The following is a 673,113-nucleotide window of genomic DNA, read 5'->3' on the forward strand; positions in this document are numbered from 1 at the left end:
CGGTATAACCATAACTTTCGATAAGTTGTTGTCCTTGATTAGATAGTACGTAATTTAAAAATTTCTCTGCACGTTCTTCTAAGTGATCTTTTTTATAAATGATCAAGAAAGGGCGCGCTAACTTGTATTTACCGTTGGCAATATTTTTTTGCGTCGGTTTAATGCCTTCTAATTCCACCGCTTTAATTGAACGATCAATTGACCCCATTGAAACAAATCCGATGGCTTGTGGGTTGTTATTAATCAGTGTTTTCATCATACCATTGCTGTTTACAACTAAACTTTTAGCATTGATGTTAGAAACACTTTGTCCATTGATAACTTTGGTTAAACCTAGTTGCGTTTCAAAACTATAACGTGAGCCAGATGATGCTTCGCGAGTGACCACTGCAATAGCTTGATCTGGACCACCAACTTCTTTCCAGTTATTGATTTCACCTAGGTAAATTTTAGCCAGTTGATCTCGTGTTAGGCTTTGTACTGGGTTTTGAATATTTGTGGCAATCGCAATACCATCATGAGCAATCGGTACAATAGCAATTTGTTCGTTCGCTTCTGCTTCTGTTAGGTAACGAGAACTCATACCAAAATCTGCCACGCCTTTTTCAGCAAGTACAATCCCCGCAGTAGAATCCGCACCTTGTACAGCAATATAATCTTCTGGATACTCTTTATTATACTTCTCTGCGAGTACATCCATAACACGGGTGACAGAGGTGGAACCTGAGAGTACGATTTGTTTAGCTTGGACGACAGAAACAAATAGTACTGAAGATAATAGGGTAACCAGTAAAGCTCGAAACATGTAGTTCTCCAATATTATTAACGGCAATAAAGCTTGCAATCATTCTATGTCGTTTATGTGACAGTATTGTGACTAAAATACTCCAATACTCTCTATGTATACCCAAGTAACTTCAAGATGTTAGTTTCAGAAAGAATAAAACAAGCTTTAGGCAAGGCAAATTGAATATGATCATAGTGATTCTATCTCTGTTCAATTTAACGCAGCATAAAGCTTGTTTTAACTTGCCCTTCGGGAGCTTCATTCAAACCTCTTCTTTTTATAAGAGATGGGCCGCGTCAGATTGCTTTGAAAGGTGCTTCATTCCTTCGCCCATCTTCCTTACCTAAAGGTTTGGATGAGAGCTCTGAATTCTGCATCTTGCAGTCACTTGGGTATAGTTAAGGTTAAAATAACGTGAAATTCTGATGATTGATTTATACTCATAGTGGAGGTCTACTATGTTGAATGAATTAGATTGGCGTCGATTACTTAAGCGTTGTGAACAACTTTGTCATTATCGAAATGGTAGTGTGCCTGTCGGTCAAGGGAAAGCTTGTTTTGATCGTGATGAAGCAACTAAAGTTTTGATTTTTTCTAACGCGGTGTTTTCCGTTGATTCACTGCATTGTAGCCACACTATTGAAGTCGCTAAATTAGATTACGACGAAAACCATGAAATGTGGGAGCTGTATATTAATAGTGCTGAAGATGCATCTCTGGCCGAGCCTGAATGGCTGCCACATCCGGTTCATTTTGCTCATGCTAATCCGATGATCTTATTATCGGTTATCGAAAAAGATGCGGAAGAATGTATCTGGCGGTAGGAGTTTCTAATAAAACATATCAAGCAAGAAAAAGGCTACCGTATAACAAATGGGTAGCCTTTAGTTTTTCGATTAGCGCATCCAATTATTCAGAAGCAGCTTCGTCTTGAGTTGGGTCAACAGACTCTGGCAGTGGTGCAAATTTCTGAGTAGGTATTGCTAAGATATTACGGTTATCGATACTTACCTTTAACAAGCTAACTTCAATCACATCCCCAAGTTTAAATTCAAGGTTACCGTCAATTTCGATAGTGCCTAAATCACGGGATGCAGAAATGCGTTCTTTATTATCGATAATTTTAGAACAAGGAATAAAGACCGCTGCGCCATTTTCTAGTAAACGCGCGCGAGCTCCAGCGCGATTAATATCAAAGATTTCGGCTTGGTATTTAGTGCCTTTTTCTGGTTCATTGATTAGCGTACGAGCGTATAGCCAATCTGAGACATTACGCTCGGCCATACTATGATAGCGGCGGCAAAGTGATAACTCAGCCCCAACGGTTTCATCAGGAGTTTGCACTGGCGCTTTACCTAAAATGAGCGCTTTCAACATACGGTGGTTGATCATGTCACCGTATTTGCGAATTGGTGAAGTCCAAGTGGCGTAAATATCTAATCCCATTGCAAAGTGTTGTTCGGGTTTATGATTAATTTCACTATAGGCTTGGAATTTACGAATACGGTTGTCTAGGTATTTTTCATTTTGAGCAGTTAACCAACGGCGTAGGGCGCTGAAACCTTTTAGTGTCACAATACTTTCTTCAGTAAATGGTAGTTGATTTTCTGGATTAATCAGTGAAAGCACTTCTTTTACTTTATCTTCTTTAAAGCCTGCGTGAGTGTTGAAAATTCCGGATTCGAATTTCTCTTTCAGCACTGTACCGGCGCAGATGTTAGCAGTGATCATTGATTCTTCAACTAACTTGTTCGCAGTACGGCGCATGTCAGCGTGAATCGCAATAACATCGTTATCTTCACTCAGTTCAAAGCGGTAGTCTGGACGGTCTGGGAAAACTACCGCATTGTTTTGACGCCATTCATTGCGCACTTGTGCAAATTTATGCAGAGTAGACACAACGTTAGCAATGGTTTCATCCGGTTGCCATTCCGCACAGGTGCCGGTTTCTAGCCAGTCTGAAACATGGTCATAAACAAGGCGAGAATGCGATTTGATGTTCGCTGCGAAGAACTGGATATCATCACCAATTATGCCATCTTTGCCCACAATGACGCTACAACATAGAGCAGCACGCCGTTCATCTTGCTTCAGTGAACATAAATCATCAGCTAGATCACGTGGTAGCATTGGAATGTTGCGTCCTGGAAGATAGATTGTGAAGCCGCGCTTTCTTGCTACCGCATCCATATCTGAATCCGGTGTGATGTAGGCGGTAGGATCAGCAATCGCAATAGTTAGCTTGAAATCACCGTTATCTAATTGCTCCGCATAAAGGGCATCGTCCATATCTTTTGTTGATGCGCCATCAATTGTTACAAATGGCGTCTCTGTCAGATCAATGCGCTCTAACGCTTCATCATCTTTGAGTTCCCACTCTTGGCCTTTTTCGAGTCCTTGTGGTTCACAATTAGGCAAATCATTTTGTGCTAGAGTTACCCACCAAGGCGCAATTTTGTCATCGGCATCGGTGATTTTTTCTGAGATCTCCACAAAGAAATTATCTTTGTCAGAATTTTTATCAAGAGGATGGTCAACAAGATGAGCGACAACCCAGTCACCGTCTTTTAGCGTTTCAGGGTTCACTCCTTTACGCGCTTTCGCTTTTAAAGAAAGTTTTTTTAGTTGCGGATGATCAGGAATGACATTTAAGCGACCTTTGAATAACTTAATGCGGGCAATAAAACGGGTAAGAGATGCTTCAACTAGCTCATCTGGTTCTGCGCTTTCTTTATCATTTTCAGAGCGAATAATCGCGATAACTTTGTCACCATGGATACATTTTTTCATAGAAGCGGGTGGGATGAAATAACTTGTTTTACTATCCACTTCTAAAAAACCGAATGCTTTATCGGTTGCTTTTACCGTCCCTTCTTTTTTAGGCAGGTTATCTTTCATTTGTTGTTTAAGTTGAGCGAGTAACGGATTATCTGAAAACATAGAAAAATTCTTTATGGGTTTTTGAGGGGTTTATTCTGGTGACACTATAATGATTGCACCAATGGATTACCACTGTATTACTTTAAACAAAGTTAAATATGGTTTTAAAGTTGTTGCGGTTTGTGTTGAATAATTAAAATTTAACCTTGGTATCGGCTATAAGTATAAAAATATAGAGATGGGGATTTTTATAAGATTTGACCTGATTAGAACAAAAGTGTGATGAAATTCAATTTTCTCTGGATTTTTTTGTGATCTTAAGGCAGAATGCGCCTCCCTTAATGATGTCCCGAAACAGCTTAAGGCGTTTTCTACCTAGTCCATGATATGTATGGATATTAGATGTTAGGGTAGGTATTAGAGGTAGTAGAGCTTAATGGGACCGAAATTTTCCTTAAATAAGTAGGAACCCCATGTCAGAAAATCAAATCAAATTCGTCGATCTTGATCTAAACGAAAACCTTCTATCTGCACTGAACTCTATGGGCTTTGAAACCCCAACCCCAATTCAAGCTGCATCGATTCCTTTCCTTTTAGAAGGTAAAGATGCACTAGGTAAAGCACAAACTGGTACTGGTAAAACAGCCGCGTTTTCTTTACCTGTTCTAAATAAAATCGACCTAGGCCAACACAAGCCACAAGCCATTGTTATGGCACCAACTCGTGAGCTTGCGATTCAAGTCGCAGCAGAAATCAAAACGTTGGGTCAAAAAATTAAAGGCTTAAAAGTAATCGAAATCTACGGTGGTGCTTCTATCGTGGATCAAATGCGTGCACTTAAAAATGGCTCACACATTGTTGTGGGTACACCTGGTCGTGTCAAAGATTTAATTAATCGTCGCACTCTTCATCTTGATGAAGTGAAAACTTTCGTTCTTGATGAAGCCGATGAAATGCTAAAAATGGGCTTTGTTGATGATGTAACTTGGATCATGGAGCAAGCGCCAGAAACCGCACAACGCGTACTATTCTCTGCAACTATGCCTCCGATGGTTAAAACCATTGTGGACCGTTTCCTACGTAACCCAGCTCGCGTTGACGTTGCTGGTGAAAACCGTACTGTTGCTAAAGTTGAGCAACAATACTGGGTAGTGAAAGGCGTAGAAAAAGACGAAGCAATGACTCGTCTACTTGAAACTGAAGATACAGATGCTTCAATCGTATTCGTTCGTACTCGTCAAGATACTGAGCGTCTATCTGATTGGTTATCTGCACGCGGATTTAAATCTGCAGCATTGCACGGTGATATCCCCCAAGCACAACGTGAACGTACGGTTGATAACATCAAACGTGGCGTAATTGATATCCTAGTGGCAACGGACGTTGTTGCTCGTGGTCTTGATGTTCCACGTATTACTCACGTATTTAACTACGATATCCCATTTGATACTGAATCATACATCCACCGTATTGGCCGTACTGGCCGTGCTGGACGTACTGGTAAAGCAGTATTGTTGGTTCGTACAAATCAAATTCGTATGCTTCGCACTATTGAGCGTGTGACTAAATCAAGCATGGAAGAAATCCAACTTCCTAACCGCGATAAAGTTGCTGAAGCTCGTCTCGTTAAGCTAAGTGCTGAACTAGAAGCTGAAAAAACAAATAACTCAATTGCAAACTTTGCTGAGTTAATTGAAAAACTTCAAGCGTCTTTAGAGGTGGATGCAGCAACACTTGCAGCAATTCTTCTTCAACGCCAACAAGGTAAGCGTCCATTATTCTACACTGGTCCCGATCCAATGATCGAAGCGATTGAGCGTGATAATAAGCGTCGTAAAGAACGTCGTGAAAATCCTCGTGACGGCGGTCGTTCATTCGGCGGCACTAAGCAAGATTGGGACACTTACCAATTGCAAGTTGGCCGTGATAGTGGTGTTCAAGTAAAAGATATCGTAGGCGCCCTTGCTAACGAACTTGGTTTAACTAAGCATTCAATCGGTGCAATCAAACTTGCTCAAGGTCATACGTTTGTTCAGCTACCTAAAGCAATGACTTCAGAAGTAGCTGGTAAACTTAAGAAGTTACGTATTCGTCAGAAAGAAGTTGGCGCAGTTGTGTGTGATTTTGATGACTTTCGTGAATCACGTGGTCCGCGTTCTGGTGGTCCTCGTCGTGATGGTGGTGGTTTCCGTGGTCGTGGTGGTGAAGGCCACCGTGGACGTCGTGAAGGTGGTTCTGGTAATGGTGAACGTCGTTTCGACCGTAACCGTGGCCCGAAGCCCGCTGGTAAGCCAGCAGCACGCGGTAACCGTGAAGGTTAAGTTTGATAACTTTTTAAGTTAAAAATACTAAAGCCGAGATAGCATTCGTTATCTCGGCTTTTTTACGTTTCTTTTTCAGGCCCTCTAATATTTGCGGTTTAATTTAATGTCCAAAAGAAATTATCCTTTGTTTTAGATCAAGCCAATTATTTCTCATTACTGAAACCATCAAAATAAAGTTGAAAGATTAAAAAAATATTGAATAATGTAATGAAACTTACACGCAAACTATAATATAGTGTAGATATCTACAGACCGCACAAAAGAGAAACTCATGTCAAAACAATACGTATTAGTAATCAACTCGGGCAGTTCTTCATTAAAGTTCGCTGTTATTGACTCTCAAACAGGCGAGGCTCCTTTAACAGGTTTAGGGGAATGTTTCGGCTTACCCGAAGCTGAAATCAGTTGGAAATATCAGGGAGAGAAAACCGTTGAAGCAATTTCTGCTGACGGTAACCATCATCAATACGCTTTTGAGCGAGTAGTGAAACTACTCGAGACTTTAAGTTTGAGTTCAAAATTTGTAGCCGTCGGTCACCGTATTGTTGCTGGTGGCGAGACTTTTAAAGGCACTGTGAAGGTAGATGAAAGCGTTATTCAGGAAGTTGATCGCCTTGCTGAATTAGCTCCTCTACACAATAAAGCAAACGCAGAAGGGATGCGAGCTGCGATGACAGCATTCCCTTCTCTACCTCAATTCGCAATTTTTGATACTGCTTTCCACCAAACCATGCCAGCGAAAGCCTTTATGTACGCACTTCCGTACGAACTTTACGAAGAACATAAAGTGCGTCGTTACGGTGCTCATGGTACAAGTCATTACTACGTAAGCCGTGAAGCTGCGAAAATGTTAGATAAACCGCTTGGAGAAAGCAGTTTTATCACCGTGCATTTGGGTAACGGTGCATCAGTGAGTGCAGTTAAAAATGGCCAATGTGTTGATACCAGTATGGGGTTAACTCCCTTAGCCGGCTTAATGATGGGCACTCGTTGTGGTGACCTCGACCCAAGTGTTATCGAGTTTCTTTTCCGTAAAGGTTGGGAAAAAGACGAAGTGTTCGAAATGATGAACAAAAAGTCAGGTTTCCTTGGAGTGTCAGGTGTGACAAGTGACGCGCGAGGTGTACTAGAAGAAATGGAAGCGGGTAATACACGTGCTAAATTGGCGTTTGATATATTCACTTATCGCGTTGCGAAATATATTGCTTCTTATCTGGTTGCACTTGACTCATTAGATGCTATCGTTTTTACTGGTGGTATTGGTGAAAACTCATTGCCAATTCGCCGTGAAATCTTGAACAACTTAAAACTGTTAGGGTTTGTTGAAGATGAAAAAGGTAACGAAGACGCAAGATTTGGCAACGCAGGCCTTATTGCAACATCTGAGTTGCTAGGTGCGAAAGCACTGGTTATTCCAACTAATGAAGAGTTTGTGATTGCTCAAGAATCTGTTGCTTTAATGAAGTAATATTTACGGTTGTTGCCCTTTAAAAATCAGCAGCTTTAGGTTCCAAGATTGAGCCAACAAAAAGCGGAATGTAATAAAAAAGCGAGTTGTTGAGGCTCGCTTTTGTGTATTTAGTCTTTAATTTATTGTTTAAGCTGTCGCGGCACGCGCTTTTAATAGCTCATCGTAAGTACCACGGAAATCATGGATTTTACCATCGCGGATTTCAAGAATACGAGTGGCTAATGATGATACGAATTGGCGATCGTGTGATACGAAGAATAAGGTACCTTTGTAGTTTTCAAGCGCTAAGTTCAAAGATTCGATTGATTCCATATCCATGTGGTTGGTTGGTTCATCCATCAACAACATGTTTGGTTTGTGCATCATTAATTTACCAAGCAGCATACGACCTTGTTCACCACCAGAAAGCACTTGAACACGTTTCTTGATGTCATCTTGACCAAAAAGCATACGACCTAGGAAACTACGAACGACTTGTTCGTCATCACCTTCTTGACGCCATTGTGCCATCCAATCAAACACTGTTAGATCTTCTGAAAATTCATGAGCATGATCTTGAGCGTAGTACCCAATATTTGAGTTTTCAGACCATTTGTAGCTACCAGTTTTAGGCTCTAAAGCACCGGCTAGTGTATTTAGTAGGGTGGTTTTACCCACGCCATTTTCACCGATAATCGCAACACGTTCACCCACTTCAAAAATTGCATTGAAGTCAGAGTAGAGCGTGGTTTCAAAACCTTGTGATAAGTTTTCTATTTCTAATGCGTTACGGAACAATTCTTTTGATTGCTCGAATCGAATAAATGGGTTTTGACGGCTAGAGGCTTTCACTTCTTCTAACTGAATTTTATCAATTTGCTTAGCACGAGAAGTTGCTTGCTTCGCTTTTGAGGCGTTCGCCGAGAAACGAGATACGAAGGTTTGTAGCTCAGCGATTTGTGCTTTTTTCTTCGCGTTATCAGATAATAAACGCTCACGAGCTTGAGTCGCTGCGAACATGTAATCATCGTAGTTGCCAGGGTAGACACGTAGCTCACCGTAGTCGATATCTGCCATGTGCGTACACACTTCATTTAAGAAGTGACGGTCGTGCGAGATAATGATCATGGTGCAGTTACGTTGGTTTAATGTATCTTCCAGCCAGCGAATGGTATCCATGTCCAAGTTGTTGGTGGGTTCATCAAGTAACATGATGTTTGGATCGGCAAATAATATCTGTGCCAAAAGAACACGTAGTTTCCAACCCGGAGCTATTTCGCTCATTGGGCCCCAATGTTGTTCGGTTGGAATGCCTACTGATAATAATAAGTCACCTGCACGAGCTTCTGCGGTATAACCATCCATTTCTGCAAATTGAGTTTCAAGGTCGGCTACTTTCATGCCATCTTCTTCGCTCATTTCAGCTAAAGAGTAGATGCGGTCACGTTCAACTTTGATTTCCCAAAGTTCTTTATGGCCCATGATAACCGTATCGATAACCGTAAATTCTTCGTAAGCAAACTGATCCTGATTCAATTTTGCAACGCGTTCATTAGGGTCAACACTCACATTACCAGAGCTAGGTTCAAGTTCACCACTTAAGATCTTCATTAAGGTTGATTTACCACAGCCGTTCGCACCAATCAGGCCGTAACGGTTACCGTCACCAAATTTAACAGAGATGTTTTCGAATAGGGGTTTAGCACCAAATTGCATGGTGATGTTCGCTGTACTTAAGATAACGGCATTCCTCTGATCTAAAAGCAATTATATAGGAGACTTAGCGTATTGATTTTCTACGCATATTAAGCCTATATTCCTATTATTAATTGGGTTAATTGTTACTTTTATCTACGGCGAAAGTTTTGTTGTTCATAATGACGCCACAGATTGTGAATTAGCGCGCATTATAGACGATTCATTACTTATGTGATACCCGTCAAATTTAAATAAAAAGCGCAAAGGGCTATCGAGTATAGTGCACTTTGCGCTTTTGTATTGGGACAATAAATTAATTATACGCTCTAGCAAAATGCCCAGAGCTTAAAACTTTATATTCTCCTGTTGAACATGGAATAAAGGCGGATTGACCTTTAGTTAGCATCAAAATATCACCGCTGTTATGGGTCAATGTGACATCCGCATCAATCGCAAAAATGATTTCCGCACTGTCACAAGTTAAGTTAGCTTCGCATTCATAGACACTAAACTTGAAATCATCAACTGGAATTGGGTAGCGTTTGGTATTTTTTTCTTCAATAGGAGCAAGAAGAATTTCATCATTAGGTTTTGGTTTACAAATCGTGTTGGCAACCAGTTCCGGCACATCCATATATTTTGGTGTTAAACCTGCGCGTAGTACGTTGTCTGAGTTCGCCATGATTTCTAAGCCAGTGCCTTTAATGTAAGCATGTGGAGTACACGCATCAAGGAACATTGCTTCACCTGGTTTTAATGTGATCACATGCAGCATCAGTGGAGCAAATAAACCGACATCACCTGGGTACTGTTTTTCTAGTTCAATTAGTAGGTCAGCGAGCTCGTTGCCTTTGTACTCTTGTGCGTAGGCTATTAGTGCTTGAATCGAAGAATCTTTTGCTTCATCGGTTAAGGACAAAATAGCTTCGAAAAACTGGCTCAAACCAGATTCGGTTTGATTGGTTTTTAATGCCTCAACTTGTGCTTGTAGAGCAGGGGCGTTCACCGTTTCAAACAGATGAATGATATCTTTAAAATCTCGGAAACCATTCATTGCTTGATAGGGCGTTAATGCGTAGACCAACTCAGGTTTATGGTTTGGATCTTTGTAGTTACGGTTCGCCGCGTTTAAATCAATTCCCGCTTGGTTTTCTTTTTCAAAGCCAATTTCTGCTGCTTGTTTACTTGGATGAACTTGAATCGATAGGGCTTTTTCTGCGGCCAAAACTTTAAATAGGTAAGGCAGTTCATTAAAACGCGTTTCAGTACGTTCGCCTAATATTGTGGTTTTGTCTTGCTCAATGACACTATCTAAACGGACGAAATTATCGTTTAGTTCTATTTGAGAACATCCATTAGGGTGTGCACCCATCCAGATTTCAGCTTGTGGCTTGCTCTCAGGGTTTGGAATATCGAATAATTGTTGAATAGAAGACGTGCTGCCCCATGCATAATCTTGAATCACGTTCTGCATGAGTAAAAATGGAGGAAGAGCTTTCATAATAATCCCTTACGACTATACCCAAGATTCTTAAATCGCATTGAGTACAAAAAGTTAAATTTTTGGAAAAAGCAATGCAGGCATTATAGCCTGCATTGAATTAAAAATGTTCAGAACTTAGTAACTTCTGACTAAGCTGTTGCCATTTTTGCTTGGCGCATTTTTTTCAATGTCACACACACAACGGCGGTTACCACGGCACCTGTTGCCATACATAGAAGCGCTAAGAATGGTTTATTCATTGCACCGAGTAGGGCAACCACTGGGCCACCGTGAGCCACGCTGTTAGTAATGCCAAATGAGAATGCCATTACTGCGCCAACCATAGAGCCAAGTACGTTTGCTGGGATTACTGATAGTGGATCTTGCGCAGCAAATGGAATTGCACCTTCAGAGATACCAACTAAACCCATTGCACCGGCAGCTTTACCTGCTTCGATTTCGCTGTCTTCAAAAATACCAAACTTACGACCAATAACGGTTGCTAGAGCCATACCTAGAGGAGCGATTGGAATAGCCACAGCCATTGCGCCCATGAATTGAGTTTGGCCGCTAGCAATCATGCCGACAGAGAATAGGAAGGCAACCTTGTTGAATGGACCCCCCATATCAAAGCCTGCCATACCACCAAGAACAATACCCAGTAGAACGACATTACCCGTGCTCATTTCAGTTAGTACTGCGTTTAGCCACTGCATTAGGTCAGCAATTGGTGCGCCAATAACAAAAATAAACAGTGAAGCAATAAATACCGTACCCAAGATTGGAGCAATCATGATAGGTACAAGTGGCGCGATCATTTTGTGGTATTCACGTTGCGCGATAAAGCGAACAAAGTAACCGACTAACAGACCGGCAATGATGGCACCAATAAAGCCAGTACCAGCATCTGCGCCATAGAAAGAGCCATTATTGGCAATCCAACCGCCAATGAAACCAGGAGCAAGTGCTGCACGATCACCAATGGCATAAGCAATATAGCCTGCAAGAATTGGGATCATTAAAGTAAAGGCAACCACACCGACATTTAATACTTGGTTCCATAAACTACCATCTGGAATTTGCATGCCATTTGGCGTTGGCTCACCGCCAATTGCTAATGAAAGGGCGATCATCAAGCCACCAGTTACCACAAATGGGATCATGTGTGATACGCCATTCATAAGGTAACGGTAAAGGTTTGAGCGGCCCGAATTGGCAGCAGATTTTTCTTCTTTGGTATTACTGCTCGCATCGGCTTGATAAGGCGCTGCATCGAGTGCTTGTTGGATAACGCCCTTACCATTACTGATCGGTGCTTTTACTCCAGTTTGAATCAGCTTTTTACCGTTAAAGCGAACCATATCAACTTGCTTATCACAACTTACTACGATGGCAACTGCTCGGTCGATTTCTTCTTGAGTTGGCGCATTTTTAACACCAATCGAACCATTGGTTTCGACTTTAATTTCGTAACCCATTTCAGCCGCGGCTTTTTCCAAACCTTCAGCAGCTAAGTAGGTGTGTGCAATCCCCGCAGGGCAACCTGTTACACCAATGATTAAGCCTTTATCCACGGCAACCGTGTTTTCAATTTCTTTCTTTTCAAGTAGTAAAGCTAAAGCCGCTTCCGATGATTCAGCTTTGAAAAATGATTCAATAAAACCGTCTTCAATTAATTTTGATGATAATTCTGCTAATACTTCGATATGATGATCAGCGCCGCCATCTGGAGATGCGATCATGAAGAATAGTTTAGAATCTTCACCATCTTCAGCTCCATACTCAATACCAGAACGGCTGATACCAATGGCTACCGCCGGTTCTGCTACCGCTGCACTTTTTGCATGCGGAATCGCCACACCTTCTTCAAAACCCGTGTTACCAATATCTTCACGAGCATAAATATCTTGCAAAAATTGTGCTTTATCGCTGAGCTTTCCTTGAGCATCTAAAATTGCCACCATTTCATTGAACACTTCGTCCTTGGTGGTCGCTTTTAGATCTAAGCAGATTAGTTTCGCATTAATCAACTGGGTAATCATGGCAGTACCTATTATTAGTATTGATGTATTGTTGATATGAATTGTTGGACATTTACTAAAGAAAGAATAGTGCATATAAGTGGCATTTACTGGATTATTGTAACCACAAAAATTGTTTGTGATCCCAATCACTGGTAAATTAAGTGGTGTTATATAGCGTATACACTCACTAAATAATCTAAGGCTGCTGTACTGCATGAATCAGACTTTTATCAATGTACTCGAAGGTGTGCTATCCGACCGTGAGTACTTTAATCGTGTGTGGTTTGCCAATGATCACACCACACCACCACCTTTTAGTTATCAAGTCAACTTTCCTCGTATGGAGTTTGTGATAACCGGGGAGTACATCAACGAAATTGAAGATCCTGATTTTGGAGTCACTAAAGTAAAAGTTCTTCCCGGCGATATTCTGTATATTCCGCCCAATAGTTGGAATAAACCTGATTGGGATAGTGATTGTTGCGTATTAAGCTTACTGTTTGGTAAACGCCAACTAGGGTTTAGTTTGGTTGAAAAAAAGAAAGGGGAGGCCAATTTCTTTGATGTACAAAAGCATAGTATTCAAACTCGAACCGGCCATGCGATAGACCATATCCTCAGCGCATTAAATACGTTATCAAAAGAAAAGAACCTCCATCCTACAGGTGGACATTTATTGATGGCTTTAATGACTTATTGCCACGGTATGCTGTTGTCTCCTGACTTATCATCTCAAAGTAGGAGTGAGGATCTTTATCAAGGGATATGTATTTATATACAAGAAAACTTCCACCGTAATATTACTCGGGATAGTATCGCGCATCGTTTTAATATCAGCCCAAATCACCTTTCACGATTGTTTCGTCAGCAGGGGCACATGCGCTTGGCCGATTATATTACTTGGGTTAGGTTGGAGCGGGCTAAATTTATGTTAATTCGTTATTCATTTCGTTTAAGTGAAGTGGCTTTGCGTTGCGGTTATAACGACGTGAACTACTTCTTTCGAGTGTTTAAGAATAAAACCGGTAGAACGCCGAGTGAATTTCGTGCCATGTCTGTAGAGTAATTTGCTCATTCTGTTTAGGGTAAGTAATTAATCCTTATATTAGGTAAGACAGGTTCATACTCAATAGTGCCAATTTTGCATAGTTTGAAATGAAAACAGTGGGTTTGGTTAGTTTTAGATGCTGGTTAAATCTGTTTAATAAGTTGAATTTGAGAGTCCGCGCTTAATGCCTGTTAGATCAAGACTCGTCTCTGCGTTGTTTGTTTTGTTGTTTCACGCTATGCTACAGCAGAATAAATAACTATGTTATGAAGACCAATCATCTATTGTAAAAATCCCAATGAACTAATGCGTGCAATTAATGCCTAACAATGCATCAAAGCCGACCATTTGGCGTGAGGCTGTTAGAAAATTGCTAACTTTTGCTATTACATAATAACCAAGAGCTCCATGTCATTATTAATGAGGTAGAAATGAAAAGCAGGCCGGAAATAGTACTATCATCGCTTGATTCAGAAAGGTTGTACTCTCTCATAGATTCTTTACCAAAAAATAGCGTGCCCGGTATCGAAGAGTTGGAAGATGAACTTAGCCGTGCGAAGATCGTAGAGCCTAACGAAATACCAGCAAACATTGTTACAATGAATTCTACTGTACGCTTTTTTGTTGAATCCAGTCAGAAAGAATTTGAGTTAACTTTAGTTTATCCAAAAAATGTAGCCTCAAATGGAAAAACAATATCCATTTTAGCTCCTGTAGGGAGCGCATTATTGGGGCTTTCAATCGGTGATCAAATTGAATGGCCAAAACCAGGTGGTGATTTTCTAAAAGTGAAGATCACAGAAATCACTTATCAACCAGAAAGAGCTGGCGATTACCAAATGTAAACTTAACCATTTAAAGCATTCGGACGCAGTATAGCTGCGCCGGTGCTTTAGGATGCTTTACTCCTCTCGATATTTAAGCGTTATTTATCCAACTTCATAAAACAAGTGATGATGGCTTGTAGTTCCGAATGGTGCCTATGCTGGCAGATAAATTGATTAATTTCGTAATTCACTAAAGCCGTTGCTAAGTGCCTTACTGCCAATAAGGTCTGTTTACTTGCATCAATAGGTAGCATTACAGCAATGATATGAGTGACTGGTGGGAAATGGCTTCCCCAATCTACAGGCGTGTTGGTGGTTAATATAATCAGTTGTGGTTTATCTATTGCAGCATTAAGTAGATGAGGCAGAGCAACGCCATTGGTCATCGCTGTCGAAGATAAGGCTTCCCGCTTTTTCAATGCTTCTTCTATCACTTGGCTATCTTGATTTTGAGTTAGCTGAGAGAGTCTTTTTAAGCAATATTGTTTCTGAAACAATTGGTCTATTTGATCGGTATCTTTTTGTGCGGTATACAACGTAGTATAAAGCTTGGTAAAGTTGTTTAACTCTTTTTCAATATCAAAACACTGGATTTGGAATAGGCTGTTATTGGACATGGTAGGAGCGTTGGTAGCTTGAGTTTCAATTACAAAGCAATCTGTTTGCAAGAAGGTGATTAATTGCGACTGATATTGCTCGGCACCTTCACCAGTTAATAGCAGTTGGCAAAGCTCAAAAGGTTGAAACCCTAACGTCATTGCGCTGAGGTAGTCTTTGACATCGACCTGTTGTATGGATTGCACTTGAATTAAAGTGACACTACCCACAAAAGGTTTTACTTGTTGATGAATCCCTTTTATCAACCAGGTTGGTAGCCCAGTTGAACCTAAGTAGAAGGTAATACGTTTATTTTGCATGAGCTATGCAGCGCTGAATGAGCGCATCTGGATCGGTGAGCACATCTTCGATAGAGACTTGAATGGTTTGAGTTTGTTCAAATCGTTCCGCTTGTTCTATTTCAATATCGGATGCGATCAAAACCACTTGTGCTAAACTGATGTCTTTGTAAGTCAGTTTATTATCTATCCCCATTGCCCCCTGTGTTTCTACATGAATATTGATTTGAGCTTGTGCGGCAGATTTAACCAGTGCCTCAGCCGCCATGTAAGTGTGCGCGATTCCAGTTGGGCAAGCAGTAACAGCAACGATCTTCATCGGCTTTCCTATTCGATAACGTTAATCCGCACATCATACTTCTGAGGCACTAACTTTCAACTTGTTTTATTTCAAGCTTTTATCTAATCGATGTTTTTAGGCTCAAACCTCAACAATCTTAATGCATTCAACGTTACTAGGGCGGTTGCGCCACTGTCTGCCAATACGGCAACCCATAATCCAGTGATACCAAGTAGACTAGTGACAAGAAAGACCGCTTTTAACCCTAGTGCTAAAGTGACATTTTGACGAATGTTGGCAAGGGTTGCTTGAGATAATTCAATCATCGCAGGGAGTTCGGTTAAGCGATTATGAGTGAGTGCTGAATCGGCGGTTTCTAGTGCCACATCGGTGCCGCCACCCATTGCCACGCTGACACTTGCCGCCTTCATGGCAGGAGCATCATTGATACCATCACCAACCATTGCGACTTGAGATTGCTGCGCTAATTGCTCCACAAAAGTCACTTTATCTTGTGGTAGTAGGCTGGCTTTGTATTCCATTGATAGTTGACTACTGATCGCCTCGGCACTTCTCGGATTATCACCGGTAAGCATGATTGAGCGGATACCGAGTTTATGCAGCGCTTTAATCGCCTGTTTTGAATCGCTTCTTAATGTATCTTGCCAAGCAATAATACCCATCGCAGTTTGATTATTTAGGATAACCACTACCACGGTTTTGCCCTGTGATTCAAGTTGTTCTACTTGCAGTAAAGTTTCTGCATCTAAAGGTAATTTCATTTTTGATGGCGACATAATTTGAATAAGCTTCCCATCAACTTCCCCTTGAACGCCGACCCCAGCTAGCGTCTGTTTATTGCTTGCTTCTGGAATGACAATACTTTGAGCTTCTACTTTACGAATGAAAGAGGTAGCGAGTGGGTGGCTAGAGCCTAGTTCAACCGCACTGGTATAACGCATCAGATCTTTTTCATTGGTGCCATTTAAGCCAATAATATCGGTAACATCAGGTTTCCCTTGAGTAAGTGTACCGGTTTTATCAAACGCCATGATTTCCACTTTGCCTAATTGCTCTAATGCTGCTCCGCCTTTAATTAGCGCGCCACGACGAGCGGCAGTAGCGAGCCCAGACGTAATGGCTGCAGGGGTTGAAATCACAAGGGCGCAAGGGCAGGCAATCAGTAGCAATGCTAAACCGCGATATACCCATGTTTCCCAAGGTTGAGCAAATACCAGTGGTGGCGTAATGATCACGGCTAAAGCGACCAGCATCATTAGCGGGGTATACCAACGGCTGAATTTATCTAAAAATCGCTCTAAAGGAGCTTTGCGTGATTCAGCATCTTCAATTAAATGTAAGATGCGGTCGATGGCATTTTCACCTTGTTTCGATGTGATCATAAAGCGCACAACGCGATCGGTCGCAATGGAACCAGCCATTACGTTGTCACCTTTTTGGTGTTCAACCGGAATAGATTCACCGGTTAATGCACTTTCATCAAAACTGGCGCTATTATCTTGAAGTTGGCCATCAGCGGGTAGGCGCGAACCCGGTGATACTTCAACAATATCACCCGGTTGAAGTGATGCCGCAGCCACAATAACTCTCTCGTCATTAACGATTTTAGTCGCGTTTTCTGGCACTAATTCCATTAAGCTTTGTACGCCGCTACGCGCTCTCGATGCCGCGAAGGCTTCTAAACGTTCACCAATTAAAAAGAGTAGTAACACCATCGCTGCTTCTGCGGTTTCACCTAGATATAACGCGCCGAGAGCAGCAACACTCATTAATGTCTCAATCGCGAAAGGTGTCCCTGATTTGGTCAGCTGAATGGCTTTTTTACCAATAGGGTATAAACCGACGAGGCAAGTTAATGTAAATATCCACTGGCTAATTTCGGGTGACCATATCTTGGCGAGTGCGCCAATCAGCATCGCAGCGGCAATACTAATAATTTGTAGGTTGTCTTTAACAATATTTGCCGGTTTTTTATTGGCGTTTTCTGATGTCGGTGAGTTTAAATTATTTAAGGTAAAACCAGCATTTTGACAAGCTTGTTCAATTTGTTGAGTGGTTGCAGGCTGGGTGAAACTGACGAGTAGCTTTTCTGTTGCAAATAGTACTTGTACTTTGTCTACGCCAGCGATTTTCGCGATCGCTTTTTCGATTTTTTGTGCGCACGATGGGCAATCCATACCGAAAACTTTCCATGATTCAAGCTGACCATTCGCTGTATTATCCTGAGAGTTCTGCGGAGCTTGCTGTTCGTTATTAGTATGGCAGTTACTTGAAGAGCAACAGTTTTTATCCTGCTCGACTAAAGGTTGTATTGCTGAGATTGAGTGAAGTGTTTTTATATTATTCGTCGTCATAACCAAGCTCCATTAAGGCTGTTATGATAAGAATACACCTTGGAGTACACTCTAAGGTCAAGGTTAAATTTTATTATTTACAAACAAACGCACTAGATAAAGATAACCTAGTGCGTAGCATAAGCTTATGGTTAACAAGTTTAGTTAATTGAAGACAAACTTCTCAATGGCCATAGCAACGCCATTATTTTCGTTAGTTTCTGTCACATAATCTGCAATGTGTTTGGTTGCTTCTGTCGCATTTCCCATTGCAATACCTAAACCAGCGTACTTCATCATGTGATGATCATTCTCAGCATCACCTATTGCCATCACTTCTGATGCCTTAATACCTAAGTACTCCGCTAAAGCTTGTACCCCTGTGCCTTTATCGCTGGTTGGGTTTAAAAATTCTAAAAAGAAAGGGGTGCTACGGACAATTGTGAATTGTTGGTATAATTGAGCCGGTATTTGTTGTATTGATTGTGTCAGTTTTCCTTCTTCTCCAACCATCATCACTTTTAAAATGGGATCAGCGTCATTGAGAGTTTCAAAAGGGCGCTCAGTTAATGTAATGCCATTGATTTCCGATTCATGATTAGTGTACGGATTAGATTGAGGGCTAATTAAACCTTGCTCAAGAGAAAAAGCATGAATGAAAACATTTAAGCGTTGTGCCCAATGATTTAATAGTTTTGCATCTTTTCCGGTAAGAATTTCTTGGCGAATCATGGTATTGCTTGCTACGGTTTGAACTAATGAACCGTTATAGCTGATGACATAATCACTATCTTGAATCATACCTAATTCATTAAGAGCCGCACGCATACCATCCAGCGGGCGTCCTGATGCGAGTACAATATGAACACCTTGTTGTCTTGCTTGGGCAATGGCTTGCTTATTGTGTTCAGAAATTTTGCCAGAACTATTTAATAGCGTTCCGTCCATATCGATAGCGATAAGTTTGTACATTGAATCGAATCCTTACAGCGAGAGAGGCAATAGTAGTATTCATTTTATCGCTGTAATATTACCATTTAATTATTGCCCCTCGTTAATTATTTCCGCTAGCCATCGTCATCACTCGTTTTAAAATCCAGCGGAGTAGTAGTGGGATTTTCTCTGGTCCATGTTCTTCACAGTATTCAACAATCCCCAATGCAAGATCGGGTTTAGCATGTTTTTTTACCGCTCGTTGCACAATCTTTTTCGCAGGAATAGGGTGATCTGCGGTGATGTGTACCATGCCACGGAAAAACTCTTCAAAGCCATTATGATATAAGAAGTGTTCGATATCTCGGTCAGGTAACTCAGTTAATCGGTGTTTTTCCATATCTTGGGCGAGTTGGGTTCTTACCGTGGTGGCGTATTTTTTACCCGCAGGATCGCCATCGACAACTACATGCCAATCTATATGTAACGCTTTCGCCATTTTGATTAATGATTTCAAACCAGATTGCGCAAATTCAATAATTTGCACGCCTTCTGCTGCTAGGTTATAACCATAAATTTTTGCTAATTCATTGAACAACCAGACTTCAGTTTCGCCTTCGACCAATAACCAACAGCGAGCAAATAAAGCATTAGGGCGATGAAAACGAATGTGAAAGCTGATCCGCCTGAGATCATCTCGGTTAAGTTGATGTTCGTGAATGCTATAAGCTTGTGTCATATCTGATTGGCGAACGAGTCGACGAATCGATGAAAGGGGAACCACGCTAAGTAACATTCCACTATTGGTGGTAAGGATTTTTTGCATTGGAATGAGTTGCAGTATTTCCCACGATTTCAATAAATTGGTTGGGTGCAGTCGGCCTTCGGGATCTTCTAAGATCAAGATAGGCCTTGCCATGGTGCTTATGGTCGCATTACCTTTGGCTTGTAAGAAAGCATTCAGTAGTCCCATGAGTAATAATTTGCTTTGTTGATTTTTACTTTTACGCAGGATTTTTATTAAGCTGGTTTGGTCTTCTGACGAAGGATGTTCTCCACTGAACAAGTTTTCCCTTGGTTCTATTTTTTGTTGGGTAACATGCCGCTCAAAAGAGAAGTAGTGTTCGATCAAATCTTGCATTGCATTAATGGTACTTTTCAATTCACCTTTGTTTACATGGCCGGGCATCGCCAGTAATCGGCGGTAGGTGTTATTAATGCGTTTTTCTGTTTTGTCATTGATTGGATTTTCAAGATGCTGTTCTCGGTGGTGCGGCGCCATCGGTATACGCCTTGCATCACGCAAACGAATGACGGGATGTACACGAGATAGCTCCATCGCTAATTTATGAGCATCATTTAACTTGAGAGGGTTGCCTTGGTGATCTAAAAACTGGTATTTAGTGTCAATTTTAAGTTCACTTCGTGAAGCACTCAGTTGATAGATACAGATTTTACAGGGCTGATTGTCAATATCTTTATCATCTTGCCAAACTGGCTTGAGCTTACGATAACGAATGTTTCTATGTTCATTTGGTTGAGAGGTGCGCCAACGAGTAATGATTTGAATCTGCTGAGTTTGTGGCTGAGATTGAGCGTAATCGACATGGAAATCTTCAAGTTCAAATTGATATCGTTGATTTGTGGTTGGCAAGGCGATGCACAACGCATCTAGTAATGATGATTTACCCCAAGTATTTTCACCGAGTAGTGTGGTCATTTCGTTTAAGCTTAAGGAAAGACGTTTAATGCCTCGAAAGCCAAGGATTTCAATTCGGTCTAGTATCATTAATCGCTCCTTTCTCTAGACCAACAATAAGGTAAGTGAAGCGGCTGAGAAAAAGTTGGCCTTCGAGTGTAGAGTATAGGATTGAATGGTGCTAAACGTTTGTATTTATCACATTTTTTATTAATACGCTTTCTTGAGCAAATGAAATCATGATCGAATATGAAATATTCATAGTTTTGTCATCATTCAAGCAGTAAAATCTACTCAAGTAACTTAACTGGCTAGTCAGGTTTTAAAACTGTGTCGGTTAAACAATTAAAAACAGAGGTATAATGACCCAAAAGAATAACCAAGCCGTTAGCTTAATTTTAGCTCATATCAATGACACGCATTCCTATTTTGAACCTAGTTCGTTACAACTTGAGCTGAATATTGAACAGCAGCAACTAAAACCTTACGTCAGCGCCGGTGGTTTTGCTCGCATTGCGACTCGTACTCAACAACTGAGAGCACAAGCTCAACAACAAAATTTAGGGTTTCTATTTCTGCACGCAGGTGACTGTTTCCAAGGCACTCTATATTTCTCGCTATTTAAAGGGCGGGCTAATGCCGAGTTACTCAATGCGTTAAACATTGATGCAATGGCACTCGGTAATCACGAATTGGATATGGGTAATGAGCCGGTAGCGCGATTTTTAACACGTATCGAATTTCCGTTGCTAGCAGGAAACTGGGATGTGTCGAATGAGTCAAATAATAAGGCGATTCGTGTCAGTGACTCATCGAAGCTAGTTCCTTATCAAGCAAGCTCTCAACATGCCGGATGGATCACCAAGCAAGTGCAGGGTGGTGAGGTGGCTATTTTTAGTTTGGCACTCGATAAGATGGCGGATATTTCAAACCCTGATCAAGATACGCCATTTATCAATTCTATCGATGTTGCTAAAGCGACAGTAAAAGCAATTCATGTTCAAGGTATCAAAAATATCATTCTGCTTAGCCACTTAGGCTATGAAGCGGATTTAGAGCTAGCCAAACAAGTTGAAGGTATTGGTATTATTGTTGGAGGACACTCTCATAGGTTACAGGGTGACTTTTCTGATGTTGGACTGGCAAAAGATGATGACTACGGTCAGTGCATTAACGGTACTTATGTTGTGCAGGCCGGCTACCATGCGCTTTCGATGGGGCACAGCGAAATTACTTTTGATGCTAATGGCAAAGTGATTGCTTTTAATGGTAAGAATGAATTGTTACTAGGCAGACGTTTATGCTTAGATGCCACGCTTTCGGATGCTTATCAAGATAATTTTCATGCAAAAGCGAGTGATTATTTACGCCAACACCAACACATTGTAATTTGTAAAAAAGATCCGCAAGTGCATTTAATTTTATTGAATAAATACATCCCACGTGTACGTAAGATGCAAGAAACCATTGTGGCACAAACTGACTCATCATTAAGACACGTGCGTATTCCTGATCAAGATGGCCCAAGTGTGTTAGCGCCATTGGTCGCAGAATCATTCGCTTTTATGATGAAACAACAAGGCTATGCGGTTGATTTTGCGATTCATAATGCCGGTGGTGTGAGAGCTTCATTGAACCCTGGTAACATTACTATTGCGGATATTGCCGGGAAATTATTGCCATTTGCGGTACCGATTGGTGTCTATGAAATTCAAGGTTGTTATTTAGCTGCCATATTAGAAGGTGCGATCAATAATGCTTTGAATAACGGAGTAGAAGGTACAGGTTCTGGCAGTTACCCTTATGCTCATAACCTTGACTTTAGTTATATTGCAGACAATCCATTGGGAAAAAGAATTGTTAATTTACGTATTTTTTCTATTGATGAGCAATGGAAACCAATAGAACAAGAACGATGGTATAAAGGTACCTCATCAGCCTATACCATGAAAGGCAAAGAGGGTTACGATGCCATTTTAAATATGCATAAATATGGCAAGGTGACACACTTCTCGATGGCAGATTGTTTCTCAGAATTTTTACAAAATAATCCTGAGCGAATTCAACAATTAAATACGACTTATTGTCAGAATTAACGTATTCATAAAATAGTGCTTGTAGGTCAACCTACGACAGCGTAAATTGATTGCGTTTGGGGAGTAGTCAGTGAGAATTTGCTTGTCGTCATCTCGAAGTAGGCCACGTTAGCGTGATAGATCTATTTCCGGTAAGCAAAGGTGGTTTTCCACTCTGACGAGACCAACGCACATAGTTTGAATATCAGGACAAATACTAAGTATGAGCCTGATGTTTTTTCATATTGTGCGGATGGTCTGAATGCCCCCATTCATTTCTATCCGCCATTTAAGGATCAGAAATGCACGTTACAACCTATGCTTATTTTGGTTTACTTACCGTACTGATGTTAGCCCTAGATGTTTGGCAAACACGTAATGGCAATGTCACCATTAAAAAAGCCGCTATATGGAGCCTGCTTTGGGTTTTATTCGCTTTACTATTCTTCGTTTCTTTATATGAGTTTTGGCCAGTATTCGAACCGGATAGTGCCTATTCTGCCCATGATGCTGCGACAGCATTTCTAACTGGCTATTTACTCGAAAAATCCCTCAGTGTTGATAATCTATTTGTCTTTGCCTTAATTTTTGGTCGTTTTGTGGTGCCTCAAGAATTAAGACCGAGAGTATTATTGTGGGGTGTAATTGGCGCGTTATGTTTACGTGCCTTGATGATTGCGATTGGGGCTGAATTATTAGAAGCCTTCCATTGGGTATTGTACTTATTTGCTTTCTTTCTAATTTGGACCGGGTATCAACTAAGTAAACCAGAAAGTGATGATGAGGAAGAGTTGAATTCTTTCCCTGAGCGAATGGTACGCAAACTTTTCAGAGTGACGGAAAGCTATCAAGGCACTAAGTTATTCACCCGTGATCATTTAGGTTTGATGGTGACACCTTTGTTAGTTGTTGTGGCAGTAATCGCAATGACTGACGTACTGTTTGCTTTAGACTCAATACCTGCAATTTTCGCGGTGACCCAAGAACCATTTTTGGTGTTAACGGCGAATGTGTTTGCATTACTAGGATTGCGCTCTTTGTATTTTGTTCTAGAAGGTATGCTTGATAAGTTCGTTTATCTACGTCCGGCATTAGCGTTTATCATGATATTTATTGGTATCAAGATGCTATTAATTGGCACGCCGTGGGCCATTCCAACGATGGTATCCTTGGTCGTATTATTAACGACCATGACTGTCGCAGTGATTGCCTCAATTATGAAAGAGAAAAAGCTCAAAAAGTTAGATATAAAGTAACCCATCCGCTTCCTCTGTTCTGTGTTTCATTCGGGGGATAGCCAAAAAAAGCCGAAGCAATGTATTATCGCTTCGGCCTTGTTATCTAAGCATATACTTCAAGTAAGAAAAATATGCTTAATAAAAACTTGGGTTGAATAATTGGATATGAACCGTTTCACCTGCTTCAACATGACCACGATCTTGCTCTAATACAACAAAGCAATTGGCTAGGCTCATTGAACGAAATGCACCAGAACTTTGATTACCTGTTGTCGATACCTCAAGTGTACCCTGTTCAGTGATTGAGAAAATACCACGTTGAAAATCAGTTCGACCCGGAACTTTTTTGAAGCGTGTTCGGCTAACCGCAGGAATACTTGTTTGTGGCTGCCATTGGCTGTAGCCTGCTAGCTTCGCTAATAGCGGTTGAACTAGAATATAAAGTGTTAATACCGCCGATACTGGGTTACCCGGTAAGCCACAGAATAGGGCGCTCTGACGTTCTTCTGTTTCTAACAACTGACCAAAAGCAAACGGTTTGCCCGGTTTCATGGCAATTTTCCAAAAACCTATTTCACCTAATTCATCTAAAATTTCTTTCGTGTAATCGGCTTCTCCGACACTTACACCACCTGATGTGATCACAACATCCGCTTGAGATTGTGCTTGTTGAAAGGCTTGTTTAAGTTGTTCTTTATTGTCAGGAATCACGCCTAGATCAATCGCTTCACAGCCGAATTTTTCAAGCATTACTTTAATGCCATATCGGTTACTGTCGTAAATTTCACCGGCTTGAAGTTTTGTTCCTAAAGGTTTTAATTCATCGCCAGTTGAAAAAAAGGCCACTTTGGGCTGCTGGAATACCGAAACACTTGGGATACCGAGTGTGGCGATCATCGGAATATCTCGAGAGGTTAGTTTATGACCTTTTGGTAAAACTAATGCACCTTGTTCGATGTCATCGCCAGTTGGTCGAATATTCTGTTGCGGTTTAACCGGAAGTGCTTGTGTGAAGTCAACAAGATCGCCATTCACTTCGGCTTGCTCTTGCATGATCACAAGATCACAACCTTGCGGGATTTGTGCACCTGTCATAATTCGAATGCAAGTACCTTGTGGCCATTCACCTTCAAATGGAATACCAGCAAAAGATTTTCCTGCTAATGGTAGTTGCGTAGTCGACTCCAAATCGTTAGCACGTAAGGCGTATCCATCCATTGCCGAGTTATCAAAAGGTGGGACATTGATTGGTGAGTGGATGTCTTCACTTAAAACATGTCCAACAGCTTGATCAAGAGATAAATCTGTCACCAACGAAATTGGTGTAATTGATTCAAGCATGTTTGAAATGGCAGTATCAATTGGCATTAAGCCCGGAGTGTCGCAGCAGCCCATATTCAATATTCCTAATCATTTTCATCGTTTAATGGAGCTCATTATCCCTAAATTTGAAGTGATATGAAATGACAACCGACAAGAAACTTATTTTTGGTTGAAATTGTCGAAAGAGCACATTCAATTTAGGGATGTATTTTTTATTAAGAACGAGTATCCTTATCTGCCTTGTATAGGTTGTAGGCACTATACACAGGAATCAAGTCCTTGGAATTGGAGAAATCAAATGGCAAATTTGGATACACACGCAATAGTAAATTCTGAGCTAAGTGAAGCGGCATTATTAGTTCAAAAGGCTTTAGCTAAACGTGGCATTGAAACTCCTATGTATCCGAATGATGTATCAAGAGAAGAGAAAAAAGAACGTATTGAATATCATATGCGTGAAATTTTGTCTCTACTTGAGCTTGATCTTGCTGATGATAGTTTAGAAGAAACGCCACGCCGTATTGCTAAAATGTACGTAGATGAACTTTTCTCAGGCCTTGATTATAAAAACTTCCCTAAGATCACTGTGATTGAAAATAAAATGTCTTGCAGTGAAATGGTGCGTGTAAAAGATATTACCGTTACTAGTACTTGTGAGCATCACTTAGTGACGATTGATGGCCTGGCGGCGGTGGCTTACATTCCAAGAAGTAAAATTATTGGCCTGTCTAAAATTAACCGTATTGTGCGCTTTTTTGCACAGCGCCCACAAGTTCAAGAACGCATGACGCAGCAGATTTTAGTGGCACTACAAGCCTTGTTAGAAACTGATGATGTTGCAATAACCATGGATGCAACGCATTACTGCGTGAAATCGCGTGGGGTGATGGATGCCACTAGCGTAACGACAACAACAGCTCTAGGTGGAATATTCAAATCAAACCCAGCTACACGCGCTGAATTTTTACATGGGTTAAGATAATTAGTTTATTTACTTTAAATTACACCCTCAAATAAACAGAAAAGCCGCTATTTTTTAAGCGGCTTTGTTGTTTCTGGAATTTGATAATGTGAAACTAAACGTTGACTTTACCACGTAACTTCTTGGTTTGACCACGCATAACTTTTTTATCAGTACGCTTGCGTTGCGAAGATTTAGATGGAGCAGTCGCTCGACGCACTTTATCCACTTTCGCCGCATCTAAAATCATCTGTTTTAAGCGTTCGAGTGCATCTTCACGGTTTTTTTCTTGAGTTCGAAATTGCTGCGCTTTAATCACAATCACGCCATCTGTAGTGATTCGCTTATCTTTTAATTCGAGTAGTCTTTGTTTATAGAATTCTGGAAGCGATGATTTATTAATATCAAAGCGCAGATGAATCGCAGAGGAGACTTTGTTGACGTTCTGACCGCCAGCCCCTTGAGCTCTAATAGCCGTTAATTCTATTTCCCAGCTTCCTAGCTCGACATTATTGGATATTTTTAACATAAATTGACCATTAGCTCACAGATTTTGTGGATTTAGTTATCGAATTGTTAATTGCATCGGTGGTATGCTTGCCGAATATACCCCCAAGTGATTTCAAGATGCGAGTTTCAGCAAAAATAAAACAAGAGAGGCACGTATGGCAGTAGATGTTTCTAGTTATAAAGGCTTAATTTTCGATATGGATGGCACCTTAATTGATACCATGCCTTCACATCTACTCGCGTGGAAACAAACGGCGGAAGCATTCAATTTCCCGTTTGATGCAGAATGGATCCACAGCCTAGGTGGAATGCCAACTCAGAAAGTCGCGTTGTTATTGAATGAACGATATCACATTGATATCAATCCTCAAAAGGTTGCTGAAATGAAAACTGGTTTGTTTGCTGGTTTGATTGAGGATGCCAACATCATAAATTGCACTTATGACGTCCTAAAACAATTCTACGGTCAAAAAAAGCTGGCGATTGGAACGGGCAGTAATCAACAAAATGCACTGAGATTATTGGAGCATAATAACTTATTGCCATTAATAGATATCGTCATTACAGCTGCTGATGTTAAAAACCACAAACCTAACCCTGATACCTTTTTATTAGCAGCTGAAAAATTAGGTTTATTGCCTAGTGAGTGCGTCGTTTTTGAAGATACGGAAATAGGGCGACAGGCTGCTTTGTCTGCGGGAATGGCATGTATTATGGTGGTTAATGGTCAGCTAATTGCCTAATGGTAAATACATTATTGAGGTGTTTGTCTACTTAGGTATACAATGGCGCACTTTTAAAAAACTAGGTCAAAATAATGAGCGATACTAATTCAACTCCAGCTTTACCTGATCACCTTTCTGGTAACCCTCGCAGCCCACATTATGTTGCGGAATGTTTTGAGCAACCGATTGGTATCCGTCTTAATGGTAAAGAACGGACTGATGTAGAAGAATACTGTGTTAGTGAGGGTTGGGTGAAAATTGCATCACCGAAAGCAAAAGATCGTTTTGGTCAGCCAATGTTGATTAAATTAAAAGGTGAAGTTGAAGCATTTTATAAGTAATACCAATCAAATTAATTAGATGATCAGAAGTTGCGAAGGAAAAAGCCTTGAGAACAAGGCATAAAATTTGGATAAGTAGTTGCTCTACAATCAAGATTTATAACGTAGTTATCGAGGCTTTTAACAAGCAAGAATGTTCAGATAATTAGTGTGATTGGTATAACGTACGCTAAAATTGAAAAATGCAATACAGTCTCTGGTATTGCATTTTTTGTATCTGTAGTAAGGGTTAATCTAAGATTTCGAGTAGTTCGACATCAAAAATTAGTGTCGCACCTGCTGGGATTGGACCTGAGCCACTTTTTCCATAAGCGATATCATAAGGAATAAATAGACGAACCTTTTCACCTTCTACCATCAATTGTAGGCCTTCTTGCCAACCTTTGATCACTTGATTAAGTTTAAAACTAATTGGTTCTCCACGCTTATAAGAGCTATCAAACTCAGTGCCATCTAACAATGTACCTTGATAATGAACTTTAACTTGGCTCGTTGCAGTAGGGTGAACGGTGCCATTACCTTCTTTTAGCACTAGATATTGCAAGCCACTTTCGGTTTGAATGACACCTTCACGTTGGCTATTTTCCTCTAGAAATTGTTTACCTTGTTCAATATTCACTGCTGCATGTTTTTGATTATTAATGTTGCGATAAATGAAGAATGCAACAAACAATAAAATGATGATAGGAAGTATGATTTTCACGTTAGTTCCTTAAGGTTGTTTGAGTAGAAAATTAATAGTGTGTGCGATTTCCTCGATGTCTTTATGACCGCCAACTAGTACTTCATATTTACCGTTAACAACAAAGGTTGGTACTGAATTAAATTTACCTTGTTTGCTGATTTCCATTGCTTGGTCTAAATAACGGAAGAGTGCTTTTTGTTGTAAGTCATCAAAACTATAAGGGCTGCTCATGTGACGAGAGGTGAAGACTTGATCAATGACTTGTTTTTGTTTTGAAATTGTTGAACCTTCACCTAATTGAATCGCTGCAAATAAATCTTTCATCATGCCTTCATCAGGCTTGTGATTCAATTGCATTACCGCGGCATAATAAATTAAGGCTGCTACTTGTGCTTGATTGTTAAAAGTCACGTGTACTTTGCCAATATCTTGTCCTGTCAGCTTTTCTAGATCAGGAATTGAAGCTTCCATATTTCGACAATGTCCACAAGTTAAAGAAAAAACTTCAGTAACAGGGAGTACTTCCGGTTGAGTTAATGGTGCTGTGAGTTGTTGATATTGCTTACCTTGTTTAGGCGTGTCGGAGTCAGAACATCCGGCAATAAAAAAGGCAGTAACAGTCAGTAAAATGATGTTTTTTAATATTTTTAACATGATGCTCTTCGGCGTTAGGTTAGGTAAATAGATAGCAATTAACTACGTAAAAATATAGAACTTGTAAGAGATGAAAAGTTCCAGAATAAATAAAACTTCTTTTTTATCAATGTGTTCTTAAGTGGTATAAAAGTATACAAATCAACCATAGCTTAGCGTAAACTTGTTCATAATATCGATGGATTTTGTTGGATTTTATGAATAAAAAATTTTTAAATATGGAACGAAAATTAAGTCATTTACTTTCATTTAGTGTCTTCTCTGTGTGTGGATTTTCCTCTTCACTTCATGCGCAAGACACGACTCCAATCATGCCATATATCATCAATGGCTATACGACTTCAACCACATCATTTCCCTATATAGGAGTATTAATCACAGATAGTGTGATTAACAATAAGCGTACTGTAACTCGTTTTTGTGGTGGTACCTTGCTCAATGAACAATATGTGTTAACTGCTGCTCATTGTCTATATACCGATACCCCATCCAAGTTTAAAAATTTAGCGGTGGTATTTAATGTTAATGATGTTGAACAAGATATTTTCAATCAGAAAAACACCTATGCCGCAAAGGAGGTGTATTATTACGATGCTTACAACACCACAACTTTTCAAAATGATATCGCTATTATTAAATTAGAGTTTACGGTCCCTGAAAATATTGTTTCTTCGAACAGTTACGTAGCTGAAGCACCAAATGAAAGCTATCGAGTTGATGGTCAATTATTTACCGTTATAGGTTATGGTAAAATAGGACCACAAGCTGACAGCGCCAATTCTTTAAAAGAGGTTCAAGTCGAATATTTACAACCTGATCAATGTAAGCAGAACTTTAATGTTTCTGATAAGCAAATTTGTGTAACTGGTGAAGAAAAAAATAACTTACATTCTGGTGTTTGTGGCGGAGACTCTGGTGGGCCATTATTGTATGAAGATAATGGACAATCATATCAAGTTGGGATCGTGAGTTTCGGCCCTAAAGAATGTGGCGATCTTAATGTGGCGACTCAAAGCGTTTATACTGAAGTTTATGATTATGCTGATTGGATAGCTAACGTACTAAATGGTAATGAAATTCCTAAATTTGATGTTACTAAACTAAAAGAAGATGACAACAATGAATCTGATTCTTCAGGAAGCAGTGGTGGGACGTTAAACTTCATTTGGTTAGCAGTATTGTTATCACTACTGATCTTTAGAAAGAAAACGAATACAAAGTAGTCATAAAAAAGCAGCGAATATCTTTATGTTATTCGCTGCTTTTTAGCAATTTTCTAGGTTTAACGTTTTTAGCCGTTATTTTGTTTGGCTATTTTTTCAGCTTCAATTTGTGCTGGTGTTTTGTAAGCTTTCGTTTTCCAAAGAGGTACTGTTGATAGGCTATGTTTGTAACTACCTTGAATTTCTTTGGTACTGTATGAAAGATATAACAAGGTTTGTGAACTTTGGTCATAAATGCGGCGTATCTTCAAAGTTTTAAATAACACACTTTTTGACTTTTTAAAGACCACTTCGCCTGACTTCGATTTATCAATTTTAGCTATCATGTCTGACGTTATTTCGCCGGTTTGACGACATGAAATCCCCATATCAGAAGGGTCAGCAAAATCTAAATTGGCTTCTACATTAGAGATATGGCAAGTAACACCCGTCACAATAGGGTCAGATAACACTTCAATTTTAATGTCTTTGGTGGTGAAAATTCCCAAAGAGACATCTCCCACTTCATTTTTATCACAAGCAGTAAGTGACAGTGTAATGGCAGATAAAAGCACAAGTTTCTTTATCATGTTCCTTTCCTTTGGAATAAATCAGTAGTTGTTCATCGAAAAAACATTTAATAATAGTTAAAGTCTATCATAGCCCATCTATAGTAATGAAAAATAAATTCAATGGCTTGCTATCACTAGCCCCTATAGTCTTGAGCTGTTAGGATGACACCATTCGTACGGTTAAAATCGTACTCACGTGTTCAAAGCGGCAACGAATGTCGCTGAGGTAAAATATGCAATCTCAAATCGACAGTTATATTTCGTCTAAAAATCATTGGCTATCTCAACAAGTTGATGTCGAGTATCCGACACCAGAAAGTATAATGGGACGAAAGCTATATTTAGAAGCTCAACAAAATATAAAATATAACGTATCTGAGATTGAATCATTACTAAGTAACAAAGCTAAGCTAAGTAACAAAGTAGGGTTGGATATTATTGAAGTCGATTTTCATCGATTAACCATTATATTTTCAGTTCTTCAAGCATCCCAACTGTCCAGTGACCCAGAAGAGCAAGGGCTTATTATCGAGTTTCTTACACAAATAATTCTTGATGACGAATATCAACTCTTCTTAGGGTTTGATAATGGTGAAGCCGTTTCAGCTCTGATTTGTAAAACTGATCTCGATGATCACGTTGCAGTTTTAACCGATATTGTCATTTCAGAAAACGCTCAAGGCTCATTTGAGATGAAGGATTTTTCATCAGATGTTTTACAGTATTTAATATCAAAATCTATGATAATACATACGGTTATTCACCCTGATTGGGTATAAATAGTGATCTTGTTATAATTTTTAAATTTTAATTCTGTTTGAGATAACACAAAATTTAATCGATTCTGTCCTTTTTTAGATAAACATCGACACTGAATATATTGAAATAAAAGAATAGGTGCGATGATGGATACGGATAAGATAAAATGTGTCATCTTTGACTGTGATGGAACATTAGTCGACAGTGAACGTTTATGTTGCCAAGCGCTGGTAAACGTGTTTGCAAGTTATGGTGCCGACATTAGCTTTGAACAATGTATGAACAATTTTCAGGGTGGAAAAATGTTCGATATATTGAAAGACACCAGTCAAGCCGCAGGTTTAAGTATTCCTATGGAAGTGTTAGAACCTAAATACCGTGAACAAGTAAAACAACTTTTTGATGAACAACTTCAACCCATTCCACATGCAAAACAGACCGTCGAATATTTGACTCAAAAAGGCATTGCTGTTTGTGTGGCTTCTAATGGACCACAAAGTAAAATGCAACATTCTCTTGCACTAACAGGAATGCTGCCTATTTTTGAAAATAAGATTTTTAGTGCTTTTGATATTAATAGCTGGAAACCAGACCCTGATCTATTATTGTTTGCTGTTATGCAAATGGGATTCTTGCTTGAAGAGTGTATGTTTGTTGATGACACCGAGAATGGTGTTTACGCGGGTATTAATGCGGGATTGAAGACAATTTATTATTCTCCCGTTGGTAGTAATATAGATGCTCCACAAGTAACAACGGTCAAGTGTCTAACTGAATTACAGCGATGGTTTAGTTAACTTCCTTTTCAACTAAACCGTAGTAATAAGTTTGATGAAATATCTGAAAAACCTTTATCGATAAGTACAGAGACTAATGCAGGGTAGGAACGGATTTTATAAGGTGGACTTCCAAGTTAGTTGTTTTTGGTAATCTGTTTTTAATTTCTATTGGAACTGGCCCACATTCAACGCAAATCAATACGTCCTGATCTTCTGACAGCAAAAATTCATCACTTGAACAAATTGGGCAGCAGCTAATTTCCGAATCCTCGTAAAGAGAGGTATCGTTGTTGTTTTTCTTCATTATAAATCCCTCTTTTATCTTTATACAGTATGCGCATATCAATAAAAGTGTGCATAAGTTTCCTGTTATTGAGCGGTAATAAAGCGACTGGTTTACAGCAACCCACTTTAACTTTAGCACTCAGTTACATTGTATTAAGATAAGTGTCGCAAAAATCAAATAGTCAAGGTTGGCAGTATACTTAACTATGATTCAAAATGTTTATTTAATCACCAGATCATACCAGTTATAAATGTCACTTGGATATAAGGAATAATCTGAATTGTTTAGCGCACCCACATATTAATAGCACCTTTACGCCCTTGAAAGAATGTCACACCGCAGCCTTAGAATGGGGCCTTTAAATGATTATGGTGGCGCTTTAATCGCACATTATGAAGAGTTACATGCGGTGTTCTTTCAGTTTTATCCTGATGTGCTTAGTAATACAAGAGTTTCATCGATAAACATCAACAGTCGTGAGCTTAAGTTTGATAGAATAAACGCCTCAGTTTAGTTTCATTTTTTATTTATCGTATTAGGCTCTCTATGTCGTTTGTAACCTTAGGTTTATCTCCCCAAATTTGCCAAACCTTATCGGATCTTGGCTTTAAAACGCCAACAGATATTCAACAACAAGCCATTCCCCAAATATTAGAAGGCAAGGACGTGCTTGCTAGTGCACAAACCGGAACAGGGAAAACGGCTGCGTTTGGTTTGCCTATCATTCAACAGTTATTAGATAGAAATAATAATTTAGGTAGCCCTGATTTAAATGGAAACAATAATATTGCTGAGTCTGAAGACCATCCGCAGAAAAAAACGTTTGGGGCAGCCGTTAAAGCATTGATTTTGACCCCAACACGAGAGCTCGCTCAACAAGTCTACGACAATCTTGAATCTTATAACCAAGGTTTGAAAATTGTCGTGGTTTATGGCGGAACCAGCATGAGCGTGCAAACTAAAAACTTAAACGCTGGGGCTGATATTGTAGTGGCGACTCCTGGCCGTTTACTTGACCATCTTTTTGTTGGCAATTTACACTTACAGCAAACTCAAACACTAGTACTTGATGAAGCCGACCGCATGATGGATATGGGGTTCATGCCGGATCTACAACGAATCTTGCGCCGAATGAGCCAAGAAAAGCAGACATTATTCTTCTCGGCAACCTTTACTAAGCGCATTCGAGAAGTGGCTTATAATCTGCTCAATGATGCGGTTGAGATCCAAATTGCTTCGGAAAATAGCACTGCAGAAACCGTGGAACAAATAGTCTACCCGGTGAATAAATCGCGTAAACGTGAGCTTCTGTCTTATCTGATTGGCTCTAGAAATTGGCAACAAGTTCTGGTATTCACTAAAACGAAACAAACTTCGGATGTGTTAGCCAAAGAACTCAAGCTAGATGGCATTGAGGCGGCGTCTATCAATGGTGATAAAAGCCAAGGGGCAAGGCAAAAAGCATTAGATGATTTTAAATCAGGAAAAGTAAGAGCGTTAATTGCTACCGATGTTGCGGCGCGTGGATTAGACATTCAGCAACTACCGCACGTGGTTAACTATGAATTGCCTTTCCAAGCGGAAGACTATGTTCACCGGATAGGAAGAACTGGACGAGCAGGAGAGAAGGGACAAGCAATTTCTTTAATGTGCCCACAAGAGCAATATTTATTAGATGCGATTGAAACCTTGCTTGATACACGTCTACCTCAACAATGGCTGCCGGGCTATGAGCCAACATTTGAAGAAGAGGAAACTCAAACTAAACGCCGTAGTCGTTCTTCAGAAAAGAGAAAGCTAAAAGCAAAATTGAAGATACACAGCTCTCGAGGCAAACGTCGATAATAGATATTGGTTATTAGTAGCTACTGGTTATTAATATCTATTGGTTACCACTACCCACCGGATTCTTTGGGTGGTGGTACAATAATTTCATCTAAGCAGCTCGGTGATTCAATATATTCATTGGCAATATACAGCTGGCTTGCTAGTAGTTGGCTAAATTGTTGCCAATGAGCAAATAGCGCAGATTGACGATCGTCAGATTCAAATGCGTGTAACATCAAAGGATCTAACGTACTTGCCGCATGAGAGTACATTGAAGCTTGCCAACGTAACGTCCTAGACGTAAGTGGGGAGTCTGGATGATCTTGTTTAAACTCTTGTATTAAACCATCAATCAGTTGGTTGTTTTTACGGCTTGGCTCTAAGAAGTAGTTCACCATATTCTTTTCTTGTCGAACCGCGTCGGCGAGGAAAGTAATGGCACGTGAGTCATGTAAGCTACAAGCTAGAACACGATTCATCAGCATATATAACTGAACATTTGCCGGTAGGTTTTGTGGCAGAGAGTCAATAATATATTGGAAGTACTCTTGAAAGTGCTGGTAGATATGATCACTAATATGCTGCCAAATCTTCTCTTTGCTACCAAAGTGATAACGCAGCAAACTATGAGATACATTAGCTCGCTCACTGATTTGACGTAGGGATACTTTTTTATAGCCATACTGACAAAAAAGCTCCGCAGCAATATCTAAAATGGCTTTTTTGGTCTGCTTAGCTTCTTGAGCGGAGCGGCGACCTTGCTTTTTTTCAGTGACAGAGCTCAATCTACTACCAACATCGTTATTTAGTGTTTATTCAACCAATATTTCTTTGTCATTATATACCGAAGTAAGAAAATTCTTCAGCTATTTCACGGGGAGATGCGCTATAAGTTATAGCGTTAAATAAGGCATAACATTAAAAATTAAGTAGGTGTGAACATGCCTACTTAATTTATATGCACACCTATCTATTCCACCTAATCCGCAGTAATAAAACGACGAATACGTTCTATTAAGATATCAACATCACTGGCTTGAACATCATTGTGTAAAACAAAACGGAGAGGGTTTCCGAGGCTAATAATAATGCCTTCTTTCTTCAACTGAGATTGCATGGCATGTGTATCAATATGTGGCGCTAATTTAGCAAAGACAATATTGGTTTGTACATGATCTACGTTAATATTAAAGCCATCTAATTCAGATAAACCAATCGCCAACCTTTTAGCATTATTATGATCGGTTTGTAGACGGTTGACTTGTTCTGTTAACGCAATTTTACCCGCAGCCGCCAAAATGCCAGCTTGACGCATACCGCCACCAAGCATCTTACGAATACGTCGTGCTTTGGTGATGAACTCTTTGGTACCTAATAGAAGTGAACCCACCGGAGCGGATAGTCCTTTTGAAAGACAAATTGTCATAGAATCAAAATGACAAGCGATCTCTTTGATATCAACATTTAATGCCACAGCAGCGTTATAAACACGAGCACCATCTAAATGGAGTTGTAAGTTATGACGTTGAGTAAATTCACGAGCTTGACGTAAATAGTCAAGCGGCAGTACTTTGCCATTAATGGTATTTTCCAAGCTTAATAGCTTAGTTTGTGCAAAGTGAATATCATCGGGCTTAATCGCTTGTTCAAGCTTTGTAAAACAAAGCGTCCCATCGGGCTCATTCTGGATTGGTTGAGGTTGAATCGAACCGAGCACCGCTGCGCCGCCGCCTTCAAACTTATAGTTATGAGCTTGTTGACCACACAAGTACTCCTCACCACGACCACAATGAGACATTAAGCCGAGTAAGTTAGCTTGTGTTCCTGAACTAGTAAAAATTGCGGCTTCAAAACCATGACGCTCTGCTGCCCAGATTTCTAAAGCATTAATTGTAGGGTCATCCCCATATACATCATCGCCTACAATTGCATTTGCCATCGCGATACGCATCGCTTCCGTAGGTTGAGTAACCGTATCTGAACGAAAGTCCATATCATTTCCTTAAAATTAAATAGCTAAACTAAAAAACCACACAGTTTTGCTTTGCTTAAACACGCTATGGTTTTTCCATCGGTGATCTCATCAGTTTTGATCCAGTTCTCAATATCATTTAATGAAACCTTAATGACATTAATCACCTCATCATCATCTGGTGATAACGATTGATTCGGAGATAAGCCTTTAGCAACAAATAAATACTGAATCTCATCACAGAATCCTGCTAGAGGTGAGCATTGTCCCAAAGGTTTAAAATGTTGAGCGCTATAGCCGGTTTCTTCAATTAATTCTCGTCTTGCACATTCTATTGGGCTTTCATTATCTTCAATGGTTCCGGCTGGAAGTTCTAAAATCCATTTATTTAATGAGGGACGAAATTGTCGTAGTAATAAAATATTACCATCATCCGTAATAGGTAAAATAACCGCCGCGCCAGGGTGGATAATTGTGGTATGACGAATAGACTTGCCATTAGGCAGATCCACATCAATCTCCGCCAATTGAATATTTTTCCAACGGTGTAAAACAGTATGGTTCATAATGATTACTCATATGTACTTGCGAGATTAAATGCAGGTTACCAAAAGGATTGATGGATTACACTGTCCACACTTAAGTAACTTGGGTACAGACCTCATTAAAATGAATAAGCTAATTGATCCATAATAAAAAAATGATTCACCTTTCGGTCAGAATAAGACAAAGTGTTAGTAAGGAAATATTTAGAAGAGGGATGCATGGAAAGCGCACAAAAAAGAACCGCTACAGAACGTTCATTGTTATCAGAAAGAATCAATAAATTGGTTCAAGCGCTGTCCGATGGTGTTTACGAGCGAGAAGACACCATTAAACTATGTTTATTGGCCGCGTTATCCGGTGAAAGTGTTTTTTTACTTGGCCCTCCGGGGATTGCTAAAAGCCTCATTGCTAAGCGTTTGATTCAAGCCTTTGAAAGCAATAGCTACTTTGAATACTTGATGACACGATTTTCTACCCCAGAAGAAGTCTTTGGCCCACTAAGCATTCAAGAATTAAAAGACAATGGACGCTATGTTCGTCTTACGGATGGATATTTACCGACCTCACAAGTGGTGTTTTTAGATGAGATCTGGAAAGCAGGTCCGGCGATACTAAATACACTACTTACCGTGGTAAATGAAAAAACCTTCAAAAATGGCAGTGATATTGAACCTATACCAATGCGCTTATTGATTACTGCATCCAATGAACTTCCAAATCAAGACAGTGGTCTCGAAGCATTATATGATCGTATGTTGGTTCGTGTTTTCGTTAACCGTATTCAAAACAAGCAAAACTTCCACTCGATGTTAACGGTTGGGACTCCGCAAGAAGCGAAGCTTCCAGAAGGGCTCGCCATTAAAGATGAAGAGTACTATCGCTGGTTAACTGAACTTGATCAACTAGAGCTCTCTGAAAGTACCTTTGAGCAACTTTACTACTTAAAATCTAAGCTTGAAGCAAAAGAGCAAGCATCTTCATCGACGGCAGTAGAAAGTGATTTATATGTGTCAGACCGTCGCTGGAAAAAGGCGGTTAAGCTACTAAAAGCCAGCGCCTACTTTAATGGTAGAGATAGCATTAACGCGCTTGATTTACTGCTACTGCAAGATTGCTTATGGAATTCACCACAATCTCGTTTAATTGTTCGTGAATGTATTGCTGAGTTCGCGAGTGAACAAGCCTATCATCAGGGGGCTTTACGGGCTCAAATTGAACAAAAGCAGAGTAAATTAGCCGAGTTGGATAAATCGAACACTCAGCGATTCGCTATGGCTTTATCGTCGGATGTAGAAGGGACGATTCGCCGCAAAAATATTTATCAATATGACTTATCAAAAGCTAAAAAATACCGCGTCGGTAATACATCGGATTTAGTTAAGCTTGTTCTATTAGAAACCAACATGTCAGTGACCAACCACGATACCGGTGATAGTCGCTGGGTTTACATTCCTTATAAAGAGCTAGAGCAAATTATTAAAGATGGCGGTGGGGAAGCGTATGGTTTTGTGAATAAAAAAACCAATCTATGCCGCTTCCAATTTGATGTAGATGTAGAACAGCGTTTAGTCATTAAAGATATAGGCAACCGTGCCATTACCATTACACTGGCAACCGAGCAAGGTTTTGATCCTGATGTAGTCACACAGTGGCAATCAACAACCGAGTCAGTAGTGAAAGAATTGACTCGCTTAGATTTCGATGTACGTAAGGCTCGTGAAGCGTTTCACTCTAGTTTACCTCATAGCTTCTTGGATAAAGCTTTATTACTACAAATCGAATCAAGCATTCAAGAGCTTACTCAGCTTACTGACGCGATCAAACAAAAAACCGATGAGGCGATGGAACAAGTTCATCGCTTGCAAGAAGCATTTGAGTAATGAGCGATTATCATGCTTGGAATTGATGCTTTAGATATTGCGGTTTTATTAGCCGATGCTGAAATGATTGAAGTGGCCTTACAAGATTTAATGGGCCGATCTCAGTTATTGCCTTTGGTTGAGGAAAATAAAAGTGTTCGAGGGATGGTTAAATCGCAACTTAAACGCTGGAAAAGTAAAGTTGCCGCTAAGGTTGATAACATTCCCCATACCAAAGAAATCAAACAAGAATTGGCGTTATACCAGGAAGTCATTCATTGGAGCGAAGTGGAGTTTATAGCGAAAATTGACACGCTGCTTGAGCAATTACAATCGTGTTCAGAGTTTTATCCTGACGCTAAAAAAATCTTGTCATCCTCCAATGCTAAATTGAACCCCATGTTGCCTCACTATTTTTGTCAGCAGTGGTATAACCGCATTGTAAGTAATGTTCAGAAAATTCAAGAGTCTCAACTGGAACTAGAAAAGCAAGAAGAACTCAAACAGCTACGTAAACGTTTAGAAAATATAAAGAAAATGGAACAACTTTGCCCCAATGAAGATGCTGGAACTATTGCTGGACGAATGTGGGACATGACTAATATCAGCTTATCAAAAAGTGATTGGTCCGTAATGAAAGAGCAGGCCGATTTTTTAAACAAGCATCCAAAGTTAAAAGATATTGCGGAGCAATTAGGTCGAATGGCCAACCAAAAGGATTCTAATGAGCCGCCTAGTTATTGTGAGGGGATTCGTTTTGAAGAAGAAAACTCTCAACAAGCGACTGACGATATTGTTGGTATTCACGAAAGTGATGATTTAAATAAACTACTCCCTAATGAGCTGTTATTTCTTACCTATCCAGAACTCGAAGTAGTGTTTTATAAACACCTGATTGATAAACGCTTGATGAATTACCAGATGGAAGGAAAAGCCCATTCATCGAAGAAAGTCACGGCAATGGAACCTATTCCCGCTAAAGTCGAAAATGATACCGGCCCATTCATTATTTGTGTCGATGCATCTGGCTCAATGCGTGGCTTTCCTGAGCAATGTGTAAAAGCTATTGCCTTTGCGTTAATGCAGATAGCCTTGGCTGAAGACCGTGACTGTTATGTAGTGTTATTTTCTACAGACTACATCACTTATCAACTAACCAAACAAGATGGGCTAAGGGAAGCGAGTGACTTTCTTTCCTATACATTTCATGGTGGTACCGACTTAGAGCCTGCCATTTCAGAAGCAATAAAACAAATGCAAGGAGACAAGTATCAACATGCTGATTTGGTTATTTTGTCTGACTTTATTGCCCCAAAACAATCCAAAGCTATGATCCAGCAAGTTGAAGCACTAAAGCAAAGAAATAACCGTTTCCATGCAATAAGTTTATCAAAGTACGGAAACCCAGAATTGATGAATATCTTTGACCATGTATGGTCTTATATGCCTAGTCTGGGACAAAAATTGGTAAAGCAAAAGTAGGATACTCATCAAAGTTTATTAGCATTTTAGGAAGTTTGGTTGGATTTTTGAGCATTCAAGCTAAAAAGATTAAATTTATTATTGACTCAATCGCTCAGTCCAGTAAAGTAACAAACATTGTTTAAACAGCTGATTCTTTACTGTTTAATAAACTATTTATTAACATGGCAAATGTGATGTTAAAGATGGTGTCTTAACTTTTCATTTAACTGCTAAATGGTTAGGCGCATCGCAAAAGAATTGCGTGCCCTGGTGGTGGAATTGGTAGACACAAGGGATTTAAAATCCCTCGGCGTTCGCGCTGTGCCGGTTCAAGTCCGGCCCGGGGCACCATCTATATCAAAGGCTTACCGATTTCGGTAGGTCTTTTTTATTTCTCATATCTCAAAATTTCTTCTCGTAATCAAATCGAAATATTGCTGTCATTTAACATTCAAATATAACCTAGAGCATAGTGTTTTCATTATCCAAGGAAGATAGAACACAATGAACACTAAGTTATTACCTGTATTATCTGTATTAGCACTCAATCTCTCTGCTTTTCCTAGTTACGCACTTACGATGGATCTGGTCGGGCGTTATCAAACGGGAATTTATGGTGAAGCTGGCGCCGAAATTATCGACTATCATCAAAGTACACAATCAGCTTACGTGGTTAACGGTGCGAAAAACCGCATTGATATTATTAAGTTAGATAACTTATCTTCGGAAGCGATTAAAAATTCGTATACTGCCAACACATTAAAAGCAAACCAATTAACCCTACCTAAAGAAGTGGTCACCGCAAATAATCAAACTATGCAACTAGGTGCGGCTAACTCATTAAGCATCTATGGTGACTGGTTAGCGGTGGCAGCCGCGAATAAAGAGAAACAAGAAAATGGTGCCATTCTTTTCTATCACATTAAAGCTGACCAGCCAAAGCTGATTAAATCCGTTGAAGTTGGCGCTTTACCCGATATGGTGACATTTACTCCAGATGGTTCAAAGGTCGTGGTTGCCAATGAAGGGGAGCCGACGAATGATTACCAGCATGATCCTGTTGGCAGTATTGGCGTGATTGATTTCAATAATAACGGCCCTGTTGATACCGCTGTTTTACTTATGTTTGATAAATTTGAAAAACAAAAAGAACAGCTGATAAAACAAGGATTCAAATACGCGAGTCCAAAAGGACACTCACTAGCACAAGATATTGAGCCAGAATACATTACTGTCAGTGCTGATAGCCGTTATGCTTGGGTTTCCTTACAAGATAATAATGCTTTAGCTAAAGTCGATTTAGAAAAAAGTAATATTGATGCGATTTACCCATTAGGTCTGAAAGATTATGGCTTAGAAAAGAATGGGATTGATGCAAGCGATAAAGATAAGGCGATTAACATCCAACCGTGGCAAGGGGTTTATGGTTTATATCAACCCGATACGATTCATAGTTATACCGTTAACGGAAAGAGTTACATTGTCACGGCTAATGAAGGCGATTCACGAGATTGGTGGTTTGAGGCGAGCGATAAGCAAACCTGTATCGATGCCGGCGGTGAAAAGTATGATGAAGAAGATGGCTGCCTAGCCTACAGTGAAGAAACTCGAGCAGCAAAATTACCGTTAGCTGACAATAACCCAGCAAAACAAAACATGAGTAAACAAGCGCTTGGTCGTCTTAAAGTGACAAAAGCAATGGGGGATGAAAATGCTGACGGTTTGTATGAGAAAGTTGTCAGTTTCGGTGCTCGATCGTTCTCTATTTGGGATGAACAGGGGCTACAAATTTTTGATAGTGGAAATGAGTTTGCCAATGTGATTGCCGAACGTTTTCCAGATACCTTCAACACTAACGAGACTGAAAACAAAATGGACAATCGCTCTGACGATAAAGGCTCAGAGCCTGAAGCGCTTGCAATAGGGGAAATAGATGGCAAGACCTACGCTTTTATAGGCTTAGAGCGTATGGGTGGCATCATGATTTATGATATCAGCCAACCAAATCAATCTAAGTTTGTCGATTATCAGTTGAATCGCGATTTGACCGTTGATTTTGAAATAGACGATTCAACCCAGCCAATCACTTTAAAAGGTGATTATGAAAAAGCGGGGGATTTAGCGCCAGAAGGTATGCGTTTTATAAGTAAGCAAAAAAGCCCAACCAATCAAGCATTGTTACTGGTAGCAAATGAGGTAAGTGGTAGTGTGTCAGTCTATCAACTCAAATAAAGCGACCTAGAGACCAAATACTTAAATACCTGATTATAAGAGTAAGCCTTGTTGAGATAACAAGGCTTTTTTAGCTATCTAATTTGCTTTTTAACTATTTAATTTGAAAAATAACAAAAAGTGACCAAATATGAATAGAGTGAAATATATCCAACTAAACTAAGGCATTAATCTCTTTTAAAAAGACGCGTTAAAAGTCATGGTTATGTCAAATTCACTACAAATAGAAAATTTATATAATACCGATAAGTAATTGATATAAAAGGATTGTCATATAATTGCAATACAGTTGTACGCTCGAAAGTATTTGCACGGATATGTGAACTGGTTCAAAATTATCGTTTAGTGAGTAACTGGTAAGAGTTCTTCTAACATCTTATAGGGCAAAGACTGAACATGAAAGTCGTTGATATTATCAAGCACAAAACAGATTCTTTAGCGAAACATCAATTTGAATTAAAAGATTTGATGTCGCCAGTATTGAGAGAATACTGGGCTGATTTTATTAATCGTGCGAATTCTCAACAAATATTTCCTTGGCTGAAAGATCATCAAACACCCGCTGTTAATGAAGAAGTCGTACCTACTGTTGTTCCTGAAATAGAAATGTCACCGGAAGCAGAAGCCTTGTATCTTGAGTTAAGTGAAAAGATTGACCAAGAAATTCATGTAGGTGACTGGATGTCAGTTGATCAAGATCGCATTAACGCTTTTGGCCAAATCACCGAAGACATGCAATGGATTCATACTGATGCCGATCGTGCGGCAACAGAATCACCTTTTAAAACGACTATCGCACACGGTTTTTTAACGTTATCTTTATTGTCTCGTTTAACCGATAGTGTTGATGAGGAAAACCCGCCATTTCCAACCGCTAAAATGACAGTTAATGTTGGACTGAATGAAGTTCGCTTTCCTTATCCCGTTAAAGCTGGCAATAAGATCCGTGCTCGTAGCAAGCTTTTGAAAGTGACACCAATCAAACGTGGTTTAGAAATCGAACGTGAAGTAAAAGTTGAAATCGATGGTGTAAGACGACCAGGTTGTGTCGTCGTATCGGTGATCCGTCTTTACTTTTGATTCAGATTTATTATATAGAATAGCGCCGATAATATGGGCGCTATTTTTATTTAGAGAGGTTAATATGGCACGTACCGCCGCGGCACTGCACATCTTAGTTAAGCATGAGTCTCAAGCAAAAGACATTCTACAGCAGCTTAAGAAAGGCGCTAAGTTTCAAGCATTAGCTAAGAAGTACTCAACATGTCCATCGGGCAAAAAGGGGGGTGATCTAGGGGAGTTCCCTAAAGGTGCAATGGTTCCTGCTTTCGATAAAGTCTGTTTTAGCGGAGAGTTAATTACACCTCATTTAGTTAAAACTAAATTTGGCTGGCACGTCGTAAAAGTACTTTATCGCACTTAATTATTCGATAGTTAAACAATAAAAAAGCGTTCACTCCAAAGTTGAAGTGAACGCTTTTTTGTATCTGAAGCAGAGAGCTTACGCTGCTGGGATCATTGGTTCAGGCATGCCAAGGAAATATCCTTGATACATATCGATACTTAATGCTTGCATGGTATCTAGCTGTTGTTGAGTCTCAACGCCTTCAATAACGGTTTGAGCATCGTAAGCCTTGGCGATAGCCATTGCTTCTAGGAGGTTGTCTTGTTTGCCTTTCATGTATTGCTCTAAAAGCATTCGATCAATTTTAACAATACTCGGGTTAATAAGATCAACACGTTCGCTATTTGAATATTCCGAACCGAAGTCATCAATCGCAATATCAAACCCATGCTCATACATCTTGTTAACAGATGCCTTCAGTTGTTTAATATTTTCACAATGAAACTCAAGTAATTCGAGTACGATTTGATTTGAGCAAAGATTAAGCTTGTTAAGCTCTTTTAGAAAACAAACTTCATGCGGGCAATAGGATTCTAAAGCTTTAAAACTATTAGGTAAGAAGTTTAAAAATAACTTAATTTTTTTATGTTGGGAATCAACAAAATTATTGATGTGTAGAATTCGACTAATAAGGTCTATTGCGCTTTTTTCATCTTGATCTTGGTTATCATCTGAAAAGTAGTCGCCAGGGCAGATGTGTTCACCAGATTCGCTTTTCATTCTTAGCAATGCTTCAACACCAACAATCGTATTTTCTTGATTAAAAATAGGCTGAAAAACAGTACTCAATATTAAGTTCTTATATCGTGCAAAATGATTACCACGCTCGTCTTTAATAAAATACATGTCGAATTTTTTTGACATTGATTCAGGTGCTCAATTACTACTAAAAATTGTGTTTAAGATACCAAATACAAGCAATATCAGCTATCTATTTAATATGAGAAAAACGTTTTTTTAACTCAGATCAATATTGATTTTTAGAGATAAAATCAATTGTTTGAGGAATGTTTCGCTTATGTTATCGTTCATCAAAAAAATCTTTGTCACGTATATACTTACTCATTAAATGATAAGAAAATGGTCTGATTAACCAACTCAATAATGAACGACCTAACCGTAAAATTGTCGGGGTATTTTCATAAACACGTCCATTGTATAACCACAACATTTTTCCTACATGCCAATACATAAATGGAATAGGAGGTAGAAAGGTGACGATATCAATATCACAGCAGACACGAAATGTTCTTCTTGTTAATTGATAACGTCGTCGAAACCGCCACCCTCCGATGGCAGGCTGACCAAAGGTCACTACACGTTTTATGATATTCGGGTGCTTTGTCTCTAAATAATCGGCAAACACTAATCCAATAGCACCGCCAGAAGAGTGCCCGGTAATACTAATTCTTTTACCTTCCTCTATCAGCGGGGTCAGTATCGTCTCTAAACGGGTATAAACAGAGTCACCTAATCTATCGTCACGATGAGATGGTATGCTTTCTTGGTGTAATAAATAATAAAAGCCAGCATGTATGGAATATGGCAACCCTAAGGTAGGAAGACAAGATTTATGCCACATTGCAAAGTTTAACAGCCAGTCACTTATGCTATGCGAGCCTTTAATAACAACAATCACTTCTTCTTTATCTTTACACCACAATACACGGATTAAGGTTTTTCCTTTGGCGTTATAGATGATGCGTTGGCCATTGGGATCAAAACCATACCGTGTTTGCTTAAAAACTCTAGGGTAGGCCAATTGGCAAAGGATGGCATAACGTTCGTACTGGTAGCGTTTGAGTGTCTTCAAATATAAAAATCATGGTTATTAAAGTAATCACTACCATGCCAAACAATGATTAAGGAATTATGACTTCGAACTCTTTTTTGTTGCTGATGCTTTGCTCGGTAGTAAGGTATCGAGCCAACGTAGAACTTTCTCTTTTCTTAGCCATAGTAATAATAAGGATCCACCAATATAAAGGCTTGGTTCTAAAATTTCTGATTTAACCGACCAGTAAAAGTGAATTGGCGCGAGTATGGTGACGAGATATACCCAATTGTGTAATTGTTGCCATTTTCTGCCCATTTTACGTTGCACCGCTTGTGTGGAAGTGATGGTTAATAACAACAAGATAATCCAAATTACCGCACCTAGAACGAGGTAAGGACGTTTAATGATTTCACTACCGATTAATTGCCATTGTAAAGCCAAATCCAACCAAGCAAATGCCGTTAAGTGAATGACTGCCCAAGCGAAGCTATAAACACCTAACAAGCGCCGCACTCTAATTAACGGACCTTGTTTGATTTTTTTCGCTAATGGTGAAATGAGTAGTGTAATTAACAGGGTATTAAGTGCTGCTTTACCGGTAAAGTGAATAATCGGCTGAACAGGGTCTGCCCCTAAGTGCCCATTAATCACGGCAAAGGCCAACCAAGTAAATGAAAATATTTGGGTTAAATGTATGAATACTTTTAGCCCAATAATGTGCTTTGGCTTTAAAGGCATTAATAATTTCGCTTTAGGTCTAGATCTTTATACAACGAGGCAACTTGCTCACCATAACCGTTAAACATCAAGGTTTCTTGTCGAACGGAACTAAATACACTGCCTTCACCAATAAATCGTTCACTTGCTTGACTCCACCTAGGGTGGTCGACATTTGGATTCACATTGGCATAAAAACCATACTCATCAGGAGCAAGTAAATTCCAAGTAGTCGGTGGTTGTTTTTCAAGTAAATGGATTTTGACAATCGACTTAATCCCTTTAAAACCGTACTTCCAAGGTACAATAAGTCGTAATGGAGCACCATTTTGTGGCGCAAGAGTTTTACCATATAAACCAACCGTCATTAAGGTCAGTGGATTCATGGCTTCTGCCATGGTTAAACCTTCTACGTACGGGTAGTCAATACTTGAAAAACCACGTTGACCAGGCATTTGTTCAGGATCGTAAAGCGTTTCAAATGCGACATATTTGGCTTTACTGGTAGGTTGAACCAATTTCAATAGTGACGCTAATGTAAAACCTAACCATGGAACATTCATCGACCATGCCTCTACACAGCGGTGGCGGTAGATACGTTCTTCAATCTCCATATTCTTCATCACATCAGCCATATCAAGTTTTACCGATTTGGCGACTTCACCTGTAATTTCTATCGTCCAAGGCGTGGTTTTGAAATTCTTTGCTTGCTCTGCGGGTTCGCCTTTACCTGTACCAAACTCATAGAAATTATTATAAGTCAGGACCTTATTTTCTGGTGTCAGTGACAATCCTTTTGTTGAATACTTCGACACCGCGCCTTCTAACGTAGTTCTTGAATCTTTCGCAGTGAGTTTTTCATTTGATGAACTGAATACATCAAATAAATTAGCATGAGCCTGAGATGCAAAAGGGGCTACTGCTGCGGCAATACCTAGTTTTTTAACAATATCTCTACGCTGTTTATAAATAGACTCTGGTGTAGCCTTATTTTCACTTAAAACCCAAGATGGACGTGATTTAATCAACATAAAATAGTCCTTATTGAAGACGATGATAGAGATATACTTTTATAAGACCGTAATACTGTTCAATTAATTTCAAATATAAATACTGAATGTATCTTAAATGATTAATGGGTTTGCACTTACACTTCTTGACAAAATTTTTGTTACATAAAAGTAACCGTTAATTTATATTTATAATTCCTTAAATTTCTAATGGTTGTCACAATGTATACAACATGGTCAAAAAAAATTGAACAAGTTGTACATAGCTATAATCTTATTAGCAAAATTAACCATTGGATCTCTGCTCTAGTCATTATTGGCTTATTTGCTGCTGGTCTATGGATGGTTGATTTAAGTTATTACAGTACTTGGTATCAAGATGCGCCACATTGGCATAAATCAGTCGGTTTATTACTCGCGGTTTATACTGTGTTTCGGGTGATTTGGCGCTTATTTACTCATTCACCAGAAATAGAAGGGACTTCATTTGAAAAAATTTCAGCGAAAATTGCTCACTTGTTAATGTATGCGTTATTGTTTGGAATTTTTATTTCAGGTTATCTCATTTCTACTTCTGATGGCCGTGGCATTGATATTTTTGATTGGTACACAGTGCCATCACTCGGCGCACTATTTGAAGACCAATCGGATATTGCAGGTCTGCTACATTATTACTTTGCATGTATCTTGATAGGTTTAACATCCATACATGCGATTGCAGCACTAAAACATCACTTTGTTAATAAAGACAATACGTTACGAAAAATGACAGGAGCGACAAAATGATCAAAATGGAAATGAAAAAATGGCTAACAACTGCTGGTTTATGTGCCACTATGGTACTACCTATGGGGGCAATTGCAGCGGATTACCAAATTGATACTAAAGGCGCACATGCCTCAGTAAATTTTCGTGTAAGCCACTTAGGTTATAGCTTCACACAAGGTCGTTTTAATGATTTTGAAGGTACCTTTTCTTACGATCCAACCAATGTTGAAGCTTCAAAAGTGAATGTTGTCGTTAATACTAGCAGCATTGATTCAAATCATGCTGATCGTGACAAACACATTCGTAGCGATGATCTTTTAAATGTGAGTAAATTCCCTGAAGCGACATTTACGAGTACTAAAGTAACTGATAAAGGCAACGGCAAATTAGCGGTTGATGGTAATTTACAATTACATGGTAAAACGGTTCCAGTAACGATTGATGCTGAATTTATCGGTGCAGGTAAAGACCCATGGGGTGGTGAACGTGCAGGTTTTAAAGGTACTACTCGTCTAGAAGTAAAAGACTTTGGTATTAAAGAAATGGCAGGGGCAACTTACGTAGATTTAGACCTTTATGTTGAAGGTGTTAAGCAGTAACGGTTAAAACGTATACTTACCCATATAACAAAGGCTCGCTAATTAAATTAGTGAGCCTTTTTTCTTTTATTTGACACCATGGCTTTTTTTCCAACGTAACTTTAATGTTTAGTCGTAAAAAGCCTTGTTATAAAATCTTTATTGTAATAAAAAAGCTTAGTCGTAAATTGTCGGGATAGGCTGACGCTTATGTTGCGTCGATTTATAAATTCCAACTAAACGCTCAATCACTTCTTGCGTTACTGGTTTACCTTCTAAGAAATCATCAATTTGGTCATAGGTTAGGTTTAACGCATCTTCATCAGCCTTTTGTGGAGCAAGTTCTTCAAGATCGGCTGTTGGTACTTTATTCACTAATATCTCAGGCGCACCAAGTTCAGCCGCCACTTGACGCACTTGGCGTTTGCTTAAACCAAACAGTGGCGCCAAATCACACGCACCGTCGCCAAATTTAGTATAAAAACCCGTAATATTTTCTGCAGAGTGGTCTGTGCCTAACACTAGGCCACCAACATAACCGGCCACTTCATATTGAGCCACCATACGGGCACGAGCTTTAACATTACCTTTCACAAAGTCGACTTTTGCCGGATCGCTTGGTAGTAACCCTGTACCATTTAGTGCTTCATGGCTTGCGGCGTGCAGCCCATCAACACCGGCCTTGATATTCACCGAAATAGAGTGAGTCGGTTGAATAAATGACAGTGCCACTTGAGCTTCATCTTCGTCTTTCTGATCACCATAAGGTAGGCGTACTGCGATAAATTGGTAGTCAGTTGTATTGTTTTCTGTATTCAGTTGATTTACCGCTAACTGAGCAAGGCGACCACAGGTAGTGGAATCTACACCGCCACTAATACCGAGAATTAATGATTTACAGCCAGATTGCTGCAATTTTTTCTTGATAAAAGAAACTCGGCGAGTAATTTCAAATTGAGCATCGATAATGGGTAGGACTTGCATTTCTTGACGAATGAGTTGCTCCATGAGAATTCCTTATTGTGCAGCAAAAAAATTATAAATTAAACTGTGATTGCCATCATATAACTATCCCCAATTGACCTCAAGGAGTGAGTCTAGTCCATACCCAAGTAACTTCAGTGTATACCTTTATCTCGTTTCACTGTATGACTAACAATGGTAATCTTGTACTTATTTTGTATCGACTGAGGAACTTCTGCTTCGTGAATATTGCAATTTTTGGTAGTGCATTTAATCCGCCAAGCTTAGGGCACAAAAGTGTACTAGAAAGACTCAAGCATTATGATTTGGTTTTGTTAGTGCCAAGTATTGCTCACGCATGGGGAAAAGACATGCTCGAGTATTCCGCTCGCTGCGAGATGGTTGAAGCTTTTATTCGAGATGCTAAGCTAGACAATTTAAAAATAAGTAATATTGAAGCGGAGATTTTGCAATCAAATGGAGAGGGACAAGGGATCTCAGTAACGACCTATGCAGTAATGACGGCGTTGCAAGAACGCTACCCACAAAGTCAGCTTACCTTTGTTCTCGGCCCCGATAACTTTCTAAACTTTGGTCAATTTTATAAAGCGGATGAAATTACAACCAAATGGTCAATATTGGCTTGCCCTGAAACATTACCGGTTCGTAGTACTCAGATCAGACAGCGTCTTGCCAATCATCAATCGATTAACGATCTGATTACGCCCTCAGTTGAGGCATATATTCAAGAGCATAAACTTTATAATTCAAAAGATGCGCTATGAACTCAACGATGTATTGGCAATGGTCAAACACAATTGTTCAGCCTGCTGGGTATTTGCCGAAAACACCTCATCAATAATACGTTCTGTTTTAATGCCTGATGCACGAAGTTTGAATGCTTGTCTTACTTTTAATGCCATTTGCAGTGAAGCGTGATCAATACTCGGTATCTTAGTAGCATTTTCTAGTGTTAACACGGAATCATCTAGCTGAGGGCTCAGTTTTTCAAGTTCAAAATCTACGATTTCCAGCCATTTTTTCTGCTCATTTTGGCTTGGGTCGAAAGGGGATTGGCTTAAGGTATCTAGCAAAACATTGAGTAATGCTGAGCGTTGAACCAAACCCGCTTGGTGGGGGTAGTTCTTGGTTGAACGTACCGATACTTCTATTTCAATCAATGAACAGTTTGGAAAATAGGTTAGGGAGTTTAAACAGTCAAAAGGCAACCAGAAAGTATCGCCCGCATTCATCACATATTCCGTTTTCCCTAAGCGCACAGAAACAAGGCCACTTAAAACAGAAATTAACTTATGCTTTATCGTCTTTTTACGTGCGGTTATGTGTAAGAAAGGATATTGATATATCTGGTGAGCGATTAAATAGTTCATGAGCCATTTTTTAACGATTAAAATTTAGCGTTAAGATACCGTTTTATAGTCACCTTTCCAATCACTTTAATCCCTATCGTTCTTGTTTTAGCACAATAAAATTAAGGGTTTTGTTAAACTTGAACATTCATCTATTCACTAATTTAACGAATTCAGGTAATTTACGCATCCCAATTGGTTTTGCTTTGAGATTGCTCCTGTCTATTTGGAGCATATCATCGTAAAATTACCCGTTTATTCATAACTGCAGTAAATTAATGAGCATTGATAACGATCCATACAAAGAAATTCGTCCTTATAATGATGATGAAATCCCAGCGGCTCTTGAGCGTCTAATTAATGATGATAGCTTCATTAATGCGATCATCAAATATCGTTTTTCTCATAAGCCGGCCTGGTTTAAAAAGCTGGTTTCTCCTGCGATAAAAGTCTATCTAAAGATCAAATGGTCAAAACTCAAAACCGTTGATGATATTCAACGTGAAGTTGAGCTTTACATGGGTTCAACCTTAAATAAGACGACCAATGGCGTAACGTACTCAGGTCTAGAAAAGCTCGACCCTGAGCAAGCTTATCTGTTTGTTTCTAATCACCGTGATATTGCCATGGACCCAGCATTAGTTAACTGGGGCCTTTATAATAATGGACATAAAACCGTTCGCATCGCGATTGGTGATAACTTATTAAAAATGCCTTGTGCGACAGAGATGATGAAGCTAAATAAAAGCTTTATCGTAAAACGCTCAATTAAAGCACCGCGTGAAATGATGAAAGCGTTAGGTCTACTGTCTTCTTATATTAAACATTCACTAGAAACGCAGAATTCTATTTGGATTGCTCAACGAGAAGGTCGAGCCAAAGACGGTAATGACATGACAGAACCGGCTATTTTGAAGATGTTTCATGTAGAAGGACGTCGCCAAAAAATTGCATTTCCTGATTACATTAAATCACTCAAAATTGTTCCGGTTTCTATTTCGTATGAAAATGATCCTTGTGATATCGACAAAGCCAAAGAACTTTATGAAATCGAAATGAATGGTAAATACGAAAAAACAGAATTTGAAGATATTGCCAGTATTGTTAAAGGTATTATTGGTGAAAAAGGGCGTGTACATGTTAGCTTTGGTGATGTGATCACCGATGACTTTGAAACATCTGATGAACTTGCCAAAGAATTAGATCGTCAAATTCATACACTGTATCGTTTGTACCCAGTAAATTTATTAGCTGCAGGTAAGCAAAGCGATACCATCACAGAAGAAGTTGAAGCTAACTTTGCTAAAAAATTAAAAGCGTTACCGGCTGGTGCTCAAGAAAAATTGGTCGCGATGTATGCTAATCCGGTTACCAAGAAAAACGAAGTCGAGCAACTAGTAGAATAACCGACGACTAAAACCCAGTTACAAAAAAGCAACTGATTGATTCAGTTGCTTTTTTATTACCTAAGGAGTAGGTCGAATTATTGATTCAAAGAACGACTTTGTAGTTCAAAAATTAACTTTTCAGCGCTACATTCAAACTGAATGCGAGCGGTCAGTTGCGTGGCATCATCGGCAACATTTTCAATGTCACTTTGATAGTTTGAATTCACACGCTCAGCAAGTTGAAGATAAGGTTGTAGTTGAGCCATTAATGTCTCTTTACCTTGAGCCAAAATGGTTACTTCAGCAACATCATCACCTTCTTTGATGATGAATCCCATTTCCGCACTACAACCACAAGCTTCGCATACTTCATTTTCTGCACTTACTTCTAACTCTGTTTCTGTTGTCATATGTTTATCCTCGTACAAAAACTGTGGGTACTTTACGCCTGATTTTAGATTAAAACCAGAAAAAAGCATTGAGCTAAAACAAACCCACAGTATATTACCGCTAGTGACTAAGCTGGCATGATGACAGGAAACTCATGTTGAGGATGTTTTGATAGGAGTATTTTTTGTCCATAAACTTGCTCTATATTCGATGCAGTCAAAGTATGCCAAGCATTGCCATCACTTATAATGTCACCTTGATCGAGTAGTAAAATTCTATCTGCATATTGGGCTGCTAAGTTTAAATCATGCAACACCACCACAACCGCCGTACCCGTTTTAGCCATCTCTTTAACTAACTGCAATGTATTGTGCTGATGTGCTAAGTCGAGCGCGGAAGTGGGTTCATCTAACATAAAAATGCGATTAGATTGAGCATAATGAAGCTGAGTTAATACTCGTGCTATGTGTACTCGTTGCTTTTCACCGCCAGATAATTGAGGGTAAAGCTGTTTGGCCATAGTGAGTATGCCTACTTGCTTCATTTTTTCTCTAGCTATAATACTGATCTCAGCTTTAGAAACATTTAGTGGTAAACCGCCTAACTCAACGACTTCTTCAACTAAAAAAGGAAATGATAGGGTGCTGTGTTGAGGTAATATACCCAAGTGACGTGCAAGCTGCTGTTTATCCCAACTTTCTGCAGGCTTACCAAAATATTTCAAACTGGCATTTGAATTCGTTTGTTGTGAGAGTGATGCTTCTCCACATAATAACTTTAATAAACTGCTTTTTCCTGTGCCGTTAGGACCAAGTAAAGCCGTGACTTCTCCTAGGCGAATATCTAAGCTGACATCATTTAAAATCTGCTTCTTTCTGTATTGTAGGGTGAGGTGCTGTGCTTTTATGGCGATTTCATACTGCATATTTTGAACCTGCATTAGATAAAACGTCCCTTTTGCCTAAATAGAAGATACAGAAAGAAAGGGGCCCCTACGAGAGCGGTAACAATACCGACAGGCAGCTCCGCTGGCATCACCGCCACTCGTGCAAACATATCCGCAAGGGTTAACAGTAAAGCACCTAACAAAATAGAAACAGGGAGTAAGGTACGGTGATCCGGCCCAACCAACATTCTACCTAGGTGCGGAATTACGAGCCCCACAAAACCTATCATGCCGCTTAAGCTAACTGTCACACCAACACCGACTGCCGTGAGTAAGATCAAACGACGCTTGAGAGATTGAATCGGTACGCCAAGATGTTTAGCTTCCGATTCACCTAGCAATAAGGCATTTAAAGCCGGGGCTTGTTTAATAAATAGAAACGATAATAGCGCCAATGTTACGCTAGCTAGAGTAATACTAGGCCAGGTTGCACCTGCTAATGAACCCATAGACCATAAAGAGAGATCTCTTAACATTTGGTCATCAGCAATAAAATTTAAATAACCAATCGCAGCTCCCGATAAGGCGCTAATAGCAACACCTGCTAATAGCATAATGGTAACGGATGTTCCTAAGTTACTCGTGCCCAGCTTATAAACAATAATTGTCGTTAAAGCACCCCCAAGAAAAGCAAATATCGGAACCGCAGCGAAATTCATAAAATTAGGGTAGAAGCTTGTTATGTTAGAAAATAACACAATCGCAAGTGCAGCACCTAAGGCGGCACCTGCGGACACACCGATTATGCCAGGTTCAGCAAGTGGGTTACGAAATAGACCTTGCATCACCGCTCCGCATAACCCTAAAATCCCACCAACCAACAAGCATAGTAATGTTCTTGGCAAGCGAACTTGATGAATAATTAAAGCGACATGTTGGGGGAGATCTGCATTTGATGGCAGAAAACTCATGATGCTGTGAGTCAAGCTAATCTGCATAGGCCCAACGGCTATCGACACCAGGCTTGTGATAATCGTAAGACTAGCAAACAGTAATAAAATAATGGGTAGGGAAGCTTGTCTTAACATATTTAACTTATTCGCTTGGGTAAATTAAAGGCTGAATACGCTCAGCTTCAGATAATGTTTTTAAGCCCACACCGCCAACTAATGCCTTACCATCAATTGAAATGATGTTATGAGCTTTTCCTGCTGGGGTTGCCGCTAACATAGGCATTTTTTTTAAAATCGCTTCCGCGCCCCCTAAGTCATCTAAGCTACGACCACTAATTAAAATAACATCAGGTTGCATCTCAATCATCGATTCAAGTGAAATCGGCTTGTATGAATCGAGAGATGCTGCGGCAGGGTTGATAGCACCAATCATTTCAATTAAAGCATTTGGTGTTGTATGGTTGCCGGCTACATTTGCAGGTCGCCCATCATGGATAAGTAAGAACATCACTTTCTTTTTATTTTGTGGTTGATGAGACTGTAAAGTGACAACTTGTTTATCCACATTTTGCTTAATACTGGCGGCTTGTTGCTGCTTTCCGGTAATGTGCGCAATTTGATCAATACGCTTATCTAATCCTTCAATTGTCGTTTCGTTATTGACAACCTCTACCGAAATACCAGCTTGTTTTAGTGTATTGAGAGTCGAATCTGGGCCCATTTCATCCGAACCTATTAATAGGCTTGGTTGTAGCGCCATCAAACCTTCAGTAGAGAGTTGACGGTGGTAACCCACTACCGGTAATGATTTTCCACTAGGCTGATCACTGGTCACATCAATCGCTATTAATTGCTCTTCCGCACCCAATGCTTCAATAATTTCAGTTACGGCAGAACCTGCACTAATAATACGTTCAGTTTTGCTATCAGTATTAGAATCCACAGTATTAGAAGCTAAAGCATTAGCAGAAAAGCTTGCAATAACTGACAATAAAACCGTTAACGACTTCTTATTGTTATTTAACATTGGTTGGTTCCTCCATGAGAATTTGAGTGGCTGAGATGTTTTGCTGTTGAAGGAAGCCAAATAACTTCACTATATGTTGTATTTCAGCGTGCTTATCCGCGGCAATAATCACTTCTTTTTTAGGATCTTGCGTAACGGTAGTCGTTAAAGACTTTTGAAATTCTTCCCAATTAGGAGAAGCTTTCCCATCAATCGCCCAGTAGGGTGGCTGGTTTAATATATTGATTGTGATGGATTGTTTCTCGACAACTTTCGTTTCACCTGATTCCGTTGATGGGAGTTGCACTTCTAATGAACTCAACTTAACGGAAGCGGTTAGCATTAAAAAAACCATCACAATAAAAATAATATCGAGAAGCGGGGTTAAATCTGGGGTAATAGGAGATGAGTAAATAGCTGTATTTGAACGAATCATTTTTCAACCTGCGTTTCTGTTGAGGTTAAATGACTAGACGTTATTGATGGTGCTTTTACAGAGGGCAACATATCGACACCTTCAATCCATAAATTGACTTGATTCATCGCATGTTCAAGTTTGCTAATAAGCTGCTCTGACCATAAAGTGAAAAGCTGCGCGCTAACAATTGCCGGTAGAGCGATAATTAAACCTGCCGCTGTAGTGCGCATCGCAATACCTAAACCATCAGCAAGATCGTTTGGCGTAATATTGCCAGAACTCGCCGCCACACCTTTAAACATATCAATGAGTCCCAAAACGGTGCCTAACAGGCCGATTAATGGGCTGATAACACCGATAAGAGAGAGGATCTTTAAACCGCTTTGTAACTGATGACGCTTTTCTTGTAGCCAAATCCCTGCGACATCTTCACGCAATGACTTAGATAAAGAAGATTGACGAAGAAGTAATGAAACGCCTTGATAAATCACAGCATGACGTTGAACAAAAATATCTGCTAAATGTTGAACCTTTGCCGTTTCTGATGACTTAATTGCAGATAATGAATTTGATATTTGAGCTCGTCCAACCGAGTGATTAAAGACCACATGAATTAAACGCTCGACAATAATAATCAAGGTAAGCAAAGAACAAATCATAAGCGGCCAAGCCATTAAGCCAAGCAACTGTTCTATTTGAGAAATAAATATCATTGATTAATCCAACTTGAAACGAATAGGAACCTGTACTCGATGTGCGATCGAAGTACCATTGATTTTACGTGGTGAAAACTTCCACTTTTTTATTGCCTCTAGAGCAGCTTGATCAAGCATCGATGCACCAGAGGAAGACAATAAGTTTTGCTTAATTTGTTGACCATTTTCATCGAGCCAAATTTCATACATAGCCGTGCCTTCAATGCCTCGGCGCTGAGCTAACCTAGGGTAACGAGGCTTTGTTGGCGGAGCTAAAAAGCTTGGTTGTTCAATGAGAATTGGCTTTTCACTTACGCCTTGCTTTGCCGAGCTTGCAGGGGAGGCTTGAGCGGAAAGTTCTTTTTCGATAACGGGTTCAACTTGAGCCTTTGGCTGAGGCTTATCTATTGATGGATCTTTTACAACGGAGCGTTTTGATACCAGATTTTTCTCTATTTCTTTTTTAGCAACTGTTTGTTTTTCGATAGCGTTTTTCTTTTTAACAGGCTTTTTATTTACTACAGGCTGCACCGCTTTAGAGGGAGGTGGTATAGGCTCAGTTTTTTCAGAAGATGACTTTAAGTTCGTCGATTCAGTTGGCTTTATCTCAGATTTGTTTGATGTAGAAGGTGATGGGACCTTAACAAACTGAAGTGAAATTGTGCTCGCTTGAGTACCAACAGGCATGGCAAAAGCTTTTTGCTCATCAAATTGACTGACTAATGCAGCATGAGCGCCAAAAGAAATAATTGCAGCACAAGTATAACGACGAACGTTCACATCAAATCCTTTAGAACATAAACTTAACTTTCAACGATTATTGATCACAATCTAAATAATATCAATTATCAATTGCATTCTCATTAATGTAAAATTATGATTCTGCTCACCTGCTTAATATGAAGACAAAAAGAGTAATTACCAATGGATAGGGATGTACTAAAACAAAGAGTTAGAGAACTTCTAGACAAAGATGACAGCACTTTACCTGCTACCTTAGCTCAACACTTAGGGGTGAGTGAAGGCGAAATAGTCTGTGCATTTCCAAAAGACATGGCCGTTATCGTACCCGGTGAACATGCTCAAACAATGCTAGAAACTATAGTTGGTTGGGGGCCAGTGACAACTATAATCCATTCCTTTGGTTCTATCTTTGAAGTGAAAGCACCATTCCCCAAAGGTAAAAACGCTCATGGTTACTATAATTTAATGGGAAAACCTGGTGAGTTACAGGGTCACTTAAGATTAAACCTTATCGAGAAAGTTGCTCTTGTCTCAAAACCTTTCAGAGGAAAGGAGAGCTATTACTTCGGTTTTTTTGACTCATTAGGAAATAGCATTTTTAAAATTTATTTAGGTCGAGATCAGAAACGCGTTTTATTTGCAGATCAAGTAGAGAAATTTAAACAAATTCAAATTGAATTGAGCCAATAAGGGGACATTATGGAAAGTCAAACCATTCAAGCGAAAGTAATAAAGCAAGAAAGATTACAAAATAGATTAGGTCCAGAAATTCAAGAGTTTCGCTCAGAGAGAAAAACCATCCAGTTAGCAACGGTTGATGAAACAGGTAAACCTAACGTGAGTTATGCACCTTTTGTGGTAAATGGCGATGGATACTTTGTACTTATTTCTGAAATTGCTCGTCATGCTAGAAACCTTACCGCAAACCCTCAAGTGTCTTTAATGTTGATTGAAGACGAAGATAGATCTAAGCAATTATTTGCTCGTAAGAGACTAACATTTGATGCGGTTGCAAGTATTGTTGAGCGAGACTCAAAACAATGGCAACAAGTGACAGAAGAATTAGAACAACGATTTGGTGAAATAGTGAAAGGCTTAAGCCAATTAGAAGATTTTAAACTTTTTTGTTTAAAACCTATACAAGGCCTGTTTGTTAAAGGGTTTGGTCAGGCCTTCCAAGTTTCAGGTGACGATCTTATTGGTGTCGTACATTTAGAACAAGGCCATAAAAAGGTCAGTAACCAATAATAAATAATAATTGTGTACTAGCAACGATATATTTGAGATTAATAGAAAAAGGGGTAAGTCCAACGACTTACCCCTTTTGGTGTTTGCAAGCAAAGGTAACACCCGTTTCCCATCAAGTGGGATTTATACCAGCACTAGTGCCGACATTATTGTCCTTTCATTATAACCACAAACATTTTATCCGCGCTTGTAATAATTGAGTTATTAGACTTCATTCTAAATCTGCGTAAGAAGCGATGAAACAATGCTTTCTGTTATTAACTCTTCATACATCTATGCTTGGCAATTCGGGGCTGATGCGTTGTATCTAGGTAAAGCTTTAATCTCATCACCTAGATCTTGTATTCGAGTGTTATGAGAAGGGTGAGTTGACAACAATTCAGGAGGTTGATTTCCACCGGATGCCTTTGCCATATTCTTCCATAGTTGAATGCTTTGTTGCGGATCGAATCCAGCTTTGGCCATCAGATCAATACCCATAATATCGGCTTCCGTTTCTTGGCTTCGCCCATAAGGTAAATTAATGCCGTATTCCACGCCCAAGCCTAAAGCGCTCATCATCATTTCTTTGTATTCCGTACCGGCTAAGGCAAAATCGGTAATTTGCAATCCAGTGCTGGTTATTTGGCTACGTGACATACGTTCATTACCATGATTAGCAATTACATGCGCCACTTCATGCCCTAAGACTGTTGCCAGTTGATCTTGGTTAGTTGCTACATTAAGTAGACCAGTATAAACACCGATTTTGCCACCAGGCAGGGCGAATGCGTTAACTTGGTCAGAATCAAACACCACCACTTCCCATTGTTCAAAACTTGCTTGCTTAGGCACTTGCTTGGTAATTGCATTAGCCACACAAGTCACATAAGCATTGACCTTGGCATCCTTACTGACTTTCTCTTTTTGTTTCATTTGCTCAAAAGATTGTGCGCCTAATTGAGACATTTCACTATCTGAAAATAGAATCACCTGACTTCTACCTGTGGGAGAAGAAGTACAAGCAGACAAACCCATCATGATTAATCCACTTAACGTGACTTTCTTTAATCGTGGTGAAAGCATGTTCATAATAATTCCTGATCTAACAATATTGAGTTAACTTTAAAACACATTATCTATAACAGCAATTGCTCAAATGTACGATAAGGCTGACATCAAAATGAGAGTGGCGTCTTCATATTGAGAAGTGAGATCTTGCACTTAGTTATTGATAAGAATATTGTTACGAGCTCAGTGTTATTGAATATAGGGATCACCATGATTTGGAAAAAAGACGTCACTTTAGAACGTTTAAATGCAACGTCTCGCAATACCTTAATGGAGCATCTTAATATTGAGTATGTTGAGATCACAGATAATAGTATTTCAGCGACCATGCCGGTATCATGTATCACTCACCAACCAATGGGGTTATTGCACGGTGGCGCATCGGTTGTATTAGCTGAAACACTCGGCTCTCTGGCTGCCAATATGTGTGTGGATGATAATGCTTACTGCGTCGGTCTCGATATTAACGCCAACCATATTCGAGCAAAGCGTAACGGAGTAGTGACAGGAAAAACTTGGCCAATTCATATCGGAGTATCTACTCAGGTATGGCAAATTGAAATTGTTGATGAAGAACAGCGTCTACTATGTACGAGCCGAATTACAATGGCCGTTAAAACTCGAAAAAGTAGTTAAAAGCCGAAAATGATCATTGAATTCACACAAGGCAAAATCATTGCTAACCAACACGAAATTGTGGTGCGTTTAAGTCAAATGGCAAGTGTCACGATGCAATGTCAAACTGAAGCGCTGCAACTGATTGGTCGTGGTGCCAATGTGATTACTGCACATGATATGCAATGTCAGTGGTCGATTAAGTTAGATTCCGAACAACAATTACAGCAACTGGCTGATTTTCTTTGTTTACCAATCCAATAGCGATTAGTAATAAAAGAGGAACTTTCCGTTTTACATTTCATACCTAAAAATGGCTTTACCACAAGATTTATCCCTTTAAAGCTGATAAAGTGGGAAATGATTTCTTATTGCTAAACAATAGAGTTTCCCCTTTATGAGCAGCCCACGATTAAGAACACAATTTGAACGTTTATTTGAACACTTCCAAGGTGAAGATTGCGCGATTCAATTAGAAGAGTTAACCGATATATTGTGTTGTACTCGCCGAAATACTCGTATTGTCCTTAACAAATTAGCAGAAGAAGGCTGGATCGAATGGGTGCCAGCAGCAGGGCGTGGTAAATTATCACGGCTGATTTTTAAACGTAATAAAATTGATGTAAGTGAGAATCTTGCCAAACGTTATTTAGAAGAAGGCAAAATAGAGCATGCTCTTTCTGTCTTAGATAATGACCCAGCACGGCTTACTCAAGTATTCCAAGGCTACCTAGGCTTTAGTCATTTAGAAGGGCAGCAAGTCATCCGTTTACCTTATTATCGTCAACTCGCCACACTCAATCCATTAAAGCCAACTCGCCGTTCTGAACAACACATCATCCGACAAATTTTTAGTGGCTTAACTCAGTTAGATGAAAAAGAGCAAGTTCGACCAGATCTTGCTCACCACTGGGAAATGTTATCACCAACGCATTGGCGTTTTTACTTACGTTCAGGCGTACGTTTTCATAATGGCGACCGTTTGAACATGACGGACGTGATTGAAAGCATCAATCGATTAAAAACATTAACTCTATTTGAACATATTGAGTCGGTTGCTTCGCCTTCTAATAATACACTCGATATTCACTTAACCGATGCCGATTATTACTTACCTTTATTACTGACAGAAACTCCGGCAAAAATATTGCAGTCCCACATCAGTGATCTTGATAAATTTGATTTGATTCCTAACGGTACAGGGCCATATAAAGTCACCAGAAATGATTCGGCTCGTTTGGTGCTAGAAGCCTTTGAACATTACTTTGGTTATCGCCCGCTCATTGAACGAGTGGAAGTGTGGGTCATTGATGAAGCTCATTCATCCATGGTTTATCCTAGCTTAACTCATCCAAATAAGCCTAAAGAAGGGCAGTTCACCGATGTAGAACTCGATCCTGGTTGCACCTATTTACTACTTAACCGTCGTTCTGGTATTGCGACAAATGACGATTGGGCGCATTACTTAGCGCAAAGGTTAAATCCGTTTAGTTTATTGAGAGGGATCCCAGATCAAAAAGTTATTGAATTAGGCTTGCTACACGCTCATGGCTTAAAGCCTGGTTGGCATCATAGTGGCATTTTACAATCAAACTTAATGCCACCAGCAATAGAACATAATGAAAAAGCACAAATTACGGTTGCCTATCACAGTATGCACCCGTTGTTTCCTTATGTAATTCAATCCATGAAAAGTTTATTAAAAGAAGATGGCATTAGCTTAAAAACGGTTAAATATGATCTCACCGTTGAAAACCCTGATGAGGTGGATATTTGGCTCAAACCTATGGGGTTGGCTAACCATCGTAAGGATGCTTTAATCGGCTGGCTTCTTGGTTACAGTGATATCGATATCATGAGTAATCAGGACCACTTTTCTCATTGGAAGAAGATGGTTTCAGCTTGGCGTTCTCAACCCAATCAAACTTTCCCGGCAAAAGAGTTGGCTAAGCAACTAGTTCAAACTCAGCAACTCATACCTATGTTTCACTGTTGGTTAGGAGTAAGCCAAGATCAATGTGGTTCACTGCAAAATGCCACTTGTAATGCCTTGGGTTGGTTTGATTTTAGTCAGGTATGGGTAAAACCAGAGTAAAGCTCTACACTAAATAGACACTTTCGATAATGAACAAAGGGAGAATTGCATTATGGACACACACCTTGATGGCTATGCGATTGTTCTATCAACAACAAACGAAGAAGAAAGCCAACAAGCGATTATTAATGCGTTATTAACCCAAAAATTAGCCGCTTGTATCCAAGTCATGCCAATAACGAGCTACTACCATTGGCATGGAGAGGTGAATTATGATCAAGAATCACTATTGATCATTAAAATTCTGCATCGACACTACCAAGAAGTTGAGCAAGTTATTTTAGCTAACCATAACTATCAAGTACCACAAATCGTTATGCTGCCCATCGAAACGGGGTTCCACGAGTACCTACAATGGATCCAGTCTAGTAGTCACTCATAATGCCGTATTTTTTATTTGGAAATTTATGCAAACTGTATCCATATTAGTTGATGTACAAAACATTTATTACACCACTCGCGACAAATATCACCGCCATTTTGATTACAATGCATTCTGGGCAAAAGTGATGAAAGATCGCACTTTAGTCAATGCAAATGCTTATGCGATAGCGCGTAGCGACGATAAACAAAAGCAATTTCATAATATCTTGAGAGGGATTGGGTTTGACGTAAAACTCAAACCATTTATTCAACGACAAGATGGCTCTGCAAAAGGGGATTGGGATGTTGGAATTGCGCTTGATGCTATGGAATTAGCTGAAATTTCAGATGTCATTGTGATTGCATCAGGAGATGGTGACTTTGATTTATTAGCTAAGCGTATTCAAAGTCGTTACGGAAAAACAGTTGAAGTTTATGGGGTGCCGGGCTTAACGGCGAATTCTCTTATTGAAGCCGCCGATCGATACCAACCCATTGAAGACGAGTTATTGCTCTGATTCTACTTGTTCTGTTGTTTGCACATCATCGGTATACCCAAGTAACTTCAAGGTGCGAGTTTCAGCAAGAATAAAACAAGCTTTAGGCAAGGTAAATTGAATATGATCATAGTCACTCTATCTCTGTTCAATTTAACGCAGTATAAAGCTTGTTTTAACTTGCCCTTCGGGAGCTTCATCCAAACCTTTATTCTGTGTCAGATTGCTTTGAAAGGTACTTATTCCTTCACCAATCTTCCTTGCCTAAAGGCTTGGATGATAGCTCTGAATTCTGCACCTTGAAATCACTTGGGTATAGTGTCTTGAGTTTGAGCCTCTTCTTCCATACGAGCCCGCTCTGCTTTAGAAATATATTTCGGCTTATTGGTTTTATGCAGCTTGGAATTTTGCTGCTTTAATCGTTTTTTTAAAATCGAATTGATTTTTTTCTTACGGTTCATAACCCGTCTCTGCAATCTAGTGGTTGCGCATCATATCAAACGTCGATTTTAAAGCTAGCTTATATTTTTGGTTTAGTTTAGATAAGGGCTTAAGTTTATTTACCATTAGATAGTGTAATATTCGCTTTTCATTCGTGATCGAGTTCTATATATTCAAATCCCATTTAACTCAGACTCGGAATTATTATGACTTGCGAGATATACAAAGACTTCATTTTTGAAGCAGCGCACCATTTACCTAACGTACCAGAAGGGCATAAATGTGGACGTTTGCACGGTCATTCTTTCTTTGTTCGCTTATACATTCAAGGTGAAGTGGATCCGACCACTGGCTGGATTATCGACTTTGGTGATGTGAAGAAAATCTTCGCACCAATTTATGATCAACTTGACCACTATTATCTCAATGATATTCCTGGGTTAGAGAACCCAACTAGCGAAGTATTAGCGAAGTGGATCTGGGAAAAAGTAAAACCTCTGTTACCACAACTAAGCAAAATTGAAATCAAAGAAACCTGTACAGCAGGTTGTATATACCGTGGTCAAGAGTAAAGGCGAACTTTGTGTACAAGATCAACGAAATCTTTGAAACTATCCAAGGAGAAGGCTACTTTACCGGTGTGCCTTCTGTTTTTATTCGTCTTCAAGTTTGCCCGGTAGGGTGTTCATGGTGTGATACCAAACAAACCTGGACCGCTGAAGAAAGCGATAAAACCACACTCGGTAATATCATCATTAAACAAGGCGATAGCCCAAGCTGGAGCCCAGCCAGCGTTGATGACATTGTGTCGGTATATCAACAGCAAGGCTACACAGCAAAGCATATTGTGATCACCGGTGGTGAGCCTTGTATCTATGATTTACAACCATTAACGTCTGCTTTTGAAGCGTTAGGCTGCCAGTGTCAAATTGAGACCAGTGGAACATCGGAAGTGTTATGTTCTGGCGGCACCTGGGTGACAGTGTCACCAAAGATTGCCATGAAAAGTAAACTGGAAGTCCTCAATTCTGCACTACAACGCGCCAATGAAATTAAGCATCCCGTAGGAACACAAAAAGATATCGATCAACTTGATGCGCTACTCACTCGGGCAGAATGCGAATCTAAAGCCAACATAGCCCTGCAACCAATCAGTCAGAAACCTAGAGCGACTGAACTTTGTGTGGAAACTTGCATTAAGCGTAATTGGCGTTTATCAATCCAAACACATAAGTATTTGAACATAGCTTAAAGACCTCAACATAAAATAACTAGTTAGGCAGGCTGTAGAAATATTATCTGTGATATAAAAAAGCGCCTCACATCAATAAAGTGAAGTGAGGCGCTTTTTCTTAGCTCAATTTTTACTGATTTTTTCGATTATTTACCCGCGACCATACGTGATTTACGCTTGATGCTCATAGCAAACATATAAAGTGATGTTGCCAACAAGATCACGAATAAGAAGCCTGTCAAACCTTCAGGGTTATTCATCCAATATTGCGCGGCAATAGGGCCAACAACCGAGCCAATACTATAGGCAAGCAACATAATCTGCGTGGCAGAAACAATGTAATTTTCTTCTAATCCATCACAACCTAGGCTGATTGCCAAAGGGTAGATAGAGAAGGTTGCCATACCAAGTAACACCAGGCTAATGGCAAGTACAATTAGGCTAGAACTTAATGCCGTTAAACCAATTGCAAACACACCAAGTAGGCAAAATAATCCCATCAATAATTTCTTGCTCATAAATTGGCTGCCCCAAGATACAATGGGCTGTACCAACATTGCGCCCATGACAAGTAACGCCATCAAGCTACCAATTTTAGCGGTTGAAACATGACGATCGTGTAACTCTAAAGGCATAAGGCCATAAATAGAGCCAATTAACAGACCTGATACCATACAACCGATTAAGGCCGCTTTATTCATCTTAAATATTTGCTTTAAGCTCAGTACTGAATGGGTTTCCGTTTGCGGTTGCTGACAACGACCAAAACAAAGCAGTAGGGTAGCTGTAACAAGTAAAGACAGAATCACCACAAATGGCCACTCGCTTTCCATTGCAAAAATACTAATACCTAGTTGACCTAGTGTCGCACCACCATAAAGTGAAGCCATGTATAAACCTAGTCGCTTGGCTCGGCTTTTTTCATCACCAATTAGTAGCCAAGATTCAACAACCACAAATATGCCAGCCACTGCAATACCCGCAATGAAACGAGAAAATAGCCATGACTCAAATGTTGGAACAATCGGCATTACTACAATAGTGAGTGAAAATAGCACTAGGAAAAAGATAAAGGCATTCTTATGTCCTATTTTCGCCACAATAGGCTCAATGAACATCGCACCTAATAATAATCCAGCATAAAAGGCACTGGCTAACCAGCTTGCAGTGTCCGTGCTTAAACCATATTGACCTAACATCAATGGGATCAAACTCATTAAATAACCTGATGCAATCGCATATAAAGATAATGCAGCAACAGGAATAAAAAATGATGGTTTTGATGAAATCAAAGCTACGTTGTTCACCGCATACTCCGCAAGTGTAATGTAAATAAGAAGATAATATCGAGGCGAATATGAGGCTTACATCACAACATGTAAAATGAGATTTTTTTGATTTAACGATAAAAGAAATTGATTGAAGGAGAGTTACTATATTTTCAATAGGAAACTGCCTAATAATAAGCATATTAGGCAATCTTTATTGTATATTATTAGAGGTTAACTATTTGGTGATTGCTTGGTTTAACCATTGTATAAACTGGCCTTTTGGCAAGGCGCCATTAATAGAATCGACCATTTTACCTGACTTAAAGACCATAATGGTTGGAATACTACGAATTTGATATTTAGTGGCAATATTTTGCTGTGATTCAGTATCAACTTTCAAAAATCTTGCTTGACCAGTCATGTCTGCAGCTGTGTCTTCAAAGATAGGAGCAAAGCCAACACATGGATTACACCAAGGTGCCCAAAAATCAATAATAACCGGCAGCTCACTCGTTAATAATGCATTTAAGTTTTCAGTTGTAGCTGTTATTGGCTTACCATCAAAAAGAGGTGATTGACAGCGCCCACAGTTCGCTTTATCAGACACTCTTGATTCGGGGACTTTGTTCTTACTTTGGCAATATGGGCAAGCGGTTATAAATGATGTCATGAGGACCTCTTTAAGAATATTCTCTATTTTTTATAAAACGGTGACTCTGGAAATACTTAACGTATAAGTTTTCAAGCAACTATCGTATAATGTTTATACCCAAATAACGCCAAGATGTGAATTTCAGCAAGAATAAAACAAGCTTTCGGCAAGGCAAATTGAAGTCACTTGGGTATATAAGTTTAAAATAAAACAATAACATTAATAAGGTATTTTTATGGCTAACGTTTACGCAGAAATTACAGGGTGGGGGAAGTGTCTACCACCTGCGGTTTTGACTAATGACGATTTAAGTACATTTTTAGAAACCTCTGATGAATGGATCCGCTCTCGCACGGGAATTGAAAGTCGCCGTATTAGCCATGTAGAGACATCTGATCTTGCAACAGTAGCCGCCCAAAATGCCATGCATGCTGCCGGAATTACCGTTGATGAGGTTGATTGTATTATTGTCGCAACATGCTCACCAGACACCTTGATTCCAAATACTGCGTCGAAAGTGCAAAGTAACCTTGGTATCCAAGCCGCTGCCGCTTTTGATTTAAACGCTGCTTGTACTGGTTTCCTTTATGGTTTAGAAACCGCAACTAGACTAATCCAAGCGGGTAATTATCGTAATGCTATTGTTATTGGTGCAGAACATTTGTCGTTTTATCTAAACTGGACTCAACGTGATACCGCAGTATTATTTGGTGATGGTGCAGGAGCTGTTGTACTCTCTCGACGTGAACAGGATAACCCTGTTGGACTTCAACAGGCTTCACTCGGTTGTGATGCGGAAGGGCGTGATATTCTTGCGATTCCTAAATTTGGTACCGCTATGAACCGTTTTGATCGAGATAGTGGTCACTGGGATTTTAACTTTATTGGTAAAGATATCTTTAAACGTGCAGTAAAAGGCATGAGTGCAGCAACGCAAAATGTACTTGAACGTTCTGGTTTAACCAAAGAAGACGTTGATTGTGTGGTACCTCATCAGGCCAATATTCGCATCATCCAAACTTTGTGTGATTTTGCCGGTATTTCTCAAGATAAAGCCTTCGTAAATATTCAAAAATACGGTAACACTTCTGCTGCAACGGTTCCTATTGCTCTATGCGAAGCCGTTGAACAAGGTTTTGTTAAACCGAATATGAATATCCTTGTTGCCGCATTTGGTGCAGGCCTAACATGGGGGGCTGGCATGATTAAATGGGGCGATAGAGTTACACCAATTGAAGCACAAACAGCAGAGCTAGAGCCCTGCGATAAAACAGCGCTACAATTGTTGGAAGAAGCCATCGAGCATTGTAAGTCTTATAATAAGCAATAAAAATAACGAATAAAAGAACGGCCACTTTACAAACGAAAGTGGCCGTTTTTATATATTTAAATTAACACTTGGCATGAATATAAGTTCTATAACCACCAATTAAGTTTCTGGCTTTGTAACCATTATTCACTAATTGACGATAAGCAACATGACCGCGTAACCCAACTTGACAGTAGATAATGATCTCTTTGTCTTTTGGTAATTCGCTCATGCGAGGACGGAGTTCATCGACAGGAATATTGATAGCACCTTCTAACGTTCCGAAGTTTTCGATTTCCATCGGAGTACGAACATCCAATATGAGCTGTTCATTTGTTAAAGTATTAAGCTCATCAAAGTGAATTCCTCTTGAGTCACCATTTTCAATGTTGTTAGCAACGAAAGCGGCTTGATTAATGACGTCTTTTGCACTGCCAAATGGAGGTGCATACGTCAGTTCCAAATGTTGCAATTGCTCGATAGTCATACCAGCTCGTTGAGCAACAGCCATAATATCAATACGCTTATCTACTCCATCTTTACCTACAGCTTGTGCACCAAGAATTTTCTTGGTTTCTGGGCAGTATAGCATCTTAAATGAGACAAGTTCTGCACCAGGGTAGTAACTTGCATGGCTTGCAGTGTGAACATAAACTTTCTTGAATGGAATGCCTTCACGCTTAAGTGATTTTTCATTTTTACCTGTAGAAGCTATCGCTAGATCGAAAATCTTACAGATTGCTGTACCTTGAGTTCCTTGATAGGTTTCGCCTCGACCAAATATGTTATCGGCGGCCATGCGACCTTGACGATTTGCAGGACCTGCGAGCGGTACAATCGTTGGTTTGCCAGTAATAAAGTCGGCTTCTTCTACAGCATCGCCAACAGCGTAAATAGATGGATCACTACTTTGCATCGCTGAGGTAGTCCAGATACCACCAAGTTCACCAATTTTTAGGCCAGCTTCTTTTGCCAATTTAATTTCAGGACGGACACCGATAGCCATAACCAGAATTTCTGTTTGTATCGTTTCTCCGCTGCTAAGGCTAAGGTTGAGGTGGCCTTGAATATGAGGATGCTGATCTGTTTCACCACTTTCGATGTTAGCGACGTGGGATTCCTTAACATATTCCACCGCTTCTAAGGCCACACCTAAACGTAGATCAACACCTTTCTCTTTGATTTCTGCGTGAGCAAAACCTGCCATTTCACTGTCTACAGGTGTCATAACTTGGTCAGCTAGTTCCACAAGAGTCGTTTTAATGCCAAGTTGATGGAACGCTTCCATCATTTCTAATCCGATAAAACCACCACCAACCACCGTGGCATGTTCTGGGCGGTTCATGCGTATAGTATTAAGAATTTTATCCATATCTGGAATATTACGCAGAGAATGCGTAATAGGATTATTTATACCAGGAATAGGAGGAACAATTGGGCCTGCACCTGGGCTTAATACTAAGAAATCGTAGCTTTCAGTATATTCAGTGCCGTCTAGTACATTCTTAACAGTAACGGATTTGTTTGCTTTATCAATGCTAACAACTTCGCTCATTGTACGAACATCAACATTGAATCTCGCCAGAAAGCTCTCGGGGGTCTGAAGCAGTAAGTTAGCTCTTTCCGTGATGTCGCCACCGATGTGATACGGTAAACCACAATTTGCAAATGAAACAAATTCCCCACGTTCAAACATAATAATTTCTGCATCTTCACTTAGACGCCTTGCTCTTGCTGCAGCTGAAGCGCCACCGGCAACACCACCTATAATTAAAATTTTCATATCAACCTCAAATATTATTTAGCTATTGCTAATAAATTATAGGCTAATATAATTAGTGTCAAATATTAATCATCAAGAGGTAATTATGACCATTCCTTGGAGTGCATTATTCGGCGGGATGTTGCTTGGAATTTCTGCAACTATTCTTATGTTATTTAAAGGGAAAGTAGCTGGTATCAGTGGAATTGTTAGTGGCGTAATGACGCCATCATCGGTAGATAAAGGTTGGCGAATTCAATTTATCATTGGCTTGATTGCTGGCGGTTTATTGACAAACTGGCTTATCCAACCTGATCTTGCCGGTATCCCCACGCAATACTCTAGTTCTATCGTGACAATGTTACTGGCTGGTTTATTGGTTGGCCTTGGAACCAAGTTAGGTAATGGTTGCACTAGCGGTCATGGCATTTGTGGAATGGGGCGCTTTTCTATCCGCTCTATGATTGCTACGCTGACTTTTATGCTAGTGGCGGCAATCACGGTCTACATTCGATTACATATCTTATAAGTGAGCGACTATGAAACGTTATTCTTCTATTTCATTTATTTCTGGATTGTTTTTTGGTGCTGGCATGGTGATTTCCGATATGGTCAACCCTGTGAAAGTTATCGCCTTTCTTGATGTAGCAGGCGCATGGAAAGTCGATCTGGCTTTTGTGATGGGAGGAGCATTACTGGTGTTTGCTCCAATGTACCATTTTGTTATTAAGCCAAGACAAAAGCCGCTGGATCAAACCGAGTTTTGTATAACCAAAAGTAAAGTTGTGGATCGTAAACTGCTCCTTGGTGCAAGTTTATTTGGATTAGGTTGGGGAATTGCCGGAATCTGCCCAGGTCCCGCCTTAGCGTCATTATCAACGCTTAACTTAAGCTTGATGAGCTTTGTTGCAGCTATGGTTGTTGGAATGGGGCTAGCTAATAAACTTCAAAGCAAATTTTAATTAACCTCAACAGTGGATACCTAGGATTGTTTTTGACAGATGTTCTATGCTTTTAACAATCAGGTTATAAAAAAGAGAGGTGGTAATATGGAAATGCATCGTCACTCGCTAGAAACGCTATTTGAGCAACTTGGTTTGGCAAGTTCAAATAAAGATATTGAAACCTTTATTGCTCAACATGCCGATCAATTGGACCATTCACAACCGTTACATCGCGCATCATTTTGGAGTGCTTCGCAGTCAACCTTTATTAAGGAAGCCAAGAAAGAAGATGCTGATTGGGTAGAGGTGGTTGATCAGCTCGATACACTTTTTCGAGCTCAATCAACTCATTAATTTAACCATTCTTAAACGATAGGTTGAGTGAGTGCGGTATAGATTCGCTTAACCACCGCGATAGATTCCTCATTATCACCGTGCACACAAAGGGTATCTGCTTGTAATTCGAGCGTATGCCCTTTAATAGTTGTAACTGTTCCAAAATTTGCCAACTGCATCGCTTGGTAAAAAATATCTTCCGCATTTTGATGTACGGCATTGGGGTTATTTCGGGGAACTAACGAACCGTCACTTTTATAAGCACGGTCGGCGAAAGCTTCAAAAAGCAGCGGAACATTATACTCATCTGCAATATCTAGGTAGGCGGTATTATCTTTTTGGGCTAACACCATCAAGGGCAGTCCTGTTGGCATAACAGCTTGCACAATCGCTTCAAAAACCTCAAGATCCGCCATCATATCGTTATATAAAGCGCCATGAGGTTTCACATAGTCAACTTGCGTATCATAAAGCGCGGCAAGGCTTTGAATCGCCCCCACTTGATAGCTAATGAGATGAGAAATTTGTTCTGGTGTATGCGCAATAGAACGTCGACCAAAACCTAATAAATCCTGATAAGAAGGGTGGGCGCCAATACTGACATTATGTTTAACGGCAAGTTGTATCGTTTTTGCTATGATATCTGGATCGGAAGCATGAAAACCACAAGCTATATTAGCCATATTAACATAAGGAATAATGGCTTCATCTTTTCCCATCGTCCAATGACCAAAGCTTTCGCCCATATCGCAATTGAGTTTTAATTTTGCCGATTCAAGTGTCATTTTCGCGCACCAATCATAGTCTATTATGTATATTTGAGATTTTAATATTGACACTCTAAGGGTATATCTACAAGACACAATGTTGTAAGGTTAGACCCAAGTAATAATTTGTTGATATAGAGGCTTTTATGTTTGTTTTAGTCACCGGTGGTATGGGTTATATAGGCAGTCACACTTGTATTCAAATGATTGAAGCAGGTATGACGCCAATCATTTTTGATAACTTATATAATAGTAAATCCACCGTACTTGATCGCATTGAAAAAGTATCCGGTGTTCGTCCCATTTTTGTTGAAGGTGACATCCGCGACAAGCAAGCAATAAGCCAAGTTTTAAAACAATACGATATTGAATCTGTCATTCATTTTGCTGGTTTAAAAGCCGTCGGTGAGTCAGTTGAAAAACCACTAGAGTATTACGATACCAATGTCCACGGTACTTTAGTTCTTGTTGATGCAATGCGTGAAGCTGGTGTTAAATCGTTAATTTTTAGCTCTTCAGCCACGGTATATGGCGATCCGGCTTCTGTGCCAATTTTAGAAGACTTTCCAACCAGCGCGACCAACCCTTATGGCCGCAGTAAATTAATTGTAGAAGAGTGCTTAACAGACTTCCAAAAAGCCAACCCAGATTGGAGCATTACGCTATTACGCTACTTCAATCCAGTCGGCTCTCATCCATCAGGTGAATTAGGGGAAGATCCTCAAGGCATTCCAAATAACTTGATGCCTTTTGTTTCTCAAGTTGCGGTAGGTCGTCGTGAATTCTTATCTGTGTTTGGGGGTGATTACCCAACACCTGACGGTACTGGTGTACGTGATTATATCCATGTGATGGACTTATCTGATGGCCACTTAGCTGCGCTTACACATGTAGGTAGTAAGCAAGGTCTTCATATTTATAACCTAGGGACTGGTAATGGCAATAGCGTACTAGAAATGGTTAACGCCTTCGAAAAAGCATCTGGCAAGAAAGTACCTTATAAAATTGTTGATCGCCGTCCTGGTGATATCGCTGAGTGCTGGGCCGATCCGGCGAAAGCAGAAGCAGACTTACAATGGAAGGCCACACGTTCATTAGAGCAAATGACAGAAGATACGTGGCGTTGGCAATCTAATAACCCACAAGGTTATCCTGAAGCATAAGAAATAAACGATTAAAAAGAGCAATGTTAAGTTGCTCTTTTTAAGTACAAAATAATGCCTTGATCGCAAAAACAAACTATTCACTACATTTTCATAACAAACATGGTTATAATTCCCCCAATTTTTACTTTAGGTCTACTTAAATCAGGGGAAAAACATGTCATTATCACTAGGTCTGATCATTGCTTTTATTGTTGCAAGTGCAGTAATGGTAAAGCATGAGATGTCTAAACAATCATAATCATTTACATAATCTTTAATACCACTTTTTAGTGTAAATTGATTTGGTTAACTCAATAAAAGTCAGCGATTGCTGGCTTTTTTCGTTTAAAGCCTATTTATACCAATTGCATTAATTATCTAATCATTCTTTCTTGTTAAAAGCCTCGATAACTACGTTATAAATTTTGATTGTAGAGTAACTACTTATCGAAATTTATGCCTTGTTCTCAAGACTTTTTCCTTCGCAATTTCTGATCATCTAACTAATTTGATTGGTATTAAAGAAACCCGAAACCAAAAGACCCCTATGAAACATAGGAGTCTTCATTTTAGTGAGATTTTTATTAACGTCAGCTAAGGTTAGCTAGGAACTTAAAATTGGTAATCTAAACTTACGCCCCAATTACGGCCTGGCTGAGTATAAAAATCAACATTTTTTGATCCTGGAGTGTTACCACGTTCTAGATCAGAGTAATGCCAATATTTCTTATCAAACGCATTAAATAAGCCCGCACGAAGCGTTAAGTCATTAATAGGGCGGTAATACGCGGTTAAGTCCACCAAAGTATAGCCCGGTGCATCTTTGTATTCATCGCTAGACCAATCATCTTTACTCGCGGCCATCGTGACGTTAAGTAAGCCACCGAACACAAAATTAAGGCTGTCATAACCTAAACCAACATTACCAGTTAGCGGAGCTACAGAATCAAGATGCTCGCCAGTGTCTTTATCCCGACCTTCGGCATAAGCAACAGAAAGCTTGGAGTAAAAACCTTTTGGTGCACCGAACGCAGTATCTAACATAGTTGTAGATGAGAATTCAGCACCGTAAATTTCCGCTTTATTAATGTTTTCTTTACTATATTTATCTTTGCCACTGCTCGCATCAGTACCAAGATTGATATCGCTGATAAAGTCAGAGTAATCATTATAAAAACCGACAATTTCAAAACGAGTACTTTCACTACGACCACGGAAACCCACTTCATAAGAAATGCTCTTTTCTGGTTTTAGATCTGGATTAGGCTCAATAATCGCTCCTTGATTATAAAAATAGTAAAGGTCATAAACAGTAGGGGCTTTAAAGCCTTGGCTTATTTGAGCAAACCCACTGAACCCATCACTAAAGTGATATACCGAACCTAATTTACCCGTCACAGCATCACTATCACTGTCTGGGTAATTAGTCGCAAATCCATCATCGCTTTCAGGTTCGGTTTTAAACGAATCATAACGAATACCGGCAGTTAGGATTAAGCGTTCTTGTAAAAAGAAAGCTTGGTCTTGGAAGTAGATACCCCATTTGGTCAAGGTAGCATCCGGCATTCCCGTGCTACCTGGTCCAACAGTCCCTAAATCATATTTATAGTCAGTATTATCCAATTCAAATTTATCGTGAATAAAAGAGGCGCCATAAGTAAATTGGTGATAATGACTATTAAATTCAACGAGTTTATCGAATTGAGAATCAAACTGAACGCTTTTATCGGTAGCATCACGTTCACGCATTCGCTCACCACTACCCATCATTCCAGTGGTAGTGTCATAGTTCTTACTTAAGGAATCGCTTTGTTGGTAGTTAAGCGACCAATTTAAGCTATCTGCAATCGCAGCATCCATTAACCATTCATGATTAAATCCAACTCGTAATCGCTCTGATTGGTCTTCATTGTAGCTATTGGTATACGTTATTACAGGCCCCATACCTGGGAATGAAATAGAGTAATCATCGTATGACAATTCATCTTCATCGTAATTTCTCAGGTAGTATTCTAATGAGACACCAATCCGGTGAGCTTCATTCACTTGATAATAAGCTTTAGCAAGTAGGTTGCTAATATCTTTATCGGCAGGATCTGCTTGGCCACGATCAAATCCGGTAACATCAGCACCATCAGAGTGCGTTTCTGTTTCTTGACCATCAGCATAAGTTAGCATGAGTAGTGTTTCTAAATCACCATATCGCATCGCCCATGTAAGGGTATTTTTAAACGTTTCATCAGCTGAAGTATATGAGGACTTAAGACCAAAACGATTTTCATCGCTGTCGGTTACCAAAACATCTGAAGGATCTTTGGTTTTAAACAGTACTGCACCACCTAACGCATCAGAACCATAAAGGGTAGAAGAAGGGCCTTTATTCACCTCTATCGCGCTTAAAGTGTCAATTTCGATATTATTAGGGTAGGAGCGTTGTTCGGTTGATCCTGGGTTGTACGGAACCGGTTGTTCAACACCATCGACCATCACTTTAACGCGTGAAGCTTCCATTCCTCGAATGTTGTATCCAGAAATGCCAAATCGACCAGTCCCTTCAGCATCAACCCCTGGGGTATATTTTAATGCTTGCTGTGGATCTGTCGCCATTTGATTATCGACATCGGTTGACGAAACGGTTTCAACGGAAGCAGACACATCCTTGATGTTTTGTTCTGTTCGAGTTGCCGAAACGACCACTTCTTGAAGCGAAGTTAGTTCTTGTGCCGCATAAGCTGCTGGAGTTAAAGTGGAAGCAATCGTAATCGCAAGTAATGTTGGTTTTATTTTGTGGGTGTACATATAGTTATTCCATTCTCTATGTTTGTTTTCGAACGCATTCTAATAAATAAGAATGATAATAACTATCATTTGTATTGCTTATTTTGACAATTCTTTTACATTATTGAAAAATGGTTGCGTTAAATTCATTTAAAAACAATAAATTAAAGCCATTAATAAAAGTTCACTGATAAGTCATACAGTTATATTAATTGTGAACATCATCACATTTAAGCAAGTGAAAAATAAGGAAAATGATTTGAACAACAGTATTACATTGGAAGCTCTGCAAGTATTAGATGCCATAGCAAGAAGAGGGAGCTTTGCAGCAGCTGCCAACGAATTAAATCGTGCGCCATCATCTTTGAGTTATCAGGTGCAAAAACTAGAACAAGATCTCGACCTTATCATTTTTGATCGTTCAGGGCACAAAGCGGTATTTACCGATGCAGGCCAGTTATTGTTGGAAAGAGGACGTTCAATTCTATTGGCTGCCGATGAATTAGTTGAAGATGCCAACATACTGGCGCATGGTTGGGAATTAGAAATCTCCATTGCTTATGATTTATTACCCGTTGAGTTTTTCTTTCCATTAGTGAAAGAGCTGGAAAGCCATTCAAAAACTCGGGTTAAGATACAAGAAGAAATACTCGCAGGCAGTTGGGAAGCTTTAGCTTATGGGCGTGCCGATTTGCTAGTTTGCGCGAAAATGGAACACACACCGATTGATATTAAAATAGAGCCGTTAGGGACTATCAACATGTTATGGGTGGCAGAACCTAACCATATCGTGCATAAAAGAACGTCAATTTTTGATCAAAATACTCGTAATAAATATCGTGCCATTGCAGTTGCCGATTCTGCTCGTAATTCACCAGTGTTAAGTAAAAATTTAGCGGATGATCAACCTAGACTCACCGTTAGTAATTTTCCAGCCAAGGTAGAAGCATTATGTGCAGGCATTGGAATTGGAACATTACCTAAGCATATAGCCGCACCTTTGATCGAACAAGGTAAACTAAAAATGATTGAAGGAAGTGAAACTCAACCAGTAGAGATGGTGATTGCATGGCGACGCAATAAAATGGGTAAAGCGAAGTCTTGGTGTATTCAATACCTTAAGAAATACTGGAAATCCGCCAGCCTTAATTAACGTCAACTGCGGATACTAGACCACTGGCAGTGGATATAAACCTACCCACTGCTTGTTAGAGAATTAAAAGCATATCAACTATGTTGTCTTCAAAATGGATTTCTGTTTTGAAGTTCAGCTTTTTGGCTAACTGAACCATACCTTTATTGGATGGCATTGTTATTCCGGTTAAGCGAACAGTGCCTTTGGTTTGACTATAAGCAATGAGTTTTTCCATCAGTAACCTTCCAAGACCAATGCCTTTTAGGTCAGAACGAATCAAAATCGAGAATTCTGCATCATAGTTGTGAGGATCTGCGATCACTCTAGCAACACCTAGTAAGATTTCTTGGTTTTTCTCATTAGTTTGTGTGGCAACAAAGGCCATTTCGCGGTCGTAATCAATTTGCGTTAAATTGGCCAACGCCTCGTGGTTAAATTCACCAACATCGGAGAAAAAACGCTTATACAAATCCTCACGAGAAACTTGGGTGATAAATGAAGCCATTTTTTCTTCGTCTTCTGGTAATACTGGGCGTACCAAACAACGCCGACCATTTTTTAGCTGTGTCACTTCTTCATGTTCAACAGGATAAGGCTTAATGGCTAAACGTTGCCTTTTATTGCCATTGGCAGCTTGTAACTCCAAGCGGGCATCAATAACGGTAAATTCATTTCCAGCAGCTAATAATGGATGCAAATCTAAACTACGAATTTCAGGATTATCGATAACCATTTGCGATAAGCGAACCAATAATTCACATAAAGCGATAGTATCAACTGGATTTGGCAACTGTTCTAAACGCAATTTACCAATTCGCATAGCTCGTATCACTAAGTAACGCGCTAACGCCATATTTAAAGGCAGTAGGGCAACCGAAGCATCTTCAGTTACATCCCACTCAGTACCACCTTGACCGAGCATGATCACAGGACCAAAAATAGGATCACTTTCTATGCGAATTCTTAACTCTTGAGAACCAGCTCGACTCGCCATGCATTGTACCGAAACACCATGAATTAAGGCAGAAGGATAAAGCAACGATGTTCTATCCATAATGGCTTGGGTGGCACTGGCAACTTCATTGGCATTGCGTAAATTCAACATCACACCTTGTACTTCCGACTTGTGCACAATATCGGGGGAATGTAATTTTACCGCTACCGGATACCCAATTTTTTCACTGATATGTACCGCTTCACTGGCATCTGAGGCTAACCACGTAGGAAGTACCGAAATATTATAACTTTTTAATAAACCGTCAATTTGATGGGAATCAAACAGACTAATCGATTCTTCAAGGTGGGTCTGAATCCAACTTTGCGCTTGCAATAATTGCTCAGGGTTACGTGATTCGACAGAAGAAGGGGTTTCCATTAACTGTTTTTGATTGCGTCGATATTCGACTAAGTGCATATAAGCACCAACCGCACCTTCAGGAGTTCGATAGGTCGGAATACCTGCTTGAGTAAACAAAGAACGGGCTTCTTTTGCCGTACTTTCACCAGACCAATTGGTCAAGATATTAAAACGTCGACTATTTTTATGCTGCTTTATCATTTCAATCAAAGCTTGAGCAGTTTGTGTTGGATGAGAAATAGCAGAAGGGCTGTGCATGACTAATATAGCATCAATCGCATCACTGCCGAGCAGAATATCCATTGCCTTTGCATAGCGCTGACTGTCCGCATCACCAACAAGATCTATTGGATTACTGTGAGACCAGCTTGACGGTAAGATTTGATTTAATTGTTCAATCGTTTCTTCTGTTAATGTCGCAAGCTTACCACCACGGTGAATCAATTCATCAACGGCCATAATACCCGGGCCGCCACCATTGGTCATAATGGCTAAACGCTCACCACGTAGTGGTACCGAATGAGTTAACGTTTCTAAAGCGGCAAACAGCTCATGCGTATTGTTTACTCGTAGCATTCCAGAGCGTTTAATCGCAGAGTCATAAATAATATCGATGCTTTGCTGGCCACGCGTATGTAGCGAAGCGGCTTGCTGACCTTCAACACTACGTCCTGATTTTAAAACCAGGATCCGACGATTACGTGACGCACTCCGAGCGGCTGACATAAAAGCTCTGGCATCTTTAATCGAGTCAACATACAACAAAATAGCGGAGGTTTTGTTATCAACAGATAAGCTATCTAACAACTCAGGAAAATCAATATCAACAGCATTGCCAAGCGATACAAAAGCGGAGAAACCAATTTGTTTATCGGTCGCCCAATCAAGAATGGTGGTACACACAGCCGCAGATTGAGAAATAAAAGCAATATTACCTTGTGACGCTGTCACCGGGGAAAGAGAGGCATTTAACTTAGCCCAGGGAAGTATTAAACCCAAACTGTTAGAGCCTAACACTCGCATACCGGATTGACGTGCGATAGCTAAACACTCTTCATCTATACTTTGCTCAGAATCTTGCTCAGGTTGATACATATCCGATGAAACCACGATCACCGCACCAGCACCTTTCGCCGCTAACTCAGTAAAAATGACTTTATTGTATTTCGCTTTGGTACAAATGATGACGAGGTCGGGAATTAGTGGTAGTTGATCAATACTAGAGTAGGCAAGGACACCACTCACGGATTGATACTTTGGGGTCACTGGCATGATCGCGCCTTGAAAGCCACCATTGAGCAAATTTTGCATAACGATAGAGCCGGCGCGAAAAGGGCGCTGCGAAGCACCAATAACCGCAACAGACTTTGGCTTTAACAGTTTATCTAACGTTAGCATATTCCCACCTAAACTCTTTGAAGTCACTAGGGTATATCATAATCAATATTACTATCGAATCGCTTTCCCAAACCTATCAATGTGATCTATCGCTATAATTAACTATTTTTCGTCTTTACAACCGAAAAAATTTACAAACATATCACTTTCCATTCTTTAATCACCTTGATATTCAAGCATGGCAGAGGCATGATGTTGAGAGTTTTTATAACACTTTGGTCTTATTATGAAAAAAATAGCTATTATCTCTCTATCTGTTCTATTTTTAGCAGCTTGTTCATCGGCCAATTACGATGACGAAGTGTCTACAGAAACGTATCAAGAAACTTATCAAACCGATAAAGTGCCTCAACCACTCACTGAATCTGAAGCGCCCTTAGAGCAAGATTTAACGACAAACTCAACTCAAACTACAGAGACAAGCGTGATTGAGCCAGCAACGCTTGAAACGCCGACTGAATCCAGCAAGAAAGTTGTTAAGTTGAGCCCTCCAGCAAACGAAACCAAAGCAGAATCTTCGGAGTCTAATGTTAAAGTATTTTACCCAGAACAAGATGATGTTGCTCAACCAGCAACGAGTCATTACCTTGTTCAAGTAGCATCACTGCAAAGTGAGAAATTCTTAACCAATACAGCAAAAGGCTTGCCAGAAAATCAGCCTAAGTGGGAAAACGTAAAAACGGTTAATGGTAAACAATGGCACAGCTTATTATTTGGTAACTTTAAAACGGCAGAAGAAGCGAAAGATGCCATTATGCGTCTACCTGCAAGCTACAAAAATATGGGACCATTTGTGAAAAGCGTAAAATCGATTACTAATTCACAGTATCCAACGCTAAAAAAACTACCATAATAGATTCAAACTCTGGAACAATAATAAAAAACAAACAAAGGGGGTGCTGATGCGCTCCTTTTTTATGATGATTTAGGACTTTAACGCGATTTTGTACTGCTCTTCGAACGATAAAGCATTATGATTGGTGTATAGCGTTAACATAAACAGCGTCGAAATTAAGATGAAAAATATTTTACTTTTATGTGGTGGTGGTTCTTCTGAGCATGAAGTGTCACTGGTTTCAGCCCAATACCTTGAGCAACAACTTAGTCTTACTCCAGATTTCAACGTCATTAAAGTTGAAATCAAAACAGATGCTTGGTTTGTTTCTTCTGGAGAGAAAGTAGAGCTAGATATTGCTCATTCCTGCCTAAAAGGTGAAGGTTTCCCTTCTCATGCGATTGATTTTGTTGTGCCTTGTATTCATGGTTTCCCCGGCGAAACTGGCGATATTCAATCCTTACTTGAAATGGCCAACATTCCATATTTAGGCTGTGGCCCAGAAGCGAGCTCTAATAGCTTTAACAAGATCACTTCAAAATTATGGTATGACGCTTTAAGCATTCCCAATACACCATATCGTTTTTTAACCGAAAACAATGAGCAATCGATTCAAATTGCTGAACAAGCCTTTGATTTATGGGACAAGGTTTTCGTTAAAGCGGCAAGACAAGGCTCATCAGTAGGTTGCTACAGCGTGACTGAAAAAGCCAAGTTAGCACAAGCAGTTCGCGAGGCCTTTACTTACTCAGATCAAGTGCTTATCGAGAAGTCGGTAAAACCAAGAGAATTGGAAGTTGCTGCCTATCAACTTGATGGCGAACTGGTGATCACCAAGCCAGGTGAAGTCATTGCGCCCGACGGTGTGTTTTATACTTACGATGAAAAATACAGTGCAGATAGCCACTCATCGACTGTATTAGAAGCTCAAGGGCTTAGCGACGCTGAACAACAGGCAATTCAAGACTATTCACGTAAAGTATTTACCCATATGAATTTGAAGAACCTGTCACGTATTGATTTCTTTTTAACCGAAGAAGGCGACATCTACTTAAATGAAGTGAATACCTTCCCGGGTATGACGCCAATATCGATGTTCCCTAAATTAATGGAACATAACGGCCATAAGTTCAGCGATTTCCTAGAAAGCTCGATTAAAAATAGCTTAAGATAAGCCTAATCGCGTAAAACTCGACAATAAATAAAAGCTGGTTAATCCCAGCTTTTTATTTTTTTAAACAATAATTGTTCGGATTCTGATAGGGCATGCTTTCCAACATATTGGGCAGGCATAACGGCGCTCGTCCAACGACCCAACTGCTGAATTTGTCGTAAATTATAACCTTTCTTATATAAATCCTGACTGGCTCCCACTCGACTTGATTGACCAGAAAACGCTAAATACTGAGGTAGATTAAGAAGATCACTCGCTCGACGAAACACGCGATAAATGGATGAATCATTTAACGATTCGCTCCCTAGATTGCCATATTTATCGATTCGACAAAATAAAGCGCCTTGGTATTCATCGCCCAGCACAGCTAACCACTTTTGCAGTAATTGAGTAGTTCTTGGGGCCAGTTGATAAGTATTCTCCCCAATCATCAGTTGAGCATATTTATTACTGGATAAATCCAACTGGTGTAATGTTAAGTCTCGCAATTGCCCACGCTTTAAAAAACATTCAAACATTAGGCTATATATCAACAAATCACGCAGATCTTTTATTGAATCACTTTCAGCTAAGCATTGAAATAACTCGTTAAGATGCTTTTCAGTAAAAGGAGTAGCCTGAGTGGCATCACCTTTTTTCATGTTGCGTAATGCTGATAGGGTAAAGTGAATTTGTCTATGGTTAGTTGGTTCTGGAAGTGAATGTAAGCGATGTACTAGGCCAATAGTTAAACTATAACGGCGTATAGAGGCATATTTTCTTTGCCTACTTTCATGCTCTAAAAACAAGCGAATGGCGGTAACAGAAGCGGGCAACGGACTGACATGACGAGTGGAGCAAAACGCAACAAAACGATTCCAATCATTGACCATAGAAAGCAACGAGTTATGCGAATAAAGACCATGAGTTAATTCAACAAAATCTTGATAACTAATCGTTTTAGAAAACAATAGGATACTTTCTTTTAATTGGGCAGGATCAGACATCAATGGAATCTTCTTTCTCATTATTCACCTTATTAAATGAGTGCTTGTGCATACTGAAAATAGCATCTTGTAGTGACTTCTTATACTATTATACCCAAAGTAATGGGAGTTACAGTAAGGCACAAGTGAGTGAAGCCCCATGAACATAGCTTGCCTAGTCGATTGGAGTAAATGAGCGTTGGCGTAAAGCTGCAGCTTCAAGTACGAAGGGTATATTAGAAAAACAAATAAACCGTAATAAAAGAGGTATTATGTCACTCGTATATTCAACCGAAGTCGGTCGTATTAAACCTAAAGAAGAAGTGAAACAACGACCAAAAGGCGACGGTATTGTTCGCATTCAAAGAGAAACCAAAGGCCGTAAAGGCAAGGGCGTTTGTGTAGTGACTGGCCTGGATATGAATGACACCGAATTAAAATTAATGGCTGCCGAACTAAAAAAAGTATGCGGCTGCGGTGGTAGTGTGAAAGACAGCACCATTGAAATTCAAGGCGATAATCGAGAGAAAATTAAAGTTCATCTAGAGAAAAAAGGACATAAGGTTAAACTTGCAGGCGGTTAATTGCTCATTTTTTTGTCATCAAGAATCCCATTTTATGAATCGTAACAATATGTTTGAAGGCTCGTTCAATAGAGCCTTACTTTCCTTAGCTGTTCAAATGGTTCTTACCAAATATTTCAATCTGCTTATCGACTTGAAACATCAGGGATTTAGTGATCATTTTCGATCACTAATGTCGTTATCACATTATTCTCTACCGCTTAGTTTGCAAGGAGTGGTTAGGAAATCGAAGATGACAAACAAATTGCTAAAATTACTGACGAAGCCTATATAGAAATCGACGAATATCGTACATAATATCTGTATATTTAAATTTATATACACTCAAGTAACTAGAAAATTTAAGGTCTTACTATGTATAAGAAATTACTTACTGTATCTGCAGCTGCTATCGTTTTATCGGCATGTAGTTCATCAGAGCAAACACAAGAAATAAACCCAGAATTGAAAATTCAATGTCAAACGACTCAACGCTTCGTTGGCGGCTGGCAAAAAGCTGAGATAACACCAGAAGCGAAGCAATCTGCGTTATTGGCTATCTCAAGTATGAAAGGCAGTCATACGCTCAAAGAGATACTTTCTGTTGAACAACAAGTTGTAGCTGGTATGAACTACAAAGTCGTATTTACCATAGATGATGGTAACGCTTATGTTACTAAAGTATTCCGCAACCCACAGGGAGAATACAATATAGTAAGCCTGCAACCTAAACAACTCGTTGATAAATGCATTGAACAACAAACTCAAATGAATCAAGAGAAGTAATTCCTCTCAATAACATCACTAGCGTAAAAATTAAGCGTCTCAAAAAAACCTAACGCGCGTTAGGTTTTTTTGTTTCAGCACTAAAGATCACAAAAAATTAATTTAAACGATAATATTTTCAAAAATACATATCTATTCATCTAAGCTCCGGCTTTCCTTGTCTAGCCATCACTTGTCGACATCATTTTTTCATTTCGGAATCTTAATATTTCAATTCCGTCACTGATTTGTATTTAAAGTGTCACAGTGTTTCTTCTTAATTTATATCAGATTTGAGAATTAAGAAGAATGAGATTATGTACCAATCAAATGATAACCATACATTAAATTACTTTATTTCCCCGGAAACTATGTTTGACCAAGACATCCGTCTCGGAGATCAAATAGCAAGCCCGCTTAAAACCAAAAAGAAATTATTAACCGTTAATCAACTCACCAAAGCCTACAAGGGCGGAAAAAATGTTTTAGATAACATTAGTTTTGATTTATACGAAGGGGAGTTTGTAGCGGTCATTGGTCGCTCTGGAGCAGGAAAATCAACCATGCTTCATACATTAAATGGCACTATTGAAGCTAGCTCTGGTGAGATTTTAGATATCAGTGGCCAAGGGGAAAATGTCGTCACTATGCCTCGAAAACAACTTAGGCAGTGGCGCAGTCAATGCAGCATGATTTTCCAGAACTTCTGCTTGGTGCCTAGGTTAGACGTTATCACCAATGTACTACTTGGCCGATTAAGTTACACACCAACGTGGAAATCCATGTTTAAAATCTTTGATGATAAAGATAGAGCTAAAGCCATTGAACTACTCAAGTGGTTAAAAATCTTACCTCACGCCCTTCAACGAGCTGAAAACCTTTCTGGTGGCCAACAACAACGTGTCGCCATTTGCCGAGCATTAATGCAACAACCCAAAATTCTGTTAGCGGATGAACCAGTCGCATCTTTAGATCCTAAGAATACGACTCGAATTATGGATGCTTTACAGAAAGTCAGTGATGAAGGGATCGCGGTTATGGTCAACCTTCACTCGATCGAATTGGTGAAGCAATACTGCACGCGTGTCATTGGGCTAGAGAAAGGCAAAGTCGTTTATGACGGGTCGCCTGATGGATTAACCGATGAAATCTTACATACGCTGTATGGCGATGAAGTCGAACAAATTAGCTAACTAAATAAACACTTAAGTAATCATTAACTTATATTCAATTGGAAAGGAACACACAATGAAGAAATTACTGACTCTTACCATGATCGCTGCGGGTCTATGTAGTATGACTGCACAGGCAAACACAGAGATTAACCTAGGTGTACTAGGGGGTGAGAACTCAACAGCACAAATAGGCAATAATCAATGTGCCAAATCGTTTATTGAAGAAAAAACCGGTGCAACCGTCAATATTCGTAACGCATCCGATTATAGTGCTGTTATTCAGGGTTTATTGGGTGATCAAGTTGATCTTGTATTAAATATGTCTCCAAAAGCATATGCATCCGTTTATTTAAAAGATAAAAGTAAAGTTGAGCTAGTAGGGATTACCACTGATGACACAGATAATTCTAAAGGTTATCACTCAGTTGTATTAGTGAAAGCCAATAGCCCTTATCAAAAATTAGAAGATTTGAAAGGTAAGGTGTTCTCGTTTGCTGATCCTGATTCAACATCGGGCTTCTTAATTCCAAACAACCAGTTTGAGCAAACGTTAGGTGGAAACATGGATAACCAGTTTAACGGTTTCTTTAATAAAGTCGGTTTTTCTGGTGGTCATGAGCAAGATATTTTAGGCGTATTAAATGGTCAGTTTGATGCATCAGTCACTTGGTCTTCTATGGTTGGAAACCGTGACGATGGCTATTCAGCCGGTGCTTTACGTAAAGTGAAAGAAAATGGTTTTGATGACCTAATGTCACAACTACGTATTATTTGGAAATCTCCACTGATTCCAAATGGCCCGACGATCGTTCGTGGCAACATGGATAAAGAATTAAAAGAGAAGCTTGTTATGGCGGTTAAGCAGTTGGATAAAGAGCAACACGAATGCTTCATGAAAGCGACAGGCGGGAAACTACACTTAGAAGATACTTCTGTCAGCGAATATCAATCAGTTATTGATCTCGTTCAAGCACAAAAGAAAACGACACGCTAATCAACGCGCCAGTGGTCAGACTAATTGACCACTGGCGTTCTTTTTTCTAGGTTAATTGATTGAAACGGAAGTTGTATTTTGGATAAACAATTTGAACAGTATTACCACCAAATTAGATCCAAGCAAAAACGTGATGCTTTGATGTGGTCAGGGTTGCTGGTACTTCTCTATTTAAGCTCAGGCTATGTTGCTGAGTTCAGTTTAAGCAAGATTCTCACTAGTGCTCCAAACTTTTTTGACTATTTAGCCGATACCATTCCAGTATTGAAATGGGACGTTCTGTTTGCAGGACGTGACGCTAACGGCCATGCCATAGAAGGCTCTTTAATTTACTGGGGTTATCGATTACCAATTCAGTTACCTCTGTTGTGGGAAACCTTTTGTGTCGCAATGGCAGCTACGGTGGTTTCAGCGCTTATTGCAACAATTTTAGCTTTTTTTGCCGCTAACAATACTTATGCACCCGCTGGAGTACGCTGGGCAGTAAGAGGCTTTGTGGCATTTTTACGAACCATGCCTGAACTGGCTTGGGCAGTAATGTTCGTCATGGCCTATGGTGTAGGCGCATTACCTGGCTTTATCGCTTTAGCTCTGCATACCGTTGGTAGTTTAACCAAACTGTTTTATGAATCGATTGAAACGGCATCTATGGAGCCAGTCAGAGGATTAAGAGCTTGTGGTAGTAACCGTTGGGAAAACGTTCGCTTTGGTCTTTGGCCACAAGTAAAACCTATTTTTATGTCTTACAGCTTTTTAAGATTAGAAATCAACTTTCGATCTTCAACCATTCTAGGGTTAGTTGAGGCAGGTGGTATCGGTCAGGAACTGATGACCAATATTAAGTTAGACCGTTACGATCAAGTCAGTATTACATTGATACTCATTATTATCGTGGTATCCGCTTTGGATTCATTATCTGGGCACCTACGCAATAAAGTTTTAAAGGAATCATGATGACGTTAACTTATCGTATGTCGAATGCCGATTTAGACACATTGAAAGAGGAGCATGGCGAAATCTTCTCTCAACAAAAAAGCTATCTGTCTAAATTATCAATCATCACTCTTGGAATCGTTCTATTTTACGCTTTCTTTTTTGTCGAATTTGGCGTTAGTTGGGAGATGTTCATTAATGGCAGTAAGCAATTATTGCATTACTTTTCGAATATGTTCATTTGGCAAGATGTTGCCGAATGGCCATTTTCTTATTATTACAGCCAAATATTGATCACGTTAGCGATAGTGTTTGGAGGCACCATCACCGCCTCGTTAGTTGCGCTTCCGCTGTCATTTTTTGCCTCTCGCAATATTATGACAGGCCCATTTGCGATTATCGCTTATGCCATGCGTAAATTATTTGATGTGCTACGAGGCATTGATATGGCTATTTGGGGGATGATTTTTGTTCGCGCGATTGGCATGGGGCCACTCGCAGGCGTGATGGCAATATTTATTCAAGACTTAGGATTACTTGGTAAATTATTTGCCGAAGGGCACGAAGCGGCTGATGATAAACCTTCCCGTGGTCTCACTGCACTAGGGGCGACGAGTCTACAAAAGCATCGCTTCGGAATCTTCACCCAATCCTTTCCTACCTTCTTAGCTCTAAGCTTATATCAAATAGAATCCAATACACGTTCAGCAGCGGTGCTGGGATTTGTGGGAGCGGGCGGCATTGGTTTGGTTTATGCCGAGAATATGCGTTTATGGAATTGGGACGTAGTGACTTTCATTACCTTAAATTTGGTAGTAATCGTAATGACCATGGATATGATCTCATCCAAACTACGTCAAAAATATATTATCGGGGAAGATATTCCGCTATTTGAAAGAGGTAAGCACGAGTAAACCTCATCTCCAAAAGCATATAAATTCGAGGGTGATCTATTTAGCTCTCCATTTTATACCCAAGTAACTTCAAGGTGCGAGTTTCAGCAAGAATAAAACAAGCTTTAGGCAAGGCAAATTGAATATGATCATAGTTATTCTATATCTGTTCAATTTAACGCAGCATAAAGCTTGTTTTAACTTGCCCTTCCGGAGCTTCATTCAAACCTCTTCTTTTTATAAGAGATGGGCCGCGTCAGATTGGTTTGAAAGGTGCTTCATTCCTTCGCCAATCTTCCTTGTCTAAAGGTTTGGATGATAGCTCTGAATTCTGCATCTTGAAGTCACTTGGGTATAGTTTCCATCAGAATATCTCTACGATTGACTAGCCATAACTCATGCTTTGTCATTACCTTACTGAACATCCTACTTTGTAAATACTGGTTTAGCCATTGACGTAATTTTGGGTAGGGCGACTGTAAGTACCACTGTCTTTCCACTCTGGCAAATTGACGAATAAAGGGCAGTAACGCTAAATCGGCAAGGCTTTCTTGGTCAGCCATGAAATAAGAATGTCGAGTTAAGCGCTCTTCTAATTCACAAAGGTATTTCTCACAGGCTTGCCGGCATTCAACTAGGTTTGGTTCGTGATAACGCTTAGCCGCACGGTAGGCTTCCAAGCAGGGTTTAAACTCGGTATCAAACTGGTGAATAAGGCCGCGCATCGAATTTAGCATCTCAGGCTCTGTGCTCAACAATAAATCCTCTGGATCATTTTCACTCAGCGCCCATAGCATCACTTCTGCGCTTTCCTCTATGACGGTACCATAATTTGTGACAACAACAGGGACTGTGCCTTTTGGTGAAGCTTCTAACATTTCAGGTGGTTTATCACTTAATACTATATCACGCAGTAGCACAGGTACTTGTGAACGATATATTGCCATTCTCGCTCGCATCGCAAATGGGCAGTTTCTCAGAGAGTAGAGGACAGGTAACGATCCACTTAAGTTTGTATTCATTATGATTTCCTCTGCGATTATGGTTCAGATTAACCCTTTCTCTGATAAAAATACCGCGGTTAAACCAGATATAATAGATTAATTGCCCTCAATGATACTCATCAACTACAGATCAAGGTATCATGCTGGCTTTGAAGTTATACGAGACTCCGAGTGATGAATCCAAAGATTGAATTATTAGCCCCAGGTGGCGATATTGATGCCATTAAAGCTGCCATTATTGCAGGTGCTGACGCCGTTTATTGTGGCCTAGATACCTTTAATGCCCGTAACCGTGCGTCTAATATTTCCTTTGATCAACTCGTTGGCGCGATCCGACTCGCTCACCAATATGATTGTAAAATATTTCTCACGTTGAATATTGTCATATTAGAAAGTGAATTTAAAACCGTAGTTAAATTGCTTAACCGCCTTGTCAATACCACTCTAGATGGTGTTATCGTACAAGATATAGGTTTATTTTATGTATTGCGTGAATACTTCCCAACACTTGATATTCATGCCTCTACACAGCTAACGACTCACAATGTAGGCCAAATTCCGTTTCTTAAAAAGCTCGGTGCCAGCCGTGTCAATTTATCACGAGAAATGAACCTACGTGAAATCACCGCGCTCACTAAGGTTTCTAATGAGCATGACGTACTCGTGGAAGTATTTGTACATGGTTCATTGTGTGTAGCGTTTTCTGGGTTATGTTATTCAACATCAGCTACTGCTGGTAACTCAGGTAACCGCGGTCGTTGTAGCCAAGCCTGTCGTGAAGAGTATGAAACGACAGAATCGGGTCACAATTTCCCACTGAATATCAAAGACAATTCCGCTTTCTTCGATCTACCGGCGTTAATCGACGCGGGCGTTCATTCATTTAAAGTAGAAGGGCGCATTAAAGGCGCTAGCTATGTTCATACCGTTATCGACAGCTTCCGTAAACAAATCGATGGCTACATAGAAACGGGTGAACTGACTCAAGATGGCGAGCGTTTATATAAAGTATTTAATCGTGATTTTACCAATGCTTTCCTACGCGGTGATTTAAACCAATCTATGTTTATTGATAACCCTCGTGATAACTCAAAAAATCACATTATCGATAAATTTAAAGCCGACAAAGATGAAATCATTTCAGTGGTGCAGATCTTTGATGCTAAAAAGCAATTGCATGAAGAAAAGCAACAGATCAACGCTACGGTCGATGAAAAAATCGCGCAAGTCAGTATTGAGAAAATAAAACTTAAATTGCATTTCGCTAGCCAAAAAGATCAACCTTTAACGCTCACCGTCACGACAGAGCAAAATGCGAGTACACTTCCTAATAGCCCTGTGACAACAAAGACAGCCGTATTCACTTCAAACCGTTTAATGGTTGAAAGTGAGAAGCTGAGTGTCGATAAAGAGACAGTTGAGAAGCGCTTCAAAAACATTAATAATGCTAACTATGAACTCGTTGAGTTCGATGTCGATCAAGTAGCAGATGGATTAAGCATTCCATATCGTGAAATTACCGCGCTTAAAAATGAATTACTTGCTTACTTGAATGACGGCATCAAGCCAGTAGCAGAAGTCACACTTCCTAAACTTGAACATCATACAAAACCAGTCGATCAAAAACCGGAACTGTCGATTCTTATTTGTGATGAAGACGATGCTGCGCTGGTGGATGAAACTGATGCTGACATCTACTTTAAACTACCGGATGCCTACAAGCGCGGCTGCACAAAATTCGTGACATTTTTCCAAGAGAATCCACGCTTAATTCCATGGTTCCCACCAGTATTAATTGGTAAAGACTTCGATGTTGCGCTGAATATTTTGCAAGAAGTGAAGCCTGAGCTAATCGTAACCAACAATACCGGTATTGCTTATCATGCTGAACGCTTAGGCATTAAATGGATTGCAGGGCCGTTGTTAAATACAACCAACTCTTACGCGCTTTTATCATTCCAGCAAAACTTTGGTTGTAGTGGTGCGTTTATTTCTAACGAAATAAGCCGTCAACAAATCCGCCACATTGCAAGACCAAAGAACTTCAAAATGATGTATAGCATCTATCATCCGATCTTGTTGATGGCGAGCCGTCAGTGCTTCTTCCAACAAAGTGTTGGTTGTGAAAAACCGCGCATCGATAATGGTTGCATGTTGTCGTGTGATAAAAAGACGAGCATTAAGAACTTAAAAGGCGACTCTTTCGCGATTGATAAGCAAAAGGGCGGCTATCCAAGCATTTATAACCAAGATCAGTTCCTAAACACCGATATAATCGATGATTTAAGCGACCTGTTTGATGGTTTCATGATTGACCTTACCGAGATTGGCGCTGGCGATAAGCAACTACCAAACAAAGTAGAGCTTATTAAACAATTTGAAGCTGTACTGAATGGTGAAACAGCCGCTAGTCAGGCGCTCTATGAAATGGTGCCAAGCTCGACTAATCAGCAATATCACAATGGATTGTAAGCGGTAAAAGCTAACGCTTAACTAAGTCAAAAATATTGAAAGCCAGTTACCGAGTAGGTACTGGCTTTTTTGTTGATTCAAATTTTAATCCCCATCAGATACGAATCAAAATTAGAAATTATTAAGAAACCGAGCATCCTATTTAACATAAGATATATAATGCGCATTAATATTTAGTTTGTTAAAGAACCACAACAGCTACATTTATCCTAATTTACGTTAGTCATCTTTAACCAAAAACTTTGTTGGCATAAATTCGAAAATGTTTTCTTAAATGGTTTAATTTGAATGCTATTTGGATTGGTGATGACTTGATAACTTAGCCAGTACTCAGGACAAACATTTTGAGGTTCTTCTTCTGGTAAGTGATCAAATTCAACTTCTTTACTGATCACCACACCGTCAGAGAATTTAAAACTTGTTATGGTACGTTCCGTAGTAATACCGTCATCTATGCACATGGTTGTTTCAGTATGAACAATTTTAAAATCAGCCGCATCTTTATCGTTAGATGCAGCAATTTTATCAATATAGTCAGATAATGATTTTATATTTAGATTCATTTAAGGCTTTCGTAATATGCAGCAATATCGGCGATATCGGCATCATTAATGGTTGTCGCCATTGGGGACATTACTGGATCTTTACGTTCACCGCTTTTAAAAGCTTTAATCGCTTTCTCAAGATAAGCGGCATTTTGCCCTTTAAGATTTGGATAAGTTTTAATTACCGCGACACCATCTGCACCGTGGCATGAAGCGCACATTGCAACTTTGGCTTTACCAGCTTCTGGATTCCCTGCAAAAGCAAAATGTGAAGATGTAGCAAATAAACATAGTGATAAAGTAGCGATCTTTTTCATACAAACCTCAACAAATAGGAAGATAAAATGTAAACATTACTGTATACAATTTAGCAATTAAATTAATAATATCTAGGATTGAGAATAAGAAATTTAATCTCGATCACTTACTATCACAAAAATTTAACTCAATAGATGATGGTTTATAAGTTAAAAGTCGAGTAATTTACTGAGATCGGCTTTGATACTATGCACTTTCTTACTAGCTTTCTCACTTCGAGATGCTTCACTCACCAGGTACTCAATCGCTTCTGATAGTGTGCAACCTAATTCTTGCGCCCTATCCGACAGTTTTTCCCAAACCGCATAATCTAAATCGATCGATTTCTTCTTCGTATGGGTATGTTCAGCGTTAAAATGTCGTTTGCGTTTAGCTCGAATGGCTTGCTTAAGTTTGTTATCAAGCTCAGGATTCATATGATCATCAATCCAACTCAGTACTTGTGTCGGTTGATGCTCTAACTTTTGAAGTCCCATTATAGCAGCGTGAGATTCACTCGAATCTTGGTAACGAGTAATCGATTCCCCATCTTTCCATTTCCGAATTAAATATTGCCATTTCCAACCACATTCAAGGTTTTCAAGCTGTTGATATTTCATTAATCTTCCCTATAGACAACCCAATGTTACAGCGTAACTAAAAACCATAGCATTCTCAACTGTTTTCATTCCATCTAGAATAATAGTCCAACCTATTTTGACTTTATGATAGCAGCCTCTCAAATCCATTGACTAAACGCTCAATTTCCGAAGCATAAACAGGTATAAGGTTAAGCTATTTTTCTATATACTTCTTTCCTTCTAACCACATATTGAATTTTTTATAATGATCAAAGAGTCTTGGCAATCCGCTACACCCAACTTTTCACAATATGAAGACATACTCACACAAAACGACCCTAGTAATCATCGATCTTTTTTAGATCTTCAGCCTAGACTCAAATCTTCTATTCTGCATTTTGCACAAATGGCGAGCTTTCCTCGTTTCCTATTAGTAAATGCACCGGATAATTTCATTTATCGTCAAACAATCCATAATGCTTACTCGATGCTAATGAATACGGGTGAAATAAACCGTACTCCGGTTATCACCAGTGAAAGCATCGAACTTGAAGAGTTATTTGGACAATATCAAGTTGAAAATGGTCAAATAACTCATAGCTCTGAAGGATTGCTTGATAAAGCTAATGGCGGCTATCTCATTATTTCGTCAAACTTAATATTAGCGAACCCGCGCGCTTGGCCGAAACTAAAAGCCGCCGTTTTAGGTAATGCTTGTTCTGGCATATCATCCGACTCAAAACAAGTGATCGAAAATGTACCACTCAAGAAGTACGATGTAAATTTAGTTATTCTTGGCGATCAAATGCAACTAAGTGACTTAGACTTATTCGATGCGGATATGAGAACTCACTTATGCTTATTCGCTGAAGTAGAGTTAGATTTCAAAGTTACTATCGATTCGGTTGAATCATACATTCAATACATTAACGGCATTATTGCTGAATACCAACTTCCTAAGCTTCTAGACTCACATGCCTGGACGTTCTTATTAACTCAAGGGGCTCGCGAAACCGAAGACCAAGACAGAATGCCTCTGTGTCCCATTTGGCATAGAGCATTGTTAACGGAGGCCGCTTTAGTTTCCAATGGACAAGTAATCTCTCAATCCGATATGGAAAAAGCTTTAGCCTCGCGTACCTATCGTCTCGAATATCTTCCTCAAAGAGCCTTAGCCGATATATTGGAAGGTCAAGTCATCATTGAGACCCAAGGTGAACGTGTCGGCCAAGTGAATGGCTTAACGGTTATTGAAGTACCGGGACATCCTATTGTTTATGGTGAACCAGCTCGTATTTCATGTGTTATTCACTTTGGTGATGGTGATATTGCTGATGTTGAGCGCAAAGCCGAACTAGGTGGCAATTTACATGCGAAAGGGATGATGATTATGCAGGCCTTTTTAGGCAGTGCTCTAAATTTAGATGATCCTTTACCATTTGCCGCTTCTATTGTATTTGAACAGTCGTACTCAGAAGTTGATGGCGATAGCGCTTCTTTAGCGGAACTTTGCTCGCTTGTAAGTGCTTTATCTGAATACCCTATCAATCAACAAATTGCTGTTACTGGTGCGGTGGACCAATTTGGTCGAGTGCAAGCGGTCGGTGGTTTAAATGAGAAAATCGAAGGATTCTTCCAGATATGTAACTATCGTGGTTTAACAGGTAATCAAGGTGTTGTTTTACCTAAAACTAACTTAAAACACTTATCCTTGCATCATGATGTTGTTGAAGCCATCAAAAATGAAGAATTCCACCTATGGTCAGTTGAATCTGTTGATGAGGCATTACCCATCATCTTTGGTAAAGCCTTCCGTGGCGATGAAGAAGAAACAATATTGAAAAAAATCTCTGAGAGAATCGAGCACTTTGATAAACATGAGTCAGCACCTTGCGGCATAGTAAATAAGATCAAAAGTTTACTTGGCATTTACTGATCGGACTTGTTTAGCTTACACCTGTTCTCTAAGATACACAGACTATTTCTGGAGTGATTATATAATGCAAAACAAACGTAACTCATATACTCGTGAAGACCTTCTAGCATCAAGCCAAGGTGAACTTTTTGGCCCAGGCCGTCCACAACTGCCAGCACCAAACATGTTAATGATGGACCGCATCGTTAAAATTACTGACGCAGAAGGCGAAGGTGAATTTGGTAAAGGTGTCATTATTGCAGAATTAGATATTACTCCTGACCTATGGTTCTTTGACTGTCATTTCCCTGGCGACCCTGTGATGCCTGGTTGTCTTGGTTTAGATGCAATGTGGCAACTAGTTGGTTTCTTCCTTGGTTGGGTTGGCGGTGAAGGTAAAGGCCGTGCATTGGGTGTTGGTGAAGTAAAGTTCACAGGCCAAATCCTACCGACTGCTAAGAAAGTAACTTACGAAATCAACATGAAACGCGTAGTGAATCGCCGCCTGGTAATGGGGCTAGCAGATGGTCGTGTACTTGTTGACGGTAAAGAAATCTACGTGGCGAAAGATTTAAAAGTAGGTCTTTTCCAAGATACGTCTGCTTTTTAGAATAAGGTTAATCCCCTTTCAATAAATAAATCAGCGATTTTGCTGATTTATTTTTGTTTAATACATTTAGTTATAGTGCGTTAAAATGTAATAATAAAGGCTCCAATTTCGGAGCCTTATTCTGTAACGATTAAACTTATTAACTTAAGCTTTAGATACACTATCTAGTCTTAAGTTATTTAATAAGTCCAGATTGACGATCATCTCTCGCATCACGCCAACCGCCCAACCAATTCGATTTAGCATCCATTTGCTGATATGGACAGTCATCCATCGATCTCCCATTAAGACCGGCTTTATAACCTTGAGATTGCGCTCTTTCTAGGCGATCGCGTTTCTGTCTCTTCATAGTACAGTCCTCTTACTTTGATAATGACCAAAATGACTATCTGTGGCAGTTTTATTACAACGCCACTTGTTAAGCATCGACCAAAGATCCGAATTTCTCAAGACGAAAAAAAACCGAGGTTCAACTTTGTGAACCTCGGTTTAATGTTAGGCTTGTTAACTTTATGATTTAAGTTTTTTTCTTCTGAAACCTAATAAACCAAGTAAAGCTAAGGCAAAATAACCTAAGCTGCCACCTTCACGTTCAACGTTAGGCTCGCCACCTTCACGCTCTACAATATCATCTGCGGTTGCACCCGCAATTGGGATAAGTTTAACCGCAACTAATTCTTCCGTGCCACTACCATCACCGCAATATGAGTTATGATAGGTATTATCATAACCACCCGCACAGTAATTAGCAGTTGCAGAAATAACACCATCATCGTTGATACCAGTGGCATTAACAATACGGTACGCATTATTGGCATTTGAAATAGATTCATCACCCGCAGTCGCACCATTAGTAAGATTATCTAACCACCAAGATTTACCTTGGAAAATAGCCAGACGGTTCGCATCTGTACCTGTAACATTTAGAGGTGCTATAAACCCACGACGACGGCGTTGTTTACCATCAATTTCACGGTTTTCTTCAGCATCGATAGCACCGACAACTTCATTATAATTATTGATGGCATTTACTTCACCACCCGCACCATTAAAGAAAATATCACCGTTAAGGTATACAGCAGTCGGTTTGGTATTAGCATCACCTTTAGATGCATCGGTATAGAATAAGCGGTTATTGGCAGCGCCATTCTTTGGATAACGACCACTTCGCTTAGCCTCACCAACAGCAATCAAATTTTTGTTGATGTCTTTAACCAAGCTATTGGTGTAAATGTAATCATCGCCATCTTTAACTTCAGCCCCTTGAACAAACACAGAATCCCATTGATTTTCAGCAGTAGGATCAACAGTATTTTTAGGATAGAAGATAGCCGCTTGCATTAAGTAATTATCATCATCTTCATCTTCATGAGTATTAAAACCAGCAAGAACCGGTAATCCATTAAAAGCAGTTACCTCACTGATTGCAGCAGCCCTTGCACTACCTTGAGCGGCGGCATCATTTTCACTATTTTCACTGTTAGGTTTAGTTGTGTTATCCCAACCAGAAACCGCTTTACCAGACACACCATCGGCACTATTCCAAATATAGGCTTGTGTCGCAAATGCGAAGTTCTGGCAATCTTTTAATAAAACAGGGTCTGAATAAGTTTCTGTATCCGTGCACTTACTCAAGTCACCCCAATACTTTTTATTGTCATCACTATTATCAAATGGTGCTACAGAGGCAGAACCGACGATATATCGAGTCCCACTACCTACTGGGTATTCAAATGAATCATACGCAAAGGTACGGCCCATTTGTTTTACAATCGAATCACCATCCTGTTTAGGTAACATGAAAGTGGTGCCAAAGAAACCACGTTGACGATAAGTCAGTACAGAATGACCATCGACATCATAATAGCCACTACTTGCAATTCCGATTGGTGTCCCATCAGCTAAAACTTTATTTACAACGATATTAGCACTATCATCTTGCAACGCGCCGCCCGGAGGAACATAACTTGTCTCAATTGGTGCAGGAATTTCAGCACCATCAACAAACCCAACAGCATTTCTGCCGTTATATCCTTGCTCATAAGCTCGACGTTCTTGGCATAAGCCCCCTGTTAAGCTGTAGTCACAGTCGTTTTCGGAATTTTCTGAATTTGCACCAAACCATTGCTTAACTGCCCAACTATCACAAGTTGAGTAACCTAATTGGTTATCACAATAATTACCTAAATCATCATAATCTAATAAATAAGTGAAAGTATTATCATACTTAAACGGCACTTCATCACGGTAAGAAATACCATCTTCACCTTGTCGAGTGTCACCACCAAGCAGGTAATCTCCATCTGTACAACTTGCACTATCTGCAAAGCAACCTAGAGGATCCGTAGCAGAGGCAACAGATGAATCACTGATCGCACTTGAGAATACTTGATTAGCATCGACACCAGCATCAACAGGGACAATTTTATACAGTGCCGCATTAGCGGAGTTGGCTGCCATTAACGCAGCAGCCACCATTGATAGTTTAAAAATTTTATTTGGCATTAAGTCAACTTCTAATCCGTTAGCCCTGCATTGATTCAAGCGCTTCCCAACGCTCGAATGCAGTTTCTAATTCTTGTTCAGCAGCGTTCAATCGATCCAAAATCGCTTGAGTTTTATCGCTACTCTGTGTGAAAAAGTCAGGTTGATTAACCTGAGTTTGTAATTGTTCAATTTCCGTTTCAAGTGACTCTAGCACTTGAGGTAAGGATTCTAACTCTCGTTGCAGTTTATAAGATAACTTCTTCGGTTTATTAGCATTTGGTTGATTTTTGGGAGTATCCTCAATCACTTTATCTACTTTCGCTGGTTTTTCACTCACAGAAGAAGATTGTTGTGTCACGCCTCGAGATAGCAAGACTTGAGCACGTTGCTCTTGTGCATCATGGTAGCCACCAACAAACTCTTCAATTTTACCGTTACCTTCAAAAATCCAACTGGTTGTCACGGTATTATCAACGAATTGACGGTCGTGACTCACTAAAAGCAAAGTACCTTGATAGTTGGCAAGAATTTCTTCCAAAAGTTCCAATGTTTCGATATCTAAATCGTTGGTTGGTTCATCGAGAATCAATAAATTATTCGATTTTAAGAACAAGCGCGCTAAAAGTAAGCGGTTTTTCTCACCACCGGATAAAGCTTTAACTGGTGTACGCGCCCTTTTCGGTTCAAATAGGAAATCCTGCAAGTAACCTAGTGCATGGCGAGTTCTTCCACCCACGGTCACTTCTTGCTTACCGTCAGCTAAGTTATCCATAACCGTTTTTTCAGGATCCAGCACTTCACGATACTGATCGAAATACGCAACTTCCAATTTCGTTCCACAATGCAAACGGCCTGAATCTGGTTTTAACTTATCAAGCAACAATTTCAATAAGGTACTTTTACCACAGCCATTTGGCCCGATTAAGGCGATACGATCACCACGCATGATATTGAAGCTGAAATCATCGACAATGGTTTTACCATCAATTTGATAGCACAGATTCTCTGCTTCAAAGATGATTTTTCCAGATCGGTTCGACTCATCAATTTGAATGTTCGCTTTACCCTGTACTTCACGGCGCTCAGAACGTTCTTCACGAAGCTTTTTAAGTGCTCGAACACGGCCTTCATTACGAGTACGACGCGCTTTAATACCTTGACGGATCCAAACTTCTTCTTGAGCGAGTTTTTTATCGAACTCCGCGTTTTGCATTTCTTCAACACGCAACGCTTCTTCTTTATCAATCAAATACTGTTCATAGTTACCCGGATAAGAGCTCAGCTTTCCTCGGTCTAAATCGAGAATACGCGTCGCCATTGATTGAATAAAAGCACGGTCATGCGAGATAAAAACAATCGAACCACGGAAGTCTTTTAAGAAGGCTTCTAGCCATTCAATCGTGGTGACATCCAAGTGGTTCGTTGGCTCATCGAGTAGTAGAACATCAGGATCACATACTAGTGCACGAGCTAGAGCAGCCTTACGTTGCCAGCCGCCAGATAAACTTGTCAGCAATGTATGCTCATCCAAAGATAAAGACATCAGAATGTTTTTAATACGGTCTTCAAGACGCCAACCATCATTGTGGTCAAGCTGCTCTTGGATTCTAGATAAACGATTAATGTTTTTCTCTGACGGATCTTCCGCCATGATGTCTAACTGATGCTGGTAGTCTTTTAATAACTCACCGACTTCCGATAACCCTTCTGCAACATAATCGTATACCGTACCTTCGGCATTTCTTGGTGGATCTTGCTCTAAACGAGACACCACCACATCTTGTTCGATTTGAATTTTGCCGTCATCCATGATGATTTCGCCCGCAAGCACTTTCATCATGGTAGATTTACCTGCACCATTACGGCCAACCAAACATACTCTTTCGTTCTGCTGAAGTGCAAAATCGGCTTTATCTAATAATGGATGATCGCCAAAAGCCAGCTGGCCATTATGAATGGTAATTAATGCCATTGTGTTTTAACCACGCTTGTAATTCGTCTAAATTGAATGGCCAAAATAACTCACTTTGTATGTGTTTTAAATTACTTTGGTGTTGTAAGTTATTTTGATCGTTTTGTATATCTTGCGAATGCAAAGCAAGCACCGGAATAGTGACACCGTAACGATCGAATAATGCATCATCAAAAGCAATATCAATCACTTGCACTGTATGGGCTAAAGATTGTTGAGAATCTTCTCCCCATAAAGTATCAAGCTGTTGATAGGCTAATTCGCATAAATGACAACCTGAAGTTGAGTATAGCGTCAGCATTTTTAATTTCTATCCCTGTGTTATTCACTTTTATATTCACGTGACCTACTTAGTTACGATGAGTAATGATCCAACAGTTATGGATATGCTTATTGCGAGCAAAATCCATCGGCAATGTCTTCGCTGAAATGTTCTCAGCCTTAAGACCTAGTTGCTCTAAACCATCGAGTTCCATCTTAAATAGGCGCTTATTGTTCGAAAAGACCACTACAGCATCTTCACGCATCAGACGCTTTAGATTTTCCATCAACATTAAGTGATCACGTTGAATATCGAAAGTTTGTTCCATACGTTTTGAGTTAGAAAACGTCGGTGGATCGATAAAAATCAGATCAAACGTTCTGTCTTCATGCTGCAGCCATTGCAAACAATCCGCTTGTTCAAATTGATGTGCTTCACCCGTAAAACCATTGAGCTCCATGTTGCGTTGAGCCCATTGCAAGTAAGTATTCGACATATCAACTGTCGTGGTACTTTTCGCACCACCAGCCGCCGCATGTACCGTTGCACTACCCGTGTAGGCAAACAAGTTCAAGAAGTCTTTGCCTGCTGCCATTTGACCTAAACGACGGCGGGTTAATTTATGATCGAGGAATAGACCGGTATCAAGGTAGTCCTGCAAATTAACCAACAGCTGCACGCCATATTCGTTCACTTTTAAGTATTCAGAATCTTGCGATAATTTTTGGTATTGGCGCTTACCTTTTTGCTTTTCGCGGGTTTTGATGACGACTTTATTAGCATCAACACCTAATACCTGAATCGTCGCACGAATAACATCGGTCAAACGACGCTTAGCCACTTCTTCTGGAATGGTCTTTGGTGGCGCATACTCTTGAATAACGACGTGATCTAAATACAGATCAATCGCTACATTGTAATTAGGTAGATCAGCATCATAGGCACGGTAGCAATCTAGTTGCTCACGCTTCGCCCATTTACCAATTTTGGCTAAATTTTTCTTTAAACGGTTAGCAAAATCAGGGGCAACTTGCGCCTCTTCTTTTTCTGAATGACGCAGCGTTTCACCATTTGGATTCACTCGTGCGGTAATTGAGTAGTTCTTTTGGTGACACGGTAACGCACCATTGCTCAATTTATACTGCTTATCCGCTCGCATACGCAGGCAACTTAATAACTCTTCACTTGAAGAGAAGATAGAAGCCTGACTACCCGCAAACTCATTCTTTAATTGCACACCAAACGACGTATACAAAGCAATAAGGCCAGGCTCAGTACCTAAACGCTCACCATAAGGCGGGTTACAAATTACAACGCCTTCAGTAAAGCCCTGTGGTTTTTCAAGTTTAGCGGCATCACCTAGGTTAAATTGAATAACACCGTCTAAACCAGCACGCTTCGCATTGTCTTTGGCCGTTTGTAGAACGCGACGATCATTATCAATACCAAAGAAACGATTGTCACCAAGCGCTTTAATCCCCTTACGACTCTGAACGCTAGCTTCGGCTTTAATTTCAGCCCAAGTTTCAGCTTCAAAATCATATAAAGATTCAAAAGCCCAAGTTTCACGCTGAATACCTGGAGCCACATTCGCAGCCATTAAAGCCGCTTCAATAAGCAAAGTCCCTGAGCCACACATAGGATCGAGTAAAGGCTGAGATTTATCCCAACCACTACGGCTAACAATCGCACACGCTAAGGTTTCTCTTAATGGCGCTGCACCGGCTTGAATACGATAGCCACGTTGATGCAAACCACGGCCTACCATATCAATACCAAGAATCGCTCTATCACGATGCAAACGAACATGGATGCGAAGATCTGGCTGATCTTTGCTGATCTCCGGGCGACCTAAGTCTTTTTTAGTAAAGCTATCAACGATGGCATCTTTTACTTTCATCGCACCATACTGACTGTTGCGAATTTCGCGGTTGGTACCATTGAAATCAACAATTAGACGCTTGTTCACCGAGAAATAAGAAGACCAATTTACTGCAGAGGCTGATAAATAAAGATCCATATCATCGTTACAGTAAAACTCAGAAAGAATTAATACGAAACGAGAAGCCAAGCGGCTCCATAGGCAACAGCGGTAAAGTTGTGCATTGGTAGCAGTAAATCGAACCCCTGCTTGCACTGGTTTTGCATCGGTAACACCTAGTTGTGTCAGCTCATCAGCGAGCAAATTTTCAAGGCCATTAGATGTTATCGCTAAATATTGATTCATTATAACTTTCAGTACGGTAATAAATGGGGTCAGATTATATAACGAAACCCCTACCTTATGCGACCACCTACATGCTTTAAGCACCGAATATCACAGAAAAGTCATCATATTTTTCCACATTCATCATTGAGCACTTCAAATATCCCTCTGCACATCTAATTCCAGCTCTTAAATCCTAAACAACTAGTACATCTGCACTAAGTAACTTCGTTTTATTCAAATATGCAGCATGCGCATATATAAAGCATCGGTAGTAAAATGAAAGTGAATACTTATTCACCCAGCAAAGCACGCACCACTGGTCTATACCAGCGGTGTTTTTACAGTGTAAATTTATTACTAAATCAGCTTAAATGGGGAATTTGTTCACTTTAAAGGGAAGATATACGATGAAATAAGGCTTAAAAAACTTTCACTTTTGTTTAAAAACTGCCTTTGTATTGCTTTTATTTTGCCCTATTCACAGTTTTAATTGCGTATTGATAGCGAGGAGTTGGTGAATCAATAGCCAAACTAAGGTGGTTTTATGTGATTTTTAGCTAGTCGTTAACTGAAGGTGGTAACTATTTGTAGGAAATTTTAGGCAAAAAAAAGCCGGCGCTAAGGCCGACCGAATGAACAACAAGGAACGAACTGGTTTAGATAAGGTAATTACCCTACCATTGCATAAGTTTCAAACTGAGTATGTAAGTTAGCTTTCGCAAAGCGATCGTGCATCACTTTAATTGGCTCACCAAATTTAAGCGCTTTGGACTCTGTAAGATTGAAATCACGTAAAGAGACAGAAACACAAATACTCGCGCTTTCTCCAACTTCGACCACCATAAAATGGCCCTCAGAGAAGCAATTACGTAAATGTACAATCTCCCCCTCTTCTGGCGCAAAATCGCCGCCTTGTGGAGAGAAGAACCAACTCTTAGGTTGAACGGGTTTATGAAAGCGACGAGCTGCGACGCTATTTAATGCCAATTCTGCTTTTCTTGGCTCTGATAAAGGAAGTACATCAACTTGTTGTTTAAATTTGTGGTAACTAGATGCATCATCAACAGAAAATTCATTTTCTTGAAATGCACTGTTTACTAGAAGTTTTTGAGGAAGATTTACGCTGAAAACCATGTCCCGCCCAAGATCCAGCATAAGGGACTTGTTGGTCTCATTGTAATACCATTTCCATGTATCACTCGGTTTAAGCATTGTTTCAGCCTCTTCAAAAATAAAGTGAAATAGACACTCCACTTCTCGTCTATCCGTTAGATGTTCTTTGATTGTACAAACAGATAGGCAAAAAAAAAGAGGAAAACATATTCCTCTTTTCAGGCTGAAATTGGATTTTAATGTGAGAATTTTTTCTTGCTTTTTTTAATAACCTCAACTGAACATAACTAGGCTTAACTGACGTTAAATATTTTTAACGATATCTTTAATCAAGTTAGGTCCGTGATAAATGAACCCCGAATACACTTGCACGAGTTTTGCACCAGCCATCATTTTCTCTTTTGCCGCAACATAAGAATCGATACCACCAACACCAATGATCGGGATCTCTTCACCTAGCTCTTTATAAAGTTGACGGATCACTTCAGTACTTTTCGATTGCACAGGACGACCACTTAAGCCCCCTGTTTCATTGGCATTTTTCATACCGTCGACTAAAGTACGATCCAATGTTGTGTTGGTTGCGATAACACCATCAATCTTATACTTCTTCAGTGAGTCACAGATTTGCTTTAATTCATCATCGGTTAAATCTGGGGCAATTTTTAACGCTAACGGAACATACTTATCGTATTGCTTAGCCAATTCAGTTTGCTTTTCTTTTAATGCCGACAATAATTCATCCAAAGCTTCACCGTATTGTAGTGTCCGTAGCCCAGGAGTATTTGGAGAAGAAATGTTTGCCGCAATATAACCTGCGTATGGGTAAACTTTTTCCATACAGATTAGGTAGTCTTCCGTACCCTTTTCAATTGGCGTATCTTTATTCTTACCGATATTGATACCTAGGATGCCATCGAAGTTTGATTGCTTAACATTTTCAATAAGCGCATCAACCCCTTCATTATTGAAACCCATACGGTTGATGATCCCTTCTGCTTCGATAATTCGGAAACAGCGCGGTTTATCATTACCAGGTTGTGGACGTGGTGTCACAGTACCAATTTCTAAAAAACCAAACCCCATTGCGCCAAAAGCATCAATGCATTCACCATTCTTATCCATGCCAGCTGCAAGGCCGACTGGGTTCTTAAATGTCAACCCCATCACTTCAACAGAACGAGTAGGTAGATTTTGGCGGAAGAAGAAGTCTAAAGGCGTACCATTCAGTCTTCTTAAATTCTTAATCGCTAATTCATGTGCCGTTTCTGCATTGATTTTAAACAAGCCAGCTCTGGCGATACGGTAAAGCATACTTCCTCCAAATAAGATCAAAAAAGCCCCGAAATTCCGGGGCGAAGTATACCTTTGTTATCAGTCTTATACTACTGCAATCGTTTGCAGTGCTTTGATCTCATGCTGTTATAGATGAGATCAAAGCTAAAATACAAAACATTAGTGACGCGGTCACCTATGTATTCACTTGTTAGCGGCACAATTTAAGTTTAAAAGCATAAGCTCACGAAGTGCGACGGAAAACTTAGCGAATTCATGTGCAGAACCGACTTTGAACTCATTCAAAATATTTTCCCAACGCTCCAGTGATGGTCGATTAGATTCCAACCAATCACTTAACTCACTTTCTACTTTTCTAGCTTGCTTATCATCACAACGACAAGAAAGAACTTGTAATGTTAAATTGCGTTGCTGCCAATCGAGATCTTCACGGAATGTCGCACGAGCAAGAGCTTGCCAGTGGTTATCAACCGGTTGATTATTGATTTGATTCAAGAACCAATGCAGTGATAATCGGTCTCCTAAAGTGAAATACATTTTCGCGGTTTGCTCAATCGTCACCTCACATTCAGCTGCTACCGTAGAAATATCTAAAGCAGAATATAAGCTAGTTAAGCGAGATATCTTATTGGCCAATTCAGAATCAACGCCTTGTTTAATCCAAGACTGAGCTTGCTGATTGTGCTCTTTCACTTCCTCTTTGACTAAGTAATCATCAATTCCGGTCTGAACAGCAACCACATCAGCTTGATAGTGTTGAATGATCTCATTAACGCTTAATTTCAGCATACGATTTCGTAATAGCCAACGTGATGATCGGCGTAAAATACGACGTAAAGACATCAATAATTCATACTGTACTTCCGCTGTGGCGGTGTTATCTAGGCTTCTCACCTTGTCAAACATAGAGCCAGCATCAAATATCTCTCTCGCAGCAACGTAGGCATTAGTAATATCAATCACACTTGCCCCTGTCTCATCATGTAAGCGCGAGACAAAATTACAGCCCATTTCATTGACCATTTGATTGGCAAGTGAAGTGGCGATAATTTCTTGTCTTAATGGATGTTGATCCATGCATGAACCATAGTTACGGCGTAACTTAGTTGGGAAGTAATGAGTTAACAATTGCGCATTAAATGGGTCATTGACAATCTCTTCACAAGCAAGTTGCTCTTTAAGCACCATTTTAGCGTAGGCAATCAATACTGAAAGCTCAGGTCGAGTCAGCCCTTTGCCCTGCTTTTCCCTCTCCAATAAAGTTTCATCGTCAGGAATATATTCTAAAGCGCGATCTAATTTACCAAGCTTTTCTAATGTATGAATAAAGCGAATTTGTTCTTTCACCTGAGCGGTGCCTTGATACTCACTCACCGAAATAGACTCTGACTGGCAATACGCGTCTTCTAAAACTATCTTGCCAATTTCGTCTTCCATACTATTCAGTACTTCGTTACGTTGCTTGATGGTCAGATCGCCATTGCTGACTAGCGTATTCAAGAAGATCTTAATATTCACTTCATTATCAGAACAATCTACACCACCAACGTTATCAACAAAATCGGTGTTTACTCGGCCACCAGTGAGTGCATATTCAATACGACCAAGTTGAGTCATACCTAAGTTACCACCTTCACCAACAACTTTGGCGCGTAACTCTCGGCCATCTATACGCAGACTATCATTGGCTCTATCACCAACATCAGTATGATTTTCTTCTGACGATTTAATGTAAGTACCGATGCCACCGTTCCACAATAGATCAACATTCATTTTCAGAAGTAACTTGATCAATTCTGTTGGCGTGACAGATTGCTTTTGCGTGCCCACCATTTTTTGGATCTCTGGGGTTAACGAGATCGATTTAGAGCGTCTTGAGAATATGCCACCGCCTTGTGAGATCAAGCTTTGATCGTAATCTTCCCAACTCGATCTTGGTAATTTGAACAAGCGATCCCTTTCTTTCCAGCTGATTGCTGAATCTGGGTTTGGATCAATAAAGATATGCATGTGGTTAAAGGCCGCTTGAAGGCGAATATGTTTCGATAACAACATACCATTACCAAATACATCACCGGCCATATCACCAATCGCAACACAGGTAAAATCGGTAGTCTGGCAATTAATTCCCATTTCTCGGAAGTGGCGTTTCACCGACTCCCAACCCCCTTTGGCAGTTATCCCCATCGCTTTATGGTCATAACCATTTGAACCACCTGATGCAAAGGCATCACCTAGCCAAAAGTTGTATTCAGCCGAAACTGAGTTAGCAATATCGGAGAAGGTTGCGGTTCCTTTATCGGCTGCGACAACAAGATAAGCATCATCGGCATCATGTCGAACCACATTGGTCGGCGGTACAATTTCGCCTTCAATAATATTGTCAGACACATCCAATAGCGCGCGAATAAAGCGTTTGTAGCAACGTTGACCTTCAGAAAAAATTTCATCTCGAGTAGTGAAATTTTGTTGACGCTTACAGACAAAGCCACCTTTAGCCCCTACTGGAACAATTACGGTATTTTTAACTTGTTGTGCTTTCACCAAGCCCAATATTTCTGTACGGAAATCTTCTTGACGATCTGACCAACGCAAACCACCACGAGCGACTTTGCCTGCACGTAGATGCACACCTTCCACATCCGGTGCATAAACAAAGATTTCGAACTCAGGCACTGGTGCTGGAATTTCTGGAATATTTCTCGGCATCAATTTCAGCGCTAACCACGGCTTCTCGTTACCATTTTCATCTGTTTGATAAAAGTTAGTTCGAATGGTCGCTTGGATCATTTCCATGTAACGACGAATAATTCGGTCATCATCTAAGCTTTCAACTTTCTCTAATTGTTCTTGTATTGAAGCAATGAGTTTCTCTTCTGCCTTGCCTCTTGCTTTCACTTTCGGATCAAAGCGTTTTACAAATAGAGCAACTAAGGCTTGTGCTAATTTAGGGTGATTAGAAAGTGTATCTTCAATATATTGCTGACTAAAAGGGAAGCCTACTTGACGCATATAACGCGCATAGCTTCGTAAAATGGTGACTTCTCTACCCGTTAAACCCGCAGATAGAATCAATCTATTAAAACCATCACTCTCGAGATCACCAGACCAAATAGCAGCAAATGCTTTTTGGAAACGATCTTGCGCTTCACGTAAATCAACACTTTGATCACCACGATGTAGCATCGAGAAATCTAAGATCCAAAAGACCGTCCCATCGAATTTTTCGATCTCGTATGGAGACTCTCCGATTACTCTAAGCCCAAGGTTTTCAAGCATCGGCATGACATCAGAAAGGTGGATAGGTTCATCCCGGTGATACAATTTCAGACGGACGGCTTTGGAATCAGCTTTCACTTCTTGAGGACGATAAAACAGCATGCCCAGTTTTTTATCTTCATTTAAAGATTCCAACAGTTCAATATCGGCAACAGCGGTACCGCCGGCTAATGTGGCTTCTTTATATGATCGGGGGAAAGCATCCTGATATTGCTTAGCTAATTCGGTACCTTTATTTTCGCCAAAATGACCCATAATAGATTGGGTTAAACGATCATCCCAAGATGAAGACGCTTCCATCAGATCCCTCTCAATTGCTTTCACATTGATATCTTGATTATTATTATCCACTCGCACTATGTAGTGAGTTCTTGCTAACGGGCTTTCCGAAAAATAAGTCGTAAACTCAACATCTTGATCACTTTTAAAATAATTCTTAAAGATTTGCTGAGTTTTAAACCGCAGCTCCGTGTTGTAACGCTCTTTGGTTACGTAGACCATGCAACTAAAGAAACGTCCAAATGGGTCTTTACGAACAAATAGACGTAATAGATCACGGTCCTGCATTTGCACGACACCCATACCCACTTCAAGTAACTCTTCTTCACTGGCTTGAAGAAGTTCATCCCTTGGGTAATTTTCTAAAATATTATGCAATGCTTTCCAGGAATACGATCCTTTTAGATAACCACTTGATTGTAAAATACGCGCGACTTTATCTCGAATAAGCGGAATGCTACCGACACTTTGGTTGTATACCGCTGATGTGTATAAGCCAACAAAACGATGCTCCCCAATCACCTTGCCTTTATCATCAAACTTTTTGATGCCAACATAATCGGTGTGAGCGCGACGGTGAATAGTAGAAGCATGGCTACCTTTTGTTAAAACCAGTAGCTCTTGTTTGGTGACTTCCATTCTTGCGGATTCAAGCAGTTCAGATAGTTTGTAACTACGAATGCGGCTTTCTTGTTTCAATAAACCAAGTGCAGGAGATTGAGATGGATTGAGCTCTAAGTCCCCTTTTGTGGCTTTTAGCTCAAATTCTTTGTATCCCATAAAGGTAAAGTTATGTTCACCAAGCCAACGCAGAAATGCTAAGTCTTCTTGTAGTCTTTCTTTCTCTAATGGAATATTTTTAATGTTGTCTTCGGTTTCTTTTATCGCAAGTAATAACTTGTCACTCATCCTGTGCCAATCTTCAACAACTAAGCGAGTATCTTTTAGAACCGACAATAATTCTTCTTTCAATTCCGACATGCGAGCTTTGTCATTCAAACGATCTATTTCAATATGAAATAAAGATTGCATGTCACCTTGTCCATCATTAATCGCGACAACTTCACCTTTGTTTCTATTAATTTGAGTAGGTGCATTGGCCATAAAGTGACTCGTTAAACCTAAACGATTGATCGCCATTTTGACTGAGTCTACTAAAAATGCAGAATCAGGAACGACTATCTCAATAACCGTATGACTCGACTGCCAACCTTGGCGGCTTAATGTTGGGTTGAACACTTTCACTGACACCATATTGGCGTCTTTTTCTAAGATGTGTTGCCACAAACTGACAACCGCACCATAGAGATCAGATTCATTCCTTTGAAAAAGATCATCTTGCGAAATATTACTGTATAGATGTTCAGCTAATTTGCTAACTAAAGGCTGAGTTTCCGATTCTAATTTATCCTGTATAAGTTGATACACTTTCTCAAGTAATACAGGGGTAACTTTTTCACTCGTTGGCATCTTTACACTCCACAAAATGGGGATTCTATTTTTATATTATTCACGTTATAAACTGCACCAAACACTACTGAAAAACAGCTTGTTAGAATCTTTCTGTCTTATTCCAAAAGCTGCCAGATGTTATTTAGATACAGGTATATTGTAAGAGTAGTATTGATAGAAAGTTAAATGGTTTCCTAACTATATACAGGATAAAAGTCGAATATGTGACTTAGGTACTTATTGGAAGCACTTCAAAATAATCAATATAAAAATTAAACATCTGTTTAAGCGATTAGTTACAATCACTTTCTCTATAGCGGAAGTAATTTGACGGTATTTTTTATACATAAAAGTGATAAATCCCCCTTTTTCTCAAAGACCGTTTCCCAAAAGCAAAAACGAAAAAAAGCAGCCCGAAGACTGCTTATAGATTGATTACTTAATGTGACGAAAATCGTTAGGAGTAAAGTTACGCCTCTAGTGCTTTATTAATTTTTTCGTAAAGATCTTTAGCAAGTTTCTCAAGCTTCGATAACTTTTCTAGCTCTGTACGAATAAGCGCCTGACGAGTTTCATCATATTGGCGATACTTCAATAAAGGATCGATCATACGAGAAGCAACTTGCGGATTACTTTCATTTAGTTGAATAAGAATTTCACTGGCAAATTGGTAACCCGAACCATCAATGGCGTGGAAATTCACTGGGTTTTGTCCAAAGAAAGCCCCAACCAAGCTGCGCGTTCTATTTGGATTTTTCAGGCTAAATGCAGCATGAGACATGGTTTGCTTAATCATCTCTAAAGCATTATTTGCAGGATTAGTTCCTTGCAACATAAACCATTTATCCATTACCAAACCATCATGGCTCCATTTATCACTAAAATCTTTCATTAATGATTCACGGCAAGCCAATTGTGCTTGGTTGGCTGAACTCATCGCCGCCATCGTATCTGTCATATTATTTGCAGATTGATATTGTGCTGTGACCAGTTTTTCACCGTCATCCGTTACGGCCAAATAAGTTAAACAAGTATTACGTAATGAACGTTTACCAATACAATCATGCTCTACCGAATACTGCTCTTGCTTTAAGCTGTGATACATAGCCGTTAGTTCTTCAACTAATTCTGCAGCAATGGCATGTTTCATAAAGCCTAGTGCCTCAGCGATCGCATCTACATCAACCGGTTTGAACCAACCTGCTACTTCATTCTGACTTGGTAGTGTGAGCATTTCCGCGATAAAAGCAGGCTCTAACGTTTCACTTAGTAAAATACCTTTAAAAGCATCGAGTACTGATTGCGGCAGTGATAGCTCTTTGCCCACTTGGAATGCAGCGATATTTTGACGCAAATATTTCGCAATCAAGTTCTGCCCAGCATCCCAACAAGCAAATTCATTCTGTGCTTTGACCATTAGGAACATCAGATCTTCATCCGAGTAATCGTACTCTAATTTAATTGGTGCAGAGAACTCACGTAATAACGAGATCACCGGTTTTTCTGAGACATTTTCAAACACAAAACTTTGTTCATTTTGGGTAAAATTCAACACATTGCCGACGGGTTTACCATTGATAACCATAGGAATGATGCTGCCATCTTGAGCATATAACTCAACATTCATTGGAATATGTAGGGCTTGTTTTTCAGGCTGATCTTGTGTTGCTGCCGTCACTTGAGTCAGTTGTAAAGTGAAGGTTTTATTTTGCTGATCATAGCTTGTGGTCGCTTTTACTTGTGGCGTCCCTGATTGGCTGTACCACAAGCGGAATTGCTGTAAATCGACTCCAGATGCATCTTCCATTGCCGCAACAAAATCATCACAAGTCGCCGCAGTTCCATCATGACGCTCAACGTAAAGTTTCATGCCCTTTTGGAAATTCTCTTCGCCCAGTAATGTGTGGATCATTCGGATCACTTCACTACCTTTTTCATACACAGTTAAAGTATAGAAGTTATTCATTTCTATTACTTTTTCAGGACGAATTGGGTGTGACATTGGGCTGGCATCTTCAGCAAATTGTGGGCCACGAATAATGCGAACATTATTAATACGATTTACAGCGCGCGAGCCTAGATCGGAAGAAAACTCTTGGTCACGGAAAACCGTTAAGCCTTCTTTCAGGCTCAATTGGAACCAATCACGACAAGTAATTCGGTTACCCGTCCAATTATGGAAATATTCATGACCAATCACCGCTTCAATGCCTAAGTAATCAGTATCGGTTGCAGTTTGGTCATTCGCTAATACGTACTTAGAGTTAAAAACGTTCAAACCTTTGTTTTCCATTGCACCCATGTTGAAGAAATCAACCGCCACAATCATATAAATATCAAGGTCATACTCTAATCCAAAGCGTTCTTCATCCCACTTCATAGCATTAATAAGTGAAGTCATTGCGTGCGGCGCTCTATCTAGATTGCCTTGATCAACAAAGATTTCTAACTCTACTTTACGGCCAGACGTTGTCGTATATTGATCTCTTAATACATCAAACTGGCCAGCTACTAAAGCAAATAAATACGATGGTTTCGGGTGTGGATCCGACCACCTCACCCAATGACGACCATTATCAAGATCACCACTATCCACTCGGTTACCATTACTTAGCAAGTAAGGATTGGTTTCTTTATCCGCAATCACAGTGGTGGTGTATTTTGCCAACACATCTGGGCGGTCAAGGAAGTAAGTAATTCGACGGAAACCTTCGGCTTCACACTGAGTGCAAAATGCGCCGCCAGATTTATATAAACCTTCTAATGCCGTATTTTTAGATGGGTTAACTTTAGTGATGATGGTTAATTCAAATTCTTTCGGTAAATCATGAATATGAAGGTTGGTATCAGTAAGCTCATAAGCTGACCACTCCACTCCATCAACTTGAATACCAGCCAACTCCATATGCTCACCGTCCAAGGTAAGTGTTGAGTTATCTTTTTGCTTAATCACTTTAGAGACAGCAGTAACCGTTGTCTCTTGATCAAACAAATCAAAAGTTAAATCGAGTTCGCTAATCGTAAAACCTGGAGAAGTATAATCTTTACGGTACTTAGCTTGTGGCTGGTGAGTCATATTCAATCCTTTTCATGTTCGAATGAGTAATACCGATCTCATCAATTATTTGATTGGTATAACAGCATTCTTGCACAAAATATTGATATTTCCCATTAACCCACAGCAGAAATGCTATTAATCACTGTAACAAAAGCTATTATGATTATTTATTAAGCTGTCTTTGCTATTTTTCAATGAAGCTTTAAATTGCTACGCTGAAAAGCAATGTACATATCAACATCATGGCTACTCAATACTAAGTGATCAGAATTTAATGCAAATTGAGATGACTGCTCTCCATCGCTATAGATAAAATAAATATAATTGTCTTCTATATAGTAAACGCCGTCGCGATACTTGTTATTACCTTTCTCATTAAAAGATTGAATAGAAAAATAAAAGTTGGGATATAGAACCAAATCAATATCAGATACGGAACTAGAAGTAACATCCCGACCTTTTACTTCAACACTACGCCAATAACCAGATAAATTTTTAGGTACTGTTTTGTTAAACGCCACACCATTTAGTAATAGTTGGTTAGCATTAACACTATATTGATACGATTGAGGAACCTCAGACTGAATACCCAAAATAATTTCTGTACTACTAATGGAGTATTTGCCAGACCATGAGTGAACCGTATGATCTTTACGCTTAATTTGAATTTCAAATTGATAGTTAGATTCTAATTGCAGAGTAATCGATAGGAAATCTTCGGGGATTAATTCTGGGGAAGGATTAATCACATGCCATTGTCCAATCAAAAAAGGATTATCGAACAAAAACATATCATATTTTTTAGGTGACTCGAATGCTGAAGCCCCTAAGGCAAGACTACTTAATAACACAATTAAACTTTTCATCCGCCTCTCCCAAAACATTGTAAACAAGACAAAGGCTCTTCACTCAGGCATATCGAAAAGGAAAAGACTTGAGCCTATGAATTAAGGATAGTTGTATGTTTTGAGAGCGACAAATTGAATTGCATAAAAAAAGCGAGACCTAAATGGCCTCGCTTGATATAAATAAAACAAAACAAATACAACTAACTACTTGATAAATCTGCAGTAATAGCTACAGCTTCATTTAAGTAAGCATCTGGAGCTTCATAGTCTTTAGGGATATCATCCAGAGTCTTAAACTCTGGTTTATCTGCTAATTTTTGACGCTTGTTCACGCGATCTAATCGCTCTTTATCCGCTTTATCGACTTCAGCTTCACGGAATTTCTCGTTTAAGGAAATCGTCGTATCATCTTTTTCTGCTTGATATTTCTCAATATTTTGCTGAATAAATGAAAACTCAAGGTCGTTAGCAATACGCTGCTTATGTAAAGTGGTTAATTTCGCAACTTTAGCTTGTAATGCGTCTTTCGATTCAACTGGAGTATAGTTAGCCGCAGGAATTTGATCCCAAGGCAAAGCATTATCTTCTACACTTTCCCCTGTATCTTCAGGAGCAATCGCACTTGGGAATGGAATATCAGGTGATACCCCTTTTCTTTGTGTACTGCCACCACTGATACGGTAGAATTTTTGAATCGTATATTGAACGTAGCCTAATTCTTGATCGAACGTATCATAAATATGCGTCAATGAACGATGCTGTTGTACCGTTCCTTTACCATAAGAATTTTCGCCAAGAATAATTGCACGATCGTAATCTTGCATTGCCGCGGCAAAAATTTCAGATGCCGACGCACTGTAGCGGTTAATTAGTACCGTTAATGGACCATCGTAATGCTCAACGGCATCAGTATCACTATCAACATTGACTCGGTCATAACTATCACGCACCTGAACCACTGGTCCTTGAGTGATAAATAAACCGGATAAATCAATCGCTTCTGTTAATGCGCCGCCGCCATTGTTACGTAAATCAACAACGACACCATCCACTTTCTTCTGGTTAAACTCAGCGAGTAGCTTATTAGTATCTTTTGCTAATCCAACGTAGAAACTAGGTACTTCTAATACACCGATCGTTTTGCCATTCTTTTCAATAACTTTTGATTTAACGGCACGGTCTTCTAAACGAATTTTATCACGCATAATTGTGACAACGTGACTTTTTGCATTCTTCCCTTCCGGCAAGATTTGCAGGTTAACTTTAGTACCTTTCGGACCTTTAATCAGTTGCACGACATCATCAAGACGCATTCCAATGATATCAACCATCTTCTTACCATCTTGACCAACCGCAATGATTTTATCCCCTTCAGAAAGTTCTTTCGAACCTGCAGCTGGGCCACCCGTTACTAGCGAACGGATAATAGTATAATCATCTTCCGATTGTAGAACCGCACCTATTCCTTCTAACGACAAGCTCATCTCAGATTGAAATTCATCTGCTGAACGTGGCGACAGATAACTAGTATGTGGATCGATTTGACGAGCAAACGCATTCATGTAGATTTGAAAAACATCTTCACTATGAGCCTGAGTAATTCGTTTGATGGCATTGTTATAACGTTTAGTTAATAATTCCTTAATTTCTGGCCATTCTTTACCAGTCAATTTAAGGTTTAATGCATCATACTTCACTCTTTGACGCCACAGCTCATCAACTTCAGCTGTATCCTTCGGCCATGCAGCTTTAGAACGATCAAGTTCCATTTTCTCATCAGTATCAAACTTGATTTCATTATCGAGCAACGTTAATGCATAAGAAAAACGCTCGTAACGACGCTTCATTGATAGATTAAACATATCAAACGCAGCTTTGGTATCACCCGACTTTAATTGATCATCAATATCCGTTTCAAATGGTTTGAAACTATCAATATCAGCTTGAGTAAAAATATTACGGTTATAATCAAGGGATTCTAAGTAGCGATCAAAAATACCTTTAGAAAAAGCATCATCTAAATTGAAATGTTTGTAATGAGAACGCGTAAAACGTTTAGTGACTCGTTGACTTGCGATTGCATGCTGAGATTCAGGAACAAGAGTTGGAATCTGTGACTCGCTGATCGTCGGCTGTACAGCAAATGCAGAGTTTGCTGCTAGCGTTAAGCTAGCAGCAAGTAGTGAAAATTTTAATCGGCAATTCATGCGTAGGAATATCCTTTTATACGCGCAAGTGCTCCGCTTTTACGACCATTTGTAAGCCGTTAGCAAGACGGACACGAACATCGTCTTTATTAATCTCAACAATCGTTGCAGCCATGTTGCCTTGACCCATGTTTACATTGATATCTTTACCGATGACAATTTCATCCGATTTCAATTCACGAGTTTCAACGACTGGCGCTTTTTGAGCAGGTTTCTTAGATTCAGCTTTTGGCTTACGTGGTGATCTAGGTGTCGCAGCTTTTGCTTTCGCTTTAGCCACTCTTTCTTCGCGGTTTTTATCAGCTTGTTCTTTACGACGAGCTTGAACACGAGCTTTACTTTCTGCAAGCGTCGTTTGAGCGTGCTCAACATGTTCGGCTTCTAACTCACCGCATGCATTACCATCAAGGTCAACACGCGTTGCGCCTAATTTTACGCCATGAAGGTAACGCCAAGATGACGTGTATTGACGTAAAGCAGCACGTAATTGAGTTTTACTTACTTTAGGATCTTCGTTTAGACGCTCAGCAAGATCTTGAAAGATACCAATTTTTAAAGGTTTTGCTTCGCCTTCTAAAGTAAAGCATTGTGGGAAACGTTCAGCAATATAGGCAATGACTTCTTTGCTGTTCTTTAACTTTTCAGTGTTTTCCATGAGGGTTCCTGGTTGGTGCGGTCTCATCCGCACGGGTGTTCGTATAAATAATTCACGCTATTATAGTGAGATGGAAACGAAAAACCACCAACACGTGCAAATTAACATGGGTTATTATGCCCATATAGCGATAAAAAGTTTTTTTTCACTCAAAAATGCACGTTTCATACTATTTATTTAATTAATGTGATTTTATTCTGTAGAGTGAGTTTGCAATACTTGCTCAACTTCTTTCATCATTGTGACCAATCCTTGCTCATCTTCTTCCGAAAATCGACCAATATTTGGGCTATCTATATCTAAAACGCCAACCACTTTATTGTTGACCGAAAACGGGATAACAAGTTCCGAATTACTTTGGGTATCGCAAGCAATATGGCCTTCAAACTGATGGACATCATAAATACGCTGTACACTATTCTCTGCAGCTGCAGTACCACACACACCTTTTCCTAATGGAATACGTACACAAGCTGGTAAGCCTTGAAAAGGTCCTAATACCAACTGGTCGTTTTTTAACAAATAAAAGCCTACCCAATTAACTTCCTCTAATTCCATGTTCAATAACGAGCTAATATTAGCTAAATTAGCAATAAGATCGGGTTCAGATTCAATTAATGCTTTTACTTGAGCAGTAATACGCTGGTACATCTTTAGGCTCATGCTTTGTCTTCCATCTTTTTTTCAATTTACGTACAATGCCTTACATCGCAAATAGGAATCATTATCAAATATGAATAATAACGATAGGCACTTGATTAACCAGAGTTGGTTGTTCACTCAAGTTAAGAAACACAAGGGTAAATTAATCTTTGCCAATGTGGTAGCAATTTTGGCGACTATTATTAGTGTGCCTATTCCCTTATTAATGCCCTTAATGGTCGACGAGATTTTACTCAACAAACCATCTGGCGGCATTGAGTTGATGAATATGCTCTTACCCCATTCACTGCAAAATCCAACCGGATATATTGGCTTTGTTTTTTTTCTGATCGTGCTAATGCGTACCGCAAGCCAACTACTTAATATACTACAAAGCAGACAGTTTACTTTGGTATCAAAAACCATCACTTATCACATTCGTTCGAAAATGCTCGATAAGCTCGGATTAATTAGCATTCAACAATACGAAACCCGTGGCAGTGGCGGCATTAATTCTCACTTAATTACCGATGTTGAAACCATAGATACTTTTATTGGAACCACTCTCAGTAAATTCATCATCAGTTTTTTAACTGTTTTTGGCACCGCCATTGTATTGTTATGTTTAGACTGGCGATTAGGGTTATTTATTTTATTGGTAAACCCTATCGTCATCTACTTTTCGCGCAAACTAGGTAGTAAAGTTAAGTACCTGAAACAAAGGGAAAACCAATCCTTTGAGCGTTTTCAGAATCGTTTAATTGAAGTGCTTGATGGTATTTATCAGTTACGAGCATCGAATAAAGAAAAGCTCTATCTAGAACAATTAAAGCAACAAGCTGATAAAATACGCCAAGATGCCGATAAGTTTGCCTGGCAATCTGAAGCGGTGGGACGCTTGTCCTTCTTGCTCTTCCTTTTAGGATTTGAGCTATTTCGCGCTGTTGCCATGTTAATGGTGTTATTTAGCGACCTAACTATTGGCCAGATTTTTGCTGTGTTTGGTTATTTATGGTTTATGTTAGGGCCAGTCCAAGAACTACTAGGCGTTCAATTTTCGTGGTACAGCGCTAAAGCGGCATTACAACGCATCAATTTATTACTACAATTAGAAGAAGAACATCGTCCCACGTCGACGATTAACCCATTTGAAACGGATAAACCTGTTGATATCAAAATCAATAATGTTTGCTTTGCTTATAATGATGAATCACAAGTCTTAAACCATTTAAGTCTAGCGATACCAGCAGGCAAGAAAGTGGCACTTGTTGGTGCCAGCGGCGGTGGAAAATCAACTTTAATTCAGCTACTTATCGGTGCATATCAACCCCAAAAGGGCACAATCCAATTTAACGGCGAAAATGCTGATAATATCGGTTATGAAGTGATTAGAGACCAAATAGCAGTTGTATTACAGCAACCTATCCTATTTAATGACACCCTCAGGAACAACCTGACACTTGGTAGTGACTTTTCTGACAGTGCTTTATGGCATGTACTAGAAATTGCCCAACTCGATGATGTAATCACTCAACTTTCTGAAGGTTTAGATACTCAAGTGGGCCGACAAGGCGTTCGATTATCGGGTGGGCAAAGGCAACGACTATCAATTGCTCGTATGTTATTAACGAATCCGCAATTTGTGATATTAGATGAAGCAACATCCGCTTTAGATACTGCAACAGAATCCAGACTACACAAAGCAATGAATACCTTTCTTGACGGGCGTACAACTCTTATCGTTGCCCATCGTTTGTCTGCGGTACAACAAGCGGATCTTATCTATGTTCTAGAAGACGGCAAGGTAATTCAAAGTGGTACTCACCGAGAACTCGTCATTAAAGACGGATTATACCAAACGTTATACGGTAACGCCGAAAAAGACAGCTATGACAACCTAGTATATAAATAGAGTAATAATAGAGAGCAATATGAGCGCTGATAATGTTCACGACATGAATTCCAAAGTAGAAGGTGAGGATAATCTATCCAATCTTTCTTCAGGTTATGCGCCAAACATTATTCAGCAATCGCGGGATTCTATTATTTGCCCTTGTTGTGATATGAAGGTCACAACCCAAGATTTGCGTTTAGGAATTAATGCTCACTGCCCTAGGTGCGATACCTTGCTTTACCGTGGCAAAGACTTCTTGCTCAATACCAACTTAATGCTGGCTTTTAGTGGCTTACTATTTTTCATTCCTGCTTTATTCATTCCCTTTATTACCATACGCCTCATTAATATAAATTTTTCATCTACACTTGTTTCAGGAGCATTTGCACTATTTAATGATGGTTTTTACGCTCTTGGGATTTTAATTTTTCTATGTTCATCGGTTATTCCCCTGTTGTTATTTGCTTCTGTGATTGGGGCGCATTGGGGATTAAAGCATAAGAATTTTACTGTTTTTAAAAGTTCTCTTGTCACTTATCAAAAAGTAAAACATTGGTGGATGATTGATGTTTTCTTATTAAGTATTGCTGTAGCTGCTTTTAAACTTCTTGAGTACTCCATCGTTACCCCGCAAATTGGCTTAATTTGTATCACCTTATCACAAATTATTGCGATCACATTAATCGTACGTATGAGTGTCCGCCGCTATTGGGAAGCTTGGAGCCCCAGCAATAAGTTAAAGATTATAACGGTAGAATCTCATTGTCAGCACTGTCATCTATCGCAAGATAACAATGACTACTGCCAACGCTGCCATAGTCCTCTCATCCATAGAAAACCGAACTCTATCCAAAAAACATGGGCATTTTTAATTGCGGCAACCGTCTTTCTAATTCCTGCCAATTTTTTAGAAATATCGATCATTTTCAGCAATGGTATTCGTTATCAAGATACCATCTTCTCGGGCGTTGTAAGTTTAACCAAGGGCCATATACCTATCGCCATTGTAATTTTCGTGGCCAGTATTTTAGTCCCTGTAGCTAAAATTGTGGGTTTAGCTTATATTTTGATCTATATACAATTAAGATCATCACTCGACCAATATAAAAGAATGAAACTCTATCTCTTTGTAAAATGGATAGGGAAATGGTCAATCTTAGATCTTTTTGTCATTGCGACCACTATTGCACTTGTTGACCGTGACCAAATTCTAGACTTTTCACCCGGTCCGGCTGCAATGGCATTTGCTGCGGTAGTAGTGTTAACCATGTGTGCAGCTGAAAGCTTAGATCCGCGCCTAATTTGGGATACACCGTCTAAAACTAACAATAAGAATGAATCCTCTTATGAACAATGAGATACCAGAAAGCCAAGTCAAACTAAAACAAGACCATAAAATATCGCCACTATGGATTTTACCGATCATCGCTTTATGTCTTGCGGGCTGGCTTGGTTATAAAAGTTATAGTGAAATGGGTCAACGTATCCAGATTCACTTTACTAATGCTCAAGGTCTTATTGAAGGACGAACGACAATTCGTTATCAAGGTTTAGAAGTTGGTATCATCCGTAAAATCAGCCTATCAGATAACTTAAAAGACATTTATGTTACCGCCGATATCTACCCTAAAGCCACCAAACTTTTATCTAAAGATACCCGTTTCTGGTTAGTAAAACCCAAGGCAAGTTTAAGTGGCATTACTGGCCTTGATGCACTGGTATCCGGAAACTATATTGCCATTCAACCTGCAGAAGATGTGATGGATGATAAAAATCACGATTTCTCCAAAGAGTATACGGCGCTTAAAGAAGAACCGATGGATATCCGAGCTCAGAATGGCATCAATATCACTCTAACCTCAAAAAATTTAGGGGCTATTTCTGTCGGTTCTAAAATCATGTTTAGAAAAATCCCTATCGGTGAAGTCACCAATTTCACCTTAGCCGATGATGCAAACTCAGTAAAAATTCAGATATCGATTAAACAAGAATATGCTCATATTGTTAATTCGGACAGTCGTTTTTGGAATGTGAGTGGCGTCAGTGCCAGTGTTGGGTTTAATGGTGTCAATGTTCAACTTGAAAGCTTGAACTCATTACTCATAGGAGCCATTGCGGTTGATTCTCCAGAAGATGGTCAACCGATTAGTGCCGATAAAGTTTATAAACTCTACTCTGATATCAAAACCGCGGGTCGTGGCATCCGAATTACCATAAACCTACCAGATGATAGTCATATTTCCGCTAACGCCCCTATCATGTACAAAGGCATCGAAGTAGGCCAAATAACCGATATCAATTTATCTGATGACAAAAGTAAAGTGGTCGCCTCTGCCGCGATTCAGCCGGCATTTTCGGATACGTTAAATACTGGCTCTCACTTTGTTTTAGAAGAAGCCAAACTTTCTTTGACTGAAATGAAAAATGTCAGCAACTTTATTCGCGGCAACTTTCTGAGCTTAGTACCCGGTACAGGGCAACGAGCGCGTCATTTTAACGTTGTGAAAAAGAATGAATTACTACGAGCTTCACATCAAACCACACAAGTTAATTTAGCCGCAGACGACACTTACGGTTTAGAAGAAGGCACTCAAATTCTCTATCGTGGCATTCCGGTAGGTAATATCAATAAAATTTACCTTGAGGGTGAACGTGTTCGATTCGATGCTCAAATTGATACCCAATACTTGCACTTAATTAAGTCTAAAAGCCGATTCTTTATCACCTCCAGTGTCGACGCAAGCTTTACTGGTACTGGTATTAACGTCTCAATGCCTCCTATTAAGCGTCTTCTTGCAGGCTCTGTCAGCTTTGATAGTCTTGGTGATGACAAAATCAATTCAGAGTACCACTTATACGCAAGTAAACCGTTAGCCGATCTTGCTAAGTATGAAACGGCAGGCTCAACCGACTTAACATTATTCGCCGCTAGCCTACCCCCTATTTCGATTGGTAGTCCAATTCTGTACCGCAATTTAGAAGTTGGTAAAGTCTCACAATTTTCATTGGTTGATGGTGGCATTAAAATTCAAGTTCGAATCGAAAACCGCTACAAGCACTTACTCACCAAACAAACGGTATTCTGGAACCATTCTGGCGTTAAAATCGATGCTAACTTAAGCGGCCTTAGCGTGACCGCGTCACCAATCTCCAGTTTACTTAAAGGTGGTATCTCATTTGATAACTTGGCAGGTGTTGAAAATAAATTTAATAATAATTGGATCTTATATCAGGATTACAAATCTGCTCGCCAGTTTGGACGTAAGATCACTCTATTGACAAAAGAAAATGAAACCGTAAACAAAGGCATGCCGATTAAATATCAAGGTGTTCAAGTTGGTGAAGTAACGCTAGTTCACCTTAACTTCCCGGGGAAAAATGTTGAGATTTCAGCACGCATCTTCCCTGAATATGTCGAGAACATCGCGAAGAAAGATAGTCACTTCTGGGTAGTCTCACCTCAAATTGGTCTCTCTGGAGCAAAACACATCGATACTATCTTAAGCCCATATATCGAGGTGTCTCCTTCTGATTCCACGCAACTCAGTTATACCTTCAATCTTGAAACTCAAGAAAAATCGACCAATGGCACCACTTTCTACTTACAGAGTTTAAGTCGTTCTTCGGTAAAAGTAGGTGCGCCAATCCTTTATCGAGATTTTGAAATTGGTCATGTAACCAATGTCGAACTAGGTGATCTCGCTGATCGAGTCATTACCACTATTGAAATTGAACCTAAGTATGCTTATCTGATCCGTAAAAATTCAGTATTTTGGAATGTTTCAGGGGTGAATGTGAGTATCGGCTTATCAGGCGCAAAAATAAAAGCCGGAACAGTAGATAACGTATTACGTGGCGGTATTGCCTTTGCGACACCAGACGATGAATCCTTACAACCAAAAGCAATGGTAGAGTCCACATTCTTACTCAATAAAGAGCCAGAACCAGAATGGCTCACCTGGCAATTAGCAATACCCAAGTAGTCTCCATGGTCAAAAAATAAATTAACCGAAAATGCAGCTGATTTATACTCAAGTAACTTAACTATAAATCAGCTGCATTTTTTTTTATATCAGTTAAAATCCGTCCCTACTTTTTATACGCGTTGAGGCCACACCTTTGCACTCTAATGTCAAGCTACCCAATGAGTTTCTTGAACTTGTGAAATCCACCATGCCAAGTCATTTGTCTATGGAGGATTTTATTGCAGCATGTCAACGGCCTCTTCGTCGCAGTATTCGAGTGAATACACTCAAAACTGACCTAAACACATTCAAAGCGATTTCAGCTGAAAATGGCTGGAAACTATCTCCAATTCCATGGTGTGAAGAAGGATTCTGGATAGAACGTGAAGATGAAACCGTCCCACTAGGCAATACAGCGGAACATTTAGCGGGCTTATTCTACATTCAAGAAGCGAGTTCAATGCTACCTGTCAGTGCATTATTACAAGGTAATGATAACCTTAACCTAGTACTCGATATGGCTGCTGCTCCCGGTTCAAAAACTACGCAAATCGCCGCGGCAATGAATAATCAAGGCGCACTAGTTGCGAATGAGTACGCAGCTAGCCGAGTGAAAGTTCTGAGTGCCAATATTCAACGCTGTGGTGTTTATAATACGGCTTTAAGCAACTTTGATGCACGCGTATTTGGTGGTTGGCTTCCAGAACACTTTGATACCATTTTATTGGATGCGCCCTGCTCAGGTGAAGGCACGGTTCGTAAAGATGCTGATGCAATGAGTAATTGGGATTTAGAGTCGGTTGCTGAAATTGCCGAGACACAAAAAGATCTGATTGAAAGCGCCTTCTACGCCTTAAAACCAGGCGGTACAATCACCTATTCAACCTGTACGCTCAATCAACAAGAAAATCAGCAAGTCTGCTTACACTTAAAACAAAAATTTGGTGACGCCGTTGAGTTTTTACCATTAGGTGACTTATTTGAAAACGCCGAGCAAGCGTTAACTGAGCATGGTTTTCTTCATATTTACCCACAGATATTTGATAGCGAAGGCTTCTTTGTCGCGAAAATTAAAAAGCTGTCATCAGTTCAAGCGCCTGAAGTGAAAAAGCGTTTAGGTAAGTTTCCTTTTGAAGTTGCTAATGACAAAACATGTCAACAACTGCAACAAGAATTACAAAATACCCTTGGTTTGGATATTCCCACCAACAGCCAAGTGTGGTTACGAGATCAAGAAGTATGGCTGTTCCCTGCTGCTATGACTCATATGATCGGCGAGCTACGTTTTAGTCGAATTGGCTTGAAATTAGCCGAAATGTTAAAACCCTCCAAAAAGAAAAATGCCCCACTTTATCGCTGGCAACATGAAGCAGTCATGGCTTTGGGTAAAGCAAGCAATGCTAAAAGTGTTGAATTAACGATCGAAGACGCTCGTGAATGGTTTATGGGACGAGATATTCGCCCAAATATAGAGTCCGGTATTGGTGAAGTAATGGTCACCCACTCAGGCACGGTTATCGGCCTAGGAAAATGGGTAGGAAATCGTATCAAAAATGGATTGCCACGAGAGTTAGTCCGAGATAAAAATTTATTCTAGCACCAATCAATATAAGACAACATTTGATAGATGAAAACAAACTCTGTCCTTGATTTTATTAATACATTAATGAAGATTAATGGCGAATATAACTGTAGATCTCGTTAATAAGGTAGTTCTTTGGTGTTCTATTATTAAACTTCACCCTTTCATCTCCTCTAACTGTTTATCGTGCCACTTCGCCACCAACATAAGGCAGATAATGGCACCGAATAGAGCAAAAGCCATATCCGACTGTGTGTCCCATACGTAGCCTTGAGTACCAAGGAAGGCTTCTGCATTTTCCCCCGTTGCAACCGCTACCCACCACTCGATTAGCTCGTAGAAAGCACTAAAGGCTAAACAAACTGATAGTGCAAATAAGTTCATCCATGCCTTGCCATTAACAATATTAAGCCTGAGCAAGAGTTCTCGAGCAATTAAAGCAGGAACGAAGCCTTGTGCAAAATGACCTAGCTTATCGTAATTATTACGAGCGGCACCAAATAGATTATCGAAAAGAGGCACTTCTGCATACGTATAATGCCCACCCACCATCAATATGATGCAATGAATAAGAATGAAAAAATAAAGCAGCGTGGTCAGCTTAAAACGCTGGTAGGTAAACAGTAATATGGCTGCACCAATCAGCGCGGGCAATACTTCCAAAAACCATGTGAAGGTGTCTTTAGGTTCAATCGCGGACCATACAAATGTCACGACAAACACGGCAGCCCATAAAATTCGTCCCATCACCTATCCTTGTACTTTTAAATAACAAAACGCACAACTTGACGTTGTGCGTTTTATTTAGTCTTAATACTAGATCTTATAAATTCCATCTTTATCTATGCGAATTTTACCTTGTTTGTATAATCCACCGATGGTTTTCTTAAATGTTCCTTTACTCGTACGGAATACGGTAAAAATCGCTTCAGGTGTAGATTTATCGCTTAATGGTAAAAAGCCACCTTTGGTTTCCAATACATGCATGACCTTTTCACTCAGATCATCCATTTTCGCCACACCAATTTTCTGTAAAGAGAGATTGATACGTCCATCTTCGCGGATGCCTTTGATATAACCTTTTAAGCGTTTACCAACAAACAGCTTACCGAATACATCAGACTTAAAGATAACACCCCAGTGCTCACCATTAATAATAGCTTTGAAGCCTAGATCGGTACGCTCTGCAACCAACAGATCTACCTGTTGATTCATTTCATAATTAGCAGGTGTTTTATCTAATAATTTATTAAATTTGGTGGTACCAACAATACGGCCTGAAGCTTTATCAGAGTAGACATAAACTAAAATGTTTTGGCCTTCATTTAACGGTACGCGTTGGTTGCTAAAAGGTACCAATAAGTCTTTCTTATCAATGCCCCAATCAACAAAAGCACCAACATTGTTGACACATACCACATGCATCATTGCCCACTCGCCTACTTGCGCCAGTGGTTTCTCGGTGGTCGCCGATAGTTGGTTATCTGAATCAAAATACAACATCACATCAATATCATCGCCAATACTTGTTCCTTCTGGTACAAATTTATTTGGCAACAAAACCGAGCCGTAATCATCAGCGTCTAGAAAAAGACCGAAATCGGCTTGTTTGGTAACGTTAAGTGTGTTGATTTGACCAATATTAATCATGAAAACTCTTAATTTATTAAAAACGTATTAATTGCTAGCGATAACTGTAGCAAGGCTGAAAATATTATACTCGCTTGCCGACATTATTCACGTAAATACTACGTAAAACTAAAAGTTAACTGATCACAGTTAATTCCCCACCACTTTCACTGAAAGGGTTAATTCAAATTCAGCCATTGGCTTGTCATCATTGAGGCTCGGACATAATGCGGTAATTCGTACCGGCTGATTTACGCGCTCACCGGTCTCAATGGTCTCTGCTAACATTTGGTCAATGAGCTTTCCATCATTACAAACGAAAACCACATCCGCTTCAGGACGCGCAAGAAATTCAGCGTTAACTGCCTTAAAAGCTAACGATATTTTCTTACCCATTTGCTCAGATTTACTGATCGCCAAAAAGCCACCGGCTGCATCAGCCCCAACAGCAAGAGCACCAAAATACATACTATGAAGGTGATTTTGGGTTTCTTTATTTAGTGGAATTTTAATTTCAACAGATTCATCAGTTAGCTTCAAAATCTCAGGCTGACAATAGCCAATCATAGGAACCAATTGTTCACCGAAATATTTTAAATGCTGGTTTGCCTTGCTAAGTGCCGTCATAGAAACGTTCCTTTTTTAATTAACACATCAGACCAGTTAAAACGGTATTAACAACTTCGTCAACAGTAAAATTGACAAGCTGTTAACGACATAAAAAAAACCGACAGTTAAGTCGGCTTTTTGTGACGGTAATAGTTCTTATTTATTACACAACAGCAAGAACTTGTACTGAATCTAGTTCCGCCAGCATTTCTTGGATTTTAGGGTAATCTGAAAGATTTTGACAGTACACCACACAAGGCTTATTGGCTTGACTGGCCGCTTTTACTGCTTGTGATAACAACATTAATACCGCTTCATGATCTGGATTAAATAACGATTCTAATGCTTCGTTATGGATATCTACCCCTAAGGTTAATTGAGTTAAATTGCCAGTATTCACTACTAAGCCATCAAAATATTGAAGAAGCTTATCCGCAAGCAACACTGAAGAAGGCGCATCACAGCAATACAGAACTTTTAATCCACCCAGTCCTCTCGGCAGCCCTTGTACAGCTAAACGATCAATCACCATTGCAGCATCACTTAATGCTCGTACAAATGGCACCACGATTTCAATATCGATACCTTTATCACGTAGTTGTTTAATCACTTTGCATTCAAGTTCAAATGAATGGGTGTATTCAGCAGAAGCAAAACGAGAAACGCCTCGAACACCAATCACAGGGTTAACTTCCTGCTTTTCAATACTGCCACCAATCAGCGCTTTATAAGCATAACTGTCAGCATCGGATAAGCAAACTCTCACCTGTTTATGTTGAGGTAATATTGAAGACTCGATACGCGATACTAGCGTCGATACAAAATGTTCATCAGCAGATTGTTCACCAAGTAGTGCTTGTAAACTCGATTTATCTACCTCAGATAAGGTATCCAAATGCAGTCCAATCTCAGGGTGATAAAAAATGCTTTCTTGCACTAAATCACTTAACGAGACAAACAAATGCTTTGCACTTTCAATTGATGATTGGGAAGATGGCAGCACATCTCCTAGTAATGCATTAGTTGGGATTGCCCCTTTCGCACTATCCGACATAATTACTCCATTAATATAGTTATAGTCAGAAAATACTGAGATTAGAGAAACAAAACAAGAAAAATTCCAATTTCTTGCTCAATAAGGCATCAATTAATAACAAAGTAATAAAATTCCCCAACAAAATGTCTGTGAACGTTTATTCCCTCCGTTATTTCCGTTATCTTTACCTAGTGTATCTTTAAATGAAGACAAAAGAATGCCTTTAAAAACCGATGAGTTAAGAACCCAAGCGTTAGGGCCTATGCCTACGCCAATGGAGTTAATGCAAGCTCACCCACTGCCTGATGATGTAGCAGAACATATTGAAAACTCGCGCCGCCAGATAGAAAACATTCTGTCAGGTAAAGACGCTCGCCTACTAGTCGTGGTTGGACCATGCTCTGTACATGATGCGGAGGCGGCACTGGATTATGCGCAACGCCTTAATGCACTGAAAGATCAATACAAAGATCAGCTGTTTATTGTAATGCGTACTTACTTTGAAAAACCAAGAACCGTGATTGGTTGGAAAGGCTTAATTACCGATCCTAACCTCGATGGTAGCTACGCGTTAGAAGACGGTTTAAACAAAGCTCGCAAATTACTACTCGACATCAATAAGCTTGGCTTAGCGACTGCAACTGAGTTTTTAGATATGGTGACTGGCCAATATATCGCGGACCTTATTTCATGGGGTGCTATCGGCGCACGTACTACTGAATCGCAAATTCACCGTGAAATGGCCTCGGCGCTTTCTTGCCCTGTTGGGTTTAAAAATGGCACCAATGGCAATGTAAAGATTTCAACCGATGCTATTCGTGCGGCACAAGCTTCCCATTACTTCTGCTCGCCAGATAAAAATGGTCGCATGACGGTTTATCGCACATCCGGTAACCCATACGGTCATACTATTTTACGTGGCGGTGATACTGGCCCTAACTTCGATGCAGCATCGATTCAATCTGCTTGCAAACAATTAAGCGATGTGGGCTTAACGCCTCGTTTAGTAGTAGATTTCAGCCATGCTAACTGCCAAAAAGAGCATCGTAAGCAATTAGAGGTGGCGCAAGATATTTGCAATCAAATCAGCAATGGCTCTCGATCAATTGCAGGCATTATGGCGGAAAGCTTTATCGAGGAAGGTAATCAACCAATGACGGACTTGAATGCCCTCACCTATGGTAAATCGATTACTGACCCATGCCTAAGTTGGAAAGATACAGTAACCATGCTCGACATGCTTGCCAATACCATTAAAAATCAATCGGAGAAGAACTGATCATGCCTTCATTTGACATAATTTCTGAAGTAGACAGCGTTGAAGTAAGAAATGCCGCGGAAAATGCCAATCGCGAACTGGATACACGCTTTGACTTTCGTAACGTAAACGCTAACTTTGAGTTTAAAACCGATATTGTAAAACTGACTGCAGAAAACGAGTACCAACTTGGACAAATGATGACGATACTTCGTGGTCAACTTGCTAAACGTGGTGTCGATGCCAATGCGGTAGATTTACAAAAAGCCGATCAAACCGGTAAAACGCACACTCAGGAAGCCAGCTTTAAACAAGGCATTGATGTTGCCATTGCAAAGAAAGTCGTAAAACTGATCAAAGACTCAAAAATCAAAGTTCAAGCTTCGATTCAAGGCGATAAAGTTCGTGTAACCGGTAAAAAGCGTGATGATTTACAGCAAGTGATGGCACTAGTAAAAGGTGCGGAAATGGATCAACCTTTCCAATTCAACAACTTTAAAGATTAAATCTGTACGTTTGTACATTAATGAAAAAAGGCGATACATCAGTGTATCGCCTTTCATTTATTTAATAGCCTCAACTAAGAGTTACGTATAACGCTCACACTTTAACTCTGAGGTTTTATCCCTAGCTTCGTAATTGACGCTTTTACATCATCGAGTTCTTTCTTTTTCTTAACTAGAACGTTATCAATTTTGCCAATTTGACCAGTAGCTAGCTTCTCTTTTTTGCATGAGTCTGATTTTGGATCCCAGCTTGTGCCATCTTTAAATAGCTTACATTCTTCTTTTAATTTTTCTGTTTGAACTGCTAACTTTTCACGAGTGGTTGTTAGTTTAGCAATCTGAGCTTCTAACTCACCTTCTTTATCAAAAAGTTCATGGGACTGTTTATATAAATCACTTTGTAGTTCAGTAGTTTTCTCTAGCTGCTTATTTTCTGTTTTTAATGAAACCGCCTGTTGTTTTTGCACAACTAAGGTTTGTTCAACTTTTTTCTTTTGTTGCTGCAGTTTCGATAGCTGTTGAGTCAGTTGCTCTATCTTTTCTTGTTGCTGCTGAGATTTTTGTTCGAATGATTGCCCTTCGGTATCTAGCTTCGTTTGTAGTGTTTCGACTTTCGCTAATAATTGCTGATGTTTTCCAGCCAGTTCATTTTGTTGAAGTGTTGCTTCTTGTGATGCTGGGTTAATAACGGCGTAAGTAATTACCGAGCCTAAAACAACACCAATTACTGTTGAAATCATGAGCGGAACTTTCTTATTCATGGATGTCGTGCTTCCTAGATTTATTAACAATGTCGAACCAAGGGAAATGCAAACCTAACGCGCAAGCTCACTTATCACCACAAAACTAATATAGATTAACAATGCAGATGATAAAACTATTGCCACCCAGGTTTGTAGTTTGGCATTGGTTCGATATTTCAGTAGCAAATATGCAAGCACCACAAAGATGGCAATGGCAATCAATCGAGTCATAGTATCCCTTTCAATGTTATGTCGCTTACAAAAACCAGTAAGTTATTCAATAAGCTTAAAAATTTATAACATCTTCATGGAAAATTACCTTGGTCTAGCTCAAGGTTTGTTTTCACAATGTCATTTTTACTGAATACGGCGTCGCGTTACGAAGTCCCGCATTCATTCAAGCACTTAATCGTTATCTAATGCTAATTTTAGACCAAGCGTAATCAAAACGGCACCAGTGATCCCTTCCATCCACTTCATTGCCGAAGAATTTTGCACCCAGTTTTTCGCAGAATGAACCATGGTCGCAATGCCACACTGCCAAACCATCGCAATGACAAAGTGAATCGATGCCATAAATAATGACTGTAGTAAGGCGGAATGTGCAGGATTAATAAACTGCGGCAAAAATGCGAGATAAAATACCGCCGTTTTTGGGTTTAGCACATTCGACAATAAGCCTTCGCGGAACGAACGTTTAGCTGATAATGGTTTCCCTACCGACCCACTCGTGACATCTAACTGACCTTGGCCTTTCCAAATCGCAATTAAACTGGTTACACCAAGATACACGAGATAAGCTGCACCGACTAATTTCATCGCATGGAACAGTTCAGCAGACTGTAGCAATATCGCTGAAATGCCGATGGCAGATAGAGTCGCATGAACAAATAAACCACAGCAGATGCCTAAACTGGTCACACAGCCATCTACACTACCACTTCGAGATGTGTTCCGGATCACAAGTGCGGTATCCAATCCCGGAGTAAGTGTTAAAATAGTAATCGCAATCAAAAATGCGCCAGAATTGATGATATAAAAGTCCATAATATCCCTATGGTAAACGTCCAAATGAATGTTTGTTATATCAGTGAAAGCTTAGTAAATAAAGAGTTTTGCAGCGTTCTTTTCAAGATGTTATAAGATGAAATCATACTGCGCAGCAATGAATTAAGGAAAATTATGATCCATTATCAAAAACTTGTTCAACACGCACAGAAAATCGCTAACTTTAATCATTTAGCCGCAATATCTGGTTGGGATCAAGCTGCCGTTATGCCAAGCGGTGGTAATGAAGCGCGCTCCAAAGCAATGGCAGAATTATCAGTATTAATTCATCAACTCAACACTGAACCACAATTAGAAGACTGGTTCCATGAAGCAGAGCAAGAATCATTAAGCCCTATCGAAAAAGCCAGTTTACGTGAAATGAAACAACGCTGGCAGCAAGCTACCGTACTTCCACAGGATCTAGTACAAGCAAAATCCTTAGCCGGATCCAAATGTGAACATGCTTGGCGAACACAGCGTAAACAAAACGATTGGAATGGATTTGCTCGAAATTGGCAAGAAGTGGTAAACCTATCTCAACAAGAAGCACAGATTCGCGCCGATAGTTTAGGTACAACGCCTTACGATGCGATGCTTTCACTCTATGAGCCTGGTACAACTAGCCAATCGTTAAATGTCGTTTTTGAAAATGTGAAAACTTGGCTGCCAAATCTGGTAGATCAAGTGATTGAAAAGCAAAACAAGGAAAATGTGATATACCCAAAAGGCCACTTTCCAAGTTCACAACAAAAAGCACTAGGCTTAAAAGCGATGAAATTTTTGCAGTTTGATTTTGAGCATGGTCGCTTAGATGAAAGCGTGCATCCATTTTGTGGCGGCGTACCGACTGACGTTCGGATCACCACTCGCTATGATGAAAATGATTTTATCCAATCACTAATGGGCACAATTCATGAAACTGGGCACGCACGTTATGAACAAGGGTTGCCTACCTCATTAGCAGGTTTACCCGTCGGTGAAGCCAGATCAATGGGTATTCATGAATCACAATCTCTGTTCTTTGAAATGCAACTAGGCCGCAACCCTGAATTTATTAATCATTTATCAGCAATGGCAAGAAGTGAGTTTCAAGCAGGAGATCAACCCGCTTTTTCCGCAGACAATTTCCGCAAGCTTTATACTCGCGTCGAAAAAGGCTTTATACGTGTAGATGCCGATGAGCTCACCTACCCTGCTCATGTCATCCTACGCTATGAAATTGAACGTGATTTGATGAATGGCAATATCTCTTATAAGGATGTTCCAGAGTTATGGGATCAAAAAATGCAGACTTACCTTGGCTTATCCACCAAAGATAATGACCAAAATGGTTGTATGCAAGATATTCACTGGACCGACGGTGCTTTTGGTTACTTCCCAAGTTACACACTCGGTGCCATGTATGCCGCGCAATTTATGTCCAGTATGCGTAAACAAATAAATGTTTCTAAGGTAATTGAATCAGGCGATTTAAGCTTAATCTTTGCTTGGTTAGATGAAAATATTTGGAAGAAAGCTAGTCAGTTTTCAACCGATGATCTTGTTAAACAAGCCACCGGTGAAACCTTAAACGCCGAGCATTTCAAAGCGCATTTAAAATCACGTTATTTATAATAATGGACTGAATGGGTGATTAGACAGTTTGACAGCTAAGCTGCTGGGGTTTTACACCAATTGTATAGTGCCCTGTAATCGTTTTATACTCTGGCGTTAACCCTTTCAAGCATCGCCTCTCATATCAATGCACATAAAAAACCGCTATTAGTTAGTAAACTAATAGCGGTTATATTCACTATGCTAAAGAAAAGCGACTTTTACAAAACTTCTTATAAAAAGTGGAATGTTGCACTAACGGTATAAGTATTTGTATCAAACTTATCAAAGCCAAAGTGGTTGTAAGCAAGACCAAGTGACAACGAACCTAGAGGAATGCCATCTAACACTGTGTATTCCACACCAGCGCCATACATCATGTCATAACCATCATCACTCTTAAATTGGCCAGAGCCTACATCATATTTGTTCGCACCGAGTTTACCGTAGAACTCTAGCGGACCAACATTGATGCTTGGTTTGATTGCCGCATAAACAGTCGTTAAATCAGAACCACCGATATCACCTAAATCCCAGTACCCTGCTTCAACGCCGATAAATGGTAAAATGCCTGTACCGATATTCACACCGTAGGTACCTTCATTACTAGCACCTGATTCAGTAAAATCAGCCGTACCATAATTCACACCAGCATAAAGCCACGAGTCAGCTAGAGCAGGTGACGCCGCCCCCATTAAAGCCAAAGCTAAAAGCGTTTTTTTCATTGTAATCCCTTCGAATCTTTCGATTATCATATTCATGGAAATGAGAGTGACTCAAAATCCATATTTAAAACTTATTATGCATGATTAGTGAGATGGGCTGTAAAATCAAGAAAAAATCTCATTTTAGTGACCATTTCAATCATTTACTTACAAAACAGCCACAAACTATACCCAAAGTAATTGGAGTTGCAGTGAGGCGAATGAGCACCGTCAACAAAGCTGTAGCTTCAAATACGAAGGGTATATTCTTACTTATTATTATTTAACATGCATCAATAGCATTCTTAATTCGTTTATCTGAAACCGGGTACGGCGTACCTAGTTGCTGAGCAAAGTAACTCACTCGTAGTTCTTCGATCATCCAACGTATTTCCTTGACGGAATCGGGAATGTCTACCCCTTTAGGAATTTTGTTCAGCAGTTCTTTATAATCCTTAGTCACCGACTCTACCTTCAATATGTGTAAGCGGTCTTTATTTGGATCAATTGGCAATTTTTCCATTCGACGTTCAATCGCTTTCAAATAACGCAAAATATCAGGTAGACGCTTCCAACCACATTCGGTGGCAAAGCCTTTAAAAATCAAACCTTCTACTTGCGCTTTAATATCTGATAACGCAAACGCCATGCTTAAATCAACTTTACCTTTAAGCTTTTTATTGATGCTAAAGGCGGTAGTTAAGATCGTTTCTACCTGTTGTGCGATATCGACAACCGTATCGCCCAACTCAGCACGAACATGCTCTTTTAATGCTTCAAACTGTTCAGGTTGCCATACTAGGCCGCCCTTTTGCTCAATCAATTTATCAACGCCACAAGCAATACAGTCATCAATTAAATCGAGCACTTTGCCATAAGGATTAAAGTACAAGCCCAATTTTGATTTATTAGGTAGGTTGCTATGCAAATATTTAATCGGTGACGGCACATTAAGCAACACTAGGCGACGTTGACCTGCGCGCATCGCCTGTTGCTGCTCTTGCTCAGTTTCAAATAGTTTAATTTCAACGCTATCTTTCGCATCGACTAAAGCAGGAAAAGCTTTAACCTCAAAGCCACCACGTTTTTGTTGGTAAACCGTTGGTAGTTCACCAAAGCTCCATGTATGCAGGCCTTGCTGCTCGATATCATCGTCAGCCACTTTCGATAAGGTTTCTTGAACTTTATCTTTCAAACTTTCTTTAAGCTCGTATAAATCGTAATGCTCTTTTAGCTTACGTTTACGGTGATCGACCGCGCGGAATGTCACTTTAAGGTGATCTGGAATTTGTTCGAGTTGCCAATCTTCCCGCTTCACTTCCACCCCTGTCATGCGGCGTAGTTCTTTTTCTAACGCATCTAGAATAGGCATTTCCATTGGGGTAACACGAGATAGAAACGCATCCGCATAGTTTGGCGCTGGCACAAAGTTACGGCGTAACCCTTTAGGGAGTGATTTGATCAAACTTACCACTAATTCATGACGTAAACCCGGTATTTGCCAATCAAAGCCATCTGGGCTCACTTGATTCAAAATTGGCAAAGGAATATGTACCGTTACCCCATCATTGTCTTGTCCAGGCTCGAATTGGTAACTCAGCTTTAACTTCAAACCATTTTGATGCCAAAAGTTTGGGTAGTCCAAGTCGGTTACATGGCTGGCATCACCTTGGAACAACATCTCTTTTTCAAAATCAAGTAGTTCAGGGGCATCGATGCTGGCCTTTTTCCACCACGAATCAAAATGACGTCCTGAGACTACGTCAGTACTGACACGCTGATCGTAGAAATTAAACAACTCATCATCATCGACCAAAATGTCACGACGACGCGATTTATGCTCAAGCTCTTCAACTTCTCGTAATAACTTACGGTTTTGATGGAAGAATTTATGTTTGGTTTCCCAATCGCCTTCTACCAACGCACTACGAATAAAGATTTCACGGCTAATAACCGGATCAATCGGCCCATAATTCACATTACGCTTAGGTACAATTGGAATGCCATACAACATCACTTTTTCTGACGCGATAACGGCCGCTTGCTTTTTCGACCAATGAGGCTCGCTATAACTACGCTTAATTAAGTGCGGTGCAAGAGGTTCAACCCATTCAGGCTGAATTTTAGCTATGATGCGTCCCCACAGCTTTGATGTTTCCACCAGCTCTGCCGACATGATCCATTTAGGCTGCTTTTTGAATAAACCTGATGCTGGGAAGATATGAAAACGTGCATTACGCGCGCCTTGATATTCACTCTTTTCGGTATCTTTCACACCAATGTGCGACAGTAAACCAACGAGTAGCGCAGTATGAACTGATTGGTAACCCGCCGCTTCTGTGTTGAGCTTGGCATCCATTTCACGCATTGCTTGATGCAGTTGGAAGTACACATCTTGCCATTCACGGACACGTAAGTAATTTAAGTAATCTTGCTTACACTGCTTACGGAATTGATTGCTCGATAAGGCTTTTTGTTGCTCTTTTATGTACTGCCATAAGTTTACAAACGTTAAGAAGTCCGATTCTTCATGGAAAAAACGTTTGTGCTTATCGTCTGAGCTCTGTTGTTTATCACTAGGACGTTCACGTGGGTCTTGAATCGACAACGCCGAGGCAATAATCATCACTTCTTGCAAACAGTTATATTTAACCGATTCAAGAACCATACGCGCTAAGCGAGGGTCAATCGGTAAACGAGCTAATTTGCGCCCTATTGCGGTTAACCGTTTTTTAGGATCTTTGGCATTCGGATTAATCGCACCCAGTTCTTCTAGCAGACGCACACCATCTTGAATATTACGCTTATCTGGCGCTTCAACAAATGGGAAGGCTTCAATATCACCTAGCCCTAAAGCCGTCATTTGTAAAATAACCGAGGCTAAGTTAGTACGCAGGATCTCAGGGTCAGTAAATTCTGGACGAGAGTTAAAATCCTCTTCCGAATACAGTCGAATACAAATACCTTCGCTGACACGGCCACAACGCCCTTTACGCTGATTGGCGCTAGCTTGAGAGATCGGCTCAATAGGCAAACGCTGCACTTTCGTACGGTAGCTATAACGACTAATACGCGCGGTCCCCGGATCAATCACATATTTGATTCCCGGAACCGTTAACGAGGTTTCCGCTACGTTGGTTGCCAACACAATTCGGCGCCCCGTATGCGATTGGAAAATTCGGTTTTGCTCGGCAGATGATAATCGCGCATACAAAGGCACGATTTCGGTATCTCTCATACTTCTGTGACTAAGAGCACGTTTGGAAAGCGCATCCGCAGTATCACGAATTTCACGTTCACCATTCATGAAAATGAGAATGTCACCTAAACCGGGTTCATCACATAATTCATCGACCGCTTGGAAAATACCTTCTAGTTGGTCAAGATCTTGGTCGGCATCATCTGGATTTAGCGGACGATAACGCACATCAACCGGATAAGTTCGACCCGACACTTCAATAATTGGCGCTTTATCAAAATGGTTAGAGAAACGTTCAGGGTCAATGGTTGCTGAGGTAATAATAATTTTAAGGTCTGGGCGCTTTGGTAGTAACTCTTTCAAGTAACCCATGATGAAATCGATATTCAAGCTACGTTCGTGCGCTTCATCGATAATGATGGTGTCGTATTGATTTAAAAAGCGATCGTGCTGAATTTCTGCCAGCAAGATACCGTCAGTCATCAGCTTGATTTGGGTGTTGTCTGAAATCTGATCGTTAAAACGAACCTTATAACCGACATACTCACCCATTGGGGTTTGCATTTCTTCCGCAATACGGCTGGCAACAGAACGCGCTGCTAAACGACGTGGCTGAGTGTGACCAATCAAACCGGCACGACCACGGCCTAGTTCACTACAGATCTTCGGGATTTGGGTCGTTTTACCTGACCCCGTTTCACCTGCAATGATCACCACTTGGTTATTGGCAATCGCTTCTGCAATGTCATCACGCTTTTGGCTAACCGGTAAATTTTCTGGGTATTCAATATGCGGTTTATGTAGACTACGGTTTTGTACTACCATCATCGACTTGGCAATATCCATAGCGATTTCATCAAACACCGCGGCTTTCGCTTCTGGTTTCTTAATTTTACTGGCGCCATGAATTCGCTTACTTAAACGAAAACGGTCACGGATCATGCAGTCTTTTAATGCGGCACGTAGGCTACCAGCAGTATTGCCCTGCGCGCCATTCTCTTGAGTGGAAGAACGAGAATCAGCGGAAGAATGGGCGTTATCATGAGGGTTGGTCAAAACGATTCCTATTGAAACGATTAGAGAGCGCAGATGAAGATTGCTCTGCACTCATAAAATATAGAATTATCAAAATTGTAACACAGGGCGAAATGAGATCTAAACTGTCGCCCTAATTAATCTTTATAGCCTAAGACTACAACTGCAAGCCACGCACAATCGCGGTCGTGGCACTGGCTAGACACAACACTAGGGTAAAAATGCGAATCCACTCTTTCGAGACATACTTCACCACCATTTGCGCTGCAACATAACCAAGCCACCCCATTGGCAACAACGGAATCGTCATAACCACGTGCTGCCAAGTCAAATAACCAATAAAGTATTGAACGACTAGGGATATCATTGAGCTGAAGACAAAGAACGCCGCTAGGTTACCGCGTAACGAAGATGCGTCTTGATGTTGCAAAATCAACGCCATGGGTGGTCCACCAATACTTGAACTAGTGCCCATAAAACCGGAGAAAAAGCCTGCAACTGCCATTCTGTTTGGTGTCGGTTCAAAACGAATCGGAGTAAGGCTAATTAATACGGCTAATAACACCATTCCACCTAGCCACAAAGATAAAACAGAGCTAGACACGTACAGCAGTAGAACGCCCCCCGCAACAGAGCCAGGAATACGACCATAAATCGCCATTTTCAAGCCACCAATAGAAATGTTATTACGGTATTTATAGGCATTAAAAAATGAATTAAATAACGCCACTATCACTATCGGTGCAGGAACATATTGAGGAGAAATTAAGAACAACAAAGGAGCCGCGACTACCGCGAGCCCAAAACCAATCGCGCTTTGTACAAATGAGCCAAGGAAAATCATTCCCATCGCGAGTATCACGGTACTATTTATATCAAACATGAGATTCCAAATTGGCAAATAAGGTGTAAGGAAAGCGGCATTATATCGCTAAATCATTTTGATTGATGAAGACTTTTCTTGATTTTTAATGTCAAAGTTTTAGGGTATCTTGACAACAAACGTATGAAGGTCATTATGATTCAATCTTTAAAAAGCTTCTTTAATCAAATCGTTGATGGAAACGTTCAAGAAAATCAATCAGTTGATACTAACCTAGCGATAGCGGCTTTACTTTGCCAGGTTTCGCAAGCCGATCATTCTGTTGATGAAAAAGAAGAAGCCGCCAAAATACAAATGCTCGGTAAGCTGCTTTCTTTAACCGAAGCGGATGCGAAAGCTTTATTACAAGAGGCCACTTTGCGTTCAGAAAACTCGGCATCTCTTTATGAATTTACCGACCAACTACGCGATTTAGATCATCAACAACGTTTTGAATTGATTCAATCCATGTGGCAAGTCGCTTATGCCGATAACGTTCTAGACCCAATTGAAGAAGCCATTATTCGAAAAGTCGCCGAACTGTTGTACGTCAATCACAGTGATTTTATTCGCGCCAAACTCTCTGTCGCTCCTTAATCTAGCAGCATCAGACCGTTTATTCCTACACAAAGTGTCAGAAGCTGTGCTTTCAATTAAGCAAGAGGCAGCAGCTTCTCTTATCGGCGTCGCACCGATAACCAAAGAAAGCCCAAAAAAGTCGCCATCATTGCCAGTGTTAGAAAGATGGTTGTTATCTTAAATTCGATACTAAGGGATGGTGTCATATGGGATGAAAATATCGCTAAAAATTAATTATTGACGCCATAGTCGTTTGTTATGTGATAATTTCACTACCACGCTCCAGCACCCAACAACGCTCGTTTTTGGTGTAGCCAATTTGTCCATAATAGTCATTGGCTGCCGGTGCGGCGATTAAAAACAGTTTACATGTAGACTCAATTTGAGCTTGAGTTTGAACTTGTAACTGCTTGCCTATTCCAGACCTTTGATACGATTCATCAACCGCCAGATCGGACAGATAACAACAATAATGGAAATCCGTAATAGAGCGAGAAATACCAACCAATTTAGGCCCATCCCAAGCAGTAATTATGAGATTGCTATTGTTCAACATACCGCTGATACATTTGATATTTTCTATCGGTCTACGCTCTCCTAACTTCGAGCGTTTAAGCAAATCAATAAACTCGTCAGCCGAAATCTGCTGATTAACTTTATATTCGATATTCAATGTGACCTCCTTATCACATAACGTCCAATTAAGTTGTGAGCAACGCTGCCACCACACTCAAACACTGCATCGTAAACACCAAACCAGTTGAAACCGAAAGCGCCGAGCGTTGCGAATCAGCTTGAATTGTTTGTCAGGCTTGTTCTCGACGTGCACGCCTTCTATTGGCAGCTTCTTCTAAACGCCTAGGTTCTGTATAGATTCTCTCTAACAATATATATGTAAAATCCAAGATATCAGCAGCATCTTCTACAGATAATGTACCCTCGTGAGCACCATCATTGCCATCATCTTTGATGCAGGTAGATAAGTCTCGAAGTGCTTCAGGCAAAACATTATTTTCAAATAACCACGGAAGTCGTAAACCCAAACTTCGACGCACTCGGTTTGTCAGCCCTTCCGCCTGCTCTGGTAATAAGTTTTGAGTCGCTATATCTAAGCACAATCTGAACATGGTTGCTGCTGCATTATTGCAGCCAATAGCCATACAGGCAGCACCTTCGTTAAACACGCGTTCAATATCCTCAGGTAAATATTCTGGTGGTTGCTCGGATGACTGATCTCTAATTGAAACATGACGATCTACATTCACTAGTTGGTTAGCAGAGCCATGAAAATTTTCCAAACCACCATTTGCAATGCCATTAAATCTCGGCTCTTTTTGGGTAACGACAAATAATGACGGTTTGCCGCAATTACGGCAGATACAAAACGTTTCCAAAACACATTGCCATCCGTGACGCTCTCCAACAACAACTTGATTTAATAGATCAAATGTCATGTTTGTCGCGTGACATCTAGGACAATTTGCAACTAATTCTGTCATTTTTACTCCATATTTCTTCGAAAAGCCTCACAGTGTATTAGCAAGAAACTCGGATAAATCCGAAAGTTTTTCAACAAGTTCACTGCTAATCCATTCATTTATCACCATAAGATACTCTAATGATGAATTTTTAAAAGCAATTAGCCGATTTTATGCGATGTAGAAAGCGAGAACTGGGTTTAACGAGCCAATTGTTATAGTGATGAATGGACCACCAATGATAAATATCATTAATTAACAATTGGTTATTGTTGAATTTAATAAGCACTATCTAGAAAATAGTTCTCGCTTTCACTCAGCGTTTGTTAAAAACCGAAAAATGGCATTATAACTGTATAAATACACTGTATGAGATATCCACTCCATTTTTGCTTTCAAATTAGCATTTATTCTGATGGTGGTGAGATGAGACTCTCGTTTGAGAGCCTATGTCATGTGGAATGAAAATATCGATAAAAAAGAATCATGACGCCATAAATAAAAACTGACCTAAAAAGTGGCAAGCCATTTCTTTACGTAGTACTTAGGGGTAATATACCGGTATTAAAGACAATAACCTTCTGGAAGTTCCCATGAGTAACGAAAACGTCCCAACCTTTTTCTTTTTGGATTATGAAACATGGGGTGTTAGTCCAGCCAAAGACCGACCGAGTCAATTTGCTGGTGTTCGTACTGATATGGATTTCAATATCATCGGTGAGCCTTTGGTGATTTATTGCCAGCCACCGAGTGATTATCTACCATCGCCTGAAGCAGCACTCATTACCGGTATCAAACCGCAGAAAGCCGTAAAAGATGGTTTACCTGAGCCAGAATTCATCCGCCGCATCCATCAAGAGCTTGCCACCCCAAATACCATCTCACTTGGTTACAACAGCATCCGCTTTGATGATGAAGTGACACGTTATACTCTCTATCGTAATTTTTACGATCCGTATGCCTGGTCTTGGCAAAATGGTAATTCACGTTGGGATTTACTGGATATTATGCGCACTTGTTATGCATTGCGCCCAGACGGTATTAACTGGCCAGAAAATGATGAAGGCTTTCCAAGCTTTAAACTAGAACACCTTTCTGTAGCCAATGGTATTGAACACAGCAATGCGCATGATGCGATGGCCGATGTGATTGCTACCATTGAACTTGCCAAGAAGATCAAGCAAGCCCAACCGAAACTGTTCAACTACCTATTAAGTATGCGCCACAAGCGTAAACTCAATGAACTCGTCGATATTGTGAACATGACGCCGCTGGTGCATGTTTCTGGCATGTTTGGCGTTCAATGTTCCAATATTAGTTGGATCGTGCCGATGGCTTGGCATCCAACCAATAACAATGCGGTAATCACCGTTAACTTGGCAATGGATCCAACGCCGCTCATCGAACTAGATGCTGAAACGCTACATCAACGCATGTACACCAAGCGTGATGATCTCGCACCTAATGAACTTCCTGTTCCTCTTAAGCTTGTGCATCTTAATAAGTGCCCTGTTCTCGCGCCAGCTAAAACCCTCACCGCTGAAAATGCTGATCGAATCGGTATTGATCGCAAACAATGTTTAGATAATCTCGCGCTTTTAAAATCACACCCAGAAGTTCGAGAAAAGCTGATTGCTATCTACAATATTGAGCGTGAATTTAAGCAAGATAATAACGTCGATACTCAACTCTATAGCGGCTTCTTTTCACCGGCTGACAAAGCGACTATCGATATTATTCGAGAAACCGAGCCTGAAAAGCTCGCTGGATTAGATTTATCGGTAAAAGATGCTCGTATCGAGCCTTTGTTGTTCCGTTATCGTGCACGTCACTTCCCATGGACACTGACTGAAGCTGAGCAGCAAAAGTGGCTTGCACATTGCCGTGAGTACTATGAAAGCAATATTGAAGAGTACATGCTCAATCTTGAAAACCTTGCTCATGAACATGAAAGTGATGCCGCTAAGATCGAGATTCTAAAATCTGTCTATCAATATGTAGAATCTCTCGTTTCTTAACTATTTTTGACAGCTACAACTGCTTTTTACAACCGCGCTCTTTTTCATCTTATTAATATTGAGCGCTTTGTTAACTCTTGTTCCGCCTTAGGAGTCCAACGTGTTCAAGAAAATGCTCAATTATGCTTTATCATTCGCACTGATTATGGTGAGTTTGTGGGCAGGTAATGCCATTCAGCACTTTTTTCATTTATCCGTACCCGGCAGCATTTTCGGCATGCTGATTTTATTCGCGCTACTGGTCTCTGGGTTAGTCAAAGTGCAGTGGGTCAAGCCCGGTGCGCAATTATTCATTCGCTATATGATCATTCTGTTTGTACCCATCAGTGTCGGCTTAATGGACCACTTCCCTTTATTGATTGATAACGCTCTCTCCATTTTTGCAAGCAGTGTCGGAGCAACGACGATCGTATTAGTATTGCTTGCGCTGGGACTACAAAAAATCCTTACTAATAAAGCAAGTGAGGATAAATAATCATGTGGCTTCTACTCACCTTTGTGGTTTTCTTTGCGGTACGTTGGTTTGCCAATAAGGTAAACAATCCATTAGCTAACCCTTTACTACTAAGCATCATAATTATTATCCCCATTCTAATGGCGCTCGATGTGCCTTATGAGGTGTATTACGCACAAAATGATTGGATGACTTTTTTACTTCAGCCAGCAGTCGTCGCGCTCGCTTATCCGTTATACGAACAACTTCCACAAATTCGCCAAAATTGGAAAATCATCTTTTTAGCTTGTGGCGTAGGTAGCGCAATGTCGATGCTCACCGCTGGGCTTATTGCTGTCGCTTTGCACACCGATCCAACGCTAGTGGCAAGCTTTATGGGTAAATCAGTTACCACCCCGATAGCCATGGAAGTAGGTAAAAGCTTAGGTGGTGAACCTGCTATTGCGGCAATCTTGGTGCTAATTGTTGGTGTATTTGGCTCGGTGTTTGCCTACCCTATCTATTCATTTTTAGGGGTTACGCACCCAATAGCCAAAGGGTTAACCATGGGTACGGTATCGCACGCTTTAGGTACCGCAACCTGCGCTGAAAAAGACGCTGAAGATGCGGCGTTTAGTTCTCTTGCCCTAGTGACATGCGGCATTATCACTTCAATCCTAGCCCCACTATTTTTTGCTTTCTGTCTCTGGGTTGGTGGCTTTATTGGCTAGAGCGATAAAGAACAATCTACACACTACATTAATAAGGAGCTGATTTGGCTCCTTATTTGTCTATACCCAAGTGACTTCAAGATACAGAATTCAGAGCTATCATCCAGACCTTTAGGCAAGGAAGATTGGCGAAGGAATGTAAGCACCTTTCAAACCAATCTGACGCGGTAAAAGAGTTTGGATGAAGCTCCCGAAGGGCAAGTTAAAACAAGCTTTATGCAACAAAACTCGATCTAAGTAGTGTTTTTGACTATTGAAACTACTCACTCACGCGATCTCACTCCATAATTTGACTTATTGCACAATAAATATGTAACGATTAAATATAATTACACAAAAAAGAGCTTAACCGCTCACTTATACGTGAATTACAAGGATATCAAATGACTCAATCTTTTAACCCAGAATCTGTAGCACACTTACCTACAGAGCTTGCTGATCGTATTGTTTCTCAAATGCAAAAGGCTGACTTCAATGGACACTTCTCTGCAACGGATTATCAAGCATTGTTATCACAATCGGGAATGACTGACACGGAATTTAAACTCGCCTTATTACCAATCGCGGCAACGCGTGCTTATTGTGAAATTTCTGACTTCCACGTTGGTGCTATCGCCGAAGGTCTATCTGGAAATGTTTACTTTGGATCAAATATTGAAATTGCTGGCGTACAGTTAAACCAAACCGTTCATGCTGAACAATCAGCCATTAGCCATGCATGGATGAAAGGTGAAACAGGGCTAAAAGACATCACTATTAATTACACACCTTGTGGTCACTGCCGACAGTTTATGAATGAATTGAATGGTATTGAGAACCTATCCATTCAACTTCCTGAGCGCCCTGCTTATCGATTAGCGGAATTACTACCGGAATCCTTTGGCCCTAAAGATTTAGGCATCGAAGCTCGCTTAATGGATAACCACCAACACCGTTATCAGTTTGATAGTGATAATGCAGCGATTACCGCTGCTGTAAAAGCGTTAAATAACAGCTACGCACCATACAGCAATAATTACAGTGGTGTGGCATTACAGACACAGTCTGGTGCTATTTACTCAGGCAGTTATGCAGAAAACGCTGCATTTAACCCAAGCTTACCGCCATTACAAGTTGCGATTAACCTATTGCTATTAGCGGGTGAAGAACTGGCTAATATTGAATCCGCGGTACTAGCAGAAAATGCCAATGGAACAATTAGTCACTTAGCAGAAACCCAATCGACACTAGAAGCGATTAATCCTGATATCACGATTGATTATTTATCTATTTAAACTATCCATTTAAGTATGGATACCAAAGTTAGATGACAAACTGTCCGTAAACTGTACTCAATATGGTTTACGGACTTTTTATTAAAAGAAATTCGTTCTAACTTGTTGCGCAAACGTTTGCCCACCATTAAAATCACACCAAATAATTACCTACTTAATAAATGGGTATCAAAATAGATCTTCTATAGGAATAAAAACATGTTTGGAACGGCGACCTCTCCTTCTGCCACAAAAGTACTTCTACTAGGTTCAGGTGAACTCGGCAAAGAAGTAGCCATTGAATGCCAGCGTTTAGGCTTGGAAGTCATTGCATTAGACCGCTACGCCAATGCCCCAGCAATGCAAGTTGCCCACCGCAGCTATACTGTTGATATGTTAGATGGCGATGCAATTGAAGCTATTATCGAGCAAGAAAAGCCAGATTACGTTGTTCCTGAAATTGAAGCAATTGCGACTGACAAGCTGGTTGAGCTAGAACAAAAAGGTATCAACATAGTTCCAACAGCCAATGCAACGAAACTAACCATGAATCGTGAAGGTATTCGTCGTTTAGCTGCTGAAGATCTTGGTGTAACAACCTCTCCCTACCGTTTCTGTGATACTTATGAAGAATTCAAACAAGCAGTAGAATTTGTTGCTATACCTTGCGTGGTAAAACCCATCATGAGCTCATCGGGTAAAGGCCAAAGCGTAATTAAAAGCGAAGCAGATATGGAGTCTGCGTGGCAATACGCACAAGAAGGTGGTCGTGCGGGAGCTGGTAGAGTGATCGTTGAAGGCTTTGTCGATTTTGATTATGAAATCACACTGCTAACTGTTCGTGCTGTCGATGGCGTGCATTTTTGCGATCCGATTGGACACCGACAAGAAGATGGTGATTATCGTGAATCTTGGCAACCACAAGCCATGTCGCAAGCAGCATTAACGGCCGCTGAGCAAATGGCAGAGAAAGTGGTGAATGCTTTAGGCGGTTATGGACTATTTGGTGTCGAGCTTTTTGTCAAAGGCGATGAAGTGATTTTCAGTGAAGTCTCCCCTCGCCCGCACGATACCGGCATGGTGACTTTAATTTCGCAGGAATTATCAGAATTCGCTCTACATGTTCGTGCATTTACTGGCTTACCAATTAACGGCATTACTCAATACGGACCAAGCGCTTCTGCGGTGATCCTAGCGGAAGGTCATTCACAAAACCTTGGTTTCACAGGACTACAAGATGCGCTTGCTGCGCCGCAAACTCAAATTCGTCTCTTTGGTAAGCCTGATATTGATGGTCGCCGTCGTTTAGGGGTTACACTGACACAACGTGACAATATTGAAAGTGCGGTTTCTGATGCCGTTGAAGCAGCAGGAAAAGTAAAAGTTAGTTTCTAGTTGCTCGTTGCTCGTTGCTCGTTGCTCGTTGCTCGTTGCTCGTTGCTCGTTGCTCGTTGCTCGAAGATAATATTGGTTTCATTATTTTCGAGCAACGATAACAACTTATGATTCAATCAACCAAACTTCTTCGGCAAAGCGAGACAACCCTCGCTTAATTCTTGGGTGCTCACTATCCCCATCATCGCGGTTTAAATGTGTCACTTTATAACCTGAAAATAAGCTTTTAACTTCTTCAGCAGGTACGCTAAACGGTGGTCCTGACATTTCCGATTGGTCATAATCCAGTGTCACTAACAAAATCTTCCCACTCGGTGCAAGTAACGATTTAATACGATCGGCGTAAGCAACACGCAACTCAGAAGGCAGTGCAATTAAAGCCGCTCGGTCATAGATACGATCAAATTGCGTCAATGGTGCAGTGAAAAAATCTCCAACATAAATCGACAACTCATCAAACTGATACAATTCATGTTGACCATTGAGTGGCGTAACCATTGGGGTATAAAAATGTTCAGCAAAAAAGGCTCGCACCGCGATATTACTAAGCTCCACCCCTGTTACTTCATTGTGTTTTTGTGCCAGCCAAACCAGATCTTCTGTTTTTCCACATAAAGGAACCAGAACAGAATGATGTCGCTCAGCAGATACTAGTTTCCAATATTCAATCAAAAGTGGATTTACATCTTCTAAATGGAAACCAATTTTATTTTCCGCCCATTTATTATGCCAAAATTCTTGATCTTGCATCATTCACCTATAAAAATTTGATAATAAAAAGGCCACCTCAATAGGGTGACCTTCTTTCTTCCAGTGACCATCGTGTTTTTATTTTTCTATCTTAATATTTTCAACACGAGCTTTCAGTTTTTGCCCTGGTCGGAATGTTACAACACGACGAGCAGAAATTGGAATATCTTCACCAGTTTTAGGGTTTCGTCCAGGCCTTTCACTTTTATCACGTAGATCAAAGTTACCAAAACCAGACAATTTAACCTGTTCACCATTTTCTAGTGCTTTACGAATTTCTTCAAAAAACACTTCAACTGTATCCTTGGCATCACGTTTACTATAACCAAGTTTTTCGAACAGGTTTTCAGCCAAATCGGCCTTAGTGAGCGCCATAAAACATCCCTCAATTTATCACTACCATAGTGGCAGTATTTATAGCATTAGTACGTAGTTAGCAAGCTTAAAGCTAAGTATAACTTCGAAAGTGTAAGCCAACCTTATGATTATCGCCAAATTTTTTTGGTCGTTTGTATAAAATTTACTTTAGAATTTCTTTTTAAAGTCGCTATTCATATACTAGTAGATAGTTAATAAAACCAAATATAAGAGAATTTTCAGTTAAATAAATTGCATTATTGAATAATGTTCAGTTATTACCCCTACATTTAACTTTTATTAAGAAGTGAGAAAAAACTCAAACTTTAGATATGTTATCAAAATAAAATCAACAAAAGCAAAGCCTTAAATTGTCTACAATACTAGATGAAGCATCATGTCAATCCGTCTTTGTCTGCTTTTTAATGCATTGGGTGAATATGAAAAAGCCAACACCTCAATGGAAGTGGTGGCTTGTAGTAAAGAGAATACATTATTTAGTTAGATATAAATCTCGTGTATAGCGGTGATCAGAAGCATTATCTTGGCTATATCCGCCAACCTTCTTGTTTTTCAATACCGAACGTGTATAGAAATAAACTGGGATAGCAGGCATTTCATCGGCAAAAACTTGTTCTGCTTTTTGATATAAAGCGTTACGCTCTTGCTCTGATTTCGCCGAGGATGCTTGTTTTAATGCCTCATCATACTCAGCATTACTCCAACCTCCGTAGTTCAAACCTTCAGAATCAAAGTAGGATAAGAAAGTCGAAGCTTCATTGTAATCCCCTATCCATGCATAACGCGCTACAGAAAAGTTACTTGAAGATAACGTTTGTAAAAAGGTCTTCCACTCTTGGTTAGCAATCTCTACTTCAGCCCCTAAATTTTTCTTCCACATTGAGGCCATCACAATGGCTAACTTTTTGTGTGATTCACTGGTGTTATACTCAAGTTCAAACTTCAATGGATTCGCGTGATCAAAACCCGCTTCTTTAAGTAAGGCTTTCGCTTTTTGATTACGTTCTTGTTGTGACATTTCTGCCCATTCTAATTTAGGTACTTCAAAACCAGCGACTGCTGGAGGTGTGTTGGTATAAGCGGGTAACTGCCCTTGCCCTAAAATTCGTTCAACCACCACATCACGATCTATTGAATACGCCAGTGCTTTGCGAACTCTTTCGTCATCAAATGGCTTTTTTTTCATATTGAATAAATAATAATACGTTCCCAAAGAAGGCATGGTTAGTAGCTCATCTGGTCGCTCTTTTTTAATCGTTTGATATAGCTCAAGAGGCACAACATTGGTGATATCAATTTCACCTGTTCGGAAGCGATTATATTCAGCATTAACATCTGAAATGGGTAAATAAGTAACTTGATTAATGACTGTTTCTTTGTCGTTCCAATATTGAGGATTTCTTTCTAAGACAAGCTTTTCGTTGATCACCCAGTCAGCCAGTTTGTATGCCCCACTCACCACAATATTCTCGGGTTTTGTCCAAGCTTCTTGGTATTGTTTAACGACTTTTTCGGGAAGAGCAAAAGTACTTTCATGTACCAACATCTTTATAAAATGTGGCACCGGCTTTGTTAAGTTCACTTGCAACGTTTTAGCATCAATGGCTTTTACACCCAGACTATCGCTAGTCGCATCGCCCTTAGTGATTTTATCTGCATTGACAATATTCGCCATTGAAACGTACCAAGAATATGGTGCGCCAGTTTTAGGATTCACAATACGTTGTAAAGCAAAAACAAAGTCATCAGCAGTAATGGGGTCACCATTTGACCATTTAGCATCACGTAAATAGAAAGTGTATTGTGTGCCATCTTCAGAAATATCCCACCGGGTAGCCAATGCGGGAATAATATTCCCGTGAAGGTCTTCGGTAACTAATCCTTCAAACATATCTGAAATAACACGTGAGCTTGCGGTATCGGAAGACATAGTAGGATCAAGAGTTGGAACTTCGTCACCATTACCTCTTACTAATTTTTGTTCTTCAGCAAGTTGAACTCCTGCGGGGACTTGAGCGGCAAAAGTTGGTGCCGTTAGGCATACGGCAATAGAAGTGACTAACAAGCCTTTTGTGATTTGGTGCATCTGATTTCCTTATATTTTGATTCCTGTATTCTCCATGAATACAAGGTATAGCTGCATCTTTCGACTCTACGGTCAATTGTCAGATGATTCAACCATGTAAACAGTATTCAACATTCAATTAAATACATAACCCATTTTTATATCAAAATAATATATACCCAAGTGACTTCAAGATGAAGCTCTCGAAGGGCAGTGAATGAGATGCTTGTAACAGATTTAGATAGAAGGAGTATTTGAAATTCAATAGACAAAAAATCCGCTCTTATTTTCACAAGAGCGGATCTGATTATTTCGACATTAATTCACTATTAATCGCGTAATGTTGCACCAAATTGCTCAGTCAAAGCTGCAACAATTGCATCAACAGAAGCCGCGATATCGGCATCTTCTAATGTACGCTCGGTAGACTGTAGATTTAGAGCAATTGCAAGACTCTTATTGCCTTCTTCGACACCTTTACCTCGGTACACATCAAACAGTTTTGCGCCAGTGAGAAGTTCACCGCCGTTAGCAAGACATGCACTTACAATGTCACCACTTGTAACGTCTTCTTTCACAACCACCGCGATATCACGACGGTTAGCTGGGAATTTAGATAAGCTTACTGCTTCTGGGATCACACGAGAATCAATCGCTGACCATTCGATTTCAAATACGATAGTACGACCATTTAAGCCAAACTTACGCTCAAGCTCTGGGTGAACTGTACCGATCACGCCTACCGGTTCGCCATCAACAACAATCGCTGCTGATTGACCAGGGTGAAGCGCAGGATGACTAACAGGCTCAAAGCTATACGCTATTTCATTTGATGTCAGTTCAAGAATCGCTTCTAAATCACCTTTCAGATCAAAAAAGTCAACCGTGTTGGTTTCAATATCCCAATGCTCTTCAGATCGAGTACCAGCAATAACACCTGCTAGCATAGGCTCTTGACGCATGCCGTTTTCAGCAGATTCACAAGGAATAAAACGTAAACCATATTCGAATAAACGAACGCGTGGTTGCTGACGTTTTTGGTTATGAACCACAGTGTTTAATAGACCTTGGATTAAACCAAGACGCATCGCTGACATTTCTACTGAAATTGGGAACGGTAGAATTAACGGCTCAACATCCGGTACGATCAGTTTTTGTTGCTCAGGCTCAACGAAGCTATAGGTAATCGCTTCTTGGAAACCACGGTCAACTAACAGATTACGAACACGTTTAAGAGGCAGGTTCGCTTCTTTATGATCGTTCATACTAAGCCCAGCAACGGGTGCTTGATTTGGAATGTTGTCGTAACCGTAGATACGCCCCACTTCTTCAATCAAATCTTGCTCAATTGCAATATCAAAACGCCATGTTGGAGCAACCGCGGTCCAGCCTTCAGCACCGTTTTCAAGAGACGTCGTTTCAACTGTCATACCTAGACGCTCTAATATCTCAACCACATCACTATCTGCAATATGGTGACCTAGTAGGTTATCAAGTTTAGTACGACGTAATGCTACTTTATTTGGTTTAGGTAAATCGGCTTCAGATTCAACCGTTACAATAGGTGCCACTTCACCACCGCAGATTTCAACAAGCAACTCAGTTGCACGTTCCATTGCACTTGCTTGTAGTGCGTAATCCACACCACGTTCAAAACGCATTGAAGAATCGGTATGTAAACCATAGCTACGAGCGCGACCACGGATATGATCCGGTGCGAAGAATGCACACTCAAGTAGTACATCTTTCGTTTCAGCCGTTACGCCAGACTCTTCACCACCGAAAATACCTGCGATAGCCAAAGCTTTATTTTGATCAGCAACCACTAGAGTATCTGCGTTTAATTTCGCTTCCGTCCCATCAAGTAATGTTAGCTTCTCGTCTTGCTCAGCCATACGAACCACGATACCACCTTCGATCTTGGTAAGATCAAACGCGTGCATTGGTTGGCCTTGCTCCAATAGAACGAAGTTAGTGATATCAACCACTGGATCGATAGAACGAATACCACAGCGACGCAGTTTTTCTTGCATCCAAAGTGGTGTCTGAGCTTGAACATTCACATTCTTAACCACACGGCCAAGGTAACGTGGGCATGCAGCCGGTGCTTTTACTTCAATTGAAACGGTATCATCAATCGCAGGAGCAATGGCATTAACAGAAGGCTCTGTAACATCAGTGCGGTTTAATACACCAACTTCACGTGCCATACCACGAACGCTGAAACAATCCGCGCGGTTTGCGGTTAGATCAACATCAATAGTCACATCATCAAGTCCTAAGAATTCACGGAAATCCGTACCGACAACGGCATCATCAGCCAATTCCATAATGCCATCAGATTCTACGTCGATACCAAGTTCAGTAAATGAACACAACATGCCGTGTGATGGTTGACCACGTAGTTTGGCTTTCTTGATTTTAAAATCACCCGGAAGAACCGCGCCTACCGTTGCAACCGCGACAGTTAAGCCTTCACGACAGTTTGGTGCACCACAAACGATGTCTAGTAATTCTTCTGCGCCAATATCGACTTTAGTGACTCGTAATTTGTCAGCATCTGGATGTTGACCACATTCCACTACTTTACCGACTTTAACGCCCGTAAAGCTGCCCGCAACAGGAAGTACGTCATCGACTTCTAGACCAGCCATTGTAATTTGATGTGTTAGTTCGTCAGTTGCAACCGCAGGGTTAACCCACTCACGAAGCCATGATTCGTTGAATTTCATTGTGATTAATCCTCTCGGTTACTTGAATTGTTTAAGGAAACGAAGATCGTTTTCAAAGAACGCACGTAAGTCATTTACGCCGTAACGCAACATGGTTAAGCGCTCTACGCCCATACCAAATGCGAAACCCGAGTATTGTTCAGGATCAATGCCAACACTACGAAGCACATTAGGGTGAACCATGCCACAACCTAATACTTCTAACCATTTGCCATTTTTACCCATTACATCCACTTCTGCAGAAGGCTCTGTGAATGGGAAATATGAAGGACGGAAACGCACTTGCACTTCTTCTTCAAAGAAATTACATAAGAAATCGTTCAAGATGCCTTTAAGCTGAGCAAAGTTCACATTTTTATCCACCAGCATACCTTCCACTTGGTGGAACATTGGCGTATGCGTTTGGTCGTAATCGTTACGATATACACGGCCCGGTGCAATAAAACGGAATGGTGGTTTGCCATTTTCCATCGTACGGATCTGAACACCGGAGGTATGAGTGCGTAACATAAGATCCGGATTAAAGAAGAAAGTATCGTGGTCAGTACGTGCTGGGTGATCGTCTGCAATATTCAACGCATCAAAGTTATGAAATGCATCTTCAATTTCAGGCCCCGCTTCAACGTTAAAGCCAAGCTCACCAAAGAACTGCTCAATACGCTCAACGGTGCGAGTGACTGGGTGTAAGCCACCATTTTCAATACGACGACCAGGCAGAGAAACATCAATCGTTTCCGCAGCAAGTTTTACTTCAAGTTCCGCACGTTGTAGTGCGTCTTTACGAGCGGCAATGGCCTGTTGTACTAAGCCTTTTGCTTTGTTGATCTCTTGACCAGCGCTACGACGTTCTTCTGGTGGAAGTTTACCTAAGCTTTGTAATTGAAGGGTTAATTCCCCTTTCTTACCTAAGACTTGTACACGCACATCTTCTAGTGCCGCGACAGAGTCTGCCTGCTCTATTGCTGCCGTTGCATTGGCAATGATTTGTTCTAATTGCATCGTTTCCTCACCTACCATTCGGTAGTCCTGTGGATAGTTCAGTTCCTAATTGGCTTAACATCTGCCATTTTGCTCAACATCTTTATCACGAATCATTTTTACAACAATTCGTGTATTAAAAAAGTTATGCAAAATGGCAATCTTGCTCATCATGATAAAAAGCCAGTGAAAATAGCTTTATACCCAAGTAACCTCAAGGTGCAAGTTTCAGCAAGAATAAAACAAGCTTTAGGCAAGGCAAATTGAATATGATCATAGTCATTCTATCTCTGTTCAATTTAACGCAACATAAAGCTTGTTTTAACTTGCCCTTCGGGAGCTTCATTCAAACCTCTTCTTTTTATAAGAGATAGGCCGCGTCAGATTAGTTTGAAAGGTGCCTACATTCCTTCGCCAATCTTCCTTGCCTAAAGATTTGGATGATAGCTCTGAATCCTGCATCTTGAAGTCACTTGGGTATATATAGTAATGAATGCAGCCCACAAAGCCAAACTGAAATCCTATGAAATACGGCTTTATTTTTGTTCATAATTTATTTGTCATGTCTATTTACGATGTCATGCTCAATGTTTATCCATTTACAGTCCAAGTATAAATATACTCAGGTGAATTCTGCACCTTAACGTCACTTGAGTATATAAAGCCAATCAGTGAAATTAAATCGCTCTTATTGGGTTTTGTTATCGTCAATTAGTAACCAAACTAACTCGGGCTTCTCAACTACGTCATAAATACCTTCACACCACCTAGTCGTTCAATTTCATCTTCGTGAATTCTCATCCATTTTTATGTTAAACCACTTCGAAATGCAGGTTTTTTTATTTCATTCATGATTATGCCTTTCGTATTTATCCGCCGTTTATTTAATCTGATAGATAATATTGTACCGTAGAAACTACACGGATTTTTTTAATATAAGGCGTATTCTTGTCTCTTGGTGAAATCGTAAATTGACCTTGTGATGCTTGCTTAATTTTACCTAGTTGACTATCGGAATCTTTAGCAAACTTTTCCGCCACTACGCGGGCGTTTTTAGTGGCTTCTTCAATCATGCCTGGTTTAATTTCGTTCAGACCTGTGAAGATATATTCGGGTTGAGATGAATAACTGTCACCGCTGAACACAATCCCTTGCTTGCCGAGTTCTGACATTTCAGCCATGACATTTCGCACAATATCGATTTTATTTGAGTAAACCGTCACGGTTTGATTAGCGGAATAGCGAAATTCAGCACGAGAATTATCCCCCCATTGTTGAGCCGATTTATCAACAATAGCAGGAGCACTAAAACTGATTTCATCAGGAGAAACACCTTTTAATAAAAGGAAGGCTTTAATTTTTTCGGTGCTTTTATCTACTTCATTATAAAGTGAAGATAAGTCATTATTAGCTAAAGTAAATTGGATCGGCCAAATCACCACATTGGCCTCGACTTCTTTCTCTGCCAGTCCTTTCACGTTTACGCTGCGTTCATATTGTTTATATTCAATAGCAGACGCCCCAAGTTGGTAACCTAACAAAACCAACCCAATGCAAATGAATGCGCCGAGTAACAGTGCTGGAATCGTTTTATTATTGGAGGATATATTGGTCATATCTATTCCCTTACTTATTAATCAATGAATTGAAATCACGTCGAGAAAGCGGTGCTCACAACAGATTTTAGACGAAGTAGTAATCAAATGATATGAACTCATCTACACATATTCTCAGGTGACTTTAAGATGCAGAGTTCGAAGCTATTATCCAAGCCTTTAAACAAGGAAGATTGGCTGAGGGATGTAAGCATCTTTCAAATCAATCTGATGCAACCTATCCCTTATAAAAAAGAAGGGTTTTGGACGAAGCTCGCGAAGGACAAGTTAAAATTCGCACTTTGAAGTTATTTGGGTATATACCCAATAACGCAGTACAATGCTGACCGATTAAATTCACGAGCAGAACCATGAAGTTAAGTAAACGCCTACAACATATTGAATCTATGATCTCAGATCAGTATTACCAACATATATGGGATTGTTGCTGTGACCATGGTTTTTTAGGTGCCTCACTGCTACAACGCCAAGCAGCCCCGTTTATTCACTTTGTCGATATCGTTCCCGAGTTAACGTCATTAGTACAAACACGCTTAGAGCAATTCTTTCACGACGGCCCATCTCAATGGCAAGTCTATTGTCAAGATGTCAAAACCCTCCCGCTAGAAAAGTATTCCGGTAAACAACTGGTCATCATTGCCGGTGTGGGTGGCGATTTAATGATGGAATTTATCCAAGCATTACAACAGCAATATTTTCATTTAGAGATCGACTACCTGTTATGCCCGGTTTATCAACAATTTAACCTGCGCCGAACCTTAATCAATTTGAATATGAGCTTAAAGCAAGAAAAGCTCATCGAAGATAACGGCCGATATTATGAAATTTTACATGTGTCTAACGAAGCGCCTCAAAGCCCACAAGATAATATTCATCCTGTTGGTGAGCAGATTTGGCACTATTCCAATCAAGAACAAGCTAAACTAAATAAGCGCTATCTCCAAAAGACACTTGCCCATTATTCGCGCATGCAGCAAAACACGCCTACGCACGCTCAATTGCCTTTGCAGTGGTACTCTCACATTCGTCAAAAATTAGACTTTCTCGATTAAAAACAAGATAATCAACAAGTATGTATACAATGATTGATTTTTTTGTATTTAAAACTCATCGATTTAAAAACCAAACAAAAAATATAAAATTAACTTAAAAACAATACATTAAGTGGTTTCTCACCATTTTTATTATCGCTTAAGACAGAAATTAAAATCAATTTTATGTGCGCTACAGCCAAACATTACAGAAAGATTGTTTACAATTACTATGTGCATTTTAATATAGCGCTATACTGTTTCTGTTCCGAACCAAGCAAATATTGCTCGTAGAAAAAGAGTCCGACAATGAATAACGATAAACGCCCCCTATATATTACCTACGCAGGCCCAGTATTAATGGCCACCCCTCTTCTTAATAAAGGTAGCGGCTTTACCTTTGAAGAAAGAAAAGAATTCAACCTAGAAGGTTTACTACCTGAAGCAACAGAAACTATTCAAGAACAAGTAGAGCGTGCTTACCTACAGTATCAAGCATTTGAAAATGATATGGATAAGCACATTTATCTACGTAATATTCAAGATACCAACGAAACCCTCTTCTACCGTTTAGTGCAAAATCATATCTCTGAAATGATGCCGATTATCTACACGCCAACGGTAGGCGCGGCTTGTGAGAATTTCTCGAATATTTATCGCCGTGGTCGTGGCTTATTTATTTCTTATCCAAACCGTGATCGCATTGACGACTTGGTTAACAACGCCACCAGCCAAAATGTAAAAGTGATCGTGGTCACCGATGGTGAACGTATTTTAGGGCTTGGTGACCAAGGTATCGGCGGTATGGGTATTCCAATCGGTAAGCTTTCTCTTTACACCGCGTGTGGTGGGATCAGCCCAGCTTATACTCTACCTATCGTACTCGATGTGGGTACCAACAATCCGCAACGTCTTGCCGACCCTATGTACATGGGTTGGCGCCATACGCGTATTACTGGCGAAGAATATGACAAATTTGTCGATGATTTCATGCAAGCTATCAAACGCCGCTGGCCTGATGCTCTTATTCAGTTCGAAGACTTTGCGCAAAAAAATGCTATGCCGTTACTTGAGCGCTATAAAAATAAAGTATGTTGCTTTAATGATGATATTCAAGGCACAGCAGCGGTCACGGTTGGTTCATTAATCGCAGCTTGTCATGCGGCAGGTAGTAAGCTTTCTGAGCAACGAGTCACCTTTGTTGGTGCAGGTTCTGCCGGTTGTGGTATTGCAGAAGCAATTATTGCACAAATGGTGTCAGAAGGATTATCCGATGAGCAAGCCCGCGCTCAAGTTTACATGGTTGACCGCTGGGGCCTACTACAACAAGGCATGAAAAACCTTCTGGATTTCCAACAGCGACTTGTTCAAAAGAATAAACACCTAACAAAGTGGCAAAGTGATGAACAAGGCTACTCTCTACTAGACGTCATGCGTAATGCTAAACCAACAGTATTAATTGGTGTTTCTGGCGTACCAGGCTTATTCAGCCAAGAAGTCATTGAAACCATGCATGCACATTGTGAGCGCCCTATTATCTTCCCACTATCAAATCCGACAAGTCGCGTTGAAGGGACTCCGCAAGATATTTTCCAATGGACAAATGGTAAAGCGCTGATCGCAACCGGCAGCCCCTTTGCGCCAGTGAAATTTGAAGGCCAAGATTACCCAATTGCCCAATGTAATAATAGTTATATTTTTCCGGGGATTGGTTTAGGAGTACTTGCTGTTTCTGCATCACGTGTTACCGATGAAATGTTGATGGAATCCAGCCGAGCGCTTGCGACTTGCTCACCACTCGCTTTAAAAGGTAAAGGGGCATTACTACCACCATTAGAAGAAATTCATACAGTATCGAAGAAAATTGCTTTTGCTGTAGCGAAAAAAGCCATCGAACAAGGGGTAGCACTTTCAATCACAGATGATGCGATTGAAGCGGCAATTGAAAATGGTTTTTGGCAACCTGAATATCGTCGTTATAAACGTACCGCATTCTAATTAGCTCTCTATAAAGTCTAAAACGATAACTTAGATGCCTATAAATTAGACAATAATGACAAGCTAATGTAAGCCCACTTTAATATTCAAACAAAGTGGGCTTTTTTATTTTTCACCGTATAATTACGCTGCTATTATCGAACATCTTAAAATACTCCACATAACAGGTAATATGGTATGGATGCTAACATGACAATAAACCGAAATTTTTTATGTGGAACATACTCATTTTTCATCACTCTCGAACATAGTCTTTAACTCTATGATCATAAGCCAAGATCGACTGCAATTAATACTAAAATGGCTAACCAGAAGCTTAACCACTCTGGGGATTGTATTTGTGCTCTTTCTCAGTAGCATTGTACTAATTGATCGGCTAATCAGTTGGCAAACACAAGATGCTATTTATCACGATATAACGGATGTCCCCCTATACAACCTTGGTCTAGTATTAGGCACCAGCAAATATATTGGCCATACTTTAAATACCTATTACTCACATCGAATTGAAGCGGCGATTGAACTGCACCGTAGAAAAAAAGTGACAGACTTCCTACTTAGTGGTGATAACGCACACCGATCCTATAATGAACCATGGACAATGAAGCGAGATTTGCTTAAAGCAGGTATTAAAGAAAAGAATATTCATCTTGATTATGCAGGTTTTAGAACTCTAGACTCTATCGTTCGAGCAAAAGAGGTTTTTCTTGCTGATAATTTTTTAATTATTACTCAAAACTTTCATTGTGAACGAGCGCTCTACATCGCTCAATATTACCATATTAACGCTCAATGTTTGGCAGTTCCCGGCCCTGTTGAAACATCCGGTTTATCCATTCGTATTCGTGAAGTTTTTGCCAGAACAAAAGCATTTTTAGATTTGTATATTTTACACTCACAACCTAAATTTTTTGGCCCAATCAGTCCTATTAAAAATACCAACTCACAAGGTTCAATTACCAATTTTAAAACAGACAATAGCGAAAATGAGCCTGTAGAAAATTAGATTAAATGAGCTTTTCTAGCACTTTCACGCGATTACGACCATTGCTTTTGGCATGATATAAAGCTTCATCTGCCCTAGCGATCATTTCTGTCACGCTTTCACCTGCTGTCATTTCGGTAACACCAAAGCTACAAGTCAATACTCCTACTTCAGGCCATTGATAACTTTCAACCATAGAACGAATGCTCTCAGCAACCTGTGAAGCTCTATCAATATCTGCGTTAAGACAAAAGACAATAAACTCTTCACCACCCCAACGAACTAAACGATCACCTTCTCGTAGCTGCCCATGAACTAATTCAGCAAACTCACGAAGCACTCGGTCACCAACATTATGGCCGAAAGTATCATTCACCGCTTTGAAGTGGTCTAAATCAACATAGATTATAGATAATCTTCCCGTCCCCCATCGAACTCGGCGTGCAAGATTGTCTAACCATTCACGAATCGCTCTGCGATTGCATGCCCCAGTAAGCTCATCTTTCGTGGCAATCAAAGAAACTTCGGTATATTTAGTTTCTAAAGCTTTATTCAACTTATTCAAATGTGCAGCATAGACGGCCATTTTTCGAACTCGCTTTCTCGATTGGAATAACTCATAAAACAAGAATGCTAATGCAGCAGAGATCCAAGTAGATAGCAAAACTAAAGCAAAGGTCTGTGGGCTTAAATAGTCACCTTTAAAAATGATTTTATTCACCGTAATTGTATGATCACCAATTACTGATCCTGAATCTGTCGCGATTTGAATTCTAGAGACGTTATCCATTTTTACACCAGACTCTTCAATTGGCACATTGTAATCAAACAACCACCAAGTCAGAACTTGAAACTTATCATAACCAATCTCTTTACCGCCTTGGCCAAACCCAGCATGATACTCAATCCCATTATATTTAAGTGTATTATCATCTTTAGGATCAAAGACCCTCGGTTCATAGTTCCTAATATTTACTCTAACTTTTGCCGTATCCTCTTGTACCCCTTGATAGTCAATATCAAGGAATACACGATCATAGCCAGACAAATCAACACCCTGAGTAACATCGTCTGATAAGCTAATAATCATTTCACAATAAGGCCATGGATAATTACTTTTCATAAGCCGACAAGACATGATTGGCACATCACCATCTAGGTTTAAGCTTACTTGACTATTCCCTCCCACCAAATTATCAGACGCCACTTTATACGGGTAATCTTTAGGCGACATCTCAAGCATTTTATTATGGCCAAAAAAGTAATAACCGATTGATAGAAATACGTTAAGCACAATAGTTACAAATACAATTTTAATGTAAAGTTTATTGAGCATTTTCATTCCTTGTAAATTCGTATTCTCATATGGATTAAAGTATAGATTCTTTAATCCATATGAGAATTTTGGCCTATATGATTCATTGAGTTAACACTCGAAACTCTAACTAAATATTTGCATATCATATACTTACAACTAAAACCGTCAGGGTTACTACAACATAAAAGGGATAATAGACATACAATCTACTGTGATAATTAAATCATTAACTAAGGCGCTATGAGTATAAAGCCAACTAAAATTTCGATAGACTAGACAAAATTAAAAATCATGGTCAAAAATATGTCGCTAAACATCACTGGAACCCTATCTAAACTTAACTCTCGCTTAAACTCAGAGCAAGCCAATCAGGTTGAATATGCCTTACCGGTTGGTGAAGAAAAAATCGCGCTCAACCCTTATATTGGTCAAACCATTACCCTAACTCACACTGGCAATATTTTCTGCTCATCGTGTGGTAAAAAAACCAAGAAAAGCTATTCTCAAGGCCATTGTTTTGTATGCATGAAAAAACTGGCAAGCTGTGATATGTGCATTATGAAACCGGAAACCTGCCACTACGATCAAGGCACTTGCCGCGAACCGATATGGGGTGAAGAAAATTGCATGGTCGATCACTACGTCTACCTTTCAAACACTTCAAGTATAAAGGTGGGCATTACTCGCCACACTCAGATCCCAACCCGTTGGATTGATCAAGGTGCGACCCAAGGCCTACCAATTTTTAAAGTGAAAACGCGCCATATTTCAGGCCTAATCGAAGTTGAATTAGCTAAGCACATTGCCGATAAAACTAACTGGCGCACTCTATTAAAAGAAAATGGTGAAGATCTCGCATTAGAAGAAAAATTCGCCCAGCTATTGCCTTTGATCCAGCCGACGATTGATGAAGTGAAAAAACAATTTGGCGATGATGCTATCAACGTTTTATCTTCCGAGGTTACCCCGATTTGTTATCCGGTAGAGCAGCACCCAGTCAAGATTGTCTCGCATAACTTTGACAAGAACCCTGTTGTGACGGGTCAGTTACAAGGTATCAAAGGGCAATATTTAATTTTAGATACTGGCGTGATTAATATCCGAAAATTCACCTCGTATGAAGTGACATTTAACGATTAAGCAAAAGAAACAGCCACCAAATAGAGGAATATGAACTCGATTTAGTGGCTTATTTACTAATGAAGATCAATCCACCCACTCATCACGAGAGGTGAAACCGTCGATGTAGACCATTGGGGTCATTTTATTGATAGTTTCTTTAGCTTGAGATTTAAAGGTAGCTTTTTCTTTTTCTGAAGGAATCGGTTTTTTAGTTGCTTTCCTATAAGGTTCTAGGGTACTTGAACCATTAAAATTAAACTTTAATAAATAATAATAATAATAATAAGCATCAAAACTATCACTATCATATTTTTCATTGAAGAAATTTGTCACTCCAGACTTTCAACCTAATAATATTGCATTTTTAGAAACTTCATCTTTAACACTCGGATTAAACTTGGCATATTTTTTAAAGGCTGGAATATAATTATTGTTTACCATAATTTCAAACAAACCAGTTATCATTTTTTGTTCTTTTGATGTAAGCGCTTTGTTTTTATAATCCCCAGCATTTAAATCCCAAATCAAAATAGCATCAACATAATCCATCAAAGGTTGATAATAATAATTCTCCGCAAACCGAATCACTTCTTTGATGTAGTGCTGACGAGTTTCTTTTGAAAAATTCAATTGATAGTAATTACCATTAGCCAATTGATTTTCTGTGATCACTGGGACCAGTTTTCCATCTTGGGTTAACTTTTTTAATAAAAAATATTGCGCCCGCAAATCTCCCTGCTTTGCTTGTTGTTTGAACATATCAATCGCTTTAATCAGGTTTTCTTGTGTACAAACTTTTTCTCCAAAATATAGAAGACATCCCTCAGAGTCTGGAGACAATTCAAACTGCGCATAAGCATTTCCAGCTTTTGCTGCCTCTTGATATAACCGAATAGATTTTGGAATAGATTTTACACTTGCCATGTAAATCATTTTGGAATACCAAAACTGTGCTTCTGGATCTTTGTTGTCTAAAAGAGGTTCCAAGTATTTATAGGCTTCTTTATTATTCCCATGTTGAATATTCACCAAAATATCGTACAGCTTATCTCCCGGTTTCACGGTACTGGAAATGTATGGGTCATCCGATTTTTTATTAATATTGGCATCAATAAATGGCTGAAAAAGCGCAATATCGTCTTCAGGGTTTGGCGTGTAGTCATTACAGCCCATGAGCCCAAGCGTGAAAACACACAATACTGCACTGATAGATAACTTAAGATAACGCGGCATTAATCGTCCACTCCATAATAAACTCTTGTTTGGTTTCAACTTCACCATCCGTATTACGGATTTGAATAGCCTCACCTTGTTTGGCGTCAGGATTTTCTACAATGGAAACCGGGTAAGCGTGATAGCGGCGCACTTTAACCTTGGGTAAAGTCACATAACTACTTTGATAGCTATTCGCTAGTGGGTCTTCTAGTTCATCCGAATACGTCAGCACCATGTTCTGGCAAAGTGCAACAGAAGTAAGGTTAAAATTAATAATACTCCCTTCACCAAACTGCTTCACAAACCTCGCCAGCTTAAACCAATTATCCTTAAACGATTCCCACTGCAAAGGCTTATCTTGCAATATCGCTGGGTCATTATTCATGCGAATCAAGCTTTCTTTCCACTGACGTTTTGAGCTGATGTTGTCATTTTCATTATCCACTAACCATTGCATGATTTGTACGATGGATTGCGCTAGGCGTTGGTTGCTTTGCTCTACAGTAAACCGATCACTAGGCTTATCTTGTTCCTTAATCAAGGTAGTAAACAAATTACGTAAGGTTTCCGGTGGTAACTTTACAAGCCATGTTCGTGTCATATATTGCTTATCAGGATCTAAAACACGGTTTGCTAAGAATGATGCATACTCTTTACTCAATGTACTTTGCTCGTATTTCGCCCATGTCGATACTGGCATCAATAACACATCTGCCACCGTTAAACCCATGGTCATGGCAAGTGTTAATACATTATTCAGTTTGACAAATTCTTCATTCTTGCCGTCTTCATCCACATCACCAAACACCGCTAAACGCTTATAGTCGTGCTGCTTTAGCACCCCAAGCAAGGTATCCACGAATCGGTCTACCCCTAACATGTCTAGATTAATGGCGAGTTTATCTGAAGCTCCCGGCCCCATCACCAATTTTGCTGAGCTCACAAGCACTAACACGCCACCTTGGAACAATAAGCGAAACTCACCTTTAGCCCCCACGCCAAAGGAGGCAGAAAGCTCACCATTAATACTACCCAGTTGTTGATACGGGTTCTTCTCCTTGATAGGCGGTGGCTGCCAATACACGGTAGCCCCTAAAGTACCTCCAGCTTCAACTCCTGCAAAGGCATCCACGGTAACGCCGGCATCCAAAGCATAATCAGAGCTTACTGGGCCAGAATTCAGCACATTCGTGGACTGTATATTGGGGTCAAAGGCCGTCACTGAACTGCCCTTTAGTCCAAAATTACCACTTCCGGTATCAGAAGCCCCAAACGCTACCTTACTGCTGAGTTGGCAAGATGCGCCCGCCAAACCATACACCGAGCCTTCAATTTTGGCCGCTAAGCAACCTGCTTTATATTCTTGCTGTGTATTATGAGCATCGACATAGTCTAATGTCAGGTCATAGCCTTTGACATCTTTGATGTCTTTATCCTTATTGCCCTTTTCAAACGGCAACCAAAACATAAAGCTGGCTTGCGCTTGCAACAACGCAAAATTCGCTGACACTTCACCCAAGCCAGATTGGTCTTCAAAACTGATTTCGTTAAACCCTTCACCTTGGTGGGTTTCACTGCGCCATACAGTTTTGGTTTTGTTGTCTGGCAGTGGGTAAGGCGGTAGGTTTTGGGCATTAAAGGCGCGACCTGTCACAATCGGTTGGTCTGGGTCGCCGTTTAAAAACGAGACAATCACTTCATGGCCGATTCTTGGAATGGCGATTTGTCCGTATTGACTACCGGCCCAACCTTGTGAGACTTGCACCCAACATGAGCTATGTTCATCGCCGTTGGAGTATCTATCCCACGGGAAATGTAGCTTCACTCGACCATATTCATCGCAGAAGATTTCTTCCCCATCAGGGCCAACAACGTAAGCGGTCATTGGGCCATCAACTTGTGGGCGAGTCATTTGCGGCATACGCCAGGTTTTATCGGCTGGAATAGCTTCAAATTGATTGGCGTAAGTGGTCGGTTTGCCGCCTGCGGATTCTTCAAGTGCTTGCGGTTGGTCGCCTTGATGAGTACTCGCATAACTAACCATTGTTTATTAAAGCTGTCATCAGAGTGTTCACTTAATTCAAACTTAGCGCCCGTTTGTAGTTGCGGTTCATTGCTTTTACCTTTGGCTGTGTGAGCATAGCGACGCAAACTATCTAGGCGTAGTTGGTTGAATTCTTTACCGGTAGCGTCATCTTTAAAGCGTCCCGGTGCATCAAAGTGCTCATAGGTATCACGCTGGTAGTCTATATCGCTAGCAACGGCTTGTTGGCTAAAAATGTACTGCGGCTTTTTAAAGCTACTATCACCGCTGTGTGCTTCACTGACTTCAAACTGAGTAGTCTTGCTGAACTCTTTTATATATGGCGTTGGGCTAATACCGCTTGCCATCACGTTATAAGGCACTGGTGAATCGAGCGAGGAAATCACTTGAGTATCATCGGTGAACAGTACGCTGTGTTTCCCTTTCGATTGTTCAATGTGATAAACCATCCCTTCTTCGGCGGCAAGACGGTTAATGAACTCAAGGTCAGTTTCTCGATATTGCATGCAGAACTCTCGTTGCTTTGGCGTGCGAGTTAGCGCAAAGGCAAAATCTTGAATGTCCATTTCTTTAAACAAAGTGGCGATGATATCGGGCGCGGAAATGGATTGGAAAATGCGGCTGTTATGGCGCAGCGATAAACGCTCAATGTCAGGTACTAAGGTTAGCGAATAAAAAGTATGGTGGTGACCGGTTTCACCTTGAGTAAAGTTACGTACAATACCATTGATACGCTGTACCACTTCACCATCGCGATGCATGACAAGCTCGACACTTTTATCGACCATGTCTAAAGCAGTTAAATCGGGGCGGCGACTAGCAAGCTCAATCTGATAACGAAAACCATGACACCAACTACCATCAGTTTGCAGAATGTAAATCTATTACTTTCTTTAATGCGATATTTTCCATACAATCCAGACACAATAACGCATTCAAATTGGAGTCTTCATGAACAACGTTAAGCATTGTAATTTACTCATCCTTGGTTCAGGTCCTGCTGGTTATACTGCGGCGGTTTATGCTGCACGCGCCAATTTGAAACCGGTATTAGTGACAGGTATGCAACAAGGTGGTCAATTAACCACCACAACTGAAGTTGAAAACTGGCCGGGTGATCCAGAAGGATTAACAGGCCCAGGCTTAATGGATCGCATGAAAGAGCATGCTGAACGTTTTGAAACTGAGATTGTGTTTGACCATGTTAATGAAGTAGATTTCAGCCAGCGCCCTTTCCGGCTAAAAGGTGATTCAAGCGAATATACTTGCGATGCGTTAATTATTTCAACGGGCGCGTCTGCTAAATACTTAGGTTTAGAATCTGAAGAAACCTTCAAAGGTCGCGGCGTTTCGGCTTGTGCCACTTGTGATGGTTTCTTCTATCGCAACCAAAAAGTTGCGGTAGTCGGTGGTGGTAATACCGCAGTAGAAGAAGCACTTTACTTGTCAAACATTGCTTCTGAAGTTCACTTAATTCACCGTCGCGACAGCTTCCGCTCAGAAAAAATTCTTATTAACCGCTTAATGGATAAAGTCGAGAATGGTAATATCATTCTACATACTGACCGCACACTTGAAGAAGTCGTGGGTGATGAAATGGGCGTAACTGGTGTTAAAATTAAGGATACTCAATCTGATAACCTTGAAACTATTGATGTGATGGGCGCTTTCATTGCGATTGGTCATCAGCCGAACACCGATATTTTCCAAGGCCAACTTGAAATGAAAGATGGTTATATCATCGTCAAATCAGGCCTAGAAGGCAACGCGACTCAAACTAGCATTGAAGGTATATTTGCTGCGGGTGATGTTATGGATCATAATTATCGCCAAGCGATCACATCCGCAGGTACAGGTTGTATGGCTGCACTCGATGCCGAACGCTACCTAGATGCGTTAAAATAATACTTACCTAAGAGGGCTTCGGTCCTCTTTTCTTTTATAAATAAGCGCCTTATTAAGTACAAGTGAATCAATCGCTGATAGAATATGTCTGCCTAATTATTTAGGTGAAAGTAACACAAGCCAATTTGTTATATCACTGCAGTGCCGACATGGCATCACTCTCGAATTTCAGTGTTTATAATAATGGCCTTTTTTAGATGCAATCCTGCCCCTTTCACCCCTGATGGGAATGAGTCTTACATGGATAAACAACAAAGACGTCATTTAACTAAATGGCTAAAACAGCAAGGTAAACTTGCGAAAAAATGGTTACTGATCACAATAGGGTTAGGTGTTCTTTCTACCTTATTTCTACTCGGTCAAGCCGCATTCTTAGCCTCTATTCTGCATAACATCATCATAGAGAACATCGATAAACATCAACTCGTCAGTTCTTTCATCGGTTTAGCGGTGATGATCGCAGGCCGTGCATTATGTACTTGGGGCCGTGAAATTGCCGGCTATCGCTGTGGTGAAGCAGTACGCCTTTATATTCGCCAACAAATTTTAGATAAACTACGCGATCTAGGCCCTGCCTATATTAAAGGTAAACCGGCTGGTACTTGGGGAGCATTATTACTCGAACAAGTTGAAGAGATGCAAGACTTCTTCTCTCGTTACTTGCCGCAAATGTCACTCGCGGTCTTCATTCCGTTTTTAATCTTAGTGGTCGTATTCCCAACCAACTGGGCGGCAGGTTTGATTTTCCTTATCACTGCTCCACTCGTTCCACTATTCATGGCATTAGTTGGTATGAAAGCAGCTGATGCCAATAAAAAGAACTTCAAAGCATTGCAACGTTTATCGGGTCATTTTTATGATCGTTTGCAGTCCATGACCACGATTCGTCTATTCCATCGTGCTGAAGCTGAAACAGAATTATTACGTGGAGCTTCTGAAGTTTTACGTAAAAGCACGATGGATGTGCTGCGTATTGCCTTCTTATCCTCAGCAGTACTTGAGTTCTTCACATCTATTTCCATTGCAATTACCGCGGTGTATTTCGGGTTTAGCTACATTGGCGAACTTAACTTTGGTTACTACGGCGCAGGAATCACCTTATTTACTGGTTTGTTTGTTCTTGTATTAGCCCCTGAATTTTACCAACCATTACGTGACTTAGGGTCCTTCTACCATGCAAAAGCTCAAGCTTTAGGTGCGGCAGGAAGTATTGTTGAGTTTTTAGATGCTGATGTTGAAGCGGCTAAATCTGGCACTACACCTTTATCTGCCCCAGATAAAATCGTCATTACCGCCCATGATTTGGAAGTGTTTAGTCCAGAAAAAACGAAACTAGTTGGTCCTATCTCTTTCACTTTAGATGCAAATCAAACCACAGCGTTAGTTGGCCCAAGTGGCGCAGGTAAAACCAGCCTAATCAATGCGATTCTAGGCTTTCTACCCTATTCTGGCTCTTTGCAAATCAATGGCATTGAAGTCAAAGAACTCGATTTAAAACAATGGCGCAGTAATATCAGTTGGGTGGGCCAAAATCCACTACTGGTTAACGGCAGCATTTATGACAACGTGGTTCTTGGACAACAAAACATTTCTCAACAAGAAGTCACTAAAGCATTACAAGATGCCTTTGCGGCTGAATTTGTCGAAAGTCATGGTTTGGATTATCACATTAGCGATCGTTCAGGTGGCCTTTCTGTTGGACAAGCACAGCGTTTAGCACTCGCTCGTGCCATGCTGCAAAATGGCCAATTCTGGCTGTTAGATGAACCAACCGCCAGCTTAGATGCACACAGTGAAAAATTAGTAGCTAAAGCATTAACGGATAATACCGTTGGCAAAACGACATTAGTGGTGACTCACCAATTAGATCACTTAAAGCAAGTTGAAAATATCTTAGTGATGAACGCTGGTCAGATTGTTCAATCAGGCCAATATAATGCGATTAAAGATTCAGGTTTATTTGCTCAAATGTTGTCTTCAAAAGTTGAAACCGACAACGAGAATAAGGGGAATTTAGATGCGTGAGTTAACACCTTATCTCAAACTCTACAAAAAGCACTGGTTTAGCCTATCACTGGGTATGTTTTTAGCCTTTGCGACTTTAGTGACCTCAATTGGCCTACTTACCCTTTCAGGTTGGTTCTTATCCGCAGCGGCGGTTGCTGGGCTTACTATTGCAAGAGAAACCTTCAACTACATGCTACCTGGTGGTGGTGTTCGAGGTTTTGCAATGGCGAGAACTGCTGGCCGTTGGGGTGAGCGAGTTGTCAGCCACGATGCAACGTTCAAGTTATTGGCCGATTTACGCATTTTCTTCTTTAAAAAATTAACACCATTGATTCCGGGGCGTTTATCAAAACTGCGCGATGCGGATCTACTCAACCGTCTTGTGGCGGATGTCGATGCCATGGATCACGTGTATTTACGTTTAGTGAGCCCAGTTATTGTCGGCATTTTTGGTATCGCATCGTTAACTGTGTTCATTGCTTGGTTTGATTTAACCATAGGCTTAACACTTGGGTTGATTCTACTCACCTTGTTATTATTGTGGCCGATTATTTTCTACAAATTAGGTAAGCACAATGGTGAAACGCTAACCCAAAATAAAGCTAAGCTACGTATTGCAACGCTAGATTGGGTACAAGGGCACAGTGAGTTAGTCCTATTTGGCGCTGAACCAAAATACCGTGAATCCATAAGCACACACCAAAATTCGCTAATTCAAAATCAATTTAAGAATGCTCACTACACCGGTCTTGCAAGCGCCCTACTGTTACTCTCAAATGGTTGGAGCCTAGTGCTGATCATTTGGATGGCTGCTGACGGTATTAATGGTCAGCTTCCTGGTCCAATGGTCGCGATGATGGCCTTTGCAACCATGGCAAGTTTTGAGCTTTTAATGCCAATTGCTGGTGCATTCCAATACCTAGGACAAACCTTAGAATCGGCACGCCGATTAAATGAAGTCCTTTCAGCAAAACCAGATGTCGTGTTTACCAAATCTGGCACCGAAACCAGCCAAAATTATGATATTCAGCTAAACAATGTGAAATACCGTTACCATGATAGTGATACCGATGCACTTAAATCAGTATCACTGCATTTAGGTGCGGGTCAGAAACTTGCGATTGTCGGCCAAACTGGTTCAGGTAAATCTACTTTACTGCAATTATTAACTCGCCAATTTGATGTCACTTCTGGTGAATTACTCCTTGGCGGTAGCTCTATCGAACAATGGACAGAGAAAGGTTTACGCCAAAGTATTTCAGTAGTTAGTCAACGTGTTGATATTCTAAATGGTACATTGAAAGACAACCTACAACTGGCTAAACCAGATGCTTCCGATGAAGAAATGAAGCAAATTTTACAAGAAGTTGGCCTGTCTCATCTTAATGACAGTACCGGGTTAGATACCTGGTTAGGAGATGGTGGTCGTCAACTATCTGGCGGTGAAAAACGTCGTATCGGTATTGCGCGTGCGGTATTACACAACGCTCCAGTTATGCTGTTAGATGAACCAACAGAAGGCCTAGATAAACAAACTGAAAGCCAAATCATACAGTTATTAAGTAAGCATACTATGGATAAAACAGTGGTATTCGTTACTCACCGTCTAGTTGGCTTAGAAAAAATGGATATGATTTGTCTGATGGATCAAGGCAAAATAGTAGAGCAAGGCAACCATAGCGAATTACTGGCCCAAAATGGCTTGTATCACCGCTTACATCAACGTCTATAATAATAAAGCACCTCTTCACCTTAACTTGTTAAAAAGGTAACCCAAACAAAAACCGCCAAGTTGATCGTTTCAACTTGGCGATTTCTTTATATCATACGAAGCATCACTATTACTTATATGAACGACTTTAAGCTCCAGGTATATTATTTATTTGCTGCTTCAAACGCTTTCATGAAATCAACCAAGGCTTGAACCCCTTCTAACGGCATTGCATTATAGATAGATGCTCGCATACCCCCTACCGCTCTATGTCCTTTCAAGGCTTGTAAACCTCGCGATTCAGCTTGCTCAAGAAACAATCCATCAAGCTCAGGTTTGGCGAGTTGAAATGGCACATTCATTAACGAACGATTATTCGCATGAATATTATTACGATAAAAGTCCGATTCATCAATGCATTGGTAAAGTAACGCTGCTTTGGCACGGTTCACTTTTTCAATTTTCGCAACACCACCATTAGCTTTCAACCATTTAAAAACTAATCCCGACAAGTACCAAGCATAAGTAGGAGGCGTGTTAAACATCGATTCTTTTTCGAACAAAACTTTGTAATTTAAAATGCTTGGCAACGCTGAATTAGCTAATTCCAGCAAATCATCACGCACAATCACAATACATAAACCGGCTGGACCAATGTTTTTCTGAGCACCTGCGTAAATCACACCATATTTAGATACATCAATTTCACGCGATAAAATTGTTGAAGACATATCTGCGACAATTGGTTTATCTGTTTGTGGTAAATCATTAATTTCAATACCATCAATGGTTTCATTCGGGCAAAAATGCACATAAGCTGCATCATCTGATAAAATCCAATCAGAAGCCGGCAGTATTGCGGTTTTACCATCAATTTCGGTAGATGCTTTAAACACATGCGGTTGGCAATATTTTTGCGCTTCATCAACCGCACTAGCAGCCCAATATCCGCCATCAATATAATCAGCTGTTTTAGCATCACCCAATAAGTTCATTGGAATCGCCGCGAACTGAGCACGTGCGCCACCTTGGCAGAAAAGTACTTTGTAATTATTAGGGATGGAAAGTAGATCGCGTAGATCTTGCTCTGCATCCGCAGCAACTTTCAAAAAAGGTTTACTGCGGTGGCTGATTTCCATAACGGATGTGCCTAGGCCATTCCAATCTAAAAACTCTTTTTGAGCTTGTTGCATAACCGTTTTAGGAAGGCTTGCTGGGCCAGCACTGAAGTTATAGGTAGGTTCCATGATGAATTCTGCTCCTGCGTAGATGAGAAATGAAAATAACGAATTTACCTACAGTAATACCATTTTTTACTTAATTGAGAAAAGTCATTTTTGTTCAAACGTAAAAAAAGAGGCCACATTGGCCTCTTTCATAACAAAACACCTATTTTTTCAAAAAATTCAATTATACGAATAACTGTGCAAGTACCGCAAATAACGGCAATGTTTTACCACTTTTGAACACAATGTTGCCGTCTTTAATATCACTATTAAGATGATAGCCATCTGCTTTCTTCGCCATGATTCCTTGTTGAATTAGGTTATCTAAACCCGATTGAATAAATGGAAATTGCGTAACCATTTCATTGGAAACAAAGGCATTAGCTTCACCATAAATCGATGAAATCACTTGCATTGGATTCTTAGTCACTTTGTTATCTCCTTTAGGAAAATTAAGTAACCAATCACTATTAAACTTGCCTTCACCAATCGAGGCTTTCATCTCATTAAGAGAAATACTGAACCCTTTTTCAAACAAGCCATCGATCGATGCCATTACTACTTTAAGATCATCATTATTGAGCTCATGACCTTTATCTTGATAAACACTTAATAATTGAGAAAAGTTTTCAATATCTAAGGCATTAAATGAAGCATCAACACCCAGATCTGTCAGTGAATCATCAACAAGTTCTACTGTATCTATTGCGATTTTATGGTGACTAGAGAAAGTTTTATCTTTTGCATTTTCTTCTGTATTAAATTCATAATCGAATTTGTGCACATCAACAATACTCACGCCCTGAGCATCCACCATATTGGTTTCACCTACAGTGATTTGTTGGCTTCCCAACCAAAAGCCCTCTTTTTTTTGACCGTTGCCTGAACCAACAATAGAGTCAACAATCAACGATTCACCATTGTTGAAATGTCCATCAAAACCGTCAAAAACATAAGTAAAATTAATATGTCCATCACGGCTAATGTCAGCATTCAATTTAACAGGAGAAAACTCCAACTTAGAATTCTCATCATTAGCAAAGTTAAATGTCATTTTTTGGCTAGTCATATCCAATGCAGTTGAGCCATTAATATAGGTAACAGAATGGATATCAATCGGTAAGCGAGAATAGTCATTAGGCTTAGTATCCGTCGCGATACTGATCAGGCCATGGCTGATAGTGTGATCTAACATGAACTCTGTTGGCAAACCATCTAATTCAAGCTGTTGCTTTAATACTGGATCAACCACAGTGACTTTAGTTTGTGCTGTTGAGCTCAAGTAACCACGATCATAATTAACAAGCTCAACATTGACTTCTTTTGTGTCCAGCTCATTTACCGTATCTTGAATAGTCGTTTGAGCGAACTGCCCTAGTGCTAATGGCCAACATGCAACTAATAGTACTGCGCCACCAATTGCGACAAACTTCTTTACATTATTCATTTTAATCCTTAGCAAATAAAAAACAGTCTATCGTAAATTCATTTTTAATGTCATGAAAAAAAAGACATTGAATGAATATATAAAGTGATAATATTTGTCTGAATGCTTACATTAACCGGTACTTTGTCAATTTACATAAGTCGTTGCTTCTGACAAAATCAACAGCATAGAGCAAAAAATAAATAATTTATTTGCTATTTTTACAATTAAATAAAAATAAAGGGTTTTCTTTCATGCGCAAGTCACTGATTCTTTCTGGCCTATTATTGGTATCTGGGTCTACCTTTGCAGCTAATAATGGCTCTGCTAATATGAGTAACTTTAACTACGATTACATTGATGCGCGAATCGGCTTTAGTCCGATGACTTTTGGTGCCGCTGTCAGTAAATCTATCCACCCTAATGCTCATGCCATCCTTTCTGTAGATTCTGAATTCGACAGTGATTACGATCTTTCAGCTGGTTTGGGTTTCCATGCTCCAGTCAATAACTGGGCAGATATCACTGGTGAAATGTTATTTAAATTGGTTGATGACCGTCATAAATTTGATAATGACTCAGGTATGGAAGTTAATCTAGGTGTTAGACAGTGGTTAGGTCCACAGTTTGAAATTGGTGGTCAAGTTGGTTACTACAAAATCAACAACCATGATGATACCGATGAAGTTTATGGTTCAATTTCAGGTCGATTCCATGCAACAGAACTATTCTCTATTGGCCTAGAAGGTAAGCTAAATTACATCTATGGTGACCAAGTTATGGTTACAGCACGTTTTAACTATTAATTAAACACGCTTAACTGTTAATCAAAATCACACATTGCCAAGACAAGAAAGCCTCGCACAAAATACGAGGCTTTTCCTGTAGATCTTAACGGTTTCTTAGTGGTGTACACTGGATAAAAGTTGTTGCTTTCTAGGCTCTTGAATAAGTTTCCAATGGCAACCATCTATTGCTCCGGCAAATTTCCACAACAAACGTATATCAACATCACCACCATACGCTTCTTTTACCTTCATGAAGACATCTTCAGGCCTCATCTGTAAAAATGTACTCACATCTGGTACGCCTGCTTTTTTCACCATTCGCTCTAGTGTAAGTTGCATATTGGGTAAATCTCGCAACCTACGACTATTTGCTGACTTTTGAAATGCTCTTTCTTGCTTAGAATATTCTATTGATAATTGAATGATATTATCGAGTGACGTATCACCTTCTGTATAAAGTTTCGTTACATCAAAATAATTCACTGTTGCTACTGTTTGTTTTTTAACGTGTTTATATCTTTTACAGCCCCTTTCTTCCAAGGTTTTATCAAGACTACCGCCGCCACGAATAAAAATAGTTCCATCAGAAATCAGTGCATACATTGCATCTTCACTAAATAATCCAATTCCTCCAAACATTGAACGCTTCTGAAATAAGCCAAATTTAGCTACATATTCAAAAAAAGAACGTTCCATATTGCTACCCATGTGTAACCTCCGTACTTATGTTTAACCCCCCGATCAATACACAAGCGCCATTAAGACATATTATTTATCATTTCCATATTTTTGCGAGCAACTTAAAAACACAGACTCTATTAACCATGTTTTTATGAACACGCTCTAATATTAATGATACTTTATGATGAAAATTAAGTAAGTGCACAGCTCACATTCAATTATAAAAACCCATAAAAAATGTGAAATTGGTCGCATTGTTATGTTTATTACGTCATGGAAATATAATGACACATTCATAAAGTAAATATTTCCACAAAAAAGCCATTATGCATAAAATAGCCAATAAACTTAATTTAAATAAAAAATAAAGAGCCAACTTAGTTAAGTGGATGATTTTTATTCTCAAAATCATTAAGATGGTCGCGCAATTGCGCTTTACTCTCTCACTTTTCATTTGGGGTGTTTATGTATTCAGGTGTATTTATGATTTTCCTGCCATTAGTCGTGGGTTATTTCATCCCCCTCCGTAGCGAAACTTGGCACCATAGAATCAATCAAACCGTTTCTTATTTGATCTACGTTATCCTATTTTTTATGGGATTAAGTCTGTCGGCGTTAGATAACTTAGGCAGTAACTTACAGACAATTGCACTTTTCACCTTTACCTTTTTTATCTCGATTGGTGCTTGCAACCTGGCTGCACTACCATTTGTAGATAAATGGATGCCCATCGAAGCCCAGTCAAAAGCCGCTCCATTACCGGTTTACATGATGGCATTAGAATCCGCCAAACTCATTTTAGTCGTTGGCGCAGGCTTATTATTAGGTCTACTGCTTCCTTTTCAGGTTCCGTACATTAGTAAAATCAGCGAAAGCATTTTATTACTCTTGCTCTTTTTCATTGGCATTCAATTAAGAAATAGTGGCCTCACGCTCAGACAAATTATTTTAAATAAACGCGGTATGATCATCGCTTGTATTGTTGTTGGTACCTCATGGATTGGTGGCATCATTGCATCGTATATATTGGATATACCTATGACTAATGGTTTAGCGATGGCATCAGGGTTTGGCTGGTATTCACTTGCGGGAATTTTGATGGGAGATGCTTATGGCCCTGTTTATGGTGGCGCTTCTTTTATGTTGGAATTACTGCGTGAATTAGTTGCCTTAATTGCCATACCGATGTTTATTCGTCGCTACCCTTGCACCAGTATTGGTTATGCAGGCGCGACAGCCATGGACTTTACTTTACCCGTCATCCAAAGTACTGGCGGTGTAAAATGTGTCCCTATTGCCATCGTCAGCGGCTTTATACTCAGCTTACTCGTTCCGGTACTGATGTTATTTTTCGTATCATTGGGCGCGTAAATTCGAAAAAACAAACAATAAAAAGTGATATGATGCACTGATTTAGACGACTACCATCATTTATAATAAATGGCTTTATTAGTGCCTTACCTCAAGGAAAGAAAATGAAAAAACCTGCTATCGCCCTTTTATTGTTATCTCTCAGCAGTTCCGTGTTTGCCGCTACAGATAAAAATACCCAATGCTTAACGGATAAATACCATGCGTATATTGATGCATCTTTAACTTGGTACCAAGATCTTGTATCGATTACCACCGAGGCAAACCCAGATTTAAAAGAAGTCGGTGATTGGTTTTTACAAGGTAGAACCCACCATTTTGAATTAAACCGTGCTGCAGTGGATTTTTATCTCACTTCTGAACCTGAAAAAATTGCCACGGATGAGCAAGTAGAATCATGGTTAAAACTTTCTCAAGCCGATGTAAAAACTTTGTCACAACGTAATGATGAATTAGGCAAGGTAGCTAAAACAACATTTGATGACCGCCAATCGCCACCGAATGAAAAGAACTATGAATTACGCTCTGCTTTTGCTGACCTGTTAAGCCACCCTAGCAATATCAAGCCTGCATTAGACAAATACAATCAATCGGTTGCGAAAACTAACGCCATTGAGTGTAATTAACTATATGTAAGTAACCGTATATAATCACGGCCGCACACACCTTACCGACATTTGAGCGAGACTTTATTGATTTATTACGATAAATTATTTCGCTCAAATCAATGGAAACTCTAGAAGAAAACGTGTTATGGGATCTAACGACAAAATTGTAGATGTCAATTTTGAGAGCTTGCTGCGCATTTTTACTGTGCCGGAAGCTCCCGATTCAACCTTGGGTAACATCGAACAAAAGCTCTCTCAGAATCTAAATGAATTCTTAAGAGAACATATTGTCGCGGAAGAAAAACCCTTATCAGAGATCGAAAAAGATTTTTCAGATGCCGTCATTCCCGAGTTTCCGACCTTCGTTTCAGAGCATACTCAGCATCTTCTTGATACTTTAGTCTCCCACTCGGTACACACCTCAGCACCAAGCTTTATTGGTCATATGACTTCTGCATTGCCTTACTTTTTAATGCCATTGTCTAAAATCATGATTGCGCTGAATCAAAACCTAGTAAAAATTGAAACCTCCAAAGCATTCACGCCGTTAGAGCGCCAAGTACTTGGCATGTTACACCGTTTAATTTACGGGCAATCTGAAAACTTTTATCAAAAATGGATGCATAGTTCGGAGCATTCACTCGGTGCATTTTGCTCTGGTGGCACCATAGCAAACATCACCGCATTATGGGTTGCGCGTAATAATGCATTAAAAGCTGATGGCAATTTCCAAGGGGTAGAAAAAGAAGGTCTATTTAACGCCATGATGCATTATGGCTATCAAGGCATGGCGATATTAGTGTCTGAACGTGGGCACTACTCTCTTAAAAAAGCTGCCGATGTGCTCGGTATCGGCCAATCAAATCTTATTCCAGTCAAGGCCGATGAAACTAACCGCATCTGCCCGACAGCACTTGAAGAAACCATAAAGCAACTTAAAACAAAAAAAATCAAACCATTCGCGATTATTGGTGTAGCGGGCACAACCGAAACGGGCAACATTGATCCTTTAGACACCATTGCCGATATTGCACAACGCGAAGATTGCCACTTTCATGTGGACGCTGCTTGGGGTGGCGCGACATTAATGTCAAATAATCATCGTTCATTATTAAAAGGCATTGAACGCGCTGATTCTGTGACGATAGATGCCCATAAACAGCTGTATATCCCGATGGGTGCAGGAATGGTGTTATTTAAAAATCCAGAAGCAATGAAAGCGGTTGAACACCATGCTGAATATATTCTACGTAAAGGTTCGAAAGATCTCGGTTCACATACATTAGAAGGTTCTCGCTCCGGCATAGCGATGCTCGTGTATTCCAGCATGCACATTATTAGCCGCCCAGGTTACGAACTATTAATCGATCAAAGCATTGATAAAGCGCGTTACTTTGCCGACTTAATCAAGCAGCAAAATGATTTCGAGTTAATTTCTGAGCCGGAATTATGTTTGCTGACTTATCGCTATGTACCACAAGACACGCAAAAAGCTTTAGTAATTGCATCGACTGAAGAGCGCAAACAATTACACCAATTACTCAATGAACTGACACAATTTATTCAAAAGAAACAGCGTGAAAATGGCCTGTCATTTGTCTCCCGTACTCGTTTAACGCCAGTACAATGGGACCGCATGGAAACCAGTGTATTCCGTGTGGTGCTCGCTAATCCACTCACCACCAATGACATTCTTCATTCAGTTATCGAAGAACAGCGACAAATTGCTCAAACGAGTTCAATAGTCTTGCCACAAATTCACCAACTTACAGCCAAAGTTTTGCAGAGTGCCTAAGACAACCCAGACAAACATCCTGTAAATTTATTTCGAAAAGTAGAAACCCAGTGACCAATATCATCATTAGCGAGCGATAAAATTGGGTTTATTACTTACAAAACTGTAATTTAATTTGAAGTTTGTCATGTTATCACTATAAAAATTCCCACCGAATACATGAATATCCTCTCTCCGTGGTTATACTGGCTATGTACTCATGGACTCGAGTATATATCTGGGCAATGACTACCCTATCTTTATATTCAAGTAATACCCAATTTGGCTTTGAGTCTCAGCATTTTCGAGAGCAATATGAATACATTAGAAAAAATTCAAAAGAACCTAGATATTTTCAGTAAATCAGAAAGAAAAGTCGCAGAAGTCATTATCGAAGCTCCACAAACAGCGATTCATTCTAGTATTGCGACCTTAGCCAAAATTGCTGACGTGAGCGAACCAACCGTCAACCGTTTCTGCCGCCGCTTAGATACCAAAGGCTTCCCTGACTTCAAACTGCATTTAGCCCAAAGTTTGGCCAATGGCACTCCTTATGTAAATCGTAATGTAGAAGAATCTGACGGTCCTGATGCTTATACCCATAAAATATTTGAGTCCACCATGGCTTGCTTAGATGTCGCCAAAAATAGCCTCGACCCTTTTCAAATTAACCGTGCCGTCGATCTACTCACGCAAGCGAAACGAATTTCATTCTTTGGTTTGGGGGCCTCCTCTGCAGTAGCCAAAGATGCACAGAACAAATTCATCCGTTTTAATATTCCAATCATGAATTTTGACGATGTTGTCATGCAACGAATGAGTTGTATTAACTCGACAGAAAATGACGTTGTTGTTTTGATTTCACATACCGGACGAACAAAAAGTCAGGTAGAAACCGCTCAACTCGCCAGAGAGAATGGCGCAACTGTGATTGCTATTACCGCCAAAGACTCCCCTTTAGAACAAATGTGCGACTTGGCAATAACCCTTGATATTCCAGAAGATACCGATGTTTATATGCCAATGGCAAGTCGTGTGGTTCAAATGGTAGTGATTGATGTACTCGCGACCGGTTTTACTTTACGTCGCGGTTCAGGCTTTAGAGAAAATTTAAAACGAGTAAAAGATGTACTAAGGGATTCACGTTACAATAAAACAACCCCATTTTAAGCGAATCCTACATACTTAATTACTTTTAACTCTTAATCTGAACTTTAAAAACTCATTCTCTTAAGGCATAGTGAACCACATAACGAATTGGAAGGAGATAAACCATGTTTGTAGTTATTTTTGGTCGTCCAGCTTGCCCGTTTTGTGTACGAGCAAAAGAGTTAGCGGAAAAGTTAAAAGAAGAGCGTGATGACTTCAACTACCGCTATGTTGATATTCATGCAGAAGGTATCAGTAAAGCTGATTTAGAAAAAACTGTTGGCAAACCAGTTGAAACGGTTCCTCAAATTTTTGTAGACCAAGATCATGTAGGTGGATTTACAGAATTTGAAGCCTATGCAAAAGAAAACCTAGGTTTATACAGCGAATAAAGCTCATTCAAATCCCCCCCTTTTAAAGCGACCAGTCTCACTGGTCGTTTTTTCATCCCTTTTAAATCACAACACATCATCAATCAATATTTAACAACGCAAAATTTAATTCAATTTTTTTGTTTTTTCCCTTATTAATTCCACATTTATCCGATACACTTCATAACTAAGCTTATCGACTTAATCTTACTGATTTTAATAGTAAGTTTTTAGATAACCATCTATTCTTTGTTGTACTTTAATTTCACCTGAGAAATATCGTGAATATAGACGTTGCTGCACTCTTAAACCAAAATCCTATACTACTGTTATTTGTTGTATTGGCGATCGGTTTATCTATTGGTAAAATTCGTTTCGGAAACTTTCAACTTGGCAATTCTATTGGCGTCCTGCTGACGGCGTTATTTATGGGAAACCTTGGCTTTGTATTTAATGCCGAGGCGCTAACCATTGGCTTTATGTTATTTATTTACTGTGTAGGAATCGAAGCTGGACCTAACTTTTTCGGTATATTTTTCCGCGATGGTAAACACTACTTCTTCCTAAGTTTGATTGTATTGATTACTGCAACAACACTGACATATTGCTTAGGACATTTTTTTGGCTTAGATTTTGGATTAACCGCTGGCATTATGGCAGGCTCAATGACAGCAACCCCCATTCTAGTTGGTGCGCAAGATGCATTAAATTCCGGCCTAGGAACGATTCCCGATAGCATGCAATTATCCAATGTTTTAGATAACCTATCGGTTGGCTATGCATTATCTTATTTGATTGGCTTAACCAGCATGATCATGTTTGCCAAGTTGCTGCCTAAACTACAAAAAGAAAATCTCAGTGATTCAGCACAGCGTATTGCCCAAGAGCGCGGTCTAGGCGGTGCGGGACAACGAAAAGTCTACTTGCCTATTATTCGTGCTTATCGTGTTGGACAAGAACTTATCGATTGGACTGATGGCAAAAATCTGCGTGAACTAGGTATTTATCGCCAAACTGGTTGCTACATCGAACGTATTCGTCGTAATGGCATCCTCGCCCATCCAGATGGTGATGCTATATTACAACTCGGTGATGAGATTGCTTTAGTGGGTTATCCCGATAGTCACGCTCGCCTTGATCCTAGCTTCCGTAACGGTAAAGAAGTATTCGATCGCAACTTGCTTGATCTTCGCATTGCCGAAGAAGAAATCGTCGTAAAAAGTGACAGTATTGCTGGAAAAAAGCTTTCTGATCTAAACATTGCAGAATATGGCTGTTTCTTAAACCGAGTTGTTCGTGCGCAAATTGAAATGCCAATGGATCTTAATATCGTGCTGGCTAAAGGGGATATTTTACAAGTCAGTGGTGAAAAAAGCCGTGTACTTGGCTTAGCAGAGCGAATTGGTTTCATCTCAATTCATAGCCAAATTGCCGATTTACTGGCCTTCTGTAGCTTCTTTATCATTGGTTTATTGTTTGGCTTAATCACCATGACATTTGGTCAAGTAACTTTCGGACTAGGTAATGCGGTAGGCTTACTTATTTCGGGCATTACTCTAGGTTATTTAAGAGCGAACCACCCGACTTTCGGTTATGTACCTCAAGGTGCATTGAATATGGTCAAAGATCTCGGTTTAATGGTCTTCATGGTGGGAATTGGATTAAGTGCTGGTGCTAATATGCTCGAATATTTAGGACAAATGGGCTTAAAAATTGTTGGCGTTAGCTTCCTTATCAGCGTACTTCCGGTTGTGGTTGCTTACCTATTTGGGGCTCATGTATTGAAGATGAACCGTGCATTATTATTTGGAGCCATTATTGGTGCAAGAACCTGTGCTCCCGCAATGGATATTGTTAATGATTACGCGAAATCGACCATTCCTGCGCTTGGTTATGCGGGTACTTACGCCATTGCCAATATCTTAATGACACTCGCCGGTACCTTGATCATTATATTAAGCTAACAGTAACGTTAACTTCCAAACACAAAGCCGCCATCGAAACTAAACGATGGCGGCTTTGTATTTTCTCTTGTGTGCTACACTCTGCACATATTTTTGAGAGGCAGCTCTTTCATAGCCTTTAGCAAACTCTCACAATTTTTAAACAACAAAACATCCAAGTGCTCATTGCGACCGACCTACTTACTCGTGGCATTCATATTGATGCGCTACCTGTGGTCATTAACTTTGATCTCCCTGAAAGTGCCCCCGTTTATGTTCACCGGGTTGGGCGTACTGCACGAGCTGGCCACACAGGGTTGGCAATATCTTTGGTGTGTCATGCGGAAACATTGGCATTAGATGCAATACGTAAGCTAACCCAACGCGAGTTGCCTCTCGATAATTTGGCGGATTTTCCTGCCACTGACACACCTAGTTCTGACGTAGCAAAACGCCCAACTCGTGACAAACAAGCGAACCGCCGCAGCGCACAGAAGCGTAGTATCAAAGAGTTTAAAGGAAAGCCAAAGCGCGGTTAAATAGACGGTAAGGAAAGTAGAATGGGAAAACCTTGTAAAGACTATACAAGGTTTTAGATTGTCGTATTTATTATTTCTCTATTTTTCGAATATTGACGGTCTTCATTTAACGGCTGCGTGCTGCTCTACAATGAACGCGATCGCTTCATCATTTAAGCAAGATTTACTGATATATTGACGTTGTTTGCCTATATGAAAAATAAAACCTAAATCGCTTTGTTGAACTTGGTCGATGTCAGTCCAGGCAATACTACGGCTGTTGGCTGAGCTATCATAACTCACACCGCTAGAGTTGACTTGAAATGTCACGTTGCTATTAGAGGCAGTACTGTACGCTTGTCGCCATACACACTAAGCACTTCAATCACACTCAGAACAATAAAGAACCAACCAACGTAACTGCTTGGCAATAGATCAAACTTAACGACAATCACCCCGAAAATAAGAAAAAACATAGCCTTGAGATAGGCCTTGGGAAATTTAGCGGGACGACTAGTTTGGTCATAACACTCTTCAAAAAAGCGCTTATCGAGAGTGTATTCTGTAGTGAAATCAAAATCTTTAGACATATATGGGTACTTTGAGGTTTTCTGTGAGTGAGTATTCCATGCTGCAATTTTGCAACTCGAATATTATATAGCTTCTTAGCGATTTTCTTGAACGACTTTGATTTCTCTTTTGTAAGTCAATGATTCTGACTGATACTACTCGAAACATAGTCATTTCGCTAATACCTAAAATTCCAATGTCAGATATAAAAGTTATCTTTATCTATTCACCATCAAGTACAGAAATCAGCTACCAGTCACTCCTTTAAAAGCGTGTTCATTTATTAATGAAGCTTTGCCACATAACTACCAAAAATCACTCGTCCAATATTAACAATCGCAGCATTTCGTTGTTCCATGGAAGCGTCTGTTTGAGCAATATAGATACTTATTATGGTGGGAGGTTGTTGGTCATTCCAAACAATCGCGGTGATACTTCTTGCGCCAAAGCCACCAGCACCGGAACGGTCTGCTATTTTCAAATCACTTGGTAATACCGAACGTAATAAATTTCCCGTCACTTGGTTATTGGCCATCCATTCGTTGAGTTGATCCTTGCTAGAATCAGACAGAGTGGAACCAAATAACAGTTCATTCAAGGTATTGGTTATGGCTGTTGGTGTTGTTGTATCTCTAGGATCATTGAGAGCGCCTTCATTCAAATCAGGCTCCATTCTATCCAAGCGAGTCTGTGTATCACCGATATCTTTAACAAAATTGGTGATACTTTGTGTTCCACCTACTGCTTTGATAATGATATTGGCCGCGGTGTTATCACTCATCGTCATAGCGGCGTGACACGCATCGGTCAGCGTTATTTCACTACCAACATACTTTTCTATGATGGGAGAATACGTTACAAGATCAGTACTCTTGACTTGAACCTTGGTATCTAAAGGAATCTTCCCGTTATCAAACTCATACAATAACTTAGCGCAAGCAATGGTTTTAAATGTGCTGGTAAGAGGAAATCTTTCATTGCCGTTGTGATCCCAATGTTCCCCTGTTTCAGTGTTTAAAATCGCTACACCAACTTGAGCATTGAGACTTTGTTCAACTAAGTGCACTTCTTGTTCAACTGGCATAAACGACTCGCTGGATGCAAATGTTACAGAGGGTGCAAAGAATAATAATGCCAAAAGGTTATTTAACAATTTCATCTTGATAAGCTCAAAATTTAGACGGGAGATGAATATAGACTAATAAGCTGCTTTATAACCAGCGGCGTACTTTCTGGCAATAGTCGGTGTATTGCTTACCAAACTTTTGTTGTAGGAAACGTTCTTCAGGTTTGATTTGAAATTGGGTGATATAGCAAATAAAACCGAGACATACTCCGATGGTTAACCAGTTACTCAACCACACCGAAATCGCCAGTAAATTAAGTAGCATTCCAAGGTACATTGGATTTCGTGAAATACGATAAATACCACTAGTAACCAGTTTATTGGTGGCGTGTTTTAAATCGGGATGAATGGTGGTTTCTGCTTGAATGAACTTCTTTACACCGGTCATCGCAAGCATTAAACCAATAAGCACTAAACCTAGTACCATTTCCAAACGATATTGCCCTACTCCTAGTTTGTCATTGGGTAGCCAATAGTCGAGCCCAAACATGATGATTACGGCAATGAGAGCCACAATCGGCGGTTTTATTTTTAAATCTAATGACTGCATATTTTTTCTTTACGAATAGTTTTGATCGTAAAGCCTTCTTGTGACTTAGGGGCTTCGAAATATTGGGTTACGTGGTGAAACATAGCTTCGGTATCGAATCTCACTCTGGCTGGTTGCTCTATTCGTCTATGTTTAATTTGTTGCAGACAAACCTCATCATCCGCATCGATATAAATCAGTTGATGCTTAACCTGAGCATTTTCAAATAACTGCTTAAACCATTCTCTTTGTTGATAAGTATTGGCAGGGAAATCGAGTATAACATCCGTTCCCGAAGTGAGAATTTGTTGGATATGTTTGGAGAGTAGCGGTTTTATTCTTGATGCAAATTTTAAATATTCTTCAAAATTGCTGATTTGATCAGGGTACAACGCCGTTAGCCACTCATCTTCGCTGATATGAACCGCTTTAATCTCTTTGGCCAATTGTAGAGAATGTGTCGATTTACCGGATCCCATTTTGCCGGCATAAAAATAAAGTGTTGCTACGTTTTCCATGCTCTCTACCCCACAAATAACCACGCTGTCTTTGATAATTAACCTTAGCTTAGGTTAGTTATACCATTAAAACATAGACCAGATCTAAGGTAGTCTCTTTACTTTTTAGAAAGAATAAAAAAGACGCCCCGAGGAGCGCCTTATATTGTATTCACTTTAACGTATAAGAATTAGATATCTTGAACGTCGAAGTTAACTTCTGGGTTTACGTCAGCTTCGTAGTCAACACCATCAACACCGAAACCGAATAGTTTCAAGAACTCTTCTTTGTACTCAACGTAGTCTGTTAACTCTTTCAAGTTTTCAGTGGTGACTTGAGGCCATAGGTTACGGCAATGCTGTTGAATGTCTTCACGTAGTTCCCAATCATCTAAACGAAGGCGGTTTTTGTCATCCACTTGTGGAGCGCTGCCATCTTCTTTGTATAGACGTTGAGTAAACATGCGGTGAATTTGCTCCATACAACCTTCGTGTACGCCTTCTTCACGCATTTTCTTAAATACCATTGCGATATAAAGAGGCATAACTGGAATGGCAGAACTTGCTTGAGTCACAACACTCTTCAATACGGCAACATTCGCAGTACCGTTAAGGCCTGCTAGCTTTTCATTTAATGCGGTTGCTGCACGATCTAGGTCCATTTTTGCTTGACCTAGTGCGCCATCCCAATAGATTGGCCATGTTAGCTCAGTTCCGATGTAGCTATAAGCGACAGTTTTACAACCTTCTGCTAGTACACCTGCTTCAGATAGCGCTGCCATCCAAAGTTCCCAATCTTCGCCACCCATTACAGTAACAGTATCTTTGATTTCTTGTTCTGTTGCTGGCTCGACACTGGCTTCAATAATAACGTCTTTATTGGTATCAACTGCGGTTGCTGTGTACGTTTCACCAATTGGTTTAAGCGATGAACGAATCACTTCACCGGTTTCTGGCATTTTACGTACTGGCGATGCTAATGAGTAAACTACCATATCGATTTGGCCAAGATCAGCTTTGATCAGGTCGATGGTTTTTTGTTTTGCTTCATTTGAGAAAGCATCACCATTCAGGCTTTTAGAGTATAGGCCTTCTTCTTTCGCTAACTTGTCAAAAGCTGCTGAGTTATACCAACCCGCTGTGCCAGTTTTTTTCTCTGTGCCAGGCTTTTCAAAAAACACACCGATAGTTGATGCACCACCGCCAAATGCAGCTGCAATACGAGATGACAAGCCATAGCCACTTGAAGAACCAACCACTAGTACGCGCTTTGGTGCGTTAGCAATTGGGCCTTGAGCTTTTGTGTAGGCAATTTGTTCTTTTACGTTTGCTTCACAACCCACTGGGTGTGTTGTTGTACAGATAAATCCACGGATTTTCGGTTTGATGATCATATTCAGCTTCCTTTAAAAAACCCCTGTAGGATAAAAGTTTATCCGAGGTTTCGCATCTTATTTCTGCATTTTTTGCTTATATAGCCAAGTGGTTAGACCTGTTTAACCACAACTTCACTAAAGCAAAAACGCCACAGTAGCTGTGGCGTTGTCATTAAGTATACTCAATTTTGTATGGTATGCGCACGTTCAATCAAGCGGCGCTATCAAGCTTTTTTGACGACTTCTCCTTTTTCTCTGCATCATGAGTACGAATTTCACTGAAATCATGGCTAAAGTGATCCACTTGAATTGAACGGTAACGAATTTCGTCCGCTTTCATCACTTGCTCCGCTTCGTCTTGGGTTAAGATTTTTTGCTCAACCGCCGCTTGTAAACGCTCTTTTAATGGACCAGCTTTTGCTAGCTTGCCATCTTTAACTGCTTTCATCATTTTACGCTCTAGATGCTTCACACCGTACATGGCAATGAACGCTCGTTCGATAAGCCCAACGCTGTCATTTTCATCATCGCCAATGTAGCAAAGGCGCGTTAAACGTTCACGATGTGCTCCCGGTGTCATTAAGCTTTCTGCCACTTTAGTTTTTTGCTTATCAGACGGTGCTTTAAAGCGATTACCTAATGGGAAAACCAACACTTTTAGTAGCATTCCAGCAACTCGACTCGGCATATTGCGGTAAGCTTCTTCTAAACCGTTGGCTGCCTGACTTAAGCAATGATTCATCGCATAATGAACGTAATCGAGATCGTCTTGCTGACAGCCTTCATCTTCATAACGTTTTAGCACTGCTGAGCCTAAATATAAATAACTCAATGCATCACCAAGACGCGCGGACAACATCTCTTTACGTTTTAGCTCACCACCTAAGGTTAGCATGGCAAAGTCTGTCGTCACCGCTAATGCTTTACTTAAACGAGTCATATCGCGGTAATACTGCTTCGTCGCACCAGAGGTATGAGATTTCGCAAAGCGAGAGCCCGTCAATGCCATGCTAAACGCCCCTAAGCTATTTTTAATGGCATAACTCATGTGTTTAAATAACAAGTCATCAAACGCTTTTGCACCGGCTTTTTCATCTGGATTTGCCGCCGCTTCCATTTCAGGTAGGACAAATGGATGACAACGCGTTGCGCCTTGTCCGAAAATCATCAAGTTACGGGTTAAAATGTTCGCGCCTTCTACAGTGATCGCAACTGGTACGCCATAGTAATGATGCGCTAAGTAGTTCATTGGGCCAGTTTGAATCGCTCGGCCTGAATGAATATCCATTGAATCGTTTAATATGGTACGCGCCATTTCTGTCATGTGATATTTAGCAATCGCGGTAACAATCCCCGGTTTTTCACCCATATCCAATGAAGTCGTAGTTAAAGTACGCGCCGCTTCTAGCATGTACGTCATGCCACCGATACGCGCCATGGCATCGGCAACGCCTTCAAACTTACCAATCGACATACCAAATTGCTTACGTACATAAGCATAAGCGCCGGTTGTACGGCTAGTAAGATGACCAATCGCAGTACCAAGTGCCGGTAGAGAAATACCACGGCCCGCGGACAAACATTCCACTAGCATTCGCCAGCCTTTACCTGCGTAATCTGCACCGCCAATGAGCCAATCCATAGGAATGAAGATATCTTCACCGCGAGTTGGGCCATTCATAAAGGCTAACCCTAGTGGATCGTGACGCTCGCCAATCTCTACCCCTTCGTGATCGGCAGGAATCAGCGCACAAGTAATGCCAAGATTTTCTTTATCGCCAAGTAGGTGATCTGGATCGTCTAACTTAAATGCGAGGCCAAGTACCGTAGCCACTGGCGCAAGAGTGATATAACGTTTATTCCAGCTGAGGCGAATACCCAGAACTTCTTCGCCATTATGCATGCCTCGACACACCACGCCTTTATCTGGAATGCCACCAGCATCAGAGCCCGCTTCAGGGCCAGTTAAAGCGAAACATGGAATATCTGTGCCATCAGATAATCGTGGTAGCCAGTAATCTTTTTGCTCTTGTGTACCATAATGCGATAGCAGCTCACCCGGACCCAAAGAGTTAGGAACCATTACGGTTACAGCGGCACTAATACTGCGAGTAGCAATTTTAGTAACAATCGTTGAGTTTGCGTGCGCCGAAAAATTCAAGCCGCCATAAGCTTTATCAATGATCAGAGCAAAGAACTTCTCTTTGCGGATGTAGTCCCACACTTCTTTTGGAAGATCACGGTCTTCTTGTACCACTTTGTAGTCATCAAGCATCGCAAGTAATGTTTCAACTTGATTATCAATGAATGATTGTTCTTCTTCTGTCAACGTTGGTTTCGGATAGTTATGCAATGTTTGCCAATCTGGTGTACCTGAGAAAAGCTGACCATCCCACCAGACACTACCCGCTTCCATCGCTTCTCTTTCAGTACTAGAAAGCGGCGGTAATACTTGTTTAAACCATTTAAACGCTGGGTCACTGATCCATTTTTGTCTTAGCGAGCTCATAATCTATTCCTTTTTATCCACGTTATTCATTTAGTTGTTTTTGTTATGTTCAAGTCCAAGCATAGAAACTGTTCTTCAATATTTATGCTTGAAAGCTAGGTTTAATAAAATCCAGGTTTAAAAATCTAGGCTTGAGCGGCAACCCCTGCCGCTAAAAATGGGATTAACTGTTGAATAAACACATCGGAATCGACTTTCTTTCCATAAGAGTTATAAGCAATTTCCGCAAGTGCTTGACTTGATGACATGGTGAATACACAAGTACCTAAGGTGAAGTGTAGTCGCCAAAATAGAGTTTCAGCATCTAATGCTGGGTTGGCTTTTTTTACCGAGTCCGTAAATAGGTTAAGTACACTGCTGTATTGAGTCGTAATAAACCAACGTAGATGCCCTTGCACATCGGTATAACCACGGCCAATCAACAACATAAAACGACTTGCACCATTTGGACGAAGGTTATCAAGAGATAATACTGGATGTGTTAACGTATTAAACACCTCCGTCATGGTGTAATTATCACTTTGATTCAGCTTTGTTAGGCTTTTTTCCAACTCGGGCATAAAGGCTTCTAAGTAACGGTTAAGCACCGCTCTCACCAAAGTTTTCTTATCACCAAAATGGTAGTTTACCGACGCTAGATTTACATTAGCTTTAGTAGTGATCGTACGTAATGACGTATCATTAAATCCGTGTTCAGCAAACAATGCTTCTGCTACATCCATGATTTTTGCTTTTGTCTTATTCTTAACCGTCATTTCAATCGCTCGTATTAAACACTTGTTTGAATATTATCAGGATAGATCAATTGAACAAGCGGCAAAGATCACAAATGCGAAACATAGTTCACCAATAAATTTAATAAATATGCCCAAGTGACTTCAAGATGAAGCTTCCGAAAGGCAAGTTAAAGTTATATGGATATAGCAAGTTCGACACGTTATAAATAATCTCGATTTTTTTGAAAAAAGATTGAACCGAATGTAATTAACCCAGTCCTATATTACGTAGCAAGTGGAAATAAGCTGGAAACATGTCTTAATTTGTTCATCCATCAGTTTTCTACACCTAACTGCAATTTTTTCATATACAACTCCTATATTGTTTTTAGCCCATTTCAAATTGATTTGGGCTTTTTTTTGTCTTCATCAATCTGCCCTATCGAGTTTCTATAGACGTAAAAAAGGCCACTCCTTATGAAGTGGCCCCTTATTTACGCTGAAGTGGCTTAGTGTTCTTAAGTCATCAAGCTTTCTTAAATGCCCCGATCTTCTTAAATAAGTTCGCTTTATACCATTAAGATAGCTTACTCTTCTGTAGCAACTGATGTTGTCGTCTGCTTAGGTAAGAAACAATGCAATAGCACATAACCTAAAATTGCAGCAGTCGTTGAGCCAATTAAGATGCCAAGACGTGAATAAGTATCAAATGCAGCATCAACATTAGTAAAGGCCAGTGATGAAATAAAGATCGACATAGTGAAACCGATACCACATAGTACTGAAACCGCAAAGATATGCTTGAAGTTTATCCCTTCTGGTAATTGAGCAAAACCAGATTTTACTGACACCCAGCTGAAGGTAAATACACCTAGGGGTTTACCAACTATTAGACCTAACGCAATACCCATTGGTACCGTTGATGACAAGCCCGCTAGTGAAACCCCTGCTAAAGAAATACCCGCATTTGCAAAAGCAAAAAGAGGTAAAATCAAGAAGTTCACATAAGGATGCAATGCATGCTCTAGTGATTTCAGTGGAGATTTACCGCTTTCTTCACCTTTTAGGGGAATAGCAAAGCCGATTAATACACCTGCAAGCGTTGCGTGAACACCTGACTTCAGAACGCTCACCCATAAAATGAAACCGACAATCAAGTACCAACGTGTTTTGGTGACATTTTTCATGTTCATGTAGAACAAAACAGCGGTCGCAATAAAGCCTATCAGTAAAGCAAGGCTTGATAGATCACTTGAGTAGAATAGAGCGATAATAACAACGACACCTAAATCATCAATGATCGCTAAAGCAAGTAAAAATACTTTTAAGCTCACAGGAACACGTGGACCTAGTAACGCCATAATACCGAGTGCAAAGGCAATATCCGTTGCAGCAGGAATAGCCCAACCACTAGCAGCAACAGGATCACTGTAATTAAATACAAGATAGATTAAAGCGGGTGCAAGCATGCCGCCGACGGCCGCAATCGCTGGGAACATAGCCGTTTCTTTAGAACGTAATGCTCCTATCAGTAATTCACGTTTTACTTCCAGACCAATAAGTAAGAAGAACACCGCCATCAAACCATCGTTGATCCAATGTGATGCTGACATACCTAAAATGTAGGTATGGAGTGTATCTTGGTATAGGGAACCATATGATGAATTGGCAATCAGCATTGCAATAACAGCTGCAATCACGAGAATGATGCCACTTGCTGATTCCATCTTAAAAAAATTAACTACTTTATCGCGCATAAAACCTTTTCCTTAGTCTAGCGTAACTCATCTGATAATACATGCATCGATAGTATCTGGATAATTTAAACTATAAAAATCGATTGTTTAGATACGAACACTCGAATTTTCCGAATTAATAAAATTTAAAAAAAGTCTTTCACATATATACCCAAGTTAACAATATGAATGGCTCACATTTAACTTACCAAAAATCATACAAATAAGAATGATAGATGAGCCTAGTACCCCGTCAATTGCATAAAGCCAACACCTCTATGGCTTCCTGTGATTTGAATAGGCCCTTCCCATGACGGGATCCAAAATGGTAACCATAACTCTTTATTTAAAGATTGAGTAATCAAGCTGATTTGATAGTTTGGTAGCTCAATAACCCAACGTAAAGGTAAAAGTCTTCCATTTAGTAATTGTTGATTTTCAATTGGGTAAATTCTCACTTCACTATCTTTAATCTTCACTGTTGAGCCATTTTTATTCGATAATGAACCTGAAATATAGCGCATATTCTGTGGATTATGATATTGGGTTAAAGATAAGACTCGCCCATCGGATAAATGAAGGTTAAAGGTATCCCAACGCAATGAACGATTGGCGACAAGATGGTTACCCCACTCTTTATCTAACCAAGCAACACCTGACACATTTACTTCTTTACCATTCAAAATCAAACGTCCTTTAGCCTTAATAAAAGGAGCGCTAAATGAATAAGATGCGGTAGACATTAGATCGTGTGTTTTTTTATAGCCTTTATCACCATTTAAAACAAAAGGTCCATAAGCTGCATTTTGTAGTGAGACTTGAAAATCGTCGGTTTTAACATTCAACTGGCTTGCGATGGCAAAATTATTATTCGAAACCCAACTCCAATCATCGATCCATAGCCTAAACGGGTACATCATCACTCCGGCCTGCCCAATACCGCCACGGGCAATACGCTGCTGTGACCATGAATGCCTGGAAGTTGAGACAACGACTTGCGCCGTATAGATTTGTGCATTTCTCCAGCCCACGCCTTGATGATCACCATTAGCAACACGATAAACCGTCCACTGCACGCCATAGTCCAAGCCATCATCGCCTTTTAAGTTGGCACTGTAGTGCCAAACTTCATTATGAAAACCATTATGTTCAGAAAAATCTTTGCCGTACTTAATCGTATAATCTGGTAAAACCGGATCATATACAGCTTGATTACCTTCTTTCGATTCCGCTTGAAGATGAAGCTGATCAATTTCTTTCGCTACTAATCCTTTAACTAAGTGAGGGGCGAGCAAACCTGATAACAGCAAGAAAGCAAGCGTCACCACAATCGCTTTAAATATCCATTGGTGTTGTTCAGTCTTCATTATAATGAGTCCCTCAACAACTTCATTGGCGTCGATTTAACCATGTGCCAAACTGGCCATGCTCCAGCAATAAACAAACTCGAAAGTGACCAAACAAAAGTAGAAATATATTGTTCAGGCAATAAAGTGATTTGCATGGTCCAACCAAAAGCATTTTTAAGAACGACATCCACCATTAACTGCGCCACTAAAATACCAAGTGGTAAAGCAATGAAAGCAGTAAATAGCCCTATCGCAAGCAATTGTAGTGCCCCTAAAATAACTAACTCTCTACCAGAAACACCTAAACAACGCAGTAAAGCAACTTGCTTTTGCCTTGAAACTTCACCGGCAACGGTTGAAACAAATAAGCCGAACACCGCAATAAACAAGGTAATTTTCCCTAAGGTATCCGCCACTTTAAAGGTTTGATCAAACGCAATCATCGCCTTCGTATGCATAGCATTATTGTTATAGATTCTTTCCGGAGACAGGCTATAAGTTCTTTCCATCCGCTGTATTAAGTCACTTGGCTCGACTTGTTCATTCAATACAACACCTAAAGCCACATCGCCTTGGCCTTGGAAGGTGTCTGACCATTTATGTTCTGAGATAATCACCTGGTTATATGGATTTCCATAATCATAATAAACGCCTAAAACAGGCCAATGTCCACCTAAAGGCTCAGGTAAATTAATAATATCGCCAGGATGAATGTTATGTTTGAGTGACATCGATTCACTGACCATCACACCTCGATCATGATGCAAATGATACCAAAACTGTGGGACTGCTAATTTCACTGTTAACGATTTACGCTCACCTTCTGTTTCACCTGAGCTCACAACCTGGACAGTTTCTGTATTGGTTTGCAGTGATTTCTCCCACCGCCACCAAACACTCTTCACTTCAGGTTGTGTTTCAAGCCAATGGCTCATTCGAGCTGCAGAGGATATTGTCGGAGTAATATATAAATCAGCAGATAGCCGTTGAACCAACCATTTATCTGTCGTCTCTTTAAAGCTATGAACCATCGTTACCACGCCAATATTGGTTGCTAACGCCAGCATAAATGCCATTGCGGCAACACCACGATAACTCATACTGGCAGCCATATCAGCAAAGAACCAACGAACTTTGACCCACGGCATAGTATAAGAGAAGCTGGTAAATAACTTCCATAAACAATATGGCATCACCAAGCCAACACTCACTAATATTAATGCAATGAGAGTAAAGCCTTCTTTTTGATTACTCGGTGATTGATACAAAGCCACCGCCGCCACAGTACATATACAGGCGACAAAAGCTTGTAAACTAAACTCTCGACCAGCAAAACGCATTAATGATAAACGAGAAGTGAGTCGAATAGGTTGAGAGCGAACCAATCGAACAAGCGGCCAAAAACAAGACAATAGACAACCAAAGATAGACATCAATAAGCTGTATTGAATCCATTCCCAGTCCCATTTAATAGATAGGCCAACATCGGCATTATATAAATCACTTAAACTTGCTGAAACCGAAGGCATGAGTCGGTTCGCCAAAGCCAACCCAAGTACGGTGCCGCTCAACCAACTAATTAAAATCCAAGCCATAACTTCTAACAACAATGCTTTGGTTAACTGCCAGCCAGACACACCTGTTAAACGTAAAATACCCACTAGAGGCTGACGTTGGATAAAAGAAAGTGACATTGCTTGATAGAAAATAAATAAACCCACAAGGAAAGACAGCATTCCCATCGCAGTTAAATTCATATGAAAAGCTTTAGTGAGCGAACCTAGCTCAACACGAGTATTACGATGCAAGGAAATACCATCAGGCAAATAATTACGTAATTTTTCTAATTTAGCCGGTGACATTGCAGTACAAGCAATCATATCAAAGCCTGAACTACGATTAAGCTTTCGAAGCAAAGACATATCTGCTACGAGTCTTGAACCCGAAATTCTTCCTTTAGTATCTACTTTGATCGGCCCAATTTTTTCGCCTGATTTTAAAGTGATAAAATCATTATCAACTATATCTAGGTAGTTAGATAATTGAGAGCTGATCAAAATTGGATATGGAGGACGCATCAGCTCAAGCATATCCGAAGAACCAAAACTTTGATTCTGCTTGAATGACAACATTATCACCGGATCAAAACCCACAATATTGAGTTGCATGCCACCTTCAGTCACAATTCGATAGTTATCAAAAGGGGCACATTGATGGAAACCATTGCGTCTTAATTGAATGTAAAAACCTTGAGGAATTTTATTACCCGTCAGTTTCGGCTGAATTCGATATGGGAGTGGATTTGAAAATAGCTTTTCACCATTAGCATAACTCTGCTTGGCATGATAATTAACCGCTAAAACACCGACGAACAGCGATATGCCTAGTGTTAAACCTAGCCATACGAGAAGAATTTGAAATGGGTGGCGACGATAATGGCCAAGTAGAGCTTTAGCTACGGGCCACAACATTCAACGCGCCTCCTTGTAATCGAACACAACCTTCCAAATGTGCAGCTACCCTTTCACTGTGAGTCACCAGTAATAAAGTGCAATTCATCTTACTCGACAGACTCGTCAATAAACGCATCACCGCTTCGGCATTTTTCTCATCTAGACTACCGGTTGGCTCATCCGCTAATAAGATCGAAGGCTCCATATATAATGCACGAGCAATCGCGGCACGTTGTTGTTGACCACCGGATACTTCTTCAGGATAACGGCCGAGCAATGGCATTAAGTCAAGTGAGGATAATATTTGACGCCAGAGATGTGGGTCTTCTGGTAAACCTTTTAATTGACGACAAAAGCGAATATTATCGGCAATATTCAGCGTTGTTAGCAAATTAAATTGCTGAAAAATAAGCCCAATATTATTACGACGAAAAGCATTTTTTTGTCTATCAGGGGCATCGTGCATAGGAAATTCAGAACAAATTACTTCACCAGAATCGCAAGAATCTAACCCTGCAATAATGTTCAACAATGTACTTTTCCCTGAGCCACTTTCTCCCATTAAAGCAAGTTGGGCTCCACGGTCTAATGATAACTCAGCACCTTGTAAAACGGGGTTAAATACGCCCCCATCAATATAACCTTTACAAAGATTTTTAAGATAAAGCATTAAACTTGCACCTGCGACCAATAATAAGAAAGGAAATTTACACTAATTAGCTTGTTGTAGGAAGAGCTTTACCCTATATGACCTGAGTTACCACTGTATATAACATCGACATACCAAATATCAGGCACCAATTCAATAAAACCACACCCCCTAAGTAACCAACTGATAATTAAAACTATCAATAATTCATTGGAATTTCAGCCAATTTAGGCCCAATATTGTACGGGTAAACGAGGTATTCACCGTGATACTTCACAATGGATTTATAATCGGTTTGCTTATGCAGTAAGAAACCTTGCTCTGTTGCCTCGGTGATAAAAGCTGCATGGTTTCCTCTTACATAAAAACTCATCGGTTTAGTTAGTAACTCACCATCAAAGCAATCATCACATTGCTTAGCACATAAAACAAATGAGTTTGGCTGATCGGCAAAAATTTGTGTCTTTTCAGTTAACTCAAATTCATTAACGACTTCCCACCCCTTCGCTTCCATGTGATCCATAAAAGCTTCAATATCCGAATCTTTCAGCACTTTAGGCTCAGATTCCACGGGCAGAAAATGTTGGTATAATTTTGCAATGCGTTCAAACGTCACAAGAAGGTCACTACCTGCCCCTTTGCTACGGCTCAATTTTTGCCAACGAATCAGATCATTTTTCACACACCCATCAAATTCTTGAGTCTTTATGCTTTTCGTTACCCAGCGAGCTAAAAAATGAGTATTTGTAATCGGTGTATTGGCCAACTTACCGTTTTGATGCTGTTGCTTTAATTCTGATAAAGCACTGGTCACTACTCGTTGGATCTCTTGTGAATATTGCATGTTTTTCTCTAATTCAAAATTTGTATTCATTTAAGCATTTCGGCTCAATAACCAATAACAACTTGCCGACAATACTGCGCATAGGAACATTGCGATTACCATCGGCCATACATAACCGCTTGGTAAGAAAGCAATCAACGCACTGATGGCAGCACCCACGCCAAATCGTAGTGTACCGGCAAGCGAAGAAGCCGTGCCCGCCATTTGAGGGTAACTACTTAACAGTAATCCCATTGAGTTGCTACCGATAATCGAAATGGTACCAACAAATAAAATCACACAAGGCACTATCGCCCATAAGCCTAAACCTAATAACCAACTCGCCAAAAGTGCTACGCCAGCAAAAGTTTGGCACCAGAGACCAAAACGTAGCATCCAGTGCGAGCCCATTTTACGGACTGCGCGACCATTAAAGCTAGTCATTGCCACCATACCAACAACATTTAACGCAAACAAATAGCCAAAGTATTCTGGTTGTACGCCGTAGATATCAATATACACAAATGAACCTGCGGTAATAAAAGCAAACATACCAGCAAACGAAAATGCACCACAAAAGATAAGGCCAAAGACTACAGGGTTGGTAATTAATTTAAAATAATTACGCATGGTGATTTTAAAGCGTAAAGTTTGCTTGTTTTCAGGTGCTAGCGTTTCAGGAATGTTAAACAACACCGCTAATAGAACGAAGAAAGACACCGCTGCAAGTACGGTAAAAATAGAACGCCAACCAAACCAAACCGCTAAGTGGCCACCAATCATAGGCGCCAACAAAGGTGAAATGGTAATAACCAAGGTAATAAAAGACATCGCTCGAGCAAATTCTTCTTTATCGAACATATCTCGAACTATGGCTTGCACAATCACAGCCGCTGCTGCACCAGCAAAACCTTGTGCAAATCGAGTGTATAATAAAGCTTCAATACTCGTCGTTGTAGCGCAAATAATAGAAGCAATTGCAAAGAACACAATTCCTCCCATTAAAATTGGACGACGACCATAACTGTCTGCTAAAGGTCCATGCAAAAGTTGCCCCAAAGCAAAGCCGGCTGTATAAGCGGTTAGCGTCGCCTGTACCAGGCCATGATTCACCATAAAGTCATTGGCAATAGTCGGCATTGCAGGCAAGTACATATCAATAGCGAATGGTGTTAATAAACCAATCGAACCTAAAATCAGAAATAAAACAAAGCTGCTTTTAGGTAAGGAAGTTTGCGGCATAGCGTGTCCTTTGTGAAAATAAATAAACAAACCACAAGTTGATAATTAGCGGCTTGGCTAAATATATAAAGAGATAAATAACATAAAGCTTTCATACCCGAATGACTTCAAGATGCAGAATTCAGAGCTCTCATCCAGGCCTTTAGGTAAAGAAGATTGGCGAAGGAATGTAGGCCCTTTCAAACCAATCTGACACGGCATAAAGGCTGGATGAATCTCACGAAAGGCAAGTTAAAACAAGCTGTATGCTAAGTTAAATTGCCAAGAGATAGAATCACTCTGATCATATTCAATTTGCCTTGCCTAAAACTTATTTTACTCTTGCTGAAACTTGCATCTCAACGTTACTTAAGTATAAATTGCAGCGACTTCTTCATTTGTTAATGGACGGTACTCACCAGGTTCAAGCGTCTCATCGAGAACAATCATACCAATTGATTCACGGTGTAATTGCTCAACTTTATTACCTAGAGCAGCAAACATACGTTTTACTTGATGGTACTTACCTTCCGAAATCGTCAGCAATAATTCATTTTGAGAAAAGTCCACGACTTCCATTTTTGCAGGAAGTGTCAGCCCTTTTTCGTTTCTCAATTGAATACCGTCTTGCAATTGTTGGATGTAATCATCACCAATCGCATCTTCTAGCCATACTCGATAAGTTTTCTCACATTTGTGTTTTGGCGAAGTAATACGATGTGACCATTGACCATCATCAGTAATTAATACCAAGCCTGTAGTATCGACATCAAGACGACCTGCGAAATGAAGCTTATCCATATTTACTTCATCTAATAGAGCAAACGCCGTCGGGTTATTGCTATCTTCATGTGAACAAACAAAGCCATCCGGTTTGAACAGCATGAAGTAACGAGGACCCGGCATAGGTAAATGACGCTCTTGCCACTCAACATAGGATCCTTCCCCTACCTTGATTGAGGCGACTTTAACTATCTGCCCATCTACTGTTACTTCACCACGACGCAATAAAATCGTTGCTTCCCGGCGGGTTACCCCTAATGTTTCACATAAAAACTTATCTAAACGCATGAATACCTCTAGTCTGACTATCGCTTGTTGATCGAGTCAGCACACATAAATGTTGCTATAAACACTAGGGTTGGTTGAGCTTTTATCAGCATTTTTGCAGTGAAAGACCCACCATCCCTAATTCCAGCATGAGATATCATTATAGAGATATTTGCTTCATTAGTTGAGCTATTTCACAAAATTGATTTATTAATGAATTAAAGAAAAATACAACGCTCCAAGATCAGAAGGTAATATAAATCCTGTTATTTAAAAATCGACCCTTTTCTGGTTAAATAACAAACAACTTTATTGCAGATATTTTTTATTTTCTATTTATAGCTTTCTTAAATAGCTTTGTATCATTTTGTCACAATTAAATTTATCTTAGTTTTTTGCTTAATTTATATTCATAAAATAATGAAACATTATTTAGGCAATAAATTAACCCCCTCGACCTTAGTCTAAAATGAAATCAAAAAGTTAAGACACTGTTAGACCTTAGTCTTAACCTTCATCATCAGCATTATTTGACCAAAAAATAAACAATACAAAAACCAGACCATTATCAATAAGTTATACTGGTCATACCTGATTTATGGGAAGAAATAAGATAAATTGCAAAATTATTAACCTTGTAGCATTTTTTGAAAATTTAAATACCAAATTATCACATTAAGTAATAAAACTATTAACAACACATCGGACCAAGCCGATGCGGCACAATAAAATAATTAATGTGTAAGGGATGACAATGAAAAAAACACAATATTCACTATTAGCAATTTCGATTGCTCTTGCCTCTCAAGTTCATGCTGCTGGCTTCCAAGTAGTAGAACATTCCGCCTCTGGCCTAGGTCGTGCATTTTCTGGTGCAGGTGCTGTTGGTGACAACGCCAGTGAAATGTCAGCAAACGCCGCATCAATGATGCTATTTGAGAAGAAACAATTTTCTGGTGCAATTTCCTGGATTGAGCCTGAAATTGATGTCAAAGGTAATGATGCTACAGCTATTCCTGGGACAAATAATTCAGCAAACGACATCGCACCCTCCCAAGTTGTTCCTGCCTTTTACTATGTCAACCCTATTAATGAGCATTGGGCTTGGGGAATCGGCATGTACACTGATTACGGTGTAGCAACCGAATATCCTGGTGACTTTTTAGCTGGTGATATTTCAGGGGAAACTTCTTTAACTACTTTTAAATTTAACCCGAACATTGCATATAGATTAAATGACCACTTCAGTGTTGGTGCAGGCTTCAACGTAACTTATGCAAAAGCTGAATTAAAAAGAACTAAAGGTGCATTATACGTTGCACCGCCTCAATTTGGCGGTGGTGGTTCTCCATCTAATACTTTAATAAAAATGGAAGGAGATACCTTCGGTTATGGCTGGAACGTAGGTGCCTTATATGAAGTCAATGAAAACAACCGTTTTTCTGCTTCCTATAAATCAGCTGTCAAACTAAAGTTTGAAGATGGTGATTTTACTGATGGAGCTGGAGCATTTACAGGACAGCCTGGCTCAACAAATAATGCAGATTTAGATATTGAACTTCCTGATATTGTTATTCTATCCGGTTTCCATCAACTAAATAATCAATGGGCTGTTCACTATAGCTGGCAATGGACAAACTGGAGTAAGTTTACAGATTTAACTGCAACAGGAAGTGCTTGTGTCATAACAAGTGGAACATGCTTTACTAAGCAAGAAAAATATGATGATAACCAACGTTGGTCGATTGGTACTACTTACCAACCTACTGATAGCGTAATCCTACGTGCAGGTTTTGCTTATGATGAACAAGCTGGTCAAGCCACGTTAAGTATCCCAGATACTGACCGTTACTGGTACACAGCAGGTATAACTTACCTATGGACAGAAGATCTATCTCTTGATGCTGGCTTTGCTTACATTGATGGAAAATCAGGCAACTTTGATGAAACATCTAAGACTGGATCTATCACTGGCTTACCTCAAAATAACTATAACTCATCAGGTCCAGCTTACATCGGTTCTGTACAGTTAAACTACACATTCTAAGCCTTGCTTAAATGAACGACTAAAGCCCACCATCTCGGTGGGTTTTTTTATCGACGCTCCACAGCCAAGCCGAGTCATGAGAAACGAAGTACCCAAGATTCTAGAAATGCCCTAGTATTTCCCCACCAAGCCTATTATCCTTTCACCTTCTTACTCATTCGCTGATTTATCATGTTCAAACTTCGCCCTTATCAAACCGACTCCGTAAAAGCCGTTATCCATTACTTTCGTAATAATAGTGAACCTGCCGTGATTGTTTTGCCAACTGGCGCAGGTAAAAGCCTAGTGATCGCAGAACTGGCTCGATTAGCTAAAGGTCGAGTATTAATGCTAACCCACGTGAAAGAATTGGTTGAGCAAAATCATGCTAAATACGAAAGTTATTCCACAGAAGATCGTCCTCTTAAAGGTGGCATTTTCTCTGCAGGGTTAGGTCGAAAAGAATCAAATGAACAAGTTGTCTTCGCTTCAGTACAATCGGTAGTACGTAATCTTGATGCCTTTGCCAATCAATTTTCATTATTGGTAATTGATGAATGTCACCGAGTACCTGACAACCCGAAAAGCAGCTATCGAAAGGTAATTTCACACCTACAAACGATCAATCCCGGCATCAAAGTACTCGGTCTCACCGCAACTCCTTATCGCCTTGGCATGGGTTGGATTTATCAATATCAAGTACGTGGCAAAACTGGCCAAGTGAAATCACAAGAACCGCGTTTTTTCCGCGATTGTATTTTTGAGCTACCGATTCAGTATTTATTAGATGAAGGTTTCTTAACCCCAGCCAGAATGATTGATGCACCGATACTGAGCTACGACTTCTCTCATTTAAAACCCGCACAAGCTGGACGCTACAAAGAAGCCGACCTCGATTTAGTTATTGAGCAATCCAAACGTGCTACGCCACAGATCATTGAGCAAATTATTGAACTGGCGAAAGACAAACAAGGCATTATGATTTTTGCCGCCACGGTTCGTCATGCTCAAGAAATTCTCACCCTTTTACCTGCAGAACATTCAGCACTGGTTATTGGTGATACGCATCAAACCGAGCGTGATCGCATCATTAATCAATTCAAAGACAAACAAATTAAATTTTTAGTCAACGTATCGGTATTAACCACTGGTTTTGATGCACCTCATGTTGATTTAATTGCGATTCTTCGCCCCACTGAATCTGTCAGCTTATACCAACAGATCATCGGCCGTGGCTTGCGTTTAGCGGAAAATAAAACCGAATGCTTAGTACTGGACTATGCGGGCAATAATTACGATCTCTACCAACCAGAAGTTGGTGAAACCAAACCCGACCCAACGAGTGACGCCGTCACTATTCCTTGCCCTGCTTGTGGCTTTAATAATACCTTCTGGGGCAAACTGGATAACAATGGCATGTTAATCGAACATTATGGCCGCCGTTGCCAGGGTTACTTTGAAGTGTTAAACGAAGAAGACAGACCTACCGGTGAACGGGAACACTGCGGTTATCGTTTTAAAGCTAAATTCTGTTCTGAATGTGGTGCGGATAACGACATTGCCGCACGAATCTGTCATCAATGTGACGCCACCCTAGTCGATCCAGATAAAAAACTGCGTGATGCACTAAACCTCAAAGATGCCCTAGTATTTGAATGTAAAGATATGGAACTGAACGTTCACAAAACCCAAGATGGCAAATCACAACTTAAAGTCACCTACTCTGGCGAAAGCAATGATGAACAACCTGCCGCTTTAGTTCATGAATTCTGGTCATTAACCACAAAAAAACAAAAGCAAAACTTTGCTGAGCAATTTGTGCGTCCTCATCTTGCCGATAGACATCGCCCTTTTGAAGAAAGCTCACCAACCAAAGTCGTGAATCATCAACATCGATTCCGTCTGCCTTTGTTTATCATTGCTCATAAATCAGGTCGTTTTTGGAAGATCCGAGATAAGATCTTCTCCGATGAGTTAAGCTAAACCTCTCCCGCACTGGCACGACTTCCTTGAATAAGGTGTGCCAGATCTCTCAACTCACCACCTCAATTAACCTTAATCATTCATTAAATCATTTTTTGTGATCCAGTTAATAGCGAAGGTAAATAGTTACCGGTAACATTTCATTTACAAGTTACCGGTAACATTATTCTAATAATCGGAACTTATGCGCCAATACGTAATGTCTAAACGTGCAACTAAAAGGACTATAGAATGAAACTTACTCGCACTCTACTTACTGCTGCTTTAGCTGGAATATTTTCCACCTCTGTTTTAGCCGCTGACTTTAATTTAAAAATTCAATCATCCGATCCATCTGGTGATAAAAATTTCCAAGTACAACAAAAATGGGCGAAAAGCGTTGAAGCCATGTCTGATGGTCGCATCAAAATCTCCCTACTTCCTGTTGGTAGTGTTGTAAAAAATACCGAAACTTTAGATGCCATTCGTCAAGGTATTTTAGATGGTCAACTTACAGCAACAGAGTACTTCTCAGGTAAAGATCCAGCTTTTGGCCTAATTGGTAATATGGTTGGTGCTTGGTCAAACACTGGACAACTACTTCAATACATCAATTACGGCGGTGGTTATGAACTCATGACCGAGCTGTATAAACCTTATGGCGTAAAATTTATCGGTGGCTCGACTACTGGGGTTGAATCATTGGTATCAAAAGTTCCACTTGATGGCGTTGCCGATCTGAAAGGTTTAAAAATTCGTGCACCTGAAGGCTTAGTTCAACAAGTTTTCGCTGCAGCAGGTGCAACGCCCGTAAACTTACCGGGCTCGGAAGTATTTACCGGATTAAGTAAAGGCGTTATTGATGCGGCTGACTACACAGTATTTTCTACTAACCAAAAAGCTGGTATGAACGATATTGCCACTCACCCTGTTCAGCCGGGTTTCCACTCTCTACCTCTGATTGATATTTCAATTAGCCAAAAGAAATGGGACAAGATGTCACCAGATCTACAAGAAATTCTTACCGTATCAGTTCGTGACTTTGCTAATGACATGACAACAGAACTTCGTATTGCAGACCAAGCCGCGGTCGCCAAAGCCGAAAAAGATCCCAATATCACTATTCATAATTGGTCTGCCGAAGAACGTAAAAAATTCCGTACGATTGCAAAAACCCAATGGAAAGTATTTGCTGAGCGCTCACCAAATGCTCAAAAAGTCTATGACTCTGTAACCAAGTATTTAGAAGAGAACGGGTTACTGTAATTTCTCAACAAGTACTATCTGAGGACGGAATTCTTCGTCCTCATTATTCTCTTTTCGTTTGTTTTAATAGGTTGTGTTATGAAGGATGTCCCAACGCCACCAGAGGCTGAAGATGCACCTAAAAATTGTCTTGATGCTTGGATAATTAAAGCCAGTCATGCCCTTAGTATGCTGTTTATTTTAACCGTATTTATTTCGTTTTATGAAGTATTGATGCGTTATGTTTTTGATGCCCCAACGACTTGGGTACATGAAACCGCTTCTTTCGTCGGCGGCAGCTTATTTGTCATCGGTGGCATCTATGCTTTTGCCACTGATAAACACGTAAGGGTAGTGTTAATTTATGACGCGGTGTCAGCTAAAACGCGCCGTAAACTCAATATGGTGCACCACATTGTTGGCCTGGCTTTTGCTCTTATGATGGCATGGGCTTCTTTCACCATGACGAAAACGGCCTGGTATACCCCTTGGGGAGAGTTCCGCCTTGAAACATCAGGATCTTATTTCAACCCACCTTATCCAGCATTACTAAAAGCGCTTATTTTTATTATTTTTTGCATTTTATCGCTGCAATTTATTCTTCATATCATCCATGAAATCAAGGCATTAAGGAGCGATAAAGATGTTTGATTTATCATCTATTGGAATTGGTTACGCAAGCTTATTGATGCTAATCATGATGATCGGGTTATTGCTAACTGGTATGCAGTTAGCCTTTGTCACTGGCTTTGTCGCATTATTCTTTACCCTAGGCTGGTTTGGTGTGGATGCCATACCACTTATTTCTAGCCGCATGTTTAGCTTTGTTGACGGTTATATTTTTCTTGCAGTACCTATGTTCGTATTAATGGCTGCTCTACTTGATCGTTCAGGTATTGCTCGTGACTTATTCGATGCTATGAAATCGGTTGGCCGTAAAGTTCGAGGTGGTGTTGCCGTTCAAACGTTATTAGTGGCGGTATTGCTTGCCTCTATGTCTGGCGTGATTGGCGGTGAGACAGTGTTACTTGGCATTCTCGCTTTACCACAAATGCTACGCCTAGGTTACGATCGTAAATTGGCAATTGGTACAACGTGTGCCGGTGGTGCACTAGGTACTATGTTACCTCCGAGTATCGTATTAATCATTTATGGCCTCACTGCCAGTGTTTCGATTGGTGATTTATTCAAAGCCTCTTTCATTCCCGCGCTCATACTCGCGTTTTTATACATCGCTTATGTTCTTATTCGTAGCTTTTTAACCCCAAGTTTAGCACCACTTCCAACCGAAGAAGAACTGGCTGAAGATGCCTTAAATCGTCCTAGTTACTTTAAAGCCTTGTTCTTTCCTATTCTATCGGTTGCAATCGTCCTAGGAAGCATCTACACCGGTGTTGCATCGGTAACCGAAGCGTCGGCTTTAGGTGTTGTTGGTATCATGGTGAGCGCTATTATTCGCGGCGAAATGAATTGGAACATGCTTAAAGAAAGTGCCATCGCCACCATGCGTACCTGTGGCATGATTATTTGGATTGGTATTGGCGCAACCGCTTTAGTGGGTGTTTATAACCTAATGGGCGGCATTGATTTTGTCGAACAAACCATCCTAGCTTTAAGTGGCGGCCACGCTATGGGAACACTACTCATTATGATGGTGATCTTACTGGTTCTAGGAATGTTCTTGGATTGGGTTGGTGTTGCCTTACTGACTATGCCGATCTTTGTGCCAATTATCATTAATCTTGGTTTTGACCCTATTTGGTTTGGTGTAGTGTTTTGTATGAACATGCAAGTTTCTTTCTTGTCACCACCATTTGGACCTGCTGCATTTTACCTAAAATCGGTGGCGCCAAAAGATATTAGCCTAGGTGAAATTTTTTCATCATTGCTGCCTTTTATCGGTTTACAAATTGTGGCACTAGCATTGGTTATTATCTTCCCGCAACTCGCCTTATGGTGGCAGTAAATTAATCACAATTATCACGCGGGCCTTAGTTTTCTAGGGCTTCGCTAAGGCTGTATTATGAACAATAAAAAGATATTAGTGATGGGTGTTTCCGGCTGTGGGAAAAGCCACATTGGTCACTTACTTGCACAAAGTTTAAATTACAAATTTTTTGATGGTGATGATTTTCATCCGCAAATTAATGTAGAGAAAATGCAGCAAGGTATCCCCTTAACTGACGAAGACCGCATTGACTGGCTACACACACTCAATCAACTATTTATTGATAATGAATCAGTGGTTATTGCCTGCTCAGCATTAAAACCCGAATACAGAGATATTCTGCGTCACAATAATGAAAATCTCACCATTGTTTACTTACAAGGTAACTTTGACACCATCTGGCAGCGCCATAAAAAAAGAGACAATCACTGGTTTAATGGAAAATCAATGCTAGAAAGTCAGTTTGATACCCTCATTGAACCTCTATCTAATGAAGCGATATTCATCGATATAACCCCCCCCGTGGAAACGGTATTACACAATATTCAGCAAAAACTAAAACAAGGAATGCTTATGTCCAATTCACCTTCTTTAAATCATAGTCATATTGCCATGATCGGGCTTGGTGTAATGGGTAAAAGCCTAACCTTAAACCTGCTTGATAACCAATTCAATGTTGCGGGCTTTGATATTAATCAAGAGCACTTATCTGCCACACAAAAAGAAGCAGAGTTACTCAATAAAGGCACTTTTTTAGCCTGTGATTCATTAACGGGATTATTAAGCACTCTAAAATCACCACGTGTTATTGCCCTCTCTATTCCGGCAGGCAAAATAATAGAGCAAGTGATTGATGATTTGCTAAAAGCTGGATTAGAACCTCAAGATATTGTCATTGATACTGGTAATAGCTTGTGGACTGACACCATTGCTCGAGAACAAAAATATCAAGGTCAGCTGCAATTTTTCAGTACAGCAGTTTCTGGTGGTGAACAAGGTGCACGTTTTGGCCCAGCCTTAATGGCAAGCGGCTCAGTTGAAGCATGGCAATCGATAAAACCAATGTGGAATGCCATTGCAGCAAAGGTCGATGCTAATGGTCTTCCTCTGCCACCACTTCATGATGGCGAATCTTGCGCTACCTATACAGGCCCTAGTGGTTCCGGACACTTCGTTAAAATGGTGCACAACGGAATTGAATATGCTGATATGCAACTCATTTGCGAGGTGTACCATTATTTACGTAACGCACTTGAACTCTCACCAAACCAAATTGGTGATATTTTCACCCAGTGGAATCAAGGGGTACTGAACAGCTATTTAATCGAAATTACTGCTGATATTTTAAAACAACAGGATTTTTCAACCGAGCAACCACTCGTGGATATGATCCTCGATAAAGCCGGACAAAAAGGTACGGGAACATGGACAGCCATTAATAGCCTAGAAATTGGTTGTCCAACACCAACAATCACCCAATCCGTGTATGCTCGTTCATTAAGTAGTTTAAAGTCTCGACGCTTAATTGGCGCTCAATGCTTAAAAGCAAAAGTACAACCTATCGATAAAACAAGCCTATCAGCTGTCATCAATGAGCTTCATGATGCATTATATTGCGCCAAATTATGTGCTTATGCTCAAGGCTTTGATTTAATGAACGCCACATCTGAGCAGCAAAACTGGCAACTGAATTTTGTTGATATAGCCAAAGGTTGGCGCGCTGGTTGTATTATTCGAGCCACCTTCTTGCAAGACATTGCTAACGCTTACCAGCATACACCAGCACTAGACAACTTGTTGTTTGCAGAGTACTTTGCCCATCAATTAGAAAACCGACAATTAAGTTGGCGAAAAACCGTCTCTAATTCAAGTATGCACGGAATTCCAATGCCAGGAGTCAGCTCAGCACTAAGCTATTTTGATTCGATGAGATGCAGAACTTTGCCGGCGAATCTACTACAAGCACAAAGAGATTTTTTTGGATCTCATTCCTATTCTCGAATCGATCAACCTGAATCTGCGAAATACCATGTAGAATGGAGCCATTCGCCGAGGGTTGAAATAAAGCGTTAACTCTTGATATCGTGTGAAAAAACTAACAAATTTTCTCACACGATACCTGACTTATAGGACTAGAAGTAATAGAGAGTAAAATGGCACCTAAAAATAAACGACCAACACTACAAGATATCGCAAATCTTGTTGGCGTAACCAAAATGACGGTCAGCCGCTGCCTACGAGATCCTAATAACGTCTCTGATGTATTGCGTGAAAAAATCAAATTAGCGGTGGAAGAGCTAGGTTACATCCCAAACCGCGCACCTGATATTCTTTCTAATGCAAAGAGTCATTCAATTGGCGTCTTAGTCCCCTCTTTAACAAACCAAGTATTTGCCGAGATCATTCGGGGCATTGAGAGTGTCACTGAACCTGCGGGGTATCAATTGATGCTTGCTCACTATAGCTATAGTGAGCAGCAAGAAGAGAAAAGTATCGAAATGTTGCTCTCATATAATGTTGACGCTTTGATATTATCGGAGAACCACCACAGCGAACGCACTCGAAAAATGCTAAAAACTGCTGGTATCCCAGTTATTGAAATAATGGATACAGTATCAAACTCAATTGAACAATCCATAGGTTTTGATAATCATGCCGCCGCCAAAGCCATGACAACGGCGATGATCGAAAAAGGTCATGATCATATCATTTACTTTGCTGCTCGGTTAGATGTTCGAACTAAATTGAAATTAGCCGGGTATGAAGAAGCGATGCATGAACATGGTTTAACACCGATAAGTCTGCAAACAACCAGTGCTTCTTCTTTCACTTTAGGCGCTGATTTATTACATAAAATGCGTAACGAACATCCGCAAGCGAATGGCATATTTTGTACCAATGATGACTTGGCTGTTGGAGCAATTTATGAATGTCAACGACTTGGAATACGAGTACCTCAAGATATCGGAATCGCTGGTTTTCATGGTCACGATTTATCCAACATTATGGTGCCAAGGCTGGCGACCGTTATTACCCCCCGTGAGAAAATGGGCATAATATCAGCAGAACAAATACTGCTACGTTTAGCAGGGCAATCGATAACGAAACCAATCATAGATTTAGGTTTTAAAATAGCGCTACGAGACAGTGTGTAAAATCATTGCCATTCAACGGCTTTTTATTGCCCTGATGTTATTTGAATGGTAGTATCCGCGCTCGTTTCAATGCTTAATTATTTTATCAAGCTTGAAACAACGCTTAATCACTAGGTCGCTACGTGATTAAACATCTTTTAATTTACTAATTTGAGAGTAAATACTATGAAATTTGAAGCAGTAGTACGTACTGAACTAGGTAAGGGTGCGAGCCGCCGCCTACGTCACGCTGGCCTATTCCCAGCAATCGTTTACGGTGGAGAAGCAGCACCTGTTTCTATCGCTCTAAACCACGATGAAGTTATCAACCAAATGGACAAGCCTGAGTTCTACGAAGGCATCACTCTAGTAGTTGATGGCAAAGAACTTAAAGTTAAACCGCAAGATGTTCAACGTCACGCGTTTAAACCAAAAGTTGAGCACATGGACTTCATTCGCGCTTAAGACTTTCCAGTCTTTGATTCGATGAATCCACCTTTTGCATACCATTGAATTCGAATTTACCACTCGAAACTCAATAAAAATTAGAAAGCCCGATTGCTACCAACTTTCGGGCTTTCGCCTTTTTATAACTCACTAAAAATATCAATATCCTTCCGATTTAAAACAAACTCCCCTGTGGTGGCAAATCCTCGTCATTATCAACTTGTACGACCGGAATAGCATTACGTTGAGCTAAGCGTTTACGATAATATCGTTGCTTACATAATTTGATGATATGTCTTTGCTGAGCAGGAGTGAAATTAAGCCAATTGAAGCGTTCTTCACGTTTTCTCATACATCCTTGACAATATCCCTTTTCATCAACGGTGCAGACACCAACACACGGACTTGGCACTGAAAAAAACTCTAATTGTTCCATGTGCCCTCCTCAATCCCGTTATAACTTGTTATGCCTTTGTTATAAATTAATCACATTGTCAATAAATATATACCCAAGTAACTTCAAGATGCGAGTTTCAGCAAGAATAAAACAAGTTTTAGGGATGATAGCTCTGAATTCTGTATCTTGCAGTCACTTGGTTATCACCATTCAAACTTTTTAAATGACTGACGTCTAATGCTAAGCTAACAATAATTTGCTAATCTATAGAAATATAAATGCTTTAACTGACATTTCTGATGTAAAGCATAGCCTACCTATATGGAGAGAGTCCGATGAAAAAGCTGATCACAGCATTAAGTGTTCCTGTATTACTGGCCGCTTGTTCTTCAACTGATAAAGCTGATGTTGTAACACCCACCGACCTACAGCATCACCACTGGGTATTAACAGAAGTTGATGGTAAGGGTGTACCTGAAACCCATAACGATATTAGGCCTGATCTAGAAATCGGTGAAGCGATGAACTCCCACGGTAATGCGGGCTGTAATGGTTTTAATGGACAAGCTGAAATCAACCCGAAAACTGGCGAGTTCCGTATTGAGAAAATGGCAATGACAATGAAGCTTTGTCCAGGCGAAGCGATGAATATTGAACGTGCCGTCGCAAGTACATTATCAGCATGGAGCAAAATTGATTTAGGGAAAGATACCCTGACTCTTTCTAATGACCAGCATAAGCTGACTTACACTCTGAAAGATTGGGTATATTAATCCCATTTAATCTATACCCAAGTAATTTCAAAATACAAAATTCACTTGGGTATCATATTTATTTAAAATTAGTCGAACTTCATGAAAAGCCGTTGTAGCATGATGTATATGTAGCATGACGAATTGTTGGAATAGGTAGGATGGAGTTCGACTGTGTTTAAATATTGTTTGGGGGTTTTATTATCGTCACTGCCCTTTCTTTCTCAAGCATGCCAAATCACACAATCGACAATTGGTAATGAGTATTTAGTCTCTGAAGACTGTGAACTGCTGCCATACAACTCAACTCACTTAGATAAGATAACGCCTTCCACCCAATATTTTGTTCAATACCTATTTGCTTCTAGCTTCCAGTCTTATCTAAATATAAAAGGCGAAATACAAAGTAAGTTTGATTACCCTATTGCAGAACAGCCCTATAATTATGGTTATCGCATGATGATTGGTCCGGTATCACTTGAAAATGCACAAATCGCTTTATCTGAATTGAACCGCCGTGGATATCGCGATGCACTAGTTAAGTTTTATACCCAATCAAAAGTTTCTGAAATGATCTCTCTTTCTTCGTCAGATCAAAGCAATGATGAAGAACCAGAACAAGCTGAAACCATAGTCATGCCATATATGATGCCGATATTTTCTATCGGTGGCTCAACAGCATTATTGCCTATCTATGATGATAACTACCAAGGCAAAACTACTCGTTATAACAAAACCTATATTGGGAGTTTTACCTTTACGCAAGCTCAAGCGGTATGCCGAGAATCAAATAGTAAAATAGCCAGTGCTCGTAATTACAATTACATGTTATCGAATATGGAATTTATGATGAAGTATGCGGTGAAATCGCAATTTTGGTTAGATCCCAATAGAACCATCACCCGTATTCAAAATCAAATCACCACTCGAGACCACGATCCAAGTGACTATTTTAATGTCATTTGTGTGACCCAATAAAAAACCAGCACGTGGCTGGTTTCTGCTTTAATTAGTTGGATTAAAAGATTAGAAGCGTTTACGTAACGTCTTCGCCGCCTCTACCATATTGTGTAATGACGCTTCTGTTTCCGCCCAGTTACGAGTTTTTAAGCCACAGTCAGGATTAACCCACAAACGCTCTACTGGAATTTTCTTCGCCGCGGTTTCCAGTAATCCAATAATCCATGCTTGGGTCGGAATGTTTGGTGAGTGAATATCATAAACTCCTGGGCCAATTTCATTCGGATAATTAAACGCTTCGAATGCTTTGAGTAATTCCATATTGGAGCGTGACGTTTCAATCGTAATAACATCAGCATCAAGCGCTGCGACTGAATCAATGATCTCGTTAAACTCGCTGTAACACATGTGGGTATGGATCTGAGTTTCAGGCTTGGCACTGGCAGCTGATAGTTTAAACGCGTCCACTGCCCATTCTAAATATGCCTTGTGGTCACGTTTTTTCAGTGGTAAGCCTTCACGAATCGCTGGTTCATCAATTTGAATAATATTAATACCCGCTTTTTGTAAATCATCCACTTCATCACGCAACGCAAACGCGATCTGCTGAGCAATTTGTTTACGAGTGATATCTTCACGCGGAAACGTCCAACATAAAATCGTCACTGGTCCTGTTAACATGCCTTTCATCAGCTTTGAGGTTAGCGATTGAGCATACACCGACCAATCTACCGTCATTGGTTTTTCACGTTCAATATCGGCTACGACAATCGCCGGTTTCACACAACGTGAACCATAACTTTGCACCCAACCAAAACGGGTGACCTGAAAACCTGCTAAGTTTTCCGCAAAATATTCCACCATATCATTACGCTCAGCTTCACCGTGCACAAGAACATCTAAATCGAGAGCTTCTTGGCGCTTAACCGCATCTTGGATATGGCCTTTTAACGCTTTCTCATAGTCTGCAGCACTTAACTTTCCTGTCCGAAATGCACTACGCTGTTGACGAATTTCTGCGGTTTGAGGAAACGATCCAATTGTCGTAGTCGGCAATAATGGTAAGTTAAGTACTTCCGCTTGATGATGCGCCCTTTCTGGATAAGCGGCACTACGTTCGACAAATGCTTGAGTTAATGAATTTAAACGCTGCTGTACCCGAGGTTTATTAACATGATCGGCACTTAAACGAGCTTTAATCGGTTGACTATAACTAGAACAGGCGGCAATCGCATGACCATTACCGTCTAATGCTGCGCCTAATAAGCTTACTTCATTGAGTTTTTGTTTAGCGAAAGCGAACCAACTTTTCACTTCATCTGACAATTCGGTTTCAAGCTCTAAATCCATTGGACTATGTAATAAAGAGCATGAACTCGCAACCCACAAATTATCACCACGCTGCGCTTTTATTGGTTGTAATTTTGTAAGCCAAGATTCAAGATCGGCACGCCACACATTACGTCCATTAATCACGCCAACCGATAACACCCAATCTTGTGGGATTGAGTTATGCACTACTTCAAGTTGCTCTGGAGAAGCCGACAAATCAATATGTAAACCATTAACCGGCAGATCAACAATTTTAACCAAATTATCTTCCACTGAATCAAAGTAGGTCGTCAGTAATAGCTTCACTTCACCTTGTAAGATTTGATATGCCAATTTAAATGCACTAGACCATTTATCTTCTAGTTCTAAGCTTAAAATAGGTTCATCGATTTGTACCCACTCTACGCCAAGCGATTTCAATTTCGCCAGAATCGCTTGATAGACAGGCAGAATCCGAGCCAATAAAGATAGACGGTCAAAGCCATTTTCGACTTCTTCTTCATTGACTTCTTTGCCTAAATACAAGTAGCTAAGTGGGCCCAATAAAACCGGCTTCACATTGTGCCCGGCTTGAATTGCCTGATTCACTTCATCAAACAATTGCGGCCAACTCACTTGAAAACTGTCGTCTTGGCTAAACTCCGGCACAATGTAGTGGTAGTTAGTATTAAACCATTTGGTCATATCAGATGCCGCGGCACCGGCACTTTCTTCATGAGCAGATCCACAACCACAATTTGAAGCTTCACTATTTGCCGATTGACCACGTGCCACTTTAAATAAGGTATCTAGGTCTGGAAAGCCACCATTTGAATGCCTTGCGGGTACATGCCCTAGCAGTAAGCTCGTTGTGAGTACATGATCATACCAAGCAAAATCGCCAGCCGTTACATAACTTAAACCACTCGCCGTTTGATCATTCCAATGGCGTTGACGCAGTTCACTACCTACGGCTTTTAATGCATTTTGATCGATTTCGCCTTTCCAATACTGTTCTTGAGCAAATTTCAGCTCACGTTTTTCACCAATACGTGGGTAACCCAGAATATGTGTGATGGTTTTATTTTGTGCCGTCATATTGTCCCTACCTTATAATTTTTCAAGCGCGTTATTCGAATCGTTGTAGTGATGCATTACCACTACATTTATCTGTCTAGATGGCTAAATAATCGAGCTTTGTAGCAACATGAGCAATGTCTATTCATTCACAATGATTATGAATTTATTTCAATGCACAACAACAAATAGCCATCTAGACGTTTACAATTACAAAATAAAGGAGTAATTTTATTAAAAATTCTAAAGGAAAGTTTTTCATCATGAGGATGAGTAATGATAGAAATAAAGCATTTACGGACATTGTCAGTCTTACGCGATACAGGCTCATTAACCGCTACCGCGACTGCACTGCATCTCACCCAATCCGCCCTTTCTCATCAATTGAAAGATCTTGAATCTCGCATTGGCGGTAAATTATTTCTGCGTAAAACCCGCCCAATCAAGTTCACTTCTGAAGGTGCAATCCTTTTAAAAGTGGCCGATGAAGTGCTGCCAAAAATTGCCCGAGCGGAAAATGATATCGCGAGCTTAAAAGAAGATGTGAATGGCCGTTTGCACATGGCAATCGAATGTCACTCCTGCTTTCAATGGCTGATGCCAGCATTAAAGGAATATCAAATTGCATGGCCAAGTGTCACGCTCGACTTTTCATCAGGCTTTGGCTTTGAACCTTTACCGGCATTGGTGGCTGGTGAATTGGATTTAGTGATCACCTCCGATATTCAACCGCGTTCAGAAGTGCATTATGAACCGTTATTTGATTTTGAAATGCGTTTAATTACTGCCACCAATCACCCACTGGCCGATAAAGAATTCATCGAACCCGACGATCTCGCGGCATTAACCATGCTTTCCTACCCAGTACAAAAGCAGCGCTTGGATGTAGTGAAACATTTCTTACAACCCGCCGGCGTTGAACCTGCAAAATGGAAACAAGCAGACAATACTTTAATGTTGGTACAAATGGTGTCGGCAGGATTAGGTGTTGCAGCATTACCAAACTGGGCAATCAGTGAATTCTCACGACAGGGATTAATCACCAGTAAACCTCTAGGAAAAGGCTTATGGCGGCGTTTATTTGCCGCGACTAGGCACGCAGAAAAAGATAAACGATACTTGCAGGCGTTTTTTAGTACTGCGAAGCAGCAGTGTCAGAGTCATTTGGATGGGATAAAGATGGTGTAAGCGTAGCTCGGTGCTCAGGGGCTTTGCTTCTCGTGGCTCGAGGGGATTCTTTTTCAAGTCACGAGCAACGAGACTCCGAGTACCGTAAGTTGATTCATCAAAAAGATAAGTGATTTAGCGAGGCTCGTTGCTAGAGCGCTTTGCTTCTCGTAACTCGAGGTAGTTCTTTTTCGAGTCACGAGCAACGAGATTCCGAGCTACGTAAATTTATTCATCAAAAAGATAAGTGATTTAGCGGGGCTCGTTGCTAGAGCGCATCACTTCTCATAACTCGAGGCTCTTCTTTTTCGAGCCACTAGCAACGAATTTCCGAAACTCGAAAACTCACCTCGCCTTAAACTGATTCGTCAGTGGATCGTATTGATAGCCAAGCACATCAAGCTTACCGACCAAGTCTTCTACATCCATTTCATACATGGTGACTAGCTCTTCAAAACTGTCGCATTCTAATCTTAGTTTTTCGTTCACAATACCAAGTAGAATAATGCTATCCCAACGTTTTACATTGCTTAAATCCATCTGATTGCTCCTTTAGAAAAGTCACAATCTAAGAATAGTTGTTGTTTGAGATAAATTCTGTGATGAAGCAAAAATAATCGTTTTCGAATAAATCAAGTTATTTAAAACAATAATCCAGCAAAACCTACCATCGCGGCTAGACTCATTACTAAACCAAGCGCAGGTTGTACTTTAGTAATGGTTTTCTGAGTAAAGATATGCCAGCTTGAAGCGACAATTCCCAATAAGATCAAACCAAAGCAGCCGACTAAAGACCAAATGGTATTGTGCAAGTAATTCAAACTATATTGCTGGGTTTGCCATAATACCGCTAAGCAAATCAGCATCGCGCCGACGATACCTGCAACAGGCAATAAACGGTGGAATGCTTGCAAACGTGTACGAGCAAAAGTTAGTAGTACATGGCTTAAACCTGCACCTAGGAACAACATGGCAAACAGCATGAACAAACCTTGCGGGCGGTCTGAACCTAGAATGAAAAACACGTTATAAGCCAGCGCAAACCCATTGGCGACTTTAAGTAGCCAAAGTGGGCCTGAATCGCGAGTTTTGCTGACTTTTACTTGAGAAAAGAAAGCCAGAATTAAAATACCAACCGATGCTAGTGGCCAAAATAATGGGCTAATTGCCAACCATGCTACCCCAATAACAGGGAATTGCTTATGAATGCGTCCGCGCTGACCCGGGCAAATTTCCCCTTTAAGCAACACCATTAACAACACACATTGAGCGCCAAATAACATCGGCGGAATAACATTTAATAAATACGAATACATTAGGCTGGATCCTAGGGGCTGTTGATCTAAATAGTTAACTCGCTGCGGACTCTACCAAAACTCATCACAAAAATCTTGGTGAATCCGCAATTTTCGATAATGCCTTAACCCCTATATAAATAAGGGCATAGAATGAAAATAGTTTACTTTTATCCTAGTCGATCTTGGTCTTAATCTGTATACTTTGGCATCCCAAATTAGAGGTCATTTTATGTACAGCGACATTCAACAATCCACCAAGCCAACACCTATCGACCAGTATCCAAAGTATTGGGCGGAATGTTTTGGTCCTGCGCCTTTCCTACCGACCAGTCGAAAAGAAATGGATGCACTTGGTTGGGATAGCTGTGACATTATCATTGTAACGGGCGATGCTTATGTTGATCACCCAAGTTTTGGGATGGCGATCATCGGTCGATTACTGGAAGCACAAGGCTTTCGTGTTGGCATTATCGCACAGCCAAAATGGGATAATAAAAACGACTTCATGGCGTTAGGGAAACCGAATCTATTTTTCGGGATTACCGCTGGCAACATGGATTCAATGATCAACCGTTATACCTCTGATAGAAAACTTCGTCACGATGACGCCTACACGCCAAATAACGAAGGGGGCAAACGCCCTGATCGTGCTACTTTGGTGTACTCACAACGTTGTCGTGAAGCTTACAAAGAAACCCCTATTGTTCTAGGTGGCATTGAAGCAAGCTTGCGCCGTATTGCCCACTACGATTACTGGTCAGATAAAGTTCGCCGCTCAATATTATTTGATGCCAAAGCAGATATTCTTCTATTTGGTAACGCCGAACGTGCCTTGGTTGAAGTGGCCCATCGCCTTGCCAACCAAGAATCAATCAGCGAAATGACTCACATCCGTGGCACCGCAGTGAACTTACCTGCGGTTCCAGAAAGCTACACGGTCATTGATTCTTCACGTATCGAAAAACCAAGCAAAGCCGTCTTCGTACCAATTAACCCGTATGAAGTAGAAAGCAACTGCGATACTCAATCTAAAGATCAGCAAGCGGAAGATGCTCAAAAAGCGCAGGCACAACCGATTGAAATTCAGCCGCAACAGATAAAGTTAGATCGCAAACCGCGTCATGACTCAAAAAGCACCGCGGTTCGCTTACCACCGTTTGAAAAATTAAATAACGACCGAATTCTATATGCGCACGCTAGTCGTATTATGCATTTGGAAACGAACCCATATTCAGGCCGCGCTTTGATTCAAAAGCATGGTGACCGTGAATTATGGGTCAACCAGGCCCCTATCCCGCTTTCAACAGAAGAAATGGATTTTGTGTTTGGTCTACCGTATGCACGCCGCCCACATCCAATGTATGGCAAGGCAAAAATTCCAGCCTACGATATGATTAAAACCTCGGTAAATATCATGCGTGGTTGCTTTGGCGGTTGTTCATTCTGTTCTATCACAGAGCACGAAGGTCGTATTATTCAAAACCGCTCGCAAGAGTCTATTTTGAATGAGATGGAAGACATTCGCGACAAAGTACCGGGCTTTACTGGCACAATTTCAGATCTTGGTGGCCCAACGGCGAACATGTACCGTTTAGGTTGTTCCGATCCAAAAGCGGAAGCTAACTGTCGTCGCCCATCTTGTGTATTCCCGGGTATCTGTAACAAGCTGAATACCGATCATCAACACACCATTGATTTGTATCGCGCTGCACGTAAAGTGCCGGGGATTAAGAAAGTGATGATCGCATCTGGCGTTCGTTATGACTTAGCAATTGAATCACCAGAATACGTGAAAGAGCTGGTTACTCATCACGTTGGTGGTTACTTAAAAATAGCACCAGAACATACTGAAAATGGCCCGTTAAATAAAATGATGAAGCCGGGGATGGGTACTTATGACACCTTCAAGCAAATGTTTGAAAAATACAGTGCAGAAGCGGGTAAAAAACAATATCTGATCCCTTACTTTATCTCGGCTCACCCGGGTACTGAAGATGAAGATATGTTGAACTTGGCACTATGGCTCAAGAGCAACAACTTTGAATGTGATCAGGTACAGAACTTCTACCCATCGCCAATGTGTAATGCAACTTCAATGTATTACTCAGAAACCAATCCATTGAAGCGCGTTAAATACAAACAACGTGAAGATGTGCCGGTTGCTAAAGGTGAACGTCAGCGTCGCTTACATAAAGGCTTATTGCGTTATCACGATCCAGCTAACTGGCCGATGATCCGTGAAGCGTTAATTAACATGGGTAAAAAGCATTTAATTGGTGATAAGCCAAGCTGCTTGGTACCGGCTGAAGATGCCGCCGATACTTTAACGCCAGCGCAACGTCGTAAATCAGGTCGTCATGGCGCTAACCGTTTTGTGACGAAACACACTGGAGCTAAAGGTCAGCCAGGTTTAGGTGGTGAACGTCCACAAGGTAACGGTAAATCGACTGGTAATAACAAAAAACCAACAGGTGCTAACCGTAAACCTGCGGGACAAAACAAACCAAATCAAGGCAAATACACTGGGTTTAAGGGGAAGCCAAAAGGTAAACCTGCGGGTAGTCGCGCAAGATAATACTAGAAACGTAACTCGTATTTCGAGCACTTCGCTTCTCGTTACTTGAAAAAGCAAAGCGTCGTTCGAGCACGAAAAACTAAAATTTTGTCATCCCGGAAACGAGGGACGAGTTATCCGGGATCTATATGCAACGCGCTGTAAATAGATTCCTGCTCTCGCTAAGGCTCGGCTGGAATGACGAAATTATATGGCCTTTCTCTCGCTGTACGGGATGACGGAATCAAGATGAAGCTAACCAACACCCCCATCACCCAGCACACCTTCAACGGTCATCCTTTTTATCTAAAACGGGATGACCTACTTCATCCAGAATTTTCAGGTAATAAAGCCCGTAAATTTATGGCGTTGCTGGAAGATGACTACCCTAACGTCACCACACTTATTGGTTATGGCTCTCCTCAAGCAAATTCGTTATACAGCTTAGCTGCACTGTCTAAACTCAAAGGTTGGCAATTAGAGTTTTATGTTGACCATATTCCTCGCTGGTTAAAACAAAATCCGGTGGGTAATTATCAAGCTTCATTAGCATTAGGCGCAAAGCTCATCGAAGTAAGTGCCCTTCCTTCCGATCTTCATCCTAGTGATTACATTAAGCAAATTCGTCAGCCAGACGAACAATGTTTATTTGTTGAAGAAGGCGGTAGAAGCCCGATTGCTGAACGCGGCATTAAACAATTAGCACAAGAAATTATTGATTGGAAACGCTCGCAAAACATTAGCGTCTTAACTGTTGCGCTACCATCTGGCACCGGAACCACTGCACTGTATTTAACCAAGCATCTCACGAAACATAATATTGATGTGATCACCTGTGCCTGTGTTGGCGGCCAAGAGTACTTAACCCAACAATTTGATAGTTTAAATGAGCCTTTGCACCCTAAGGTTCTCACGACAGATGGAAAAGCTAAGCACCAATTTGGTAAGTTATATGCGCAAGACTACCAAATCTGGCAACAATTAAAGCAACAAACCCAAGTTGAATTTGACTTACTCTACGACCCATACATGTGGCAATGTTTGCAGTACTGGCGAGAAGAAAACCCCAACAAAGCACTATTGTATATTCATCAAGGTGGCTTGCTGGGTAATGTTAGTATGGTAAAGCGTTATCAACAGAAGTTTATCTAGGCCGGTCTTTTTTAAGCTAAAACTACCAATATCCAAGTAATAAAAAACCCATGGCTTCCTCCTTTCAGATTCCATCATAGGTTTTAAAGGTATATATCCAATTAACTTTGAGATGTAAGTTAAATTACCCCTAATTCTCGTAAACGTTCCATCAAGTAACTATGCGCGGTATAACGCTCAGATAAAACCACATCAGGTTTTGCATGTAAGAACAATGGCAGTGAAATACGTGACTTTTCTTGACGTTCACCTGTTGGATTAATCACTCGGTGGGTGGTCGATGGGAAATAGCCACCCGATGCTTCTTGCAGCATATCACCAATATTAATAATTAGATTCCCAAAGTCACAAGGCACATCTAGCCATTCACCTTCTAACGTTTTCACTTGTAGTCCAGGCTCGTTAGCTGCCGGAAGAATGGTTAATAAGTTAATGTCTTCATGAGCTGCCGCACGAATAGCACCAGGCTCTTCATTACCCGTCATTGGTGGGTAATGAAGAATACGCAATAATGTCTTATCGCTATCTTTGATCATCTCAGACAAAGCAATAGAGAACTTCTCTTGTACTTCTTGTGGCGCATACTGCTCTACCCAGCTTAGTAATTCTTGTGCGAACGAATCTGCACGTTGATAGTAATCTAAAATCTGGGCTTTCAGTTGCTCAGGTATTTGCCCCCAAGGATATACATGAAAGTATTCTTTAATATCTTTAACACTATGGCCTTTTGCCGTCTCAGAAACAGACGGAGGAAAATAACCATCTTGAGTATCAGCATTAAAATGAAAATCATGTTTTTGCTCTGATAAGAAAAACTGTTGCCAATTTTCATAAATAGACTCAACCAGCTCTTTAGAAATTGGGTGATTTTTTAATACACCAAAGCCTGTCTCTCGTAGAGATTTAACAAATAACTCAGCAGCATTATCCGCTAGATAATCGATTGTTTCTAATTTCATTACAATTGTATTCTATCAATAAGAAAAGATGGCCGAATTCTAAGCAGCGACTCACATAAAAGCAATCGATTGGTAACAAAAGGTATAAATATCCCATTCCCATAACGTGATATTCACTGCACATTAGCAACACTGAAGCAGTTATTGCGGTCAACAAACCACCTCAGAAAATAGCAAGTACGACGCTTAATTGATTCAGAAAAAGCTAGATTGGCATTTTTATTACGACCTTAACTTATCGCCATAAATACCAATTTAGAACCGAGAAAATAGGAATCTACGTCAACCTATTTACTGGCTAAACCTCTTCGTTCAAAAGTCGTCGACATTGATTGCTTAGCAACTCAATTTATGGTCAATTCCAGTATTTATGAACGTTCAAAGCCAGGCCCTAGTGATTTATCAATTGAATATAAACCTGATAAAAAATTCCGCTATTAAAATTCTTTTATCAAAACTCATTGGGCACGCGAACCCAGCCTTCCATTAATATCCGTGCACTGCGGCTCATGCTGGCTTTTTCTATCTTCCAATCTCGCGCACCATTTTCAAGCAATGTATAGCTAGCTTTAGCGCCAATTTTTAAGCTGCCAGATGGATGACCAAACACCACTGATTCACGCTCGCCACCACCCGCGGCAAGATTCACGATAGTACCCGGCACACTGGCTGCGGAGCCAATTGCCACTGCGGCAGTGCCCATCATAGCGTGATGCAATTTCCCCATTGATAACGCGCGGACTAATACATCAATATCACTGGCATTCACCGGCTGACCGCTAGAAGTCACATAGCTTTTGGGCGAGCTAACAAAAGCAATTTTAGGGGTATGTTGCCGCTGCTTGGCTTGATCAACATGTTCAATTAGGCCCATTTTAACTGCGCCGTGAGCACGGATAGTTTCAAACATCGCCAACGCTTTTTCATCATTATTGATGTCATCTTGCAATTCAGTGCCTTGATAGCCAAGTACCTGCGCATCAATAAACATGGTAGGAATGCCAGAATTAATAAAGGTCGTATGAAAACAACCCACTCCTGGCACTTCAAGCTCATCGATCACATTGCCAGTAGGGAACATGGATCCTTCACCGTCAGCCGGATCAATAAAATCGACTTGAATTTCCGCCGCAGGAAAAGTTACACCATCGAGTTCAAACTCCCCAAGTTCTTGCACCTGTCCATACTGAATCGGTACGTGAGTGACTATGGTTTTATTAATGTTCACTTGGCGAATTCGAACTGGTAGCACCCCTTGCTCTGGGATATTACTTTCATCAATTAACCCCATATGCAGCGCCATAGCACCAACACCGGAGGACAAATTGCCGCAGTTACCACTCCAATCAACAAAAGGACTATCGATAGACACTTGGCCGAACAGGTAATCGACATCGTGATCTGGGCTATCACTTTTGGATAAAATCACTACTTTGCTGGTACTTGAGGTTGCGCCGCCCATGCCATCAATTTGTTTACCATACGGATCTGGGCTACCAATCACCCGCAGTAAAAATCGGTCGCGACTTTCCCCAGCTTGTTGAACGCCTTCTGGGAGATCCGCCAAGTTGAAAAATACACCTTTACTGGTTCCGGCCCGCATGTAGGTGGCAGGAACTTTTATTTGTCGCGCACCAGACGCTTGTGACAGTGTCACTGATTGATTCATATTTAAAGTCCTCTATATTCTGCATCGACACCAGTTAGTGCGCTAAAAACTCTTGCGCGAAACGTTGTAATACACCACCTGCTTGATACACCGACACTTCATCCGCGGTATCTAAACGGCAAGTCACCTCAACTTCGACTATTCCGCCTTTTTGATCACCATTTACCCGAGTAATCACTAAAACCAAATCGCAACCTGGGGTAATTTCCCCTTTCACGTCATACAACTCGGTGCCATCCAGTGCCAAAGTATGTCGATTCATACCCAGCTTAAATTGCAGCGGTAGTACGCCCATCCCAACAAGGTTAGTACGGTGAATACGTTCAAAGCCCTCGGCTACAATCGCTTCAACACCGGCTAACCGCACGCCTTTGGCTGCCCAATCGCGCGATGAACCTTGGCCATAATCAGCACCCGCGACAATAATCAAAGGCTGCTTGCGCTGCATATAGGTTTCAATTGCCTCCCACATGCGAGTGACTTTACCTTCCGGCTCCACTCTCGCTAAAGAGCCTTGCTTGATTTCACCATTTTCCAGCACCATTTCATTAAACAGTTTCGGGTTAGCAAACGTCGCACGTTGAGCCGTTAAGTGATCGCCTCGGTGAGTCGCATAAGAGTTAAAATCTTGTTCTGGAAGTCCCATTTGGGCTAAGTATTCCCCTGCTGCGCTGGATGCTAAAATCGCATTGGATGGGGATAGATGATCAGTAGTAATGTTATCGCCGAGAATCGCCAGCGGCCTCATGCCTTTTAAAGTACATTCTCTGGCTAACGCGCCTTCCCAATACGGCGGGCGGCGAATATAAGTACTCATTTCACGCCAGTCATACAGCGGCTTGGTTTGATAAATGCCAGTATCTTTTTCAAACATCTTCACATAAATTTGCTGAAATTGTTCTGGCTTCACATGCTGATTGACTACCTGATCGATTTCTTCATCTGTTGGCCATAAGTCATTAAGGTAGATAGGGTTTCCTTGCCCATCATGCCCCAACGCATCTCGCTCAATATCAAAACGAATAGTCCCTGCAAGCGCATAAGCGACGACCAATGGTGGAGAAGCTAAGAACGCCTGTTTGGCGTAAGGGTGAATACGTCCATCAAAATTACGATTACCCGATAACACCGCGGTGGTATAGACATCACGTTCAATAATTTCTTGCTGAATAGTCGGATCAAGCGCGCCACTCATACCGTTACAAGTGGTGCAAGCATAGCCGACAATGCCAAAACCTAGTTGCTCCAAGTCCGATAGTAACCCTGCCTCCTCAAGATATAACTTGGCAACTTTAGAACCCGGAGCAAAAGAGGTTTTCACCCAAGGCTGGCGCACTAAACCGAGTTGATTGGCTTTTTTAGCCACCAGCCCTGCCGCGACGACATTGCGAGGATTACTAGTATTGGTGCATGAGGTAATGGCGGCAATGATCACTGCGCCATCTGGCAATTCACCTTCTTTCTTTTGCCACGCTCTGGCTATGCCACGTTCTGTTAATTGATTAGTCGGTAAACGACGATGTGGATTAGACGGCCCAGCCATATTGCGTTGCACACTAGAGAGATCGAATTCCAGTACTCGCTCATATTCAGCCTCAGTTAAATCATCGGCCCATAAACCCGTTTTTTTGGCGTACTGTTCGACCAAAGCAACTTGCTGTTCATCACGTCCAGTCAGTTTTAAGTATTGAATGGTTTGTTCATCGATATAAAACATGCCCGCGGACGCGCCGTATTCAGGAGTCATATTAGAAATGGTCGCGCGATCGCCAATGGTTAAATCACGCGCTCCTTCGCCGAAGAACTCTAGGTAGGCAGACACCACTTTTTGATTGCGCAGAAACTCGGTTATTGCCAGCACAATATCGGTCGCGGTAATACCCGGTTGACGCTTACCGGCCAGCTTTACGCCGACAATATCTGGCAAGCGCATCATCGACGGACGTCCAAGCATCACGGTTTCCGCTTCTAGCCCTCCGACACCAATCGCAATCACGCCTAATGCATCCACATGCGGCGTATGACTATCGGTTCCCACACAAGTATCAGGAAAGGCAACCCCCTGTTTAGCTTGAATAACCGGAGACATTTTCTCTAGGTTAATTTGATGCATAATCCCGTTACCGGCCGGGATCACGCTGACATTTTCAAACGCTGTTTTACACCACTCGATAAAATGAAAGCGGTCTTCATTACGTCTATCTTCTATCGCGCGATTTTTATCAAACGCATCCCCTTCAAAGCCGGCATGTTCTACCGCCAATGAGTGATCGACAATCAACTGGATTTCAACGACCGGATTCACTTTGGCCGGATCACCACCTTGTTCAGCAATTGCATCACGCAAGCCAGCTAAATCCACTAATGCTGTCTGACCTAAAATATCATGACACACGACTCGCGCCGGATACCAAGGAAAATCCAAATCTCGTTTACGCTCTATAAGCTGACGCAATGACGCTTGTATATGTTCAGGCTCACAACGGCGCACTAAATTTTCTGCCAACACGCGTGAAGTATAAGGCAAACTTTGATAAGCCTCAGCTTGGATGTCCTCTACCGCCGCGCGCGCATCGAAATACTCCAGCCCAGTGTCGGGTAATACTTTTCGATATTGATTATTCATCATGTTCTCCAAACCTTGATATTGCAGACTTTGATTATGCTCGTTGCGAAATAGGCAACCACTCTCGATGCTCTGGCCCTTCATAATCAGCACTAGGACGGATAATTCGATTATTAGCTCGCTGCTCAAACACATGTGCCGCCCAGCCAGTGAGTCGACTCATGACAAATATTGGCGTGAATAACTTGGTGGGAATATCCATGAAATGATAAGCCGAAGCATGGAAGAAATCGGCATTACAAAACAAATCTTTTTCACGCTTCATTACCGCTTCGACACGCTCTGAAACCGCATAAAGATTCGTGTCTCCTACCGCTTCAGAAAGCTTTTTCGACCACTGTTTAATCAGTGCATTACGAGGATCGCTTTCCCGATAAATCGCATGCCCAAAGCCCATGATCTTGTCATTGTTGGCTAGCATTTTCAGAATATTAGCTTCCGCTTCATCTGGCGTTTTCCAATCTTGAATCATCTCCATCGCTGCTTCATTGGCACCGCCATGCAACGGCCCACGCAGACTACCAATCGCCGCAGTAATACAAGAATGAATATCAGACAAGGTTGAAGCACAAACTCGCGCGGTAAAAGTTGAAGCATTAAGTTCATGCTCCGCATATAAAATCAGCGAGCAATGCATGACTTGTTTATGCAGTTCACTGGGAGCTTTATCGGTGAGGAGTTTGAGAAAATAACCGCCGATGGAATCTTCACTTTGCTCGAAAGTATCGACTCGCACGCCATCATGACTAAAGCGATACCAGTAACAAATAATTGCAGGAAACAGTGCTAACATACGTTCTGTCGCCGCTTGCTGTTGGGTAAAATCCGTTTCTTGTTCTAGATTGCCAAGCACAGAACAACCTGTACGCATTACATCCATTGGATGAGCATCCGCCGGAATCAGTTCTAATGCTTGTTTAAGCGCATCTGGCAGCCCACGTAGACCAATTAAACGGGTTTTATAAGCATCGAGTTCTGTTTGATTAGGCAAATACCCGATTAGTAATAGGTGCGCTACTTCTTCAAATTGGGCGTGATTAACTAAGTCGGTAATATCATAACCGCGGTAAGTTAATCCAGTGCCTGATTTACCGACAGTACACAACGAAGTCGTGCCTGCACTTTGTCCACGTAAACCGGCTCCAGATAAAGTTTTGTTTGTCATTTAGAACTCCTTTTCGATATCACTGCGTTTGCTCTGTTGGCATCGTGCTTATTGCACTTAGTGGGCAGCGATATGGTTTTCACGTTATTGGTTTATCGAATATCGGGCGCTTCGCTTCTCGTTTCTCGTAGCTCGAAAAAAGCACCGTCATTTCTGTCACATTCTTTTAAGTCGTCATTCCTGAGGAGCCTAAGCGAGAGCAGGAATCTAATCACCACACCTTATATACCTAGATCCTCGCTGTCGCCTAGGCTCCTCAAGGATGACGGTTTTGTTAATTAGTGCTCTTCCAGCTCAGCTCTTACACGTAGCGAAGCGTTCACGTTACACGCAACTCGAAACAATCTTTCTTATTCTTCCGAAAACAGCCTATCCAACTTATCCTCATAATCATGATATTTAAGATGCTGATACAACTCCGCCCTAGTCTGCATTTGGTCAAGCAACGCTTCCTGATTCCCCTCAACCAATAAATGCTTATAGACATTTTCTGCCGCGCGGTTCATTGCTCGAAATACGCTCAATGGGTAAAGCACCATATCCACGTTGGCTTTGGCTAATTGCTCACCGCTAAATAATGGCGTTTGGCCGAACTCGGTAATGTTGGCTAGAATCGGCACATGACGCCCAACCGCCGACTGCAACGCCTCAGAAAACTGGACATATTGCTCTAGCTGGTTCATCGCTTCCGGGAAGATCATATCCGCCCCCGCTTCGACACAAGCAATCGCACGTTCAATGGCTTTATCAATGCCTTCAATCGCTAGCGCATCGGTACGAGCCATCACCACAAAGCTTTCATCGCTGCGAGCATCTACCGCGGCTTTTACTCGGTCGACCATTTCTTGTTGGCTCACAATCGCTTTATTAGGACGATGACCACAACGCTTCTGCGCCACTTGGTCTTCCATGTGAACCGCTGCTACACCAGCCTTTTCCATTGTCTTAATGGTGCGCGCAATATTAAACGCCCCACCAAATCCGGTATCGATATCCACTAGCAAAGGCAGATCACACGCATTGGTAATCCGCTCAACATCCACCAGCACATCATTCAGGGTAGTCATGCCTAAATCCGGCAAACCATAAGACGCATTGGCAATACCGCCGCCAGAAAGGTAGATCGCCTGATGACCAATATTCTTTGCCATCATGGCGCAATAAGGGTTTATGGTACCGACAATTTGTAGCGGATCATTTTGCTCTACCGCGAGCCGAAACTTTTGTCCTTGACTCAATTGTTGCCTCTGACTTAATGTCGCCATGGTCGTTCTCCTTAACTTGAATATAATTCTCTAACCGATTTGTTGCTCGATTAACTTACGACTACCTGAAATGTGTCGACGCATCAGCATTTCCGCTAATTCCTCATCACGATTCTTAATCGCCTGAAAAATAAATAGATGTTCATTGAGCGCATCAACCGGACGGGAATGCGAACGTGGGGATTGATAACGATACATGCGTAATAAGTGATACAACTCATCACACAGCAAGGTAATCAATTGAGTATTACGGCTGGCTTTAATAATGCAGTAGTGGAAATCAAAATCACCGTGTTGATGAAAATAAGACTGACCATCCGATTGATTGATATGCTCTGAATGTGTCGACAATACCTGTTCTAACGCATCGATTTCATCATCGGTCATACAACGTGCCGCCAAGCGAGCCGCCATGCCTTCCAATGCTTCACGCACCGCATATAAATCGATAAGCTTTTGCTGCGAGAACGTCGTCACCCTCGCCCCAACATGTGGGATTCTCTCAATTAACCCCAAAGCTTCTACCCGCATAATCGCTTCACGCAACGGCCCACGGCTGACCGAAAAACGCTTAGCCAGCTCAGGCTCAGAGATCTTACTCCCCGGTTCAAGCTCACCATTCACAATCGCTTCAATTAAATACTCGGTCAAACTTTCTGATTTGGTATGCTCTTTAACATCAGAAATATTGCTTATCACGCTGTCTGCCACACTCGCCATTCACACTCACTCCGACACCTAAGTGTCAACAATATACATTTAATGGTGATAAATTAAGCGATACCGGAGGCGCATGTCAAAGAGATTGTCGACAACTTGCGTTTTTTGATAGAAAAGAAAGTAAGAATGTGAGCGTGGTGGCAAAAGTGCTAGTAGGAAAAGTAGAGATGGAAAAAATGATAGGGAAACTAACAATAAAAGGATCAACACAAAATATAAGCTAGAGTTTTCAACTATTCATATTTCGCAGGCTTTTCAGCCACTAGTCCCAACGGCTGGCTATATTGCAATGGCTGGCTTACCGCTAATTCAAAGCTATCTTTTGCTAACCAAAGCTTTGCGCCATTACTGTTTGCGACTTGGTAGGCCCAATTACTTACCGCGCGAGACTTATCAGCATCACAATGAAAGTAGGCGCTCAACTCAGATTCAATCGTCGTTTTAAACTGGACGAGGTTTTGATCTTCCCAATTCTCTCTATGCTTCTGCCCTGCTAAAAAATCACGTTTACTGTTATTGCAAGCGCGATGAGCAGCGACAAAATTATGCCCTAGGTCATTGGCATAACGAGCAAAAGGAATAAAGTGATCAACTTCTGTATTTCCATTTAACGGATTTTGGCAGTAAAAACACAGACCATGTTGTAATTCTTCGAGTATCGGCTTTGCTTTGCCTAGTGCATTGCGGTCTAAACCAAATAAAAAATCATGCAACTGGCTTTGTGGGCCAATCAAACTTTGATTATGTTTAATACTTTGAATTTTTTGTAGCCATGAGTTTTTGGCTAAATAGACAACCAAATCGTAAAAACGTCGAAAACAGGAAGCAATGCCCGGCTTTAACGTAATGTACGATTGGCCTTTAATATGGGGATAAAGAAAGCACTCTTCTTGTTTAGCGAGAATTTGTAGACGCCAAAGAGGCCCATCTTTTAAGGTGTTCATGGCAGCTTTAAAAACGCTTGGCCATTGCGAACTTTGTTTTAACGCTCGTAAACTGCGGATGTTATTTTGTTGGCATTCATAAAGCACTGAAATGACTTTAGATTGCCCTCCACTATTTTGTTTAAGTAGCGCCATTTCACCTGTGTGTTCAGATGAAAATGGTACGGCATGATGCCAATACAACACGATAAGCTTTTCGGCGAGCAAATCGAGTGGAACATTCAATTCACTATTTTCATATACCAGCGGCTGCTCAACACACACATCAGCTAACGCATGCAATAACGCAAACTTATAAGTCGCAGAAAAGTCACCTTCTGTAAGCAAACGTTGAATATAGGCGATGAAATCTAGTTGCTGCTGTTGGTGATGAATTGCCGTCATAATAATTCTACTTTAGCTTACTTAAAATAACCGTTTCCCAAATCACTGAGTTCCGTTGCAATACATCATCAGAACCGGATTGTTGGCATATCACCAAACCTACTTGATTAGCTAATTTTTCAATTTCTTTAATCGACACATCGTAGCCTTCTCGCCCATCATCAAAGTCACCATGACGCAGTGTAATCACGATCTTACCTTGAGCGTTTAATTGTTCAGCTAAAGCCTTTAATGAAGCCGGACGTAGTTCAACCGGAATATGCATCCAAACCGCAGATAATAAAATCAAATCAAATTGACGAGACAATGCCTCAACACCGACTAAATCTGGTAGGTAGTCTCCAAACCATTGAATCGAATCTGGTGAGTTTTGTTTTCCTAGCTGACGTAGATTATCGCAAGGCTCTACTGCCACGACGGAACAACCTTGACTCACAAACCAACGTGAGTCACGCCCAGAACCAGCACCAATATCTAAAACGTTATAGCCAGATTGAGGCCAATACTCTTGCCAAGACTTATGAACCGATTCAAAGGTAACGGAGTCATATTGCTCAACAAATTGAGCTGCGTTTTCGTTATAAACAGCAATCGTTTGGGACATAAGAAAACCAGAGGTAAGTCATTTGTTTATAATGATATATGACTCAATTGGATATGGCGATGGGAGATAAAGAAAATATAGAGGTCTACATAGTAAAAAAGCCCCAGCATTTCTGCTAGGGCTCTAAATGTGGCGGTGAGTGAGGTCTTCGACTTAAGATTTTAAGTGGTTGTTATTACTTGATAAGTTAATAATGGTAATAGGCTCCTATTACCTAACGTATTACTTAATAAATATGTTCATTCTAACAATCACCTTTAGCATAACATTAAAACTCTAAACCTTTCCTAGGAGATGACATTTCTACTATGAGACGCTAAAATCAAAAGAACTATTTAACTAATCATCAATTATACAACAGGAGGATTTATGAGCTATGAAACGAAATTTAACATCATTGTCCCAATCGTAATGGTTGCAAGTTTTTTAACCGGTTATTTTATTGTCTAACAAGACCGATAAGCTTACAGAACGTTATCTACCAGATCACAGTATAGATCGCCTTTACTTATGAAAGGCGTTTAAAATTCACCAGCACCAGTTTAACCTATTTTCTACAATTTATGGCACTACAAGAGTAAGTTCAACGTATAGCTTTAAAGTGTTTTTTGGACAAAACTGAGTCAACGACTTTTCTAAATTAGCAAAAGATAGATTAATTCAAGTATGGCAAACTCCTATCGGTAAAAGGTAAGACCTGCCCCTAATGAATTCACTAAGCTAAAGATTTAGAGCAGATGAGTCATAATCTCAAGAAGCACAAAGCCTGTGCTGTTTTATTTTATTATGCTCAATTAGTTGTATTACCCGATATGAATAAGCTACATAATCTCTGGCAAAGGTGGTTTTTCTTTACCTATACGAGCCTTGAAGTTATTAATATCCGTTTCGAAGTTTTTGTCTTCTGTTTTTAGAGCAAATTCTAACATACCATCTGTAAATCTAGTTAGGTTCAAGTGATTTGATATACGCTCATGCTTGAGGATTTTTCCATATAGTAAGTTATGATCTATATAATCAATAGATATAACAGAAACATAATCATTGTATTTTAGATATCTTGCATTTATTCTTTGCCTATGTGCAAATTGAATCCTACAATAATCTCTTAATATCAACCCACAACTTTCAATTAATTGAGATGAATCGCCAAGCTCATATTTTTGAGCAGAGCTTAATATTTTATCAATATGATGTGACAATGATAAGAAATCTTCCTTACTGAAGTATTTTAATGCATCATTTATTAAAAATCTGTAGTTCTTCTCTTGATTGTCAATTACATCATTTAGTAAGTTATCTAGCATTTCCTCATCAAAATTTAAAGTATATGTTTCACTATAAAGTTCTTTAAGAAATTCAATAAAATCCTTATATTCTAGTTGGAGGTCTAGGTTAGGATTATCTATAAAGTCCAATTCTACTGGGTATGTTTCTGTAGGAATTTGTAGTTTCTTTTTGTGTATAGAATTTAAGTTATATTCAAGATATGCTTCACGTCTAATCGGTGAAGTTGAAAGTGCTAGAATGAATTTGTAGGATAGCTCTGAGTCGTTTAGATAAGTGACAATCAAAATGACTGTCGACATGATTTTCTTTTTTAGCAATTGATCAAAGTTGGTGTGCGTCACCATGTTTTCAAGCAAATTACAAATGGTTTTAATTAGTCTTTCTTTCTGATTGCTATAAAGAAGATAATACATACCGTCGACTATATTTTGAACTATTTGAAAAGAGTTGTGAAAGCATTCGTCTCCGACAATAAAATCCAGTGCGGTTGAATATGCACCAGATGTTATTTCTGGATAATATTTTAATATAGTGTGGTCATTAATATACTCGTATAGTCTATCATTATCTTTATCATCTAACCTTATCGATGAAAGCTCTTTCCTTCTGGACTCAATCCACTCACTAGCTTTGACTTTTCCATTTATTTTTGATCGTCTTGTAAAAATTATTGGTGTGTAATCTGGAAGATGATCAGGAGAAGTTTTCTCTCCGAAAACTGAAATTTTCACTTCATTTTGTAAATCATAATTATCTTCAAAATACTCAGTGGATTGAGATATTAGAAATCCTATATTATCATAGTGAGAGAAAGGTTTTCCCACGTTACCATTATTTGGTTGAGTCCATGCAGGGAAGGCTGATTTAATTTCCGTTCCTTTGAACTGAATAACTATTTTCATAGTTTTCATTGGTTCATCATTATTGATGTAACCTATGATCTGACCATTATGACCATTACTTCGTTGAGTTATATCTTCATTCTCTAATGCCTCATCAATTGCCTCGATGACAGCATTTCTATCATAATGCTTAGGGAAAAGAGTTTTCCATAGGTAGCCAGATTTATAATAATCGTCTGGATACATTGTTATTTTAGCTGCTTTACCCGAAAATAAGTCTCTGGGTAACCTTAACGTGATAACTCCATTGCTAAGCTCTCTAGCGTAATACCAGTATTTGTGAATGTTACTGTTGAAAAAGTGTAAGTGAGAAAGTTCTTTGCAATAATTATTTCTAAAGGTGTTCCATCCACTACAAGAATGTAAACCACCTCTCAGAACAGTCATATTGTTATCACCTTGCTGAGTTCTTACTACAAAGTTACCTTCATAGACATGCGTGACAGCCTCTTCACTAAGTCTCAGTTTTTTACCATCTGACTGTATATATTCTTTAATAATTTTCATCTTTCAATAAACTTTTGTTAAACACTTGAGATATGATTTGTTAATTGTAATCTTTACGATGAATACTGTTAGGAAGATATACATACGAATCATCTTTTTGTTTTAGGGCCTTATCGCGAACTGCAAACACGAATGAGAATATAGCAGATCTTGTTAACTGCAAGAGTCGCTCTAGGTGATTGATAAATAGTCCTTCTTCAACGAGAACGATATTTCCCATAAAATCATATGAATTATATATGTCACTAGGCCCGTTGGTGTTATGTACAACTACAAACTCATGCTCTAAGTCATTTCTTAGTTGCTTTAGGAAAGACCACTCACCACCTTTTCTATCATTTAAGTCTGTCGCAATGCTATATAATGCAAGCAGGCCTGCACTCTTATGCTCATTAAACTTATTTCTTCGGTCATCGCTGTCAAGTTGCCAAAAGCTCTGGAAATATACCTTTCCATTCGGAGGGTATAGATCAAACAGTTCACAAATAGCTATGCCTATTTTGTCTAAAATTCCAAAGCATGCTCTAAATGCTGTCCTTAGTTTTTCAACGTCAATACCTAGTAACTCATCATTAAAAAGCTCAGAGAAGCATGAGGCATGGAGTAAATCGTAATCTTTGTCTTTAGTTACATATTCGAAATATAGATGCCTTGCAAAAGAAAACTCTGATTTTAAGCGGTTAAGTACCATTTCCATTGGAATAACAAAATCTCCGACAACACCTTCCAAAGTGGGAATCGTCAAATTGTCTCTAGCGCTGCCTGCACAAGCACAGTACAGCCCATGCTCAGACAAACTCAAATGATTGTCCAAACAAAACTGTCGATAGCAACTTAGAGAATCATATTCAGCTTTAGTAGCTTCAGAGTCATGTAGATCAGGGGCAATCTCAGCTTCATTACAGGCTTCGTCTATTTTCTTCTGATGATAAGCGACTTGTCGTTTGTAATGTTCGCCCCATATTGGCGGAATTTCTCGTGATTTAAGCACATTTTCATATCCACCTTTTATTTGTTCCAGCATTTGGATCGAAAATGTATTCGAAACCTGATTGAGCATCATAAGTGTTTCAGATCTATTAACCCATGCCTGTGGAATGTCAAGTCCTAGAGAGATTACTTTGTCATAGCACTCTATTGCTTCTGCTATACGGAATTGTTGTTTCAACGAATTCCCTAGGTTCACAATATAAGTCGGGTTGATTACATCCTGACATGACTTTATTGCTTTCCAGAGGTCACTTTTTATATCGATCAATTGCTCAATAGTAGAGAATGTATGATTAAAAGGATTTTTCTCAACGATCAAGTTGGACTTAGCGTTGCTGAGGTTGTAGAAATATGCGTCTTCTCCTATTTGTTCGACTATTTCATCTTTATAGTCCTTGAGAATACTTAACCCTTTCTCAGTTGAGTCATTGCATGGTTGCATGTGGCCAACGTCAATAAATATACTAGCGACGTTAGAGACTATTCTGAAAAAAGTTGCGTCTCTATCTAAGCCGCTAACTACTTGCCTATGTAAGCTCTCAGCACCTTCTTTGGCGTCATCAAACAAACCATTGCCGACAGTATCTGATAACCGACTTAGTTCTTTTACAATGAATTCTATTTCCATTATAGCTCCGAGAGTATAGTTAGTTGAGCCAGAGGAAATTGATGCTTCACCTCCTCCAACACACTTTGTTGCATAAGGAAAAGTAAGTCAACTGATGCTGAGGATTAGCTAGTAGAAAAATGTCGAAACTCACTTTGAGGCATAAAACATTTACCCCAAAGCACTGGGTGGCAAATAAACACAATTTAAGTAAAGCCTAAATCATTGTCCCGTCTGCACAGTAATAAACTTTTGTTTTGGACTGGTTGGTTTATCAGGAATAGTTAAAGCCAACTTACCAGAATCAATCAATGGTTTTACTATCGACTTTCTCACGTACTCATTGTCACTTAAACCTAAATATTGTTGTATTTCTTGCCTACTTTTAGGGGTTTGGCAAAATTTGAGTACGCTTTGCTCTTTATCGGTAGCTTCCGGGGTAGCTTCCGGGGTAGCTTCCGGGGTAGCTTCCGGGGTAGCTTCCGGGGTAGCTTGTTTTAATGTCTCTTGAGAGTCAATAAACCCTTTAGCAAATGGAATGACAACTCGAATGAAGTTAGGGCTAAATTGGTAAATGCTTTGAGGATATGCTTCTAAAATACGATGAATACATTGGCGAGAAGATTGATAAAGTAATATTTTTGGCTTCATTGTCTGCTACTTTGTCCCCTAGAGGTAATAGCACACTGCCTAGAAATGAAAAAAGGCCTGAATAATCAGACCTTTATAATGTGGCGGTGAGTGAGAGATTCGAACTCTCGGTACGTTGCCGTACACACACTTTCCAGGCGTGCTCCTTCAGCCACTCGGACAACTCACCGAATTTTGTTATTAAGGCTTTGCTTAACGAGGCGCTAATTTAATGATTATGCTGGGTAAGGTCAAGCGCTTTGGGGCTTTTTCCGGTGTTTTGTGGTTAAGTGGTCAATATTTAACTTATTTCGTTATCCAACCACTGACCTTATGTGTACATCGGTACTCTAAACCACTTACGACACGCATCTAAGAACACGCCATACACTACCCCCATTCCACCCGCGACGATGGCGTTGCTGATCACTGCGGTTAGGATTTGATTTGGAGTTGCTCCAACGACTAATAAAATCATGGCATAAACTGGTGACTGAAACGTCACATAAGCACACATATCGGCCAGTTTCTTCATCCAGCGACTTATAGAGATATGTTGGCTTTTACGTAGCACCCAATCTCGAAATAAACCATAAGGAATGGCGATGATAATATTTACTGGAATCGATAAGGTTCTTGAGGCTAGTGATTGTTGAAAAGACATGCCTGATACAAAGATCTCTATCGCCATGCCGGCAATAAAGCTAAACACTACCATTGCAAACATATCGGCTGCGGCTTGGCGAAAGCGGGCTGAACCTGAAAACGACATTTGCTTACCTACCTATCAAGAGTAAAAATCTAATAAAATTGATGAGTTAAGTCGTGATTCACTCCCCTTCTCACTTTAGGAAGATTATATTCACACCCACCCAGTTAAATCAAAGCATTAAAAACTATTTAATGTTTATTTAGTGGTTTTTATTGTTATATTTTAAAATTAAAACCAGTATATAAAACTATATATTCCAATAAATACAAACGGATTCACTAGCCTTTTTGTTGGGTTTTTATCAAAGAGTTTTAAACTTTTCTAATAACGGTATGTTCTCATCTATGAGCTTGCTATCATTACCTCATCATTTGTGAATAGGTAAATACCGTGACGTTAGATGAACTGTTAAACCAACCTGAGCTTGAAAACAAATTATTAAATGCCGCACAAACACAAGGCTTTATCACTGCCATGGCGGCTGCACCACATTTGCTTGATCCTTCTGAATGGCTTCCGTTCTTATGGGAGGGTGAAGAAACGGCTCCTTTTGAGACTGCTGATCAGTTTGAGCAATATGCTGAACTTGTTATTGCGGAATGGAACCGTATTCATCCTGCTTTGCTTGAAGGCACCTGGAGCTGGCCTGAAGGCTACGCGTTGGATGAAGAAGAAGTGGTAACTGAATCGGTTCGTGACTTTGCTGAAGGCTTATTACAAGGCTGGCAGCTTAGCCGTGATGATTGGGAAAACTTGATGCCTGAAGACAGTGAAGATAACGCATTACTAGGTGGCGTATTGCTGTCTGTAAGTATGCTTTATGATCCAGAAACGGCTATTATGACGCTATCTGACCAAGGGTTAACGGGCTTGGATGAGTTTGCTGAGATCTATAATGCAATGCCTGTCATGCTGTGTGGTTTAACGCTACGTGGTAATCAGTTGGCGCAAGATACGAATCATTAAGGCTTCGGTATTCGTGGCTAGGGCGCTTTGCTTCTCGTGGCTCGGATAGAAGAAGATTGTTGCGAGAGCCGAGAACGCTTCGCTTCGGGTTACGTGTTAGAGCAAAAAACAAAGAAAGGCCGATATATTGGATTATATCGGCCTTATTTGTGTGCGTTATAATGTTATAGGGAAAACGTTAGGAGATCCTGAACTGCGCTCCTACGTCGCTTTTCAGGATGACGGTTGATTAGTTTTAGCTTTTACACTTAGCGAAGCGCTCACGCTACACACCACTCAAAATCCAAACATCGTCATTCCGTACATGAGCCTAAACGAAGAAGATAAAGAATCTCCTACCACACTACTCATCAGATACCCGCCTGAGATCCTAAATTACGATCTTACGTCACTTTTCAGGATGACGTTTAATTTCATTTGGCTTTACACGTAGCGAAGCGTTCACGCCACACGCAACTCGAAACAGAAAAACACCGTTATTCCGTACATGAGCCTAAGCGAAGAAGATACGGAATCTCCTACCGCTCATTACTCATTAAACCTCTGCCGGAAAATCTAAATGCGACCTTTCCTTGCTTTTCGGCTCTCGAGCGCAGCGTCCCCGCTCCTCGGCTCTATTCCAAGCCACGAGAAGCAACGCGCCCGAACAACGAGTCCCGTTTACTTACGCATTCCCTTTCACTTTCAGGTTTAACGACTCGGCAAAATCGAGCATGCGGTTTAGTGGAATGAGTGACTTCAATCGAATGTCTTCATCGACAAAGATTTCATGATCTTTGCCACCTTCTGATAATGCGCTTTCAATCGCTTTTAGGCCATTCATTGCCATCCACGGACAATGTGCACAGCTACGACATGTTGCACCATTACCTGCTGTTGGGGCTTCTACTAGTTCTTTTTCTGGCACGAGTTGCTGCATCTTAAAGAAAATGCCTTTGTCGGTTGCCACGATCATTTTCTGATGTGGTAATTCTTTGGCAGCTTTAATCAATTGGCTGGTTGAACCTACTGCGTCAGCAAGTTCTACAACGCTCGCTGGTGATTCTGGGTGAACCAGTACCGCAGCTTCTGGATACAGCGCTTTCATATCTTTCAGTGCTTTGGCTGAGAACTCATCATGTACGATGCACTCCCCTTGCCATAACAACATATCAGCACCGGTTTTCTTTTTGATATATGAGCCTAGGTGACGATCTGGACCCCAGATGATTTTCTTATCTTCTGAGTCTAGGTGCTCAACGATTTCATTGGCAATACTTGAGGTCACCACCCAATCTGCGCGAGCTTTTACTGCTGCTGAAGTATTGGCATAAACCACGACGGTGTGATCTGGGTGGGCATCGCAAAATTCGGTAAATTTATCAACAGGGCAGCCTAGATCTAATGAACACTCTGCTTCAAGTGTTGGCATAAGAATGCGTTTTTCTGGCGTAAGGATCTTGGCTGATTCCCCCATAAAACGAACACCGGCAATAATAAGTGTAGAAGCGGAATGACGGTTACCAAATTTCGCCATTTCTAATGAATCACCAACAAAGCCGCCGGTTTCTTCTGCGAGTGCTTGGATCTCTGGATCGGTGTAATAGTGTGCGATCAGTACCGCGTCTTTCTCTATCAGAAGTGCTTTGATTTTTTGAATATAATTTTCACGTTGCTCTGCAGTCAAAGCGACCGGTTTTGGGGGAAATGGATATACGGTATCGATTGTATCGTTGATATGCGCCATTGCTCTTACTCTACGCAGTTTTAATAATTCGATTATTGTACACCTATTAAGGGGAATACTAAAACCGGACTTTTTCTGCGTATCGATACCCTAGTGACTTGGGTATTACATTGGCACATGATAGAAATAATTAAGCCACCTGTTGATTATAATAACTCTGGTTACTATAAACAGCATGGTGGCTTAAGTGTCATCAGCGATATGAAAGCTTAATTTAGGCTATAAATTCTTTTGCGCGAGTTTTGCAGCTGATGAGTTCGGATATTCACTTATCACTTGCTGGTAATATTTATTCGCTGCGGTATTGTTATTATTACGCTTGGCAATATCACCCAACTTCACTAGAGCATCGGCACGTTTTGAGGAGTCTTTATAACTCACTACTGCGGCAAAGCTTTTCGCTGAGTCTACATCCTGCTTTTTCGCAAAATACAGTTGCCCTAACCAATAATGTGCGTTGGCCGCATAGCCTGAGTTTGGATACTTGGTTTGAAAATCTTTTAACGCAACAATTGCGCCATCGTAGTTACGATCTTTTAAGATCATATCAACGGCATCTTGATAAGCGCTTTGCTCATCACCGGATGCTTTAATCACTTCAGAAGATGCAGCAACACCACTTGTTTTAACAGTGGTAGAGGTTGATACACCACTTTTTTTAAGCTCATTAACTTCAGTACGAAGCTTATCAAGCTCAATAAATAATTGGCGTTGGCGATCGACCATTTGCTTCATATCGTAGTTATTACGTTCGATAGTCCCACGTAGGTTACTGAGATCAGCCGCTTGACTATCAACTTGTTGTTGAAGGCGAGCTTGTACTCGGTTGCTGTTATCGAGCAAACGTTGCAGGCGTTCAGCATTGGTTTCTGAAGAACCAGAAGATGAAATGTGAGAGTCATTGAGATCAGATACTGGAGCAGATGCAGCAAGCACTGGGCCTGCTGCACTTACTAGTAACGAAAGCGTAATAACTCGCTTTAAGTTACCAAACATAATTATCGCCTATTAGTAAACGACAACTGCACGACGGTTTTTAGAGTAAGCCGCTTCAGTTTGACCCATTTCTAGAGGCTTCTCTTCACCGTAGCTCACGATAGAGATTTGACTAGCTTGAACACCTAGTGCTTGTAGGTACTTAGATACTGCTTCAGCACGACGCTCGCCAAGTGCGATGTTGTATTCAGGTGTACCACGCTCATCAGCATAACCTTCGATAGTCACGTTAACATCAGGCATGCTGCTTAGGAATTTAGCGTGAGCTGCTAGGATATCTTCGTATTCAGAAGAAATTTCAGACGTATCGAACTTGAAGAAAACGGTTGAGTTTTCACGAAGTTGTTGTTCCATTTGCTCTTGTTCAGATAGTGCTGTGCTCTCATCCACTGGAGTTGCAACTGCTGTTTCTTGTGCAGTTGTTTGAGAATCAGAGGCATTTGCCGCATCATCACTAGAACTACAAGCTGCTACCGTTAGTAGAGGTAGAGCAATTGCTAGCCCTTTTAGAATTTTATTAAGTTGCATATTTTTCTTCCTTATATTGTCAATAACTATCTATTAGATTAAATACTGCTTTTATTATAAAAATGGTGACCAAGCAGGAGCTTTCACTCGTCCATTGGTTGCCGGTAGTCTAGCTTTAAAACGACCATCAATAGAAACCATTGATAGAACATTTTGTCGATTATACATAGAGCTATATATCACCATACTACCATTTGGTGCAATACTTGGAGACTCATCCAGCTGTGTTTTTGTTAACACTTGAACCGCTCCTGTTTCTAAATCTTGTTTTGCAATATTAAATCCACCTTGACCACGATTCACCATAATTAAGAATCGGCCATCAGGGGTAATTTGCCCACCAAGATTTTGACTTCCTTGCCATGTTAATCGAGTAGTCGATTTATTAGACAAGTCCACCTTGTAGATTTGTGGCAAGCCACCTCTATCCGATGTAAAAATAAGTGATTTACCATCTGGCATCCAGAATGGTTCAGTATTATTAGCACGATCGTGGGTAACTTGAGTCAACTTACGCGTTTCTAAATCTAAGATATACACTTGTAGCGTACCAGTCTTAGAAAGAACCAATGCTAGTTTCTTACCATCAGGTGAAAACTCTGGCGCGCCATTATGACGAGGAAAAGCGGTTAATACCTCGGTTTTCCCCGTATAAATATCCATCATATAAAGCTGTGCACGACCCGTTTGGAAGCTCACATACGCAAGTTTACGTGAATCTGGCGACCAAGCTGGAGACATTAATGGTTGCTTAGAACGAAGGACTAAACGCTCGTTATAACCATCGTAGTCTGCAATTCTTAATTCGTATGGGTAGTTGCTGCTATTATTCACCACAACATAAGCGATACGAGTTAAAAACGCCCCTTTATCTCCAGTTAACTCTTCATAAACGAGATCTGATATTCTGTGTGCATATTCACGTAAACGTTTAGCGGGAACCACTGCGCGCTTGCTAAATAATAAGTAATCTTTCGATAAGACTAATTGGCCTTTATCGTTTAACGCTTTATTTTGCCCCTTGGTTAATTGGCCGCGCACAATGTCAGATAATTGATATTCAATCACATATTGACCATCTTCTGCTGGTGTAATACTACCTGTCACGAGTGAATCAACACCTAGGTTATTCCACGCTGAGAAATCAATATCAGAATCATTGTACGGCGTTTGTGGCATCTTAGACGTCGCCACTGGATTGAACTTACCACTTCGTTGTAGATCCGATGCGATAACCGCAGACACATCTTGTGGTAACTTGCCTGAGCCTTCCCATTTAAATGGCACAACACCAATAGGACGGGCCGAATTGGTCCCTTCTGTGATCACCAGTTCCAATGCTGCATTGGCCGTTTGACTCACAGCCATGGTGATACAAAATAATCCTAATAAAAATCGTTTAATCACTGAATATTCCTTATTTACAGATCAACAACCAAATTGATGTTCTTCAATTGGTCGGCGACATCTTGTTCTTTCGACATGGGGAAATTACCCACTTGTGCTATTGCGCGTTTTGCCGCTGAACATACAGCCGACTCACCATTAATAGGTGTCACTTTACTGACAATAGCATCGCTACCTGTTTGTACTAAACGGATGTTAATTTTACATGACTTACCTCTAAAAGAGTCTTCCGTCAGTAGTTTTTCCTGAATCATTTGTTTATAAATCGCACCATAACGATCGAGCTCAGAAGCAACGTATTTTTGTCGTGCCGATGATATTTGTGCACTTTCTGCTTCTAAGCCAGAGAAAATATCATTGAGCGCCGCTTCCTGTGCTTCTTTCTCTCTTGCTAAGCGAGCTTTTTCTGCCGCTTCTTGTTGTGCTTTTTCTTTCGCTCGTTTTTCTGCTTCCGCTTTCGCTTTTGCATCCGCTTTGGCCTTAGCTTGTGCAGCGGCTTTGGCTTCTGCTGCAGCTTTCGCCTGTTCAGCCGCTTTTTTCTCTGCAGCTACTTTGGCTGCCGCCGCTTCTTTCGCTTTACGTTCTGCTTCCGCTTTCGCCGCACGTTGCTTTTCTATTCGAGCTTTTTCTTGTGCTTCTTGTCTTTGTTTTTCCGCTAGCTGTTTCTGTTTTTCCGCTTCTCGTGCTTGCTTTTCTTGCTGCACTTTTTGCTCTTGAAGCTTACGCAGCCTCTCTTCTTCTTTTTTGCGATTCTTTTCTAATAGTTCCGCTTGTTGACGAAGCTTTTCAACCCGTTGCTGCTCCGCCTTCTTAGCCGCATCACGTTGGTCTCGAATACTTTTCGCTTGCTTTTCAATCGCTTTAGGATCGATGACTACGGCCTCAACCATTTGATGCTTTGGCTTTTTATCGTCATCAGAAAACCATGCTCCCCCTAAAAATAGTACAAACAAAATAATATGCAGTACAACCGAGATCAATATAGCCGATTTGTATTCTTTATTAAGCATTAACAAATTAGCGATTCTCTTTAATATCTGTGAGCAAACCTACTTTTTCGATGCCCGCTTTATTTAACTGATCAAGCACTAAGACCACATCAGCATAAGCGGTTTGTTGATCTCCACCCACCGCAACTGGTGAGTTAGGAGAAAGCGAACGCTCAGCTTTAACTCGGGTGATCACTTCACTCATCGATAAACCACGCTCCATGTCTTCATCGTTCACACTGATACCCAAGTTACCTTGTTTATCAATTTCAACGATGATAAAGCTTGCATCTGAGTCTCCTGCGATATCAGACGCTGGTTTTGCAGTTTCTGTTTTAGGCAACTCCACTTCTACCCCTTGAGTAACAAAAGGTGAAGTCACCATAAAGATAATCAGCAATACCAGCATAACGTCGATATAAGGAACAACGTTGATCTCGGCTTTTAATTGGCGTTTTTTACGAACATAACCCGCCATAATTTAGTCCTTATGCTCCGCCATCACTTGACGATGCAAAATGCTGTGGAACTCTTCGGCAAACGTTGCGTAGTTATGCTCGAGCTTAGAAACTTGGTTACTTAGACGGTTAAACGCCATGACCGCTGGAATAGCTGCAAATAAACCCATTGCCGTTGCCACCAATGCTTCGGCTATACCTGGTGCCACCATTGCCAATGTCGCTTGCTTAACTTCACCTAGTGCAATAAAGGCTGTCATAATACCCCATACTGTACCGAATAAACCAATATACGGACTAATTGAGCCAACCGTTGCAAGAAATGGTAATTGATTTTCAAGTTCATCCATTTCTTTAGATAGCGTCACACGCATAGAACGGCCTGCCCCTTCCATTACGTATTCAGCCGATGCGCCATTAGTCCGTCGCAAACGAGCAAACTCAGTAAAACCTGCATAAAAAATTTGTTCAGAGCCAAGAAGGGTATTTTTACGTGCTTTTACTTCATGGTACAGCTGTGATAAATCGACACCCGACCAAAACTTCTCTTCAAATGAAGCTGCATTTTTAGCGGCTTTATTCAGGATTTTACTTCTTTTTAGAATGACGGCCCAAGACAGTACTGACATTCCAAGTAGAATTAGCATTACAATCTTAACCAGTAGGCTGGCTTGTAAAAAAAGATCAAAAATTGAAATATCAGCTGACACGGGAAAACTCCGACATAATAGTGCTTGGGATGGCTTGGGGTTTCATCTGTTTAATGTTAACACAGGCTACCTTAACCGTTGCTTTACACAAGATTCTCCCTTCAAGATTGACTAACTCCTGACAGAATGAGATAGAAGCCCTTTTTAAATTGACAATCGAGGTTAAGACCTCAAGATGCTCATCAAGTTTCGCACCTTGGATATAATCGATGTCCATATGTTTCACAACAAAACCAATTTCTTGATCAAGTAGTGTATTTTGTGAAATCCCTTGTGCGCGTAATAATTCAGTACGGGCACGTTCAAAAAACTTTAAATAGTTCGAATGGTATACCACACCACCTGCATCGGTATCTTCATAGTAAATGGTGATAGGCCATTTGAATGTCATCGGTGTTTGTTCTGTCACGTTGTTACCTATCTGTTGTTACCTATTTATGGCTGATTTTATCCAAAACGGTTGTTCTGTTTAAAAAAGTACTCAAATTACTATACAGCAACTTAATACGTTGAATAATAACCTTCCAGCATTTTTTTGTTTAAATATGTATTAATTGGTGTTTTTCGAACATAAAAAAGCCACCATTATCAAAGTGTATAATGGTGACTTAAAATATTAATACAGATTGCTCTCTTTGTTGCATCACTATTTTTGACAAAGTCTCGCTATGTCAAAAATAGGGAGAGTCCTATAAAAAATAAAGCGCCGTAAAGTAGGCTAAAATCGCGCCAGAAAAATACGGACTAAACAGTATCTGCCACACCCATAAAATCGGTTTGAAACCAACGCAATAGATTAATGAACTACATAACGACCAAATAAACAAAACCGTTAGCAGAGAATGAAAACCACCGATTTGCTCAGCATAAACACGCGGTTCCCACATAAACAAACTGATATGAAACACGGTCACGATAAAAAACAGGGCCCTTAAAAGAGCCCTATCCATTGGTGAGTGTATATCAGTCATTTTTTGACTAATATTATTCACGATCCTCATCCATCATTTCTGAATGCTCTAACCAAAGAGCATTGATAATACCGAATGCACAGGCAAGCAATACGCCGAGAATCCAAGCAAAATACCACATAATGATTGCTCCTTAGTATAGTGAGTTTTTATTATCTTCAATGTACTTATCATCAAGACGACCAAACATCTTGTAGTAAGTCCATGTCGTATAACCAAGAATCACAGGAACCATAACAAAAGCAATGCCTGTCATGATTTCTAGAGTCAACAAGCTCGATGTTGAATCCCATAATGTGAAACTTACGTTTGGATCTAAGCTAGATGGCATCACGAATGGAAACATTGCAAAACCAGAAGTTAAGATCACACCAGCACAAGTTAAACTTGAAGCAAGGAATGCTAACGCGCCTTTTTGTACTTTTGTTGCAACAACTGCAAGCAATGCCATTACAACGCCAAGCACTGGAGCAATCCACATTAATGGGTAAGTCGCAAAGTTAGTCATCCAAGCACCAGGTTCACGCGCAACTTCTTTTAGAAGAGGATTTGAAGGACCGTTGTGATCGATAACACTTTTAAGAACATAACCGTCAATGTTTTGAACCCAAAAACCAGCCGCAACAAATAATATTGCCACTAATAAACCGGTGATAGTTGAAACCGTACGTGCACGGTTGTAAACATCACCAGAGGTTTTCATTTGTAACCATGTTGAACCTTGAAGAACAAACATAGATACACTAACTAAACCACATAAGAGTGCAAACGGATTCAATAGACCAAAGAAATTACCGTGGTATTGAGACATCATGAACTCATTCAGTTCAAATGGTACACCTTGCAATAAGTTACCGAATGCTACACCAAAGATAAGCGGTGGAACGAAACCACTGATTGAGATACAGATATCCCAGTTATTACGCCACTTTGTTGTTTCAATTTTTGAACGGTAATCTAACGCTACTGGACGTAACCAAAGCGCTGCCAATGTTACGATCATCGCTAGGTAGAAACCTGAAAATGATGTTGCGTAAACCATAGGCCATGCAGCAAATAATGCGCCGCCCGCTGTGATCAACCAAACTTGGTTACCATCCCAGTGCGGTGCAATAGAGTTAATCATCACACGACGCTGAGTGTCGGTTTTGCCTATGATAGGCACTAATGCACCTACCCCCATATCAAACCCATCAGCGATAGTGAAACCGACGAATAATACGCCGATCAGTACCCACCAAATAAATCGTAATGCTTCGTAATCAATCATGAATTATCCCCTGCTTATGCTTCAACTTCACGAGAAACTTTACCTTCTAAAGAAGTGTCATTTTGCTCGAAGTGATAACGTCCTGTTTTTAAGCTACTAGGACCTTTACGTGCAAATTTAACCATCAAGTATACTTCTGCGATTAACAGACAAGTATAAAATGCAATGATTGCAAAAATTGAAGTTAAGATTTCGCCGCGCGATAATGCAGATACTGCAACGTTTGTAGGTAGAATTTCACCGACTGCCCATGGCTGACGACCATACTCAGCTACAAACCAACCGGCTTCAATTGCAATCCATGGTAATGGAATGCTGAACAGGGCAGCTTTAAGCAAGAATCGGTTTTTCTCGATGTGTTGACGACATGTTTGAACAAATGAGAATGCAAACACACCTAACATAATGACACCAGCGGCAACCATGATACGGAATGACCAAAATAGTGGCCAAACTTGCGGAATCGAATCTTTTACCGCTTTTTGAATTTGCTCTTCTGATGCTTGAGAAACATCATCGGTGTAACGCTTAAGCAATAAACCATAACCAAGGTCGTCTTTTACTTCATCAAAAGCAGTAAGGTTTGCATCTGATTTATCACCAGAACGCAATTTCTCAAGTAGATCATAAGCAATCATACCATTACGGATACGAGCTTCGTGTTCTTCTTCAAGATCAGTAATACCTTTCACTTCTTTATCTAAAGAACGAGTGGCGATAATACCAAGTGCATATGGGATTTGAATGGCATAATCATTCTTCATCTCATCTTGGTTTGGTAATGCAAATGCCGTAAATGCCGCAGGAGCAGGCTCTGTGTGCCATTCTGCTTCAATTGCTGCTAATTTTGCTTGTTGTACATCACCAAGCTCGTAACCAGAGTCATCACCTAGTACTATCGTTGATAGAATCGCAGCCATCCCGAACGAAGCGGCAATAGCAAACGAACGACGAGCAAAGGCAATATCACGACCTTTAAGTAAGTAGTATGCACTAATACCCAAAATAAACATCGCGCCACAAGTGTAGCCAGATGAAACGGTGTGAACGAACTTAACTTGTGCAACTGGGTTAAAGATCACTTCAGAGAAGCTCACCATTTCCATACGCATGGTTTCATAGTTGAACTCAGAGCCTACTGGGTTCTGCATCCAACCATTCGCGATCAAAATCCAAAGTGCAGAGAAGTTAGAGCCAATCGCAACGAGCCAAGTGACCACTAAGTGTTGACGTTTTGATAAACGGTCCCACCCGAAAAAGAACAAGCCAACCATTGTCGATTCTAAGAAGAATGCAATCAACGCTTCGATAGCTAAAGGCGCACCAAAAATATCACCTACATAATGTGAATAGTATGACCAGTTAGTACCAAACTGAAACTCCATGGTTAAGCCAGTGGCAACCCCTAGAGCAAAGTTAATACCGAAAAGCTTACCCCAGAACTTAGTCATGTCCTTGTAGATTTGCTTTCCTGTCATTACATAAACTGACTCCATAATGGCAAGTAAAAATGCCATACCAAGAGTCAAAGGAACAAATAGGAAGTGATACATCGCTGTCATTGCAAACTGCAACCGCGATAGATCAACAACATCAATCATGGTAACTCCTTTTTATGTCGCTATCCGAGCCTAAAACAAGCTTCATACAACGATTAGGATGGTTAAAGTAAACACACTCAGAAAAACCGCTTTGGTTTGTTACAAAAATGTGCCTAAATGGTTATCATTTTGTTAAGCACTATCTAATATAGCTAGTGCTAATATTACGCATTAAATACAGATGTTTCAAAAGGTTTCTAAACAATTTTGGAACAAAACAAAAAATCAAACATACCAACTTATAAAGTTTAGTTCGCGTTCATATAAATGTGACTGAAATCGAAAAAATTTTAAATATTCTTATTTGGCTTTTAGTGTAGAAATTTTTGTGACACGTTATTAATGTGGATTCTAGAGTAGTCAGGTTGGCTTGCAAGGATAAAAAAAGGGTAACAAACAACTTGTTACCCTTTTGTACTTTATAGTCTTCTCGCTTGAAGAAGCCGTTTTGTTAGCAACATTCATTCACCCCATCTCTTTATAAAGAAAGCCATCATCGAACTATGCTCATGAGGTTGCATTCTCTTATCGCCTCACGATGATTCCAATGACTTTAGGATATTCATTCTGTATCTAGCGATCTGGTCTATCTAAGCCAAAATGCAGGTAGGCTCTATCACTGGCGATCCGGCCTCTTGGCGTTCTTTGCAGATAACCTTGTTGAATGAGGTAAGGTTCAATTACATCTTCAATAGTATCTTTCTCTTCACCAATCGCAGCGGCTAGGTTATCTAACCCAACAGGGCCACCGGAGAATTTTTCCATTATGGCTAATAAAAGCTTTCTATCCATGTAATCAAACCCCTGATTATCGACATCCAACATGTTCAACGCTTTGTCTGCCGTATCAGGACAAATATGGCCATTGCCTTTCACTTCTGCATAATCTCGCACACGGCGTAATAAGCGGTTGGCAATACGAGGCGTACCACGAGAACGCTTGGCAACTTCTAGCGCCCCCTCTTCTTCCATCGATAAACCTAGACAATCAGCACTGCGTTTTACGATATGTTGTAAGTCTTTCACCTTATAATATTCTAAGCGCTGCACGATGCCGAAACGATCACGTAATGGTGAAGTCAGTGAACCAGCACGTGTTGTCGCACCAATTAAAGTAAAAGGTGGTAAGTCGATCTTAATTGAGCGAGCAGCTGGACCTTCACCGATCATAATATCCAATTGATAGTCTTCCATCGCTGGATATAAGATTTCTTCAACAACAGGGCTTAGACGGTGAATTTCATCAATAAATAAGATGTCGTTTTCTTCTAGGTTGGTCAACAATGCGGCCAGATCGCCAGCTTTTTCTAGTACAGGGCCAGAGGTCGTTCGAATATTCACTTCCATTTCATTGGCAACGATATTAGCCAAAGTCGTTTTCCCTAAGCCCGGAGGACCAAAAACCAACAAGTGATCAAGTGGCTCATGACGTAATTGAGCCGCTTTAATAAAGATTTCCATTTGATCGCGGACATGATCTTGCCCTTGATAATCTTCTAAGCGTTTTGGTCGAATCGCACGATCGATGATATCTTCATCTTTAAAAACCGGGCTATCTGCTGCAATTAAGCGATCCGCTTCTATCATTAAATTAACCTCAGGCTAATAGCCTATACCATTGATTTTAAAGCTTCACGAATGATCATTTCGCTCGTCATGTCGGCACTTGCCACTTGAGAAACCACTTTTGAAGCCATTGGGGGTTTGTAACCAAGTGAAATCAATGCGCTAACCGCTTCATCTTGTGCATTATGCGTAGTGCGTGAGTCTGCCATTGAGTCCATTGGTGCTGCATCAGTCGCTGGGGTAAATAAATCGTGCGTCACCCAACCTTTCAAACGATCTTTCATTTCAACGACAAGGCGCTCTGCAGTTTTTTTACCAACACCCGGTAATTTCACTAAAGTGCTGACATCTTCATGTTCAACACAAGTAACAAACTGAGACGCTGTCATGCCAGATAAAATTGCCAAACCTAGTTTCGGGCCAACACCATTGGCTTTAATCACTTCACGGAATAATGCACGCTCTTTAACGGTATTAAATCCATAAAGTAGTTGAGCATCTTCACGAACCACAAAGTGAGTATAGATAATCGTTTCTTCGTTTACATTCGGCAATTCATAAAAACAACTCATCGGCATTTGAACTTCATAGCCTACCCCAGAGACTTCAATTAAAACTTCTGGTGGTTGTTTTTCTATTAATATTCCACGTAAGCGACCAATCACTTTATGTTCCTCGTTTTCAATATGGCTCAGCTAAAATTAAGCAAAGCTTAGGGTTTATTTTGTCTTATGCTGATATGATAATAATTAACTGGATAAACATCCAGTATATTGTGCAGATAAAAAATATGGCGTTATCGATAACGACCACGCCTCGCACCACTGGCCTTACCGGCTAACGCAATAAGCGTTTTATTGGTGTTGGCATGACAAATCGCCACACCGAGTGCATCCGCTGCATCGGCTTGAGGCTTTGCTGGTAATTTGAGCATACTTTTCACCATATGTTGAACTTGCGCTTTATCTGCGCCACCTGTTCCGGTCACCGCTTGTTTAATCAACCTTGCGGCATATTCATAAACCGGTAAATCGGCATTCACTGCTGCAACGATAGCACTGCCACGCGCTTGGCCTAGCTTCAACGCAGAATCTGCATTTTTTGCCATGAAGACTTGTTCTATCGCGAAGACATCCGGTTGAAACTGGGTAATAATTTCTGACACCCCCGCATAAATTTGCTTTAAACGGCTAGGTAGCGTCTCTTCTGACATGCGGATACAACCACTGCCTAAATAATGTAAATGTCGACCTTCTTGGCGAATTACACCATAACCTGTAATACGTGAGCCGGGATCAATTCCAAGTATGATGGACATACTCTCTCTTTATTTATATTTGTAAGTGTTGGAAGTATAACCAGCGATAAAAACAAAAACACCCACATCATTAAATGTGGGTGTTTTATTTGCGTTATTTATCGCTCAATTTAACTTGCTCGATTATTCTTTTTCTTTAGCTGCGGTTATCGCAATCGATAATTCTTCTAACGCTGCTGGGTTCGCTAAGCTTGGCGCATTGGTTAACGGACAAGCCGCTGCGGTTGTTTTCGGGAACGCAATCACATCACGAATATTATCAGTACCACAAAGTAGCATAACCAAACGATCTAGACCAAATGCTAGACCTGCGTGTGGTGGCGTACCGTATTTTAGAGCATCCAGTAAAAAGCCAAACTTCAAACGTTGTTCTGTTTCATCAATGCCTAGAATATCAAATACCGTTGATTGCATTTCTGCGTTGTGGATACGAACTGAACCACCACCAACTTCATAACCATTTAATACCATATCATAAGCATTCGAATTCGCTGCCGCTGGGTTCGCTTTTAGCTCTTCTGCTGTTACGCCTAATGGAGAGGTGAATGGGTGGTGCATTGCATGCAGGTTCCCTTCATCATCTTCTTCAAACATTGGGAAATCAACAACCCAAAGTGGTTTCCATGCTTGCAGATCAGTAAGTTCAAGATCTAGACCAAGTTTGATACGCAAAGCACCCATTGCTTCAGAGACTACATTTGCCTTATCTGCACCGAATAAAATGATGTCGCCTGTTTGAGCACCCGTGCGCTCAAGAATGCCGTTAATCACGTCTTCATTTAGGAACTTAGCCACTGGAGATTGAATACCTTCAACACCTACTGAAAGGTCATTCACTTTCATCCAAGCAAGACCTTTCGCGCCATAAATGCTAACGAAACTACCATACTCATCAATTTGCTTACGAGATAATGCTGCACCACCTGGAACACGAATAACCGCAACACGGCCTTTTGCGTCATTTGCAGGGCCAGAGAACACTTTGAACTCAACGTCTTTTACTAAGTCTGCAACATCTACTAGCTCAAGTGGATTACGTAGATCTGGCTTATCAGAACCAAAACGACGAATCGCTTCAGAAAATGGCATTACTGGGAAATCACCTAGGTCAACGTTCAGTAGTTCTTGCCACATGTCACGAACCATTGTTTCAGTCACACCACGAACTTGGTCCGCCGTCATGAATGATGTTTCGATATCGATTTGAGTAAATTCAGGCTGACGGTCAGCACGTAAATCTTCATCACGGAAGCATTTTACAATTTGGTAGTAACGGTCGAAACCTGACATCATCAACAATTGCTTAAACAACTGAGGCGATTGAGGAAGTGCGTAGAAGCTGCCTTTATGAACACGGCTTGGTACTAAGTAATCGCGCGCACCTTCTGGCGTTGCCTTAGTCAGTACTGGTGTTTCGATATCTAGGAAACCGTTGTCATCTAGGAAGCGACGAACAAAGCTTGAAGCTTTAGCACGTAGCTTAATACGGTCACTCATCTCTGGGCGACGTAGATCAATATAACGATATTTTAGACGTTGCTCTTCCGAGTTAGTTTGATTGAAATCTAAAGGTAACGCTTCAGAACGATTGATGATTTCAAGGCCTGTTGCGTAAACTTCAACTTCACCTGTTGCCATATCTTTATTAATTTGGCTATCAGGACGAGCACGTACTTCACCAGTTAATTTGAGACAGAATTCATTACGCAGTTGGTTTGCTTCTGCAAAAATTTCGGTCATATCTGGATCGATAACAACTTGAACAATACCTTCACGGTCACGCATATCGATAAAAATCAGACCGCCTAGATCACGACGGCGATTAACCCATCCGCATAGTTCGACAGTTTGTCCTGTTAGGGACTTGTTCAGGTGACCACAATACTGGGTGCGCATAATGAATTTCCCAATCTCTTATTTAAATAATTAATGATTTCCGGTGGAGCAGATTGCTCAGAGACACCGTATAAAAAACTTTTCCTATTTATACTTGGAAAACAGATAAAAATCGACCACCGGAAGCACAATTTATTCGCTTTTCGCAAGTAAAGGAGTGAATGGTGTGTTAACCGCTCATAAGTTATCCAATTGAATCAGTAAGCTTACGTATAACAAAAACATTAATTCACGAATCAACGCCGAATAAAAAAGCCGAATATGGTTAAAAGTTACTCGGTTAGGTCAGTAAATTGAAATAAAATCAAATAACCCACAAACGCAATAGCGATATAGGCCAACTTCCCTTAAAATAAGACCATATCTTCACCTAGCCAATGACTAATTAGGATCTCTTAACCTAGTGGCTAGTAAACCAATTGTAAGTGAGTTGCCATGAGCCAGCGTGATGTGATTTTTTCAGCCCCGATAGACAAAATGGGCGATTTTACATTTGATGAAAAAGTAGCCGAAGTGTTTCCCGATATGATCCAACGCTCGGTTCCGGGTTACAGCAATATTATTTCAGCTATTGGCATGTTAGCGGAACGCTTTGCCAAACCAAACTCGAATGTTTATGACCTAGGCTGTTCTTTGGGTGCGGCAACTTTATCGATGCGTCGTCATATTGAACAAGAAAACTGCCAAATTATTGCTGTCGATAATTCACCAGCCATGATTGAACGCTGTAAATTACACATTAATGCTTACCGTTCAGATACCCCGGTTAATGTCGTTGAAGCCGATATTCGCGACATTGAAATCGAAAATGCTTCCGTTGTGGTGTTGAACTTTACGTTGCAATTTTTATCACCAGAAGACCGCTATTCTTTACTCGAAAATATCTATGCTGGGCTACGTCCAGGTGGCATTTTAATTTTGTCGGAGAAGTACATTTTCGACAACCAAGCCGCGCACGAATTATTGATTGACCTGCATCATGATTTTAAACGTGCCAATGGTTATAGTGAATTAGAAATTAGCCAAAAGCGTAGTGCGATTGAAAATGTGATGCGGCCAGACTCAATTGAAAGCCATAAGAAACGGTTTAACAAAATTGGTTTCAGTAGCTACGAAGTGTGGTTCCAATGCTTTAATTTTGGTTCTATGTTTGCCATCAAATAGCTTGTTTCTGCCTTTAAGATTCAGCTATACCCGATATCCATATTTAAAATAGAAAGAGTGTTATGTTTAATTTTGCCAATTTTTATCAACTGATTGCTCAAGATATTCGTCTGCAACCTTGGTTGAATACCTTACCGCAACAACTGACTGATTGGCAGAATGCTGAGCATGGCGACTTTGAACGTTGGGTGAAAGCTCTCAATAAAATCACCGATATTAAACCAGATAATATTGATATTACTTCTCAAGTTAGAATTACTAACAACCAGCCTTTTGCATTAGGCGAACAAAAGAAACTTGAGAGCTTACTGCGTACCTTCCACCCTTGGCGTAAAGGTCCTTATCATGTTCATGGTTTAGATATTGAAACCGAGTGGCGATCAGATTGGAAATGGGATCGCGTGCTACCTCATATCTCTGATTTAAAGCATCGTTCAGTTTTAGATGTTGGTTGTGGAAATGGTTATCACATGTGGCGCATGCTTGGTGCCGGTGCTCGCTTATGCGTTGGTATCGACCCTTCTCATTTATTCTTAATTCAATTTGAAGCGATCCGTAAATTAATGGGCGGCGACCAACGTGCTCATCTATTACCGCTTGGGATTGAACAACTCCCTGAACTAAAGGCTTTTGATACTGTCTTTAGCATGGGCGTACTTTACCATCGTCGTTCGCCTCTTGATCATCTACTTCAACTAAAAAACCAATTGGTGTCTGGTGGTGAATTAGTACTTGAAACTTTAGTGATTGAAGGTGACGAAAATGCGGTATTAGTACCGGAAGATCGCTACGCACAAATGCGTAATGTTTACTTTTTCCCTTCAGCCAAGGCACTAAAAGTGTGGTTAGAAAAGTGCGGCTTTATTGATGTAAAAATTGTCGATGAAAACGTCACTTCCACCGAAGAACAAAGAAGCACCAATTGGATGACCCATAACTCATTACCGGATTATCTTGATCCAAACGATCCAAGCAAAACAGTTGAAGGCTATCCTGCCCCACGTCGTGCTATTTTGATCGCCAAGAATTCATAATGAAAAGATAGTTCATCACAAAAAATAAAAATGGTTCTTTAAATAAGCAGAGAATCTTCTTACATGAAATGAAAGCGCTTCACGGCCAGATCGAGATACGCTAAACTTTGTACAACAAACACTTAACATAGATGATAACGGTTTAATATGCTCAAAAAATCATTAGGTCTTGCAGTTTTTGCCCTAGGTTCGCTTTCAGGTTGTGCATACATGACCGGAGAACATTATTCTGAGCAAACTATTGCAGCCATTAATAAAAACGGAGAAAAGCTTTCCAATCGAATTGAAGAACTCGATTCTAATCTTGATAAACAGACTGACTATATTGCAAGCTTAGAGTCAGAAGTTATTAACTTAAGTAATGAAGTTGAAGTTTTAAAGCACAATCAACAACGTTTTATTACTACGGCGCGTAAAACACAAACGACTTCTTCACCATCGGCAACGTCAAATATTGTTGTAACCAACCTTGAACCACAAACTCGCCCTGGCATGGTAACGTTAGGGTCATTAGAGAGTGTTAATATCGATATCGTTAAAAGCTCTTTTATTGCCAGAGTTGATACCGGTGCCACAACTTCTTCAATTAATGCCATTGATTTACAAGAATTTGAACGTAATGGGAAAAAATGGGTTAAATTTCATATATCCGATAAAACTGCGCCCGAAGATCGTAAATGGGTAGAAGCACCAATCGTTCGCCATGTAAAGATTCGACAATCAAGCACGAATTCTTTAGAACGAAGACCTGTTGTTGAACTATGGATCAAGATTGGTAGTGTACATGAAAAAGCTCAGTTCACTTTAGCTGATCGCTCTCAAATGGATTATCCTATTTTATTGGGCCGTGAATTTATTCAAGATATTGCTTATGTCGATGTAAGCAGAGAGTTTATCGAATCTAAAGCAGTCTCGAATACTTCAAAAAAATAATTTTAATAACAATTAATTTAGACTGGTTAAGGAAAAGTTATGACGTCTAGAGTGCCATTTTATTTTCTCATTGCCATACTTGTTATCACTGGGGTCACTTTGAGCGTCATGCGTCATCAAGACTATGGTGTTCCTTGGGGGCCAGGTGAATCTCGACAAGTATGGGATATTGAAGCTCGTGTAGAGTTCACAGCATCAGGAGGTCCCGCTAAATTATCTCTAGCCGCCCCACATACTCAAGATGGATTTACCCTGATTGATGAAAGTGCTTCATCACCTGGCTATGGTTTATCTTACATCAATACTGATACTGGTCGCCGTGCTGAATGGTCAATACGTGATGCAAAAGGTCCACAAACCATTTACTACAAAACTCAATTCTTAGTGGATCCTCAATCTCAAGCAGAAATTTTACCACCATTAGAAACTGACTTAGTGGCTCCTACCTTTACTGGCCCACAACAAGCAGCAGTTGATGCCATTACTACTCAAGCTTCTGAGCGTTCGGCAGATAACACGACATTTGCTCGTGAGTTAATCAAACAATTCAACGATCCTGACAACCAAAACGCCTCTTTACTTCTGGATGATTTCAGCAAAGTTGAAGCGATTGGTAAAATTTTATCGTCATCTAAAATCTATAGTAAAACCGTTGGTGTTATTGAACTAGAAGATGGTCGTCGTCGCCAATCGATCATTCCTATGATTGAAATATGGGATGGTAAGGTATGGCAACTGTTTAACCCAGACAGCACTGAACAGGGTAAACAAAGTAACATGCTAATTTGGGATGAATCGAACGTTTCACTACTCGATGTTATTGGTGGTAAAAACAGTAAAGTATTCTTCTCAATGCTAGCTCAAGATATATCACCAAGTAGTGCAACGAAGCAAAAAGTGGTTGCTGATAATTTATTGAACTTCTCGATTCATAGCCTACCGTTAGAAGAACAAGCGATGTTTAAAACCATCATGTTAATCCCTATCGGTGCGTTAATCGTTGTATTCTTACGTGTGCTTATCGGTTTAAAAACGTCTGGTACTTTCATGCCAGTACTAATTGCTGTCGCCTTTGTTCAAACTCAATTACTACCAGGCATCATTGGCTTCTTGCTTATTGTTGGTACGGGTTTAATCATCAGGGGTTACCTATCCAAACTTAACTTATTGCTGGTGTCGCGAATATCGGCGGTGATTATTACCGTAATCTTAATTATTTCCATCTTCACCATCGTGTCGTTCAATATTGGGTTGACACAAGGCTTAACCATTACGTTCTTCCCAATGATCATTTTATCTTGGACGATTGAACGTATGTCTATCCTATGGGAAGAAGAAGGCGCTAAAGAAGTATTTATGCAAGGTAGTGGCTCACTACTCACTGCAGTACTTATCTATCTAGCCATGACTAACCCATATGTTCAGCATATTACTTTCAATTTCATCGGTACTCAGTTCATCGTTTTAGCGTGTATCTTATCGCTAGGTAACTACACAGGATATCGCCTATTAGAACTGAAAAGATTCAAACCATTAGCGGAGGACTAAACGATGTTTTCAATGTTTACGTCTCCCCAAAAGCTACATGCTAAAGGCATTATGGGCATGAACAAACGTAATGGCGCCTATATTGGGCGCTATAACGACCGTTCTAAATATCCACTAGTGGATGATAAGCTAAAGACTAAAATTATTGCTCAAGAGCACGGCGCAACGGTGCCTAAGTTGATTGGTGTTATTGGCCAGCAAGCTGAAGTAAAGCGTATTCATGCCATGGTTAAAGATTGGCCGGGTTTTGTGATTAAACCGGCTCGTGGATCTGGTGGTAAAGGCATTTTGGTCATTATTTCGCATAAAGATGGGGTTTACATTAAACCATCAGGTCAAGCGATAAATGAGCAAGATGTGGAACGCCATATTAGTAATGCATTGGCAGGTTTATTCTCACTCGGTGGCAAAAATGATGTTGCGGTTGTTGAGAACCTCATTAAATTCGATGATGTTTCATTTGATGGTTACAGCTACGAAGGTGTGCCTGATATTCGCGTTATCGTGTTTAAAGGTTACCCTGTTATGGCAATGATGCGTTGTTCTACTGCGGCATCGGATGGTAAAGCGAACTTGCACCAAGGTGCGGTTGGCGTAGGTTTAGATATTGCAACGGGATGTGCTGTGCGAGCCGTTCAGTTTGACCGCCCTATCACCCATCACCCAGATACCGACAAACCGCTTAGTGGATTAGTCGTACCAAACTGGGAAAAGCTATTAGTGTTAGCATCCAGCGCATGGGAAATGACTGGATTAGGTTATATGGGTACTGATATGGTATTGGATAAGGAAGAAGGCCCGATGGTATTAGAGCTTAATGCTCGCCCTGGCCTTGCAATCCAAATTGCTAATGGCGCCGGTTTACTGCCCCGTCTGCAACATATCGAAAACCTAGGTACGCCGTTAAATTACCCAACACCAGAAGAACGTGTGGCTTATGCAGCAAAACAATTCGCCTCAAAACCACAGTTCTAAGCTTTTGTTTGTTCAGAGAATAGTCCTATAAAGAATAGTTTTCTGAGACTAGTTGTACAACGAATAGCTTTACAGCGTATAGATAACAAAAGGGCCTATCACTCAATGCGAGTCATAGGCCCTAATTTTATGCTTTATATCCCTAGCATTGGCGATCACTCAACCTCAATTGAGATTATTTACCTAGTGCTTCTTTATAATGAAGGCGACATACTGATTCATAACGATCATTACCGCCAATCGCCACTTGGTCACCTTCTGCAATCGCTTTACCATACTCATCCATACGAATCACCATGTTAGCTTTACGTCCGCAGTGACAAATGGTTTTTAACTCAACCAACTTATCAGCCCAAGCAAGCAAGTATTGACTGCCTTCAAACAACTCACCTAAAAAATCACTACGTAACCCATAACATAATACGGGAATGTGTAATTTATCCACCACTTCGGTTAATTGATACACTTGTTCTTTATTTAAGAACTGACATTCATCAATCATGACGCAGTGAATTTTTTCCTTTTCACATAATAATTTAATTGCACTAAACATATCGGTGGTGTCATTGTACAAGTGCGCATCTGACTGTAAACCAATACGAGAACTCACTTTACCAATGCCATCACGGTTATCGATTTCAGCTGTGAAAATCACAGGGTTCATGCCACGTTCACAATAGTTAAAAGAAGATTGAAGCAGTGTGGTTGATTTACCCGCGTTCATCGCTGAGTAATAAAAATACATCTGTGCCAAAGAAAAAAACCTTTCTAGTTGTCAGTTTCGAGTTTCGAGTTTCGAGTTTCGAGTTTCGAGAAAAAGGCTTGCAGTATATTGGTGACACCACAAGCCCTATCTAATCAATTGCCTTTATTCAGGTCTATTTACTTACGACGCCAAGTAGTACCGTCTGGACCATCTTCTAACTCAATACCAAGCTCGTTTAACTTATCACGAGCTAGATCAGCATTTACCCAATCTTTCGCAGCGCGAGAGTCATTACGTAGTTTAATTAACGCTTCAATTTCAGCCACTTCATCATCACTACCCGCTTCGCCCTGTAAGAAAGCTTCTGGATCTTGATGTAAAATACCAATCACATCGGCTAGTTCTCGCATTAATGCGCCAAGTGCCGAAGCTTTACCCATATCAAGAGTTTTCAAGCGATTTACTTCACGAGCCATATCAAATAGCACTGAGTAAGCTTCTGGCGTATTAAAGTCATCATTCATTGCGGTGCTAAAACGAGCAACAAATTCTTCGCCACCAGCTGGTGCAACAGATAAATCCAGGCCACGTAATGAAGTGTATAATCGCTCTAATGAAGCACGCGCTTGGTTTAAGTTCTCTTCACTGTAATTTAACTGGCTACGGTAGTGACCAGACATTAAGAAATAACGAACAGTTTCAGAGTCGTAGTGCTTTAACACATCACGAATCGTAAAGAAGTTGCCCAAAGATTTAGACATTTTTTCACGATCAACCATCACCATACCACTGTGCATCCAAGTGTTTACGTATGGCGTATCGTGAGCACAGCAAGATTGTGCAATTTCATTCTCATGGTGTGGAAATTGCAGATCTGAACCACCTCCATGAATATCAAAATGGTTACCTAGAATCGATGAATTCATTGCTGAACATTCGATATGCCAGCCAGGACGACCCGGGCCCCAAGGCGACTCCCATGTCGGTTCACCTGGCTTTGACATTTTCCAAACCACAAAATCCATCGGGCTACGTTTCGCGCTTTCAACATCTACGCGAGCACCAGCTTGCAATTGTTCTAAATCCTGCCCAGATAGTTTGCCGTATTGTTCGAACTTTTTCACTTCAAACATCACATCGCCATTAGCAGCAACGTAGGCAAATCCACGCTCGATTAAGCGCTCCACTAATTCGATGATTTCTTTAATATAATGGGTTGCTCGAGGCTCTACATCCGGGCGCTTAATATTGAGCGCATCGAAATCTGCGTACATTTCTTCAATTAAGCGTTCCGTTAACGAATCGCAGCTTTCATTGTTTTCTGCTGCACGTTTAATGATCTTGTCGTCAATATCCGTAATATTTCGCACAAAAGTTAGATCATAACCAACAAAGCGTAGGTAGCGAGACACCACATCAAACGATACAAAAGTACGCCCATGGCCAATATGGCAGAGATCGTAGATGGTCACACCACAAACATACATGCCAATTTTTCCAGCATGAATAGGTTTAAATTCCTCTTTTTGGCGGGTCAAGGTGTTATATATTTTTAACATGATCTCTTTCTGCGTCTGATGAAAATTATAATTTTTTGATTATACCGAATCAGCTAATTAAGTCGACATTAAGCCTAACTTTAATAAGCTATCCTTGGGTATAATAACGTTTAAAGTTGCTTTAGAGATAAGTTGCTATAAAATCTAACTCTCAATAAGCAATACCAATTAAATCCAATGATAAAGGACCTAACCATGATCATCCTTCACACCAACTTCGGCGATATTAAAATTCAACTTAACGAAGAAAAAGCACCTGAAACAGCGGCTAACTTCCTACAGTATTGCCAAGATGGCTTCTACGACAACACTCTTTTCCACCGTGTTATCGATGGGTTTATGATTCAAGGCGGCGGCATGACTTCTGGTTTGAAAGAGAAGGCAACTCGCGCAACCATTAAAAACGAAGCAAATAATGGCCTAAGTAACAAAGTAGGTACATTAGCAATGGCTCGTACAATGGAACCGCACTCTGCAAGCTCTCAGTTCTTCATCAACGTTAATGACAACACTTTCCTTGATTTCAAATCTGAAACAATGAATGGTTGGGGTTACTGTGTGTTTGCTGAAGTGGTTGAAGGCATGGACGTAGTAGAAAAAATCAAAACAGTAAGCACCGGTTCTTACGGTATGCACCAAGACGTACCACTAGAAGATGTTGTGATTACTGGTACAACAATCGAAGCATAATATACTCAAAGTAATTAGATTTGCAGCGAGGCAACAAGTGAATGAACGTCGTCAACAAAACTGCAATTTCAAGTATGAAGTATATAAAAGCATCGAGTTTGTAGGGGGCACTGTCCCCCTTTTATTTCTCCCCACACAATTTGATAATTCATGACCACCTTATTTATTGCTGATCTCCACTTATCTCCCTTACGTCCAGATATTACGGCCTGTTTTCTTCGTTTTATGCAAGAAGAAGCACCAGAAGCAGAAAAACTGTATGTACTCGGTGATTTATTTGAATTTTGGATTGGCGATGATGACAACTCCCCCTTTAATGTCACCATTAAAGACGCCTTTAAAGCGTTAACGGCGAAAGGCGTTGACTGTTATTTCATACAAGGTAATCGTGACTTTCTACTCGGGCACCGTTTTTGTAAAGAAACCGGAATGACGTTACTACCAGAAACTGCAGTGATCGATCTTTACGGAACACCTACTGTTATCTTGCACGGTGATACCTTGTGTACCAAAGATGAGAAATACCAAGAATTTCGTAAAACCGTTCATCAAAAATGGCTACAGCGCCTATTTAACTGTATCCCATTGTTTATACGAAAAAAGATCGTTTCCAACGTACAAAATAAAATCAAACAACAAAAAAACTCTAAGCAAATGGAAATCATGGATGTGACGCCTGAAGAAGTAGTCAATGTCCTTGAAGTTAACCAAGTCACTCATATGATCCACGGTCATACACATCGTCCTAACACTCATAAACATCAAACTAATCAAGGCTGTGCAACCAGAATCGTACTTGGTGACTGGTATACTCAGGGCTCGATATTAGTGTGTGATGACAATGGTTGCGAATTACAGCAGCGCTCCCTTGGATAAAAACTTTAATCTTTAGAAAATCTTCACAAATTTAATCCACTCACAGACTTTTCACCTATTCTTATAATTGGAATACGAAGATAGTGACTCTGATAGTAAGTTATTTGAATATCGTATTTTTTATTGTGAATTTATGAGTCAACGAACAAACTTGTTACTTTGTAGCTGGAAGCCTCGAAAGCTTTTCTATATTGTTACTAGGTTAATTAATAATAAACCTGAGACTCTAATAAATACGAGGTTACTCTGGTTAATAAGCAAAGAGATTCAAGGATGCATTCTTTTATTGCACGCCAGCCCATTGTAAATACCGATAAGCAGATTGTGGCTTACGAGTTATTGTTTCGTGAAGGATTTAAAAATGAATTCCCTTCGGTAGACCCACAGTTGGCGACCAGCCGATTATTAATTGAGCACTTTTTTCTTACTAATGTTCAAGGACATGAAAAAACATTTTTCGTCAATTTTCCCTATCAAAGTTTAATAGAGCAAGTCCCAACACTTTTTCCTGTGGATTTATTGATGATCGAAATTCTCGAAGATTGTCAACCTAGTGACGAATTATTCTCAGCGATAGCCGCCATGCATCAACAAGGTTACAAAATGGCCCTTGATGACTTTATCCCATCACCTAACTGGGAGCGTTTCCTACCTTACATTAGCACGATTAAATTCGATATTAAGCAAATAAGCATCTCCGATGCAGCCAAATTTATCGAAGCTCATAAAGTCTATGATCTTTATTATTTAGCTGAGAAAATTGAAAGCCAACAAGAACTAGAAGAAGCAAAAAAAGCCGGTTTTGATTTTTTCCAAGGTTACGCATTATATGAGCCAGAAATAATCAAACACCGAAGAATTGAATCATCGTCATTCACCGTTGAGCAACTAAAAATTGCCATTCATCAATCTCCTATTGATTACCAGTTAATCGAAAGACTGATTCGTTATGACATTACAATGTCCTATAAGCTAATGCGATTTATCAATGCTCATTCATCCAAAACCTTTACCTCGTTTGAAGATGCTTTTAATATTCTCGGCCTTGATAAAATCAAATTCTTTATTGAGTTATCTCTTACCGCGGCCCATAAATGGACGCCATCGGATTATTATTTAAGCTCCATGCATCGAGCCCATTTCTGTGAACAAGTCGCCGCCTTAGAACAATTCAAAATAAATGCCGAACACGCTTACTTCGTTGGAATGTTTTCTCAAATCGATAAGCTCCTTCAACAACCACTTTGCCAACTAGTCGGGACCTTGCCACTGAACAAAACGGCAATTAATGCACTATCAAAACAACAAGGAATTCTCGGTGAGATTTTAGGACTGGCCATTGCCTATGAGAAAAACGATAATTCCAGTATTCAGTGGTTTACTGATAAACTTCAAATCTCCCCAGAACTAACTCGTCAATTTTATGACAATGCGATTAATTGGGTAACCCCTGAAAATGACCACCTTCGCTTAGAAGGCAAGCTTCTTCATCAACAGTAAAGAGAACACTATGCTTTGCCCATGCTGTAGTCAGCAACCTTACGACCAATGTTGTCAACCTATTCACCAAAATACTGCTAACGCTCAACTGCCTGAACAATTGATGCGTGCCCGTTACTCGGCACATGTGCTTGGCAATGTAGAGTTTGTCATCCAGACTTACCATTCATCTTGCCAAGCGGAACAAGAAGCCAACGCCATTGCTCAATCGGTTGAAAGTAACTGGGTACAACTGGAAGTCCTTGATGCTCCAACCCCTTCTAATTCTGAAGGTTTGGTGGAGTTTAAAGCTTACTTTGCAGAAAACGGCAAACAATATTGCCTACATGAACGCTCAAGATTTGTTAAAGAAGATGGCCAATGGCGCTATATAGATGGTGTGATGCCAAAAGAGAAAATTGATCCACGACTTAATCAAACCATTACCAGCACTAAAATAGGCCGAAACGATCCTTGCCTGTGTGGCAGTGGTAAAAAGTTTAAAAAGTGCTGTGGTTAAGCTCAATGACAGACTGTTTTAAATAAACCATTAAAAAACCCAAATGACTTCAAATCATTTGGGTTTTTATCTATTCGGCTATCCGCTTTTAGAGATCAGCGGTTAGTTTATTGATGACGTTCTTTCAATTTATTAATCACGTCATTAAACGATAGACCTTGATCTTGCAGCAATACAAACAAGTGATACATTAAATCTGCCGATTCACACACTAATTCCGCCTTGTCGCCCGACGTTGCCGCAAGCGCGACTTCAACACCCTCTTCGCCCACTTTCTGCGATATGCGCTTCGTGCCACGAGCATAGAGACTTGCAGTGTAGGAGGATTCTGGATCGGCACTCTTGCGGGCAGCCAGTAATTGCTCAAGTTGATGAAGCCACACCAATTGGCTTTCTTCTTGCTTATCACCATCAAAACATGTTGTCGTGCCAGTATGACAAGTTGGGCCAATTGGGTTAACTTTCGCCAACAGAGTATCATTGTCACAGTCTAGAGAAAGGTTTACTAAACCTAGACTGTTTCCTGATTCTTCCCCTTTGGTCCAAAGACGCTGCTTGGTACGAGAGTAAAAAGTGACTAAGCCGGTATCAGCGGTTTTTTGTAGCGCATCCGCATTCATGTAGCCCATCATTAATACTTGGCTAGAAACGTAATCTTGTACAATCACAGGCACTAAGCCATCGACTTTGTCCCAATTAATACGTTCATTCAAGTCAACAACGTCAGATGCTTGAAACTTTGATTGTGTTGTTAATCCTTCACTCATAAACGTATCTCCACGCCTTGTTGTTTTAAGTATTGTTTCAGTTCACTTATGTTGATCACTTGTTTGTGAAAAACAGACGCTGCTAACGCGCCATCAACATGAGTTTTTTGATAGGCTTCTGCAAAGTGCTCCATCGCGCCTGCGCCACCTGAGGCAATCAAAGGTACCTGACACACTTCACGAACCATGTTTAATTGATCGATATCGTAGCCATTACGCACGCCATCTTGGTTCATCATATTGAGTACGATTTCCCCTGCGCCACGTTTTTGCACTTCTTGCACCCAATCACGGGTTTCCCATTTCGTTGCCTTGGTGCGCTCTTCATCACCGGTAAATTGGTAAACTTGATATTTGCCAGTGTCTTTGTCGTAGTATGAATCAATGCCCACTACGATACATTGCACGCCAAATTTGTCCGCCAGTTCGGTGATCAATTCTGGATTCGCGAGCGCTGGGGAGTTGATTGACACTTTATCGGCGCCAAACTCAAGAATACGCGCGGCATCTTCGGCAGATTTAATACCACCAGCCACACAGAAAGGAATATCAATCACTTCAGCCACGCGAGCTACCCAACTTTTATCCACTACGCGGCCATCGCTCGACGCAGTAATATCATAAAACACGAGCTCATCTGCACCTTCTTCCGCATAACGTTGCGCTAACGGTACGATATCACCAATGATTTCATGGTTACGAAATTGCACGCCTTTGACGACTTGACCATCTCGAACATCAAGACACGGAATTATTCGCTTTGCCAACATGAGAATGCCTCCTCTGCGGTAAACTTGCCATCAAGTAATGCACGGCCAACAATCACGCCAGCAACACCAGTACCTTTAAGCGCAGCAATATCCTCTAGGCTACCAATGCCACCTGAAGATTGAAATTGCACTTGTGGATACTGTTTGCATAAATCAACATACAGCTCAACGTTCGAGCCCGCTAAAGTGCCATCACGCGAAATATCAGTACACAGCACGTGTTTCAACCCCACAGTAAGGTAATCATCTATAAGGGCTTCAATCGTCACGCCAGAGTCTTCTTGCCAGCCAGAAATCGCCACACGACGTACGCCTTGCTCATCAATGTTGATATCTAAAGCCAGTACGATTTTTTCTGCGCCGTATTTTTCCATCCAGCCTTTGACCAGCTCAGGTTGTTTCACCGCAGTCGAGCCAACCACAACACGTTGTGCGCCCGCTTCAAGCAGATCAATCACATCTTGCTCTGTGCGTACACCACCACCAATTTGGATATTAGCCGGTGTGCCTGCAAGCAACTTAGCAATTAAATCGAGTTGACGTGCTGAAGTATCTTTTGCACCAGTTAAATCCACCAAATGCAGCCAATTGGCACCGGCTTGATGGTAGAGGTTAAATTGCTCGACTGGATCGACTTTGTATTCGGTTTTCTGTCCATAGTCGCCTTGAAATAAACGTACGACTTGTCCATCAATTAAATCTAATGCAGGAATTATCATCCTATATTTCCCTTTTATACGTTTAGCTCAAGAAAGTTTTGAATCAGTTTTGCGCCTGCTTTTGAGGAACGCTCTGGGTGAAATTGCACACCATAATAGTTGCCACTTTGCACCGCTGCGGTAAATGGGTTGCCATAGTCACAACTTGCAATGGTGTACTCACCGACTTGCATGGCATAGCTGTGCACAAAGTAGAAATAACTATCTTCCGGAATGTCTTTAAATAATGGATGACCAGATTGAGATTTCACCGTATTCCACCCCATGTGAGGCAAAGGTAAATCACCCGTATCCATTAAGCGAACCTCACCATCACATAGACCTAGGCAATTGACTTCTGCATTACCTTGTTGACCTTTTTCTTCAGACAGTTTGCCTAGTAATTGCATACCAAGACAAATGCCCAATAACGGTTTCTCTACCTTTTTAACCAAGCTAATTAAATCACGCTCTTCTAGGTTCTTCATTGCCTCAGAAGCAGTGCCTACGCCCGGTAGAAATAGTTTATCCGCGCCTAGAACCACGGCAGGATCTTTAGAAATCGTAACCGTATAACCAAGGCGTTCAATAGCAAATCTGACTGATGACACATTGGCGCAACCGGTGTCGATAATCACCACTTGTTGAGCATCATTTGTGACAGATATTGATCCCATTACAGCACTCCTTTACTACTTGGCAATTCGTTACCTTCTACTTTGATCGCTTGACGTAACGTACGACCGAAAGCTTTAAATAAACTTTCAATAATGTGGTGGTCGTTATCGCCAGTTGAAGATAAGTGCAGAGTACAAGCCAGCGTATCTGTTAATGAGCGGAAGAAGTGCACCACCATTTCCGTCGATAAATCGCCCACTTGTTCACGGCTGAATTTAGCATCAAATTTCAAATAAGGACGGCCAGATAAATCCAAACCACATTGCGCTAAACATTCATCCATTGGCAAGCTAAAACCAAAGCGACCAATACCACGTTTATCACCAAGTGCTTCTTTTAACGCTTGACCAAGAGCTAAAGCCGTATCTTCAATGGTGTGATGATCATCAATGTGCAAATCACCTTTAACGTCCACTTTCATTTGGAAACCACCGTGTGTGGCGATTTGATCTAGCATGTGATCAAAAAAGCCCATTCCGGTAGAGATTTGATTACCACCCTGCTCATCTAAATTAACCGCAATACGAATATCGGTTTCTTTAGTCGTGCGAACAACCGTAGAGGTACGAGAATTAACCGTTAGGTCTTTTAAAATATCTAACCAGTTCATGGTTTCAGGATTGTACTGAATACCACGAATCGCCATGTTCTCTGCCAGCTGTAAATCGGTTGCACGATCGCCAATCACTGCCGAGGTTTTAAAATCGACTTTACCTTGCTGTAGGTAATCTTTAACTAAACCGAGTTTAGGTTTACGGCAAGTACAGTTATCGGCATCAAAGTGCGGGCAAATCAACACATCATCAAATTTAACGCCTTGCGATGTAAAAATATCCATCATCATATTGTGTGGCGCATCAAAATCCGCTTGTGGGTAGCTATCCGTACCTAGACCATCTTGATTGGTGACCATCACTAAACGATAACCAGCATCTTGAAGTTTTAATAATACCGGAATGACATTAGGCTCAAATTTCAGCTTGTCTAAACGATCAACTTGAAAATCTTCCGGCGGCTCAACAATTAAGGTGCCATCTCGGTCGATAAAAAGAATTTTATTAGCTTGGCTCACATTGACTTCCTTTCTTAGAGCAGCCACCAATTTAGGTTTGATGGCTCAAATTATTTATATACTGTTCTTTATAAGTTAAAAAGCTACACGATGGCGCTGATTTGATTACGGATGAAGCTTAAGGTCTTTTCACATTCATCACGGTTACCGATACTGATTCGCACGCAATCTTTAATCGGAGAGTTACGTAGAATAATGCCGTTATCCCACGCCGCTTTAAACATCGCATCGCCCTCAGGGAATTGGATTAACAGATAGTTACCCCAGCCATCATAAACCGTCACACCTTGCAGCATAGATAAACCCGCTTGCAAATAGGCGCGATTCGCCGCGAGATCCAGTACCTGATATTTCATACGTGCAAGTCCTGCTTCAGATAATGCCTGACAAGCAATTTCAGCCACCGGAATCGGTACAGGATACGGAGCAATCACTTTCAATAATACATTGATTAACTCTTCGTTAGCCAAAGTAAAACCACAACGCAATCCAGCGAGAGCAAAGGCTTTCGACATAGTTCGCAAAATGGCTAGATTAGGATATTGTGCAAGTAAATCGATTGTTGACGCTTCTGGACAAAAATCGATATAGGCTTCATCCATCACTACAATCGCTTTGTCTTGTGTCATCTCTAATAGAGCAACGATATCTTCACGCTTGATCAGATTCCCGGTTGGATTGTTTGGGCTACATACAAACACCAGTTTCACATTCTCTAACTGCGCTTGAATGCTCTCCAGATCCAGTTGCCACTCTTGAGTTAAAGGCACGACTTTACGTTCAACACCGATGGTTTCGGCACTGATCGCATACATGCCATAAGTCGGAGGGCAATAAAGGATTGCATCTTGATTCGGCTCACAAAAAGCGCGAATAAGTAACTCGATACCTTCATCGGCACCGCGAGAAGTTAATACTTGCTCTGCTTTCACGCCAGCATAAGTCGCGTAGGCTTCAATCAAAGCTTTTGGCTGGCACTCACTATAACGGTTTAAGCGAGTAAAATTGGTTTTATACTCATTATCAAACGGTGATTCATTGGCATTTAGCCAAACATCCCCACTGCCACCAATACGGCGAGCAGACAGGTAGGGTGTTAAAGCTTGAACTTGTTTACGGGCTAACTTTTCCATGTTCTTCCTGCCTATTGCTGATTCAATTGTTCGTTACAAATACGGTCGATACGAATAGTCACGGCGCGTTTGTGCGCATCAAGACCTTCCGCTTCTGCCATAGTAACCACTGTTTGCGCTAAGCCTTTCAAGCCCTCTTTTGATAACTCTTGTACTGTCATACGTTTTGAGAAATCTGCTAAACCTAAGCTTGAGTAGGTTTTAGTGTAGCCATAAGTAGGCAGTACGTGGTTCGTTCCCGAAGCGTAATCCCCAACTGATTCAGGCGACCATTGGCCAAGGAAGATTGAGCCTGCGTTATCGAGTAAAGGCAACAATTCACGAGGGTTTTTAGTCTGAACAATTAAGTGTTCTGGGCCGTAGAAGTTTGAAATTGACACACATTGGGTCAACGATTCGGTAATCACAATCAAGCTTGAGCCTAAGGCTTTCTCAGCAATATCACTGCGCGATAAACTCTTCAACTGTTTTTGTACCGCTTCCGCTACTTGATCAGCAATCATTGGCGATGGTGTTAATAGCACCACTTGTGAATCTGGGCCGTGCTCTGCTTGAGACAATAAATCTGCCGCCACAAAATCCGCATCCGCTGTTTCATCGGCAATCACCAATACTTCTGAAGGACCTGCAGGCATGTCAATCGCAGCACCGCGGAAATCATTGCTTACTTGGCGTTTGGCTTCAGTCACAAAAGCGTTACCTGGACCAAAAATTTTATCGACCTTAGAAACCGTCTCCGTACCGTAAGCCATAGCAGCTACCGCTTGAGCGCCACCGACATTGTAAACTTCATCGATATTACACAATGTCGCCACATACAAAATTTCATCCGCAATTGGCGGAGGTGAACATAACACTACCTTACGACAGCCCGCAATTTGCGCCGGAACGCCCAACATTAATACCGTAGAAGGTAATGGCGCACTACCACCTGGAATATATAAACCCACTTTATTAATTGCACGAGTCACTAATTCACACACTACACCCGGTTGTGTTTCGACACTTAAAGGCTGTGCTTTTTGCGCTTTGTGGAAAACCGAAATGTTCTTATGCGCCTGTTTTAGCGCTTGCTTCATTTCTTCAGATAAACGTTCTACAGCTTCATCAATTTCTTGTTCTGAAACGCGAATAGAATCCGGAATGACTTTATCAAACTTAGTCGTTAATTCTTTAATTGCAGCATCGCCACCTTGTTTCACTTGATTTAATACATCTGTGACAATTGAGGTGATGTTAGCACCATCGCTAATTGCTGGGCGCTCAAGTATTGCATTTTGTTGCTCTTCGCTTAATGATTGCCAAACGACGGTTTTCATATTGCTTACTCCATCATTTTTTCAATTGGTAACACTAAGATTGAACTTGCACCAAGCTCTTTTAAGCCTTCCATCGTTTCCCAGAAAAGGTTTTCGGTACTCACTAAGTGTACTGCGACACGGTTTTTTTCTTGAGATAAAGGTAGAACCGTAGGATCTTCCGCACCCGGTAATAATTGTTTGATTTGTTCTAACTTATCAGATGGAGCGTGCAGCATAATGTATTTTGATTCTTTCGCTTGAATCACACCTTGCATGCGAGTGAGCAGTTTTTCAATCAAACTATCTTGCTCAGCTGAAAATTGACCGGTACGTTGAATTAGTGTCGCTTTAGAGCGGAAAATCACTTCCGCTTCTTTTAAGCCATTGGCTTCTAAAGTTGCACCGGTAGAGACTAAATCTGCAATCGCATCGGCAAGGCCAGCACGAGGCGCAACTTCAACTGAACCCGTTAGCATACAAGTGCTAAAGTTAATACCTTGCTCATCCATGTAGCTTTTTAATAAGTGTGGGTAGGTTGTCGCAATACGTTTGCCCGCGAGATCTTGTGGGCCGTTGTAAGTTTCATCTTTATTAATCGCGATAGATAAACGACAACCGCCGAAGTCTAGGCGACGCAGTGCTTTAAACTCACATGGAGCACCTTCTGCTTTACGATCTAAGCGTACTTCTTCTAATTCATTCTCACCGATAAAGCCAAGGTCAACCACTCCATCCATGATCAAACCAGGAATGTCATCATCACGAACTAACAATAAATCGATTGGCATATTTTCACTGTGTACTACCAGCCTCTCACCAGCAATATTAAATTTAACACCACACTTTTTAAGTAGCTCTTGACACTCTTTGCTCAAGCGGCCTTTCTTTTGAATCGCAATTCTTAATCGTGAATTTGTCATCTTTCTATCCCTGTATTTTTAATTTAATAGTCATAGTTGGTTTATTTAGCACATCCAAAAATGATTGATTTTTTAAAGTGTCCCTAAATGAAAAAACCCCCGGAGAGAAAACTCTTCCGAGGGTTTGAATCTTTTTACTGATTCACGTCCGGAAGAGATATCTTCCGGATGCACACACTCACCCGCAAGATATAACAGGATGATGGTGATGATGAATGTTAATATTCAATGTGCGCATATTTTTGTTTGCTCAATCAGTTTCAATAACTTCACACTACCCAAGCTCGAATATTTTTTCAAGCCTTTATTTGAATTATTTTCACATAAGACTAATCATGAAAGTCTTATACAAAAAGGCTGAGTTATTCGCTAACTCAGCCTTTGGTAATACAATCAAAATAGGAAATTAAACGGCTACTTTTTTCATTTTCGATTTTGAAATAACAGACATAACGATACAACAAACCACAAAAGTCACACTTGCAGCACTAAAGCCCATCAACGAAGACTCTGTCATACCTAAAACGATGAAGCCAACAGATGAAACTATTGCTGTTGCTAATGCATATGGTAACTGAGTAGATACGTGGTCGATATGGTTACAACGAGCCCCTGTCGATGACAAAATTGTGGTATCTGAAATTGGAGAACAGTGATCACCAAATACAGAACCTGCAAGTACTGCACTTAACATAGGAAGCATCAGCGCTAAATCTGTCGCACCTGCTAGGTCTCCTGCAATGGGTAGCATGATGCCGAATGTGCCCCAAGAAGTTCCAGTTGAAAATGCCATCACACCTGAAAGCAAGAACAACAATACCGGCAACCAATGTACATCGATGTTACCTTCTACTAGTGTTGATAGATAAGCACCTGTACCCATATCTTTAATCACTGCGCCAATAGTCCATGCAAAGGCTAAGATCAAAATCGCACCAAACATTGACTTTGCACCAATCCATAACGTGATTAGTACATCTTTTGTTGGCATTTTTTGCTTGAATACTGCACCTACAGCACAAATCAAACCAACTAACGCACCATAGAATAAAGATTGACCAACATTGGTATTTTCAAACGCTTTTAATAAGTTAAATGCTTGGCCATTAACACTTAGTGCATCTGCGCCTGAACTAATCATGAAATATACAGTGGCGATAATTAAAGCAACAATAGGCAGAATCAGGTTAGAAACTGTTCCCTCTTTACTTTCTTTAATTTCAGATTCTTCTGTTAAATCTGGTGCATTCTCATCACGATCATCAGTTTTACCTTGACCCGCAGCAATCTCATGCTTACGCATAAGACCAACATTAAGATCAAACCAGATCATAGAAAATACCATTAATAAAGCAAAAATCGCGTAATAGTTCATCGGTACTAAACGCATATATGCTCCTAGAGCAGAATATTCAGTAATACCATGTGAAATTAAAATTCCACTTACTACTGTCATGATATAAGCCCCCCAGCTAGAAGCAGGCATAAGGACACACATAGGTGCAGCAGTAGAATCCAAAATATAAGCCAACTTGGAGCGAGAAACTTGAAAGCGATCGGTCACAGGACGAGAAATTGCACCTACTGCTAAACTATTAAAGTAATCATCAATAAAGATAAATACCCCTAACCAAGCCGCAAGAAATTGTGTTCCTCTTTTGCTTTTAATGCGCTTTTGAGCCCACTCAGCAAAAGCATAAGTACCACCAGATAGCGTTAATAAAGCAGTCATCATGCCAAGAAGAACAAGAAAAAGTAGGATAAAAAGACTATCCCAATTCAATCCGCCATCACTAACAAACACACCCAATACAGTAGAACTGGTATAGCTTAATGCACCTGATAATGAAAAATCAGCCAGCAAAAAACCACCCAGTAAAATACCAAAACCAAGTGATAAAAGAACACGTCGTGTCAAAATGGCCATCGTCAAAGCAATTGCTGGAGGCAACAGCGATGCCGAGGAAGAAGTAAAATCGATTAAGTTCATGATCAAAAAAAACCAAAATTGGTTAGAGATCTACTGCAGAAGGGATATTGTTGAAGAGTATAATCATAAAACAATAAATTAGCTTGTTGATAAACGTTGAAAGCCAAATCACTTTCATATGTCTACAGTAGCGCTCCATAGTAAAAAAATACAGTATGTAACCTTTAAGGCTAGCACTCTGCAAACTATGGCAGTGCTGCATCTATTAAATGCAACCCCAGCAAGTGGCTCTGATACGCCTAACTAATCAAAACGCACTGATTAGCTCTTACTTCGGCAACATTTCCTTTCGTACGCTCTCAAAGGCATCACCCTAAAACGTATTACTAATAAATATTGCGCCTCTACATCAAACTAAAACAATCTCCTTACAAACAGCCGTTTTTCAGGACATTTTAAAAGGGTTCTAGCAAGATTTGGCTCATTGTAATGATCGAAAATCAAATGGCAAGACAAAAGTCTAACATTTCCATTTCGCCACTAACAACTAACAACTAACAACTAACAACTTAATTATAAAGCTAAATATAGTTAATTTGAATCCATATCTAAAATAACAGCACTATTTGTAACAGTATAAATTATTAAATAAATTTCAAATTTCTCTATTTAAGCAAATATATTTTTTGACTAAAAAAGACAAGCTATATAAAATCAGTTTAACTTTATCTAATAAAGATATTTATTTTAGATAAAACTTAATTCAACAATTCTACTGTATAGGATCCACATATGTCAGAAATCAAAAAATCAGCACTACTAAATATTCGTAGTCTTCGCGCTTTTACTCGTGACGAATTTACCCTAGCGGAAGTAGAAGAGTTACTAGAAAAACTAACTACTGTTGTAGCAGAAAGAAAAGAAGCAGAAGAAAAAGAATTAGCGGAACAAGCAGAGCGCGAAGCTAAATTAGCAGAATACGCTAAAATGATCGCTAAAGACGGAATTGATTTAGAAGACCTTATCTCAGCAATGAGCGGTGGTGAATCAAAATCTAAAGCTCGTAAGAAACGTCAACCTCGCCCTGCAAAATATGAATATACTTTAAATGGTGAGCGTAAGACGTGGACTGGTCAAGGCCGTACGCCTTCTGCAATTCAAGAAGCTCTTGATGCAGGTAAATCGATTGATGATTTCCTAATCAAATAATAACAAAACTCTTATTTGATTATTAATAAAAAGGGAGTATTTAGCTCCCTTTTTTATTCCTAACAATAAGTTACTGTAGATTTTAGATTCAATGATTAAGAATAATTAAACTCATCAATTCATTTTACCCACCCTTTTCATAGCGGGTAAAATTATTGAATTAAATAAACTTATCTTTCCCAGTATGCTTCTTCTAAGCTGTCTTCTTTCTCAGGCAAGCCACGAGATAAACGCGGAGAATGTTGTGCTAATACTTCATAACTTACTCGGTTAGCATACTTACATACTTGAGAGAAAGATGAATAAGTTAAAAATGGATATTCATGTTTACTTGAATTAGGGATATTTTCTTTATGGTATTTATTAGCCGCCATATCATGTAATATCGCAGATAATGCCGCATCACCTGCTCCATTCGTATTCATAATCTTCTCCGGCCCCCCCATATATGGTGCAATATGAGAGTACACTTTAATTGGATTTTCACATTGAGAACGAACCGTTGGGCGGCTAAATTCATACTGATTAAATTCAGCAATCGAGCCTGGTAATAAAGGCAAACTTGTTGGGCGCTTTGCTTCTTCTTCAGTATAACCAGCCATATATAAACCTACTGGGCCGGCGGTGCATAAGACTAAATCTACCCAATCCAGCGCTTTATCTGAAGCTAATAAAGGATCATGTTCTCCTGTTAAAGCTTCTGCCTCCTCTTCATTCATTGCCAAAACAGAAACATTTTGCTTAACAAAATCACGCCAATATTGAGGATCATCTTGAACAACATATTTGGTTCCTAGAGTAAGAACGACTGGAACGTCATATTTTTTCGCGTATTCAATCGCTTTCATTGTTGCATCTGGCATAGGATCGCCCGACTTACAGCGAACCAAATAAGCAGTTAACACTAAAGCTGAAGCGTTTTCAAAAATACGTTCGGGAATACTAGTTGGTAATAATTGATTCATTCTCCCTTCATTAATTGCAAAGGTACGTTCACCATTATCACTAATTAATGCAAAACAACGACCAATTGGGCCTTCAACACCTTGTAGATAATTTAAATCCATACGACTAGAAGTGTTACAAAGGTAGCGATATCCATAACTACCAATTTTAATACTATTACTCATCACACCAAGTAAGGTCGATTTATCATCAGCTAATACGGAGTAATTATGTAACGTATTCCCTATGGTTCCACCCGCGAATTCATCGGTAACCAGGTCATATTCCTTTAACTCGTTATATAATGCTTCTGCTTTTTCATCATCTATAACTAACGAGTGCCCTTTACTCAATTGATATTTTTCAATGAACTCATCACTGACTTTCGCCTCTATATCAACCAACGTTTGGTCAATACCGATAATGTGAGTACGAGACATTCGCTTGCTTTCTTGTGCTTGACTAACAAGCGGATCACGAGCATCAACAGGAAAATAGTGTTTAGATTTACGTTGGCCGGGGAATTTCATAACAACTCTGCATGACAGAAATAAGGGAGGCTAATTGTAGTCATCTAAGTGGGAAACAGCAATATCAGAAGAAATAGCAAACGTTTCCTTCTGATATTTAGAGATTGATTCATTATTTTTTAGTTTTGATCCAGGCTTCAAACTCGTTTAACTCTTCAGTAGAGGCTTGTTGATACCAATATTTAAGATTATTGAGTGCCTGCTTAGATTCAACATTCACTTTCTGTTGTTGTTCAACAATACCAAACGGTAATCCTTTTTCAGCATTATATTCAGATACTAGCAATGGGATATCAGAATAAGGCATGAAACTGCTTTTCGAAGGTAAAATTTCTTGCTCAATCGTTGATTGGTTTTCAATTTTAAAAATAGCGCTGTTTGAATCCACAGCATCTGAGATATTTGAATAACGGTTATGTAATAATCTTAATGATTTTGCATCCGAATTCGTTTGAGTAAAAGTCATAATATAAGGTGGGGTTGAGATATATTTCGACTTTCCTTGATGACTCACACGTTTTGAAAATTCCGCCACAATTTGATTTTGGCCATCTTGTAGCTGATAACTCGAGGCCTCTTTCACTTCCTTACCATTTAAAGATAAGACCGTGATACCAGAGTCAATACTCAATGTAGAGGCATAAAGCGCATGCGAACCAAACAAGGCCAAAGTGAATATAAGTTTTTTCATAATTAATACCCAAATAAAAAAGCCAGCAGTATGCTGACTTTTTATAAATAACTAATAAATTATCATTAGAAGGTAAAGTATGTACCTAATAAGAATAAGTTACCTGTAACATCAGAACCTGATGCTTCATCACCTGATACACCTGAATATTCAGCAAATACTAGAACATTGTCAATAATTGCGTGATCGACACCTACAGTATATGCATTAAATTTAGCATCTGTATCATCATCAACCAAAGCATAAGTTCCGTAGAAACGAGTATCATTCATTTGGTATGCAGCAGCAAAACCATATGTGTTACCTTCAGTAATTGCTGCTAAAACAGTTCTGTCAGTGTTACCTGTAAATTTAAAATCACCACCAAAGTTTTCATACTTTGATGCACTCGCAGCTAAATATAAACCGCCCAGTTGAGCTGAAGCAGATAAAGCTGCAGTATAAGCATCTTCACCATCAGTAGAATAACCAGTACCAACAGTAAATGCATCTGTAATTGACCAATCAGCAGATGCTGCATAGACATTATTTGAGCTATCTGTATCTGTTTGAATATCAGCTGATAGAGCTAAGCCACCAAATGCTTTCTGCCAGCGTACAGCATTGCTGCTATCGACACTTTCGATGGTACCAGCATAAAGACCTTCATTGGTGATATCTGTTTTTTCAAGATTATCAAAAGAGTCACCTGCTTCACCGACTGTGAAAGTACCAAAAGTATCATTAGTGAAACCTAAATACAGATCATCGAAAACAGCACCGTCATCACCGTCTCCTTCTATTTCAAATGATAGGAAAGCTTTATTGCTATCATTAAGTTTGTAATCTACATCAAACTGAGTTTTACCCCATATAGATGCATCTGGATCAGACTTTTGTTTTTCTTCACCGTCAACTTTAACATCACCTGTCATGATGTATGCATCTACCTCACCAGAAAGCTTTACTGATGTTGTTTCACTTGAATAGATCTCAGCCGCACTTGCTGCGCCTGTGAATGCTGCTGCTGATACTGCAAGAGCTAAAAGCGATTTTTTCATAATAATCCACTGCCTTTTATTAATTTGAAATTCCCTTTGGGATTCCTTTCTTTTTTTGTTTTATCGCTCGTTAACATCAAGCCAACAAGCGGTACATCTGATTCGCACCTAAAGATTGCAATAAGTTCCCTGAAAGTGTCAAATTTAATAAAAAAAAATAAATCACCAATCAAAAAATATAAAAATCATTAATAAACAATAAATTACAATCACCCCAAAGATAAAAAGGAAAGAATAAACACCATAAAAACACCCACAGCAGATGTAACAAAAAACAAAAAACTAGCCATAAAAACTAAAAAAACCTAAAATAAACACACATAAACACTAGATAATGTAGAATAAGTGGAATTTAATACTTAATTGAACACAATTCATACAAACCATAGTAAACGATAAGTTTTATGCATCAATATGTGATTCCGATCTTATTTTTCGTGAGAATACAGTAACTAAACGGTGAATTTTCGACCTATACGACATTGAAAAACTTATCATTTACGATGCAATTAATGACTTCTCTAATAAACCAAACTCACATTTTCCCTACCTAACTCCTTATATTTAAATAACCACACTCAGTAGGTTACTTAATCAAACCACTGTGATAATATCCAGTTGTTCAATTATGAGACTCAAACATGCTATCTGCCAATATTCAAAAAGCCATCAAACAGAGCTATCAGAATCTCTCTCATCAATTAGATGGCTTTATTCCTCGCCGAGCTCAAAACTACCTAGTTGCAGAAATCGCAAAAACATTGGCAGGCACCTACCATCAATCCAATCGCATAATTGTGGCTGAAGCAGGAACCGGTATTGGTAAATCACTAGCCTACTTAATGGCCTCGGTTCCTTTCGCTCATTTTGGTGAAAAGAAAATCATTATTTCTACTGCGACGGTCGCTCTACAAGAACAGTTGATTAATAAAGATATGCCACTCTATCGACGCTTAGTCGAAACCCCCTTTACTTTTCTATTGGCAAAAGGACGTCAGCGCTACTGCTGTGCTGAAAAGTTAATGCTGGCTTCTGGTGGGCAACAAGATGGTCAGCAAATGGCTATGTTTGAAAGCAAGCCGAAGAAACAAGATATAAAACAACTGCAAGATTTATATGAAGCCTTCTCAACTCACAAGTGGGATGGCGATAGAGATAGCTGGCCAGAAACCATTAACGACGAGATTTGGAAAACCATCGTCAGTGATAAGCACAGTTGCAATAACTCTATGCCTTCGCATCGTGACTGCCCTTTCCAGAAAGCGAGAGCCGATCTTGATAAAGCCGATATTATTATTGCCAACCACAGCTTAGTGATGGCCGATGCCGATCTTGGTGGAGGCGTGATCCTCCCAGAACCAGAACAAAGTATTTATATTTTTGATGAAGCGCACCATCTACCGAACGTGGCTCGTGAACATGCTTCCGCTGCTGCAAGCTTAAAAGGCGCCGCGGGCTGGCTAGAAAGCCTCAATAAAGCGGTAGTAAAAATAGTAAATTTGACTGATGCTAAACGTAGCACTCGATTTAGAAATGAATTACAAGATGCTATTCAACAACTAATCCCTGCCCTCACTCAATTAAGCACGCGATTTAATGCTAATGAATTTAAGGAGCGTACCTATCGCTTTGAGCACGGAGAATTACCGGCTTGGTTAGAAGAAGAATCTAAAAGCCTAAAAATACTGAGCAAGAAAGCGCATCAGGCCATGAATAAAATCGCCGATTTGATTTCAGAACGAGTTAAAGATGGTGAGTTATCTTCACGTCTGGCTGAACCGGCTCTCGCAGAATCAGGCTTTTATCTGCAACGCTTAGAAAACTTAGCTAAAGTGTGGCATTTAATGGCAGAGCAAAATCATGATAAAGGCGCACCGCTTGCCCGTTGGATAGAAGTGAGTTCTGAACGAGAAGATGACTTTATTATTAGTGTGTCACCGTTAGAGGTTGGCTGGCAACTTGATCGTCAATTATGGAGTCGCTGCGCTGGTGCAGTACTAGTGTCGGCAACCATGAGAGCATTAAACTCATTTCAATATTTTGCTATTCAAGCCGGAATCAGTCAAAAAGCCGAAGATGCGACCCAGTATCTGGCATTAGCATCACCTTTTGACTACCAAAATAAGGCTGAATTACTCGTCCCAAATGTAAAATTTGAACCCCAGCATCCTGACTTTACTCGATATTTGTGTGAAATTTTGCCTACTTATATTGAAAAAAAGAAAGCAAATTTAATTTTATTTTCTTCCTACTGGCAAATGAATCAAGTTGCAGAAAAGCTGGAATCTATCGCATTAAAAGAAAAGTGGAACTTGCAAATTCAAGGTAAATGCTCACGCACCGAAATACTCAATAAACATAAAGCGTATTGCCAATTTGGCCAAACCAGCGTTATTTTCGGCACTGGCAGTTTTTCTGAAGGGCTGGATTTACCTGGTAAGCTACTTGAAAACCTGATCATCACCAAAATTCCATTTGGTGTTCCAACCTCACCTGTCGAAGAAGCGCATTCAGAATATATTGTGCAAAAAGGTGGAAATCCGTTTTTACAAATTTCTGTTCCCGAGGCAAGTAAAAAACTGATTCAGTCTGTTGGACGTTTACTGCGGAAAGAGCAAGATTCTGGTAGAGTCGTGATCTTAGACCGCCGCATCGTGACAAAACGCTACGGAAAATCGTTATTGGATGCCCTACCGCCTTTTAAGCGGAAAATAGAATACTAATTAAGAAGATCATTTATGGAAATGTTAGACCCAACGATGCTTATCATTCTGGGCCTTGTTGCTTTTGCTGCTGGTTTTATCGATGCGGTTGCTGGCGGTGGCGGTATGCTAACCGTACCAGCATTACTTTCTATTGGTCTACCTCCTCATTTGGCGCTCGGTACCAACAAACTATCTGCAACCTTTGCATCTTCGACGGCCGCTTTTACTTATTACAAGAAACGCTTGTTCACACCTGAATTTTGGTATCGTTCCTTTATTGCGACTTTAATTGGTGCAATTAGCGGTACGCTTGTCGTCAATGTCATCAGTACAGATTGGTTAGAAAAGCTATTACCTTTAATTATTCTCGCCACGGCGATTTATACTATTTTTCATAAGTCGCCAACAGAAAATCACAGCGATATGCCAGACTTTGACGCTAAGACGCATAAGAAACAAATTATTCAAGGATTGACCCTTGGCTTTTATGATGGTGCGATTGGCCCCGGCACTGGTGCATTTTGGACGGTCAGTAATATGGTTCTATACCGGATGAATATCTTACTTTCATCTGGCGTAGCTAAAGCCATGAACTTCACCAGCAATTTCACCTCTCTGGTTACCTTTGCCATATTAGGTCACATTAATTGGACACTAGGTTTAACTATGGGGTTGTGTTTAATGGCGGGTGCTTATGTTGGCGCACATTCAGCGATTCGTTTTGGCGCAGCATTTATTCGCCCAGTCTTTGTTACCGTGGTAAGTGTCATGGCGATAAAGCTGGCTTATGAAGCCTGGTTCTAATTGAGGTAGAGATGAGTAGCTTCAGCGATATAGCAGATAAACTTGATACTTTAGCCAAGCAAGCAGCTCAGCGAGATAGGCAAAAAGGCGAGCATCATCAGCCGTTATTTGATGATCACCTTTTTAGCTGTAGGGCCCGTTTCTTGGTTCCATGTGTTTCCGAAGCCCAAGCAACCTATGAAAGCATCATTCGAGAGCAACAGGCAAACAGGCTAACTCAGTTACGCGCTGAACATCTCGCTCAAAAGCTGATAGCGCAATTGGAAGCCATTCAACGTGAATTAGCCACAGGTTCTATTCGCAATACCGAAATAAAGCACAGCAGTTATTACCGCAAGCCCATCAGTGAGCTTTATCAAGATTTATCGCAACATCAAGAGTGGGAAATTCGCTTGAAAGATCTAGTACTGCAAAGGACTCACCAAGTTGACCATTGCAGCAGCTTGCAACGTGCCAAAGCTCAACAAGATCTCCTACTAGCAGAACAACGACTAGAGCGTTGCCAAGCGGCAAAATTGAAAATAGAAAAACAAATTACCTACAGAGAAAGGCATAACCCAAGCAATGACTACTGATAATCAATCTAACTCATTAGATTCTGCACCAGAAGAGATAAAATTGGCGGTCGATCTTATTTATTTGCTAGAGTCGAATGAAATCGATCCGAGTATTGCGCTAGAAGCATTGAAGATTGTTGAAGCAGATTTAATCAGAAAACTAAGAACTAAGAACTAAGAACTAAGAACTAAGAACTCAGCTTATTTTCGAGCAACGAGAAGTGAAACGCCCGAGAATCAAGCCACATATTAAAAAACAAATTCGCCTCTTGTCGCTTTTATCCGACAAGAGGCGAAATTTACTCACACGATAAATCTTGTATTATGAATTACGTAGAGCATCGATACGCTTATCAAGCGGTGGGTGACTCATTAATAATTCCATCATGGTACGCTTGCCATTAATACCAAATGCCATCATAGAACCTTCTAGCTGTGGTTCGTGGCTCATTTTCAAACGCTCAAGAGCAGCAATCATCTTATGTTTACCGACCAAGTTTGCTGCACCAGCGTCTGCATGGAATTCACGATGGCGGCTGTACCACATCGTAATGAAGCTTGCTAAGAAACCAAACACCAATTCAAGTACCATAGAGATCAAAAAATAACTCATCATATTGGTACCACCACCTTCTTCGTTATCTCTCGAACTCACAAGATTTGCAATTGTGCGAGATAAGAAGATAACAAAGGTGTTTACTACGCCTTGCATTAACGTCATGGTCACCATATCACCGTTAGAAATATGGCTAACCTCATGAGCGAGCACGGCCTCAGCTTCATCACGAGTCATGTTGTGCAATAATCCCGTAGATACCGCAACCAAAGAATCATCACGCTTAGCACCAGTTGCAAAGGCATTGATGTCTGGAGAATCATAAATAGCCACGGTTGGCATACCAATACCGGCTTGCTGAGCTTGACGGCTTACTGTTTGAACTAACCAATGCTCGGTTTCATTTCTTGGGGTTTCAATCACTTGACCACCAACAGAACGCAATGCCATTTTTTTAGACATTAATAATGAAATGAATGAGCCACCAAAACCAAATAAAGCTGCCATCACCAATAGTCCAGAAAGGCTACCAGGCTGCATTCCAGTTACCGCATAAACTATATTTAAAACAACACTTAAAACTAGCACTACTGCTAAGTTAGTTGCTAAAAATAACATCACTCGTTTCATTCTTTCGGTCTCCATTGAGAAACTATTCATTAGTCATCGTAACCTTATGGCCACGGCGAAAAAACAGCGTATACCAATATGGTTTAAGTATAGATATAGTCATTCATTTTAAGTTCAAGGTTAAGCGCTAAATTGAAACATTTAATGTCGATCCATCTAACACCATTAAGCAGATTAACGATTACTCTATATGCGAGTGTTAAACATACAATTTGTGACAAAGGGCTCAAATATATAGTTAGCTGATTAATACTCAAGTAAATGAATACTAAGCCTTATATAGCCCTTCACCTGATTCACTCTCATTGAGTTATACTTTAGTCGTATTGCCCATAGCAATTATTAACCTTATTTTATCGATATTACTGCTACAAATAAGGATGATAACTATGGCGGATAAGGAAAATTATCAAATGGCGATCGATTTATTATCGTGCCATTTAGGTTTATCAGAAGAAGAAGCAAAAGAGCGTTTAGGTTTAGCAGAAAAGAAATCAAAGCAACCTATCATTCTGGTCCCTGAAAAGTATCAAGTTCAATCATAGCTATACCCATTTAAAGTACAAAGGCCGCATATTATTCGTTATGCGGCTTTTGTTTTCTTTAAGAATATACCTTTATGTCGTCACTCCACTACTCAAACTTAAGCAAACCTAAATCAATATATTGTTCCACATCCATCATTTCCGATGCAGGCAAATAAGGAATTTCGGCTAATTTAGGCGCGGCAATATGGCGTTTTAAAAAAGCAACATTCTCATCGTAACAACCAAAATTAGGATCAACCTTATTTGCCACCCAACCGACTACTTCTAAACCGTCATTTTGGATTGACTCTAGGGTAAGCAAAGCATGATTCAAACAACCGAGTCGGATACCGACTACGATAATAACCGGTAATTTTTGCTGTTTTACCCAAGTTGATAAAAACTCACTATCAGACACTGGCACTTTCCAGCCACCCGCGCCTTCTACCACAACTATGTCAGATTTCACTTTATGCTGATCTAGGCTTTTATCTAACGAATCAAAATCAATAGTGACTGATTCCCGCTTAGCAGCAATATGCGGCGATGTGGGTAGCAACAGAGCAAAAGGATTAACCTCGGCATAGCTTAGCTCAACATTCGAGGCTTTCTGTAGCGCTAGAGCATCTTCATTAACTAAACCTTGCTCGCTAACTTCACAGCCCGCCGCGATAGGTTTAAATCCTGAAACTCGATAATCACGTTCAGCAAACGCCTTAATAAGTGCTTGAGATACTAAAGTTTTGCCGACTTCGGTATCCGTACCAGTAATAAATACACAATGACTCATTTTGTCAGCTCTCCTAAACAAACTTGATAAGTGGCAGGAAGTTCACCATTCGAATTTTTAAACACTTGGTAGGCTTGATCGACTTGTAATAAAGTTCTAGGTTTGGTTAACCCTTGTGAGCGTCCAGAAACATGCGTTGCACCAATTCCTTTTAAATCTTTCATTAATTCAATAGCCGAAGAATAGTTAAGTATTATTTTTAGGCTTTCTAACTGACATTGTCTCGCTCCCGATTGAAATACGGCCGATTCTAAGCAATCTATTTGATGGAATTGATTCACATGCTGATATTGACGATCGACTTGCTGCCAAGCAGTATGTAATTCGATTAATGATCCCTGTAAAAGCGTTGAATAAACCAATTTTCCTTGCGGTTTTAATACTTGGACCAGTGATGTCATTAAAGCATCCAACTGATGACACCATTGCAATGCAAGACTGGAAAAAATCAAATCAAAGCTATGGGCTTCAAACGGTAACTGCTCAGCATCCCCTTTCAAGTAAGTCACAGGTAAGTTAACACAACGAGACTGGCACACCGCTAACATAGCATCGGATAGGTCGAACGCGATTACTTGCGCGCCACGCAATGCCAGTAATTGAGTGAAATAACCTGTACCGCAGCCAAGATCCAACACTTTCCACCCTGATAAATCATGCGGTAATTTATCCATCAAAAGCTGCCCAACTTGTCTTTGAAAAGCGGCGTGTTGATCATAGGTTTTCGCCGCTTTACTGAACGCTTGGGCAACGGCTATTTTATCTGTATCTCGACATTCAATATCTAATGCTAACGCCATCAATTCTGCCCTCTAAGATTGGCGTCGAATTGATAATATTGAATAATTGCTTGAATAAGCTGTAACACTTGTTGTTGAGAGTGACTGCTATTCAAAGTGATCCTTAACCTTGCCGCATTCGCGGGAACCGTTGGTGGACGAATGGCTCCAACCCACATGCCTTTCTGCTTTAAATAACTCGACAAATCGATAGCTTGTTGGCTATTGCCACATATCAAAGGCTTAATCGCCGTACTAGTCGATCTATATCCAGAAAGTGTTGAGAGTGAGCCATGGAAAATTTCCGATAATTCTGCAAGCTTTTCACGTCGCCATAATTGCTGTTGGATCATAGTAATCGCATGACTAATGGCATAAGCTTGCGCTGGAGGCATTGCGGTTGAGTAAACATAATGTCGCGCAAACTGATTCAAGAATTCTCCCGTGCTTTCATCGCATAAGATTGCCGCCCCTGAAAGCCCTACTGCCTTACCGAACGTCACGATTAAGATATTAGGTTTAATTCCTGATAGCTCAGTAATCCCACCGCCGGATGAACCTAATACTCCTAGTCCATGAGCATCATCGATGGCCAACCAAGCTGGATATTTTTGGCATTGTAGTGAAAGCTCATTTAATGGTGCGATATCACCATCCATACTAAATACGCCTTCAGATACCACTAGCTTGGCTTGTGCTTGTGTTGGTGTTGCTGAAAGCTCAGCAAGTTTGCGACTAAGATCATTCACATCATTATGCTTAAAACGAGACATTGACGCAGGGCTTAGCATGCCTGCTTCCATCAAAGAAGCATGATTCAATTTATCTTGTATAAGATGATCGTGCTTATCCAATAAGGTAAACAACAAGGCTTGATTGGCGCTAAAACCCGAATTAAATAACACCGCTCGAGAGTAACCCAACCATTCGCACAGCTTAGCCTGCAAACTTTGATGCGCCATAGAGAGCCCAGTTACAGCAGGAGATGCACTACTACCGCAACCGTACTGAGTTAATCCCTGTTGCCAAGCTGAAATTAATTCAGGATCACGAGCAAGACCTAGGTAGTCATTACTCGAAAAATTGATATACGGCTTAGACTCTGCGGTTGAGTCCGAAGTAGAAACTGAAATCTGATTATCAGCCAGATGCGAAAATATTTGGGTGTGTCTTTGTAGCCCTTTTTCACGCCGAGCTATCAAGGCTGTTTGGATTTTTTCATCAAACTGATTTTTGCTAATAAGCTGATGTTTTCTGTTAAACATGACGACTAGCTCTGAGCTTCATAGAACAAGTCATCTTTGGTTGGTCGATTAACGACACGCTCGATAACTTGCTCAATTAAATCACTTTCTTGTACTTCATCCGGTTTCTGGTGTACCTCGGAACGATTAATACCTAACTTTTTAAACAGTTGCAGATCAGTATCTTCTTCTGGGTTTGGAGTCGTCAGTAATTTACAGCCGTAGAAAATAGAATTGGCTCCTGCCATAAAACACAACGCCTGCATTTGCTCATTCATATTTTCGCGTCCTGCCGATAGACGTACTGCAGAATGTGGCATCATAATTCGCGCAATAGCGATTAAACGGATAAAGTCAAATGGTTCAACATCATCCACATTTTCCATTGGCGTGCCTTTTACTTTCACCAGCATATTGATTGGTACGCTTTCTGGCTGAGTGGGTAAATTCGCTAATTCAACCAATAAACCAGCACGGTCGCTGACACTCTCTCCCATACCAATAATACCGCCTGAACATATTTTCATTCCTGCATCCCTAACATGAGAAAGAGTATCGAGACGGTCTTGATAAGTTCGAGTAGTAATAATATTGCCGTAAAATTCTGGCGAGGTATCAAGGTTATGGTTGTAGTAATCAAGCCCAGCATTTGATAAATCTTGCGCTTGTTCTGGCGTTAACATACCGAGTGTCATACAGGTTTCTAACCCCATCTCCTTGACACCTTTGATCATTTCCATCAAATACGGCATATCACGCTCTTTAGGGTTTTTCCAAGCCGCTCCCATACAAAACCTTGTTGAACCTGAATTTTTTGCTTTTTGAGCAGCATCTAAAACTCGCTCAACTTCCATTAAGCGCTCTTTTTCTACATCGGTTCGATAATGGGCACTTTGTGGACAATACTTACAATCTTCAGGGCAAGCTCCCGTTTTAATTGAGAGTAATGTGCTGACTTGAACATGATTCGCTTGTTGAAAGTTTCGATGTACAAGCTGCGCTTCAAACAATAAATCCATAAATGGTTTATCAAGTAATTCATGCACTTGCTGCACAGTCCAGTTATGCCTTATCTCCACAATTCTTCCTTATCTAAAAAGCATTAATGTAAAAATCTTATGTCAAAAACTTGGCTAGTCTAACCATGCAAGATAACATGTCAACCAAATATAAATAATAAGGTTTACAATGAGTTTAATAACAAACAATAATGCTATGGAAAATTGCGATCTAGAATTTGACCGTCAGCATATCTGGCACCCTTACACTTCGACGCTTGCTCCGCTAAAGTGTTATCCGGTAAGTAAAGCGCATGGTGTACATATTGAATTGGAAAGTGGCGAAACGCTGATTGATGGTATGTCTTCGTGGTGGTCAGCAATTCACGGTTATAACCATCCACAACTCAATCAAGCTGTCCATAATCAAATAGATGCTATGTCGCATGTGATGTTTGGAGGCTTAACTCATCGTCCAGCTATTTCGCTGTGCAAAAGTCTTTTGGAATTGACCCCAGAAAATCTACAACAAGTATTTCTTGCCGACTCGGGTTCGGTATCGGTCGAAGTTGCGTTAAAAATGGCGCTACAGTACTGGCACACAAAACAAGTAGAAAATCCTGAATCAACTAAACGTGCTAAGTTTTTGAGCCTTTCACACGGTTATCACGGCGATACCTTTGCCGCCATGTCGGTGACCGATCCAGATAATTCGATGCACAAAATGTATAAAGGTTTTTTGCCAGAACATATCTTTGCCAAGTCACCGAGATGTTACCAAATTCATCAAGGCCAATGGCCTGCTTATGATCCGCAAGACATTACGGACTTTAAAGATAAGATCACAAAACATCATCAAGAAATTGCGGCTGTGATCTTAGAGCCAATCGTACAAGGTGCTGGTGGGATGCGGATTTACCATCCTGAGTATTTAAAAGAAGTGCGTCAACTATGTGACCAATATGAACTACTATTAATTTTAGATGAAATTGCGACCGGATTTGGACGTACTGGAAAACTGTTTGCCTTTGAATATGCGAGCATTGAGCCAGATATCTTATGCTTGGGTAAGGCGTTAACCGGTGGTTATATGACGCTTTCAGCCACCCTCACTAGCCAAACTATTGCCGATACTATCTGTAGCGGAGAATCTGGTTGCTTTATGCATGGCCCAACCTTTATGGGAAACCCTCTCGCTTGTGCGGTTGCCAGCGCCAGTTTAGATATTATTAGGCAAGGTCAGTGGCAACATCAGGTAGCTGCAATAGAATCGATTTTTGAAAGCACACTACCTGAGCTTGAAAACCACCAACGAGTCAAATCAGTGCGCTGGCTCGGCGCTATCGGCGTAGTAGAAACTCGCCAATTAGTTAATATAGAAAAAATTCAGCAGCTATTTATCGAAAATGGTGTCTGGATACGACCATTTGGACAATTGATTTACGTTATGCCACCTTTCATTGCCACGCCAGCGCAAATCACTCACTTGGTTAACACAATAGAATTGGCTCTCAATAACGATAACTGCTTTCAATATACTTAAAGGTAGAGGTAATTAATAACAATTGTAAGTAACCAGCAAAATGCGTATTTTGCTTATTCTGTAGCATCAAAGGTTTGTGTTAACATTGGCCTAAAGATTTTGCCCAATAAAATTTAAGGTTTGCTTAATATGTTTAAATGGTTACTTATTGCTTTATTCTCTTACTCTTTTTCAGCAATAGCAGCAGAACAAGCCCAACCTGTAAGTAAAGTAATACCAAAAGCAATTAACGTTGAGACTCACACCTCAAACGGTAATTTGATCTTGGGTGAGAAAGAGTGGATTTTTATCAAACCACTGAATCGTAATGTATTAGCTCGTGTTGATACCGGTGCTACATCATCTTCGATTAGTGCTGTCGATATCAAAACTTACAAGAAAGATGGTAAGAGCTTTGTTGACTTCAAACTCGCGCATAAAACATGGCAGAGCAAAACGATGACTTACCCAGTCACTCGCTGGGTAGAAGTTCGTCAATCCACATCGGAAGAACCATCAGCTTCTCGCCCAGTAGTGCAATTAGAAGTGCAAGTAGGCGACTACAAAACCAAAACCGACTTTACTTTAACTGACCGTACTCACCTTCAATACCCTGTATTGTTAGGTCGTACCTTTATTGACAATGTTGCCCTAGTAGATGTATCGCATAAATATGTACAACCACGTGTCAAACTAGAAAAAACAATTGCTGAAGACGGTGATAAATCTGCCAAAGCAGAAAAATAATCACGAGATTATACCAATCACACTAATTAGATGGCCAGAAATTGCGTAGAAAAAAGGCTTGAGAACAAGGCGAAAATTTTCGATAAGTAGTTATTCTACAATCAAAATTTCCAACGAAGTTATCGAAACTTTTAGCAAGCAAAAATGATCAGATAATTAGTACGATTGGTATTAATATCACCAAACCTTAACCAACAAAAAACCGAAGCAAATGCTTCGGTTTTTTATTGGTTAAATTTCATCATATATCCAAGTAACGTCAAAATGCAGGATTCACCTGGATATAAAGCGGCAAGATATTACGCCACTTTAATTAGACCTTATACCACCAATATGTGTTAAGCCATTCATGTATGGGCGCAATACTTGAGGCACTTCAATTGTGCCATCTGCTTGTTGGTTGTTCTCTAAGATCGCCACCATAGTACGACCTACCGCGAGGCCAGAACCGTTCAGTGTGTGTAGTAATTCAGGTTTCTTCTCGCCTTTGCGGCGGAAACGCGCTTGCATACGACGAGCTTGGAAATCACCACAGTTAGAACACGATGAAATCTCACGATAGGTTTCTTGCGCAGGAACCCAAACTTCTAAATCGTAAGTTTTCACTGCACCAAAGCCCATATCACCAGTACATAACACAACTTTACGGTAAGGAAGCTCTAGTAATTGCAGTACTTTTTCAGCATGACCTGTTAGCTCTTCCAATGCCGCCATTGAATCTTCTGGCTTCACAATTTGTACTAGTTCAACCTTGTCGAACTGGTGCATACGGATCAGACCACGAGTATCACGACCATAAGAGCCCGCTTCAGAACGGAAACATGGTGTATGTGCGGTCATTTTGACAGGGAGATCCGCTTCATCTGTAATTGTATCACGCATTAAGTTAGTCACTGGCACTTCTGCGGTTGGAATCAATGACAATGTTTTCAGCGGTTCATCACTCACTTGTTCAGTTAGAGGACGAGTGTGGAATAGGTCTTCGCCAAACTTAGGTAGTTGACCTGTTCCAAATAAGCTGTCTGAGTTCACTAGGTATGGGACATACAGTTCAGTATAGCCATGTTGCTCAGTGTGGAGATCCAGCATAAATTGCGCGATTGCACGGTGCAGACGAGCAAATTGGCCTCTCATTACGATAAAACGAGAACCGGTTACTTTTACTGCACTAGCAAAATCTAAACCGTCGCCCATTTCACCTAAATCAACGTGATCTTTTAATTCAAATTCATACGCTTTTGGCTCACCCCAACGAGCAACTTCTACGTTGTCATTTTCGTCTTTACCATTTGGTACAGAGTCATCGGGTAAGTTTGGAACTGAGAAAGTAATTTCATCTAGCTTGTTTTGTAACTCAGCTAGAGCCGTTTTTGCTGCATCAAGATCAGCGCCTAAATTACCGACTTCCGCCATAATACGCGCGGCTTCGTCGTGATCACCTTTTGCTTTCGCTTGGCCTATGGATTTCGAACGGGAGTTACGCAATGCCTGCAATTCTTCAGTCTTAATTTGTAAAGACTTGCGTTGTTCTTCTAGGCTACGGATGGTTTCTACATCCAGCGTGAAGCCGCGACGGGCTAATTTGGCAGCTGTATTATCCAGCTCAGTTCGAAATAATTTAGAATCAAGCATTGCTAATCCTGTTGGTCTAAGTGTGATTAAAGCAGCCTTTAAGCTACTTTTAAGAAAATGTGGTGTGATGCCTAAACAAGGCAAATTTCATACACCCAAGTAACTTCAATATGCGAGTTGGGTATAATAAAAAGATACCCAAAAAGCACTACTTTTGATAGCGCTTTTGTTGGCTTTTTGCATCTAATTCAGCCAAATACTCTAGCTTATCGTTAATTTTTCCTTCTAAGCCACGATTTGTCGGAAAATAGTAACGAGTATCGGCCATTTCTTCAGGGAAATAATTCTCACCTGCGGCGTAAGCACCGGGTTCATCGTGAGCGTAACGGTACTCTTGTCCATAACCCATATCTTTCATTAAATTGGTAGGCGCGTTACGCAGATGCAGTGGCACATCAAACTCTGGTTGATTATGAGCATCTGCAAGCGCTTGCTTCCAAGCTGTATAAACTGCATTACTTTTTGGCGCGCAAGCTAAATACACAATCGCTTGAGCAATTGCTCTTTCGCCTTCAGCTGGACCAATTCGAGTGAAGCAGTCCCAAGCGGAAATAGCGACTTGCATTGCTCTAGGGTCGGCATTACCAATATCTTCAGAGGCAATCGCTAATAAGCGTCTGACTATATATAAAGGATCGCAACCTGCCGCCATCATACGTGCCGCCCAATAGAGCGCTGCATCGGGGTTAGAACCTCGGATCGATTTATGTACCGCTGAGATTAAGTCATACCACATGTCGCCTTTATTATCGAAACGAGCAACTTTCTCACCCGCTACTTCCGCTAATAAAGCTAAGGTAATGACCTTTTGATTTTGTGAATTTTCATCGGCTAAATCGTACAGTAACTCAAGATAGTTGAGCGACATACGAGCATCGCCATTGACTAAATCAACTAAACGTTCAAGCACTTCATCTTCAAATGTCGCAGCAATTTTGCCTAAACCGCGCTCCAGATCGTCGATCGCTTGCTTAAGCACAGCCATAATATCAGCATGATCGAGAGAGGTAAGCTTATATACGCGAGCACGAGATAACAGTGCGTTATTTAACTCAAAAGAAGGGTTTTCAGTGGTTGCGCCGATAAAGGTCACTGTTCCATCTTCGATATGCGGCAAAAAAGCATCTTGTTGGCTCTTGTTAAAACGATGCACCTCATCAACAAACAAAACGGTTTTACGGCCAGATAGTTTATGCTCTCGCGCTTTTTCAATTGCCAGACGGATATCTTTTATCCCTGACGTCACTGCGGAAATTCGTTCTACTTCCGCATTAGCATAATTGGCCGCCACTTCTGCAAGCGTCGTTTTGCCTGTACCCGGTGGTCCCCACAAGATCATTGAGTGCAAATGCCCGGCTTCTAACGCCCTACGTAATGGTTTATTAGAGCCTAGAATATGCTGCTGACCACAGTAGTGATCAATCGACACTGGCCGCATACGAGCGGCCAGTGGGCGAAAGTCTTCATCAGCTGAAAAGTCTAAACTAAAATTATTCATCTTGAAGTCACTTGGGTATAGTCTACCTGATTATTGACGCTGATCATCAACCTCAACACCTTTAGGAACACTAAAGCTAAAGATTGCAGCATCCGGTTTCTTCATTGAGAAATGGGTAAACTCAAACTGGCTTTTCTGGCCATCTTGTTCTATCACATTAAATTGCTGAACGACACCCTTGGCATTGATTTTGATTTGGAATGTACCAACCGAGCTATCTGCTGCCGTAGGTTTCAACGTGAACGTATCATCCGATTGAGTCACATCATAATGTGCCCAATCACTAGCACGATTTCGGGTTAGCAAAACAAACGGCGTTTGAGCGGTCGCTTGTTCTTGACTTAAAATCGTCACTTGCTCGACAAATGGGCTGTAATACCAAACATTTTCACCATCAGACACGAGCAGAGTTTCATCTGGCGCTGATGTTTTCCAACGAAATAAACTTGGACGAGAGATATCAGCGCTCCCTTCACCATCAAGCAGTACTTCACCTTCAGGGCTAGTCACTTTTTGAGTGAAGTCAGCACTAAAGCCATCATTTTTACTCAATCGAGCATTTAATTCATCTTTCGGTGCTGCCCAAACACTGGTACTTGCCAGTAACAACACTAGTAGCCAATTTCTCATATCCATCCTCGACATTATAAAACTTGATTGCCCAATTTAGAATCTCAATCTCTCTATACCCAAGTCACTTGGATATAGATTAAAATACTAATCAAATTGCTTAATCGGTGGTGGAGCAATCACTTCACGATTGCCGTTATGTCCCGGTGCACTTACGACACCTTGAGCTTCAAGTTGTTCCACAATTCTTGCGGCACGGTTGTAACCAATTTTAAAGCGACGCTGGACACCAGACACGGAACCTCGGCGTGATTCTGTTACGAATTCAACGACTTGGTCGTAAAGTGGATCAGCATCTTCTTCACTTTCTAATTGTTCACCTGGCAATAAACTCTCTGCCGTTGGCTCACCATGAACAATTTCATCAATATAAACAGGCTTACCACGTGCTTTCCAATCATTCACTACCGCATGCACATCATCATCGGAGGCAAACGCACCATGCACACGAATAGTATGGTTTGAACCTGGCGGTAGATACAACATATCCCCCATACCAAGCAGTGATTCAGCACCACCTTGGTCCAAAATAGTACGTGAGTCAGTTTTGGTTGATACGGTAAACGCAACACGGGTTGGGATGTTAGCTTTAATCAGACCGGTAATCACATCTACCGATGGACGTTGAGTCGCCAGCACTAAGTGAATACCTGCCGCCCGTGCTTTTTGAGCCAAACGTGCGATCAACTCCTCCACTTTTTTACCTACCACCATAATCAGATCAGCAAATTCATCGACGATCACGACAATGTATGGCAGTTTTTCTAAACGTGGTGGCATTTCATCCATGCTATCACCCGGTTGCCATAGTGGATCATGGATTGGGTGACCCGCATCAGCGGCCATTTTCAGCTTCTCGTTGTAGCCTTTCAGGTTACGAACGCCTAATGCTGACATGAGTTTATAACGACGCTCCATTTCCCCAACACACCAACGTAAGGCGTTTGAGGCATCTTTCATATCAGTAACAACTTCTGATAATAAGTGAGGAATACCTTCGTAGATCGATAATTCCAACATTTTTGGATCGATCATAATAAAGCGCACATCTTCTGGAGTCGCTTTATACAAGATACTCAAGATCATCACGTTCACACCGACCGATTTACCAGAACCGGTAGTACCTGCAACCAGTACGTGAGGCATTTTAGCTAGATCCGCAATCACCGCTTCACCAGCAATATCTTGCCCTAGTACAACAGCTGTTGGCGATTTAGAATTTTGAAATTGTTCGCTGCTAATAACATCTGACAAATAAACCGTTTCGCGGCTCATATTTGGTAGTTCTAAACCAACATACGGTTTGCCTGGAATCACTTCGACTACGCGCACTGCCATTGCAGATAATGAACGAGCAAGATCCATGGAAAGGCCAGAAATACGACTCACTTTCACGCCCGGTGCTAAGTCTAACTCAAAACGCGTGATCACCGGACCTGGGAAAATGTCCACAACGCGCGCTTCAATTTTATAATCGGCAAGCTTAGATTCAACCAAGCGAGCAATCTCTTCCAATGCATCGCGGTCAATATGGCTTTCACGTTTTTCAGGGTGATACAACAACTCCAATGTTGGCATTGGTGATGTTGGTACCGGTAAGTTCGCATCTTGTTGTACTAAGAATGGGTTTTGCGATGCCAAGGCGTTTACTTGTGCAGTGGCAACCATATTTTGAAACGCGGCAGCATCTTGATCGGCAACTTGATCCTGCTCAGGTTGAACAGCTTGCTGAACAGGCTCTTCCGGTTGAACGGCAGGCTGTTGAACATTTTCGCCTTGTGTATTGTTTTGTTGCACATTTTCTTGTTGAACCGTGTCAGCCTGGGCATTGAACTCGGATTGCGTCTGCGTAGATTTTGATTGTTCCGCTGCAGCATTCAATGACGATGAAGAGTCATTTGAGGTCGCATTCGCTAGCTCTTCATTATTTGTCGAGTTAGTAAGCTGGGTTTGCGGTGACTGTACTGACTGCTCACTTGCTTGTTGAGGTGCAAAATTTTGCTCAGTAGCAGTAGATACCGTTTGAGATAATTCAGCTTCAACGTTCTGATTAGGTTCATCGTCAAGAACAGAATCGAGATTTCCTAATGAAGGAGTATTTTCATCTAAAGCAGCATCATCGATAGCGCTTTCTGCCTTAGTTGTGCTTTGCTCTGTATTAATTGGTGTTGTTTGTTGACGAGCTTGTGCTTGTAATGAAGCAATAGTATCGGCATCTTGCTCAACAAAGTCATTTTCAGAAACCGCTTGCTGATCTAACTCTGCAATCGTTGCATTTGGATTTTGGTAACGATTTGATGATTCTGTAGCAGAATTATTTTCAATATCAGAAGATGCTGAACTCATTTCCTGTTGAGTTCTCATCTCTTGCTTTGTGCTCACTGCTGCTTCTACGGTTTGAGCAGGTTGTGCTGGCGTAGCTTTTATTGATGTCGTTACTGAAGGTGCTGAAAATAACGGATCATCCAGATCTTCTTCGCTAAGCTCTAGGTCTGGCTCACTATGTGCACTTGGTTCAATTTGAGTTTTCTTCGCAGATTTACGTGGGAAGTGAATATTGAAACGTGGCTTTTTCTGCTCAGATTCAACAGCTAGCTCAGCAGTTTGCGCATCATCTACGATATCTAACTCTTCATCTTGCTGTAAATTAACCGCTTTCAAAGAAAGTGCATCATCATCAATGCCTTCAATATGCATTTGGCTTAATTCAGCTTGCTGATAATGGTTCGCTGATAGTGTCGTCGGTTCTGAATGACGTGCGCGATTAAATATACGCTGAGTGAAACGTAGAGCAGCTTGTCCTAAATGTTCAACAATGCTCAACCAAGAAATGCCAGTTAATAAAGTAAAACCTGCACCCCATAAAAACATAAAGACCAATGTTGACCCTAAAATATTCAATGCAGGAGTGGCAACTGAGGTTAACACATCACCGACGACACCCCCTGATGAGAAATACCAAATATCATCAAAATTAATATCGGCTAGGCCACAGCTGGTTAGCAGCATAATAGTCAGGCCAAGTAGACGTGTACCCCATAGAAAAAAATCAATCCTCTCCCCTTCATCTCGTGAACGGAAGAATGCCCAGCTTGCGCCTAGGATAATAAAAGGTAATGGATAGGCAAACACGCCAAAAGTGAAAAATAGAGTATCCGCAAGCCAAGCGCCTATATAACCACCAGCATTATGGACAGTTCCACCCCACGCTGTTTGTGACCAAGATGGATCCGCTGGGTTAAATGAGAAAAGTGCCACCATCATTAAAATGGCAATCAATAAGCCTAAGATCAAACCACACTCTTTCAAACGTTGTGAACCATTAAGACGAGATTTCGACTTAAATTCTTTCGCTTTGATGATAGTGACGGTTTTCGACTTGCCTTGCTTGAAAATATTTTTACTGTACGTAAACAAAACGTTCCCCTATTCCGAGTGGTTAATGGGCGTTTACTCTTATTTTAGACATGACGTCAAACCTTATTACATTGTTGAAAATAGCAAATCAGGTATGAAAATAAGGATAATTCACTCGGTGGTCCAAAATACGACGAGCGGCCTAAGCCGCTCGGTAGACAACACTCGATAACAATAACCGAAATAGGTGGAAAAACCTATACCCAAACAGCGTCAAAAGGAAGATTTGAACACATCTTGACACCATTTGGACATATTTTGATTATCGAGTTTGAATCACTAACTGATTTGATTGTTTGACTTCTTCCATCACCACATAAGTACGTGTGTCATTCACACCTGGAAGGCGTAATAAAGTGTCACCTAATAGCTTACGGTAAGCACTCATATCTGATACACGGGTTTTCAATAAGTAATCGAAATCACCAGAAACTAAATGACATTCTTGGATATCATCTAATTTTTGTACTGCGGTATTAAATTGTTCGAACACATCCGGCGCACCACGGTTTAATGTAATCTCAACAAACACTAAAAGTGATGCATCAAGATATTGCGGATTAAGTAGTGCGGTATAGCCAGTAATATAGCCTTGGCGCTCAAGGCGTCTTACACGCTCTAAACAAGGCGTTGGTGATAACCCCACACGCTTTGAAAGCTCTACATTCGAAATTCGACCATCTTTCTGTAATTCATTTAGAATATTACGGTCAATCCTGTCTAAGTCCTTTGATGGCTTTTTATAATTATCTGTCATTGATATTCACCTTAATTACTTCCCTGCAAAAATATATTCTACATTCTCTTTATATTCAGAATCAAATATTACTAAATCATAACTACACTTTACATTAGTCCAATGAATAAGCCTTTAAACAGATATAACAACCACTAGCAAAAGAGGGTTCAGAATGAAAATTGGCGTACCAAAAGAAATCAAAAACCACGAATATCGTGTAGGTATGATCCCTGCTAGCGTAAGAGAACTATACTCTCACGGGCATCAAGTGTTTATCGAAAGTCAAGCTGGAGCCGGTATCGGCTTTAGTGACCACGATTACATCGCCGCAGGCGCTTCCATTCTTCCCTCTGCAAAAGAGATTTATTCTACTGCAGATATGATTGTTAAGGTCAAAGAACCTCAATCCACTGAACGAGCTTTACTCAAACCAGGACAAATATTGTTCACTTATTTGCACCTCGCGCCAGATTTTCCACAAACGGAAGACCTAATAAAAAGCAAAGCCATCTGTATCGCCTATGAGACTGTAACAGATAATATGGGTCGTCTGCCACTATTAGCACCAATGTCTGAAGTTGCCGGTAGAATGTCAATTCAAGCTGGCGCTCAAACATTAGAAAAATCCCATGGTGGCAGTGGCTTACTTCTTTCTGGTGTACCAGGGGTAATGCCAGCAAAAGTGCTGATTCTTGGCGGTGGCGTCGTCGGTTCTAATGCTGCCAGGATGGCAGTCGGATTACGTACTGATGTGACGATTTTAGATAAAAATATCGATACACTTCGAAAACTAGATGAAGAGTTTCAAGGCACCGCAAAAGTAGCCTATTCGACTCGAGAAATTCTTGACCAACTCGTTACCGAATCTGACCTCATTATAGGGGCAGTATTAGTCCCAGGCGCAGCTGCGCCAAAACTCATCAATAAACAACATTTACTCACCATGAAAGCTGGATCTGCTCTCGTCGATGTAGCCATTGATCAAGGGGGCTGCTTTGAAACCTCTCGTGCGACCACTCATGCGGATCCGACTTATGTGGTTGATGATATCGTTCATTATTGTGTCGCCAATATGCCCGGTGCCGTAGCTAGAACCTCAACCTTTGCTCTTAATAACGCAACCCTACCCTATATTCTTAAACTTGCGAACAAAGGCTATCGACAAGCTTTATTAGAAGATGCGGGCTTTTTAAAAGGGCTAAATGTTATTGATGGTAAGTTAACTATTAAAGAAGTCGCTGAGGGATTTAATCTACCCTACTTAGATGCAAGACAAGCGCTAGAATAATCAATTCTCAATCGCTTGAATAAGAATATTGCGTGGTGTGATGTTTCGCTGGCAGAAAATGCTAAGCGAGACGTTATATCCCGCTTGTTCTAAACGCAAGGCTTTATCACACACTAACCATATTTCAAGCGGTCTTCGAAAAGCTTGCTGCACTAAGCTCAAACGCTCCATCTGAATAAAACGTTCTTGACCTCTTTGTTGCCAATAATCTAAATCCTCAAGAGTAACCTCTAAATTTCGCTGCACTTTCGCCCATTGGCAGAAACTAGCAAACCCTTGGCTTAGCTGTGATTTTTTAATGCTTGGAATAGGCGTATAACCTTGGTGGTTACTCGCCTCTTGCAACAAACAATCTAAACCTAAACGATACGTCATTTCCTGTTCACGATGATGCTTCACCCTTTCCCCACCCGTTACGGTTTCTTGTAATGGGATCTTGAGCTTTGTTTTGGAAAGGTGAAGTTCTTGAGTAGAAATGAGCGCGTTATCTAATAAAGAAAAGCGCTGAGAGAAAGATTCACTCATTAACGAACAGGTAACTCAATACCTTTAAACATGGTTTCGATTTCTTGATTATTCTTCAAGCCAATTGCTTTTTCGACAACTGGACGTGTTAAATGTGGGGCAAAACGCTCCATAAAATCATACATGTAGCTACGTAAGAACGTACCACGTTTAAAGCCAATACTTGTGGTGCTCGCGCCGAAGATATGGCTGGCATCGATGGCCACCAAATCATCATCTTGTTCTTCATCGATCGCCATACTAGCAAAAACACCAACGCCAATACCCAAACGAACGTAAGTTTTAATCACATCGGCATCTGTGGCAGTAAACACAATCTTAGGTTGTAAGCCCGCCAGATTAAACGCGGTATCTAACTCAGAGCGACCAGTGAAACCAAAGACATAAGTAACCAAAGAGTACTTAGCCAACTCTTCAATCGTTACTTTGCCTAATTGTGCCAAAGGATGATCTTTTCGGACGACAATAGAACGATTCCAATGATAACAAGGCAGCATGATGGCATCTTGATATAAATGCAGCGCTTCTGTCGCAATCGCAAAGTTAGCCGTGCCTTTTGACACCGCTTCTGACATTTGACTCGGCGTACCTTGGTGCATATGCAAAGACACTTTAGGATAACGCGCGGTAAAGCCTTTAATCACATCCGGTAAAGCGTAACGAGCTTGAGTGTGAGTAGTCGAAATATTGAGTGTTCCACTTTCAGGGTTAGTGTGCTCACCTGCTACTGCCTTAATGCTTTCTACTCGGGATAAGATTTGTTGAGAAATGCGGACGATTTCTTGCCCCGCTGGAGTCACTGTTGTTAGGTGCTTGCCACTACGTTCAAAAATCTGAATGCCTAATTCGTCTTCTAACAAACGAACTTGCTTACTAATGCCCGGTTGCGATGTATATAGATTCTCCGCCGTAGCAGAGACATTTAGGTTATTATTCACCACTTCTACAATATATTTCAGCTGCTGTAACTTCATATAGGCCTCCCTCTCCAATCACTCAATATCTATTGCTATTCCAGCTTATGAAGATTAGTTATAACGTGAATAACCGGGTTTTTCTAGCTAAAACGTATAAATGCTAGTCCCACAGTATGTAATTCCCCCCCCTTTAAAGAAATTTTTGCTGATATTGCAGCGGTGTAATCCCTCTTTGCTTCTTAAACATTCGATTAAAACTTTCAATATTTTTATAACCTAATCGTTACGAAATTTAAATTAATCTATCATTACAAACTAATCCAATAAAAATGTTTGCACAATAGAACTCCCCCCTTAAATCTAGGAGTTTTTATGAGTTTAATTACCACCCCATTCGTTGGGACTGGTACGGATACCGCTTTACACATTATTGCAGGATTGGTTTTAGTGACTAGCGTAGCAGCTGCCTTATATGGATTTTGGAAATTTCATGAACTACCCATAAACAAAGCGCACCGAAAAGATCACAGTCAGATAGGTCTCATTACGATACTAACCTGAATAGGGTTTATTTGGCATTGGGTTTGGGTACTCGCTGTCATTTTAGCTTTTGTGGATATGGATAAAGCCATTATTTATTTACGTGACACATGGAAAGCCTCTCCAACCAGTTCAGAATTGAAAGAGGATAAACAATGCTAGAAGGTTTAGCCGTTTGGGCACTCTTAATCTATCTATTAAGACTCGTGGGTATGCCATGGAACAAGGCAACCAAAATGTTCGCTTATCTAGGTGGTATGAGTTGGTTGATGTTTGTGTGGGTAGGCTTGATCAATTATGCACCAATGGATTTATCTGGAGGTTCCGTTGTTCAATCTCCACACATTCAACTCAAACCAGACAATATCAATGTGAATGGTAAAGTGAAGCGCATTTATGTACAGCCAAATCAAGATGTGAAAAAAGGCCAATTAATTTATGAGATCGAAAATGAACCTTACCAAATCGCATTAAAGCAAGCGAAAGTAGCAAAGCAATCCGCTTTGATAGCATTTGATACTGCTCAGCAGAACGTAGAAATAGCAAAACTGAATCATCAAACATTAATACATGATGAGAAGATTTTAAATAATGAGCGTTCAGCAGCGAATTCAGATTATGACTTACAAGTAAAAATGCTCAAACGATATGAGACTCAAAACCAAGTAGCCCAAAATACCATTTCTCAAAGCGTCATTGATAAACAAAGAAGTGCAGTTGAAATTGCAAAGCAAAAAGTAAATTCAATTACGTCAAAGCTACGACAAAATACGTTAAGTATCGAAAGAGCAAAACAAGAAATTTCACGTAGTATTTTAACCGTACAAAGCAAAAAATCAGACTATGACGATAAAATACAATTAGTAGCGAAAGCTGAGTGGGATCTCAAAAGCACTCAAGTCTTTGCTCCAGCAGACGGATTTGTCACTAACTTTATTTTACGTGAAGGGCAGTTGATTTCCCGAATACCTAGATTGCAAATGTATACCAATGAAAAGTATGTGTTAATGAGAGTAAATCACCAAGCCATTCGTAATGTACAAGTCGGCCAAGTAGCAGAATTTTCTTCTTCGGTATATCCAGGAAAAATCTTTGCCGCTGAAGTTGAAGGTATTGTTGAAGCAACAGGTGAAGCTCAAGGTAATTTAATTGGCTTTGATCAATCAATACACTCAACAACCAGTAAAAACCTCAATAACAAACATCACTTTGTACGTTTAAAAGTCATTGAAACTGAGGATTATGATTTACCAGTGGGTTCTGTAGGATTAGCTTGGGTTAGTGCTGAAAAGCCAATTTCATTCTTAAACTTTCTTGATGTAATACGAGGAATTATCATTCGAATGAAATCACAACTGTACTACTTTTATTCCATCTAAGTCACTCGATAATATTGTTCCGTGAAATGGCTCTGAGGTCAGAGTCATTTCATGATAAAATCCTAGTAATGATAAGCACCATAAAATAGTCAATTATGTATCAAGAATTACTGAAACCTATACACCAATTTCTACATTGTCCAACCCCAGAGGCTTGGATAGAAAAAGCCAAGCAACCAGAACATTTAAACGCCTTGCTGATTGACCATTGCAATTGCGAGCAGAAGGCATAGGTGTGCATACATCCTACATGCTATTCAAGAAGCACAAAAAAGAGGCATATTGCCTCTTTTATTCCTCAACAACGCACAGTTAAATCTACATCAAAATGCAAAACTTTGCTGTATTCAGATGAAAGCATCAATTATTGATGTCTTCGTAAATCAAACATCGTTAATCAAGCCACTATCAAATTGTGGGTCGCTTTTACTAAATCGTTTAGCAATGTAAAAATCGTCATTATCCTCAGCAGAGTCTGCAAGATCATTATCTACAACTATCACCTGAAATTTACTTCCTGTTTGATTCGAGATTTTTGACAAAGCCCCAAGCCTTTTATAGATATTCTCATAAATGATAGGGTCTGATGCGTCTTCATTTGCTTTGGTCATATCTCTCTTTCTCCCGATATTATTTCCTGGAGTATCTAACATTAATAAGGTTGGGAGGTAGGAGTCATACTTCATAGCATAGATCAGCTTGGAGAGATAAATATTAATGGATGTGATAGTACGAACACCACCTGATGTGAGTTTTGTAAAATCTTTTCCTCGAACTATATAATCTAGTTTCCTATTAAATTCAATGCCATTCATATCAGAAAGTCCACTGATTTCCATAAGTCGTTCAAAAATGGAATCTAGTCTTTGTATAACATCACTAGGGTTTAAACACTTCTCTTCAGCTTTTTTAAGATCGCCCTCTAGTCTAGAAATAACTTTTTCTAAATTATCGAGATTTTCATTTAATTTATCAATTCGATCGATAAACTTTTTGTCTCTAATCAGTAGTTTCCTTTGCGAGAAAATATCTGTCTTTTGTTTCTCTAGCATTGATATTGATTCAATAAGTACCGATACTTCTTTTGCATACTTTTTATCATATGTATTTTGAATTTCAAATAGAGCTTCTTTTAACTTTCTCTCGGAAGTATCAAAATCACCTAATTCACTTCGAATATTGTCTATTAAGGTAGTAATTCCTCTTATCTTTCTATCTAAGGATTTCTTTTCATTAGATAAAATAGATGGTGAAATCTTGGATCCTGTCAAGTCAGAGTTATGACTTTGGTTACACAAAGGGCAAATGATAGGTTTTTTTAGATCCATATTGAATTTTGAATCCAGATCAAGAGATAGTTTTATAGACTTCCTCTCTTTTTCATACGTATTCTTAAGTTTTACATACTTATCAATATCTTCAATCAAAGTAGGTCTTTTAACTGAAATGTTCTTCAGAGATTCATTTATGGCATTGACTTCCGATTCAATTTGAGACGAAAAGCTTATAACTTTTCTGTGATCATTTTTTAAACCATCAACTTGCTTATCAACTTCATTAATTAGTTGATCATATTTTTCAATTTCTGAATCGACATTTATTTCAAAGTCAAAATCAGCATCTTGAAGGAACTTTATAATTCCTTTTTTTTCTTTTATCTTTTGCTTTTCTAAAGATTTATTCTCTGATATTTCAGAATTAATCACAGAAACCGCTTCATCATGAATATTAAGTAGGTACTTCAATACTTCCTTATTCTTTACATATCTGCTTCCATTATTCATATCTAACAGAGAGTCAGCTGCTATATTTTTTTGTTTCAAATGGATGAATTTTAAAATATCTTTGAAACCAACTCGATTCATTGTTGAATCAAGTTGGCTAGGTGATACCTTAATCTTAGTTAATGGTAAACCTAGAAGCTCAAGTATGTAAAATGCAATGTAACCATCTGGAGCTGCGTCAATTTGTTCCAGATTCGCAGCTAGTAATCTAGGAGAGCTATCTACATCAAAATGACCTTTATAACAACGGATGTACTCGTTTGAGTCAAAGATATTTCTTACGAATGTATACCTTTCATTATTCAGAAATACGGATAGCTGACATAACTTCGCTTTAGCTTCGAGCTGATCATATGTGTCAATATGAGATGCCCCTAAAGCATAGCTAATAAGGTTTAATATACTGCTTTTTCCACAATCGAGGTCACCCCATATTATATTAACTCCCTCTTTAAAAGAAATATCATAATGTTTATCTTGACCAATAATTCTAAGCTTTTCGATTATTATAGAAGGGGAGTTACTCATATAGTACACCTGTTAGTGATCCGATTAGTTGATTGAAAGATTTTGCTACTAATGATTTAGATTTTTGTAGGTTGTCTTCCCAATCATTAACAAGTTCATTTTCAATTTTCATATCTATTTTATTCATTACGGATATGTATATTTCACCTTTAACAATTTCAATATCAATCATTTTCAGCATATATAGTTCCATCACCCTTTCACGAACATTACCCGTCTTCATTACGGTTCTTAATATTTGAGATGAATTGACAAATATATCATCATTATCATTGCTGATAGAATCTACATTAGGGTTAAAGAATCTACATACTGAATTAGTAATACTATTATCTGAGATAATTGCATCAAAAATGCAAAGTTTATCAAGTGTTAAAACTTTACGTCCATGAGTGTTATATTGAAGTTTCTCAATAATCATCCAAAGTCGATATATAGTAAGAGAACGCTCACTAAAGACATCTAAAAAGTGGTGATGATTGTTATGACTCATAGACTTCTCTAACTTTATCTAAATTCGTATTTTCATTCCATACAACATTATCGTCTATTGAATCAGCTAATTGGTGAATCATCCCTATTTTTTCCAAGAATGAAATATCAGAAATACTTGTTTTAAGAGAGCTATCATCACTTTCTTTTATTTCCTTATGAATATCATAAACTAAATCTGAACTATCTTTCGATTCTTTCTTATACTTATAAAAATTCTGAGAGTATATGAACTTAACTCTATCATACAAGCTAGATAGTTCTTCTTGTTCTGACCTATTTATTCGGCACATTATTTCAGCATTAAGGAATGCACTTTTAGAGCTATCTACTAATGATTGTTCAACATCAGACACCAATAACTTAATCACAAAAACTTCTTTATCTAATTGTGATAAGTTTTGAAATCTAACGTTAGATTTCTCAACAGAGTTTTTTTTCGACTGAATTTGTTCCAATAAAAAATCACGAACAACAATATAAGACAATGCATTACTATCTTCAGGTTTAGATATTGATGTATGGTCTTCTTTATCTAAGTTAAATATATTTTCATTTGAAATATTATTTGGTTTAGCTGTATGCGGCTTAACAACCTCATCATCTAATGCTATTAGATATGTTGACTTTGGTAAGCGACTCTTATATTGCTCCCACTTTTCATCCAATTCTAGCGTTTGTTTGTTTAATGGCATCAACTCTTTCAAATGTTCATTGGAGCTAAACTGCAAGAATAGTGACTCTAGAGAGCCTTTATGTGGAACAGCAATAGACAAATAACCAGTTACATTAATTGTTTTAGCAGTCTCGATCTGTTCAAGAATCAACTTTTTTGCCACTAGCCCCCCCATACTATGACCTATCAATATTACTGATTCAGCTTCTTTGTATCTTGCTCTAATAGTTGACTCTAATCCTTTCGACAAATCTGAAATTGACTTGTTTCTCTGATTCTTCTTAGTTTTTTTATACCGATCTAAGCGCTTAAACAGCGGGAGCTTTCTTATGAACGCATGAGTTTGCTTAGCTATAAATCCATCCATAAACTCTGTTATTTGGGTAAAGTAGTCATACTCAACGATTTCACATTCTTCATTGATTAAAGCTTCAGACAATAGCAACTCTTTGAACGAGACTTTTTCATCATTGACCCAAGTTAAGTCGCCCCCCTTTAAACCGTGTATAAAAACAACAAGAATTTTTTTCATATTTCCCTTCATTGAGTCACAATGTTAAGCGCTAAGAACTTGTTTAAGCCTCGCACAAACAACAGGTTAAACCTAAATCGCTATTCTTTACTACACCACAGAACCATATGCAACGCAATGTTATAAAGCACAAAATAGATATTTGGCTATGAGCACTTACTTAACGATCGAGTTTAATTTTGAACCACATCAAATAATGCCTTCATTTTACAAAGCGCTCACTCAAATCAACTAATTATTCGGGGTTTATCTACTCACAACAGGTAACTTCAAAAAAGTTTAGGTGTGGTATCATTGCACCAAAGTTTCTATCGAAGTTAATGTAAATGTACGATCACAAATTATTAGAACCTATCAACAACTTCCTCAAATGCTCCACTCCTGACGCTTGGATTGAAGAAGCACGAAAACCTGAAAATCTATCTGTGATTTTACGGGATCATTTACTGTGTGAATTAAAAGCTTCTCAGAGTGCAGTATTTTTGCTTAAACGCTATGTATTGACTGATGAAGGCAAAGAACAAATTACCCAACTTGTCAAACCTTATGAACTTTTTGCATATAAAGGAATGGGTAGCCTTGAAACACTCAAAGGCAAAAGTAATATATCGAAATCGATACAATCAAAGAAAGACTGTCCTTACGGTCAAGATATGATTGATAAGATGGTTTTGCTGATCAGAGAAGAATTGCACCACTTCTATCAAGTGTTAGAAATCATTGAAAGCCAAGGGTTAGAATACCGCCCTATTACTGCCTCTCGATATGCCAAGGGAATGATTAAACACGTCCGAACTTATGAGCCAGAAGCTTTGATTGATAAGTTAATCATTGGTGCATTTATTGAAGCTCGCTCTTGTGAACGCTTCGCTAAACTCGCCCCTCATTTAGATACAGAGATTGGGAAGTTTTACATTTCCCTTCTTCGATCAGAAGCAAGGCATTACCAAGATTATTTAGAGCTTGCCGAGCAAATCGCAGGTAAAGATATTTCAGATCGCATTGAGCATTTCGCTAATGTTGAAGCAGAATTAATCACTTCTGATGATACGGAATTTCGCTTCCATTCTGGTTCGCCTAACTTACTCACCAAATAAATAAAATAAGAATAGTAATGATCAATATGCACATCGTCTCCTCTAAAACATTGCGAGTGCATATTGCTTTAAAAACAATACTTTACTTTTAAAATCAAATATAAAAACAAAAGCTTAGTATAAAAACATTGTCTTTTATCTCTTTGAAACACCTCGATTTTCTCTTCATTTTTCAGTTAGAAATTTAACTACCACCCTTTGTGAATTAAAAGCGGCTCAAACGGCTATGTTCATGGTGCGCAAATATGCGGTTGATGAGCAAAGTGGTCAAACACTGATGCAATGGGCTAAACCTTATGAAGATTATGTCTACAAGTGTATTCGTGATGTCGAGTTTCCAGAAAAGAGCATAATGCAATCTAGTAGCCTAACCGTTCGTGATGGCTTTGAGCATGGCCAAGATCTCGTCGATAAAATGGTGCGTTTGATTAAAGAGGAATTCCATCACTTTGAGCAAGTGCTTGAGATTATGGAAAACCGAGGCATCCCTTATCAAAATCTTACCGCGGGAACTTACGCCAAAGGTTTAATGAAGACAGTCAGAACCTACGAGCCCGCAGCCCTCATTGATAAGCTGATTATTGGTGCGTATATCGAAGCGCGATCTTGTGAGCGTTTTGCCAAACTGGCACCGTTTTTAGATGAAGAGCTGAATAAGTTTTATGTTTCTTTGTTACGTTCAGAAGCGCGTCATTATCAAGACTACCTAGCGCTAGCTGAAGCAATTGCGGGAGAAGATATTAGTGAAAGAGTGCGCTTAATTGGCGAGCGTGAAAGTCAGCTCATTCAACGAGAAGAAGCGGAATTTCGTTTTCATAGTGGCGTTCCTGTCGAAGTAGTAGCGTGTAGCGTGTAGCGTGTAGCGTGTAGCGTGTAGCGTGTAGCGTGTAGCGTGTAGCGAAATTTTGATACAAAAACAGCCCGGTGCAAATGCATCGGGCTGTTTTTTTATTAGGCGCTTAAACCTTATTTTTTAGGTTTCTTACGCTTGTCTGTGATTTCCCACTTACCGTCGATATACAGCGCAGTCCAGCCAGATGGTTTACCATCCACTTCGGAGCGCACGTAATGCTCTTTCGATTTACGACTAAAACGAACGACGGTTGGGATCCCATCAGGATCGGCAACCGGTGCAGACGCTAAGTACTGGAACTTTTCAGAAATACGATCTTTGTACTCTACCATTTCAGCGACTAGCGGCGCGCGAGTTTCACGAGATTTAGGGAAGTTGCTTGCCGCCATAAACAAACCAGATGCACCATCACGCAGTACGAAATAAGCATCCGAATTAGAACAAGGCAACTCAGGGAAATGTACTGGATCTTCTTTCGGTGGCGCAACTTCGCCGTTACGTAAGATCTTACGAGTATTTTTACATTCCTCGTTAGTACAACCCATGTACTTACCAAAACGGCCATTTTTCAGCACCATATCTGAGCCACACTTGTCACACTCAACTAATGGGCCATCGTAGCCTTTGGGTTTGAACTCACCGAATTCAACCACATAACCTTCACAGTTCGGGTTATTACCACAAACGTGCATCTTACGCTTGTCATCAATCAGGTAAGCGTCCATTGCGGTTTCACAAATTGGACAACGCTTTTTAGCACGAAGAGCAGCAGTTTCAACGTCTTCTTCTAAAACGTTAACTACGCCTTCTTCATCACCTAAGTTAATAGTAGTTTTACAACGCTCTTTTGGTGGTAGCGCATAACCTGAACAACCTAGGAACACACCTGTTGAGGCAGTTCGAATGCCCATAGGACGTGAACACGTTGGACATTCAATGCTCGTTTCAACGATCTTATTTGGCATCATGCCACCTTCGGATTCGTCTAATTCTGCTTTATCTAAATCGGCAGTGAACGCATCAAAAAACTCATCGAGGACTTGGGTCCAAGTTAAATTACCTTCGGCGATTTTATCGAGTTTTTCTTCCATGCGAGCAGTGAAATCATAATCCATCAGATCGTTAAAGCTGCCCTCAAGACGATCAGTCACAATCTCGCCCATTTTTTCTGCATAGAAACGACGTTGATCAACTTTGACATAACCACGATCTTGAATGGTGGAAATGATCGATGCATAAGTCGATGGACGACCAATACCACGTTTTTCAAGCTCTTTAACTAACGCCGCTTCGGTATAACGTGCAGGCGGTTTAGTAAAGTGCTGTTTCGGATCGAGTTGTTTCAACGACAAGGTATCGCCAACTTTCACTTCAGGTAAGATTTGATCTTCATTTTTACCCATTGGACGCTGAACGCGAGTCCAACCGTCAAACTTCAAAATACGCCCTTTGGCTTTTAGCGTAAAGTCGTCAGCCTTAACACTTACTGTGGTTGAATCGTATTTTGCTGGTGTCATTTGACAGGCAACAAATTGATTCCAGATCAGTGCGTAAAGTTTGTGGGCATCTGCTTCCATACCATTTAAGTCTTCAGCTTTTACTTCAACACTAGATGGACGAATCGCTTCGTGCGCCTCTTGAGCACCTTGTTTACTACCGTAAGCTAAAGGATTGGCTGGTAAATAGGCGTCACCAAACTCAGATTGAATAAACTCACGACAAGCCTCTACAGCCTCTTTGCTCAAGTTAGTTGAGTCAGTACGCATATAGGTGATATAACCTGCCTCATAGAGCCTCTGAGCGAGCATCATGGTCTTTTTCACCCCATAGCCTAAGCGGGTACTTGCCGCTTGTTGCAATGTTGAAGTGATATATGGCGCAGAAGGCTTACTTGAAGTTGGACGATCTTCACGCTTACAGACTTCATAAGTCGCTTTTTCAAGAATCGATAATGCTGCTTTGGTTTCCGCTTCATTGACGGGTTTGAAAGCAGAGCCACCCTGTTGAGCAACGAGTAAACGGAAATCTGTATTATTTAGTGTTGTCGTGTCGGCGTGAATATCCCAAAATTCTTCAGGAATAAATGCGTTGATTTCACGTTCACGCTCAACCAATAACTTCACAGCTACCGATTGAACACGACCAGCAGATAAACCACGGGCCACTTTTTTCCAAAGCAGAGGTGATGCCATAAAGCCTACTACGCGGTCTAAAAAGCGTCGTGTCTGTTGGGCGTTCACACCATCTAGATTCAATTCACCTGGTGTTTCAAATGCTTGTTGAATGGCATTTTTAGTAATTTCGTTAAAAACTACTCGCTTGTATCGCGTATCATCGCCACCGATGATCTCACGAAGGTGCCACGCAATAGCTTCCCCTTCGCGGTCTAAATCGGTTGCGAGATAAACGTAATCAGCGTCTTTGGCTAATTTCTGTAATTCAGCAACAACCTTCTCTTTACCCGGAAGGATTTGATAATTTGCCTCCCAACCTTGGTAAGGATTGATTCCCATCTTTTTAATAAGGGCTGCTTTATCTTTTTCTTTTTTAATACGAGCTTTTTCTTCAGGGCTCATACCTTTAGTTGAAATCGCGGCCGCTTTTTTTCCACTACTTTGGCCAGCAGTAGGTAAGTCACGTACGTGGCCAACGCTCGACTTCACAACAAAATCTTTTCCAAGATATTTATTGATAGTCTTTGCCTTAGCTGGTGACTCTACAATAACAAGAGATTTGCCCATAACTAATTCTAAACATCCTCATCAGGTCGCGTTTATTGATTACGCACGCTGCTTTAATTAATTGCTTCTTTTTTTACTATCGAGTGAGTTTTAAATAAGATCAACCTGTTTTTTCACTTTTCATTCTGAATGAACGACATATCACCAACTAAGTGGCAGTAAGAAAACTGACCACCAGCTACGATTTTTGAAAAACAAAATTAAGCATTTTTTACTGCCATTCGCTATACCCAGAAACGAGTTAGGTATAAACTTTGAAATCAAATTGAGGCGGACAATAACGCCTTATTTAATGATATTCAACAAAACCTTAACTTTCATTCTAAGTAGGCCCTATGAGTAGTAAAAAAGCCATCTCCGAATTTGAACTCCTTTTGATTGCAAACCAAGTTATTCAGGAACATGAAAATTATCTGGAAGGAATGCGCACCACATCCGTTACGGAAAAAGATGATGTGTTGATTTTTAAAGGGGAATATTTCTTAGATGAGCAAGGACTACCGACTGAAAAAACTACAGCGGTATTTAATATGTTCAAATATCTAGCACATCATTTATCTAAAGAATTCACCTTAGAAAATATGGCGCACTAATTCAGACATTGGACCTTATAACCCCCCAATGTTGGTTGTCCAACTATTGAGGGGCAGTTCGGTTTACCGCTAGGGCATTTTTGTGTCAGTTATCTATCACTACATTACTTACGTAGATAAATTGACCAAAACCATAAACCGACAAATAAGCTACCGCCAATAATATTACCGATAGTCACAGGGATAAGGTTGTTCATTACAAAATCAACCATATTTAAGTCGGCAAACTGACTAGCTGTGGTATGAGTCATTTCCCAAAATTCAGAAGGTGCAAAGTTTTTGATGCCAATCGCAAATGGAATTTGGAACATGTTTGCGATGCTATGTTCAAAACCTGATGATACAAACATCGCAACAGGCAAAATTAAAATAAGGATTTTATCAGTTAAGGTACGGCCAGCATAAGACATCCAAACGGCAATACAGACGAGCAAATTAGCCATCGTACCGAGTGCAACTGCAGAAGCAAAAGAATGATGCATTTTATGTTGAGCAATATGCATCGCATTCAAGCCAATGCCGCCGGCATCACTCATATATTGCTGAGCCACTAACATGATAGCAACCAACACAATACAACCAACAAAGTTACCAAAATAAACTTGTACCCAATTCTTAATTAATTGCCTCCAAGTGACCAAGCCGCTGGCTTTCGCGACGACAACTAGAGTTGAACTGGTAAATAATTCACTTCCAGTGACGACCACTAAAATCAAACCAAGACTAAATGCTAAACCGCCAACAAAATGTGAAAAACCTGGTGCGACATCAGCCGTACCGCTAGTTACCGTAGTGTAAAAGATAAATGCGATACCAATTTGCATACCAGCGGTAACTGCCAACATAAAGGTTTTAAAGAAAGATTTATTAACTTTGTAAACACCAGCTTCTGCAGCTTTTTTTGCCATATCTGCTGGCATTAACGATTCAAATTGATTATTTTCCATTTTTCTCTCGTAACAACTAGATACAAAGTAAGAGTGATGGTTGAATATTGCGTTTTAATGTGACCAAATTCAAGCTTTCTAATCCCAGTCAAAGGTTAGAAAAAGTTAATTTCACTACAAGAAATAATCGATGAAAAACCACCAAAAAGTCGCGAATTCCGGCTAAAATCAACAAAAAAGCTCTAAATAAAAAATCATTACACTAAAAAAAAAGCCCACAAGATGTGAGCTTAATTCAATAAAGATTGATATAAATCAGTTCTTCATACGCCTACCTCATTAGAGGTATCCATTATACGATTGGACGCTGACCTCTAGATATCAATTTAAGTAGTACACTATCGACGGTTTTCGCTGCGCTACCAGAAATTTTATCCGATATTTTTTTCTTTCGAACATAATGTAAAGCTAATACTGATTTTTCTTTGGTTGCCGCAACAATCAAATCATCTGAGGTTTTAATTTCGTCCACTAACCCTAACTCTAGTGCTTGACTACCAAACCAATGTTCACCAGTTGCTACTTTCTCGAGATCAAGCTCTGCACGGTGCTCACGAATAAAGTCTTTAAATAGCACATGAGTTTCTTCTAACTCGTGCTTGAACTTATCACGGGCTTTATCAGTATTTTCACCAAACATGGTTAAGGTACGTTTATATTCGCCTGCGGTCATTTGTTCAAATTCAATATCATTCTTTTTCAACAATTTATTGAAATTTGGAATTTGTGCGATCACACCAATCGAGCCAACAATCGCAAATGGTGCAGAAACAATTTTATCCGCCACACAAGCCATCATATAGCCACCACTTGCTGCCACTTTATCGACGGCAATAGTTAATGGAATATTGGCATTTTTAAGGCGGTCAAGCTGAGAAGAAGCCAACCCATAACCATGAACCATACCACCGCCAGACTCTAAGCGAAGTAGTACTTCATCCCCGTCTTTCGCTACAGAAAGAATTGCGGTGACTTCCTCACGTAAAGACGATACTTCTTTAGCATCAATGCTACCGTTAAAATCTAAAACAAATAAATGAGGTTTGCGCGTATCTACAAGCTCACCTGATTTTGCGGCCTTTTTCGCTTCTTTGGCGTCTTTTTTGTTCTTTTCTTTTTGTTCTTTTTCTTGAGCTTTATGACGCGCTTTTAAATACGCTTCATCATGTAAGTGTTCTTCTAATTGTGCGACCGTTTCAGTATGCTTTTCTGACAAGTCAGTGATCTGTAATTCACCTTTCGCATGACCGCCCTTTCCGCCTAATACTTTAATGCCAACAAACAATGCGATTACTGCAACGACAAACGTCACGACTTTGGCTAGAAACAGCCCATAATTCAACAAAAATTCCAATATCATTCCCTCAAAACTTACGGTTTAGTGTATGGTAAGCGAGTTTACGTTGATGCTAACCATTTATTATTTGAAATAGCGGTACATTATTGCATATACCTAAGTGACTTCAAATAAGATGGGCATAAATGACATAAAGTTAGATTAAGGATTACATACGGTGAATTATTCAGTTTCCCCTTCAGCGCTTACTGGTAAAACCATTTTAGTCACTGGTGCTGGTGACGGTATAGGTAAAGAAGCGGCCTTACACTACGCTCAACATGGCGCAACCGTTATTTTACTAGGGCGCACCGTGTCCAAACTAGAAGTGACGTACGATGAAATCGAATCGAAAGGTTACCCGCAAGCGGCAATTATCCCTCTTGATATGAAGGGGGCGACCAAACAGAACTACCTTGATATGGCCGATACAATCGCAGCTCAATTCGGTAAACTTGATGGTATCTTACATAATGCTGGCCTACTAGGTACGATCACACCATTTGAACAAATTGAAGAAAGTGCTTTTGATGAAGTGATGCAAGTCAATGTCAAAGCACAGCTACTAATGACCCAAGCATTACTGCCTCTGGTTAAAAAATCAGAAAACGGCCGCATTGTCTTCACCTCTTCAACGGTTGGTCATATTGGTAAAGCTTACTGGGCCAGTTATTCCATTTCTAAATTTGCCACCGAAGGCATGATGCAAATTCTGGCAGATGAACTCAGTGACACCTCTATTCGTGTTAATGCGATTAATCCTGGTGCAACTCGTACAAAAATGCGAGCCTCAGCTTATCCAGCAGAAGATACTAACCTGCTAAAAACGGGCAAAGATATCATGCCACTGTATGTTTACCTTATGGCAGCAGAAAGCCAAGGGATTCATGGTCAATGCATTGATGCGCAACCTGAACGTAATAAGCTATTTAAATAGTAAGCCTTACTCAGTTCATCAAAGACAACAAAGCCAGCAATTACGCTGGCTTTATTTATACATACCCTAGTAACTTCAAGATGCAGAATTAGCCTTCAACCACCTTCAAGAGCAATGAACCGTCATAAAGTGCCTGCTTAATCAATGCCGCACCTGGCATCGTGGTTTGAGTAAAGAATTTACTTTCCACTAAAGGCACACCTTTGTGAAAAATAGGTAGGCTATATTGCTGCAAAGCTTGCTCAATAGCGGGAAATAAAATTGACTTAGCTTTGGTTAATGCACCACCAAGCAATATTTTTTCTGGGCTAAATATATTTACCATAATAGCAATGCCCTTACCTAAATCTCTCCCTAGCTTCTCAATGGTTTGTTTAGCTAATTCATCACCTTCTAACGCTGCTGAGCAAATGGTTTCCATCGTAATATTATTAACCGATAATATTGTTGGCTCGCCTTGAGCAACTTTCTCGGTAACAGCACGGCACACCGCTTGGGAGGACGCGACCGTATCTAAACAACCGCGCTTGCCACACTCACATACGGCACCATCAGGATCAATTTGAATATGTCCTAACTCTCCGATGTTGCCATTACGACTGTAAACCAAACGTCCATTTAAAATCACTCCAGCCGCAACGCCTTGGTGATTACTAATGAGTAATGAATTATCAACTTCTTGAGACTGACCAAACAACATTTCTGCCAAAGCCCAAGCACAAGTATCATTTGCAATAAAAACTGGTACGCCCGTTTGAGCATAGATTGCGGGGCCTAACGCTAAATTTTTAATATTAAAATGCGGCATCTGAATCACCACACCTTCAGAGAAATTGACCAGAGCAGGTAGTGTCACTGCAATACTGGTCATCCTCTCAACTAAATGGGCATTCTGAACAAAAAAACTCTCAATTTCATTTAAGATTTGTTGTTGTAATCGATCTTGATTTGAGGCTTCTATTTCCACCTTATAATCGGTGACCACCTCTCCTCCAAGTTCGTGTAAGGCAATAATTATATAGCCCTTACCGAGTCTAATAGACAGAAACTGCCAACCAGTATTATCGGTTTGTAGCCCCACAGCAGGACGACCCCGACTAAGAGACTCTTGTACTACGGTTTCATGAATTAAGTACCCTTCCATTAATTCACGAGAAATTTTAGTAATACTGGCTGGTGCCAAGCCACTTAATTTTGACAGATCGATACGAGAGATTGGGCCAAACTGATCGATGAGTTTATATACACGACCTGTATTGACTTGCTTAATTTGATCAATATGACCAGGTTGAGCCATGTACATAAAGAACTCCTTTTGAAAAACCTGTCGCAATTTTTTTACACTGCAAACTAATTGTGAAGCACCATACAACCGTTGCGTGACAGGTATCACGCTTAAATTATAAATATTGGCTATTCTGACAGTTTTAAACACTAAATAAATTTAAAGTAAAACACACACTAATTATAGGGATAAATTTTCAAACACTATTTATTAAATAAACTCATAAAATTACACTTTAATTAATGATAACGTATAAATAATTTATATATCTGAAATGGAGTAATTCATGTCTCAACGTTTAAGACGTACCAAAATTGTCACTACCCTTGGTCCAGCCACAGACAAAGATAATGTCCTGGAAAATATCATCAAAGCTGGTGCTAATGTTGTCCGAATGAACTTCTCACATGGTTCAGCTGAGGACCATATTATTCGAGCAGAAAAAGTCCGCACGATTGCGGCAAAATTAGGCATTCATGTGGCTATTTTAGGTGACTTACAAGGCCCTAAAATTCGTGTTTCAACCTTCAAAGACGGAAAAATTCAATTAAATATTGGTGATAAATTTACACTGGATAGTGATCTTGAAAAAGGCCATGGTGACCAACATGCTGTCGGTTTAGACTATAAAGAATTACCAAAAGATGTGGGGCCTGGTGATATTCTTTTACTTGATGATGGTCGTGTCCAACTTAAAGTAACCAGTGTCGATGGCAATAAAGTACATACCGAAGTCACCGTTGCTGGCCCTCTTTCAAATAATAAGGGTATCAATAAAAAAGGTGGTGGTTTATCTGCTGATGCCTTAACTGACAAAGACAAACAAGACATTATCACGGCTGCAAAAATCAAAGTAGACTACCTTGCTATCTCTTTCCCACGCAATGGCGAAGATATGCATTATGCCCGTCGCTTAGCGCGTGACGCTGGTCTTGAAGCCAAATTAGTCGCCAAAGTTGAGCGTGCCGAAACCGTTATTAGCGAAGAAAGCATGGATGATATTATCTTAGCGTCTGATGTCGTGATGGTAGCTCGTGGTGACCTAGGAGTAGAAATTGGTGATGCAGAGCTCGTTGGTGTGCAAAAACAACTGATTCGACGCGCACGTAGCCTAAATCGCAATGTGATTACCGCAACACAAATGATGGAATCAATGATCACAAGCCCAATGCCAACACGTGCAGAAGTGATGGATGTGGCGAATGCTGTTCTTGATGGCACCGATGCGGTAATGCTTTCAGCGGAAACCGCAGCAGGTAGTTTCCCTGTTGAAACGGTAAAATCAATGGCAGAAGTGTGTGTTGGCGCCGAAAAAATGCCGTCAGTTAATGTGTCAAACTACCGCTTAGACCGTAAGTTCCAATCGGCAGAAGAAACCATTGCGATGGCAACTATGTATTCAGCAAACCATATGCAAGGCATCACTGCTGTCGTTTCAATGACTGAATCAGGCCGCACTCCATTGATGATGTCACGCCTAAGCTCTGGCCTTCCCATTTTCGCTTTATCCCGTAATGAGACTACGCTTAACCGAGCAGCACTATATCGTGGTGTGACGCCGGTTTTTTTTGAGCATGAAGCAGGCTCCGGGCTACCTTGCGCATTAGCAGCAATTACGACATTAAAAGAAAATCGCCTACTTGAGAAGGGTGATAAAGTCATCATCACTCAAGGCGATGTAATGGACTTAGTGGGTTCAACTAACTGTATGCGCATCATTGAAGTAGAATAGAAATACTCAAAGTAATACCAATCAACTTCTTTATAAACGAAAAGTATAACGCAGTTATCAAGAATTTTCACAAGTAAAAATAATGAGATTGGTATAATATCGATATATAAAATAAGGCCTCGATATCCAGTTATTTGGGTATCGAGGTCGGTTTAATTTTGAAATTTGTGGTAAGAAAAACTACCTGAGTTTAAAGTTGTTTACGTTGTAAAATATCATACGACTGCTCTAACACTTCCCAAAATTGCTTTTCAAAACCTTTTTGTCTCCCCGACATTAATTCAGAAAAATACGATTGGTACATTTTCCAAGCCCAAGCATCTTTATCTACATTATCTGGTGCATTTTTACGATAGGTTTCAAAGCGCTTTATTAAAGTTTCAGGTGCGAATTCATTGAGTAGATACTTTAAAGCTAACTCTGTTGCCTGATGCATTCTCTCACTGTGTGATTCTATAGATTTAAAACTACTTTCAATTGCTTGAGTTGGCTCTAAATGAAATAGACTACGCTCTTCACCAAACATCAAGTTTTTGGTTTCTTCTGGCGTTAGTCCCATTTTCAGTGGGTTATCTTGAATCGGCTGGAAACTGCGATTTAATAAATGAAAAGAATTATCTTGTCTGCTATGGATAGCTAATAGCCCTGCGATACTTGCGGCTAGCGGCTCATTCATTTCATTAGTATTGATTGAAGGTGACATCCTTATTTCCTTGTTCTGATCATCTTGCCTTATGGGTGGTTCAACCTCGGTTTTCGATGCTTGAACCTCTCGCGCTTCTGGCAAATCAATATCGAGTTGAGGAATATATGAGGGAGTTGTCTCTTGTACACTAGAAGTTTCTTGTACACTAGGAGCTTCTTGTACGCCAGAAGCAACGGTTTCCGCCACGCGATAACGTTGCTCTGTTTCCACTTCCACGACTTTTAAATGTGCTCTAATTTGATAAGAACCGATACGAAAAACATCACCATCTTTTACTTTTATATGTCGTTGTTGTTCAAATTGAGGCGACTCATCATTAATACTGATCCCACCTTGAATATCAATAAGATGGTATTCTCCATTTTCAAACTTGATCTGGCAATAAGGGGTAATAAGCGCATTGTTCGGATCTGGTAATACCCAGTGGCAACTCTCATCATTACCAATGTAACCACCTTCTTGTTTAAATTGATGCGATGCTGCACCACCTGTTTTTAAAAGACGAGTATTCATCACAACAAACGTGAGAAAAGTTTTCTCTTCCATGACCACTCCATTTACACAGCAAAACATTTCAATTACCACTAAGGTTTGTTTACCTTGAGGCTATAAAAAAGAAATTTTGGCGTAAAATATTCAAGTGGGAATAAAAGGAAGGAAGAATTGCGATCGAGTTAACTTTCATTTCGATCGCTTATCGAATCAGATCACTAAAATATGACTGAAGTTAAGAATAAGCGCTTTTGTGAATTATCGCAGGTTTTGATACAAGGGTAGAAAAGTGCTCAATATAACGTCGCCCAGCTTTAAGACCTAGCTGATAATCAAATTCTAAATCTTCCTGCTTACTAAGTAATGGGGAAGATCTTAATGGTTGCTCGGGAGCAATTTGCAGAATGAAACAATCATCTGGCGGTTTAAACATAAAGTTATGAGTCAGCGTAAAGGTTTGGTAATGTACTAGAAGCATGTCCATGATTCCAGCATCAAACTGATCACCTAATAGATGACACAAGCGGTACACATCACTGCTGCCAAATAACCAACGCCCACCATTTAACAACGGTTTCGCTTGCTCTGTTTCAATGAGTTTAGAGCGCTCTATACGCTGTTTTAAGAAACTATCAAAATCCAAACGCCAACTCGCGGTTCTTTCCGCAATACGAGTTTGTAGCGATTCTAAGTGTTGATCTAACCCCACTCTATTCAAAAATGAATTAAGCACGGTAGCACTTTGTTCTTGTCTGATTTCTTCAGTTAAATCTATTGGCTCAGTACGGATAACCGTAATTAAACGCGCGCCTTTACGCCAAGCCTCTTGCGCAGGAACGGCGGCAGAAACGCCACCATCAACGTAATATTGACCATTAATTTCAACTTCATGACGATATAAGGCTGGGATTGCACAAGTTGCTTTTAAGATATCAGACCAGTTATTAGAAGTGATCGGCAAATATTCATCGTGAAGATCAGCCATATTAGTAACCGCGGCATAGGCTTCTCGATCACCCAAAGCAAAACGTCCAACATCAATATCAAGTAGATAAGGAGGAGCAACTAATTGATCAAAAGCCCAATCAAGATCGAGACGTTGTTTACGACGAATATGTTTGAATAAGCGAAAAAATTCTGGACGAGTGGTTAACTCTGTAATGAACGCTTTGCCTAGTCCTCGTTGACGACAGATATAGGAGGTTAAATTTAAAGCACCAGCAGATGTGCCATAAAAAACATCGAAAGGATCAAGCGCTGCTTCAAGAAAACTATCAAGAACGCCGGCGGTAAAAATGCCTTTTTGTCCTCCTCCTTGGGCAACTAAAGCATGCCGTCCGTTGGCATACTTGTTAAGTGTAGTGAGGTCAATAGACATACCCGCATCGGTAATAACGCCACTATTTTTCACCCTCACTCCTTAACTCTATTTGTAGCAATATGTTCTTTGGCTCATGCAATTAATGCGTAACAACAATAGCAGCATACGCAGTAAGAAAAGCGATAATAGAACAAATGATCACTGCAGAAATTTTCAAATCACGACTCATAATAAAACCTCAGGTAATTAAGATGAACTAATATTAGCATGACTCTAATCTACAAGCCTATGAAAGTGTCGTTAAACTCTCAATATATCAAAAAATATCTTTCATAAAATTTAACGGCATTCCTTCCCTAGATCGGTAAACAACTTACAAAAAATCAACTGCACTTAAGATAAGATTTAGAACAAAATATTGTACTGGCTCAAAAAATCGCACATTAAAACAACATTTAGATTACAGAAAACTAAAATATAAACATCGACAAATACCGTCAATTTCCAGCAAATAACACTAACAATTTTAATTACAGCAGTTCAATCTAGCATATTGATAATTTTATCAAGTTTTATCCAATATTTAACCTAACCTATACATTCGAGTGCTTCTATTGCGTTCTTTATATTGAATATGTAATCTCAAGCCATGCATAGGTGAATATTTCGCCCAATGCAAACACACATTTAAAATATCAGAATAATAATCTGGAATGTAGCAAGCAATACAGAATTTTAAACCTAAAAATTAAATCTGTTTATAACTTGTTAAGTATCCATTTACGCAGTTACAGAGGATTTGTACATGAAAAGAGAACAATGGGGCTCCCGAGCGGGGTTTGTTCTAGCGGCCGTAGGATCGGCAATAGGATTAGGTAACATTTGGCGTTTTCCATACATGGCGTATGAAAATGGTGGTGGTGCATTCTTTATTCCATACCTTTTTGCCATGCTTACCGCGGGTATTCCTTTTATGATCATGGAATTCACCATGGGTCATAAATTTCGTGGTTCCGCGCCAAGAACATTAGCAAAAATCAATTCAAAATTTGAGTGGCTTGGTTGGTTCCAAGTAATGATTGCGGCGGTGATCGGCGTGTACTACATCGCGATCATCGGTTGGGCAATTTCTTATGTTGGTTTAGCTTTCACTCAAGGTTGGGGCAATGATCCAAATGCTTACTTCTTTGGTGAATACCTACAACTAGGTGGAGATAATTCTCCTAGTCAACTAGGTAACATTCAATGGCACATTGCGATACCGATGATTGTCGGCTGGCTTGTCACCTATGCGGCTCTATTCGGTGGCGTTAAAGGTGGTATTGAACGTGCTGGGAAAATCATGATGCCGATCCTATTCATCATGGTACTTGCTTTGATTGGCCGTATGATTTTCTTACCCGGAGCGGTTGATGGCTTAAACTACATGTTCCAACCCGACTTTAGTCGCTTAACCGACCCTTCTGTTTGGTCTGCGGCTTATGGTCAAATGTTCTTCACTCTATCTGTTGGTTTCGCCATCATGTTAGCTTATTCAAGCTACCTACCAGAGAAGTCAGACATCAATAACAATGCTGTAATGATAGTATTGATTAACTGTGGCTTTTCTATCTTAGCCGGTGTTTTAATCTTCTCTGTATTGGGGTATATGGCACAAGAACAAGGCAAACCATTAACAGAGGTGGTTTCTGCGGGTGTTGGCTTGGCCTTTGTGACGATTCCAGCAGCGATTAACTTATTACCAGCTCCATACATTCTAGGTCCATTATTCTTCCTGGCATTGGTTGTTGCTGGTTTCAGCTCGCATATTTCAATTCTGGAAGCGGTAACATCTGCCTTTATCGACAAACTAAAATGGTCTCGTCGTAAAGCAGCAAGTATTGTATGTGGTACAGGCCTTATAGTATCCCTAGCATTCGCAACTAATGGTGGTTTATTACTATTAGATTTAGTCGATTACTTCATCAACAACATCGCTCTATTAGGAAGCTGTCTAATCGAATTGGTTCTTGTTGGATGGTTATTTAAAGTCGCTGATATTCGTAAACACGCTAACGCAGTATCAGAGCTTACTATCGGTATATGGTTCGACTTATGTATCCGCTTCTTAAGCCCAATTATGATTGCAATCATCCTAACTAATAAGATTATTGCGACCTTGACAGATGGCTATGGTGGCTACAGCATGTCGGATCTATTAACACTAGGTTGGGGCCTATTAGTACTAATGTTGGTTATCTCTATCATTGTTAACTTAAAGAAATCAAAAGAGGCTTAATATGACAACTGATGCAATTATTATGATGATTATTGGCCTGGGCATTACCTGGGGTGGCGCAGCATTATGCATCCGCCGTGCGATGAAAAGTGAATAAAGACAATAATTAACATCACATATAACAAAGTCCGCAACTGCTGCGGGCTTTTTTGTTTTCGTATATATATCCAAATCACTTCGGTATATACAGCGAACTATTGATTACACAGAATTATAAAGAGTATCGAACCCCTATCGTTGCTTGAAAATCTACAACCAACGAGCAAACTACCTGTTTTAGCAATATGTAACATCATCGGCCCTCCAAGGCACTTAAGCTATAATTTATTATCCAGACAAAGTTGAACCATAAATAACTTGTACGATGATCGGTTGACCGTTAGTCATATGCCAGTTTTTTATAAAAAAAAAGCCAGTTGAGTTAACCCAACTGACTTTTTCATTTGTATTAATCACATATCAATTGATATTAAAATCCGATTAATTCTTTGATGCCTCTTTTTCTTCGTCTGTACGATAATCCAAGAAGAAAATCAGTAACATAGGAACTATAAATGCTACCGCAATTGCCACAGCATATACCCACATTGGATTAAATACCGGGATAGTTAACAATGAAGTAAATGCAAATGCTGTTGTTTTAACGCCTTGGTATTGAGAACCAAGAATTGCAATCACAAGACCACCAGCAAAACAACCAGGAAGCATGCGAGAATAAACGCGTTTGAAACGTAAGTGAATACCATATAGAGACGGTTCAGAGATACCACCAAATAGACCTGCTGCCAATGCACCAGATGCAGTTTGACGCATAGTCTTATCTTTTTCACGCATTGAGATTAATAGTACACCAGCGGTTGCACCGAAACATGCGAAGTTCCATACACCCATTGGACCTTGAATGAAGTCATAACCAAGTGTTTGGATATTCATTAACATTAAAGCATTTAGAGGCCAGTGTAGACCTAGTGGAACTAGGAATGGGTAAAGCATAGGAATCAACAATGCAAATACAAATGGTGCGTTATTATTCAACCATGCAAGGCCATTACCTAAGTCGATACCAATCCAAACACCTAGTGGGCCGATGAAGAATGCCGTTAATGGAATCATAATCGCTAGAGAGAAAAACGGTACGAATACCATGTGAACATTCTCTGGGAAGATCTTTTGCAAGAAACGATAAACAAGTGCTAATACTGCAACCATGATTAACGGTACAAATACTTGCCCTGAGTAGTCATTCCACTGCATCGCAAAACCAAAAATGTCAGCAACTTTTGTTGTGATACCTAGTTCTGGATCCAGAGTCGAAGTTGTTGAAGCCATAGAAGCTAACTTCTGGAATTCAGGTGTCATTAAGGCACCCATAATCGCAGCACCTAACCAAGGGTCTACGTTTAATTTTTTCGATGCATTATAAGCGATCATAATCGGCAAGAAGTAGAATACTGTATGCCACATTGTATCGACAAATACCCAACCTGCTGATTTTTCACCCCTGAAATCAACTAAGCCGAGAGCATCAAGAACAGCGGCTAATGCGATAATTAATGATGCACCAAGTAGAACACCTAGGATTGGACGGAAAGAGTCTGAAAGATATTCAAAGAAAGCATCAATCCATTGAACTTTGCCACGTACACCAGAAGAACGTAAAGAAGATTTTAGTTCCTCATTTGATGCGGCCCCATTGTTGTCTGCTGCAGCAGATTCTGCACCATCACTCATAGAAGGTAGTGCTTTAATCGCGTTATAAATATTACCAACGGCTCCGCCAATAACGATTTGATAACGATCTCCACTTTGAGGTACACAACCCATAACTTCTGGAATTGCGTCTAGTGCTTCTTTATTTACGATAGAACCATCATTTAATTCAAAACGTAAACGTGTTGCACAGAATGTCATAAATTTGACATTACTTGCACCACCAATCCCTTCAAGGATTTTTTCTGCTGCTGCTTTATTTGACATAATTTTTTAACCTTTATGCTTAGAAAAATACAAGCGCGAAGTATAACTCCCCCGTCCCACTTGCATAAAAATGTAACATTTTAAAATCGGCGTAGGATGTTCTATCTATGTAGTAAAATCAACTTTTTTAATTTAACAAAGTGATCCATGCACATTATTTTATCGACATAGATCTCAATAAAAGCAAGAACACCCACAACATAACTGCTTAAGTTAACAATTTTAAAGCATCTTTATTGACTAAAAATTCTTTATATAACGTGAAAATTGTAACAATGCCATTAGATTCTAGTAATGATTTGAAGCAAGTTTTAACTGGACAGATGAATTTAAGCTTAAAAAATGGGATCTCAATCTCATTTTGTGCAAGTAATGCGAATCAGAACCCGCTATACGATTGGGTTGAAAGGTGCTTACATTCCGTCACCAATCTTCCTTGCCTAAAGGTCTGGATGATAGCTCTGAATTCTGCATCTTGAAATCACCTGGATATATATCTAACTAACTTAAAAACAATTTGTTGAAATTAGACGTTGTTACTTTAGATACCGTTTCAACGTCGCATTGTTGTAGGTCAGCTAAAAATGTAGCCACTTCTGATACATAAGCAGGCTGATTTTCTTTGCCACGATGTGGAACTGGCGCTAGATAAGGTGAGTCGGTTTCGACAAGCAGCCTATCTAGAGGTAATTGTTTTACAACTTCTTGTAACTCTGTCGCTTGCTTGAAGGTAATAATCCCTGACAAAGAAATATAAAACCCAAGGTCGATGGCCGCTTTCGCAAACGCCAAGTCTTCAGTAAAACAATGGATCACCCCACCGCAACGCTCAGCATGACCATTTTTTAATACATCTAGCGTTTCAGCACGAGCATTCCTGGTATGGATTATCAACGGCTTATCTAATTCATTAGCAACCGCTACATGTTGCTCAAACAATTCTATTTGTCGCTGAGCGGTTTCAGGTTGATAGAAAAAATCTAATCCTGTCTCACCAATCGCCACCACCTTTGAATGGCTGGCATATTGTTTAAACGTATTAAGATCGAATTCACTTTCGCAATCTAGCGGGTGAACGCCACACGATGCATGAATATTATTAAACGGTTCGACCATCGCCAGCATTGAAGGAAAAGCTTCCAGTGTCACACCAACAGTCAACATTTGCTCCACACCCACTTGCTTTGCTTTGGTTACCACATCCGCAACATCTGCATGTAAGTCATTGTAATTTAATTTATCGAGGTGACAGTGTGAATCAACTAACATAATCTAGTTCCTGACGTCATAGGTCGAAAATAAGGTATTGATTTAGCTTTGAGTTTTTCTTTGAGCTTAAGATTGGACTAAAGTGAGATACCAATCTACGATCAGTAACTCAGCGTTCAAACCGCTCGAAGTCGCTAATGAATGATGCATTTGTTGCAGGTGTTGATATTGAGAATAGGCGCTAGTATACGAAATACAACTCGCAAGTTGCTCAAATACCGCCGGTTGAGGAATATCCGCGACACCAAAGTGGGCTTTTTGTAGATCATTAAATAGATACAGAAGCCAAGACACTTTTTCTAATGGTTCTTTCTTAAAAAAGCTTTGCACTTCAAATAAAGAAAATGAACGTTTTTGTACCCCAGCCAAAAGTATACCAAGTAACTGCTCCCACTCTTTCTGCTTACCTTCTTTGATAAACGAAAAAGCATCCAGTGGTGACTGTGCATACATCTTTAAGCTAAACCAGTCTGGTATTTGATCACGAGATAATTGAGAACCTAACCACTCCAGCAACACAGACTTTGCCACTTTTGGCAATTGCCAATGCTGACAGCGGCTAATAATGGTAGGCAACAATTTGTGTTTATCTTGAGTCAACAGGACAAATACACATTGTTCTGGCGGAGTTTCCAATGTTTTTAATAAAGCATTGGATGCCGATTCATTCATCGATTCTGCTGGCTGAATAATGATAATGCGTTTACCACCGAGTTGCGATGATTCAATCGCGTAGCGGTTAGCCTCGCGAATTTGCTCAACGTTAATCCCTTTACCTTCTTTCTCCGGTGTTATCCAATGAATATCAGGGTGGTGACCACCTTGACTTAACTCACAGCTATGGCAAAAACCACATGCTTCATCGTGTGAGTTTTTACATACAACAGCCGCTGCAAGACGGTTAACGAGATTTTCTATTCCCGTGCCAGTATTAGCACTACACAGCATTGCGTGTGGCGTGGTTTGCTGAGAAAGCATGACTTGCCATTGTTTCCAGAGCGGATCTAACCAAGGATATAAAGCCATTATGCTACCGTTTGTCCATTATCAAACCATACTTGTAGAGCACGGTGTAAATCGCTAGCCACTTGCTCAATCGTTTGATTGGCATTGATGGTAATAATACTCGGATCTTGTTGAGCGGTTTCTAAATAGCGAGCACGTACTCGTTCAAAAAAACTAATATCCATTTTTTCAATTCGGTCTAGTTCGCCTCTACCACGCGCCCTTTCCAAGCCGATTTTAGGATCTATATCCAAATATAAAGTAAGATCTGGCTTAAAATCACCTAATGCGGTTTGTTTTAAATTACTCATAATTTCAGGGCTAATTTGACGACCACCGCCTTGGTACGCTTGAGAAGATAAATCATGACGATCACCAAGAACCCATTGCCCATTAGCAAGCGCTGGCTTAATTACGTTTTCAACTAGCTGCACGCGAGCCGCATACATCATCAATAGTTCACTGACATCGTGTAACTCTTCTCCCGCATGCTCTTCTTTCACTAATGCACGTAACTTTTCCGCTAATGTTGTACCACCCGGCTCGCGCGTCTGTACAACATTTAGGATTGAATGCTGCTTTAACGTTTCCAACACAGCATTAATCGCGGTGCTTTTTCCTGCGCCTTCTAAGCCTTCAACTACAATAAATTTCGCGTTTTTCATTAGTTACTCTTATTTGCTCGTAATTTTCTCAAATAATCACGCACGGCACGATTATGTTCAGCTAACGATTTAGTGAACACGTGTCCACCATCACCACTTGCTACAAAGTATAAATAGCTACTTTTCTCTGGATTTAATGCGGCACGTACAGAGTTAACCCCAGGCATGGCAATCGGGGTTGGTGGTAAACCATTAATCACATAGGTATTATAAGGGGTTGGCGTTGACAAATCTTTTTTCCGGATGTTGCCGTCATATTTATCTCCCATTCCGTAAATCACTGTAGGATCGGTTTGTAATCGCATGCCTTTATTTAATCGATTGACAAAAACTGACGCGACACGTTCGCGCTCTGATTCTACCGCGGTTTCTTTCTCAATAATTGACGCCAAAATTAACGCTTGATACGGCGTGTCCAACGGTAGATTTTTTTGTCTTGTTTGCCAAGCTGCATCTAACTCACGAGTAAGTGATTGATGTGCCCTTTTCAAAATATCAAGATCAGACATACCTTCGGTGTAGTGATATGTTTCCGCTAATAATAAGCCTTCTAGTTTTTGATGGCTTTCACCAAGTGCGTTGGCAATCTCTGCTTCACTTAGATCTTTGGTTTTATGTACTAAACCTTTTGCCATATCCAGTTGACTACGCCATTCGCTGAAACGCCCGCCTTCAATAAAAGTAATGGTAAATTGAAATTCTTCACCCTTCACCATAGTCATTAGAGCCTGTTGCAATGTTTCACCTGGATTAACTTGATAAGTTCCCGCTCGAATATCAACTAATTCAGGGTATAAACGTGGCAACAAACGAGTAAAGGTATTGCCAGTAATCCAACCTTGTTGTTCCATCATCCACAATGCGCTTTTTAACGTTTTACCATGTTCAATAGTAATCAACTGCTTCGATTCAATATTTAATGGCTGTTGTACATAATGAGTGACCTCTGACTTAGCATAAAACATCACTACTACCGATGCTACAACGACTAAAAGCAATACAACGACTAATTTTTTAATCACGGGTTAATTTTCTCCTGAATAGCACGTGTAATTACGCCAATATTAAATTCTTTATTATTTATTTGAATGATTGGAACGACACCATGTAGTGCATTAGTAATGAACACTTCATCAGCATTGAGCACATCGTCTAACATATAAGAACCGATATTCATTATCATTTTTTTCTGCTCAGCATATTCACAGACTTGTTTTCGCTTTATACCTAGCACCCCATTTTTCACTAACTCTGGTGTATAAAGCTGATTGTTGGACACCCAAAACAAATTGGCGGCACTCATCTCAATGACGTTCCCATCAATATCAAGCACGATATTGTCATCGTACTCAGTATCATCAATTTCTTTCTTAATCAGAACTTGTTCTAAGCGATTATTATGTTTAAGCCCAGCAAGCTGAGGATTTATCCCTAAACGAGTAGCGCTCACACCCACTTTTATTCCCTCAGATTGCCAGATTGAATAATGTTCAGGGTAAGCAAAGGTCTGAACGACAACTTGTATAGAATTTGCACCACTAGGACTATAACCTCTCCCGCCACTTCCACGGCTCACGTGGATTTTAAGTCCACTTAACGCAAGTGTTTGATGACCGGAGGCATTAATAGCCGCTTCAATCCACTCCTCCACTTGATTCCATTCTGGAGGCGACATAAAAAGTTTCTGACAAGTAAAATCAATACGTTCTTTATGGGCACAAAGTAATAATGGTTGACCATATTTCACTAAAATAGTCGTGAAACAGCCATCTCCATATTGAAATGAACGGTCTGTAATAGATACGCTTTGCTGTTGTTTTCCATTGACAAAAAACATAGTGATCCTATTCCCGTTTATTGGCTGCATCATAGCAAAAAAAAAGCGGCTTAATGCTATAACATTAAACCGCTTTATAAAATGGCTTATTCAGCTATTTTAACTAGATACGTTTGAAGATTAACGAACCATTGGTGCCACCGAAGCCAAATGAGTTACATAGAGCGTATTCCATGTTCTCAACTTTACGAGCTTTATTCGGTACATAATCCAGATCACAACCTTCATCAGGGCTATCTAGATTAATGGTTGGTGGAACAATTTGATCGACCAACGTTAGCGCCGTAATGATCGATTCAACTGAGCCTGCTGCACCGAGTAAGTGACCTGTCATTGATTTAGTTGATGATACCAGTACTTTCTTCGCCGCTTCTTCACCTAAAGCACGCTTAATACCTAAGGTTTCTGCTACATCACCCGCTGGCGTTGATGTGCCGTGCGCATTGACATAACCAATTTGATCACCGGTAATACCTGCATCACGAATAGCCGCTTCCATTGCTAATGCACCACCTGAACCATCAGCACTAGGCGACGTCATGTGATAAGCATCACCACTCATACCAAAACCAACAATTTCACAGTAGATTTTTGCACCACGCGCTTTAGCATGCTCGTACTCTTCTACCATCATCATGCCAGCACCATCCCCTAGCACAAAACCATCACGGTCTTTATCCCATGGGCGGGAAGCTAAATGCGGTTCATCATTTCGGCTTGATAATGCTTTTGCTGCAGCAAAGCCACTCATCGCTAGCGGTGTCGACGCTTTTTCAGCACCACCAGCAAGCATGACATCAGCATCACCGTAAGCAATCATACGAGCCGCATGGCCGATATTATGCAAACCAGTAGTACATGCTGTTGAAATGGCGATATTAGGTCCACGTAAGCCTTTCATTATAGACAGGTGGCCTGCAATCATATTCACAATGGTTGAGGGCACAAAAAATGGACTCATACGACGTGGGCCACGATCTCGAAGCGTATGTGCTGCTTCTTCGATCAGACCAATACCACCAATACCAGAGCCAATAGCGACACCGATACGTGTAGCATTTTCTTCGTTCACTTCAATGCCTGAATCATTAAAAGCTTGGATACCCGCAGCAATACCATACTGGATAAATAAATCCATTTTGCGAGCATCTTTCTTGGACATGTACTCTTCGCAATCAAAGTCTTTCACTAAGCCTGCAAAACGAGTGGGAAAATTGGTTGCATCAAAGTGCTCGATATTCACGATACCACTTTGACCGTCTAAAAGGGCTTTCCAAGAGGATTCAACTGTGTTGCCTACCGGTGACAACATCCCCATGCCTGTAACAACTACACGACGCTTGGACACGATTTTTTCTCCGGAGATTAATAATACTGAGAGTATGTAAGGATAGATGATATAAGATAAAACTCAGGCGGCCTGGGAGACCGCCTGGGGGTGTTATTACTGTGCGCTGTTTACGTAGTCGATTGCAGCTTGAACAGTAGTAATTTTTTCAGCTTCTTCGTCAGGGATTTCAGTATCGAATTCCTCTTCTAAAGCCATTACTAGCTCTACTGTGTCTAGAGAGTCAGCACCTAGATCATCAACGAAAGAAGCTTCGTTTTTCACTTCTGCTTCATCTACACCTAGTTGTTCAACAATGATTTTTCTTACGCGTTCTTCGATGTTGCTCATTTTTCTTTTCCTATTACAGAGAGTTCGCTTAAATGCGATGTTAGCCGTAGTTTATTCAAACTTTGAAAAGTTGCAAGGCTGACCTTGCTGGTCAAACCACAAATTTCATGTTTTTCACTGAAATTTGGTACATTTTTGACCTAAATCATGCATATGAGTGATTTTAAAACACTCAAATAGATTTAGACCATGTACATACCACCATTCACGTGCAGTGTTTCGCCAGTAATATAGGCGGCATCGTCAGAAGCTAAAAAGGCAACTGCTGATGCAATTTCACGCGGATCACCTAATCGACCTGCTGGCACTTGTGATAGTGTAGCAGTACGTTGGTCATCATTCAGTGCTTTTGTCATATCTGTTTCGATAAAACCTGGAGCAACAGTATTTACCGTTACACCGCGAGAAGCAACTTCACGAGCCATTGATTTTGTGAAACCAATTACGCCAGCTTTCGCTGCTGCGTAGTTTGCTTGCCCCGCATTGCCCATAGTCCCCACTACAGAGCCCACGTTAACAATACGACCATGACGTTTTTTCATCATGCCTCGAAGAACCGCTTTAGACAAACGGAAAATCGACGTTAGATTAGTATCCATGATATCTTGCCATTCGTCATCTTTCATACGCATCAACAGGTTATCACGAGTAATCCCAGCATTATTCACTAAAATGTCAATTCCACCGAATTCTTCATTAATGGTTTTGATCGTCGCCGCAACAGAATCGGCATCTGTTACATTCAAGGCTAAACCTTTACCATTACTTCCAAGGTAGTCACTAATCGCTTGTGCGCCAGATTCGCTTGTTGCAGTACCTACAACGGTCGCGCCACGCTCAACTAATCGTTCAGCAATCGAACGACCAATACCACGACTGGCACCAGTAACTAGTGCAATTTTACCTTCAAGATTCATTATAAATCCTCTTTATGACTGAAAATGTGATACCTAGGCATAGCTCAACACCATGCCATCAGTATTAACCGCGAGCAGCATCAAGAGAAGCTGGATCATTCACAGCTTGTGCGCTCAAGGCTTTTACAATTCGCTTAGTCAAACCAGTTAATACTTTACCTGGTCCAAACTCTAATAAGTTCTCTACGCCTTGCTCATGCATTGCAACCACGCCTTCAGTCCAACGAACTGGGCTATATAATTGACGAACAAGCGCATCTTTAATCTTCTCAGGATCGGTTTCTGCAATCACATCGACGTTATTAATTACAGGCACGATCGGTGCATTAAACTCGATATCCGCTAGTGCTTCAGCAAGTTTATCCGCAGCGGGTTTCATCAATGCACAATGTGAAGGTACAGAAACCGGTAAAGGCAATGCACGCTTAGCACCTGCTGCCTTACAAAGCTCACCAGCACGTTCTACTGCTGCTTTATTACCTGCAATTACGACTTGACCAGGAGAGTTAAAGTTTACCGGTGATACTACTTCGCCTTGTGCCGCTTCTTCACATGCTTTAGCAATCGCAGCATCATCTAGGCCAATAATCGCAAACATTGCACCAACACCAGCAGGCACTGCTTGTTGCATAAGCTCACCACGTAGTGCAACTAACTTAATCGCTTGTTTAAAGTCAACAACGCCCGCGCATACTAATGCTGAATATTCACCAAGACTATGACCCGCTACTATTTGAGGTTGCTCACCACCGACTTCTTGCCATACACGCCAGATCGCTACAGAAGCAGCTAATAATGCAGGTTGAGTACGATGTGTTTCATTTAAATCTTCTACAGGACCATTTTGAACCAAGTTCCATAAATCATAACCAAGTGCTTCTGATGCTTCAGAAAAGGTTGCTTTTACAACACTATATTGTTCACCAAGTTCCGCTAACATTCCAACAGTTTGAGAGCCCTGCCCTGGAAATACAACCGCAAACTTACTCATAGAAAATTTCCTTAAAATTAAAATCTAACTTACCTAACATTTAAATAAGTCTAACAATTAGAATCGAACGAGCGCAGACCCCCATGTGAAACCACCACCAAACGCTTCTAATAACAGCATATGACCACGTTGAATTCGACCATCACGAACCGCTTCATCTAAAGCGGTTGGGACTGTAGCGGCAGAAGTATTACCATGTCGGTCTAACGTTACTACTACTTGATCAAGTGACATAGCAAGCTTCTTAGCCGTAGCTGAAATGATGCGTAAATTCGCTTGATGCGGTACAAGCCAATCGAGCTCAGTTTTCGCCATATCATTCACAGAAAGTGTATCTTTCACTAACTTAGAGAGTTGAGTTACGGCAACTTTAAAGACTTCATTACCCGCCATGTGTAACCAAGCGTCGATATACTCACCACGCTTTGCTTCTTCTAAGCTTAATAACTCACCAAAACGACCATCTGCATGCAAATGAGTTGAAATAATACCAGGCTCTTCGCTAGCGCCAAGTACTACGGCACCTGCGGCATCACCAAATAAAATAATGGTTGAACGGTCTTCAGGATCACACATTTTTGATAACGCATCAGCCCCGATAACCAGAACATTTTTTGCCATTCCCGTTTTAATATGCTGATCAGCAATCGACAAAGCATACACAAAACCAGAGCAAGCTGCGGCCACATCAAACGCAGGACACCCTTTGATGCCTAATGCTGCTTGAACCTGACAAGCGGATGATGGGAATTTGTGACTACCACTGGTGGTTGCGACAATAATTAGGTCAATATCGTGCTTATCAATACCAGCCATTTCAATCGCATTGACTGATGCGTGATAGGCCATATCAGCAACGGATTCATCGGGAGCAGAAATACGGCGCTCACGAATACCAGTACGAGTTACAATCCACTCATCACTAGTATCAACCATTTTTTCTAAATCGGCGTTAGTACGCACTTGAGTCGGTAGGTAACTACCTGTTCCTAAAATTTTGCTATTCATGAAGACTAATAATGCCTCTCGAGTAAAACCGCTTCTAAGCGATCGCTTATACGGCTTGGGACTTGCTGTTTGACTTCATACACTGCTTCACCAATTGCATTGATCATAGCAGATGTATCAGCTTGCCCATGGCTTTTGATAACAATGCCGCGCAATCCTAGCAAACTTGCACCATTATACTGGTCGGGGTTCAGTGTTTTTAACTCATTAAATAAATTAGAGAACAATTTTCGAGCAATCCAGCCCTTAATTGTTGAAGAAATAAAATAACTTTTTAATTTTTGGTGGAATAAATGCGCTACCCCTTCACAGGTTTTTAGACACACATTTCCGACAAATCCATCACAAACTATCACATCTGCGACATCATAAAAAAGCTGATTTCCTTCAATATAGCCAGAATAGTTGATTTCTTTTGTTTGGCTGAGTAATTCTGAGCAACGCTTAACCAAGTCATTGCCTTTTATTTCTTCTTCACCAACATTCAAAATCGCGACTCGAGGTTGATGTGGAATATGCACTTCAGCCAATGCACTGCCCATCACGGCAAACTGGAATAAAGTATCAGCATCCACTGATACATTAGCACCCAAATCAAGCACCCAGGTTTTTTTACCAGATACCGTTGGTAGTGCACTAACCAGAGCAGGACGTTCTATCCCGGGTAATAATTTAAGACGGAATTTTGACAAAGCCATTAAAGCACCGGTATTTCCACCACTCACGCAAGCATCGGCTATACCATCTGCCACGTAATCGAGCGCTATACGCATCGATGTTCCGGAACTATTACGTAATGCTAAAGACGGCTTTTCATCATTAGAAATATCTCTCTCACTGTGTTTAATGATGAGACGAGGGGTCGGAGTAAATCCGAGGTGTGTCAGTTCTTTCGTGATTTGTTCACGATCACCGACCAATATAACTTTCAGCTCTGGGAAATGTGACAATGCCTGCACGGCGGCAGGCACTGTTACGCGAGGACCGAAATCCCCGCCCATTGCATCAAGTGCAACGGTAATAGTTTGCAAAGGTCAACCTTACTTGTTGATAACCTTTTTGCCACGGTAGTAACCGTCAGCAGTCACGTTGTGACGTAGGTGAGTTTCACCTGAAGTTGCGTCTACAGATAATGCACTAGTCGTTAGCGCATCGTGTGAACGACGCATGCCACGCATTGAACGTGATTTTTTGCTCTTTTGTACGGCCATGACCCTACTCCTTCGTTTTTAAACTCTAATGCTTTATAGCACTAGCGCTTTAAATTTTTTAAAACGTCAAATGGATTCGGTTTTTCTTCCAAAGCTTCTTCTGGGAGATCGCCAAACACCATATTGTTTGATTGTACGCTACATTCAGATTCGTCATGCATCGCAATTTGAGGTAATTCTAGAATGAACTCGTCTTCCACTAACTTAATCAGATCCAACTCACCGTACTCGTTCAGATCTACCAAATCGTACTCTTCCGGTGCGTCTTGTTCACTTTTCTCACTGTAAACAGGAGTACAAGTGAATTCAACTTCGCACAAATGCGCGAATATCTCATTACAGCGTTGACATTCTAAATCGACTTCGACGTTAGCTTTACCAGAGATAACGACTAATCGTTGTTCATCCAACTCAAAGGACAATGATACTTCTGCGTCGCGTTTGACGCCTTCAGTCAACTCGGCAATGCGCTTCATTAAACTAACTTGAACTATACCTTGATAGTCTAAGCGTTTTTGAGCCGATTTTGCTGGGTCAACTGTACGCGGTATTTTTACCTTTTGCATAGGGCGCGAATATTATCCTCCAAAATGAATTTAGTCAAAGGAAAAGGCAAAAAACTTACACTTTCCTTTTCCCTATTCTATGCACCGTTCAACATGACGCATAGCGTGATTTGTTTTAGTATACCTAAGTAATGTAAGACACCTAAATTGGTACCTTGGTTACTTAGGTGTATATCAATTAATCTTTAAGAGCCCCACTTATGTCGCCAAAACTAATTTTAGCTTCCACATCCCCTTACCGAAAACAATTACTTGATAAACTTGCTATCGAATTTGAAACTCGTGAACCTAATTGTGATGAAACGCCGTTGCCTGGTGAAAGCGCGACCGAACTGGTACTGCGTTTAGCTAAAATGAAAGCCCAATCATGCGTACTAGAAGAGCAAGGCAAACAAATCATTATTGGATCGGATCAAGTTTGCGTTATTAACAACGCAATTATTGGCAAACCCCTTACTCGGGACAATGCCATTCAACAACTGACTCAAGCGAGTGGCCAAGTCATCACGTTTTATACTGGCCTCGCAGTTTTTAACAGCGAAACAGGATGCTGTAATGTCACGCTAGATGAATTCAAAGTTCACTTCAGAACGCTATCTCAAACCCAGATTGAATACTATGTCGATACCGAGCAACCTTTCTATTGCGCTGGCAGTTTCAAAAGCGAAGGACTCGGTATTGCTTTATTCGAACGCTTAGAAGGTAAAGATCCTAACTCGCTTATAGGCTTACCGCTTATTACCCTAATCGATATGCTGGACAAGCAAGATATTCAGGTTTTATCTAAATAGCCTTCACTTAGGTTACTTGGGTATAAATAATCCGTTATTTCGCTCTTAAACCTGCTAGTGCTTTTTCAAGTTTAACTTCCATTGGTGCTGAGATATCCATAGCCTCATCTGTCGCCGGATGCGTAAATTGAATATTGGCGGCATGAAGAAATAAACGATTCAGCCCGACTTGCCCAGTATAAGCATCAAAGCGGCGGTCACCATAACGGTCATCCCAAGCAATCGGATGGCCGACATACTGACAATGAACACGAATTTGGTGTGTTCTACCCGTAATAGGACTAGCTTGAACTAAGGTCGCTTGATTAAACTTTTCTAAAATCTTATAGCGAGTTTCTGACGGCTTACCATTTGGATTAACTCGAACAATGCTGTTCACCTCATTTTTGAGTAACGGAGCCTTAACTACTTTACAACTCGACTTCCACTCACCCATCACTAAAGCAAAATAATACTTCTGAACGGTCTTCTCGCGAAATTGGGCTTGTAAATGACGCAATGCCGAGCGCTTTTTAGCAACCAATAAGATCCCAGAAGTATCACGGTCGATACGGTGAACCAATTCAAGAAAGCGAGCTTGTGGACGCAATGCTCGTAATGCTTCGATAGCACCAAATTTTAAACCACTGCCACCATGAACCGCTGTCCCTGATGGTTTATTTAAAATCAAAATACTGTCATCTTCGAAAATGATGCAATTTTCTAACTCAGAGACTTTATCTAATTTAGTACTCACGGGGACAGCATCTTCTTCTGCCGAAATGCGTACCGGAGGAATACGAACGATGTCACCGGATTGTATTTTATATTCCGCCTTCACGCGTTTTTTATTTACGCGCACTTCTCCCTTACGCAAGATTCGATAAACCATGCTTTTAGGGATCTGCTTTAATTGATTATGCAAAAAATTGTCGATTCGTTGGCCCGCCATATCAGCGTCAATATCAACAAATTTCACTTCTGTTTTAATATCATTCATTCGGCTATTCTAACACTCAAACATCACCCAGAGGCATAAGATTCTGAAAATTATTATCTCCATTTTATCCCCCACGTTCACTTTTTGCTCACAACCGCACAAAATTAAAACAAAAATTAAACTAACAACATGTTATTAAACAAATTAACATTATTAATAATACGGATGTAATATTACTCACCTCCGAGTTAACCACAGGTTTTCCTATTTATTTACGCACTTTGACGTAAAGCTGATTGCTGATATTTCTTGGCGCTGCTATAGTTCACAGCTGCAATGGTTGTATTGAACATTTTCTATGCAAATTTAATGTCATCCATTGCAATTAATGAGTAGAAGCTTCGAACGTATGTGCTGCATTAGGCGTAAGACACAACTGACGAAGACCAACTTATCGCCTACTCACGTTATCAATGCAGAAGTAATACCGACTTGAATTCGGACCAAGCATTCGCGTTCTACCCAAAGTAATTGAAGTTCTAACACAAAATTTTGTGACACAGCTTTAAATAAGAAAGGTATGAATGTTTGGTGGCTATTGTGCCCTAGAGCATCCCCTATACAGCCGTGAGGTTGAAGCCAAAGTCATGGGATCTGGCACCTTTGATACGACATAAAGCGATAAGCAATTATCACGAAGAAAAACAACGAGAATTTTAAAAATGAAAAGAATGTTGATCAACGCAACTCAAAAAGAAGAGTTGCGCGTCGCATTAGTTGATGGTCAGAAACTCTTTGATTTAGATATCGAAAGTCCTGGTCATGAATCTAAAAAAGCTAATATTTATAAAGGCCGTATTACTCGAGTAGAACCCAGTTTAGAAGCTGCATTTGTAGACTACGGTGCTGACCGACACGGTTTCCTCCCTCTTAAAGAAATTGCCCGCGATTACTTCCCTGCTGGTTACACCTACCAAGGCCGTCCGAGCATTAAAGAAGTTCTGAAAGAAGGCCAAGAGGTTATTGTTCAAGTAGAAAAAGAAGAACGCGGTCAAAAAGGTGCAGCGTTAACGACTTTTATCTCTCTTGCAGGTAGCTATTTAGTATTAATGCCCAATAACCCTCGTGCTGGCGGTATTTCTCGTCGTATTGAAGGTGATGAGCGTACTCAACTTAAAGCAGCATTAAGCACTCTTGAATTACCACAAGGTATGGGCTTAATTGTTCGTACTGCGGGCGTAGGCAAAAGTGCGGAAGAGCTTGAATGGGATTTAAACATCCTACTAAAACATTGGGCTGCCATTAAAGATGCCTCTGACGGCGAATCAGCACCTTTCTTAATTCACCAAGAAAGTAATGTTATCGTTCGTGCTATTCGTGACTATTTACGCCGTGATATTGGCGAAATTCTAATTGATAGCAATACCATCTACGAACGTGCCAAAGCACATATCCAATTAGTGCGCCCTGATTTCGTATCACGCGTTAAAAAATACGATGGCGATGTTCCTCTATTTAGCCACTACCAAATTGAAAGCCAAATTGAATCCGCGTTCCAACGCGAAGTTCGCCTACCTTCTGGTGGTTCAATCGTTATCGATCCAACTGAAGCATTAACGTCTATTGATATCAACTCCGCTCGTGCAACGAAAGGTGGTGATATTGAAGAGACCGCATTAAATACCAACCTAGAAGCTGCAGATGAAATTGCACGTCAATTACGTTTACGTGACCTAGGTGGCCTAGTGGTTATCGACTTCATTGATATGACACCCGTTCGTCACCAACGTGAAGTTGAAACCCGTATGCGCGAAGCGGTAAGAATGGATCGTGCACGTGTACAAATTGGTCGTATCTCACGCTTTGGCCTATTAGAAATGTCACGCCAGCGTTTGAGCCCGTCACTAGCGGAAGCGAGCCATCATATTTGTCCTCGTTGTACTGGTACTGGTGTGGTTCGTGATAATGAATCATTAGCATTATCTGTGCTTCGTTTGATTGAAGAAGAAGCCCTAAAAGATAATAGCTCACAAGTGCTTGCCGTTGTGCCGGTACCTATTGCGTCTTACTTACTCAATGAAAAACGCAAATCAATCCAGCACATTGAGAAGCATCAAGAAGTAAACATCATTGTCGTACCAAACTCTGATATGGAAACCCCTCATTTTGAAGTGGTTCGCCTACGCGATGGTGAAGAACATCAAATTTTATCTTACTTGATGCCTAAGCGCATTGAAGCATTCAAAGAAGCAGAAGCAAAAGAGCCTGCTTTAGCAGATATGAAGCCTCGTCGTATTGAAGAGCCTGTATTGAAAGGTTTTGCACCATCAAGCGCCCCAGCACCAACTCCAACAACTGCACCAACGTCTGCATCTAAAGCGGAACCCCAAGCGAAAGCTAAGTCTGGTGGTTTAGGTGGTTTGTTTAAAGCTATTGGTAATTTCTTATTCGGTGGTGATGAGCCAAAAGAAGAGAAAGCAACTGAAGAAGCGAAACCAGCTCAGCAAAACCGTCAGCGTAACGATCAGCGTGATAATAACCGTCGCCGTAATAACCGTGACCGTAATGAACGTAATAATGACCAACGTAACAAACGCCGTAAGCCACGTACTAACGATACTGCAGATAAAGTAGCAGAATCGGAAGCTCCTCAAAATAACGTTCGTAACGATAAGAAGCGCAAGCCAAAGCAAGACAAGAAGCCAGCTAAAAATGCAACTAAGGTTGTAGAACAAGGCCAAAAAATTGCTGCTGAAGCTCAAGCAAAAACCACCTCAACTGATGAGAAAACAACGCAAATTAAGCAACGTCGTCAACGTCGTCAGATGAAGAAAAAAGTACGTGTTAACGAGCAAGTTGCAGAAGAAGTGAACGCTCAAGATCTAACGAAAGCAGAGCAAGCGGAAGTGATTACTGCCAAGCCTGAAGCAACAGACAAAGAAGACGGCCAGCAGCGTCGTAACCGTCGTTCACCACGTCACCTTCGTGCTAGCGGTCAACGCCGTCGTCGTACACGTGATCGTCGCCCTAACCCATATCGCCTACGTGCCGGTGGTGTTGCATCACCAGAAATGGCAATGGGTAAAGTATGGCCACAATACGTAGCTGAAAAACCGAAACAAAAAGAAGAGCAAGCACAACCTGCAATAGAAACATCAATTCCTACTGGCGGTTACGCTTTCCCTGAAATGTCGATGGGTAAAATTGTTATCCTAAGCAAAGCGTTAACAGAAAATGCTACGACTACTGAAGCACCAACCACGCAGCAACCTGTGAAAGCAGAGCCTGCACCAGTAGTAGAAGCGGCTCCAGTAACACCAGCGGTAACTGAAGCGCCTGCAGTTGAAACGGCCTTTGTAGTGAAAGCTGAGCAACAAGATAACCTTGTTGTTGAGAATACGCCAAAGGAACAGCAAGCTAAGACACCAAAATCGGTCAAAGTGAAAGCAGCTAAAGCAAAATCTCATGTCAGCGCACCAATGGCAAAAGCTTCTGGTACTGGCGAGTTAAATAACATTACCATTATTGCTGCTCCTTTCCGTGAATCGACATTCACAGGTAAAGCGGCTGGCAGCCAATCAGCAACTGGCCATGCGAGTTCTGAAATGTCAAAAACGCTTAACGACTAAGCTAAATAGCATTAATCGTTAAGTTATTAAGCAAGATCACTAGAGATGGTGGTCTTGCTTTTTTATCTCAACGATTAGCAATAGATAACTTGTTGCAGAAAATTCCACCATTCTGTAACATTCATTAACAAATCATTATCACTCTAAATCATGAATACCTTCCACTTGTACCCTTTGTCTCCATTAGGGCGGCATTGGTATCATTTTTCATTCATGGGCTAGAGTCCTTTATTTTATAACTTTTAACTGAGTAAGCATGTTTCCCCAAATATCTAGTCAATCTCTAAAAAATGATGTGTTATCCGGTCTGACCGTAGCACTAGCATTAGTACCTGAGGCTGTTGCCTTTGCCTTTGTTGCAGGTGTTGATCCAATGGTTGGTTTATATGCCGCCTTTATTATGGGTCTAATGACTTCTATCTTCGGTGGACGTCCTGGAATGATTTCTGGCGCAACTGGCGCAACTGCGGTTGTAATGGTGAGCTTAGTTGCCGTTCATGGCGTTCAATACTTATTTGCAGCCGTTTTATTGGTCGGTCTATTACAAATTACGGCTGGTTTATTAAAACTAGGCAAGTTTATCCGCATCGTCCCACATCCAGTGATGATTGGTTTTGTGAATGGCTTGGCTATCGTTATCTTTATGGCCCAGCTTGGGCAATTTAAAGCACCAGACATCAACGGAATAATGACTTGGTTACCACAAGGACAAATGGCGATCATGTTCGGTTTAGTCGCTTTAACCATGGCTATTATTTACTTCTTACCTAAGTTAACTAAAGCTGTGCCTTCTTCACTTGTTGCGATTGTTGTCGTCACGGCGTTAACTCAAGTCTTTAACTTAGATACTCGTACTGTTGTTGATTTCTTACGCACTATGTCTGGTGATACGAATGCAACACTCGCAGGTGAACTACCAACATTTGCACTACCAGCGGTGCCGTTTAACTTCGAAACACTACAAATTGTTTTCCCATATGCGTTGATCATTGCCGCTATTGGTTTAATTGAATCACTACTAACCTTAACAGTAGTCGATGAGATGACTAACACTCGTGGCAAAGGTAATCGAGAATGTATTGGCCAAGGCCTTGGTAACTTAACCTGTTCAGTATTTGGTGCGATGGGTGGCTGCGCCATGATTGGTCAATCGATGATCAACATTAACTCGGGTGGTCGTAGCCGTTTATCAGGTATTACAGCTGCGATTGCACTACTTTGCTTTATCCTATTTACTGCTACTTGGATTGAAATGATCCCACTAGCAGCGCTAGTGGGTGTAATGTTTATGGTAGTAATAGGGACGTTTGAATGGGCAACCTTCAAGTTAGCTCGCAGAGTACCTAAGCAAGATTTTTTCGTAATTATCCTTGTGACTATCGTAACTGTGTTAACAGACTTAGCGGTTGCGGTTGGCGTTGGTGTTGTCGTTTCAGCATTAATGTTCGCTTGGCAACATGCAAAGCATATCAATGCAGTGACAAGCATCAACGAAGAAGGCTCGAAAGTTTACCAAATTAACGGCCCGATCTTCTTTGGTTCGACGGCTAACTTTACTGAGCTTTTCAACGCTTATGACGATCCTCAAGATGTGATTATCGATTTTAGTCAGTCTCGCGTTGTTGACCATTCCGCTATTGAAGCAATTGAAACCGTAGCAGATCGTTATACTCGCTTAGGTAAAACTCTCCATTTACGTCACTTAAGCCAAGATTGTAAGACTCTGTTGGATAAAGCTGGCAGTCTAATTGAAATCAATGTTAAAGAAGATCCAACCTATAAAGTGATTGATGATCTACTCGCGGACTAATTCGCGGTGTAACATTCTATACCCGAAGTAATTGGAGTTGCAGTGAGGCGACAAGTGAATGAGGCCCCATGAGCATACCTCGACTCGCCGTCAACAAAGTTGCAGCTTCAATTACGATGGGTATACACTCAAGTAACTTGGATATATAGACCATGAGCCCAACCATCGCGTTGGGCTTTTGTTGTTAGGTACCTAGGGCCAATAGACCTTAATATCCCTCTCTAAAACTTTGGTTTTTTCTGCCTTTTAAATTCGTTATTATCCATTCATCCCTACCTTCAGGAACAATATAATATGTCTGAGCATAAACAAAATAAGCACCAACAACGTCAGCAAAAAATTAAACAACAAGTAGATCAACGTATTGAAGCTGCTCAACAAGAGAAAGGTTTAGTCGTTGTTATCACTGGCAATGGTAAAGGTAAAACTACATCCGGTTTTGGTACCATCGCAAGAGCCGTTGGGCATGGCCAGCAATGCGCGGTTGCTCAGTTTATTAAAGGCACATGGGATAATGGTGAAAAGAATCTATTAGAAAAGCTAGGCGTCTCTTTTCATGTGATGGCAACTGGATTTACCTGGGAAACTCAAGATAAACAAAAAGATACTCAAGCCGCTCAGCAAGTCTGGCAAGAGTGCAAAAAAATACTGCAAGATAAAAGCATCGATGTCGTGCTGCTCGATGAAATCACCTATATGGTGAGCTATGGTTATATTGACCTAGGTGAGCTTATTCTAGCCATCAAAGACCGACCTAAAGATCAATCGGTTATTCTCACAGGACGCGCGGCTCATCGCGACTTAATAGAGCTTGCCGACACAGTGTCGGAAGTACGAAATGTTAAACATGCCTTTGAAGCAGGAGTCAAAGCTCGTAAAGGTATTGATTGGTAACACTTCACCTACTAGCATAAAATAACTGCATCTGCGATTAAACCCATAAAAAATGCCACTGCACATGAATGAAGTGGCATTGATATTTAGTGTTTAAGGTTAATTCTATTTGAATAAACCATTTAGTAAATCACCAGCAGCCTTTTTGACATCATCTTTTTGCTTGGAATCATCATTACCGAGCAACTTATCTAGACCTCGATCAACTTCTTTTTGAGCTTTTTCTTTTGCTCTGTCTATTTCAGCTTGAGCTTTCTGCTTAGTTTGCTCATCTAATGCCGCATTCAAATCTGGGCGAATTTTAGGTTCTGTCCATGTGCCTTTAATACTGATAGGAAGAGTAATATCTTTTAACTCATCAGTATCTTTACCACCTTGACCTTTCAAGGAGCCTACCACCGATGTTTTAACTAGAAAATCAACCGTCTCATTAACGTAGTTCGCCTGTCCACTACCAAGAATTCTTAATAATGGTGATTGAGCGGTGAAGTTATTAGTCGTCATTACCCCTTTTGATAAGTTCATCGTTGCTGTTACAGCACTAAAATCGGTTTTCTTAACCTTTATTTCTTCTGCTTTCTTACCTTTAAATAAAGCTTGTACTGAGCGAATTTCATGAGCAACATTGATTCCATAGAACGAACCATCAGCAAAATTAATCTTCACCACACCAGCTAAGTTTTGTTTCGCTTTATCGACAATTAAACTTTTACCCTTTATATCTGCAGTGATATTGCCGGTACCAGAAACAAAGTCCATTTGTGCAACATCTTTCAACAATGGTTGAACTTGAACTCCTTTAACTTCTTTATGTATCGTGTAAGTGGAAACATCTTTACGAGCATCAATTTTAGCATTAGCACTCACCGAGCCTTGATACAAATTTGCCGCAAATTTTTTCAAATCAATCACACCACGATTCACTTGAAACTGCGTTTGTACATCCTGCATTTTGACATTATTTGCTGTTAGCTTATCAATAATAATTTTACCCGTGACATCTAATGTACGTGTCGCACTAAGATCAGGTTCTACTTGAGATGTAGGCACATTGGTGCTGCTCGAGTTTTTAGAGGTCGCGGCTTTTGTTGTCTCTGATTTTTCAGGGGCAACTTGCTCCATTTGCTTAAGTAGCGCGTCAACGTTGATTTCAGGACTGTGGATATCAAACACTATTTTAGGAATACTTGGCGCTAAACTCACCTGCGTAGAGCCATCAAAGTTAAGTTCGTTCACCGATAACTTTTTCAAAACAACATCTAAATATTGTTTTGTTAAATCGAAACGAATATCAGAATTCATATCAATCGAAATAGGCGTAAGTGGTAATGATTGACCATCAACCTTCCCTGTGACATTCATATTCTGGACTTTAAGCTCCGTCATCGCTTTATCAAGCATAATCGATGCAGACTGATTAATATCGATACTCATACCAGATGCCATTCCATTGACACTCAATGCCATTTTGCTGACTGAGTTAAATTGAAACGAATCTAGCGTGAAACGTGCTTGTTTAATGTCAGTAGAAGGATCTTTAAATTGCGCTTCTACATCTATACCGCGTAATTGGTAATCCGATAAATCTTGTGAGACTTTAAACTCGGTCTTTCCTTTTACAGCAAAAGTTTGCTGGTTTTGTTTACCCGTAATATCAAATTCAGCCTTACTCCATTCATCGAAACTAAATTGTGATAACGCGAAGTTCACATCAGATAAGGTTAAATCTGAATGGCTCTCTGCATCTAACATCACCAATTTAGCATTATTTACCGTAATGCCTTCTAAACTGATTTCCCATGGGCTTTCACTTGCAGGGTTTACACTTTCAGTTTCGTCATTAGTCGCATCACTACTTGGGGAAGTTTGAGTGGTTTTGTCTTCAGCAGATTGCTTAACAATATCAAGGTTTGAACGACCATCTTTCAGCTTCTGAATAAAAATATCAGCGCCGTTTAACGTAACGTTGCCGATATTAAGTCGATTTTCAAGCAATGGAAGTACTGAAACATCCAAAGCCGCCTCATCAAACTTGACCACTTGTGCTTGCTTAAAGCCTTCCGCTGGATTTAATACTTGGGTCTTTCCAATAGAAAAGCCGAGATGAGGAAAAAAGCTCCAAGAAATGTCACCGTCGATGACCAAGTCAAAGCCTGTTTGAGCCTTAGCTTGATCGATAATAAGCGGCTTAAATTGGTTCGGATTAACGAAAATGACCAGCGCTAGAATGGCAATTAAAACCGCAGCAATGGGTACAGAAAGGAATAAAAGTATTTTTTTCATGGAGATCCTTTTCAAAACAAATATATATATTTTTAATAGTTAGTATAACAAACTATCATTCGTTTAGATAAAGTAAAATCAATAAGAAAAAACTGACAAAACCATAAAAAAAGAGCTTTTTAGAAGCCCTTTTACATCTCTTAATCTTCATTAATACGGCTTGCGACCGCACCTTGTTGATTCTTATATTTAGCGTTATCGCGCTTGTTATATGGTTTTTCTGCATCGCCCGATAACACTTCAAAACTCAATGCACCAATGGGCATCATTGGCTTCAGCGCAAGTGGCAAGCGCCCTGAGTTATAGAATTCCAAAACGATTCGACCAGACCAACCTGGATCAATACGGTGTGCAGTAACATGTACCATTAAACCTAAACGCGCTAATGAAGATCGTCCATCTAACCAGCCAACGATATTGGCAGGTAAATCAACCGACTCATAGGTTACGGCTAAAGCCAATTGCCCGGGATGTAAGTAAAATTCTTCATCATCGGAAATTTCAATTTCATCACTCATTACTTTTTCAAGTTGAGCAGTAACATCCGATTTTTTACCAGACAAATCGATATATGGAGCACTGTGATCATTAAAAACACGAAATTGATGTCCTAAACGAACGTCAACTGTCAAACCACTAATGCTTTCTTCTGACGGCGCTGGAGACATGGCAATCTTGCCTTCAGCTAAATACTTCTTTATATCCCTATCACACAATCTCACGGGCGTTTCTCCTAAAACCACCTTGGTGATTACCAGGTGGGGATTTCATATCAATACTTTAATTGTCTATTCTTACGATGTCAGCAATTTAGCAATATGCGCTTTTAGAACATCAATCGCAATACGGTTTTTACCACCACGAGGTACAATGATATCCGCATGTTGCTTTGATGGTTCAATAAACTGCATGAACATAGGGCGAACGGTTTTTTGATATTGCTTTAATACCGACTCCATCGTACGACCGCGTTCTTCAACATCACGTTTCACACGACGTAATAAGCAGATATCTAAAGGTGTGTCCATGAAGACGGATGCATGCATTAAATTACGTAAACGAGGCTCAGTTAATAGCAAAATACCCTCTAAAATGATCACCTTTTTCGGTGTCATCAAGGTAGTTTGTTTAGTGCGGGTATGCTCTGAGTAACTGTATTCAGGAATTTCAACAGATTCACCTTGAACCAGATTCTCTAATTGTTCGCATAATAAGTCATGGTCTAAGGCGTTTGGATGGTCATAGTTGGTTTTAACTCGATCTTCCATGCTCAAATGACTTTGGTCACGGTAGTAACAGTCTTCTGTAATAACGCCAATTTGATGATCACCAACTTTTGCACGTAACTCTTTATAAATGGTGCTTGCAATTAAGCTCTTCCCTGAAGCCGATGCGCCGGCAATTCCTACAATGACGCATTTGTTTTTTTCAGGCATGTTTTGTTGTTCTGACATGTAAAGCACCCAGCTTAATAGTGACAAGGAATTCCAAATATGACCAAGCGTCATGAAAGCATGATGACTTGGGGAAATTGAAGATTTAAACCGCTAGATTATATACCCAAACGCTTGCAAGGTGCGAGTTTCAAGAAGAAATTATTAACCTATAATACAAATGAAGATTGAAAAATAAGCAGCTTGAGATCAAGCGCTTATTTCTCAATCAATTCTTTTATCAGCTAACATCAACAAACATAATATTTTCTGCTCGCGGCTTACCTTGCCAGAATAAATTGGCTGCAACATGTGAAGCCAATTGGAGATAGATCTGAGTATGATCACTATCCGGTCTTGCAGCGACAGTTGGGCAACCATTATCAAGATCACTTCTTAGATTGATATGCAGTGGAATTTGGGCAAGTAAGGTTAAGTTGGCATCTTGCGCCATTTTTTGCGCCCCCCCCTCACCAAATATAGCTTCATGATGACCACACTGAGAGCAAATGTGGTAACTCATATTTTCAATAATACCAAGCACTGGTACATCAACTTTATCGAACATAGTGACACCTTTACGAGCATCTGCGAGAGCTAGATCTTGTGGCGTAGTAACTACTAGCGCAGCCGTAACAGGAACTTGCTGAGATAAGGTCAACTGAATATCGCCTGTACCCGGTGGCATATCGATCACTAGATAATCAAGATCCGGCCACAAGGTTTCATTCAATATTTGGGCTAATGCTTTTGAGGCCATCGGGCCTCGCCAGATTGCGGCATCTTGGTCGGCAATTAAATAGCCAATCGAATTGGTATATAAACCATGAGCTTCAACAGGAATCATCCACTTATTGTCACGCACACCAGGCTTTTCACCTTGAGTACCTAACATTAAAGGAACCGATGGGCCATAAATATCAGCATCAAGCAAACCAACTTTGGCTCCTAAAGCTTGTAATGCAAGAGCAAAATTAACCGCTGTCGTCGATTTACCTACCCCACCTTTTGCCGAGCTCACTGCAATAATATTTTTCACCCCTTTCACTGCTTGTCCGTGAGGGGTTTGCAATGGCTTCACTCGTACTGAAACTTGTGTGCTAGGAAAACGTGCATCTTGTTGAGCTTGTAAATCACACCAACTCTGAAGATCCGCTTTTAAATCTTGATAATAAAAAGGCAAAGCAAGATTCACATAATCATCACTAAAGTGAACCAGGTTTGGCATATCTGCCCAGCCTTCAATCAACGCTTCGTGCTCAAACTGATTTAAGCGATGTAAATACTCATCTTTTGATAATAGTGAATGTGATGAAAAATCAGACATGAAACCTCTCTATCATATGGCGTCAATTCAATCCTAGCAGTTATATACTGAAATAACTTCAAAATGCATCAACGAATAGGCTTTTCTTAGTTATAGAAAAAATAAATCCTTAGCAAGCTTATGTGTTCTTGAAGTTAGTTGGGTATCGGGTAGAATCAAAGGCAAAGTTTTATGATGATAATGCACTCTTTACTCCCTTACTTTATCTGTTCATCTCCAGCTAAAAATAATGAGTAATTGTGCTTTGTCTTTCTCCAAGAATAAGAAGCGAAAATATAATATGGCAACTGATCCAAGAAAAATTTTAGTAACCTGTGCACTTCCATACGCTAATGGTTCTATTCACCTCGGCCACATGCTTGAGCATATTCAAGCGGATATTTGGGTCCGTTACCAACGCTTACGTGGTAATACCGTAAACTTTATCTGTGCGGATGATGCCCATGGTACTCCGATCATGCTGAAAGCTCAGCAACTTGGTATCAAACCTGAAGAGATGATTGCAGAAGTTCAAAAAGAACATGAACAAGATTTCTCAGGTTTTAACATCAGCTTTGATAACTACCATAGCACTCATAGTGATGAAAACCGCGAATTAGCGTCAATGATTTATCTTCGCTTAAAAGAAAATGGCTTTATTACTAGCCGTACTATTTCTCAACTTTTCGATCCAGAAAAAGAAATGTTCCTACCAGACCGTTTCGTAAAAGGTACTTGCCCTAAGTGTAAAACTGAAGATCAATACGGTGATAACTGTGATGCTTGTGGCGAAACTTATAGCCCAACCGATCTTATCAATCCAAAGTCTGCGGTTTCTGGTGCGACTCCAATAATGAAAGATTCTGAGCATTTCTTCTTCGACTTGCCACAGTTCCAAAGCATGTTAAAAGAGTGGACACGTTCTGGCTCTCTGCAATCTGAAACTGCAAACAAAATGCAAGAATGGTTTGAATCCGGTCTACAACAATGGGATATCTCTCGTGATGCACCTTATTTTGGTTTTGAAATTCCAGGTGAGAAAAACAAATTCTTCTACGTATGGTTAGATGCGCCAATTGGCTACATGGGTTCATTCAAAAACCTATGCAACAAGCGTGATGATTTAAGCTTTGACGAATACTGGAAACAAGACAGTACCACTGAACTTTACCACTTCATTGGTAAAGATATTGTGTATTTCCACAGCCTATTCTGGCCAGCAATGCTTGATGGCGCAGGTTTCCGTAAACCAAATAACGTGTTTGTACATGGTTATGTCACAGTTAACGGCGCAAAAATGTCAAAATCAAAAGGCACATTTGTTAAAGCGAGCACTTACCTTAAACACTTAGATCCTGAATGTTTACGTTATTACTACGCCGCTAAACTAAACAGCCGTATTGATGATCTTGACTTGAATCTAGAAGATTTCACTCAACGTGTAAACTCAGATGTAGTAAACAAAATTGTTAACCTAGCTTCTCGTAACGCAGGTTTCATCACTAAGCGCTTTGAAGGCAAGCTTTCTAGCAACTTTACTGAAATGGCCCTATATCAAGAGTTTGTTGATGCAGCGGAGGGCATTGCAGAGCTTTATGAAACTCGTGAATTTGGTCGAGCCATTCGTGAAGTGACCGCACTTGCAGATAAAGCCAACCAATACGTTGATGAAAAAGCCCCTTGGGTGATCGCGAAACAAGAAGGCAAAGACCAAGAGCTACAAGATATTTGTACGGTTGGTATTAACCTATTCCGCGTATTAATGACTTACTTAAAGCCTGTTATGCCAGAACTTGCAGCACGTAGTGAAGTATTCTTAAATGATACCTTGACATGGGAAACAATGACTTCGCCATTAACCGATCACGAAGTCACCAAGTTTAAAGCACTATTTAACCGTATCGATCCAAAGCATGTTGAAGCAATGATCGAAGCGTCAAAAGAAGATGCGGCTGCAGAAATGGCAGCGAAAGAGCAAGCGGAGGCGTCTGCACAATCAGAACTAGATAAAGAGCCGATTGAAGCTGAAATTGAGTTTGATGATTTTGCTAAAATTGATATGCGTATTGCTAAAATCGTTTCCTGTGAAGCGGTACCGAAAGCCAACAAACTACTTAAATTCCAGTTAGATATTGGTGGCGAAACTCGTCAGGTATTCTCGGGAATCAAGTCTGCTTATACACCAGAAGAACTAGAAGGGAAGTTAACCGTAATGGTTGCTAACTTGAAGCCACGTAAAATGAAGTTTGGCATGTCTGAAGGCATGATTTTAGCCGCTGGCCCTGGTGGTAAAGATCTTTGGATTTTAGAACCACACGAAGGTGCTCAACCTGGCATGCGTGTGATGTAATCACTTCATAGTAAGGATTTCCATCCAGAATCATATAACCCCCAATATTGGCGACCAGTATTGGGGGTTATTTCTATGTAGTTGTCTACATCTATCCTCTTCATACCTGTAAAACTACAGCTTTGTTGCTAGCACTCATTGCACCAATAAGTCGCAATATCGCTCCAATTTATACCAAGCAGAATAAATAAAGTGTCTAACTTTTATCATGGGAATAACGCTTCTCAACCTCCCTAATCTTGGTTCAGATCTTGCATAGTATTCCAATATAATATGAATCCAAAGGAGGTCGTTCATGTTTATCGGAATCAGTATATTACTGCTCATTGGTATTCTCGCCAGTTTGTTCTACTTCAACATTACACGAGAAAAAAGCCACCAGTATCGCTATCGTCTGATTAATCAGTTGCGTCAGCTCATTTATTTGACGCGCCAACATCGAGCCCTCACTCATGCGCATTTAGCTGCAGCGGTCTACTCTGTACAGACTCTAAAGCAAACCAACCTTTCTATTATCGAAATATTGCAGAATCTAAAACTCAGTGCGGGCGCGGATACTGGACCAGAAATTCGTGTGCTATACGATAAAACTCAATCTGTATTGTTAAATTGGACCGAATTCAATATCGCCAAAAATCAACTAGAGCATGGTAGGTTAATTCGTCAAATGATGTTTTTAACTGATGAGGTCATGATTGAATGGCTAATTGATACACATCATGATGATATTGCGGAAGAATATCACCACAGATGGCAAAAAATTCTCGATACCTTAGAAAGTTTGACTCGCTTTAGGATCAGTATTCAGGATATCGACACACCGATTGGACAACAACGTTTTCGTCATCATGCGGTTATGTTAAGTCGAAGAATGAATCAACTTTCATTAATTTGCCCATTAACCATGGCTGATAATGATCAAAATGGCGTGATTCAAACCTTAAAGCATTGGGAACAAGTAGATAACGTTGTAGCGACATCAAAGCAACTCTACTTATTGTCGCTAGAAGCCTCATATTTGATTTTTAACGTTTATGACCAAATACTTTCAGAAACTTGTGAAGAAATTTATTTACCATTAGAGACTATGAACCCAAATAACTGGAGTGACAGCAAGGCAACAAGCAAATGAGCCCCCAAACCTGCAACTTCAAGTACAAAAGAGATAAAAAAACCTGCTACTCAGTAACAGGTTTCTATGTATAACATTCAAAACGTAAATGAATTAGCTATCATCTTCGGTAAAGTTACTTGGAAGATTTTGCTTCATCTTCATCCAGATATGGCCACTTTCAATGCCATAACGACGGATCAAGTTGGGTAACTCTTGGCGATCGTCCTTTTCACACAACACTAATAATTCTTTGTAAAACTGAAGTGCTAACTTTCTCGCTTCGGGGTTGGAAAAGTAAAAGCTACCCACGCGATCATATAATTTCTTAATTCCATTAAATATCAATCCATAGATCTGATTTCCTGAATGGAAAGCTAAACGTTGGAATAACATGTAATCATAAAAATTAAATGTCTTCGCGATGAGAATATCACCTCGCTTTTCTTCATCTTTCTCGTTGTCTTCTTTTACTGACTGTTTTATTTTTTCAGCATAAGGCGACTCTTCAATAAAAGATTCCCATGAATGATGAGATAAAAGCGTTTCACATGAATCAATCACTCGATTTAACGTTTTGATACAAGCTTCAGGGTTAGACTTAAAAGCATACCCCATGAAAATTGGGCTAATACTAGTACGAGCAGCCAATAGATCTTCAACAATACTTGTTGCATTATCGGTATCGAGCGTCATGAGTGTATCAAGAATGTGTAAGCTCGATGTTTCCATGAAATTATTCACTTTGGTTGGTTTACCATGTTGAATAGTCAACCATCCATCACGAGCCAATCGCTGCAACACTTCACGTAACGTCGTTCGAGTAACACCGATCAGCTCAGATAATTCTCTCTCTGCCGGCAAAATAGAACCTGGGGGAAAACGCCCGTTCCAGATACTTTCAATAATATATTTTTCTGCGAATCCTGCAGGGCTCTTTGCCTTAATAACCATGTATTCACTTTACTTAGTTTTAGGAATTTAAATATCACTCATCATACCACTACTTCTAACTTCCTGAAAACCATGATTCCATATTGTATAGAAGACCTATCTCTCATAAATGTCTCAAAATGAGAGATCCCTCCGAAGCTTTATTCAATTGTAATGACAAAAATCTAACTCACTTCCATTTATTTTATTTTTGTCATTTTACTCTTTCTACTTTGCATGTATTCTCATTGCCACAGAAAGCAAACAAAACCACAACACTAGTAACAAAAACATAAACTTAATAGCAACTTTTCATCATAACGACGAAATAGTTTTATATTAACACGTGAAATATTGATCCGCTTCACATATTGATATATCAATCTCGTCATACTGTGCATAAGTTCAAATTTTTGGAGTGAAAAAAGTAAGTTCATGAGTATGTCTTTAGGAAACGCCTTCATTAAAAACTTCCTGGGCAAGGCTCCAGATTGGTATAAAGTTACCATTGTGGCCTTTTTAATCATTAATCCCATCGTATTCTTTTTTATTGACCCTTTTACCGCTGGTTGGTTATTAGTTGCTGAATTTATATTCACTTTAGCTATGGCTTTAAAATGCTACCCATTACAACCTGGTGGCCTATTAGCCATTGAAGCGGTAGCGATGGGAATGACGACAGCAGAACAAATTAAACATGAACTTGCATCTAATATCGAAGTATTGCTGCTATTAATGTTCATGGTAGCTGGCATCTACTTTATGAAGCAGTTGCTACTATTTTTGTTCACTAAAATTTTACTTGGTGTGCGTTCTAAAATTTTACTTTCCATTTCTTTTTGTGTGACCGCTGCTTTCTTATCTGCATTTTTAGATGCTCTAACGGTTATCGCCGTTATCATCAGTGTGGCTATTGGTTTTTACGCTATCTACCACAAAGTTGTTTCTAATCCAGATTCCGAAGCCCATCATGATCACACTACTGATGAACTTATCACTGAAATTACTCGTAATGATTTAGAAGATTACCGCGCATTTTTACGTTCTTTGTTAATGCACGCAGGTGTCGGTACTGCTCTTGGTGGCGTAATGACAATGGTAGGTGAACCACAAAACTTAATTATTGCAGATCAAGCAAGTTGGGAGTTTGGTGAATTTATCTTACGAATGGCCCCTATCACCTTCCCTGTTTTTATATGTGGGATTTTAACTTGTATCGCCGTCGAAAAATTCAAAGTTTTTGGTTATGGCGCAGAGCTACCTGATAATGTTCGAAAAATCTTATTAGAATTCGACTATCAACAACAACAAAAACGTACTAAACAAGATATCGCGAAGCTTTATGTGCAAGCGATTATTGCTATCTGGCTTATCGTAGGGCTGGCTTTCCACCTAGCCGCTGTAGGCCTTATTGGTCTATCCGTGATTATCTTAGCAACTTCATTTACTGGCATTACCGAAGAGCACTCACTAGGTAAAGCCTTTGAAGAAGCGCTACCATTTACTGCCTTACTAGCCGTTTTCTTCGCCGTTGTTGCCGTTATTATCGATCAACATTTATTTAAACCTATCATTGAATCCGTATTGGAATTTGAAGGCAATCAACAAATCACTATGTTCTATATCGCCAATGGATTGTTATCCATGGTCTCTGATAACGTTTTTGTCGGCACGGTTTATATCAATGAAGTAAAAACTGCACTTTTAGATGGTGCTATTACCCGAGATCAATTTGATTTACTGGCAGTAGCGATTAATACCGGAACCAACTTGCCATCTGTTGCAACACCAAATGGTCAAGCTGCTTTCCTATTCTTATTAACTTCAGCACTTGCCCCGTTAATTCGTTTATCTTACGGTCGCATGGTCGTAATGGCATTACCGTACACATTAGTATTAGCCGTCGTTGGCTACTTTGGTATTCAGTTCCTTTTAGAGCCTATGACAACCTATTTCCACTCGATGGGATGGATTACATCATCTACCATTGAAATTGCTACTCAAGGCAGCCCTATTATTGGTCACTAATAACCCATCAATTAAGATTAAGTGGGAATGTTTGTTTACAGACAGCATTTCCCACTTCATAATTTTGAACTATTGATCAATTTAACACTCTGATGCTACAAGTTTTATTTCTTTCATTGTATTTATCGCATTAGACATAAGGAAGTCATTGTGGCTTGGTTATCCTCTATTCATACATTTTCGCAAAAAAGACTCTCATGGATACTATTACTTTCTAGTGTTGTTTTTTTTGAATTATCCGCTTTATATTTCCAACACGTGATGATGCTAGCACCTTGTGTTATGTGTGTTTATGAGCGTGTTGCTTTTATCGGTATCAGTGCATCAGCCATTATCGGACTCTTAAACCCGATGAATAAATGGGTTCGCTGGACGGGACTCGCGGCATGGGGCTATACAAGCTTTCGCGGCTTACAGTTGGCTTTAGAACATGTTGGTTATCAATTTAACCCTTCACCTTTTGCTACTTGCGATATTTTCCCGCAGTTCCCGAGTTGGGCACCACTTAATCAATGGGTCCCTTGGATGTTTGAACCCACGGGTGATTGCTCTAAAATCATATGGCAATTTTTAGACCTTTCAATGCCACAATGGCTTGTGGTGATATTCAGCATTAATTTAGCGGTACTTGCTGTCATCGTGCTATCTCAATTCGTAAAATCCAAATAAAAATAGGGCGACTTTCGTTGCCCTATCTTCTATAGCTCTATAGCAATACGTTATTCACTTCTAGCACAACAATGTTTAAACTTTTTACCACTACCACATACACACGCATCATTACGGCCAACCTCTTTGTATGGATTGATACTTTGTGCTTTTGTGCCTTGCAGCGCTTCGTCAGCAGCTTTTGCTACTTCGTTAATCATGATATTAAGCTGAGGTAACAATGCAGATAAAGTCGGTGGCACTTTGATTCCTGCCTCTACCATTTGTTGCTGTGTTGACTCTTCATCAATCGCAAGCATCAAAGTCGTTAATAATCCTTGTAGCATGCGTACTGTGCCATCAGGGATTTCAGCCACTTCATTCCAACCCGCTTCAATCACTGGCCACACCGTCATAAAGCCTTCGGCAAACTCAGCTAAATCTTGATGTTTATTTGGTTCAATGCTTAATAGTGCTAACACATCATATTCACAAGCCATCAAGTGAGCATATTGTAATTCAAAATGACGCGTTAAATTTGCTTCTGCTTGCTGTTTATCTAGCTCAACCAAAGGCGCAATCCAAACATCAGGCGGCAAAACTTTTGGTGTCATATTAGCGGCCAAAATAGCCCCTTCTATAAAAGCTGGCGTATATTCGGTGTTTTCTAAATTGATATGTTCAATTAGAGGCATTTAGATTTCTCATACTTTAAGTTTCCGCTTAGTGTAACGACTCATTAAAAAAGAACCAAATAAGTTTGTTTAGTTAACTCCCTTGGTAGCTAGGAACTTGGGAATATAGCAGTGACAATACGGATGGAACCCACTACAATCTGCAACCTATTTTTAAACTGTTCTGGAGAAAGCCATGCGAGTCGTATTAGGCCCGATGGAAGGTGTGCTTGACCATTTAATGCGTGAATTACTGACTGACATTAATGATTACGATCTTTGTGTCACTGAGTTTGTGCGTGTTGTCGATCAGTTATTACCCGAACATGTTTTTACTCGCTTGTGCCCAGAACTATTCCAAGGTTCAAAAACTCGCTCAGGGACACCTGTCCGACTACAACTGCTTGGGCAAAATCCTAACTGGATGGCCGAAAATGCCATACGGGCTGTTGAACTAGGCTCACAAGGCATTGATCTTAACTTTGGTTGCCCAGCAAAAATGGTTAACAAAAGTAAAGGTGGCGCAGCTTTATTACAGCATCCTGAATTGATATATCAAATTGTGAGCGCTTGTCGTAAAGCCGTACCAAGTAATATTGTGGTCTCGGCCAAAATTCGCTTAGGTTGGGAAGATCCACAGGATTGTTTTGAGATCGCAGATGCGATACAACAAGCTGGTGCCGATGAATTAACCGTACATGGCCGTACCAAAATGGGAGGCTATAAAGCCAGTGAAATCAAATGGGAATATATCGAGCAAATAAAACAGCATAGCCAGATACCGATTATTGCCAATGGTGAGATTTGGAGCTACCAAGATGGACAAGCTTGCCTTGAACAAACGAAAGCCGATGCTTTAATGGTATGCCGAGGCGCGTTTAATCTACCCAACTTGGGAAATGCAGTGAAATACAATGAAAGCGCGATGCCTTGGGAACAAGTTGTTGATTTGATGCTCAACTACTCTGAGTTTGAAATTGAAGGAGATAAAGGCCTATACTACCCAAATAGAATCAAACAGTGGCTTTCGTATCTACGTCATGAGTACACACAGGCTGATGACTTATTTCGCAATATTCGCCGCTACAATAAAGCACAGCCTATCGTGGACTATATTAAATCCATTCAATATTAATTTGTATAACCTTGTGGCTATTAATCAATGTCAAGACACCACTCCTCCTATCAATAATAAATACACATTGATAAGAGAAGTGAATCAAATTTCAGTTCTTAATTTAACCCAGTAACAGGCTATCGTCTGAAAGTTCTTCTCCCCTCACCTTGCTAAACATCTCAAGTAAATCTGATACTTGCATGCCTTGTCGTTTATCACTTTCGACATCAAGCACTATTTCACCTTGGTGCAGCATGATGGTTCTATCACCACAATCTAGAGCATCTTTCATCGAGTGAGTCACCATCATCGCAGTGAGATCAAATTCTTTAATCACCGTTTTGGTTAAATCAATAACAAAAGCCGCCATTCTTGGATCTAACGCCGCAGTATGCTCATCAAGAAGCAGCAATTTGCTATCAGATAACGTTGCCATGATAAGGCTGACTGCTTGACGTTGACCACCTGAAAGCAAACCAATATTGTCACCTAAGCGATCTTCAAGCCCCAAACCTAGAATACTGATTCGCTCTTGAAACAATTTACGGCGTTTATTGGTGAGCGCCATTGTCCAACCTCGACGCTTACCACGCATATAAGCAATGGCCATATTTTCTTCGATGGTTAGATCGCCACAAGTACCTGCAAGTGGATCCTGAAAGACTCGCGCGCACATGTTGGCTCTTTGATCAACAGAACGCTTTGTCACATCAACATTATCAATAATGACATTACCACCAATCATTGGAGTTTCACCGGTCACTGCACCTAATAAAGTCGATTTACCCGCACCATTGGAGCCTATTACTGTCAAAAATTGATGCTGAGGAACATTCAATGATACTTTTCTTAACGCTTTATTCTCTAGAACCGTACCCGGGTTAAATGTCACCTCAATATTTTTGAGTTCAATCATAAAGCCCCCTTAGCTGCGCGCTTGGCTTTCATATTACTTTTAATTTTCGGTGCAACTAGAGCCGCCGCAACCAAAATAGCCGTCACTAAATTTAAGTCTGATGCTTGCATACCAAACATGCCGGTATTGAGCGCAAACTGGATAGCAATACGATATAAAACCGAACCAACAATCACGGCAACGACTGCGACCCAAATTTTACGACTAGGGATCAATGTCTGACCAAGAATAACTGCAGCCAAGCCGACTACAATCGTTCCTACCCCAGAAGTCACATCCGCAAAGCCATTGGTTTGAGCCAACACTGCTCCTGCAAAACCAACTAATCCATTTGAAAGTGCCAAGCCAAAGTATGTGTAAAACCCCGTACTTGCACCTTGTGCCGCAACCATTCGCGCATTAACACCTGTCGCTCTCAGAGCAAGGCCAAAATCACTATTAAGCAAACGAATAATAATTAACGCAGAAATGATAACGATAATCGCCACTGCTAAAGGTCGAACAAACAAGGTGCCTGCAAAAGCATCTAATGGTGTAAATATTGTTTCTTCACCTAACAAGGATAAATTGGGTCTTCCCATAATACGAATATTAATCGAGAAAGCCGCTAACATAGTCAAAATGGAAGCAAGTAAATGCAAGATCCCACAACGTACCGCAAGAAAAGCCGTGACTAAGCCACTGATCCCACCCACAACAAATGCCATTGCTGTGGCGATCCACGGATTAACACCTGATACTAATGCCGCCGCCGCAACCGCAGCCCCCATTGGAAAACTGCCGTCTACCGTTAGATCAGGAAAGTCTAAAACTCGAAAAGTAAGGTAAACACCTAGTGCAACTAAACCATAGACTAGGCCTAGCTCTAAAGCGCCATAAAAGGCAAAAGCAGACATAAATACTCCCTCGCTGCTTATACCAATCGCACTAATTATATGATCATTCTTACTTGTTAAAAGCCTCGATAACTGCGTTATAAATTTTGATTGTAGAGCAACTACTTATCGAAAATTTACGCCTTGTTCTCAAGGCTTTTTCCTTCGCAATTTTTGATCACCTAATTAATTTGATTGGTATGAATATTACCGCTATTTAACGACTGGTAATAAAATCCCCCAATTCAATTTGGAGAATACAATCCAATATTAAAGGCAACTAACTGAAATTAGCTGCCTTATCACAACCTTACTTTTTATACACTTCAGCACGATCTAAAATCGATTGAGGAATCTCAATCCCTAGTTTATCCGCTGATTGCTGATTGATAATTAAATCGGAAGCTTTAGCTACCGTAACAGGCAGATCAGTCGGCTTCTTACCTTCAAGAATCGCAGCAACATAATCAGCCGTTTGTACACCAACTTGATAGTAATCTGCACCTAGAGCAATCACTGCACCACTTTCAATATAAGTAGTTGAAGCCGCAAAAACGGGTTTCTTCGCTTGATTCGCAGCCGCTACCATACCATCAATGGCACTCGCAACCGTGTTATCGATCATCGCGTAAATCACATCTGATTTTGCCACGATAGCTTGAGTCGCCGACTGAACATCCGCACTTTTCAATGCAGTACTTTCAACAATTTGAACATTACGCGTTTTTGCTTCAACTTTAAGCAAATTAATCAACGCAACTGCATTGGCTTCACCTGGGTTATACACCACACCAATCGTTTTAAGGTTAGGAAGCAACTCTTTCATTAAATCGATATGCTGGCCTATCGGAGATAGATCGGAAAGCCCAGTTACATTCCCAGAAGGGTTATCAAGGCTCTTAACTAACTTCGCTTCTACAGGGTCGGTCACTGCCGTAAAGACGATAGGAATATTCTTGGTGGTTGCTGCTAATGCTTGAGCAGAAGGTGTAGCGATACCAACTAATACATCAGCGCCTTCTCCGACAAATTGGCGGGCAATCTGAGAAGCGATGGCAGGATTCCCCTGAGCGGTTCGATATTCAAACTCCAAATTCTTGCCTTCTTCGTATCCCTTTGCTTTTAGCCCATCAATTAATCCATTGCGGGATGCATCAAGTGCGGGATGTTCAACAATTTGTGATACTGATACTTTGTAAGTTTCAGCCATAGCACCTGTGGTAGTGAGTAATGCCACACCTGCAAAAATTGCACTTGCGAAAAGTTGTTTTGCTTTCATCTTGACTCCTTGATTCAGCAATAAAATGTTGTGTTTATACCCTATTATCTGGGTAACTTTATTATTAATATCTAGACAGATCCGATCTGCCATGAACATATTCTTACCAGTTAATGTATATAAAAGGAAGTAACAGATAATAAAATAGCAACAAAGCCCTAATAACTAATTATTAGGGCTTTGTTTTTGTTGAACAGAAGCAAGGATTGATATTTAGAACCAACGCTCTAATGCACTTTCATCAAGTTGACGAAACGCTCTTTTAAGCATAGCGGCTAACTCTTTATAACGAGGCTTGGATTTTATAGGTTCTTGTGCCGCACCTGATTCCGCGACTTTTTGATATAATTCTCTATACCAATTAGCAAGACTAGGAGGCAATACGGTATTAGAGCGAGTACCAAGCCACCAAATTCCTTGCAAAGGTAAACTAATCGCAAACAAAGCGATCACTATGGCTTGCGGCATTGCATTGTAATTCTGCAAGCTCATTTGTAGCAACACACTTATGGCCGCGACGGCAGGCATGGCTTTAATGCCAAACTTAGTGGCTTTTATTATACGTTGTTCAGGAAACATAGGTGCAAGCTCTTTACGAACAGGCCAAAGATCCATGTACTGTTGACCATCTTTAAAACGGTGAATAAACCCTGTTTGACTCATAATTCCTCCACCCACTAAAATAAAATAACAAAAAATCAACAAAAACTGCAATAAAATTGACTAAAGTTAATATTCATTAAAAATTTTTTGTTATCTTAGGATATAATCGTTATCCTTTGCGCGCTTTTATAATCTCAGTTGCTTTATTACAAAGAAAACCGAGAATTGTGTCGCATTAAATCAATTTTATCGCCTTTGTCTCTCATGCAATTAAGCATCAAAAGTAAGGGCATATTTAAAGAATAATACGTTGATCCCCGATTGTCGTCTATTCTTGAAATTGTTTTATTTCATTACAGTCATTTTTTGTACGAATACAGGTATTCACTCATGTCAAAGCTAGTCCTAGTTTTAAACTGTGGTAGTTCTTCACTAAAATTTGCAATCGTTGATGCGGAATCTGGCGATGAGCTTCTAACCGGCCTTTCCGAATGTTTAGGTCTTCCAGAAGCACGTATTAAATGGAAACTAGATGGAAAGCATGAAGCTCAATTAGGGAACGGTGCTGCGCACGCTGAAGCGTTAAAATTCATCGTTGACACTATTCTTGCTTCTAAACCAGAACTAGGTGAAGGCCTTGGCGCTATCGGTCACCGCGTAGTACACGGCGGTGAAAACTTCACATCATCTGTACTCATTACTGATGCTGTTATTCAAGAAATCAAAGATGTAACCACACTAGCACCACTTCATAACCCTGCTGCTATTGCTGGTATGGAAGCAGCTAAAGTTGCATTCCCTAGCCTTAAAAATGTTGCGGTATTCGATACAGCGTTCCACCAAACAATGCCAGAAGAAGCATTCTTATATGCGATCCCATACAACCTATATACTGAAAACAGCATTCGCCGTTACGGTATGCATGGTACTTCTCACCTGTTTATTACCCGTGAAGTTGCTAACATCATGGATAAGCCAGTTGAAGACGTTAACATTATCAACTGTCATTTAGGGAATGGTGCATCAATTTGTGCGATTAAAAATGGTCAATCAGTTGATACTTCAATGGGACTAACACCATTAGAAGGCTTAGTAATGGGTACACGTTGTGGTGATATCGATCCTGCAATCATCTTCCACATGCATGATGCACTTGGTTATTCGGTTGAACAAATCAACACTATCCTAACCAAAGAATCAGGATTACTAGGTCTAACTCAAGTGACTTCTGATTGCCGTTTTGTGGAAGACAACTACCAAGACAAACCAGAAGCAGCCCGTGCAATGAACGTATTCTGCCATCGTCTTGCTAAATACATTGCAGGCTACACAGCAACGCTTGATGGCCGTTTAGATGCAATCGTATTTACAGGTGGTATCGGTGAGAATTCTGGCCCTATCCGTCAGCTTGTTCTAGAGCGTCTTGCACTTCTAGGTGTTGAAGTTGATAGCGAGAAAAACCTTGCTGCTCGCTTCGGTGGTGAAGGTGTAATCACTTCAGACAACAGTCGTGTACCAGCGATGGTTATCTCAACCAATGAAGAATTGGTTATCGCTGAAGATACAGCACGTCTAGCGGGTCTTTAATAATTCACAGGCTAACCTCGCGTTAGCCTGTTTTCTTTTAAGCTGTGTATTTTCTACTCAGTTACTTTCAATAGTTAGAGGAAATAATTCTATGTCTCGTACTATTATGCTTGTTCCTATTAGCGCTGGTGTTGGTCTTACTAGCGTAAGCTTAGGCGTCTTACGTGCTATGGAACGTAAGGGTGTAAATGTTTCGTTTTTCAAACCTATCGCTCAACCTCGTAGTGGCGATGATATCCCAGATCTAACATCATCAATAATCTCAGCAAGTAGTGACCTCAAAATTGCTGAACCAACGATGATGTCAGAAGCTGAATCTATGATCAGTAATGAAAAAATGGATGTGCTTCTTGAGCAAATCGTTGAGCGTTATAACGCAATCAGCAATAGCTCTGAAGTCGTTCTTATTGAAGGTCTAGTTCCGACTCGTAAGCATCCTTTTGCTAACCAAGTAAATGCAGAAATTGCGAAAACACTTGGTGCTGAAATTGTATTTGTTGCCACTCCTGGTACTAACAACCCTACGCAATTAAAAGAGCGTATTGATGTTGCTTGTTCAAACTTTGGGGGCACCAAAAATAAATCAATTTCAGGTGTTATCATCAACAAGTTAAATGCACCGGTTGATGAAGCTGGTCGTACTCGTCCAGATCTTTCTGAGATTTTTGACGAAACCGATAACACAGTTCAAGCTAACATCGAAGTAATGCAAATTTTCAACTCTAGCCCAATTCGCGTGCTAGGTTGTGTACCTTGGAAAGTTGAGTTAATTGCAACTCGTGCTATCGATATGGCAAAACACTTAAATGCGGATATTATCAACGCGGGTGAAATTAACTCTCGTCGTATCAAGAGCATCACTTTCTGTGCACGCTCTCTACCAAATATGATTGAGCACTTTAAGCCAGGTTCATTACTGGTCACTTCAGCTGACCGTCCAGACGTTATCGTTGCGGCTGCTCTAGCATCAATGAATGGCGTAGAAATCGGTGCGATCTTGCTAACTGGTGGTTACGACATCCCTGCTTCTATTGCTGATTTATGTAAACCGGCATTTGACGCTGGCCTACCGATTTTCAAAGCGCAAGGTAACACATGGCAGACGTCATTAAACCTACAAAGTTTCAACCTAGAAGTTCCCGCTGATGATAAAGAACGTATCGAATTCATCAATGATCACGTAGCAAGCCACATTGATGGTCCTTGGATTGATTCTCTATCTGAAGGTACTCAAGGTATTCGTCGTCTAAGCCCACCAGCATTCCGTTACCAATTAACTGAGTTTGCTCGTCGTGCTGGCAAGCGTATCGTACTTCCTGAAGGTGATGAACCACGTACCGTTAAAGCAGCAGCAATCTGTGCTGAACGTGGTATTGCAGAATGTGTACTTCTAGGTAACCCTGATGAGATCAAACGCGTTGCAGCTCAACAAGGTGTTGAACTAGGCGCTGGTGTAACCATAATCAACTCTGATGAAGTTCGCGAAAACTACGTAGCGCGTCTAGTCGAACTACGTGGTGCGAAAGGCATGACTGAAGTTGTGGCTCGCGAGAAACTGGAAGATTCAGTATTCCTAGGCACTATGATGCTAGAAGCGGGTGAAGTTGATGGCCTAGTATCAGGCGCAGTTCACACTACAGCTAATACTATTGTACCTCCGTTCCAAATCATCAAAACGGCACCAGGTGCATCAATCGTATCATCTGTATTCTTCATGCTATTACCTGACCAAGTATTGGTTTATGGTGACTGTGCGATCAACCCAGATCCAAACGCAGAGCAACTTGCAGAAATCGCAATTCAATCTGCTGATTCAGCCAAAGCATTCGGTATTGATCCACGCGTTGCTATGATCTCATACTCTACCGGTACATCTGGTAAAGGTGCAGACGTAGATAAAGTACGTGAAGCAACCAAAATCGCTCAAGAGAAACGTCCTGATCTCGTTATCGACGGCCCTCTACAATACGATGCAGCTATCATGGAAAATGTTGCCGCTTCTAAAGCGCCTAACTCTCCTGTAGCAGGTAAAGCAACCGTATTTGTATTCCCAGACCTAAACACTGGTAACACAACATACAAAGCGGTACAGCGTTCTGCAGACCTAGTATCTATCGGTCCAATGCTTCAAGGTATGCGTAAGCCTGTTAATGACTTGTCTCGTGGTGCTCTAGTAGACGATATCGTTTACACGGTTGCACTAACAGCAATTCAAGCGGATCAAGCAGCACAAGCTTAATAAGCTAAAAGCTAAAACGAGTCATCTCCGTTGATGAAAATCAGCGGGGATTTTTTATATATAAGTTAAACTAAGTTAAACTTATATAATAGTTCTGAATCTATTGTTGGAGACAAAATGGTGGAGATTATCATTAGGCTGGATAAACCAATATTTAGATGCCTTACAGATGAAGAAGTGTTCTTTCAACGGATACTCGAGCTTAAGGGACTAACCCAATATACTCAAAAAGCAGAGACATTATATTTGTCGTTTTTAAGCACCGATCATCATGCGGTCACTCAAGCCATACAACCAATATCTGATATGTGGAATACCTCATTTACCGTTCAAATTTCACCGTAGTATTCAAACAAAAAAAGCCAACGAATTTCTTCATTGACTCTCTCATATTACTTTGCTGGATTAGATTACGAGTTAGTTTGAATCCCGACAATCAACCAAGGAGCATTATTAGCGATTAAGTCACGTTCTAAATGCCAAACTTCATCGATGTCTTCTTCAAGACCTTCCACAGCATCTCGGTAACGACCAGTAAATTGAATACTTAATTGTGCTTTTGAGACATCGTACTCGCCACGAACAATCTCTGCATCAACGTACATGACATCAGTATGTTGATCGCCTTGAAGTTGTGCGCGCTCCGCTTTTAGCTCTTCAAACAAACTTGGAGTAACGTACTCTTCAATCTTATCTAATTGATTAAAGTTCCAAGCCCCTTGTAGTGTGCGGTAATGTTCACGAGAACCTTCCACAAATGCTACACGGTCAAAACCTGGAGGGAAGTTATGAGGAACATCAGACTGCCCTGTTGCACCAAAACCACCTAAAGATTGAGGTTGCTCAAAATTTTGTACATTCGGTTGCTCGAATTGCTGACGATTCATCGCACCAGAATACGCTGCTTGAGGCCCTCGATTCATCGAACCTTGTTTTGCTCCCATCATACCGCGTAAGAATTTGAATGCGACAAAAGCGATCAGACCAAGAATTAAGATATCGAAGAATTGGATGCCTTCAAAACCGCCCCCCATAAATAAAGAAGCAAGTAGGCCGCCAGCCAACAAACCGCCTAGCATACCGCCCATCATACCACCACGACGAGTGTTGGTTGCATCCGGTTTTTTATTTAACGTGTTAGTGTTTTGCACGTTCTGCTTTGGTGCTGGCGCAGTTTTAAAACTTTTACCGAAAGACTTACCACCACCAAAGCGTTTTGCTTCAGCGATTGGAGCTGTAACCATTGATACCATGATCAAGGCCACCATGACAAAAAGTCGATTCATACGATCCCTTTTATAATAATAAGTAAAACTGAATTCATCATAACGGTAATACGCAAGGTGTACACTACTGCTATGTTTCAGAATATTGCAATTGGTTAGAAGCGACACAATAAGTAACCTCAACGATGAATAACTACTAGTCAGAATCTAGTTGTAACAGTAACTCGAATCAAGCATATTGAAACTATTAACAAAGTAAACTCACCACCAAAGGTCAACAGATCTTAAGGGTTGTTTCAAGGATAACAATGAATAATCAACCAGCACCAATCTTTCTTTCAAGACGTTTCCTCCCCTATTTTGTCACTCAGTTTTTAGGTGCTTTTAACGATAATATTTATAAAAATGCTCTACTACTTTTTGTTGCCTTTGCTAGTGTCGATGATCTGCCTATGTCGAGCACCTTATTTATTAACCTCGCTGCGGGTCTATTTATCTTACCGTTTTTCCTTTTTTCGGCAAGTGCCGGTGTACTAACCGATCAATGTGAAAAGTCGACATTTATTCGCATAGTTAAACTGGCTGAAGTGGTGATAATGTTACTTGGCGCGATTAGCTTTCTTACTCAAAGTTATACTGCATTATTGTTTTTATTGTTTCTTATGGGCGCACAATCGGCGTTTTTTGGTCCGGTAAAATATGCCCTATTACCTCAACACTTAAAGCCAAAAGAGCTACTCAAAGGCAATGCTTGGGTCGAAACTGGCACATTTCTAGCGATTTTATTCGGCACGATAGGTGCAGGTTTTATTGTGGCTGCGCCTTCGGCATACTCGATTACGGCAATAGCGGTAGTCTCATTTGCCCTATTAGGTCTACTCTCTAGCTTATTTATCCCCAAGGCGGAAGCTAAAATTTCTACAGCCAAATTTGAATGGAAACCCATACGGCATACAAAGCAAACATTACTGCTGGTTAAACAACACAAAACTATTTATGTCGCCATCATCGCGATCAGTTGGTTTTGGTTTCTAGGTGCGAGTTATCTAACCCAGTTTCCAAATTTCACTAAACACTATTTAAATGGCGACGCCACCAGCGTGTCTTTTTTATTGGCATTATTTTCGGTCGGTATTGCAACCGGATCGCTACTATGTGCCAAACTATCTCATCAAAAAATCAATTTTAAATTAATGCTATTCGGTGGATTTGGGATGACCGCTTGCAGCTTAGCATTAGGATTAGCAACGCCTAAACCATCAGAGTCTCTAATTACCATTTCAACACTGTTCACTTCTAGTCAATTATACCCAGTGTTTATTGCGCTGTTATGTTTAGGAATTTGTGGTGGATTGTTCATTGTGCCTTTATATACTTTGATGCAAAGTTTAGCTTCTGACCAAACTCGTGCCCAAGTCATCGCAGCTAATAATATTTTCAATGCTCTATTTATGGTTGGTAGCGCCGTTATGGGAATTATTTTCTTAAGTATTATTCATATCTCGATGACTCACTTCTTTATCGTACTTGGACTATTAAACCTCGCTATGATGGCTTTTTTGAAGCCGTTCTTTTACTCACCAATAACTCTATCCTCACTATAAATTCTTATTATGTAATCAAACCAAACGTTGTTATAAAAAACCAAACAATACGTTTAAAATATTAAGACTTAATAAACCCCTATTTTCAGTTATCCTGAGTATTATTCTTTATACATTTTAGGTTTGTTATGCGCTCTTATATTCGCAATTATGGTGTATTTTCCCTTGCTGCTTTGGCTTGTTTTACACCTTGGATAAGTTCCCCTATTGCATTAACTCTTGGCTTTTTATTAACAAGCTTTGGTTTTGTTCCTCACACTATTCCTGTTACCAAAATCACTAAAAAACTCTTAGCTTATTCTATTGTTGGTTTAGGCTTTGGGATCAATATTGACCAAGCGATTCATGCAACAGAACAAGGTGTTGGCATTATTGTCACAAGCATTTTCTGTACGCTGTTTATCGGTACACTGCTTGCGAAAAAGATGAAGCTAGAGAGAGAAACCGGGCATTTAATTGCAGCCGGGACGGCTATTTGTGGGGGAAGTGCGATTGCAGCGGTAGCCCCAGCAATCAATGCAAAAGACCAACCTGTTGGCATGGCTTTAGCAGTAGTGTTTGTTCTTAACTCTGTGGCATTATTTTTATTCCCAGTAGTCGGTCATGCATTAGATATGAGCCAAGTACAGTTTGGAACTTGGGCTGCGATTGCGATTCACGACACATCATCCGTCGTTGGTGCGGCACAAGCTTATGGTGAACAATCATTACAAATCGCGACTACCTTAAAACTCGCTCGCGCATTATGGATTGTGCCTGTCGCTTTCCTTAGTGCAATGATGTTTAAAAGCGAAAGTAAAAAAATCACCATTCCTTTCTTTATTATCTTTTATTGTGCAGCAATTATTTTCTGTGACCAAGTACCACAATTCTCAACTGCTTATCACGCCATCTACAGCATCGCCAAACAGACGCTAGTATTGTGTTTATTCTTAATTGGTTGCGGAATTTCTGTTGGAAAACTTAAAGAAGCAGGCCCTAAACCGATGCTATTTGGTGTGACATTGTGGGCGGTTATCTCTATAAGTTCGCTAACTTATATTATGACTCATATCCAATAAGCCTAAAAACATACTTGGTTATACATGAGGCTCAATACGAGTCTCTTTTCTTTTTACCGCTTGCTTACTTTTTAGAACCCAAGCAATCACCACAGCAAAAGCACCTAACTCGGCTAAAGCCGACACCAATCCACTGAAAATAATCGACACACCAACTAAAACGACCACTGCTGCCACGACAAGTAGCTTCATCATATTCATCCTTAAATAGGTTAACGATGAAATAAGTATGCCGAATTTGCGCTCAATCAATAAATTCTGTTTAGTGCTATTAAATAACTATTGCCACTATAGCTACTGTCACTATAGTCACGATCTCTAACCCAGACACTTATGACGCGATAACTTGTTGATAGTACTTTTTAAGATCTGCACGGGAAATCTTAATGCCAGAATTCATTAAGTGTGTTGGCAGCAAATAATAGGCATCTGGGCATTTAAATTTATCTAAATGAGATAATAAATACGCTTGGTAAACCTTAGCTTCTTGCAGCGTTTCTGCCTCAATAAACGCCACGGGTCTATGGCCATATTGCTTATCTTCAACAGGAATAATGAAGGCTTGCTTTATATCTGGGTGACGAACGAGCACCGCTTCAATTTCTTCACAATGAATATTTTCACCACCAGAAATAAACTGGTTATCGGCTCGACCTAAAATAATATATTCATCTGGCTTGCCTGCTTGTTGAGTGCATTTCCCAAGATCTTTGGTATAAAACCAAGGCTGCTCACTAGTCACGAGTGGCGTAAGTTGCCCTTGGTATAAATAGCCTGCAGCCAAGGTTTCCCCTGCCACATAAATTCGTCCATCTTGTAGCTTAATTTTTCGGAAAGGTAATAACGCACCTGCGGTTGGGCTCGCATCTACTGGCTTGGCAATCACGGTAGAAGCGGTTTCAGTCATGCCATAACCTAGCCAACATTCTATTCCCTGCTTGCTTGCTCTTTCGGTAAGCGATAGTGGAATATGAGATCCGCCGAGTAACACTCGTTTTAGTGGAATGGCGTGGCCTGAATCTAACAAACGTTGTAATTGAACTGGAACGAGTGAAGCATGAGTCACTTGCTGAATATCAGATTGTAAATCACCACTGCCAATGACTAGCTTGGCTCCTTTAGCAAGCCAACGCCAAATAATCGACAACCCTGACACATGGTAGATAGGTAGACTCAGCAACCAAGAATCATGTGTCTCAAACAAAAACTCTTGGGTAAGACCTTGCGCGCTAGCAATATGATGCTTCACCGCATGCACTACTGCCTTCGGAGTACCAGTCGAGCCCGAAGTAAAAACGATGCTGGCAAATTGTTCCGAGTTAAAGTGATAAGGTTGAGCAGTACCTATTGAAGCGGTGTTTATTGAAGCACGATCTAATGACGGCGATTGACCTAAAGCAAGTGAGAGGTTTGGAAGACTAAGTTCATTCTCATCAAGTGAATCAATGGCTTTAGACACCCAGACAAACTTAGCTTGAATGATATTGAGTTTTTGTTTGATCGCCACCATCGGCTGAGGTGGCATCAAGGCACATAACGCGCCAATCCTTAAGGCCGCTAAATATAAAAAGACCGCCTCTGGCTCATTTTTACTGATCACAGCAATGATATGACCACTACTCACCCCTTGAGCTTTTAACTGTAAACTCAACTGTGAGATTGCTTCATCTAGCTGCTGCCACGTATAAGAATTCGTTGGGGTGACTAACGCGGTCTTTTCGGCATGCACGACACACCATTGCTGTATTAAATCCACATTACTGCCTTTCGGTTATACCCGTCGTACTTGAAGCTGCAGCTTTGTTGTCGGCGTGCATTCGCCCCAATCATTTAGACAAGCTAAACTCATGGGGTCTCATTCACTTGTCGCCTCACTGCAACTCCAATTACCTTGGGTATATGATTAGTCGACAAAATGTTTAATCAAAGTCTGTTCAGTTAACGCTGAAACCGGCAGGTTGCTATCTGGCCAAGTGATTTCTAATTGGGCTTGAAAAAGCTGCAAAGTGTCTAAGCCAGGTGTTTGTTGCGGCGTTTTCCAAGCCGACAATCTTGCCAATTGAGTTAAGCCAATCGTCGACTCAATACTCGAGCTTATCACCGCTTGTAATCCATTCTGCTGTGCAAAATCAATCAAAGACAAGCAGCGTTCTACAGAGCCAATCAAGGTGGGTTTAATCACAATCGCTTCAATATGATTTCCTAGTAAAGAAGGTAGCTCGAAATCATTGAAATCCGCTTGTTGAATGGTTTCATCCCAAGCAATGTTGATATCAGTTTGCTGAGCAAAGTCTCGGCTTAATTCTGGGGTTTTACATGGCTCTTCAAGGAAAGTGATACGCTCACGATATTCAGGCGAAACATACTGAGCAAACTTAAGCGCTTTCTCTAAGGTCCAGCTACGATTCGCATCAAGACGTAATTGTAAATCAGGGATCGATTCTAAAAACAAATTGACTAACATACCGTCGCGAATTGGCTCATATAAACCCACTTTTACTTTAGCAACTTTTTGGCGACCATCTTTCGCCATGCTTTCAAACACTGGGATTAATTCGTCAGGATCGCCACTGCATAAAGGTGCGGCGCGGTATTCTCCCGGCTGAGGAAGTAAACCATCAAGCTCACATTGTGCCATCGATAGTGCAAAAGCAGCACTTGGGCTCATCGTATTCCAATCATGCCATTCACCGCTGTGCTGCCAAGCTTGAAGTGCTTCAATCAACTCAGATTCTACTTGCTGTAAACTTTCTTGGCTAAAACCCGGTAACGGCGCACATTCTCCATAAGCCATGTTGCCGCCTTGGGTAAGCTCGACAATGTAGCCTTCTCTTTGTAATAAGCGTTGATCGCGGACGATCACGCCGCTGTCCATTGGTAAATGATAGCGATACAGTTTCGCAGTGCGAATTTGAGGTTTGACAATAGACATGAGAATTACTTTAGTTGGTTAATAAAATCAGAGATTAATGCAGCAAATTCGGCCGGTTGTTCATGATGAACATTGTGACCGGCTTGTGGGACAGATTTAAATTGCAAGCCACTTTGCTCCGCCAATGTTTTAAATTTTTGGTCTTGTTCTCCGCAAATATACAGCAACGGGATGGAGAGTTGCTTTAAGGTATCTAAAAGATAAGGCTGTTTTGATAGAGACGTAGCACGCAGCATGCAGCCTAATTGAGAACCTAGATTATCACTACGCAATTCAACTAACTCTTCTCGTTGATCAGGATTTAAAGACGCAAACACGCCTTGGTGATACCAATCAAACAACACATAATCGATCGCTTCTGTCGCAAAACGTTTTGACCAATGCTTATCATTTTCCCAGCGTAGTACTTTCTCTTCTTCAGTCTGCAGACCAAAGTTACCGCCTTCAAGAATTGCACCTTGAATATTGAGTCCTTCAAAGCATTTTTCTGCTAAGCCGTACATGGCAATACGTGCACCTAATGAATAGCCAACCAAAACCAGTGGCGTTGAGGCATCCATATTTTCTTTTTTTAGTTTGGCAAGAACCGTTAGTTGAACTTGGTGGCAAGCTTGTTGAAAATCTTCCACTTCACAATATTTACTCAAACCATGGCATGGGAGATCGACACGAATCGACTGGGAAATATTAAGGTGGGAAAAACAACCATCCCAATCTCGGCTAGACCCCAAAAAACCATGCAAAAAAACAGGGATTGCTTGCTGTTTTTCATCCCCGCTTCCTTCTTGATTGTCGACAATATGACTATAAAGCATGAGATTTTCCCGCCTGTTCGGTAGTGTTAAGTAATTCGATCATTTTAGATACGATAGATTTTATCTGTTGTGAAGCTTGTTCGGGCAGTGTTACCACTTCAACCAATAATGCTGAGCGAGTCTCACCTTGTTCAAAATTGACTAGGTATTGCTGCACGAGCTCAAGTAAAACCGACCATGAATTAGGCGCAGCATAATTAAGTTTAAACTGATGCGCTATATATTCAAATTGATAGCCGTGCGGCATTTGGTATAAAAATTGTTTCTGCTCAGTAGGGACTGGCAAGAGATCAAAAATCGCCCCACCATCATTATTAGTTACAATCACGACATGAGGTTGTGACACCGCCGTCAATAATGCTAATGAATTCAAATCGTAGAGCAGTGATGTGTCGCCTAGTAGAGTGAATAGTGGAATATTTTTCGAGCGCTGAACACCGGTCGCCGTCGCTACCAAACCATCGATACCAGAGGCGCCTCGATTGCTATAAACCTGAGTATATTCAATAGTCGATAACATATCCGCTAAACGCACAATTAAACTATTACCAATAAAGAGTTCAGCATTCACTAGTTGTGAAGTTAATTGAGATAAATTCAGTGCCAATTGGCATTCGGTTAACTGATAACCTTGTTGAATTTCAGCAGCGGCTTGCTCAACCAGCACTTTGGCCTGTTGTAGGTTATCTGCCCATCCCGCCATTGGGTTAGCCCCAGCTATTTGGTTAACAGAAGCGAGCAAAGCATTTTCAAGCATCGCCACACAATCACCTATTGCTGCAACGGTTCTTTGTTGTGGTAGTCGTTCAGGGTTAAACACGCTGATATTTGGCTCAAATACCCAATAATGGCATTGATGTTCTGTAACGGCTTGCTTTATAAATTGCCCAATACGCTTAGACACAAAACGCGCGCCAAACTGCAAAATACAATCGGCTTGTAATAATTGTTCAAAATAAGCCGGTTGTTGCAGCCATAAATCATAATGTGCCCATTCGCTACTAACACCAGATTGAGGATCAGCAAAAACGGGCCAACCTAATGTTTTCGCCCACTGTGAGACTTTTTGCGCTTCATCCAACGGCATTTTACCAATCAAGATAACCCCTTTTAAATTAGGAAGCTGATTGATGATTTCTTGTTGAATGCCATTGGTCAATTCAGAGACGTTGTAACTTGGATACAATTTAGCCAATTCTAAATAATGACTCTGCGAAGCCATCGCTTGTACTAAGTCTGATTGATATTGGTGTTTTTCTTGTTCGCTTTGAATATACAAAGGCTCTGGATATGGGCAGTTAATATGTAACGAGCCAGATACAGTATATTGATAAGCTAAAGCATGATTAATATCGCTCAGTGCTTGAATCAATTTCTGTGGCATAGGTTGATTTGGATCTCGGCTCGGACTAGCAAGTTCAACGCTTTTTCTCACATGCGAAGAAAAGATCCCTTTTTGCACGATCGCTTGATTCGCACCAACCCCGATTAAACTCTGTGGACGATCAGAAGTTAACAAAATAAGTTTTTCGCCAGTTAAACCAGACTCCGCTACGCTGGGCAATAAGTTCGCTACCGCCGTACCCGAAGTGACTATCACCGCGACAGGATCTTGAGTCGCCTTAGCTATCCCTAATGCTAAGAAACCCAACCCCCGCTCATCAAAATGGGTATGTATAGTCAGTTCTGAGCGTTGAGCAAGTTCTAAAGCTTCAAGGCTCAAAGGGGTTGAACGAGAGCCCGGCGCGATACATATATGTTTTACACCAGATTGAGCTAGCGTTTCTAAAATAGCCTGTGCCCAAATTCGATTTAATCCAGCTTGGCTCATACACATTCACCACGTTCATTTTCAATCGGATAATCGGTAATCAGGTTTAATAACGTGGCCGTTTTACGGTTTAACTCTTGCCATTCAAACTCAGCCTCAGAACCAGGAATAATACCCGCACCCGCGTAAAGTTTAACTGTATTATCCGCTAATAAAGCACTTCGAATGGAAACACAAAACTCTGCTTGGTGATGACCAAAATAACCTAACGAGCCACTATACCAACCACGAGTAAAAGGTTCATTCATACGAATAAAATTGAGGGATGCTTCACGTGGCAAGCCAGCAATCGCTGCGGTTGGCTGTAGAGCAGATAAAAGTTGAATACCTTTAGTTTCTAATGATAGTGAACCACTAATATGGCGTTTTAAATGCTGAACTTTACGCAATTGAATTAATTGCACTTCAGGGGGTAACACTATATTTTCGGTATACGGGCCTAAGCGTTCAATAATATCATTCACCACAATTTGATTTTCACGCTGATTTTTATCATCGTTCATCAACCAATCAGACAACTTTTTATCTTCAACAGGATCATCATTGCGTCCTACCGTGCCAGCTAACGCTTCGGTCTCAACTTGATTTCCAGAGCGGCGATATAAGCGCTCAGGTGTCGAACCAACAAAGCTCCGATTAGGTTCCAGTGAAACTAAAAAATGAAAACTATTATGGTTTTGTTCTCGGCTCGACTTTAGTAATTGAGCAGCACGAATAGGCTTAGGCAATTCAACCAAGGTTTTTCTAGCTAACACTACTTTTTCGAATTTTCGATCTTCAATGGCGGTTAATGCCTTATTTAAAATATGTTTCCACTCATCAAATTGAGGTGAAAAGTAAACTTGGCTTGATTGGGGTACAAGAGCTTCTATCGGTTGGTAGTCTGCTTTCAGTTGTTGCAAAGCCTCAATCGTCAATTCCATCTCTAGGCCAATATTGGCATTGAGTGTCCATTGAGCATCTTGACGAATTAATTCGATTCTAGGTAAGAAAAAATAGCTGGTAAGCGCAGGCGTGTTGGAATGCTCGCTATCGAAAGCTTTACCGCCCCACACTCTTTGTTGCTCAGTAAGAATAGAGTAAGCATCTAGAGGGTTGGTAAAACTATTCACTTTTTCTAAAGCAATGACTTCTTCACGCGCATCACGAGATTGCCAATAAAAGCGAGGGTATAAGGATTGCCCTTCTAGCCAATCGATAGCACTAAAGTTTTCGGGTAGATTAACTACTTGAGAGATACGGTTTTCACTCGAAACTTGCCCACGTCTAATTCGTTCAATTATTAGCTCAATCACTTGGGGTAATTCAGACAAGTCGACCTCTCATTTTGATTTCTACAACCTTGATGGTTAAGTATAGCTTTATGGTTGATTATTATCTTATATTTTGCCGCATACTCTATGGTTTCAATTGATGCAAATCAAGCAGTAAGCGACTTTCTCTCTACGTTTACCATTAAATAATCGGCGACTTGTCACCATTGAAGATAACTCGACATATCTCATCATAATTATTGTAAAAACTCGTCATTTTTAGAAAGGAAACCGATACTTTTTATTCAATAACCATCAAACTCGCACAAATATACTGCTTACAATCAATCTGGATATGGTTTGCCCTGAAAAAATAGTGTAACTTGATGGGTCATTAACATATTAATAAGTGGATATAAGGCTATGAACAACATCGAGATGTCATCAAAGCTCGATAATGTCTGTTACGACATTCGAGGGCCAATCCTAAAACATGCCAAACGCATGGAAGAGGAAGGGCAAAAGATTTTAAAACTGAATATTGGCAACCCTGCCCCATTTGGTTTTGACGCCCCTGATGAAATTCTTGTTGATGTCATTCGTAACCTACCGACGTCACAAGGCTATTGTGATTCGAAAGGGATTTATTCTGCCCGCAAAGCAGTCGTACAGCACTATCAAAAACTAGGCTTACGTGATCTAGAAGTGGAGGATGTGTATATCGGTAACGGTGCATCTGAGCTTATCGTGATGTCGATGCAGGCGTTGCTTAATAATGGCGATGAAATCTTAATCCCCGCACCTGACTACCCACTTTGGACTGCCGCAGCATCACTAGCTGGCGGTAACCCTGTTCACTATATTTGTGATGAGTCATCAGATTGGTATCCTGATCTTGATGACATAAAAAGCAAAATCACGCAACAAACACGCGGTATTGTGCTAATTAATCCAAACAACCCAACCGGTGCGGTATATAGCCGAGATTTCTTATTAGAAGTGGTTGAAATTGCCCGTCAGCATAACCTAATCATTTTTGCCGATGAAATTTACGACAAAGTGCTCTACGATGGCGCAATCCATACTTCGATTGCCTCACTTGCCGATGACGTATTAATGGCCACCTTTAATGGCTTATCGAAAGCCTACCGTGTATGTGGCTTCCGTGGCGGTTGGATGTTCTTAACCGGCCCGAAACATCTTGCTAAAGGTTATATAGATGGCTTAGATATGTTGGCTTCTATGCGTTTGTGTGCCAACGTACCCATGCAACATGCTATTCAAACCGCACTCGGTGGCTATCAAAGTATCAATGAACTTATTTTACCCGGTGGTCGTTTATTAGAGCAACGTAACCGTGCCTATGAGCTACTCACACAAATTCCTGGGATCACTTGTGTGAAGCCTAAAGGGGCCATGTATCTTTTCCCTAAAATTGATGTGAAGAAATTTAATATTAAAGATGATGCGAAGTTTGTGCTCGACTTTTTAATCCAAGAAAAAGTGTTATTAGTACAAGGAACTGGATTTAATTGGAAACAACCCGATCATTTCCGAATTGTTACTTTACCTCATGTAGAAGATCTTGAAATGGCAATTGGCCGACTTGAACGTTTCTTAACTACCTATTCTCAATAATTAACACGCAGGCTTCTCATCATGGGAAGCCTGTTTTGCATTCAAACTTAATTTACCCAATGTTCTCGGAAGTATCTCATGACCACACCTCAACCTAGTCATTTTTTCGCTCACCTTGCTCGCATGAAACTGATCCAACGTTGGCCTTTAATGCGCTCTATTTCAGCAGAAAATATTTCAGAGCATAGCCTTCAAGTGGCATTCGTTGGTCATGCCTTGGCGATCATTAAAAATAAAAAATTTGGCGGTAACGTAAACCCTGAGCGAATTGCATTACTCGGTATGTATCACGATACCAGTGAAGTGCTCACTGGCGATCTGCCGACTCCAGTCAAATACTACAACCCAGCGATAGCGAACGAATACAAAAAAATCGAACTCGCTGCAGAAAAAAAACTCGTTTCTATGTTACCGGAAGAGTTTCAACAAGATTTTGCCCCCTTCTTGATAAGCGAAGGCATTGATGCAGACGATAAAGCTATGGTAAAACAAGCTGATAGCTTATGTGCCTATTTAAAATGTTTGGAAGAACTCTCAGCGGGCAACCATGAATATGAGCTTGCAAAAAGCCGTTTAGAAACCACATTAAAAGAACGTGAAACCCCAGAAATGCGTTACTTTTTGGATGTATTTGCTCCGAGCTTTCAACTTACGCTCGATGAAATCAGTTAAGTAAGGTTTAACATCATGGATGATAATTCCAAAAAGATGACTAGCTCTATTGCTCCAATTAGTCAGCAAGAATGGCAAGCTCGCAATAATAATGAACAAAAATTAAGACGTAATGATCACCGTGATGTCTACCAACGAGATCGTGCTCGGGTACTACACTCGGCGGCATTTCGTCGTCTGCAAGCAAAAACTCAAGTTCATGGTACTGGCTTAAATGATTTTTACCGCACTCGATTAACTCACTCACTTGAAGTGTCACAAATTGGCAGTGGTATTCTCGAGCAGGTTAAACAAAAGCAGCCTGAATATAATAATTTACTACCTCCGGTAAGCTTAATTGAAACCTTATGTTTGGCGCATGATATTGGCCACCCACCTTTTGGTCATGGTGGCGAAGTAGCGCTCAATTATATGCTACGTAATCACGGTGGCTTTGAAGGCAATGCACAAACCTTTCGTATTATGACTCAATTAGAGCCCTACACTGAACATCACGGCATGAACTTAGCTAGGAGAACGCTACTCGGATTATTGAAGTACCCAGCGCTGATAAGCCAAGTACAAAGCAATCACCGACCAAAAGATGTGCCAACCCCAAGACAACTTAAAGCACAAGATTGGTTACCGGCAAAAGGCATCTACGATATCGATAGTCCATTTTTAGATTGGGTGCTGGCCCCATTATCTGAGCATGACAAAGTGTTATTAAGCACCAAACGTAGCCAACCTGAACCGAGTCCCTATAGCCATTATAAGACACGCTTTAAATCATTAGACTGCTCTATTATGGAATTAGCCGACGACATCGCATATGGCGTTCATGACTTAGAAGATGCCATTGTTTTGAACATGGTAAACCGTAAACAATGGCAAGAAGGTGCGGCGAGTAAACTTGCAGAGTGCGGTGATCAATGGTTTGAGAAAAACATCAACACTCTAAGTAATAAACTGTTCTCAGGCAAACACCATGAGCGTAAAGATGCGATTGGTGGCATTGTAAATGCGCTGCTTACCAGTATCGCCCTGAAACCAGTTTATTCCGAAACAGCTTTTGATGAGCCATTATTGAATGTTAATGCCTATTTAGATGCGCCGATGGCTTATGCATTAGACGTGTTTAAAAACTTTGTAAATCAATATGTGATTCATGTGCCGGAAGTTCAGCAATTTGAATATAAAGGGCAACAAATCATCATGGATATATTTGAAGCGCTCAATGCCGATCCTATGCGCTTATTACCAGAAGCCACCAAGCAAAAGTGGCAAGAAGCGGAACAAGATCACCAAGGTGGAACCCGAATTTTAGCCGACTATATTTCAGCAATGACTGATGGCTATGCACAAAAAGTTCATCAGCAGTTATTCTCGGCTCATGTGTCGTTTTAAAATTCTTCTTATTGAACTTAGGATTATGGTTTAAGGGTTGTAATTACGCTCAAAGACCCCTTCTGGCATTTGGGAAATCTGAAAATCGACCATATTGGTAAAAGCAGTAACTAATGGCGAGAAATCAACTTGCGGCTTGATAGCTGATAATGCATAAAAGCCAGCTTCAACGGTAGAAAGGTGCTGCTCTGTGGGTGCCTTTCTAATGCGGTAATTACCTTGCAAGTGATTCGGTAGCGCCACACACGGCAGTGAATGTAAGTTGCTCGAAAGTCGCCACATTTTATAGGCTTTCTTCCAGGTACCATCCAATAAAATCAAACATAAGCGTTTATTCTCAGCAGCAAGTTCAATGCATCTCAGAGCGACGCTGTCCAATGATTGACTATTGTCGTTTGGGTACAGAATTAGCGATTCCGTTTGCTCATCTTGTAGTAAAACGTTTAACTCTGAATGTTGCGAAAAGTCTTCACCAACCCAGATATCACAATGACTCAAGCTTAATTGCAGTATTTTTGCCGTGCCCACTGGCCTTTTAGATTCACTGGGATGTTGTAAGATCACTACTCGTACCGAGCAATCTATTGGTTTAATCCAATCACAAATACAGGCATTATTAGCCTTTCCACATTGTAAACAATATCGAGACATGGGAATGAGAGCGATCCTTTTACTTTTCAGCATTAGCGTACTAATGGGTCTATCCCAACTACCGAATTTACAAGGGTGGATGCAATGGGATCATAACGCCATTATGACGGGTCAATGGTGGCGGATCGTAACAGGAAACTTAACCCATACCAATCTCTATCACCTATCGATGAATGTACTGGGCTTATGGATTATCAACTTTATTTTTCGTGCTCACATCGAAGCGCGACAATTTTTACTGGTATTTATCGGTTTGTGTCTTAGCGTAGGTAGTCTACTTTTATTTACTTCAATGCAAATTTACGTTGGTTTATCGGGTGTGTTGCACGGCTTATTTGCATTTTATGCACTTGTTGAATATCGATTGGGTCGAAAAAGCAACGCGCTACTGTTAATCGGTTTAACTGCAAAGATTCTCTGGGAACAATGGTTCGGCTCAGCAACAGGCAGTGAAGCATTAATTGGTGCTAAAGTGGCCATTAATGCACATTTATTTGGCGCAATATCCGGTGCTGTACTTGCTGTTAGTATCAAACCTAAACAAGTAGAAGCAAATAAATAAAAGAGCCTCATTGCAATGAAAGGCTCTTAATTTAAGAGTCATAGATTAAACACTTCAAACAAAAGGGATCTAATCAGGCCGCATGCTCCAGCGATAAGAAGATTAAAGCAAAATCCGCTGTTTATTCTTCTCTACTGTGGTCTCACCAATTCCTTTTACTTGTGTTAACTCATCAAGCGACTTGAAGCTACCATTGGTTTTACGATATTCCACAATATCTTGAGCCTTTTTCTCACCAATGCCATTTAGCATAGTGGCAATTTCTTCTGCACTAGCGGTATTAATATTGACAGTGATCTCAATACCATCATGCGATGCTTCTGTATTCGCAAAAGCCATATTAGACACACTACCAACCGACAACAACATAACAAGACATAAACGTAATAACATCATTTGTTCTCTCCTTTTCGAGTACTAAAAGAAAAAGAGTAAATGAAACTAGAATGTCAGTCTGTCTTAAAAATGGACATGGGACTCATCACCAAATTGCAGATTACTCACAAACATATTAATTACATATTTAAGTGAGCTATAAATTTCAATGAGCTAACTATTAAGGACAGCCCCAAAAGAAAAAAGGCCACCTTAAGGCAGCCTTTATGGATATTATTCAATACCAATCAATATAGATTATTGCTCTTCAAAAGCATGATATTCCACTGATGTTGATTGACGTAGTGAATTTAAGATCATTTCTAAATCTTGTTGGTTATTCATACGTAGTAACTGAGAACCAATTTGTTGCTCAAACTGAGCATCGCTACTTGTTGTTACTTTATTTAGCTTAATAATCACAACATTACCTTGATCATCTTTAGTTTGGCCGTATGTCGCTGAGCCATCTTCAGGATGCGGCAAAGCAAATACGTCTTGAGCCAATGGTGAACGACGGTCAATATTCTGCTCATCAGCAAAACTTAATTGATTATCAGTTAACACACTCTCATCGCCTTTTTGTAATGATGTCACCACTTTAGAAGCTAAATCGAGGGCATTCTGCTCACCTTTAGTTGCAAGCAAATGTGCACTGACTTGATCTTTTACTTCTTCAAAAGGCAATAATGTTTCATCACGCACTTCATTAACACGCACGACAATGACATGTTCAGGCGCAATCTCTAACACGTCAGAATTCATGCCTTCTTTCTTAACATCAGCACTTTCTAATGCTTGAGCAACAGCAGGTACTTTTAAGACTTCAGGCGCATCGGCTTGAGAAATAAAATCTGTCGTTTGTATCTTCTGGCCAACAACCTTCGCTGATTCGTCTAATGAATCTGGAGATTCAAAAGCAACCGATTCTAGTTCAGTTTGAAGTTTGTAAAATTGATCAACGGCTTTTTCATCAAGCAACTCTGATTTTATTTCAGTAGCAACTTCTGAATACGGCTTAGCTTCTGGTGGATGTTCATCTTCTAGTTGAATGATGTGGTAACCAAAATCCGATTTCACGACATCTGAAATATCACCTTTCTCTGCTAAGGAAAACGCAGCTTCTTCAAATGCAGGATCCATCACGCCCTTTTCAATCCAACCTAAATCACCACCTTGTTTAGCGCTGCCAACATCTTCAGAGTTTTCTTTTGCAACGGTTGCAAAATCTTCACCGGCTTTCAATTTCGCTAATATCTCGTCCGCTTTTACTTGATCATCTTTAATCAAGATATGACGTACTTTACGCTGTTCTTTGGTTGAGTATTTATTTAGGTGTTCTTGATAGTAAGCTTGAGCATCTTCATCCGTCACTTGGATTGATTTTTTCAATTGCTCTGCAGACAGTTCAACATAAGCCACTTTCATCTGCTCAGGACGTTCGAAGTTATCTGAATGCATCTTATAGTACGATTGCAGCTCTTCATCGGTCACTTGTGCTTTATTCGCAAAATCACTTACGTTAAGAGTAATAGTTTGAATATCACGTGTTTGGGTTAGTAGTTTTGATTGCTGCTCAACTTCATTGTCCAGTGTAAATTCACTGTTTTGAACCGCTGATATCACTTGGTTTTTCAAAAGGTCTTTACGTAAATATTCCGCAAAGCTATCAGCACTAAAACCAGCGCGACGTAATGTAGCGGCATAGATATCTTGGTCAAACTTGCCATTACTTTGAAATTCCGGCATCGTCAAAATTAGTTGGCTAACTTGGTCATCGCTGACACGTAAGCCTAAAGACTGTGCATATTGCTCAAGTAGTACATCGTTGATCATGCGATCAAGTACGCTTTTACGGAAAGTTTGTACGTATTGCTGATCACCCATCAAAGTAGAGAAATAATCTCCCATTTGTGATTGCATGCGGTTACGTTCATTTTGATACGCTTGCTCAAAGGCACCACGGTCAATAGTAGTGTTGCCAACTTTTGCAGCGGTAGTGCTACCACCACCCACTAAGTAGCTGCCCACACCAGCAAATACAAAAGAAAGGATAATTAAAACAAGTATAATTTTAACTGCTATACCATTTACGCCTTCGCGTAGTCGATCCATCATAGTCTGACTGCTCTCTAAATACTGTCGGTTACCAATTACAGCGTCTTACGACTCTATACTTGATAGAATAAAATATGTGTCGATGATATCAGAAAAAGAAAAGCGCACCAGTAAGATGCGCTTTTTGATAAACAAAGATTGAGGTTCGACGTAAAAACCTCAAGAATTTTCGCCAAAAAGGGAAAAGACTTATTGGGACAAATTAGTTACACGCGTCTTTTAGTGCTTTGCCTGCTTTGAACGCTGGTACTTTTGCTTCAGCAATTTGGATCACATCACCAGTTTTAGGGTTACGACCTGTGCGAGCTGCACGAGTACGAACGCTAAAAGTACCAAAGCCAACTAGGGCAACTTGATCTTCTGATTTTAGTGTTTCCGTTACAGTTTCGATAAATGCATCTAATGCACGGCCTGCAGCTGCTTTAGAGATATCTGCGTCGCCTGCAATTTTTTCGATTAGTTGAGTTTTATTCACTTGTTGTTCCCCTTTTAACTATTAATGACATAAGCATTAATAGCAGTCGTTCCAATAAAAATTGTCGTTGTCGTAAAGATACAAATTAGACTGGCCTTTATTTAATTAGCTTTTAAGAGCCTTACGCTCTAATAACCCTTGGCTCAGGTCTATCGAAACTTAACTTAGCCTTGAAAAAAAACGCTGACAAGTATTTTCTGTCTTGTCAGCGTCAATCTTTTAACTAAACTTGTTGAATATCACTAGTTTGTGACCTCAATCACACAACCTGTAGGCTCATTTTCTAGTGCTAACGGTAAAACTTCGTCTAACCATTGTACTGGTCGAACATTTAAGTCACCAATAACATTCGCCGGGATGTCTTCTAAATCACGCTCATTCTCTTTGGGAATAATGACCGTTTTGATTCCACCACGATGTGCTGCCAATAGTTTTTCTTTCAAACCACCGATAGGAAGTACTTCACCACGTAGCGTAATTTCACCTGTCATCGCGACATCGGCTCGAACCGGATTCCCCGTTAAACTCGAAACTAATGCAGTACACATTGCGATACCGGCACTCGGACCATCTTTCGGAGTTGCGCCTTCTGGTACGTGAACATGAATATCACGCTTTTCGTAGAAATCAGTGTTAATACCCAGCTTTTCTGCACGAGAGCGAACTACCGTCATGGCTGCTTGGATAGACTCTTGCATCACATCACCCAGTGAACCGGTATAAGTTAATTTACCTTTGCCTATCATGGATTGTGTTTCAATTGTCAGTAAATCACCGCCCACTTCAGTCCAAGCAAGACCTGTCACTTGACCAACACGGTTACTTTCATCTGCTTTACCATAATCACAACGTTGCACCCCTAGATACTCTTTCAAATTATCCATAGTGACAGTTACTGATTTTAACTCACTATTTAATAATATATTTTTAACCGCTTTACGGCATATCTTAGAGATTTCACGCTCAAGACTACGGACACCTGCTTCGCGCGTGTAGTAGCGGATAATACCGATAATCGCTGAATCTTCGATCACAATCTCGTGAGGCTTCAGACCGTTGCGCTCAATTTGCTTTTCAACTAAATGACTTTTAGCAATGTTAAGTTTTTCATCTTCGGTATAACCCGACAAACGAATCACTTCCATTCGATCTAATAATGGACCTGGAATATTCATTGAGTTCGACGTCGCAACAAACATCACATCAGAAAGATCGAAATCGACCTCTAAGTAATGATCGTTAAATGAGTTGTTCTGCTCAGGGTCAAGCACTTCTAACAATGCTGATGATGGATCACCACGCATATCTGACGCCATTTTATCGATCTCATCCAAGAGGAATAATGGATTTTTCACGCCCACTTTCGACATTTTTTGAATCAGTTTACCTGGCATGGAACCGATATAAGTACGGCGGTGACCACGGATTTCCGCTTCATCACGCACACCACCTAGCGCCATACGAGTGTATTTACGCCCCGTAGCAGCAGCAATTGAGCGACCAAGAGAGGTTTTACCTACACCTGGAGGTCCAACTAGGCACAGAATCGGCCCTTTAAGCTTGTTGATACGGTTTTGTACCGCTAAGTACTCAAGAATACGTTCTTTCACCCGCTCTAGACCGTAGTGGTCTTCATTAAGCACTTCTTCAGCCTTCGCTAAATTCTTTTTCACTTTAGAGCGTTTCGCCCAAGGTACACCAACCATCCAGTCGATATAACCACGAACCACGGTTGCTTCTGCCGACATCGGCGACATCATTTTCAACTTTTGTAGCTCTTGCTCCGTTTTTTCACGAGCTTCTTTTGGCATTTTAGCGTCTTCGATTTTCTTTTGCAGAGCTTCGAATTCATCTGGAGCATCGTCCATGTCGCCAAGTTCTTTTTGAATGGCTTTCATTTGCTCATTCAAATAGTACTCACGCTGGGATTTCTCCATCTGCTTTTTAACACGGCCACGAATGCGTTTTTCGACTTGTAGCAAGTCAATTTCTGACTCCATCATACCCATTAAAAACTCTAGGCGCTCAATGACATCGGTGATTTCAAGCACACGTTGTTTATCATTGAGCTTTAATGGCATGTGAGCGGCGATGGTATCTGCAAGACGCGCAGCTTCATCAATACCATTAAGCGAAGTCAGCACCTCTGGTGGGATCTTTTTATTTAGCTTGATAAAACCTTCAAATTGATTAATTGCGCTACGAACAATCACTTCTTGTTCACGATCATCAATGTCAGGGGTTGATAAATATTCAGCATCGGCAGTGAAGAACTCTTCATTAGAAAAAGCATGCACTTTGGCACGCTGCTGCCCTTCAACCAATACTTTTACCGTACCATCCGGCAATTTCAATAACTGCAAAATAGTGGCAACTGTACCTGTTGAAAATAAATCATCGATGTTGGGTTCATCGGTTTCCGCATCTTTTTGTGCCACCAACAAAACTTGCTTATTGGTATCCATTGCGTTTTCTAAACATTGAATCGACTTTTCACGGCCAACAAAAAGTGGAATGACCATGTGTGGGTAAACCACAACATCACGTAAGGGTAATACGGGAATCTCGATACGCTCGGAACGCTCCAAGTTCATATTATTCTCTCTATTCCGTTTGCACATTCATTGAAAAGTATATGGGGGCTATCTTGCTAGTTTCAATAACAAAATAAAAAAAGGAGGCACAAAGCCTCCTTTAAATTCATATTTTGGTGATAACTCGAATTATTCAGAGCTAGCGAGCTGGTTTTCAGCGTTTTGATAAATCAGCAACGGTTCAGATTCGCCTTTGATTACAGATTCATCAATCACCACTTTGGTTACTTCCTTATTAGAAGGTAACTCATACATGGTTTCTAGCAGAACCGACTCCAAAATAGAACGTAGGCCACGAGCACCGGTTTTACGCTCCATTGCTTTTTTAGCAATCGCTTGAAGCGCATCTTCACGAAACTCAAGCTCAGCGCCTTCTAAATCGAATAAGGCACCGTATTGCTTAGTCAATGCGTTTTTCGGCTCACAAAGGATCTGAATCAAGGCTTCTTCATCAAGTTCAGTCAAAGTAGTCGTCACTGGTAGACGACCGATAAACTCAGGGATCAAACCATATTTCACCAAATCTTCTGGTTCAACTTGTTTGAATAACTCACCTGCACTTTTCGCTTCATCTTTACTGCGCACTTCCGCACCGAAACCAATACCAGTACCAACGGCAACACGCTGTTCAATCACTTTATCTAGGCCAGCAAATGCACCACCACAGATAAATAGGATCTTAGACGTATCAACCTGTAAAAACTCTTGTTGAGGATGCTTACGGCCACCTTGTGGTGGAACCGATGCAACGGTACCTTCAACGAGTTTCAGTAATGCTTGCTGCACACCTTCACCCGATACATCACGAGTGATCGATGGGTTTTCCGCTTTACGAGAAATTTTATCAATCTCATCGATATACACGATACCACGCTCTGCTTTCGCAACGTCGTAATCACATTTTTGCAGTAGCTTTTGAATGATGTTTTCTACATCTTCACCAACGTAACCGGCTTCGGTTAACGTAGTCGCATCTGCCATAGTGAACGGTACATCAAGAAAACGAGCCAAAGTCTCAGCTAGTAAAGTTTTACCGCTGCCGGTTGGACCGATAAGCAAGATATTACTTTTACCTAGTTCAACACCATCTTTAGTCTTATCGCCATTGCGCAAACGCTTATAGTGGTTGTAAACCGCAACAGACAGCACTTTCTTGGCATAGTCTTGACCAATAACATAGTCATCTAAGTGTGCACGAATTTCTTTCGGTGTCGGAAGTACTTCCGACTCTTTCTTTGGAACTACGTCTTTTACTTCTTCACGTATGATGTCGTTACATAAATCGACACATTCGTCACATACGTAAACGGAAGGACCTGCGATCAGCTTGCGAACCTCGTGCTGGCTTTTACCGCAGAAAGAGCAATACAGCAGTTTAGTACTACCACCCTCTTTGCTTTTATCTGTCATTCGCTAACCTCTTAGCCTTTAATTCTTCTTTTCAGTCTACAACAATTTGACTCACAATGCCTTATTGATAAAAAACAATGTACTAAGTTGAGACCAATAAACCTCACTCTATTTAGTGTACAAGACCGTATTTATTACTGCGATCTTTCACTCGATAAAGTGAGGATTGTTCATTTATGCTGGGCGTTTTTCCAATACTGCATCAACCAAGCCGTAATCCACTGATTGTTGAGCTGACATGAAGTTATCGCGGTCAGTATCACGCTCAATGATTTCAAGCGGTTGACCAGTATGTTCTGCTAATAAATTATTCAAACGTTGCTTGATTGTTAGAATTTCTTGCGCATGAATTTGAATATCAGAAGCCTGACCTTGGAAACCACCTAATGGTTGGTGAATCATCACGCGAGAATTCGGCAGGCAGAAACGCTTACCTTTTTCGCCACCAGCAAGTAAAAATGCACCCATAGAGCAAGCTTGCCCCATACATACCGTACTTACGTTTGGCTTAATAAATTGCATCGTATCGTAAATCGACATCCCTGCAGTCACAGAACCGCCAGGTGAGTTGATGTATAAGAAAATATCTTTATCTGGGCTTTCAGATTCTAAGAATAATAATTGTGCAACCACAAGGTTTGCCATGTGATCTTCAACTTGTCCAGTCAAAAAGATAATACGTTCTTTTAGTAGGCGAGAATAGATATCGTAAGAACGCTCACCACGAGAAGTTTGCTCTACCACCATTGGCACAAGCGCATCAACAATTGGAGACATTGTATTATTTTCTTGGTAGCTCATTTTCGCTTTCCCTGTAGTAGATAGGTTTACCAATATGATTGATTACTAATAATAAACAAAACTGAGTTAATCATAAACCTAGATGCTTACCAATACCATTTAGATAGCTTGAAAACTTGTAGATAGTTTGAAAACCCTAATAAATGGTTTGCAAGCCAAAATAAATAGCCTAAATAAGCGAATAAATAAAATGGCCCGAATGATTCACTCTAAACTTTAGAGTGTCATATCGAGCCATTGTTAGCAGAAGAATCGAAATGCTGTCAACTCTTCTACTCAGCGAAACCTGACTTCACTTAATAAATTGAGTGATTAAGCAGGTTGTTGCTGGTTCATTAACTCATTGAAGCTCACTTCTTTGTCAGAAACTTTTGCTTTAGCAATGATTGCATCAATAGCTTGATCTTCTAGTGCTACGTTACGGATGTTGTTCATCATCTGCTCGTTTTGCTCGTAGTATGCGATCACTTCTGATGGATCTTCGTAAGCGGTCGCCATTTCTTCGATGAGCGCTTTAACGCGATCATCGTCAGCTTTTAGCTCTTCAGACTTGATTACTTCGCCTAGAAGTAGGCCAACTTTTACGCGACGAGCAGCTTGCTCTTCAAATAGTTCACGTGGAAGTTGAGCAGCCGCTTCCGGGTTACCACCAAAACGTTGAGCCGCTTGTTGACGTAGCACTTCGATTTCTTGATCAATAAGTGCAGAAGGTACGTCCATCTCATTTTGTTCAACAAGACCATTGATCGCTTGCTCTTTAATACGGCCTTTAACCGCTTGCTTAAGCTCACGTTCCATATTTTTACGTACTTCAGTTTTCAGTGCTTCCACGCCACCTTCGTTCACGCCAAACTTAGCAACAAACTCATCCGTTAGCTCAGGAAGCTCACGAGTTTCAACTTTGCTTAGTTTAATGTCGAATTTAGCTGATTTACCTTTTAGGTTTTCAGCATGGTAATCTTCTGGGAAGTTTACGTCGATAGAGAATTCTTCTCCTGCTTTTTTGCCTAGAATTCCGTCTTCAAAACCAGGGATCATACGACCTTGGCCCATTTCTAGAGGGAATGCTTCTGCTTTACCACCTTCGAATTCTTCACCGTCGATAAAGCCTACAAAATCAATTGTTGCACGGCTATCAGCGCTTACTGCTTCTTCAACTTCAGTCCAAGTAGACTGTTGCTTACGAAGCGTTTCAAGCATTTCAGCTACATCTTCATCTTTTACTTCTACTGCTGGTTTCTCAACAGTGATGTTTTCAAGACCTTTCAGTTCAACTTCTGGGTAAACTTCAAAAGTTGCGTTGAAAACAAGATCTTTACCTTCTTCAGTTTCAACTGGAGCAAATGTTGGTGCGCCCGCTGGGTTGATTTTTTCTTTAACGATTGTTTCGATGAAATGACGCTGCATCACTTCACCCATCACGTCTTGACGTACTGCTTGGCCGTACATTTTTGCAACCATCTTCATCGGTACTTTACCTTTACGGAAACCATCGAAACGACGGTTTTTCGCGATGTTGCGCAATTCAGCTGTTACTGCATCTTCGATGTTAGCAGCAGGAACAGTAATAGTAAGACGGCGTTCTAGGCCTTCTAGAGTTTCAACAGTAGATTGCATTATTTATAAACCTCAAAACTGGCTCAATAATTATGAGCATATGAGCTAGACCTACCCTTTGGATAAGTGTTCGCCTCATTCCTTGTGTTGTGACCAATTTGGACACATAAAAATGGTGAGCATCAACCAACGTAGCTATGTAAACACGATTAAAGTCAACATAATTAAACCGATGATCGAACTAATGAGTGAAACCTTCTTCATTTTGATTAAAGATAGAGTCGATAATCAAAAACAAAGAAAAAGGCCTCTCCTATTAGTCTCAGGATAAATTTCAGACGCGCCATTCTAGCGGTATGAATTGAGCCTGTCGAGTCAAGTCCTAAATTCTCATGTGGTCATTTTACGCTTTTTTATTCAGAGCGGAGAATGATCACGTTTCAGAGATGGGGTCGTTCAATTCTTTTTCAAGGGAGTTGCGATTATTTTTAAATTAACTGGTCAAAAATATCGCAACTATCGACACGTTAAAGTTCTATATTACCGTTATGATGCTTTGAAAGTTTAATCAAATTCGCATCTCCGTTTTCACATCAAAAAACACCGCACTTGATAAATCAAAATATAGTGGCACAGTTTCACCTACCTTGGCCTCAAACTCTGCCGATAAACGACACGCAACATGCTCTTGATTGATTTCAACAATCGCGATGGTATCTGGCCCAGTCGGCTCTAATACATCAATTTGCATCAGGATTTCGGTAAAAGTACGATCTTCTTCGCTTGGCTGTTCCGTGATGTATTCTGGTCGTAAACCAATAATTACCGTCTCTCCATCAAACTTGCGCAAGCGATCTGGTAAATTGATTTTATGGACCATGCCATCTGCGGTCCAAATTTCACCTTGAGGTTTATCTTCTGAATCCAAATCCACTCGCGCTTTAATAAAATTCATTGATGGTGAGCCCATAAAGCCTGCAACAAACATATTATTGGGCTGGTTATAGATTTCTTTCGGCGTACCTAATTGCTGTAACTCTCCATCTTTCATCACCGCGATACGATCGGCGAGTGTCATCGCTTCAATTTGATCATGGGTAACATATACGATGGTGGTATTTAATTGTTGGTGCAGACGTTTAATTTGTGTGCGCATTTCCACTCGTAACTTCGCATCTAAGTTAGAAAGCGGCTCATCAAATAAATACAATTTAGGCTGACGAGCTAACGCACGCCCCATGGCAACACGCTGACGCTGACCACCAGAAAGTTGCGCTGGTTTTCGATCAAGTAAATGATCGATTTGCAACATTTCCGCTACGCGATTCACTTCTGCATCGATTTTGACTTGCGGCATTTTGCGGATCTTCAAACCAAAAGCAATATTTCCTCGCACCGTCATATTGGGGTACAAGGCATAAGATTGGAACACCATTGCAATATCACGATCTTTTGGCTCGACATTAGAAACATCTACACCGTCGATCACAATCTCACCCGAGCTTATTGATTCCAATCCTGCGATGGTATTCATCAAGGTGGATTTGCCACAACCTGACGGCCCTACCAGAATTAAAAACTCGCCCGATTCTATTTGGATATTAATCCCTTTCAATGTTTCATTATCCGCATTGCGGTAGGTTTTACGAATTTGATTTAGTTCTAAAGCAGCCATTATTATTTTTCCTTTTAAGCCGATTCCATATTAAATTGCTTATTGAATCGATACTCAAAGTAATTGAAATTACAGCGCGGCGACAAATGAATGAGACCCCATGAGCTTAGCTCGTCTAAGTGATTGGGGCGAATGAATGCCGTCAACAAAGCTGTAGTTTCAAGTACGAAGAGTATCAACCTTTGACTGAGCCTGCGGTCAACCCTCTCACGAAATACTTCCCTGCCACGACATAGACCAACAAAGTCGGCAATGCAGCAATAATAGCGGCAGCCATATCAACGTTATATTCTTTAACTCCAGTACTGGTGTTGACTAAATTGTTAAGCGCCACAGTAATCGGCTGAGTTTCCGAACCGGAATACACCACACCAAACAAGAAATCATTCCAAATTGAAGTAAATTGCCAGATCACCGTCACCATGATGATAGGAGTAGAAAGCGGCAACATAATGCGAAAGAAGATAGTAAAGAATCCTGCCCCGTCTAACTTAGCAGCTTTGACCAACTCATCAGGAACTCCAACATAAAAGTTACGGAAAAATAGCGTGGTAAAGGCTAGTCCATAAATAACATGGACGAAAACTAAACCTGTTGTCGTGTTTGCTAAACCAAAGAAACCTAATGTTGCCGCCATTGGAAGCAACACCACTTGAAAAGGAATAAAGCATCCAAAGAGTAATAAGCTAAATAATAGGTTCGAACCTCTGAATTGCCATTTACTAATCACATAGCCATTAAAGGCCCCCATCAATGTTGAAATCGCTACCGCTGGAATCACCATTTGAAAGGAATTCCAGAAATAACTTTTGATCCCTTCACATTTCACGCCAGTACAAGATGTTGACCAGGCTTTGTGCCATGCATCGAAAACCCATTCAGTCGGCAGCGACATTAGGTTACCGGTACGAATATCGCCCAAGCTTTTAAATGAAGTGATCACCATGACAAACAGCGGCATTAAATACAGCACGCAGAAAAAAAGCAACAAGCTGTAAATCGCGATGCGTCCGACTCGCTTAGAGTTAAAATAATGGGTTTTATTAGGTTGAGACTTTCGGTTTTGAAGATTCAGATTTTGGGTCATCATGACTTCTTCTCCCTTAATTCTGAATACAAGTACGGCACTAAAATGGCTAATATCCCAGCCAACATCATCATGGCACTCGCCGAACCTAGTGCAGTTTGACCACGGGTAAATGAATAGGCATACATAAATAATGCGGGTAAATCAGAAGAATAACCAGGACCACCAGCGGTCAATGCAGTGACCAAATCGAAACTTTTTATCGCGATATGTGAAGTAATGATTACCGCACTAAAAAACACTGGACGCAAACATGGCATCACAATGCTCCAGTAAATACGTGGCAGAGTGGCACCATCAATTTTGGCAGCTTTAATAATCGAAGAATCGATACCGCGAAGCCCTGCTAAGAACATCGCCATCACAAAGCCGGATGATTGCCAAACAGCAGCGATGACTAAGGTATAAACCACCATATCCGAATCAATAATCCAATCGAATTTGAATTCAGTAAAACCCCAATCTCGTACCATTTTTTCAATACCAAGCCCGGGGTTTAAAATCCATTTCCAAGCTGTACCTGTAACAATAAATGACAGTGCCATTGGGTAGAGGTAAATACTGCGAATCACCCCTTCATTACGGATGTTTTGATCGAGGAAAATTGCCAGTCCTACTCCTAATACAATCACGATGACTAGGAATAACAGTCCGAAAATGCCTAGATTAGTGATCGAAGTAATCCAGCGGTCATTTGCCATCAACTTGGCATATTGACCAAAACCAGTAAAATTAAAGCTAGGCAAAAAACGAGAATTGGTGAGCGATAAAGCCCCCGTCCAAATAATGTAGCCATAGATACACACCACGGTAATCACCAAGGTGGGTGTTAATACAATTTTAGGTAGCCAATGTTGCAACCTATCTGCCAGTGTCAATTTTGGTGCTGCTCGCCGAGTAGGCATGGCTGAGACTGATTGAGCACTATCCCTTTCATGAGACTGATGCTTAGTAACATCAAAAGCGTTGTCCATAACCGTTCCTTTATTTACATTCATACCCAAAACGCAATTGAATAAATTTTAGGTAAAAGTTATCTAGGCTACGTGAATGAACTCGTAACCTACGTTTAGTAAGATTTATATTAAGAAAGGTTATTGGGCCGCTTTAACCGCTTTCGCTAATTTTTCAGCCGCCGCCTTTGGATCAGCATCTTTATCGTTAAAGAAGTTAGTAACCACATCAAACATCGCACCCTGTACATAGCTGGTTGTGGACATTCCATGCGCCATACTTGGTACTAAACCACCTGTATCCGCCGTTGCTTTAAATGCAGCCATTGAATCCAAGGCACATTTATCAAACTTCGACATATCCATATCTAGACGAACGGGAATCGAGCCCTTATTCAGGTTAAAGACTTCTTGGAAAGGTTTAGATAAGATGGTTTTCGCTAAATCTTGCTGCGCTTTTTGATTCTCTTTATCTTTAATGCGGAAGAAAGCAAAACTATCCACGTTAAAGGTGAATGAATCAGCAGTGCCCGGTGTTGGAGAACAAGTATAATCAATACCCGGTTGTTTATTAGCCGCACTGAATTCGCCTTTTGCCCAGTCGCCCATCACTTGCATTGCTGCTTGACCATTAATCACCATTGATGTTGCGACGTTCCAATCTCGACCTGGAGAATTGCTATCGATATAGTCACGAACCTTTTTAAAGGTAGTAAAGGTCTCAACCATTTTATCGCCGGATAATACATCTTGGTCTAACTCGACAAAGGCTTTGTTGTAATCTGCATTACCAAGTTTTTCAAGTGCGATCGCTTCAAACAATGTTGCATCTTGCCAAGGCTGACCACCATGTGCTAAAGGAATAATACCGTCCGCTTTTAACTTATCACCCACTTTAAAAAATTCATCCCAAGAAGCCGGTACTTTTAAGCCTTCTTTATCAAAAATCGCTTTATTCGCCCATAGCCAATTTACACGGTGTACATTGACAGGTACCGCGACATAATGACCTTCATATTTCGCAGTATCTGCAACGACTTTCGGTAAAATCCCATCCCAATCACCTTGCTTAGCCACATCATCAAGATTGGTTAAAAAGCCTAAATCAGCCCATTCTTGAATGTTATGGCCTTTCATTTGCGCCGCGGCCGGTGGGTTGCCCGATACCGCACGAGTTTTCAGCACTGTCATGGCACTTTCACCACCACCACCGGCTACCGCGAAATCTTTCCAAGAGTGGCCATCTTTTTCCATCATTTCCTTAAGTACCGCGACCGATTTCGCTTCACCACCTGAAGTCCACCAGTGAAGGACTTCAACTTCCCCCGCCTGAGATAATTGTGATGTAGAAAGCAGCGCAAAGGTAAGAAGACTTTTTTTCATTGTATTCATCGTCATCGTCCATGTTGGTTATTGGTTGTAAGTTACTACTTATTGGATTAGAGCCAAAACACCGTAAAACATCCTATTTGGCTTAGCAGTGGTTTGGCTTAACATCACTATATGCAAAGAGTGGTAGAAATATCGGCACGAAAAGTAACACCACTGTAACAAAAGTGTTACATGTGAGTTTTATCACTTAAATCGGCAATTATTATTGAGGTCGATTAGTATTAAACGGCAAGATCACTTGAACATGTAAACCAGCATTAAAGACATTTCGAATATGGATGGTACCGCCATGAGCATGCAAAATATTACGGCAAATCCCCAGACCAAGCCCGTGTCCTTCTTTATCTTTAGCTAGCCGCACATAGGGTTCAAATACCGATTCCAATTGTGATTCGGGGATTCCAGAACCTTGGTCGATAAAATTGAGTTCGACATAATCTTGAGTTTGCTGACAAGTAACATTAAGGCTATTACCATATTTAACCCCGTTATCGACTAGGTTGGTCATCACGCGCTTTAAGGCTAACGGCTTGCCTAATACTGGTGCAATAGTCTCTTTTGGTAAGGTAACTTTAATGTGATGAACATTGTGGGTTTCTGCCGCCGCAAGTAGCAGTTCATTTAAATAGACGAGGTTAGAATTTTCATGTAGCTCCGTGTCATGCACACATTGCAGTGCCCCTTTAACCATCATTTCTAGCTCGTCTAAATCTTGATTAAACTTGGCTCGTTTAACATCATTTTCTAGTAATTCAGCTCTTAAACGTAAGCGAGTAATCGGGGTTTTAAGATCATGAGAAATCGCTGAAAACAGCTGCTCTCGATCCATCACATAATGACGAATACGTTGCTGCATACGATTAAACGCAAGGGTCGCGGTCACTACCTCATTTGCCCCTTCTTCTGGTAAAGGTGATTGCTCCCCATCAATACTCATCTGATTAGCCGCTCTGGCCAAGTTACGTAAAGGCCGCACCTGACGACGGATCATAAAGTAGCTAAAAAGCAGCAATAAGGCAGTAGAAAGAAATAAATACAACCATTGAGATGGCGGTAAAATAGTGTCTTCTAACGTATTGTAAGGTGGTGGTAATAATGCGGCAATATAGATCCATTCATCCGATTCAAGCTCAATTTGCACCACCATAATCGGTGGATCCAATGGCTCTAACGTCAGAGTATAGTGCGCCCAGGATCTAGGAAGATCACTTAAATAAATGTCGTTTTTTAAAATCTTCAGCTGTTCCGGCTTAGAAAATTCAACATGAATAGAACGAACATTATTCAGCTTATCGCCAAGCGCTTCAGCCATTGAATCTATCGCCACTTGTTTTAAGCGCGAATCAGGGATTGGTCGAATATTCAAATATTCATGATTAAATGAAACAAAGAAGCGGGTGCCCCCCATTTTACGCAGCTGCTCCATAATCACATGTCGATAATTCACAGGTAAGGCTTGAAAATAAGAGACAGTAGAAGCAAACAACGACGCCATACTGACTGCTGTCGTTTTAATACCGGCTTCTTCTTGCTGTCGGGAATTAGTATACCAAATTGAGGTAGAGATACCTTGAGCAATGACAACTGTTAACAAGGTCAGCAACAGTGTACGTGCAACTAATGATTGGGATTTCCAAAAATATCGCATACCACTACTACTCTCTAAAACAGCACATTGATCATCAAATCAATGACCATAGTGAACAGGAGCAGTAAAAATATAGCCATTACCTCGCATGGTTTTGATGTATTTATGCTGCTTACCAGTGTCACCTAAACGTTGACGCAGACGGCTTAATTGCACATCAATTCCACGTTCAAGTGGCAACGCTTCTCGCCCTTTGATTTCATAAGAAATAGTATCGCGATCAAGCACTTCATTTGGACGAGATAAAAACAACATCAACAAAGAAAAATCACTGCCTGATAATTCAATTTTTTCACCTGTCTCTATGTGATAAGCGGTATGAGATAAGGTGTCTAGCTTCCAGTCGCCGAATGAAATAACACTAGGGTTAGCTTGTTCATCAATATGAGTTCGACGTAACAGCGCTTTAATTCTCGCCATTAATTGTCTAGGGCTAAACGGCTTGGCAATATAGTCATCAGCGCCAATTTCAAGGCCGACAATTTGGTCAGCTTCCTCGGAAACGGCAGTTAGCATAATAATAGGGACGTTCGAGTGCTTTCGAATATACTGACAAAGGCTGAAGCCATCTTCACCAGGTAACATCACATCGAGTAAAAGTAAGTCAGGGTAGCTATGCTGGTTGATATACTCTCGCATCGCCTCACCATCACTCACAGTAGAGACAACAAACCCCATCTTACTTAAATACTCATCAAGTAACACGCTAATTTCCTCGTCATCATCTACGACTAATATTTGCTTATATTTTTGTGTCATTTCCTTACAACCTAAGTGTTTATACTTTGCTTATTCCATTGGCAAAGGTGTTTGTTAACACAATAATAACAATCACTTCTCAAGGCGAGGAATTCCTCAAGATAGGTTGTAATAACTTGACCTAAGTCTAGGGTAGCAATTAACGCCTTGCGCCCCCTAGCCTTCCCCCACCAGTTCTTCCTCCAAAATTACCACCTCTAATATTAGGTCGTATTGCTGGTCGAGTGGTTGGTCTTGTTGCAGGTCGAGTAACCGGCTTATTCGGCGCACGATCTAAAGTGGGTCTTTGTTTACTGTTCCATTTGGTTTGCAGCGTTTGCTTTTGTTCAGTGGTAAACTGAGTATCAGACACTTTTTGACGTATCGCTTCCCGCTTATCCATTATCGCTTGCTGCTTATCTTCCGGCAGTGACTCAAACTTCTGATTAAAATCGTTTTTCAATGCGAGAATATCTGGGCCATCATCCTCTTTCCAGCCATCAATCTTATCTTTTATTTGATCTTGTTTTTCAGGATCGAGTGTATGCCACCAATTTTCGACAACTTGCTTAAATTCACCATCAGTATTACAACAATCAGGATAAACATGATCTTGATAAAACCAGAAATCATCATGCCACCAGCTATCGGTGTAATAGTAATTAGTTGAAGTAGAAGGAACCGATGAAGAGGAACAGCCAGCTAATATAGCAACAAGCAAGCTAACTAAAATACACTGACTTGTTTTGAAGGCTGTTTTTTTGAAGACTATTTTTTTGATGACCGATAGCATAATAACTCTCCTAGAATACCTCTTCACTGTACCTTAATTATACCCAATTAAAAATCCCACCTAATCGGAACTAGGTGGGATCTTGTCATGGTATCTTTCACTATTACCTACCAATGTAACAAGGCAAGTACATTATTTATTTTCTACTCGAGATTTAATATCGCTCCCGGTATCTTTTAATAAGGCTATCGGAGGAAAAATCACCCTACCTAAGTGATCTTAAAGTGATGAATACAAACTCATGTCTCACATATTGTTTACTCACAAAAAAGCCCTCAGAACTTTCACTCTGAGGGCTAATATCAATCAAATAAAAGCTACGTTTAACCTTTAAATACGGGTAAAACATCCATCATGGTCAAAAAGTGAAATACCGCGGTCGCCACACCAAATAATAGCACTGCGTATGGGAGCACTTTACCACCTGCAACCACAAAGCCCTGCTCTGCCCCTTTGCGCTGACGAGCTTTCAGTACAAGTAGTGCTGGAATGATACAAGTCCACACCGTTGCTGCCGCGCCTGCATAACCAATGGCTAAGATGAAGCCAAATGGGAACAATAACGATAGTACTAACGGTGGCATGAAAGTGACCGCCCAAGTTTTAGTACGGCCTGATTTACTACGGTTATCAAAACGGAATAAGTCAGCAATGTAATCAAACACCCCTAAACCAACCCCAATAAATGACGATAAAATCGCAGACACTGAGAAAATATTAATCGCTTGAGAGACTTTATCGGATGCCACCACGGTACCCAGGGCCCCCAATAGCACATCGACATTGCCATCTTGCTCAATCACTGGGCCAAACGAATCACGAGATAAGTGCCCAAAGATGCTCAGCAACCAAATCACATATAAGAACAAAGCAATTGAAGTCCCACCTAAAATCGCATATTTGGCTTTACGTTCTTCGCCATAATAAGCACGCATTGAAGCAACAGAGTGATGATAACCAAATGAGGTTAAAGCTATCGGCAGCAATGCCATAGCATATTTAGCGTATTCACCTTGTTGGTTTGTCGCATCCATCAATAAAGAGAAATCGATATGAACAGTTAAACCAAACACACCAAAGATAAAACTTAATAACATAGTGCCAATTAGCACAACTGAAATACGGTCAACTGCGCGAGTTGAATGCCACACTACGCTAGAAGCAATAAATACAAAGAGCACCGATGCGGTTTTACTTTCTAGCCCAAGTGAGCCTTGTAGAATCAAACCAAACGATGTGGTGTAGGCATAAAGTAAAATTCCACCCACGAAATACACCGTTAAGTTATTAAAGGCGTTCACCCTTTCACCTAATAAGTCCGATGTCACCGTATTAAACGACACATTCAAATCGTAATGCTTAAATGCTTCTAGCAATAACCAACCCGACACCGTCATTACCGCCATGGTTAAAGCAATCGCCAACACAGACCAAACCGTCCATGCGCCAGCCCCTGCACTTGGCAGCCCAAGCATGCCTGCACCAACACAGACACTTGCAATAATACAAGCGCCACCCACCAATGAAGGCTGTTTCGTTGTTGTCGTCGTTGTAACGGTAGTCATAATAGATTCTCTTTACGCTAAATTAAGCAAGTACATCCTGTACCCCTTAAAAACAAACAAGCATCAAGCGAAGAAGATAGGAAGTTGGCCGAAAACGGTATTCAAAAAGAAAGGCAACCAAGTTCTGTGCTGATGTATGCGCTCATCATAGCGATAACAACCAGACTAGTAAACTAGTTAGCTGATACAATATCGAACTTTTGTGATTTGGCAGAGGATCTGTTCTATTTTTAAACAAGGCATTATTTGAATACACGGGCGCTAATCACTACATTCCAATTGATCTAAATCAACAAAACTTAAGTTGCATTTAAAATACCACTTAATATCGATGGCCATGTTTCATTGAAGCGTTATGATGAACACTGCACTGATTAATGGAGCATATTATGAGCTTACAATGTGGAAAAACAAACCTAACTCAAGATCAATTAAGCCAACTAGAATCGATGCCAGCAGATCAACTTGCTGATTTGATTGAATCTACTCACCACCAATATATTCGAGAAACCGGGCCACAATTAATTGAAATGGCGGATAAACTGCTACGAGTGCATGGCGAAGAATCTGAGACCATTCAAAAGCTAACCCCATTAATTCACGCTCTAGTAGACGACCTCACCCCTCACTTATTTAAAGAAGAACGTATTCTCTTTCCTGCGATTCGTGGCCTTGCCACACAAACACCTCAACAAACCTGTTTTGGTCACATAGGCAACCCAATCCGTGTTATGACCCATGAGCATAATGAAGCTGATCAAATTGTAGTGGCATTGCAACAAGTAACTCAGAACTTCCAAGCTCCAGAAGAAGCCTGTCAAACCTGGCAACGTTGCTATAAAGTCTGCGAAGAGTTTTGCCAAGATTTAATCAATCACATACATATAGAAGATACGATTCTCTTTCCAGCTGCGATAGAAATGGCTGATTAAACTGCAAAAACTTATAGATAGAATGCAAAAACCCCAGACAACTGATTAAGTTATCTGGGGTTTCTTTGTATATGGCACGCCCTACAGGTTTTCAAGAGATCTTTTAACTCGGCTTAACTCACATTAATTTATCTTAATAATCATATCGTTACACTACACTTTTCGTTACCTTAGATTTAACGAAAATTAACCAAAATAGCCTATTTTTAACGTCATCGGCACGGCATAGGCACGGCAGGAAATGAGTATTAAGAGAGTTAAAATATGGTTTACAGCTTCAATTTTACAAAAAATTCACTCGTAAACATCGAGCCAGCATCAACAAGAAAAAGATATAGAGATTCAGGAGGCTCTAGCAGCGTTCAAGGATTAGGGCTAGAAGTAACAAAAAGTGGCACTAAAACCTTTAATTTTATTCAAAAGGTAAATGGGAAAAACCTACAAATCACATTAGGCCGATTTCCTGAAATTACTGTTGAACAAGCAAGGAAGTTAGCTAGAGAGGCCGCTCATAAAATAGCATCAGGCGTTAATCCGAATGAAGAAAAACGTACAGCCCGTAATTACACCACTTTTGATCAACTATTTGAATATTATGAAGCGTCATTTCGTCTCGATATCAAAGCAGGTAAACGCAGAGAAAGCAGCCTAAAAGGCCATGAGACTTTATACAGACTTCATATCAAACCTAAGCTTGGCAAGCGTACCATCGATAATTTTGCCAAAGATGAAGCAAAGTCCTTCCTTCAAAAAATATTAGCCAAGAAAGGCTATAGCTTGCACAACCATTCGTTAACCTTGCTTAAGTCGATGTTCAACCGTGCTGATATTGAGAAAAACCCTTTTGCAACCTTAAAGAAAATTGATGAAAGTGTCTTTAGGCGTGAGCGTACCCTATCAAAAGAGGAACTTTGCCGACTACTCGATTCACTAGAGCAAGAAGAACCGATTTATCAAGACTGTATATTATTGTTGCTATTAACAGGCCAACGTAAATCCAATGTATTAGCGATAGAATGGAGCGAAATAAACCAAGATGCTCGAACATGGATCATTCCCGTCCATAAAATCAAAACCAAGAAACCGCATGTAGTTCCCCTCTCTCATGAAGCAATGAAGATCTTAGAAAGGCGCTCACTCGAAGCGGAAAAAGGACAACAATATGTTTTCCCGAGTACTCGAAGTGCGACAGGTCATATTGCAGATAAAAGCGGAATGGGCGGATTTTGGAATAGAATAACCAAACGGGCTGGTTTATATGATCCGAATGATGCGAGTAAAAACCTACAGGTGCACGATTTAAGGCGAACCCTAGCCACATATCAGGTTACTTCTGGTGGTTCACTTCAAGCAACAAGCCGACTTTTAGGCCACTCCAATATTGGCGTTACCGCTAGTGTTTACGCGCATCTTTCGGTTGATCACATCCGAACGGAACTGGAACACACGACTCGTTATATGCTGAGTTCGCCTTCCAAAACCGAATTAAACCGAATCAAGGCGGAAATCTCTAGGTTAAGCCAAACGGAACAAGCCGAATTGTTTCGGTTTATGCAGGAGTCTATTGGGTTAAATTAACAATGTTATAGAAACTAGCTCATTTTTAGGCAAAGACGAGTTACAGATTTAGCTAAAGTAATAAATTAAAATATGTAACATACCTGAGCCAATCAAACACTAACTCCTCCTTGATACAAAATAAGCAAGCAGCTCAGCAGCTCAATTAATTATTTTCGATGATTACTGGATGAGCTCTTGCATGAGGACGACCTGGGAATTTGGAATATGAAATTCTACTCCCATTTGGAATTCTAGAAGCCCCATAGAGGCTATAAATACTAAAGAAGACATCGTGATCATTGCCTGTCGCAAACCCACTGTAACCATTCTGGATTAATCTATTCACAGTCGCTTCGTAACGTTCAGATGTTTGATAGCATAAATTTTGGCACATCTTAACCAAGTCATCAGCGGTAGGGCGTTGGGCGGGATCGTATTCAAGGCAGCTATCAACGATACTTTGAAGCTCACGGCATAAAGGAGCAAACTGAAGATTAGCGGTCATGAATGCAGGCCAATCAAGACGTTCTTGGTTTTTTACATTCACAGCAGCTTCAAGGAATACGCCAAACGGATACTCACCAGTTATCAACTTAAACATCATTGCACCAATTGACCAGATATCTAGAGCACATGTCAGTTGATCGCCTGTCTTGCGAAACATCATTTCAGGCGCCATGAATGGTAGTGCGCCCTTTACCGTTCCCGATGTCGAACGAGTAATATCTCCTGACTGTGCTTCTTCGTTGAATACTTCTTCGGTAAACGTAGCAATACCAAAGTCAGTGATCTTCAACTCTTCAATACCAGCACTAGAATCAATCATGATGTTGCTAGGCTTCAAATCTCGATGGATAACACCTTGTAGGTGTGAAGCTCGAATCCCTTTCGCTAACAAGTGTAGGGTTCTTGCTGCTAGGTGAGGATCGAGGAAGTCACGATGCTGAATTTTATCTTCGAGAGTCTGTCCATTTACAAATTCTTCGACCAGATAAACTTCGCCATGTTCTTCAAAGTAATCGAGAGTTTTAGCTACATTATGGTGGTTAACTTTACCTGCAATGACCGCACTAGCTTGGAAGCGACGAGTTTTTTGTCCCGGTTGAGGTGTTTTCAATGCAACTTCGCCACTAAGGAAGTTATCCTTGGCACGATACACATCTTGCATACCACCAGCACCCACATGCTCAATTACTTCGTAGCGACCACCAATAAGAGTATTCGGAGCAATCATGAAACCACCTCTGGATTAGAAATATCGAAGGTTACGAAACCTCTGTTTGCACCATTACCTAGAGTGATAACTGATGCGCCTGGCATTACATAGCCAACGTTAACAAGATCATTATTTACCGTGACATCACCTACATACGCGGATACCTTGAAGTCGTAACCATCGTATTCGATAGTAATTTCAGATCCAACAGAAGATGTAATCTTAGCTCCACGGTTTTTACTATTTAGTTCCTTAACCTGAGCATCCATTACTAAGAGACCTTTGTGTTTATCTTTAAGAAGATGCCTTCTCAACATTTTCTCAACGTCATCAATATTTGGTCTGTCGGCTGGAGAATATGCTAAGCACTGCTCTAGGATCTCCACAATATCAGCATCTAGGTTAGGTAGTTTCCCTTGAACCCAATTACTGTAAGGGACGGGGAAAGGAGGGTATTCAAGGAGTTCTTGTGGAACATCAACATTAGCCAGAACCATTGCTGTAATACCGAATGCATACACGTCAACTGCTGTAGTGAATTCGACTTCACCTCGTTTCCACAGTTCGGGAGCCATGAAGCCAACGGTACCAATTACACTGTTTGTCTTGGCTGTATCTAGTTTTCTAGCAAGACCAAAATCAAATACTTTGATTACATCAGAACAGTCACGGCGAATGTTATTTGGCTTGATGTCTCTATGGATAATACCAGCTGCATGGATGTCAGAAAGCCCACAAGCGACTTGCCATAGAGTTTCTACCAACCCTGTCATATCAGATTGGTATGCTCCGACAGAGAGGTCTTCACCTTTTATGAATTCCAATACGAGACCAACTTGTTCACCAACCTTGACGACATCATACAGCTGGACAACGTGCTTGGAGCGGAGCTGAATCAACGAGCGTTGCTCATCAAACAAACGTCGTTGTTCGGCATCCCCTTTCAACAACTTGATGACAACATCACGTTGTAAATGATTGTCTTTGCAGTACAGGATGTCTCCCATACCACCTGAGTCATTGGTACCACTGAGTTCATATCTAGTTGGAAGAGTCATTATTAACCTCGCCATTGTTATCACTGACGTCATCGCAAATTGTCATTTTTATTTGTACTTCTTCGTCGGAGTCCTTTTTATTTACTTTCTTTTTCGATGTACGACTCTTTCTTTTTGGCCGTTCTTTACTCTCAGTTTTTGGTTCAGTTTCTAGTTGTTCTTCGCTATCGGCTTTTTGTTCATAGTCACTTAGATCTTTCTCTTCAGCTTCATCGACAACAGAATTATCCGTTTCATCAGCCTCACTAACCTTGGCTGTCTTCTCTTCGTTGTTAATTTGCTGATTACTCACGTGAGAAGCGGTTTGTTGATCAACAGGAGAGTGTCCCCAAATAAACTGCATTGAAGTGTATGGATCAGAAACTTGAATTACTGTTGTGTCATCAACATATGCTTCAAAAGTCAGGAGTTCAAGATCGACTGCACAGACCGATGCGTTGTCAGGTCCACCACACCAGCGAGCTGTTGCGATTAAACGCTCTACAATCTGATTGACTCTTCCAGCATTTTCAACAATGTCTGATAAGGTCTTGGGCTCGATATAATGAACGCCATCTGTAGTCAGGTAGACTTGGCTAACCTCCGATTTCAATGGGGCAACGTGAGGTTTAATTCCTTCCCCCATACCGATGAATTGAAGTAGATCTGTTCCGCTACCACCAACCGCTTCTGCGAGTGAATCATCAACGCTTAGACGAACAAGCTTATTAAGTACCAAGTCTTTAGCATATATACGACTGTCGCCAACGTTCACAGTCACGTTCACATCGTCGCTGCAAAGTAATAGGGCAGATAGCGTGCTACCGCCTTTACCATTTGCAAATGCGAATACTGCATTGTTTGCAGCCAGTGTTGCTTGAGTAATTGCTTGTTCTGAGCCTAGATGGATAGATTCCAATACCGAGTTGAAGAATGTTGAAATGGCTAGTTCAGCAGCTTGTTCACCATCTCTCATACCACCCATACCATCGACAATGGCAATAACGGTGTAGAGAGCAGTTGGCGAGTGGAACTTCATAACAGCTGCTCTGTCTTGGTTCTCGGTTCTTTTCACGCCGAGATCCGTAGCAATGGCAATTGCTCCACTATCTATAGAGTGAAGCCCTCTGCTGAGCACACCTCTAGCAAGGTGTTTTTGCAATAGCTTTTGAAACATTATTTATGCCCTATAGTCTGCTGAGGTAACTTAAAAATATAATAACATACAAGTTTTGATTCGCATTGTGATTACAACAAGGTAAATCCCACTTGACTCACAGTTGAAGATATACAAATAAAAGTGATTCGGACTTTTTATCAGATAACGATCAAAATAAGCGATATTCCCTAATTACCTACCATATTCAATTCCTGACAAATAACACTTCGGACAACTATTCGTCTCACCATAACTGACATACCAAGCATAGTCGCAACGAGGACAATAACGATTACCATTTTTTTCTCTATTCTTAATCATCTCCTCAAGAACGCTATTTTGTTGTCCTACATTTGAGACGGATTTTGTAGGCTCCATTACTTGCTCTATGCCAACTTGATTAACTTTATTTTGTTCAAATTTTTCAAACTTAGAAACTCTCTCCTCAAGTTCCTCAATTGCCCACTTTTCCTTTGATTGCTCTCTAGGGTGATAAAGCCATTCTCTATCGCCTTCACACAAAACATACTTAACTATTTCATCTTGAAAAGATGCCCCAGCCTTAAAAACAAACTCTCTATAGCTCTCGGTTAAATCTTCAAGATCAATCCCTAATACGCCATAATTCTTGTGCTTTTCTATCTCGGGATATGGGCGACTTGGATAAGTGAAAAATATCCCTATCTTAACCCCTTTCACCTCGGCAACTATATCCATCTCAATGCTATCTAATGGAGCTTCTATTTGATAATTTTCTAAATTAAGCTTTTGTTTTTCGGTAACTACTATTGGGATTTTTAGGTGTCTATACTCTTGTTGCTCAGGCTCATAAGTTTGCTTTAAACGTGGTAATAGCCATTCATCACTTTGTTTTTCAGAAAAAATCTGTTTGATGACTAGGCGAGCTGCAACATAAAATGAATATTTACATTCAACCTTTTCATCAATATCTTCATCCACATTCTTATTGTGAGCAAAGTGATGAACGCGTTCAGAGTTACCTTTTCGAGCAACCAGTGATTGACCACAACTAGGACAAGTGCAATTGCACGCCTTACCACTGACAACTTGGGTAATATCTACTAACCGACCATTTTGTTCCGCAAAAGGTATTAATACCGACTTTCCCATGATCCACCTAAGCCAACTCCATATATTGATAAAATACAATATGTTGATTATCAGTTCCCTTACGCCTGATAAATTTTGAGAGTGATATCAGCTTTGCGTTTATACAAATATCCATATTTCCATTAACCTGTTTAACCAATAACTAAAATGGTTAAACAGGTTAATGACTTAAAACAAAACAGCCTTGCGACATGGCAAGGCTGTTGTTCATAAAGGTGCAACAGTTGGGATTTTATAGAAGGTTTTATTTGCCCTACCCCGCTTGCCTTCGATTAGGTTATCTTCAAACAATTTCTTAAGGGCTTTACCAATGGTTCTCACTTGGCTTTTAGTTATATCGCAATAGCTACATACATCGGTTGCCGTCATCCATTCAAAGTCTCGGTTTTCCATTTCTACATCGATAAACTTATCGTATAAAACTTCATACCAATTGCCTTTGAAATCGTGCGCTTTGTTTACCTCGGCTACTCTGGCTCTTTCGGCATCGGTTAGCTCCCACGACTCACCATTCGCATACTTAAACCGAATCTCTAACCAAAACTGCTTAAGTTTTTCGGTTTCGATTTGGTTTAATCGCCCGTTGTTATATTGCCAACCTAATATTCGGTTAATTTCATCTAGGTTTATTTGGTTTAACAGCTCAATAACTGCGTATCGGCTTGAACCTGTATCATCCCGTAAAAATTCGGTTCCGTTTACGGTTGCAATGTAAACGGTTTGCCTTTTCTTTTTGATATCAGACCGACCATAAGGCGGCCTAACCGTATCGACTTCTCTGGTTAAAAAAGCTTTCAATGCGCCTTGGTTATTTTTTGAGGTTCGTTCTAACTCTCCTAGCTCAACAATCACGCTTCGAATGCAGGTTAAAACCGAATCTTTATTATCAGGATTAAGCTCTGCCCCTTCGAGAAACGAACCTGTAAACACATCGGCAAACCGCTTTATAAAGGCGGTTTTTCTAAATGACTGCCCACCTTGCAGCACTGGTACTAATTTTGAGCTAAATCTCGGTTCATAAACCGCAGCGACAACCGAAATAAAAAACTTAGTCATCACTATTTCGGCTAACTCCGGATCTTTACTGTTCATTGCGGCAATAACAGGGTTAACCCTTTCAATACCATCCCATTCACTATGGTTTAAATATTGCTTAAAAGGATGATATTCGTTGTTCTCTGCTAACGCTGTTAAATGATCATCAATCGTTGATTTAGGTAAGCCAGCTTTTAAACATTCACTTAAAAGCATACTGCGCTTTCTTTCAAAACTGATATCTAAAGGTGAGCCATCTTTCAATAGTTCAATTTCATTATTCATTTGGTTAACAGAAGGCGTTATTCCTAATGATTTGGTTAAAACAGCAAAGTTATCAAGTGTGCTGATCGGTTTGCCATTCAACGCTAAATCAGGGAAATAACATTGCGACTGTACGTTTGGTTTCAGTTCGAAAACTTGTTCACTCATTTCCATCATTATCTATCTCCATCTTTACCTATGAATTAAGCGGTATGAGTGAAAATTCGACCTTCAATAAAGGTATCGAGATCTTTTAAGGTGTAATAAACCTTACGACCTACTTTGATGAAAGGTAAATGATAACGGCCAGTGCTCGCCCAAACGGCTAACGTGCCTTCTGTTACTCCTAGATATTCCGCCGCCTTTTTACGGTTAAGTTTGTTACCAAAGCGACCTAAGTTAATGTTTGTATTTTCCATGTTTAATCTTCCTTAATAGTGTTATCCCGAATTGGATGAAACAAAATTAAGATCTATGGCGCTTACAGACAATCAATTGAGGGGTACGGGTTTTTATAATCAGCATATCTAATATTATCCGTAGCCCTTATATAATAAGGAATGGTTTAGGTACGGATGTTCAATTTCGCTGTTTTTTCAGCTTATTGATTTGCTCGGTTAACGTGGATTTTTCAAGATTAGGAAAGGTCGTTTTTTGTGTGGTTACTTTTGGCTTTTCACCATTAATCGATTTATAAGTAATGGTCACTTCTAACTCATTCTCAGGCTGATTTGAGTCTAAAGCATCACCTAGCACTACCGACTTACCTTGGTAATAACGTTTGTAGTTGGTATAAACCCGATTCGCGGCTTTTTCTGAATAGCTGCCTTCTAAGCAGACGGTAAGAAATAGAATAAACTCACTAGAGCGAGAAAGCTTAATCTCTTTCGACCAATCCTTCCAAAGCTTAGTTAACACTTCATAACGGTGATAATTGCGGCTTTCTGGCGTTGTCACGTTTAAAGACTGGTTTCCAGTATGCAAATCACTCTCGAATACATAAACGCCCTTCTGACGCTCAATAAACGCTTTTAATTGTTTTTGAATACTCTCAACTGGTTTGTCATCTAACGGGTAGCTATCGTTCAAAAGATCGGCCATTTCAAAATAAGAACGGGGATCTTTCTCTTGAACGTCATCGAGTAGGCTTTGAACTTTACCGAGTAATTGAATTGCAGTCTTAATTGATTTTAATTCAGGAGTAGCAGGAACTTGTTTAAGCAGACTTTCGCACTCTTCAACTTGAAGAACGGATAAACCTAAACTTTTCAATTCATGCTGTTGAGATTTAGATAAAAACTTCGCCATATCAATCATTGCTATATTCCAAGTGATAACAACAAATTACCGAATAATGATGGTGTTGAGTAATGATCAGGCTAGATTTGCGAAAAGGTACTCATTTGTTATAGCTATTGTGGAATTAACAAAGATTTTTTAGGATGGGTACGTTCGTATGATTATTTAACGAAACTTAATTTGAGCGGCACGGCATAGGCACGGTAGAAAAAGAAAAAGCCTCGTAATTTTATGATTTACAAGGCTTTTCTTTGAATAATGGCACGCCCTACAGGATTCGAACCTGTGACCACCTGCTTAGAAGGCAGGTGCTCTATCCAGCTGAGCTAAGGGCGCTTTGAGTGGGGAATTATACGAGATGAATGCGTTAGGTCAATGGCTTTATGGTTGATTATGGCTTAAGTGCTGAAAAAAAAGGCATTGTTCATTTCTGCCAATTGTTAGAATGAGTTTCCCTTTTGTGAAAAATGAAAATAAACCTCATTAGCAAACGTTTGCGTTATGGATATTGATCACATTATTTGCGACAATACGCCGCGTTGTCTACTGCTGCTAGTCTAATGAGGATAGTAAGGAAAACCATGACTGCTCAAATTATTGATGGAAAGTTAATATCTCAAACCGTTCGTTCGGAAGTAAAAGCTCGTGTCCAGGCTCGTGTTGAAGCGGGTTTACGTGCTCCAGGTCTTGCTGTGGTACTAGTCGGCAGCGATCCAGCTTCGCAAGTGTATGTGGGAAGTAAGCGTCGCGCTTGTGAAGAAGTTGGCTTTGTTTCTAAATCTTATGATTTACCGACTACCACCACAGAAGCTGAGTTACTTGAAATAGTTGAGCAACTTAACAATGATCCTGAAATTGATGGTATCCTTGTTCAACTGCCTCTGCCTGCTGGCATTGATAGCACCAAAGTTTTAGAAACTATCCATCCTGAAAAAGATGTCGATGGTTTCCACCCATACAACGTAGGCCGTTTATCTCAACGTATTCCTAAACTACGTTCTTGCACCCCAAAAGGTATTATCACTCTACTAGAACGTTACAATATTGATACTCGCGGCAAACATGCTGTTGTGGTTGGCGCTTCAAATATCGTTGGTCGTCCAATGACGCTTGAATTATTGCTAGCGGGTTGCACTACCACTACCTGTCATCGCTTTACTAAAGATCTTGAAGGCCATGTTCGCCAAGCGGATCTACTGGTTGTAGCGGTAGGTAAACCAAACTTTATTCCAGGTGCTTGGATTAAAAAAGGCGCGATTGTGATCGATGTCGGTATCAACCGCATGGAAAACGGCAAACTGATTGGCGATGTGGAATACGATGTTGCAAAAGACAATGCCAGCCATATTACGCCTGTCCCAGGTGGTGTTGGCCCTATGACGGTAGCAAGCCTAATTGAAAACACTATGTATGCGTGTGAGAACTACACCAAATAAGCAAACATATAATGAATAAAAAATACCCCAGCTCATGATGATGAACTGGGGTATTTTATTTTGATATAATTTTTCTTTACTCAACAATCTTATCGGCCAAAGTACTTACAGCCAATGCAAAATAATATGAACGATTCCAATGCATTAGTACATTATAATTGTTGTATACTAAGTAGCTTCGACCCGCTTCATCATCCGGCATGATCAACCATGCTTTAATGTCTTCGTTTAACTTAGGTAATGGCGAGCCATCTAAGTTAGTAATGCCTAATTTTTGCCATTCTTGTAAGTATTTACCCTTTTCAGAATCACGGCCTTGTAGGTCAGAATCGATACCATGTGGCACTTGAATCTGACGTCCCCATGTATATTTATCATCCCAACCTTCGGTTTTTAGATAGTTGGCAGTCGAGGCAAACACATCAGCAGTAGTCGTCCAGATATCTTTTTTACCATCGTTATTCCCATCTTGCGCATAAGCTAAGAACGAAGTAGGCATAAACTGACATTGACCCATCGCACCCGCCCATGAGCCTTTCATATCTTCCGCGCTAATATGGCCTTCATCGATAATTTGTAGAGCCGCCATAGTTTGCTTACGGAATAACGCCTCACGACGTCCATCAAAGGCTAAGGTAGATAAAGCACCGACCACATTATGATTACCGGTATAACGGCCAAAATTACTTTCTACGCCCCATAGCGCGACAATAAAGCGTGGTTGCACACCGTAAGTTTCACCAATACGCTTCAGGTCATCGAAATGCTCATGATACAAACCCTTTGCTTGTTTGATTTTCCAAACAGGCACTGCGCGGGGAATATACTCATCGAGCGTCAGTTTCTTCTCAGGTTGATTATTATCCGCTTTCACTGAATGTGGCTTAAAAACTACATCTTTAAACGCTGCTTGAATCGTTGCGTCGGTAATGCCGTTCTCTTTTGCTTCTTGTTTTAATGTCTCAAGGTAAGCATTAAATTTCATTTCTTGCGTAGCAGTATCATCCACCGTCGCCGCTACTTCAGTGGTAGCCATCGCCGAAAAGCTCACTAAACCGGCTAACAATATTGCGGAAATGCTGAGTGGCTTGATATTCATACCTATCCTTTTTTATTTTACTGCTCTGATTTACGAGCTTTATATTCATCCAATAAATTCACTGGCGGTGGTGGCAATTGTAGAAAATAGCCATCATCTTTTAGTGATTGTTTTACTTTCTCAATATCCACTAAAGCAAGCTTACGACCTTCCATTTTCATTACCATTACAAAAGTTGGCTTACCAAACATTTCAAGTAGAGTACTTGGCACATCTGAAAAATCATCTTTTTTCAGAATGTAGAGGTACATGCCTTCTTTCTTGCTGCTTTTATAAACAAAACACAACATAGTGGATCCTTTTTTAATGCTTATTGTCTATATCCAAATAACCTAAAGTACGGGGTTGAGCATATACTAATCAAACACCGATATCACAACGACTTTCACTTGGATTTAGCCTCATTTTTTATCATTATGACAGGCAATTAACCTAATGATACTTTAAATAGACTATAACATTGTCAGTCTTGATATAGTTACTGTTTCCAATGCTCATTTTAGCATTTTCAGTAATGACTATTTTTTCGTGCATTCAACACTCAGAGTAATCATGTCTATGGCGACCAAACCAAATTTAAAAGGCAGTAGTTTTGCTTTATCTGTTCTTCATATCACCGAAGATAATGTCGAAGATAGCTTACAATTTTTATATAACAAAGTTGAACAAGCTCCTGCATTTTTCACCCATGCCCCATTGGTGGTCAATATTGAGAAAGCACCACAACTTGACATAGATTTCACCCGATTACGTCAAGGTATTGTGAAAGCTGGAATGGTACCCGTCGGCGTGACAGGTAGCCAAAGTAACGTAGTTAAAAACCATGCTGCTGACGCTGGTTTTGCTGTGATGTCGACCAGTAAATCAGGTTACGAAGCTCCAGCAGAAATGGTACCAACCAAAGTCATTAGAACGCCTATTCGTTCAGGACAACAGGTCTATGCTAAAGATGGTGATCTCGTGATCTTAAATCATGTCAGTGCCGGAGCCGAAGTGATTGCTGATGGCAGCATCCATATCCATGGGACTTGTCGAGGAAAAGTAATGGCTGGGGCCAGTGGCCAAAAAGGCGCGATGATTTTATGCGATGATCTACAAGCAGAATTAGTCTCCATTGCTGGCCACTATTATTTAAGTGACCAAATCGTACCGGAACATTGGCAGCAAAAAATGCTCGTCACACTACAAGATGAACAATTAAATTTCGATAAAATCAAATAAAAATAACTGTTTATCTATATAAAAATTAAGCATTTGATGTGAAAATAGCATCAAACACTCAGTCTAAGATTCAACATAAAGGGAAATGAAATGGCACGTACTATCGTCGTGACGTCTGGTAAAGGGGGTGTAGGCAAAACTACATCTAGCGCAGCGATTGCCTCCGGTCTTGCATTAAGAGGAAAGAAAACCGCTGTTATCGATTTTGATATTGGTTTACGTAACCTCGACCTTATTATGGGATGTGAGCGTCGTGTGGTTTACGATTTTGTTAATGTTATCAATGGTGAAGCGACACTTAATCAAGCGCTCATCAAAGACAAACGTTGTGATAACCTTTACATTCTTCCAGCCTCACAAACCCGTGATAAAGATGCTTTGACACATCTAGGTGTAAAACGTGTATTGACTGAATTACATGATATGGGTTTTGATTTCATTATCTGTGACTCTCCTGCGGGCATCGAACAAGGTGCATTAATGTCTTTGTACTTTGCTGATGAAGCCGTGATCACCACCAACCCTGAAGTGTCTTCTGTGCGTGATTCTGACCGTATCCTAGGCTTGTTAGATTCTAAATCACTACGTGCCGAGCAAGGTTTAGAGCCAGTGAAGCAGCACCTTTTACTCACTCGTTATAATCCAGGACGTGTTAATGCTGGTGAAATGCTGAGTGTGACTGATGTAGAAGATATTTTGCACATCCCTTTACTTGGCGTGATACCGGAAAGCCAAGCGGTATTGAATGCGTCAAACAAAGGTGTGCCAGTTATTCACGATAATGAATCAGATGCGGGCCTTGCTTATAGTGACGCAGTTGACCGACTACTGGGTGAAGAAAAAGAATTTCGCTTCCTAACCGAAGAGAAGAAAGGCATCTTTAAACGTTTATTTGGAGGCTAACATGTCATTACTGCAATTCTTCCGACCGAAGAAAAAAGATACCGCTAACCTTGCCAAAGAACGTTTACAAATCATTGTTGCTGAGCGTCGTAATCAAGGTAGTGCCAATCCTTCTTACCTTCCTCAGCTAAAAGAAGATATTCTGCAAGTATTGAGCAAATACGTTTCAGTTGATCCTTCAATGGTTAACGTCAGCCTAGAGCAAGGCGATGATGATCTTTCGGTGCTAGAGTTGAATATTCAATTGCCGGAAAAAGATTAACAGCCGAATCTTATTTCTCGAGTCTCGTTTCTCGAAAAAGAAAACCCACTTCACCATAAATGAAGTGGGTTTTATTCTTTTTGGGTTAACTTCTTTTGGCTAACAAAGTCGCTCAGGTTGCTCCTTATCACATGACTTTCAACATCAAAGCCGAGATACGAGCGACGAAACCCGAGCCGCCGCTAACTCATCTTTTTATCCAACGCCTCACCCACTATCTCCTTACGCCAACCTTGCATGACATCCGGTAGTTGCTCTGGATTACGATCTTTATTCCATACCCAAGAAATAAATTGGTTAAGCTGCTTTTTCGATGCCAGGAACTCGGTAGCTAGGCCCGATGATTCTGACGCCAATTTCACTTCATCTTTTAACACTTTGAATAATTGCTTATAGGCAGGATTATCCATTAAACGCGTGATCTTAGCAGGCCATTCGCTTTCTGGTGTTGCTTGGCCTTGCTTCACCATGGCAATCAAAGTATTACCATGACGACGAACTTCACGATGGTCAAAGCCTGCTTCATTCATCTCTTTTAAGCTGGTCATTTCATTGCGACACACTTCCACCATATTGGCTTCTTTCACAATAAAATTTAACGCCAAATCTCGTTTTTGTGCTTCTAACAAACGCCACTGAGCAATGATTTTTAAGATGGCTAATTGTTGCGGCTTTAATATCCACGCGCCTTTCACCGATAAATACGCTTGCTCAGGTTTCACTTGCTTCAATCGCTTTTCAACCAGTAGTTGTGATTCTTGTTTCACCGCGTCTAACCAGCCTTTGGCTTCTACTTGTTCTAGCAACTGTTGATACAGTGGCAATAAGTAGAAAACATCCGCAGCGGCGTAATCAAGTTGTTTATCGGTTAATGGGCGTGCTAACCAATCCGCGCGTGATTCACTCTTATCAAGCTCAACGCCTAGGTAGTCATTCACTAACGTGGCAAAGCCTGTTGATAGACCATAACCTAAAAAGGCAGCCATCAATTGAGTATCAATCATTGGAGTTGGCGTGCAACCAAACACATGCTGAAAGACTTCTAAATCTTCACCACAAGCATGCAAAATCTTGGTCACTGAGGTATCACTCAGTAACTCAGAGAAAGCCTGCATATCATCAATCTCAAGCGGATCAATCAATACCAGTCGCTCGCCGTCATACAGCTGAATAAGCCCAAGTTGTGGGTGATAAGTACGTGTTCGTACAAATTCAGTATCAAGCATCACAACACTAGCTAAACGTGCTTTTTGGCATACCTCTGTAAGTTGTTGGCTATCTTTAATGGTGGTGTAATTCACGTCAATCCTTAAATGAAATGCCAGAACGTAATGTCTGGCATTTGAGGGTATATTTCAAAAGCAAAAGAAATTACGCCGTTGCTTCTGGCGAGGCTTTGCTTTTCGATAAGTTAGCAATATTTTCTTCTCTTAGCTCACGTCGTAAGATTTTACCAACATTGCTCTTAGGAAGTTCTTCACGAAATTCAACTACTTTCGGAATTTTATAACCGGTTAAGTGTTCTCGGCAGTGGGCAATAAGCTCTTCTTTGGTTAAGCTGTTGTCATTCTTCACTACGTAAATCTTAACGATTTCTCCTGAAGTATCATGTGGTTGTCCAATCGCTGCCACTTCTAATACTTTACTATGTAGCGCAACCACATCTTCAATTTCATTCGGATAAACATTGAAGCCTGACACTAAGATCATATCTTTCTTACGATCTACAATGTACATAAAACCTTCGTCATCAAAGCGTACGATATCGCCGGTTGATAACCAACCATCTTGCGTGATCACTTCTTTGCTGGCTTCCGCACGGTTCCAGTAGCCTTCCATCACTTGAGGGCCACGCACTTGCAGCTCACCAGTTTGATCGAAGCCGAGCACCTTACCTTCATCATCAATAATACGGACTTCGGTCGATGGCATCGCAAGACCAATTGAACCATTGTATTCTTTTAAATCATACGGGTAGGCGGCAACCAAAGGAGAACACTCAGTCAAGCCGTAACCTTCTAATAAGTAACATTTAGTAATGTTAATCCACTTATCTGCCACTGCGCGTTGAACCGCCATACCACCACCGACAGATAAACGTAAGTGGCTAAAATCAAGCTCTTTAAAGTCTTCATTATTGACTAACGCATTAAATAATGTATTCACCCCTGTAATGGCAGTAAATGGTACTTTTTTCAGCTCTTTAACGAAAGTTGGAATGTCTCGTGGGTTGGTAATCAGTAAGTTAGCGCCACCAATTTCCATAAATAATAAACAGTTAATGGTAAGAGCAAATACATGATAAAGCGGTAGTGCGGTCACAACCGTTTCACGACCATCACACAATAAAGAACCGTAAGCACCTTTGGCTTGCAGTACATTCGCCACCATATTGCGATGTGTTAAAATCGCCCCTTTTGCCACACCAGTCGTGCCACCAGTGTATTGTAAGAACGCAATATCATCCCCTTCAAGGAAAGGTTTGACGTATTGTAGACGGCGACCTTTATACAACGCTTTACGAAATGAGATAGCGCCCGGCAAATGATATTTAGGTACTAAGCCTTTAACGTATTTAACAATAAAATCAACCGCAGTACCTTTCACTTTCGGCAGCATTTGACCAAGACTAGTTAAAATAACGTGTTTGATTGGCGTATTGTCCACCGCTTTTTCTAAGGTGTGAGCAAAGTTAGACACAATCACAATCGCTTTAACATCGGCATCATTTAACTGATGCTCTAACTCACGCGGGGTATAAAGTGGATTAACGTTAACCGCAATCATACCAGCACGTAAAATGCCAAATAAAGCAATTGGGTATTGCAATACGTTCGGCATCATCAAAGCAACGCGGTCGCCTTTTTTCAATTTCAAATCATTTTGTAAGTAGGCGGCAAAAGCACGGCTACGCTCTTCTAACTTACGGAAAGTCATTACTGAGCCCATATTCATAAACGCTGGCTGATCGGCAAACTTTTGCACCGATTGCTCAAACATTTCAATTAATGAGCTGTATTGGTCTGGGTTAATAGTTTCTGGAACGTTCTCTGGGTAACGCTTTAACCACGGTTTTTCCACGGTACTTTCCTTTATTCTGTATTACATGTAGTTTCAATACTTACATTATGAATAAACTACTATGCATTTTTATTATAAATTTGATTTCACAAAGTCATGCTTATACCCAAGTAACTTCAAGGTACAGAATTCAGAGCGATCATCCAGACCTTTAGGCAAGGAAAATTAGCGAAGGAATGTAGGCACCTTGAAGTTACTTGGGTATATAGTAACGACAATCACTTTTCAGGTTAATTATTTAAATCACACTTTCCGTTGTTTTTGGCTACAAAAGTGGCGATCAAGTCACTAACTTGCGTAAAAGATTCAATATGGCAATGATGTCCACCTTGTACGATCACTTCATGGCAATGCTTTAAAGCCATCTTTCTCATCACCGCACCGGTAAATTGTGGGAAACCATTGTCCCCGAAAATCAATAAATTTGGACATTCGATCGCCTGTAAATAAACCAAACTTTGCGCTTCCGTCATGCGATAAATTGACTGACATTTTAGCTTTGCATCATAACGCCAATACCAATGCCCATCGTCAAGATAAGTGCCTCTTTCGATTAAAGGCTTTAATTGTTTATCCGTTAGCTGGTTGGCATGCATCCGATGTAAACAGGCATCATGTTGCGACTTATAACGTCGAATGGGTTTAGCCTGGATGCGTTGTCGACTCAATACTCCTTTACGCAGGCGATCAACGCTACTTTCAGCCGATTCACTCAGCGGCCCCAAACCTTCAATTTGAATAAGCCCCTGCACTTTGTCAGGAAAGGCCGCACTATAGCAACTTGCAATTAAAGCACCAAGAGAATGACCGATTAAAATACATTTATTTGGGGCGATATTCATTAATAGATCGTGAATATCGGTGATGTAGTCGTGAAATGGATAAAAACTATCCGAACTTCTATGTTGAGATAAACCATGTCCAGCTAAATCAATAGACAATAAATGCCAATTTTTTTGTTGTGCGATGGGAATTAAGGTTTCCCAAATTGGCGTAAAACTGGCTGCGTTATCCAACCAACCGTGCAAAAACAAAAGAGTCACACTGGCGTGACTCTCTTGTCCAAATTCAAGACCGGATAATCGCAAATGAGATAACTGAATCTCTCTTTCTCGCAACATAATTTTGATGCCCTATTTCACTTCTTGGATCACTCTAGCCCGAGTTGGCCCATAATTATGGCAAAAAGTAGAACCTCGTAAACAACCTCTCATCCACCAATCATCATTTTCAATATACGTTGATTTTTCGATAGTCCACAAACGTTGACCATTGGCTTTTAATGTCGGGAAAGTATAAGAATATTCACCAACTTTCCCTTTTTCTGGTTCTGTACTGTGTCCGACGACAGTGATCAAGCGTCCTGGTTTATAATTGACCGGCTCCAAGAAACCATCAACATAGGCGACAAAACGTCCTTTCGGCTCACTTTCTAAGCTCGGCTTACCATTTGAAGAAATTGGCAAATTTACTATTTCAATTCGAGTTTGATCTGAAAGATTAGTAACTTTCGTTATGATGCCACCTAAGCGAACTTCAACCGATTTATCTGGATTAGAATTAACCCATTGTTGATAATCAGTAATTGGCTGTTCTGAGGTCGCTTCTAGCTCAGGAGGCAAAGAAGAACATGCAGATAATCCAATAAGAATTAAAAACAACAAACCATACTTTTTCATGCTTTTACTCCTTATTGATAATAGGCGTGTAATTACGAATATTTCCTATGACTGTAATAAACCCGCTCTAGTTCCACAGCAAATTATGGGAAATTATTCGCGACCTGGCAGTTTTTTCCACGTCACTTTATCGCGTAGATAGGTTGGGCTCGCTTGTTCAGCGTCAACTGTATTGCCTTTTTTCCATTCAAATTGTGCTAGCACGGCAATATCTTGCGCTTCAGGATACAAAACTTCACCTTTTGTCATCGATAAAGGTAGGTTCACTAATGACTCTTCATACGCATCCCAACCAGTGCCGGCTTGACTCCAAACGCCTTCTTTCGATGTTAGATGTTCAGCCAGTTCTTGTGGCGGGATCACGCATTCTAATTGGCCATCTGGTAGCGCGACAGCTTGCCATTCACCATTGGTTTGACGTTGATATTGACCCCAATAGATTTCACTCATACGTGCATCAATCGCCGCCACAACATTTTCAGACTGCTGGGTACGGTAGGTTGCTTGCGCCATCGCGGTTAATGTAGAAATACCAATCATTGGCAACTCAGCACCAAAGGCTAAACCTTGCGCAATACCGATACCAATACGCACGCCGGTAAAACTACCCGGACCACGACCAAAGGCTAGCGCATCAAGATCTTGTAGTGTGACACCGCCTTCTTTTAATACTTCATCGACCATTGGCAGTATTTTTTTAGTGTGATCACGAGGTGCCACCTCGCTGCGTGCGATGATGCGATCATCAATCATTAAGGCAACAGAACAATTTTCTGTTGATGTATCTAAGGCTAGGATTTTTGCGCTCATTAAGGCCTCAAGCTAGTTGTTGTCTATCATGACTGAGCATGATTGAGATAAGAATTCCGATACTTTATTTAAATCCCGAGTTCGTGGGATTGGCGGTAGGCTCTGTAAGAAGATCCCACCATACTCACGTGTTACTAAACGATTATCACAAATGATTAGCACACCTTTATCTTTTTGATCTCGAATCAAACGACCTACTCCTTGCTTTAAAGTAATCACCGCATCCGGCAATTGTACTTCGGCAAAGGCATCACCTTGTTTGAGTCGGCAATCTTCAATTCGCGCTTTAAGCAATGGATCATCTGGAGCAGTAAAAGGTAGTTTGTCGATGATAACACAGCTTAACGCGTCGCCTCTAACATCTATCCCCTCCCAGAAAGCGCCAGTGGCGACTAAAACTGCATTACCATGTTCGATAAATTCATTCAGCAGTTTTTGCTTACTGGTTTCACCTTGTACGAGTACCGGTAAATCAAGTTGCTCACGAAATAAATCCGCCAAACGACGCATCATTTGGTGAGAGGTACATAAAAAGAAACAGCGTCCATTATTCGCTTCAATCACCGGCCCTAGCATTTGAGCCAATTTTTCTGCCATGCCGACACTGTTCGGTTCTGGTAAATATCGAGGTACGCACAATAGCGCTTGAGATTGATAATCAAACGGACTCGGCAGAGTAAATTGTTGAGCTGGTTCAATACCTAATCGTTCAGTAAAATGTTTAAAGTCATCACGCACCGCAAGAGTTGCTGAAGTAAAAATCCAACTGCCCTGCTTGGTAGCGATTTGTTCTTTAAACTTATCCGATACCGAGAGCGGCGTAATGTGCAACACAAAGTGGCGTGGGCTGCATTCAAACCAATAGGAATAGCCGGTAATTGAAGTATCACACACCCGAGTGAGACGGCTTTTAATCATGTGAGTACGCTCATAGGCCGCATCTAATAACTCACTACGCCCTAGTGCGATTTTTAAAACTTCTAGTGCTAAATCTAGCGCTTCATGTAACCGTTCAATTTCACGCATTACCGCTTGAGATTTGATCGCTTCTCGCCAATTACCGCGAATACTTTTACCGGAGGAATTGGAGCCTTGATAGTTGATATCACCAAGAATGATCCGTAAATCCATAAAGGTTTGCACGAGCTTAGTGGCAATTTTTTGCAACTGACGCATATCTTTCGCTTCGGTGCGGTAACCTATTTCAATATCTTTAGCCAGTTCTTGAATTTGGCGACTTGAAATCGATTGTCCGAAATATTGGCTGGCAATATCAGGTAATTGGTGGGCTTCATCAAAGATAAATACGTCAGCGTCAGGAATTAACTCACCAAAGCCGGTTTCTTTTATTGCTAGATCAGCCAAGAATAAATGGTGGTTAACCACGACTAGATCGGAATCCATCGCCTTTTTTCGTGCTTTCAACACAAAGCAATCTTGATAACTTGGGCATTCTTTCCCCAGACAATTATCGTTGGTTGAGGTGATATTGCTAATAATTGGTGAATCTTCAGCTATCGCTTCACAATCTCCCAAATCGCCAGTTTTACTTTCAGATGACCAAGAGCGCACCTTGACTAATTGCGATAACAACTCCGGATCCGCTTCATTAGTATGACTTTCAATTAATTGACGACTTAATCGGTCTAAGCACAGGTAGTTGGAGCGACCTTTTAATAACGAAACATGGCCAGTAAAACCTAGTGCATTCACCATTAATGGTAAATCTCGGTGGAATAATTGCTCTTGCAGGTTTTTCGACCCCGTACTGATGATGACTTTTTTGCCACTCAATAACGCAGGAACTAGATAGGCAAAGGTTTTACCGGTTCCAGTTCCGGCTTCAACCACCAGTTGCTGATCGTTTTTAATCGCTTGATGTACCGCTTCGGCCATATCTATCTGAGGCTGACGCGGCTGAAACCCTGGAATGGCTTTACCTAGAGCGCCAGAAGAAGAAAATGTTTTTGAAATCATCAGATATCATTGCCTGAAACGTTAAAGCGAGAGTGCAATTATGGCAGTTTTAATGAAGCAGTGGAATGATGTTCTCAAACTCAAGTTATAATGAAGCGAACCAACCAAGTATTAAATACGCTTGCTAAATGATTTACAGATCGTTAGATTGTTGAATCACTTTTGATTGCGACCTTCAGCTCTCATGCTTATTTGGTAAGTTTATCGATTGGCACTTTTTATGTCGCCATTCGATTTTGTCACTTTGGATTTTGGTATGGAAAAATTGGAAAGAAAAACGCTGCTGACTCATTGCAGCGATGAACGTGGATTGATTGCTAAAATCACCAACATCTGTTTTAAACACCAGCTAAACATTATTCACAATAATGAATTTGTAGATAATGTTAGCGGTCACTTTTTCATGAGAACTGAGCTTGAAGGGACGTTTAATGATGAAGCGTTACTTGCAGATTTAGATCTAGCTTTACCAGCAAGCAGCAAACGCTCGCTAATCAGCTCATCACGCAAAAAAATCGTCATCATGGTGACCAAAGAAGCCCATTGCCTTGGTGATATTTTGATGAAAGCCTACGATGGTAGCTTAGATGTTGAAATTGTCGCAGTGGTGGGTAACTACGATAAATTACAAACCTTAACCGAGCGTTTTGATATTCCTTATCACCACATTTCACATGAAGGTTTAAGCCGTGAAGAGCATGAAGAAAAAATGCTTGAGGTGATCAAAAGCTATGATCCACGTTACGTGGTATTAGCAAAATACATGCGAGTTTTAACGCCTAACTTTGTGGCACAATTCCCGCATAAAATCATTAATATTCACCATAGCTTCTTACCAGCCTTTATTGGTGCAAAACCCTACCAGCAAGCGTTTGATCGCGGCGTAAAAATCATTGGGGCAACTGCGCACTTCGTAACTAATGACTTAGATGAAGGTCCAATCATTAAGCAAGATGTGATCCCAGTGGATCATAACTTCAGTGCAGCAGATATGGCTCAAGCAGGTCGTGATGTTGAGAAGAATGTCTTGAGTAAGGCATTAAATAAAGTGGTGAATGACCATGTGTTTGTTTATGGTAACAAGACTGTGATTTTATAAATTCAGAATAAAAAATAGGGGCGCTCAGTTTTTCGCTGAGCGCCCCTGTTTATTTTCAAAAGGTTAAAAACTTACGCTTGTTCACTCGCTATCACTTCTTTTAACGTATGTGGATGTAGCTTAATACACACACCATTTTTCTTGAAAGCCACGGTCGGGTTTGCCAAACGCTCGCCTTCACCTTGTGGGCTAGATAATTTCACCTTGATTCCTTTTTCACCCAAGCTATCCCAATTGGCTTCTAATTGTGGAAATACGGCTTTTACCTCTTCGGCAAATTGCGGTGCAGTTTGCGCGGAACTAGGCACAACAAACTCCACGTGCTCCCAGCCTTCATTCGGATAAGTTTTATCACTTGGATAAGGAAGCTCTAGACATTCAATACTATGGTTTTCAATCTGTAACGGCTGAGAAAATTCAATCACAATAATTGGGCGGCCGTTAATCATCGTATTGGAAATTTGTTTGCCCTGAGTTAGCCACTCTTGGTGGGCATTTTGGGCCACATCCAGCGCATTGATTCGCATCGCAACATGATCAGCTATAAGGGGTTGAGTATCGATTCCCAACTCATCTGCCAAGGTTAAAATATCTCGCCAGAAACGAGGTAGATCCGCTAGCAAAGTTTTCGGGAATAATGAGTGAGGCGATAAAGAAGTTGGTGCTGAGGCAGTCATCGTCGTGGATATCCAAAATATGAAATTATAGCGGAAGTGTATCTGAAATATTTCGGCAACCAAAGCAATTGAAATAGCCAATACACTCAAGTGAAGTGAGTATAAAGCGATGGTTTAAGCGTTAGTACGAATAAATCCAATAAAATCACTTTAAATTGCAGATTAGGTTTTTCATGTCCCCGTAAATATTGGTATCATAGATCACATTTTCTAATTAAAAATTTTGACTGGTTGTCGACCAACAGTACAACCACTCTTACAGCTACTACATAGGAAGCACACGTGAATATTGCAGCCCTCATTAATGACAAAGTATCGAAAGCTCTCGAAGCCGCTGGCGCACCCGCTGGAAGCCCTGCAGCAGTTCGACAATCAGCCAAAGCACAATTTGGTGATTACCAAGCAAACGGTGTTATGGGTGTAGCAAAAAAATTGGGAATGAACCCTCGTGAGTTTGCGCAAAAAGTGATTGATGTTTTAGACCTAGACGGTATCGCGATCAAAGCTGAAATTGCTGGCCCAGGTTTCATTAACATTTTCCTCGACCCTGCTTTCTTAGCCAAACAAGCTTCTGCTGCACTATCAGATGAGCGTTTAGGCGTTGCCACTCAAGAACAACAAACCATCGTTGCCGATTACTCTGCGCCAAACGTTGCTAAAGAAATGCACGTTGGTCACCTACGTTCAACCATCATCGGTGATGCAGTAGTTCGTACTCTTGAGTTTTTAGGCCACAAAGTCATTCGCGCCAACCACATTGGTGACTGGGGTACGCAATTTGGTATGTTGATTGCCAACCTTGAGCGTGTCGAAAAAGAACAAGGCGAAGTGTCAATGGAACTGGCCGATCTTGAAGGCTTCTACCGCGAATCGAAAAAATTATACGATGAAGATGAAGCGTTTGCAGAACGTGCTCGTGGCTACGTAGTAAAACTACAAGGCGGTGATGAGCATTGCGCGAAAATGTGGAAGAAATTGGTCGATGTCACCATGATCCAAAACCAGCGTAACTATGATCGTCTCAATGTTTCTCTATCTCGTGATAACGTGATGGGTGAAAGCATGTACAACGATATGTTGCCAGCTATCGTCGCTGACCTAAAAGCTCAAGGCCTAGCGGTTGAAGATGATGGCGCGCAAGTCGTCTTCCTAAATGAGTACAAAAACAAAGATGGCGAACCTATGGGTGTTATCGTGCAAAAACGTGATGGTGGTTACCTATACACCACGACCGACATTGCTTGTGCGAAATATCGTTATGAAACACTAGGTGCGGATCGCGTACTGTACTTCATCGATTCACGTCAGCATCAGCATCTAATGCAAGCTTGGACTATCGTGCATAAAGCTGGTTATGTTCCTGAGTCTGTCTCTCTTGAGCACCATGCTTTCGGTATGATGCTAGGTAAAGATGGCCGTCCATTCAAAACGCGCGCTGGTGGTACCGTTCGTTTGGCTGATCTTCTTGATGAAGCGACCGAACGTGCACAAAAGCTAATTGAAGATAAAAACCCAGAGCTTTCGACAGAAGAAAAAGCCAATATTGCGAATACTGTTGCAATGGCAGCAGTAAAATACTCAGACCTTTCTAAGCACCGTACCACCGATTACATCTTCGATTGGGACAACATGCTAGCGTTCGAAGGTAACACAGCTCCTTACATGCAATATGCTTACACTCGTGTCGCGTCTATCTTTGCTAAAGCTGGCATCGATATGAATAGCCTATCAGGTGATATCATGGTAGGTGATGATAAAGAAACAGCACTGATTTCTAAACTTCTTCAATTTGATGAAGCCGTGACATCAGTTGCTCGTGAAGGTCAACCTCACCTAATGTGTAGCTACCTATTTGAGCTAGCAGGTCAGTTCTCTAGTTTCTATGAAGCTTGCCCTATCTTGAGCGTTGAAGATGAAGCTGTGAAACAAAGCCGCTTGAAACTGGCTGCTCTAACGGCTAAGACCATCAAACAAGGTCTTGACCTACTAGGAATTGAAACCTTAGAGCGCATGTAATCAATACGCGTTAGTTATCTATAAATTATCCCCTTGAGTAATCGAGGGGATATTTTTATCCATTTGGTGATATGCTTTTCTCATACTAATACCAATCAAATTCATTAGGTGATCAGAAATTGCGAAGGAAAAAGCCTTGAGGACAAGGCATAAATTTTCGATAAGTAGTTGCTCTACAATCAACTTCTTTACAAACGAAAAGGATAATGCAGTTATCGAGGCCTTTAACAAACGAGAATGATCAGATAATTAATGCGATTGGTATAAATCCAACAACAATATGAAGGTTAATCATGAGCTTTACACTGCACCCACAATTGCAAAAAGACACGGATGTAATCGGTGAATTCCCTCTGTGTTTGGCGTTACTGCATAAAGAAAATATCGGACCTTGGGTGATCTTAGTGCCTAAAATTGACGGCCTTCAAGAGTTGCATCATTTGCCGATGGAACAACAGCAACAATTTCTAGTTGAATCTCAAACGGTATTTGAAAACCTAGAAACGTTATTTAACCCTAAGAAGCTCAATTTAGGCGCACTCGGAAACATGGTGCCGCAATTGCATATTCATCATATTGCGCGTTTTGAAACTGATGTCGCTTGGCCAGGCCCGGTTTGGGGAAATACCGAAGGGAAACAACGTTCGGTACAAGAAACTGAAACCTTAATTCAAACTCTTGCCGATGCCTTTAAGAATCAATTCCCGCAATTTAGCCGCTAAGCTGATACCAATAAAAAGATTGGCCTCCATAAAAAAGGCTCAGAACCTTCACATTCTGAGCCTTTCTGCTATTCACCAGTCAACTAGTTAATGTTAACCACATCAATTCGTAGTGCTTGTTCTTTTTGACCTATCTGCTTTAAGCGAATATAAACCATCACAAAAGCAATGAGCATCAAACCAATCCACAAGCTGCTCGATAATGGATGTACAGTAAAGCTAGTCGCTTGATAATAAATGACCGCAGAAGCATAAGCTAAGAACATAGTCCACAAGCCAATAAAGCGAGCAAACTTAGGCCCAAATTCACGAACATATGCCCCCATTGCTGCGACACATGGTGTGTATAGCAATATAAACAATAAGTAAGCAAAGGCAGCACCACCCGTTACAAAATAGGCTTGTAAATTACCAAAGATACCTGAGCTTACGCCTTGCTCTTCTGCGGCAGCACTTGAATCACCTAAATCGCCAACTTCAATACCAAGAGGATCACTAAAGCTTAAGCCTGCAAGGTTGTCAGGGATGGTTTGTAGCGCTTCTTTAAGGCTATCCACTAAGTTAAATTCTGTGTCTTCTTCTTGTGGATCTGAATATAGATTATTCAATGTTCCTACTACCGCTTCTTTAGCAAAAATGCCGGTAATAATACCAACCGTCGCTGGCCAGTTATTTTGATCTACCCCCATAGGTGCAAATACAGGTGTAACCACTTGTGCTGCTTTCGATAACACAGAATTCTGGCTATCTTCATTACCAAACGAACCATCCGTGCCGAGTGAATTAAAGAAACTTAATACTGCAACTACGAAAACAATCGTCTTACCTGCACCAAGTACGAAACGTTTTAATTTCTGCCATGTTTTAATAATCACATTACGCACCGTTGGGATTTCGTAATCTGAGATTTCCATGATGAAACTACTGCTATTACCTGGATAAAGCGTTTTCTTAAGTAGCATACCGGTAAATACCGCCGCCAAAATACCAAGTAAATAAAGAGCAAACACTACATTTTGGCCACTATGTGGAAAGAATGCTGCCGCAAATAGCGTATAAACTGGTAATCGAGCCCCACAAGACATAAATGGAGCCATTGCCGCCGATAACTTACGCTCACGCTCTTGGTCCATGGTACGAGTTGCCATAATCGCTGGCACATTACAACCAAATCCCAAAATCAATGGCACAAACGCTTTACCCGGCAAGCCAATTTTTTGCATCACTTTATCTAATACGAAAGCTGCACGAGACATATAGCCAGAGCTTTCCAGTAACGATAAAAACAAGTACAAACAAGCAATCACGGGAATAAACGTAGCAACCGTTTGAATACCCCCACCAATACCATCAGCAATAACCGTAACTAACCAAACCGGTAGATGTCCATCAAGTAAGTAATGCCCGCCATCAACCAATATTGCCCCAACACCGATATCGAAAAAATCGATAAAAGCACTACCAATATTGATAGAAAACATAAACATTAAATACATAACAAAAAAGAAAAATGGAATGCCAAACCATTTATTCAAAACAACCTGATCAATTTTTTGAGTGACGTTTTTACTTAAGGCAGAGTCAAGAATGCGAACTTGCTTACACACTTCATGTAGATAACTATATTTGGTATTCGTGATGGCTAGATCGATATCAAAATCTGCCGCTAACCTTTCTGATAAGGCTTTATGTAGTTCTAGATCATGTTCAGAAAGATGAGATAATATTAAACCATCTTGCTCTAACGCACGAATAGACATAGCACGAGGAGAAACGATACGCTCAGCAGGCCATAGCGGGTTTAATTCAGCAATCGCTGATTCAATTTGATAACCGTAATCAAGATGCAGGCTTTCAAGCTCAATAGGCGTTTGAGATAGTTTATGAATGTCATCTTTAAATTTGGTAACTTGTTGCATATTGATCGCAGAAAGAATATAAACCGGACAACCAAGTTCTTTCGATAGCGCCTCAACATCAATTTCTTGGTGTTCACGGTGCAATGCATCAAGCTTATTGAGCACTACGATCATTGGACGACCTAATTCACGCAATTGCAGAGTCATATATAAGCTGCGTTCAAGGCTAGTGGCGTCCACTACATTAATAATAAGATCAGCTTGCATAGCCGAAACAGCTGAAGAGGCAATCGACTCATCAATACTATTGGCATCATTGGCACTATCTAATGAATAAATACCCGGCAAATCAGTTAAGTTAAATTCTTTTTGCTTATGGTTAAAATAACCCGTTTTTTTCTCAACAGTAACACCAGCCCAGTTACCAACATGTTGCTTAGCACCTGTTAAGCCATTAAATAATGTTGTTTTACCACTATTTGGGTTACCAACGGTTAAAATATTAAAGCTCATTGGCCCACCTCAATTTCAATGTCTTCGGCTACTTTATTCCTTATAGCTAAAGACACTCCGCGCACTTCAACTTGTAATGGATCACCTAAAGGGGCTTTACGAATTAAAGTCACTGGAGTATTTGGCAACATACCCATGATCATTAGCTTTTTTCTAATATCATTTGGTAGTGCGTTTAAATGCACAATATTGGCACTTTGACCCATTTTCAATTCATTTAACTTCATATCGTAACAAAACCCTTAATGAGAACCATTTGCATTTATATTTGCGTATATAATACATTTTATTACATTTTATTTATTGCGTCAGGTCAATTTATCATTGCATCAGAATGGTAATTTCTCACTTCTATTTTTTTATGTAAACGAAAGTATTTGGATTTACTGTCAAAATCGTCAGTTCTGTTTTTCTATTTACGTCAAAAACGTTAATTTTAAATATTATCATTGAAAATGCTTCACCAAGAAAAACACACCTAACCAACTGATATTTAAAGGATATAAAGATGAATTGTTAACTTGTCGCTAATTTCATATATCGATGTCGTTATTTTTATACGGAAAACAAGTCTGTTCCAGTATAAATAAACCTATCGATAGCTTGTAGTTATCTAACCATTTTATTCCTGATGTGTATTGTCTATCAATACACTCTAGCAGCAAGCGAAGGTGTCATTACACCCGTGACATAATCCCCCCGGTTATGTCACGCTTTTTTTATTCATAAATAAAGGCGTGTTGTTTCAAGCAACACGCCTTTATTGGATCTGTATTGTATGATGAGCTGACTTTAGCTCTGCTGGCATTAAAACTATTTGATTACCAAACACATCACTCTATTGAATTTTCAATAAACTTAGATGGTGACAGGCCAAAGTAATGCTTAAACCTTTGACTGAAGTATGATGGATCATTAAACCCGGTTTCAAAAGCAGTATCTGATATTTTCTCACCTGAAATTAATAATTCGCAAGCTTTCTCTAAACGAACTTTGGTCACATAATCCATAAAAGATCCACCAGATAAAGATTTAAACTTTCTCTGTAAACTTCTCTCCGATAAAAACAGCATCTTGGCTGCATGACATGTACTAAAATCAGGATCGGGATAATGCTTTTCAACCAGTTGATAAACTTTATCAAGCCAGTCATTTTGAACTTTACTATTCGTTGATTTATTTACGTTGTGAGTTTCCTGCTGGGAAGTGGGCGTTTCGGTAGTGCAAGCATCTCCATCAATATCAATCGAGGAAAGAGACTTTTCGACAGACCATGAAATAGATAAGCGCGTTCTATGTATCAATTGATTATAATGAAAATCAAAATGCCCTCCACTGTAATCAGCCATTTGGGCAATAGCAGATAGAGAGGTATCTGATAAGGTAAATTTATGTTTAATTTCTGCTCGACCAAACTCTTGCGCTTCAAAAGCTTGTATTTCTTCTTCTGAGATACCTTCTCCCGTATCTTCGATAGAAATATGGAGTCGACCATCGGCAAGTTTCGCTGAGAGGTGAATAATTTGATTGGCATCTGAACGGATCAAAGCACTCGCCATCAAGGTATTTAAGATCATATCAAGATTGAAGTGTTTCACCTTAACCAAACAGCCTTGGCTATTGTCTTCAACAAGCAAAGTGATCCCAACTTTATCCGCTTCTTGTTGCCAACCTTTCACTACAGCTTTTACAACAAAGGACACTACTTGCCCATCAAATACCGTACACTCTGGAGTCTTATTATCATATAACACCAAAATTTGCTCTAAAGGTTCTAGTGCTTGCTCTGTATGACTTAAAGCTAGCGTATTTTTGAGGTCATTCTTGTGTAGGTAATCTTTCAGGTCATCAAGGTTTGATTTAGCTTTAGTAACTCGCTCCCCAACCAATATACGTCGAGTCTGGGCTTGTTTACGTAGCTGCATATTGCTGCTAACCAATAATTGACTTTGATGCCTTAATTGCTGGGTTTTCAAGTTAATCAAACGCCTTAACCTTACATTGGTTTTCACCATAATTTTGGAGCGCCATGTAATCAACAATACAATGCTACCAATCAGCAATACCACAAAAATAGCCACACTACTCGGAAGTAAATACCAAGGTTTGCTCACGATAAAACTATACTTCGCACCAGAATGACTGGTTCCCACCTGAGACATAGTCTTTAATTTTAAAGTGTAATGACCTGGTTCTAAATGTTCAAAGGTTAACTGTGAGCCTTGAAAGTCCACCCAATTTTCTTTTTCGCTACCGAGCAAACGATACTGCACTTGCGGCACTTCAAAATTTGGCAAAATACCAAAAAGTACACTGACCGAGCGACCATAACTAACATGAATATCTCTACTGGTTTGCGGTGCTACCATTATCACTGAATGATCGACCTGAAACTCACCGACCAACACATCATTGGTGGGTAATTCAGTTTTAATGAGTGTTTCCGTTGAAGCAAAAATAAGACCAAGACGTGTAGTGAGTACTAAGGTTTTGCCATTCGGTGATACGCTACAACCATTGGGAAGAAACTCATTAGCAACGATACCAAATGGTGTCGGGAAATAACGAGAAAGCGCAGCAGTTTGATCATAATAATGGATACCTTTGGTAGTGGTAACCCAAGTACCTAATTCGGAACCAATAGTACAAAGAGGAATGCTATTTGAATGAGGTAAGCGAACTTTAGTTGCGTTGAGATCGCCATCTTGCATATACAATAAACCGTAGCTGCTCGCACTCCAAACCTGATTATTAACCGACTCAGCAATAGAGGCTACATCGCCATAATCAGCACTTCTCGAGTCAAACCTTATCGCTTGGTTATTATATTGATAGACCCCATGATCCGTACCAATCCACAGCTTTCCACTGTCCCCCGGATATAGACTAGTAATCGTTGATGGACCATATTTATCTACCATCCATTCGAGCCCTAATTCATCGGTTCTTTGTTGTTGCCATGAATAACGATAAAGCCCACGCTCATTCGAGATCCAGACATCGCCATGGTGATCAACCACCAAATGAGAAATGTGGTTTCCAGACCATTTATTTTGTTTGCGAATAACATTTGAGACACCAGAATCCGTATCATAACGTATCAGTTTATCACCTTGGCTTAGCCATAATATGTGATCAAACTGGCTGATATGAGAGACGTTGTAGTCTAATAACTTTTCGACTTTATTTTCTCTAGCATCAGCACGGCTTGCCGTTACCTTGAATAAACCTAAGTTACTTGCCAACCATGCCGTTCGATCATTAATAGCAACTACATCATTAATATGTAGGTAAGGTAGATTATACTTTTCACGTCCAAAGCGAACTCGTTTAAATAAACCGCTAGTTTGTGAGTAATAATTGATTCCTTTAGCGGTGGCAATCCAAACCCCACCTTTATTATCAGCACTTAGCCCTCTGATATTGTTATTTATTAGGGCTAAATCATCCTGATAACTACTATAAATATACTTCGTCAATTGAGTGTCTAATTGATGAACAAATAAGCCTTTTTTAGTGCCAATCCAGTAATCACTTGGGGTGATTAAGAGAGTTTGAACCTGCCCTGCAGCAATCATCTCCACTTCTGGTTTGATAGTTGCCATATTTAGGCTAAAAGCCCCACTTTGCGTTCCAACCAGTAGGCGTAGATTTTTTTTATCAAAAGCTAATTGATTAATATTGGAGAAATACTTAGGTAGCACTCGCCGAATACCTGTTTTATCTAAATAGAAAAGCGATTGACTGGTCGCTACCACCCACTTTCCGGCAACTAAAGTGGCACTAACAATACCATTATTGTCTCGGGTTGAGCCTTGAGTAATTTGTGATACAGGGATAGTGTGATGCTCACCAGTGTGAGTATCAAAAGTATGAAAGTGATGACTACCATACAACCACACGACTTGTTCAGATTGCCCTATCGCTTGGAATAACTCTTTCTTTGGGCTTTCAAATACCACTTCCTTGTGGCCGGTATTATCAACTTTAAGTAAGCGCCCACTATCAATATACCAAAAGTGTTCTGAAGCATAAGTGACATGGTTAGTATCATGATTAAATGCGCGACCAGGAAGAAGTGAAAAGTGTTGACCATCAAAATAATAAATTTGATTCTGAATATCTTGAACCCAAACGCCGCCTTTTTCATTCGAAAACAATGCCTTTGCCGTCAAGAAATGACCTTGTGCTTGGCTTGGCAAAGAATAAAAAATGGAATCAGTTTCTATCGCATTGACGGAAAAAGAGAACATTAGCAACACTAAAAACCGAAAAATACGCAACGTCACAAACTACCTTAATAATTACCAAGCGGAACACTGCAAAATTATGGCATACTAACCATCAATTTAAACAGATATTTTGCGGCAATTAATATGTTGGTGATCCAATTCATGTTAATGATGGATGACACTGAATAAAATGAGATCTGGAAATATATCCAAGCCACTTGAGGATGAACAATCGACCTAATTTAACACTGTACTAGTGTAATAACGACATCCTAGCTTTCATTTGCTCAGTAAACTCAGCTCGCTGCTCAGGTGGTATACTCTTTTGCCTAGGTAGAGGTGCTAACATTACGTTAAGTGGTTGGCCATTTTGGCGTAGTTCATAATGTAAATGAGGCCCCGTAGAACGTCCAGTATTGCCTGTTAAAGCAATTTTTTGTCCTCTTTTCACCCTATCTCCTACTTTCACAAACGTTTGGCTCAAGTGAAAAAAGTGCGTGCTGTAAACCCGACCATTGCTAATCACAACATATTGACCAGCTAACGGATGGTGGCCGACTTTTTTAACTACCCCCTCTCCTGTTGCAAATACTGGAGTGCCAATAGGCGTCGCTAAATCAGTCCCATAGTGCGGCGCATATTGATGAGTGACAGGGTTTAAGCGATGAGGATTAAACTCAGAGCTCACCGGATAAGTACTCCGTACAGGTAGTCTATCCAGCGTTTTTTCAACACTCATACCATCGGGATAATAAAAATGTTCATCATTAAAACGAACGACTTGAATATCTTTTCCTCGATGTTGATACCAAATTGCCATCACCTTACTGGCTCCAACACTTTGCCCACCAATAACACTCTGTTCTAATTCAACGGAAAACTCATCTCCTATCGTCACCGGAGAAGTCACATCAACTTGCCAGTACAACGCTGTCGCGATAGTTTGAATATGCTCTTTAGTTAAACCAATAGCTCGTGCGCTTTGATAAAAATTACGATCAACAACCCCAACTTTAACCAAGGATTGTTTTTCAGCAGAAGTGACTAGAGGTCTAAATAAAAATTGGTTATTTACTTTGGTATATACACTACTTAAGCGAGGACTTCGGTGAATCTGTACCGAAAGTAAACTACCAGCATCATCCTGCATCCACTCGACTACCTGACCATTAAGTAAAGTAATCGCTTGAGGGCGCACCTTAATCATCGATAGTAAATCATCATGACTTAAACCGTACAGCTTAAAAATATCGGCAAGAGTTTCACCTGACTGAACTTTGTGGCTATAGCTACGTTGCGTTTGTTGCTGATCAATAACATCTTTTTCTAGTGTCAGACTAGGATCATTTTTTTCTAATACAGCTTCTGATAAAACACTGTCTGCATGATTGAATGAAAATGGTGAGGACTTGAATCGCGGAGAATAGCTAGTTGGGAAGATAAAATAATAGCTAATTACACTTATTACGGGCAGCAATAGCAAAAGCAGCCACGCCCATAAGCGAAGCTGCTTTTTATAACTTATCTTTTGGTACTTGTTGTACAAAAATATTCCTTAACGAGTAAGGCACTGACTAAAGCTGGTTCCGAGATCCTGTAAGTATTGGAAATAAGCGCCAGGTGTTGCTTCATATTCAGTTGCCAGTGGATCCAACACTCCGTGATTAACATCCGTGCCACGGGTTACGGAATCAATCACTGCTGGCGTAAATTGTGGCTCGGCAAATACACAATACACTTGATCCGTTTGAAGAGCGTTACGAATAGCAATTAAGCTTTTTGCTCCCGGTCGACGATCCGGTGATACAGTAAAAGCACCTAAATGGTTTAAACCAAAGTAATGTTCATAGTAGCTGTAGGCATCGTGGAAAACATAATAACCATGCTTTTTAACGGGGGCGATTTTTTTCTTAACTTGCTCAATAGCAACATTCAAGTTTTGAGTAAATTCTGCATAATTTTGTGCGTATTGCTCACTATGATTTGGATCTAGAGTAATAAGCTTATCTGAAATCACTTTCGCCATTTGCTGCGCTTGCACAGGGCCTAACCACAAGTGCGGATTGTAGTTACCGTGATGGTGATGTCCATCGTCATGTGCTTCATGATCGTGATCTTCATGGCCGTGTTCATCATGCTGATCGTAAACAATTTTATCTATTTTCTCAGACTGATCCAGTTGTAGAGTATTGGTACTCCCCTCCAGCACGCCTTCCAAAAATGATTCTAGACCCGGTCCAATCCACACAAATAAATCAACTGATTTTAATTTACGTACATCTGATGGTTTTAAAGCATAATCATGAGGAGAGGTATTATTGGCAAGCAATACCTCAGTATCCGTAACCCCTTTCGTTATCTCTTGAGTTATCAATTGTAATGGCTTAATAGATGTCAGTACTGATATTGGTTGTTCTTCACTCTTTGACCAAGCGGCATGTGAGACAAAACCAAATATCATTACAACCACGATCCATGCTTGTGATAAAATGCGTTGCATTCGTTTCTCCAAATAGAATGTTTTATCAATTGCTATTGGTATGCTGATTCATAGTAACAATTGATAGTTATGGTAATTATTTTACATAATGTTACTATATAACATTACATGTCATCAAGCTGGTTAACAATGTTTGAATTAATTCGTCTCGACAACATCACTGTAACGTTCAACGACAAGTCGGTGCTCGATAATATTAGCCTGACCATCAATAAAGGTGAAATCACCACTATCATTGGGCCTAATGGTGCAGGAAAATCTACACTCATTAAAATTATGCTCGGATTAATTAAAGCGACTTCCGGCACCATTACCAAAAAAAATAAATTACGTATTGGTTATGTTCCACAAAAATTGCGCTTAAATGACAGCTTGCCTTTGACCGTCGACCGCTTCCTCAAGCTTGCAGGACGCTATAGTGCCAATGAACGGATGGAAGCTTTACGTTTAGTCGGTGCTGAAAGTTTATATAAAAATGATATGCATAAGCTATCTGGAGGGGAAAACCAGCGAGTACTGCTTGCTCGTGCATTGCTCCAGCGCCCAGACTTATTGGTTCTTGATGAACCAGCTCAAGGTGTTGATGTTCAAGGACAAATTGATTTATACACTTTAATTAACTCATTAAGGCAACGCTTTCGTTGCGCCGTCTTGATGGTATCTCATGACTTACATTTAGTTATGGCTCAAACCGACGAAGTCATTTGTTTGCATCACCATATTTGTTGTTCTGGTGCACCGGAAGCGATTACCAAGCACCCTTCTTATATCGCTATGTTTGGCCAGACCGCCAAAGATACATTAGCTTTTTATCATCATAACCATCGACATCATCACGATCTCGCTGGTGATGCTATCGAAGGTGAACCAGAAGTTTGCTCACATATCAACTGTGCTCATTCTTCAACTCAGCAGAAAAAACGTGGACATTAACCCATGCTTGATATTTTATTACCTTCTATTTTAGCCGGACTAGGTATCGCAATTATTTCTGGGCCACTTGGCTCACTAGTAGTATGGCGAAAAATGGCTTACTTTGGTGACACCTTAGCCCACGCTTCCCTGCTTGGTTTAGCGCTCGGCTTTTTATTAGACATCAATTTATATTTAGCTTTGGTTGTATGCTGCCTTGGGTTAGCGGTATTACTTGCCGCATTACAAGAACAAAAAGTGATCGCCACTGATACTTTACTCGGTATTCTCGCCCATAGTGCTTTATCTTTAGGCTTAGTAGCTGTGAGCTTCTTAGATAATGTACGAGTTGATTTAATGAGCTATTTATTTGGTGACTTATTAGCGATCAGTCCATCCGATCTCACCTTTATCTATCTCGGTGGTGCAATCATCATGGCTTTACTTGTCACCTTTTGGCGCGCTTTACTCTCCACTTCGATAAGCGAAGAGCTAGCGAGTGTGGAAGGAATTAATGTTCCATTTATGCGAGTGGTTTTAATGTTACTCGTCGGACTCGTGATCGCGGTAGGAATGAAATTTGTTGGCGCGTTAATTATTACTTCGTTATTAATTATCCCAGCTGCTACCGCAAGACGTTTTTCAAATACACCCGAGCAAATGGCAATTGGTGCTTCTTGTATTGGCATGGTAGCTGTTCTATGCGGATTATCACTTTCTTGGTTTTATGATACGCCAGCTGGACCTTCTGTGGTGATTTCAGCAGCCGCGATGTTTATGCTTAGTCAACTGAAACCTGCACGATAAAACTTCCGCTAGTAGATATAAATCAATAACGCCCCAAGGCTTTGCTAGTTCTGGGGCGTTATTGTTTATTATTAGGCCATCAATTTGGTATTAAACAGAATAGATTAAGCGAAGCGATGTGTACCGCATAGTTTATTGCCCGCCGGATCACGCAAGTAAGCCAGATACAAACGGCCCGCCATTCCATTTCGCTCACCCGGAGGCTCTTCACAAGTGATACCACCATTCGCTACCCCAGCATCATGCCATGCATGTACAAGTTCAGGCGTTGCAATCGAAAATCCGAAAGTCGAACCATTACCATGAGTGGCAGGTTCACCATTCAATGGCTTCTTGATAATGAAGATTCCGGTTGGTGTAGCATAAATACAACTATCGCCTTTAATGATCCCTGGCTCGTAACCCAGAGTACCTAATATGGCATCGTAGAACTTTTTTGATGCTTCAAGATCTGTTGCACCAAGCATGATATGACTAAACATAGTTATTCCTTTCAATGAGTGAATAATGTATCCGCTTCACTGTATCTATTTATATTAAAAAAACCAATAAAAAAGGCCATCCGAAGATGACCTTTCATACTAAAAAATTGATGATAAAAAACTTACCAGCCTGTCACTTCTTTTAGTGCATCGCCAATCTCTGCCAATGACTTCGTTGTTTTTACACCAGCGGCTTCAAGTGCTGAAAATTTATCTTCAGCAGTACCTTTACCACCAGAGATAATCGCACCAGCATGGCCCATACGTTTACCCGGAGGAGCCGTCACACCCGCAATGTAAGAGACGACAGGCTTAGTAACATTCGCTTTAATATAAGCCGCTGCTTCTTCTTCTGCCGTACCACCGATTTCACCAATCATTACGATTGCTTCTGTCGCGGGATCGTTTTGGAACATTTCCAATACATCGATAAAGTTCGTGCCTGGAATTGGGTCACCACCGATACCAACACAAGTCGATTGACCAAAACCAGCATCCGTTGTTTGCTTAACTGCTTCGTACGTTAGTGTACCTGAACGAGAAACAATACCTACGCGGCCTGGCTGATGAATATGACCTGGCATGATACCAATCTTACATTCACCTGGAGTGATCACGCCTGGGCAGTTAGGACCAATCATACGAACGCCGGTTTCTTCTAGCTTCACTTTTACGTCAAGCATATCAAGCGTTGGGATGCCTTCGGTAATGGTAACGATTAACTCGATACCAGCATCAATTGCTTCTAAAATCGCGTCTTTACAAAATGCAGCCGGTACATAAATAACCGTTGCCGTTGCACCCGTTGCTTCAACGGCTTCACGAACAGTATTAAACACAGGAAGACCTAGATGCTCAGTACCTCCTTTACCTGGAGATACACCACCTACCATTTGTGTTCCATAAGCAATAGCTTGCTCTGAGTGGAACGTACCTTGACCGCCAGTGAAACCTTGGCAAATAACTTTGGTATCTTTATTAATTAGTACTGACATTATTTGCCCTCCGCCGCTTTAACTACTTGAACTGCTGCATCTTTAAGAGATGTTGCTGCAATGATATCTAAACCAGATTTCGCCAATACGTCACGGCCAAGCTCTGCGTTTGTGCCTTCAAGACGAACCACTACTGGTACTTCAACGCCGACTTCTTTCACTGCGCCAATGATACCTTCTGCAATCATGTCACAACGAACGATACCACCAAAGATATTCACTAGAACCGCTTTAACATTGGTATCAGATAAAATGATCTTAAATGCTTCAGCAACACGTTCTTTGGTTGCGCCGCCACCTACATCAAGGAAGTTCGCAGGCTTACCACCGTGTAGATTAACGATGTCCATCGTCCCCATCGCAAGACCAGCGCCGTTGACCATGCAACCAACATTGCCATCTAAAGCAACGTAGTTAAGTTCATATTGTGCCGCATGTGCTTCACGCTCATCTTCTTGAGATGGATCGTGCATTTCACGTAATTTTGGTTGACGATACATCGCATTTGAATCAATGTTAATTTTACCATCTAGGCACAATAAATCGCCTGAACCTGTAATAACCAATGGGTTAATTTCAAGTAATGCTAAATCGTATTGCGCAAACATAGTACCTAGACCCATGAAGATCTGAGTAAATTGTTTGATTTGATTGCCTTTAAGGCCAAGTTTGAATGCAAGTTCACGTCCTTGGTATGCTTGAGGGCCAACCAATGGATCGATCGCTGCTTTATGAATCAATTCTGGCGTTTCTTCTGCCACTTTTTCGATTTCAACACCACCTTCCGTTGATGCCATGAACACGATACGACGTGTGCCACGGTCAACCACTGCACCTAGGTACAATTCATTAGCGATGTCTGATGCTTCTTCCACCAAGATTTTAGTCACTGGTTGACCGTTAGCATCTGTTTGATAAGTCACTAAGTTTTTACCTAGCCACTTTTGAGCAAATTCTTTGACACCATCTTTGGTATCATGTAGTTCCACACCGCCCGCTTTACCACGACCGCCAGCATGTACCTGACATTTAACCACTTTCTTCGAGGTATTAATGCGACCTGCGGCTTCATAAGCTTCAAGAGGTGTATTGCAAGCGTAACCTTCCGGTACTGGCAATCCGAATTCAGCGAACAGCTGTTTAGCTTGATATTCATGCAAATTCATTGTGCTATTTCCATTTCATTATCCGTGAGGATTTATTATTTCCATTGGCATTTAATGTAAGTAAGGGAATGCCATGATTTATGTAGGTGTACTTTTTTATTTGATTGGGTAGCTATAGACCAGCAGCTACCCAATTTATTGCTCATTTCAATATCGAGATTAGATATCAAGTAACAAGCGAGCTGGATCTTCTAGTAACTCTTTGATGGTTACTAAAAATCCAACTGATTCACGGCCATCAATCAAACGGTGGTCGTAAGACAGAGCAAGGTACATCATTGGTAAAATTTCCACTTTACCATTTATCGCCATTGGACGATCTTGGATTTTGTGCATACCCAAGATTGCCGCTTGTGGTGGGTTGATGATTGGTGTAGACATTAATGAACCAAATACACCACCATTTGTAATAGTGAAGTTACCGCCCATTAAATCTTCAACTTGCAATTTGCCATCACGCCCTTTGATCGCGAGATCTTTAATGCCTTTCTCAATATCAGCGAAACTTAGCGTGTCACAGTCTTTTAGTACTGGAGTAACAAGGCCACGTGGCGTAGAAACCGCCATGCTGATATCAAAATAGTTGTGATAAACGATATCATCGCCATCGATAGAAGCATTCACTTCAGGATAACGCTTCAACGCTTCTGTTACCGCTTTAACATAGAAAGACATAAAGCCTAAGCGCGTATCATGACGCTTCTCAAACTGATCTTTGTATTGAGCACGAAGATCCATAATTGGCTTCATGTTCACTTCATTAAAGGTTGTCAGCATGGCAGTCGAGTTTTTCGCCTCAAGCAGACGATTCGCTACCGTTTTACGCAAACGAGTCATTGGTACACGCTTTTCAGTACGAGCAGCGGTAGGCGCTTCAACTTGAGCCTCTTTATCTTCTTTCGTTGGTGCTGCCGATTTCTTAGCTAGATGCGCGTCAACATCTTCACGAGTAATGCGACCACCAACACCAGTACCTTTCACATCTGACGCTTCAAGACTGTGTTCCGCTAATAAACGACGAACCGCAGGACTTAGTGCATCATTAGATTCTTCGCTTAAAACTGCTTTATGGCGTTTATCCGGCGATGCTTCGCTTGATTCTGCTTTATCTTTAGTTGGCTCTCCTGCGATGGCTCCCGCTTTCAATTTAGCGATTAGCTGCTTTGAAAGAACCGTTGCACCTTCTTCTTCCACAATAGCTTCTAATACACCATCATCAGGAGCAGGTACTTCTAACACTACTTTGTCAGTTTCAATTTCAACCAACACTTCATCACGTTGTACCGAATCACCCGGTTGTTTGTGCCATGTAGCAATAGTCGCATCTGCTACGGATTCAGGTAAATCTGGAACCAGAATTTCAATTGTCATATCTGTAAAGTCCTTATCTCTAGTTCATTCAACTAGGAGTAATAATCCACTGCACTAAAAGTCTAAATTCAAAGCATCATCCACTAACGCTTTCTGTTGCTTTAAGTGTACCGACATATAACCAACCGCTGGAGAAGCTGAAGCTGGTCGACCTGCATATTTTAATGTTGCACCATTTGGCAATGCGAAACGCATATTGTGTTGGCTGCTATACCATGCGCCTTGGTTCTGCGGCTCTTCTTGACACCATACAAAATCTACAACATTAGTATATTGCTCAATCGCTTTGCTCACATCGTCGTATGGGAATGGATAAAGCTGCTCCACACGAATAATTGCCACATCGTCTTGCTCATTCTTACGGCGTTGCTCAAGTAAGTCGTAATAAACTTTACCTGAACACATCACAACACGTTTCACTTTGCTTGCTTCTAGCTCATCCGTTTCTGGAATCGCAGCTTGGAACGTGCCTTGTGCTAACTCTTCTAGCGTTGAAGTGCACAAAGGATGACGTAATAAAGATTTTGGCGACATTACAATCAGTGGGCGACGCATTGGACGTACAACCTGGCGGCGAATCATGTGATAAACCTGGGCTGGCGTTGAAGGTACAACCACCTGCATATTTTGCTCAGCACACAATTGAAGGTAACGCTCTAAGCGAGCCGATGAGTGCTCTGGACCTTGACCTTCATAACCATGAGGCAGCAACATCGTTAGGCCACATAAACGACCCCACTTTTGCTCACCCGATGAAATAAATTGATCAATCACAACTTGGGCACCATTGGCAAAGTCACCAAACTGCGCTTCCCAAATAGTTAAACCACTAGGCTCAGCCGTTGCATAGCCATATTCAAAAGCCAATACTGCTTCTTCTGATAAGACAGAATCAAACACTTGGAATGAACCTTGGCTATCGTGAATATGTGCAAGTGGCATATAAGTGCTGGCGGTTTCTTGATCATGTAATACTGCATGACGGTGGAAGAAAGTACCACGACCTGAATCTTGACCTGTGATACGAATACGTTTTCCATCATCGACAAGAGTGGCATAAGCTAAAGTTTCAGCCATACCCCAGTCAATCATCTTCTCTCCACTCACCATAGAACGGCGATCGTTGTACAGTTTCGCAACTCGGCTTTGCAGCTTATGACTTTCAGGGAACTGACAAACCTTGCTACCTAGCTCTGACAAACGAGTGAAATCAACTTGATCATCCCAATCTTCATTCCACTCATGACCTAAGTAAGGGGTCCAGTCAACAGAGTGTAATGCCATCGGGCGCCATTCTTTCACTACGACCTCACCACGATCAAGTGCATCACGGTATTCGTTGACCATTTGCGTTGCATCTTCCAACTCAATATCTTTACGGTCAACCAGTACATCTGCGTACAATTTACGTGGTGTTGGATGTTTCTTGATCTTTTGATACATCAAAGGCTGAGTTGCATTTGGTTCATCGGCTTCGTTATGGCCGTGACGACGATAACATACCAAATCAATCACAACGTCGCGTTTAAATGTATTACGGTAGTCTAATGCGATGCGAGTAATAAAGGCCACCGCCTCAGGATCATCAGCATTCACATGGAAAATCGGTGCCTGTACCATCTTAGCGATATCAGTACAGTACATTGTTGAACGCATATCGCGTGGGTTTGAGGTAGTAAAACCAATTTGGTTATTTACCACGATACGAACGGTACCACCAACTTGATAACCTCGGGCTTGTGACATGTTAAAGGTTTCAGCAACCACACCTTGACCCGCGATCGCCGAGTCACCATGAATAGTAATTGGTAAAACTTTACTGCCATCTTTATCACCTAAGCGATCTTGACGAGCACGTACCGAACCAATAACTACAGGGTTGACGATCTCTAAGTGAGATGGGTTAAACGCTAAGGCTAAATGCACATCTCCACCTGGTGTAGAGAAATCAGCAGAGAAACCTTGGTGATATTTCACATCACCGGTACCCCATGAATCACCGTGTTTACCAGCAAATTCATCAAATAGATCTTGTGGTTTTTTACCCAATACGTTGACTAACATATTTAAGCGACCACGGTGAGCCATACCAATAACCACTTCGCGCATGCCATTTGAGCCAGCATGACGAATCAATTCTTTTGTCATTGGAATTAATGCATCCCCCCCTTCCAATGAAAAACGTTTTGCACCTGGGAATTTTGCGCCTAAGTAACGCTCAAGGCCTTCCGCTGCCGTTAATTCATGTAGAAAAGTGGATTTCTCTTCTGCAGTAAAAGTACCTTCACCTACCACTGATTCTAAACGGTCTTGGATCCAACGCTTTTCTTCAGTGTTAGTGATGTGCATATATTCTGCACCAATCGAACCACAGTAGATTTTATTTAGGGCTTCGTAAATATCTTTCAACGGCATAGTGTCTTTGCCTACCGCAAAAGAACCGACGTTAAATGACTCTTGGAAGTCTTCAGGAGAGAGGTTATGAAACGCAGGATCAAGTTCAGCAACTGATTCACGTTTCCAAATATTGAGAGGATCTAGATTTGCAGCTTGATGCCCACGGAAACGGTAAGCATTGATTAACTGCAAGACTTTTACTTGTTTAGCATCGACATCAGGATCACTAACTTGGACATTGTAATGCTTTGTCTCTTTCGCTAATCGTCTGAAGTAGTCACGAACACGGGAATGTGGTTGTTCACCTGCTACAGAAGCTTCTGCTGGTAGGCTTTCAAACACTTCTTTCCATTCGTCACCGACTAAATCGGGGTCACTAAGATACAGTTCGTAGAGATCTTCTACGTAAGTTGCATTGGCGCCAGCCAAGTGTGAAGACTCGAGCCATGCCTTCATCACGCCGTTGTGCATATTTTCCCTTAACCTTTTTTGGTTTCAAATTATGCTTCGACACTTACTCAGCTATAAATGGTTACGATAAGTAAATGCCTAATTGTAAGTCGGCCTAGCGTAAGGCTGGGCCGACTTTCCTTGCCCTAGAGCAATTTTTATACTGAGCGATTGATAAGCATTGTCTTAATGTGACCAATCGCTTTGGTTGGGTTTAACCCCTTAGGACAAACACTGACACAGTTCATTATCTCATGACAACGAAAAACGCTAAATGCATCGTCAAGATTTGACAAACGTTCATCTGTCGCCGTATCTCGGCTATCAATTAGCCAACGATAGGCAGCTAATAAACCCGCTGGGCCAATAAATTTATCCGGGTTCCACCAAAATGAGGGACAAGATGTCGTACAGCATGCACACATAATGCAATCATACAAACCATCTAGATGCGCACGATCTTCTGGTGATTGTAAATTTTCACGTGATGGTGGTAGCTCAGCATCATTGATCAAATAAGGTTTAACCTTGGCATAGTTATCATAAAACTGAGCCATATCAACAATAAGGTCACGCACTACCGGTAAGCCTGGCAGTGGACGAATAACCACTTTACTTTTACCTAATAATGCCGACAAAGGCGTAATACACGCAAGGCCATTCTTGCCATTCATGTTTAAACCATCTGAACCACATACACCTTCACGACATGAGCGACGGAAAGAAATGGTCGGATCTTGTTCTTTCAATAAGATAAGTGCATCAAGCACCATCATATCTGAACCTTCTTCCACTTCTAACTCATAATCCTTCATGTAAGGTTTTTTGTCAGCATCTGGATTATAACGATACAAAGAGAAATTGACTTTCATTTACTTAATCTCCCTTAGTAGACACGGGCTTTAGGTGGAAAGGCTTCACGCAGTACAGGCTGCATATTCACATCGCGCTTAGACATATCTTCCGTTTCAGGATTATAAATCGAGTGACATAACCAATTCGCATCATCACGATCAGGGTAGTCAAATCGAGCATGTGCACCACGACTTTCAGTACGATAGTTCGCTGCAACCGCGGTTGCATAAGCTGTTTCCATTAAGTTGTCTAATTCTAAACATTCGATACGTTGAGTATTAAACTCGGTAGACTTATCTGATAAATAAGCATTTTTCAAACGCTCACGAATCGCTTTTAGCTCTTCCAAACCTTTTGCCATCGCATCACCTTCACGGAATACTGAGAAGTTATTTTGCATGCAGCTTTGTAAGTCTTTACGAATTTGTACAGGATCTTCACCGCCAGTACTGTTTTCCCAACGATTATAACGAGCTAACGAAGCTTCAATATCAGCTTCAGTTGCTTCAGGTGTTTCAGCTTGAAGTGCTAACGTTTCACCTAAATGAAGCCCCGTCGCACGACCAAATACAACCAAATCAAGTAGCGAGTTGCCACCTAAGCGATTTGCGCCATGTACGGATACAGAAGCAATTTCACCACAGGCAAATAGACCTTGAACTTCTTGGTCCTGACCGTTGGCATCTTGTTTAATCGCTTGCCCTGAAACCTGAGTCGGCACCCCACCCATCATATAGTGACAGGTTGGGATAACTGGAATCGGCTCTTTAACAGGATCAACGTGAGCAAAGGTACGAGATAATTCAAGAATACCCGGCAGGCGAGCATCTAAAACTTCTTTACCTAAGTGATCCAGTTTCAATTTAATATGTGGACCCCAAGGACCGTCGCAACCACGACCTTCACGAATTTCAATCATCATTGAACGTGCTACTACGTCACGACCGGCTAAATCTTTCGCATTCGGTGCATAACGTTCCATGAAACGTTCGCCATCTTTATTTAGAAGATAGCCACCTTCACCACGACAACCTTCAGTGACTAGTACACCTGCGCCAGCAATGCCGGTTGGGTGGAACTGCCACATTTCAATATCTTGCATTGGAACGCCCGCACGCAGTGCCATGCCAACACCATCACCAGTGTTAATATGCGCATTAGTAGTCGATTGATAAATACGACCTGCACCACCGGTTGCCAATACCGTTGCTTTGGCTTTGAAGTAGCAAATCTCACCGGTTTCCATGCAAAGCGCGGTGGTACCTAATACCGCACCTTCTTCATTTTTCACTAAATCAAGCGCGTACCACTCAGAGAAAATAGTGGTTTTATGTTTGATGTTTTGCTGATAAAGCGTATGAAGCAATGCATGTCCTGTACGGTCAGCAGCAGCAGCAGTTCGAGCAGCTTGCTCACCGCCAAAATCTTTTGATTGGCCGCCAAATGGGCGTTGATAAATAGAACCATCTTCAAAACGAGAAAATGGTAGACCCATTTTTTCTAATTCGATAACAGATTCTGGACCATTTTTACACATATATTCGATAGCATTTTGGTCACCAATATAATCCGACCCTTTTACAGTATCGTACATGTGCCATTGCCAATCATCTTTATGTGAATTTCCTAATGCTACTGTAATGCCACCTTGAGCAGAAACAGTATGAGAACGAGTTGGAAATACCTTTGAAAGCAACGCACAAGATAGGCCTTGCTCTGAAATTTGTAATGCAGCGCGCATACCGGCGCCACCAGCGCCGATCACAACGGCGTCAAATTCACGAACGGGAATACTCACTTACACACCCCACAAAATAAATAGACCAGAGAAGAAGTACGCAATCAATGTCACTATGACCACTAATTGTAATACCACGCGTACTGCGGTTGGTTTAATATAATCAGTCAACACTTGCCACATGCCAATCCATGCATGGATCAGAACACATAATAGCGCCACCATAGTGAACACTTTAGTAAAAGTACCACTAAAAAATGATTGCCATGACAAGTAATTAATATCAGGGCCACAGGCTAAAAAGCCCACCATGTACACGGTATAAAGTGTCATGATGATGCCTGTTGCACGGATCAGGAGGTAATCATGAACTCCATTGCGCCCAAAGGAAGAAATGTGCTTTACCATACAAGAACTCCTGCTAATACCGATAATACAGCGGTGACCACGAAAACAGCTTTAGCGCTTAACGCACCGCTTTCTTTCTCTTCAAAATATTTCATATCCATAAGTAAATGACGAACCCCACCACAAATATGGTAAGCAAGAGCAGTCAAAATACCCCACAAAATAAATTTCACAACAAAGCTATCAATGACACTCGATGCTTGAGAAAAACCTATTGGAGATGATAAAGAGGTGGCAAGTAGCCATAATAAGATACCAACAGAAACAAACATAATGACACCAGAAACACGGTGCACAATGGATGCAATGGCAGAAATTGGGAAGTGTATTGTTTGTAAATCTAAGTTTACTGGTCTGGACTTTCTTTTATTCACGGGTGTGCTCACTCAGCTCCATTTAGAGCATTTATAGTTATTGACATAAATCGATTAAACACCCTGTAACTATTTAATTAACATTTCCATTCCAAAACACCCAGTCAATCTATGGATTTTTTGTTAATTAAACATCTACCTCATCGAGAGCAGCTTCCGAAACCCCTGATAAAATAAGGCGTTAACCAAAATTTTCACTAGCACTATACGACCGTAAACAAACAAATTCAATTCATGTAACAAAATATGCTACATAGAACATATTTTTAACTTTTTCCAACTAAAAAATCATAAGCAGCACACAGTTCGAAGTAGAATAATTGACTTTATGTATGAATCTAAGTACAAAAAGCACACACAAAATATCCTGGATGGATTAATAATTTACAAAGGAGAATGTCATGGCGGATAAGAAAGCGACCCTTCATATTGAAGGTCAAGCACCTATTGAACTCCCTATTTTAAGCGGCACAAATGGCCCAGATGTAGTGGATGTCCGCAAATTAGGTGCAAGCGGTTATTTTACTTTTGACCCAGGTTTTCTTGCTACTGCGTCTTGCGAATCCCAAATCACTTACATTGATGGTAGTAAAGGTATTTTACTTCACCGTGGTTTCCCAATCGACCAACTTGCCAACAATGCTGACTATTTAGAAGTGTGTTACATCTTACTTTATGGCGAAGCCCCAACACGCCCTGAATATGAAAAATTCAAACAAATCGTTGCTAATCACACGATGGTTCATGAGCAAATTGCGAGCTTCTTCCATGGTTTCCGACGTGATGCTCACCCAATGGCAGTAATGTGTGGCGTGGTTGGTGCATTAGCCGCGTTCTATCACGACTCGTTAGATATTAATAATTCAACTCACCGTGAAATTACCGCATTCCGCTTATTGTCTAAAATGCCGACATTAGCTGCAATGTGTTATAAGTACTCAATTGGGCAACCATTCATCTACCCTCGTAATGACTTAGATTATGCGAGCAACTTCTTACATATGATGTTTGCTAACCCTTGCGAAGAGTACAACGTCAACCCTGTTGTTGCTCGTGCGATGGATAAAATATTCACACTTCACGCTGATCACGAACAAAATGCGTCAACGTCAACCGTTCGTCTTGCTGGTTCTTCTGGTGCAAACCCATTTGCTTGTATTGCAGCGGGTATCGCTTCATTATGGGGCCCTGCTCACGGTGGTGCGAACGAAGCATGCTTGAAAATGTTGGAAGAAATTGGCAGTGTTGAAAATATTCCTGAATATATTGAACGCGCTAAAGATAAAGAAGACCCATTCCGTCTCATGGGCTTTGGTCATCGTGTTTACAAAAACCATGATCCACGCGCTAAAGTAATGCGTGATTCATGTCATGAGGTTTTATCTGAACTTAACATTCAAGATCCACTGCTTGATGTAGCGATGGAACTAGAGCGTATTGCACTTTCAGATCCATACTTTGTTGAGAAAAAACTGTACCCTAACGTCGATTTCTATTCAGGTATCATTCTAAAAGCAATTGGTATTCCTGTATCGATGTTTACGGTAATTTTTGCACTTTCTCGTACTATCGGTTGGATTGCTCATTGGAATGAAATGCATGATGATCCACACAACCGTATCGGTCGTCCTCGTCAACTTTACACCGGTAAATTAAGCCGAGATTTCAAACCTCTACAAGATCGCGAATAGTATAATTTAAGACAATAAACTTAATAAAAAAGCGAGCTCTCACAGCTCGCTTTCTCGTTTCTCGTTTCTCGTTTCTCGAACAAGTATTTATACTTATACGGGATTGTCGATATCAATAAACGTCACATCAAATCCGTGTTCCTTTGCTAACCATTCACCTAGTGCTTTTACGCCATATCGCTCAGTCGCATGATGACCAGCAGCAAAATAATGTATGCCTAACTCACGTGCAATATAGGTAGTACGCTCAGAAACCTCACCAGAAATAAACGCATCGAGACCTGATTGCGCTGCTAATTCTAGGTAATCTTGCCCACCACCGGTACACCACCCAATGGTTTTAATTTCTTTATCTTGATCATCAGGGGCAATATGTAGTGGTATACGGTTCAGTACTGCCTCAATGTTTTGACTTAATTCTTGTCCTGATAGAGGATCTTTAAACGTACCGTACATGGCAATAGATTGCGGATGCCCTTCTAGTCCACCTTGAGTTTCAATATCTAACAACTGAGCAAATTGCGCGTTATTACCTAATTGAGGATGAATATCGAGCGGTAAATGATAAGCATATAAATTAATATTATTTTGAATCAGTGAACGAATACGCTTACCTTTCATTCCGGTAATCGGTTGAGACTCACCTTTCCAAAAATAACCATGATGCACCAAAATCGCATCGGCTTTAGCTTCAACTGCCGCTTCAATTAACGCTTGAGACGCAGTCACACCCGTCACAATTTTTTTAACGACTTGTTTCCCTTCAACCTGTAGGCCATTGGGACAATAGTCTTTTATTAAATGAGGTGATAGAGTTTGATTGAGTAACGTCTCTAATTGTAGGTTATTCATTATATAAACCTTTTGATGATGTTCTATTCAAATGTCAGCGTTTATATCATGTTATAGCAGCCAATCGTCAGTCACTTCAACCCCAATACCACAAGGATAGATCTTAAGTGTCGATGAAATATGCCATTTCCCCGCAGGAACAACAGAATCTATTTGTAAAAATCAGCGATTGGATGTCACATCACTCACCGTTACTGCAAGCCAATCAAGCAGAGTTAGCTGACAATCCATTCAGCAAAAGTTTATCACCTCAGCCATTGCCCTATTCAGGTAATTCGCGTCTTGGTTTTTGGTACCAACATTTATGTCACCAGTATTTCGTCGCTCACCCTAACTATCAAATAATAGCCGAAGAAATTCAGCTCAACCATCAAGGGAAAACCATTGGCGCTTTAGATTTTGTACTCAAAAATACGGTGACTGATATTGTGGAACATTGGGAAGTTGCCATTAAATTTTATCTTTTATTTGATGGTCTATGGTATGGGCCAAATAGTCGCGACCGATTGGATTTAAAGCTTTCGCACATGTTGAACCACCAGCTTGCCATGTCTCAACATCAATGCTTTCAGCAGCAATACCCAGATCTAGGTGATATTAAACCTAAATCACTGATACAAGGGCGTTTATACATTAATCCGTTTCGTGACGAAGTAACACCAACAAGTTGCTTAGGCTATCCGATTGACCCATCTCAAAGCTACGGTTATTGGTGCTACGTCGATGACTTCAATAACATCAAGGAACCATTGTATATATTGAAAAAAGGCCAATGGCTAACCGGAAAAGAAGTGGATTCACCAGTGTTAAAAAAAGTTGGACACGAGTTTGTACATTGTCAAAGTCAATCGGGTGATTTTTGGTTTATTCTACCCAACGGATGGCCGCATGCTTGATTTTACGACATAAAAAAAGCGAGACCATAGAGCCTCGCTATTTCTTAATTACCGACCAACAGTATGGCTAGGTAAGATTGCCATACCAAGCAAAAATTATCAGATAATTAGTACGATTGGTATTACAAACCCGCGTTAGCAAAGACTTGATTCACAATTTCTTGAGCTTCTTGTTCGATCAGCTTTAAGTGCTCTTTGCCTTTAAAGCTTTCGCAGTAAATTTTATAGATATCTTCCGTACCTGATGGACGAGCTGCAAACCAACCATTTTCGGTAGTCACTTTAAGACCACCAATTGCTGCGCCATTACCTTGAGCGTGAGTTAAGCGTGCTGTGATTTTTTCACCAGCTAACTCATCTGCACTCACCATTTCAGCAGACATACTTTTGAGAACATTTTTTTGCTCTGTATTCGCCACAGCTTGAATACGATTGTATTGCGACGCGCCATGTTTTGCGGCTAATTTATCGTAATATTGTTGTGGGTTCATGCCTGTAACTGCGGTAATTTCCGCTGCGAGCAAGCACAGAATAATGCCATCTTTATCCGTCGACCAAGGCGTACCATCTTTACGTAAGAATGATGCTCCAGCACTTTCTTCGCCACCAAAGCCGAAACGACCTTCATGTAGACCATCAACAAACCACTTAAAGCCAACAGGCACTTCACATAGGTCACGGCCTAAATCGGTAACCACACGATCAATTATCGCGCTTGATACAAGAGTTTTCCCTACTTGAACATCCGCTTTCCACTCACAACGATGACGGAATAAGTAATCAATACAAACTGCTAAATAATGGTTCGGATCCATTAAGCCTTGTGGCGTCACAATACCATGACGGTCATAATCTGGATCATTACCAAAAGCTAAGTCATAGTCATCTTTTAACTCAAGCAAGCTCGCCATCGCATAAGGTGATGAACAATCCATACGAATCACGCCATCTTTATCAAGTGTCATAAACTGAAAAGAAGGATCAACGGTTTCATTCACTAACGTCATATCTAGCTGATACGTTTTCGCTATACGTCGCCAGTATTCAATCCCCGCCCCACCAAGTGGATCAATACCAATCTTAATATTCGCTTTTTGGATCGCCTCAATATCAATCACGTTCACTAGGTCATCAACATAAGGTTGTACCAAATCAAGTGCTTTCACTTTATCTAGAGAATTGGCACAACGTTTAACGCCTTCTAGTCTTGCTGCAATATATTGATTTGCTTTATCTTCAATGCGCTGAGTAATTTCTGCTTCGGCTGGACCGCCGTGACTTGGATTATATTTGATACCACCATCTTGCGGTGGGTTATGCGATGGCGTGATCACAATGCCATCCGATTTATCTTGATGGGCAAGGTTATAAGTTAAGATCGCATGAGAAATGCCAGGCGTAGGAGTAAAGCCATTATCTTGCTGAACAATCACTTCGACACCATTTGCGACCAACACTTCGACTACCGAACGACAAGCTGGCTCAGATAGAGCATGGGTATCTTTACCGATAAACATTGGCCCTGTCAGCCCAGCAGCAACGCGTTCATCCACTACTGCTTGAGCAATCGCAAGGATATGCGCTTGGTTAAACGTGGCTTTACTTGAACAACCACGGTGACCTGAAGTACCAAATAATACTTTATGATCAACATTTGACGCATCAGGCTCGATAGAGAAGTAATCGCTCACTAGAGCGGGAATATTAACTAAGTCTTCAGGTAACGTTTTAGTACCTGCTCTAGGATGCAGAGACATTCAATAATCCTTTTTAGTGCTACTAAGATATAAAATCGAAAAAACCTCATAATACGTGATGAGTCAAATATTATGAGGCTCTTATTAAATCATTCTAATTAACGTTAGATGGCGTTACATACTTTATCAATCAAGTCTGCTTGAAAGCCCATTTGCGTCATTAGTTGCTGAACCATTTGGCGCTTACGGTTGGTATTATTATTAGTAATGACCCAAAACGGCGTATTTGGGATCGAGCGAGGCTTGGTCGTTTTACCGCTCGCTAACAAGGTTTCTTCATTATCAGCAAAGTAAACACGTGTACGACCTTTCACTTTTGCCGCTTCAGCAAAACTGGATGCTTCAATATGATACAAAGAAGATAAGATCAGCATAAAACGATCAATCGCTTTATCTTTCTCTGCAAACTCATCAGAAATAAGCAAAGATCGCATCACCTTGACGCCATCTGGCTTTTCTTGCTTAGCCGGCTTAGTTGATTCCACTGTATCAACGGTAACAGGATTCGTCATTGTTGCATTTGCTTGTGATCCTTGCTGCTCACCGATTAAAAGTCGACGTAAAATATCCGAGGCACTTTCACCAATATGCTGGGTTTGGCTCGCAATATAACGATAAAGTTCTTCATCTACTTCAATGGTTTTCATTGGCTTTTCACAATCTCAATCTGTTTAAACTCTAGAATGATTATACCTATAACTTACCGGATACTCTATGTTAAATACTCAGTGTTAGTAATAAAAAAGATCGTTTTGATCACTGAATGTTTTATTTTTTCATTACCGCACGGATAAAGTGCACAAATAATCAGCATTAAAAAACTAGTACGCCTTTCGACTCTAGTCTGAATTTATCTGGTGCTGATGGCATGATGTAAAATGAATATTTAGAATTTCAACGACCAATTTACTAAAGCGAGGATCTTGTGGACGTTTGTGGCTATTTCGCTTAGTTCTATCTCGAGATGGCATTTTACCAGGCTAAATGATTACTTTCGCATTATGACTGTATTATGATGTTTATTCGTACTTTCAGTTACAGGATTATTATGACTTCCCCACAACTTAACCATACAATTCAAGGTCAAGGCCCAGCAATCCTGCTCATTCATGGGCTTTTTGGCAGCTTAAGCAATCTAGGCTTATTAGCGAGAGACTTAGTTCAAGACCATACGGTTATTAGTGTTGATTTACGTAATCATGGGCATTCTTTTCATAGTGACACCATGAATTACGCTGTTATGGCGGATGATATCAATCACCTGTTAGTTGATTTAAATATTTCATCCGCCATAGTTATCGGCCACTCCATGGGCGGGAAAGTAGCAATGGCTCTTTGCAATATTGCCGCTGACAAAATCAGTAAACTCATCGTATTAGATATGGCACCCGTCGCCTATCAGCAAAGACGCCATGATAATGTTTTTTCAGGTTTAAAAGCCGTTATCAATGAAAAGCCTCAAAGCCGAAAACAAGCCTTAGACTGTTTGGCACGATATATTGAAATAGAGGGTGTGCGCCAATTCCTCGCTAAATCGTTACATACTAAAGATGGATACTTACAGTGGTTGTTCAATGTTGAGGGGATCATTAATAGCTATCAGCACATTCAAGACTGGGCCGAAATTTCTCCTTTCCACGGCGAAACTTTATTTTTAAAAGGCGCTGAATCTGACTACTTAATGCCAGAGAATCAAGCTGATATTCAAAAACAATTCCCAAATAGTAAAGCTCATATTATTGCTAATACTGGTCACTGGCTACATGCAGAAAAACCACTAGAGGTCATCCGTTCTATCCGTCGATTCATTAATAAATAATTCGCATTTCACTTATTCAGCGAGCGACTTCGCATTAACTTTCAATTGTATTAATGCTATAGTTCTGGGATAAAAAAACAACGGTGATCAAACGTATGCTTTACGAACATATCAATACTATAGAATCTCTAGGCTTAGATCTGTTTTTTGCATCGTTATTTTTATTGATTGGTTTAGCCATCAAAGATGTTTTAAAACAAGGTAATGTCCCGGTGTTTGGCCGTCGTATAGTATGGCTTGTTCTATTTTTAGGTTGTGCAGGCTTTATCGCCAAAGGATTAATCCAAATGAGCTGGGAAGGTACCGGCTTAGGCTAGCCACCGTACAACTGTAACGTATTCTTTTTAATTATATTGATACCGGCTTTTCCGGTAGTAGATAAATAGGTAATATTTCTATGGCAAGTGTAGGACTCTTCTTTGGTAGCGACACAGGTAATACTGAAGCAGTTGCTAAAATGATACAAAAAGAACTTGGCAAACAACTTGTGCACGTACAAGACATTGCGAAGAGCAGCAAGGAAGATATTGATAATTTTGATCTATTACTGCTTGGCATTCCAACTTGGTACTATGGTGAATCTCAATGTGACTGGGATGACTTTTTCCCTGAGCTTGAAGCAATAGATTTCTCAACTAAGCTCGTTGCTATTTTTGGTTGCGGTGACCAAGAAGATTATGCTGAGTACTTCTGTGATGCGATGGGAACCATTCGTGATATCGTCGAAGCGAAAGGCGGCACGATTATTGGTTACTGGCCAACAGAAGGTTATGAATTTGAAGCATCAAAAGCATTAGTTGATGACGATAACTTCATTGGCTTATGTATTGATGAAGACCGTCAACCAGAACTAACAGATGATCGCGTTAAAACTTGGTCAAAGCAGATTTATGATGAAATGTGTCTAGCAGAATTAGCTGATTAATCAAAATTTTGTGACATATCAAGATACCTCCTCTGTGAGGTATTTTGTTATCCTCACTCTAATGCTATAGTCATTTTAGATACATTTTTACAACATATAATGAAACGCAGTGAACTTGGTCGGTTAGTTCGAGTCATATTTACTGATGTCATTCATGCCTTCTGTTTTTAACGCAGAATCTCACAGGAAAGTACAATGCCAGATAACAACCAAGCTCTAAAGGAAGCAGGTCTTAAAGTCACCTTACCTCGATTAAAAATTCTCGAGGTACTGCAACAACCAGACTGCCAACATATCAGTGCCGAGGATTTATATAAGAAACTGATCGATCTTGGTGAAGAAATTGGCCTTGCAACGGTTTATCGTGTTTTGAACCAATTTGATGACGCAGGTATCGTAACTCGTCACCATTTTGAAGGTGGAAAGTCTGTTTTCGAACTATCAACTCAACATCACCATGACCACCTTGTTTGCCTTGATTGCGGTGAAGTGATTGAATTTACCGATGACCTTATTGAAGAGCGACAAAAAGAAATTGCTGCTAAATATAATGTCGTGCTAACAAACCATAGTTTGTACCTGTACGGTCGCTGTGCTAGCGGCAATTGTAAAACAGAGACTAACGCACACAAAACTAAGTAAATTTTATAGTTCACTTGCTGCTTATTTTAGTTTGATACAAATAAAAACGCACCTCATATGAGGTGCGTTTTTTATCAGCCAATCAAACTAATAAGGCGAGAAAGCTCTCACCTTACATGGATATATTGGCATAAATATATTGCTTATTGAGCGTCGATTTTAGCCCAGGTATCGCGTAAGCCAACTGTACGGTTAAATACTAACGATTCTGGAATAGAATCTTTAGCATCAACACAGAAGTAGCCAGTACGCTCAAACTGAAAACCAACTCCTGCTTCAGCATTGGCCAAGCTGGGCTCCACATAAGCTTTCTTAACAACTAAAGACTCAGGGTTAATCGTCGCTGCAAAGTCATCCGCCGCTGCAGGGTTTGGTACAGTGAAAAGACGATCATATAAACGAACGTCAGCCTCTAGGCCTTTTTCAGCTGAAACCCAATGGATAACACCTTTTACTTTACGGCCATCACTTGGATTTTTACCCAAAGTTTCTGGATCGTAAGTACAGTAAATCGTCGTTACGTTACCTTGCTCATCTTTTTCAATACGATTCGCTTGGATCACATAAGCTCCGCGTAGACGAACTTCTTTACCAAGAACTAAGCGTTTATATTTCTTGTTTGCTTCTTCACGAAAATCATCCGCTTCAATCCACACTTCACGTGTAAAAGGAACCTCACGACTCCCCATTTCAGGTTTATTCGGGTGATTTGCGATCGTCAATACTTCTTCACCTTCAAAGTTTTCAATTACCACTTTGACCGGATCAAGTACCGCCATTGCACGAGGTGCATTTTCATTTAGATCTTCACGAATACACGCTTCCAGTGAACCAAACTCAATCATGTTATCTTGCTTAGTCACACCAATACGTGAACAAAACTCGCGAATAGAGCCCGGAGTAAATCCTCGACGGCGTAAACCAGAAATCGTTGGCATACGTGGGTCATCCCAACCAGTCACTAATTTCTCAGTGACTAATTGGTTGAGTTTACGCTTAGACATAACCGTATATTCTAAGTTTAAGCGGCTAAATTCGTACTGATGTGGTTGTGATTCAATCGAAATATTGTCTAAAACCCAGTCATATAAACGGCGGTTGTCTTGAAATTCCAGCGTACATAATGAGTGAGTAATACCTTCTAACGCATCAGAAATACAATGAGTAAAGTCATACATTGGGTAAATGCACCACTTATCCCCTGTTTGATGGTGATTGATAAAACGCACACGATAAATCACAGGATCGCGCATAACGATAAACGAAGATGCCATATCAATCTTAGCACGCAGACAAGCCTTACCTTCTTCAAATCCACCATTACGCATTTTCTCAAATAACGCTAAATTTTCTTCCACACTGCGGTCGCGGTATGGGCTATTTTTTCCTGGCTCTTTTAACGTGCCACGATATTCACGAATTTCATCAGGGGTCAGCTCATCAACATAGGCTAAACCTTTTTCAATCAACTCGATTGCGTAACCATACAGTGCATCAAAGTAATTTGATGAATAGCAAATTTCACCATCCCAGTTAAAGCCTAACCAATTTACATCTTGCTTAATCGATTCAACGTATTCGATGTCTTCTTTCGCTGGGTTAGTATCATCAAAGCGAAGGTTACACTTTCCCTGGTAATCTTGTGCCAAACCAAAGTTTAAACAAATAGACTTAGCATGACCAATATGCAGATAGCCATTAGGTTCTGGTGGGAAACGGGTATGAATCCCTGTGTGTTTGCCATCCGCTAAATCCTTATCAATAATTTGACGGATAAAGTTAGATGGTCGAGCCTCAGCTTCACTCATCAATAGTACCTCAATAAATATAAGAGTCTTTTTATAATTAGGGCTAATGATCCACAATTCTAGCCCTTTACACAACTAGAAGTGATATTTTCTTTATTAAAAAGACCAAAAGTCTTCCAAGCCGTCAAAATTCACGCTTTTACTATTGGCCACATTTTGCAACAGGATAAAAAAAGGCTCCACAATAGGAGCCTTTATCTGGACAAGTTGATTACCAATTACGGTAGGACAACATCCGATAAATCATCAGAAGCCGGGATAGCTTTCATCTCACCTGCAACGATTTCAGCAAGTGGACCAAGAATAACTTGAAGGTTATTTTCACCCAATTTCACAACACCTTTTGCGCCAAGCTTTTTCAATACCGCTTCATCTACGATTGAGCGATCCTTCAATGTTAAGCGTAAGCGAGTGATACAAGCATCAATCGTCGTCACATTACTGTGACCACCTAACGCTTTTAAGTATTGGCGAGCAACCGCACCTGAAGGTTTCTCTGTCTTGTCAGCAGAAGCAGACACTTCTTCATCTTCACGACCTGGCGTTTTCATGTTGAAAGCTCGGATTAAGAAGCTGAAGATAAAGAAGTAAGCAACACCAAAACATAAGCCAATAACGAGTAGAGTCCAAGGTTTAGTTGCTAGACCCCAGTTCAATCCAAAGTCGATTAGACCCGCAGAAAAACCAAAGCCATGTAACGTGCCAAACATGTTAGCAACCACTAAAGATAGACCCGTTAATACTGCGTGTACTGCATACAAACCAGGTGCTAGGAACATGAACATGAACTCTAGAGGCTCTGTAATACCTGTTAGGAATGAACAGAAAGCAACTGAGAACAATGCACCAGCAACTTGGCTACGGCGCTCAGATGGAGCCGCTAGATACATAGCTAAAGCACCAGCAGGTAGACCAAACATCATGATAGGGAAGAAACCATTCATGAATACCCCAGCCGATTTGTCACCGCCGAAGTAACGGTTCAAGTCACCGGTTTTAACAATATCTTTCACGCTATCAACAACCGCTGTAATTTCTGGTGTTACTGCATTTTTAAAGGTAAATGTGTGTTCTTGGCCTACTATTAGCGTTTTAGCAACCGCAGGATCAACACATAATTGGTGAATATTAGAGAACGCACCAGAAGCCGTTACCATGATTTCTTGACATGAACCCATGCCAAACCAGAAGTAAGAATTAAGTACATGGTGAAGACCCACAGGAATTAAGGCACGGTTCAATGTACCGTAAATAAATTGACCAATTGCGCCAGACGTTGAAATGCTATGAGCTAAAGCATCAAGACCATGTTGAACTGCTGGCCAAACCACACCAAAAATAGCGCCAGCAACTAATGCGACTAAACCTGACATAATTGGTACTAAACGACGACCAGAGAAGAAAGCTAACCATTCTGGTAAACGAGTAGCATGGAATGCGTTGTAACAATGCCCTGCAATGATACCAGCAAAGATACCGCCGAAGAATGACATATTAACTTCAGCATCGATTTGTTGTGCTGTTGCAGTTAATACAAAGTAAGCAACGGCACCGGCTAAACCAGCCGCACCCGCACCATCTTTAGATAAACCAATTGCAATACCTAAACCAAATAGTAAAGGTAATTGGCTGAAAATAGCATTACCGGCTGATGCCATAAATGCGATGTCTAACAGGTCAGGTTGACCCAGACGAAGTAAAAGCGCTGCAACAGGTAATGTTGCAATAGGTAACATCAACGCTTTACCTAGTCTTTGTGCATATCCAAGTATATTCACCGTAATTCCCCCCTATAGGATTGGTAAAATTCGTATCACTTATTTTTCTTAAAGAATTTAGTACAACGACAGTCTATTCGATTAATTTTGGCCCGCAAATTAAAACCCTATTATTTGTGATCTTTATCAATAGTTATTTGCGAGTTTGCGTCATTCTTGTGAAGGATTTATCTTATTTATACTGGATAGTTTTCAAAACTTATTTTATCATGCAAAATAATGAAGTGAATATCCTATTCTAAATTTTATTTTTGTCCTATAAGAGGTGTACTGTGAGACTAATTCCACTCGATAATGCAAATGAAGTTGGCCTATGGTCAGCTCGCCATATTATAAATAAAATCAACAAGTTCAACCCAACAGAAGATCGTCCTTTTGTTCTTGGTTTACCGACAGGTGGCACACCTCTAATGACTTATAAGCAGCTAATTAAACTACATAAAGCTGGCGAAGTAAGTTTTAAGCACGTTGTGACATTTAACATGGATGAATATGTTGAATTAGCAACGGATCATCCTGAATCTTACCGTTCATTTATGTATGAAAACTTTTTCAACCATATTGATATTCAAGAAAAAAACATCAACTTACTCAACGGCAATACCGATGACCATGAGGCTGAGTGCAAGCGTTACGAAGATAAAATCAAGTCCTACGGTCGTATCAACTTATTCATGGGGGGTGTAGGTAACGATGGCCACATTGCATTCAATGAACCCGCTTCTTCTCTGTCTTCACGAACTCGAATTAAAACACTGACTGAAGATACACGAATCGCTAATTCACGTTTCTTTAATGGTGATATTAGTCAAGTACCTAAATATGCGCTAACTATCGGTGTTGGTACGTTACTAGATTCTGAAGAAGTTATGATTTTGATCACAGGCCACAATAAAGCACACGCTTTGCAAGCGGCGGTCGAAGGCTCAGTCAATCACCTTTGGACGGTATCTGCTTTACAACTGCATGCAAAATCAGTAATTGTGTGTGATGAACCTTCAACTCAAGAGCTTAAAGTAAAAACGGTTAAATACTTTAAAGAACTTGAAGCAGAAAATATTAAGAACTTGAAATAGAGGATGCCGACTATGTATGCTCTGATAAATGCAACAATCTACACAGGTCATGACGTACTTACAGAGCATGCTGTGATAGTGGATGCAGGTAAAATTCAATCTATCGTTAAAATGGATGAACTACCAAAAGAGATAGAGATTCACGATCTACAAGGCGCAAATCTTAGTCCAGGTTTTATCGATCTACAGTTAAATGGTTGTGGCGGCGTAATGCTGAATGACGCAATCACCGCCGATACCATGCATATCATGCACAAAGCCAATTTAAAATCTGGCTGTACTAGCTTTTTGCCAACATTAATCACATCCTCTGATGAAGATATGCAACAAGCTATTTCTGCAGCTCGTGAATATCAGCGACGCTACCAAAACCAATCATTGGGATTACATTTAGAAGGTCCTTACCTTAATGTGCTGAAAAAAGGCATCCACCGTCCTGATTTTATTCGCAAATCAGATGATGAGATGATCCAAATGATTTGTGATAACCACGATGTGATAGCCAAGGTAACCTTAGCACCAGAGCAAAATGAACCAGCGCATATTCAACGTTTAAGAAATGCAGGTATCGTTGTGTCCATCGGCCACACTAACGCTACTTACCAAGAGGCTCGTCAAGGTTTTGCTAATGGTATTACATTTGCAACACACCTTTTCAATGCAATGACTCCGATGGTTGGACGTGAACCAGGTGTTGTAGGTGCAATCTACGATACTTCAGAAGTTTATGCTGGTATTATTGCTGATGGCTTCCATGTAGACTATGCCAATATCCGAATCGCCCATAAAATCAAAGGTGATAAGCTAGTATTAGTGACGGATGCCACAGCTCCAGCAGGAGCTGACATGGATCACTTTATTTTTGTGGGTAAGAAAGTATATTACCGAAATGGTAAGTGTGTTGATGAAAATGGCACACTTGGTGGTTCAGCTTTAACCATGATTGAAGCCGTACAAAATACGGTTGAGCATGTAGGTATCGCTTTAGACGAAGCACTGAGAATGGCCACGCTTTATCCTGCACGAGCAATCGGCGTAGAGAGACAGCTTGGTGAAATCAAACCGGGAATGGTCGCAAACCTCACTGTGTTTGATCGTGACTTCAATGTAAAAGCGACGGTTGTTAACGGACAATACGAGCAGACATAGAATGAATGGCGGACAAATTGGTAATGTAGATTTAGTCAAACAACTTAATAGCGCGGCAGTATATCGCCTAATTGACCAACAAGGTCCAATTTCGAGAATACAAGTTGCCGATGTTAGCCAACTAGCCCCCGCCAGTGTCACTAAGATCACTCGCCAACTACTTGAGCGAGGATTAATTAAAGAAGTAGCACAACAAGCCTCCACTGGGGGTAGGCGTGCTATTTCTTTAACTACAGAAACAACCCCTTTCCATTCCATCGCTATTCGTTTAGGCCGAGACTACATCCAGTTAAGTATCTATGACTTAAGCGGCCATGAACTTGCCAATCATCACGCCTCTTTTAAATATGATAAACAACAAGATTTATTTGATGGTTTAGTCCTACATACCAAAGCATTCATCAATCAACACAAAGATACTATCGAGCAATTAATTGCTATTGGTGTCACTCTTCCTGGCTTAGTTAACCCTGAGACTGGAGTAGTTGAATACATGCCAAATACCGAGATCGATAACCTTTCTTTAGGTAAATTATTAAGCGATACATTTGAAGTTGAAACCTTTGTCGGTAACGATATTCGAGGATTAGCACTGGCTGAACATTATTTTGGTGCAAGTCGTGACTGCCAAGATTCCATCTTAGTGAGTGTTTATCGAGGCACTGGTGCAGGTATCATAGTTAACGGTCAAGTATTCTTAGGCTCTAACCGCAACGTAGGTGAAATCGGTCACGTACAAATTGAACCACTAGGCGATCGCTGCCAATGTGGTAATTTTGGTTGTTTAGAAACCATTGCCGCCAACCCTGCAATTATTGCTCATGTACAATCACGACTTGATCAAGGCTTCCCCTCAAGCTTATCTCGTGTCGATAAGCTTACCATGAGTGTGATTTGTGAACATGCAAATCAAGGAGATGACCTAGCTAGCCAAGCACTTATCCGTGTTGGCCACTACCTAGGTAAAGCCATCGCCATGACGGTTAACTTATTTAATCCACAAAAAATAATTATCGCAGGTGAACTGGTCAAATCGAAAGATATTATCTTTCATGCCATTCAACGAAATATTGAAAGCCATTCACTAACCGCTTTCCACAAAAACCTTCCGATTGTGGAATCCAAACTGTATGAGCAGCCTACCATTGGGGCATTTGCTATGATCAAGCGCGCAATGCTTAATGGTGTATTACTACAAAAATTACTGGGCGAATGAGATAAATAACACACTCTTTGAGTGCTTAAGTATATAATTCCGACGGGAATATCAATTGATATTCCCGTTTTTTATTTTAGGGAAAGGAATATTATATGGATCTCTTGCTTATTATCGCCGCTTTTGTTTCCGGCTTTATCGCGCTCAAATGCAGCCTTCCACCATTAGTCGGCTTTTTAATTGCAGGGTTTGGCTTGCAGTATGCAGGCTTTACTAGTAACGAAACCATATCGACATTATCCGATTTAGGTGTCACTCTTTTGCTATTCACTATCGGACTAAAGCTAGATGTGAAAACCTTACTCGCGAAAGAGATTTGGGCCAGTGCAACCTTGCATAATTTACTATCTACAACTTTTTTCACTTTAACTCTACTAGGCCTAAAGACTATCGGGATAAGCCTATTTAGCGATGTAGACACCACTCAAATACTGCTACTTGGTTTTGTATTATCCTTTTCCAGTACCGTATTTGCGATTAAAAGTTTAGAAGAAAAAGGCAGCATGAATTCCACCTTTGCCACCATATCAATTGGCATCTTGATCATGCAGGATATTTTTGCCGTACTTTTTCTTACCATTTCAACCGGTAAACTACCTGAATGGTATGCACTCGCGCTGTTTATTCTTCCCTTTCTTCGTCCTCTTTTTTATAAAATCCTCGACAAATGTGGTCACGGCGAGATGCTTGTCTTATACGGTTTTTTTATGGCGCTAGTCATGGGGGCTGGGCTTTTCAATCTCGTGGGAATGAAGGCAGATTTAGGTGCATTAATTTTAGGTATGCTGCTTGCAGGTCACTATAAAGCATCAGAGTTATCTAAATCTCTCTTTAACATTAAAGAACTATTCTTAGTTTGTTTTTTCTTAAACATTGGTTTATCTGCTCCACCTACTTTAGACGGCTTTATTCTTGCTCTGCTATTGCTTTGCTTATTGCCAATTAAGGGCGCGCTGTACTACGTCGTCATAAACCTATTTAAATTCCGTGTACGTACATCTTTACTCGTTTCACTTACCCTACTTAACTACAGCGAATTTGGACTCATAGTCTCAGGACTTGCTTATAAACTCGGTTGGTTACCCGACGAAATGATGATCGCGATTGCTATGGCTGTCTCTTTATCTTTCATTATTGCTGCGCCAATCAATAGTATGAGCCACAAAATCTATCGTTACACATCGCACTGGTTAAGAGATCAAGCGGATGAAAAACTGCACCTTAAAGACAAACGTATTAACCCTGGCCATGCCCAAGTCCTTATTCTCGGCATGGGCCGCATAGGTACAGGTGCTTACGATGAAATTCGTACCCGTTATGGAAAAATCAGCTTAGGCATAGAAACTCGATCAGATGTTGTACAAACACATAAAACCAGTGGTAGGAATGTCATCCAAGGCGATGCAACCGATTCTGATTTCTGGGAGCGCATCCTTGATATTGCCAATGTAAAGTTAGTATTACTTGCTATGCCCCATCATCAAGGGAATCAATCAGCACTCGAGCAGTTAAAAGCTCGTAACTACCAAGGGAAAATTGCGGCGATTGCCGAATATCCAGATCAGGTGGTTGAAATGACGGAAAATGGCGTAGATGCTGCCTTTAATATTTATAACGAAGCTGGTGCGGGTTTTGCTCGCCATGTATGCGACAAACTCAATCCACAATTCAAGACAATGCAACCCGGCGATTGGGATACAAGTAATAATTTAACTTAGTATCCATCGAATCGGATAAAAACCGACCAAGAGTGGATAGAATCTATAAATATATCGATTTTGGTGAATTCTATTCACACAAATTACTTTTATGTAATTAATTTAATAATGATTGGTTGATTTTTTTGTTGGTCATGGCAAATTGGATTCAACAGATTAAATTAACTCTAATAAACGACTAGAAGTTTAAAACGGATTTTAAGGAAGAGAATATGTGTTCAATATTTGGCATTTTAGATATTAAATCGGATCCCACCCCACTACGCCCATTGGCGCTAGAAATGTCTAAAAAGCTTCGTCACCGAGGTCCAGACTGGTCAGGTATCTACGCTTCAGATAAAGCGATTCTAGCTCACGAGCGTCTATCTATCGTAGGTTTAAACAGCGGCGCACAACCTCTGTATAGCGAAGATAAAAAACACATCTTAGCGGTCAATGGTGAAATTTATAACCATAAAGAAATTCGTGCTCGCTATGCTGACAAATTTAACTTTCAAACCGATTCTGACTGTGAAGTTATCCTAGCGCTATACCAAGAATTAGGTGAAAACTTATTAGAAGAACTAAACGGTATCTTTGCTTTTATCTTATATGATGAAGAAAAAGACAAATACTTAGTTGGTCGTGATCACATCGGTATTATCCCTCTTTATCAAGGTTACGACGAACACGGTAACTACTACGTAGCATCAGAGATGAAAGCACTAGTTCCTGTTTGTAAAACCATCAGTGAATTCCCTCCAGGCAGCTACTACGGTTCTGATGATGCGGAACCTGTCCGCTACTACCAGCGTGATTGGATGGAATATGCAGCCGTACAAGGTAACTTAACGAGCAAAGAAGACTTAACTCAAGCACTAGAAGATGCAGTCAAACGTCAGCTAATGACGGATGTACCATACGGCGTATTACTTTCTGGTGGCCTTGACTCTTCTATTACTTCTGCGGTTGCCAAACGTTTTGCTGCCATGCGTATCGAAGATGACAGTCAATCTCAAGCTTGGTGGCCACAACTGCACTCTTTTGCGATTGGTCTAGAAGGTGCACCTGATTTAAAAGCCGCTCGTGAAGTAGCTGATAAGCTGGGTACTGTTCACCATGAAATGACCTACACGGTTCAAGAAGGTATCGATGCCATTCGTGACGTGATTTATCACATTGAAACTTACGATGTCACTACGATTCGCGCTTCTACCCCAATGTTCCTACTCGCACGTAAAATTAAAGCGATGGGGATTAAAATGGTTCTTTCTGGTGAAGGCGCCGATGAAATCTTTGGTGGTTACTTGTACTTCCACAAAGCACCAAATGCTAAAGAGTTCCATGAAGAAACGGTACGTAAGCTACTTGCTCTTAACATGTTTGACTGTGCCCGTGCTAACAAATCATTAGCGGCTTGGGGGGTTGAAGGACGTGTTCCATTCTTAGACAAAGAGTTTATCGATGTTGCAATGCGCTTGAACCCTGAAGACAAGATGTGCGGTAACGGAAAAATGGAAAAACACGTTTTACGTGAATGTTTTGAGCATTACTTGCCAGAGTCGATCGCATGGCGTCAAAAAGAACAATTCTCAGATGGCGTTGGTTATAACTGGATTGATTCTTTAAAAGCACAAGCAGAAGAGAAAGTAACTGATCAGCAACTAAAGACTGCAGCATTTAAATTCCCATACAACACACCGACAACTAAAGAAGGTTATGTATACCGTGAGATTTTTGCGGAATTATTCCCTCTAGAATCAGCAGCGGAATGTGTACCGGGAGGACCATCTGTAGCCTGTTCATCAGCCACTGCGATCGAATGGGATGAATCATTTAAAAACAACGCAGATCCATCAGGTCGCGCCGTGAAAGCAGTCCATAACGACGCTTATTAATCCCAATCTTTCTTGCCTAAAGGTTTGAATGATAGATCTGAATTCGGCATCCTGAAGCCACTGGGTATATAATAAAAGCCTACCGCACATGAGTGTTGGTAGGCTTTATCAATTACAGAGCTAATCTTAAAAAATCACCTCTAACTATTTGTTGAAATTATTCCGATATTATTTACGCCACTCCACGTCACTATTTTCAACCCTTACTTCAACCTCTTGATTTATCAGTGTTATAAGCAAAATTGATCGTTTTTCACCATCAGGCTCTTGATAAATAGCTTTAAGCCCAGAAAATTGGCCAGATTTTATTTGAATGGTTTCACCTTTTTTAGGTATTTGTTTTTCTAATAATTCTTCTTGATAAATCCGACACTGTAAGTGTTGAATCAAAGACCCTGATACTTTATGTGGTTTACCGCCAAAGCGAACAAAATCCATCACACCTCTGGTTGAACGAATAGTCGTAAAGCTAAGGTGCTCTTCATCTTCTAATGCGATAAATATATAAGAAGGAAACAATGGCTCCATGACTTGTTTCCTTTTTCCTCTTAGGATTTTTTCTATTTCAATTTCAGGGTAATAGCACTCGACGCCTTGGTTTTCCAAATGCATTTTGGCCCTTTTTTGCTCACCACGCTTACAATACAATAAATACCAAGACTTCATATAATCCATACCCTAGAAAATTTTATCTATTCTAACAGTTATCCCTATTAGTAATAAATGATGAAATCTAATCGCAACACATTACAACATTAACTTACACTTTACATTACCGCCAATCTTGCAACCTGGGAGGTTATTTTGTAATCAAACAATAAATAAATGATAATTTGATGGCAAATTAGGATTGTGATTTTGAAATTTGAGCTGTATATATAATGTAACATTAGATTCTGTGATCTAAAGCATAATTAAAACTAATGCTAAATGTAAATCGATATGACAATTTAAAAATCTTATTTATCGGTCACCAGCACAACATTATATGGCAAATATAACCTTCATTATAAAGCCACCACACAAATGGAAACTCACATGACAACACAACAAGTCACTGTTTCAAAGACTAAATCATTTATGACTGTGTCCATGATTGAATTATGGGAACGATTTGGTTACTACGGCATGCAAGCACTAATCGTTTACTTCATGATTCAACGCCTAGGGTTTGAAGATTCACGCGCAAACTTAGTATGGGGTGCTTGTGCCGCATTAATTTATGTTTCACCAGCAATCGGCGGCTGGATTGGCGATAAGATCTTAGGTACTAAACGTACTATGATCATGGGGGCATTTATTCTGGCTCTTGGTTATGCCTTAATGACACTGCCGTCTGAAAATACTTGGGTACTCTTTTTTGCACTAGGTGTTATCGTCGTCGGTAATGGTATGTTTAAACCAAACGCTGGTAACCTTGTACGTAAAATATACGAAGGTGATGATTCTAAAATCGACAGTGCGTTTACTATCTACTACATGGCGGTAAACATTGGTTCAACGATTTCGATGTTATTAACGCCTTGGGTGAAAGACTACGTCAATGACAATTATCACAATGAATTCGGTTGGCATGCAGCATTTGCGGTGTGTTGTGTAGGTTTATTAGTCGGTTTGGCTAACTTCTTCGTAATGCGTAATACTTTAGGCGCTTACGGTTCTGAACCAGATACTAAACCTGTCGATGGTCGTAAACTTACTTTCGTTCTATTGGGGTCGATAGTTGCTGTTGCAATTTCTGCGGTTATTTTAGAATATCAAACTCTTGCTCGTATATTTGTTTACCTTGCGGGTATCGTTGTTTTAGGTATTTTCACTCATCTAATTCGTAGCAGCGAGCAACATGAGCGTGCTGGTCTTATTGCTGCACTCGTTCTGATCATACAAACGGTTTTCTTCTTTATTTTCTACCAACAAATGTCTACGTCATTGGCTCTATTTGCACTACGTAACGTTGATCTGAACTTCACTGTTTTTGGTAGCCATCTATTAACTTGGTCTCCAGCACAGTTCCAGGCATTGAACCCTATTTGGATCATGCTACTCAGTCCTATTCTTGCTTTGATTTATTCAAAAGCTGGCGCAAAAAATAAGGACCTTTCTATTGCTGCGAAATTTGCTCTAGGTTTTGCTGTCGTAGCAGTTGGCTTCTTTGTTTATGGCTTTGCAGGTAACTTTGCAGTAAACGGTAAAACAACGTCTTGGGTGATGATTATCGGCTACGGTGCATACTCTCTAGGTGAATTATTAGTAAGTGGCCTGGGCCTTGCGATGATTGCTCGTTATGCTCCTGAGCGTATGGGGGGCTTTATGATGGGGGCTTATTATGTTGCTTGTGGTATTTCTCAATACTTAGGTGGTGTTGTGGCTAACTTTGCTAGCATTCCAAAAGGTATGACTGAACCATTAGAAACATTGGCTATCTATACGACCCTATTCAACAAACTAGGTATGGCTGCAGTAGTTTGTACTTTTATGGCATTAGCTGTTCTACCGTTAATGCGCCGCCTTGATAAAAAACACCAAGGTATTCAGTAATTAACTACCGACCATAGTTACTAACTGAATCCTCAACGTGTAAAAAATACCGCACAATTCAACTGAACTGTGCGGTATTTTTATGTTAGATAGCCAGATAAATTCAATACATTATTGCGTAGAACGAATCAAGTCAGCCATCATTTCAATATGCTCATCCGAGTCGTTTAAACATTCAATATAACGGTAGGCTTGCCCACCAGCTCCTTGATAGATGTCTTTACATTCAATGGCAATTTCTTCCAAGGTTTCGATGCAATCACAAGCAAAGGCCGGTGAAATAACATCTAAGGTGGCAAGTTTCTTATCCGCTAAATTTTCGAGCGTTTTATCGGTATAAGGTTGTAGCCACTCTTCTTTACCAAAGCGGGATTGGTAACTCATGCCTATTTGCTGTTGCGATAAGCCAAGCTCAAGACGCAACAACTCTGTGGTTGTTTCACAGTGCTTCGGATAAACATCACCTTGATTGGCAAGACGCTGTGGGATCCCATGATATGAACACAGTAGATAGTCACCTTGCCCATGCTGCTGCCAGTAATCGCGAATCTTACTTGCCAGCGCTTTAATGTATAAAGGGTGCTGATGATAATCACGAATTAAGTGATAACCCGGCAAGGCAATCATTTTACTCAAACTACGTGATAGCGCATCGGATACCGCCGCGGTGGTGGTACTCGAATACTGAGGATATAAAGGCAGTACGGTAATCGTATCGCAGCCCTGCTCAATCAGCTTATTAATGCCACTTTCAATACTAGGGTTACCATAAGTCATCCCTAGCTCTACCGGGAGTGTGAGCCTCTGTGCAAGCTTTTCGGCTTGGCGCTTTGAATACACCATTAAAGGTGAACCTTCATCCATCCAAACTTGTTGGTAAATCTTAGCTACTTTGGGTGAGCGCAACGGTAAAATCACGCCATTAAGTAAAGGCCACCAAAGTAACTTCGGGATGCTCACAACGCGTTTATCACTCAAGAAAGGTTTTAAAAAGTCTTTAACCCCTTTAGCGGATGGGGATTCTGGCGTTCCAAGGTTGACTAATAAAATGCCTGTTTGGCTTGCGACTGATTTGCCCATCCTCGACCTCTACAAAAAGATATAAAAAAAGCGACATTACGAATAATGTCGCTCAATATAACAAAAATCTTACTTAGTCACTTATCTATTTTGCCTATCAAATCAATCGTAAAATAGACACTACAGTGAGACTAAAAATTAAGATAATGCTTTTTCGATGTCAGCACTTACTTCTGAAACCTGCTTAGTACCATCAAATTTCAAATATTGAGTGTGACCCGCTTCTGCTTCTTTATTGTAGTAAGCGATAAGAGGAGCCGTTTGCTCATGGTAAACACCTAGGCGAGCACGTACTGTCTCTTCTTTATCATCATCACGTACTACTAGATCTTCACCTGTTACGTCATCTTTACCTTCCACTTTAGGTGGGTTGTAAGTCACGTGGTAAGTACGGCCTGATGCTAGGTGAGCACGACGGCCTGCCATACGTTCAACAATCACGCTGTCAGCAACGTCAAATTCGATCACATAATCCACTTCAACACCAAGTTCTTTCAAGCCATCTGCTTGAGGGATAGTGCGTGGGAAACCATCAAGTAAGAAACCTTTTTCACAATCCGCTTGTGCAATGCGCTCTTTGATAAGACCAAGAATAATGTCATCAGAAACGAGTTGACCCGCATCAATAACCGCTTTCGCTTGCTTGCCCATTTCAGTGCCTGCTTTAATTGCAGCACGTAACATGTCACCAGTTGAAATTTGTGGAATACCAAACTTGTCCATGATGAATTGAGCTTGAGTACCTTTACCAGCACCCGGAGCACCTAAAAGAATGATGCGCATGTATATTCCTCTTATTTAAAATTTTTATACCGAAGCTCACTGTAATGAATGTAAAACAATGGAGACACTGCGGTAAGTTTCGGTATAAGGATGAAGTCAGCATATCCCTGTTGTATCAAAAAATACTGACCTATTACAAAACTAGGGCCAGAATTTTACCACAAATTCCAGCCCCATTTCATTTTTACTTAGTAAGAAGTGCGTTGATTGCACCAACAAAGTGACTTGGATCTTCCATTGCGCCGCGTTCTGCAAGCATAGCTTGGCCAAGTAACACTTCAACCCAACGGCCAAAGGCTTCTTCATCTGCTTCATCTGCCATACGTTTCACTAACGCATGATTAGGGTTTAGCTCGAAGATATACTTCACTTCAGGCACTTCTTGTCCAGCTGCCGCTAACAGTTTTGCCATCTGTGTACCCATTTCATAATCATCAGTCACTACAACCGCAGGCGTACTCGCAAGCTTGAAGGTCGTGCGAACTTCTTTTACTCGGTCACCCAAATAATTTTTAGTACGCTCAACAACCGATTTAAACTCTTCTTCCTTTTCTTTCTGCTGCTCTTTTTCGGCTTCATCTTCAAATTTAGACAGATCTAAACCCGCTTTAGTGATTGCTTGGAATTGTTTGCCATCGAACTCAGTTAAGTAATTCATTAACCATTCATCAATACGGTCAAACATAAGAATCACTTCCAGACCTTTCGCTTTAAATTGCTCTAGGTGTGGGCTATTTTTTGCCGCAGCGTAGCTATCAGCCGTTAGATAATAAATTTTATCTTGACCTTCTTTCATACGCTCAACATAAGAAGCTAAAGATATGGTTTGCTCTGAATTATCAACATGAGTCGAGGCAAAGCGCATTAAACCAGCAATTTTCTCTTTATTTGAGAAATCTTCTGCCGGGCCTTCTTTTAGAACAAGACCAAACTCTTTCCAAAAGCTTTGGTATTTTTCTTCATCACGGTTGGCCATTTTTTCCAACATGCCAAGAACACGTTTAGTGCACGCACTTCTTAACGATTGAGTGATCTTGTTATCCTGCAAAATTTCACGAGATACATTTAATGGCAGATCGTTAGAATCAATTAAGCCTTTTACAAAACGTAAGTAAGAAGGCATAAACTGCTCAGCATCGTCCATAATAAAGACGCGTTGTACATACAGTTTCAAGCCGGCTTGATGATCTCGATTCATCATATCCCAAGGTGCTTTCGATGGGATATATAACAAGCTAGTATAATCGTTCTTACCTTCAACCTTGTTATGGCTCCAGGTCAATGGATCGGCAAAGTCATGCGAAACATGCTTATAGAACTCAATATACTCTTCATCATTGATCTCGCTTTTCGCGCGCGTCCATAATGCTTGAGCTTTGTTGATTTGCTCCCAAGACGCTTCTTTTTTAGTGACTTTAGTGCCATCTTCATTTTCTTCGCCAGTTTCAACATCTTTTTCTGTCCAAATGGATACTGGAATACCAATATGGTCAGAGTACTTACCAATCACATCACGCAGACGATATTCATTTAAGAATTCTTTACCTTCTTCACGCATGTGCAAAATAATATCAGTACCACGTGCTTCTTTGGTGATGTCTTCAATTGTGTAATCGCCTTCTCCCGCAGAATGCCACTGCACTGCTTTATCTGCAGGTAGACCTGCCGCGCGCGTGCGAACCGTTACCGCATCCGCCACAATGAAAGCCGAATAGAAGCCAACACCAAATTGACCAATGAGTTGTGAATCTTTACTTTGGTCTTCTGATAATTTAGAAAAGAAATCTGCCGTACCTGATTTCGCAATCGTTCCTAGGTGTTCAATGACATCTTCACGTGACATACCAATACCATTATCAGAAATAGTCAGCGTATTGGTTTCACTATTGAAAGAGAGTTTAACACCTAGATCGGCATCACCTTGGTACAAATCTGCATTTGATAATGCTTGAAAACGTAACTTATCAGCTGCATCAGAGGCATTAGAGATTAGCTCTCGCAAGAAGATTTCTTTATTAGAATACAGAGAGTGAATCATCAAATGCAGTAGTTGTTTTACTTCTGATTGAAATCCACGTGTTTCTTTATTTGTTGTCATTGTATCGCTCATTAGAACTCCACTCTTGTTTGTACAGATGGTATTACAAAGCTGTTTGTTAAAAACTTACTCTACAAATTTGGGCAGGCGAATATAAATTCAAGGTGAAAATTCATCAAAACCGTGTTTTTCTTATCACTTTTCATTATCATGAAGGTGAAAAACATCACAAAATCTAAATTTCGCTAATTTTTAGCTATGCGAAAAATCGATTTCAACCAATTTTTGCTACTGAGAACACCTAAATGACCAATATAGGCACTAAATATATTCTTGCCCAAAAGTTCATATTCGATCCTTATAGCAACACGCTAAGTGATCTAAATGATGACAACAATATCGTACGTTTAGGAAGTAATGAAAGCCGCATACTTTTAATCTTAATTGAAAACTCAAATCAAGTAGTGAGTCGTGATCAACTACACGAGTATGTATGGCGAGACCAAGGATTTCAGGTCGACGATTCAAGCCTTACTCAAGCAATTTCTACGCTTAGAAAAATGCTACAAGATTCAACGAAATCTCCTCAATTTGTGAAAACGGTACCAAAACGAGGTTATCAATTGATTTCTTCGGTCGATATTGCCACCCAATCACAAGCACATGAAGTAGCCGATAAAGTTGAAGCTCTGAATTTGAAAGATGACTCAACGACTACTCATAATAAAGAAGAAGTAAAACAAACGGTTCAATCAAGTCAAAGTACTACTGCAAGTGCGAAAGTAACATCACCGAAAACAGATACAACGTTCCCAGCTTGGCTTTATTTAGTTTGGGCTCTCATCGTTCTATTACCACTTTTAGCGTGGGTGAGTGAAATTCCTAATAGCAATGAGTTGACTAAAATTGAAATGGAAAGTGATATTCCGCTTTTTGTGCCGACAAACCAGCCACAAATCGATCAATGGTTACCGATTATAGAAAAATGTACCAAGGCTTATCAAAAACGTGTTCCGACTCCTCTCTCTCGAGTGATCGCAACCGGTGGTGAAAGTGAACATATTGCTTTGAATTATATCTATCCACTCAACGCTACCGAACAAAATAAAACCATCGTATTGTTTGTTAACCAAACGAATTTTGAATCCCTTTGTCAATAGAGGCGACCATGAAAAAAACAATATCGATTATCGCACTTGTTGTAGCTCTAATAGGTTCATGGAACTATTGGCAGGGTGATATCAAATTAAAACAAGAGCTGACCTCAAGAGAATGGCAATCCAAAACGATTGCTTATATGAACTTTTGGGACCAAAAAGTTCAGCACTTAGATAAGGCAAGTATTTCATCAACTGTTAAGTATCTGCCAAACCAGACATATATCAAAAACTCGACGCTAGTTTTTACTAGTAAAGATATCGAGCAGCCAGTAGAAATCATCATTTCAGAATCTGGTAGCTGGGAACTTAGCGACCATTACTTAATAATTAATGAGAGCGAGTTTAAAGATATTTCGACCACTCCGATCACTCAAATCACACCAAAGCAAGTCGAAAAACTGAAAACGCTATTTAAGATTAATGCTCAGCAAAGCCGAAAAATCGATGTGGTCAATAAACGCACTTTATTGCTCACCAGCTTAGCGCACGGCTCAACCGTTTTATTCTCTCAATAAAATTTCCTACGAATAGCACAAGGGCAAGTTAAGTGTTGCCCTTTTTTTACCTAACTTTTCTGATCCAACATTAGATTGGAGTTCTATATGAAAGCTAAAATTGAAATCTTTTACTGTCGCCAATGCAATTGGATGCTGCGTGCTTCGTGGTTAAGCCAAGAACTACTTCATACTTTTAGCGAAGAAATAGAAAGTGTTGCTTTACATCCAGATAGTGGTGGTCGATTTGAGATTGTCTGCAATGACCAAGTTATTTGGGAAAGAAAAGCAGATCATGGATTTCCCGAAGCAAAAGTTCTCAAACAACGAGTTCGTGACATTATCGCTCCAGATAGAGCCCTAGGGCATAATGATAATAAATAGTTGATTAAAATTTACTGCTTGAAAACTCACACTATTACAATTACCACGAACGGCCATAATATGGGATTTATACTAACAGCTCTAAATCCTGCATCTTGAAGTCACTTAGGTATAATGGTGACAAACAAGGAGAAGTTATGCATATATTAATCACTGGAGGAACAGGGTTTATCGGCTGTGAGTTAATTAAACATCTCACAGGCCATCAAATTACTGTACTGACACGCTCACAAAAAAAAGCCAAATCAGCCTTACGACATGCTGACTTTTCAAACATTGACTATATCAATAAATTATCTAGCTTCTCAGATCTTAATCATATAGATATCGTGATCAATCTTGCCGGTGAGCCGATTGCTACAAAGCGCTGGTCATCTACTCAAAAACAAAAAATATGTCACAGCCGCTGGAATACAACACAGCAACTTGTTGATCTCATCAAAAAAAGTAACTCGCCACCAAAATGTTTCATTAGTGGCTCAGCAGTCGGTATCTATGGTGATAAAAGTCAGCAGCATGTGTATGAGAATACTCCTCTTGCTAAAGGTGGTTTCCCTTTCAAAGTTTGTCAACAATGGGAGTCTATTGCACTACAGGCACAAAGCGATAAAACACGAGTATGCTTATTAAGAACAGGCATAGTACTCGGTACTGAAGGTGGCGCTTTGGCCGCTATGCTACCACCATTCAAGCTTGGTGTTGGCGGTAAAATGGGGAATGGTGAGCAATATATACCATGGATACACTTGCAAGATGCAGCCCGCGCAATTGCATACTTAACCAATCATCATAAAGCGAATGGCATTTTCAACCTAAGTGCGCCTCACCCTGTTACCAATCTCGTATTTAGTAATAGCTTAGCAAAAATATTAAAACGTCCAGCCATAATAACAACGCCTCAATGGGTAATGAAATTCATCATGGGTGAATCATCACAATTACTCTTTGAGAGTGTGCGAGCTAAACCAAAACACCTAACGGAACTTGGTTTTATATTCACTTTCTCTCACTTCGAGTCCGCACTAAAGCAAATTTTGCATGCTCGAGAAAACTAATCTAACAAATTTAATCCCTTCAATAATTGTATGTCATTAAACCTTAATATTTATGTGTCATTATTCAAAAATAGAGAGGCGTATCATGGAGTAGTTTAATGACCCTCAACCAGCTTAACTGGCTGTGTATAGCCATTGTATGTACTATTTTTTTGATGTTCTAATGACAGAAAAATTTTTCGAGTATTAATTTAAAACTCAAACAAGCAGCTTTCACCTTTATCTTATTATCTTACTACCTTGAATTATCACGCTCGTGACCTCATTGTTATATAAATGATTTAGGTCCCCGAACCTACTCCCCCCAAGTGACTTCAAGGATATTGAGATGCAGCCAGAATTCATCATTGAACTTAATGAACAAAATTTCCGCTCAACGATAGAACTTTCGCAACAACAACCGGTTCTTATCCAGTTTTGGGCACCATCTGTGGCTGAAAGCACTACTGTTATCAACGAATTACAAACACTAGCCAATCAATATCAAGGTGCATTTACTCTCGCTTTTCTTAACTGTGAAACAGAGCCCAATTTAGCCTCTCAATTTGGGGTTCAATCTCTCCCAACGATTGCTTTGTTTTCTAATGGCCAAGCAGTCGATGGCATGGCTGGGCCTCAAAATATTGAAACCATCACAACTATGTTGGTGAAACACCTTCCAAGCCCGGAAGATTTGACTCTTAAAACGGCCATTGAAGCAATGGAAAATAACCAACATCAAGAGGCCTTAACCTCACTACAAGCATTACCGGAAAACTACACTTCACGTGGTGATATCAAGCTCGCGATTGCCGACTGTTTATTAGAGACACAACAGTTTGATCTTGCTAAAACACAATTAGCCAATATTCCACTTGAATATCAAGATAATTATTACAAAGGCTTGGTGGCAAAATTAGAGTTACATGAACAAGCGGCAGACAGCCCCGAAATTCAAGCGCTAGAGTCACAATTTGCAGAAGAACCGATGAATCTAACATGCCTATGTGATTTAGCACTACAATATCATCAGGTTGCACGAGATGAAGAAGCGCTGCAATTATTGATGGGGGTTTTGAAGAAGGATCTCCATGCTCATGATGGAGAAGTTAAAAAGGTGTGCATGGATATTTTATCTGCACTAGGACAAGGAAATGCACTCGCTTCTAAATACCGTAGACAACTTTATTCACTGCTATACTAGGCGTGGCATGTCACGTATTATCAAAGACTATACTTTAGACTAAAGCAAGATTATTTCTGGTTGCCTTTCAAGTTATCAATAATTGGGCAATCAGGATTATCATCTCCCGGGCAATCATCGATCCACTGAGTCAACTGCTTCTCGATCTGTTGCAATTGCGATAATTTTTCTCTTACCTCAATCAGCTTTTGCTTAGCCGTTTCTTTTACATCACAACTATGACGAATAGGATCATTCGCCAGTTCAACTAAGCTTCTACACTCATCTAAGCTAAACCCAACCATTCGTGAGCGCGCGACTAATTTAAGCTGTTCAACAATTTCCTCAGTATAATATCGATAACCATTTTCAGCCCGCAATGGTAAGTTAATCACATTTTTAGATTCATAAAAACGAATAGACTTTGCCGACAACCCAGTTAATTTTGCTACTTGGCTAATGTTCATGATTACCCTCCAAAATAAAATCGATCATAAACAAAAGGTTCATAATCGATTCAAAGTATACAATGTAGAGCTAATGAATTAACGTAAGAATATTACTCAACTTTCAGTAACCAAGTGAGAATTTTACTTCTTTGCTCTTCAGATGCCTTCTTATACCAGTAGGCCAACATTTCACTTGGCTTACCCATTGTTTTTAGGTCTGAAGAAACTTGTTTTCGATTTTGAAAAGCCCAAGATGAGAAGGCTTCTTTTTCTGCTTGCTCAGCTTCTTGATACCAGTATTCAACCATTTCTTGTGGTTTACTGATTTCAGATTTAGGTGTTACAACTTGAAGAGTCGAATTACTGTATTCTGCCCCTTCATTAAAAATAGCTTGGATATAACCGGCTGGTATTTTGTAGTCAACGACTGAAGAATCATTTGATGTTGCTATTTGATATTCAAGACCTTCTACCTTAGCTTTCTCTAAAGTCACCATATCAATAGGAAATGTCACATACTGCGTTGTTGTACAATTATCATTACAAGTTTCGCTAGTAACTTTATAAGCCTTGAGTGGTACACTTTTTCCACGGTAACGAGCTTCTTCATAAAGATTATATGTTTTAAAGTATGTCATACTCATCGCTACATATGACGATTCGATATTGGTTGCACCATGCTTGGGAAAAATAGCGGTAATATTCGCGGCACTATTTAATATCTGACTGTTATTAACTAATATATCACTTGTTGTAAAAGCTTTTCCTTTAATTTCAGTAAAATTCGAGCGTTCTTTCACTGATTGAATCGCATCGGAATAGTCACCATCATCTGCAAAGTTTGCACATGATGCTAAAAATAACGTGGACAACACCAAACATATCTTTTTCATAAATTCACCTACGCTATAAAAAGAAACGCTGGCCTAAGCCAGCGTCAGGTTCACGTATTATACCGATAAAAAAGGATTAAAAACCGTATTCAATCCCAACACGTGTCACAAGATCTGTATCATTCGTTGTAGCATCTTGGTGCGTTTTACGACCTGCAACGCGAATATAAGGAACAAACCCATTAATAGTCATCATTAACTGACCAGAAATAGTGCTTGCGTCATCATCTTGCTCAATACCACCTTTATCTGAATCTAGGTTCGCAGCATAGCCTAACTTAAAGCCAATATTGTCGTACCAGTACTGGCCAATAATCGAGTAAGAGTCTTGAGATAGATCATCAGCACTATTTGCAGCATTGACTTCTTCATGCTTAAACGCAGCAGAAAGACCAAAACCCGCCGGAAGTGCTAGGTCAAAACCAGCGATGTAAGCAAAGTTATCATTGCCTTCTACGCCTTTAAAGTTATTACCAGCTTCAACCGCTCCTAATAATGTTAATTTATTTATTGTGTATCTAGCGTTCAGACCACCAAAATAAGAATCACGTGTAGCTTGTCCCCCCCCAAAGTCTCCAGAATCTCGACCTACAGAGGCAGCAAAAGTAAAGCCCCCATAATTCAATGAATCATATCGAATTTGGTTAGATTGACGATCATAAGTCCCTTGAACACCGCCCCAATCAAATACACTACCTAAGCCAGGATTAGAGAAAGGCCAGTCAACAATTTCATACATTGGTGTCAACATACGACCAAATCGAACTTTACCCCAGCTATCACCTTGTAGACCAACAAATGTATCACGGAAACCAAGAACACCACCTGGATTACCACCTTGGCCCCAATCAGTATTATCAACATAACCTGATTCGATTTGCATAAAGACATTTAAACCATCAACAATATCTTTACCTGCTCGGAAACCAATACGTGATTCATTTTCAATTACAGATCCCGTGCTATCACTACGCTTATCTGTAACGTTGTAATTCACAACAGAAATAGCGGCTACGCCGTATGCTTCAACAGTAAAATCGGAGTTAATACCAATTTCAGCTGCGTTAGCTGTACTAGCAAATGCTGCAGCTGAAACTATAGCGCCGAGTAAAGTACGTTTAAAAATTTTTTCCATGGAAAAGCTCCTAAAAAATGGACATAGCTGTTTTTATTTAACCTTGAAGCTTTAAGTGGCCGCCGAAAGCAACAAGGTATCCTTCCTATTAATTTGCTTAGTAAACTAACTAAACAAAAATTTTATGTTTTTAATGTTCGCACACAATGTGTGTCCACGTGCTTAAGACTAACTTCGCTACGCAAAACATCAACAATAAGTTAATTTTTTAACAGAAAAACATGAGCGAGTGCAAAGTTCCCTAACATTGGTGATCAATATCACAAAGTAACAATAAAAATATAAATTCTATAAATCAATAATTTAAATATGAATATACAAGATAACTAAATATAACTACACCACAAAGTATTCACGAGGCCAGCTCCTCTGTCGAACATAAATAAATAAGCCAAATATAAGAAAACATTGATTAAGCAATAAATACAAAAAAAGGCCCCTGATTAGGAGCCTTTGAAAAAATAGTGACTTAATTAACGATTTAAATAAAGATTAATCATTCAATATTGCTAATAGCTGCTCTTCCGTTTGGATCTCGACGCCTAGCTCCTGAGCCTTAGTTAGCTTAGATCCTGCTGCCTCTCCGGCAAATAGAATATCCGTTTTCTTCGATACACTTCCCGCTACTTTCGCCCCTAGTGCCTGTAGTGCTGCTTTAGCATCATTACGATTTAATTGGCCAAAAGACCCTGTGATTACTATGGTTTTATCTTTAAGAGGTAATAAATCAGGATCGGAACTGGCTTCAACTTCAGGCCAGTGAATTCCTTGACTTATAAGGTCATCAATCACTTTTTGATTATTTTCTTCTGAAAAGAAGTGTACGATATGCTCAGCCACAACTTGACCCACATCGGGTACTTCAATCAAATTATCTTTGGTGGCAACTCTCACTTTCTCTAAAGTGTGGAAGTGTAATGCAAGATTTTGCGCTGTCGCTTCACCAACTTCACGGATCCCTAATGAATAAAGAAAACGTGGCAATGTTGTTTCCTTGGCAGCTTCTAAGGCGTTGACAATATTCTGTGCCGACTTAGGCCCAAGTCTATCTAAAACCGTAATCACGCCTGCAGATAACTTGAATAAATCCGCAGGTGTTTGAACCATTTCTTTTTCGACTAGTTGCTCAATCACCTTGACGCCGAGTCCGTCCACATCCATCGCTTTACGTGACACAAAGTGCTTCAATGCTTCTATTCGTTGCGCTTGGCAGATCAAACCGCCAGTACAACGAGTAACCGCTTCACCTTCAATTCGCTCAACTTCCGAATGACACACCGGACATTGAGTCGGATAGATAACACGAACAGCATCTTCAGGGCGTCGGTCAGACACTACACCAACAATTTTAGGGATCACATCGCCAGCTCGGCGAACAATCACCGTATCGCCAATATGCACATCCAAACGTTCAATCTCATCGGCATTATGTAGCGTGGCATTACTGACCGTCACGCCACCGACATAAACTGGTTCTAGTTTAGCAACAGGAGTCACCGCCCCGGTACGCCCCACTTGAAACTCCACATCATTTAAACGTGTCATTTCTTCTTGAGCTGGAAACTTATAAGCAATCGCCCAGCGAGGTGCACGGGCAACAAAACCTAATTCTTCTTGTAAGGCAATGTCATCTACCTTAATCACTACTCCATCAATTTCATAAGCAAGCTCACTACGACGCTGCAAAATATCTTGGTAATACGCTTTTACCTTTTCCAGCCCTTCAACCACTTTTGTCTCAGGACACATAGGTAGTCCCCAAGATTTTAGAGTTAAAAAACGTTGATAATGGCTTTGCGGTAACATGCCTCTTTCAACAATGCCAACACTATAAGCATAAAAGCTTAATGGTCGGGTTGCGGTCACTTTAGAATCGAGCTGGCGCAAACTACCGGCCGCTGCATTACGCGGGTTAGCAAACGGCTTAGTACCATTTTTTAACGCTTTTTCATTAAAGGTATTAAAACCATCCAAAAGCATGAAAACTTCGCCGCGTACTTCAATACGCTGTGGCCAATTATCACCTTGTAGTTTAAGTGGAATCGATTTGATGGTTTTTACGTTGGCGGTGATGTTTTCACCGGTAGCACCATCACCACGAGTCGCCGCTTGAACTAAAATACCGTTTTCATAAAGCAAGCTCACTGCCAGACCATCCAATTTAGGCTCACAGCAATACGTATCACATTGTTTGGTTTTTAAACGAGTGGCGATCTTTTTATGGAAGTTATCTAACTCGGATTCTTCAAATGCGTTGTCTAATGAAAGCATAGGTATTTCATGTTTTACTTGGATGAAGCCATCAAGCGGTTTCCCGCCCACTCGCATTGATGGAGACGAATCAGAAGCTAGCTCTGGATTTTCTTGTTCTAATTCGATTAACTCTCGCATTAATCGGTCATATTCTGCATCGGTAATTTCAGGGTTATCTTCGACGTAATAACGGACACCATGGTGATGAAGTGTCTCTCTTAATTGCTCTATTTTGCGCTCAACTTCGCGATTCATAGTCTTTACCTGATCGTACTTATTTATTAAAAAAGGCCCCTATGAAGGAGCCTGAATCTTCGTTTCTAGTATTCTTGCATTATCAACGGTTTATTCAGCTTCAGTGTTGCGAGCCACATAATCGCGAATTTGTTGACGATAGGCAGAAAGTCTATCTGGGGTCATTAGGTTACGTTTGTCATCTAATACATTCGCACCTAAATCATCCGCTATTTGCTGAGCCGTTCTTAACATCAATTTAAAGTTTTGATCCGCATCGCCGAAACAAGGCAAAGTCATGAAAAATGAAATACCTTTGGTCGTAAAGGCTGCTGGATCATCATGTACTAATGTGCCTGGATTCATCATATTAGCAACACTAAATAAAACTTTTCCTGTTCCTGATGTGTCAGTATGACAGTGAAAAATATCCATCGCGCCATAATGCAAACCATGTTGCTGCATGCTGTCAAATAATTGAGTACCAACAAACTCTGAAGTACCGGCTGCATGTACATGGAAAACAATCACTTCCATGTCATTCTTATTAATTTGTTTATTCTCTTGTGACCCTTTTGGCTGAGAGCCAACTGATGCTGGGGCTGATTCGGTTTTTTCCTGCTTTATTCCAGAATCAGCAATATTTTCATTGATAGCAACTTTTTCCGACTCAGAAAATGGGGATTGTGTTTTAGCTGTTTGATGTTGAACTTCCATTTTGACAAGTTCATCTGTGACAACATCATCCGTCGCGACAAAAGAAATATCCGACTCCCCAAATAAAGGATCGATATCGTCTTCTGGCTCGTCAATATGAAAAGCTGGCTCTTTACGCTCTTTAACTGAAGTGGCATGAGAAACGATACCTTCTTGCGCATCACCAGCAAGCTGACTATTGACCTTTGGTTCCATTTTATTCAAAGGCTTATCAGCAAATTTAGCTTTGCTTTCTTTTTTACTCGTCCATATACCATGTACTAGCAAACCTGCAATCGCCAGCCCACCTACAATAATGAGTACTAGTCGCAATTCCTGCATTTATCACTCTCAACTATTAATGTAATTACCGAAACCATCGCTCAACTTGTTGAATTACAAAAAGTCATTTTGGATGCTTAATTATGTCTTATCATGCCATAGAAATGGCTAAATGAGTGGTTTGTATATAACTACTGATTACTTTACCAAAAAAATTATCCCCAAGTCACCTTAAGATGTGAGATTCAGCAAGAATAAAACAAGCTTTTCTTATTTATCTATAACAGTAGAATAAACCCTACGCTTGTCCCTTATTTATGGAGTGTTCATGTCATCTTCCCTTAACTTAAAAGCAAACCAATCACCGAAAACGGGATTAGGTTATTTTGTCTATGGTGCTCAATTATGTTTCAAGCCAGGCATTCGACGCTTTGTCATTTTACCCTTGCTGACCAACATCATTTTGTTCGGTGGTTCATTATTCTATCTATATAGTAATTTAAGTGAATGGTTAGATAATTGGTTAGGTACACTGCCGGACATACTGTCTTGGTTGTCTTATTTATTACTACCATTATTAGGCATTACCATTATTGCAACATTCAGTTATTTTTTTAGTACTGTTGCTAATTGGATCGCAGCCCCCTTTAATGGCCTACTGGCTGAAAAGTTAGAAATCCAATTAACGGGCCAAGGACCTACAGATCAAAACCTGTTCTCATTAATTAAAGACACTCCACGAATCTTGCATAGAGAATGGGTCAAACTTAAGTACTACCTACCGAAAGCGCTTGGTCTCTTTATTCTGTTGCTTATTCCTGCATTAGGCCAAACACTGGGCCCTATTTTATGGTTTACTTTCTCTGCTTGGATGATGGCAATACAGTATTGTGACTACCCATTTGATAACCACAAAGTCACTTTTCTTAAAATGAAAAATGATCTTAAGAATGACAAATGGAATGCTTATAGCTTTGGCGGATTAGTCGCTTTATTCACCATGGTGCCGATTGTAAACTTATTCGTTATGCCGATTGCTGTCTGTGGTGCAACAGCAATGTGGGTAGATAAATACAAATCACTCAATAAATAACACAAGGGGCAGCTTTACGAATTGCCCCTCATACTTTTAACGCAGACATTTGTCCATATCATATAACCATTTATTCCTTTCACCTTATTTGCTGTAGATTTATGATTTCAATCATGCATACATAAAGTGCTTATTAATTCATACCCTACCGTGTAATGAAGGAACATCAACATGACAAAGATTTACGAAGATAACTCTCAAACTATTGGTAACACTCCTCTTGTTCGCTTAAATCGCGTAAGCAAAGGCAACGTTTTAGCTAAGATTGAAGCTCGTAACCCAAGTTTCAGCGTAAAATGCCGTATTGGTGCCAGCATGGTGTGGGAAGCAGAAAAAGCAGGTTTATTGAAGCCTGGCGTTGAACTAGTAGAGCCAACCAGTGGTAACACTGGTATTGCACTTGCATACGTTGCAGCAGCACGTGGTTACAAATTGACACTAACCATGCCTGAATCAATGAGCCTAGAACGCCGTAAGCTATTAAAAGCATTAGGGGCTAACTTAGAGCTCACTGAAGCAGCAAAAGGCATGAAAGGCGCAATTGCAAAAGCAGAAGAAATCGTAGCAAGCGATCCAAGTAAATACTTACTACTTCAACAATTTAACAATCCAGCTAACCCTGCTATTCATGAACAAACTACAGGTCCTGAAATTTGGGATGCAACAGATGGCAACATCGACGTGTTTGTATCAGGTGTGGGTACTGGCGGTACTTTAACCGGCGCGAGCCGTTACTTTAAAAAGACTAAAGGTAAAGCAGTCACAACTGTTGCAGTAGAGCCATCTGAATCGCCAGTGATCGCTCAAGCGCTTGCAGGAGACAAAATTCAACCTGCTCCGCATAAAATTCAAGGTATTGGTGCTGGTTTTATCCCTGAAAACTTAGATTTAGAGCTAATTGATAAAGTTATTTCAGTGACTTCTGATGAGGCTATTACGATGGCTCGTCGCCTAATGGAAGAAGAAGGAATACTTGCCGGAATTTCATCTGGCGCAGCGGTTGTTGCAGCGAACAAAATCGCTGAACTACCTGAATTTGAAGGGAAAAATATTGTAACCATACTGCCAAGTTCTGGTGAGCGCTACCTAAGTACAGCTCTGTTTTCTGGTATCTTTACCGACAAAGAAAACGATCAATAAAACTGGTCCAAATCAATTTTTCTATGAAAAAAGCTCCTTTATGGGGCTTTTTTGTTGATCCCTACCACTCCTTTAGTGATAATCGGGATGTTTTATTTTTAGCTTCAAAATAAAGAAGCCTGTTAATTAACCAACTAAGATTAGTTAACAGAAAATAAATACATGATAAGTGATGACTGAAAGCAATCGATTAGAACTCCTTATTTTTCTTCACTAGCGAAGTACTAAATAAGAAGGTAAGCTAAATTACTTTTCAGTTTCCAACAAAAAACAAATTAATCGGGGTAACACACATGTATCAGAAGCAAGTAGAAATCACTGCAGAAAACGGCCTTCACACTCGTCCTGCAGCTCAATTCGTTAAAGAAGCTAAAGCATTCGATGCTGATATTACAGTGACTTCTAATGGTAAAAGCGCAAGCGCTAAGAGCCTTTTCAAACTACAAACTCTTGGCCTAGTAAAAGGCACTGTAGTAACTATTTCTGCAGAAGGTCCTCAAGCTGAAGCTGCTGTTGATCACCTAGTTTCTCTTATGGACCAACTACACTAATCACATCTGTGATTCACGGTATTTTTACTTTTTATATTTGAACAAATTAAGGTAAGGCTATGATTTCTGGAATTCTAGCATCTCCTGGTATTGCTTTCGGTAAAGCACTACTTCTTCAAGAAGATGAAATTGTCCTAAATAAAACACCTATTTCGGACGATCAAGTTGAAGCAGAAGTAAAACGCTTCTTTGATGCTCGTAATAAATCTTCTGAGCAATTAGAAGGCATTAAACAAAAAGCACTTGAAACCTTCGGTGAAGAGAAAGAAGCTATCTTCGAAGGCCACATTATGCTGCTTGAAGATGAAGAGCTAGAAGAAGAAATTTTAGCCCTCATCAAATCGGACAAAATGTCTGCTGACCTTGCAATTCACACTGTGATTGAAGAACAAGCGACAGCACTTGAGTCTCTTGATGATGACTACCTTAAAGAACGTGCTACCGATATCCGTGATATCGGTACACGTTTTGTTAAAAATGCACTAGGCATTAACATCGTATCTTTAAGCGCTATCAACGAAGAAGTGATTCTTGTTGCTAACGACTTAACACCATCTGAAACAGCACAAATTAACCTAGAATTCGTTTTAGGCTTTGCTTGTGATATTGGTGGTCGCACATCTCATACCTCTATCATGGCTCGTTCACTTGAACTTCCTGCGATTGTGGGTACTAACGACATTACAAAACAAGTATCGAATGGTGATACTCTGATTTTGGATGCAATTAACAACAAAATCATCGTTAACCCTTCTGATGCAGAACTAGAAGAAGCAAAATCTATTCGTGATAACTTCTTAGCAGAAAAAGAAGAGTTGGCGAAATTAAAAGATCTACCTGCTGTCACTCTAGATGACCACCATGTAGAAGTTTGCGGTAACATCGGTACAGTGAAAGACTGTGACGGTATTATCCGTAACGGTGGTGAAGGAGTAGGTCTATACCGTACCGAATTCCTATTTATGGATCGTGACTCGCTTCCAACTGAAGAAGAGCAATACAATGCTTATAAAGAAGTTGCTGAAGCAATGGGCGATCAAGCTGTAATTATCCGCACTATGGATATCGGTGGTGATAAAGATCTTCCATATATGGATCTACCAGAAGAAATGAACCCGTTCTTAGGCTGGCGTGCAGTACGTATCAGTTTAGACCGTCGTGAAATCTTGAAAGATCAATTACGTGGTATTTTACGAGCATCAGCACACGGTAAGCTTCGCATCATGTTCCCAATGATCATCTCCGTTGAAGAGATCCGTGAACTTAAAGCAGCGATTGAGGAATATAAAGCTGAACTTCGTAACGAAGGCCTAGCATTTGACGAAAACATCGAAATTGGTGTAATGGTTGAAACCCCTGCTGCTGCTGCAATTGCTCATCACCTTGCAAAAGAAGTTTCATTCTTTAGTATTGGCACAAACGACTTAACTCAATATACTCTTGCAGTTGACCGTGGTAATGAGTTAATTTCTCACTTATACAACCCGCTATCTCCAGCTGTTCTGACTGTGATCAAGCAAGTAATTGATGCATCACACAAAGAAGGCAAATGGACTGGTATGTGTGGTGAGTTAGCAGGTGATGAACGCGCTACCCTACTTCTATTAGGCATGGGCTTAGACGAATTCAGCATGAGTGGTATTTCGATCCCTCGCGTTAAGAAAATCATCCGTAACTCAAACTTCGCAGAAGTAAAAGCAATGGCTGAAGAAGCTCTTGCTCTACCGACTGCGGCAGAAATCGAAGCTTGCGTTGATAAATTTATCGCAGAAAAATCGAATTAAGAATATAATCTTTTAACTAAAGATTAAAAAGTTAACTGCTTAGGAGCACGACATGGGTCTGTTTGACAAACTTAAGAAGCTAGTATCTGATGACACAGCTGATGCGGGTGCGATTGAAATTATCGCTCCACTGTCTGGTGAAATCGTAAACATTGAAGATGTGCCTGATGTGGTTTTCGCCGAGAAAATCGTTGGTGATGGTATTGCTATCAAGCCAAATGGCGACAAAATGGTTGCACCAGTAAATGGTACAATTGGTAAGATCTTCGAAACTAACCATGCTTTCTCTATCGAGTCTGACGATGGTATCGAACTATTCGTTCACTTTGGTATCGACACAGTTGAGCTAAAAGGTGAAGGTTTCACACGTATCGCTGAAGAAGGTCAAGCTGTAAAAGCAGGCGACACTATCATCGAATTTAATCTTGCATACCTACAAGAGAATGCAAAATCTACTTTGACTCCAGTTGTTATCTCTAACATGGATGAAATCAAAGAGTTGAACAAACTTTCTGGTAACGTTGTTGTTGGTGAAACACCAGTTATCCGTATCACTAAGTAATTTTCTTTATGATATAAAAACGCTGCTTAAGGGCAGCGTTTTTTATATCTGGAATATATGAAAATAGACCAACGACTGAAAACTCTCCAATCGCTGATAATAATTGATATTAAGCTAAAGCCAACTCCGCCAGCATTTCTTTTGAGGGTGCGAAGAAGTAAGCACCTGTCACGGCTTGAGTAAAACGCAATAGATGATCGGTTTTACCATCGGTTTCACCAAACATATTGTTCAACATAACTTTAAAATTATGCAGGCGATTACAGTAAGCAATAAACAGTAAACCATGCTCGCCAGACACTGAACCATAAGGCAAACTATGGCGAACCATCTTCAAGCCTTTACCATCTTCTTTAATATCGACACGACCAACGTGAGATTGTGCTGGCACATCATCTAATTCAACTGAATCTGGTTTAGTTCGACCAATTACTTTTTCTTGAGCAGATACATTTAAACGATTCCAAGCTGGTATATTATGAATATAACGCTGCAGCATCACATAGCTACCACCAGCAAACTCACCCTCTGGGATCACAGCAACCTGGCGACGCTCATCCCCTTCTGGATTTTCCGTGCCATCAATGAAATCTGTCATATCACGGCTATCTAAGAAACGATAACCATAGGTTTCATCAACAACTTCAACATTATCATTAATCTCTATCATCAGTTTACGAAATAGGTAGAAATGCAAATCGTGTCGGTTAGAGTGGCAATGTAAAAGCACATCCGTTTCAGTGGCAGGAGCAATAGTTTCACCTTTTCCTAACTCAACAAACGGCTCTAATTCTTGAGGCATACTCTGATTAGTTTTTTGCCAGAAAGAATGAGTAAAAGCCAAAGTGATATAAAGGTTGGCATCCGGTTGCTGGTCATTAAGATCTGATACCAGATCAGGCAAGGCTTTCAGTTGCTCAAGAACATGAGAATGATGGCGATTAATCTTAAGCATACATTGTAAAGAAAATGGATTAGCTTCTGGAATAATGGCTGATTGTGGTAGAGACATGAATACTTCCTTATTCTATATTTATTATGATCATTACGCTAAATTCGGGATTGTAAAAGTGTCTTTCACTCTCTTAGAATGCGACAAATAAATTAATAACCATACTAGGCCTAATAAAGTCAATGCATCACTCCAGTTGAACAACCATTGAGTAATAGATAAATGATAAAGCGTAATCACAAACTGTGCGGAGACCACAGCAAAGGTGTAACTGCGGCCAAAACTTAATATCTTATTAAGCCAAACCCGTTCCGGTGTACGTAATGATATTGCCCATGCCAAAACCACGACAGGTAAACCGACCACCAATCCCAGATATAAGCTATCGGGGACAGGATACACAATTGATAGCAACTTAGCGCCCATGGTTCGACTGGCACTGGCAATGATAAAAACAATCCAAGCTTTCGCCAGAAATAACCAACTTAACCATAGCCATAGGCTCGGCTTTAGGAAACCATTTCCATCATAATCATCGACACTGTAAGTGATCGCATATTGCACTGCTCTTTTTTTCCTTGCCATTTTGATATTTAATTATGCAGAGGACTGTTAGTCTTATATCCTACACAATCAGTAACTGCATTTCGCCACCAATACTTTAACAAATAATGAATAGATAAAAATGAAGCCAAGTAAAAAAAACATTTCACCAGAAACTCAACAAGAAGCACTAGCGGTAGCAAAATCTACTCAAAAGCCAGGACAGACCAAAGAACAAACTAAATTGATTGCGCAAGGCATAGAAAAAGGCATCGCACTGTATAAGAAGCAACATAAAGAAAAGTTAAGAGAAGCAGACAAATTACGAAAAAAACAATCGAAAAATAATCATCAATATCAAACGAAATCAGGCGTAGAACCATCTACGAACGACAATCCATCATCTATCCAGCCAATATTACCCTGGGTTCTATTAATTCTCAGTTGGGTTGGATTTGCTACTTATCTGTTGTTACAAAAATAACAGTATATTATTTCATTAACCCTAAAAACTGGGCGATATCAGCTTGCCATTGCTTTAGAACTCGTACATCGAAAGGCCCCCAATTATTCACCTTATAATACCCATCATTATGACGACGACCATCTTGTACAAAAGATAAATGAATACCAATTGAAGGCAAGGCTTTCAGTACACCTTGAATGGTTCTTCTTGGCCAACCGGTTAATTCCATTAATTTAGGTACATTTGGGCGTTCTAAATCTTTAATTAGCAAGGCAATATAAAGGCGTCTTGCAAATACCGGGCTAAGATCCACAATGATATCCTCAAAAATGACCGAGTCGATCAATAAAAACAATTGAGCTTATTATCACTCTAAACACGTAAAGCTATTTTGAGTAGGATCAATCAGATGCGATACAAATTAACCTTCTCCCCTGACAATGATGGAAACAAGTGCATTAACACGCTGAATTGTGTACGATTCGTTAAATAAAGATTAAGCGAACAAGGATAATAAAAATGATTATCATGTATGGCATCCCAAACTGTGACACGATCAAAAAAGCCAAAAAATGGTTAGACGCTGAAGGCATCGAATATCATTTTCATGATTACCGTAAATCAGGAATTGATGCTGAATTAATTGCCTTATTTTTCCAAAAGTTTGGTTGGGAAGCCGTAGTCAATAAACGCGGCACTACCTACCGCCAGTTATCAGACGAACAAAAAAACACCTTAAATCAAGATAGCGCCATCTCATTACTAATCGAAAACCCAGCGATGATTAAACGCCCTATCTTATTAACTGAATCAACAGCCATTATCGGATTTAAAGCTGCTGATTATGAAGCTCAATTAAAGTAAGGAAATCACAAGGATGTCAGACAGTCCCGTACTTGCTCTTGCGCAAGATTTATTAAAGCGACAATCGGTCACTCCAGAAGATGCCGGTTGTCAAGATTTAATGATTGAACGCTTAAAAGCACTTGGATTTGAAATTGAAATCATGGTATTTGAAGATACCACCAACTTTTGGGCTCGCCGCGGCTCTAGCTCACCTCTCTTTGCTTTTGCAGGACATACCGATGTGGTCCCTTCCGGCCCATTAGAACAATGGCATACCCCACCGTTTGAACCAACGATTATTGATGGTTATTTGCATGCTCGTGGCGCTGCAGATATGAAAGGCTCACTCGCCTGTATGGTCGTTGCCGTAGAACGTTTTATTGCCGATCATCCCGATCACCAAGGCTCAATTGCTTTTTTGATTACGTCCGATGAAGAAGGTCCATTCATTAACGGTACGACCCGCGTGGTTGATACCTTAATGGCACGCGATGAAATTATCGATATGTGTATTGTGGGTGAACCATCAAGCACCAATCAAGTAGGCGATGTCATCAAAAATGGCCGCCGTGGCTCGATCACAGGTGACTTAACCGTAAAGGGTACTCAAGGCCACGTTGCCTACCCTCATCTCGCGAATAACCCAGTACACCAAGCACTGCCTGCGTTATCGGAATTAGCAGCGACCACTTGGGATAATGGCAACGACTATTTCCCGCCGACTAGCTTTCAAATTCCGAATTTATCATCCGGCACCGGCGCTTCAAATGTTATTCCGGGTAAGTTTCATGTCCAGTTCAACTTCCGCTTTAGTACTGAACTCACTGATGTTGAGATTAAACGTCGCGTCCATTCAGTCCTTGATGCTCATGGCTTAGACTATGATTTAAAATGGACTCTCAGTGGTCATCCATTCTTAACCGATCAAGGCCCATTAATTGATGCCGTAGTGGAAGCCGTAAAAGCAGTTAATCATCAACCTGCACAGTTACTTACTACGGGTGGCACTTCCGATGGGCGATTCATTGCACAAATGGGTAGTCAGGTAGTCGAGCTTGGACCAGTTAATGCTACCATTCATAAAGTGAACGAGTGCGTGAAAATTTCTGATCTAGAGAAACTGACAGATATGTACCAAAAGACCTTAGAAAACTGTCTAACAGGAAAATAAATCTTATAGGACACTTTCTAATTAAGAAGAGTAACATATGACCCAATATTCACTTGAGCAACTGACCGGATTATCTCAAACTCATCTCACTACTCTGCTTGTTGAAAATAAAGAGAGCGCGGGACAAAAAGAGTTTCTGATTCATCGTGATGTTAAAACACCACTGAGCGGATTAATCCGTGATGCTCAAGTGAATGGGTTTGAATTTTCTATCGCCAGCAGCTTTCGTGATTATCACCGACAAGCCATGATCTGGAATGCAAAGTTCAGTGGTGAAAGACCAATATTAGATAGTGACAGCCAGCCTCTCGATAGTACAACGTTAAGCGACCTAGAAAAAATTCACGCTATCATGCGTTGGTCAGCTCTACCTGGTGCCAGCCGCCATCACTGGGGTTGCGAGTTAGATGTTTATGCACGCAATCTGTTACCTCAAGACACTCAACTACACTTAGAGCCTTGGGAATACCATACGGGTCATCAGGCAGAATTTAATATCTGGTTAACGGAAGCTATGCCTAAATTTGGTTTCTATCGCCCCTACCAACATGACCTTGGTGGTGTTGCAATAGAGCCTTGGCATATTAGCCATATTGATACCGGGCGAGAGATGCTAGAGCAGTTATCCATAGATAAGCTGCAACAAATTTGGGTCAAGCATCCCTTTTTGGGGGTTGAATCAATATCTCAGTATGCTGAAAGCTTATATAATCGTTATATCAATAATATTAGTGTGGCCTGAATATTAAGCTCAACTAAGAAGAAGGACCTATGGATTTAGATTTACTACTCAACCCTTGGGTAATTAGTATTATCATCATTGTATTCGTGATCGGCAATTTGGCGTCAATGAAATATTTGGGGCAATCAGATTTAGTTCGTAAAAACCCAAAAGCAAAATCTGACCTAGAGAAACTCATTGAAATTTATAAAGAAAAAGATCGACAAGACAAAGCAGTTCGGAAAAAGGAAAACGATTCAGATGATATCAACTCATAATATTGGAATATAAAAACACCGCCAACTTCAGCGGTGTTTTTTTCTTGAAAATCACACAGCCCAACAACTAAGATTTATCGTTAGTATCAAACATCGCTTGAAGTACTGGAATCAAAGTTTGTAAGTCTTCTTGTTGAATCGGCTTGCCATTGACATCGGTCACATTAATAGACGTTCGATTGTCTAAATCACCAACTAATAAGCCATATTTCTTATCGCTTAATGTCAACGGTTCAACACCTAGGCTCTGCCATACATCTTCATCTGGATCTTTATAATCCGTATCAATAGTGCCTTGCGAGCGGTTTTTACTGGTAATGTTAAAGCCGATTTGCGGCAGAACTGTTTCAAGTTTGCTCCACACTAAATCGTAAGGTGCACGAGCAATGATCACTGGTAAACCACTTCTATCTTTACCCATGGTTACCGGAACTTTATTAATCAATTCTAAAGCTCGAATTCTCGCTTCTTCCGTCACTTGCTTATCGTATTGAGTGGTAATGTAGTTCACCATGACACTCGAATAACGATCTTCAATTTCAGGGGTTAACTCAATAGCATCATTATTTTCTTTCCATTCGACGAGTGCCACATGAAAACCATAACGTCCCGCAGCATCTAAACGATCGACTTTATAACGGCCTGCAATTGGGTACGATTCATCTTCCGCACTTAAATTAATCCAACCCGTTTCTAATGACATTGGTGTATCAGTTCGAAGCTCGATACCTTTTTCATCCACCATACGATGAAGCATATCCCAGACTTTATTAAGTTCTTCTTGGCTAATTAACCAAACCGTCACTTCATTGTCTTGCTTTTCAACACGAGCGCCAGGGATTAACTCTAAAACCTGTTGGGGGGCTCGTATATCAACGTCAGGACCAAGTTTCCCTTTATAATCACCTTGAGGGATATTGTATTGAGGATAAAACTGAGGCTGAGCATCAGGAAGCGTTACCCACTTTTGATCCAACGAAGTATCTAAATACTCAAAATCATTTTTCGCTTGTCGACGCTGTTCTGGATCCCCAGCACACGCTGACAATACCAATACCGCTAGTGAGCTAATCACTAACTGGTGAGAGAATTTCATTTCTATACAACTCCTGAAAATAGGCTTAAGCGAACTTGAAACCCATTTTTATTGAATACCAGCATCTTTAAGCGCTTGAGTCACAATCACTTGGCCAGATTCCGTTAACTCGGTTAATGGTAAACGCAAGAAACCTTCAGAAATCAAACCAAGCTTATGAGCGGCCCATTTCACTGGAATAGGGCTAGATTCAATAAATAAATTTTTATGTAATGGCATCAGCTTCTGATTGATTTCATCAGCCGCATCAAGTTGCCCTTCCGCTGCTAATTTAAACATTTTCGCCATTTCTGCAGCGGCGATGTTATTAGTCACTGAAATCACACCATTACCACCGCGCTTAACAAAATCTAAGCCAGTCGCATCATCGCCACTTAGTAAGACGAATTCATCGCCACAAAGTTCACGGAATTTATCCACTCGAGACAAATCACCCGTAGCATCTTTAATTCCAACAATATTATCGATCTGAGATAAACGGCCAACGGTTTCAGGTAATAAATCCACTGCGGTACGACCCGGTACATTATAAAGAATCACGGGTACTTCACTAACTTCAGCAATCGCTTTGTAATGTTGGTATAAACCTTCTTGAGTCGGCTTATTATAGTACGGCGTTACACTCAAACAACCAGCAACACCGGAGTCATTAAGCAAACGGCTAAACGTCACCGCTTCATGAGTCGCATTGGCACCCGTGCCGGCAATAATAGGGATTCGTCCTGCCGCAAACTCCACCGTTTTATTCACGACTTTGACATGTTCTTCAACGGTTAAAGTGGCAGATTCGCCTGTCGTTCCAACCGCAACAATGCCGCTTGAACCTGATTTAATATGATATTCCACTAGATTTTTAAGGCTATCATAATCGACTTCATCGAGATGATTAAAAGGCGTAACTAGTGCAACTATACTTCCTGAGAACATGCTTCTCTCCTTACGAAATTCGACTATATCCAAGTCACTTGGGTATAGCATGTTACTTTAACAAGCTCAATAAAGACAAGGGTTCAACATCCCTTTCTCAACATTTACAACGAAATAATGACATTGGTTTCGTTTCTTTAAATAAAGTGCTAGTTTTTATCTCCATAACATATACTTAAATTGCTCAGTTTTATCTATGATAAGATAATCCTATTATTTCAATTTGGACGTTGAGATCATGATTCATCATCTAGTCATTACCGCTATTGGTTCCGATAGACCGGGCATTTGCAATCGCTTAACCCAGGTTGTTACGCATTCTGGCGGAAATATTGTTGATAGCCGCATCGCTTTGTTTGGCAAAGAATTCACACTGATTATGCTAGTTTCAGGGGAAACAACCACGATCACTCGCATCGAAACCTTATTACCTACTATGAGTGCTGAACACGATCTCATGGTAGTCATGAAACGTACGGCTCCTCACCAAGCACTGCAATATACTTACAAAGTTGAATGCACTATTGAATCGGAAGACCGAGTGGGCTTAACCGAAGCCTTCACGCAATTTTTCTTCAATCATCAGATCAATATTGCAGAGCTGAGCGCGCAAACTCAAAAATCGCCTAAAAAGACGCCACACACCCAAGCTGATCAATTCCATATTTTCATCTCAGGTTTAACTGAACTAGATATGGATAGCCGCCAGCTAGAACAAGCATTTGAGCGATTATGTCAGACACTTTCTGTCAAGGGCGAGCTGCAAATACAAGCGCAAATAGATTAATCATTTCACTTTATATACCCAAGTAGCTTCGAATAAGAAACACTGCAAATAAAAGGAAGAATCATGCAAACATTGACCGCAGGCACTCCCGCACCTAATTTCGCTTTACTTGATCAAGACGGCAATACCGTTTCTTTAGGTGACTTTAAAGGTAAAAAGATTTTATTTTACTTTTATCCAAAAGCAATGACGCCTGGCTGTACGGTTCAAGCTCAAGGCCTTCGCGATATTCAGCAAGAGTTAGCGGATAAAAATGTCGTCGTACTCGGTGTCAGTATTGACCCAGTAAAACGCCTAGGTAAGTTTATAGAACGAGATAACTTAAACTTCACTCTACTTTCTGATGAAGATCATGCTGTTGCTGAACAGTTTGGTGTGTGGGGAGAGAAGAAGTTTATGGGCAAAATATATGATGGCTTACACCGTATCAGTTTCTTAATTGATGAAAACGGAACGATTGAACATGTCTTCAATAAATTTAAGACCAAAGATCACCATGAGGTAGTACTTAACTACCTAAATGACAATGCTTAATTGTTCGTATAAGTAGTGAACAAACTAAAACGCCCAGATATTCGATGGTATCTGGGCGTTGTTATATCACGTTATAGTGACTCAGCCGGAGGTTCATTGTTTGCTTCATTACTTGGCAAAGCATTCCAAACTGCTTTGACTAATGTGGCTAATGGAATGGCAAAGAACACCCCCCAGAATCCCCAGAATCCTCCAAATACCAATACCGCGACTATGATTGCAACTGGGTGTAAGTTAACCGCTTCCGAAAATAATACCGGTACCAGAATATTACCATCGAGCATTTGAATGATACCGTACGCAATAATCAACCAATAAAACTGAGGAACGAGTCCCCACTGGAACAACGCAACCAACACCACAGGAACGGTAACAGCAGCAGCACCAATATATGGAATCAATACAGAAAAACCGACCGCTACCGCCAATAACACAGGATAACGAAGCCCAAACGCTAAGAATACAATGTAAGTTGCCACGCCAATAATCACAATTTCGACCACTTTGCCACGAATATAGTTAGAAATCTGGCTATGCATTTCATCCCAAACTTTGGTGGCTAAACGACGATTTTGTGGCATCACTCGGCTTAAAGATGTCAATAATTGAGATTTATCTTTTAATAAAAAGAAAACCAACAATGGTACTAAAACCAAATACACCCCTAAGGTCGCCAAACTAAGTAAAGAAGACATTGAGCCACGTAAGATAGTATCACCCATCCCCAAGATCTTATTTTGAGCGTTATGCATGATCATTTCGATCACTTGGACATCCGCTATGTCCGGATAACGATGTGGCAAACTCGTAATATAAGTTTGGAAGGTAGTATACATGCCCGGCATATCATTAAGTAAGTTAGCAATTTGTCGCCAAATAGTCGGCACCAGGCCAAAGAAAGCTAGCAGCATCAAGCCAATAAAAGCACTCACAACAATTAAAACACTAGCAAGCCGAGGAAGACCCACTTTAGATAAGCGAATAACTGGCCACTCCAACAAGTAGGCTAATACAATAGCGACCAATAACGGTGCAATTAAATGTCCAAAAAAGTAAATAGTAATAAAACCAAATAATAAAATCGCCACTAAGCTCACAGCATGTGGATCAGAAAATCGTTTTTTATACCAACGAACTATCATTTCAAACATTCAATTTGATTCCTTTTTCGTTACTAACAAAGTACATTCATCATTATGTTGTTGTACTGTTACTGAATACGAGGCTTGTTTAAAATATCGAATCATATCGTTAATCGATGCAATGTCATTCGATAAAATGGTTAGTGATTGCTGGTTCAACAATTCAGCACTTTTTCGTTTGGCTAACAATAGTGCCATTGGGCAGCGCTGAGATCGTAAATCAAGACACTCTATTTTCATTCAGCCATTAACCTTTATGATAGAGTTATTAATCATGAGCGAGTATATACCCAAGTAACTTCAAGATGCGAGTTTCAGCAAGAATAAAACAAGCTTTATGCCGCGTCAGATTGGTTTGAAAGGTGCCTTCCTTCACCAATCTTCCTTGCCTAACGGTTTGGATGAGAGCTCTGAATTCTGCATCTTGAAGTTACTTGGGTATAGAGACTTTAGATAAAAAAGAAACCAAGCAAGTGGTTTTGAGTCTATACCTCTGACAAATATACCTAAGTCACCTCTAAACCTTGAGCTTACTTAGGTATAACAGATAAACTGGCTTTGTTTTTATAACGTCAAATAATAATGGATGTTGCTTAACGATATGCGCCAATTTTTTCGCACTACCGCATGCTTATGTCTTTCGGCTTTATTATGCGTACAACCTATCGCCTATGCACAGCAAGACTTACCGGATATAGGTACCGCTGCGGCAGGCACATTGACCATTGCTCAAGAATTAGAGTATGGCGATGCTTACATGCGAATTTTACGCAGCATGAGTCCAATAATTAGTGACCCAGTGATGGATGAGTACATCACCTCGTTAGGCCACCAACTGGTTGCCAATGCGAATGATGTCAAAACCCCTTTTCACTTCCATTTGATCCGCGATCGTAGTGTAAACGCCTTTGCATTTTTTGGTGGGTATGTGGTTGCTAATACGGGTTTATTTCTTCACGCCAACAATGAAAGCCAACTTGCTTCAGTTTTTGCGCACGAAATATCGCATATCACTCAACGACACCTTGCTCGACATATGGAAGATCAAGCACGCCGTACGCCATTAACAATCGCCGCTTTAGTCGGTTCATTATTACTTGCCATCGCCTCACCAGAAGCAGGTATTGCTGCGGTTAACGCCACTACCGCCAGCTCAATGCAAGCCAGTATTAACTACACGCGCTCTAATGAACAAGAAGCAGACCGATTTGGTATTGCCACATTAGCCAGAGCCGGTTTTGATCCTGAAGGCATGCCTCAATTCTTTGGCCAATTAGCTGATCAATATCGCTATGCAAGTACCCCGCCTCCAATGTTGCTGAGCCACCCCTTACCTAAAGCACGTTTATCAGAAGCACGAGATAGAGCAGGCCGTTACCCTAGAGTTAATCCACCTATCTCTGTTAATTTCCATCTTGCCAAAGCGCGAGTGATCGCTCGATATGCTAGCATCGATTCTGCTCAATCATTAGATTGGTTTGAGCGTAGACTGCAAAAAGCCAACCCAATGATAAAACCAACTTTAGAGTACGGCCAAGCCTTGGTTTATATGGATAGCGGTAAAATATCACAAGCAGAAACCATCTTAACCCGATTGCTGGCCAGCGATCCGTACAATAACTTTTATCTTGATGCTGTGTCTGACTTATATATACATAAAAAGCAGTATGACAGCGCGATCACTTTGCTTAAAAAAGGACTCGAAAGAAAACCGGGCAATCAAGTGTTAACCATTAACTACGCCAATGTTCTTATCGAAGCCAATCGAAATAAAGAAGCGATAAACATTTTACAAAAGTATACGCACTCCCATCCAGATGAAACGGTGGGATGGTCACTATTAGCGAATGCGAATCGTAAAGCCGCCAATGAGCCGGAACAATTAGCATCAGAAGGCGAAATATTTGCACTGCGAGCGAATTGGAATAAAGCTATTAGTAACTACACTAGAGCAAGTCAGTTAGCCGAATTAGGCAGTCTACAACAAGCAAGATATGATGCGCGGATTGACCAATTGCGTATCGAACAGCAACGTTTTGCTGCTCTACAATAACTCATTAAAATTTTATAAGGATATGTCATGTCAGTTGTTATTTATCACAACCCACGCTGCTCAAAAAGCCGTCAAACATTAGAGCTATTAACTAGCCAAGGTATTGAACCACAAATCGTAAAGTATCTTGATGACACACCGGATATTGCCACGCTAAAAACCTTGTTTAAGCAACTAGGCTTAACCAAAGTTCGCGATATGATGCGCACCAAAGAAGATATTTATAAATCACTAAACTTAGCCGATGAGACTTTGAGTGATGATGATCTATTTAACGCTATGGCTGAAAATCCAAAACTGATTGAACGTCCTATCGTAGTTGCCAATGACCAAGCTCGCCATGGCCGCCCACCAGAGCAAGTGCTTGAGATTCTATGATTGATCCACAGCTAAAGCGCAGCTCCGTGACTATTGTTGTGTTGTACCATAGCCGACATGGTACGACACAGCAATTAGCTCGCCATATTGCTCGAGGGGTAGAATCGGTAGAAAACTGCCAAGCTTCATTGCGTACTGTTGCGGATATTGATTCCAATGACGACTATCCTGCTACCGACCCGGTGATCAAATTACCAGAGTTAAAGCAATGTGATGGACTGGCGATTGGTAGCCCCGTTTGGTTTGGCAATATGAGTGCTGCAATGAAACACTTTTGGGATCAAACCACTTCTTTATGGATCGCTGGTGATTTAATTGATAAGCCTGCTTGTGTATTTACCTCATCATCTTCCCCTCATGGTGGGCAAGAAACCACTCAACAATCAATGATGTTACCGCTATTACATCACGGTATGATGGTGATGGGACTCCCTTATTCAGAACCAAGTTTACACACTAGCTTTAAAGGCGGAACGCCCTATGGAGCAAGCTCGATATCAAAGCAAGGTCATAGCGGACTCGATAAACAAGTGACTGAGTTAGCATTTGCACAAGGCCAACGTTTAGCAAAAGCGGCTTTAGCCTTATCATCTCTGCATGCTTCATCAACATAAGAAACGGACTGTATGACACAATCATCGGCGACATCGCCACTTTTGGACCGCTATTTAGCTCTATTCAGCTACTTTGCACTACTGCTGTGGGTACTCGCATGGCATGGTTTTATTTCCCCTCATCCCGATCTTAACTCAACCGCCGTCACCGTAGGTTGGTGTATTCCGTTACTGCTGCCTTTTATCGGTATCATTAAAGGTAAGCCCTATACCCACGCTTGGGCGAACTTCATTTTAATGTTCTACTTTTTGCACTCATTAACCATTTTATATATCGATAATGGGGAGCGCATACTTGCAGCTATTGAACTGCTTTTAACTAGCATTAATTTTGTGGCTAATATTCTTTATGCTCGCCACAAAGGTAAAGCGCTCGGCTTAAAGCTAACGCGCCTTTCAGAAGTAGAAAAGCAAGAAAAAGCCAAATATGAAGGTTCAAACAAATAGTATAATTATTCAGAAAACGCTTGCGATAAAACTTTCTGAACTTCGGTTCTAAGCCAACGGTGTGCAAGGTTATTATGTTGCCTTGCATGCCAGACCATATGATATTGATATGTCGACGTATCTACCGGTGCATCCATTACCACCACTTCTAAGTGCTCTGCCATTTTTCTCGCCAAACATCCTGGCAAGGTCAGCAATAAATCACTTTGCTCAATAGCGTAAGGCGCAGCGGTAAAGTGTGGCATTCGCAATACTACGTTACGCTTACGACCAATTTTTGCTAACGCCAAATCAATCGCCCCGGCCCGATCGCCCCCCATAGTGATCAAAGCATGAGTACTATTACAATAAGCATCTAGGGTTAAAGGCTGATTAGCTAAAGGGTGACCTTTTCTCATCATGGTCACTAAACGATCTGGGCCAAGAGCCTGCGCATAAATATCAGCTTGCGGTTTTTGCACATCACTACTAAAACTTAAATCAGCCTCACCAAGCGATAACTTTTCCATCATATCTGGCTGACGGTTCAAACACGTTAATGACACTCCCGGTGCTTGCTCAAATAACGTTTTATAAACGGGTGGCATGAATACTTGCGCGAAAAAATCACTCATCATTAAAGTGAAATGAGTATTGGCTTGCTTGGGTTCAAAATCCGCAGGATTGAGCAAAGTCTCTGCGTGCTGCAATAAACAATCCAATGACGTTGACATTTCAATCGTACGCTCGGTAGGCAATAAGCCTCCTTTGGTTCTCACAAATAACGGATCACCAAATTGATGACGCAAACGCTGCAAAGTACGGCTCATTGCCGATTGCGTGATATTAAGTTGCAAAGCGGCTTTAGTAACACTTTTGGTGCGAATCAAAGCTTGTAATGCGACCAATAAATTTAAATCGACTTGATTTAGCTTATTCATGATATGACTTTAGCTCATTTTGGTAATTATCTTTATGCATTAGGAATATATTACCTTTCTCGCTATTCTAACAGCATAAATTTTCAATCAACTCCACGATAGAGGTTCCAATGCATATTGAAAGTAAAGGTTATGCTTTAAAACAACGTCCAGCTGGCATGCCAACTCAAGAATGTTTTGAGTTACAAATCGAAACGATTACTGATATCGCTGAAGGCCAATTCATCATCAAAAACCTTTGGTTATCCGTTGATCCTTATATGCGTGGCAGAATGACCGATGCCGAAAGTTATGTACCGCCATTTCAACTTGGTGAATTAATGCAAGGCTCTGCGATTGGTGAAGTGATTGAATCAAAGCACCCAGACTTTCAAGTAGGTGACAAAGTTAACAGCATGCTTGGTTGGCGCGAATACGCAGTCTCAACCGGTGACATGGTACAAAAACTGCCACAGACTACACTACCTGAGCAAAGCTTCCTTGGGGTTGCGGGGATGCCAGGCTTAACCGCTTGGGTTGGTTTAAATATTATTGGCGAATTGAAAGAAGGCGAAACCGTATTAGTTTCTGCCGCTTCAGGTGCGGTCGGTAGCCTAGTCTGTCAATTTGCTAAATTAAAAGGCTGCCGGGTTATTGGTAGTGCTGGCAGTGATGAAAAAGTGGAATGGTTAAAATCACTTGGTGTCGATGGCGTCATCAATTACAAAGATTATAACAATGCCGCTGAGCTTGAAGCCGCACTCGCAGAGCATTGCCCACAAGGTGTTGATGTATGCTACGAGAATGTTGGTGGTGATCACTTAGAAGCCGCATTAAATTTATTAAATCGTTATGGACGCATGAGTGTCTGCGGCATGATTGATTTGTATAACCTAGAAGATGCTAAAGCCGGCCCAAATAATCTGGCTAATATCGTCAAGAAGAGCCTACGCATTCAAGGCTTCATCGTTTCTGATCACTGGGAACATTATCCAAGCTACGTTGCACAATTAACTCAATGGGTTGAGCAAGGAAAAATCAGCTGGAAAGAGACGACCCGTGAAGGTATCGAAGCCACCCCGGATGCTTTCCTTGGATTATTTAAAGGTGAGAACATCGGTAAGATGCTCATTAAACTGTAATAAGAAATCATCATTCTAAACACAATCTAAATTCAATAACGTCGCTTTCACGCAAAAGCGACGATTTACTCTGGAGCAACAAATGAACAATTTTAGCTATCAAAATACGACTCAAATTCATTTTGGCCAAGGTCAAATTTCAGCAATCACCAATAGCATTCCTAAAGACAAAAAAATTCTGGTGACATACGGTGGCGGTTCAATCAAAAGCAACGGTGTGTATGACCAAGTAGTTGCTGCGCTTAAAGATCATACTTGGGATGAATTCTCTGGTATCGAGCCAAACCCACAATTCGACACTTTAATGAAAGCCGTTGAAAAAATCCGTGCCGAAGGCTTTGACTACCTATTAGCTGTTGGCGGTGGTTCAGTGGTTGATGGTACTAAGTTCATCTCTGCGGCAGTGGGTTTTGAAGGTGACACTTGGGATATTTTAGCCAAAGGTGCTGAAGTAAACAGTGCGCTACCTTTAGGTTGTATCTTAACCCTACCTGCAACCGGTTCTGAAACCAACATCGGTGCAGTAGTGACTCGTGGCAAAGAAAAATTAGCGTTTATGAATCCACTAGTACGTCCTCAGTTTGCAGTATTGGATCCACAAACCACATTAAGCCTGTCTGAGCGTCAAACCTCTAACGGTGTGGTTGATGCCTTTGTTCACGTAATGGAGCAATACTTAACGTACCCTGTTAATGCGAAAATCCAAGACCGTTTCGCAGAAGGTATTTTACTGACTTTAATCGAAGAAGGTCCAAAATTAATCGATAACCTACAAGATATCGAAGCTCGTACTAACGTTATGTGGGCGGCTACTCAAGCACTAAGCGGCTTAATCGGTGTTGGCGTACCTCAAGATTGGGCAACGCACATGATTGGTCACGAACTAACCGGTAACTTCGGTGTAGACCATGGCCGTAGCTTAACCATCGTACTTCCTGCTGTAATGGATGTATGTCGTGAAGAGAAAAAAGCCAAGTTACTACAATATGCAGAGCGTATCTGGAATATCACTGAAGGTTCGGATGATGCTCGTATTGATGCGGCGATTGAGAAAACCAAGCAATTCTTCAGCCAAATGAAGACTCCTGTTTCACTTGGTGAAATCGACCTTGCACAAGCAGACGTTGATACTGCTATCACCAGCTTAGAAGCGCATGGCATGACAAAACTCGGTGAGCACGGTTCAATTGATATTGCCCGTTCACGTAAAGTGCTAGAAAGCGCGCTTTAAGTTATAGCGATCTCAATTAATCACTGAACGAATGAACACAACAAAAAAGGGAGCCAACTTGGCTCCCTTTGTTATATATTCAATATTTACCTTACTTTATAAGCTAAACCACAACTGCTGATCAACTGGCAATTGTTCATCAGCCGTTTTTTTCCCTAGCTCTGAGCTCTCTAGCGTAGCTGATTGTTCTGCAACTTTTGCAGAGTCCACAGGCGCTTGTGTTTTCTCTATTCCTTTTAATCCCATAACTTGCTTTTCAAAGTCCGTTTTATTGCTTAATAGTTGAATATTGAATATTACATTCGTACCTTGGATTGAATGCACTTGTACCGTTGCAACACTCTCTAAATCAAGTAAAGAACGCTCTAAAATAAAGAAAGATTTAGCCGATTGAATGCCAGAAAAGTGAGCCCATAACGCATCATCCACCACATGTTTACCGGTTGGTTTATTTTTCTGAGCGTAGTAAGCACTCACTCGGTCAATAGCTTTATCTATCGCTTGAGCTAAATCGCCACTTTCAGTACCTGTAATAGCAGATTGAGGCGAAGAGGTAATACTATCGGGAGTCATATCATAGAGCTGCCAATTAACTTCTGAAGATGGTCCATCAGCCGCCACTTTTAGTACGAGTACTGAATCTGCCGGATAGCGAATACTGGCCGCTGCGAGTGGTTCAGGAAAGCCACCCCATAAATCTGGCGCAGAAATCTTAGTGAAATCATCCATATCACCCACTGGCAACGTGATCGGAAGCCCTGAGTGCTGCGCGGCCGTTTGTAAAGCTGACACTGAATCTAATCCAGATTGCTCCCAACCGACTCGACGTTCAACATTGTCATCTTGCACTAACCAAACTAAAACATTCTCACGCTCTTTCGGCCAAATCGAAGCATTGGCTTGTGATAACAACACACTAATTTGTTTAGGGTTATACTGCATATCTAAACTTTTTTCGCCATTTAGAGTGCTATATTCAAATTTTGCCAAATAATCAGAGCCATCGCGCATGGCTTTTTTTACGACTTCATTGTCAGCAATATTGGCATTACCCGATGCTTTAATTAGCACTTGTTCAAGACCTTCTGCCCATGCGATTGAACGTGCATTTTTTTCATTACTTAACACAACTTCTGCGTGATATACATCAACCGACGTTTTAGCAACTGTCGTTAATGGAAATAAAATCGAAACGATAAGGGGAATAGCAAAATAACGCATAACAGACCTGTTTTTTATTCAGAAATCATTCTGTGTTGTAACACCAAACACTTACACCAAACACTTACACCTAAGTCATTTGGATATATATTAAGCCGCTAATAATACATGAAACGTATACATTTTTCTGCGTACTAATAAGTAGAAAAAAGCGACTCCATTCATTCAATAGAGTCGCTTTATACTAATTAATTCCATCTTCCAGATAATTTTCTGCAATGGCGCTGTTTATTGAGTACCGAAGATCTTATCACCAGCATCGCCCAAGCCCGGAACAATATAACCTTTATCATCCAGTTTTTCGTCAATCGCAGCAGTGTATAGCTCAATATCTGGGTGCGCTTTCTCTAAAGCTTCGATGCCTTCTGGAGCAGCAACGAGCACTAATACTTTGATGTGGTTACAACCTTGCTCTTTTAACAAGTCAATCGTTGCAATCATAGAGCCGCCAGTAGCTAACATTGGGTCAACGACTAAAGCGATACGCTCATTAATGCTAGAAGTTAACTTGTTAAAGTATGGGATTGGTTCGAGTGTTTCTTCATCACGGTATACACCAACAACGGAGATTCTAGCACTTGGCATGTGCTCAAGTACGCCATCCATCATACCTAAACCAGCACGAAGGATCGGCACAACAGTGACTTTTTTACCTTTAATTTGGTCAATTTCAACCGGGCCATTCCAGCCTTTAATTGTCACTTTCTCTGTTTCAAAATCAGAGGTCGCTTCATAAGTGAGTAAACTTCCCACTTCAGTTGCTAACTCACGAAAACGTTTTGTGCTGATATCGCTTTCGCGCATTAGACCAAGCTTATGCTTAACCAGTGGGTGTTTAACTTCTACGACTTTCATGTCCAACTCCGTGCTTAATTTTGATAAACAAGAGAATTATATACCCAAGTCACTTCAAGATGCGAGTTTCAGCAAGAATAAAACAAGCTTTAGGCAAGACAAATTGAATATGATCATAGTGATTCTATCTCTGTTCAAGTTTACACCTCAAACTGACCAAAATTTATTGATAGAACTCATTAAATTTTTTGACCAATCATTGAAGTAAAAAAACTGACGCAAACGTTTTCCTTTTCGCTTCATCCCCTGTTAGAATAGCCCCGTTTTTCACATCCAATCAAATCAAAGGCGAGGATATCCCCGTGAGTGGTAACAATTCTTCTCTAAGCTATAAAGACGCTGGTGTTGATATTGATGCAGGTAATGCATTAGTCGATAAAATTAAAGGTGTGGTAAAACGCACTCGTCGCCCTGAAGTTATGGGTGGCATCGGTGGCTTTGGTGCATTATGTGAGCTACCAACCAAATACAAGCAGCCGCTTTTAGTTTCTGGCACAGATGGTGTTGGAACAAAACTGCGTCTGGCTTTGGATATGAAAAAACACGACACCATTGGTATCGACCTTGTCGCCATGTGTGTAAATGATTTAATCGTTCAAGGTGCAGAACCTCTTTTCTTCCTAGACTACTATGCAACAGGCAAACTAGATGTTGATACCGCAGCAGAAGTGGTAACTGGCATCGGTGAAGGTTGTATCCAAGCGGGTTGTTCTTTAATCGGTGGTGAAACGGCTGAAATGCCTGGTATGTACGAAGGCGAAGACTACGATGTCGCTGGCTTTTGTGTTGGCGTAGTCGAAAAAGCAGATGTTATCGATGGCACAAAAGTAGCCGCTGGTGACGCTTTAATCGCGGTAGGTTCAAGTGGCCCTCACTCAAACGGCTATTCACTTATTCGTAAGATCCTTGAAGTGTCTCAAGCTGATTTAAATGAAGACCTAAACGGTCGCACGATCGGTGAACACCTTATCGAGCCAACTAAGATCTACATCAAATCAGCGCTTAAAATGATTGAAAAGCATGATATCCATGCGATTTCTCATATTACTGGCGGCGGTTTCTGGGAAAACATTCCACGCGTATTACCAGAAGGCACTAAAGCAGTGATCGATGGTAACAGTTGGGAGTGGCCAGCAATTTTCTCTTGGTTACAACAAAAAGGAAATGTTGAAACCTACGAGATGTACCGTACCTTCAATTGTGGTGTAGGCCTGATTGTGGCACTTCCACAAGATCAAGCACAAGCCGCTGTAGAACTACTTAATGCTGAAGGCGAAAATGCTTGGATCATCGGTCAAGTAGCAACAGCTGAAGCGGGTGAAGAGCAAGTCGAAATTAAATAAGCAAACAGCCGAAAGTCCAATTGACTTTCGGCTGTTCTTATTTGGCAAGGAATGTATGAAAAATATCGTTGTATTAGTTTCAGGTAATGGAAGCAACCTACAAGCCATTATCGATGCTTGTGAATCCGAACAAATTCAAGCCAAAGTCACGGCAGTGTTTTCAAACAAAGCCGACGCTTATGGTTTAGAGCGTGCAAAAAATCATTCAATCGCAGCTCACTCCCTTTCCGCGCAAGACTTTCTAAATTCAGATGGAAAACCCGATCGTTTGGCTTTTGATACTGAATTGATGAAGCAAATCGACGCCTATCAACCTGATTTAATTATTCTCGCTGGTTATATGCGTATTCTCAGCAGTAACTTTGTAGAACATTACTTAGGCAGAATGCTAAACATCCATCCTTCTCTACTTCCTAAATATTCAGGCCTTAACACGCATCAGCGCGCCATTGATGCCGGTGATAGTGAACATGGAACCAGTGTCCACTTTGTGACTGAAGAATTAGATGGTGGCCCTGTTATTTTACAAGCTAAGGTACCTGTTTTTGAAGATGACAGTGCCGATGATTTAGCCAAGCGGGTCCTCGTCCAAGAGCATAATATTTATCCTCTGGTGAGCAAATGGTTTATTGAAGGCCGATTAGAGATGAAACAACAGCAAGCTTATTTAGATGGTCAGCCATTAGGATTGCATGGGTACGCTGAAGACTAGTGTTTCGTGTTTCGTGTTTCGTGTTTCGTGTTTCGTGTTTCGTGTTTCGTGTTTCGTGTTTCGTGTTTCGTGTTTCGTGTTTCGTGAGGAGTTTTAGCTTCCTTGTTTTACATAATCAATAAGATTATCGTCTTTTTCTCGCAACACGAAGTAAAGCACTCTCGTCACTCGCACCACATTCAAGCAACGAGAAGCGAAGCGCCCGAGCCACGAAATACGCTCCCCTAGGAACTAGGAACTAGGAACTAGGAACTAGGAACTAGGAACTATATTCTTTGGTGCAAACGGCTCATCAATCAAATCTAAGCTATTATCTAAAATCAGCTCACCAAAATGAAACACTCCATATTCACTCGGCTTCATTTTGTGCCAGCGTTCGTTATCGGTTAACGGTTGAGTGGCAATCACTGAAACCACATCATTGGGCGTAGTTTCTTCTTGAAAGTCGATACTGACTTCTTCATCAATCAATGTCGCTTTACCAAAGGGCGCTCGCCTTGTTATCCAGTGAAGATTGTTGGTGCAATACATCATCACATATTCACCATCACTCAACAGCATGTTAAATACACCAAACTTTTTCAACTCATCACAACATTGAGCAATAAACTGAAAGATCTCCGGCATTTGACGAGAATGTGGTGGCTCTGGATAACGGTCTTCAAGTTGCTTTAAAATCCAGCAAAATGACAGCTCGCTATCAGTCTCTCCAATAGGGCGATGGCGGCCAGTATTTAAACCTTGGTAACCACTCAATTGACCATTATGAGCAAACGTCCAGTTCTTCCCCCAAAGCTCACGAGTAAATGGGTGAGTGTTTTCTAAGTTCACCTCACCCCGATTAGCCTGACGAATATGACTAATGACCGCACAACTTTTGATAGGATAGCTCTGGACTAACTCGGCAATTTTAGAATGGCAGCTCGGTTTCGGATCTTTAAAATTACGGCACCCTTTACCTTCATAAAAGGTGATCCCCCAACCATCACGGTGAGGGCCTGTTTTTCCACCACGTTGGATTAATCCGGTAAAACTGAAGCAAATGTCAGTTGGGACATTGGCACTCATACCGAGCAATTCACACATTCATCGTTCCTTTTAACATCCCGATTTTGAAAATAGCCACTTTAAAATATCAAAATAATAAAGTTACTTTTCCATTTCTTTTTCAATCAATTGGATCACGATATGGATAATTTTAATGTGGACTTCTTGAATACGGTCAGCGTAACCAAAATGAGGAACACGAATTTCCACATCGGCAATACCTGCCATTTTACCGCCGTCTTTACCAGTTAAAGCAACCGTCTTCATACCTTTTTGCTTGGCCGTTTCCATTGCTTTTAAGATATTGCCAGAGTTACCTGAGGTAGAAAGCCCGAATACCACATCCCCTGTTTGTCCAACCGCTTCAAGGTAACGCGAAAAAACAAATTCGTAACCAAAATCGTTACTAACGCAAGAAAGGTGACTTGGATCCGAAATGGCAATCCCAGGGTAACCCGGGCGGTTTTCACGGTAGCGTCCCGTTAATTCTTCAGCAAAGTGCATCGCATCACAATGTGAACCACCATTACCGCAAGACAATACTTTACCACCTTGCTTAAATGAATCCGCTATTAGCTTAGCCGCCGCTTCAATATCTTGAAGATTTTTATCATCATTTAAAAAAGCGTTAAGTACTTGGGCAGCTTCTGTGAGTTCACTTCGAATCAAATCTTGGTACATGGGAGATTCCCTTATTTTGAATAGTTATCAATCTTGAGTTTACCTATAAAGCTTGAGTTTACCTACAAAGAACGAGACCTGTCACCCATTGGATGAAATATTTTCGTAAGAAAGAAATGACCATTCGATACTCCCCTTACAAGCTAGTTAGAAAACGAACCATTCTAATAAAAAATATAAGATTAATTTGAAAGATACCTCTTACACAAATCTTCCTTACCTAAAGGCTCGTATGATAACCCGGAATTCTGCATCTTGAAGTCACTTAGCGATACATATCGATTAAAAACATTCATTTCATGCTTGAGATCACTTTTCAACCACATTGGCCTTTTACATTTCCTCAACAAGATGGCTACAATGAATCCATCTGGTACGACCACTTATCTTTTTTGTTATAAAAAAGTGTGGTTTTATCACTCATCATAATAAGGAAGACAAAGATGACCACCCTACTTACCTTAATCGTTACGCTTGTCGTATTCGGTTTTTGTTTATACCACCGTCGCTCTCAGTCGATAACCATTGGGGCGATGGCAATAATCTTGCTGATTTCGACCTTACTTGGCGGACTATCCCCGATTTTATTTGGCGTGTTTATTATTCTTTCAGCATTAGTCGCAATTCCACAGATTCGTCGTTCATTATTCAGTAAGCCGGCACTCAAGGTATTCCGTCAAATTTTACCGGCGATGTCGAAAACTGAAAAAGAAGCGATTGATGCAGGTACTGTATGGTGGGAAGCAGAATTATTTAAAGGAAAGCCTGACTGGAAAAAGCTATCCGACATTCAAGCACCAAAATTAAGTGATGAAGAACAAGCCTTTATTGATGGACCAGTAAATGAAGTTTGTCGCATGGCGAATGACTTTGAAATCACCCATGAATTAGCCGACTTACCACCAGAAATTTGGCAATACCTTAAAGACCACAAATTCTTCGCCATGATCATCAAGAAAAAGTATGGAGGCTTAGAGTTTTCTGCCTACGCACAATCTGTGGTATTACAAAAACTAACCGGCGTATCAAGCGTATTATCTTCAACCGTTGGCGTTCCGAACTCATTAGGCCCTGGTGAATTACTACAACACTACGGTACTAAAGAACAACAAGATCATTACTTACCTCGCTTAGCCGAAGGTAAAGAAATCCCATGTTTTGCTTTAACTAGCCCAGAAGCGGGTTCTGACGCCGGTGCAATTCCTGATTTTGGTATTGTGTGTAAAGGCGATTGGCAAGGCAAAGAAGTGCTTGGTATGCGCCTGACATGGAATAAACGTTATATCACGCTTGCACCAATCGCAACTGTACTTGGTTTAGCTTTCAAACTACGCGATCCTGATGGACTACTCGGTGAGCAAGAAGATATCGGTATCACTTGTGCTTTAATTCCAACGGATACTAAAGGTGTGAAAATTGGTCGTCGTCACTTCCCTTTGAATGTGCCATTCCAAAATGGTCCAACTCAAGGTAACGATATTTTCGTCCCACTAGACTACATCATCGGCGGACCAGAAATGGCAGGCCAAGGCTGGCGTATGCTAGTGGAATGTTTATCGGTAGGTCGTGGTATCACTCTACCGTCTAACTCTACCGGTGGCACTAAAACAGCCGCATTAGCAACTGGTGCATATGCTCGTATTCGCCGCCAATTTAAACAACCAATCGCTCATATGGAAGGCATTGAAGAACCATTAGCGCGTCTTGCTGGTAATGCTTATGTGATGGATGCAGCCAGTCAATTAACGGTTGCCGGTATTGATCTTGGGGAGAAACCATCCGTTATTTCGGCGATAGTGAAATACCACTGTACTCACCGTGGACAACGCGCCTTAATTGACGCTATGGACATCGCTGGTGGTAAAGGTGTCTGTATGGGCCCCGCTAACTTTTTAGCCCGTGGTTACCAAGGCGCACCAATTGCTATTACCGTAGAAGGTGCCAATATTCTCACTCGTTCTATGATCATTTACGGACAAGGTGCCATTCGCTGCCATCCTTATGTATTAGAAGAGATGGAAGCGGCGCATTCAAGCGAGAAAAATGCCCTATCACGCTTTGATAATGCGGTATTTGGTCATATTGGCTTTAGCATGAGTAATGCTGTACGTAGCTTTTGGCTTGGCCTAACGGATGGTCGAGGCTCAGATTATGCAGTGCCAAGTGATGCCAATTTTAACGGTATCATTCATGACCAAATTAAAGGTTATTATCAAAAACTTAACCGTTACAGTGCCAACATTGCTCTAATGTCAGATATTTCAATGGCAGTACTAGGTGGTTCATTAAAACGTAAAGAACGTTTATCAGCTCGTCTAGGTGATGTGTTAAGCCAACTTTATTTAAGCTCTGCAACCTTAAAACGCTTTGAGATGGAAGGCTACCAAGAAGCGGATCTGCCACTAGTGCATTGGGGTGTTCAAGATAGCTTGCGTCAAGCAGAAGAAGCGATTGATGACTTCTTACTTAACTTCCCATCACGAGGAGCAGCAGGATTAATGCGTATGTTAATTTTACCACTAGGTAAGGTACGTAAAGCGCCAAGTGATAAACTCGATAACCAAGTCGCGCAAATTCTGCAAACGCCATCGGAAACGCGCTCACGTATTGGTCGCAATCAATACTTAGAGGCTAGTAAGTTCAATCCTGCAGGTAAAATTGAACTAGCTCTAGAAACAATTCTGCGTGCCGAGCCAATCTTTGATGACATTGTCAAACAATCTGGCAAACGCCGCGCTTTTGTCCAATTGGATAAGGTTGCTGACATTGGCTTAGAAAATGGTTGGATTAGTGAAGAACAAGCTAAGGTTTTATGTGATGCGGAATTCTATCGCTTAGAAACCATCAATGTTGATGACTTTGACCCAAGTGAGCTAATCGTAAAAAATCCTCAAAACAAAATGAGTGAAGTGGCTTAATTCGAAACTCGAAACTCGAAACTCGAAACTCGAAATGATAGTAAAACACCTCAATGGTCACTTAACCATTGAGGTGTTTTTTATGCAATCTATATGGAGTTTCAGTTTCAAATACGCAGAGAGTTGAGGGTTATCCTTCCGGCTCACAGCGCCACAAACAAGTGCCTTTTTTGGCAAATAAATCTAAACGCTCTTCATGTTGCTGCAATTCTTCATCGCTAGCTTTTAAGACTTTCAACGCTTTACGTCCCGTCACTCGCTTAATGGTTTCCCCCGCTCCACCATCTTTAGACTGACCGGCATTAAATTGCATAGCGGTTTGGCCACCTGTCATTAACAAATAGACATCTGCTAAGATCTCCGCATCGAGCAAAGCGCCGTGCAAAGTACGATGGGAGTTATCTATGCCGTAACGATCACATAAAATATCGAGGTTATTTCGTTTACCAGGGAAAATCTTTTTGGCCATCGCCAAGGTATCGGTAATTTTACAAACCTGTGATGTTTTTACATCTTGGTTAGCTAGCTCAAACTCATAATCCATAAAGCCAACATCAAAGGGCGCGTTGTGAGCCACCAGCTCAGCACCTTTGATAAACTCTAAAAACTCTTGATGAACTTGCTTATAGTCAGGCTTATCGACTAAGAACTCATCGGTAATACCATGAACTGCAATTGCTTCAGGGTCGATTTCACGATCTGGCTTAATATAGACATGGAAATGTTTACCGGTCAGTTTGCGATTAATAATTTCTACCGCACCTATTTCAATGATTCGATGTCCCATATACACAGGGCCACCTTCTCGGTTCATACCTGTGGTTTCGGTATCAAGAACAATGATGCGATCATAAGAAACATTAGTGCTGGTATTCATAATAAACTCTTGTCAGACTAGTCGTATTAATGACTGGTTATTCCAATATGGACTCATAGTATCAAATCATGACGAAACACGTAGAAATTTTCACAGATGGTTCTTGTTTAGGTAACCCTGGCCCTGGCGGCTATGGCATAGTGTTGCGCTATAAAGGTAAAGAAAAATACCTATCTGAAGGTTATACCCTCACTACCAACAACCGCATGGAAATGATGGCCGCGGTAGTAGCCCTTAAAGCCCTTACCGAACCTTGCCAAGTGACGTTAACCACTGATAGCCAATATGTACGCCAAGGCATCACTCAGTGGATCCATGGTTGGAAAAAGAAAAATTGGCAAACGTCAGCTAAAAAGCCCGTTAAAAATGTCGATCTATGGAAAGCACTTGATCAAGAAACCGCTCGCCATCAAGTGGAATGGAAATGGGTAAAAGGCCACGCCGGACACCGAGAAAATGAAATTTGTGATGATCTTGCCCGTACTGCAGCCGAGTCCCCTACCCAAGAAGACAAAGGGTTTGAAGGGTAACTATTTCATCTAAACCTTACTGTTCTTTACTTTAGATGAAGCTTTATTAAACCCCACACTGGCGGGTGAAAAACGACGATTTTTCACTTTCCAATGGGGTTTAATTGGCTTTAATGGGTACATACGCTTTTTGGCAACAATAAAATACACACTACCAAATGTTGAAGCGCAAGCTCCCATACCATGCTCAAGCCAAGTAGTCAGTGCTTTCCCTCTACGAACAGGAAACAGAGCATAGGTATCACAATGAATCACTTCATAGTTGAGCAAGCCCAGCCAATCTTTCATTCTATATGGCGTAAACATGCGACCACTCCAAGGCAAATTGTTTTTACGCCAAGGTAATAAACTCGCAGCGCCCGTTAAGCTTATCGGATTAAAGCCAGTCAGAATAATATGCCCATCATCGATAATTATTCTATCAATCTCTCGCAACAAGCGATGAGGATCGCTACAATAGTCTAGCTGATGGCAGACCAAAGCAGCATCGATGCTTTTTTCAACAAATGGTAAATCATAAGCATCAGCAATAACGGAATGAAGCGGATTGGCAATATCGACGTTCACTTGATGTTTGATATTGCAATTATGCGTGGTTAATTCACAACTTAAACCACCCAGTTTTAGCATGTGATAACCAAATAACTTAGGGCACCACTCATCAAGACGGGTTTGGATCGATTCAACCACCCACTCACCATTTTTTAGCTGTTGCCAAGAATGGGGTTGGACGAAAGATTTTTGAATGCGTGCTGGCTTCATAGATTAGATATCTCTTCGCAGTCCGGATTGGAGATCCACAATGTTAACTGATAAAAAAAATTCAGGCTTAACGGTCGAAAGCATACCTGCATTTAATGATAATTACATCTGGCTGATTCAAAATAATAGTCAGTCCTGCGCTTTAGTCGATCCCGGTGAAGCTGCCCCTGTTTTACAACGCTTACAGCAAGATAATTTAGAATTAGAACTTATCATCATTACTCACCACCATGCGGATCATGTCGGTGGCGTGGCGGAATTATTACGCCACTATCCTAAAGCTCAAGTTGTCGGTCCAAGTAATGACCCAGTGTTAATGCTGACTCATTCTGTACAAGGTGGCGACCGTATTGAAGTCTTTGGTGAAACCTTCCTTGTGATGGATGTTCCTGGACACACTAACGGACATATTGCTTATGTCGGTGACGGCAAACTATTTTGTGGTGATGTGTTGTTTTCTGCTGGTTGTGGCCGAGTATTTGAAGGTACTTATGAACAAATGCTCGATTCACTACAAAAGTTGGCAACACTTCCTCAAGAAACCGAAGTCTATTGTGCCCATGAATACACTTCATCAAATTTATCGTTTGCTCTAGCAGTAGAGCCTGATAATGAATTACTACATAACTATCGTGATGAAGTGAATCGATTGAGAGCACAAGAAAAACCGACGATTCCAACCACTATTCGTCAAGAAAAATGGATCAATCCGTTTTTACGCTGCCAAGAACCAAGTGTAATGAAAGCCGTATCGACACGCACCGATGAACTGACCGAACTCTCTGTGTTTTCAGCCTTACGTGAATGGAAAAATGAATTCTAAGGATTATTGAAGTTACCTGGGTATATAACTGAGCAACGTCAAGATATGAGTTTCAATGTCTTGAAGTTACTTGAATATATCTGTTAAATTTTGTTACTTAAAAAAAATACACAGAAACTCGCTGCGAAATCAATCAAATTGCTCATAAATGTATCTAAAACCTTATAAAAACTCATATCATTTATAAGGCTTTATCGGGGTTTAGGGCAATTCTCACTTGCCACTTATTAATAAACACAAGTATCATTTGCAGCCGTTTTTAGAGGTTGTTTTAATGAATTCAAAATACATTTGGGCTATAGCACTACTACTTGTAGGTTGCCAAAGCGTACCGACATCTACCGTTCAGCAAATCGATGAACCGGAACAAGCTAGCCAAACTGTAATGGTTGAACCCTCTACTCCAGAAAAAAAGCAGCTACAGAAGCAATTAACACCACAAGAGCAACAAAACTTGTGGAAACGCATTTCAATGCAATTCAAACTACCGATCACTGATGACCCTAGTATTGAATACTACCGTAAATGGTATCTAGATCACCCCGAACATTTAAAAACCGTCTCTAAACGTGCTGAACCTTTTTTGTATCTCATCACAACCAAAATTGAAGCTCGTGATCTCCCACTAGAACTAGCTTTATTACCAGTAGTAGAAAGTGCTTTTGATCCTTTTGCATATTCCTATGGTAGTGCTGCCGGCTTATGGCAATTTGTGCCGATGACAGCCGACCGGTTTGGTTTAGAGCGTAACTATTGGTATGACGGGCGCCGTGATGTTAACGCTGCGACCGATGCTGCGTTAGAGTACATGACGTATTTAGGAAATCGTTTCGATGGTGACTGGGAAAATGCCATCGCTGCATATAACAGTGGTGGTGGTCGAGTATCTAGCGCCATTCGTAAAAACAAAAAACTAGGCAAGCCAACCGACTTTTTCTCATTAGATCTACCAAAAGAAACCCGTGGATACGTGCCTAAACTACTCGCACTAGCAGATATTCTTACTAACCAAAAAGAATATGGTATCGAACTTCCTGTTATTGCCAATAAACCAGTACTGACAAAGGTCGATCCAAAGGAACAGTTAGACCTAGCCATTGCAGCTCAATATGCAGGAATATCAGTCAAAGAATTACAAAGTTACAACCCAGGGTACAACCAGTGGGCAACCTCTCCAACGGGACCATACACTCTCTTGATCCCGTTAGAAAAAGCGAATCGCTTTAATGGACAAGCCGAAAAGAACCGTGGCAAGGGCATCAAATTGACTCGTTATAAAGTCAAGCCGGGCGATAGCTTAAGTGTGATTGCGAAAAATAATCAGACCACGACTAAAGCTATTCAAACAGCAAATAACATGAATAATACCAATATCCGTGTCGGTCAGTACTTGATGGTACCGCATTCAACACAAAATAATAATCTATACTCATTAAGTGCCATTAACCGTTTAACAAAAATCCAATCGACTTCTCGTGGTCAGTTGAAATCTGAATATTCAGTAAAAAGTGGTGATAGTTTCTGGGCCATTGCTAAACAGAATAACGTTTCCGTAGAATCACTTGCTAAATGGAACGGCATGGCACCCAAAGATCCATTACGTGTAGGCCAAAAATTAGTTATCTGGAAAGAAAACAAGAGTGGTTCCATTATCCGTACCGTGTACTATAACGTTCGTTCTGGTGATACTATCGGCAGTATTGCACAACGATTTAAGGTGAATACCGACCAAGTACTTGCTTGGAATAGCTTAAATGAAAAAGACTATTTAAAACCTGGTCAAAAGCTGAAATTGTATGTCGATGTAACTAAAGTAGGCTAACCTCCTGCTCCCATCGGCTACATAATCCACATAAATACCCCCAATGTTGATTGTCTAACTATTGGAGGTCAGTTCATAATTTAAGATTTTTTACTTTCTATGATCGGTAATTTTTATATCACCTAATTTTCAATCAACTCAAAACTCACTAACATGGGGTTATGATCTGAAGCAGTGGTGATTGGCGAACTTGCTGACTTAAAATTTAACCCTCGATAAAACACATGATCAAACGCTAAGTCGTTAACAAATAAACGGCGGTTATCCGGACTGAATACGGTTTCTTGTAGCTTTAGTGTATTTGCAACTTTAAGTAGTTGATCATAGCGTGCTTCACTCCAAGTATTAAAATCACCCGCAATAATTAGTGGCCCTTGATGTTTTTGTACTGCTTTTTTCAATTGCTCAATTTGTTGCTCAAACTCATAGGTACCAACAGTAAAGTTAATGGCATGGATATTCACCGCCACAAGATCTTGTCCATTTGATAGTGAATATCGTGCATATAATGCCGACTTAGGTAATTGGATCCAAGGCTCAACACTCGTGTAAGCACATGCCCGATTGGGTAATTGAGAGGCGAGATTAACTACACCAGAACTAATACCAAAGGCTTTAAACGCATTAACATAACTCGCCCCCCACGATTGCTGATTAAGCCATAATGTAAACTGTTCGGTTAAACTGGCTTCTTGTAAAAGGATTAACTGTTTATCATGGCTCATAGATTCAAGCGCAGCCTGCCAATTTTCATCGGTTTGTTTATGAATATTCCAAACTAAAATATTCAGTTTGCCATTCACATCAATAGGTGGTGTAGGTTGTTCGGATTGGTGACAGTACCAATCGGATTGCGAAGAATAATGATCAATAGAAATAAGCTGAGGTTGCTTGGGGATGGTAAAAATAGAATAGAAACCGACGGTCGCAATAATTAAAAGAACGACAGCGCCTAACGTCCAATGCTTAAGTTTCATCAATTACCCAACCCGCTATACCCGCCATAAATGATAAAAAAGGAAGCCAAAGCCTCCTTTAATTATACCCAAGTAACTGGGTATAGTAATGTATTCGGTTGGTATTATACCGCTTCGTCGTCTTCTTCACCGGTACGGATACGAATGACACGCTCAACTTCTGTAACAAAAATTTTGCCATCACCGATTTTACCCGTTTGTGCGGTTTGCATGATGCAATCAATACACTCATCAACCACATCATCAGAAACCACAATTTCTAACTTCACTTTAGGTAAAAAGTCAACCATGTACTCTGCGCCACGATACAACTCTGTATGGCCTTTCTGACGTCCAAAACCTTTAACTTCCGATACTGTCATACCTGTGATACCAACATCCGCTAGCGCCTCACGTACGTCATCCAGCTTAAATGGTTTAATGATTGCTTCAATTTTTTTCATTGGTTCTTATCCCTAAAACTCTGAAATTATTTTGAGTATACCCCTCATCTAAGACTCTGAAAAGATACAATCCTAATTCGCTATTTCTTATGCCAAATCAATTGATAATCAACACCACTATAAGGCTTACCGACAAACAACCCTGCAGCGGCAATCAATTCGGTACCATCAACTAGAAAAGGAATACGTTGTCGCTGCCAAGTCGGTATTTGATATTCTTGCAGCAATTTTTTTAAACTTCGTCCATGTTGTCGATCTTGTGGATGAGCGTGAATACCGGTTGCACTGAATGTCACTTTAATCTGATTATAGCCAACAGGCAGTGACAAGGTTTGAATACGATTCGCTGCAAGACTGGTGGCATCAAAAGATTCAAGCTGATTTCTTTCCTTGAGCTCCAAACGACCAAGGCCATCAGGTAAAGTAAGAGGCTGCTTGATATCCCAATTCAAAACATCAGCGCTAAGATCTTGCATGGTACTAAACACCCAAAGCTGCTGTTGATGACGACCAATATGAGTATTACCATAACGAAATACTGGCGCAGCATCGGCTTGGGCGAGTACCACATCTTGCCATATTTTCGCTAACTGCTTAGCACTTGGCATTAGGAAACCTTGCTCTTGTAGCCAAAGCCTTAAAATAGCGTCTCTCGCCGCCTCTGACTGCTCTTTTAGTAAAAAGACCGATAATGCCCCATCTTCACTACACATTTGCTTATAACGCTCATAGAGAAGCTCATTAAGCAATGATTCTTGTTGCGCACACAAGGCTGCACTACGTGCGACAGTTTTTTCAATATTCGGCCAGCGCTGTCTTAAAATTGGTGCAACTTGATGGCGGATAAAATTTCGATCAAAACGAGTATCAAGGTTACTTTCATCTTCAATCCAATCGAGCTGATGTTGCTTAGCATAGGTGAACATATCTGCACGAGATGCATCGAGCATTGGACGTAACAGGCGTGCAGATTTAAACTTACCTTCCATTGCCATTGCAGATAAACCTTTCGGACCACTGCCACGTTTTAATGCCAGCAAAAAGGTCTCCAGTTGATCGCTTTGATGATGTGCGGTCAGCAATAGACTAGAGGAATTGAGGTGTTGAGATAGCGCTTGGTAACGAGCAGTTCTTGCCGCTTGTTCTAAACTAATGCGATTTCCTAATTCTAGTTGCACTTTTTCTGCTACAAATGGAATATTAACTTGTTGTGACCACTGCTGACATTGTTGTAGCCAATGATTGGCGTTATCACTTAATCCATGGTGAATATGCACCGCTAGGTAATCATATTGCGGATAGTCACACTTAAATCGAGCAAGTAGATGTAGCAGAACTCGTGAATCTAACCCACCGCTTAGCGCCAACACCAAACGAGTTGACTCTCCGAGATGGCTCAATAAACGCTGAACAAAACCTTGATACAACATGTTAATTCCATTAAAACAAAAGTAAAAGCGAGGAGAAGAAAAACAAAAAGCGAGCCTAAGCCCGCTTTACCGTTGATCAACCTTAATAGTCAAATGAGCTTAGCAGTAACCGTAGCTCATTAGGCGCTGATAACGACGCTCTAAACGGTTTTCATTATCTAACGCTTCAAGCTCATCTAACTGTGCTAGTAATGTCGCTTTCATGTTTTCAGCAGTAGCAACATAATCACGGTGAGCGCCACCTAGCGGTTCACTGATTACCGTATCAATTAGGCCTAGCTCTTTCAGACGAGGAGCCACCAGTCCCATTGCTTCAGCCGCTTGTGGGGCTTTATCTGAATCATGCCATAAAATAGAAGCACAACCTTCTGGTGAAATTACAGCATACGTTGAATATTGCAGCATGTTAACGTAGTCACCAACACCAATGGCGAGTGCACCACCAGAACCACCTTCACCAACTACATTACAAATAACCGGAACTTTCAAGCCTGACATCACTTTTAAGTTACGAGCAATCGCTTCAGATTGACCACGTTCTTCCGCTCCAACACCAGGGTATGCACCTGCAGTGTCGATGAAAGTAATCACTGGAACCTTAAAACGTTCAGCCATTTCCATTAAGCGCAATGCTTTACGATAACCTTCTGGACGAGGCATACCAAAGTTACGACGTACTTTTTCTTTGGTTTCACGTCCTTTTTGATGGCCAATCACCATGACTGGGCGGCCTTCGATACGCGCTAAACCACCTACGATGGCTTTATCATCCGCGTAAGCACGATCACCAGCAAGCTCATCAAACTCTGTAAAAACATGTTCAATATAATCGAGCGTATATGGACGCTTAGGATGGCGAGCAAGTTGAGCAACTTGCCATGCACCTAGGTCACTAAAGATTTTCTTCTTTAGCTCTAAGCTCTTTTTTTCTAGTTGGTTAATTTCTTTTTCTAAATCAACCGACGCATCGCCACCGTGGCGCGAAACCTCACGTAAAGCTTCAATTTTAGCTTCAAGTTCAACAATAGGTTTTTCAAATTCAAGAGAATCTAGGCTCATCAATGGATCCTTTATTTCATTTTAATTCTTTTATCACTTTAAGGCATTGAACCGTCAACGGCGATAAAAAGTATACAGAGCATCACTGAAAATATTCAAAACTAAATTGTAAACCGAAGCAACCAATTCATAATTTGAATAACAATGTACTAATAATGCCCTGTTCTTTAGTTAAATTCGAGTTCTACTTGCTTAGAACCGAGCAGAAGTTTTAAATCATCCAGTAAATTATCGTCTGGTGTTACTCGCCACTCGACGCCCAGTGACAGTTTTGCTCTGGCATCTTGACGTTGATAATAAATATTTACTGGCACCGTACCCGCTCGGTACGGTTCTAAAATTCGATTAAATTTCTCAAAGAATTGACCATCTACCTGAGATTGCTCTATAGAGATCGATAACCCTTTGGCATATTTTTCACGTGCATCAGCGAGACTCATCACTTCTCGGGCCGACATCTTAAGCCCACCGTTGAAGTCATCAAAGCTGACCTGTCCAGAAACCACCACTATTTTATCTTGTTCTAACAATTCCGCATACCGTTCTAAAGCATCGGAGAACAACATCACTTCGAGTCGACCCGAGCGGTCATCAAGAGTCATTAAGCCAATTCGTGTACCACGTTTGGTAGTCATCACACGTGAAGCAATCACTAAACCGGCAACCGTGAGTGATTGATCACGGCGAGTTGGCTGTAAATCATTTAATCGACAATTAGTATATTTCGCCAGCTCTTTGAGATAAGAATTGACTGGGTGCCCAGTCAAATATAGACCTAAAGTAGCACGTTCACCTTCTAACCAGACTTTTTCAGGCCATTTTGGGACTTGAGCATATGCCTGCTCGACCTCTTCTGGCGCCTCAGTCAATACACCAAACATATCGGATTGTCCAAAGGCTTCAGCTTGATGAAATTGCCCAGCGGCTTTAACGGCTTCATCAAGTGAAGCCATCATGGCTGCGCGGTGCGGACCTAAACGGTCAAGAGCACCAGCTTGAATCAGTTTTTCAATCACACGCTTGTTACATTTTTTCAGATCAACACGTGCACAGAAATCAAATAGGTCTTTAAAATAACCGCCTTGTTCACGACAAGCGATAATATTTTCAATTGGCCCTTCACCGACCCCTTTTATCGCGCCGATACCGTAAACAATCGCGCCGTCTTCATTCACATTAAAGCGATACAAGCCTGAGTTCACATCCGGTGGCAGCACTTTAAGATTCATACGAATACATTCATCGACCAAACCGACCACTTTTTCAGTGTTATCCATATCGGCTGTCATTACCGCCGCCATAAATTCAGCAGGATAATGGGTTTTTAACCACAATGTTTGATAAGAAACCAGTGCATACGCTGCGGAGTGAGATTTGTTAAAACCATAACCGGCAAACTTTTCTACCAAGTCAAAGATCTTCATCGCCAGTTCGCCATCAACCCCGATGCTTTCAGCACCCGATTTAAAGATCGAACGTTGCTTCGCCATCTCTTCAGGTTTCTTCTTACCCATCGCACGACGCAGCATATCCGCGCCACCTAAGGTATAGCCAGCCAGAATCTGCGCAATTTGCATTACCTGCTCTTGGTACAAGATAATGCCGTAAGTTGGCTCTAGAGTTTCTTTTAGTGACTCATGTTGCCATGTTGAATCAGGGTATGAGACTTCTTCACGGCCATGCTTACGGTCGATAAAGTTATCTACCATGCCCGATTGCAGTGGGCCCGGACGGAACAAGGCCACCAAAGCGATAATATCTTCAAAACAGTCAGGCTGTAGACGCTTGATCAAATCTTTCATACCACGAGATTCCAACTGGAATACCGCCGTCGTTTCTGAGTTTTGTAGCAAGCGGAATGATGCTGGATCCTCTAAAGGAATCGCTTCGATGCGAACCGGATCTTTGCCTTCTTTTTTCAGCCTAGGATTAATTAAACCGAGTGCCCAATCGATGATAGTTAAGGTTCGTAGACCTAAGAAGTCAAACTTAACTAAGCCGGCCGTTTCCACATCATTTTTATCAAATTGCGTTACGGGGAAGTTACCTTCCGAATCACAATAAATAGGGGCAAAGTCGGTAATCGTAGTAGGAGAAATCACCACGCCACCAGCATGCTTACCGGCATTTCGAGTACAACCCTCGAGGATCCTGCACATGTCGATGAGTTCTTTAACGTCTTCATCAGCGGCATACAACTCGGGTAGTTGTGGCTCAGCATCAAAGGCTTTAGCCAGCGTCATTCCCGGATCAGGCGGTACAAGCTTTGAAATGCGATCAACAAAACCATAAGGATGCCCTAGCACCCTACCCACATCGCGAATTACCGCTTTCGCTGCCATAGTACCGAAAGTAATGATCTGAGATACCGCGTCACGGCCATACATTTCAGCAACGTGATCAATTACTCGGTCACGCTTATCCATACAAAAATCGATATCGAAATCGGGCATGGAGACACGTTCTGGGTTCAAGAATCGTTCGAATAGTAAGTCATATTCTAGTGGATCAAGATCGGTAATTTTAAGCGCATAGGCCACCAATGAACCGGCGCCAGAACCACGGCCTGGGCCGACTGGAATATCGTTATCCTTTGACCATTGGATGAACTCCATTACGATCAAGAAATACCCGGGGAAACCCATTTGGTTGATTACATCCAGTTCGATTTGCAAACGCTCGTCATAGTCAGGTCGCTTTTCTAAACGAACTTTTTCATCAGGAAATAAAAACTCTAAACGCTCTTCTAAGCCTTCTTGAGATTTTTTGACCAAGAAATCTTCAATGGTTAAATCACCGGTCGGGAAATTCGGTAAGAAGTATTCTCCTAGGCGAACCGTAACATTACAGCGCTTAGCGATTTCGACACTATTTTGCAGTGCTTCGGGAATATCTTTAAACAGCTCACACATTTCTTCTTCGGTACGAAGGTATTGTTGAGAACTGTAATTTTTAGGACGGCGCGGATCTTCTAACGTATAGCCATCATGGATGGCCACGCGAATTTCGTGAGCATCAAATTCATCAGCACTTAAAAATACCACTTCATTAGTGGCAACAACCGGTAAGTCATACTGCTCTGCAATATCGAGGGCAAAGTGTAAGTAACTTTCTTCATCGGCACGACCAGTACGAGTCAATTCAAGATAGAAGTGATCTGGGAAATGCTCTTGATAGAAGTCGATACAACGCTCAACCAGTGGCTGATTACCTTTAAGTAACGCACGCCCTACTTCACCGGCACGACCACCAGATAGGATGATTAAGCCTTCTTTGTGATTCACTAACCATTCTTTATCTATAACAGGTTGGTGCTGAACATGACCACGCTGGTAAGCTTCTGAAATCAATAGGGTCAGGTTGTTGTAACCAATGTTATTTTTGGCTAGAACCGTAATTTTGGTTAGCTCATCGGCAAAGTCTGGCGATTGCACAGTAAAGTCAGCACCGATGATTGGCTTAATGCCACAACCGTGAGCGGTACTATAAAATTTAACCAAGCCACACAGGTTGGTAAAGTCCGTTAATGCCATGGCCGGCATATTAAGCTCAGCGACTTTTTTAACCAATGGTGGCACTTTCGAGAGGCCATCAACCATCGAATAGTCACTGTGAACACGAAGATGTACGAACTTAGGATCAGACATAAATTTACTGTACTTAGCTTTTAATAATGAAAGTGCTAATGAATACTGAAAGTGTAAGGGTTTATGGTAAACGCAACAATGGTTTTATTGGTTGTCTAACCCAAAGTAATTGAAAATACCGTGAGGCAACAAGTGAATGAGACCCCATGAGCATAGGTTGTCTATTCGATTGGGGCGAATGAACGCCGTCAACAACGCTGCAGCTTCAAGTACGAAGGGTTAGATTCCTAATACTTTCTTAACTGGTTTATAACTTTTGCGATATTGCGCCAGAAGCTCTGGCATTTGCGCGATATCATGATCAACAATCGCCTGCATGTGCACCTTAGTTGGATAACCATTGTGCTTGGCAAAACCAAACATTGGATATTTAGCATCAAGCTGTTTCATTTCTTCATCACGAGCGACTTTAGCAATAATCGAAGCAGCACTGATTTCAGCGACACGCAAATCCCCTTTGACTACCGCAGCACTTGGCATGGGCAATTCCGGCGTTCTATTACCATCAATCAATACAAATTCTGGCTGCACTTTTAACCCTGCCACTGCTCTTTGCATTGCGACCATGGTTGCTTGCAGAATATTGAGTTCATCAATTTCCCAAGCTTCGCAGCGACCGAGTGACCAAGCCAATGCTTTCTCTTGAATTTCAGGCAACAAGGCGAGACGTTTCTTTTCGGTTAGCTTTTTTGAGTCATTTAAGCCTTCAATCGGATTATTCGGATCAAGGATCACCGCAGCGGTCACCACAGCTCCGACTAATGGCCCCCGACCGACCTCATCGACACCGGCAAATAAACCAAAGCCTGTGGGATATTCAAATTCAGGTAATTCAACACTCATTATTTTGTCTCTTGCTCTGTCAGCAGCTTCTCAGCATCGATAAGATTTAGCACCGCTTTGGCTGCTTGGGTATCGGCATCTTTACGGATCCACTGATGCATTTCATGGAAAGCTTGTTGCATCTGCTGACCTTTATCGCTCATTAAGCGAGTCACTTCTGAAGCTAAGTTTTCAGGTGTGCAGTCTTCTTGTAAAAACTCTTTCACTAACTCTTTATCCGCCAAAATATTCGGTAATGATACATAAGCAGTTTTAAGCATACGACGAGCAATAAAAGCACTGATAGCGTTTACTCGATAGCCAACCACCATAGGTCGATTGACCAACATGCATTCTAACGCCACTGTGCCAGATGCCAACATAACGACATCGGAGGCTTCCATTACGGTGCGTGCGGTGCCGTTTCGTAGTTCAAAATGCAATTCAGGCGCAAACTCTTTCCATGCGGCTTCAAACTGCTCACGTCGTTTTTGATTCACCAGTGCAACGACAAAACCTAAATTTGAATGTTGCTTGGCAAGTTGTTGGCAAGCTTTTAAGAATGGTTCACACAGCATTTTCAGTTCAGCATTACGGCTTCCCGGCAGCACTGCCAGCCAAGTTTTATCTTGTGTTAAACCTAATGCATCTCTTGTTGCAACTTTATCAGTTTGCAAAGGAATCGTATCAGCTAACGTATGGCCAATAAACTCACAAGGAACATTGAACTTGTCATAAAACGCTTTTTCAAACGGCAAGAATGCCAGTACTAAGTTGGTGGCTTTAGCAATACCATGAATACGATTTTGACGCCAAGCCCACACAGATGGACTCACATAGTGAACCGTTTTAATGCCCGCTTGTTTTAATGCCAGTTCAACACGTAAGTTAAAATCCGGTGCATCAATACCAATAAATACATCCGGTGGATTTTGCTTAAAATAATCCACAATCGATTTTTTAATTTTCAAGATACGGAATAAGCGACCTAGTACTTCCACTAAGCCCATCACAGAAAGTTCTTCCATATCAAATAACGACTGGCAACCTTGCTCAATCATTTGCGGGCCACCGATGCCAACAAATTCCGCATCAGGGTAACGGGCTTTAATTGCGCGAATTAAACCTGCACCTAAAGTATCACCAGATAGTTCGCCAGCCACTACACCAATTCTCAATCGACGCTTCATATCTATTTTCCTAATAAAAAAGGCCCGAATTAACAAGGCCTCTTTAATAACTATCACGTTAACAAATGAAAATATTAACGAACAATACCGCGCTTAGAAGAATCAATAAATTCAATCATTGCTTGTACCGATTCAAACTGCGCTGCATCTTCTGCCATTTCTAGCTTAGCTTCTTCTACCGTATTCTTATTACGGTAAAGTGATTTATAAGCACGACGAATGGCATGGATTTCTTTTTTCTCGAAACCTCGACGCTTCAAACCTTCAAAGTTTACACCATAAGGTTTAGCATGGTTGCCTTGAGCAATCACAAATGGAGGGACATCTTGAGCCACACCCGATGCACCACCGACCATACTATGCTGACCAATTTGACAGAACTGGTGTACAGCAGACATACCACCAATAATGGCAAAATCACAAACGGTTACGTGGCCCGCTAGTGTTGCGTTATTTGCAAGGATACAATGGTTGCCGACAACACAATCGTGCGCAACGTGAACATTAATCATAAATAAGTTATCGCTGCCAACTCGTGTCACACCTTCGTCTTGCGTCGTACCACGGTGCATACTAACGCTTTCACGAATAATATTGCGATCACCAATGATTAACTGGGTTGGCTCACCTTTGTATTTCAGGTCTTGGCATGCTTCACCAATAGAAGCAAATTGGTAAATTTTATTTTCTTTACCAATAACGGTTGGGCCTTTAACCACAACATGTGAATAAATTTCAGTGCCTTCGCCGATTTCAACATCCGTACCAATATAGGTAAAAGGACCAATTTTTACGTTGGCAGCAATCTTCACGCCATCTTCAATAACAGCAGAAGGGTGAATTTGAGCAGTTTCATGGATCATAAGGCTACCTTTAAAATTCGCGACGAGCACATTTAAGTTCAGCAGAACATACAACTGCGCCATCCACTTTCGCTACGCCATTAAACAGTGCGATGCCACGGCGATCTTTAATGAATTCAACTTCAATAATTAATTGATCGCCCGGTACCACTGGCTTACGGAATTTCGCGTTATCAATGCTCGCAAAATAGTACAATTCATTTTCAGAAGGTGCACCAAACGATTTAAATGCTAACAATCCGGTCGCTTGAGCCATCGCTTCAAGAATAAGAACACCAGGGAAAATCGGTAATTGTGGAAAATGGCCTGTAAATTGAGGCTCGTTAACCGATACATTTTTCAAGGCAACTAGATACTTTTCTTCTTGATAATCGGTAACACGATCAATTAATAGGAAAGGGTAGCGATGAGGAAGAAGTTCGCGAATTTCCGTAATATTTAGTGTTTTCTTTTCTGTAGTCAAAATTATTATCCTATTAATAATCAGCAAAGTCGGTCTATATATCCAAGTAACTAATTATATACTGAAGTTATTACGCTATAAATGAAAAAGACCTGCAACAGACAGGCCTTAAGTGTTCAAGCAACATCAATTTACATAAATCCGAGATTCCTTATTGAAAAGAAACCAATTGAAATCACCTAGATGTTACAAGTTAGACCGATTCGATCAATCTTCAAGCTTCTTTTCAAGCGTTTTTAGACGTTTATGCATTTCATCGATCTTAAGAGTACGTGCCGCTGTTTTGCGCCACTCTTTATTACTCTGTAAAGGGATACCTGATGAGTATACGCCTTTTTCTGTAATACTACGCATCACCATACCCATTCCGGTAATGGTTACGCCATCAGCAATTTCAATGTGACCATTCAATACTGATGCGCCGCCTATAATACAGTACTTACCGATTTTGACACTACCCGCTACTGTGGTACAACCAGCCATAGCTGTGCCATAGCCAACGTGAACGTTATGAGCGATTTGAATATGGTTATCAATGATCACATTATCTTCAATAATAGTGTCATCAATCGCACCACGATCAATGGTAGTACAAGCACCTATTTCGACGCGGTTACCAATGATAACAGAACCAAGCTGAGGGATCTTAATCCACTCACCACGGTCATTCGCATAACCAAAACCATCAGATCCAATCACAGTATTAGATTGAATTAAGCAAGCCTTACCGATCTCAACATTGTGGTAGATGCTAACATTTGCCCACATTTTAGAGTTATCACCAACTTTGGCATTTTTACCAATAAAACAACCTGCGCCGATCACAACGTTATCACCTAACTCCACACCAGATTCAATCACGGTATTGTGGCCGATACAGACCCCTTTACCTATCACAGCATCAGGTGCAATCACCGCACTTGATTCGATACGTTCTGCTGGTTGTGGCGTAGTATCCAGAGCTTGTGCGACTAAGGCAAAAGCCAAATAAGGGTCTGCGACAACAATCGCATTGGTCTGGCAAAGTTCAAGTTCACTCGATTTAATTAAAATCGCAGTGGCTTGACACTCTGCAAGGTGCTTACGGTATTTTGCGTTAGTCAAAAAAGTAATTTGACCTTCGCCTGCTTTATCCATGGCAGCAATAGAGGAAACCGTTAATTCACCGTTTCCATGTAGCTCACCACCTGTAATCGTTGCTAATTCAGCAAGAGTAAGTTTTGGCATCTTTGACTTCTATTATTTTAGTTCTTTAATTACAGCATCTGTGATATCTGAATCTGATTTTGCATATTGAAGTGCTTGTGCATCAATAATCATGTCATAACCTTGTTTTTCAGACACTTTTTTGATTGCTTTTTGAATCGTTACAAACAGTTTTTGTTTTTCAGCTGCTTCACGTTGCTTAGCATCACGCTCTAGTGACTGACCCTGTACTTTATATTCCGCTTGTAGTGAGCCAATTTCAATTTGCAGCTTACGCATATCATCTTCACTGAGAAGTTGACCGTCACGACGTACTTTATCCATTTTAGTCTGAATTTTCTTTTGCAGAGAATCTAGCTGGGCTTTTTCATCTTTAAATTCAGATTGAAGTTTTTTCGCAATAGCCTCACGTTGTGGCAACGTTTGGAAAACTTTAGCAGTATTCACATAACCAATTTTTTCTGCAGCTTGAGCAGCATTTACCGCTAAAGATGACGTCAATACTGCTAGGCTAATACCTGCGACTTTAATAAATTTTTTCACAATCATTTCCTTACAAAGGGCTAAAAAGTTAGAAGGTTTGACCAATCGTAAAGGTAAAGAATTCTTCATCATCACCTTCATAAATTTCAATTGGCTTCGCCACCGAGAACACCAAAGGCCCCATAGGTGACATCCATTGCAGTGCCATACCATATGAAGCACGGAACGCAAATGGGTCTGAATAATCATAATAATAATTTTTACCGGCCATATTAGCATCAGCATCACGATACTTAAATTCGGTATCCCATACACTGGCCACATCAACAAACACACTGGTACGCACTGATTGCCGTGTTTCTTCAGAAGCAAATGGGGTTGGAACAATTAACTCAATACTTGCCAATGCAGTAGCATTACCACCGACAGATTCATCAGTGGCCACATAGTTAGGGTTGTTACCACCATTACTACCACCTTCATCATATACCGCTTTCGGACCTACTGAGTTAGATCCAAAGCCACGTAATGAAGAGAAGCCACCAGCATAGTAGTTTTCATAGAATGGGAATAAGTTATCATTGCCATCGGTTGAACCATAACCATTACCATATCCCAAACGACCACGAAGTAATAACGTGAAATCTTGTTTTTGCGTTAATGGGATATACTGCTTGGCATCATATTGCATCTTATAATACGGAACGTCAGAGCCAGGTACGGTTATTTTAAAAGTTGCACGTTGATGATTACCCGCCGTTGGGAAATAACCGCGGTTTAAATTATTTCGAGTCCACGAAATATTAATATCGAAATCATCGACATCTAATTCACCGGATTCAGTATCATAGTTCCCAGCCGATTGCTGCGAAGCTAAGAAACCTTCGTTTTGCACATACGGATCAATGTTAGAAATTTTATTATGGGTATAACCTACCCCCAGTTCAATGAAGTTTAATTCATTAATAGGGAAACCCCAGGTTAAATTTGTACCGTAGCTCTGGTTGGTATAATCAACAATACCCGCTTCTGATGCTTCAAATTCGTTGTAGAAAATCTTACCGCCCAGACTAACACCGTCTAGTGTCCAATATGGGTCACGATACTCTAAGCTGACATTTTTTTGGTAATCATTGGTCATAGCGTTAATACCAATACGATTACCAGTTCCTAAGAAGTTATCTTGTTGTAAGCCAACCTGAAAGCTTACGCCGGACTCTGTACCATAACCAATACCGAAGTTCACACTACCCGAGTTGGCTTCTTTCACGTTATAGATAATATCTACTTGGTCTTCTGTGCCTGGTACTCGTTGAGTTTGCACATCAACCGTTTCAAAGAAACCAAGTCGATTCAAACGCGCTTTACCAGTTTCAATTGATTTTGAGTTTAACCAACCACTTTCCATTTGGCGCATTTCACGACGCAATACTTCATCTTTGGTAATATTATTACCAGTAAAACGAATATCACGTACATACATGCGGTTGCCCGGATCCACTTGAACGGTCAGCGTTACTTCTTTTTTATTGTCATCAAACTCAGGAATGGTTTGTACTTTAGGGTAGGCATAGCCTGATTCCCCCAAGGTTTTCTTGATTTTTTCTTCAAGACCTGTAACTAACGAACCATTATAAGTATCACCTGCTTCAAACGGCACCATCTCAGTGAAGTCATCTTGTTTACCGATTAAGTCACCACGGAATTTAATTTCTTTCACCGTGTAAGGTTCACCTTCGTTTAAATTTAGCGTGATATACACACCTTTTTTATCCGGTGAGATAGAGACATTCGTCGATAACACTCTGAACTTCAGATAACCACGGTCAAAGTAATAAGTACGCAGTTTTTCAATATCGCCAGCAAGCACTTGCTTTTGATACTTTTCATCGGCCATGAAATTCCACCACGGAACATCAGCATTCAAATCAAAACGCGAAAGGAGCTCATCATCGGTAAAGACTTCATTACCAATAAAGTTAATTTGTTGAATTTTAGCCGATACACCTTCAGTAAACACAAACTTTAAATCCGAACGGTTACGAGGTAATGGTGTTACTACCGCTTTTACCGTTGCGTTATATTTACCTACGCTGTAATAGAAATCTTCTAGTCCCTTTTCAATTGTACTTAGTTTAGTGCGATCTAAGGCTTCACCAACACGTATACCAGAAGCATCTAAATTCTGCTGCAGTTGCTCATCTTTAATAGCCTTGTTGCCTGAAAATGAAATCTCAGCAATGGTTGGACGCTCTTTTACTTGAACTAATAAGACATCACCATCTCGAAATACTTTTACATCCTCAAAGTTGCCTGAAGAATACAGGGCTTGAATAATAGCGGAAGCATCCTGCTCATCAACAGTATCACCGACACGTACTGGCATTTTGAGCAATACCGCACCAAGCGCAACTCGCTGTAGACCTTCGATCTTAATATCTGAGACTTCGAAAGAGTCAGCGTGTGCAACCGTGCTGAGCATCAGCAAAGTTGAAATCCATAAACGTTTGATCGCCATAAACTTTATTATTAATCCTTTATATATACTACTTGGCCTTTTAAACCACTACTGGTACTACAGGCGAGCAAAATCATTGAAAATTGCAATTAACATCAGAGATAAAATCGCCGCGCTACCGATACGATATCCCACTTCTTGTACTTTTTCTGGGACTGGGCGACGAATCACAGCTTCGATAGCAAAAAATAACAAATGACCGCCATCAAGTACAGGTAAAGGCACTAAATTGATAATCCCTAAGTTCACACTAATTAATGCTAAGAAGCCTAAAAAGTAAACTAATCCATAATCAGCTGTTGCACCCGCACCTTTGGCTATTGAAATTGGGCCACTCAAGTTTTTTATACCGACATCACCTGTGATAAGTTTTTTCAACATTGTGAGTGTTAAATCGATAATTTGTCCCGTTTTCTCTACCGCTTTAGGTATAGAGGCTAACACACCAAACTTTTGCTCAAAGCGATACGATTCCGGCCATTCTCCCATTGATGGTGCAACACCTGCAAACCCTATTGTGTCACCATTTTTTAAAATTTTACTCGCTGGAAATAAGCTCAAGGTGAGTTCTTGACCATCACGATTCACTTTTAAACTCACTTCTTGATCTGGATGTGAGACAACCGTATCAACAAATTGCTGCCATGTTGTTATCGTTTCTCCATTAATAGCAATTAACTTATCACCGACTTGTAGACCGGATTTCTCAGCTGCACTACCTTCCGTAATGCTCGAAATGATAGAAATAATTTCCGGGCGATACGGCTGAAAACCTAAAGTGCCCATTGCAGAATCGACTTCAGGGTCAAACTTCCAATCTTGGGTATTTAAGGTAACGGTACGTTCAATCCCTAATTCATCCGCTGAAGAGACTTTCATAACAATCTGGTCATCACCAATATGAGAGATCAGAGCCATATTCACCGAGTCCCAATCAGAAGTTTGGATACCAGAAATTTCTTTAAGTTCCATCCCCGACTCAATTCCTGCTTGAGAAATAATTGAATTGGGCGTGACATCACCAATCACTGGTTTCACTGCCGGTACGCCAATCATAAAGACCAGCCAGTAAGCAAAAATGGCAAATAAAAAGTTAAAAGCTGGGCCAGCAGCCACTATCGCACTACGACGCCATAAACTCTTATGATCAAACGCTAAATGCTTATCTTGTTCAGCCACCTCATCAACTCGAGAGTCCAGCATTTTTACAAAGCCACCTAATGGGATCATTGAGATGGAATACTCAACGCCATCCTTACCCTTGCGGCTCCACAATGATTTGCCAAACCCGATAGAAAACTTTTCGACTTTAACGCCACAGCGTCTTGCTACCCAAAAATGGCCAAACTCATGCACAGCAACGAGAATGCCAAGGGCTACGATAAATGAAGCTAAATTCCATAAAATGCCAGTCATTAATTACGCTCTGCTAAAGTTTCTGTTGCTTAAGGTTTCTGTTGCATAGATTCGAGCTATTCTATCTAGCTCAAGTAAGCTTTCCAAACTCTCCGTACTAAGAGTCGATAAACCACACACTTTATCCATTACTATTTCATTAACCCGTGAAATATCGGTAAATTTTAATTGATTATTCAAAAACGCCGCAACGGATATTTCATTGGCAGCATTAATTGCGGTGGTTGCATGCTGGCCGGTATAACAAGCATCAATCGCCAACTGCAGACATGGGTACCTTGACATATCTGGTGCTAAGAAAGTCAATTCGCTTAACGCAGTAAAATCGAGTGGTTTTACACCTGAAGGAATGCGATCGGGGTAAGACATTGAAAGCGCAATTGGTGTGCACATATCTGGCTCTCCCATTTGCGCAAGAACTGAACCATCATTGTATTGCACCATCGAATGAATCACCGATTGTGGATGAATCAAAACTTTTAGCTGTTCTTGCTTAGCATTAAACAACCATTTGGCTTCGATAAACTCTAGGCCTTTGTTCATCATAGTCGCAGAATCCACTGAGATCTTTGGTCCCATAGACCAATTAGGATGAGCAATCGCCATCTCTGGGGTCACGGAATCAAGGGTGGCAATATCACTATAACGGAACGGTCCCCCCGAGCCAGTTAATAATATTGAGTGAATACCACCTTCATCGAGATCACAATAACCTAACTGATTTTGTACGCTCTGAGATAAGCATTGAAAGATAGCATTATGCTCACTATCAACAGGAAGAATTTGTGCGCCATATTGCTTAGCCGCATCAATAAAAAATTGACCTGACATCACCAAAGATTCTTTATTAGCAAGTAATATGCGCTTACCCGATTTCACTGCCGCCATGGTTGGCAGCAAGCCCGGAGAGCCTACAATTGCCGCCATCACCATATCAACGTCATCAGCAGATGAAATAGCACATAGTCCGTCAATACCAGCAACCACTTGGGTTTTACATTTCACTTGTTTAAGGCGTTGTTCTAACTCTAACGCGGCCGCTTCATCTGCCATCGCTGCCATTTCAGGTTGCCACTTTTCACATAATGCTTGCATACTTTCAACATTAGAAGCTGCGGCTAAGGCATACACTTCAAACTGTTCAGGATTATGTTCAACTACCGATAAAGTACTTGCACCAATTGACCCCGTTGCACCTAAAATCGTTATCTTTTGCATGATCAATCAACCATTAAGAATAAATGCATCAATATTCTTCCTATATTTCGTGCGGCAGATTATTGGCAAATAAAATACAATAAAGCAAAAACTGGAAATGCCGCAACAAGGCTATCGATGCGATCAAGAATGCCACCATGCCCTGGGATAATATTACTGCTGTCTTTAATATTAGAGACGCGCTTAAACATACTTTCGACTAAGTCACCTAAAACAGAAATAACCACTGTAACAAAAGTAATAAACAGCATCACTGTCAAGCTAGCAAAGTGAATATCTAGCAAAGAAGAAGCAAACCAACCCACGACCATGGCTAAGATAATGCCACCAAATAAACCTTCTAGCGTTTTATTCGGGCTAACATTCGGCGCCATTTTATGTTTACCAAATGTTTTTCCTGAAAAGTACGCCCCCGTGTCGGCGGCCCATACTAATAAGCAGACAAACATAACTAATTTAGCGCCATGATAAGGATTCAAAGCATAATCTTGGGCTCTAAGTAAAAAGACTGCCCAGAGAAAAGGAATCAGTGACAGCATGCCAAAAAGATGACGTAAAGCTACGTTCTTTTCCCACAAGTTTATACTTCTTGGGTAAGTTAACGCTAAACCACTTGCCACAACCCACCAGATAGCCCCTACCGCCAAGATCCACAAATGCGTCTCGGAGACCGTCGATAAGCTCAAGTTATCAAATGGGAACACAGCAAAACTGCCAGCCAAAACCACTAAAGATGGAATAAGACTGAGTGCGCGTGATTTAGGCAGAACAAATTGAGTCCATTCCCAAAAGCCAATAATAGATATAGCCGTTAACGCAATAATGAAAAAAGGAATTGAAAGTTCAAACACCCCCCATAAAACCAAAGGCGCTAAAATCAATGCTGTTATTATTCTTTGTTTCAAACTTTCGTCCTTTATTATTGAATCATCAACGACTGTAGTTGCTCACTAGTGCAACCAAAGCGTCTTTCACGGTTGATGAACCAGGCAATGGCGTCCAACATTGCTTGCTCATCAAATTCTGGCCAAAATAAATCGGTAAAATACAATTCGGCATAAGCCATTTGCCAAAGCATAAAATTGCTGATTCGGCACTCACCGCTAGTGCGGATCATAAGATCGACATCCGGCAAATCAGCCATAGATAAATGCTGAGATATGGTTGACTCCGTAATATCTTGTGGTTGAAGTTGTCCCTCAGACACCTGTTGAGCCACTTGCTTAACCGCTTCGGTTATATCCCATTTACCACCGTAATTAGCGGCGACATTAATCACAGTGCCAGTATTTGCCTTTGTTAGGGCTTCTGCGGCTGCAATTTTTTTTTGTAATGCTGGGCTAAAACGGGTTTTATTACCAATAATCTGTAGACGTAAATTATTCTTATGCAGTTTTTTGACTTCTCTGGTTAACACCGTCATAAATAAATCCATGAGCACGCTCACTTCTTCTTCTGGGCGTTTCCAGTTTTCACTGCTAAATGCGAATAAAGTAATAGCTTTTATTCCCAATCGACTGGCGGTTGAGATAGTTTCTCGCACTGATTTAACTGCCATTCGATGACCATAGATACGAGGCTTGCCACGTTGCTTAGCCCAACGACCATTGCCATCCATAATAACGGCAATATGTTCTGGTAGTAGATCAGATGAGAATTGAGTATCAGACATTATTTTATTCATACTTGTAGGCAGGTTTTGCATAAAAAAAGCGCTGTGCTGTACCGCACAGCGCCTTTAAGCAGGTAGAAAAAGAAGATTAAACTTCCATCAACTCTTTTTCTTTCACAGCAAGCAACTCATCAATATTTTTAACAGCTGCATCGGTGATTTTTTGAATTTCGTCTTGCGCTTTACGATCTTCATCTTCAGAGATGTCTTTATCTTTTAGAAGAGCTTTAAGATCCGCATTGGCATCACGGCGAATATTACGTACCGCTACACGGCCACCTTCTGCTTCAGCACGTACAATCTTAACAAGGTCTTTACGACGCTCTTCTGTTAGTGGAGGAAGTGGTACACGAATTACCGTACCAGCAGACATTGGGTTAAGACCTAGGTCAGATTTCATGATGGCTTTTTCTACCATTGGCGTCAGTTCTTTATCAAAAACTGTAATGGCCAATGTACGCGCATCTTCAGCAATGATGTTAGCAACTTGGTTTAGAGGTGTTGGAGCTCCGTAATATTCAACAGAAATATTTTGCAGAATACTTGGGTGAGCACGGCCAGTACGGATTTTTGAAAGATTATTTTTTAGTGCTTCAACACTTTTTGCCATGCGCTCTTGAGCGTCTTGTTTAATTTCGTTAATCACGATATCACCTTGTTATTTGTATTTTCTACAGAGCGAAATACCTTCACTCGCGCGATGTTAATTGCTTTATCACGTTCTTATTCTGGCAGCTCGCCGATTAGTGTACCTTCTTGTTCACCCATTACGACACGACGCAAAGCACCAGGCTTGTTCATGTTGAATACGCGAATTGGCATTTTGTGATCACGAGCTAAAGTGAAAGCAGCTAAATCCATCACTTTTAATTCTTTTTCCAGTACGTTGTTGTAACTCAGTTTATCACACAAAACTGCGTCTGGGTTAGCAACTGGGTCAGCTGTATAAACGCCGTCCACTTTGGTTGCTTTTAGCACGATATCTGCTTCAATTTCGATCCCGCGTAGACATGCTGCAGAGTCGGTTGTAAAGAATGGGTTACCTGTACCTGCAGAAAAAATCACGACACGGCCTTGACGAAGTTGGCTGATCGCATCCGCCCAGTTGTAATCATCACATACACCTTTCAACTGAATCGCAGACATCACACGTGCATTCACATAAGCACGGTGAAGCGCATCACGCATTGCTAGGCCATTCATCACTGTTGCTAGCATTCCCATATGGTCACCTACAACACGGTTCATGCCAGCTTCTGCTAAGCCAGCACCACGGAATAGGTTACCACCCCCAATAACAACACCAACTTGTACGCCAAGTTCAACAAGTTCTTTAATTTCTTGAGCCATGCGATCCAAAATAGCCGGATCGATACCAAAACCTTCTTCACCCTGTAGAGCTTCGCCACTAAGTTTTAACAAAATACGCTGATATGCAGGCTTAGGATTCGTTGTCATGGAGTTTACCTTTCAAAGTATGGTTGATTAACGGTTATGAATAGACGTTATTCGAATTCTCGTCACTCGTATCGCTTCGCTGCTCGAAAAAGCAAAAGCATTACTTAGCTTAGTTGAATCTAATATCTATTTATAACGATTAACGCTATTCCAAAAACTAACTGTATTCATATCGAAAAACGAGAAGCGTAGCGTCCTAGCCCCGAGACTCGCTGCTTCATTCACAAAAAGACCGCAGCAGTGCTACGGTCCTTTAGGTTAGCTATACAAATCAGGAATTAACCTTTTTGTACCGCTGCAACTTCGTCTGCGAAGCTCATTTCAGCCGCTTTTTCGATACCTTCACCAACTTCTAAACGTACGAAGTTAGTTACTGAAGCGCCTTGCTCTTTCAAGAACTCACCAACAGTTTTCTTTGGTTCCATGATGAAAGCTTGACCAGTAAGAGACACCTCACCAGTGAACTTCTTCATACGACCAATAACCATTTTTTCTGCGATTTCTTGTGGTTTACCTTCGTTCATTGCGATTTCAACTTGAACCGCTTTCTCTTTAGCAACTACATCTGCAGGAACATCTTCAGGATTTACGTACTCAGGCTTAGAAGCTGCTACGTGCATAGCAACTTGTTTGATTACTTCATCGCTAGCATCACCAGCAACAACTACACCGATACGCTCACCGTGACGGTAAGAACCGACTTTAGCACCGTCGATGTAAGCAACACGACGGATGCTGATGTTTTCGCCGATTTTCGCAACTAGAGCAATACGAGTTTCTTCAAATTTAGCTTGAAGTGCTTCTACATCTAGACGTTCTGCAACTGCAACATCAAGAACTTCGTTAGCAAATGCTAGGAAATTTGTATCTTTAGCTACGAAGTCAGTTTGGCAGTTAACTTCAAGAAGCGCAGCAAAACCGTCCGCTTCTTTTACTAAAATAGTACCTTCAGCAGCAACGTTACCCGCTTTTTTAGCAGCTTTAGCCGCACCGCTTTTACGCATGTTTTCGATTGCTAATTCAATATCAGCATTCGCTTCAACAAGCGCTTTTTTACAATCCATCATGCCTGCGCCAGTACGCTCACGCAATTCTTTAACTAGAGCAGCAGTTACTGTTGCCATGGTTTAATCCTCGGTTGATTCCAAAAATGGTAAAAAACAGGGGCCAGGCTAGTATTTTATTAAAAGCATGCCCCCTATTTGTAACTATAACTCAATCTAAGCGGTTCATTTATGACAGCAAGATTAAGTGGCTAGGGTCTGTTGAACCTAGGCGTTACGATATTAAGCTTCTTCTACGAAACCGTCTTTATCAGCAACTGCAGCTACGTCTTTGTTACGACCTTCAGTTACCGCTTGACCAGCAGCGTTTAGGTATAGTTGTACCGCACGGATTGCATCATCGTTACCAGGGATAACGAAATCAACGCCATCTGGGTCAGAGTTTGTATCTACAACAGCAAATACAGGGATACCTAGGTTGTTTGCTTCTTTAATAGCAATGTGTTCGTGATCCGCATCGATTACGAATAGTGCGTCAGGTAGGCCACCCATGTTTTTGATACCACCAAGAGATTTCTCTAGCTTATCCATTTCACGGGTACGCATTAGAGCTTCTTTCTTAGTTAGTTTTTCAAAAGTGCCGTCTTGAGCTTGAGCTTCGAAATCTTTAAGACGCTTGATTGATTGACGAACAGTTTTATAGTTAGTCAACATACCGCCTAACCAGCGGTTGTTTACGTAGTACTGATTGCTGTTGATAGCTGCTTCTTTTACTGCTTCAGAAGCTGCGCGCTTAGTACCAACGAAAAGAACTTTACCTTTACGCTCACCGATTTTGCCTAGCTCAGCTAGTGCATCGTTGAACATTGGAACTGTTTGTTCTAGGTTGATGATATGAACTTTGTTACGAGCACCAAAGATGAAAGGCTTCATTTTTGGGTTCCAGTAACGAGTTTGGTGACCAAAGTGAACACCAGCTTTAAGCATATCGCGCATTGATACAGTTGCCATTATATAATCCTCTATATGGGGTTAGGCCTCCACATCCCCCATGATACCGACCCTTTCGCTATAAATAAGCATAAAAGAGCACCCCGGATCACGTGTCGGAATGTGTGTGATTTAAGAAATAAGTATATGAAACCCACACCACATCGCCTCAAAAAGGAGAAAGTAGTTACAGATTTCGGTGCGCTTTATACCACAAAAGCAGGTTAAAACACCAGAAAAACCACTATTTTCCGCATGAGTTTTTCCGCAACTTTGTCATTTATTCTGGCAAATAAAGAGATTTATACTAGATGTTAACGGATTTCAATTGCGATTAGAGCCCACTGTTAATACACTAGACACAAAGAGATAACGGATACTAATTATGTCGATCAAAATTAACACAGCCGAAGAAATTGAAAAAATGCGCGTTGCATGTAAGCTCGCCGCTGAAGTTTTAGAAATGATTGAACCCCATATCAAAGAAGGGGTGACCACCGAAGAACTTGATAAAATCTGCCATAACTATGCCTTAGAAAAAGGTGCTTATTCAGCTCCTCTTGACTACCATGGTTACCCAAAATCAATTTGTACTTCAATCAATCATATTGTTTGTCACGGTATTCCCGCAAGCCAAGATGAAGTAGGCAGCAACGGCCAAGTTAAGCCAGCTGTTTTAAAAAATGGTGATATTGTCAACCTAGACATCACAGTGATCATTCCTAACGATCCAAATGCCGATCTTAGCGTTCGTCCAGAAGGTTACTATGGTGATACTTCTAAGATGTTCCTAGTAGGGGATGTTTCTCCCGCCGATAAACGCTTATGCATGGTGACTCAAGAAGCCCTTTATGTCGGTATGCGGAAAGTAAAACCAGGTGCCACCATTGGCGACATTGGTACTGCGATTGAGAAGTACATCAAAGACAATAACAAAAAAAATCCTCGCAATAAGTTTTCGATTGTGAAAGATTTTTGTGGTCATGGCATCAGTGATGAATTCCACTCAGAACCTCAAGTCGTTCATTACCGTAATTCCGATCGTCGAGTGATGAAAGAAGGCATGATCTTCACCATTGAGCCTATGATCAACGCAGGTAAGTTTGGTGTAACCGTTGATGCAGAAGACGATTGGACTGTTTATACCGGTGATGGTAAAAACTCAGCACAATATGAGCACACTATTCTGGTAACTAAGTCGGGTTGCGAAGTCATGACATTACGCTCGGAAGAAACTATTCCTCGTTTAATGAACAATAGCTAAACTCGAAAACTCGAAAACTCGAAAACTCGAAAACTCGAAAACTCGAAAAGATTAAGCCTTTATCTCCATTCTGATAAAGGCTTTTTTATTATCTGCAATACAGGTACTATCGAGTTAGATTTACTTGTTGCAAGGAATGCATTCATGACTTATCAGTCCCCCGTCTCTCTAGATGATCAACAACTGTCATCCATGGCTCTTAAACAGCAATTGGAACAGTTTTCTCAACATCAAAAACAAGCCTTTTTAGAACAACGACAACCTATCCAAGATTTGGTATACGAACGCTCTGCTTATATGGATTCCATACTTCAGCGCTTATGGGACTTTTTTAGATTTGCGCAAGTAAACTCTCTCAGCTTAATTGCTGTGGGTGGCTATGGCCGCTCAGAACTTCATCCGCTGTCTGATATTGATATTCTAGTATTGTCAGAAAAGAAAATCTCGGATGATGTGAACAAAAAAATCAGTGAATTCATTACTCTACTATGGGATCTACACCTCGAAGTTGGCCATAGTGTCCGCACTCTAAAAGAATGTATCCACGTCGGTAAAGATGACTTAACTGTTGCAACCAATTTACAAGAAGCGCGTTTTTTATGTGGTTGCGAAGATACCTACAACCAACTCATTGAACAGATTTCATCAGCCAGCTTTTGGCCTAGTGACGTTTTCTATGAAGCCAAGCTCCAAGAACAGCGTGAACGCCACGCTCGCTATCACGACACCACTTACAATTTAGAGCCGGATATTAAATCTAGTCCTGGCGGTCTGCGTGACATTCATACTTTAGGCTGGGTCGCCCGCCGTCATTTTGGCACGACTTCGCTACGTGAAATGAGCTATGCTGGTTTTTTAACTGACGCTGAATACCGTGAATTATTAGAATGCCAAAACTTCTTATGGCGTGTTCGTTTTGCGCTACATATTGAATTGAAACGTTATGACAACCGATTAACCTTTGGTCATCAAGCCAACGTAGCGGAAAACTTAGGTTTTACCGGTGAAGGTAACCGCGCTATCGAAATGATGATGAAAGAGTTTTACCGGACACTACGTCGGGTTGCCGAACTCAATAAAATGCTGCTCAAACTATTTGATCAAGCTATCATGAGTAAAGGACAGCTACCTGATGCAGTGATTATTTCTGATGACTTTCAGCGCCGTGGTTCATTAATCGAAGCCAGAAAACCCGCTTTATTCCAAGCAAGACCTGAAACCATTTTAGATATGTTTTTACATATTGCTAACGACTCAACCCTTGAAGGTGTTAGTCCACCAACCTTACGTCAACTACGTACTGCAAGACGTAGACTGAATCGATTTTTACACACTATTCCTGCTGCCCGTGAAAAATTCATGGCATTGATTCATCACCCAAACTCGCTACATAAGGCCTTCAGTTTAATGCACCGATTGGGAGTGCTCGCAGCCTACTTACCACAATGGAGTCAAATCGTTGGGCAGATGCAGTTTGACCTATTTCACGTCTATACCGTTGATGAGCATAGCATGCGAGTACTCAAGCATATCCACTCGTTTAGTAATATCGACAACCATGATAAACATCCAATATGTTGCGATGTTTATCCTAGAATACAGAAGAAAAACTTACTGATTATTGCCGCTATATTCCATGATATTGGTAAAGGCCGTGGCGGTGATCACTCAGAAATTGGTGCCGTCGAAGCTTATAATTTTTGCCTTGAGCATAACTTGTCAAAACCTGAAGCTAAGTTAGTTTCATGGCTCGTTCAAAACCATTTATTAATGTCTGTCACCGCGCAAAGACGTGATATTTACGATCCTGATGTCATCACTGAGTTTGCCAAAAAAGTACGTGATGAAGAATACCTAGAAAATCTGGTTTGCTTAACCGTTGCCGATATTTGCGCAACCAATCCAGAACTATGGAATAGTTGGAAACGAACACTACTTACTGAACTATTTTACTCAACCCAACGCGCTTTACGTAGAGGGCTAGAAAACCCAGTTGATCTACGTGACCGAATTCGCCATAACCAACACATGGCGGCTGCGATGCTACGTAAAGAAAACTTCAGCCCAAGGGAAATTGAAGTACTGTGGCAACGATTTAAAGCCGACTACTTTTTACGCCACACAGCAAAACAAATTGCATGGCATAGTGAGCATCTACTTACTCAACCAGCAGATAAACCACTGGTATTAATCAGTAAGAATGCCACACGCGGTGGTACGGAAGTCTTCATTTACGCGAAAGATAAAGCCAGCTTATTTGGTATGATGGCCGCCGAGCTAGACCGTCGTAATTTAAGTATCCATGATGCTCAAGTTATGACCAGCAAAGATGGCTATGCTCTAGATACCTTTATGGTACTCGACCAAAACGGTGACCCAGTTGAAGATGTCCGTCACGAGCAAATCAAACAATATCTCACCGACGTATTGAATGGAAAAATCAGCGCCAATACTCGCTCACGTAGAGTGCCCAATAAACTCAAACACTTTCATGTTAAAACTCGTGTCGATTTCCTCCCAACACGAACGGGCAAACGCAGTTTAATGGAACTAGTCGCACTCGATACTCCAGGGCTTTTAGCGACAATAGGCCAAGTCTTTGCCAAGCTAGGGGTAAACTTACACGGCGCAAAAATCACCACAATAGGCGAACGAGCAGAGGATTTATTTATCCTCACCTCACCTAGTGGCGGCCGATTAGAGCCAGAAGTAGAAGACGCATTAAAAGTTGAGTTAGTTAAGGCAATTAAAACCTTATCACCACATTAATTGCAATGGCTATACTAGAAGTAAACAGCAACATTCATCTTTTGTTTTAACCAGAGGTAAATGATTTATGTATCCAAACTTAAAGAAACTTGGTATTCCAGACACATCCCTCATTGCTCGTTACAGCTTGCGCCAAGAAGCTCAAGTGGATGTATTAAAAATTTACTTCCACAAACAAAAAGGTGAGTTGTTTGCCAAAAGCTTAAAATTCAAATACCCACGTCAGCGCAAAAATATTCGGGTAAATAACCAATCTGGCCAATATAAAGAAACCACCGAAGTAAGCCCGAACCTCACCCAAGTGATGACTGAACTAAACCAGATCACCAAACCAAAAGAATTAGACAGTGCTGATATCAAACACAAAATCTTGACCGACTTACGTCACTTAGAAAAAGTCGTGGCAGGGAAAATTGCAGAGATTGAAGCAGATTTAGAGAAGTTGAAATAAGTTCCGAGAGCCGAGAAGATTGTGCGGTTAACCATATTAATGCCAATGATTCTTTTCGGCTCCCGTGAGCCCCCATGCAAGTCAAAGACCTTCATTCCGTATATAAGCCTAAGTGAAGATGCGGAGTCTAGGCTCATTCAATCACTGTCGGAGATCCTGAACTGCGCTCCTACGTCGCTTTTCAGGATGACACTCTGTTTCATATATTGAGGAACTCGCTTTTCCGAGTTACGAGAAGTGAAACGCCCGAGATTCGAGCTCCGATACTCTTTTTACTCGAAACAAATCGTCCAACCAAACTCGTCAACAAGACGCTCCCACACCTCATCAAACTTCGCTTCAATGACGATAGTCTCATCAGTATAAGGATGAACAAACTCTAATTTACTAGCATGCAGCATCAAGCGGCTCGCGTTATAAATATCTCTAAATAAACGGTTTTGTTTACCGTCACCATGAGAGGTATCCCCCAAGATAGGATGACGTAGGTGGGCCATATGACGGCGTAATTGGTGTTTGCGTCCGGTTAGTGGTTGCATTTCAACTAAGCAAAAACGACTGGTTGGAAAACGGCCTGTTGAATGCAGTACTTCCACTTTAGCTAGTGGTTGGTAGTCAGTTATTGCAGATTGGGCTTCCACCTCTTTTGAGGCAAATTTATCGGCTATTTTGTCTTGCTCTTTTTTCAGTGAGTAATCGAGGCGATCGCCCTCTTCAATCCAACCACGTACAATGGCATGATAAGTTTTGGTGAATTGATGCTCAGCAAACATTGGCGCGGCTTTTGCGGCAAACTCACTCGATAGTGCAAACAGTAGAACACCAGAGGTTGGGCGATCGAGTCGATGCAAAGGAAAAACATGCTGACCAATTTGATCTCTCAAGGTTTGCATCACAAATTGGGTCTCATGACGATCAAGCCACGAGCGGTGCACTAACATTCCTGCTGGCTTATTGACCGCAATGAAATACTCGTCACGATAAACCACTTCTAACTCTATGGTTTCAACAACTGCTTCTTGCGAGTCATCCATCAACTCAGGGTTATTTTCTACATTCATCTTACGGTTTCATCTAATTGATTTAGGATAGGTAGCAAGGCATCACGATGATCTTTGTCTGTCATGGCTTGTTCAAAATAAGGGCTCACTTCAAAGCCAATCGGCACTTCTGATTGTGACTCGATAAGATCGTGCATTTTAGGTAGAAAAATCCACTGCAACCATTGGGTTGGTTGAAGTGTATCTAATGCAAATGGTTGATCACTACTTAGCGCTTTCTGAGACGGCGGTTGATCTTCCCATAACGACAATTGAATCAGTTTATCTTCAAGCTGCTCAAGTACATCGGTTAATTCAATATATTCATTCATTTTGTTTCGACCCCTTGATAAGATACCATTTCATAACGAATTATATACTCGAATTAAACTGGAAGCTTATATGAATGCAATACACAACCTAAGCCAACTATTAGAACAAAGTCAGTGCCAGTTTAAAATTTTTGATTTAGGGCGACGCATTCAAGCAATTGAAACCAAAGATTTCCAGCAAGTTGAAATGGGGCAAAAGCCTTACCCTTATCCATTGCAGCGTCATGCCAACCTAGCCATTGCCTATTGGAATGACAGTCAGCAACCTTGGATTTGGTTCTTAAAATTCCCACTCGATGAGCGCGGACTACTCAACCAGACGGATATTGGTAACTTTTTAAAGTACGTAACAGAGGCTTTCTCGGTAAAAGCAAGTGGCGCACTGTTAACTCAAGATCTCACCGAAGAGCAGCAACAGCATTTAGCCAATAATCCATACACTTTCAAACCGAATGACGACAAAATGGCGGTTTTTCATAGTGTCATTCGAGCAGATCTAGGCTTATCCACCAGCCAATATTATGAACATGCGCAGCATTACTTTACCGGTGATCTAGGTTGGAATAATTGGCAGACCGTAGGCTTGCAAGGTATTACCGACATGTGTAGCCGTTTATCAGACCAACAAAACGGCGTGGCGATTCGTAAGGCGCTAAGCAAACTCGCAGAAGATAGCGCTAATCACCCTGCCCTATACGCTTTACTTGGCGCTTTAGAACACGTTGAGATCCCAGACAAACTAACACAACGATTATTAGAACTAGCAGAACAAGAATGTGAAAAATCACAGCCTGATCTATTTTTATTATCCGCGTATGTGCGTGCCTTGTCTGGAGCAAACTCTGAACAGCTTATTACCATCCTTGAAAAAGTGCTCGCTGATAAAACGCTTTGTCACGCCGAAGTATTAATTGCGATTGCCGGCCGTTGTTGGGCACAATTGAATACCGAAGCTCGTGCAGTGAAGTTCTTACTACGCCTAGCTCAGACCAAAAACCAAGATTTATTTAACCAACTGTTTGCCGATTTAGTCATGATCCCAGACTTGCGCTTTACCTTCTTGCCTCTACTGAACCATACCCCAAGCCCTGAATTGGCGAATGCACTTTACGCACTACAGCAGCACACCAAATCTACTCAATAACTTCATCAGATAACATAACGGATTAAGGATAGCCAATGATAACCGACTTACTGATGATCCTTTTGGTAGTATTCATCGCTTTCCTATTTTGGCAACAACGTAGGCAATCAGAACTAGCACACAAAGCGATTGCTCGTCATTGTGAACAACTCGATTTACAACTACTGTCAGTGTCGCTATTACGTTATCAATTACGCTTACCGGACGGGCATTTTCAATTTCATTCTTTATATCAGTTTGAATTTTCCGCCCGTGGTGACGACTATTACCAAGGCCGAGCAATTATGGTTGGCTTTAAAGCAGCCAAATTTATGTTGCCGCCCTATCGTATTGTTGAAAGCGACTAATTAAAAAGAGACCAACTCGAAGAAGCTAAGTCAAAAAAGACTAAAGAGACCCGAAACATGCAAACACACGATGTAACACAAGAGCTACATAGAGCACTTTCTGCTATCACCGAAGAAGGTAAAGAACCAAGCGTGGCATTGATTAAATCTAGACTTTCTATGCCCGTTCCAATGCCAGCTATTATCGCCACTTTAAAGTCTTGGAAGTCATCCAACAAAGTACCGAAAGTAGAAATCGCCAGTGAGAAAATCGCCCTATCGGCAGAAGAGCGCATTGCCCAATTAGAAAAGCAAGTACAAGAATTGACTCAACGCTTAACCGAGCTAGAAGGGAAATAACATGAAAATTTGGGTTGATGCTGACGCGTGTCCAAAAACCATCAGAGAAACTATCTGTCGCGCGGCAGAACGTACCGGCATTACCACAACTTTTATTGCCAACCACTTAGTGCCAGTACCGAAGCGCAATAACATTCACAGCGTACAAGTCGAAAGTGGTTTTGATATTGCGGATAATGAAATCGTCCGTAGAACCGAACCGGGAGATCTAGTGATCACATCTGATATTCCATTAGCAGATGAAGTGATCACCAAAGGCGGCCAAGCATTAAGCTCGCGCGGTGAGCTTTATACCAAAGACACCATCAAAGCTCGTCTAAATATTCGTGATTTTATGGATACTATGCGTTCAAGTGGTGTTCAAAGCGGAGGACCACCGCCACTCTCCCAAACCGATAAGCGTGAATTTGCGAATCATTTGGATAAGATATTGGCGAAAGGGAATAGATAGTACCTAAAAAGAACAGCTCCGCGATCGCTTTTACACAAGCATAAACAAAGGAACCGTCATTCCTGCCGAGCCTTAGCGAGAGCAGGAATCTACTCACCACGTACTGAATATAGATCCTCGATGTCGCTTAGGCTCCTCAAGGATGACAATGAACTGTCAGTACTCACGGTTCCCTGCAACACGTTCCATCTTCTCTGCTCCCGAAGCGAAAAGCATTCTCCTTCGGTTTATGTTTTCGCTTTTCCGAGTCACGAGCAACGATGCCACCGTCCCTCATGTCTAAGCGCCGTCTAAGAATTACTTCAAATGATCCCAAGACAAATTCGACACAATTCGGCAATCATCACATTTGAAATAGAAGATATCATGCAGCGGTTGTTCGAGTTTCCAATCACCACCACAACGAGGACAAGGTCGATTCTGTTCGGCTTGCAAGCTTTCACCACCGACTCGATATAAATAGTAGTAGGTCGGGATCTTAGTGATGTACTCTAGTCGACCACGTAAATCCCAGCCTCGGCGGAATAAATCACTGTCTACTTGAGCAATTTCTTTTAAACCAGCATGTTCCGCTTCACACGCACCTGCCATTTGCAATTCATCACATGCTTGCCACTCAGTTTGCCATTTTACTAACGACTTATGATCGCCATTTAAGGTCGGTGGATTGTGATACAACGGGATGGGTCTAAAGGTATCACCGCAACGTAATGGTGAGCATGAGTGAACAAAGGTAGTATATAAAACCTGCCAACTCGGTGTGTTTTGCTCATCAAATGACACCGTTTGCTCAGAGTTAAGATCTTGCCCTAGTACTTTTACTTTTGGTGCTAGTACTTTTGCCTCTGTTAGTCGTTGCAAGCAGACTTTGACATAATCGGAATGGTAATCAGCGTGTAAGCTATTCGCTTCAGGGCAAATTAAACGAGCACGAAACTCGCCATCACCAATAATAATCGGAAACTCACGACCGAGAATCTGGCCGTTATAACGCAAAGCATCAAATAAACCGTTAATCGCTTTTTCTACCGCGTCGATAGTGGTGTTATCAAAACATTCAAATCGTAATTCAACTACGTACACTAAACACCCCAACTACACTTCTGCTTGGCATTGCAATAAAAACTGCTCGATATTAGGCGATAACACATCACGCTTATCGGTTCCTAATCGTTCTAAAATTACTTCACCAGAAATATTGCAGATTGAAATCACATCTAGCTCTGCATCAGTGGTACCAATAAAAATGGTTGGTTTTAATTTTAAACGACGCTGCGTCACTAGATGACCTAAAATATTTTCTTGCAGACGAATAAAATCTTCATCACTCCACACTTGCAGTAAAGTGAATGGTTTACTTTTCCAAGACAAAGTGAGATCGGCGCTATACTGTGAACCATAAAAAGTCTTTACATCAGGGTGAATAATTAGCTCAATGCCGCGTTCTAAATCGCTGAAATCCGCTAACTCATCACGTTCTTGAGGTAACCATTCAATATTTTGGTCATCAGTACGTTGCACGCAAGGTGAAGGAATACCCTCCATTTCATTGGCAATAGGAAAGCTTTTATAGGCCTCCTGCCATTTATCCACAAATTCTGTGGTTAAAACCGCTAATGCCTGGGCAATATTGTGATTCATTTAGGACTCCCTGATGACAGCTAACTTTTGATTCAGTAATATTCAAACAAATTTCGGATAAGAGAAGTATCATGACTCACTCATCAAAGCAGACAAAATATGCTAATGCCAAAGAATTGCAAGGATTAACATTAGGCCAAGCGACACAATATAACCATGACTATGATGCGAGCCTTTTGCAACCGGTTCCACGTAGCTTAAATCGCGATGATTTGGGGTTAAATGACTCTACTGAACTGCCTTTTGTCGGCGGCGATATTTGGACGCTTTATGAGCTTTCATGGCTAAACAACAAAGGTCTACCACAAGTGGCAATCGGTGATGTCATTCTCCCGCCGACTAGCCCTCACTTAATTGAATCTAAATCTTTCAAACTCTACCTCAATAGCTTCAACCAAACTCGCTTTGAATCTTGGCAGCAAGTAGAACAAATTATCGCGCAAGACTTATCTAATTGCGCAGGAGAAGCGGTAGAAATCACCCTACGTCCGCTAAGCCACTATACTCAGCAGCCTATCACTACTATGCAAGGTCAATGTATCGATGATCAAGATATTGATATCACAAATTACCAATTCGATGAAAGCTACCTTGTAGGTTCAACCAGCCCCCAAGAGGTCAGTGAGTGCTTACATAGTCATTTATTGAAATCAAATTGCTTAATTACCAACCAACCAGATTGGGGGAGTGTTGAAATCGAATACACTGGAAAAAAAATCAATCAAGAAGCACTACTACGCTACCTAGTATCATTCCGTGAGCACAACGAATTTCACGAACAATGCGTTGAGCGTATTTTTTGTGACATTATGAAATACTGCCAACCAAAAAAGTTGAGTGTTTATGCACGATATACCCGTCGTGGTGGACTGGATATTAACCCATTTCGTTCAACTCATCTTACTAGACCAAGCCAAATGATCCGAATGGCCCGACAATAACCATGCACTGAGCAATTATTCCGTCAAGCGGTCATCCTACTAAGTTATCATTCCACGAATGTAGGCTTATTCTCACTTGCGACTCAACAAGATGGCGCAATAATGCTAAGCTATTCAACCCCAAGTGACCTAAAATGCCAAATGAAGAGCAATTTAGATAACTTGGGTATCATTTACCTATACCGCTTCTTAGAGATAATGTAACTATGAAAAAGATCCTTTGGATATGTTTCGCTTTTATGCTGACATTCAGCTCTGCGCTTCAGGCCAAAGTCTATCTCTCTCCTATCCTCAACGAAGCGCATAAATTGCTTAGCGTTACTCCCGAACAATCCTTAGCGCTCACTAAACAATATATTTCTACACGTAAAATAGTTTCTACTAAAAATCAAGACTACACACTGTCGCGAGAAGGCAGTGAAAAAAACATTCGAACACCTTCAACGACGATTGAAGCACTGCAAATTATGGCTAGTGCTTACTACGTATTAGACGAACAAAACCTAGCATTTACTACCTTAAAAGAAGCAGAAGCCTTAGCGATAAAGTATCAAATTACCCAACCACTACTAACGACTAAGCTAGAATATGCAAAATTACTTTGGCAATGGACCAAAGATTTCGAACGTGTTCAACAAGATATCGAACAACTCAAAACACAAGTTAAAAAAGAAACCACCAATAAGCATTGGCAACAAGAAACCTTGTACCAGCTGAATATGTTAGAAGCTGAAATGAACAGCTATTTAGGTCATGACGTCAAAGCAGAAACCGCCTTTCAACAAGCGCATAATTATTTAACCAGTGCGAGATCGGTTCCTTTGACTATCGACTACCACTTACGTTTAGGTCAGTATTATTTATCCAAAAACCAGTATGATCAGTCCCTAACCGAACTCCTCACCACCTATTGGTCAGCGATAAAAGCGAGTGATAGTATTGAATTAGCTCGTACAAACCTCTTGCTAGCACAGTTATTTTTCACTCGCCAAGTATTTGATAAAGCACTTGAACATGCCACTGAAGCGGCAGATTTTTATGATGCTTACCCGCACTCCGTGCCTCTTTCTGATACCGTACAATTAATGGCTGATATTTTCTTTAATCAAGGAAAATACAATTTAGCATTAGTGAATTATTTAAACTTGCTAGATAACGAAACCAATCACAGAGACATTAAACAAGTCATCCAACTACGAATTGATATTTCAAAAACCTATTTAAAGCTATTTGATCTCACCCACGCTGAAGACTATTTGGTAAAAGCAGAACCCCTCACAGAACAAAGTAATAATTCAGAGCTAAAAGCAAAAACATTACTACTTAAAGGCTCCATTTCTCTCGCTAAAAAAGAAATAAAAGTCGCTATTACAAGTGGCAACAAAGCTTTATATATTGCTGAAGAAATACAAGATAAACACTTACAAATGTTTGCTTATCAAGTACTGTCGGAAGCATATCAACAAAGTAAAAATTACCAGCAAGCATTACGCATGCAGCAACAATATCAACGACTATGGCAAAACCAACAAGATCAGTTTAACGCCATCAATGAAGATGTATTTCGTCAACAAAAAGACATCATTGAAAAATCACTGCATTATGCTGGTCTTGAAAACGATTTAATTTATCTCGATACACAATACGCTAAATATCAGCGTGCTACGATTATCCTAACGATCATCGCGTTTATGTTGCTATGTTTAGTGATTCGCCGTGGCTACTTAAATCAAAAAATACGTGATGAAGTTGAAACTCAAACGATTGATTTGTACACCCACCCTAGATCTGGGCTTCAAAATCTCAAGTTACTAAATGCTAAACTACCAAAATCATTAGAACGTAGTAATGCAGTATTTGAACAATGGCGACTTGGAGAGTTAATTAACGAACCATTAAGCGATCGCTTAAACTTTGTAATGTTCGATTTTCCATTTCTCCGCAATGTCTATTTAAGACAGGGCTATCAAGCTGGCCTCAATGTTGAAAAACAGTTTGGTGACTACATGAAAAAGTTAATAATCAAACCAACTCGCTTATATCATTTTTCTGATGGATTGTTTTTATACATAGAACCTAAAGGCGAAGCGAAAGATACACCGGAATATTTCTGTGAAAAAATTCAAGATTGGATCAATCAATTTGAGCCAAACCAAAATATAGATCGTCACTTTAGAATGGGCATGGCTGAGTATCCATTCTTACCACGTGCATACACAGCTATCAATGATAAAGAGCTAATTGATATACTCTTTATGGCAATCTATCTAGCACGAAAGATTAAAAAACGTTACTCCCCAAAAGAGCCGTCTAACTGGGTATACTTAACCGCTATTGAAAATGCACCTGCTGCCAGTTTTGCGAGTACCGATATTCGTCATGCTTGTGAACAGGCTGTCGAGCAAGGACTCATCAAAATTCACACATCTGGTGGACATGATGACATTGCCAAAGCCATTTTACGTAACGATGATAGTAAACAAAAGCATTAATTAATCGACAATCAGTCTCGAGAATGTCATTGAGATCACTCACTTATCAATAAATATTATTCACGGAATATAGCGAAATAAAGCAAACCTGTGTAATGTGAAAGAACCTACCGAAACAATCATAATTCATAATCGGTGAGAAGGAGCTTTCTATGATTACGCAAATTAGCCCGATGGGCAGTTTAGATTTATTGTCTCAATTAGAAGTCAGCAAGTTAAAAAAAGCCGCTTCTAGCGATCTCTACCAGCTTTATCGTAGCTGTTCTCTCGCAGTATTAAACTCCGGCAGCCATACTGATAATTCGGAACAATTATTAAAATTAAATGAATCTTTTGAAATTGAGGTGCTACGCCGTGAACGTGGTATCAAACTTGAATTAACCGATCCACCTGAACACGCTTTCGTTGACGGAACCATCATTAAAGGGATTCAAGCTCACTTATTCTCAGTGTTACGAGACATTGTCTTTTTACACGTACATTTGGCAGACAGCCAACGCCTACAACTGACCGATTCCACACAAATCACTAACCAAGTATTCGGTATTTTACGCAATGCTAAAGCCCTGCAAACAGGCACCGAACCGAATCTGGTTGTCTGCTGGGGTGGCCATTCTATCAACCCTATTGAATATCAATACACTCGCGAAGTAGGTAATGAACTTGGTTTGCGTGAAATGAACATCTGTACCGGTTGTGGTCCCGGTGCGATGGAAGGCCCCATGAAAGGTGCAGCGGTTGGACATGCTAAGCAACGCTATTCAAATCAACGTTATATTGGTTTAACTGAACCATCAATTATTGCGGCAGAACCACCCAACCCTATCGTCAACGAACTGATCATCATGCCGGACATCGAAAAACGTTTAGAAGGCTTTGTACGCTTAGGGCATGGAATTATCATCTTCCCTGGTGGCCCAGGAACTGCTGAAGAATTACTGTATATTCTCGGTATATTGATGCACCCAGATAATGCAGATCAACCTTTGCCATTAGTGCTTACTGGACCTAAAGAAAGTGAAGCTTACTTCCGTTCCATCGATCAATTTATTCACGATACGCTCGGCCCTAAAGCTCAAAAGCATTATCAAATCGTAATTGGAGATCCAGCAAAAGCTGCGCGAATAATGAAAGAAGCAATGCCGAAAGTGAAAGAACACCGTAAGTCTCAGGAAGACGCTTATAGCTTCAACTGGTCGCTACATATCGCGCCAGACTTCCAAGCGCCATTTGAACCCACACATGAATCAATGTCGGAACTAGATCTACACCTAGAGCAACCACCAGAAAAACTAGCCGCCAACTTACGCAAAGCTTTCTCTGGTATTGTTGCAGGTAACGTGAAATCGGAAGGCATTCGTGAAATTAAGAAACACGGCCCATTCATCATAGATGGTGATCGTAACTTAATGGAAAAAATGGATACCTTATTGAATGACTTTGTTGAGCAGCAACGAATGAAACTACCGGGGTCTGAGTACGTTCCTTGTTATCGTGTTGCTCGTTAGTCAATAAAATTCAACTCTACAATTCTCTGAATTTGCTACAATGGCTTTGATTTTATTTACTCAAGTCATCTCAAAGCCATTTTTATTCAGTGTTAGGAGAAGTTATGTCAATTCACTTGGTGATCATCGATGCCCTCAATCTGATCCGTCGAGTGCACTCTGCACAACCTGATGCCAACGATATTGACCGTACCATCACGACCACCAGTCGAACCATCAATAAGATTCTGGTTGAATCGCAACCCACCCATATCATTGCGGTATTTGATCATCATCAGCAAGATCGAGGCTGGCGAGCACAAGTCTTACCTAGCTATAAAGAAGACCGCAAACCAATGCCCGTACCGCTCCTTGCTGGGTTAGAAAAGATCCAATCTGCTTGGTGGGAACTTGGCATAGATTCATTACTTTCCGATGGCGATGAAGCCGATGACTTAGTCGCCACTCTTGCATACAAGGTCGCATCGGCAGGCGAGAAAGCCACCATCATCTCAACCGATAAAGGCTACTGCCAACTACTCTCACCCAACATTCAAATTCGCGATTATTTCCAACACCGCTGGCTAGATGCACCATTTATCGAACAAGAATTTGGCGTCAAACCCGAACAACTTGCCGATTACTGGGGATTAGTCGGAATTAGCTCAAGCAAGGTACCCGGGATTCCCGGCATTGGGCCGAAAGCAGCGAAAGAAATATTGCAGCAATATGGTGATATCGAAACCGCTTATGCTGCTGAAGACTTAAAGCCTAAATACCGTAAAAAGTTTGATGAGCATATTGAGCTTGCACGTACCTGTAAACAAATTGCAGCATTACAGACCGATATGAAGTTAGGGTTTAATTTGCAAGATGTGAGGTTTGAGAAATAGCGTCGTGGCTCGTAGCTAGGACGCTCTGCTGCTCGTATCTCGAAAAAGAAATAACACCAACAACGGAATTAAATCGTAGCTCGTTTAATCGAAACACGAGCTACGATAAGCGAAGCGCCCAAGAAGCGCAGCGCTCGCTGTAAATTAATACGGCGAAATATTCTTCAAAATCTGCACATGCACGGTGATTTCTTCACGGTCATGATATAAATGCTTCGCTTGCAGTTTGAAAGGTACATCGTTTTCTTTAAAGAAAATCTTCAAGTTTTCAATGTCTTCCAATACTTCATCGTAACGGCCTTTCATCGGCAATTTTAAGTTAAAGATCGCTTCTTTGGCTAAACCACGAATTAACCATTCCCCCATGAGTTGAGCAACTCGAGATGGTTTCTCAATCATATCGCACACTAACCAAGTAACATTCTTCTTAGCAGGCTCAAATTTAAAGCCATCTGCTGCGTGGTATTTAACCTGACCAGTATCCATCAAGCTTTGCGCCATTGCACCATTGTCCACCGCGTGGACAAACATAGAACGCTTAACTAATTGATACGTCCAGCCCCCCGGGCAAGCACCTAAATCAACTGCCCACATACCTGGTGCTAATCGTATATCCCACTCTTCTTTAGGAATGAAAACATGAAACGCTTCTTCCAGTTTCAACGTTGAGCGACTTGGTGCATCTGATGGGAATTTTAAACGTGGAATCCCCATAAAGAACTGTGAGTTGTTTTGAGATAATGAGTAACCAACATAGCAATGCCCCGGTGCAACAAAACACACATGCAATACTGGCTTTTTAGCATTGTCTTTAGCAAACAAGAAGCCTTTACCACGCATCGCACTGCGCATTGGTACCGTAAACTTGCGGCAGAATTTCAGTAACTCTTTCGCTTCGTTGGTATCTGGTGTTTCAACACGAATATCGCCACAGGTTGGAAATTGTTCCTGCGCTTCAATCGCCGCTAAAATTGGCGAAATACGATCTTCTGTCGGTAAATCAGTTAATGCATCAGCCACCGCAATCATCTGACGAGCAAAGATCAACGCTTTAAAGTCGAGAAGTTTGATCAGCTTATCCGCATCACCTTCTTGGTAACACTCAAAAAGCACGTAACCCGATTGTTTTTTCACACGGGGAAAACCAAAAATCTCTAAATTATTGGCTTTATCTTGGATTTCTCCTGCGCACTCTTTTTCAAAACCAGAACGGCAGTAAAGTAAAACGTGTTTCACAGTGTCACCTTATTTAATCGTAAAACGGATAGAGCAAAGATAATCCAACCCAACATAAAAAACACACCGCCTAATGGGGTAATTGGGCCAAACCATTTTATTCCTGTTAAAGCCAGCGCATATAAGCTGCCACTAAAACAAAGGATGCCGATGATAAAGCAAATGCCAGCATATGCCACACCTTTACGCCCTTTCTCTGAGTATTCAACTGACTGAGAAGCAGAATTTGGCGCTGTAATCATCAAAATAATCCCACATGCCAACAGTGCAAAAGTATGCCACGCTTGATATTGTACTCCAGTTTTAAATACACCGAGTAAATACTCAGGTAAGCGATGTGATAAACCATGAGCAGCAAAGGCGCCGAGTGCTACGGTAACTAGACCAGAAAACCCAGCAAAAGCGAGAATCTTCTGACCTCTACATTTTGAAATAGACATGATTTTTCTCCTATATCACTGAGTATGATTTTCAATAAAGGCCATCATTTTGCTAACCGCCAATGCTCGATTAGCTTGCTCAGTAAAGCCGGATTTTACTCTAGGCTTTAAGCTATGATCGCCATCGGGAATAAAGTCGACATGAATGGAATCAGAAAAAGCAAATGACTGACATTCCTCTTTAGTGCCAAAAGTATCGCGTTCACCTTGTAAAATTAACGTTGGTTTAGTGATATTGACTAAATGTTCGCCTTTATAGTTCTCAGGCTTACCCGGTGGATGAAAAGGAAAGCCTAAACACATCACCCCAGTTACTAATGGATGCTCTGATAAATGACTGGCCATCCGCCCGCCCATCGACTTACCTGCCAAAAATAAATACTGCCCTTCGCGGTGAAAAGTGTTAATTTTTTCTTCAAAATCTGCTAATAATTTTGGAGCACGATCAGGCGGCCTTTTTTTACCATTTTGCGCGCGAATCACCATATAAGGGAAATTAAATCGAACGACCCTTACTCCGTGAGCCGCTAATCTTTCAGCTATGTCAGCCATAAACTCATGATCCATTCCTGCGCCAGCGCCATGGGCAAGTAATACTGTCACTACCGCCTTATCATCACCATCAATTATGATTTTATGTTGTTGTGACTCTAGATTCATGCTTTATCCTTAATACTACTGATAGTGCCAATTTCTTCACCGATTTCATCGAGTAGTTGATCTTGCTCACTAGCGGCTTTACTAAGCATCCAGTCTCGGAACGTTGCCACGCGTCCAACATCAGCTTGCTTAACATCACACACCACATAGAAAGCATTTTTACTGATCAAAACTTCATCAAATGGCTGTACTAAACGACCGGAATCTAAATCTGGTTGAGCAAGAACATTATTCACTAGCGCAATGCCTTGGCCATGCATTGCTGCTTGGATCACCATGGTTGAGTGACTAAATATTGGACCGTGATTAACGTTAACGCCTTCAATATTATGCTCTTTAGTAAACTGCTTCCAATACTTACGCGAGCTATCGTGCAGCAAGGTATGGTTTTTTATGTCGGCTAAACAATTTAATGGCTTACTACCGAGTAACAGTTGTGGCGAACAAACTGGAATCAAACACTCTAAATACAGTTTATCCGCACGCACACCCGGCCAATTGCCACGACCATAATAGATCGCTACATCAACATCGTCGGAAAGCAACCCTTCATCCATATCAACCGCTTTGATCCGCACATCGATATCGGGCTCTTGAGCGTTAAAGTCGGCTAAACGTGGGACTAACCATTGAATAGCAAAACTAGGTGTTAAACTAATAGTTAATGCGCCCTTTTCACTGCGCTCTAACACCTTATCGGTAGCATCAGAAATTGAAGTAAAAATATCTTTGATATCTAAAAAGTAACTCTGCCCTTCTTCTGTCAGCAATAAAGATCGATTACGACGTCTGAATAGCTTGATACCTAAAAATTCTTCTAATGCTTTTACTTGGTGGCTGACCGCCGCTTGTGTAACAAAAAGTTCTTCTGCCGCGCGAGTAAAGCTCAAATATCGAGCCGCGGCTTCAAACACACGTAATGAATTCAAAGGAGGTAAACGTCTAGCCATAAATCAAACCTTTATTTAGTAGTCAAATGACAGCATTGTTTTATACCTAAGTGACTTCAAGGTGTAGAATTCACTCGGGGATAACAAAATTATTACGCATTAATTTTTCTCATGTGAAGCATTATAAATTGTCCATTGCTGAAGTGCCATGAAAACTCTATATTTCATAACACATTAATGAGTTACAGCATTTATTCCAAACCTATAAATCTGTGATTAACTAATGCTAATGTTGTGTTTGCATTAACTCTGTTGAGTTTTATGACCAGTGGTAATACTCCCTCATTACCATTGATTCCTGATTATTTGATAGTGAATCAAATTTATACACAGTTAGATTTATTCTAACTGTGTTTTTTTTGTTCCTGAAAACCATCAAATAAATGTGATTGATATAAAAAAACGTCGACTAAAAAGCCGACGTTTTTCTTTATTCTATCCTCCTTAGTTAAGGACGATAGACTTTAACATTGTCATAACCTAAATCTTTGAGGTACAAGGCTTGCAAACGGCTCATCACACCACGGTCACAGTACAATAAGTATTGCTTACTCTGATCAAGGTCGCCAAACTGAGTTGCTAACTTATAGAAAGGTAGGTGTTTAATCTCAACACCATCAATTTCTAATGGATTCATATCCTCTTCATCCGGGCTACGAACATCAAGAACGACCGCTTGCTCGGAAATTTCAGCGACTTGCTCTACTTCCGGCGCTTGCTCTTGGCTTTCCGTTTCAATATCACGGATATCCATCACGCGGGCATTGGCAACCACTTGCTCAAGAATATCGAAGTTGAAGTTCAATTCTTCTTTTTCTAGTTTTGCTTTAACTGCTTTCACCGTTGGCTTTTTAGAGATAACACCACAGTATTCTGGCATCACTTTAGCAAAATCTTCGGTGCCGATTTGACGAGCAACATTGATAATATCTTCTTTATCCCAGTTAATCAGAGGACGAAGAATCAAAGTATCCGTCACATTATCAATCAAACGCAGGTTAGTTAGCGTCTGACTTGATACTTGACCTAATGCCTCACCAGTCACTAATGCTTCAATACCGAACTTCTCAGCAACCATACCACCTGCACGCATAAACATACGCTTAAGTACTACCCCCATCTGGCCGTCATCAATATTTTCTAGAATTTCAGCCACTACTGGCTCAAAATCTACCGCGATGAACTTCACTTTGGCTGAAGAACCATATTTCTTCCATAAGAAGTGTGCGACTTGCTTCACGCCGATTTCGTGCGCAGGACCACCTAAATTGAAAAAACAGTAATGGGTTTTAGAACCCCGTTTGATATGTAGGTAACTGGAAACGCCTGAATCAAAACCACCAGAGATTAAGCTCAATACATCTTCTTGAGTACCAAGAGGGAACCCTCCTAAACCTTTATGGCGAGCGATCACTTGGTTCAGCTTATCATTGGCGATTTCTAAATTGACGGTCACTTCTGGCTTAGTCAATTTCACACGAGCAGATTCAACCGCTTGGTTTAAACCACCACCAACATAACGTTCAACTTCAATCGAAGTAAAATCATGCTGACCACGGCGCTTAACACGCACGACAAAGGTTTTTCCTTCAATAAGTTCGCGGCTTTGTTCTAGCGCTTGCTCATAGATATTGTGTAAGTCGGTAAACTCAGACTGCAACACTTCAAGCGAGTGATGAATACCGGGAGTATGAGTGATAATTTCAAGTACTTTATCGTAATATTCATCGCTATTGGCAGCGATTTCAATGTGATCACGACGGTTTAATACCGCTACAGATTCTGTTTCACGCTGGATTATATTGCGAAGATTACGCTCCAGTGTGCGAGTGAAACGCTTACGAACCGAGTCACTTTTAACAAAAATTTCTGGATGGGGTTTTACAATAAACTTCATATCATGATTCACTTTTTATCGGATTATTCGACATTATGGTTAAATTCAATTCAGATAACGCCAAAACTAAGGCGCAAAATTATACACGACAATTCATCTAGGCGGAATGTATTTCCTATCTAGCCTCTCTAGGCCACAATTTCCTGCCAATTTTAGGATAAAAAGCAGATTAACCCTTGTTTCACCTCTGCTAGGTCAAATACAATTAGCCCTTTCCAAATCCTCTATATAAGCAGAATCCACATGGCGAGCAAAAAACCTGAAAATATGAGCTTTGAAGCGTCATTAACCGAGCTAGATGCCTTGGTTAATCAACTTGAAAATGGCGATTTAAATTTGGAAGACGCATTAAAGAAATTTGAACGTGGTATTGCCCTTGCTCGTTCTAGCCAAACCAAATTAACCGAAGCTGAGCAACGCGTTGAGATTTTGCTAAAAAATGACGATGAGTCAGAACTGATCCCCTTTGACCCTGAAAGTGACATTTAATATGAGCATTTCACTGGCTGACTACCAAGCACGAAATAACCTGCAGCTAAACTTATGGTTAGATAGTATTCCGCATCAAAATCAAACGCTGACTAAAGCTATGCGCTATGGCTTACTGCTTGGTGGTAAACGTGCTCGTCCGTATTTGGTTTATATCACAGGACAAATGTTTGGCTTAACTTTAGAGCAATTAGATACACCAGCATCAGCTATAGAATGTATTCATGCTTATTCATTGATCCATGATGATTTACCCGCCATGGATAATGATGAACTGCGTCGTGGACAGCCAACTTGCCATATAGAATTTGATGAAGCGACCGCGATCTTAACTGGCGATGCGTTACAAACTCTTGCATTTACTATTCTAACAGAAGGTTCTTTAGCTACAGTCAGTGAGCCCCAACGTATTCAGTTAATCAAAGAACTGGCCAATGCTTCAGGTTCACTAGGCATGTGCATGGGTCAGTCTCTCGATCTTGAAGCAGAAAATCGCCTAGTCTCTATTGGAGAATTAGAAGAGATCCACAGAAACAAAACCGGCGCTCTGATTAAATGTGCAATCCGTATGGGGGCATTTTGCGCTGGACAAAAAGGCATTGAAGTTATGCCGCATCTAGACCGTTATGCAGAAGCAGTCGGGCTTGCTTTCCAAGTTCAAGATGACATCCTAGATATTATTAGCGACACCGAAACCTTAGGAAAACCTCAAGGTTCCGATCAAAATTTAAATAAAAGTACTTATCCTGCTCTGCTAGGATTAGAGGGAGCCCAGCAAAAAGCGCAAGACTTGTTACAAGAAGCGCTTCAAGCACTACAGGCTGTACCTTACAATACTCAGTCACTCGAAGAGTTCGCTCGATACGCCGTCGAACGCAGCCATTAAAATACTCTAATTAAGCGCTAAAATTTTATGACTCTTGATATATCAAAGTATCCAACACTTGCACTTGCCAATACACCTGATGAGTTGCGTACCTTACCAAAAGAAAGCTTATCGCCGCTATGTGATGAGTTACGTACTTATTTGCTCAATTCAGTAAGCCAATCCAGTGGCCATCTCGCATCCGGCCTCGGCACAGTTGAGCTGACTGTCGCGCTTCACTATGTTTATAACACCCCATTTGATCAACTGGTCTGGGATGTGGGCCACCAAGCCTACCCTCATAAAATTTTAACCGGTCGTCGTGAGCGCATGCCGACTATCCGTCAAAAAGATGGCTTACATCCTTTCCCATGGCGCGGTGAAAGTGAATATGACACGCTTTCGGTAGGTCACTCTTCTACTTCAATCAGTGCCGCGTTAGGTATGGCGATCAGCGCGCAGAAAGAAGGTAAAGATCGTAAAGTGGTGAGCGTGATTGGTGATGGTGCGATTACCGCAGGTATGGCATTTGAAGCAATGAACCACGCCGGTGATGTGCACGCTGATATGCTAGTGATCTTAAATGATAACGAAATGTCGATTTCTGAAAACGTTGGCGCACTTAACAATCATTTAGCTCAACTGCTTACTGGCAACTTCTACACGTCCATCCGTGAAGGTGGTAAGAAAGTACTATCAAATGTACCGCCAATTAAAGAGCTGGTACGTAGAACGGAAGAACATCTAAAAGGCATGGTCGTTCCTGGAACTATGTTTGAAGAGCTTGGCTTTAACTACATTGGTCCAATCGATGGTCATGACGTTAAAGAGCTGGTCAAAACATTAAAGAACATGCGCGGCTTAAAAGGCCCTCAGTTTTTGCATGTGATGACCAAAAAAGGTAAAGGCTATGAGCCAGCGGAAAAAGATCCGATTGGTTATCACGGCGTACCTAAATTCAACCCAGAAGAAAGCTCACTGCCGAAAAGCAGCGGTGGCAAGCCCACTTTCTCTAAAATTTTCGGCGACTTCCTGTGTGATATGGCCGCGCAAGATCCTAAGCTCATGGCAATCACACCCGCGATGCGCGAAGGCTCTGGCATGGTGCGTTTTTCCAAAGAATTCCCACAACAATATTTTGATGTGGCGATTGCGGAGCAACATGCTGTCACGCTTGCGTCAGGTATGGCGATTGCTGGTCAACACCCAATTGTGGCGATCTACTCAACTTTCCTACAACGTGGTTACGATCAACTGATCCACGATGTGGCAATCATGGATTTACCTGTGATGTTTGCCATTGACCGTGCCGGATTAGTTGGCGCAGATGGTCAAACTCACCAAGGTGCCTTTGATTTAAGCTTTATGCGCTGCATTCCAAACATGGTGATCATGGCGCCAAGTGATGAAAACGAATGTCGCCAAATGCTCTACACTGGTCATAAACACCAAGGTCCAAGTGCAGTGCGTTACCCTCGCGGCAGCGGCTGTGGCACGGAAATTCAAACCGACATGACTGAGCTTGAAATAGGTAAAGGTCGTATCGTCAAAGAAAGCTCGACCAAGAAAGTTGCGATTTTATCTTTCGGTACCTTCTTACCAGAAGCATTAAAAGCGGCCGAAAGCCTAGATGCTACTGTTGCGGATATGCGCTTTGTTAAGCCACTCGATGAAGGATTAGTGCTAAAACTCGCAGCAGAACATGACGTATTGGTTACTCTAGAAGAGAACGTGATTGCCGGCGGTGCAGGCTCTGGTGTGATTGAGCTTCTCATGCAACACAAGCAAATTAAGCCTGTGCTGCAACTAGGTTTGCCTGATCGCTTTGTTCAGCAAGGCACCCAAGATGAGCTGTATCAAGAGCTTGGTTTGAATGCGGCAGGTATTGAAAAGCAGATAAAGGCTTATTTAGGTTAAATTAAAGAAGTGATAAACAAGTGGCACGATAGTTTTCTCTATCAGGCCACTTTTTATTTAAATTGTTGCCTTGTTTAATTAAAACTTCGGCGAATCAAAGTTATTCGGCTCATCGGTGTAAACCGCGACATTCGACTTTTCTACTAAACCGGTTTCTGCCACACATTGTTGTTGGAAGAAGTCAACAATTTCTTGACGTTGGCAATGAGCTTCAAACGCTTCGTTGCTTGCCCAGATTTCATGGAAAGCAATTGGGTAGCTTTCACCGCCGGCAAATGGGCTGGTACGGTGACGAGTCACGACATATTGCAAGCAACCATCTTCGCGTAGAGTATTTGGCTCTAACGCTTGCAGCACGGCAAACAACTCATCTAGCTTGCCTTCTTTTGGTTGAAACTGCGCAACACAATATACTTTCTTAGACATCTTACTTCCCTTAATAATCGTTATAAATACAAAACCACTAACCATAAACTGATCGCTGCAAAAACTCCCGCCAGCACATCATCAATCATGATGCCAAAGCCACCATGGACATGACGATCGAGTAAACTAATCGGCCACGGCTTCACCATGTCAAAAATTCGAAATAACACAAAGCCAATCAGCAAGGTTTGCCAATCATAATGCGGTAATCCCAGCAAAGGCACTACGCTCATGGTGATCCAAAAACCGACGAACTCATCCCACACGATTGCGCCATGATCATGAACTTGCATATCATCAGAGGTTTTCTGGCAAATGGTTATGCCAACTAAAGCGGAGATAACGACCACGATACCGTAAGCGAACGGCGGCAATTGAACCAATAATAAATAAAATGGAATAGAAGCTAAGGTTCCCATGGTTCCTGGAACAATTTTGGATAAACCACTACCAAAGCCCACGGCTAATAGATGCCATGGATTAGATAACTTAATACAGTCGATAGGGTTTATCTTATCTGGTATGTGCGACATGTTGCACCTTATTTTGTTGTAATTTTAATAGAACGATTAACTAAAATGGTTAAAGCCTTGAACCTGTTTGGCAGGATCATCATCCGATAACGCTACTCCATTTCTCACTAGGGTGATATCACAAAGCGTAGTTTCAGCGTGTGCGATAATTCGACCGATGCAAGTTAACTGACAACCGGCTTTATCTGCAATGTCATTTAACGCCGCTTTATTTTCAGAAGCGACAGTAAAGCACAGCTCATATTCTTCACCACTCTTTAATGCAGCCAGTTGTGCTTTCGACTTATCGCCATAAAACTCAGTAGCTTGCTGTGTGATAGGTAGACTCGCAATATCAAGTTGAGCACTCACCTTAGAGCGATTTAAAACGTGCTTAAGATCTGACATCAATCCATCAGAAATATCAATACAACTCGTGGCATGGTTGCGCAGTAGTTCAGCGAGCTTAATTCGAGATTGCGCATAAAAGTGACGTGATACTAATTCTTTTGCATGAGTCTTACTCGCATCATCAGGGTTGAGAATAACACTTAAACCCGCCTGACTGTCACCTAGATTACCACTCACAAAAATCCAATCGCCTACTTGAGCGCCACTGCGTGTCAATGCTTGGCCTTTCGGCACTAAACCTTGAATAGTAAAAGAAATACTCAATGGACCTTTGGTAGTATCTCCGCCAATCAATTGTAAATTATGCGCATCCGCCAGCTCGAACATGGCGTCACAAAAAGGTGCTAACCAAGCTTCATCAATTTCCGGCAAACTGATCGCCATGGAAAACCAAGCGGGCGTCGCTCCCATTGCGGCCAAATCACTAATATTGGACATTAATGCTTTATAAGCAACAGCAGCTGGATCAGCATTGGATAAAAAATGCGTCCCTAATACCACCGTATCGGTACTAATCGCGATCTGATAACCATCGGGCGGTGACACCAATGCACAATCATCACCTAAGGCTAAATCAACATCTTTTCGATTCGCTTGACGATGTGAAAAATATTTATCAATAAGATTAAATTCACCTGGCATGGAGTCACTCTATACAGAACATAAAAAAACTGATTATACAAAAAAGGCCAGCACTTGGCTGACCTTTGGTAATAATTCAGAAAATTACTTTTTACGAACGTGCGGTGCAGCCTTATCAAGCACACCGTTGATGAACTTATGACTATCTTCTGCGGCAAAGACTTTTGCAAGCTCAATTGCTTCATTGATAACCACTTTGTATGGCACATCATCACGTTTCGTCATTTCATACATTGCAAGTCGAAGTAACGCTAACTCCATCATATCCAAATCTTGCATTGGACGAGAAAGATACGGGCGTAACTTGCTGTCTAATTCCATGTTTGTGTTCACGACACCTGACAGTAAGTCTTGAAAATAAGCAACATCTGTTTCTGGTGCTTTTAAGCTAGGTTCACCAGCATGATGCTCTTCTTCATCATACTTTTCACTGGTTAAAAACTGATGTTCAATAGTTGCCACATTTTCTTTAGTGACTTGCCAAGAATAAATCGCTTGTAGTGCGAATTGACGTGCATTACGACGTGCGGCTGGTTTCACGCGAGCCCCCATTAGGAATTAGATTGCAAAAAATTAGTTAATTTCATTTAGAACGTTGATCATCTCAAGTGCGCTAAGAGCAGCTTCTTGCCCTTTGTTACCAGCCTTGGTGCCTGCGCGTTCAATCGCTTGATCGATTGTATCAACAGTCAATACGCCAAATGCTACTGGAAGACTATATTCCAAAGACACTTGAGCTAAACCTTTATTACACTCACTACATACATAATCAAAGTGTGGCGTGCCACCGCGGATAACCGTACCAAGTGAAACAATCGCATCGAACTTACCAGTTTTGGCTACACGTTGTGCAACAAGTGGTAATTCAACTGCTCCTGGGCAACGAACAACGGTAATGTTGTCATCGCTTACTTGGCCATGACGCTTCAATGTGTCAATCGCACCTGAAAGTAAACTTTCGTTAATAAAGCTGTTAAAACGAGAAATAACGATAGCAATTTTTGCATTCGGAGCGGCAAAAGCACCTTCGATTACTTTCATAAGTTATCCTTTAACTATTTTCTAGAGAGTGAGAATCGGCGGATTCTACCATAAATTTGTGAGCGATATCTATTGGTAATTCGTTTCTCGTTGCTCGGAAGCTCGTGACTCGAATAAAAGTTTTTTCAAGCAACGAGTAACGAGATTCCGAAAAACGTTATTCCGTTACATAATCCACAACATTCAAACCGAAACCTGATAGTGCGTGGTAACGTTTATCCGATGACGATAACAAGCGCATATCTTTTACGCCTAAATCCGCAAGGATCTGAGAGCCTACCCCTACACGGCGTGACGTGCCTTGCTTTTTCGCCATCACTGGCGCAGTGGCATTATCTTGTTGCTCGAATACTTTGACTTTATGAACGATTGATTCTGCGGTTTCTTCTTTGCCTAGAATAACTAACACACCGCCTTCTTGGTTAATGCGCTTCATTGCCGCATCCAGAGACCAACTACGATCACTTGAACGATTAGAATGCAATAAATCGGTGAATGTATCTTGCAGGTGAACACGAACTAAACAAGCATTATCGATCACATTACCTTTGCGTAACGCATAGTGAATTTGGTTATCAATCGTGTCGCGGTAAGTCACTAGATCAAACTCACCAAACTCTGTCGGTAATTTACATTCCGCCACACGTTCAATGGTCGTTTCTGTGTTGTTACGGTATTCAATTAAATCCGCGATAGTACCTAATTTAATGCCGTGTTTTTCAGCAAACACTTCTAAATCTGGACGACGTGCCATGGTGCCGTCATCATTTAAGATCTCCACAATAACAGAAGCTGGTTCTAAGCCTGCTAGGCGCGCTAAGTCACAACCTGCTTCAGTATGCCCTGCTCGGGTTAACACGCCACCATCTTGTGCCGCTAGCGGGAAAATGTGACCCGGTTGTACTAGGTCTGCTGCTTTAGCATTTTTAGCCACCGCAGCTTGAACGGTTACTGCGCGATCCGCTGCTGAAATACCGGTTGTTACGCCTTCTGCTGCTTCAATTGATACAGTAAAATTAGTCGTGTACTGAGCATTATTATCTTGCACCATTGGCGGTAAGCCTAGGTTATGACAACGCTCTTTTGTCAGGGTAAGACAGATTAAACCACGACCATGAGTGGCCATAAAGTTAATTGCTTCTGGCGTGATATGTTCTGCAGCAATAATAAGATCGCCTTCGTTTTCACGATCTTCATCATCCATCAAGATAACCATCTTGCCTAAACGTATATCATCAATAATTTCTTTTGAACTGCTAATTGGCATATTGAATTCCTAACTATTCTGCTGATGCTGACTTGGCTACCAATAACCCGAAAATAAAGTTAAATTAAATAAGGTTAAGCAAAACCATTTTTTTGCAATAAGTCCATAGTAACGCGAGAAACTGGCGTCTCTTCTTCCGCTTTACCGGTAATTAATCGTTCTAAATAACGGGCGATCACATCGACTTCTAAATTGACTTTTCGTCCAACCACAAAGCTATTAACCGTTGTTTCTTGTGAAGTATGCGGAACAATTGTGATTTTAAAGGCATTTTTACGCACATCATTGACGGTTAAACTAATGCCATCAATGGTGACAGAGCCTTTCTCGGCAATGTAACGAGCGAGATGGCTTGGTACTTCAATCCAATATTCCATCGCACGGCCTACGGGTTGGCGATCGACAATCACCCCCACATCATCGACATGACCAGAAACAATATGTCCACCAAAACGGGTTGAAGGTAACATGGCTTTTTCTAAGTTAACTGCTTCGCCCACTTGATATTGTGAAAAACCCGTGCGTTTTAAGGTTTCTAATGATAAATCAGCGCTATAACTGCGTTGATCAAACTCTACTACCGTCAGGCAAACACCATTAGTTGCGATACTATCACCTAGGTGTACATCCGACATATCAAGCTGACCTGCATCAACCTTAATAGTGACATCTTCACCTTTAGGGGTGATCGCTAAGATAGTACCGACCGCTTCAACAATTCCTGTAAACATAACGTCTCTTTCTCATTAAATTCTATTTTTGCTTGATGGTTGCAGTTAAGCGAATATCACTGCCTACCATGCGCATATCTTGAATATCAAGTTCGATCACATCACTCATTGAGCTTAGGCCACATAGTTGAGTTAAACCACGACCATCGGTGCCCATCAATTTTGGTGCAAGATAAACAATCAATTCGTCAACACAATTTTGCTCGATTAAACTCGCGGCTAACTGCGCGCCAGCTTCGACCCATATATGGTTAATATTATGTTCATCAGCAAGTTGCTTTAATACACTTGGTAAATCAAATTGTTGACCAACCACCTTAGCGGCTACCGATTGTTGGCTAGACTTTAAGGAATGTGGCGCTTCACCATCTGAATCATGCACAGTTAGAATCTCACCTTGTTGCTGCCATAATTTTAAATCGGCATATTCATAGCCTTGCAACTTAGCTTGTCGATCGAGCACAACTCGTACAGGCTGACGCAACGAATCTTGTTGATAAACCGCTTGAATTGACTCAGGAAGATCTTGCCAGCGAACATTGAGCGATGCGTTATCATCCACCACCGTTTTAGCGGTAGACAGAATTGCACCAGCTTTGGCTCGGTAAGCTTGTACATCTTGACGTGCTTTCTGGCTGGTAATCCATTGGCTATTGCCATTCGCCAGTGCAGTTTTACCATCAAGGCTGGCGGCCAATTTAAGTTGCACAAATGGCATCCCGGTTTTCATTCGTTTAATAAAACCAGGATTAAGATTAATGGCATCTTGCTCAAGCAAACCGACATCCACTTGAATGCCAGCTTCACGCAACATTTTAATCCCTCGACCTGCCACTTGCGGATTAGGATCTTGCATTGCACACACTACCCGAGCCACTTGGGCTTTAATTAATGCTTCTGCGCAAGGTGGTGTACGACCATAATGAGAACAAGGCTCTAAAGTTACATAGGCGGTTGCACCAGTGGCTTGTTCAGCAGCTTGACGCAAGGCATGAACTTCCGCATGAGGTTGCCCTGCTTTAAGATGCGCGCCTTGCCCAATCAGCGTCTGATCTTTAGTGATTACACAACCAACGTTAGGATTTGGCGCAGTAGTATAAACCCCTTGATTTGCCAAGGCGATCGCTTGAGTCATCATTTGATAATCAAAGGCAGAAAACACAGCTTGAGTCATAACTTTATTCCAATATCTGAAGGCAAAACGATTAATCTTCTAAGCGTGCGATCTCTTCGCCAAATTCGCGGATATCTTCAAAACTACGGTAAACCGAAGCAAAGCGAATATAGGCAACTTTATCGAGAGTTTTAAGTTGTTCCATCACTAAGTTGCCAATCATTTCACTCGGTACTTCACGTTCACCGGTAGCGCGCAATTTTGATTTAATGGTACTGATCGATAATTCAATAGCATCGGCACTGACTGGACGTTTTTCCAGCGAACGTTGAATACCACCAATCATTTTATCTTCATCAAAAGGTTCACGATTACCATTAGTTTTTATCACCTTAGGCATCACTAATTCTGCGCTTTCAAAAGTAGTAAAACGCTCACTACAAGCAAGACATTGGCGACGACGGCGTACTTGATGACCATCGGCAACTAAGCGCGAATCAATTACTTTGGTATCATTTTCAGAACAAAATGGGCAGTGCATCCTCTCTCCCTCGAGTCAGAGTAATGTTTATATTCATTATTATTGCTTTAGTTTATCCGAAATCACTAGGCTTAGCGACTATACCGCGAGGGTCGGTTCATCATTATCGAATAAATTTCCCCCTAAGTTGAGCAAAGTTAACGATAAGGTTACAATTACGTATACCCAAGTGAACTCAAGATGCAAAATTCAGAGCTATCATCCAGACCTTTAGGCAAGAAAGATTGGCGAAGGAATGTAAGCAACGCGGTCTATCTCTTATAAAAAGAAGAGGTTTGGATGACGCTCCCGAAGGGCAAGTTAAAACAAGCGTTATGCGGCGTTAAATTGAACAAAGATAGAATAACTATGATTATATTCAATTTGCCTTGCCTATAGCTTGTTTTATTCTTGCTGAAACTTGCATCTTGAGGTTACTTGGGTATAACAGTTTCAGTGATTGCCTAGCTCCTATTGTATGCGCTCACAATCATTCACATTTTGATCCGGTTATTATCTCCACGGATAAATATAGGAAGTAACAATATGAAATATGTAGGATTAGCAGGGTTGCTAGTATTGGCCTTATCAGGTTGTTCAAGCACCACACAAGAAGATAACTACTTAGATGCATCTTTTGAACTATGTAACACTGAAGTGAAAATATTCTCTACTAGTGATGATGGTAAAGTTCGTATCGTTTGTGCTGACGGCTCTAAGTTTGCAATGGACAACGCGAAAACTTTAGACACCATGCGTAATCTAAATGCTTCTTACTGTTCAGGTGAAGGTCTAGGCCAATTTAACGAAAGCTCTCGTTACTACATGTTCAAATGTAAGTCTGGCTCGATGATCAGCATTAACAAAAACGACTAAATTCAGTTTCGAGTTTCGAGTTTCGAGTTTCGAGTTTCGAGAAAATTTTAAAGCCTCAGTTTGAATGTTCAAACTGAGGCTTTTTTATTTAGCACGCATTGAATGTAGATCCTCGATATCGCTTAGGCTCCTCAAGGATGACCGGTATAGGAACTAGGAACTAGGAACTAGAGACAATAAAGCTATATTATTCTTTTAAAAAACAAAACCCAGCCATGTCTGACTGGGTTTTTATCTTTTTCGAGCAGCGAAGCGCTCTAGATTCGAGTCACGATGTTCGGCTCTTACCTGACGCCGCTATAAACTGTTTTACCACTAAATATATTTCAAAATAAAAAGAGCTAGTTCAAGAAAGAGGCACGGAGTTTACGCTAGTAAATGAGTACCTCTGACGCAGAAATCGCTCTTTTTTATGAAGAAATATTATGCGTAAACTGGTTTACGTTTACAGATTTCTAATACTTTTGCTTTCGTTGCTTCAATCACAGACTCATCACCCATGTTATCTAGAATGTCACACATCCAGCCAGCTAGATTCTTCGCGTCTTCTTCTGTAAAGCCACGACGAGTGATTGATGGAGAACCAACACGGATACCAGAAGTCACAAATGGGCTACGTGGATCGTTTGGTACTGAGTTTTTGTTTACCGTGATATTAGCTGAACCTAGAGCCGCATCGGCTTCTTTACCAGTAATGTCTTTGTCGATTAGATCAACAAGGAATAAATGGTTTTCTGTTGAACCAGAAACGATGTTGTAACCGCGAGCGATAAACTCAGCAACCATCGCTTTAGCATTCGCAACAACGCGCGCTTGGTATTCTTTAAACTCAGGCTCCAGTGCTTCTTTAAAAGCAACCGCTTTTGCTGCGATTACGTGCATTAGAGGACCACCTTGACCACCAGGGAATACCGCTGAGTTTAGTTTCTTATAAAGCTCTTCACCTTCATTAGAAAGAATTAAACCACCACGTGGGCCAGCAAGCGTTTTATGAGTAGTTGTCGTCACTACGTGAGCATGAGGTACTGGATTCGGATAAACACCAGCAGCAATCAAACCTGCAACGTGCGCCATATCAACGAATAAGTAAGCACCAACTTTGTCTGCAATTTCACGCATACGTGCCCAATCACATACTTGAGAGTAGGCTGAGAAACCACCGATGATCATCTTAGGCTTGTGCTCAACCGCTAACGCTTCCATTTCTTCGTAGTTGATTTGGCCCGCTTCATCAATACCATAAGGAATGATGTTATAAAGCTTGCCAGAGAAGTTTACTGGAGAACCGTGCGTTAAGTGGCCACCGTGTGCTAGGCTCATACCTAATACGGTATCGCCAGCATTTAGTAGTGCCATATAAACGGCGTTATTCGCTTGAGAACCAGAGTGAGGCTGTACGTTTGCATATTCTGCGCCGAATAATTCACAAGCACGTTCAATAGCAAGAGTTTCTACTTTATCAACGTACTCACAACCACCGTAATAACGCTTACCTGGGTAACCTTCTGCGTATTTATTGGTTAGCTGAGAACCTTGGGCTTCCATTACACGTGGGCTAGTGTAGTTTTCTGAAGCGATAAGCTCAATGTGCTCTTCTTGACGAAGAGTTTCTTCCTGAATTGCGGTAAAAAGATCCGCATCGTAATCCGCAATGTTCATATCACGCTTAAGCATTTGTATCTCCTGGTTCAGATTATCTGAAAGTCCTAAAAAACCCGAAAGGTCCATAAAAACGGTAAGTTTCGTAAAAATACAGTCAACGACACAAAGCAAACGTTTTCGTTGCTGTTTTTGATGGGTAGTATTCTACCTAATTTGCTCCATATCAGAAAGTAGCAATCTCAACTTTCTGTATGCAAAAGCTTAACATTTAGGTTGAAGAAAAGTAATGGTGAACAGATTTCCATCATTTTCCTTTCATAGTGTACAGTGCTCATAATGAGTTTACATTTTCGTAAACATTCAAATACAATCCCTTAACCTTAATTTTCCCCCATAACTACCATAATTACACTTCATTCATTACTATTTTGTTAATTATGGACAAAAAAACTATTTCAATGATGGAAAAACACACAAAACGAGAAGATGGGATTGCACTATTAGTCGGCAGTTTTTTAGTAGCATTAGGGGTGTATTTCCTATCCTCAGCACAACTCATCACTGGTGGCACAACAGGATTGGCGCTATTACTGAGCCAGCTTTCCACTTTATCCTTTGGCACCCTATATTTTTTTATTAACCTACCCTTTTATGCTTTAGCTTGGCTACGCTTTGGCAAAGCCTTTGCGGTTAATAGTCTAATCTGTGGCGCATTAGTCGCTATTTTTGCCGATCAACTACATAATGTTATCGTTTTAAGCAAGATCAATGAGATTTTTAGTTCGGTAGCCGGTGGCTTATTAATTGGTATTGGCATGCTGATCTTATTTCGTCATCGTTCAAGCTTAGGTGGCTTTAATGTCATGTGTTTATTAATCCAAGATAAAACCGGAATTTCTGTTGGTAAAACTCAAATGTTGCTCGATTGCAGTATTGTGATTGCATCACTGTTTTTTGTATCTAGTTGGACTATTGCCCTTTCCGTACTCGGCGCGATGGTATTAAACATCACATTAGCAATGAACCATAAGCCAACTCGTTATACTGTTAGATACCAACAATAAATGAATCTAAACCAAAAACGACCTAAATCATAATGACAACAAGGGTTCAACGACCCTTTTTTAGTTTCATCATTTTTATTCTTTAACTTTAAAGCAATCCGTGAAGGTTTCATTATTTAAAGTAATGGTAGCTTCGTCACCTTTTTCCCAAAACGTTTGCATGCCATCAACTGAGACATATTTGCTTCCTGATGCTGACTTCACATTTATCAGTAAATAAGACCCCGAACGTTCAACCAACATGACTTGTTCTTGACCGAAGAATTCAACTAAGAAAGGCTTTTCAAACTTACCTTGCAACTCACTTTCTGACTGGTCAGTTCGACATTTATAAACAACACTCGTTACCTTAACCCCATCCACTAAAGTGGTTGTCGCGATATTATCTGAACTTGGTTGCTCTTCAACCGTGGTACAACCTGACAGTAATGCAATTGAAAGCACTGCAAATAAAAACGACTTACCGCATATCATAAATCACCATCCAATTAATTATATAAAAAGCACGAAACAGAGTGATGTGAATCTTCATCTTCCATCAAGATAGGTTGTTGCTGGCATTCTGGCATGACTTTAGGACAACGTGAAGCAAAGCGACAACCTTGAGGCCTATCGATCGGTGATGGAATATCCCCTTTTAATAACATTCGCTCACCAATACCTTGCTCTTCCAATCTAAGTTTGGCATTTCTGTATTTAGGGTGAGTAATTGGAATCGCGGATAACAAAGACTGAGTATAGGGATGTTTCGGATACTGATAAACCTTTTGCGCCTCGCCATACTCGACAATTTGGCCTAGGTACATCACAGCAATTTTATCGGATATATGACGAATTACCGATAAATCATGAGCGATAAAAATTAACGTCAGCTCCATTTCTTTTTGTAGCTCAAGCAGCAAATTGAGTATTTGCGCTTGAACTGAAACATCTAATGCAGACACTGACTCATCGCACACTACTAGTTTCGGCTTTAATGCAATCGCGCGTGCAATACCAATCCTTTGTTTCTGCCCACCAGAAAACTCATGAGGGTAACGCTCTGCCGCATCTGGCATTAAGCCGACTTTTACTAGTAATTCTGATACCCATTGTTTTCTTTCTGCTTCACTACCCAACTTATGAATCAAGAATGGTTCTTGCAAAATCATCCCTACAGTATGACGAGGGTTTAATGATTCCGTAGGATCTTGAAACACCATCTGCATTTCTTGGCGTAAAGAGCGCATTGCTTTGTTATCAAGCTGACAAATATCTTGACCTTCAAATAAAATTTGTCCGCTAGTCGGCTCATATAAACGCAACAAACTTCGGCCTAGGGTGCTTTTTCCGCAACCTGATTCCCCCACGATGCCCAAGGTTTCTCCCTTATTAACCACTAGAGAAACATCATCAACCGCATAAACGGTATGGCCTTTTTTCAGCAAGCCTTTTCCTGAATGAAAGTATTGCTTAAGATTTTTAATCCTAATTAATTCACTCATATTACTGACTCCTGACGCTTATCTTTAATGCGTAAATCAGACCAGAAGTGGCAGCTAATTTGGTGTTCAGCATTTTTCATTTCTAAAACAGGATCTTGCTGCAAGCATTTCTCTTGTTGATAAGGACAACGTGAGGCAAAACGACACCCCTCTGGCATGTTATTAAGATTGGGCACCGAGCCTTCAATAGTTGGCAAAATAGCTTTTGGAATCGACAGACTATTCGGCATAGAAACTAATAAGCCTTGCGTGTATGGATGACTTGGGTAATCGAACAATTCAAACACATCCGCTTGTTCAACCACTTTCCCGGCATACATCACCACCACTTGGTCGCAAATTTCGGCAACCACGCCCAAGTCATGGGTGATGAAGATAATCGACATACCGGTTTCTTGTTGCAGGGACTTCATCAAATCTAAAATTTGCGCCTGTACCGTCACATCGAGCGCCGTAGTCGGTTCATCACAAATCAACACGTCTGGTTTACACGCTAAGGCAATCGCAATCATTACACGCTGACGCATCCCGCCTGATAATTGATGCGGAAATTCCAACATGCGCTGTTTTGGTGAAGGAATACCGACTTTTTCTAGCATTTCGAGTGACAATTGATAACGCTGTTTTTTCTTTAATGTAGGTTGATGTAATTGATAGACTTCCATCAATTGCTTACCAATGGTATGAACGGGATTCAGCGCCGTCATAGGATCTTGAAATATCATTGAAATGGCATTGCCACGCATTTGATACATTTGTTCAGCAGGAAGTTTCGCTAAGTCATCAACCTTGTCTTGATGAGCGTATTCAATACTTCCCGAGACTATTTGACCAAAAGGTTTTGGTAGTAACCCCATTATCGACATTGCCGTAACACTTTTACCGCAACCAGACTCTCCGACTAGGCCGATGGTTTTTCCTTTTGGCACATGGAAAGTCACGCCATCAAGCACACGAACTTGACCATTATCGGTTTCAAATTCAGTGCATAAATCGGTAATGGTTAAAACTGGCTTTAGTGTCATTTGGCATCCATGATTAAACTTTGTTCGGTTCTCGTCGCTCGGCCGCTTCGCTAGTCGTTACTAAAAAAAGATAATATCCAAGCAACGTATCGATAAACGAGAAGTGAAACGCCCGAGATTCGAGTTACGAAAACACCTTCGGTTATCTAGGGTTTGCGACTAGAAGCCCAGCGCTCTCTTATCTATCTATATTTCTCATCAACAATCGTCACTTGCTCAAACGCTTTACCTGAATCCATCGCGTCTTTGGTTTCTTTTTTTGCGTCTTGATCGATCCAGAAAGTACCTAAACTGCCAACAAAACCTGAAGGATAAAATAACGCCTCGGTTTGTTTAGTCGCCATTTCTTTTGGTAACTTCATCCAACGCCAATATCCCTCACGCGCATAAGGAACGCTGTAGCCCGGGATCACCACTTTAGCCTCATCGATTTTCTGTTGTATTTGACGAGATAGTTGATGCTTATTGGTTAAATCAAATTCATTACGATAAGACTCAATTAACTTATCCAGTTCAGGTGAGCTGTAGTTAGTGAAGTTGTTGTTTTGCGGTTTATTGGCAAATTCAGAGGAGAAATACTGCCAGTACACCGGAATACGTGAGGCTGACATATCATGAAATGACAATTGATGTTTTTTCTCAAGCACATACTTAAACATGCTGGAACCATCGATCAGATTAAGCGTTAAGTCCAAACCGGCCAATTTGGCCTGCTCACGTAAATACGCAATGCGTGGAGTATGTGCTGGCGTGGCGTAGGTCACAGCAAAGCTCAGTCGCTGACCTTTATCATTTTGGCGGATACCATCTGGGCCAATTTGAGTAAAGCCGGCTTTTTCAAAGAACGAAGCCGCTAATTTAGGATCAAATTTAGGCGCGTTAATATCCGATTGGTCATACTCGCCATGCCCGCTGCCCATTGGGTTATTTTTACGCACATAATCATTACGCAGAATTTTATCCAACATGCCGTCATAATCCATCGCATGCATTAAGCCTTGACGTACATTAATATCATCTAACATTGGCATCGCGGTATTCAACCAAATACCTCCCGCCCCAACTGGCGCTTGATTAAATGCCCACGCTTTATGGATATAGCCTTTATCGTAGTTTTCGCCTACTGCTTTATCATGCCAAAGAGTAGGACGCACCAAAGCAAATGAATCTAGCTGCCCTTTTTCAAAATACTTAAATGCAATATCCGGGTCTCGAATCACTTTGATACTGATTTTTTCAACGTTAAAACGATGTTGATAGTACTTATTGCTGTAGCCCCACCAGTCTTTCACATGCTTAAAACTAACCGCTTTGCCTTTATCAATATCATCAATGTAATACGGGCCTACGGTTGGCGCAGGCTTGAAGTTATAACGACGAACAAAATCATCCGCAATGCCATCGCCATTTTCATCTTTACGAGGGTTCGCATAAAAATGGGCAGGAATCGGTGACAGGTTGACATAATCCATCAACTCATCGGGATTTCTTGGTTTACCGGAAACCACTGCGATAGTGTGATCATCATAGGCAATCACATTACTGACTTCCTTGGTGTAAAAGTCGTTGTACCAAGGCGCGACGATGTCTTTAGAGCGCATCATTTGCAGAATAAAAATGAAGTCTTTGGCAGTAACCGGCTTTCCATCACTCCATTTCGCTTTTGGATCAAGCTTGAAATAGACCGTTTTATGATCATCTGAAAATGCCCAAGAAGTGGCAATCGATGGTAGCCAATTATCAGTATTAGGATGCCTATCTAGCAGCGCCATCGTAGAACGAGTCCAAGAGGCAAAACCACCATTAGCATCAGGGCCGACGGTGCGGAAAGTTTGCGGAAAACTCGCTATGTAAGTGTGATAAATACCACCAAATTTAGCTTCAGGTGAGGCAAAAATAGGATCGTTATGATTGGTCTGCCAATCTAAGTTATCGGGCAATTGAGCAGCATGAGCGAAACTACTGGAAAACGCCACAGTTAATGATACTCCACACAACCATAATAAGCGTAATTTAGTCGGTATTATCATTGTTTTTCCTTAAACATTTATACCCAGGTAACTTCAAGATTCAGAAATACTTTGGGGATATTATATTTTACACATACTTAGTAAAGCGTTTAGGATCAAAGGCTTCACGAATGGCTTCACCAATAAATGTCACCATAATCAATACGGATACAATTGCCGTCACCACAGAAATCGCAATCCAAGGTGCATCGAGATTAGACTTACCTTGCTGCAACAATTCCCCCCAACTCGGTGTCGGAGGCATCAAGCCTAGCCCTAAGTAATCTAATGCGGTTAATGCTGTGATATTAGCGACGATGGTAAAAGGTGCCAACGTGACTATCATCACCATAGTATTGGGCAAAATATGATGAAATAAAATTCGCCAATTTGAGGCACCTAATGCTTTCGCAGCCAGCGTATATTCCCGCGCCTTTTCTTTATACGTCATGGTTCGCATGTACCAAGTCATGCCCATCCAACCAAACAATACATTGATAAAGGTAAATAGCATAAAGCTGGGTTGCATAATGGAGACTAAGATCATAATCACATACAAAAACGGCACCATGGACCAAATCTCGATAAACCGCTGAAACAAAAGGTCAAACTTACCGCCCAAAAATCCCATCACACAACCAACGGTGACGCCAATCGCATACGAAACCGCCATAGTTAACAGCGCAAAGCCCATGGCAATTCTAAAACCATATAACAGGCGAGCGAGAATATCCCGTCCTATAGTATCGGTTCCTAAATAGTGTTTGCTTGCCATGCTTGGCGCTGCGGGAGGAAAGTCGCTATCAAAATCTTGTTCATAAGGATTCCAAGGCACCAGCGGCATAATCACCAAGCCTTGCGGATCTTTGTCGCTTATCAGTTTTTGCAGTTGGCGATAATTGGTTTCAGCCTGATAACCAAGGTCGAAAGTACTACCTGAAATCACATCAGCGTAAGTTGGGAAATACCATTGGTCTTGATACTTCACCACAATGGCTCGACTATTAACCAACAGCTCCGCTAATAACGCAAGCACAAATAAAAACGTTAGGATCATCAGTGACCAATAACCACGTTTGATCGCTTTAAAGCGTTTAATTTTCTTTTGAGTTAATGGGGTTGAAATAAAGGCTAAACTCATATTAGGCTCCAAACTTAATACGAGGATCAACCAAGGCCACGCAGATATCCGACAAAATATTGCCAATCAACAACATCAACGCATTAATGGCAAATAACCCCATTACCACAGGGTAGTCTCGCTCCATAATCGATTCATAACCTAATAAACCTATGCCGTTAATATTGAAAATGACTTCAATCAAAAACGATCCGGTCATAAAGAACATCAGAGAATTACCAAATGAGCTGGCTACCGGAATTAAACTATTACGTAGTGCGTGACGTCTGACTGCTAGCTTAAATGGCAAGCCTTTCGCAATCGCCGTTCGAACATAATCGGCCGCTAAGTTTTCCATTAAGTTATTTTTCATGGTCATGGTCAACAAGGCAAAATCACCAATCAAATAACAAAACAGCGGCAACACCGCATGCCAAAGCACATCTTTAATTTGCTCAGGCAGAGTGAAATAGTCAAAGTCATCGCTAACAAAACCGCCCATCGGAAACCATTCCAAATGAAAGCTAAATAAACTGAGCAACAGTACCCCGATCACATAACCGGGTAGCGCAAAACCGACAAAAATAAAAATAGAACTAGAGGCATCAATCACACTGCCATGGCGCAGTGCTTTCATGTAACCAAGAGGAATAGAAATAAGGTAGCTAATTAAAAACGTCATTCCACCATAAAATAATGAAATCGGTAGACGTTCGGCAATCATATCGGTGACAGGTTCGTAATAGCGTGTAGATTCACCTAAATCGAACTGAACCAACTTTTTCAGCCATAACCAATAAGCTTGAGGAATAGGCTTATCTAGGCCATAAAATTCATTGAGTTCCGCTATTTGATCATCGGACAATGCATTGTTACCACCATGAGTCACGCTACTGGATGTCGCGACCTCGCCTTGCTGCATCTGTAAGCTAAGCAACATGCGCTCAACCGGCCCACCGGGCACAAAGCGAGTTAAGGTGAAAATCAGCAAAGTAATGCCAATAAAGGTAGGAATGACGAGTAAGAGTCTTCTAAAAATATACGCTAGCATCCAATCCAGCCTGTCATCAATTAATTATCTTTGTAAGATCACTTATATATTTTCTGCCAAATACTTAGGCACATACTTAATACTATCTAACACAACATCGGCGAGTGTCTGCGCTTCATCGGTGACAGCCTTGCCGCTACGCACTAAAATTTTGGTTTTCACACCGGCCGCAATGGCAGCTTTCATATCATCCGCTTTATCACCAATCATTACTGAACGTGACATATCAATATCGAGTTCTTCTTGAGCCGAAATAAACATACCAGGTGCGGGCTTACGGCAATCACACGCTTGAGCGTATTTTTCTACCGAGCCTTCAGGATGATGCGGGCAATAATACAAACCATCAAATTCCACGCCTTGGTCAACGAAATTCCAATCCATCCATTCGGTTAGCGTCAAAAATTCTTTTTCAGAATAATAGCCACGAGCAATACCAGATTGATTGGTCACAAGAACTAATTGGTAGCCTAAATCTTTCAGCGCTTTGGTTGCCTCAAACACACCGTCGATGTATTCAAAATCATCCACTTTACTTACATAACCATGGTCGACATTAATGACGCCATCACGATCGATAAAAACGGCAGGTTTAGACAAAATAACACACTCTCTTTAAGGCTGCTTTTGCAGATAGAAAACAAAAGTATTCAATAAAATATTAATTAATAATTATTGCACGCTTTGCTTTGCTCTTCATTAGATTAATAAGAATAGTCCAAATTAAACACTTTAGACGTCTAGACGTAAAAATATCTATTGACTTGAGGTAGTGAAAACCATAGCATCGTCTACTAAATCTCAGTCACAATGTACGTTTTCACTAAAATTTGGATTTATTGAAAGTGGAATATATTACTAAGTCAGGTTGTTAAATGATTGAAATTAATCAAGTCAACAAAGTGTTCTATCAAGGCAGCAAGGAAATCCCTGCACTGGTAGACATCAATCTTCATATTCCTCAAGGGGAAATCTTTGGTGTGATCGGCTCATCAGGTGCTGGGAAAAGCACTCTTATTCGTTGCGTTAACATGCTTGAAGCCCCGACGTCTGGTTCTGTTTTGGTCGATGACTTAGACCTCACTAAACTTTCTTCTAAAGAATTAGGCCAAGCTCGCCGTAATATCGGCATGATTTTCCAACATTTTAACTTATTATCTTCTCGCACGGTTTTTGATAATGTGGCGCTACCTTTAGAATTAGCGCAAACGCCGACCACTGAAATTGAGCTACGTGTGACTGAGCTATTAGATTTAGTCGGCCTTGCGGACAAACGTGATACCTACCCTGCTAATTTAAGTGGCGGTCAAAAACAACGTGTTGCCATTGCCCGTGCATTAGCATCAAAACCTAAAGTTTTATTGTGTGATGAAGCGACGAGTGCGCTTGATCCAGCAACCACCAAGTCTATTTTAGAATTACTGAAAACCATTAATCAGCAACTTAATCTGACAATTTTGATCATTACCCATGAAATGGATGTGGTGAAAAATATTTGTGACAAAGTGGCCATCATAGGTGGTGGCCGCCTGGTTGAACAAGGTCTGGTAAGTGATATTTTTGCTCACCCTAAGACAGAGCTAGCGCAAGAGTTTATTCGCTCAACCTTAGATTTATCGATTCCTGAAGATTACAAAGATCGCCTGCAAGCGACTCAACAGGAGGGCTCAATTCCTCTAGTACGTCTTGAATTTACTGGCTCAACTATTGATGCTCCAGTGATCAGTCAATTATCTCGCAAGTTTAATGTCGATGTCAGTATTTTAAACTCCGATATTGATTACGCTGGCGGGGTTCGTTTTGGCTTAATGGTTGCAGAACTGTTTGGTGAAAAAGAACTTGTTGATCAATCCATTAACTTCCTAAAAGACCACAATATTAAAGTCGAGGTGCTTGGCTATGTTTTATGATCAAATCATGGATTGGTATTACGATCATCGCACTTTCCGCCTAATTTGGGGCGCGACCTGGGAAACTCTGTACATGGTCGGTGTTGCTGGTTTAATCGGCTTTATCATTGGTATTCCAATGGGCGTGATTCTACATATCACGAAAAAAGGCGGCTTAATTGAAAACCGTACCGTAAACATGATACTTGGTGCCGTCGTCAATATTGGTCGTTCCGTACCTTTCTTAGTGTTAATGGTTGCCATCATTCCATTTACGACCTTTTTAATTGGTAAGTTTATTGGAACCACTGCCGCAATTGTTCCTCTCACCGTGGGCGCTATTCCTTTTATTGCTCGTTTAGTGGAAAGTGCATTGGTTGAAGTGCCAAGCGGCCTGATTGAAGCGGCACAATCTATGGGTGCAAGTCCAATACAAATTATCCGTAAGGTATTGTTACCAGAAGCTTTACCTTCTATTGTTAACACCATTACTATCACCCTAGTGACCTTAGTGAGCTATTCAGCCATGGCGGGAACCGTTGGCGGTGGTGGCCTAGGTGATGTGGCGATGCGTTATGGTTATCAACGCTATCAGCCGGACATAATGTTCATTACTGTGGTGTTACTAGTAGTAGTGGTACAAATTATTCAAATGGTCGGTGATCGAATCGCCAGCCGAGTGGATCATCGTTAATTATAACAAATAGACCAGACTCATCATATCCAAAGTAATTGGAGTTGCAGTGAGACAGCAAGTGAATGAGACCTCATGAGCATAGCTCGCCTATGACTTTTTTAATTAAAAGTTTGAGGGGATCAACGGCGTCAATAAAGCTGCAGCTTCAAGTACGAAGGATATAGTCATAAAGAATGCATTTTTATACATGGAGATTAGTATATGAAATTGAAAAGCCTATTTAGCGCAGCTGCGGTTGCTACTTCACTACTTTTAACGGGCGCTGCTAATGCAGCCGATAACACCATCAATGTAGGGGTAATTGCTGGTCCAGAAGCACAAGTTGCAGAAGTCGCAGCAAAAGTTGCCAAAGAAAAATACAACCTTGATGTGAAACTCACTATATTCTCGGATTACATCATTCCTAACGCCGCTTTAAATGATGGTTCAATTGACCTAAACGCATTCCAACATTTGCCATACCTTGATAAGCAAATTAAAGATCGTGGTTACGAAATTAAGCCAGTTGGCAATACCTTCGTCTACCCAATTGCTGGTTACTCGAAAAAAATCAAATCACTTGATGAGCTGAAAAAAGGCGATAGCATCGCGATTCCAAACGATCCAACTAACGAAGGTCGTGCATTATTGCTTCTACAAGAGAAAGGTTTAATAAAACTCGCTGCAAATGCAGGCCTTGAAGCAACGCCTCTGGATATCGTAGAGAACCCAAAGAGATTAGATTTTGTTGAACTAGAAGCCCCACAGCTACCAAACTCATTACAAGACGTAGCAATCGCGATCATCAACAACACGTTCGCGGCTCAAAATGGTTTAACGACTGAAGAACATGGTGTATTTGTGGAAGATAAAGAATCTCCATATGTAAACCTAATCGTTGCGCGTAAAGATAATGCCGATAGCGAAAATGTGAAGAACTTTGTGAAAGCATACCAAACAGACGAAGTTTACCAAGAAGCAATGAAACTGTTTAACGGCAGCGTTGTTAAAGGCTGGTAATCCAGCATTAAAGTCACTTAGGTATTAAGGGTAGCTAAATTAGCTGCCCTTTTTTGTATCTCGATTTTGCTGTAAAGGAAATGGATTGAAACAAATTATTCATGAGATTTAGGTAATATTGATCACACACGCCACTAGACTTACACCTGTAAGCTAGATATTCTAGCGTACGCTTGTAGCCTGAAACTTGGTCATTTATGAAAACACAAAATCCTCCTTTCATTTGGTTAAATGCCTTCATCTTCGCTAGCAGTATGTTGCTTGCGGTAGTTGTTGCGCCAATTTACTTTATTATCAATGACATTACCGTGGCACATTGGGTATGGCTCCTAGTCACTTTTAGCTTTTGTAATCTATGCATCACAGCAGGCTATCACCGCTTGTGGTCGCATCGAACCTATCAAGCTCATTGGTCTTTACGGTTTATTTTTGCTTTAGGTGGGGCGTTTGCTCTGCAAAATAGCGCGCTTCATTGGTCTTCAGATCACCGTGTTCATCACCGCCACGTTGATAATAACGACAAAGATCCCTACTCCGCTAAGCGTGGCTTTTGGTTTTCTCATATTGGTTGGATGCTGCGCCACTACCAAAGTGCAGAAGTTTATTCGGATTACTCCAATTGCCGAGATCTACAAAAAGAAAAGATCGTCATGTGGCAACATAAATACTATATCCCTCTTGCTCTGTTAATGAACTTAGGGGTTCCACTTTTATTAGGCATTATTTACCAAGATATTATCGGTATGCTTTTAATGGTGGGTGCAGTTCGTTTAGTGTTAAACCACCACACGACTTTCTTTATTAATTCTCTAGCGCATATCTGGGGAAGCCAACCTTATACCAATAAAAATACTGCTCGTGATAACAGTGTGTTAGCGGTACTAACCTTTGGTGAGGGTTACCACAATTTCCATCATATCTTTGAAAATGACTACCGAAATGGCATCCACTGGTGGCAATACGATCCAACAAAATGGCTAATCAAAACCTGCTCATGGTTAAAATTAACCGAAAGTCTGCGTATTACACCGGCCGATAAAATCGAAAAAGCCAAAGCATTACAATTGCTCAATGATACTAAACAGAAGATTCGCCATTTGCCGAACCAACATGACGTTATTGAGAAAATGCACAAAGAATACGATGCTCTAATTGCTCAAATGACCGAGTATTACGACTTGAAGAAACTGCTGATGCATGGCAAGAAACAAAAGATGATGGAGCAATATGAACATGCGGTTTTAAAGCTGCGCTATCAACAAATGAAGCAACACTTTAAACAGCAACAATTACAGTGGCTGATGTTAATGAAGCAATACGCATAAGCTTTCCAATTAACACCAATCACCAAGAGCCCAAGCATAAAAAATCCCCAAACGATTCAACATCGTTTGGGGATTTTTGTTAACGCTTTAAATGACGTTATGACGATATTTTAAGGCGTATAGTACGTCGCTGCACCGGGGCCTACAGGTAGACCCAATACGAAGACCCAGATGTAGAACAAAATGCTCCAACCCACTAAGAAACATAACGTATATGGGAGCATGGTTGCTATTAACGTACCAATACCTAGGTTCTTAACATAACGCGATGCCACAGCCAGAATCAAGCCAAAATAACTCATCATCGGTGTGATTAAGTTCGTTACCGAGTCACCAATGCGGTAAGCTGCTTGAATGGTTTCTGGTGCATAACCCACTAACATCAACATTGGGATAAAGATAGGTGCAGTTACCGCCCACTGAGCCGATGCCGAACCAATCATTAAATTGATAAAGCCACACATAATGATGAAAGCAAAGAACAACGCTGGGCCAGTTAAACCGATAGTTTGCAAGAAGTCTGCACCGCCAACCGCAAATACTTGACCAAAGTTGGTCCACTTAAAGAAAGCAACAAATTGTGCCGCAAAGAACACCAACACAATGTACATACCCATTGAAGACATCGATTTTGACATTGCATTGATCACGTCACGATCATTCTTCATGCTGCCTGTTACTTTACCGTAAACAAAACCAGGAATAGCAAAGAAGACAAAGATAAAGGCAACAATACTCTTCAAAAATGGAGAGCCAGCCACTTCGCCTGTTACAGGATTACGCAACACGCCATTTTCAGGAACAATCGTCCAAGCAAGTAACGCACTAACAACTAGAACCGCAATACCAGCAACTTTAAGACCTTTTTTCTCATCGGCAGTCAATGCCCCCATTTTATCTTGCGATAAGTCTTCTGACGATTCTTCAATTTTGTATTCACCTAGCTTAGGCTCAACAATTTTTTCGGTAACGAAAGCCCCCACAATTGCAATAAAGAAAGTTGAAATGAACATAAAGTACCAGTTCACTTCTGGACCAACTGTGTAATTTGGGTCAATCATTTGCGCTGCCGATTCCGTGATACCAGAAAGCAGTGGATCAACGGTACCAATCAATAAGTTGGCAGAATAGCCACCGGACACACCTGCAAACGCTGCGGCAAGACCGGCTAATGGGTGACGACCTAATGAATGGAACAACATCGCCGCTAGTGGGATAAGTACCACGTAACCTAGCTCAGAAGCAGTATTAGAAATAATACCGGCGAAAATGACCGTGAACGTCACCATACGCTTTGACGCGCCCATCACCATTCCACGCATTGCAGCAGATAAAAGGCCTGAGTGTTCGGCAATTGCCACACCCAACATAGCCACAAGCACTGTACCTAATGGCGCGAAACCGGTGAAGTTTTTAACTAAGCTCGTCACGATAAGCTGTAAGCCTTCCGCATTAAGTAAGCTCACAACATGGATAATACCATCGGCAGAACGGCCACTTGCCCCTTCAGGACGAGGATCAACAACCGATACCCCAAAATAGCCAGCAATCCCAGATGAAATCAAGATAGCGACACAAAAAATGGCAAATAAAGTGATGGGATGAGGTAATAGATTTCCTAAGTATTCAACTGAATCTAGAAAGCGGGTAAAAAGCGTTTTCTTCGAGTTATATGGCTTACTCGAACTTTGAGTTGTCATCGGGACCTCCTAGTCAATGACATCCAGTTTTTTAACACTGGTATAACAAAAGGTCGCTTAGAGTACGTGAACCAATAAGATTCAGAAAAGCATAAAATGTTAATAAGTGTAACTAAAATGAAATATAAAATTAGAAAATAACCACAATCAAAGATACAAAAAACCAATTATCAACAAAAACCAGAACTATATAGATTGAAAATTACACTAATTGTACGAAATTTATCAACGAAAGCCCTTTGTCAAAAATGTGATCTTGATTAACGGTAGATTATTTTCCATCGCTGTTTATTTATCGTTATCATTAACCAACACTTTTTGAGCAGACTAATACTATGCCATTTACCATTGAACCTATTGGACGAATTCACTCTCCTTATAAAGAAAAATTTTCAGTGCCAAGGCAACCACGGTTAGCGCCTGCCGCCAACGCACGGGTTGAATTACTCGGTGAAGCTAACTCACCTGAAGCGATACGCGGTTTGGAGCAATTTAGCCATGTGTGGTTATTATTCTTATTTGATCAAAACCTTGAAGCAGGTTGGAAGCCGACCGTTAGGCCTCCTAGACTCGGAGGTAACGAAAGAATTGGCGTATTTGCTTCACGCTCAACATTTCGACCCAATGGTATTGGCATGTCTGCGGTAAAAGTAAAAGGCATTACGCAACAAGGTAGTCAAACCTGGATTGAACTAGGCAGTGTTGATTTAGTGGATGGCACGCCCATCATCGATATCAAGCCTTACATCCCCTACTCTGATTCGATTACCGATGCCACTGGTGGGTTTGCAGAGAGTGAGCCGGATATCTTGCCAGTAGTGTTTTCAACTTCCGCACAATTACGTTTGAAAGCACACTCAAATGGTCAGCATATTCAAGCGGTGATCGAGCAAGTTTTAGCCCAAGATCCTCGTCCGGCTTACAAGAAAAATAAAGCGGATGATAAAGAGTACGCCACTCACTTATTCGACCTAAACGTTAAATTTAAAGTCGAAAGCGATGACAGCCGCCATAATCTGGAAATAAATCGCAATTTCATCCATGTAACTTCTATCGAACACTTTTGAGAAAACCTCAGTGCTGCTATCATTACAAGCTAAATTGCCTCTTTGATTTTGGCATTCAATTATTAACATTCTATAAATAAGCGGGTACAAAAATGCGCACCAGCAAATACCTTGTTTCTACATTAAAAGAAACTCCAAACGACGCAGAAGTGATCAGCCACCAGCTGATGCTACGTGCCGGTATGATCCGTAAACTAGCTTCAGGTCTTTACACTTGGCTACCAACCGGTCTACGCGTACTGCGTAAAGTTGAAACCATCATTCGTGAAGAAATCAACAATGCAGGTGCAATTGAAACCTTAATGCCGGTAGTTCAACCTTTTGAACTATGGGAAGAAACAGGTCGCTCTGAAAAAATGGGCCCAGAACTACTTCGCTTTACCGATCGTCACTCTCGCCCATTCGTACTTAGCCCAACGGCTGAAGAAGTGATCACTAACCTTGTTCGTAACGAAGTAAGCTCATACAAACAACTTCCTTTGAACCTATATCAAATCCAAACCAAATTCCGTGATGAACGTCGTCCACGTTTTGGTGTTATGCGCTCTCGTGAATTTTCAATGATGGATGCCTACAGCTTTGATATCGATAAAGACGGTTTGCAACAATCTTACAATGCGATGCACGATGCTTACTGTAAAGCATTCGACCGCATGGGTTTAGACTACCGTCCAGTACTAGCGGACAGCGGCGCGATCGGTGGTAACGGTTCTCAAGAATTCCACGTATTAGCAGAAAGCGGTGAAGATCTGATTGTATTCTCAACCGAATCAGACTACGCAGCTAACATCGAAAAAGCAGAAGCCCTAGCACCAACAACTGAACGTGCTGAGCCAAGCCAAGAAATGACGCTAGTCGACACGCCAAATGCGAAAACCATTGCAGAGCTTGTTGAGCAGCACGGTCTAGCGATTGAAAAAACCGTTAAAACACTCTTCGTTAAAGCCTCTGATGAAGTCGATGCATCGATCATTGCGCTTATCATTCGTGGCGATCACGAGCTAAACGAAATCAAAGCTGAAAACCTACCACAAGTTGCTGCGCCTTTAGAAATGGCAAGCGAAGAAGAAATTCGTCAGTTAATTGGCGCAGGTCCTGGTTCACTTGGCCCTGTTGGTCTTGATCTACCATTTATCGTTGACCGTTCAGTAGCGGTAATGAATGATTTCGGCGCAGGTGCTAACATTGATGACAAGCACTACTTCGGTATTAATTGGGGTCGTGATGTAGAGCTTGGTCAAGTTGAAGATTTACGTAACGTGGTAGAAGGCGATCCTAGTCCATGCGGTAAAGGTACATTACAACTTAAACGTGGTATCGAAGTGGGCCACATCTTCCAGTTAGGTACTAACTACTCTGAAAAAATGAACTGTAGTGTGCTTGATTCAAACGGTAAAAACGTCATTCTAGAAATGGGATGTTACGGCATTGGTGTAACGCGCGTTGTGGCTGCTGCAATTGAGCAAAACCACGATGACTCTGGCATTATCTGGCCGGATGCGATAGCCCCATTCCAAGTGGCTATCGTTCCAATGAATATGCACAAATCAGAACGCGTTAAAGAAGCAGCTGAAAAACTATACGCAGAACTAATCTCAGCTGGTATTGAAGTGCTATTTGATGATCGCAAAGAGCGTCCAGGCGTAATGTTCAAAGATATCGAATTAATCGGTATCCCTCATACGGTTGTGATCGGTGATCGCAGTATGGATGAAGGTAACTTTGAATATAAAGATCGCAAAAATGGTGACAAAGTAGCGATTGCGATGGATAACATCGTCGAGCACCTAAAAGCTCAAATCAAATAATACCAATTCCGATAAATAAGTGGTCTAAATTAGCGTAGAAAAAAAGCTTGATAACAAGGCATAAAATTTCTGTTAGTAGTGATTCTACATACAAATTTTATAACGCAGTTAGCGAGTTTTTTAGCAAGCTAAGATGATCAATTATTTGTTGGAGTTGGTATAATTAATGAAGAATAAAAAGGCGAGCTTAGGTTCGCCTTTTTTATCACTTAATTTTACAGAGAAAATGATGAAAATTTATGACTGCTGCGATTTAGTTCGCGAACTCTATGCTCAAATTGGTAGTGGCGATCAAGGCTACATTCCTCAAGCCATCACTTGCGCGGTAAAAACCTTCAACGATATCGCCGCCGATGAAAACCTGCCAAAAGAAACACGTGAACGCGCGGCCTTTGCTGCAGCCAATTTGTTAATTTCAGATTTTGAAGACTAAGCTTAAGGATAACCACCATGAATTTAGCCAATTTTGAAAACATGGATCCAGTAATGCTGATGAGTATCGTCAATATGAAATTACGCGACGAATATGGTGATCTAGATAACCTAGTCAAAGCTTTTGATATTGATAAACAAGCCTTAATCAACAAACTTGCTAGTGCCGGGTTTGATTACTTACCTGAAGTGAAACAATTTAGATAGTCACGAACCATAACGGCTATCTTTCTCTTAACTCGAACAAAAATAAAGCCGCAGTCACTTTCAAATTAGCACTGTGAAAACGAGTGCTGCGGCTTTTTCAAATTAAAAAACTTACGGTTATTTAACCAATCTAGTCATTGCCGGAATTCGTGATAACACAATAAAGTCGAGTAACAACATACTGATAATCGCCAATCCTGCCATAGGGAAAGTGATAGAAGTAATAATCATCACAAGTGCTCCTGTTTTCCATAATCGAGTATCCTTTGGCATAGGCGGAGGCACTAATCTTCCTGCACCAGAAGGTTTGCGTAACCACCACATCACTACACCACTCACCGAGATAAACATAAACATTAGACAAAGCGCTGTATTTAATGCTTTATTCCACCAGCCTAGTTCGCCTTCATGCAGCCCTACACCCGCAGCCATAAATTTGGCCATTAGAGCATAATCATCCCAATTAAAATCGATAATGGTTTGCTTGGAATATTGGTCAATATGAACGGTACGATCTTGGGTTGGATCATGAATGTCACCACTAATCGTATCGGCAGACAAAGTATAAACGCCAGTATCATCGATTGGTAACATCACTCGGAAGTAACCAAAACCCAATTGTTGTCCGGTGTTTATCACTGTATCGAGATCTTGCGCTTCAATATTGTATTGCGCTTTAGGCATAGCCATATTATGAGCCGCGTGCAGATCAACGTCTTTAGGCTCACTATCTAATTTCTTATCTGAAATCGGCATCGGAGCTTGCTCAAGATTCCAAGGAACTTCTTTTTCATTGCCGTGGTTCATACTGGCATGCGTTTTGTCCGACACCGGAATGTCATAGTATTTTTCAGCGGGAAAGGTAGACCAACCTTGTACGAGCTTATCGCCCCATATTCCAGCCCAAGATAGTCCAGTGATCAAAAAGAACAGTAAAAAAAGACTGATTACCCCACCAATGTTGGCATGAAGATCTCGCCAAAAAATGCGTTTACCACTTTGCAGCCTTATTTTGAAAAAACCGGCTTTACTAGCATTATCCCTCGGCCACCACATGTATAAACCTGTGATGAGTAATACAATCGCTAAACTTGCTGCAATTTCAATTAACCGATCACCTAAATCACCAATCAATAAAGTACCATGAATGTCATTGGCTAAAGCATATAAATTATCGCGGTCAATCTCTCCCTGTAATTGTCCGGTATATTGGTTAACTAACACAAACCATCCCGTTCCATCCGGTTTTACAATAGCAAAGCGGTTGGCTTCATTGGTAGCATGAGCGGGAATAAACTCTTTCACTGTACTATCAGGGTAGGCTAACTGAACCGCTGCTAGTTGCTCACTCGCCTCAACTTGAGAAGATAACGTCTCAACATAAATCTTATCACCATATTGAGCCGACTCTATTTGCGGGCCATACAACATAATAAGCCCGGTGATCGCGAGCATGCACATAAAGGGCACGACAAATAATCCAGCGTAAAAATGCCAACGCCAAGCCATAAAATAGAAGTTTCTTTTTTCTTGCGCAGCGTTAGCCACGCCTTGCTGAACACTGCGAGTTGCAGAATGCATGATATTTCCTTAAATCATTACTAAAGGTCAACAGACCCTAAACAATCAATCGTTTAATCTGGCCAAAATTCGACTGTCGCCAGAAATACAGACAATAAAAGTCAGTTAATCTGAGCTTTCAATGCCAGCTAAAATAGATTAAATGGAATAAAGTTACTTACGCATTCAGAGGTGGGGCTCTAGGTGGGCTACCAAATGGATAAAAGTCACTTTCATTTGGCGGTGGCGGTTGCTTAAAAGCTAGAGTTTTTATTATTCTATATTGGCTTCGAAGTTGAACATCACTGACATCAACCTCTAACGCACAAGTAAAAACGCAGTGACCAGAAGAGGATGGTTGTAGATGTTCTGGCTCGCCTTCAACTTGTACTAATTTCAATCCGTTAAAAGTACAAAGTGTTTCCCATACCCCATTCACGCCACTGTGAGCGTTGACGGCTGGCATAGAGAAAATAACTAAACAATTTAACAAGCAGAGCTTAATAAACCATTTGTTTTTTAATCGGTATAGATTCATTGGTTCAATAACCGTCCCCCATTATAAGGGTTAATATAGAACAGCAAGCTTCCCCCCTCTTAACGAACTACCATAGTTAAAGTTAACTCCGATACCAACGGTATCAATAAAATCCCAATCAAAAACATTTAACTAAGCACCCCCTATTCGAGCTTCATAATATGAATTCCTTTAAGGATATCCGAGTTAAAATACATATCGCACGCCAGTCCCCAAGATAACATTATCACTTTGATAAAAATCCAAATTCGACATTTCTTTTGTAAAACCACCCATTACCGCGACACCGACACCAGACCAGCCAAAAATATTGTCGTAGGTATAAGTCGCTAGCACTCCGACGCTATCATCTTCCCGTGTTTCTAGAAAAATTGGATGAATTTCATCAAACTTAGAGTACTGAAATTTTATACTTATAGTTAAAAGTGAACTATCAAATTTCTGAACAGCAGCAAGCTGGCCGGTATAAGTATCCGATGCCATGGCTTCGCCTTTGGTATGTTGTTTTAAATAAGCGACAGAACTTCGCAAGAATAATCGTTGCGTAAGTGGCGTCAAATAGGAAAATTCACTGTAATAAAGGTCACCTTCTCGCTCCAATTGAGATTGAACATCCGAGCTATAATTGCTCGCACTTAATTCATCATCAATTTTTCGCTGGCCCACTGCCAACTCAAAGCCAATTCCGGTCCCTAAAATCTCTTGATATCGAAACCGAACACCTTTAATACGTTGATCTGTTTCTTGTCGTTTACTGCCGACTAAGAATGGGTCTTCCCAAGTCGAACTCTTCAATAGGCCAGGAATATATGACAGTTTGAAAGTGCCTATCTGCTCAAAATACTGACCATAACCAACTTCAAAATGCGGCCGGCCGAGGACTATATCCGCATTACTGGTACCCATGAAGAATTGTTGATTTCCCCCCAGAAAGGTGTAATTAACCTGACTGGCAGCCACCGGATAAATAAAAGCTTCTGATTTAGTCTCACCTTTATCATTTAACGAATTTAAAGTCTCACTGCCTGAATCTGATTGAGAATCCGATTGAATCACACCAAACAGTAACATTGCATTACCAGAGAAGCCTTCCTGCCATTTTCCTTTTACTTCAGCACTATAGGTTGTCGATGAAGAAAGTAATAAGATAGCAGCAAGAGCGTGCTGAATTTTCATATCTATTCCTTAGATAATGTTCTTTAAAATCAAGCAAATCCATTGACCGCATAAAAGTTATAACTGAGTTACTAAAAAACTACAAATAGAATACCTGAACCACAGACTAAATTGCTTATTAAGTCTCATAAAAAATGCCAACTACCTTTCAATAGTTAGCATTAGTGAATTGCTTTTAAAATAGTAAGCTGTGTTCTGAAAGGTTAGATCACAAACACTTCATAGCCTTTTAATTCAGGAATTTGCTGACGGAGAGTTTCTTCATCTTTTGCGATACCTTGCAAATCAACACAGTAACCTGCCGCTTCTTTTTGTAGTTCTACAGATTGCGATTGTAATTTCGTTTCAACTTTCGCTTTTAAATCAATCAACTGGTTTTGTAGTTCACTTAAATTCACACTACCACCAGCTTTCATTTTTTCAGATAGCACCGCAAATGCACTTGAGAAAAACTCCCCATTAAAACGTTGCATCGCTGCAGAAGAATCCGCTTTCCAATTAGCAATCGCTTCGCTTACGGCATCTTTTTTCAATACCCACTCTCCATCATTGTAGTAGCGAGATTCAACGTCAGAGTAGAAATCACCCATGGCTTTTTTCAAGTTATTGAATGAATCCGGAGCATTAAAAGATTCACTCACATCATCAATCACTTCATTAGCTAGCTCAATACCCTGATCAGCAATGTCTTTGGCTTTTGGTACATACAAGCTAACTTTTTCACGATACGTTTTAACCATTTGTTGCTGCATCTGGTTCAAATCGACTTTTTTACCATTAATAAATAATTGATTTTTTTGATCAATTACCACTTTAGGCTTACCTTGCTGATAAACCGAAACCACATCATCTTTAAGGTGTAGTTCATTATTAATATTAATATCGCAACGTGGCGCTTGAGCCAAAGCAGAAAACGAATACAGTGCCAGTAGTGTCGCCAAAAGTGTTTTTTTCATTTAAATAACCTCATTAGAGATGAGTAAATACAGTTGTTATCGAATTGTATACCCGAAGTAATTGGAGTTACAGTGATACGACAAGTGAAGGAAGCCCCATGGACATAGCTCGCCTATGACTTCTTTTAACAAAGAGATAAAGGGATGAATAAATGCCGTCAACAAAGTTTCAGGTTCGATGAGTATATAAATAAACTATAACAAGATTATGATGCTTAACGTCAAGAATAAGTGAAATGTTCATATATCCAAACCACTTCAAGCTATACCTCTAATTAGAATAATGCCACCACTTCATAACCCCTTTCTTTTCCTGCAATGTTTAATTCAAACTCATCTCCTAGCCGCTTATTTTTCAATGCCTTTCCTAACGGTGAATCAAGGGTGATCATCTGAATGGTTTGATCTTCAAATTCCAACGTCAATCCACCAGCAACAGGGCTGACAAAGAGCCATTTATTGATATCAGCTTGTTCTTCGTACAGCTCAACTAATGCGCCTAAATGTATGGGATCTTGACTGGATAGGCTTTTAATCGGCAAAGCCTTAAATACTTGAAGATCTTGTATGCATTGCTGAACTCTTTGCGCTTGGCCGTGTGCTAAATACGCCGCCTCTAAGCTTAAGGTATCGTATTTATGCTCTGGTATGTTTTGCTTATCAGTTGCCGCATTAATTGCAGTTTGAGTGGCTTGATACGCAACATCATGGATATCTATCAGAACTTTTATGATCGCTTGATGTAAAGTTTCTTTATTCATAGAAAAGCTCGATAACCTTTTTCATTAATTATTTTAAATGCGCTACTATTCATCATCGCTTTACGACAGTATTACAGATGGATTTTTATGAGCCCGATTCAACAAGCGTTAAAAGAGTACTTTGGTTTTGAACACCTTCGAGGTGGTCAACAACAAGTCATCGACACTATTTTATCAGGTCATTCTGCTGCGGCGATTTTTCCTACCGGCTCAGGTAAGTCACTATGTTACCAGTTGCCAGCCATTTTATTGCCACATCTAACGTTAGTAATTTCACCACTACTAGCGCTAATGAAAGATCAGCTCGAGTTTTTGCATAGTAAAGGCATTGCCGCCGCATCGGTGGATTCAAGCCAAGATAGAGAAACCACCAACCGCATTATGCAGCAAGTTCGCAATGGTGAGATAAAAATTTTGATGATCTCGGTTGAACGGCTTAAAAATGAACGTTTCCGTCAATTTATCTCACAAGTTCCCATTTCAATGCTCGTAGTTGATGAAGCGCACTGTATTTCTGAGTGGGGGCATAATTTCCGACCAGACTACCTTAAGCTACCTTTTTATTGCCAAAGTTTAAACATCCCACAAGTTTTACTGCTTACTGCAACCGCCACGCCGAGCGTTATTGAAGACATGAGCCGTAAATTCAATATTGATAAAGAGCACATTACGGTAACGGGCTTCTACCGTCCTAATCTCGATCTCAGCGTGCTACCTTGCGAAGAAGATGAAAAACCTCAAGCATTAGTTGATCTTCTTTGTACCGAAGCAAGTTTACCAACCATTGTTTATGTCACCTTGCAGCACACAGCGGAACAAGTCGCTAAGCATTTACAACACCATGGTCTTAATGCTCTAGCTTACCACGCAGGTTTAGATTCTGACATTAGGCAAAATATTCAACAACAGTTTATGAATGGTGATGTACCTTGTATTGTGGCAACCATTGCATTTGGTATGGGAATAGATAAATCAGATATTCGTCGAGTCGTGCACTACGACCTACCCAAATCGATAGAAAACTATTCCCAAGAAATTGGCCGTGCGGGGCGAGATGGGCAATCATCTTACTGTACTGTGCTTGCCAATAAATCGGGCATTAATGTACTAGAAAACTTTGTCTATGGTGACACACCAGATCCCCAATCGATTCAATGGTTACTGGAATTGATCTTTGATGAACAAAGTGCTTCTGGACTCTGGGAAGTGATGCTAACTCGTTTATCTCGCGATTCCAATATCCGCCAACTCCCGCTAAAAACGCTGCTGGTTTACCTCGAACTACAACAAGTCATTCAAGCCAAATATAGCTACTTTGCCGATTATCGTTTCAAGCATATTGCCAGTGAAAGTGAAATTTTGTCGCGCTTCCCCGAGCAAGGAAAACATGCTGAAAGACGCCAGTTTATACAAGCGATTTTTAACTGTTCCAAAATCGCTAAGACATGGCGCAGTGTTGACTTTGATGCGCTGTGGATGGGTTATCAAGCCGAGCGTTCTCGAGTGGTAGCAGCCTTAGATTATTTCCATGAACAAGGACTGATTGAGTTAGAAAGCAAACAAATTACCGATGTCTATCAGGTTCTCAACTCTCCAGAAATAACACATGACCATCAGGTGATCGCACAAGAGTTATCTCAGCTATTTAAGCAAAAGGAACATGGTGATCTAAACCGGATTCAAACTCTGATTAATTTGTTTGAAAGCTCGTCATGCCTAAGCTCTAAGCTCGCCAGCTACTTTTTAGATCATGATGTTCCAAATGCTTGTGGTCACTGTAGTGTTTGTCGTGGAAAGCTTGCAACACTGCCTTCACCTTATCTAGATGACGTTGAGATCGAGAAAGTTAATTACTGGCTAAAACCTTACCGAGAAGCATTTAGCGAACATGAAAAATCACAACAATGGACTTTAACCCTCGAGGCTCAAACTCGCTTTCTTTGTGGAATTGCCACGCCATTAAGCACTCAACTTAAAGCAAGCAAAATGGATGGTTATGGCAAGCTCGAACAGTACCCATTTGCACAAGTCAGACAGTGGGTAGAAAGCTGCGCTTAAGATTAACTTGTAAGTAACAAAAACGGCCACTTCATTTGAAGTGGCCGTTTTTATTGGACTCGAACTACCTAAGCTTGGCTCAAATAATCACGATAAATCATCGTATACCCTAAGTAATTGAAGTTACAGTGAGGCGACAAGTGAATGAGACCCTATGAGCATAGCTTGTCTATGTGATTGGGGCGAATGAACACTGACAACAAAACTGTAGCTTCAAGTACGACGGGTATATTACTCTTGGTCTTTACGCTTACTAGCAGAACGACGTTTATTGCGTTCCGCTTGAATCTTTTGAAATTCCACTAACTCTTTTTCTGCCCACTCAGTTGCTTCAGCTTCTGTCGCAAAACCTAGTTGACGTTTAGAAACTATCGTTCTGCGAGAAGTAATATGACGAATGATTTCTGCTGCCCAACCATTACGCTTCTCGATTAATTGAAAGCTGTATTTTTTACTCATAAGACTCTTTTGACCTATCCTACCTCAAACAAGGAAACATTCGCTCTGACATAGGATTAAATTAGGTGCGCATTAGAGCACAAATCCAGCTAAAAAGATGCAAATATTAATATACGTTTACTACTGTTCACTCAGGCTGAAAAACAAATTGAGCCGTGACAGGAATACTCGTTGCTATCGAATCTAGCTTGGCGACATCTTGTAGTGCTTTTACTCCATCAGTAAGCTCAAATAATGCCGTGTCTACAACAATGGGCTTAAGGGTATTCACTTGAAATGCACCATCACTTAACGCGGTAACCAAGACTTTAGTGTCAATCTTCTGTTGGTGATCATGCAAAGAAAGATCAACAGTCAATGGAACGGTTTTGATTTCGCCCACTTTCATGTCATTGAGCACTTGTAAATCGACTTGAGCGCTTAAACTCGCTTCTGGATAATTCACCACATTAAACAACATATCTTTCATCCGTTCATCGCGAATTTCAATATGCGTATTCACACTGGCTAAATCAATATCAACGACCACCACACCTTGATTATTAATCATTCCATCAATGGTACGAAAACTATGGACTTCGGTCACAGCTGTATTTTTAACCGTGACAAAATGCAACTCTGAATGTAATGGATCTAAATGCCACGATGCTAAAGCTTGCTGAGAAAAAGCTAAACCTAAAGCGATCCCTGTAACTTTGGAGAAAACTTTGGTTTTTGAGAGAAACTGACTCACTGACGTTTTCATACTATCTTCCCTATCATTCAATACAACATGGTATCTATTCGTTGAGTTTCTCTAATAGTGTATGCCTTTTTTGTAAAGATTGAGTATTAACAATGTCAGAGCATTATTAATTTTATGACAATATAAAAAACGGCCACCGAAGTGACCGTATTATTCTTATCTTTTTCAAGTAACGAGAAACGAAGCGCTCAAGCTACGAAAGTCGATCACCCTATATGCTTACGTGCATTACGGAACATGCGCATCCATGGGCTATCTTCTGACCATTCCTCTGGATGCCAAGAGTTGGCTACCGTACGGAATACACGCTCAGGGTGAGGCATCATAATACTCACACGGCCATCCGTCGTCGTTAAACCAGTAATCGCATTTGGTGAACCATTCGGGTTATTTGGATATTGCTGAGTTGGGTTACCCATATTATCCACATAACGTAATGTCACAGTGCCTGAATCTTCAATCGCTTGTAGATGCTGATTATCACGAACTTCTACACGACCTTCACCGTGAGAAACTGCGATAGGCATACGAGAACCCGCCATACCATTAAAGAAGGCAGATTGAGATTCTTGTATTTCCACTAAGCTAAAGCGAGCTTCAAAACGCTCAGATTCATTACGAACAAAACGAGGCCATAAATCTGCACCTGGAATTAAATCGCGTAGGTTCGATAGCATCTGACAACCATTACATACACCTAGTGCAATAGTATCTTCACGCTCAAAGAAAGCAGAAAATTGCTCACGAGCATTGTCGTTAAACAGAATCGATTTAGCCCAACCTTCTCCAGCACCCAATACGTCACCGTAAGAGAAACCACCACAAGCCACAAGACCTTGGTATTCTTCTAATACTGCTTGTCCCGTTAAGATATCGCTCATATGGATATCATTCGCTTCAAAGCCTGCGCGATCAAATGCTGCCGCCATTTCTACGTGAGAGTTAACACCTTGTTCACGTAAAATAGCCATTTTAGGTTTCGCGCCAGTTGCGATATAAGGCGCGGCAACATCTTCGTTAATATCAAAGCTTAGTTTTACGTTCAGACCAGGGTCGCTGTTATCTGCTTTTGCGGCATGCTCTTGGTCGGCACAAGCTGGGTTATCACGCATCGCTTGCATCTTATGAGTCGTTTCAGCCCAAATAGTGCGAAGTTCAGTGCGATTACGCTCAAGGACTACTGTGTTACCAGAAGTAATACGAAGGCTATCAGAAGCTTCAACCGAACCAATCACGTGTGAACTCGCTGCGAGACCATTTTCAGCTAATACCGCTTGAACCGCTTCAAGATCTTCATTGCGAACTTGAATCACCGCACCTAGCTCTTCATTGAATAGAGCCGCGAGAGCATCATCACCTAAAGCAGCAATCTCCGCATTTACTCCACAATGACCGGCAAACGCCATCTCAGCTAGTGTAACAAATAAACCACCATCGCCTTTATCGTGGTAAGCCAGAAGCTTATTCTCACGAACCAAAGATTGCATACCAAAGTAGAAACCTTTTAGTTGCTCAGCGTTATCCACATCCGCAGGTTTGTCACCTAGTTGCTTGTAAACTTGCGCCAGTGCCGTAGCACCCATACGGTTTTTACCGTTGCCTAAATCAATCAAAACTAAGCTGGTTTCGCCTTTCGTCTGTTGCGGATCAATTTGCAGTTGTGGCGTAACCGTTTTACGAACATCTTCTACACGAGCAAAGGCGGTGATCACCAATGACAACGGAGAAGTCACTTCACGCTCTTCACCATCTTGTTGCCATTTAGTCTTCATTGACATTGAGTCTTTACCCACTGGGATAGTAAGACCTAATGTAGGACAAAGCTCTTCACCGACCGCTTTCACTGCTTCATATAGACCCGCATCTTCACCTGGGTGACCGGCTGGAGACATCCAGTTAGCAGACAATTTAATGTGTTTAATATCGCCGATATCAGTGGCTGCAATGTTAGTGATTGACTCCCCTACCGCTAAACGCGCTGAAGCACCGAAATCCAATAAAGCAACAGGCGTACGCTCACCAAGCGACATCGCTTCACCGTGGTAAGAATCGTAACTTGCTGCCGTCACAGCACAGTTTGCTACCGGCACCTGCCAAGGACCAACCATCTGATCGCGAGCAACAAGACCGGTTACCGAGCGGTCACCAATGGTGATAAGGAAAGTTTTCTCAGCAACCGTTGGAAGACGTAGTACACGATCAACCGCTTCATTTAACTCAATACCACTGCGATCAATCGCTGGGTTATTGGCTTTTAGCGTTTTCGCATCACGGTGCATCTTAGGCGTTTTACCTAAAAGCACATCCATTGGCATATCGATTGGCGTATTGTCGAAATGAGAATCTTCTAGTTTCAATTCACGCTCTTCTGTTGCCACACCCACTACCGCATAAGGCGCACGTTCGCGCTTACAAATCGCATCAAACGCGTCCATATTTTCTGGTGCAACCGCCATTACGTAACGCTCTTGAGATTCGTTACACCAAATTTCTAATGGGCTCATTCCTGGCTCATCGTTCGGCACGTCACGTAATTGGAAAATACCGCCACGCTCACCATCATCAACCAACTCAGGTAATGCGTTAGAAATACCGCCTGCGCCCACATCATGGATAAAGGCGATTGGGTTCGCATCACCTAACTGCCAACAACGGTCGATCACTTCTTGACAACGGCGTTCCATTTCTGGGTTTTCTCGTTGTACAGACGCAAAGTCTAAATCTTCTGCTGATTGACCCGACGCCATTGAAGAAGCCGCACCGCCACCAAGACCGATGTTCATCGCTGGGCCACCTAATACAATTAAGCTCGCACCAACTGGAATTTCTTTCTTCTGAACATGCTCATCACGGATATTACCCATACCACCAGCGAGCATGATTGGTTTATGGTAACCACGGATCTCTTCACCGTTATGAGAATTCACTTTCTCTTCATAAGTACGGAAGTAACCTAATAAATTAGGACGACCGAATTCGTTGTTAAATGCCGCGCCACCTAATGGGCCTTCTAGCATAATATCTAACGCCGTCACGATACGGCTTGGTTTACCAAAATCGGTTTCCCAAGGCTGTACGAAATTAGGGATTTTAAGGTTTGAAACAGAGAAGCCAACTAAACCTGCTTTTGGTTTACCGCCAACACCCGTTGCACCTTCATCACGAATTTCACCACCAGACCCCGTTGAAGCGCCCGGCCAAGGTGAAATTGCGGTTGGATGGTTATGAGTTTCAACCTTCATCAAGATATGTGCTTGCTCTTGATGGTAACCATATTGACGTGTTTGCGGATCAGGGAAGAAACGGCCTACAGTAGAACCTGTCATCACCGCTGCGTTATCTTTATAAGCCGACAACACGTTATCAGGGGTCACTTCCATCGTGTTTTTGATCATTTTGAACAAAGATTTCTCTTGCTCGACACCATCAATGGTCCAACCTGCATTGAAAATCTTATGACGACAGTGCTCTGAGTTCGCTTGAGCAAACATCATTAATTCAATATCAGTTGGGTTACGCTTTAGTTTTTCAGTAAAGCTTTCAACCAGATAATCAATTTCTTCTTCAGCTAACGCTAAACCAAGAGTCACGTTCGCTTCTTCAAGTGCCGAACGACCACCAGAAAGCAAATCAACTTCAGTTAACGGTGCAGGCTCTGCCACTTGAAATAACGCTTGTGCTTGTTCAAAGTTGGTAAACACTACTTCCATCATGCGATCATGCAGTAATGCTTTTAACTCAACGAATTGCAGCTCAGATAGCTCAACCGAAGATTCAACATAATACGCAGTACCGCGCTCAAGACGTTTGATTTTGTCTAATCCACAGTTATGAGCAATATCGGTCGCTTTCGATGACCAAGGTGAAATAGTACCAGGACGAGGAGTCGTTAAAAGTAGTTGACCTTGTGGCTCATGATCTTCAATCGTTGGACCATAAGTAAGCAACTTTTCGAGTTTTTCTAACTCTTGGGAATCTAGTTCAGAAGTGAGGTCTGCAAAATGCGCAAATTCAGCATAGATGCCAGACACAGGTAGGTTCAATTCACGACACAGCTCTAAAAGCTTGTTGACACGAAACTCGGATAAAGCGGGGGAACCACGCAAAATTCTCATGTGCTTAGGTCTCTTTAGCAGTTGTTTAAAAAAGAAAAGTGATATTGAAATCCGTTCAGAAGGCACCGCTCTTCAGCAGGACATATAAAGCGGATTTCAATTTCACCTAGCCCTTTTGCGACGTATTATAGAGTAATTTCCATGTCGACGTAACACCAAAAGCAACCGTTTGCGTATTTTTTTCAATAAAGGTCATTTGTATATACTCAAAGTAATTGAAGTTGTAGTAAGACGACAAGTGAATGCAGCCCCATGAGCATAGCTTGTCTATTCGATTGGGGTAAATGAACGCCGTCAACAAAGCTACAGTTTCAAGTACGAAGGGTATAAAACTCCTTTCAATTTTGCTGATATGGTCGCCATTTGGTATAAAGTAGCTACTAATGGCTTTATGAGATTTCCTTTTGATAAAACTTTTTTCTTGTTCCAACTTTAAGCGTTTGGTTTTCATGCTATTTATCCTTATTGGAGTAACCGCATGTAAGCCAGATAGCCGATCAATGACTGACTTAGAAAAGATCCAAGAACGTGGCGTTTTACGAGTGGGTACCTTAAACAATCAACTTTCTTATTTTATTGGTCCTGACGGTCAAACCGGTTTGGAATACGAATTGGCGAAAAAATTTGCCGATCAACTTGGTGTAAAATTGGAAATAAAGCCCGCTTATCATCTTACTGGCTTACTACCTGCTTTAGAAAACCACGAGGTTGATATTGTCGCCGCGGGGTTAAGTCACACGCCAGAACGATTAAAAAAGTTCAATGCAGGCCCTGCGTATTACTACGTCAGTCAGCAAGTAATCTATAAAAAAGGCTCTTGGCGACCAAGAAACTTACAACAATTGATCGACAAAAAAGGCAAACTTCACGTAGTTAAAGGAGCTCAATACGAATACACCTTGCAGCAGCTTAGTAAAATACATCCTGACTTAAAATGGAGCAGTAGCGATACCGAAGATAATACAGACTTATTAAAGGATGTTTCCGAAGGGAAAATTGATTTTACGGTAGTGGACTCAGTATCACTTTCGATCACTCAAAGACTTCATCCTAACTTAGCGTTAGCGTTTGAATTAACTGACGATCAACCTATTTCATGGTTCATTCGCAAAAGTAATGATGACTCTTTATATGCTTTAATTCTAGAATTCTTTGGTCAATTCAACCAATCAGGGCAACTGGCTAGCTTAGAAGAAAAATATTTTGGTCATATTCAAAGTTTTGATTATGTCGATACACGAGCCTTCATTCGCTCGTTAAACAGTAAGCTTCCAAAATATAAAAAGTTATTCCAAACTTATTCTAAAGAATTTGATTGGCGCTTAATTGCCGCCTTATCTTATCAAGAATCACATTGGAATCCTTACGCCAAATCCCCAACTGGTGTACGAGGAATGATGATGTTAACTCAGTCGACGGCCAAAATGGTTGATGTAGAAAATCGTCTTGACCCATCACAATCTATTCGTGGTGGTGTTGAGTACTTACGACGTATGATTAAACGTATTCCTGATTCCATTCCTAAGCATGAAAAAATTTGGTTTGCTCTAGCCTCTTATAATGTAGGTTATGGTCATGTGATGGATGCGAGACGTATAACCCAACATGAAAAGGGTAACCCTGACTCATGGACCGATGTTAAAGAGAGATTGCCTAAATTACGCATTCCAAGTTATTACAAATATACTCGTTATGGCTTTGCTAGAGGTGATGAAGCCAAAAACTACGTAGAAAATATTCGTCGCTACTATCAAACGATCATTGGTTACGAAGCAGAAAATCAACCGGTAAATTCTGATCCAGCGAAAGGGGATGATTTTCAGGTTATTCCAGCAACGGTCAGTGAAGCGAAACCAAGCGCTGACGAAACAACTGAGTCACCATCAACTAATTAAATAAGACTAAATAAAGTAACAAAACAAGAATAGCCCCAAGACTTAGTTAACGCTAATGATTGGGGCTATTTACCATAGATAGAATTCATCGTTGGAAAGAGTGATTTAGGTTATGAAAAATGATTAGCTGGAAAAAATAAACTGTGCTACAACTGTCATCGTTACGTCATAAAATAACGATATAAAGAAGATCAATATAATAGAAAATAGATATTAAGGAGGCATAACTATGTTCTCTAAAAAGAAAACAATGAATCGTCTTGTTCGTAATAAAGCGAACACCACTCGTAGAAAACGTATGCTAGCCAACAATAAGAAACAGGTACTATGGCGTCATCGCTCTTATGTTTTCTGGTCAGAAGTAGTTTAGTAATACTCACTAATAACAAGACTAACAATTTAAAAACCCGCCACACCCTATATCGACAAACAATTTATTGAATTTTTGTTTGTCGATAAATATCACTCCTCTGTATTTCCCTTTCTGGTCTGTTTAATCTCTTTTCGGCGACGCTTAAAAAAAGCTTGTAGTTGATGACGACATTCTTCTTCTAATAAACCGCCTTCTACCTGTGCGTAATGATAAGAAGCTTGGCTTTCAAATAGATTCAAAACCGTTCCAGCCGCACCAGCTTTTAAGTCATAAGCACCAAAAACAATACGACCTACTCGGCTATGCAATAATGCACCAGCACACATAGGACAAGGCTCTAAGGTGACATACAGAGTGGTATCTAGCAGGCGATAGTTTTGTAATGTTTGGCCCGCTTGGCGCAGGGTAACAATTTCCGCATGCGCGGTGGCATCATGCTCACTAATCGAAGCATTCCACCCTTCGGCAATGATCTTGCCCTCTTTGACTAATACCGCGCCCACAGGCACTTCACCATGCTCTTCCGCGATATCAGCCAATTCGATCGCTTTACGCATAAATTCTTTATCTTGTTCAGTAAAATTAGAGGGGGTTATTTCAAGCACAATCGACTCTCTTTTAGGGTAGAGCCTAGATTATACGTGAACATTCACTCGATGTTGAATAAATGCAGACCAGAATACTTAATTATCAAATTCATTATATTTAGAGATCATGGTTTTCAGCGCAACGGATTGTCGCTCGTTCCAACGTGTATCCCAACCAGTTTCAATCTCGATAGTTTTTAAAGCCACTCCCCCAGGAATAGGGAATGAACCAGAAACCGTCCAGATTGTTGTATAAGCCCCAGAAGTACTAGTACCATCGATAATACAATCAAAAGTCATAAAACCTACGTCATCACAAGTTGCGGTACTACTGGCTCCACTTAATGAACTATTCGCACCACTAACAGATCGCGTTCTAAATAGTTCTAATTGAGACTCTGCCAGGTGCAGTGCCTTAATACTGTTTTCAGCATAATCAGCTTGCCTTTCCATATAGGTTTGCAGTTTGATTAGCCCCATAATGCCGACGATAAGAATGATAAAAGTGATCAACACTTCAATTAAGCTAAAGCCCTGTTGTTTAGAAATCATGCCATGATCCTTTTAGCCAACGTGGCTTATATAAGCTACTTAGTGCATGGTTTATTTTATTTCGATCATAAGAAATATTCGAAGAAGCGTCTATCATCGCTAGAGAACCTGGAGTATCTATAATTAACACTCCATCTGTCTCTTTCGAACCTCTCATAAATAAAGTAGGAACAGGGGCACCTAAATCTTTCAATTCTTGAGTGTAATATCCGGTGATATATAACCCCTCCGACATGTTCCCCCATAAGCTTATATTTGGAGAAAAATTTGTATTTAAGTGATATAAAACACCATTAAATGGCACACTCCCAGAAGAACCTAGTAACCCATTTTGCACGACAACGATAATCCCATCACTCGTATCTTTCGATAAAGTTTGTGTCGCAGGACCTAAATCACAAGTTCCATCCACCCAAATCAAGCTCTTATTGTTCTCAATTGCAGAAGCAATATTCTTGTCACACGGACATACAGAGCCAGAACAAAAGCCACCAGTTATAACCGTGAATTCCTTCTTTATGGATGATAGTTCAGACTTAGGTACACCAAATAGGTCTTCAAATGGATCTAAATCTGAGTCGTAGTAAAAGTCATCTTTAAAATTATTTTCTGATAATAGTTGAGTGCCATCCTCATCAAGCTGGTTATTTTCTTCTGATAATTTTAAAACCGAAGATGGATTGCTAATACTTGTTTGATAACTTGAATCACATCTACTTGTACTAGGAAAGTCTGGTGATGTAGGTATAGTTGTTTGAAGATTACTTGTCGCGTTCAAATAAATATTTTTTGAATATTTAACGGCTACACAGCTATAGGTATCAGGGGCTGAAATAAGTTGAATCGGTTGTGGTTTTATATCAAAAGCTCCGATCATAAATAAATCAGCAGTAGCTGTAATAGCTCCTAATGTTCCGGCACCTGGTATCCGCAACGCTTTGACAACTCGATAACCATTCTCATTCGATTCAACCGTATACAAATTTGAAGTGCCTTGTCTTGTGATATGAATATTACTGGGCTGATCACAATCATTGTATGAAACTGAATTTGGTTGATTGGATGACACATCAATAAGTTTGGCCATCACACACTCTAACCTTCCTTCACCTTTCCAATGTAGTTGCCTAGCCTCAATCTCATTCTGCACACGCTTAGCTTGAAAGAAAACACCTTTATAACTCGCCAATGAAAGAACCAACACACTCGCAAGTAGCAGCACTGCCACCAATAATGTTGCGGCTCCTCTTTGTTTTGAAAGTAAGGAGGTAGAGCTAAAGTGATTAAACATTACTTCCAGTTCCTTTGCTTAATTTGAGTCGACATAGTTTGTGGATACGAACCATCAGACAAAGAGGCAGTTAAAGTGATGGTATAAAGTGCTGAGCTGACTGTAGAGCCTAAAGCCTGACTGGCGACTTCAAAATTATTGACTTTAACTCGATTTGTATCGAGAAGTGAAAATGATGGGTTAGCCGAAGTGCCACACGGGATGAAAGTTTGTGTTGTCGATACTGATTTTTCACACACTCTTAATGCTTCATCTTTATAAATAAAGGCCACTTGAGTGTATAAGCTACTACCTCCACTCAATTGAGTTTGGTATCCATAAGCTAAACTACTGGAGGTTGTTTCGATTATCGAACTCGCCCCAGACAAAATGAAACTTTGCCCGTTATTGCCATTAAAGCCAGCTCTTTGGGTATCTTCTTTTATGTAACGCAACGCTTCATTCATACTCTGCAAAACAAACAGACGTTGAGATCTTTCAGCGGCAATTTTTTGACTCGAAAGGAAAACACCACCAACGGCGATTAAAGCAATGATTCCCATCGCGGATGCAATCATCAACTCTACAAAAGAAACACCTTTTTGGTACTTCCTTAATGCCTTAACACTCCGGATAGCCATATACCTCCCCTGTCACGCTACAAATTCGCGCACTACTACGATTATGAAACTTCAACATTAAAGGCTTGGTTGAATCTACCGAGAATTGGATATTGCCATTTTGTGTTGGGCGGCCATTCACTCGGTCAAAGGTAGTCGTGGTTGATGAAGCGGTAAAGTTGACGGTGATATTTTTAAAAGGTGCACCATCCAAATAGGTTAACGCATTTACTTTCGCTGCATGACGATCTGAAGGCGTGCTTGGAGAAGTATTGGCCACCAATGCCCACTCCCCAGCATAAGCAGCCCCATCTTGTACAAAGTGCAAATAAAGCTCCTGGTTTCTCAATACGGCCTCTGATTTAGTTTGCCCCCAAAAGCCTTGCAGTTCCTCTGCTAACCTTTGCATTTTTGATCTTTCACTCATCCCACTAAACGATGGCACGGCCGCAGCTAACAAAACCGCTAGCACGATTAATGAAATCAGCATTTCTATTAGCGTAAACCCTCGAGCCATTCCCCAAAATCCTCTGCAACTAGTTACATCTTGATATTTCAACTTGCAGTGATGCTAACACTTATCAAAAATGGCATAAGTCTCTAACAGGAAGTAATAGAAATGATTCGAATAAATCGATGCAAAAAAAGAAGCACAAGACAAAAAGGAATGACATTGATCGAATTATTGATCGCTGTAGCGATTATTGGTGTTTTGAGCGCCATCGCCTACCCCAGCTATCAACAGCATGTGTTAAAAAGTCACCGCTCTGCTGTCATGTCCGATATGATGAAAATTCAGTTAGAGCTTGAGCAACATCGCACCCAAAATGGCAGTTACGATTACACTATTATCGATAATACCGCGGGGACATGTGACTCTAGCCTAGGCTGCCAAACCGACAGTGACCGTTATAAGTTTTCTATAACTTCCGGTGCCAGTGGCATTGATTATTATGTGATTAAAGCCACACCACAATCCGCCTTGGGACAAGATAAAGACAAATGCGGCACGCTAGAGATGAATGCAGGCTCTGTAGGGAGCGCTAAGAAAGGTGGCGTTAATGTAGATGGATGTTGGAATTGAGGAACGTTGCTCGAGTCTCGGACGCTGCGCTGCTCGTTTTTCGAAAAAGAATAAAAGCAACTCCTGAGAAATATTTCTGTAAATAGCTGGTCTTAGTATCTTCACGTTACTGAAAATCGCTCTTTACCGAGCAACGAGCAGTGAAACGCCCGAAAACCGAGACTCGTAAACCAACAAAGCCTCCACTATCACTAGCAGAGGCTTTGTTATTCATATCAAAGTTGACTATTAACTAGTCAAATCATCAAAGAATTTTTTCACGCCATTGAAGAAGCCGTCTGATTTCGGCTTATGCTTTTGGCTTGCTTCTTCGCCACCAAAAGACTCTTCAAGTTCGCGTAATAGTTCTTTTTGACGAGAGCTTAACTTCACTGGTGTTTCGACTACTAACTTACAAATTAAGTCACCCGTTGCGCCACTGCGTACTGATTTCACGCCTTTACCACGCATACGGAACATACGGCCAGTTTGCATCTCAGCAGGCACTTTAAGCTTAAAGCGACCATCTAGTGTTGGTACTTCTACTTCACCGCCCAATGCCGCTAAAGTAAAGCTTACTGGTACTTCACAATGTAAGTTATTGCCATCACGTTCAAAGATATGGTGGTCTTTTAAATGTACTTGTACGTATAGGTCACCAGCAGGAGCGCCACGTTCACCCGCTTCACCCTCACCATTTAGACGAATGCGATCGCCAGTATCAACACCAGCAGGGATCTTAACATTTAATGTCTTGCTCTTGTTCTTGCGGCCTTCACCATGACAAGCATCACAAGGATCCTTAATAATTTGACCACGGCCATTACAAGTAGGACAAGTTTGCTGCACTGCAAAAAATCCCTGACGCATTTGAACTTGACCATGACCATGACAAGTGCCACAGGTTTGGGAACTTGAACCCGCTTTAGCGCCACTACCGTCACATACTTCACATTCTGTTAGCGTTGAAATACTAATCTCTTTTTCACAACCGCGAACCGCTTCTTCAAGAGAAAGTTCCATGTTGTAGCGTAAATCTGCACCACGTTGGGCACGCTGTGGACCACCACGACGGCCACCACCAAAGATATCGCCGAAAACATCGCCAAACATATCTTCAAAGCCGCCGCCTCCACCGAAGCCACCACCGCCGCCCATTCCACCTTGTTCAAAGGCTGCATGACCATATTGATCGTAAGCTTGCTTTTTCTGTGGGTCGGTTAAAACTTCATACGCTTCTTTAACTTCTTTAAACTTGTCAGATGCATCCGCTTCTTGGTTGCGGTCTGGGTGATATTTCATCGCAAGACGTTTGTACGCCTTTTTAATATCGCGCTCTGATGCATCACGGCTGACACCTAATACTTCATAAAGATCACGTTTTGACATGCTCGGTTCACCAATTTTCTTTTACTAATAAGCATTGCTCATCAGTGTGTGTTTTAAACTATGAAAAGCTATATCTAGCTAGATAATCCGATATACCTTAAGCCTTTATCAATAACCGCTTAGGTAGAAGTGATTATCTAGCAGGACAATACCTCAATAAATTAACCAGTATCAGATGGAAAATTGCGGGCGTGAGAGACAAACTCTAAACGCCCGCAGTTTCATATCACTCACCCTCAATTAATTAAGGGTGACAGACTTAACAATAATCAATGTCGATTATTTTTTGTCTTCGTCTTTTACTTCTTCAAACTCAGCGTCAACAACGTCATCTTCAGGTTTAGCTTGCTCGCCACCTTCCGCTTGTTGTGCTTGAGCTTTCTGCTGAGCAATTTCCATCAGTTTTTGAGCCGCTGTTGCTAACTCTTGAACTTTAGTATCGATGGCTTCTTTATCATCGCCAGACTTCACTGATTCAAGTGCTGTAATCGCTGCTTCAATTTTCTCTTTCTCATCAGCTGGAAGTGCATCACCAGCTTCTTCGATTTGCTTACGAGTACCGTGGATCATTTGGTCAGCTTGGTTGCGAGTCGTTACTAACTCTTCGAACTTTTTATCCGCTTCTTTGTTCGCTTCAGCTTCTTGTACCATTTTCTCGATTTCTTCATCTGATAGACCACCAGACGCTTGGATCGTAATTTTTTGCTCTTTACCTGTCGCTTTATCTTTCGCAGAAACGTTCAAGATACCATCCGCATCTAGGTCAAACGTTACCTCGATTTGTGGCATGCCACGTGGCGCAGGGTTAATGCCTTCTAGGTTAAATTGACCTAGAGATTTGTTGTAAGTCGCTTGCTTACGTTCACCTTGTAGTACGTGAATCGTTACTGCGCTTTGATTGTCCTCTGCTGTTGAGAATACTTGATTCGCTTTTGTTGGAATCGTTGTATTTTTCTCAATTAGCTTAGTCATAACGCCACCCATCGTTTCGATACCAAAAGATAGAGGAGTTACGTCTAGTAGAAGAACGTCTTTCACGTCTCCCGCAAGAACACCACCTTGAACTGCTGCCCCGATTGCTACTGCTTCATCAGGGTTCACGTCTTTACGTGCTTCTTTACCAAAGAATTCAGCCACTTTTGCTTGAACCATTGGCATACGTGTTTGACCACCAACTAGGATAACGTCAGTTATTTCGCTTACTGATAGGTCAGCATCTGCTAGAGCAACTTTTAGCGGCTCAAGAGAACGTTGAACTAAATCTTCAACTAGCGATTCTAGTTTAGAACGAGTTACTTTTACGTTCATATGTTTAGGACCAGTTGCATCCGCTGTCACATATGGAAGATTTACGTCTGTTTGTTGCGCAGAAGATAGTTCAATCTTCGCTTTTTCAGCCGCTTCTTTCACACGTTGCATCGCAAGTGGATCGTTTTTCAGGTTAATGCCTTGCTCGTTTTGGAACTCAGATACTAAGTAGTTGATCAAACGAGTATCAAAGTCTTCACCACCTAGGTGAGTATCACCGTTAGTTGCTAATACTTCGAAAGTTTGCTCACCTTCGTGCTCATCAATTTCGATAATAGAAATATCGAATGTACCACCACCAAGGTCATAAACTGCGATAGTGCGATCGCCACCTTTCTTATCAAGACCGTAAGCAAGTGCAGCTGCTGTTGGTTCGTTGATAATACGCTTCACTTCAAGACCAGCGATACGGCCAGCATCTTTTGTTGCTTGACGTTGTGCATCGTTGAAGTAGGCCGGTACAGTAATAACCGCACCAGTTACCGCTTCACCTAAGTAGTCTTCAGCGGTTTTTTTCATTTTCTTCAAGATTTCAGCGGAAACTTGAGGAGCTGCCATTTTTTGGCCTTTCGCTTCAACCCAAGCATCACCGTTGTCAGCCTTAACAATGTTATAAGGCATAATTTCGATATCACGCTGAACTTCTTCGTCTTCAAAACGACGACCGATCAAACGTTTAATTGCGAACAATGTATTTTCAGGGTTAGTTACCGCTTGGCGTTTTGCAGGTTGACCTACTAATGTTTCGCCATCTGTGTAAGCGACTACTGATGCTGTTGTGCGTTCACCTTCAGCATTTTCAATTACGCGTGGTTTGTCGCCGTCTAATACCGCAACACATGAGTTAGTTGTACCTAAATCAATACCAATGATTTTACCCATTTGACATTCTCCAAAGAATTTCAGTTATTCAGTTTTTGCTATACCCAACTTTTGATAACAAATAGATGGGGGCTCAGAATTGGGATTCAACCCTGTAAGCTAATTTGTTTTGCATTTCGCATTACGTGTTTCTGTATGCACAATAGATAAGGGCGGCAAAATGCTTTTCAAGGGGGAAAATAAAAAAATGCCGAGTTTTTTATAACTCGACATTCCATTTTTAGTAAAACTTATGCTTTATGTTACTTGGCCACCATCACCATCGCAGGGCGAATTACTCGGCCATTTAATTCATAACCTTTTTGCATCACAATCATAACCGTATTCGATTCGTGATCTGGGCTTTCCTGCATACCAATGGCTTGGTGAAGTTCAGGGTTAAATGCTTCACCTTCTGGATTAATCTCGACTAACCCAAATTTTGCTACCGTATCAACAAAAGATTTATGCGTCATATCAACACCTTCCAGAATCGGCTTAACAACTTCATCCTCAGGGTTTGCCGCTTTTAGAGCACGCTCTAAGTTATCGATTACCGGCAATAATTCTTCAGCGAACTTATTCAATGCGTATTTACGAGCTTTATCAATTTCTTGCTCGCTACGACGGCGCATGTTTTCCACTTCTGCTTTCGCACGTAAAACTGAATCCTGCTGTTCTTTAATTTGAGCTTCCGCAGCATTTAACGCCGCTTCTAATTCAATAACACGAGAAGCTTCTTGCTCCACTTGTTCAATTTCTTCATTCCAATCGATATCGCCTTCACCACCAATGGTTTGAGCATCATCTGCATTGGCATCATCTTCAACAAGTTCTTGCTCAACTTGTAGATCTTCCGATTTTAGCTCTTCATCTTGCGGTTTGTTATGTTCTGTAGTCATGATATCTCCAAGAATATATTCAACACCATGCGCTTGTCCTAACGAAATAGGCACAAAATACTCGCATAGTCATTCCACTTGCCCTTATTATGGGGATGAAGATTTATGATTCAAGCGTAGAGTGCGTTTATCTTAATAAATACGCCTGATAAAATACCTTATCGCCCCTTTTTACAGTTGAGTTGAACCCTATGCAGAAGCCTTTTAACGTAATTGCCATTATTGGTAAGCCTCGCGACCATAAAGCTGTGCAAACGCATAAAGAGCTTTTCCATTGGCTGATAGAACAAAATTACACCGTATTAATAGATGATCGCTTGATTGATATATTAGATGACCTTCCAAAAGGTGTATTTTCTAGCTTACTTAGGATCGGTGAACAAGCGGATTTAGCGATTGTAGTTGGCGGTGATGGCAACATGCTAGGCGCGGCACGTATTTTATCTCGCTTTGACATCTCAGTTATTGGGGTAAACCGCGGTAGCCTAGGTTTCTTAACCGATCTAAACCCTGAAGATTTTCACCATGCACTACTCAAGGTACTAAAGGGTGAATACCTAGTTGAAGAACGCTTTTTATTAGAGACAGAAGTACATCGTAGTGGGCATATAAAAAGTCATAACTCTGCGTTAAATGAAGTGGTTTTGCACCCTGGTAAAGTCGCGCATATGATTGAATTTGAAGTTTATATTGATGACAGGTTTGCTTTTTCACAACGCTCCGATGGCTTAATCGTTTCAACGCCAACCGGCTCAACTGCTTATTCCTTGTCAGGCGGTGGTCCTATTTTATCACCCAGCTTAAATGCTATTTCACTCGTCCCAATGTTTCCGCACACACTATCAAGTCGACCTTTAGTTGTTGATGGCAATAGAAAAATAAAATTACTGGTATCTCCAGACAATAGAGGAACTCAAGAAGTCAGTTGTGACGGTCAAATATCACTTCCAGTATCACCTGGCGATGAAATTCAAATCTTCCAAAGTCCAAGTATTTTAAAGCTTATTCACCCTGAAGATTACAGCTACTACCATGTATTGCGTCATAAACTAGGTTGGTCGAGTAAACTGTTTTAACCGATATAAAACACGAAACACGAAACACGAAACATAATGATGCCTTGTCGATTTTATGATCAGCAAGGCACTTTTATTACAAACAATAAAAATCCACACAAAAAACTTTACTGTATAAAAAGCCAGTATATACTGTTTTTACATACAGTAATTTATTTTGTCTTTTTTCAAGGTGGATTTATGCTCTCCCATTTAAGTATTAATAATTTTGCAATTGTTAAGTCTTTACAACTAGAGCTTTTCAAAGGAATGACAACTATTACCGGTGAAACAGGTGCCGGTAAATCCATTGCAATTGATGCACTAAGCCTTTGTTTAGGTGGTCGTGCTGATAGCAATATGGTACGTCCTGGTGAAGAAAAAACCGATATCACCGCCTCTTTCATCCTGGATAACAACATTAATGCCACCCGATGGTTAGAAGACAATGAATTACTAGATGGTGAAGAATGCATAATTCGTCGCATCATCACGAATGAAGGTCGTTCGCGTGCGTTTATCAATGGTAATCCAGTACCTTTGTCACAATTAAAATCTCTAGGACAAAACTTAATCAATATTCATGGGCAGCACGCTCATCACCTATTGATGAAGCCTGAACACCAATTAACATTGTTAGATCAATACGCCGGCCACCAACAACTGATCCAAGCAAGTAAAAAGCATTATTCAGATTGGCGTCAACTACGCAACCAACTTAAGAACTTGCGAGCCAATAGCCAAGAAAATTTAGCTCAAAAGCAACTGCTTGAATATCAAGTAAAAGAGTTGGACGAGTTAGCATTATCAGAAAACGAGTTTGAAAAGCTCGAACAAGAACATAAAGTTCTTTCAAGTAGTGGACAGATTGCGGTTATTTGCCAACAAGCAATTAGTGAACTGTATGAAGGCGAAGAAGTGAATGCACTTAGCCTACTTCATTCTGTCAGTCATTCACTCTGCGAACTTGCAGAATTAGATCCATCATTGGCTCACCTGCCTAATCTATTATCGGAAGCCATGATCCAGCTAGAAGAAACTAACTCAGAATTAAGACACTACTCCGACAACATCGATGTCGATCCCGCACGAATAGCCGAAGTCGAAGAACGTTTCAGCAAAGTAATGACTACAGCACGCAAACATCACGTTCGTCCAGAAGAGTTATATCAATATCATCAAGAAGTAAAAGCGCAAATTGAAGCGCTCGACAGCTCAGATGAAAAATTCGAGCAATTAGAAAAAGATGTCGATGATAAATATCAAACCTTTTTAACTGCTGCAGAAAAGCTGAGTAAAAGCCGTAGCCGCTATGCCAAAGAGCTAAATAAACTGATCTCTCAAAGTATGCATGAGTTAAGCATGGAAAAAGCGCAATTCTGTATTGATGTGATTAAAGATGAAAAACATGCTGCTCCACTAGGTATAGATCAAATCAATTTCTTAGTTTCAACCAACCCTGGCCAGCCATTACAAGCGTTAGCCAAAGTCGCCTCTGGTGGTGAACTATCTCGAATTTCATTAGCGATTCAAGTTATTACGGCGCAAAAAGTTCAAACACCGAGCCTAATATTTGATGAAGTGGATGTTGGTATCAGTGGCCCAACGGCAAGTGTCGTCGGGAGAATGTTACGTAAACTAGGCGAATCTACTCAAGTACTTTGTGTCACTCACTTACCGCAAGTAGCTGGCAGCGGCCATCAACAATTATTTGTCGCGAAACAAGCAAAAGCAGGCAAAACGGAAACTCGAATCCATCAATTAGATGAAAATCAGCGCATTGATGAACTGGCTCGCTTACTTGGCGGTAGCACGATTACAGATTCAACCAAAGCGAATGCAAAAGAATTGTTAGTGGCGGCTTAGGTCTCGGGTCTCGGGTCTCGGGTCTCGGGTCTCGGGTCTCGGGTCTCGGGTCTCGGGAGATTGTTAGTTTACATTTAAACTTTGCAACTAAACTCTAAGTTTTCTGTCTTAATTTGCATGTTTAACACTACGGGCTTTTACTTCTTCGCTTGGCTTGTTTATTATCGAGCAAGATTTTTGCCTTTAACTCGAAGAAACCACTATGTATTTTAAAAAGTGGATACTCATTATCCCTTTCGCTTTAACGATCTTATCTGGCTGTAGCGTGCTTGAGCGCTTGGTTTATCGCATTGATATTGCTCAAGGTAACTACATAGAGCAACCAGATGTCGACAAACTTCGCATTGGCATGACCAAAGAACAAGTTCAATTTGTTCTAGGCTCTCCAATGTTAGTTGAAAATGGTTACCCTGATACTTGGTATTACATTTACCATTTCACTCACGGCCATGACGACTCTGTTCAGAAAAACTTTATTGTCAGGTTTGATCCTCAAACCCAAAGATTAACTGAGGCATCGGGTGATTTTGACTTAAGCCCAGACTTCAATACTCCGTTAAATTAATAACAAGTATACCAAGTGACTTGGGTATATATCATAAACGCAAAATGGCCTATCAAGTAGATATTAAGTCTCACTTGATAGGCCATTTTTTACCCCTCTAAAAACCCAATAGCCATCGCTTAAATTTAATCAATTAAGCTTTCTGCTTAGCTTGTTCCAATTTTGCTTGCTCTGCTCTCTTGCGGCGAATTTCTTTTGGATCTGCCAATAACGGTCGGTAAATCTCAATACGATCTTTATCGCGCACTGTCGAATCTAGTTTTACATTTCGACTAAATACACCAACTTTATTCTTTGCTAAATCTATCTCAGGGTAATTAGCCAAAACACCAGACTGTTCAATGATCTCTTGAACGGTTAAGTCTTCTGATACCGCAAGTTCAAACACTTTTTGCTCATGCGGCAGTGCATACACCACCTCAACATGGATCAGTGAATTAGCACTAGTTTGCTCTGTCATTGTTTGTCACCTGTATGGCTACTTGCCAATCAATTGTTGTACATTTGCTTTGCGCGTTGAGTAAAAGAGTTCACCATATTGTTAGTGAGTTCATTGAATACTTTACCAAACGCCATCTCCACGAGCTTATTACTGAACTCAAACTCTAAACAAAGCTCTACTTTACAAGCAAAGTCATCTAATGGAGTAAACATCCAAAATCCAGTTAAGGACTTGAAAGGGCCATCCACTAACTCCAAATTAATCCGACGGCCTGGATCCATTGTATTCGCAGTGGTAAAGGTTTTTTTAATCCCAGCTTTTGAGACATCAACCGAGGCAACCAAAGCGGTATCGGTAGAGTCAATCAGCTTAGAGCCTGAACATCCTGGTAAAAATTCAGGGTACTTTTCAACATCATTGACCAAATCATACATTTGCTGAGCACTAAACGAGACTAATGCTGAACGATTAACCTGAGGCATACTTCTTCCTAATTTGAGCCATGAAGCAAATTCTCGAAAATAAACAAAATATTACCAAGAATTAGAACAAAAGGATTCGCCAAAATAAAAGCAATCCGTATAATGAGGCCATTATGGCAAAGAAAAAATCAAAATCAAAAGCCGGTAGTAATACTATCGCTCTTAACAAGCAAGCTCGACACGAATATTTCGTCGATGATGAAATAGAAGTTGGTCTTGAGCTGCAAGGTTGGGAAGTCAAATCTTTACGTCAAGGTAAAGCCAATATCGCAGAAAGTTATGTCTTTCTTCGCGACGGTGAAGCATTCCTAAGTGGCGCGTCAATCATACCACTTCAACAAGCTTCTACGCACATTGTGGCTAACCCAACTCGTGTTCGTAAGCTATTACTTAACCGTCGTGAACTCGATAACCTATTTGGCCGCGTAAACCGCGAAGGCATGACCTTGATTGCCCTATCACTCTACTGGTCAAAGTCTTGGGTTAAGATGAAAATCGGGGTCGCGAAAGGTAAGAAACTTCACGACAAACGTGATGATAAAAAGAACCAAGATTGGCAGCGTGATAAAGCTCGAATTATGAAGAGCAGCTTACGCTAACATTCCGTTTTTAAGCAACAAATATCAAGTGAGTTAATGTTAACCACTTAAACGCAAGTCACTAGACTCTTAAAGGTTTTATGTTACTATGCGTTTAAAGTATCGTTTATCATAATATTTGGTAAAGATACAAAGCGTGAAAGCGCAGTTTGACATTTTGATGAGTAGTTCAAAATCAATCAAACAACCTTGGGGCTGATTCAGGATTCGACGGGAATTTGTAAGTCTGAGGTGCATGTCGTGGGGCGGTTGGCCACGTAAAAAGCCGCAAAAAAATAGTCGCAAACGACGAAAACTACGCACTAGCAGCTTAATAACCTGCTGAGAGCCTTTCTGCCCTAGCTTCCGTTTGTAAGACGGGGAATAACAGAGAGTCAAACCCAAACAAACTCGTGTGGCGTCTCCCGCCTGAGAGACAAAGCATTAAAATTAATTCAGGATAGCCATCAACTAGCGTGTCGGTTCGCAGGTCGGTGGTGAAATTAAAGATCGACTAAGCATGTAGTACCAATGATGGATGATTTTCGGACGCGGGTTCAAATCCCGCCAGCTCCACCAAACGTTTGGAAAGGGCGACAAGTCATTGATTTGTCGCCCTTTTTGTATCTTTAATACTTGGGTTTAGGCTGTTTGTACTAACGTTTGGTACTAAAACATGCGCTACCTACACATCTCAAAGTCAGGAACTTGGCAATTTCGCTACCAAGTCCCCCTCATCATCGTCACCTATTTGGTGATCGCCGAGAAATAAAACGCTCCCTTAAAACCTCAGATAAAGCCGAAGCAACTGTTATGGCTCTTGAGCTTGAAATTCAGATTCGCAAGACTATCTTGGCAGCAACATCACTTGAGAAACACCCTTCCACCTCTACCATTTCACAAGTAAAGACCCCCTCAACAAAAGAAGCCTCGTGATATGACGCGCTAGAACGCTTTTGTAAGTACAAAGCCGAGCACATCTCATCGAAAGCGGCAGCGATGTTAGAAGCCAAATGTAGGATTGTTCTTGATCTTATTGGCAGCCTCATTTGAGAGCAATTCGACGTTCTGATGCTGAAGCGGTGTCATCACTCCTACGTAACTACCCAACGAACCTAAAAAAACACAAACAATTTAATGGGCTATCAGGGCATGATGCGATCAAGCGAAACAACGAGTTAGGACTGCCGACTTTAAGCGATGAGTCAGTCAAGGACTACTGCCAGAAAATGTCTGGGTTCTTTGAATGGTGCCAATTAAATGAACTCACAGATATCAATCCATTCAAAGCCATCAGGTTCAAAAAAACTCGTCGAGATAGTGAAGCTAAAAACGCTTACACCCCAATTGAGCTAGAGAAAATTTTTGGTGCTATCGCTAGCACCAAACACCAGCACAGACACCCTTATTACTTTTGGCTCCCATTGTTGGGATATTTCACTGGGGCAAGACTAAACGAGCTTTGCCAGCTTTATAGAGCCGACATTTGTCAATTTGAGGGCATCTGGGTCATTCAAATCGATGACAGGTTTGAGGGACAGAAACTAAAAAATCAGACCAGCCGCCGCATAGTCCCAATCCACGATCAATTAATTGCTCATGGTTTCATTGAGTTTGTGCAATCAGTGCAGCATGAGCGAGTCTTTCCTGAACTAAAAAAGTCTAGGGATGGGTTTGGCTCCCCTGCATCAAAGTGGTTTGGGCGCTTAAAAAGCAAACTAGGGTTTGGTAGAGGGCATGATTTTCACTCATTCAGACATACTGTTGCCACTCAATTCAAGAAGCACCAGATTTCACATATCGTGGCTGGTGAATTACTCGGTCACGCTCAAAACAACATCACTCACGATCGATATGGTAAAGGGCTAGGGACCCATCAACTTAGGGAAGTTATTAACTTAATAGACCCTAACCCCACAAAAAATGCTCACATTATCAGGTCAAGATATTTACTCCACAAGAAAGTGATATAGTTCACAAAAAAACGGGCGTGAATTCACGCCCAGAAAACAAAAATTAATACCTTTAAAAACATACACTTAATATAAAAAACCAATGTTAACAAACAAAGGATATCACCTTGATTTGGATTTTCACAAATAAAAACAATAACTTAAAAACAGAAAGATAATGTTTTACGAACACATACTTTCCTCTTTACATTAATTGAAGGCCACAAAATTAAACAATAAACAGGATTATATATGGCATCTTCAAATGCAACTGCCTGCATTATTACAAATGAAGCAGTTCATCACTATAACAACATGACAGATACAGGCTCTAACCCTCTGCTGCTTGAACGCCCTGTACCCAAAAGTCAAAAAACCGTAGAGCCAAAAACATGCTTTGACATTCTCAATGAATATACTGAATACCGACTAAAGCTCGGAAAATCAAAGAAAAAAAATATTTGTCAGGATCATGACATTCTCCGAATGATTCTGAATTTTATGGACTTTTTGGATCTCAACGAACTCGACCGTAGTGGTGCCGAACAAATTGCCAAAGCATACTGTTATAGACCGAAGAATCCACAGAAGTATCCTGAGCTAGAAGGTTTACAAGGTTTTGACTTAATTGCAAAAAATGAATCACTTCCTCAAAAGAAAAAATACATTTCACTAGAAACCGCCAAAGGTCATATCCAAAAAATGTCTACCTTCATGGCTTGGGCTAAATCTCATGGTTATGTATCTGACAATGTTTTTTACAAACTACCTATGAAAAAGTCCACTCAGGTAAAGACGGTGTTTCCTTTTACAGAAGAGCACTTATTCAGTATTTTTTCTATGTCTGACTATGCTAAACATAAATACTTACACCCATTTTATTACTGGATTCCAATCCATGCGTAATCATTTACTCATAAAGATCCTCGCCACACATTTATGAGTAAAATTTTACTCATAACTTGAAAAAAAATGACTTTAAGAGTAAAGTTTTACTCATTGATAAGTAGAGGTGTTGTCGATGGAAGAACTAACCGTACAAGCTTTTATCAGAGGTGAATGGATAGATATTGGTATCATCTCATTCCCTAAAAGTAGCCAACATAATTTCCGAGTGACTGAACTCAACTACCTCAGCGACTATGCGCTAGAACATCACGATAAAGATGACTTTCACGCTGTTTCACTAAACCACCCTGTCTCATTCTTTTTTGATGACATGGGCAAACCTGGATGGTTAAAGTTTCTAGACGATATTATGCCTAGTGGCGCGAGTAGACGATACTGGGTCAAACACCTAGATATTGAAGACCTTAGTTCTGATGAACAAGACTATGTTTTGCTCAAGTTTGGCACAATGTCGCCTATTGGTAACTTAAGAATAAAAGACTCTCTTCCTGAGCGCTACGAAGTAGCAGACAACCTCTACTTCTCTGTTGATGATGTTAAAAATCGAGCAGGTGATTTCCTCGACTATGCACAGCAAAGAGGGGCAGCCGCAGGTGGTGCAACAGGGGCTGGAGGTGAAGCGCCAAAACTGATCCTCCGATGTGGTTTCGATCATGGATCTGGCAGCGAAAAAATATGGATTGACCCATACCAAGATGACAATAGCAACCACGACTTACATTACTTAGTAAAGTACCCTAGAGGCTCAAGAAGCACCATCGACTGTAATATTCTAAGAGCTGAGTTCTACTTCTACCACGAGCTAACTGAAATGGGAGTTGAAACGATCTCCACCGACGGTATGCGCTTGGAGGAAGGATTAAACTACCCTTCCTTGTGGCTTCCTCGATTTGATGTTCAAATTATTGAGCAACAAATAGAGAGATTTGGCATGGAATCTGTGTATTCCATTTTGAACAAAGGCGCTGGGGTCACTCTTGATCACGAAACAACAATCCGAACTCTCATAGAAAAAATTACTGAAAGCAATATGGTTAAACACCAAGGGTATAGGTTTGATACCCAAGCTTTCGTCATTGAATGGGTGAAGAGAGATCTACTCAACATCTTGTTTGGTAATAGTGATAACCATGGCAGAAACACTTCATTCTTAAAAGGTGATGGAGTCATAAAGCTTGCTCCCGTTTACGACTTCGCACCAATGAAAGCTGATCCTGAAGGCATTCCAAGAACAACAAAATGGAAAGCCCCACTAGAGGTTGGCGGAACTTACGACTTCGTAGGAATAGCGGACACCTTATCTGATCTCGTGCCAAAAGAAGTGTTATTACAAGAGCTAAAGGTTACTGCAAGTAAATGCATTGATTTAAAGCAGAGACTAGCATTACGAGGAGTACCAGAACAAATCTTAGAGATGCCAGCCGTTGGACTTAATCATATATCAGAAAAGCTCACTAAATGGGGGCTACTATGAATAAGCCAAGCAATAAAGAGTCCGTACAAGATACCGTTGCTCGTCTAAGAGCAAACCGAAATCAACATCAGCCCAAGACTGGGACGAACACAACTCATTCAACCAAAGAACGATCGCAACTTAATACTCCGACTAGATCGAAAACCTCAAAAAACGCCAAAGCAGTAAGTGCAGCAGAACGCAAAACCGAGGCAAACAAAATCATCAAACACTTATTGCTTGGAGAGCTAACACAAGGCCAAGCGTTGAAAAGTTTACGCATTAATATACTGGGACTCAAACAGGATGTGTTCGCAAGACTTGTCGATGTCTCAAGAAAAACACTCTCAGATATAGAGAATGATCGGGGCAGCTACAATACAGAGATTCTCAACAAGGTATTCAAACCATTTGGCTTAAAAGTCGGAATGCTACCGTCTTCTCCCGATGTGTTAAAATCGCTACTAATAGATGGTGAGGCTGGGTAAAATACTCAATATCAGCGCTATTGCTTTAGATTAAATTGCTATAAAAAGTTAGCATTTTTAAATGATTTAGTAATACATGGACGCGGGTTCAGTTCCTTTTGAAGCAGGAAATTGATGTAACATCCAATGCAACACCAAATTGGCAACATCGATATAAGTTACTGAATTCATGAGAAGTGAGAAACCATTTCAACTCCCGCCAGCTCCACCAATCGATTGGAAAGGCCGCTAAGTTTAAAGCTTAGCGGCCTTTTTGATTTTTGGAATTTAGAAAATAGAATCAAGTTCAGATGCTGGCGGGATTTGAACCACCGCCCGCTTTTCTTTTATTATTGCTCTGATTCACTCTTTCTCAATTCTCGAGTTTCTGCTTCCAACCTTGCAGCATCTATTTCATCTAAGATGGATTCTACATCAGCTAATTTGTCGGATTCGACAAACACCCCTGTCAATTTAGTCTCGGGAAATAACTCGCCCGCTTGATACAACTGCCACATTTCTTTGGCGTATTCAGTCTGCTCTAACTCTGGTACATATTGGCTGTAGTAGCTGCGCATGTTGTTTACATCACGGGCAAACATCCATTCCGCGTTATTATTGGCGGAGGCATTGACAGCCTGGGGTAAATCGATGATCACTGGCCCATATTCATCCACCAGCACATTAAATTCTGATAAATCTCCATGAATAATCCCTGCGCATAACATACGTTTGATGTACTCGATCATTTCATCATGATCTTCTAACGCTTGTTCAGCGGACATAGAAACATCATTCAAACGCGGCGCAACAAAGCCTTCTTCGTCGGTAATGAGCTCCATTAATAATACGCCATCCACTACCCCGTAAGGTTCTGGCACTCGCACTCCGGCGGATTTCAAGGCATAGAGCGCATCGACTTCGGCACTTTGCCAAACCGCTTCTTGTTCACCACGGCCAAATTTTGAGCCTTTTTCCATGGCGCGAGCACGGCGGCTGTTTTTTACTTTACGCCCTTCTCGATATTGTACCGCTTGCTTAAAGCTACGTTGATTGACTTCTTTATACACTTTAGCGCAACGAATTTCGTCACCACAACGGACGATATAGACTGACGCTTCTTTGCCACTCATAAGTTGGCTCACTACGTCATCAACGACGCCATCTTCAACCAAAGATTGCATTTGTTTAGGTATTTTCATTACTGAGGTGGGACTACTTATAGAAAAGGAAAGTATACGTCTAGCTTATCTCATTTATCGTTAATTAGATATTGTTGCTGTTATTAAACAATCTTCGTTTTTTTCAAAAACTCAATAGGATTAACCTATCAATACAATAAGAACAATCTATTTTTCAAAGCAATCAAACAATGTGAATATACTAACCGAAAGCAACACACTGATTAATTAAATTTAAATAATTATTAGATTGTACATAAAGGAAAGAAATTATGATCAATACACAAATCAAACCATTCAACGCAACAGCATTCAAAAACGGTGAATTTGTTGAGGTTTCAGAAAAAGACGTACTAGGTAAGTGGGCAGTATTTTTCTTCTACCCAGCAGACTTCACGTTTGTATGTCCAACAGAATTAGGCGACCTTGCTGATCATTACGAAGAGCTACAAAAACGTGGTGTAGAAGTTTACTCAGTATCAACTGACACTCATTTCACTCACAAAGCGTGGCACGATAGCTCTGACACTATCGGTAAAATTCAGTACTACATGCTAGGTGACCAAACAGGCAACATCACTAACAACTTCGGTGTTATGCGTGAAGGTCAAGGTCTTGCAGACCGTGCAACATTCTTAATCGACCCAGAAGGTACGATCCAAGCAATGGAAATCACAGCTGAAGGTATTGGTCGTGATGCAGAAGACCTACTTCGTAAAGTGAAAGCAGCACAATACGTTGCAGCGCACCCAGGTGAAGTATGCCCTGCAAAATGGAAAGAAGGCGAAGAAACACTAGCACCTTCACTTGACCTAGTAGGCAAAATTTAATTAGTCACTAGTCCTAATAAGCCGTTAATAACTCCCCATTATTGACGGCTAATTTGAGAGCTAGTTGATGGTATTACTTCTGACGACCTATACCGTTGGCTAGCTCTCACCCCTGTTTTTATTTTCGAAATTTAATTTATCCAGGGTAACCACTCTCATTTTAAAAGAACTCTCATTTTTAAAAGTAAGGTGTCATAACATGCTTGAACAAGCGATCAAACAACAATTAGAACAATATTTAGCCAATGTAAAACATGATATCCAATTAGTGGTTAGCCTAGATGAAAGCAAAGCCGCGCAGGATATTCTTGCTCTTGCCAATGAAATAGCTGAATTAAGCTCATTCATTACCGTGGTACGCGATGACGCAGCTAGCGACCGTAAGCCTGTCATGTCTGTGGTTAACCCAGAAAAAGGTACACAGTTACGTTTTGCTGGTCTACCAATGGGCCATGAGTTTACGTCATTAGTATTAGCTCTATTGCACTCTGGCGGCCACCCAATCAAGTTAGAAAGCGAAACGATAGAGCAAATTGGTCAACTAGGTAAAAAGCTTGATGTAGAAATATTTATTTCTCTGTCATGTCAAAACTGCCCAGATGTCGTGCAAGCGTTCAATATGATGTCAGCCATCAACCCTGATATCCGTACTACCATGATTGATGGCGCGCTCTTCCAAGATGAAGTGAAGAATCGAGATATCATGGCGGTACCAAGTGTATTTGTGAATGGTGAATTATTTGGCCAAGGCCGTATGACGCTAAATGAAATCCTTGGCAAACTTGACGATGGAGCAGCAGAAAAAGCCGCTGCAAGCTTAAACGAAAAATCTCCATACGATGTATTGGTAGTTGGTGGTGGCCCTGGTGGTAGTGCCGCTGCTCTATACGCCGCACGTAAAGGTATTCGCACTGGTGTTGTGGCTAAACGTTTTGGTGGACAAGTTATGGATACCATGGCGATTGAAAACTTCATCTCGGTAAAACGTACTGAAGGGCCGAAATTAGCGACTGATCTGGCTGAGCATCTAAAAGAATACGATGTTGATATCGTAACCGAACAACAAGCCGATAAAATCATGGGCGCGTCACATAATGAAGATGGCCTGATTCATGTTGCTCTTGAAAGCGGTGCGACATTAAAGAGTAAAAGTATCATCCTTAGCCCTGGGGCTCGCTGGCGTGAAATGAATGTTCCGGGTGAGCAGGAATACCGTAACAAAGGTGTCGCTTACTGCCCACACTGTGATGGCCCATTGTTTAAAGGCAAGAGAACTGCGGTTATCGGTGGCGGAAACTCAGGTATTGAAGCCGCGATTGATCTGGCAGGTATTGTTGAGCATGTAACTGTACTGGAGTTTGCTGATGGTCTACGCGCAGACCAAGTGCTCATTAACAAAGCGAACTCACTGCCTAACATCGACATTATTACCATGGCGGAAACCACAGAAGTCATTGGTGATGGTAAACGTGTTACAAGTCTAAAATACAAAGACCGCAACACCGATGAAATTAAAGAAATCGAACTAGCGGGTATTTTTGTTCAAATTGGCCTAGTACCGAATACTGAATGGTTAAAAGACAGCGAAGTGAAACTATCAGAGCGTGGTGAGATCATGGTAAATGATCGCGGTGAGACTAGCATGCCGGGTGTGTTTGCAGCAGGTGATGCAACAACCGTACCTTATAAGCAAATCATTATTGCAATGGGTGACGGCGCAAAAGCGAGCTTAAGCGCATTTGATTACCTGATTCGCCAAGATGGTTAATCTCGAATAACCCTAATCTTTAAGAGTCATAATAGTCTTTAAGAAATCATAGCCTCAAACAATCATAGTTTGATACCAAAACGAGCTCATCATGAGCTCGTTTTTTATTGAATATATATCTAGATAACTTAAGCACAAAACTACACTTCAGGTTGAAGTTTTTCTCGCTCTTCAGATAGTTTCTCCTTCTTCACTTCAGGAACCTGCCCTTCATTCACTGCTTCTTGATAACAACCGCTCATCTTAATAGCTAGATACATATCGGCGCGGATCCGAATACCATCTTCACCGACTTTAACTCCGGCTAAATCACACCATCGCTTTAAGCGTCTCTTATGACCAGCCAGTACCAATCGAATACCACGCTTTTTTAAGATCGCTTGAATATCATTAATCACCGACATAACAGTAAGATCCAAATGCGTGAAACTGGCCACCGCATCAATAATCACGTATTTGACATCGTTCGATCCAGCCTCCGCCACCTTATGTAATAAACGACGCTTAAAGTGTGCGGCATTAAAGTAGGTAAGAGGTGAATTAAAACGATAAATCACTAAGCCAGGAATTGCTTTAGCTTTACCTAAACTTCTTACTGTGCCTTTGGTATCGATACCCAGCACTTGATCAGTTGGGCGCATCACAATACGCAAGAACTGGAACAAACCGAGCAATACTGCCAAGGTGATGCCAGGAATAACACCAACCACCAACACAGCAATAAAAGTAATACAGGATAGATAAAAGGCGTCTTTATCACGTTTGCGCAACCCCAAAATCCCTTTTAAATCAATCAAAGAAATAGAAGCGACAATCAAAATGACACCAAGTGCTGCCACTGGAATAAATTGCAACGGCTGATAAGCCACTACCGCCACAATGGCAATAATAATCGCAGAAATTATCGAGACCAACTGAGTTTTACCGCCATTAGCATCATTGACGGCAGTCCTTGAACTAGTGCCACTCACCACAAAACCTTGAGAAAATGCTGAGGCAATATTAATCATACCAAGTGCGCGAAACTCTTTATCAGCATCAATATCATAACCATTCTTGGCGGCAAAACTGCGCGCAGTAATCATCATACTGACAAAACTCACCATAGCTAAATTGAGCGCTGGCATCACAAGTTCACGACTTAAACCAATATCAAACTCTGGTGCTTGAAAAACAGGTAGACCACCCTCGACTATCCCAACGATACTCACCCCAACCGATTGAAGATCACCTATCCAAACAAAAAGACTCGCGATAATAATAGCAAGCATTGCCGCAGGCCAAGCCGGGCGTAACTTCTTACAACAAATATAGACCCCAACCGTCACTGCACTGACCAACAGTGTTTGCCAATGGATATTCACTAATTGCGAAGGAGCCTCCCATATCTGCTCAATGAGGTATGGTTGGTTATAAGTAATACCAAAAACTTTAAAAAATTGACCAACTATAATAGTAATTGAGACACCATTTAATAAGCCTAATAAAATTGGGCCAGAGAGAAAATCAGCAAACACACCCAACTTAAACTTACTGGCAATTAAACACCACACGCCAGTCATGGCAGTCATGGTAATAACGAGTTGCCAATGTCTTACCGCATCGCCAGCAGCAAGTGGTGTTACAACCGCCGCAATTACCGCACAAGTTGCCGTATCTGGACCAACAATGAGTTGGCGTGAAGTTCCCATAAAAGCATATGCCAACATAGGCAACACACAAGAGTACAACCCGACAATCGCACTGACTCCAGTTAATTCGGCATAAGCAATAGCAACAGGTAAGGCAACTGCCACCACAGAAAGCGCAGCTCGAAGATCATCACCAAGCCAAGCTTTGTCATAGTTTTTTAATTGAGATAAGCCAGGAAGCCACTCTTCAATCCATGTAATTTTCAACTCTAGCCCCCCTTCTATAATTCATCTTCTAATCATATTAGAAAATAATGGTGTCATGGGAATATTTCTTTATAAAAATAAATCACTTAAGATTTAAAAAACCAACAGCTTTGAATTAACGAGGAGGATCGACCTTATTAACGCCAGAACCATTCACTCGAAACCAACCGGCGATTGAATATCGATCACGAGTTGCAGGTAAGACTTCATGAGGGAAATCTTCACTAAGAAAAAGAACAATCGTACCAAAGTTCGGCGTCACTCTAACCAACTCCTCTCGTGTATCATCTTGATAGATAACCAACTCACCTTGATCTTCTTTGGTCCAACTCTGATTTAAGTACACTACGAGACTGAGGATACGATTAGATTCACCTTTAAAGGCATCTTTATGAGTTTTATAAAAATCGCCAGGTGAGTAATGTGCAAAATGGCTTTCAAATGAAAATAAGCCTAAAAATAGATGTCGATTTAAATAGCGTTGTAACTCATCAGCCCAAGCAAGCCATGCCTTTCCAGCTAAACTTTCACCATTAATCCAACACACTTCATCTTTGCGTATAAATTGGTTGAGCATCATATTATCTTCACGTCCAATCCCTGCCCGCTTAAAGTTATCATCTGGCATGCTATGTACATGTTGATGCAGTTTATTTACTAAATCAGCAGGAAGTGCATTAGAGTGAATACTGTAACCTTGGTGAGCAATATTTTTGGCAATCGCATCAAATAGTGACTCATTAACTTGAGGTATATGAATCACATCTTCAGTCAAAACAACGTTCATTTTTATCCTTAAAAAAACACACGCTGCCTCTCTTCTCTAAAAGAGGAATCTAGAGAAAACTAAAGAGGTCAGAACGGCCGCTGAGTGTAATGCGTGTTTGATTTTTAGGCGAGTGTTATTTGTGCATTTAAAGAAGAAATCATACATAAAAAAACACCAAGCAGGGGAGGCTTGGTGTTTTTCATTTTTACTAGCTAACTTGGAGTTTAACTAGGTTTACACGGGAGATACATCGCTATTCCAATTGAAACATTCTAAAGCCTAATGCCTCAGTTCATTTCAGCGACGCTACATGCAGTGCAAACATTTATCGTGAGGTAGATGTAAGGCAACAAAGAAACAGAACATCTACAACACAACATCTTTTGTTACATTATGTATACATTAATGAAAAATAAAACCATCATTTTTGAAATATAAATTTACTAGAAACATCACTTTAAAAGATTGGCATTTTTAGAAAAATAAACTACAAAACTGAAATTGGGATTAACTCCAAACCTAATACAGTACTAAATGCCATCACAACTAATAACGAGGTTTTGAATACTGATTTAGACCATTGAATGTAATTCGATTGATCCATGCTTCTAAAGGTGACTTTTGACCACACGAAGCAAGCTAATGCCGCCACCGCTAAATATTCATAACCTGTGTGTCCAAAAACATACAAACCAAGTGCAACCAACGAAAATGCGACCACATATGCCATCATATGTTGACGAGCACGCTGAATTCCTTTTACCACAGGCAATACAGGAATACCTGCTTCTTGGTAGTCTTGCATTCTGAACATCGCAATTGCATACGAATGCGGCATTTGCCATAAACAGAACAAACTAAATAACAATACTGCTTCAAAGCTAATGTAATTGGTCACCGCAAGGTAACCGACCAGTGGTGGAATCGCCCCCGATACACTGCCCACTAAAGTGCCGTATACCGAGGTGCGTTTGTACCACATGGTGTAAAAGAACACATAAAACACATAACCTAATAACACCATCACTGCCGACAATGGATTAGCCATTTTATAAAGTAATCCAGTGCCAGCCAGTAACATCACCAAAGCATAAAGAAAGGCATGATCAACCTTAATTTCACCTTTGACCATGGTGCGATTTTGAGTTCGTGACATTTTAAAATCGATATCGCGATCAAAAATGTTATTAATCACGCAGCCAGAGGCAATGACTAAAGCTACGCCTAGCATAGTGAATAACAATAAACTCAATGTGGCTGGCTCTGATTTAGCCGCTAGAAAGTAACCAGCTAAAACAGAAATTAAATTACCAACAATAATGCCTGGTTTGGTTATTGATAAGTATTCTTTCAGCATCCGCAGACCTACATCATCATATTGTTGTTCAAGTTCCACATAATCCAAATCGAACCAGCAATGACGATGAAAACAATCACGGCAGTAAACGCAAAAGAAAGCGCATTAAATCGACCTTTCTCTGAACTATCCATATGTAAGAAGTACACTAAATGAACCAGTAATTGTAACACTGCGGTAATGATCAAAATCTCAATGGTTACTTCTCGAGACAGTACTCCAGTGTAGGCAAAGTAAAATGGAATAATAGTCAAGATAAGCGAAGCAATAAAGCCAATGATGTAACCTTTAGCACCTGAATTTGGCTGCTCTTTTGATACAGCTGAATGAGACATTAGATCACCCCCAATAAGTACACGATAGTGAATACACAAATCCAAACGATATCTAAGAAGTGCCAGAATAAACTTAAGCAGTAAAAACGGCCTTTCATTAAATCATTCAAACCTTTAGTGCTTAATTGGAAGTAACAAGTCACTAACCAAATTAAGCCAAAAGTCACGTGCAATCCATGCGTCCCTACTAAAGTAAAAAATGCTGATAAAAACGCACTACGTTGTGGTCCAAAATCTTCTGCAATCAAATGATGGAACTCATATACTTCCATCGCGATAAAACCAAGTCCAAGTAAAGCGGTAATGAATAACCAACGCTTTAAACCAGCTACATCTTCACGCTTCATTGCAATAATGCCAAAACCAAAAGTGATACTACTTAAAAGCAGTAACATGGTTTCAACAAATACAAATGGCAGTTCAAAAATATCTTTACCTGTTGGACCACCCGCAGTGGCATTGACCAATACCGCATAAGTGGCAAATAACGAGCCAAATAAAATACAGTCACTCATCAGGTAAATCCAAAAGCCATATTGCTTCATTTCATTTGCATCATGATGATCGTGATCATCATGATGACCATGCTCAACCGCAGTATTAGCGTGCATAATCAACCCCCATATCTTCATCATCCGCTGATGTACTTTGCTGAGCTTTTGCTTTGCGAAGCTGCTCTTTATTAGCTTGCTCAATTGCTTTAATTTCTTCAACCGATACGTAGTAATCACGATCTTCGTTAAAGCTATGAACAATCGACGTCACGATAATGCCAACGAAACCAACCGCAGCTAACCACCACATGTACCAGATCATGGCGAAACCAAAGATCAAAGCAAAACCAGAGATAACCATACCCGTTGCGGTATTTTTCGGCATATGAATTGGAGAGTACTCTTCCTTCTCTGACAATGTCGCTTCTACGCCAGCTTCACCGCGTTGTTTTTGATACCAGAAGGCATCAATTTCATCGCCTTTCGGGATTTTTGCAAAATTATAAAATGGCGGTGGTGATGATGTTGACCACTCAAGAGTACGAGCATTCCACGGGTCACCCGTTAGATCGCGGTTTTGTTCACGATCGCGCACACTGACAATAAATTGAATAGCTTGACATAAAACACCACAGAAAATAATGAAAGTACCGAATGCTGCGGTTGCTAATAGTGGGAAGTATTCAGGATCAATATGTTGGCTCAAACGACGAGTCATGCCCATAAAACCAAGTGCATACAGCGGAATAAAGGCAAATAAGAAGCCAATAATCCAACACCAAAATGCTCGCTTGCCCCAAGCTTCATTCAAGGTAAAACCTGTCGCTTTCGGGAACCAATAGGTTACACCAGCAAAACAACCAAATACCACACCACCGATAATCACATTATGGAAGTGAGCAATCAGGAATAAACTATTGTGCAATACAAAGTCTGCACCCGGAACGGCCATCAATACCCCTGTCATACCACCAACGGTAAAGGTTATTAGGAAGCCAATGGTCCAAAGCATTGGAGAAGTAAACTCAACACGGCCACGATACATAGTAAATAGCCAGTTGAAGATCTTAACCCCGGTTGGAATGGAGATAATCATGGTAGCAATACCAAAGAAGGCATTTACATTGGCACCCGATCCCATAGTAAAGAAGTGATGCAACCAAACCACAAAGGCTAAGATAGTGATCACAACTGTTGCCCAAACTAATGAAGTATAGCCAAACAATTTCTTGCGAGAGAAGGTCGCTACTACCTCTGAATACACACCGAATATCGGCAGTACTAAGATATAAACTTCCGGATGTCCCCATGCCCAGATAAGGTTGACGTACATCATCATGTTGCCGCCCATATCATTAGTAAAGAAATGGGTACCGATGTAACGATCAAGTGTCAATAACGCAATGGTTACTGTCAAAATTGGGAACGAGATAATAATTAAGATATTGGCGCACAATGAAGCCCAAGTGAACACCGGCATCTTCATCATTGGCATCGATGGCGTACGCATACGCATAATGGTAGTGAAGAAGTTCACCCCAGATAACGTGGTACCGACACCGGATATTTGCAACGCCCAAATCCAGTAATCAACCCCGGTTCCAGGGCTCGCTTTAATGCCAGATAAAGGTGGATATGCTAACCAACCCGTACGAGCAAACTCACCTACCCCTAAAGAAACGTTAGTTAAGATCACCCCTACAACGAACAACCAGAAACTCAAGTTATTCAAATACGGGAATGCTACATCACGCGCACCAATTTGCAGTGGTACTACGATGTTCATTAAACCAATGATCATCGGCATCGCCACGAAGAAAATCATGATTACGCCATGAGCACTAAAAATTTGGTCATAATGTTCTGGTGGTAAGTAGCCAGCATCTCCTGCTGAAGAAAGTAACTGCTGACTACGCATCATTACTGCATCCGAGAAACCTCGAATCAACATAATTAATGCCACCGCGATATACATAAAACCAATTTTCTTATGGTCAATAGAAGTGAACCATTCTGACCATAAATACTGCCATTTACCGTAATAAGTAATGGCTGAAACTAACGCAAGCCCGACCAACGCGATAACGGCCAATGTCACCACAATAATAGGTTCATGGTATGGCACGCTGTCGAGGGAAAGTCTTCCAAATATACTTCCAAACATAGTATTTTCTACCCTTTAATTTTGTGCCATGTCCATATGATGTCCTTTACTCATCTCTTCATCAGATGAATTCAGAGAACCTTTGTATTGCTTCACCACATCAGCAAACAAATGCTCAGGAACACTGGAGTAATAAGTCACTGGCACATTTTCACTTGGTTTAGCAAGCTGACGATAGCCATCAAAGTCATTCATCACTAAAGCATTCTTATCCGCTTTAACGCTGTTTACCCAGTCATTAAATTGCTCGGTAGTATCAGTAACATGAGCGGTAAATTTCATCCCAGAGAAACCAGCACCACTGTAGCTAGCCGAAATACCTTTGTAGTCATTCGCTTCATTAGCCATTAAGTGGACGCTAGTCATCATGCCAGGCATAGCATAGATCTGACTACCAAGACGAGGAATAAAGAAAGAGTTCATGATATTGTCTGAAGTGACTTTAAACTTAACCGGAATATCTTTAGGGAAAGCGACATAATTGACCGTCGCAATATGTTGGTCGGGGTAAATAAACAACCATTTCCAATCCAAAGAAACGACTTCAATCGTCATATGATCAATATCACTCACTAACGGTTTAGATTGCTCTAACTCGTGAGTAGTGCGCCAAGTGATCGTACCTAAAATGGCAATAATAATAATTGGAACGGTCCACACCACTACTTCAATCTTGGTTGAATGTGCCCATTCTGGGTCGTATTTTTCACCAGTATTACTCGCACGATACTTATATGAAAAAAATACTGTCATTAAGAGCACGGGAATAACCACAATCAACATCAGCAATAGCGCTGTGATGATCAGTTCTTTTTCTTGAATGCCTATGACCCCTTTAGGATCAAGCAAAGCAGATTTGCATCCTGACAAGAGTAGAGCTGCAATAAACATCCCTCCTCTCACCAAGATACTTCTATATCTTGAGGCTTCCATTCTAATTCTCGATGTTTAAGGGTTGCTGTCACATTGTGGATATAAACGAAACAACCAAGTGGTAAACAACGCAGTTTTATTAACTAATCATCACATTTCGCGACTTTTAGCTAACATTTACTGCTTTTTTTAAATCTATTGTTTCAAATGTATATCGTTATCACATTGATAATGTACAAAATACACACACTTCAAAAACAACAAATCTCACCAAATAAAATTAAAACATTACATTTAAAAATATCCAGTTACATTTAGGCTATTATGCTTACATAAACACAACAACTCACCATGCAAAAATGAAAACTAACTTTTCACAAAGCAACAATTCGTATGATGGTCGAGCCAATTTTATCCGATCAAAAAACAGGTAGAGAACAATTTAAGGAAGAAAACCGAGAAAAGAAAAAGTTAGAAATAACTAAAATTCTCAAAAGTTAGCGACAATAAAGTCAAAATTCATGAGTTTTAGCAACAAAGTTTATCAATAAAAATCCACTTCAAATGTAAAAACAAAAAAAGAGAGCAAAAGTAACCACTGAAACAATAGAAGGCAATCGCACGGTTTTATTCTAGATAAAAATTAACAATTGGTACTGCTAACAAATAAAACCACCCAAAGAATAAAAACCATTCATTGCATCAATAACAAAAACCCAACTTACATTGACATAAATACTTTAAAATTAAAGATATTAGCTACATTCAATTTATTCGACTTTGATCTTAGTTTTCTATATAAAGAAGCTTATTTTTCATATAAACACACAGATATAGTATGGTTTTATGTGTTAATGGATTGCTGTATTTTGCTTAGGAGTTAGTTAATGAACACGCAAAAAAATTCTTTTTCACTTATAGATAAACCCACCTTCTTTGGTGCGATTATCGTTCTTTTATGTGCCATCATCCCTTTAATGATTTTCCCTGAAAAAGGAGAGAATTGGGTCGCACTAGCCAAAACATTTATGACCGATAAAGTTGGGGCACTTTATCTCATTCTTGGGCTTGCCTCTTTCTTCTTTATGATTTACATCATTTTTTCAGACATTGGCCAAATCAAACTCGGTGATCCTGACGAAAAACCTGAATTCAAAACGGCATCTTGGGCTGCCATGCTATTTTGTGGTGGTATCGGTGCCAGTATTTTATATTGGGGGACTATCGAGTGGGCGTTTTATTATCAAAATCCACCATTTCAATTAGCGCCAGGAAGTGAAGAAGCGGTCCGTTGGGCAGCAACTTATGGCATTTTCCACTGGGGTCCAATTGCTTGGTCTATTTATCTTGTACCTGCAATTCCAATTGCCTACTTCTTCTATGTTCGTAAACAACCCGTTTTAAAGGTTTCAGCTGCGCTGATGCCTATCATTGGTGAAAAGCGCGCTCAAGGTGGTTTGGGTAAAACCATCGACGTTATGTTTATCTTTGGTTTACTTGGCGGTGGTGCGACGACACTAGGCTTAGCCTCACCATTGATCACCGAAGGTCTGCACCACTTATTTGGCACACCGAAAACCACCGGTGTACAACTCATGGTTTTATTAGTTTGTACTATGATCTTTGCTTATTCAGCTTATGCCGGAATGTCGAAAGGGATCCAATTACTCAGTAACATAAACTTCTGGGGAGCTTTAGCATTATTAATTTTCATCTTCGCGGTTGGACCAACCACATTCTTACTTGAAACGGGTTTAGATTCTTTAGGAAGAATGCTATCAAACTTCTTTATTATGGCCTCTTGGGCTGAACCTTTTGGTGGTTACGGTTCATTTGAAAATACCCACTTCCCACAAGATTGGACTATTTTCTACTGGGCGTGGTGGCTAGTATTTGCACCAAGCATGGGCCTATTTATTGCTCGTATTTCTCGCGGCCGCACCATTAAACAAATGGTTGCAGGTTCAGTATTTTTTGGCTCTTTAGGCTGTTTCTTATTTTTCATGGTTCTCGGTAACTTTGGTTTATCACTTCAGTTATCAGGTCAATTAGATGTTATCAGTGTCCTAAATGGTCAAGGTACTACTGCTGCTATCTTTGCAATATTAGATCAATTACCAATGAGCACTTTGATTATCGTAGTCTTTACCGGTCTATGTATCATCTTTACTGCAACAACTTTTGACTCGATTTCTTACATTTTGGCTTCTGTTGTACAAAATGATGTAACTGAAGAGCCAATGCGTTGGAACCGTTTATTCTGGGCATTTACCCTATCATTCATGCCATCAGTATTAATGTTCATGGGTGGCCTAACAACACTACAAACCGCTTCAATTGTGGCCGGTATTCCATTGATTGCCATTTCAGCAATGTTAATGATGTCGACCGTTAAAGCGGCCAACTTCGATCTGGCCAACCAAGAAGGTTACGAAGATCCCGTAATCAACATTGAAGACTTACCAGATGTCGATCCTTGGTCAACGGAAGGTGTCGCTCTGGCGAAATTTGAAGAGCTGAAATCGACAGCGATTGAAGCTGCCGATGATGAACGTCAAGCACTGAAAGCAATTTGGAAGTTGAAAAAACAAATTCGAGAAGAAGCTCTCACTTATGGTGATAACGGTCTTGAACTTGGTGATGTGCCAGCAGATTTACAAAAACAATTAGATACCCTCACGACTGAGGCTATGGCTGCGAAAGAAGTGAAACTTGCCGCCTCACAAGAAGCGCAAGAAGCTCGAATTGCTTTCAATGATCTAATCAAAGAAAAACAAGAGCAAGAAGCTCAAAGTGACTCTACGCCACCAGTGGAAGTAGAAAAAGCAGCAAGTTAATCTAAGCAATAATCATTTAGATACAAACAAGGGCAGATGATTGATTCTGCCCTTTTTATTACTCAAAATTTACTTCAAATACTGAGCATGGAACTTCAAGTGCTCATCAATAAAACTAGCGATAAAAAAGTAACTATGATCGTAACCATCACGAAGGTTAATCTCAAATGGGTAGTTCACATCGTTCGCCGCATTTTCCAAAAGTTGCGGTTTTAATTGCTCTTCCAAGAAATTATCCGCTAAACCTTGGTCAACTTTAATTGGCGGTAGGTAGGCTTCATTGCCTTTGATTTTTTTCATCAATTCTACTGCATCATATTTGACCCACAATGCTTGGTCATCTCCTAAATAAGCAGTGAGAGCTTTGTGCCCCCACGGACAATGCAATGGGCTAACAATTGGACTGAATGCTGAAATCGACTTAAACCTTGGCGCATTACGCAAACCAATCGTTAACGCACCATGGCCCCCCATCGAGTGCCCTGAGATTGCACGCTTATCCGTGATGGGAAAATGCGCTTCAATTAAAGCAGGGAGTTCATAAGCAATGTAGTCATACATTTGATAATGCTTAACCCAAGGCCCTTGAGTGGCATTGAGATAAAACCCCGCCCCTTTACCAAGATCATACGCTTCATCATCCGCCACATCCTCACCACGAGGGCTAGTATCTGGCGCGACAATCGCAATACCTAACTCTGCCGCCATACGCTGCGCACCGGCTTTTTGGACAAAATTTTCATCGGTACAAGTCAAGCCTGATAGCCAATACACCACCGGTACTTTATTCGATTCTAACGCTTGCGGCGGCAAAAAAATCGAAAAGCGCATCTTGCAATTAAGCACTTGCGATTCATGCTCAAATTGCTGTTGTTGGCCACCAAAACACTGATTTGAATTCAACTGTTTCATAAATATCCATCTGTTATTTTTACGTGTCTCGTGTCTCGTGTCTCGTGTCTCGTGTCTCGTGTCTCGTGTCTCGTGTCTCGTGTCTCGTGTCTCGTGTCTCGATAAAGAGTGTCCTAGCTACGATTCAATCGTCAAGCTCATTGAACTAACCACTAGAAAAGCTCTTAATAATAGAAACTCGATTTTTCGTATTTCACTTCGAGATACGAGCATCGAGTTTCCTAGCTACGATCCAACCTTCAAACTCATTGAACTAACCACTAGGAAAACTCTTATTATAGAAACTCGATCTTTCGTATTTCACCTCGAGGCACGAGCAACGAGTTTCCTAGCTACGAACTTTAGAAATGAATAACACTACGAATGCTCTTGCCTTCATGCATCAAATCAAAAGCATCGTTAATATCTTCCAGGCCCATAGTATGAGTAATAAAGTCATTCAACTTAAACTCACCTTTCATATAACGTTCTACGTAATCGGGTAGCTGTGAACGACCTTTTACGCCGCCAAATGCTGAACCTTTCCATACTCGCCCTGTAACGAGTTGGAAAGGACGAGTTGAGATCTCTTGTCCGGCACCGGCTACACCAATGATGATCGACTCCCCCCAACCTTTGTGACAACACTCAAGCGCAGAACGCATTAGGTGTACATTGCCGACACATTCAAATGAGTAGTCAACACCACCATCGGTCATTTCAACGATCACTTCTTGAATGGGCTTATCGAAATCTTTTGGATTCACCACGTCGGTTGCACCAAGTTTTTTAGCTAAATCGAATTTTGATTCATTGATATCAATGGCAATGATTCGGCCCGCTTTTGCCATGGTCGATCCAATGATGGCTGATAGACCAATGCCACCAAGGCCAAAGATAGCTACCGTATCACCCGGCTGAACTTTTGCGGTATTGGTGACGGCGCCCATGCCAGTCGTCACGCCACAACCGAGTAGGCAGACTTCTTTTAAATCGGCTTGTGGATTAATTTTCGCTAACGACACTTCCGGTAGAACCGTGTATTCAGAGAAAGTAGAAGTGCCCATGTAGTGATAAATCGGCTCACCATTAATAGAAAAACGGGTCGTGCCATCAGGCATTAACCCTTTACCTTGCGTTTCACGAACTGAAGAACACAAGTTGGTTTTGCCCGAAGTACAGAATTTACATTCACCACATTCTGCGGTGTATAACGGGATAACATGATCGCCCACTTGAACAGAGGTAACCCCTTCCCCCACAGACTCAACAATACCACCACCTTCATGGCCTAAAATGGCTGGAAATACGCCTTCTGGATCATCACCCGATAAGGTAAATGCATCGGTATGACAAACACCAGTGGCAATGATTTTCACGCGCACTTCACCTGCTTGTGGAGGCATTACATCAACGGTTTCCATTTTTAAAGGCTCACCAGCTTTCCACGCTACGGCTGCGCGTGACTTAATTACTTGTGCTGTCATTTCTATTCCTCTGTATTACGGGATACATCGCATTATTAATAAATAACTTAATGATTGATTCTTTATGCTTTCAGTATAGTCCGCTTACTTAAAATGATAAGAGTCTAATCTGCAAAACACTTTTACTTATGTGTAATAATTAATAGTATATAACATCAATTAGTACATATAAGTGATAAATATGCAGTGGCAAGGAATATCGGAATTTGTGGCAGTCGCTGAAACCGGCAGCTTTACTTTGGCCGCCAAACACCTATCGGTATCGACCGCACAAATCAGCCGTCAGGTGAATCAGTTAGAAAAACGCCTATCGGTAAAATTGTTTTATCGCACGACTCGTCAAGTTAAGCTCACCGACATTGGTCAGAATTACTTTGAACAATGCCAGGCTATTTTAGAGCGATTAAAAGAGGCTGAACTGTCCGTCACTAACCTCAATCATAGTCTGCAAGGTCAACTGAAAGTTTCTGTGCCCATCGCCTACGGTGAAAGTCATATTGCGCCGTTAATTAATGACTTCTGTTTGTTATATCCTGACTTGAATATCGAGCTTTGGCTAACCAATCAGTTAGTCGATCTTACCGAAGAAAAAGTCGATTTAGCGATCCGCTTAGGTGCGTTGGATGATTCGAGTATGATGGCGAAAAAATTACGTCCAAGACAGCAATACCTTTGCGCCTCGCCCAAATACTTACGACAACATGGTCAGCCAGAATCGCTGAACGATCTGAAACATCATAATTGCCTAGTGGGAACCCTAGACTATTGGCGTTTTCATAATAAGAAATTAACCGTAAATGGCTCGTTAAAATGCAACAATGGTTATGCATTGCTGGATGCGGCGCTCAAAGGAATTGGTATTGTTCAACTGCCCGACTACTACGTAGAAAGTTATCTAGAGTCAGGTCAATTGGTCGCACTATTGCCTCACCTACAAACAAAAAATGATGGCGTGTGGGCGGTCTACCCTCACAACCATCATTTATCAACTAAGGTTCGTTTACTGCTCGATTATCTAGATAAGCATTTAAATTAACTCGGACTGCTTTTTATTTATTTCGGCTTATTCATCTCAGTAATTGTCGCTTGCAGTTGATCGAGTTTTTGATGCAACGCCTGCATTTCTTGTGAAGTTGCCATGGTATCCGCATCAGGGTTTTGCTCTTCACGTAGCTGCTTATGCTCTTCTGACATCACTTCCAAAATAGTACCGACCATCATATTTAAGAAAATGAATGCAGTAAGGAAGATGAAAGTTAGGTAGTAAATCCAACTCAGTGAATAGACTTCCATGGTTTCATACATCACATCGGTCCAATCCTCAAACGTCGCCACTCGGAACAAGGTTAGCATCGAAATCGACACATCACTCCACAAGGTTGGGTTAATGTTGGCAAACAACATGCTGCCAATTGCGGCGTAAATGTAGAAGATCACAAACATTAATAATCCGATATACCCCATCTGAGGAATCGCTTTTATCAATGCATTGACCAGTACTCGTAACTCCGGAACCATGGATACCAAACGCAACACACGGAAGATGCGTAGTAGCCTCGCGATCAGTATGGTCGAGCCTGCCGCTGGATATAAGCTACCGATAACAATAATGGTATCGAAAATATTCCAGCCCTTTTTAAAGAAAGCGCGGATACCATCACTGGCGAGGTAGCGGATCACTAATTCCACTAAAAAGAATACCGTGATCGCGATATCCATAATGTTGAGTGCCGACTCCATCGTCGGAGGTAAAGAATAGGTATGGGCTCCAACCGTTAGGGCTGAAATGATGATCACCGCAATGACAAACCATTGAAAGCTTTTGCTTTGATCGATGCGTTTGAAAGCTCGCTGAAAGTGCGAAAAGGTAGACGTTTGTTCCAAGAATTTATCCCTTAAGAGTCTCGTATTATTAACTCACATCATGATAAGTCGATTCTTGGTATAACAAAGTGAATAGACGTAACAGAGTATTACCTGCACGTCTATTCAATGACAATTAACTCATTAAGCCTAGTAAATATTTGGCTGCTGCTTGTGGATCCTGCGCATGACAAATCGCTGAAACCAAAGCCAAACCATGCACGCCTGTCGCCATTAATTCAGGAATATTGCTTTGGTTAATGCCGCCAATCCCGACTATCGGTAACGAAGTGGTATTTAGTGCCTTTTGCAAGCCGTCGATTCCCCAATGGTTTTTCGTATTGGTTTTGGTGGGGGTAGCAAAAATGGCGCTTAAACCAATGTAGTCAATTGGCAAAGTATCAGCTTGAGCAAGTTGCTGCTCATTTTCAATCGACAAACCAAGGATCTTATCTGGGCCGATTAACCGACGAGCGATGTCAGCAGGCATATCCGACTGACCGAGATGAACGCCATCAGCATCAATCGCCAGTGCAACATCCACTCGATCATTGATAATTAAAGGAACGCCACTGCCGGTTAAAATATCTTTTATTGCTTGTGCCCGTTCAATAAAAGCACGCACATCGCCATGTTTTTCGCGCACTTGCACCATGGTCACGCCACCTAGTACCGCTTCACTGACGACATATTTCAGCGTGGCTAAATCTTGTTGATCATCGGTGACCAAATACAAACGATAGTCGCTCATTGCGCTTCCTTATTTAACACGCTCTAGGTTTAGAGGTTCTCATTTAAAATGATTCTACTTTAAGACGTTGGCTCAGCGTTTGCACATCAAGCTGATATAACTCATCTAACAATGCCATTTGCAGACTACCCGGGCCACGCGCTTGTTCCGCAGCAATTTCACCAACTACACCAAGCACAGCTGTGGCAGCTAAACCAGAGTCATCACCGACAGCAGCAAATGCTCCGGTCAAAGCACTAAGCGTACAACCCATCCCTGTCACGCATGGCATCATTGGGTGACCATTGTTGAGTTTTACGGTTTGTGTATTAGTCACTATGTAGTCTGCTTCACCGGAGATCACCACACTCGCACCATACTCATTAACCAAGAAACTGGCTGCGCTTAATGCTGCATCACTACTATCTAAAGCATCGACACCTTTGCTTTGCGCTTGTTCACCAGCTAATGCAATGATCTCAGAAGCGTTGCCACGAATGATCAACTTATTGGCTAACTGAGCAATTTGACGTGAAGTCTTGGTTCGTAACTGGCTGGTACCACAACCCACCGGATCAAGCACCACTATTTTGTTATGAAGGTTCGCTTGCTCGACAGCAAACATCATTCGCTCTGTCCAAGTACGATCAAGCGTGCCGATATTCACCACCAGCGCACCAGCAAATGACATCATCTCCGCCATTTCTTGTTTTGAATGCGCCATGATGGGAGAGGCACCAATTGCCAATAACGCATTAGCCGTATTATTCATCACTACATAATTCGTAATGTTCACTACCAATGGATTCTGCTCTCGTAACGAAGTTAGCGCTTGAGTAATTTGTTCAATTAACATGTGAGTTCTCCAATTAGCCCTGCTTAACGTTTAAACCTTGTTGCCAAAAAGCTACTTCCATACGGGTTGCAGTTTTAAATACTTCAATCAAGTTTCGGCCACGCTGACTATTAATATCGATTTCATCTAGCAGTTGATTAAAGTGCTCCGCTCCACTTGCTACACCAGACTGAAACTCTTCGCCGCCGTATAAATTTATCCAGCTCGCATAAGGGTTACCTTCCAAAACAGTATCGGCACCTTCTATCAACCTTTTACCAATCACGGCATACCCAATCGAACAAGGCGCTAAAGCAGCATAAAGATCGACGAGATCGCCGGTCATGCCAGCATCAAGGACATAACGGGTATAGGCAACGGTGCCAAAATCTTCTGGCTCATTTTCCAAATCACTTTCGGTTAATCCCCACTGGCCACAATAAGTCACATGATGCGACAGTTCAGAATCAAGTAAACCTTGTACCGTCGGTAGAGCACGGCGCATATCATCCAAAGTACGGGCTTTGTAAATCGCCAATGCATAAGCTCGTGCATACTGCTTTAAAAATAAGAAATCTTGCTTTAGATAATGTAAAAAACAAGGTTGCTCCAGAGTACCTTTTGCCAATTGCTCAACGAAAGCATGTTCGGTGTATTGCTGCCAATCTTGCTGACAAGCGTCGATCAAATCTTGGTATTTCATAAGTGGTTATCTCAAATGGGTAATATTAAATAAACTCAATTTTTTAGCTTAAAGGCTCGGTACGTAATCTTTTGCTTTTGGTAGCGTCTCGATGATTTTTTTATCAAACATAAACTTGGCGTAATCGTCATAACGTTTGAGATCGACCGCCGATGGACGCAATGCAAAACGAGTTAAAGTATCTTTCCACGCACGATGATTCAGCTCGTTATCTAGCGTATCCGGTGCGTAGGCGACAAACTCTTTCCACGAGGTTTCTGGATGATTAACAATATAAGTCGTAGCTTGTTGTAATGCGCTATTGAAAGCTTGGATCTTCTCTTTATCGTAGCTTTTAGCATTGGCAACAAATACCAACTCATCATAAGCAGGCACACCATGTTCTTCAGGGTAGAAAGATTTCGCTTTATAACCTTCTAATGCTAGCTGATTAGTTTCAAAGTTACGTAGGCCACCCCAAATCGCATCTACCTTGCCAGACGCTAATGAAGACGATAGCGCCCAGCCAACATTGATCATTTGCACATCAGAAAGCTCAACGCCCTCTTGCGCTAACATAGTACCCACCGTTGCCCCTTCATTACCGGAAATCGAAATACCGATCTTCTTACCTTTAAGGTCTGCAAGATTTTGATTCTTTCCATTATCCAGCACCATCAAGGTATTTAAAGGCGTTGCGATAAGGGTTGCAGAGCGAATTAAGGGCAAACCGGCTGCCACATCAATGGTTAGACTTGGTTGGTATGAAATCGCCATATCCACCTTACCTGCTGCAACCAACTTGGCCGGAGTGCTAGGGTCGGCTGGTTCTTGAATATTGACTTTTAAACCTTGTTGCTTGAAGTAACCTCGCTCTTTGGCGATCACTATGGGGCCATGATTTGGATTGACGAACCAATCTAGCATTAAGGTCATTTCTTTGTCTGCGGCCAGCGCATGAGTCGAAATAAGCGAGGTAACTAAAGTGACAGCACTAATCAATTTGTTTATTTTCACGAATCATTCCTTCTTAAATTGTCCTGTTGGTTTACGATTTACTAGGTTCTATTGAACTTTCGATACTTGGAGAGCGTTATTTGCTTTCCCAAGGGCTTAATCATTTGCTCTCCCAAGGAATAGCAGCTTTCAATAATTTATCGGTGATGAAATACAAGGCGATCGAGAGCATTGCCAGAATAAATAACGCGGCAAACATTTCATCGATAATCATCCGGGCATTAGCTTGTAACATCAGATAGCCCAAGCCTTCACTGGATCCGACCCACTCCCCCACGACGGCTCCAATCGGCGCGATCACTACCGCGACACGAATCCCTGAAGCTAAGGTTGGTAAGGCTGCCGGTAGTTGAATATGGCGTAACAATTGCCACTTAGAAGCGCCCATGGTTTTGGCAAGATCAAGGTAACCGGTTGGGGTATTACGCAAGCCGTCATAACAACAAGTGGTCACCGGGAAAAATATAATGATGGCCGCCATCACCACTTTCGATGCGATGCCATAACCAAGCCAAAGCATCAACACTGGCGCGATAGCAAATACTGGGATCGCCTGGCTGGCAATAAGAATCGGCAATAACCAACGTTTGAACGGTTCAAACATCAACATTTGTAAAGCGAACAGCAGGCCCATCGATAAACCAAGCGCAAGACCTAACAAGATTTCCTGTGCGGTTACCCAAGTGTGTTTAAGCAACACATCATATCGAGTGAGTAATTTATCCAGCACATCGACAGGCGCAGGTAGAATAAAGCTTGGCATATCAAACATAACCACAACCAACTGCCATAAGCCGAGTATCACCACAACCGTAACTAACAAACGTAGCGCAGGATGTGTCACACGCTCTTTTTGATTCACTCGGCAAGAAAGCGATTGGTATTGAGTCATCTCACTCATAATCTTTCTCCAATTGCTGCAAAATGGCTTGTTGTAACGCGGCGCATTCGCCATCCAATACTCGGGGAGTCGGCGATTCTGGCACCGCAAGAGATTGCGCTTTAGCTGGTGTTCCTTGCAGTACATACAATTGATTGGCTAGCCGGACAGCTTCTTGTGGATCATGGGTGATCAAAACCACGGTTTTCTCTTTCAATAACTCGGCAGACAAGGTCTGTAATTTATGGCGAGTTACGGCATCAAGCGCGGAAAAAGGTTCATCCATCAATACCACTGGCTTGTCTTGCATTAAAGTACGAGCAAGTGCCACACGTTGCTTCATTCCACCAGAAAGTTGGTCCGGCTTGGCATAGCAATAATCCACCAGCCCAACTTGCTGCAATAATTTCAGCGCACGTTGCTGTTCTTGCTGTGAATCGCTTTGAGAATGATTAAAACGCGAACTTAAACAAACGTTATCCAACACATTGAGCCACGGCAGCAGTAAATCTTGCTGAGCCATATAAGCAATATGCTCGGTTAGCAGTAAGTTATCGGTAGTCGTCAGCTCGCCTTGCCACTCCACTTTGTCAGCTAATAAACCCGCTAGATAACGAAGAATCGTCGTTTTTCCGCAACCACTTCGACCTAGCAATACCATCCATTGCCCGGCTGGGATCTGCATATTGATGCCTGAAAGCGTCGGAGTTTGACTATCTTTATATTGCAAACAAGCGTTTGTAATTTGGATGCCGATGGTTTTAGCTGGCATTGCTCTAGAAGACGTAGCTTTAATAGACATCGCTAACGCCCAGCTTACTCGCGATAGTGTTAGGGATGAGCGATAAGTGATTAAAATCAACGTCGTAGGATCCAGAAATCACAGGTGCATTAGATTCTTTTAATGAAGATATTTTTTGAGGATTACACTGTATTGAAGAATTCGCCATTACCACTCCTATTACCGACGTATAGGAACTGGCTTTGGCCGTCATTGGGAAAGATCGAAGACCCGATTATCCAAGGTTTCCGAAGTGATTCGGCGAATGGCAAAGCGTGATAGTTCCCTACGTCAGTGCTAACTGAATCAGGTTCTACGGGTCTCGAATTTCGATCTCAGCCAATATTGGCTCCCCGACTATTACGTATAAATCATAACAGGACATTAACATCAGTAATATGCTTTTTTGATAATAAATCCTATTTAGAATGCATTTATGAGAACTAGATATTTCGTTTGCGTCCCCTTTTTATTTACCTGATTTATTACCTTAATCAACCGCCATCCCCATATCATTTGAGTTTGCTCCACCTCCATCGCAATATCAGATAAGGGTATGCTGTTGGGCATTATGATCAATATAAGTTGGAAAGAGACACCATGTAGAAAGATCCACTGAGCATCTTGTCATGACAACAAACCACACATTACCAACGAGGTTCAGAAAAATAATCTGACAAATAATCAATCAGAGCACGGACAGTGGGGGACATGTACTTTCTGGAAGAATAGAGCGCGTAAATGGTTAAATCATCTGGTTTCCAATTCGGTAAAACCTGCTTAAGCTGACCACTTTTAAGATATTGGTTTACGAGGTAAGTCGGTTGAATAGCTATCCCTGCGCCACACAATACTGCGTGCAGTAAGGTTGTTGTTTCATTCGCGGTGAGATTACACTTAACTTCTACTGATTGTTGAGAACCGTCTTGCGTCAAATGCCAGATATGTTGTTGGAAATTTTTATATCCAAGACAAGTATGATTCATTAAGTCGTGTGGCTTTGAAATAGTGCGACTATTACCTAAATATCCCGGAGAAGCCACGACAACAGACTCACATACCGATATAGGCTTACCTATCAAAGAAGGATCAGGCGCCGAGGCAATTCGGATAGCGAGATCTATTTGCCTCTCAGTCAAATCAGCTACTGAATCTTGCAAATCAATATCGACATTTACATTGGGGTGTTCTGACATAAACGCTTGAATAGCGGGAACCAATTGAGAATAACCAAATGACATGCTGGTTGCCAACCTAACGGTACCTGATAATTGACCACTGATGTCTGCCAGCCCGCTTAAGCTTTCTGCTTGTCTAAGCCATTGTTTAACTTCATCAAGGCATGTTTCGCCCGCGGTTGTCAAAGACACTTTTCGTGTTGTTCTATGTAACAGGCGGGTATTAAGCCAAGCTTCCATTGCCTCAATGTATCTCGTTACCATAGGACGAGACATATTTAGCCTGTCTGCTGTAGCGGTAAAACTCCCCGTCTTAGCAACCTCAACAAATACGGTTGCGGCTGTTAGTCTATCCATACATTTGTTCGAATTAAGAAACAATGATGTTCACTTTGGTGTATTTATATGCACATGTCAATTCCTTATTATCCTTTTCATACCCAAACACACTAAAGGAGAACGGTATGAAAAAATTCATTCTAATGGCTGCATCAACCTTATTGGCGGCAACCGCAACTGCAGCCGAAAACACACCATTAACTTTTGATATTTATAACGCTGACGAGAATAGCTTCTACGTAAATTCAACATTAATCATCGGTGAGAGTGAAGTTATGGTGGTCGACACAGGTTTCACCAAAGCTGATGCTCTACGTATCGCCGCAAAAGTTCTTGATAGTGGCAAAGAACTCAAAACTATTTTTATTAGTCAGGCTGATCCAGATTATTACTTTGGTGCAGAAGAGTTACATGCATTATTCCCTAATGCACAAGTGCTAAGCACCCCAGAAGTTGTAGAGACAATTAAGAGTAAGCTAGCAGGTAAATTAGCTTACTGGACGCCACAAATGGGCTCCAATGCTCCTGTTAATCCATACGTTCCACAAGCAACTGAAAACAACACATTGACAGTCGATGGACACAAAATCGAAATTCGTGGCACTCAAGGCGAGTTAGCTCACCGCCCATATCTATGGATTCCTTCTAGCAAAGCCATTGTAGGCAATGTTGCCATATATGGAAATCTGCACTTATGGATGGCTGATGCGCAGTCTAAAGATAGTCAGAAAGCATGGGTAAAACAGTTGAAAGAAATGCAAAAGCTAAATCCAGAGATAGTCATTCCAGGACACATGAAAGCTGGAACTAAGCTTAATGCGAGCACTATCCGTTACTCGCTGCAATACCTAACAGACTTCCAAGAGGTGAAAAGTCACAGTAAAAATAGTACTGAAGTGATAGATAAAATGATGGCAATCTACCCTGATGCACAGCTGCCTATGGCTCTACAAGTGGGTGCGAAGGTACATATGGGAGAAATGAAATGGTAAAAGTACACTACTTTTTCGATCCGATGTGTGGTTGGTGCTATGGTGCGACTTCTCTATTATCCGCAATGGCTGCGAACTCTGAAATTAAGTTAGAGTTTCACCCTGGCGGCATGATTAACAACAAGGCTATCGACCCCTCTTTTCGTAAGCATATCCTCGAGCATGACAAACGAATTGATAAATTGACGGGAGCAACATTTGGAGATGGTTATATTCAGCGGGTGCAAAGTAACGAAGAAATAGTCTTAGACTCTTTCATTACAGCACGCGCAATTTTAACGGCAGAACAATTGGGTCTCCCGCCGCTAGAAATGTTGAAAGCCATTCAGCATGCTCACTATTTTGAGGGTAAGCCGGTCAATCACCCAGAAGTACTCAAGGAACTATCAGTAAACTTGGGACTAGATGGTGAACTGTGGCGTAAAACTATGACTGCAAATTTAGGCATTGAACAGGAAGAAATAAATAAAAGCCAACAGCTGATGCAGAAGCTACAAGTTCATGGATACCCAACTCTGATCCTTGAACTGAACAATAAGTGGATAAAACTTCCTCACACTGAGTTTTATGGTAGGCCTGATGAGTGGCGACAGCTTGTTGATCGTTATATCGATAGCGAATCCAGTACCTCCCAAACCAATATATAAAAATATTGAAACAGTAAAGTACGAGTATGTGCGAATAATAAAGAACCATTTCAGTATCACTCAGTCTACTGATGATTTCACTGGGTTATAAATTTCTGTTCTAAAAACTAGCCACTAAATTTATACAATAGAACTCTCATTCAATGCGGATGAGAGTTCTAGTATTAATCTACGCTATATAAACAACCACACTGTCAGCCGTGATTATGGATTTTCCCATACCTGATTTAATCCATTTTTACTAAATTAAATGGCAACTCTCACGAAGTTATGACCATTAACAAGTTACAACTTAACCATAACCGTTTTAATTGGCCACTCTCGTCATATTCTTATTTTCGCGTCTTTTTTAGAGCGAATGTTAACCACATAATTATTAAAGTCCCTAATCAAATAAACCAATAAAAAATACCACCTCAAAAAATCTATCACTCTACTCTTCATCAAAGCTGGCATAGCGATCAACGAGGAAGTCAATTAATGCTCTAACTGAAGGTAATAAACCTCGACGGGAAGGAAATACCACATGGATAATTTCTTTTGGTGCTGTCCATCCATCAAGTAACTTAATTAAACTACCATCTTTAATCTGTTGTGTAACCATCAAGGTCGGCAATTGTACTACCCCTACACCAGCTATGGCTGCATTACGCAACGCGAGCATATCAGTGGTCACAAGGCGTGGCTTAAAAGGTACTTCAATGAGTTTATTGTCAGGCGCATACCACCTCCAGACAAATTGGTATTGAGGTTGTCCTAACCCAAGAGAGGGCCAGTGACATAAGTCAGTCAGGTGATTGGGTAACGCATAACTATTTACTAGAGCAGGACTGGCAACCAAACTCAAGCTACGCTCAGATAATACTCGCATAACGAGTTCGCTATCCTCAAGTGGGGGCGGCCGCACTCTAATTGCCACATCTACACCTTCAGATATCAAGTCCACACGGCGATTAGACGCTTCAAGTTGAATATTTACTTGCGAGTACTCTGTCATAAACTCAGTCAACATGCCACCTATGTGCGCGTGCAGTAACGCGATGGGACATGTTAGGCGAATGGTGCCTCTAGGTTCGGATTTTAACGAGTCGATGGCGTCCTGCGCAGACTCTGCCTCCTCCAGCATCGCCTTGCAGTGCTGAAAATAAGTCTGCCCTACTTCAGTCAGATGAAAACTGCGAGTGGAGCGATAAATCAGCTTAGTATCCAGCCGTGTTTCCAGCGCTGCAATCCGGCGACTGAGCTTAGACTTGGGAATACACAACGCTCTACTAGCCGGAGCGAACCCTCCATACTCCACCACTTTCACAAAATAATAGAGATCATTGAGATCCTGCATTTTCATTGTTCCATCAGTGCAACAGTGAGGTGCATTTTAACAGTCTACTCAACTACTGTTCCATCTATATGATCACAACAAGTGAAATTTAAGGAGACTCTTATGAAATCTATCCAAGGTATTATTCACGCTCCCTCCCCTCATTGGGTGGGAAATGGTTTTCCGGTTCGCTCGCTATTTTCTTATCACAACCAAGCGGATCAGATGAGTCCCTTCTTGCTTCTGGATTACGCTGGACCGATGCGCTTTCCCGCAGATGGTGTAAAACGAGGTGTAGGAGAGCACCCCCATCGTGGTTTCGAAACAGTCACTATTGTCTACAAAGGCGAGGTAGAACATCGAGATTCCACTGGCAAGGGCGGCATAATTGGGCCCGGAGATGTGCAATGGATGACCGCAGGCGCTGGCATTATGCATGAAGAGTTCCATTCTAGAGCATTCAGTCAAAACGGTGGGGATTTACAGATGGTCCAGCTTTGGGTCAACTTGCCCAAAGCGGACAAGATGACACCTCCCGGTTATCAGGCTATTACCAAGGTCGATATTCCAGAAGTGCCGTTAGCCAACAACGCAGGCACTCTGCGTCCTATTGCTGGTCACTTTGACGGCCATCAAGGTCCGGCCAATACCTTCAGTCCTATGCACGTTTGGGACTTACGCCTCAATGTAGGTGGGCAAACTCAGTTTGATCACCCCCAAGGTTGGACCACAGCCGTCGTGGTGCTAGAAGGCGAAGTCTGTGTCAACAACTCCGATCCAGTCAGCGACGGTAATATGGTATTGCTCAGCCACCAAAACAGTGGCGTGAAGCTGCATACGTCACAGAACAGTTTAATACTGCTGATCAGTGGCGAGCCCATCAACGAGCCTATCGTAGGTTACGGCCCCTTTGTTATGAACACCAAGGAAGACATTTTACACGCTTTCGAAGACCTACAACGCGGTCAATTCGGACGCCTGTAAAAACTGGAGTCGGTATACGGCTCCCAACCTAAACTACTAACTACTATTTCCAGGAGGAAATGATGAACTTTAAATACAACCGCCTAGATAAAGATAACGCCGCCGTATTATTGGTCGACCATCAATCCGGTCTTCTATCTTTAGTACGTGATATTGAACCGGATAAATTTAAAAATAATGTGTTAGCTCTAGCTGATCTCGCTAAATATTTCAATTTGCCTACTATTTTAACGACTAGTTTTGAAAGTGGTCCAAATGGTCCTCTAGTACCTGAGTTAAAAGAAATATTCCCTAACGCTCCCTACATCGCTCGCCCTGGCCAAATTAATGCTTGGGATAATGAAGAATTTCTAGCAGCAGTTAAAGCCACAGGCAAAAAGCAATTAATTATTGCTGGAGTTGTCACCGAAGTTTGTGTTTCCTTCCCTGTATTATCAGCGTTAGAAGAGGGTTATGAAGTTTTTGTTGTTACCGATGCTTCAGGCACTTTTAATTCGATGACTCGTGATGCCGCCTTGGATCGTATGTCACAAGCAGGGGCGCAACTTATGACTTGGTTCGGCACGGCTTGTGAATTACACCGTGATTGGCGCAATGACATCGAAGGTTTAGGAGCGTTATTCTCTAACCATATCCCAGATTATCGCAATCTTATGACTAGTTACACCGCATTAACGAGCGAAGACTAAAACACTCTGCTAACTTTAATGATAACTAAAAAGGGGGACACACACCCCCTTTATACCAGGAGTTAATTATGAGTAATCTCTCTGAGAAATTAATTGAAGATTGCACTGTTATTAGTAGCTGCAGTGCATTAAAAATGATTTTAAAACCAAATGATAAAGATCTAGGTGGCTTTTGCGTACGTCGTACCATGCCCACCAAAGAATGCCGCAGCGTCGGCCCTTGGGTATTTTTCGATCATATGGGCCCAGCCCACTTTGAAAAGAATGAAGGCATAGACGTTCGTCCTCACCCTCACATCGGTCTAGCAACCGTTACTTACCTATTTGAAGGGGAGATGTTACATCGAGACTCTCTCGGCACAGAAGCAAGAATACTTCCTGGTGACATAAATTTAATGGTGGCTGGTCGTGGAATTGTTCATTCTGAACGCCAAAGGGAGAAGGTAAAATCAAGTCCACATGACATTCATGGTTTGCAACTTTGGCTCGCTTTACCCAAAGAATTAGAACAGACAGAACCTGGTTTTTTTCATTATGACCAAGCTGATATTCCAGAAATAGAACAAAACGGCGTACCAATACGAGTGATGATGGGAAGCGCTTACGGAGAGACCTCACCAGTAAAAACCCTTTCTGAAACCCTATATATAGAAGCTCGCTTAAAAGCAGGCCAAAGCTTAATATTGCCTAACACTGAAGAGAAAGCCTTATATGTAGTCAAAGGTGAACTCAACGTAAGTGATACCCATTTAAAAGAACACAATATGGCAGTCTTTTCCAACGAAGCGAATATCACAGTAACAGCCAAGTACGACACCATGTTAGTAGTAATCGGAGGAGCACCTGTAGGCAAGCGCTATATGGAATGGAATTTTGTCGCCAGTGACAAGTCGCTGATTGAAAAAGCCCAAGAGGATTGGCAGGCTGGCCGTTTTGCCAAAGTTCCCGGCGACGATCAGGAGTTTATTCCACTACCAGAATAACAATAAGCATAATACCCGTTGCTCTAGTGAAGTGACCCTCAATGTTGGTTGTCCAACTATTGGGGTCACTTCAAGATCGATTGAGGCATTTTATGAAACTTGAGCATCAATATCGGCCTTAGATTTCCGATTTCAAGCGACCGTAGATAATCTACTCGAACTATTATGGCAGCTTCACCTTACACCTACGCGCTTTAAGCGGCATAGTAAATCAGTAACACAAAAACAGGCTGACGCATTTTTCCATTATGTTAGGGATAATTTCGAGTACCCGATAGTACTCAAGGGAGAAACAGCAAGGTTAATTAATGAAGCAGCCGTTCGCTTGACTGGAGCTGTTACAATTCTTGGAGCAGATGACGAAGGAGCTTTGCGTAATATAGCCCGAAGAATGGTCAATTCAAGACTTACTGACAATAAGAAAAGAATGCTCGCTCTGAAAAAGCAAGGCCTTAATCAGAAAGAAATTTCTCAAAAGCTAACTAAGCTTGGTGGTAAAAAAATCACTCATCAAGCCGTATCTAAGGCCCTTTCATCGGTTGGAGATGAGTTTTTACTATGAATTTAATTTTAGCCGCTAAAATTTGACTCAAAAGTAACGGGGGTTCATCTGACAGGCAGGTATGAACGTTCAAGGAGGGGATCATTACGATAAAAAAGAGCAAAAACTAGAAATCCGCTCATGTTTTCTAGAAAGTGAAAACTGGTTATTACGAGGTTTATACTTTTTAACGGGAGATAACCCGCTACTCTTTGACGATTTGACTCAGATGTTCGCATTTAAGTCTAAGTTTATTATGCCTTTATCGAATAATCAGTTGATCACTTTTTCGTCAATCCAAAATCACGCTATGAACCTAGATCCGCTTTTTACAACTTACTTAGCAATGGCTACATATAATCAGTGTCATCGATATGTTGTAGGTATTAATAAAGACTATATTGAGCAAATAAAGTTATTTTTGGGTTCTGAAGTGGAACCTTCAAATTTGAGAGCGGAGTTATTTACATACATATAACGATTGAGCAGTGCAATAAGGTTTGGTCATGGGAATAACCGATTTGCTATACCTGAAGTTATTCATTAATTACTGATGTTCGATTCTCCGAGACTGATAATTGTCCAAAGACGCGCTGACGCCGATCTCGGCAAACACGCCTTTACCCCAAAGTTTGTTTCGGAATTCGCTACAACTTATTATCAAAACTAATAGGTATCTCTTTTGAGGTGGAACGTTTTCAGTTTTATTATTTGAACCTAAGACATTTGAAACAAGTTAGACTGATGGATAAAGAAATCTATAATCAAGTAAGATTAGATAAGGCTTGAAAATACACACGCCCGATGAAGTACATCGAGCGTTTTGTTTTACTAAAAAGTCGCAATAATAGCCTGAACATTCCCACTAAGTTTTTTGTTCATACTTTGCGACAATTTGATTCAATAAAAGAGCTGATAAAATAATACCAAGAGCCAGCCAAGTTGTAGCCTGAATGCTTTCATTGGTGACCAGCGCAGCGATTAATACACCTACAGCAGGTACGAGGTAGTTAGTCATTGACGTAAAAACAGCTCCTGCATTCTTGACACTAGTCATATATAAGTAATAGACAACTCCCGCGCACATGACACCAAGATAGATTACAGCAATAAAAATGCTCGGCGATGGTGCTTTATCTGTCATTGTCTTCGTTGTAATGAGAGCGACAATGATCAGTTGAATGCTCGCCATGGTCAGAACATTTCTTGCGACTATCAGAGGATGCTCTTTTTGAACACGGTTTAGCAATAGCAAAGCAATGGCAAAGCATACTGCGGCAAGTAAGACAGCTAGCACACTGACAGGCTCAATCCTTTGAGATGTTGAAATTATGTCAGGGTAGAATAGTACAACTAAACCCAAAAAACCGATGGTTATACTGAGCAGGTTTCCTTTGGTGATCTTTGTATTCCTAATAAATAATGGCGCGAGAAGAAGTGCGTAAAAGGGTAATGTTCCCATTAAAATTGCAGTCACTGAACTACTCAACTCTTTTTGAGCAAAAGGTACGAGAACAAAAGGAACAGTTGCTTCAAGAAAACCGATTACACTATAGAGTTTCCACTGTTTAGTATTACTGCAAATTCGCATGATACGACAAATAATAAACAGGGTTATTGCGCCGAATACCGCACGTAATGTGCCTATCCATACTGGAGTGAATGCTTCTAGTGCTGTTTCTTGAAAAATAAATTGTGATCCCCAAATCAGCCCAATTGCGATCAAAGTGAAATAATTTTTAAGCATAGTAAAAAATCCAAATGCAGCTCAATGGGTTGAGCTGTATGAAAAGTTGGAACAGATTATGGCGTACTGGCTAAGCCGATTTAAAAGTAACGGCATCAACATCAATTGTTATGCTATCCAGCGCTAGTTTAGGTACAGGAATTAAGGTTCTCGCTGACAGCGTATCTGCCGACCTGCATTTTTGCATCTATTCACTCATGGGGGGCGGCATGATCATATCCTTTTATGCGTTGAGTTTTATATTTGAAAGGAGTATAAGAGTTAAAGTTAACTTTAAGTAAAGCGATAAATTAACAAAAGTTAGAATAATTATGATTAGAAATGATTACCTTACCGTTGGGCAGTTATCAGAACGCAGTGGTGTAGCGACATCGGCTTTACGTTTTTATGAGACCAAACAGTTGATCACATCTTTTCGAACCAATGGTAATCAACGTCGTTACTTGCCTTCTATGCTACGTAGAGTCGCACTTATTCAAGTAGCACAGTCAGTAGGGTTTACCCTAGAAGAAATAACGCATGAGTTAAGTACCTTACCTATGAACAAAACAGCTACTAAACAAGATTGGGATAGAGTTGCGAAGAAGTGGCAGCAAGATCTGGACAAAAAAATGGTAAAGATCCAGTCACTAAAAGATAACCTCTCTGGGTGTATCGGCTGTGGTTGTTTGAGTATGAAGAAGTGTCACCTATTTAACCCAGAGGATGGACTATATGAGCAAGGGCAAGGGGCGCAACGAATTATTAGATAATGTTTTCGGCTATTCTATATTCAACACAGTCTGTAGTGGATAAGTGAATTCGGCTAGTCGGTTAGAGGTTGCAATATCTAAGGTAATCCGTTAAGTGCTAATTTAGGAAAGTCACTGGCAAGGTTTTGTCCAAAAATCAGTTACGTTGAATGTCTGTTATCAAATAAGCTTAAAATGAGACGAGTCAAAAATGGTATTTATATGGCGGTCAGATGTGATTAATTTCTATTAACCACATCTGACAGATCAAGTTAAGACTTACTCGTATAATTGATAGCAAGATACTAAGTGGTCCACTCATCAATCATGTCAGCCCAATCTTGCAACATAGCCGCGCACTGTTCTCGGTACTCGGCTTTGTTGTAAACTGCCCTCACCCCTTTCTGTTCGTGCGCAAGGCATTTTTCTATCCAATCCGTGTTATATCCAGCTTCATGCAATAGCGTGCTAGCTGTTCGACGCAGGTCATTCGGCCCAAACTTACTTAGCGACTGACCTTCCTTTTGCGCGGCTTTGTATGTCAAATCCATGACTCGGTTCATCGTCGCAATGCTCATTGAGGCATCGGAGTCATAACGGGAAGGAAGAATATAATCAGACCCACCGGCAAATGTCTTCAAGGCAATCAGAATGTCCATCGCCTGGCGTGACAAAAACACTCAGCATGGTATCGGGCGTAATCCATGGCATTACCGATGAATCATACCCATCAAAATACCATGGTCAAACCGTGCTTGGCGTTGCCAGACATTGCCAGAATTGACTAAGCTAAAAACAAAAAAAGTCCGCAATTACGCGGACTTAAGGTTGATTTAGTGCCTGTTAATGCCAGACCTTTCTTAAAGGAGGATTATTCCCACTCGAATATCAATGAGAAGAAAATCAACCTATATAACAGCTAGTTAGAAATGTGCTCATTATCGATACCATTATCTATACCATGCTCAGATTTTTTTTGATTTTTTCCTGCTCGTCGACGTTCTAGTTCGGCTTTGGCCCAAGCAGAGGATTCAGCCATATCACGATGAAGCTCTTGTTTCTCTTCATCAGTAAGCACTCGTGGGCTCGATGCAACTCTATCCACCTTGTATCTCCAACTTGTCGTTGTACATTTTAGATAGCGTATCAAAACATGAGTTACCAGCAAGGAACCTTAAGTGTATTTTTAGATTATTTTTCATACACATCTTGAAAGCTATACGCAGTGCCCAAATAGTTTACAGTGAGTAATAGCCTGATAATAGACAAGGATAAAATTATGGGTTTGAAACCAGGACCAAAACCAATAGCCAAGTCGACCAGCATGCCAGATCAACGTCGACGTGACAACAAAAAAACTCCAGGCAACACTCCAGGCCTAAAGCCGAGTAAATCCTCAATCAAGTAACGCTACCTCAATATCGAGCCAGAGTAAGTGGTACTGACTCTCTCGATAAACCAAAACTATCTATACCCCAGAAATAAGTTAGATTTAATAGCCTTGGTCTTAACAAATAAACGAAGGATTTTTGTGGCGTAAACCTCATGAGAGTTAAAATTATCCTCAACCGAACACGTTAACTCGCAGCAACATAAATCTATATAAATGAAAGACGGTGATTAGATTCAATCTCATCTATAAACGATGACTCTACTCCAATATCAGTGGCTATTCTTCGCCAACCTAATACTGCTTCATGAACCTTTTTCATGACTTCCTCCGCATCTTCTCTCAAGGATTCTGGTAACACCCCCATCAAGTCCTGTTTAACAAAATTGTCGCGTTTACCATTTATAGACATCTGATGACTATCCACCCAAGGTGAACCAGGCTTATAACTGTATGCTAAATCGAACGCAGGAGCTAAAGTCCACTTTTTTTGCTCGTTAATAATAAAACCCCAATTTTTTGTATGATCATCATGGTTTCGAGCCATGACGTTAAAAACCATACGTCTAAAAGTCTCCAGTGCTGCGTTTCTATCTAATTTTAGAGTGCGTAACAGAGTAAAAAGTTCTTCATAACTATAAGCTCCCGGCTTTTTAAAATCAGCATGATCCATTGCACACAAAGATTGATAATGCACCTTATCATTTCCAATGCGGTCAAATCGCTTCGTCATAAAGTGGGCTCTTCCATTCTCCCTAAACAGCTCGCAATAAGAAATATCAATACCCGCCTCTTGAGCCATTTTATAGTATGCATACTCCATCAAACCAAACCCTTTCGGGTCACCAAAAACCTCACTACTTGATGAACGCTCTACCACACCATCAAACTTAATCAAGAAGTGCTCAAACCCTTCCGGACAATTCACTTGGCCAGAACGAAGCTGAGTACGGTCTGCATTGATAGCTATCACCGCCTTAGCGCGAGCACCACCGGCAGATGTACCTACCTGAACAATGCTAGACAATGCCTGATCCGCATCGTCATTATGTATCGTTTCTTTGATACTATTACGCTGATCGAGAACCGATTGTGCCATTACCACAAGAGAATCCATTTCAAGCGGTTCGCTATTAGTTTTAGCACTTTCTGCTAGAGCTGGAGTGTACTCAAGTGCCCCCATCCCCCTATTGCCTGTATAAAGTAACCGTTCCAATGCGCTGAAAGATTGCGGATCGCGCCCTTGCCTTGCAAGCCAAGCATTAATGACTGCATTACCAAAATCATCAGGCAGGGTATCTGCAAATGCTGCTGGTAAACCTTTATATGTCGGATAACTCAAGTTGGGAAAACTGAAGACACCAGACTTTAGAGGTAACTTGTGCGAAATCGCGAATCCTCCTTTCAGCCATTCCGCGAAATATTCGAAACTAACAACACCAGTATCCGAGTTTCTTGCTAAAGCTCCGACATCTTTTCCAAAGATACTCACTTTTGCCGTATCGTATTTTTTAACTACCAATCTAAGTCCTCCTCATCTTCACTTTTTGATTTTTCAGCAACACCCCTCACTCGCTGTCGGAGCTTACCTCGCATCTTTAGTAGTTGCACTGGACTGATGCCAGGATCAGGTAAGAAAGATTCAATTCCTTCCAGAGCCTCCAATACTCTAAGCACCTTAATAATATTCACCAAGGTCGCTTTGCCCTCAATCATATTTTGATAGGTAGAACGACTTATTCCTGCTTTCTTTGCTAACTCAGACTGAGTAAAAGGAGTGTGATTATCCAACCTTCGCCTTTCAATTCGTCGGCCAAGCTCAAGCGAAAGAGCCTCATCTGACATAGCGTATATATTAGACTCCATAATAATGACCTATTTCTAAATCTTTAAGTACATAAAATTACTATTACGACCTAATTATAAATCATTATGATACCTAACAAAGAAAAAACCAACAAAATCATAACGACCTAAAATAAGGTCACAATGTCACAAAAATCACTTTTTGACCTAAAATAAAGTCATTAAGAAATCATGAATTATACTTTATAAACTATCTGACAAATCAAATGCGATCCGGTGCACCATCACCGGCCCGTGTACTTTCGTTCTACTTTCGTCGGCCAAACGGCCAGCGTCTCATTTTGTCCATTTGATCGACCGATCTCGTCATGTCTTTGTAAGCACGCCCGGCCAACCTGTTTTGAAATACCTCCATTTTGTCGGCAATGGCTTTCATCTTCGGACCGTGTATGTGCAGCCACTGCCTCAAAAAATAGAAAGCCAGCATCAAAGTGATCAGGAGCAACCATAAAAAATCAAAAGACCATGAAAAATACCACGTCGAGAAATCACCAACTTCAGCAACAAAGTCGATACTCGGAGCCTATCTTAGCATTCAAGGCTTAGCCTGAGACTCAATAGGCAACCTAGGACGCAAATCAAGAAGGTGTACATGTATATAGGCTCCGCCTCCCAAAGCCTGTTGCACTCTGTCAGCCTCTGCAGTCAGCAGCGACAATAACTCATCCGCTTTGATCATGCGATTTTCATCTGGATGTTTCCATTGACGGTCTTTTGCAAGGGTCACCAGCAAAGCTCCAGCTTTACTGTATTCTGCTGCCATGTATTTCCTAACAAGCTGATTTTCTATTGTATCTCGCAAGTCTGTCGCTGTGCGCCCATCACCAAGTTTTAGTTCAATCACAGCTTCATGCTTAGAAAGAACAGAGCGCAAACGTATATCAGTTTCCTTTTCGTCAGCTGTAACAGCCTCTTGGTCGACAGTGTAGATCGAGTTCGCGGCATAGCTCAGCTCGCGCGAAATTTCTCGACGCATGACCCTCTCATCTGATATCCCTGCCCAAGCCTCTCGCGGTGACGCGTCACGGAGAAGAAGGTCGTTTAGGTCAGACAGCCTATCCTTCAAAATCGCAAACATGGCTTCATTCGTTGAGGCAGGTGCTTCCCCGCTTCGATCAAGCGCTACCGCTTGAGCCTCATCAAATACCTCAGCATCAATCTCTTGCGCCCAACTCTCTTCTGCCACAGCCAAAATGCGATCCTTAAAATGAGCGCACAAAGGATCTGCGGCCATCTCGAGCTTGGTAGCAAAGCCCTCCTCGCCTTTCGCGTTGAGTAATGCCGTTACAATGCTATTGCGTGCCTGTTCCGCGTTGTCTCGAGTATCCGGTGAATAGAACCCTTCGTGGTGCGCATCGTCTTGTATTCGAACGTGGCGATAGGCCAAACGAAGAAGCCTCAGCAGTAGTTGCGGCGTGAATCGTTCGTCACCCAAACCAATTCCGTCTTGGCGATCACCAAAGAGGCTGGCCAGCCATGTCACAGCGTCTGGTCGCTCAGATGGTTCAACTATCTCAATCTGATCCGCCAGCTTTTCGACACTCGTCTGCGGATCAATTCGCATTAAGGTCGACAACCAAACAAGGCGCAGCGAAAACGGCAATTGTTGTTCCAATCTTTGTAGTGCCCGTTCTTGAAGCCTCTTAATTTCCGCAGCATCGCCATGCTTCAAGATAACCCGTGTGACTTGCCGAACCCTTTCGGTCATTCCGGTCGTGTTATCGGCGCCATTAATCCAGTCCCCACCGTCATCTAGCCAGGATTCCAGTCGTGGTAAAAATAAACTGGCTACCCTCTCAGGCGCATAATCAATTCCTTGAAGTAAGCTCGAATGTCCACGCTCACCTGACGGCAGGTTCAGCTCCCACGACAATTCATTTCCAAGCGTCCTGTCCACAGCGTTTGGGTGCGTGTCTACGAGACCTTCTATCCACTGAGGCAGGCCGTTCAGTTCAATCAGAGCGTACCGCGCGGCTAGCTCGGCTTCGGCATCGCCGAGTTTAGCTGCCCAGTCGGGGGCCTCCGCTTCGGCGTAGATCGCGGCCAGACCAAGTTGCCAACGTACAAGAAATGTATTGCGCTCGCGTTCGGGCCTTTCGCTGGGAAAAGTTGGGTGGTCATCACGCCAGATATTCATCAGCACCCGGCGAAGCTTGTCGGCCGTTTCTTGATTGAATTGCTCTTCAATGAATCGCCGGTTCCAGCCTGACGATCGACTGTCTTCACCATCATGACTCATGGCGCGCCACAAGTTCCAAGCAGTGTTCCAGCTTTGCTCCGTCGAAAATGCGTTTTCAGGCTGATTGGCAACTTCTCGCCAGAACTGAACCCAGCTCGCGCGTTTCTTGGCCTTTCGCCGCTCTTCTTGCTTCTTTCGTTCAGCCTGCTTCTTTTCCCAACGACGATGCTCTTTGTCGTGCTTCGATGGCTTCAGCGAGTCGTCAAGTCTTTGCACGAATGAAGGTTCATCCACTATTAGAGGCCTAAGTCCTTCAACGTGTTTTTTCCATGTATCACGATCCGGCGACAGACGGAGGGCTGCCTCCAAGAGCATTGCGCGTTCACCCGCATCCCGGGTCGTGTCACCAAGAGCTTCGCTCACCCAAGTCAGATCCCGGTCCGGTCTTAGCTGAACTGGTCCATCGTGAATAGTGATCTCTGCGAGCCGTCTCCAAGGATCTTTGATTTCATGGAGCGACTTCAGCAAAGCGTCCTCAACCCAGAAAAGACGCTCATTGTCCACTGCTTTCAGATTGAGCAGCCGTTCGCGAAGTGATTTGATCGGCTCATCGTCGCAATGGTCTCGGTGGTGTAATCGCAATGCGATTACACCACCATGCAGCCACTGGTCGTCTAGGCTTATATCGAGGCCGCGTTCACATGTTGCTGCGAGTGCTCCACTGAGATGTGGTCGATTACTCATAATATGCGGCCACTCTTTTCGCCATTTAAGCCCCTCTGATACTAGCGCGAGGAGACCATCACGAAGTTCCTCAAGGACAGTGAGATCAAGAGACGCTCCTGCTATCAGGCGTGGTAGTTGCCAACTAAGATCGCCTACATTGCGCTTCTTTCGCTTTATCCATCTAAGGGTCCGACAAAGCTGCTCAACCGACATGTATTTTGGGAAAAGGCGTAGTATGGCACCGCGTACTACTCTGTCAGGCCAGAGATCATCAGCATCAGCTATCCTGGCAGAAACTATCCCTAACCTCTCGTCACCAAGGGCTACTAAAGCGTCAATAGCCATTATGCGCTCGACCGTAGTTGCAGCAATGTCCTGAGTGATATCGAATACGATGTCTGCACAAGCTTCTATGCGACCCGCCTCTATAAGGCTGATGAGGACTTCTCGTACATCCGGATTCTCTACTCCACTGCGCCAAATCCTGTCGATTTCTTCTGCCAACTCGTTCGATGCAAATCGGTGGACCTGAATTTGAGGCACCTGAAGGCCTCTCCACCCACCAGGGCCGTAGCGCTTAGCGTAGGCGTGAAGAGCTTGATTTCGCTGCGTCTGCGTTAGCGACTCTGGGTCGCCTTCATCCAGAAGCACAGCAGGCTCATTGTCCCGCAAGAGTTCAAATATCCCGTCTTCTTGCAAGGCTAGCCACCCCGCCACTGGTCGCTTGGACGGGCGAACGATTGTGTTACCTTTTGTCTCCGCGAAGAGAAGACGTTTGAGGGCTCGAAACGACATGCCTTGTCTTCGAAAAGCTATTAGCCGCTCCGCAGCAAGGTACTCGGCAACAGAGCGATGATGGAAGCGCACTCGGCCATAAGAAGCGAAGCCAAATAACGGACGCTCCAGCAGTGCTTTTCGTTCGTTCGGCTGCCAATCGGATAGGGTGATCGCCGGATCAAGAGCTGCCTCCTCATCAACAGCGTCGGACGCTGCACTATGACGAATGGTTATACGACGTGTCATCTGAACTGCAAGCGCGAGTCGGCTAGCTCCTTCGATCGCCTTGTCGACAGATAATTCCGCCGGTTCAGGTCTGTCTTCGCGAGGAAGCAACTTCACGCGAACATTCGTGGCAACCTGATCGCGATGTGTTCGGATGCGTTTATGCTCACGCCAGTCCGCGCATAACTCAATGAGGTCCTGAGGCCTACGTGCAAACTCTAGGGCATTGCGACGTCGTAAGTCTTCAAAAAGAAGATCAGGATCGCTCACTCCCTGGTGTCGACAAAAATCGACGATCTGTTCGTCCGACAACGGCATTAAAGCTACAGACCGCCAATCGGGCGATTGATTTTTGCTTCTGTTGTCGTGTTGCTCCCGATGCTCACGCATTGCTATCTTCGCAAATGCTTCTTCATCGGAGTCCGAAGACGGCGCCATAGGAACAGGCAGTACGTTTCGGACCAGCTGTTCGTCGAAGGGGATCGGCCGTGTCGTGATGACGACGCGCGCCCGATGAAGCTGACCTCTGATACACTTTTTCAGTCGTTTGAGCGCGCGCTCAAACGACCCCATCGTCAATTTTAGCTCGTCAATCGAGTCCAGAAAAAATGTCGCCACCTCAGACTGTGAGGCAAGCCACCCATCCAGCCGGGCTTCTTCATCTGCATCTAACAGACTGCGAAGGTCTTCTGTTGCCAACGCGGCCAATTCAACAAAGAATGCAGGTTCTCCCGAGGCCCAAAGGCGCTCCGACTGTTTACGGCATTCGTAGGTTTTTCCTGCCCCTGCCTCGGAAATTATCAGTACACGTTTTGAATGTAGTAAATCATCCCATGTATATCCTCGCGACCAGCCCAGGCTGACCAAGAAAGACTGTTGATCGGCATCATTAACCTTCCCATCAGGGATATCTTTAAAGGTCCGCTCTATTATCGTCACTAATGCCACCTATAAAATTTTTACCAATTAGTCCCGAATCTAGTGGTGCGCTTCGTTACAGCCTCAACATATTTAAATACAGCACCATGAGACTCATTAGCGAAACTGGGCTCCCCTTCAATGCTGAGGCACAACGACTCCAACATACTTATAAATCGTTGTGCGAGAGACTCCATAACGACGAGCTACGTCTGTAACACGCATATCAGGGTTACTTAGAAGTTCTTCAATCTCCCGAACTTGCTGATCATCAAGCTTAGGCTTCCGCCCGGCCCCTAGCACGTGCTGCAGCAAGACCAGGCTGCGTTTGTTTGCGAATCAAGCTACGTCGAAATTCAGCTAGTGCAGCAAATACATGAATAACTACTTTTCCTGCTGCACCGGTAGTTTCGATCTGCTCGGTAATGCTCTCAAACCCCACCCCTTGCTGCTCTAGACTTTCCACTGTCATTACTAAGTCGGACAAACTTCGCCCTAGATCATCCAACCGCCAAACTACTAGGGAATCCCCCCGCACGCAACTCCCTAAGGCACTGTTCAAGCTTTGGGCGCTCTCTACTATTACCGCTGAAAGCTTCTTCATAGATCGTGCGACACCCTGCCTTCTTGAGGGCCTCACGCTGGAGGTCTAGGTGCTGGTTATCCGGCGATACTCGGATGTATCCTATGCGTTGATTCATTGACACAACCAGAACATTGAAAAGTTAACGGAAATATTAACAGCCTTCGCTAGCTCAGGCGAGCGGAAGTTGAGAGCATCGCTGAGTAACCTGCTCTTAATTCATAGGTGCTATGATTAATACATCAAGAGACGGATAGAGGAGCGAAGAATGAGCAAGAAGAGCCCAGAAGAATCAAGTAATTACACAAAGAAAGCTTTGCCACTCGAAGCTGACGCCGCCAGCCGGGGCGTTCAGAGACTGACAGACCAGGAGAAATTGGAACTTCGGCGGGATATGATGGAGTCTTCAGCTTGGGCAAAGGAAGAACTGGCCCGCCGACGTAAAAACAAGGGGAGCGATCATAGCCTTGTCATGGCTCAGACCTCGGCATAACAATCTTGGTCATGACCTTACCCATTTCCTCTTGCGTCGCCTCGATCTTACTGAGAACAGCAAGGATTGTTGACTGGCCGAACTGGGCAGTTCGCACGTCATCGATCAGCCATAGCTTCAATAGGCCACCCAAACGGCCAAGATCGCCGTTGATTCGAGCCAACTCCCGTACCTGCTCACAATCGACCACACCCTTGATCTTGTAGCCCTGGCCAACCTCACGCAGATAACGCGCAGCGCTCATGCCTGCTCGCTTTGCTTGCGCCTCGATATGCTCCTTTTCCTCGGGTAAGCAGTACACCTTGATAGGCGTACTACTCTTCCTCGTTATTCGTTTAGCCTTATCGTTCATCACCTTTTGCCTTACCTCCTTGTTACCTGGCGGATAGTGTCCAATGCCTCCTCGAAGTCCTCCGGCGTCGCTCGGCCAGTTTCAGCCTGGTAGTAGAGGATCGTAAACATATTGGCGACCGCTTCTGCGACAGGCGAAATCTGCTGTGCGGTTTCCTGATCGATGAATTCCAGGGAGGCCAGCTTGATTGCTGCCTGATGAATTGCGTGCTGAACTTCGATATTATGTGTGATTGTCATGTGTCACCTCTCTGACAGGTGGTATGTGAAAATGCGGGCCGGTGCACCATCACCGGCCCGTGTGCTTTCTAACTAATTGCGTCGGCCAAACGGCCAGCGTCTCATTTTGTCGATTTGATCGACCGATCTCGTCATGTCCTTATAAGCACGACCGGTCAACCTGTTTTGGAATACCTCCATTTTGTCGGAAATGTCTTTCATCTTCGGGCCGTGTCCGGTGCTGTGCAGCCACTGCCCCAAAAAATAGAAGGCTAACATCACAATGAACATCACTGCGAAGAAACCAAATACCTCCGCAAGGTTTTGAGGTGGAAAGTTAAACTCCATAATCAGTAATCCTTACTTAGTTAGGCCATGCGGCCTTTTTTAACAAAGCTGGCAATCTCACTATTTCGTTCCTGTTGACGTTCCTGGGCATACGAAACGTAATCCTCAACGTCGAAGGTGTGCTTTTCCGGGTCGCGCTCTTGCCATTCTGCGTGTGCTTGGCGGGCTTCTTCCTGGTCCTCACTAGATAAGCCATCAAAGCCGCCGGTTTGATTCATCCAGCCAGTGCCGCCGCCTAAGCTATCATTGTCAAATGCAGGAGAAGCGTCGTCAGTCGCCCTCCTTGTCGTCTTCCCCGTCACCTTTCATGCTGTTTCGGATCGAGCTGGCTAAACGGCCTCCGCTAGTGCCACTGATTCTATCTCCGGCCATATCACCCATACCCTTCATCAAATTTGCACCGGTGTCCGCTGCAATACGCCCCGCTTTTACAGCGCTGCCTTTAAAACCGCCAGAGGATTCGCCACCGCTAGAAGATTGACCGGAAGCTTGGGAGAAGGAGCCAGCGTCATCAGAATTACCACCGCCATTAAAAACACCGCCCAGGCTCGACATAACGTCAGTATTATTCGCTACGTTCTCACCCGCTTTTGCAAATGCAGCCTGAATAGCAGACGCACCGCCGGCGGTAGCCATTGCTGCACCGGCAGCCATACCACCAGTGGCAACAGCCGCTCCGGCCATCGCCCCGGCACTGATACTACCTGCACCTGCCGCCGCGCCGCCTCCAGGAACCAGGCTGGCGACCACATTGGGAACCGAGTGAATGAGCATTACGAGAACCAGTGAAACGACAAAGATCACCAGCAGTTCACGCATAGGGGCATCATTGGATAGATCGGCGTAGAAACCGTCCATGATCGACATGGCAATGCCAATGAGCAACGTCATTGTCATCAACTTCAAAGCAACGCCCAATACGCTTTTGAAGTAGTTGATTGCTATATCTGAAGTCCAGCGCGAACCACCAAAACCCAGTACGAAGACACCGGCATAGATCAATATCCAAGCCGTCACCAAAGCCAACAACACATTGGCCGCCACTACCGCCATACATGCCAAAATTGCCAGCGTGATTAAGAAGATAGACAAGTTATCTATCGGGCTTGTGATGCTGTAGGACTCACCAGCTTTCACAATAATGTCGAACGCAATACTAATAGGCTCTGACGGGGTTAGGTCTCTCGGAAGGCCACCGGCTTGAGCACCGATCATTCTCAACGAGTCGATGATTGACGTCGCAAAGTCTGGGCCGTTTCTGAGCAACCAGAGAAAGAAGCCAAACGTCAGGATGAAGCGCACGAATTCAGCAAAGAACTCCCTTATATCCGCTTGTTTAAGGATTAAGGTCCCGCCAGTCCAAACAAGGGATATAGTGCCCAGTGTCCAGAATAGCCAGGCAGCATAGTTTGTAATTACCGTGCCCCAAGTAGCACTTGCTGTCATGAAACGCACAGCCACTTCATCTAAGACACCATTAGGCTCAATGGCCGCTGATGCTGTTTGCGAAGTCAGTACAACTGCCAGGAGCATGACAAGCCGAATAAATATCTTGATCATGATTAGAACCCCTTGTTCTTGGATCGATCCGTGGGTTCGCCCATATACCAAAGACAGTTCCCTTTTTCCTTCTGCTCTTTCGTCAGGTTCGGGTTGTCACAGTTGATCGTTGCAGGCTTTGGCCCGCCATCTTCGCCGCACCCCACCATAACAAAAGAGGCCAACGCGCTAACGATAAAAACTCGGGTAATATTCTTCATAACTAAAAGCTCCGGTTTTCTGAACGGTCGGTTGGCTCACCCATATCGAACAACCTTTCACGGGACGCTTGATATTGAGCTTCCCGGTCAGCATCCGCCTGCATTCTAGTGCCAACGGCATTCTGCTGAGCAATCAGCAAGCTGCGGATTTGCAGGAGCTGGTTAGCCTGGTTGCTGGCGAGCTGGTTGGCGTAACCAATGGCGGCCAATTGTCCGTCTGCACCCTGGGCGGCGGATTGCAGGCGGTTAAGCTGACGGGCATCGGCTTCCAAGTTATCTTGCTGCTGTTCCAGACTCCTAAATAGTGCGTCGTTGGCCTTTTTCTGCGATTCAGACGCAAGGCGTCGGTTCTCGGTCATTGCGGCCCGTTCGGCATCGCTGCACCCCGTAGCCGAGAAGCATGGCGAACTGCGGTAATAGGCTACGTCCTGGAACTTGCCCAAGTACGCATCGAGGCTACCAAGCTGGTTTTGGTAATAGGCGAGTGTGTTGGTCGCCTGGTTCAGCTCGTTGATGGTGCGTTGCGCTTGGTCCCAAATATAAGAAGCCGGGGCCATCGAGTTTTGCAGCATGTTTTCATACTGCTGCAACTGGGTTTGATACTGCTGAATTTGCTTAGCAGTCTGTGTAACAGACTCCATGGCCGACATGATGTTCTGTACTAGATTCGTACCATCAGCAACCGGAATCCCCGCATATACAGGATTAGAAATATTTAACGCCAAGGAGATGGCGAGCACGGGAATTTTAGCCGCTAAAATTTTTCGCTTTAGCATGGTTAATTACTCTTAGTGGTTATGACTAAAAGTTGCATTCACCAACCTGTAGGCTCGTAACCTACTCCTGCCGTTGCCAGCGGTGAATGTGGGCCTTTTCAGAGATAGCTCGCCACTTACTATCCCGGCGCCCGACCTGCGCGACACCGTAAAACGCGCGGCCAAATAGGGTTAAACATCGGTGTTATTACCAACCGAAGCGGTTAGGGCTTCCGTCGATTCCTTTGCCATCACATCAACGTGATCGGCTCTTATGTTGTCGTTTCGCCTTTTTAGCTGCCTGCTCAGCTTGGAGCTTAGCTTTACGCTGCTCTAGTGCTGGCATGACCGCCGCTTTTTCAGGTAAAGGGCCTGACTGTATCGCTAAGACCTCTAACTGAGATAGGTTTTGCAACCAGCCACGGCGTGAAGGTGGCACTTTGCCAATCGGTAACACGCCAGGCTTATCAGACCGCTTGGCCCTTTTATTCTGCGCTATTAATGCCTGACGACGGCGTTCTAGTCCTTGATCGGCAAATTTGATAGACAGATTGCCATCTACTGCCGCCTTGATTACTCGCGCCTTGAACTCAGGCGAACCATTCACGGTAATACGATTACCGTAACGCTCCATTGCTACCTTTAGCGCAGCTAAGACACTGGTTTGGTTGGAAGCCGTCGACACTTGTAGACGCTCACCATCATCACGCACGGCGCTGTTACCTGCTCGATAAATAATGGTGCCTTTTTTCGTAATCGTATCGACC

Annotated in this window: 605 protein-coding genes, 3 tRNA genes, 1 other RNA gene, 10 pseudogenes, 2 riboswitches and 1 other annotated feature (1 of these 622 only partly in view); of the genes and pseudogenes, 244 read left to right on the forward strand and 375 right to left on the reverse strand. The window is 40.8% G+C overall.

The window, feature by feature from the left end:
* On the reverse strand, positions 1-805 hold the 5' portion of the coding sequence (locus ACN0T8_RS01350; RefSeq protein ID WP_417878885.1) for a phosphate ABC transporter substrate-binding protein. 14 nt of this gene lie to the left of the window's left edge; 805 of the gene's 819 nt are visible here — the first part of the coding sequence; it begins with the start codon at positions 803-805; the stop codon falls past the left edge of the window.
* Between the two features lie 440 nt (positions 806-1,245).
* Between ACN0T8_RS01350 and ACN0T8_RS01355 the strand changes: the two genes are divergently transcribed.
* Positions 1,246-1,611: a DUF3024 domain-containing protein gene (locus tag ACN0T8_RS01355; RefSeq protein WP_417878886.1), complete on the forward strand. Its 366-nt coding sequence runs from the start codon at positions 1,246-1,248 to the stop codon at positions 1,609-1,611.
* A gap of 85 nt (positions 1,612-1,696) precedes the next feature.
* On the opposite strand, the gene rnb is transcribed toward ACN0T8_RS01355, so the two are convergent.
* Positions 1,697-3,727, reverse strand: coding sequence for an exoribonuclease II (rnb, locus tag ACN0T8_RS01360; RefSeq protein ID WP_417878887.1), 2,031 nt, complete (start codon positions 3,725-3,727; stop codon positions 1,697-1,699).
* Positions 3,728-4,140: 413 nt separating this feature from the next.
* Here rnb and ACN0T8_RS01365 point away from each other — a divergent pair, with 413 nt between their 5' ends.
* Both ACN0T8_RS01365 and ACN0T8_RS01370 read left to right on the forward strand, forming a co-directional pair.
* A complete protein-coding gene (locus ACN0T8_RS01365; RefSeq protein ID WP_417878888.1) occupies positions 4,141-5,988 on the forward strand; it encodes a DEAD/DEAH box helicase in 1,848 nt (615 codons plus the stop codon).
* Between the two features lie 274 nt (positions 5,989-6,262).
* Complete coding sequence (locus ACN0T8_RS01370; RefSeq protein ID WP_417878889.1) at positions 6,263-7,459, forward strand: acetate/propionate family kinase; 1,197 nt, start codon at positions 6,263-6,265, stop codon at positions 7,457-7,459.
* A gap of 129 nt (positions 7,460-7,588) precedes the next feature.
* Here the strand turns inward: ACN0T8_RS01370 and ACN0T8_RS01375 are convergent, their stop codons facing one another.
* The 3 genes from ACN0T8_RS01375 to ACN0T8_RS01385 all read right to left on the reverse strand — a co-directional run bounded on the left by ACN0T8_RS01375 (position 7,589) and on the right by ACN0T8_RS01385 (position 12,664).
* Positions 7,589-9,181, reverse strand: a complete 1,593-nt coding sequence (locus ACN0T8_RS01375) for an ABC-F family ATPase (protein ID WP_417879473.1) — start codon at positions 9,179-9,181, stop codon at positions 7,589-7,591.
* 271 nt (positions 9,182-9,452) lie between these two features.
* On the reverse strand, positions 9,453-10,640 hold the full coding sequence (gene manA / locus ACN0T8_RS01380; protein WP_417878890.1) for a mannose-6-phosphate isomerase, class I: 1,188 nt from the start codon (positions 10,638-10,640) through the stop codon (positions 9,453-9,455).
* 131 nt (positions 10,641-10,771) lie between these two features.
* Positions 10,772-12,664, reverse strand: a complete 1,893-nt coding sequence (locus ACN0T8_RS01385; RefSeq protein ID WP_417878891.1) for a PTS fructose transporter subunit IIABC — start codon at positions 12,662-12,664, stop codon at positions 10,772-10,774.
* Positions 12,665-12,860: 196 nt separating this feature from the next.
* On the opposite strand from ACN0T8_RS01385, the gene ACN0T8_RS01390 reads away from it, so the two are divergent.
* Together ACN0T8_RS01390 and rnk are read left to right on the forward strand one after the other, a co-directional pair.
* Positions 12,861-13,712, forward strand: coding sequence for a helix-turn-helix transcriptional regulator (locus tag ACN0T8_RS01390; RefSeq protein WP_417878892.1), 852 nt, complete (start codon positions 12,861-12,863; stop codon positions 13,710-13,712).
* 413 nt (positions 13,713-14,125) lie between these two features.
* On the forward strand, positions 14,126-14,539 hold the full coding sequence (rnk, locus tag ACN0T8_RS01395; protein ID WP_417878893.1) for a nucleoside diphosphate kinase regulator: 414 nt from the start codon (positions 14,126-14,128) through the stop codon (positions 14,537-14,539).
* An 80-nt stretch (positions 14,540-14,619) separates the two neighbouring features.
* Here rnk and ACN0T8_RS01400 read toward each other — a convergent pair whose 3' ends face one another.
* The 5 genes from ACN0T8_RS01400 to ACN0T8_RS01420 all read right to left on the reverse strand — a co-directional run bounded on the left by ACN0T8_RS01400 (position 14,620) and on the right by ACN0T8_RS01420 (position 20,773).
* A complete protein-coding gene (locus ACN0T8_RS01400) occupies positions 14,620-15,438 on the reverse strand; it encodes a PTS sugar transporter subunit IIA (RefSeq protein WP_417878894.1) in 819 nt (272 codons plus the stop codon).
* Positions 15,428-15,736 (reverse strand): PTS fructose transporter subunit IIB, encoded by a 309-nt coding sequence (locus ACN0T8_RS01405; protein WP_417878895.1) that lies wholly within the window; start codon positions 15,734-15,736, stop codon positions 15,428-15,430. Before ACN0T8_RS01405 ends, ACN0T8_RS01400 begins: the two co-directional genes overlap by 11 nt.
* Before the next feature lie 83 nt (positions 15,737-15,819).
* Positions 15,820-18,072 carry a zinc/cadmium/mercury/lead-transporting ATPase gene (locus ACN0T8_RS01410; protein WP_417878896.1) on the reverse strand — a complete coding sequence of 751 codons (2,253 nt, stop codon included), beginning with the start codon at positions 18,070-18,072 and terminating at the stop codon, positions 15,820-15,822.
* Between the two features lie 144 nt (positions 18,073-18,216).
* Complete coding sequence (gene yidA / locus ACN0T8_RS01415) at positions 18,217-19,023, reverse strand: sugar-phosphatase (RefSeq protein WP_417878897.1); 807 nt, start codon at positions 19,021-19,023, stop codon at positions 18,217-18,219.
* A gap of 82 nt (positions 19,024-19,105) precedes the next feature.
* Entirely contained in the window at positions 19,106-20,773 is a 1,668-nt protein-coding gene (locus ACN0T8_RS01420; protein ID WP_417878898.1) for a DUF2813 domain-containing protein, read from the reverse strand.
* A gap of 272 nt (positions 20,774-21,045) precedes the next feature.
* Here ACN0T8_RS01420 and ACN0T8_RS01425 point away from each other — a divergent pair, with 272 nt between their 5' ends.
* On the forward strand, positions 21,046-22,779 hold the full coding sequence (locus ACN0T8_RS01425) for a bifunctional metallophosphatase/5'-nucleotidase (protein WP_417878899.1): 1,734 nt from the start codon (positions 21,046-21,048) through the stop codon (positions 22,777-22,779).
* A gap of 281 nt (positions 22,780-23,060) precedes the next feature.
* Positions 23,061-24,014 (forward strand): TerC/Alx family metal homeostasis membrane protein, encoded by a 954-nt coding sequence (locus ACN0T8_RS01430; protein WP_417878900.1) that lies wholly within the window; start codon positions 23,061-23,063, stop codon positions 24,012-24,014.
* Between the two features lie 117 nt (positions 24,015-24,131).
* On the opposite strand, the gene moeA is transcribed toward ACN0T8_RS01430, so the two are convergent.
* Entirely contained in the window at positions 24,132-25,391 is a 1,260-nt protein-coding gene (gene moeA / locus ACN0T8_RS01435; protein WP_417878901.1) for a molybdopterin molybdotransferase MoeA, read from the reverse strand.
* A gap of 226 nt (positions 25,392-25,617) precedes the next feature.
* Here moeA and folE point away from each other — a divergent pair, with 226 nt between their 5' ends.
* Positions 25,618-26,301: a GTP cyclohydrolase I FolE gene (gene folE / locus ACN0T8_RS01440; protein WP_417878902.1), complete on the forward strand. Its 684-nt coding sequence runs from the start codon at positions 25,618-25,620 to the stop codon at positions 26,299-26,301.
* A 94-nt stretch (positions 26,302-26,395) separates the two neighbouring features.
* Here folE and arfB read toward each other — a convergent pair whose 3' ends face one another.
* Positions 26,396-26,809, reverse strand: a complete 414-nt coding sequence (gene arfB, locus ACN0T8_RS01445; RefSeq protein ID WP_089122903.1) for an alternative ribosome rescue aminoacyl-tRNA hydrolase ArfB — start codon at positions 26,807-26,809, stop codon at positions 26,396-26,398.
* A gap of 136 nt (positions 26,810-26,945) precedes the next feature.
* On the opposite strand from arfB, the gene ACN0T8_RS01450 reads away from it, so the two are divergent.
* Positions 26,946-27,533 carry a beta-phosphoglucomutase family hydrolase gene (locus ACN0T8_RS01450; protein ID WP_417878903.1) on the forward strand — a complete coding sequence of 196 codons (588 nt, stop codon included), beginning with the start codon at positions 26,946-26,948 and terminating at the stop codon, positions 27,531-27,533.
* 74 nt (positions 27,534-27,607) lie between these two features.
* Complete coding sequence (locus ACN0T8_RS01455; protein ID WP_237295763.1) at positions 27,608-27,856, forward strand: DUF3297 family protein; 249 nt, start codon at positions 27,608-27,610, stop codon at positions 27,854-27,856.
* Between the two features lie 229 nt (positions 27,857-28,085).
* On the opposite strand, the gene ACN0T8_RS01460 is transcribed toward ACN0T8_RS01455, so the two are convergent.
* The gene (locus ACN0T8_RS01460; RefSeq protein ID WP_417878904.1) at positions 28,086-28,559 is read right to left on the reverse strand and encodes an FKBP-type peptidyl-prolyl cis-trans isomerase; all 474 of its coding nucleotides are present in this window, start codon (positions 28,557-28,559) and stop codon (positions 28,086-28,088) included.
* A gap of 9 nt (positions 28,560-28,568) precedes the next feature.
* Positions 28,569-29,195, reverse strand: coding sequence for a thioredoxin domain-containing protein (locus ACN0T8_RS01465; protein WP_417878905.1), 627 nt, complete (start codon positions 29,193-29,195; stop codon positions 28,569-28,571).
* A gap of 197 nt (positions 29,196-29,392) precedes the next feature.
* Between ACN0T8_RS01465 and ACN0T8_RS01470 the strand changes: the two genes are divergently transcribed.
* The gene (locus ACN0T8_RS01470; protein ID WP_417878906.1) at positions 29,393-30,418 is read left to right on the forward strand and encodes a S1 family peptidase; all 1,026 of its coding nucleotides are present in this window, start codon (positions 29,393-29,395) and stop codon (positions 30,416-30,418) included.
* 68 nt (positions 30,419-30,486) lie between these two features.
* On the opposite strand, the gene ACN0T8_RS01475 is transcribed toward ACN0T8_RS01470, so the two are convergent.
* Complete coding sequence (locus ACN0T8_RS01475; RefSeq protein WP_417878907.1) at positions 30,487-30,987, reverse strand: CreA family protein; 501 nt, start codon at positions 30,985-30,987, stop codon at positions 30,487-30,489.
* A gap of 215 nt (positions 30,988-31,202) precedes the next feature.
* Here ACN0T8_RS01475 and ACN0T8_RS01480 point away from each other — a divergent pair, with 215 nt between their 5' ends.
* From ACN0T8_RS01480 to ACN0T8_RS01490, 3 genes are all read left to right on the forward strand, one after another.
* Positions 31,203-31,748 carry a flavodoxin gene (locus ACN0T8_RS01480; protein WP_417878908.1) on the forward strand — a complete coding sequence of 182 codons (546 nt, stop codon included), beginning with the start codon at positions 31,203-31,205 and terminating at the stop codon, positions 31,746-31,748.
* Positions 31,749-31,874: 126 nt separating this feature from the next.
* Entirely contained in the window at positions 31,875-32,525 is a 651-nt protein-coding gene (gene yieH, locus ACN0T8_RS01485; RefSeq protein WP_417878909.1) for a 6-phosphogluconate phosphatase, read from the forward strand.
* A gap of 814 nt (positions 32,526-33,339) precedes the next feature.
* Positions 33,340-34,638, forward strand: a complete 1,299-nt coding sequence (locus ACN0T8_RS01490; RefSeq protein WP_417878910.1) for a DEAD/DEAH box helicase — start codon at positions 33,340-33,342, stop codon at positions 34,636-34,638.
* 50 nt (positions 34,639-34,688) lie between these two features.
* Here the strand turns inward: ACN0T8_RS01490 and ACN0T8_RS01495 are convergent, their stop codons facing one another.
* The 3 genes from ACN0T8_RS01495 to ACN0T8_RS01505 all read right to left on the reverse strand — a co-directional run bounded on the left by ACN0T8_RS01495 (position 34,689) and on the right by ACN0T8_RS01505 (position 37,158).
* Positions 34,689-35,405 (reverse strand): TetR/AcrR family transcriptional regulator, encoded by a 717-nt coding sequence (locus ACN0T8_RS01495; RefSeq protein ID WP_417878911.1) that lies wholly within the window; start codon positions 35,403-35,405, stop codon positions 34,689-34,691.
* Positions 35,406-35,599: 194 nt separating this feature from the next.
* The gene (ltaE, locus tag ACN0T8_RS01500; RefSeq protein WP_417878912.1) at positions 35,600-36,613 is read right to left on the reverse strand and encodes a low-specificity L-threonine aldolase; all 1,014 of its coding nucleotides are present in this window, start codon (positions 36,611-36,613) and stop codon (positions 35,600-35,602) included.
* A gap of 23 nt (positions 36,614-36,636) precedes the next feature.
* Entirely contained in the window at positions 36,637-37,158 is a 522-nt protein-coding gene (locus ACN0T8_RS01505; protein WP_417878913.1) for an NUDIX hydrolase, read from the reverse strand.
* 198 nt (positions 37,159-37,356) lie between these two features.
* Between ACN0T8_RS01505 and ACN0T8_RS01510 the strand changes: the two genes are divergently transcribed.
* The 6 genes from ACN0T8_RS01510 to ppiC all read left to right on the forward strand — a co-directional run bounded on the left by ACN0T8_RS01510 (position 37,357) and on the right by ppiC (position 44,116).
* On the forward strand, positions 37,357-39,018 hold the full coding sequence (locus ACN0T8_RS01510) for an ATPase RavA domain-containing protein (RefSeq protein ID WP_417878914.1): 1,662 nt from the start codon (positions 37,357-37,359) through the stop codon (positions 39,016-39,018).
* A 12-nt stretch (positions 39,019-39,030) separates the two neighbouring features.
* Entirely contained in the window at positions 39,031-40,479 is a 1,449-nt protein-coding gene (viaA, locus tag ACN0T8_RS01515) for an ATPase RavA stimulator ViaA (protein ID WP_417878915.1), read from the forward strand.
* 246 nt (positions 40,480-40,725) lie between these two features.
* Positions 40,726-40,812: transfer RNA gene (locus tag ACN0T8_RS01520), tRNA-Leu, on the forward strand.
* A gap of 153 nt (positions 40,813-40,965) precedes the next feature.
* On the forward strand, positions 40,966-42,693 hold the full coding sequence (locus ACN0T8_RS01525) for a choice-of-anchor I family protein (protein WP_417878916.1): 1,728 nt from the start codon (positions 40,966-40,968) through the stop codon (positions 42,691-42,693).
* A gap of 396 nt (positions 42,694-43,089) precedes the next feature.
* The gene (locus ACN0T8_RS01530; RefSeq protein ID WP_417878917.1) at positions 43,090-43,773 is read left to right on the forward strand and encodes a MaoC family dehydratase; all 684 of its coding nucleotides are present in this window, start codon (positions 43,090-43,092) and stop codon (positions 43,771-43,773) included.
* A 64-nt stretch (positions 43,774-43,837) separates the two neighbouring features.
* A complete protein-coding gene (gene ppiC / locus ACN0T8_RS01535; protein WP_417878918.1) occupies positions 43,838-44,116 on the forward strand; it encodes a peptidylprolyl isomerase PpiC in 279 nt (92 codons plus the stop codon).
* Positions 44,117-44,194: 78 nt separating this feature from the next.
* On the opposite strand, the gene ACN0T8_RS01540 is transcribed toward ppiC, so the two are convergent.
* From ACN0T8_RS01540 to msrP, 4 genes are all read right to left on the reverse strand, one after another.
* Positions 44,195-44,887 (reverse strand): EAL domain-containing protein, encoded by a 693-nt coding sequence (locus tag ACN0T8_RS01540; RefSeq protein WP_417878919.1) that lies wholly within the window; start codon positions 44,885-44,887, stop codon positions 44,195-44,197.
* Between the two features lie 232 nt (positions 44,888-45,119).
* On the reverse strand, positions 45,120-45,911 hold the full coding sequence (locus ACN0T8_RS01545; protein ID WP_417878920.1) for a lipase family protein: 792 nt from the start codon (positions 45,909-45,911) through the stop codon (positions 45,120-45,122).
* Between the two features lie 57 nt (positions 45,912-45,968).
* Positions 45,969-46,613, reverse strand: coding sequence for a protein-methionine-sulfoxide reductase heme-binding subunit MsrQ (gene msrQ / locus ACN0T8_RS01550; protein WP_417878921.1), 645 nt, complete (start codon positions 46,611-46,613; stop codon positions 45,969-45,971).
* The gene (gene msrP, locus ACN0T8_RS01555; protein ID WP_417878922.1) at positions 46,613-47,623 is read right to left on the reverse strand and encodes a protein-methionine-sulfoxide reductase catalytic subunit MsrP; all 1,011 of its coding nucleotides are present in this window, start codon (positions 47,621-47,623) and stop codon (positions 46,613-46,615) included. Before msrP ends, msrQ begins: the two co-directional genes overlap by 1 nt.
* 225 nt (positions 47,624-47,848) lie before the next feature.
* Here msrP and ACN0T8_RS01560 point away from each other — a divergent pair, with 225 nt between their 5' ends.
* The gene (locus ACN0T8_RS01560) at positions 47,849-48,388 is read left to right on the forward strand and encodes a cytochrome b (RefSeq protein ID WP_417879474.1); all 540 of its coding nucleotides are present in this window, start codon (positions 47,849-47,851) and stop codon (positions 48,386-48,388) included.
* Between the two features lie 11 nt (positions 48,389-48,399).
* Positions 48,400-48,969, forward strand: a complete 570-nt coding sequence (locus tag ACN0T8_RS01565; protein WP_417879475.1) for a YceI family protein — start codon at positions 48,400-48,402, stop codon at positions 48,967-48,969.
* Between the two features lie 156 nt (positions 48,970-49,125).
* Here the strand turns inward: ACN0T8_RS01565 and nadE are convergent, their stop codons facing one another.
* Positions 49,126-49,956 carry an ammonia-dependent NAD(+) synthetase gene (gene nadE / locus ACN0T8_RS01570; protein ID WP_417878923.1) on the reverse strand — a complete coding sequence of 277 codons (831 nt, stop codon included), beginning with the start codon at positions 49,954-49,956 and terminating at the stop codon, positions 49,126-49,128.
* 179 nt (positions 49,957-50,135) lie between these two features.
* Between nadE and ACN0T8_RS01575 the strand changes: the two genes are divergently transcribed.
* Positions 50,136-50,696 carry a nicotinate-nicotinamide nucleotide adenylyltransferase gene (locus ACN0T8_RS01575; protein WP_417879476.1) on the forward strand — a complete coding sequence of 187 codons (561 nt, stop codon included), beginning with the start codon at positions 50,136-50,138 and terminating at the stop codon, positions 50,694-50,696.
* Here ACN0T8_RS01575 and ACN0T8_RS01580 read toward each other — a convergent pair.
* A complete protein-coding gene (locus ACN0T8_RS01580; protein ID WP_417878924.1) occupies positions 50,691-51,302 on the reverse strand; it encodes a hypothetical protein in 612 nt (203 codons plus the stop codon). The two genes, ACN0T8_RS01575 and ACN0T8_RS01580, sit on opposite strands and share 6 nt — an antisense overlap.
* Positions 51,303-51,559: 257 nt before the next feature.
* Between ACN0T8_RS01580 and ACN0T8_RS01585 the strand changes: the two genes are divergently transcribed.
* On the forward strand, positions 51,560-52,687 hold the full coding sequence (locus tag ACN0T8_RS01585) for a 1-acyl-sn-glycerol-3-phosphate acyltransferase (protein ID WP_417878925.1): 1,128 nt from the start codon (positions 51,560-51,562) through the stop codon (positions 52,685-52,687).
* 77 nt (positions 52,688-52,764) lie between these two features.
* On the opposite strand, the gene ACN0T8_RS01590 is transcribed toward ACN0T8_RS01585, so the two are convergent.
* The 7 genes from ACN0T8_RS01590 to ACN0T8_RS01620 form a co-directional block, all read right to left on the reverse strand.
* Positions 52,765-53,079: a DUF406 family protein gene (locus ACN0T8_RS01590; protein WP_417878926.1), complete on the reverse strand. Its 315-nt coding sequence runs from the start codon at positions 53,077-53,079 to the stop codon at positions 52,765-52,767.
* A gap of 107 nt (positions 53,080-53,186) precedes the next feature.
* Positions 53,187-53,984 carry a heme ABC transporter ATP-binding protein gene (locus ACN0T8_RS01595; protein WP_417878927.1) on the reverse strand — a complete coding sequence of 266 codons (798 nt, stop codon included), beginning with the start codon at positions 53,982-53,984 and terminating at the stop codon, positions 53,187-53,189.
* A gap of 14 nt (positions 53,985-53,998) precedes the next feature.
* Positions 53,999-55,033 (reverse strand): FecCD family ABC transporter permease, encoded by a 1,035-nt coding sequence (locus ACN0T8_RS01600; RefSeq protein WP_417878928.1) that lies wholly within the window; start codon positions 55,031-55,033, stop codon positions 53,999-54,001.
* Positions 55,034-55,040: 7 nt separating this feature from the next.
* A complete protein-coding gene (locus ACN0T8_RS01605) occupies positions 55,041-55,925 on the reverse strand; it encodes a heme/hemin ABC transporter substrate-binding protein (RefSeq protein WP_417878929.1) in 885 nt (294 codons plus the stop codon).
* Positions 55,915-56,340, reverse strand: coding sequence for an ExbD/TolR family protein (locus ACN0T8_RS01610; RefSeq protein ID WP_417878930.1), 426 nt, complete (start codon positions 56,338-56,340; stop codon positions 55,915-55,917). Before ACN0T8_RS01610 ends, ACN0T8_RS01605 begins: the two co-directional genes overlap by 11 nt.
* Complete coding sequence (locus ACN0T8_RS01615; protein ID WP_417878931.1) at positions 56,337-57,035, reverse strand: MotA/TolQ/ExbB proton channel family protein; 699 nt, start codon at positions 57,033-57,035, stop codon at positions 56,337-56,339. The genes ACN0T8_RS01610 and ACN0T8_RS01615 overlap by 4 nt, the downstream gene beginning before the upstream one ends.
* A 3-nt stretch (positions 57,036-57,038) precedes the next feature.
* Positions 57,039-57,797, reverse strand: coding sequence for an energy transducer TonB (locus tag ACN0T8_RS01620; protein ID WP_417878932.1), 759 nt, complete (start codon positions 57,795-57,797; stop codon positions 57,039-57,041).
* Between the two features lie 144 nt (positions 57,798-57,941).
* Here ACN0T8_RS01620 and hutX point away from each other — a divergent pair, with 144 nt between their 5' ends.
* On the forward strand, positions 57,942-58,451 hold the full coding sequence (gene hutX, locus ACN0T8_RS01625) for a heme utilization cystosolic carrier protein HutX (protein WP_417878933.1): 510 nt from the start codon (positions 57,942-57,944) through the stop codon (positions 58,449-58,451).
* 9 nt (positions 58,452-58,460) lie between these two features.
* On the forward strand, positions 58,461-59,009 hold the full coding sequence (gene hutZ / locus ACN0T8_RS01630) for a heme utilization protein HutZ (RefSeq protein ID WP_417878934.1): 549 nt from the start codon (positions 58,461-58,463) through the stop codon (positions 59,007-59,009).
* 273 nt (positions 59,010-59,282) lie between these two features.
* On the opposite strand, the gene ACN0T8_RS01635 is transcribed toward hutZ, so the two are convergent.
* Positions 59,283-60,074 (reverse strand): M48 family metallopeptidase, encoded by a 792-nt coding sequence (locus tag ACN0T8_RS01635; RefSeq protein ID WP_417879477.1) that lies wholly within the window; start codon positions 60,072-60,074, stop codon positions 59,283-59,285.
* A gap of 195 nt (positions 60,075-60,269) precedes the next feature.
* On the opposite strand from ACN0T8_RS01635, the gene ACN0T8_RS01640 reads away from it, so the two are divergent.
* From ACN0T8_RS01640 to ACN0T8_RS01660, 5 genes are all read left to right on the forward strand, one after another.
* The gene (locus tag ACN0T8_RS01640) at positions 60,270-60,695 is read left to right on the forward strand and encodes a hotdog fold thioesterase (protein ID WP_417878935.1); all 426 of its coding nucleotides are present in this window, start codon (positions 60,270-60,272) and stop codon (positions 60,693-60,695) included.
* A gap of 9 nt (positions 60,696-60,704) precedes the next feature.
* The gene (locus ACN0T8_RS01645; protein ID WP_417878936.1) at positions 60,705-60,938 is read left to right on the forward strand and encodes a DUF3389 family protein; all 234 of its coding nucleotides are present in this window, start codon (positions 60,705-60,707) and stop codon (positions 60,936-60,938) included.
* Positions 60,939-61,071: 133 nt separating this feature from the next.
* Complete coding sequence (locus ACN0T8_RS01650) at positions 61,072-62,769, forward strand: SgrR family transcriptional regulator (protein WP_417878937.1); 1,698 nt, start codon at positions 61,072-61,074, stop codon at positions 62,767-62,769.
* Between the two features lie 52 nt (positions 62,770-62,821).
* On the forward strand, positions 62,822-63,151 hold the full coding sequence (cutA, locus tag ACN0T8_RS01655; RefSeq protein WP_417878938.1) for a divalent-cation tolerance protein CutA: 330 nt from the start codon (positions 62,822-62,824) through the stop codon (positions 63,149-63,151).
* 25 nt (positions 63,152-63,176) lie between these two features.
* Positions 63,177-63,650, forward strand: a complete 474-nt coding sequence (locus tag ACN0T8_RS01660) for an NYN domain-containing protein (protein ID WP_027695917.1) — start codon at positions 63,177-63,179, stop codon at positions 63,648-63,650.
* A gap of 284 nt (positions 63,651-63,934) precedes the next feature.
* Here ACN0T8_RS01660 and ACN0T8_RS01665 read toward each other — a convergent pair whose 3' ends face one another.
* Positions 63,935-64,090 carry a DUF2986 domain-containing protein gene (locus ACN0T8_RS01665; RefSeq protein WP_417878939.1) on the reverse strand — a complete coding sequence of 52 codons (156 nt, stop codon included), beginning with the start codon at positions 64,088-64,090 and terminating at the stop codon, positions 63,935-63,937.
* Positions 64,091-64,276: 186 nt separating this feature from the next.
* Between ACN0T8_RS01665 and queD the strand changes: the two genes are divergently transcribed.
* Both queD and queE read left to right on the forward strand, forming a co-directional pair.
* Complete coding sequence (queD, locus tag ACN0T8_RS01670; RefSeq protein ID WP_417878940.1) at positions 64,277-64,642, forward strand: 6-carboxytetrahydropterin synthase QueD; 366 nt, start codon at positions 64,277-64,279, stop codon at positions 64,640-64,642.
* 11 nt (positions 64,643-64,653) lie between these two features.
* Positions 64,654-65,322, forward strand: coding sequence for a 7-carboxy-7-deazaguanine synthase QueE (queE, locus tag ACN0T8_RS01675; protein WP_417878941.1), 669 nt, complete (start codon positions 64,654-64,656; stop codon positions 65,320-65,322).
* A gap of 128 nt (positions 65,323-65,450) precedes the next feature.
* On the opposite strand, the gene ACN0T8_RS01680 is transcribed toward queE, so the two are convergent.
* Both ACN0T8_RS01680 and trxC read right to left on the reverse strand, forming a co-directional pair.
* Positions 65,451-66,611, reverse strand: a complete 1,161-nt coding sequence (locus tag ACN0T8_RS01680; RefSeq protein WP_417878942.1) for an MFS transporter — start codon at positions 66,609-66,611, stop codon at positions 65,451-65,453.
* Positions 66,612-66,810: 199 nt separating this feature from the next.
* Positions 66,811-67,245 carry a thioredoxin TrxC gene (gene trxC / locus ACN0T8_RS01685; RefSeq protein WP_417878943.1) on the reverse strand — a complete coding sequence of 145 codons (435 nt, stop codon included), beginning with the start codon at positions 67,243-67,245 and terminating at the stop codon, positions 66,811-66,813.
* A 217-nt stretch (positions 67,246-67,462) separates the two neighbouring features.
* Between trxC and ACN0T8_RS01690 the strand changes: the two genes are divergently transcribed.
* Positions 67,463-68,557 (forward strand): ketoacyl-ACP synthase III, encoded by a 1,095-nt coding sequence (locus tag ACN0T8_RS01690; protein WP_417878944.1) that lies wholly within the window; start codon positions 67,463-67,465, stop codon positions 68,555-68,557.
* 61 nt (positions 68,558-68,618) lie between these two features.
* Here ACN0T8_RS01690 and ACN0T8_RS01695 read toward each other — a convergent pair whose 3' ends face one another.
* Positions 68,619-70,319, reverse strand: coding sequence for an FAD-dependent oxidoreductase (locus ACN0T8_RS01695; RefSeq protein ID WP_417878945.1), 1,701 nt, complete (start codon positions 70,317-70,319; stop codon positions 68,619-68,621).
* A gap of 85 nt (positions 70,320-70,404) precedes the next feature.
* Between ACN0T8_RS01695 and ACN0T8_RS01700 the strand changes: the two genes are divergently transcribed.
* The 3 genes from ACN0T8_RS01700 to ACN0T8_RS01710 all read left to right on the forward strand — a co-directional run bounded on the left by ACN0T8_RS01700 (position 70,405) and on the right by ACN0T8_RS01710 (position 71,596).
* Complete coding sequence (locus ACN0T8_RS01700; RefSeq protein ID WP_417878946.1) at positions 70,405-70,827, forward strand: YeeE/YedE family protein; 423 nt, start codon at positions 70,405-70,407, stop codon at positions 70,825-70,827.
* A 10-nt stretch (positions 70,828-70,837) separates the two neighbouring features.
* Positions 70,838-71,260: a DUF6691 family protein gene (locus ACN0T8_RS01705; RefSeq protein ID WP_417878947.1), complete on the forward strand. Its 423-nt coding sequence runs from the start codon at positions 70,838-70,840 to the stop codon at positions 71,258-71,260.
* Between the two features lie 87 nt (positions 71,261-71,347).
* The gene (locus ACN0T8_RS01710) at positions 71,348-71,596 is read left to right on the forward strand and encodes a DUF2789 family protein (RefSeq protein ID WP_417878948.1); all 249 of its coding nucleotides are present in this window, start codon (positions 71,348-71,350) and stop codon (positions 71,594-71,596) included.
* An 11-nt stretch (positions 71,597-71,607) separates the two neighbouring features.
* Here ACN0T8_RS01710 and ACN0T8_RS01715 read toward each other — a convergent pair whose 3' ends face one another.
* Positions 71,608-72,363, reverse strand: coding sequence for a 5-oxoprolinase subunit PxpA (locus ACN0T8_RS01715; protein ID WP_417878949.1), 756 nt, complete (start codon positions 72,361-72,363; stop codon positions 71,608-71,610).
* Positions 72,364-72,491: 128 nt separating this feature from the next.
* Between ACN0T8_RS01715 and galE the strand changes: the two genes are divergently transcribed.
* Positions 72,492-73,508 (forward strand): UDP-glucose 4-epimerase GalE, encoded by a 1,017-nt coding sequence (gene galE / locus ACN0T8_RS01720; protein ID WP_417878950.1) that lies wholly within the window; start codon positions 72,492-72,494, stop codon positions 73,506-73,508.
* Positions 73,509-74,102: 594 nt separating this feature from the next.
* Here galE and ACN0T8_RS01725 read toward each other — a convergent pair.
* Entirely contained in the window at positions 74,103-76,289 is a 2,187-nt protein-coding gene (locus ACN0T8_RS01725) for a TonB-dependent hemoglobin/transferrin/lactoferrin family receptor (protein ID WP_417878951.1), read from the reverse strand.
* 238 nt (positions 76,290-76,527) lie between these two features.
* Here ACN0T8_RS01725 and ACN0T8_RS01730 point away from each other — a divergent pair, with 238 nt between their 5' ends.
* Positions 76,528-77,421: a LysR family transcriptional regulator gene (locus tag ACN0T8_RS01730; protein WP_417878952.1), complete on the forward strand. Its 894-nt coding sequence runs from the start codon at positions 76,528-76,530 to the stop codon at positions 77,419-77,421.
* Positions 77,422-77,476: 55 nt separating this feature from the next.
* Here the strand turns inward: ACN0T8_RS01730 and ACN0T8_RS01735 are convergent, their stop codons facing one another.
* The gene (locus tag ACN0T8_RS01735; RefSeq protein WP_417878953.1) at positions 77,477-80,158 is read right to left on the reverse strand and encodes a GNAT family N-acetyltransferase; all 2,682 of its coding nucleotides are present in this window, start codon (positions 80,156-80,158) and stop codon (positions 77,477-77,479) included.
* Between the two features lie 226 nt (positions 80,159-80,384).
* On the opposite strand from ACN0T8_RS01735, the gene ACN0T8_RS01740 reads away from it, so the two are divergent.
* Positions 80,385-81,011: an SPOR domain-containing protein gene (locus ACN0T8_RS01740; protein ID WP_417878954.1), complete on the forward strand. Its 627-nt coding sequence runs from the start codon at positions 80,385-80,387 to the stop codon at positions 81,009-81,011.
* A gap of 157 nt (positions 81,012-81,168) precedes the next feature.
* On the forward strand, positions 81,169-82,167 hold the full coding sequence (locus ACN0T8_RS01745) for a D-alanine--D-alanine ligase (RefSeq protein WP_417879478.1): 999 nt from the start codon (positions 81,169-81,171) through the stop codon (positions 82,165-82,167).
* Between the two features lie 38 nt (positions 82,168-82,205).
* Here ACN0T8_RS01745 and ACN0T8_RS01750 read toward each other — a convergent pair whose 3' ends face one another.
* The gene (locus ACN0T8_RS01750) at positions 82,206-83,174 is read right to left on the reverse strand and encodes a tyrosine-type recombinase/integrase (protein ID WP_417878955.1); all 969 of its coding nucleotides are present in this window, start codon (positions 83,172-83,174) and stop codon (positions 82,206-82,208) included.
* Positions 83,175-83,404: 230 nt separating this feature from the next.
* On the opposite strand from ACN0T8_RS01750, the gene yciH reads away from it, so the two are divergent.
* From yciH to phnE (ACN0T8_RS01780), 6 genes are all read left to right on the forward strand, one after another.
* Positions 83,405-83,716 carry a stress response translation initiation inhibitor YciH gene (gene yciH, locus ACN0T8_RS01755; RefSeq protein WP_417878956.1) on the forward strand — a complete coding sequence of 104 codons (312 nt, stop codon included), beginning with the start codon at positions 83,405-83,407 and terminating at the stop codon, positions 83,714-83,716.
* Positions 83,717-84,070: 354 nt separating this feature from the next.
* Positions 84,071-84,481 carry a cystatin domain-containing protein gene (locus ACN0T8_RS01760; RefSeq protein ID WP_417878957.1) on the forward strand — a complete coding sequence of 137 codons (411 nt, stop codon included), beginning with the start codon at positions 84,071-84,073 and terminating at the stop codon, positions 84,479-84,481.
* 296 nt (positions 84,482-84,777) lie between these two features.
* On the forward strand, positions 84,778-85,653 hold the full coding sequence (gene phnC, locus ACN0T8_RS01765; RefSeq protein ID WP_417878958.1) for a phosphonate ABC transporter ATP-binding protein: 876 nt from the start codon (positions 84,778-84,780) through the stop codon (positions 85,651-85,653).
* Between the two features lie 55 nt (positions 85,654-85,708).
* The gene (gene phnD, locus ACN0T8_RS01770) at positions 85,709-86,629 is read left to right on the forward strand and encodes a phosphonate ABC transporter substrate-binding protein (protein ID WP_417878959.1); all 921 of its coding nucleotides are present in this window, start codon (positions 85,709-85,711) and stop codon (positions 86,627-86,629) included.
* A gap of 78 nt (positions 86,630-86,707) precedes the next feature.
* Complete coding sequence (phnE, locus tag ACN0T8_RS01775; RefSeq protein ID WP_417878960.1) at positions 86,708-87,583, forward strand: phosphonate ABC transporter, permease protein PhnE; 876 nt, start codon at positions 86,708-86,710, stop codon at positions 87,581-87,583.
* Positions 87,583-88,476: a phosphonate ABC transporter, permease protein PhnE gene (phnE, locus tag ACN0T8_RS01780; protein ID WP_417878961.1), complete on the forward strand. Its 894-nt coding sequence runs from the start codon at positions 87,583-87,585 to the stop codon at positions 88,474-88,476. Before phnE (ACN0T8_RS01775) ends, phnE (ACN0T8_RS01780) begins: the two co-directional genes overlap by 1 nt.
* A 323-nt stretch (positions 88,477-88,799) precedes the next feature.
* On the opposite strand, the gene ACN0T8_RS01785 is transcribed toward phnE (ACN0T8_RS01780), so the two are convergent.
* Entirely contained in the window at positions 88,800-89,477 is a 678-nt protein-coding gene (locus tag ACN0T8_RS01785; protein ID WP_417878962.1) for a glutathione S-transferase, read from the reverse strand.
* A gap of 156 nt (positions 89,478-89,633) precedes the next feature.
* Here ACN0T8_RS01785 and ACN0T8_RS01790 point away from each other — a divergent pair, with 156 nt between their 5' ends.
* On the forward strand, positions 89,634-91,931 hold the full coding sequence (locus tag ACN0T8_RS01790) for a peptidase U32 family protein (RefSeq protein ID WP_417878963.1): 2,298 nt from the start codon (positions 89,634-89,636) through the stop codon (positions 91,929-91,931).
* A 209-nt stretch (positions 91,932-92,140) separates the two neighbouring features.
* On the opposite strand, the gene ACN0T8_RS01795 is transcribed toward ACN0T8_RS01790, so the two are convergent.
* The 3 genes from ACN0T8_RS01795 to matP all read right to left on the reverse strand — a co-directional run bounded on the left by ACN0T8_RS01795 (position 92,141) and on the right by matP (position 93,393).
* The gene (locus ACN0T8_RS01795; protein WP_417878964.1) at positions 92,141-92,494 is read right to left on the reverse strand and encodes a hypothetical protein; all 354 of its coding nucleotides are present in this window, start codon (positions 92,492-92,494) and stop codon (positions 92,141-92,143) included.
* Complete coding sequence (locus ACN0T8_RS01800; protein WP_417878965.1) at positions 92,491-92,793, reverse strand: c-type cytochrome; 303 nt, start codon at positions 92,791-92,793, stop codon at positions 92,491-92,493. Before ACN0T8_RS01800 ends, ACN0T8_RS01795 begins: the two co-directional genes overlap by 4 nt.
* A 150-nt stretch (positions 92,794-92,943) precedes the next feature.
* Positions 92,944-93,393 carry a macrodomain Ter protein MatP gene (gene matP / locus ACN0T8_RS01805; RefSeq protein WP_192999420.1) on the reverse strand — a complete coding sequence of 150 codons (450 nt, stop codon included), beginning with the start codon at positions 93,391-93,393 and terminating at the stop codon, positions 92,944-92,946.
* 226 nt (positions 93,394-93,619) lie between these two features.
* Between matP and ACN0T8_RS01810 the strand changes: the two genes are divergently transcribed.
* Together ACN0T8_RS01810 and fabA are read left to right on the forward strand one after the other, a co-directional pair.
* Positions 93,620-95,290, forward strand: a complete 1,671-nt coding sequence (locus ACN0T8_RS01810; protein WP_417878966.1) for an AAA family ATPase — start codon at positions 93,620-93,622, stop codon at positions 95,288-95,290.
* Between the two features lie 64 nt (positions 95,291-95,354).
* Positions 95,355-95,879 (forward strand): bifunctional 3-hydroxydecanoyl-ACP dehydratase/trans-2-decenoyl-ACP isomerase, encoded by a 525-nt coding sequence (gene fabA / locus ACN0T8_RS01815; protein WP_417878967.1) that lies wholly within the window; start codon positions 95,355-95,357, stop codon positions 95,877-95,879.
* Between the two features lie 175 nt (positions 95,880-96,054).
* Here fabA and rmf read toward each other — a convergent pair whose 3' ends face one another.
* The 13 genes from rmf to ACN0T8_RS01880 form a co-directional block, all read right to left on the reverse strand.
* Entirely contained in the window at positions 96,055-96,228 is a 174-nt protein-coding gene (gene rmf, locus ACN0T8_RS01820) for a ribosome modulation factor (protein ID WP_027695907.1), read from the reverse strand.
* 161 nt (positions 96,229-96,389) lie between these two features.
* A complete protein-coding gene (locus ACN0T8_RS01825; RefSeq protein ID WP_417878968.1) occupies positions 96,390-98,384 on the reverse strand; it encodes a DUF3466 family protein in 1,995 nt (664 codons plus the stop codon).
* 19 nt (positions 98,385-98,403) lie between these two features.
* A complete protein-coding gene (locus ACN0T8_RS01830) occupies positions 98,404-100,338 on the reverse strand; it encodes an ABC transporter ATP-binding protein (RefSeq protein WP_417878969.1) in 1,935 nt (644 codons plus the stop codon).
* On the reverse strand, positions 100,316-100,639 hold the full coding sequence (locus ACN0T8_RS01835; RefSeq protein WP_417878970.1) for a glutaredoxin family protein: 324 nt from the start codon (positions 100,637-100,639) through the stop codon (positions 100,316-100,318). Before ACN0T8_RS01835 ends, ACN0T8_RS01830 begins: the two co-directional genes overlap by 23 nt.
* Before the next feature lie 49 nt (positions 100,640-100,688).
* On the reverse strand, positions 100,689-102,827 hold the full coding sequence (gene rlmKL, locus ACN0T8_RS01840; protein WP_417878971.1) for a bifunctional 23S rRNA (guanine(2069)-N(7))-methyltransferase RlmK/23S rRNA (guanine(2445)-N(2))-methyltransferase RlmL: 2,139 nt from the start codon (positions 102,825-102,827) through the stop codon (positions 100,689-100,691).
* A gap of 651 nt (positions 102,828-103,478) precedes the next feature.
* Positions 103,479-104,021, reverse strand: a complete 543-nt coding sequence (locus tag ACN0T8_RS01845) for a cell division protein ZapC (protein WP_417878972.1) — start codon at positions 104,019-104,021, stop codon at positions 103,479-103,481.
* A gap of 204 nt (positions 104,022-104,225) precedes the next feature.
* Entirely contained in the window at positions 104,226-105,236 is a 1,011-nt protein-coding gene (gene pyrD, locus ACN0T8_RS01850) for a quinone-dependent dihydroorotate dehydrogenase (RefSeq protein WP_417878973.1), read from the reverse strand.
* Positions 105,237-105,401: 165 nt separating this feature from the next.
* Positions 105,402-110,246 (reverse strand): NAD-glutamate dehydrogenase, encoded by a 4,845-nt coding sequence (locus tag ACN0T8_RS01855; RefSeq protein ID WP_417878974.1) that lies wholly within the window; start codon positions 110,244-110,246, stop codon positions 105,402-105,404.
* A 451-nt stretch (positions 110,247-110,697) separates the two neighbouring features.
* Complete coding sequence (gene pepN / locus ACN0T8_RS01860; protein ID WP_417878975.1) at positions 110,698-113,304, reverse strand: aminopeptidase N; 2,607 nt, start codon at positions 113,302-113,304, stop codon at positions 110,698-110,700.
* Positions 113,305-113,477: 173 nt separating this feature from the next.
* Positions 113,478-114,152 (reverse strand): hypothetical protein, encoded by a 675-nt coding sequence (locus ACN0T8_RS01865; protein WP_417878976.1) that lies wholly within the window; start codon positions 114,150-114,152, stop codon positions 113,478-113,480.
* A gap of 182 nt (positions 114,153-114,334) precedes the next feature.
* Entirely contained in the window at positions 114,335-116,341 is a 2,007-nt protein-coding gene (gene prc / locus ACN0T8_RS01870) for a carboxy terminal-processing peptidase (RefSeq protein ID WP_417878977.1), read from the reverse strand.
* A gap of 16 nt (positions 116,342-116,357) precedes the next feature.
* Entirely contained in the window at positions 116,358-116,996 is a 639-nt protein-coding gene (gene proQ, locus ACN0T8_RS01875; RefSeq protein ID WP_417878978.1) for an RNA chaperone ProQ, read from the reverse strand.
* Between the two features lie 192 nt (positions 116,997-117,188).
* Positions 117,189-117,659 carry a GAF domain-containing protein gene (locus ACN0T8_RS01880; RefSeq protein ID WP_417878979.1) on the reverse strand — a complete coding sequence of 157 codons (471 nt, stop codon included), beginning with the start codon at positions 117,657-117,659 and terminating at the stop codon, positions 117,189-117,191.
* Positions 117,660-117,729: 70 nt separating this feature from the next.
* Here ACN0T8_RS01880 and ACN0T8_RS01885 point away from each other — a divergent pair, with 70 nt between their 5' ends.
* The 4 genes from ACN0T8_RS01885 (at position 117,730) to rsmF (ending at position 125,094) form a co-directional block, all read left to right on the forward strand.
* Positions 117,730-119,550: an ABC transporter ATP-binding protein gene (locus tag ACN0T8_RS01885; protein WP_417878980.1), complete on the forward strand. Its 1,821-nt coding sequence runs from the start codon at positions 117,730-117,732 to the stop codon at positions 119,548-119,550.
* Between the two features lie 43 nt (positions 119,551-119,593).
* Positions 119,594-120,889, forward strand: coding sequence for a PqiA/YebS family transporter subunit (locus ACN0T8_RS01890; protein ID WP_417879479.1), 1,296 nt, complete (start codon positions 119,594-119,596; stop codon positions 120,887-120,889).
* Entirely contained in the window at positions 120,879-123,515 is a 2,637-nt protein-coding gene (locus ACN0T8_RS01895; RefSeq protein WP_417878981.1) for an MlaD family protein, read from the forward strand. The genes ACN0T8_RS01890 and ACN0T8_RS01895 overlap by 11 nt, the downstream gene beginning before the upstream one ends.
* A 136-nt stretch (positions 123,516-123,651) precedes the next feature.
* Positions 123,652-125,094, forward strand: a complete 1,443-nt coding sequence (gene rsmF / locus ACN0T8_RS01900; RefSeq protein WP_417878982.1) for a 16S rRNA (cytosine(1407)-C(5))-methyltransferase RsmF — start codon at positions 123,652-123,654, stop codon at positions 125,092-125,094.
* Between the two features lie 141 nt (positions 125,095-125,235).
* Here rsmF and ACN0T8_RS01905 read toward each other — a convergent pair whose 3' ends face one another.
* From ACN0T8_RS01905 to ACN0T8_RS01920, 4 genes are all read right to left on the reverse strand, one after another.
* Positions 125,236-125,826 carry a DUF2238 domain-containing protein gene (locus tag ACN0T8_RS01905; protein WP_417878983.1) on the reverse strand — a complete coding sequence of 197 codons (591 nt, stop codon included), beginning with the start codon at positions 125,824-125,826 and terminating at the stop codon, positions 125,236-125,238.
* 69 nt (positions 125,827-125,895) lie between these two features.
* Entirely contained in the window at positions 125,896-126,729 is an 834-nt protein-coding gene (locus ACN0T8_RS01910; RefSeq protein ID WP_417878984.1) for a S1 RNA-binding domain-containing protein, read from the reverse strand.
* 129 nt (positions 126,730-126,858) lie between these two features.
* Entirely contained in the window at positions 126,859-127,335 is a 477-nt protein-coding gene (locus ACN0T8_RS01915; protein WP_417878985.1) for a PaaI family thioesterase, read from the reverse strand.
* Positions 127,336-127,480: 145 nt separating this feature from the next.
* Positions 127,481-128,371 (reverse strand): putative PEP-binding protein, encoded by an 891-nt coding sequence (locus tag ACN0T8_RS01920; RefSeq protein ID WP_417878986.1) that lies wholly within the window; start codon positions 128,369-128,371, stop codon positions 127,481-127,483.
* Between the two features lie 199 nt (positions 128,372-128,570).
* Between ACN0T8_RS01920 and ACN0T8_RS01925 the strand changes: the two genes are divergently transcribed.
* On the forward strand, positions 128,571-129,632 hold the full coding sequence (locus tag ACN0T8_RS01925; RefSeq protein ID WP_417878987.1) for a 3-deoxy-7-phosphoheptulonate synthase: 1,062 nt from the start codon (positions 128,571-128,573) through the stop codon (positions 129,630-129,632).
* 2 nt (positions 129,633-129,634) lie between these two features.
* Complete coding sequence (locus ACN0T8_RS01930) at positions 129,635-130,117, forward strand: YajQ family cyclic di-GMP-binding protein (RefSeq protein ID WP_417878988.1); 483 nt, start codon at positions 129,635-129,637, stop codon at positions 130,115-130,117.
* 101 nt (positions 130,118-130,218) lie between these two features.
* Here ACN0T8_RS01930 and ACN0T8_RS01935 read toward each other — a convergent pair whose 3' ends face one another.
* The 3 genes from ACN0T8_RS01935 to ACN0T8_RS01945 form a co-directional block, all read right to left on the reverse strand.
* Positions 130,219-130,878 (reverse strand): hypothetical protein, encoded by a 660-nt coding sequence (locus tag ACN0T8_RS01935; protein WP_417878989.1) that lies wholly within the window; start codon positions 130,876-130,878, stop codon positions 130,219-130,221.
* A gap of 54 nt (positions 130,879-130,932) precedes the next feature.
* Positions 130,933-131,091, reverse strand: a complete 159-nt coding sequence (locus ACN0T8_RS01940; protein WP_417878990.1) for a hypothetical protein — start codon at positions 131,089-131,091, stop codon at positions 130,933-130,935.
* 174 nt (positions 131,092-131,265) lie between these two features.
* The gene (locus tag ACN0T8_RS01945; RefSeq protein WP_417878991.1) at positions 131,266-131,907 is read right to left on the reverse strand and encodes a LysE family translocator; all 642 of its coding nucleotides are present in this window, start codon (positions 131,905-131,907) and stop codon (positions 131,266-131,268) included.
* Positions 131,908-132,042: 135 nt separating this feature from the next.
* On the opposite strand from ACN0T8_RS01945, the gene ACN0T8_RS01950 reads away from it, so the two are divergent.
* Positions 132,043-133,524, forward strand: coding sequence for a carboxypeptidase M32 (locus ACN0T8_RS01950; RefSeq protein ID WP_417878992.1), 1,482 nt, complete (start codon positions 132,043-132,045; stop codon positions 133,522-133,524).
* 212 nt (positions 133,525-133,736) lie between these two features.
* Here the strand turns inward: ACN0T8_RS01950 and ACN0T8_RS01955 are convergent, their stop codons facing one another.
* The 3 genes from ACN0T8_RS01955 to ACN0T8_RS01965 form a co-directional block, all read right to left on the reverse strand.
* Complete coding sequence (locus tag ACN0T8_RS01955; protein ID WP_417878993.1) at positions 133,737-134,228, reverse strand: outer membrane beta-barrel protein; 492 nt, start codon at positions 134,226-134,228, stop codon at positions 133,737-133,739.
* A gap of 262 nt (positions 134,229-134,490) precedes the next feature.
* Complete coding sequence (gene hrpA, locus ACN0T8_RS01960; RefSeq protein WP_417878994.1) at positions 134,491-138,462, reverse strand: ATP-dependent RNA helicase HrpA; 3,972 nt, start codon at positions 138,460-138,462, stop codon at positions 134,491-134,493.
* A gap of 136 nt (positions 138,463-138,598) precedes the next feature.
* The gene (locus ACN0T8_RS01965) at positions 138,599-139,291 is read right to left on the reverse strand and encodes a sulfite exporter TauE/SafE family protein (protein ID WP_417879480.1); all 693 of its coding nucleotides are present in this window, start codon (positions 139,289-139,291) and stop codon (positions 138,599-138,601) included.
* Positions 139,292-139,459: 168 nt separating this feature from the next.
* Here ACN0T8_RS01965 and ACN0T8_RS01970 point away from each other — a divergent pair, with 168 nt between their 5' ends.
* Together ACN0T8_RS01970 and ACN0T8_RS01975 are read left to right on the forward strand one after the other, a co-directional pair.
* Complete coding sequence (locus ACN0T8_RS01970) at positions 139,460-139,900, forward strand: TerB family tellurite resistance protein (protein ID WP_417878995.1); 441 nt, start codon at positions 139,460-139,462, stop codon at positions 139,898-139,900.
* Positions 139,901-140,008: 108 nt separating this feature from the next.
* Positions 140,009-140,116, forward strand: a pseudogene (locus tag ACN0T8_RS01975) (IS110 family transposase); the annotation flags it as partial.
* A gap of 22 nt (positions 140,117-140,138) precedes the next feature.
* Here ACN0T8_RS01975 and ACN0T8_RS01980 read toward each other — a convergent pair.
* Both ACN0T8_RS01980 and ACN0T8_RS01985 read right to left on the reverse strand, forming a co-directional pair.
* Positions 140,139-140,555: a GNAT family N-acetyltransferase gene (locus ACN0T8_RS01980; RefSeq protein ID WP_417878996.1), complete on the reverse strand. Its 417-nt coding sequence runs from the start codon at positions 140,553-140,555 to the stop codon at positions 140,139-140,141.
* 133 nt (positions 140,556-140,688) lie between these two features.
* Positions 140,689-141,381 (reverse strand): DUF4145 domain-containing protein, encoded by a 693-nt coding sequence (locus ACN0T8_RS01985; RefSeq protein ID WP_417878997.1) that lies wholly within the window; start codon positions 141,379-141,381, stop codon positions 140,689-140,691.
* Positions 141,382-141,953: 572 nt separating this feature from the next.
* Between ACN0T8_RS01985 and sbcB the strand changes: the two genes are divergently transcribed.
* From sbcB to purT, 5 genes are all read left to right on the forward strand, one after another.
* Positions 141,954-143,378, forward strand: a complete 1,425-nt coding sequence (gene sbcB, locus ACN0T8_RS01990; RefSeq protein ID WP_417878998.1) for an exodeoxyribonuclease I — start codon at positions 141,954-141,956, stop codon at positions 143,376-143,378.
* 112 nt (positions 143,379-143,490) lie between these two features.
* Entirely contained in the window at positions 143,491-143,853 is a 363-nt protein-coding gene (locus tag ACN0T8_RS01995; protein WP_267135480.1) for a CidA/LrgA family protein, read from the forward strand.
* Positions 143,854-143,855: 2 nt separating this feature from the next.
* Entirely contained in the window at positions 143,856-144,542 is a 687-nt protein-coding gene (locus ACN0T8_RS02000; protein ID WP_417878999.1) for a CidB/LrgB family autolysis modulator, read from the forward strand.
* 383 nt (positions 144,543-144,925) lie between these two features.
* On the forward strand, positions 144,926-145,816 hold the full coding sequence (gene cdd, locus ACN0T8_RS02005) for a cytidine deaminase (protein WP_417879000.1): 891 nt from the start codon (positions 144,926-144,928) through the stop codon (positions 145,814-145,816).
* 198 nt (positions 145,817-146,014) lie between these two features.
* Positions 146,015-147,190, forward strand: a complete 1,176-nt coding sequence (gene purT / locus ACN0T8_RS02010; protein WP_417879001.1) for a formate-dependent phosphoribosylglycinamide formyltransferase — start codon at positions 146,015-146,017, stop codon at positions 147,188-147,190.
* A 105-nt stretch (positions 147,191-147,295) separates the two neighbouring features.
* Here the strand turns inward: purT and ACN0T8_RS02015 are convergent, their stop codons facing one another.
* From ACN0T8_RS02015 to ACN0T8_RS02040, 6 genes are all read right to left on the reverse strand, one after another.
* A complete protein-coding gene (locus ACN0T8_RS02015; protein ID WP_417879002.1) occupies positions 147,296-147,940 on the reverse strand; it encodes a thiopurine S-methyltransferase in 645 nt (214 codons plus the stop codon).
* A gap of 78 nt (positions 147,941-148,018) precedes the next feature.
* Positions 148,019-148,315: an integration host factor subunit alpha gene (gene ihfA, locus ACN0T8_RS02020; protein WP_027697326.1), complete on the reverse strand. Its 297-nt coding sequence runs from the start codon at positions 148,313-148,315 to the stop codon at positions 148,019-148,021.
* A 475-nt stretch (positions 148,316-148,790) separates the two neighbouring features.
* On the reverse strand, positions 148,791-150,404 hold the full coding sequence (locus ACN0T8_RS02025; protein WP_417879003.1) for a peptide ABC transporter substrate-binding protein: 1,614 nt from the start codon (positions 150,402-150,404) through the stop codon (positions 148,791-148,793).
* Between the two features lie 308 nt (positions 150,405-150,712).
* Entirely contained in the window at positions 150,713-153,115 is a 2,403-nt protein-coding gene (gene pheT, locus ACN0T8_RS02030) for a phenylalanine--tRNA ligase subunit beta (protein ID WP_417879004.1), read from the reverse strand.
* An 18-nt stretch (positions 153,116-153,133) separates the two neighbouring features.
* Positions 153,134-154,114, reverse strand: coding sequence for a phenylalanine--tRNA ligase subunit alpha (pheS, locus tag ACN0T8_RS02035; protein WP_417879005.1), 981 nt, complete (start codon positions 154,112-154,114; stop codon positions 153,134-153,136).
* An 863-nt stretch (positions 154,115-154,977) separates the two neighbouring features.
* A complete protein-coding gene (locus ACN0T8_RS02040) occupies positions 154,978-155,709 on the reverse strand; it encodes an SIMPL domain-containing protein (RefSeq protein ID WP_417879006.1) in 732 nt (243 codons plus the stop codon).
* 350 nt (positions 155,710-156,059) lie between these two features.
* Between ACN0T8_RS02040 and ACN0T8_RS02045 the strand changes: the two genes are divergently transcribed.
* The 3 genes from ACN0T8_RS02045 to ACN0T8_RS02055 all read left to right on the forward strand — a co-directional run bounded on the left by ACN0T8_RS02045 (position 156,060) and on the right by ACN0T8_RS02055 (position 159,744).
* A complete protein-coding gene (locus ACN0T8_RS02045; RefSeq protein ID WP_417879007.1) occupies positions 156,060-156,761 on the forward strand; it encodes a tRNA (adenine(22)-N(1))-methyltransferase in 702 nt (233 codons plus the stop codon).
* Positions 156,762-157,049: 288 nt separating this feature from the next.
* Positions 157,050-158,738 carry an NAD-dependent malic enzyme gene (locus ACN0T8_RS02050; protein ID WP_417879008.1) on the forward strand — a complete coding sequence of 563 codons (1,689 nt, stop codon included), beginning with the start codon at positions 157,050-157,052 and terminating at the stop codon, positions 158,736-158,738.
* A gap of 262 nt (positions 158,739-159,000) precedes the next feature.
* Positions 159,001-159,744: a SanA/YdcF family protein gene (locus ACN0T8_RS02055; protein WP_417879009.1), complete on the forward strand. Its 744-nt coding sequence runs from the start codon at positions 159,001-159,003 to the stop codon at positions 159,742-159,744.
* A 1-nt stretch (position 159,745) separates the two neighbouring features.
* On the opposite strand, the gene ACN0T8_RS02060 is transcribed toward ACN0T8_RS02055, so the two are convergent.
* Positions 159,746-161,059, reverse strand: coding sequence for a GGDEF domain-containing protein (locus ACN0T8_RS02060; protein ID WP_417879010.1), 1,314 nt, complete (start codon positions 161,057-161,059; stop codon positions 159,746-159,748).
* A gap of 285 nt (positions 161,060-161,344) precedes the next feature.
* Here ACN0T8_RS02060 and ACN0T8_RS02065 point away from each other — a divergent pair, with 285 nt between their 5' ends.
* A complete protein-coding gene (locus ACN0T8_RS02065; protein ID WP_417879011.1) occupies positions 161,345-162,181 on the forward strand; it encodes a DUF2797 domain-containing protein in 837 nt (278 codons plus the stop codon).
* A gap of 66 nt (positions 162,182-162,247) precedes the next feature.
* Here ACN0T8_RS02065 and ACN0T8_RS02070 read toward each other — a convergent pair whose 3' ends face one another.
* From ACN0T8_RS02070 to tssI, 3 genes and pseudogenes are all read right to left on the reverse strand, one after another.
* Positions 162,248-162,496, reverse strand: coding sequence for a hypothetical protein (locus ACN0T8_RS02070; RefSeq protein ID WP_417879012.1), 249 nt, complete (start codon positions 162,494-162,496; stop codon positions 162,248-162,250).
* Between the two features lie 9 nt (positions 162,497-162,505).
* Positions 162,506-163,396 carry a tetratricopeptide repeat protein gene (locus ACN0T8_RS02075; RefSeq protein ID WP_417879013.1) on the reverse strand — a complete coding sequence of 297 codons (891 nt, stop codon included), beginning with the start codon at positions 163,394-163,396 and terminating at the stop codon, positions 162,506-162,508.
* Positions 163,380-166,303 (reverse strand): annotated as a pseudogene (gene tssI / locus ACN0T8_RS02080) (type VI secretion system tip protein TssI/VgrG). The gene ACN0T8_RS02075 and the pseudogene tssI overlap by 17 nt, the downstream one beginning before the upstream one ends.
* Positions 166,304-166,373: 70 nt before the next feature.
* On the opposite strand from tssI, the gene trxB reads away from it, so the two are divergent.
* From trxB to cydC, 3 genes are all read left to right on the forward strand, one after another.
* The gene (gene trxB, locus ACN0T8_RS02085) at positions 166,374-167,327 is read left to right on the forward strand and encodes a thioredoxin-disulfide reductase (protein WP_417879014.1); all 954 of its coding nucleotides are present in this window, start codon (positions 166,374-166,376) and stop codon (positions 167,325-167,327) included.
* Positions 167,328-167,567: 240 nt separating this feature from the next.
* Positions 167,568-169,352, forward strand: coding sequence for a heme ABC transporter permease/ATP-binding protein CydD (gene cydD, locus ACN0T8_RS02090; protein ID WP_417879015.1), 1,785 nt, complete (start codon positions 167,568-167,570; stop codon positions 169,350-169,352).
* Positions 169,345-171,066, forward strand: a complete 1,722-nt coding sequence (cydC, locus tag ACN0T8_RS02095) for a heme ABC transporter ATP-binding protein/permease CydC (RefSeq protein WP_417879016.1) — start codon at positions 169,345-169,347, stop codon at positions 171,064-171,066. Before cydD ends, cydC begins: the two co-directional genes overlap by 8 nt.
* Positions 171,067-171,209: 143 nt before the next feature.
* On the opposite strand, the gene serC is transcribed toward cydC, so the two are convergent.
* The gene (gene serC, locus ACN0T8_RS02100) at positions 171,210-172,292 is read right to left on the reverse strand and encodes a 3-phosphoserine/phosphohydroxythreonine transaminase (protein ID WP_417879017.1); all 1,083 of its coding nucleotides are present in this window, start codon (positions 172,290-172,292) and stop codon (positions 171,210-171,212) included.
* A gap of 163 nt (positions 172,293-172,455) precedes the next feature.
* Positions 172,456-173,718: a DUF945 family protein gene (locus ACN0T8_RS02105; RefSeq protein WP_417879018.1), complete on the reverse strand. Its 1,263-nt coding sequence runs from the start codon at positions 173,716-173,718 to the stop codon at positions 172,456-172,458.
* Between the two features lie 233 nt (positions 173,719-173,951).
* On the opposite strand from ACN0T8_RS02105, the gene ACN0T8_RS02110 reads away from it, so the two are divergent.
* Positions 173,952-174,503: a hypothetical protein gene (locus ACN0T8_RS02110; RefSeq protein WP_417879019.1), complete on the forward strand. Its 552-nt coding sequence runs from the start codon at positions 173,952-173,954 to the stop codon at positions 174,501-174,503.
* Between the two features lie 96 nt (positions 174,504-174,599).
* Here the strand turns inward: ACN0T8_RS02110 and ACN0T8_RS02115 are convergent, their stop codons facing one another.
* Positions 174,600-175,193, reverse strand: a complete 594-nt coding sequence (locus ACN0T8_RS02115) for a TfoX/Sxy family DNA transformation protein (RefSeq protein ID WP_417879020.1) — start codon at positions 175,191-175,193, stop codon at positions 174,600-174,602.
* A 438-nt stretch (positions 175,194-175,631) separates the two neighbouring features.
* Here ACN0T8_RS02115 and ACN0T8_RS02120 point away from each other — a divergent pair, with 438 nt between their 5' ends.
* From ACN0T8_RS02120 to ACN0T8_RS02150, 7 genes and pseudogenes are all read left to right on the forward strand, one after another.
* Positions 175,632-176,537, forward strand: a complete 906-nt coding sequence (locus ACN0T8_RS02120) for a lysine exporter LysO family protein (RefSeq protein WP_417879021.1) — start codon at positions 175,632-175,634, stop codon at positions 176,535-176,537.
* A gap of 104 nt (positions 176,538-176,641) precedes the next feature.
* Entirely contained in the window at positions 176,642-177,163 is a 522-nt protein-coding gene (locus ACN0T8_RS02125; protein ID WP_417879022.1) for a hypothetical protein, read from the forward strand.
* Positions 177,164-177,290: 127 nt separating this feature from the next.
* Positions 177,291-178,940 carry a pyridoxal-dependent aspartate 1-decarboxylase PanP gene (gene panP, locus ACN0T8_RS02130; RefSeq protein ID WP_417879023.1) on the forward strand — a complete coding sequence of 550 codons (1,650 nt, stop codon included), beginning with the start codon at positions 177,291-177,293 and terminating at the stop codon, positions 178,938-178,940.
* A 294-nt stretch (positions 178,941-179,234) separates the two neighbouring features.
* Positions 179,235-180,089 carry a MurR/RpiR family transcriptional regulator gene (locus ACN0T8_RS02135; RefSeq protein WP_417879024.1) on the forward strand — a complete coding sequence of 285 codons (855 nt, stop codon included), beginning with the start codon at positions 179,235-179,237 and terminating at the stop codon, positions 180,087-180,089.
* 104 nt (positions 180,090-180,193) lie between these two features.
* Positions 180,194-180,460 (forward strand): GrxA family glutaredoxin, encoded by a 267-nt coding sequence (locus ACN0T8_RS02140; RefSeq protein WP_089123054.1) that lies wholly within the window; start codon positions 180,194-180,196, stop codon positions 180,458-180,460.
* Positions 180,461-180,720: 260 nt separating this feature from the next.
* Entirely contained in the window at positions 180,721-182,403 is a 1,683-nt protein-coding gene (locus tag ACN0T8_RS02145; RefSeq protein WP_417879025.1) for an aspartate:alanine antiporter, read from the forward strand.
* Positions 182,404-182,525: 122 nt separating this feature from the next.
* A pseudogene (locus tag ACN0T8_RS02150) lies at positions 182,526-182,921 on the forward strand (helicase-related protein); the annotation flags it as partial.
* 102 nt (positions 182,922-183,023) lie between these two features.
* Here ACN0T8_RS02150 and ACN0T8_RS02155 read toward each other — a convergent pair.
* The 14 genes and pseudogenes from ACN0T8_RS02155 to rsuA all read right to left on the reverse strand — a co-directional run bounded on the left by ACN0T8_RS02155 (position 183,024) and on the right by rsuA (position 199,525).
* A pseudogene (locus tag ACN0T8_RS02155) lies at positions 183,024-183,490 on the reverse strand (YcxB family protein).
* 263 nt (positions 183,491-183,753) lie between these two features.
* Complete coding sequence (gene bla, locus ACN0T8_RS02160; RefSeq protein WP_417879026.1) at positions 183,754-184,629, reverse strand: class A beta-lactamase; 876 nt, start codon at positions 184,627-184,629, stop codon at positions 183,754-183,756.
* Positions 184,630-184,681: 52 nt separating this feature from the next.
* Positions 184,682-185,146, reverse strand: a complete 465-nt coding sequence (locus tag ACN0T8_RS02165; protein ID WP_417879027.1) for a methyltransferase family protein — start codon at positions 185,144-185,146, stop codon at positions 184,682-184,684.
* Positions 185,134-185,643 carry an AAA family ATPase gene (locus tag ACN0T8_RS02170; RefSeq protein ID WP_417879028.1) on the reverse strand — a complete coding sequence of 170 codons (510 nt, stop codon included), beginning with the start codon at positions 185,641-185,643 and terminating at the stop codon, positions 185,134-185,136. Before ACN0T8_RS02170 ends, ACN0T8_RS02165 begins: the two co-directional genes overlap by 13 nt.
* Positions 185,644-185,813: 170 nt before the next feature.
* On the reverse strand, positions 185,814-187,016 hold the full coding sequence (gene fabV, locus ACN0T8_RS02175; protein ID WP_237295342.1) for an enoyl-ACP reductase FabV: 1,203 nt from the start codon (positions 187,014-187,016) through the stop codon (positions 185,814-185,816).
* 193 nt (positions 187,017-187,209) lie between these two features.
* Entirely contained in the window at positions 187,210-189,507 is a 2,298-nt protein-coding gene (locus ACN0T8_RS02180; protein ID WP_417879029.1) for an acyl-CoA dehydrogenase, read from the reverse strand.
* Between the two features lie 125 nt (positions 189,508-189,632).
* Positions 189,633-190,262 (reverse strand): TetR/AcrR family transcriptional regulator, encoded by a 630-nt coding sequence (locus ACN0T8_RS02185; protein ID WP_417879030.1) that lies wholly within the window; start codon positions 190,260-190,262, stop codon positions 189,633-189,635.
* 548 nt (positions 190,263-190,810) lie between these two features.
* On the reverse strand, positions 190,811-191,980 hold the full coding sequence (gene nhaA / locus ACN0T8_RS02190) for a Na+/H+ antiporter NhaA (protein ID WP_417879031.1): 1,170 nt from the start codon (positions 191,978-191,980) through the stop codon (positions 190,811-190,813).
* A 221-nt stretch (positions 191,981-192,201) separates the two neighbouring features.
* Positions 192,202-193,326 carry a lipocalin-like domain-containing protein gene (locus ACN0T8_RS02195; protein WP_417879032.1) on the reverse strand — a complete coding sequence of 375 codons (1,125 nt, stop codon included), beginning with the start codon at positions 193,324-193,326 and terminating at the stop codon, positions 192,202-192,204.
* On the reverse strand, positions 193,326-195,779 hold the full coding sequence (locus tag ACN0T8_RS02200) for an ABC transporter permease (protein ID WP_417879033.1): 2,454 nt from the start codon (positions 195,777-195,779) through the stop codon (positions 193,326-193,328). Before ACN0T8_RS02200 ends, ACN0T8_RS02195 begins: the two co-directional genes overlap by 1 nt.
* Positions 195,760-196,431 (reverse strand): ABC transporter ATP-binding protein, encoded by a 672-nt coding sequence (locus tag ACN0T8_RS02205; RefSeq protein ID WP_417879034.1) that lies wholly within the window; start codon positions 196,429-196,431, stop codon positions 195,760-195,762. The genes ACN0T8_RS02200 and ACN0T8_RS02205 overlap by 20 nt, the downstream gene beginning before the upstream one ends.
* Before the next feature lie 178 nt (positions 196,432-196,609).
* The gene (locus tag ACN0T8_RS02210; protein WP_417879035.1) at positions 196,610-197,284 is read right to left on the reverse strand and encodes a DUF2913 family protein; all 675 of its coding nucleotides are present in this window, start codon (positions 197,282-197,284) and stop codon (positions 196,610-196,612) included.
* Positions 197,285-198,475 carry a Bcr/CflA family multidrug efflux MFS transporter gene (locus ACN0T8_RS02215; RefSeq protein WP_417879036.1) on the reverse strand — a complete coding sequence of 397 codons (1,191 nt, stop codon included), beginning with the start codon at positions 198,473-198,475 and terminating at the stop codon, positions 197,285-197,287.
* 348 nt (positions 198,476-198,823) lie between these two features.
* Positions 198,824-199,525: a 16S rRNA pseudouridine(516) synthase RsuA gene (rsuA, locus tag ACN0T8_RS02220; protein ID WP_417879037.1), complete on the reverse strand. Its 702-nt coding sequence runs from the start codon at positions 199,523-199,525 to the stop codon at positions 198,824-198,826.
* A 733-nt stretch (positions 199,526-200,258) separates the two neighbouring features.
* Between rsuA and ACN0T8_RS02225 the strand changes: the two genes are divergently transcribed.
* The 9 genes and pseudogenes from ACN0T8_RS02225 to rplY all read left to right on the forward strand — a co-directional run bounded on the left by ACN0T8_RS02225 (position 200,259) and on the right by rplY (position 210,284).
* A complete protein-coding gene (locus ACN0T8_RS02225) occupies positions 200,259-201,551 on the forward strand; it encodes an outer membrane protein transport protein (protein WP_417879038.1) in 1,293 nt (430 codons plus the stop codon).
* A 171-nt stretch (positions 201,552-201,722) separates the two neighbouring features.
* Positions 201,723-203,513 (forward strand): DEAD/DEAH box helicase family protein, encoded by a 1,791-nt coding sequence (locus tag ACN0T8_RS02230; protein ID WP_417879039.1) that lies wholly within the window; start codon positions 201,723-201,725, stop codon positions 203,511-203,513.
* A gap of 231 nt (positions 203,514-203,744) precedes the next feature.
* Positions 203,745-204,758, forward strand: coding sequence for a TRAP transporter substrate-binding protein (locus ACN0T8_RS02235; RefSeq protein WP_417879040.1), 1,014 nt, complete (start codon positions 203,745-203,747; stop codon positions 204,756-204,758).
* A gap of 78 nt (positions 204,759-204,836) precedes the next feature.
* Positions 204,837-205,388, forward strand: a complete 552-nt coding sequence (locus ACN0T8_RS02240; RefSeq protein ID WP_417879041.1) for a TRAP transporter small permease subunit — start codon at positions 204,837-204,839, stop codon at positions 205,386-205,388.
* Positions 205,381-206,703: a TRAP transporter large permease gene (locus ACN0T8_RS02245; protein WP_417879042.1), complete on the forward strand. Its 1,323-nt coding sequence runs from the start codon at positions 205,381-205,383 to the stop codon at positions 206,701-206,703. Before ACN0T8_RS02240 ends, ACN0T8_RS02245 begins: the two co-directional genes overlap by 8 nt.
* A gap of 57 nt (positions 206,704-206,760) precedes the next feature.
* Positions 206,761-207,249: pseudogene (locus ACN0T8_RS02250) on the forward strand (gluconokinase); the annotation flags it as partial.
* A gap of 9 nt (positions 207,250-207,258) precedes the next feature.
* Entirely contained in the window at positions 207,259-208,758 is a 1,500-nt protein-coding gene (gene gndA, locus ACN0T8_RS02255) for an NADP-dependent phosphogluconate dehydrogenase (protein ID WP_417879481.1), read from the forward strand.
* A gap of 80 nt (positions 208,759-208,838) precedes the next feature.
* The gene (gntR, locus tag ACN0T8_RS02260; RefSeq protein WP_417879043.1) at positions 208,839-209,840 is read left to right on the forward strand and encodes a gluconate operon transcriptional repressor GntR; all 1,002 of its coding nucleotides are present in this window, start codon (positions 208,839-208,841) and stop codon (positions 209,838-209,840) included.
* Positions 209,841-210,005: 165 nt separating this feature from the next.
* On the forward strand, positions 210,006-210,284 hold the full coding sequence (gene rplY / locus ACN0T8_RS02265) for a 50S ribosomal protein L25 (RefSeq protein WP_417879044.1): 279 nt from the start codon (positions 210,006-210,008) through the stop codon (positions 210,282-210,284).
* A 157-nt stretch (positions 210,285-210,441) separates the two neighbouring features.
* Here the strand turns inward: rplY and ACN0T8_RS02270 are convergent, their stop codons facing one another.
* Positions 210,442-210,702, reverse strand: coding sequence for a DUF1289 domain-containing protein (locus tag ACN0T8_RS02270; protein WP_417879045.1), 261 nt, complete (start codon positions 210,700-210,702; stop codon positions 210,442-210,444).
* Between the two features lie 296 nt (positions 210,703-210,998).
* Here ACN0T8_RS02270 and ACN0T8_RS02275 point away from each other — a divergent pair, with 296 nt between their 5' ends.
* Both ACN0T8_RS02275 and ACN0T8_RS02280 read left to right on the forward strand, forming a co-directional pair.
* A complete protein-coding gene (locus ACN0T8_RS02275; protein ID WP_417879046.1) occupies positions 210,999-211,436 on the forward strand; it encodes an META domain-containing protein in 438 nt (145 codons plus the stop codon).
* A gap of 153 nt (positions 211,437-211,589) precedes the next feature.
* Positions 211,590-212,393 (forward strand): hypothetical protein, encoded by an 804-nt coding sequence (locus ACN0T8_RS02280; protein WP_417879047.1) that lies wholly within the window; start codon positions 211,590-211,592, stop codon positions 212,391-212,393.
* Positions 212,394-212,441: 48 nt separating this feature from the next.
* On the opposite strand, the gene metE is transcribed toward ACN0T8_RS02280, so the two are convergent.
* Entirely contained in the window at positions 212,442-214,784 is a 2,343-nt protein-coding gene (gene metE, locus ACN0T8_RS02285; protein ID WP_417879048.1) for a 5-methyltetrahydropteroyltriglutamate--homocysteine S-methyltransferase, read from the reverse strand.
* Positions 214,785-215,039: 255 nt separating this feature from the next.
* Here metE and metR point away from each other — a divergent pair, with 255 nt between their 5' ends.
* A complete protein-coding gene (gene metR / locus ACN0T8_RS02290) occupies positions 215,040-215,951 on the forward strand; it encodes an HTH-type transcriptional regulator MetR (protein WP_417879049.1) in 912 nt (303 codons plus the stop codon).
* Between the two features lie 324 nt (positions 215,952-216,275).
* Here metR and ACN0T8_RS02295 read toward each other — a convergent pair whose 3' ends face one another.
* Positions 216,276-216,470 (reverse strand): DUF4250 domain-containing protein, encoded by a 195-nt coding sequence (locus ACN0T8_RS02295; RefSeq protein WP_027697251.1) that lies wholly within the window; start codon positions 216,468-216,470, stop codon positions 216,276-216,278.
* A 101-nt stretch (positions 216,471-216,571) separates the two neighbouring features.
* Positions 216,572-217,246: a hypothetical protein gene (locus ACN0T8_RS02300; RefSeq protein WP_417879050.1), complete on the reverse strand. Its 675-nt coding sequence runs from the start codon at positions 217,244-217,246 to the stop codon at positions 216,572-216,574.
* Between the two features lie 211 nt (positions 217,247-217,457).
* Between ACN0T8_RS02300 and ACN0T8_RS02305 the strand changes: the two genes are divergently transcribed.
* Together ACN0T8_RS02305 and ACN0T8_RS02310 are read left to right on the forward strand one after the other, a co-directional pair.
* On the forward strand, positions 217,458-219,803 hold the full coding sequence (locus tag ACN0T8_RS02305; RefSeq protein ID WP_417879051.1) for a YgiQ family radical SAM protein: 2,346 nt from the start codon (positions 217,458-217,460) through the stop codon (positions 219,801-219,803).
* Between the two features lie 228 nt (positions 219,804-220,031).
* Positions 220,032-220,934, forward strand: coding sequence for a 1-aminocyclopropane-1-carboxylate deaminase/D-cysteine desulfhydrase (locus ACN0T8_RS02310; RefSeq protein WP_417879482.1), 903 nt, complete (start codon positions 220,032-220,034; stop codon positions 220,932-220,934).
* A gap of 119 nt (positions 220,935-221,053) precedes the next feature.
* Here ACN0T8_RS02310 and ACN0T8_RS02315 read toward each other — a convergent pair whose 3' ends face one another.
* From ACN0T8_RS02315 to ACN0T8_RS02375, 13 genes are all read right to left on the reverse strand, one after another.
* Entirely contained in the window at positions 221,054-221,893 is an 840-nt protein-coding gene (locus ACN0T8_RS02315; protein WP_417879052.1) for an isopenicillin N synthase family dioxygenase, read from the reverse strand.
* Between the two features lie 451 nt (positions 221,894-222,344).
* Complete coding sequence (gene prpF, locus ACN0T8_RS02320) at positions 222,345-223,562, reverse strand: 2-methylaconitate cis-trans isomerase PrpF (protein ID WP_417879053.1); 1,218 nt, start codon at positions 223,560-223,562, stop codon at positions 222,345-222,347.
* A 34-nt stretch (positions 223,563-223,596) separates the two neighbouring features.
* Positions 223,597-226,188 (reverse strand): Fe/S-dependent 2-methylisocitrate dehydratase AcnD, encoded by a 2,592-nt coding sequence (gene acnD, locus ACN0T8_RS02325; protein ID WP_417879483.1) that lies wholly within the window; start codon positions 226,186-226,188, stop codon positions 223,597-223,599.
* Between the two features lie 34 nt (positions 226,189-226,222).
* Positions 226,223-227,353 (reverse strand): bifunctional 2-methylcitrate synthase/citrate synthase, encoded by a 1,131-nt coding sequence (prpC, locus tag ACN0T8_RS02330; RefSeq protein ID WP_417879054.1) that lies wholly within the window; start codon positions 227,351-227,353, stop codon positions 226,223-226,225.
* A gap of 350 nt (positions 227,354-227,703) precedes the next feature.
* Positions 227,704-228,618 (reverse strand): methylisocitrate lyase, encoded by a 915-nt coding sequence (gene prpB, locus ACN0T8_RS02335; protein ID WP_417879055.1) that lies wholly within the window; start codon positions 228,616-228,618, stop codon positions 227,704-227,706.
* A 30-nt stretch (positions 228,619-228,648) separates the two neighbouring features.
* Positions 228,649-229,338: a GntR family transcriptional regulator gene (locus ACN0T8_RS02340; RefSeq protein WP_417879056.1), complete on the reverse strand. Its 690-nt coding sequence runs from the start codon at positions 229,336-229,338 to the stop codon at positions 228,649-228,651.
* Between the two features lie 233 nt (positions 229,339-229,571).
* A complete protein-coding gene (locus tag ACN0T8_RS02345) occupies positions 229,572-230,666 on the reverse strand; it encodes an HNH endonuclease (RefSeq protein WP_417879057.1) in 1,095 nt (364 codons plus the stop codon).
* Between the two features lie 7 nt (positions 230,667-230,673).
* A complete protein-coding gene (locus ACN0T8_RS02350) occupies positions 230,674-231,270 on the reverse strand; it encodes a class I SAM-dependent methyltransferase (protein WP_417879058.1) in 597 nt (198 codons plus the stop codon).
* An 821-nt stretch (positions 231,271-232,091) separates the two neighbouring features.
* Complete coding sequence (locus ACN0T8_RS02355) at positions 232,092-233,969, reverse strand: hypothetical protein (RefSeq protein WP_417879059.1); 1,878 nt, start codon at positions 233,967-233,969, stop codon at positions 232,092-232,094.
* 40 nt (positions 233,970-234,009) lie between these two features.
* Positions 234,010-235,587, reverse strand: a complete 1,578-nt coding sequence (locus tag ACN0T8_RS02360; protein ID WP_417879060.1) for an LA2681 family HEPN domain-containing protein — start codon at positions 235,585-235,587, stop codon at positions 234,010-234,012.
* Between the two features lie 201 nt (positions 235,588-235,788).
* Positions 235,789-236,217 carry a Fic family protein gene (locus ACN0T8_RS02365; RefSeq protein WP_417879061.1) on the reverse strand — a complete coding sequence of 143 codons (429 nt, stop codon included), beginning with the start codon at positions 236,215-236,217 and terminating at the stop codon, positions 235,789-235,791.
* Between the two features lie 81 nt (positions 236,218-236,298).
* A tRNA-Ser gene (locus ACN0T8_RS02370) sits at positions 236,299-236,386 on the reverse strand.
* A 141-nt stretch (positions 236,387-236,527) separates the two neighbouring features.
* Entirely contained in the window at positions 236,528-236,968 is a 441-nt protein-coding gene (locus ACN0T8_RS02375; RefSeq protein ID WP_417879062.1) for an L-alanine exporter AlaE, read from the reverse strand.
* 330 nt (positions 236,969-237,298) lie between these two features.
* Between ACN0T8_RS02375 and ACN0T8_RS02380 the strand changes: the two genes are divergently transcribed.
* A complete protein-coding gene (locus ACN0T8_RS02380) occupies positions 237,299-237,874 on the forward strand; it encodes a UPF0149 family protein (RefSeq protein ID WP_417879063.1) in 576 nt (191 codons plus the stop codon).
* 664 nt (positions 237,875-238,538) lie between these two features.
* Here the strand turns inward: ACN0T8_RS02380 and nadA are convergent.
* The 16 genes from nadA to aspS all read right to left on the reverse strand — a co-directional run bounded on the left by nadA (position 238,539) and on the right by aspS (position 253,310).
* Positions 238,539-239,600, reverse strand: coding sequence for a quinolinate synthase NadA (gene nadA / locus ACN0T8_RS02385; protein WP_417879064.1), 1,062 nt, complete (start codon positions 239,598-239,600; stop codon positions 238,539-238,541).
* Positions 239,601-239,819: 219 nt separating this feature from the next.
* A complete protein-coding gene (gene ybgF, locus ACN0T8_RS02390) occupies positions 239,820-240,596 on the reverse strand; it encodes a tol-pal system protein YbgF (RefSeq protein ID WP_417879065.1) in 777 nt (258 codons plus the stop codon).
* Positions 240,597-240,608: 12 nt separating this feature from the next.
* Positions 240,609-241,124, reverse strand: a complete 516-nt coding sequence (pal, locus tag ACN0T8_RS02395; protein ID WP_417879066.1) for a peptidoglycan-associated lipoprotein Pal — start codon at positions 241,122-241,124, stop codon at positions 240,609-240,611.
* Positions 241,125-241,178: 54 nt separating this feature from the next.
* Positions 241,179-242,492, reverse strand: a complete 1,314-nt coding sequence (gene tolB / locus ACN0T8_RS02400; RefSeq protein ID WP_417879484.1) for a Tol-Pal system beta propeller repeat protein TolB — start codon at positions 242,490-242,492, stop codon at positions 241,179-241,181.
* A gap of 53 nt (positions 242,493-242,545) precedes the next feature.
* On the reverse strand, positions 242,546-243,541 hold the full coding sequence (gene tolA, locus ACN0T8_RS02405) for a cell envelope integrity protein TolA (RefSeq protein WP_417879067.1): 996 nt from the start codon (positions 243,539-243,541) through the stop codon (positions 242,546-242,548).
* A 7-nt stretch (positions 243,542-243,548) separates the two neighbouring features.
* A complete protein-coding gene (gene tolR, locus ACN0T8_RS02410; RefSeq protein WP_417879068.1) occupies positions 243,549-243,998 on the reverse strand; it encodes a protein TolR in 450 nt (149 codons plus the stop codon).
* A 3-nt stretch (positions 243,999-244,001) separates the two neighbouring features.
* Positions 244,002-244,688, reverse strand: coding sequence for a protein TolQ (tolQ, locus tag ACN0T8_RS02415; protein WP_417879069.1), 687 nt, complete (start codon positions 244,686-244,688; stop codon positions 244,002-244,004).
* The gene (ybgC, locus tag ACN0T8_RS02420; protein ID WP_417879485.1) at positions 244,678-245,079 is read right to left on the reverse strand and encodes a tol-pal system-associated acyl-CoA thioesterase; all 402 of its coding nucleotides are present in this window, start codon (positions 245,077-245,079) and stop codon (positions 244,678-244,680) included. Before ybgC ends, tolQ begins: the two co-directional genes overlap by 11 nt.
* A 298-nt stretch (positions 245,080-245,377) precedes the next feature.
* Complete coding sequence (ybgE, locus tag ACN0T8_RS02425) at positions 245,378-245,680, reverse strand: cyd operon protein YbgE (RefSeq protein ID WP_417879070.1); 303 nt, start codon at positions 245,678-245,680, stop codon at positions 245,378-245,380.
* The gene (cydX, locus tag ACN0T8_RS02430; protein ID WP_027697179.1) at positions 245,673-245,780 is read right to left on the reverse strand and encodes a cytochrome bd-I oxidase subunit CydX; all 108 of its coding nucleotides are present in this window, start codon (positions 245,778-245,780) and stop codon (positions 245,673-245,675) included. The genes ybgE and cydX overlap by 8 nt, the downstream gene beginning before the upstream one ends.
* Positions 245,781-245,792: 12 nt before the next feature.
* Complete coding sequence (gene cydB / locus ACN0T8_RS02435) at positions 245,793-246,929, reverse strand: cytochrome d ubiquinol oxidase subunit II (protein WP_417879071.1); 1,137 nt, start codon at positions 246,927-246,929, stop codon at positions 245,793-245,795.
* Positions 246,930-246,943: 14 nt separating this feature from the next.
* A complete protein-coding gene (gene cydA / locus ACN0T8_RS02440) occupies positions 246,944-248,530 on the reverse strand; it encodes a cytochrome ubiquinol oxidase subunit I (RefSeq protein ID WP_417879072.1) in 1,587 nt (528 codons plus the stop codon).
* Between the two features lie 573 nt (positions 248,531-249,103).
* The gene (gene ruvB, locus ACN0T8_RS02445; protein ID WP_417879073.1) at positions 249,104-250,117 is read right to left on the reverse strand and encodes a Holliday junction branch migration DNA helicase RuvB; all 1,014 of its coding nucleotides are present in this window, start codon (positions 250,115-250,117) and stop codon (positions 249,104-249,106) included.
* A gap of 23 nt (positions 250,118-250,140) precedes the next feature.
* On the reverse strand, positions 250,141-250,761 hold the full coding sequence (gene ruvA, locus ACN0T8_RS02450; protein ID WP_417879074.1) for a Holliday junction branch migration protein RuvA: 621 nt from the start codon (positions 250,759-250,761) through the stop codon (positions 250,141-250,143).
* A gap of 131 nt (positions 250,762-250,892) precedes the next feature.
* Complete coding sequence (gene ruvC / locus ACN0T8_RS02455) at positions 250,893-251,414, reverse strand: crossover junction endodeoxyribonuclease RuvC (RefSeq protein WP_417879075.1); 522 nt, start codon at positions 251,412-251,414, stop codon at positions 250,893-250,895.
* 123 nt (positions 251,415-251,537) lie between these two features.
* Positions 251,538-253,310: an aspartate--tRNA ligase gene (aspS, locus tag ACN0T8_RS02460; RefSeq protein WP_417879076.1), complete on the reverse strand. Its 1,773-nt coding sequence runs from the start codon at positions 253,308-253,310 to the stop codon at positions 251,538-251,540.
* 435 nt (positions 253,311-253,745) lie between these two features.
* Between aspS and cmoA the strand changes: the two genes are divergently transcribed.
* The 5 genes from cmoA to ACN0T8_RS02485 all read left to right on the forward strand — a co-directional run bounded on the left by cmoA (position 253,746) and on the right by ACN0T8_RS02485 (position 258,964).
* Positions 253,746-254,474 (forward strand): carboxy-S-adenosyl-L-methionine synthase CmoA, encoded by a 729-nt coding sequence (gene cmoA / locus ACN0T8_RS02465; RefSeq protein WP_417879077.1) that lies wholly within the window; start codon positions 253,746-253,748, stop codon positions 254,472-254,474.
* A 62-nt stretch (positions 254,475-254,536) separates the two neighbouring features.
* Entirely contained in the window at positions 254,537-255,508 is a 972-nt protein-coding gene (gene cmoB, locus ACN0T8_RS02470; RefSeq protein ID WP_417879078.1) for a tRNA 5-methoxyuridine(34)/uridine 5-oxyacetic acid(34) synthase CmoB, read from the forward strand.
* A gap of 147 nt (positions 255,509-255,655) precedes the next feature.
* Complete coding sequence (locus ACN0T8_RS02475) at positions 255,656-256,441, forward strand: ATP-dependent zinc protease (RefSeq protein ID WP_417879079.1); 786 nt, start codon at positions 255,656-255,658, stop codon at positions 256,439-256,441.
* Between the two features lie 39 nt (positions 256,442-256,480).
* Positions 256,481-257,989: an inactive transglutaminase family protein gene (locus ACN0T8_RS02480; protein WP_417879080.1), complete on the forward strand. Its 1,509-nt coding sequence runs from the start codon at positions 256,481-256,483 to the stop codon at positions 257,987-257,989.
* Positions 257,990-257,992: 3 nt separating this feature from the next.
* A complete protein-coding gene (locus ACN0T8_RS02485; RefSeq protein WP_417879081.1) occupies positions 257,993-258,964 on the forward strand; it encodes an alpha-L-glutamate ligase-like protein in 972 nt (323 codons plus the stop codon).
* A gap of 175 nt (positions 258,965-259,139) precedes the next feature.
* On the opposite strand, the gene ACN0T8_RS02490 is transcribed toward ACN0T8_RS02485, so the two are convergent.
* Complete coding sequence (locus ACN0T8_RS02490) at positions 259,140-259,718, reverse strand: thymidine kinase (RefSeq protein ID WP_417879082.1); 579 nt, start codon at positions 259,716-259,718, stop codon at positions 259,140-259,142.
* 128 nt (positions 259,719-259,846) lie between these two features.
* Positions 259,847-261,229 (reverse strand): cysteine--tRNA ligase, encoded by a 1,383-nt coding sequence (cysS, locus tag ACN0T8_RS02495; RefSeq protein ID WP_417879083.1) that lies wholly within the window; start codon positions 261,227-261,229, stop codon positions 259,847-259,849.
* A gap of 195 nt (positions 261,230-261,424) precedes the next feature.
* On the opposite strand from cysS, the gene ACN0T8_RS02500 reads away from it, so the two are divergent.
* From ACN0T8_RS02500 to ACN0T8_RS02515, 4 genes are all read left to right on the forward strand, one after another.
* Positions 261,425-261,919, forward strand: coding sequence for a peptidylprolyl isomerase (locus ACN0T8_RS02500; RefSeq protein ID WP_089123141.1), 495 nt, complete (start codon positions 261,425-261,427; stop codon positions 261,917-261,919).
* Positions 261,920-262,069: 150 nt separating this feature from the next.
* Positions 262,070-262,795: a UDP-2,3-diacylglucosamine diphosphatase gene (lpxH, locus tag ACN0T8_RS02505; protein WP_417879084.1), complete on the forward strand. Its 726-nt coding sequence runs from the start codon at positions 262,070-262,072 to the stop codon at positions 262,793-262,795.
* Between the two features lie 273 nt (positions 262,796-263,068).
* Positions 263,069-264,295: an EAL and HDOD domain-containing protein gene (locus tag ACN0T8_RS02510; protein WP_417879085.1), complete on the forward strand. Its 1,227-nt coding sequence runs from the start codon at positions 263,069-263,071 to the stop codon at positions 264,293-264,295.
* Between the two features lie 10 nt (positions 264,296-264,305).
* Positions 264,306-264,794 (forward strand): YchJ family metal-binding protein, encoded by a 489-nt coding sequence (locus ACN0T8_RS02515; protein ID WP_417879086.1) that lies wholly within the window; start codon positions 264,306-264,308, stop codon positions 264,792-264,794.
* A gap of 107 nt (positions 264,795-264,901) precedes the next feature.
* On the opposite strand, the gene hisIE is transcribed toward ACN0T8_RS02515, so the two are convergent.
* The 9 genes from hisIE to ACN0T8_RS02560 form a co-directional block, all read right to left on the reverse strand.
* Positions 264,902-265,561: a bifunctional phosphoribosyl-AMP cyclohydrolase/phosphoribosyl-ATP diphosphatase HisIE gene (gene hisIE, locus ACN0T8_RS02520; protein WP_417879087.1), complete on the reverse strand. Its 660-nt coding sequence runs from the start codon at positions 265,559-265,561 to the stop codon at positions 264,902-264,904.
* Positions 265,558-266,331 (reverse strand): imidazole glycerol phosphate synthase subunit HisF, encoded by a 774-nt coding sequence (hisF, locus tag ACN0T8_RS02525; protein WP_417879088.1) that lies wholly within the window; start codon positions 266,329-266,331, stop codon positions 265,558-265,560. The genes hisIE and hisF overlap by 4 nt, the downstream gene beginning before the upstream one ends.
* On the reverse strand, positions 266,313-267,050 hold the full coding sequence (hisA, locus tag ACN0T8_RS02530; RefSeq protein WP_417879089.1) for a 1-(5-phosphoribosyl)-5-[(5-phosphoribosylamino)methylideneamino]imidazole-4-carboxamide isomerase: 738 nt from the start codon (positions 267,048-267,050) through the stop codon (positions 266,313-266,315). The genes hisF and hisA overlap by 19 nt, the downstream gene beginning before the upstream one ends.
* A 14-nt stretch (positions 267,051-267,064) precedes the next feature.
* Positions 267,065-267,706, reverse strand: coding sequence for an imidazole glycerol phosphate synthase subunit HisH (gene hisH / locus ACN0T8_RS02535; protein ID WP_417879090.1), 642 nt, complete (start codon positions 267,704-267,706; stop codon positions 267,065-267,067).
* Positions 267,706-268,779, reverse strand: coding sequence for a bifunctional histidinol-phosphatase/imidazoleglycerol-phosphate dehydratase HisB (gene hisB / locus ACN0T8_RS02540; RefSeq protein ID WP_417879091.1), 1,074 nt, complete (start codon positions 268,777-268,779; stop codon positions 267,706-267,708). The genes hisH and hisB overlap by 1 nt, the downstream gene beginning before the upstream one ends.
* An 83-nt stretch (positions 268,780-268,862) precedes the next feature.
* On the reverse strand, positions 268,863-269,912 hold the full coding sequence (gene hisC, locus ACN0T8_RS02545) for a histidinol-phosphate transaminase (protein ID WP_417879092.1): 1,050 nt from the start codon (positions 269,910-269,912) through the stop codon (positions 268,863-268,865).
* An 11-nt stretch (positions 269,913-269,923) separates the two neighbouring features.
* A complete protein-coding gene (gene hisD, locus ACN0T8_RS02550) occupies positions 269,924-271,231 on the reverse strand; it encodes a histidinol dehydrogenase (RefSeq protein ID WP_417879093.1) in 1,308 nt (435 codons plus the stop codon).
* A gap of 5 nt (positions 271,232-271,236) precedes the next feature.
* Positions 271,237-272,133 carry an ATP phosphoribosyltransferase gene (gene hisG / locus ACN0T8_RS02555; protein WP_417879094.1) on the reverse strand — a complete coding sequence of 299 codons (897 nt, stop codon included), beginning with the start codon at positions 272,131-272,133 and terminating at the stop codon, positions 271,237-271,239.
* Between the two features lie 87 nt (positions 272,134-272,220).
* Positions 272,221-272,348: a sequence feature (His leader region), on the reverse strand.
* Between the two features lie 191 nt (positions 272,349-272,539).
* Entirely contained in the window at positions 272,540-274,123 is a 1,584-nt protein-coding gene (locus tag ACN0T8_RS02560; protein ID WP_417879095.1) for a Na+/H+ antiporter NhaC family protein, read from the reverse strand.
* Between the two features lie 120 nt (positions 274,124-274,243).
* Positions 274,244-274,478, reverse strand: a riboswitch (Lysine riboswitch).
* Positions 274,479-274,855: 377 nt separating this feature from the next.
* On the opposite strand from ACN0T8_RS02560, the gene ACN0T8_RS02565 reads away from it, so the two are divergent.
* The gene (locus tag ACN0T8_RS02565) at positions 274,856-275,272 is read left to right on the forward strand and encodes an H-NS family nucleoid-associated regulatory protein (RefSeq protein WP_192999320.1); all 417 of its coding nucleotides are present in this window, start codon (positions 274,856-274,858) and stop codon (positions 275,270-275,272) included.
* A 170-nt stretch (positions 275,273-275,442) separates the two neighbouring features.
* Here the strand turns inward: ACN0T8_RS02565 and ACN0T8_RS02570 are convergent, their stop codons facing one another.
* The 3 genes from ACN0T8_RS02570 to ACN0T8_RS02580 all read right to left on the reverse strand — a co-directional run bounded on the left by ACN0T8_RS02570 (position 275,443) and on the right by ACN0T8_RS02580 (position 278,478).
* Positions 275,443-276,747: an inosine/guanosine kinase gene (locus ACN0T8_RS02570; protein ID WP_417879096.1), complete on the reverse strand. Its 1,305-nt coding sequence runs from the start codon at positions 276,745-276,747 to the stop codon at positions 275,443-275,445.
* Between the two features lie 112 nt (positions 276,748-276,859).
* Positions 276,860-277,438 carry a DUF2057 family protein gene (locus tag ACN0T8_RS02575; RefSeq protein ID WP_417879097.1) on the reverse strand — a complete coding sequence of 193 codons (579 nt, stop codon included), beginning with the start codon at positions 277,436-277,438 and terminating at the stop codon, positions 276,860-276,862.
* 65 nt (positions 277,439-277,503) lie between these two features.
* Positions 277,504-278,478, reverse strand: a complete 975-nt coding sequence (locus ACN0T8_RS02580) for a porin (RefSeq protein ID WP_417879098.1) — start codon at positions 278,476-278,478, stop codon at positions 277,504-277,506.
* A 641-nt stretch (positions 278,479-279,119) separates the two neighbouring features.
* Here ACN0T8_RS02580 and dinG point away from each other — a divergent pair.
* From dinG to rsmS, 4 genes are read left to right on the forward strand one after another with little or no spacing between them, the layout of a single operon-like run.
* The gene (dinG, locus tag ACN0T8_RS02585; protein ID WP_417879099.1) at positions 279,120-281,201 is read left to right on the forward strand and encodes an ATP-dependent DNA helicase DinG; all 2,082 of its coding nucleotides are present in this window, start codon (positions 279,120-279,122) and stop codon (positions 281,199-281,201) included.
* A 15-nt stretch (positions 281,202-281,216) separates the two neighbouring features.
* Positions 281,217-281,987, forward strand: coding sequence for a TSUP family transporter (locus ACN0T8_RS02590; RefSeq protein WP_417879100.1), 771 nt, complete (start codon positions 281,217-281,219; stop codon positions 281,985-281,987).
* A gap of 11 nt (positions 281,988-281,998) precedes the next feature.
* Positions 281,999-282,562: a primosomal replication protein gene (locus ACN0T8_RS02595; RefSeq protein WP_417879101.1), complete on the forward strand. Its 564-nt coding sequence runs from the start codon at positions 281,999-282,001 to the stop codon at positions 282,560-282,562.
* Positions 282,552-282,722, forward strand: a complete 171-nt coding sequence (rsmS, locus tag ACN0T8_RS02600) for a pleiotropic regulatory protein RsmS (protein WP_417879102.1) — start codon at positions 282,552-282,554, stop codon at positions 282,720-282,722. The genes ACN0T8_RS02595 and rsmS overlap by 11 nt, the downstream gene beginning before the upstream one ends.
* 144 nt (positions 282,723-282,866) lie before the next feature.
* Here the strand turns inward: rsmS and htpX are convergent, their stop codons facing one another.
* On the reverse strand, positions 282,867-283,730 hold the full coding sequence (gene htpX, locus ACN0T8_RS02605) for a protease HtpX (protein WP_237295261.1): 864 nt from the start codon (positions 283,728-283,730) through the stop codon (positions 282,867-282,869).
* A gap of 389 nt (positions 283,731-284,119) precedes the next feature.
* On the opposite strand from htpX, the gene ACN0T8_RS02610 reads away from it, so the two are divergent.
* Positions 284,120-284,275, forward strand: a complete 156-nt coding sequence (locus ACN0T8_RS02610; RefSeq protein ID WP_417879103.1) for a hypothetical protein — start codon at positions 284,120-284,122, stop codon at positions 284,273-284,275.
* A gap of 88 nt (positions 284,276-284,363) precedes the next feature.
* Here ACN0T8_RS02610 and bioD read toward each other — a convergent pair whose 3' ends face one another.
* Genes bioD through bioB form a run of 4 tightly spaced genes read right to left on the reverse strand, consistent with a single transcriptional unit; the run spans position 284,364 to position 288,149 of the window.
* Positions 284,364-285,047, reverse strand: coding sequence for a dethiobiotin synthase (bioD, locus tag ACN0T8_RS02615; RefSeq protein ID WP_417879104.1), 684 nt, complete (start codon positions 285,045-285,047; stop codon positions 284,364-284,366).
* Positions 285,044-285,847, reverse strand: coding sequence for a malonyl-ACP O-methyltransferase BioC (bioC, locus tag ACN0T8_RS02620; RefSeq protein WP_417879105.1), 804 nt, complete (start codon positions 285,845-285,847; stop codon positions 285,044-285,046). The genes bioD and bioC overlap by 4 nt, the downstream gene beginning before the upstream one ends.
* A complete protein-coding gene (locus tag ACN0T8_RS02625; protein WP_417879106.1) occupies positions 285,847-287,091 on the reverse strand; it encodes an 8-amino-7-oxononanoate synthase in 1,245 nt (414 codons plus the stop codon). The genes bioC and ACN0T8_RS02625 overlap by 1 nt, the downstream gene beginning before the upstream one ends.
* Before the next feature lie 5 nt (positions 287,092-287,096).
* Positions 287,097-288,149 (reverse strand): biotin synthase BioB, encoded by a 1,053-nt coding sequence (gene bioB, locus ACN0T8_RS02630; protein WP_417879107.1) that lies wholly within the window; start codon positions 288,147-288,149, stop codon positions 287,097-287,099.
* A gap of 109 nt (positions 288,150-288,258) precedes the next feature.
* Between bioB and bioA the strand changes: the two genes are divergently transcribed.
* Both bioA and ACN0T8_RS02640 read left to right on the forward strand, forming a co-directional pair.
* Entirely contained in the window at positions 288,259-289,611 is a 1,353-nt protein-coding gene (gene bioA, locus ACN0T8_RS02635) for an adenosylmethionine--8-amino-7-oxononanoate transaminase (RefSeq protein WP_417879108.1), read from the forward strand.
* 129 nt (positions 289,612-289,740) lie between these two features.
* Complete coding sequence (locus ACN0T8_RS02640) at positions 289,741-290,337, forward strand: ATP-dependent zinc protease (RefSeq protein WP_417879109.1); 597 nt, start codon at positions 289,741-289,743, stop codon at positions 290,335-290,337.
* A 309-nt stretch (positions 290,338-290,646) separates the two neighbouring features.
* Here the strand turns inward: ACN0T8_RS02640 and serS are convergent, their stop codons facing one another.
* From serS to lrp, 5 genes are all read right to left on the reverse strand, one after another.
* The gene (serS, locus tag ACN0T8_RS02645) at positions 290,647-291,969 is read right to left on the reverse strand and encodes a serine--tRNA ligase (protein ID WP_417879110.1); all 1,323 of its coding nucleotides are present in this window, start codon (positions 291,967-291,969) and stop codon (positions 290,647-290,649) included.
* 148 nt (positions 291,970-292,117) lie between these two features.
* Positions 292,118-293,467, reverse strand: a complete 1,350-nt coding sequence (locus ACN0T8_RS02650; protein WP_417879111.1) for a replication-associated recombination protein A — start codon at positions 293,465-293,467, stop codon at positions 292,118-292,120.
* Between the two features lie 30 nt (positions 293,468-293,497).
* A complete protein-coding gene (gene lolA / locus ACN0T8_RS02655) occupies positions 293,498-294,097 on the reverse strand; it encodes an outer membrane lipoprotein chaperone LolA (protein WP_417879112.1) in 600 nt (199 codons plus the stop codon).
* Between the two features lie 87 nt (positions 294,098-294,184).
* A complete protein-coding gene (locus ACN0T8_RS02660) occupies positions 294,185-297,514 on the reverse strand; it encodes a DNA translocase FtsK 4TM domain-containing protein (RefSeq protein WP_417879113.1) in 3,330 nt (1,109 codons plus the stop codon).
* Between the two features lie 262 nt (positions 297,515-297,776).
* On the reverse strand, positions 297,777-298,271 hold the full coding sequence (lrp, locus tag ACN0T8_RS02665) for a leucine-responsive transcriptional regulator Lrp (protein WP_027697130.1): 495 nt from the start codon (positions 298,269-298,271) through the stop codon (positions 297,777-297,779).
* 154 nt (positions 298,272-298,425) lie between these two features.
* Between lrp and ald the strand changes: the two genes are divergently transcribed.
* Positions 298,426-299,541, forward strand: a complete 1,116-nt coding sequence (gene ald / locus ACN0T8_RS02670; protein ID WP_417879114.1) for an alanine dehydrogenase — start codon at positions 298,426-298,428, stop codon at positions 299,539-299,541.
* Here ald and ACN0T8_RS02675 read toward each other — a convergent pair whose 3' ends face one another.
* Positions 299,542-300,066, reverse strand: coding sequence for a hypothetical protein (locus ACN0T8_RS02675; protein ID WP_417879115.1), 525 nt, complete (start codon positions 300,064-300,066; stop codon positions 299,542-299,544). It lies immediately after the preceding gene.
* Positions 300,066-301,040 (reverse strand): HTH-type transcriptional regulator CysB, encoded by a 975-nt coding sequence (cysB, locus tag ACN0T8_RS02680; protein ID WP_417879116.1) that lies wholly within the window; start codon positions 301,038-301,040, stop codon positions 300,066-300,068. Before cysB ends, ACN0T8_RS02675 begins: the two co-directional genes overlap by 1 nt.
* 315 nt (positions 301,041-301,355) lie before the next feature.
* Between cysB and ACN0T8_RS02685 the strand changes: the two are divergent.
* The 3 genes and pseudogenes from ACN0T8_RS02685 to miaE (ACN0T8_RS02695) all read left to right on the forward strand — a co-directional run bounded on the left by ACN0T8_RS02685 (position 301,356) and on the right by miaE (ACN0T8_RS02695) (position 303,135).
* Positions 301,356-301,685 (forward strand): annotated as a pseudogene (locus ACN0T8_RS02685) (MFS transporter).
* Positions 301,679-302,902 carry an HlyD family secretion protein gene (locus tag ACN0T8_RS02690; RefSeq protein WP_417879117.1) on the forward strand — a complete coding sequence of 408 codons (1,224 nt, stop codon included), beginning with the start codon at positions 301,679-301,681 and terminating at the stop codon, positions 302,900-302,902. Before ACN0T8_RS02685 ends, ACN0T8_RS02690 begins: the two are co-directional and overlap by 7 nt.
* 95 nt (positions 302,903-302,997) lie before the next feature.
* Positions 302,998-303,135: a tRNA isopentenyl-2-thiomethyl-A-37 hydroxylase MiaE gene (gene miaE / locus ACN0T8_RS02695; protein ID WP_417879118.1), complete on the forward strand. Its 138-nt coding sequence runs from the start codon at positions 302,998-303,000 to the stop codon at positions 303,133-303,135.
* 150 nt (positions 303,136-303,285) lie between these two features.
* On the opposite strand, the gene ACN0T8_RS02700 is transcribed toward miaE (ACN0T8_RS02695), so the two are convergent.
* The 3 genes from ACN0T8_RS02700 to ACN0T8_RS02710 are packed head-to-tail and all read right to left on the reverse strand — an operon-like array spanning position 303,286 to position 306,914.
* Positions 303,286-305,214, reverse strand: coding sequence for a hypothetical protein (locus ACN0T8_RS02700; protein ID WP_417879119.1), 1,929 nt, complete (start codon positions 305,212-305,214; stop codon positions 303,286-303,288).
* Complete coding sequence (locus ACN0T8_RS02705) at positions 305,207-305,707, reverse strand: hypothetical protein (RefSeq protein ID WP_417879120.1); 501 nt, start codon at positions 305,705-305,707, stop codon at positions 305,207-305,209. The genes ACN0T8_RS02700 and ACN0T8_RS02705 overlap by 8 nt, the downstream gene beginning before the upstream one ends.
* The gene (locus tag ACN0T8_RS02710; protein WP_417879121.1) at positions 305,697-306,914 is read right to left on the reverse strand and encodes an ABC-three component system protein; all 1,218 of its coding nucleotides are present in this window, start codon (positions 306,912-306,914) and stop codon (positions 305,697-305,699) included. The genes ACN0T8_RS02705 and ACN0T8_RS02710 overlap by 11 nt, the downstream gene beginning before the upstream one ends.
* Positions 306,915-307,240: 326 nt before the next feature.
* Here ACN0T8_RS02710 and miaE (ACN0T8_RS02715) point away from each other — a divergent pair, with 326 nt between their 5' ends.
* Positions 307,241-308,011: a tRNA isopentenyl-2-thiomethyl-A-37 hydroxylase MiaE gene (gene miaE, locus ACN0T8_RS02715; RefSeq protein WP_417879122.1), complete on the forward strand. Its 771-nt coding sequence runs from the start codon at positions 307,241-307,243 to the stop codon at positions 308,009-308,011.
* A gap of 127 nt (positions 308,012-308,138) precedes the next feature.
* Positions 308,139-308,867 (forward strand): tRNA isopentenyl-2-thiomethyl-A-37 hydroxylase MiaE, encoded by a 729-nt coding sequence (miaE, locus tag ACN0T8_RS02720; protein WP_417879486.1) that lies wholly within the window; start codon positions 308,139-308,141, stop codon positions 308,865-308,867.
* A 110-nt stretch (positions 308,868-308,977) separates the two neighbouring features.
* Here the strand turns inward: miaE (ACN0T8_RS02720) and topA are convergent, their stop codons facing one another.
* Entirely contained in the window at positions 308,978-311,605 is a 2,628-nt protein-coding gene (topA, locus tag ACN0T8_RS02725) for a type I DNA topoisomerase (protein WP_417879123.1), read from the reverse strand.
* A 335-nt stretch (positions 311,606-311,940) separates the two neighbouring features.
* On the opposite strand from topA, the gene ACN0T8_RS02730 reads away from it, so the two are divergent.
* On the forward strand, positions 311,941-312,198 hold the full coding sequence (locus ACN0T8_RS02730; RefSeq protein ID WP_417879124.1) for a YciN family protein: 258 nt from the start codon (positions 311,941-311,943) through the stop codon (positions 312,196-312,198).
* Positions 312,199-312,302: 104 nt separating this feature from the next.
* On the opposite strand, the gene focA is transcribed toward ACN0T8_RS02730, so the two are convergent.
* Positions 312,303-313,145: a formate transporter FocA gene (gene focA / locus ACN0T8_RS02735; RefSeq protein WP_417879125.1), complete on the reverse strand. Its 843-nt coding sequence runs from the start codon at positions 313,143-313,145 to the stop codon at positions 312,303-312,305.
* A 292-nt stretch (positions 313,146-313,437) separates the two neighbouring features.
* Positions 313,438-314,505, reverse strand: a complete 1,068-nt coding sequence (gene sohB / locus ACN0T8_RS02740) for a protease SohB (RefSeq protein ID WP_417879126.1) — start codon at positions 314,503-314,505, stop codon at positions 313,438-313,440.
* 154 nt (positions 314,506-314,659) lie between these two features.
* On the opposite strand from sohB, the gene ACN0T8_RS02745 reads away from it, so the two are divergent.
* Positions 314,660-315,418 (forward strand): YciK family oxidoreductase, encoded by a 759-nt coding sequence (locus tag ACN0T8_RS02745; RefSeq protein WP_417879127.1) that lies wholly within the window; start codon positions 314,660-314,662, stop codon positions 315,416-315,418.
* Positions 315,419-315,506: 88 nt separating this feature from the next.
* On the opposite strand, the gene ACN0T8_RS02750 is transcribed toward ACN0T8_RS02745, so the two are convergent.
* Positions 315,507-316,721, reverse strand: a complete 1,215-nt coding sequence (locus ACN0T8_RS02750; protein ID WP_417879128.1) for an ROK family protein — start codon at positions 316,719-316,721, stop codon at positions 315,507-315,509.
* 268 nt (positions 316,722-316,989) lie between these two features.
* Here ACN0T8_RS02750 and pyk point away from each other — a divergent pair, with 268 nt between their 5' ends.
* Positions 316,990-318,435, forward strand: coding sequence for a pyruvate kinase (gene pyk / locus ACN0T8_RS02755; protein ID WP_417879129.1), 1,446 nt, complete (start codon positions 316,990-316,992; stop codon positions 318,433-318,435).
* Positions 318,436-318,625: 190 nt separating this feature from the next.
* On the opposite strand, the gene tagH is transcribed toward pyk, so the two are convergent.
* Both tagH and ACN0T8_RS02765 read right to left on the reverse strand, forming a co-directional pair.
* Entirely contained in the window at positions 318,626-319,687 is a 1,062-nt protein-coding gene (gene tagH, locus ACN0T8_RS02760; RefSeq protein WP_417879130.1) for a type VI secretion system-associated FHA domain protein TagH, read from the reverse strand.
* Positions 319,688-319,868: 181 nt separating this feature from the next.
* Complete coding sequence (locus ACN0T8_RS02765) at positions 319,869-321,044, reverse strand: patatin-like phospholipase family protein (protein WP_417879131.1); 1,176 nt, start codon at positions 321,042-321,044, stop codon at positions 319,869-319,871.
* 715 nt (positions 321,045-321,759) lie between these two features.
* Here ACN0T8_RS02765 and ACN0T8_RS02770 point away from each other — a divergent pair.
* Together ACN0T8_RS02770 and ACN0T8_RS02775 are read left to right on the forward strand one after the other, a co-directional pair.
* Positions 321,760-323,232 carry a sodium-dependent transporter gene (locus tag ACN0T8_RS02770; RefSeq protein WP_417879132.1) on the forward strand — a complete coding sequence of 491 codons (1,473 nt, stop codon included), beginning with the start codon at positions 321,760-321,762 and terminating at the stop codon, positions 323,230-323,232.
* Between the two features lies 1 nt (position 323,233).
* Positions 323,234-323,329 (forward strand): MetS family NSS transporter small subunit, encoded by a 96-nt coding sequence (locus ACN0T8_RS02775; RefSeq protein WP_417879133.1) that lies wholly within the window; start codon positions 323,234-323,236, stop codon positions 323,327-323,329.
* Positions 323,330-323,712: 383 nt separating this feature from the next.
* On the opposite strand, the gene ACN0T8_RS02780 is transcribed toward ACN0T8_RS02775, so the two are convergent.
* From ACN0T8_RS02780 to yceD, 14 genes are all read right to left on the reverse strand, one after another.
* The gene (locus ACN0T8_RS02780) at positions 323,713-325,209 is read right to left on the reverse strand and encodes a PTS transporter subunit EIIC (protein WP_417879134.1); all 1,497 of its coding nucleotides are present in this window, start codon (positions 325,207-325,209) and stop codon (positions 323,713-323,715) included.
* 501 nt (positions 325,210-325,710) lie between these two features.
* Positions 325,711-326,478 (reverse strand): TatD family hydrolase, encoded by a 768-nt coding sequence (locus tag ACN0T8_RS02785; protein ID WP_417879135.1) that lies wholly within the window; start codon positions 326,476-326,478, stop codon positions 325,711-325,713.
* 66 nt (positions 326,479-326,544) lie between these two features.
* Positions 326,545-327,504: a DNA polymerase III subunit delta' gene (gene holB / locus ACN0T8_RS02790; protein WP_417879136.1), complete on the reverse strand. Its 960-nt coding sequence runs from the start codon at positions 327,502-327,504 to the stop codon at positions 326,545-326,547.
* Positions 327,504-328,148, reverse strand: a complete 645-nt coding sequence (gene tmk / locus ACN0T8_RS02795; RefSeq protein ID WP_417879137.1) for a dTMP kinase — start codon at positions 328,146-328,148, stop codon at positions 327,504-327,506. Before tmk ends, holB begins: the two co-directional genes overlap by 1 nt.
* Positions 328,148-329,170 (reverse strand): endolytic transglycosylase MltG, encoded by a 1,023-nt coding sequence (gene mltG, locus ACN0T8_RS02800; protein ID WP_417879138.1) that lies wholly within the window; start codon positions 329,168-329,170, stop codon positions 328,148-328,150. Before mltG ends, tmk begins: the two co-directional genes overlap by 1 nt.
* Positions 329,167-329,985: an aminodeoxychorismate lyase gene (gene pabC / locus ACN0T8_RS02805; protein ID WP_417879139.1), complete on the reverse strand. Its 819-nt coding sequence runs from the start codon at positions 329,983-329,985 to the stop codon at positions 329,167-329,169. Before pabC ends, mltG begins: the two co-directional genes overlap by 4 nt.
* 103 nt (positions 329,986-330,088) lie before the next feature.
* Positions 330,089-331,333 (reverse strand): beta-ketoacyl-ACP synthase II, encoded by a 1,245-nt coding sequence (fabF, locus tag ACN0T8_RS02810; RefSeq protein ID WP_417879140.1) that lies wholly within the window; start codon positions 331,331-331,333, stop codon positions 330,089-330,091.
* Between the two features lie 96 nt (positions 331,334-331,429).
* On the reverse strand, positions 331,430-331,663 hold the full coding sequence (gene acpP / locus ACN0T8_RS02815) for an acyl carrier protein (RefSeq protein ID WP_027697107.1): 234 nt from the start codon (positions 331,661-331,663) through the stop codon (positions 331,430-331,432).
* Positions 331,664-331,845: 182 nt separating this feature from the next.
* Entirely contained in the window at positions 331,846-332,580 is a 735-nt protein-coding gene (gene fabG, locus ACN0T8_RS02820; protein WP_417879141.1) for a 3-oxoacyl-ACP reductase FabG, read from the reverse strand.
* 64 nt (positions 332,581-332,644) lie between these two features.
* Positions 332,645-333,571 carry an ACP S-malonyltransferase gene (gene fabD, locus ACN0T8_RS02825; protein ID WP_417879142.1) on the reverse strand — a complete coding sequence of 309 codons (927 nt, stop codon included), beginning with the start codon at positions 333,569-333,571 and terminating at the stop codon, positions 332,645-332,647.
* A 57-nt stretch (positions 333,572-333,628) separates the two neighbouring features.
* Positions 333,629-334,579: a beta-ketoacyl-ACP synthase III gene (locus ACN0T8_RS02830; RefSeq protein ID WP_417879143.1), complete on the reverse strand. Its 951-nt coding sequence runs from the start codon at positions 334,577-334,579 to the stop codon at positions 333,629-333,631.
* A 5-nt stretch (positions 334,580-334,584) separates the two neighbouring features.
* Positions 334,585-335,610, reverse strand: coding sequence for a phosphate acyltransferase PlsX (plsX, locus tag ACN0T8_RS02835; protein ID WP_417879144.1), 1,026 nt, complete (start codon positions 335,608-335,610; stop codon positions 334,585-334,587).
* Between the two features lie 9 nt (positions 335,611-335,619).
* Positions 335,620-335,790, reverse strand: a complete 171-nt coding sequence (gene rpmF, locus ACN0T8_RS02840) for a 50S ribosomal protein L32 (RefSeq protein WP_017025198.1) — start codon at positions 335,788-335,790, stop codon at positions 335,620-335,622.
* 41 nt (positions 335,791-335,831) lie between these two features.
* On the reverse strand, positions 335,832-336,356 hold the full coding sequence (yceD, locus tag ACN0T8_RS02845; RefSeq protein WP_417879145.1) for a 23S rRNA accumulation protein YceD: 525 nt from the start codon (positions 336,354-336,356) through the stop codon (positions 335,832-335,834).
* Between the two features lie 200 nt (positions 336,357-336,556).
* Here yceD and ACN0T8_RS02850 point away from each other — a divergent pair, with 200 nt between their 5' ends.
* A complete protein-coding gene (locus ACN0T8_RS02850) occupies positions 336,557-337,147 on the forward strand; it encodes a Maf family protein (protein ID WP_417879146.1) in 591 nt (196 codons plus the stop codon).
* Positions 337,148-337,181: 34 nt separating this feature from the next.
* On the opposite strand, the gene rluC is transcribed toward ACN0T8_RS02850, so the two are convergent.
* Positions 337,182-338,126, reverse strand: a complete 945-nt coding sequence (gene rluC / locus ACN0T8_RS02855; RefSeq protein ID WP_417879147.1) for a 23S rRNA pseudouridine(955/2504/2580) synthase RluC — start codon at positions 338,124-338,126, stop codon at positions 337,182-337,184.
* A 662-nt stretch (positions 338,127-338,788) separates the two neighbouring features.
* On the opposite strand from rluC, the gene rne reads away from it, so the two are divergent.
* The 3 genes from rne (at position 338,789) to cobO (ending at position 344,399) form a co-directional block, all read left to right on the forward strand.
* On the forward strand, positions 338,789-341,695 hold the full coding sequence (rne, locus tag ACN0T8_RS02860; protein ID WP_417879148.1) for a ribonuclease E: 2,907 nt from the start codon (positions 338,789-338,791) through the stop codon (positions 341,693-341,695).
* A 256-nt stretch (positions 341,696-341,951) separates the two neighbouring features.
* The gene (locus tag ACN0T8_RS02865) at positions 341,952-343,505 is read left to right on the forward strand and encodes a SulP family inorganic anion transporter (protein WP_417879149.1); all 1,554 of its coding nucleotides are present in this window, start codon (positions 341,952-341,954) and stop codon (positions 343,503-343,505) included.
* Positions 343,506-343,799: 294 nt separating this feature from the next.
* Positions 343,800-344,399: a cob(I)yrinic acid a,c-diamide adenosyltransferase gene (gene cobO / locus ACN0T8_RS02870; protein WP_417879150.1), complete on the forward strand. Its 600-nt coding sequence runs from the start codon at positions 343,800-343,802 to the stop codon at positions 344,397-344,399.
* Positions 344,400-344,504: 105 nt separating this feature from the next.
* On the opposite strand, the gene ACN0T8_RS02875 is transcribed toward cobO, so the two are convergent.
* The 4 genes from ACN0T8_RS02875 to apbC all read right to left on the reverse strand — a co-directional run bounded on the left by ACN0T8_RS02875 (position 344,505) and on the right by apbC (position 349,442).
* On the reverse strand, positions 344,505-346,682 hold the full coding sequence (locus tag ACN0T8_RS02875; RefSeq protein WP_417879151.1) for an AsmA family protein: 2,178 nt from the start codon (positions 346,680-346,682) through the stop codon (positions 344,505-344,507).
* A 140-nt stretch (positions 346,683-346,822) separates the two neighbouring features.
* Positions 346,823-347,404 (reverse strand): dCTP deaminase, encoded by a 582-nt coding sequence (gene dcd / locus ACN0T8_RS02880; RefSeq protein ID WP_027697095.1) that lies wholly within the window; start codon positions 347,402-347,404, stop codon positions 346,823-346,825.
* Between the two features lie 72 nt (positions 347,405-347,476).
* On the reverse strand, positions 347,477-348,118 hold the full coding sequence (gene udk, locus ACN0T8_RS02885) for a uridine kinase (protein WP_417879487.1): 642 nt from the start codon (positions 348,116-348,118) through the stop codon (positions 347,477-347,479).
* Positions 348,119-348,356: 238 nt separating this feature from the next.
* The gene (gene apbC, locus ACN0T8_RS02890; RefSeq protein ID WP_417879152.1) at positions 348,357-349,442 is read right to left on the reverse strand and encodes an iron-sulfur cluster carrier protein ApbC; all 1,086 of its coding nucleotides are present in this window, start codon (positions 349,440-349,442) and stop codon (positions 348,357-348,359) included.
* A 280-nt stretch (positions 349,443-349,722) separates the two neighbouring features.
* Between apbC and metG the strand changes: the two genes are divergently transcribed.
* Together metG and ACN0T8_RS02900 are read left to right on the forward strand one after the other, a co-directional pair.
* On the forward strand, positions 349,723-351,771 hold the full coding sequence (metG, locus tag ACN0T8_RS02895) for a methionine--tRNA ligase (protein ID WP_417879153.1): 2,049 nt from the start codon (positions 349,723-349,725) through the stop codon (positions 351,769-351,771).
* 295 nt (positions 351,772-352,066) lie between these two features.
* Positions 352,067-352,903, forward strand: a complete 837-nt coding sequence (locus ACN0T8_RS02900; protein ID WP_417879154.1) for a hypothetical protein — start codon at positions 352,067-352,069, stop codon at positions 352,901-352,903.
* 93 nt (positions 352,904-352,996) lie between these two features.
* Here the strand turns inward: ACN0T8_RS02900 and fadR are convergent, their stop codons facing one another.
* The gene (gene fadR, locus ACN0T8_RS02905) at positions 352,997-353,836 is read right to left on the reverse strand and encodes a fatty acid metabolism transcriptional regulator FadR (protein ID WP_417879155.1); all 840 of its coding nucleotides are present in this window, start codon (positions 353,834-353,836) and stop codon (positions 352,997-352,999) included.
* A 414-nt stretch (positions 353,837-354,250) separates the two neighbouring features.
* On the opposite strand from fadR, the gene nhaB reads away from it, so the two are divergent.
* Together nhaB and dsbB are read left to right on the forward strand one after the other, a co-directional pair.
* A complete protein-coding gene (gene nhaB / locus ACN0T8_RS02910; RefSeq protein ID WP_417879156.1) occupies positions 354,251-355,843 on the forward strand; it encodes a Na(+)/H(+) antiporter NhaB in 1,593 nt (530 codons plus the stop codon).
* A gap of 150 nt (positions 355,844-355,993) precedes the next feature.
* Positions 355,994-356,512 (forward strand): disulfide bond formation protein DsbB, encoded by a 519-nt coding sequence (gene dsbB, locus ACN0T8_RS02915; RefSeq protein WP_417879157.1) that lies wholly within the window; start codon positions 355,994-355,996, stop codon positions 356,510-356,512.
* Positions 356,513-356,562: 50 nt separating this feature from the next.
* On the opposite strand, the gene ACN0T8_RS02920 is transcribed toward dsbB, so the two are convergent.
* A complete protein-coding gene (locus tag ACN0T8_RS02920) occupies positions 356,563-357,186 on the reverse strand; it encodes an SEC-C metal-binding domain-containing protein (RefSeq protein ID WP_417879158.1) in 624 nt (207 codons plus the stop codon).
* Positions 357,187-357,361: 175 nt separating this feature from the next.
* Here ACN0T8_RS02920 and dusC point away from each other — a divergent pair, with 175 nt between their 5' ends.
* A complete protein-coding gene (gene dusC, locus ACN0T8_RS02925) occupies positions 357,362-358,300 on the forward strand; it encodes a tRNA dihydrouridine(16) synthase DusC (RefSeq protein WP_417879159.1) in 939 nt (312 codons plus the stop codon).
* 103 nt (positions 358,301-358,403) lie between these two features.
* Here the strand turns inward: dusC and ACN0T8_RS02930 are convergent, their stop codons facing one another.
* From ACN0T8_RS02930 to yfbV, 4 genes are all read right to left on the reverse strand, one after another.
* On the reverse strand, positions 358,404-359,198 hold the full coding sequence (locus ACN0T8_RS02930; RefSeq protein WP_089123220.1) for an ABC transporter ATP-binding protein: 795 nt from the start codon (positions 359,196-359,198) through the stop codon (positions 358,404-358,406).
* Positions 359,195-360,094, reverse strand: coding sequence for an ABC transporter permease (locus ACN0T8_RS02935; RefSeq protein WP_417879160.1), 900 nt, complete (start codon positions 360,092-360,094; stop codon positions 359,195-359,197). The genes ACN0T8_RS02930 and ACN0T8_RS02935 overlap by 4 nt, the downstream gene beginning before the upstream one ends.
* Positions 360,095-360,383: 289 nt before the next feature.
* Complete coding sequence (locus tag ACN0T8_RS02940; RefSeq protein ID WP_417879161.1) at positions 360,384-361,352, reverse strand: ABC transporter substrate-binding protein; 969 nt, start codon at positions 361,350-361,352, stop codon at positions 360,384-360,386.
* A 213-nt stretch (positions 361,353-361,565) separates the two neighbouring features.
* On the reverse strand, positions 361,566-362,015 hold the full coding sequence (yfbV, locus tag ACN0T8_RS02945; protein WP_417879162.1) for a terminus macrodomain insulation protein YfbV: 450 nt from the start codon (positions 362,013-362,015) through the stop codon (positions 361,566-361,568).
* 330 nt (positions 362,016-362,345) lie between these two features.
* Between yfbV and ACN0T8_RS02950 the strand changes: the two genes are divergently transcribed.
* Together ACN0T8_RS02950 and pta are read left to right on the forward strand one after the other, a co-directional pair.
* Complete coding sequence (locus ACN0T8_RS02950) at positions 362,346-363,542, forward strand: acetate kinase (protein WP_417879163.1); 1,197 nt, start codon at positions 362,346-362,348, stop codon at positions 363,540-363,542.
* Between the two features lie 91 nt (positions 363,543-363,633).
* On the forward strand, positions 363,634-365,781 hold the full coding sequence (gene pta, locus ACN0T8_RS02955; RefSeq protein ID WP_417879164.1) for a phosphate acetyltransferase: 2,148 nt from the start codon (positions 363,634-363,636) through the stop codon (positions 365,779-365,781).
* A 410-nt stretch (positions 365,782-366,191) separates the two neighbouring features.
* Here the strand turns inward: pta and ACN0T8_RS02960 are convergent, their stop codons facing one another.
* Positions 366,192-367,067, reverse strand: coding sequence for a Tim44 domain-containing protein (locus ACN0T8_RS02960; protein ID WP_417879165.1), 876 nt, complete (start codon positions 367,065-367,067; stop codon positions 366,192-366,194).
* A 248-nt stretch (positions 367,068-367,315) separates the two neighbouring features.
* On the opposite strand from ACN0T8_RS02960, the pseudogene ACN0T8_RS02965 reads away from it, so the two are divergent.
* Both ACN0T8_RS02965 and ACN0T8_RS02970 read left to right on the forward strand, forming a co-directional pair.
* A pseudogene (locus tag ACN0T8_RS02965) lies at positions 367,316-368,548 on the forward strand (MFS transporter); the annotation flags it as partial.
* 191 nt (positions 368,549-368,739) lie between these two features.
* A complete protein-coding gene (locus ACN0T8_RS02970) occupies positions 368,740-369,672 on the forward strand; it encodes a YeiH family protein (RefSeq protein WP_417879166.1) in 933 nt (310 codons plus the stop codon).
* 18 nt (positions 369,673-369,690) lie between these two features.
* Here ACN0T8_RS02970 and ACN0T8_RS02975 read toward each other — a convergent pair whose 3' ends face one another.
* From ACN0T8_RS02975 to ACN0T8_RS03000, 6 genes are all read right to left on the reverse strand, one after another.
* Entirely contained in the window at positions 369,691-369,867 is a 177-nt protein-coding gene (locus ACN0T8_RS02975; RefSeq protein WP_417879167.1) for a hypothetical protein, read from the reverse strand.
* A 136-nt stretch (positions 369,868-370,003) separates the two neighbouring features.
* Positions 370,004-371,428 (reverse strand): o-succinylbenzoate--CoA ligase, encoded by a 1,425-nt coding sequence (gene menE / locus ACN0T8_RS02980; RefSeq protein ID WP_417879168.1) that lies wholly within the window; start codon positions 371,426-371,428, stop codon positions 370,004-370,006.
* 147 nt (positions 371,429-371,575) lie between these two features.
* Entirely contained in the window at positions 371,576-372,583 is a 1,008-nt protein-coding gene (gene menC / locus ACN0T8_RS02985; protein ID WP_417879488.1) for an o-succinylbenzoate synthase, read from the reverse strand.
* 26 nt (positions 372,584-372,609) lie between these two features.
* The gene (gene menH, locus ACN0T8_RS02990; protein WP_417879169.1) at positions 372,610-373,419 is read right to left on the reverse strand and encodes a 2-succinyl-6-hydroxy-2,4-cyclohexadiene-1-carboxylate synthase; all 810 of its coding nucleotides are present in this window, start codon (positions 373,417-373,419) and stop codon (positions 372,610-372,612) included.
* The gene (menD, locus tag ACN0T8_RS02995; protein ID WP_417879170.1) at positions 373,409-375,256 is read right to left on the reverse strand and encodes a 2-succinyl-5-enolpyruvyl-6-hydroxy-3-cyclohexene-1-carboxylic-acid synthase; all 1,848 of its coding nucleotides are present in this window, start codon (positions 375,254-375,256) and stop codon (positions 373,409-373,411) included. The genes menH and menD overlap by 11 nt, the downstream gene beginning before the upstream one ends.
* A complete protein-coding gene (locus ACN0T8_RS03000) occupies positions 375,247-376,563 on the reverse strand; it encodes an isochorismate synthase (RefSeq protein ID WP_417879171.1) in 1,317 nt (438 codons plus the stop codon). The genes menD and ACN0T8_RS03000 overlap by 10 nt, the downstream gene beginning before the upstream one ends.
* Before the next feature lie 363 nt (positions 376,564-376,926).
* Between ACN0T8_RS03000 and ACN0T8_RS03005 the strand changes: the two genes are divergently transcribed.
* From ACN0T8_RS03005 to ACN0T8_RS03015, 3 genes are all read left to right on the forward strand, one after another.
* Positions 376,927-378,141 carry a pyridoxal phosphate-dependent aminotransferase gene (locus ACN0T8_RS03005; protein ID WP_417879172.1) on the forward strand — a complete coding sequence of 405 codons (1,215 nt, stop codon included), beginning with the start codon at positions 376,927-376,929 and terminating at the stop codon, positions 378,139-378,141.
* 78 nt (positions 378,142-378,219) lie between these two features.
* Positions 378,220-378,813 (forward strand): 5'-deoxynucleotidase, encoded by a 594-nt coding sequence (gene yfbR / locus ACN0T8_RS03010; protein WP_417879173.1) that lies wholly within the window; start codon positions 378,220-378,222, stop codon positions 378,811-378,813.
* A gap of 36 nt (positions 378,814-378,849) precedes the next feature.
* Complete coding sequence (locus ACN0T8_RS03015) at positions 378,850-380,199, forward strand: anti-phage deoxyguanosine triphosphatase (protein WP_417879489.1); 1,350 nt, start codon at positions 378,850-378,852, stop codon at positions 380,197-380,199.
* 30 nt (positions 380,200-380,229) lie between these two features.
* Here the strand turns inward: ACN0T8_RS03015 and ACN0T8_RS03020 are convergent, their stop codons facing one another.
* Entirely contained in the window at positions 380,230-380,850 is a 621-nt protein-coding gene (locus tag ACN0T8_RS03020; protein ID WP_417879174.1) for a tRNA-uridine aminocarboxypropyltransferase, read from the reverse strand.
* 4 nt (positions 380,851-380,854) lie between these two features.
* Between ACN0T8_RS03020 and rrtA the strand changes: the two genes are divergently transcribed.
* Positions 380,855-381,412: a rhombosortase gene (gene rrtA / locus ACN0T8_RS03025; protein ID WP_417879175.1), complete on the forward strand. Its 558-nt coding sequence runs from the start codon at positions 380,855-380,857 to the stop codon at positions 381,410-381,412.
* Between the two features lie 102 nt (positions 381,413-381,514).
* Here rrtA and ACN0T8_RS03030 read toward each other — a convergent pair whose 3' ends face one another.
* The 15 genes from ACN0T8_RS03030 to ACN0T8_RS03100 all read right to left on the reverse strand — a co-directional run bounded on the left by ACN0T8_RS03030 (position 381,515) and on the right by ACN0T8_RS03100 (position 400,593).
* Entirely contained in the window at positions 381,515-381,808 is a 294-nt protein-coding gene (locus ACN0T8_RS03030; RefSeq protein ID WP_417879176.1) for a ComEA family DNA-binding protein, read from the reverse strand.
* A gap of 237 nt (positions 381,809-382,045) precedes the next feature.
* Complete coding sequence (ppiD, locus tag ACN0T8_RS03035; protein WP_417879177.1) at positions 382,046-383,905, reverse strand: peptidylprolyl isomerase; 1,860 nt, start codon at positions 383,903-383,905, stop codon at positions 382,046-382,048.
* A gap of 202 nt (positions 383,906-384,107) precedes the next feature.
* Entirely contained in the window at positions 384,108-384,380 is a 273-nt protein-coding gene (locus ACN0T8_RS03040) for an HU family DNA-binding protein (protein ID WP_417879178.1), read from the reverse strand.
* A gap of 242 nt (positions 384,381-384,622) precedes the next feature.
* Positions 384,623-386,974, reverse strand: coding sequence for an endopeptidase La (lon, locus tag ACN0T8_RS03045; protein ID WP_417879179.1), 2,352 nt, complete (start codon positions 386,972-386,974; stop codon positions 384,623-384,625).
* A gap of 129 nt (positions 386,975-387,103) precedes the next feature.
* The gene (gene clpX / locus ACN0T8_RS03050) at positions 387,104-388,384 is read right to left on the reverse strand and encodes an ATP-dependent protease ATP-binding subunit ClpX (RefSeq protein WP_417879180.1); all 1,281 of its coding nucleotides are present in this window, start codon (positions 388,382-388,384) and stop codon (positions 387,104-387,106) included.
* Between the two features lie 174 nt (positions 388,385-388,558).
* Positions 388,559-389,185, reverse strand: coding sequence for an ATP-dependent Clp endopeptidase proteolytic subunit ClpP (gene clpP, locus ACN0T8_RS03055; RefSeq protein WP_027697062.1), 627 nt, complete (start codon positions 389,183-389,185; stop codon positions 388,559-388,561).
* A 312-nt stretch (positions 389,186-389,497) separates the two neighbouring features.
* Complete coding sequence (gene tig, locus ACN0T8_RS03060; RefSeq protein ID WP_417879181.1) at positions 389,498-390,802, reverse strand: trigger factor; 1,305 nt, start codon at positions 390,800-390,802, stop codon at positions 389,498-389,500.
* Positions 390,803-391,310: 508 nt separating this feature from the next.
* Positions 391,311-392,417 carry an ABC transporter ATP-binding protein gene (locus ACN0T8_RS03065; protein WP_417879182.1) on the reverse strand — a complete coding sequence of 369 codons (1,107 nt, stop codon included), beginning with the start codon at positions 392,415-392,417 and terminating at the stop codon, positions 391,311-391,313.
* A gap of 175 nt (positions 392,418-392,592) precedes the next feature.
* Positions 392,593-393,504 (reverse strand): carbohydrate ABC transporter permease, encoded by a 912-nt coding sequence (locus ACN0T8_RS03070; protein WP_417879490.1) that lies wholly within the window; start codon positions 393,502-393,504, stop codon positions 392,593-392,595.
* Positions 393,504-394,409 carry a carbohydrate ABC transporter permease gene (locus tag ACN0T8_RS03075; protein ID WP_417879491.1) on the reverse strand — a complete coding sequence of 302 codons (906 nt, stop codon included), beginning with the start codon at positions 394,407-394,409 and terminating at the stop codon, positions 393,504-393,506. The genes ACN0T8_RS03070 and ACN0T8_RS03075 overlap by 1 nt, the downstream gene beginning before the upstream one ends.
* A gap of 189 nt (positions 394,410-394,598) precedes the next feature.
* Positions 394,599-395,849 (reverse strand): ABC transporter substrate-binding protein, encoded by a 1,251-nt coding sequence (locus ACN0T8_RS03080; RefSeq protein ID WP_417879183.1) that lies wholly within the window; start codon positions 395,847-395,849, stop codon positions 394,599-394,601.
* Between the two features lie 202 nt (positions 395,850-396,051).
* Positions 396,052-397,497 (reverse strand): ATP-binding protein, encoded by a 1,446-nt coding sequence (locus ACN0T8_RS03085; RefSeq protein ID WP_417879184.1) that lies wholly within the window; start codon positions 397,495-397,497, stop codon positions 396,052-396,054.
* Between the two features lie 39 nt (positions 397,498-397,536).
* Complete coding sequence (locus ACN0T8_RS03090) at positions 397,537-398,256, reverse strand: response regulator (RefSeq protein ID WP_417879185.1); 720 nt, start codon at positions 398,254-398,256, stop codon at positions 397,537-397,539.
* 139 nt (positions 398,257-398,395) lie between these two features.
* Positions 398,396-399,028, reverse strand: coding sequence for a hypothetical protein (locus tag ACN0T8_RS03095; RefSeq protein WP_417879186.1), 633 nt, complete (start codon positions 399,026-399,028; stop codon positions 398,396-398,398).
* Positions 399,029-399,351: 323 nt separating this feature from the next.
* Entirely contained in the window at positions 399,352-400,593 is a 1,242-nt protein-coding gene (locus ACN0T8_RS03100) for an aromatic amino acid transporter (protein WP_417879187.1), read from the reverse strand.
* A 389-nt stretch (positions 400,594-400,982) separates the two neighbouring features.
* On the opposite strand from ACN0T8_RS03100, the gene ACN0T8_RS03105 reads away from it, so the two are divergent.
* Entirely contained in the window at positions 400,983-401,525 is a 543-nt protein-coding gene (locus ACN0T8_RS03105) for a hemerythrin domain-containing protein (protein WP_417879188.1), read from the forward strand.
* Positions 401,526-401,789: 264 nt separating this feature from the next.
* Positions 401,790-403,103 (forward strand): tyrosine-type recombinase/integrase, encoded by a 1,314-nt coding sequence (locus ACN0T8_RS03110; protein WP_417879189.1) that lies wholly within the window; start codon positions 401,790-401,792, stop codon positions 403,101-403,103.
* 145 nt (positions 403,104-403,248) lie between these two features.
* Here ACN0T8_RS03110 and ACN0T8_RS03115 read toward each other — a convergent pair whose 3' ends face one another.
* From ACN0T8_RS03115 to ACN0T8_RS03150, 8 genes are all read right to left on the reverse strand, one after another.
* Entirely contained in the window at positions 403,249-404,319 is a 1,071-nt protein-coding gene (locus ACN0T8_RS03115; protein WP_417879190.1) for a serine/threonine-protein kinase, read from the reverse strand.
* Positions 404,316-405,359 (reverse strand): serine/threonine-protein kinase, encoded by a 1,044-nt coding sequence (locus ACN0T8_RS03120; protein WP_417879191.1) that lies wholly within the window; start codon positions 405,357-405,359, stop codon positions 404,316-404,318. The genes ACN0T8_RS03115 and ACN0T8_RS03120 overlap by 4 nt, the downstream gene beginning before the upstream one ends.
* On the reverse strand, positions 405,343-406,515 hold the full coding sequence (locus ACN0T8_RS03125; RefSeq protein WP_417879192.1) for a PP2C family protein-serine/threonine phosphatase: 1,173 nt from the start codon (positions 406,513-406,515) through the stop codon (positions 405,343-405,345). The genes ACN0T8_RS03120 and ACN0T8_RS03125 overlap by 17 nt, the downstream gene beginning before the upstream one ends.
* Before the next feature lie 174 nt (positions 406,516-406,689).
* Entirely contained in the window at positions 406,690-407,628 is a 939-nt protein-coding gene (locus ACN0T8_RS03130; RefSeq protein ID WP_417879193.1) for a hypothetical protein, read from the reverse strand.
* Between the two features lie 207 nt (positions 407,629-407,835).
* Positions 407,836-409,104: a VapE domain-containing protein gene (locus tag ACN0T8_RS03135; RefSeq protein WP_417879194.1), complete on the reverse strand. Its 1,269-nt coding sequence runs from the start codon at positions 409,102-409,104 to the stop codon at positions 407,836-407,838.
* A 26-nt stretch (positions 409,105-409,130) separates the two neighbouring features.
* Entirely contained in the window at positions 409,131-409,346 is a 216-nt protein-coding gene (locus ACN0T8_RS03140) for a helix-turn-helix domain-containing protein (RefSeq protein WP_017026015.1), read from the reverse strand.
* A gap of 160 nt (positions 409,347-409,506) precedes the next feature.
* On the reverse strand, positions 409,507-410,235 hold the full coding sequence (locus ACN0T8_RS03145; RefSeq protein WP_417879195.1) for a hypothetical protein: 729 nt from the start codon (positions 410,233-410,235) through the stop codon (positions 409,507-409,509).
* A 250-nt stretch (positions 410,236-410,485) separates the two neighbouring features.
* Positions 410,486-410,562: transfer RNA gene (locus ACN0T8_RS03150), tRNA-Arg, on the reverse strand.
* Between the two features lie 245 nt (positions 410,563-410,807).
* Here ACN0T8_RS03150 and folD point away from each other — a divergent pair.
* Entirely contained in the window at positions 410,808-411,662 is an 855-nt protein-coding gene (gene folD, locus ACN0T8_RS03155; RefSeq protein ID WP_417879196.1) for a bifunctional methylenetetrahydrofolate dehydrogenase/methenyltetrahydrofolate cyclohydrolase FolD, read from the forward strand.
* 76 nt (positions 411,663-411,738) lie between these two features.
* Here folD and ACN0T8_RS03160 read toward each other — a convergent pair whose 3' ends face one another.
* Complete coding sequence (locus ACN0T8_RS03160) at positions 411,739-412,698, reverse strand: lytic murein transglycosylase (RefSeq protein WP_417879492.1); 960 nt, start codon at positions 412,696-412,698, stop codon at positions 411,739-411,741.
* An 80-nt stretch (positions 412,699-412,778) separates the two neighbouring features.
* Complete coding sequence (locus tag ACN0T8_RS03165; RefSeq protein ID WP_417879197.1) at positions 412,779-413,051, reverse strand: YcgL domain-containing protein; 273 nt, start codon at positions 413,049-413,051, stop codon at positions 412,779-412,781.
* Between the two features lie 268 nt (positions 413,052-413,319).
* Here ACN0T8_RS03165 and minC point away from each other — a divergent pair, with 268 nt between their 5' ends.
* From minC to minE, 3 genes are all read left to right on the forward strand, one after another.
* Positions 413,320-413,982: a septum site-determining protein MinC gene (gene minC / locus ACN0T8_RS03170; RefSeq protein WP_417879493.1), complete on the forward strand. Its 663-nt coding sequence runs from the start codon at positions 413,320-413,322 to the stop codon at positions 413,980-413,982.
* Between the two features lie 90 nt (positions 413,983-414,072).
* Positions 414,073-414,885: a septum site-determining protein MinD gene (gene minD / locus ACN0T8_RS03175; RefSeq protein WP_417879198.1), complete on the forward strand. Its 813-nt coding sequence runs from the start codon at positions 414,073-414,075 to the stop codon at positions 414,883-414,885.
* A gap of 1 nt (position 414,886) precedes the next feature.
* The gene (minE, locus tag ACN0T8_RS03180; protein ID WP_086982809.1) at positions 414,887-415,147 is read left to right on the forward strand and encodes a cell division topological specificity factor MinE; all 261 of its coding nucleotides are present in this window, start codon (positions 414,887-414,889) and stop codon (positions 415,145-415,147) included.
* Between the two features lie 182 nt (positions 415,148-415,329).
* Here the strand turns inward: minE and rnd are convergent, their stop codons facing one another.
* From rnd to ACN0T8_RS03210, 6 genes are all read right to left on the reverse strand, one after another.
* Positions 415,330-416,448: a ribonuclease D gene (gene rnd, locus ACN0T8_RS03185; RefSeq protein WP_417879199.1), complete on the reverse strand. Its 1,119-nt coding sequence runs from the start codon at positions 416,446-416,448 to the stop codon at positions 415,330-415,332.
* Between the two features lie 70 nt (positions 416,449-416,518).
* Entirely contained in the window at positions 416,519-418,228 is a 1,710-nt protein-coding gene (gene fadD, locus ACN0T8_RS03190; RefSeq protein ID WP_417879200.1) for a long-chain-fatty-acid--CoA ligase FadD, read from the reverse strand.
* Between the two features lie 230 nt (positions 418,229-418,458).
* The gene (locus tag ACN0T8_RS03195; RefSeq protein ID WP_417879201.1) at positions 418,459-419,349 is read right to left on the reverse strand and encodes an alpha/beta fold hydrolase; all 891 of its coding nucleotides are present in this window, start codon (positions 419,347-419,349) and stop codon (positions 418,459-418,461) included.
* Between the two features lie 12 nt (positions 419,350-419,361).
* Entirely contained in the window at positions 419,362-419,907 is a 546-nt protein-coding gene (locus tag ACN0T8_RS03200; protein WP_417879202.1) for a Slp family lipoprotein, read from the reverse strand.
* A 93-nt stretch (positions 419,908-420,000) separates the two neighbouring features.
* Positions 420,001-420,717: a tRNA (adenosine(37)-N6)-threonylcarbamoyltransferase complex dimerization subunit type 1 TsaB gene (tsaB, locus tag ACN0T8_RS03205; protein ID WP_417879203.1), complete on the reverse strand. Its 717-nt coding sequence runs from the start codon at positions 420,715-420,717 to the stop codon at positions 420,001-420,003.
* 12 nt (positions 420,718-420,729) lie between these two features.
* Positions 420,730-422,694, reverse strand: a complete 1,965-nt coding sequence (locus ACN0T8_RS03210; protein ID WP_417879204.1) for an ATP-dependent DNA helicase — start codon at positions 422,692-422,694, stop codon at positions 420,730-420,732.
* A 256-nt stretch (positions 422,695-422,950) separates the two neighbouring features.
* Here ACN0T8_RS03210 and purU point away from each other — a divergent pair, with 256 nt between their 5' ends.
* On the forward strand, positions 422,951-423,793 hold the full coding sequence (purU, locus tag ACN0T8_RS03215) for a formyltetrahydrofolate deformylase (RefSeq protein ID WP_417879494.1): 843 nt from the start codon (positions 422,951-422,953) through the stop codon (positions 423,791-423,793).
* A gap of 71 nt (positions 423,794-423,864) precedes the next feature.
* On the opposite strand, the gene ACN0T8_RS03220 is transcribed toward purU, so the two are convergent.
* Complete coding sequence (locus tag ACN0T8_RS03220; RefSeq protein ID WP_417879205.1) at positions 423,865-424,470, reverse strand: VOC family protein; 606 nt, start codon at positions 424,468-424,470, stop codon at positions 423,865-423,867.
* 282 nt (positions 424,471-424,752) lie between these two features.
* On the opposite strand from ACN0T8_RS03220, the gene argS reads away from it, so the two are divergent.
* Both argS and ACN0T8_RS03230 read left to right on the forward strand, forming a co-directional pair.
* Positions 424,753-426,486: an arginine--tRNA ligase gene (gene argS, locus ACN0T8_RS03225; RefSeq protein WP_417879206.1), complete on the forward strand. Its 1,734-nt coding sequence runs from the start codon at positions 424,753-424,755 to the stop codon at positions 426,484-426,486.
* 290 nt (positions 426,487-426,776) lie between these two features.
* Entirely contained in the window at positions 426,777-427,208 is a 432-nt protein-coding gene (locus tag ACN0T8_RS03230) for an HIT domain-containing protein (protein WP_417879495.1), read from the forward strand.
* Between the two features lie 83 nt (positions 427,209-427,291).
* On the opposite strand, the gene feoB is transcribed toward ACN0T8_RS03230, so the two are convergent.
* The 5 genes from feoB to znuA form a co-directional block, all read right to left on the reverse strand.
* Positions 427,292-429,580: a Fe(2+) transporter permease subunit FeoB gene (feoB, locus tag ACN0T8_RS03235; RefSeq protein ID WP_417879207.1), complete on the reverse strand. Its 2,289-nt coding sequence runs from the start codon at positions 429,578-429,580 to the stop codon at positions 427,292-427,294.
* Positions 429,577-429,807: a FeoA family protein gene (locus ACN0T8_RS03240; protein ID WP_417879208.1), complete on the reverse strand. Its 231-nt coding sequence runs from the start codon at positions 429,805-429,807 to the stop codon at positions 429,577-429,579. Before ACN0T8_RS03240 ends, feoB begins: the two co-directional genes overlap by 4 nt.
* Before the next feature lie 606 nt (positions 429,808-430,413).
* Positions 430,414-433,869, reverse strand: a complete 3,456-nt coding sequence (locus ACN0T8_RS03245) for a helix-turn-helix domain-containing protein (protein ID WP_417879209.1) — start codon at positions 433,867-433,869, stop codon at positions 430,414-430,416.
* A gap of 196 nt (positions 433,870-434,065) precedes the next feature.
* The gene (locus tag ACN0T8_RS03250) at positions 434,066-435,358 is read right to left on the reverse strand and encodes a peptidoglycan DD-metalloendopeptidase family protein (protein ID WP_417879210.1); all 1,293 of its coding nucleotides are present in this window, start codon (positions 435,356-435,358) and stop codon (positions 434,066-434,068) included.
* A gap of 9 nt (positions 435,359-435,367) precedes the next feature.
* Positions 435,368-436,273, reverse strand: a complete 906-nt coding sequence (gene znuA / locus ACN0T8_RS03255) for a zinc ABC transporter substrate-binding protein ZnuA (protein ID WP_417879496.1) — start codon at positions 436,271-436,273, stop codon at positions 435,368-435,370.
* 168 nt (positions 436,274-436,441) lie between these two features.
* Between znuA and znuC the strand changes: the two genes are divergently transcribed.
* Positions 436,442-437,245 carry a zinc ABC transporter ATP-binding protein ZnuC gene (znuC, locus tag ACN0T8_RS03260; RefSeq protein WP_417879211.1) on the forward strand — a complete coding sequence of 268 codons (804 nt, stop codon included), beginning with the start codon at positions 436,442-436,444 and terminating at the stop codon, positions 437,243-437,245.
* Positions 437,246-437,248: 3 nt separating this feature from the next.
* A complete protein-coding gene (gene znuB, locus ACN0T8_RS03265; RefSeq protein ID WP_417879212.1) occupies positions 437,249-438,031 on the forward strand; it encodes a zinc ABC transporter permease subunit ZnuB in 783 nt (260 codons plus the stop codon).
* Between the two features lie 104 nt (positions 438,032-438,135).
* Here the strand turns inward: znuB and ACN0T8_RS03270 are convergent, their stop codons facing one another.
* The 9 genes from ACN0T8_RS03270 to sdhC form a co-directional block, all read right to left on the reverse strand.
* Positions 438,136-438,513, reverse strand: coding sequence for a VOC family protein (locus ACN0T8_RS03270; RefSeq protein WP_417879213.1), 378 nt, complete (start codon positions 438,511-438,513; stop codon positions 438,136-438,138).
* A gap of 122 nt (positions 438,514-438,635) precedes the next feature.
* A complete protein-coding gene (sucD, locus tag ACN0T8_RS03275; protein WP_417879214.1) occupies positions 438,636-439,508 on the reverse strand; it encodes a succinate--CoA ligase subunit alpha in 873 nt (290 codons plus the stop codon).
* Entirely contained in the window at positions 439,508-440,674 is a 1,167-nt protein-coding gene (sucC, locus tag ACN0T8_RS03280; protein ID WP_417879215.1) for an ADP-forming succinate--CoA ligase subunit beta, read from the reverse strand. Before sucC ends, sucD begins: the two co-directional genes overlap by 1 nt.
* Before the next feature lie 159 nt (positions 440,675-440,833).
* Positions 440,834-442,045 (reverse strand): 2-oxoglutarate dehydrogenase complex dihydrolipoyllysine-residue succinyltransferase, encoded by a 1,212-nt coding sequence (gene odhB / locus ACN0T8_RS03285; RefSeq protein WP_417879216.1) that lies wholly within the window; start codon positions 442,043-442,045, stop codon positions 440,834-440,836.
* A 54-nt stretch (positions 442,046-442,099) separates the two neighbouring features.
* Complete coding sequence (gene sucA, locus ACN0T8_RS03290; RefSeq protein ID WP_417879217.1) at positions 442,100-444,913, reverse strand: 2-oxoglutarate dehydrogenase E1 component; 2,814 nt, start codon at positions 444,911-444,913, stop codon at positions 442,100-442,102.
* A 137-nt stretch (positions 444,914-445,050) separates the two neighbouring features.
* On the reverse strand, positions 445,051-445,764 hold the full coding sequence (locus ACN0T8_RS03295; RefSeq protein WP_417879218.1) for a succinate dehydrogenase iron-sulfur subunit: 714 nt from the start codon (positions 445,762-445,764) through the stop codon (positions 445,051-445,053).
* Positions 445,765-445,778: 14 nt separating this feature from the next.
* Positions 445,779-447,545, reverse strand: a complete 1,767-nt coding sequence (sdhA, locus tag ACN0T8_RS03300) for a succinate dehydrogenase flavoprotein subunit (RefSeq protein ID WP_417879219.1) — start codon at positions 447,543-447,545, stop codon at positions 445,779-445,781.
* Positions 447,546-447,893 carry a succinate dehydrogenase, hydrophobic membrane anchor protein gene (gene sdhD / locus ACN0T8_RS03305; protein WP_417879220.1) on the reverse strand — a complete coding sequence of 116 codons (348 nt, stop codon included), beginning with the start codon at positions 447,891-447,893 and terminating at the stop codon, positions 447,546-447,548.
* A complete protein-coding gene (gene sdhC / locus ACN0T8_RS03310; RefSeq protein ID WP_417879221.1) occupies positions 447,887-448,279 on the reverse strand; it encodes a succinate dehydrogenase cytochrome b556 subunit in 393 nt (130 codons plus the stop codon). The genes sdhD and sdhC overlap by 7 nt, the downstream gene beginning before the upstream one ends.
* A gap of 389 nt (positions 448,280-448,668) precedes the next feature.
* Here sdhC and ACN0T8_RS03315 point away from each other — a divergent pair, with 389 nt between their 5' ends.
* On the forward strand, positions 448,669-449,958 hold the full coding sequence (locus ACN0T8_RS03315; RefSeq protein WP_417879222.1) for a citrate synthase: 1,290 nt from the start codon (positions 448,669-448,671) through the stop codon (positions 449,956-449,958).
* 93 nt (positions 449,959-450,051) lie between these two features.
* On the opposite strand, the gene ACN0T8_RS03320 is transcribed toward ACN0T8_RS03315, so the two are convergent.
* Entirely contained in the window at positions 450,052-450,810 is a 759-nt protein-coding gene (locus ACN0T8_RS03320; protein ID WP_417879223.1) for a Nif3-like dinuclear metal center hexameric protein, read from the reverse strand.
* 113 nt (positions 450,811-450,923) lie between these two features.
* On the opposite strand from ACN0T8_RS03320, the gene ACN0T8_RS03325 reads away from it, so the two are divergent.
* Positions 450,924-451,706: a DUF1853 family protein gene (locus ACN0T8_RS03325; RefSeq protein WP_417879497.1), complete on the forward strand. Its 783-nt coding sequence runs from the start codon at positions 450,924-450,926 to the stop codon at positions 451,704-451,706.
* Positions 451,707-451,828: 122 nt separating this feature from the next.
* On the opposite strand, the gene pgm is transcribed toward ACN0T8_RS03325, so the two are convergent.
* Complete coding sequence (gene pgm / locus ACN0T8_RS03330; RefSeq protein ID WP_417879224.1) at positions 451,829-453,463, reverse strand: phosphoglucomutase (alpha-D-glucose-1,6-bisphosphate-dependent); 1,635 nt, start codon at positions 453,461-453,463, stop codon at positions 451,829-451,831.
* Positions 453,464-453,567: 104 nt separating this feature from the next.
* Positions 453,568-454,110, reverse strand: coding sequence for a replication initiation negative regulator SeqA (gene seqA / locus ACN0T8_RS03335; protein WP_417879225.1), 543 nt, complete (start codon positions 454,108-454,110; stop codon positions 453,568-453,570).
* Between the two features lie 401 nt (positions 454,111-454,511).
* Here seqA and ACN0T8_RS03340 point away from each other — a divergent pair, with 401 nt between their 5' ends.
* The 4 genes from ACN0T8_RS03340 (at position 454,512) to fcrX (ending at position 456,849) form a co-directional block, all read left to right on the forward strand.
* On the forward strand, positions 454,512-455,282 hold the full coding sequence (locus ACN0T8_RS03340; protein WP_417879226.1) for an alpha/beta fold hydrolase: 771 nt from the start codon (positions 454,512-454,514) through the stop codon (positions 455,280-455,282).
* 95 nt (positions 455,283-455,377) lie between these two features.
* Positions 455,378-455,599 carry a DUF2788 domain-containing protein gene (locus ACN0T8_RS03345; protein WP_027696997.1) on the forward strand — a complete coding sequence of 74 codons (222 nt, stop codon included), beginning with the start codon at positions 455,378-455,380 and terminating at the stop codon, positions 455,597-455,599.
* 80 nt (positions 455,600-455,679) lie between these two features.
* Positions 455,680-456,207, forward strand: a complete 528-nt coding sequence (fldA, locus tag ACN0T8_RS03350; RefSeq protein ID WP_417879227.1) for a flavodoxin FldA — start codon at positions 455,680-455,682, stop codon at positions 456,205-456,207.
* Between the two features lie 195 nt (positions 456,208-456,402).
* Entirely contained in the window at positions 456,403-456,849 is a 447-nt protein-coding gene (gene fcrX / locus ACN0T8_RS03355; RefSeq protein WP_417879228.1) for a ferric iron uptake transcriptional regulator FcrX, read from the forward strand.
* A 143-nt stretch (positions 456,850-456,992) separates the two neighbouring features.
* Here fcrX and glnS read toward each other — a convergent pair whose 3' ends face one another.
* Both glnS and nagE read right to left on the reverse strand, forming a co-directional pair.
* Entirely contained in the window at positions 456,993-458,657 is a 1,665-nt protein-coding gene (glnS, locus tag ACN0T8_RS03360; RefSeq protein ID WP_417879229.1) for a glutamine--tRNA ligase, read from the reverse strand.
* A 218-nt stretch (positions 458,658-458,875) separates the two neighbouring features.
* Complete coding sequence (gene nagE / locus ACN0T8_RS03365) at positions 458,876-460,435, reverse strand: N-acetylglucosamine-specific PTS transporter subunit IIBC (protein ID WP_417879230.1); 1,560 nt, start codon at positions 460,433-460,435, stop codon at positions 458,876-458,878.
* A 272-nt stretch (positions 460,436-460,707) separates the two neighbouring features.
* Between nagE and nagB the strand changes: the two genes are divergently transcribed.
* From nagB to asnB, 5 genes are all read left to right on the forward strand, one after another.
* Positions 460,708-461,511 carry a glucosamine-6-phosphate deaminase gene (nagB, locus tag ACN0T8_RS03370; protein ID WP_417879231.1) on the forward strand — a complete coding sequence of 268 codons (804 nt, stop codon included), beginning with the start codon at positions 460,708-460,710 and terminating at the stop codon, positions 461,509-461,511.
* 12 nt (positions 461,512-461,523) lie between these two features.
* Entirely contained in the window at positions 461,524-462,660 is a 1,137-nt protein-coding gene (gene nagA, locus ACN0T8_RS03375; protein ID WP_417879232.1) for an N-acetylglucosamine-6-phosphate deacetylase, read from the forward strand.
* Position 462,661: 1 nt separating this feature from the next.
* Complete coding sequence (nagC, locus tag ACN0T8_RS03380) at positions 462,662-463,876, forward strand: DNA-binding transcriptional regulator NagC (RefSeq protein WP_417879233.1); 1,215 nt, start codon at positions 462,662-462,664, stop codon at positions 463,874-463,876.
* Between the two features lie 95 nt (positions 463,877-463,971).
* Entirely contained in the window at positions 463,972-465,594 is a 1,623-nt protein-coding gene (locus ACN0T8_RS03385; protein WP_417879234.1) for a cation:proton antiporter, read from the forward strand.
* A gap of 212 nt (positions 465,595-465,806) precedes the next feature.
* Positions 465,807-467,471 (forward strand): asparagine synthase B, encoded by a 1,665-nt coding sequence (gene asnB / locus ACN0T8_RS03390; protein WP_417879235.1) that lies wholly within the window; start codon positions 465,807-465,809, stop codon positions 467,469-467,471.
* Between the two features lie 168 nt (positions 467,472-467,639).
* On the opposite strand, the gene rfaH is transcribed toward asnB, so the two are convergent.
* Complete coding sequence (gene rfaH / locus ACN0T8_RS03395; RefSeq protein ID WP_417879236.1) at positions 467,640-468,137, reverse strand: transcription/translation regulatory transformer protein RfaH; 498 nt, start codon at positions 468,135-468,137, stop codon at positions 467,640-467,642.
* A gap of 372 nt (positions 468,138-468,509) precedes the next feature.
* Here rfaH and ACN0T8_RS03400 point away from each other — a divergent pair, with 372 nt between their 5' ends.
* Positions 468,510-470,009, forward strand: a complete 1,500-nt coding sequence (locus tag ACN0T8_RS03400; protein ID WP_417879237.1) for a peptide MFS transporter — start codon at positions 468,510-468,512, stop codon at positions 470,007-470,009.
* A 111-nt stretch (positions 470,010-470,120) separates the two neighbouring features.
* On the opposite strand, the gene hemH is transcribed toward ACN0T8_RS03400, so the two are convergent.
* From hemH to htpG, 3 genes are all read right to left on the reverse strand, one after another.
* Positions 470,121-471,089: a ferrochelatase gene (gene hemH, locus ACN0T8_RS03405; protein ID WP_417879238.1), complete on the reverse strand. Its 969-nt coding sequence runs from the start codon at positions 471,087-471,089 to the stop codon at positions 470,121-470,123.
* Between the two features lie 138 nt (positions 471,090-471,227).
* Positions 471,228-471,872 carry an adenylate kinase gene (adk, locus tag ACN0T8_RS03410; protein WP_417879239.1) on the reverse strand — a complete coding sequence of 215 codons (645 nt, stop codon included), beginning with the start codon at positions 471,870-471,872 and terminating at the stop codon, positions 471,228-471,230.
* Positions 471,873-472,056: 184 nt separating this feature from the next.
* Positions 472,057-473,982 (reverse strand): molecular chaperone HtpG, encoded by a 1,926-nt coding sequence (gene htpG, locus ACN0T8_RS03415; RefSeq protein WP_417879240.1) that lies wholly within the window; start codon positions 473,980-473,982, stop codon positions 472,057-472,059.
* 233 nt (positions 473,983-474,215) lie between these two features.
* Between htpG and ACN0T8_RS03420 the strand changes: the two genes are divergently transcribed.
* The 5 genes from ACN0T8_RS03420 to ACN0T8_RS03440 all read left to right on the forward strand — a co-directional run bounded on the left by ACN0T8_RS03420 (position 474,216) and on the right by ACN0T8_RS03440 (position 478,186).
* Positions 474,216-475,070, forward strand: a complete 855-nt coding sequence (locus ACN0T8_RS03420) for a winged helix-turn-helix domain-containing protein (protein WP_417879241.1) — start codon at positions 474,216-474,218, stop codon at positions 475,068-475,070.
* An 8-nt stretch (positions 475,071-475,078) separates the two neighbouring features.
* Entirely contained in the window at positions 475,079-475,585 is a 507-nt protein-coding gene (locus tag ACN0T8_RS03425) for a regulatory protein ToxS (protein WP_417879242.1), read from the forward strand.
* Between the two features lie 87 nt (positions 475,586-475,672).
* The gene (locus tag ACN0T8_RS03430; RefSeq protein WP_417879243.1) at positions 475,673-475,948 is read left to right on the forward strand and encodes a SelT/SelW/SelH family protein; all 276 of its coding nucleotides are present in this window, start codon (positions 475,673-475,675) and stop codon (positions 475,946-475,948) included.
* A gap of 137 nt (positions 475,949-476,085) precedes the next feature.
* A complete protein-coding gene (locus ACN0T8_RS03435) occupies positions 476,086-477,003 on the forward strand; it encodes a TIGR01777 family oxidoreductase (protein ID WP_417879244.1) in 918 nt (305 codons plus the stop codon).
* 328 nt (positions 477,004-477,331) lie between these two features.
* On the forward strand, positions 477,332-478,186 hold the full coding sequence (locus tag ACN0T8_RS03440; RefSeq protein WP_417879245.1) for a co-chaperone YbbN: 855 nt from the start codon (positions 477,332-477,334) through the stop codon (positions 478,184-478,186).
* 50 nt (positions 478,187-478,236) lie between these two features.
* On the opposite strand, the gene cueR is transcribed toward ACN0T8_RS03440, so the two are convergent.
* The 5 genes from cueR to zipA form a co-directional block, all read right to left on the reverse strand.
* On the reverse strand, positions 478,237-478,632 hold the full coding sequence (gene cueR / locus ACN0T8_RS03445) for a Cu(I)-responsive transcriptional regulator (RefSeq protein ID WP_417879246.1): 396 nt from the start codon (positions 478,630-478,632) through the stop codon (positions 478,237-478,239).
* Positions 478,633-478,724: 92 nt separating this feature from the next.
* Positions 478,725-479,507 carry a hypothetical protein gene (locus tag ACN0T8_RS03450; protein ID WP_417879247.1) on the reverse strand — a complete coding sequence of 261 codons (783 nt, stop codon included), beginning with the start codon at positions 479,505-479,507 and terminating at the stop codon, positions 478,725-478,727.
* Positions 479,508-479,583: 76 nt separating this feature from the next.
* On the reverse strand, positions 479,584-480,642 hold the full coding sequence (locus ACN0T8_RS03455) for a porin (protein WP_417879248.1): 1,059 nt from the start codon (positions 480,640-480,642) through the stop codon (positions 479,584-479,586).
* A gap of 492 nt (positions 480,643-481,134) precedes the next feature.
* Positions 481,135-483,150 carry an NAD-dependent DNA ligase LigA gene (ligA, locus tag ACN0T8_RS03460; RefSeq protein ID WP_417879249.1) on the reverse strand — a complete coding sequence of 672 codons (2,016 nt, stop codon included), beginning with the start codon at positions 483,148-483,150 and terminating at the stop codon, positions 481,135-481,137.
* A 90-nt stretch (positions 483,151-483,240) separates the two neighbouring features.
* A complete protein-coding gene (gene zipA, locus ACN0T8_RS03465; RefSeq protein WP_417879250.1) occupies positions 483,241-484,167 on the reverse strand; it encodes a cell division protein ZipA in 927 nt (308 codons plus the stop codon).
* Between the two features lie 268 nt (positions 484,168-484,435).
* On the opposite strand from zipA, the gene cysZ reads away from it, so the two are divergent.
* The 5 genes from cysZ (at position 484,436) to crr (ending at position 489,237) form a co-directional block, all read left to right on the forward strand.
* Positions 484,436-485,200, forward strand: coding sequence for a sulfate transporter CysZ (gene cysZ / locus ACN0T8_RS03470; protein WP_417879251.1), 765 nt, complete (start codon positions 484,436-484,438; stop codon positions 485,198-485,200).
* A 171-nt stretch (positions 485,201-485,371) separates the two neighbouring features.
* Positions 485,372-486,340: a cysteine synthase A gene (cysK, locus tag ACN0T8_RS03475; RefSeq protein ID WP_417879252.1), complete on the forward strand. Its 969-nt coding sequence runs from the start codon at positions 485,372-485,374 to the stop codon at positions 486,338-486,340.
* Between the two features lie 293 nt (positions 486,341-486,633).
* Positions 486,634-486,891: an HPr family phosphocarrier protein gene (locus ACN0T8_RS03480; RefSeq protein ID WP_417879253.1), complete on the forward strand. Its 258-nt coding sequence runs from the start codon at positions 486,634-486,636 to the stop codon at positions 486,889-486,891.
* A gap of 59 nt (positions 486,892-486,950) precedes the next feature.
* Positions 486,951-488,675: a phosphoenolpyruvate-protein phosphotransferase PtsI gene (gene ptsI / locus ACN0T8_RS03485; protein ID WP_417879254.1), complete on the forward strand. Its 1,725-nt coding sequence runs from the start codon at positions 486,951-486,953 to the stop codon at positions 488,673-488,675.
* Positions 488,676-488,727: 52 nt separating this feature from the next.
* Positions 488,728-489,237 carry a PTS glucose transporter subunit IIA gene (gene crr, locus ACN0T8_RS03490; RefSeq protein WP_417879255.1) on the forward strand — a complete coding sequence of 170 codons (510 nt, stop codon included), beginning with the start codon at positions 488,728-488,730 and terminating at the stop codon, positions 489,235-489,237.
* A gap of 109 nt (positions 489,238-489,346) precedes the next feature.
* Here crr and ACN0T8_RS03495 read toward each other — a convergent pair whose 3' ends face one another.
* Positions 489,347-490,249 (reverse strand): Dyp-type peroxidase, encoded by a 903-nt coding sequence (locus ACN0T8_RS03495; protein ID WP_417879256.1) that lies wholly within the window; start codon positions 490,247-490,249, stop codon positions 489,347-489,349.
* A gap of 33 nt (positions 490,250-490,282) precedes the next feature.
* Positions 490,283-490,753, reverse strand: a complete 471-nt coding sequence (locus ACN0T8_RS03500; protein WP_417879257.1) for a DUF2919 family protein — start codon at positions 490,751-490,753, stop codon at positions 490,283-490,285.
* A 121-nt stretch (positions 490,754-490,874) separates the two neighbouring features.
* Here ACN0T8_RS03500 and ACN0T8_RS03505 point away from each other — a divergent pair, with 121 nt between their 5' ends.
* Positions 490,875-491,216, forward strand: a complete 342-nt coding sequence (locus ACN0T8_RS03505; RefSeq protein WP_417879258.1) for a DUF2956 domain-containing protein — start codon at positions 490,875-490,877, stop codon at positions 491,214-491,216.
* A gap of 7 nt (positions 491,217-491,223) precedes the next feature.
* Here the strand turns inward: ACN0T8_RS03505 and ACN0T8_RS03510 are convergent, their stop codons facing one another.
* A complete protein-coding gene (locus ACN0T8_RS03510; protein ID WP_417879259.1) occupies positions 491,224-491,511 on the reverse strand; it encodes a helix-turn-helix domain-containing protein in 288 nt (95 codons plus the stop codon).
* A 206-nt stretch (positions 491,512-491,717) separates the two neighbouring features.
* On the opposite strand from ACN0T8_RS03510, the gene ACN0T8_RS03515 reads away from it, so the two are divergent.
* The 4 genes from ACN0T8_RS03515 to ACN0T8_RS03530 are packed head-to-tail and all read left to right on the forward strand — an operon-like array spanning position 491,718 to position 494,214.
* Positions 491,718-492,062 (forward strand): ArsC family reductase, encoded by a 345-nt coding sequence (locus tag ACN0T8_RS03515; RefSeq protein ID WP_417879260.1) that lies wholly within the window; start codon positions 491,718-491,720, stop codon positions 492,060-492,062.
* Between the two features lie 13 nt (positions 492,063-492,075).
* Positions 492,076-493,215: a succinyl-diaminopimelate desuccinylase gene (dapE, locus tag ACN0T8_RS03520; protein ID WP_417879261.1), complete on the forward strand. Its 1,140-nt coding sequence runs from the start codon at positions 492,076-492,078 to the stop codon at positions 493,213-493,215.
* Between the two features lie 37 nt (positions 493,216-493,252).
* A complete protein-coding gene (locus ACN0T8_RS03525; RefSeq protein WP_417879262.1) occupies positions 493,253-493,957 on the forward strand; it encodes a M15 family metallopeptidase in 705 nt (234 codons plus the stop codon).
* Between the two features lie 29 nt (positions 493,958-493,986).
* The gene (locus tag ACN0T8_RS03530) at positions 493,987-494,214 is read left to right on the forward strand and encodes a DUF2897 domain-containing protein (RefSeq protein WP_417879263.1); all 228 of its coding nucleotides are present in this window, start codon (positions 493,987-493,989) and stop codon (positions 494,212-494,214) included.
* 67 nt (positions 494,215-494,281) lie between these two features.
* Here ACN0T8_RS03530 and bamC read toward each other — a convergent pair whose 3' ends face one another.
* Positions 494,282-495,310 (reverse strand): outer membrane protein assembly factor BamC, encoded by a 1,029-nt coding sequence (gene bamC, locus ACN0T8_RS03535; protein WP_417879264.1) that lies wholly within the window; start codon positions 495,308-495,310, stop codon positions 494,282-494,284.
* Positions 495,311-495,358: 48 nt separating this feature from the next.
* Positions 495,359-496,237, reverse strand: coding sequence for a 4-hydroxy-tetrahydrodipicolinate synthase (gene dapA / locus ACN0T8_RS03540; protein ID WP_417879265.1), 879 nt, complete (start codon positions 496,235-496,237; stop codon positions 495,359-495,361).
* A 238-nt stretch (positions 496,238-496,475) separates the two neighbouring features.
* On the opposite strand from dapA, the gene ACN0T8_RS03545 reads away from it, so the two are divergent.
* Together ACN0T8_RS03545 and bcp are read left to right on the forward strand one after the other, a co-directional pair.
* Complete coding sequence (locus ACN0T8_RS03545; RefSeq protein WP_417879266.1) at positions 496,476-497,024, forward strand: glycine cleavage system protein R; 549 nt, start codon at positions 496,476-496,478, stop codon at positions 497,022-497,024.
* A gap of 63 nt (positions 497,025-497,087) precedes the next feature.
* The gene (gene bcp / locus ACN0T8_RS03550) at positions 497,088-497,558 is read left to right on the forward strand and encodes a thioredoxin-dependent thiol peroxidase (RefSeq protein WP_417879267.1); all 471 of its coding nucleotides are present in this window, start codon (positions 497,088-497,090) and stop codon (positions 497,556-497,558) included.
* Positions 497,559-497,629: 71 nt separating this feature from the next.
* On the opposite strand, the gene ACN0T8_RS03555 is transcribed toward bcp, so the two are convergent.
* On the reverse strand, positions 497,630-498,709 hold the full coding sequence (locus ACN0T8_RS03555; protein ID WP_417879268.1) for an AI-2E family transporter: 1,080 nt from the start codon (positions 498,707-498,709) through the stop codon (positions 497,630-497,632).
* Positions 498,710-498,940 (reverse strand): sulfurtransferase TusA family protein, encoded by a 231-nt coding sequence (locus ACN0T8_RS03560; protein WP_417879269.1) that lies wholly within the window; start codon positions 498,938-498,940, stop codon positions 498,710-498,712.
* Positions 498,941-499,301: 361 nt separating this feature from the next.
* Between ACN0T8_RS03560 and ACN0T8_RS03565 the strand changes: the two genes are divergently transcribed.
* Genes ACN0T8_RS03565 through ACN0T8_RS03580 form a run of 4 tightly spaced genes read left to right on the forward strand, consistent with a single transcriptional unit; the run spans position 499,302 to position 502,192 of the window.
* Complete coding sequence (locus ACN0T8_RS03565; protein ID WP_417879270.1) at positions 499,302-500,753, forward strand: M48 family metalloprotease; 1,452 nt, start codon at positions 499,302-499,304, stop codon at positions 500,751-500,753.
* 27 nt (positions 500,754-500,780) lie between these two features.
* Positions 500,781-501,131: an arsenate reductase (glutaredoxin) gene (arsC, locus tag ACN0T8_RS03570; protein ID WP_417879271.1), complete on the forward strand. Its 351-nt coding sequence runs from the start codon at positions 500,781-500,783 to the stop codon at positions 501,129-501,131.
* The gene (gene wrbA / locus ACN0T8_RS03575; protein ID WP_417879272.1) at positions 501,128-501,745 is read left to right on the forward strand and encodes an NAD(P)H:quinone oxidoreductase; all 618 of its coding nucleotides are present in this window, start codon (positions 501,128-501,130) and stop codon (positions 501,743-501,745) included. The genes arsC and wrbA overlap by 4 nt, the downstream gene beginning before the upstream one ends.
* A 12-nt stretch (positions 501,746-501,757) precedes the next feature.
* Positions 501,758-502,192: a DUF2069 domain-containing protein gene (locus ACN0T8_RS03580; protein WP_417879273.1), complete on the forward strand. Its 435-nt coding sequence runs from the start codon at positions 501,758-501,760 to the stop codon at positions 502,190-502,192.
* Positions 502,193-502,197: 5 nt separating this feature from the next.
* Here the strand turns inward: ACN0T8_RS03580 and ACN0T8_RS03585 are convergent, their stop codons facing one another.
* The gene (locus ACN0T8_RS03585) at positions 502,198-503,112 is read right to left on the reverse strand and encodes a LysR family transcriptional regulator (protein ID WP_417879274.1); all 915 of its coding nucleotides are present in this window, start codon (positions 503,110-503,112) and stop codon (positions 502,198-502,200) included.
* A 110-nt stretch (positions 503,113-503,222) separates the two neighbouring features.
* Between ACN0T8_RS03585 and ACN0T8_RS03590 the strand changes: the two genes are divergently transcribed.
* Together ACN0T8_RS03590 and ACN0T8_RS03595 are read left to right on the forward strand one after the other, a co-directional pair.
* Positions 503,223-504,233 carry an NADP-dependent oxidoreductase gene (locus ACN0T8_RS03590; protein WP_417879275.1) on the forward strand — a complete coding sequence of 337 codons (1,011 nt, stop codon included), beginning with the start codon at positions 503,223-503,225 and terminating at the stop codon, positions 504,231-504,233.
* Between the two features lie 82 nt (positions 504,234-504,315).
* A complete protein-coding gene (locus tag ACN0T8_RS03595) occupies positions 504,316-505,464 on the forward strand; it encodes an iron-containing alcohol dehydrogenase (RefSeq protein WP_417879276.1) in 1,149 nt (382 codons plus the stop codon).
* A 96-nt stretch (positions 505,465-505,560) separates the two neighbouring features.
* On the opposite strand, the gene ACN0T8_RS03600 is transcribed toward ACN0T8_RS03595, so the two are convergent.
* On the reverse strand, positions 505,561-506,685 hold the full coding sequence (locus ACN0T8_RS03600) for a DUF2066 domain-containing protein (protein ID WP_417879277.1): 1,125 nt from the start codon (positions 506,683-506,685) through the stop codon (positions 505,561-505,563).
* 228 nt (positions 506,686-506,913) lie between these two features.
* Positions 506,914-507,540, reverse strand: a complete 627-nt coding sequence (upp, locus tag ACN0T8_RS03605; protein WP_417879278.1) for a uracil phosphoribosyltransferase — start codon at positions 507,538-507,540, stop codon at positions 506,914-506,916.
* 302 nt (positions 507,541-507,842) lie between these two features.
* Here upp and purM point away from each other — a divergent pair, with 302 nt between their 5' ends.
* Both purM and purN read left to right on the forward strand, forming a co-directional pair.
* Complete coding sequence (purM, locus tag ACN0T8_RS03610) at positions 507,843-508,883, forward strand: phosphoribosylformylglycinamidine cyclo-ligase (RefSeq protein WP_417879279.1); 1,041 nt, start codon at positions 507,843-507,845, stop codon at positions 508,881-508,883.
* A gap of 55 nt (positions 508,884-508,938) precedes the next feature.
* Complete coding sequence (gene purN, locus ACN0T8_RS03615) at positions 508,939-509,595, forward strand: phosphoribosylglycinamide formyltransferase (RefSeq protein WP_417879280.1); 657 nt, start codon at positions 508,939-508,941, stop codon at positions 509,593-509,595.
* 252 nt (positions 509,596-509,847) lie between these two features.
* Here purN and ACN0T8_RS03620 read toward each other — a convergent pair whose 3' ends face one another.
* Together ACN0T8_RS03620 and lpcA are read right to left on the reverse strand one after the other, a co-directional pair.
* Entirely contained in the window at positions 509,848-510,681 is an 834-nt protein-coding gene (locus tag ACN0T8_RS03620; protein WP_417879281.1) for a class II glutamine amidotransferase, read from the reverse strand.
* 63 nt (positions 510,682-510,744) lie between these two features.
* The gene (gene lpcA, locus ACN0T8_RS03625) at positions 510,745-511,323 is read right to left on the reverse strand and encodes a D-sedoheptulose 7-phosphate isomerase (protein ID WP_417879282.1); all 579 of its coding nucleotides are present in this window, start codon (positions 511,321-511,323) and stop codon (positions 510,745-510,747) included.
* 443 nt (positions 511,324-511,766) lie between these two features.
* On the opposite strand from lpcA, the gene fadE reads away from it, so the two are divergent.
* Positions 511,767-514,241, forward strand: coding sequence for an acyl-CoA dehydrogenase FadE (gene fadE / locus ACN0T8_RS03630; protein WP_417879283.1), 2,475 nt, complete (start codon positions 511,767-511,769; stop codon positions 514,239-514,241).
* 130 nt (positions 514,242-514,371) lie between these two features.
* On the opposite strand, the gene dnaQ is transcribed toward fadE, so the two are convergent.
* A complete protein-coding gene (gene dnaQ, locus ACN0T8_RS03635; RefSeq protein WP_417879284.1) occupies positions 514,372-515,118 on the reverse strand; it encodes a DNA polymerase III subunit epsilon in 747 nt (248 codons plus the stop codon).
* 68 nt (positions 515,119-515,186) lie between these two features.
* On the opposite strand from dnaQ, the gene rnhA reads away from it, so the two are divergent.
* The gene (gene rnhA / locus ACN0T8_RS03640; protein ID WP_287024979.1) at positions 515,187-515,648 is read left to right on the forward strand and encodes a ribonuclease HI; all 462 of its coding nucleotides are present in this window, start codon (positions 515,187-515,189) and stop codon (positions 515,646-515,648) included.
* A 9-nt stretch (positions 515,649-515,657) separates the two neighbouring features.
* Here rnhA and ACN0T8_RS03645 read toward each other — a convergent pair whose 3' ends face one another.
* A complete protein-coding gene (locus ACN0T8_RS03645) occupies positions 515,658-516,410 on the reverse strand; it encodes a methyltransferase domain-containing protein (RefSeq protein ID WP_417879285.1) in 753 nt (250 codons plus the stop codon).
* 40 nt (positions 516,411-516,450) lie between these two features.
* Here ACN0T8_RS03645 and gloB point away from each other — a divergent pair, with 40 nt between their 5' ends.
* Together gloB and ACN0T8_RS03655 are read left to right on the forward strand one after the other, a co-directional pair.
* Complete coding sequence (gene gloB / locus ACN0T8_RS03650) at positions 516,451-517,233, forward strand: hydroxyacylglutathione hydrolase (RefSeq protein WP_417879286.1); 783 nt, start codon at positions 516,451-516,453, stop codon at positions 517,231-517,233.
* Between the two features lie 274 nt (positions 517,234-517,507).
* A complete protein-coding gene (locus tag ACN0T8_RS03655; protein ID WP_417879287.1) occupies positions 517,508-519,055 on the forward strand; it encodes a LysM peptidoglycan-binding domain-containing protein in 1,548 nt (515 codons plus the stop codon).
* A 122-nt stretch (positions 519,056-519,177) separates the two neighbouring features.
* Here the strand turns inward: ACN0T8_RS03655 and ACN0T8_RS03660 are convergent, their stop codons facing one another.
* From ACN0T8_RS03660 to rpsB, 20 genes are all read right to left on the reverse strand, one after another.
* Positions 519,178-520,032 (reverse strand): endonuclease/exonuclease/phosphatase family protein, encoded by an 855-nt coding sequence (locus ACN0T8_RS03660; protein WP_417879288.1) that lies wholly within the window; start codon positions 520,030-520,032, stop codon positions 519,178-519,180.
* Between the two features lie 104 nt (positions 520,033-520,136).
* Positions 520,137-520,475 carry a nitrogen regulatory protein P-II gene (gene glnB / locus ACN0T8_RS03665; protein ID WP_027696925.1) on the reverse strand — a complete coding sequence of 113 codons (339 nt, stop codon included), beginning with the start codon at positions 520,473-520,475 and terminating at the stop codon, positions 520,137-520,139.
* Between the two features lie 80 nt (positions 520,476-520,555).
* Positions 520,556-521,905 carry a tRNA lysidine(34) synthetase TilS gene (gene tilS, locus ACN0T8_RS03670; protein ID WP_417879289.1) on the reverse strand — a complete coding sequence of 450 codons (1,350 nt, stop codon included), beginning with the start codon at positions 521,903-521,905 and terminating at the stop codon, positions 520,556-520,558.
* Between the two features lie 99 nt (positions 521,906-522,004).
* Positions 522,005-522,964, reverse strand: coding sequence for an acetyl-CoA carboxylase carboxyl transferase subunit alpha (gene accA / locus ACN0T8_RS03675; RefSeq protein ID WP_417879290.1), 960 nt, complete (start codon positions 522,962-522,964; stop codon positions 522,005-522,007).
* A gap of 167 nt (positions 522,965-523,131) precedes the next feature.
* Entirely contained in the window at positions 523,132-526,611 is a 3,480-nt protein-coding gene (dnaE, locus tag ACN0T8_RS03680) for a DNA polymerase III subunit alpha (RefSeq protein ID WP_417879291.1), read from the reverse strand.
* A gap of 219 nt (positions 526,612-526,830) precedes the next feature.
* Positions 526,831-527,454 (reverse strand): ribonuclease HII, encoded by a 624-nt coding sequence (rnhB, locus tag ACN0T8_RS03685; protein ID WP_417879292.1) that lies wholly within the window; start codon positions 527,452-527,454, stop codon positions 526,831-526,833.
* Positions 527,454-528,623 (reverse strand): lipid-A-disaccharide synthase, encoded by a 1,170-nt coding sequence (lpxB, locus tag ACN0T8_RS03690; RefSeq protein ID WP_417879293.1) that lies wholly within the window; start codon positions 528,621-528,623, stop codon positions 527,454-527,456. Before lpxB ends, rnhB begins: the two co-directional genes overlap by 1 nt.
* A gap of 74 nt (positions 528,624-528,697) precedes the next feature.
* A complete protein-coding gene (gene lpxA, locus ACN0T8_RS03695) occupies positions 528,698-529,486 on the reverse strand; it encodes an acyl-ACP--UDP-N-acetylglucosamine O-acyltransferase (RefSeq protein WP_417879294.1) in 789 nt (262 codons plus the stop codon).
* A gap of 10 nt (positions 529,487-529,496) precedes the next feature.
* Positions 529,497-529,949, reverse strand: coding sequence for a 3-hydroxyacyl-ACP dehydratase FabZ (fabZ, locus tag ACN0T8_RS03700; RefSeq protein WP_237295069.1), 453 nt, complete (start codon positions 529,947-529,949; stop codon positions 529,497-529,499).
* Between the two features lie 207 nt (positions 529,950-530,156).
* Complete coding sequence (lpxD, locus tag ACN0T8_RS03705; protein ID WP_417879295.1) at positions 530,157-531,176, reverse strand: UDP-3-O-(3-hydroxymyristoyl)glucosamine N-acyltransferase; 1,020 nt, start codon at positions 531,174-531,176, stop codon at positions 530,157-530,159.
* Positions 531,177-531,188: 12 nt separating this feature from the next.
* On the reverse strand, positions 531,189-531,698 hold the full coding sequence (locus ACN0T8_RS03710) for an OmpH family outer membrane protein (RefSeq protein ID WP_417879296.1): 510 nt from the start codon (positions 531,696-531,698) through the stop codon (positions 531,189-531,191).
* Between the two features lie 28 nt (positions 531,699-531,726).
* On the reverse strand, positions 531,727-534,156 hold the full coding sequence (gene bamA / locus ACN0T8_RS03715) for an outer membrane protein assembly factor BamA (RefSeq protein WP_417879297.1): 2,430 nt from the start codon (positions 534,154-534,156) through the stop codon (positions 531,727-531,729).
* Positions 534,157-534,213: 57 nt separating this feature from the next.
* Complete coding sequence (gene rseP, locus ACN0T8_RS03720; RefSeq protein ID WP_417879298.1) at positions 534,214-535,572, reverse strand: sigma E protease regulator RseP; 1,359 nt, start codon at positions 535,570-535,572, stop codon at positions 534,214-534,216.
* Between the two features lie 3 nt (positions 535,573-535,575).
* A complete protein-coding gene (gene ispC, locus ACN0T8_RS03725; RefSeq protein WP_417879299.1) occupies positions 535,576-536,790 on the reverse strand; it encodes a 1-deoxy-D-xylulose-5-phosphate reductoisomerase in 1,215 nt (404 codons plus the stop codon).
* A 59-nt stretch (positions 536,791-536,849) separates the two neighbouring features.
* Positions 536,850-537,695, reverse strand: a complete 846-nt coding sequence (locus tag ACN0T8_RS03730; protein ID WP_417879300.1) for a phosphatidate cytidylyltransferase — start codon at positions 537,693-537,695, stop codon at positions 536,850-536,852.
* Between the two features lie 14 nt (positions 537,696-537,709).
* On the reverse strand, positions 537,710-538,462 hold the full coding sequence (locus ACN0T8_RS03735) for an isoprenyl transferase (protein WP_417879301.1): 753 nt from the start codon (positions 538,460-538,462) through the stop codon (positions 537,710-537,712).
* Between the two features lie 88 nt (positions 538,463-538,550).
* Positions 538,551-539,108 carry a ribosome recycling factor gene (gene frr, locus ACN0T8_RS03740; protein WP_417879302.1) on the reverse strand — a complete coding sequence of 186 codons (558 nt, stop codon included), beginning with the start codon at positions 539,106-539,108 and terminating at the stop codon, positions 538,551-538,553.
* A 77-nt stretch (positions 539,109-539,185) separates the two neighbouring features.
* The gene (gene pyrH / locus ACN0T8_RS03745; RefSeq protein ID WP_417879303.1) at positions 539,186-539,920 is read right to left on the reverse strand and encodes a UMP kinase; all 735 of its coding nucleotides are present in this window, start codon (positions 539,918-539,920) and stop codon (positions 539,186-539,188) included.
* Between the two features lie 278 nt (positions 539,921-540,198).
* On the reverse strand, positions 540,199-541,044 hold the full coding sequence (tsf, locus tag ACN0T8_RS03750) for a translation elongation factor Ts (RefSeq protein WP_417879304.1): 846 nt from the start codon (positions 541,042-541,044) through the stop codon (positions 540,199-540,201).
* A 162-nt stretch (positions 541,045-541,206) separates the two neighbouring features.
* Positions 541,207-541,935, reverse strand: coding sequence for a 30S ribosomal protein S2 (gene rpsB, locus ACN0T8_RS03755; RefSeq protein WP_089123372.1), 729 nt, complete (start codon positions 541,933-541,935; stop codon positions 541,207-541,209).
* Positions 541,936-542,299: 364 nt separating this feature from the next.
* Here rpsB and map point away from each other — a divergent pair, with 364 nt between their 5' ends.
* From map to ACN0T8_RS03770, 3 genes are all read left to right on the forward strand, one after another.
* Complete coding sequence (gene map, locus ACN0T8_RS03760; RefSeq protein ID WP_417879305.1) at positions 542,300-543,178, forward strand: type I methionyl aminopeptidase; 879 nt, start codon at positions 542,300-542,302, stop codon at positions 543,176-543,178.
* 144 nt (positions 543,179-543,322) lie between these two features.
* On the forward strand, positions 543,323-545,947 hold the full coding sequence (gene glnD, locus ACN0T8_RS03765; RefSeq protein WP_417879306.1) for a bifunctional uridylyltransferase/uridylyl-removing protein GlnD: 2,625 nt from the start codon (positions 543,323-543,325) through the stop codon (positions 545,945-545,947).
* 67 nt (positions 545,948-546,014) lie between these two features.
* A complete protein-coding gene (locus tag ACN0T8_RS03770; protein WP_417879307.1) occupies positions 546,015-546,398 on the forward strand; it encodes a DUF3461 family protein in 384 nt (127 codons plus the stop codon).
* 272 nt (positions 546,399-546,670) lie between these two features.
* Here ACN0T8_RS03770 and truC read toward each other — a convergent pair whose 3' ends face one another.
* A complete protein-coding gene (gene truC / locus ACN0T8_RS03775) occupies positions 546,671-547,432 on the reverse strand; it encodes a tRNA pseudouridine(65) synthase TruC (RefSeq protein WP_417879498.1) in 762 nt (253 codons plus the stop codon).
* A gap of 23 nt (positions 547,433-547,455) precedes the next feature.
* Positions 547,456-547,770 carry a YqcC family protein gene (locus tag ACN0T8_RS03780; RefSeq protein WP_417879308.1) on the reverse strand — a complete coding sequence of 105 codons (315 nt, stop codon included), beginning with the start codon at positions 547,768-547,770 and terminating at the stop codon, positions 547,456-547,458.
* A gap of 70 nt (positions 547,771-547,840) precedes the next feature.
* On the opposite strand from ACN0T8_RS03780, the gene ACN0T8_RS03785 reads away from it, so the two are divergent.
* Genes ACN0T8_RS03785 through ACN0T8_RS03800 form a run of 4 tightly spaced genes read left to right on the forward strand, consistent with a single transcriptional unit; the run spans position 547,841 to position 550,051 of the window.
* A complete protein-coding gene (locus ACN0T8_RS03785; protein ID WP_417879309.1) occupies positions 547,841-548,914 on the forward strand; it encodes a DUF3549 family protein in 1,074 nt (357 codons plus the stop codon).
* Positions 548,915-548,949: 35 nt separating this feature from the next.
* Complete coding sequence (locus ACN0T8_RS03790; RefSeq protein ID WP_417879310.1) at positions 548,950-549,261, forward strand: DUF3301 domain-containing protein; 312 nt, start codon at positions 548,950-548,952, stop codon at positions 549,259-549,261.
* 57 nt (positions 549,262-549,318) lie between these two features.
* Complete coding sequence (locus ACN0T8_RS03795) at positions 549,319-549,600, forward strand: hypothetical protein (RefSeq protein ID WP_417879311.1); 282 nt, start codon at positions 549,319-549,321, stop codon at positions 549,598-549,600.
* Between the two features lies 1 nt (position 549,601).
* Positions 549,602-550,051, forward strand: coding sequence for a YaiI/YqxD family protein (locus ACN0T8_RS03800; RefSeq protein WP_417879312.1), 450 nt, complete (start codon positions 549,602-549,604; stop codon positions 550,049-550,051).
* A 297-nt stretch (positions 550,052-550,348) separates the two neighbouring features.
* Here the strand turns inward: ACN0T8_RS03800 and ACN0T8_RS03805 are convergent, their stop codons facing one another.
* Entirely contained in the window at positions 550,349-551,134 is a 786-nt protein-coding gene (locus ACN0T8_RS03805; protein ID WP_027696897.1) for a Zn-ribbon-containing protein, read from the reverse strand.
* 12 nt (positions 551,135-551,146) lie between these two features.
* Positions 551,147-551,692 (reverse strand): SecY-interacting protein, encoded by a 546-nt coding sequence (gene syd / locus ACN0T8_RS03810; RefSeq protein ID WP_417879313.1) that lies wholly within the window; start codon positions 551,690-551,692, stop codon positions 551,147-551,149.
* A 71-nt stretch (positions 551,693-551,763) separates the two neighbouring features.
* Between syd and queF the strand changes: the two genes are divergently transcribed.
* The 4 genes from queF to xni all read left to right on the forward strand — a co-directional run bounded on the left by queF (position 551,764) and on the right by xni (position 557,505).
* The gene (queF, locus tag ACN0T8_RS03815; RefSeq protein WP_417879314.1) at positions 551,764-552,633 is read left to right on the forward strand and encodes an NADPH-dependent 7-cyano-7-deazaguanine reductase QueF; all 870 of its coding nucleotides are present in this window, start codon (positions 551,764-551,766) and stop codon (positions 552,631-552,633) included.
* Positions 552,634-552,839: 206 nt separating this feature from the next.
* A complete protein-coding gene (locus tag ACN0T8_RS03820; RefSeq protein WP_417879315.1) occupies positions 552,840-555,125 on the forward strand; it encodes a tetratricopeptide repeat protein in 2,286 nt (761 codons plus the stop codon).
* 152 nt (positions 555,126-555,277) lie between these two features.
* Positions 555,278-556,633, forward strand: coding sequence for a nucleotide 5'-monophosphate nucleosidase PpnN (gene ppnN, locus ACN0T8_RS03825; RefSeq protein ID WP_417879316.1), 1,356 nt, complete (start codon positions 555,278-555,280; stop codon positions 556,631-556,633).
* 104 nt (positions 556,634-556,737) lie between these two features.
* On the forward strand, positions 556,738-557,505 hold the full coding sequence (gene xni, locus ACN0T8_RS03830) for a flap endonuclease Xni (RefSeq protein ID WP_417879317.1): 768 nt from the start codon (positions 556,738-556,740) through the stop codon (positions 557,503-557,505).
* 144 nt (positions 557,506-557,649) lie between these two features.
* On the opposite strand, the gene rlmM is transcribed toward xni, so the two are convergent.
* The 5 genes from rlmM to thiI form a co-directional block, all read right to left on the reverse strand.
* Positions 557,650-558,741: a 23S rRNA (cytidine(2498)-2'-O)-methyltransferase RlmM gene (rlmM, locus tag ACN0T8_RS03835; RefSeq protein WP_417879318.1), complete on the reverse strand. Its 1,092-nt coding sequence runs from the start codon at positions 558,739-558,741 to the stop codon at positions 557,650-557,652.
* Positions 558,738-559,181: a DUF423 domain-containing protein gene (locus ACN0T8_RS03840; RefSeq protein WP_417879319.1), complete on the reverse strand. Its 444-nt coding sequence runs from the start codon at positions 559,179-559,181 to the stop codon at positions 558,738-558,740. Before ACN0T8_RS03840 ends, rlmM begins: the two co-directional genes overlap by 4 nt.
* Before the next feature lie 15 nt (positions 559,182-559,196).
* Positions 559,197-559,841 carry an alpha/beta family hydrolase gene (locus tag ACN0T8_RS03845; RefSeq protein WP_417879320.1) on the reverse strand — a complete coding sequence of 215 codons (645 nt, stop codon included), beginning with the start codon at positions 559,839-559,841 and terminating at the stop codon, positions 559,197-559,199.
* Positions 559,838-560,791: a transcriptional regulator GcvA gene (locus ACN0T8_RS03850; protein WP_417879321.1), complete on the reverse strand. Its 954-nt coding sequence runs from the start codon at positions 560,789-560,791 to the stop codon at positions 559,838-559,840. The genes ACN0T8_RS03845 and ACN0T8_RS03850 overlap by 4 nt, the downstream gene beginning before the upstream one ends.
* A gap of 448 nt (positions 560,792-561,239) precedes the next feature.
* Positions 561,240-562,688 carry a tRNA uracil 4-sulfurtransferase ThiI gene (gene thiI, locus ACN0T8_RS03855; RefSeq protein ID WP_417879322.1) on the reverse strand — a complete coding sequence of 483 codons (1,449 nt, stop codon included), beginning with the start codon at positions 562,686-562,688 and terminating at the stop codon, positions 561,240-561,242.
* Between the two features lie 243 nt (positions 562,689-562,931).
* Here thiI and xseB point away from each other — a divergent pair, with 243 nt between their 5' ends.
* From xseB to dxs, 3 genes are read left to right on the forward strand one after another with little or no spacing between them, the layout of a single operon-like run.
* Positions 562,932-563,177 carry an exodeoxyribonuclease VII small subunit gene (xseB, locus tag ACN0T8_RS03860; RefSeq protein WP_417879323.1) on the forward strand — a complete coding sequence of 82 codons (246 nt, stop codon included), beginning with the start codon at positions 562,932-562,934 and terminating at the stop codon, positions 563,175-563,177.
* 1 nt (position 563,178) lies between these two features.
* On the forward strand, positions 563,179-564,063 hold the full coding sequence (gene ispA, locus ACN0T8_RS03865) for a (2E,6E)-farnesyl diphosphate synthase (protein WP_417879324.1): 885 nt from the start codon (positions 563,179-563,181) through the stop codon (positions 564,061-564,063).
* A gap of 27 nt (positions 564,064-564,090) precedes the next feature.
* Positions 564,091-565,959: a 1-deoxy-D-xylulose-5-phosphate synthase gene (dxs, locus tag ACN0T8_RS03870; RefSeq protein ID WP_417879325.1), complete on the forward strand. Its 1,869-nt coding sequence runs from the start codon at positions 564,091-564,093 to the stop codon at positions 565,957-565,959.
* A gap of 78 nt (positions 565,960-566,037) precedes the next feature.
* On the opposite strand, the gene ACN0T8_RS03875 is transcribed toward dxs, so the two are convergent.
* The 9 genes from ACN0T8_RS03875 to nrdR all read right to left on the reverse strand — a co-directional run bounded on the left by ACN0T8_RS03875 (position 566,038) and on the right by nrdR (position 572,644).
* The gene (locus ACN0T8_RS03875; RefSeq protein WP_417879326.1) at positions 566,038-566,385 is read right to left on the reverse strand and encodes a putative quinol monooxygenase; all 348 of its coding nucleotides are present in this window, start codon (positions 566,383-566,385) and stop codon (positions 566,038-566,040) included.
* Positions 566,386-566,405: 20 nt separating this feature from the next.
* Complete coding sequence (gene pgpA, locus ACN0T8_RS03880; protein WP_417879327.1) at positions 566,406-566,918, reverse strand: phosphatidylglycerophosphatase A; 513 nt, start codon at positions 566,916-566,918, stop codon at positions 566,406-566,408.
* A gap of 36 nt (positions 566,919-566,954) precedes the next feature.
* On the reverse strand, positions 566,955-567,950 hold the full coding sequence (gene thiL, locus ACN0T8_RS03885) for a thiamine-phosphate kinase (RefSeq protein WP_417879328.1): 996 nt from the start codon (positions 567,948-567,950) through the stop codon (positions 566,955-566,957).
* 84 nt (positions 567,951-568,034) lie between these two features.
* On the reverse strand, positions 568,035-568,502 hold the full coding sequence (nusB, locus tag ACN0T8_RS03890; RefSeq protein ID WP_417879329.1) for a transcription antitermination factor NusB: 468 nt from the start codon (positions 568,500-568,502) through the stop codon (positions 568,035-568,037).
* 21 nt (positions 568,503-568,523) lie between these two features.
* Positions 568,524-568,991 carry a 6,7-dimethyl-8-ribityllumazine synthase gene (ribE, locus tag ACN0T8_RS03895; protein ID WP_027696879.1) on the reverse strand — a complete coding sequence of 156 codons (468 nt, stop codon included), beginning with the start codon at positions 568,989-568,991 and terminating at the stop codon, positions 568,524-568,526.
* Positions 568,992-569,148: 157 nt separating this feature from the next.
* Positions 569,149-570,258: a bifunctional 3,4-dihydroxy-2-butanone-4-phosphate synthase/GTP cyclohydrolase II gene (ribBA, locus tag ACN0T8_RS03900; RefSeq protein ID WP_417879330.1), complete on the reverse strand. Its 1,110-nt coding sequence runs from the start codon at positions 570,256-570,258 to the stop codon at positions 569,149-569,151.
* 74 nt (positions 570,259-570,332) lie between these two features.
* A complete protein-coding gene (locus ACN0T8_RS03905; protein ID WP_417879331.1) occupies positions 570,333-570,989 on the reverse strand; it encodes a riboflavin synthase in 657 nt (218 codons plus the stop codon).
* Between the two features lie 22 nt (positions 570,990-571,011).
* A complete protein-coding gene (ribD, locus tag ACN0T8_RS03910) occupies positions 571,012-572,163 on the reverse strand; it encodes a bifunctional diaminohydroxyphosphoribosylaminopyrimidine deaminase/5-amino-6-(5-phosphoribosylamino)uracil reductase RibD (RefSeq protein WP_417879332.1) in 1,152 nt (383 codons plus the stop codon).
* A gap of 31 nt (positions 572,164-572,194) precedes the next feature.
* Positions 572,195-572,644 carry a transcriptional regulator NrdR gene (gene nrdR, locus ACN0T8_RS03915; RefSeq protein WP_027696875.1) on the reverse strand — a complete coding sequence of 150 codons (450 nt, stop codon included), beginning with the start codon at positions 572,642-572,644 and terminating at the stop codon, positions 572,195-572,197.
* Positions 572,645-573,169: 525 nt separating this feature from the next.
* Between nrdR and ACN0T8_RS03920 the strand changes: the two genes are divergently transcribed.
* On the forward strand, positions 573,170-573,499 hold the full coding sequence (locus ACN0T8_RS03920) for a hypothetical protein (protein WP_417879333.1): 330 nt from the start codon (positions 573,170-573,172) through the stop codon (positions 573,497-573,499).
* A 423-nt stretch (positions 573,500-573,922) separates the two neighbouring features.
* Here ACN0T8_RS03920 and glyA read toward each other — a convergent pair whose 3' ends face one another.
* Positions 573,923-575,173: a serine hydroxymethyltransferase gene (gene glyA / locus ACN0T8_RS03925; RefSeq protein ID WP_417879334.1), complete on the reverse strand. Its 1,251-nt coding sequence runs from the start codon at positions 575,171-575,173 to the stop codon at positions 573,923-573,925.
* Positions 575,174-575,562: 389 nt separating this feature from the next.
* On the opposite strand from glyA, the gene ACN0T8_RS03930 reads away from it, so the two are divergent.
* Positions 575,563-576,165, forward strand: coding sequence for a YitT family protein (locus ACN0T8_RS03930; RefSeq protein ID WP_417879499.1), 603 nt, complete (start codon positions 575,563-575,565; stop codon positions 576,163-576,165).
* A gap of 75 nt (positions 576,166-576,240) precedes the next feature.
* Here ACN0T8_RS03930 and ACN0T8_RS03935 read toward each other — a convergent pair whose 3' ends face one another.
* The 7 genes from ACN0T8_RS03935 to gmhB form a co-directional block, all read right to left on the reverse strand.
* The gene (locus ACN0T8_RS03935) at positions 576,241-576,639 is read right to left on the reverse strand and encodes an MliC family protein (RefSeq protein ID WP_417879335.1); all 399 of its coding nucleotides are present in this window, start codon (positions 576,637-576,639) and stop codon (positions 576,241-576,243) included.
* Positions 576,640-576,653: 14 nt separating this feature from the next.
* Positions 576,654-577,649 (reverse strand): ABC transporter ATP-binding protein, encoded by a 996-nt coding sequence (locus ACN0T8_RS03940; RefSeq protein ID WP_417879336.1) that lies wholly within the window; start codon positions 577,647-577,649, stop codon positions 576,654-576,656.
* Entirely contained in the window at positions 577,646-578,674 is a 1,029-nt protein-coding gene (locus ACN0T8_RS03945) for an ABC transporter ATP-binding protein (protein ID WP_417879337.1), read from the reverse strand. Before ACN0T8_RS03945 ends, ACN0T8_RS03940 begins: the two co-directional genes overlap by 4 nt.
* A 182-nt stretch (positions 578,675-578,856) precedes the next feature.
* On the reverse strand, positions 578,857-580,704 hold the full coding sequence (locus ACN0T8_RS03950) for an extracellular solute-binding protein (RefSeq protein WP_417879338.1): 1,848 nt from the start codon (positions 580,702-580,704) through the stop codon (positions 578,857-578,859).
* 67 nt (positions 580,705-580,771) lie between these two features.
* On the reverse strand, positions 580,772-581,824 hold the full coding sequence (locus tag ACN0T8_RS03955; RefSeq protein WP_417879339.1) for an ABC transporter permease: 1,053 nt from the start codon (positions 581,822-581,824) through the stop codon (positions 580,772-580,774).
* A 1-nt stretch (position 581,825) separates the two neighbouring features.
* Positions 581,826-582,854, reverse strand: a complete 1,029-nt coding sequence (locus ACN0T8_RS03960; RefSeq protein WP_417879340.1) for an ABC transporter permease subunit — start codon at positions 582,852-582,854, stop codon at positions 581,826-581,828.
* Positions 582,855-582,896: 42 nt separating this feature from the next.
* On the reverse strand, positions 582,897-583,454 hold the full coding sequence (gmhB, locus tag ACN0T8_RS03965; protein ID WP_417879341.1) for a D-glycero-beta-D-manno-heptose 1,7-bisphosphate 7-phosphatase: 558 nt from the start codon (positions 583,452-583,454) through the stop codon (positions 582,897-582,899).
* 275 nt (positions 583,455-583,729) lie between these two features.
* On the opposite strand from gmhB, the gene metN reads away from it, so the two are divergent.
* The 4 genes from metN (at position 583,730) to ACN0T8_RS03985 (ending at position 587,764) form a co-directional block, all read left to right on the forward strand.
* Positions 583,730-584,764, forward strand: a complete 1,035-nt coding sequence (gene metN, locus ACN0T8_RS03970; RefSeq protein WP_417879342.1) for a methionine ABC transporter ATP-binding protein MetN — start codon at positions 583,730-583,732, stop codon at positions 584,762-584,764.
* Positions 584,754-585,437, forward strand: coding sequence for a methionine ABC transporter permease (locus ACN0T8_RS03975; protein WP_417879343.1), 684 nt, complete (start codon positions 584,754-584,756; stop codon positions 585,435-585,437). The genes metN and ACN0T8_RS03975 overlap by 11 nt, the downstream gene beginning before the upstream one ends.
* 204 nt (positions 585,438-585,641) lie before the next feature.
* Complete coding sequence (gene metQ, locus ACN0T8_RS03980; RefSeq protein WP_417879345.1) at positions 585,642-586,439, forward strand: methionine ABC transporter substrate-binding lipoprotein MetQ; 798 nt, start codon at positions 585,642-585,644, stop codon at positions 586,437-586,439.
* Positions 586,440-586,636: 197 nt separating this feature from the next.
* Positions 586,637-587,764 (forward strand): fatty acid desaturase, encoded by a 1,128-nt coding sequence (locus ACN0T8_RS03985; protein WP_417879346.1) that lies wholly within the window; start codon positions 586,637-586,639, stop codon positions 587,762-587,764.
* 110 nt (positions 587,765-587,874) lie between these two features.
* Here ACN0T8_RS03985 and ACN0T8_RS03990 read toward each other — a convergent pair whose 3' ends face one another.
* On the reverse strand, positions 587,875-589,464 hold the full coding sequence (locus tag ACN0T8_RS03990; RefSeq protein WP_417879347.1) for an AbgT family transporter: 1,590 nt from the start codon (positions 589,462-589,464) through the stop codon (positions 587,875-587,877).
* A 335-nt stretch (positions 589,465-589,799) separates the two neighbouring features.
* Here ACN0T8_RS03990 and tsaA point away from each other — a divergent pair, with 335 nt between their 5' ends.
* The 4 genes from tsaA to ACN0T8_RS04010 all read left to right on the forward strand — a co-directional run bounded on the left by tsaA (position 589,800) and on the right by ACN0T8_RS04010 (position 592,978).
* A complete protein-coding gene (tsaA, locus tag ACN0T8_RS03995; protein WP_417879348.1) occupies positions 589,800-590,531 on the forward strand; it encodes a tRNA (N6-threonylcarbamoyladenosine(37)-N6)-methyltransferase TrmO in 732 nt (243 codons plus the stop codon).
* A 92-nt stretch (positions 590,532-590,623) separates the two neighbouring features.
* A complete protein-coding gene (locus ACN0T8_RS04000; protein ID WP_417879349.1) occupies positions 590,624-592,339 on the forward strand; it encodes a proline--tRNA ligase in 1,716 nt (571 codons plus the stop codon).
* Between the two features lie 229 nt (positions 592,340-592,568).
* Complete coding sequence (locus ACN0T8_RS04005; RefSeq protein ID WP_027696857.1) at positions 592,569-592,772, forward strand: YaeP family protein; 204 nt, start codon at positions 592,569-592,571, stop codon at positions 592,770-592,772.
* Positions 592,773-592,789: 17 nt separating this feature from the next.
* Positions 592,790-592,978 (forward strand): DUF4250 domain-containing protein, encoded by a 189-nt coding sequence (locus tag ACN0T8_RS04010; protein WP_417879350.1) that lies wholly within the window; start codon positions 592,790-592,792, stop codon positions 592,976-592,978.
* A 117-nt stretch (positions 592,979-593,095) separates the two neighbouring features.
* Here ACN0T8_RS04010 and ACN0T8_RS04015 read toward each other — a convergent pair whose 3' ends face one another.
* The 6 genes from ACN0T8_RS04015 to ACN0T8_RS04040 form a co-directional block, all read right to left on the reverse strand.
* A complete protein-coding gene (locus ACN0T8_RS04015) occupies positions 593,096-594,559 on the reverse strand; it encodes a PepSY-associated TM helix domain-containing protein (RefSeq protein WP_417879351.1) in 1,464 nt (487 codons plus the stop codon).
* Between the two features lie 157 nt (positions 594,560-594,716).
* On the reverse strand, positions 594,717-595,004 hold the full coding sequence (locus ACN0T8_RS04020) for a hypothetical protein (protein ID WP_417879352.1): 288 nt from the start codon (positions 595,002-595,004) through the stop codon (positions 594,717-594,719).
* A gap of 102 nt (positions 595,005-595,106) precedes the next feature.
* Positions 595,107-595,184 (reverse strand): Solitary outer membrane autotransporter beta-barrel domain, encoded by a 78-nt coding sequence (locus tag ACN0T8_RS04025; RefSeq protein ID WP_417879500.1) that lies wholly within the window; start codon positions 595,182-595,184, stop codon positions 595,107-595,109.
* A 78-nt stretch (positions 595,185-595,262) separates the two neighbouring features.
* Positions 595,263-596,252, reverse strand: a complete 990-nt coding sequence (locus ACN0T8_RS04030; protein WP_417879353.1) for a DUF2860 family protein — start codon at positions 596,250-596,252, stop codon at positions 595,263-595,265.
* 203 nt (positions 596,253-596,455) lie between these two features.
* Positions 596,456-597,208 carry a DUF2884 family protein gene (locus tag ACN0T8_RS04035; protein ID WP_417879354.1) on the reverse strand — a complete coding sequence of 251 codons (753 nt, stop codon included), beginning with the start codon at positions 597,206-597,208 and terminating at the stop codon, positions 596,456-596,458.
* A gap of 275 nt (positions 597,209-597,483) precedes the next feature.
* The gene (locus ACN0T8_RS04040; RefSeq protein WP_417879355.1) at positions 597,484-597,969 is read right to left on the reverse strand and encodes a GreA/GreB family elongation factor; all 486 of its coding nucleotides are present in this window, start codon (positions 597,967-597,969) and stop codon (positions 597,484-597,486) included.
* An 87-nt stretch (positions 597,970-598,056) separates the two neighbouring features.
* On the opposite strand from ACN0T8_RS04040, the gene ACN0T8_RS04045 reads away from it, so the two are divergent.
* Positions 598,057-600,027, forward strand: coding sequence for a RecQ family ATP-dependent DNA helicase (locus tag ACN0T8_RS04045; protein ID WP_417879356.1), 1,971 nt, complete (start codon positions 598,057-598,059; stop codon positions 600,025-600,027).
* 231 nt (positions 600,028-600,258) lie between these two features.
* On the opposite strand, the gene ACN0T8_RS04050 is transcribed toward ACN0T8_RS04045, so the two are convergent.
* The 4 genes from ACN0T8_RS04050 to ACN0T8_RS04065 form a co-directional block, all read right to left on the reverse strand.
* Positions 600,259-600,486, reverse strand: coding sequence for a DUF3622 domain-containing protein (locus tag ACN0T8_RS04050; RefSeq protein WP_193001572.1), 228 nt, complete (start codon positions 600,484-600,486; stop codon positions 600,259-600,261).
* A gap of 127 nt (positions 600,487-600,613) precedes the next feature.
* Positions 600,614-601,231 (reverse strand): YceI family protein, encoded by a 618-nt coding sequence (locus ACN0T8_RS04055; protein ID WP_417879357.1) that lies wholly within the window; start codon positions 601,229-601,231, stop codon positions 600,614-600,616.
* 206 nt (positions 601,232-601,437) lie between these two features.
* A complete protein-coding gene (purL, locus tag ACN0T8_RS04060; protein WP_417879358.1) occupies positions 601,438-605,346 on the reverse strand; it encodes a phosphoribosylformylglycinamidine synthase in 3,909 nt (1,302 codons plus the stop codon).
* Positions 605,347-605,452: 106 nt separating this feature from the next.
* The gene (locus tag ACN0T8_RS04065) at positions 605,453-605,797 is read right to left on the reverse strand and encodes a hypothetical protein (RefSeq protein ID WP_417879359.1); all 345 of its coding nucleotides are present in this window, start codon (positions 605,795-605,797) and stop codon (positions 605,453-605,455) included.
* Between ACN0T8_RS04065 and mltF the strand changes: the two genes are divergently transcribed.
* Together mltF and ACN0T8_RS04075 are read left to right on the forward strand one after the other, a co-directional pair.
* The gene (gene mltF, locus ACN0T8_RS04070) at positions 605,796-607,241 is read left to right on the forward strand and encodes a membrane-bound lytic murein transglycosylase MltF (RefSeq protein WP_417879360.1); all 1,446 of its coding nucleotides are present in this window, start codon (positions 605,796-605,798) and stop codon (positions 607,239-607,241) included. The two genes, ACN0T8_RS04065 and mltF, sit on opposite strands and share 2 nt — an antisense overlap.
* 229 nt (positions 607,242-607,470) lie before the next feature.
* Positions 607,471-607,611: a hypothetical protein gene (locus ACN0T8_RS04075; RefSeq protein ID WP_160117486.1), complete on the forward strand. Its 141-nt coding sequence runs from the start codon at positions 607,471-607,473 to the stop codon at positions 607,609-607,611.
* A gap of 92 nt (positions 607,612-607,703) precedes the next feature.
* On the opposite strand, the gene tadA is transcribed toward ACN0T8_RS04075, so the two are convergent.
* The 5 genes from tadA to ACN0T8_RS04100 form a co-directional block, all read right to left on the reverse strand.
* Positions 607,704-608,222 (reverse strand): tRNA adenosine(34) deaminase TadA, encoded by a 519-nt coding sequence (tadA, locus tag ACN0T8_RS04080; protein ID WP_417879501.1) that lies wholly within the window; start codon positions 608,220-608,222, stop codon positions 607,704-607,706.
* A gap of 75 nt (positions 608,223-608,297) precedes the next feature.
* Positions 608,298-608,753, reverse strand: coding sequence for a type IV pilus modification PilV family protein (locus ACN0T8_RS04085; RefSeq protein ID WP_086961580.1), 456 nt, complete (start codon positions 608,751-608,753; stop codon positions 608,298-608,300).
* Positions 608,743-610,044: a hypothetical protein gene (locus tag ACN0T8_RS04090; protein WP_417879361.1), complete on the reverse strand. Its 1,302-nt coding sequence runs from the start codon at positions 610,042-610,044 to the stop codon at positions 608,743-608,745. Before ACN0T8_RS04090 ends, ACN0T8_RS04085 begins: the two co-directional genes overlap by 11 nt.
* Positions 610,044-610,664 carry a PilW family protein gene (locus tag ACN0T8_RS04095; RefSeq protein WP_417879362.1) on the reverse strand — a complete coding sequence of 207 codons (621 nt, stop codon included), beginning with the start codon at positions 610,662-610,664 and terminating at the stop codon, positions 610,044-610,046. Before ACN0T8_RS04095 ends, ACN0T8_RS04090 begins: the two co-directional genes overlap by 1 nt.
* Positions 610,645-611,160 (reverse strand): GspH/FimT family pseudopilin, encoded by a 516-nt coding sequence (locus ACN0T8_RS04100; protein WP_417879363.1) that lies wholly within the window; start codon positions 611,158-611,160, stop codon positions 610,645-610,647. The genes ACN0T8_RS04095 and ACN0T8_RS04100 overlap by 20 nt, the downstream gene beginning before the upstream one ends.
* A gap of 102 nt (positions 611,161-611,262) precedes the next feature.
* On the opposite strand from ACN0T8_RS04100, the gene ACN0T8_RS04105 reads away from it, so the two are divergent.
* Positions 611,263-611,727, forward strand: coding sequence for a type IV pilin protein (locus ACN0T8_RS04105; RefSeq protein ID WP_417879364.1), 465 nt, complete (start codon positions 611,263-611,265; stop codon positions 611,725-611,727).
* A gap of 228 nt (positions 611,728-611,955) precedes the next feature.
* Here ACN0T8_RS04105 and dnaJ read toward each other — a convergent pair whose 3' ends face one another.
* The 3 genes from dnaJ to grpE form a co-directional block, all read right to left on the reverse strand.
* On the reverse strand, positions 611,956-613,095 hold the full coding sequence (gene dnaJ / locus ACN0T8_RS04110; protein ID WP_417879365.1) for a molecular chaperone DnaJ: 1,140 nt from the start codon (positions 613,093-613,095) through the stop codon (positions 611,956-611,958).
* A gap of 279 nt (positions 613,096-613,374) precedes the next feature.
* Positions 613,375-615,285, reverse strand: coding sequence for a molecular chaperone DnaK (dnaK, locus tag ACN0T8_RS04115; RefSeq protein WP_417879366.1), 1,911 nt, complete (start codon positions 615,283-615,285; stop codon positions 613,375-613,377).
* Between the two features lie 242 nt (positions 615,286-615,527).
* Positions 615,528-616,166, reverse strand: a complete 639-nt coding sequence (gene grpE / locus ACN0T8_RS04120) for a nucleotide exchange factor GrpE (RefSeq protein WP_417879367.1) — start codon at positions 616,164-616,166, stop codon at positions 615,528-615,530.
* Between the two features lie 191 nt (positions 616,167-616,357).
* On the opposite strand from grpE, the gene nadK reads away from it, so the two are divergent.
* The 3 genes from nadK to bamE all read left to right on the forward strand — a co-directional run bounded on the left by nadK (position 616,358) and on the right by bamE (position 619,652).
* Entirely contained in the window at positions 616,358-617,242 is an 885-nt protein-coding gene (gene nadK / locus ACN0T8_RS04125; protein WP_417879369.1) for an NAD(+) kinase, read from the forward strand.
* A gap of 180 nt (positions 617,243-617,422) precedes the next feature.
* A complete protein-coding gene (recN, locus tag ACN0T8_RS04130; protein WP_417879370.1) occupies positions 617,423-619,087 on the forward strand; it encodes a DNA repair protein RecN in 1,665 nt (554 codons plus the stop codon).
* Positions 619,088-619,289: 202 nt separating this feature from the next.
* Complete coding sequence (gene bamE, locus ACN0T8_RS04135; RefSeq protein ID WP_417879371.1) at positions 619,290-619,652, forward strand: outer membrane protein assembly factor BamE; 363 nt, start codon at positions 619,290-619,292, stop codon at positions 619,650-619,652.
* Positions 619,653-619,785: 133 nt separating this feature from the next.
* On the opposite strand, the gene ACN0T8_RS04140 is transcribed toward bamE, so the two are convergent.
* Both ACN0T8_RS04140 and ACN0T8_RS04145 read right to left on the reverse strand, forming a co-directional pair.
* Positions 619,786-620,112: an RnfH family protein gene (locus ACN0T8_RS04140; protein WP_417879372.1), complete on the reverse strand. Its 327-nt coding sequence runs from the start codon at positions 620,110-620,112 to the stop codon at positions 619,786-619,788.
* Positions 620,113-620,141: 29 nt separating this feature from the next.
* Positions 620,142-620,576 (reverse strand): SRPBCC family protein, encoded by a 435-nt coding sequence (locus ACN0T8_RS04145; protein WP_417879373.1) that lies wholly within the window; start codon positions 620,574-620,576, stop codon positions 620,142-620,144.
* Positions 620,577-620,689: 113 nt separating this feature from the next.
* On the opposite strand from ACN0T8_RS04145, the gene smpB reads away from it, so the two are divergent.
* From smpB to ACN0T8_RS04180, 7 genes are all read left to right on the forward strand, one after another.
* Positions 620,690-621,175 carry an SsrA-binding protein SmpB gene (smpB, locus tag ACN0T8_RS04150; RefSeq protein WP_027696831.1) on the forward strand — a complete coding sequence of 162 codons (486 nt, stop codon included), beginning with the start codon at positions 620,690-620,692 and terminating at the stop codon, positions 621,173-621,175.
* A 191-nt stretch (positions 621,176-621,366) separates the two neighbouring features.
* Positions 621,367-621,733: a transfer-messenger RNA gene (gene ssrA / locus ACN0T8_RS04155) on the forward strand.
* A 129-nt stretch (positions 621,734-621,862) separates the two neighbouring features.
* The gene (locus ACN0T8_RS04160; protein WP_417879374.1) at positions 621,863-622,090 is read left to right on the forward strand and encodes a DUF6538 domain-containing protein; all 228 of its coding nucleotides are present in this window, start codon (positions 621,863-621,865) and stop codon (positions 622,088-622,090) included.
* 293 nt (positions 622,091-622,383) lie between these two features.
* Positions 622,384-623,127 (forward strand): site-specific integrase, encoded by a 744-nt coding sequence (locus ACN0T8_RS04165; protein ID WP_417879375.1) that lies wholly within the window; start codon positions 622,384-622,386, stop codon positions 623,125-623,127.
* A gap of 231 nt (positions 623,128-623,358) precedes the next feature.
* Complete coding sequence (locus tag ACN0T8_RS04170) at positions 623,359-624,012, forward strand: hypothetical protein (protein WP_417879376.1); 654 nt, start codon at positions 623,359-623,361, stop codon at positions 624,010-624,012.
* 115 nt (positions 624,013-624,127) lie between these two features.
* On the forward strand, positions 624,128-625,489 hold the full coding sequence (locus tag ACN0T8_RS04175) for a type II toxin-antitoxin system HipA family toxin (protein WP_417879377.1): 1,362 nt from the start codon (positions 624,128-624,130) through the stop codon (positions 625,487-625,489).
* Entirely contained in the window at positions 625,474-625,956 is a 483-nt protein-coding gene (locus tag ACN0T8_RS04180; protein ID WP_045604471.1) for a helix-turn-helix transcriptional regulator, read from the forward strand. Before ACN0T8_RS04175 ends, ACN0T8_RS04180 begins: the two co-directional genes overlap by 16 nt.
* Before the next feature lie 329 nt (positions 625,957-626,285).
* On the opposite strand, the gene ACN0T8_RS04185 is transcribed toward ACN0T8_RS04180, so the two are convergent.
* Complete coding sequence (locus ACN0T8_RS04185) at positions 626,286-627,137, reverse strand: PA4780 family RIO1-like protein kinase (protein ID WP_417879378.1); 852 nt, start codon at positions 627,135-627,137, stop codon at positions 626,286-626,288.
* A gap of 251 nt (positions 627,138-627,388) precedes the next feature.
* Between ACN0T8_RS04185 and ahpC the strand changes: the two genes are divergently transcribed.
* Together ahpC and ahpF are read left to right on the forward strand one after the other, a co-directional pair.
* Positions 627,389-627,946, forward strand: coding sequence for an alkyl hydroperoxide reductase subunit C (gene ahpC / locus ACN0T8_RS04190; RefSeq protein ID WP_027696829.1), 558 nt, complete (start codon positions 627,389-627,391; stop codon positions 627,944-627,946).
* A gap of 199 nt (positions 627,947-628,145) precedes the next feature.
* Positions 628,146-629,714: an alkyl hydroperoxide reductase subunit F gene (ahpF, locus tag ACN0T8_RS04195; RefSeq protein WP_417879379.1), complete on the forward strand. Its 1,569-nt coding sequence runs from the start codon at positions 628,146-628,148 to the stop codon at positions 629,712-629,714.
* Between the two features lie 140 nt (positions 629,715-629,854).
* On the opposite strand, the gene ACN0T8_RS04200 is transcribed toward ahpF, so the two are convergent.
* From ACN0T8_RS04200 to cyoA, 7 genes are all read right to left on the reverse strand, one after another.
* A complete protein-coding gene (locus tag ACN0T8_RS04200) occupies positions 629,855-631,612 on the reverse strand; it encodes a SulP family inorganic anion transporter (RefSeq protein ID WP_417879380.1) in 1,758 nt (585 codons plus the stop codon).
* A gap of 115 nt (positions 631,613-631,727) precedes the next feature.
* Positions 631,728-632,399: a 2OG-Fe(II) oxygenase gene (locus ACN0T8_RS04205; RefSeq protein ID WP_417879381.1), complete on the reverse strand. Its 672-nt coding sequence runs from the start codon at positions 632,397-632,399 to the stop codon at positions 631,728-631,730.
* A gap of 469 nt (positions 632,400-632,868) precedes the next feature.
* Positions 632,869-633,738: a heme o synthase gene (gene cyoE / locus ACN0T8_RS04210; RefSeq protein WP_417879502.1), complete on the reverse strand. Its 870-nt coding sequence runs from the start codon at positions 633,736-633,738 to the stop codon at positions 632,869-632,871.
* A gap of 8 nt (positions 633,739-633,746) precedes the next feature.
* The gene (gene cyoD, locus ACN0T8_RS04215) at positions 633,747-634,073 is read right to left on the reverse strand and encodes a cytochrome o ubiquinol oxidase subunit IV (protein ID WP_417879382.1); all 327 of its coding nucleotides are present in this window, start codon (positions 634,071-634,073) and stop codon (positions 633,747-633,749) included.
* The gene (cyoC, locus tag ACN0T8_RS04220; protein WP_417879383.1) at positions 634,073-634,684 is read right to left on the reverse strand and encodes a cytochrome o ubiquinol oxidase subunit III; all 612 of its coding nucleotides are present in this window, start codon (positions 634,682-634,684) and stop codon (positions 634,073-634,075) included. The genes cyoD and cyoC overlap by 1 nt, the downstream gene beginning before the upstream one ends.
* On the reverse strand, positions 634,674-636,719 hold the full coding sequence (gene cyoB, locus ACN0T8_RS04225) for a cytochrome o ubiquinol oxidase subunit I (protein WP_417879503.1): 2,046 nt from the start codon (positions 636,717-636,719) through the stop codon (positions 634,674-634,676). Before cyoB ends, cyoC begins: the two co-directional genes overlap by 11 nt.
* Positions 636,720-636,746: 27 nt before the next feature.
* Positions 636,747-637,664: a ubiquinol oxidase subunit II gene (cyoA, locus tag ACN0T8_RS04230; RefSeq protein WP_417879384.1), complete on the reverse strand. Its 918-nt coding sequence runs from the start codon at positions 637,662-637,664 to the stop codon at positions 636,747-636,749.
* A gap of 827 nt (positions 637,665-638,491) precedes the next feature.
* Between cyoA and ACN0T8_RS04235 the strand changes: the two genes are divergently transcribed.
* Positions 638,492-640,441 (forward strand): BCCT family transporter, encoded by a 1,950-nt coding sequence (locus ACN0T8_RS04235; RefSeq protein WP_417879385.1) that lies wholly within the window; start codon positions 638,492-638,494, stop codon positions 640,439-640,441.
* 69 nt (positions 640,442-640,510) lie between these two features.
* Here ACN0T8_RS04235 and fghA read toward each other — a convergent pair whose 3' ends face one another.
* Together fghA and ACN0T8_RS04245 are read right to left on the reverse strand one after the other, a co-directional pair.
* Positions 640,511-641,359 (reverse strand): S-formylglutathione hydrolase, encoded by an 849-nt coding sequence (fghA, locus tag ACN0T8_RS04240; protein WP_417879504.1) that lies wholly within the window; start codon positions 641,357-641,359, stop codon positions 640,511-640,513.
* 335 nt (positions 641,360-641,694) lie between these two features.
* Positions 641,695-642,819 (reverse strand): S-(hydroxymethyl)glutathione dehydrogenase/class III alcohol dehydrogenase, encoded by a 1,125-nt coding sequence (locus ACN0T8_RS04245; RefSeq protein ID WP_267135511.1) that lies wholly within the window; start codon positions 642,817-642,819, stop codon positions 641,695-641,697.
* Between the two features lie 181 nt (positions 642,820-643,000).
* On the opposite strand from ACN0T8_RS04245, the gene ACN0T8_RS04250 reads away from it, so the two are divergent.
* Positions 643,001-643,855, forward strand: coding sequence for a LysR substrate-binding domain-containing protein (locus ACN0T8_RS04250; RefSeq protein WP_417879386.1), 855 nt, complete (start codon positions 643,001-643,003; stop codon positions 643,853-643,855).
* Positions 643,856-643,872: 17 nt separating this feature from the next.
* Here ACN0T8_RS04250 and ACN0T8_RS04255 read toward each other — a convergent pair whose 3' ends face one another.
* The 8 genes and pseudogenes from ACN0T8_RS04255 to ACN0T8_RS04290 all read right to left on the reverse strand — a co-directional run bounded on the left by ACN0T8_RS04255 (position 643,873) and on the right by ACN0T8_RS04290 (position 651,142).
* On the reverse strand, positions 643,873-644,703 hold the full coding sequence (locus tag ACN0T8_RS04255) for an ion transporter (protein ID WP_417879387.1): 831 nt from the start codon (positions 644,701-644,703) through the stop codon (positions 643,873-643,875).
* A gap of 115 nt (positions 644,704-644,818) precedes the next feature.
* A complete protein-coding gene (gene thiE, locus ACN0T8_RS04260; RefSeq protein ID WP_417879388.1) occupies positions 644,819-645,433 on the reverse strand; it encodes a thiamine phosphate synthase in 615 nt (204 codons plus the stop codon).
* A gap of 43 nt (positions 645,434-645,476) precedes the next feature.
* The gene (thiM, locus tag ACN0T8_RS04265) at positions 645,477-646,268 is read right to left on the reverse strand and encodes a hydroxyethylthiazole kinase (protein WP_417879389.1); all 792 of its coding nucleotides are present in this window, start codon (positions 646,266-646,268) and stop codon (positions 645,477-645,479) included.
* A 13-nt stretch (positions 646,269-646,281) separates the two neighbouring features.
* On the reverse strand, positions 646,282-646,950 hold the full coding sequence (tenA, locus tag ACN0T8_RS04270; RefSeq protein WP_417879390.1) for a thiaminase II: 669 nt from the start codon (positions 646,948-646,950) through the stop codon (positions 646,282-646,284).
* Between the two features lie 48 nt (positions 646,951-646,998).
* Complete coding sequence (locus tag ACN0T8_RS04275; protein ID WP_417879391.1) at positions 646,999-647,946, reverse strand: ABC transporter substrate-binding protein; 948 nt, start codon at positions 647,944-647,946, stop codon at positions 646,999-647,001.
* Positions 647,947-648,046: 100 nt separating this feature from the next.
* Positions 648,047-648,781: pseudogene (locus ACN0T8_RS04280) on the reverse strand (ABC transporter permease); the annotation flags it as partial.
* Positions 648,782-648,839: 58 nt separating this feature from the next.
* Complete coding sequence (locus tag ACN0T8_RS04285) at positions 648,840-649,598, reverse strand: ABC transporter ATP-binding protein (protein ID WP_417879505.1); 759 nt, start codon at positions 649,596-649,598, stop codon at positions 648,840-648,842.
* Between the two features lie 275 nt (positions 649,599-649,873).
* Positions 649,874-649,973: riboswitch (TPP riboswitch) on the reverse strand.
* 281 nt (positions 649,974-650,254) lie between these two features.
* A complete protein-coding gene (locus tag ACN0T8_RS04290) occupies positions 650,255-651,142 on the reverse strand; it encodes a LysR family transcriptional regulator (RefSeq protein ID WP_417879392.1) in 888 nt (295 codons plus the stop codon).
* Between the two features lie 107 nt (positions 651,143-651,249).
* Here ACN0T8_RS04290 and ACN0T8_RS04295 point away from each other — a divergent pair, with 107 nt between their 5' ends.
* The gene (locus ACN0T8_RS04295; protein ID WP_417879393.1) at positions 651,250-652,116 is read left to right on the forward strand and encodes an MBL fold metallo-hydrolase; all 867 of its coding nucleotides are present in this window, start codon (positions 651,250-651,252) and stop codon (positions 652,114-652,116) included.
* Entirely contained in the window at positions 652,110-652,763 is a 654-nt protein-coding gene (locus ACN0T8_RS04300) for a DsbA family protein (RefSeq protein ID WP_417879394.1), read from the forward strand. The genes ACN0T8_RS04295 and ACN0T8_RS04300 overlap by 7 nt, the downstream gene beginning before the upstream one ends.
* Positions 652,764-653,196: 433 nt before the next feature.
* Here the strand turns inward: ACN0T8_RS04300 and ACN0T8_RS04305 are convergent, their stop codons facing one another.
* On the reverse strand, positions 653,197-654,108 hold the full coding sequence (locus tag ACN0T8_RS04305; RefSeq protein ID WP_417879395.1) for a LysR family transcriptional regulator: 912 nt from the start codon (positions 654,106-654,108) through the stop codon (positions 653,197-653,199).
* 96 nt (positions 654,109-654,204) lie between these two features.
* Here ACN0T8_RS04305 and ACN0T8_RS04310 point away from each other — a divergent pair, with 96 nt between their 5' ends.
* From ACN0T8_RS04310 to ACN0T8_RS04330, 5 genes are all read left to right on the forward strand, one after another.
* Positions 654,205-655,065 (forward strand): pirin family protein, encoded by an 861-nt coding sequence (locus ACN0T8_RS04310; RefSeq protein WP_417879396.1) that lies wholly within the window; start codon positions 654,205-654,207, stop codon positions 655,063-655,065.
* Positions 655,066-655,127: 62 nt separating this feature from the next.
* Positions 655,128-655,754, forward strand: a complete 627-nt coding sequence (gene ycaC / locus ACN0T8_RS04315; RefSeq protein ID WP_417879397.1) for an isochorismate family cysteine hydrolase YcaC — start codon at positions 655,128-655,130, stop codon at positions 655,752-655,754.
* A 68-nt stretch (positions 655,755-655,822) separates the two neighbouring features.
* Positions 655,823-656,737, forward strand: coding sequence for a pirin family protein (locus ACN0T8_RS04320; RefSeq protein ID WP_417879398.1), 915 nt, complete (start codon positions 655,823-655,825; stop codon positions 656,735-656,737).
* A gap of 325 nt (positions 656,738-657,062) precedes the next feature.
* Positions 657,063-657,299: a hypothetical protein gene (locus ACN0T8_RS04325; RefSeq protein ID WP_417879399.1), complete on the forward strand. Its 237-nt coding sequence runs from the start codon at positions 657,063-657,065 to the stop codon at positions 657,297-657,299.
* Between the two features lie 61 nt (positions 657,300-657,360).
* A complete protein-coding gene (locus tag ACN0T8_RS04330; protein ID WP_417879400.1) occupies positions 657,361-657,756 on the forward strand; it encodes a hypothetical protein in 396 nt (131 codons plus the stop codon).
* A gap of 387 nt (positions 657,757-658,143) precedes the next feature.
* Here the strand turns inward: ACN0T8_RS04330 and ACN0T8_RS04335 are convergent, their stop codons facing one another.
* On the reverse strand, positions 658,144-659,025 hold the full coding sequence (locus ACN0T8_RS04335) for a DMT family transporter (protein WP_417879401.1): 882 nt from the start codon (positions 659,023-659,025) through the stop codon (positions 658,144-658,146).
* Positions 659,026-659,336: 311 nt separating this feature from the next.
* Between ACN0T8_RS04335 and soxR the strand changes: the two genes are divergently transcribed.
* Positions 659,337-659,777 carry a redox-sensitive transcriptional activator SoxR gene (gene soxR / locus ACN0T8_RS04340; RefSeq protein WP_017634100.1) on the forward strand — a complete coding sequence of 147 codons (441 nt, stop codon included), beginning with the start codon at positions 659,337-659,339 and terminating at the stop codon, positions 659,775-659,777.
* A gap of 284 nt (positions 659,778-660,061) precedes the next feature.
* On the opposite strand, the pseudogene ACN0T8_RS04345 reads toward soxR, so the two are convergent.
* Positions 660,062-660,436: pseudogene (locus ACN0T8_RS04345) on the reverse strand (tyrosine-type recombinase/integrase); the annotation flags it as partial.
* On the opposite strand from ACN0T8_RS04345, the gene ACN0T8_RS04350 reads away from it, so the two are divergent.
* On the forward strand, positions 660,388-660,540 hold the full coding sequence (locus ACN0T8_RS04350) for a hypothetical protein (RefSeq protein ID WP_417879508.1): 153 nt from the start codon (positions 660,388-660,390) through the stop codon (positions 660,538-660,540). The pseudogene ACN0T8_RS04345 and the gene ACN0T8_RS04350 sit on opposite strands and share 49 nt — an antisense overlap.
* A gap of 135 nt (positions 660,541-660,675) precedes the next feature.
* Here the strand turns inward: ACN0T8_RS04350 and ACN0T8_RS04355 are convergent, their stop codons facing one another.
* Positions 660,676-660,861: a hypothetical protein gene (locus tag ACN0T8_RS04355; RefSeq protein WP_417879402.1), complete on the reverse strand. Its 186-nt coding sequence runs from the start codon at positions 660,859-660,861 to the stop codon at positions 660,676-660,678.
* Between the two features lie 174 nt (positions 660,862-661,035).
* Between ACN0T8_RS04355 and ACN0T8_RS04360 the strand changes: the two genes are divergently transcribed.
* The gene (locus tag ACN0T8_RS04360) at positions 661,036-661,164 is read left to right on the forward strand and encodes a hypothetical protein (RefSeq protein WP_417879403.1); all 129 of its coding nucleotides are present in this window, start codon (positions 661,036-661,038) and stop codon (positions 661,162-661,164) included.
* Between the two features lie 190 nt (positions 661,165-661,354).
* Here ACN0T8_RS04360 and ACN0T8_RS04365 read toward each other — a convergent pair whose 3' ends face one another.
* The 7 genes and pseudogenes from ACN0T8_RS04365 to ACN0T8_RS04395 form a co-directional block, all read right to left on the reverse strand.
* Positions 661,355-662,668, reverse strand: a complete 1,314-nt coding sequence (locus tag ACN0T8_RS04365; protein ID WP_417879404.1) for a type II toxin-antitoxin system HipA family toxin — start codon at positions 662,666-662,668, stop codon at positions 661,355-661,357.
* Positions 662,662-663,012 (reverse strand): helix-turn-helix transcriptional regulator, encoded by a 351-nt coding sequence (locus ACN0T8_RS04370; RefSeq protein ID WP_417879405.1) that lies wholly within the window; start codon positions 663,010-663,012, stop codon positions 662,662-662,664. Before ACN0T8_RS04370 ends, ACN0T8_RS04365 begins: the two co-directional genes overlap by 7 nt.
* A gap of 247 nt (positions 663,013-663,259) precedes the next feature.
* Positions 663,260-663,442, reverse strand: a pseudogene (locus ACN0T8_RS04375) (hypothetical protein); the annotation flags it as partial.
* Positions 663,443-663,547: 105 nt separating this feature from the next.
* The gene (locus ACN0T8_RS04380) at positions 663,548-667,858 is read right to left on the reverse strand and encodes an NACHT domain-containing protein (RefSeq protein WP_417879406.1); all 4,311 of its coding nucleotides are present in this window, start codon (positions 667,856-667,858) and stop codon (positions 663,548-663,550) included.
* A 117-nt stretch (positions 667,859-667,975) separates the two neighbouring features.
* Positions 667,976-668,140 carry a helix-turn-helix domain-containing protein gene (locus ACN0T8_RS04385; protein ID WP_417879506.1) on the reverse strand — a complete coding sequence of 55 codons (165 nt, stop codon included), beginning with the start codon at positions 668,138-668,140 and terminating at the stop codon, positions 667,976-667,978.
* Complete coding sequence (locus tag ACN0T8_RS04390; RefSeq protein WP_417879407.1) at positions 668,115-668,324, reverse strand: recombinase family protein; 210 nt, start codon at positions 668,322-668,324, stop codon at positions 668,115-668,117. Before ACN0T8_RS04390 ends, ACN0T8_RS04385 begins: the two co-directional genes overlap by 26 nt.
* A gap of 13 nt (positions 668,325-668,337) precedes the next feature.
* Positions 668,338-668,538: a recombinase family protein gene (locus ACN0T8_RS04395; protein ID WP_417879408.1), complete on the reverse strand. Its 201-nt coding sequence runs from the start codon at positions 668,536-668,538 to the stop codon at positions 668,338-668,340.
* Positions 668,539-668,688: 150 nt separating this feature from the next.
* Between ACN0T8_RS04395 and ACN0T8_RS04400 the strand changes: the two genes are divergently transcribed.
* The gene (locus ACN0T8_RS04400; protein ID WP_417879409.1) at positions 668,689-668,913 is read left to right on the forward strand and encodes a hypothetical protein; all 225 of its coding nucleotides are present in this window, start codon (positions 668,689-668,691) and stop codon (positions 668,911-668,913) included.
* Here the strand turns inward: ACN0T8_RS04400 and traJ are convergent.
* The 8 genes from traJ to ACN0T8_RS04440 form a co-directional block, all read right to left on the reverse strand.
* Positions 668,891-669,265 (reverse strand): conjugal transfer transcriptional regulator TraJ, encoded by a 375-nt coding sequence (gene traJ, locus ACN0T8_RS04405; protein ID WP_417879410.1) that lies wholly within the window; start codon positions 669,263-669,265, stop codon positions 668,891-668,893. The genes ACN0T8_RS04400 and traJ overlap by 23 nt on opposite strands.
* An 11-nt stretch (positions 669,266-669,276) precedes the next feature.
* A complete protein-coding gene (locus ACN0T8_RS04410; protein ID WP_417879411.1) occupies positions 669,277-669,504 on the reverse strand; it encodes a type I toxin-antitoxin system ptaRNA1 family toxin in 228 nt (75 codons plus the stop codon).
* Between the two features lie 72 nt (positions 669,505-669,576).
* Positions 669,577-669,831, reverse strand: coding sequence for a hypothetical protein (locus ACN0T8_RS04415; RefSeq protein ID WP_417879412.1), 255 nt, complete (start codon positions 669,829-669,831; stop codon positions 669,577-669,579).
* Between the two features lie 20 nt (positions 669,832-669,851).
* On the reverse strand, positions 669,852-670,049 hold the full coding sequence (locus ACN0T8_RS04420) for a hypothetical protein (protein WP_059122623.1): 198 nt from the start codon (positions 670,047-670,049) through the stop codon (positions 669,852-669,854).
* Between the two features lie 52 nt (positions 670,050-670,101).
* Positions 670,102-671,391, reverse strand: coding sequence for a P-type conjugative transfer protein TrbL (trbL, locus tag ACN0T8_RS04425; RefSeq protein WP_417879413.1), 1,290 nt, complete (start codon positions 671,389-671,391; stop codon positions 670,102-670,104).
* A 2-nt stretch (positions 671,392-671,393) separates the two neighbouring features.
* Entirely contained in the window at positions 671,394-671,591 is a 198-nt protein-coding gene (locus tag ACN0T8_RS04430) for a hypothetical protein (protein WP_258672602.1), read from the reverse strand.
* A 2-nt stretch (positions 671,592-671,593) separates the two neighbouring features.
* Positions 671,594-672,367 (reverse strand): P-type conjugative transfer protein TrbJ, encoded by a 774-nt coding sequence (trbJ, locus tag ACN0T8_RS04435; protein ID WP_417879414.1) that lies wholly within the window; start codon positions 672,365-672,367, stop codon positions 671,594-671,596.
* A gap of 235 nt (positions 672,368-672,602) precedes the next feature.
* Positions 672,603-673,113: LPD7 domain-containing protein (locus ACN0T8_RS04440; RefSeq protein WP_417879415.1), on the reverse strand; the 511-nt coding region annotated here is incomplete at its 5' end.

Source organism: Vibrio sp., from assembly GCF_048266485.1.
Classification (GTDB): domain Bacteria; phylum Pseudomonadota; class Gammaproteobacteria; order Enterobacterales; family Vibrionaceae; genus Vibrio.

What these genes read in the sequence shown, in the direction of transcription:
- ACN0T8_RS02270 (WP_417879045.1), bottom strand. Translation starts at nt 210,702, where the DNA reads ATGGAACAATTAGAGTTTTTTTCAGTGCCAAGTCCGTGTGTTGGTGTC.
- ACN0T8_RS02115 (WP_417879020.1), bottom strand. Translation starts at nt 175,193, where the DNA reads ATGGGTAGCAATATGGAACGTTCTTTTTTTGAATATGTAGCTAAATTT.
- pyrH (WP_417879303.1), bottom strand. Translation starts at nt 539,920, where the DNA reads ATGACAACGAATCCTAAGCCTGCATATCAGCGTATTTTGTTAAAACTT.
- lpxD (WP_417879295.1), bottom strand. Translation starts at nt 531,176, where the DNA reads ATGCCAAAACTTACTCTTGCTGAATTAGCAACGATTACAGGTGGTGAG.
- ACN0T8_RS03145 (WP_417879195.1), bottom strand. Translation starts at nt 410,235, where the DNA reads ATGGCGAAGTTTTTATCTAAATCTCAACAGCATGAATTGAAAAGTTTA.
- ACN0T8_RS02595 (WP_417879101.1), top strand. Translation starts at nt 281,999, where the DNA reads ATGAGTAGCTTCAGCGATATAGCAGATAAACTTGATACTTTAGCCAAG.
- ACN0T8_RS01865 (WP_417878976.1), bottom strand. Translation starts at nt 114,152, where the DNA reads ATGAAAAGTTTAATTGTGTTATTAAGTAGTCTTGCCTTAGGGGCTTCA.
- ACN0T8_RS02310 (WP_417879482.1), top strand. Translation starts at nt 220,032, where the DNA reads ATGAAGCTAACCAACACCCCCATCACCCAGCACACCTTCAACGGTCAT.
- cmoA (WP_417879077.1), top strand. Translation starts at nt 253,746, where the DNA reads ATGAGCCAGCGTGATGTGATTTTTTCAGCCCCGATAGACAAAATGGGC.
- ACN0T8_RS01930 (WP_417878988.1), top strand. Translation starts at nt 129,635, where the DNA reads ATGCCTTCATTTGACATAATTTCTGAAGTAGACAGCGTTGAAGTAAGA.
- ACN0T8_RS02215 (WP_417879036.1), bottom strand. Translation starts at nt 198,475, where the DNA reads ATGCCGCAAACTTCCTTACCTAAAAGCAGCTTTGTTTTATTTCTGATT.
- yceD (WP_417879145.1), bottom strand. Translation starts at nt 336,356, where the DNA reads ATGCAAAAGGTAAAAATACCGCGTACAGTTGACCCAGCAAAATCGGCT.
- asnB (WP_417879235.1), top strand. Translation starts at nt 465,807, where the DNA reads ATGTGTTCAATATTTGGCATTTTAGATATTAAATCGGATCCCACCCCA.
- ACN0T8_RS03595 (WP_417879276.1), top strand. Translation starts at nt 504,316, where the DNA reads ATGAACAATTTTAGCTATCAAAATACGACTCAAATTCATTTTGGCCAA.
- ihfA (WP_027697326.1), bottom strand. Translation starts at nt 148,315, where the DNA reads ATGGCGCTCACTAAGGCCGATTTGGCTGAAAACCTGTTCGAAAAACTT.
- nhaA (WP_417879031.1), bottom strand. Translation starts at nt 191,980, where the DNA reads ATGCGCGATAAAGTAGTTAATTTTTTTAAGATGGAATCAGCAAGTGGC.
- ACN0T8_RS03565 (WP_417879270.1), top strand. Translation starts at nt 499,302, where the DNA reads ATGCGCCAATTTTTTCGCACTACCGCATGCTTATGTCTTTCGGCTTTA.
- miaE (WP_417879122.1), top strand. Translation starts at nt 307,241, where the DNA reads ATGTACGATCACAAATTATTAGAACCTATCAACAACTTCCTCAAATGC.
- recN (WP_417879370.1), top strand. Translation starts at nt 617,423, where the DNA reads ATGCTCTCCCATTTAAGTATTAATAATTTTGCAATTGTTAAGTCTTTA.
- ACN0T8_RS02610 (WP_417879103.1), top strand. Translation starts at nt 284,120, where the DNA reads ATGGCGGATAAGGAAAATTATCAAATGGCGATCGATTTATTATCGTGC.
- ACN0T8_RS01965 (WP_417879480.1), bottom strand. Translation starts at nt 139,291, where the DNA reads ATGGGAATGATTTTCCTTGGCTCATTTGTACAAAGCGCGATTGGTTTT.
- hisF (WP_417879088.1), bottom strand. Translation starts at nt 266,331, where the DNA reads ATGTTGGCAAAGCGAATAATTCCGTGTCTTGATGTTCGAGATGGTCAA.
- htpG (WP_417879240.1), bottom strand. Translation starts at nt 473,982, where the DNA reads ATGAGCGATACAATGACAACAAATAAAGAAACACGTGGATTTCAATCA.
- phnD (WP_417878959.1), top strand. Translation starts at nt 85,709, where the DNA reads ATGAAGAAATTACTGACTCTTACCATGATCGCTGCGGGTCTATGTAGT.
- ACN0T8_RS04085 (WP_086961580.1), bottom strand. Translation starts at nt 608,753, where the DNA reads ATGATTTCTAAACAACAGGGCTTTAGCTTAATTGAAGTGTTGATCACT.
- ACN0T8_RS04095 (WP_417879362.1), bottom strand. Translation starts at nt 610,664, where the DNA reads ATGGCTATCCGGAGTGTTAAGGCATTAAGGAAGTACCAAAAAGGTGTT.
- ACN0T8_RS03975 (WP_417879343.1), top strand. Translation starts at nt 584,754, where the DNA reads ATGTTTTATGATCAAATCATGGATTGGTATTACGATCATCGCACTTTC.
- feoB (WP_417879207.1), bottom strand. Translation starts at nt 429,580, where the DNA reads ATGAGCTTTAATATTTTAACCGTTGGTAACCCAAATAGTGGTAAAACA.
- yciH (WP_417878956.1), top strand. Translation starts at nt 83,405, where the DNA reads ATGTCACTCGTATATTCAACCGAAGTCGGTCGTATTAAACCTAAAGAA.
- ACN0T8_RS03220 (WP_417879205.1), bottom strand. Translation starts at nt 424,470, where the DNA reads ATGACTGCCTCAGCACCAACTTCTTTATCGCCTCACTCATTATTCCCG.
- crr (WP_417879255.1), top strand. Translation starts at nt 488,728, where the DNA reads ATGGGTCTGTTTGACAAACTTAAGAAGCTAGTATCTGATGACACAGCT.
- ACN0T8_RS01905 (WP_417878983.1), bottom strand. Translation starts at nt 125,826, where the DNA reads ATGGGACGAATTTTATGGGCTGCCGTGTTTGTCGTGACATTTGTATGG.
- yidA (WP_417878897.1), bottom strand. Translation starts at nt 19,023, where the DNA reads ATGTACAAACTTATCGCTATCGATATGGACGGAACGCTATTAAATAGT.
- ACN0T8_RS02575 (WP_417879097.1), bottom strand. Translation starts at nt 277,438, where the DNA reads ATGAAAAAACTTATATTCACTTTGGCCTTGTTTGGTTCGCATGCGCTT.
- arfB (WP_089122903.1), bottom strand. Translation starts at nt 26,809, where the DNA reads ATGTTAAAAATATCCAATAATGTCGAGCTAGGAAGCTGGGAAATAGAA.
- ACN0T8_RS01925 (WP_417878987.1), top strand. Translation starts at nt 128,571, where the DNA reads ATGCCTTTAAAAACCGATGAGTTAAGAACCCAAGCGTTAGGGCCTATG.
- ACN0T8_RS04015 (WP_417879351.1), bottom strand. Translation starts at nt 594,559, where the DNA reads ATGCATTCTGCAACTCGCAGTGTTCAGCAAGGCGTGGCTAACGCTGCG.
- ACN0T8_RS02830 (WP_417879143.1), bottom strand. Translation starts at nt 334,579, where the DNA reads ATGAATAGCAAAATTTTAGGAACAGGTAGTTACCTACCGACTCAAGTG.
- lpxA (WP_417879294.1), bottom strand. Translation starts at nt 529,486, where the DNA reads ATGATCCATGAAACTGCTCAAATTCACCCTTCTGCTGTTATTGAAGAT.
- ACN0T8_RS02340 (WP_417879056.1), bottom strand. Translation starts at nt 229,338, where the DNA reads ATGGCGAGTGTGGCAGACAGCGTGATAAGCAATATTTCTGATGTTAAA.
- ACN0T8_RS02015 (WP_417879002.1), bottom strand. Translation starts at nt 147,940, where the DNA reads ATGCAAGATCAAGAATTTTGGCATAATAAATGGGCGGAAAATAAAATT.
- ACN0T8_RS02125 (WP_417879022.1), top strand. Translation starts at nt 176,642, where the DNA reads ATGAAAAAACCTGCTATCGCCCTTTTATTGTTATCTCTCAGCAGTTCC.
- ispA (WP_417879324.1), top strand. Translation starts at nt 563,179, where the DNA reads ATGAGCATTTCACTGGCTGACTACCAAGCACGAAATAACCTGCAGCTA.
- ACN0T8_RS03090 (WP_417879185.1), bottom strand. Translation starts at nt 398,256, where the DNA reads ATGACACAAAAATATAAGCAAATATTAGTCGTAGATGATGACGAGGAA.
- ACN0T8_RS01605 (WP_417878929.1), bottom strand. Translation starts at nt 55,925, where the DNA reads ATGTTAAATAACAATAAGAAGTCGTTAACGGTTTTATTGTCAGTTATT.
- hutX (WP_417878933.1), top strand. Translation starts at nt 57,942, where the DNA reads ATGGATAGGGATGTACTAAAACAAAGAGTTAGAGAACTTCTAGACAAA.
- cysK (WP_417879252.1), top strand. Translation starts at nt 485,372, where the DNA reads ATGACAAAGATTTACGAAGATAACTCTCAAACTATTGGTAACACTCCT.
- ACN0T8_RS02300 (WP_417879050.1), bottom strand. Translation starts at nt 217,246, where the DNA reads ATGTATTCGTATTTATTAAATGTTATTCCGCCGATGTTATTTGGCGCT.
- ACN0T8_RS03325 (WP_417879497.1), top strand. Translation starts at nt 450,924, where the DNA reads ATGAAATATGCCATTTCCCCGCAGGAACAACAGAATCTATTTGTAAAA.
- ACN0T8_RS04300 (WP_417879394.1), top strand. Translation starts at nt 652,110, where the DNA reads ATGGTAAAAGTACACTACTTTTTCGATCCGATGTGTGGTTGGTGCTAT.
- ACN0T8_RS04250 (WP_417879386.1), top strand. Translation starts at nt 643,001, where the DNA reads ATGCAGTGGCAAGGAATATCGGAATTTGTGGCAGTCGCTGAAACCGGC.
- ACN0T8_RS02940 (WP_417879161.1), bottom strand. Translation starts at nt 361,352, where the DNA reads ATGAAAGCAAAACAACTTTTCGCAAGTGCAATTTTTGCAGGTGTGGCA.
- menD (WP_417879170.1), bottom strand. Translation starts at nt 375,256, where the DNA reads ATGTGTATGAGCCAAGCTGGATTAAATCGAATTTGGGCACAGGCTATT.
- ACN0T8_RS02780 (WP_417879134.1), bottom strand. Translation starts at nt 325,209, where the DNA reads ATGTCAAATAAAGCAGCAGCAGAAAAAATCCTTGAAGGGATTGGTGGT.
- ACN0T8_RS02165 (WP_417879027.1), bottom strand. Translation starts at nt 185,146, where the DNA reads ATGCAGTCATTAGATTTAAAAATAAAACCGCCGATTGTGGCTCTCATT.
- nagC (WP_417879233.1), top strand. Translation starts at nt 462,662, where the DNA reads ATGAATGGCGGACAAATTGGTAATGTAGATTTAGTCAAACAACTTAAT.
- cysZ (WP_417879251.1), top strand. Translation starts at nt 484,436, where the DNA reads ATGTCATCTTCCCTTAACTTAAAAGCAAACCAATCACCGAAAACGGGA.
- sohB (WP_417879126.1), bottom strand. Translation starts at nt 314,505, where the DNA reads ATGATATTGGAATTTTTGTTGAATTATGGGCTGTTTCTAGCCAAAGTC.
- ACN0T8_RS03005 (WP_417879172.1), top strand. Translation starts at nt 376,927, where the DNA reads ATGAACAACATCGAGATGTCATCAAAGCTCGATAATGTCTGTTACGAC.
- ACN0T8_RS01505 (WP_417878913.1), bottom strand. Translation starts at nt 37,158, where the DNA reads ATGAACCATACTGTTTTACACCGTTGGAAAAATATTCAATTGGCGGAG.
- acpP (WP_027697107.1), bottom strand. Translation starts at nt 331,663, where the DNA reads ATGAGCAACATCGAAGAACGCGTAAGAAAAATCATTGTTGAACAACTA.
- ACN0T8_RS03065 (WP_417879182.1), bottom strand. Translation starts at nt 392,417, where the DNA reads ATGGCTGCTTTAGAACTAAATCAAATTCGTAAAACCTACCGCAATGCG.
- ACN0T8_RS01825 (WP_417878968.1), bottom strand. Translation starts at nt 98,384, where the DNA reads ATGCCAAATAAAATTTTTAAACTATCAATGGTGGCTGCTGCGTTAATG.
- gndA (WP_417879481.1), top strand. Translation starts at nt 207,259, where the DNA reads ATGTCCAATTCACCTTCTTTAAATCATAGTCATATTGCCATGATCGGG.
- yieH (WP_417878909.1), top strand. Translation starts at nt 31,875, where the DNA reads ATGGATACGGATAAGATAAAATGTGTCATCTTTGACTGTGATGGAACA.
- ACN0T8_RS01400 (WP_417878894.1), bottom strand. Translation starts at nt 15,438, where the DNA reads ATGCAAAATAAACGTATTACCTTCTACTTAGGTTCAACTGGGCTACCA.
- nadK (WP_417879369.1), top strand. Translation starts at nt 616,358, where the DNA reads ATGCAGAAGCCTTTTAACGTAATTGCCATTATTGGTAAGCCTCGCGAC.
- ACN0T8_RS03085 (WP_417879184.1), bottom strand. Translation starts at nt 397,497, where the DNA reads ATGCGATATTTTTGGAAATCCCAATCATTAGTTGCACGTACACTGTTG.
- ACN0T8_RS03120 (WP_417879191.1), bottom strand. Translation starts at nt 405,359, where the DNA reads ATGACTCTTCCAACTAGATATGAACTCAGTGGTACCAATGACTCAGGT.
- ACN0T8_RS03645 (WP_417879285.1), bottom strand. Translation starts at nt 516,410, where the DNA reads ATGAAGCCAGCACGCATTCAAAAATCTTTCGTCCAACCCCATTCTTGG.
- cyoA (WP_417879384.1), bottom strand. Translation starts at nt 637,664, where the DNA reads ATGGAAGCCTCAAGATATAGAAGTATCTTGGTGAGAGGAGGGATGTTT.
- holB (WP_417879136.1), bottom strand. Translation starts at nt 327,504, where the DNA reads ATGGCTTTATATCCTTGGTTAGATCCGCTCTGGAAACAATGGCAAGTC.
- ACN0T8_RS01390 (WP_417878892.1), top strand. Translation starts at nt 12,861, where the DNA reads ATGAATCAGACTTTTATCAATGTACTCGAAGGTGTGCTATCCGACCGT.
- udk (WP_417879487.1), bottom strand. Translation starts at nt 348,118, where the DNA reads ATGCCTGAAAAAAACAAATGCGTCATTGTAGGAATTGCCGGCGCATCG.
- ACN0T8_RS04035 (WP_417879354.1), bottom strand. Translation starts at nt 597,208, where the DNA reads ATGAAAAAAACACTTTTGGCGACACTACTGGCACTGTATTCGTTTTCT.
- trbL (WP_417879413.1), bottom strand. Translation starts at nt 671,391, where the DNA reads ATGATCAAGATATTTATTCGGCTTGTCATGCTCCTGGCAGTTGTACTG.
- thiM (WP_417879389.1), bottom strand. Translation starts at nt 646,268, where the DNA reads ATGTTAATTGAACAAATTACTCAAGCGCTAACTTCGTTACGAGAGCAG.
- ACN0T8_RS01810 (WP_417878966.1), top strand. Translation starts at nt 93,620, where the DNA reads ATGATCAAAGAGTCTTGGCAATCCGCTACACCCAACTTTTCACAATAT.
- ACN0T8_RS03270 (WP_417879213.1), bottom strand. Translation starts at nt 438,513, where the DNA reads ATGTTTAGTCATATCATGCTTGGTGCAACAGATCTTGAAGCATCAAAA.
- dnaQ (WP_417879284.1), bottom strand. Translation starts at nt 515,118, where the DNA reads ATGAATACCAGCACTAATGTTTCTTATGATCGCATCATTGTTCTTGAT.
- rpsB (WP_089123372.1), bottom strand. Translation starts at nt 541,935, where the DNA reads ATGGCAACTGTATCAATGCGCGATATGCTTAAAGCTGGTGTTCACTTT.
- ACN0T8_RS01425 (WP_417878899.1), top strand. Translation starts at nt 21,046, where the DNA reads ATGACCCAAAAGAATAACCAAGCCGTTAGCTTAATTTTAGCTCATATC.
- ACN0T8_RS04145 (WP_417879373.1), bottom strand. Translation starts at nt 620,576, where the DNA reads ATGCCTCAGGTTAATCGTTCAGCATTAGTCTCGTTTAGTGCTCAGCAA.
- ACN0T8_RS01405 (WP_417878895.1), bottom strand. Translation starts at nt 15,736, where the DNA reads ATGAAGATCGTTGCTGTTACTGCTTGCCCAACTGGAATCGCGCACACT.
- ACN0T8_RS02475 (WP_417879079.1), top strand. Translation starts at nt 255,656, where the DNA reads ATGCTCAAAAAATCATTAGGTCTTGCAGTTTTTGCCCTAGGTTCGCTT.
- sbcB (WP_417878998.1), top strand. Translation starts at nt 141,954, where the DNA reads ATGAGTAACGAAAACGTCCCAACCTTTTTCTTTTTGGATTATGAAACA.
- ACN0T8_RS03130 (WP_417879193.1), bottom strand. Translation starts at nt 407,628, where the DNA reads ATGGGAAAGTCGGTATTAATACCTTTTGCGGAACAAAATGGTCGGTTA.
- ACN0T8_RS02065 (WP_417879011.1), top strand. Translation starts at nt 161,345, where the DNA reads ATGTCGCTAAACATCACTGGAACCCTATCTAAACTTAACTCTCGCTTA.
- ACN0T8_RS03095 (WP_417879186.1), bottom strand. Translation starts at nt 399,028, where the DNA reads ATGCTATCGGTCATCAAAAAAATAGTCTTCAAAAAAACAGCCTTCAAA.
- ACN0T8_RS02865 (WP_417879149.1), top strand. Translation starts at nt 341,952, where the DNA reads ATGTTTCCCCAAATATCTAGTCAATCTCTAAAAAATGATGTGTTATCC.
- ACN0T8_RS03850 (WP_417879321.1), bottom strand. Translation starts at nt 560,791, where the DNA reads ATGGCTAGACGTTTACCTCCTTTGAATTCATTACGTGTGTTTGAAGCC.
- ACN0T8_RS01795 (WP_417878964.1), bottom strand. Translation starts at nt 92,494, where the DNA reads ATGAATCTAAATATAAAATCATTATCTGACTATATTGATAAAATTGCT.
- ACN0T8_RS01885 (WP_417878980.1), top strand. Translation starts at nt 117,730, where the DNA reads ATGAATAATAACGATAGGCACTTGATTAACCAGAGTTGGTTGTTCACT.
- ACN0T8_RS03515 (WP_417879260.1), top strand. Translation starts at nt 491,718, where the DNA reads ATGATTATCATGTATGGCATCCCAAACTGTGACACGATCAAAAAAGCC.
- ACN0T8_RS03800 (WP_417879312.1), top strand. Translation starts at nt 549,602, where the DNA reads ATGAAAATTTGGGTTGATGCTGACGCGTGTCCAAAAACCATCAGAGAA.
- ACN0T8_RS03905 (WP_417879331.1), bottom strand. Translation starts at nt 570,989, where the DNA reads ATGTTTACAGGAATTGTTGAAGCGGTCGGTACTATCTTAGCGATCACC.
- ACN0T8_RS02240 (WP_417879041.1), top strand. Translation starts at nt 204,837, where the DNA reads ATGAAGGATGTCCCAACGCCACCAGAGGCTGAAGATGCACCTAAAAAT.
- sucD (WP_417879214.1), bottom strand. Translation starts at nt 439,508, where the DNA reads ATGTCAGTACTAATTAATAAAGATACCAAAGTTATTTGCCAAGGTTTC.
- ACN0T8_RS01465 (WP_417878905.1), bottom strand. Translation starts at nt 29,195, where the DNA reads ATGTTAAAAATATTAAAAAACATCATTTTACTGACTGTTACTGCCTTT.
- ACN0T8_RS01945 (WP_417878991.1), bottom strand. Translation starts at nt 131,907, where the DNA reads ATGGACTTTTATATCATCAATTCTGGCGCATTTTTGATTGCGATTACT.
- cutA (WP_417878938.1), top strand. Translation starts at nt 62,822, where the DNA reads ATGGACACACACCTTGATGGCTATGCGATTGTTCTATCAACAACAAAC.
- ACN0T8_RS01480 (WP_417878908.1), top strand. Translation starts at nt 31,203, where the DNA reads ATGCAATCTCAAATCGACAGTTATATTTCGTCTAAAAATCATTGGCTA.
- ACN0T8_RS01935 (WP_417878989.1), bottom strand. Translation starts at nt 130,878, where the DNA reads ATGAATAAGAAAGTTCCGCTCATGATTTCAACAGTAATTGGTGTTGTT.
- ACN0T8_RS02770 (WP_417879132.1), top strand. Translation starts at nt 321,760, where the DNA reads ATGAAAAGAGAACAATGGGGCTCCCGAGCGGGGTTTGTTCTAGCGGCC.
- ACN0T8_RS01705 (WP_417878947.1), top strand. Translation starts at nt 70,838, where the DNA reads ATGAAACGTTATTCTTCTATTTCATTTATTTCTGGATTGTTTTTTGGT.
- prpB (WP_417879055.1), bottom strand. Translation starts at nt 228,618, where the DNA reads ATGGCGACATTAAGTCAGAGGCAACAATTGAGTCAAGGACAAAAGTTT.
- seqA (WP_417879225.1), bottom strand. Translation starts at nt 454,110, where the DNA reads ATGAAAACCATTGAAGTAGATGAAGAACTTTATCGTTATATTGCGAGC.
- rplY (WP_417879044.1), top strand. Translation starts at nt 210,006, where the DNA reads ATGAAATTTGAAGCAGTAGTACGTACTGAACTAGGTAAGGGTGCGAGC.
- ACN0T8_RS04335 (WP_417879401.1), bottom strand. Translation starts at nt 659,025, where the DNA reads ATGCTTAAAAATTATTTCACTTTGATCGCAATTGGGCTGATTTGGGGA.
- tolB (WP_417879484.1), bottom strand. Translation starts at nt 242,492, where the DNA reads ATGGCTGTGAGTCAAACGGCCAATGCAGCATTGGAACTGGTGATCACA.
- cydA (WP_417879072.1), bottom strand. Translation starts at nt 248,530, where the DNA reads ATGATTGATGTTGTTGATCTATCGCGGTTGCAGTTTGCAATGACAGCG.
- glnB (WP_027696925.1), bottom strand. Translation starts at nt 520,475, where the DNA reads ATGAAAAAAATTGAAGCAATCATTAAACCATTTAAGCTGGATGACGTA.
- cyoD (WP_417879382.1), bottom strand. Translation starts at nt 634,073, where the DNA reads ATGTCTCATTCAGCTGTATCAAAAGAGCAGCCAAATTCAGGTGCTAAA.
- ACN0T8_RS02950 (WP_417879163.1), top strand. Translation starts at nt 362,346, where the DNA reads ATGTCAAAGCTAGTCCTAGTTTTAAACTGTGGTAGTTCTTCACTAAAA.
- ACN0T8_RS04140 (WP_417879372.1), bottom strand. Translation starts at nt 620,112, where the DNA reads ATGACAGAGCAAACTAGTGCTAATTCACTGATCCATGTTGAGGTGGTG.
- ACN0T8_RS03340 (WP_417879226.1), top strand. Translation starts at nt 454,512, where the DNA reads ATGACTTCCCCACAACTTAACCATACAATTCAAGGTCAAGGCCCAGCA.
- ACN0T8_RS02140 (WP_089123054.1), top strand. Translation starts at nt 180,194, where the DNA reads ATGTTTGTAGTTATTTTTGGTCGTCCAGCTTGCCCGTTTTGTGTACGA.
- ACN0T8_RS04100 (WP_417879363.1), bottom strand. Translation starts at nt 611,160, where the DNA reads ATGGCTCGAGGGTTTACGCTAATAGAAATGCTGATTTCATTAATCGTG.
- ACN0T8_RS02205 (WP_417879034.1), bottom strand. Translation starts at nt 196,431, where the DNA reads ATGCTTTATCTTAAAAATCTTTGTAAAGGTTATATTGATGGGGGCGTA.
- hisA (WP_417879089.1), bottom strand. Translation starts at nt 267,050, where the DNA reads ATGATAATTCCTGCATTAGATTTAATTGATGGACAAGTCGTACGTTTA.
- tagH (WP_417879130.1), bottom strand. Translation starts at nt 319,687, where the DNA reads ATGGAAGAGAAAACTTTTCTCACGTTTGTTGTGATGAATACTCGTCTT.
- odhB (WP_417879216.1), bottom strand. Translation starts at nt 442,045, where the DNA reads ATGACAATTGAAATTCTGGTTCCAGATTTACCTGAATCCGTAGCAGAT.
- tilS (WP_417879289.1), bottom strand. Translation starts at nt 521,905, where the DNA reads ATGTTGTATCAAGGTTTTGTTCAGCGTTTATTGAGCCATCTCGGAGAG.
- ACN0T8_RS01970 (WP_417878995.1), top strand. Translation starts at nt 139,460, where the DNA reads ATGATTCAATCTTTAAAAAGCTTCTTTAATCAAATCGTTGATGGAAAC.
- ACN0T8_RS01690 (WP_417878944.1), top strand. Translation starts at nt 67,463, where the DNA reads ATGGCTAACGTTTACGCAGAAATTACAGGGTGGGGGAAGTGTCTACCA.
- pal (WP_417879066.1), bottom strand. Translation starts at nt 241,124, where the DNA reads ATGCAACTTAATAAAATTCTAAAAGGGCTAGCAATTGCTCTACCTCTA.
- rseP (WP_417879298.1), bottom strand. Translation starts at nt 535,572, where the DNA reads ATGACTGGCATTTTATGGAATTTAGCTTCATTTATCGTAGCCCTTGGC.
- ACN0T8_RS01565 (WP_417879475.1), top strand. Translation starts at nt 48,400, where the DNA reads ATGAAAAAATGGCTAACAACTGCTGGTTTATGTGCCACTATGGTACTA.
- ACN0T8_RS02510 (WP_417879085.1), top strand. Translation starts at nt 263,069, where the DNA reads ATGCATTCTTTTATTGCACGCCAGCCCATTGTAAATACCGATAAGCAG.
- cydC (WP_417879016.1), top strand. Translation starts at nt 169,345, where the DNA reads ATGCGTGAGTTAACACCTTATCTCAAACTCTACAAAAAGCACTGGTTT.
- purL (WP_417879358.1), bottom strand. Translation starts at nt 605,346, where the DNA reads ATGAGAATTTTGCGTGGTTCCCCCGCTTTATCCGAGTTTCGTGTCAAC.
- ACN0T8_RS03770 (WP_417879307.1), top strand. Translation starts at nt 546,015, where the DNA reads ATGTATCCAAACTTAAAGAAACTTGGTATTCCAGACACATCCCTCATT.
- ACN0T8_RS02110 (WP_417879019.1), top strand. Translation starts at nt 173,952, where the DNA reads ATGCGCAAGTCACTGATTCTTTCTGGCCTATTATTGGTATCTGGGTCT.
- fadR (WP_417879155.1), bottom strand. Translation starts at nt 353,836, where the DNA reads ATGGTTATTAAGGCAAAGAGCCCTGCAGGATTCGCAGAAAAATATATT.
- ACN0T8_RS02230 (WP_417879039.1), top strand. Translation starts at nt 201,723, where the DNA reads ATGTTCAAACTTCGCCCTTATCAAACCGACTCCGTAAAAGCCGTTATC.
- ACN0T8_RS03950 (WP_417879338.1), bottom strand. Translation starts at nt 580,704, where the DNA reads ATGATAATACCGACTAAATTACGCTTATTATGGTTGTGTGGAGTATCA.
- minD (WP_417879198.1), top strand. Translation starts at nt 414,073, where the DNA reads ATGGCACGTACTATCGTCGTGACGTCTGGTAAAGGGGGTGTAGGCAAA.
- znuC (WP_417879211.1), top strand. Translation starts at nt 436,442, where the DNA reads ATGTTTGAATTAATTCGTCTCGACAACATCACTGTAACGTTCAACGAC.
- dxs (WP_417879325.1), top strand. Translation starts at nt 564,091, where the DNA reads ATGACTCTTGATATATCAAAGTATCCAACACTTGCACTTGCCAATACA.
- nagA (WP_417879232.1), top strand. Translation starts at nt 461,524, where the DNA reads ATGTATGCTCTGATAAATGCAACAATCTACACAGGTCATGACGTACTT.
- syd (WP_417879313.1), bottom strand. Translation starts at nt 551,692, where the DNA reads ATGAATCACAATATTGCCCAGGCATTAGCGGTTTTAACCACAGAATTT.
- ACN0T8_RS03070 (WP_417879490.1), bottom strand. Translation starts at nt 393,504, where the DNA reads ATGACCCAAAATCTGAATCTTCAAAACCGAAAGTCTCAACCTAATAAA.
- acnD (WP_417879483.1), bottom strand. Translation starts at nt 226,188, where the DNA reads ATGAATAATCAATATCGAAAAGTATTACCCGACACTGGGCTGGAGTAT.
- ACN0T8_RS03785 (WP_417879309.1), top strand. Translation starts at nt 547,841, where the DNA reads ATGAATGCAATACACAACCTAAGCCAACTATTAGAACAAAGTCAGTGC.
- rnhA (WP_287024979.1), top strand. Translation starts at nt 515,187, where the DNA reads ATGACGAAACACGTAGAAATTTTCACAGATGGTTCTTGTTTAGGTAAC.
- ACN0T8_RS03455 (WP_417879248.1), bottom strand. Translation starts at nt 480,642, where the DNA reads ATGGAAAAAATTTTTAAACGTACTTTACTCGGCGCTATAGTTTCAGCT.
- ruvB (WP_417879073.1), bottom strand. Translation starts at nt 250,117, where the DNA reads ATGATAGAAGCGGATCGCTTAATTGCAGCAGATAGCCCGGTTTTTAAA.
- ACN0T8_RS02195 (WP_417879032.1), bottom strand. Translation starts at nt 193,326, where the DNA reads ATGAAGACTGAACAACACCAATGGATATTTAAAGCGATTGTGGTGACG.
- ACN0T8_RS01855 (WP_417878974.1), bottom strand. Translation starts at nt 110,246, where the DNA reads ATGCCAACGAGTGAAAAAGTTACCCCTGTATTACTTGAGAAAGTGTAT.
- cydX (WP_027697179.1), bottom strand. Translation starts at nt 245,780, where the DNA reads ATGTGGTATTTTGCTTGGATTCTCGGCGTATTGCTTGCCTGTGCATTC.
- ACN0T8_RS03820 (WP_417879315.1), top strand. Translation starts at nt 552,840, where the DNA reads ATGAAAAAGATCCTTTGGATATGTTTCGCTTTTATGCTGACATTCAGC.
- cydB (WP_417879071.1), bottom strand. Translation starts at nt 246,929, where the DNA reads ATGATTGATTACGAAGCATTACGATTTATTTGGTGGGTACTGATCGGC.
- ACN0T8_RS01845 (WP_417878972.1), bottom strand. Translation starts at nt 104,021, where the DNA reads ATGCTTAAACCGAGTGATACATGGAAATGGTATTACAATGAGACCAAC.
- ACN0T8_RS02000 (WP_417878999.1), top strand. Translation starts at nt 143,856, where the DNA reads ATGTGGCTTCTACTCACCTTTGTGGTTTTCTTTGCGGTACGTTGGTTT.
- tenA (WP_417879390.1), bottom strand. Translation starts at nt 646,950, where the DNA reads ATGAAATACCAAGATTTGATCGACGCTTGTCAGCAAGATTGGCAGCAA.
- ACN0T8_RS03430 (WP_417879243.1), top strand. Translation starts at nt 475,673, where the DNA reads ATGAAAGCTAAAATTGAAATCTTTTACTGTCGCCAATGCAATTGGATG.
- ACN0T8_RS03295 (WP_417879218.1), bottom strand. Translation starts at nt 445,764, where the DNA reads ATGAAAGTCAATTTCTCTTTGTATCGTTATAATCCAGATGCTGACAAA.
- prpF (WP_417879053.1), bottom strand. Translation starts at nt 223,562, where the DNA reads ATGAATCAATCAGTGACACTGTCACAAGCGTCTGGTGCGCGACAAATA.
- ACN0T8_RS01580 (WP_417878924.1), bottom strand. Translation starts at nt 51,302, where the DNA reads ATGAACTATTTAATCGCTCACCAGATATATCAATATCCTTTCTTACAC.
- tolR (WP_417879068.1), bottom strand. Translation starts at nt 243,998, where the DNA reads ATGGCGGGTTATGTTCGTAAAAAACGCCAATTAAAAGCCGAGATCAAC.
- ACN0T8_RS03240 (WP_417879208.1), bottom strand. Translation starts at nt 429,807, where the DNA reads ATGAAGTTAAATGAATTGAAAATGGGTCAAAGTGCCAATATTGTGCAT.
- ACN0T8_RS02705 (WP_417879120.1), bottom strand. Translation starts at nt 305,707, where the DNA reads ATGAGTCATAACAATCATCACCACTTTTTAGATGTCTTTAGTGAGCGT.
- ACN0T8_RS03345 (WP_027696997.1), top strand. Translation starts at nt 455,378, where the DNA reads ATGCTTTACGAACATATCAATACTATAGAATCTCTAGGCTTAGATCTG.
- ACN0T8_RS01920 (WP_417878986.1), bottom strand. Translation starts at nt 128,371, where the DNA reads ATGTCGGATAGTGCGAAAGGGGCAATCCCAACTAATGCATTACTAGGA.
- ACN0T8_RS03990 (WP_417879347.1), bottom strand. Translation starts at nt 589,464, where the DNA reads ATGACAACTCAAAGTTCGAGTAAGCCATATAACTCGAAGAAAACGCTT.
- glnS (WP_417879229.1), bottom strand. Translation starts at nt 458,657, where the DNA reads ATGAGTGAAGCTGAGGCTCGACCATCTAACTTTATCCGTCAAATTATT.
- manA (WP_417878890.1), bottom strand. Translation starts at nt 10,640, where the DNA reads ATGAAAGCTCTTCCTCCATTTTTACTCATGCAGAACGTGATTCAAGAT.
- ACN0T8_RS04370 (WP_417879405.1), bottom strand. Translation starts at nt 663,012, where the DNA reads ATGGAGTCTAATATATACGCTATGTCAGATGAGGCTCTTTCGCTTGAG.
- cydD (WP_417879015.1), top strand. Translation starts at nt 167,568, where the DNA reads ATGGATAAACAACAAAGACGTCATTTAACTAAATGGCTAAAACAGCAA.
- map (WP_417879305.1), top strand. Translation starts at nt 542,300, where the DNA reads ATGTCGATCAAAATTAACACAGCCGAAGAAATTGAAAAAATGCGCGTT.
- ACN0T8_RS02560 (WP_417879095.1), bottom strand. Translation starts at nt 274,123, where the DNA reads ATGAACTTAATCGATTTTACTTCTTCCTCGGCATCGCTGTTGCCTCCA.
- ACN0T8_RS02225 (WP_417879038.1), top strand. Translation starts at nt 200,259, where the DNA reads ATGAAAAAAACACAATATTCACTATTAGCAATTTCGATTGCTCTTGCC.
- ACN0T8_RS03600 (WP_417879277.1), bottom strand. Translation starts at nt 506,685, where the DNA reads ATGCGTTATTTTGCTATTCCCCTTATCGTTTCGATTTTATTTCCATTA.
- yfbV (WP_417879162.1), bottom strand. Translation starts at nt 362,015, where the DNA reads ATGAGTCAAACAGGGTTTATTCACCGTTTTAAAGATGGTCAACAGTAC.
- ACN0T8_RS02920 (WP_417879158.1), bottom strand. Translation starts at nt 357,186, where the DNA reads ATGCCTCTAATTGAACATATCAATTTAGAAAACACCGAATATACGCCA.
- ACN0T8_RS01665 (WP_417878939.1), bottom strand. Translation starts at nt 64,090, where the DNA reads ATGAACCGTAAGAAAAAAATCAATTCGATTTTAAAAAAACGATTAAAG.
- phnC (WP_417878958.1), top strand. Translation starts at nt 84,778, where the DNA reads ATGTACCAATCAAATGATAACCATACATTAAATTACTTTATTTCCCCG.
- ACN0T8_RS04180 (WP_045604471.1), top strand. Translation starts at nt 625,474, where the DNA reads ATGGGGGCTACTATGAATAAGCCAAGCAATAAAGAGTCCGTACAAGAT.
- ACN0T8_RS04055 (WP_417879357.1), bottom strand. Translation starts at nt 601,231, where the DNA reads ATGAAAACGTCAGTGAGTCAGTTTCTCTCAAAAACCAAAGTTTTCTCC.
- xseB (WP_417879323.1), top strand. Translation starts at nt 562,932, where the DNA reads ATGGCGAGCAAAAAACCTGAAAATATGAGCTTTGAAGCGTCATTAACC.
- tmk (WP_417879137.1), bottom strand. Translation starts at nt 328,148, where the DNA reads ATGAAAAACGCGAAATTTATTGTAGTTGAAGGCTTAGAAGGCGCAGGA.
- ACN0T8_RS02750 (WP_417879128.1), bottom strand. Translation starts at nt 316,721, where the DNA reads ATGTACATGGCTCAACCTGGTCATATTGATCAAATTAAGCAAGTCAAT.
- ACN0T8_RS04310 (WP_417879396.1), top strand. Translation starts at nt 654,205, where the DNA reads ATGAAATCTATCCAAGGTATTATTCACGCTCCCTCCCCTCATTGGGTG.
- ACN0T8_RS03435 (WP_417879244.1), top strand. Translation starts at nt 476,086, where the DNA reads ATGCATATATTAATCACTGGAGGAACAGGGTTTATCGGCTGTGAGTTA.
- hutZ (WP_417878934.1), top strand. Translation starts at nt 58,461, where the DNA reads ATGGAAAGTCAAACCATTCAAGCGAAAGTAATAAAGCAAGAAAGATTA.
- truC (WP_417879498.1), bottom strand. Translation starts at nt 547,432, where the DNA reads ATGGATGACTCGCAAGAAGCAGTTGTTGAAACCATAGAGTTAGAAGTG.
- ACN0T8_RS02295 (WP_027697251.1), bottom strand. Translation starts at nt 216,470, where the DNA reads ATGGATTTAAGCAATGTAAAACGTTGGGATAGCATTATTCTACTTGGT.
- ACN0T8_RS01985 (WP_417878997.1), bottom strand. Translation starts at nt 141,381, where the DNA reads ATGACAGAATTAGTTGCAAATTGTCCTAGATGTCACGCGACAAACATG.
- ACN0T8_RS03020 (WP_417879174.1), bottom strand. Translation starts at nt 380,850, where the DNA reads ATGTCTCGATATTGTTTACAATGTGGAAAGGCTAATAATGCCTGTATT.
- minC (WP_417879493.1), top strand. Translation starts at nt 413,320, where the DNA reads ATGGCGACCAAACCAAATTTAAAAGGCAGTAGTTTTGCTTTATCTGTT.
- ACN0T8_RS03115 (WP_417879190.1), bottom strand. Translation starts at nt 404,319, where the DNA reads ATGATTGCTCCGAATACTCTTATTGGTGGTCGCTACGAAGTAATTGAG.
- tig (WP_417879181.1), bottom strand. Translation starts at nt 390,802, where the DNA reads ATGCAATCTACTGTTGAAACTCTAGAAGGCCTAGAACGCCGTCTTACT.
- ACN0T8_RS01600 (WP_417878928.1), bottom strand. Translation starts at nt 55,033, where the DNA reads ATGTTAAGACAAGCTTCCCTACCCATTATTTTATTACTGTTTGCTAGT.
- ACN0T8_RS01470 (WP_417878906.1), top strand. Translation starts at nt 29,393, where the DNA reads ATGAATAAAAAATTTTTAAATATGGAACGAAAATTAAGTCATTTACTT.
- ACN0T8_RS01910 (WP_417878984.1), bottom strand. Translation starts at nt 126,729, where the DNA reads ATGATTAATATTGGTCAAATCAACACACTTAACGTTACCAAACAAGCC.
- cmoB (WP_417879078.1), top strand. Translation starts at nt 254,537, where the DNA reads ATGTTTAATTTTGCCAATTTTTATCAACTGATTGCTCAAGATATTCGT.
- ACN0T8_RS04410 (WP_417879411.1), bottom strand. Translation starts at nt 669,504, where the DNA reads ATGACAATCACACATAATATCGAAGTTCAGCACGCAATTCATCAGGCA.
- rsmS (WP_417879102.1), top strand. Translation starts at nt 282,552, where the DNA reads ATGACTACTGATAATCAATCTAACTCATTAGATTCTGCACCAGAAGAG.
- ybgC (WP_417879485.1), bottom strand. Translation starts at nt 245,079, where the DNA reads ATGACATTCAAATGGCCTATCACCATTTACTATGAAGATACCGATGCA.
- ACN0T8_RS03960 (WP_417879340.1), bottom strand. Translation starts at nt 582,854, where the DNA reads ATGCTAGCGTATATTTTTAGAAGACTCTTACTCGTCATTCCTACCTTT.
- ACN0T8_RS03450 (WP_417879247.1), bottom strand. Translation starts at nt 479,507, where the DNA reads ATGAAAAAGATATGTTTGGTGTTGTCCACGTTATTTTTAGCATCATGT.
- cyoE (WP_417879502.1), bottom strand. Translation starts at nt 633,738, where the DNA reads ATGCTGAAAGAATACTTATCAATAACCAAACCAGGCATTATTGTTGGT.
- ACN0T8_RS03945 (WP_417879337.1), bottom strand. Translation starts at nt 578,674, where the DNA reads ATGACACTAAAGCCAGTTTTAACCATTACCGATTTATGCACTGAATTT.
- nrdR (WP_027696875.1), bottom strand. Translation starts at nt 572,644, where the DNA reads ATGCACTGCCCATTTTGTTCTGAAAATGATACCAAAGTAATTGATTCG.
- ACN0T8_RS01525 (WP_417878916.1), top strand. Translation starts at nt 40,966, where the DNA reads ATGAACACTAAGTTATTACCTGTATTATCTGTATTAGCACTCAATCTC.
- glnD (WP_417879306.1), top strand. Translation starts at nt 543,323, where the DNA reads ATGACTTATCAGTCCCCCGTCTCTCTAGATGATCAACAACTGTCATCC.
- ACN0T8_RS01715 (WP_417878949.1), bottom strand. Translation starts at nt 72,363, where the DNA reads ATGACACTTGAATCGGCAAAATTAAAACTCAATTGCGATATGGGCGAA.
- ACN0T8_RS02675 (WP_417879115.1), bottom strand. Translation starts at nt 300,066, where the DNA reads ATGAGTGAATCTTTCTCTCAGCGCTTTTCTTTATTAGATAACGCGCTC.
- ACN0T8_RS03545 (WP_417879266.1), top strand. Translation starts at nt 496,476, where the DNA reads ATGATTCATCATCTAGTCATTACCGCTATTGGTTCCGATAGACCGGGC.
- purU (WP_417879494.1), top strand. Translation starts at nt 422,951, where the DNA reads ATGGAAAAATTGGAAAGAAAAACGCTGCTGACTCATTGCAGCGATGAA.
- ppiD (WP_417879177.1), bottom strand. Translation starts at nt 383,905, where the DNA reads ATGATGGATCGACTACGCGAAGGCGTAAATGGTATAGCAGTTAAAATT.
- ptsI (WP_417879254.1), top strand. Translation starts at nt 486,951, where the DNA reads ATGATTTCTGGAATTCTAGCATCTCCTGGTATTGCTTTCGGTAAAGCA.
- fabA (WP_417878967.1), top strand. Translation starts at nt 95,355, where the DNA reads ATGCAAAACAAACGTAACTCATATACTCGTGAAGACCTTCTAGCATCA.
- trxB (WP_417879014.1), top strand. Translation starts at nt 166,374, where the DNA reads ATGAACAACGTTAAGCATTGTAATTTACTCATCCTTGGTTCAGGTCCT.
- mltF (WP_417879360.1), top strand. Translation starts at nt 605,796, where the DNA reads ATGCTATTTATCCTTATTGGAGTAACCGCATGTAAGCCAGATAGCCGA.
- metN (WP_417879342.1), top strand. Translation starts at nt 583,730, where the DNA reads ATGATTGAAATTAATCAAGTCAACAAAGTGTTCTATCAAGGCAGCAAG.
- dapE (WP_417879261.1), top strand. Translation starts at nt 492,076, where the DNA reads ATGTCAGACAGTCCCGTACTTGCTCTTGCGCAAGATTTATTAAAGCGA.
- ACN0T8_RS02485 (WP_417879081.1), top strand. Translation starts at nt 257,993, where the DNA reads ATGTTTTCAATGTTTACGTCTCCCCAAAAGCTACATGCTAAAGGCATT.
- ACN0T8_RS01365 (WP_417878888.1), top strand. Translation starts at nt 4,141, where the DNA reads ATGTCAGAAAATCAAATCAAATTCGTCGATCTTGATCTAAACGAAAAC.
- ACN0T8_RS02775 (WP_417879133.1), top strand. Translation starts at nt 323,234, where the DNA reads ATGACAACTGATGCAATTATTATGATGATTATTGGCCTGGGCATTACC.
- ACN0T8_RS03125 (WP_417879192.1), bottom strand. Translation starts at nt 406,515, where the DNA reads ATGTTTCAAAAGCTATTGCAAAAACACCTTGCTAGAGGTGTGCTCAGC.
- yfbR (WP_417879173.1), top strand. Translation starts at nt 378,220, where the DNA reads ATGACCACACCTCAACCTAGTCATTTTTTCGCTCACCTTGCTCGCATG.
- ACN0T8_RS01410 (WP_417878896.1), bottom strand. Translation starts at nt 18,072, where the DNA reads ATGACGACGAATAATATAAAAACACTTCACTCAATCTCAGCAATACAA.
- ACN0T8_RS02025 (WP_417879003.1), bottom strand. Translation starts at nt 150,404, where the DNA reads ATGCACCAAATCACAAAAGGCTTGTTAGTCACTTCTATTGCCGTATGC.
- ACN0T8_RS03320 (WP_417879223.1), bottom strand. Translation starts at nt 450,810, where the DNA reads ATGAATAACCTACAATTAGAGACGTTACTCAATCAAACTCTATCACCT.
- ACN0T8_RS01940 (WP_417878990.1), bottom strand. Translation starts at nt 131,091, where the DNA reads ATGACTCGATTGATTGCCATTGCCATCTTTGTGGTGCTTGCATATTTG.
- ACN0T8_RS04040 (WP_417879355.1), bottom strand. Translation starts at nt 597,969, where the DNA reads ATGAATAAAGAAACTTTACATCAAGCGATCATAAAAGTTCTGATAGAT.
- ACN0T8_RS02180 (WP_417879029.1), bottom strand. Translation starts at nt 189,507, where the DNA reads ATGAGCTCGCTAAGACAAAAATGGATCAGTGACCCAGCGTTTAAATGG.
- znuB (WP_417879212.1), top strand. Translation starts at nt 437,249, where the DNA reads ATGCTTGATATTTTATTACCTTCTATTTTAGCCGGACTAGGTATCGCA.
- ACN0T8_RS01370 (WP_417878889.1), top strand. Translation starts at nt 6,263, where the DNA reads ATGTCAAAACAATACGTATTAGTAATCAACTCGGGCAGTTCTTCATTA.
- ACN0T8_RS03100 (WP_417879187.1), bottom strand. Translation starts at nt 400,593, where the DNA reads ATGACTACCGTTACAACGACGACAACAACGAAACAGCCTTCATTGGTG.
- ACN0T8_RS01835 (WP_417878970.1), bottom strand. Translation starts at nt 100,639, where the DNA reads ATGCTGACGCTATACTCAACTTCAGGTTGTCATTTATGCGAATTAGCC.
- dnaK (WP_417879366.1), bottom strand. Translation starts at nt 615,285, where the DNA reads ATGGGTAAAATCATTGGTATTGATTTAGGTACAACTAACTCATGTGTT.
- ACN0T8_RS01615 (WP_417878931.1), bottom strand. Translation starts at nt 57,035, where the DNA reads ATGATATTTATTTCTCAAATAGAACAGTTGCTTGGCTTAATGGCTTGG.
- bamC (WP_417879264.1), bottom strand. Translation starts at nt 495,310, where the DNA reads ATGAAATTCTCTCACCAGTTAGTGATTAGCTCACTAGCGGTATTGGTA.
- ACN0T8_RS02235 (WP_417879040.1), top strand. Translation starts at nt 203,745, where the DNA reads ATGAAACTTACTCGCACTCTACTTACTGCTGCTTTAGCTGGAATATTT.
- ACN0T8_RS03955 (WP_417879339.1), bottom strand. Translation starts at nt 581,824, where the DNA reads ATGAGTTTAGCCTTTATTTCAACCCCATTAACTCAAAAGAAAATTAAA.
- ACN0T8_RS03385 (WP_417879234.1), top strand. Translation starts at nt 463,972, where the DNA reads ATGGATCTCTTGCTTATTATCGCCGCTTTTGTTTCCGGCTTTATCGCG.
- ACN0T8_RS04350 (WP_417879508.1), top strand. Translation starts at nt 660,388, where the DNA reads ATGTCTTCAAGGCAATCAGAATGTCCATCGCCTGGCGTGACAAAAACA.
- ACN0T8_RS02105 (WP_417879018.1), bottom strand. Translation starts at nt 173,718, where the DNA reads ATGAATAATGTAAAGAAGTTTGTCGCAATTGGTGGCGCAGTACTATTA.
- dapA (WP_417879265.1), bottom strand. Translation starts at nt 496,237, where the DNA reads ATGTTCTCAGGAAGTATAGTTGCACTAGTTACGCCTTTTAATCATCTC.
- ACN0T8_RS01725 (WP_417878951.1), bottom strand. Translation starts at nt 76,289, where the DNA reads ATGTACACCCACAAAATAAAACCAACATTACTTGCGATTACGATTGCT.
- ACN0T8_RS01700 (WP_417878946.1), top strand. Translation starts at nt 70,405, where the DNA reads ATGACCATTCCTTGGAGTGCATTATTCGGCGGGATGTTGCTTGGAATT.
- ACN0T8_RS03440 (WP_417879245.1), top strand. Translation starts at nt 477,332, where the DNA reads ATGCAGCCAGAATTCATCATTGAACTTAATGAACAAAATTTCCGCTCA.
- pgpA (WP_417879327.1), bottom strand. Translation starts at nt 566,918, where the DNA reads ATGTCGCACATACCAGATAAGATAAACCCTATCGACTGTATTAAGTTA.
- serC (WP_417879017.1), bottom strand. Translation starts at nt 172,292, where the DNA reads ATGGAACCTACCTATAACTTCAGTGCTGGCCCAGCAAGCCTTCCTAAA.
- ACN0T8_RS03795 (WP_417879311.1), top strand. Translation starts at nt 549,319, where the DNA reads ATGCAAACACACGATGTAACACAAGAGCTACATAGAGCACTTTCTGCT.
- ispC (WP_417879299.1), bottom strand. Translation starts at nt 536,790, where the DNA reads ATGCAAAAGATAACGATTTTAGGTGCAACGGGGTCAATTGGTGCAAGT.
- hemH (WP_417879238.1), bottom strand. Translation starts at nt 471,089, where the DNA reads ATGGGCAAATCAGTCGCAAGCCAAACAGGCATTTTATTAGTCAACCTT.
- ACN0T8_RS04030 (WP_417879353.1), bottom strand. Translation starts at nt 596,252, where the DNA reads ATGAAAATTCAGCACGCTCTTGCTGCTATCTTATTACTTTCTTCATCG.
- ACN0T8_RS04170 (WP_417879376.1), top strand. Translation starts at nt 623,359, where the DNA reads ATGGCATCTTCAAATGCAACTGCCTGCATTATTACAAATGAAGCAGTT.
- ACN0T8_RS02135 (WP_417879024.1), top strand. Translation starts at nt 179,235, where the DNA reads ATGAATACATTAGAAAAAATTCAAAAGAACCTAGATATTTTCAGTAAA.
- ACN0T8_RS04305 (WP_417879395.1), bottom strand. Translation starts at nt 654,108, where the DNA reads ATGAAAATGCAGGATCTCAATGATCTCTATTATTTTGTGAAAGTGGTG.
- ACN0T8_RS02365 (WP_417879061.1), bottom strand. Translation starts at nt 236,217, where the DNA reads ATGAAGCCAAAAATATTACTTTATCAATCTTCTCGCCAATGTATTCAT.
- ACN0T8_RS01585 (WP_417878925.1), top strand. Translation starts at nt 51,560, where the DNA reads ATGAGCATTGATAACGATCCATACAAAGAAATTCGTCCTTATAATGAT.
- ACN0T8_RS04075 (WP_160117486.1), top strand. Translation starts at nt 607,471, where the DNA reads ATGTTCTCTAAAAAGAAAACAATGAATCGTCTTGTTCGTAATAAAGCG.
- cueR (WP_417879246.1), bottom strand. Translation starts at nt 478,632, where the DNA reads ATGAACATTAGCCAAGTAGCAAAATTAACTGGGTTGTCGGCAAAGTCT.
- grpE (WP_417879367.1), bottom strand. Translation starts at nt 616,166, where the DNA reads ATGACTACAGAACATAACAAACCGCAAGATGAAGAGCTAAAATCGGAA.
- ACN0T8_RS01760 (WP_417878957.1), top strand. Translation starts at nt 84,071, where the DNA reads ATGTATAAGAAATTACTTACTGTATCTGCAGCTGCTATCGTTTTATCG.
- ACN0T8_RS01640 (WP_417878935.1), top strand. Translation starts at nt 60,270, where the DNA reads ATGATTTGGAAAAAAGACGTCACTTTAGAACGTTTAAATGCAACGTCT.
- ACN0T8_RS02515 (WP_417879086.1), top strand. Translation starts at nt 264,306, where the DNA reads ATGCTTTGCCCATGCTGTAGTCAGCAACCTTACGACCAATGTTGTCAA.
- ACN0T8_RS01955 (WP_417878993.1), bottom strand. Translation starts at nt 134,228, where the DNA reads ATGAAAAAAACGCTTTTAGCTTTGGCTTTAATGGGGGCGGCGTCACCT.
- ACN0T8_RS02710 (WP_417879121.1), bottom strand. Translation starts at nt 306,914, where the DNA reads ATGAAAAAAATTCTTGTTGTTTTTATACACGGTTTAAAGGGGGGCGAC.
- ACN0T8_RS01420 (WP_417878898.1), bottom strand. Translation starts at nt 20,773, where the DNA reads ATGATACTAGACCGAATTGAAATCCTTGGCTTTCGAGGCATTAAACGT.
- ACN0T8_RS02355 (WP_417879059.1), bottom strand. Translation starts at nt 233,969, where the DNA reads ATGAAAATTATTAAAGAATATATACAGTCAGATGGTAAAAAACTGAGA.
- lon (WP_417879179.1), bottom strand. Translation starts at nt 386,974, where the DNA reads ATGAACTTGGAGCGTTCCGAGCGTATCGAGATTCCCGTATTACCCTTA.
- lrp (WP_027697130.1), bottom strand. Translation starts at nt 298,271, where the DNA reads ATGACAGATAATTATAAAAAGCCATCAAAGGACTTAGACAGGATTGAC.
- folD (WP_417879196.1), top strand. Translation starts at nt 410,808, where the DNA reads ATGACTGCTCAAATTATTGATGGAAAGTTAATATCTCAAACCGTTCGT.
- ACN0T8_RS01650 (WP_417878937.1), top strand. Translation starts at nt 61,072, where the DNA reads ATGAGCAGCCCACGATTAAGAACACAATTTGAACGTTTATTTGAACAC.
- ACN0T8_RS03210 (WP_417879204.1), bottom strand. Translation starts at nt 422,694, where the DNA reads ATGATTTCAAAAACATTTTCTTCTTCTGGCGCTCTAGGTAAAGCCATT.
- bamA (WP_417879297.1), bottom strand. Translation starts at nt 534,156, where the DNA reads ATGGCGATCAAACGTTTATGGATTTCAACTTTGCTGATGCTCAGCACG.
- pheS (WP_417879005.1), bottom strand. Translation starts at nt 154,114, where the DNA reads ATGCAATTAGAACAAATCATTGCCAATGCAACGGCAGCAATAGAGCAG.
- gntR (WP_417879043.1), top strand. Translation starts at nt 208,839, where the DNA reads ATGGCACCTAAAAATAAACGACCAACACTACAAGATATCGCAAATCTT.
- ACN0T8_RS03985 (WP_417879346.1), top strand. Translation starts at nt 586,637, where the DNA reads ATGAAAACACAAAATCCTCCTTTCATTTGGTTAAATGCCTTCATCTTC.
- ACN0T8_RS02975 (WP_417879167.1), bottom strand. Translation starts at nt 369,867, where the DNA reads ATGATGAAGCTACTTGTCGTGGCAGCAGTGGTCGTTTTAGTTGGTGTG.
- rnhB (WP_417879292.1), bottom strand. Translation starts at nt 527,454, where the DNA reads ATGAGTGTTGAATTACCTGAATTTGAATATCCCACAGGCTTTGGTTTA.
- ACN0T8_RS01890 (WP_417879479.1), top strand. Translation starts at nt 119,594, where the DNA reads ATGAATTCCAAAGTAGAAGGTGAGGATAATCTATCCAATCTTTCTTCA.
- ribBA (WP_417879330.1), bottom strand. Translation starts at nt 570,258, where the DNA reads ATGCCAATTAGCAGTTCAAAAGAAATTATTGATGATATACGTTTAGGC.
- ACN0T8_RS03555 (WP_417879268.1), bottom strand. Translation starts at nt 498,709, where the DNA reads ATGTTTGAAATGATAGTTCGTTGGTATAAAAAACGATTTTCTGATCCA.
- ACN0T8_RS03790 (WP_417879310.1), top strand. Translation starts at nt 548,950, where the DNA reads ATGATAACCGACTTACTGATGATCCTTTTGGTAGTATTCATCGCTTTC.
- fcrX (WP_417879228.1), top strand. Translation starts at nt 456,403, where the DNA reads ATGCCAGATAACAACCAAGCTCTAAAGGAAGCAGGTCTTAAAGTCACC.
- pheT (WP_417879004.1), bottom strand. Translation starts at nt 153,115, where the DNA reads ATGAAATTCAACGAATCATGGCTTCGTGAGTGGGTTAACCCTGCGGTT.
- ACN0T8_RS03315 (WP_417879222.1), top strand. Translation starts at nt 448,669, where the DNA reads ATGGCGGATAAGAAAGCGACCCTTCATATTGAAGGTCAAGCACCTATT.
- ACN0T8_RS01430 (WP_417878900.1), top strand. Translation starts at nt 23,061, where the DNA reads ATGCACGTTACAACCTATGCTTATTTTGGTTTACTTACCGTACTGATG.
- smpB (WP_027696831.1), top strand. Translation starts at nt 620,690, where the DNA reads ATGGCAAAGAAAAAATCAAAATCAAAAGCCGGTAGTAATACTATCGCT.
- ACN0T8_RS01950 (WP_417878992.1), top strand. Translation starts at nt 132,043, where the DNA reads ATGATCCATTATCAAAAACTTGTTCAACACGCACAGAAAATCGCTAAC.
- cyoC (WP_417879383.1), bottom strand. Translation starts at nt 634,684, where the DNA reads ATGCACGCTAATACTGCGGTTGAGCATGGTCATCATGATGATCACGAT.
- pgm (WP_417879224.1), bottom strand. Translation starts at nt 453,463, where the DNA reads ATGTCTCTGCATCCTAGAGCAGGTACTAAAACGTTACCTGAAGACTTA.
- ACN0T8_RS04050 (WP_193001572.1), bottom strand. Translation starts at nt 600,486, where the DNA reads ATGAGTAAAAAATACAGCTTTCAATTAATCGAGAAGCGTAATGGTTGG.
- wrbA (WP_417879272.1), top strand. Translation starts at nt 501,128, where the DNA reads ATGATTGATCCACAGCTAAAGCGCAGCTCCGTGACTATTGTTGTGTTG.
- ACN0T8_RS04400 (WP_417879409.1), top strand. Translation starts at nt 668,689, where the DNA reads ATGAGCAAGAAGAGCCCAGAAGAATCAAGTAATTACACAAAGAAAGCT.
- gloB (WP_417879286.1), top strand. Translation starts at nt 516,451, where the DNA reads ATGTTAACTGATAAAAAAAATTCAGGCTTAACGGTCGAAAGCATACCT.
- ACN0T8_RS02650 (WP_417879111.1), bottom strand. Translation starts at nt 293,467, where the DNA reads ATGAATAATTTTAGTTTAGACTTTTCAGCTGATGAAGACTTTCGCCCA.
- ACN0T8_RS02850 (WP_417879146.1), top strand. Translation starts at nt 336,557, where the DNA reads ATGTCGCCAAAACTAATTTTAGCTTCCACATCCCCTTACCGAAAACAA.
- ACN0T8_RS01355 (WP_417878886.1), top strand. Translation starts at nt 1,246, where the DNA reads ATGTTGAATGAATTAGATTGGCGTCGATTACTTAAGCGTTGTGAACAA.
- bioC (WP_417879105.1), bottom strand. Translation starts at nt 285,847, where the DNA reads ATGGCGTTAGCATTAGATATTGAATGTCGAGATACAGATAAAATAGCC.
- hisD (WP_417879093.1), bottom strand. Translation starts at nt 271,231, where the DNA reads ATGAAAACCGTCGTTTGGCAATCATTAAGCGAAGAGCAACAAAATGCA.
- ACN0T8_RS01695 (WP_417878945.1), bottom strand. Translation starts at nt 70,319, where the DNA reads ATGAAAATTTTAATTATAGGTGGTGTTGCCGGTGGCGCTTCAGCTGCA.
- ACN0T8_RS01590 (WP_417878926.1), bottom strand. Translation starts at nt 53,079, where the DNA reads ATGACAACAGAAACAGAGTTAGAAGTAAGTGCAGAAAATGAAGTATGC.
- thiI (WP_417879322.1), bottom strand. Translation starts at nt 562,688, where the DNA reads ATGAAGTTTATTGTAAAACCCCATCCAGAAATTTTTGTTAAAAGTGAC.
- hisH (WP_417879090.1), bottom strand. Translation starts at nt 267,706, where the DNA reads ATGGGATCAATATCTGTCACAAATGATGCTCAACAAGTGGTGATTATC.
- ACN0T8_RS02170 (WP_417879028.1), bottom strand. Translation starts at nt 185,643, where the DNA reads ATGGAAAACGTAGCAACACTTTATTTTTATGCCGGCAAAATGGGATCC.
- ACN0T8_RS02275 (WP_417879046.1), top strand. Translation starts at nt 210,999, where the DNA reads ATGAAAAAGCTGATCACAGCATTAAGTGTTCCTGTATTACTGGCCGCT.
- ribE (WP_027696879.1), bottom strand. Translation starts at nt 568,991, where the DNA reads ATGAAAGTAATCGAAGGTGCTTTTGCCGCTCCGAATGCAAAAATTGCT.
- ACN0T8_RS03620 (WP_417879281.1), bottom strand. Translation starts at nt 510,681, where the DNA reads ATGTGTGAATTGCTCGGTATGAGTGCCAATGTCCCAACTGACATTTGC.
- ACN0T8_RS04360 (WP_417879403.1), top strand. Translation starts at nt 661,036, where the DNA reads ATGGGTTTGAAACCAGGACCAAAACCAATAGCCAAGTCGACCAGCATG.
- ACN0T8_RS04005 (WP_027696857.1), top strand. Translation starts at nt 592,569, where the DNA reads ATGAAAATTTATGACTGCTGCGATTTAGTTCGCGAACTCTATGCTCAA.
- apbC (WP_417879152.1), bottom strand. Translation starts at nt 349,442, where the DNA reads ATGTCTGATTTTTCATCACATTCACTATTATCAAAAGATGAGTATTTA.
- ACN0T8_RS03015 (WP_417879489.1), top strand. Translation starts at nt 378,850, where the DNA reads ATGACTAGCTCTATTGCTCCAATTAGTCAGCAAGAATGGCAAGCTCGC.
- hisG (WP_417879094.1), bottom strand. Translation starts at nt 272,133, where the DNA reads ATGACAAATTCACGATTAAGAATTGCGATTCAAAAGAAAGGCCGCTTG.
- ACN0T8_RS01475 (WP_417878907.1), bottom strand. Translation starts at nt 30,987, where the DNA reads ATGATAAAGAAACTTGTGCTTTTATCTGCCATTACACTGTCACTTACT.
- ACN0T8_RS04285 (WP_417879505.1), bottom strand. Translation starts at nt 649,598, where the DNA reads ATGCCAGCTAAAACCATCGGCATCCAAATTACAAACGCTTGTTTGCAA.
- ACN0T8_RS03585 (WP_417879274.1), bottom strand. Translation starts at nt 503,112, where the DNA reads ATGAATAAGCTAAATCAAGTCGATTTAAATTTATTGGTCGCATTACAA.
- ybgF (WP_417879065.1), bottom strand. Translation starts at nt 240,596, where the DNA reads ATGTTTGGTAACTTAAAGCGAGTTATTACGCTTTCGTTACTAGTAAGT.
- ACN0T8_RS01595 (WP_417878927.1), bottom strand. Translation starts at nt 53,984, where the DNA reads ATGCAGTATGAAATCGCCATAAAAGCACAGCACCTCACCCTACAATAC.
- ACN0T8_RS03875 (WP_417879326.1), bottom strand. Translation starts at nt 566,385, where the DNA reads ATGTCTAAGAAAGTATATTGTGTTGCGCAGTTTCAACCAAAAGAAGGC.
- galE (WP_417878950.1), top strand. Translation starts at nt 72,492, where the DNA reads ATGTTTGTTTTAGTCACCGGTGGTATGGGTTATATAGGCAGTCACACT.
- ACN0T8_RS04205 (WP_417879381.1), bottom strand. Translation starts at nt 632,399, where the DNA reads ATGAACGTTGTTTTGACTGAAGATGTGATTCATATACCTCAAGTTAAT.
- ACN0T8_RS02480 (WP_417879080.1), top strand. Translation starts at nt 256,481, where the DNA reads ATGACGTCTAGAGTGCCATTTTATTTTCTCATTGCCATACTTGTTATC.
- ACN0T8_RS02375 (WP_417879062.1), bottom strand. Translation starts at nt 236,968, where the DNA reads ATGTCGTTTTCAGGTTCAGCCCGCTTTCGCCAAGCCGCAGCCGATATG.
- cysB (WP_417879116.1), bottom strand. Translation starts at nt 301,040, where the DNA reads ATGAAGTTACAGCAGCTGAAATATATTGTAGAAGTGGTGAATAATAAC.
- metG (WP_417879153.1), top strand. Translation starts at nt 349,723, where the DNA reads ATGGCAACTGATCCAAGAAAAATTTTAGTAACCTGTGCACTTCCATAC.
- serS (WP_417879110.1), bottom strand. Translation starts at nt 291,969, where the DNA reads ATGCTTGATTCTAAATTATTTCGAACTGAGCTGGATAATACAGCTGCC.
- folE (WP_417878902.1), top strand. Translation starts at nt 25,618, where the DNA reads ATGGCAAATTTGGATACACACGCAATAGTAAATTCTGAGCTAAGTGAA.
- ACN0T8_RS04245 (WP_267135511.1), bottom strand. Translation starts at nt 642,819, where the DNA reads ATGACAGCACAAGTAATTAAGTCACGCGCAGCCGTAGCGTGGAAAGCT.
- ACN0T8_RS02185 (WP_417879030.1), bottom strand. Translation starts at nt 190,262, where the DNA reads ATGACGGTTAAGAATAAGACAAAAGCAAAAATCATGGATGTAGCAGAA.
- ACN0T8_RS02590 (WP_417879100.1), top strand. Translation starts at nt 281,217, where the DNA reads ATGGAAATGTTAGACCCAACGATGCTTATCATTCTGGGCCTTGTTGCT.
- ACN0T8_RS04000 (WP_417879349.1), top strand. Translation starts at nt 590,624, where the DNA reads ATGCGCACCAGCAAATACCTTGTTTCTACATTAAAAGAAACTCCAAAC.
- ACN0T8_RS02875 (WP_417879151.1), bottom strand. Translation starts at nt 346,682, where the DNA reads ATGAAAAAAATACTTTTATTCCTTTCTGTACCCATTGCTGCGGTTTTA.
- ACN0T8_RS03200 (WP_417879202.1), bottom strand. Translation starts at nt 419,907, where the DNA reads ATGAAAAAGTATGGTTTGTTGTTTTTAATTCTTATTGGATTATCTGCA.
- pta (WP_417879164.1), top strand. Translation starts at nt 363,634, where the DNA reads ATGTCTCGTACTATTATGCTTGTTCCTATTAGCGCTGGTGTTGGTCTT.
- ruvC (WP_417879075.1), bottom strand. Translation starts at nt 251,414, where the DNA reads ATGTCCATCATACTTGGAATTGATCCCGGCTCACGTATTACAGGTTAT.
- adk (WP_417879239.1), bottom strand. Translation starts at nt 471,872, where the DNA reads ATGCGCATCATTCTTTTAGGTGCTCCGGGTGCTGGTAAAGGTACTCAA.
- trbJ (WP_417879414.1), bottom strand. Translation starts at nt 672,367, where the DNA reads ATGCTAAAGCGAAAAATTTTAGCGGCTAAAATTCCCGTGCTCGCCATC.
- ppnN (WP_417879316.1), top strand. Translation starts at nt 555,278, where the DNA reads ATGATTACGCAAATTAGCCCGATGGGCAGTTTAGATTTATTGTCTCAA.
- ACN0T8_RS03135 (WP_417879194.1), bottom strand. Translation starts at nt 409,104, where the DNA reads ATGATGGAAATGAGTGAACAAGTTTTCGAACTGAAACCAAACGTACAG.
- ACN0T8_RS01800 (WP_417878965.1), bottom strand. Translation starts at nt 92,793, where the DNA reads ATGAAAAAGATCGCTACTTTATCACTATGTTTATTTGCTACATCTTCA.
- ACN0T8_RS03140 (WP_017026015.1), bottom strand. Translation starts at nt 409,346, where the DNA reads ATGGAAAATACAAACATTAACTTAGGTCGCTTTGGTAACAAACTTAAC.
- lpxB (WP_417879293.1), bottom strand. Translation starts at nt 528,623, where the DNA reads ATGAAGCGTCGATTGAGAATTGGTGTAGTGGCTGGCGAACTATCTGGT.
- fabV (WP_237295342.1), bottom strand. Translation starts at nt 187,016, where the DNA reads ATGATCATCAAACCGAAAATCCGTGGATTTATCTGTACAACAACACAC.
- trxC (WP_417878943.1), bottom strand. Translation starts at nt 67,245, where the DNA reads ATGACATCATTTATAACCGCTTGCCCATATTGCCAAAGTAAGAACAAA.
- prpC (WP_417879054.1), bottom strand. Translation starts at nt 227,353, where the DNA reads ATGACAAACAAAACTTTATCTGGAGCCGGTTTACGTGGACAAAGTGCA.
- ACN0T8_RS03105 (WP_417879188.1), top strand. Translation starts at nt 400,983, where the DNA reads ATGAGCTTACAATGTGGAAAAACAAACCTAACTCAAGATCAATTAAGC.
- ACN0T8_RS03580 (WP_417879273.1), top strand. Translation starts at nt 501,758, where the DNA reads ATGACACAATCATCGGCGACATCGCCACTTTTGGACCGCTATTTAGCT.
- sucA (WP_417879217.1), bottom strand. Translation starts at nt 444,913, where the DNA reads ATGCACAACGGCGTGATGAAGGCATGGCTCGAGTCTTCACACTTGGCT.
- ACN0T8_RS02570 (WP_417879096.1), bottom strand. Translation starts at nt 276,747, where the DNA reads ATGAAATTCCCCGGCCAACGTAAATCTAAACACTATTTTCCTGTTGAT.
- ACN0T8_RS02075 (WP_417879013.1), bottom strand. Translation starts at nt 163,396, where the DNA reads ATGCCGCGTTATCTTAAGTTATCTATCAGTGCAGTATTGTGTGTTTTC.
- ltaE (WP_417878912.1), bottom strand. Translation starts at nt 36,613, where the DNA reads ATGGACTTTCGTTCAGATACGGTTACTCAACCTACGGAAGCGATGCGT.
- miaE (WP_417879118.1), top strand. Translation starts at nt 302,998, where the DNA reads ATGTATCAAGAATTACTGAAACCTATACACCAATTTCTACATTGTCCA.
- ACN0T8_RS01450 (WP_417878903.1), top strand. Translation starts at nt 26,946, where the DNA reads ATGGCAGTAGATGTTTCTAGTTATAAAGGCTTAATTTTCGATATGGAT.
- queD (WP_417878940.1), top strand. Translation starts at nt 64,277, where the DNA reads ATGACTTGCGAGATATACAAAGACTTCATTTTTGAAGCAGCGCACCAT.
- ACN0T8_RS04090 (WP_417879361.1), bottom strand. Translation starts at nt 610,044, where the DNA reads ATGTTTAATCACTTTAGCTCTACCTCCTTACTTTCAAAACAAAGAGGA.
- ACN0T8_RS01750 (WP_417878955.1), bottom strand. Translation starts at nt 83,174, where the DNA reads ATGAGAAAGAAGATTCCATTGATGTCTGATCCTGCCCAATTAAAAGAA.
- ACN0T8_RS02345 (WP_417879057.1), bottom strand. Translation starts at nt 230,666, where the DNA reads ATGACGGCAATTCATCACCAACAGCAGCAACTAGATTTCATCGCCTAT.
- upp (WP_417879278.1), bottom strand. Translation starts at nt 507,540, where the DNA reads ATGAAAGTCGTAGAAGTTAAACACCCACTGGTTAAGCATAAGCTTGGT.
- ACN0T8_RS04045 (WP_417879356.1), top strand. Translation starts at nt 598,057, where the DNA reads ATGAGCCCGATTCAACAAGCGTTAAAAGAGTACTTTGGTTTTGAACAC.
- ACN0T8_RS02045 (WP_417879007.1), top strand. Translation starts at nt 156,060, where the DNA reads ATGAAGTTAAGTAAACGCCTACAACATATTGAATCTATGATCTCAGAT.
- nusB (WP_417879329.1), bottom strand. Translation starts at nt 568,502, where the DNA reads ATGGGGGCTCGCGTGAAACCAGCCGCACGTCGTAATGCACGTCAATTC.
- ACN0T8_RS02060 (WP_417879010.1), bottom strand. Translation starts at nt 161,059, where the DNA reads ATGCTCAATAAACTTTACATTAAAATTGTATTTGTAACTATTGTGCTT.
- ACN0T8_RS03075 (WP_417879491.1), bottom strand. Translation starts at nt 394,409, where the DNA reads ATGCCTACTCGGCGAGCAGCACCAAAATTGACACTGGCAGATAGGTTG.
- rluC (WP_417879147.1), bottom strand. Translation starts at nt 338,126, where the DNA reads ATGAATGATATTAAAACAGAAGTGAAATTTGTTGATATTGACGCTGAT.
- ACN0T8_RS04065 (WP_417879359.1), bottom strand. Translation starts at nt 605,797, where the DNA reads ATGAAAACCAAACGCTTAAAGTTGGAACAAGAAAAAAGTTTTATCAAA.
- soxR (WP_017634100.1), top strand. Translation starts at nt 659,337, where the DNA reads ATGATTAGAAATGATTACCTTACCGTTGGGCAGTTATCAGAACGCAGT.
- bioD (WP_417879104.1), bottom strand. Translation starts at nt 285,047, where the DNA reads ATGAGTCATTGTGTATTTATTACTGGTACGGATACCGAAGTCGGCAAA.
- moeA (WP_417878901.1), bottom strand. Translation starts at nt 25,391, where the DNA reads ATGGGCTGCTGCGACACTCCGGGCTTAATGCCAATTGATACTGCCATT.
- ACN0T8_RS03195 (WP_417879201.1), bottom strand. Translation starts at nt 419,349, where the DNA reads ATGTTGCGAGAAAGAGAGATTCAGTTATCTCATTTGCGATTATCCGGT.
- pepN (WP_417878975.1), bottom strand. Translation starts at nt 113,304, where the DNA reads ATGACTCACCAGCCACAAGCTAAGTACCGTAAAGATTATACTTCTCCA.
- bla (WP_417879026.1), bottom strand. Translation starts at nt 184,629, where the DNA reads ATGAAATTGTTAAATAACCTTTTGGCATTATTATTCTTTGCACCCTCT.
- ACN0T8_RS04395 (WP_417879408.1), bottom strand. Translation starts at nt 668,538, where the DNA reads ATGAATCAACGCATAGGATACATCCGAGTATCGCCGGATAACCAGCAC.
- pabC (WP_417879139.1), bottom strand. Translation starts at nt 329,985, where the DNA reads ATGTTTTTTGTCAATGGAAAACAACAGCAAAGCGTATCTATTACAGAC.
- ACN0T8_RS02305 (WP_417879051.1), top strand. Translation starts at nt 217,458, where the DNA reads ATGTACAGCGACATTCAACAATCCACCAAGCCAACACCTATCGACCAG.
- ACN0T8_RS02315 (WP_417879052.1), bottom strand. Translation starts at nt 221,893, where the DNA reads ATGAAATTAGAAACAATCGATTATCTAGCGGATAATGCTGCTGAGTTA.
- metR (WP_417879049.1), top strand. Translation starts at nt 215,040, where the DNA reads ATGATAGAAATAAAGCATTTACGGACATTGTCAGTCTTACGCGATACA.
- ald (WP_417879114.1), top strand. Translation starts at nt 298,426, where the DNA reads ATGAAAATTGGCGTACCAAAAGAAATCAAAAACCACGAATATCGTGTA.
- ACN0T8_RS04420 (WP_059122623.1), bottom strand. Translation starts at nt 670,049, where the DNA reads ATGAATCAAACCGGCGGCTTTGATGGCTTATCTAGTGAGGACCAGGAA.
- ACN0T8_RS04320 (WP_417879398.1), top strand. Translation starts at nt 655,823, where the DNA reads ATGAGTAATCTCTCTGAGAAATTAATTGAAGATTGCACTGTTATTAGT.
- ACN0T8_RS03560 (WP_417879269.1), bottom strand. Translation starts at nt 498,940, where the DNA reads ATGAAAATAGAGTGTCTTGATTTACGATCTCAGCGCTGCCCAATGGCA.
- ACN0T8_RS01880 (WP_417878979.1), bottom strand. Translation starts at nt 117,659, where the DNA reads ATGAGCCTAAAGATGTACCAGCGTATTACTGCTCAAGTAAAAGCATTA.
- ACN0T8_RS01660 (WP_027695917.1), top strand. Translation starts at nt 63,177, where the DNA reads ATGCAAACTGTATCCATATTAGTTGATGTACAAAACATTTATTACACC.
- ACN0T8_RS04010 (WP_417879350.1), top strand. Translation starts at nt 592,790, where the DNA reads ATGAATTTAGCCAATTTTGAAAACATGGATCCAGTAATGCTGATGAGT.
- dnaE (WP_417879291.1), bottom strand. Translation starts at nt 526,611, where the DNA reads ATGTCTGATCCTAAGTTCGTACATCTTCGTGTTCACAGTGACTATTCG.
- bamE (WP_417879371.1), top strand. Translation starts at nt 619,290, where the DNA reads ATGTATTTTAAAAAGTGGATACTCATTATCCCTTTCGCTTTAACGATC.
- ACN0T8_RS02040 (WP_417879006.1), bottom strand. Translation starts at nt 155,709, where the DNA reads ATGACCAATATATCCTCCAATAATAAAACGATTCCAGCACTGTTACTC.
- msrQ (WP_417878921.1), bottom strand. Translation starts at nt 46,613, where the DNA reads ATGCCTTTAAAGCCAAAGCACATTATTGGGCTAAAAGTATTCATACAT.
- ACN0T8_RS02200 (WP_417879033.1), bottom strand. Translation starts at nt 195,779, where the DNA reads ATGTTGTGGCCCGTAGCTAAAGCTCTACTTGGCCATTATCGTCGCCAC.
- lolA (WP_417879112.1), bottom strand. Translation starts at nt 294,097, where the DNA reads ATGAGAAATTGGCTACTAGTGTTGTTACTGGCAAGTACCAGTGTTTGG.
- fadE (WP_417879283.1), top strand. Translation starts at nt 511,767, where the DNA reads ATGACCACCCTACTTACCTTAATCGTTACGCTTGTCGTATTCGGTTTT.
- ACN0T8_RS02055 (WP_417879009.1), top strand. Translation starts at nt 159,001, where the DNA reads ATGATCATAAGCCAAGATCGACTGCAATTAATACTAAAATGGCTAACC.
- tsaB (WP_417879203.1), bottom strand. Translation starts at nt 420,717, where the DNA reads ATGAGCGCAAAAATCCTAGCCTTAGATACATCAACAGAAAATTGTTCT.
- ACN0T8_RS01790 (WP_417878963.1), top strand. Translation starts at nt 89,634, where the DNA reads ATGAATCCAAAGATTGAATTATTAGCCCCAGGTGGCGATATTGATGCC.
- dnaJ (WP_417879365.1), bottom strand. Translation starts at nt 613,095, where the DNA reads ATGTCAAAACGTGATCTTTATGAAGTATTAGGTGTCAGCCGTGATGCA.
- sdhD (WP_417879220.1), bottom strand. Translation starts at nt 447,893, where the DNA reads ATGGTAAAGCACATTTCTTCCTTTGGGCGCAATGGAGTTCATGATTAC.
- ACN0T8_RS04430 (WP_258672602.1), bottom strand. Translation starts at nt 671,591, where the DNA reads ATGAAGAATATTACCCGAGTTTTTATCGTTAGCGCGTTGGCCTCTTTT.
- ACN0T8_RS03495 (WP_417879256.1), bottom strand. Translation starts at nt 490,249, where the DNA reads ATGTCTCTACCACAATCAGCCATTATTCCAGAAGCTAATCCATTTTCT.
- ACN0T8_RS01635 (WP_417879477.1), bottom strand. Translation starts at nt 60,074, where the DNA reads ATGCTTTCACCACGATTAAAGAAAGTCACGTTAAGTGGATTAATCATG.
- focA (WP_417879125.1), bottom strand. Translation starts at nt 313,145, where the DNA reads ATGGAAAATAATCAATTTGAATCGTTAATGCCAGCAGATATGGCAAAA.
- ACN0T8_RS02700 (WP_417879119.1), bottom strand. Translation starts at nt 305,214, where the DNA reads ATGAGTAACTCCCCTTCTATAATAATCGAAAAGCTTAGAATTATTGGT.
- ACN0T8_RS03030 (WP_417879176.1), bottom strand. Translation starts at nt 381,808, where the DNA reads ATGATGTTATTACGTTTATGTCTTGTTATGTTGTTGTCGGTTGGTAGT.
- ACN0T8_RS02730 (WP_417879124.1), top strand. Translation starts at nt 311,941, where the DNA reads ATGAGTAGTAAAAAAGCCATCTCCGAATTTGAACTCCTTTTGATTGCA.
- ACN0T8_RS01455 (WP_237295763.1), top strand. Translation starts at nt 27,608, where the DNA reads ATGAGCGATACTAATTCAACTCCAGCTTTACCTGATCACCTTTCTGGT.
- ACN0T8_RS04175 (WP_417879377.1), top strand. Translation starts at nt 624,128, where the DNA reads ATGGAAGAACTAACCGTACAAGCTTTTATCAGAGGTGAATGGATAGAT.
- matP (WP_192999420.1), bottom strand. Translation starts at nt 93,393, where the DNA reads ATGAAATATCAACAGCTTGAAAACCTTGAATGTGGTTGGAAATGGCAA.
- ACN0T8_RS02960 (WP_417879165.1), bottom strand. Translation starts at nt 367,067, where the DNA reads ATGAATCGACTTTTTGTCATGGTGGCCTTGATCATGGTATCAATGGTT.
- ACN0T8_RS03400 (WP_417879237.1), top strand. Translation starts at nt 468,510, where the DNA reads ATGACAACACAACAAGTCACTGTTTCAAAGACTAAATCATTTATGACT.
- sucC (WP_417879215.1), bottom strand. Translation starts at nt 440,674, where the DNA reads ATGAATTTGCATGAATATCAAGCTAAACAGCTGTTCGCTGAATTCGGA.
- rsuA (WP_417879037.1), bottom strand. Translation starts at nt 199,525, where the DNA reads ATGCGTTTAGATAAGTTTTTATGTGAAACATTAGGGGTAACCCGCCGG.
- ACN0T8_RS03110 (WP_417879189.1), top strand. Translation starts at nt 401,790, where the DNA reads ATGGTTTACAGCTTCAATTTTACAAAAAATTCACTCGTAAACATCGAG.
- ACN0T8_RS02350 (WP_417879058.1), bottom strand. Translation starts at nt 231,270, where the DNA reads ATGTCCCAAACGATTGCTGTTTATAACGAAAACGCAGCTCAATTTGTT.
- dinG (WP_417879099.1), top strand. Translation starts at nt 279,120, where the DNA reads ATGCTATCTGCCAATATTCAAAAAGCCATCAAACAGAGCTATCAGAAT.
- ACN0T8_RS04020 (WP_417879352.1), bottom strand. Translation starts at nt 595,004, where the DNA reads ATGCCAGCCGTCAACGCTCACAGTGGCGTGAATGGGGTATGGGAAACA.
- ACN0T8_RS01710 (WP_417878948.1), top strand. Translation starts at nt 71,348, where the DNA reads ATGGAAATGCATCGTCACTCGCTAGAAACGCTATTTGAGCAACTTGGT.
- pyrD (WP_417878973.1), bottom strand. Translation starts at nt 105,236, where the DNA reads ATGCTTTACCGTATCGCCAGAGCTGGCTTGTTTAAAATCAATGCAGAA.
- ACN0T8_RS01830 (WP_417878969.1), bottom strand. Translation starts at nt 100,338, where the DNA reads ATGGCATTAATTACCATTCATAATGGCCAGCTGGCTTTTGGCGATCAT.
- ACN0T8_RS04185 (WP_417879378.1), bottom strand. Translation starts at nt 627,137, where the DNA reads ATGAAAATACCTAAACAAATGCAATCTTTGGTTGAAGATGGCGTCGTT.
- aspS (WP_417879076.1), bottom strand. Translation starts at nt 253,310, where the DNA reads ATGCGCACCCAGTATTGTGGTCACCTGAACAAGTCCCTAACAGGACAA.
- ACN0T8_RS03590 (WP_417879275.1), top strand. Translation starts at nt 503,223, where the DNA reads ATGCATATTGAAAGTAAAGGTTATGCTTTAAAACAACGTCCAGCTGGC.
- cysS (WP_417879083.1), bottom strand. Translation starts at nt 261,229, where the DNA reads ATGTTAAAAATATATAACACCTTGACCCGCCAAAAAGAGGAATTTAAA.
- ACN0T8_RS03505 (WP_417879258.1), top strand. Translation starts at nt 490,875, where the DNA reads ATGAAGCCAAGTAAAAAAAACATTTCACCAGAAACTCAACAAGAAGCA.
- ACN0T8_RS03935 (WP_417879335.1), bottom strand. Translation starts at nt 576,639, where the DNA reads ATGATATGCGGTAAGTCGTTTTTATTTGCAGTGCTTTCAATTGCATTA.
- prc (WP_417878977.1), bottom strand. Translation starts at nt 116,341, where the DNA reads ATGAATTGCCGATTAAAATTTTCACTACTTGCTGCTAGCTTAACGCTA.
- ACN0T8_RS03425 (WP_417879242.1), top strand. Translation starts at nt 475,079, where the DNA reads ATGAAAAAAACAATATCGATTATCGCACTTGTTGTAGCTCTAATAGGT.
- nadA (WP_417879064.1), bottom strand. Translation starts at nt 239,600, where the DNA reads ATGGCGCATATCAACGATACAATCGATACCGTATATCCATTTCCCCCA.
- htpX (WP_237295261.1), bottom strand. Translation starts at nt 283,730, where the DNA reads ATGAAACGAGTGATGTTATTTTTAGCAACTAACTTAGCAGTAGTGCTA.
- topA (WP_417879123.1), bottom strand. Translation starts at nt 311,605, where the DNA reads ATGGGCAAATCTCTTGTTATTGTAGAGTCACCAGCTAAGGCAAAGACT.
- tsaA (WP_417879348.1), top strand. Translation starts at nt 589,800, where the DNA reads ATGCCATTTACCATTGAACCTATTGGACGAATTCACTCTCCTTATAAA.
- fabD (WP_417879142.1), bottom strand. Translation starts at nt 333,571, where the DNA reads ATGAGTAAGTTTGCGGTTGTATTTCCAGGGCAGGGCTCTCAAACTGTT.
- metE (WP_417879048.1), bottom strand. Translation starts at nt 214,784, where the DNA reads ATGACGGCACAAAATAAAACCATCACACATATTCTGGGTTACCCACGT.
- ACN0T8_RS03930 (WP_417879499.1), top strand. Translation starts at nt 575,563, where the DNA reads ATGGAAAAACACACAAAACGAGAAGATGGGATTGCACTATTAGTCGGC.
- ACN0T8_RS03920 (WP_417879333.1), top strand. Translation starts at nt 573,170, where the DNA reads ATGAAATATGTAGGATTAGCAGGGTTGCTAGTATTGGCCTTATCAGGT.
- ACN0T8_RS02900 (WP_417879154.1), top strand. Translation starts at nt 352,067, where the DNA reads ATGTTTATCGGAATCAGTATATTACTGCTCATTGGTATTCTCGCCAGT.
- ACN0T8_RS02640 (WP_417879109.1), top strand. Translation starts at nt 289,741, where the DNA reads ATGTTTAAATGGTTACTTATTGCTTTATTCTCTTACTCTTTTTCAGCA.
- pyk (WP_417879129.1), top strand. Translation starts at nt 316,990, where the DNA reads ATGTCTCAACGTTTAAGACGTACCAAAATTGTCACTACCCTTGGTCCA.
- ACN0T8_RS01610 (WP_417878930.1), bottom strand. Translation starts at nt 56,340, where the DNA reads ATGATTCGTTCAAATACAGCTATTTACTCATCTCCTATTACCCCAGAT.
- arsC (WP_417879271.1), top strand. Translation starts at nt 500,781, where the DNA reads ATGTCAGTTGTTATTTATCACAACCCACGCTGCTCAAAAAGCCGTCAA.
- ACN0T8_RS01735 (WP_417878953.1), bottom strand. Translation starts at nt 80,158, where the DNA reads ATGCTAACGTTAGATAAACTGTTAAAGCCAAAGTCTGTTGCGGTTATT.
- thiE (WP_417879388.1), bottom strand. Translation starts at nt 645,433, where the DNA reads ATGAGCGACTATCGTTTGTATTTGGTCACCGATGATCAACAAGATTTA.
- rne (WP_417879148.1), top strand. Translation starts at nt 338,789, where the DNA reads ATGAAAAGAATGTTGATCAACGCAACTCAAAAAGAAGAGTTGCGCGTC.
- znuA (WP_417879496.1), bottom strand. Translation starts at nt 436,273, where the DNA reads ATGATATTTGGTTTTGTCTCACATGCCGCTTGGTCAAAGAGTGAAGAA.
- nadE (WP_417878923.1), bottom strand. Translation starts at nt 49,956, where the DNA reads ATGGAGCAACTCATTCGTCAAGAAATGCAAGTCCTACCCATTATCGAT.
- ACN0T8_RS02050 (WP_417879008.1), top strand. Translation starts at nt 157,050, where the DNA reads ATGAATAACGATAAACGCCCCCTATATATTACCTACGCAGGCCCAGTA.
- ACN0T8_RS01490 (WP_417878910.1), top strand. Translation starts at nt 33,340, where the DNA reads ATGTCGTTTGTAACCTTAGGTTTATCTCCCCAAATTTGCCAAACCTTA.
- ACN0T8_RS02120 (WP_417879021.1), top strand. Translation starts at nt 175,632, where the DNA reads ATGTATTCAGGTGTATTTATGATTTTCCTGCCATTAGTCGTGGGTTAT.
- ACN0T8_RS01995 (WP_267135480.1), top strand. Translation starts at nt 143,491, where the DNA reads ATGCTCAATTATGCTTTATCATTCGCACTGATTATGGTGAGTTTGTGG.
- ACN0T8_RS04295 (WP_417879393.1), top strand. Translation starts at nt 651,250, where the DNA reads ATGAAAAAATTCATTCTAATGGCTGCATCAACCTTATTGGCGGCAACC.
- ACN0T8_RS03845 (WP_417879320.1), bottom strand. Translation starts at nt 559,841, where the DNA reads ATGAATCTAGAGTCACAACAACATAAAATCATAATTGATGGTGATGAT.
- thiL (WP_417879328.1), bottom strand. Translation starts at nt 567,950, where the DNA reads ATGCCAGGTGAATTTAATCTTATTGATAAATATTTTTCACATCGTCAA.
- glyA (WP_417879334.1), bottom strand. Translation starts at nt 575,173, where the DNA reads ATGCTTAAGCGTGATATGAACATTGCGGATTACGATGCGGATCTTTTT.
- ACN0T8_RS03780 (WP_417879308.1), bottom strand. Translation starts at nt 547,770, where the DNA reads ATGAATGAATATATTGAATTAACCGATGTACTTGAGCAGCTTGAAGAT.
- ACN0T8_RS04290 (WP_417879392.1), bottom strand. Translation starts at nt 651,142, where the DNA reads ATGGATAGACTAACAGCCGCAACCGTATTTGTTGAGGTTGCTAAGACG.
- ACN0T8_RS03940 (WP_417879336.1), bottom strand. Translation starts at nt 577,649, where the DNA reads ATGAGTGAATTAATTAGGATTAAAAATCTTAAGCAATACTTTCATTCA.
- purN (WP_417879280.1), top strand. Translation starts at nt 508,939, where the DNA reads ATGAAAAATATCGTTGTATTAGTTTCAGGTAATGGAAGCAACCTACAA.
- rnb (WP_417878887.1), bottom strand. Translation starts at nt 3,727, where the DNA reads ATGTTTTCAGATAATCCGTTACTCGCTCAACTTAAACAACAAATGAAA.
- ycaC (WP_417879397.1), top strand. Translation starts at nt 655,128, where the DNA reads ATGAACTTTAAATACAACCGCCTAGATAAAGATAACGCCGCCGTATTA.
- ACN0T8_RS03160 (WP_417879492.1), bottom strand. Translation starts at nt 412,698, where the DNA reads ATGGCTACCACTGAAGTAGCGGCGACGGTGGATGATACTGCTACGCAA.
- ACN0T8_RS01915 (WP_417878985.1), bottom strand. Translation starts at nt 127,335, where the DNA reads ATGACGGCACTTAGCAAGGCAAACCAGCATTTAAAATATTTCGGTGAA.
- ACN0T8_RS03525 (WP_417879262.1), top strand. Translation starts at nt 493,253, where the DNA reads ATGACCCAATATTCACTTGAGCAACTGACCGGATTATCTCAAACTCAT.
- viaA (WP_417878915.1), top strand. Translation starts at nt 39,031, where the DNA reads ATGCTTGGAATTGATGCTTTAGATATTGCGGTTTTATTAGCCGATGCT.
- ACN0T8_RS01895 (WP_417878981.1), top strand. Translation starts at nt 120,879, where the DNA reads ATGAACAATGAGATACCAGAAAGCCAAGTCAAACTAAAACAAGACCAT.
- phnE (WP_417878961.1), top strand. Translation starts at nt 87,583, where the DNA reads ATGACGTTAACTTATCGTATGTCGAATGCCGATTTAGACACATTGAAA.
- bioA (WP_417879108.1), top strand. Translation starts at nt 288,259, where the DNA reads ATGAGTTTAATAACAAACAATAATGCTATGGAAAATTGCGATCTAGAA.
- cdd (WP_417879000.1), top strand. Translation starts at nt 144,926, where the DNA reads ATGACTCAATCTTTTAACCCAGAATCTGTAGCACACTTACCTACAGAG.
- minE (WP_086982809.1), top strand. Translation starts at nt 414,887, where the DNA reads ATGTCATTACTGCAATTCTTCCGACCGAAGAAAAAAGATACCGCTAAC.
- ACN0T8_RS02500 (WP_089123141.1), top strand. Translation starts at nt 261,425, where the DNA reads ATGATCATCCTTCACACCAACTTCGGCGATATTAAAATTCAACTTAAC.
- ACN0T8_RS04165 (WP_417879375.1), top strand. Translation starts at nt 622,384, where the DNA reads ATGTCTGGGTTCTTTGAATGGTGCCAATTAAATGAACTCACAGATATC.
- ACN0T8_RS04105 (WP_417879364.1), top strand. Translation starts at nt 611,263, where the DNA reads ATGATTCGAATAAATCGATGCAAAAAAAGAAGCACAAGACAAAAAGGA.
- ACN0T8_RS03080 (WP_417879183.1), bottom strand. Translation starts at nt 395,849, where the DNA reads ATGAATACAATGAAAAAAAGTCTTCTTACCTTTGCGCTGCTTTCTACA.
- ACN0T8_RS03660 (WP_417879288.1), bottom strand. Translation starts at nt 520,032, where the DNA reads ATGAAACTTAAGCATTGGACGTTAGGCGCTGTCGTTCTTTTAATTATT.
- ACN0T8_RS03480 (WP_417879253.1), top strand. Translation starts at nt 486,634, where the DNA reads ATGTATCAGAAGCAAGTAGAAATCACTGCAGAAAACGGCCTTCACACT.
- ligA (WP_417879249.1), bottom strand. Translation starts at nt 483,150, where the DNA reads ATGAATCGCGAAGTTGAGCGCAAAATAGAGCAATTAAGAGAGACACTT.
- rmf (WP_027695907.1), bottom strand. Translation starts at nt 96,228, where the DNA reads ATGAAGAGACAGAAACGCGATCGCCTAGAAAGAGCGCAATCTCAAGGT.
- ribD (WP_417879332.1), bottom strand. Translation starts at nt 572,163, where the DNA reads ATGACTCAAGCTGTGTTTTCTGCCTTTGATTATCAAATGATGACTCAA.
- ACN0T8_RS02565 (WP_192999320.1), top strand. Translation starts at nt 274,856, where the DNA reads ATGTCAGAAATCAAAAAATCAGCACTACTAAATATTCGTAGTCTTCGC.
- clpP (WP_027697062.1), bottom strand. Translation starts at nt 389,185, where the DNA reads ATGAGCTACCAAGAAAATAATACAATGTCTCCAATTGTTGATGCGCTT.
- ACN0T8_RS02970 (WP_417879166.1), top strand. Translation starts at nt 368,740, where the DNA reads ATGCGCTCTTATATTCGCAATTATGGTGTATTTTCCCTTGCTGCTTTG.
- ACN0T8_RS01510 (WP_417878914.1), top strand. Translation starts at nt 37,357, where the DNA reads ATGGAAAGCGCACAAAAAAGAACCGCTACAGAACGTTCATTGTTATCA.
- ACN0T8_RS02245 (WP_417879042.1), top strand. Translation starts at nt 205,381, where the DNA reads ATGTTTGATTTATCATCTATTGGAATTGGTTACGCAAGCTTATTGATG.
- panP (WP_417879023.1), top strand. Translation starts at nt 177,291, where the DNA reads ATGGGATCTAACGACAAAATTGTAGATGTCAATTTTGAGAGCTTGCTG.
- ACN0T8_RS03420 (WP_417879241.1), top strand. Translation starts at nt 474,216, where the DNA reads ATGACCAATATAGGCACTAAATATATTCTTGCCCAAAAGTTCATATTC.
- rnk (WP_417878893.1), top strand. Translation starts at nt 14,126, where the DNA reads ATGAAAAGCAGGCCGGAAATAGTACTATCATCGCTTGATTCAGAAAGG.
- ACN0T8_RS02360 (WP_417879060.1), bottom strand. Translation starts at nt 235,587, where the DNA reads ATGGAAATAGAATTCATTGTAAAAGAACTAAGTCGGTTATCAGATACT.
- cobO (WP_417879150.1), top strand. Translation starts at nt 343,800, where the DNA reads ATGTCTGAGCATAAACAAAATAAGCACCAACAACGTCAGCAAAAAATT.
- rlmKL (WP_417878971.1), bottom strand. Translation starts at nt 102,827, where the DNA reads ATGAATCAATATTTAGCGATAACATCTAATGGCCTTGAAAATTTGCTC.
- msrP (WP_417878922.1), bottom strand. Translation starts at nt 47,623, where the DNA reads ATGTTGATTAAATCACGTCCATCTTGGGTTTTAAGTGAAAATAAGGCT.
- ACN0T8_RS01740 (WP_417878954.1), top strand. Translation starts at nt 80,385, where the DNA reads ATGAAAAAAATAGCTATTATCTCTCTATCTGTTCTATTTTTAGCAGCT.
- nhaB (WP_417879156.1), top strand. Translation starts at nt 354,251, where the DNA reads ATGAGTATGTCTTTAGGAAACGCCTTCATTAAAAACTTCCTGGGCAAG.
- ACN0T8_RS02690 (WP_417879117.1), top strand. Translation starts at nt 301,679, where the DNA reads ATGCTAGAAGGTTTAGCCGTTTGGGCACTCTTAATCTATCTATTAAGA.
- clpX (WP_417879180.1), bottom strand. Translation starts at nt 388,384, where the DNA reads ATGACAGATAAAAGCAAAGAGGGTGGTAGTACTAAACTGCTGTATTGC.
- ACN0T8_RS02930 (WP_089123220.1), bottom strand. Translation starts at nt 359,198, where the DNA reads ATGATTGAACTCAAAAATATTGAGGTGACATTTAACCCGGGTACGGTT.
- ACN0T8_RS02625 (WP_417879106.1), bottom strand. Translation starts at nt 287,091, where the DNA reads ATGTTTAACAGAAAACATCAGCTTATTAGCAAAAATCAGTTTGATGAA.
- hisIE (WP_417879087.1), bottom strand. Translation starts at nt 265,561, where the DNA reads ATGAGTGAAGGATTAACAACACAATCAAAGTTTCAAGCATCTGACGTT.
- ahpC (WP_027696829.1), top strand. Translation starts at nt 627,389, where the DNA reads ATGATCAATACACAAATCAAACCATTCAACGCAACAGCATTCAAAAAC.
- proQ (WP_417878978.1), bottom strand. Translation starts at nt 116,996, where the DNA reads ATGGAAAACACTGAAAAGTTAAAGAACAGCAAAGAAGTCATTGCCTAT.
- xni (WP_417879317.1), top strand. Translation starts at nt 556,738, where the DNA reads ATGTCAATTCACTTGGTGATCATCGATGCCCTCAATCTGATCCGTCGA.
- tsf (WP_417879304.1), bottom strand. Translation starts at nt 541,044, where the DNA reads ATGGCAACAGTAACTGCTGCTCTAGTTAAAGAATTGCGTGAGCGTACT.
- ACN0T8_RS01530 (WP_417878917.1), top strand. Translation starts at nt 43,090, where the DNA reads ATGAAAGTCGTTGATATTATCAAGCACAAAACAGATTCTTTAGCGAAA.
- accA (WP_417879290.1), bottom strand. Translation starts at nt 522,964, where the DNA reads ATGAGCCTAGATTCTCTTGAATTTGAAAAACCTATTGTTGAACTTGAA.
- fabG (WP_417879141.1), bottom strand. Translation starts at nt 332,580, where the DNA reads ATGAATCTTGAAGGTAAAATTGCACTAGTTACTGGTGCCAGTCGTGGT.
- queF (WP_417879314.1), top strand. Translation starts at nt 551,764, where the DNA reads ATGACTCACTCATCAAAGCAGACAAAATATGCTAATGCCAAAGAATTG.
- purT (WP_417879001.1), top strand. Translation starts at nt 146,015, where the DNA reads ATGTTTGGAACGGCGACCTCTCCTTCTGCCACAAAAGTACTTCTACTA.
- ACN0T8_RS03735 (WP_417879301.1), bottom strand. Translation starts at nt 538,462, where the DNA reads ATGTCTGATACTCAATTCTCATCTGATCTACTACCAGAACATATTGCC.
- ACN0T8_RS01645 (WP_417878936.1), top strand. Translation starts at nt 60,705, where the DNA reads ATGATCATTGAATTCACACAAGGCAAAATCATTGCTAACCAACACGAA.
- fldA (WP_417879227.1), top strand. Translation starts at nt 455,680, where the DNA reads ATGGCAAGTGTAGGACTCTTCTTTGGTAGCGACACAGGTAATACTGAA.
- ACN0T8_RS02935 (WP_417879160.1), bottom strand. Translation starts at nt 360,094, where the DNA reads ATGTCTGCTTTTGCCTTTTATGGCGCTTTAGAGCTAGGCCTAGTCTAT.
- ppiC (WP_417878918.1), top strand. Translation starts at nt 43,838, where the DNA reads ATGGCACGTACCGCCGCGGCACTGCACATCTTAGTTAAGCATGAGTCT.
- ACN0T8_RS02785 (WP_417879135.1), bottom strand. Translation starts at nt 326,478, where the DNA reads ATGTTAGTTGATTCACACTGTCACCTCGATAAATTAAATTACAATGAC.
- ACN0T8_RS01785 (WP_417878962.1), bottom strand. Translation starts at nt 89,477, where the DNA reads ATGAATACAAACTTAAGTGGATCGTTACCTGTCCTCTACTCTCTGAGA.
- ahpF (WP_417879379.1), top strand. Translation starts at nt 628,146, where the DNA reads ATGCTTGAACAAGCGATCAAACAACAATTAGAACAATATTTAGCCAAT.
- hisC (WP_417879092.1), bottom strand. Translation starts at nt 269,912, where the DNA reads ATGGAAAAGTTAGCCCGTAAACAAGTTCAAGCTTTAACACCCTACCTG.
- rfaH (WP_417879236.1), bottom strand. Translation starts at nt 468,137, where the DNA reads ATGAAGTCTTGGTATTTATTGTATTGTAAGCGTGGTGAGCAAAAAAGG.
- ACN0T8_RS04330 (WP_417879400.1), top strand. Translation starts at nt 657,361, where the DNA reads ATGAACGTTCAAGGAGGGGATCATTACGATAAAAAAGAGCAAAAACTA.
- ACN0T8_RS03655 (WP_417879287.1), top strand. Translation starts at nt 517,508, where the DNA reads ATGAATTCAAAATACATTTGGGCTATAGCACTACTACTTGTAGGTTGC.
- bcp (WP_417879267.1), top strand. Translation starts at nt 497,088, where the DNA reads ATGCAAACATTGACCGCAGGCACTCCCGCACCTAATTTCGCTTTACTT.
- ACN0T8_RS04415 (WP_417879412.1), bottom strand. Translation starts at nt 669,831, where the DNA reads ATGGAGTTTAACTTTCCACCTCAAAACCTTGCGGAGGTATTTGGTTTC.
- ACN0T8_RS03840 (WP_417879319.1), bottom strand. Translation starts at nt 559,181, where the DNA reads ATGTCTATTTCAAAATGTAGAGGTCAGAAGATTCTCGCTTTTGCTGGG.
- ACN0T8_RS03530 (WP_417879263.1), top strand. Translation starts at nt 493,987, where the DNA reads ATGGATTTAGATTTACTACTCAACCCTTGGGTAATTAGTATTATCATC.
- dusC (WP_417879159.1), top strand. Translation starts at nt 357,362, where the DNA reads ATGCGAGTCGTATTAGGCCCGATGGAAGGTGTGCTTGACCATTTAATG.
- ACN0T8_RS04235 (WP_417879385.1), top strand. Translation starts at nt 638,492, where the DNA reads ATGAACACGCAAAAAAATTCTTTTTCACTTATAGATAAACCCACCTTC.
- rpmF (WP_017025198.1), bottom strand. Translation starts at nt 335,790, where the DNA reads ATGGCCGTACAAAAGAGCAAAAAATCACGTTCAATGCGTGGCATGCGT.
- ACN0T8_RS03165 (WP_417879197.1), bottom strand. Translation starts at nt 413,051, where the DNA reads ATGTTGTGTTTTGTTTATAAAAGCAGCAAGAAAGAAGGCATGTACCTC.
- metQ (WP_417879345.1), top strand. Translation starts at nt 585,642, where the DNA reads ATGAAATTGAAAAGCCTATTTAGCGCAGCTGCGGTTGCTACTTCACTA.
- ACN0T8_RS01385 (WP_417878891.1), bottom strand. Translation starts at nt 12,664, where the DNA reads ATGATTACCCAGTTGATTAATGCGAAACTAATCTGCTTAGATCTAAAA.
- zipA (WP_417879250.1), bottom strand. Translation starts at nt 484,167, where the DNA reads ATGCAGGAATTGCGACTAGTACTCATTATTGTAGGTGGGCTGGCGATT.
- lpxH (WP_417879084.1), top strand. Translation starts at nt 262,070, where the DNA reads ATGACCACCTTATTTATTGCTGATCTCCACTTATCTCCCTTACGTCCA.
- lpcA (WP_417879282.1), bottom strand. Translation starts at nt 511,323, where the DNA reads ATGTACCAAGATTTGATTCGAAGTGAACTCACAGAAGCTGCCCAAGTA.
- tolA (WP_417879067.1), bottom strand. Translation starts at nt 243,541, where the DNA reads ATGCTTAATAAAGAATACAAATCGGCTATATTGATCTCGGTTGTACTG.
- ACN0T8_RS02210 (WP_417879035.1), bottom strand. Translation starts at nt 197,284, where the DNA reads ATGAATACAAATTTTGAATTAGAGAAAAACATGCAATATTCACAAGAG.
- rrtA (WP_417879175.1), top strand. Translation starts at nt 380,855, where the DNA reads ATGAGAGCGATCCTTTTACTTTTCAGCATTAGCGTACTAATGGGTCTA.
- menH (WP_417879169.1), bottom strand. Translation starts at nt 373,419, where the DNA reads ATGCTTTATAGTCATATTGTCGACAATCAAGAAGGAAGCGGGGATGAA.
- ACN0T8_RS02580 (WP_417879098.1), bottom strand. Translation starts at nt 278,478, where the DNA reads ATGAAAAAATCGCTTTTAGCTCTTGCAGTATCAGCAGCAGCATTCACA.
- traJ (WP_417879410.1), bottom strand. Translation starts at nt 669,265, where the DNA reads ATGAACGATAAGGCTAAACGAATAACGAGGAAGAGTAGTACGCCTATC.